This window comes from Anaeromyxobacter sp., from assembly GCA_016718565.1.
In the GTDB taxonomy this organism is placed as follows: domain Bacteria; phylum Myxococcota; class Myxococcia; order Myxococcales; family Anaeromyxobacteraceae; genus JADKCZ01.
The window spans coordinates 25001-794108 of the sequence record JADKCZ010000018.1 but is presented as its reverse complement, the minus strand read 5'-3'; the positions used below and the strand labels follow the sequence as shown (position 1 = coordinate 794108).

The 769108-nt window shown below is 74.9% G+C and carries 603 protein-coding genes, 8 tRNA genes and 30 pseudogenes; 365 read left to right on the top strand and 276 right to left on the bottom strand.

The window, feature by feature from the left end; genetic code table 11:
• Positions 1-3555: 3555 nt before the first annotated feature.
• The 10 genes from IPO09_22425 to thyX form a co-directional block, all read right to left on the bottom strand.
• The gene (locus IPO09_22425) at positions 3556-3759 is read right to left on the bottom strand and encodes a hypothetical protein (GenBank protein ID MBK9520025.1); all 204 of its coding nucleotides are present in this window, start codon (positions 3757-3759) and stop codon (positions 3556-3558) included.
• 58 nt (positions 3760-3817) lie between these two features.
• A complete protein-coding gene (locus tag IPO09_22420; protein ID MBK9520024.1) occupies positions 3818-4159 on the bottom strand; it encodes a hypothetical protein in 342 nt (113 codons plus the stop codon).
• A gap of 31 nt (positions 4160-4190) precedes the next feature.
• Positions 4191-4427 carry a hypothetical protein gene (locus IPO09_22415; protein MBK9520023.1) on the bottom strand — a complete coding sequence of 79 codons (237 nt, stop codon included), beginning with the start codon at positions 4425-4427 and terminating at the stop codon, positions 4191-4193.
• A gap of 837 nt (positions 4428-5264) precedes the next feature.
• Positions 5265-6410, bottom strand: a complete 1146-nt coding sequence (locus tag IPO09_22410) for a transposase (GenBank protein ID MBK9520022.1) — start codon at positions 6408-6410, stop codon at positions 5265-5267.
• Between the two features lie 106 nt (positions 6411-6516).
• Positions 6517-7377, bottom strand: coding sequence for a hypothetical protein (locus tag IPO09_22405; GenBank protein ID MBK9520021.1), 861 nt, complete (start codon positions 7375-7377; stop codon positions 6517-6519).
• On the bottom strand, positions 7374-7940 hold the full coding sequence (locus IPO09_22400) for a sigma-70 family RNA polymerase sigma factor (protein MBK9520020.1): 567 nt from the start codon (positions 7938-7940) through the stop codon (positions 7374-7376). Before IPO09_22400 ends, IPO09_22405 begins: the two co-directional genes overlap by 4 nt.
• 161 nt (positions 7941-8101) lie before the next feature.
• Complete coding sequence (locus tag IPO09_22395; GenBank protein MBK9520019.1) at positions 8102-9034, bottom strand: fasciclin domain-containing protein; 933 nt, start codon at positions 9032-9034, stop codon at positions 8102-8104.
• 253 nt (positions 9035-9287) lie between these two features.
• The gene (rho, locus tag IPO09_22390; GenBank protein MBK9520018.1) at positions 9288-10382 is read right to left on the bottom strand and encodes a transcription termination factor Rho; all 1095 of its coding nucleotides are present in this window, start codon (positions 10380-10382) and stop codon (positions 9288-9290) included.
• A gap of 626 nt (positions 10383-11008) precedes the next feature.
• Complete coding sequence (sppA, locus tag IPO09_22385; GenBank protein ID MBK9520017.1) at positions 11009-13507, bottom strand: signal peptide peptidase SppA; 2499 nt, start codon at positions 13505-13507, stop codon at positions 11009-11011.
• Positions 13508-13567: 60 nt separating this feature from the next.
• Entirely contained in the window at positions 13568-14389 is an 822-nt protein-coding gene (gene thyX / locus IPO09_22380; GenBank protein MBK9520016.1) for an FAD-dependent thymidylate synthase, read from the bottom strand.
• 37 nt (positions 14390-14426) lie between these two features.
• Between thyX and IPO09_22375 the strand changes: the two genes are divergently transcribed.
• Together IPO09_22375 and IPO09_22370 are read left to right on the top strand one after the other, a co-directional pair.
• Positions 14427-14915, top strand: a complete 489-nt coding sequence (locus IPO09_22375; protein MBK9520015.1) for an acyl-CoA thioesterase — start codon at positions 14427-14429, stop codon at positions 14913-14915.
• A gap of 88 nt (positions 14916-15003) precedes the next feature.
• Positions 15004-16251, top strand: coding sequence for an MFS transporter (locus IPO09_22370; GenBank protein ID MBK9520014.1), 1248 nt, complete (start codon positions 15004-15006; stop codon positions 16249-16251).
• Between the two features lie 4 nt (positions 16252-16255).
• On the opposite strand, the gene IPO09_22365 is transcribed toward IPO09_22370, so the two are convergent.
• From IPO09_22365 to IPO09_22355, 3 genes are all read right to left on the bottom strand, one after another.
• Positions 16256-16798, bottom strand: coding sequence for an SRPBCC family protein (locus tag IPO09_22365; GenBank protein ID MBK9520013.1), 543 nt, complete (start codon positions 16796-16798; stop codon positions 16256-16258).
• A 30-nt stretch (positions 16799-16828) separates the two neighbouring features.
• Positions 16829-17317 carry an FHA domain-containing protein gene (locus tag IPO09_22360; protein ID MBK9520012.1) on the bottom strand — a complete coding sequence of 163 codons (489 nt, stop codon included), beginning with the start codon at positions 17315-17317 and terminating at the stop codon, positions 16829-16831.
• Positions 17318-17445: 128 nt separating this feature from the next.
• Positions 17446-19191 (bottom strand): aldehyde dehydrogenase, encoded by a 1746-nt coding sequence (locus tag IPO09_22355; protein ID MBK9520011.1) that lies wholly within the window; start codon positions 19189-19191, stop codon positions 17446-17448.
• A 153-nt stretch (positions 19192-19344) separates the two neighbouring features.
• Here IPO09_22355 and IPO09_22350 point away from each other — a divergent pair, with 153 nt between their 5' ends.
• The gene (locus IPO09_22350; protein ID MBK9520010.1) at positions 19345-20217 is read left to right on the top strand and encodes an OmpA family protein; all 873 of its coding nucleotides are present in this window, start codon (positions 19345-19347) and stop codon (positions 20215-20217) included.
• 50 nt (positions 20218-20267) lie between these two features.
• Here the strand turns inward: IPO09_22350 and IPO09_22345 are convergent, their stop codons facing one another.
• Positions 20268-20828 (bottom strand): nitroreductase family protein, encoded by a 561-nt coding sequence (locus IPO09_22345; GenBank protein ID MBK9520009.1) that lies wholly within the window; start codon positions 20826-20828, stop codon positions 20268-20270.
• 96 nt (positions 20829-20924) lie between these two features.
• The gene (asd, locus tag IPO09_22340) at positions 20925-22013 is read right to left on the bottom strand and encodes an aspartate-semialdehyde dehydrogenase (protein ID MBK9520008.1); all 1089 of its coding nucleotides are present in this window, start codon (positions 22011-22013) and stop codon (positions 20925-20927) included.
• Between the two features lie 125 nt (positions 22014-22138).
• Between asd and IPO09_22335 the strand changes: the two genes are divergently transcribed.
• Positions 22139-22660 carry a peroxiredoxin gene (locus tag IPO09_22335; GenBank protein ID MBK9520007.1) on the top strand — a complete coding sequence of 174 codons (522 nt, stop codon included), beginning with the start codon at positions 22139-22141 and terminating at the stop codon, positions 22658-22660.
• 40 nt (positions 22661-22700) lie between these two features.
• On the opposite strand, the gene IPO09_22330 is transcribed toward IPO09_22335, so the two are convergent.
• Positions 22701-22910, bottom strand: coding sequence for a helix-turn-helix transcriptional regulator (locus IPO09_22330; GenBank protein ID MBK9520006.1), 210 nt, complete (start codon positions 22908-22910; stop codon positions 22701-22703).
• Positions 22911-23173: 263 nt separating this feature from the next.
• On the opposite strand from IPO09_22330, the gene IPO09_22325 reads away from it, so the two are divergent.
• Positions 23174-24496, top strand: coding sequence for a bifunctional ornithine acetyltransferase/N-acetylglutamate synthase (locus IPO09_22325; GenBank protein MBK9520005.1), 1323 nt, complete (start codon positions 23174-23176; stop codon positions 24494-24496).
• A gap of 195 nt (positions 24497-24691) precedes the next feature.
• Here IPO09_22325 and IPO09_22320 read toward each other — a convergent pair whose 3' ends face one another.
• Complete coding sequence (locus IPO09_22320) at positions 24692-26014, bottom strand: aminotransferase class I/II-fold pyridoxal phosphate-dependent enzyme (protein MBK9520004.1); 1323 nt, start codon at positions 26012-26014, stop codon at positions 24692-24694.
• A 243-nt stretch (positions 26015-26257) separates the two neighbouring features.
• Between IPO09_22320 and IPO09_22315 the strand changes: the two genes are divergently transcribed.
• The gene (locus IPO09_22315) at positions 26258-26854 is read left to right on the top strand and encodes a hypothetical protein (GenBank protein ID MBK9520003.1); all 597 of its coding nucleotides are present in this window, start codon (positions 26258-26260) and stop codon (positions 26852-26854) included.
• A gap of 1 nt (position 26855) precedes the next feature.
• Here IPO09_22315 and IPO09_22310 read toward each other — a convergent pair whose 3' ends face one another.
• Positions 26856-28322, bottom strand: coding sequence for a GAF domain-containing protein (locus tag IPO09_22310; GenBank protein MBK9520002.1), 1467 nt, complete (start codon positions 28320-28322; stop codon positions 26856-26858).
• A 16-nt stretch (positions 28323-28338) separates the two neighbouring features.
• Complete coding sequence (locus IPO09_22305; protein MBK9520001.1) at positions 28339-29511, bottom strand: FIST C-terminal domain-containing protein; 1173 nt, start codon at positions 29509-29511, stop codon at positions 28339-28341.
• A 371-nt stretch (positions 29512-29882) separates the two neighbouring features.
• Between IPO09_22305 and IPO09_22300 the strand changes: the two genes are divergently transcribed.
• Positions 29883-32339: a penicillin acylase family protein gene (locus IPO09_22300; GenBank protein ID MBK9520000.1), complete on the top strand. Its 2457-nt coding sequence runs from the start codon at positions 29883-29885 to the stop codon at positions 32337-32339.
• A 204-nt stretch (positions 32340-32543) separates the two neighbouring features.
• Here the strand turns inward: IPO09_22300 and IPO09_22295 are convergent.
• Positions 32544-33674, bottom strand: a pseudogene (locus tag IPO09_22295) (hypothetical protein).
• 225 nt (positions 33675-33899) lie between these two features.
• Here IPO09_22295 and IPO09_22290 point away from each other — a divergent pair.
• From IPO09_22290 to IPO09_22270, 5 genes are all read left to right on the top strand, one after another.
• Positions 33900-34508, top strand: coding sequence for a hypothetical protein (locus IPO09_22290; protein MBK9519999.1), 609 nt, complete (start codon positions 33900-33902; stop codon positions 34506-34508).
• Entirely contained in the window at positions 34505-34852 is a 348-nt protein-coding gene (locus IPO09_22285) for a hypothetical protein (GenBank protein MBK9519998.1), read from the top strand. Before IPO09_22290 ends, IPO09_22285 begins: the two co-directional genes overlap by 4 nt.
• A gap of 260 nt (positions 34853-35112) precedes the next feature.
• On the top strand, positions 35113-35433 hold the full coding sequence (locus IPO09_22280; protein MBK9519997.1) for a hypothetical protein: 321 nt from the start codon (positions 35113-35115) through the stop codon (positions 35431-35433).
• 37 nt (positions 35434-35470) lie between these two features.
• Positions 35471-35543 (top strand) — tRNA-Cys (locus IPO09_22275).
• 85 nt (positions 35544-35628) lie between these two features.
• Positions 35629-35937 (top strand): hypothetical protein, encoded by a 309-nt coding sequence (locus IPO09_22270; GenBank protein ID MBK9519996.1) that lies wholly within the window; start codon positions 35629-35631, stop codon positions 35935-35937.
• 2 nt (positions 35938-35939) lie between these two features.
• On the opposite strand, the gene IPO09_22265 is transcribed toward IPO09_22270, so the two are convergent.
• A complete protein-coding gene (locus IPO09_22265; GenBank protein MBK9519995.1) occupies positions 35940-36476 on the bottom strand; it encodes a hemerythrin family protein in 537 nt (178 codons plus the stop codon).
• Positions 36477-36515: 39 nt separating this feature from the next.
• Positions 36516-37481, bottom strand: a complete 966-nt coding sequence (locus tag IPO09_22260; GenBank protein MBK9519994.1) for an NAD-dependent epimerase/dehydratase family protein — start codon at positions 37479-37481, stop codon at positions 36516-36518.
• 333 nt (positions 37482-37814) lie between these two features.
• On the opposite strand from IPO09_22260, the gene IPO09_22255 reads away from it, so the two are divergent.
• From IPO09_22255 to IPO09_22190, 14 genes are all read left to right on the top strand, one after another.
• On the top strand, positions 37815-39818 hold the full coding sequence (locus tag IPO09_22255; protein ID MBK9519993.1) for a molybdopterin oxidoreductase family protein: 2004 nt from the start codon (positions 37815-37817) through the stop codon (positions 39816-39818).
• 311 nt (positions 39819-40129) lie between these two features.
• Positions 40130-41536 (top strand): cbb3-type cytochrome c oxidase subunit I, encoded by a 1407-nt coding sequence (locus tag IPO09_22250; protein ID MBK9519992.1) that lies wholly within the window; start codon positions 40130-40132, stop codon positions 41534-41536.
• A 15-nt stretch (positions 41537-41551) separates the two neighbouring features.
• Positions 41552-42520 carry a cbb3-type cytochrome c oxidase subunit II gene (locus IPO09_22245; GenBank protein MBK9519991.1) on the top strand — a complete coding sequence of 323 codons (969 nt, stop codon included), beginning with the start codon at positions 41552-41554 and terminating at the stop codon, positions 42518-42520.
• A gap of 35 nt (positions 42521-42555) precedes the next feature.
• On the top strand, positions 42556-42804 hold the full coding sequence (locus tag IPO09_22240) for a hypothetical protein (GenBank protein MBK9519990.1): 249 nt from the start codon (positions 42556-42558) through the stop codon (positions 42802-42804).
• A gap of 11 nt (positions 42805-42815) precedes the next feature.
• Positions 42816-42956 carry a cbb3-type cytochrome c oxidase subunit 3 gene (locus tag IPO09_22235; protein ID MBK9519989.1) on the top strand — a complete coding sequence of 47 codons (141 nt, stop codon included), beginning with the start codon at positions 42816-42818 and terminating at the stop codon, positions 42954-42956.
• Positions 42943-44172, top strand: coding sequence for a 4Fe-4S binding protein (locus IPO09_22230; GenBank protein ID MBK9519988.1), 1230 nt, complete (start codon positions 42943-42945; stop codon positions 44170-44172). Before IPO09_22235 ends, IPO09_22230 begins: the two co-directional genes overlap by 14 nt.
• Positions 44172-44993, top strand: a complete 822-nt coding sequence (locus tag IPO09_22225) for a FixH family protein (protein MBK9519987.1) — start codon at positions 44172-44174, stop codon at positions 44991-44993. The genes IPO09_22230 and IPO09_22225 overlap by 1 nt, the downstream gene beginning before the upstream one ends.
• A 49-nt stretch (positions 44994-45042) precedes the next feature.
• Positions 45043-45717, top strand: a complete 675-nt coding sequence (locus IPO09_22220; protein MBK9519986.1) for a sulfite exporter TauE/SafE family protein — start codon at positions 45043-45045, stop codon at positions 45715-45717.
• Positions 45707-48352, top strand: coding sequence for a heavy metal translocating P-type ATPase (locus tag IPO09_22215; protein MBK9519985.1), 2646 nt, complete (start codon positions 45707-45709; stop codon positions 48350-48352). The genes IPO09_22220 and IPO09_22215 overlap by 11 nt, the downstream gene beginning before the upstream one ends.
• Complete coding sequence (gene ccoS / locus IPO09_22210; GenBank protein MBK9519984.1) at positions 48349-48540, top strand: cbb3-type cytochrome oxidase assembly protein CcoS; 192 nt, start codon at positions 48349-48351, stop codon at positions 48538-48540. Before IPO09_22215 ends, ccoS begins: the two co-directional genes overlap by 4 nt.
• Before the next feature lie 292 nt (positions 48541-48832).
• The gene (locus IPO09_22205) at positions 48833-51067 is read left to right on the top strand and encodes an NADP-dependent isocitrate dehydrogenase (GenBank protein MBK9519983.1); all 2235 of its coding nucleotides are present in this window, start codon (positions 48833-48835) and stop codon (positions 51065-51067) included.
• 48 nt (positions 51068-51115) lie between these two features.
• On the top strand, positions 51116-52066 hold the full coding sequence (gene mdh, locus IPO09_22200; GenBank protein ID MBK9519982.1) for a malate dehydrogenase: 951 nt from the start codon (positions 51116-51118) through the stop codon (positions 52064-52066).
• Between the two features lie 180 nt (positions 52067-52246).
• Complete coding sequence (locus IPO09_22195) at positions 52247-54061, top strand: hypothetical protein (GenBank protein MBK9519981.1); 1815 nt, start codon at positions 52247-52249, stop codon at positions 54059-54061.
• 376 nt (positions 54062-54437) lie between these two features.
• Positions 54438-57005: a bifunctional aconitate hydratase 2/2-methylisocitrate dehydratase gene (locus IPO09_22190; protein MBK9519980.1), complete on the top strand. Its 2568-nt coding sequence runs from the start codon at positions 54438-54440 to the stop codon at positions 57003-57005.
• Between the two features lie 7 nt (positions 57006-57012).
• Here the strand turns inward: IPO09_22190 and IPO09_22185 are convergent, their stop codons facing one another.
• Complete coding sequence (locus IPO09_22185) at positions 57013-58215, bottom strand: sensor histidine kinase (protein MBK9519979.1); 1203 nt, start codon at positions 58213-58215, stop codon at positions 57013-57015.
• A gap of 222 nt (positions 58216-58437) precedes the next feature.
• Here IPO09_22185 and IPO09_22180 point away from each other — a divergent pair.
• From IPO09_22180 to IPO09_22135, 10 genes and pseudogenes are all read left to right on the top strand, one after another.
• Positions 58438-59131 (top strand): annotated as a pseudogene (locus IPO09_22180) (NUDIX hydrolase).
• On the top strand, positions 59128-59433 hold the full coding sequence (locus tag IPO09_22175; GenBank protein MBK9519978.1) for a hypothetical protein: 306 nt from the start codon (positions 59128-59130) through the stop codon (positions 59431-59433). The pseudogene IPO09_22180 and the gene IPO09_22175 overlap by 4 nt, the downstream one beginning before the upstream one ends.
• Before the next feature lie 60 nt (positions 59434-59493).
• Positions 59494-60903, top strand: a complete 1410-nt coding sequence (locus IPO09_22170; GenBank protein MBK9519977.1) for an aspartate ammonia-lyase — start codon at positions 59494-59496, stop codon at positions 60901-60903.
• 135 nt (positions 60904-61038) lie between these two features.
• Entirely contained in the window at positions 61039-62349 is a 1311-nt protein-coding gene (locus IPO09_22165; protein MBK9519976.1) for a general secretion pathway protein GspE, read from the top strand.
• A gap of 13 nt (positions 62350-62362) precedes the next feature.
• On the top strand, positions 62363-62908 hold the full coding sequence (locus IPO09_22160; protein MBK9519975.1) for a hypothetical protein: 546 nt from the start codon (positions 62363-62365) through the stop codon (positions 62906-62908).
• Positions 62909-63019: 111 nt separating this feature from the next.
• A complete protein-coding gene (locus IPO09_22155; GenBank protein MBK9519974.1) occupies positions 63020-63361 on the top strand; it encodes a hypothetical protein in 342 nt (113 codons plus the stop codon).
• An 8-nt stretch (positions 63362-63369) separates the two neighbouring features.
• A tRNA-Gln gene (locus IPO09_22150) sits at positions 63370-63440 on the top strand.
• A 68-nt stretch (positions 63441-63508) separates the two neighbouring features.
• A tRNA-Glu gene (locus tag IPO09_22145) sits at positions 63509-63580 on the top strand.
• Between the two features lie 280 nt (positions 63581-63860).
• On the top strand, positions 63861-65477 hold the full coding sequence (locus tag IPO09_22140) for an IPT/TIG domain-containing protein (GenBank protein ID MBK9519973.1): 1617 nt from the start codon (positions 63861-63863) through the stop codon (positions 65475-65477).
• A gap of 136 nt (positions 65478-65613) precedes the next feature.
• Positions 65614-66447, top strand: a complete 834-nt coding sequence (locus tag IPO09_22135) for an OmpA family protein (protein MBK9519972.1) — start codon at positions 65614-65616, stop codon at positions 66445-66447.
• Between the two features lie 5 nt (positions 66448-66452).
• Here the strand turns inward: IPO09_22135 and IPO09_22130 are convergent, their stop codons facing one another.
• A complete protein-coding gene (locus IPO09_22130; GenBank protein ID MBK9519971.1) occupies positions 66453-68732 on the bottom strand; it encodes a hypothetical protein in 2280 nt (759 codons plus the stop codon).
• Positions 68733-68989: 257 nt separating this feature from the next.
• On the opposite strand from IPO09_22130, the gene IPO09_22125 reads away from it, so the two are divergent.
• From IPO09_22125 to IPO09_22115, 3 genes are all read left to right on the top strand, one after another.
• Complete coding sequence (locus IPO09_22125) at positions 68990-70699, top strand: DUF3494 domain-containing protein (protein MBK9519970.1); 1710 nt, start codon at positions 68990-68992, stop codon at positions 70697-70699.
• Between the two features lie 400 nt (positions 70700-71099).
• Positions 71100-71405, top strand: coding sequence for a hypothetical protein (locus IPO09_22120; GenBank protein ID MBK9519969.1), 306 nt, complete (start codon positions 71100-71102; stop codon positions 71403-71405).
• Positions 71406-71512: 107 nt separating this feature from the next.
• Positions 71513-71842, top strand: a complete 330-nt coding sequence (locus tag IPO09_22115; protein ID MBK9519968.1) for a ferritin — start codon at positions 71513-71515, stop codon at positions 71840-71842.
• Positions 71843-71858: 16 nt separating this feature from the next.
• On the opposite strand, the gene IPO09_22110 is transcribed toward IPO09_22115, so the two are convergent.
• The 5 genes from IPO09_22110 to IPO09_22090 form a co-directional block, all read right to left on the bottom strand.
• Positions 71859-72620 carry a hypothetical protein gene (locus IPO09_22110; GenBank protein MBK9519967.1) on the bottom strand — a complete coding sequence of 254 codons (762 nt, stop codon included), beginning with the start codon at positions 72618-72620 and terminating at the stop codon, positions 71859-71861.
• A 128-nt stretch (positions 72621-72748) separates the two neighbouring features.
• Entirely contained in the window at positions 72749-74164 is a 1416-nt protein-coding gene (locus IPO09_22105) for an NAD-dependent epimerase/dehydratase family protein (GenBank protein MBK9519966.1), read from the bottom strand.
• Positions 74165-74187: 23 nt separating this feature from the next.
• A complete protein-coding gene (locus IPO09_22100; GenBank protein ID MBK9519965.1) occupies positions 74188-74916 on the bottom strand; it encodes a hypothetical protein in 729 nt (242 codons plus the stop codon).
• Between the two features lie 12 nt (positions 74917-74928).
• Entirely contained in the window at positions 74929-75336 is a 408-nt protein-coding gene (locus tag IPO09_22095) for a RidA family protein (protein ID MBK9519964.1), read from the bottom strand.
• A 24-nt stretch (positions 75337-75360) separates the two neighbouring features.
• Positions 75361-76677, bottom strand: coding sequence for a hypothetical protein (locus IPO09_22090; GenBank protein MBK9519963.1), 1317 nt, complete (start codon positions 76675-76677; stop codon positions 75361-75363).
• A 170-nt stretch (positions 76678-76847) separates the two neighbouring features.
• On the opposite strand from IPO09_22090, the gene IPO09_22085 reads away from it, so the two are divergent.
• A complete protein-coding gene (locus IPO09_22085) occupies positions 76848-77906 on the top strand; it encodes a hypothetical protein (GenBank protein ID MBK9519962.1) in 1059 nt (352 codons plus the stop codon).
• Positions 77907-77939: 33 nt separating this feature from the next.
• Here the strand turns inward: IPO09_22085 and IPO09_22080 are convergent, their stop codons facing one another.
• Together IPO09_22080 and IPO09_22075 are read right to left on the bottom strand one after the other, a co-directional pair.
• Entirely contained in the window at positions 77940-79481 is a 1542-nt protein-coding gene (locus tag IPO09_22080; protein MBK9519961.1) for a hypothetical protein, read from the bottom strand.
• On the bottom strand, positions 79478-82237 hold the full coding sequence (locus IPO09_22075; GenBank protein ID MBK9519960.1) for a PAS domain S-box protein: 2760 nt from the start codon (positions 82235-82237) through the stop codon (positions 79478-79480). Before IPO09_22075 ends, IPO09_22080 begins: the two co-directional genes overlap by 4 nt.
• Before the next feature lie 153 nt (positions 82238-82390).
• Between IPO09_22075 and IPO09_22070 the strand changes: the two genes are divergently transcribed.
• Complete coding sequence (locus IPO09_22070; protein MBK9519959.1) at positions 82391-82561, top strand: hypothetical protein; 171 nt, start codon at positions 82391-82393, stop codon at positions 82559-82561.
• A 12-nt stretch (positions 82562-82573) separates the two neighbouring features.
• On the opposite strand, the gene IPO09_22065 is transcribed toward IPO09_22070, so the two are convergent.
• From IPO09_22065 to IPO09_22040, 6 genes are all read right to left on the bottom strand, one after another.
• A complete protein-coding gene (locus tag IPO09_22065; GenBank protein MBK9519958.1) occupies positions 82574-84076 on the bottom strand; it encodes an OmpA family protein in 1503 nt (500 codons plus the stop codon).
• Positions 84073-94617 (bottom strand): Ig-like domain repeat protein, encoded by a 10545-nt coding sequence (locus IPO09_22060; protein MBK9519957.1) that lies wholly within the window; start codon positions 94615-94617, stop codon positions 84073-84075. The genes IPO09_22065 and IPO09_22060 overlap by 4 nt, the downstream gene beginning before the upstream one ends.
• 366 nt (positions 94618-94983) lie before the next feature.
• The gene (locus IPO09_22055; protein ID MBK9519956.1) at positions 94984-96573 is read right to left on the bottom strand and encodes an NAD(P)/FAD-dependent oxidoreductase; all 1590 of its coding nucleotides are present in this window, start codon (positions 96571-96573) and stop codon (positions 94984-94986) included.
• A gap of 154 nt (positions 96574-96727) precedes the next feature.
• Positions 96728-97054: a hypothetical protein gene (locus IPO09_22050; protein MBK9519955.1), complete on the bottom strand. Its 327-nt coding sequence runs from the start codon at positions 97052-97054 to the stop codon at positions 96728-96730.
• 219 nt (positions 97055-97273) lie between these two features.
• Positions 97274-97474, bottom strand: a complete 201-nt coding sequence (locus IPO09_22045; protein ID MBK9519954.1) for a hypothetical protein — start codon at positions 97472-97474, stop codon at positions 97274-97276.
• 54 nt (positions 97475-97528) lie between these two features.
• On the bottom strand, positions 97529-98953 hold the full coding sequence (locus IPO09_22040) for a bacteriohemerythrin (protein ID MBK9519953.1): 1425 nt from the start codon (positions 98951-98953) through the stop codon (positions 97529-97531).
• 327 nt (positions 98954-99280) lie between these two features.
• Here IPO09_22040 and IPO09_22035 point away from each other — a divergent pair, with 327 nt between their 5' ends.
• Positions 99281-107524, top strand: coding sequence for a carbohydrate-binding protein (locus tag IPO09_22035; protein MBK9519952.1), 8244 nt, complete (start codon positions 99281-99283; stop codon positions 107522-107524).
• Between the two features lie 54 nt (positions 107525-107578).
• Here IPO09_22035 and IPO09_22030 read toward each other — a convergent pair whose 3' ends face one another.
• The 4 genes from IPO09_22030 to IPO09_22015 all read right to left on the bottom strand — a co-directional run bounded on the left by IPO09_22030 (position 107579) and on the right by IPO09_22015 (position 114283).
• Positions 107579-108346, bottom strand: coding sequence for a DUF3014 domain-containing protein (locus IPO09_22030; protein ID MBK9519951.1), 768 nt, complete (start codon positions 108344-108346; stop codon positions 107579-107581).
• Between the two features lie 116 nt (positions 108347-108462).
• Positions 108463-109884, bottom strand: a complete 1422-nt coding sequence (locus IPO09_22025; protein MBK9519950.1) for an efflux transporter outer membrane subunit — start codon at positions 109882-109884, stop codon at positions 108463-108465.
• On the bottom strand, positions 109877-113086 hold the full coding sequence (locus IPO09_22020) for an efflux RND transporter permease subunit (protein MBK9519949.1): 3210 nt from the start codon (positions 113084-113086) through the stop codon (positions 109877-109879). The genes IPO09_22025 and IPO09_22020 overlap by 8 nt, the downstream gene beginning before the upstream one ends.
• Before the next feature lie 39 nt (positions 113087-113125).
• A complete protein-coding gene (locus IPO09_22015; GenBank protein MBK9519948.1) occupies positions 113126-114283 on the bottom strand; it encodes an efflux RND transporter periplasmic adaptor subunit in 1158 nt (385 codons plus the stop codon).
• A gap of 67 nt (positions 114284-114350) precedes the next feature.
• Here IPO09_22015 and IPO09_22010 point away from each other — a divergent pair, with 67 nt between their 5' ends.
• The 4 genes from IPO09_22010 (at position 114351) to IPO09_21995 (ending at position 117548) form a co-directional block, all read left to right on the top strand.
• Entirely contained in the window at positions 114351-114974 is a 624-nt protein-coding gene (locus tag IPO09_22010; GenBank protein MBK9519947.1) for a TetR/AcrR family transcriptional regulator, read from the top strand.
• A 180-nt stretch (positions 114975-115154) separates the two neighbouring features.
• A complete protein-coding gene (locus IPO09_22005) occupies positions 115155-116216 on the top strand; it encodes a hypothetical protein (GenBank protein MBK9519946.1) in 1062 nt (353 codons plus the stop codon).
• 97 nt (positions 116217-116313) lie between these two features.
• Positions 116314-116520 (top strand): hypothetical protein, encoded by a 207-nt coding sequence (locus IPO09_22000; GenBank protein ID MBK9519945.1) that lies wholly within the window; start codon positions 116314-116316, stop codon positions 116518-116520.
• Between the two features lie 122 nt (positions 116521-116642).
• Entirely contained in the window at positions 116643-117548 is a 906-nt protein-coding gene (locus IPO09_21995) for a lipid A biosynthesis acyltransferase (protein MBK9519944.1), read from the top strand.
• Between the two features lie 94 nt (positions 117549-117642).
• Here the strand turns inward: IPO09_21995 and IPO09_21990 are convergent, their stop codons facing one another.
• The gene (locus IPO09_21990) at positions 117643-118485 is read right to left on the bottom strand and encodes a 4Fe-4S binding protein (protein MBK9519943.1); all 843 of its coding nucleotides are present in this window, start codon (positions 118483-118485) and stop codon (positions 117643-117645) included.
• A gap of 97 nt (positions 118486-118582) precedes the next feature.
• The gene (locus IPO09_21985; protein MBK9519942.1) at positions 118583-119488 is read right to left on the bottom strand and encodes a flap endonuclease; all 906 of its coding nucleotides are present in this window, start codon (positions 119486-119488) and stop codon (positions 118583-118585) included.
• 201 nt (positions 119489-119689) lie between these two features.
• Here IPO09_21985 and IPO09_21980 point away from each other — a divergent pair, with 201 nt between their 5' ends.
• The 13 genes from IPO09_21980 (at position 119690) to IPO09_21920 (ending at position 135643) form a co-directional block, all read left to right on the top strand.
• Positions 119690-122500: a DEAD/DEAH box helicase gene (locus tag IPO09_21980; protein ID MBK9519941.1), complete on the top strand. Its 2811-nt coding sequence runs from the start codon at positions 119690-119692 to the stop codon at positions 122498-122500.
• A 144-nt stretch (positions 122501-122644) separates the two neighbouring features.
• A complete protein-coding gene (locus IPO09_21975; GenBank protein MBK9519940.1) occupies positions 122645-123301 on the top strand; it encodes a metalloregulator ArsR/SmtB family transcription factor in 657 nt (218 codons plus the stop codon).
• A 53-nt stretch (positions 123302-123354) separates the two neighbouring features.
• Positions 123355-124305, top strand: a complete 951-nt coding sequence (locus tag IPO09_21970; protein ID MBK9519939.1) for a sulfurtransferase — start codon at positions 123355-123357, stop codon at positions 124303-124305.
• A 64-nt stretch (positions 124306-124369) separates the two neighbouring features.
• Entirely contained in the window at positions 124370-127249 is a 2880-nt protein-coding gene (locus tag IPO09_21965) for a molybdopterin-dependent oxidoreductase (GenBank protein ID MBK9519938.1), read from the top strand.
• A gap of 9 nt (positions 127250-127258) precedes the next feature.
• Positions 127259-128308: a respiratory nitrate reductase subunit beta gene (locus tag IPO09_21960; protein ID MBK9519937.1), complete on the top strand. Its 1050-nt coding sequence runs from the start codon at positions 127259-127261 to the stop codon at positions 128306-128308.
• 2 nt (positions 128309-128310) lie between these two features.
• The gene (locus tag IPO09_21955; protein MBK9519936.1) at positions 128311-129564 is read left to right on the top strand and encodes a c-type cytochrome; all 1254 of its coding nucleotides are present in this window, start codon (positions 128311-128313) and stop codon (positions 129562-129564) included.
• Entirely contained in the window at positions 129561-129983 is a 423-nt protein-coding gene (locus tag IPO09_21950) for a hypothetical protein (GenBank protein ID MBK9519935.1), read from the top strand. Before IPO09_21955 ends, IPO09_21950 begins: the two co-directional genes overlap by 4 nt.
• Positions 129984-130032: 49 nt before the next feature.
• Complete coding sequence (locus IPO09_21945; protein ID MBK9519934.1) at positions 130033-130872, top strand: Mrp/NBP35 family ATP-binding protein; 840 nt, start codon at positions 130033-130035, stop codon at positions 130870-130872.
• A gap of 173 nt (positions 130873-131045) precedes the next feature.
• Complete coding sequence (locus IPO09_21940) at positions 131046-131858, top strand: SCO family protein (GenBank protein MBK9519933.1); 813 nt, start codon at positions 131046-131048, stop codon at positions 131856-131858.
• Positions 131855-132907, top strand: a complete 1053-nt coding sequence (locus tag IPO09_21935; GenBank protein MBK9519932.1) for a cytochrome c oxidase subunit II — start codon at positions 131855-131857, stop codon at positions 132905-132907. Before IPO09_21940 ends, IPO09_21935 begins: the two co-directional genes overlap by 4 nt.
• Complete coding sequence (gene ctaD, locus IPO09_21930) at positions 132904-134559, top strand: cytochrome c oxidase subunit I (protein MBK9519931.1); 1656 nt, start codon at positions 132904-132906, stop codon at positions 134557-134559. Before IPO09_21935 ends, ctaD begins: the two co-directional genes overlap by 4 nt.
• On the top strand, positions 134560-135258 hold the full coding sequence (locus IPO09_21925) for a cytochrome c oxidase subunit 3 family protein (GenBank protein ID MBK9519930.1): 699 nt from the start codon (positions 134560-134562) through the stop codon (positions 135256-135258).
• 10 nt (positions 135259-135268) lie between these two features.
• Positions 135269-135643 (top strand): cytochrome C oxidase subunit IV family protein, encoded by a 375-nt coding sequence (locus IPO09_21920; GenBank protein MBK9519929.1) that lies wholly within the window; start codon positions 135269-135271, stop codon positions 135641-135643.
• Positions 135644-135691: 48 nt separating this feature from the next.
• Here IPO09_21920 and IPO09_21915 read toward each other — a convergent pair whose 3' ends face one another.
• Positions 135692-136048 (bottom strand): DUF1304 domain-containing protein, encoded by a 357-nt coding sequence (locus tag IPO09_21915; GenBank protein MBK9519928.1) that lies wholly within the window; start codon positions 136046-136048, stop codon positions 135692-135694.
• A gap of 111 nt (positions 136049-136159) precedes the next feature.
• Here IPO09_21915 and IPO09_21910 point away from each other — a divergent pair, with 111 nt between their 5' ends.
• Positions 136160-138160 (top strand): PAS domain-containing protein, encoded by a 2001-nt coding sequence (locus IPO09_21910; GenBank protein ID MBK9519927.1) that lies wholly within the window; start codon positions 136160-136162, stop codon positions 138158-138160.
• A gap of 70 nt (positions 138161-138230) precedes the next feature.
• Here IPO09_21910 and IPO09_21905 read toward each other — a convergent pair whose 3' ends face one another.
• Both IPO09_21905 and IPO09_21900 read right to left on the bottom strand, forming a co-directional pair.
• Positions 138231-139352, bottom strand: coding sequence for a HAMP domain-containing histidine kinase (locus IPO09_21905; protein MBK9519926.1), 1122 nt, complete (start codon positions 139350-139352; stop codon positions 138231-138233).
• A gap of 4 nt (positions 139353-139356) precedes the next feature.
• Positions 139357-140001, bottom strand: a complete 645-nt coding sequence (locus IPO09_21900; GenBank protein ID MBK9519925.1) for a cobalamin-dependent protein — start codon at positions 139999-140001, stop codon at positions 139357-139359.
• 543 nt (positions 140002-140544) lie between these two features.
• On the opposite strand from IPO09_21900, the gene IPO09_21895 reads away from it, so the two are divergent.
• Both IPO09_21895 and IPO09_21890 read left to right on the top strand, forming a co-directional pair.
• Positions 140545-141771 carry an MCP four helix bundle domain-containing protein gene (locus tag IPO09_21895; GenBank protein MBK9519924.1) on the top strand — a complete coding sequence of 409 codons (1227 nt, stop codon included), beginning with the start codon at positions 140545-140547 and terminating at the stop codon, positions 141769-141771.
• 44 nt (positions 141772-141815) lie between these two features.
• Positions 141816-143279, top strand: a complete 1464-nt coding sequence (locus tag IPO09_21890; GenBank protein ID MBK9519923.1) for a hypothetical protein — start codon at positions 141816-141818, stop codon at positions 143277-143279.
• Here IPO09_21890 and IPO09_21885 read toward each other — a convergent pair.
• Positions 143266-143760 (bottom strand): hypothetical protein, encoded by a 495-nt coding sequence (locus tag IPO09_21885; protein MBK9519922.1) that lies wholly within the window; start codon positions 143758-143760, stop codon positions 143266-143268. The genes IPO09_21890 and IPO09_21885 overlap by 14 nt on opposite strands.
• 10 nt (positions 143761-143770) lie before the next feature.
• On the opposite strand from IPO09_21885, the gene IPO09_21880 reads away from it, so the two are divergent.
• Positions 143771-144991, top strand: coding sequence for a chloride channel protein (locus tag IPO09_21880; GenBank protein MBK9519921.1), 1221 nt, complete (start codon positions 143771-143773; stop codon positions 144989-144991).
• Between the two features lie 33 nt (positions 144992-145024).
• Here the strand turns inward: IPO09_21880 and IPO09_21875 are convergent, their stop codons facing one another.
• Positions 145025-145789, bottom strand: a complete 765-nt coding sequence (locus tag IPO09_21875) for a TSUP family transporter (protein MBK9519920.1) — start codon at positions 145787-145789, stop codon at positions 145025-145027.
• A gap of 199 nt (positions 145790-145988) precedes the next feature.
• On the opposite strand from IPO09_21875, the gene IPO09_21870 reads away from it, so the two are divergent.
• The 4 genes from IPO09_21870 (at position 145989) to IPO09_21855 (ending at position 150277) form a co-directional block, all read left to right on the top strand.
• Positions 145989-146999 carry a DUF3617 family protein gene (locus tag IPO09_21870; GenBank protein ID MBK9519919.1) on the top strand — a complete coding sequence of 337 codons (1011 nt, stop codon included), beginning with the start codon at positions 145989-145991 and terminating at the stop codon, positions 146997-146999.
• 77 nt (positions 147000-147076) lie between these two features.
• On the top strand, positions 147077-147877 hold the full coding sequence (locus tag IPO09_21865) for a D-alanyl-D-alanine carboxypeptidase (GenBank protein MBK9519918.1): 801 nt from the start codon (positions 147077-147079) through the stop codon (positions 147875-147877).
• The gene (locus IPO09_21860) at positions 147870-149429 is read left to right on the top strand and encodes a tetratricopeptide repeat protein (GenBank protein MBK9519917.1); all 1560 of its coding nucleotides are present in this window, start codon (positions 147870-147872) and stop codon (positions 149427-149429) included. Before IPO09_21865 ends, IPO09_21860 begins: the two co-directional genes overlap by 8 nt.
• A gap of 26 nt (positions 149430-149455) precedes the next feature.
• Positions 149456-150277 carry a hypothetical protein gene (locus IPO09_21855; protein MBK9519916.1) on the top strand — a complete coding sequence of 274 codons (822 nt, stop codon included), beginning with the start codon at positions 149456-149458 and terminating at the stop codon, positions 150275-150277.
• Here the strand turns inward: IPO09_21855 and IPO09_21850 are convergent.
• Positions 150274-150699, bottom strand: coding sequence for a hypothetical protein (locus IPO09_21850; GenBank protein ID MBK9519915.1), 426 nt, complete (start codon positions 150697-150699; stop codon positions 150274-150276). The two genes, IPO09_21855 and IPO09_21850, sit on opposite strands and share 4 nt — an antisense overlap.
• 121 nt (positions 150700-150820) lie before the next feature.
• Here IPO09_21850 and IPO09_21845 point away from each other — a divergent pair, with 121 nt between their 5' ends.
• Positions 150821-152515 carry a PAS domain S-box protein gene (locus tag IPO09_21845; protein MBK9519914.1) on the top strand — a complete coding sequence of 565 codons (1695 nt, stop codon included), beginning with the start codon at positions 150821-150823 and terminating at the stop codon, positions 152513-152515.
• Positions 152516-152541: 26 nt separating this feature from the next.
• On the opposite strand, the gene IPO09_21840 is transcribed toward IPO09_21845, so the two are convergent.
• Positions 152542-152688 carry a hypothetical protein gene (locus IPO09_21840; protein ID MBK9519913.1) on the bottom strand — a complete coding sequence of 49 codons (147 nt, stop codon included), beginning with the start codon at positions 152686-152688 and terminating at the stop codon, positions 152542-152544.
• Between the two features lie 60 nt (positions 152689-152748).
• Positions 152749-152907, bottom strand: a complete 159-nt coding sequence (locus IPO09_21835) for a hypothetical protein (protein MBK9519912.1) — start codon at positions 152905-152907, stop codon at positions 152749-152751.
• 366 nt (positions 152908-153273) lie between these two features.
• On the opposite strand from IPO09_21835, the gene IPO09_21830 reads away from it, so the two are divergent.
• The 5 genes from IPO09_21830 (at position 153274) to IPO09_21810 (ending at position 160800) form a co-directional block, all read left to right on the top strand.
• Positions 153274-155847, top strand: a complete 2574-nt coding sequence (locus IPO09_21830; GenBank protein MBK9519911.1) for an OmcA/MtrC family decaheme c-type cytochrome — start codon at positions 153274-153276, stop codon at positions 155845-155847.
• Between the two features lie 150 nt (positions 155848-155997).
• Positions 155998-156957: a DUF1722 domain-containing protein gene (locus IPO09_21825; protein MBK9519910.1), complete on the top strand. Its 960-nt coding sequence runs from the start codon at positions 155998-156000 to the stop codon at positions 156955-156957.
• Positions 156954-158447: a deoxyribodipyrimidine photolyase gene (locus IPO09_21820; protein MBK9519909.1), complete on the top strand. Its 1494-nt coding sequence runs from the start codon at positions 156954-156956 to the stop codon at positions 158445-158447. The genes IPO09_21825 and IPO09_21820 overlap by 4 nt, the downstream gene beginning before the upstream one ends.
• A gap of 76 nt (positions 158448-158523) precedes the next feature.
• The gene (gene rsgA / locus IPO09_21815; protein ID MBK9519908.1) at positions 158524-159567 is read left to right on the top strand and encodes a ribosome small subunit-dependent GTPase A; all 1044 of its coding nucleotides are present in this window, start codon (positions 158524-158526) and stop codon (positions 159565-159567) included.
• Between the two features lie 111 nt (positions 159568-159678).
• Positions 159679-160800, top strand: coding sequence for an HDOD domain-containing protein (locus IPO09_21810; protein MBK9519907.1), 1122 nt, complete (start codon positions 159679-159681; stop codon positions 160798-160800).
• A 72-nt stretch (positions 160801-160872) separates the two neighbouring features.
• Here IPO09_21810 and IPO09_21805 read toward each other — a convergent pair whose 3' ends face one another.
• A complete protein-coding gene (locus tag IPO09_21805) occupies positions 160873-161649 on the bottom strand; it encodes a nuclease (protein MBK9519906.1) in 777 nt (258 codons plus the stop codon).
• A 119-nt stretch (positions 161650-161768) separates the two neighbouring features.
• On the opposite strand from IPO09_21805, the gene IPO09_21800 reads away from it, so the two are divergent.
• Entirely contained in the window at positions 161769-163340 is a 1572-nt protein-coding gene (locus tag IPO09_21800; GenBank protein MBK9519905.1) for a GAF domain-containing protein, read from the top strand.
• Here the strand turns inward: IPO09_21800 and IPO09_21795 are convergent.
• From IPO09_21795 to IPO09_21775, 5 genes are read right to left on the bottom strand one after another with little or no spacing between them, the layout of a single operon-like run.
• Positions 163327-165084: a class II glutamine amidotransferase gene (locus tag IPO09_21795; GenBank protein ID MBK9519904.1), complete on the bottom strand. Its 1758-nt coding sequence runs from the start codon at positions 165082-165084 to the stop codon at positions 163327-163329. The genes IPO09_21800 and IPO09_21795 overlap by 14 nt on opposite strands.
• Before the next feature lie 12 nt (positions 165085-165096).
• Positions 165097-166071, bottom strand: coding sequence for an alpha-E domain-containing protein (locus IPO09_21790; protein ID MBK9519903.1), 975 nt, complete (start codon positions 166069-166071; stop codon positions 165097-165099).
• Positions 166068-167531, bottom strand: coding sequence for a circularly permuted type 2 ATP-grasp protein (locus tag IPO09_21785; GenBank protein ID MBK9519902.1), 1464 nt, complete (start codon positions 167529-167531; stop codon positions 166068-166070). Before IPO09_21785 ends, IPO09_21790 begins: the two co-directional genes overlap by 4 nt.
• A complete protein-coding gene (locus IPO09_21780; protein MBK9519901.1) occupies positions 167528-169288 on the bottom strand; it encodes a transglutaminase family protein in 1761 nt (586 codons plus the stop codon). The genes IPO09_21785 and IPO09_21780 overlap by 4 nt, the downstream gene beginning before the upstream one ends.
• Before the next feature lie 2 nt (positions 169289-169290).
• On the bottom strand, positions 169291-172572 hold the full coding sequence (locus tag IPO09_21775) for a transglutaminase family protein (GenBank protein MBK9519900.1): 3282 nt from the start codon (positions 172570-172572) through the stop codon (positions 169291-169293).
• Positions 172573-172833: 261 nt separating this feature from the next.
• Between IPO09_21775 and IPO09_21770 the strand changes: the two genes are divergently transcribed.
• Positions 172834-174240: an AgmX/PglI C-terminal domain-containing protein gene (locus IPO09_21770; GenBank protein ID MBK9519899.1), complete on the top strand. Its 1407-nt coding sequence runs from the start codon at positions 172834-172836 to the stop codon at positions 174238-174240.
• Positions 174241-174335: 95 nt separating this feature from the next.
• On the opposite strand, the gene IPO09_21765 is transcribed toward IPO09_21770, so the two are convergent.
• From IPO09_21765 to IPO09_21755, 3 genes are all read right to left on the bottom strand, one after another.
• Positions 174336-176342, bottom strand: coding sequence for a DUF3999 family protein (locus tag IPO09_21765; protein ID MBK9519898.1), 2007 nt, complete (start codon positions 176340-176342; stop codon positions 174336-174338).
• Complete coding sequence (locus IPO09_21760; protein MBK9519897.1) at positions 176339-179350, bottom strand: DUF2339 domain-containing protein; 3012 nt, start codon at positions 179348-179350, stop codon at positions 176339-176341. The genes IPO09_21765 and IPO09_21760 overlap by 4 nt, the downstream gene beginning before the upstream one ends.
• Positions 179351-179463: 113 nt before the next feature.
• Positions 179464-183099, bottom strand: a complete 3636-nt coding sequence (locus tag IPO09_21755) for a DUF3683 domain-containing protein (GenBank protein ID MBK9519896.1) — start codon at positions 183097-183099, stop codon at positions 179464-179466.
• Between the two features lie 173 nt (positions 183100-183272).
• On the opposite strand from IPO09_21755, the gene IPO09_21750 reads away from it, so the two are divergent.
• From IPO09_21750 to IPO09_21725, 6 genes are all read left to right on the top strand, one after another.
• Complete coding sequence (locus IPO09_21750) at positions 183273-183677, top strand: hemerythrin family protein (protein MBK9519895.1); 405 nt, start codon at positions 183273-183275, stop codon at positions 183675-183677.
• A gap of 147 nt (positions 183678-183824) precedes the next feature.
• Complete coding sequence (locus tag IPO09_21745) at positions 183825-184241, top strand: hemerythrin family protein (GenBank protein MBK9519894.1); 417 nt, start codon at positions 183825-183827, stop codon at positions 184239-184241.
• A gap of 152 nt (positions 184242-184393) precedes the next feature.
• Positions 184394-187840, top strand: coding sequence for a pyruvate carboxylase (locus IPO09_21740; protein MBK9519893.1), 3447 nt, complete (start codon positions 184394-184396; stop codon positions 187838-187840).
• A gap of 231 nt (positions 187841-188071) precedes the next feature.
• A complete protein-coding gene (locus tag IPO09_21735; protein ID MBK9519892.1) occupies positions 188072-189865 on the top strand; it encodes a 2-oxoacid:acceptor oxidoreductase subunit alpha in 1794 nt (597 codons plus the stop codon).
• Position 189866: 1 nt separating this feature from the next.
• A complete protein-coding gene (locus IPO09_21730; GenBank protein ID MBK9519891.1) occupies positions 189867-190922 on the top strand; it encodes a 2-oxoacid:ferredoxin oxidoreductase subunit beta in 1056 nt (351 codons plus the stop codon).
• A 9-nt stretch (positions 190923-190931) separates the two neighbouring features.
• A complete protein-coding gene (locus IPO09_21725) occupies positions 190932-191900 on the top strand; it encodes a quinone oxidoreductase (protein ID MBK9519890.1) in 969 nt (322 codons plus the stop codon).
• 94 nt (positions 191901-191994) lie between these two features.
• On the opposite strand, the gene IPO09_21720 is transcribed toward IPO09_21725, so the two are convergent.
• The 4 genes from IPO09_21720 to IPO09_21705 form a co-directional block, all read right to left on the bottom strand.
• Positions 191995-192183 carry a hypothetical protein gene (locus IPO09_21720; protein MBK9519889.1) on the bottom strand — a complete coding sequence of 63 codons (189 nt, stop codon included), beginning with the start codon at positions 192181-192183 and terminating at the stop codon, positions 191995-191997.
• 373 nt (positions 192184-192556) lie between these two features.
• A complete protein-coding gene (locus IPO09_21715; protein MBK9519888.1) occupies positions 192557-193945 on the bottom strand; it encodes an NAD(P)(+) transhydrogenase (Re/Si-specific) subunit beta in 1389 nt (462 codons plus the stop codon).
• Complete coding sequence (locus IPO09_21710; GenBank protein ID MBK9519887.1) at positions 193942-194244, bottom strand: NAD(P) transhydrogenase subunit alpha; 303 nt, start codon at positions 194242-194244, stop codon at positions 193942-193944. Before IPO09_21710 ends, IPO09_21715 begins: the two co-directional genes overlap by 4 nt.
• Positions 194241-195344, bottom strand: a complete 1104-nt coding sequence (locus IPO09_21705) for a Re/Si-specific NAD(P)(+) transhydrogenase subunit alpha (protein MBK9519886.1) — start codon at positions 195342-195344, stop codon at positions 194241-194243. The genes IPO09_21710 and IPO09_21705 overlap by 4 nt, the downstream gene beginning before the upstream one ends.
• A gap of 207 nt (positions 195345-195551) precedes the next feature.
• On the opposite strand from IPO09_21705, the gene IPO09_21700 reads away from it, so the two are divergent.
• On the top strand, positions 195552-195968 hold the full coding sequence (locus tag IPO09_21700; protein ID MBK9519885.1) for a CBS domain-containing protein: 417 nt from the start codon (positions 195552-195554) through the stop codon (positions 195966-195968).
• Between the two features lie 24 nt (positions 195969-195992).
• On the opposite strand, the gene IPO09_21695 is transcribed toward IPO09_21700, so the two are convergent.
• Positions 195993-196379, bottom strand: coding sequence for a hypothetical protein (locus IPO09_21695; protein ID MBK9519884.1), 387 nt, complete (start codon positions 196377-196379; stop codon positions 195993-195995).
• Positions 196380-196515: 136 nt separating this feature from the next.
• Between IPO09_21695 and IPO09_21690 the strand changes: the two genes are divergently transcribed.
• The 4 genes and pseudogenes from IPO09_21690 (at position 196516) to IPO09_21675 (ending at position 201387) form a co-directional block, all read left to right on the top strand.
• The gene (locus IPO09_21690) at positions 196516-197235 is read left to right on the top strand and encodes an ABC transporter ATP-binding protein (GenBank protein ID MBK9519883.1); all 720 of its coding nucleotides are present in this window, start codon (positions 196516-196518) and stop codon (positions 197233-197235) included.
• Positions 197236-197237: 2 nt separating this feature from the next.
• Entirely contained in the window at positions 197238-199595 is a 2358-nt protein-coding gene (locus IPO09_21685; protein MBK9519882.1) for an FtsX-like permease family protein, read from the top strand.
• A gap of 3 nt (positions 199596-199598) precedes the next feature.
• Positions 199599-200780 (top strand): HlyD family efflux transporter periplasmic adaptor subunit, encoded by a 1182-nt coding sequence (locus tag IPO09_21680; GenBank protein ID MBK9519881.1) that lies wholly within the window; start codon positions 199599-199601, stop codon positions 200778-200780.
• Between the two features lie 181 nt (positions 200781-200961).
• Positions 200962-201387: pseudogene (locus IPO09_21675) on the top strand (response regulator).
• On the opposite strand, the gene IPO09_21670 reads toward IPO09_21675, so the two are convergent.
• Together IPO09_21670 and IPO09_21665 are read right to left on the bottom strand one after the other, a co-directional pair.
• Positions 201365-202612, bottom strand: coding sequence for an MFS transporter (locus tag IPO09_21670; GenBank protein MBK9519880.1), 1248 nt, complete (start codon positions 202610-202612; stop codon positions 201365-201367). The pseudogene IPO09_21675 and the gene IPO09_21670 overlap by 23 nt on opposite strands.
• Before the next feature lie 40 nt (positions 202613-202652).
• Positions 202653-203843 carry an alanine--glyoxylate aminotransferase family protein gene (locus IPO09_21665; GenBank protein MBK9519879.1) on the bottom strand — a complete coding sequence of 397 codons (1191 nt, stop codon included), beginning with the start codon at positions 203841-203843 and terminating at the stop codon, positions 202653-202655.
• A 185-nt stretch (positions 203844-204028) separates the two neighbouring features.
• Here IPO09_21665 and IPO09_21660 point away from each other — a divergent pair, with 185 nt between their 5' ends.
• A complete protein-coding gene (locus tag IPO09_21660; GenBank protein MBK9519878.1) occupies positions 204029-208123 on the top strand; it encodes a DUF3857 domain-containing protein in 4095 nt (1364 codons plus the stop codon).
• Here IPO09_21660 and IPO09_21655 read toward each other — a convergent pair.
• Complete coding sequence (locus tag IPO09_21655; GenBank protein ID MBK9519877.1) at positions 208098-208838, bottom strand: 16S rRNA (uracil(1498)-N(3))-methyltransferase; 741 nt, start codon at positions 208836-208838, stop codon at positions 208098-208100. The genes IPO09_21660 and IPO09_21655 overlap by 26 nt on opposite strands.
• 76 nt (positions 208839-208914) lie before the next feature.
• On the opposite strand from IPO09_21655, the gene IPO09_21650 reads away from it, so the two are divergent.
• On the top strand, positions 208915-209253 hold the full coding sequence (locus IPO09_21650) for a hypothetical protein (GenBank protein ID MBK9519876.1): 339 nt from the start codon (positions 208915-208917) through the stop codon (positions 209251-209253).
• Between the two features lie 3 nt (positions 209254-209256).
• On the opposite strand, the gene IPO09_21645 is transcribed toward IPO09_21650, so the two are convergent.
• A complete protein-coding gene (locus tag IPO09_21645) occupies positions 209257-209700 on the bottom strand; it encodes a GNAT family N-acetyltransferase (GenBank protein MBK9519875.1) in 444 nt (147 codons plus the stop codon).
• Between the two features lie 148 nt (positions 209701-209848).
• Positions 209849-210469 carry a cytochrome C gene (locus tag IPO09_21640; protein MBK9519874.1) on the bottom strand — a complete coding sequence of 207 codons (621 nt, stop codon included), beginning with the start codon at positions 210467-210469 and terminating at the stop codon, positions 209849-209851.
• Between the two features lie 183 nt (positions 210470-210652).
• Between IPO09_21640 and IPO09_21635 the strand changes: the two genes are divergently transcribed.
• From IPO09_21635 to IPO09_21625, 3 genes are all read left to right on the top strand, one after another.
• On the top strand, positions 210653-211366 hold the full coding sequence (locus IPO09_21635) for an RNA methyltransferase (GenBank protein ID MBK9519873.1): 714 nt from the start codon (positions 210653-210655) through the stop codon (positions 211364-211366).
• Between the two features lie 100 nt (positions 211367-211466).
• Positions 211467-211985 carry a ferritin family protein gene (locus tag IPO09_21630; protein MBK9519872.1) on the top strand — a complete coding sequence of 173 codons (519 nt, stop codon included), beginning with the start codon at positions 211467-211469 and terminating at the stop codon, positions 211983-211985.
• Between the two features lie 15 nt (positions 211986-212000).
• Positions 212001-212399, top strand: coding sequence for a hypothetical protein (locus IPO09_21625; GenBank protein MBK9519871.1), 399 nt, complete (start codon positions 212001-212003; stop codon positions 212397-212399).
• 19 nt (positions 212400-212418) lie between these two features.
• On the opposite strand, the gene IPO09_21620 is transcribed toward IPO09_21625, so the two are convergent.
• The 3 genes from IPO09_21620 to IPO09_21610 all read right to left on the bottom strand — a co-directional run bounded on the left by IPO09_21620 (position 212419) and on the right by IPO09_21610 (position 215095).
• Complete coding sequence (locus IPO09_21620; GenBank protein MBK9519870.1) at positions 212419-213354, bottom strand: SAM-dependent methyltransferase; 936 nt, start codon at positions 213352-213354, stop codon at positions 212419-212421.
• Positions 213355-213362: 8 nt separating this feature from the next.
• Positions 213363-213884: a peptidylprolyl isomerase gene (locus tag IPO09_21615; GenBank protein ID MBK9519869.1), complete on the bottom strand. Its 522-nt coding sequence runs from the start codon at positions 213882-213884 to the stop codon at positions 213363-213365.
• A 65-nt stretch (positions 213885-213949) separates the two neighbouring features.
• Complete coding sequence (locus IPO09_21610) at positions 213950-215095, bottom strand: nitronate monooxygenase (GenBank protein MBK9519868.1); 1146 nt, start codon at positions 215093-215095, stop codon at positions 213950-213952.
• Positions 215096-215360: 265 nt separating this feature from the next.
• Here IPO09_21610 and IPO09_21605 point away from each other — a divergent pair, with 265 nt between their 5' ends.
• The 5 genes and pseudogenes from IPO09_21605 to IPO09_21585 all read left to right on the top strand — a co-directional run bounded on the left by IPO09_21605 (position 215361) and on the right by IPO09_21585 (position 229348).
• On the top strand, positions 215361-216050 hold the full coding sequence (locus IPO09_21605; GenBank protein ID MBK9519867.1) for a hypothetical protein: 690 nt from the start codon (positions 215361-215363) through the stop codon (positions 216048-216050).
• 163 nt (positions 216051-216213) lie between these two features.
• A pseudogene (locus IPO09_21600) lies at positions 216214-216564 on the top strand (carboxypeptidase regulatory-like domain-containing protein).
• Between the two features lie 39 nt (positions 216565-216603).
• Positions 216604-217092, top strand: a pseudogene (locus IPO09_21595) (carboxypeptidase regulatory-like domain-containing protein).
• Positions 217093-220547: 3455 nt separating this feature from the next.
• Complete coding sequence (locus tag IPO09_21590; protein MBK9519866.1) at positions 220548-227960, top strand: fibronectin type III domain-containing protein; 7413 nt, start codon at positions 220548-220550, stop codon at positions 227958-227960.
• Positions 227961-227974: 14 nt separating this feature from the next.
• On the top strand, positions 227975-229348 hold the full coding sequence (locus IPO09_21585; protein ID MBK9519865.1) for a hypothetical protein: 1374 nt from the start codon (positions 227975-227977) through the stop codon (positions 229346-229348).
• Between the two features lie 13 nt (positions 229349-229361).
• Here IPO09_21585 and IPO09_21580 read toward each other — a convergent pair whose 3' ends face one another.
• Positions 229362-230297, bottom strand: coding sequence for an EamA family transporter (locus IPO09_21580; GenBank protein ID MBK9519864.1), 936 nt, complete (start codon positions 230295-230297; stop codon positions 229362-229364).
• 75 nt (positions 230298-230372) lie between these two features.
• Here IPO09_21580 and IPO09_21575 point away from each other — a divergent pair, with 75 nt between their 5' ends.
• Positions 230373-230978 carry a CGNR zinc finger domain-containing protein gene (locus tag IPO09_21575; protein MBK9519863.1) on the top strand — a complete coding sequence of 202 codons (606 nt, stop codon included), beginning with the start codon at positions 230373-230375 and terminating at the stop codon, positions 230976-230978.
• Between the two features lie 151 nt (positions 230979-231129).
• Here the strand turns inward: IPO09_21575 and IPO09_21570 are convergent, their stop codons facing one another.
• From IPO09_21570 to IPO09_21530, 9 genes are all read right to left on the bottom strand, one after another.
• Entirely contained in the window at positions 231130-232794 is a 1665-nt protein-coding gene (locus tag IPO09_21570) for a lactate permease LctP family transporter (protein ID MBK9519862.1), read from the bottom strand.
• A 31-nt stretch (positions 232795-232825) separates the two neighbouring features.
• Positions 232826-235711: an FAD-binding oxidoreductase gene (locus IPO09_21565; protein ID MBK9519861.1), complete on the bottom strand. Its 2886-nt coding sequence runs from the start codon at positions 235709-235711 to the stop codon at positions 232826-232828.
• 190 nt (positions 235712-235901) lie between these two features.
• A complete protein-coding gene (yehT, locus tag IPO09_21560) occupies positions 235902-236609 on the bottom strand; it encodes a two-component system response regulator BtsR (protein MBK9519860.1) in 708 nt (235 codons plus the stop codon).
• Positions 236606-238252: a sensor histidine kinase gene (locus IPO09_21555; protein ID MBK9519859.1), complete on the bottom strand. Its 1647-nt coding sequence runs from the start codon at positions 238250-238252 to the stop codon at positions 236606-236608. Before IPO09_21555 ends, yehT begins: the two co-directional genes overlap by 4 nt.
• A 64-nt stretch (positions 238253-238316) precedes the next feature.
• Entirely contained in the window at positions 238317-239222 is a 906-nt protein-coding gene (locus IPO09_21550; protein MBK9519858.1) for a hypothetical protein, read from the bottom strand.
• A gap of 101 nt (positions 239223-239323) precedes the next feature.
• Complete coding sequence (locus IPO09_21545) at positions 239324-239917, bottom strand: LUD domain-containing protein (GenBank protein ID MBK9519857.1); 594 nt, start codon at positions 239915-239917, stop codon at positions 239324-239326.
• Complete coding sequence (locus IPO09_21540) at positions 239904-241340, bottom strand: lactate utilization protein (GenBank protein MBK9519856.1); 1437 nt, start codon at positions 241338-241340, stop codon at positions 239904-239906. Before IPO09_21540 ends, IPO09_21545 begins: the two co-directional genes overlap by 14 nt.
• Positions 241337-242083 carry a (Fe-S)-binding protein gene (locus tag IPO09_21535; GenBank protein ID MBK9519855.1) on the bottom strand — a complete coding sequence of 249 codons (747 nt, stop codon included), beginning with the start codon at positions 242081-242083 and terminating at the stop codon, positions 241337-241339. Before IPO09_21535 ends, IPO09_21540 begins: the two co-directional genes overlap by 4 nt.
• A gap of 156 nt (positions 242084-242239) precedes the next feature.
• Positions 242240-242785 carry a YqhA family protein gene (locus tag IPO09_21530; protein MBK9519854.1) on the bottom strand — a complete coding sequence of 182 codons (546 nt, stop codon included), beginning with the start codon at positions 242783-242785 and terminating at the stop codon, positions 242240-242242.
• Between the two features lie 175 nt (positions 242786-242960).
• Between IPO09_21530 and IPO09_21525 the strand changes: the two genes are divergently transcribed.
• Together IPO09_21525 and IPO09_21520 are read left to right on the top strand one after the other, a co-directional pair.
• Positions 242961-244268: an ABC transporter substrate-binding protein gene (locus IPO09_21525; GenBank protein ID MBK9519853.1), complete on the top strand. Its 1308-nt coding sequence runs from the start codon at positions 242961-242963 to the stop codon at positions 244266-244268.
• A 14-nt stretch (positions 244269-244282) separates the two neighbouring features.
• Positions 244283-245449 (top strand): ABC transporter substrate-binding protein, encoded by a 1167-nt coding sequence (locus IPO09_21520; protein MBK9519852.1) that lies wholly within the window; start codon positions 244283-244285, stop codon positions 245447-245449.
• A gap of 3 nt (positions 245450-245452) precedes the next feature.
• Here IPO09_21520 and IPO09_21515 read toward each other — a convergent pair whose 3' ends face one another.
• From IPO09_21515 to IPO09_21505, 3 genes are read right to left on the bottom strand one after another with little or no spacing between them, the layout of a single operon-like run.
• Complete coding sequence (locus tag IPO09_21515; protein ID MBK9519851.1) at positions 245453-248542, bottom strand: efflux RND transporter permease subunit; 3090 nt, start codon at positions 248540-248542, stop codon at positions 245453-245455.
• A gap of 33 nt (positions 248543-248575) precedes the next feature.
• On the bottom strand, positions 248576-249667 hold the full coding sequence (locus IPO09_21510) for an efflux RND transporter periplasmic adaptor subunit (protein ID MBK9519850.1): 1092 nt from the start codon (positions 249665-249667) through the stop codon (positions 248576-248578).
• Positions 249664-250359 (bottom strand): TetR/AcrR family transcriptional regulator, encoded by a 696-nt coding sequence (locus IPO09_21505; GenBank protein ID MBK9519849.1) that lies wholly within the window; start codon positions 250357-250359, stop codon positions 249664-249666. Before IPO09_21505 ends, IPO09_21510 begins: the two co-directional genes overlap by 4 nt.
• Positions 250360-250477: 118 nt before the next feature.
• On the opposite strand from IPO09_21505, the gene IPO09_21500 reads away from it, so the two are divergent.
• Positions 250478-251095, top strand: a complete 618-nt coding sequence (locus IPO09_21500; protein ID MBK9519848.1) for a hypothetical protein — start codon at positions 250478-250480, stop codon at positions 251093-251095.
• Positions 251096-251116: 21 nt separating this feature from the next.
• Here IPO09_21500 and IPO09_21495 read toward each other — a convergent pair whose 3' ends face one another.
• The 8 genes from IPO09_21495 to IPO09_21460 form a co-directional block, all read right to left on the bottom strand.
• Positions 251117-253750 carry a carboxypeptidase regulatory-like domain-containing protein gene (locus IPO09_21495; protein ID MBK9519847.1) on the bottom strand — a complete coding sequence of 878 codons (2634 nt, stop codon included), beginning with the start codon at positions 253748-253750 and terminating at the stop codon, positions 251117-251119.
• Between the two features lie 57 nt (positions 253751-253807).
• A complete protein-coding gene (gene yedA / locus IPO09_21490) occupies positions 253808-254707 on the bottom strand; it encodes a drug/metabolite exporter YedA (protein ID MBK9519846.1) in 900 nt (299 codons plus the stop codon).
• A gap of 150 nt (positions 254708-254857) precedes the next feature.
• Positions 254858-255469 carry a protein-L-isoaspartate(D-aspartate) O-methyltransferase gene (locus IPO09_21485; GenBank protein MBK9519845.1) on the bottom strand — a complete coding sequence of 204 codons (612 nt, stop codon included), beginning with the start codon at positions 255467-255469 and terminating at the stop codon, positions 254858-254860.
• Between the two features lie 76 nt (positions 255470-255545).
• Positions 255546-256526, bottom strand: coding sequence for a MoxR family ATPase (locus IPO09_21480; protein MBK9519844.1), 981 nt, complete (start codon positions 256524-256526; stop codon positions 255546-255548).
• Between the two features lie 8 nt (positions 256527-256534).
• Positions 256535-257227, bottom strand: coding sequence for a hypothetical protein (locus tag IPO09_21475; protein ID MBK9519843.1), 693 nt, complete (start codon positions 257225-257227; stop codon positions 256535-256537).
• Between the two features lie 80 nt (positions 257228-257307).
• A complete protein-coding gene (locus IPO09_21470) occupies positions 257308-258450 on the bottom strand; it encodes a hypothetical protein (protein ID MBK9519842.1) in 1143 nt (380 codons plus the stop codon).
• A complete protein-coding gene (locus IPO09_21465) occupies positions 258447-259067 on the bottom strand; it encodes a hypothetical protein (protein ID MBK9519841.1) in 621 nt (206 codons plus the stop codon). The genes IPO09_21470 and IPO09_21465 overlap by 4 nt, the downstream gene beginning before the upstream one ends.
• Positions 259064-260035, bottom strand: a complete 972-nt coding sequence (locus tag IPO09_21460) for a hypothetical protein (protein MBK9519840.1) — start codon at positions 260033-260035, stop codon at positions 259064-259066. The genes IPO09_21465 and IPO09_21460 overlap by 4 nt, the downstream gene beginning before the upstream one ends.
• Before the next feature lie 124 nt (positions 260036-260159).
• On the opposite strand from IPO09_21460, the gene IPO09_21455 reads away from it, so the two are divergent.
• From IPO09_21455 to IPO09_21440, 4 genes are all read left to right on the top strand, one after another.
• On the top strand, positions 260160-262901 hold the full coding sequence (locus IPO09_21455) for a response regulator (GenBank protein MBK9519839.1): 2742 nt from the start codon (positions 260160-260162) through the stop codon (positions 262899-262901).
• A 363-nt stretch (positions 262902-263264) separates the two neighbouring features.
• Positions 263265-263522: a hypothetical protein gene (locus IPO09_21450; protein ID MBK9519838.1), complete on the top strand. Its 258-nt coding sequence runs from the start codon at positions 263265-263267 to the stop codon at positions 263520-263522.
• 1020 nt (positions 263523-264542) lie between these two features.
• Positions 264543-264749: a sulfur carrier protein ThiS gene (gene thiS, locus IPO09_21445; protein ID MBK9519837.1), complete on the top strand. Its 207-nt coding sequence runs from the start codon at positions 264543-264545 to the stop codon at positions 264747-264749.
• A gap of 2 nt (positions 264750-264751) precedes the next feature.
• Positions 264752-265525 carry a thiazole synthase gene (locus IPO09_21440; protein MBK9519836.1) on the top strand — a complete coding sequence of 258 codons (774 nt, stop codon included), beginning with the start codon at positions 264752-264754 and terminating at the stop codon, positions 265523-265525.
• Positions 265526-265559: 34 nt separating this feature from the next.
• Here IPO09_21440 and IPO09_21435 read toward each other — a convergent pair whose 3' ends face one another.
• The gene (locus tag IPO09_21435) at positions 265560-266363 is read right to left on the bottom strand and encodes a hypothetical protein (GenBank protein ID MBK9519835.1); all 804 of its coding nucleotides are present in this window, start codon (positions 266361-266363) and stop codon (positions 265560-265562) included.
• Positions 266364-266401: 38 nt separating this feature from the next.
• Here IPO09_21435 and IPO09_21430 point away from each other — a divergent pair, with 38 nt between their 5' ends.
• The gene (locus IPO09_21430) at positions 266402-267025 is read left to right on the top strand and encodes a thiamine phosphate synthase (protein MBK9519834.1); all 624 of its coding nucleotides are present in this window, start codon (positions 266402-266404) and stop codon (positions 267023-267025) included.
• A gap of 49 nt (positions 267026-267074) precedes the next feature.
• Here IPO09_21430 and IPO09_21425 read toward each other — a convergent pair whose 3' ends face one another.
• A complete protein-coding gene (locus IPO09_21425) occupies positions 267075-267656 on the bottom strand; it encodes a PH domain-containing protein (GenBank protein ID MBK9519833.1) in 582 nt (193 codons plus the stop codon).
• A gap of 111 nt (positions 267657-267767) precedes the next feature.
• Positions 267768-268472 (bottom strand): methyltransferase domain-containing protein, encoded by a 705-nt coding sequence (locus IPO09_21420; protein ID MBK9519832.1) that lies wholly within the window; start codon positions 268470-268472, stop codon positions 267768-267770.
• A gap of 86 nt (positions 268473-268558) precedes the next feature.
• Between IPO09_21420 and queD the strand changes: the two genes are divergently transcribed.
• The 8 genes and pseudogenes from queD (at position 268559) to IPO09_21380 (ending at position 280995) form a co-directional block, all read left to right on the top strand.
• Complete coding sequence (queD, locus tag IPO09_21415; protein MBK9519831.1) at positions 268559-268951, top strand: 6-carboxytetrahydropterin synthase QueD; 393 nt, start codon at positions 268559-268561, stop codon at positions 268949-268951.
• Positions 268952-269217: 266 nt separating this feature from the next.
• Positions 269218-269640, top strand: a complete 423-nt coding sequence (locus tag IPO09_21410; GenBank protein MBK9519830.1) for a hemerythrin family protein — start codon at positions 269218-269220, stop codon at positions 269638-269640.
• 844 nt (positions 269641-270484) lie between these two features.
• Positions 270485-273580 (top strand): PD-(D/E)XK nuclease family protein, encoded by a 3096-nt coding sequence (locus IPO09_21405; protein ID MBK9519829.1) that lies wholly within the window; start codon positions 270485-270487, stop codon positions 273578-273580.
• Positions 273577-277456 (top strand): annotated as a pseudogene (locus IPO09_21400) (UvrD-helicase domain-containing protein). The gene IPO09_21405 and the pseudogene IPO09_21400 overlap by 4 nt, the downstream one beginning before the upstream one ends.
• Before the next feature lie 196 nt (positions 277457-277652).
• Entirely contained in the window at positions 277653-278576 is a 924-nt protein-coding gene (locus IPO09_21395) for a class I fructose-bisphosphate aldolase (GenBank protein MBK9519828.1), read from the top strand.
• Positions 278577-278854: 278 nt separating this feature from the next.
• Complete coding sequence (locus IPO09_21390) at positions 278855-279373, top strand: DUF507 family protein (protein ID MBK9519827.1); 519 nt, start codon at positions 278855-278857, stop codon at positions 279371-279373.
• A gap of 348 nt (positions 279374-279721) precedes the next feature.
• Positions 279722-280513 (top strand): annotated as a pseudogene (locus IPO09_21385) (hypothetical protein).
• A gap of 77 nt (positions 280514-280590) precedes the next feature.
• The gene (locus IPO09_21380) at positions 280591-280995 is read left to right on the top strand and encodes a hypothetical protein (protein MBK9519826.1); all 405 of its coding nucleotides are present in this window, start codon (positions 280591-280593) and stop codon (positions 280993-280995) included.
• A gap of 23 nt (positions 280996-281018) precedes the next feature.
• Here the strand turns inward: IPO09_21380 and IPO09_21375 are convergent, their stop codons facing one another.
• Positions 281019-281810 (bottom strand): DUF3108 domain-containing protein, encoded by a 792-nt coding sequence (locus IPO09_21375; protein MBK9519825.1) that lies wholly within the window; start codon positions 281808-281810, stop codon positions 281019-281021.
• A 170-nt stretch (positions 281811-281980) separates the two neighbouring features.
• Between IPO09_21375 and IPO09_21370 the strand changes: the two genes are divergently transcribed.
• On the top strand, positions 281981-282202 hold the full coding sequence (locus IPO09_21370) for a hypothetical protein (protein ID MBK9519824.1): 222 nt from the start codon (positions 281981-281983) through the stop codon (positions 282200-282202).
• Positions 282203-282240: 38 nt separating this feature from the next.
• Here IPO09_21370 and IPO09_21365 read toward each other — a convergent pair whose 3' ends face one another.
• Genes IPO09_21365 through IPO09_21355 form a run of 3 tightly spaced genes read right to left on the bottom strand, consistent with a single transcriptional unit; the run spans position 282241 to position 285075 of the window.
• A complete protein-coding gene (locus IPO09_21365; protein ID MBK9519823.1) occupies positions 282241-282879 on the bottom strand; it encodes a YggS family pyridoxal phosphate-dependent enzyme in 639 nt (212 codons plus the stop codon).
• Positions 282876-283457 carry a septum formation protein Maf gene (maf, locus tag IPO09_21360; GenBank protein MBK9519822.1) on the bottom strand — a complete coding sequence of 194 codons (582 nt, stop codon included), beginning with the start codon at positions 283455-283457 and terminating at the stop codon, positions 282876-282878. The genes IPO09_21365 and maf overlap by 4 nt, the downstream gene beginning before the upstream one ends.
• 25 nt (positions 283458-283482) lie before the next feature.
• On the bottom strand, positions 283483-285075 hold the full coding sequence (locus IPO09_21355; protein ID MBK9519821.1) for a SurA N-terminal domain-containing protein: 1593 nt from the start codon (positions 285073-285075) through the stop codon (positions 283483-283485).
• 121 nt (positions 285076-285196) lie between these two features.
• On the opposite strand from IPO09_21355, the gene mreC reads away from it, so the two are divergent.
• The 4 genes from mreC to rodA are packed head-to-tail and all read left to right on the top strand — an operon-like array spanning position 285197 to position 289726.
• Complete coding sequence (mreC, locus tag IPO09_21350) at positions 285197-286069, top strand: rod shape-determining protein MreC (protein ID MBK9519820.1); 873 nt, start codon at positions 285197-285199, stop codon at positions 286067-286069.
• Positions 286066-286575 carry a hypothetical protein gene (locus IPO09_21345; GenBank protein MBK9519819.1) on the top strand — a complete coding sequence of 170 codons (510 nt, stop codon included), beginning with the start codon at positions 286066-286068 and terminating at the stop codon, positions 286573-286575. The genes mreC and IPO09_21345 overlap by 4 nt, the downstream gene beginning before the upstream one ends.
• 6 nt (positions 286576-286581) lie before the next feature.
• A complete protein-coding gene (gene mrdA / locus IPO09_21340; GenBank protein MBK9519818.1) occupies positions 286582-288612 on the top strand; it encodes a penicillin-binding protein 2 in 2031 nt (676 codons plus the stop codon).
• Complete coding sequence (gene rodA, locus IPO09_21335; GenBank protein ID MBK9519817.1) at positions 288605-289726, top strand: rod shape-determining protein RodA; 1122 nt, start codon at positions 288605-288607, stop codon at positions 289724-289726. The genes mrdA and rodA overlap by 8 nt, the downstream gene beginning before the upstream one ends.
• A 74-nt stretch (positions 289727-289800) precedes the next feature.
• Here the strand turns inward: rodA and trxA are convergent, their stop codons facing one another.
• Complete coding sequence (gene trxA / locus IPO09_21330) at positions 289801-290130, bottom strand: thioredoxin (GenBank protein MBK9519816.1); 330 nt, start codon at positions 290128-290130, stop codon at positions 289801-289803.
• Positions 290131-290268: 138 nt separating this feature from the next.
• On the opposite strand from trxA, the pseudogene IPO09_21325 reads away from it, so the two are divergent.
• The 5 genes and pseudogenes from IPO09_21325 (at position 290269) to IPO09_21305 (ending at position 294828) form a co-directional block, all read left to right on the top strand.
• Positions 290269-290619: pseudogene (locus IPO09_21325) on the top strand (hypothetical protein).
• A gap of 304 nt (positions 290620-290923) precedes the next feature.
• Positions 290924-291778: a cytochrome c biogenesis protein CcsA gene (gene ccsA / locus IPO09_21320; protein ID MBK9519815.1), complete on the top strand. Its 855-nt coding sequence runs from the start codon at positions 290924-290926 to the stop codon at positions 291776-291778.
• Positions 291775-293103 (top strand): glutamyl-tRNA reductase, encoded by a 1329-nt coding sequence (locus tag IPO09_21315; protein ID MBK9519814.1) that lies wholly within the window; start codon positions 291775-291777, stop codon positions 293101-293103. Before ccsA ends, IPO09_21315 begins: the two co-directional genes overlap by 4 nt.
• Entirely contained in the window at positions 293100-294047 is a 948-nt protein-coding gene (hemC, locus tag IPO09_21310; protein ID MBK9519813.1) for a hydroxymethylbilane synthase, read from the top strand. Before IPO09_21315 ends, hemC begins: the two co-directional genes overlap by 4 nt.
• A 7-nt stretch (positions 294048-294054) precedes the next feature.
• Entirely contained in the window at positions 294055-294828 is a 774-nt protein-coding gene (locus IPO09_21305) for a uroporphyrinogen-III synthase (protein ID MBK9519812.1), read from the top strand.
• A gap of 25 nt (positions 294829-294853) precedes the next feature.
• Here IPO09_21305 and IPO09_21300 read toward each other — a convergent pair whose 3' ends face one another.
• The 3 genes from IPO09_21300 to IPO09_21290 all read right to left on the bottom strand — a co-directional run bounded on the left by IPO09_21300 (position 294854) and on the right by IPO09_21290 (position 297842).
• Positions 294854-296038, bottom strand: a complete 1185-nt coding sequence (locus IPO09_21300) for a flagellar hook-basal body complex protein (GenBank protein ID MBK9519811.1) — start codon at positions 296036-296038, stop codon at positions 294854-294856.
• Positions 296039-296193: 155 nt separating this feature from the next.
• Positions 296194-297618, bottom strand: coding sequence for a tRNA pseudouridine(13) synthase TruD (truD, locus tag IPO09_21295; GenBank protein MBK9519810.1), 1425 nt, complete (start codon positions 297616-297618; stop codon positions 296194-296196).
• Positions 297619-297653: 35 nt separating this feature from the next.
• Positions 297654-297842 (bottom strand): hypothetical protein, encoded by a 189-nt coding sequence (locus IPO09_21290; protein ID MBK9519809.1) that lies wholly within the window; start codon positions 297840-297842, stop codon positions 297654-297656.
• 47 nt (positions 297843-297889) lie between these two features.
• Between IPO09_21290 and IPO09_21285 the strand changes: the two genes are divergently transcribed.
• Positions 297890-298624 (top strand): phosphoesterase, encoded by a 735-nt coding sequence (locus tag IPO09_21285; protein MBK9519808.1) that lies wholly within the window; start codon positions 297890-297892, stop codon positions 298622-298624.
• 65 nt (positions 298625-298689) lie between these two features.
• Here IPO09_21285 and IPO09_21280 read toward each other — a convergent pair whose 3' ends face one another.
• Together IPO09_21280 and IPO09_21275 are read right to left on the bottom strand one after the other, a co-directional pair.
• Positions 298690-299331 carry a DUF4395 domain-containing protein gene (locus IPO09_21280; protein MBK9519807.1) on the bottom strand — a complete coding sequence of 214 codons (642 nt, stop codon included), beginning with the start codon at positions 299329-299331 and terminating at the stop codon, positions 298690-298692.
• Positions 299332-299455: 124 nt separating this feature from the next.
• Complete coding sequence (locus tag IPO09_21275; GenBank protein ID MBK9519806.1) at positions 299456-300157, bottom strand: hypothetical protein; 702 nt, start codon at positions 300155-300157, stop codon at positions 299456-299458.
• 175 nt (positions 300158-300332) lie between these two features.
• On the opposite strand from IPO09_21275, the gene IPO09_21270 reads away from it, so the two are divergent.
• Positions 300333-302114, top strand: coding sequence for an adenosylcobalamin-dependent ribonucleoside-diphosphate reductase (locus IPO09_21270; GenBank protein MBK9519805.1), 1782 nt, complete (start codon positions 300333-300335; stop codon positions 302112-302114).
• 21 nt (positions 302115-302135) lie between these two features.
• On the opposite strand, the gene proC is transcribed toward IPO09_21270, so the two are convergent.
• From proC to IPO09_21255, 3 genes are read right to left on the bottom strand one after another with little or no spacing between them, the layout of a single operon-like run.
• Positions 302136-302972 carry a pyrroline-5-carboxylate reductase gene (proC, locus tag IPO09_21265; GenBank protein ID MBK9519804.1) on the bottom strand — a complete coding sequence of 279 codons (837 nt, stop codon included), beginning with the start codon at positions 302970-302972 and terminating at the stop codon, positions 302136-302138.
• Positions 302973-302984: 12 nt separating this feature from the next.
• Positions 302985-304466 carry an FAD-dependent oxidoreductase gene (locus IPO09_21260; GenBank protein ID MBK9519803.1) on the bottom strand — a complete coding sequence of 494 codons (1482 nt, stop codon included), beginning with the start codon at positions 304464-304466 and terminating at the stop codon, positions 302985-302987.
• Positions 304459-305748: a (2Fe-2S)-binding protein gene (locus IPO09_21255; GenBank protein MBK9519802.1), complete on the bottom strand. Its 1290-nt coding sequence runs from the start codon at positions 305746-305748 to the stop codon at positions 304459-304461. Before IPO09_21255 ends, IPO09_21260 begins: the two co-directional genes overlap by 8 nt.
• Positions 305749-305888: 140 nt before the next feature.
• On the opposite strand from IPO09_21255, the gene IPO09_21250 reads away from it, so the two are divergent.
• Both IPO09_21250 and IPO09_21245 read left to right on the top strand, forming a co-directional pair.
• On the top strand, positions 305889-306854 hold the full coding sequence (locus IPO09_21250; protein MBK9519801.1) for an alkaline phosphatase family protein: 966 nt from the start codon (positions 305889-305891) through the stop codon (positions 306852-306854).
• A gap of 9 nt (positions 306855-306863) precedes the next feature.
• Complete coding sequence (locus tag IPO09_21245; GenBank protein ID MBK9519800.1) at positions 306864-307769, top strand: hypothetical protein; 906 nt, start codon at positions 306864-306866, stop codon at positions 307767-307769.
• On the opposite strand, the gene IPO09_21240 is transcribed toward IPO09_21245, so the two are convergent.
• Complete coding sequence (locus IPO09_21240) at positions 307751-308161, bottom strand: hemerythrin domain-containing protein (protein ID MBK9519799.1); 411 nt, start codon at positions 308159-308161, stop codon at positions 307751-307753. The genes IPO09_21245 and IPO09_21240 overlap by 19 nt on opposite strands.
• 148 nt (positions 308162-308309) lie before the next feature.
• The gene (locus tag IPO09_21235; GenBank protein ID MBK9519798.1) at positions 308310-312617 is read right to left on the bottom strand and encodes a CoA activase; all 4308 of its coding nucleotides are present in this window, start codon (positions 312615-312617) and stop codon (positions 308310-308312) included.
• 231 nt (positions 312618-312848) lie between these two features.
• Between IPO09_21235 and IPO09_21230 the strand changes: the two genes are divergently transcribed.
• Positions 312849-313235, top strand: a complete 387-nt coding sequence (locus IPO09_21230) for a hypothetical protein (GenBank protein ID MBK9519797.1) — start codon at positions 312849-312851, stop codon at positions 313233-313235.
• Positions 313236-313263: 28 nt separating this feature from the next.
• Here IPO09_21230 and IPO09_21225 read toward each other — a convergent pair whose 3' ends face one another.
• A complete protein-coding gene (locus IPO09_21225; GenBank protein MBK9519796.1) occupies positions 313264-313749 on the bottom strand; it encodes a hypothetical protein in 486 nt (161 codons plus the stop codon).
• On the bottom strand, positions 313746-315527 hold the full coding sequence (locus tag IPO09_21220) for a TldD/PmbA family protein (GenBank protein ID MBK9519795.1): 1782 nt from the start codon (positions 315525-315527) through the stop codon (positions 313746-313748). The genes IPO09_21225 and IPO09_21220 overlap by 4 nt, the downstream gene beginning before the upstream one ends.
• Before the next feature lie 358 nt (positions 315528-315885).
• Between IPO09_21220 and IPO09_21215 the strand changes: the two genes are divergently transcribed.
• The 19 genes and pseudogenes from IPO09_21215 (at position 315886) to IPO09_21125 (ending at position 334250) form a co-directional block, all read left to right on the top strand.
• Positions 315886-317397, top strand: a complete 1512-nt coding sequence (locus tag IPO09_21215) for a serine/threonine protein kinase (GenBank protein ID MBK9519794.1) — start codon at positions 315886-315888, stop codon at positions 317395-317397.
• A gap of 270 nt (positions 317398-317667) precedes the next feature.
• Complete coding sequence (locus IPO09_21210; protein ID MBK9519793.1) at positions 317668-318207, top strand: MerR family transcriptional regulator; 540 nt, start codon at positions 317668-317670, stop codon at positions 318205-318207.
• A gap of 49 nt (positions 318208-318256) precedes the next feature.
• Positions 318257-318766 carry a DNA-binding protein gene (locus IPO09_21205; GenBank protein MBK9519792.1) on the top strand — a complete coding sequence of 170 codons (510 nt, stop codon included), beginning with the start codon at positions 318257-318259 and terminating at the stop codon, positions 318764-318766.
• Between the two features lie 69 nt (positions 318767-318835).
• Positions 318836-320410, top strand: a complete 1575-nt coding sequence (gene purH, locus IPO09_21200) for a bifunctional phosphoribosylaminoimidazolecarboxamide formyltransferase/IMP cyclohydrolase (protein ID MBK9519791.1) — start codon at positions 318836-318838, stop codon at positions 320408-320410.
• Positions 320411-320444: 34 nt separating this feature from the next.
• Positions 320445-322445: a hypothetical protein gene (locus IPO09_21195; protein ID MBK9519790.1), complete on the top strand. Its 2001-nt coding sequence runs from the start codon at positions 320445-320447 to the stop codon at positions 322443-322445.
• A gap of 74 nt (positions 322446-322519) precedes the next feature.
• Positions 322520-323782 carry a phosphoribosylamine--glycine ligase gene (gene purD, locus IPO09_21190; protein ID MBK9519789.1) on the top strand — a complete coding sequence of 421 codons (1263 nt, stop codon included), beginning with the start codon at positions 322520-322522 and terminating at the stop codon, positions 323780-323782.
• 20 nt (positions 323783-323802) lie between these two features.
• Positions 323803-324285 carry a 5-(carboxyamino)imidazole ribonucleotide mutase gene (gene purE / locus IPO09_21185; GenBank protein MBK9519788.1) on the top strand — a complete coding sequence of 161 codons (483 nt, stop codon included), beginning with the start codon at positions 323803-323805 and terminating at the stop codon, positions 324283-324285.
• 24 nt (positions 324286-324309) lie between these two features.
• Complete coding sequence (locus tag IPO09_21180) at positions 324310-325422, top strand: LptF/LptG family permease (protein MBK9519787.1); 1113 nt, start codon at positions 324310-324312, stop codon at positions 325420-325422.
• Positions 325419-326504, top strand: a complete 1086-nt coding sequence (locus IPO09_21175) for an LptF/LptG family permease (GenBank protein MBK9519786.1) — start codon at positions 325419-325421, stop codon at positions 326502-326504. The genes IPO09_21180 and IPO09_21175 overlap by 4 nt, the downstream gene beginning before the upstream one ends.
• Positions 326505-326524: 20 nt before the next feature.
• Positions 326525-327142 carry a threonylcarbamoyl-AMP synthase gene (locus IPO09_21170; protein MBK9519785.1) on the top strand — a complete coding sequence of 206 codons (618 nt, stop codon included), beginning with the start codon at positions 326525-326527 and terminating at the stop codon, positions 327140-327142.
• Between the two features lie 196 nt (positions 327143-327338).
• A complete protein-coding gene (locus tag IPO09_21165) occupies positions 327339-328682 on the top strand; it encodes a DUF1015 domain-containing protein (GenBank protein ID MBK9519784.1) in 1344 nt (447 codons plus the stop codon).
• Positions 328683-328729: 47 nt separating this feature from the next.
• Entirely contained in the window at positions 328730-329755 is a 1026-nt protein-coding gene (gene hemB, locus IPO09_21160; protein ID MBK9519783.1) for a porphobilinogen synthase, read from the top strand.
• Positions 329752-329928: pseudogene (locus IPO09_21155) on the top strand (DUF4177 domain-containing protein). Before hemB ends, IPO09_21155 begins: the two are co-directional and overlap by 4 nt.
• A gap of 82 nt (positions 329929-330010) precedes the next feature.
• Positions 330011-330484, top strand: coding sequence for an RDD family protein (locus tag IPO09_21150; GenBank protein MBK9519782.1), 474 nt, complete (start codon positions 330011-330013; stop codon positions 330482-330484).
• Positions 330485-330602: 118 nt separating this feature from the next.
• Positions 330603-330710: an aminopeptidase gene (locus IPO09_21145; GenBank protein ID MBK9519781.1), complete on the top strand. Its 108-nt coding sequence runs from the start codon at positions 330603-330605 to the stop codon at positions 330708-330710.
• Between the two features lie 104 nt (positions 330711-330814).
• Positions 330815-330890: transfer RNA gene (locus IPO09_21140), tRNA-Ala, on the top strand.
• A 143-nt stretch (positions 330891-331033) separates the two neighbouring features.
• On the top strand, positions 331034-331987 hold the full coding sequence (gene pip / locus IPO09_21135) for a prolyl aminopeptidase (protein MBK9519780.1): 954 nt from the start codon (positions 331034-331036) through the stop codon (positions 331985-331987).
• A gap of 151 nt (positions 331988-332138) precedes the next feature.
• A complete protein-coding gene (locus IPO09_21130) occupies positions 332139-333548 on the top strand; it encodes an aspartate aminotransferase family protein (GenBank protein MBK9519779.1) in 1410 nt (469 codons plus the stop codon).
• 12 nt (positions 333549-333560) lie between these two features.
• Complete coding sequence (locus IPO09_21125; GenBank protein ID MBK9519778.1) at positions 333561-334250, top strand: hypothetical protein; 690 nt, start codon at positions 333561-333563, stop codon at positions 334248-334250.
• Positions 334251-334255: 5 nt separating this feature from the next.
• Here the strand turns inward: IPO09_21125 and IPO09_21120 are convergent, their stop codons facing one another.
• From IPO09_21120 to IPO09_21110, 3 genes are all read right to left on the bottom strand, one after another.
• Entirely contained in the window at positions 334256-334522 is a 267-nt protein-coding gene (locus IPO09_21120; protein ID MBK9519777.1) for an oxidative damage protection protein, read from the bottom strand.
• Positions 334523-334616: 94 nt separating this feature from the next.
• A complete protein-coding gene (locus IPO09_21115) occupies positions 334617-334823 on the bottom strand; it encodes a helix-turn-helix transcriptional regulator (protein MBK9519776.1) in 207 nt (68 codons plus the stop codon).
• A gap of 305 nt (positions 334824-335128) precedes the next feature.
• On the bottom strand, positions 335129-336355 hold the full coding sequence (locus IPO09_21110) for a molybdopterin molybdotransferase MoeA (protein ID MBK9519775.1): 1227 nt from the start codon (positions 336353-336355) through the stop codon (positions 335129-335131).
• Between the two features lie 98 nt (positions 336356-336453).
• Between IPO09_21110 and IPO09_21105 the strand changes: the two genes are divergently transcribed.
• Positions 336454-336747, top strand: a complete 294-nt coding sequence (locus IPO09_21105; protein ID MBK9519774.1) for a hypothetical protein — start codon at positions 336454-336456, stop codon at positions 336745-336747.
• A gap of 12 nt (positions 336748-336759) precedes the next feature.
• Entirely contained in the window at positions 336760-339246 is a 2487-nt protein-coding gene (gene rnr / locus IPO09_21100; protein MBK9519773.1) for a ribonuclease R, read from the top strand.
• Between the two features lie 268 nt (positions 339247-339514).
• On the opposite strand, the gene IPO09_21095 is transcribed toward rnr, so the two are convergent.
• Positions 339515-340033 (bottom strand): hypothetical protein, encoded by a 519-nt coding sequence (locus tag IPO09_21095; GenBank protein MBK9519772.1) that lies wholly within the window; start codon positions 340031-340033, stop codon positions 339515-339517.
• Positions 340030-340635, bottom strand: a complete 606-nt coding sequence (locus IPO09_21090) for a thioredoxin family protein (GenBank protein MBK9519771.1) — start codon at positions 340633-340635, stop codon at positions 340030-340032. Before IPO09_21090 ends, IPO09_21095 begins: the two co-directional genes overlap by 4 nt.
• A gap of 283 nt (positions 340636-340918) precedes the next feature.
• Here IPO09_21090 and IPO09_21085 point away from each other — a divergent pair, with 283 nt between their 5' ends.
• Complete coding sequence (locus IPO09_21085) at positions 340919-341680, top strand: sulfite exporter TauE/SafE family protein (GenBank protein MBK9519770.1); 762 nt, start codon at positions 340919-340921, stop codon at positions 341678-341680.
• 58 nt (positions 341681-341738) lie between these two features.
• Here the strand turns inward: IPO09_21085 and IPO09_21080 are convergent, their stop codons facing one another.
• The 7 genes from IPO09_21080 to IPO09_21050 all read right to left on the bottom strand — a co-directional run bounded on the left by IPO09_21080 (position 341739) and on the right by IPO09_21050 (position 348033).
• Positions 341739-342176 (bottom strand): CBS domain-containing protein, encoded by a 438-nt coding sequence (locus IPO09_21080; protein ID MBK9519769.1) that lies wholly within the window; start codon positions 342174-342176, stop codon positions 341739-341741.
• Between the two features lie 2 nt (positions 342177-342178).
• On the bottom strand, positions 342179-342883 hold the full coding sequence (locus IPO09_21075; protein MBK9519768.1) for an ABC transporter ATP-binding protein: 705 nt from the start codon (positions 342881-342883) through the stop codon (positions 342179-342181).
• Positions 342876-343601: an ABC transporter ATP-binding protein gene (locus tag IPO09_21070; protein ID MBK9519767.1), complete on the bottom strand. Its 726-nt coding sequence runs from the start codon at positions 343599-343601 to the stop codon at positions 342876-342878. Before IPO09_21070 ends, IPO09_21075 begins: the two co-directional genes overlap by 8 nt.
• Before the next feature lie 9 nt (positions 343602-343610).
• Positions 343611-344714 (bottom strand): branched-chain amino acid ABC transporter permease, encoded by a 1104-nt coding sequence (locus IPO09_21065; GenBank protein ID MBK9519766.1) that lies wholly within the window; start codon positions 344712-344714, stop codon positions 343611-343613.
• Between the two features lie 11 nt (positions 344715-344725).
• Positions 344726-345646 (bottom strand): branched-chain amino acid ABC transporter permease, encoded by a 921-nt coding sequence (locus IPO09_21060; protein ID MBK9519765.1) that lies wholly within the window; start codon positions 345644-345646, stop codon positions 344726-344728.
• Positions 345647-345744: 98 nt separating this feature from the next.
• Positions 345745-346911, bottom strand: a complete 1167-nt coding sequence (locus tag IPO09_21055) for an ABC transporter substrate-binding protein (protein ID MBK9519764.1) — start codon at positions 346909-346911, stop codon at positions 345745-345747.
• 111 nt (positions 346912-347022) lie between these two features.
• Positions 347023-348033 carry a TRAP transporter substrate-binding protein gene (locus tag IPO09_21050; GenBank protein MBK9519763.1) on the bottom strand — a complete coding sequence of 337 codons (1011 nt, stop codon included), beginning with the start codon at positions 348031-348033 and terminating at the stop codon, positions 347023-347025.
• A 200-nt stretch (positions 348034-348233) separates the two neighbouring features.
• Between IPO09_21050 and IPO09_21045 the strand changes: the two genes are divergently transcribed.
• The gene (locus tag IPO09_21045; GenBank protein ID MBK9519762.1) at positions 348234-350231 is read left to right on the top strand and encodes a PAS domain S-box protein; all 1998 of its coding nucleotides are present in this window, start codon (positions 348234-348236) and stop codon (positions 350229-350231) included.
• A 23-nt stretch (positions 350232-350254) separates the two neighbouring features.
• Entirely contained in the window at positions 350255-350848 is a 594-nt protein-coding gene (locus tag IPO09_21040) for a response regulator transcription factor (protein MBK9519761.1), read from the top strand.
• 123 nt (positions 350849-350971) lie between these two features.
• On the opposite strand, the pseudogene IPO09_21035 reads toward IPO09_21040, so the two are convergent.
• Positions 350972-352202: pseudogene (locus IPO09_21035) on the bottom strand (hypothetical protein).
• 214 nt (positions 352203-352416) lie between these two features.
• The gene (locus IPO09_21030) at positions 352417-354807 is read right to left on the bottom strand and encodes a Smr/MutS family protein (GenBank protein ID MBK9519760.1); all 2391 of its coding nucleotides are present in this window, start codon (positions 354805-354807) and stop codon (positions 352417-352419) included.
• 112 nt (positions 354808-354919) lie between these two features.
• Here IPO09_21030 and IPO09_21025 point away from each other — a divergent pair, with 112 nt between their 5' ends.
• The gene (locus IPO09_21025) at positions 354920-356086 is read left to right on the top strand and encodes an NAD(P)/FAD-dependent oxidoreductase (GenBank protein MBK9519759.1); all 1167 of its coding nucleotides are present in this window, start codon (positions 354920-354922) and stop codon (positions 356084-356086) included.
• Between the two features lie 68 nt (positions 356087-356154).
• Positions 356155-356637: a hypothetical protein gene (locus IPO09_21020; GenBank protein MBK9519758.1), complete on the top strand. Its 483-nt coding sequence runs from the start codon at positions 356155-356157 to the stop codon at positions 356635-356637.
• Here IPO09_21020 and IPO09_21015 read toward each other — a convergent pair.
• Entirely contained in the window at positions 356634-357095 is a 462-nt protein-coding gene (locus IPO09_21015) for a hypothetical protein (protein MBK9519757.1), read from the bottom strand. The two genes, IPO09_21020 and IPO09_21015, sit on opposite strands and share 4 nt — an antisense overlap.
• Positions 357096-357292: 197 nt before the next feature.
• Between IPO09_21015 and IPO09_21010 the strand changes: the two genes are divergently transcribed.
• The 8 genes from IPO09_21010 (at position 357293) to IPO09_20975 (ending at position 365652) form a co-directional block, all read left to right on the top strand.
• Positions 357293-357946, top strand: a complete 654-nt coding sequence (locus IPO09_21010) for a sigma-70 family RNA polymerase sigma factor (protein ID MBK9519756.1) — start codon at positions 357293-357295, stop codon at positions 357944-357946.
• Between the two features lie 5 nt (positions 357947-357951).
• On the top strand, positions 357952-358788 hold the full coding sequence (locus tag IPO09_21005; GenBank protein ID MBK9519755.1) for a hypothetical protein: 837 nt from the start codon (positions 357952-357954) through the stop codon (positions 358786-358788).
• Positions 358789-358838: 50 nt separating this feature from the next.
• Positions 358839-360533: a caspase family protein gene (locus tag IPO09_21000; protein MBK9519754.1), complete on the top strand. Its 1695-nt coding sequence runs from the start codon at positions 358839-358841 to the stop codon at positions 360531-360533.
• Between the two features lie 25 nt (positions 360534-360558).
• On the top strand, positions 360559-361770 hold the full coding sequence (locus IPO09_20995; protein MBK9519753.1) for a hypothetical protein: 1212 nt from the start codon (positions 360559-360561) through the stop codon (positions 361768-361770).
• 231 nt (positions 361771-362001) lie between these two features.
• A complete protein-coding gene (locus IPO09_20990) occupies positions 362002-363315 on the top strand; it encodes a tetratricopeptide repeat protein (GenBank protein ID MBK9519752.1) in 1314 nt (437 codons plus the stop codon).
• Positions 363248-364498 (top strand): DUF1343 domain-containing protein, encoded by a 1251-nt coding sequence (locus IPO09_20985; GenBank protein ID MBK9519751.1) that lies wholly within the window; start codon positions 363248-363250, stop codon positions 364496-364498. The genes IPO09_20990 and IPO09_20985 overlap by 68 nt, the downstream gene beginning before the upstream one ends.
• A gap of 5 nt (positions 364499-364503) precedes the next feature.
• Entirely contained in the window at positions 364504-365070 is a 567-nt protein-coding gene (locus IPO09_20980; protein ID MBK9519750.1) for a nicotinate-nicotinamide nucleotide adenylyltransferase, read from the top strand.
• A 168-nt stretch (positions 365071-365238) separates the two neighbouring features.
• Positions 365239-365652 (top strand): response regulator, encoded by a 414-nt coding sequence (locus IPO09_20975; GenBank protein ID MBK9519749.1) that lies wholly within the window; start codon positions 365239-365241, stop codon positions 365650-365652.
• 12 nt (positions 365653-365664) lie between these two features.
• Here IPO09_20975 and IPO09_20970 read toward each other — a convergent pair whose 3' ends face one another.
• Positions 365665-368112 (bottom strand): ATP-dependent Clp protease ATP-binding subunit, encoded by a 2448-nt coding sequence (locus IPO09_20970; protein MBK9519748.1) that lies wholly within the window; start codon positions 368110-368112, stop codon positions 365665-365667.
• Between the two features lie 177 nt (positions 368113-368289).
• Between IPO09_20970 and IPO09_20965 the strand changes: the two genes are divergently transcribed.
• Together IPO09_20965 and IPO09_20960 are read left to right on the top strand one after the other, a co-directional pair.
• Entirely contained in the window at positions 368290-369186 is an 897-nt protein-coding gene (locus IPO09_20965; protein ID MBK9519747.1) for a hypothetical protein, read from the top strand.
• A 2-nt stretch (positions 369187-369188) separates the two neighbouring features.
• The gene (locus IPO09_20960) at positions 369189-369557 is read left to right on the top strand and encodes a hypothetical protein (GenBank protein ID MBK9519746.1); all 369 of its coding nucleotides are present in this window, start codon (positions 369189-369191) and stop codon (positions 369555-369557) included.
• Between the two features lie 60 nt (positions 369558-369617).
• Here the strand turns inward: IPO09_20960 and IPO09_20955 are convergent, their stop codons facing one another.
• Both IPO09_20955 and IPO09_20950 read right to left on the bottom strand, forming a co-directional pair.
• Positions 369618-370457 carry a metallopeptidase family protein gene (locus IPO09_20955; GenBank protein ID MBK9519745.1) on the bottom strand — a complete coding sequence of 280 codons (840 nt, stop codon included), beginning with the start codon at positions 370455-370457 and terminating at the stop codon, positions 369618-369620.
• Positions 370458-370545: 88 nt separating this feature from the next.
• The gene (locus tag IPO09_20950) at positions 370546-371904 is read right to left on the bottom strand and encodes a diguanylate cyclase (GenBank protein MBK9519744.1); all 1359 of its coding nucleotides are present in this window, start codon (positions 371902-371904) and stop codon (positions 370546-370548) included.
• A gap of 26 nt (positions 371905-371930) precedes the next feature.
• On the opposite strand from IPO09_20950, the gene IPO09_20945 reads away from it, so the two are divergent.
• The 4 genes and pseudogenes from IPO09_20945 (at position 371931) to nadC (ending at position 378515) form a co-directional block, all read left to right on the top strand.
• Positions 371931-372713: a chemotaxis protein CheW gene (locus IPO09_20945; protein ID MBK9519743.1), complete on the top strand. Its 783-nt coding sequence runs from the start codon at positions 371931-371933 to the stop codon at positions 372711-372713.
• Between the two features lie 84 nt (positions 372714-372797).
• The gene (locus tag IPO09_20940) at positions 372798-374435 is read left to right on the top strand and encodes a response regulator (protein ID MBK9519742.1); all 1638 of its coding nucleotides are present in this window, start codon (positions 372798-372800) and stop codon (positions 374433-374435) included.
• 75 nt (positions 374436-374510) lie between these two features.
• A pseudogene (locus IPO09_20935) lies at positions 374511-377670 on the top strand (valine--tRNA ligase).
• An 8-nt stretch (positions 377671-377678) separates the two neighbouring features.
• Complete coding sequence (gene nadC, locus IPO09_20930; GenBank protein MBK9519741.1) at positions 377679-378515, top strand: carboxylating nicotinate-nucleotide diphosphorylase; 837 nt, start codon at positions 377679-377681, stop codon at positions 378513-378515.
• A gap of 10 nt (positions 378516-378525) precedes the next feature.
• Here nadC and IPO09_20925 read toward each other — a convergent pair whose 3' ends face one another.
• From IPO09_20925 to IPO09_20915, 3 genes are all read right to left on the bottom strand, one after another.
• Entirely contained in the window at positions 378526-379107 is a 582-nt protein-coding gene (locus IPO09_20925; GenBank protein MBK9519740.1) for a hypothetical protein, read from the bottom strand.
• Positions 379104-379391, bottom strand: a complete 288-nt coding sequence (locus tag IPO09_20920) for a hypothetical protein (GenBank protein MBK9519739.1) — start codon at positions 379389-379391, stop codon at positions 379104-379106. The genes IPO09_20925 and IPO09_20920 overlap by 4 nt, the downstream gene beginning before the upstream one ends.
• A 116-nt stretch (positions 379392-379507) precedes the next feature.
• Positions 379508-379900, bottom strand: coding sequence for a DUF1801 domain-containing protein (locus tag IPO09_20915; protein ID MBK9519738.1), 393 nt, complete (start codon positions 379898-379900; stop codon positions 379508-379510).
• 404 nt (positions 379901-380304) lie between these two features.
• Here IPO09_20915 and IPO09_20910 point away from each other — a divergent pair, with 404 nt between their 5' ends.
• The 5 genes from IPO09_20910 to murJ all read left to right on the top strand — a co-directional run bounded on the left by IPO09_20910 (position 380305) and on the right by murJ (position 385420).
• Positions 380305-381303 carry a biotin--[acetyl-CoA-carboxylase] ligase gene (locus tag IPO09_20910; GenBank protein ID MBK9519737.1) on the top strand — a complete coding sequence of 333 codons (999 nt, stop codon included), beginning with the start codon at positions 380305-380307 and terminating at the stop codon, positions 381301-381303.
• Between the two features lie 68 nt (positions 381304-381371).
• Positions 381372-382136, top strand: coding sequence for a type III pantothenate kinase (locus IPO09_20905; GenBank protein ID MBK9519736.1), 765 nt, complete (start codon positions 381372-381374; stop codon positions 382134-382136).
• 10 nt (positions 382137-382146) lie between these two features.
• On the top strand, positions 382147-382713 hold the full coding sequence (locus IPO09_20900; GenBank protein MBK9519735.1) for a tetratricopeptide repeat protein: 567 nt from the start codon (positions 382147-382149) through the stop codon (positions 382711-382713).
• 2 nt (positions 382714-382715) lie between these two features.
• The gene (locus tag IPO09_20895; GenBank protein MBK9519734.1) at positions 382716-383852 is read left to right on the top strand and encodes a hypothetical protein; all 1137 of its coding nucleotides are present in this window, start codon (positions 382716-382718) and stop codon (positions 383850-383852) included.
• Between the two features lie 38 nt (positions 383853-383890).
• Positions 383891-385420 (top strand): murein biosynthesis integral membrane protein MurJ, encoded by a 1530-nt coding sequence (murJ, locus tag IPO09_20890; protein ID MBK9519733.1) that lies wholly within the window; start codon positions 383891-383893, stop codon positions 385418-385420.
• 535 nt (positions 385421-385955) lie between these two features.
• Here murJ and IPO09_20885 read toward each other — a convergent pair.
• The 3 genes and pseudogenes from IPO09_20885 to IPO09_20875 all read right to left on the bottom strand — a co-directional run bounded on the left by IPO09_20885 (position 385956) and on the right by IPO09_20875 (position 389236).
• Positions 385956-387605: pseudogene (locus tag IPO09_20885) on the bottom strand (response regulator).
• A 174-nt stretch (positions 387606-387779) separates the two neighbouring features.
• On the bottom strand, positions 387780-388598 hold the full coding sequence (locus IPO09_20880) for a zf-HC2 domain-containing protein (protein MBK9519732.1): 819 nt from the start codon (positions 388596-388598) through the stop codon (positions 387780-387782).
• Positions 388595-389236, bottom strand: coding sequence for a sigma-70 family RNA polymerase sigma factor (locus IPO09_20875; protein ID MBK9519731.1), 642 nt, complete (start codon positions 389234-389236; stop codon positions 388595-388597). Before IPO09_20875 ends, IPO09_20880 begins: the two co-directional genes overlap by 4 nt.
• A 139-nt stretch (positions 389237-389375) precedes the next feature.
• Here IPO09_20875 and IPO09_20870 point away from each other — a divergent pair, with 139 nt between their 5' ends.
• The 4 genes from IPO09_20870 (at position 389376) to IPO09_20855 (ending at position 393934) form a co-directional block, all read left to right on the top strand.
• Positions 389376-390680, top strand: coding sequence for a radical SAM protein (locus tag IPO09_20870; protein MBK9519730.1), 1305 nt, complete (start codon positions 389376-389378; stop codon positions 390678-390680).
• A complete protein-coding gene (locus tag IPO09_20865; protein ID MBK9519729.1) occupies positions 390680-391879 on the top strand; it encodes a class I SAM-dependent rRNA methyltransferase in 1200 nt (399 codons plus the stop codon). The genes IPO09_20870 and IPO09_20865 overlap by 1 nt, the downstream gene beginning before the upstream one ends.
• Before the next feature lie 6 nt (positions 391880-391885).
• A complete protein-coding gene (locus IPO09_20860) occupies positions 391886-392515 on the top strand; it encodes an alpha/beta hydrolase (protein ID MBK9519728.1) in 630 nt (209 codons plus the stop codon).
• A gap of 291 nt (positions 392516-392806) precedes the next feature.
• Positions 392807-393934 carry an Ig-like domain-containing protein gene (locus tag IPO09_20855; protein MBK9519727.1) on the top strand — a complete coding sequence of 376 codons (1128 nt, stop codon included), beginning with the start codon at positions 392807-392809 and terminating at the stop codon, positions 393932-393934.
• A 91-nt stretch (positions 393935-394025) separates the two neighbouring features.
• On the opposite strand, the gene IPO09_20850 is transcribed toward IPO09_20855, so the two are convergent.
• A complete protein-coding gene (locus IPO09_20850) occupies positions 394026-395045 on the bottom strand; it encodes a CPBP family intramembrane metalloprotease (GenBank protein ID MBK9519726.1) in 1020 nt (339 codons plus the stop codon).
• Positions 395046-395104: 59 nt separating this feature from the next.
• Between IPO09_20850 and coaBC the strand changes: the two genes are divergently transcribed.
• Together coaBC and IPO09_20840 are read left to right on the top strand one after the other, a co-directional pair.
• Positions 395105-396334, top strand: coding sequence for a bifunctional phosphopantothenoylcysteine decarboxylase/phosphopantothenate--cysteine ligase CoaBC (gene coaBC / locus IPO09_20845; protein ID MBK9519725.1), 1230 nt, complete (start codon positions 395105-395107; stop codon positions 396332-396334).
• A gap of 4 nt (positions 396335-396338) precedes the next feature.
• A complete protein-coding gene (locus IPO09_20840; GenBank protein MBK9519724.1) occupies positions 396339-397217 on the top strand; it encodes a hypothetical protein in 879 nt (292 codons plus the stop codon).
• On the opposite strand, the gene IPO09_20835 is transcribed toward IPO09_20840, so the two are convergent.
• The gene (locus IPO09_20835) at positions 397193-398353 is read right to left on the bottom strand and encodes an HNH endonuclease (GenBank protein ID MBK9519723.1); all 1161 of its coding nucleotides are present in this window, start codon (positions 398351-398353) and stop codon (positions 397193-397195) included. The genes IPO09_20840 and IPO09_20835 overlap by 25 nt on opposite strands.
• A gap of 449 nt (positions 398354-398802) precedes the next feature.
• Positions 398803-399747, bottom strand: a complete 945-nt coding sequence (locus IPO09_20830; protein ID MBK9519722.1) for a zinc dependent phospholipase C family protein — start codon at positions 399745-399747, stop codon at positions 398803-398805.
• Positions 399748-399814: 67 nt separating this feature from the next.
• On the opposite strand from IPO09_20830, the gene IPO09_20825 reads away from it, so the two are divergent.
• The 9 genes from IPO09_20825 to IPO09_20785 all read left to right on the top strand — a co-directional run bounded on the left by IPO09_20825 (position 399815) and on the right by IPO09_20785 (position 408471).
• Entirely contained in the window at positions 399815-400747 is a 933-nt protein-coding gene (locus IPO09_20825; protein ID MBK9519721.1) for a uracil-DNA glycosylase, read from the top strand.
• 151 nt (positions 400748-400898) lie between these two features.
• Positions 400899-401624 carry a DUF2807 domain-containing protein gene (locus IPO09_20820; protein ID MBK9519720.1) on the top strand — a complete coding sequence of 242 codons (726 nt, stop codon included), beginning with the start codon at positions 400899-400901 and terminating at the stop codon, positions 401622-401624.
• A gap of 171 nt (positions 401625-401795) precedes the next feature.
• Positions 401796-402977, top strand: a complete 1182-nt coding sequence (locus IPO09_20815) for an acetyl-CoA C-acetyltransferase (protein ID MBK9519719.1) — start codon at positions 401796-401798, stop codon at positions 402975-402977.
• Between the two features lie 6 nt (positions 402978-402983).
• The gene (locus IPO09_20810; GenBank protein MBK9519718.1) at positions 402984-403727 is read left to right on the top strand and encodes a CoA transferase subunit A; all 744 of its coding nucleotides are present in this window, start codon (positions 402984-402986) and stop codon (positions 403725-403727) included.
• A gap of 2 nt (positions 403728-403729) precedes the next feature.
• Complete coding sequence (locus IPO09_20805; GenBank protein MBK9519717.1) at positions 403730-404386, top strand: 3-oxoacid CoA-transferase subunit B; 657 nt, start codon at positions 403730-403732, stop codon at positions 404384-404386.
• Between the two features lie 77 nt (positions 404387-404463).
• A complete protein-coding gene (locus IPO09_20800) occupies positions 404464-405276 on the top strand; it encodes an SAM-dependent chlorinase/fluorinase (protein MBK9519716.1) in 813 nt (270 codons plus the stop codon).
• Positions 405277-405292: 16 nt separating this feature from the next.
• On the top strand, positions 405293-405652 hold the full coding sequence (locus tag IPO09_20795) for a TIGR02266 family protein (GenBank protein MBK9519715.1): 360 nt from the start codon (positions 405293-405295) through the stop codon (positions 405650-405652).
• 20 nt (positions 405653-405672) lie between these two features.
• The gene (locus tag IPO09_20790; GenBank protein MBK9519714.1) at positions 405673-407046 is read left to right on the top strand and encodes a class I SAM-dependent RNA methyltransferase; all 1374 of its coding nucleotides are present in this window, start codon (positions 405673-405675) and stop codon (positions 407044-407046) included.
• Positions 407047-407148: 102 nt separating this feature from the next.
• On the top strand, positions 407149-408471 hold the full coding sequence (locus IPO09_20785) for a HAMP domain-containing histidine kinase (protein ID MBK9519713.1): 1323 nt from the start codon (positions 407149-407151) through the stop codon (positions 408469-408471).
• On the opposite strand, the gene IPO09_20780 is transcribed toward IPO09_20785, so the two are convergent.
• Both IPO09_20780 and IPO09_20775 read right to left on the bottom strand, forming a co-directional pair.
• Positions 408410-409657, bottom strand: coding sequence for a M48 family metallopeptidase (locus IPO09_20780; GenBank protein MBK9519712.1), 1248 nt, complete (start codon positions 409655-409657; stop codon positions 408410-408412). The genes IPO09_20785 and IPO09_20780 overlap by 62 nt on opposite strands.
• An 84-nt stretch (positions 409658-409741) precedes the next feature.
• A complete protein-coding gene (locus tag IPO09_20775) occupies positions 409742-410716 on the bottom strand; it encodes a glycoside hydrolase family 3 protein (protein ID MBK9519711.1) in 975 nt (324 codons plus the stop codon).
• Between the two features lie 343 nt (positions 410717-411059).
• Here IPO09_20775 and IPO09_20770 point away from each other — a divergent pair, with 343 nt between their 5' ends.
• The 6 genes from IPO09_20770 (at position 411060) to IPO09_20745 (ending at position 416353) form a co-directional block, all read left to right on the top strand.
• Positions 411060-412463, top strand: coding sequence for a VWA domain-containing protein (locus tag IPO09_20770; protein MBK9519710.1), 1404 nt, complete (start codon positions 411060-411062; stop codon positions 412461-412463).
• 47 nt (positions 412464-412510) lie between these two features.
• Complete coding sequence (miaB, locus tag IPO09_20765) at positions 412511-413980, top strand: tRNA (N6-isopentenyl adenosine(37)-C2)-methylthiotransferase MiaB (GenBank protein ID MBK9519709.1); 1470 nt, start codon at positions 412511-412513, stop codon at positions 413978-413980.
• A 232-nt stretch (positions 413981-414212) separates the two neighbouring features.
• Positions 414213-414614, top strand: a complete 402-nt coding sequence (gene vanZ / locus IPO09_20760; protein ID MBK9519708.1) for a VanZ family protein — start codon at positions 414213-414215, stop codon at positions 414612-414614.
• A 14-nt stretch (positions 414615-414628) separates the two neighbouring features.
• Positions 414629-415150 (top strand): gamma carbonic anhydrase family protein, encoded by a 522-nt coding sequence (locus IPO09_20755; GenBank protein ID MBK9519707.1) that lies wholly within the window; start codon positions 414629-414631, stop codon positions 415148-415150.
• A complete protein-coding gene (locus tag IPO09_20750) occupies positions 415147-415611 on the top strand; it encodes a cyclic nucleotide-binding domain-containing protein (protein MBK9519706.1) in 465 nt (154 codons plus the stop codon). Before IPO09_20755 ends, IPO09_20750 begins: the two co-directional genes overlap by 4 nt.
• Before the next feature lie 85 nt (positions 415612-415696).
• Positions 415697-416353 carry a DedA family protein gene (locus tag IPO09_20745; GenBank protein ID MBK9519705.1) on the top strand — a complete coding sequence of 219 codons (657 nt, stop codon included), beginning with the start codon at positions 415697-415699 and terminating at the stop codon, positions 416351-416353.
• Here the strand turns inward: IPO09_20745 and IPO09_20740 are convergent.
• Positions 416350-418887 carry a TIGR02266 family protein gene (locus IPO09_20740; GenBank protein ID MBK9519704.1) on the bottom strand — a complete coding sequence of 846 codons (2538 nt, stop codon included), beginning with the start codon at positions 418885-418887 and terminating at the stop codon, positions 416350-416352. The genes IPO09_20745 and IPO09_20740 overlap by 4 nt on opposite strands.
• Before the next feature lie 131 nt (positions 418888-419018).
• Here IPO09_20740 and guaB point away from each other — a divergent pair, with 131 nt between their 5' ends.
• The 16 genes and pseudogenes from guaB (at position 419019) to IPO09_20660 (ending at position 435776) form a co-directional block, all read left to right on the top strand.
• Positions 419019-420482 (top strand): IMP dehydrogenase, encoded by a 1464-nt coding sequence (guaB, locus tag IPO09_20735; protein MBK9519703.1) that lies wholly within the window; start codon positions 419019-419021, stop codon positions 420480-420482.
• 4 nt (positions 420483-420486) lie between these two features.
• Positions 420487-422043: a glutamine-hydrolyzing GMP synthase gene (gene guaA, locus IPO09_20730; protein ID MBK9519702.1), complete on the top strand. Its 1557-nt coding sequence runs from the start codon at positions 420487-420489 to the stop codon at positions 422041-422043.
• Between the two features lie 65 nt (positions 422044-422108).
• The gene (locus IPO09_20725) at positions 422109-424118 is read left to right on the top strand and encodes a VWA domain-containing protein (GenBank protein MBK9519701.1); all 2010 of its coding nucleotides are present in this window, start codon (positions 422109-422111) and stop codon (positions 424116-424118) included.
• Positions 424119-424247: 129 nt separating this feature from the next.
• Positions 424248-425048, top strand: a complete 801-nt coding sequence (locus tag IPO09_20720) for a tetratricopeptide repeat protein (GenBank protein MBK9519700.1) — start codon at positions 424248-424250, stop codon at positions 425046-425048.
• Positions 425049-425128: 80 nt separating this feature from the next.
• Complete coding sequence (locus IPO09_20715; protein MBK9519699.1) at positions 425129-426907, top strand: long-chain fatty acid--CoA ligase; 1779 nt, start codon at positions 425129-425131, stop codon at positions 426905-426907.
• Between the two features lie 134 nt (positions 426908-427041).
• Positions 427042-427383: an SCP2 sterol-binding domain-containing protein gene (locus IPO09_20710; protein ID MBK9519698.1), complete on the top strand. Its 342-nt coding sequence runs from the start codon at positions 427042-427044 to the stop codon at positions 427381-427383.
• Between the two features lie 136 nt (positions 427384-427519).
• Positions 427520-427770: pseudogene (locus IPO09_20705) on the top strand (hypothetical protein).
• A gap of 73 nt (positions 427771-427843) precedes the next feature.
• The gene (locus IPO09_20700; GenBank protein MBK9519697.1) at positions 427844-428932 is read left to right on the top strand and encodes a hypothetical protein; all 1089 of its coding nucleotides are present in this window, start codon (positions 427844-427846) and stop codon (positions 428930-428932) included.
• Positions 428933-428966: 34 nt separating this feature from the next.
• The gene (locus IPO09_20695; GenBank protein MBK9519696.1) at positions 428967-429884 is read left to right on the top strand and encodes a zinc ABC transporter substrate-binding protein; all 918 of its coding nucleotides are present in this window, start codon (positions 428967-428969) and stop codon (positions 429882-429884) included.
• Between the two features lie 43 nt (positions 429885-429927).
• Positions 429928-430695 carry a metal ABC transporter ATP-binding protein gene (locus IPO09_20690; GenBank protein MBK9519695.1) on the top strand — a complete coding sequence of 256 codons (768 nt, stop codon included), beginning with the start codon at positions 429928-429930 and terminating at the stop codon, positions 430693-430695.
• Positions 430692-431540, top strand: a complete 849-nt coding sequence (locus IPO09_20685; protein ID MBK9519694.1) for a metal ABC transporter permease — start codon at positions 430692-430694, stop codon at positions 431538-431540. The genes IPO09_20690 and IPO09_20685 overlap by 4 nt, the downstream gene beginning before the upstream one ends.
• Positions 431541-431592: 52 nt before the next feature.
• Positions 431593-431669 (top strand) — tRNA-Met (locus tag IPO09_20680).
• 152 nt (positions 431670-431821) lie between these two features.
• Positions 431822-433009, top strand: a complete 1188-nt coding sequence (locus IPO09_20675) for a site-specific integrase (GenBank protein MBK9519693.1) — start codon at positions 431822-431824, stop codon at positions 433007-433009.
• A gap of 20 nt (positions 433010-433029) precedes the next feature.
• Entirely contained in the window at positions 433030-433245 is a 216-nt protein-coding gene (locus tag IPO09_20670; protein ID MBK9519692.1) for a helix-turn-helix domain-containing protein, read from the top strand.
• 1203 nt (positions 433246-434448) lie between these two features.
• Positions 434449-435201: a hypothetical protein gene (locus IPO09_20665; protein ID MBK9519691.1), complete on the top strand. Its 753-nt coding sequence runs from the start codon at positions 434449-434451 to the stop codon at positions 435199-435201.
• A gap of 89 nt (positions 435202-435290) precedes the next feature.
• Complete coding sequence (locus IPO09_20660) at positions 435291-435776, top strand: hypothetical protein (protein MBK9519690.1); 486 nt, start codon at positions 435291-435293, stop codon at positions 435774-435776.
• A 364-nt stretch (positions 435777-436140) separates the two neighbouring features.
• Here the strand turns inward: IPO09_20660 and IPO09_20655 are convergent, their stop codons facing one another.
• From IPO09_20655 to IPO09_20625, 7 genes and pseudogenes are all read right to left on the bottom strand, one after another.
• Positions 436141-436581 (bottom strand): hypothetical protein, encoded by a 441-nt coding sequence (locus IPO09_20655; protein MBK9519689.1) that lies wholly within the window; start codon positions 436579-436581, stop codon positions 436141-436143.
• 229 nt (positions 436582-436810) lie between these two features.
• Positions 436811-438136: a hypothetical protein gene (locus IPO09_20650; protein ID MBK9519688.1), complete on the bottom strand. Its 1326-nt coding sequence runs from the start codon at positions 438134-438136 to the stop codon at positions 436811-436813.
• Positions 438137-438335: 199 nt separating this feature from the next.
• Positions 438336-440573: a carboxypeptidase regulatory-like domain-containing protein gene (locus IPO09_20645; protein MBK9519687.1), complete on the bottom strand. Its 2238-nt coding sequence runs from the start codon at positions 440571-440573 to the stop codon at positions 438336-438338.
• 547 nt (positions 440574-441120) lie between these two features.
• A complete protein-coding gene (locus tag IPO09_20640) occupies positions 441121-441933 on the bottom strand; it encodes a PD-(D/E)XK nuclease family protein (GenBank protein MBK9519686.1) in 813 nt (270 codons plus the stop codon).
• Position 441934: 1 nt separating this feature from the next.
• Positions 441935-442753 (bottom strand): hypothetical protein, encoded by an 819-nt coding sequence (locus tag IPO09_20635; GenBank protein ID MBK9519685.1) that lies wholly within the window; start codon positions 442751-442753, stop codon positions 441935-441937.
• Positions 442754-443080: 327 nt separating this feature from the next.
• Positions 443081-444354, bottom strand: a pseudogene (locus tag IPO09_20630) (VWA domain-containing protein).
• On the bottom strand, positions 444351-445487 hold the full coding sequence (locus tag IPO09_20625; protein MBK9519684.1) for an AAA family ATPase: 1137 nt from the start codon (positions 445485-445487) through the stop codon (positions 444351-444353). The pseudogene IPO09_20630 and the gene IPO09_20625 overlap by 4 nt, the downstream one beginning before the upstream one ends.
• A gap of 229 nt (positions 445488-445716) precedes the next feature.
• On the opposite strand from IPO09_20625, the gene IPO09_20620 reads away from it, so the two are divergent.
• A complete protein-coding gene (locus IPO09_20620; GenBank protein MBK9519683.1) occupies positions 445717-446049 on the top strand; it encodes a hypothetical protein in 333 nt (110 codons plus the stop codon).
• A gap of 39 nt (positions 446050-446088) precedes the next feature.
• Here the strand turns inward: IPO09_20620 and IPO09_20615 are convergent, their stop codons facing one another.
• A complete protein-coding gene (locus tag IPO09_20615; protein ID MBK9519682.1) occupies positions 446089-446961 on the bottom strand; it encodes a hypothetical protein in 873 nt (290 codons plus the stop codon).
• A gap of 288 nt (positions 446962-447249) precedes the next feature.
• Positions 447250-448026, bottom strand: a complete 777-nt coding sequence (locus IPO09_20610; GenBank protein MBK9519681.1) for a hypothetical protein — start codon at positions 448024-448026, stop codon at positions 447250-447252.
• Positions 448027-448477: 451 nt separating this feature from the next.
• Between IPO09_20610 and IPO09_20605 the strand changes: the two are divergent.
• The 12 genes and pseudogenes from IPO09_20605 (at position 448478) to IPO09_20550 (ending at position 468928) form a co-directional block, all read left to right on the top strand.
• A pseudogene (locus tag IPO09_20605) lies at positions 448478-453824 on the top strand (DEAD/DEAH box helicase).
• 3 nt (positions 453825-453827) lie between these two features.
• Positions 453828-456623, top strand: a complete 2796-nt coding sequence (locus IPO09_20600) for a DEAD/DEAH box helicase family protein (GenBank protein ID MBK9519680.1) — start codon at positions 453828-453830, stop codon at positions 456621-456623.
• A gap of 2 nt (positions 456624-456625) precedes the next feature.
• A complete protein-coding gene (locus IPO09_20595; protein ID MBK9519679.1) occupies positions 456626-460576 on the top strand; it encodes an N-6 DNA methylase in 3951 nt (1316 codons plus the stop codon).
• A complete protein-coding gene (locus IPO09_20590; protein MBK9519678.1) occupies positions 460573-461553 on the top strand; it encodes a hypothetical protein in 981 nt (326 codons plus the stop codon). The genes IPO09_20595 and IPO09_20590 overlap by 4 nt, the downstream gene beginning before the upstream one ends.
• Positions 461554-461666: 113 nt before the next feature.
• Entirely contained in the window at positions 461667-462431 is a 765-nt protein-coding gene (locus IPO09_20585) for an HNH endonuclease (protein ID MBK9519677.1), read from the top strand.
• 212 nt (positions 462432-462643) lie between these two features.
• Positions 462644-463852, top strand: a complete 1209-nt coding sequence (locus IPO09_20580) for a hypothetical protein (protein MBK9519676.1) — start codon at positions 462644-462646, stop codon at positions 463850-463852.
• A complete protein-coding gene (locus IPO09_20575; protein ID MBK9519675.1) occupies positions 463849-464847 on the top strand; it encodes a hypothetical protein in 999 nt (332 codons plus the stop codon). The genes IPO09_20580 and IPO09_20575 overlap by 4 nt, the downstream gene beginning before the upstream one ends.
• A 65-nt stretch (positions 464848-464912) precedes the next feature.
• Positions 464913-465104, top strand: a complete 192-nt coding sequence (locus IPO09_20570; protein MBK9519674.1) for a hypothetical protein — start codon at positions 464913-464915, stop codon at positions 465102-465104.
• Positions 465105-465122: 18 nt separating this feature from the next.
• Positions 465123-465812, top strand: coding sequence for a hypothetical protein (locus IPO09_20565; GenBank protein MBK9519673.1), 690 nt, complete (start codon positions 465123-465125; stop codon positions 465810-465812).
• A gap of 99 nt (positions 465813-465911) precedes the next feature.
• Positions 465912-467168 carry a tetratricopeptide repeat protein gene (locus tag IPO09_20560; protein MBK9519672.1) on the top strand — a complete coding sequence of 419 codons (1257 nt, stop codon included), beginning with the start codon at positions 465912-465914 and terminating at the stop codon, positions 467166-467168.
• Between the two features lie 10 nt (positions 467169-467178).
• A complete protein-coding gene (locus tag IPO09_20555; GenBank protein MBK9519671.1) occupies positions 467179-468003 on the top strand; it encodes a hypothetical protein in 825 nt (274 codons plus the stop codon).
• A 49-nt stretch (positions 468004-468052) separates the two neighbouring features.
• Positions 468053-468928 (top strand): class I SAM-dependent methyltransferase, encoded by an 876-nt coding sequence (locus IPO09_20550; protein ID MBK9519670.1) that lies wholly within the window; start codon positions 468053-468055, stop codon positions 468926-468928.
• Between the two features lie 81 nt (positions 468929-469009).
• On the opposite strand, the gene IPO09_20545 is transcribed toward IPO09_20550, so the two are convergent.
• Positions 469010-469822: a hypothetical protein gene (locus tag IPO09_20545; protein MBK9519669.1), complete on the bottom strand. Its 813-nt coding sequence runs from the start codon at positions 469820-469822 to the stop codon at positions 469010-469012.
• Positions 469823-470525: 703 nt separating this feature from the next.
• Here IPO09_20545 and IPO09_20540 point away from each other — a divergent pair.
• Positions 470526-471313: pseudogene (locus tag IPO09_20540) on the top strand (hypothetical protein).
• A gap of 159 nt (positions 471314-471472) precedes the next feature.
• On the opposite strand, the gene IPO09_20535 reads toward IPO09_20540, so the two are convergent.
• Positions 471473-471817 (bottom strand): hypothetical protein, encoded by a 345-nt coding sequence (locus IPO09_20535; protein MBK9519668.1) that lies wholly within the window; start codon positions 471815-471817, stop codon positions 471473-471475.
• 203 nt (positions 471818-472020) lie between these two features.
• Between IPO09_20535 and IPO09_20530 the strand changes: the two genes are divergently transcribed.
• Positions 472021-472788, top strand: a complete 768-nt coding sequence (locus tag IPO09_20530) for an ion transporter (GenBank protein ID MBK9519667.1) — start codon at positions 472021-472023, stop codon at positions 472786-472788.
• 854 nt (positions 472789-473642) lie between these two features.
• Here the strand turns inward: IPO09_20530 and zupT are convergent.
• The gene (gene zupT, locus IPO09_20525) at positions 473643-474425 is read right to left on the bottom strand and encodes a zinc transporter ZupT (protein MBK9519666.1); all 783 of its coding nucleotides are present in this window, start codon (positions 474423-474425) and stop codon (positions 473643-473645) included.
• Positions 474426-474730: 305 nt separating this feature from the next.
• Here zupT and IPO09_20520 point away from each other — a divergent pair, with 305 nt between their 5' ends.
• Positions 474731-474922, top strand: a complete 192-nt coding sequence (locus tag IPO09_20520) for a hypothetical protein (protein MBK9519665.1) — start codon at positions 474731-474733, stop codon at positions 474920-474922.
• Here IPO09_20520 and IPO09_20515 read toward each other — a convergent pair.
• A complete protein-coding gene (locus IPO09_20515) occupies positions 474907-476613 on the bottom strand; it encodes an AbgT family transporter (GenBank protein ID MBK9519664.1) in 1707 nt (568 codons plus the stop codon). The genes IPO09_20520 and IPO09_20515 overlap by 16 nt on opposite strands.
• 695 nt (positions 476614-477308) lie before the next feature.
• Between IPO09_20515 and IPO09_20510 the strand changes: the two genes are divergently transcribed.
• From IPO09_20510 to IPO09_20500, 3 genes are all read left to right on the top strand, one after another.
• Entirely contained in the window at positions 477309-478256 is a 948-nt protein-coding gene (locus tag IPO09_20510; GenBank protein ID MBK9519663.1) for a pirin family protein, read from the top strand.
• Between the two features lie 176 nt (positions 478257-478432).
• Positions 478433-478660 carry a hypothetical protein gene (locus IPO09_20505; protein MBK9519662.1) on the top strand — a complete coding sequence of 76 codons (228 nt, stop codon included), beginning with the start codon at positions 478433-478435 and terminating at the stop codon, positions 478658-478660.
• An 87-nt stretch (positions 478661-478747) separates the two neighbouring features.
• Complete coding sequence (locus tag IPO09_20500; protein ID MBK9519661.1) at positions 478748-479680, top strand: GTPase; 933 nt, start codon at positions 478748-478750, stop codon at positions 479678-479680.
• 295 nt (positions 479681-479975) lie between these two features.
• Here IPO09_20500 and IPO09_20495 read toward each other — a convergent pair whose 3' ends face one another.
• Positions 479976-480227: an AgmX/PglI C-terminal domain-containing protein gene (locus IPO09_20495; GenBank protein ID MBK9519660.1), complete on the bottom strand. Its 252-nt coding sequence runs from the start codon at positions 480225-480227 to the stop codon at positions 479976-479978.
• 754 nt (positions 480228-480981) lie between these two features.
• On the opposite strand from IPO09_20495, the gene IPO09_20490 reads away from it, so the two are divergent.
• The 8 genes from IPO09_20490 to IPO09_20455 all read left to right on the top strand — a co-directional run bounded on the left by IPO09_20490 (position 480982) and on the right by IPO09_20455 (position 486033).
• Positions 480982-481332, top strand: a complete 351-nt coding sequence (locus IPO09_20490; protein ID MBK9519659.1) for a hypothetical protein — start codon at positions 480982-480984, stop codon at positions 481330-481332.
• Positions 481333-481399: 67 nt separating this feature from the next.
• On the top strand, positions 481400-481636 hold the full coding sequence (locus IPO09_20485; GenBank protein MBK9519658.1) for a hypothetical protein: 237 nt from the start codon (positions 481400-481402) through the stop codon (positions 481634-481636).
• 80 nt (positions 481637-481716) lie between these two features.
• Positions 481717-482007: a type II toxin-antitoxin system RelE/ParE family toxin gene (locus tag IPO09_20480; protein ID MBK9519657.1), complete on the top strand. Its 291-nt coding sequence runs from the start codon at positions 481717-481719 to the stop codon at positions 482005-482007.
• A 9-nt stretch (positions 482008-482016) separates the two neighbouring features.
• Positions 482017-482319, top strand: a complete 303-nt coding sequence (locus IPO09_20475) for a putative addiction module antidote protein (GenBank protein MBK9519656.1) — start codon at positions 482017-482019, stop codon at positions 482317-482319.
• An 878-nt stretch (positions 482320-483197) separates the two neighbouring features.
• Positions 483198-483653, top strand: a complete 456-nt coding sequence (locus tag IPO09_20470; protein ID MBK9519655.1) for a hypothetical protein — start codon at positions 483198-483200, stop codon at positions 483651-483653.
• A 70-nt stretch (positions 483654-483723) separates the two neighbouring features.
• Positions 483724-484710: an aldo/keto reductase gene (locus IPO09_20465; protein MBK9519654.1), complete on the top strand. Its 987-nt coding sequence runs from the start codon at positions 483724-483726 to the stop codon at positions 484708-484710.
• A 191-nt stretch (positions 484711-484901) separates the two neighbouring features.
• On the top strand, positions 484902-485195 hold the full coding sequence (locus IPO09_20460; protein ID MBK9519653.1) for a hypothetical protein: 294 nt from the start codon (positions 484902-484904) through the stop codon (positions 485193-485195).
• Between the two features lie 58 nt (positions 485196-485253).
• Positions 485254-486033, top strand: coding sequence for a phytanoyl-CoA dioxygenase family protein (locus tag IPO09_20455; GenBank protein ID MBK9519652.1), 780 nt, complete (start codon positions 485254-485256; stop codon positions 486031-486033).
• A gap of 51 nt (positions 486034-486084) precedes the next feature.
• Here IPO09_20455 and IPO09_20450 read toward each other — a convergent pair whose 3' ends face one another.
• Together IPO09_20450 and IPO09_20445 are read right to left on the bottom strand one after the other, a co-directional pair.
• Positions 486085-486663, bottom strand: coding sequence for a hypothetical protein (locus IPO09_20450; GenBank protein MBK9519651.1), 579 nt, complete (start codon positions 486661-486663; stop codon positions 486085-486087).
• A gap of 94 nt (positions 486664-486757) precedes the next feature.
• Positions 486758-487684 (bottom strand): hypothetical protein, encoded by a 927-nt coding sequence (locus tag IPO09_20445; protein ID MBK9519650.1) that lies wholly within the window; start codon positions 487682-487684, stop codon positions 486758-486760.
• Positions 487685-488612: 928 nt separating this feature from the next.
• On the opposite strand from IPO09_20445, the gene IPO09_20440 reads away from it, so the two are divergent.
• Positions 488613-489545 (top strand): hypothetical protein, encoded by a 933-nt coding sequence (locus tag IPO09_20440; GenBank protein MBK9519649.1) that lies wholly within the window; start codon positions 488613-488615, stop codon positions 489543-489545.
• A 20-nt stretch (positions 489546-489565) separates the two neighbouring features.
• A complete protein-coding gene (locus tag IPO09_20435; protein ID MBK9519648.1) occupies positions 489566-490351 on the top strand; it encodes a carbon-nitrogen hydrolase family protein in 786 nt (261 codons plus the stop codon).
• A 23-nt stretch (positions 490352-490374) separates the two neighbouring features.
• Here the strand turns inward: IPO09_20435 and IPO09_20430 are convergent, their stop codons facing one another.
• Both IPO09_20430 and IPO09_20425 read right to left on the bottom strand, forming a co-directional pair.
• Positions 490375-491421 (bottom strand): saccharopine dehydrogenase NADP-binding domain-containing protein, encoded by a 1047-nt coding sequence (locus IPO09_20430; protein MBK9519647.1) that lies wholly within the window; start codon positions 491419-491421, stop codon positions 490375-490377.
• 9 nt (positions 491422-491430) lie between these two features.
• A complete protein-coding gene (locus IPO09_20425; GenBank protein MBK9519646.1) occupies positions 491431-491739 on the bottom strand; it encodes a hypothetical protein in 309 nt (102 codons plus the stop codon).
• A gap of 203 nt (positions 491740-491942) precedes the next feature.
• Here IPO09_20425 and IPO09_20420 point away from each other — a divergent pair, with 203 nt between their 5' ends.
• Positions 491943-492143: a hypothetical protein gene (locus IPO09_20420; protein MBK9519645.1), complete on the top strand. Its 201-nt coding sequence runs from the start codon at positions 491943-491945 to the stop codon at positions 492141-492143.
• A 181-nt stretch (positions 492144-492324) separates the two neighbouring features.
• Entirely contained in the window at positions 492325-493599 is a 1275-nt protein-coding gene (locus tag IPO09_20415) for an Hsp70 family protein (GenBank protein ID MBK9519644.1), read from the top strand.
• 37 nt (positions 493600-493636) lie between these two features.
• On the opposite strand, the gene IPO09_20410 is transcribed toward IPO09_20415, so the two are convergent.
• Complete coding sequence (locus IPO09_20410) at positions 493637-494092, bottom strand: hypothetical protein (protein ID MBK9519643.1); 456 nt, start codon at positions 494090-494092, stop codon at positions 493637-493639.
• Positions 494093-494636: 544 nt separating this feature from the next.
• Here IPO09_20410 and IPO09_20405 point away from each other — a divergent pair.
• On the top strand, positions 494637-495029 hold the full coding sequence (locus IPO09_20405; protein MBK9519642.1) for a thiol reductase thioredoxin: 393 nt from the start codon (positions 494637-494639) through the stop codon (positions 495027-495029).
• 107 nt (positions 495030-495136) lie between these two features.
• Here the strand turns inward: IPO09_20405 and IPO09_20400 are convergent, their stop codons facing one another.
• Positions 495137-495724, bottom strand: a complete 588-nt coding sequence (locus tag IPO09_20400) for a DJ-1/PfpI family protein (protein ID MBK9519641.1) — start codon at positions 495722-495724, stop codon at positions 495137-495139.
• Between the two features lie 186 nt (positions 495725-495910).
• On the opposite strand from IPO09_20400, the gene IPO09_20395 reads away from it, so the two are divergent.
• The 11 genes from IPO09_20395 to IPO09_20345 all read left to right on the top strand — a co-directional run bounded on the left by IPO09_20395 (position 495911) and on the right by IPO09_20345 (position 505997).
• Positions 495911-497920 (top strand): S9 family peptidase, encoded by a 2010-nt coding sequence (locus tag IPO09_20395; protein ID MBK9519640.1) that lies wholly within the window; start codon positions 495911-495913, stop codon positions 497918-497920.
• Positions 497921-498080: 160 nt separating this feature from the next.
• Positions 498081-498683 carry a hypothetical protein gene (locus tag IPO09_20390; GenBank protein MBK9519639.1) on the top strand — a complete coding sequence of 201 codons (603 nt, stop codon included), beginning with the start codon at positions 498081-498083 and terminating at the stop codon, positions 498681-498683.
• A gap of 478 nt (positions 498684-499161) precedes the next feature.
• The gene (locus IPO09_20385) at positions 499162-499932 is read left to right on the top strand and encodes a DUF1775 domain-containing protein (protein MBK9519638.1); all 771 of its coding nucleotides are present in this window, start codon (positions 499162-499164) and stop codon (positions 499930-499932) included.
• A gap of 8 nt (positions 499933-499940) precedes the next feature.
• Positions 499941-500177 carry a hypothetical protein gene (locus tag IPO09_20380; protein ID MBK9519637.1) on the top strand — a complete coding sequence of 79 codons (237 nt, stop codon included), beginning with the start codon at positions 499941-499943 and terminating at the stop codon, positions 500175-500177.
• Complete coding sequence (locus tag IPO09_20375; protein ID MBK9519636.1) at positions 500174-500566, top strand: hypothetical protein; 393 nt, start codon at positions 500174-500176, stop codon at positions 500564-500566. The genes IPO09_20380 and IPO09_20375 overlap by 4 nt, the downstream gene beginning before the upstream one ends.
• Complete coding sequence (locus IPO09_20370) at positions 500563-501285, top strand: hypothetical protein (GenBank protein MBK9519635.1); 723 nt, start codon at positions 500563-500565, stop codon at positions 501283-501285. The genes IPO09_20375 and IPO09_20370 overlap by 4 nt, the downstream gene beginning before the upstream one ends.
• 8 nt (positions 501286-501293) lie before the next feature.
• Entirely contained in the window at positions 501294-501881 is a 588-nt protein-coding gene (locus IPO09_20365) for a YceI family protein (protein MBK9519634.1), read from the top strand.
• Positions 501882-501966: 85 nt separating this feature from the next.
• Positions 501967-502692 carry a cytochrome c gene (locus IPO09_20360; protein ID MBK9519633.1) on the top strand — a complete coding sequence of 242 codons (726 nt, stop codon included), beginning with the start codon at positions 501967-501969 and terminating at the stop codon, positions 502690-502692.
• A gap of 19 nt (positions 502693-502711) precedes the next feature.
• Positions 502712-503581: a DUF692 domain-containing protein gene (locus IPO09_20355; protein MBK9519632.1), complete on the top strand. Its 870-nt coding sequence runs from the start codon at positions 502712-502714 to the stop codon at positions 503579-503581.
• The gene (locus IPO09_20350; GenBank protein MBK9519631.1) at positions 503578-504456 is read left to right on the top strand and encodes a putative DNA-binding domain-containing protein; all 879 of its coding nucleotides are present in this window, start codon (positions 503578-503580) and stop codon (positions 504454-504456) included. Before IPO09_20355 ends, IPO09_20350 begins: the two co-directional genes overlap by 4 nt.
• On the top strand, positions 504453-505997 hold the full coding sequence (locus tag IPO09_20345) for a tetratricopeptide repeat protein (GenBank protein MBK9519630.1): 1545 nt from the start codon (positions 504453-504455) through the stop codon (positions 505995-505997). The genes IPO09_20350 and IPO09_20345 overlap by 4 nt, the downstream gene beginning before the upstream one ends.
• A 70-nt stretch (positions 505998-506067) precedes the next feature.
• Here IPO09_20345 and IPO09_20340 read toward each other — a convergent pair whose 3' ends face one another.
• The 21 genes and pseudogenes from IPO09_20340 to IPO09_20240 form a co-directional block, all read right to left on the bottom strand.
• Complete coding sequence (locus IPO09_20340) at positions 506068-506508, bottom strand: hypothetical protein (protein MBK9519629.1); 441 nt, start codon at positions 506506-506508, stop codon at positions 506068-506070.
• Between the two features lie 66 nt (positions 506509-506574).
• Positions 506575-507840 carry a PepSY domain-containing protein gene (locus IPO09_20335; protein MBK9519628.1) on the bottom strand — a complete coding sequence of 422 codons (1266 nt, stop codon included), beginning with the start codon at positions 507838-507840 and terminating at the stop codon, positions 506575-506577.
• 32 nt (positions 507841-507872) lie between these two features.
• Positions 507873-510302, bottom strand: coding sequence for a TonB-dependent receptor (locus IPO09_20330; GenBank protein ID MBK9519627.1), 2430 nt, complete (start codon positions 510300-510302; stop codon positions 507873-507875).
• Between the two features lie 90 nt (positions 510303-510392).
• Positions 510393-511313, bottom strand: coding sequence for a FecR domain-containing protein (locus IPO09_20325; protein ID MBK9519626.1), 921 nt, complete (start codon positions 511311-511313; stop codon positions 510393-510395).
• Positions 511314-511376: 63 nt separating this feature from the next.
• Complete coding sequence (locus tag IPO09_20320; protein ID MBK9519625.1) at positions 511377-511754, bottom strand: hypothetical protein; 378 nt, start codon at positions 511752-511754, stop codon at positions 511377-511379.
• 219 nt (positions 511755-511973) lie between these two features.
• Positions 511974-514922, bottom strand: coding sequence for a PepSY domain-containing protein (locus tag IPO09_20315; GenBank protein MBK9519624.1), 2949 nt, complete (start codon positions 514920-514922; stop codon positions 511974-511976).
• Between the two features lie 78 nt (positions 514923-515000).
• Positions 515001-516056 (bottom strand): beta-lactamase family protein, encoded by a 1056-nt coding sequence (locus IPO09_20310; GenBank protein ID MBK9519623.1) that lies wholly within the window; start codon positions 516054-516056, stop codon positions 515001-515003.
• A 2-nt stretch (positions 516057-516058) separates the two neighbouring features.
• Positions 516059-518443 (bottom strand): TonB-dependent receptor, encoded by a 2385-nt coding sequence (locus tag IPO09_20305; protein MBK9519622.1) that lies wholly within the window; start codon positions 518441-518443, stop codon positions 516059-516061.
• Positions 518444-518574: 131 nt separating this feature from the next.
• Positions 518575-519555 (bottom strand): FecR domain-containing protein, encoded by a 981-nt coding sequence (locus IPO09_20300; GenBank protein ID MBK9519621.1) that lies wholly within the window; start codon positions 519553-519555, stop codon positions 518575-518577.
• Between the two features lie 64 nt (positions 519556-519619).
• Positions 519620-520174 (bottom strand): RNA polymerase sigma factor, encoded by a 555-nt coding sequence (locus IPO09_20295; GenBank protein ID MBK9519620.1) that lies wholly within the window; start codon positions 520172-520174, stop codon positions 519620-519622.
• A 119-nt stretch (positions 520175-520293) separates the two neighbouring features.
• A complete protein-coding gene (locus tag IPO09_20290; GenBank protein MBK9519619.1) occupies positions 520294-520803 on the bottom strand; it encodes a hypothetical protein in 510 nt (169 codons plus the stop codon).
• A 409-nt stretch (positions 520804-521212) separates the two neighbouring features.
• Positions 521213-521644, bottom strand: a complete 432-nt coding sequence (locus IPO09_20285) for a PIN domain-containing protein (protein ID MBK9519618.1) — start codon at positions 521642-521644, stop codon at positions 521213-521215.
• Positions 521641-521889, bottom strand: a complete 249-nt coding sequence (locus IPO09_20280) for a DUF2191 domain-containing protein (protein ID MBK9519617.1) — start codon at positions 521887-521889, stop codon at positions 521641-521643. The genes IPO09_20285 and IPO09_20280 overlap by 4 nt, the downstream gene beginning before the upstream one ends.
• Before the next feature lie 140 nt (positions 521890-522029).
• Positions 522030-522995 (bottom strand): DJ-1/PfpI family protein, encoded by a 966-nt coding sequence (locus IPO09_20275; GenBank protein MBK9519616.1) that lies wholly within the window; start codon positions 522993-522995, stop codon positions 522030-522032.
• Between the two features lie 2 nt (positions 522996-522997).
• On the bottom strand, positions 522998-525454 hold the full coding sequence (locus tag IPO09_20270) for a TonB-dependent receptor (GenBank protein MBK9519615.1): 2457 nt from the start codon (positions 525452-525454) through the stop codon (positions 522998-523000).
• Between the two features lie 99 nt (positions 525455-525553).
• Positions 525554-526474 carry a FecR domain-containing protein gene (locus IPO09_20265; GenBank protein ID MBK9519614.1) on the bottom strand — a complete coding sequence of 307 codons (921 nt, stop codon included), beginning with the start codon at positions 526472-526474 and terminating at the stop codon, positions 525554-525556.
• Between the two features lie 75 nt (positions 526475-526549).
• Positions 526550-527032 (bottom strand): sigma-70 family RNA polymerase sigma factor, encoded by a 483-nt coding sequence (locus IPO09_20260; GenBank protein ID MBK9519613.1) that lies wholly within the window; start codon positions 527030-527032, stop codon positions 526550-526552.
• A 154-nt stretch (positions 527033-527186) separates the two neighbouring features.
• Positions 527187-528272, bottom strand: a complete 1086-nt coding sequence (locus IPO09_20255) for a PepSY domain-containing protein (GenBank protein ID MBK9519612.1) — start codon at positions 528270-528272, stop codon at positions 527187-527189.
• A 59-nt stretch (positions 528273-528331) separates the two neighbouring features.
• Entirely contained in the window at positions 528332-530641 is a 2310-nt protein-coding gene (locus tag IPO09_20250; GenBank protein ID MBK9519611.1) for a TonB-dependent receptor, read from the bottom strand.
• Positions 530642-530682: 41 nt separating this feature from the next.
• Positions 530683-531684, bottom strand: a complete 1002-nt coding sequence (locus IPO09_20245) for a FecR domain-containing protein (GenBank protein ID MBK9519610.1) — start codon at positions 531682-531684, stop codon at positions 530683-530685.
• Between the two features lie 82 nt (positions 531685-531766).
• Positions 531767-532309: pseudogene (locus IPO09_20240) on the bottom strand (RNA polymerase sigma factor).
• Between the two features lie 970 nt (positions 532310-533279).
• Here IPO09_20240 and IPO09_20235 point away from each other — a divergent pair.
• From IPO09_20235 to IPO09_20225, 3 genes are all read left to right on the top strand, one after another.
• Complete coding sequence (locus IPO09_20235) at positions 533280-533801, top strand: sigma-70 family RNA polymerase sigma factor (protein ID MBK9519609.1); 522 nt, start codon at positions 533280-533282, stop codon at positions 533799-533801.
• A gap of 32 nt (positions 533802-533833) precedes the next feature.
• Positions 533834-534535, top strand: coding sequence for a TonB family protein (locus tag IPO09_20230; protein ID MBK9519608.1), 702 nt, complete (start codon positions 533834-533836; stop codon positions 534533-534535).
• Positions 534536-534607: 72 nt separating this feature from the next.
• Positions 534608-535657, top strand: coding sequence for a PAS domain-containing protein (locus tag IPO09_20225; protein ID MBK9519607.1), 1050 nt, complete (start codon positions 534608-534610; stop codon positions 535655-535657).
• A gap of 36 nt (positions 535658-535693) precedes the next feature.
• Here the strand turns inward: IPO09_20225 and IPO09_20220 are convergent, their stop codons facing one another.
• The 3 genes from IPO09_20220 to IPO09_20210 all read right to left on the bottom strand — a co-directional run bounded on the left by IPO09_20220 (position 535694) and on the right by IPO09_20210 (position 537619).
• Positions 535694-536212 carry a PilZ domain-containing protein gene (locus IPO09_20220; GenBank protein MBK9519606.1) on the bottom strand — a complete coding sequence of 173 codons (519 nt, stop codon included), beginning with the start codon at positions 536210-536212 and terminating at the stop codon, positions 535694-535696.
• A gap of 175 nt (positions 536213-536387) precedes the next feature.
• A complete protein-coding gene (locus IPO09_20215) occupies positions 536388-536819 on the bottom strand; it encodes a transposase (protein MBK9519605.1) in 432 nt (143 codons plus the stop codon).
• A gap of 251 nt (positions 536820-537070) precedes the next feature.
• Positions 537071-537619: a hypothetical protein gene (locus IPO09_20210; protein ID MBK9519604.1), complete on the bottom strand. Its 549-nt coding sequence runs from the start codon at positions 537617-537619 to the stop codon at positions 537071-537073.
• A 180-nt stretch (positions 537620-537799) separates the two neighbouring features.
• On the opposite strand from IPO09_20210, the gene IPO09_20205 reads away from it, so the two are divergent.
• The gene (locus IPO09_20205; GenBank protein MBK9519603.1) at positions 537800-538525 is read left to right on the top strand and encodes a translation initiation factor 2; all 726 of its coding nucleotides are present in this window, start codon (positions 537800-537802) and stop codon (positions 538523-538525) included.
• 94 nt (positions 538526-538619) lie between these two features.
• Here the strand turns inward: IPO09_20205 and IPO09_20200 are convergent, their stop codons facing one another.
• Positions 538620-539357, bottom strand: a complete 738-nt coding sequence (locus tag IPO09_20200; GenBank protein MBK9519602.1) for a patatin-like phospholipase family protein — start codon at positions 539355-539357, stop codon at positions 538620-538622.
• 192 nt (positions 539358-539549) lie between these two features.
• On the opposite strand from IPO09_20200, the gene gpt reads away from it, so the two are divergent.
• The 5 genes from gpt (at position 539550) to IPO09_20175 (ending at position 544909) form a co-directional block, all read left to right on the top strand.
• Positions 539550-540113 (top strand): xanthine phosphoribosyltransferase, encoded by a 564-nt coding sequence (gene gpt / locus IPO09_20195; protein ID MBK9519601.1) that lies wholly within the window; start codon positions 539550-539552, stop codon positions 540111-540113.
• A gap of 19 nt (positions 540114-540132) precedes the next feature.
• Positions 540133-541716, top strand: coding sequence for an ABC transporter ATP-binding protein (locus IPO09_20190; GenBank protein MBK9519600.1), 1584 nt, complete (start codon positions 540133-540135; stop codon positions 541714-541716).
• Positions 541713-542786, top strand: coding sequence for an ABC transporter permease (locus IPO09_20185; GenBank protein ID MBK9519599.1), 1074 nt, complete (start codon positions 541713-541715; stop codon positions 542784-542786). Before IPO09_20190 ends, IPO09_20185 begins: the two co-directional genes overlap by 4 nt.
• Complete coding sequence (locus IPO09_20180; protein MBK9519598.1) at positions 542783-543703, top strand: ABC transporter permease; 921 nt, start codon at positions 542783-542785, stop codon at positions 543701-543703. The genes IPO09_20185 and IPO09_20180 overlap by 4 nt, the downstream gene beginning before the upstream one ends.
• A 63-nt stretch (positions 543704-543766) precedes the next feature.
• Positions 543767-544909 (top strand): BMP family ABC transporter substrate-binding protein, encoded by a 1143-nt coding sequence (locus IPO09_20175; GenBank protein ID MBK9519597.1) that lies wholly within the window; start codon positions 543767-543769, stop codon positions 544907-544909.
• A gap of 119 nt (positions 544910-545028) precedes the next feature.
• On the opposite strand, the gene IPO09_20170 is transcribed toward IPO09_20175, so the two are convergent.
• Positions 545029-546216, bottom strand: coding sequence for a 6-phosphofructokinase (locus IPO09_20170; protein MBK9519596.1), 1188 nt, complete (start codon positions 546214-546216; stop codon positions 545029-545031).
• A 157-nt stretch (positions 546217-546373) separates the two neighbouring features.
• On the bottom strand, positions 546374-547408 hold the full coding sequence (locus IPO09_20165; GenBank protein MBK9519595.1) for a hypothetical protein: 1035 nt from the start codon (positions 547406-547408) through the stop codon (positions 546374-546376).
• A 198-nt stretch (positions 547409-547606) separates the two neighbouring features.
• On the opposite strand from IPO09_20165, the gene IPO09_20160 reads away from it, so the two are divergent.
• Both IPO09_20160 and corA read left to right on the top strand, forming a co-directional pair.
• A complete protein-coding gene (locus IPO09_20160; protein MBK9519594.1) occupies positions 547607-549376 on the top strand; it encodes a hypothetical protein in 1770 nt (589 codons plus the stop codon).
• A 25-nt stretch (positions 549377-549401) separates the two neighbouring features.
• Positions 549402-550367 (top strand): magnesium/cobalt transporter CorA, encoded by a 966-nt coding sequence (gene corA / locus IPO09_20155; GenBank protein ID MBK9519593.1) that lies wholly within the window; start codon positions 549402-549404, stop codon positions 550365-550367.
• Positions 550368-550383: 16 nt separating this feature from the next.
• Here corA and IPO09_20150 read toward each other — a convergent pair whose 3' ends face one another.
• Positions 550384-551067: a hemolysin III family protein gene (locus IPO09_20150; GenBank protein ID MBK9519592.1), complete on the bottom strand. Its 684-nt coding sequence runs from the start codon at positions 551065-551067 to the stop codon at positions 550384-550386.
• 330 nt (positions 551068-551397) lie between these two features.
• The gene (locus IPO09_20145; GenBank protein ID MBK9519591.1) at positions 551398-552897 is read right to left on the bottom strand and encodes an OFA family MFS transporter; all 1500 of its coding nucleotides are present in this window, start codon (positions 552895-552897) and stop codon (positions 551398-551400) included.
• Positions 552898-553054: 157 nt separating this feature from the next.
• On the opposite strand from IPO09_20145, the gene IPO09_20140 reads away from it, so the two are divergent.
• The 3 genes from IPO09_20140 to IPO09_20130 all read left to right on the top strand — a co-directional run bounded on the left by IPO09_20140 (position 553055) and on the right by IPO09_20130 (position 555638).
• On the top strand, positions 553055-553534 hold the full coding sequence (locus tag IPO09_20140) for a ferritin family protein (GenBank protein ID MBK9519590.1): 480 nt from the start codon (positions 553055-553057) through the stop codon (positions 553532-553534).
• Between the two features lie 86 nt (positions 553535-553620).
• Positions 553621-555291 (top strand): FAD-dependent oxidoreductase, encoded by a 1671-nt coding sequence (locus IPO09_20135; GenBank protein ID MBK9519589.1) that lies wholly within the window; start codon positions 553621-553623, stop codon positions 555289-555291.
• A gap of 80 nt (positions 555292-555371) precedes the next feature.
• Entirely contained in the window at positions 555372-555638 is a 267-nt protein-coding gene (locus IPO09_20130) for a rhodanese-like domain-containing protein (GenBank protein ID MBK9519588.1), read from the top strand.
• Positions 555639-555652: 14 nt separating this feature from the next.
• Here the strand turns inward: IPO09_20130 and IPO09_20125 are convergent, their stop codons facing one another.
• Together IPO09_20125 and IPO09_20120 are read right to left on the bottom strand one after the other, a co-directional pair.
• A complete protein-coding gene (locus tag IPO09_20125; protein MBK9519587.1) occupies positions 555653-556636 on the bottom strand; it encodes a peptidylprolyl isomerase in 984 nt (327 codons plus the stop codon).
• Positions 556637-556754: 118 nt separating this feature from the next.
• Positions 556755-557204, bottom strand: coding sequence for a hypothetical protein (locus IPO09_20120; GenBank protein MBK9519586.1), 450 nt, complete (start codon positions 557202-557204; stop codon positions 556755-556757).
• A 273-nt stretch (positions 557205-557477) separates the two neighbouring features.
• Here IPO09_20120 and IPO09_20115 point away from each other — a divergent pair, with 273 nt between their 5' ends.
• Complete coding sequence (locus IPO09_20115; GenBank protein ID MBK9519585.1) at positions 557478-557975, top strand: asparaginase; 498 nt, start codon at positions 557478-557480, stop codon at positions 557973-557975.
• On the top strand, positions 557972-559183 hold the full coding sequence (locus tag IPO09_20110; protein MBK9519584.1) for an HDOD domain-containing protein: 1212 nt from the start codon (positions 557972-557974) through the stop codon (positions 559181-559183). Before IPO09_20115 ends, IPO09_20110 begins: the two co-directional genes overlap by 4 nt.
• Before the next feature lie 68 nt (positions 559184-559251).
• On the opposite strand, the gene IPO09_20105 is transcribed toward IPO09_20110, so the two are convergent.
• Genes IPO09_20105 through IPO09_20095 form a run of 3 tightly spaced genes read right to left on the bottom strand, consistent with a single transcriptional unit; the run spans position 559252 to position 560705 of the window.
• Positions 559252-559884, bottom strand: a complete 633-nt coding sequence (locus IPO09_20105; GenBank protein MBK9519583.1) for a methyltransferase domain-containing protein — start codon at positions 559882-559884, stop codon at positions 559252-559254.
• A gap of 30 nt (positions 559885-559914) precedes the next feature.
• Positions 559915-560301, bottom strand: coding sequence for a lactoylglutathione lyase (gloA, locus tag IPO09_20100; GenBank protein MBK9519582.1), 387 nt, complete (start codon positions 560299-560301; stop codon positions 559915-559917).
• An 11-nt stretch (positions 560302-560312) separates the two neighbouring features.
• Positions 560313-560705 (bottom strand): TraR/DksA C4-type zinc finger protein, encoded by a 393-nt coding sequence (locus IPO09_20095; GenBank protein ID MBK9519581.1) that lies wholly within the window; start codon positions 560703-560705, stop codon positions 560313-560315.
• Positions 560706-560796: 91 nt separating this feature from the next.
• Here IPO09_20095 and IPO09_20090 point away from each other — a divergent pair, with 91 nt between their 5' ends.
• Together IPO09_20090 and IPO09_20085 are read left to right on the top strand one after the other, a co-directional pair.
• The gene (locus tag IPO09_20090; GenBank protein ID MBK9519580.1) at positions 560797-562425 is read left to right on the top strand and encodes a peptide chain release factor 3; all 1629 of its coding nucleotides are present in this window, start codon (positions 560797-560799) and stop codon (positions 562423-562425) included.
• 162 nt (positions 562426-562587) lie between these two features.
• On the top strand, positions 562588-563190 hold the full coding sequence (locus IPO09_20085) for a hypothetical protein (protein MBK9519579.1): 603 nt from the start codon (positions 562588-562590) through the stop codon (positions 563188-563190).
• A gap of 34 nt (positions 563191-563224) precedes the next feature.
• Here IPO09_20085 and IPO09_20080 read toward each other — a convergent pair whose 3' ends face one another.
• The 6 genes from IPO09_20080 to IPO09_20055 all read right to left on the bottom strand — a co-directional run bounded on the left by IPO09_20080 (position 563225) and on the right by IPO09_20055 (position 569205).
• The gene (locus IPO09_20080) at positions 563225-564295 is read right to left on the bottom strand and encodes a 3-deoxy-7-phosphoheptulonate synthase (GenBank protein MBK9519578.1); all 1071 of its coding nucleotides are present in this window, start codon (positions 564293-564295) and stop codon (positions 563225-563227) included.
• A gap of 105 nt (positions 564296-564400) precedes the next feature.
• Positions 564401-564700, bottom strand: coding sequence for a hypothetical protein (locus IPO09_20075; protein MBK9519577.1), 300 nt, complete (start codon positions 564698-564700; stop codon positions 564401-564403).
• 104 nt (positions 564701-564804) lie between these two features.
• Positions 564805-567105 carry a glutamine--tRNA ligase/YqeY domain fusion protein gene (locus tag IPO09_20070; protein MBK9519576.1) on the bottom strand — a complete coding sequence of 767 codons (2301 nt, stop codon included), beginning with the start codon at positions 567103-567105 and terminating at the stop codon, positions 564805-564807.
• Between the two features lie 51 nt (positions 567106-567156).
• Positions 567157-567798, bottom strand: coding sequence for a DUF2845 domain-containing protein (locus IPO09_20065; GenBank protein MBK9519575.1), 642 nt, complete (start codon positions 567796-567798; stop codon positions 567157-567159).
• A gap of 38 nt (positions 567799-567836) precedes the next feature.
• The gene (locus IPO09_20060; protein ID MBK9519574.1) at positions 567837-568799 is read right to left on the bottom strand and encodes a cation transporter; all 963 of its coding nucleotides are present in this window, start codon (positions 568797-568799) and stop codon (positions 567837-567839) included.
• Positions 568800-568854: 55 nt separating this feature from the next.
• Positions 568855-569205 (bottom strand): rhodanese-like domain-containing protein, encoded by a 351-nt coding sequence (locus IPO09_20055; GenBank protein ID MBK9519573.1) that lies wholly within the window; start codon positions 569203-569205, stop codon positions 568855-568857.
• Positions 569206-569340: 135 nt separating this feature from the next.
• Here IPO09_20055 and IPO09_20050 point away from each other — a divergent pair, with 135 nt between their 5' ends.
• The 3 genes from IPO09_20050 (at position 569341) to IPO09_20040 (ending at position 572688) form a co-directional block, all read left to right on the top strand.
• Positions 569341-570774 (top strand): serine hydrolase, encoded by a 1434-nt coding sequence (locus tag IPO09_20050; protein ID MBK9519572.1) that lies wholly within the window; start codon positions 569341-569343, stop codon positions 570772-570774.
• Between the two features lie 205 nt (positions 570775-570979).
• Positions 570980-572158, top strand: a complete 1179-nt coding sequence (locus IPO09_20045; GenBank protein ID MBK9519571.1) for a hypothetical protein — start codon at positions 570980-570982, stop codon at positions 572156-572158.
• Complete coding sequence (locus tag IPO09_20040; GenBank protein ID MBK9519570.1) at positions 572155-572688, top strand: ribonuclease HI; 534 nt, start codon at positions 572155-572157, stop codon at positions 572686-572688. Before IPO09_20045 ends, IPO09_20040 begins: the two co-directional genes overlap by 4 nt.
• Before the next feature lie 16 nt (positions 572689-572704).
• Here IPO09_20040 and ribA read toward each other — a convergent pair whose 3' ends face one another.
• Both ribA and IPO09_20030 read right to left on the bottom strand, forming a co-directional pair.
• The gene (gene ribA, locus IPO09_20035; protein MBK9519569.1) at positions 572705-573451 is read right to left on the bottom strand and encodes a GTP cyclohydrolase II; all 747 of its coding nucleotides are present in this window, start codon (positions 573449-573451) and stop codon (positions 572705-572707) included.
• Positions 573452-573494: 43 nt separating this feature from the next.
• Positions 573495-574538 (bottom strand): FAD-dependent oxidoreductase, encoded by a 1044-nt coding sequence (locus IPO09_20030; GenBank protein ID MBK9519568.1) that lies wholly within the window; start codon positions 574536-574538, stop codon positions 573495-573497.
• Positions 574539-574694: 156 nt separating this feature from the next.
• Between IPO09_20030 and IPO09_20025 the strand changes: the two genes are divergently transcribed.
• Complete coding sequence (locus IPO09_20025; GenBank protein MBK9519567.1) at positions 574695-576143, top strand: aminoacyl-histidine dipeptidase; 1449 nt, start codon at positions 574695-574697, stop codon at positions 576141-576143.
• On the opposite strand, the gene IPO09_20020 is transcribed toward IPO09_20025, so the two are convergent.
• Positions 576140-578983, bottom strand: coding sequence for a protein kinase (locus tag IPO09_20020; protein ID MBK9519566.1), 2844 nt, complete (start codon positions 578981-578983; stop codon positions 576140-576142). The two genes, IPO09_20025 and IPO09_20020, sit on opposite strands and share 4 nt — an antisense overlap.
• Positions 578984-579046: 63 nt before the next feature.
• Positions 579047-579370: an FKBP-type peptidyl-prolyl cis-trans isomerase gene (locus tag IPO09_20015; GenBank protein ID MBK9519565.1), complete on the bottom strand. Its 324-nt coding sequence runs from the start codon at positions 579368-579370 to the stop codon at positions 579047-579049.
• Positions 579371-579423: 53 nt separating this feature from the next.
• Between IPO09_20015 and IPO09_20010 the strand changes: the two genes are divergently transcribed.
• From IPO09_20010 to IPO09_19970, 9 genes and pseudogenes are all read left to right on the top strand, one after another.
• Complete coding sequence (locus IPO09_20010) at positions 579424-579660, top strand: hypothetical protein (protein MBK9519564.1); 237 nt, start codon at positions 579424-579426, stop codon at positions 579658-579660.
• A 191-nt stretch (positions 579661-579851) separates the two neighbouring features.
• Entirely contained in the window at positions 579852-581474 is a 1623-nt protein-coding gene (locus IPO09_20005) for a fumarate hydratase (GenBank protein MBK9519563.1), read from the top strand.
• 210 nt (positions 581475-581684) lie between these two features.
• On the top strand, positions 581685-582935 hold the full coding sequence (locus IPO09_20000) for an efflux RND transporter periplasmic adaptor subunit (protein MBK9519562.1): 1251 nt from the start codon (positions 581685-581687) through the stop codon (positions 582933-582935).
• A gap of 56 nt (positions 582936-582991) precedes the next feature.
• Positions 582992-583672, top strand: a complete 681-nt coding sequence (locus tag IPO09_19995; protein ID MBK9519561.1) for an ABC transporter ATP-binding protein — start codon at positions 582992-582994, stop codon at positions 583670-583672.
• Entirely contained in the window at positions 583669-584898 is a 1230-nt protein-coding gene (locus IPO09_19990) for an ABC transporter permease (GenBank protein ID MBK9519560.1), read from the top strand. Before IPO09_19995 ends, IPO09_19990 begins: the two co-directional genes overlap by 4 nt.
• A complete protein-coding gene (locus tag IPO09_19985; protein ID MBK9519559.1) occupies positions 584895-586214 on the top strand; it encodes a TolC family protein in 1320 nt (439 codons plus the stop codon). Before IPO09_19990 ends, IPO09_19985 begins: the two co-directional genes overlap by 4 nt.
• 144 nt (positions 586215-586358) lie before the next feature.
• Entirely contained in the window at positions 586359-586571 is a 213-nt protein-coding gene (locus IPO09_19980; GenBank protein MBK9519558.1) for a hypothetical protein, read from the top strand.
• 229 nt (positions 586572-586800) lie between these two features.
• Positions 586801-587977: pseudogene (locus IPO09_19975) on the top strand (acyltransferase).
• Positions 587974-589959, top strand: a complete 1986-nt coding sequence (locus IPO09_19970; GenBank protein MBK9519557.1) for an ABC-F family ATP-binding cassette domain-containing protein — start codon at positions 587974-587976, stop codon at positions 589957-589959. Before IPO09_19975 ends, IPO09_19970 begins: the two are co-directional and overlap by 4 nt.
• Before the next feature lie 1336 nt (positions 589960-591295).
• Here IPO09_19970 and IPO09_19965 read toward each other — a convergent pair.
• Positions 591296-591646 (bottom strand): annotated as a pseudogene (locus tag IPO09_19965) (DUF222 domain-containing protein).
• Positions 591647-592092: 446 nt separating this feature from the next.
• Positions 592093-594060 carry a hypothetical protein gene (locus IPO09_19960; GenBank protein ID MBK9519556.1) on the bottom strand — a complete coding sequence of 656 codons (1968 nt, stop codon included), beginning with the start codon at positions 594058-594060 and terminating at the stop codon, positions 592093-592095.
• Between the two features lie 107 nt (positions 594061-594167).
• Here IPO09_19960 and IPO09_19955 point away from each other — a divergent pair, with 107 nt between their 5' ends.
• Complete coding sequence (locus tag IPO09_19955) at positions 594168-594983, top strand: uracil phosphoribosyltransferase (protein ID MBK9519555.1); 816 nt, start codon at positions 594168-594170, stop codon at positions 594981-594983.
• Positions 594984-595539: 556 nt separating this feature from the next.
• Here the strand turns inward: IPO09_19955 and uraA are convergent.
• Positions 595540-596823, bottom strand: a complete 1284-nt coding sequence (gene uraA, locus IPO09_19950) for a uracil permease (protein MBK9519554.1) — start codon at positions 596821-596823, stop codon at positions 595540-595542.
• 94 nt (positions 596824-596917) lie between these two features.
• Positions 596918-597691: a DUF5020 family protein gene (locus IPO09_19945; protein ID MBK9519553.1), complete on the bottom strand. Its 774-nt coding sequence runs from the start codon at positions 597689-597691 to the stop codon at positions 596918-596920.
• A 381-nt stretch (positions 597692-598072) separates the two neighbouring features.
• Between IPO09_19945 and IPO09_19940 the strand changes: the two genes are divergently transcribed.
• A complete protein-coding gene (locus IPO09_19940) occupies positions 598073-598726 on the top strand; it encodes a DTW domain-containing protein (protein MBK9519552.1) in 654 nt (217 codons plus the stop codon).
• On the opposite strand, the gene IPO09_19935 is transcribed toward IPO09_19940, so the two are convergent.
• From IPO09_19935 to IPO09_19910, 6 genes are all read right to left on the bottom strand, one after another.
• Positions 598687-600477 carry an AMP-binding protein gene (locus tag IPO09_19935; protein ID MBK9519551.1) on the bottom strand — a complete coding sequence of 597 codons (1791 nt, stop codon included), beginning with the start codon at positions 600475-600477 and terminating at the stop codon, positions 598687-598689. The genes IPO09_19940 and IPO09_19935 overlap by 40 nt on opposite strands.
• Before the next feature lie 138 nt (positions 600478-600615).
• Positions 600616-601383, bottom strand: a complete 768-nt coding sequence (locus tag IPO09_19930) for an NYN domain-containing protein (GenBank protein MBK9519550.1) — start codon at positions 601381-601383, stop codon at positions 600616-600618.
• A 127-nt stretch (positions 601384-601510) separates the two neighbouring features.
• Positions 601511-602404, bottom strand: coding sequence for a hypothetical protein (locus tag IPO09_19925; GenBank protein ID MBK9519549.1), 894 nt, complete (start codon positions 602402-602404; stop codon positions 601511-601513).
• A gap of 102 nt (positions 602405-602506) precedes the next feature.
• Positions 602507-603064 (bottom strand): DUF1638 domain-containing protein, encoded by a 558-nt coding sequence (locus IPO09_19920; protein ID MBK9519548.1) that lies wholly within the window; start codon positions 603062-603064, stop codon positions 602507-602509.
• A gap of 7 nt (positions 603065-603071) precedes the next feature.
• The gene (locus tag IPO09_19915; GenBank protein ID MBK9519547.1) at positions 603072-604127 is read right to left on the bottom strand and encodes a methylcobamide--CoM methyltransferase MtbA; all 1056 of its coding nucleotides are present in this window, start codon (positions 604125-604127) and stop codon (positions 603072-603074) included.
• Positions 604124-604768 carry a cobalamin-dependent protein gene (locus IPO09_19910; protein ID MBK9519546.1) on the bottom strand — a complete coding sequence of 215 codons (645 nt, stop codon included), beginning with the start codon at positions 604766-604768 and terminating at the stop codon, positions 604124-604126. Before IPO09_19910 ends, IPO09_19915 begins: the two co-directional genes overlap by 4 nt.
• 254 nt (positions 604769-605022) lie before the next feature.
• On the opposite strand from IPO09_19910, the gene IPO09_19905 reads away from it, so the two are divergent.
• Positions 605023-607200 carry a hypothetical protein gene (locus IPO09_19905; GenBank protein MBK9519545.1) on the top strand — a complete coding sequence of 726 codons (2178 nt, stop codon included), beginning with the start codon at positions 605023-605025 and terminating at the stop codon, positions 607198-607200.
• 76 nt (positions 607201-607276) lie between these two features.
• Complete coding sequence (locus IPO09_19900) at positions 607277-607909, top strand: 1-acyl-sn-glycerol-3-phosphate acyltransferase (GenBank protein MBK9519544.1); 633 nt, start codon at positions 607277-607279, stop codon at positions 607907-607909.
• 290 nt (positions 607910-608199) lie between these two features.
• Here IPO09_19900 and dauA read toward each other — a convergent pair whose 3' ends face one another.
• The gene (gene dauA, locus IPO09_19895) at positions 608200-609972 is read right to left on the bottom strand and encodes a C4-dicarboxylic acid transporter DauA (protein MBK9519543.1); all 1773 of its coding nucleotides are present in this window, start codon (positions 609970-609972) and stop codon (positions 608200-608202) included.
• A gap of 133 nt (positions 609973-610105) precedes the next feature.
• On the opposite strand from dauA, the gene IPO09_19890 reads away from it, so the two are divergent.
• Positions 610106-610510 carry a hemerythrin family protein gene (locus IPO09_19890; protein ID MBK9519542.1) on the top strand — a complete coding sequence of 135 codons (405 nt, stop codon included), beginning with the start codon at positions 610106-610108 and terminating at the stop codon, positions 610508-610510.
• 46 nt (positions 610511-610556) lie between these two features.
• On the opposite strand, the gene thiD is transcribed toward IPO09_19890, so the two are convergent.
• Entirely contained in the window at positions 610557-611351 is a 795-nt protein-coding gene (gene thiD / locus IPO09_19885) for a bifunctional hydroxymethylpyrimidine kinase/phosphomethylpyrimidine kinase (GenBank protein ID MBK9519541.1), read from the bottom strand.
• A gap of 294 nt (positions 611352-611645) precedes the next feature.
• On the opposite strand from thiD, the gene dprA reads away from it, so the two are divergent.
• Genes dprA through IPO09_19855 form a run of 6 tightly spaced genes read left to right on the top strand, consistent with a single transcriptional unit; the run spans position 611646 to position 616959 of the window.
• Positions 611646-612569 carry a DNA-protecting protein DprA gene (gene dprA / locus IPO09_19880; GenBank protein MBK9519540.1) on the top strand — a complete coding sequence of 308 codons (924 nt, stop codon included), beginning with the start codon at positions 611646-611648 and terminating at the stop codon, positions 612567-612569.
• A 10-nt stretch (positions 612570-612579) separates the two neighbouring features.
• Complete coding sequence (gene topA, locus IPO09_19875) at positions 612580-614622, top strand: type I DNA topoisomerase (GenBank protein MBK9519539.1); 2043 nt, start codon at positions 612580-612582, stop codon at positions 614620-614622.
• Complete coding sequence (locus IPO09_19870; protein MBK9519538.1) at positions 614514-615029, top strand: topoisomerase DNA-binding C4 zinc finger domain-containing protein; 516 nt, start codon at positions 614514-614516, stop codon at positions 615027-615029. The genes topA and IPO09_19870 overlap by 109 nt, the downstream gene beginning before the upstream one ends.
• A gap of 58 nt (positions 615030-615087) precedes the next feature.
• Positions 615088-615798 (top strand): MotA/TolQ/ExbB proton channel family protein, encoded by a 711-nt coding sequence (locus tag IPO09_19865; GenBank protein ID MBK9519537.1) that lies wholly within the window; start codon positions 615088-615090, stop codon positions 615796-615798.
• 33 nt (positions 615799-615831) lie between these two features.
• Positions 615832-616371: a biopolymer transporter ExbD gene (locus tag IPO09_19860; protein ID MBK9519536.1), complete on the top strand. Its 540-nt coding sequence runs from the start codon at positions 615832-615834 to the stop codon at positions 616369-616371.
• Between the two features lie 3 nt (positions 616372-616374).
• Positions 616375-616959 (top strand): biopolymer transporter ExbD, encoded by a 585-nt coding sequence (locus IPO09_19855; GenBank protein ID MBK9519535.1) that lies wholly within the window; start codon positions 616375-616377, stop codon positions 616957-616959.
• Positions 616960-617044: 85 nt separating this feature from the next.
• On the opposite strand, the gene IPO09_19850 is transcribed toward IPO09_19855, so the two are convergent.
• On the bottom strand, positions 617045-617404 hold the full coding sequence (locus tag IPO09_19850; protein ID MBK9519534.1) for a TraR/DksA C4-type zinc finger protein: 360 nt from the start codon (positions 617402-617404) through the stop codon (positions 617045-617047).
• An 84-nt stretch (positions 617405-617488) separates the two neighbouring features.
• Between IPO09_19850 and trmFO the strand changes: the two genes are divergently transcribed.
• The 9 genes from trmFO (at position 617489) to IPO09_19805 (ending at position 627947) form a co-directional block, all read left to right on the top strand.
• Positions 617489-618808, top strand: a complete 1320-nt coding sequence (gene trmFO, locus IPO09_19845; GenBank protein MBK9519533.1) for a methylenetetrahydrofolate--tRNA-(uracil(54)-C(5))-methyltransferase (FADH(2)-oxidizing) TrmFO — start codon at positions 617489-617491, stop codon at positions 618806-618808.
• A 26-nt stretch (positions 618809-618834) separates the two neighbouring features.
• The gene (locus tag IPO09_19840) at positions 618835-620556 is read left to right on the top strand and encodes a hypothetical protein (GenBank protein ID MBK9519532.1); all 1722 of its coding nucleotides are present in this window, start codon (positions 618835-618837) and stop codon (positions 620554-620556) included.
• Between the two features lie 86 nt (positions 620557-620642).
• Positions 620643-621575 carry a tyrosine recombinase XerC gene (locus IPO09_19835; protein ID MBK9519531.1) on the top strand — a complete coding sequence of 311 codons (933 nt, stop codon included), beginning with the start codon at positions 620643-620645 and terminating at the stop codon, positions 621573-621575.
• A 23-nt stretch (positions 621576-621598) separates the two neighbouring features.
• Positions 621599-621991 (top strand): hypothetical protein, encoded by a 393-nt coding sequence (locus IPO09_19830; GenBank protein MBK9519530.1) that lies wholly within the window; start codon positions 621599-621601, stop codon positions 621989-621991.
• A 62-nt stretch (positions 621992-622053) separates the two neighbouring features.
• Positions 622054-623259, top strand: coding sequence for an acetylornithine transaminase (locus tag IPO09_19825; protein MBK9519529.1), 1206 nt, complete (start codon positions 622054-622056; stop codon positions 623257-623259).
• A 15-nt stretch (positions 623260-623274) separates the two neighbouring features.
• The gene (gene argF / locus IPO09_19820; GenBank protein ID MBK9519528.1) at positions 623275-624195 is read left to right on the top strand and encodes an ornithine carbamoyltransferase; all 921 of its coding nucleotides are present in this window, start codon (positions 623275-623277) and stop codon (positions 624193-624195) included.
• A gap of 106 nt (positions 624196-624301) precedes the next feature.
• On the top strand, positions 624302-625267 hold the full coding sequence (locus IPO09_19815; GenBank protein ID MBK9519527.1) for a tetratricopeptide repeat protein: 966 nt from the start codon (positions 624302-624304) through the stop codon (positions 625265-625267).
• Positions 625264-627135, top strand: a complete 1872-nt coding sequence (dnaK, locus tag IPO09_19810; GenBank protein ID MBK9519526.1) for a molecular chaperone DnaK — start codon at positions 625264-625266, stop codon at positions 627133-627135. Before IPO09_19815 ends, dnaK begins: the two co-directional genes overlap by 4 nt.
• A gap of 2 nt (positions 627136-627137) precedes the next feature.
• On the top strand, positions 627138-627947 hold the full coding sequence (locus IPO09_19805; GenBank protein MBK9519525.1) for a hypothetical protein: 810 nt from the start codon (positions 627138-627140) through the stop codon (positions 627945-627947).
• A gap of 137 nt (positions 627948-628084) precedes the next feature.
• On the opposite strand, the gene IPO09_19800 is transcribed toward IPO09_19805, so the two are convergent.
• Genes IPO09_19800 through IPO09_19790 form a run of 3 tightly spaced genes read right to left on the bottom strand, consistent with a single transcriptional unit; the run spans position 628085 to position 630327 of the window.
• Complete coding sequence (locus tag IPO09_19800; GenBank protein ID MBK9519524.1) at positions 628085-629218, bottom strand: SDR family oxidoreductase; 1134 nt, start codon at positions 629216-629218, stop codon at positions 628085-628087.
• A gap of 8 nt (positions 629219-629226) precedes the next feature.
• Positions 629227-629862: a dephospho-CoA kinase gene (locus IPO09_19795; GenBank protein ID MBK9519523.1), complete on the bottom strand. Its 636-nt coding sequence runs from the start codon at positions 629860-629862 to the stop codon at positions 629227-629229.
• A 6-nt stretch (positions 629863-629868) separates the two neighbouring features.
• Entirely contained in the window at positions 629869-630327 is a 459-nt protein-coding gene (locus IPO09_19790) for a hypothetical protein (protein ID MBK9519522.1), read from the bottom strand.
• A 203-nt stretch (positions 630328-630530) separates the two neighbouring features.
• Between IPO09_19790 and IPO09_19785 the strand changes: the two genes are divergently transcribed.
• Positions 630531-631019 carry a hypothetical protein gene (locus IPO09_19785; protein MBK9519521.1) on the top strand — a complete coding sequence of 163 codons (489 nt, stop codon included), beginning with the start codon at positions 630531-630533 and terminating at the stop codon, positions 631017-631019.
• A gap of 4 nt (positions 631020-631023) precedes the next feature.
• Positions 631024-631728, top strand: a complete 705-nt coding sequence (locus IPO09_19780) for a YihA family ribosome biogenesis GTP-binding protein (protein ID MBK9519520.1) — start codon at positions 631024-631026, stop codon at positions 631726-631728.
• Between the two features lie 308 nt (positions 631729-632036).
• Here IPO09_19780 and IPO09_19775 read toward each other — a convergent pair whose 3' ends face one another.
• From IPO09_19775 to IPO09_19765, 3 genes are all read right to left on the bottom strand, one after another.
• Positions 632037-633701 (bottom strand): HNH endonuclease, encoded by a 1665-nt coding sequence (locus IPO09_19775; protein MBK9519519.1) that lies wholly within the window; start codon positions 633699-633701, stop codon positions 632037-632039.
• Between the two features lie 69 nt (positions 633702-633770).
• Positions 633771-634301: a hypothetical protein gene (locus IPO09_19770; GenBank protein MBK9519518.1), complete on the bottom strand. Its 531-nt coding sequence runs from the start codon at positions 634299-634301 to the stop codon at positions 633771-633773.
• Entirely contained in the window at positions 634298-635179 is an 882-nt protein-coding gene (locus IPO09_19765; GenBank protein ID MBK9519517.1) for a GreA/GreB family elongation factor, read from the bottom strand. Before IPO09_19765 ends, IPO09_19770 begins: the two co-directional genes overlap by 4 nt.
• An 88-nt stretch (positions 635180-635267) precedes the next feature.
• On the opposite strand from IPO09_19765, the gene metF reads away from it, so the two are divergent.
• Complete coding sequence (metF, locus tag IPO09_19760) at positions 635268-636176, top strand: methylenetetrahydrofolate reductase [NAD(P)H] (GenBank protein ID MBK9519516.1); 909 nt, start codon at positions 635268-635270, stop codon at positions 636174-636176.
• Positions 636177-636281: 105 nt separating this feature from the next.
• Here metF and IPO09_19755 read toward each other — a convergent pair whose 3' ends face one another.
• The 15 genes and pseudogenes from IPO09_19755 to IPO09_19685 form a co-directional block, all read right to left on the bottom strand.
• Positions 636282-637829: an OmpA family protein gene (locus IPO09_19755; protein MBK9519515.1), complete on the bottom strand. Its 1548-nt coding sequence runs from the start codon at positions 637827-637829 to the stop codon at positions 636282-636284.
• Positions 637826-640999: an Ig-like domain repeat protein gene (locus IPO09_19750; GenBank protein ID MBK9519514.1), complete on the bottom strand. Its 3174-nt coding sequence runs from the start codon at positions 640997-640999 to the stop codon at positions 637826-637828. The genes IPO09_19755 and IPO09_19750 overlap by 4 nt, the downstream gene beginning before the upstream one ends.
• A gap of 40 nt (positions 641000-641039) precedes the next feature.
• Positions 641040-641369, bottom strand: a pseudogene (locus IPO09_19745) (Ig-like domain repeat protein).
• Positions 641370-641597: 228 nt separating this feature from the next.
• Positions 641598-641996 (bottom strand): annotated as a pseudogene (locus IPO09_19740) (Ig-like domain repeat protein).
• Positions 641997-642170: 174 nt separating this feature from the next.
• Positions 642171-642563: pseudogene (locus IPO09_19735) on the bottom strand (Ig-like domain repeat protein).
• Positions 642564-642749: 186 nt separating this feature from the next.
• Positions 642750-643187, bottom strand: a pseudogene (locus IPO09_19730) (Ig-like domain repeat protein).
• 135 nt (positions 643188-643322) lie between these two features.
• Positions 643323-643901: pseudogene (locus IPO09_19725) on the bottom strand (Ig-like domain repeat protein).
• 825 nt (positions 643902-644726) lie between these two features.
• Positions 644727-645080, bottom strand: a pseudogene (locus IPO09_19720) (GPI anchored serine-threonine rich family protein).
• 456 nt (positions 645081-645536) lie between these two features.
• Positions 645537-646322: pseudogene (locus tag IPO09_19715) on the bottom strand (immune inhibitor A).
• Between the two features lie 289 nt (positions 646323-646611).
• Positions 646612-646683 (bottom strand) — tRNA-Glu (locus tag IPO09_19710).
• 64 nt (positions 646684-646747) lie between these two features.
• A tRNA-Glu gene (locus IPO09_19705) sits at positions 646748-646820 on the bottom strand.
• 65 nt (positions 646821-646885) lie between these two features.
• Complete coding sequence (locus IPO09_19700) at positions 646886-650593, bottom strand: efflux RND transporter permease subunit (GenBank protein MBK9519513.1); 3708 nt, start codon at positions 650591-650593, stop codon at positions 646886-646888.
• A gap of 12 nt (positions 650594-650605) precedes the next feature.
• Positions 650606-652705, bottom strand: coding sequence for an efflux RND transporter periplasmic adaptor subunit (locus tag IPO09_19695; protein MBK9519512.1), 2100 nt, complete (start codon positions 652703-652705; stop codon positions 650606-650608).
• Complete coding sequence (locus IPO09_19690; GenBank protein MBK9519511.1) at positions 652702-654210, bottom strand: TolC family protein; 1509 nt, start codon at positions 654208-654210, stop codon at positions 652702-652704. The genes IPO09_19695 and IPO09_19690 overlap by 4 nt, the downstream gene beginning before the upstream one ends.
• A gap of 21 nt (positions 654211-654231) precedes the next feature.
• Positions 654232-654615, bottom strand: a complete 384-nt coding sequence (locus IPO09_19685) for a cupredoxin domain-containing protein (GenBank protein MBK9519510.1) — start codon at positions 654613-654615, stop codon at positions 654232-654234.
• A gap of 302 nt (positions 654616-654917) precedes the next feature.
• Here IPO09_19685 and IPO09_19680 point away from each other — a divergent pair, with 302 nt between their 5' ends.
• The 8 genes from IPO09_19680 (at position 654918) to IPO09_19645 (ending at position 667018) form a co-directional block, all read left to right on the top strand.
• A complete protein-coding gene (locus IPO09_19680; GenBank protein MBK9519509.1) occupies positions 654918-657131 on the top strand; it encodes an NAD(P)-binding domain-containing protein in 2214 nt (737 codons plus the stop codon).
• 62 nt (positions 657132-657193) lie between these two features.
• Entirely contained in the window at positions 657194-659080 is a 1887-nt protein-coding gene (locus tag IPO09_19675) for a hypothetical protein (GenBank protein MBK9519508.1), read from the top strand.
• Positions 659077-660027 (top strand): cytochrome C, encoded by a 951-nt coding sequence (locus IPO09_19670; protein ID MBK9519507.1) that lies wholly within the window; start codon positions 659077-659079, stop codon positions 660025-660027. Before IPO09_19675 ends, IPO09_19670 begins: the two co-directional genes overlap by 4 nt.
• Positions 660024-662753, top strand: coding sequence for a hypothetical protein (locus IPO09_19665; GenBank protein MBK9519506.1), 2730 nt, complete (start codon positions 660024-660026; stop codon positions 662751-662753). The genes IPO09_19670 and IPO09_19665 overlap by 4 nt, the downstream gene beginning before the upstream one ends.
• Before the next feature lie 6 nt (positions 662754-662759).
• On the top strand, positions 662760-664397 hold the full coding sequence (locus IPO09_19660; GenBank protein ID MBK9519505.1) for a hypothetical protein: 1638 nt from the start codon (positions 662760-662762) through the stop codon (positions 664395-664397).
• 91 nt (positions 664398-664488) lie between these two features.
• On the top strand, positions 664489-665376 hold the full coding sequence (locus IPO09_19655) for an endonuclease/exonuclease/phosphatase family protein (protein MBK9519504.1): 888 nt from the start codon (positions 664489-664491) through the stop codon (positions 665374-665376).
• A gap of 116 nt (positions 665377-665492) precedes the next feature.
• The gene (locus IPO09_19650) at positions 665493-665912 is read left to right on the top strand and encodes a hemerythrin family protein (GenBank protein ID MBK9519503.1); all 420 of its coding nucleotides are present in this window, start codon (positions 665493-665495) and stop codon (positions 665910-665912) included.
• Between the two features lie 122 nt (positions 665913-666034).
• On the top strand, positions 666035-667018 hold the full coding sequence (locus tag IPO09_19645; protein ID MBK9519502.1) for an oxidoreductase: 984 nt from the start codon (positions 666035-666037) through the stop codon (positions 667016-667018).
• 33 nt (positions 667019-667051) lie between these two features.
• Here the strand turns inward: IPO09_19645 and IPO09_19640 are convergent.
• Positions 667052-667124 (bottom strand) — tRNA-Lys (locus IPO09_19640).
• Positions 667125-667316: 192 nt separating this feature from the next.
• On the opposite strand from IPO09_19640, the gene IPO09_19635 reads away from it, so the two are divergent.
• Entirely contained in the window at positions 667317-667628 is a 312-nt protein-coding gene (locus IPO09_19635; protein MBK9519501.1) for a hypothetical protein, read from the top strand.
• A gap of 107 nt (positions 667629-667735) precedes the next feature.
• Here IPO09_19635 and IPO09_19630 read toward each other — a convergent pair whose 3' ends face one another.
• The 9 genes from IPO09_19630 to asnB (IPO09_19590) all read right to left on the bottom strand — a co-directional run bounded on the left by IPO09_19630 (position 667736) and on the right by asnB (IPO09_19590) (position 681010).
• Positions 667736-669451 carry an Ig-like domain-containing protein gene (locus IPO09_19630; protein MBK9519500.1) on the bottom strand — a complete coding sequence of 572 codons (1716 nt, stop codon included), beginning with the start codon at positions 669449-669451 and terminating at the stop codon, positions 667736-667738.
• A 246-nt stretch (positions 669452-669697) separates the two neighbouring features.
• Complete coding sequence (locus IPO09_19625) at positions 669698-671866, bottom strand: hypothetical protein (GenBank protein MBK9519499.1); 2169 nt, start codon at positions 671864-671866, stop codon at positions 669698-669700.
• A 171-nt stretch (positions 671867-672037) separates the two neighbouring features.
• Positions 672038-673018 (bottom strand): glycosyltransferase family 2 protein, encoded by a 981-nt coding sequence (locus IPO09_19620; protein MBK9519498.1) that lies wholly within the window; start codon positions 673016-673018, stop codon positions 672038-672040.
• Between the two features lie 92 nt (positions 673019-673110).
• A complete protein-coding gene (locus tag IPO09_19615) occupies positions 673111-674862 on the bottom strand; it encodes a hypothetical protein (protein ID MBK9519497.1) in 1752 nt (583 codons plus the stop codon).
• 4 nt (positions 674863-674866) lie between these two features.
• Entirely contained in the window at positions 674867-676027 is a 1161-nt protein-coding gene (wecB, locus tag IPO09_19610; protein ID MBK9519496.1) for a UDP-N-acetylglucosamine 2-epimerase (non-hydrolyzing), read from the bottom strand.
• 48 nt (positions 676028-676075) lie between these two features.
• Positions 676076-676858, bottom strand: a complete 783-nt coding sequence (locus IPO09_19605; protein ID MBK9519495.1) for a WecB/TagA/CpsF family glycosyltransferase — start codon at positions 676856-676858, stop codon at positions 676076-676078.
• Between the two features lie 128 nt (positions 676859-676986).
• Complete coding sequence (locus tag IPO09_19600) at positions 676987-677172, bottom strand: hypothetical protein (protein MBK9519494.1); 186 nt, start codon at positions 677170-677172, stop codon at positions 676987-676989.
• Positions 677169-679073 (bottom strand): glycoside hydrolase family 9 protein, encoded by a 1905-nt coding sequence (locus tag IPO09_19595; GenBank protein ID MBK9519493.1) that lies wholly within the window; start codon positions 679071-679073, stop codon positions 677169-677171. The genes IPO09_19600 and IPO09_19595 overlap by 4 nt, the downstream gene beginning before the upstream one ends.
• The gene (asnB, locus tag IPO09_19590; protein MBK9519492.1) at positions 679070-681010 is read right to left on the bottom strand and encodes an asparagine synthase (glutamine-hydrolyzing); all 1941 of its coding nucleotides are present in this window, start codon (positions 681008-681010) and stop codon (positions 679070-679072) included. Before asnB (IPO09_19590) ends, IPO09_19595 begins: the two co-directional genes overlap by 4 nt.
• A 152-nt stretch (positions 681011-681162) precedes the next feature.
• On the opposite strand from asnB (IPO09_19590), the gene IPO09_19585 reads away from it, so the two are divergent.
• Positions 681163-682668, top strand: a complete 1506-nt coding sequence (locus IPO09_19585) for an oligosaccharide flippase family protein (protein ID MBK9519491.1) — start codon at positions 681163-681165, stop codon at positions 682666-682668.
• 107 nt (positions 682669-682775) lie between these two features.
• Here the strand turns inward: IPO09_19585 and IPO09_19580 are convergent.
• The 4 genes and pseudogenes from IPO09_19580 to IPO09_19565 all read right to left on the bottom strand — a co-directional run bounded on the left by IPO09_19580 (position 682776) and on the right by IPO09_19565 (position 688535).
• A pseudogene (locus tag IPO09_19580) lies at positions 682776-683234 on the bottom strand (glycosyltransferase).
• Between the two features lie 57 nt (positions 683235-683291).
• A pseudogene (locus IPO09_19575) lies at positions 683292-683915 on the bottom strand (glycosyltransferase).
• 264 nt (positions 683916-684179) lie between these two features.
• Positions 684180-687119 (bottom strand): hypothetical protein, encoded by a 2940-nt coding sequence (locus IPO09_19570; GenBank protein MBK9519490.1) that lies wholly within the window; start codon positions 687117-687119, stop codon positions 684180-684182.
• Positions 687120-687155: 36 nt separating this feature from the next.
• Positions 687156-688535 (bottom strand): hypothetical protein, encoded by a 1380-nt coding sequence (locus IPO09_19565; protein ID MBK9519489.1) that lies wholly within the window; start codon positions 688533-688535, stop codon positions 687156-687158.
• A gap of 371 nt (positions 688536-688906) precedes the next feature.
• Between IPO09_19565 and nadE the strand changes: the two are divergent.
• The 10 genes and pseudogenes from nadE (at position 688907) to IPO09_19515 (ending at position 699240) form a co-directional block, all read left to right on the top strand.
• Positions 688907-689880, top strand: a pseudogene (gene nadE, locus IPO09_19560) (NAD(+) synthase).
• A gap of 1 nt (position 689881) precedes the next feature.
• Entirely contained in the window at positions 689882-691888 is a 2007-nt protein-coding gene (asnB, locus tag IPO09_19555; GenBank protein MBK9519488.1) for an asparagine synthase (glutamine-hydrolyzing), read from the top strand.
• A gap of 83 nt (positions 691889-691971) precedes the next feature.
• Positions 691972-692237 (top strand): annotated as a pseudogene (locus IPO09_19550) (acyl carrier protein).
• 45 nt (positions 692238-692282) lie between these two features.
• A complete protein-coding gene (locus IPO09_19545) occupies positions 692283-693119 on the top strand; it encodes an SGNH/GDSL hydrolase family protein (GenBank protein ID MBK9519487.1) in 837 nt (278 codons plus the stop codon).
• Positions 693120-693319: 200 nt separating this feature from the next.
• Positions 693320-693769, top strand: a complete 450-nt coding sequence (locus IPO09_19540) for a serine acetyltransferase (protein ID MBK9519486.1) — start codon at positions 693320-693322, stop codon at positions 693767-693769.
• Positions 693770-693822: 53 nt separating this feature from the next.
• Positions 693823-695403 carry an acyl--CoA ligase gene (locus IPO09_19535; protein MBK9519485.1) on the top strand — a complete coding sequence of 527 codons (1581 nt, stop codon included), beginning with the start codon at positions 693823-693825 and terminating at the stop codon, positions 695401-695403.
• Positions 695404-695608: 205 nt separating this feature from the next.
• On the top strand, positions 695609-696787 hold the full coding sequence (locus IPO09_19530; protein ID MBK9519484.1) for a hypothetical protein: 1179 nt from the start codon (positions 695609-695611) through the stop codon (positions 696785-696787).
• Between the two features lie 149 nt (positions 696788-696936).
• On the top strand, positions 696937-697470 hold the full coding sequence (locus IPO09_19525; GenBank protein ID MBK9519483.1) for a hypothetical protein: 534 nt from the start codon (positions 696937-696939) through the stop codon (positions 697468-697470).
• A gap of 204 nt (positions 697471-697674) precedes the next feature.
• On the top strand, positions 697675-698442 hold the full coding sequence (locus IPO09_19520; GenBank protein ID MBK9519482.1) for a hypothetical protein: 768 nt from the start codon (positions 697675-697677) through the stop codon (positions 698440-698442).
• Positions 698443-698607: 165 nt separating this feature from the next.
• On the top strand, positions 698608-699240 hold the full coding sequence (locus tag IPO09_19515) for a hypothetical protein (protein MBK9519481.1): 633 nt from the start codon (positions 698608-698610) through the stop codon (positions 699238-699240).
• A 12-nt stretch (positions 699241-699252) separates the two neighbouring features.
• Here the strand turns inward: IPO09_19515 and xrtE are convergent, their stop codons facing one another.
• The 4 genes from xrtE to IPO09_19495 all read right to left on the bottom strand — a co-directional run bounded on the left by xrtE (position 699253) and on the right by IPO09_19495 (position 703119).
• Positions 699253-700848 (bottom strand): exosortase E/protease, VPEID-CTERM system, encoded by a 1596-nt coding sequence (gene xrtE, locus IPO09_19510; GenBank protein MBK9519480.1) that lies wholly within the window; start codon positions 700846-700848, stop codon positions 699253-699255.
• Between the two features lie 26 nt (positions 700849-700874).
• Entirely contained in the window at positions 700875-701090 is a 216-nt protein-coding gene (locus IPO09_19505) for a hypothetical protein (protein MBK9519479.1), read from the bottom strand.
• Between the two features lie 176 nt (positions 701091-701266).
• A complete protein-coding gene (locus IPO09_19500) occupies positions 701267-702412 on the bottom strand; it encodes a hypothetical protein (protein ID MBK9519478.1) in 1146 nt (381 codons plus the stop codon).
• A 2-nt stretch (positions 702413-702414) separates the two neighbouring features.
• Complete coding sequence (locus IPO09_19495; protein ID MBK9519477.1) at positions 702415-703119, bottom strand: polysaccharide biosynthesis/export family protein; 705 nt, start codon at positions 703117-703119, stop codon at positions 702415-702417.
• A gap of 338 nt (positions 703120-703457) precedes the next feature.
• Here IPO09_19495 and IPO09_19490 point away from each other — a divergent pair, with 338 nt between their 5' ends.
• The 9 genes from IPO09_19490 (at position 703458) to IPO09_19450 (ending at position 716167) form a co-directional block, all read left to right on the top strand.
• On the top strand, positions 703458-704840 hold the full coding sequence (locus IPO09_19490; GenBank protein ID MBK9519476.1) for a sugar transferase: 1383 nt from the start codon (positions 703458-703460) through the stop codon (positions 704838-704840).
• A gap of 118 nt (positions 704841-704958) precedes the next feature.
• Positions 704959-706296: a TolC family protein gene (locus IPO09_19485; protein ID MBK9519475.1), complete on the top strand. Its 1338-nt coding sequence runs from the start codon at positions 704959-704961 to the stop codon at positions 706294-706296.
• On the top strand, positions 706293-707318 hold the full coding sequence (locus tag IPO09_19480) for an efflux RND transporter periplasmic adaptor subunit (protein MBK9519474.1): 1026 nt from the start codon (positions 706293-706295) through the stop codon (positions 707316-707318). Before IPO09_19485 ends, IPO09_19480 begins: the two co-directional genes overlap by 4 nt.
• A 32-nt stretch (positions 707319-707350) precedes the next feature.
• Positions 707351-710662, top strand: coding sequence for an efflux RND transporter permease subunit (locus tag IPO09_19475; GenBank protein MBK9519473.1), 3312 nt, complete (start codon positions 707351-707353; stop codon positions 710660-710662).
• Between the two features lie 130 nt (positions 710663-710792).
• On the top strand, positions 710793-711038 hold the full coding sequence (locus IPO09_19470; protein ID MBK9519472.1) for a hypothetical protein: 246 nt from the start codon (positions 710793-710795) through the stop codon (positions 711036-711038).
• A 22-nt stretch (positions 711039-711060) separates the two neighbouring features.
• Positions 711061-711831 (top strand): RDD family protein, encoded by a 771-nt coding sequence (locus IPO09_19465; GenBank protein MBK9519471.1) that lies wholly within the window; start codon positions 711061-711063, stop codon positions 711829-711831.
• Complete coding sequence (locus IPO09_19460; GenBank protein MBK9519470.1) at positions 711828-713195, top strand: stage II sporulation protein M; 1368 nt, start codon at positions 711828-711830, stop codon at positions 713193-713195. Before IPO09_19465 ends, IPO09_19460 begins: the two co-directional genes overlap by 4 nt.
• 87 nt (positions 713196-713282) lie before the next feature.
• Positions 713283-714170, top strand: a complete 888-nt coding sequence (locus IPO09_19455) for an aminotransferase class IV (GenBank protein MBK9519469.1) — start codon at positions 713283-713285, stop codon at positions 714168-714170.
• A gap of 5 nt (positions 714171-714175) precedes the next feature.
• Complete coding sequence (locus IPO09_19450; GenBank protein MBK9519468.1) at positions 714176-716167, top strand: SpoIID/LytB domain-containing protein; 1992 nt, start codon at positions 714176-714178, stop codon at positions 716165-716167.
• 72 nt (positions 716168-716239) lie between these two features.
• Here IPO09_19450 and IPO09_19445 read toward each other — a convergent pair whose 3' ends face one another.
• Both IPO09_19445 and IPO09_19440 read right to left on the bottom strand, forming a co-directional pair.
• On the bottom strand, positions 716240-716608 hold the full coding sequence (locus IPO09_19445; GenBank protein MBK9519467.1) for a rhodanese-like domain-containing protein: 369 nt from the start codon (positions 716606-716608) through the stop codon (positions 716240-716242).
• 163 nt (positions 716609-716771) lie between these two features.
• Positions 716772-717059, bottom strand: a complete 288-nt coding sequence (locus IPO09_19440) for a hypothetical protein (protein MBK9519466.1) — start codon at positions 717057-717059, stop codon at positions 716772-716774.
• A gap of 46 nt (positions 717060-717105) precedes the next feature.
• Here IPO09_19440 and IPO09_19435 point away from each other — a divergent pair, with 46 nt between their 5' ends.
• The 3 genes from IPO09_19435 (at position 717106) to IPO09_19425 (ending at position 720779) form a co-directional block, all read left to right on the top strand.
• A complete protein-coding gene (locus tag IPO09_19435; GenBank protein ID MBK9519465.1) occupies positions 717106-717690 on the top strand; it encodes a TIGR00730 family Rossman fold protein in 585 nt (194 codons plus the stop codon).
• A 47-nt stretch (positions 717691-717737) separates the two neighbouring features.
• Positions 717738-719537: a tetratricopeptide repeat protein gene (locus IPO09_19430; protein MBK9519464.1), complete on the top strand. Its 1800-nt coding sequence runs from the start codon at positions 717738-717740 to the stop codon at positions 719535-719537.
• A gap of 132 nt (positions 719538-719669) precedes the next feature.
• Complete coding sequence (locus IPO09_19425; protein ID MBK9519463.1) at positions 719670-720779, top strand: hypothetical protein; 1110 nt, start codon at positions 719670-719672, stop codon at positions 720777-720779.
• Between the two features lie 18 nt (positions 720780-720797).
• Here IPO09_19425 and IPO09_19420 read toward each other — a convergent pair whose 3' ends face one another.
• The 7 genes from IPO09_19420 to IPO09_19390 form a co-directional block, all read right to left on the bottom strand.
• Entirely contained in the window at positions 720798-723317 is a 2520-nt protein-coding gene (locus IPO09_19420) for a heavy metal translocating P-type ATPase (GenBank protein MBK9519462.1), read from the bottom strand.
• Positions 723318-723388: 71 nt separating this feature from the next.
• Positions 723389-723682, bottom strand: coding sequence for a winged helix-turn-helix transcriptional regulator (locus IPO09_19415; protein MBK9519461.1), 294 nt, complete (start codon positions 723680-723682; stop codon positions 723389-723391).
• 3 nt (positions 723683-723685) lie between these two features.
• A complete protein-coding gene (locus tag IPO09_19410; GenBank protein ID MBK9519460.1) occupies positions 723686-724570 on the bottom strand; it encodes a hypothetical protein in 885 nt (294 codons plus the stop codon).
• Between the two features lie 103 nt (positions 724571-724673).
• Positions 724674-725933 carry an outer membrane protein transport protein gene (locus tag IPO09_19405; protein MBK9519459.1) on the bottom strand — a complete coding sequence of 420 codons (1260 nt, stop codon included), beginning with the start codon at positions 725931-725933 and terminating at the stop codon, positions 724674-724676.
• Between the two features lie 215 nt (positions 725934-726148).
• Positions 726149-727648 (bottom strand): sigma 54-interacting transcriptional regulator, encoded by a 1500-nt coding sequence (locus tag IPO09_19400; protein ID MBK9519458.1) that lies wholly within the window; start codon positions 727646-727648, stop codon positions 726149-726151.
• Positions 727645-727920, bottom strand: coding sequence for a zf-HC2 domain-containing protein (locus IPO09_19395; protein ID MBK9519457.1), 276 nt, complete (start codon positions 727918-727920; stop codon positions 727645-727647). Before IPO09_19395 ends, IPO09_19400 begins: the two co-directional genes overlap by 4 nt.
• Positions 727917-728504: an RNA polymerase sigma factor gene (locus IPO09_19390; protein ID MBK9519456.1), complete on the bottom strand. Its 588-nt coding sequence runs from the start codon at positions 728502-728504 to the stop codon at positions 727917-727919. Before IPO09_19390 ends, IPO09_19395 begins: the two co-directional genes overlap by 4 nt.
• Before the next feature lie 125 nt (positions 728505-728629).
• Between IPO09_19390 and IPO09_19385 the strand changes: the two genes are divergently transcribed.
• Positions 728630-728821, top strand: a complete 192-nt coding sequence (locus tag IPO09_19385) for a DUF2892 domain-containing protein (GenBank protein ID MBK9519455.1) — start codon at positions 728630-728632, stop codon at positions 728819-728821.
• 103 nt (positions 728822-728924) lie between these two features.
• Here the strand turns inward: IPO09_19385 and IPO09_19380 are convergent, their stop codons facing one another.
• A complete protein-coding gene (locus IPO09_19380) occupies positions 728925-730883 on the bottom strand; it encodes a hypothetical protein (protein MBK9519454.1) in 1959 nt (652 codons plus the stop codon).
• Positions 730884-731133: 250 nt separating this feature from the next.
• Between IPO09_19380 and IPO09_19375 the strand changes: the two genes are divergently transcribed.
• Complete coding sequence (locus IPO09_19375) at positions 731134-732531, top strand: sigma 54-interacting transcriptional regulator (GenBank protein ID MBK9519453.1); 1398 nt, start codon at positions 731134-731136, stop codon at positions 732529-732531.
• A gap of 119 nt (positions 732532-732650) precedes the next feature.
• Positions 732651-735206, top strand: coding sequence for a chemotaxis protein (locus tag IPO09_19370; GenBank protein ID MBK9519452.1), 2556 nt, complete (start codon positions 732651-732653; stop codon positions 735204-735206).
• A gap of 25 nt (positions 735207-735231) precedes the next feature.
• Here the strand turns inward: IPO09_19370 and IPO09_19365 are convergent, their stop codons facing one another.
• The 5 genes from IPO09_19365 to IPO09_19345 form a co-directional block, all read right to left on the bottom strand.
• Positions 735232-736254 carry a radical SAM protein gene (locus tag IPO09_19365; protein ID MBK9519451.1) on the bottom strand — a complete coding sequence of 341 codons (1023 nt, stop codon included), beginning with the start codon at positions 736252-736254 and terminating at the stop codon, positions 735232-735234.
• Positions 736255-736329: 75 nt separating this feature from the next.
• Positions 736330-737670, bottom strand: coding sequence for a YeeE/YedE family protein (locus tag IPO09_19360; GenBank protein ID MBK9519450.1), 1341 nt, complete (start codon positions 737668-737670; stop codon positions 736330-736332).
• Between the two features lie 14 nt (positions 737671-737684).
• Positions 737685-738209, bottom strand: coding sequence for a YeeE/YedE family protein (locus tag IPO09_19355; GenBank protein MBK9519449.1), 525 nt, complete (start codon positions 738207-738209; stop codon positions 737685-737687).
• A gap of 2 nt (positions 738210-738211) precedes the next feature.
• Positions 738212-740479, bottom strand: a complete 2268-nt coding sequence (locus IPO09_19350; GenBank protein MBK9519448.1) for a cytochrome b/b6 domain-containing protein — start codon at positions 740477-740479, stop codon at positions 738212-738214.
• The gene (locus IPO09_19345; protein ID MBK9519447.1) at positions 740476-741897 is read right to left on the bottom strand and encodes a tetrathionate reductase family octaheme c-type cytochrome; all 1422 of its coding nucleotides are present in this window, start codon (positions 741895-741897) and stop codon (positions 740476-740478) included. The genes IPO09_19350 and IPO09_19345 overlap by 4 nt, the downstream gene beginning before the upstream one ends.
• 405 nt (positions 741898-742302) lie before the next feature.
• Here IPO09_19345 and IPO09_19340 point away from each other — a divergent pair, with 405 nt between their 5' ends.
• The 8 genes from IPO09_19340 (at position 742303) to nrfD (ending at position 749512) form a co-directional block, all read left to right on the top strand.
• Positions 742303-743616 (top strand): sigma-54-dependent Fis family transcriptional regulator, encoded by a 1314-nt coding sequence (locus tag IPO09_19340; protein MBK9519446.1) that lies wholly within the window; start codon positions 742303-742305, stop codon positions 743614-743616.
• A 261-nt stretch (positions 743617-743877) separates the two neighbouring features.
• Positions 743878-744393, top strand: a complete 516-nt coding sequence (locus tag IPO09_19335) for a YeeE/YedE family protein (protein ID MBK9519445.1) — start codon at positions 743878-743880, stop codon at positions 744391-744393.
• Positions 744390-745019, top strand: a complete 630-nt coding sequence (locus IPO09_19330; protein ID MBK9519444.1) for a YeeE/YedE family protein — start codon at positions 744390-744392, stop codon at positions 745017-745019. Before IPO09_19335 ends, IPO09_19330 begins: the two co-directional genes overlap by 4 nt.
• Positions 745020-745041: 22 nt before the next feature.
• Positions 745042-745347 (top strand): hypothetical protein, encoded by a 306-nt coding sequence (locus IPO09_19325; protein ID MBK9519443.1) that lies wholly within the window; start codon positions 745042-745044, stop codon positions 745345-745347.
• A gap of 40 nt (positions 745348-745387) precedes the next feature.
• Entirely contained in the window at positions 745388-745717 is a 330-nt protein-coding gene (locus tag IPO09_19320) for a winged helix-turn-helix transcriptional regulator (protein ID MBK9519442.1), read from the top strand.
• Positions 745718-745793: 76 nt separating this feature from the next.
• A complete protein-coding gene (locus tag IPO09_19315) occupies positions 745794-748031 on the top strand; it encodes a molybdopterin-dependent oxidoreductase (GenBank protein ID MBK9519441.1) in 2238 nt (745 codons plus the stop codon).
• A complete protein-coding gene (locus IPO09_19310) occupies positions 748028-748570 on the top strand; it encodes a 4Fe-4S dicluster domain-containing protein (protein ID MBK9519440.1) in 543 nt (180 codons plus the stop codon). The genes IPO09_19315 and IPO09_19310 overlap by 4 nt, the downstream gene beginning before the upstream one ends.
• A 12-nt stretch (positions 748571-748582) precedes the next feature.
• Positions 748583-749512, top strand: a complete 930-nt coding sequence (gene nrfD / locus IPO09_19305) for a polysulfide reductase NrfD (GenBank protein ID MBK9519439.1) — start codon at positions 748583-748585, stop codon at positions 749510-749512.
• A 93-nt stretch (positions 749513-749605) separates the two neighbouring features.
• On the opposite strand, the gene IPO09_19300 is transcribed toward nrfD, so the two are convergent.
• Positions 749606-752257, bottom strand: a complete 2652-nt coding sequence (locus tag IPO09_19300) for a chemotaxis protein (protein MBK9519438.1) — start codon at positions 752255-752257, stop codon at positions 749606-749608.
• Positions 752258-752698: 441 nt separating this feature from the next.
• Between IPO09_19300 and lpxB the strand changes: the two genes are divergently transcribed.
• From lpxB to gmk, 15 genes are all read left to right on the top strand, one after another.
• Complete coding sequence (lpxB, locus tag IPO09_19295; protein MBK9519437.1) at positions 752699-753835, top strand: lipid-A-disaccharide synthase; 1137 nt, start codon at positions 752699-752701, stop codon at positions 753833-753835.
• On the top strand, positions 753832-754545 hold the full coding sequence (locus tag IPO09_19290) for a polyprenol monophosphomannose synthase (GenBank protein MBK9519436.1): 714 nt from the start codon (positions 753832-753834) through the stop codon (positions 754543-754545). The genes lpxB and IPO09_19290 overlap by 4 nt, the downstream gene beginning before the upstream one ends.
• Before the next feature lie 63 nt (positions 754546-754608).
• Complete coding sequence (locus IPO09_19285; protein ID MBK9519435.1) at positions 754609-755274, top strand: NAAT family transporter; 666 nt, start codon at positions 754609-754611, stop codon at positions 755272-755274.
• A gap of 117 nt (positions 755275-755391) precedes the next feature.
• Positions 755392-757083 carry an AMP-binding protein gene (locus IPO09_19280; GenBank protein ID MBK9519434.1) on the top strand — a complete coding sequence of 564 codons (1692 nt, stop codon included), beginning with the start codon at positions 755392-755394 and terminating at the stop codon, positions 757081-757083.
• A gap of 72 nt (positions 757084-757155) precedes the next feature.
• On the top strand, positions 757156-759231 hold the full coding sequence (locus IPO09_19275) for an elongation factor G (GenBank protein ID MBK9519433.1): 2076 nt from the start codon (positions 757156-757158) through the stop codon (positions 759229-759231).
• Between the two features lie 60 nt (positions 759232-759291).
• Positions 759292-761133: an ABC transporter ATP-binding protein gene (locus tag IPO09_19270; GenBank protein ID MBK9519432.1), complete on the top strand. Its 1842-nt coding sequence runs from the start codon at positions 759292-759294 to the stop codon at positions 761131-761133.
• 52 nt (positions 761134-761185) lie between these two features.
• Positions 761186-762466 carry a 3-deoxy-D-manno-octulosonic acid transferase gene (locus tag IPO09_19265; GenBank protein ID MBK9519431.1) on the top strand — a complete coding sequence of 427 codons (1281 nt, stop codon included), beginning with the start codon at positions 761186-761188 and terminating at the stop codon, positions 762464-762466.
• Complete coding sequence (locus IPO09_19260) at positions 762463-763455, top strand: glycosyltransferase family 9 protein (GenBank protein ID MBK9519430.1); 993 nt, start codon at positions 762463-762465, stop codon at positions 763453-763455. Before IPO09_19265 ends, IPO09_19260 begins: the two co-directional genes overlap by 4 nt.
• Complete coding sequence (lpxK, locus tag IPO09_19255) at positions 763452-764573, top strand: tetraacyldisaccharide 4'-kinase (protein ID MBK9519429.1); 1122 nt, start codon at positions 763452-763454, stop codon at positions 764571-764573. The genes IPO09_19260 and lpxK overlap by 4 nt, the downstream gene beginning before the upstream one ends.
• Positions 764570-765523: a lysophospholipid acyltransferase family protein gene (locus IPO09_19250; GenBank protein MBK9519428.1), complete on the top strand. Its 954-nt coding sequence runs from the start codon at positions 764570-764572 to the stop codon at positions 765521-765523. The genes lpxK and IPO09_19250 overlap by 4 nt, the downstream gene beginning before the upstream one ends.
• 109 nt (positions 765524-765632) lie before the next feature.
• The gene (locus IPO09_19245; protein MBK9519427.1) at positions 765633-766643 is read left to right on the top strand and encodes a bifunctional hydroxymethylpyrimidine kinase/phosphomethylpyrimidine kinase; all 1011 of its coding nucleotides are present in this window, start codon (positions 765633-765635) and stop codon (positions 766641-766643) included.
• Between the two features lie 8 nt (positions 766644-766651).
• Positions 766652-767137: an adenylyltransferase/cytidyltransferase family protein gene (locus IPO09_19240; protein MBK9519426.1), complete on the top strand. Its 486-nt coding sequence runs from the start codon at positions 766652-766654 to the stop codon at positions 767135-767137.
• Positions 767138-767192: 55 nt separating this feature from the next.
• Complete coding sequence (locus IPO09_19235) at positions 767193-767402, top strand: Trm112 family protein (GenBank protein ID MBK9519425.1); 210 nt, start codon at positions 767193-767195, stop codon at positions 767400-767402.
• Between the two features lie 57 nt (positions 767403-767459).
• The gene (locus IPO09_19230) at positions 767460-768335 is read left to right on the top strand and encodes a YicC family protein (GenBank protein ID MBK9519424.1); all 876 of its coding nucleotides are present in this window, start codon (positions 767460-767462) and stop codon (positions 768333-768335) included.
• Positions 768325-769011 carry a guanylate kinase gene (gmk, locus tag IPO09_19225; GenBank protein MBK9519423.1) on the top strand — a complete coding sequence of 229 codons (687 nt, stop codon included), beginning with the start codon at positions 768325-768327 and terminating at the stop codon, positions 769009-769011. Before IPO09_19230 ends, gmk begins: the two co-directional genes overlap by 11 nt.
• Positions 769012-769108 lie beyond the last annotated feature (97 nt).

Below are 769108 nucleotides of genomic sequence, written 5' to 3'. Positions count from 1 at the left end.
CGGCAGCAACACCGGGCCGCCGTCGAGCAGCCGCCAGAGTACCGCAGCCGGCGCTGCAGGTCGCGCTCGCCGTTCACCATGGGGATGCGGACGCGGGTGGCTGGGAAGCCGGCCGCGGCCGGCAACGCCTCCTCGCAGGTCCGCATCCCGCGCCGTAGTCCCTGCCACGGTCGAAGGGGCCTGCGGGGCGCCGGCATCACCGAACCGGACATCGGCGTCCGCCTCGGTGTCCGACATCGACGCCCCTGGCGCACCAAGTGAACCTGCCCGGTGGAGATGGGGACGTAGTGGCCGCAGCGCCCGGCCAGCGCCGCCGTGGCGCTCTCGTCGTCGGCGCCGGTGAAGGCCACGAAGTCCACCACCGCGTCGAAGGGCGGCCGCCGAGGGAGGCCTGCCGGGTCGCCCGTCCGGTCGCCGACCAGCCCGCTCACCCGCCCGCCGAACGGGACCGGGTGGTGGCCGCGGTGGTGACCGGTGGCCGCCCGCCAGGCGCCGCCAGCCGAGCAGGGGGCCCACAGACAGTTCCCGCCGATGAGGAGGACGTGCATCGGGTTGTCCCTGGCCCGCCACGGCGTAAAGGTCAGGGGGCAGGAGCGACCGAGGGCGACGGTTCCGGACGTCCGAACCAGCACGTTCACCGGCCGAGGGCGCCCAGGGCCGCTCGGGGCGCTGGTGAAGCCGTCGTCACCGGCCTCGGCGGCGCAACCAAGGCGGAGCTCCAGGCTGGCAGTCGCCCAGCGATCGTTCCAGCGCCGCCGCTCCTCAGGGCGTCAGGGCCGAGCTCGTCGAGAAGCGTCGGGTCAGCCAAGGAGGACGCCGGCGACCGGGCCGGTGGGGAGGGGCATGGCGCATCGCCCTCGACGCTAGCGGTGCCAGCCCGACGCGGGGCAGGATGCGCCCCGTCGTCTCCCCTTCCTCGGCACCGGCCTCCTCGGGGGCAGCTTCGTGGCAGAAGGCCTTGCGCCGCCGCGGCAGCCGGTGCAGGTCTGGAACCGCACCGCGGCCAAGGCGCCGCGCTGGCCGGGTGGGGGCGATCCCGTGCGCCGACCCGGCCGCGGCGGTGCGCGGCGCGGCGCGGGTGCTCACGCTCTCCGGCGGCGCGGCACGGTGGACGAGTGCTGGAGGCGGCCCGGCCTGGCGGCTTCCGGCGGCGGCGGGTGGTGACCACAGCGCCACCTCGGCCGCCGGCACGGCGCGCGGGCGAGCCCCGGTGGGCGGCGCGCGGCAATCACCTTCGCAGCGCCGGTCTTCATGGGACCGGTCAACGCGCTGGAGGGACCGGCCTCATGCTGGCCTCCGGCGATCGCGCGCCCGCTTCGACGCTGTCGCCGGCGCTGCGGCCGATAACCGGCGCTCTCACCTGGGTGGGGCCGCAGGAGGAGCGGGCCGCGGGCCTCAAGCTCATCGGCAACCTCTTCCTGGTGGCCATGACCATACGGCCTCATCGACGCTGGCGCTGGGCAAGGCGCAGGGCATCCCACCCGCCGAGGCCGGCGCGCTCTTCGACCTCTTCAACCCGGGTGCGCTGGTCCCGGCGCGGATGAGCGGATCCAGCCCGGCGGCTTCGCCAACCCGTCCTGGGAAGCTCGGCATGGCTCGCAAGGACGCCCGGCTCATGCTGGAGGCCGCGGCGGCCGGGGGTGCCGCTCACCGCCATCGGCCGGCCATCGCCGCCCGGATGGACGAGTGCTGGCCTGAGGGGCACGCCCGCTCGGACTGGACCGTGCTCGCCAGGACCTCATCCGGTGAGCGGCAACGAGCGCCCCGACCTCTGCGCCGACTGCGGCGGGCAATGCTGCCTGACCCGGCCAGGCCTCAAAGGCGCCGGGCGCTTCCTCGAGGCCCGCTCCCGTCGGGGGAGGGCCGGGGTGAGGGGGCCTCCGTGGCCTCGAGCGACCCCGCAGCGGCCCTGGCCGCCCTGCTCCTCACCGGTGACTGGGTGCTGGCCGAGCACGTCGGCGTGCCCTGGGTGGACGGCGTGGAGCCGCCCGAGGGCGACCGGCGCCGGATCATCCGCTACCCGCGTCCGGCCGCTGCTCGAGCGCGGCCGAAGCGGAGCCCCGCGGGACGCGCTGGCGCCCTGCGTTCCTCAGCGAGGTCGGCTGCCGCATGGCCTTCGACGACCGCCCGCGCGTGAGCCGGGCGCTGGCGCCGTCGCCCGGCTTCGAGTGCGAGGCGACTGGGGCCAGCGCGAGCCGGCGCTGGCCTGGCTGCCGCACCAGGGGGGTGGGTGGAGGAGGCGAGGGCGAGGGCGGCCCGACGCTGAGGCCGCCCGCCGGGTCAGGGAGGCGTACACTGCAACTGGCCGAGCCCCCAGGGCAACTCCCCCACGTCGGTGATCGCATCGGTGGCCAGGTCCGGCGGGTGGAGCTGCGAGCTCGGCTTCACCCTGAGACGTGGAGACAGGAGGCCGCCCTCCTCGACGGTCAGGGCGCCGAGGTGGTGTTGCTGCCGAGCGCCGGCAGCGTGCGGCTCTGGCCGGTGGCGAGGTCCACCTCGATGAAGGATGGGGGTATCCGAGAGTATGACCTTGTCGCCGCCGACGCTGAAGGCGCTCGAGAAGCCTGGTAGTTGCCGAGGACCCGGGGGCGCCGCCGGCAGCCAGCAGGTACCAGCCGGGTTGCTCGGCGTGAACACCTCGCCAGCGGGTCCTACGGCGAGGCCCTGGAAGGAGTTCTTTGTCGGTGAAGGGAGTCAATCAACGCGTCGGTCTGGTTTGTCGTAGATGCGGACACCGGGGTGCGTGACGTCTCAGGAACCCTCCCCGCCGGCGCGGACGCGAAGTCTTGGTCGTGCCGTTGGCCCGGAAACGTCCGTTGCTGCTGGCGGCCACGGGATCCTCGCTGTCGCCGCCGGCAGGTGGACCGGGCCGATGGCCCCGGTAGCGTCAGGAGTGGCCCATCCGGCCGAGGTGCCGTCGAAGACTGACGACCGTACCGATCAGGACGTTCCGCTGGCGCAAGTAGAGGCGCAGGAAGTAGCGCTCCGGGCCCGGTGACGCTGAGATCTCCGTCGGGCCGGTCGGCCCCCGATCTTGAACCCTGTAGACATGCGGGAAGCTACGCGATTCGTCCAGGACCAGCCGGGGCACGCCAAACTTCACCGGCACGGTGAAGATGGTGTTGCTGGCCGGCTGGACTCCACAACCAGGCCCCTTGCGCTCGATGACGACGTCGAAGGACCCGGTGCCGTCGGTGGGGAGGCCGAGGCCAAGCGCGTGCTGTGGAGGTCGATCGGGTAAAGGCGCGGCCGCGGCCGTGAGGATGTCCTGCGCGGCGTTGGCGTAGCGGGACTCGAGGACGCGGGTGGCGCCGGCGACCGCCGTGAAGGTGAGCTCGTCCTGCTCAGGGTCGCAGCCCCGAAGGAGGACTCGTCCGGCAGCGCAGCGTGGCGATGGGACCGGAGCTGGGCCAGCCGTCCAGGTCCGCCTCGACGGGGGGCACGGCCGGGGCCTGGTCGGGCGCGGTCGGGGGAGGACGTCGACCGTGGCGATCGGCGAGTGCCCGGCTCGCTCGGCGACCACGTGGAGCGCGGCACCGCCAGCGTGGGCGTCCATCAGGATCGCGACGCCGAGCTCGGGCGCGGCGCGTCCAGGATGCCGACCCTGCAGCCGAGCGAGGTCAGGATGGAGCTGTCCTGGTTGTCGTTGCAGAGCGCATAGGCATGCTTGCGCGCAGAGCCGATGAGCGCGCCACGTGCGGCCGAATCGCAGCGCTGGCCATCCTCGACGGCGCCAACGGCGTAGAGGAGCGAAGGCATCTCCGGAGTCGGACACCGACTCGAGCAGCACCTCCACTCACCCGGCTCGGTGGTGCGGTCAGAGGCGACGGACGACACCCCCCGGGGCGATCCTGGACTGGGGCGGCTGCGCGCGGCACCAGGGGCGTGCCTTCAGCCGGCCCGCCGCCTCGGCCGCCAGCCGCTTGGGATCCCTGCAGTTGCAGGCCACGATGGAGAGCCGATTGGCGGAGTTGTTCAGGTAGTCAGCCGTCCGATCGATCAGCGCGCTGGCGGTGGCGGCCCAGGCGTTGTTGGCGTTGCACCCGCCGCTGGCGATAGCGTCGACCTGGTTCTCCAGCCTGCCGAGGGTCAGCAGGTCCTTCAGCGAGTCGCGCGCCTGCCAGAAGCACTGCGGCTGGGGCTCGGCGGAGCGCTTCATCGCCCCTCCAGGCCCGTGCAGACGCTCCTCATCATGTCGTCGAAGAAGGCCCGCGCCGCGCCGTCCACTGGCCCTCGTCTGCGCCGAGGCGCTGCAGCAGCATGTTGGTCCCGATGGACAGGACCATGGCCTCCTGGACGAGCCCCTCCTCGAGCAGCCCGGAGAAGAGGGTCCGCAGCGCCGGCAGAAGGTCGTCGAGCGGGATGGAGGCGGCGTTCAGGAAGAAGCGGTTCCAGTAGACCGGGTCGGCGCCCGGGCTGGTCGCCACGGGGCCGCCCAGGTGGAGGCCGTGCGCCTGCCGCGCGACGGCGGCCGTGGGGGCAGGCCCGGTGTCGCCAGGCTGCCGAAGCCCAGCGAGGTCACCGCCGCCGTCAGCGTGCGGCCGTCGGGGCTCCGGACGGAAGGGCGTAGAACCGCTGGTCGGCGCCCGACGCGCGGGAGAACAGGGTGGCGTCGGCGTCGAAGGCGCCGCCGGGGATGGTCAGGGGTCACGGCGACGGGCTGACGGAAGAGCAGCCCTGGCGTGTCGAAGGCGATACGGAACCACTCGCCACGCTGAGCCGCCAGCGGCTCCACGGTCAGCGGGACATCGGCGATCAGCGCCCCTGCGAGCACCTCCAGGTGGAGCGTCGCTCCTTCGGGCGTGACCACGTCCAGCGCCCCCGGCCGCGCCGAGGACCGCGCTGACCGGCCCCGTGGGCGTCGGCGCGCCAGCCGGCACCACGCAGGTGCGACCCGAGCAGGCTCCGAGCATGCAGTCGGCGTTCACGCTGCACGACGCGGCCACGGCACAGCCGGCGCGGCAGGAGCCGCCGCAGTCCACGTCGGTCTCGTCCTGGTTCCGGAGCCCGTCGGCGCAGGCCGTGGCGGTCGGAGGGGGTGGGGGTCCCGGAGGAGGATGAGCACCCGCACCCACCAGCGTGAGCAGCGAGGGCAGCCAGTGCGATTCCGCCCCTGGCCCCAAAGCCCAGGAGTTCCGGCCCGGGCGGCGCGGCCCAGGTGAGGATCGGGGCCACCAGCTCATCGCCACCCTACGATCTTGGTTCGGACGTTGTGCAACCGGAAACACAGGTAACGCCCAGACCGGAGACATCGGTAACGGTGCTCAGGCGGCGATGAAGCCCAGTTCAGGGTGTGCGGTGTGGATCCGGCCAAGGAGCCGACTGAAGAAGTAGAGCTCGAAGCAGCCGTCTTCGACCTCGACGATGCCGACCCGTTCGTCCTCAAGTGCAGTGCTGATGAAGTAGGTCGTCCCGAGGAGGTGCACGTTGCCTCCTATCTTGAGCGTGACGGTGGAGTACCAGCTCGGATACTCCGGCACGGCGAGGCGACTCGGGCAGGCTCGCTTTGAACGGGTGTAGATCTTGCTGGGCGGTCGCTGCCGCAACGCTTCGTGCGGGCGCTCGTCGTTGTATTCGCGCTGGAAGAGGTCGAAGCGGTCTTGCTGCGCCTGCATGTCCTCGGCCGGAGGCTGAACGGTCTCCTGCTTGAGCGTCAGGTGGAAGCGCTCGTGACGGCCGTTCTGCTGGGGCTTGCCGGGATCGATACGCTCCAGCGCCACGCCGGCCTTCAAGATCTTCACGGCGAGCTTTGTGATGCCCAGCGTGCCCTTCGGGGCAGCCCAGGGCTGGCCGTTGTCGACGCGAATGGCCGCTGGCATGCCGAACTCGCGGAACGTCCTCACCAGCGCGGCCCAGACGTCTCTGGCGACCTCGTCGCCCGTCGCCTTCCCGGCATTGCAGCAAAGGAGGTACCGACTGAATCCGTCGGTGATGGTCAGCGGGTCGCATCGAACGCCATCGCCCAGGCGGAACCAGCCCTTGAAGTCCATCGCCCAGACTGCGTTGGGCTTGTCAGCGTGGCGAAGTGGCTCCGTACGAGGCTGCTGGTGGCGTATTCGCTTGCGCTCCATCACGAGCCCGCGCTGCTTCAGCAGTTCGCCGACCGTGCTTGGGGCCGGCACATCGAGGCCGAGCGTGTTCGCCTCGAGCCACGCGACGAGCTTCTTCGGGCCCCAGGTCGGGTGGACGCGACGCAGCTCGACCAGGCGATCGCGCACGGCCTCGGGGATGGCCCGGCTATTCGACTTGGGCCGGCGGGATCGGTCCACGAGTCCGGCGGCCCCCGAGGCCTCGAACTGATGCAGCCACTTGTACCCGGTCTTTGGCGCCACGCCGAACGCCGCACAGAGGCTGCTGAAGGTCGACCTGTTCTTCCGCTGCGCCAACACGAATCGGAGTCGCTCGCTCATCTGGTCAGCCTGGGCCCAGGGCATGGCCGAGACTGTTACCCATGTCTCCGGTCAGCCCGTTACCGATGTAGCCGGTCTGGACCACGTCCGAACTCGCCCGCCCGGCTCAGTTCGCCACGGCCGCCGCCAGCACGATCCGCTCGCGCCTCGACACCACCACGCCGCCGGGCCGCTCCACCGTGACCGCGAACAGGGTCGGCCGGTCCACCGCGACCGCCGCGTCGATGGGGACGACCACCTCGTCCCCCGCCACGTCGAAGACACCGCCGTCCACCGGGTGGGCCGCCTCGCGCGCGGCGTCGAAGATCCAGAGCTGGTACTGGGCGCGGACGCGGTCGTTGCGCTGGAGCCCGCGGATGCGCATGAAGCCGGCCTGGCGCGCCCCGCTCCAGACCACGTCGCCGGAGGCGCCCTGCGCCGCAGGGTCCTTGGTGGCCGCCCAGGCCACGGTGCGCGCGTCCGGGGCCTCCCGGAGCAGCGCCTCGCGCCGCGCCGCAGGGGAGGCACGGGCGGTGGCGACTGCACCACCAGCCGCTCCGTCTCCAGCACCTCGGGCGGGCGGAGCCAGGCCGCGCCGGCCAGGGCCAGGCAGGCGGCCGCGACGGCCCAGCCGCCCCATCGGAACAGGTCCGGGCGCGCCTTCCGGGGTGCCTGGGCCACGGGCAGGCGGCTCGACGACCCGGACCACGCCGGCCGGTCCGGCGATCGGTGCCACGCCGACCGGTCCAACGGCCGGCCCGGCGGCCCGCGCGGCGCCGGCGCTCGGCGCGGCGGCCAGCACCTTGGCCGCCAGCTCCGCCGGCATCGGCTCGGGCGGGATGGTGCCGAGCGCCACGGCCGCGGCCGCCAGGTCGAACCCGTCGTCGCCGGCGGCGCGCAGGCGCAGGAGCTCCGACGCCTCCTCGGGGACGAGCCCCTCGAGGGCGCGGGCGGCCAGCAGCTCGTCCTGTCGGTCCGGCCCGCTCATCGCTCGTCCTCCGGCGATACTCCCTCGTTCACTTCGCCCAGCAGGGCCGCCCGGATGCGCTGGAGGCCGCGCCGGGTGTGGGCCTTCACGGTGCCGAGCGGCATGCCGGTCTGGGCGGCAATCTCCTCGTGCGTCAGCCCCTGCGTCACCGACAGGCGCAGGACCTCCCGCTGCTCCACCCGCAGCCCCGCCATGGCCCGGACGGCCAGGCCGGCCTCGGCGCAGCGCTCCGCGTCACCCTGGACCGACGCCCCGGCCGCCTCGGCGAGGGGCAGGGTGGCCGGGCGGCGCAGGACCGTGCGGCGCCGGTCGATGAGCCGGCGCCGGGCCAGCATGGCCACGAAGACCTCCTCCGAGCCCCGGGCCGGGTCGTAGCGGGCGCCGTGGCGCCACAGGTCGAGGAAGATCTCCTGGGTGGCGTCCTCGGCGTCGGCGGGCGAGGGCGAGAGGCGGCGGGCCAGGGCCCAGACCAGCCCACCGAAGCGGGCCAGGCAACCGCGCACCGCGGCGTCGTCGCCGAGGGCGGCGCGGACCAGCATGGGGGTCTCCGGTGCGGGCGGCATGGCCGCACCGATATTGGCGTACCCGGCGTCAACGGCAAGGCCCCCTGCGGGCCCGCCCGGGACGGGCGCGCCACGCCAGGGGCCCGCGGCCGACGGCCGCTCCCTCCGGTGAAGCGGGCCCGGGCCGGGGCGAGCGCCGCTCCGGCCCGGGGAGGACCCGATCACGGGGCCGGCAGGATGACCTTGTCGATGACGTGGATGACGCCGTTGCTGGCGAGCACGTCGGTGGCGGCGATGCCGGCCATGCGCGCCCGGCCGTCGGTGATCATCAGGCTGGCGCTGATGCTGAAGGCCTCACCCTGCACGGTGGCGGGCTGGAGGCCGGGGACGATGTCGGCCTTGAGGGCCCGGGCGGCCAGCACGTGGTAGGTGAGGACCTTGGTCAGGAGCGCCGTGTCGGCCAGCAGCTCGGCCTTGCTGACGCCGAGCTCGGTGAGCAGCGCGGCGAAGGCCGCGTTGGTCGGGGCGAAGACCGTGAACGGACCGGGGCCGGAGAGGGTGCCGGCCAGGTCGGCGGCGACCACCGCCTCGACGAGGATGCTGAAGTCGGGGAGAGCCTGCGCCGTCTGCACGATGTTCTTGTCGGCCGGCAGGATGACCCGGTCGATGACGTGGACCACGCCGTTCGAGACCTCGAGGTCGGTGGTGACGATCCCGGCGGTCCGGTTGCGCCCGTCGGTGATGGTGAGGGCCGGGCCGGCGGCGTCGATCTTGAAGATCCCGCCCTGCTTGGTGGTGATGGCCTTGCCGGCCGGCACCTGGGCCTTCAGCACCTTGCCGTCGAGCACGTGGTAGGTGAGCACCGCGGTGAGCAGGGGCTTGTTGGCGAGCAGCTCGGCCTTGCTCACGCCGAGCTCGGTGAGCAGGGCGCCGAAGGCGGCGTTGGTGGGGGCGAAGACGGTGAAGGGGCCAGGGCCGGAGAGCGTGGTGGAGAGCTCGGCCGCCACCACCGCCTCGACGAGGATGCTGAGGTCGGGAGTGGCCTGCGCCGTCTGGACGGCGTTGAGCGGGGCGGGGTCGCTGGAGTCCCCGCAGGCGGTGAGGACCAAGGCCGACATGGCGAGCACGGCGAGGGGCTTCGAGAGGCTGGTCATGCTGGACTCCGTGGAATGGCGGTGCGCGTGATGCGCACGCCTGCCTCCCACTTCGCTGCTGGTCAGGCGCTGGACGCAGGCTGGACAAGCCATGGCCCACCATGGTCCTCCTGTCCACCCGATCACCGGCTGGACGTCCCGCCCCGCCCGGGATCCCGGCGCGGTGGAACCAGGGGGACCGGACGCACCACGGCCGCGCGAGGTCCACCTCTGGACCCGGCGCGGCCGCTGGGGTGCTGCGGCTCGTGGAGCCTCAGAACGAGTTCAGGAACTCGTCGTTGGTCTCGAACTCCTGCAGCTTCTTGAGGAGCCGCTCCATGGCCTCCACCGGCTTGAGCGAGGCCAGCGCGCCGCGCAGGCGGCGCACCTTCTCGATCTCCTTGGCGGAGAAGAGCTTCTCCTCCTTGCGGGTGCCGGAGGCGCCGATGTCGATGGCCGGGAAGATGCGCCGCTCGGCCAGCTGCCGCGACAGCACCACCTCCATGTTGCCGGTGCCCTTGAACTCCTCGAAGATCACCTCGTCCATGCGCGAGCCGGTGTCGATGAGCGCGGTGGCGATGATGGTGAGCGAGCCGCCCTCCTCGGCCTTGCGGGCGGCGCCGAAGAGCCGCTTGGGGCGCTCCAGCGCCCGCGAGTCGACGCCGCCCGTGAGGGTGCGGCCGGAGGACTCGACCTCCTTGTTGTAGGCCCGGGCCAGCCGGGTGATGGAGTCGAGCAGGATGACCACGTCCTTGCCGCCCTCCACCAGCCGGCGGGCGCGCTCCATGGCCATCTCGGCGGCGTGGATGTGCTCCTCGGCCGGCCGGTCGTTGGAGGAGCCGATCACCTCGCCCTTGATGTTGCGGCGCATGTCGGTGAGCTCCTCGGGCCGCTCGTCCACCAGCAGCACCGTCAGGTGCACGTCGGGCCGGTTGGCCGTGATGGCCTGCGCGATCCGCTGCAGCATGATGGTCTTGCCGGCCTTGGGCGGCGAGGTGATGAGGGCGCGCGCCCCCAGGCCGATGGGCGAGATGAGGTCGAGCACGCGGCCGACCAGCTCGTCGGCGCGGGTCTCGATGACCAGCTTCTCGGTGGGGTCGGTGGCGGTCAGGTTCTGGAAGCCGGTGCGCCGCAGCACCGCCATCGGATCGGCGCCCTCCAGGGTGTCCACCCGGGTGAGGGTCCGCTTCATGTTGCGGGTGGTGGCCTGGCCCTTGATCAGCAGGCCGGGCAGCAGGTGCAGCCGGTCCACCAGGTGGCGCGGCACCTCCACGTCGAAGGGCTGCGGGTTGTAGTTCTTCTTCGGGTCGCGCAGGTAGCCGTTGCCGCGCCCCTCGAAGTGGAGGACGCCCTCCACCTCCTCGGTCACCTCGGGCTGGGCGTTGCCGCCCGGCTGGCCGCGGTACTCGGCCTGCGGCGGCGCCTGGGGCGCGCCCTGGGCGACGTTCCCGTTCACCCCGGGCGCGGCGCCGGGCTGGCCCTGCGGCCCGCCCTGGCCCTGCACCCCCGGCTGCCCGGGCTGTCCGGGCTGACCCGGCTGGCCACCCCGGCCGCGGCGCCCGCGGCGGCGGCGGCGGCGGCGGCCGCCCTGCCCACCCGGCTGGCCGGGCGCGCCGCCCTGGTCACCCGGGCCGCCGTCGGCGTCGAAGCCGGCCGCGGCGGCGGCTGGCGCCTGGCTGGGCGCCGGCGTGGAGGGAGGGGGCGCGTTCTGGCCCTGTGACGGGGACTCGGAGTTCTCGCTCATGCTGTGTTTGCTGCGCTCGTCCGGGCGAGTCGCCCGTCGTGCGTCCTACTGCCTTCCTGGAGAGGTGGCCGTCGCATCCGCGCAGCCTCGAGGGCTGCGTCCGGTGGTGCGCACTGAAGCAGGCCGCCCGGGGGTCACCCCGTGCCGTCCGCGACCCAAGGTCGCCGGAAGCGGAGTGACGCCAGGATCCATAGCAAAAAAGATCTGCGAGCGAAAGGCAATGTGTGCGGCGGCCTGCCGGCCGGTCCCGATCAGGGCGCTGCCGCCCCCAGCCACTCCTCCGGCAAGGCCAGCACCGGCCCCAGCTCCAGCAGCAGCGCGGCGGCCTGCAGCTCGGGCACCGCCGCCGCCGCCCGCAGCAGCGGGGAGGGCGGCGAGGCCTCGGCCAGCAGCGCGGCGGCCGAGGCCAGCGGGGACCCGAGGTCGAACCGCTCCCGCCCGCCGCGCCACAGCAGCTCCACCTCGCCGTCGGCCGGCAGCCCGGCCTGCTGGCGCGCCAGCGCCACGGCGTCGGCCAGCCCGCCCAGCCGATCCACCAGCCGGCGCTCCAGCGCCTGCGCGCCGGTCCAGACGCGCCCGCCCGCCAGCGGCTCCACCTCGGCGAGCGGCAGGCCGCGCCCCTCGGCCACCTTCTCCAGGAAGCCGCGGTAGGTGGCGTCCACCAGCCGCTCCACCGCCGCCCGCTCCGGCGGCGTCCAGGGCTTCACCAGCGAGGCCACGTCGGCCACCGCGCCGCGCTGCTGCACGTCGCGCGCGAGCGACAGCTTGGCCAGCGCGCCGGAGAGGTCGGGCTTCACCAGGAACACCCCGATGGACCCGGTCAGCGTGGAGGGCTCGGCCACGATGGCGGTGGCGCCCACCGCCGCCAGGTAGCCGCCGCTGGCCGCCAGGTCGCCCATCGAGACCACCACCGGCTTCCTGGCCCGGGCCTGCACCACCGCGCGCCAGATGAGGTCGGCGGCGCGGGCGTCCCCGCCGGGCGACTCCACCCGGAGGACGATGGCGCGCACCCGCCGGTCCTCCGCGGCGGCCCGGATGGCGTCGGCCACCGTGTCGGCGCCGGCCAGCCCGCCGGCGCCGAGCGGCGCGGCGCGGCTCCGGCCGGCGGTGATGGCCCCCTCCAGCCGCACCACCGCGATGGCAGGGCGGGCGCCCCACTGCTGCGCCGCCCGCGTCGGGGTGGGCTCCCAGCCGGGCGCCAGGTGGGCCTGGCGGCCCACCTGCCTGCGCGTCCAGGCCGCCAGCTCGTCGGGCCAGAGCAGCTCGTCCACCAGCCCGGCCGCCTTGGCCTCGGCGCCGGTGAAGAGCCCCTGGTCGAGCAGCGCCGCCACCCGCTCCGGCGCCATCCGGCGGCTGCTGGCCAGGTCGGCGCGCAGGCGGCCGGCCACGTCGTCCAGCAGGGCCGCGGTCATGGCGCTCGACTCGTCGGAGGGCCCGCTGCGGGTGAGCGGCTCGGGGGCCGACTTGTAGGAGCCCGCCCGGGCCACCTCCACCAGCACCCCGAGCCGGGCCAGCCCGTCCCTCAGGTAGAGCTGGGTGCGGGCCAGGCCGTTCACCACCAGCGCCGAGCCGGGCGGCACGGCCAGGGCGGTGGCGGCGCTGGCCAGCCAGTACTCGCGGGTGCCCCCGCCGGTCAGGTAGGCCAGCACCGGCTTGGTGGCCCGCAGCGCCGTCACCGCGGCGCGCAGCTCCTCGACGCGGGCCGCGCCGAGCGGCAGGGCGTCCACCTCGAGCACCACCGCCGCCACCTCCGGGTCGCGCCGGGCCTGCTCCAGGCGGCGCAGCAGGGCGCCGTAGGGGTCCCGGTCGCCCACCTCGAAGAAGAGGATGCGCCGGGGCTCGAGCTGCCGGGCCAGGTCGAGCCGCGGCACCTGGGTGGCCAGGGCGACGCCGCGGTAGCGCTCGGTGGAGCTGCGCAGGCCGACCAGCGAGGCCAGGCCCGCCTCGCCGGAGCTCGCGCCGGCCGTGACGCCCATCCGCGCCGCGTTCCAGGTGAGGGTCACGAGGCCGGCGGCGTCGCGCTGGCCCTGGGGGGCGTCCGGCAGCGCCAGGCGGAGCTGCCCGAGCAGCCCCAGGCCGCCCCCGAGCTCGAGGGCCAGGCCCGCCGCGGCGTGGGTGGCGCGGAAGGGGAGGCCGTCCGCGTCGTCCGCCAGCAGGTCGGCGGAGAGGGTGAGCCGGTCGCCCAGCAGGCGGGTCGCCGCCCCCAGGTCGAAGCGGACCGGCAGGCGCGCGCCGGCCAGGCGGGCGTCGAGCCCCTGCGCCGAGGCGCCCAGCGAGAGCCAGCGCGCCGGGCGCACGGTCAGGCCGAGGTCCCAGGCGTGCAGCGCCTCCAGCGCCGGGTCGGGCGAGGACCACCAGCGCCAGGCCACGCCCAGCGACACCGCGTGGCCGTCGCCCAGCGCCAGCCCCAGGGTGGTGAGCCGGTAGCGCGGGCCGGCGTCGTCGGCGGGGCGCACCCACTCCACCGAGAGCGCCGGCCCGAAGGGGCCGAGCAGCCCGGCGGCGTAGAGGCCGTCGCCGCGGCCGCCGCGCCGGTCGTCGGCCTGCTGGTGGAAGTAGTGGAGCGAGGGGGCGCCCACGAAGCCCACGCCGGCCGGGTTGGCGGAGAGGGCGGTGGCCTCCTCGGCGCCGGCGGCCCCCAGCACCGGCAGGGCCAGCCCGGCGGGCAGCGGCGCCTCGACGTTCTGGACCTGGGCGGCGGCGGGGAGGGCGACGAGGAGCGCGGCGAGCGCGGCGGCGTGGCGGGGCATCCCGGCATTCTAGGGGGCGGGCCGGGACCGACCGACCGCCCGCACGGGGCGTGACCTCGCCTAGCCGTCCTCGGCGCCGGCGTCCTCCACGGTGCGCAGGTGCGCCTCGGTGAGCGGCACCAGCTGGCCGGCCCGGTGCTGCTCGAAGACCTGCAGCAGCTGCTCCTTGTGCGGGCGGACCTTGCCGATGGGGCACAGGGCCCACTCCTTGACCGGCTCGTCGCAGTACCCCATGCGCTTGTCGCCGCACTTGGGCTGCAGGTAGCCGCCGATCTCCGGCACCGCCTTCATCACCTCGCGCCGCATCATCGCCACCATGTGGCGGATCTCCCACTGGGCGCGCCAGCACAGCCGCAGGTCGGCGATGTGCAGGAGCTCGGTGAAGTTCACCATCACCTGGAAGTTGGTGGGGGTGGCGTTGGGCAGCACGAAGCGGGCGTCCTCGGCCGGCACCCCCTTCCGGAGGGCCTCCTCGTAGACGCGGGTGATCTCGCGCATCAGCCGATCGTACTCGTCGGCCAGGCCCAGCTTGCCCCAGGTCTTGGGCATGACGTAGTCGAGCCGCTCCTCCTTGTACTTCACGTAGCGCTGCGACTGCTGCTCGAAGCTGATGCCGACGCGGTGGCGCACGAACTGGTGGGACAGGGCGCGCGACACGCCCGAGATGCCGAACCAGAAGACCACCTGCTCGAGCGGCGAGGCGTGGCCGGTCTTGAGCCGCTCGCCGATGAACTCGCGGATGGTCTCCGGGGGGATGCGCCCGTCGGCGATCTCGTCCCAGACCTCGCCGGGGGTCTTGGGCGTGTAGCAGGTGCGGTAGGCGCCGTAGAGCTTGGCCAGCGGATCGCGGGCGAAGTCGATGAGGCGGACGTCGAGCGGCATGCGTGCTCCCGGGAAGGGGGCGGAGGATACTACGTGGATGACCCCCGTCCCAGCCTCAGCCTCGCAGGTCGAGATGACCCAGCTGGTCATGCCCGGCCACGCCAACGTCATCGGCACCGCCTTCGGCGGCACCATCATGCAGTGGACCGACCTGTGCGCCTCCATGGCCGCCATGCGCCACGCCCGCCTGCCGGTGGTGACCGCCTCGGTGGACCAGCTCGACTTCCGCGCGCCGGTCCGCATCGGGCAGATCGCCATCCTGCGGGCCCAGGTGAACGCGGCCTTCACCACCTCCCTGGAGGTGGGGGTGGAGGTGCTGACCGAGGACCCGCGCACCGGCGAGCAGCGGCGCTGCTGCGGGGCCTTCCTCACCTTCGTGGCGCTGGGGCCCGACGGGCAGCCGGTGCCGGTGCCCCCGCTCCGGGCCGAGGCGCCGGAGGAGCGGCGGCGCGAGGAGGAGGCCGGGGTGCGGCGGGCGGCCCGGCTGGCGCTCAGGGCCGCGCTCCAGGCCCGCCGGGAGGGGTGAGCCGGGGCCGAGGGCCCGGGCGGGCGGGCCGCGCCGCGGCGCCGGCCCCTTGCCCACCCCGCGGAATTCGGCTTTCGTGTCGCCTGCCATGGCCACCGATCCCGCCCCGGCCGCCACCCACCGGAGCGGCCTCCTCAACGCCGCCGTGATCGTGGCGGCGCTCGGCTACTTCGTCGACATCTACGACCTGGTCCTCTTCTCCATGCTCTGGAAGCCCAGCCTGGCGGAGCTGGGCTTCGACGCCGAGCAGGCCTCCGTCTGGTACGACCGGATCCTCACCATCCAGAACGCCGGCATGCTGCTGGGGGGCATCGGCTTCGGGGTCCTGGGCGACAAGAAGGGGCGGCTGCACATCCTCTTCGGCTCCATCACCCTCTACTCGCTGGCCACCCTGGCCAACGGCTTCGTCACCGACGTGTGGAGCTACACGGCCTGCCGCTTCCTGGCCGGCGTGGGCCTGGCCGGGGAGCTGGGCGCCGGGGTCACCCTGGTGGCCGAGATCCTGCCGGCCCGGCTGCGCGGCTACGGCACCATGATCATCGCCTCGGTGGGCGTGTCGGGGGCGGTGGTGGCCAACCTGCTGGCCGGCCACTTCGGCTGGCGCATCGCCTACGTCTCGGGGGGCGGGCTGGGGCTGCTGCTCCTGCTGCTGCGCGTCGGCGTGGTGGAGTCGGGCCTCTTCGCCGGGCTGGGCAAGCGCGGGGTGGCCCGCGGCGACTTCTTCGCCATCTTCACCACCCGGGACCGCTTCGGCCGCTTCGCCCGCTCGGTGCTGATCGGCCTGCCCATCTGGTTCTCGCAGGCGGTGCTGGTGAGCAAGTCGCCGGACCTGGCGGTGGTCCTGGGCGTCACCGGCGAGGTGCTGGCGCGCAGCGCGGTGGCCGCCTTCTACACCGGGCTGGTCTTCGGAGACCTGGCCTCCGGCGCCATCTCGCAGGCGCTCAGGAGCCGGCGCGCGGTGGTGCTGCTCTTCCAGTCGGCGCTGGGCGCCGCCACCGTGGCCTACTTCGTGGTGGGGCGCGGCGCCACCCCGTCCACCTTCTACGTGCTGTGTGGCGTGCTGGGGCTGGCGGCCGGCTACTGGGCCATCCTGGTGACGGTGGGGGCCGAGCAGTTCGGCACCAACCTGCGCGCCACCGTGGCCACCAGCGTGCCCAACTTCGTGCGCGGCCTGGCCGGCCCCATGGCCTTCGCCTACGCGGCGGCCTCGCAGGCGCTGGGCAGCCGGGCCCTGGGCGCGCCGGTGGTGGGCGCGGCGGTGCTGGTGATCGCCCTGTGGGCCGCCTCGGGCCTGCGCGAGACCTTCGGCAAGGACCTCGACTACCTCGAGGAGTGAGCCGCTAGCGCGCCAGCGTCCCGTCCTCGGTGATCTGCTTGAGCGTGGCCAGCCCCCGCTCGAAGTCGGGCCCGATGGCCTTGTCCATGTCCATGAAGAGCGACATGGCCTTGCCCAGGAAGTCGTGGGTGCCGGTCATGATCCAGACCACCCGGGTCCCGCCCTTCTCGGCGTAGAGGTCGAAGACCGTCTCGGCGGTGGACTGCCAGGGCTTGAGGAACTCCAGCTTGATCTTCACCTGCAGGGGCGGGTGGACCTCGGTGACGGTCATGCGCCCCTCGCCCACCTTGTCGTTGCCCGACCAGGTGTAGACCGATCCCGGCGCGGCGGGCGTGCCGGTGAAGGTGGACTTCATGGCCGGGTCGAGCCGGGCCCAGGGGCTCCAGGCGCTCCAGCGCTGCAGGTCGGCCACCGTGTCGTAGAGGCGGCGCACCCCCTCGTCGACCACCAGGCTGCGCTCCACGCGGTAGGTGGCGGGGCGGGTGGCGATGACCACCAGCAGGACGGCGAACAGCGCGGCGACGACGACCAGGATCTTCTTGAGCATGGCTGGGCCCTCCGGAGGCCAGCCGGTCTTCTAACGCGCCCCCTTCAACCGGAGGTAGAGCCCTCCTGAGTCGTAGTAGGTGAGCCGCACCGACCCGGCCACCAGCCGCACCCCGGGCAGGAGCGCCACCGGGTCGGGGCCCAGGCGCGCCCCCTCCACGGTGGTGCCGTTGGTGGACCCGGCGTCGCGCACCGTCCAGCCGGAGGCGTCCTGGGTGAAGAGCAGGTGGAGGCGCGACAGGGTGGCGTCGTCCACCACCAGGTCGTTGTCCGGGCCGCGCCCCAGCGAGACGTAGGGCTTCTGGGGGGCCGGCTCCAGCGCGATGGCCAGGGACTCGCCCGCGCCGTGCGGCGGGCTGTGGCGCTCCTGGTCGTGGGCCAGGGTGTCCTTGCTCTGGTAGGTGGGGCGCCACGGCCCGGCCTCCCAGACCAGCCAGGACTCGGGCCGCTCGCGCACGAAGTCCTCGAGGCGCTGCCCCGTCGAGTGCTTGGCCAGCCAGGAGATCAGGTATCCGCGCACGCGCCCCCCCCCACAGACGAACCGGACGATGACACCACGCACGGTCCGCGCTGTCGACCCCGTGTGCTGGTGACCCGCAGGCCGGACCGTCGCACCCTCGCCGTGCCGTCGCGGCGCGGCGCTGCCGCCTACCCGAGCACCGCCGCGGCCACCACCGCGGGCACCGCGCCCCAGCCCTGGCCGCCCTCCAGGGCGGTGAGCCGGCGGCCCAGCCGGCTGGCGGTCCGGTGCGACGGGAAGTAGGGCGGCTTGGGGAATGTGAAGGCCGGGTGGCGCACCACGCACTTCTCCACCCCGTCCAGCATCAGGGCGTTGTGGACGAAGCCGCGGCCGCTCTGGATGTCGGCCAGGGAGGCGCCGGGGTAGGCGCCCCAGGGGGTGGTGCCGAAGGCGAAGGCGTAGCCGGCCCAGACGTCCAGGCTGACGCAGCCGTAGCGCAGCGCCCGCACCGCCCGCTCCAGCGCGGCGCCGGTGGTCGGATCGGCGGCAGTGGCGGGGTGGACCACCAGGCTGGCCGAGAGCGTCCCCCAGACCCGCTGGTTGGCGAAGCGGGTGGCCTCGGCCAGGAACTCCACCGGGTCCTCCGATCCCACGCTGGTCTCGGAGAGGACGGCGCAGAAGGGCTCGGTGGTGAAGGCCGGGTCGGCCGAGGCGGCGTCGAGCCCGGGGACCAGGGTCCAGGGCAAGGTGCCGGCGCCCGGCGCCCCGGCCTGCGGGGGCGCCCCGGGATCGAGCGCGGTGGCCTGGCCCACCAGCCGCAGCCCGGGACGGCCGGCGGTGAGGGCCTGGTAGCGGTCGACGGCGCCCGGGTACCAGGCGGCGCGCGCCGGGGCCCGCGCCATGGCCGCCACCACCAGGTCGAGGAAGCGCTGGCGGTGGCGCCAGCCGCGCGGCGTGATCAGCAGCTTGGCCGCGTTGCAGTTGAAGGAGGCGTTGTGCGTCACCATGCCGGCCACGCTCTCGGCCTGGAAGGCCAGCCGCCGCTCGTCCCAGGGGCCGGGCACCACCAGCACCGGCGAGACGCAGCCCAGCTCGGAGGTGATCTCCTTGCGGAGGAGCGGCTCGCCGCGGGCCCGCCGCGCGTCGCGCGCCGCGCCGGGCGGCCCCCACACGATGAGGTCGTGGGTCCTGTCGGAGCCGGTGATGTGGACCTCGTCCACGCCCGGGTGGGCGCACAGGACGGCGCCCACCTCGGCGCCGCCGTAGACCACCGCCAGCAGCCCGCGCTCCACCGCCGGCGCGAAGGCCTCCTCCAGCACCGGGCCGAGGTAGGCGTTGACCGGGTTCATCTTGAGCAGGCAGGTCTTCCCCTCGTTGAAGAGCTTGGTGATGACGTCGGTGGGGGGGATGGCGTTGATGTTGCCGGCGCCCAGCACCAGGCAGGTCCGGCCGTCGTGGTCCGGCTGCCGGTGGAAGCGGGCGCGCCGCTCGTGCAGGGCGGCCTCGTCCAGGCCTTCCTGCAGGTGGACGTCGGCGCGGACGCCCAGGAAGAGGGCCCGGTCCTGCAGGCTGGACGGGAAGACGCCCACGGTGAGGTGGCCGTCGGCGGTCTCGCCGAGCGGGCCCACCGGCGTGTTGCCGTTGCGGCCGAGCAGGGTGAGCGAGGCGATGGTGAGCCGGAGGAGCCGCAGGGTGACGTAGGGACCGGAGAGCCACTCCTCGCCGGCCTGCGGCCCGTCCCAGGGGAGGCCCTTGGCCTGGCAGGCCAGACGGACCCCGCGCTCGGCGGTCCGGGCCACGCCGGCGTGGAGGGCGCGGGCCAGGTCGATCCGCTCTCGCAGGGTGGCGCGGGCCCAGCCGGGGGCCGCCTCCTTGACGCGGGTCACGGCGGCGTCGAGGGCTGGTGGGGTGGTGTGGGACGGTTGGCCTGGCATGCCGACAGCCTATCCGGGTGAACCGGGCCAGGGCAGGGGGGAAGCGAACCAAGGGGCGGGGCGTGCCCCCGGACCGGGGGACACCCTTGCATGGGTCGTTCCGCTAGACTGGCCCAAATGTCTGCCTCCCGCCGTCACCGCAGCCGTCGCCCCGTGCGCCCGTCCGGGTGGTTCCGCGCCGCTGCCGCCGCCTGCTCCGTCTTCCTCGCTTCCCCGGCGCTGGCCGCCCCGGGCGCGCTGCTCGAGGTCTACTTCGGCCCGAGCGAGACCGACTGGCTCGACCTGCAGTCGCTCCAGGTCGAGCTCGACGGCAAGCCGCTGGCGGTGCAGCAGCCGGCCAGGGGCGCCGACCCGGCCCAGGCCGTCTACTCCGGCCCGGTGGCGCCGGGTCCCCACCGGCTGGAGGTGCGGGCCGCGCTGGAGGGCGAGTCGGACGTCTTCACCTACGTCGAGAAGTACCTGTTCCGGATGGCGGGCCGGCTCGACGTGGTGGCGCCACCCGGGCAGGTGACCGGCGTGCAGGCGCGGGTGGTCGCCGACACCGGGCTCACCACCAGGTGGGAGGACCGGTACCGCCTGGCGCTCTCGGCGGCGTCCTACCCCACCGATCGCGCCCCCGAGCTGCCGGAGGCGCCCCCGCCCGCCCCCCCGCCCGCCCCTGCCCCGCCCGCCCCTGCCCCGGCCGCACCGGCCGCCTGCAGCCTCGAGGCGGTGAACTTCGCCTTCGACAAGGCGGTCCTCAGCGGCGACGCCACGGCGGCGCTCGATCGCTTCGCCTCCTGCCTGGCGGGCTCGAAGGCCACCGTGCGGCTCGACGGGCACTGCGACCCGCGCGGCTCCGAGGCCTACAACCTGCGGCTCGGGGCCAGGCGGGCCGCCGCCGTGCTGCGCTACCTCACCTCGCACGGGGTGGCGGCCAAGCGGCTCTCGAGCAAGTCGTTCGGCGAGTCGCGGCTGGCCTGCACCGAGGCCACCGAGGACTGCCACGCCATGAACCGGCGGGTCGAGGCGCAGGTCTCCGAGTAGCCGGCGGCACGGCCGGGCCGCCCTGGGGTGGGGCTCCGTCCCGCCGGCGGTCAGGCCAGCGGCCGGACCAGCTCCTCGAGCGGGAGCCGGTCGCTGGGCGTCTCGCGCGCCCGCAGCGGCTCGGGCAGCGCCTCCACGGCCCCCGGAGCGCCCACCGCGATCATCACCTGCGGCTCCTCGCCGGGCCCGAGCCGGGCCAGCGCCCTCGCCGCCTCCCGGTCGAACCCGGCCATGGCGTGCACCGCCAGGCCGGAGAGGGTGCCCTGCAGCGCCAGCGCCATCCAGGCGGCGCCGGCGTCGAAGGCGGCGGTGGGGGCGGGCCGGCCGTCGTCGCGCACGGTCCGGGCGGAGAGCAGCACCAAGGCCCCGGCGGCGTGCGCCCAGGCGCGGTTGGCCGGCACCAGCGCCGCCAGGGCGGCCTCGAAGGCCGGCGTGCCCCGCAGGGCCCAGGCGAAGCGCCAGGGCTGGCCGTTGCCGGCCGAGGGCGCCCAGCGCGCCGCCTCCAGCAGCGTCAGGAGGGCCTCCCGGGGGAGCGGGGCGCCGGACATGGCGCGCGGAGACCAGCGGCGCGGGAAGAGCGGATCGACCGGGTGCGCGGGCGTGCGGGGCATGCCGTGGTGTAGCCCGGCCGTGGCGCGGACGCACGGCGGCCCCGGGCCACCCTGGCGGGCGGCGCCGGGGCCGTGGGGCCGGCCGGAGGTGGCGGGCTACCTGGCCGTGATCCAGCCGTCCTTGGTGAGCAGCTCGGCGGTCAGCACCGCGCCGCCGGCGGCGCCGCGCACCGTGTTGTGCGACAGCGCCACGAAGCGGTAGTCGAAGAGCGAGTCGGTGCGGAGGCGGCCGATGGTGATCGCCATGCCCTTGCCGGCGTCGCGGTCGAGCCGGGTCTGCGGCCGGTTCTCCTCCTCGAAGTAGTGCAGGAAGGGGGTGGGCGCGCTGGGCAGGCCCAGCTGCTGCGGCCGCCCGGCGAAGGACCTCCAGCGGGCCAGGATCTCCTCCTTCGAGGGCTTCCGGTCGAAGGCCACGAAGACCGCCGCCATGTGGCCGTCGGCGGCGGGCACGCGGATGCACTGGGCGCTGATGACCGGGTCGGTGGCGGCCACGATGCCGGCCCCCTGGATGCGGCCCCAGATCTTCATGGGCTCCTTCTCGGACTTCTCCTCCTCGCCCTTGATGAAGGGGATGAGGTTGTCCACCATCTCCGGCCAGGTCTCGAAGGTCTTCCCGGCGCCGCTGATGGCCTGGTAGGTGCACACCGCGATGCGCCTGGGCCCGAACTCCATCAGCGGGTGGATGGCCGGCACGTAGCTCTGCAGCGAGCAGTTGGGCTTCACCGCGATGAAGCCGCGGGTGGTGCCGAGCCGCTTGCGCTGCAGGGGGATGATCTCGGCGTGCTCGGGGTTGATCTCCGGCACCATCATGGGGACGTCGGGGGTGGCGCGGTGGGCCGAGTTGTTGGAGACCACCGGCGTCTCGGCCCGGGCGTAGTCCTCCTCGAGCCTGGCGGTCTCCTCCTTCGACATGTCCACGGCGCAGAAGACGAAGTCCACCTCGGCGGCGATGGCCTTCACGTCCGCGGCGTTCTTCACCACCAGGGCGCCGGCGGCCGCGGGGATGGCGGTCTGGAGCGCCCAGCGCCCCTTGACCGCGTCCTGGTAGCGCTGCCCGGCCGAGTTGGCGCTGGCGGCCACCAGGGTCACCTCGTACCAGGGGTGGTGCTCCAGGAGGGCGAGGAACCGCTGGCCGACCATGCCGGTCGCGCCGAGGATGCCGACGCGGAGCTTCTTCTGGCTCATGTGAGGCGCCTCCGTGAGGGGGGTGCTGCGAGGGTCGAGCAGGATAGCAGAGGCGCCCGGAGGGAGGCGAGCGACCCGGCGCACGGCGCTTGACGCGCGGCGCCCCGGCCCGTAGGGGATGGCCCATGGCCCTCCTGCTCGAGCCCGCGCCGGACTTCACCGCCCCCGCGGTCCAGGGGAGCGGCGAGCGGGTCACCTCCTCGCTCGCCGCCCACCGCGGGCGCTGGCTGCTGCTCTTCTTCTACCCCCGCGACTTCACCACCGTCTGCCCCACCGAGATCACCGAGCTCTCCAAGCGCATGCCGGAGCTGCGGGCCCTGGGGGCCGACGCCCTGGCCCTCTCGGTGGACGACGTCGACACGCACGCGCGCTGGATCGCCGAGGTGCTCGGTCCGGTGGCCCTGCCGCTGGTGGCGGACGCCGGGGGGGCCATCGCCCGGGCCTACGGGGCGCTGCTCGAGCGGGAGGGGGTGGCGGCCCGGGCGGCCGTCCTGGTGGACCCGGCCGGCGTGATCCAGTACGCCGCCTTCCACAACCTCATGGTGGGGCGCTCCATCTCGGAGCTCATCCGGGTGCTCGAGGCCCTGAAGACCGGGCAGCCGGCCCCGGTGGACTGGCGGCCCGGTCAGGCCACCCTGGGCAGCTGACCACCGCGCCGCCCCGGGCCGGGGAACGCGGCGCGCCGGGTCACTTGCCGCCGAGCAGGCCGGCCGGCGGCACGCCCAGGGCCTTGGCCACCTTCTCCACGGTCTCGAGGGGTGGTGAGCGCTGGCCCCGCTCCAGCATCGACACGTAGGAGACGGAGATCCCCACCTTGTCGGCCAGCGCCTTCTGGGACAGGTGCTTCTTGGAGCGCAGGCGGCGGACGTTACCGGCGAAGCGAGCGAGGAGATCCATGCAACGTGGATAGCCACGCCCGCACTCCCAGGCACGGGCCCTTTCGGGTCCAGGGGCGCGGCATTTCGACTCTCGGTGACATAGCCGATTGGTGAATCAACTGAAAGTTTACACGGGTCGGGGGCGCCTAGGCCCAGCCCGGGGCGGGTCGTCCGCCCCGGATCACCAGCATCTGGCCGGTCCGAGGCGGGGCTGGCCGGGCGGGGAGGCCTGGCGGCGCCCCTCGCGTTGACGCTCCCGGTCACGCGGGGTATTCCGCCGCCATGGCCAGCACCTCCCTCACCTTCGACTCCCGCGAGGCGCACCGCGCCTGGCTCTCGGCGCAGGCGAAGCTCCCCCGGGGCTTCCGGGCCGGGGCGGCGGCCTTCGAGTTCACCCCGTTCGAGGTGGCCCGGCCGGCCCGCATGAAGCTGGCGCTGCTGGCGCTCGACCGGCCCACCGAGGCCTTCGCCGCCGTCTTCACGCGGAACGCCTTCCCCGGCGCGCCGGTCATCGTGGGCCGCCGCCGCCTGGCCGGGGCGCGCCTGGGCGCGGTGCTGGTCAACAACAAGATCTCCAACGTCTGCGCGCCGGGCGGGGTGGAGGCCACGGAGCGGCTCTGCCGGGAGGCGGCCGGCGCGCTGGGCCTCTCGCCCGAGGAGGTGCTGCCCTCCTCCACCGGCGTCATCGGCTGGCGGCTGCCAGTGGAGGCCATGGCGGCGGCCTTGCCCGCCGCGGTGGCGGCGCTCCAGCCGGACTCCATCCTGCCCGCGGCCGACGGCATCATGACCACCGACCTCTACCCCAAGGTGCGGCGCGCCGACCTGCCCGGCGGCGCCTCCATCGTGGGCATCGCCAAGGGGGCCGGCATGATCGAGCCCAACCTGGCCACCATGCTGGTCTACCTGCTCACCGACGCGGCGGTGCCGCGGCAGGCCCTGCGGGCGGCGCTGGCGGACGCGGTGGACCAGAGCTTCAACGCCATCTCCATCGACTCCGACACCTCCACCTCCGACACCGTGGCGCTGCTGGCCTCCGGCGCGGCCGGCCCGGTGGACCTGGCCGCCTTCCGCGGGGCCCTCGGGCAGGTCTGCCGGGACCTGGCCGAGGACGTGGTCCGCAACGGCGAGGGGGTGCGCCACGTGCTGCGGGTGCGCATCAGCGGCGCGCCGGACCGCGCCGCCGCGCTGGCGCTGGGCAAGGCCATCGTCAACTCGCCGCTCCTCAAGACCGCGGTGGCCGGCAACGATCCCAACGTGGGGCGGCTGGTGGCGGCGCTCGGCAAGGAGGCCGGGGCGCGCGCCATCCCGCTCGATCCGGCCGAGGCCCGCCTCACCATGGGCGGCGAGGTGATCGTGGACGGCGGGCTGTTCCAGCTGGACCCGGAGAAGGAGCGGCGGCTCACCGCCCACCTGCTGGCGGCCGAGCTCTACCCGCAGGTCCCGGCGCCGGACGGCATCACCTTCAAGCCGCCGGTGGACTACCCGCGCCACGAGCGCTGCGTGGCCATCGAGGCGGTGGTGGGGCGGGGACCGGGCCAGGCCGAGGTGCTGGGGGCGGATCTGACGCACGAGTACGTCACCGAGAACGCCGACTACCGGAGCTGAGCCGTCGGCCCCCTCCCCCCGGCCCTCTCCCCGGCGGGGAGAGGGCCGGGGGGCTCAACGAGGGGGCTCGCCATGCTCTCCCTCCGCTCCCCCAGCTTGCTGGGGGAGCGGGGAGGGGTGGAGGGGGCGGAACGACCACGGCCCCTCCACCGGACGGTGAAGGGGCCGTGGGTGCGACCGGACGCCGGGCGGCGGCTACGACCCGCGCACCGCCCGCACCGCCTTGGCCGCGGCGCTGAAGACGCCGGGGATCTGCGCCTCGGTGAGGCAGGAGAAGGCCACCCGCAGATCGGTCTTCCCGAGGGCGATGGCGCCCACGCCGTGCTCGTCGAGCAGCTTGACCCGCACCGCGTCGGCGTCGGCGCCCTTGAGGCGCAGGCACATGAAGTAGCCCGAGTTGAACGGGTAGACGTCCCAGCAGTCGGCGTACTCGGCCCGGCGGCACTCCACCGCGGTGACCTTGGCCCGGCCGCGCAGGGTGGCCACCTTCTCGGCCTGCTGGGCGCGGAAGTCGGGGTCGTTGAGCGCCTTCAGGACCACCGACTGCCCGGGGTTGGAGACGTTGGAGATGTAGGCGCGGATCAGGCCGGCGGTCTTGTCCTCCAGCGCCTTGTAGGCGGCGGCGGTGCCGTTCTTCACCCCGAAGGTGACGAAGCCCACCCGCAGGCCCCAGACGAACTCCTCCTTGGTGGCGCCGTCGACCTTGATGGCCAGGAGGTTGTTCGAGGCCCTGGCCAGCTTGCCGAAGATCGACTCGGTGGCCGAGGCGTCGTCGTAGAACATCCCGTAGTAGGCGTCGTCGACGCAGACCACCAGCCTGGTGCCGGCCTCGGCCTCGGCGGTGAGGGCGGCCACGATGGCGTCGGCCTCGACCCGGGTGGGCGTGTAGCCCGACGGGTTGTTGGGGAAGTTGAGCGAGACCACCAGCTTCTGGCCGCGGTGCCGGGCCAGCCCGGCGGTGAAGGCCGCCAGGTTGAAGCCGGTGAGCCGGTCGTCGAAGAAGGGGAAGTAGTGGAAGACGGCGCCGAGCCGGGTCTCCCAGTTCAGGTTGTAGTTCTCCCAGAGCAGGTCGGCGGTCAGCACCGCGTCGCCCGGGTCGAGGAACAGGTCGCCCACCAGGCCCAGGCCGTGGGTCAGGGCGTTGGTGACCACCGGGCTGGAGAGCGGGTGCTCGCCCAGCGACGGCGTCTCGGCCCGCTGCTTCTTGGCCCAGGCGGCGCGCACGTCCGGCTTGCCGTAGGAGGGCGCGTAGTCGAAGATCTCGGCGGGGGTCAGGCCGGTGAAGTACTTGGCCACGCACGCCAGGTTCATGGGGGCGCCGTTCTCGGTGGCGATGCCCACGGTGGCGTTGGCGGTCTTGGCCTTCAGCTTGGCCTCGGCGCCCTGGGCCAGGATCCCCTTGGACGGGAAGAAGAAGCGCTTGCCGCGCTCCGAGAGCAGGTCCAGCAGGACCGGGCAGTCCTTCGCCAGCGCCTCGTTGGCGGCCGAGGCGAGCGGGTGGAACGGGGCGGGGCTCATGGGCGGGCTCCTGGTGGATCGGGGGGTGGCGTGGAAGCGGCCGGAGATGGTGGCACGGCACAGGAACGGGGTTCAAGGGGAACCGGCGGGTGCGTGCGGCGCCCTGCCACGCGACCGAGGGGCGCCACCCGCCGGGAGGACGGGTCGGCCCGGGCCGCCCGCGCTCGCCCGGCCCGGCCAGGCCCGCCATGACAAGCCGGACGCGGCGTGCTGTGCTGCGCCCTCTCCCCCCTCGGAGGACGCATGGTCTTCGTCGGCTTCTCCACGCCGCGCCGCTGGAACCCGCTCTCGGCGCTCATCCGCGCCATGATGCGGTCGCAGGCCAGCCACGCCTGGCTGCTGGTGGAGGACCCGCTCTTCGAGCTCCGCCTGGTGCTGGAGGCCCACTCCACCGGGTTCCGGCTCATCGCCCTCGCGGAGTTCGTGAAGGAGAACCGGGTGGTGGCGCTGGTGGAGCCGGCCCACGACCTGCACCGGGGCCTGCCCGAGGCCGGCGGCTGGCTGGGCGACCAGTTCGACGTGCTCGGCCTCTTCGGCATCTTCCTCACGCTGGTGGGCCGGTGGTTCAGCGCCAGGCGGTGGCGCAACCCCTTCACCTCGTCGCGGGCCCTGTTCTGCTCCGAGGCGGTGGTGCGGGTCATGAAGGCCTCCCGCTACCCGGGGGCCGAGCGGCTGGGCAACGAGACCACCACGCCGGCCGAGCTGCTGGCCTTCCTGGAGGCCGACCTCGGCAGCCGGGTCATCTCCGGCGAGCGGCTCAACCTGTGGCGGCACCTGAGGGCCACCGGGCCGCGGCGGGCCCGGCGCAAGCCGGCGGCGCCGGCCGGCCTGGCGGCCTGAGCTAGGCCGGGGCGGCGGGCACCGCCGGCAGCCGGATCCGGATCACCAGCCCCTGCAGCCCCGTGGCGGTGGCCGAGAGCTCCGCCTGGCAGCCGCGCAGCAGCTGGTAGCTCAGCAGGAGCGACAGGCTGAGGCGGATGGTGCGGCCACCCGGCGTCTCCACCTCCTCCATGCGCGGATCGAAGATGGCCCGCCGCTGCTCGTCCGACAGCAGGATGGACGGGTCGGTGATGACCACCGTCGGTCGGCCCTGCTGGCGCTCGGCGACGACGACGACCTGGCCCACCGGCTCGCCGCGGCGGTGCCCGGGCGACCGCAGGAACCGCAGCAGGCCGAGCAGCGCCGCCTTGAGGACCTCGGGGGCCACCCAGGCGGCGCAGGCGTCGCCGCCCAGGCCCAGCTGCACCAGGCCGGGGCCGCCCGCCTGGCCCGGCAGCTCGGAGAGGCACTCGGCGACCAGGGCCCGCAGGTCCACCCAGCCGGCCAGGGTGGGCTGGTCCGCCACCGCCAGGCGCGTGAAGCCCCGGACCAGGTGGCCGATGCGGACGACGCCGTCGAGCGACTCCTCGACCAGCTCGGCCAGCTCCGTGGTGAGCTCGGCGCCGGCCTCCTCGCCCATCGCGGCCAGGAGGGTGCGCCCCTGCTGGCGGGCCTCCGGCGCGGGGTGGCTGGCCAGGAACGCGGCGGCGGAGCGGGCGGCCTCGAGGGTGGCCGAGACGGCCGGCAGCTGGCGCTGCAGCGCCTGCAGGTTGGCCCTGAGGTAGGCCAGCGGGTTGTTGACCTCGTGGGCCACCGAGCCGGCCAGGCGGCCGGCCAGCGCCAGCTTCTCGGCCTGGAGCAGCCGCTCCTGCGCCTCGCGCAGCGAGGCCTCGGTCCGGTCCCGCTCCAGCACCAGCCCGATCCGGTAGGCCATGGCCCTGAGCAGGTCCACGTCGGCGCGGGAGAACGGCGCCGGGCGGCAGCGGGCCAGGCAGAGCACGGCCAGCGGCTCGGCCGCGCCGACCACCGGCAGCCACACCGCGCGCCGGATCCCCAGCTCCCGCAGGTGGAGGTCCACGGCGAGGTCGTCCTGCACCTCGCCGGACTCCTCCGGCGCACGGCCCGCCAGGGCCGCCGCCAGCCGGCTGCCGGGCGCGGCCGAGACGGGCCGGCGCAGCAGGTCCTCCGGCAGCCCGATGGCCGCCAGCGGCGCGAACTCCCCCGGCCCGGCCGGCTGCAGGAGCAGCACCACGTCCGACGAGAAGAGCTCCGAGAGGGTGGCGAGGACCCGCTCCAGCAGCACCTCCAGCGGAGCAGGCTCGCCCAGGATGGTGAACAGGCGGGTGAGGCGGGTGGTGTCGGCGACCGCGGCGCCCAGGGCCCGCAGCGCCTCCAGGTGCGCCAGGCGCAGCCGCTCCACCACCTCGCGCCCCGGCGGCGGCGCGGCCGCCCCCCGCTCCTGGCCCGCCGGCGGCGTGGTCCCGTCCACCCAGGCGCCCGTGCCGCTAGAGGGCCAGCGCGGTCAGCGTGGCGTTGTGGGTGCCGAGGACGCCGGCGGTGCGCGCGAACTCGGCGCAGCAGTAGAGGCCGAAGACCGGCACCGCGCCCGCCGCCGCCTGGAGGCGCCGCGGCTCCTCCGGCGCCCGCTCGCCGAAGATCTTGGCGCGCGCCGCGCAGCTGAAGGCCAGCAGGACCCCTGCCGCCGGGCGCCCCTCCAGGGCGGCGCCAGCCACCTCCTCGGCGATGTCGAGGAGCTGGTCGGTGGTGCCGGTCATGACCTGGACGGCGCCGCCCGCCGGCGGGCAGCAGCCCTGGATGTTGAGGTACCCCTCCGCCGACTTCGACCGGGCCACCCGGATGACGGTGGACCCGTCGGGCTGGAGCAGGCCGAGCGGGTGCATGATGGAGGTGCCCCAGAAGGCCTCGGGGGTCAGCTCGCCCGCGCCCAGCCCGAGCTGCGCCTCGTACACCTCCGCCGCCGCGCGCCCGCCCAGCTCCATGATCTGGGTGCCCTCCACGCGGGTCACCAGCATCGGGATCCCCATGGGCTCCCAGCCGTGCCGCGTCACCACCCGCAGCGGCTCCGGGCTGGAGATCCAGAGCGCCACCACCCCCTCGTCGATGACCCGGTCGTCGTGGAAGACCAGGGTCCGCACGAACTTCTGCTCGTCACCGGCCCCCCCGCCGACGATGGCGACCTTCGGCCCGGTGACGCGGTAGACGCCCTGCACCAGCTGCTGCAGGTCGCCGAGCAGCGAGTCGGCCAGCAGCACCACGGTGCCGTTCGGTCCGGGGCCCGCCGCCTCGCGGCTGGCCCGGGTGAGGGCCTGGCCGGCGCGGTCGAGGTCGCCGCGGACGTGGTCGGCGGAGGCCGCGCCGAAGCGGTAGGGCCCGGCCGTCAGGACCAGGACGGCCACGCCGGCCCCGAAGCCCATGAACTCGCCGCGCACCATCTCGCCCGAGGAGGTGCAGCCCACCAGCAGCGTGGTCCCGGTGACGGACCGGACCCCGGCGAGCAGCGCCGGCAGGTCGTGGCGCGGCGTGGTGAACACCACGACCAGCGCCGGCGCCTGGCCGGCCAGCTCCTGCACCGCGGCGGCGGCGGCGGCGCTGCCGGCCTGGAAGGAGTCCTGGCCGCGGCTCAGCCCCGTGCCCGCCCTCAGCTGCTCCCCTGCCATGTGGTTCTCCCGGCCGGCTGGCCCCGCGGGCCCCGCGTTCAGCCCAGCGTCGAATGTACCATCGCCCTTTGCGCGCCGCGCCAGGTGGAGGCGGGACGGCGGAGCGCGCGCCACGGGTCCGCGCGCCGACGGGTGTGGCAATCCGCCACCGGGCGCGCGGCGACCCGGCGCGAGGCGGGAGGTGAGCACCCACCGACAGGTGCGTGCGTCCCGTCGCCGGGTGACGCGGAGCGCGACCCCGATCCCGATCCCGACCCCGATCCTGATCGCGCCTCCCAGGAAGCGCCGGCGCCACCCCGGTGTAGGCTCCCCGCGTGGAGCCGCTCCCCTCGCCGCCCCCCGGCCCAGCCGGCTCCGCCGCGCGCACCGCGCTGCGCTGGCTGCTCCGCGGCCTCGCGGCGCTGGTGCTCCTCCTCGTCCTCCTGGCCACGGCGGCCTGGTGGACGCTGGGACGCAGCCTGCCGGTGCTGGACGGCGCCCGCCCGCTGGCGGGCCTGGGGGCAGAGGTCTCCGTCACCCGCGACGCGCTCGGCGTCCCCACGGTGCGCGGCGCCAGCCGGCTCGACGTGGCGCGGGCCACCGGGTTCCTCCACGCACAGGACCGGCTCTTCCAGATGGACCTCCTGCGCCGCCGCGCCGCCGGTGAGCTGGCCGAGCTGGTGGGGGCCGCGGCGCTGCCGGTGGACCGCAGGGCCAGGGTCCACCAGTTCCGCGCCCGGGCCCGGAGCGCGGTGGCGGCGCTGCCGGGCGACCAGCGGGCCCTGCTCGAGGCCTACGTGGCCGGGGTCGCCGCCGGACAGGCGGCCCTGGGCGCGCGCCCCTTCGAGTACCTGCTGCTGCGCGCCGAGCCGGCCCCGTGGCGCCCCGAGGATTCGCTCCTGGTGGGCTACGCCATGTTCATCGACCTGAACGGCGAGGCCGGCGCCCGCGACGCGCTGCTCGGCGCCCTGCGCGACACGCTGCCGGCGCCGTACCTGGAGCTGCTGGCGCCGCTGCGCGGCGAATGGGACGCGCCGCTCATGGGCGGACCGGCGGCGACCCCGCCGCTGCCGGGGCCGGAGGTGCTCGACTTGCGGAGGGGCACGCCGGGGAGAGCCCTCGACCCCGACCTCGACCTCGACCTCGACCCCGACCCCGACCCCGACCCCGACCCCGACCTCGACCTCGACCCCGACCCCGACCTGCTCTCCCTCCTCACCTCGCCCGCCCTCGGCCGTGGCAGCAACGCCTGGGTGGTGGACGGACGCCACTCGATGCACGGCGGCGCCCTGGTCGCCGACGACATGCACCTCGGCCTCTCGGTGCCCAGCACCTGGTACCGCGCCTCGCTCTCCTGGACCGAGGACGGCGCCCCGCACACGGTCACCGGCCTGACGCTGCCGGGCGTGCCGGTGGTGGTGGCCGGCTCGACCGGGCTGGTGGCCTGGGGGTTCACCAACAGCTACGGCGACTGGCAGGACCTGGTGGAGCTGCAGGAGGCGCCGGGGGGGGGCGACGCCTACCTCACGCCCGAGGGGCCGCGCCACCTCAAGCGGGCCGTCGAGCTGCTGCTGGTCAAGGGCGGGGCGCCGGAGCGGCTGGAGGTGGCCTCCACCGTCTGGGGGCCGGTGGTGGACACCGACCACGCCGGGCGCCGCCGGGCGCTGGCCTGGACCGCCCACCTGCCCGGCGCGGTGGACCTCGGGCTGCTGGCGCTGGAGCGGGCCGCCACGCTCGACCAGGCGCTGGACGCCGCCACCCGCGCCGGGGTGCCGCCGCAGAACTTCCACTGCGCCGACCGGACGGGCCGGGTCGGCTGGACGGTGGCCGGCCGGCTGCCGCGCCGGGTGGGGTTCGACGGCCGCCTCCCGGGGAGCTTCGCCGACGGGGTGCGTCGCTGGCAGGGCCTGGCTCCGCCGGAGGAGACGCCGCGCCTGGCCGACCCGCCCTCCGGCCGGCTCTGGACCGCCAACGCCCGGGTGGCCGACGGCCCGGCCCTGGCGCGGATCGGCGACGGCGGCTACGCGCTCGGGGCCCGGGCCGGCCAGATCCAGGAGCGGCTCTTCGCCCGCGAGGCCTTCTCGGAGCAGGACCTGCTGGCCATCCAGCTCGACGATCGGGCGCTGTTCCTGGCGCGCTGGCAGGCGCTGCTGGTGCGCCAGCTGGCCGGCGCCGCGCTGGACGCCGATCCGCGCCGCGTCGAGGTGCGCTTCCACGTCCTCGGCTGGGGCGGACGCGCCGCCGTGGCCTCGGTGGGCTACCGGCTGGTGCGGGCCTGGCGGCTGGCGGTCATGGCCCGGGCGCTGGCCCCGTACACCGCGCGGGCCCGCCGCGCCGCGCCCCGCCTCGGGCCCGGCGACCTGCCGCAGGCGGAGGGCTTCGTCTGGCGCCTGATGGTGGAGCGGCCGGCCCACCTGCTCCCGCCCGGCGAGGCCAGCTGGGAGGGGCTGCTGCTCGGCGCCCTCGACGACGCGCTGGCCGCCCTGCCGGGGGGCGGCCGGGACCTGGCCGACCGCACCTGGGGCGAGCGGAACACCGCCGCCATCCGGCACCCGCTGTCCGCCGCGGCGCCGGGCCTCGGGTGGCTGCTCGACCTGCCGGCCGATCGGCTGCCGGGCGACGGCGACCTGCCGCGGGTGCAAGGTCCGGCCTTCGGCGCCTCGGAGCGCTTCGTGGTGTCGCCGGGGCGGGAAGCCGAGGGGATCCTGCACATGCCGGGCGGGCAGAGCGGCCACCCGCGCTCGCCCTTCTTCCGGGCCGGCCACCAGGCCTGGGTGCGCGGCGAGCCGGCCCCGTTCCTGCCGGGGCCGGCGGCGCACACGCTCACGCTCCGGCCTGCCGGGCCCTGACGGGGCGGCGAGGCCGCCGGCGCGGCGAGGCCCGGCGACCCCTCGACGGGCGCCGGGCCTCCCTGATCCGCGCGCGGCGCGCTACCAGATGCCGGCCGGCGGCAGCGGCGCCGGGCAGCACAGCCCCCAGCGCTCGGCCAGGCCGGGGAACTCGCAGACGTCGGGGCGGGTGACGCGGCAGGTCGGCTCGGCGCGGCGCGCCTGCCAGCGGGTCGGCCGGGCCAGGTCGCGCGGCGCGGGCACCACCAGCGAGCCCACGTAGTCTCCCTTGGCGTAGACGGCCTCGATGCGCCCGGCCAGGCCGGCCAGCTCGGCGCGGCCGATCTGGCCGGTGGCGGTGGCCTGGTAGAACTGCACGGTGACGCGCACCGGGAAGCGCTGGTCGCGCGCCACCGTGAGGCCGGCCAGCTCGGTGAAGGGGCCGTCGAGCTCGCCGTGGCCCAGCACCGCGGTCTCCAGGTCGGAGGCGCGGTCGGCCGACTTCGACTCCATGGCCGCGGCGGGCGGGGCCGACATGGGGAAGGCGCCGCCCAGGGCCTTGCGCTGCGGGCGGCTCACCACCAGCGGCACCTGCACCAGCATGAGCAGGTTGGCGTCGGCGCCCAGGCTGCCCGCCGACTCGCCGTTCATGGTGGTGCCGCTGGCCGACACGTCGGAGAGCCGCTCGGCCGTGAGCGGGGCGCGCTCGCCGCCGGCGTTGAAGAAGAGCCGCTGCCCCCACGAGGCGTGGCCGCTCACCGTGTCGCGGGCGTTGTCGACGATGGTGAGCGAGGTGCCCTGGCGGGTCACCAGCAGCGTCAGCACGGCCGGGTGCCCCTGGGTGGACTGGTAGTTGAAGATGACCGGGTGGAAGGTGGCCTGCCCGCCCTGCGGCACCGGCAGGAAGGTGGCCTGGGCCGACACCAGCGCGTGGGTGTCGCGCGGCGCCAGCAGGGTGCCGCCCTGGATGCGACCGGCCGCGGGCGCGGAGAGGAACCGGCCCGGGCTGGCCAGGAAGTCCTTGAGCGAGACCACCCGCTCGGCCGAGCCGTCGCGCTCGTTGCCCACCTTGAGCCAGATCTTGTCGAGCCGCACGTCGGCGGTCCGGTCGGCGAAGTTGGGGAAGCGCAGCACCGGCATGAGCGCCAGCGTGCGGGCGCCCCGGTCGTCGGAGACCACCTCGATGGTCACGTCGCTGATGTTGGGGCCCACCGACGAGCCCTGGCTGCGGCCGGTGTCCTCCCAGGTGAGGTCGATCAGCTGGAGGCCGCGCTCGGCGGCCAGGGCCTGGAGCTGGCCGTCGGAGACCATGCCGGCCACCCGGTCGACGACGGCCGGGTAGGGGGCGGGGCGAGGGTGGGCCAGCAGGGCGAGGGCGAGCAGGGCGGGGAGCGCGTTCATGTGGGTGACCTCCGTGGCGTTCGTGGAGGTGAACGCGCCACCCCGGAAACCGATCTGCCGCCGCGGCGAAGGGACGGTCCGCGGCGCGGACCGGGGTCTCCGCGCCGGCCGCCAGGACACGCCCGGGCCACCTGGTGGCGGGGACTTGGGCGCGGCACCGCGCCTGCATCACCGCGGCACATGACCCCACCCGACACCTTCACCGAGCTGGCCCGGCGCCTGGCGCGCGAGGGGGCCGGCGCCGCCTGCCAGGGCGAGGCCGACGACCTGGCACGCCGCGCCGCCGGCGCGCCGGCCACCCGCCAGCGGGCCCTGCGCCGCGGTGCGATGGGCCTGGCCATGGCGGCCCGCCTGCTCGACCGGCTGGGCCACACCTCCCGCGCCGCTCCCTTCCGGCCGGTGGGGCTGCGGGGCGCCGTGGCCGCGGGCGCCGTGGCGCTGGCGGCGGGCCGCACCAGGCAGGCCGAGCTCATCGGCCTGGCCGCGGCGGAGGCGGCGCCGGACAGCCCGGCCGGCCTCCGCCTGGCCGGGCAGGCGCTCTTCGCCCAGGGGCGCTTCCCCGCCGCGGTGAAGGCGCTCACCGCCGCGGTGGCCCAGGACCCGCTCGACACCTTCAGCCGAGCCCTGCACGCCGAGGCCCTCCTCTTCGCTGGCGAGCAGGAGGCGGGCCGGCGGGCGCTGGCCAGCCTGCGGGCGCGCGGCGAGGAGGCGGCGCCGCTGGCCTGCGCGCTCGATCGGGCGCTGCGGGCCGGGGCCCTGGGGCGGCTCGGCAGGGGAGGGGTGGCGTGACGGCCCCCCAGCGGGGCAGGCCCGGTCCGGCCGGCCTGGCGCGGCGGCGGCGCGCGGCGGCCGAGGATCTCGAGGAGGCGGCGGCAGCGGTGGAGCGCCAGCGGCGCGAGGCGGTGGCCGCGGAGGCGGAGGCCGACGAGCGGCGGCGGCGGGCGGCGGCCCACGCCGGCGGGCCGGGAGATCCGCGGGCCCACGGGCTGTGGGACGCCGCGGCCTTCCACGCCGAGCGGGCCCGAGCCGCCCGGGCCAGGCTGGCCGAGGTGGAGGTGCTGGCGGGCCGGATCCGCGCCCGCGCCGAGGAGGCGCGCCTGGAGGCCGAGGCCGCGGTGCGCCGGTGCGGCTGAGCGGGCCCGGGGAGGCGGGGCCGAGGGCCGCCCCGACGGCCGGCCGCCAGGGCTTCGGCGCGGCGCTTCGCCGGGCCAGCCAGGGCGGGAAGGCGCGCGAGGTGGGGCGCGTCGAGGCGCGCCGATCCACCTCGGCCGAGCGCCGGGGCGCGCCGGCCCGGCGCCGCTCCGCCCCCCTGGACCCCGGGCCCGCGGGCCGGTCGCCCCTGGCTGGTGGGGAGGCGGCCGGCGCGCCCGTCGCAGCCGGCGCGGCGGCGATCGTGGCTGGCCGGGAGGCCGGGGGGCCGGTGGAGGCGGCCCGGGCCTGGCTGGCGCTGGCGGTCCGCGGGGTGGTCCCGGCGGTGGAGATCTTCAGGCAGAGCGGGCGAGCGGCGCTCACGCTGGACCTCGGGCCGGCGCTGGGCGTCGAGCTGCGCCGGGTCGACGGCGGCGTGGCGGTGGCGCTCTCGGTGACGCCGGCCCTGGCCCTGGCGGCGCGCGCCGAGCTGCCGCACCTGCTGCGGACGCTGGCGGCGCGCGGCGTCGCCGTGGTGGGGGCCGAGGTCCGCGAGCGCCGCGGCGCCGCCGGGAGCCGGCGTTGACGCCGCTCCGGGGCTCCGCTAGAAGGGCACCCCTGACGGCGCTGTAGCCAAGTTGGTAAGGCAGCAGACTGCAAATCTGCCATCCCCCGGTTCGAATCCGGGCAGCGCCTCACTCCCCCACGCCCTCCCGCTGGCCTGCGCGCCCCTCCCACCAGGCGCTTGTGGCGCCGAGGCGCCCGCGCTAGGTGCTCCACCGTGGCCACCGAGTGCTGCCAGTACTGCGGCGTCGACCTCGACGAGCACCCGCCGGGCGAGGAGCGCGGCGTGCTCTACGGCGTGGCCTGCTCGCGCTGCCCGCCGGCCCGGCGCCGCACGCTCATGATGGCCCGCCCGGCGCAGGTGGCGACGCTGTGTTGCCCGGACTGCGGCGCCAGCATCGCGCCCGCCGGGAGCCACGACGACGTGCTGGTGGTGCGGGAGCTGGTCTACGAGGTCTGCTCGGCCTGCGGGGAGCGCTGCGGGGTGTCCCGGGTGCGCACGCTCCGGGACCTGACGGCCCCCTGAGGTCAGTCCTGCGGCTCGGCCGGCTTCGGCGCCGGCACGCCGCTGGCGCGCAGGTGCCGCGCCAGGTCGGCGTCGACCTCGGTGACGTGGTTCTTGAGCCACTTCTCCAGCCAGCCCGCCACCCGGTCCGGCTCGATGCCCGGCCCGCGCGGCTTCTCGTGCTGGTCCGACAGGGCCAGGATGTCCTTGATGAAGCGGTCGTGCTGCTTCTCGTGCTCCAGCGTGCCCGGGTAGCTGGCCTCGCGCATCCAGGCCTCCTCGGCCCCGAAGTGCGTCACCGCGTAGAGCCGGAGGAAGGAGAGGAGGATGCCGACCTCCTGGCGCGACTGCCGCTGCAGGCTCTCGATGAAGAGGCCGGCCCGCCGGAAGAGCTCCTGGTGCTGCGCGTCGATCTCGTCGATGCCCACCGAGTACTCCGGCCGCCAGGCGAAGCGGCTGGTGGTCCCGGCGGCGGCGGTCGCCCCGGGCGGCGGGGCGCCGGGGCCGATCTCGGACGGGGAGGGGGGCTGGGACGGGGTCTTGCTGCCGGAGCGGGTCATGGCGACTGCGACGATACCCGATCCTGGCGGCGGGGGCGGTCACAGCCAGCCCGCCGCCTGGTACCAGGCGGCGGCGCGGCCCACCGAGTCGGCCAGCGGCGTGGGGGCGGTGAACCCGAGCAGGGTCCGCGCCTTGGCCGGATCGCAGACCCAGCCCGGCGCCAGGAGCTGGCGGGCCAGCTTGCGGTTGAGCGGCAGCTTGCGGCCGGTGGCGCGGGTGACCAGATCGGCGGCGGCCGCCGCCGCGGTGAGCAGGGGGCCGGGCACCCGCACCCGGCGCGGCGACACGCCGAGCGCGGCGGCCGCCGCCAGGAAGAGCCCCTCCACGGTGGTCAGCTCCTCGGAGGCCAGGAAGAAGGCCTGGCCCACCGCCGCCGGGTGCTCCGCCAGCGCCAGCAGGCCGCGCGCGCAGTCGTCCACGTCGATCCAGGAGAGCGGCGGATCGACGCCGAAGCGCAGGGCCAGCCCCTTCGAGGCCAGCCGGAAGAAGAGCAGGTTCTCGCGGTCGCCGGGCCCCATGATGCGCGGCGGCCGCGCCACCGCCACCGGCAGCTGGTCGCGGTACTGCCAGGCCACCCGCTCGGCCTCGGCCTTCGACTCGCCGTAGGCCTCCGACGGCTGGAGCGGCTGGTCCTCGCGGCAGCCCAGCGCCGACGGCGGTGAGGCGGCGCGCGACCCGGCCAGCACGAAGCGGCGCAGCCGGGGCGCCCGCCCGGCGCAGGCCTCGAGCAGCAGCCGCGTGGCGCCCACGTTGACGCGGAAGAACTCGTCCTGCCCGGCGGCGCGCCGCACCCCGGCCAGGTGGAAGACCACCTCCACGCCGTCCACGGCGCGCGCCAGCGCGGCCGGGTCGGTGGCGTCGCCCAGCAGCACCTCGACGCCCGGCAGGGCCAGGGCCGGCTCGGCGCGCCGCACCAGCGCCCGCACCCGGGCGCGCCGGCTCGAGAGGGCGCGCACCAGCGCCTGCCCGAGGAAGCCGCCGGCGCCGGTGACGAGAGCGTGCATGCGGCGCGAGCCAACCACGCGGGCGAGGAGGGGGTCAACGTGGGGGTCGAGGTCGGGGTCGGGGTCGGGGTCGGGGTCGGGGTCGGGGTCGGGGTCGGGGTCGGGGTCGGGGTCGGGGTCGGGGTCGCGGTCGCGGTCGCGGTCGCGGTCGCGGTCGCGGTCGCGGTCGCGGTCGCGGTCGCGGTCGAGTTGGTCTGCTCACCCTCTCCCCCACTCCGTGGGGGAGAGGGCCGGGGTGAGGGGGCCGCCCGGGTCGAGATCGGGTTCGAGCTCGGGAACATCGCCCCTCACCTGTGGAACGCGGGACGCCTGCGGCGCTACAGTCGCGCCCCCATGCGCACCACCCACGCCTCCACCTGCCCGTACGACTGCCCGGACTCCTGCGGCCTCCTCGCCGAGGTGGAGGACGGGCGGGTGGTCGCGGTGCGCGGCAACCCGGACCATGCCTACTCGCGCGGCTCGCTCTGCCCCAAGATGGTCCACTACGAGCGGACGGTGAACCACCCGGACCGGCTCCTCTTCCCGCAGGTGCGCACCGGCCCCAAGGGCGCCGGCCAGTTCCGCCGGGTGAGCTGGGACGAGGCGCTCTCCCTGGTGGCCGAGCGGCTGCGCCAGGTGACCGCCGAGCACGGGGCCCAGGCCATCCTGCCGTACAGCTACGCCGGCACCATGGGCGTGGTGCAGAAGAACGCCGGCCACGCCTTCTTCCACGCGCTGGGCGCCTCGCGCCTGGCGCGCACCATCTGCTCCCCGGCCAAGGACGCCGGCTTCCAGGCCATCCTGGGCTCGACGCCCGGGCCGGACCCGGAGGCGGCCGCCGAGGCCAGCCTGATCGTGCTGTGGGGCACCAACACGGTGGCCACCAACCTGCACTTCCTGGCGGTGGTGAAGGAGGCCCGGCGGCGCGGCGCCGAGATCTGGCTGGTGGACACCCACCACACCGCCACCTCGGCGGTGGCCGACCGGACCATCCTGGTGCGGCCGGGCTCGGACGGCGCGCTGGCCCTGGGGCTCATCCACCTGCTGGCGCGCGAGGGGCTGGCGGCCGAGGCCTTCCTGGCGTCCGAGGCGGTGGGCTGGCCGGAGCTGAAGCGGTCGGTGCTGCCGGCCCACGGTCCGGCCCGCACCGCGGCGCTGACCGGCCTGCCCGAGGCCACCCTGCTCGAGCTGGCGCGCGCCCTCGGCGCGGCGCGCGCCCCCTTCCTCCGCATGGGCGAGGGGCTGACCCGCTACGGCAACGGGGCCATGTCGATCCGCTCCATCGTCTGCCTGGCGGCGGTGGCCGGGTGCTGGTCCAAGCCGGGCGGCGGCTGCCTGGGGGACGCCGCCTCCGGCCAGGCGCTCGACGCCCGCCTCCTGCAGCGCCCGGACCTGCAGCCCGGGCCGACCCGCCTCGTCAACATGAACCAGCTGGGGCAGGCCCTCAACGAGCTCGCCGACCCGCCGGTGCAGGCGCTGGTGGTCTACGCCACCAACCCGGCGGCGGTGGCTCCCGACCAGAACGCCGTGCTGCGCGGCCTGGCCCGCCCGGACCTCTTCACCGTGGTGCACGAGCGCTTCCTGACGGACACGGCCCGCTTCGCCGACGTGCTGCTGCCGGCCACCACCTCGCTGGAGCACGCCGACCTCTACCGCGCCTACGGCCACTACGTGCTGCAGCGGGCCCGCCCGGCGGTGGAGCCGCCCGGCGAGGCGCTGCCGAACTGGGAGCTCTTCCGGCGCCTGGCCGCCGCCATGGGGCTGTCCGGCGCGCCCTGGTGCTGGAGCGCCGACGAGGTGGTGGACCAGCTCCTGGCGGTCCCCTCACCGTGGCGCGAGGGGCTCGACCGGGCCGCCCTCGACGCCGGCCAGCCGGTGAAGCTGACCCGCCCGGCCGGGCCTCGCTGGCGCACCCCCTCCGGCAAGGTGGAGATCCTCAACCCGCGCCACCCCGAGCCGCTGCCGCGCTGGCTGCCCACCCACACCGAGTCGGGTGGCCTGCCGCTCCGGCTGCAGACGGCGCCGGCCCTGTACTCGCTCAACTCCACCTTCATGGACCGGGACGACCTGGCCGACCGGCGCGGCCCGCTGCGGGTGCGCCTCTCGCCGGCCGACGCGGCGGCGCGCGGCCTGGCCGACGGCCAGCGGGCGGTGGCCTGGAACGAGCTCGGCGAGGTGCCGCTGCGGGTGGAGATCTCGGACGCCATCCCGGCGGGCCTGGCGGTGGTGGAGGGCGTGCACTGGTGCCGCGACACCGAGGGCGGGCGCAACGTCAACGCGCTCACCTCGCAGCGGCTCACCGACGAGGCGGGCGGCTCGACCTTCTACGACAACCGCATCGACGTGCGGCGCGCCTGACCCGCGGCGCGGGGGCCCCGCGCCGGAGTCCCGGGCCTGCCCCCGGCGGCGGCCAGGCTGGCGTGTCCCGCGATCTCGGGTCACCCCGGCCGGCCGGGACCTGCCTGACGGATCAAGTGAACCGCGCAAGCGGCCGACCTTGCTTGACCCCCGCCGACGCAATCTTTTCGCCCAGAATTGCGCCGCGCCAGGTGCGGCATTGTGTCATGCAGCAAATGGTTCCCTCAACGAAATCAATACCTTCTCAAAACCACCTTCATGTATGGTTGCGCGCGATCATTTTCCCGCGTTGCCAGGGAGGGCAGCGGTCCATGAATGACTATCGGTACGACAACCAGACGGTCCAGGGGTTCATCCTCTCGGCCATCTTCTGGGGCGTCGTGGGGATCCTCGTCGGGCTCCTCATCTCGGTCCAGCTCTGGATGCCCAGCGCCAACTTCGCCCCGTTCTTCACCTACGGCCGGCTCCGCGTCGTCCACACCAACGGCCTGGCCTTCGGCCTGGGCGTGGGCGTGGTCTTCGGGCTGCTCTACTACGTGGTGATGCGGCTCTCGGGCCGCCCGCTGGTGTTCCCCAAGCTGGCCAGGGCGCAGCTCTGGATCTTCAACGTGGCCATCGCGCTGGCGGCGCTGTCGCTCTTCGCCGGCATGACCCAGTCGAACGAGTACGCCGAGCTGGAGTGGCCGCTCGACATCGGCGTGGTCATCCTGTGGGTGATGTTCGCCGTCAACGTCTTCGCGACCATCCTCAAGCGCAAGGACGCGCAGATGTACGTGTCGCTCTGGTACACCATCGCGACCGTCATCGCCATCGCGGTGCTGTACATCGTCAACAACCTCTCCATCCCGGCTGGCCTCTTCAAGAGCTACCACCTCTTCTCCGGCGTGAACTCCGCCAACGTGCAGTGGTGGTACGGCCACAACGCGGTGGGCTTCCTCTTCACCACCCCGTTCCTGGCCATGTTCTTCTACTTCATGCCCAAGGCGCTGGGGCTGCCGCTCTTCAGCCACCGGCTCTCCATCCTGGCCTTCTGGTCGCTGGTCTTCGGCTACCTGTGGACCGGCGCGCACCACCTGGTCTACTCGCCGGTGCCGGACTGGATCCAGACGCTGGCCATCGTCTTCACCCTGTTCCTCATCGCGCCGTCGTGGGGCTCGGTCATCAACGGCTACTACACGGTGGGGGCGGACTGGTCGAAGATGCGGACCAACTACCTCACCAAGTTCTTCATCCTGGCCATCACCTTCTACGGGCTGCAGACGGTGCAGGGCCCGACCCAGGCCATCCGGGTGGTGTCGCAGCTCATCCACGCCACCGACTGGCTCCCCGGCCACGTGCACATGGGGACCATGGGCTGGGTGACGCTGACCGCCTGCGCCTCCATCTACTACGTCATCCCCAAGATCCACGGGACCACCATCTACTCGGAGAAGGTGGCCAACGTGCACTTCTGGCTGGTGCTGGTGGGGCAGCTGCTCTTCTCGGTGACCATGTGGATCACCGGCATCCAGCAGGGCGCCATGTGGAAGGCCACCAACGCCGACGGCACGCTCAAGTACACCTTCGTCGAGTCGCTGGTGAAGAACTACCCGTACTGGCACACCCGCACGCTGGCCGGGCTGATCTTCACCGTCGGCATGCTCTTCTTCATCTACAACGTGCTCATGACCATCCGGAAGGGGAGGGCGCTGCAGGCCTCCCCCTCGGTGGCGGCGTAGCGAGGGGCGACCACCATGGCCGGCGCGATCTACAAGAACCCCATCACCTTTGCGGTCATGGCCACCGTCGCGATCCTGATCGGATCGGTGGTGACCATGGCGTATCCGATGCTCCGGGCCGACATGCACCCGAAGCTCGACTCCCTCAAGCCCATCACGGCGCTGCAGCTGGCCGGGCGTGACGTCTACCAGCGAGAGGGCTGCGTGGGCTGCCACACCCAGATGATCCGCCCCCTGCCCAGCGAGGTGGCGCGCTACGGCGACTTCTCCAAGGCCGGCGAGTTCGCCTACGAGCACCCCTTCCTGTGGGGCTCGAAGCGCACCGGGCCGGACCTCGGCCGCGAGGGCGGGCTGCGGCCCGACAAGTGGCAGCACGACCACTTTGCCAACCCGCAGGCCTTCTTCGCCCGCTCCAACATGCCGTCCTACGGCTGGCTCAAGGGCCGGATGCTGGACGCCGAGGAGGTGACCAGCCACATGGCGGCGCTGGCCTTCATGCACCCCGAGCTCGCGCCGGACGCGGCCGCCATCAAGGCCGAGCTGGCCGGCAAGGACGAGCTGGACGCGCTGGTGGCCTACATGCAGCAGCTCGGCACCGCCGTGTCGCGGCGCAAGGCCGGCACGGTGGACCTGGCCGAGGTGAACCCGCTGGCCGCCGACAAGGCCGCCAAGAAGAAGGGCAAGCACCTGTACGAGGACAACTGCGCCGTATGCCACGGCGAGGAGGGCGAGGGGGTCGAGGGCGTGGCGCCCAGCCTGATGGACGAGCGCTTCCTGGAGGTGGACGGCGACATGCCGGACGCCGCCTACCTGGCCCTCATCCAGAACGGCTCCGACGCCAAGCCCAGCCTGGGCCGGCCCGGCGCCAAGGACGGCGGCATGACCGCCTTCGGCGGCCAGCTCTCCAAGGACGACGTCTGGTCGATCATCGCCTGGCTGCGGGCCCACAAGGCCCACGAGCAGCTCGAGGAGGACGCCAAGTGACCACCGAGACCGAGCTCCCCGACACCGCCGAGGCCATGGAGGCCAAGGAGACCGCCAACGTCCTGCCCACCGGCTGGCTGGTGCTCTTCTTCGGCTTGATCGCCTGGGGCGTCTACTACCTCTACATGTACTCGCCCTGGACCACCGGCTGGACGCAGGCCGGCGAGCTGGAGGCCGTCTCCGCTGAGGTGGGCGGCAACGTCTTCATGACCATCCTCTTCACGGCCCTGCCCACGGCGGCCGCGATCGGGTTGTTCCTGATGCAGCGCCGCAGTAAGTCCTGATCCGGGGAACGATGGCGCCGGACACCTTCTACCTGCTCTTCGGGTCCACCCTGGTGGTGGTCCTGGTCGGCATCTGGATCTTCCTCTACTCCCGCAAGCGGCGCGACCAGGGTGAGCAGGCGAAGTACAAGATGCTCGATGACGACGGGTAGCGGCACCATCCAGCGGTGGCGGCGTGCGGCGGGGGCAGCCCAGGCGATTCTCTTCCTGGCGCTGCCCTTCATCCGCGTGGGCGGCGAGAGCGCGGCCCGCTTCGACGTGCCCACCCTGACGCTGCACGTCTTCGGCGCGGCGCTGGCGATGAACGAGTTCTTCGTCCTGCTGCCCGCCACCATCTTCGTCTCCTTCCTCTTCCTGCTGGTGACCGCCGCCTTCGGGCGGGTCTGGTGCGGCTGGTCCTGCCCGCAGACCGTCCTGGGCGACCTGACCCGCCTGGTGCAGCCTTCCACCGGCAAGCGCCCGCACCCCTGGCGCCGCGCCGCCGGCTTCGCCCTGACCGCCCTGGTCTCGCTGGTCTTCGGGGCCGCCACGGTCTGGTACTTCGTGCCGCCCCTCGAGTTCCTGGGTGACCTGGCGGCCTGGCAGCTCGGGCCGGTGGCCACCGGCGCCTGGCTGGTGCTGGCGGGCGTCCTCTTCCTGGACCTGGCCTTCCTGCGGGCCGGCTTCTGCGCCACCGCCTGCCCCTACGCCAAGCTCCAGGGGGTGCTCTACGACAAGGCCACGCTGGTGGTGGCCTACGACGAGGGGCGCGACGCCGACTGCGTCGACTGCGGCGCCTGCGTGCGCTGCTGCCCCACCGGCATCGACATCCGCGACGGCCTGCAGATGGAGTGCATCGCCTGCGCCGAGTGCATCGACGCCTGCCGGCCCATCATGCTGAAGCTGAAGCGGAGGCCGGACCTGATCGGCTACTTCTTCGGGGAGCCCGGGACGCCGCGCCGCCTGCTGCGGCCCGCCACCCTGGCCCTGGCGGCCGGCACGCTCCTGTCGCTGGCCGCCACCACGGCGGCGGCCCACGGCGCCTCGCGCGACACGCTGGACCTGGTGGTGGTGCCGGCCAGCGGCTTCGCCGCCCGCCTGGCGCCCGACGGCCGGGCCCTCAACGCCTTCGACGTCTCGGTGGAGAACCGGGCCCACGGGGCGGTGACGGTGCGGCTCTCGGTGACGGCGCCCGGGCTCACGGTGTCGGCCCGCCCCGACCAGGTGGCGCTCGGGCCGGGCGAGCACAAGCGCCTCCGGGTGGTGGTGGACGCCCGCGGCGCGCCCGGCCGCGCCACCGGCGCCCTGACCGCGGCGGCGTCGGGGGAGGGGACCCGCCCCGTCACCCGCACCTCGCCGCTCCTGCTGGCCGTCCCGGAGCGCCCCTGATGAAGATCTCGCCGCTCACCGTCCTGCTGGTGGTGGTCACCGCGGTGGGCCTCGGCAGCGTGGCCGCCACCCTCTGGATCGGCGCCGGGCTGCGCGAGGAGGCGGTGGCCGACGCCTCCCTGGAGCACGGCCTGCGCTACGACCGCGACCGGGCCCTGGCCGCGCCGCTCGGGCTGCGCGCCACCTTCGACCGGGAGGGGCTGCGCCCGGGGGGGCAGGTGCTGCGCTTCACCCTGCGCGACAAGGACGGGGCCCCGCTGGAGGGCGCCACCATCCGGGTGGCCATCACCCGGCCGGCCGGCGGCGGGGGCCAGGCCAGCGCCGCCGCCGTGCCCATCGGCGACGGCCGCTACCGCGCCGACCTGGGCTTCGCCGCGCCCGGCTTCTGGGACGTGCGGCTCGACGTCACCGGCCGCGGCCTGGAGGTGGGGCTGGTGCAGCAGGTGCGGGTGGAGGGCGCGGAGGCGCCGGCCTGCCAGCTGGCCGCCGGAGCCTGCCGCGCCACGGCCGGGCCGCTCGAGCTCAGCCTCGACCTGGGCCGCTCGCTCAAGGTGCTGCAGGACCTGCCGGTGGTGGTGGAGGTGCGGCGGGGAGGCGCGCCGGTGGAGGGGGCGACCGTGGAGGTGGCCTTCGCCATGGAGGAGATGAACATGGGCGAGAACCGGGTGGTGCTGGAGCCGGCCGGGCCGGGGCGCTACCGCGGCGCCGCGGTGCTCGTGCGCTGCAGCACCGGCGCCACCGGGTGGACGGCCAGCGTGACCGTGCGGGCCCCGGGCGCGGCCCCGGAGAGCGCCCGCTTCCCCTTCGCGGTGCGGCAGTGACCGGACCGGGCCGGTGGGCGCGGGCGTGAGCGATCCGGCCGCCGCCACGCTGGCGGCCCAGGTGGCGGCCAGCGCGGCCGCCGGCCTGCTCTCCAGCTTCAGCCACTGCCTGGGCATGTGCGGGCCGCTGGTGGCCTCCTTCGGCCTGGCGGCCCGGCCAGGCCAGGGGCCGCTGCGCGCCGCGGCCGGGCAGCTGCCCTACCACCTCGGGCGGATCACCACCTACGGCGTGCTGGGCGCCGTCATGGGGACCACCGGGGCCTTCGTGAACGTGGCCGGGCGGCTGGCCGGGCTGGCCGACGTGGCGGCGGTGGCGGCCGGGCTGCTCATGCTGCTGCTCGGCCTGGGCGCGGCCGGCGTGTCGGCGGCGCTGCGGACCCTGGAGGCGCGCGCCTCGGGGCGCGTGCTGGCGCTGGTGCGACCGCTGCTGGCGGGCGGCCCCTCGCGGCTCTACCCGCTCGGCCTGGCGCTGGGCGTGCTGCCCTGCGGCGTCTCCTGGACGGTCTTCCTGGGCGCCGCCGCGTCCGGCGGCCCGGTGCCCGGCCTGCTCATGGCGCTGGCCTTCGGCCTGGCCACGCTGCCCGGGCTGCTGCTGCTGGGCGCCTTCGGGGCCCTGGTGGGGCAGCGGGCCCGCGGCCTCCTCTACCGGGCCGGCGGCCTGGTGATCGCGCTCATGGGCGCGCTCTTCCTGCTGCGCGGGCTCGGCCTCCATGTTGCGCTGTGACCACTGCCTGGCCTCCTTCCCGGCCAAGGAGGTGGTGCGCCTGGAGGGGGCCGCCGGCGCCGCCCGGCCGGCCGCCGCGCCCGGGGACGGCCCGCCCGGCCTGGCCCGCCCGGCCGACCTGGTCTTCTGCTGCACCGGCTGCCGCGGCGTCTGGCTGCTGGTGAACGAGGAGGGGCTGGGGCGGTTCTACGCCGAGCGGCGCTGGGCGCTGCCCGGCCGGCCGGTGGGGCAGGTGGCGCCGCCGGCCGACCTGTCGGCCTACGCCGTCACCCCCGCCGACGGCGGCGCGGCCGCCGAGGTGGACGTGGCCATCGACGGCATCCACTGCGCCTCCTGCGTCTGGCTCAACGAGCGGCTGCTGCAGCGCACCCCCGGCGTGCTGGCGGCGCGGGTCAACTACGCCACCCACCGGGCCCGCGTGCGCTTCGACCCGCGCCGCATCGACCTGCCGCGGGTCCTCTCGCGCATCCAGTCCGCCGGCTACGAGCCGAAGCCCTGGGTGGAGACGGCCCAGGCGGCGGCGCGCGACGCCGAGGTGAAGGACCTCCTGGTGCGGCTGGGCACCGCCTGGTTCCTGGCCTCCCAGCTCATGATCTACTCGGCGGCGCTCTACGCCGGGTACTTCCAGGGCATGGACCAGGGCACCCGGTCGCTGCTGGAGTGGATCTCCATCGGGCTGGCCGCGCCGGTGCTCTTCTCGGCCGGGGCCCCCTTCTGGCGCTCCACGCTGACGGGGCTGCGCCACGGCCGGTTCAACATGGACTCGCTGGTGGTGCTGGGGTCCGGGGCGGCGCTGGGCTTCTCGGTCTGGCAGGCGCTGCACGGCGGCGAGGTCTGGAGCGACACCGCCGCCATGATCCCCACCCTGGTGCTGACCGGCCGCTACGTGGAGGCCCGCGCCCGCCGCGCCGCCTCCGAGGCGGTGGCGCGGCTGGCGACGCTGCGGCCGCGGGAGGCCCGGCTGGTGCGGCGCGGGCAGGAGCCCTCGACCACGCCCCCGGGCGCCGGGGCCCCGCGCCCCTCCGCGGAGGAGCACGGGGGGAGGGGCGCGCCCCCCGCGGATCGGCTCGTCCCGGTGGACCAGGTCCGGCGCGGAGACCTGGTCCGGGTGGTCCCCGGCGAGCGCATCCCGCTCGACGGCCGGGTGGTCGAGGGGGAGTCGGAGGCCGACGAGGCCCTGGTGACCGGCGAGTCGCGGCCGGTGCCCAAGGGGCCGGGCGCGGCGGTCATCGGCGGCGCCATCAACCTGCACGGCAGCCTGGTGGTGGAGGTGACCCACGTCGGCGAGCAGACGGTGCTGGCCGGCATCATCCGCGCCGTGGAGGAGGCGCAGGCCCAGAAGCCGCGGCTCCAGGCGCTGGCCGACCGGGTGGTCGGGGTCTTCGTGCCGCTGGTGCTGGCGCTGGCGGCGGCCACCGCGGCCTTCTGGCTGTGGCGCGGGGCCGGGGCCGAGCGGGCCCTGCTGCACGCCATCGCGGTGGTGGTCATCGCCTGCCCCTGCGCCCTGGGGCTGGCCACCCCGGTGGCGGTGCTGCTGGCCACCGGGCTGGCGTCGGCGCGCGGCCTGCTGGTGAAGGGCGGGGACGCGCTCGAGGTGGCCGGCGGCGTGCGCGAGGTGCTGCTCGACAAGACCGGCACCGTGACCCGCGGGCGGCCGGCGCTGCGGGCGGTGCTGGTCCTGGCGGGTGGGTCCGACCCGACCACGGCCGTCGCGCCGTTCGCCGGCCGGGCCGCCGGCCTGGTGGCGCTGGCCGCGGCGGTGGAGCGCCGCTCCGAGCACCACGTCGGCCGGGCCATCGTGGAGGCGGCCCGCGCCCTGCCCGCCGCGCCGGAGCCGGAGGTGACGGGCTTCGCGGCCGTGCCCGGGCGCGGCGTGGAGGCCGCGGTGGACGGCCGGCGGGTGCTGATCGGCAACCGCGCCTTCCTCGAGGACCGCGGCGTGCCGGTGCCACCGGAGGCCGACGGGCGGGCCCTGCCCTTCGAGGGGGCCGGCGACACCACCGCCTGGCTGGTGTGGGACGGGGCGGTCGAGGCGGTCTTCGTGGTGGCCGATCCGGTGCGCCCCGAGGCGCCGGCGGCGCTGGCGCGGCTGCGGGGGATGGGGCTCACGGTCTCCATCGTGAGCGGCGACGCGCGCGCCACCACCGGCGCCATCGCGGCGCTGCTCGGCGTGGCGGCGGTGGCCGAGGCCAGCCCGCAGGAGAAGCGGTCGCTGGTGGCGGCGCGCCAGGCGGCGGGCCGGCGGGTGGCCTTCGTCGGGGACGGGCTCAACGACGCCCCGGCGCTGACCCAGGCCGACGTGGGCGTGGCCATGGGGCGCGGCACCGACGTGACCATGGAGAGCGCCGACGCCGTGCTGGTGCGCGACGACCTGTCGCTGCTGCCCGACCTGCTCCTGCTGGGGCGGCGGGCCACCGCCATCATCCGGCAGAACGTCTTCTGGGCCTTCTTCTACAACGTGGTGGCCATCCCGCTGGCGGTGGCCGGCGTGCTCCACCCCATCGTCGGCGCCGCGGCCATGGCGGCCTCGTCGGCGTTCGTGGTGGGCAACTCGCTGCGCCTCCGCTCCACCTTCACCCGGGCCGACGCCGCCCTGGCCCGGCCGGCGGCCGGCGGCTCCGAGGTGCTCCCGTGAACCTCCTCGGCCTGATCATCCTGTCGCTGGCCCTGGGCGCGCTGGCCTGGTGGGGCTTCGTCTGGAGCGTGAAGAGCGGCCAGTACGAGGACCCCGAGGGCCCCAAGTACCGGATGCTCGACGACGACGACGACGAGCGGCCGCCCGCCCCGCCGCCCCCGGACGGGCCGCCGGCCTCCTCCGGGTAGGAGGCCCGAGCGACCGCGACCACGTGCCGCACCGGTCCGTCGCGCCTCCGCGGCCCGGCCGTCTCCACCCCGTCCGGGCCGACCACCCCTCCGATTCCTCGGGCTTCTGGGGTCGTCAGCGAAGCCTTCTCACCCGGCGCGGCTCCAGGCTGCTGCGAGCGGGTCCGCCGACCGTTCACAGGCTGGATGAGTCCAGATTACCAGGGGTTTCAAGCTTGACAGTGGAGCCCCGGATTTGGTGTCTACACCACTCCCCACCATCTGACCGAAGCCCCCCCTCCAAGGAGACGGCATGACGACCAAGACGTCGACGATCATCTGGACGCAGATTGACGAGGCGCCGGCGCTGGCGACCTACTCGCTCCTCCCCATCGTCCAGGCCTTCACCAAGGGCACCGGCGTGGCGGTCGAGACCCGCGACATCTCCGTGGCCGGCCGCATCATCGCCAACTTCGGCGACTTCCTGAAGCCGGAGCAGCGCCTGCCGGACTTCCTGCAGCAGCTCGGCGACCTGGCCAAGACGCCCGAGGCCAACATCATCAAGCTGCCCAACGTCTCGGCCTCGGTCCCGCAGCTCAAGGAGGCCATCGCCGAGCTGCAGGCCCACGGCTACGCCGTGCCGAACTACCCCGAGGTCCCCAAGGACGACGCCGAGAAGGCCATCCAGGCCCGCTACGCCAGGTGCCTGGGCAGCTCGGTCAACCCGGTGCTGCGCGAGGGCAACTCGGACCGCCGCTCCCCCCCGGCGGTGAAGAACTTCTCCAAGAAGCACCCGCACCGGCTCGGCGCCTGGAAGCCGGACTCCAAGGCCCACGTGGCCCACATGACCGAGGGCGACTTCTACGGCAACGAGAACGCCCTGACGCTGGAGAAGGCCACCGACTACCGCATCGAGTTCGTCGACGCCGCCGGCGCCGTGACGGTGCTGAAGAAGAAGGCCGCGCTGCTGGCCGGCGAGATCATCGACACCACCAGGATGAGCGTGAAGGCCCTGCGGAAGTTCTACGCGGACCAGATCGAGGACGCCAAGAAGGACGGCCTGCTGCTGTCGCTGCACCTCAAGGCCACCATGATGAAGGTCTCCGACCCGGTCATGTTCGGCCACGCCGTCACCGTCTTCTACGCGCCGGTCTTCGAGAAGCACGCCGCGGCCCTGGCGCAGGCCGGCGTGAACCCGAACCTGGGCCTGGGGGACCTCCTCAAGAAGATCAAGACCCTGCCGGCCGACACGCAGGCGGAGATCGAGGCGGACATCAAGGCCGTCTACCCGACCCGCCCGACGCTGGCCATGGTGGACTCGGACAAGGGCATCACCAACCTGCACGTGCCCAACGACGTCATCGTCGACGCCTCGATGCCGGTGGTGGTGCGCGACTCCGGCTCGATGTGGGGCCCGGACGGCAAGCTGGCCCCCACCAAGGCGATGATCCCGGATCGCTGCTACGCCACCATGTACCGGGAGATCATGGACGACTGCCGCAGGAACGGCGCGTTCAACCCGGCCACCATGGGCGGCGTGCCCAACGTGGGCCTGATGGCCCAGCAGGCGGAGGAGTACGGGTCGCACGACAAGACCTTCTTCGCCCCCGCCGCCGGCACCGTCCGGGTGGTCGACGAGGGCAGCGGCGCCACCCTGCTGGAGCAGAAGGTGGAGACCGGCGACATCTTCCGCATGTGCCAGGTGAAGGACATCCCGATCAAGGACTGGGTCAAGCTGGCCGTCACCCGGGCCCGCGCCACCGGCGCCCCGGCGGTCTTCTGGCTGGACCGCAACCGCGCCCACGACCGCCAGGTCATCCTCAAGGTGGAGCGGTACCTCAAGGACCACGACACCAGCGGCCTCACCGTCCAGATCATGGCCCCGGTCGAGGCCATGAAGTACTCGCTGGAGCGCATCCGCAAGGGGCAGGACACCATCTCGGTGACCGGCAACGTGCTGCGCGACTACCTGACCGACCTCTTCCCCATCCTGGAGATCGGCACCTCGGCCAAGATGCTGTCGGTGGTCCCGCTGCTGGCCGGTGGCGGGCTCTTCGAGACCGGCGCCGGCGGCTCGGCCCCCAAGCACGTGCAGCAGTTCCAGAAGGAGGGGTACCTGCGCTGGGACTCGCTGGGTGAGTTCTCGGCGCTGGGCGCCTCGCTGGAGCACATCGCCGCCACCTCCAAGAACGCCAAGGCCGCGGTGCTGTGCGAGACCCTCGACGCCGCCATCGGCAAGTTCCTCGACAACAACAAGTCGCCGGCCCGCAAGGTGGGCGAGATCGACAACCGCGGCAGCCACTTCTACCTGGCCATGTACTGGGCCGAGGCGCTGGCGGCGCAGTCCAAGGACGCCGAACTGAAGGCCCGCTTCACCAAGGTGGCGGCGGACCTGCTCAAGAGCGAGGCCGCCATCAACGCCGAGCTGATCGGCGCCCAGGGGAAGCCCGTCGATCTGGGCGGCTACTACCAGCCGGATCCGGTGAAGACCGGGAAGGCCATGCGGCCCAGCCCCACCCTCAACGCCATCATCGACGGCATCGCGTAGACCCCCGCAGCGCGTAGACCCCGTACCAACACACCCAAGGAGACGACCATGGCAAGGAAGAAGATTGCGTTGATCGGCGGTGGGCAGATCGGTGGCGTGCTGGCCCAGCTGGCGGCGCTCCGCGAGCTCGGCGACGTGGTGCTGTTCGACATCGTCGAGGGGCTGCCCCAGGGCAAGATGCTCGACATCGCCGAGGCCGCCCCGGTCGACGGCTTCGACGTGAAGCTCACCGGCACCAACAGCTACGCGGACATCGCCGGCGCCGACGTGTGCATCGTCACCGCCGGCCTCCCCCGCAAGCCGGGCATGAGCCGCGACGACCTGATCTCGGTGAACTCCAAGATCATGACCAGCGTGGCCGAGGGCATCAAGCAGTACGCCCCGGGCGCCTTCGTCATCGTCATCTCCAACCCGCTCGACGCGATGGTGACGCTCTGCCAGCGCATCACCGGGTTCCCGCACCACATGGTGGTCGGGCAGGCGGGCGTGCTCGACTCGGCCCGCTTCGCCGCCTTCATCGCCTGGGAGCTCGGCGTGTCCGTCAAGGACGTGACCGCGGTGACCCTGGGCGGCCACGGCGACGACATGGTGCCGCTGGTCCGCTACACCTCGGTGTGCGGCGTGCCGGTGATGGAGCTGCTGGAGCAGAAGTACGGCGCCGAGAAGGCGGCGGAGTGCATGGCCGCCATGGTCAAGCGCACCCGCGGCGCCGGCGGCGAGGTGGTGGCCCTCCTCAAGACCGGCTCGGCCTTCTACTCGCCGGCCTCCTCCGCCATCTCGATGGCCGAGTCCTTCCTGCGGGACTCGAAGCGGGTGCTCCCCACCTGCGTCTACCTGAACGGCGAGTTCGGCGTGAAGGGGCTCTACGTCGGCGTGCCGGTGGTCATCGGCGCCGGCGGGGCCGAGCGCATCCTCCAGCTCAAGCTCAACGCCGAGGAGCAGACCATGATGGACAAGTCGGTGAAGGCCGTGGCCGACCTGGTGGCCACGCTCAAGTAGCAGGATCCCGCCTTCGGGTGGTCCATGAGGCCCCGGCCGCTCCTGCGACCGGGGCCTCGCTGCGTCCGGCGCCGGCCCATGGTAAGTGCGCACATACGCCCCGTTGAGTGGCCCACCCGGCGTCCGTCGGGGCGCTAAGGTCCGCCCCGGTGAGGGCCCGTCGGTCACCGCCTCCCGCCCATGGCCCACGCCAAGCACATCCGACAGAAGCTCGACGCGGAGCTCGCCGAGCACCTGCGCAAGGGGCGGGTGCGGCGGGCCGCCAAGGTCGTCGACGCCATCCTCGAGAAGGACCGCGACGACGATCGGCTCTACGTGCGGCAGGCCGAGCTGGCGCTCAAGCTGGGCGATCACGACGCGGTGCGCCGCGCCTTCCGTGGCGCCGCCGACGCGGCCGAGCGCAAGGGCTTCTACCTGCGCGCCACGGCCGCGCTCCGGCAGCTGGCCCGCTACCAGGCGCCGCCCGACCGGCCCTGGCTGGAGCTGGCGGAGCTGGCCCAGCGGCTCGGGCTGATCGCCGACGCCCTGGGCTACGCCGAGGAGGGGCTGCGGGCCTGGGAGCTGGTGCAGGACGGGCCCCGGGTGCTGGCGGCGGCCCGGCGCGCCAGCCACCTGGCGCCCGACGACGCCCGCCGGCTCATCCGGCTCACGCAGGCGCTGCGCGACGCGGGCCAGGTCGGCGAGGCGCAGGCGCTGCTCGGCGCCGAGGTGGAGCGTCACCGCGCGGCGGGGCGGGAGGAGACGGTGGCGACGCTGGTCCGGGAGCAGGCCCGCGTGGCCCCGGTGGTGCCGCGGCTGCAGCCCACCGCGCGGGCTGCGGGGTCGACCTCGACCTCGACATCCTCCAGCACCTCGAGCGGCCTGGCCGCTCACCCCGAGCGGAGGGCCGCAGGCCCGGAGTCGAGGGGGACCCCGACCTCGACCCCGACCTCGACCCCGACCTCGACCTCGACCCCGACCTCGACCCCGACCTCGACCTCGACCTCGACCCCAACCTCGACCCCGACCTCGACCTCGACCTCGACCTCGACCTCGACCTCGACCTCGACCAGGGCCGCCCCCAGGGCCCCGTCCCGGACTCCGCCCCCGCTCCCGCTCCCGCCGCCCCTGGTGGCGCGCCCGCCCCTGCCAGCGGTGACCCCGCCGCCGCTGCCCATCCTGCCGCTGCTTGAGGCAGCCGCGCCGCAGCTCCCCGCGCCGCCCGCGCCGGCGCCCGATGGGCCCCCCCCGCCGCTCGTCGGCGACGACCTGGACGACGACACCGAGCTCATCGATCTGGCCGGCGAGGGCGTGTCCGTGGAGGACGAGGTCGCGCCGCACGCCGACCTGGAGGACGACCTGGCGCACGCCGAGTTCCTGGTGGCGCACCGGTTCCAGGACGAGGCGCGCGACCTGCTCGGCGGCCTGGCCGCCACGCACCCGGGCCACCCGGGCGTGGCGGCGCTCCTGGCGCGGCTCGAGGCCGGCCGCGAGGTGATCCGGCCGGCGCCGCCCCTCCCGCCCGACCCGGCCAGCGACCCGCTGGCCCTCGACGTCGAGCTGCTCGAGCCGGCCGAGTTCGCCACCGTGGAGGAGGTGCTGCAGCGCTTCCGCGAGGGTGTGGCCGCCGAGGTGGCGCAGGACGACGTGGCCACCCACTACGACCTGGCCCTGGCCTATCGCGAGATGGGGCTGCTCACCGACGCCATGGCGGAGCTCGAGGTGGCCCTCGGGTCGGCCACCGGCGGGCGCGCCATCGACTGCCTGGTGGCCCTGGCGCTCTGCCAGGCGGCGGGCGGCGCGCTGCCGGAGGCGGCCAGGACCCTGAAGCGGGCGCTGACCCATCCGGCCCTGGCGCCCGCCAGCGCCGCCGCCGTCTTCTACGAGCTGGGTCACGTACGCGAGCTGCAGGGGGAGCCGGAGGCGGCGGCCCGCGCCTTCCAGGCGGCGGAGCGCGCGGTGAGCGGCTTCAGGGACGCGCGGGCGCGGGCCACCAGCCAGCAACCCGCGGCCTGAGAGGCCGTGAAGGAATCCCCTCCCGTCGCCGGATCGGCCGATGCGCGGCGCATCGCTGCGTTGCGCCTCCCTCACCCATCGGCGAGATGGGCTCGGTCGGCGCGCCTGGCGCTGCGGGCGCCTCGACCGCCCGGCTCGGTCCGGGGACTCCCTCACGGCCTCTGAGGGCGCCGCCCACGAGAGGATTCCCGAGGGGCCGCGCCAGCTTCCGTGGCGTCCGAATCGTGGACCGCACCGGTCCTCCCAAGCGGCGAATCTCAGGGCGGTTTTCGGGGTAGGCGCGGCTGACACCCACACCGCGGCGTGGTAAACGAGGCGCCTCCCCGAGCACCATCCTCGGAGCATCTTCGAGCCCAACCGGCCAAGGAGAACCCACGTGATCGAGGCGTACCTGAAGCACGAGGCGGAGCGGAAGACGCAGGGCATCCCGGCCAAGCCGCTCGATCCCGAGCAGACCCGGGAGCTGGTGAAGCTCCTCGTGAAGCCGCCCAAGGGCAAGGAGCAGTTCCTCCTCGGCCTGCTCACCGACCGGGTCTCCCCCGGCGTGGACCCCGCCGCCGCGGTCAAGGCCGCCTTCCTGGCCGACCTGGTCAAGGGCAAGCAGAAGAGCCCGCTCATCGACAAGAAGAAGGCCGTCGAGCTGCTCGGCACCATGGGCGGCGGCTTCAACGTGCCGCCGCTGGTGGCCGCGCTGCAGGTGAAGGGGCTGGCCGACCTGGCCGCCACCGCGCTCTCCCGCATCATCTACGTCTACGACGCCTTCGACGAGGTGGCCGCGCTGGCCAAGGCCAAGAACCCCGCCGCCAAGAAGGTGCTGGAGTCCTGGGCCGCCGCCGAGTGGTTCACCTCCCGCAAGGGCGTGCCCGAGACCATCACGGTGAAGGTCTTCCGCGTCGACGGCGAGATCAACACCGACGACTTCTCGCCGGCCGGCGACGCCGCCACCCGCCCGGACATCCCGCTGCACTCGCTGGCCATGGGCAAGACCAAGTTCCCGGCCGGCCTGGCCACCATCGCCGAGTACCGCGCCGCCGGCTTCGAGGTGGCCTTCGTGGGCGACGTGGTCGGCACCGGCTCGTCGCGCAAGTCGGCCTGCAACAGCGTCCAGTGGGCCATCGGCGAGGACATCCCGTTCGTGCCCAACAAGCGGAACGGCGGCGTCATCATCGGCGGCGTCATCGCCCCCATCTTCTTCAACACCGCCGAGGACTCCGGCGCGCTGCCCATCAACAAGGCCGACGTCTCCCGGCTCAAGATGGGCGACGTGGTGGTGGTGGACACCAGGCAGGGCCAGATCCGCAGCCAGGCCGGCGAGGTGCTCTCCACCTTCACGCTCTCGCCGGACTCCATCCGCGACGAGTTCCAGGCCGGCGGGCGCATCCCGCTGATCATCGGCCGCGCCCTCACCGAGCGGGCCCGCAAGGCCCTGAAGCAGGGGCCCGCCACCACCTTCGTGGTCAAGAGCAACCCGCCCGCCAAGAAGGGGCAGGGCTACACGCTGGCGCAGAAGATGGTCGGCCAGGCCTGCGGCCTGCCGGGCGCGCTGCCCGGCTGGTACGTCGAGCCGAAGATGACCACGGTGGGCTCGCAGGACACCACCGGCCCCATGACCGCCGACGAGCTCAAGGAGCTGGCCTGCCTGAAGTTCCAGGCGCCCATGGTGATGCAGTCCTTCTGCCACACGGCGGCCTACCCCAAGGCGGCCGACGTGAAGATGCACGCCTCGCTGCCGGCCTTCGTCCAGGCCCGCGGCGGCGTGGCGCTGCGGCCCGGTGACGGCGTCATCCACTCCTGGCTCAACCGGCTCCTCCTCCCCGACACGGTGGGCACCGGCGGCGACTCGCACACCCGCTTCCCCATCGGCATCAGCTTCCCGGCCGGCTCTGGCCTGGTGGCCTTCGGCGCGGCGCTCGGCTTCATGCCGCTGGAGATGCCCAAGAGCGTGCTGGTGCGCTTCACCGGGAAGCTCGCCCCCGGCATCACCCTGCGCGACGTGGTCAACGCCATCCCGCTGTGGGCCATCAAGTCGGGTGACCTGACGGTGCCGAAGAAGGGCAAGAAGAACATCTTCAACGGCGCCATCCTGGAGATGGAGGGGCTGCCCGACCTGACCGTCGAGCAGGCCTTCGAGCTGACCGACGCCGCCGCCGAGCGCTCCGCCGCGGCGGCCTGCGTGGCCCTCTCGCCCAAGACCATCGCCAACTACCTGCGCTCCAACGTGGCGCTCATGAAGAAGATGATCGCCGACGGGTACGGCGACGTGGCGGCGCTCGAGGGCCGCATCGCCGCGGTGCAGAAGTGGCTCAAGAAGCCCGAGGTGCTCAAGGCCGACAAGCACGCCGAGTACCAGAAGGTCTTCGAGATCGACCTGGGCGAGATCACCGAGCCCATCCTGGCCTGCCCCAACGACCCGGACGACGTGAAGGTGCTCTCCGAGGTGGCCGGCACCAAGATCGACGACGTCTTCCTGGGCTCCTGCATGACCAACATCGGCCACTTCCGCGCGGCCGGTGAGATCTGGAAGGGGGCCAAGTTCAACCCGGCCGTCCGCACCTGGCTCTGCCCGCCCACCCGGATGGACCAGCAGCAGCTGCGCGACGAGGCCTACTTCACCACCTATAGCGCCATCGGCGCCCGCATCGAGACGGCCGGCTGCTCGCTGTGCATGGGCAACCAGGCGCGCGTGCCCGACGCGGTGACGGTCTTCTCCACCTCGACCCGCAACTTCGACGACCGCATGGGCGCCGGGGCGAAGGTGTTCCTGGGCTCGGCGGAGCTCGGCGCCATGGCCGCCACCATGGGCAAGCTGCCCACCAAGGCGGAGTACTTCGAGGCCTTCAACGCCAAGATCGCGCCCAGGGCGGACAAGGTCTACCGGTACCTGCAGTTCGACGAGCTGCCCGAGTACCAGCCCGCGGGCGGCAAGCTCCGCGTCGTCGGCTAGGCGCGCCTCAGGCCATCGGCCCGCCCTGGCTCGTCGCCAGGGCGGGCACGCCGATGGAGCGGGGCAGGGTGAGCTCGAAGGTGGTGCCGGCCGCGGCGGAGCTGGTGAAGCCCAGCCGGCCGCCCAGGGCGGTCTCGCCGAAGAACTTCATCACGAAGGTGCCCTGGCCGCGCCCCACGCCCACCTTGGTGGTGAAGTAGCGCTGGAAGATGCGCGGGGTCACCGAGGGCGGGATGGCCCCCTGGTTCCAGGCGCGGAAGGCCACCCGCCCGTCCTCCTCGGCCACCGAGAGCCGCACCTCGCCGCCCGGCGGGGTGGCCTCGAAGGCGTTCACCAGCATGTTGGTCAGCACCCGCTGCAGCAGGTCGCCGTCGGTGTCCAGCGCCGGCAAGTCGGAGGGCGCCGCCACGGCCAGCCGCTTGCCGGCCGCCGACGGGTGGTGCTGGAAGAGGCTGCGCAGCTGCGCCAGCGCCGGCCCCAGCGCCAGCCGCTCCACCGCGAGGTGCAGCGCGCCCGGACGGGCCGAGGCCAGGGCCCGCTGCACCTGCACCTCGCGCGACAGCCGCGCCGTCAGGGCGCGCACGTCGTCCGACACCGCCGCGGCCGCCGCCGGATCGGGGTCGTCGAGCGCGTCGGCCGCGCCGGCCAGCCCGGCCACCAGGTTGGCCAGGTCGTGGAAGAAGGCGCGCTCCAGCGCGGCGCGGCGGCGCTCGGCGGTGACGTCGGTGATGGTCACCAGGGTGAAGGTCAGGCCGTCCAGGGTGAGCGGCGCGGCGCGCACCCGCAGGTCGAGCGCCAGCGGGGCGCCGTCGCGGGCGACGGTGAGGACGCAGTCGCGCTCCTCGGGCCGCTCGCGGGCCACCGAGGAGACGATGGCCACCGCCGCGCCGCAGGTGGCGCAGGCTCGGGCCGTGCCGCACCCACCCGGGTGGGCCGCTGCGTGGGTGCAGCCGATGGCCTCGCCCGGGCGGAGCCCCAGCACCGCGGCCGGGTCGGCCGCCCCCACCACCTCCAGGTAGGTGGCGTTCAGGGCCACCAGCTGGCGCTGCTCGTTGAGCACCGCCACTGCGCCGCCCCAGCTGCGCAGCATGGCGTCGACCACCGGGTTCGAGGTGGCGTGGGCGATCTGGCGGGCCAGCAGGGCCGGCGCGGCGCGCTCCGCCGGCAGGAACCAGGTGGACGGGCCCCGCACCGCGCTCGACTCCCCCATGCCGACTCCCCTGGTCCGCCCTCCGCTCCGGCAGGCTCGTCGTCCACCCTAGCGCACGGCGCCCCCGGCCAGGCAGGGGCCAGGCCCGGCCGCGCCGCGATGCCGCAGGTCCGCGCCGGCCCACCCCTCGAGGTGGTGCGACCAGGCCCTCCGCCCGGGCGGCGCGGGAGCGGCCAGGCGCGGCGGGCTTGCGCGGCGAGCCCTCCCGGGCAGGATGGGCGGATGATCGAGGTCACCGCCATCGAGATCGTCGAGGACCGGACCGCCAGCGCCCGCTGCGACGAGGGGTTCCTGCGGCTCAAGCGCTACCGGGCACGTCAACCGGCGCGCCGACGGCAGCACCTCGGCGGAGTACCCCATCGACGTCATCGACCGGCCCACCCTGGACGCCGTGGCCGTGGTCCTGTGGGCCCGCACGCCGCGCGGCGTCGAGGTGCTGACCCGGCGCGGGCTGCGGCCGGCCGCCTACTTCCGGCGCGGGCAGGTCACGGCGCTGCCGGAGCCGGAGTACCTGCTGGTGGAGGAGATCGTGGCCGGGGTGCTGGAGGCCGGAGAGACCGGGGAGGGGGCGCTCCGGCGGCGCGCCATGGAGGAGGCCGCCGAGGAGGCCGGGGTGACGCTGACGCCAGGGCAGCTGCGCCTGCTGGGCGCCCCCTTCTTCCTGGTGCCGGGCATCGCCTCGGAGAAGATCCACCTCCTGGAGGCGGAGGTCCTGCGCAGCGGCGGCGACGGGCCGTTCCCGGCGCCCCAGGGCGGCGACGGCTCGCCGCTCGAGGAGGGCGCCCTCCTGCAGTGGCGCGAGCTGCAGGCCGCCATCCGGGCCTGCGAGGCGGGGGAGGTGGAGGACGTGAAGAGCGAGCTGGGGTTCCGGCGGCTGGCCTCGCGCCTGGCGGCGCGCCATACTGGGTCGCCATGAACGCCCTGCTCGCCGCCCTGCTGCTCGCCGCGCTGCCCTTCCCCGCGCCGCGCCTCGCCGCGGCCACCGACCGGACCAAGTGCGACGCCGGGGTGGTGGTCTCCACCGAGGCGGTCAAGGGCGAGGTGGTGGTGAAGACGGCCGCTGGCCTGGTGACCTTCAAGGCCGGTCCCGACGTGCAGGTCTTCGACGCCGCGGGCAAGCCGGTGGGGGCCCCGTCGGCGCTGCAGGCAGGCCAGCAGGTGCGGCTCTGGTACCTGGTGGACGGCGCGGCCCGGGCCGTCGAGATCGCGCTGGAGTAGCGCCCCCCCCCTCATCAGGGCCGCCGCCGCGGGCCGCGCTTTGGCGCTAGGCTCCGGCCCATGGCCACCAGGAAGACCAGGCGGACCCGCGGCGAGCAGGACACCATGGGCGAGGTGCGCGTGCCGCTCGACGCGCTGTGGGGCGCCCAGACCGCCCGGGCGGTGGAGAACTTCCCCATCTCCGGCCTGACGGCCCACCCGGCCTTCGTGACCGCCACGGTCCGCATCAAGCTGGCCGCCGCCCGCACCAACGCCCGCCTCGGGCTCCTGCCGCCGAGGAAGGCCCGGGCCATCGAGCGGGCGGCCCGCGAGGTGCTGTCCGGCCGCTGGCCCGGCCAGTTCGTGGTGGACGTCTACCAGGCCGGCGCCGGCACCTCGCACCACATGAACGTCAACGAGGTGCTGGCCAACCGGGCCTGCGAGCTCCTGGGCGGGCGCCGCGGCGACCGGGCGCTGGTCGATCCCAACGACGACGTCAACCTGGGCCAGTCCACCAACGACGTGGTGCCCACCGCCATCCGGCTGGCGGCGCTGGAGCTGGCGCCGGCCGTCATCGAGGCGCTGTCGGGCCTGGCCGCCACCTTCGAGCGGAAGGCGCGCGCCTGGGACGGGGTGGTCAAGGCCGGGCGGACCCACCTGATGGACGCCACGCCCATCCGGCTGGGGCAGGAGGTCTCGGGCTGGGCCGCCACCCTGCGCTCCTCGGCCGGCCGGGTGCGCGACGCCCTGCCGGAGCTCTCGCTGGTGGGGCTGGGCGGCACCGCCGTGGGCACCGGACTGAACGCCCACCCGCGCTACCAGGCGCTGGTGGTGGCCGAGCTGTCGCGCCTCACCGGCGTGCCGCTGGCCCCGGCGCCCAGCCTCACCGCGGCCATGCAGTCGCTGGCCCCGTTCGTGGCGCTCTCCGGCGCCCTGCGCGGCGCGGCGGTGGAGCTGCTGCGCATCGGCGGCGACGTGCGGCTGCTGGGCAGCGGCCCGGCCACCGGCCTGGGCGAGCTGCGGCTGCCGCCGGTGCAGCCCGGCTCCTCCATCATGCCCGGCAAGGTGAACCCCTCCATGGCCGAGATGCTGGCCATGGTCTGCTACCAGGTCATCGGGCTGGACGCCGCCATCGCCGCGGCCGCCGCCGGCGGGCAGCTCGAGCTGAACGTGATGATGCCGCTGGTGGCCTTCGACCTGTGCCACGCCCTGCAGATCACCGCCGCGGCGGTGCGGGCCTTCGACCGGCGCTGCGCCCGCGGGCTGACCGCCGACGCGGCGCGGGCCCGCCACTACGCCGAGCGCACCGTCAGCCTGGCCACCGCGCTGGCGCCGCGCCTCGGCTACGCCCGCGCCGCCGCCATCGTCAAGGCCTCGGTGGCCAGCGGCCGGTCCATCGCGGACCTGGCGGTGGAGCTGGGGGGGCTGACCCCGTCGCAGGCGCGCCGGCTGCTGGACCCGGCGCGCCTGACCCGGCCCGGACGCGGGTGACCGGCCGGGGGGGCGGGCCCTGGCGCGGTTCACCCGGCGGCCTCGCCTCCGCCCCGCCGCTCCGGGCCGCGGCGACCCGCCAGGGAGCCGGCGGTTGGCGAGCGTACCGTCCGTTGGGCTAGCATCCTTCCAGCCATGACGCAGCGCCTCGGGGAGCTCCTGGTCGAAGACGGGGTCTGCACCGCCGACCTGGTGCGGGAGGCCCTGCAGAACCAGGCCATCTTCGGTGGGCGGCTCGGCACCAACCTGCTCGAGCTGGGGCTGGTCACCGAGGACGTGCTGGCCTTCACCCTGGGGCGCCAGAGCGGGGCGGCGGCGCTCTACGGGGACCTGCCCCCCGAGCCCCGGGCGCTCAGGCTCCTGGATCGCCGCGTGGCGGACCGCTGGGACGTGGTGCCGTTCCTGCTGGCCGACCGGCGGCTGGCGGTGCTGGCCCGCGACCCGCGCGACCTGCGCATGCTCGACGAGGTGGCCTTCGCCACCGGCAAGGACGTGCACGCCTTCGTGGTGCCGGAGGCCCGGCTGTGGCGCATCCTGAGCCGCGCCTACGGCGTCGACCGGGAGCACCGCGGCCTGGACATGGGGCGCCGCGCCGCCCTCCCGCCCCCGGAGCCTCCGGCCCCGCCCACCCCGGACCTGATGGACGAGGCCGGGTTCGAGGACCTGTACGGCCAGATCGGCCTGGCCGCCACCCCGCCGCCCGGCGCCCTGCGTGCCGTCCAGCTGGCCCCCGGGCCGCCCCCCGATCCGGCGGTGGCCTACGCCCCCCCGACCGGCGCGCCCCCGGTGCCGGTGGGGCCGCTCCTGGCCCAGCTCGAGGTGCCGCCGCTCACCCTCGACGTGCTCGACGAGCTGAGCCGCGCCACCGCCCACCGCCCGCCGGCGGCGCTCCCCACCACCACGCCCGTGCCGGGCGCCCCGCCGGCCGACCCCGCCGCCGCGTCCTCACCGCTCGCCTTCGAGGAGGCGGTGCGCTTCCTGGAGGGGGGGGCGGACCGGCAGACCATCGCCCGCACCGTGCTGCGCTACGCCCGCACCCGCTTCGAGCGGGTCCTGCTGCTGGCGGTGCACGGCGGCGAGGCCCGCGGCTGGGCCGGCCTGGGCGGCGACCTGACGCCCGAGCTGGTGCACCGGCTGCGGATGCCGGTGGACCTGCCGGGGGTGGTGGCCACGGTGGTGGCCACCCGCGCCCCCTACGTCGGGCCGCTCCACAAGACCTGGGCCAACGTGCGGCTGCTCAAGGGGCTGGGCGGCGGCGTGCCGCAGAGCGCCCTGCTGGTGCCGGTGCTGGCGCTGGGGCGGGTGGTCAACGTGCTGTACGCCGACGCCGGCCGGGGCCGCCCGGTGGAGGCCTCCGACCTGGGCGAGCTGGTGATCCTGGCCGCCCGCATCACCCGGAGCTACCACGCCCTGGCCGGTCGGGCGCTGGGCGGCCGGCCGGTGTAGAGTCCGCCGCCTCATGGCCTCCACCCTCGACTTCTTCATGCTCCCCGACGACGAGAAGGCGCTCTTCCGCCTGCTCGCCCGGCACGAGATCACCTGCTACCCCGAGCTGTTCCCGCCCGGCTGGGTCCCGCCCGTGGCCACCGAGCACATGCTGGACCAGCTGGTCGAGAACACCTACTACCTGGCCTTCGAGAAGCTCGCGCCGGTGGCGGTCCACCCCATCAAGCGGGGGCCGGACAAGGGGCTGCTCAAGATCGAGGAGATCCCGTCGCCGGTCTTCCACTACGAGCGCTGCCACCGCAACGAGGCCAACGAGCTGATGGGCGGGCGGCTGTGGGCCGAGCTGATCGTCACCGGCGCCACCGAGGACAAGCGCGGCAAGCCGCGGGCGCTCACCTTCGTCTTCGACGAGCTGCACGACTTCTTCCGCAAGAGCTGGCGGCGCAGCGACCCCAAGGGCTACTGGGTCGGGCCCAAGGCGGCCGAGGCCCTGAAGCGGACCGGCCTGGTGCTGCGCGAGCCCGGGCACAAGGGCCGGACCTACGGCGTGTGGCGCTAGGTGGACCGCCCGGCGCCGGCGCCCGACGCCGGGCCTCGGGCGCGGCCGGGGTGGGCCTTCGGCGGCGGCGTTGACCGGGGGGGCTCCGGGGGGTACACCGGACGCTTGACCATGACCGCCGCGCCTCGATATAAGGCCGCTCTCGCCGCACTCCTCGTGGCGCTCCCGGGCGTCTCGCTGGCCGACAAGGTGGCCGGCGCGACGCTCCCGGACGACGCGAGGCGGATCGGCGAGAACCGGTACCAGGTGGCGCGGTCGTACGAGGATCTCCTCAAGCATCTGCGCACGGCCTTTCCGCCGGCGAAGCACCCCAGGCGCCCCATCGCCGACCAACCAGGCGTGAAGGCCGTCCACATCGAGAACCCGGACGCGAAGCCCGGGACCTGGGAAGGGTTGAACGTCTACGAGCTGAAGGGCGAGGCCAGAATCTTCGTCCTGGTGAAACCAAAGTAGGGAGACTTTGGGGGATCGTCTAACGGCAGGACGCCAGTCTCTGGATCTGGCTATCAAGGTTCGAATCCTTGTCCCCCAGCTTCATCGAAATCCGCCTCCCAAGCGTTGACTGCCGCAACGCCGGAGGGTACAGAAGGTCCGCTTGTTGGCCCCTTAGTCTAGCGGTTAGGACGTCGGCCTCTCACGTCGAAGACATGGGTTCAATTCCCGTAGGGGTCACATCGTGCCCCGCCAGCTCTCGTCCAGCTGGCGGGGTTTTTCTTTTCGGGTAGGCGAGGCGAACCAGCTCCCGCTCCCGCCCCGGCCCGGTGCCGCGCACCTGCCTCGTGGCGGCCGGAGAACGTTCGCGAGCGCCAGCCCGGCGCGCGCCCCGCGCCACCTGGAACGAAGAAGCGCCCAGAGCGACCACCTGGCGAGGGGCACGAGGGATGCAACCTCTCCTGCGCGGGTGCGCCGGCCTCTCCTGAGGTCACGGCGGCGCCGGGCTGGGAGGCCAGACATGACGAACGTCCTTCGGTGGTCTGCCGCCGCGCTGCTGCTGGCCGGTCCCGTGGCCGGGCTGGCCGCTCCGTCCATCCGAGCGGTCGACCCGCGCGCCGCTGGCCTGGCGGTGGCGTCGGACGGGGTCGACTACCTGGTGGTGGGCTCGCCCTGTGCCGTCGCGGGCTCCGGGCTCTGCGCCACCCGGGTCGGCGGCGGCGGCGCGGTCCTCGAGCCGGCCGGCTTCGCCATCGCGGGCGCCACGGTCGAGGGGGCCGCGGTGGCCTTCGACGGCGCCAGCTACCTCGTGGTCTGGACCGGCCCGGGCGGCGTCGAATTCGCCAGGGTCTCGCCGGGCGGGGTGGTGCTCGATGCCCCGGCCGTGCCGCTCTGGCCGTCCGGCAACACGCCCTCCGTCGCGTCGAACGGGAGCGGGTCCCAGGTCGTGTGGGAGGTCTTCCGGGAGCCGCGCTGGCAGGAGTACCCGGGCCGGTGGGCCGACATCACCGGCGTGTACCAGGCCCAGGTGAGCCCGGACGGCGTCGTCCAGGGCTCGCAGCTGGTGAGCTGGGCCTTCGCCGACGAGCACCACGCCCCGCAGTACTTCTTCCCCCTGGTGGCCTCCGACGGCGTCGGGTACCAGGTGGCCATGCAGTCCCTGGGTTACGGGATCTGCGACCTCACCGGCGTCGCTCGCCGCGTCGCCTACGACCTCTGCCTGTCCCCCATCGCCGACCTGGCCTCGGACGGCGCGGGCTACTTCATGGTGTGGGACAACTTCGACTTCGGCGACCACGAGACGGCCGGCGTCCTGGGCGCCAGCCTGGGCTCCCCGGGGGTCCTCAGCGTCATCAACGCCACGGCCCGCGTGGTGCAGAAGCCGGCGCTGGCCTACGACGGCCAGGGCTACCTGGCCGTCTGGCAGGAGGGCGCGCTCTTCGCCACCCGGCTGCTCGCGGATGGCTCGGTCGTCGACGCCGAGGGCATGTTGCTCTCCTCGGCGGGCCCCTTCACCGACGTCCACGTGGCGTCCAACGGGACCACCTCGCTGGTGACCTGGGTGGGCGGCGCCGCGCTGTTCACGCCGGCGCAGCCGCGGCGCCTCCGCCTGAGGCCGGACTGGAGCCCGCTCGGCGGCGGCAGCCGGGCGCGCCTCACCGGCCAGGGCCTGGAGGCCGGGGCCACGGTGATGGTGGGCGGCGTCCCGGCGCCGGACGCGACGCTGCTGGGGCCCGGGGTCATGACCTTCACGACCCCGGCGCATGCGGCCGGCGTGGTGGAGGTGGTGGTCACCAACCCCGACGGCCGGTCGGGTCGCCTGGCCGCCGCCCTCACCTACGCCGGCGCGCCGTACCTGGCCACGGTCGTCCCACCCAGGGGCGCCGCGGCCGGCCACACCCGCGTCACCCTGGTCGGTTCGGGCTTCGAGCCCGGGATGAGGGTCCGGTTCGGCCACCGTCCGGCCAGGGCGGTGGTGGTCGTCGACGAGGGCCACGCGACCTGCACCACGCCGCCCGGCGAGGGGACGGTCCCGGTCACCGTCATCGGGGCGGCCGGCCAGTCGAGCACCCTCGAGGGCGCGTACCTCTACGAGCGCCGCTGCCCTGGTCGGCACGGCCACGGGCGGGGGGACTGAGCCGGCGTTTCGGCGCACCGCACGCAGCGCACCACACGGAGCGTTGCCCGGGCCCAGTCGGCGTGGGACCATCGGTCCGCTCGACGCCCGCCACCGGCGCACCGCCGGACCTGGCGGCCGTCCCGGAGGGGGATCCATGGTGCACGCGCCTCGCGGTCTGCTGCTGGCTGCCGTCCTGCTCCTCGCCGCACCCGCCCGCGCCGGTGATCCCGACGCCGAGGGCTGCAAGGACCTGCCCCTGTTCAGCCGCTTCCCCGGCTATTCGATCGTGAACTGCGAGGCGCTCGACTTCGGGTCGGGGACCTTCCGCGACGGCGCCGGGCGGGAGGTGACGGTGGAGGGGAAGGTGGGCACCGTCACCTACATCCGGGGCGAGGGGACCCGGCAGCCCAGCCGCGTGCAGCTCCACCGCAACCACGAGGCCGCGCTGCGGAAGCTCGGGCCGGTGACCAGCTTCGCCGACCAAGACGGCGGGCTCTTCCTCATGCTCCGGAGGGACGGCAAGGAGCTCTGGGCCAAGGTCGACGCCTACGTCCCCGACCGGTACAGCGTCACGGTGCTGGAGAAGGAGGCCATGGCGCAGGACGTCACGGCCAGCGCCGAGGCGCTGGCGGCCGGGCTCGAGGCCACCGGGCACGTCGCCGTCCACGGCATCTACTTCGACACCGGGCTGGCGGTGGTGAAGCCCGCCTCCGACGCCGCCATCGCCGAGATCGCCAGGCTCCTCAAGGCCACCCCGGCCCTCAAGCTCCACGTGGTGGGCCACACCGACTCGGTCGGCGCCTTCGAGCCCAACCTGCGGCTCTCGCAGGCCCGGGGCGAGGCGGTGGCGCAGGTGCTCACGGCCAGGCACGGCATCGCGGCCGGGCGGCTCCGCGGGGCCGGCGTGGGGCCGCTGGCGCCGGTGGCGTCCAACGCCGCCGAGGCCGGGCGCGCCCAGAACCGGCGGGTCGAGCTCGTCGAGCAGTAGCCCGGCTACGGCCCCGGCTGCGGCCGGTAGCGGTCGCTCACCACCAGCTGCCGCCTGCAGTCGCCGTGGGTGGCCGGTCCGGCCCGCGGCTGCGGCGCGTGGCCAGGCGCGTTCACGCCGGTGCCGGCGGGCGAGTCGCACAGCGAGGTGCGGGCGCGGCGGCCAGGCCCGTCCGGCAGGTAGCGGACCGAGCCAGGGTCGGCGCGGGAGAGGTAGACCCCCTTCTCCCCGTAGCGCATCAGGCAGGTGTCGTCGCCGCTGGTCTCGCCACCCGGGTGCGCCTCGTAGGTGAGGTAGCCGCCCAGCCGGGCGTCCCACTCGAAGCCAGGGGTGGCAGGGCCGGGCAGCACATCGGAGCCGTCCGACTCCCGCAGGATGCGGACGCGGGTGGGAGGGTAGGCGGGATCGGGGGCGACGGCGCCGTCCGAGTCGCCCACCACCGCCTGCCTGGTCAGGACCTCCCGGTCGCCGGCCCGGGCCCGCTTGAAGAGCACCGCCTTCAGCCCCTCGCCGTGGTGCTGGAGCCCCACCCCGTGGGCCACCTCGTGGGCGATGTCGGAGATCATCTCCTGCCGCTGGCGCGGGTCGCCGGAGGGTGCGGCTGGCAGGAGGATGCGGCTCGAGGTGCGCGGCGGGCCGAACTCGTCGCCCACGTTGATGGGGCTCGTGCCGCCGGCCTCGATGAGCAGGCCGTGCTGGTTCACCAGGTGGGCCCCCGCGGAGAAGTGGCGGTTGATGACCCGGTCCGCCCCCAGCTCCCGGCCGGTCACCTGGTGGACCGTGAGCCCGCTGGCCGACTCGAAGAGCGCCAGGCCCTCCCCGGCGAAGCCGGTCCGGTCGCAGACGAAGAGGTCCTTCCGGCGGGGGTCGGTCTCGACCCATTCGCCCCGCACCTGGAAGCCCCGGTATTCCTCGTAGAGCGTCAGGCCGTCACCTGGGAAGCCGTTGCCCACCGGCAGCTCGTCGGCGTCGTCCGTGCCGAGCCGCCCGAGGACGCCGCGCTGCTCCTGCCAGGCGTCGGCGATGCGGTTCTCGTCGTCGTCCCTGGGGATCTGGAGCGCCGCGCCGACCTTCCCCTCGCGGCCCTTCACCGTGACCGGGACCGCCCGCCCCTCGGCGTCCAGCGCCGTCACCAGGAGCCGGCCCCAGGCGCCGTAGTCGAAGCTGGAGACGACCAGCCGGGCCTCGCCGACGGGGCCCCGGGTGCTGGCGGTGGCCTCGTCGGGCACGTCGAGCCGCGGGTTGCGGGTCTTCAGGAGGCGGAGGTCCGGCCTGGAGTCGGCCCCCTCGGCCGGCCAGTTGTTGCAGACCCCCCGCTGCGTCGAGGCCCCCTTCAGCTCGAAGGTGAGCCGCACCTTCGTGTCGCTCGGCCTCGACGGGTCGCCGGTGGCGTGCACCCTGGCGGTCACGACCAGCTCGGCCCCGGGCGCGGCGGCGTCCGCCAGCGACCCCAGGGGCCGCCACCGCTCGTACCCCTCCGCCTCCACCAGCACCTCGCCGAGGTCCGGCTGCTCCACGGCGAGGCGCAGCGAGACGGTGAGGTGGCCCACCTGGGCCTGGCCCGCCACGGTGGCGCTGCGGGTGAGGCGGGACCAGCCGGAGAGCTCCCGCTCGGTGAGCTCGAACGAGGTCAACTTCCGCTCCTCGGACGGCGGCAGCGACAGGGTGCTGACCTCGATGATGCCGATGTCGGTGTCCTCCGCGGACTCGCCGCTCCCCGGCGAGAAGGTGAGCCGGGCGCCGGTGGGGGTCCGGATCAGCTCGGCCGTGGCGTTGCGGCCCGGATCGTCGCCGGCTGGGCTGCTGGTCTCGAAGGGGTGGGGCGGCGCGTCGCCGAGCAGGACCCCGCTGGTGCGGAAGGTGCCCTGCTCGTCGGTGTCGGAGGTGACCACCGAGCCATGGCCGTCGCGGCCGCTGCCGTGGGAGCGCTCGGTGCAGAAGGGGAGTGCCTCGCCCACCGCGAGCCCGAGCAGGCTGCGGCGCAGGGCGAAGAGCTGGCGCGGCGTCCCGGTTGCCTGCATGCCCGGCAGGCCCCGGCCGATGGAGCGCCCGAGGCCGAGGTCGCCGGTCGCCACCACGCCCCGCCGGCCACCGTCCCAGATGTCGCAGAGCCGGTAGCTGGTGGTGGTGGTCGACTCGAACGAGAAGCTGTCGCCGCGACCGACCAGGTGGACCTGGATCTGGAAGCGAGGCTCCTCGGATGGCCCGGCGGCGCGGACAGGCTCGGCGGGGACGACCGCAGCCAGCAGGGTGACGGTGACGAGCGTGGCGGCTGCCCAGCGCATGGATGACCCCCGCTACCGAACCTACCAGGCGTCGCCGGACCGTGCCGAACGTCCCGCGAACGCTCGGGCAGCCGCGGCCCGCGGCGCTTCCAGGGCCCCCGCGCCGGCAGGCGGCCACCCCGGGGCCGGCTGGAGGGCGGCGTGGATGATGCAGTCCCGCCACGGATTGGAATCCGACCGGCTGGATCTGCCGCGACGCCTGGGCGTGTCGCGGTCGGTCCGCGCCGGCGGTCCGCACACCAGAACGGAGCACGACGATGACCACCTCCCGCCACGGGCGAGCCGCCGCACCTCAGCACCAGCCAGTCGGGAGCGCGAGCCACGCCGCTCCCAGGGCGTCGGGCGTCGCCCGGCGCCTCGGCCACCTGGCGGTGGCCTGCCTGGCCGCCGTCGCCCTGGCGGCCTGCGGCGGGGCCTCGGGCCAGGGCGGTGCCGCGCCGCGGCAGGAGGCGACCGCCCTGCCGGCGCTCGGGTCGGTGCAGGCCTTCGCGGTGCTGGCCGGACAGACCGTGACCAACACCGGACCGAGCACCGTGGCCGGCGACCTCGGCGTCTCCCCGGGGACCTCGGTCACCGGCTTCCCGCCTGGCCTGGTCAGCGATGGGGTGATCCACGCCACCGACGCGGTGGCGCTCCAGGCGCAAGCCGATCTCGTGGTGAGCTATGACGACCTGGCGGGCCGGGCCTGCGACTTCGACTCCACCGGGGTGGACCTGGCGGGCCGGACGCTGACGGCGGGCGTCACCTGCTTCTCCTCGTCGGCCCTGCTGTCGGGGGACCTGGTGCTCGATGCCCAGGGCCTCCCGGACGCCGTCTTCATCTTCCAGGTCGGGAGCAGCCTCACCACCGCCTCGAACGCCTCGGTCCGGGTGGTCAACGGAGGCCAAGACTGCAACGTGTTCTGGCAGGTCGGCAGCTCGGCCACCCTCGGCACCGGGACCACCTTCGTCGGCAGCATCCTGGCCCTGACCAGCATCGACCTGGCCACCGGCGCCAGCCTGGCCGGCCGGGCCCTGGCGCGCAACGGCGCGGTGACGCTCGACTCGAACCGGATCGCGCCGGGCAGCTGCGGCGGCTGCGCGGGCACGACCTGCGGCGTGGCCTGCGTGGACACCGCCACCGACGCCGCCAACTGCGGGGCCTGCGGCAACGCCTGCGCCGCGGGCGCGGCCTGCACCGCGGGCGTCTGCTCGACGCCGGTGCCCCCGGTGTGCCGCGACCTGGGCCCGGCTGCTCCCTTCGACGTCTTCACGCTGGGGAACTTCACCACCAACGGCGGCTTCGTCGAGGGCGCCCTCGCCGCCGGCGACGACTTCTGGGCGACCAACTTCTCGGTCGGCCAGGGCCTTGGCCCCAGCTCGGTGGCGCTGGTGGTGGGCGGTGACCTGCGCTACACGAACGGCGCCGTCAACGGCGACCTGATCGTCGGCCAGACGATCTGCTGGATCTGCGACGTGGTGGTGGCGGGCACCGTGTCGTCCGGGCGGCCGATCGACTTCCGAGCCGCCGCCACCCCCCTGCGGGACCTCTCGGCGGACCTGGCCGCCCTCCCTGCCACCGGAACCGCCACGCTGCAGGGCACCACCCTGCTGCTCTCGGGCACCGGGCCCGTGCTGAACGTCTTCTCGGTGCCCCTCGAGCTGCTGGCGGGGGTCCGCGAGCTCGTGCTCCAGGTGCCCGCCGGCTCGGGCGTCCTCGTCAACGTGGTCGGCGGGGGCAACGCGCAGCTGCACGACGTCATCTGGACCTCGAACGGGCTCCCGGCCGGCCGCACCCTGTTCAACTTCGACCAGGCGGGTGGCGTGGAGATCCAGGGCTCCACCATCGAGGCGTCGATCCTGGCGCCGAACGCGATCGTGTGGTTCAGCAGCTCCGGCGCCATCATCGGGCAGGTCGTCGGCTGGAACTTCACCGGCACGGCCCAGGTGGGCTCGGCGCCGTTCACGGCCTGCATCGAGACCCCGTGAGCCGGCGCCCCTCCTCGAGGGGCCCCGATCCACACCGCGACGCCTCGCCCCGCCAGGGGTCGTCCACCTGGCGGGGCGTCTCGGGTCGGTGACCTGCGCCGGGGGTGCGCCCAGGTGGCCCCGCAGCCGGTCCTGCTCGGTCCACCTCGAACCACGACACCGCATGGCTGGACGGCGGGCCCCGTTCGTGAACGTTCGTGGACGGACAGGGGCGCCTGGCCGACCACCGGGGGGGGGCGCCCACCAGCCCGCTCCAGGCCTGAAAGCGCCGGTGGGCCGCTGGCACGGGGCTCGCTTTGTCCGTCGGCTCGGTCGACCCGGCGCGCAGCCGGGGGGACCGGCAGCCACCGGCGAGGCGCCGATGTGGCCATTCGAGCGCCGTCAGGCCCGGGAGAGCCACATGCACTTGCGCGCGCAGCGTTCCGTGGTGGTGGAGAGCTTCCTGGGCGGCGACGTCGCCCAGGTGGTGAGCGACGCGCTCGGCGAGGTCGAGCCAGGTGGCGAGTTCCGCCTGGATCTGACCCGGGCCCGCGACGTCAGGGCGGCCGACCTGGCCCAGGTGGTGCGCAAGCTCCTGCCGCACCGCGACAGGGTCAGCATCCGCATCCTCGGGCTCCGTCAGAACGAGTGGCGGCTGCTGGGCTACCTCGGCCTCGACCTCGACCGACCCGCCGTCGGGGACGACGATCAGGCCGCAGCCAGCTGACCCGGACGGGCCGGATGGTGGCCTGCCAGGGTGGCGGCCCCCTTGCAGCGAGGGATGGCCGCGCTCCCGGCACTCCGGCCGGCCGCGATCACGTCGGCGAGGACACCATGACGAGCGACACCACCCACGATCCGGCGGACCAGGCGTCGGGCCCCACGCGGGAGCTGCACCGCGCCATCCTCAGCCTGCGCGAGGAGCTGGAGGCCATCGACTCGTACCAGCAGCGGGCCGACGTCAGCGACGATCCCCAGCTGAAGGCCGTGTACCTGCACAACCGCGCCGAGGAGATCGAGCACGCCAGCATGCTGGTGGAGTGGCTCCGCCGACACGACGCGCAGTTCGACCGGATGCTGCGGACCTACCTGTTCACCGAGGCGCCCATCACCTCGGTCGAGAAGGCCGCCGCGGGCGCCGCGCCACCGCCGGTGAAGCGGTAGCGCGCCGCCTGCCACCCTAGTTCGCGTTCACCAGCAGCGCCGCGCCTCCGAACGTGCCGCCAAAGTAGCTGGCCACGACGTACTCGGTGGCCGACGAGCTGATGGCGCGCGACAGGTGGGTGCGGACCGGGAAGGTGGCGCTGGTGGCGCCGGCCGGCACGACCACCACCGCCGGGACGTCGGCGTCCAGCCCGAAGAAGTCGTTGCTGATGGAGACCATCACCGCGGCGCCCATGGACGGCGCCGGCGCGGACAGGGTGAGGGTGCAGGTGGAGGTGGTCCCGGAGGTCACGGTGGAGGGGCTCAGGACGGCCGAGGCGACCTGGGGGCGCGCCGTGGCCGGCGGGGTGGAGGCCGGGAGCACCGCGACGGCCAGGGACGTGAAGCTGGCCGGGTCCGGGGTGGAGGTCCTGGCGGAGATGGTGGTCGCCGTGGCGGCGGCGACGAAGGGGTTGCTGGCCAGCGTGAAGGTGGCGCTGCGCTTCCCGCTCGGGATGCGCACCCAGCCAGGGCCGGCGAAGAGCGTCTTCGAGTAGGTCAGGTAGACCACTGCCCCTTCGCTGGCGCGCACCGTGCCGGTGATGGCGGCGCCGGCGGTGACCGCGGCGGTGGAGAGCGTCAGGGCGCCGGCCCCGCTGGAGCCGCCGTCGGTGCGGGCCTGCAGGGCGGCGGCGAACTCGGCGTCCTGGGCGGCCAGCTCCTCGTCGGTCTCCAGAGGACCGCAGGCGACGACGAGGAAGGCGAGGACGGCGGCCGGGAGGAGCTGGGAGCGGGTCATGGGGGTGCGCCTTTCGCGGGCGGTGCTGCCGGGGGGTGATCGCGGCGGGCCCGGTGGCTCGTCGCGGTCGTCTGCCTCGGATGACACCGGGTCCCTGGAACGAGGGACATGGGCCCCGAAAGGGCCGCTCAGCCGGACTGGCCAGGCTGCCGCGCCAGGTGGCGGGCGAAGGAGCGCATCACCCACAGGTGCAGCCGGGCCTGGGTGAGCAGGTAGAGGAACCACGGCAGGCGGGGCCTGAAGTCGTGCAGGGCCACCAGGACGTGGCGCCGCCCCAGCACCTCCCGGAACTCCAGGCGCTGGCGGTGACCGCGGGCGGCCAGCAGGCCCCCGGTGATGGAGAAGAGCCAGCGGTCGGGCCAGCTCTTGTCGTCGACCCGCTCCAGCACCAGCAGCGGCCGGCCGGGCAGCAGGCGCAGCGAGATGGTGAAGATCCGGTCGTCCCGCACCTCCACCTGCACCAGGGCCGCCAGCGAGCGCGGCAGCCAGGCGAGGTACTCGCGGGCCACCCACTCGGCGGTCCGGCCGGCCGGCAGGGGCAGGCGCTGCACCGAGCGCACCGTGGATCCCCCCGCGACGGTGCGCGAGCGCTGGTAGGCGATGGGCAGCCGCGGCACGCCCTGGGGGGCGCGGCGCAGCTCGGCGACGGCCTGGCGCACCGCCTCGGGGAAGGGCGTGCCGGGCAGGTCGGCCATGGCGTTCAAGGTCCGCTCCCGCGCCACGATGGGGTAGCGCAGGCTCTCCACCAGCGGCTCGATGAGCTCCCGCGGCGCGCCGCTGACCAGCGAGACCAGGCGCTGCAGCACGCCGGGGTGGGAGATGGGCAGCGGGACCGCGGGGCGCCGCAGCCCCAGGGCCGCCGCGATCTCGCCCATCATGGTCCGGTAGGACATCACCTCGGGGCCGCCGATGTCGAAGGTCTCGCCGATGGTCCGCCGGTCGCCCAGGCAGTAGGCCAGCAGCGCGATGGCGTCGGCGAGCGCCACCGGGTGGCTCAGGGTGTCGGCCCAGGGCGGGCAGAAGATCACCGGCAGCCGCTCCAGCACCCGGACCATGGAGAGGAAGGAGGACCCCTCGGCGCCGATCACCAGCCCGGCCCGCAGCGTGGTCACCGGCACCCCGTAGCCCCGCAGCGCCTGCTCCACCTCGAAGCGGCTGGAGAGGTGGTGGGAGAGCACCTCGCGGCCCGGGACGATGCCGCCCAGGTAGACGATCCGCTGCACCCCGGCCCGCCGGGCGGCGCGGGCGAAGTTGTCGGCGACGATCAGGTCGAGGTTCCAGAAGTCGCCCTGGGTGAGCCGCGCCGACGGCATCATCGAGTGGACCAGGTAGTAGGCGACCTCGGCCCCCTCCAGCGCCCGCTCGGTGTTGGCCAGGCCCAGCAGGTCGCAGGTGCGCCACTCGTCCACCCAGTCGCTGCCCGGGCCGGGCAGCACCCGGGTGAGGCCGACGACGTGGGCCCGGTCGCGCAGGCTGCGCCCCAGGTGGCGGCCCACGAAGCCGGTGGCGCCGGCGATGACGACGGTGGGTCTCCCTGCGTCCACGTGGGCTCCTGGCGCGGCCGGGCTCAGCAGAGGAGCTTCAGGATGGCGTCGCGGTGTCCCGGCTCGAGGCCGGGGATGCCGGAGACGAAGCGGATGGTGGTGGCCAGCTGCTCGGCGTTGATCATCCTGAACCAGTGGACGTCGCCGGGGCGCTCCGTGTCCAGGGCGCGGTCGCGGGTGAGGACCCCGAAGCGCACCGGCTGGTCGGCGCCACCCTCCAGGAAGTTGCCCAGGAAGGAGAGGTGGAACCGCAGGAGCACGCCCTCCTGCTCCACGTAGTAGAGCTCGCAGTTCTCGCGCCCGTGGAACCAGTGCGCCGCGCCCTGGTCCTGGCGCGGCAGGCGGTCCGCCTCGACCGGCGCCATCTCCAGCGCCGAGAGCTCGGCGGCCAGGTGCGCGTTGATGGCGTCCACCAGGGCCCGCCCTGGGTCGACGAAGCAGCAGCCCACCACGTCGTGGCTGACGTGGACCAGGCCGAGCACCACCGGCAGGCGCCGCTGGCCGAGGCCGAGCAGCCCGGCGAAGGTCGGCGCGGCCCCCGACGGCTCCGGCAGGATGCCGCGCAGCAGGGCCATGCCGGTGGCGGAGAGGTTGGCCACCGGCACGTCCACCGGCGGCCCGTCGCCGGTCCAGCCGAAGCTGATGTCGTGCAGCGGCTCGACCCGCACCCGCAGCGCGGCGCGGCGCGGCTCGGGCGCCGCCGGGCGAGGGGGCGAGCCGAGGATGCCGCGCAGGAAGGCCGGGATGGGCATGGCGGCCTAAGGTCAGGCCGCCGGCGGCGCCGTGCCGCCCGGGGGCCGCAGGGCGATGAGCTCGATCTCCACCCGCGCCCCCAGCGGCAGCGAGGCCACGCCCACGGTGGTGCGCGCCGGGTAGGGGGCCGCGAAGCAGGTGGCGTAGACCGCGTTCATGGCGGCGAAGTCGCCCATGTCGGTGAGGAACACGTTGACCTTGACCACGTCGTCCGGCCCGAGGCCGGCGGCCTCCAGGACCTGGAAGAGGTTCTGGAGGCACCGCCTGGTCTGGTCGCCGACGGCGCCGCCCTGCAGCCCGCCTGTGGCGGGGTCGACGGGGGTCTGGCCGGAGAGGTAGACCAGCGCCCCCGCGTCCACCGCATGCGAGTAGGGGCCGATGGTGGCGGCGCTGGCGCTGCGGTAGGCGGTCCGGGGCATGGGCGGGTCGCTGCCGTGAGCGGCTCAGGGCCGGACGTGGCGCCTGGCGATGACGTCGTGGTTGAGCCAGCGCACCGGCGACGACGGCTCCCAGGCCTCGGCCAGCATGAGCCGGCCGACCGCGCCGAAGACCACCCGCGAGAGCTCGCCGGCCACGGCGTTCTTGGCGTCGGCGCTGAAGGCCAGCACCTCCTCGGCGGCCGGCAGCATGACCTCCATCTCCTCGCGGGTGGAGTGCTGGGGCCAGGCCTCCAGCGACCGGAAGGGGGCCAGCGCAGGGGAGGCGAGGAAGCGCTCGGCCCGCTCCAGCATGGCCTCCAGCGTCGCGCCCTCCTTCAGCAGGGCGCGGCAGGCGGCCCAGAGCGCCTCGGCGGTGGCCTGCGCGGCGCCGCCGGCCTCGGCGCCGGCCTGCCGCACCGAGAGGAGGAGCGGGTAGAGCGACAGCTCCACGCCGGAGAAGAGGGCGCTGGAGTTGGTCCAGATCTCCGGGGCGTTGAAGACCGTGGCCTTCACCCCGTCCTTCCAGGCCGCCTCGGCGTGCTGCTCGAGCCCCATCTTGGCCCAGCCCTGCAGGTACGGCGTGTAGGACTGCCAGGTGAGCCGGCCGCCGATCAGCACCTCGCAGCCGTGGTAGCCGTAGGCCACGTAGCGGACGCGCCGCCCGGGGGTGCGCAGGGGCGCGGTGGCCGCCACCAGCCGCTGGAAGGTGCGCGCCGTCACCTCCTCGAAGCTGGAAGCCCACAGCTGCCCCAGCGGCGAGGCCCAGACCTCGGCCGACGCCAGGTGCTTCTCTCCGGTGCCCCGGAAGAGGCGCGTCATGAGGGGCAGGAGCGAGCGGGCCCGCGGCACGCCGCCGGCCATGGTGTGCACCACCAGCAGGTTGGCGCCAGGCGGGACCAGCGTGGCCAGCTCGGCGGCGAAGGCCGCGGCGTTGCGCTCGAAGCGCGCCGCGCCGGCCGCCCGGGAGCGCTCCAGCGCGGCCTGGTCGAAGCCGAGCTCGCGCCAGTTGTCCCCCTTGAGCCGCTTGAGCTGCTCCGCCGGCGAGGGGCCCCCGTCCACCGCCTCCAGGTCGAAGCCGGCCTCCAGCGGCACGTTGACGATGCGGCCGCCCAGGTTGGCCTCGGCCGCCGCCAGCTCCTCGGCGCTGAGGGGGCGCAAGGGTCCCTCGCTGCCGTCCCGCCGGCCCACGGTGGCGCCGACCAGCGTCATCCCGACCCGGCGGGCCTCGTCCACGATGCCGTTGGCGTAGCCGCGGCCGAAGAGCTCCCCGAAGACGACCAGCACGTCGCCTGGGCCCCAGCCGGCGGGGGCGGGGAGTTCGCGGAGCGGGTCGTAGCGCATGGGGGGGGTCCTCTCGGGTGGAAAGGCCGACAAGATGCTCGCGGGCCCCCCCGCTTGTCGAGTGGGAGGTGGGGAAACGTCCGCCAGCCTCCGATTGGGGGCTCGCCAGGACGTACCCGGGGTGATGGGATGGGAAGAACCCAGCTCCAGGAGGTCTCATGGTCCGGCCGGTGCTCGTCCTCGCGCTCGCGCTGCACGCTGCCGCCGCCCAGGCGGCCATCCACCAGGTCCCAGGCCAGCACCCGACCATCCAGGCGGCCATCGACGCGGCCGCCCCGGGCGACTCGGTGGTGGTCTTCGCCGGGCGCCACTGCGGCGCGGTGGTGACCAAGGCGGTCGCCCTGCTGGGGCGCGGGTCGCCGGTCATCGAGGGGTGCGCCGGTGGCCCGGCGCTGGGGGGCGTGCTGCGGGTGGGGTTCCTGCTGGACGGCGCGGCCGGGGCCAGCCCGGCCAGCGGCACCCGCATCACGGGGTTCCGGTTCGACGGCGCCGGCGTCTCGAGCCTGAACACCGCGCCGCTGGCCTTCGGCGTGCTGGCCCGCTTCGCCAGCGACGTGTCGGTGGTGGGGAACCGCTTCCAGGGGACGGTGCAGGCGATCACCAACACCGGCGGCGACCGCTGGAGCGTCACCGCCAACCAGGTGCGCGGCCTCACCCTGCTCGACTGCGCCGACGGCGGCCTGTGCGGTGGGGGCGCCGGCATCGTCTTCCAGGTGGCGCGCGGGGCGCTGGCGGCCGAGGGGGGCGACGCCAGCCCGGCCAACCGGCCCGAGGGCAACCGGGCAGCCTTCAACGACCTGGCGGGGTCCATCCCGGCCGGGTTCGACGTCTTCTCCATGGCCGGGGTGCTGCTGATGTCGGCCGACGACGCCACGGTGCTCGGCAATCGCCTGGCCATCCAGGGCGACGCCGCGCTGGGCGTGCCGGGCGAGGGCGTGCTGGTCACCAACACCTGCTGCGGCCTCCCCGAGCCGACCCTGCCGGGCACCCGCGACGCCCTGGTGGTCCTCAACGACGGCCGGCGCAGCGACTACGTGCTGGTGGTCGAGGGCGGGCCCGGCGAGAACTCCGGCGGGCTGCTGGCGTACTTCAACCTCGGGGCGGTGCTGCGGCTCGACCTCGAGCCGCCGCCCCCGACCCCGCTGGCGCTCACCCAGGCGCGTGCCGCGGCGCAGACCGACGCGGCTGCGGCGGCGCCGGTGGCCCGCACCGCCCGGACCTTCCAGTAGCGTCGCCGGGCGGGCGCAGGCCGCCTGCGGACGTCAGGGGCGGGGCGTCGCGGTCGGCGGCGCCGTGGGGTGCGGCCCGGAGCCGGCTGCCGGAGGCTGGAGCGGCGGGGCCGCCGCGGCCAGCGGCAGCTCCAGCACCGCCTCGGCGCCACCGCCCGGTCGCGCCGCGAGCCGGAGCGAGCCGCCGTGCGTCTCCGCCAGCGCCTGGGCCACCGAGAGCCCCAGCCCGCTGCCACGCCCCGCCGGCTTGGTGGAGAAGAAGGGCTCGAAGGCCCGCGCCGCCACCAGCGGGGCCAGGCCTCGGCCGTCGTCGCGCACCGAGAGGCGCAGCAGCCCGCCCGGGGCCTTGTCGACCTCCACCTCGACGCTCCCGGCCCGCTCCGGCGGCACCGCCTCACCGGCGTTGAGCAGCAGCGCCAGCAGCACGTCGTGCAGGACCTCGGCGGCCACCCCGGCGCGCAGGTCGCCCGCCTCCGCCGCCCGCCAGCGGATGCGCCCACCGAAGTGCGCCTGGGCCTCGGCCAGGGCGCCCCGCAGCCCGTCCCGCACCTCGGTGGCGCCGGCCTGGCGCGGCGCCGTGGCCAGGCGGCCGGCGTCCACCATCCGGCGCACCAGGCCGGTGATCCGCCCCATGGCCTCGATGGCCTCGTCCAGGGCCGGGTGGATCTCGGGCTCGTCCGCCCCCGCCGGCGCGGTCGGCAGGGCAGAGCGGACGAAGCGCAGGTTGGCGGACACCACCGCGGCGGGGTTGTTCACCTCGTGGGCCACGCCGGCGGCGAAGTGGCCCAGCGCCGCCAGCCGCTCGGCGCGGGAGAGGGCGTCCTGCGCCCGGGACAGGTCGCGGGTCCTGTCCTGCACCAGCGCCTCCAGCCGCTGGCGCAGGTCGGAGAGCTCCAGCGCGTCCTGGCGGAGGCGCGACGCCAGGGAGCCGCCCACCAGGGCCACCGGCAGGACGAAGCCGACGTCGAGCAGGAACGGCCCGTCCAGCGCCCCCGTGAGCACCAGGGCGTCGTTGCTGCCGAGCAGCAGGAGCGAGCCGATGGCCAGGGCGTGCAGCCCGGCGCGCGGCACCCCGCGGCGCCAGGCCCGCGTGAAGCGGACCACGCCCAGCACCGCCAGCCCCAGGCAGGCCGCCACCAGCGCGGTGCCGCACCAGGTCGGCTCCACCGAGCGCTGGAAGAAGGCGGCGCCGAAGCGGGCCTTCTCCTCGATGTGATCCCCCAGCACCAGGCCGGGGACGAAGGCCGAGAGCGCCAGGGCCGGCATGGCGGCCCGCCAGCGCCGCTCCCACCGCCCCACCGCCTGCCCCAGGAAGGCCTCGCCGTAGTGGAGCAGGGCCCACACCTCGAGCACCATGAAGGCCAGCTGGGACCGGGCGGCGCCGACCACCAGCCAGGCGGGCACGTCGGCGTTGGACACGGTGGCGGCCACCGCGAACCCGGCCGACGCCACGGCGGCCACCGCGAACCAGGCCTGGTCGCCCCAGCCCGGCGCCACCGCCAGGCGGAGCGCCTGCAGCGCGGCGAAGAGCGCCACCGCGGCGGCGGCGACCGGGGCGATGACGGCGTCGTTCACTGGCCGGGCCGGGGGCGGGGCTTGTCCAGCGCCCGGCGCAGCACCTCGGCCAGGCGCCAGGGCTCGAAGGGCTTGTCCACGAGCAGGAAGCCCTCCACCGGGCCGCCGCCCCGCTCCAGCACGTCCTGGGTGTAGCCCGACATGAGCACCACCGGCAGGCCCGGCCAGCGCGTCCGCAGCCGCTCCGCCAGGGCGCGCCCGTCGAGGCCGGGCATGACCACGTCGCTGAGCAGGAGGTCGAAGGCCCCGCCGCACCCCACCGCCAGCACCTCGGCCTCCAGCCCGTCGGCCGCGGCCAGCACCCGGTAGCCCAGCCGCTCCAGCAGCGCCCGCGCCACGTGGCGCACGGCGGGCTCGTCCTCGGCCAGCAGGATGGTCTCCCGTCCGCCGGGCAGGGCGCCCTGGCTGGCCGTGGTGATGGCCAGCGGCTCTGCCGGCGCCGCCGCCAGCGGGAACGCCACCCGGAAGGTGGCGCCGCGGCCGGAGGCCGAGTCCACCTCCACGAACCCGCCGTGCTGCGTGGCGATGCCATAGACCGTGGCCAGGCCGAGGCCGGTGCCCTTGCCGTGCTTGGTCGTGAAGAACGGCTCGAAGATGTGGGGCAGCACCTCGGGGTCGATGCCGGGGCCGTCGTCCCGCACCAGCACGGCGCCGTAGCGGCCGGCCGGCCGCCCCTCGCCGCCGCCCGCCACCTCCACCTGCTCGGTGGAGACCACGATGCGTCCGCCGCGGGGCAGCGCGTCGCGGGCGTTGATCGCCAGGTTCACCAGCACCTGCTCCACCTGGCCCGGGTCGGCCAGCACCGCCGGCGCCGGGCCGGCCGGCGCCACCTCCAGGGTCACGTCCTCGCCCAGCAGGCGCCGCAGCATGCCGGCCAGCCCCTGCACCAGCCCGACCAGGTCGGTGGGGCGCGGCGCGATCACCTGGCGCCGGCTGAAGGCCAGGAGCTGGCGGGTCAGGGCGGTGGCCCGGCCCGAGGCCTCCAGGATCTCCTGGAAGGCGTCGCGGCAGCGGTCGTCCGGCGGCAGGTCCAGCAGCGACAGCGAGGCATTGGTGCTCACCGCCGTGAGCAGGTTGTTGAAGTCGTGGGCCACGCCGCCGGCCAGCCGCCCGATGGCCTCCAGCTTCTGCGCCTGGCGCAGCTCGTCCGCCAGCCGGTCGCGGTCGGCCTCGGCCTGCTTCCAGGCCGTCACGTCGCGGGTCACCGAGAGGATGTGCGGCACGCCGCCCACCGGGAGCACCTGGGCCGACAGGAGGCTGACCAGCTGGCGCCCGTCCTTGCAGCGGAAGCGGCACTCCTGGTTCTCGACGCGGCCAGCCGCCTGCAGCCCCGCCACCAGCACCGCCCGCTCGGCCGGGTCCACCCAGATGCCGAGGTCCACGGCCGAGCGGCCGATGACGTCCGCCTCGGTCCAGCCGGTCATGCGGGTGAAGCCCTGGTTGACGGCCACGTAGGTGCCGTCGGCCAGCAGGGTGAAGTTGATCGAGTCGGGGCTGGTGGTGAAGGCCAGGCGGAACCGCTCCTCGGCCTCGCGCAGGCTGGTGGTCCGCTCCGCCACCTGGGCCTCCAGGCGGGCCTGGGCCACGCCGCGCTCCACGTCCACCCGGTCGAAGTGGCTCAGGAGCAGCACCACCCCGCCGACCCACATGGCCACCTGGAAGCCGCCCAGCGTCAGGCCGGTGGCCGGGCCGAGGCCGAGCAGCGCCAGCAGGTAGAAGAGGCCGAACCCAGACATGATGGAGGCCGAGGCCAGGAAGAAGCGCGCCGGCCGGTTCCCGGTGCGCACCACCAGCACGCCCAGCAGCATCATGAACGAGAAGGTGACGGCCACCGCCAGGATGGCCACCACCGCCCCGGTGGCCGGGTGGATCAGCGGAACCAGCATGGCCGCCGCGCCCAGCCGCTGGACCCAGACCACCAGGCGGTCGAGCCGCGGCACCCGCGCGTCGGCCGCCACGAAGGCGCGGGAGTAAGCCAGGCCGAAGACGGCGCAGCCCAGCGCGGCGACGCTGGGCGCCGCGGCCCACAGGCGCGGCTGGTCCGGCCAGAGGGTGGCCAGCAGGCCGGTCTCCGAGCCCAGGTACCCGGCGAAGGTGGCCAGCACGGCGGTGAGCCGCAGGCTCCAGCGGTCGCGCAGCGACCACCAGCTCCAGGCCGCCAGGAAGACCACCAGCGCCACGATGCCGCCGATGAAGCCCAGGTAGCCGCCCAGCCACATGTCGCGCCGCTGCACGGTGCTGGCGGAGCGCAGGTGGGCCTCGGCCAGCAGGATGCGGCTGGACCTGGCCCGCACCAGCAGGTCGGCGCGCTCCCCGGGGGCCAGCCGGAAGGGGGCCAGGTGGTAGGGGCCCTGGTGCAGGATGGTCCGCTCCGACGACGGGACGGCCAGGCCCCCGCGCAGGTGCTCGGTGGCAAAGGCCCGGACCACCCAGACGTCCAGCTCGTCGACGAGCGGGCGATCCCAGGTGAGCGCCAGGTCTGCGCCGCCGGCGCCGCCGACCACCTCGACGTGCAGCCAGAGCGCTGCCGAGGTGGGGCCGAAGCTGCGGATGGGTTCGTCGAAGCGGGCCAGCGCGCCGGACCGGACCTGGGCCAGCACCTGGTCCACGCCGAGCGCGCCGCCGGGATCGAGCAGGAAGCCGGCCTGGGGACCGAGCGGCTGGTCCGCCGCGCCGGCCTCGAGCGGGTGCGCCAGCGCGGGGGCGGTGACGAGGAGGAGCCAGGCGGCGAGGCGGAGACCTGGCGTCACGTTCATTCGGGGGCGCACTCTGGCACGAACGGTCGGCACGTCTCGACCCCGTGATCGCGGGGCCTGGCGGTCGCCTCGGCCCGCCGCACCGGGTGCACGCACCGACCGTCACGCCGGCTCCCCCTGGCGGGGTGGGTCGAATCCGGCCAAGCTGGACCGATGACCGAGGCACCCGCTCCGGACCGTGGTCCCGCCACCACCTCCACTCGCCTGGCCTCCCTGGCGGAGGTCCAGGCGGTGACCACCGCCGACCTGGAGGCGGTGGACCTGGCCCCGGTCCGGCGCCGTGCCGGCTTCAGCGCCGACTCGGCCCGCGTGCCGCCGCCGTAGCCGCCTCCCCCGTCAGCGCTGCTCCAGGATGCGGAACTCGACGCGCCGGTTGCGCGACCGGCCGGCCGGCGTGGCGTTGGTGTCGATGGGCCTGTGCGGGCCGTACCCTTCGGCGGTGAGCCGCCCGGCCTCGACGCCGTGCTCCCCCAGCCAGCGCTCCACCGCCAGGGCCCGCTTGCGGGAGAGCACCACGTTGAGCTCCTGGGCGCCCTTCGAGTCGGTGTGCCCCTCGATGCGGAGCTTGAGGAGCTCCGGGTGGGTGATGAGCACCTCCGCCACCTGGCGCAGGACGTTCTCGCCCTCCGGGCGGATGACGTCCTTGCCGGTCTCGAACTGGATGGACTGGAGGATCTCGATCTTCTCGGCGGTGAGCTTCACCAGCGGCGCCGGCGCCGGGACCGGCGGGGGCGGCGGCGGAGGAGGCGGAGGAGGCGGAGGCGGGCAGCCGTGGCGTGCCGGGTCCTCGGAGGCCGGGCCGGGCTGGTCTGGGCAGGCGTCGAGCGGGTCGGCGATGCCGTCGCCGTCGCGATCGGGCGGCGGCGGGGGCACGGGCACCGGCTCCGGCGCGGGCGGCGGCGGGGTCGGCTCGGGCTCGGGCTCCGGGGCGGGCGGAGGCGGCGGCGGCGGGGCCGGCGGTGGGGCCGGGGGCGGCGGCGGTGGCTGGCGCCAGCTGACGCGCGCCAGCACCCGGACCGGCGCTGTGCCGGGGGCGCGGTCGAGCTGCGTGCCGAGCCCCAGCGAGGTGTCGAAGGCGCCGTGGGTCCAGTGCCCGCCCACCAGCAGCTCGGCCGGCGAGGTGACGGTGCCGTCCCACTGCCAGCGGCCGAAGGCCTCGGGGCCGATGCGCCAGGGCCCCTGCTTCCAGGCGGCGGCCACCGCCCAGGTGACGGCGCTGCCGGTGCGGGTCACGGCCAGGTCCTGGGCGTCGCGCCACAGCAGGCCGAGCTCGCCGCCGTACCCGATGGCGCCGAGGTTCCCGCTGGCCGACACGCCGACCTGGACCCGGGCGGCGCCGTCGGAGGCGAAGGCGTCCTTCGAGCCGGTGGGCAGCCACAGGCCCGCGAAGGCGGCGGCGTCGATGAAGGCGAGCGGGGGCAGCGGGGTGCGCAGGCCGAGGCGCAGGTCGCCGAGGGCGGTGCTGGCCACCTGTGGCAGCTCGCCGAGGGGCCTGGAGCCGCTCTGGTAGAGGGCCACCGGCAGCGAGGCGTCCAGCAGGAAGCGGTCGCCCAGCCCGACGGCGCCCTGCAGGAAGGCCCAGAACTGCCGGTGCACGATGCGGCCGCCGGGCGGGACGGCCCCGTCCACCCGCAGCACCAGCGGCTCGGTGGCCCAGGAGAAGACCAGCGCGGCCGAGGGGACCTTGTGCCCGGGTACGTCGGTGCCGGCCACCGTGAGGAAGGCGTCGCCCGGCGGGGGCGGCTGGTAGGTCTGCAGGGCGAAGGGGGCGGGCGCCTGGCCCCGGGCGGCGCCGGCCAGCAGGAGCAGCCCCAGCGCCGCCAGGTGGCGGCGGCTCACGGCGCCCTCCCGGCCGCGGCGCGGCGGGTTCGCCGTCCCACCAGGAGGAGCGCCAGGGCCGACCAGAGGGCCAGGGCCTCTCCACCCCCGCTGCCGCAGCCGCAGCCGCCGGAGCGGACGTCGATGAAGTGCTCCGGCAGGCAGGTGCCCTGCACGCAGACGTCGCCGCCGGTGCAGTCCGTGGAGGTCTGGCACACCGGCGGGGCCTGCACCGCCACCACCAGGACGTAGCTGGCGGCGGCGTCGCCGTCGTCGAGCGCGAAGGAGAAGGAGTCCTCCCCCGCGAAGCCCGGCGCGCTGGTGTAGCCCACCTGCAGGGCCGCCTCGTCGAGGCTGGCGGCGCCCGAGGAGGCGGGGGCGTCGATGGAGAGCGTCAGCGGGTCGCCGTCGGCGTCGTAGCCGGCGTCGGCCGGCGCCATGGGGTGGCCGGAGACGGCCTGGCGGAGGCGCCAGGCCTGCGAGGGGGCGAAGGGCGCCGGCGCCGTGGCGCCCGGCTCGACCAGCGCGATGGCGCCGTCCAGGGCGGAGGGCGAGGCGTCGAACAGCTCGAGGCCGCTCCCCTCGTCCAGGCGCCACAGGCCGGCCAGCCCGGGCTCGTCGCCCCCGAGCGGCCGCCGGGCGGCGGCGGCCAGCTCGGCCGCGCTGCGGGTGACGGACCAGATCCGCACCTCGTCCAGCTCGCCGGTGAAGCCCTGGCCGAGCGTCAGGGACTCGGCCGCCGCGCCGCCGAAGGGCAGCGGCAGCGAGCCCGCCTCGGCGCCGTCCAGGAAGAGCACGGTGCGCTCGGCGCCGCCCACCAGCGCCAGGTGGTGCCAGGCGCCGTCGTCGAGGGGCGCGGCGAGGCTGGCGCTCGAGCCGCCCAGCGTCACCTCGACGGTGCGCCGATCCGGCGACAGGCCGAGGCGCCAGCGCGGGGCGGCGGCATCGCCCAGCCTGGCCAGCTCGGGGGCCGGGCCCACCTCGCCCGGCGCCGACCAGCCGGCCCGCGCCCAGAGCTCCAGCGTGCCCTGCTCGAGGTCGAGCGCCCCGCCGCTGGTGTCGACGGTGGCCAGCGCCGCCGAGGCGGCCGGCCCGCCCAGCGCCAGCGCGGTGCCGGCGCCGGCCACCGGCGGGGTGTTCTCCACCAGCTGGTCGGGAGCCAGGGTGCCGGTGCCGGGCGCCGAGGTGCCGTCGCCGGCGTAGCCGGCGGTCACGGTCCAGCTCCCCTTCACCAGGGTGCGGGTGGTGAGGGTGGCGCGGCCCGCGGCGTCGAGGGTGGCGGTGCCGAGCACCACCGGCCCGGCGCCCAGGTCGCCGGTGAAGGTGACGGCGCCGGCGGGCAGGCCGTGGGCGGCGCTGACCTGCGCGGTGAAGGTGACGGGCCGGCCGCGGCGGGAGGGGTTGCGGCTGCTGGTGACCACCACGGTGGTGTCGTCCTCCACCACCTGGTGGCTGGCGGCGCCGCCGGCGCCGAGGAGCGCGGCGTCGCCGGGCCAGCTGGCGGCCAGGGCGTGCGAGCCGACCGCCAGGGCAGAGGTGGCCAGGCTGGCGTGGCCGGTGGCGTCGAGCGCGGCGGTGCCGAGCAGGGCGCCGCCGTCGGTGAAGGTCACCTCGCCGGCCGGGGTCCCGGCGCCGGGCGCCGGCACCGTGACGACGGCCGTGAGGACCACCTCCTGGCCGGCGGCGGAGGGGGCCGGGGCGGCGGAGAGGGCCAGCGCCGAGGCGGCGCGGGCCACCGTGACCACGGTGGCGGCCGCGGCCGGCTGCCAGGTGGCCGAGCCGGCCAGCGCGGCGTCCAGCGGGTGCGGGCCCACCGCCAGCGGGCCGATGGCCAGGGTGGCGACGCCGCCGCCGTCGAGCGGCGCGGCGCCGAGCACCACGCCGGCCGCGGTGAAGGTGACCAGCCCGGCGGGCACGCCCGCGGCGGAGGTGGCGGTGGCGGTGAGGGTGACCGGCTGCCCGGCCACCGGGGCGGCGGGGAGGGCGGCCAGGGCCAGCTCGACCGGCGCCGGCCCGACCAGCAGGGCCAGCGGGGCGGAGGTGGAGGCGGTCAGGGCGGCGTCGCCGCCGAACGCGGCGGTGGCCGCGTGGGCCCCGCCGGCCAGGGCGCCGCCGGGGAGCACCAGGGTGGCCACGCCGCCGGCCAGCGGCGCGCTGCCGACGACCTGGGCGTCCACCGTGAAGGTCACCGCGCCGGTGGGGGTGCCGCCGGCCGGCGGCAGGGGCGCGACCGTGGCGGTGAGCGTCACCGGCTGCCCGTAGGTGGAGGGGGCCGGGGAGGCCGAGAGCGTGGTGCTGGAGGCCCCGGCGCCGACCTCGCGGACCAGCTCGGGCGAGGTCGAGGGCAGGAAGCCGGCGTCGCCCTGGTAGCTGGCGGTGAGGTGCCGGGCGCCGGCCGGCAGCGCCGCGTCGACGCTGGCCAGGCCGGCCGCGTCCACCAGGCCGGAGCCGACGGCCACGCCGCCGTCGAGGAAGGTGACGGTGCCGGTGGGCGCGCCGGCGCCCGGGGCGGGCACCGAGAGAGCGGCCACCAGGTGCACCGGCTCGCCGGCCAGGGTGGGGCCGGTGGTGGCGGTGAGCGCCAGGGTGGTGGGGGCGCGGTCCACCTGGTGGGTGAGCGGCGCGGAGGTGGCCGAGCCGAAGCCGGCGTCGCCGGCGTACTCGGCGGTCAGCTGGTGGACGCCCGTCGCCAGCACCGCGCCGGCCACCTCGGCCTGCCCGGCGGCGTCGAGCGTGGCGGTGCCGAGCACCACGGCGCCCTCGAGCAGCGTCACGGCGCCGCCCGGAACGAGCGAGCTCGGGGCCACCGCGGCCACGGTGATGGTGATGGTCACCGGCTGACCGGTCACCGAGGGGCTGGGGGCCGAGGCCAGGATGACGGCCGCGGCGGCCAGGTCGACCACCTGGGTGAGGGCGGGCGAGAGGCTGAGGGCGAAGGAGGGGTCGCCGCCGAAGGTGGCGACGAGGTCGTGGGAGCCGACGGGGAGGTCGGCGAGGACGAGGGAGCAGGCGCCGGCGGCGAGGGAGCAGGAGCCGAGGGAGGTGGGGCCCTCGGAGAAGGTGACGGTGCCGGTGGGGGTGCCGGCGCCCGGGGCGACGGGGGCGACGGTGGCGGTGAAGGAGACGGGCTGGCCGAAGAGGGAGGGGGAGAGGCTGGCGACCAGGGAGGTGGTGGTGGCGGCGGGGTCGACCAGCTGGGCGAGCGGGGCGGAGGCGCCGGGCTCGTTGCTGGGGTCGCCCTCGAAGGTGGCGACGATCTGGTGGGGGCCGACGGGGAGGGTGGCGAGGGTGAGGGTGCAGGCGCCGGCGGAGAGGGTGCAGGTGCCGAGGACGGTGGCGCCGTCGGTGAAGGTGATGGTGCCGGAGGCGTCGGGGTTGCCGGGAGGCACGGCGACGGAGACGGTGAAGGTGACCGGCTGGCCGGTGAGGGCCGGGTTGGCGTCGGAGGTGAGGGTCAGGGCGGCGGCGGCGCGGACCACCTGCTGGGCGACGGGGCCGGAGGCGGAGGCCAGGAAGCTCGGGTCGCCGAGGTAGCTGGCGGTGAGCTCGTGGAGGCCGACGGCGAGGGCGGTGCCGGAGAGGGGCAGGGCGGCCAGGCCGGCCGGGTCGAGGGTGGCGTCGCCGAGCGGGGCGCCGTCGGCGAAGAAGCGGACGGTGCCGGAGGGAGCGCCGGCGCCCGGGGCGGTCACGGCGACGGTGGCGGTGAGGGTGAGCGGGTCGCCGAAGGTGGAGGAGGGCAGGGAGGAGACCAGCGTGGTGCTGGTGGCGGCGGGGCTGACCACCTGGGAGAGGGCCGGCGAGGTGCTGGCGGCGAAGCTCGCGCTGGCGGCGACGGTGGCGGTGATGGCGTGGGTGCCGACCGGCAGCGCCGCGGTGGAGAAGGTGCAGGCGCCGGCGGAGAGGGTGCAGGAGCCGAGGACGGCGGCGCCGTCGAGGAAGGTGACGGTGCCGGTGGGGGTGCCGGCGCCGGGGGCCAGCGCCGCCACGGTGGCGGTGAAGGTGACCGGCTCGCCGGTCACCGACGGGCTGACGCTGGTGGCGAGGGCCACCGCGGTGGCCGCCGGGTCCACCACCTGGGCGTGCGTGGGCGAGGTGGAGGCGGCGAACTCCGGCCCAGCGGCCAGGCTGGCGGTGAGGGCGTGGGTGCCGACCGGCAGCGCCGCGGTGGAGAGCGAGCAGGCGCCGGCCGAGAGGGTGCAGGTGCCGAGGACGGCGGCGCCCTCGAGGAAGGTGACGGTGCCGGTGGGCGTGCCGGCGCCGGGGGCCACCGCCGAGACGGTGGCGGTGAAGGTGGCCGGCTGGCCGAAGACCGTCGGGTTGGTGGCGGAGGCGAGCGCGACCTGGGTGGCGGCGCGGTTCACCACCTGGGAGAGGGTCGGCGAGGCGCTGGCGGCGAAGTCCGCGCTGGCGGGCAGGCTGGCGGTGATGGCGTGGGTCGCCACGGCGAGGGCCGAGGTGGAGAAGGTGCAGGCGCCGGCCGAGAGGGTGCAGGTGCCGAGCGTGGCGGCGCCGTCGAGGAAGGTGACCGTGCCGGTGGGGGTGCCGGCGCCTGGGGCCACCGCCGAGACGGTGGCGGTGAAGGTGACGGCCTGGCCGAAGACCGTCGGGTTCTGGCTGGAGGCGACGACCGTGCTGGTGGCGGCGCGGTCGACCACCTGGGAGAAGGCCGGCGAGGTGCTGGCCGCGAAGCTCGCGCTGGCGGGGACGCTGGCGGTGATGGCGTGCGTCGCCACCGCCAGGGCCGAGGTGGCGAAGGTGCAGGCGCCGGCGGAGAGGGTGCAGGTGCCGAGGACGGTGGCGCCATCCAGGAAGGTGACCGTGCCCGTGGGCGTGCCAGTGCCCGGTGCCACCGCCGAGACGGTGGCGGTGAAGGTGACCGGCTGGCCGAGGACCGACGGGCTGGGGCTGGCGGTGACCACGGTGCTGGCGGCGGCGCGGTTCACCACCTGGGAGAGGGCCGGCGAGGTGCTGGCGGCGAAGCTCGCGCTGGCCGGCACGCTGGCGGTGATGGCGTGGGTGGCCACGGCGAGGGCCGAGGTGGAGAGCGAGCAGGCGCCGGCGGAGAGCGTGCAGGTGCCGAGGACGGTGGCGCCGTCCAGGAAGGTGACGGTGCCGGTGGGCGTGCCGGCGCCGGGGGCCACCAGCGAGACGGTGGCGGTGAAGGTGACCGGCTCGCCGAAGACCGACGGGTTGGCGCTGGAGGCGACGACCGTGGAGGTGGCGGCGCGGTTCACCACCTGCGAGAGGGCCGGCGAGGTGCTGGCGGCGAAGCTGGCGCTGGCGGGCACGCTCACGGTGATGGCGTGCGTGGCCACGGCCAGGGCCGAGGTGGCGAAGGTGCAGGTGCCGGCGGAGAGGGTGCAGGTGCCGAGGACGGCGGCGCCGTCGAGGAAGGTGACGGTGCCGGTGGGCGTGCCGGCGCCGGGGGCCACCGCCGAGGCGGTGGCGGTGAAGGTGACCGGCTGGCCGAGGACCGAGGGGTTGGGGCTGGCGGTGACCACGGTGGCTGCGGAGGCGCGGTTCACCACCTGGGAGAGGGCCGGTGAGGTGCTGGCGGCGAAGTCGGCGCTGGCGGGCAGGCTGGCGGTGATGGCGTGGGTGGCCACGGCCAGGGCCGAGGTGGTGAGGCTGCAGGCGCCGGCGGAGAGGGTGCAGGTGCCGAGCACGCTGGCGCCGTCGAGGAAGGTGACGGTGCCGGTGGGCGTCCCGGCGCCGGGCGCGACCGAGGCGGCGGTGGCGGTGAAGGTGACCGGCTGGCCGAAGACCGACGGGTTCGGGCTGGCGGCGACGACGGTGGAGGTGGCGGCGCGGTTCACCACCTGGGAGAGGGCCGGCGAGGTGCTGGCGGCGAAGCCCGGGCTGGCGGGCACGCTCACGGTGATGGCGTGCGTGGCCACGGCCAGGGCCGAGGTGGAGAAGGTGCAGGTGCCGGCGGAGAGGGTGCAGGTGCCGAGCACGGTGGCGCCGTCCAGGAAGGTGACGGTGCCGGTGGGCGTGCCGGTGCCCGGGGCCACCGCCGAGACGGTGGCGGTGAAGGTGACCGGCTGGCCGAGGACCGACGGGTTGGGGGCGGCGGTGACGACGGCGCTGGTGGCGGTGGGGCCGACCACCTGGGAGAGGGCCGGCGAGGTGCTGGCGGCGAAGCTGGCGCTGGCCGGGACGCTGGCGGTGATGGCGTGCGTGGCCACCGCCAGGGCCGCCGTGGAGAGCGAGCAGGTGCCGGCGGAGAGCGTGCAGGTGCCGAGCGTGGTGGCGCCGTCGAGGAGGGTGACGGTGCCGGTGGGCGTGCCGGCGCCGGGTGCCACCGCCGAGACGGTGGCGGTGAAGGTGACCGGCTGCCCGAGGACCGACGGGCTGGCGCTGGAGGCGACGACCGTGGCGGTGGCGGCGCGGTTCACCACCTGGGAGAGGGCCGGCGAGGTGCTGGCGGCGAAGCTCGCGCTGGCGGGCAGGCTGGCGGTGACGGCGTGGGTGGCCACCGCCAGGGCCGAGGTGGCGAAGGTGCAGGTGCCGGCGGAGAGGGCGCAGGTGCCGAGCACGCTGGCGCCGTCGAGGAAGGTGACGGTGCCGGTGGGCGTGCCGGCGCCGGGGGCCACCGCCGAGACGGTGGCGGTGAAGGTGACGGACTGGCCGAAGACCGAGGGGTTCGGGCTGGCGGCGACGACGGTGCCGGTGGCGGCGCGATCCACCACCTGGGACAGGGACGCGGAGGTGCTGGCGGCGAAGCTCGGGCTGGCCGGGAGGCTGGCGGTGATGGCGTGCGTGGCCACCGCCAGGGCCGAGGTGGCCAGGGTGCAGGTGCCGCCGGAGAGGGTGCAGGTGCCGAGCACCGCGGCGCCGTCGAGGAAGGTGACGGTGCCGGTGGGCGTGCCGGCGCCCGGGGCCACCGCCGAGGCGGTGGCGGTGAAGGTGACCGGCTGGCCGAAGACCGACGGGTTCTGGCCGGAGGCGACGACGGTGCTGGTGGCGGCGCGGTCGACCTGCTGGGGGAGCGAGGTCGAGGAGGCCGGCTCGTTGCCGGCGTCGCCGCCGAAGGTGGCGACCACGCCGTGGCCACCGACCGGCAGGGTGGCGAGCGTGAAGGTGCAGGTGCCGGCGGCGAGGGTGCAGGTGCCGAGGACGGTGGCGCCGTCGGTGAAGGTGACGGTGCCGGTGGCGGCGGGGTTGCCGGGGGGCACGGCCACGGAGACCGTGAAGGTGACCGGCTGGCCGGTGACGGCCGGGTTGGCGCTGGAGACCACGGCGACGGTGGCGGCGGCGCGGACCACCAGGTGGGACAGCGGCCCTGAGCCGGAGCCGAGGAAGCTCGGGTCGCCGAGGTAGCTGGCGGTGAGCTCGTGGACCCCGGCGGCGAGGGTGGTGCCGGCCACGGGCAGGGCGGCCTGGCCGGTCGGGCCGAGCACCGCGTCGCCGAGCGGGACGCCGTCGGAGAAGAAGCGGACGGTGCCGGACGGCGTGCCGGCGCCCGGGGCGGCCACGGCGACGGTGGCGGTGAGGGTGAGCGGATCGCCGAACGTGGTGGTGGCCAGCGAGGAGGCCAGCGCGGTGCTGGTGGAGGCCGGGGAGACGTCGAGCAGGCCGGGCGCCGAGGTGGCGCCGAGGAAGCCCGGGTCACCGGCGTAGGAGGCCGTGATGGCGTGCGCGCCCACGCCGAGGGTGGCGAGGTCGAGGGTGCAGGTCCCGGCGACGAGGGTGCAGGTGCCGAGCACGGTGGCGCCGTCGAGGAAGGTGACGGTGCCGGTGGGCGTGCCGGCGCCGGGGGCCACGGCGGCCAGGGTGGCGGTGAGGGTGACGGCCTCGCCGACCAGGGCCGGCGACGGGTTCACCGCGACGGCGGCGGCGCTGGCGGCGCGGTTCACCACCTGGGAGAGGGTCGGCGAGGTGCTGGCGGCGAAGCTCGCGCTGGCGGGGAGGCTGATGGTGATGGCGTGGGTGGCCACCGAGAGGGCGGAGGTGGCGAGGGTGCAGGTGCCGGCGGCGAGGGTGCAGGTGCCGAGGGTGGTGGCGCCGTCGAGGAAGGTGACGGTGCCGGTCGGGGTGCCGGCGCCCGGGGCGGTGGCGGTCGCGGTGGCGGTGAAGGTGACCGGCTGGCCGAAGACCGACGGGTTCTGGCTGGAGGTGACCGCGGCGCCGACGGCGGCGCGGTTCACCACCTGGGAGAGGGCCGGCGAGGTGCTGGCGGCGAAGCTGGCGCTGGCGGGGAGGCTGATGGTGATGGCGTGGGTGGCCACCGAGAGGCCGGAGGTGGCGAGGGTGCAGGTGCCGGCGGCGAGGGTGCAGGTGCCGAGGGTGGTGGCGCCGTCGAGGAAGGTGACGGTGCCGGAAGGCGTGCCGGCGCCGGGGGCGGTGGCGGTCGCGGTGACGGTGAAGGTGACCGGCTGGCCGAAGACCGACGGGTTCTGGTTGGAGGTGACCGCGGTGGCGGCGGCGGCGCGGTTCACCACCTGGGAGAGGGCCGGCGAGGTGCTGGCGGCGAAGCTCGTGCTGGCGGGCAGGCTGATGGTGATGGCGTGCGTGGCCACGGCCAGCGCCGAGGTGGCGAAGGTGCAGGTGCCGGCGGTGAGGGTGCAGGTGCCGAGCACGGTGGCGCCGTCCAGGAAGGTGACGGTGCCGGAAGGCGTGCCGGCGCCCGGGGCGGTGGCGGTCGCGGTGGCGGTGAAGGTGACCGGCTGGCCGAAGACCGACGGGTTCTGGCTGGAGGTGACCACGGTGGCGACGGCGGCGCGGTTCACCACCTGGGAGAGGGCCGGCGAGGTGCTGGCGGCGAAGCTCGCGCTGGCAGGCAGGCTGATGGTGATGGCGTGGGTGGCCACCGAGAGGCCGGAGGTGGCGAGGGTGCAGGTGCCGGCGGCGAGGGTGCAGGTGCCGAGGGTGGTGGCGCCGTCGAGGAAGGTGACGGTGCCGGTCGGCGTGCCGGCGCCCGGGGCGGTGGCGGTCGCGGTGGCGGTGAAGGTGACCGGCTGGCCGAAGACCGACGGGTTCTGGCTGGAGCTGACCACGGTGCCGGCGGCGGCGCGGTTCACCACCTGGGAGAGGGCCGGCGAGGTGCTGGCGTTGAAGGCCGCGCTGCCGCCGTAGCCCGCGGTGATGGGGTGGGTGGCCACGACCAGGGCCGAGGAGGCCAGCGTGCAGGACCCGCCGGCCAGAGTACAGGTGCCGAGGGTGGTGGCGCCGTCCAGGAAGGTGACGGTGCCGGTGGGCGTGCCGCTGCCCGGCGCCACGGCGGTCACCGTGGCGGTGAGGGTCACCGGCTGGCCGAAGACCGACGGGTTGGCGCTGGAGGCGAGCGCCGTGGACGAGCCCATCTTGTTCACCGTGATGGTGGTGGCCGCGGTGTTGGTGAGCAGGTTGGCCACGCCGGGGGCGGGCGTCAGGGTGACGGTGTTGACCAGGGCCTGGCCCGCGCCCGCGGCGGCCACGGTGGCGGTGACGGTGTAGGTGACCGACCCGCCCTTGGGCAGGTTGACGGTCTCGGCCAGGTTGCCCGTGCCGCTGGCGTTGCCCACCGTGGCCCCGCCGGCGGTGGCCGCGGTCCAGGTGATGCCGGTGAGCCCGGCCGGGAAGGCGTCGGTGAGGGTGGAGCCGAGCGCCGCGTTGGTGTTGTCGTTCGAGATGGTGATGGTGAAGGTGATGGTGCCGCCCACGCTCACGGTGGTGGGCGTGACCGACTGGCCCAGCGTGATGTTGGCGGGCAGCTCGACCCGCACGTTCCGGATCTCGTGCACGTTGGTGGAGCCGCCGGTGGAGCCGGAGAAGCCCATCTTGAAGGTGGCGGGCAGGGCGGCCTGGTTGGCGGCGGCGGCCAGGTTGTAGGCGTTGATGATCGTCTGGAAGCCAGCGCCGAAGTCCATGGCCGTGGTGATGCGCTGGTTGACGATGGAGATGCGCACCTTGCGCGGCGCGGCGCGCTGGACGTTGTCGATGGTGGTGTTGTACGGGGCCACGTTGACGGCCTGGCCGGTCAGGTAGCGGAAGGCGCGCGAGGTGCTGAGCGAGCCGGAGCCGCGGATGACCACCGAGTGGGTGGTCAGGCCCGGGGCCGCGTAGCCCGACTCGCAGGCCGAGAAGTTGCCGAACTCGTCGAAGCCGATGCCGACGTAGCCGTTGGTGACGCCCGGGGTGGTGACCGGCTGGGTGCCGTTGGCGCACTGGGCGGCGGTGCCGCCGAAGCGGCCGGAGTAGCCGAGCGGTCCGCCGTTCGAGCCCACCGTGGGCGAGATGGTGGTGCCGTTGATGAGGTAGAAGCTGAAGCCGTCGGCGCCGGTGCCGCCGTAGTCGGCGTAGTCGAAGGTGATGGCGATGCCGTTGGTGGAGGCGAAGGCCGTGTTGTAGATGGCCGAGCCGGCCTGGTTGCCGGTGGCCGGCGTGAGCCGGAGCCAGCCCTGCCCGGCCGTGTCGATGGACGGCGCCGTCAGCGAGGCGCTCCCCTGCAGCACCCAGCCGGGCGCCGTGGCGTTCATGAACGACTCGGTGATGGGGAACTGGGCGCGCGCGGCGAGGGGCGCCAGCAGCGCGCAGGCGAGGAGGGCGGCGCGGGAGAGCGTTCGGGCGAGACGGGTCATCGGCGAGGCTCCTGGCTCCGTGACGGGAGGGCTGGGCGCGCAGCGCGGTGAAGCGCAGATTGGGATTGGGTCGCAGTCTACCCCAGGTGAATTCCGACCGCCCGTCCTGTGACGCTCCGTCACGCGGCGGCGGGATGGGGAGAGGTGGGCGGTGTGGGAGGCTTGGCGCCGGGTGACGGTGCGTGGGGTCCAGGCGCACACCGAGGCCAGGGAGCGGCGTGCGGATCCCGGCGCGATCCCTCCGCGCAGCGCCTACTCCGCGTCCGCGCCGCGCCCACGCAGCGTCCGCGCAGCGCCTGCTCCGCGTCCGCGCCGCGCCCACTCAGCATCCGCGCAGCGCCTACTCCGCGTCCGCGCCGCGCCCACTCAGCGTCCGCGCCGCAGGTCGCGGAGGAGCTCCCGCGCCGCGTTGTGGCCGCAGGCGCCCATGACGCCGCCGCCCGGGTGGGTGGCCGCGCCGCACAGGTAGAGGCCGGGCAGCGGCGTCCGGTAGTCGGCGTACCCGGCCAGCGGGCGCATGGAGAAGAGCTGTGAGAGCGGCATGGCGCCCTGGAAGATGTTGCCGCCGGTGAGGCCGAAGCGGCGCTCCAGGTCGAGGGGCGAGAGCACCTCGCGGTGCAGCACCGAGGCCGCGAAGCCGGGGGCGTACCGGTCCAGCAGGGCCACGCAGCGGTCGGCGAACGGCTCCTTCAGGTCGTCCCAGCTCCCCTCGGCCAGCCGGTAGGGGGCGTACTGGACGAACATCGACATGAGGTGCCGGCCCGGCGGCGCCACGCTGGGGTCCACCACCGACGGGATGGTGGCCTCCACGATGGGCTCCTGCGAGGGGCGGCCGGCCCGGGCGTCGTCGAAGGCGCGCTCCATGTACTCCAGGCCGGGGCAGAGGTGGATGGTGCCGCGGTGCTGCGGCCCGGGCGCGCCGGGCAGGGCGGTGAAGTCGGGCAGGCGGGAGAGCGCCAGGTTGATCTTGAGGGAGGCGCTCGAGTAGTCGATGGCCCCCACCGCCTCGGCCACGCCGGCGGGCAGGTGCTCGGCGCCCAGCAGGCCGAGCAGGGTCACCGTGGCGTCGGCGTTGGAGACCACCCGCCGGGCCGGCACCTCGGTGCCGTCGGCCAGGACCACGCCCGCCGCCCGCCCGCCCCGCACCAGTACCCGGGCCACCCGCGCCCCGCAGCGGATCTCGGCGCCGCGCTCCCGCGCCGCCGCGGCCAGCGCCTCGGAGAGCGACCCCATGCCGCCCCGCACGTAGCCCCAGACGCCCCGCGCCCCGTTGCACTCGCCCATGACGTGGTGGAACAGCACGTAGGCCGTGCCGGGCGTGGAGGGCGAGGCGAAGGCGCCGATGATGGCGTCGGTGGCCAGGGTGGCCTTGAGCTCGTCCGACTCGAACCAGCGGTCCAGGATGGCGCGGGCCGGGCCGGTCAGGACCTCCAGGGCGCGCGGCCCGTCGGCCCCCAGGCGCAGGAAGCGCAGCCCCATGCGCCCGAGCCGCCACAGGTCGGAGAGCCGGCGCGAGAACGGGTCGGGCGGCGTCTCGAGCAGCGTCGGCTCGATGGCGGCGGCGATGCGCAGCAGCATGGCCTCGTACTCGGGGAGGCGCTCGGCGTCGCGCGCCGAGAACTTGGCCACCTCGCGGCGGGTCTGCGCCGCGTCCGGCCCCATGAGCAGGGAGCGGCCGTCGGGGAAGGGCGTGAAGGAGGAGGGGCTGCGGGGCAGGAGCGCGTAGCCGTGGCGCCCGAGGTCGAGGTCGCGCACGATCTCGGGGCGGAACAGGCTGACCACGTAGGCGGCGGTGGAGACCCGGTACCCGGGCCAGGGCTCCTCGGTGGTGCAGGCGCCGCCCACCCGGTCGCGCGCCTCCAGCACCAGGACCCGCAGCCCGGCGCGGGCCAGGTAGGCGGCGGTGACGAGGCCGTTGTGGCCGGCGCCGACGACGACGACGTCGTGAGGGGTCATGCCGACAGGGTCGCCCCGCGGTCCGTGGTCGGCCACGGCCCGGATGGGCTGGAGGGGCAGGCCCGGAAGACGCGAACGCCCCGGTGACCAGGGCGGTCGCCGGGGCGTTCCAGGTGGCAGCCGCGGAAGGGCGGCCGCGGTGCGGCGGTGCGGCCTAGACCTTGGAGGCCGCCACGGCCTTCTCGGCCGGGGTGACCGCCTTGGTCAGCGCGCCGACGGCGGCGCCGGCGACGGCGCCATGACGGCGAAGAGGGGAGGCGATGCCGGTGACGCCGAGGACCATGCCGAAGACGATGAGGGCGCGGACCAGGAAGGTGGCCTGGACCGGGGTGCCGACGATGCCGCCGGCGAGGAGCAGGCCGGCGTAGCCGCCGTAGAGGATGGAGGGCAGGAGGGCCAGGGCCAGGAAGGCCGCCAGGCCGATGCCGGCGCCGACGAGGGCGAAGGTCTTGTTCTGGGGCTTCGAGTTCGTGGTCGTCATGGCGTTCTCCAGTTCAGGTTGAGGTGTGGGGCCGCGTCGCGCTGCCACCTGACTCCTCCCAAGTGCACCTGCCTTGCCAACCCGGCGCCCACCTGATTCCAGGGGGTTGCGCAACCGGCTGTCGGGATCCCCCGACGCCGCGCCGCGCCGGGGGGACGGGGACGCCGCTTCGCGCTCCACGGAGCCGGCCGGCGCAGCTTCGGGACGGCGGGCCCCGGTTCAGCGCTCCTGGTCGTCCTCCCGGGCGGGGCCGCCGGGCGAGCCGTCCGCCTTCGGCGGCCAGACCGGGTTCGGGATGACGCCGTCCTGGAAGGTCACCTTCCCAACCAGGACGCAGCCCTTCATGCCCGGCCGGCAGTAGGCGAGCGCCACCTTCTTGCAGATGCCGTTCAGCTCGTGGCGGCAGTTCCAGGAGCTCACGTGGTCCTCCGTCGGGAGGCGCCATGCTAGCGCACCTGGAGGCCACAGGCGCCGCTACCAGGCCGGGTCGGCCTCCTGCGCCCGCAGCCAGCGCGCCAGGTGGCGGTCCGTGCCGGTGGAGTGGTTGGCGAACCAGTCGAGCAGGAAGATCTGGATCTGGAAGACCAGGTGGAGCCGCGGCCGGCCGGCGGTGACCTGGCCGGCCAGCCGCCTCAGGAAGGCGATGAAGTTCTGGTGCTCCCGCACGTGCTCGGCCGTGAAGGGGTAGCCGTGCTGGCCCATGAGGGCCTCCTCGGTGCCGAAGTGGTCGCGCACGTAGCTCGCCAGGAAGGCCAGGGTGGCCTCCGCGCCGCTGCCGTCGCCGGCGTGCAGCAGCGGGGTGAGCCGGTTCATGGCGTCGAGCAGCTCGTGGTGCTGCCCGTCCACCGGGTCGAGCCCCAGGGTGAACTCGTCGCGCCAGGGCAGGGTGCCGTCCAGCTCCCCGGTCCCCTCGTGCTTCCCGCTGGCCAGGTACTCGCGGCAGCGCGCCAGGTAGAGCGCCGCGGCCGCGTCGTCGGGCGCCGCCTCCAGGCAGCGCCGCAGCAGCGGCTCGGCCACGCCCACCTCGCGCAGGTGGTAGCAGGCCACCGCCTCCTCGAACCAGGGCAGCGTGGCCAGCTTGGCGGCCCGCCGCGCCGGCGGGTCGGCCTCGAAGACCTCGTAGACCGACTGCGGCTGCCGCTTGCCCTTGACCCGGATGCGGTCGAGGAAGCGCACGGTGCGCTCGGCCGCCCCGTCCAGCGCGTAGAGGGCCGCCTCCGAGACCAGCAGCGGGGCGCCGTACCGCTTGGTCAGCCCCTCCAGCCGGGAGGCCAGGTTGACGGCGTCGCTCACCACCGTGCCCTCGATGCGCCCGGCCCCGCCCACCGTGCCCAGGGTCACCATGCCGTGGTTCAGGCCGACGCCCATGCCGATGCGCGGGCGCCCCTCCCGGCCGCGCGAGGCGTTGAAGTCCTCCAGCGCCTCCAGCATCCCCACGCCGGCGGCCACCGCGTCGTCGGCGCCGCCGGGGAAGAGGGCCATCACGGCGTCGCCGATGTACTTGTCCACGAAGCCGTGGTGGCGCGTCACCACCGGCTCCATCACGCCCAGGAAGGAGTTGAGGAAGCGGAAGGTGTCGCGCGGGCTCATGCCCTCGCACAGCGCGGTGAAGCCGCGGATGTCGGAGAAGAGGATGGTGAGCTTGCGCTCCACGGCGTCGCCCAGCGCCAGGTCGCCCAGCCGCTCGGCGCCCAGCAGGGCCAGCAGCTGGCGGGGCACGAAGCGGCCGGCGGCGGCCTCGCTGCGCGCCATCGCCTCGCGGGTGCGGGCGTGCGCGGCCCGCTCGGCCTGCAGGGCCGAGAGCAGCTGGTCCCGGGTGGCGGCGGCGTCGCCGGGCGTCTCGGCCAGCAGGTGGGCCCCCGCGGCGACCGGATCCCGTGGCAGGTGTGTCGTCGGCATGGAGGCCCCCCGCCGGAAAGATGCCCATGTGGGATCCGGCCTGTCGAGCGCCATGGCCACGGGGTGCGGCGGGATGACGCGGGCCGCTCCGCCACAGCCCATCCTTCCGGGCCCGGTCCCCGAGCGCCCGGACGTTCGCGGCGCCATACCACGGTGACCGGTGAGCACCGCCGGCCCTCCACGCCGCCGTGAGCGACACGGCGGAAGCACCGCGCCACCCCTTCGAGCCTCGACGAGCACCCGCGCCCAGCCGGCGCGCGGCGGGCAGCGTCGTGCCCCGTCGCCGGCGCGGGGCGCGAGGCCCTGGTCGCCACGGGAGGTCCACGGGTGCTCACCTTCCTCTCCTGGCCCTTCGGCGCCGGGCGGCGCGCCACCCCGCGCGCCGAGCCGTTCCGCGACGAGCTGCTCAGCATCGAGCGGCTGGAGGAGCGGGCCCGCTCGCTGGCGGCCCGCTTCACCGTGGACCCGTCCCGCCGCTTCGCCCGCAGCGTCTTCCCGCGCTTCGAGGACAACGCCCGCCTGCTGCGCCGCGCCTACCGCGCCCTGGCCGCCGACGTGCACCGCGGCACCTTCATCACGCCGGCGGCCGAGTGGCTCCTCGACAACTACCACCTGGTGGACTCGGAGATCCGGGTGGTGCGGCAGAACCTGCCGCGCGGCTACTACCGCGAGCTGCCCAAGCTGGCGGCGCGCGAGCTGGCCGGCAACGCCCGCATCTACGCGCTGGCGGTGGAGCTGATCCGCTACGGCGACAGCCGCCTCGACCGGCACCAGCTGGTGCGCTTCCTGGACGGCTTCCAGACCGTGGCCACCCTGACCATCGGCGAGCTGTGGGCCTGGCCCAGCATGCTCAAGCTGGCCCTGGTGGAGAACCTGCGGCGGCTGGCCGAGGAGACCCTGGAGGCCAGCGCGGCGCGGCGGGCCGCCGACGCCTACGTGGCGCGCATCGACGCGGCCGGCACCAGCGCCCCGCCGCCGCTGCCCCGCACGCTGCACGCCGCCCACCTGGTGCAGCTGCTGCAGCGGGTCCGCGAGTACGGCCCGCGCCTCTCGATGGTGCGCCGCGATCTCGACGACCACCTGGCCAGGGCTGGCCTGACGGCCGAGGAGGCCATCCGCGGCGAGCACCAGCGGCAGGCCGCCGCCCAGGTCTCGATGGCCAACGCCATCACCAGCCTGCGCCTCTGCTCCGACCTGGACTGGCCGCAGTTCGTCGAGGCGGTCAGCCTGGTGGAGCGGGTCCTGCAGCGCGACCCGGCCGGCGTGCACGCCCGCATGGAGTTCCTCAGCCGGGATCGCTATCGCCAGGCGGTCGAGGAGCTGGCCGAGCCCAGCGGCGAGGCCCAGGTGCGGGTGGCCCTGCGCGCCGTGGAGAGCGCCCGCCAGGCCGCCGAGGCCGAGGGGCCGGCGGCGCGGGCCGCCCACGTGGGCCACCACCTCATCGGCAAGGGGCGGCGCGGCCTCGAGACCGACGTGGCCTGGCGCCCGGGGCCACTGGGGGCGCTGCGCCGGCTGGCCTTCGCCAACGCCTCCCTCCTCTACCTGGGCGCCCTGGCGATCTCCACCGCCGGGCTGGTGGCCGGCGGGGTGGCCGCCGCCCGCCTCCTGGGCGGCTCGCTCCCGCTCCAGGTGGCCACCGCCCTGCTGCTCCTCCTGCCCGCCAGCGAGCTGGCCACCAGCGCGATCCAGCGGCTGGCCGCCTGGGCCGCCCCGCCGCGCCGGCTGCCGCGCCTGGAGCTGGCCGGCGGCGTCCCCGAGGACGCCCGCACCCTGGTGGTGGTGCCCACCCTCCTCACCTGCCCGGCCGGCGTGACGGCCCTGCTCGAGCACCTCGAGGTGCTGGCGCTCGGCAACCTCGATCCCAACATCCACTTCGCCATCCTGGGCGACTTCACCGACGCCGCCACCCAGGAGCGGTCCGACGACGCCGCCATCCTGACGGCGGCCCGCGACGGCGTGGAGGCGCTCAACCTGCGCCTCGGCGAGGGGCGCGGCGACCGGTTCTTCCTGCTCCACCGGGTGCGGCAGTGGAACCAGGGGGAGGGCGTCTGGATGGGCTGGGAGCGCAAGCGCGGCAAGCTGGAGGAGCTGAACCGGCTGCTGCGCGGCGCCACCGACACCAGCTTCACCCTGCAGGTCGGGGCCCTGCAGGTGCTGCCGACGGTCCGCTACGTCATCACGCTCGACACCGACACCCGCCTGCCGCGCGACGCCGCCCGCAAGCTGGTGGGCATCATCACCCACCCGCTCAACCGCCCCCGCTTCGATCCGGACTGCGGGCGCGTCACCGAGGGCTACGGCATCCTGCAGCCGCGGGTCAGCGTGGCCACCGCCAGCGCCGCCGGCTCGCGCTTCGCCCGCATCTCGGCTGGCCAGACCACGGTCGACCCGTACACCACCGCGGTCTCCGACACCTACCAGGACCTGTTCGGGGAGGGGACCTTCACCGGCAAGGGGCTGTACGACGTGGACGCCTTCGCCGCCGCGCTGGCCGGCCGGGTGCCCGAGAACGCCCTGCTGTCGCACGATCTCTTCGAGGGGCTGCACGCCCGCGCCGCCCTGGTCACCGACGTGGAGGTGGTGGACGACTACCCCTCCAGCGTGCTGGCCCACGCCCGCCGGCAGCACCGCTGGGCCCGCGGCGACTGGCAGATCCTGGCCTGGCTCTTCCCCTGGGTGCCGACGCCCCGCGGCCTGAAGCGCAACCGCCTGACGCTCATCTCGCGCTGGAAGATCCTCGACAACCTGCGCCGCAGCCAGCTGGCGCCCGCCACCCTGACGCTGCTGCTGGCCGCCTGGACGGTGCTGCCGGGGAGCCCGGCGCTCTGGACGGCGGTGGTGCTGGCCGCCACCGCCTTCCCGCTCTTCCCGCTGGCCTTCGCGGTGGCCTCCGGCCCGGCGGCGCACCAGCCGTGGCGCGCCTTCCTGCGCGGGGTCCGCGAGGACGCCCTGGGCGGCCTGGCGCGCATCTCGCTCCAGCTCACCTTCCTGGCCCAGCAGGCCTACGGGATGACGCACGCCCTGCTGGTGACCCTGGTCCGCCTGGGGTTCACCCAGCGGCGCCTCCTCGAGTGGGAGACCGCCGCGGCCAGCGCGGCCCGCGGCGAGGGGCAGGCGGCCGGCGCCGGGGTGCGCCCGTACCTGCGGGAGATGGCGGCCAGCCCGGCCACCGGGCTCCTCGGGCTGCTGCTGGTGGCGCTGGTCCGGCCCGGGGCGCTGCTGGTGGCGGCGCCGGTGCTGGCCCTCTGGATCGGCGCGCCCTTCCTGGCCCGCGCCCTGAGCCGGTCGGCCCCGCGGCGCGAGCTGGCCCCGGCCGACCGCGCCTTCCTCCTGGAGCTGGCCCGGAAGACCTGGGGCTGGTTCGAGATCTACATGGGGCCGGAGGACCACGGGCTGCCGGTCGACAACTTCCAGGAGGTGCCCGGGCCCAAGGTGGCGCACCGCACCTCGCCCACCAACGTGGGCATGGGGCTGCTCTCGGCGCTGGCGGCCCACGACCTGGGCTTCATCCGCGCCGTCGACCTGGCCGAGCGGGTCGACGCGACGCTCACCACCATCGAGGGGCTGGAGCGGATCGAGGGCCACCTCTTCAACTGGTACGACACCCAGAGCCTGGCGCCGCTGCTGCCCCGCTACGTCTCCACGGTGGACAGCGGCAACCTGGCCGGCGCGCTGGTCACCCTGGCGGAGGGGCTGCAGGAGCTGGCCCGGGCCGGGCCGGCGCCGGACGACGGGCCGCCGGTCCCCGCGGCGCGCCTGGAGGGGCTGGCGGCGCGCGCCGCGGCCTTCGCGGCCGAGATGAGCTTCAGGTTCCTCTACGACCCGCGCCGGCGCCTGCTGGCCATCGGGTATCGCGCCGCCGACGCCGAGGGGCCGGGCGGCCTCGACGACGCCGACTACGACCTGCTGGCCTCCGAGGCGCGGCTGGCCAGCTTCCTGGCCATCGCCAAGGGCGACCTGCCCGAGCTGCACTGGTTCCGCCTGGGCCGGATCGTCACCGGGGTGCACGGGGTGCCGACGCTGCTGTCCTGGAGCGGCACCATGTTCGAGTACCTCATGCCCATGCTGCTGATGCGCAGCTACCCGGGCACGCTGCTCGACGAGTCCTGCCGGGCGGCGGTGCGCCGCCAGCAGGACTACGCCGCGGATCGGGGCGTGCCCTGGGGCATCTCCGAGTCGGCCTACGACCTGGTCGACCGGCAGGAGAACCACCAGTACAAGGCCTTCGGGGTGCCGGGGCTGGGGCTCAAGCGCGGGCTGGGCGACGAGCTGGTGGTGGCGCCCTACGCCTCGGCGCTGGCGGTGATGGTGGATCCGGCCCGGGCGGTGGCCAACCTGCGCCGCCTGGCGGCCGAGGGGCTGGAGGGGGCCCACGGCTACTTCGACGCCATCGACTACACCCGGCGGCGCGCCGACGAGCCCGGCGGCGGCGCCGGCGACGTCCCGGCGCCGCGGGGCGTGGTGGTGCGCTCCTACCTGGCCCACCACCAGGGGATGACCCTGACGGCCATCGCCAACGCGCTGCAGGGGAACCGCATGGTGGCGCGCTTCCACGCCGACCCGCGGGTGCGGGCCACCGAGCTGCTGCTGCAGGAGCGCGCCCCGCGCCACGCCCCCTTCGCCCGACCCCGCCCGGACGACGACGCGCCGGTGGCCGCCCCGGTGGCGGCCGTGGCGGTGCGCCGCTTCCGCTCGCCGCACACCGCCTACCCACACGCCCAGTTCCTCTCCAACGGCCACTACACGGCCGTGGTGACCAACGCCGGCGGCGGCGCCAGCTTCTGCCGCGGGCGCGCCGTCACCCGCTCCCGCCTGGACCCCACCTGCGACCCCGGCAGCCAGTTCCTCTACCTGCGCGACGTGCGGAGCGGTCGGGTCTGGTCGGCCACCCACCACCCCACCGGCTGCGAGGGCGAGGACGACCTGGTCACCTTCGCCGTCGAGAAGGCCACCTTCCACCGGCGCGAGGACGAGCTGGGGACGCAGCTCGACGTGGCGGTGTCACCCGAGGACGACGTCGAGGTGCGCCGCCTGGTGGTGACCAACCACAGCGGCCGCGTCCGCGAGCTGGAGGTCACCAGCTACGCCGAGGTGGTGCTGGCCTCACCGGCCGACGACCTGGCCCACCCGGCCTTCGGCAAGCTGTTCGTCGAGTCGGAGTACCTGCCGGACTGCGCGGCGCTGCTCTGCCACCGCCGGCCACGCGCGCCGGACGACGCGCCGGCCTGGGCGGTGCACGTGCTCAGCCAGGAGGGGCGCACCCAGGGGCCGGTGGAGTGGGAGACCGACCGGGCCCGCTTCCTGGGCCGCGGTCGCAGCCCGCGCGATCCGCAGGCGCTCGACGGGCGGCCGCTCAGCGGCACCACCGGCGTGCTGCTCGACCCCATCGTGGCCCTGCGGCAGCGCCTCCGCCTGGCCCCCGGCGGCGTGGCCCGCATGGCCTTCGCCACCGGCATGACCTCCAGCCGGGAGACGGCCCTGGCGCTGGCGCAGCGCTACCGCGACCCGAGCGCCACCGCCCGGACCTTCGCCCTGGCCTCGGCCCACGCCCGCAGCACGCTGCGCCACCTGGGCATCTCCAGCGAGGAGGCGCTGCTCTTCGAGCGGCTGGCCTCGCGCGTGCTGCGCGGCGACGCCTCGCTGCGGGCCTCGCCGGAGCTCCTGGCCCGCAACACCCTGGGCCAGGACGGGCTCTGGCCGCACGGCATCTCGGGCGACCTGCCCATCCTGCTGGTGCGGGTGGCCGCCTCGGACGGGCTGGCCCTGGTGCGCCAGGCCCTGCAGGCGCAGGAGTACTGGCGCCTCAAGGGGCTGCGGGCCGACGTGGTGGTCCTGAACGAGCACCCGGTCAGCTACCTCGACGAGGTGCACGCCGGGCTGGCCGGGCTGCTCGACGACGGCCCGTGGCGGGCCTGGAAGCACCGGCCGGGCGGCGTCTACCTGCTGCGGCGCGACCGCATGCCGGAGGCCGAGCACCTGCTGCTGGCCACGGTGGCGCGGGCCATCCTGGGCGACGATCGGGGCGGGCTGGCCCAGCAGCTGGACCGGCCGGTCCCGGCCTGGGCCGAGGTGGCCGCGCCGGAGCTGCCCCTCACGCCCGCGTCGGGCCCCTGGCCGGCCCAGTCCGCCGCGGTGGTGACGCCGCCCCTGGCCCTGGCCAACGGGCTGGGCGGCTTCGCCGAGCGCGGGCGCGAGTACGCCATCGTGCTGGAGGGCGCCGAGGAGACCCCGGCCCCCTGGTCCAACGTGCTGGCCAACCCCGGCTTCGGCACGGTCGTGACGGCCTCCGGCTCGGCCTTCACCTGGTCGGAGAACAGCCGCGAGAACCGGCTCACGCCCTTCGCCAACGACCCGGTCACCGACCCGTCCGCCGAGGCCATCCTCGTCCGCGACGACGACAGCGGCGAGGCCTGGTCCCCCACGCCCGGGCCGCTGCCCCGCACCGCGGCCAGCGGCCGCTGGCTGGTGCGCCACGCCGCCGGGGTGACCCGCTTCGCCCACGCCGCCGGCGGCTTCCGGCTGGAGCTGTCGGTCTTCGTGGACGCGGCGGACCCGGTGAAGTTCTCGCTGCTGTCGCTGACCAACGAGGGGCCGGTGGCCCGGCGGCTCAGCGTCCTCGGCTACGTGGAGTGGGTGCTGGGGCCGCCGCAGGAGGGCCAGCACCTGCACGTGGTGACGCGGCAGGACGAGGCCAGCGGCGCCCTGCTGGCGACCAACAGCTGGAGCCGCGACTTCGCCGGGCGGGTGGCCTTCAGCGCCGCCAGCCAGCGCCCGGCCTCGGCCACCGGCGACCGGGCCTCCTTCCTGGGGCGCAACGGCTCCCTGGCCGCGCCGGCGGCGCTGCGCCAGCCGGCGCTCTCCGGCCGCTTCGGCCCGGGGCTCGACCCCTGCGCCGGGCTCCAGGTCACGCTGGTCCTGGCCCCGGGTGAGACCGCCACGCTGGTCCTGCTGCTCGGGGAGGGCATGGACGAGGCCCACGCCCTCGAGCTGGTGGCCCGCCACGGGACGGTGGCGGCGGCCCGGGCCGCGCTGGAGCGGGTGACCCGCGGCTGGGACGAGGCCCTGGAGGCGGTGCAGGTCCACACCCCCGACGACTCCTTCGACCTGCTGATGAACCGCTGGCTCCTCTACCAGGACCTGGGCTGCCGGCTCTGGGCCCGCACCGGCTACTACCAGCCGGGCGGCGCCTTCGGCTTCCGCGACCAGCTGCAGGACGTGATGGCGCTGCTCCTGGCCCGCCCCGACCTGGCCCGGGCGCACCTGCTCACGGCGGCGGCCCACCAGTTCCAGGAGGGCGACGTGCTGCACTGGTGGCACCCGCCGGGCGGCAAGGGCACCCGCACCCGCTGCAGCGACGACCTGCTCTGGCTGCCCTACGTGGTGGCGCACTACGTGAAGACCACCGGGGACGCCGCGGTGCTGGAGGAGCTGGTGCCGTACCTGGCGGCGCCGCCGCTGGCGCCGGGCGAGCAGGAGACCTACGGCGCGCCGCACCCCTCCGGCGAGCCGGGCACCCTCTTCGAGCACTGCACCCGCGCCCTCGAGCGCGGCACCACGGCCGGGGCCCACGGGCTCCCGCTCATGGGGAGCGGCGACTGGAACGACGGGATGAACCGGGTGGGGCGCGAGGGGCGCGGCGAGAGCACCTGGCTCGGCTTCTTCCTGCACGCCACGCTGCAGGACTTCGCCGTCACCTGCGCGGCGCGGGGCGACCGGGCGCGGGCCGAGCGCTACCGGGCCGAGGCCGGGCGCCTGGCCATGGCGCTGGGGCGGGCCTGGGACGGCGAGTGGTACCTGCGCGGCTTCTACGACGACGGCTCGCCGCTGGGCTCGTCCCAGAACGACGAGTGCCGCATCGACTCGGTCTCCCAGGCCTGGGCGGTGCTCTCCGGGGCGGCCCCGGCGCGCCACGCCGACCGGGCCATGGACGCGGTGCGCACCCACCTGCTGCGGCGCGGGGCCCGCATCGTGCTCCTGCTGGCGCCGCCCTTCGACCGCTCGGCCCAGGACCCGGGCTACATCCGCGGCTACCCGCCCGGCGTGCGGGAGAACGGCGGCCAGTACACCCACGCCGCCGCCTGGATCGTCATGGCGCTGGCCAGGCTGGGCAGCGGCGACGAGGCCGCCGAGCTCTTCCACATGCTCAACCCCATCAACCACACGCGCTCGGGGCCTGACGTGGCCCGCTACCGGGGCGAGCCCTACGTGCTGGCCGGCGACGTCCACGCCCACCCGGACCACGCCGGGCGCGCCGGCTGGACCTGGTACACCGGCTCGGCCGGCTGGATGTACCGCGCCGGGCTGGAGAGCCTGCTCGGCCTGCGACGCCACGGCGCCACCTTCGAGGTGGACCCGTGCATCCCGGCCGCCTGGCCCGGCTACGGCATCAGCTGGCGCGTCGGCCGGACCCGCTTCGAGATCCACGTGTCCAACCCGACCGGCCGCTGCCGCGGGGTGGCCTCGGCGGAGCTGGACGGGGCGCCGGTGGACCCGCACGCCATCCCGCTGGTCGAGGACGGCGGGCACCACCAGGTGCGGGTGGTGCTCGGGCCGGGCGCCCAGGGCGCCTGAGGCGCCGCCGCCAGCCGGCCCGGCCGAGGTCCGGCGAGGCGCCGCCGCCCGGCCTCAGCGCGCCGGCGGGGCCGGCAGCCCCAGGGCCCGCTGCAGCGCCGCCGCCTGCTGCTTCACCAGGCGGGCGTTGCGCGGCCCCATGCGCACGAGGTGCTTCTCCACGCCGCCCAGCGCCTCCAGCGCCGGGTCGGTGAAGAGGTAGAGGACCGGTCCGGCCGCCTCCAGCCCCACCTCGCCCTCCACCACCGGGGCGGCGGCCAGCCGGGCCAGCGCCCGCGCCGCCACCGCGTCGAGCGAGCCCTGCGGGTCGCCCAGCACGCGCCAGGCCGCCTCCAGCACCGGGTGCAGGGCCCGGTAGGCGGCGGCCAGGGCCTGCGGGTCCACCGAGGCCACCGCGTCGGCCACGCGGTCGTAGCGCCGGTAGGCCTCGGGGGCGATGACGGTGCGCTCGCCGCGCTGGGCCACGGTGAAGGGCTGCGCCGGCGCCAGGAACGGGAGCGCCCGCCGCGGCGACACCCCCTCGGCCAGGTTGTCGGCGACCAGCGCCCAGCGGTTGAGGACGTCGCCCCGGGCCAGCCAGGAGCGGTACTCCCCGCTGGCCGAGACGGCCTCGAGGAGCGACCGGGTGGTCTCGCCGGGCGTGGTCGGGGCGGCGGCCGGCGCGGGGCCGGCCGGCGCGGCCTGGGGCGGGGCCGGCTCCGGCGCGGCCACCACCGCGGCCGGGGGCGGCGCGGGGGCGCGCGTCAGCGACCACCAGGCCAGGCCGCAGCCGATCACGGCCACCACCAGGGCCGCCAGGGACCACGGGGTCTTGTTGGTCAGCCCGGTCGTGCGGCCGGTGGGCTCTTCCACGGTGACTCCTCGCCGCGGCGACGGCCGCGGCCTCTGCCCATCCTACGCGCGGAGGGGGGCGGACTGCCGCCGGGGGGGTGGGAGGCTCACCGGCCGCCCTCCCGCCACCCGCCACCCAGCGCCTTGTAGAGGTCCACCAGGTTGGTGAGGCGGGCCAGGCGGGTCTGGATGAGGAGCTGCCTGGCGGAGAAGAGGTCGCGCTGGGCGGTGAGCAGGGTGAGCGAGCTGTCCACGCCGGCCTGGTAGCGACGCTCGGAGAGCTGGTGGCGCCGGGCCTCCGCGGCCACCCGGGCCTCCAGCGCCCGCAGCTGCGCGTCCAGGCTGGCGCGGGCCTCCAGCGCGTCCGCCACCTCCCGGAAGGCGCCCTGCAGGGCCCGCTCGTACCGTGCCACCTCCACGGACGTGCGCAGCTCGGCGGCGTCGAGGCCGGCGCGCAGGGCGCCGCCGGTGAAGAGCGGCACGGTGATGCGGGGCGCGAAGCTCCAGGTCCCCGAGCCGGCGCCGAAGAGGCCGTCCAGGCTGGCGCTGGCGGTCCCACCGGAGCCGGTCAGCGAGATGCTCGGGAAGAAGGCGGCGCGCGCCGCGCCGACGAGGGCGTTGGCGGCCACCAGGGCGTGCTCGGCGGCCAGGACGTCGGGCCGGCGGGCCAGCACCTCCGAGGGCACCCCGGCCGGCAGCTCGGCCACCAGGTGCTCGGCGTCGAGCGGGAGCGGGGGCGGCAGCCCCTCCGGCTGCGGGCCGCCGAGGAGGAGGGCGAGGGCGCTGGCGGCGCGGGCGCGCTGCAGGGTGGCCGCGGCCAGGTTGAAGCGGGAGGTCTCCACCTGGGCCTCGGAGGAGCGGAGGTCCAGCTCGCTGAGGCGGCCGGCGGCGGCCAGGGCGCGGACCAGCGACAGCGAGGCCTCGGTCGCTCCCAGCGTCTGGTGGGCCAGGGCGAGCTGGTCGTCGGCCGCCAGCCCGGCCAGGTACTGGGTGGCCACCGCCGCCACCAGCGAGAGGTGGGCGCTTCGGCGGGCCTCCTCGGTGGCCAGGAACTGCTCCAGGGCGGCCCGGGAGAGGCTGCGCACCCGCCCGAAGAGGTCCAGCTCGAAGGAGGTGATCCCCACGCCGACCCCCCAGGCCTCGGAGGTGACGGCCCGCTCGGCGCCGAGCAGGTCGCCCGGGTTGCGCTGGATGGTGCCGCCGGCGCTGGCGCCCACCTGCGGCCAGCCCGCCCCGCGCTGGATGCGGTACTGGGCCCGCACCACCTCCACGTTGAGGGAGGCCACCCGCAGGTCGCGGTTCTGGCCGAGCGCCTGCGCGATCAGGGCCTGGAGGCGGGCGTCGCCGAAGACCTCCCGCCAGCCCAGCTCCTCCGCCGCGCGGGGGGCCGGGGTCGCCGCAGGGGGGGCCAGGCCGTCGGGGAAGGCCGCGGGCACCGGCGCGGTCGGGCGCTGGTAGGCCGGGGCCAGCGCGCAGCCGGTGGCCAGCAGCGCCGCCAGCGCGGCGCCGGCGCGGCGGGCCCTAGACATGGCCCCCTCCGTGCGCCGAGCCCATCGCCTGCCGCCGACCCAGCTCGGCCTCCTCGGCCCGGGCGTCGGCGTCCGGGTCGTTCGGCTCGTGCCGCTCCTCTCCCGGTGGCGCCGAGGGTCGGGCCACCAGCACGAAGAAGAGGGGCACGAAGAGGATGGCCAGCACGGTGGCCGAGATCATCCCGCCGATCACCGCGGTGCCGATGGCCACCTGGCCGCCGGCGCCGGCGCCGCGGGCGATGGCCAGCGGGAGCACGCCCAGCACGAAGGCCAGCGACGTCATGAGGATGGGGCGCAGGCGCAGCCGGGCGGCCTCCAGCGCGGCCTCGACCACGCCCCTTCCGCGCTCCTGCAGCTCCTTGGCGAACTCCACGATGAGGATGGCGTTCTTGGCCGAGAGCCCCACGGTGGTGAGCAGGCCCACCTGGAAGAAGACGTCGTTGGTGAGGCCGCGCAGCAGCATCGCCAGCACCGCGCCGAGCACGCCGAGCGGCACCACCAGCATGACCGAGACCGGGATCGACCAGCTCTCGTAGAGCGCCGCCAGGCAGAGGAAGACCACCAGCAGCGAGATGGCGTAGAGCAGCGGGGCGCCGGCGCCGGAGAGCCGCTCCTCGTAGGAGAGGCCGGACCACTCGAAGCCGACGCCGGGCGGGAGCTGCCCCACGATCCCCTCCAGCGCCGCCATGGCCTCGCCCGAGCTGCGGCCCGCCGCGGGCTCGCCCTGGATGGCCACCGCGGAGACGCCGTTGAAGCGCTCCAGCTTCGGGGGCCCGAAGGACCACCGGCCGCTCGCGAAGGCCGAGAGCGGCACCATCTCGCCGGCCCGGTTCCGGACGTACCAGCGGCCCAGGTCCTCCGGGTTCATGCGGTACGGCGCGTCGGCCTGCATGTAGACGCGCTTGGTGCGCCCCTTGTCCATGAAGTCGTTGAGGTAGGCGGCGCCCCAGGTGGAGGCCAGGATCTGGTTCACCTCGGCCAGCGGGACCCCCTGGGCGATGGCCTTCTCCTGGTCCACGTCGACGTTGAACTGGGGGGTGTCCTCCAGGCCGCCCGGGCGCACCTTGGCCAGGCGCGGGTCCTTGCGGGCCAGGTCGAGGAGGGCGTTGCGCGCCCCCATGAGCGCGTCGTGGCCGAGGTTGGCGCGGTCCTGCAGCTGCAGCTCGAAGCCGTTGGCGTTGCCGAGCTCGGTGACGGCCGGCGGGGCGAAGGCGAAGACGTTGGCCCCCTTGAGGCCCGCCATGGCCTTCTGGACGCGGGCGGTGACGCTGTCGGCCCGCAGCCGGGGGTCGGTCCGCTGGTCCCAGGGCTTGAGCCGCACCCAGGCCACCGCGGCGTTCTGCCCGCGCGAGCCGAAGTTGAAGCCGGCGATGGCCAGCACCGACTCGATGGCCTCCTTCTCCTCGGTGAGCAGGTGCTCGGAGATGCGGGCCAGCACCTTCCTGGACTGCTCCATGGTGCTGCCCGGCGGCAGGATGGCCTGCACGTAGATGAGCCCCTGGTCCTCCTGCGGCAGGAACCCGGTCGGCAGGCGGCTGAAGAGCCCGGCCAGCAGGGCCACCAGCACCAGGTAGGCGGCCAGGGAGCGCACCCGCCGCTTCAGCAGGAAGCCCACCACCCCCTGGTACTGGGTGGCGCCGCGATCGTAGGTCCGGTTGAACCAGCCGAAGACGCCCTGCCTGGCGAGGCCGTGCCCCTTCTCCACCGGCTTCAGGAGGGTGGCGCAGAGGGCCGGGGTGAGGGTCAGCGCCACCAGCACCGAGAGCGCCATCGAGGAGACGATGGTGATGGAGAACTGGCGGTAGATGACGCCCACCGAGCCGCCGAAGAAGGCCATGGGGACGAAGACCGCGGAGAGCACCAGCGCGATGCCCACCAGGGCTCCGGTGATCTGGGACATCGACTTGCGGGTGGCGGAGCGGGGCGGCAGCCCCTCCTCGCTCATGACCCGCTCGACGTTCTCCACCACCACGATGGCGTCGTCCACCAGCAGGCCGATGGCCAGCACCAGGCCGAACATGGTGAGGGTGTTGATGCCGAAGCCGAAGGCCGAGAGGACGCCGAAGGTGCCGAGCAGCACCACCGGCACGGCGATGGTGGGGATGAGGGTGGCCCTGAAGTTCTGGAGGAAGAGGTACATCACCAGGAACACCAGGACGATGGCCTCGAGCAGCGTCTTCAGCACCTCCTCGATGGAGAGCCGCACGAAGGGCGTGGTGTCGACCGGGTAGACCGCCTTCAGCCCCGGGGGGAAGTAGCGGGCCAGCTCGTCGACCCGCGCCTTCACCGCCGCGGCGGTCTGCAGCGCGTTGGCGCCGGCCGCCAGCCGCACCCCGATGCCGCCGGAGGGGCGCCCGTTGATGTAGGTCTCGATCTCGGAGGTCTCGCCGGCCAGCTCCACCCGGGCCACGTCGCCGAGCATCACCCGCGACCCGTCGGCGCCGACCCGGAGCAGGATGGCGCGGAACTGCTCCGGGGTCTGCAGGCGGGTCTGGACGGTGATGGTGGCGGTGAGCCGCTGCCCCTCCACCGCCGGCAGGCCGCCCAGGTTCCCCGCCGACACCTGGGCGTTCTGCGCCAGCACCGCGGCGGAGACGTCGAGCGGGGTGAGGCGGTACCTGGCCAGCCGGGACGGGTCGAGCCAGAGCCGCATGGCGTAGGGCGCGCCGAAGGTGGTCACCTCGCCGACCCCGGAGACCCGGCTGATCTGGTCGGTCAGCGAGGCGAAGGCGTAGTCGGAGATGTCGTTGCGGCTCATCGAGCCGTCCTCGGAGACCAGGCCGATGATCAGGAGGAAGTTGGAGACCGACTTGGCGACGCGCACCCCCTGGCGCTGCACCTCCTGCGGCAGCTGCGGCATGGCCAGCGACAGCTTGTTCTGCACCTGCACCTGCGCGACGTCCGGGTCGGTGCCGGCCTCGAAGGTGAGGGTCACCTGGGCGTTGCCGGCCGAGTCGGACGAGGACCCCATGTAGCGCAGGTGGTCCAGGCCGTTCATGCGCTGCTCGATCACCTGGGTGACGGTGTCCTCGAGCGTCCGGGCCGAGGCGCCCGGGTAGGTGGCGTAGACGCTGATGGTGGGCGGCGCGATGGCCGGGTACTGCGAGACCGGCAGGGTGGTGACGGCCAGGCCGCCGGCCAGCATCACCAGGATGCCGATGACCCAGGCGAAGATCGGTCGGTCGATGAAGAACTGGGCCACGGTGGCTCCTGGGCAGGCGGGCGGGTGGGGTGGCGCGGCCTACCTGCCGGCGGCGGCCGGCACCGGGGTCACCAGCGCGCCCGGCCTGACCTTCTGCAGCCCCTCGACGATGACCTGATCGCCCGCCTTGACCCCGGCGGTCACCAGCCAGGCGTCGCCCACGGCGCGGTCGGTGACCAGCTGGCGGCGCTCCACCTTCCCCTCGGTGGTGACCACCAGCGCCGTCGGCAGCCCCTTCTGGTCGCGGGTGACCGCCACCTGCGGCACCAGCAGCGCCTTGGGATCCACCGCCTCCTCCAGCCGCGCGCGCACGAACAGGCCCGGCAGGAGCTCGCCGGTGGGGTTGGGGAAGAGCGCCCGCAGCGTGACGGAGCCGGTGCCCGGGTCCACGGTGACGTCGGCGAACTGCAGCACCCCGGGGTGGGCGTACTCGCGGCCGTCGTCGGTGACCAGCCGGACCGTGGCGCCGCTCCGGCCGGCCCCCTCCAGCGTGCCGGCCGCCAGGTCCCGGCGGAGCTTGAGGACCTCGGTGGCGGACTGCGGCAGGTCGACGTAGACCGGGTCGAGCTGCTGCACGGTGGCCAGCAGCGTGGCCTGCGAGGCCTGCACGTAGGCCCCCTCGGTCACCGCCGAGCGGCCGATGCGGCCGGCCACCGGCGCCGTCACCGAGGTGTACCCCAGGTTGAGCCGGGCCAGCTGCTCGGCGGCGCGCGCCGCCGCCACGTCGGCGTCGGCGGACTTGAGGGCCGCCTGGGCGGTGTCGTTCTCCTGGCGGCTCACCGCGTCGTCCTTCACCAGGTCGCCGAAGCGCTGCGCCACCAGGGAGGCGTTGGCCTGGGTGGCCTCGGCGCGCGCCAGCGCGGCCCGGGCCCCCTCCAGGGCGGCCTGGTACGGGGCGGGGTCGATGAGGAAGAGCCGCTGCCCCTCCTGCACGTCGCTGCCCTCCGTGAAGCGGCGCTTCAGCACGATCCCGCTGACCCGGGCCCGGATCTCGGCCACCCGGAAGGCGGAGGTGCGCCCCGGCAGCTCCCGGGTGAGGGTCACCGAGGTGGGGGCGAGGGTGACCACGCCCACCTCCACCGGGCCGGCCGGCGCGGACCCGGCGACCGGCCCGCCGCAGGCGGCCAGGGTCGAGGCGGCGAGCAGCGCCAGCGTGGCGACGGGAGGGGGGGCGGCGCGGGGTGGGCGGGTGGTCATGTCGGGGTGAGAGCCCTATCGAGCGCTGGGTTGACCGTCAAGACTGAACCGTACAGTCTAGCTGGCCATGGCCCTGCCGGCCCGCCGGACCGAGCTCTCCACCGTGAAGCGCCGCCAGATCCTGGCCGGGGCCCGCCTGGCCTTCGGTGAGCTCGGGTACGAGCGGACCAGCGTGGACCTGGTGGCGACCCGGGCCGGGGTCGGCAAGGCCACGGTCTACAACCACTTCGAGGACAAGCAGGCGCTCTTCCTGGCCTGCTTCTCCGAGGAGGCGGACGCGCTCCGCGAGGCGCTGCGCCGCTCGCTCGGCCAGGCCGGGGGCGACCCCGCGGTGGCCCTCCGCCGGGTCGGGGAGCAGGTGGTGCGGACGCTCATCTCCCCGGCGTTCCTCTCGCTCTACCGCCACACCGTGGCGGAGACCGAGCGCTTCCCGGAGCTGGGCGAGGCCTTCTTCGAGCGCGGCCCGGCGGTGGTGTACCAGGCCATCGCGGCCTGGCTGCGCCGGTGGGAGGCGCTGGGCGCGCTGCGGCTCGCTGACCCCCACGCCGCCGCGGTGCAGTTCGTCGGGCTCTGCCAGGGCACGTTGGTGCTCCGGGCGCGGCTGGGCCTCCGGCCGAGCCCCTCGACGGAGGTGGTCCGGGCCACGGTGCGGGACGCCGTGCGCGCCTTCCTGCGCGCCTATGGCCCCTGAGCGCTGAGGGCCGACGCGCCGCCCACCAGCCCGAGGTGTGGCCGATGGTCGCGGCACTGCCTGCGCCGAGGCGCACGCCCCTTCGACGGGGCCCGCCGTGGCGCCCGGCGCACCGGCGGGTGGGCGTATCGTGACGGTGACGCGCGGCGCCACGCTGCGCGCCCACCGCAGGGGGACCCAATGACCTACCTTCGCAACGCAGCGCTGGCGCTCGCGTGCGCGCTGGCCTTCTCGGCCTGCTCGAGCAGCAGCAAGGGGAGTCTGGCGGACACCGCCGAGTTCTGCCAGGCGCTCTCCACCGCCTGGGCCGACAAGGCGGCCGCCTGCGGCCCGATCGACGGGCCGGCCTACGCCTCGGAGCTGGCCTTCATGCTGGACTGCGGCGCCCTGGAGGCGGCCGAGGCGGCCGGCGGCTTCACCTACGACCGGGCCGCGGCGCAGCCCTGCCTCGACGACTTCCAGGCGCTCGACTGCGCCGTGTTCGATCGCACCGAGGGGCCGCCGGACTCCTGCCAGGACGCCATCGTCCCCAGGGTGGCTCAGGGCGGCGCCTGCACCTCCTGGCTCGACGTGGAGTGCATCGGCGGCTTCTGCGACTTCACCGCCTGCAACCTGCCCGGCACCTGCCAGGACTACCTGGGCCAGGGCGAGGACTGCTCCGCGAGCGGCCGGTGCCAGGATCCCCTGTACTGCAACGGCAGCACCTGCGTGCCCCCCACCCCGCAGGAGGAGGTGGGGCTCGGCGAGTCCTGCGGTACCGGGCCGGTCCGGTGCGGCGGCGGGCTCTTCTGCGACGATGACGCCGCGGTGTGGGTCTGCGCGGCGCGCCGGACCTCCGGCGCCTGCGGGTCCGACGGCGCCTGCGCCGTCGGGCACGACTGCGTCGACGGCACCTGCCAGCCGGAGCGCGTGGTCGGGGCCGCCTGCCTGCAGGGCGCCTATGAGTGCGTCGCGGGGCTCTGGTGCGACACCTCCTCGCGCTGCGCCCGGTGGAGTGGCGTGGGCGGGGCCTGCGGCGCCATGACGAACGGTGAGTACGCCCAGTGCCTGGACGGCTGGTGCGAGTCCACCGGTGGCATGTCCATCCAGCCGGCCATCGCGCTGCCAGGCACCTGCCGCGCCTTCAAGGCGGTGGGCGCCGTCTGCGACGACACCCCTGGCGGGCAGTCCTGGATGCAGTGTGGCCCGGGCGCCACCTGCCTGGAGGGGACCTGCGCGCGCACCTACTGCGGTCGGAGCTGACGGCTTCGGGGGCGCTCCCGGCGCCGGGTCGCCGATTCCGGCGCGGGAGCGAGCCCCGGGAGGGGGTCCGCGTTAGATCATGATGATGCGCCCCTCGGTGACGACGGTCATGGTCGGCAAGCACCTGGTCTCCATCGAGCGGCTCGAGCGGCTTCGCTGGCGGGTCTCGGTGGACGGGAAGCTCTTCGCCACCTTCTGCTCCGAGGGGCGCGCGCGCGCCGGCGGGCGCCACGAGGCCAGGCGCCTCGACTTCGCCGCCAGCGCCGGCGACGAGGGCGGCGCGCGCGGGCCGCATCGCCTGTAGGTGGGTGTGGGCCGTCCCATTCGCCGTGCTAGCCTGACCACCTGTCCATCCCACTCCACAAGCGGCTGCGCCGCGGCCTGCGCTCGCTGCTCCTGCGGGGGCTGATCCGGGCGCTGGCGCTGGTGCCCCTCCGGGCCGGCCTGGCCTTCGCCACGCTGGTGGGGCGGGTCGCCTGGCCGGTGGCCGGGGGGACGCGCCGGCTCATCCTCGAGCACCTCGCCGAGGCCTTCCCGGAGCTGCCGCCCGCCGAGCGCGAGGCCATCGGCCGGGCCTGCCTGGTGCACCTGGCCTGGCTGGCCGCCGAGATCGTCACCGCCCCCAGCTACGTGGCGCGGCTGGAGGGCTACGTCTCCTTCGCCCCGGGCGCCGAGGCGCTGCTCCGCGAGCTGATGGCGGAGGGCAAGGGGCTGGTGATGGTCTCGGGGCACATCGGCCACTGGGAGCTCCTGGCCCAGCGGCTGGCGGCCACCGGGATCCCCTGCGCCTCCATCGCCAAGGCGGGCTCGGACCAGAAGGTGGACGCGCTGCTCGGCCGCTACCGCGCCGCCGCCAACATCGAGATCCTGCTGCGCGACGCGCCGGGCACCGCGCGCGCCATGATCCGCTGCCTCAAGCAGGGCAAGCTGCTCGGGCTGCTCATCGACCAGGACACCCGGGTGCAGGGCGTGTTCGTGCCCTTCTTCGGCCAGCCGGCCTTCACGCCGCGCGCCGCCGGCGACCTGGCCCTGCGCTTCAAGGCGCCGGTGGCCGTGGTCTGGAGCCGCCGCCGCGGTCCGCGCCCGGGGGACGGCCACGAGCTGCGCATCGAGCGGGTCCGGTACGACGAGGCCGCCGCCGACCGCGAGGCGGCCTCGGTGGGCATCACGGCGGACTGCACCGCCATCCTGGAGCGGGCCATCCGGGAGCGGCCGGCCGAGTGGGTCTGGATGCACCGGCGCTGGAAGACCCGGCCCCCGGCGGAGGCCCCGGCCGCGCCGCCGGTGGCGCAGGCGGCCCAGGCCCCTCAGGCCGCCAGCGCCGTGCGCTAGCGGCTCCGGTCGGGCGCCGACTCCGGCGGCCCGCCGAACGGGGTGGAGAGGTCGGGCAGGATGGCGCCCACCACCCGCTGCCGCCGGGCCGCCCTCACCAGCGCCCGGCCACGTCGGGCGCCGCGTCGCGCGGCTCGAGCGCCAGCGCCCCGCGGGCGCAGTGGGCCCGGCAGGTGCCGCAGCCCCAGCAGCCCTGCCGGTCGAGCCGGACCTCGCCCTTCCGCACCCGGGTGAGGGCGCCGAAGGGGCAGGCCGGCACGCACTGGGCGCAGCCGCTGCACCGCTCGGCGTCCAGCCGGACCACGTCCTCGCCCTTCCACATGACCCGCACGCCACCCCGGAGCTGGGTGTTCATGGCCAGGCAGCCGCTCGGCAGGTCGCAGTTGCAGAGCGCGGCCACGAAGGGGGTGTGGAAGGTCCAGGCGGTGTGGGCCAGCCCGGCCTCCTCGCAGCGGCGCAGCAGCGCCAGCGCCCGGGGCTTGTCGAGGGTCTCGAAGCCCTCGGCCTGCGGGCCACCCTGGTAGCCGCGAAAGACCTCGGCCACCACGCCGTCGTGGGGCGTGGCGGTCACCACCAGGCAGCAGGACTCGGCGTTGGAGCCGGGCACCATGGCGCCGCGGCAGACGCAGGGCAGCCGGGTCACGTTGGTGGCCAGGTCGAGGATCTTCTCGCAGTCCTCCAGCGAGACCGGCTGGCCGAAGTGCTCGGCCTGCTGGGTGCGCGAGGCCCGCTCGGCCAGGGCGCCGCGCACCGGCCGGGGCAGCAGCCGGAGCGCGCCCAGGCCCACCTGGATGGAGCGGCGGCTGCGCTCGAAGCCCTGGACGAAGCCCACCATGAAGCCGCGCCGCTTCAGGTCGGACTCCAGGTCGGCGGCGTAGTTCTGGGCGTTCAGGTACCAGCGCTTGCCGTCGCCGTGCTGGACGCAGAAGGTGCACATGGGACGGCGAGCAGACCACGGCGCGCCGGCGGCCCACAATCCCGCCAGGCCCGGGCCCCTTGCCGGGGACCGCGGCGGCGCCAGCTGGCCCGGCTGCTCAGGCCCACGGCAGGCCGGAGGCCTCCACGGCCTGCAGGAGCCGGGCGGCGCCCATGCGTCCGCACCAGGCCGTGAAGGCGGCCCTGGGGACGCCGCCCCAGCGCAGGCCCGCCAGCGGCTCCGCCAGCGGCACCGTGGTGACCAGGGTGGCCAGGCGGCGGAACAGCAGCGCCTCCTCGCGGCGCGTCGCCAGCGTGGCGGCCAGCCTCGCGGCGCCGCGGATCCCGGGCGGCCAGCGGGCCGGGTCGTCCGGGATGGCCTCCAGGTGGCGGAAGGCGCCCAGCAGCGCCGCCGCGGTCTTCTCGCCGAAGCCCGGCAGCCCGGGGAAGCCGTCGGCCTCGTCGCCGGTGAGCGCCAGCAGGTCGGGCACGCTGGCCGGCGCCACGCCGCGCCGCGCCAGCAGCGCCGCCTCGTCGATGACCGCGTCGCGCACCCGGTCCACCTGCACCACCCGCCCGGCCTCCAGGCACTGCCCCAGGTCCTTGTCCGGCGTGAGGATGCGGACCTCGGCCACCTCGCCGCGGAAGCGGGCCGTGGCGCTGGCCAGGGCGTCATCGGCCTCGAAGGCGTCCATGGGCCAGGCCACCAGGCCGAGCGCCCGGGCCGCCGCCTCCGCGTCGTCGAGCTGGGCCAGCAGCGCTGGCGGCATGCCGGCCTCGGTCTTGTAGCCCGGCCACAGGTCGTTGCGGAACGAGCGGATGGGGTGGTCGAAGGCCACCGCCAGGTGCGTCGGCGCCTCGCGCCGGTCGCGCAGCAGGGCCACCAGGCTGGAGGCCAGGCCCACCGTGGCCTTGACGTCCCGGCCATCGGGTGCGGCGTGGCCAGGGCGCCTGGAGAAGTGGGCGCGGAAGAGCTCGAAGGTCCCGTCCACGAGGTGGAGGCGGGGGGCGGGGAGGGGGTCCATGCCCGGGATCCCTAACGGCGGCCCGCCCGGTGTCAGGGCGCCCTGGCAGTATCTGAACACATGAGCAGCCAGCCCCTCCTCTTCGCCCTGGCCCCCGCCGCGTCGCCTCCGGCGCCCGACCGCGCGGTCCGCGCGGTCCGTGCCGTCCCGGCGCCGCCGGCCAGGCCCCCTCGCCCCGAGCCCCACCGCGGAGGTCGCACCGTGCCCAAGGCCACCCCATCGCCCACGCTGGTGCTCCAGCTCACCCCCGCCGCGCTGGCGGAGCTCTTCGCGGAGGGCCCCCTCGCCGAGGGGCGGGAGGCGGTGGCGGCCGGGCGCGTCTCGCGCCCCACCCTGCGCCCCACCCACGCCGACGCGGTGGTGGCCGGCGCCGACCGCCTGCTCCACCACACCCGGCTGGCCTGGTCGAGCCAGGGGCTGGGCACCGCCTGCTCCTGCGGTGAGAGCCGCTGCGCCCACGGCGCGGCGCTCGGCCTGGTGCTGCTCGGCGAGGTCTCGACGGCGCCCGAGGTGGAGGCGGCCGGGCTCGGCGCGCGCGACGCCGAGCTGCGGCGACGCGAGGCGCGCGGCGCCTCCGACCTCTTCGAGGTGCGCCGCCAGCCCGGGCAGCCGGCCGGGCTCACGGGCGGCTGGCTGGTCTCCTCGCCCTCGGCCCGGGCCTACCGGGTCGTGCTCCGGTCGCTCGTCGAGCGCCACAACGGCTGCACCTGCCCGGACTTCGCCACCAACCTGCTCGGCACCTGCAAGCACGTCGAGGCGGTGCTGCACCGGCTGCGCACCGACGCCCCGCGGCGCTGGGCGAGGGCGGTCGAGGAGGGCCCCGCGGCCGGCTACCTCCACCTGGCGTTCACCCCGGAGGCCACGGTCGGGCTCCGGCAGGCGCCGGGCGGCGGCGCGCCGGGGCGGCGGCTGGCCGAGGCCTTCTTCGGGAGAGACGGCACCCTGGCCGCCCCGCTCGAGGTGGCCTGGTCGGCGCTGGAGGCGGCGGCCAGGGAGGCCGGGCTGGAGGTGCCGGACGAGGTGGCGGCGCTGGGGGCGCGGGCCGTGGAGGCCGCCGAGCTGGAGCGGCGCCGGCGCGAGGTGGAGGCCGAGGTGCGCGCCGCCGGCCCGCTGCCGCCCGGGCTGCTGCGCCGGCTCTACCCGTACCAGGTGGAGGGCGTGGCCTTCCTGGCCTCGCGCGGTCGCGCCCTGCTGGCCGACGAGATGGGCCTCGGCAAGACCGCCCAGGCCATCGCCGCGCTGGTCCACCTGGCCCGGCGCGGCGAGGTGCGGCGCACCGTGGTGGTCTGCCCGGCCTCGCTCAAGCACCAGTGGCAGCGCGAGCTGCTGGAGTTCGCCGGGCTGGGGCCGGCCGACGTGGCCGTGGTGGGCGGCGCCCGCGCGGCGCGCCTGGCCACCTACGCGGCGGCCCCGCCGGTGCTGGTGACCAGCTACGAGCTGGTCCGGGCCGACGCCCGTGAGCTCTCGGCCCTGGCGCCGGACCTGCTGGTGCTCGACGAGGCCCAGCGCATCAAGAACTGGCGCACCCGCACCGCCGCGGTGGTGAAGGGCCTCACCAGCCGCTTCGCCTTCGTGCTCACCGGCACGCCGCTGGAGAACCGGCTCGACGACCTCTACAGCCTGATGCAGGTGGTGGATCCCCACCGCTTCGGGCCGCTCTGGCGCTTCAACGAGGAGTTCACCCGGCTGGACGAGGCCGGCCGGCCGGTCGGGTACCGCGGGCTGGACCGGCTGCGGGAGCGGCTGGCGCCGGTGGCCCTGCGCCGCCGCAAGGAGGAGGTGCTCACCGACCTGCCGGCGCGGCTGGTGTCCCGCCGGGTGGTGCCCATGGGCGCGGCGCAGGTGGCGTTGCACGCCGAGGCCGACGAGTCCGCGGCCCGGCTGCTGGCGGCCGCGCGCCAGCGCCCGCTCACGCCGTCGGAGGAGCAGCGGCTGCTGCGGGCCTTCCAGCGGATGCGCCTGGCGAGCGACGCGGCCGGGCTGGTGGACGGGGTGACCGAGGGGGCACCCAAGCTGGAGGAGCTGGAGCGGCTGCTGGAGGAGCTGTGCCTGGCCGGTGGCCGCAAGGTGGTGGTCTTCTCGGAGTGGGAGCGGATGCAGGCCATGGCGGCCGAGGTGTGCCAGCGGCTGGGCGTGGGCCACGTGCGGCTGCACGGCGGCGTGCCGGCGGCGGCGCGCGGGGCGCTGGTGGACCGCTTCCGCGAGGACCCGGCCTGCCAGGTCTTCCTCTCCACCGACGCGGGGGGCGTCGGGCTCAACCTGCAGGCGGCCAGCCACGTGGTGAACCTCGACCTGCCCTGGACGCCCGCGGTGCTGGCCCAGCGCATCGCCCGGGTGCACCGGCTCGGGCAGCGCGAGCCCGTCAACGTGGTGCTGCTGGTGTCGGAGGGGAGCTTCGAGGAGCGGCTGGAGGCCAGCCTGACCGGCAAGCGGGCGCTCTTCGAGGCCGCGGTGGGAGACGACACCGAGACCTCCGACCTGGAGCTCGCCACGCTGGCGCGCCGCCTGGCCACCACGCTGGGCGGGGAGTTCGCCGCCGCCACCGGCCGTCCGGACGGCGCCGCGCCGGCGCTCCGGGTGGTGCCGCCGGTCCGCCGCCCGCCGCCCGCCGCCCTCGGCCCGCTGGCCGCCCTGGCCGCGCGGAAGCGGGCGGCGGCGGTGGCGCTGGCCCGCGCCGGCCAGGCCGCCGAGGCCCTGCCGCTCTTCCACGCGGCCATGGCGCTGGCCTGCCGCGCGCGCGACCCGCGCGGCGACCCGGGGGCCGATCCCGCCGCCCTGCTCGCGGCCCTCCACGGACACCTGGTGCCGGCCGGCCTGGTGACCGAGGCCGAGGCGGCCGCCCTGGCGCGCGCCGGCGAGGCCGCCCGCGCCTTCGGCGCCTCCACGCTCGAGCCGCCGGCGGCGCTGGTGGCGGCCATCACCGCCGACGCCGCGGCGCTGGTGGAGCGGGCCGCGCAGGCGCCCGTCGTGGCTGGCGCCGGCGCGGCGGGCCAGCAGGCAGCGCACGGGTGAAGGGGGGCAAGGAGACGGACGGCCTCGGAGGCAGGGTCCGGCAGGTCGGGAGCCCGCGGGAGCCCGCACTACCACCCGAAAGCGGCAGCCCTTGCGGGAACTTGAAGGTCTGGCCGGGATTTACGACATTCAATAATTCAATTGATTGATGTCAGCTCACCGCCCGCCCGCCACGCCGCCCGGGCTCACTACGGCGAGATCGCCCGGCTCGGCCGGGCGCTCGGGAGCCCCGTCCGACTCCAGCTGCTCGACCTCCTGCGCCAGGCGCCGCGCAGCGTGGAGGACCTGGCGGAGACCGCGGGCGTGAGCCTGGCCAACGCCTCGCGCCACCTGCAGCAGCTGCGGGCGGCCCGCCTGGTGACCTCGGACCGCGACGGTCGGCGCAGCCGCTACCGGCTCACCGACGCGGGGGTCTCGCAGGCCTTTGGCCTGATGCGCGGGCTGGCCGAGGCGCTGCTGCCGGAGATGGATCGCCTGCGGCGTGAGCTCGGCGTGCTCGACCCCGCCGAGCGCGATGAGGTGCTCGACGAGATCCAGGCGGGGCGGTGCACGCTGCTCGACGTGCGCCCGACCGCAGAGTACGAAGCCGGCCACCTGCCGGGGGCGAGATCGGTGCCCCTGGCGGAGCTGCCGTCCCGGCTGGCGGAGCTCCCACGCGACCGCGCGGTGGTGACCTATTGCCGCGGACCCTACTGCCCGCTGGCGGTGGACGCCGTCCGGGTTCTGAGATCTGCTGGCTACCGGGCCCGGCACCTCGACCTGGGCGTGCCGGACCTCCGGCCCGCTCCCTCGCTCCCGTGACCCCACACCATCGCCGCTCCCGCCCCGCTGGAACCCGCCCCGAGAGGACTCCGATGAGAACCGCCGCCGCCCTCGCCCTCACCTTGCTCCCGCTGCTCCACGCCGCCCCGGCCCTGGCCGCCGGCGAGTTCATCTCCCACGAGGAGGCCAAGGCCCTGGTGGGCAACCCCGGGGTCCGCTTCGTCTGGGCCGACTCGGAGAAGGACTTCAGCAAGGCCCACCTGCCGGGCTCGGTGGACGCCTACGCCCACGGGCTCCACTACCTGGACGACGTGAAGGCCTGCCAGGGCCTGCCCATGTGCGAGGACCACGCCGCCGCCTACATCGGCGGGGAGCTGGGCATCGACGCCGCCACCGAGGTGGTGGTCTACGACCTGGGCGCCGGCGCCAACGCCTCGGGCACCTGGTTCTTCCTCAAGCTCTACGGGGTGAAGAAGGTCCGCATCCTGGAGGGCGGCCTGGCCACCTGGGTGGCCCACGGCGGCCCGGTGGAGGCCGGCCAGCCCGCCAAGGTGCCGGCCAAGGCCTTCACCCCGGTGGTGGATCGCTCCATGATCGCCACGGTGGACGAGGTGAAGAAGGCCACCGGCGACGCGGCCCACTACCTCATCCTGGACGCCCGCCACACCCTCGACGAGTTCAGCGGCAAGGCGCTCCAGACCGCCCACGCCAACGAGGACGAGGAGATCACCGTGAAGCGGGGCGGCGCCATCCCCGGCGCGGTCTTCTCGCCCTGGAGCAAGTACGCCGGGAACAAGGACGGACAGGCCGACAAGCCCACCCTGAAGGACGCGGCGGAGCTGCAGAAGCAGCTCGAGAAGCTCAAGAAGAACGGCTACGACCCGTCCAAGACGGTCATCAGCTACTGCCACGTCGGGCTGGGGCGCGGCTCGTTCCAGTACCTGGCCCTCAAGCAGGCCGGCCACGCCAACGTGAAGGTCTACGTCGGCTCCTGGGACGAGTGGGGCAACGACCCGACGCTCCCGCTGGCCGCCCAGCCCTGACCGCCGCGCCAGCCTGACCTCGCCGCACCACACCGCCGCACCGAGCGCAGAGGGGGAGTCGGCCATGACCGTGAGCCGCAGGAACCTGCTGAAGGGCTTCGCCGCGCTGGGGATCTCCGGCCTGGCCAGCGAGACCGCGGCCGCCCCGGCGGCCCAGCCGGCCGCGCCGCCGGTCCCGCCCCCGGCGCCGACCCCCGGGGCCTCCACCGAGGCCGCCTGGCGCGAGGAGTTCGCCCGCACCTACGGCGACGCCGAGCAGCACGGCTACGCCTACCACTGCGTCAACTGCCAGGGGAACTGCGCCTGGGAGGTCTGGACCGACGCCGGCGGGCGCATCACCCGCGAGAACCAGTCGGCCAGCTACCCGCCGGTGGCGGCCGACGTCCCGGACGCCAACCCGCGCGGCTGCAACAAGGGGGCGCAGCACTCGCAGCTGGTCTACCAGGCCGACCGGCTCATGTACCCGATGCGCCGGGCCGGCGCGCGGGGCGAGGGCAAGTGGAAGCGCATCTCCTGGGACGAGGCCATCACCGAGGTGGCCACCCGGCTCTACCAGACCATGCTGGAGAAGGGCCCGGCCGGGAACTACGTGCACATGGGCTCGGGCATGCTCTCCGAGGCGCGCGCCGCCTCGGTGAAGCGGCTCGGGACGCTGCTCGGGGCGGTCCGCCCGTACATCGCCAGCTACGTGGGAGACAACTTCCCGGGCGTCTCGGCCGTCTACGGCGAGGGCAACCTGGGCTGCACCTACGACTTCCTCTACGGCGCCGACGTGGCGGTCTTCTGGGGCTGCAACCCCAACACCTCCCGCATCCCCGACGCCCACTACCTGTGGGAGGCCAAGTACCGCGGGGCCAAGATCGTGGTGGTGACCCCGGAGTTCAACGCCTCGGCCATCCACGCCGACCTGTGGGTGCCGGTCAAGCCGGGCGGCGACGGCCACCTGGCCCTGGCGGTGATGCACCGGCTGCTGCAGCGCAAGCTCTACCCGGAGCGCTTCCTCAAGCAGTTCACCGACCTGACGCTGCTGGTGCGCACCGACACCCGCCAGCTGGTCCGGCTGCACGACGTGGACCTCTCCGACCCGCGCTTCGACCAGGCCTCGGTGGAGCGCTTCGCGGCCGACCACGAGAAGCACCACGAGGTCTTCCTGGCCTGGGACCTGAAGCAGCGCAAGGCCACCGCGCTGCCCGGCTGCGAGGGGTCCACCGTGGAGACCCTGCGGCTCGAGGACATCTCCTGGAACCTCGACCCGGCGCTCTCCGGCCGCTACCGGCTCAAGCTCAAGGGGCACGGCGAGGTGGAGGTGGCGCCGGCCTTCTCGCTCTTCGCCAAGGAGCTCGGCGCCTACGCCGCGGCCAAGGTCCAGCCCATCACCGGGGTGCACCCGGCGGTGGTGGACCAGCTGGCCACCCTGCTGGGCTCGAGCAAGGTGGCGGTGCTCACCCTGGGCTTCGCGGTGGGCAAGCACTTCAACGGCATGCTGTCGCAGCGGGCCATCTCCGCGCTGGCCGCCTTCCTGGGCAAGCTGGGCCCCGCCGGCGGGCTCAACACCGAGAACGAGTGGTCCATCACCGGCCTGGAGGCGCTCTCCGGCTTCGCCGGCCGGTACCAGCACCGCTTCGCCTCCGGCTTCGTCTCCGAGTGGATGCTGGGCGACGGCGCCGCGGACCCGTCCTTCGACGACGCCGACTACCGGCGCGCCACCGGCACCAGCCGCGCCGCCCACCAGGCCTCCGTGAAGGCGGCGCTCGACGCCTCCGAGGGCGACGGCCCGGCCAAGGCCCGGCAGGGCAAGCCCTGGTGGAAGGAGACCGAGACCTTCCTGCTCTTCGCCGACGCCCGCTTCCGCCGCAACAAGGGGCGCTACAAGCAGGCCTTCCTGGAGAAGGCCGCCTTCATCGCCTACGGCGACACGCGCATGAGCGACTTCGCCACCTTCGCGGACGTGCTGCTGCCCTGCACCTCCGCCTACGAGGCCTGGGACCTGCGCACCAACCCCGGCTACCACCGCTTCGCCAACGTGTGCGCCCCGCCGGCCAACCTGAAGCCGGTGGGCGAGGCCAGGTCGGAGTGGGAGATCTCGACCCTCATCGCCGAGAAGCTGCAGGCCCTGGCGGTGGCGCGGCACCAGGCCACCGGCGACCAGCGGTCCATCCGCATCCCCGACCCGACCCATGCGCAGGAGGGCGTCCGCCCGCTCGACAAGCTGGTGGAGGAGTTCACCCTGGGCGGCAAGCTGCGCACCGACCGCGACGCGGTGGAGTTCGCCCTGGAGCACGTCGACCAGTTCAAGCCCAGCACCCCCCAGTCGATGGTGGCCCGCGGCGGGTTCCTGGTGCTCAACGACCTGGCCGGCAAGACCTCGCCGCTCTACCCGGACCGGCCCTACAGCTCCTTCGAGAACAACCTCTACCTGAGCCAGCGGTTCGAGACCGTCTCCGGCCGGCTCACCTTCTACGTGGACGACCCGGCCTGGATCGCCGCCGGCGCCAGCCTGCCGGCCGCCACCCTGCCCATCCACCCCAGGCGCTTCCCGCTGCTGCTGATGACGCCCCACGCCCGCTGGTCGATCCACTCGACCTACAAGGTGTCGCCCACGCTGCTCAGGCTGCAGCGCGGTGAGCCCTGCGCCATGCTCAACCCCGCCACCGCCAAGGCCAAGGGCATCGCCGACGGGGACCGGATGCGCATGTGGAACGACCTGGGCCAGGCGGAGCTGCTGGCCAAGCTGTCGGCCGGGGTGCCGCCCGGCGCGGTGGTGCTGGAGCACGGCTGGGAGCCGTTCCAGTACCGCGGCAAGCAGGGGCACAACGCCCTGGTGGGCGACGCCATCAACCTGCTGGAGCTCTCCGACGGCTGGGGTCACCTCAAGTTCGGCGCCAGCTGGGACGGCAACCAGCACGCCTACGACGCCACGGTCGACGTGGCCAAGGTCGGGTAAGGGGACGCCATGACGACCCGCCAGCTCGCGATGGTGATGGACCTCAACAAGTGCATCGGCTGCCAGACCTGCACGGTGGCCTGCAAGACGCAGTGGACCAACCGGGACGGCCGCCAGTACATGTACTGGAACAACGTGGAGACCCGCCCGGGCGGCGGCTACCCGCGCGGCTGGGAGGGCATGGGCGGCGGCTTCGACGCGGCCGGCGCCCTGCAGGAGGGCACCGTGCCCTCGCTCTCCGGCGGCTACGGCACCCCCTGGGACTTCAACCTCGACGAGCTGGCCGAGGGGGCCGAGCTGAGGGTCCAGGGCGAGCCACACAACGGGCCGAACTGGGACGAGGACGTCGGCGCCGGGACCTTCCCCAACAGCTGGCACTTCTACCTGCCGCGCATTTGCAACCACTGCGCCAACCCGGGCTGCCTGGCGGCCTGCCCGCGCGGCGCCATCTTCAAGCGCGACCAGGACGGCGTGGTGCTGGTGGACCAGGACAAGTGCGAGGGGCTGCGCTACTGCATCGCCGGCTGCCCGTACAAGAAGGTCTACTTCAACACGGCGCGCTTCAAGTCGGAGAAGTGCATCCTCTGCTTCCCGCGCGTCGAGAAGGGGCTGCCGCCGGCCTGCGCCCAGCAGTGCGTCGGCCGCCTGCGCTTCGTGGGCTACCTCGACGACCAGGCCGGCCAGGTGCACCAGCTGGTGCACCGCTGGAAGGTGGCGCTGCCGCTCCACCCGGAGCTGGGCACCCAGCCCAACGTCTTCTACGTGCCACCGCTGCCCGGCCCGCCGAAGTTCGACGCCTTCGGCAAGCCCATCCCGGGCAGCCAGCGGATCCCGCTGGCCTCGCTGGTCGAGCTCTTCGGGCCAGAGGTCAAGAAGGCCCTGGCCACGCTGGAGCAGGAGAAGCAGCGGCGCGCGGCCGGGCAGCCCTCGGAGCTGATGGACCTGCTCATCGCCTTCCGCCAGGCCGAGATGTTCCGGCTGGGCGCGCCGGTGGACCCGGGGCTGGTGCCGCTGGGACGCCGCGGCGTGAAGTCGGCCGGTCCGGCGAGGGGGACGTGACCATGCGCCACCACGTCCGAGTCACCGCCCTGCGCCGCCTGGTCCGGGCCGCGCTGCTCGCCACCGCGCTGCTCGCCGGCGCGGCCGAGGCCGCCCCGGCGGCCACCCCCACGCCCGCCGCCGGAGGCGCCGCCAGCCCCGCCACGGCGGCCATCCCCGAGGCGCTGGAGGTGCAGCGCCTGCCGACCCTCCCGGCCGATCCCGCGGCGGCCGCCTGGGCCGCCCTGCCCGCCCTCACCGTGCCGGCTGCGCCCCAGCGCTCCATCCGGCTGCACGACCGGGCCGCCAACGCCGCGCTGGCCTCGGGCGGGCCGCGGAGCCTCTCGGTGCGCGCCGCCACCGACGGCGTCGCCCTGGCGGTGCTGGTGGAGTGGGCCGACGCCACCGAGGACCTGGCCCCGCCGGACGCCACCGACCGCTACGGCGACGGCGCCGCGCTGCAGCTGCCGCTCCGCTTCGGCCCCGGCCAGCGCCTGCCCTACGTCGGCATGGGCGACGAGGGCCAGCCGGTGGCCGTGCTGCTGGCCCGCGCCACCGCCGCCGGGGCGCAGGCCCGGGCCACCACCGGCGCCGGCTTCGGCACGCTGGCCCGCACCGACCTGGGGCCGCTCACCGTGGCGCTGCGCTACGACCGGCAGCGCCAGGCCTGGCGGGCCCTCTTCGTGCGACCGCTGGCCGCGGCCGGCCTCGACCTGCGCCAGGGGCTGGTGCCCTTCGCCCTGGCCACCTGGGACGGCTCCCGGCAGGAGCGCGGCGGCAACAAGGCGCTCACCGGCTGGCGCTTCCTCCGGCTGCCGGGCCAGCCGCTCGACGCTGGCTACGCCGCCGAGCAGGCCTTCGGCCGCGGCCCCGGCGACCTGGGCGACGCAGTCCGCGGCAGGGGCCTCTTCGAGGAGAGCTGCACCGCCTGCCACGCGGCGGCCGGCCACCAGGGGGCGGCGCCGGGCCTGGCGCCGGACCTGAGCGCCATCGGGGTGATCGCCACGCCCGGGTACCTGCGCGCCTCGCTGCTCCGGCCGAGCGAGGTCATCGTGCCCAACCCCAACCCGCGCCAGCACCAGGACCGGACCGCGGCCCGCGACGCCCGCGGCGCCTGGCCGGACGACGAGGCCTTCACCTGGTTCGCCCGCGAGGCCGACGGGCGCACGGTCTCCACCATGCCCGACTACGCCGCCTTGCCGCCCCAGGACCTGGCCGACCTGCTGGCCTACCTCGTCACCATGGGCGGTGCCCCGCCCGCCCGGAGGACGCCGTGACCACCCGCTCCCGTCTCACCGCCACCGCGCTGCTGCTGGCCGCCGCCCTGCTGGCCCCGGGCGCCGCCCGGCCAGCCGACGTCGGCGAGGAGATCGACGTGACCGCCGGCGTGGTCACCGGGCTCAGCTGCGCCCTGCAGGTGCGCCAGTCCGGCGAGCTCAAGCGGCTCAACGCCTGCCCGCCCGCCGAGGTGAAGAAGGCGCTGGTGGTCTTCGACGTGGCCGAGAAGGCCATCTACCGGATCGCCGAGAAGAAGGTGCACCGCTACCAGCTGGAGGGCGCCTTCGGCGGCGGCAGCATCGACTTCACCGGCAAGGCCGTGGCGGTGGACGCCCGGCAGGACATCGCCACGGTGGAGGTGGACGAGTTCTCGGTGGCCAAGAAGAAGAAGGCCGGCGCCTTCAAGGGCTGCCTGTGACGCGGCGCCCGGGCCGGCGCCGCCCGTGAGCCAGGACGGCCTGGTGCGCCTGGGGGCGCCCCCCGATCTCACCTTCGGGCACACGGCCCGCCCCAACCACCGGGCCCCCTTCGCCCGCCACGTCCTGCTCTTCACCAGCGGGAAGGGTGGGGTGGGCAAGTCCACGGTGGCGGTCAACGTGGCCAGCGCCCTGGCCCAGCGCGGCCTGAGGGTGGGCGTGCTGGACGCCGACGTGCACGGCCCCAGCGTGCCGCGGCTGCTGCAGCTGGCCGGCGAGCGGGTCCGCTGGAACGACCAGGGCCAGATGGTGCCGGCCGAGAACTTCGGCCTCCGGGTCATGAGCGTGGGGCTCACCACGCCCGAGGCCGACACGCCGCTGGCCTGGCGCTCGGCGGTGGCCATCTCGGCGCTGGTGCAGCTCCTCGACGACGTGGCCTGGGGCCCCCTCGACGTGCTGGTGGTGGACCTGCCGCCCGGCACCGGCGACGTCCAGCTGACGCTGGCGCAGGAGCTCCACGTGGGCGCCGCGGTGGTGGTGACCACCCCGCAGGTGGTGGCCACCGACGACGTGCGGCGAGCGCTCAGGCTGCTGCTCGAGGTGGGGGTGCCGGTGGCGGGGGTGCTGGAGAACATGAGCTGGTTCACCGCGCCGGACACCGGCGTGCGCCACCACCCCTTCGGCCAGGGGGGTGGGAAGGCCCTGGCGCTGCAGTACGGCGTCCCCTTCCTGGGCGAGCTGCCCCTGGACCCCGCCATCGGGGCCTCCGCCGACGCCGGCACGCCCATCGCCGCGGTGGGGGACGAGGCGCAGCGCGGCCTGTTCACCGCCCTGGCCGGACGGCTCTGGGAGTTCCTGGAAGCCGGCGCTGCCCCGGTCTCGGGCGGGTGAGTCCCGGTCGACCCGGACGCGTGGTCCAGGTCGGCGACACGGGCGCGCCGTCGTAGACACCCACCGTCACAGTCGAAAAACGCTTCCTTGCACATCTCCCTTGACGTTCGGGCCCGGGTTGGCGACATTCCGCCGCGCCCTTGACCACGGTCAATTCACTCACCGGCACTGCCCTGCTCGCGCTGGCCCTGCTGGCGGCGCCGGCCGGGCCGGCGCACGCCCAGACCACCGATCAGCTCCGCCGCGAGCTGGCCGAGGTGGGCGTGCAGGAGCAGCTCGGCGCGGTGGTCCCCCGCGGCGCCACCTTCCTCGACTCGGAGGGGCGCCCGCTCACGCTGGCCTCGCTGGGGGAGCGCCCGCTGCTGCTCTCCTTCAACTACACCAGCTGCCCGCGCCTCTGCGGCCTGCAGCTGGCGGGCCTGGCCCGCGCGCTGAAGGAGCAGGGCTGGACCGGCGAGGGCTTCTCCGTCGCCACCGTCAGCATCGACCCCCGGGAGCAGCTGCCCCAGCTGGCCCGCTACAAGCAGTCGGTGGTGCGCGAGGCCGGGGGCGCCCCCGGGGTGGCCGCCGGCTGGCGCTTCCTCACCGGGGCGCAGGCCGACGTGGACGCGCTGGCCGCGGCCGTCGGCTTCAGGTACCGCTACGATCCCGGGAGCGGCGAGTTCGCCCACCAGGCCACCCTGGTGGTGCTCACCGGCGACGGGCGCGTCAGCGGCTACCTGCACGGCATCCGCTACCCGCCGGCCGCGCTGCGCGAGGCGCTGGGCCGCGCCGAGGGCAACCGCGTGGCCACCGCCGCCGAGCAGCGGGGCGTGGGCGGCTTCCTGCTCACCTGCATGGGCTTCGACCCGGCCGACCCGACCCCGCTGGCGCTCAAGGTGATGCGCGCCGGCGGCGGCGTGGCGCTGGCCTTCCTCCTCTCCTTCCTGGGCCTCCACGCCTACCGTGGCACCCAGCGCCGTCGCCTCCAGGGCCGGACACCATGAGCCAGCTCCACCTCCCGCTGCAGCACCTCCTCCTCGGGCAGACCAGCTACCTGCCGGAGCGCGCCTCCAGCGTGGCCGAGGGGGCGGATCACATCTTCCTGTCGCTCTTCTGGATCAGCGCCGTCTCGCTGGCGCTGATCATCGGGGTCACCATCGTCTTCGTGGTGCGCTACCGGCGCCGGCCGGGGCGCATGGACCCGGAGGCCTCCCCGGACCACTCCACCCGGCTGGAGATCATCTGGTCGGTCATCCCGCTGCTGCTGGTGATGGCGGTGTTCGTGGCCTCCACCCAGGTCTACCAGGCCATGGTCAACGCGCCGCCGGGCGCCGACGTGCAGCAGGTGCGGGTCAGCGCCAAGAAGTGGTCCTGGCAGTTCGATCACCCGGGCGGCAAGAAGGACAAGGACGTCCACCTGGTGCTGGGGCAGCCCACCGAGCTGCTCATGATCTCCACCGACGTGATCCACTCGCTCTACGTGCCGCAGTGGCGGCTCAAGCAGGACGTGGTGCCGGGCCGCTACACCCGCCTGCTGGTCACCCCCACCAAGGCCGGCTCCTTCCCCATCGTCTGCACCGAGTACTGCGGCACCAACCACTCGCAGATGAACGCGGTGGCGGTGGTCCACGCCGACCAGGCCGAGTACCAGGCCTGGGCGGCGGAGGGGCGCGGCGCCGACCTCTCGCTGGTGGAGGTCGGCCGGAAGGCCTTCGACGACCAGGGCTGCAGCGCCTGCCACGCGGTGGAGAAGCCGGAGGGCCAGGACGACGGCATCGGCCCGTCCCTCTTCGGCCGGTGGGGCGGCACCGAGCAGCTGGTGGGCGGCGGCACGGCGAAGTTCGACGAGAACTACGTGCGCGAGTCGATCGTGAAGCCCGGGGCCAAGGTGGTGAAGGGCTACGACGACGTCATGCCGGCCTCGGCGCTCGAGGAGCGCGAGCTGCTCGGCCTGATCGCCTACCTCCAGACCCTGGTGCCGGGGCGCGGGCAGGACGACGGCGAGCAGGGCGAGCGGCACGAGCAGGGCGAGCGCAAGGAGAAGGCGCAATGAGCGGCGCGGCACACGCGGGCGACAGCTACCTGACCCACGGGCGCGGCCTGCGCTCCTGGCTGCTCACGGTGGACCACAAGCGCATCGGGGTCATGTACCTGGGCGTGATCGTGGGGACCCTCATCCTGGGCGGGGTCTTCGCCCTGGCGCTCCGGCTCCACCTCTGGAACGCCGGCGGCGGCCTGGTCTCCAACGACACCTACAACCGGCTCTTCACCCTGCACGGCGCGGTGATGGTCTTCCTCTTCGTCATCCCCGGCATCCCCTCGGCGCTGGGGAACTTCGTGCTGCCGCTGCAGGTGGGGGCCAAGGACGTGGCCTTCCCGCGCGTCAACCTGCTCAGCTTCTACCTATACCTGGCCGGGGCGGTGCTCTTCCTGGTCACGCTGGTGGTGGGCGGGCTCGACACCGGCTGGACCCTCTACCCGCCCTACAGCCTGGAGGGGGCCCGCGGCCTGGGCATCCTCATCGCCCTGGTGGGCGTCTTCCTGGCCGGCTTCAGCTCCATCCTCACCGGCGTCAACTTCATCGCCACCATCCACAAGCTGCGGGCGCCGGGCATGGGCTGGTTCGACCTGCCGCTCTTCCTGTGGGCGCTCTACGCCACCGCCATCATCCAGATCCTGGCCACCCCGGTGCTGGGCATCACGGCGGCGCTGGGCTTCATGGAGCGCCTCTTCCACCTCGGCCTGTTCATGCCCGAGTACGGCGGCGACCCGGTGCTCTTCCAGCACTTCTTCTGGTTCTACTCGCACCCGGCCGTCTACATCATGATCCTGCCGGCCATGGGGATCGTCAGCGAGGTGGTCTCGGTCTTCAGCCGCAAGCCCATCTTCGGCTACCGCTTCATCGCCATGAGCTCGCTGGCCATCGCGGTCATCGGCTTCCTGGTGTGGGGCCACCACATGTTCGTGTCCGGCCAGTCCCAGTGGGCCAACCTGGTCTTCAGCTTCCTGACCCTGCTGGTGGCCATCCCCTCGGCCATCAAGACCTTCAACTGGCTGGCCACCATGTACAAGGGCGCCATCATCCTCAAGACGCCCATGGTCTACGTCCTGACCTTCTTCGCCATCTTCGGGGTGGGCGGCCTGACCGGCCTGTTCCTCGGGATCCTGGCCACCGACATCCCGCTGCACGACACCTACTTCGTGGTGGCCCACTTCCACTTCGTCATGGTGGGCGCGGTCATGATCGCGTTCCTGGCCGGGGTCCACTACTGGTGGCCCAAGATGACCGGGCGCCTCTACGACGAGCGGCTCGGCGTCACCTCGGCGGTGCTGGTCTTCCTGGGCTTCAACCTGACCTTCATCCCGCAGTTCATCGTGGGGATCGCCGGCATGCCGCGCCGCTACGCCACCTACGCGGTCGAGTTCCAGGGGCAGAACCGCCTCTCCACGGTGGGCGCCTTCGTGCTCACCGCCGGCCTGGTGCTGGCGCTGTGGGGGCTGCTGGCCTCGCTCGGGAAGGCCGGGGCCAGGGCCCCGAGGAACCCGTGGGGCGCCGCCTCGCTGGAGTGGCAGGCGGAGTCGCCGCCGTCGCACCACAACTTCGAGGTCCCGCCCGACGGGGTCTCGCCCTACGACTACACCACCCTGAAGGAGCTGCCCGGCGACCAGGGCTGGGTGGTGGTCGGCAAGCGGGAGGTGGCCTAGATGAGCGCGCCGACCCAGCGGGCGGCCGCCGCGGCCTCCCCCTTCCTGCAGGTCCACTTCCGCTCCATGAGGGAGCAGCTCGACACGGCCAAGCTCGGCCTGTGGCTCTTCCTGGCCAGCGAGCTGCTCTTCTTCGGCGGCCTCTTCGTGGCCTACTCGGTCTTCCGGGCCAACCACCCGGACACCTTCCTCTACGCCCACCACTTCCTCGACTGGCGCATGGGCGCGCTCAACACCAGCGTGCTCATCGCCAGCAGCCTGACCGCCGCCTGGTCGGTGCGCAGCGCCCAGCTGGGCCGGCAGGCCGAGCTCCGGCTCCTGCTGCTGGCCACCCTGGTGCTCTCCAGCATGTTCCTGGTGGTGAAGTACTTCGAGTACAGCCACAAGCTGCACAACGGGGTCTTCTGGGGCGCCGCGTACCAGCCCAGCCAGGAGATGCTGGCGGCCCTGCCGGCGGCGCTGCGGGCGGCCCCGCCGCCCACCAACCTGGGCACCTTCTTCAGCATCTACTTCCTCATGACCGGCCTGCACGGCATCCACGTGCTCATCGGCATGGGGCTCTACCTCTGGCTCATCCGGCGCGCCGGGCGGGGCGACTTCGGCCCGGGCTACTACGTGCCGGTGGACGCGGTGGCCCTGTACTGGCACCTGGTCGACATGATCTGGATCTTCCTCTTCCCGCTCTTCTACCTGATGTGACGAGGCGCCCATGACCGACCACGCCACGCCCGGCGCCCCCGCCCACGACGACCACCAGGCGCCCCACGCGCTCCCGCCCGCCGTGCTGCTCGGCACCGGGGCCGCGCTCATCGCCCTGACGGTGGTCACCGTGGTCAGCTCGCGGCTCGACCTCGGCCCCTTCAACATCGTGCTGGCCCTGGGCATCGCCTCCCTCAAGGCCGCGCTGGTGGCCATGTTCTTCATGCACCTGAAGTACGAGCACCGCTTCCAGGCGGTGGTCTTCGTCGGGGCGCTGGTGTTCGTGGTGCTCTTCGTGGGCTTCGTGGTCTTCGACACCACGCAGTACCAGCCGGACCTGAGGGCCGCCCTGCAGGCCCTGCAGGCGCAGGCCGCCGCCCAGTAGGCCGGCGGCGGGCGCCCCGCCGGGCCGCGCCGGGGGCTGACGGGCCGGTCAGGAGGCGGCCCACAGCGCCGCCAGGGCGGCGAGCGCCGGCGCCGTCTGCACCAGCAGGATGGCCCGGCTGACGGTGGCGGCCCCGTAGAGCCCGGCCACCGCCACGCAGGCCAGGAAGAAGGTGGCCCGCGCCGCCAGCTCCGGCCCGGAGGCCAGCGACCAGAGCAGCCCGGCGGCCAGGAAGCCGTTGTAGAGCCCCTGGTTGCCGGCCAGGGTGGCGGTGGCCTCGGCCTGCTCGGCGCTCATGCGGAAGACCCGCCGGGCCCGGGTGCGCCACAGGAACATCTCCAGCACCAGCACGTACACGTGGATGATCGCCACCAGGGCGATGAGGGCGAGGGCGAGGGGGCGCATCTCCGCTGCCTCATGGCGGGGAGGCCGCCGCGCCCGTGCCGTTTGGGGTGAGGCGCAGGGTCCGACGTCCGCGGCTGGGCTACACTGCCGCCTGGCCGGAAAGGGGCACCGTTGATCGGCGAAGCCGCACTCCAGGAACTCGCGCTGTTCCTGCGCCAGCTCGGCGGCGGGCCGGGCGCCGATCCGGCCAACGCGGTGCCGCGCTACGTCATCCCGGCCGTCTTCTGGGTGGCGCTGGCCCTGGCCGCCAACCGGCAGTACCGGCGCCGGGGCGACGCCCGCGACCTGCTCATGGGCGTGGCCGCCGCGGCCGGCCTCTTCCGCGAGGCCTTCCTGCTCACGGTGGAGTACGGCAGCCACCGGGGCCTCTTCGAGTTCTCCCGGGTGGTCATCTTCTACCCGCCGGTGGAGCACGCCCTCGAGCTGGCCACCCTGGTGGTGGCCGGGTACGCCTTCCTGGCGGCCTTCCGCGGCCGCAGCCGGCTGCTGAGCGGCCTGCTGTGGGCCGGGCTGGCCTGCGCCGCCGCGCTCTACCTGGCCACCTCCATCTCCTGGGCGGTCTTCGTGGACATGGCGGAGCACCTGCCCGGCGCCAGCCGCCTGGAGTTCGCCCAGCACTGGGGCGACCTGGCCTTCCGGTCGGCCGGCGTGGGGATCCTCTCCGGCGTGGTGCTTGGCCTGCTCACCGTGCGGGGGGCGGGCCTGGCGCCGCGCATCGCCGCCCTGGCCTTCGGCGGCTTCCTGCTCGACTACGCCCTCATGCTGGTCAACATCGGCACCGGGCTGCGCCACGGCTGGCTGCTGGCGCCGGTGCGCCACACCCTGCACATGTGGGCGGTGCCCACCCTGCTGGGGGTCTACTGGCTCGAGCTGGGCGAGGCGGTGCGGCGTGGCGAGGAGCGGCTGGCGCTGGTGCTGGAGGGCTCGTCCGACGGCTTCTGGGACTGGGATCTGGTCACCCGCGGCCTGGTGGTGGGCGAGCGGGGCGCCGCCCTGCTGGGCCGCCAGGGCGGTGCCCTGACCTCCCACGTGCGCGCCTGGCGCGAGCTGGTCCACGCCGAGGACCTGCCGCCCCTGGAGGCGCTGGTGGGCCGGGTCTTCGCCGGGCAGGAGGCGCTCATCCACCGCGAGGTGCGGATGCGCCACGCCGACGGCACCTGGCGCTGGATCGAGGTGCGCGGCAAGGTGGTGGTGCGGCTGGCCGACGGTCGCCCGTCGCGGGCCGCCGGCACCATCCGCGACGTGACGGCGGCCCGCGGTGCCGCCGAGGAGCGGCGCGAGCTGGAGGTGCGCATCCAGCAGGCGCAGAAGCTCAAGAGCCTGGGGCTGCTGGCCGGCGGGGTGGCCCACGACTTCAACAACCTGCTCACCGTGGTGCGCGGCAACCTCGACGAGGCGCTGCGTGCCCTGCCGGACGGCGAGCCGCGCGAGCAGGTGGGCCAGGCGCGCGCCGGGTCCCAGCGGGCGGTGGAGCTGACCGCCCAGCTGCTGGCCTACGCCGGCCGGGGCGAGACCCCGGTGCAGCCGCTGCACCTCTCACGCCTGGCGGCCGAGATGGCCATGCTGGTCCGCAGCTCGCTGCCGCGCCGCTGCCGGCTGGTCTTCGACCTCCCGGAGGACCTCCCCTGGGTCGAGGCCAACGCCACCCAGCTGCGCCAGGTGGTCATGAACCTGCTCCTCAACGCGGCCCAGGCCATGGGCGAGCGCGAGGGCGCCATCACCCTCCGGACCAGCCTGGGCGAGTTCGACCACCAGGCCCTGGCACGCTCGCCGGTGGGGGAGGGGCTGCCGGAGGGGCGCTACCTGGCGCTGGAGGTCTGCGACGAGGGCGCCGGCATGACGGCCGAGACCCGGGCCCGCATCTTCGACCCCTTCTTCACCACCAAGGCCGACGGGCGGGGGCTGGGGCTCTCGGTGGTGCTGGGGGTGTTGCAGGCGCACCGCGGCGCGCTGACGGTGGACAGCGAGCCGGGGGTGGGCACCACCTTCCGCATGCTCCTGCCGGCCAGGCCGGACCTCGGGCTGGAGGTCCCGCCGCCGGGCGGCGCCGACGGGCCCGCGCCGCCCGGGGAGCCCGGCGAGCCGAGGCTTCGGCTGGTCGAGTCGAAGTGAGCCGGGTGGAGGCGTCGCGCCAGGTGCGCCGGCGCCAGCCGGACCGGCGCACCCCAGGGCGGCGCCCTGGTCAGCCGGCGACGGCCGGGGCGGGCAGGCGCACCGTGAAGGTGGCCCCTCGGGACAGAGCGCTGGCCACCTCGATGGTGCCCCGGTGCCCCTCCACGATCATGCGGGTGATGGCCAGCCCCAGCCCGGTGCTGCGCTCGCCGGCCGTCTTCCGCCCGGCGGCGCTGGTGAAGGGGGCGAAGAGGTCCTGCTGGACCTCCGGCGGGATGCCGGTCCCCTGGTCCCGCACCCGCAGCCACTGGCCGGCCGCATCCGCGCCGGTCTCCACCTCCACGGCGCCCCCGGCGTAGGAGTGCTGCACGGCGTTGGTGGCCAGGTTGACGACCACCTGGGTCAGCCGCTCGGCGTCGAGCGGCAGGAGCGGCAGCCCCGGGGCGTGGGTCACCCGCAGCGCCACCCGCTTGCGGCGCGCCGCCAGGTCCACCAGCCGCAGCGCGTGGTCGGTCACCTCGGCGAGCCGGGCCGGCGCCAGCGCCAGCCGGAGCTGTCCCGCCTCGATGAGGGCCACGTCGAGGAAGTCGTCCACCAGCCGGCGCATCAGCCGGGCCGAGTTCTGGATGATGGACAGGTGGTCCCGCTGCTCCGGGCCCAGGGCGGGGCCGAGATCCTCCGCCAGGAACCCGGCGAAGGTGGAGACGCCCAGGATGGGCGAGCGCAGGTCGTGGGCCGCCATGCCCAGGAACTGGTCCTTGAGGCGCCCCAGCCGCGCCAGCTGCGCGTTGGCCTGCTGCAGCTCGCGGGCCTGGCTGGTCAGGTCGGCGTTGAGCGCCAGGGTGGCGGCCTGCAGGCGGGCCGCGCCGCGCGCCTCGCCGCCGCCCAGGACCACCGCTCCCCAGGAGAGGGCCGTGAAGGTGCAGCGCTGGGAGAACGGCGGCCCCTCCCGCCCCAGGAAGGAGACCAGCCGGCCCGACGACGGGCCGCGCACCAGGTCGGCGACGCACAGCTCCCGCTCGAAGGTCACCAGCAGGTCGCCGAAGCGGATCCCGTGCAGCGCGTCGCCCAGCAGCCCGCGGGTGTGCCGGTTGGAGTCGACGATCCGATCCGAGGGGTCGAGCCGCAGGTAGAGGATCGGGGCGTCGCCGCGCACCTGCTCCGCCAGCACCTGCTCGAGCGAAGGCGCCACGGGGTCAGCGCCCCCATCCGGCAGCCAGCGCCTCGAGCGCCTCGAGCGAGGCGAGGTGGCGCACGCCCGGCAGCCGCTCGACCTCGGCCCGGGCCGTGGCGGAGGCGAAGGCCTGGCCGCCCACCACCACCGGCACCGCCGCGTCGATCGCGCGGATGGCGCCGACGGCCTGCACCACCTCCGGCAGGTTGGCCTCCAGGGCCACCGACAGGGCCACCAGGTCCGGGTGGTGCGCCGCCACCAGCCCGGCCAGCGCCTGCGGCGGCAGGTTGGCGCCCAGGAAGTGGACTCGCCAGCCCTGCAGCTCCAGCACGTCGGCCACGATGCGGCCGCCCACCTGGTGGTACTCGTTGGCGGCGCAGGAGACCACGGCGGTGCGCCCGCGGTCTGGCCGCGCCTGCGTGCGCGGGAAGACCTGCGAGAGCAGGTCCTCGGTGAGGGCCGTGGCCAGGTGCTCGTCGGCGACGGTGATCTCGCCCCGGGCCCAGCGGTCCCCCACCTGGTGCAGGGAGGTGGCGAAGAGCCCGGTGTAGAGCTCGCGCAGCGGCGTCCCGGCCTCGAGCAGCGCCCACACCCTGGCGCGGCAGGCCTCGCGGCGGCCGTTCAGGAGGTCCTCCACGTGGGACGTGACCTCGGCGGGGGCGATCACGCCGGCTCCCCGCCGCGACGGACGCCCGCGTCGATCGAGGGCAGGCGGCCCGGAGCTGGACCTGACCACCCGTGGGGAGCCGCGCGGCGAGGCAGGTGGCGTCCTGGCGGTCCGGCCAGGGAGGAGGACGGCGGAGTGGCTGGAGTGCCGAGGACCAAGTCGAAAGCAAAGCTCCCCCCGCAGCCCTGGTCAAGCTCCCCGTGGCGAGGAGGAGGCGTCCCCCCGCGGCGGCCGGCGTCTCCCCCGCGGCGGGCCGCGGGCTACCCGGGGGTGTCGGCCCGCCGGCGTGCTGCCGACCCCGGAGTGGGGCGGGACCCGTGGGCCGAGGCGCGCAGGCGGATCCAGGGGCCGCGCCTGCGCCGCCCCACCGCGGCCCGTGGGACCGACGCAACGTCCGAGGATCACACGGGCCGGATCGGCGCCTGCGCATCGTGCCGCACCCCACCGGCGTGGGCGTGCCGGCGGCGGTCGCGGGCCGCCCCGTGGCATGCCAGGTGCTCTGCTCAGCGACTCCGGCGCCGGTGCGCCAGGCGGAGAGACCACATGTTCGCGAACCTGAAGATGGGCACCAAGATCCTGGCCGGCTTCGCGCTGGCCGTCGCGATCCTGCTGGTGGTGGGGGGCATCTCCTACTCCGGCTCGCAGGGCATCGAGGACCGCCTGGAGGAGGCCAGCCACCAGAAGATCCCGAGCCTGGTGGCCCTGGCGCTGGTGGGCGAGGGCCAGGTGACCCTGGAGGCCAGCCTGCGCACCCTGCTCAACCGGCGGCTCACCGTCGAGGAGCACCGCTACGCCCAGGAGCGCGTCCGCAAGGCGCTGGAGGAGATCGACGGGGGCGCCAAGGCCTACGAGGCCATGCCGCACGGCGACTCGACCCAGGTGCTCTGGCGGACCTGGAGGTCCGAGTTCGCGTCCTGGCGGCCGGTCGTGGAGCAGGTGGCCTCGGCCATCGCCGACCGCGACCGCCTGGTGGGAGGTGGGGCCGACAAGGACGCAGCCGACGTCGCGGTCATCGACGGGCGGGCCTGGTCGGCCTTCGCCGCCAGCGAGGCCACCTACCGGAAGGCCGCCGTGGCCATCGACGCCGTGCAGGAGAAGACCAGGACGGACGCGGCCAGGAACGGCGAGGAGGGGCTGGCCGCCGGCTCGCGCGCGCTGACCACCATCGTGGTCTCGATCCTCCTGGCCGCGGTGCTGCTCCTGGCCATCGGCGTCTTCCTGGGCAAGAAGATCGGCAACACGGTGACGGCGCTGGTGGGGGAGGCGGGCAAGCTGCGCGAGGCGGTGCAGGCGGGGCAGCTCGGCGTGCGCGGGGACGAGGCGGCGGTGGAGGGGGAGTTCCGGCCCATCATCGCGGGCATCAACGAGACCATGGCGGCGGTGGAGAGGCCGACCCGCATGGTGGTGGAGTGCGTCTCGCGGATCGGCAAGGGGGACATCCCGCCGAAGATCACCGAGCGGTACCAGGGCGACTTCGACCTCATCAAGGGCTCGCTGAACGACTGCATCGACGCGGTGAACGCGCTGGTGGCGGACGCGTCCACGCTGGCCAAGGCCGGGGTGGAGGGGCGGCTGGCCACCCGGGCCGACGCCTCGAAGCACCAGGGCGACTTCCGCAAGGTGGTGGCCGGCGTCAACGACACGCTGGACGCGGTCATCGGCCCGCTCAACGTGGCGGCCCGGTACGTGGACCAGATCTCCAAGGGCAGATCCCGGAGAAGATCACGGCCAGCTACGCCGGCGACTTCAACACCATCAAGGAGAACCTGAACCGGTGCGTGGACGCGGTGAACCGGCTGGTGACCGACGCCGGGATGCTGGCCCAGGCCGGGGTGGAGGGGCGGCTGGCCACCCGCGCCGACGCCTCCCGGCACGAGGGCGACTTCAAGAAGGTGGTGGAGGGGGTCAACAAGACGCTGGACGCCGTCATCGGCCCGCTCAACGTGGCGGCGAAGTACGTCGACGAGATCTCGCGCGGGGCCATCCCGCAGAAGATCACCGACAGCTACGCCGGCGACTTCAACACCATCAAGAACAACCTGAACACCTGCATCGACGCGGTGAACCGGCTGGTCTCCGACGCCGGCACCCTGGTGGACGCGGCGGTGGCCGGACGGCTCGCCACCCGGGCGGACGCCTCGAAGCACCAGGGGGACTTCAAGAAGGTGGTGGACGGCGTCAACCAGACGCTGGACGCGGTGCTGGCGCCCATCACCGAGTCGGCCGGGGTGCTGGAGAAGCTCTCGCAGCGGGATCTCCGGGCCCGGGTGGGCGGCAGCTACCAGGGGGACCACGCCAAGATCAAGGACTCGGTCAACGCCACCGGCGAGGCGCTGCTGGAGGCGCTGTCGCAGGTGGCCTCGGCGGTGGAGCAGGTGTCGAGCGCGTCGCAGCAGATCGCCGCCTCGTCGCAGGCGGTGGCCTCGGGCGCGTCCGAGCAGGCCTCCTCGCTGGAGGAGACCAGCTCGTCCCTCGAGTCGGTGCTCACCGTGACCAAGCAGGCCACCGACAGCGCCATGCAGGCCAACACGCTGGCCCAGTCGGCCCGCGGCGCGGCCGACGAGGGGACCACCGCGGTGGCGCAGATGCAGGGGTCGATGGTGAAGATCAAGGCGGCGGCGGAGGGCACCTCGCAGATCATCAAGGACATCAACGACATCGCCTTCCAGACCAACCTGCTGGCCCTGAACGCCGCCGTCGAGGCGGCCCGGGCCGGCGAGGCGGGCCGCGGCTTCGCGGTGGTCGCCGAGGAGGTCCGCAGCCTGGCGCTGCGCGCCAAGGAGGCGGCCATGAAGACCGAGGAGCTGATCAAGGAGTCGGTCAAGCAGGCGGTGGAGGGCGAGGCCTCGGCCAAGCAGGTGGCCGGGAAGCTCGGCGAGATCGTGACCGGCATCGGCAAGGTCACCGACATCGTGGCGGAGATCTCGGCGGCGGCGAAGGAGCAGTCGTCCGGCATCGACCAGGTGAACCAGGCGGTGGCCGAGATGGACAAGGTGACCCAGCAGAACGCCGCCTCGGCCGAGGAGTCCTCCTCCGCGGCCAGCGAGCTGAACGGCCAGGCCGAGGAGCTGGCCGCCATGGTCGGCGCCTTCAACCTCGGCAAGGCCAGCGCCCCGGCGGCCCGCCGCCCGGCCGGCGCGGTCCGGCTGGCCCAGGCCGCGCCGCCCAGGCCGAACAAGGCGCTCAAGCCCGGCAGGAACGGCCACGGCGGAGACAAGGCCATGGCGCCCGTGAACCCGTTCCCGATGGACGAGGAGACCCAGCTCAAGGACTTCTAGCCAGTATCCCCGGGGGGGGATGAACAGGCCGCACGGCCGACCGCAGGGGGGAGACCTCCGGCGGTCGGCCGGTCTTCTTTCCGCGGTCGGGGACGAGGACGGGGTCGCGGTCGCGGTCGCGGTCGGGGTCGCGGTCGCGGTCGCGGTCGGGGTCGGGGTCGCGGTCGCGGTCGGGGTCGCGGTCGCGGTCGCGGTCGCGGTCGGGTTCGGGTGGTCTGCTCACCCTCTCCCCCAGCTCGCTGGGGGAGAGGGCCGGGGTGAGGGGGCTGCCCGCGATCGCGGTCGGGGCCGCCGCCCCTCCTTGACTGTCCTCCCACCGCCCACCCACAATCCCGCTCCCCCACGCGCGCGCCCCCCTGGCGAGCGAGTCGACGACCCTGACCAGACGCGCCGAGACCCCCCCCGCCTCGCCGCCGTACCCCGCGCCGGGCGGCCCACCTGCGGGCGGCCGCCCGCACCACGTCACCGAGAGCCTGGCCATCGCCCGGCACATGCTGCTGGTGGCGGCCCCGCTCGGCGCGCTGGTCGGCGTGGCCATCGCGGGCTACGACTTCGCGGTCAACGAGGTGCTCTGGCGCCGCGTCAGCGCCGCCCCCCTGGCGGTCCGGCTGGTGGCGCCGCTCCTCGGCCTGACGCTGACCGGGCTGCTGCTGCGCCTCTTCCGCACCCCTTCGCCCGCCATGGCCGACGAGGTGGTGCGCGCCTACCACGAGCCCGGGGAGGGCATGCCCACCGGCACCGCGCCCGGGAAGCTGGCGGCGTCCCTCTTCACCCTGGGGCTGGGCGGCAGCGCGGGCATGGAGGGGGCCAGCAAGTGGCTGGGCGCCACCCTCGGGTCGGCGCTGCAGACCACGCTCAACCGCACCGGCCTGGCCGCGCTGCGCTGGAGCGCGCGCACCACGCTGCTGGTGGGCGGCGCCGCCGGCATCGCCGCCATCTTCCGGGCCCCGCTCTCCGGGGCCATCATGGGCGTGGAGTCTCCCTACAAGCACGACCTGGCGCACGAGGCGCTGCTGCCCGCGCTGGTGGCCTCGGCCACCTCGTTCTGGACCTTCACCCTGCTGCGCCCCGCCACCCCCTACTTCCCCATCGACTTCGAGTACGTGCTCGACACCAGCCACCTGCTCTGGGCGGTGCCGCTCGGGCTGGTGGCGGGGCTGGGCTCGCACCTGTTCCTCTGGACCCTGGCGCGCCTGCGGGCCCGCTTCGAGGCCCTCACCGGCTCGGTGGTGGCGCGGGCCGCCCTGGGCGGCGCGCTGCTGGTGGCGCTGGCCGCCGCGGCCAACGCCCTGCTGGGCGAGCCGGTGACCCTGGGCGCCGGCCTGCCGGTGGCCAACGACCTGCTGGCGGGCCGCCACGCCCTGTGGGCGGCGCTGGCCATCTTCGGCCTGAAGCTGCTGGCCACCTCGGTGACCTTCGGCTGCGGCGGGGTGGGCGGCCTGTTCGTGCCCACCGCCACCATGGGCGCGGCGCTGGGGGCCGCCTTCGACGCCGCCCTGGCCCCCAGCCAGCCCGGCGTCTACACGCTGCTGGGCATCGCCGCCTTCGCCGGGGCCAGCTACAACAGCCTGCTCTTCGCCGCGGTCTTCGTGGCCGAGGCCACCGGCAACGTCTTCCTGGTGGTGCCCTCGCTCATCGCCTCCAGCGTGGCCTTCACGGTGGCGGCCGGCGTCTCCAACTCGCGCGCGCAGCGGCAGCGCCGCGAGGCCTGAGCCGGCGCCCCGCGGGGACCGCGGCTCGGTCGCTCAGCCGGCCAGCACCTTCCACGCCAGCGCCGCGGCCACGGCGCCCACGAAGAGGGCGAAGGCGCGCGAGAGCCGGTGGGCCTGGAGGCGACCCGCCACCCGCGCGCCCAGGAAGGCGCCCGCCGCGAAGCCGGCGGCCACCGCGGCCACCAGGGCCCAGGGCAGGCCGCCCTGGGTGCGGGTGTAGACCAGCACGCCGGGCAGCCCCACCGGCGGCAGCATGGTGGCCAGGCTGGTCCCCTGCGCCTGCAGGCGGGGCAGGTGCACCACCGCCACCAGCAGCGGCACCATGACGATGCCGCCGCCGATGCCGAGCAGGCCCGAGAAGAGCCCGCCCACCGCCCCGATCCAGAGGCCATGCCAGGCGGCCCCGGGCGGGCGCGCGGCGCCGCCGCCGCCCGCGCCCCCGCGCCAGGCCTGGGCGGCGGCCACCACCAGGAAGGCCACGAAGACCAGCCGCATGAGCCGCTCCGGCAGCCAGGCGGCGGCCTCGGCCCCGGCCCCCACTCCGGCCAGGAAGCCGGTCACCAGCGCCAGCACCAGGCCCGGCCGGATGGGCGCGCGCCGGTGATAGGCGACCACCGCCGGCAGCCCCACCGGCAGGAGCAGCACCGCCAGCGTCACCCCCTGCGCCTGGTGCTGCGGCAGGGCCAGGAGCAGCCCCAGCGCCGGCACCAGCACGATGCCCCCGCCGATGCCGAAGATGCCGGAGAGGAGGCCCGCCACGGCGCCTGCCAGGAGGCCACCGGGGAGGAGCGGGCTCATGGTCGCATCCTACCCGTCCCAGGGGCCGAGGGGTCGCGCCGCCTCGGCACCCGCCCGGGCGGGGGCGCTCCACCCCTCCGGCGCCTCGACAGCGTGGCGCCTTCGTGGTGTCGTCCCGTGCCAGCCCGACCCGCTCAGCGCCCGGCGCCGCCGCGCGCCGCGCGTACCCGCCGTGAACGGGTGCCCACCTGGAGAGACCATGACCCGATCCGCCGCCCGCCTCACCGCCGCCCTGCTCGGTCTCCTCGCCGCCGCGCCGGCCCCGGCCGCCGCCGAGCGCGGCGTCTACTGGGAGCAGACCATCGAGATGGAGATGGCCGGCATGCCGTTCGCCATGCCCGCCCAGACCATGAAGGTCTGCCTGCCGGTGGACCAGTGGAAGCGGCCGCCCGAGTCGAAGCCGGACGACACCTGCCGCATCCAGGACCTCAAGGTGACGGGCAGCACCATGACGTGGCGGCTGGTCTGCACCGGGGAGGAGCCCATGGAGGGCGAAGGGGAGATGACCTACACCTCCAGCAGCTTCACCGGCCGGACCGCCATGCGGTCGCGGCGCGGCGACATGAACCTGAAGATGCGCGGCAAGAAGGTGGGCGGCGACTGCGACGTGCGCGAGCTGGAGCAGAAGGTGGCGGCCATGCAGCAGCAGGGCGAGGAGCAGCGCCGGCGCGGCGAGGCGCAGCGGGACGAGGCGAAGCAGCGGATGTGCGCCAGCGCCCTCGAGGAGGTCTCGCCCCAGGCGGTGGCCGGGCGCGACCCCCACTGCAAGGACCCGGCGCAGGTGGCCGCCTTCTGCGCCAAGCTGAAGACCGCCGCGGGCTTCCAGCGGGTGATGCAGTACGAGCAGCTGGCGAAGCAGATGCCCGGCGGGATGTTCCCCACGCCGGAGGAGGCGGCCAAGGCCTGCGGCACCAGCCTGGCGGCGCTGCCGAAGGAGCTGTGCCCTGGCGCGGAGAAGCGCGGCGAGCTCGACTTCCTGGCCGCCCGCTGCCCGGTCGAGGCCAAGGCGCTGGCGCGGCGGGAGTGCGCCGGGCGCGACTACACCTCGCTGCGCACCTCCCGCTACCGCGACTTCTGCGGCCGGGTGGCGGGCGACGAGCTCGACGAGGGCGCCGGCGCGGCCAGGGCGGCGCCCGAGAAGAAGAAGGAGCCCAAGGACAAGGCGGTGGACGAGGGCAAGAAGCTCCTGAAGGGAGTCTTCGGGTTCTGAGCGGCGCGGCGGCGCCACTCCGGCCAGGGGCGGGCCACCGCGCCCCGGCCCGACACGCGCCTGGCCGGGCGCGGCGGATCGGCGTGCTGGCGACGGCGCTGGTCTGCCTGGCCGGCGCGGCAGGCGCGGCCGAGCCGACCGACCGCTTCCCGCGTGCGGCGGCCGCCTACCTGGTGGCGCTCGACGGCCGGGAGCTCTGGGGCCGCGACGCGGGCGGCGCCCGCCCGCCGGCCTCGCTCACCAAGATCATGACCGCCCTGGTGGCGCTGGAGGGGCCCTGGGACGCGGCGGCGCCGGTGGACGTGAGCGCCCGGGCGGCGCGGGCCGGCGGCACCCGCGCCGGGCTGCGCCGGGGCGAGCGCCTGGCGGCCGGCGACCTCCTGGCCGCCACCCTGGTGGCCTCCGCCAACGACGCCTGCCTGGCGCTGGCCGAGCACCTGGCCGGTGACGAGCCGGCCTTCGTGGCCCGCATGAACGCCCGGGCCCAGGCGCTGGGGCTGGCCGCCACCCGCTTCGAGAATGCCTGCGGCCACGACGGCCCGGGACACCGCTCCTCGGCGCGCGACCTCCTGGCGCTGACGCGGGCGGCGCTGGCCCAGCCCGAGGTGCGGCGCCTGGCGGCGCTGGAGGCGGTCACGCTGCGCACCCTGGCCGGCCGGGTGCTGTCCCTGCGGACCACCAACGCGCTGCTCGGGCGGCTGCGCGGGGCGCGCGGGGTCAAGACCGGCTACACGGCGGCGGCCGGGCGCTGCGTGGTGGCGCTGGTGGAGCGCGACGGCGTGGAGCTGCTGGTGGTGCTGCTCGACGCGGCCGATCGCTGGTGGGCGGCGGCCGGCCTGGTCGAGAAGGCCTTCGCCGAGGCCGGCCGCGGTGGGTGAGGACGGCCCCGCGCCGCCGCGCCCTCCGCCGACCGGCGCGGCGGACCTGGCACCGGCCGGGCGCCCGCCGCCTGGCGGACTGTCGCCGGCGCTCGCCGCAGGGCTCCTGGTCGCCGCGGTGGCGGCGGCCTACGCCACCTCGTTCGCCGGCGCCTTCCAGTTCGACGACTGGAACGTCATCGTGCTGGACCCGAGGGTCCAGTCGCTGCGGGCCTGGTGGGCGGCCCAGCCGGCGCTGCGGCCGCTGCTCGGGCTGAGCTTCGCCTGGAACCACCAGGCCGGGCTGGGGCTGGCGGGCTTCCACGCGGTGAACCTGGCCATCCACCTGGGCGCGACCCTGCTGGCGCTCCGGTTGCTGGTGGTGCTGGAGGGCTGGTTCGCAGGGGAGGGGTCGCGGTCGCGGTCGGTCCCTCCTGCCGCCCTCCTCGGCGCGCTGCTGCTGGCGCTGCACCCGGTGCAGACCGAGGCCGTCACCTACCTCTCCGGGCGCTCCAGCGCGCTGGCGGCCCTGCTGGCGCTGGGCAGCCTGCTGGCCTGGCTGGAGGGCCGGGCGCGCGGGCGGCCCTGGCTCTCGGCGTTGCTCTCGCCGCTGCTGCTCCTCGCCTCGCTCGGCGTGAAGGAGACCGCGGCGGTCCTGCCGCTGGCCCTGCTCCTGCTGGCGGCGGTCGAGGCGCGGGCCGCGCCGGGCCCGGGCGCCCGCCCCTGGCGCGGCGCGCTCCCCGGCCTGCTTCCGCACATGCTGGTGGTGGCCCTGGCCGCGGGCGCCGCGCTGGCCTCCCCCTCGTACCGCGCCATGCTGAGCCACGCCGCCGGCCTCCGGCCGCCGGTGGAGAACCTGGTGGCGCACCTCGGCGGCCTGGCCTGGCTGGCCGGCCAGGTCGTGGCCCCCGGCCGCCTGCTGGCGGATCCAGGGCCGCCGGCGCCGCCCACGGCCGCGGCCCTGGGCGTGGCGGCGCTGGCGGCGGTCGCGCTGGCGGCGGCCCTGGCTTTCGGGCTCCAGGCCGCGCTGGGCCGCGCCGCCCGGCCGGGCCGCCGGGCCGCCGGGCTGGCGGTCCTCTGGTGCCTGCTGTGGCTCCCGCCCACCGGGTGGCTCCTGCCGCGGCCGGAGGTGGCCAACCATCGGCAGCTCTACCTGGCCTTGCTCGGACCGGCCTGGCTGGCGGGGCGCGCGCTGTCGGCCTGGCTGGCGGCGCCGGGGTGGCGGCGCGGCGCGGCGGCGGTGGGTGCGGCCGGGCTGGTGCTCTGGCTGGGCGCCCTGACGGCCCGGCGCAGCCTGGTCTACGCCGACGAGCTCACCTTCTGGTCCGATGTGGTGGCACAGGCGCCGAGGAACGCCCGCGCCCACAACAACCTCGGCCTGGCGTACTCGGCCGCCTGCCGCCTCGAGGAGGCCCGCCGGGCCTTCCTGGAGGCGCTCCGGCTCGAGCCAGGCCACCCGCGCGCCAGGGTCAACCTCTGGCTGCTCGAGGAGGGCGAGCCGCCGGGCCAGAGGCCTGACGCCAGGCCAGCGTGTCCCGCGCCGACGGCGCTGCGGCCGCCCGCGGCGCGGTGATACCTTCGCTGGCAGGGAGCGTTCCCATGCCACGTCGCAGCAGGCTCGCCGTCACCGCCGTCGCCCTCACCACCCTGGCCGCCGCGTCGCTCGCGCCCCGGCCCGCCGCCGCCGACGGGGGCCTGGAGGGCGTCGTCGCCATCCACCTCGAAGGCGACTTCGCCGACGGCTACACCAGGCCGCGGCTGGCCAACGCCGCCTGCCTGGTGGAGCGGCTGGAGGAGCAGCCCGCCGCCGCCGGGTTCGACGGCAAGGTGGCCTTCACGGTGCAGCGCGACGGCAGCCTGACCGACCTGACCTTCTCGCCGCCGCCCCCGCCGCGGATGGAGCTGGCGGTGCGGACGGCCTTCACGGCCTGTCCGTGGAGCCAGGGGCTCGATCCCGCCGGCAAGCCGCTGGTGGTGCGCGTCACGCAGCCGGTCAAGGTGAAGGGCCGTGGCGCGGGGCTGGCCGCCCGGCCGTCCGCCGGGCCCGTCGGTCCCGGACTGGCGCCCCCGCCCGTGCCCTTCGGCGGCGCCAGCCTCGACCTGCGGAGCGAGCGGGCGGCGGCCTACCGGCGCCCCACGCTGGCCGACCCGGCCTGCCTGCAGGTCGCCCTGCGCCGCCACACCGAGGTGGCCGGCCTCGACAACAAGGTGAAGTTCGCCGTCATGCGCGACGGCTCGGTGCGCCAGTTCTCCTTCCTGGCCCCGGTGGCACCGGAGGTCGAGCGGGCGGTGGTGGCGGCCTTCGAGGCCTGCCGCTGGGACCCGGGGCTCGACCCCGAGGGCACGCCGCTGGCGGTCTGGGTGATCCAGCCGCTCAAGGTGGCCGGGCTGCCGGCGGCGCCGGAGCAGGCGCTCCGCTAGGCAGGGCCGGCCGCGCCGGCCCGCAGCCGGGCCGCCGCCGCCAGCAGCCCCTCGCGCTCGCACCAGGCGGCCACCTGGCCCGGCAGCCCCGGGTCGCCGTGCAGCTGCACCAGCTGCGAGAGGACGTGCTCGGCCTCCGCGACGCTGCCCGAGAGGCAGTGGAGCGCCGCCAGCCGAAGCGCCTCGCGTGGGGAGTACGGCTCGCCCAGGCCGGCCTCGGCCAGCGTCCCCACCGCCTCCCAGTCGCCGGCGCGGCCGCGCTCCAGGGCTCGCCACCAGCGGGCCTCGTCCTGCAGGGGGCGGGGCGCTCCCAGGGCGGCGGCGGCCTCGCGCCAGGTCCCGGCGTCCGGCGGTGGCTCGGTCAGCGGCGGCCGGCCACACAGGGCCGCCAGGGCGGCGGGGAGGTCGGAGGGCGCTGGCATGGCGGCAGTCTGCCGGCCCGGGGTCGCCGCGGCCAGCCCTGTCCGGTGGCGCGCACGCCCACACGGGGCTCGCCGGCCGTCCTGCGCGGACCGGTGCACCGGTCCTGCTAGCATCGCCGCGATGGTCTGGCACCTCCTCACCCTCGGCCTGGCCGCCCTCGGGCTGGCGCTCGCCGTCCGGGAGCGGCGGCTGCGCCGCGCCCTGGAGGCGGTCGCCGCCTCCGGCACCTCGGGGGAAGCGCAGGCGCTGGTCGAGTCCGCCCGGCGCGAGAGCGAGGCCCGCTTCACCGCCGCCTTCCACGGCGCCGGGGTGGGGATGGCCCTGGTGGACGCCGGCGGCCGCCTGGTGGAGGTGAACGACGCGCTCTGCCGGATGCTGGGCTACACGCGCCAGGAGCTGGCGGCGCTCCGCTTCCAGGACCTGCTCCACCCCGAGGACCGCGCCGGCAGCCTGGCCGCCTTCGCCGCGCTGGTGCGCGGCGACCGCGACCAGAACGCCATGGAGCGGCGCTACCTGCGCAAGGACGGCGGCGTCGTCCACCTGCGCTACACCACCTCGGCCATCCGCGGCCCGGGCCGGACCTTCCACCACGCCGTGGGGATCATCGAGGACGTCTCCGAGCGCACCGAGCTGCAGGCCCGCCTGGCGGTGGCCGACCGCATGGCCTCGCTCGGCGCGCTGGCGGCCGGGGTGGCCCACGAGATCAACAACCCGCTGGCCTACGTGATGGGCAACCTGGGCTTCGCCCGCGAGGCCCTGAGCGCCGGGGCGGGCACGCCGCCCGAGGCGCTGACCCAGGCCCGCCAGGCGCTCGACGAGGCCAACGAGGGGGCCGCCCGGGTCCGGCAGATCGTGGGCGACCTGCGCGCCCTCTCGCGCCAGGGCGACGACCGGCACGAGCCGGTGGACGTGGCGGCGGCGCTCCGCTCGGCGCTCAACCTGACGGCCGGCGTGCTGCGCCCGTGCGCCGAGGTGAAGGCGGAGCTGGCGGCGGTGCCGCCGGTGCTGGGCGATCCCGCCCGGCTGGGCCAGGTGTTCGTCAACCTGCTGGTGAACGCCAGCCACGCCATCGGGCCGGGGCGACCCGAGGCCAACGTGGTCCGGGTGGCCACCGGCATCGAGCTCGACGGGCGCGTCCGCATCGAGGTGAGCGACACCGGCGCCGGCATCCCGCCCGAGGTGCTGCCGCACATCTTCGTCCCGTTCTTCACCACCAGGCCGGCCGGGGAGGGGACCGGGCTGGGCCTGGCCATCTGCCAGCGGACGGTGGCGGCCATGGGGGGTGAGATCACGGTGGGCGCCCGGTCCGGCCGGGGCACCACCTTCACCGTCCTCCTGCCGCAGGCCCCGGTGGCGCACCGCCCCGCGGCGACCAGCGCGGCGGCCTCGGCGCCGCCCGGGCCGCGCGCCCGGGTGCTGGTGGTGGACGACGAGCCCTACGTCGGCAAGACCATGCGGCGCCTCCTGGGGACCCAGCACGACGTCGAGGTGGTGGAGTCCGGGGCGGCGGCGCTGGCGCGCCTCGGGCAGCAGCCCGTCGTGGACGTCATCCTCTGCGACCTGATGATGCCCGGCATGACCGGCATGGACCTGCACGCGGCGCTGCTGCGCGCCGACCCCGCCGCGGCCGGCAGGATGGTCTTCGTCACCGGCGGCGCGCTGCACGAGACCTCGCGCGCCTTCCTGGCGTCGGTGCCCAACCCGGTGCTGGAGAAGCCGTTCCCCACCGACCTGCTGCGGCGGGTGGTGGGCGAGACGCTGCGGGCCGGCGTGGCGACCCTGCCGGCCGACGCCGCGCCGCCGGCCACCCCGTAGCGGGGCCCGGCGCCGGCGCGCCAGCGTCACCCGGAGAACAGCAGCACGCCCATGAACACCACCACCAGCATGGCCACCAGGCCGCCGAAGGCCATGCCGAGGATGGTGGCCCAGCGGGTGAGGCCGCTGGGCGGGAGCGGGGCGTCGATGCGGAAGGCGTTCAGGAGTCGCACGGCGTCATGGTAGCGCCGGGGGAGGCGGAGCGCACCGGTTCCGCGCACCGTCCCCGCGGCTCACCGCCGGCCGCGGCGCCGGTAGCCGATGAGGAGCACGATCCCCATGAGCAGGAGCACGGGGAAGAAGGCGCGGGAGAAGAGGAGCCCGGGGCGGCGAGCCAGGAGTCCGATGAAGAGGACGCCGAGGATCACCGCCGGCCAGCCGAGGCGAAGCATCGGCGCATACTAGTCGAGCCCGACGCCGAACAGGTGGCCTGCGCGCTCCCGCGCAGCCCCTGCGCCGCGTCGCCGGACTGCGCCGCAGAGCACGCGGGTGGACACCCAAATTATACCCTGATTACGGGTCGATGAAACGATTCTGTGGGCGGCTGCGCACAGCCCCATGCGTGTGAGTTGGGGCACCTGGCGCAGGGGTGGGTGGGTGATTTGACCAGCCCCTCCCAGGGGTACATTGCACACACACTCAAACTGGGCGCATCCGGGTGTTTCGTCACGGTCCTGACGCGTCGCGGCTGGGCACGACCGTTGCTACGTCAACGTCCGACTCATCCACCAACATTTCGCTTCAGGGGAGAACCCAGGATGCAAACTTCTTCGCGTTACGGGAAGGCCGCGCTGTTCGCCGCAGCCCTCGCGATGGTCCTCACCGCCTGCTCCGGCGACACCGGCCCCGCCGGTCAGAACGGCACCAACGGCACCAACGGCACCGACGGCGTCGACGGCGCCACCGGCCCCACCGGCCCCACCGGCCCTGCTGGCGCCGACGGCGCCACCGGCCCCACCGGCCCTGCTGGCGCCGACGGCGCCACCGGCCCCACCGGCCCGACCGGCCCCATCGGCCCCACCGGCCCGCAGGGTGAGCCGGGCGCGCCCGCTCCCGTGCCCGCCGGCGCCGGCCTCAAGATCACCATCCTCTCCGCCACCGCCCCGGCCACCGGCCCGGCCACCGTCACCTTCGACGTGACGGACGCCGCCGGCAACCAGGTCGACTTCCTGGCCGAGCTCGCCGCCGGCGCCTTCGGCAGCACCCGCGGCCCGCGCTTCAGCATCGCGCAGGCGAACGCCACGGGCACCTACGAGGCGCTCTACGAGAGCGCCAGCGCCGGCGACCCGGCCGGCAAGCAGACCCGGCCGACCTCGGTCCCCGCCACCATCACGCTGGCCCAGGCCGCGGCGCTCTACACGGCCAACCTGGACGGCACCTACATGTTCACCTTCCCGACGGCTGCCCCGGCGCTGCCGGCGCTGGCCGCCGGCTTCCCGCTGGCGCCCGCCCCGGCCTCCCAGACGCTGGTCGGCATGCAGGCCGCCCGCCTCTTCCAGGGCATCAACTACCCGGTCGGCGTCTCCTTCGAGTTCGTGCCGAACGGCACCGCCGCCGTGGCCCGCCAGGTCGTCTCCGACGCCGCCTGCAACGCCTGCCACAAGAACATGCAGGCCCACGGCACGCGCCGCACGGTTGGCCTCTGCCTCACCTGCCACACCCCCGGCTGGATCATCGCCGCCGACGCCGCCTCCGGCCGCACCGCCAACGCCATCGACTTCCGCCAGATGATCCACGAGATCCACGCCGGCCAGCTGCTGGCCCCGGCCGGCACGCCCCGCGTCTACAAGTGGAGCGCCACCACGGACTTCTCGACGGTCATGTTCGCGCCGCCCAACACGGTGAAGAACTGCGGCCAGTGCCACCAGGGCGCCCAGGCTGACAACGCCTTCAGCAAGCCCTCCCGCGCGGCCTGCGGCTCCTGCCACTACGAGGTCGACTTCGCCACCCACATGGGCGGCCAGGCCAACGACAACGGCTGCGCCAACTGCCACCAGGCCGACGCGCAGTCGGCCGCCCCGGCGACCCGCAAGGTCCACTCGGCCCTGTACGCCGCCGCCACCAACACCACCTTCGTGGGCAACGGCTCCAACGCCGCCCGCCGCCTCGAGATCACCATCGACACCGTCAGCGTGGCCACCCCGGCCACCTCCACCGTGACCTTCACGGTGCGCATCGACGGCGCCGCGGCGGACATCAAGGCCACCCCGCTGTCCTCGCTCCGGTTCACCATCGCCGGCCCGACCGGCGACTACGGCACCACGCTGGCCTCCACGGGCGCGCCCTACGGCGCCCCGGCCACCGCCACCGGCTTCGCCCAGGGCGGCTACCTCCAGTCGGCCGCCTTCGGCGGCACGGCCGGCGCGGCCCTGCTCACCGCCACCGCCACGCCCGGCCAGTTCACCGGCTCGCTCGGTGACCTGACGGCGCTCAACGGCCTGTCCATCGGCGTCGGCGTCGAGGCCTACTCGTCCGAGTTCGCCCCGGTCTCCGGCAGCTGCAACGCGGCCACCGGTCCGGCCGTCGCCGGCGTCTGCGTCCAGAAGGACTGGACCCAGGTCGCCGTCCCGGTGAAGTACGCCAAGGTCGGCGCCACCACCGGCGCCGTCGCCCGCCGCGCCATCACCACCAACGCCAAGTGCAACGCCTGCCACGCCGACCTCGGCTTCCACGGCGGCTCGGCGCGCAAGGGTCCCGACTACTGCGCCATGTGCCACAACCCGCGCAACGTCAACGACGAGCGGACCTCGCAGTTCGAGGTGGACGGCGCGGGCAACGCGTTCGTCAAGACCCCGGAGTCCATGCAGCTCTCCATCATGGTCCACAAGATCCACAAGGCCGGCGGCCTGGCGAACGACTACGTCATCGGCGCCACCCGCGACTTCCGGGCGGATCCGGCGGCCTTCCCGCCGCGCGCCGAGGGCCAGGCCCCCGACGTCGCCTTCCTGGGCGCCTTCCCGGGAGACCTCGAGGACTGCATGATGTGCCACGTGTCGACCGGCAACGGGCTGCCCGAGGCCAACGTGATCGCCACCCGCTCGGTGCAGTTCACCTGCATCGAGGCCGCTGGCGCCGACGCCAACGCGGTCTGCGGCACCCTCTCCGGCACCGGCGGCGTGGTCGCCCCGGACTCCGTGCTGGGTGACACCTACTGGTCCAAGGTCGAGTCCTTCAAGGGCGCGGGCGCCGCCAACTGCGGCAGCTGCCACGACACCGCCATCGCCGCCTCGCACTTCGGCGCGAACACCATCGGCGGCGTCGAGGCCTGCGACGTGTGCCACGGCGACGGCCGCTTCATGGACCCCGTCGAGATGCACATCGCCAACCCGTAAGGCGAGCCTGACCTGAAGTTCCCGCGGCCCCCGGCGCTCTCGAGCGCCGCGGGGCCGCGGTCTTTTTTTGGGGGGCTGCCCTTGGCGCCCGGGCCTGGCGCCGCCGCGGCCGGCTGCGCCGCGCGCCGTCCCGGCGTAGGCTGGCGCCCCATGGCCACCCCCACCACCAAGCCCCGCCTCGGCATCTCCGCCTGCCTGCTCGGGCGGGGCGTGCGCTACGACGGCGGCCACAAGCAGAACGACTTCTGCACCGACGTCCTCGGCCCCTTCGTCGAGTGGGTGGCCCTGTGCCCCGAGGTGGAGGTGGGCATGTCCATCCCCCGCCCGTCCATCCGCCTCACCGGCCAGGCCGCCGCGCCGCGGCTGGTGGCCGAGCGGACCGGCGAGGACTGGACGGAGCGCATGGCGGCCTACGCCGAGGCCAAGGTGGCGCAGCTGGCCGCCCTCGACCTCTCCGGGTACGTCACCAAGAAGGACTCGCCCTCCTGCGGCCTGGCCCGGGTGCGGGTCTACGGCCCCCGCAGCGGCCAGCCGGTGCGCGACGGCACCGGCGCCTTCGTGCGGGTGCTGCAGGCGCGGCTGCCGCTCCTGCCGGTGGAGGAGGAGGGGCGGCTCAACGACCCGCTGCTGCGCGAGAGCTTCATCGAGCGGATCTTCGGCTACGCCCGCTGGAAGGCGCTGGTCGAGGGCGGCCTGACCCGCGGCGGGCTGGTGGCCTTCCACACCGCCCACAAGCTGGCGCTGCTGGCCCACCACCCGGACGGCTACCGGAAGCTGGGCTCGCTGGTGGCCCGGGCCAAGGGGCGGCCCATCGGGCAGGTGGCCGACGAGTACGGCGCCCTCTTCATGGCCTCGCTCGGCAAGCCCGCCACCCGCGGCCGCCACCTCAACGTGCTGCAGCACATGGCCGGCTACTTCAAGGAGCTGCCGAAGGAGGAGCGCCGCGAGCTGGAGGGGGTGGTGGCGGACTTCGGCCGGGGCCACGTGCCGCTGGTGGTGCCGCTGACGCTCTTCCGCTCGCAGGTGCGGCGCCACGCGGTGACCTGGCTGGCGGGGCAGACCTACCTCGACCCGGACCCCAAGGAGCTGATGCTGAGGAACCACGCGTGAGCGTGGCGGCCGAGCGGCTGCGCGCCCTCAACGCCGCGCCGGTGAGGCCGGAGCGCGACTTCGTCGTCTACTGGATGACGGCCAACCGGCGGGTGCGCTGGAACCACGCGCTGGAGCGGGCGGTCGAGCTGGCGCGGGAGCTGGCGCGGCCGCTGGTGATCCTGGAGGCGCTGCGCGTCGGCTACCCGTACGCCTCGGACCGGCTGCACGCCTTCGTGCTGGCCGGCATGGCCGACACCCTGGCCCGGCTGGAGGGGCGGGCGGTGCGCTACCACCCCTACGTGGAGCGGAGCGCCGGGGAGGGGAAGGGGCTGCTCCTGGCCCTGGGCGCCCACGCCTGCGCGGTGGTCACCGACGACTACCCCACCTTCTTCCTGCCGGCCATGGCGGCGGCCGCCGGCCAGGCGCTGGACGTGCGGCTGGAGGCCGTGGACGCCAGCTGCCTCTACCCGTTCCGGCTGGCCGGCAAGGCCTTCGTCACCGCCTACCTGCTGCGGCGCCAGCTGCAGCGCCACCTGCCGCCCTGGCTCGACCGGCTCCCCGCCCCCGACCCCCTGGCGCGCCTCCGCCTGCCCCGCCTGGAGGCGCTGCCGCGGGGGCTCACCCGGAGGTGGCCGGCCGCCACCGCGGCCGAGCTGGCCGACCCGGCCGCGCTGGCCGCCGCGCTGCCCATCGATCACGCCGTGCCCCCGGCCGGGCGGGGCGGATCGGTGGCCGCCGAGGCCAGGCTGGCGCGCTTCCTGGAGCATGGCCTGGCCGGGTACCACGAGGCGCGCGACGAGCCCGACCAGGACGGCGCCAGCGGGCTCAGCCCGTGGCTGCACTTCGGCCACCTCTCGGCGCACCAGGTGGTGGCCGGGGTCCTCAGGGCCCAGGGCTGGACGCCGCCGCTCCTCTCACCCACCGTGAATGGCTCGCGGGAGGGCTGGTGGGGGGTGTCGCCGGCCGCCGAGGCCTTCCTCGACCAGGTGATCACCTGGCGCGAGCTGGGCTTCAACTGGGCGGCCCACCGCCCCGACCACCGGGAGTGGAGCTCGCTGCCGGCCTGGGCCCAGGCCACCCTGGGGCGCCACGCCGCCGACCAGCGGGAGCCCTGCTACGACCTCGAGGTCTTCCGCCGGGCCGCCACCCACGACCCGCTCTGGAACGCGGCCCAGCGCCAGCTGCTCCACGAGGGGGTCATCCACAACACCCTGCGGATGCTCTGGGGCAAGAAGATCCTGGAGTGGAGCCGCAGCCCCCAGGAGGCGCTGGCCACCATGGTCGAGCTCAACGACCGGTACGCCCTGGACGGGCGGGACCCCAGCTCCTACACGGGCATCTGCTGGGTCCTGGGCCGCCACGATCGCCCCTGGGCGCCGGAGCGGCCGGTCTTCGGCACGGTCCGCTTCATGTCGAGCCAGAACATGGCCAGGAAGCACCGCGTCAAGGGGTACCTGGCCCGCCACGGCCCGGCGGGCGGCCAGCCCGGCCTCTGGGAGGACCGGTGAGCGGCCTGGCGAGGCGGAGGCGCCGCGGCGCGGCCGGGTGGCGCCGTCCGCGCCGAACGGGTAGTTCTTCACGCCGATGACGACGCTCGCCGCCCTGGGCTACGGCCCGTTCTTCTCCCAGCAGCTCGACCCGTCCCTCGATCCCGCGCTGGCGCCAGCCCGGGTGCTGGCCGATCTCGGCGTGCGCCTGCTCCTCGGGCTGGAGGGCGAGGAGCGGCTGGCCCACCTGCCGGTCTCCCTGCGCGGGCAGGCGGCGGTGGGCGACTGGGTGCTGTGCCAGGCGCTCGGCCCGGGCGAGGCGGTGCTGCGGCGGGTCCTCTCGCGGCGCTCGGCCCTGTCCCGCCAGGCGGCCGGCGACGCCACCGCCCAGCAGGTGCTGGCCGCCAACGTGGACCGGGTGCTGGTGGTGCAGGGGCTCGACGGACCGGTCAACCCCCGCCGCCTGGAGCGGACCCTGGCGGCGGTGCGGGCGTCGGGGGCGGCCCCGGCGGTGCTGCTCACCAAGGCGGACCGCTGCCCGGACCTGGCCGAGGCGCTGGCCGAGGCCGAGGCGGCCGCCCCGGGCGTGCCGGTGCTGGCGGTGGCGGCCAAGCGCGGCGAGGGGCTGGAGGCGGTGGTGGCGCTGCTGGAGCCCGGCGCCACCACCGCCCTGCTCGGCCCCTCGGGCGCCGGCAAGTCCACCCTGGTGAACGCCCTGCTGGGCGACGAGGTGGCGGCGGTGGGCGAGCTGCTGGCCGACGGCCGCGGCCGCCACACCACCACCCACCGGCGGCTCTGGCGGCTGCCCGGCGGCGGGCTGCTGGTGGATGGGCCGGGGCTGCGCGAGCTGCAGCTGTGGGGCGGCGAGGGGGTGGCGGCGGCCTTCGGCGACGTGGCGGCGCTGGCGGCCGGCTGCCGCTTCGCCGACTGCGCCCACGCCGAGGAGCCGGGCTGCGCCGTGGTGGCGGCGGTGGAGGCCGGCACCCTCGACGAGCTGCGCTTCGAGAGCTACCACAAGCTGGCGCGCGAGGCGGCGGCGCTGGCGGCGCGCCACGACACCGCGGCCCGGCAGGCGGCCACCCGCGAGACCAAGGTGCGCCACCGGGCGCTGCGCGACTTCCAGCGCCGGCGCGGGCGGTAGGCCCGGGCGGCGGGGCAGGCCGCAGCACCCGGCCGGAGGTGCCGGGCGGACGCCGCGTGGAATGGCCCGCCGCCGGCTGGCCGGGCCCGGCCCGCGTGGTATGGATCCCCGGTGTTCGACTGGCTGAAGAAGCTCGCCGGCAGGCGGCCCCCCGCGCCGGATCCCCTGGCCCTGACGCCGGCCGAGGAGGCCGCCGGGGCCGCCGCGCAGGAGGCCTACCAGGCCGAGCTGGACGGCGAGGCGCCGCCCCTGCCCGACACGCCCGACGCCCCCGCGGCGGCCTGGGCCCTGGCCATGGAGGTGGCGCCGGAGGCGCTGGCCGGCGGCCAGCCCCGCTACACGCCCGAGGAGGAGTTCATCTCCGAGGCGGTGCTCGACCACTTCGACACCCACCGGCCCGGCCCGGCCTCCTTCCCGTCCATCGCGCTGCAGGTGATGGACCTGGCGCGCGACCCGGAGGTGGACCTGCGCCGCCTGGCCGGGCTCATCGAGCTGGACGCCGCCCTCTCGGCCGGCGTCATGGTGCTGGCCAACTCGATCATCTTCCGCGGGGTGGACCCCATCCAGACGCCGGGCGACGCCATCCGGCGGCTCGGCACCGCCGAGGTGGCCCGCCTGGTCACGGCGCTCTCCACCCGCTCGCTCTTCCAGCCGCAGGTGAAGGCCGAGTTCGAGACCTTCGGGCCGGCCTGGAACCAGCTCTTCTACCACTCGGCGGTGGTGGCCCGGACCGCCTCCAACCTGGCCACGCTGCGCCAGCTGCCGGGGGCGGAGCGGGCCTTCGTGGGCGGCATGCTGCACGACGTGGGCAAGGCCATCGCGCTGCGCTCGCTGGCCGCCCTGGCGCTGGACGGGCAGGTGACCGTGGCCTCGCCGGCCTCGCTGGCCCGCATCCTCCACAAGGTGCACGTCGAGGTGGGGCGCGAGGTGCACCGGGAGTGGAAGCTGCCGGACCACCTGGCGGCCCTGGCCACCCACCACCACGACGCCACCCTGCCGCCCGCCCCGGAGCTGCCGGCGCTGCACCTGGTGCGGCTGGTGTCGGCGCTGCACCTGCTGGAGGACGGGCCGGCGCTGTTCCCCGGCGCGCCGGCCGAGGCCCTCGACAGCGCGCGGGCCCTGGGGCTCGGGCCGGCCCGGGTCCAGGCGCTGCGGGTGGAGCTCACCGAGAACGGCGAGTGGGTCAAGCTGCTCTTCGGCGAGGAGTCCGGCGGACCGGCCGCGGCCCGCTGAGCGCCGGCGGGGGCGCCCGGCCCGCCGCCGGGGCGACCGGACGGCGGGGCGTCCCAGGCGCGGCGCGGTCCCTCACTCCGGCCGCGGCGGCCCCAGGCAGGCGGGGCGTCCGCGGTAGCGCCGCTCGAACGGCACGTAGGTGAGGCAGCTCTGGCGAGTCCCCTCGCCCAGGCAGACCTCCTGGCAGGTGCGGTAGGCCTCCCGGTGGGCCCGCTTGCGGGTCTGGCCGGTGCGGGTGTCCACCACCCGGTCGTAGGCGCCCTGTCCGCCCGCCCCGCGCTCCGCGGTGGAGTGGAGGCTGGTGAGGATCTCCGGGGGCACGCCGCCGGCCCACAGCCCGGCCCGCGCGGCCTGGGCCTGGCGCTGGGCCTCGAGCAGCGCCGGGTCGGCCGGCCCGCCCACCGCGAAGACCATGGCCTGGCCGGCGCGCAGCAGCGCCGCCGCCGCGTCGGGGCAGGCCACCAGCGCCCGGCCGTAGCCGTCCCGCTCGCCGGTGGTCCGGCAGGTCCAGCGGCCGGCGGCCACCAGCGCGGTGGCGCCCCGGGCCAGGTCGTAGAGCGCCTCGGGCCCCAGGGCGCCGACGCGGTGCACCGGGCCGAAGGCCTCCAGCGTGTTGTAGCCGAGCAGCCGGGTGGAGAAGCCGCGCAGCGGGCCCGAGTCCACCTGGAAGGAGTCGCCGTCGGTCCAGCGCACCCGGGTCTCCTGGCCGTCGAGCAGCACGCTGGCCGGGTGCCCCTTCTTCCTCCGGGCGGCCTGGGCCGGCCCTGGCGCCAGGCAGCCGAGGGTCAGGGCGAGCGCGGCCGCGAGGGCGGCGGGGCGGGCGAGGCGGCTGCGGCTCCGTGAGGTCATGTCCCGCATTCTAGATACGGAACGGACGCGCCGCCCCCACCAAGCGGGCTGACGCGCCGGTACCACGTCGTGGTAGCCACGACCACGTGTCCCGACGCGCGCGCACATCCGGGCCCTCGGTGGCCCTCGTCCAGCTCGAGCGGCTGGGGCGGCTGCAGGAGCTGACCGCCGCCCTGTCGGCCGCGGTGACCCCCGAGGAGGTGGCGCGGGCCATCTTCCTCGAGGGGCTGGGCGCGGTGGGCGCGCAGGCCGGGACCATCTACTGGGAGAACGAGCCAGGCGTGCTCGAGCTGGTGCACGCCACCGGCCTGGACCAGGCCGAGCTGGCGGCCCTGCGCGAGCTGCAGCGCCGCCAGCCGCTGCCGGCCGCGGAGGCCTGGCGCGACGGCGTGCCCGTCTGGCTGGAGGACCAGGCGGCCATGATCGCCCGCTACCCGGGGCTGGAGGCCGGCATCCGGCAGATCGGCGACCAGGCCTGGGTGGGGCTGCCGCTGGCGGTGAGCCGGCCCCGCGGGGCGCTGGGCCTGCGCTTCTCCGCGCCGCGCGCCTTCGATCGCGACGAGCGCGCCTTCGTGGTGGCGGTCTCCCGGCTGTGCGCCCAGGCGCTGGAGCGGGCCAGCCTGTTCGCCACCCAGCAGGCCCAGGCCCGCCGCATCGGCGCCTTGCAGGAGACCACCGCGGCGCTCTCGGCGGCGCTGGTGCCGCGCGAGGTGGCGGCGGTGGTCTTCCGGTCGCTGCTGGGCCTGGGCGCCACCAGCGGCGCGCTGTTCCTCGCCTCGGCCGACGGCCAGCACCTCGAGCTCCTCTTCGGCCACGGCCTCGATCCCGCGCTGGAGGCCACGCTGGCCCGGCGCTCCCTGGAGGTCGCCTCGCCGTCCACCGACGCGGCCCGCCGCGCCCGCCCCATCTGGCTGGAGACCCCGGAGGCCTTCGCCGTGGCCTACCCGGAGCTGGAGTCCCACCGGGCCCGCCGGGGCGATGGGGCGGTGGTGGCGGTGCCGCTGGTGGCCCAGGGGCGGACCCTGGGCTGCCTCTCCTTCGCCTTCGCCCAGGGCACCCGCCTGGCGTCGGAGGACCGGCTGCTGGCCATGGCGCTGGCGCAGCAGACCGCCCAGGCGCTGGAGCGGGCCCGGCTCTTCGAGGCGCAGGACCGGCTCAACCGCCGCATGGCCTCGATGCACGCCGCGGCGGCGGCGCTCTCCGGCGCCGTGACCAGCGGCGACGTGGCCGCGGCGGCGGCCCGGGCGCTGGAGGTGATCGGGGCCAGCGTGGTGGAGCTGCACGCGCTCGACGGGGCCGAGCGGGTGCGGCGGGTGGCCTCCAGCGGCCACGCCTGCGGCGGCGGGCCCGAGGTGACGGCGCCCCTCTCGGTGGACGCCCACCACCCGGTGGCCGAGGTGGCCCGCACCGGCAAGGCCCTCTGGCTGGAGGACGGCCAGGCCTTCGACGCCCGCTGGCCGCTCCTCACCGAGCAGCGCCGCCTGGCCGGCATCGGCGCCTGCGCGCTGGTGCCGCTGCTGGTGGGTGGCCGCACCCTGGGCGTGCTGCTGGTGGCCTTCGCCCAGGCACGTCCCCTGCCGGCCGAGGACCGCGGCTACGTGCGGCTGGTGGCGCTGCCGTGCGCCGCGGCGCTGGAGCGGGCCGGGTGGCGCGACCCGCCGCCGCCCAGGCCTGCGCTCACGGTGTCGTGAGGCTGGGCTCCACCCGCACGTCCACCTCGAGGGTCTCGCCGGCCCCGCCCACGTAGATGGTGCCGGAGGTGGGGGTGGCGTCGCGCCAGGAGCGGCCCACCGCCACCCGCACGTGGTTGGTCTGGGTGACCACCCCGTTGGTCGGGTCGAAGCCGCGCCAGCCCACCTCGGGCAGGTAGACCTGCGCCCAGGCGTGGCTGGCCTCGCCCATGGCCGCGTTGGCGTGCTTGGGGCCGGTGTAGAGGTAGCCGCAGACGTAGCGCGCCGGGACCGAGAGCAGCCGCGCCAGGCAGATGAAGAGGTTGGTGAAGTCCTGGCAGACGCCCTGGCGGTTGACGTAGGTCTCGAAGGGCGTGGTCAGCAGGGTGGTGGCGCCGGGCACGTAGTGGTACTCGCGGTGGATGGAGGCGTTGAGGTCGAGCAGCGTCTCCAGCAGGTCGTAGTCGTTCCGCTTCACGAAGCTCATGGCGTACTCGATGAGCTCGTGCAGCTCGCTCTCCGGCAGCTCCTCCGGCAGCAGGTACGGCCCCAGCACCTGGCGCTGCCAGGGCATCCAGACCAGCGGGATGCTGGTGCGGGCCCGGAGCGGCCGGTACGACAGCGGGTCGCAGTCCAGCACCTCGACGGTGGAGCGGGCCTCCACCACCATCTCGTCGAAGGGGGTCTCCACCACCAGGCGCCGGGTCGGGTTGCCGAAGACGTCCTCGTAGCTGCGCCAGTTGCCGCCCACCGAGATGGCCAGGTGGCTGGAGATCAGCGTCTGCAGCTGGTCGTGCAGCGGCTGCAGCCGGAAGAGGTGCATCGACCGCTCCACCGGCTTCTCGTACCGGTAGGTGGTGCGGTGGGTGATGTCGTAGCGGCGCACCGGGGCCCGCCCCGGCCGGATCATCTGGGGCGCCTGGACGAAGTCGGGCGCCAGTGGCAGCTGCAGGCCGGGGCCGCCGGCGGCGCGCCGCACGTCCCGGATGGCCCCCTGGCGCACCGTCAGCAGCGTGCCGGGCGGCAGGCGGCGCCACTGGCCGCTCGACTCGCCCTCCACCAGGAGCGGCTCGGAGGAGACCAGCACCCCCTTGCGGCTCTTGGGGCCGCGCGAGGTGAGGTCCACCACCAGGTCCTGGTCGGTGAGCCGCAGCAGCGAGTAGGGCGGCAGCACCTCGCGCACGTAGACGCCGCGCGCCTCGGGGTCCCGGTCGGCGTAGACCAGCAGGTCGTGGCCGTCGGTCAGCACCGAGGTGAGCGTGCCGAGCTCGTTGAGGGAGGAGAACCAGCCCAGCAGGACCTCGGGGTCGGCCTCGCCGATGGAGGCCCAGCCGCGCTCGGCCAGGCGCCCCAGCAGCTCGCACAGCACCGCCTCGGTGTCGGTGGAGCCGATGGGCTCGAAGGGCTGGTGGGGGCGCGAGAGCGGGCGCTCGCGCAGGCTGCCGGAGTGGGCGAAGAGCCAGTCGCGGCGCCCCCAGGCCCGGGAGAAGGGCTGGGTGTTGGCGTCGGTGGGCGCGCCCCAGGTGGCGGTGCGGATGTGGATGACGAAGAGCGACGACTCCAGGTGCTCCCAGGCCCGGATCAGCTCGGAGCGGATGGAGCCCACCGGCGGGGCCGGCTCCTTGAGCACGGTGGCGGAGGGCTCGCCGCCCGGGTAGTAGCCGATGCCCCACCCGTCGGGCAGGGTCCGGCCGGGCTGCAGGCAGCGCAGGTCGAAGGAGGGCGCGAGCTCGCCCTCGAAGGACATGGCGAAGAGGTTGGGCATTGACCGGGGAATCTACCCCGGAGCGGCCGCGGCCGCATCCGGCGCGGCGTACCCGAACAGCTCCTTGCCGATGTCCACCGTGATGGCGTGGGTCTCGTCCACCACATGGGTCAGCAGCTCGTGCAGCTCGGCGGCGTCCACGTGGGCCCCGGCCTCGTCCACCACCCAGGACTCCAGGGCCCGCAGGCGCGACAGGCTCTGGCCGCGCAGGTCGGCGTCGGCGGCCCGCACCCGCGCCAGCCGCTTGGCGGCCAGGTGGAGGCAGTGGTTCACCGAGCGTGGGAAGCGGGCGTCCAGCACCAGGAAGCGGGCCACCGCCCCGGGCGAGGCCTTGCCCTGGAAGCGCTTCATGAACGGCTCGAAGCCCGAGCAGGCGCGCAGCAGCGCCAGCCAGAGGGCCACCTCCACCACCTGGTGGGCCGCCATGCGCGACAGGGCGTGGTGGTGGACGTCGAGGATGCGGGCGGTCTGGCCGGCCCGCTCCAGGTAGACGCCCAGCATGATGAAGTCGAAGGCGTCGTCGTGCAGCATGGTGCCGTGCACCACCCCCAGGCACATCTGGGCCGCCTGGCGGACGTGCCGGTAGAAGCCGTGCCGGTCGTCCCGGTAGACCTGGCGCCCCGGGCCGGACATGTAGAGGTGCAGCTCGTTGACCGCCTCCCAGGTCTCCAGGCTGACCTGGTCGCGGATGGAGCGGGCGTTCTCGCGGGCGGCCGCCACCGAGCGGACCAGCGAGCCGAGGTTCTCCTCCTGCCAGGTGAGGTGGTGCTGCACCAGCTCCCCGTCGGCGAAGGCGGCGTCGCCGTGCAGGGCGCGGAAGGCCTCCTCCTCGCCGGAGACGATGACGGCCGGCTGCCAGGCCTGGCGCGGCTCGAGCTCCCCGTCGAGCGCCAGGTTGCGGGTCACCAGGCAGACGCGGGCGGAGGACTCGGCCCGCTCCAGGTAGCGGCCCAGCCAGAACAGGTGGTCGGCGACGCGGCTGATCACGGGCTCACCCCCTTCAGCACCCAGGTGTCCTTGGAGCCGCCGCCCTGGGAGGAGTTGACGACGTAGGACCCCTCGCGCAGGGCCACCCGGGTCAGGCCGCCCGGCAGCACCCAGGGGCCGTCGGCCCCCGAGACCACGTAGGGGCGCAGGTCCACCCGGCGGGCCCCCACCGTGCCGGAGGCCGCGTCCCAGGTCGGGCAGGCCGACAGCTCGATGCGCTGCTGGGCGATGTAGCGGCGCGGCTCGGCCTGGATGCGCCGGCGGAACTCCTCGCGCTCGGCCTGGCTGGCCTGCGGTCCCATCAGCATGCCGTAGCCCCCCGCCTCGTCGACCGCCTTCACCACCAGCTGGTCGAGCCGCTCCAGCACCCAGGCCTGATCGTCCGGGCGCACGCACAGCTTGGTGGGGACCTGCTCCAGCAGCGGCTCCTCCCCCAGGTAGAAGCGCACCATGTCCGGCACCAGGGCGCAGACCGCCTTGTCGTCGGCCACCCCGTTGCCGGGCGCGTTGGCGATGGCCACCTTGCCCGCGGCCCAGGCCCGGATGAGCCCGCGCACGCCCAGCATGGAGTCGGGGCGGAAGAAGTCCGGGTCCAGGAAGGCGTCGTCGGTGCGCCGGTAGATGACGTGCACGCGCCGCGGGCCGCGGGTGGTCTTGAGGAAGACCTCGTCGCCGTCGACGTACAGGTCGGGCGCCTGCACCAGCTCCAGCCCCATGGTGCGGGCCAGGAAGCTGTGCTCGAAGTAGGCCGAGTTGAAGGGGCCGGGCGTCATCACCACCGCCAGGGCGTGGTCCGAGTCCACCGGGGCCACCGAGCGGAGCGCCGCCGCCAGCTTGGACGGGTACTGGTCGACGCGGTGCACCCGGGCCCGGTCCAGCGCCTCGGGGATGATGCGCTTGGAGAGCAGCCGGTTCTCCAGCACGTAGGAGACGCCGGAGGGGCAGCGGATGTTGTCCTCCAGGACGCGCCAGGTGCCGGCCGGGTCCCGGATCAGGTCGATGCCGCCCACGTGGATCCGCACCCCGCCGGGCGGGCGGACCCCGCGCAGCTTGGGCTCGTAGCCCTTGGCCCCCAGCACCAGCTCGGCCGGGACGGCCTTCTCGGTCAGGATGCGCTGGGCGCCGTAGACGTCGTCGATGAAGGCCTCCAGCGCCAGCACCCGCTGCACCAGGCCGCGCTCCAGCCGGGTCCACTCCGCGCCCGAGACCAGCCGCGGCACCAGGCAGAAGGGGAAGATCTTCTCGGTGCCGCGATCGTCCGAGTAGACGCTGAAGGTGACGCCCTGGTCGAGCAGCGCCTTCTCGGCCAGCCCCTGGGCGCGGGCGAACTCGGGGCGGCGGCGGGTGGCCAGCGCCGCGGCGGCGCGGCGGAACTCGGCGCGCACCTCGCCGGGGGCGGCGAAGAGCTCGTCCCAGGCGCCCGGGATGGGCTGGTACCCCTCGAACAGCTCGTCGGTCACGGTGAGGCTCCTTCCTTGGCCCGGGCCGCGGTGGTCCGCAGCACGTCGAGCCGGCGCAGGTCCAGGGTGACGCCGCTGATGGCCGGGGGCCAGAGCAGCGAGAGCGGGCCGGGCTGGCCCACCCGCACCCGCTCGCGGCGGCGCCGGCGCGCCTCGGCGGCGTCGGCCGGCAGGCCGGGGTAGCTGCCGCCGCCCGGCAGCCAGCCGTGCAGCTCCACCGAGTGGCGGTGCCCCTCCCGCTCCCAGGTGAGCACCAGCGGATCGAGCGCCGGCAGGCCGGGGTGCAGCCCGGGGCGCGGCGCGTAGGCGCGGAAGCGCAGGGCGGCCACGTGGCGCCGACCGCCGGCGGTGGCGTGGAGCGGCACCTCCCAGCCGGCCGCGCCCAGGCGGCCCGGGCCCTGGCCCTGCGGGTGGCTCACCGCCACCTCCACCCGCTCGCAGCTGGCGTCCACCAGCCGCGCCGAGGCCCGCTCCTGCGAGGCCACGTCGCCGAGGAGCGGCCAGAACTCGGCGGCGGGGGTGACGGTGAGGGTGGCGGCGCCCAGCCGGAGCTCGCCCAGCGGCTCGGGCCGCTCCAGCAGCAGGCCGGAGAGGGCCGGCCCCAGCCCCAGGCCGCAGGCGGCCAGGTCGGCCAGCACCAGCCGCAGGTCCTGCTCCATGAAGGTGGGCAGGGCCAGCTGGTCGTGCAGCGCGCCGCCCCAGTCGGCCAGCGGCTCGTCGTAGGGCGCGGCGCACAGGCGCGCCGCCAGCCCGCGGAAGAGCGCCGCCACCGCGGTGAGCCGGCGCGCCGAGGCCGGCATGCGCAGCGAGCGGAGCTCCACCAGCCCCAGCTTGCCGCGCCCCGGCAGCCAGGGGTTCCAGAGCTTCTCGATGTTGAGCTCGGAGCGGTGGCTGTTGCCGGAGGCGTCCACCAGCAGCGGGGCCAGCGACTCCCACAGCTCCTGGGGGGTGACGTGCCCGCCGCGCGCCTCCAGCCGGTCCACCGCCACCTGCAGCTCCTCCCAGCGCTCCCGCACCCCCTCGTCCGGCCTCGGCCCCTGGCTGGCCGAGCCGACGCAGTCGCCGGCGAAGGCGTAGGAGAGGCTGGGGTGGTTGGAGAGGTAGCGCACCAGCCGCGGCAGGAGGCGCGGGTGGCGCAGGAAGGGGCTCTCGTCGGGCGTCGGGCCGCCCAGGGTGAGCTGGCCACCGCCCCCGGAGTCGGAGGCCCGCCCGTTGTAGCGGAAGCGCACCGGCGAGAGCCCCGCCTCCTCGGCGGCCGCGTAGATGGCCTCGGCGTCCCGGTGGAAGGTGCGCAGGTCCTTGGCGGGCGCGGTGTTGACCTCCACCACCGCCGGGTCGGGCGTCACGGTGAGGAGCGCCTCGCCGGGGGCCAGCGCCGGCACGGGCAGCGGCTCGCCGTCCAGGGTGGGGACCGACCCGCCGAGCTGGCCCGCGCCGCCGCCGAAGTCGCGCCGCGCCACGGCCGGCTGGTCGCGCCGGAACAGGGCCCCCAGGGCGAAGCGTGGCGCGGCCTCGCCGGGGAACTGCCGCCCCTGCAGCCGGAGCAGCCGCGCCCCCGGGGAGAGGCGCGGCGCCAGGGCCAGCAGCAGCGCCTGGGCCCGCTCCAGCTTGTCGCCCCCCTCGGCGTCGGCCAGCCACCAGGCCTCCTGGGAGCGGCGGTCGGTGAAGGTGGGCTCGGCGCCGACCCAGATCTCGAGCCCGCGGGCGCGCACCACCGCGTCCTGGTCGGCCAGCTCGGCGAGGAGGGTCTCGTCCACGCTCAGGGCCCGTCGGTCTCGGCGGGGTCTTCCGGCTCCGGCATGGGCCGGTCGCCGGGGTGGAGGCGCAGGTCGAGGGAGTAGGGCGTCTCGGCGTGGCGCTCGGCCGGCGCCGCCGCCACCGGCCAGGGGCTGGCCCCCTCCAGCGTGAAGCGCTGGGCGCGGCGCGCCGAGGCCTCGAAGCGGGTCAAGGGCGGGGTCAGGTAGGCGCGCCCCTCCGGGTGCCAGACGTGGTAGCGGCAGGCGCCCAGCGAGCGGCGGCCCCAGGTGTCGAGCAGCTCGAAGGTGAGCGGGTGGTGGATGCCGAGGTGCGGGTGGAGCGCGTGGGCCGGGGCCCAGGCGCGGAAGCGGACCCCGCCCACCTGCTCGCCGGCCGTGCCGGTGGGGCGCATGGGCAGGTCGATGCCGTTCACCAGCACGCGGTGGCGGTCCGGCTGCAGGCCGTCGACGCGGACCTCGACCCGCTCCAGCGAGGAGTCCACGTAGCGCGAGGTGCCGCCGCCGGACGGCTCCTCCCCGAGCACGTTCCAGGGCTCGAGGGCGTTGCGCACCTCCAGCACCAGGCCGTCCACCTCGAGGTGGCCGGCCACCGGGCAGCGCAGCTCCACGAAGGCCCGGTAGGGCTCGGGCGGCAGCCCCACGCCGCGCTCCTCCAGGAAGGCCAGCACCTCCTGGAAGTCCTTCCAGAGGAAGTGCGGCAGCATGAAGCGGTCGTGCAGCGCGGCGCCCCAGCGGACCAGCGGCCGCCGGTAGGGCCCCCGGGCGAAGGCGGCCACCAGCGAGCGCACCAGCAGCGCCTGGGCCGCCGCCAGCCGGGGGTGCGGCGGCATCTCGAAGGCGCGGAACTCCACCACGCCCTGCCGGCCGTGCGGGGTGCGCCAGTCCCACAGCTTGTCGATGGAGAGCTCGGCGCGGTGGGTGTTGCCGGTCAGGTCGGTGAGCAGGTTGCGGAAGAGCAGGTCGCCCAGCCAGGGGTCGGGCGCCTCGGCCGCGAAGACCCCGGCCAGGGCGATCTCCAGCTCGGAGAGGGTCTCCAGCCGCGCCTCGTCGACCCGCGGCGCCTGCGAGGTGGGGCCCACGAAGAGGCCGCTGAAGAGGAACGAGAGCGAGGGGTGGTGCTGGGTGAAGGTGATCAGGCTGGCCAGCAGGTCGGGCCGGCGCACCAGCGGGCTCTGCAGCGGGGTCGGCCCGCCCACCGTGACGTGGTGGCCGCCGCCGGAGCCGGCCAGGCGGCCGTCCAGCAGCCACTTCTCGGAGTGCAGCCCGGCGTGCAGGCCGGCCTCGAAGACGGTGTCGAGGATGGCGGCGTGGGCCCGGCCGCTGGTCTGCGGCGGCAGGTTCACCTCCAGCACGCCGGGATCCGGCGTGACCGCCAGGCGCGACAGCAGCGGCGAGGAGGGCGGCGGGTAGCCCTCCAGCTGCGCCTCGATGCCGGTGGCGCGGCGCGCCTCGTCCACCGCCTTCACCAGCGCCAGGAACTCCTCGACGGTGGCGGTGGGCGGCAGGAAGACGAAGAGGGTGCCGTCGCGGCGCTCCACGCAGAGCGTGGTGCGGATGGGGGCCGGCGCGGCGCGGGCGGCGGCCAGCAGCTGCCTGGCCTGGGCCTCCTCCTCCTCGGCGCGGCGCGGGTCGGGGCGCGGCAGGGCCGGCTCCACCGGCAGGACCTCGACCGGTCCGCCCAGCGCGGCCAGCGGGAGGCGCAGCCCCATGGGGCTGTCACCCGGGACCAGGAAGAGGTGATCGCGCCTGAGCTTCCAGCGCTCGGTGCGCCAGCCCCCGCCGCTGGCGCTGTGGGCCAGCGGCAGGGCGTAGCCCACCGGCTGGGTGGGGTCGGCGCCCAGCTGGCGCGCCAGGCGGCGCCGCTCCTCGGGGTCGGAGAGCTTGGCCTTGAGCGGATCGACGTCCACCGGCAGCCCGGCCTCCTCCTGGATGAGCCGCCAGGGGTCCTCGAAGGCCGCGGTGGGGGACTGCGACGGCAGGCCGAGGGCGGTGGCCACCGCGCCGGCGAAGGTGCGGGCGGTGGAGAGCGAGACCGGCCCGGCGGGCAGGGCCAGGTCCTCCCAGACCGGCAGGCCGTCGGCGCGCCCGATGAGCTCCAGGGCCCAGCGGGGCAGGCTCTCGCCGGGGTACCACTTGCCGGGGCGGGCCAGCACCGCGGAGCCGGGCAGCAGGCGCGTCCGGAGCTCGGCCGCCAGCCGCAGGCCGGCGGCCCACTTGGTGGTGCCCAGCGCCTCGCCATTCCACTCGGGCAGGTCGGCGTGCTCCCGCGAGTTCAGGGTGGGCTCGCCGCCGCTGGTCAGCGAGAGGCCGGCGGCGGCCAGCGCCGCGTCGGCCCGGTCGGCGCCGGCCAGCAGGGCGCCCCAGGCCGCCTCCGGGAAGGGCGCGGTGGGGCGGACCTCGTGGCCGAGCCGGCCCACCTTGAGCGAGAAGGAGACCTCGACGGCCGGCTGGTCGCTGGTGCCCTCCAGCGGCGCCGCCAGGGCCGGGTGCGCCACCGAGGCCAGCGGGATGTGCCCCTCGCCGGCGAAGAGGCCGCTGGTGGGGTCGAGGCCGATCCAGCCGCCGCCCGGCAGGTAGACCTCGCACCAGGCGTGCAGGTCGGCCACGTCCCGGCTGACGCCCTTCGGCTCGTCGGGCAGCATGCCCTCGTCGGCCAGCTGGAGCAGGTAGCCGGAGGCGAAGCGGGCCGCCAGGCCGCGGGCGCGGAAGAGCGCGATGAGCAGCACCGCCTGGTCGCGGCAGCTGCCGCGACCCTGCGCCAGCGTCTCCTCGGGCGTCCAGAGCCCGGCCTCCTCGCGGATGACGTAGCGCACGGCCTGGTTGACCAGCTGGTTCAGCGCCACCACGTAATCCACCGTGGGCCCGCCCGCCGGCGCCCGCTGCAGCAGCTCCTCGAACCGGGGGCCGGTGGCGTAGGCCGGATCGGCGCGGTCCAGGAACGGGGCCAGGTCGTGGCGCAGCTCGGCCGGGTAGGTGAAGGGGACCTGCTCGCAGCGGTCGTCGAGGAAGAAGTCGAACGGGTTGACCGGGCGGATGTCCACGGCCAGCTCGACCAGCACCTCGAGCGCCGCCAGGCGCGTCCCCTTGCGGAAGGACAGGTGGGCCACGTGGTTCCCGAATGGGTCCTGCTGCCAGCGGACCGAGGCGGACTCCGGGACCTTGAGCGAGTAGTGCTCGACCCGGGCGCGAACATGGGAGGCCGGACGGAGGCGGATCTGGTGCGGCCCGAGCGCGGCGGGCACCGGGTACCGGTAGACGCTCTGGTGCTGGAGGAGGATCCGCAGGGGATGGTCCTTTCTGGAAAAGTCGCTGTACCCAGGTGACGCTGCAATCTCTTTGCCCGACCCCTGGCCGGGACGCCAGAGGGCCGAACGGCCCAAACGGGCGTCTTCACGGAGAAACTCCGCTCGGCCAGCTGCGGAGTGCTCGTTCTACAGGCAGCAGGCTGCCTCGATCCAGGCAGCGCCTCTTCACCGTGGGTTGAAACGCTGCGTGCCCGACGCCTTTCTTGCGCCTGGCTTCATCGTAACAGTAGGATTCAAGTGATGAAATTCGTGTGCGACCGGTGCGGGAAGAAGTACGCGACCGCCGAGGATCCATCCCCCGGTAAGGTCTACAAGCTCAAGTGCCGGGCCTGCGGCCACCTCATCGTGGTGAAGGCGCAGGCTGGCACGAGCACGACCATCCCCGCCCTCTCCAGCTCGGAGGCGGCCGGGGCGGTCAACGCCGCACAGCCCCCGGCGGAGCTCGAGATCGAGATCGAGCCCGAGTCCGCCTCCAGCCGGCCTGCCCAGGGGTCGGTCGACCCCGTGGAAGGCGATCGGTCGCCCGAGCCCCAGCTGGTCGACGACTCCGCCATCGTGCTGGACCAGCCACCCCTGCCGCCGGAGGTGGCCAGCGCCGCCGACGGCGCCGTCGCCATGCCGGACACGGCTGCCGCGCCGCTCGAGCCGCCGCTCCCGGCGGCGCCGCCGCCCGAGAAGGACGAGCTGGCCGACTTCGCCGCGGCGGCCGCCGAGGTCATGGCTGCGCCCACGGCGGACCAGCGCCCCGGCTTCGTGGACCTGTTCGCCGACGGGATCACCGGCGAGCGGCCGGCCAGGCCGGCCGACGACGCCTTCACCGCCGCGGCCCGCGCCTCCCTGCCGGACGGGTACGTGGGCAGCGGCGCCGAGTCCTTCGTGGCGCCGCCGGCCGAGCCGCCGCGCCCCGCCCCGGAGCCACCCAAGGTCTCGCCGCCCAGGCCGGCCGCCCGCCCCCCCGAGAAGAAGGGTGGCTCGCCGCTGGTCTTCGTGGGGCTCGGCGTGGTGCTCATCGGCGCCATCACCGCGGTGGCCATCGGCCGCGGCGGCAAGAAGGACGAGCCCCAGCCTCCGCCACCGGTGGCCATCCCGGCGACCGCACCGCAGCGCGCCGAGCCCGAGCCGGCCCCGCCAGCGCCCAGGGTGGTGGAGCCGGCGCCCGAGCCGGCCAGGCCGGCACCGGTCGAGAAGAAGGTGGAGCCCCGGCCCGAGCCGCCCCGGCCCAAGGTGGTGGAGCGGCGACCCGAGCCGAAGCCGGAGCCGAAGCCGGAGCCGGTCAAGGTGGCGGTGGCCCCCCCGCCCCCGCCGCCACCGGAGGAGCCCCGGGTCGAGACCCGGGAGGTGCAGCTGCCCGACGCGGAGTCGGCGCTCACGCCCGAGGTGGTGCAGAAGGTCATCACCGCCAACCGCAAGGCCTTCGCCAGCTGCATCGCCTCGGCGGGCGAGGACGTGAAGCTGGACGGTCGCAAGGTGGTGCTGAAGCTCACCGTGAACGCCAACGGCGCCGTCACCTACCCGACGCTGGACGACGTGACCCTCAACCCGACCGAGATGGGCCAGTGCCTGAAGAGCGCGGCGCGGCTCATGATCTTCCCGAAGTTCAAGGGCGATCCGTTCCACGTCGAGGTGCCGCTGACGCTCAGCAACTGAGCGCCGCGCAGGCGGGCTGGCTGGTGGCGAGGCGCGCCCGGGAACGAGCCCGGGGCGCCTCGTGGCACGTCCGGGGGCGGCGGTGCGGGCCGCGCTCAGCCGCGGTGGCGCACCAGCCTGGCCAGCAGCCAGAGCAGGGCGGCCACTCCGGCCACCAGCGCCGCCCAGGCCAGCGTGGCCGGCCTGAGCCGCGGCGGCGGCGCGGGCGGCGCGGGCGGGCCGAGCGCCACCTCCAGGGCCGGCGCGGCGCGCAGGCGCGGCGCCAGGAGCGCCAGGTCGTAGCGCGGGGCGTCCACGCCCTCGGCGCCGTGCAGGAGCCGCAGCGGCGGGCCCGGGTGGAGGAACCTGAGCCGCCAGCCGGGCAGGAGCAGGCTGGGCGGGCCGAGCGGCAGCGGCGCGTTGTCGCCGTCGTCCACCTCCAGGAGGAGGGTAGCCTCGGCCAGGGCCGGCAGCGCCAGGGTGAGCGGCGCGGCGGCGCGGCCCGGATCGGCGTGGCGCCAGGTGGCCTCGGCCAGCAGGCGCGGACCGCCCTCGGCCTGGGGCCGCTCCTCGTGCAGCCGGACCCGCCGCTCGAAGAGGCGGGAGGAGGTGGAGAGCACCAGCCGCGCCGGCGGCAGCGCCGGCTCGGGGAGGCGGAGCGCGTGCACGGTGACCCCCGGGCGATGGAGCGGGCCCGCCGGGGCCGGCGCGAGCGCCGGCAGCGCCACCACCAGCGGCTCCTCTCGCGCCTCCAGCAGGTACGGGACCTGCCGGCCGTCGGGGCCCATGAGCCGCAGGTCGGCCAGCCCGCGGGTGCGGGCCACCACGGCGGCGTCGAGCCGCACCGCGGCCAGGCCGGGCGGCGCGGCGGCCACGGCGCGCGACCAGCGGAAGGCCCGCTCGTCGAGCGGGGCGCCGGCCGCCTCGAAGGGGGACGCCGTGGCCGGCGTGGGGGCCGCCGCGGCGGCGCCGAGCCGGGCGGTGGCGATCCGCACGGAGGCCAGCCCCGGGCGCGCCGCCTCGAGGTCGTAGCGCGGCGCCGCCCGCTCCGGCTCGCCGGAGCGCAGCGTCAGCGGCGCGGGGCCGGTGGCCTCGAAGTAGAGCCAGGGCAGCGGCTCCAGCTCGGCGGCCGCGCCGGCCAGGGGCAGGGGGCCGCTGTCGCCGTCCTCGACGCGCAGCTCGAGCTCCAGCTCCTCCGGCCGGGCGATCTCCAGGCGCAGCGCCTCGGCGCCGGCCCCGTCCCGCACCACCCGGCGCAGCGTGGCCTCGCCGAGCCGGAGCGGCTCGAGCCGCCCCGCGCCGAGGCGGGCCTCCAGCAGCGCGGCGCGGCGGTGGAGCCGGTCGCCGGGCACGTCGAGGATCACCGCCCGCACCGGCAGGCGCGGGCCGGGCAGCCGGAGGCCGAAGCGCGAGACCCCCGGCTCGCTCGGGCGTCGCTCCACGGCCAGCGGCACGCGCAGCGGGGCCGGCGAGGGCGGCCCGGCCTCCGGCGCGAAGGCGGCCGCGCCAACCGGCAGGGGCAGGCGGCCGCTGGAGCGATCGTCCCAGGTGAGCCTGAGGTAGCGGTACGCGCCGGGGCTGAAGGTCAGGGTGAGGAGGCGGAGCTCGTCGGCCGGCAGGGCGAAGAGGGTGGCCTCGCCGAGGAGCTCGGTCCAGCGGACGCGGTCGCCGCTCCCCTCCAGGCGGCAGCGCTTGAGGAAGGGCTCGGGCAGCCCCTCGAGCCGGAGGCCGCTCACGAGCCGGGCCGCCCCGAGGTCGGCCTCGAACCCGCTCTCCCTGCGGGTGGCGTGGACGGGGAGGAGGCGCGCCGGCACCCAGCGCCCGGCCGGCGAGGCCGGCGCCACCAGCAGGTAGGGCACCTCGCGGCCGGCGGCGTCGGCGAGCCGCAGGTCGCCGAGGTCGGCCCGGGCGGAGGCCAGGAGCGCGGCCGCGTCCAGCTCCAGCCGCTGCGGGCCCGCGCCGGAGGGGAGCACCTCCCGGGCCGACTCGGTGGCCAGGGCGGGGAGGGCGGCCAGGAGGAGGAGGGCGAGCGGGCGGGGCATGTGGGGCCTGGTCGGGGGAGGGATCGAGGTCGAGGTCGGGGTCGAGGTCGAGGTCGAGGTCGGGGTCGAGGTCTCGCTCACGCCTTCCCCCCGCGGTCGCCCAGGACGAACTTCTGCAGCACCACCGCCACCAGCGCCAGGCTCACAGCCAGCCCCACGAAGCTGGCCACCCGGTAGAGCCCGCTCAGGCTGCCGAGGTCGAGCAGGAAGCCCTTCACCACCGTCACCGCCAGCAGCGCGATGGAGGCCACCCGGGTGGCCCGGCTGCCCAGCGCCACGCCGGCGGCCAGCAGCGCGATGGCGAAGCAGGCCCAGCCGATGGTGAGCGCCAGGTCGTAGGCCAGGCTGCCGCGCAGCCGCAGCACCACCTGGCTCCCCTCCGAGAAGGCGTCGGCGATCTCCAGGTTGAGGAGCAGGAAGAGGAGCAGGCCGCCCAGGCCGGTGAGGAGCGGCGCCAGGCGCGGCAGGTCGGGGCGGAGCCGGTCGTCCTGACCGCGCAGCAGGCGGGCCGCGGCCAGCATGGCCAGCGCCGGGACGCCGTAGGCGAGGAGCCAGAAGTTCCAGACCGGCGTGCCCGAGCGCGGGTGGTACTGCAGCACCTCGAGGTTGAGCCCCAGCCGCACCCCCACCGCCACGGCCAGGCCGAGGATCCAGAGGAGCAGGCCGCGGTGGGGCACCCGGCCGTGCAGCCAGGCCAGGGCGGTGGCCAGCAGCGCCAGGCCGAGGGTGATCCACTCCTTCTCGAGCTGGAGCGGGATGGCGGCGGTGACGAGCGCCAGGATGGCGCCGGCCACCACCACGATGCGGGAGCGCTCCGCCTCGAGGGCGCCGGGGGTGCGGAGCAGGACCAGCAGGTGCGGCACCAGCGCCAGGGCCTGGATCAGGGCCACCGGGCCGACCAGCCAGGCCAGGTCGAGGTCGTGCAGGTGCTGGCGGAAGAGGAGCAGGAAGAGGGCGCTGGCGGCGGCCGGCGCCCAGAGGAGGACCCGCGAGGTGGCGCCGCGCCTGAGCTCCCACCACGGGACGGCCACCTGCAGGAGCCAGAGCGCGGCGGCCAGTGCCAGCGCGGCGCCGGCGCCCCGGGCCTGGGCGTGGGCCAGCGCGGCCGCCAGGAAGCTGCTGACGGCCGCGGTCACCGCGACGGCGTGGCGCCCGGTGCGGGCGGCCACCGCCTGCAGGCCGCCGACCAGGAGGAGGTGGACGGCGATGAAGGGCGCGGCGCCGGCGCCGTCGAGGCGGTCCCACCCGAAGGTGACGTCGAGCTGGGCGCCCACCAGCAGCGCCGCGGCGCCGGCCGTGAGCCAGGGGCCGACCTCGCGGACGCGGCGCTGGGCGAGCAGCACGGCGGCCAGGCCGATGGCCCCCAGGCCGACCCCGGCCAGGAGCCCGGTCAGCGGCGGCGCCTGGGTCTCGAGGCCGTTCCAGCCCGCCGCGCCGAGGCCGGCCCACGGCGCCAGGAGGCCGGTCGCCAGCAGCAGCCGGCCGTCGAGGTCGGCCGCCGCCACCGCGGCGCAGCCGGCCACGATCGCCAGCACGGCGGCGACCAGCAGGAGGGGCGGGCCGCCGTCCGGCTGGCGGTGGGACCAGGCCAGGAAGGCCAGCGCCACCAGCAGCAGCGGCGCCGCGTAGGCGCCGAGGCGGCCCTCGGCGCGGAGGGCCCGACCCCGGGCCGCCAGCAGCCGCGGCCCGGCCAGCACCACCGCGGCCAGGGCCAGGACCGGGAGGAGGAGGCCCGGCCAGGCGGCCGGAGCCGAGGCGTTCCGGCCCCAGTGCCCCCAGTTCTCCAGCTCCCACAGCACGGCCAGGATGGCCGCCAGCGCGCCGCCGGCGCCGGCCAGGTGGAGCCACTCCGGCCCCTGCAGCGCCGCCACCACCAGCAGCCCGGCGCAGAGCAGCAGGGCGAAGGCGAGGACCAGCGGCCAGCGGGCCAGCAGCGCCGGCTCGGTGGCGGCCCGCAGCAGGAAGAGGAGGGCCGGCACGGCGCCCAGCGCGGCCGCCCAGCGGGAGACCGGCGCCGCCGGCTGGCCGCTCCGCGAGGCGAGCGCCAGCGAGAGGAAGCCGAAGGCCGGGAAGACCAGGAAGATCACCACCCCCACCAGGAGGTTGTGGGGCCCGAGCCGCTCCGCCACCCAGCCGAGCTGGTAGAGCGCGGTCAAGCCCAGCGAGAGCGCCCCCAGGAGCGGCCAGCGCCGCTGGTGGGCCACCCAGGCCAGCCCGAGGTTGAGCACCAGCAGGTAGGAGAAGAGCCCCACCGGCCGGTCCTGCCCGGTGGAGAGGAGGATGGGGGTGGCGAAGCCGCCCACCAGCCCGAGCAGCGCCACCACCAGCGCCTCGCGCCGCACCGCGTAGGCCACCGCCACGGCGGTGACCAGCGTGAGCAGCGCGAAGGCCGCGGCGGCGGGGAGGAGGTCCCACAGCGCGTGGGCGGCGAAGACGGTGGCGAAGAGGATGGCCACCCCGGCCCCGGCCAGCGCCTGCGCCGTGGGCAGGTAGCGTCGGGCCCGCCTGGTCTCGGCCCCGGCGACGAGCCCGGTGCCGACCATCGCCCCGATGGCGGCGCGCACCGCCGGGCCGAGCCAGCCGTTCTCGATGGACCAGCGCAGGAAGGAGACGGCCGCCACCAGCAGCGCCACGCCGGCCACCCAGGAGAAGAGCCGCACGCCGACCAGGGCCTCCCAGTCGAAGGGCCTGGTCGGGGCCGCAGGGGGCGGGAGCGGGGGAAGCGGTGGCGGGAGCTCGGGGGGGAGGGTGGTGGGGAGGACGACCTCCCCTTCGGCGGGAGGACCCCTCACCCCGGCCCTCTCCCCGGAGGGGAGAGGGGGCGCCAAGGCCGGGGTCGGGGTCGAGGTCGGGGTCGAGGTCGAGGTCGGGGTCGAGGTCGAGGTCGGGGTCGAGGTCGAGGTCGAGGTCGGGGTCGAGGTCGCAGTCGCGGACGCCCTCCGCTCCAGCCCTTCCACCTTCCAGGCCAGGCCCCTGACCTGCTCCTCCAGCGCGCGCCGCTTGCGGGCCTGCAGCGCCAGCGCCACCGTCAGCGCCACGGGCGCCACCAGGTAGGCCCCGGCCAGCGCCATGAGGAACCCCTCGTCCATCCCACACCCCCACCGCCGCCCGGAGCGGCCGGCCAGGCGGGGAGCATAGGCGAGGTCGCGCCGTCGGTGTGGGTTCCGTCGCCCCGGCCGGCGCGCCGAGGCCGGGGCCTCTCCTAGAAGTGGACGGCGTGCGCCCGCGCCGCCTCGGCGCGGAAGCGGTCCAGCCAGCCCGCGCCGGAGAGCTTCTCGGCCAGCGCCACCGCGATGTGGCGGGCCTCCACCCCCAGGCCGCGGCTGCGCCCCAGGCCCTGCACGCAGGAGGGGCAGTTGGTCAGCACCACCGACCGGCCGGGGTGCTCGTGCAACGCCTCGCCGAAGGCGTCCTGCTTGCGGTGCAGCATCTTCTCGGTGATGTCCGGCCGCGACAGCGACAGCGTGCCGGCCTCGGAGCAGCAGTGCGGCACCGCCACCACGCTGCCGAACCCGCCCAGCCGGCCCAGCACCGCGCCCGCCTTGCCGTCCAGCGAGTCGTGGCAGGGCGCGTGGTACAGGTAGTCGCCGCCGCCCGGGACGGTCAGGCCCTGCTCGGCGGCGTAGCCGGCCACGTCCACCACCCGGTCGCCGAAGAGCCGCTCCGCCCCCATGGTCTCCAGCCCCTCGCGGCAGGTGCCGCAGGTGACCACGCAGGCGTCGAACTCCAGGTAGGAGAACATCTCGCGGATCTGGCTGAAGAGGATGGTGTCGCGCAGCACCTGCCGCGAGTGCAGCTCCTCCTTGGCGTTGACGCGGGCCGGGAAGCCGCAGCACAGGTAGGGCGGCGGCAGCACCACCCGGGCGCCGGTGGCCAGCAGGACGTGCAGCGCCGCCATCGAGACGGTGGAGTGGAGCCGCTCCGAGCCGCAGCCGGGGAAGTAGAAGACGGTGGAGCGGGGCTCGCCCTCCGGCTCCAGCACCAGCACCTGGTCGGCCTCGCAGGCCGGCAGCACGTCGCGCAGGGTCTCGGAGGGCACCGGCGGCACCGGCGCCCGCAGCAGCTGCAGCGGGTAGAAGTCGGAGGGGCGGTCGGCCGGCTGGAAGGGCTTGAGCAGGGCGCAGCCGGCCCGCTGCACCGCGCCGCCCAGCTGCACCACGGTGGCGCGGAAGAGCTTGTTGTAGGCGGGCGAGCGGCTGTCCAGGTAGCCCAGGGTGGCCTCGGTGGCCCCGCGGGTCCGCTTGTAGCCCCAGCTCGAGAGGATCTGCCGCTCCAGGATGGAGACCTCGCCGGTGTCGATGTCCACCGGGCAGGGCTTGAGGCACTTGTGGCAGATGGTGCAGTGGTCGGCCACCTCCTCCAGCCAGCGCAGCAGCTCGAAGCGGGTGGAGCGGGCCCGCTGCGCGTCGTAGAGCAGCGCCTCGATGAGCGAGCCGATGGCCAGGTTCTTGTTGCGCGGGTGCATGAAGAGGCCGCGCGCCGGGTGGAAGACGCAGCAGTCCGGCTTGCACTTGCCGCAGCGGACGCAGTGGGCGATGGCCCTGGCCAGCTCCTCGAGCTGGCCGTGCTGCAGGATGCGCGCCTCCAGCTCCAGCAGGTTGAAGGACGGGGTGTAGACGCGATCCAGCACGTCCAGGTCGTCCAGCTTGCCCGGGTTCATCAGGCCGCGCGGGTCCACCTCGCGGCGGTGGGCCCGCAGCGCCTCGACGCGGTCGGCCGAGAGGTACTTGAGCTTGGTGACGCCGATGCCGTGCTCGCCCGAGACCACGCCGCCCAGCGCCATCACCTTGGCCATCACCACGTCGATGACGTGCTCGGTGCGGTCCAGCATGGGCCGGTCGTTGGAGAGCACCGGCACGTTGACGTGCACGTTGCCGTCGCCGGCGTGCATGTGGGTGGCCAGCACCACCAGCCGGTCGCGCACCTCCTTGTGGGCCCGGTCCAGCTCGGCCCCCAGCTTGGCGTAGCCGCGCACCAGCTCGGCCAGGTCGTGGCGCAGCTCGGAGAGGACCACCTGGCCGCGCAGGGCCCTGGCGTCGGCGCCCCGCAGGGCCTGGGCGGCCTGCTCCAGCCGCGCCAGCGCGGCCGGGATCTTGGCCAGCAGCCACTCCGGGTCGTCGCGCTGGCCGGTCACGGCCCGCAGCAGCTCGCCGGCCCGGGTGACGAAGCGCCCCTGGGCGTAGCGCTCCTCCTCCACGTTGAGCCCGTCCAGGAAGGCGGCGAACTCGGCCAGGGCGGTCAGCGGCAGCACCACGTCCTCGTTCATCTTGAAGGCGTTGGTGCGCCGGGCGATGGCGCCCAGCTTCTTGCGGTCGGTCCAGAACCGCTTCCCCTCGGCGGCGTCGCGGGCCTCGAAGAGCAGGGTGTTGGGGTGCGGCTCCAGGATGCGGCGGATGGTGGCCACGCCGCGGGCCACCTGCGCGGGCGCGTGGCCCACCACGTCGATGAGCAGCACCGCCTTGGGCGTCTCGGCGCGCGGCGCCTTGACCTTGTACCCGATGGCGCGGACGTACTCGTCGTCGAAGTGCTCCAGCGCCATGAGCGCCTCCTCCCCGGCGTTGGGGAAGGGGAAGGCGCGCGAGAGCTGGACGATGACCTGGGAGGCCTCCTCCATGTCGGGGCCGAAGAACTCCAGGCACAGGGTGCGCTGCGCCTCGTACTCCGGGTAGAGGATGAACTCGGCCGAGGTGATGACCCCGTCGGTGCCCTCCTTCTGCAGGCCCGGCACGCCGCCCAGGGCCTTGTTGGTGATGTCCTTCCACAGCCCCTTCTTGCGGATCTCGCCGCCGGAGAGGGCGATGCGCTGGCGCGGCGCGCCGTCCTCGTCCACCACCTCGAAGGTGACCGTGTCCTCGGGCAGGATCTTGCGGAGCTGGTGGTCGACCCGGCGCACCGTCCAGCGCCGGCCCGAGGGCATGGCCATGCGCCAGGAGAGCAGGTTGTCGATGCAGGTGCCCCACAGCACGCAGTCCTTGCCGCCGGCGTTCTCGGCGATGTTGCCGCCGATGGTGCAGGCCCAGGCGCTGGTGGGGTCGGTGGCGAAGACCAGCTTGCGCTCGGCGGCGAACTCCATGGCGCGCTCGGTGATGACGCCGGCCTCCAGCTCCACCACCTGGGCGGTGCCGCGGCGCCCGTCCCACAGCGTCACCTCGCGGCTGGTGAGCCCGCGGACCCGGTTGAGCTTCTCGGTGTTGACCACCACGCAGTCGGGCCGGAGCGGCACGGCGCCGCCGGTGAGGCCGGTGCCGGCGCCGCGGGGCACCGCCTTGAGCCCCAGCCTGGCGATGGCCGCCAGCAGCGGAGCCACCTGGCGCTCCTCGCCCGGCATGACCACCGCCACCGGCAGGTGGAGGCGCCAGTCGGTGGCGTCGGTGGCGTGCGACACCAGGCTGAAGGGGTCGAAGAGGACGTTCTCCGGGCCCACCACCGCGCCCAGCTCGCGCCCCAGCCGCCGGCGCAGCTCGCCCAGGCCCTCCACCTCGGCGGTGAACCGCTGCAGCAGCCCGCGGCAGGCCTCCAGGATCTCCAGCACCCGCGGCTCGCCGCCGGCGTTGCGCTCCACCACCGCCAGGTCCTTGCCGGTGTTCTCCAGCAGGCGGCGCCGCCGCTGCGGCGAGTCCACCAGCTCCTGCAGCAGGAACGGGTTGCGCCGGTGCACCAGCAGCTCGCCGAAGAAGCGCGAGAGCAGGCGGGCGGAGCGGCCGGTGACGCGCCGGCTGCGCAGCTCCTCCAGCTTGGCCCAGACCTCCGGGCCCAGCAGGAAGGTGACGGCCTGGCGGTCGTCGGCCGAGGTGTAGTTGAAGGGGATCTCGCGCAGCGGGGTGGTTCGGGCGGTCATCGTCTCTCGCCGGGGGCCGGTGGTGTGGCCGGTGGTGCGCCGGGGCCAGCAGGATACCAGCTTTCCCGCGGGGCGCCGCGGCGCGGCACGACGCCGCGCAAATGGGGCTTTACCGGCGTCGAGGTTCCGGGAGATCGTGCCTGCAGCCCCCCGGGCACCGGAGACGCCGGCCCATGATCAAGTGGACTCCCGCGCTGGCCGTCGGCCACGCCACCATCGACACCCAGCACCAGGAGCTCTTCCGCCGGCTGGAGCAGCTGCTCACCGCCATGATGAAGGGGGACAAGGCCGAGATCGGCCGGCTCTTCGAGTTCCTCGGCGCCTACGTGGTGGAGCACTTCGGCGCGGAGGAGCGGCTCATGGTGGAGCACGCCTACCCGGAGTACGCCGCCCACAAGGCGGCCCACGAGCGGTTCGTGGCGGACTACACCGCGCTCAAGGCCGCCCTGGGCGCGGCCGGCGGCGGCAGCGCGGCGGTCACCATCAAGGTGCAGAACTGGTGCGGCGACTGGCTCAAGGCGCACATCGCCGGCACCGACCAGAAGCTGGCGGCCTTCCTGGGCCAGCGGAAGGCCTGACCGGGACCGCCGGGGGCTTGCCCGGCGGGGCGGAGCGGTGGTCTCATCGACGAGAGGGGCGCGGGGCGCGCCGGGAGGGCCGATGCCGAGCACGTGCGCGCCGACCCCGACGGTGGGGGCCGGCCAGACCCAGGGACGGGGACGGGCGTGACGCTCGAGTGGACCACCGCGCTGCGGGTCGGCGTCGAGGCCATCGACGACCAGCACCAGGAGCTGTTCCGGCGCTCCCAGCGGCTCATCCTGGCGCTGCGCGGCGGCGACCGCGGCGAGGTGGAGCCGATGCTGCGCTACCTGGCGGACTACGTCGTCTCGCACTTCGAGTGCGAGGAGCGCTGGATGGTCACGGCCGAGTACCCCGGGCTGGAGACCCACCGCGACGCCCACCGGCGCTTCCGCGACGACTTCCGGGAGCTGGTCCGGGAGTACCAGCGCCAGGGGCCCACGCCGCTGATGGCCCTGACGGTCCACAACTGGCTGGCCGACTGGCTGGAGCGCCACATCGGCGGGGCCGACGTGGCGCTGGGGCGCTGGCTCACCGAGCGGGGCGTCGACCTGTCGCGCTGAGCGCGGCCGGGGGGAGGTGGCCCGCTCCCGGATCGGCGCCGGCCGCCGCGGCGGGGCGCCCCAGGGGGTCGACTTGACGCGTTCCGTCGTGCTCTCCTGTGGGTGCTCTCCCCACCCCCCGCCCCGCCCCCGGGTCTTCACCAGGAGTCGTCATGTCGATCCCCTTCCGCAGGGTCATGGCCGCCAACCGCGGCGAGATCGCCATCCGGATCTTCCGCGCCTGCAACGAGCTCGGCATCCAGACGGTGGCCATCTACTCGGCCGAGGACCGCCTCTCGCTGCACCGCTACAAGGCGGACGAGGCCTACCAGGTGGGAAAGGGCAAGGCGCCCATCGACGCCTACCTGGGCATCGACGAGATCGTGGCCCTGGCCAGGCGGCTGGAGGTGGACGCCATCCACCCCGGCTACGGCTTCCTCTCCGAGAACGCCGACTTCGCCGACGCCTGCGAGCGCAACGGCATCGTCTTCATCGGCCCCACCGCCGAGATGCAGCGCCAGCTGGGCGACAAGGTGGCCGGCCGCAAGGCGGCCACGGCCGCCGGGGTCCAGGTGGTGCCGGGCACCGCCGAGCCGGTGCTGCACGACGAGGAGGCGCTGCTCTTCGCCCGCCAGGCCGGCTACCCCATCATCGTCAAGGCGGCCGGCGGCGGCGGCGGCCGCGGCATGCGGGTGGCGCGCAACCAGAAGGAGCTGCTGGAGGGGCTCACCAGCGCCCGCAGCGAGGCCAAGGCCTCCTTCGGCAACCCGGCCGTCTTCCTGGAGCGCTACATCGAGCGGCCCAAGCACATCGAGGTGCAGGTGCTGGGGGACCAGCACGGCAACCTGGTGCACCTCTTCGAGCGCGACTGCTCGATCCAGCGGCGCCACCAGAAGGTGGTGGAGTTCGCCCCCTCGCTGGCCATCAGCGCGGCCCAGCGCGAGGCCATCTGCGGCGACGCCCTCAAGATCGCCCGCAGCGTCGGCTACCGCAACGCCGGCACCTGGGAGTTCCTCCTCGACCAGGAGGGGAAGCACTACTTCATCGAGGTCAACCCGCGCATCCAGGTGGAGCACACCGTCACCGAGATGATCACCGGGCGGAACCTGGTGCAGGCGCAGATCCTGGTGGCCCAGGGCAAGAAGCTCTCCGACCCGGAGATCGCCATCGCCAGCCAGGCCGACGTGCAGATGCGCGGCTACGCCATCCAGTGCCGCATCACCACCGAGGACCCGCAGAACGGCTTCGCCCCCGACTACGGGACGCTCAAGGTCTACCGCTCGCCGGGCGGCGCCGGGGTGCGGCTGGACGCCGGCTCGGCCTTCGGCGGCGCGGTGATCACGCCGCACTACGACTCGCTGCTGGTGAAGGTCTCGTGCTGGGGCCTGCGCTTCGACCAGGCCGCCAAGGTGATGGACCGCTGCCTGGCCGAGTTCCGCATCCGCGGGGTCAAGACCAACATCCCGTTCCTCGAGAACGTGATGCGCCACTCGATCTTCCTGGGCGGGCAGTGCGACACCTCCTTCATCGAGGCCCACCCCGACCTGCTGCGGGCCCCGCAGAAGAAGGACCGCGGCACCAAGCTGCTGGCCTACCTGGCCGAGGTGACGGTCAACGGCTCGCCCGGCGTGATCAAGGCGCAGAAGCCCGCCGAGTTCCACGAGCCGCGCATCCCGGTGGTGGACCTGACCCGGCCGCCGCCGCCCGGCACCAAGCAGCTGCTCGACGAGCGGGGCCCGGAGGGGCTGGCCAAGTGGGCGCTGGCCCACCAGGGGGTGCTCTTCACCGACACCACCATGCGCGACGCCCACCAGTCGCTGCTGGCCACCCGGGTGCGCACCCACGACCTGGTCCGCATCGCCCCCGCCACCGCCCGCCTGGGCGCCGGGCTCTTCAGCCTGGAGTGCTGGGGCGGGGCCACCTTCGACGTGGCCATGCGCTTCCTCAAGGAGGACCCCTGGGCGCGCCTGGCCGCGCTGCGCCGGGCCATCCCCAACGTGCTCTTCCAGATGCTGCTGCGCGGCTCCAACGCGGTCGGGTACACCAACTACCCGGACAACGTGGTGGAGAAGTTCGTGCACGAGGCGGCCCGCGGCGGGGTGGACGTCTTCCGGGTCTTCGACGCCCTCAACTGGACCAAGGGCATGACGGTGGCCTGCGAGGCGGTGCGCAAGGAGGGCAAGGTGCTGGAGGCCGCCATCTGCTACACCGGCGACATCTCCGACCCCACCCGGACCAAGTACCCGCTCGACTACTACGTCAAGCTGGCCAAGGAGCTGGAGCGCATGGGCGCCCACTTCCTGGGCGTCAAGGACATGGCCGGCCTGCTCAAGCCCTTCGCGGCCGAGCAGCTCATCAAGGCGCTCAAGCAGGAGGTGGGCATCCCCATCCACCTGCACACCCACGACACCTCCGGGGTGGCCTCGGCCACCCTGCTGGAGGCGGCCAAGGCCGGCGTGGACGTGATGGACGCGGCCCTCTCGTCGCTCTCCGGCCTGACCTCCCAGGTCAACCTGAACTCGATGGCGGCGGTCCTGGCCGGCAGCCGGTGGGATCCCAAGCTCGACCAGGCCGGGCTGCAGCAGCTGGCCAACTACTGGGAGACGGTGCGCGAGCACTACGCGCCCTTCGAGTCGGGCCTGAAGAGCGGCACCGCCGAGGTCTATCGCCACGAGATCCCGGGCGGGCAGTACTCCAACTACAAGCCGCAGGTGGCCGGCCTGGGCCTCCTCGACAAGTGGGAGGAGTGCAAGGACATGTACCGCAAGGTCAACCTGCTCTTCGGCGACCTCATCAAGGTGACGCCCTCCTCCAAGGTGGTGGGCGACATGGCCATCTTCCTGGTGAAGAGCGGCCTGGAGCCGGAGGACCTGTTCACCGAGCGCGGCGTCGACCTGGCCTTCCCGGAGTCGGTGGTGGGGCTGGCCAAGGGCATGCTGGGGCAGCCCTACGGCGGCTTCCCCAAGCGGCTGCAGGAGATCATCCTGCGCGGCGCCGAGCCCATCACCCACCGGCCCGGCGAGCTGCTGGAGCCGGCCGACCTGGAGGCGGAGCGGAGGAAGGCCTCCGAGAAGACCGGCAAGCCGGTGGACGACCAGGCGCTGGCCTCCTGGCTGCTCTACCCCAACGTCTACCCGGACCTGGTGCGCCACCGCGACGACTACTCCGACACCTCGATGGTGCCCACCCCCATCTTCTTCTACGGCCTGGAGCCGGGCCAGGAGACCACCGTCGAGATCGAGCCGGGCAAGACCCTCATCGTGCGGCTGGTGACGGTGGGCAAGCTGCAGCCGGACGGCACCCGCGAGCTCTTCTTCGAGCTGAACGGCGAGGGTCGCGCCGTGACGGTGCGCGACCAGTCGGCGCTCTCCGGCGGGGCGGTGCGGATCAAGGCCGACCGGGGCAACGCCGCCCACCTGGGCGCGCCCATGCCGGGCAAGGTGCTCAAGGTGACCACCAAGCCGGGCGACGTGGTGAAGGCCGGGGCGGTGCTGATGGTGACCGAGGCCATGAAGATGGAGACCAACATCAAGGCCAAGGCGGACTGCACCATCGCCGAGGTGAAGTTCAAGGAGGGCGACAAGGTCGAGAAGGACGACCTGATCTTCGTCCTGGCCTGAGCCTGGTCCCCACCTCGGCCGCCCGCCCGCGCGGGCCGCTCCCGGCCGGCCGGACCCGCGTGCCGCGGGCGGCCGGCCGGCGTGTCTCCGGGAGGGGCGGTCGCGCCCCTGCCCCCGACCGCCCCACCCGGGCCCCCTCCGGGCGCCACCAGGGGGAGGCCGTCCAGGGGCGGAAGCGTTATCTCCCCGCGGCCCGGGGGATGGCCCCTCGCGCCCAGGAGACCGACCCCGATGGCCACAGCGGCACCCGCCGTGAACGACTTCTCGCTGCAGGTGGCCACCGCCAACGGCTCGGGCTCGCAGAGCTCCAACACCGTGCTCCTGCGCACCCTCTTCCAGATGGGCATCCCGGTGTCCGGGAAGAACCTGTTCCCCTCCAACATCGCCGGGCTGCCCACCTGGTACACCATCCGCGCCTCCAAGGACGGCTGGGTGGCGCGCAAGAAGGAGCTCGACCTCCTGGTGGCGATGAACCCCGAGACGGCCCAGGAGGACGTGGCCGCGCTGCGCCCCGGCACGCCGGTGGTCTTCGACGCGCCCCTGGGGCTGCAGGCCGGGCGGGCCGACCTGGCCTGGTACCCGGTGCCCTTCGACGAGCTGGTGGCGCCGGTGACCGGCGAGGCGCGGCTGCGCAAGCTGCTGCGCAACATGGTCTACGTGGGCACCCTGGCCCGGCTCCTCGGGCTGGAGCCGGCCGAGGTGGAGGCGGCCATCGGCCGGGTCTTCCAGGGCAAGGAGAAGGCCGTGGCGCTCAACCTGGCGGCGGCGCGGGCCGGCTTCGACCACGCCGCCGGCCTGGCCCGGCCGCTGGGCTTCGGGGCGCGCCGGCTGGACGCCACCCGCGGCAAGATCATCACCGACGGCAACGCCGCGGCGGCCCACGGCGCGGTCTTCGGTGGCGTGACGGTGCTGGCCTGGTACCCCATCACCCCCTCCTCCTCGCTGGCGGAGACGCTCATCGAGAGCCTGGAGGCCCACCGGCGCGCCCCCGACGGCTCGCCCACCTGGGCGGTGGTGCAGGCCGAGGACGAGCTGGCCGCCATGGGCATGGTGCTGGGCGCCGGCTGGGCCGGGGCCCGCGCCATGACCGCCACCAGCGGCCCGGGCGTCTCGCTGATGAGCGAGTTCGCCGGCCTGGGCTACTACGCGGAGATCCCGGCGGTGGTCTGGGACGTGCAGCGGGTCGGGCCCTCCACCGGCCTGCCCACCCGCACCCAGCAGGGCGACGTGCTCTCCACCGCGCTGCTCTCCCACGGTGACACGCAGCACCCGCTGCTGCTGCCCGGCTCGGTGGAGGAGTGCTTCACCTTCGGCCACCAGGCCTTCGACGTGGCGGAGCGGCTGCAGACGCCGGTCTTCGTGCTCTCCGACCTCGACCTGGGCATGAACCAGTGGATGGCCGACCCCTTCACCTACCCGGACCGGCCCATGGACCGGGGCAAGGTGCTCTCGCAGGCCGACCTGCAGCGGCTGGGCGGCTTCGCCCGCTACCGCGACGTGGACGGCGACGGCATCGGCTGGCGCACCCTGCCGGGCACCGACCACCCGCGGGCCGCCTACTTCACCCGCGGCACCGGCCACGACGAGGCGGCCGCCTACAGCGAGAAGGCGGACGTGTACGAGCGCAACCTGCTGCGGCTGGCCCGCAAGCTGGACGGGGCCCGCGCCCTGCTGCCCGCGCCGGTCCAGAGCGGCCAGGGCGCGGCGGTGGGGGTCATCGCCTACGGGTCCTCCGACCCGGCGGTGCGGGAGAGCCGGGCCCAGCTGGCGGCCGAGCGCGGCCTGGCGGTGGACTACCTGCGGGTGAGGGCCTGGCCCTTCGCCGCGGCGGTGCGCGACTTCGTGGCGGCCCACCAGCGGACCTACCTGGTGGAGCAGAACCGCGACGGCCAGCTGGCCAGCCTGCTCAGGCTGGACCTCGACGCCGACCTGGCCGGGAGGCTGCGGCCGCTGCCGCGCAGCGACGGCCTGCCGCTCGACGCCCGCTCGGTCACCGACGCCATCCTGTCCCACGAGGAGGCCTGACATGGCCGATCACGCCCCCGCCTCGCCGTCCCCCGCCGCGCCCCGGCTGAACCGCCTCGGCCTCCCGGTGGCCGAGTACAAGGGCGGCAAGACCACCCTGTGCGCCGGCTGCGGCCACAACGCCATCTCGGAGCGGATCCTGGAGGCCTACTTCGACCTGGGCATCCCGCCCGAGCAGGTGGCCAAGTTCTCCGGCATCGGCTGCTCCTCCAAGACCCCGGCCTACTTCATGGGCCGGTCGCACGCCTTCAACGCCGTGCACGGCCGCATGCCCTCGGTGGCCACCGGGGCGCTGCTGGCCAACCGCACCCTGCACGGGGTGGGGGTCTCGGGCGACGGCGACACCGCCTCCATCGGCATCGGCCAGTTCGTCCACCTGATGCGGCGCAACCTGCCGATGGTCTACGTGATCGAGAACAACGGGGTGTACGGGCTCACCAAGGGGCAGCTCTCCGCCACCGCCGACCCGGGCTCGATCCTGAAGGGCGGCGCCGCGGCCGAGCTGCCGGCCATCGACACCTGCGCCCTGGCCATCCAGCTGGGCGCCAGCTACGTGGGGCGCAGCTTCTCCGGCGACAGGAAGCAGCTCGCGGCGCTGCTGCACGGGGCGGTGGCCCACCGCGGCACGGCGCTCCTCGACGTGCTCTCACCCTGCGTCACCTTCAACGACCACCAGGGCTCCACCAAGAGCTTCGCCTGGGTGAAGGAGCACGACGCGCCGCTGCAGGAGCTCTCCTTCGTGGCGGCCTTCGAGGAGATCGCCGTGGACTACGACCCGGGCACCACCGCCGAGGTGACGCTGCACGACGGCTCGCGGCTGCGGCTGCGCAAGCTGGAGGCGGGCTACGATCCGCGCGACCAGGTGGCCGCGGTGGCCCGCCTGATGAGGGCCCAGGCGGCCGGCGAGGTGCTGACCGGCCTGCTCTTCGTCGACCCGGCCGCGCCCACGCTGGTGGACCGGCTGGGCCTGCCCGCGGCGCCGCTGGCCACCCTGCCGCCGGAGCTGGTCCGCCCGCCGCGCCAGGTCCTCGACGCCATCAACGCCGCACTGCGATAGGCTAGGGCCATGACCACCACCGCCATCCGCTTCGCCACCACCGGCGGCCCCGAGGTGCTGCACCTCGAGGCCGTGGACCTGCCGGCCCCGGGCCCTGGCGAGGTCCAGGTCGTCCACCAGGCCATCGGCGTGAACTTCGTCGACACCTACCACCGGTCGGGGCTCTACCCGCTGCCGCTGCCGAGCGGCCTGGGCGTGGAGGCGGCCGGCCTGGTGGAGGCGGTGGGGCCGGGCGTGAAGGGGCTCGAGCGCGGCGACCGGGTGGCCTACACCAGCCCCCCGGGCGCCTACGCCCGCGCCCGCAACCTGCCGGCCGAGCGGCTGGTGGTGCTGCCCGACGGGGTGGACGCCGCGCTGGCCGCGGCCGCCTTCGTGAAGGGGCTGACGGCCCACATGCTGGTGACCCGCTACCGGCCGGCCCGGGCCGCCGAGCCGGTGGTGGTGACCGCCGCCGCCGGGGGCGTGGGCCAGGTGCTGGTGCAGTGGCTGCGGGCCATCGGGGCCGAGGTCATCGCCGTGGTCGGCTCGGAGGAGAAGGCCGAGGTGGTGAAGGCGCTGGGGGCGGCCCACGCCCTGGTGACGCCGCGCGACGACGTGCCGGCCCGGGTGCGGGCCCTCACCGGCGGCGTGCCGGTGGTCTACGACTCGGTGGGCCAGGCCAGCTTCGAGGCCTCGCTCGACTGCCTGGCCCCCTTCGGCCTGCTGGTCAGCTACGGCAACGCCTCCGGGCCGGTGCCGCCGGTCGACACGGCCCTGCTGGCCCGCAAGGGCTCGCTCTGCCTGGCGCGCCCCAGCGTCTTCCACCACGTGGCGCGGCGCGCCGACCTGGAGCAGGCCTCGGCCGCGCTCTTCGCGCGCCTGGCCGACGGGCGCGTCGCGGTGACGGTGGGCGGGCACTGGCCGCTGGCCGAGGCGGCCGCGGCGCACCGGGCGCTGGAGGCCCGGCGCACCACCGGCTCGCTGCTGCTGATCCCATGAGGAGCGCCCCGCCGCCCCGTGGGCCGCCCACGGCGGCCTGCGGTGCGCGCGGGGCGCGGTGCCGACCGGCGGCGCGCGGCCGCTGGCCCGGCGGCTACTTGGTCTTGAGCTTGTCGATCTCGGCGTTCTGCGAGGCCACCAGCTTCTCGAGCCGGCGGATGTCCTCGCGGCGGGTGGTGAGCTCGGCCTCCAGGGCCAGCTTCTCGTCGAGCACCTTGAGATAGCCGTTCATGAGCCCCTGCACCTGCGCGACGACGCCGGTCAGGTCCTTGGTGTCGGACATGGTCTTCACTCCTTGGCAAAGGGCGGCGCCCGCGGTGGGCGGCGCGCGCCGGGTTGTCGACCCCTGGGGCCGTGCTGTGGCTGGCCAGGGACGCGAGGGGGCGGACACTCGCACGGCCGGCGGTTTCCCGGCAAGGGCCTCGTGGCAGGAGCCGCCTGGCCGGGGCGGAGCCGGTCGTCCCGGCCGGAGTCCGCGGCTGCGCCGCCCGGTGCTCGCGCTGGGCCGGGCGTGCGCCCCTCTGCCTCCTGGTCCTGGCCGGGCGGGGGCGGCCAGGTCGCTGGACCGCCTGCACACGGCCCGGTGCTCGCGCCGGGCCGGGCGGTCGCCCCGCTTGCTCATGCTCCTGGCCGGGCGGGGGCGGAGCCCCCGCCGGTCAAGCCTGCTTGATCTCGTGCACCAGCTTGGCCAGCGAGGCCTTGGCGTCGCCGAAGAGCAGCGCGGTGTTCTCGGCGTAGAAGAGCTGGTTCTCGATGCCGGCGAAGCCCGGGCTCATGGAGCGCTTCAGCACGATGACCTGCTTGGCCTGGTCCACGTCGAGGATGGGCATCCCGTAGATGGGCGAGGACTTGTCGCTGCGCGCCGCCGGGTTGACCACGTCGTTGGCGCCGATGACCAGCGCCACGTCGGCGTTCTTGAACTCGTCGTTGATCTCCTCCATCTCCTTGAGGCGGTCGTAGGGGATGTCGGCCTCGGCCAGCAGCACGTTCATGTGGCCGGGCATGCGGCCGGCCACCGGGTGGATGGCGTAGAGCACCGTGCCGCCGTTCTTCTCGATGAGCGCCGCCATCTCGCGCACCTGGTGCTGCGCCTGGGCCACCGCCATGCCGTAGCCAGGCACCACGATGACCAGCCGGGCGAAGGCCAGCTGCATGGCGGCGTCCTCGGCGGTGATGGAGCGGACCGTCTGGTCGGAGGCCCCCTGGGCCGAGGGCGGCGGCGGCGCGCCGAAGGCGCCGAACAGCACGTTGCCGAAGGACCGGTTCATGGCCTTCGACATGACGATGGAGAGGATGAAGCCGGAGGCCCCGTCGAGCGCGCCGGCGATGATCAGCACGTTGTTGCCGATGGCGAAGCCGGTGGCCGAGGAGGCCAGGCCGGCGTAGCTGTTGAGCAGCGAGATGACCACCGGCATGTCGGCGCCGCCGATGGGCAGCACCAGCGAGACGCCGAAGACCAGGCCGAGGACCACCATGGCGTAGAAGGCCACCGGGTTGTACGGGGCGACGACGAGCCAGATCATCAGCCCCAGCCCGGCGCCGATGAGCGCCACCGAGAGGACGTTCTGGCCCTTGAAGGTGATGGGGCGGCCCGGCAGGAGCTCCTGCAGCTTGCCGAAGGCCATCAGGCTGCCGGTGATGGTGAGGGCGCCGAAGAGCACCTCGAAGCCCAGCGCCGCCATCTGCCAGCGGCCCAGCTGGCCGATCCCGTTCAGGTGGGAGTACTCGGCCACCCCCACCAGCGTGGCGGCCACGGCCCCGAACATGTGGCTGATGGCGATGCGCTGCGGCATGGCCGTCATGGGCACGTAGACGCCCATGGGGTAGCCGATGAGGGTGCCCAGGGCCAGCCCGGCCAGGATCCAGCCGTAGGAGACGATGTCCCGGTGGACCAGCGTGCCGACGATGGCCAGCAGCATGCCCAGCGCCGCCAGCTGCATGCCGCGGCGGGCCTTGTCCGGGACGGTGAGGCTCTTGAGGCCGAGGATGAAGAGGACCGAGGAGAGGAGGTAGGCCGCCTCCATGAAGACCAGACGGGCGGTCACGTGGTGGGCCCCTTCTTGTCGCCGCGCTTGAACATCTTGAGCATGCGGTCGGTGATGATGAACCCGCCCACCACGTTGATGGTGGCGCTGGTGACGGCGATGAAGCCCAGGATGGTGGAGAGGTGGCCCCGGTCGGTGGCGCCCGCCAGCACCAGCGAGCCCACCAGCGAGATGGCGCTGATGGCGTTGGTGGCCGACATGAGCGGTGTGTGCAGCAGCGCCGGCACCTTGGTGATGAGGAAGAAGCCGACGAAGCCGGCCAGCACGAAGACGTAGATCTGGATCAGGTCGGCGTTCATGTCCCGCTCACCTTCCCGTGGTGGACCACCAGCATGGCCCCGGCGATCTCGTCGGCCGGGTCGACCCGCAGCGCCGCCTCCTTGGTGGAGAGGTGCGTCAGCAGGGTGAGGACGTTGCGGCCGTACATCTGGCTGGCGTGGAAGGGGATGGTGGCGGCCAGGTTGGCCGGCCCCAGGATGGTCACCCCGTGGGCCAGCACCGTCTCGTCGACCCTGGTCAGCTCGCAGTTGCCGCCGGTCTCGGCGGCCAGGTCCACGATGACCGAGCCCGGGCGCATGCTGGCCACCATCTCGGCGGTGATCAGCCGGGGCGCCGCCCGGCCGGGGATGGCCGCGGTGGTGACGACCAGGTCCATGTCCTTCAGGTGGGCCGCGATGGCGGCCAGCACCCGGGCCTGCTCGTCCTGGCCCAGCTCCTTGGCGTAGCCGCCCTGCCCCTCGGCGGCCACCGCCGGCACCTCCACGAAGGTGGCGCCCAGCGACTGGACCTGCTCCTTGACCACCGGCCGCACGTCGAAGGCCGAGGTGATGGCGCCGAGCCGGCGCGCCGTGGCCAGCGCCTGCAGCCCGGCCACGCCGGCCCCGATCACGAAGGCCTTGGCGGGCGCCAGGGTGCCGGCCGCGGTGGTCATCATCGGCAGGATGCGGGGCAGGGTGGCGGCCCCCAGCAGCACGGCCTTGTAGCCGGCCAGGGACGCCTGCGAGGAAAGCACGTCCATGGCCTGGGCGCGCGTGGTGCGCGGCACCTTCTCCATGGCCATGGCGTCCACGCCGCGCGCCGCCAGCTGGTCGAAGAGGGGGCGCGAGCCGGCCGGCTGCAGCAGGGCCACCAGCAGGGCGCCGGCGGGGAGCTGGTCGGCCAGCTTGGGCGAGGGGCGCTGGACCGCCGCCACCACCTCGGCGCCCGCCAGGGCCTCGGCGGCCGTGAGCAGCACGGCCCCCGCGGCGGCGTAGGCCGAGTCGGGGAAGCCGGCCGCCGCGCCCGCCTCCCGCTCGATCCGCACCTCGTGCCCGGCCTTCTTGAGCTTCGCCACGTTGTCCGGAACCAGCGCCACCCGGCGCTCCCCCGGGGCCCGCTCCCTCAGCACCGCGATCCGCATCCCCACCTCGCCGGTCCGAAGTGGACCGCACAGGTCCACACGCATAGCCCCTTTCCGGGGGGCTTGGGCTGTGGGACTTCGGTGTCAAAATGGGCCTGTGGTGGGTTGCCGCAGTAGGGGACCCCCGAGCAGGTCGCAGGTTCGCGCTGCCGCCAACCGCGCGACCTGCTAGGGGTTTACGGTCGCCCACCCGAGCCCGAGGACGCCATGGCCACCATCCGGAAGCACATCACCCGAGACATCGCCACCATCGACGCCAGCGCGCCGTGCCGGGAGGCGGCCAAGCTCATGGCCGACCGGCGCATCGGCTCGGTGGGGGTGGCGGTGGACGGCCGGATCATCGGCCTGGCCACCGAGCGCGACCTGGTGGTGACGGTGCTGGCCCGCGGCGGCGACGGCAGCCTGGCGGTGCGCGAGGCGGTGCGCAAGCTGCCGCGGGTGGAGCCGAGCGCCTCCGAGACCGAGTGCGCCGAGCTGATGAAGGAGCACTTCACCCGCCACCTGCTGGTGGCCGAACTGGGCGAGGTGATCGGCGTGGTCTCGATGCGCGACATCATCCAGGTGATGCTGGACGAGAAGTCCTACGTCATCGAGCAGCTGCACGAGTACATCGGGAAGTCCTGAGCGGCGGCGGCTCGCCGCCGCCTCTCACTTCACCCGCACGATGGTCTCGATCCAGCTCTCGCCCGCCGCCGGCAAGGGCACCTCGCGCCGCCAGGCGCCCAGCTCGAAGGCGCGCGCCACCTCCTGCTGCTGCTCGGCGGTGAGCTGCGGCGAGACCACCGAGAGGACCACCACCCGGCCGTCGGGGGCGCGCCCCATGCGCACCACCACCTGCTCCACCTCGGTGAGGAACCGCGGCCCCTGGACCATGCCGCGCGAGGTCGGGTCGGCCTCCGGGAAGGCGTCGGCGGTGGGGGACTGGTAGCGGCGCGGCTCGGCCTCGCGCACCGGGCCGGGCGCGGCGCAGCCGGCGGCGAGGAGGGCGAGGGCGAGCAGGCGCGGCGGCAGCGGGGCACGGGACGGGCTGACCATGGGCCGATCCTACACCTGGCCCGCCCGCGGCAGGGCGCCGCGCCCCGGTGGCGCCCCGCCTTGACCCCCCGTCCGCGCGGCGGGACGATCGAGCGGGTCCGGCCGCCCGGCCGGGCCGAGGGGAGGGGGGCGGCGCATGGGCGGCGCACCTGGCACGCCGGTCTTCCAGGCCAGCGGCATCACCAAGGTCTACCGGATGGGCGACGTGGAGGTGCACGCGCTCCGCGGCGTGGACGTCACCTTCCACGAGGGCGAGTTCGTGGTGCTGCTCGGCCCCTCCGGCTCGGGCAAGTCCACCCTCCTCAACGTGCTGGGCGGCCTCGACGTGCCCTCCACCGGCGCGGTGCGCTGGCGCGACCACGACCTGGCCGATCCGGACGAGGGGCTGCTGACGCGCTACCGGCGCGACCACGTCGGCTTCGTCTTCCAGTTCTACAACCTGGTGCCGAGCCTGACGGCGCGCGAGAACGTGGCGCTGGCCGCCGAGATCGCCCGCCGGCCCATGAGCCCGGAGGAGGCGCTCGGGCTGGTCGGCCTCTCGGCCCGGCTCGACCACTTCCCGGCCCAGCTCTCCGGCGGCGAGCAGCAGCGGGTGGCCATCGCCCGCGCCGTGGTGAAGCGGCCCGACGTCCTGCTGTGCGACGAGCCCACCGGCGCGCTCGACGCGGCCACCGGCCGGCTGGTGCTGGAGGTGCTGGCCAGGGTCAACCGGGAGCTCGGCACCACCACCGTGGTCATCACCCACAACGCCTCCATCGCCGACCTGGCCGACCGGGTCCTGAGCCTGCGCGACGGCCTGGTGGTGCAGGAGACGGTCCACGCCGCGCGGAAGACGCCGCAGGAGATCGCCTGGTGAGGCTGCGCGCCCTCGACCGCAAGCTGCTGCGCGACCTGTGGCACCTGCGGGTGCAGGCGGCCGCGGTGGCACTGCTCACGGCGTGCGGCGTGGCCACCCTGGTGGGCTCGGTGACCACCTGGCGCGCCCTGGAGCGGACCCAGGCCGGCTACTACGCGGACCACCGCTTCCCCGACCTGTTCGCCGAGGTGCGCCGCGCCCCCGGCGGCCTGGCGGCCCGGCTGGCCGATCTGCCCGGGGTGGCCGAGGTGGAGCCGCGGGTGGGCGCCTACGGCACGCTGGCGCTCGAGCGGGCCGCCGGGGCGCCCATCACGGCGCGCCTGGTCTCGCAGCCGCCGGGTGGCTCGCGCCTGGACCGGCTCCACCTGCGCACCGGGCGTGGGCCGGCCGGGCCCGGCGAGGTGGCGGTGGGGGAGGGGTTCGCCCAGGCCTGGGGCCTCGGCCCGGGCGACGCCCTGGCCGCGGTGGTGAACGGCCGGCGGGAGCGGCTCACGGTGGTGGGCGTGGCGGTCTCGCCCTCCACCGTCTACGCCATCCGGCCGGGCGACGTCTTCCCCGACGACCGGCACTTCGCGGTGCTCTGGGTGGACCAGGCCACCCTGGCCGCGGCCCTCGACCTGACCGGCGCCTGGAACGAGGTCGGGCTGGTGCTGGCGCCCGGCGCCTCCCGGCCCGAGGTGGTGGCGCAGGTGGACCGGCTGCTGGCGGCGGCCGGCGGCACCGGCGCCTACGGCCGGGACCAGCACGTCTCGCACCGCTTCCTCACCGACGAGATCCGCCAGCTCAAGGCCATGGCGGCGGCGGTCCCGTCGATCTTCATGGGCGTGGCCGCCTACATCATCTCGCTGGTGCTGTCCCGGCTGGTGGCCACGCAGCGGGCCCAGATCGGCATGCTCAAGGCCATCGGCTGGTCGGGGGCGCAGGTGGCGGGCCACTACGCCTGGATGGTGACCGGCATGGCCCTGGCGGGCGGGCTGGCGGGCCTCGGCGGCGGGGTGGCCATGGGGCGGTGGATGGCCGGCGTCTACGCCGCCTACTACCGGCTGCCGGAGCTGCGCTTCGAGGGCGACCTCCCGGTGCTGGCGCTGGCGGTGGCGCTGGCGGTGGCCGCCGCCCTGCTGGGGGCCGCCGGCGCGGTGTGGCGCGCCCTCCGGCTCCCGCCGGCCGAGGCCATGCGGCCGGCCGCGCCGCCCACCTACCGGCCGGGGCTGGTGGAGCGGCTCGGGCTGACCCGCTGGCTCTCTCAGCCGGGGCGCATGGTGGTGCGCGGCCTCTCGCGGCGCCCGCTGCGCGCGGCGCTGGCGGCGCTGGGGCTGTCCACCGCGGTGGCGGTGCTGCTGCTCTCGAACTTCTCCGAGGGGGCGACGTCGCTGATCCTGCGGCGCGAGCTGGAGGAGGCGCAGCGGCAGGACCTCTCGGTCACCTTCGCCAACGCCAGGGGCCCGGAGGCCCTGGCCGAGCTGCGCGCCCTGCCGGGCGTGCTGGCGGTGGAGGGGACCCGCGACGTGCCGGCGGTGCTGCGCCACGGCCACCTGAGCTACCGCACCGGGCTGCGCGGCGTGGAGCCGGACGCGCGGCTGGGCCGGCTGGTGTCGGCCGACGGGCAGGTGGTGCCCGTGCCGCCCTCCGGGCTGGTCCTGTCGCGGCAGCTGGCGGCCATCCTGGCGGTCGAGCCCGGCGGCCTGGTGACGGCCGAGATCACCGAGGGGCGGCGCCCGGTGCTGACGCTCCCGGTGGTGGCCACGGTGGACGACTTCCTCGGCGCCGGCGCCACCATGGCGCGGCAGGCGCTCTCGGCGAGCCTGGGCGAGGGGCCGCTCGTCACCGGGGCCCGCCTGGCCACCGATCCGGCCCTGGCCGGCGAGGTGCGGGCCCGCCTGGCGGCCCGTCCCGGCGTCATGGGGGCCACCTCGCGCGCCGCCACGGTGGCGGCGGTGCGGGTCATCCTCGACGAGCTGGTGGTCACCTACATGGCCGTCATCAGCCTGCTGGCCGCGGGCATCGCCGCCGGCGTGGTCTACAACACCGCCCGCATCACCTGGGCCGAGCGGGAGCCGGAGCTGTCCACGCTGCGGGTCATCGGTTTCACCCGCGGCGAGACCTGGCGGATCCTGGCCGGCGAGCTGCTGGCGCTCCTGGTGGCGGCGCTGCCACTGGGGACGGCGCTGGGCGCGCTGGCCGTGCGCTCCGTGGCCGCCGCCATGTCCAACGACCTCTTCCGGATCCCCGCCGTCGTGAATCGCGGCGAGGTGGCCTGGGCGGTGGGCGTCACCACCGCGGTGACGCTGGCCGTGACCGCGCTGGCCTACCGGTGGGTGGCCCGGCTGGACCTGGCGGGATCGCTCGATCGAAGGGAGTGAGCCATGCGCGTCCGCACCGTCGTCGTCGCCGCCCTGGCCGCCGCCGCCCTGGCGGGGCTGGTGGTCTGGCTCCGCCCCGACCCGGCGCCGGTGGTGACCGCGCCGGTGGTGCGCGGCCCCATCCGCGAGGTGGTGGCGGGGACCGGGCGGGCCCGGGTGCGGGACCGCTACCTGGTGGCCGCGCCGGTGAGCGGCCACCTGCTGCGGGTCCCGGTGGTGGAGGGCCAGCGGGTGGCGCCCGGCCAGCCGCTGGCGTCCATCGCGCCGGCCACCCCGGGGCCGCTCGACGCGCGCAGCCGCGCCGAGCTGCAGGCCCGGCTGGAGGCCGCCCGTGCGGCCGAGGCCGAGGCCGGGGCCGGGCTGGCGCGGGCCGGGCTGGCGGACCAGGAGGGCGCCGCCGAGCTCAGGCGCGCCGAGGCGCTGGCGGCGGGCGGGTCGGTGGCCGGGCGGGAGCTGGAGCTGGCCGGGTACGTGCGGCGCCAGCGGGCGGAGGAGCTGCGCATGGCCGGCCACGCGCGGCGGCGCGCCGCCGGCGAGGTGGCGGCGGCCCGCGCCATGCTGGCCGGGGCGGAGGCGGGCGGGCGCGGCGAGCGGGTGGTCCTGCGGGCGCCGGCGGGCGGGCTGGTGCTCCGGCTGCTCCGAGAGAGCGAGGGGCCGGTGGGGGCGGGGGCGCCGCTCGTGGAGGTGGGCGACCCGGCGGCCCTCGAGGTGGAGCTCGACCTCCTCACCACCCAGGCGGTGCGGATCCGGCCCGGCGCGGCGGTGGCGCTGGTCGGCTGGGGTGGCCAGGGGGCGCTGCCGGGGCGGGTGCGCTCGGTCGATCCGTCGGCCTTCACCAAGGTCTCGGCGCTCGGCGTGGAGGAGCAGCGGGTCCACGTGGTGGTGGATCCGGTGCCGGGCCCGGAGGCCTGGGCGGCGCTCGGTGACGGGTACGCGGTGGAGGCCGAGGTGGTGGTGGCGGAGCGGGCCAGCGCCCTCAAGGCCCCGGCGGGCGCGCTCTTCAGGTCGGGGGACCGGTGGGCGGCCTTCGTGGTGGAGGGCGGGCGCGCCAGGCTGCGGCGCCTGGCGGTGGCCGAGCGAGGCCCGTCCGAGGTGGCGGTGCTCGAGGGGCTCGCCGAGGGGGAGCAGCTCGTCCTCCACCCCACGGACAAGGTGGTGGACGGCGGCCGGGTGAGGTCCAGGTGAGGGTGGGCCGTCCGTCGGATGACCTATCTGGGCGGTCGGCGGGCCAGACGGCCACGGCCCGCCGATCCCAGGAAGCCCTCGTCCTGGCGGGCGGTTGCGCTGGAACGGGTCCATCGTCGTCGCGCGCCCACGGGACTACGAGGGGGCCGACCCCGAGGGTTAAGCTGGCTCGAGGTCACCGATGCCCGGACTCAAGAGAATCCTCGTCGTCGACGACAACCTGACGCTCCGTGTCCTGCTGGGCCATGCCCTGGAGGAGGCCGGCTACCTGGCCCTCTCCGCCGAGTCGGGCGAGGCGGCGCTCGAGGTGATCCGCTTCGACCCGCCCGACCTGCTGGTGGTGGATCACCACATGCCGGGCATGAACGGCGACGAGCTGGTCCGCCGGCTGCGCCGGGCGCCCGAGGAGTGGCTGCGCGCCATCCCGGCCATCGGCCTGACCGGCTACCCGGAGGCGCGGCAGGCGCTGCTCGACGCCGGCGCCCGCTGCGTCCTCGACAAGCCCTTCGCCGAGGGCCCGCTGCTCGCCGCGGTGGCGGCCGCGCTCGGCCAGGCGCCCAACCAGGCCACCGGGCGCGCCCTCCTCACGCTCGCTCCTCTGGGGGCCTGACCTTCGAGAAGGCCCGCCACAGCGCCAGGTCGTAGGCGATCTTGAGCCCCCCGCAGATCAGGAAGGGCAGCCCGGCCAGCGCCGGCACGGCGTAGAGCGGCCCGGCCAGCAGCGGCGAGAGCGCGGCGCCCACGGTGCGCGCGATGCCGGTCACGCCGGCGGCGGCCGCCCGCTCGGTGGGGTCCACCACCGCCATCGTGTAGGACTGCCGCGTCGGCACGTCCATCTGGGAGATGGAGAAGCGGGCGAAGAGGATGGCCACCGCCCAGGGCAGGCTGGGCGCGAAGGGCACCAGCAGGAGGAGGAGGTTGGAGGGCAGGTGGGTGAACACCATGGTGTTCAGGAGCCCGAAGCGGCGGGCCAGCCAGGCGGCCGACAGCGCCGACAGCCCGGCCAGCACGTTGGCGCCCAGGAAGACCGCGCCCACCAGCCCCTCGCCGGCCCCGAAGCGGCGGTGGAGCCACCAGGCCACGAAGCTCTGCACGATGAAGCCGCCGGCGAACGCGTCGAGGGCGAAGAGGGCGGAGAGCCGGACCACCACCCGGCGGGATCGGTGCAGGCCCAGCCCGGGCGAGAGGAGCGGCGGCCGGGCCGCGCCCGGCGACGGGGGGGCCTCGATGCCGGGCCCGAGCCCGGCGAAGAGCAGCATCAGCCCCAGGCCGGCCAGGGCGTAGAGCGCCACCACCATCCGGTAGCTGGCCAGCGGTGCCCAGCCGAGCCGCTGCAGCCCCTCCGCCAGCGCCCCGCCGGTGAAAGCGCCGAGCGCGGTGGCGAAGGCGCCGGTCAGGGTGTACCAGGCGAAGGTCGAGGTGCGCCGCGCCGGGGGGACCGCCTGCGCCAGCGCCGCCTGCTCCACCGCCAGGAAGGGGCCCACCTCGTTTCCGGAGGGGCTGATGATGCCGAGCGTGGCGGCCAGCAGCAGCAGCCAGAAGTCCTGCGTCACCGCGAAGAGCAGCCCGGCCCCCACCATGAGGGCCGCGCCGAGGAGGAGCGTGCGGCGGCGGCCGGCCGCGTCGGCGCGGGTGGTGAGGACCAGCGAGAGGGCGGTGTCGCCCAGCAGGGTCAGGCTGAGGAGCAGGCCGATGCGGGCCTCCGAGAGGCCGGCGGCCGCCAGGTGGAAGACCAGCACCACCGACAGCGCGCCGTAGGCGAAGAGCCGCACCCCGCGCGCGCCGAAGAGGCGGGCGACGTCGGCGCGGTCCGCCCCGGGCGGCGGCGTCACGGGCGGCTCAGAGGCCGTGAGGGGATTCCTTCACGGCCTCTCAGCCGCGGGCCCAGGCCTGGAGCGCCGCCGAGACGGCGGTCCCCGGCACGGGGCCCTTCCCCTGGGCGGCCAGCGCCTGCTCCAGCGCCGCCAGCACCGCCAGCACGTGCTCCTGCCGCGAGCCCTCGCCCATCAGCCCGACGCGCCAGACCTTGCCGGCCAGCGGCCCGAGGCCGCCCCCGATCTCGATGGACCGCTCCGCCAGCAGCCAGCGGCGCACCGCCGCCTCGTCCACGCCGGGTGGCACCTTGACGCAGTTGAGCGAGGGGAGCCGGTGGCCAGCGGCCGCCTGTGGCTCGCAGCCCAGCGCCGCCAGGCCGGCCAGCAGGGCCGCGGCGTTGCGCTGGTGGCGGGCGAAGCGGGCCGGCAGCCCCTCCTCGAAGACCAGCCGCAGCGACTCGCGCAGCGCGTAGACCATCGAGATGGGCGCGGTGTGGTGGTAGGCGCGCTTCCCGTCGGCCCAGTAGTCGGCGATCATCGAGGCGTCCAGGTACCAGCTCTGGACCTTGGTCGTGCGCCCCTTCACCACCTCCAGGGCGCGCGGCGAGAGCGTGAACGGCGCCAGGCCGGGCGGGCAGGAGAGGCACTTCTGCGTGCCGGAGTAGACGGCGTCGGCCCCCCAGGCGTCCACCTCCACCGGCAGGCCGCCCAGCGAGGTGACGGTGTCCACCACCAGCAGCGCGCCGTGCTCGTGGCAGAGCTGGCCGAGGCCCTCCATGGGCTGCCAGGCCCCGGTGGAGGTCTCGGCGTGCACCAGGCCCACCGCCTTGACCTTGCCCTCGCGCGCCAGCACCTCGGCCAGCGCCTGGCGCGTCACCACCTCGCCCCAGGGGAGCTCCACCTTCACCAGGCGCGCGCCGCAGCGCCCCACGATGTCGGCCATGCGGGTGCCGAAGACGCCGCTCACCACCACCACCATGGTGTCGCCGGGCTCGAGCACGTTGACCAGCGCCGCCTCCATGCCCGCCGACCCGGTGCCGGAGAGGGCGATGGTGAAGGGGTTCTGGGTGCCGAAGGCGGCGCGCAGCTGGGCCTGCACCTCGTTCATGATCTCCAGGAACTTGGGGTCGAGGTGGCCGAGCAGCGGCGTCGACATGGCCTTCAGCACGCGCGGGTGCACCGGGCTGGGGCCGGGGCCGAGCAGGAGGCGCAGGGGCGGGGCGAGCTCGGAGACGATGGGGGCGGTCATGGCGGCCTCGGGGGAGGAGGAGGGCTGCGGCACGGGGACTGGCACAGGTGTACCGCGGCCGGCGCCACCCGAGGCGCGCCCCGATGGGGGCGGCCGGGCGGAAGAACCGGCCGCCCCGCCGGTTCCTCCCCTGGTGGCGCGGCTCCCCGGTTCCAGCGGATGATGGCCGGCCCACCACGGGACCCATGACCTCCACGCTCGCCGCACTCGGCCTCGCCCTCCTCGCCGCCGCCCCCCCACCCTGGCTGGCCGCGCCGCCGCTCTCGGCCGATCCGCGCGCCCTGCAGGACGCCGCCGCGGCGCTGGCGGCGCCGGACGGGGCGGACATCGACGTCCTGCTCGAGGAGGCGCACATCGCCTTCGACGCGCAGGGGCGGACCGTCACCACCACGCGGCTGGTCTACCGGGCGCTGACGCGCCAGGGGGCCGAGCGCTGGGCCGAGGTCGGCCGGGCCTGGGCGCCCTGGTACCAGGCGCGGCCCGAGGTGCGGGCCCGGGTGGTGCGGGCCGACGGCGCGGTGCACCTGCTCGACCCCGCCACGCTGGTGGAGGCCGGGCTGGGGGACGTGGCCCGCGGGGTCTTCAGCGACCGTCGGGTGCTGAAGGGGCCGCTGCCGGGGGTGGACGCCGGGGCGGTGGTGGAGGAGGTGTCGGTGGTGCGCGACCTGGCGCCGCTCTTCGAGGCCGGCACGGTGCGGCGCTTCGACGTGGGGCGCGAGGACGCCATCCGCACGGTGCGGCTGGTGGTCGAGGCGCCCGAGTCGCTGCCGCTGTCCACCGCCCTGCGGGGCGGGCTCGGCGGGGCGCCCACCACGGCCAGGGCCGGGGGCCGCCGGGTCCTCACCTGGCAGTGGGAGCGGGTGCCGCCGCGCGCCCGCCCCGAGCCGCTCCAGCCGCCCGACGTGGCCTCCACGCCGCACCTGGCGCTGGCCACCGGCGCCGGCTGGCGCGAGGTGGCGTCGGCCTACGCGGCGGTGGTGGAGCGGCAGCTCGAGGGGGCCGACCTGGCGGCGGTGGCGGCCGCGGTGGTGCCCCGCGGGACGGGCCGGGAGGCGGCGGCCCAGCTGGTGCTCGACTGGCTCAGGCAGCAGGTCCGCTACACCGGGCTCGAGCTCGGCGAGGCGGCGCTGGTGCCGGCCCGGCCGGCCGAGTCGCTGGCCCGGCGCTACGGGGACTGCAAGGACCTGGCGCTGCTGGCGGCGGGCGTGCTGCGCGCCGCCGGCTTCCCCTCCACCCTGGCCCTGGTGCGGGCCGGCGGCGACGACCCGGATCCGCTGCCCGGCCTGGGCGAGTTCGACCACGCGCTGGTGGCGGTGGCCGGCGCGCCGCCGCTCTTCCTCGACGCCACCGATCCCTTCACCCCGGCCGGCCAGCTGCCGGCCATCCTGCACGGGCGCGCCGCGCTGGTGGCGTCGAAGGAGACGCGCGGGCTGGTGCGGCTGCCGCAGCCGCCGGCCGGCGCCAGCCGGGTGGAGATCACCCGCGAGATCACCCTCTCCGAGAGCGGCTGGGCAGACGCCCGCGAGCTGCAGGTGCTGACCGGCTGGCCGGCCACCGACCAGCGCGCCGCGGTGCGCCGGCTCTCCCCGGGGCAGCGCGCCGAGCGCGACCACGCGCTGGTCGCCAGCCACTTCGTGCAGGCCACCTCGGGCGAGGTGGCCTTCGAGGGGCTGGAGCAGCCGGACGGGCCGGTGCGGCTCACCCTGACCGGCCGGGGCTCGCACTGGGCCGTCACCCGCGCCGATGACGCCGAGGCGGTGACCTCGCCGGCCTACCTGCTGGAGTGGCTGCCGCCGCAGGTGCGGCCGCCGCGGGCGCGCGGCGCCCCGGGCGATGGGGCCGGCGACGAGGCCGACGACGAGGCGGAGGCCGCCGAGGCCCGGCCCGAGCCGCGCCGGTCCGAGCTGCTCCTGCCGCTGGCGTACCAGGGCTCGCTGACCTACCGGGTCACCCCGCCGGCCGGGTTCGAGCTGGAGGGCCCGCTCCCCTCGCCGAGCCGCCTGGTGATCGGGCCGCTCACCGCGGAGCGGCGCGCCACGCTGGCCGCCGGCGGGCTGGTGGAGGTGACGCACACCGTGACGGTGGACCGCCGCCGGCTCTCGGCCGAGGAGGTGGAGGCGCTGCGGGCCGGCCTGCCGCCGCTGCTGGCCGACGAGCCGCGCCTGCGCTTCACCCGCACCTCGGCGCGGCTGCTCGAGGCGGGCCAGGGGCGGGAGGCGCTCGACGAGCTGAGGCGCCTGGTGGACCTCCACCCGGGCGAGGCGCGCCACCTGAACCACCTGGCGCAGGCGCTGCTCAGGCTCGGCCTGGGCGAGGCGGGGCGCCAGGCGGCCCGCCAGGCGGTGGCCGCCGAGCCGTCCTCGAGCTGGTCGCACCGGGTGCTGGCCACGACGCTGGAGCACGACGCGCTGGGGCGCTGGCTGGCGCCCGGCTGCGACCTCGAGGGCGCGGTGGCGGCGCAGCGCCGCGCCGTGGAGCTGGACCGCGAGCCGGCGGTGCGGGCCCACCTGGCCTTCCAGCTGGAGCACGGGGCGCGCTGCGAGCGGTTCGGCGAGGGAGCCAGGCTCGACGAGGCCGCGGCGGCCTACCGCTTCATCCGCACCGAGCTGAAGAGCAAGGACTACGATCGCGCGCTGCTGGCGGTGCTGCTGCGCGCCGGGCGCTTCGAGGAGGCCGGGCCGGTGGCGCAGGACCTGCCCGACGGACCGGAGCGCCGGGCCGCCCAGCTGGCCGTGCGGGCGGCCACCGAGGGGGTGGAGCCGGCGGTGCGCGAGGCGCTGCGCATCCCGTCGGGGGAGCGGGCCGCGGTGCTCGACCAGGCGGCCCAGCACCTGACGCTGGCGCGCCGCTACCCGGCCGCCGCCCGCCTGCTCGACGGCGGGGCCGGCGGCACGCCGCAGTCGGCGCAGCTCAAGGCGCGCGCCGCCATGCTGGCGCGCGTCAAGCGGGTCGAGGAGCTCGACCTGGCCCCGTCCAGGCCCGCCACGCTGGTGCCGCGGCTGCTCCGCGCCATGGCCGAGGGCGGCCGGGCCTGGGCGGCCGTGCCGGAGCTGGGCGACGAGGTGAAGGGCGGCGCCGCCCCGGCGCTGGCGGGCGCGGACCTGTCGGCCACCTTCCGGCGCGGCCTGCGCGGCAGCTCGGGCCTGCCCGACCGGGTGGCGCTGGACGCCGGCCTGTCGCTGCTCGAGGTCCGCACCGAGGGCGATCCGGCCTGGGCGCTCCGGCTGGTCGGGACCACCCCGTCGCTGCAGGTGCCGCTCACCTTCGCGGTCGTGAAGGAGCAGGCGGGCTGGCGGCTGGTCACCACCGAGCCGGTGGCGTCCGGCCTGGGCGCCGCCCTGCGGCGGCGCGCCGAGGCGGGCGAGCTGGCCGGGGCGCGCGCGGTGCTGGAGGTGGCCCGGCTGGAGGCCGGCGAGCCGGTGGAGGGCCGGCCGGCCAGCGTGCTGGCGGCCCTGGCGCCCCCGGGGCGCGAGCTGGGGCGGGAGGGGCTGGCGCTGGCCGGCGCCGCCCTGGAGTCGTTCGGGGCCCCCGACGCGGTGCGGGGCACGCTCGAGGCGGCGCTGGCCGGCGCCGCGGACCCGAAGGTCCGCCAGGCGCTCGGCTGGGCCCTGGCGGCCGGCCACGCCGCCAAGGCGCGATGGGCCGAGGTGCTGCCGGTGGCCGACGCGCTGCTCCTCGCGGAGCCGGGCTCGGATCGCGCCTTCGGCCTGAAGACGGCGGCGCTCATCGAGCTGGGCCGCAAGGCCGAGCTGGCGGCCGCGGTGGCGGCGCGGCGAGCCCTCAAGCCGGGCGACCCTGCGGCGGCGCGGGCCGAGGTGGGGGCGGCGCTGCGCGAGGGCGACGTGGTGGCGGCGCTGGCGCAGGAGCGGGCCATCGTGGCCTCGGGCCGGCCGGACGCCGGCGACCACAACAACCTGGCCTGGGCCATGCTGTTCCAGCCGCCGGTGGACGGGGAGGCGCTGGAGCAGGCTCGGCGCGCCGTGGAGCTGACCCGCGACCGCGAGCCGGCCTACCTGCACACCCTGGCCACCGTGCACGCGGTGCGCGGCGAGGCGGCCGAGGCGCTGCAGGTGCTCAGGCGCGCCGTGGAGCTGGCCAGCGTGGGCAACCTGCCGGCGCCGCACGACTGGCTGGTGGTCGGCCTCATCGCCGAGCGGTACGGGATGCCGGCCGAGGCCGCCGCCGCCTACCGGCGGGTCACGCCGCCGGAGCGGCCCGACGGCCTCTCCAGCCACGTGCTGGCCCAGCAGCGCCTCACGGCGCTGGGCGCGACGCCCTGAGCCAGCCCTCGACCTGCCCGGTGATGAACGGCACCGCCTGGTCCACCCGCAGCGGGCGGGGACCCAGGCTGAACGGGGCGAAGCCGCGCCGCTCGAGCTCGGCCGCCTCGTAGGGGGTCCAGCCGCCCTCCGGCCCGACCGCCACCGCCACCCCGCCGGCCGGCGCCGGCAGGGCCTCCACCGGCCCGGGCGCGCCCGGGTCGGCCAGGAGCCGCGCGCCCGGGAAGGCGGCGTCGAGGTCGTCCTCCACGAAGGGCTTGAAGAAGCGGTGCAGCGTCACCACCGGCAGCGCCGTGTCCTTGCCCTGCTCCAGGCCCAGCAGGAGCTCGCCGCGGATGGCGGCGGGCTCCAGGTGCGGCGACGACCAGTAGCTCTTCTCCACCCGGTAGGACCCGAGCAGCGCCAGCCGCTTGACGCCCATGGCGGCGACGGCCTGCAGCACCTTGCGCAGGATCTTGGGGCGCGGCAGGGCCAGCACCAGCGCCACCGGCGAGGGCGGCGGCGGCGGGCGGTTGAGCGCGGCCCGCAGCAGCAGCTCGTCGGCCGAGGCGGCCAGCACCTCGGCCTGGCCCATGGCCCCGCCGAGCAGCCCGACCGTCAGCCGGTCCCCGGGCCGGCAGCGCAGCACCTCGCAGGCGTGCCGGGCGCGGCGCCCGGCCAGGCGCGCCTGGCCGTCGGGGGCGAGCTCGCCCGGCTCGAGGAGGAGGAGGTTCACGGCGCGGCAGGCTCGCCCGCAGGGGGGCAGGAGTCAACGGGCGCGCCGCCCGCGGGCGCGCTAGAGTCCCGGGAGGATGTCCCAGACCCCGCCCGGCTACACGCTCATCTCGGTCCTCTTCTCGACCTTTCCGCTCGAGCAGTCGCTGGCCGCCACGCTGCACCAGGCGGCGGTGGACCTCTACCAGCGCGACGTCGGCTTCGGCCCGGTGGCCGGCGAGGTGGTCTCCGGCCGGGTGGTCAACCTGAAGAAGAGCCTGTCGCTGGGCAGCATCAGCGGGCCGGCCTTCGAGGCCGAGCTCGACACGGCGCGGGGCAGCGGCACGGTGCGCTACCTGCTGACGCGCCAGGGGCTCGACCTGATGGGCATCCAGGCCCCGGCCCGGCCGGCGGCGCCGCGGGCCTGGCTCAACTGAGCCTCAGCCGTGGACGAGGGTCTTGCGCATCACCACGTGCGGCACGCCCTCGGCCAGAAACTCCCCGCCTTCCTGCGCGTAGCCGCGGTGCCGGAAGAAGGGCACGGCCGGCAGCTGCGCGTGGCAGATGAGGTCGCCGATGCCGCGCATGCTGGCCAGCTCCTCGAGCATGTGGATGACCTGTTCGCCCACGCCGAGGCGCCGGTGGGTCGAGGCCACCGCCATGCGGCCGATCTGGCCGGTGCGGGAGTCGACCCGCACCAGGCGGCCGGTGCCGACGCAGCGCCCGGCCTCGTCGATGGCCACCACGTGGTTGGCGTTGTGGTCGTGCACGTCGCGGTCGAGCGGGCGCGGGACGTTCTGCTCGGTCTCGAAGACGTCGCGGCGCAGGCCGTAGGCGAGTTCCCGGTCCTCGGCGGTCGAGGCGAAGCGAACCGTGTAGGGCATGTTCCTTCCTTAGCCGAAGCCGGGCCCGCCGCGCTACCGGCCAGCGCACGAGGGGGCTGCCGGGGGCGCGCGCCCCGGCGCCGGGAACGACGAAGCCCCCCGGCCTGCCGGCCGGAGGGCTCGGGCAGGCGCCGGGTGGCGCCGCGGCCTACTTCTTGACGGCCGGCTTGGCAGCCGGGGCCGGCTTGGCGGCGGGCGCCGGGGCGGCGGCTGGCGCGGCGGCCTTCATCACCCGGTTGCCGGTCTCGTCCATGGAGGTGAAGAGGGCCGGCTTGGTGCTCACCGTGGCCGCGTCGGCCTTGATGGGGTGGCAGACGCCGCAGAAGGCGTCCATGTTCTGCCCCTTGGCGCCGGTGTCCACGCGCAGGTACTTGAAGTTCGTGTTGGACGGGTGCGGGTCGTGGCAGCCGAGGCACTCGAAGCGGCCGCCGTCGCGCAGCAGCTCGGCCGGGACCTTGGCGATGCGCTGGTCCACCGTGGCCATGCCGTACGGGTGGCTCATGTTGGCGTGCACCGGGGCGTAGCCCTGGCCGCCCTTGTTCGACTCCTGGTGACAGCCGAGGCAGAGGGCGGTGGTGCCGGTGTAGGGCTGCTTGGTCTTGGGGTTCAGGTCGGCCTTGTTGGCGGCCACCGCGAAGATGACCTCGCCCTTGGCGGTGTGGATGGCGTGGCAGCCGACGCAGCCGACGCCGTCGTGGCCGCCGGCGGCGAAGGCGGCCGCGGGAGCGGAGAGGGTGAGGGCGAGGGCGAGGCGGGTGACGAGCGACATTCGAACTCCTTCGGACCTGGGGAGGGGGTGGAGGAAAAACGCCCGGACTCTAGAGGGTTCGGATGACCCATCGCATTGACGCGGGACAATGACGCGTGGTGTCGGTCCATTTCCTCCACGACCCGGAGTAGCATCCCGCCCGTGACACCCAAGTCTCCGGAATCGCTGGGCGCCGGGTCGCCGCTGGCCGCGTCGCCCTCGCCCGTCCGGGTGGTGCTGGTCCGACCGCGCAACCCCGAGAACCTGGGCGCGGTGGCCCGGGCCATGCGGAACTTCGACCTCGACGACTGGGCCATCGTGGCGCTCGGCACCCACGACTTCGCCACCGCCCGGCGCGTGGCGGTGCACGCCGAGGAGCTGCTCGACCGGCCGCGGCTGGTGGCCACGCTCGACGAGGCGGTGGCCGACTGCGCCTGGGTGGTCGGGACCAGCGCCCGCAAGGTGCGCGGCAAGCGCCGCCTGCTCCCCGAGGAGGTGGCGCGCGAGGCGGCGGCGCGGGCGCCGGGGCGAACCGCCATCGTCTTCGGCGAGGAGCGGAGCGGGCTGACCGGGGAGGAGCTGGACCGCTGCCACGACCTGTCGGCCGCCCCCACCGGCCAGGCGCAGCCCTCGCTCAACCTGGCCCAGGCGGTGCTGCTCTATGCCTACGAGGCGCGGCGGGCCGCCGGGGTGGCGCCGCGGGGCAAGGAGGGGGCGCTGGCCACCGACGCCGACCTGGCGCGGCTGGAGGAGGTGCTGCGGGAGCTGCTGCGCGCCGGCCGCTTCCTGGCGGGGCCGGAGCGCCACGCCGTTCGCGACCTCAGCGACGTGCTGCGGCGCGGACGCCCCTCGCCGCGCGAGGCCCGGCTCTGGGAGACGGCGCTGCGGGCGCTGGCGCGCAGGCTCGGTGCGGGGTGACTCCCTCCGACGTCGCGCCCCAACGGGAAGCAGCACCGACCCGCCCCGGGAGGGCATGATAGGGCCTCGTCGCGCCACCCGGCGCGGGAGGAGGAAAGACATGGCCATCGACTTCGCCACCCTGGACCTGCGCGACGCGCTCGACCTCGCCATCCTGATGGAGGTGGAGGCGCGGGAGCGCTACGCCGACTTCGCCAAGGTGGTGGGCGGGCGCTACCCCGGCGACGCCGCCGACGTCTTCAAGCTGATGAGCTCCTACGAGGAGAAGCACGAGGCGCAGCTCAGGGCGCGCCGCCGCTCCCTCTTCCAGGACCAGCCCAGCCGGGTCCGGCTGGAGCAGCTCGACGACGCCGAGGCGCCCGACCGGAGCTCGCCGCGGGTCTTCATGTCGGCCCGCGACGCCATGGAGGTGGCGCTGGCCTCGGAGGAGAAGGCCTGGACCTTCTTCGACGACGCGCTCCGCGCCGTGAAGGACCAGTCGGTGCGGGACCTCTTCACGGAGCTGCGCGGGGAGGAGGCGGAGCACCGGACCATGCTGGCCGAGCGGCTCAAGGGGATGCCCAAGGGTCCCGACCTCACCGAGGCGGAGGCGGACCAGCCCGGCTCCGACGGCGGCTAGGGTCGCCTGCCCGGCATGTCCACCTTCACCTGGCGCGACCGCGGCGACGAGCGGCTCCTGTACCTCGACGATCCGGCGCTCCCGCAGGCGCGTCACCTCACGGTGCGCCGCCAGCCGGGCCAGCCCGGCGACGACCCGACCTGGTGCGCCGCCTGCGTGCTGGTGGCCGGCGAGCCGGAGCGCGAGGTCGGGGACGGGCTGCTGGACGCGGGCTTCGCCGAGGACGTCATCCTGAAGTACGCCATCCAGGGGCTGGCGCAGCTCCACGGGGTCTCGCCGGTGCCCGGCATCCCGGACGAGGAGGCCGGCGAGGCCGAGGTGCTGATCGCCCGGCTGTGGCGCGTCCTCACCGAGCGCTGGGCGCCGCCGGAGGGGGCCAGCCGGCCAGCCGAGGCGGGCGGCGACGAGGGGTGAGCCGGGCCGCGGCGCGGGCTCACGCCTTGCGCCGGAACACCAGCACGGCCGGGTCGAGCTCGGGCGGCAGCACCAGGCGGGAGAGCCCCTCGTCGGGGCCCCAGTCGAAGGCCCGCTGGGCCTGGTAGGCCTGCCAGTCGCCGGCGGCGAAGCGGTGGCGGGTGGTCACCACCACGTAGAGCTCCACGCTGGGCGTGGTGAAGACGCGCCGCTCGAAGCCGTTGCCCGGCGGCGGGAAGGAGCAGAGCACGGCGCGCGGGCGGTGGCGGGCCAGCGCCTCGGCGGCGTCGAGCCGCTCCACGTCGGCCGGGTAGGAGACGGCGTGGCGCCAGGACTGGTCGTCGGAGGCGGACACGTCGGCGCCGCTGGCCCTGAGGAAGCGGCTGAGGGTGCCGTCGCCGGCGGCGATCTCGACGGCCGGCCGGCCGGCCAGCAGGGCGGCGAGCGCCCGCACCAGCTCCCGCGAGTAGAAGCAGTAGATGCCGCGGGGCTGCACCAGCGGCATGAGGAGGCGCCGCTGGGTCACCAGCGGCCAGACCAGCCTGAAGGCGCGCAGCGGCACCGGCCGGCGCTCCAGCCCGCGGCCGAAGAGGAGCGCCTGGATGAGGGTGCCGCTCCACCGGCCCAGCCGCACGGTGCCGCCGGCCTGGCCGGTGGCGGCGGACAGCAGGGTGCGCTCCATGGCCAGGGTGGCCATGCGGGCGGCGGCCAGCCGGGGCAGCGCCGAGGCCAGCACCTCCGGGTGGCCGTGGCTCCGCTGGAGGCGGCTCCGCCAGGGCGCCGCGGCCTCGCGGGCGCCGCGGACGAAGGCCTCCAGCGCCTCCGGCCGGCCTGCCGCGGCGGCGGACACCAGCGCCTCGCCGACCGCCTGCCACTCGGCGGGGTAGCGCGCCTGCAGCTCCTCGAGCGAGGCGGCGTCGAGGTGCGCCACCTCGGCGCGGGCGGAGGGGGGCACGGACCTCGTCAGTGGCCGTGGCCGTGATCGTGGCCGTGATCGTGGCCCTCGGGGCCGTGCACGTGGCCGTGCTCCAGCTCCTCGGCCGTGGCCTCGCGGATCTCGCCGACGGTGACCTCGAAGTGCAGGGTCTTGCCGGCCAGCGGGTGGTTGAAGTCCACCACCACCACCTGGCCCTCCAGGCTGTTCTCCACGCCCTTCACCACGAAGGGCATGGGGTCGCCGTCCGGACCCTCGGCCACCAGCTCCATGCCGACCTCCGGCTTGAAGCCCTCGGGGAAGGCGCTCAGCGGCACCCGCTGGAACGCCTCCAGGTTCAGCTCGCCGTACCCGTCGGAGGGCGACACCACCACCTGGCGCTTGGCGCCGGTCTCCAGCCCCTCCAGGGCGGCCTCCAGCCCGGGCACGATCTGGGAGTGACCGTGCAGGTAGACCATGGGGTCACCCGGCTGGGAGGCGTCCACCACCTCGCCGTCGCCGAAGTGGAGGGAGTACTCCAGGGACACGACGCTGTTCGAGCCGATCTTCATAGGGGCGGACCCATATCAAGCCGGGCGCGCGTTGGCACGCGGGAAACGGCGAGGGCGCCCCCCGGTCAGCCGACCACGCGCAGCGGGCTCTTCTCGGCGGCCAGCACCGCCTCGAAGGAGGCCATCAGCTCCGCCACCGAGGGCAGCGCGCTGGCGTCCCGCTCCGGGATGCGGGTGATGGAGGACCCGGTGTAGAAGAGGCCGTTCCTGGTGTCGCCCTTGATGGCGGCGGCCAGCAGGGCGTCGGTGATGCAGAAGCTCTCCTTGAAGTCGGAGGCCCGGCACAGGCAGAGCTCGTCCCCCAGGCACTCCACGCAGGCCTTCCTGCGGCCGTGGTAGCCGTCCGGGCCGTAGAACCAGGCCTTGCTGCGCGGCGGGAAGGCCGTGCCCGCCGCCAGCGCCTCGGTGAAGTCGTTGCGCACGGCGCGGGCCTTCATCCCCTTGACGCAGGAGGTGATGAGGGTGATGTCCTCGGCGGTCTTGCCGAGGTGCATGGCCTTGAAGTTCTGGTGGGCGTCGCCGTCGGAGCAAGCCAGGAAGCGCGACGCCACCTGCACGCCCGCCGCCCCGGCGGCCAGGAAGCGGCTCACGTCGGCCGAGTCCACCCCGCCCGCGGCCACCACCGGCAGCGCGGTGTGCCGGAGGACCTCGTCCACCAGGCCCGGCAGCGGGTGGCCCACGTCGCCGATGTGGCCGCCGGCCTCGGCGCCCTCGGCCACCAGGAAGTCGGCGCCCCACTTCTCGTACATGGCGGCCAGGCGGCCCGAGGAGACGATGCCGGCGAACGGGACGTTCCCGGCGCGGCACCACTTGATGATCTCGCGCGAGATGCCGGCGCCCTGCACGATGAAGGAGACCCGCTCCTCGATGGCGATGCGGGTGCAGGCCTCGAACTCGGCCTTGTTGATGGCCGCCATCAGGTTCACGCCGACGAAGCCGCCCTCGGCCTCGGCGCGGCAGCGCCGGATCTCGGCGCGGAAGTGGTCGGGGCTCTTCACCACGGCCGAGACCGTGCCCACGCCCACCAGCCGCGCGCCGCGGTGGCGCGCCACCTTGCCGGAGAGGCCGTCGCTGGCGTGGATGCCCATGCCGCCCTGCACCAGCAGGCGGCGCCCCGAGGCCAGGAGCCCCTGGATGGTGGCGCGGTCCAGCCTGCCGAGCGGCAGCGGCTCGGCGGTGGTGGTGCTGGCCTCGGCGGTGCCGGCGGTCATGGGAAGCCTCGGGGCGCGCAGGGGAGGGGGCGCGCGAACCAGAGACACTAGGGGTGACGTGTCATCACGGTGTCACGGTGCCTGTGACGAGCGTGCGACGCGGCGCGGCGAACGTGACGCGGGGCGGCAGGGGGGGCGAGGTCCGCGAGGCGCCGCGCAGCGTGACGCAGCGTGAAGCGAGGCGACGGGCTCGCCGCGAGCGACGGCGCGACCCGCTCCTCGGATCCGCGGTATCTTCGAGGCCGTCACCCGGAGGAAGACCCCCATGCGCCGAGCCCTCGCCGCCGCCTCGCTCCTCGCCGCCCTCGCCTGCGCCGACGAGAAGCGCGCCCCGCCGCCGCCTGCGGCCGACGCCCCCACCCAGACCGCACCTCCGGCACCGGTCGCGCCTCCGGCCGCGATCCCGGAGCCTGCCGCAAACCCGCCGCCAGCCGTGGTTCCAGCGCCGGCCCCGACCCAGCCAACGACCCCGGTCCCGGCCCCGGCCCCGAAGCCCAAGCCGACCCCGACCCCGGCCCCGACCCCGGCCCCGATCCCGGTCCCGACCCCGACCCCGACCCCGACCCCGGCCCCGACCCCGACCCCGGCCCCGACCCCGACCCCGACCCCGGCCCCGGCCCCGACCCCGACCCCGACCCCGACCCCGACCCCGACCCCGACCCCGACCCCGACCCCGACCCCGACCGCCCACGCCTCCATCGGCGCCGAGAAGTGCAAGATGTGCCACCGCGTCCAGTACGACTCCTGGTCCGCCTCCGCCCACAAGGCCAAGGGGCTCGACTGCGAGGGCTGCCACGGCCCCGGCGCGGACTACAAGAGCGCGGGCGTGATGCGGAACCGCGCCGCGGCGGTGGCGGCCGGGCTCTTGCTCCCCGGTCCGACGTTCTGCGTCAAGTGCCACGCCAAGGCGGACGCCTCGCTCCTCCCGAAGGTCCACGCGCACAAGGCGAAGTGACGAGGCGCTCGCCTCGCGCGAGTCCAGCCCACTTGGAGGGAGGACCGGCCTGCTGAAAGGTGGGCCGAAGGAGCGTCCCGCGCCTACGGGACGCTGGGTATGAGCCCGGCCGGGTCGGGGGGTGCGACGATCCTGCTAGGGTCGGGCGGCCATCGGAGGTCTCATGCGCCGCCTTGCTCTCCTCGCTCTCGCCGCCTCGCTCGCCTGCTCGTCCGAGGTGACGCCCCAGAACCCGTACGACCCGGCCACGCCGCTCCCGCTGCAGGCCAAGGCGCGGGTCTCGGGCCGGGTGGCGGCGTCGGGGTTGCCGTCCGCCGAGGGGGTGGCGGTCTTCCTGCGCCAGGACGGCCAGCTGGTGGACTCCTTCTCCACCGACGCGGGCGGCGCCTTCGTCTTCGACTCGCTGACCCCCGGCAACTACGCGGTCGAGGCCAAGCCGGCCGGCTTCCAGCTGCGCAGCGTGACGCTCACGCTGTCGGCCGGCGAGGACGCCGACGTCGGCACGCTGGCGCTGAGCCCGGAGGGCGGCACCGACCGCGGGGCGCTCAAGGGGCTGGCCGTGCTCGGCGCCATCCCGGCCGACCCCGCCGATCCCATCGAGCCGGATCCCGCGGCCGACAACGGCGGCATCCTCATCGAGGCGGTCGGCACGCCCTTCGCGGCCGTGACCACCTCCACCGGCCAGTACCAGCTCGACCTGCCGCAGGGCACCTACGACCTGCGCATCTCGCACCCGGACTACGTGGCCCGCACCATCCAGGCCCAGCAGGTCACGCTGGGCGTGACCGGCGACGTGATCCTGGTGGTGCTGGCCACCAACCCGGCCACGGTGAGCGGCACGGTGGTGGCCGAGCTGGCGGACGGCAGCGTGGCGCCGCTCCCCGACGCCCTGGTGACCCTCGACGGCACCTCCGCCACCGGGGTCACCAACGCGGCCGGCCAGTTCACCCTGGATCAGCTGGCCCCGGGCAGCTACCTGCTGCGCGTGCTCAAGGCCGGCTACGACACCGGCTCGGTGCCGGTGCTCAATCTGGTGGGCGCCGAGGTGCGCACCCTGGCCGATCCCGTCTCGCTGACGCTGCAGCGCGGCTCGCTCCACGGCGTGGTGGTGCTGGCCGACACGCCGGCCGACTCGAGCGGCGTGGTGGTGGAGGTGACCGGCTCGGGGCGCGCGGTGGTGACCGGCGCCGACGGCGCCTACGCCTTCGACGGCCTGGTGGCGGGCGCCTACGAGGTGCGGGCGCGGCGCGACGGCTACGGCCAGCAGGTGGTGACCGGCCTCTCCGTCACCGCCGGCGCCTCGGTGGCGGTGCCCGGCGTGACCCTGACCCGCCAGGGCGGCACGGTGGCCATCTCGCAGGGCGCCGTGACCAGCGGCCGCCCCATCACGCTGCAGCTCGGCGCGCCGTCGGCGGCCTCCTTCCGCGCCAGCGAGGACCCCACCTTCCAGGACCCGGCGCTGGGCGACACCACCGGCACCCACCCCTACGCCGGCCCGGGCTCGACCGCCCCCTTCACCCTCTCCGACCGCGACGGCACCCACGAGATCCACGTGGTCTTCGTGGACGGCAACGGCAGCGCCTCGGCCCCGGCCTCGGCCACCATCGTGCTCGACCGGCTGGCGCCGGCGGCCCCGTCGGTGGTCATCGAGACCGGCCTGGCCTACACCCGCGCCGCCACGGTGGGGCTGGCGCTCTCGGCGCAGGACCTGCCCGCCACCCCGGGCGCGGCCGTCTCCGGCCTCGCCAGGATGGAGCTGGCCGACAACTCGCTCTTCACCGGCGCGGTGCTGCTCGACTACAACCTGGCCCACACCTGGACCCTCTCGCCCGGCGACGGGGTGAAGGCGGTCTACGCCCGCTTCCACGACCGGGCCGGCAACGTCTCGGCCGACGCGGTGGCCCTGGTCACGCTCGACACGGTGGCGCCCGACGCGCCGTCCATCGCGCTCTCCGGCGGGGCCGGCGCCCCGGCCGGCACCACCGGCTCCGCGCTGGTCACCGCCACGCTCTCGGCCAGCGACGCCAACCAGGGGATCGACCGGCAGGGGCTGCAGGTCCGCCTCTCCAACGCCTCCGGCTTCGCCGGCGCCGCCTGGCAGCCCTTCGCCCCCAGCGTCTCCTGGCTGCTGCCGCCGGGCGACGGGGCCAAGCTGGTCTACGCCCAGTTCATGGATCCCGCCGGCAACCAGAGCCTGCCGGTGCAGGGCGGCATCACCCTGGCCGGCACCGCCCCCACCGCCGGCAGCCTCACCCTGGCCGGTGGCGCGGCCGCCACCAACCAGCAGGTGGTGCCGGTGGCCATCTCTGCCGCCGGCGCCGCCGAGATGCGCCTCTCGGTGAACGGCGTGGCCCAGCCGTCCGGCTGGGTCGCGTACGCCACGGGGGCCAGCGTCGACCTGGGGGCCACGCCGGACGAGGCCACCCGCACCGTCTCGGTCGCCTTCCGCAACGCGGCCGGGGTGGAGGGGGGAGCGGCCACCGCCGCCATCGTCTTCGACCAGCGCGCCCCCACCGCTCCCTCCGTGGCCGTCAACGGGGGGGCCGCCTTCACCGGCAGCCCCATCGTCGCCCTCACGCTCGGCGCCAGCGACGGCCCGGCCACCGCCGGCGGCTACGCCGCGGGGCTCGACGCCGTGGAGCTCTCGGCCGACGCGGCCTTCACCGCCCCCACGGTGCTCCCCTACGCCACCAGCGCGCCCTGGACCTTCACCGCGGTCGACGGCGCCAAGACCGTCTGGGCCCGCTTCCGCGACCGGGCGGGCAACCGCTCGGCGCCCACGTCCGCCACGGTGGTGCTCGACACCGTCGGCCCGGGCTCGCCGGTCCTGTCGCTCTCGGGCGGTGCCGGGGCGCAGGCCGGCTTCACCGCCTCGCCGGTGGTGACCGCCACGCTCTCGGCCACCGATCTCAACGAGGGGGTCCTCAAGGCGAACCTGCAGGTCCGGCTCGGCAACGACGCCGGGTTCTCGGGCTCCACCTGGCAGCCCTACGCCGCCGCGCTCTCGTGGGTGCTGCCGGCCGGCGACGGGGCCAAGCAGGTCTGGGCCCAGTTCCGCGACCAGGCCGGCAACAGCAGCCTGGCCGTCAGCGCGCCCATCACGCTGGTGTCGGCGCCGCCCACCGGCGGCTCGCTGGTGCTGGCGGGCGGGGCCGCGGCCACCAGCCAGGCCTCCGTGAGCGCCGGCGTCCTGGCGGCCGGGGCCGCCGAGATGCGCTTCTACGTGAACGGCGTGGCCGGCGGCTGGGTCCCGTACGCCACCACGGCCTCGGTCAGCCTGTCCGGCGTGCCCGACGAGACCACCGCGTCGGTCTCGGTCCTCTTCCGCACCGCCGGCGGCATCGAGGGCGGCAGCGCCTCGGCCACCATCCTGGTGGACCGGACCGCCCCGACCGGCGGGAGCGTGGTGGTGGGCGGCGGGGCGACCTACGCCGGGTCGACCGCGGTGACGCTCACGGTGGCCGCCTCCGACGGGCCGGTCACCGGGTCGGCCGCCTCCGGCCTGGCCACGGTGGAGGTCTCGAACGACGCGGGCTTCGCGGCGCTGACGGCCTTCCCCTACGCCACCTCCATCCCCTGGACGCTGGCGGTGGGCGCCGACGGGGCGCGCACGGTCCACGTGCGGTTCAGGGACCGGGCGGGCAACACCTCGGCGGCGACCTCCGACGCCATCACGCTGGACGCGACCGGGCCGGCCACGCCGACCATCACGCTGGCCGGCAACGCCGGGGCGCAGGCGGGCTACACCGGCACGCCGGTGGTGACCGCCACGCTCTCGGCCACCGACCTCAACGAGGGGGCCCTCAAGGCGAACCTGCAGGTCCGGCTGGGCAACGACCTGGCCTTCTCGGGCTCCACCTGGCAGCCCTACGCCACCACGCTCTCCTGGGCGCTGCCGGGGGTGGACGGGCTGAAGACGGTCTACGCGCAGTTCAGGGACGCCGCCGGGAACGCCTCGGCCATCGTGAACACCACCATCACGCTGGCGGCCGCGCCGCCCTCGGGCGGCAGCATCGCCCTGGCCGGCGGGGCGACGGTCACCAACCTGGCCACGGTCACCGCGGCGGTGAGCGCCACGGGCGCCAGCCAGATGCGCTTCCTGGTCGACGGCGTGGCCACCGCCTGGGTGACCTACGCCGCCTCCGCCAGCGTGGCCCTCGGGGCCGCGCCGGACGAGGCCACCCGCACGGTGGCGGTGGCCTTCCGCAACGCCGGCGGCGTGGAGGGCGGCGGCGCCTCGACCACCATCCTGGTGGACCGGACCGCCCCGACCGGCGGGAGCGTGGTGGTGGGCGGTGGGGCGACCTACGCCGGGTCGACCGCGGTGACGCTCACGGTGGCCGCCTCCGACGGGCCGGTCACCGGGTCGGCCGCCTCCGGCCTGGCCACGGTGGAGGTCTCGAACGACGCGGGCTTCGCGGCGCTGACGGCCTCCCCTACGCCACCTCCATCCCCTGGACGCTGGCGGCGGGCGCCGACGGGGCGCGCACGGTCCACGTGCGGTTCAGGGACCGGGCGGGCAACACCTCGGCGGCGACCTCCGACGCCATCACGCTGGACGCGACCGGGCCGGCCACGCCGACCATCACGCTGGCCGGCAACGCCGGGGCGCAGGCGGGCTACACCGGCACGCCGGTGGTGACCGCCACGCTCTCGGCCACCGACCTCAACGAGGGGGCCCTCAAGGCGAACCTGCAGGTCCGGCTCGGCAACGACCTGGCCTTCTCGGGCTCGAGCTGGCAGCCCTACGCCACCACGCTCTCCTGGGCGCTGCCGGGGGTGGACGGGCTGAAGACGGTCTACGCGCAGTTCAGGGACGCCGCCGGGAACGCCTCGGCCATCGTGAACACCACCATCACGCTGGCGGCCGCGCCGCCCTCGGGCGGCAGCATCGCCCTGGCCGGCGGGGCGACGGTCACCAACCTGGCCACGGTCACCGCGGCGGTGAGCGCCACGGGCGCCAGCCAGATGCGCTTCCTGGTCGACGGCGTGGCCACCGCCTGGGTGACCTACGCGGCCTCCGCCAGCGTGGTCCTCGGGGCCACGCCGGACGAGGCGACCCGCACGGTGGCGGTGGCCTTCCGCAACGCCGGCGGCGTGGAGGGTGGCGGCGCCTCGGCCACCATCCTGCTCGACCAGGCCAGGCCGACCGCGGCCGCGGTGGTCATCGCCGGCGGCGCCGCCTTCACGGCCACCACCAGCGTGGCCCTGGCCCTGTCGGCCAGCGACGGGCCGGCGCCGGGCGGCACCGCCTCCGGGCTGGCCTCCGTCGAGGTGGCCAACAACGCGGCCTTCACCGCCGCCACCACCTTCGCCGCCACCGACGCGCTCACCTGGACCCTGGCGGCCGGCGCCGAGGGCGCCCGCACCGTCTGGGTCCGCTTCCGCGACCGGGCCGGCAACGTCTCCGACCCGGCCTCGACCAGCATCACCTACGACCAGACCGGCCCCGCCGGGCCCACCCTGGCCCTGGGGGGCAACCCGGAGGCCCAGGCCGGCTACACCGGGACCGCGGTGGTCACCGCCACCCTCTCGGCCACCGACGCCAACGAGGGCGCCGGGAGGGCCAACCTCCAGGTGCGGCTCTCCAACGACTCCGGGTTCGCCGGGGCGAGCTGGCAGCCGTACACGGCCGCGCTGCCCTGGCTGCTCCCCATCGGCGACGGCCTCAAGACGGTCTACGCCCAGTTCCGCGACGCCGCCGGCAACCTCTCCACCGTCGTCAACGCCGGCGTCACGCTCGACGCCACGCCGCCCACCGGCGGCGCCATCGCGGTGGCCGGCGGGGCCGCCGCCACCAACCAGCTCTCGGTGCCGGCCGTCATCTCCGCGGTCGGCGCGGCCCAGATGCAGGTCTACGTGAACGGGGCGGCCCAGCCCGGCGGCTGGCAGCCCTACGCCGCCGGCGCGACCGTGGCCCTGGGGAGCACGCCCGACGAGTCCTCGCGCATCGTCTCGGTGGTCTTCCGCAACTTCGGCGGCGTGGAGGGCGGCGCGGTGCTGACCTCCATCGTGGTCGACCGGGCGGCGCCGGTCTCGCCCGCGGTGCAGGTGGCCGGCGGCGCGGAGTTCACCGGCGGCACCGCGGTGACGCTCACGCTCTCGGCCTCCGACGGCCCCACCACCGGCACGCTGGCCTCGGGCCTGGCCAGCGTGGAGGTGGCCAACAACGCCGCCTTCACCGGCGCCACCACCTTCCCCTACGCCACCTCGGTGGCCTGGACCCTGGCCGCCGGCGCCGACGGGAGCCGCACCACCTGGGTGCGCTTCACCGACAAGGCGGGCAACGTCTCGGCCGTCGCCAGCGACGCCGCGGTGCTCGACACGGCCGGGCCCACCGTGCCCGCCATCGGGCTGGCCGGCAACGCCAGCGCCCAGGCCGGCTACACCGGCACGCCGGTGGTGACCGCCACGCTCTCGGCCAGCGACGTCAACGAGGGGGTCGCCAAGGCCAACCTGCAGGTGCGCGTCTCCAACGACCCGGGCTTCGCGGGCGCCAGCTGGCAGCCCTACACCACCTCGCTCCCCTGGGTGCTGCCCATCGGCGACGGGGCCAAGTCGGTCTTCGCGCAGTTCCGGGACGCGGTGGGCAACGTGAGCCTGGCGGTGAGCGCCCCCATCACGCTGGCCGAGACCCCGCCCTCGGCCGGCACCATCGCGCTGGCCGGCGGCGCCCCCGCCACCAACCAGCAGACCGTCACCGCCACGCTGGGCGCCACCGGCGCCACGCGCATGCGGCTCTACGTCAACGGCGTGGCCCAGGGGGCCGACTTCGTGGCCTACGCGGCCGCCGCCCTGGTGGACCTGGGGCTGGCGCCCGACGAGTCCACCCGCACCGTCTCGGTGGTCTACCGCAACGCCGGCGGCGTGGACGGCGGCGACGCCCTGGCCACCATCGTGATGGACCGCACCCCGCCCAGCGCTCCGCTCGTCCTGGTGGCCGGTGGCGCCGCCTGGTCCGCCACCACGGCGGTGGCCCTCTCGGTCTCGGCGCAGGACGGCCCGGCCACCGGCACGGTGGCCTCCGGGCTGGCCAGCGTGGAGGTGGCCAACGTCGCCGCCTTCACCGGCTCCGCCACCTTCGCCATCGCCGACACGGTGGCCTGGACACTGGCGGCCGGCGACGGCGCCAAGACCGTGCACACCCGCTTCCGCGACAAGGCGGGCAACGTCTCCGCCGTCGCCACCGACGGCGTGATCCTCGACGCCACCGGCCCCAGCCTGCCCACCATCGCCCTGCTGGGCAACACCGAGGCGGCGGGCGGCTACACCGGCACGCCGGTGGTGACCGCCACGCTCTCGGCCAGCGACGTCAACGAGGGGGCCGCCAAGGCCAACCTGCAGGTGCGGGTCGCCAACGACGTGGGCTTCTCGGGCGCCAGCTGGCAGCCCTACACCACCAGCCTGCAGTGGGTGCTCCCCACCGGTGACGGCACCAAGACCGTCTACGCCCAGTTCCGCGACGGCGCCGGCAACCCCAGCGCCACCGCCAGCGCCATCATCCAGCTGCTGGCCACCCCGCCCAGCGGCGGCTCCATCGTGCTGGCCTCGGGCGCCGCCGCCACGGCCCTGCAGGTGGTGCCGGCGGCCATCTCCTCCAGCGGCGCGGCCACCATGCGCCTCTCGGTGAACGGCGTGGCCGTCACCGGCTGGATCCCCTACGCCACCTCCACCACGGTGGACCTGGGGGCCACCCCCGACCAGGCCACCCGGGCGGTCACCGTCTCCTTCCGCAACCTGGGCGGCGTGGAGGGCGGCGCGGCCACCGACTCGATCCGCTTCGACCGGACCGCGCCCGACTTCGGGACGCTCGCCGTCACCGGCACGCTCGGCAACGGGACCACCAGCAACTCCCTCACGGCCACCCCGGCGGTGACCTTGTCCATCACGCCGCCCGGCGCCGACGAGGTCGAGATGGCGATCGCCCAGGCGGCCACGGCCCTCACCTCCTGCGCGGCCTCCTTCGCCTCTCCCCTGTGGCAGCCGGTCTCGCGCACGGCCACGCTGGTGCTGACCGGCTCCGACGGCGCCAAGCGGGCCTGCGTGCTCTTCCGCGACGCGGCCGGCAACTTCTCCGCCCTCACCGCGGCGGCGGCCGGCATCACGCTCGACACCACGCCGCCCACCAACCCCGCCTTCGTCAACCTCTTCTCGCAGCGCCAGAACACGCTCTCGGCGCCGACCAGCGGGGTGCCCATCATCACGGCCTCGACCGACGTCACCACGGTCCAGTACCAGTGCACCGGCGGCACCGGCGCCAGCTACGGGGCCCTCTGGACCGACTGCTCCGCCACCACCGCGCTGCCCCGCGCCTACGCGCTGGCCGCCAACGCCCAGTCGACGCTCGGCGTGCGGGCCCGCGACCTGGCCTACAACTACAGCCCGGGCTCCTTCGTCCAGATCATCCACGACGACGTGGCGCCGTTCCCGCCCTTCATCACCGACCTGCGCGCCTCGCGGGACAGCGTGACCGTCACCTGGGACGCCACCGCCGACACCGACGTGGCGAGCTTCCTCGTCTACTACGGCAACGCGGTGGCCGACTACGCCGGCACCGGGGCGGCCCAGGGGCCGTCGCCGGTGATGGTGACCGCGGTGGCCGGACAGGTGGCCCCCGCCTTCACCCTCACCAACCTGGTGCCCGGCCTGCCCTACTACGTGGCCATCGAGGCGGTCGACTCGGCGGGCAACAGCAGCGGGCCGGGCGGCCAGCGCCTGGCCGTCCCCAACAAGGCCAACCCGCGCGTGCTCTCCACCTTCGGCGGGCAGCCCCGCGCCTCCGGCTCGGCCGTCTCCGGCGCCCGGACCTTCCTCTACCTGGCCCAGAACCAGGGCATCGTGCAGCTCGACGTGACCGGCGACGGCGGGGTGCCGGTGGTGGTGGGGCGCGCCTACCTGCCCGACCTGGTGCCCGACGAGGACCACTCGCTGGCCATCATCACCTGCTCCCGGGGCGGCGTGACCGGCCACTGCGTGCTGCCCACCGGCACCACCGCCGAGGGCGACTTCCGCGGCGACGGCGAGAACTACCGCGCCTCAACGCCCATCGTCTTTTTCAAGACCACCGGCTCCTCCGCCTCGCCGACGGTGGGCACCATCGAGGGCCTCCTGCCGGTCCAGCCCACCCACGTGCTGGTCGGGACCTTCGCCGGCGAGCCGGTGGTGGTCACCGTCGACCGGAAGGGGCTGCGGGCCTTCACCTTCAAGGCCGGGCAGCTGGCCTTCCTCCGCCAGGTGGCGCGCCGCGACTTCTCCGCCTCGGTGCTGAAGGTCTACGCCGCCACGCTGGCCTTCGGCCAGGTCCACGCCTTCGCCCGCGTCGATCCGCGCGACGACACGGCGCCCAACCTGTGGACCTTCGATCTCACCACCGTGCTGGCCGGGGGCATCACCGAGACCCGCCACGGGCCGCTCCTCGACGACGCCGGCGTGCCCATCGGCGACATCGCCTTCGGCGCCTCGGTGCAGGACTTCGTGCCCGCCTTCCACAACGGCATCTTCCTCTCCTACGTGTCCTCGATCTCCGACCAGACCGTGCTCTCCTGGTACTCGCCGGGCTTCGCCGGTCCACAGGACACGCTCACGCTGCCGAGCGGCGCCGGGTCCGACGGCACCGGGCCGGTGGCGACGGCCGGCGGGATCAACCAGAACCTGTACGTCTTCGTGAGCGGCGGCATGGGCTCGCCCGAGGTCTTCCAGGTGCTCGACGACGGCGGCCTGGTCTTCCTGAGCCAGTTCAGCTGGCTCGGCATGTCCGACGCGGTGGCGGCCCACGCCGGGCTGAACCACCTGGGCCAGGAGCGGCTCTGGGCGGTGGAGGTGGCCGGCATGAACCGCGCCCTGGAGCGGTACACGGTCACCGGCACCGCCATCGCCCACCTGGCCGCCTCCTTCCTGGAGCTGCCGCCGGAGGCCTTCGCCGAGAGCGATCGGTTCCTCTTCGTGGCGGCGGGCCGCTCCATCCACACGGTGGACGCCTCCAACCCCTACACGCCCAACGTGATCTCCTCCGTCACCCCGGGCTGGATCGCCAACTACACCAAGGTGGTGGTCCACGGCCGCTTCCTCTACGCCCTGGGCGGCTCGACCGGCCTGGACGTCTTCCGCATCAACGGCAACGGCTCGCTCACCTACCGGACCTTCACGGGCGACAACAGCGTCAGCGACGCGGCGGTGGTGGGGCGCTGGCTCTTCACCGTCTCGGCCAGCGGCCTGCGGGCCTACGACGTGAGCAACGTCGGGGCGGCCACGCCCTCCATGACGCTGCTCAACACCCTGGCCCCCGGGGTCACCATCAACGCCATCGCGGCGCGCTACGACAACTCGGTGGCGGGCGCGGTGGGGGTCAGCCCGGTGGCGCACGCGGTCATCTACGCGGTCACCGGGGCGTCCGAGCTGCGCACCTACGACTTCAACGGCGCCACCCTGTCGCTGCTGGGCGCGGCGAGCTGGAGCGGCGGCGCCGGCAGCAACGTCACGGTGGAGGGCGACTACGCGGTGGCCGGGACGCAGGACGGGGCCTACCTCTTCATCGTCTCCACGCCCTCGTCGCCCTTCCTGACCGGTCCGGCCATCTACCCGCTGTCCGGGCCGACCCTGCTGCAGGACGGCTACCTGGTCGGGCTGGGGGCCTACGGCGACCCCAGCGGGCCCTCCTTCGTCGGGCGCGCGGCGGGCGGCGTGGACGGGACCATCCGCTACTCGGCCTGCTCGGCGCCGCAGGGCGGGGAGCGCGGCTCGCTGACGCACGTGGACGGGCGCTACGCCGCCTCCTGCGGGCGCAACGGCATCACCTTCTTCACGCCGGTCTCGGCGGAGGGCGGCCGCCTGCTCAAGAGCCACGACATCGCCGCCTCCTGGGGCTTCCAGGGCGCGGCGCTGGCCTCCGACGGCATGCTGGCGCGGATCGCCGGCCCCACCATCCCCGGGGCCGGCTTCACCGACAACTCCCGCCTGTACAGCGCCAACGAGCAGAGCCTGGCCGAGGGGACGCTGGCGGCGCCCTTCTACGCCTCCACCAACATCCAGCTCAACCTGCCCAACCAGGCCGCCGGCCTGGACGTCCTCCGCTCGGTCTCCTTCCTGGTCGAGTCGGACGGGCTGATCTTCGCGGTGACCCGCCGGGTGGCCGGAGCGCCCACCGTGGACGCCTTCGACCCGGGGACGGCGCCCTGGACCTACCTCGGCCGCTACACCTTCACCGGGACGGCCGAGCCGGCCGCGGTGGTCAGCGACGGCGAGTACCTCTACGTGGCGCGCAACGGCTCGGCCGGCCAGGTGGACGTGATCGACATCCGCAACCCGGTGGCCATGACCCTGCGGGCCACCACCGTCGCGCTCCCGCTCAACTACCAGATCGCCTCGCTGACCCTCTCGCGGGACCGGCTCTACGCCGGCATGGCCCAGGGGAGCCCGGAGCTCAACGAGGTGCGGGTCTGGGACGTCTCGACGGTGCAGGCCTCCGGCACGGTCTCCGCCAGGACCACCCTGCAGATCGGCGTGGAGGGGGGCATCACCGGCGTGGCGGTGGTCGGGCGGACGCTCTTCTACACGCTGTACGACCCCATCTACCAGGTGCCCCAGTACCAGGTGGGCGTCCACCGGCTCTCCTCGGTGGACCGCGACGGCACCCTGAGCGGCGGCGACACCGGCGCGCTCAACGTCGCGCGGCTCACGGTGACGGCGCCGGCGCAGGCGCCGGTGGTGGCGGGCGACGTGCTCTACGTGGCCTCCAACCTCGGCCTCGCCTCCTTCAACCTGGCGCCGTACTGGCGCGACGGCTTGCCGCCGACGCCGGTGGGCGGCGTCAACCTGGCCGACCCGTTCCGCGGCGGGCCGATCACGCTGCGCCTCGACGGCCCGTTCGCCTCGATGGTGGGCGGGGTCTACCGCGTCTTCGACCTGCGGTGAGAGGGGACACGGCCATGCGGACCATGACGAGGGTGGCGGTGGTGGCGGCGCTGCTGGGCTGGGCGCCGGGGGCCAGGGCCGAGGAGACGGCGGCGGCGGCCAGGCGGGTGGCGGGGGCGCTGGTGGAGGCGCTCGCCAGGCGGGGGACCAGCGCGCCCGGGACGCTGGCGGTGTCGCCGGCGCGGGAGACCCCCACGGCGCAGCAGGCCGGGGCGGGGCGGGCCTTCACCGAGGCGCTCTCGGCCGAGCTGGTGCGCGGCGGCCGCGTCAAGGTGCGAGACTGGGCGCTGCTCGATCAGGCCCAGCGCGAGAAGACCCTGGCGGCCCTGCTGGGGGGCGGCCTGGCGCTGCCGCCGCTGCCGGAGGTGCAGGCGGTGGTGGTCACCGAGGCCTCGGGCGGCGGCGACGGCCCGGTGCGGGTGCAGGTGCGGGTGGTGGCCCTGCCGGCGGGCAACGTGCTGGCCAGCGAGACGGCCAAGCTGGACTCCGGCCGCCCCGGGGCGGCCCTGGCCCGCTCCGAGTCGGTGGACGTGGTGGTCCGCCGCCTCTCCGACATGCTCTCGGCGGGCCTGGGCAAGCTGCCCGGCGCCGGGCGCTACCAGCGGCTGGCGGTGCTGCCGTTCGTGGACGTCGGGCCGGAGTCCACCAAGCGGGAGCTGGGGGCGGTGGTGACGGCCGAGCTGTCCACCGACCTGCGGCAGTTCCACGGGCTGCTGCTGGTGGAGCGGGCCCGGCTGGGCGCCGTCCTGGCGGAGGTGAAGCTCGGCGAGATGGGGCTGGTGGACGCCAAGGACGCGCCGCGGCTGGGCAAGATCGCCGACGCCCAGGCGCTGGTGGTGGGCAGCGTGGCCGACGCCGGCGATCGCTTCCTGGTGAACGCCCGCATCGTCACCACCGAGACCGCGGAGACCCTGGCCACCGCCTCGGAGACCGTCTCGGCCGGGTCACTCATCGCCTTCTCGGCCGACGCGGTGGTGCTGCGGAGCCGGTCCGACGCGGTCTTCCGGTCGCTGCTGGTGCCAGGGTGGGGGCAGCTCTACAACCGCCAGCCGGTGAAGGCGGCGGTCTTCGGGGCGGCCGCGCTCGGGACGGTGGGGGCGGCGCTGGCCTTCCACCTGAAGGGCGCCAAGGCGGAGCGCGACTACCTGGCCAAGGTGACGCCGGGCCAGCTCGGGGGCGACCCGGGCGCCGAGGCGGCGGCCCTCAGGCAGCAGGCCAACGACGCCTACGGGGTGCGCAACGGGTTCCTGTGGGGCGCCGCCGGCGTGTGGGCCCTCGCGGCGGCCGACGCCTACCTGTTCGGCGTGGACGGGGCCAAGGCGGCCGACGGCCTGGCGCTGGCCCCGGCCAGCCAGGGGCTGGGGGTCGCGCTGGCGGGGCGGTTCTAGGGCACCGCGCGGCCTACGAGGTCGAGCGCTCCCCCCGCCCCACCAGCACCACCGCCGCCACGATGGCCGCCGTCGCGAGCACCAGCTGGCCGCCGAGCGGCTCGCCGGCCCACATCCAGCCGACCAAGACGGCGACCACCGGGTTCACGAAGGTGTGGGTCGCCACCAGCGCCGGCGGCACGCGCTGCAGGAGCCAGGTGTAGGCCGAGAAGGTGATCACCGAGCCGAAGGTGATGAGGTAGGCGAGGCCGAGCGCGGAGCGGAGCGAGATCGCGCCGGGGTCGAGCGCCGAGAGCTCGCCGGTGAGGCCCGCGAGCAGCAGGAGCATGGCGCCGCCCGTGAGCGTCGCCACGGCCGCGCGGCCGATGGCGTGCTCGGGGAGGTTCAGCAGCGGCCCCGCCACGACGCCGAGCGACCAGGCGAAGGAGCTGAGCAGCGTGGCGAAGATGGCCCGGTCGACCAGGCGCGCCGCGCCGAGCTCGGGCAGCGTGAGCAGCGCGACGCCGGCCAGGCCGAGCAGGAGGCCGAGGGCGCTGGGCCGGCGGAGGCGCTGGCGGCCAAGCGCAGCGCCGAGCCCCAGGATCATGAGCGGCTCGGTGGCGATGAGGAGCGCCGCCAGCCCCGACGAGATGTGCACCTCGGCCCAGTGCAGCAGGCCGTGTCCGGCCAGGAAGAAGAGCGCGCCGAGCACGCTGCCCGCGAGCCAGTCGGTGCGGCGCGGGCGGTAGCCGCGCAGCCAGGCCAGCGAGAAGAGCAGGGTCCCCGCCACGCCGTGGCGCACGCCCGCCGTGAGGAGCGGCGGGATGGTCTCGACCGCGTAGCGGATGGCCAGGAACGTCGTGCCCCAGACCAGGAAGACGGCCGCGAAGGCCAGGAGCACCAGGGCACGGGGCGGCGCGGGCGGTGGCGGCGCGGCGGGGGCCAGGCACGTACCTCCAGGAGCACCCATGACGGCTCTGACGCTACGTCCGGAGGAATAACCTGTCAAACGCGGTATGATGGTTAGCAAGGAGGCGGCACCCCCATGGCGTACGCGTTCACCGCCGGAGATCTGGGCCTGGACTTCGTGAACACGCTGGAGCGTCACGCGGGCCGGGCGCCGGAGGAGGTGCTGACCTCCTGGCGGGAGCTCGTCGACTGGGCGGCCCGGGCCGGGGTGGCGGGGCCGCAGGTGGCGGGCAGGCTGCGCGCGCTGGGGGTCGGGGACCGGCGCACCGCGCAGGCCGTGTTCCGGCGCGCGCTGCAGCTGCGGGACTGCCTCTACGAGCTCGTCACCGCGCACCTCGCCCGGCGGCGGCCCAGGACCGTCCACCTCCGGCGCTTCAACGGCTTCCTCGCCGAGGCGCAGGCCGCGGTCGTCCTGCGCGCCGCCGCCGGGGGCCTGGCCTTCGACCTCCCGGTCACGGCCGAGCGGCCCGCCTCGCTACTGGGTCCCGTCGTCATGGCCGCGGCGCGGCTCCTCACCTCCCCCGAGACCGTGGCGCTGATCCGCCGCTGCGACGCGGAGAACTGCCGCCAGTTCTTCGTCGACCGCAGCAAGAACCACTCGCGGCGGTGGTGCGACATGAAGCTGTGCGGCAACCGCGCCAAGGCGCGCGAGTTCTACCGGCAGCACCGCGGGCGCGGCTGAAGCCCTGCGCCCGGGCCTGGCCCTCCGCCCTGAGGAGGGGACCCGACCCCGACCCCGAGACGAAAACGGCCCGGACCGCCCCGTGGCAGGGGGCGATCCGGGCCTGGGTCCGTCGCGGCCGTGGCACGGGCCGCGGCGGCTCACCCCCCGATCACGGGAGTGGGACGACCGGGACCATCCAGGTGAAGACGTAGGCCTGCAGGAAGACCACCACGCCCACCAGGCAGGCCAGCGCCAGCGAGTGCCAGAAGACGTAGCGCAGGATCTCGCCCTCCTTGCCGTGCTGGCCGGTGGCCACGCCGGCCACCACGATGGACTGGGCGTCGATCATCTTGCCCATCACGCCGCCGGAGCTGTTGGAGGCGGCCGCCAGGATGGGGTTCATGCCGATGGCGTTGGCGCTCACCACCTGCAGGTTGCCGAAGAGCACGTTGGAGGAGGTGTCCGAGCCGGTCAGCGCCACGCCCAGCCAGCCCAGCAGCGGCGAGAAGAACGGGAAGAGCCAGCCGGTGGAGGCGAACGCCAGGCCCATGGTGGAGTCGGAGCCGCAGGACTTGGTGGTGAAGCCCAGCGCCAGCATGGCGGCGATGGTGATGAGGGACATCTTCACCCGCTTGAGCGTGCCCCAGTAGGTGGCCAGCAGCGGGCCGGGCTTCAGGCCGAGCCAGAGGCCCGAGATGATGCCGGAGAGCAGGAGGCCGGTCCCGGTGGCCGAGAGGTAGTTGAGGGTGTACTTGGCCCCCTCGGGGGTCAGCTTGGCCGCCACCGGCGGGGCCTTGATCACCAGGTTGTGCAGGTACGGCACCTCCCAGGACGGCGCGAACACGCCGCCGTACATGGTGTTCATCCAGATCTTGACCGGGCCGTAGCCCCAGATGAAGACCAGCACCGAGAGGACGATCCAGGGCATCCAGGCCATGAAGGCGGCGCCGAAGGAGTGGTTCTTGTGCTGGACCTGGGGGAGGTCGCGCTCCTCGGGGAAGCGCCAGATGTTCTTGGGCTGCCAGACCTTGAGGAAGCCGTAGAGCGCCACGATGCAGGCGATGGCGGCCACGATGTCGACCAGGTTCGGGCCGTGGAAGTTGGACATCACGAACTGCGGGACGGCGAAGGCCAGGCCGGCCACCAGGCAGGCCGGCCAGACCTCGACCATGCCGCGGAAGCCGGACATCTGCCAGACCAGCCAGAAGGGCACGATGAGCGAGAAGAGCGGCAGCTGCCGGCCGGCCATGGCCGAGAGGGCCAGCTCGTTGAGGCCGGTGACCTTGGCCAGGGTGATGATGGGCGTGCCGAGGGCGCCGTAGGCCACCGGCGCGGTGTTGCCGATCAGGGCCAGGCCGGCGGCCTGCAGCGGCTTGAAGCCGAGGCCGATCAGCATGGCGGCCGAGATGGCCACCGGGGTGCCGAAGCCGGCCGCGCCCTCGATGAAGGCGCCGAAGGCGAAGGCGATGAGCAGCACCTGGATGCGCCGGTCGCCCGCCAGGCCGCCGATGGTCTCCTTGACCACCTCGAACTTCCCCGTCTTGACGGTGATGTCGTAGACGAAGATGGCGTTGAGGATGATCCAGCCGATGGGCAGCAGGCCGAAGGCCGCGCCGTTGGCGGCCGCGGCGAAGGCCGTGCTGGCCGGCATCTGGTAGACGAAGATGGCGATGAGGAGCGCCAGCGCCAGGCTGAGCAGGGCCGCCAGGTGGGCCTTCATGTGGAAGAAGGCCAGGGCCCCGAGCAGCACCACCACCGGGATGGCGGCGACCAGCGTCGAGACGAAGAGGTTGCCTACGGGGATGTAGTTCTGTGTCCAGGCTGCGGGATTCATCGGTGGTCTCCGGGGAGAGGGAGGCGCTGCGTCAGGGGGCGGCGGGGCGCTGCGGTGCGGCGGGCTGCGGTGGCGCGGCCGGCGTGGTGCACCGGTCGACCAGGTAGACGATGGAGCGGTAGGGCCGCGCCGCGTGGTGCGACAGGCCGATCTCGCAGGTGCGGCTGTTGGAGAAGCCCTCGGTGCAGCCGGGCGGCAGGCCGTCCTTCAGCGCGGCCAGGGCGCTGGCGTTGAGCTCCGGGTGGCTGAAGCCGCGGTCGCCGGCGAAGCCGCAGCAGCCGACGCCGGGCGGCACCACCACCTGCTCGGCGCAGCGGCGGGCCACCGCCTCCAGCTTGGCGCCCAGGCCGAGCTTGGTGGAGCTGCAGGTGACGTGCAGGGCCACCGGCCCCGCCTCGCGCCGGAAGGTGAGCTTGTCGAGCAGGTGGTCGTGGATGAACTCGGCCGGCTCCAGCATGGTGAGGCGCGGGTCGAGCTTCTTGCGCATGCGCTGCAGGCACGGGCTGGTGTCGCAGAGGATGGGGATGGCCCCGCCCCGGCTCACCTCCAGCAGCGCCGCCTCCAGCTCGCGCGACTTCTCGTCGGCCAGCTCCGGGAAGCCCTTCGACTCGAAGGCCAGGCCGCAGCACAGGCTGGTGACCTCGGGCGGGAAGAGCACGTCGTAGCCGCCCTTGTCGAGCAGCGAGCGGACCGCGTCGGCCAGGGCGCGAGCCTCGGGGTCGCCGGGGGTCGGGCCGAAGGTGCGGGCCACGCAGGCCGGCAGGTAGACCACCTGGCGCCCCAGGCCGCGCCTGGTGTCGAGGTAGGGCGCGGCGCGGGCCGGCCCAGGCAGCGCCGGCGTGAAGGCCGGGCTGGCCCCGCCGGAGAGGACCCGCAGGCCGCGGAAGCCGCCCGCCACCACGCCGTCGCCGAGCAGGGCGCGGGCCCCGGCCGCCGCGGCCAGGCCCACCCGGGCCCCGGCGCTGGTGCCGGCCAGGTGGTGCGCCGCCAGGCCGGCGATGGAGCGGGCCAGCCCGCCGCGGGCGCCGGCCCGCAGCTTCTTCATGTAGCTGCCGGTGTCGATGCCCACCGGGCAGGCGGTGGCGCACAGGCCGTCGGTGGCGCAGGTCTCCTCGCCCCAGTAGCGGTAGTCGGCCTCGAGCCGCGCCAGCCTGGCCGGCTCGGCGCCGTCCACCCGCAGGCGCGCCATCTCCCGCGCCACGGTGATGCGCTGGCGCGGCGTGGCGGTCAGCTCGCGGGAAGGGCACTTGGGCTCGCAGAAGCCGCACTCGATGCAGCGGTCGACCACCTCGTCGGCGGGCGGCAGCGGCTTGAGGTGCTTCAGGTGGGCCTGCGGGTCGTCGTTCATGACGACGCCCGGGTTGAGCAGGCCGTGCGGGTCGAGCAGCGCCTTGACCCGCCGCATCACCCGGTAGGCGGCGGCGCCCCACTCCAGCTCGACGAAGGGGGCCATGTTGCGGCCGGTGCCGTGCTCGGCCTTGAGCGAGCCGTCGAAGCGGGTGGCCACCAGGGCGCAGACGTCGTCGAGGAAGCCCTGGTAGCGGGCCACCTCGGCCGGGTCGCCGAAGTCCTGGGTGAAGACGAAGTGCAGGTTCCCGTCGAGCGCGTGGCCGAAGATGATCCCCTCGGCGTAGCCGTGGCGGGCGAAGGCCCGCTGCAGCTCGACCAGGCCGGCCGCCAGGTGCTCCATGGGGAAGGCCACGTCCTCGATGATGACGGTGGTGCCGATGCGCCGCGCCGCCCCCACCGCCGGGAAGAGCCCCTTGCGGATGTCCCACAGCTTGTCGGCCGCCGCCTTGTCGGCCGTGAAGACCACCGGGCCCAGGGTCGGGACGCCGGAGAGGCGGGTCACCGCGGCGTCCACCGCCGCCGGCAGCGCCGCCGCCGAGGAGGCGCGCACCTCCACCAGCAGGGCGCAGGCCTCCGGGCCCAGCTCGGACAGGCCGCCGGGCATGCCCGGCTTCCCCTCCACGGCCCGCAGCGAGGCCCGGTCCATCAGCTCGGCGGCGGCCACCACCTGGCGGTCGAGCCGCTGCACCGCCAGGGCGGCCTGCTCCACGTCCGGGTAGAGCACCAGCGCGCTGGCCTTGTGGGCCTGCTCCTCCACGGTGCGGAAGGTGAGCTCGGAGAGGAAGGCCAGCGTGCCCTCGGACCCCACCAGCAGGTGCAGCAGCAGGTCGGCCGGGTCGTCGAAGTCCACGAAGGCGTTCAGCCCGTAGCCGGTGGTGTTCTTGACCCGGTACTTGCGCCGGATGCGATCGGCCAGGGCGGTGTCGGCGCGCACCTCGTCGCGCAGGTCCGCCAGGCCCTGCCAGATCTCGGGGTGGGCGGCGCGGAAGGCGGCGCGCGAGGCCGGGTCGCCGGTGTCGAGGCGGGAGCCGTCCCACAGCACGACTTTGGCCGACTCGAGCGTCTGGTAGCTGTTCTGCGCCGTGCCGCAGCACATGCCGCTGGCGTTGTTGGCGGCGATGCCTCCCACCATGCAGGCGCCGATGGAGGCCGGGTCCGGCCCCAGCTTGCGGCCGAAGGGGGCCAGCAGGGCGTTGGCCTCGGCGCCGATGACGCCCGGCCCCAGCCGCACCCGGGCGCCGCCGTCGAGCACCTGGCGGTCGCGGAAGCCGCCCGCCAGGATGACCAGCACCGAGTCGGTGACCGCCTGGCCGGAGAGGCTGGTGCCGGCGGCGCGGAAGGTGACGGGCAGCCGCCGGGCCGCCGCGGCGCGCAGCACCTGCTCCACCTCGGCCGCGTCGCGCACCTTGACGGCCAGCTTGGGCGTCAGCCGGTAGAAGCTGGCGTCGGTGCCCAGGGCCAGCAGCCGCAGGGGATCGATCACCAGCCGCCCGTCCGGGAAGGCGCCGGCGAGATCGGCGTGCAGGGCGCGATACGGCGGCGGGAGGGCGTCGAGGTCGAGGCTCATGGCGGGGGCTCGCGGGAGTAGGCCATGATCGGACGGCGGGGAGGCGGCGGAGTGGGTGAGAGGCGCACTCATGCCGGCGACCGGCGTTCGGCGCAGCCCGACCGGCGAGGTCATTGGGGTGGGAAGCCGGGTGACGCGACGCGTCGAGGCGAGGCGGGTGCGCGGAGAGGGGCACCCCGGCCGCGACCGCTCAGACCCCCAGCAGCTCCTTCAGCGCTCCCAGGAACCTCCGGCTCACCGGCACCAGCCGCCCGGTCCGCGTCCGCACCTGCGCGCCCTCGTCGTCGCCGAGCAGGATCTCGTCGACCCGCTCCACGTTCACCAGGTGCTGCTTGTGGCAGCGGAACAGGCCGGTCCGATCCTCCAGCACCCGCAGGGTCAGGTCGGTGAAGTGCTCGCCCGCCCCGGTCACCACGTACACCCCGGCCTCCGAGGAGCGGACCGACTCGACGTCGGCCAGGTCCACCAGCTTGATGGAGCGGGCCCCCTGGCACGGGATGCGCCGGATGCTGGCCGCCGCCAGGGTGGCCGGGCGGGTCGAGGGGCCGCGGCGCAGCCGCTCCAGGGTGCGCGCCAGCCGCTCCCGCTCCACCGGCTTGAGCAGGTAGTCGACGGCGTTCTCCTCGAAGGCCCGCACCGCGAACTCGTCGTGGGCGGTGACGAAGACCACCTGCGGCAGCTCCTCGGGGTCGAGCATGGCCAGCAGCTCGAAGCCGGAGATGGCCGGCATCTGCACGTCCAGGAAGAGCACCGCCGGGCGCTCGCGCCGCACCGCCGGGATGGCCTCCACCGCGTTGGCGCACAGCCCCACCACCTCGAAGGCGCCGGTCTCGCGCAGCAGCGCCGCCAGCTCCTCGCGGGCGTTGACCTCGTCGTCGACCACCAGGGCGCGGATCACGGCGTCACCCCCTGGGCGGGCACGCGCACCGTCACCCGGGTCAGCACCCCGGGCACGCAGGAGACCGCCACGCCGTACTCGCGGCCCAGCAGCGTCTTGATGCGCCGGTCCACGCTGCGCAGCCCCAGCCCGTCGCCGGCCACCGGCTCCACGTAGGCGCCGGCGTCGTCCTCGATCTCGATGAGGGCGTGCTGGGCCTCGCGCCGGGCGCGGATGCGGGCCGTGCCCGGTCCCAGGGTGTTGGCGAAGCCGTGCTTGAAGGCGTTCTCCACCAGCGGCTGGAGCGTGAAGGCGGGCAGCTTGAGATCCAGCAGCGAGGGGTCGATCTCGGTCTCCACGGTGAGCCGGTCGGCGAAGCGGGCCTTCTCGATCTCCAGGTAGGCGCCCACGTGCTCGAGCTCGTCGCGCAGGGTGGCCAGGTCGGCCGGGCGCTTCAGGTTCTTGCGGAAGAAGGCGGCCAGGTGCAGCAGGAGGTCGCGGGCCCGCGCCGGGTCGGCCCGCAGCACCGCCGCCACCGTGTTGAGGGCGTTGAAGAGGAAGTGCGGGTTGACCTGGGCCTGGATGAGCTTGAGCTCCTGCTGGGTCAGCAGCCCCTTGGCCTGCTCGTAGCGCGCCGCCACCAGCTGGGACGACAGCAGCGCCGCCAGCCCCTCCCCCAGCGAGCGGTTGACCGAGCTGAAGCGGCGGTGGCGCGGCTCGAAGAGCTGCACCGTGCCCACCACCACCCCGTCCAGGGCCAGCGGCGAGACCAGCACCGAGTCGAGCGGGCAGTCGGCCGAGATGGGGCAGTTGTAGTGCTCCGTGACGCCGTCGGCGAAGACCACCTCGCCGGTGTCGATGGCGCGGCGGGTGAAGGTGGAGACGATGGGGCCCGGGGCGCGGTGGTGGTCGGCGCCCAGCCCGTCGAAGGCCAGCACCGCGGTGGCGTCGGTGATGACCACCGCCCCGGCGCCGGTCTCCTCGCGGATGATGCGGGCCACCTCAGGGGCGACCGCCGGGTCGAAGCCGCGGGCCAGCAGCCCCAGGGTGCGCTGCGCCACCCGCAGCGCCCGGGCCGAGGAGTCGGCGGCCACCTGGTCGCGCTCGCGCTGCCGGTCGCGCATCACCAGGGCGAAGAGCGCCGCGCCGATGGCGTTGGCCATGATCATGGGGGGGCCGATGGTCTTGACCACCGCCCACGGGTCCGGGTTGTGGGGGGACAGCGCCAGCACGAAGCCCATGTGCAGCACCTCGGCGCAGGCGGTGACGCCGGCCGCCAGCTGCCAGCCGGGCAGGCGGCCCGGCCCCTCGCGTCGCACCAGCCACAGGTGGATCAGGCCGCCGATCAGCCCCTCGGCGGTGGTGGCCACGGCGCCGGCCACCGCGGTGGTGCCGCCCAGCGAGAGGCGGTGGAAGCCGGCGGTGACGCCCACCGCCAGCCCCAGCAGCGGGCCGCCCACGAACCCCGAGACGATGGCCCCCAGGGCCCGGGTGTTGGCGATGACGCCGTCCGGCAGGTCGATGCCGAGGTAGGAGCCGGTGATGGTGATGAAGGTGAAGAAGAGCCAGCGCAGCACCCAGGTGCGCGCCGGCGGCGTGTCCGCCCGCGCCTGGAACGCCTTGGTCCTCGACAGCACGTAGAAGAGGGCCATGAAGAACGACATGGCCTCGACCAGCGAGAGGAGCAGGGAGAGCAGGAGGGGCAGGCGCACGGGGCCTCGGGGCCGGTCAGGCGCGCAGCGAGGACCCGATGCGCCGCTGCCCGGAGGAGGCCTGGCCCAGGGCGTCCTTCGAGCCGTCCCCCAGCTGGGCCACGGCGTCGCGCAGCCCCTCCAGCCGCGTCACCACCGCGCCCAGGGTGGTCACCAGCCGGGCCGCCTCCTCGGCCGAGGAGCGGCCGGCCTGGTCGAGCGCCCCCACCGCGCCCCCCACGTCCTTCAGCGTGCCCTGGATGGCGTTGGAGGCGGTGCGCGCGTCGTCGGCCAGCGTCAGCATCTCGCGGGCGATGACCCCGAAGGCCCGCCCGCTGTCGCCGGCGCGGGTGGCCTCCACCGAGGCGTTGATGGCCAGCATGCGGCTCTGCTGGGAGATGCCCTGCACGCCGCGCAGCGCCTCGTCGGCCGAGGCCAGCCGGTCGCCGGCGGTGCCGGAGGCGGCGCGGGCCTGCGCCGTGGTCTCGGCCGCCCTGGCCTGGGCCTGGCCCAGCTCGGCCGAGAGCGCCTGCAGCGCCTCCATGACCTGGCCGGTGGCGCTGGCCAGGGCGCGCTGGCGCCCCAGCTCCTGCAGCCAGGAGGAGAGCACCGCGGCCGCCACCCGCGCCATGGGCCGGGACAGCTCGAGCGGCCCGGCGATGCCGAAGGTGCCGAGGCGCCGCCCCTCGAGCACGATGGGGCAGTTGTAGCCCTCCTTGACCTTGGGATCGCGCTGCGCCTCCTCGGCGGTGACGAAGGCCTCGTCCACCTCGCAGCGCAGGATGCGCTGGGCCCCGGCGTGGGGCGTGCCGACGCGGGACCGGACCGTGGCCTCCCGGATGGTGCCCTGCTCGTCGCAGACGATGAGGGCCAGCCCGGTCTCCCGGTTGACGAACTCCACGAAGCGGGCGGCCAGCCGCCAGAAGTCGAGATCCTGTGCCATCGGGGCACCTTAGCAGGGCGCCAGCGGACCGGTCAGCGACACGCGGCGTCCGCGGGCCCGCCGGTCGGGGCGGGCGGCAGGAGGCCGGCCCCGCGGCGGATCTAGCCCACCAGCAGCACCGTGGCGCTGCGCGCCCCGTGGGCCCCGATCACCAGCGACTGCTCGATGTCGGCGGTCTTGGACGGGCCGGCCAGGAAGAGCCCCCAGCGCGGGCGACCGGGCAGGTCGAGCGCCGCGTAGGCGGCGTGCAGGTCGGGCACCAGGGTGGCCGCGTCCACCACCACCGCCACGTGCTCCGGGATGACCACCAGCGCGTGGTGCGGCAGGGCCGTCCCCTCGATCCAGCAGGCGCCGTTCTCGGCCACCCCCAGGGCCGCGGGCAGCACCACCAGGTCCAGGTCGGCCAGGGCGTGCGGGTCCTTCTCCGCGGCGGCGTCCAGGGTGGCGGCGCCCACCCCGGGCACCAGCGAGGCGATGCGCCGGGCCCCGGCGTGGATGGGCAGGGCCCGCAGCGCGGCGTCGGCGCCGGCCAGGTCGGCCACCCGCAGCAGCGTCCCGCCCACCGCGGTCACCGCCTCGGCGAAGCGGGCCGCCAGGTCGGGGAAGACGGCGGCCACGCCATCCAGGGCCGGGCGTGGCGCCGGGGGCGGGGCGTTCCGGCGCAGCGCCGACAGGATGTCGTCACGGGCGGCCATGGGTCCTCCGGTAGAGGTCGCGGAAGCTCTCGGGGGGCGGCGGCGGCAGGTCGCGCTGCTTGCCCCAGGCGCCCGACAGGGTGGCCATCAGCCCCCGCGGCAGGAGCCGCAGCGCCAGGCGGGCCAGCCGCCCGGCCAGGGCGAAGCGCCAGGGCGAGGCGAAGACCCAGGCGGTCAGCCGCAGGGCCAGCGTCTTGCCCACCGGGGCGAACCCGCCCAGCACCAGCTCCTTGCGCCAGGCCAGCAGCTGGTGGTGCAGGTCGATGCGCACCGGGCAGACGTCGGCGCAGGAGCCGCACAGGGTGGAGGCGAAGGGCAGGGTGGCGTGCGCCCCCGGCCCCTGGGTGGGCCCGAGCACCGAGCCGATGGGGCCCGGCACGGTGGTGCCGTAGCTGTAGCCGCCCGTCCGGCGGAACACCGGGCAGGTGTTCATGCAGGCGCCGCAGCGGATGCAGGAGAGGGCGCGCCGGAAGGGGTCGCGGCCCGAGAGGGCGCTGCGGCCGTTGTCCACCAGCACGATGTGCAGCTCGCCGCCCGGCTTGGGGCCGAGGAAGTGGGTCGCGTAGGTGGTGACCGGCTGCCCGGTGGCGCTGCGGGCCAGCAGGCGCAGGAAGACGCCCAGGTCCTCGCTGCGCGGCACCAGCTTCTCCAGCCCCATGCAGGCGATGTGCAGCGGCGGCAGCGCCGTGCCCATGTCGGCGTTCCCCTCGTTGGTGCAGACCACCACCGCGCCGGTGTCGGCCACCGCGAAGTTCACGCCGGTGAGGCCGGCCTGGGCCCCCAGGAACTTCTCGCGCAGGTGGCCGCGGGCCGCCTCGGTGAGGTACTTGGGATCGCTGGCGCCGGCCGCGGTGCCCAGCTTGTCGTGGAAGAGCTCGCCGATCTCCTCCTTCTTGATGTGGATGGCCGGCAGCACGATGTGGCTGGGCGGCTCGTGGCGGAACTGCACGATGCGCTCGCCCAGGTCGGTGTCCACCACCTCCAGCCCGCGCGCCTCCAGGTACGGGTTGAGGCCGCACTCCTCGGTGAGCATCGACTTCGACTTGACCACCCGGGTGACCCCGCGCTCGGCCAGGAGCTGGTGGACGATGCGGTTGTGCTCCTCGGCGTCGCGGGCCCAGTGGACCACCGCGCCGTGGGCGGTGGCGTTGCGCTCGAACTCCTCCAGGTACCGGGCCAGGTCGGAGAGGGCGTGGGCCTTGATGGCCTGGGCCAGGTCGCGGAGCCGCTCCCAGGCCGGCAGCTGGGCCGCCGCCCGGTCGCGCTTGACGCGCACGAACCAGAGCGCCTGGTCGTGCCAGTGGGCCCGGTCCACGTCGGCGATGAAGCGGGCCGCGGCGGCCGGGTGCCCCGGGAAGGGGCCGGACTGCTGGCCGCCCGGGTGGACGGTGGGCGCGGCGGGGGTGGTGGCGGGCGCGGTCATGTGGCCTCCCCGAGCAGCACCTCGGCCACGTGGCGGATGCGCACCGGGCGCCCCTCGCGGCGCGCCAGGCCGTCCAGGTGCATCAGGCAGCTCATGTCCACCCCGGTGATCACCTCGGCCCCGGCCTTGGCGTGCTCGTCGAGCCGGTCGCGCCCCATCAGGCAGGAGACCGCCTCCTCGGTGGCGGCGAAGGTGCCGCCGAAGCCGCAGCACTCGTCGGTGCGCGCCGGCTCCACCAGCTGGATGCCGGTGAGGGAGGAGAGCAGCGTCTTCACCTTGTCGAACGGGGGCACCTGCCGCTCCGAGCCGCTGGCCAGCCGGAGCTCGCGCTGCCCGTGGCAGCTGCGGTGCAGCCCCACCACGTGCGGGAAGCGCCCCTCGACGCGGCGCACCCCGAGCACGTCGTGCAGGTACTCGCACAGCTCGAAGGTGCGGCTGCGCACCTCCTCCAGCTTGGGGTGGTCGGGCGCCAGGCCCGGGTACTGGTGCTTCACCATGGCCACGCAGGAGCCGCTGGGCGCCACCACGTGGTCGTAGCCGGCGAAGGTGTCGAGGAAGCGGATGGCCAGCGGCGCCGCGTCGGCGGCCTGCCCGGCGTTGGCCATGGGCTGGCCGCAGCAGGTCTGGTCGGGGGGGAAGACCACCCGGCAGCCGTGGCGCTCCAGCAGCCGGAGCGTGGCCACGGCCACCTGCGGGTAGAGCTGATCCACGTAGCAGGGCACGAAGAGGGCGACGGTCGGCATGGAACGCGGATTCTGCGCCTGCCGCACCGGCGGCAGCAAGCGGCCGGCCGGGGGGAGGGGGCGATCGGTCGCGGCGCCGCGGTGACCGGCGCCCGGCCGCGGGGGACCGGTGCGGGCCGGGCGCCCCCGGCGGGCCCTGCCGTCGCCGCCGGCGTCCTAGTGCGGCTCGCCCGCCGCCTGCTTCTTGCCGCCGCTGGCCAGGAAGAGGGCCAGCCCGATGAGCGCCACCGCGCCGGCGGAGAGCACCAGCTCGTACGGGGTGGACGGCCGCACGACGGCCGCGTGCTCGAAGAACTTCACCACCAGCATGATGAGCACCACCTGCGCCAGCTTGCCCTTCAGGTCGTCGAGCGAGCGCACGTAGAGGATGGACTCCGCGAAGGCCGTGCCCTGGGCCACTTCGATCTTGGAGATGAAGAGCTCGTAGAGCCCCAGCCCGAAGATCACCAGGAAGGCGGCCAGCAGGAATCCGTCGACGATCTCCACCACGTGGGTGATGGCGGTGAGCCGCATGGCGGCCTGCACCTCCGGGGTGGCCCCCGGGCCGGCGTAGTGGAGCACGTGGCCCACCAGGGTCACGGTGTCCACCGCGGCCATGTAGAGCATGGCCGCCGAGCCGGCCAGGCTGGCGACCACCGCCACCAGCACCATCAGCCGGACGTTCCACAGCATCGCCTCGAAGCGATCCAGGACCTGCTTCATCCGCACCCTCCCTCGGGGGACCAGAAGGTACCACGCGTTCGACGCCCGGTCGGTTTCCACCCACGACTTGATCGAGATCAATGACCCGATGGGCCGAGATCGCTGAGGGTTGGTCCACCCGAATCGTTTTGCGCGCACGGATTGCGTCTCTCGGGGCGTGCCAGGAGGATCACCGATGGCCGACCAGCGACCCGATCCAGGCTCCAGGGCCCGTCCCCCGACCGATGGACGCCTGGCGGTCCAGGCTGGGCGGGCGGCGCTCCTCGGCCTGGTCGTCCTCCTGGCCACCACCACCGCGGCGCTCTCCTGCTCGAGCCGGACCGAGCCCGCCCCCGCACCGCCGGCCCCGCCCCCCGCGCCGGCCGTGGCCGGAGTGACGGCCACCGAGGTCGTCTTCGGGATGGCCTCCCCGTTCACCGGCGCCAACAAGGAGCTGGGCCGGGGCATGAAGGCCGGCATCGAGCTGGCCTTCGCCGCCGCCAACGAGGCCGGCGGCGTGCACGGCCGGAAGCTGCGCCTGGTGGCGCTCGACGACGGCTACGAGCCGGACCGCACCCTCGGCGTGATGAAGGAGCTGGTCGAGGAGCGCAAGGTCTTCGGCATCGTCGGCAACGTGGGCTCGGTGACCGCCGGCGTCTCCATCCCCTACGTCACCGAGAAGAAGGTGCTCTTCCTGGGAGCCCTCTCCGGCGCGCCGGTGCTGCGCAAGACGCCCCCCGATCGCTACGTCTTCAACTTCCGCCCCAGCTACGCCGAGGAGACCGCGGCCGCGGTGCGCTACCTGATGGACGTGCTGCGCCTGCCCGCCTCGGCCATCGCGGTCTTCCACCAGGATGACCCCTTCGGCCAGGCCGGCCTGGCCGGCGTGCAGCAGCAGCTCAAGCGGGCCGGCGGCGACCCGGCCAAGCTGCTGGCGCTCACCTACCGCCGCAACTCCAGCGAGGTGGCCGACGCCGTGGCCCGCCTGGCCAAGGCCGCCGACGTCCGGGCGGTGGTGATGGTGGCCACCTACAAGGCCGCGGCCCAGTTCATCGTGGCCGCCCGCGACGCGGTGGAGCGCCCGCTCACCTTCACCAACGTCTCGCCGGTGGACTCGAACGCCCTGGCCGACGACCTGCTGCAGGCCGGCACGCGCTACACCGAGGGGGTGGTGGTGACGCAGATCGTGCCGCTGCCGACCTCCCGGGCCACCGCAGTGACCCGCTACCGCGGGCTGCTGGAGCGCCACGCGCTGGGTGAGCGGCCCGGCTTCCTGACCCTGGAGTCGTTCGTGGTGGGCGAGATCCTGGTGGAGGCGCTGCGGCGCGCCGGCCCGGCCCTCGACACCGAGAAGCTGGTGGCGACGCTGGAGGGGATCCGCGACCTGGACCTGGGCATCGGCACCAAGATCAGCTTCGGGCCGGCGGAGCACCAGGGCTCGCACAAGGTCTGGGGCACGGCGCTCCAGCCCGACGGCGCCTACGCGGCGCTGGATCTCGAGTGAGGGAGGGCACCCCCATGCGCACGTCCTTCGGCCTGGCGGCGGCGCTCGCGCTGGCCGCCGCCCCGTTCCACGCCGCCGCCGCCGACGACCTGGTCTTCGGCATGTCGGCGCCCTTCTCCGGCGCCGCCAAGGAGCTGGGCCGCTCCATGAAGGTGGGCATCGACGTGGCCTTCGCCGCCGTCAACGAGGCCGGCGGGGTGCACGGGCGCCGCCTCCGGCTGGCCGCCATGGACGACGGCTACGACCCGGCCCGCGCCCTGGCGGCCGTCAAGGCGCTGCGCGAGAAGTACAAGGTGATGGGCTACCTCGGCAACGTCGGCTCGCAGGCGGCCGCCGAGATGATCCCCTGGGTGCTCGACCAGCGCCTGCTCCTCTTCGGCACGCTCTCCGGGTCGAGGGTGCTGCGCCAGGAGCCGCCCGACCGCTACGTCTTCAACTTCCGGCCCAGCTACATGGAGGAGACCATCGCGGCCGTGAAGTACCTGGTGGAGGTGCGGCGGGTGCGCCCGGCCGACATCGCGGTCTTCTACCAGGAGGACGGCTTCGGCGAGGCCGGGCTGGAGGGGGTGCAGAAGGCGCTGCGCCGCTACCGGGTCGACCCGGCCCAGGCGCTGCGCCTGACCTACAAGCGCAACTCGGCCGACGTGGACGAGGCGGTCAAGGCGCTGAAGCGCCACGGCGGGGTGAAGGCGGTGGTGATGGTGGCCACCTACAAGGCGGCCGCCCGCTTCATCGCCAAGGCGCGCGGCGCCGGGCTGGAGCCCATCTTCACCAACGTCTCGCCGGTGGGCAGCACCGAGCTGGCCGACGAGCTGCTGGCGGCCGGGCCCGGGCTGGCCGACGGCGTGGTGGTCACCCAGGTGGTGCCGCTGCCCACCTCCGGCGCCACCGCCATCCTGCGCTACCGCGAGGCGCTCAAGCGCTGGGCGCCCGACGAGCCGCCCGACTTCCTCTCGCTGGAGGGGTACGTCATGGCCACCCTGCTGGTCGAGGGGCTCAGGCGGGCCGGCCCGGGGGCGGACGTGGAGAAGCTGGTGGAGGCCCTGGAGCAGCTGCAGGGCCTCGACCTGGGCATCGGCGCCCCCTTGAGCTTCGGCCCCAGCGAGCACCAGGCCTCCCACCGGCTGTGGGGGACGGTGCTCGACGCCAAGGGCAAGTACCGCACCATCGACCTGGAGTAGCCCCTACTTGGCCGGCACCTGCGCCTGGTCCGCCGCCCCGGGCGCCAGGGCGGGCTTCCAGAAGCGCCGCCGCAGGTCGTCCATCAGCGAGTAGACCACCGGGACGATGCCCAGCGTCAGCACGGTGGAGGTGATGAGGCCGCCGATGATGGCCACGGCCATGGGCACCCGGGTCTCGGCGCCGTCGCCGCGCGCCAGCGCCACCGGCACCATGCCGGCGATCATGGCCACGGTGGTCATGAGGATGGGGCGCAGCCGCACCTGGCCGGCCTCCAGCAGCGCCTCGCGGGTGGCCTTGCCGGCGTGGCGCAGCTGGTTGGTGAACTCCACCAGCAGGATGCCATTCTTGGTGACCAGGCCCATCAGCATGATGAAGCCGATCATGGCCATCATCGAGAGGTACTGGTTGGCGATGAGCAGGCCCGCGATGCCGCCGATGATGGCGAAGGGCAGGGACATCATGATGGTGAAGGGGTGCACCAGGCTCTCGAACTGCGCCGCCAGGATGATGTAGACGAGCACGATGCCCAGCACCAGGGCCAGCAGGAAGGCCCGGCCGGCGGTGCCGAGCTCGCGGGCCTGGCCCTCGAAGTCGGTCACCACGCTCTTGGGCAGCTCGTCCTTGGCCACCTTGCTCAGGAAGGTCATGGCCTCGCCCAGCGAGTAGCTGCGCAGGTCGGCCAGGATGGTGATCTGGCGCAGCTGCGCCTGGTGCTCGATCTGCGACGGGCCGGAGGCGGCCCGGACCTCGGCGAAGGAGCGCAGCTCCACCAGCCGGCCCGAGGCGGCGCGCACCGCCACCGCGCCCAGCGCCGACGGGTCGGAGAGCACGTCCTCCGGCAGCTTCACCTTGATGTCGTAGGTGTCGCCGCCCTGGTGGAAGTCGGTCACCTTGTCGCCGCCCATGAGGGCGCGCAGCGCCTGGCCCAGCGAGCCGGCCGCCACCCCCACCGCGGCGGCCCGCTCCCGGTCCACGTCCACCTCGAGCTGCGGCTTGCCGGCCCGGTAGGTGGTGTCCACGTCGACGAAGCCGGGCTGCGTGGCCATGGCGGCCTTGACCGTCTCGACCGCCTTCGTCAGCTCCTCCCAGTTGGTGCCGCGCAGGTTGAACTGCACGGGCTGGGGCCGGTTCCCGCCGCCGGCCACCGGGCTGAAGTCCTGCACGCCCAGCGTGGCCGCCGGGCTGATCCGCAGCGCCTGGCGCACGTGCTGCTTGAACTGCTGCTGCCCGTAGGTCCGGCCGGAGAGCGGCACCAGGTTGACGGTGATCTCGCCCTTGTTGACCTCCTCCTGGGCGCCGGCGCCCACCACCGCGAAGGTGTTGGTCACCCCCGGGATGGCGCGCAGCTGCGCCGACAGGTCGTCGAGGGTGCGCTGGGTCTCGCCGAGCGGCGTGCCGGCGGGCAGCTCCACCGTGACCTTCACCATGCTCATGTCCTGCTGCGGGATGAAGGTGAACTTGAGGAGCCCGGCCAGGAAGACCGTGCCCACCAGCACCAGCGAGGCGCCGCCCAGGGTGGCCAGGCGGTGCGACAGCGCCCAGGCCAGGACGGCGCGGTAGCGGGTCTCGATGCCGACCAGCACCCGCTCGATGGCCCGGGAGACGCGCCCGTGGCCCTGGTGCTCCTTGAGGATGCGGGCCGAGAGCATGGGGGTGAGGGTCATCGAGACCAGGTAGGAGATGAGCACCGCCACCGCGACGGTGACCCCGAACTGGTAGAAGAACCGCCCCATGATGCCCTCCATGAAGGCCACCGGGACGAAGACCGCCACCACCGCCAGGGTCACGGCCAGCACCGCCAGGGCGATCTCGCCGGTGCCCTCCTCGGCGGCCTGCTGGGGCGCCTGCCCGTGCTCCAGGTGGCGCACGATGTTCTCGATGACCACGATGGCGTCGTCGATGAGCAGGCCGATGGAGAGCGTCAGCGCCAGCATGGTGACGATGTTGAAGGTGAAGCCCAGCGCCTGCATCACCGCGAAGGTGCCGATGATGGAGGTGGGCAGCGCCACCGCCGAGACGATGGTGGAGCGCCAGTTGCGCAGGAAGAGCAGCACCACCAGCACCGCCAGCAGGCCGCCCAGGATCATGTCCTCCTGCACCGAGGCGATGGAGGAGCGGATGAACTTGGCGCCGTCCACCACCAGGTCCACCCGGGAGCCCTCGGGCAGCAGGACCTGCAGCCGGGCCAGGCTCTGCTTGACCGCCTCCGCCACGGCCACGGTGTTGGCGCCCGACTGCTTCTGCACGATCAGGCCGATGGCGCCGCGCCCGTCCAGGGTGGCCTGGCTGCGGGCCTCGGCCGGGCCGTCGAGCACCTGGGCCACGTCGCCGAGCCGCACCGGGGTGCCGCCCGGGCTCATCAGCACCAGCGCCCGCAGCTCCTCCACGGTGCGGGCCTCGGCCGAGAGCTTGACCGACCGCTCCACGCCCGGCTCCAGGGTGCGGCCGCCCGGCACGTCGATCGACTGGCCGCGCACCGCCCCGACCACGTCCACCGGCGACAGCCCGTAGCCGGAGAGCGCCTGCGGCGAGACCACGATGGTCAGCTCGCGCTTGCGGCCGCCCACCAGGGTCACCGAGCCGACCCCGGGGATCTGCTGCAGCGCCGGCTTGACCACGTCCTCGGCCAGCTTGGTGAGCCGCTCCGGCGGCAGCGGCGCCGAGAAGGCCAGGGTGGCCACCGGGCTGGCCCCGATGTCGAACTTCTGCACCACCGGGGTCTGGATCTCGCGCGGCAGCTTGGAGAGGGTGGCCTGGACCTTGTCGCGCACGTCCTGGGCCGCCACGTCGGCCTGGCGCGCCAGGTCGAAGCGGATGACGATCTGCGAGACGTTGTCGACGTTGATGGAGCGGAGCGTGTCCAGGCCCGAGAGGGTGTTGAGGGCCTCCTCGAGCGGCTTGGTGACGTTGCGCTCGATCGACTCGGGGTCGGCGCCGGGCAGCACGGTGGTGACCGTGACCACCGGGAACTCGACCTCGGGCATCTGGTCCACGCCGATCTTCGGGTAGGCCACCAGGCCGAAGACCACGATGACCAGCGTGAGCATCCCGGTGAACACCGGGCGGGTGATGAAGGTGCGGATGGGGCTCATGGGCGGCTCCCTGGAGGGCGCGAGGCGGGGCGGTCAGTCGGCCAGCGGGGCGACCGCGTCGCCCGCCGCCAGCGTGCCCGGATCGAGGATCACGGCGGTGGCGGCGTCGAGGCCACCCTCCACCGCCACCACGCCCGGGTTGACCTGGGTGCCGCGGATGGCGCGCCGCTCGGCCTTGCCGCCGGCGATGACGAAGACGTACCGGTCGTCGCCGGCGCCCAGCACCGCGGTGGCCGGGACGTAGAGGCCGTCCTTGTCACCGAACCCGCCGAAGTCCACGTTGACCAGGGTGCCCGGCCGGAGCGGGGCGCCTGCCACCTTCACCACGTCCACCAGCACCTCCACGGTGCGGCTGGCCGGGTCCACCACGGCGTTCTTGACCCGCACCGTGGCCTCGAAGCGCTGGCCGCCGGGGGTGGTGACGCCGGAGACCTTCTGGCCGACGGCCACGAAGGGCTCGACGCCCTCCGGCACCGCCAGGTGGACCTCCAGGTGATCCACGCCGGAGAGGGCCACGATGGGCGAGACCGGCATGGAGGTCACCGAGTCGCCGGCGTTGCGGTACTTGGCGGTGACCACCCCGGCGAAGGGGGCCACGATGCTGGTGTCGGCCAGCTGCTGCTCGGCGGCCTTGAGGCCGGCCCGGGCCTGGTCGAGCTGGGCGGCGGCCAGGTCGCGGCCGGTCTCGAGCCGGTCGAAGGCCGACGCGGGCAGGGCCTGCTCGGCGGCGAGCGCGGTGCCGCGCGCCAGCTCGCGCTCGGCGGCCGCCAGGCCCGCCTCGGCCAGGCGGACCGTGGCCCGGGAGTTCTCCACCGCGATCCCGGTCATGGACGAGTCCATCTCGGCCAGCACCTGGCCGGCGTGGACCCGGTCTCCCACCTGGACGCGGACGCGCTTGATCTGGCCGGAGCCCTTGGCGGCCAGCACCGCCTCCTGGGTGGCGCGCACCTGGCCGGTGGCCCGGGCCAGGCCGGTCTCCAGCCGGAGGGAGGGCTTGCCGATCCGGACCGCCCGGGCGGCGCTGCCGGCGGCCGGCAGCGTGGCCTTGTCGGCCTGGTGGCCGCAGCCGGAGAGCACGCCGAGGCCGAGGGACGAGAGGAGGAGGGCGAGGCGGGTGAGGTTCATGGGGTGGCTCCTCGGCGGCCGGCGCGTGGGCCGGCCGCCGGCGTGGCGGCGATGCCGTGGAGGGCCAGGTCGACGACCCGATGCGCCTCCTCGGCGGGTTCGAGCCCCGGGGCGGGGTCGAGGATGAAGGCGTGGTGGAAGGCGTGGGCCACCGCGGCCAGCGTGCGGGCGGCCTGGAGGACGGGGCAGCGCAGCTCGGACGGGTCCACGTGGCGCGCCATCCAGGCGGCCATCTGGCCCTCGTAGAGGGAGGCGCCGACGCGGTACTCGGCCAGCGGGTGGTGGCCTGCCAGCTCCTGCGGTGGGTTGGTCATCAGGAAGGCGAAGACCTGGCGGCGGCTGCGGCCCAGCTCGATCTGGCGCGCCAGCAGGGCCTCCAGCCGGGCCTCGGCCGGGCGCGAGCGGTCCACCGGGGCGTCGAAGGTGGCCGCCAGCTCGGCCTTGAGGAGCCCGATCAGGCTGCGGAAGATCTCCTCCTTGGAGGCGAAGTACCGGTAGAGCGAGGGGGCGGCGTAGCCGGCGGCCTGGGCCAGGTCGGCCAGGGTGCTGGCGGCGTAGCCGCGCCGGGCGAAGACCTCGCCGGCGGCCAGGAGGATCTCGCGGCGCGCGTGCTCGCGGGCCCTCTCCTGGCGGGCCCGGGCCGGGCTGGCGGCGGGGGCTCGGCGGGCCGCGCTGGAGGTGCGAATGACCATTCGCGGCGCGTTATCGGTCGTTCGCAGCGCTCTGTCAACCCCGGAATGGCCCCGGCCCGGGCGCGCTCCCCGTGGTCGGGTGACGTGCGGGGCGCGCCGGAGGGGGTATGGTGGCTCGATGTCGGAGCACGCGGCGGTCGTCCGGGGCCGCCACCTCAAGTCCCTCGCCAGCTTCCTCCAGGAGCGTCCTGGCGGCATGACGGCGCTCGCCCTCCTGCCGCCGGACTGGCTCCCGCAGGTGACCGACGCCAGCGGACTCGACTGGCTGCCGGTGGAGCGCAACCTGGTCATCACCCGGGCGGTCTACGACGCCCTGGGGCCGGCCGAGGCGGATCGCTTCTTCCGCGACCACACCCTGGCCTCCTTCCACGGCCCCATCCTGAAGACCATGGTGACCAGCGCCGTCCGCATCCTCGGCCTGGCCCCGGCGTCCCTGGCGCGCTGGGTGCCCAAGGCCTGGCACCTGATCTTCCGCGCCTGCGGCGAGTGGAGCCTCGAGGAGGTGACGCCCGGCGCGCGGCAGGTGACCTTCACCCTCGGGGGCCTGCCGGCCGCCTGCGCCGAGGACCCGGTGTGGCTCCGCTCGGTGGCCCGCTCGCTCGAGGCCGTGCTGGAGCTGGCCCGGGTGCGTGGGGTGGTGGCGCTGGCGCCCCGCCCGCGCGGCGCGCGCCAGGCGGTGTTCCAGCTGCGCTGGTCCGGTGGTGGCGACGCGGCCAAGCCGCCGCTGGTTCCCTGAAGGGCCGGGGCCGCGCGCCCGCTAGGGGTGCGGCATGCCGCCGCCGCCGTGCCCTCCGCCGGTGCTGGCCACCAGCGGCACGTCGCCGAGCTCCACCTCCTGGCCCGCCACCACCTCGACGGCGCGGGTGACGCCGCCGAGGCGCGGCAGGAAGGCCTGGAGCGTCTGCGCGCCGGCCTCGACGCCCTGGATGCGGAACCGGCCGTCGGCGCCGGTGCCGTCGCCGCCCAGGTCCCGGCCGCCCACCGAGACGAAGGCGCCGGCCGCCGGCGCGCCGGCCGGATCCACGACGCGACCCGACACCGTCCCGCCGCGCCGGACCTCCACGGTGGCGGCCGCCTCGGCCCCGGCCGTGAGCAGCACCTCGGTGGCGCCGGTGCGACCGTCGGCGGTGAGCACGGTGAGCCGGTGGGTGCCGGGCGCGAGGTCGGTGAGGGCGAAGGTGGCGCCGGGCAGCTCGCGCACCAGCTCCCGCCCGGGGTCGGTGGTGTCGAGCCCGGCCTCCAGCGAGAGCGTGAAGCCGGCCACCGGGCGGCCGAGGTCGAGCACCTGGCCGCGCAGGCCCGCGGCGGGCTGCAGCGCCACCACCTGGGACTGGGCGCCGGCCGGCACCAGCTGGAGCGGCGCGGTGCGCCCGCCGTTGCGCGCGCCCACCGAGAGTGGGGCCAGCGCGGCCTCGCCGGAGACCAGCGGCAGCACCACCCGCCCGGCCTCGTCGGCCGGGAAGGCCAGCGGGCCGCGACCGCCGGCGCGCTGGGTCAGCACCACCGCGCCGGGGGAGGGGGCGCCGCCCGGCTCGCGCACCTCCACCGCCAGCGAGCCGCCGCTGACCGTGTCGTCGGCCTCGAGCTGGAGCTCCACCCGGGCGGTGCGGCCGGCCGCGACCTCCGCCACCGCCGGCGGCGAGCGGACCGCCCGCGGCTCGCCCGCGCCGAGCGCCACCAGCCGCCAGGTCCCCTCCGCCACGGCGGCGTGGAACGACCCGTCGGCCCCGGTGGTCACCGGCTCGGGCTGGCGGCCGGACATCGCCCCGGCGCCGGCCTGGAACAGGATGACCCGGGCCGGGGCCGGGAGCGGCTGGCCGTCCGGCCCGCGCACCGTGCCCTCGATGGCGCCGGTGCCGGCCAGGGTGAAGTCGGCGCGGGTGGCGCGCCCCTCCTCCACCCGCACCAGCCGCGCCGCGCCCGAGAGCGCCTCGGCCCGCCGCGCCTTGACGGTGGTGCGCCCCGGCTCGAGGCCGGCCAGGCGGTAGGTCCCGTCGGCGGCGGTGACCGCCTCGGCGTCCACCTGTCCCAGGGCGCCCCACAGCTTGCCGCCGCGGACGCGCGCGCCCGGCACCGGCTGGCCCTGGCCGTCGGAGACCACGCCCTCCACCGCGCCGGTGCCCGCCAGGGTGAGCGTGAGCTCGAAGCGCTCCCCCGCCGCCACCAGCAGGCCGCGGCGCACCAGCGGGGCGAACCCCTCGGCGCCGGCGTCCACGTCGTACTCGCCGGGCGCCACCCCCGGGAAGGTGAAGCGGCCGTCCGGTCCGGCCGGCACGCGCGCCAGCTCGCCGCCCTCGCCGGCCGGCGACAGCCCCAGGGTGGCCCCCGGCACCGGGTCACCGCCGCTGGTCACCACCAGGCCGGCCAGGACCGCCGGGGCGCCCAGGCGCAGCTCCACGTCGCGCACCACCTGCCCCGCCGCCACCACCAGCGGGAGGGCCCGGGCCGCGGCGGCCTCCCCGCGGCGCGCCGAGAGCCGGTAGGCCCGCGGCGGCACCTCGGCCGCGAAGCCGCCGGCCGGGCCGGTGGTCACCACCAGCACCTGGTCACCGCCGGTGAAGGCCACCTCGGCCCCCTCGGCCGGGCCGCCGTCCGGGCCGAGGACGCGCCCCTCCACCAGGCCGGCCGAGGAGAGCGCCACCTCCAGGTCGCCGCGCGGCACGGTCAGCCCGGTCAGGCGCACCCGGGCGTGGCCGGCCGCCTCGGCCTCCAGGGTGTAGCGGCCCGGCGCCAGGTCGTGCAGCAGGAAGCGGCCCCGCCCGTCGCTGGTGGCGTAGGCGCGCTCCTCGGCGGGGAGGTCGCCGCGCGGGGCGCCGCGGTCCGGCTCGCGCGAGAGGACCAGCGCCGTGGCGGGCAGCGGCGCCGAGGTGGCGCGCTCCACCGTGGCGCCGGAGAGGGAGGCCGGCGGCTCCAGCGAGAGCGCCACCTGGGTGATGGGCTCGCCGGTGGGGCGGACCACCTCGGCCAGGGCCGGGGCGAAGCCGGCGGAGCGGGCCGAGACCAGGTAGGCGCCCGGGGCGGCGCCCAGGTGGACCGAGCCGTCTGCGCCGGTGGTGGCCTGGGCCGCCAGGCGCCAGCCGGGGCGCCCGGTGCCGGGCTCGATGAGCCGGTGCAGGTAGACGCGGACGGAGGCGCCCGGCAGGGGCGCGCCGTCCGCGCTCACCAGGACCTCCAGGCCGTCGCCGCCGGCCAGCAGCGGCGCCTCGAGCGCCAGGGTGGCCGAGGGCGGCGCGTCGAGCGGGGCGGCGCCGGCGGGCCGGGCGGTCCGGTCCTGGCGGACCTCGCCGGCCGGTCCGGCCGCGGGCTCGTCGGTGGAGAGCAGCCGCCACCCGGCCAGGCCGGCGGCGAGGAGGACGACCAGGGCAGCGGAGGCGAGGAGGGCGCGGCGCATCGGCACGGGGGTGTAACACGCGAGGGCGGGCGGGGCTTCCGGGGCTGGGGCTGCGCCTCACCTCCCCGGCGCGCGCCTCACCGCCGCCACCGCCCCGACGCCCGCCAGGATGAGCGCCAGCGCCCCCAGGGCGCGCGGCCCCACCGGCTCCCCGGCCGCCGCGCCGATGGCCAGCGCCACGGCCGGGTTGACGTAGGCGTAGCTGGTGGCCAGCGCCGGGCGCACCCGCCGCAGCAGGAAGTTGTAGGCGCTGAAGGCCACCAGCGACCCGAAGACGGCCAGGTAGAGCCAGGCGGCCACCGCCCGCGCCGGCGGCACGGCCACCAGCCGCTCGCCGAGCAGCACCCCCACCAGCACCAGCGCTGCGCCGCCGGCCAGCATCTCGACGGCGCTGGCCATCAGCCCTTCCGGCATGGGCAGGCGCCGGCTCCACATCGAGCCCAGGGCCCAGCACCAGGTGGAGGCCACCAGCAGGGCGGCGCCCAGCGGGGCGGCGCGCAGCTCGCCGCCGGACTGCAGCAGCACCACCCCGGCCAGTCCGAGCCCGATGCCGGCCACCTCGGCGCGGGTCGGCCACTCGCGCCACAGGGCGGCCGCCAGCACGGTCCAGAGCGGCATCGAGGAGACCACCACCGCCGCCACGCTGGACGAGACCCACTGCTCCGCCACGGTGACCAGGCCGTTGGCGGCGCACAGGAGCAGCCCCACCGCCGCGCCTGAGCGCCAGCCCCGCGCCGGCGGATCGGGGGCGCCGCGCAGCCGCAGCACCGCGTAGAGCACGCCGCCGGCCAGCACGAAGCGGCTGCCGGCCATGAGGAGCGGCGGCAGGCCGTCGATGGCCATCCGGATGGCGAAGTAGGTGGAGCCCCAGATGACGTAGAGGGCCAGCAGGGACAGGAGGACGAGCCCCTGGCTGGAGGCCTGTGGTGCGGCGGTGGGGGAGGGGGAGGAGGGCACCAGTGCCTCGGCGGGAGGGCTATGCCTTCAATCGCCTGTTTGGAGGCGGGGAGGCAAGGCCGGGTTCGAGGAGGTGACGGCCGTGGTTGCTCCCTGAGCCTCGCGGGGACGCCGCTCGCCGCGCAAGCGCGGCTCGGGGGGGAGCGCGGGTCAGACCAGGGGCACGAACCGGACCTGGAGGAGGTCGCTCGAGTGGAGCGAGCCGTCCCAGTCGAAGCGGACCAGCCGGAGCCACTGGGGACCTCCCTGTGTGCCGACCGGGGCCAGCAGGCGGCCCCCAGGCGCCAGCTGGTCGAGGAGCGGCTGCGGCACCTCGGGCGCGGCGGCGGTCACCAGGATCCGGTCGAAGGGAGCCTCCTCGGGCCAGCCGAGCGCGCCGTCGCCGGTCCGGAGGTGGACGTTGGTGACCCCGAGCTCGTCCAGGAGCACCGCCCGCGCCTGCGCCGCCAGGCCAGGGAGCCGCTCCACCGAGTAGACCTCGGCGCAGAGGGGCGAGAGCACCGCCGCCTGGTAGCCGGAGCCGGTGCCGATCTCGAGCACCCGCTCGTCGCCGGAGAGCCGGAGGGCAGCGGTCATCAAGCCCACCAGCGTGGGCTGGGAGATGGTCTGCCCCTCGCCGATCGGCACCGGGGCGTCCCGCCCCGCCTCGGCGCGCCAGCGGTCCGGGATGAAGCGAGAGCGATCGAGCCGGGCCATCGAGGCGATGACGCGCTCGTCACGGATCCCCTCGGCCCTCAGCCGGGCCGCCAGCCCGTCGTCCATGGGGGGATCCTACGCCCGGCGGCCGGGAGGGGGAGCCCGACCGCGAACCCGGTCGCGGACCTGAACCCGGATCGGATCAGCGCGGCGCCGGCGTGCTCTCCAGCAGCTCCTCCACCAGCTCGTCGGGCGTGGCGCCCTCCAGCTCGGCCTCGGGGCGGAGCACCAGCCGGTGGCGCAGCACCGGCGCGGCCACCGCCTTCACGTCGTCGGGCGAGAGCCACTCGGCGCCACGCAGGGCGGCGCGGGCGCGCGCCGAGGCCAGCAGGGCCACCCCGGCCCGCGGCGAGGCGCCCAGCCTCACCCTGGCCAGCTGGCGGCTGCCGCGGGTGAGCCGCGCCAGGTAGTCGAGCAGCTCCGGCGCCACCGGCAGGGCCCGCGCCCGCGCCCGGAGCGCGGCCAGCGCCTGGCGCGACAGCACCGGCCGGACCCCGGCGGCGTCCAGATCGTGGCCGTCGAAGCCGCCGGCGGCGCGGCGCAGCAGCTCCAGCTCCTCGGCCGCCTCCGGGTAGCCCACCCGGATCTTCATGAGGAAGCGGTCGGTCTGGGCCTCCGGGAGCGGGTAGGTGCCCTCGTACTCGACCGGGTTCTGGGTGGCGATCACGAAGAACCCGGGTCCCAGCGGGAGGCGCTCGCCGTCGATGGTGACCTGCCGCTCCTCCATGGCCTCCAGCAGCGCGGCCTGCGTCTTGGGCGGGGTGCGGTTGATCTCGTCGGCCAGCAGCACGTCGGTGAAGATGGGGCCGCGCCTGAGCTCGAAGGTGCCGGCCTGCGGCCGGTAGACGCTGGTGCCCAGCACGTCGGCCGGCATCAGGTCCGGGGTGAACTGGATGCGCCCGAAGTGCAGGTCGAGGGTCCGCGCCAGCGCCTTGGCCAGCAGGGTCTTGGCCACGCCGGGCACCCCCTCGAGCAGCACGTGGCCGCCGGCCAGCAGCGCCGCCAGCAGCTGCTCCACGGCCACCGCGTGGCCCACCACCACCTTGCCGAGCTCGGCGGTGAGCAGGCCGGCGGCGGCCGGGCCGGGGGCGGCGGCCGGGTCGGCCGGGTCGAGGGGTGCCACGCGGCCGGTCACTCGCCGCCGAAGAGGAAGCCCAGGTTGGCCTGGACCAGCGCCCCCCTCGGCTCCAGCGTGAGGTCGGCGGTCGAGCCCACCGTGACGTGGACCGGCCAGGCCACGCTGACCTCCGGAAGGAGGCGGAAGCCGTCGCCCAGCCTCCAGGCGTAGCCCAGCGAGCCGCCGGCCCAGACCGCGTTGATGGTGTCGCCGGCGCCGGCGATGAGCATGTCGGAGATCCGCGGCCCGATGACCAGCTGGCCGCCGCCGGTGTTGACGCCGATCAGCAGCGGCAGGTGGACCCACAGGTAGGTGGCGCTCTGGTCACCCGAGGTGAAGGGGTAGACGCTCAGCGCCGGCGCCACGGCCAGGTCCAGGCCGCGCTCGGGGTCGGGCGAGCGGGCCAGGGCGAACTTGCCGTCGATCTCGGCGCCCAGGAACCAGAGCTTGCCGCCGATCTCCACCCGGTCGGTGACGCCGTAGCGGCCGCCGAACTCCACCGAGGGGAAGGCGTAGCTCTGGTAGGCGCCGGTGTCGTCCCGCTGGAAGTCCGTGAGGACCATGCCGCCCGGGGCGATGAAGAGCTGGCTCTCGCCCTTGGGCAGGGTGCGGGCGGTGCCCATGGTGCTGAACGACGGGCACCCGGAGAGGAGCGCCACGGCTGGGAGGAGCAGGAGGAGTCGCTGCAGCGGGGGGCGTCGCGACATGGTGGGTCCCAGGAGGACGGCGGGTTCCCGCGACGGTAGCGACCAGGCGGCGGGGAGTCAAAGCCCGCGCTCACGGCCCCTCATGGCCTGCGGCGCGGCGCCGTCAGGGCCAGCTCGACGTCGGCGGCCGCCTGCGTCACGGCCAGCAGCTGCCCCGGGCCGGGCCGTGCGCAGGCCGCCTCCCCGCGCCGCAGCGCCGCGGCGGCCTCCGGCGCGTGCGCCTCCAGCCGGGCGGCCGCCTCCGGCGCCGGGAGGTGGGCGGGCGGTCCGCGGCGCCCCTCCAGCCGGCGCCGCAGGCGGGCCCAGGAGGCCGCGGCCAGCGCCGGCTCGGCCCCGGCGCGGCGGGTCAGCGCGGCCAGCGAGCCGAGGTAGTCGGCGGCGGTGCGGCGCGCGGTGGCGGGCGGTGGGCGCACCGCGCCGTGCCGCAGGCCGAGCGCCAGGAGCAGGAGGGCGCAGGCCAGCGAGGCCTGGCCCGCCACCAGCAGCGGGAGACGCGGCGAGGGCGCGGCGACGCCGGTCGGCGGCAGCCACCGCTCGTCGAAGGTGATGGGTCCGCGCGCCGACAGCCTGACCCAGAGCGACAGGTGGTCGGCCTCGCCCAGGCCGTCGTTCTCGAGGAGCGCCGGCCCGCCGAGGACCAGCACCTCGCCGCGGCCGATCGCGATGGCCACCGCCTCCCCCGGCTCGCCCGGGCCGGCGGCGGGGCGCGCGCCGGGGTGGGTGGAGAGGACGCCCTCGCCGCCGCCGCGGAGCAGGAGCCCGCCGAGCAGCGGGTGGCCTGGCTGCCCGGCGCCGGCCGGGGTGACGCCACCCGGCGCGCGGCGCACCTGCAGGGCCGCCTCGAGCGCCGGCTGCGGGACGGGGCCGAGCACCCAGAGCGCCAGGCCTCCGCGGGCGGCGTGGTCGAGGAAGGCGGCCGCAAACTCGGCCGGCAGCGCCACCCGCGGCGCCACCAGGAGCCAGGCCGAGCCCGGCGCGGGCGGCGGCCCGGGCGCCTCGCCGGCGGCGGGCGGCGCCTGGCCCGGCTCGCCGCCGCGGACGGTGAAGGGTCGCCCGGTCGCCTCGAGCCAGGCCGCGGCCGCCCCGAGGCCACGACGGCCCGGGTTGCCGGCCGAGGGCAGGCGGGTCCGGGCGGCGTCGAGCTCGCGGCGCGGCGCCACCGCCGTGGAGGCCACCACCGTGACGAGCGCCACCGCGGCGCCGAGCAGGGCCAGCCGCCTCACCGGCGCGCCCCGGCGGCCGGCGTCGCGGCCTCGAGCCGGCGGGCCACCTCCACCGCGGAGCGGGCCTCCGCCTCGGCCGCCGGCTGGCGGCCGAAGACGGTCCGCTCGTGCAGCGCCGACAGGCCGGAGAAGCCCTGGTCCTTGGCGCGCGCCGCCAGCTCGGGGCCGGTGAGCGCCTCGCCGCCCTGGCCGGGCCAGCGCCGGCCGAGCGCGGCGGCCGCCGCGGCGAAGGCGGCGCGCACCGCGCCCGCCGGATCGCCGCGGGCCAGTGCGAGGGCAGCGGCCTCGGCGGTCGGCCCGGCCGGTCGCGTCCCGGTGGTGGCCGCCGTCGCCCGCGGGGCCACGGGGCCGGCCGCCCGGCGGGCCCGCCGCCGCACCGCCCGCCAGGCCAGCGCCAGCGCCACGGCCGCTGCGGCGAAGTAGACCAGGCGCCCCAGGCTGGCGTAGCGCTCCGCCTCCGCGGTGGTCAGCGCCTCGACCAGGCGGTCCCACAGCTCCAGGAGCCAGCGCCGCAGCGCCAGGCCGTCCAGCCGCTGGTCCCTGAACTCCGGGCGTGCCAGCACCTCGGCCAGCGCCAGCCGGTCGGCCTCGGTGGCCAGCGGCGCCGCGCCGCTCACCGCCCCACCTGCAGCGGCGCGCCGGCCGGCCCAGCCAGGCTGGCCGCCCAGAGCGCCACGTCCAGCCCCTCCACCCTGGCGCGCCGCTCGAAGTAGAAGACCGCCACCGCCGAGAGCGAGAAGGGCTGCAGCGCGGCGCCGGCGCAGGTCTCGAAGAGCGCCAGCCCGAGCTCGACGCCGGCCGGCAGGGACCCCGGCAGCAGCCCGAGCGGACCGCCGCCGGCCACCCGGCTGGCCGCCAGGCGCGGCAGGCTGGCCAGCGCGTTCACCGCCAGCGCGATGACGAAGGTGGTGAGGAGCAGGAGCGAGGCGCGCAGCCCCGGCCGGTCGAGCAGCGGCTGGCCGCGGCGGGGCGCCATGAGCCGGGCCGAGCGGCGCAGCGCCGCCAGGCCGCCCAGCCCCTCCACCGCGGCGACGGAGGGCGCCAGCACGGTGCGGAGCAGGACCACCAGGAAGAGCGCCAGGGCCCCGGCCAGCGCCCCCGCGACGCCCACCAGGGCGGAGGTGGTGGAGCTGGCGCGCAGCGCCAGCCAGAGGCCGGGCAGCGCACCGAGCGCCGGCGCCAGCAGCAGGGCCGCCAGCTGCCAGGCGGCGGCGCCGAGGGCGGCGCCGGCGCGGCGGGCCGTGGAGGGCGCGCCCGGGAGCGGCCCACCGGCCAGGCTGCCGGCCACGATGGCCGAGACCGCAGCGGTGGCCAGGAACTGGAGCACGGTGAGCGCCCCGCCCACCAGGCCGGCCAGCCCGGCCAGCCCGGCGGCGCGCGCCGCCAGGGCCTGCGGATCGGCCAGCAGGGCCAGGAGGTCGCCGGTGCGGGCCGAGGTGAGCCGCAGCAGGGCGAAGGCGGGCGCCTGCACCAGCAGCATGGCCAGGAAGAGCGGCTTGAAGTGGCGAGTGGTCAGCGCCACCGCCCGGTCGATGATGGCGCCCACGCCGAGGGGCCGGATGGTGAGGTCGCGGGGCGGGGCCACCGGCGCAGCATAGCCGCCCGCCTCCGCCGGCGCTCCCGGCCGGGCGCCCTGGGCGGACGGCGCTGCCCCTGCGGGCGCCACGGGAAGCTCGGGACCCGGTCCCGGACTGGGGTAGGCTGGGCCGATGGTCCGAGGCCGCCCCGCACCCCACCATGCCCGCGCCCGGCGCGCCGCGGGGGCGCTGGTGGCCGCGCTGCTGGCTGCGCTGCTGGCTGCCCAGACGCCCGCCGCGCCGGCCGCGGAGGCCACCCCACCCACCATCCTGATCCTCGAGTCCTACCACCGGGGCCTGCCCTGGACCGATCAGCAGACGGACGGGGCGCTCGAGGTGCTGCGGCGGCGCTGGCCGGACCTGCAGCCCATGGTGGAGTCGCTGGACCGGAAGCGCTTCGGCGACCCCGCCGAGCGCGCGGCGGCGCTGCGGCGGCTGGCGGAGAAGCTGGCCGGGCGCCACCTCGACGGCGTCATCGTCAGCGACAACGCCGCGCTGGAGGTGGCCCTGGCGGGCCGCGCCGACCTGCTGGGCGGGGTCCCCATCTCCTTCGCCGGCGTGAACGGCTTCGACCCGGCCTGGCTGCAGGGCCAGCCCCGCGTCACCGGCGTGGTAGAGGACGTGGACGTGGCCGGCACGCTGGCGCTGATCCGGGCCCTGCAACCCGGGCTGCGCAGCGTGGTGGTGGCGCTCGACCGCACCGAGACCAGCGCGGCCCTGGAGGCCCAGGTGCGGGCGGCCGCGTCCAGCCTGGGGCCGGGGGTGACGCTGCGGGTGGAGGCCGATCTCTCGCTGGCGGAGCTCACGGCGCTGGCCGCCGGCCTGGATCGGCGCAGCGCCCTGCTGCTCGGCTCCTTCACCCGGGACCGGCTGGGCGCCTACCACGCCTACGAGCGGGTGGCCGACCGGGTCACGGCCGGCAGCGGCGCGCCGGTGTACGGGCTGTGGGACTTCCAGCTGGGGCACGGCATCGTGGGCGGCAGCCTGCTGGGCGGCGCGGCCCAGGGGCGGCGGGCCGCCGAGCTGCTGCTGCGCCTGCTGGACGGCGCGGCCGAGGTCCCGGTGGACCACGGCGCGGCCGCCTGGCTGGCGGTGGACGACGCGGTGGCGCGGCGGCTCGGCCTGGACCTGGCGGGCCGCACCCTGCCGGATCAGGTCACGGTGCTCAACGCGCGGCCGGGCGCCTGGGAAACCCATCGCACCCTCCTGGCGGTGCTGCTGGCGCTGGTGGGCTCGCTCTCGACCTTCAGCCTGGCGCTGCTGGCGGTGCTGCGCCGCATCCGGCGGGGCGAGCAGGCGCTGCGCGAGAGCGAGGAGCGCTACCGCTCCATCGTGGACTCGGTGGACGACGCCATCTTCGTGCACGACCCGGTCAGCGGGGACATCCTCGACGTCAACCAGCGGGCGGTGGAGATGTACCGGCTGCCGCGCCAGGAGCTGCTGCGCCGGGGGCTGGAGCCGCTCTGCGAGGGCCGTGGCCCCTACACCACGGCCGAGGCGCGGCGCTGGCTGGAGCGCGCCCGGCTGGAGGGGACGCAGCGCTTCGAGTGGCACGCCCGGCGCGGCGACGACACGCTCCTGTGGGTCGAGGTGGCCATCCGGCCGGCCACCCTGGGTGGGGCGCCGAGGCTGGTGGTGGCGGTGCGCGACATCGGCGATCGGCGGCGGGCCGAGGAGGAGCGCGCCGCGCTGCAGCGGCGCGTCGACGAGGGGCAGCGCCTGGAGGCCATCGGGCGGCTGGCCGGCGGGGTGGCCCACGACTTCAACAACCTGCTCACGCCCATCCTGGGGGACGCCGAGGCGGCGCTCGACCTGCTCGGCCCGGAGCACGCCGCCGCGCCCGAGCTGCACGGCATCCTGGAGGCGGCCAGGCGGGCCGGCACCCTGACCCGCCAGCTGCTGGCCTTCAGCCGCCGCCAGGTGCTGCAGGAGCGGCTGGTGGACCTGAACGCCGAGGTGGCCTCGCTGCACGCCATGCTCCGCCGGGTCATCGGCGAGGACGTGGAGGTGCGGCTGGCCATGGCGGAGGGCCGGGTGGCCGTGCGGGCCGACCCCGCCCAAATCCAGCAGGTGCTGCTCAACCTGGCGGTCAACGCCCGCGACGCCATGCCGGCCGGCGGGGTGCTCACCATCGGCACCCGCGAGGTGCCGGCCGCCGAGGCGCCCGCCCTGGGCGACCAGCCCCCGCGCGACCTGGTCGAGCTGACGGTGGCCGACACCGGCGAGGGCATGACCGAGGCGGTGCGGGCCCGGATCTTCGAGCCCTTCTTCACCACCAAGGGGCCCGGGCGCGGCACCGGCCTGGGCCTGGCCACGGTGCTCGGCGTGGTGCAGCAGCACGGCGGCAGCGTCGAGGTGGTGAGCGCGCCGGGGCAGGGCAGCACCTTCCGCCTCCTCTTCCCGCGCTCCGCGGAGCGGCTGCCGCTGGCCAGCCCGACCCGGCGTCCGGCGCCGCCGCTGCGGCCGCTCACCATCCTGGTGGCCGAGGACGAGCCGGGGGTGCGCCGCCTGGTGGAGGGGTACCTGCGGGAGGCCGGCCACGCCGTCCTGGCCGCGCCCGACGGCGCGGCGGCCCTGGCGCTGGCCGACGCCCACGCCGGCGCCATCGACCTGCTCCTCTCCGACGTGGTCATGCCGGGCATGAACGGGCGCCAGCTGCACGAGGCGCTGCACCTGCGGCGCCCGGCCGTCCGGGTGCTCTTCATGTCGGGCTACCCGGCGCTGCCGGGCACCCAGGAGGAGATCGTGGGGAGCGCCACCGGCGAGGTGCTGGCCAAGCCCTTCACCCGCGCCGAGCTCCTGGCGCGGCTGGCCGAGGTGGCCGCCGCGCCGCCCACGCCGCCGGCGCCGCCGGTGGCGCCGGGAGCCTGCTGATCCCGCGTCTGGGTCGGCCTGGGCTCCGGGCCGAGCCATACCGGCGGTCACCGGGCGCTGGCGTACGCCGGGGGAGCTGCGACTTCCTTCGCCGCGCCGCTCCGACGCGCACCTGAAAGCGTTTCCAGGGCCCTGTTCTGTGTTGACCAGCGGTCCCGATGGGGCGCCTCTTGACTTGGTTTACGCGGAGTCGCGCCTCCGCGCGGAGGGCCGCGCCAGGAGCGCACTCCAGGGCCCGCGTGGCCGTCATGGTGGCCTCGGTCGATGGGCGTGAGGGGTGCGGAGGCCCAGCCTGCGTTCGTCGCGCCTTGGGCCGCTCCGTGCGTCAGGCGAGGCCCGAAGATCTCATGAGACGGTCCGTGCATGATCTCCGACGCTCGCCGCGACGCCGCCCGCCTGGCCGACCTGCTCCGCACCGAGCACCACGCCAGGGCAGACGTCCTCCTCGCCCTCGCCGACTTCGACTGCCGCCGCGGCTGGGCGGCGCTGGGGCACGCCAACCTCTGGGCCTTCCTGCACCACGATCTGGGGCTCTCGGCCGGCGCGGCCTTCCAGCGGAAGGAGGCGGCGGCCTTGCTCCGACGGGTCCCTGCGGTGGAGGCGCCGCTCCGAGACGGGTGACTGTGCCTGTCCAGCGTGGCCGAGCTGGCGAAGGTGCTCACGCCGGAGAACCAGGCGGAGGTGCTGCCGAGGTTCTTCGGGAAGTCGGCGCGGGAGGCGCGGGAGGTGGTGGCGGCCATCGCGCCGAGAGAGGTGGTGCCAGTCCGGTGCGTCGTCACGGCGGTTGGATCGGCTGCGCAGGTGCATGCGCCGTTTCTGACGTCAGAAACTGAAATGGCCCAGCCCGGCAGGGCCTCGCCGACTCAGACCGAGTTCGCGTCAGCGACCCCGACCCCGATCCCGACCCCGACCTCGACCGCGACCGCGACCGCGACCGCGACTCCGACCCCGATCCCGATCCCGACCCCGATCCCGACCCCGACCCCGACCCCGACCCCGACCCGCGCCACCGTCGAGCCCCTCGCCGCCGACCTCCGTCGCCTGCACCTCACGGTCTCGCGACAGTTCCTCGAGAAGCTCGAGACCGTCCGCCTGGCCCGGTCGCACGCCTCGCCCGACGCGACGGTCGAGTCGCTGCTGGAGGAGGCCGTGGAGCTCCTCCTGGCGCGCGAGGCGAAGCGGCGCACGGCCGCGGCCGACCGGCCGCTCAGCGTGGCTCGCCCGGTGGCGGAGGACGCCCTCCCGGCCCGGGTCCGGCGCGAGGTCTGGGCCCGCGACGGCGGGCGCTGCCAGTGGCCGCTCGAGTCGGGCGGCCTGTGTGGCTCCGCCTGGCAGGTGGAGCTCGATCACGTCCAGCCGAAGGGGAGGGGAGGGCCACCGACGGCGGCCAACCTTCGCCTGCTCTGCCACGCCCACAACGCGGAGGCGGCGCGTCTACGGAGCGGAGCTCGTGGAGCGGGCGCGACGCCGGAAGGGCCAGGGCCGCCGCGACGCTGGCGCGCGCCAGGGGCGCCGTCGCGGTCAGCATGGATCCCCGAAAGACGATGGGCCCTGCCAGTGAGTCAGGTGGCTCACCTGATCACCGCTCGCGCCCGATCCCGTTTGACGGGCGGCCGGGTCGGGGCGAGAATCCGCCCCCTCATGCCAACGCGGGTCACGTTGAACGGCGAGCAGCGCGAGCTGCCGGACGGGCTGACGGTCGCTGGGCTCCTGGCCCACCTGGGCGTCAAGGCCGCCCGGGTGGCGGTCGAGGTGAACGAGGCGGTGGTCACCAAGGACCGCTACGAGGTCCACCGGGTCGGGCCGGGCGACTCCATCGAGATCGTGGCGTTCGTGGGGGGAGGGTAGCCATGGCCGACGCCTGGTCGATCGGGAGCTACACCTTCACCAGCCGCCTGCTGGTGGGCACCGGCAAGTTCCCGGACTTCGCCACCATGCGCGACGCCCACCTGGCCTCGGGCGCCGAGGTGGTCACGGTGGCGGTGCGCCGCCTGGACCTGAAGGCCACCGGGGAGGCCTCGCTGCTGGAGTGGATCCCCAAGCACATGACGCTCCTGCCCAACACCGCCGCCTGCTTCACGGCCGACGAGGCCGTCCGCACGGCGCGGCTGGGGCGCGAGCTGGGCCTGGGCGACCTGGTCAAGCTGGAGGTGATCGGCGACCCGCGCACCCTCTTCCCCGACGTGGTCGGGCTGGTGGAGGCGGCCAAGGTGCTGGTGAAGGAGGGCTTCACGGTCCTGCCCTACACCAACGACGATCCGGTGACGGCCCAGCGGCTGGAGGACGCCGGCTGCGCCGCCATCATGCCGCTGGGTGCGCCCATCGGCTCCGGGCTCGGCCTGCGCAACCCGTACAACCTCCGCATCATCATGGAGGCGGCCAAGGTGCCGGTGCTGGTGGACGCCGGCGTGGGCACCGCCAGCGACGCGGCCATCGCCATGGAGCTGGGCGCGGTGGCGGTGCTCATGAACACCGCCATCGCCGGGGCCGCCAGGCCGGTGCTGATGGCCGAGGCCATGCGCGACGGCGTGGCGGCGGGGCGCAAGGCCTTCCTGGCCGGGCGCATCCCCATGAGGCTGCACGCCGCGGCCTCGTCGCCCCTGACCGGGCTGATCGGGACCTGAGCGCCGCGGCGCCCGCGCCGGGCGCCCGGCCGGCTCACCCCGCCGGGGCGATGGGCTCGAGCGAGTCCACCGCCAGCCGGAAGCAGCGGGCGGGGCGGCCCCAGCGGCCGGCCTGGAACCCGTCGGCCACCTTCTCCCAGGCCACCGGGTGGGCGCCCTGGGCCAGCTCCTCCACCTCGCCGCGCAGCGCCCAGCCGCGCCCCTCGTCGAGGTCGAGCAGCAGCCGCGTCTCCAGCCGGTTGCGCCGCAGGTTCATCCAGGTCTTGAGCGCCATCCCATCGCCGTGGAAGAGCGAGAGCCGGCCGTCCCGCACCTCGTGGTGGAAGACGAAGCGGGGCGACAGGTTGGCGGTGACGCCCACGGCGCACAGGGCGTGGCGCACCCCGCCGGCCAGGTCGCGCACCTCGTCGAACGGCACCTGCTCGAAGAACTTGAGGGTGGAGGGGCTGTGGTGGACGGTGAAGATCTGGCTGCCCTGCACGGTGAGCAGGTCGCGCTCGTCCAGGAAGGGTGGGGCGGGGTCGCCCGGGAGCAGCGGCCGGGTCTTCACCTGGTAGCCCTGGTACCGCTCCGGCCGGGCCAGCATGACCGCCAGGCACTCGCCGGCCACCGGGCCGACCGGGAGCGGCCCGGCCAGCCGGACCTTCAGCTCGCGGGCGGAGGGGCCGGGGTCCACGCCGCGCAGGCGGTGCACCGAGACCTGGGCGTGGCGGCCCGGCTCGCCGGAGGTGCCCATGTAGGCCAGCACCTGGCCCGCCTGCAGGGCCGGGAACCGAGGCGCCTGCCTGGCCTGCTGCCCCACGAAGAACTCGAGGAAGCGATCGAGGTCGCTCGACACGGGCACGGGACCTCCGGGAAGATGGCTCGACGTTAGCGATGGCCCTCCCCGAAGTCCACCTGGTCACCGACCGCCGGCTGGCGCCGGACCTGCCGGCGCGCCTGGCCGGGGCGCTGGCCCTGGCGCCGCCAGGGCGGGTGGCGGTCCACCTGCGCGAGAAGGACCTGGGCGGCGCCGCGCTGCTGGCCCTGGCCCGGGCGCTGCTGCCGGTCTGCCGCGCGCGCGGGGCTGCACTCCTGGTGAACGACCGGCTCGACGTGGCGCTGGCCGCCGGAGCCGACGGAGTCCACCTGCCGGCGGCCGGGGTGGGGCCGGCGGAGGCGCGCCGACTGCTCGGACCAGGGGCGCTGATCGGGGTCTCCTGCCACTCGGCCAAGGAGGTGGAGCGGGCCCGCCTCGGCGGCGCCACCTTCGCCACCTTCTCGCCCATCTGGGACACGCCGTCCAAGCGGGCCTACGGCGCGCCGGTGGGGCTCTCGGCCCTGCGCACCGCGGCCGGGCTGGGCCTGCCGCTGGTGGCGCTGGGCGGGGTGGAGCCGGGCAACGCCGCGCTGGCCTTCGCGGCCGGGGCCAGCGGGGTGGCGGTCATTCGCGCCTGGCTCGCAGGGGCCGAGCCGGCCGCCGCGGTGGCGGCCCTGCTGGCGGCGGCGCGCCCCACCTGAGCGCGCGCCGGCGCGGGGGCCACCGGGCGCGCGCCCGGCGCCCGCCCGCTCAGATGGTGGCGAGCTCGCGCAGCACCTCGGCCGCCTCCGGGCTGGCCTTCAGCACCTGGGACGGCAGGCGGCGCACCGCCACCTCGGCGAAGTCGGCGATGCCGTCGAGCCCCTCCACGAAGTAGACGGTCTTCCCGTCCGGTCCGGTGAGGAAGAACCAGTTGTTGACCGGGTTGAAGGTGAGCTTGGTCACCTGGGACCAGGCCAGCGAGCGGCGCCGCAGCGCCCCCACCTTCTCGATGCCGGTGTCGTCGAGGCGGAGGCAGCCGCGCCACTCGAGCAGGAACAGGTAGCCGCCGAAGGCCAGGCCCACCGCCGCCATGAGCGTGCCCAGGATGACCCCGCCCAGCTCGCTGCCGGGGGACCAGGTGGCCAGGAAGGCGGCCGTGGAGATGGCGGCGAAGGGGATGAGGGCCACCGTCGCCAGCAGGGCCCAGTGGCCGCGCGGCATGCGCAGCACCGCCACGCCCGCGTGCCGCTCGACGCGCAGGCGCCGGCGCGACTGGCTCCAGGCCAGCAGCACCGGGATGCTGATCATGATCACGAGCACGACGCCGATGGCGATGAAGATGCGGGACATGGGATGGGACTTACGCCGCCCGCGCCTGGGGAGGCAAGCGCCTTCGGGCCTCGCCAGGAGTCCCGAAGGCGCTGCGTCGGTGCGGCGCCGGCCGGCCGGCCGGGGTGGGGCTCAGCGCCGCTCGAGCAGCAGGAAGTGCTGGTAGGGCAGCAGGGTGAGCTCCTGCGCCAGCACCAGCCCGGCGGTCGCGACCGCCCGATCGATCTGGGCGCGCGTCACCCGGTGGGCGGGGGGCGGGCCCACCGGCAGGTCCCCCTCGTGGAAGTCCACCAGCGCCAGCCGGCCACCCGGCGCCAGCGCCCCGGCCAGCCGGGTCAGGGTGCCGGGGCCGTCGGGGAAGTGGTGGAAGGCGTTCACCAGGAGGATGAGGTCGCAGGGGCGGGGCGGCAGGCCGTCGCCGTCGGGCGAGAGCACCGGCACGACGTTGGCCAGGCCGGCCTCGGCGGCCCGGCGCGCCAGCAGCGCCGACAGGCGGGCGTCCACGTCGAGGCCGAAGACCAGGCCGCTCGGCCCGACCGCCCGGGCCAGGCGCAGGGTGAAGTAGCCGGGGCCGGCGCCCACGTCGGCCGCCACCGCGCCGGCCCGCAGCCCCAGCGCGGCGACCACCTCGTCCGGCCGCTGCCAGGCGGCCCGCTCCGGCGACTCCAGCTTGGCCAGGTAGGCGGCCAGGTCGAGCGGGTTGCCATGCTGGTCCCGGGGGGCGTCCGCCGCGCCGCCCGGCTCACCCGGGCCCGCCCCGGCGCCGCCGTGGTGGTGGCCGTGCCCTGCCCCGTGCTGGTGCCCGCCGCCGCCGCTGCCCTCGTGCCCGTGTGCCATGCCACTCTGAGCCAGGGGCCGGGCCGCCGGGTTCGCGCCCCGCGGGGGTGCGCCCGACGCGGCGGGCTGCTATAGAAGCGCCCGCCATGGGCGTCCCCGTCTTCGAGATCAGCAAGGACTTCCTCTTCAGCGCCGCGCACCAGATCCGCTTCCACGGTGGCAAGTGCGAGCGGCTGCACGGCCACAACTGGCGGGTCCGGGTCCACGTCCGCGCCTCCGAGCTCAACCGCATCGGGATGGTGATCGACTTCGCCGACCTGCAGCGGATGGTGGCGGAGATCGGCACGCGCTTCGACCACCAGAACGTCAACGAGATCCCGCCCTTCGACCAGCTCAACACCACCGCGGAGCTGCTCGCCAAGTTCTTCTACGGCGAGGCCGCCGCGCGGCTGGCGGCGGCGGAGCACGGCCGGGTCACCGTCTCCAAGGTCGAGGTCTGGGAGAACGAGGGCTCCCTGGCCGTGTACCGCGAGGAGTAGGAGGGGGTCGCAGGTCCCGGGCCACGGCGCGGCGGGTCGTCACCCGCTGCCAGGCCGACCCGGGTGTCGGTCCACCCGCCCGCCGTTGCCGGGCCGGGCGCCGGCCCCATTCCGGGCAGGGCGCGGAAACCCGGGGCAAAACGCCGCCAGTCAGGCCGTGGTCCGGCCGCCTCCGGGGCTGGATCCCTGGTTGCACCCTGCGTGCGACGACGCGGGCGCCGAGCGACCGACCCCCGGGAGCGGCCCCCGACCTCGATGGAGCTGACATGGCGCTGGTGTGGGACAAGAGCCTGGCAGTGGGCGTGAAGATCATCGACGAGCAGCACCAGGAGCTCTTCCGGAAGGTGAACGGGCTGCTCGAGGCGCTGCTCAAGAACCAGGGGAAGGAGGAGCTCGGCCGGATGCTCGGCTTCCTCGGCACCTACACCGTCGAGCACTTCGCCGCCGAGGAGAAGCTGATGGCGCAGTACAAGTACCCGGAGGCCGCCCAGCACAAGCTGCAGCACACCGGCTTCGTGGACGCCTTCCTCAAGCTGAAGGCCGAGTTCGACAAGAGCGGCCCCACCGCCAACGTCTCCATCACGCTGAACCGCTTCGTCTGCCAGTGGCTGCGCGACCACATCGGCGCCACCGACACGGCCCTCGCCAAGTTCCTGCGGGCCGCCGGGGCCAAGGAGGCCATGCTCTAGGCGCCTGCGCCTGCGCCTGCGCCTGCGCCGCCCGGCGCGGCGGCGGGCGCGGCCCCCCCCCGCCCCCGCAGGGAGCCGGGCCCCCCAGCCGGTGGCCCTCCACCGCCACCGTGGACAGGCGGCCAGGCTCCATGCCTCGCCAGAGGCCGCAGCCCCCACCCCGTCCCGCGCCCGCCAGGCGCGCGGCGCGGCAGGCGCCGCCCGGGCCGCGCGGGGAGCCGCTCCAGGCGGGCCCGCCCAGGAGCGCCCCCCCGCCCCCCCCCCCCCCGTCACCCCGGCTGGCCCCCCCCCCCCCCCCCCGCGCGCGCCACCCCCCCCGGCCCCCCCCCCACCCGCCACCGCGCCTGCGGTACTCGGCGATGGCCGGCTCGTAGGGATGGCCTCTGAGCTGGTCGCCCCGGGTGTGGCGTAGTCGCCCCGACGGCCGACCGACGCGCCCCCACCCTCTCGCCCTTTAGAGGGGACGGAGGGCCGACCGGGCCCAAGAGGCGGCGACTGCTCCAGCGAGGTGATGAGCATCCGGAGAGCCCGTCCAGCTCCCTCGCGTGGTGGCGACCCCCCACCCACCGGCCCACCCGCAGGATCAGCGCCAGGCCGGCGCCGGCGAAGGCAGCAGGCGGCGCGGCGGGCGCGCGGAGGGTGAGGCCGGGGGCCGCACCCCCCCCCCCCGAGCGCCGCGGCCCACCCACTCCCCCCCCCCCCCCCCCCCCCCCCCCCCCCCCCACCCCCCGCCCCCCCCCCCCCCCCCCCCCCCGCCCCCCCCTCCTTAAACCAGGGTGACGGACCCGAGCCCGGGGGCTGGACCTGCCCCAGCGTCAGCCCCACCGCCTATCCTCCCACCCCCGTGCCCACCCTCGTCCTCGTCCCCTCCCAGCTCCAGGCGAGCCGGGTGGCGCGCCGCCTCTGCGACGCGCAGGGGGGGCTGCTGTTCGGGCCGCAGGTGCTGACGCTGGACGGGCTGGCCGCCGCGGTGCTGGCGGCGGGGGGCGAACGCCGGCCGGTGCTGCCGCCGCTGGCGGAGCGGCTCCTGGTGCTGGCGGCCGGCCGGGCGGCGGGCGGCGCCTACGCCGGGCTGGCGCCGGGCAGCGGCCTGGCCGGCGCCCTGGCCCGGGCGGTGGCCGAGCTCCGGGCGGGCGAGGTCCAGGCCGAGCAGGCCCGGCTGGCGGCCGGCGCGCTCGCCGGGGCGCCGGCGGCGCGGCTCACGGCCCTGGCGGCGGTGCTGGAGGCCTACCAGGCCCGCCTCGACGGCGACGGGCTGCTCGACCGGCCGGCCGCGCTGGCCACCGCCGCCCAGGTGCTGCGGCGCCGGGTGCCCATCCTGGACGCCGCCTCGCTCGACCTGCTGGTGCTCGACGGCTTCTCCAGCTTCACCCGCGGTGAGTGGGCCCTGGTGGAGGCGCTGGTGGCGCGCTCGGCGCGCACCCGCTTCCACGTCCCGTCCATCCCGGAGCGGCCCGAGCTCTCGGGCGCGGTCGAGCCGACCCTCCGGCGGATCGAGGGGCACCACGCCCTGGCCGCGCGGCGCGAGCTGGAGGTGGTGCTCGACCACCTGGAGGATCCATCCCGGGCCGAGCGGCCGCGGGCGCTGCTGGCCGCGTTCGGCGGCGGGCCGGGGGTGCGCCGCCCGGCCGAGGCGGGGGCCGCCGCGCCGCCTGGCGGCGTGTCCGGCCAGGAGGCGCCGCCCGCGCTCGCCGCGGCCGGGCCGGGTGGGGAGGGGCTGGTGCTGGCCCTGCGCGGCGAGGGCGAGGAGGGCGAGGCCGTCGAGGCGGCGCGCGCCGTGGGGCGGCTGCTGTCGGCCGGGCTCGACCCCGCCGAGGTGGTGGTGTTCCACCCGGCGCCGGCCCTCGCCGCCGAGCGGCTGGCGCGCGCCTTCGCCGCCGAGGGGATCCCCCTCGCCACCGGCCGGGGCGCGCCGCTCACCGACCTGCCGCCGGTGCGGCTGGTGCTGGACGCGCTGGCCGCCGCGGCCGACGGCCTCGACCGCCGCCTGGCCGAGCGGCTGGCCGGCTCGAGCTACCTCGGCGTCGACGGCCTCCGGCCCGGCCTCGGCCGGCTCCTCGATCGCGCCGGGGCGCTGGCCGGCCGCGCCGCCCCGGAGGCCGCGCTGCGCGCCCGGGCCGCCCGGCTCACCGCCCAGGCCGCGGCCGGCGAGCGCGCCGCCCTGCTGCGCGCCGCCGACGGGCTGGCGGCGCTGGCGGCGGCGGTGCGCCCGCTGGGCGGGGCCCGCACGCCGGGCGCCCAGGCCTCCAGGCTCTCGGCCTTCCTCGAGGCCTCCGGCCTGCGCCGGCGGGCCGGGCGGGCCGAGCCAGGGCTGGCGGCGCGCGACCTCGCCGCCCTCGCCCGCCTGGAGCAGGCGGCCGAGGAGCTGGCCCGGGCGCTCACCCTGGTCGGACGCGGCGCCGAGCCGCTGGCGGCGGGCGAGTGGGGTGCGCTGCTGGCGCTGGCGGTGGAGCGGGCGGCGCTGCCCGCGCGCGGCGAGCCGGTGGCCGGCGCCGCGGAGCTGTGGGCGCTGGAGGAGGCGCCGGGCCGGAGCGCGCGGGTGGCGGTGGTGCTGGGGTGCGTTCGCGGCGCCTTCCCGGCCGCGCCGCCGCCCGAGCCGCTGCTGCGCGAGGCGGAGCGCCAGGCCGTCAACGACCTGCTGGGGCGCGCGGCGCTGGCCACCGCGGGCGTCCGGCGAGCCGACGCGCTGCACCGCGCCGCCTGCGCCGTGGCGGCCGGGCGCGAGGTGGTGGCGCTCGGCTGGGCAGGGGCCGGGCCGGCCGGCGGCGGCCCGCCCGCGCCGCTGGCGGCCGAGGCGCTGGCGGCGGTGGGGGTGGCGCTGCCCGGGGCGCCGCCGGCCCCCTCGCTGGCGGCGGCGCGCACGCCTGGCGAGGCGCTGGCGGCGGTGGCCAGGCTGGCCGGAGCCACCTTCACCCAGGCCCTGGCCCTCCTGCCGCCCGCGCTGGCGGCCCGCGCCGCCGCGGCGGTGGCGCGCGGCGGCGTCGAGTACGCCCGCCGCGAGGCCGTGCTGGCGCGCCGGGCCGCGCCCTTCGCCGGGCAGGTGGAGGGCGCCGGGCTCAGGGCCCTGGCGGCCCGCCTGCCGGCCGAGTGGTCCCCGACCCTGCTGGAGGCCTTCGCCCGCTGCCCCTTCCGGCTCCTGCTCACCCTCGGCGCCGGCCTGGAGGACCCCGAGGCCGCCGGCCTCGACATCGACGGCCGTGACGAGGGGCGCCTGCTGCACGCCGTGCTGGAGCGGTGGGTGGCGGACCGGGTGGCGCGCCGCGCCTGGCCCCCGGACGGCGGCGCGGCCGACCTGGCCGAGGCGCGCCGGGTGGCCGAGGCCACCTGCGACCGGTTCGAGCGGGAGGGGCGGACCGGCGACCCGGCCGTCTGGGCGGCCGGCCGCGCCGCGGTGCTGGCGCGCCTCGACCGGATCGTGGCGGCCGAGGCGGCGGCGGCCGATGGGCTGACGCCGACCTTGCTCGAGTTCGCCTTCGGCGGGGACGGCACGCCGCACCCGGCCCTGTCCCTCGGCGCGGGCGGCGAGACGGTGCGGGTGCGCGGTCGCATCGACCGGGTGGACGCCTCGCCGGACCGGCTGCTGGTGGTGGACTACAAGAACGCGCGGCGGGCCGAGCGGTACGCCCCGCTGCTGGAGCCCGAGGCCCACGGCGTCACCTCCTTCCAGGTGCCGCTCTACCTGCTGGCAGCGCAGCGCGAGCTGCCGGGCCGGGCGCCCTCGGCCACCTACCAGCTGCTCAAGAGCGCGGCGCGGCTCGACCCGGTGGCCGGCGCCCCGGACGCGGCGGCGCTGGCGGCCGCGGTGGTGGGCGCGGTGGGGCGGGTGCGGACGGGCGACCTGCCCATCGTCAGCCGCGACTGCGAGGGCTGCCCCTTCGGTGCGGTCTGCCGGTTCGAGGGCGCCGCCGAGCTGGGCGAGGGCGAGGAGGCCGGCGCATGACCACCCCGGACGCCCGCCCACGCATCACCTGGTCGGAGGCCGCGCTGGCCCTCTTCGACCTGCGGGTCGACACGGCGGTGTCGGCGGGCGCCGGCGCGGGCAAGACCACCGCGCTGGTGGAGCTGTGCGTGCGGCTGCTCTCCGGCCAGGCCACCGGGGTGCCCGTCGAGCCGGCCCGCCTCGCCGCCATCACCTTCACCGAGAAGGCGGCCGAGGAGCTGGCCGAGCGGCTGCGGGCGGCGGTGTCGCAGCGGGCAGCGCAGGCGGCGCAGGCGGTGGAGGGCGCGGGGCTGGAGGCGGCGGACCGGGTCGTCGCCGGAGGCGAGGCCGCGGCCCTGGCCCGCACCGCCAGGAGCGCCCGCCAGGCCGAGGCGGCGGCGTGGGCCGAGCGGCTGCGCGCGCTGGACCGGATGGCGGTGGGCACCATCCACGGCTTCTGTGGCCGCCTCCTGCGGGAGCAGGCGGTGGAGGCGGGGCTCGACCCCGAGTTCACGGTGCTGGAGGAGTCTCAGGCCCAGGCGCTGCTGGCCGAGGCGGCCCGCGGGGCGGTGGTGGCGGCGCTGGACGCCGGCCAGCCGGCGGTGCGCCAGCTGGCGGCGGGCCTCTCGGCCGACGGCCCGCGCGGCGGCCTCACCACCCTGGTGGCCGGGCTGGTGCGCGCCCGCTCGACCCGCGGCGATCGCGGTCCAATCGCCCCGGCCGAGGCCCCGCCCGGCGCCGACGAGGCGCTCCGCCAGCGGCTGCTCGAGGCCGCCCGCGGCCTGCTGGCCGCCCGCAGCGACGCGCGCACCGCCGGCGCCCGCGAGCTGGTGGAGGGGCTGGGGCGCGCCCTCGAGGTGCTCGACCCGGCGGCGCTGCGCGGCCCGGTGACGGCGGAGGCGCTGGCCGCCCTGGCCGGCCTGGCCGCGGCGGTGAAGGGGAAGCGGACCGGCAAGGGAGAGGAGCACCTGCGCGCAGGCCGGGACGAGGTGGTGGCGCTGGGCGCGGCGCTGGAGCAGGCCGCCGCCGAGGCGCTCGGCGGGGCGCAGCGGGCCGGCCTGGCGGCGCTGGTCGGCGAGGCCGAGGCGCGCTACCGGGCGGCCAAGCGGGCGGGAGGCGCGCTCGACTTCGACGACCTGCTGCTCGAGGCCCGGGATCTCCTGGCACGCGACGCGCCGCTGCGCGCCGAGCTCCGGGCCCGCTTCGGCGCGCTGCTGGTGGACGAGTACCAGGACGTGAACGGCGTGCAGCAGGCGCTCTTCGACCTCCTGGCCGGTCCGCGTGGCGGGGTCGACGCGCCCCGGCCGCTCCTGGTGGCGGTGGGGGACCTGAAGCAGTCGATCTACCGGTTCCGCGGCGCCGACGTGGGCGTGTTCGCGGGGGTGATCGGGCGGCTCGGCGGGGAGGCGACCCCGGCCCCGACCCCGACCGCGAACCCGACCCCGACCCCGACCGCGACCGCGACCCCGACCGCGACCGCGACCGCGACCGCGACCCCGACCCCGACCCCGACCGCGACCCCGACCGCGACCGCGACGTCACTTTCGGGCCGCGTCCTCCACCTCGCCGAGAATCACCGCTCCGGCGCGGCCATCCTGGAGCTGGTGAACCAGGTCTCGGCGGTGGCGCTGCAGCCGCCACCCGGCCAGGCGGCGCGCCCCTACGAGCTGCGCTTCGACCCGGCCGACCGGCTGGTGGCGCGTCGGCCAGGCGGCCCCGCCGTGGCCACCGAGCTCCTGCTCGACGGAGAGAAGGGGAGCGCCGAGCTCCGCCGCGGGCGGGAGGCGGCGGCGCTGGCGGCGCGCATCCAGGCGCTGGTCTCGGGCGAGGCGGGCGTGGAGGTGCTGGAGAAGGGGCCGGACGGCGTGGAGCGACCCCGCCGCCCCCGCTGCGGTGACGTGGCGCTGCTCTTCCGACGCCTCACCGCCCTGGGGCCCTACGAGCGGGCGCTGCGGGCCGCCGGGCTCCCGGTGCGGGTGGCCCGGGGCGGCGGCTTCTACCAGGCGCCGGAGGTGCGGGACCTGGCCGAGCTGCTGGCCAGCCTGTTCGACCCCGCCGACGAGGTGGCCTGGGCCGCGCTGCTCCGCTCGCCCCTGTGCGCCGTGGGCGACGGCGCCTTGCTCCAGCTGGCCGCCTACGGGGTGGCCCGGCTGCCCCGGCTCACCGGCGCCGAGCTCTTCCACCCCGGGCCGGGCGCCGGCACGCTCCTGCTCCCCGAGGACGAGGCCGAGCGGCTGCTCCGCTTCCTCGCGGCCTGGCGGCGGCTCCACGGCGTGCGCGACCGGGTCCGCCCCGACGAGCTGCTGCGTCGCGCGGCCGACGAGCTCGATCTCGAGGCGGCGCTGCTGGCCGCGCCGGACGGGGAGCGGCGCAAGCGCAACCTCGACAAGGCGCTCTCGCTGGCCCGCCGCTTCAGCGACGCCGGGGGCAGCGGCCCGGAGCTGGCCGCCCGCTGGCGGACGCTGGCGGGCCAGGCGCCGCGCGAGCCGGAGGCCGACCTCGACGGCGGGGACGCCATCTCCATCCTGACCATCCACCAGGCCAAGGGACTGGAGTGGCCGGTGGTGTTCGTGCCCGACCTGGCGGCCCGGGCCCGCCAGGACGGCGACCGGGCCACCCTCGACGCCGCCGGAAGGCTCTGCGCCGCCTGGTACGACCCGGCGGCCGAGGCCTTCCGTGCCACCAGCTCGCTCGACGCCGCCCGGACCGAGGACCGCCGCGCCGCCTCCGCCGAGTCGCGCCGCCTCCTCTACGTGGCGCTGACGCGGGCGCGGGATCTCCTGGTCCTCTCCGGCGAGGGCGCCGCCAGCGCCGACTCCTGGCGTGGGCTCGTCGAGGCCGCCGCCGCGGCCAGGCCCGAGCTGGTGCGGCGCATCCCGATCGCCGAGGCGGGGAGGGCGACCTCGACCTCGACCCCGACCCCGACCCCGACCTCGACCTCGACCCGGACCCCGACCTCCCTCGACCCCGACCCCGACCCCGACCTCGACCTCGACCTCGACCCCGACCCCGACCCCGACCCCGACCCCGACCCCGACCCCGACCCCGACCCCCATCTCCGCCCCTCGCCTCGCCTCGCCTGCGCCCCTGCCGGCGGTCCGCCTGGCCGTCACCGACCTCGCGGAGTACGCCCGCTGCCCGCGCCGCCACCACTTCACCCGCGGGCTGGGCCTCCCGGAGCCGCGGGGCGAGCACGGCGGGTCGCTGGACGACGACCCGGCGCGCGCCACCGCCCGCGGCACGCTGGCCCACGCCATGCTGGCCGAGGCCGACCTGGCCGCGCCGCCGCTGGAGCGGCGCGCCCAGCTGGCGGCGGTGGCGGTGCGGCGGGGCTATGACCCCGACGGCGCCGGCGTGGGAAAGATCCTGCGCGAGGTGGGCCGCTTCGCCGAGTCCCCTGCCGGCCGCGCCCTGGCCGGGGCCGCCGCTGCCGGCCGCCTCCGCCGCGAGGTGCCGTTCCTGCTGCGGCTCGACGGCCCACCCGGTCAGCCGGCCTGCTACCTGGACGGCGCGCTCGACGCCCTGGTGCTGCCGGCCCGGCGCGGTGGGCGGCTGCTGGTCATCGACTTCAAGTACGCCATGGCGCGCCCCGGGTCGGCCGAGCGCTATCGCCTGCAGCTCCTCGCCTACGCGGCCGCCGCCTCGCGCAGCCAAGGCGGCGCGCCGGTGGAGGCCCGCCTCCAGTTCCTGCGCGGCGACCTGCGCGCCGTGGACGTCACGCCGTCGGCCGAGGCCCTGGCCGCCTTCGTCGAGGAGGCTCCGCGCCTGGCCGCCGGGGCGGCCCGCGATGCGGGTGACCAGCCGCCCGCGGCGCTGGGACGCACGGAGGCGCGTTGCCGCGCCGAGGGGTGCGGCTTCGTGGTCCGCTGCTACCCGCCGCCGCGCGGGGGCGGATAGGAGGCTGCGGCCGGGCGCCGCGCCCCTCCCCGGTTCCCGTGGCGCGGCCCCGGACCGTCCGCGAGCGGACACGGCCCTCCTGGATGGGGCGATCGGTGCTTGCATTCCGCGCCCCCTCTCCCGGAAGATGCGGCCACCTCGGCGCCCCAGCACGGCGTGCGCCCCCCGCGACCAACCCAAGCCTGGAGAACCGACGATGGCTATCACACCGCGAGTGAAGGAAATCCTGTCCTGGTACGAGTCCGACAACGCCGGCACCCGCGCCAACCTCTACCGCCTGCTCATGACCGGCACGCTGGCCGGCACCGGCAAGCTCGTCATCCTCCCGGTCGACCAGGGCTTCGAGCACGGCCCGGCCCGCTCCTTCGCGCCCAACCCGGCCGGCTACGACCCCGAGTACCACGTCAACCTGGCCATCGACGCCGGCTGCAACGCCTACGCGGCCCCGCTCGGCTTCATCGAGGCGGTGGCCCACAAGTACGCCGGCCAGATCCCGCTCATCCTCAAGGTCAACAACTCCGACTCGCTCTCCAAGACCGGCGGCGCGCCCAACTCGGCCGTGACCAGCTCGGTGAAGGAGGCGGTGCGGCTGGGCTGCGCGGCCGTCGGCTACACGATCTACCCGGGCTCCGACGCCCGCAACGAGCAGCTGGAGAACCTGCGCGTCATCACCGAGGAGGCCAAGGCGGCCGGCCTGGTGGTGGTGACCTGGAGCTACCCGCGCGGCAGCGGCGTCTCCAAGGACGGCGAGACCGCGGTGGACATCGCCGCCTACGCCGCCCAGATCGCGGCGCAGATGGGCTCGCACGTCATCAAGGTCAAGCCGCCCAAGGAGTTCCTGGAGCACCCCGAGGCCAAGAAGGTCTACGAGAAGCTGCAGATCCCGGTGAAGACCCTGCCCGAGCGGGTGCGCCACGTGGTGCAGGCCGCCTTCGGCGGCAAGCGCATCGTCATCTTCTCCGGCGGCGAGGCCAAGGGCTCCGAGGAGGTGCTGGCGGAGGTGAAGGGCATCGCCGAGGGCGGCGCCTTCGGCTCCATCATGGGCCGCAACGCCTTCCAGCGCCCCAAGGCCGAGGCGCTCAAGCTGCTGGCCGACGTGATGAAGATCTACTCGGCCTAGAAGGGTCGACGGCCCCTCGGGCCCGCGTCCGGCGGCGCTCCCCGAAGGCGGGGGGCGCCGTCCTCGTCTCGGGCGCCTGCGGGCGCCGGGCGGAACCGTTCCCAAGGGGGTGCGGCCGCTCTTTTCCCTGCACGGAAAGTGCCCAAACGAGATAGTTTTCCCTTGCCCGTGCGGCGGGCTGGGGTTTACAAGGCTTCACCTTTCAACCGCGGTTCCCGCTCACGGCGCTGAAGATGGCCCACGGCGTGGGCCCCGGACGTCGTGGCGAGGAAAAATCAATGCGGCTCTACCCCAAGGTCATCCCCACCATCGCCCGAGAGGTCGTCTCGACCCTCATGCAGGACGGCGACGTCGAGGTGGAGACGCTCCGCATCGCCGATGCCGAGATGGACATGGCGGCGATCATGAAGGAGTACCTGGCGGCCGAGGAGCGCGTCAACGCGGCCACCCGCGAGGCGCTGGAGCGCCGCGGCTACGACCACTCCAGGTTCAACGCCGTGAAGCGCGAGATGGCCGACGTCCGCGGCTTCAAGATGGGCGACGAGGGCATCGAGTACGTCATCGGCCAGATGATCGAGTTCCTCCTGGTCTCCCGCAACGTGGAGGAGGTCTACTCCGAGGACAACATCATCCGGAAGAAGGTCTTCGGGATCTTCCGCCGGCACCTCGACGTGGACGACGAGATCGAGCGCGAGGCGCGCGCCCGCCTGAAGCACCTGCAGGAGGGCACGGCCGCCTTCGACATCGAGTACGGCAAGATGGTGGAGCTGCTCCGGCGGAGCCGCGGCCTCATCTAGGCCCAGCCACGTCGCACCCCGCAGCGGAGACGGCGCCCCCAGGGGCGCCGTTCTCGTTGGCGCCCCGACCGCGGCCCCGGGCGGCCCCCTCACCCCGGCCCTCTCCCCCACCGTGTGGGGGAGAGGGTGAGCAGACCACCCGACCGCGGCCCCGACCCCGACCCCGACCGCGGCCCCGACCCCGACCCCGACCCCGACCCCCGACCCCGACCCCCGACCCCGACCCCGACCCCGACCCCGACCCCCGACCCCGACCCCCGGTCCTGACCACCTCCCGTCGGTCGGAAAATTGACCCCCGATATCGTGCGATTACCCTGGACCCTCGAATCCGGCAGGGCGGAGGTCTGGTGGCGAAGGGGCTGGCCTACTACCGAGGTATCCGCGGCAGCGCGGCGCTGGCGACGGCGCCCCTCGAGCCCGGCGCGGTGCCCGCCGAGGCCCTGGCGCCCGGCGAGATGCGGCGGGTCCCCTACGCCGGCGAGCTGCTGGGCGCGGCCCGCGTCCGCGCCTCCTTCGTGGCCCTGCCGCTCGAGGCGCTCGATCGGGCCGGCGAGGTGCTGGAGGCCGAGGAGCAGGCGGCCTACTTCCAGCTGCTCCGGCTGGCCTATGGCGAGGGGCGCAACTGGGCCCGCGCCGGCAAGCGAGAGCTGATGGCGCGGCTGCGCCTCTCCGAGCGCCGGCTGCTGCGGGTGCTCGACGGCCTGGTCCAGAAGGGCTTCGCCCGGCCGCTGCACCGCGACAACCGCGGCACCCTGTGGCGCGTGGCGCTGCCGGCCGAGGCGTTCGGTGAGCCGGTGGGCGACGACGTGCTGCTCGGCCGGGCCGCCCCGGCGCCGGTGGACGCGGCGCCGCCGGACGGGCGGTCCGGTCCGGCGGCAGGGCCGGTGGCCCGGGTGGCCGACCGGTCGGCTCGGCCGGCCCCGGCCAGGGCGGCGCGGCTCGAGCAGCCGGCGCCGGTGGCTCCGCCGGCGACCCCGGCCGCCCGGCGAGAGCGGGAGCTGGCGCGGGCCCTCTGCCAGGCCCGCGGCCGGGACGGCGACGAGGCCTTCGCGGCCTCCCTCCGCGAGGTCCGCGAGCTGCGCGAGGAGGGGCAGTCGCCGGAGCGGATCGCGGCGGCCGTCGCGGCGGTGGCCAGGCGGCGGGCCAAGGGTGTGGTGGACGAGGCGAGCCGGCCGGTCCTTCCGGCCGGCGCGGGCGGCGTGGACGGGAGGCCGGCATGACGGTGCGGAACCAGGCGGCGGAGCGGCTCGGGCAGGCGGTCCCGGTGGCGCGGGTGGCGCTGGTGGGGTCCCCGGCCGGCGCGGTGGCGCGCCCCCAGGCGCCCACGCCGCCGGCCATCGACCCGGTGGAGGCGCTGCGGCGCCGCCTGGCGAGCAAGACGGCCCGCGAGCACGTGGTCCTCGACTTCCTGGCCGACGACCTGCGCGAGGCCCGCGAGGCCATGGGCTCCATCACCGGCTTCATGGGCCGCGTCGAGGCGGTGCTGGCCGACCCCGAGGTCTCGCAGCAGAAGCTGCTGGCCCTGGCGCTCGGCGGCGGCCCCATCGAGCAGCTCGAGTACCTCTCCGAGGTGCTGGCCAACCTGCGGCGGCGCGTCGCCCAGGTGGCCGCGCGCATGTGAGCCGGAGGGGCGCCCCCCGCCCCTCAGGGGCGCCGGGTGCCGCGGGCCTCCACCAGCTTGGCCGACACCGGCCCGAGATCCACCTCCGAGACCGCCGCCACCGGCAGGCGCCGCGCGTCGTCGGAGAGCCACAGGTAGAGCGGCCGGTCCTTGCCCTGGCCGTCGGCGCGACGCGCCCGCGCCTCCAGCCGCCAGGCGCGGAACTTCCCGGCCGGGACCTCCACCACCTCGGGCGCCCCCACCGTCCCCTCCACGCGCCAGTACTTCCCGTTGCCCACCATGTCGAAGCAGAACCGCTCGCCGGCCACCAGACGCGCCGCCCGCAGCAGGTAGAGCGCCGAGAGCGCGTCGAGCGCCTCGCCCTGGCGGGCGTAGCTGGCGCGCCCCGCCTGGCCGCCGTCGGAGAAGGTCATGGTGACCTCCGGGGCCGCCGGCCGCAGCCTGGTGTCGCTGACCCGCCGGCGGCCGTCCTCGTCGGACTCCTCGTGGTAGCGCTCGGGCCGGAGCGTGCGCGCGTCGATCCAGGAGAGCCCCACCGCCACCAGCCGCTGCAGCGGCCCGAAGCGGGCGGTGTTGCGCGCCCGGGCCGTCAGCGGGAGCACCTGGCCGCCGGAGAGCGCTCGCTCCACCGAGAACTTCACCTCGCCGACCCGCACCGCGCCGAGCAGCCCGAGGTCCATGGCGAGCACCTCGCCCGGCCCGAAGGGCGCCGGCCCGGCCAGCAGCGGGAGGGCGCAGGGGGGCGCCGGTGGCGCGCCGGGGGTGGCGGCGCCGGCCAGGGCGGCCAGGGAGAGGGCGAGCGGCGCGAGGTGCATGTCCGGCACGATGCCGCGACCCCGCCGGCGCGTCCACCGACCCGACCGCGGGCGGCCCCCTCACCCCGGCCCTCTCCCCCACGGTGTGGGGGAGAGGGTGAGCAGACCGGCTCGACCCCGACCCCGACCGCCCCCGGGATCGGCTACGCTCCCGCCCCGGGAGACGCCACATGCCGGTGGACCAGGGCTACGACGACGAGGACGAGAACAAGGACGCCGGCCTCGACGGGTCGACGCGCCGCTTCGGCGACTTCGACTGCCCGGAGTGCGCCGCCAACAACCCCTACGACGACAAGTTCGGCGACGAGGACGAGATCCGCTGCTACTACTGCGGCGCCGACTTCCGGGTCACGGTGACCGACGCCGGCCGGCTCAAGCTGCGGCTGCTCTGAGGCGGCCTGGCCTGCGGCCTCCGCCGCGCCACCCCGGGTCAGGCCCGCGGCGGCCGCGCGCCGAACAGGGCGGTCCCCACCCGCACCATGGTGGCGCCCTCCTCCACCGCCACCGGCCAGTCGGCGCTCATCCCCATGGAGAGCTCGGCCAGGCCGAGGTCGTCGCGCAGCCCCCGCAGGGCCCGGAAGTGCGGCCGCGGGTCGTCCTCCGGCGGCGGGATGCAGGTCAGCCCCACCAGCTCGAGGGCGGGCAGGGCCCGCACCGCCCCGGCCAGCGCCGCGGCGCCGCCGGGGGCGCAGCCGGCCTTCTGCCGCTCGCCGCCCACGTTGACCTCCAGCAGCACCTTCAGGGTGGCGCCGGCGGCGGCCCAGCGCTTCGACAGCTCGCGCGCCAGCTCCAGCCGGTCCACCGTGTGCACGTAGGCCACCTGGCCGGCCAGGAGCCTCACCTTGTTGGTCTGCAGCCCGCCGATGAAGTGCCAGGTGAGCCCGGGCAGGTCGGCCAGGGCCAGGGCCTTCTCGCGCCACTCCTGCGCGTAGTTCTCGCCGAAGTGGCGCTGCCCGGCGGCGTACGCCTCGCGGATGGCCGAGGCCGGCTGGGTCTTGGAGACGGCGATGAGCGTGACGCGCGGGGGGAGCGCGGCGGTGAGGGCCGCCAGCCGCGCCGCCAGGCTCACCGCGCCTCCCAGGGCAGCGGGTAGCCGGCCCGTCGCAGCAGCCCCAGGGTCTCGTCCAGCGGCAGGCCGATCACCCCGGTGACGCTGCCGCGCACCGCCCGCACGAAGGCCCCGAACAGCCCCTGCACCGCGTAGGCGCCGGCCTTGTCGCGCGGCTCGCCGGTGCCGACGTACCAGGCGATGACCGCCTCGGAGAGCGGCGCCACCTCCACCTCGGTGGTGGTGACCGCGTCGAACTCCAGGCGGATCGCCGGGCGGCGGACGCAGACGGCCGAGATGACCTGGTGCGACCGTCCCGACAGGCTGCGCAGCATGCGGGCGGCGTCGGCCTCGTCGCGCGGCTTGCCCAGCAGCGCGCCGTCCACGGCCACGGTGGTGTCGGCGGCCAGCACCAGCTCGCCGTCCACGGCGCGCGCCTTCTCCCGGGCCACCCGGCGGGCGTAGTCGGCCGGGGCCTCGCCGGGGCGGGGCGTCTCGTCGGTGTGGGCCGGACGCACCTCGAGGCTGAGCCCGAGGGCGCCGAGGAGCTCCCGGCGGCGCGGGCTCGCCGAGGCGAGCGTGAGGAGCGGAGGGGCCATCAGGAGGCGGGGCCCCGCAGCGCGGCTACCCGGCCTCGCCCGGGGCGGCGCCGGGGGCGGTCAGGGCGGCGTTGGTCTTCACCGTGGCGGCGTCGCGCAGCTGCTTCAGCCAGGCCTGCTGGACCTGCGACTCCTTGCGGCCGATGAGCCGCTGGGCCACCTGGTCGCGCTGGGCGGCGAACTGGGCCGGGTCGGGGCGCTCCCGCGTCTCCACCACCGCCACCACCGGTCCCTGCGCGGTCTCGAAGACCCGGTCGAGCGGCTTGCCGGCGGTGCCGGCCAGCCCGGCGGCCGCCAGCTCGGGCGCGGCGCCCAGCTTGGGCACGAAGGCGCCCTGGTCGCCGAAGGGACCGGTCGAGTCGGCCACCACCAGGGCGGCCCCCAGCTTGACCGGCGCCTGCTTGGCCTTCTTGGCGGCCTCCTCGGTGGGGAAGAGCGAGGCCAGCGACTTGCCGGCCTTGACCGCGGCCAGCGCGGCCGCGGCCCTGGCGCCGGCCACCGCGGCGGCGCGGTCCTTGACGATCAGCTCGGGGGCCAGCAGGGCGCGGGCCTCGTCGAGCGACACCTTCTTGGCGGCCACCACCTGGTCGGCGCGGATGAGGTGCCAGCCGGCCGCGGTGCGGACCGGCGCCGAGACCTTGCCCTGCTCCAGGGCGAAGGCCGCGTCGGAGAAGGCCTTCTCGACCAGCCCCTCGGCCACGAAGCCCAGGTCGCCGCCGCGGCCCTTGCTGGCCTCGTCCTCGGAGGCCTGCCCGGCCACCAGGCCGAAGTCCTCCCCCTTCTCGACGCGGGCGGCCAGGGCCTCCAGCTTCCTCCTGGCCGCGGCGTCGGCGTCGGCCGTCGCGCCGGCCGCCACCTTCACCAGGATGTGGCGGGCCCTCACCTTCCTGGGCTGGTCGAAGCGGGCGGCCGCCTCCTGGTAGGCCTTCTCCAGGCGCGGGCCCTGGGTGGCCACGAACGCCACCACCTCGGTGGTGGTGGGCTTCTTCACCTCGGTCTCGGCGGCGGCCAGCGGGAAGCGGACGAAGGCCAGGCTCACCTGGTCGTGGTCGGTGGTCCAGGCCTCGCGCACCTCGCCCTCGGCCACCTTCACGGTCTGCCGCAGCCCGGCCAGCATGCGCTGGTAGAGCAGGTCCTCGCGCATCACCTTCTCGAACTGCTTGACCGATCCGTAGGCGCCCTCGACGGCGGCCCGGTAGGCCTCCTTGTCGAAGCGCCCGTCGGCGCCCTGGAAGCCGGGCAGCTCCACGATGGTCCTGGCCAGCTCGTCGTCGCTGATGACCAGCCCCTGGCGCTTGGCCTCCTGGGTCACCAGGGTGCGCTCCACCAGCTGGTTCATGGCCATGCCCTGCAGGCCCAGCTGCTCGGCCAGCTCGCGGGAGAAGGCCTGCCCGGCCTGCTGCTGGAAGGCGCGCAGCAGGGTGCCATAGGCCTGCTCGTACTCGGCCGCCGTGACCACCTGGCCGTTCACCTCGGCCGCCCACACCGGCGCCTGCTGGCCGCTGCACCCCTTGTCGAAGGAGCCGGGACCGAAGCTCACCACGAACACGATGATGATGGCGAACAGGAAGAAGTAGGTGATGATGCCGCCCTTGTTCGCTCTGAGGTTGTCCAGCATGGGCCCTTCGACTCCTGTGGCAGGGTGAAAAGGAAATCTGGCGCCGGGGGGCGCCAAGAGGTTGAACAAGGTAGCGAAGAGTCGCTAAAATGCAAGGGATTTTGCCCCCGCTGGAGTACCCGTGCTGGCCCTCCTCAGGCGGTACCGCGAGCTCATCCTGGTCGCCGTGCTGCTGCTCTTCCCACTGGCCGTCTTCTTCGCCCACGCCGCGCGCCCGGGCGAGCGGTCGCGCGTCGACCAGCTGCTGCTGGCGGTCACCGCGCCGCTCGAGAAGGTGGTGGCCGCCGCCGTGACCGGCACGCTCGACGCCTGGAGCGGGTACCTGGCCCTGCGCGGGGCCCACGAGCGGGCCGCCGCGCTGACCCGCGAGAACCGGCAGCTCACCCTGGAGCGCCAGGCGCTGCTGCAGGAGAAGGCCGAGAACGACCGGCTGCGCCGGCTCCTGTCGCTGGCCGAGGCCGAGCCGCCGCGCAGCTACCTGGGCGCCCGGGTCATCGGGGTGCGGATGGCGCCGGCCGGCCTGCAGCTCATCACCCTCGACAAGGGGGCCGACGCGGGCCTGGCCCGCGGCATGCCGGTGGTGGTGGCCGACGGGGTGGTGGGGCGGGTGCACGCCACCGCCGGCGGGAGCGCCGACGTGCTGCTGGCGGTGGACCGCAACAGCTCCATCGCGGTCCGCGTCGAGCGCACCCGGGCGCGCGCCAACGTGCGTGGCCTGGGCCGGCCCGACCTGGGCCGCCTGGACTACGCCCTGCGCAGCGAGGACGTCATCGAGGGCGACCTGCTGGTCACCTCCGGCACCGACGCGGTCTTCCCGGCCGGCCTGCCGGTGGGGCGCGCCACCCGGCTGGTGCGGTCCACCCAGGGCGGGCTCTTCCTGGAGGGCTCGGTGCTGCCGGCGGTGGACCCCACCCGCCTGGAGGAGGTGCTGGTGATCACCTCCGGCGCGCGCGACCTGCTGCCGGCCGCCGCGCTGCCGGGGGCCCTGCCGTGAGGCCGCTGGCGCACCTGCTGCTGGCGCTCCTGCTGGCCACCGTCCAGGCGGCCCTGACGCGCCACCTGGGCGGCGGGGCGGTCACCGTCTGCCTGCTGGCGCCGGCGCTGGTGCACCTGGCGCTGGGCGCCGGCAACGTGGACGGCGCGGTGGGCGCCGCCGGCGTGGGCTACGTGCTGGACCTCACGGCCGGCACGCCCCGGGGCCTGCTCACCTCCCTGGCCGTGGCGGTGTTCCTGGTGGTGCGCCTGGTGGGGGCCGGCGTGGACGTGCGCGGCCGGCTCGGCTTCGCCCTGCTCTCGGGCGGCGCCGCGCTGGGGCTGTCGGTCGGCGCGCTGGCGCTGCTCCGGGCGGCGGCGCCGCCGGAGTCGCAGCCGGGCTGGGGGCTCCTGCCGCGCCTGCTGGTCGAGGCCGCGCTCACCGGCCTGCTGGCGCCCCTGCTGCAGCGCGCCTTCCGGCGGCTCGACGCCCTGCTCGGCGAGGAGGAGCCCGATCTCATCGGGTGACCCGGCATGTCGTTCCTCCCCTCAGCCGGCCCCGGCGCCACCCAGCGCGAGTTCAAGCCGCGCGCCCTCTGGGCCACCGCCGTGGTGGTGGTCGCCTTCCTGATCCTGCTGGGGCGGCTCTACCAGCTCCAGGTGCTGCGCGGCGACGAGTACAAGGAGAAGGCCGACGAGAACTTCGTCAAGGAGCTGCGGGTGCCGGCCGACCGCGGCCAGGTGCTGGACCGGCGCAGCAAGGTGCTGGTGGACTCCCGCCCCAGCTACGACGTCACCCTGACGCCCTACTTCTGCGGCAAGCAGTGCGACGAGATCGTCTCGCGGCTGGCGGCGCTGCTGGCCCTGCCGCCCGAGGGCGAGCAGCGGGCCCGGGCCCAGCTGGCCGCGGCCCGCAAGCTGGAGCGCTTCCGCCCCTTCACGCTGGCGGTGGACGTGCGGCGCGAGGAGCTCGACGTGCTGGAGGCCGGCGGCATGGACCTGCCGGGCGTCGACGTCCTGCCGACGCCCCACCGCAACTACCGCTTCGGCCCGCTGGGCGGCCACCTCATCGGCTACATGAACGAGGTCGGGCCGGAGGAGCAGAAGCGGCTCAACGAGGAGCTGGCGCGGTCGGCCAGCCCGCAGGGCGCCTACCTGCTGGGCGACTACACCGGGCGGCGCGGCCTGGAGCGCCGCTGGGAGCGCGAGCTGCGCGGCGTCGACGGCAAGCGCCGCATCGCGGTGGACGCCAAGGGGCGCGAGAAGGAGGGCGATCTCATCGCCGAGGACCACCGGCTGGTGCCGGCGCGGCCGGGCAACAACCTGGTGCTGTCGCTCGACTGGCGCCTGCAGGAGCTGGCCGAGAAGGCCTTCCCGGCCACCGCCGGCGTGGTGCTGGCCATGGAGGCCAAGACCGGGTTCCTGCTGGCGCTGGTGGACCGGCCGGCCCCCGACCCCAACAAGATGTCGGGCCGCATCTCCGGGGCCGAGCTGAGCCGCATCCACGACGACCCGCTGCAGCCGGAGCTGTTCCGCGCCATCCAGCAGCACTACCACCCGGGCTCGACCTTCAAGGCGGTGACCGCCATCGCGGCGCTGGAGGAGGGGCTCTTCCGGCCCGAGACCCAGGTGAGCTGCCCGGGGTACTTCCGCATGGGCGCGGCCCGCTGGCGCTGCGACAAGGAGTCGGGCCACGGCGCGGTGGACTTCACCCACGCGCTGGGGGCCAGCTGCGACGTCTTCTTCTACCAGGCCGGCGCGCAGCTGGGCGCCGACCTGATCGCCAGGTGGGGCAAGCGGCTCGGGCTGGGCGCGCCCACCGGCTTCGACGTGGCCGGCGAGGTGCCGGGGACCATCCCCGACGTCGCCTGGCACGACGCGCGCGTCCCCGGCGGCTACCAGCGGGGCATGGCGGTCAACCTCTCGATCGGGCAGGGCGACGTGAACGTCACCCCCATGCAGCAGGTGGTGTTCTACGGGGCGCTGGCCACCGGCGTCCTGTGGAGGCCGCAGGTGGTGCTGCGCATCGAGGACCCGGAGGGGCGGGTGGTCCGGGAGTTCGCGCCGGAGGAGCGCGGCCGGGTGGACCTGAAGCCCTCGACGCGGCAGGCGGTGATGAAGGGGCTGCTGGCGGCCGTCAACGAGCCGTACGGCACCGGCTACGCGCAGCGCAGCCAGGACTACCTCATGGCCGGCAAGACCGGCACGGCGCAGGTGGTCAAGCTGGGCGCCACCCGCCTCAAGGCCTCGCAGGTGGGCTACTTCCAGCGGGACCACGCCTGGTTCGCGGCCTTCGCCCCGGCCGACGACCCGGAGATCGTGGTGGTGGTGCTCAACGAGCACTCCGGCTTCGGCGCGTCCAACGCGGCGCCCACCGCCGGCGCCCTCATCAAGGCCTTCTTCGAGCTCAAGGCGCAGGACGCGGCCGAGCGGGCCGGGGCCTCGGGCCGCGCGCCGCCCCCGCCACCCTCGACCCCGCCGCGCGCCGCGCCGCCCGGCCGGGCCGACCGCCCCTCCCTGGGCGCCCGGCCCGCCGCCCTGGCCACGGGAGGCCGGCATGGCTGAGGTCTCGCTGGCCTCCTCGGCGCCGCGCCGCACCTTCGTCCACTTCCCCTGGCCGGTGGCCGGGCTGACGCTGGCCATCGGGGCCATCGGCATCTGGAACCTGGCCTCCGCCTCGCGCAGCGCCCACGCGCCGGTCTGGATCGCCCAGTCCGCCTGGATGGGCGCCGGGGTGGTGCTGGCGGCGGCCATCACGCTGTTCGACTACCGCTCCTACCGGCGCCTGGCCTGGGTCTTCTACGGCCTGGTGGTGGGGCTGCTGGGGGCGGTCTTCGTGGTGGGCCGCACCGTCATGGGAGCGCGCCGCTGGATCGGCGTGGGGAGCGTCAACCTCGGCCAGCCCTCCGAGCTGGCCAAGATCGCCGTCATCATGGCGCTGGCCAGCTGGTTCCACTGGGACTCGGCCCGCCGCAAGGGGCCGCTCGGCCTCATGGGCATCGCCATCCCCGGGCTCATCACGCTGCTGCCGGCGCTGCTCATCCTGAAGCAGCCCGACCTGGGGACGGCGCTGGTGGTGGTGGCCATCGGCGGCACCATGCTGCTCTTCGCCCGGGTGCGCTGGCGCACCCTGGCGGTGCTGGCCGGGGTGGCGGTGCTGGCGGCCAGCTTCGGCTACCCGCACCTCAAGCCCTACCAGAAGAAGCGGGTCGAGACCTTCCTCAACCCGGAGGGCGACGCGCTGGGGGCCGGCTACCACGCCATGCAGTCGAAGATCGCGGTGGGCTCCGGGCAGGCCATCGGCAAGGGCTGGGGCCAGGGGACGCAGAGCTACCTGTCGTTCCTGCCGGAGCAGCACACCGACTTCATCTTCTCGGTGTGGGCCGAGGAGCACGGCTTCTTCGGCTGCCTGCTCCTGCTGGCGCTCTACTTCGCCCTGGTGACGGTGGCGGTGGACATCGCCGGCAACGCCCGCGACCACTTCGGCCACTTCCTGGCGGTGGGGGTGAGCGCCATGCTGTTCTGGCAGACGGTGGTCAACATCGGGATGGTCACCGCCGTGCTGCCGGTGGTGGGGGTGACCCTGCCGCTCATGAGCTACGGCGGGTCCTCGGTGCTGGCCATCTTCGCCGGCATCGGCCTGCTGGCCAACGTCGGGATGCGCCGCTTCGTCAACTGACGCCCCGGGACGCGCCGCGCCGCGCGGGGACACACGCGCGGCGCGAGGTGGCGAGGGGGTGGCGGGCGGCCCGGCTAGGCGGTGACCTTCTTGACGGCCTCCTCGAGCTTGCCCTTGTCGGCGCCCACCACCGTGCCGACCACCTGGCCGCCCTTGAAGATGAGCAGGGTGGGGATGGAGCGGATGCCGAACGCCTGCGGCACCGCCTGGTGCTCGTCCACGTCCATCTTGCAGACCTTGAGCTTGCCCTTGTAGCGGCGGGCGATGTCCTCGACGGCCGGGGCGATGGCCTTGCAGGGGCCGCACCAGACCGCCCAGAAGTCCACCAGCACCGGCACGTCGCTCTGCTTGACCTCGGCGTCGAAGGTGGAGTCCTGCAGGGTGACGACGTCGCTGGAGGCCATGGGTGCTCCTTGCCTGGAAGGCGGTGGGAGGCTCTTCTTATGCGCCCCGGACCGCGCTGGCAAGCGGCGGTGGCGGCGTGCTAATTTTCCACGCTCCACGGGCACTTGGCGCCCCAGGCAAAGGACTCGACGGACGCGATGGCAGGCCTCCTCTTCGTCACCCAGGCGATGCTCGACTCCTGGGCCGAGCAGGGCAAGATCGACTTCGTCGGCAACGTCATGACGCTGCTGGCCGGCGAGGGTCGCGGGCGCAGCTACGCCCTCGATCCGGCGGTCCGGTTCCTCAAGCTGATCGGGGCCGAGGCCGACCCGCACCAGCTGCTCCGCAAGGTGAAGTCGGTGGCGCAGCTGCGCGAGCTGGGCGCCGAGGTGGTGGACGCCTCGGTGCTGCTCGGCGACGCGGGCTACGAGGTCGAGCCCGGGTTCCTGGCCGAGATGAGCGCGCTGCAGGCCGCCGCGGCGGCCAGGGCCGAGCCCGGGCGGCCGCGCCCGGCCGCGTCCCCGGAGGCCGCCGCGCCCCCGGCCACCTCCCCGGCCGCGGCCGCCCAGCCGTCCGGCCCCGGTGGGCCGCCCGCCCCGCCCGCCGCCGGCGCCGCGGGACCACCCCCGCCGGCCCGCGCCGGCCCGCCGCGCCCCTACGGCGCCGCGCCGCTCCCCAAGGAGCTGGAAGAGCGCCGGCAGGAGGCCGAGGCCCTGGCCCGGTTCCTGCTCGACAACCTCTCCTGACTCCCAATATAGAGACCGACCCCCCCGCGCCCGCCGCCCGGGCCGGGGCCGCACCCACGAAAGCACCATGAGCCTCGAACTGCTTCGCTTCGCCGCCGGCCTCTACGTGGTGGCCACCATCGGCTACATCTTGTTCTTCGCCCGCCCCACCCACCTGGCCTCGGCGGCGCGGGTGGGCGCCTGGTTCCTCTCCGGCGCCTTCGTGGTCCACATGGTGGCCATCGGCCTGGCCTGCAAGGAGTTCGGCGGGCTGGAGTGGTTCACCCTGCGCGGCGGCTTCGTGCTGATGGCCTGGCTCATCGCCGGCACCTACCTGCTGGTGCAGCGCTTCTACCACCTGCCCACGGTGGGGGCCTTCATCACCCCGCTGGTGCTGCTGGTGCTCACGCCCACGCTCTTCGGCGAGGGGGGCTCGCCCGGCGTGGCCCCGGCCACGCTGCGCCACCCCACCCTGACCCTGCACATCATGACCGCCAGCCTGGGGGTGGCGCTCTTCGCCATCGCCTTCGGGGTGGCGCTCATGTACCTGCTGCAGGAGCGCGAGGTGAAGGGCAAGAACTTCGGCGTGCTCTTCTCGCGCCTGCCGCCGCTCCGCTCGCTCGACCACCTGACCCAGCGGCTGGTGCGCCTGGGCTTCGTGGTCTTCACGGTGGCGCTGCTCACCGGCGCGGTGACCGCCAGCGCCGTCTGGAAGAGCGCCTGGTCCTGGGACCCCCAGCAGATCTCCAGCCTGGTGGTCTGGCTGCTCTACGGCGCCATGGTGCAGCTGCGCCACGCCGGCTGGCACGGGCGGCGCTACGCCATCCTCACCATGGTGGGCTTCACGCTGGTGCTGGGCTCGATGATCAGCCTGCGGGCCGTGCCGGGCGTGACCCTGCACACCGGCACCTACGCGCCGGCGCAGCCGGGGGCCGCACCGTGAGCCTGCCGGACCTCTTCCTGGTGGGGCTCTCGCACAAGAGCGCCCCCATCGAGGTGCGCGAGCGGGTGGCGCTCTCCGGCGAGGCCCTCAAGGCGGCGCTGGCCGAGCTGAAGCGGATGGACGGCGTGGCCGAGGCCTTCGTGGTCTCCACCTGCAACCGGGTGGAGGTCTTCGTGCAGGCCAGCGGCGAGGGGCCGGCGCGCCACTTCTTCACCAGCCGGGCCGAGCAGGCCACCGACCACCTCTACGTGAAGCGCGGCTCGGAGGCGGTGCGCCACCTCTTCCGGGTGGCCTCCTCGCTCGACTCCATGGTGGTGGGCGAGCAGCAGATCCTGGGCCAGGTGAAGGAGGCCTACGGCCTGGCCAGCGCGGCCAGCGCGGCCGGCGGCTTCATGTCGCGGCTGTGCAACCGCGCCTTCGTCACCGCCAAGCGGGTCCGCACCGAGACCGAGATCGGGCGCGGCGCCACCTCCATGTCGCAGGTGGCGGTCGACCTGGTGGCCAAGATCTTCGAGAACCTGGAGGGGCGGGCCATCCTGCTGGTGGGCGCCGGCAAGATGGGGGCGCTCTCCGCCAAGGCGCTCAAGGTGCTGGGCGCCGACGCGGTGCTGGTCACCAACCGCTCGCCGGAGCGCGGCCAGTCGCTGGCCGACCAGGTGGGCGGCACCTTCCGCCCCTGGGAGCAGCTGGAGGCGCTGCTGGTGGAGGCCGACGTGGTGATCGTCTCCACCGGCGCGCCCACCTACGTGCTGACCCGGGACCTGGTGAAGCGCGCCATGAAGCTGCGCCGCCACCGCAACCTGTGCCTCATCGACCTGGCGGTGCCCCGCAACGTCGACCCGACCTGCGCCGACCTCGACGAGGTCTACGCCTACGACGTGGACGACCTGGAGCGGGTGGTGGTGGCCAACCACGAGGCGCGGCGCGGCGAGGCGGTCCGCGCCGAGGCCATCGTGGAGGCCGAGGTGCTGGCCTTCGCGGCCGAGCGCGAGACCCGCGCCGCCCTGCCGGTGCTGGCCGAGCTGCGCCGCCGCGCCGAGCGCATCGCGCGCGCCGAGGCCGAGCGCACCCTCTCCTCGGTGGGCGCCAGGCTGGACGAGAAGGGGCGCCGCAGCGTCGAGATGATGGCCCAGGCCATCGTCAACAAGCTCCTGCACGGGCCGACCTCCCGCCTCAAGGAGGCGGCCGCCTCGGGGGACAGCGCGCTGCCCGGCGCCGCCGCCGCCCTGTTCGGACTCGAGGAGCAAGCCGCGCCCCCGCGCGCCCGGCGCGACGCCGGGCGCGGCCCGGCCCACCAGGCCGCCACCCCGGAGGAGACCAAGTGACCGTCCGCATCGCCACCCGCCGCAGCCCGCTCGCCCTGTGGCAGGCCAACCACGTCGCCGGGCTGCTGCGGCAGCGGGAGCCCGGCCTCGAGGTGGTCCTGCGCGAGCTCATGACCCGCGGCGACCGCATCCTCGAGGTCCCGCTGTCCCAGGTGGGCGGCAAGGGGCTCTTCGTGAAGGAGATCGAGGACGCCCTCATCTCCGGCGAGGCCGAGATCGCCGTCCACTCGATGAAGGACCTGCCGGCCGTCGTGGCGGACGGCCTGACCATCGCCGCGGTGCCGGTGCGCGAGGACCCCCGCGACGCCCTCTGCTCGCCGAGGTGGAAGACGCTCGACCAGCTGCCGAAGGGGGCCAGGGTGGGCACCTCGTCGCTGCGCCGCTCGGCCCAGCTCAAGGCGCTGCGCCCGGACCTCCAGACCGAGGTGGTGCGCGGCAACGTGCAGACCCGGCTCGACAAGGCCTCCCAGGGGCTCGACGCGGTGGTGCTGGCCTACGCCGGCCTGCGCCGCCTCGGCCTCGACGGCCACGCCACCCAGGTGTTCTCGCCGGAGGAGATGCTCCCGGCGGTGGCGCAGGGGGCGCTGGCGCTGGAGGCCCGGGCCTCCGACGCGATCACCCTGCAGCGGCTGGCCGCGCTCGACGACGCCTCGACCCGCCACCAGATCGAGGCGGAGCGTGGCTTCCTGGCCCGCATCGAGGGCGGCTGCCAGGTGCCCATCGCCGGCCACGCCATCGTGAGCGGCGGCCAGGTCTGGCTGCGCGCCCTGGTGGCCTCGCTGGACGGCGCCCGCATCATCCGCGGCGAGCGGCGGGGGCCGGTGGCCGAGGCCCAGGCGCTCGGCGTGGCGCTCGCCGAGGAGCTCCTCGGGAAGGGCGCCGACGGCATCCTCAAGGAGGCCGAGGGCCACACCGTCGGCCTCGGCGCGCCGGTCAAGAAGTAGGAGGCGCATGGCCGCCTCGCTCCACGGGAGGAGGGTGGCGGTCACCCGCGGCGCGGGCGGCGACGACGCCCTCTCGGCCCGGCTGCGCGCGCTGGGGGCCGAGGTGCTGGAGTGTCCCGCCATCGCCATCGGGCCGCCGGAGGATGCGGCGCCGCTCGACGCCGCGCTCGGCGACCTGGCCGGCTTCGACTGGGCGGTCTTCGCCTCGGTCAACGCGGTGGAGCGGACGGTGGCCCGGCTGGACGCGCTGGGGCTGGGGCGGCTCGGGCTCGAGGAGCTCCGGCTGGCCTGCGTCGGCCCGGCCACGGCGGCCCGGCTCGCCGAGCTGGTCCGCGAGCCGGACCTGATGCCCACCGACCACACCGGCGCCGCGCTGGCCGCCTCGCTGGCCCGCCACGTGGCGGGCCAGGCCGTGCTGCTGCCGCGCGCCGCCGAGGGGCGTCCGGAGCTCCTCGAGGGCCTCTCCGCCGCCGGGGCCCGGGTGACGGCGCCGGTGGCCTACCGGACGGTGGCGGTGGCGCCGGCGACCCTGGCGCCGCTCGGGGACGCCCTCGCGGCCGGCCGGGTGGACGCGGTGGCCTTCGCGTCGCCCTCCGCGGTGAAGAGCGTGGTGGCGGCGCTCGGCGCGCGCGCCCCGCTGCTGGGGGGCGCGCTGCTCGGCGCCATCGGGCCGACCACCGCGGCGGCGCTCGCGGAGGCCGGGTTCGAGGCCGGGGCGGTGGCGGGGGAGCACACCGCCGAGGGGCTGGCGGCGGCGCTCCTGGCGGCGCTGGCAGGGTAGGGCCCTGGCGGCGCCCGGCGGGCGCTCAGCGGCCCGGCGTCACGCAGGTGGATGACTCCTCGCCGAGCCGCTCGAGCGCGCCGCTGACGACGCAGGCCTGGAGCCCGGCGCAGGGCGCCCCGAGCGCCGGCGCGCCGGAGGCGACGGTGGGCGCGAAGCGGTGGCCCGGCAGGGGCGCCAGGAACGCCGGCGCCGGGAAGACCGCCACGCCCACCTGGGCGAGCACGCGCGACCGACCGTTGGTGAAGTCGCCGTCGACGCGGCCGTCCGGGTCGATGCGGACCGAGGCGAGCTGGCCGGCGCCGAACCCGTCCTGCCCGCTGAAGGTGGTGGCCGACGGGGAGGCGAACTGGGTGAGCCCCAGGAGCCCGCTGCCCAGCTCGCCGGTGGGGTCGCCGAAGTTGAAGGTGAGCGGCTGGGGGGCGCCGGCGCCGAGCGGGTGGAAGGAGGTGGCGTTGCCGGCCAGCGGCGCGTCGCTGGCGAGCCGGCCCGCGGCGTCGAAGGTGAGGTCGCCTCCGGCGACGACCTGCAGCGTTCCGGCGCTGCCGCCCTGGAGGCCGCCGCCGTCGGCCAGGGCGCTCCAGGTCCAGGCGGTGCCGGTGGCGGCGCTGCCGGTCCTGGTGAAGAAGACCTGCACCGGCTGGTGGCCGCCCAGGGTGTCGTAGACCGTCATCGAGGTGGAGAAGCTGGACGTCGTGCCCGGGTTGGCCGGGTCAAAGGCGCCGAGGACGGCGGCGTCGGCCTGGAGGTTGCCCGTCAGGAAGAGGAAGGTGGTGGCGCGCGGCGCGATGGTGGCGCTGCCGATCTGGAGGGGGCCGGGGGCGGCGGCGAGCGTGCCGGAGGGATCCGCCTGCCAGCCAAGCACCCGCCGCTCCTGGAGGTCGACGAGGAAGCCGTCCCGATCGACGGTGAACCGCCCGGCGCGGGTGTAGGAGGCCGCCGTGAAGGGCGCGCGGTCGTCGCTCAGGGCGAAGAAGCCGGCGCCCCGGAGCGAGAGGTCGTGGGCGAGGCCCGTCGGGACGAGCTCGCCCTGGCGCAGGACCTCCGGTCCGGCGATCGGCAGGCAGGACGCCTCGCCCTCGCCCAGCCCACCGCAGCCGGCCGCGAGGGCCGTCGCCAGCAGGAACCCCGGAGACACCGCACCAGCCCGTCGCTTCGCCGCCAGCGTCATGTCGACCCCCTGCCCGGCGTGGAGCACGGGGCGTGCCACGGGCGCCTGGTCGTGGGGACGCGGGGTTGCGCCGGCGGCGGCGCGCTCGCGCCAGGCGGCGCCGCGGCTGGGCGTCAGCGCCCCGTCGGATGGAAGAGGCCGGCCGGCAGGTCGAGCCGGGTGGCGACCGCCCCGGCTGGTGCCGCCGGGCGCTCCTAGGAGGGCGAGGGCTCGCCAGCCTTGGCGCGCTTGGCGGACCTGGCTGGCTTGCCTGGCGCGGCCGGCTTCCTGGCCTGCGGCGCCGGGCCACCCGCCGCCTGGCTGGCCTGGCGCGCCGCCTGCTTCTTCTCCTTCAGGGCGCGCTTGACGGCCAGGAAGCCGGTCGACTTGCGCTGCTGGTGCATCTCCACCGGGGTGGGACGGGGCCGCGGCACGGCGGCGCGGGCGGCGGCCTTCTTGGCCGCCCCCGGCTCGAGGGTCCACCAGAAGAGCCGCTTCACCACCAGCGTGGCGTAGGCGCCGGGGGGCAGGGTGAAGGCCACGTTGAGCTTCTGCCGCCCGCGGTTCAGCTCGTCGGGGCGCGCCTCGCCGATGGTGAGCCGGCCCGGGTGCGAGAAGAGCGGCCGCTCCTCGTGGTCGAAGTGGATCTCCGGGGTCCCGGGGATGGCCAGCGAGGCCAGCGACATGTCCTCGCGCTTCAGCACCGCCATGGCCGCCTTCTGGATCTGCGGGTCGGTGAAGGTGGAGTCCGGCGCCAGCAGCGGGAAGGTGACGCCCTTGAGGCGCCGGGCCTGGTCGCCGTCCAGCTCGCGCGGGAAGAGGAGCGCGCCGGCCTGGTAGCGGATCGAGACCAGGTGCTGGATGCCCACCACGTCCCGCAGGAACTGGCGCACCCCCTCGTTCCAGAGCCAGCTCTGGTAGGTGAAGACCTGCAGCGCGCGCCAGCGCGGCTCGGTGCGCAGCAGCGCGCCCCGGAAGTCGGTGGGGTGCTTCTTCAGCCACTTCAGCACCGCCTCGTACTTCTCGGCGCCGGGGTAGGGGTTGCGGGCCGTCCAGTCGCCCCAGTGCTCCTTCCAGAACTGCTTCACCCGGGAGTCGTGGCTCACGTCCAGCTCGCTGGGGTGGGCGATGACGTTCTTGAGGGCGCTCTCGAAGTCGCCGCGCATCAGCTCCTTCACGATGAAGCCCTGGCCGTGCTTGAGCGGGCCGAAGCGCTGGGAGTCGAAGTAGTTGACCACCCCCAGCCGCTGCACCTCCGCCACCGCCGAGGGGAGGCGCGCCACGTCCTCCTCGGAGAGGTCGCGCACCGTCACCGCGAAGCGGTTGGAGGTGGTGTTCTGGGCGGAGAGCGGGGCGCGCGAGCGGCCCATGGGCTTGAGGCGCAGGTCCTCGTCCTGCAGGTCGAGGTCACGCCCCCGCACCGCCACCAGCTGGGTGGTGCGGCCCTGCTTGTCCTTGAGGCCGCAGTAGGTCACGTCGGCGCGCGGCACCTTGAAGCGCGAGCAGATGCGCTCCACCGCCTCGAAGGTGGTGAGCTTCTGCTTGTCCATCAGGTAGACGCGCCAGGGCCCGGCCGGGTCGTCGTCGAAGCGCCAGGACTCGGTGACGGAGAAGTCTTCCGGCCGCTGCTTGAGCCGCATGGGTCACTCCGGGCGGCGGCCCGGGCGCGCCGCGCTCAGGCCTTCTGCCGGTAGAAGAAGATGATGGTGAGGCAGTGGAACTCGTCGTCGGACGACTGGGTCACGACCCGGTCGACCACCTCGAGATCCGGGTTGGCGCGGAGCCAGCGGGTGACGGTCTCACCCAGCTCCTCGCGTTCCTTGGCCTTGGTGGCGGAGAAGACCTTGACCCCGGTGAACGTCACGCGGCGAGTATCATCGCGGTCCGGGGGTGTGTCAAACTCGCGCCTGCATGCTCATCGACCTGCACCTGCACGGCCCCGAGACCCCCGGCTGCACGCTCCGTCCGGCCGAGGCGCTGGCCGCCGCCAGGGCCGCCGGCCTGGACGCCGTGGCCTTCACCGACGTGGACACCCTGGCCGGGCTGGCGGCGCTCAAGGCCGCCGGACGCGAGGCCGGGCTGCCGGTGCTGGTGGGCGCCGAGGTGATCACCGATCGCGGCCACTACCTCTGCTTCTTCCCCGATCCGGCCGCGGTGCCGCCGCTGCCCGAGCTGTTCGGGGGCGTGGCCCCCTGGCCGGCGCAGCGGGTGCTGGCCGCGGTGCGGGCGCTGGGCGGGGCGGTGGTGGCGGCGCACCCCTACGACAGGTCGGTGGCCCACCCCAGCGGCGACGCCATCTTCACCCTGGACGGGCTGGCGGCCATCCAGGGCCTGCACGGGCGGCGGCGCGGGCACCACGACGACCTGGCCGTCGAGGCCGCCGACCACCTCAACCTGCCCTGCGTGGGCGGCTCCGGGGCGCTGGCCGCGGCGTCCGAGGTGGGCAGCGCGGCCACCCTCTTCCGCGACCTGGTGACCTGCGAGGCCGACCTGGTGGCGCAGCTCCTGGCCGGCACGGTCTTCTGCGTGGCGCTCGGCGTCACGCCGCCGCCGGCGCGGGACGAGCGCGGCGGGCGGGGCGGCGACCGGCGGGGCGGCGGGCGCGGTGAGCCGCGCGGCCGCGGCGGGCCCCGCCGGGACCGCTAGGCGAGCGGGCGGGCGGCGCCCTCCGGGAGCGCGGCGCCCGCAGGCGGCCGGGCGGAGGCCGGCGGCTAGGCGCCGAAGAGGGCGTGCGGCGCGACGCCGAAGCCGGCGTGGAAGAGCACCGCCACCAGGACCACGTAGGCCACCAGCCCGACCAGGATCAGGAGCTGGGCCGGCGTGGTGCGCTGGATCTCCTGCCGCGCCCCCGCCTCGCAGACCTCCCCGGGGCAGTACTCCGGCTTCTGCCGGGCGACCAGCGCGTAGAGCTTGCAGCCCAGGCAGATGCCGAAGGCCGACTCGAAGAAGAGGAACACCAGGCAGAGGAGGCAGATGATCCCGGTGATCGGGCTGAAGGTGTTGAGCACGTTCACCAGGACGAACATCACCGTGGCCAGCGCCACGCCGAGGATCCAGGCGAACCGCTTCTGGCGGGCCCCGACGTACTCGGGCACCTGGTTGCGGACGATGAGCCGACCGAGGATCAGCGTGGGGGCGTAGCGCGGGCTCACCAGGACCCGGAGGAGCATGTCGGGCAGGAAGACGGCGATGGCGTACTTGAGGAGGACGAAGCTCCCCTTGAGGACCGCCCCCGCGATGGCCGCGAACATGAGGGCGAAGAGGATCCCGGCGGCGGCCCGGATCTCCCGCTCGTTCAGCACCGGGATGCGATAGCCCTCGACGTCCTCACCGAACTTCACGATGCCGCTCATGGTCCGACCCCTCCGGCTGCCGCCGCGCGTGGAGCCGGCAGGCTACCTCGGGTCCCGCCCGCTGGACACCCCGACCGGCGCGGCCAGGGGAGGGGCGGAGCCGCCAGGGTTGCGGGGGCGGGCGCTAGGGCTGCCGCTCCCAGCGGACCAGGCGGCCGTCCTGCAGCCAGGCCGAGCGCCGACCCTCCGGCCAGGCCCAGGCCTCGGTCCCGGCCGGGCGGTCGATGCGCTTGCGCTCCGGCAGGCCCCAGGCCATCTCCACCGCGGCGGCCGGCAGCCCCTCCACCAGCTCCTTGCGGAGCACCGCGGCGCGCTGCTCGGCCGTCAGGGCCGCCAGCGCCGGGCTCGGGTCGTCGGCGGTGAGGACCCGCTCCACCTCGGCCACCGCGTCGGCGGCCGTGGCGGTGGTCTGCGGGAGGACCAGCACGTGGGGGCGCGGGTCGCCCGGCACCGCCAGCAGCACCCACGGGTGGTAGCGGGGCGACATGACCACCCGTCGCGCGATGACCATGCCGGTCGGGAACTCCACCTGCTCGACCCGCACCGGGGTGCCCGGCGGCAGCACCAGCTCGGCCGGGGGCGGCGCCAGCCGCTCGTCGTTGGCCCCGCGCAGCAGGTCCACCTCGCCGGCCGGGGCGTCGAGCAGGAGGCGCCTGGAGCCGTCGCCGAAGAGCCGGTGGACCGTGACCGCCACCCGCAGGTAGCGCTGCTGGCCGTCGAGCGCCGCCCGGGTCCGCTCCCGCTCGGCGTCGGGGACCACCACCCGGGGCGTGCAGGCGGCCAGGGCGGCCAGGGCGGCGGCGAGCAGCGGGGCGGCCCGGCGCAGCGTGCGGCGGGGCGCGGGTGCGGTGCGGGGGAGGGCAGGGGGCGAGGGGCGCATGGGCTTCCATTCGCACGGGCCGCTGGCCCGCACAAGGCTCGGCCCGGGCTCGGCCCGGGCGGGTGGCCGGGATGGGGCGCGCCCTCGGCGGACAGGGCCCGGAGCCGCTAGGATCCCGCGCATGGTGGCCCTCTCCGAGAACGCCCGCCAGGTGCTGGCCCGGCGCTACCTGCTGCGCGACGAGGCCGGCCAGCCGCTGGAGACCCCGGCCGGGCTGTTCCACCGGGTGGCGGAGGCGGTGGCCCGGGCCGAGGCGCCGCGCCAGCGCGGCCGGTGGACCGAGGCCTTCGAGGCCCGGCTGGCGGCCCTGGAGTTCCTGCCCAACTCGCCCACCCTGATGAACGCCGGCCGGCCCCACGGCCAGCTGGCGGCCTGCTTCGTCCTGCCGGTGGAGGACGACCTGGCCGCCATCTTCGACGCCCTCAAGTGGGCGGCGCTCATCCACCAGTCCGGTGGCGGCACCGGCTTCTCCTTCTCGCGCCTGCGCCCGCGCGGCGATCTGGTGCGGACCACCCACGGGGTGGCCTCGGGGCCGCTCTCCTTCATCCGCGTCTTCGACGGCGCCACCGAGATCATCAAGCAGGGCGGGGTGCGCCGCGGCGCCAACATGGCGGTGCTGCACGCCGCCCACCCGGACATCCTGGAGTTCGTGGACGCCAAGCGCGGGCCCGGCCTGGGCAACTTCAACGTCTCGGTGGCCGCGCCGGACGCGCTCTTCGAGGCGGCGGCGGGCGGTCGCGAGTGGCCCCTCCTGCACCCCGCCACCGGCGGCGTGGTGCGGCGGATGCCGGCCCGGGCGCTGCTCGAGCGGATCGCCTCGGCGGCCTGGTCGGGCGGCGAGCCCGGCCTGGTGTTCCTCGACCGGGTGGAGGCCGGCAACCCCACGCCGGACCTGGGCCGGTTCGAGGCCGTCAACCCGTGCGGCGAGCAGCCGCTCCTGCCCTTCGAGGCCTGCACGCTCGGGTCGGTCAACCTGGCCCGCTTCGAGGCGGGCGGCCAGGTCGACTGGGACGGGCTGGCCGGCTGCGTCCGCGACGGCGTCCGCTTCCTGGACGACGTGCTCGAGGTGAACACCTGGCCGCTGCCGCAGGTCGCCGCCATCTCCGCCCGGAACCGGAAGATCGGCCTGGGGGTGATGGGCTGGGCCGACCTGCTGATCCGCCTGGGGATCCCCTACGACGCGCCGGAGGCGCTCGACCTGGCGGCCGGGGTGATGGGCTTCGTGCGGCGCGAGGCCCACCAGGAGAGCCAGCGGCTGGCCGGCGAGCGCGGCCCCTTCCCGGGCTTCCCCACCAGCGCCCTGGCGGCGGCGGGAGGCCGGCCACGCCGCCACGCCACGGTGACCACGCTGGCGCCCACCGGCACCCTGGCCCTCATCGCCGGCTGCTCCTCGGGCATCGAGCCGCTCTTCGCCCTGGCCTACGTGCGCCACGCCCTGGACGGCGCCGAGCTCCCCGAGGAGCACCCGGCGCTGGCGGCGGCCCTCGAGGCGGCCGGCGCGGCGGCGGCGCTGCCGGCGGTGCGGGCGGCCGGCCGGGCCCGCGGGGTGGCCGGCGTGCCGGAGCCGGTGGCGCGCCGCTTCGCCACCGCCCACGACGTGGCGCCCGAGGCGCACGTGCGCATGCAGGCCGCCTTCCAGCGCTTCGTCGACAACGGGGTCTCCAAGACCGTCAACCTGCCGAGCCAGGCCACGGTGGACGAGGTGGCGCGCTGCTTCCAGCTGGCCTTCGAGCTGGGCTGCAAGGGGCTGACCGTCTACCGCGACGGCTCGCGCGACCAGCAGGTGCTGGTGAGCGGGGCCGCCGCGGAGCGCTGCCCGGCCTGCCAGGGGCCGCTCTCTCGCAGCGGCGGGTGCGCCACCTGCGCGCGCTGCGGCTACGGCTCCTGCGAGACCGCCGAGTAGCGGCGCGGGGCCGGCGGCGGCCTAGTCCTCGTCCTGCTCCAGGAACCTCTTCCCCAGCTCGCGCGAGCGGTTGGTGGCCGCCTCCACCGCGTTCATGAGGGTGGTGCGCAGGCCGCCGGCCTCCAGCGTGTGCAGGCCGGCGATGGCGGTGCCGCCCGGGCTGGTGACCTGGTCCTTGAGCCGGCCCGGGTGCTCGCCGGTCTCGATGAGCAGCTTGGCCGAGCCGTACACGGTCTGCGCCGCCAGCTCCTGGGCCTGGGCGCGCGCCAGGCCGGCCTTGACGCCGCCGTCTGAGAGCGCCTCGATGATGAGGAAGATGTAGGCCGGGCCGCTGCCGGACAGGCCGGTGACCGCGTCGAGCAGCGGCTCGTCCACCACCACGGTCATGCCGATGGCGTCGAAGAGCGCCCGGGCCTGGACCAGGTCGGCCTCGGTGGCGTGCTCGCCCGGGGAGAGGGCGGTGGCCCCGGCGCCCACCAGGGCCGGGGTGTTGGGCATGGTGCGGATGACGCGCACGCCGTGCCCGACCTTGCGCTCGATGGCCACGATGGGGATGCCGGCGGCGATGGAGATCACCAGCTTGGAGGCGTCCAGCGCCGGACCGATCTCGGCCAGCACCTTCTCCATGACCTGCGGCTTCACCGAGAGGACGATGACGCCGGCCTCCCGCACCGCCGCCAGGTTGTCCTGGGTGACGCGCACGCCGTACCGCGCCGCCAGCTCCGGCCCGCGCTCCGGGCGACGGTCGGTGCAGACGATCTCCTGCGGGGCGGCCACGCCGGCGCGGAGCAGCCCCTTGACGAGGGCCTCCGCCATGTTGCCGGCGCCGATGAACGCGATGGTCTGTCCGAGTGCCATAGGGGCGACATCCTACCCGATGATGAAGTCCTCGCGCACCGCGCCGCCCTGCTGGAAGCGGGAGAGCGGGAAGCGGTCGAAGAGCTCGTGGCGGCCGCGGCCGGTGATCAGGTCGGCGCAGTCCTCGGCCAGGGCCGGCGCCATCATGAAGCCGTGCCCCACCAGGCCGTGGACCTGGAAGAAGTTGGCGTGGCCGGCCGGCCCGAGGATGGGGTTGTTGTCCGGGGTCACGTCGTAGCAGCCGGCCCACTGGCGCACCACCTTCACCCCGGCCAGGCGCGGCGCCAGGCGGGTGGCGGCGCGGGCGAAGCGGGCCAGGAACCGCAGGGTGGACCCCTGGTTGACCCCCTCCGGCTCGGCGGGATCGCCCATGCCGCCCACCAGCTCGCCGCGCTGCGACTGCGAGAAGTAGAGGCCGGTGCCGAGCAGCGAGACCAGCGGGTCGAGCCAGGGCTCGAGCGCCTCGGAGACCAGGATCTCGTGGCGGGTGGGCCGGTTCGGGGTGGCCAGCCCGGCCAGGCCCGCCACCTGCTTCGACCAGGCGCCGGCGGCGTTCACCACCAGGCCGCAGGCCACCGCGCCCCGGTCGGTCTCGACGTGGGTGAGGGCGGGGCCGCTGGCCCTGAAGCCGGTGACGCGGGTGAAGGTGCGGACCTTCGCGCCCAGGGCCTCGGCCCGGGTGGCGTAGCCCCACAGGAAGGGCCAGGGGAAGACCACCCCGTCGTCTGGGTTGTGGGAGGCCGCCAGGAAGCACGACGGCTCGAGCGCCGGCGCCACCCGCACCGCCTCGGCCGGCGTGAGGATGCGGGTGCGCAGGCCGTGGGCCGCGTGCAGCCGCGCGTTCCGCTCCAGCCGCGCCACGTGCTCCCGGGTGGGCGCCAGGAACAGGTAGCCGCCGCGACGGAACCAGACGTTGATGCCCAGCTCCACCGCCAGGCCGTCGCAGCGCGCCAGCGAGCGGCGCGCCAGGTCGATGAGGGTCGGCGTGGACCACTGGGCCCGCACCCCGCCGCCGTTGCGGCCGGAGGCGCCGAAGTTGAGGTAGGCCTGCTCCAGCACCAGCACGTCGGTGGTGCCGCGCCGCGCCAGCTCGTAGGCCAGCGCCAGCCCGACCACGCCGCCGCCGATGATCACCACGTCGGCGCGGGCGGGCAGGGGGGGCAGCGCTCCCTCGCCGGGCCGGGCCGGCGGCGCCTCGGGCGGGATCCCGTCCGCCCCCGCCGGCAGGCTGGCCGGATCGAGCGCGGCCAGCGTGCCCAGGGCCACCGGCTGCCGCGGCGGCCGCGAGGTGAACGGGGCCACCTCGCCCGGCGTGGCGCCCAGCCGCAGGAGCTCGCGGGCCACCAGCGCCAGGCAGCTCTTCCCCTGGCACGGCCCGGTGCCGAAGCCGGTGTAGCGCTTCACCGACTCGAGGTCGCGGTGGCCGGCGGCGAAGGCGCGCTGCACCTCCTCGGGCGTGACGTCCTCGCAGCCGCACAGCAGCGTCTTACCCACGGGCCGCCTCCCCGGCGCGCCGGCCCTGCTCGGCGGCGCGCAGCGCTCCCATGGCGCCGGTCACCTCACCGGCGGCGAACAGGCCGGGCACCCCGGTGCGGCCGGCCTCGTCCACCACCAGGGCGAAGGCGCCGCACCCCTCGTCGAAGCGGGCCTCGGCGCCGAGCAGCCGGGCCAGGTCGGTGGCCGGCGCCGGCGGCGCCACCACCGCCACCGTGTCGCAGGCGAGGGTGCGGTGCTCGTCGAGCCGCAGGCCCGAGACCCGGCCACGCCCCAGCACCCGGGCGGCCGCCCCGACGCTGGCCACCGCCATGCCCGCGGCCGCCAGGCAGGCGGCCAGCGCCTCGGCCTCGGCGCCCTGGCCCAGCACCGCGGCCTGCCGGCCCGGCACGGTGCCGTGCTCCGCGAGCGCCACCGCCAGGCCGCGCCCCCACAGCACCCCGGGCCGGTCGCCGTCCTCCAGGCGCGGCGGCACGGCGGTGCCGCCGGCGCACAGCACCACCGCGCCGGGGCGCACCAGGCGCAGGCGGGGGACGGGCCCGTCCTCGGACAGCAGCGCCACCACCGCGCCGCCGTCGCGCCACAGGCCGAGCACGCTGGCGCCCAGCGCCACCTCGCACCCCGCGTCGCCCAGGCCGATCACCAGGCCGGCGGCCCAGGCCAGCTCGAGGTCGTCCTCGAGGTCGTAGCGGCAGCGCAGCCGGCCCCCGGCCACGGCCTCGCCGTCGGCCAGGAGGACGCGGCGCCCGCCCCGGGCGAGCGCCTCGGCGGCGGCCAGCCCGGCTGGACCGGCCCCGACCACCAGCGCGTCGACCGCCTCCGCCGCGGGGGTGCGCGGCGTCGCCGGGACGCCCTCCGGGAGCTTCCCCAGGCCGGCCAGCCGGCGGGAGAAGGCCACCACCAGCCGGTCGGCGGTGCGGCTCCAGGTGCCCAGGTGGTGGTGGTCGAGGCCGAAGGGGGTGGCCAGGTCGATGGCGCCGAGCAGGTCGTGGGCGGCCGTGGGGAAGGCGTGCTGCGTGGCGATCTCCAGGCCGTCGCGGCAGGGCGTGCGGCAGGCCCGGACGCTGGGCTGGCCGTCCACCCGGACCAGGCAGGCCTGGCAGGAGCCGGCCAGGCAGAAGGGGCCGCGCGGCCGGTGGTACTTGTGGCTGCGGGCCAGCAGCGGCCGGCCGGCCGCCAGCAGCGCCGCGGCGATGGGCTCACCCGCCCGGGCCGGCACCGCCACGCCGTCCACGTGGATGGTGCAGTCCGGGGCGAAGCGTGGGTCGTCGAGGCGGGGCATCTGGGGAGGCTCGGACCGGGAGTCTACCGCCGCCGCGGCGCGCCGGGGGGTGGCGTCTCGACGCGGCCAGGCCGGCCGCTGGGGGGCCAGCGGGGGCGCGGCGGCGGGCTCGGGCACGCCGGGCTCGGGCACGCCGGGGGGTGCGGGCCAGGCGGGTCCGCTATCATCCCCCGGTGACGGTCCTCTTCGTCTTCGTGGACGGCGTCGGCGCCGGCGCGCCCGACCCGGCGCTGAACCCGCTGGCGCGCGGCGACTTCCTCCTGTCCCGCTTCCTGGACGGGAGCGGCGCCCCGCTGCCGGGTGGCGGTCGGGCCGGCCTGCTCGACGCGCGGCTCGGGGTGGAGGGCCGGCCGCAGTCGGCCACCGGCCAGGCCACCATCCTCACCGGCGAGAACGCCCCGGCGCTGCTGGGGCGGCACCTGCTCGGCTTCCCCAACCCCGCGCTCAGGGAGCTCCTGGGCCGCCGCTCGCTCTACCGGCGGCTGGCCGCGGGCGGGCGCCGCTTCACCTTCGCCAACGCCTACCCGGTGGCCTACCTGCAGGCCCTGGGCTTCGAGGCGCCCGGCGAGCCGGAGTTCACGCTGCGCCGGCGCGCCCGTCCCTCCGCCACCACGGTGGCCTACGCCGCCGGCGGCGGCGCCTTCCGCACCTTCGCCGACGCGCGGGCCGGCCGTGGGCTGACCCACGACCTGACCGGCCGCCGCGCCGGGGAGCTGGGCCTCGACCTGCCGCGCCGCACGCCGGAGGAGGCGGCCGCGCTCCTGCTGGCCATGGCGGCCGGCCACGACCTGGCCGCCTTCGAGTTCTTCGAGACCGACGAGGCCGGCCACGCCCGCTCCATGGCGGCGGCGCTGGACGCGCTGGGGCGGCTCGACGCCTTCCTGCGGGCGCTGGTGGCCGGCCTGGGGCCGGCCGACTCGCTGGTGGTGACCAGCGACCACGGCAACCTGGAGGACCTCTCCACCCGCAACCACACCCTGGCGCCCGTGCCGCTGCTCTGCTTCGGCCCGGCGGCGGCGCGGGTCGGGCAGGTGCGCGACCTCACCGGCGTGGCGCCGCTCCTGCTGGGGCTGGCGGGGCTTGCGTCCCCCGGTGGGGAGGGGTAGGTACCGCCCGTGCCCCGCCTCGCCGCCGCCCTGGTCCTTGGGCTCCTGGCCGCCTGCGCCCCCCGGCTGTCGAGCGGGGAGCCGCGCGCCACCACCGTGCGGGTGGGCGACGCCCAGGTGCGGGTCCTCTACCAGCCGGAGGACGCCCGGGCGGCGGCGCTGGTGGTCGAGGCGCTGGCGGTGGCCATCCCGCAGACGGCCCGCTGGGGCGGGCTGCCGGAGCCCATCACCCTGACGCTCCAGCCCACCCACGCCGCGCTGGAGGAGGCGGTGGACCGGCCGGGCTACCCGTGGCTGCGCGCCTGGGCCAAGTACGCCACGGTGCAGCTCCAGTCGCCGGCCAGCTGGCCGGTGCGGCTGGCCGACCCCTCCAGCTGGACCCTGGGGGGGCAGCGCAAGCGGCTGGTCGAGCTCCTGGCGCACGAGCTGACCCACTGCGCCGTCTACCAGCGCGCCGGCACCGAGTGGAGCTGGTCGTTCAAGGGGATCCCGCTCTGGTTCGGCGAAGGGATGGCCAGCCACACCGCCGGCCAGGGGTACAAGCGCGGCACGCTGCGCGACCTGTGGCGCTTCTACCACCGCGCCGTGGTGGGGGCCGGCGACGGTGAGCGCGGGGATGGGCCGGCGCCCGGCGCGCTGGCCCGGGCCGCCACGGGCAAGCTCCCGGAGGGTGATCCGCTGGCCAACTACGAGCAGCTCTACCAGGAGCGCGACGACGTGGTGTACGGCGCGGCCCACCACGCCTTCAGCTTCCTGCTGGAGCGCTACGGCGAGGAGAAGGCCCGCGAGATCCTGGAGCGGATGCACGGCGGCGCCACCTTCACCACCGCCTTCCGCGAGGCCGTCGGCATCGGGGCCGAGGAGTTCACGGCCGACTTCCGCCGCTACGTGGTCCTTCAGGGCTGGAGGCGCTGACCCTCGCGCCACGCCGAGAGGGCCCGGTCTGGCCCCTCCACGTGGTCCAGCAGCCAGCCCCGCAGCCCGGGCACCGCCCCCAGCGCCAGCTGCTGGTCGGCCCCGCGCGCCTCGATCTCCAGCTCCCGCAGCTGCGTCAGCAGGGCGGCGTGGGCGGCCCGGTGTCCGTCGAGCCCCGGGTAGCCCTGCGCCAGCATGAAGCGCTCCTCCTCCAGGCAGTGCACGGCGGTGAAGTCCACCAGGTGGCCCAGGGTGTCGGCCGCCAGGCCCTGGCTGGCGCCGTCCAGCAGGGCGGCCTCGTAGGCGTCGATCATGGCGCCCTGCAGCTGGTGATGGACGTCGAACGGCTCCTCGTCGGCGTGCCGGTCGGCGGGCCGGGGCAACACGGTCATGCTGGATTCCTCCCGCGCCCGGCGGGGGCCGGGGCGGGGGAGTCATAGGGCCGGGCGCGGCCGCGGGCCACACCTTGGGGCGTCCGCGGGGCGTCCGCGGGGCGGCGACCGGGCGCCGGCGCCGCCCCGGGGCCCCGGGGGCGGCCCCTCAGCCCTCGGCGGGGGCCGGCGCCAGCGCGGCGTCCGGCACCGCGGCCTCGGGCTGGGGCCCGGCCTGCCGGGCCCGGCGGAAGCGCTGGTGCACCTCGAAGGCGAAGTTGTCCAGGGTCTCCGGGTCCACCGGGTCGCCGTTGAGCGAGAGGGTCAGGGAGAGCAGCCCCTCCTGCTCCTGCACGTGGCAGAACTGCGCCTCGGCGATCTTGTTGGGCATGCACTCCAGCGGCCCCACGCTGACCACCGCGTCGATCTCCTTGCGGCGCCAGGCCCGCACCGGCACGCCGATGGTGAGCAGGGTCTCCACCTCGACCTGGTCGCGCACGTACGGGGAGCCGGCGTCCACCGCCTCCTCGATGGAGGGGGCGTCGGGCAGGCCGAGCGGCTCGGCCACGGCGTGGTGGACCACCCCGGCGATGCGGTCGCGCACGAACTTGTCGATGCGGTCGCCCAGCCCCTTCTTCCAGCCCCGCTTCCAGGCGATGTAGTCGGAGTACTGGATGAACTCGGAGACCGGCTCGGTGCGGGCCCGCAGGCCGCGCCGCTCCAGCTGGCGGGTGATGAAGTCGTTGGAGAACGGGTCGCAGCGCACGTAGATCTCGCCCACCACCAGCACGTTGGGCACCTCGCGCCGCGACTTCACGCTGGCCAGCTCGCGGGCCGCCTCCTTGACGGCCGCCGGGATGCCCCAGAGCCGCCCGGTGGTGGCCTCCAGCAGCACCCGGGCGCCCGAGAGGTCGCCGGCGGCGGCCTGCTCGATGAGCTGCGAGACGCGCCGGGTGGCGGCGGCGTGGATCTCCTCGGCCGCGCCGGTGCGGGTCTCCACCGGGCGCACGTCGTGCAGGGCCTCGGAGAGGGCCCCGAAGGCGCAGAAGCCCACGTAGGCGATGGAGGCGAAGCCCGGCTGCAGCCCCTGGAAGTAGTCGCCGAAGGGCGGCGACCAGATGGAGACCCGGTCGCCCCAGCCGAGCCGGTCCAGGATGATCTTGTGCAGCTGGCGGTAGGCGCCGAAGCGGCAGGGGCCGTCCGAGCCGGGCATGAAGAAGACGAACTTCTCGGGCGAGTCCTTCTGCTGCTCGATGCGCTCCAGCACGCTGCCCAGGGTCACCGTCAGGGGCAGGCACTCCTTGCCCGAGGTGTGGCGGCGCCCGATGCGCAGGGTGTCGCGGGTGGGCTGGGCCATGACCTCGGCGGGCACCTTCAGGCCCCGCAGCGCCGCGGCCAGGGCCTCGGCCTCCGGCCCCATGGGTGGGATGAGGACCCGGTGCTTGGCGGCGGCGATGTCGCGGATGGTCTGCGGGGCCACCTGCAGCCCGGCCGGATCCGGCGCGACGCCGGCCCGGGTGGCGCGCTGATCCTCGCGCACGCAGTGCAGGAAGGCCTCCACCCGGGTCTTGGTGCCGGCGTCCCCGGCGTGGCCGTCGGTCTCGATGATGGCCAGCGGCCGCCCCTCCATCAGCCAGGTGAAGCTGTGGACGGTGAAGCTGTCCGGGCCGCAGGAGTAGTTGGAGCAGAAGATGCTGTACAGGCCGGGGGTGCGCCGGATGTGCCAGGCGGCCCGCAGGATGCGCTGGCTGTAGCCCCAGAACATGTCGTCGAAGATGGGCGCGTCGTCGGGCACCGGCAGGGCGTCCACCGGGATGGCGATGGCCCCCTGCTCGCGCAGGATGGAGGGCACGTTGGAGTTGAGGACGTCGTTGTGGATGGTGTAGCTGCGCCCCAGCACCACCACCGGCGTGACGCCCTGCTCGCGGCAGAAGTCGAGGGCGCGCTGGCCCTGGGCCAGCACCTGCTCGTCGAAGCGGGCCTGCGCGGCGCGGGCCGCGGTCCAGGCCTCGCGCCAGCTGCTCACCCCGAGCTTCTCCGCCAGCCAGGCGCAGCCCTGCAGGAAGGCCGGCGAGTCGAGGAAGCCCGGGCCCATGTCCACCACCGGCGAGAGCACCGTGGCCCCGGCCGCCTCGCCCAGGTCCCAGCGCAGCATGTCCGGCGCCGCCTGCACGATGGGGCAGACCTGCGAGGTGCGCTCCTGGGCGACCCGGGGGATCTCGCGCAGCATGGGCAGGAAGAGCCAGTCCGGCTTCTGGTCGGCCATGGCGGCCACCAGCCCGTGGTACTGCTGCATGGGCGCGCAGAAGGGCACGTTGCCCTCCTCGATGCCGCGCTTCAAGGCCTTGCGGTCCGCGCCGGTGGAGACCGCCAGGTCCAGCCCCATGCGGTGCAGGAAGGTGGCGTAGAAGGGGAAGAGCCCCTTGAGCTGGAACTCGTCGGTGATGGCCACCAGCTTCCCGCCGCGCCGCCCGCTCACCTCGGCGATGAGCTGGTGCACCAGGGCGGTCCGCTCGCGGAACGGGTCGGGCGCCAGGTCGGGCAGCTTCTTCTTGCGGGTGCCGCGGTCGTAGAGCGAGCAGTTGCCGCCCCAGGTGAAGCGCTGCGTCTCGCCCGCCACCACCGTGGTGAGCCGGTCGATACGGCACTTGTTGCCGGCGCCGCCGCAGCCCTTGGTGGAGGTGCAGACGAAGCTGTCCTTCCGGTCGATGCGGGCGGTCAGGAAGGTGCGGCCGTCGGCAGGGGCCGCGGTGGCCACCGGCAGGTCCTCGGCCGCCAGCAGGGCGATGCCGATGGCGCCCATCAGGCCGGGCTTGGGCGGCACGATGACCTCGGCCCCGGTCTGGCGCGCCACCGCCGCCGCCAGCGCGTCGGAGGCGAAGGGCATGCCCTGGCACAGGATGACCTGGCCCACCGAGCGGCTCCCCTTCACCCGGTTCAGGTAGTTGGCGATGACCGAGTCGTAGATTCCGGCCACGATGCGCTCGCGGGGCACGCCCCCGGCCACCGCCTCGTCGATGATCTCCGCCATGAAGATGGAGCAGTGCTGCCCCAGGGCCACGCCCTCGCTGGCGCCCAGCGCCTCGGCGCCGAGCTGCACGATGTTCTCGATGCCGCTGAAGCGCTTGCCCTGCTCCTCGATGAAGGAGCCGGTGCCGGCCGAGCAGGCCTCGTTCATGGCGGCGTCCACCACCCGGCCCTCGGCCAGGCGGATGTACTTGGCGTCCTGCCCGCCGATCTCGAAGATGGTGTCGACGCGCGGCTCGAGGCGGAGCGCGCCGGTGGCGTGGGCCGCGATCTCGTTGAGCACGTAGACCGAGTCGCAGCCGTAGCAGGTGGAGAGGAGCGAGCCCACGATCTCGCGCCCCGAGCCGGTGGCGCCGAAGCCGCGCACCCGGTGCAGGCCGGCCGGCCCCTCCAGGAACTGGCGCATCAGCGCCTGGGCGGCGCTGACGGGGTCGCCGTTGGTGCGCAGGTAGCCCTCCCAGAGCGGCTCCTTCCACTCGAGGTCCAGCGCCACCGCCTTGGAGCCGGTGGAGCCGATGTCGAAGCCCAGGATGACGTCGCGCGGCCCCTCCCACTCGCGGGCCGGGGCGACCGGCATGCGCCGCACCTTGGGCAGCGCCGCGCCCAGCGCCGGCAGCCGCTCCAGGTCGCTCTCGAGCGGGGGCTCGATCAGGTCCTCCAGGGCCGGCCGCTTGAAGCCGTGCTCCGAGGCGGCCACGGCGCAGCCCAGCGCGTCGAGGTAGAGCGCGTCGTCGCCCGGCTGGTCCACGAAGGTCATGCCCTGGCGCTCGGCGAAGGTGCTGAAGTGCTGGCGCACCCGCACCGAGCGGGAGACCCCGCCCGCCAGCAGCAGCCGGTCCGGGCAGACCCGCGGCTTCACCAGCACCTGCACGTTCTCGGCGATGGCGTCGAGCAGGCCGGCCAGGATGCGGTCCTTGCCCTCGCCCTTGTTGGCGAGGTGGGTCATGTCGGTCTTGAGGATGACCGGGCAGCGGCCGGAGAGGGGCGCCGGCTCGGCCACGCCGGCGGCCAGGTCGGCGGCCTGCTCCACGGTCAGGTCGAAGCGCTCCACCAGCTGGCGCAGGAAGTTGCCGGTGCCCTGGGCGCAGCGGGAGTTCTCGCGGAAGACCTCGACGGCCCCCTCGCGCAGCTCGAGCACCGAGAACCCGTGGCTGCCGATGGAGACGATGGTGGCCGGGGCGGCGCCGTGCTGGAACCGGTAGCCGGCGGCCTGGGCCTGCTTGGCCGGCACGCGCATCAGCGCCACCTGGCGCCCGAGGCGGCCGGTCACGGCCGCGCCGTCCACCTGGTCCCAGCCCCAGCCGGCCAGCACGCCCTTCAGGGTCTGCCCGGGCTCCTTGTGGTGCTCCAGGACGGTGCGACGGACCCACTCGAGGGCGCCGCCCTCCCGCCGGAGCTCGACCACCTTGATAGCCTCTGCCCCGACGTCGATGCCGATGTAGCGCGCCATGTGATTCCCCCGCTCGAGCTGGGCCTGCCTGCCTGCCTGGAGGAGGCGGCGATCCCGCCTCCATGTGACGAAATGGCCGCTGCACGCCTGCGCCGGTGTGGCGAGGTGAGCCCTGCGGCCGGTCCTGCTGTTCGGATTGGGCCTAGATATCCTCAACCGGGCCAGGAAAGTCCAGCCGGGTGGGTCGCGCCGGACCCGGTCGGCCCGTCCGACCCCTGCTAGGATTCGGGCATGAGCTCGTTCGAGAACCGGGGCGGCGTCTTCACCGTGCGCTACGCCTCAGCAGAGGATCTGTCCCCCGAGAGCCAGAAGGCGCTGGAGGCGGCGCTGCGCGAGGCCTCGCTGCAGAGGCCGGTCGGCGTGGTCTTCGTGGTGGGGAGCACCGTCAGGATGGTGGACCCGGCGGTGCCCAGCTACTGGCTCGGCATCACCGGCGATCCGCTCATCAAGATCGCCGCCATGGCCATCGTCACCAGCAACGCCGGGGTCTCCATCGCCACCCGCGGCTTCTCGGTCGCCAACACCCTGCGCGACCGGCCGGTGAAGGTGAAGCCCTTCCCGGAGGAGGCGCAGGCGCAGGCCTGGGTGGCCTCGGTGCTGGACGGCAGCGCCGCCTGAGCCAGCGGCCCGCGCCGGGCCGGCCGGGTCAGTCCTCGTCGCCGGCGCGGCGCACCACGGTGGCCACCAGCCAGAGCCGGTCGCCGTAGGCCTGCTCGGCGCAGATCCAGAGCCGCACCGGCTCACCCTCGACCCGCGCCTCCACCCCGGCCTCCGGTCCCCAGATCCACTCGCGCGCCGCGGCGCCGCCGCCGGTGCGCGGCTCGCCCGGCTCCGCGCCCAGCAGCACCGCCGCCACGCGGGCCGGCTCGGCCGGGTCGGTGGACACCACCTCAACCATCGTCACCAGCCCGGACAGGTCGGTCTCCAGGTGGGCCACCGCGCGGGTGGTGCCGCCGGCGTCGAGCGAGACCTCGGGCTCGGAGAGATCCACGTTCAGGGTGCGACGGCGCTCGGCGTCGAGGCCGGGCGGGCGGGACCAGGGGCGCCAGCCGAGCGCCAGGAAGGCGGCCAGCGCGTCGCGGCGGGGGCGCAGGAGGACGGCGGCGAGCGGCGGCAGCGGGAGCAGGGTCACGGGGCGGTCGGGCTCGGGGGTGGGAGTGGGGCCGGGGTCGGGGCCGGGGTCGGGGTCGGGGTCGGGGTCGAGGTCGAGGTCGAGGTCGGGGTCGAGGTCGGGGTCGGGGTCGGGGTCGAGGTCGGGGTCGAGGTCGGGACCGAGTTCGGGACCGAGGTCGGGACCGAGTTCGGTGGCGCGACCTGCCACGGCGACGGCAGGATGGGCCCGCGCTCGCTGGCGCGGGCCACGCGCTGCAGCTCGATCTCGCCCACCAGCGCGGCCGGCGCCACCGTCGAGACCGGCACGTAGCCGCTCTCGGCGCCACAGAAGCCGTTGAAGACGCGCACCTCGTCGCCGGTGGCCAGCACCTTGTTGACGCTGCTGAGGGGCGTGCCCACCAGCTCCACGCCGCGCACCAGGGTCTCCTCGCCGGTGGTGGCGTCCACCCGCGAGACCAGCCGCGGCGTGCCCTTGAAGGCCTGGTAGCCGAACGACATGGTGTTGGTGTTGCCGCCGGTGATGTCGCGGATGAGCAGGCCGTAGGGCTTCCCCTGGCGGCGCGCCTCCTCCATGAGGAGGCGCTTCAGCTCGGCGCGCGGCAGCCGCCTGGACGACTCCACCACCAGGTTGGCCATGCGCGCCACCGCCTGGCGGGACCCCTGGGCGCGCCCGTGGCCGTTGGAGCGCTCGAAGGGGCGCACCGGCTTGCGCGAGAGCAGGAACCCCACCAGCCGGCCGTCCTTCACCAGCTGGGTCCGCTGCGCCGGCACGCCCTGGTCGTCGAAGGCGTAGGTGCCGTTGAGGGCCACGCCGCCGGCCGCGGCCAGGGTGGGGTCGTCCACGATGGAGAGGAAGCCGGGCAGGACCGGCTGGCCGATCTGGCCCTGGTAGGTCTGCCCCTCCTTGTCGTCGTCGAGCCGCTCGCCCTCCAGGCGGTGGCCCACGGCCTCGTGGAACAGCACGCCGGTGGCCTCCGGCTCCAGGATGGCCGGGCCGGTGTACGGGTCGATGGCGGGCGCGCGGCGCAGCGCCAGCAGCTCGGCCGCCACGGCGCGCGCCGCCTCGGCGAGCGCGGCGGGGCCGGGCAGGCCGGCCTCGCTGGGGGCGTAGAAGTCGCGCCCGCCGTCGAGCAGCTGGCCGTCGTCGGCCCGCGCCACCGCCGCCAGGTGCACGGCGTAGAGCGCCTGCTCGGTGACCAGCCGGGTCCCCTCGCTGGTGACCAGCCAGCGGACCTGCTTCTCGGCGGTGACCCGGACCTGCGCGTCGAAGACGTGGGGCTGGTCGCGGAAGGCCCGCGAGGTGTCGCGCACGGCGCGGCGCCAGCGCTCCCGGTCGAAGGGGAAGGGGAGGGGGGCGTCCAGGTGGCGCGACGGCTCCTCGCGCGAGAAGCTGGGCGCGCGGTCGGGCTCGTCTCGCCGGTAGACCTGGCGGGAGCGCTTCTTGAACCAGCTGGCCAGCGCCTCCTTGTAGCGCTCGTCGGTGAGCAGCCAGAGGGCGCTGCGGAGCGCCTGCGGGTCGTCGTCGAGCGGCGCGTCCTTGGGCGCGTACCAGGTCGGCTGCTCCCCGCCGAGCACCAGCACCTCCTCGGCGCTGCCCGAGGAGTCGAGCTGGTGGCTGCCGACCCGCACCTCCACGAAGAGGGTGCGGTCGCGGCGCGACAGGTCGTCCATCACGGCGCCGTACCGGCCGCTCACCTCGTGGGACGACACCTCGCGGAGCTGGTAGCCCAGGTAGTAGGGGCGCTCGAACCCCTCGAGCGCCAGCCTGGCGCTGGACCGCTCCAGCTCCTCGCCCATGGCGGCGAGCGCCCCGAGGCGCGGGTCGGGAGCGGCGGCGAGCAGCAGCGCGGCGAGGAGCGGGAGCACGCCCCCCGTGTAACACGGGCGCGGTCCGGGCTCACGACCGGGGCGGGGCGGCCTCGACCTCGACCCCCCCCCCCCCCCCCCACCCCCCCCACCCACCCCCGACCTCGACCCCGACCTCCGACCCCGACCCCGACCCCGACCTCGACCCCGACCCCGACCCCGACCTCGACCTCGGTTCCGCTCTCCCGCTCCCCCCCGGGGAGAGGGCCGGGGTGAGGGGGCGCTTCGACAGCGACCCCACACCCCCATTCTCGCCCGCCGCCCGGACCGCGGGTACAATCCACCCTCCGTGCGCGCGTTCGGCAGGTACCAGCTCCTCGAGCCCATCGCCTCAGGCGGCATGGCGGAGGTCTGGCGGGCGCGCGTGGCCGGGCCGGCCGGGGTGGAGAAGGAGGTGGCCCTCAAGCTGGTGCGCGGCGAGCACGGCGCGCGCAGCGACTTCGCCCGCATGTTCCTGGAGGAGGCACGCCTGGCGGCCCGCCTCACCCACGCCAACGTGGTGCAGGTCTTCGAGCTGGTGGAGCAGGACGGGCGCCACGCCATCGCCATGGAGCTGGTGCGTGGCCGGGACCTGGGCCGGGTGGTGGAGCGCTGCCGCGAGGTGGGCGCCCGGCTCGGGCTGCCGCGGGCGCTCCACCTGGGGGTCGAGGTGGCCAGGGCGCTCGACTACGCCCACCGGCTCACCGAGGGTGGCCGGCCGCTCGGCCTGGTGCACCGCGACGTCTCGCCGCCCAACGTGCTGGTCTCCTTCGAGGGCGAGGTGAAGCTGGCCGACTTCGGCATCGCCCGGGCCATGAGCCAGGCCGGGCTGACCGACCCGGGCACGGTGAAGGGCAAGCTGGCCTACATGGCGCCCGAGCAGGCGCGCGGCGAGCCGGTGGACGCCCGCGCCGACGTCTTCTCGCTGGGGGTGGTGGTGTGGGAGCTCTGCGCCGGCCGCCGGCTCTTCGCCCGGGAGAGCGACGCGGCCACGCTGGCGGCGGTCCAGGGAGACGCGCCGGTCTCCCCGCCCTCGGCCTGGAACGAGCAGGTCTCCGGCGCGCTGGACGCGGCGGTGCTGGCCGCGCTGCGCCGCGACCCGGCCGAGCGGACCGCCACGGCGGGCGAGCTCGGGGCGGCCCTGGCCGCGGTGCTGCTGGGGCTGGTGCGCACGCCGGAGGACGTCGACCTGCGGGCCTTCATGCGCCGGCTCTGGCCGGACGGCGAGGCGGGGTCCGGCGCGCCGACGGCGGCCACGGCGGTGCGGCCCGTGGCGCGATCCGCCGGCGCGGGCCAGCGCGAACCGGCCGGCCCCGACGCCGCCACCCGGACCGTGGAGCTCCCGCCGCCCGGGGCGCCTCCTCCGGCCGCGGCCGGGTCGGCCGCCGGACGGCCTGGCGCCGGGCGTCTGGCCGCCCGCGGCGCCGCCGTGGCGCTGGCGGCCGTGCTGGCGGGGCTGGCGCTGCGCGCCGGCCTGGCGGGTGACGGGCCGCCGGCCACCGCCGCGCCGGCTGGAGCCCCCGCGCCGGGCGCCGGCGGCCTGGCGGCGCCCGGCCGCGGCGCGGCGGGGCCGCTGGAGATCGATCCGGACCTCGACGCCGAGGGCCAGCGGCGGGGCGTCGGCCGCCTGGTCATCGCCCCCATCCCGCTGGCCACCGTCTGGGTGGACGGCGCGCTGCGCGGGGACACGCCCATCGACCTCGAGCTCCCGGCCGGCCACCACCTGCTGCAGGCCGCCAACGACGATCTCGGCCGAGACCAGCTCGAGGTGACGGTCGAGGCCGGCCGCGTGCACCGGTGGCGCCCCAGGCTGCAGCGCTGACGCGCGCGCCTGGCCCCCGCGCCGGCCGGCCCGTGGCCGGCGGCATCCCGCCTCCTCGCGCCTGAGCCGGCACCCGCCGCGGTGAGTCCGCGCGCGCGGCCGCCGGCGCGGCGTGCCCGCGATCGCGCCAGCTCCATCCGCCGATCGGCGTCCCACGAACACGCGACGGCCCCGCCGCGTCACCCGAACCGATGGTCGTTGACGATCTCCACTCAATGCCATAAATTCGAAATCAAGTTTTCCCACGCCGATTTTCAAGCCATGGATCGAATGGATTTCCTCTCCGACGCCGAGCTGGACCACCTGGAGCGCGAGCGCGCCGCCGGCATCACCAGCGGCGAGGTGGTGCGGCTCTTCGAGGCGCGGGGGGCGCGGCTGTCGGCGTCGACGTTCCGCAAGTACGTGCAGCTCGGGCTGCTGCCGCGGAGCCGGCGGGTGGGGCGCAAGGGCAAGCACACCGGCTCGACCGGGCTCTACCCGGTGGCGGTGGTGCGCCGCATCGCGCTGGTCAAGCGGATGATGGCGGAGGGCTACACCGTGGAGGACATCCGCGGTAGCTTCGTCACGGTCCGCAACCAGCTCGAGGACGTGGAGCAGGGGCTGGCGGACCTGGTGGCCGCCATCGCCGCCAGGGCCAAGGTCCACCCGCGGCGGCGCCAGTTCGCGGTGGAGCTGGGCCGGGCGGAGCGCGAGGCCAGGGCGGCGCTGCGCCGGCTGGAGCGGGTGGGTGGTGCGGTGACCTCGATCGGGGCGGCGGAGGCCGCCGGGTCGCGGAGTCCGGGCGCGGGGGCCGCGTCCGTCGGGCGGTGACAGGTGGCGCCGGAGACGGCGCCTTGGGTCGGTGGGGAAGGGGTCGGGGATGAGCGAAGCGAAGCGGAGCGAGGGCCCGTCGGAGCCGGTGGACGGCGAGGCGCCCGAGCGGCGTCGGTCGAAGACCATGTCGCGCAAGGAGATCGCGCGCGACCTGCGGCGGCAGCGCCAGTCGGGCGTGCCGGATCCCGACCTGGACGCCGTCATGCGGGAGATCGAGGCGGGGCGGCCCCGGGAGCGCGCCGAGTGCGCCACCGGCCCGCGCCCCTGCATGTTCATCTCCTGCAAGCACCACCTCTACCTGGACGTGAACCCGTCCACCGGGTCGATCAAGCTCAACTTCCCGGACAAGGAGGTCTGGGAGCTCGAGCACACCTGCGCGCTCGACGTCGCCGACAAGGGCGGCATCACGCTGGAGGAGGTGGGGGCCATCATGAACCTCACCCGCGAGCGCATCCGGCAGGTCGAGACCCGCGGGCTGCTCAAGCTCCGGGCCATCGCCGAGGACGAGCCCCGCAGCGGCAAGCCCGGGCTCGACCGACCCGACGGCGCGCGCTGACCTGGCTCGCCGGCCTTGAAACGGCCGGTGGCGGCTGCTAAACGGGGCACCCTTCCGGAGGTTGCCCCCATGGTCCGCCGCGCCCTGCTCTCGGTCTCCGACAAGACCGGTCTCGTCCCCTTCGCGAAACGGCTCGCCGCCCTGGGCGTCGAGCTCCTCTCCACCGGCGGCACGCAGAAGGCGCTGGTCGAGGCCGGCGTGCCGGTCACCTCGGTGGGCGACTTCACCCAGGCCCCCGAGATCCTGGGCGGGAGGGTCAAGACCCTCCATCCGCGGGTGCACGGCGGGATCCTCTACCGGCGCGGGCTGGCCTCCGACGAGGCCGACGTGGCGGCCCGTGACATCCCGCCCATCGACCTGGTGGTGGTGAACCTCTACCCGTTCCGCGAGGCGGTGGCGGCCGGCAAGGCCTTCGCCGAGTGCGTCGAGGAGATCGACATCGGCGGACCGACCATGGTCCGCAGCGCCGCCAAGAACATGGCCCACGTGGGCGTGGTGGTGGACCCGGCCGACTACCCGCGGGTCGCCGAGGAGCTGGAGGCCGGGCGGGCCCTCTCCGAGGCCACCCGCTTCGACCTCATGAAGAAGGCCTTCGCCCACACGGCGGCCTACGACGCGGCCATCTCCGAGTACCTCACCGCCCGCGCCACCCCGGCCGCGGCGCCGGCCCACTTCCCCGCCACCCTGGGCGCGGTCTTCACCAAGGTGCAGGACCTGCGCTACGGCGAGAACCCCCACCAGGCCGGCGCCTTCTACCGGGCCGGGCGCGAGCCGGAGGAGCCCACCGTGGCCTTCGCCAGCATCCTGCAGGGCAAGGAGCTGAGCTACAACAACCTCCTCGACCTGGAGGCCGCCATCGCCGGCGTGAAGGAGTTCGAGGGCCCGGCCGCGGTGGTCATCAAGCACAACACCCCCTGCGGCGTGTCGCTGGGCGCCACCCCTGGCGAGGCCTTCGCCCGCGCCCGCGCCTGCGATCCGGTCTCGGCCTTCGGCGGCATCGTGGCGCTCAACCGGCCGGTGGACGAGGCGGCCGCCCGCGAGCTCACCGACCTCTTCCTCGAGTGCGTCATCGCGCCGGCCTACGACCCCGGCGCCCGCGCCCTGCTGGCCGCCAAGAAGAACCTGCGCCTGCTGGAGTCGCCGCGGCTGGGCCAGCCGCGCGCCAGCTGGCGGCGCCGCCCGGAGGAGGGGCGCGAGCTGCGCTCCATCACCGGCGGCGTGCTGGTGATGGACCGCGACCTCGGGGCGGTGCGCCGCGAGGACTGCAAGGTCATGACCAGGCGCGCCCCCACCGAGGCGGAGTGGCGGGACCTCCTCTTCGCCTGGAAGGTGGTCAAGCACGTCAAGTCGAACGCCATCGTCTTCGCCGCGGGCGACCGGACCGTGGCCATCGGCGGCGGGCAGACCAGCCGCGTCGAGTCGGTCAAGACCGCGGTCATGAAGGCGCAGCTGCCGGTGCGCGGCGCCAGCGTCGGCTCCGACGCCTTCTTCCCCTTCGCCGACGGCGTGGAGGAGATCATCAAGGCCGGCGCCACGGCCATCATCCAGCCCGGCGGGTCGATGCGCGACGCCGAGGTGGTGGCCGCCGCCGACGCCGCCGGGATCGCCATGGTGGCGACCGGCATGCGCCACTTCCGCCACTAGCCGCGAGGCCGGGGGGCTGCGGTAGGCTCGGCGCATGCCCCCGCCGCGCCCCCGCTCCCCGCGCCCGGCCCCGCCCCGGCTGCTGGCAGGCCTCGCCGCCGTGGCCCTGGCCGGCTGTCCGGCCGCGCCGCCGCCGCGCCCGCCCACGCCGGTGGAGGAGCGCGCGGCCGCCTGGCGCGCCGACCCGGCCCTGCCGCGCGGCGCCGCCGACGAGCTGCTGGCCCGCGCCGCCGAGGCGCTGGCCGCCGATCAGCCCGGGGGCGTGGCTCTCGCGACCGCCGCCTGCCGCGCCGTGCTGGTGCAGGACGCGGCCCGCCCCGAGGCGGTGGCCTGCCTGGCGACCGCCTTCGCCGACGGGGCCGGCGAGGTGGCGGACGGGCAGGGGCTCCAGGAGGCGCACGCCCTGCTGGCCTGGGCCCTGGCGGCCTCCCCGGGCCGGTCCGACCTCATGGGCGCCCAGGCCCGGCTGCTCCTGCTGGTGCCCTCGGCGCGCAACCGGGAGGAGGCGCTGGACGCCTCGCGCCGCGCCCAGGCCGGCGCCGCGACCGCCGCCGGTGGAGCCGGCGCCACGGCCGCCTCGTCGGCGGCGCTGGCGGGCGGGCTGGCCCTCCTGCCCGGCGACCCGGCCGCCGCGGCCCAGGCGCTGGAGCGCGCAGCCGCCCTCCACCCCCAGGACCGCCGGCTCCTCGCCGCCGCGGCGCGCGCCCGCTGGGCCGGAGGCGACGCCGAGGGGGCCCTGGCCCACGCCGAGGCCCGGCTGGCGCTGACCCCGACCCACCCCGGGCTGCAGGAGCTGGCCGCCGAGGTGGAGGCCGCCTCCGGGCGGCACGCCGAGGCGTCGCTCCGGCTGCGCGCCTGGCGGGCCCAGGACCCGAGGGCGGCCCTCCCGGCCTTCCTGCTGGCGCGCCTGGCGGCGCAGCTCGAGGGGCGGCCGGAGGAGGCGGGCCGGCTGCTCGACGAGGCGTCGGCGCTGGCCGTCGACCCGTACCTGCTGGCCCGCATCGACGCCCTGCGGGCCGCGCTCGCCCTGTCCGCCGGCGACGACCCCGGCGCCGCCCGCCTGGTGGCGGCCGCGCTGGCGCGCGTGCCGGCCAGCGCGCCGGCGCAGCACCAGGCGGCGGTGCTGGCCTTCCGGCGCCAGGACCGGGCCGCCCTGCGCGAGGCGGCCGGGGTGGTGGGCGACCGCTGCGGGCCCGCCGTGGCGGCGCTGCTGGCGGCCCGGCAGGCCGAGCTCGGGTCGGCCACCCTCGACGAGGCCGCGGACGCCTGGCGGGGCTGGGCCGAGTCCTCGCCCCGCGAGCCCGCCGTGGCGCTGGTGGCCGGGGCCGCCGCCGCCCGCCTCGGCTACACCGGCCCGGCCCTGGCGCTGGCGCGGCGGGCGCTGGCCCTCGACCCGGTGGAGGGGCGGCTGCGGCGGCAGCCGGTGGCGTGCTGGGAGGGGCCGGCGGCGATCTTCGAGGCCATCGGCCGCTTCGAGGGGATCGCGCGGGCCGAGCCGGAGGCGGCCCGGACGGCGCTGCTGGCCGCCGCGGCCTGCGCGCTGGAGCTGGGCCTGGCCCCGGCGGCCGAGCGGTACGCCGGCAGGGTCCTGGCGGGGGACCGCCGCGCCGGGGGCGCGCGGGTCCTGCTGGCGCAGGCGGCGCTCGACCGCGGACGCCCGGCCGAGGCGCTGCGGCATGCCGCGGCGGCGCAGGGGCTGCCGGGCGCCGAGGCGGTGGGCGGGGTGCTGGCGCGGGCGCTGCTGGCGGCCGGTCGGCTGCCCGAGGCCGCCCGGGCCGCCGCGGCGGCCGCCGCCCAGGAGGAGGGGGGGGTGGCGGACCCCGACGGCTCCGGCGCTGCGGCTCCAGCCGCCCCTGGCAGGGGCGGGGCCGCGGCCAGGCTGGGCCGGGCGCGCCTCCTGGCCCGCACGGCCCGCACCAAGGAGGCCTCCGCCGAGGCGGCGGCCCTGGCCCGCGGACTCCTGGCCGAGGACCCCGGGCTCTCGGCGGCGCGGGGCCTGCTGCTGGACCTCGCCGGGGGCCGGCCCGTCCGGTAGCGGCTCGGCGGGGGCGGGGGCGGGGGTGCTGCGCGGGCACTCCGGCTGCCCGGGAGTGGTATAAATCCCGCCCCATGCGCGTCCTCGTCGTCGGCTCGGGCGGTCGTGAGCACGCCCTCGCCTGGAAGATCGCCCAGTCCCCGCTCGTCACCGCCTTGTTCGCGGCGCCGGGCAACCCCGGCATCGGCACGCTGGCCACGCTGGTCCCCGTCAGGTCCGACGACGTGGAGGGGCTGACCGCCTTCGCCCGTCGGGAGCGGATGGATCTGGTGGTGGTGGGGCCGGAGGCGCCGCTGGTGGCCGGCCTGGTGGACAGGCTGGCGGCCGCCGGGATCCTGGCCTTCGGGCCCACCGCCGCCGCCGCCGAGATCGAGGGCTCCAAGGCCTTCGCCAAGGACGTGATGCGGGCCGCCGGCATCCCCACCGCCGACTTCGCCACCTTCACGGCGCCGGAGCCGGCGCTGGCCTGGGCCAAGGCGCGCGACGGCCAGGTGGTGGTCAAGGCCGACGGCCTGGCCGCCGGCAAGGGCGTGGTGGTCTGCGCCTCGCTGGAGGAGGTGGCCAGGGCGCTGCAGGAGATCCTGGTGGACCGGGTGCACGGCGCGGCCGGCGCCACCGTGCTGCTGGAGGAGAAGCTGAGCGGACCGGAGGCCAGCTGCATCTGCCTCACCGACGGGCGCCGGGTGCGCATGCTGCCGGCGGCGCAGGACCACAAGCGGATCTTCGACGGCGACCGCGGCCCCAACACCGGCGGCATGGGCGCCTTCTGCCCCACGCCCAAGGTGACGGCCGACCAGCTGGCCGACGTGCAGCGCACGGTGATGGTGCCGGCCCTGCGCGAGCTGGCGGGGCGGGGCCGCACCTTCCGCGGGGCGCTCTACGCCGGGTTGATGCTCACGCCCAAGGGGCCCAAGGTGCTGGAGTTCAACGCCCGGCTGGGCGACCCCGAGACGCAGCCCATCCTGATGCGGGTGAAGAGCGACCTGGTGCCCCTGCTGGTGGCGGCCGCCCGGGGCGACCTGGCGGACGTGCCGCTGGAGCTCGACCCGCGGGCCGCGGTGGGCGTGGTGCTGGCCGCCGAGGGCTACCCGGGCCGGGTCACCACCGGCGACGACATCAGCGGGGCCGAGGCCACCTTCGCCCCCGACATCCAGGTCTTCCAGGGCGCCACCACCCGGGACGCCGAGGGGCGCCTGTGCACCGCCGGGGGGCGGGTGCTCACGGTCTGCGGGCTGGGCGCCGGGCTCGACGACGCCGCCCGCCGCGCCTACGGGGCGGTGGCCCAGCTGCGCTTCCGCGGCATGCAGTTCCGCAAGGACATCGGGGTGACCACGTGAACACCAGGGTTCTCATCCTCATGGGGTCGGACTCGGACTGGGAGGTCATGGCCGAGGCCCGCAAGGCGCTGCTCGAGATGGGCGTCGACAGCGAGGTGCACGTCTCCTCGGCCCACCGCACGCCGGCCCGCACCGGCGAGCTGGCCCGCCAGGCGGCCGGGCGCGGCATCCAGGTGATCATCTGCGGCGCCGGGGCGGCCGCCCACCTGGCGGGCGTGGTGGCGGCCGAGACCGGGCTGCCGGTGCTGGGCGTGCCGCTGGCGGCCAGCGACCTGAAGGGGCTCGACGCCCTGCTGGCCATCGCCCAGATGCCGGCCGGCGTGCCGGTGGGGACCCTGGCCATCGGCAAGGCCGGCGCTCGCAACGCCGGGCTGCTGGCGGCGCGCATCCTGGCGCTGGGCGACCCGGCGGTGGCCGAGAAGGTCCGCGAGCAGCGCGCCCGCATGGCCCTGGAGGTCGAGGCCAAGGACGCCGCGCTCCAGGCCAAGCTGGCCGGGACCTGAGCGGGCCCGGGAGGGGGAGGGCGCGTGGGCCGGCTGGACCGCTACCTGGCGAAGGAGATCCTGCTGCCCTTCGGGGCGGCGCTCCTGTTCCTGGTGCAGATCCTGCTGGTCACCCAGATCCTGGCCCGCGCCGACATCCTCTTCGGCGCCGGCGTCTCGGCGGCCGACCTGGGCGGCGTGGTGCTGGCGCTGCTGCCGCACTTCCTCGGCTACGTCATGCCGGTCTCCTTCCTGCTGGGCGGCATCCTCGGCACCGGCCGGCTGGCCGACGACCGGGAGATCATGGCCATCGGCGCGGCCGGCCTCTCGCCGGTGCGCCTGGTGCGGGTGCCGGTGGTCATCGGGCTGGCGCTGGCGGGGCTGGGCACCTGGCTCTCGCTGGAGGTGGAGCCGGCCGGGCTGCGCGAGGCGCAGCTGCGCTTCAACGAGCTCATCAAGCAGAACGTCACGGCCAACGTGCGGGCCGGCACCTTCTTCGAGGAGATCCCCCAGTTCACCGTCTACGCCGAGCAGGTGGGGCCGGAGGGCTGGACCAACGTGCTCATCTCCGACCGCACCGACCCGGCGGCGCCGATGCTGGCGCTGGCGCGGCGTGGGCGGCTCGAGCCGGTGGGGGCGGGCGAGGAGATGCGGCTGGTGCTGGAGGCGGGCGAGCTGCACCGCGAGGAGGCCCAGGCCGAGGAGTACGTGCTGGCCGCCTTCCGGCGCGCCGCGGTCTCGCTGGGGCTGGGCACGGCCATCACCGACAAGAACGTCCTCTCGGGCTCCACCAAGGCCATGAGCTCGGCCGAGCTGGCCGAGCGGGCCCGCCCGGCGCCGGGGCGCCCCGAGCCGGCGCGGCTGGCCGCCGAGGTGGCCCTGCACCGCCGCCTGGCCTCGCCCCTGGCGGTGCTGGGCTTCGCCCTGATGGCCGTGCCCATCGCCGCCATGCGGCGGGGCGGCCGGGCGGCCGGCATCGGCGCGGCGGTGGCGGGGGTGCTGGCCCACTACCTGCTGCTGCGCGGCGGCGAGGTGCTGGCGGAGCGCGGGGTGCTGCCGCCCGCCCTGGCGCTGCAGCTCTCCACGGTGGTGCTGGTGGCGGTCGGGCTGGGGCTCTGCTGGCTGCTGGCGCGGCGCGGCCCGGGGGCGGTGCGGTGATCCTGGCGCGCTACGTGGCGACCCGCGCGGCCCTGGCCTTCCTGGCGGCCCTGACGGGCGTGGTGGCCGTGTTCCTGGTGGTGGACTTCGTCGACAACGCCCACGTCATCCGCGGCAGCGGCTGGGTCCTGGCGGCGCTGGAGCTCTACGCCAACAAGGCGGCGGTGGTGGCGGCGCAGATGGCGCCGGCGGCCATGCTGCTGGGGGCGGCGGTGGCCACCAGCGGCCTGCGCCAGACCCGCGAGTGGACCGCGCTCCGCTCGGTGGGGCTGGGGCCGTGGCGGCTGGCGCTGCCCATGGTGGCCACGGCGCTGCTGGTGGCCGTCGTGATGGGTGGGCTGCACGACCTGGTGGGGGTGCACGCGGCGCAGCGCGCCGAGGAGATCTCGGCCACCCGCTTCGGCCGCGGCGGCAGCTACCGGCGCTGGATGGCCTGGCAGGAGCCCAAGCGCTGGTTCCGCGGGGCCGACGGCCGGCGCATCTACCACCTGCGCGGCGCCCTGCCGGGCGGCGGCTTCGAGCGGGTCACGGTGCTGGAGGTGACCCCCGGGTTCCACCTGGCCCGCCGGGTGGACGCCGTCCGCATGGAGCCGGCCGAGGATGGGGCCTGGCGCCTGGCCGACGTGGAGGAGCGGACCTTCGGGCCCGACGGCGAGAGCCGGGTGGAGCGGTGGGCCGAGCGGCTCTTCCGCTTCGACGAGCCGCCCGGCTCCTTCGAGCTGACGCCGGGCCGCCCCTCCCAGCTCAGCCACGCGGTGCTCTCGACCCAGATCGACCTGCGCCGCAGGCTCGGGCAGCCCTCGGCCGAGTTCGAGCTGGAGCGCGCCAACCGGATGGCCTACCCGCTCTCAGCGGTGCCGGGCGTGCTCCTGGCCGTGGCGCTGGCGCTGCGCCGCAGCCGGCGGGGCCACGTCTCGGTCTCGCTGCTGGAGGCGGTGGGCGTGTCGCTGCTGCTGTGGGGCGCCCAGGGTGTCTGCATGGCGCTGGGCCTGTCCGGGCGGCTCTCGCCGATGGTGGCGGCCTGGACGCCCGACCTGCTCTTCCTGGCGGTCGGGACCCTGGCCGTGCGCCGGGCCGCCTGACGAGGGGAGGGGAGCCGACCGTGGACGCCACGCGCTCGCGCCGGATCGCCGAGGCCGCCGCCGCCCTCCGCGCCGGCGCGGTCATCGCCTACCCCACCGAGACCTTCTACGGGCTGGGGGCCCTGGCGGTCGACGGCGCGGCGGTGGAGCGCCTGGCGCGCGCCAAGGGGCGGCCGGACGGCAAGCCGCTGCCGCTGCTGGCGGCGGATCTGGCGCAGGTGGAGGCGGTGGCGGTCCTCTCCCCGCTGGCGCGCCGCCTGGCCGGCGCCTGCTGGCCCGGGCCGCTCACCCTGGTGCTGCCGGCCCGACCTGGGCTGCACCCGCTGCTCACCGGCGGCGGCGCCACGGTGGGGGTGCGGGTGACCGGGGGCGAGGTGGCGGCCGCGCTGGCGCTGGCGGCCGGCGGGGCCCTGGTCTCCACCAGCGCCAACCTGGCCGGCGCGCCCCCCGCGGCCAGCCCGGCCGACCTGGACCCCGCCCTGGTGGCGCGCCTCGACCTGGTGCTGGACTGCGGCCCGTCCCCCGGCGGCCTGCCGTCCACGGTGGTGGTGGTGGAGGGGGTGCGGCTGCGCCTGCTGCGCCCCGGCGCCGTGGCGGCGGCGCACCTCGAGGCGGTGGCCGGCGTTTCCCTGGAGTAGCGACCCGGGCAGCGGGGCGCCGCGGCCCCGACCGTACCCCCGACCCGGGTTCCGCGCTGCCCCTCCCGTCGGGCGAGAGCGCCGGGGTGAGGTCCCGCCGGCCAACGCCCACCTCGACGGAGCGGCGAGCGCGCCTGCCGGGCCGCGGCGAGAGCCTTGCGCGGCGCAGGGGCGTGATCTAGCGTCCGCACGCCCGATGGCCGAGCTCGTCCCCTTCCGAGGAATCCGCTACGCCGCCGCCAGGGGGCGCGCCCTCGGGCAGTTGCTGGCGCCGCCCTACGATCTCATCTCGCTGGAGCAGCGCGACGACCTGCTGCGGCGCAGCCCCCACAACGTGGTGCACCTGACCCTCGGCGAGGACCGCGCGGGCGACACGGCGCAGGTCAACAAGTACACCCGCGCCGCCGAGCACTTCCGGGCCTGGCAGGCCGAGGGCGTGCTGCGCCGGGACGAGGCCGCCTGCCTCTACCCGCTGGAGCAGACCTTCTGGTCGCCGGACGGCAGGCAGCTGACCCGCCGCGGCTTCATGGCGGCGGTGCGGCTGCACGAGTTCTCCGAGGGCGTCATCGTCCCGCACGAGAAGACCCTGGTGGCGCCCAAGGCCGACCGCCTGGCCATCCTGAAGACGGTGGGCGCCAACCTCTCGCCCCTCTTCGGCCTCTACCGCGACGAGTCGGGGGCCACCGCCCGGGCGCTCGACCTGGCCTGCGCCGCCGAGCCGGTGGCGGAGACCGACTCCGACGACGGGGTGCACCAGCGGGTCTGGCGGGCCAGCGACCCGGCGGTGGTGGGCGCCCTGCAGGCGCTGGTGCGCGACCAGCGCATCTTCATCGCCGACGGCCACCACCGCTACGAGACGGCGCTGGTCTACCGGCGCTGGCTGGAGGCGCAGAACCCCGGCCTGCCCGACTTCGGCGGCCACCACTACATCCTCATGTTCCTCTGCCCCATGAGCGATCCCGGGCTGGTCATCTACCCGACCCACCGGCTCCTCTCCGGCCTGAAGGGCTTCACCCAGGCCGGCCTGCTGGAGCGCCTGGAGCGCTTCTTCACGGTGCTGCCGGTGGAGGAGAGCCTGCTCAAGCCGGTGGGGCGCGCCTGGGCCATCTCGCGCCTCTCGGAGCACGCCGGCAAGTCCACCTCCTTCCTGATGGTCACCGCCGAGGACCGCCGCGGCCGCATCCTGACGCTGCGCGACGACGCCGACCTGTCCGGCGTGCACCTGCCGGAGGACCGCACGCTGCGCGACCTCGACGTGACGGTGCTGCACGCCATCGTCCTGGAGCACCTGCTGGGCGTCTCGGCCGAGGCCCAGGAGCAGGGGGAGAACGTCACCTACGTCCGCGACGCCGGCCAGGCCGTCAACCGGGTCCTCTCCGGGGAGCACCAGGTGGGGTTCCTGCTCAACCCCACCCCCATGTGGCAGGTGGAGGCGGTGGGCGACGCCGGCCAGACCATGCCGCAGAAGAGCACGCTCTTCGCCCCCAGGCTGCAGAGCGGGCTGGTGCTGCGCGCCATCGAGCCGCTCGAGCGGCCCTGACCGGGCCCAGACTTCACCGCCGCCCCTGGTTGGGCTAGAAATCGCCCATGCCCTTCCCGCAGGAACGCCCCCGCCGCCTCCGCCGCACCGAGGCGCTCCGCCGCCTGGTGCGCGAGACCACCCTCGCGCCGGACGATCTGGTCTGGCCGCTCTTCGTGCTGCCCGGCCAGAAGGTCCGCAACCCCGTGAAGTCCATGCCCGGCGTCTTCCAGCTCTCGGTGGACGAGCTGGTGGCGGAGGCCCAGGCCGGCTACGAGGCCGGCGTCCGCTCGGTCATCCTCTTCGGCATCCCGGAGGCCAAGGACGCGGTCGGCTCCGGCGCCTACGCCGACGACGGCATCATCCCGCGGGCGGTGCGGGCGCTGAAGCAGGCGCTCCCCGACCTGGTGGTGATGACCGACGTCTGCCTGTGCGAGTACACCGACCACGGCCACTGCGGCATCCTCACGGCGCCCAGGGCCGGCGGCCCCGGGCAGGATCTGGGCGTGGACAACGACCTGACCCTGCCCCTGCTGGCCAGGGAGGCGGTGGCCCACGCCCGCGCCGGCGCCGACGTGGTGGCCCCCTCGGACATGATGGACGGCCGGGTGGCCGCCATCCGCGAGGGGCTGGACATCGCCGGCTTCGGCGACGTGCCCATCCTCTCCTACGCGGCCAAGTTCGCCGGGGCCTTCTACGGCCCGTTCCGCGACGCCGCCGAGAGCGCCCCGGTGGAGGGGCCCGGCATCCCCAAGGACCGCAAGGCCTACCAGATGGACCCGGCCAACTGGCGGGAGGCCCTGCGCGAGGTGGCGCTCGACCTGGAGGAGGGCGCCGACATGGTGATGGTGAAGCCGGCCGTGCCCTACCTCGACATCGTGCGGCTCATCCGCGATCGCTTCGACGTGCCGCTCAGCGCGTACCACGTGTCCGGGGAGTACGCGATGATCAAGGCGGCCGCCGAGCGCGGCTGGATCGACGGCGAGCGGGTCATGCTGGAGACGCTCCTCTGCTGCCGCCGCGCCGGCGCCGACTTCGTCCTCACCTACGGCGCCCGCGACGTGGCCGCCACGTTGACGGGGCGCCGCCGGTGAGCACCGAGGGGCCCGGCCCGTACCAGGTGGTGGAGGTGTCCCCGGTGGCCGAGGACACCCTGGCGCAGGCCCTCAACGAGCGCGCCGCCGCGGGCTGGTCCTTCGAGTCGCTCCACTTCGTGACCCGCGAGGGCTCGCACCGCCCGGCCCTGGCGTACCTGTTCTTCACCCGCCTGGCCCAGCCCGCCGCCGCGCCCCGGCCGGCCGCGGCGCGCCCCGGCCGGTCCGCCACCTCGCGCCGGCGCTCACGCTGACATGGACGAACCCCGCCGCGAGGAGGCGCCCTACCCCAAGGCCGACCTCACCTTGCGGGGGCTGGCCCGGCTGGCCGACTTCACCATCGCCTTCGGCGTGGCGACCAGCGCCCCGGGCGTGGGGCCGGTGGTGGCGGCCCTCTACCTGCTGGTGGCCGACGGGCTGATGCAGGGCCAGTCGCCCGGCAAGAAGATCTTCGGGGTGAAGGTGGTGGTGCCGGCCACCCGCGCCCCGGCCGGCTTCCAGGAGTCGATGCTGCGCAACGCCCCGTTCGCCCTGGCGACCACCCTGTGGGCCCTGCCGCTGCTCTGGCCGGCCTTCTTCCTGGTGGGCCTGCCGGTGGTCGGCTACGAGGCCTGGCGCGCCCTCGACGAGCCGCTGGGCCGGCGCCTGGGCGACCAGCTGGCCGAGACCCAGGTGGTGGACGGCAAGGTCATCGTCGGGCTGCCGTCGGCGGCGCCCGGGGGGCGGTAGCCGGGCGGCCCGGTCCGGGTCGCCGGCCGGCCGCCGGCGCGAGGGGGTGGAGCCTGGACGGGCCGCGTGCTAAGGAGGGCGCCCGGGCGAGACGCGCGGAGACCCTTTCGGAGGAACGATGGCCAACTCGAAGAGCAAGCACAACCGCATGAAGTCCGTCCGCCGCCGCCAGTGGAAGGCGCGCAAGAAGCGCCAGGCCGCCGCCAAGAAGCCCACCAAGAAGTAGCGGCGACCGCGCTGCGCCGGGGCCCGCGAACGGGCTTGACGACCGGCGCGGGACCGCGCTAATAACCGCGCTCCCTGCAGTGAGGGAGCAGCACAACGATCTCTGGGCTCGTGGCGCAGCTGGGAGCGCGCCTGAATGGCATTCAGGAGGTCACCGGTTCGATCCCGGTCGGGTCCACCATCATCGACGTGAGCGCGGGCGGCCAGCCAACACTGGCCGCCCGTCGCCTTTCCTGGACCGGCGCGCCGAGCCCGCTTTGCCTGGACCGGCCCGCCGGGCCGGAGTAGGTCGGGAGCGTCCCCGACGCCAGGAGGCGGACCCCGATGACCCAGCGGCGGACCCTCTACCCCGAGCTCGAGCCGTACCGCACCGGCCGGCTGCGCGTCTCCCCGCTCCACGACCTGTACTTCGAGGAGAGCGGGAACCCGGAGGGGAAGCCGGTGGTCTTCCTGCACGGCGGCCCCGGCCTCGGGTCCGGCCCCACGCAGCGCCGCTTCTTCGATCCCCGCGCCTACCGCGTCGTCCTCTTCGACCAGCGCGGGTGTGGGAAGAGCACGCCCCACGCCTCGCTCGAGGAGAACACCACCTGGGACCTGGTGGCCGACCTGGAGCGGCTGCGGGTCGAGCTGGACATCGAGCGCTGGCAGGTCTTCGGCGGCTCCTGGGGCGCCAGCCTGGCGCTCGCCTACGCCCAGACCCACCCGGAGCGGGTGACCGAGCTCGTCCTGCGCGGCATCTTCCTGCTGCGCCAGTGGGAGATCGACTGGTTCTACCAGGCGGGCGCGAGCGCCATCTTTCCCGACGCGTGGGAGGACTACCTGGCGCCCATCCCGGAGGCCGAGCGCGGCGACCTGCTCCGCGCCTACCACCGCCGGCTCACCGGGGCCGACGCGGCGGAGCGACGGCGCTGCGCCCTGGCCTGGAGCCTGTGGGAGGCGAGGACCAGCTTCCTCGTGCCCGACGAGGGCTACGCGGCCCAGCTCGGCGACCCGGAGGTGGCCGCCGCCTTCGCCCGCATCGAGTGCCACTACTTCCTGCACGGCGGGTTCTTCGCCGGGCGCGAGCCGCTCACCCAGGTCGACCGGTTCCGGCGCATTCCGGCGGTCATCGTCCAGGGGCGCTACGACCTCGTCTGCCCGATGGAGACCGCCTGGGCGCTCCACCGGGCCTGGCCCGAGGCCGACTTCCGGATCGTCCCGGACGCGGGGCACGCCTCGTACGAGCCGGGGATCACGCACGAGCTCGTCGAGGCGACGGACCGGTTCCGGGGGGTGTAGCGGAGGCCCGCGGTCGTCGTGGCGGTCCGGTCCTGGTCCGCGCTCCGGCCTGGCGAGCCTACGCTGTCGAGCGAGGAGTGAAGCCTGGCGCCACCGGGCGTGAGCCAGGCAGCAGTTGCGCCGCGGCCCGCCCGAGACGACACTGCCCGCCATGGACGCCGACGAATTCCGTCGCCTGGGTCACGAGCTGATCGACTGGATCGCCGCCTACCGGGAGCGCCAGGAGGGGCTGCCGGTGATGAGCCGGGTGGAGCCGGGCCAGGTCCGCGCCCGCTTCCCCGGCGAGGCGCCGCGCCAGGGCGGGCGGGCCGCCGAGGCGCTGGCCGCGCTGGACCGCGACCTGCTGCCGGGCATCACCCACTGGACCCACCCGTCCTTCTTCGCCTACTTCCCGTCCAACTCCAGCTACGCCTCCATCCTCGGCGACCTGGCCTGCGCCGGCCTGGGCGCGCAGGGCATGAGCTGGCAGACCAGCCCCGCCTGCACCGAGCTGGAGCAGGTGGTGATGGAGTGGCTGCGCCAGCTGGTCGGGCTGCCGGAGACCTTCACCGGCGTGGTGCAGGACACCGCCTCGTCGGCCACCCTGGTGGCCCTGCTGTGCGCCCGCGAGCGGGCCACCGGCTTCTCTCGCGACCGCGGCGGGCTGCAGGCCGAGGCCGCGCCGCTCACCGTCTACGCCTCCGACCAGGCCCACGCCTCGGTGGACAAGGCGGCCATGCTGGCCGGGTTCGGGCGCGACAACCTGCGCTCCCTCGGCACCGACCAGGACCACGCCCTCCGGCTCGATCTGCTGGAGGCCGCCGTCCTGGCCGATCGGGCGGCCGGGCGGCGCCCCTGCGCGGTGGTGGTCACGGTGGGGACCACCGGCACCACCGCGGTGGACCCGGTGGCCGGGGTGGCCGAGCTGGCGCGTCGCCACGGGCTCTGGCTGCACGTGGACGCGGCGCTGGCCGGCACCGCCATGGCGCTGCCGGAGTGCCGCCCGCTCTGGGCCGGGGTGGAGGCGGCCGACTCGCTGGTCTGGAACCCGCACAAGTGGCTGGGCATCGGCTTCGACTTCTCCGCCTCCTACGTGCGCGATCCGGAGCTGCTGATCCGGGTCATGAGCACCGCCCCGTCCTATCTGCGCACCGCGCAGGACGGCCGGGTGGCCAACTTCCGCGACTGGGGCATCCCGCTGGGGAGGCGCTTCCGCGCCCTCAAGGCCTACTTCCACCTGATGGACGAGGGGGTGGAGGCGCTGCAGGCCCGGCTGCGGCGCGACCTCGGGCTGGCGCGCTGGCTGGCCGCCGCGGTGGACGCCACGCCCGGGTGGGAGCGGCTGGCGCCGGTCCCGTTCCAGACGGTGACGCTGCGCCACGCGCCGCCCGGCCTCGACGAGGCGGCGCTCACGGCCCACAACCTGGCCATCGCCGCGGCCATCAACGCCGGCGGCGCGGCCTACCTCACGCCCAGCCTGCTCAAGGGCCGGCAGACGCTGCGGGTCAGCTGCGGCTCGGCCGCCACCACCCAGCGCCACGTCGAGGCCCTGTGGGCGGCGCTGCAGGCCGCGGCCGGGTAAGGATCCCGCCCCGTGCGCCCCCTCGCCCTGGCCCTGGCCGTCTGGCTCGCCGCGCCCGCGGCCCTGGCGGCGCCGCTGCCTTCGGACCGCCTCCGGCTCCTGCCGCCGGCCCACATGGGCGGGTTCACCCTCCGCTCGCTCTGGGAGCAGCGCTACGCCACCTCGGTGGGCGGGCGGCCGGCCGGGGAGGTGTGGCGCGTCGAGGCCCGCTACGACTTCGCCGCCGAGGCGCCGCCGCTGGACCGCCGGGGACGCCCGCTGCCCGACCCGGCGATGCCCGGCTGTCCGGTCCGCCACGACCACGGGCTGCTGGTGGCGCTGACGGCCAGCTGGGGCGGCGACGAGCCCAGGGCCTGCGGCGGAGGCCGGCGCGGCGGCGAGGCGGTGCCGATGGGCGCCGGGTGCGCCACGCTGCGCCACAACCTGGGGGACAAGGCCGAGACCGAGGGGCCCTGGGCCCTGGAGTGGCGCGAGGCCGGGGTGGACTTCACGCTGCGGCTCGGGCCCGGCGCCGAGGCGCTGCCCGACGCGCCGGCGCGCCTGCTGGCGGCCGGGGCGGCGGCGCGCGCCTGGGCCAGCGCCTTCGCCGGCGGCGCGCTCCCGGACCTGCCGCGCCTGGCGGTGCAGCGGGCGGTGGCGGAGGCGGCGCTGGCGGCCGGGCGCGCCGAGGTGGGCGCGCCGCCGGCCTGCCAGTCGCGCTGACGGGGCTACTGCGGCTTGAACTCGGGGGGCGCCGCGGCGCCCGGCCCGAAGAAGAACTGCTCGGCCTGCTGGAAGAGGATCTGCTGCGTGCGCGGGTCCGCCGGGGAGAGGCGGTACTCGTTCATGATCATCTTGAAGTGCTCGAGCCAGAGCTTCCAGGCGTCCTGCGAGATCGACTCGTAGATGCGGGCGCCCAGCTCGTTGGGGAAGGGCTTGAAGCCCAGGCCCGGCAGCTCCTTGCCGAGCTTCTTGCACATCACCATGCGCGCCATCGCACCTGCCTCGCGTCGAAGGGAAGAGGCGGCAGGATAGTCCAACCGGGCCCGCGATGCACGCGGACCCGGCCGGAGCGCCGGCCCCGGGGCGCTACCCCAGCAGCGAGACCGCCGAGACGCCCAGCGCCTTGGCCAGGATCTCCAGCGTGTCCAGGGGCGGGGTGCGCTGTCCGCGCTCCAGCATCGAGATGTACGAGACCGAGAGCCCGGCCTTGTGGGCCAGCGCCTCCTGCGACAGCTTCTTGCGCAAGCGCTCGGTCCTGAGGTTGTCGGTGAACTTCTCGGCGAGGCCAGCCATGGTGACTCCTGGTGAACGGGGGGCGGGAGTGGGCGCGCCGGCATGCCAGCCGACGACGTACGCACGCCTTGGAAATATCACTCCCGGGCCTGGAACGCATGGGCCGAGAGGGAGGCACCACAAGAAGGTCAGCCTGTCGACCACGGTGAGTCACGTTTGACTCTGGGTGACGCCTGGCCCACTCGGGGCGGACGGGCCGGAAGGGTGCGGCGCGGCGGCGCGGGGCGAGGGCCCGCGCCGCGCCCCGGCGCGCGCCCGCGGCCTCCTGCCACGGGCCGGGGCGCGCGGCCCGCCCTGGAGGGGGGCTAGGGCTCGGCGTCCGGAGCGCGCAGCAGGATCACGTCCACCGGCGCGCCGCGCGCCAGGCGCCTGCGGCCGGCGGGCAGCACCGCCAGCCCGCCCACCCCGGCGGCCGAGGTCAGGTTGCCGGAGGCCTGGGTGCGCAGCGGCTGCAGCACCAGCTCTCGGCCGACGCGGACGGCGCGGACCCGCAGGTAGACGGTCAGCTCGAGCGGCTTCTCCTGGGGCTCGGCCAGGCGGCCGCGCACCACCACCCGGTCGGCGAGCGGCAGCCCCGCCAGCCGGCGCAGCGCCGGCCGGGCGAAGAGCTCGAAGGTCACCAGCGCCGCGGCCGGGTTCCCGGGCAGGCCGAAGACCAGGGTGCGGCCCAGGCGCCCGAAGGCCAGCGGCTTGCCCGGCCGCATGGCCACGCGCCAGAAGTCGAGGCGGGCGCCGGCCTCCGCCAGCGCCTGCCGGGTCAGGTCGCGGTCGCCGACCGAGACGCCACCGGTGGTGACCAGCAGGTCGGCGCCGCGGGCCCGTCGCACGGCGGCGCGCAGGGCGCGGGGGTCGTCGCCCACCGCAGGCAGCGCCTCCGGCAGCCCCCCGGCCAGCGCCACCGCCGCCGCCAGGGCGTGGCCGTTCGACTCGAAGAGTTGCCCCGGCCCGGGCCGGCCGCCCAGCGCCACCACCTCGTCGCCGGTCGGCAGGATCACCACCCGGGGGCGCCGGCGCACCAGCAGGCTGGCGTGGCCCAGGGCGGCGGCCAGGCCGATGGCGCCTGGGTCCAGCACCGCACCCCCGGGCAGGGCCAGCCCACCACGGGCCACGTCGTCGCCGGCCGGCCGGACGAAGCGCCCGGCCAGAGCGGCCCGGCCGAAGGTGGCGCCGCCGCCGTCTCGGGCCGCCGCCACCTGCTCCTGCATCTCCACGGCGTCGGCGCCGCGCGGCAGGGGGGCGCCGGTGAAGATGCGGCAGCAGGCGCCGGGCGGCAGGGCCAGCCGGGAGGGGTGGCCCGCAGCCACCTCGAAGGCCACCGGGAGCCTGGCGCCCGGGCCGGGCGCGTCGCAGGCGCGCAGGGCGTAGCCGTCCATGGTGGCGGCAGGGAAGGGAGGCAGGGCGCGGGTGGCGAGCAGCGGCCGGGCCAGGGCCCGGCCGGCCGCCTCGGCCAGGGGCACCCGCTCGGCGGGCAGCGGTGCCACCTCGGCGGCGCTCGCCAGGATGCGGGCCAGGGCCTCGGCGGGGGTCAGCACCCGCCGGTCATACCACCGGGCCAGGGCCCGGGGCAGCCGGGCGGCGGTGGCGCCGCGGCGTGGCTGGGCGGTCCGCCGAGCGTGTAAGCTGCCGATCCATGAGCCGCTCCTCCGCCGGCCCGCGCCGCCTCGCTCAGCGCGGCGATCCCTGCCCCCGCCCGGGGGAGCGGTCCGGGCGGGTGGTTGCGTTCGAGGCCCGGATGCCGTACACGCTCCGCACGGCTGCCCGCTCCGGGCGGCTCCGCACCTTCCCCTCCGGCGAGACCCTGGTGGCCGAGTACGACGGCCCGGGCGAGCTCAGGCTCCAGTCCCGCACCCTGCAGGCGCTCGCCGGCGCCCACGTCCCGCCCCACCCTCGGCAGCACCAGGGCGGCGGCGGCCACCACCTCTAGGAACCCATCCGCTTGCACAACGAACCCACCCGGCGTGAGCGCCGCCGCGACGCGCTCCTGGCTGCACTCACCGCCTTCGCCGGCAAGCCCGCCGGCCTCGAGCAGCTCCTCGCCAAGGCCGGCCTGCACGCCGGCGAGCAGACCGAGGCCAAGCGCGTCCTGCGCGAGCTGGTCGAGGACGGCCAGGCCGCGCGCGACGGCAAGCGCTGGAGCCTGGTCGGCGCCGTCCCCCCGCCCCGCCCCGGCGCCGGCCTGCCCGCCGCCGCCGCTCCCGGGCGCGCCGGCCGGACCGGCGGCAAGGGCATCGTGGGCACCCTGACCCGCCACCGCGACGGCTTCGGCTTCGTGGCCCGCCTCGACCGCGACGGCGAGGACGTCTTCCTCCCGCCCGGCGAGGCCACCCGGGCCCTCGACGGCGACCTGGTCCGCGTGGAGGAGGTTCCCGGGCGCGGGGGCCGCATGGCCGGCCGCCTGCTCGAGGTGGTGGAGCGGCGGCGGCGCCTGCTCATCGGCACCTACCACGCCCGCGGCCGCACCAGCTTCGTGGTGCCCGCCGACCTGGCCCTGGGCGGGCAGGTGCCGGTGCCCGAGAGCGGCGCGGCGCGCGACGGCGACGTGGTCAAGGTGGCCCTGGCCCCCGGCACCGGCGACCTGGCCGGAGAGGTGGTGGAGTCCATCGGCCGCCCGGGCGAGCCGCGGGTCGAGGTCCTCTCGGTGGCCTACGCCAAGGGCTTCGCCGACGTCTTCCCCGACGCGACGCTGGCCGAGGCGGCGCGGGTGCCGGACCACGTCACCCCGGCCGACCGGGCCGGGCGGCGCGACCTGACCACCCTGCCGCTGGTCACCATCGACGGCGAGGACGCCCGCGACTTCGACGACGCGGTCTTCGTGGAGCGCCTGCCGCGCGGCAAGGGCGGCGCGGCCTGGCGGCTGGTGGTGGCCATCGCCGACGTGACCCACTACGTCCGGCCCGGCTCGGCGCTGGACACCGAGGCGCTGCGGCGCGGCACCAGCGCCTACTTCCCCATGCAGGTGCTGCCCATGCTGCCGGAGCGGCTCTCCAACGGGATCTGCTCGCTCAACCCGGACGTGGAGCGGCTCTGCCTGGTGGCCGACATGACCATCGACGCCCGGGGCGAGCCCAAGGGCGCCGAGGTCTACCGCGCGGTGATGCGCAGCGCGGCCCGCTGCACCTACACCGAGGTGGCCCGGGTGCTGGACGGCGAGGTGGTGCCGGGCCGCGAGCCCTTCCGCGCCCAGTTCGAGCTGATGGGCGAGCTGCAGGCCGAGCTGACCGCCATGCGGCGCCGCCGCGGCGCCATCGACTTCGACCTGCCCGAGGCCAAGATCATCCTGGACGGCGACGGGCTGGTGGCCGGCATCGAGAAGCGGCCGCGCAACCGCGCCCACCGCGTCGTCGAGGAGTTCATGCTGGCCGCCAACGAGGCGGTGGCCCGCTGGTTCGGCGACCGCGATCTGCCCACCATCTACCGGGTGCACGGCGTCCCCGACGAGCAGAAGCTGCAGCTCTTCCTGGACCTGGCGGCCTCCCACGGCTTCCCGGTGCCGGAGCTGCCGGTGGATCCCCGCGCGCTCGACGCCTTGCTGACGCGCCTCAAGGGCCACCCGCAGCAGCGGGCCCTCAACCAGCTCCTGCTGCGCTCCATGATGCAGGCCCTCTACTCGGCCGAGAACCAGGGCCACTTCGGGCTGGCCGCGTCGCACTACCTGCACTTCACCTCGCCCATCCGCCGCTACCCGGACCTGATGGTCCACCGGCTGCTGGAGGAGGAGTGGGCCCGCCGCGAGGGCCGGCCCCCGGCGCGCCCGTCCTCCCGCGGCCTGGAGGAGGTGGCGGCCCGCTGCTCGGAGCGCGAGCGGGCGTCCATGGAGGCCGAGCGCGAGATCGCCAGCTACTACGCGGCCCTCTTCATGAAGGACAAGATCGGCCAGCGCTACCCGGGCACGGTGGCGGCGGTGGCCGAGCCGGGGCTCTTCGTGGAGCTGGGGCCCTTCTTCGTGGAGGGCATGGTGCGGGCCGAGGACCTGCCCGGCGAGTTCGAGCTCGACCCGGTGCACCACGCCATGGTGGACCGGCGCACCGGGCGCGCCTTCCGGGTGGGCGACGTGGTGGAGGTGGAGGTGGCCAACGCCTCGCCGGCCCGCCGGCGCGTCGAGCTGCTGCTCACCTCGGCGGCCCCGGAGGCGCCGGAGGGGTTCGTGGAGGACCTGGATCGCCCGCCCCGCCCCGCCGGTCGCGGCGGCGCGCGGCCCGGCACCGGCGGGCGCGGCGGCGAGCGCGGCGCAGGCGGCCCGGGGCCGGGCCGCAGCCTCAAGGACGCGGTCCGCGCAGCGCGCGGAGGGTCCGCAGGGTCAGGTGGAGGAAAGTCGTCGGCCCAGGGAGGCCGGAAGGCGAAGGGGGCTCGCCCCGGGGCGCCGTCCGGCTCGAGCCGTCCGAAGCCAGGGCGAGGGTCTCGCCCCGGCCGGCGAGGGCGCTGAAGAAGGGCCCCCAGCCGCAGCGGGTCCCCGGCTCCCCGTGCTCCAGCAGCGCCGGGGTGCCGTCCAGCAGCGCCGGGGAGCGGTGGTGTCGTCCGGCGTGGTGGATGACCTCGCCGCGATCGAGCGTGGCTGGCATGGCGTGCCTCCTCCCCCGGAGCGTGCGCCAGGCGGCGGCGCAGGGCAACCGGCCGGGTGGGGCGAGCGGGCCGGGCCCGTCCGCAGCCAGGCCCCGGTCGGTCGCCGGCCGCGCGCGACGGCCGGCGGACCCTCAGCGCCCGCCCGGTGAGGGCGCCAGCCTGGGCGCCTCGGCGCCGAGCGGCACCCGCTCGATGAGGCACCGCTCGGCCGTGCAGACGCTGAAGGCCACCGTGCCCGAGAGCCGCGCCGGCGGAGCGCCCGGGGTGAACGGCAGCGCCAGCGCCACCTGGCAGGTCTCGGCGGGCCGGCCGGGGCAGGGGCGCCGGGTCTCTGCGGCCAGCGCCACCCGCTCGGCCGCGAAGGCCACGGTGGCGCCGCCGTCCGGGCGGAAGGAGGCCGGGTACTCCAGGTTGACGTGGTGGCCGGCCCGGGCCACCAGGTGGACGCGGGCGACCGTGGGAACCCCGGCCAGCAGGGAGGCCGGCAGCTCGAGCGCCACCGTCCAGGCCTCGGCCTCGGCGCGAGCCGGGTGGGAAGCGGCTGCGGGACCGGGCTCCGCGGCGCCGGCGGGGCTGGCGAACCAGCCCGCCGCGAGGGCGGCGGCCAGGCAGGCAGGGGGCCAGCGCCCGGTGGAGGGGTGACGCTTCACCGGGCGTACTTGACGCCGCAGCCGTAGGCCTTGGTCGTCGGAACCCGGACCGGGCGGCCGGACCGGAGGTCGTCCACCGCCGCCGCCGCGTACTCCACCAGCGCGCCGCCCTCCGGCGCGCCGCGCTCGCCGTCGGGCGAGTTGTCCACCGCGCCGCGGTAGGCCAGCCGGCCGGCCGCGTCGATCACGAACAGGTGCGGCGTGTTGGTGGCGCCGTAGGCGCGGCCCACCTCGCCGGACTCGTCGAGGAGCACCGGGTGGGGGAGCTTCCAGGCCGCCTTGGCGGCCCGGTTGACCTCCGCCCCGGCGCCCTGCTTGCCGGGCGCGCCGGAGTTGACGGCCAGCCAGACCACGCCCTGCGTGGCCGCGCGGGCGGCCGCGTCCACCAGCGAGCCCTTGGTGTGGGCGGCCACCACGTAGGGGCAGCCGGGGTTGAACCACTCCAGGACCACCACCTTGCCCTTCAGGTCGGCGAGCCGCACCGGCCGACCGTCGAGGTCGGGGAGGGTGAAGTCCGGGGCGGGCTGGCCCAGCTCGGCGGCGAGGGAGGTGAGGGGGGCGAGGGCCAGGGCGAGGGTGAGGGCGGCGGCGCTGGGGGTCATGCGAGCCTCCTAACGGCGACCGCACCGGCCCGCCACCGTGGAACTGGAACGAGCTCCTGTCGGGGTCGGGGTCGCGGTCGCGGTCGGGTTGGTCTGCTCCCCCTCTCCCCCACAGCGTGGGGGAGAGGGCCGGGGTGAGGGGGCCGGGGTGAGGGGGCCGCCCGGGGTCGGGTTCGCGTGCGCCTCGCCGCTCGCCTCGCCGCTCCCGCCGCTCGGCTCGGCTCCCGCACCATTCGTCACCTGGGCTGCTGCGTCCGGGGCGCGAACGCGGTAGGAACGCCGCATGACCCTCTCCCAGGCCGCGTTCCTGACCGCCGCGTCGGTCGGCGCCGGCGTCATCAACGCCATCGCGGGTGGGGGCACGCTCCTCACCTTCCCGGCCCTGCTGTCGGTGCTGCCGGCGGGGCCGGCGGCCGCGGTGACCGCCAACGCCACCAACACCCTGGCCCTGTGGGCCGGCCAGCTCTCCGGGGCCTTCGCCTACCGCAAGCACCTCCGGGAGGAGCGGGCCCGGGCCATCTCGCTGGCCGTGCCGTCGGCCATCGGCGGTCTCCTGGGCTCGGCCCTGGTGCTGGCCCTGCCGGAGAAGGTCTTCGCGGCCGTGGTGCCGTGGCTGATCGTCTTCGCCTGCGTGCTGCTGGCGGTGCAGGGGCCGCTGAAGCGCTGGCTGGCCAAGGTGCCAGGGGCCGACCACCCGGCCGCGCTCTGGGTGGTGCAGCTGCTCATCTCCATCTACGGCGGCTACTTCGGCGCGGGCATGGGTATCCTCATGCTGGCGGCCATGAGCGTGCTGCTGCCGTCCAGCGGCCAGCACGCCAACGCCCTCAAGGTGCTGCTCTCGTTCCTGGCCAACGGCGCCGCCGCGCTGCTGTTCCTGGCCATGGGGGCCGCCGACCTGCGCCTGGCGCTGCTGCTGGCGGTCGGGTCCACCCTGGGCGGCTGGGGCGGGGCGCACCTGGCCCAGCGCATGCCGCCGGCCGCCATGCGCGGCGTGGCCATCGCGGTCGGCCTCTACGCGGCCGGCCGGATGCTGCTGATGGCCTGAGCCGGGGCTGGTCCGGCCGCGCCGCTGGCCCGGCCCGGCCGCGCGCGGCCCAGGTCAGCTACCGCCCGGCCACCTCGGCGAAGTAGATGAGCGCCTCGAGGGCGTTGGTGGTGGTGATGAGCCCCACCAGCGCGCCGCCGCCGTCCACCACGATCACGCCGTTCAGCTTGCGGTCGTGCAGCAGCTTGGCCGCCTCGGCGATGGGGGTGGAGGGGCTCACCGTGTACGGCTTGGGGTTCATGGCCGCCTTGACCGGGGTCTTGGCGAGCAGGAAGTGCACCTCCCACTGGTCCATCGAGGTGACCTTGGTCGGCACGTAGCCGAACAGCATCTTCTCGGTGACCAGGCCGGCGATGGCCGAGCCCTTCATGACCGGCAGGCGCCGGATGTTCCGCTCCTTCAGCAGGTGGATGGCCTCGATGATGGAGGCGTCCTCCTGGATGGTGATGGGGTTCTTCGTCATCCAGTCGCCGACGGTCAGCTTCTTCTCGCTCATGGCTAGATCCCCAGGAAGGCCTTCTTGACGTGGGCGTTGTCGAGCAGCTCGGCGCCGGTGCCGGTCAGCACCACCCGGCCGGTCTCGAGCACGTACGCCCGGTGGCTGATGCGCAGGGACTGGAAGACGTTCTGCTCCACCAGCAGGATGGTGGTCCCCTGCGCGTTGATCTGCTTGATGATCTCGAAGATGTTCTTCACGAAGAGGGGTGAGAGCCCCAGGCTGGGCTCGTCCAGCAGCAGCAGCTTGGGGTTGGTCATCAGGCCGCGCCCGATGGCCAGCATCTGCTGCTCGCCGCCGGACATGGTGCCGCCCAGCTGCTTCTTGCGCTCCGCCAGGCGCGGGAACAGGCCGAAGACCCGCTCCATGTTCTTGGCGCGGTCCTTGCGCGTGGCGGGCAGGTAGCTGCCCATGCGCAGGTTCTCCACCACCGTCATCTCCGGGAAGATGCGGCGGGCCTCCGGCACCTGCACCAGGCCGCGCTCCACCACCTCGTGCGACTGCAGCTTCGACAGGTCCTCGCCCTGGAAGGTGAGGGAGCCGGAGCCGGGCTTCACCAGGCGGGAGCAGTTGCGCAGGATGGTCGACTTGCCGGCGCCGTTGGCGCCCACCACGGTGACGATCTCGCCCTGCTTCACCGCGAGGTCGACGCCCCACAGCACCTTGAGGTCGCCGTAGGCGAACCCCAGCTCCTTGATCTCAAGCATCGACGGCCTCCCCCAGGTAGGCGGTGACGACGTCCTTGTTCTCCGCCACCTCGCGCGGTCCGCCCTCGGCCAGCTTCTCGCCCGAGTTGAGCACCACGATCCGGTCCGACAGCCGCATGATGGCCTTCATGTCGTGCTCGATGACCACCTGGGTCAGCCCGAGCTTCTTGAGCTCCAGGATGAGCAGGATGATCTCCTCCGACTCGGCCGGGTTGAGGCCGCCCATGACCTCGTCGAGCAGCAGCAGCTCCGGCTTGGTGGCCAGCACCCGCGCCACCTCCAGCTTCTTGCGCTCGCCGATGGGCAGGCCGCCGGCCAGGAAGCCCGACTTGTGGTCGAGCCGGACCACCTTGAGCTGCTCGTGGGCCACCTCGCGCGCCACCTTGAGGGAGTGGGTGCGGCACAGGGCGCCCACCATGACGTTGTCGAGCACCGACAGCTTGGCCAGCGGGCGCACCTTCTGCCAGGTGCGGGCCATGCCCAGGCGGCACACCTCGTCGGGCTGCAGGCCGTTCATGACCACGCCCTTGAACCGCACCTCGCCCTTGGAGGGTGGGTAGTAGCCGGTGATGCAGTTGAAGAGGGTGGTCTTCCCGGCGCCGTTGGGGCCGATGAGCCCCATGATGGTGCCGAGCTGGACGTCGAAGGAGACGTCCGAGTTGGCGGCCAGGCCGCCGAAGAACTTGGAGACGTGGCTGATCTCGAGGATGGCTGACATGGCGGCTCCCTAGGACGCGGCCTTCGGCGCGGGCGCGGCGTCGGGCGGCGCGCCGCGCCGCTTGAGGCGGGCCATGGCGTTGCGCAGCAGGCCGAGCAGGCCGTCCGGCGCGAAGAGGATCACCACCACCACCAGCACGCCGTAGAAGAGCACGTGGGCGTTGGAGAGCCGCGCCTCGATGAAGGCGATGGTGGTGGAGTCGGAGGCCGCCAGGCCGGCCTGCACCAGCCACTTGGGGTTGCGCAGGGTCTCGGAGAGCAGCACCAGCACGATCGAGCCCACCACCGGCCCGAGGATGGTGCCGATGCCGCCGATGATGCAGATCAGCACCATCTGCACCGAGACGTCGATGCCCAGCACGATGGTGGGGTCGATGAAGCGCACGTAGAGGGCGAAGAGGCCGCCGGCCCAGGCGGTGAAGGCCGCCGAGATGCCCAGGGCCAGGTTCTTGTGCAGGGTCAGGTTGATGCCCAGGCTGTGGGCGGCGTCCTGATCCTCGCGGATGGCCTGGAAGTAGTAGCCCAGCTTGGTGTGCTGCACGAACCAGTTGACGCTGATGACGATCACCGCCAGCGCCAGCGAGGCGTAGAAGAAGGGCTGCTTCCCCACGAAGTTGATGGTGAAGAAGGGCGTCTCCAGCGGCGGGATGCCGTTGAGCAGGATGCCCTCGGCGCCGCGGGTGAAGTCCTTGAAGTGCAGGGCGGCCAGCCGCATGATCTCGGCCACCGCGATGGAGGCCAGCACGAAGTACGGGCCGCGCAGGCGGAAGGTGATGCTGCCGATGACCGCCGCCAGCAGCACGGCGTTGATGATGGCCAGGCCGATGCCGTACCAGGGGGCGATCTGGTGCAGCTCCAGCAGCATCATGGTGGTGTAGGCGCCGATGCCGAAGTAGGCGGCGTGGCCCACCGAGTACTGGCCGGTGTAGCCGCCGATGACGTTCCAGGCGGCCCCCTGCGAGATGGCCAGGAAGACCATGATCCACATGTGCAGGATGAGCGGCTTGCGGGTCACCTGCGGCACCAGCGCCACCAGGATGATGACCGCCAGGTAGGTCAGGAAGGCCGGCATGGAGAACCCGCGAGGCGGGCGCAGCGAGCGGAGCAGGGACATGGCGGCTCCCATCAGGTCTTCGACTTGCCGAGCAGGCCGGCCGGTCGGAAGAGGAGGATGAGCAGGAAGAGGACGTAGACCACCAGCTCCTTGAGGCCGCTGGCCACGTAGACCGCCGACACCGACTCGGTCACGCCGATCAGGACGCCGCCCAGGGTGGCGCCCACGATGCTGCCCATGCCGCCCAGCACCACCACCACGAAGGCCTTGAGGGTGAAGGGGCCGCCCACCTGCGGGAAGATGTAGTAGGTGGGCGCCAGCAGCGCGCCGGCGATGCCGGCCAGGGCGGTGCCGAGGCCGAAGGCCAGCACCGACATGCGCTTCACGTTGATGCCCATGAGCTGGGCGGCGTCACGGTCCTGGGCGGTGGCGCGGATGGCCTGCCCGGTGTCGGTCTTGGCCAGGAACCAGAAGAGGGCGGCGGTGATGCCGGCCGTCACCAGGAACGAGTAGAGCAGCGGCAGCGAGATGGAGAGGCTGGAGGTGTCCGCGGCCGCCGTGACCACGCCCATGGCGTCCACCGTGGGGGCGGTCTCGAAGAGCTTCACCGAGGAGGAGGAGTAGCTGGTGGTGAGGATGCGGTAGTCGGAGGTGAAGATCAGCATCATGGCGTTGCTCATGATGAGCCCCAGCCCGATGGTGAGGAGGATCTGGTTCTGCGGCAGGGCCCCCAGCACCCGGTTGATGAAGACCTTCTGCAGGAAGGCGCCCCACAGGAAGAGGATGGGCGCGCTGATGACCAGCGAGAGGTAGGGGTCGATGCCGAAGGCCGTGAAGATCAGCCAGGTCAGGTACATGCCCATCATGAGCAGGTCGCCGTGCGCGAAGTTGATGACGCGCATGACGCCGAAGATCATGGTGAGGCCGACGCCGATGAGCGCGTAGACGCCGCCCACCAGGACACCCGACAGGATCGATTGCAGGAGCAGCATCGAAGGTCACCTCTCGCCGATGGAGCGGACGGCCTGCGGGGCCGGGCCGGGCGGGGAGGGGCCGTGGCCGGCCGCCCCTCCGCCGCGCGGGGTGCCGGCTACTTCCAGCCCGGGAACGGGTAGACGGCCTTGTTCCCCTTGGACAGGTTGGCCGGGTAGACCGTCAGCGACTTGCCGCCCTGGTACTGGGTGACCGGCATGACGACCTTGTTCTGGTTGTTGAAGCCGTCGAAGTCCTGGAAGTCGACGGTGCCCATGATGTTGCTCCAGGTGCCGCCCTGCAGCGCGTCGCGGGTCTTGACCCGGTCGCCGCCGGCCTTCACGGCCGCCTCGCCCGCCACCATCATGGCGGTGTAGGCGCAGGCCGCGTGGTAGGTGGGCCGCTTGCCGAACTTGGCCTCGTAGCGCTTGGCGAACTCCTCGGAGGCCTTGCTGGAGTCGGGGGTCCACTGCGTCACCGAGAAGACGTTGGTGGAGATCTCCGCCTCCTTCTCGAACTGGGCCGTGTCGAAGCCGGCGCCGCCGCCCAGGAAGGCCTGCGGCTTGAGGCCGACCTCGCGCGACTGCCGCATGAGCAGGATGGCGTCGGCCACGTAGGAGACCATGAAGACCAGGTCCGGGTTGGCGGCCTTCACCTTGGTGAGGGTGGAGCGGTAGTCGGGCGAGCCGGCCTGGTACCCCTCGTCGGCCACCACGGTGAGCCCCTTCTTGGCGGCGTACTCCTTGCCGACCTTGGAGAGCGAGGAGCCGAAGTCGGTGGACTCGTAGATGAAGGCCACCGTCTTGGGCTTGCCGAAGGAGAGGGCGGCGTCGATGAGCGACTGGGCGTAGACGTGGCCCGGCGCGTTGAGGCGGAAGACCCACTTGTAGCCCTGGCGGGTGATGTCCTCCTTGGAGGCGGCCGGGATCACCTGGGGGATGGCGTACTGCTCGGACTGCTTGGCGACGGCGGCGGCGCAGGCCGAGGTGTACGGGCCGACCACCACCGAGACCTCGTCGCCGGTGGCCAGCTGCTCGATGGCGCTGATGGCCTTGTCGGGCTTGCCGGTGTCGTCCTGCTTGATGACCTGGACGTCGGCGCCCTTCTTCTTCAGGTCCTCGACCGCCAGCTCCATGCCGTTGGTCAGGTTCTCGCCGATGGGCGCCTGCGGGCCGGTGATGGTGTTGATGAAGCCGATCTTGACGGGAGCGGCGGCGACGGCGGCGGGCAGGGCCAGCGCGACGGCGCCGGCCAGGGCCAGGATGCGGGACGCGAGCTTCGACATGTGGGGACCTCCGGGCACGGGGGGTTCGAGGCGGTGCAGTCTGCACCCGCCCGCGCAATCACTTCCATTGTGGAGATCCGCAATGGGTGCCCCGGACGGGGCGAGGGCCCATCAGGGTGCGGGCGGGCTGGTGCCGGTGGCCTGGTAGATGGCCCGGATCAGGTCCGGCCCCAGCCGCTGCTCCATGGCCTGGTGGACCGGCAGGAGGGCCCGCACGAAGGCCTGCCGCTCGGCGCCGCTGGGCACGAAGACGACCGTGGTGCCGGTCCGCCGGACCCGCTCCAGGTCCTCCTCGTCCCGCTGGTGGGCCAGCCGGTTGGCGTGCTCGGTGGCCTCGTCCAGCGCCTGCTCCAGCGCCCGCCTGAGGTCGGCCGGCAGGGCGTCCCAGAAGCGCCGGTTGGTGATGACCGCGTAGCCCAGGTAGCCGTGGCGCGTCAGGGAGAGGTGCTTCTGCACCCGGTACATGCCCTGCGTCCAGAAGTTGGCGATGGGGTTCTCGGCCCCGTCCACCACGCCGGCCTCCAGCGCCCGGTAGACCTCGGGGAAGGGGAGCACCTGGGGCAGCGCCCCCAGGGCCCGCATCTGGGCGTCGAGGACGCCGGAGGCCTGGATGCGGATGCGCAGCCCGCGGAAGTCCTCGGGCCGGTGCAGCGGACGGTTGGCGGAGAAGGACTTGAAGCCCGAGTCCCAGAAGCCCAGCCCCAGCAGCCCCTTCGGCTGGAGCCGCCTGAGCAGCATCTGCCCCACCGCCCCGCCGGTCACCTTGCGCAGCGCCGCCTCGTCCTCGAACAGGAACGGCAGGTCGAAGACCTCGAACTCGCGCACGCCGATGGGGCCGAACTTGGAGAGGGAGGGGGCCAGCAGCTCGACGGCGCCCAGCTGCAGGGCCTGGATCTCCTCCTGGTCCTTGTAGAGCGTGCCGTTGGGGAAGACCCGCACCTGGACCCGACCCCGGGTGAGCTCGGCGGCGCGCCGGGCGAAGAGCTCGGCCGCCTGGCCCTTGGGCGTGTCCACCGCCACCACGTGGCTGAAGCGGATGACGATGGGCGGCGCGGCCGCGCCGGGGGCGGGGAGCGCGGCGAGGGCGAGGGCGGCGAGCAGGGGGCGTGCCGGGTGGGCCATGCGGGGCCGGAGTGTACGGCAAGGGCGGTGTCGCGGTCGCGGTCGCGGTCGGGGTCGCGGTCGCGGTCGGTCGGGGTCGGGGTCGGGGTCGGGGTCGGTCGCGGTCGGGGTCGGGGTCGGGGTCGGGGTCGGGGTCGCGGTCGGGTTGCGCCCTCCCTCCCCGGGCGGCAGGATGGCGCCTCGCCGTCCGGCCTCCTCCGATGCGCCCCCTCTCCACCTCCCCCCAGGGCGACCTGCCCGAGCGCGCCCGGCCCCACTGGCTCTGGTACGCGCCGCGCGTCTCCATCGCCCTCTTCGTCGTGGCCTTCCTCGGCCTGCTCTGGGTGAAGCACCGGCAGGAGGCCGAGGAGGCCCGCGACGCGCTCATCCGGGACATCCTCTGGGTCGAGCAGTCCATCCGCTTCAGCCTGGACCGGGAGGTGGAGCAGCTGCAGGCGCTCGACCGGGGGCTGGGCGGCCGCGCGCTCGACCAGGCGGCCCTGGACCTGCTGGTCTCGCACCTCCTGCCGTCCACGCCGGGGCTCACCCAGGTGGTGGTGCTGGACGAGCAGGGGCGGGTGGTGGCGGGGGCGCCCCAGTCCGTCGAGGTCGGGCGCCCCTGGGTCTTCGAGGGGGCCGAGCGCGACGCCCGCGAGACCGCCTACCGGCTCGCCCTGGGCACCGGCAAGGCGGCCTGGGGCCCGCCCTTCGACGCCGGCGACCTGCACCGCTTCGAGGTCTACGTGCCCCGCTCGCGCGGCGGCGTCCGCGCCGGCGCGGTGGTGGGGGTGCACGCCATCGACGGCATCCTGGCCGGGCTGGTCCCCTGGTGGCTGGCCGAGAAGCACCGGGTCACGGTCCGCGACGCCAGCGGCGCCATCGTGGCGGCCAAGTCGAACGTGGAGGCCGGCGGCCCGGAGGAGCGGACCCACCAGGTGCCGCTGGAGCCGCCCGGCCAGGGGCTGGTGCTGCACCTGGCCTCCTACCCCACCGAGACCCAGGTGCTGCCCAGCCTCATCACCGCGGCGCTGGTCGGGCTGGCCGGGGCCATGCTGTGGAACCTGTGGGCGCTGCGCCGCCACATCCAGCGCCGCCTGGCCACCGAGCAGGCGCTGCGCGCCGAGCACGGCTTCCGCAAGGCCATGGAGGACTCGCTGCACACCGGCATGCGGGCGGTGGACCTGACCGGCCGGGTGGTCTACGTGAACCCGGCCTTCTGCCGCATGGTGGGCTACCAGGCCGGCGAGCTCATCGGCGAGGGCGGCGCCACGCGCCCCTACTGGCCCCCCGAGGAGCAGGCCCGCATCGTGGAGGCCCTGGAGGCCGCCCGCGCCGGCGGGGCCTCGCCCACCGGCATCGAGCTCAGGCTGATGCGGCGCGACGGCGAGCGCTTCGACGCCCTGCTCTACGAGGCCCCGCTCATCGACGCCGACGGCCGCCAGACCGGCTGGATGGGCTCGGTGCTGGACATCACCGAGCGCAAGCAGGCCCGTGAGCGGACCCGCCAGCAGGAGGAGAAGCTGGCGGCCACCGCCCGCCTCATCACCATGGGCGAGATGGCCTCGGCGCTGGCCCACGAGCTCAACCAGCCGCTGGCGGCCATCGCCGGCTACACCGCCGGCAGCCTCAACCTGCTGCGGGCCGGCGGCCCGGCCAGCGCCGGCGTCGAGGAGGCGCTCCGGAAGACCGCCCAGCAGGCGCAGCGGGCCGGCCAGATCATCCGGCGGGTCCACGAGTTCGTGCGCCAGCGCGAGCCGACCCGCACCGCGGTGCGCATCAACTCCACCGTGGAGGAGGCCCTGGGCTTCGCCGAGGCCGAGGCCCGCACCCGCCAGGTGCGCATCGCCGTGCGCCTGGCCGACGACGACCCGGTGCTGCAGGCCGACCCGGTGCTGCTGCAGCAGGTGCTGCTCAACCTGCTGCGCAACGGCATGGACGCCATGGCCGCCACGCCGCCGGCCGAGCGGCGCCTGGAGGTGACGGTGGCGCGCGCCGAGGCGTCGGTCACGGTGGTGGTGGCCGACCGCGGCTGCGGCCTGACCCCGCAGGTGCGCGACCAGATGTTCCAGCCCTTCTTCACCACCAAGGCCGGCGGCATGGGCATGGGGCTGCACATCTGCCGCTCCATCATGGAGACCCACGGCGGCCGGGTGTGGGCCGAGGCCAACCCGGCCGGCGGCGCGGTGGTGGCCTTCTCGCTCCCGGTGGAGCCGGCGTGAGCGCCGAGGGGCCTGGCCCGGCGGTGGTCCACGTGGTGGACGACGACGGCGCCATCCGCGACGCCCTGGCCTGGCTGCTGGGGACGCGCGGCCTGGCCAGCCGGACCTGGGCCTCGGCCGAGGCCTTCCTGGCGGGGCACGACCCGGCGGCGCCGGGCTGCCTGGTGCTCGACATCCGCATGGAGGGCATGAGCGGCATCGAGCTCTTCGACGCCCTGCGCGCCGTCGGGTCGACGCTGCCGGTCATCTTCCTGACCGGCCACGGCGACGTGCCGCTGGCGGTGGCGGCGCTCAAGAAGGGGGCCTTCGACTTCGTGGAGAAGCCCTCCAACGACAACCAGCTGGTGGACCTGGTCATCGAGGCCCTGCGGCGCGACCTGGCGGGGCGCAGCGAGAAGGCGGCCGAGGCCGGCATCGCCGCCCGCCTGGAGTCGCTCACCTCGCGCGAGCGCGAGGTCATGGCCGAGGTGCTGGCCGGCCTGCCCAACAAGGCCATCGCCGACTCGCTGGGGCTGGCGGTGCGCACCGTGGAGGTCCACCGGGCCCGCCTCTTCGAGAAGATGGGCGTCCGCTCGGCGGTGGAGCTGTCGCGGGTGCTCTCGCAGGTGGGGCGGTAGCCGCGTCGACTGGGCCGGGTCGCGCCGTCGCGGGCGGGGCCAGGGCGGCGCCCCACCACGAGGAAGGGCGCCCGCGGTCTCCCGCGAGCGCCCCTCGATGCTGCGGCCTGCCGTGCCGGCGGGCTAGAAGGTCAGCTGCGACGACAGGGCGATCTGCATCGCGTCCTGCTTCACGTCGTCGAAGTACTTGGTGGTGGTCTGGCAGACCTCGAGGCCCACCTTCCAGTACTTGCCGGCGTTCAGGATCACGCCGCCCTCGACCTGGCTGTTCTCCTTGCGGACCGTGGCGGCCGTGGTGGCGGCCAGGTTGTCGAGCTTGGTGGAGCCGACGCCCACGGTCACCCAGATCTTGTCGAGGGGCTTGAGGACGGCCTGCGCCCAGTAGCCGCTCGACTCGACCTTCTCGTAGGTGCCGGCGGTGGCGCCGGCGCGCACGCCGGAGGCGGCGATGCCGTTGTAGGTCTCGTCGGCGCCCGAGGAGTCGAACCACTCGCCGCGGAGGTTGAGGTAGGGCACGTTGACGTCGAGGTCGACGCCCATGATCGTGGCGGTCACGTCGACCACGTCCGGGGCGGTGGCGCCGTTGTAGCGCCGCTTGTTGGTGTGGTAGCCGACGCCCAGGGTGCCGCTGATGCCGCCGTCGAGCTTGGCGCCGAGGGCCGCGCGGGCCTCGATGTCAGGCTGGCGGGAGCGGATGCCGGCGCCGTTGGTGACGGTGGTGGTGCCGCCCACGCCCGCGTCGGCGTCCGCCGGGGAGAGCATGGCGGCCGCGACGCTCACGTTGGCCGCGCCGAAGCTGTTGGAGTAGGTGGCGCGGATCTGCGGGCTGCGGCGCCAGGCGTTGCCGGCCTGCCAGAAGATGGGGTCCGCCACCCAGGCCACGGAGGTGGCGAAGAGCGGGTTCACCAGGCCGTAGTCCTGGCCGGCCAGCAGGGCCCAGGTGCCGTAGCCGGTCTTGAAGGTGGCCACCGCCGAGGCCAGGCGGAGCCGCATGATGCCGGCGTTGAAGCCGTTCGAGTTGGTGGCGAAGTGGCCGCCCTTGAAGTCGAACTCGATGGTGCCGGTGAGGGCCGCGCCGGTCCAGTTGTCGTCGTTCATCGCCAGCTTGACGCCGAAGCGCGACTGGCGGGCGCTCATGAGGAAGCTGCCGCCGTTCTGCGCCAGCGCCGCCGAGGCCGGGTAGTCGTTGGCGGCTGAAGGTGTTGGCGTTCCAGAACGAGTTCAGCAGGATGAAGCCGTACGGGGTCACCGTGGGCTTGGGAGGCTCAGCCGGCTTCGCAGCCTCCTGAGCGAGCGTCGCGTGGGAGAGCGACAGGGCGAAGACAGCCACGAGGAGCGTTCTCAAAGCCTTCATTCGTTTCCTCCGGAGACGGAGCGCGGGGAGAGTCCGGCTTGGGGCGGCTTTTCAAGGGTACGCCGGACGGGGTGAAGCACCTCTACCACACGCGACCTGGGGAGGAACGCAAATTTAACTGACGCACGACGGCATATTCTGCGCCGAGGCCCGGGAGTTCGCGTAATCGTGACGGAATTTTCAGCTGAGGTGACACCGAAGTGTCACCAGAAGGTCAGCGACGAAACGCCACGACCGTCGCGGCGTCCCCTCCTTCGTGGCGGTCCCCTGGACGGAACGCCCCAACATAGGGCGACGCCGAGAGCGCCTCCCGGAGGGCCAGCTTGAGGGCGCCGGTGCCGTGTCCATGGAGGATGGTGCAGTCCGGCTCACCCTCGGCGTAGAGCCGGTCGAGGAAGCGCTCCACCTCCCGCAGCAGCTCCTCCACCCGCAGGCCGCGCACGTCGAGCCGCCGCGCCGCGCTGCGCGGGACGTCCGGGCGCGCCTCCTCGGCGGCCGCCAGCCGGTCGGCCGAGGACTTCCCCAGCCTCGCCTCGCGCGCCTTGCCGGCCAGCGGCACCAGGTCGGCCAGCGGCCGGCGCACCTTGAGCGGCCCGGCCTGCACCAGCGCCTGCTTGCCGTCCACCTCCAGCACCTCGCCCTCCTGCCCGAGCGAGACGATGCGCACCCGCACCCCCGCGGCCAGCTGGCCGCCCGGCAGCGCCTCGGCCGCGGTGGTGGCGCGCACCTCCGCCACCTTGGCCGCGCCCGCCACCTGCGACCGCCAGGTCTCGAGCTGGGCCGCCGCCTCGGTGGCCTTGCGCACGGTGGGCTGCGCCTGCAGCGTGGCCAGCAGGGCCGCCACCTCCTCGCGGGCCGACGTGAGCTCCCCGGCGATGGCCTCGCCGAGGCGCGCCGCCGCCTCGCGCTCGGCGGTGCGCGCCGCCGCCTCGCGGGCGCTGGCCCGCGCCTCGGCCGCCCGGGCCGCCTCGAGCTGCCGGCCCAGCGCGGCCAGCTCGGCGCCCAGCCGCGCCCGCTCGGCCTCCAGCGCCGCCAGCGCCTCGCCCAGCGCCCCGCCGTGGCCGTGGCGGGCCGCCCGGGCCCGCTCCACCACCCGGGCCGGCAGGCCGATGCGCGCCGCCACCTCGATGGCCGAGGAGGCGCCCGGCGAGCCCAGCAGCAGCTGGTAGGTGGGGACCAGCCGCTCGGCGTCGAAGCCCACCCGGGCGTTGGCGTAGGCCGGGTCGGTGAGGGCCAGGGCCTTCAGCTCGTCGAGGTGGGTGGTGACCAGCACGGTGGCGCCGCGCTCCACCAGCGCCTCCAGGATGGCGGCCGCCAGCGCCGCGCCCTCGCGCGGGTCGGTGTCGGCGGCGATCTCGTCCACCAGCACCAGCGACCCCGGCACCGCCCCGGCCAGCATGGCCTGCACCGCGGTGAGGTGGGCCGTGAAGGTGGAGAGATCCTTGTGCAGGTCGCCCCGCTCGTCCACCGCGGCCTTCACCTCCAGGAAGAAGGGGAGGCGCGACCCCTCGGCCGCGGCCACCGGCAGGCCGGCCCGCAGCATCAGCGCCGCCAGGCCCACCGCGCTGATGGCCACCGTCTTGCCGCCGCCGTTGGGGCCGGAGACGATGAGCGCCCGCGCCGGCGGGGCCAGCCGCACGTGGCTGGCCACCACCTTCTTGCCCTGCAGGGTGAGCAGCGGGTGGCGCAGGCTGAGCAGCTCGAAGCCGTCGCGCTCGGCGCCCACCTCGGGCGGGTGGGCGTCGAGGTCGGAGGCCAGCCGGGCCGAGCCCTCCAGCAGGTCGAGGGCCGCCAGCACGTCGAGCGCGGCCGCCAGCGCCCCGGCCCGCGCCGCCACCGCCCCCGACAGCTCGCGCAGGATGCGGGCCTCCTCCTCGGCGGCCATGGCGGCGGCGATGGCCAGCTCGTTGCCGAGCTCCACCATCCCCTCCGGCTCGACGAAGAGGGTCTGCCCCGACTGGGAGGCGTTGTGCACGATGCCCGGCACCGCCGAGCGCGACGCCACCACGATGGGCAGCACGTAGCGCTCGTTGCGGATGGTGAAGTAGCGGTCGCGCAGGTGGCGCTCGAACTCCGGGTCGCCGAGGTAGGTCTCGACCTGCGCCTTGAGGGCCCGGTGCAGCCCGCGGCTCCGCTCGCGCGCCTGCGCCAGCTCGGGGCTGGCCCGGTCGGAGATGGCGCCGGAGGGCTCGATGGCCCGCTCGATGCGGTCGGCCAGCCGGTCGTCCACCTCGATGGGCCCGGCCAGCGCGGCCAGCCGCGGCGCCTCGGCGGCGCGGGCCGCCAGGGCGGCGCGGGTGCGGGTGGCGGCGCGGGCCAGGGTGGCCACCTCGCGCAGCGCCAGCGGCTCGAGCACGCCGCCCTTGGCGGCCCGCTCGAGCGGCCCCTCCACGTCGGTGAGCCCGCCGAAGGGCAGGGCGGCGCCGGCCTCGCCGAGGCGCCGGGCCTCCTCGACGCGGGCCAGCGCCTCCCGCGCCGCGGCGGCGTCGGGCTGGAAGGGCAGGGCCAGGGCGCGCCGCTGGCCGGCCGGCAGGCGGCAGCGGGAGGAGAGGGCCGCCAGGATCTCGGGCCACCCGAGCGGGGCCGGGGCGCGGTCGGAGCTCATGCGGGCGCGTCCTTACTCCGGTTTGGGGCCGGCGCGCCACCCGCTGGACCGTTCCGGGGCCGGCCCGGCTCACACCCCCCGACCCCCGCCGTGGCGGGGCGCGGGAGGTCCCATGGGCAAGACGGCGCTGGTGCTGGGTGGTGGGTTCGGCGGGCTGGAGGCGGCCATCCAGCTCCGCAAGCGCGGCTTCGAGGTGACCCTGGTCTCCGACCGGCCCGCCCTCTTCATCTACCCGACCTCCATCTGGATCGCGACCGGCGAGCGCACCGTGGAGGACACCAGCCTCGACCTGGGCCGGGTGGCGGCCCACCACGGCTTCCGGCTGGTGGTCGGGCCGGTGGAGCAGATCGACGGGCGCGGCCGCGCCGCGGTGGTGGGGGGCCAGCGGCTGGAGGCCGACCACCTGGTGGTGGCCACCGGGGCCGGCAAGCTGAAGCCCAAGGGGGTGGAGCACACCCAGACCATCTGCGGCTCCCCCGACGCGTCGCCCCGGCTCAAGGTGGCCCTCGACGCGCTGGTGGCCAAGGGGGCAGGGCGCATCGCCATGGGCTTCGGCGGCAACCCCAAGGACACCTCGGCGGTCCGCGGCGGTCCGGCCTTCGAGCTGATGTTCAACGTGGAGACCTGGCTGCGGCGGCTCGGGCTGCGCGACCGGTTCGAGCTCACCTTCTTCGCCCCCATGGCCAGCCCGGGCGCCCGCATGGGCCCCAAGGCGGTGGCGGCCATCCAGGGGATGTTCGGGAAGCTGGGCGTGGGCATGCGCTTCGGGAAGAAGATCGCCGGCTTCGAGCCCGGGGCGGTGGTCTTCGAGGACGCCTCCCGGCTGGAGGCCGACCTGGTGGTGTTCATCGCGGCCGGCGACGGCCACGAGGTGGTGAAGGCCAGCGACCTGCCGCGCAGCGAGGCCGGCTTCGTCACCATCGACGGCGGCTGCGCCGTGCCCGGGTTCCCGGGCGTCTGGGCGGTGGGCGACGTGGCGGCGCTGGAGGGGCCGGAGTGGCGCGCCAAGCAAGGGCACGTGGCCGAGGCCATGGCCCGCACCGCCGCCGAGAACGCGGCCGCCGTGGAGGCCGGGCGCCCGCCCTCCGCCACCTACGCGGCCCACGTCGGCATCCTCTGCCTCATGGACATGGGCAACGGCGCGGCCTGGGTGCAGCGCGACGACCAGCGGGCCCGCATGATCCCGCTGCCCTGGATCGGCCACTGGCTCAAGAAGGGGTGGGGGGCCTACTACCGCCGCTCCAAGCTCGGCCAGGTGCCGCGGCTGCCGGGGATGTGAGGGGCCGGCCGGGCCCAGGCCGGCTGCGCCCAGGAATCCACGGCCTTCGCCAGGTGTACTGTCCTTCGATGCGGCGCCTCGCTCCACTCGCACTCGCGCTCCTCGGGGCGTGCGCCTCCTCGCCCCGCGCGCCCCCACCAGCCGCCGCAGCGGTCCTGGCCGCCCCGGCGGCCCAGGCGCTGCCGGTGGGCGACGCGGCCAGGCTCGGCGAGGCGGCCCGCCTGCTCGCCGACGGGGTGGCCCTGGACCGCGCGGCGGCGCTGCTCGACGGGGTCTCCGCCCAGGTGCCCGGTCGAGAGCTCCTGCTCGGCCAGCTCGCCGAGCTGCGCGGCGACGACGCGGTGGCGGCCGAGGCCTACGGCCGCGCGCTGGACCAGGGCGAGGATCCGGAGGTCAGGCTGCGCCGGGCCCTGGCGCTGGAGCGCCTGGGCCGCGGGGCCGAGGTGGCCGAGGATCTGGCCCGCCTCCGGCCCGACCCGGAGGCGCGGCTGCGAGAGCCGGAGGGGGCGCCGCGGCGCACCCTGCGGCCGCTCCGGCCCTCGGCGCGCTAGGCCGGGGCCTGGTCGGTCGCCGGCTGCCCGGTGGGAGGCCTGGCCATGAGCCGGTCGAGCGCCCAGGCGAGCAGCGCGGCCCGGGGCAGCCCGGCCGCCAGGCTGGTCGCGACCAGCTCGGCCGGCGCGTCCAGGTACGACGTGAAGGTGAGTCCGCTGGTCAGCAGCCAGATGAAGGAGAGCAGCGCGCCCAGCTTGGCGGCGCGGTGGACGGCGACGCCGGCCAGCGCCGTGGCGAAGATGGCGGCGATGAGCCCGTTCACCCCCGAGGTGACGGCCGAGATGGCCGTCAGGCCGAGCATCTCCAGCATGTCCCGGAAGACCTCCTTCATGAACGGGGTGAGGAGGTAGGCCGGCGTGGTGGCCTGGGACAGCCGGCAGGCCGAGTCGAAGCCGAAGTGGATGGCGGCGGCGAGGGCAGCCAGGCGGCTCACGCTGGGTGGCTCGGTCGCGGTCATGGCCCGGGTCCTAGCATCCGGCCCGGGAGGGGCGCCAGCGGTGCCAGTCGAGAAGACCGAACCGGAGAGGACCCGCTGGAACCGGTGGGGCCAGCCGATGGCGACACCACGCCGCAGTCAAACGTCCCGTACGGGTGGTGCCACCGCCGCTACGCGCCATTCCTTGTCCCTGGAACCGGGTACTTGGGGTATCCGTCATGCGCCGGAAGCGAAGGGCTGGCCGCGGCGTGTACCTTGCCTTCGTGCCACCCACGCAGTCAGCTCAGCCGGAGGAAGCCGAGGACGCGGTGCTGGTCGCCCGATCCCTCGCCGGCGACGGCGCGGCCCACCGCTCGCTCTACGACCGCTACCGCCCAGCGGCGTGGCGCGTGGCCCGATCCTTCGCCGACTTCGACGCCGACGACGTGGAGGATGTGATCCAGGAGGCCTTCGTCCGGGCCTTCCGCAGCCTAAAAACACTAAATGATTTCAGCCGGTTCGGGCCATGGCTGCTCACCATCGCCCGCAACCGGGCCCTCTCGCGCCTGGCCAGGCACCGCGCCGGCGCCGACCTGGCCGAGGAGCTCTCCTGGGAGGCGGCGGTGGCCTCCTCCGAGGAGGTGGGCCTCCCCGACCCGGAGGCCGGAGCCGAGGTCGAGGTGGTGCGGCGGCTCATCGCCGACCTGCCGGAGGGGCCGGAGAAGCAGACGGTTCACCTCTTCTACGTGGAGGGGCGGCTCTCGGCGCGCGAGATCGCAGAACAGCTCGGGGTCGGAAAGAGCGCCATCACCATGAGGTTGGAGCGGTTCCGGGCCAAGGTGAAGCGGCGACTGCTCGCGGAGGTGGCCGGTCTGCGCGGCGATAGGTCATAGGGTGGATGCACCTCACCAGCGACCTCCTCCGCGGCCTGCTCGACCAGTCCCTCCTTCCGCCAGAGGCGCTGCGCCTGGCCTCCCACCTGGGGGCCGACTGCGACACCTGCGAGTCGTTCCTCGCCAGGAGGCCCGGCGCCGATCCGCTGGATGGCTCGGTGGACCTGATCCTGGTTCGCCTCGCCCGGCCGGGCGTGCAGGGCCGGGGCAACGACCTCGAGTTCGCCCGCATCCAGCGTCGGCTCCGCGAAGCGCCGGCCGCGGTCCGTCGCTCCGCGCCTCCACCGAGGCGGAGGCCGTGGACCGGCCTGGCCGTGGCCGCCGCGGTCCTGGTGGCCGGGCTGGCCGGGTACGGGCTCGGGCGGGCGCCCGGTCGCTCGGAGACGCCAGCGGTCGCCGGCGCCTGGGACGGCGAGAAGGGCGTGGGCCTCCGCGCCGTGCCGCTGCGCCTGCGCTTCCTGGTCCTGACCCCGGCGGCGGGCGGCCCGCCGGCCGTGGAGAAGGGGCTGTCGGGCCAGGCCGTGTCGGCGGCCTCCAGCCTGCAGTTCCAGGTGGAGCTGGGCCGGCCCGCCACCGTGCTGCTGGCCCGCGGCGGCGGCGCGCCGGAGGTCTTCTTCCAGGCCCGGCTGGGCGCCGGGACCCACCTGGTCTCGGTGGGCGGCCAGCCCGCGGCCTTCCCGCTCGGCGGCCTGGCGGGGCGGCAGCGCTTCCTGGCGGCTGCCGCGGAGGGGCCGCTGGTGGCCGCGGACCTGCCGAGGGCCCTCGCCGCGGGGTCGGCCGCCGCGCCCGACGGGGCCGCACCGGTCTCGCTGGACGTGGTGGAGGTGGAGGTGCGGCCGTGACCAGGCGCCCCGGCGGCGCTCACCCGGGCGTGCGTTAGGATCGTCGCCTCGTGCGGATCCCGGCCCGGCGGCGCAGGGTGGTGGCGGGCGGCCTGGCGGCCGCGGTGGTCCTCGCTTGCGCCGGGTGCGCCGCCGCCCCGCCGCGGCCCGGGGCGGGGACCGAGAAGGGGGGGCTGGTGCCCGCCGCCGTGTCACCCGAGCGGCTGGCCGAGGCGCTGCGTCCCAGGCGCCTGGCGCTGCTGGTCGGCGTGATGGCCTTCCGGGACGCCGCCTGGCGGCCGCTGCGCTACCCGGAGGCCGACGCCGCCGCCCTGGCCGAGGTGCTGCGCGACCCGGCGCGCGGCGGGTTCGACGACGTGGAGGTGCTGCCCGGCGGCGCCGATCTGGCCGAGGTGCGCGCCGCCCTCGGGCGGCTCGGCCAGCGGAGCCGCGACGAGCGGGACACGGTGCTGGTCTACCTCTCCTCCCATGGCACGCTGGCGCGAGACGCCCGCGGGCAGCTGCGCCGCTACCTGGTGCTGGCCGACACCCGGATGGCGGACGTGCCCGGCACGGGGCTGGCGCTCGACGACCTGAGGGCCGACTTCGACCGGCTCCGCTCGCGCAAGAAGGTGCTGGTGCTGGCCGCCTGCCACTCCGGCGGTGGCAAGTCGCTGCTGCCGGCCGAGGTCCAGCGGGAGCTGGGCGGCATCAAGGCCGGCTTCTTCGTGCGCCCCATCGAGGAGGTCAGCCGCGCCAGCGTGGTGCTGGCGGCCAGCGACTGGGGCGAGACCGCCCGCGAGGACGAGCGGCTGGGCCACGACATCTACACCCACTTCCTGGTGGAGGCCCTGCGGCTGGGCGCCGACCGGAACGGGGACGGGGCGGTCACGGCCTCGGAGGCCCACGACTACGCCCGCCGCATGACCTACGAGTTCACCGGGGGGCGGCAGCGTCCCACCGCCGAGACCAGCGAGGTGGGCGTCGACCCCATCGTGCTGGTGGGGCAGCCGAGCCGCCCCGGGCGCCCCGAGCTCTACAGCTACGCGCCGGCGCTGGACGGCTTCGAGGTCCGGGTGGACGGCCGGTCGCTGGCCGAGCTGCCCGGCGGCGTGGCGCTCGAGACCGGCCGCCACCGGGTGCAGGTGCAGAAGGGGGGCGGTCCGGCGGTCTTCGACGACCAGCTCTCGCTGGGGCCGGGGGACCGGCTCGACGTGGCCGACCTGCTCTGGCGCGCCGAGGGGCGCTGGGAGGCAGGGCCGCGGCTGGCGGCGCTCTCCTTCCTGGGCTCGAGCAGCCGGAACCTGCTGGTGGGGCCGGCCGCGGGGGTCGGGGTGGGCGCCGCCCTGCGCGGCTGGCCGTCGCCAGACCTCTCCCTGCGCCTCGACGCGGTGACCGCCTTCGGGCGCGGCACGCTCCGGCAGGGCGCGGCGGCGGCGCGCTACGACTTCAGCCTCCTGAGCGCCGGGGCCTCGCTGGCCTACCGCGCCGCGCCGGCCTGGCTGGGTGGCGCCGCGCTGCACGTCGGGCCCCGCCTCTCCGGGCTCTCCATCGAGCGCCGCTTCGACCTGGCGCTGGCCGGGGCGCCGCAGCGCTCCCTCACCTTCACGCCGGGCGTGCTGCTGGCCGCCGAGGCGCCGCTCTGGCGGGGCGCCAGCGCCAGCGCCGAGCTGCACCTCGACTGGGCGGTGGTGAAGGTGGACGGCCAGGACCGCTCCACCGCCTTCGGCGAGCTCCTGCTCGGCCTCGCCTGGCGGTTCCGCTAGTGGCCGCGCGTCACCTGGAGAGGTCATGAGACGGGGATCCACCGTGCCGCACCACACCACCCGTCCACCGCCCGCCCGCCCGCCGACCCTGGCGCTCGCGCTCGCGCTGCTGCTGGCGTCGGCGGGCTGCGGGGGGCTGGGTACGCCGGACCTCTCCCGCGGCGACGTGGTGGGGCGCCTGGCGGGCGCCTCGCCGGGCGCCTTCGCCTATCCGCTCGGCGCCCCGGAGCGCAAGGTGACGCTGGCGGCGGACGGCGCCTTCGAGCTGGCCGGGCTGCCGGCCGGGGCCGCCCGCATCGTCCTGTTCGACGGCGCCGACCGGGCCGACCTGATCGAGGTGGCGGTGCGCGGGGCGGGCCGGGTCCACCTCGAGCGCAGCGCCGCCGCGCTGCCGCTGGCCGGGCGCGCGGTCATGACGGTGGTGCCGGCCGGCGGCGTGGCGCCGGCCACCCCGCGCTACGCGGTCAAGGAGACCGACCAGGCCGGGGTGGCGCAGCAGGCCGGGGCCGCGGTGCTCTACCCGCTGCCCGGCGGCGCCTACCAGGTGGAGACCGGCATGGACGGGTACCGGACCACCACCGCCGCCTTCGTCGTGGCCGCCGGGGCGACCGCCGGCGTGGAGATCCGCCTCCCGGTCGCCGACGCCGGGCCGGCCGGCTGCGCCGCGGCCGGCAACGTCTGCCGCAACGACCTGAAGTGCGACCCGGCCTCCGGGCTGTGCGTGCAGTGTCGGGTGGGCGGCACCGACTGCGCCGGCGGCGCCACCTGCGACCCGACCCTGCACGCCTGCATCGCCGCCTCGGCGGGCGGCGCCGAGGCGCTCTGCACCGCCTGCGATGACGCCTCGCAGTGCGGCGCGGGCGGCGCGGGCTACTGCCAGAAGGCGGCCGGCGCGCGGGTGGGGTACTGCACCCGCGCCGGGGGGAGCCCCACCTGCCCGGCCGGCTTCGTGCGGGTGGTCGACGGCGACGGCGACCGCTGCGCGCTGCTGGGCGAGGACGGGGTCGGGCTGGCCCGCTCCTGCGAGAGCTACCTGGAGGAGCTGGGGGAGAACTGCTTCGGCGACGCCACCTGCGACGAGCGGGACGGGATCGCCGGCGGGACCTGCCGCGGAGCCGATCGGGACCGCGGCGTGGCCGGCTACTGCACCGCCCCCTGCGGCGGCGACGCCGACTGCTTCGTCCCGGGGTTCACCTGCCACCCGGTGGACCTGGTCTGCACCCGGACCGCGGGCTGAGGGTGCCGCCGGCGGTTTCGTTTCGCGCCGCCCCACCGGCGAGGTAGAACAGGGCGCCACCCGTCGCCCCAGGGGAACCCATGAAGCTCGCTCCCATCCTGGCCGCCGCCCTGCTGGCCGGCTGCGCCACCTCGCGGCAGGCCGGGCCGGCGCCGGCCGGTGCGGCCGGTCCCGCCGCCCCGGCGCGGATCCTGGCCCCCGGATCCCGAGGCGGCGGCCATCAGCCGCGCCATGTCGGAGATCGAGGACGCCGAGCGCCGCGGGGCCCTGGCGGGCGAGCGGGCCCGCTGGACCGCCGCCGCGGCCGCGGCCGGCCAGGGCAGCGCCAAGGCCCGGTTCCTGGCGCTCTACGCCATGCCGCACAACGACGAGACCTGGAGCGAGTACCGCGCCCTGGCGGCGGCGCTGCCGACCTCGGCGCTCGGCGAGATCGGCATGGCGCGCATCTACGTCGAGTGGAACGTGCTCGACCAGGTGGAGCCGGCGCTGGGCCGCGCCCTGGCCGCGGAGCCGGGCAACTGGCTCGCCGACCTGGTGCGGGCCCAGGCGGACGAGCGCCGCGAGCGCTGGGACGAGGCGGCCGCCGGGTACCGGCGCGTGGTCGCGGTGGACCCCGGCAACGTGGCGGCCCACGTCGGGCTGGCGCGGCTGGCCCGCCGCGCCGCCGACCCCGCCGCCGCCCGCGCCGAGGCCGAGCTGGCGCTGGCGGCGCTGCCCCAGCACGCCCCGGCGCTCGACGTGCTGTCCGGCCTGGCCGCCGACGGGGGCGACCCGGGCGCCGCGGTGGCCATCGCCTACCAGGTGGTGGCGGCCAGCCCGCGCGACCGGGCGGCGCGGGTGACGCTGGCCCGGCTGCTCAAGGCCAAGGGCGACGCGGCCGCGTCGCGCGACCAGTGGAAGGCGGCGCTGGCCATCCGCGAGGACGCCGAGGGGCTGGTGGCGCTGGCCGAGGTGTCCCGCCTGGCCGGGGACCGGGCCAGCGAGGAGAAGGCGCTGGATCGCCTGGCGCAGCTCGATCCGGGCAGCGCCGAGTGGAAGCGCATCGCCGAGATCCGGACCGCGGCCGGCGACCTGGACGGCGCGGAGAAGGCGCTGCGCCGGTCGCTGGCGCGCGACCCGAAGGACGCCCCCACCAACCTGGCCCTGGGCCGGGTGGTGCTGCAGGCCGGCAAGCCGCAGGAGGCGCTGGAGCTGCTGCGCGCGGCGGGCGCCGACGGCGCCGCGGACCGCGCCGCGCTGGAGCGGCGCCTCAACGTGGAGCGGACCACCCGGCCCGACGTCGCCGCCATCCAGAAGGCCGTGGGGGCGCTCATCGACCGCACCTACCGGGCGCGGCTCAAGGAGCTGCCGCGGCTCTCGGGGCACCTCACCGTGCGGGCCACGGTGGACGGCGCCGGCGGGGCCACGCTGGTGGAGGTGCTGGAGGACTCGGTCCACGACGACGACGTGCGCGCCTGCGCCTACTGGAACCTCAAGGATGCCGCCTACCCCACCGACCGGCCGGGCCGGTACTCGTTCAGCTTCTCGCTCCGCCCGGGGCGCTGAGCGGCGCCCGGCCAGCGGCCTCGAGGTCCTGCTCGAGGCGCGCGGCGGGCCGCTGCGGCGCCGCCGCGTCGGGCTGATCTGCAACCCCACCGCCGTGGACGGGCGGCTGCGCCACGCCGCCGACCTGCTCCACGCCCTGCCCGGGGTGAGGCTGGCCGCCCTGTTCGGCCCGGAGCACGGGGTCCGCGGCGACGCCCAGTACATGGCCGCGGTGGACGGCGAGCGCGACCCGGCCACCGGCCTCCCGGTGCACTCGCTCTACGGCGCCACGGCGGCCTCGCTGGCCCCGTCGCCCGCCCAGCTGGCCGGGCTGGACGTCCTGTGCTTCGACATCCAGGACGTCGGCAGCCGCTACTACACCTACCAGGCCACCATGCTGCTCTGCATGGAGGCGGCGGCCCGGGCCGGCCTCGGCTTCGTGGTGCTCGACCGCCCGAACCCCATCGGCGGCCTGCTGGTGGAGGGGCCGGCCCTGCGGCCCGGCTTCGAGAGCTTCTGCGGGCTGCACGACCTGGCGCCGCGCCACGGGCTCACGGTGGGGGAGCTGGCGCTGCTCTTCCGGGCCGAGCGCCGGCTCGACCTCGACCTCACGGTGGTGGAGTGCCGCGGCTGGCGGCGCGGGCTCCTGGCGCGGCAGGCCGGGCTGCCCTGGGTCTTCCCGTCGCCCAACATGCCCACCCCGGAGACGGCGCTGGTCTACCCGGGCCTGTGCCTGCTGGAGGGGACCAACCTCTCGGAGGGGCGGGGGACGACGCGCCCCTTCGAGCTCCTGGGCGCCCCCTGGCTCGACGGGCGCCGGCTGGCCGCCGACCTCGCGGCCGAGCGGCTGCCCGGGGTGGCCTTCCGGCCGGTCAGCTTCGTGCCGACCTGGGACAAGCACGCCGGCGTGCGCTGCCACGGCGTGGAGCTGTCGGTGACCGACCCCGCGGCCTTCCGCCCCTTCCGCGCCGGCGTGGCCTGCGTGCTGCACGCCCGGGCCCAGGATCCGCGGGCCTTCCGGTGGCGCACCGAGCCCTACGAGTTCGTGGCCGACGTGCCGGCCTTCGACCTGCTGTGCGGGTCGGCGCGGGAGCGGCTCGGCCTGGAGGCGGGGGCGACGCTCGGCGACCTGGCCCGCGCCTGGGCCCCCGAGGAGCGGGGCTTCGCCCGGCGCCGGGCCCCGCACCTGCGCTACGCTCCCTGACACCGATGCCCGACCGCCCCGAGATCGCGCTGCTCGGCGGGTCCTTCAACCCGCCGCACGTGGGCCACGTCATGGCCGCCTGGTGGGCGCTGGCCACCCAGGGCGTGCGCGAGGTCTGGCTGCTGCCCGCCTGGCGCCACCCGTTCGGCAAGCCGCTGGCGCCCTTCGAGGACCGGCTGGAGATGTGCCGCCTGGCGGTGGTCGCCATCCGCGGCGCCCACGTCTGCGCCGCCGAGGCCGACCTGGCCGACGACCCGCTCTGCGGCAAGACCGCCCGCACGCTGGAGCACCTGACGCAGCGCCACCCCGACCGGCGCTTCGTCCTGGTGGTGGGGGCCGACATCCTGCCCGACACGCCCAGGTGGTACCGCTGGGACCTGGTGCAGTCGCTGGCGCGGGTGGTGGTGGTGGGGAGGCAGGGGTACCCCGGGGGCGCCGAGCCGGCGCTGCCGGCGGTCTCGTCGTCGGAGGTGCGTCGGCGGCTGGCGGCCGGCCAGGACGTCTCGAGGCTGGTGCCGCGCCAGGTCGCCGGGTACGCCCAGGCTCGAGGGCTCTACCTGCCGAGCGCGTGAGCCGGGCGGGGCCCCGGCGCGGCGACCCCGGGGCGGCGGGTCAGGGCGGACCCGGACGGGAGGGGGATGGGTTCCCCCGGTACCGGCCCGACGACCGGTTGACCCGCAGTCCGGTCTGCGGCACCGTGCCCCTGCCCCACGCGCCGGACACCCCGGCGCCGGCCCGCCATGCCGCCCCCCAACGACTCCGACACCGCCTCGTCGCCTGCGCCGCGCCCTCGCGTGCTGCTGGTGGACGACGAGCCGGCGCTGCTGGCGGCCTATCGGCGGATGCTGGGCGAGCGCTTCGAGGTGGCGGTGGCCAGCGGCGGCCGCCAGGCCCTGGCGCTCCTGGAGCACGACAGCGCCTTCGACGCCGTCTTCTGCGACATCATGATGCCCGACCTGGACGGCCCGGCCGTCTGGCAGCACCTGGAGACCCGCCACCCCGAGCTGGCGCGGCGCACCGCCTTCTGCACGGCGGGCGCCTTCACGCCCCGGGCGGTGACCTTCGTCGAGGCCATGGGCGACCGCCTCTTCCTCAAGCCGGTGGCCGTCGAGGAGATGATCCGGTTCGTGGAGCAGGTGGGGCGCCGGGGCTGAGCCGCCGCGGCCTCAGGCGGCCCGGCAGAAGCGCAGCGCCCCGCCCTCCACGTCCACCCGCACCTGGTCGCCGGCCTGGAACTCGCCGGCCAGGATCCGCTCGGCCAGCGGCGCCTCGACCAGCCGCTGCACCGCGCTCCGCATGGGACGGGCCCCCAGCGTCGGGTCCCAGCCGCCGTGGTCCAGCAGGAAGGCCGCCACCTCCGGCGCCGCCACGTAGCGGATGCGCCGCTCGCCGTGCAGGCGCGCCGCCGACTCGGCCAGCAGCAGCGCCGCGATGCGCGCGACGTCGTCGCGGGAGAGGGAGGGGAACACCAGGCGCTCGTCGAGCCGGTTCCACAGCTCCGGCGGCACGGCGCCGCGGGCCGCCTCCAGCACCCGGTCCTGGCGCGGCTGGGCCCGCTCGGCGGCCCCGAAGCCCATGGCCGCCTGCGAGGTGCGGGTGGCCTCAGCGGCCCCCAGGTTGCTGGTGAGCACCACCACCGCGTTGGAGAAGTCGATCTGCCGGCCGCGGCCGTCGGTGAGCCGGCCCTCCTCCAGCACCTGCAGCAGCAGCTGCTGGACGTCGCGGTGGGCCTTCTCGATCTCGTCGAGCACCACCACGCAGGCCGGACGCCGGCGCACCGCGTCGGTGAGCTGCCCGCCCTCGCCGTAGCCCACGTAGCCGGGGGCCGCGCCCACCAGGCGCGCCACGCCGGTGGGCTCGGCGCACTCGCTCATGTCGAGCTGGACCAGCGCGTCGCGGGCGCCGTAGAGGGCGTCGGCCAGCGCCCTGGCCAGCTCGGTCTTGCCCACGCCGGTGGGGCCGAGGAAGAGGAAGGAGCCCATGGGCCGGCGCGAGGCAAAGCCGGCGAAGTTGCGCTTGAGCACCCGGGCCACGCGGCCGATGGCCTCCTCGTGGCCCACCACCCGCTCGGCCAGCGCCCGCTCCAGCCCCAGGATCCGCTCGCGGTCGGAGGCCAGCAGGCGCGACTCCGGGATGCCCGCCATCTTGGCCACCACCCGCGCCACGTCGGGGGCGCCGACCTCGCGGCGGCCCTCGCGGCGGGCCCGGCTGCCGGCCAGGTCCAGGGCCGCCACCGCCTTGTCGGGCAGGAAGCGGTCGGTGACGTGACGGGCCGACAGCGCCGCGGCCGCCTCCAGGGCCTCGGGGGCGTAGCGGACGCCGTGGTGGCGCTCGTAGCGCGCCGCCAGGCCGCCCAGGATGGTGACGGTGTCGGCCACGCTGGGCTCGCGCACCAGCACCGGCGAGAAGCGCCGCTCCAGCGCCGGGTCCTTCTCGATGTGCTGGCGGTACTCGTCGTGGGTGGTGGCCCCGATGCAGGGGAACTCGCCGCGGGCCAGCGCCGCCTTGAGCTCGTTGGCGGCGTCCTGGGGCCCCTCGCCGGTGGCGCCGGCGCCCATGAGCGTGTGCACCTCGTCGATGAAGACCACGATGCGGCCCTCGGCCCGGCGCACCTCCTCCTTGAGGCCCAGCAGCTTCTCGGAGAAGGAGCCGCGCAGCTGGGTGCCGGCCACCACGCTGGCCATGTCGAGCTCGATGACGGTGCGGGTGGCGTGGGCGCCGCCGTCGGCCAGCAGCCGCTGCGCGATGCCCTCGGCGATGGCGGTCTTGCCCACGCCCGGCTCGCCCACCAGCAGCGGGTTGTTGGAGCGCCGCTTGCCGAGGACGTCGACGGCCTCCTCCACCTCGCGCTCGCGCCCCACCAGCGGGTCGAGCTTGCCCAGGGCGGCCAGCTCGGTGAGGTTGCGGCCCAGCTGCGACAGCCAGGGGAACTCGCGCGGGTCGAGGGCGTGGCGGCTGGCCGGGGCGCGGCCGCGGGCCTGGGCGGGCTGCGGCGCGCCCGGCGTCGCGGCGCGGGTCGACGGGGAGGCGGGGGCGGCGGCGCCGGCCGCCGGGGCGGTCGCGGCGCCCTCCAGCTCGTCGAGCGCGGCCGCCAGGTCGTCCTCCAGCACCCCGTCCTCGGCCGGCGCGGCGGGCCGCTCGGCCGGGGCCCGGTGGGCCGCCGGGGCGCTGGCCACGCGCACCGGCTGGACCTGGCGGTACTTGCGGGGCAGGCCGTTGGCGAAGAGGCTGATGGTCTCGGTGCGCAGCCGGCGCGGGTCGAGCCCGCAGGCCGCCAGCAGCTGGTGGGCGCAGCAGGCCTGCACGCGGCTCATGGCGGCCAGCAGGTGCAGGCAGTCGATCTCGGCGGCGCCGGTGCCGCTGGCCAGCTCGCGGGCCTGCTCGCGCAGGTCGCGCGTGAGCGCCTCGGCCTCGCGCGGCTTGCCGGCCATGACCGCCAGGATGCGGTCCTCGTCGATGCGCTTCTCCTTGAGGAGGATCTCGGCCCGGTTCGGCACCGTGAAGAAGGCCAGGAGCTGGTGCGCGCTGGTCAGCGGCTGGTTCACGCTGCGGGCGATGTCCTCCGCCTCGCTGAGGACCTGCAGGAGCTCCATCGACTCGATGACGGCGGGCATGTGGCGGCGAGGTTCCGATATCGCCCGCGGGCCGTCAATTTTTCGGCTGATCCCGGGGGCTTGCGCGCCGTGGCGCGTCGGGGCCGCTGCCCGACGCGGCCGGGGCCGGGCCGGCGCGGGGCCGCTGGCCGGCGTGGTAGCGTGCCGCCCGTCTCGTGAGCGTCGGAGAGGTCGAAGATGGTCAAGGCCCCGCGCGGCGGCCGCTGGCTGGTCCTCGCAGTCCTGGTGGCGGGCGCGCCCCTGGCGCCGGGCGCGGCCCGCGCCGCCCTGCCGGTGGCCGTCTACCCGGTGGCGGCCGACGGCCTCCTGGCGGACGAGCGGACCGACCTCACCGCCATCCTGGAGGCCGGGCTGCGGGACGCGGCGCGGCGCGGCGTGCTGCGGCAGGGCCGGCGGCTCGGGCCGGACTGCGGGACGGCGCCGGCCGATGCCTGCCTGGCCGGCCTGGCCGAGGGCGGCGCGGTGCTCCTCGCCAGCGCGGTGCGCCGGCGCGCCGAGGTGCTGGTGACCGCCGCCCTGGTGGACGCGCGGGGGCGGCGCACCCGCAGCGTCACCTTCGGCTCGAACCTCTCGGTGCAGAACACCCGGCCGGTGGACCTGGCCCTGGAGGCGCTGGAGTTCGAGCTGCTGGAGCCGCCGGCCGCCGGCACGGCGGCGTCCGGGACCATCACCCTGCCCGGGGCCAGCCCGCCCCGTCCCCCCGGGCCGGCCGCCGCGCCGCCCCGGCCGGCCCTGGCGGCCTCCGCCCGGGCGCTCGAGCCGGCCCCGCCCTGGCAGCGCGACGCCGGGCGCTGGACCACGGCCGGCGGGCTGGCGCTGCTGTGCGGTGGGGGGGCGGTCGCCTGGCTCGGAGCCCGCCTCACCCGCGACCTGGAGGACCGCTACCAGGCCGGCACGCTGCGCCCCGGCGACGAGGCCGACTACCGGCGGGCCCGGCGCGCCGGCCAGGCGGCCACCGTGCTGCTGGTGGCCGGCGGCCTGGCCACCTCGGCGGGCCTGACGCTCTGGGCGCTGGCGCCGGACGTCTCGCCGGTGCGCGGCGGCGCCACCGTGGGCGTGGCGGGGGCGTTCTAGCCATGCGGCCCCTCGGCCTGGCCGCGTGGCTTCTCTGCGCCGCGGCGCTCGGTGGGGCGGGCGGCTGCGCCTTCGAGCCGGACGGCCGCTGCGACACGGTGGCCGACTGCCGCGCCGGCGAGCGCTGCGAGGCGGGGCTGTGCCTCGGCTGCCTCGAGGCGGCCGAGTGCGCCGGCTGGGAGGTCTGCACGGCCGACCGCCGCTGCCAGACCGCGCCGGGCCGCTGCACCGTGGAGGCCCAGTGTGGCGGCTGGCAGGGGTGCGCCCCGGACCACACCTGCCAGGCGCTGCCGGGGCGCTGCGACGACGCCTCCACCTGCGCGCCGGGAGAGGCCTGCAGCGCCGATCACCGCTGCGCGCCGGGGCCCTGAGCCGCTCGCGGCCGCGGGGGTGTCCCCGAGGCGGCGAGTCGATGAGCCCTCCGCAGGCCCCTAGTCCAGCCCGCGCGCCGCCAGCTCGTCCTCGTCCAGCCCGAGGAAGTGCCCGACCTCGTGGATCAGGGTGACGCCGATCTGCTCCTCGAGCTCGGCCCGCGAGCCGACCGCCCGCTCCAGGTTGCGCTGGTACAGGACGATGGCCGAGGGCAGGTGGCTCCAGGGATCCGAGGAGACCTTCTGGCCGTAGGGCGCGCCGCGGAAGAGCCCCAGGATGGTGGGGGAGAGGGGGGGCTCGGAGCCGGCGAGGTCGTCGTCGGAGGGCAGGTCCTCCACCGTGATGGGCACGTTGGCGAGGTAGCGGCGCACCTGCTCCGGGATGTCGAGGAGCGCCGCCTCCACCAGCCCGTCGAACTCGGCGCGGGACACGCTGACGGGGCGCGGGAAGGCCTGCGGATCGAGGCGGCGGGCCCGCTCGAAGCGCCGCGTCGCCTCGGCCTGGTCCCCGCGCCGCTCGGCCAGCAGCCCGAGCTGGTGGTGGGCCCAGGCCTCCTCGGGCGCCCGGGCCAGCACGTCCTCGAGCTGGGCCCGCGCCTCGTCGAAGCGGGAGAGCTCGCTGAGGGCGAAGGCACGCTCCAGCCTGGCGTCGAGGTGGTCGGGAGCCAGCGCCAGCGCCTCGTCGAGGCGCGCCAGGGCGGTGGCCGGATCGGCCAGCTCGGTGAGGGCCGAGCCCTCCAGCCAGCGCAGGTCGGCCTCCAGGTCGCGCAGCCCGTGCTGGCGGGCCGCCCTGGCGCCGGCGCGGGCCAGCGCGACGGCCCGCTCCAGGTCGCCCTCGTCGAGCGCCGCGGCGGCGGCCGAGAAGCGGGGGTCGACCTCGGGCTCGTCGCGCTGGGGCATGGGGCGGAGAGTCTAGCGCGGCGCCGGCGCGGTCGCCGGGCGGCCGAGGCGCCGCCGGAGGTCCGGGAGGGGCGCGCCCTCGGGCCGCTCAGCGCTCGCGCGAGGGCGGCAGGTCCCTCGAGGCCATGTAGACCACGTTGCGGGTGGTCCGCTTGCCCCGGTACATGGCGCGGTCGGCCAGGTCGATGATCTCCGACTTGCCGGCGGCGTGCTCCGGGTAGCTGGCCAGCCCGATCGAGGCGGTGATGCGCACCGGGGTGGCCTCGCGCGACAGGAAGCGGTGGTCCTCGATGGCCCGCCGGATGCGCTCCGCCACCTTGAGGCCGCCGCCCGAGTCGATGCCCACCAGCAGCACCACGTACTCGTCGCCGCCGTAGCGGACCAGCACGTCCTCGTCGCGCACGCAGGACCGCAGCATCCGCGCCACCTCCACCAGGAGGCGCGAGCCGGACAGGTGGCCGTGCTGGTCGTTGACCGCCTTGAAGTGGTCCACGTCCATGAAGAGCAGCGTGAAGGGGCGGCCGCTGGCCAGCTCGCGGTCCAGCACCACGTCGAGGTAGCGGGTGTTGTACAGGCGGGTCAGGTCGTCGAGGTAGGCGAGGTGCTCCACCTGCTTGAGCCGGCCCAGGTTGCGCAGCGCCAGCCCCAGGTGCCGGCACAGGAAGGTGGCGCTGGCCAGCCGATCGGACGACGGCGGCGCGGTGACCAGCGAGATGGCCGCGCCGATCAGGCCGGCCTCGTCGAGCACCGGCAGGCACAGGGCGTGGGTGGCGTCGCCGGGCCAGGAGACGTCCGGCAGGGTGACGGTGGCCACGCCGCGGTCGGCCAGCGCCGGCAGGGCGTCGCGCACCGCGGTGAGCGCGGTGGCGGCGGCCTGGTACTCCAGCCAGTGGGCGCCGGAGAGCACCCAGCTGCCGTCGCTGGAGATCTCGGCCAGCAGGCTGGCGGTGCCGGCGGTCTCGCTGACCACCGCCGCCAGCGCCATGGGCACCAGCCGGTCGCGGTCCAGCGTGGCGGCCAGCCGCTGGCAGGTCTCGAAGAGCTTGAGGTGGGCCCGCAGCGACATGTTCTCGGCCAGCAGCGCCCGGGTCGACAGGCTGCGCTGCACGGCGTGCTGCAGCGCCTCCGGGGTGACGGGCTTCACCAGGTAGTCGGAGGCGCCCGACTTCATGGCGCGCACGGCCGGGTCCACCTTGTCGAGGGCGGTGATGACCACCACCTCGAGGTTCGGGTCGAGCTGCTTGGCCGAGGAGAGCAGGTCGAGCCCCGAGGAGCCCGGCAGGATCACGTCGGTGAGCAGCACGTCGAAGCGGCGACGGCCCAGGATGCCGAGGGCGGCCTCGGCGTCGGCCGCCACCTCCACCTCGTAGCCGGCCGCCCGGAGGTAGTCGGAGTACACCGTCCGGGCGAAGCGCTCGTCGTCGACGAGCAGGACCGCGTGGGCCATTTCGACCCAAGGTATATCATGGTCCGGTGAGCTCCCTCCCGTCCGAGCGCAAGGCGCTGCTGTTCTCGGTGGGCGGCGTCCGGCTGGCCCTGCGCCTCTCCCAGGTCCGGGAGATCCTGGAGGTGGCGGCGGGGGAGGTGGAGGTGGTGGCGCGCGGCGAGCCGCTGCCGTCGGCCTACGTCTCCACGGTGCTCGGCCTGCCCGGCGGGCCGGCCCGCTACGCCCTGGTCACCGAGGCCTCGCCCCGCTCGGCGCTGCGGGTGGAGGCGCTGCACGGCATCGTGGACCTCTCCGCCGCCGAGGTCTTCCAGCTGCCGGTCCACACCATCGTGCCGCAGCCCTCCCCCTATGCCGGGGCGCTGGTGGCGGGCGGGCAGGTGGCGCTGGAGCTGGCGGTCTCCTCGCTGGGGTTCGCCCCCATCGAGCCGGCCCAGGACCTGGGTGAGCCGCCCCCGTCGCTGGGCCCCTGGCTGGAGCGGGAGATCCGCTTCGCCCGGGGTGGGCTCACCTTCGGGGTCCCGCTGTCGATCCTGGTCCAGGTGCTGGAGTCGCCGCGGCTGGCGCCGGTGCCGCTCACCCCGCCATCCCACCGGGGGCTGCTCCACCACGGGCGCGCGCTCCACACGGTGGTGGACGTCGGCGTGCTCTACGGGGAGCCGCCCGCGGCCACGCCACGGCAGGTGCTGCTGCTCGACGCCGGCGGCGCCGGCGTGGGCGTGGCCGCCGACCGGGTGCTCGCCGTGGGGGAGGGGAGCGGGGCCGAGGACGTCCTGCGCCCGCCCTGGGATGCGCTCTTCGGGGGCACGTAGGCGCGCGTAAGCACTCGAAAATCTTGACACTCGGGAGAGTGGGGCGGTACTCCACAGGGGCCACTTCCACGCCTGGAACCCGCCATGCCCAAGACCCTGCTCCTCGCGGACGACTCCATCACCATCCAGAAGGTGGTGGCCATCACGTTCGCCAACGAGGACTACGCCGTCACGGCGGTCGACAACGGCGAGGACGCGCTGACGCGGGCCCGCGCGCTGCGGCCCGACGTGATCCTCCTCGACGTGGTGATGCCGAAGAAGAACGGCTACGAGGTCTGCCAGGCGCTCAAGGCCGACCCGGCGCTGGCCCCGGTGCCGGTGATCCTGCTGGCCGGCACCTTCGAGGCGTTCGACGAGGCGCGCGCCCACGCCGTGGGCTGCGACGCCTTCCTGCAGAAGCCCTTCGAGAGCCAGGCGCTCATCAACAAGGTGCGCGAGCTGGTGGAGGGCGCGGCGCCGGTGGCCACGCCCGGGGTCATCTCCTTCGCGCGGCCCGCCGAGGTGGCCCCCGCCCCGCCCGCCCCGGCGCCGGCCGTTCCTTCACCGAGCGTGACGGCTCCGCCCGCCGCGGCCCGTCCGCCGGCGCCTGCCGCGCCGCGCCCGGCCGCCACGCCCGCCGCCGCCCCCATGGGCCTGCGCCCGCTGACCGGCGCGGCGCCGCCGCCCGGCGCCCGCCCGCCGCCCGGCGCCGTCCCCCCGCCCGGCGCGCGTCCGCCCGGCGGTGCCGTCCCCCCACCCGGCGCGCGCCCGCCGGCCGGTGCCGTGCCGCCGCCCGGCGCGCGCCCGCCGCCCGGCGCCGTTCCGCCGCTGGGCGCCCGCCCTCCTGCCGGCGCCGTGCCGCCACCCGGCGCCCGGCCTCCTCCCGGCGCCGCGCCGCCGCCCGGCGCTCGTCCGCCGACCGGCGCCGTGCCGCCGCCCGGCGCGCGCCCGCCCGCCGGCGCCGCCCCGCCGTTCGCGGCTCGGCCGCCCGGCGCGCCCCTCCCTGCGCCCGCCGCCCGGCCGTCCGCCTCGCCGCCCGCCGGCGTCTTCCCGCCGCCCGCGGCCCGCCCGCTGGCCCCGCCGGCGGTCGCGCCGCGCCCTGCCGCGCCGCCCGCGCCGCGCCCCGATCCCTTCGGCCTCGGCGTCCCGGCCGCGCCCGCCACGCCGCCGCGCCCGGCCGCGCCGGCCCGGCCGCCCGAGGACGACTGGAGCGACGTGGACGTGTCGGCCGAGGCCGCGCCCCGCGCCGCCAGGACCGTCCTCCCGCCCGCCCCCCCGCTGACGCCGCCCGCGCTCGACCTGCTCGACTTCGAGCCGGAGCCCGGCGCGCCAGAGCCCGCTGCGGCCGCGCCGGAGCCCATCGAGATCGCCGAGGAGGACGGGCTGGCCGAGCTCGAGCTCGCCCCCATGCACGAGTTCGTGCCGCCGGTCACCGCCACCGGTCACCAGCCGGAGCCCGAGGCGCCCGCGCCGGCCCCGGTCGTCGCGGCGGCGCCGCCGGCCGCCTCGGCGGCCCCCTCCGCCCCCACGCCCACCGCCGCGCCGGTGGTGGTCCAGGGGGCCGCAGGCGTCACGCCGGGCGGCGCCAGCGGCGTCGACGGCGGCGAGGCGGCGCTGCGGGAGGCGCTCTCCCGGGCCTCGCGCGAGGTCATCGAGCGGGTGGTCTGGGAGGTGGTCCCCCAGCTCGCCGAGACCATCATCCGAGAGAACCTCGACCGGCTCGTCAAGGCCCGCCAGGGCTGACGAGGGCGCCGGACCGCACGACCCAACCCGCGCCCCGCCGGCCGGCCGCCGGCGCCCGTGGCGCCCGGAGCAGACGTGGAACAGAACGCCGACGAGACCAAGAGCGCGCTCGCCAAGGGCTACGAGCACCAGGAGGTGGAGGCGCGCTGGTACGCCTTCTGGAAGGGGCGCGGCTACTTCCACGGCGACGAACACGACACCACCCGGCCGGCCTTCTCCATCGTGCTGCCGCCGCCCAACGTGACCGGCTCCTTGCACCTCGGCCACGCCCTCACCGCCACCCTGCAGGACGTCCTGATCCGCTGGAAGCGGCTCTCCGGCTTCAACACCATGTGGCTCCCCGGCACCGACCACGCCGGCATCGCCACCCAGATGGTGGTGGAGAAGGAGCTGAAGCGCACCGAGAAGAAGAGCCGCCACGACCTGGGGCGCGAGGAGTTCCTGAAGCGCGTCTGGGCCTGGAAGGAGCAGTACGGCTCGCGCATCGGGCAGCAGCACCAGGCGCTGGGCGCCGCCCTCGACTGGGAGCGCGAGCGCTTCACCATGGACGAGGGGCTCTCCCGGGCGGTGCGCGAGGTCTTCGTGCGCCTGCACGAGGAGGGGCTCATCTACCGGGAGAAGAAGCTCATCAACTGGTGCCCGGACTGCCGCACGGCGCTCTCCGACCTCGAGGTGGAGCACGAGGAGGGGCACCCCGGCGAGCTGTGGAGCTTCGCCTACCCGCTGGCGGCCGGCGGCGGCGAGATCGTGGTGGCCACCACCCGCCCGGAGACCATGCTGGGCGACACCGCGGTGGCGGTCCACCCGGACGACGAGCGCTACCGCGCGCTGGTGGGCCAGCGGGTGCGCCACCCGCTGACCGGCCGCGAGTTCCCCATCGTGGCCGACGGGATCCTGGTCGACATGGCCTTCGGCACCGGCGCCGTCAAGGTGACGCCGGCCCACGACTTCAACGACTTCGAGGTGGGCAAGCGCCACGGGCTGGAGTTCCTCACCGTCATCGGCCTGGACGGCAAGATGACGGCGGCGGCCGGGCCGGTGGCCGGGCTCGATCGCTTCGAGGCCCGCAGGGAGGTCAAGCGCCTGCTCGAGGAGCAGGGGCTGGCCCGCGGCGCGAAGCCCAACCCCATGGCGCTGGGGCGCTGCCAGCGCTCCCAGACGGTGCTGGAGCCCCTCCTCTCCGACCAGTGGTACGTGAAGATCGCGCCGCTCGCCAGGCCGGCCATCGAGGCGGTGGAGCAGGGGCGGACCCGGTTCGTCCCGGAGCAGTGGACCAACACCTACATGGCGTGGATGCGCGACATCCACGACTGGTGCATCAGCCGCCAGCTCTGGTGGGGCCACCAGATCCCGGCCTGGTACTGCCCGGAGGGCCACGTCACCGTGGCGCGCCAGGCGCCGGCCGCCTGCTCGACCTGCGGCGCCACCGCGCTGCGCCAGGACGAGGACGTGCTCGACACCTGGTTCTCCTCCGGCCTGTGGCCCTTCTCCACCATGGGCTGGCCGGACCAGACCGCCACCCTCAGGACCTTCTACCCGACCTCCGTCATGGAGACCGGGCACGACATCATCTTCTTCTGGGTGGCCCGGATGATGATGATGGGCCTGCACTTCATGGGCGAGGTGCCCTTCAAGACCGTCTACCTCCACCCCATGGTGCGCGACGCCAAGGGCCAGAAGATGTCGAAGACCAAGGGGAACGTCATCGACCCCCTGGAGATCACCGGCAAGTACGGCGCCGACGCGCTGCGCTTCACGCTGGCCGCGCTCACCGCCCAGGGGCGCGACATCAAGCTGGCCAACGAGCGCATCGAGGGGTACCGCGCCTTCGCCAACAAGCTCTGGAACGCCTCGCGCTTCGCCCTCATGAACCTGGAGGGCCATGAGGATCGCGGCCTCGATCCGCTGGCCGCCGCCAGCGGGGCGGCCGACCGCTGGATCCTGGCGCGGCTGCAGGCCGCCGTGAACGGCACGGTGGAGGCGCTGACGGCCTTCCGCTTCAACGACGCCGCCAACACCGTCTACCACTTCGTCTGGCACGAGCTCTGCGACTGGTACATCGAGCTGGCCAAGGAGGCCTTCTACGGCGACGACCCGGCCCGCAAGGCCGGGACGCAGGTGGTGCTGGTGCACTGCCTGAAGACCTCCTACCTGCTGCTCCACCCCTTCATGCCCTTCATCACCGAGGAGCTGTGGAGCGTGCTGCGCGCCGAGGTGAAGGCGGAGGCCTGGCCCGACTCGATCATGGCGGGCCGCTACCCCGAGGTCGGCCCGGTGGACGAGGCGGCCGTCTCGGCCTTCGGCCCGGTGCTGGGCATCATCGACGCCCTGCGCAACCTGCGCGGCGAGATGGGCATCCCCTTCAAGGTGCCGCTCGGCGAGGGCCTGCCGGTGCACGTGGCGGTGACCGACGCGGCGGTGCACGCGCTGCTCACCTCCGGCGAGGAGAAGCGGGTGGCGCGCCTGGCCGGCCTGGCCGGCCTGCGGGTGCACCGGGCGGCCGCCACGCCCCACGCGCCGCAGTCGGCGGTGATGGTGGGGGCCGGCTTCGAGGTGCGGGTGCCGCTCCTCGGGGTCATCGACCTGGCCGCCGAGACGGCCCGCATCGACAAGGAGCTGGCCAAGGTGGACGCCGACCTGGCGCTCCTGGAGAAGAAGCTCGCCAACCCGACCTTCGTGGAGCGGGCGCCGGCCGAGGTGGTCGCCAAGGACCGGGCCCGGGTGGCCGAGCTGCACCAGACCAAGCTGAAGCTGACGAACCACCGCGCCATGATGCGTGGCGCGGACACCGAGGAGAGGGAGGAAACACCCATGGAGACGACGCCCCCCAGCAGCCCGCCCACCACCCCCACGCCCGCCGCTCCGGCGCCGGCCCCCACCACGCTCGAGAAGGCCGAGCAGGTGGGTGAGAAGGTCGTCGAGAAGGTCCAGGAGGCCGTCGCGGCCGTCAAGGCCGAGGCCAAGGTCATCCGGAAGGCCGTCAAGGCCGAGGTGAAGGTCATCCAGAAGACGGCCACCAGGGCCCGCAAGGCCGTGAAGAAGGCGGTGGCCTCGGGCCCGGAAGGCCGCCGCCAAGGCCGGCGCCAAGGTGAAGAAGGCCGTGGCCAAGGCCGGCAAGAAGGCGGCGCCGAAGAAGGCCGCCAGGAAGCCGGCCCGGAAGATGGCGCCCATGAAGGCCGCCAAGAAGGCGGTCAAGAAGGTCGCCAAGAAGGTCGCCAAGAAGGCCAAGAAGTAGGAGCGGCGATGCCCCGCCTCTCTCCGCACGCCGAGCGGCTCCTCGACCTGGCCCTCGAGGAGGATCTCCTCCTCGGCGACGCCACCAGCGAGGCCACCCTCGACGCCCACGCCACCGGCGCTGCCCGGTTCCTCGCCAAGGAGGGGCTGGTCCTGGCCGGCACGGCGGTGGCGGTGCGGGTCTTCGAGCGGCTCGGGGCGGCCTGCCGCTTCGAGTGCGAGGACGGCGACAGGCTGGAGGCCGGGGCCTGGTTCGGTCGGGCCGAGGGGTCGGTGCGCGCGCTGCTGGCGGCGGAGCGCACCGCCCTCAACTTCCTGCAGCGCCTCTCCGGCGTGGCCACCGCCACCCGCCGCTGCGTCGACGCGCTCGAGGCCGGCGGCGGGCGCACCCGCCTGCTCGACACCCGCAAGACCACGCCGGGCTGGCGCCTGCTGGAGAAGGCGGCGGTGCGGGCCGGCGGGGGCACCAACCACCGCGTCTCGCTGGGGGACGGCATCCTCATCAAGGACAACCACGTGGCCGCCTGCGGCGGCGTGGCCGAGGCGGTGCGGCGGGCCACGGCGCGGGCCGGCGCCATGCTGCGCATCGAGGTGGAGGTGGTGGACCTGCCCGGCCTCACGGCCGCGGTGGCCGCCGGCGCCGACATCGTCCTGCTCGACAACATGGACGACGCCACCATGGCCGAGGCGGTCCGCCTGGCCGCCGGCCGGGTCAAGCTGGAGGCCTCCGGCAACATGACGCTGGAGCGGCTGCCCCGGGTGGCCGCCACCGGCGTGGACTACGTCTCGATGGGCGCCATCACGCACTCGGCCCGGGCGGTGGACATCTCGCTCGAGCTGGCCTGAGCCGGTCCCGTCAACCGACCGGGGTGGCCACGCCCACCACCACCAGGGCCGGCCGACCGGCCGGGAGCCACTCGGCGTCGAGCTCGGTCCAGTCGCGGATGCGCCAGCCGATGGCCGGGTCGAGGGTCACGAACCGGCCCCGGTCCGGGTGCGCCGCCACCACCACCTCGTAGTGGCGCCTGGCCTTGCCCAGCGAGACCGGGACGTGCAGCCCCACGATGATCGGCCGGCTGGCCCTGAGCTCGTGCAGCAGGGTGTCGCGGTCGGCGGCCACCGCGAAGGCGGTCAGCCCGAGCGCCCGCGCCTGGTCCCGCAGGTCGCCGAGCCGGGCGGCCTGCGGTGGCGCCTCCGGCGCCGGGGCCGACGCCAGGGCCGCGGGGGCCACCGCCCAGCGTCCGGCCACCATGGCCAGCGCGGCGGCCCCGCAGTCCTGCTCGCCCGCCTGGCGGACCAGGGGGGTCGGCGCGGCGGTGAGCCAGCCCGGTTCGGCGGCGAGGCGGGCCGGGTCGAACGCCCGCGAACGTCCGCCGAACGAGGCGCAGCCGGTGGCGCACAGGAGCGCCAGCGCCGCTGCGGTGGAGCGATTGGTCACAGGATGACGACGATGAGGAGGACGATGAGCAGCACGACGACGACGCCGCTGCCGATGACCAGGGTGCCGTCGCCGCCCTTGAACTCGGCGGCCGACTTGTCGGCGGCCTCCTGCGAGGCGTAGCGATCCGCGTCGCTGGTGGGCGGGGCCTCGGGCGCGGTGGCCGGCTCCTGGGTGGTGGTGGTCTGGGTGGGGTCCTGCGGCGCGGCGGAGGCCGTCAGCGGTGCGGCGAGGGCCAGGGCGGCCGAGGCGAGGAGGGCGGAGAGGCGAGGAGCGTTGCGCATGGCGTGGCCTTTCGTGGGATGGCCGGACGAGCTGTTGTCGTCCGTGATCCCAGGGAGAGCAACGTTCGGGCCAGCCGCCGGGCCGGTGCGGCGCGGCCGGGCGGCGCGGCCACGGCTCAGGCCGGGCGCCGCCGCACCGGACGGGCCAGGTTCTCCTGGACCCGGAACCGCGCCATCCGCCCGATCAGGCCGAGCGGCAGCGGGCGATCCAGCGGGAACTGGACCGACCCCGTGGCGAAGGCGTACGGCGCCAGCTCCTCCCGGAACGCGGCGATGCCGGAGGGGCCGGGGTAGAAGCCGACGTGCCTGGCGTAGCCCGCGTAGTGCACCAGGTTGCCGTTCAGCGTGAAGGTGGGGACCCCGTAGGCCACCTTCTCCTCCGCGTCCGGGGCGGCCCGCCGCACCGCCGCCCGCACCTGCTCCAGGCGCGCGCGGGTGTCGCCGGTGAACCTGGCGAGGTACCTCTCGATCTCCGGCGGGGTCGCCTGGACTGCCCTCCTCGCCGCCATGCCTGCCTCCCGACGCGCCTCGTCCGTCGATGACCGGAGGGGCCCATTCTGCGGGTGCGCGGGGAAGTCGAGTCACGGACGGGGGGCGTCCCGGTCCCGAACCAGACCCGGGCCGAGGCGCCCCCTCACCCCGGCCCTCTCCCCCACGGTGTGGGGGAGAGGGTGAGCAGAGCGCCCCGGCCCCGGCCCCGGCCCCGACCGCGACCGCGACCTCGACCCCGGCCCCGGCCCCGACCCCGGCCCCGACCCCGGCCCCGACCCCGGCCCCGACCCCGGCCCCGGCCGAGGCGCCCCCTCACCCCGGCCCTCTCCCCCAGCCACCTGGGGGAGAGGGTGAACTGAGCGCCCCGGCCCCGGCCCGCGTTGACACCCTCGGGCCGGCCCGCCGACAATCGCCAGCGCCCATGCCCGAGCCGACGCAGTCCGGCAGCGAGGAGCTGGTCCTGGCCTTCCTGGCCGAGGCCGGCGACGAGGTGGTGTCGGGCGAGGCCATCTCCGACAAGCTCGGCCTGACCCGCGCCGCGGTCTGGAAGCACGTCGAGGCGCTGCGCGGCCAGGGCTACCGCATCGACGCGGTGGCCACCCGCGGCTACCGGCTGGTGGCGGTGCCGGACCGGCTGCGGGCCCTGGAGCTGCGGCCGCTCCTCAACACCCACGACGTGGGGCAGGTGCTCCACTGCCACGAGGAGCTCGGCTCCACCAACGACGAGGCCAAGGCCCTGGCGGACGACGGGGCCGAGCACGGCGAGGTGGTGGTGGCCGAGCGGCAGACCGACGGGCGCGGGCGGCGCGGGCGCGGCTGGGTCTCGCCGGCCCGGCGCAACGTGGCCTTCTCGGTGGTGCTGCGGCCCGAGGGGCTGGCGCCGGTGCGGGCGCCCGAGGCCACCCTGGTGGCGGCGGTGGCCATCTGCGAGGCGCTGCGCCACTCCGGCGTCGACGCCGGCATCAAGTGGCCCAACGACCTGCTGGTGGGCGGCCGCAAGATCGCCGGCATCCTGGCCGAGCTGTCGGCCGAGAGCGACCTGGTGCACTGGCTGGTGGTCGGCGTGGGGGTCAACGTCAACACCCGCGCCGAGGACTTCCCGCCCGAGCTGCGCGGCGAGGCCACCAGCCTGCTGCTGGAGCGGCAGCACCCGGCCCCGCGGGCCCTCTTCCTGGTGGCCTGCCTCACCGCGCTGGAGGATTGGTACGACCGCTGGCTGGAGGAGGGCTTCGAGCCCATCCGGCAGGCCTGGCGGGAGCGCTCGGTGACGCTGGGGCGCCAGGTCACGGTGCGGACCGACGGGGCCACCCTGACCGGCCTGGCCGAGGACATCGACGAGGCGGGGGCGCTGCTGGTGCGCACCGCCGACGGCCTGCAGCGGGTCCACTCGGGCGACGTGGCGCTGCTGCGCCCGGCCTGAGGCCGGCCCCGCCGGCGGCCACGCCGCACCGCGTTGACCGCCCTTCGGGGCGCGGCTAGTCTCGCGCCGTGCTCCTGGCCATCGACGTCGGCAACACCAACACCGTGCTGGGCGTGTTCGCTGGCGCCTCGCTGCGCCAGCACTGGCGCATCGAGACCAGCCACACCCGCACCGGGGACGAGTACGGCATCCTGGTGCGCCAGCTCTTCGCCTCGGTGGGGCTGGACCACGCCGCCGTCACGGCGGTGGCGGTCTCCAGCGTGGTGCCGCCGCTGGCCCTCACCCTGCACCAGATGTGCGCCCGCTACTTCGGCCTGCAGCCGCTCTTCGTCGGGCCCGGCGTCAAGACCGGCATGCCCATCCTCTACGAGAACCCGCGCGAGGTGGGGGCCGACCGGGTGGTCAACGCCGTGGCCGCCTTCGAGAGGTGGAAGGGCCCGCTCATCGTGGTGGACTTCGGCACCGCCACCACCTTCGACGCCATCACGCCCAAGGGCGAGTACCTGGGCGGCGCCATCTGCCCGGGCGTGACCATCTCCATGGAGGCGCTCTTCCGCGCCGCCTCCAAGCTGCCGCGGGTGGAGTTCGCCCGCCCGCCGCTGGTGGTCGGGCGCAACACGGTGCACTCGATGCAGAGCGGCCTGGTCTTCGGCTACGTCGGGCTGGTCGACGGCCTGTGCGCCCGCATGGCCGAGGAGCTGGGCACCAGCCCGAAGGTGGTGGCCACCGGCGGGCTGGCCGGGCTGGTGGCCGGCCTCTCCAGGGCCATCTCCGAGGTGGACGAGCACCTCACGCTGGACGGGCTGCGCCTCATCCACGAGCGGAACCGGTGAGGCCTGGCCCGTGACGACCGCCCCCCCCACGCCGGCCGAGCAGGTCGCGGCCGCCCTCGACGAGGGGCTGGCGGCCTTCGCAGTGCGCCACCTGGAGGTGGCCCACCACGCCTTCGAGCGCGCCCACCGGCTCGATCCGCGGCACCTGCGCGCCATGTCCTGGTACGGCGTCACGCTGGCCCTGGTGGAGCGCAACCTGAGCCTGGGCGCCTCGCTGTGCGAGAAGGCGCTGCGCGCCGGGGGGCTCGACGCCGAGCTGCTCCTCAACCAGGCGCGGGTCCACCTGGTGCTCCACCAGCGGGAGCGGGCGGTCAAGCTGGTGACGCGCGGCCTGGAGGCCTGGCCGGGCCACCCGGCCCTGCTGGCCGCGCTCTCGGCCCTGGGCACGCGCCGGGCCCCGGTGCTGCCGTTCCTGGACCGCGGCAACCCGCTCAACCGCCTGCTGGGGCGGCTGCGCCACCGGTGGGCGCGCCGCCACACCCACCCCTACGAGCTCTCCCCGGAGGCGCTGGGCGGTCCCGCCACCCCGGCCGCGCTGCCCGCCGCGGCGCCGCCCGCCGAGCCTCCCCGGAGCTGACCGTGTCCACCTGTCCGCTGCCCCTCGAGACCCTCCCGAAGCCGCTGCACAAGCACGCCGACGAGAAGGCGCCGCTGCCGCTCCGCATGATGGGCGCCAAGGCGCTGGTGCCCGCCACCGCCCCCTCCGACTCGGTGACGCTGCTCTACTTCCTCTCGTTCGACCCCGAGCCGGCGGTGCAGGAGGCGGCCGCCCGCACCGCCGAGGGGCTGCCCGACAAGATCTTCGGGGTGGCCCTGCGCTCGGAGGGGCTGCGCGGGCCGGTGCTGGACTGGCTGGCCGACCGGCTGGCCGCCAGCCAGCAGGCCACCGAGCTCCTGCTGCTCAACCCGTCCACCCCCGACGACACCATCGCGCGCCTGGCGCTCAACGCCTCGCAGAAGATGGGCGAGATCATCCGCCAGAACGAGCTGCGGCTGCTCCGCCACGACGCCATCATCCGGGCGCTCTGCCAGAACCCCCACGCCCTGGCCTCGACCATCGACGGCGCCTGCGACTTCTGCGTGCGCAACGGGCTGACCCTGCTCGACGTGCCGCAGCTGGTGGCGGCCCACCTGCGCGTCCACGGCGTCCACCCGGAGGGCCAGTCGGCCGACCAGGAGACCGCCGAGCGGCTCATGGCGGAGTACCGCGAGGAGCTGGCCGTGGAGGCCGAGGCGGCCGCCGGCCGGGGCCCGGAGGGCGAGGAGGAGGCCCGCAAGAAGCTCAACATGACCCAGCGGATCATGAAGATGAGCGTCTCCGAGAAGATCAAGCTGGCCACCCTCGGCAACAAGGAGGCCCGCACCATCCTGCTGCGCGACTCCAACAAGCTGGTCTGCATGGCCTCGGCCACCAGCCCGCGCATCACCGACGGCGAGATCATGGGGCTGGCCAACTCGCGGACCGTCAACGCCGACGTGCTGCGCCACATCTACTCCAACCGCGAGTTCACCAAGACCTACGCCATCAAGGTCTCGCTGGTGAAGAACCCCAAGGTGCCGTTGCCCACCGCGCTCAAGCTGCTCTTCACGCTGCAGGAGAAGGACATCAAGGACCTGGCGCGGGACCGCAACGTGCCGCAGACCATCCAGTCCCAGGCCAAGGGCTACCTGATGAAGAAGGAACAGGCCGCCAAGGCCAGCATGGACAAGAAGTAGTGAGGGTGGGGCGCGCCATCGGGCTGTCGGCGGCCACCATGGGGTCGCGGGTGCTGGGGCTGCTGCGCGACCAGCTCTTCGCGGTGCTGATCGGCGCCAACCGCTTCAGCGACGCCTTCGTGGTCGCCTTCCGCATCCCCAACCTGCTGCGGGACCTGTTCGCCGAGGGGGCGCTCTCCAGCGCCTTCGTGCCCACCTTCGCCGACGTGGCCCGCAACCGCGGGCCGGACGCGGCCCGCCGGCTGGCCGGCACGGTGGTGGCGCTGGTGCTGGTGGTGGTGGGCGCGCTGGTGCTGGCCGGAGGCCTGCTGGCCGAGCCGCTGGTGGCGGCGGTGGCCCCCGGGCTGGCGGAGCACGCCCCGCTGGCGGCGCGGCTCACCCGCATCATGATGCCCTTCCTCCTCCTGGTCTCGCTCTCGGCGGTGGCCATGGGGATCCTGAACGCCCAGGGGCGCTTCACCGCCCCGGCGGTGGCGCCGGCCCTCTTCAACGTGGGCTCGCTGGCGGTGGGCCTGGGGCTGTGGGCGGCCGGCTGGCCGCCGGAGCGGGCGGTGGTGGGCTGGTCGGTGGGCACCCTGCTGGGCGGGCTGCTGCAGCTCCTGTCGCAGGTCCCCTCGCTGCGCGCGGTGGGCGGCGTGCCGGTGCCCGGCCTGTCCCGGGCGCGGCTGGCCGACCCCGGCCTGCGCCGCATCGGGCGGCTCATGGCCGCCTCGGTGATCGGGCTGTCGGCCACCCAGGTAAACATCCTGGTCAACACCATCTTCGCCTCGCACGAGGCCGGGGCCGTCACCTGGCTGCAGATGGCCTTCCGGCTCATGCAGCTGCCGCTGGGCGTCTTCGGCGTGGCCATCGCCACCGTGGCCGGGGCCGGCGTGGCCCAGGCCGCCGCGGCGCGCGACCAGGCCGAGGTGAAGCGCACGCTGGGCGCGGCGCTCCGGCTGGTGGCCTTCCTCAACGTCCCCTCGGCGGTGGGGCTGGTGGTGGTGGGCGGGCCCATCGTCAGCCTGATCTACCAGCACGGCCGCTTCGGCCCGGCCGACGCCGCCGCCACCGCCGAGGCCCTGGCCTGCTACGCGGTGGGGCTCTACGCCTACTCGGCGGTCAAGGTGCTGGCGCCGGCCTTCTACGCCCTCGACAAGGCGCGGGTGCCGGTCATCGGCTCGGTGCTGGGCATGGTGGCCAACGTGGGCCTCAACCTGGCGCTCTACCCGGTGCTGGGCTTCCGCGGGGTGGCGCTCGGCACGTCGCTGGCCGCCGGGGTGAACCTGGCCGTGCTGCTGCTGGCCTGGCACCGGGTCTACGGCGGCCTGGGCGGCGCCGGCATCCTGGCGCAGCTGGGGCGGGTGCTGCTGGCGTCGGCCGGGCTGGCCGCGGCGGCCTGGGGCGCCGCGGCGGGCCTGGGCGCGCTGGCCGTGGCGCCCGGCCTGGGGCGCCAGCTGCTGGTCGGGCTGGCGCCGGTGGCGGTGGGCGCGCTGGTCTACTTCGGGCTGGCGCGGCTGCTGGGCATCGCCGAGCTCGGCGAGCTCGGCGCGGCGCTGCGGCGGCGCCGCCAGACCAGGGCCGGGTAGGCGGGCGCCGCCCGGCCGGGCGGGCCCGGTCCCCGGCGGCGCGACGCTACTCCAGCTTGGCGCCGGCGGCGGGCGGACGCGGCTGGGCCGGCTCGGGCGGCAGCCCCTCCTCGAGGAGCTGCAGCGCGATGGCCAGCGCCTTGCGCGCCTTGTCCCGCACCTTCTCGTCGCCCTTGATCTTCAGGTAGGCCTTGACGACGCGCTCCTCGTTCTTGGCGTTGCCGGCCTCCAGGTCGGAGATGCGGCGCCTCAGCTCGGCGCCCCGCTTCTCCACCTCCGAGCGCGCCCCCTCCACCTCGCCGCGCGCCACGATCAGCTCGGTCTTGAGCTCCTCGACCTCGCGCTCCACGGCCTCCAGGCGAGCCGCGGCGGCGAGGGCCAGCGCCAGCTCGGCCACCTTGGCGTCCAGGGCGCGGGAGGCCTCGACCTGGGCCAGGCGGTGGCGCTCGGCCTCGGCGCGGGTGGCGGTGGCCAGGCTGTCGGCGGCGCGCACCTGCTCGGCCGCGCCCGCCCTGGCCTGCTCCGCCTCGGCCTGGGCCGCACCGGCCCGCTGCTCGGCGGCGGCCACCAGCGCCTCGGCGGCCCGGCCCTGCTCGACGGCGGTGGCGGCGCGGGCCTCGGCGGCCCGCACCTGCTCGGCCGCCTCGGCGCGGCCGGTGGCCACCAGCGCCTCGGCGGCGCGGGACCGCTCGGCGGCGGCGGCGGCCTGGGCCTCGGCGGCCCGCACCTTGTCCTCCGCGGCGCGGACCTGGTCGGCGGCCCGGCGGGCGTCGTCGCGACCGGCCTTGAGGTCGGCCTCGCCGCGCTTCACCTGCCCGGCCAGGGCCTCGGCCCTGGCGCGGGCCGAGGCGATCTCGGCGTCGCGCTCGGAGAGCGCGGACTCGGCGTCCACGGCGCGGTGGGTGACGGCGTCGAGCCGGTCGTGCAGCTCGTTCAGCTCGGCGTCGCGCGCCGCCACCGCGGCGCGGGTCTCGGCCAGCTCGGCCTCCAGGCGGGCCAGGCTGGCGCTGGAGGCGGCCAGGAAGGACGGGGCGTCGGGGGCCAGCTCGGCGGTCAGGTCGGGGCCGGCGGGCTCGGCCGGGGCCGGGACCATCCGCAGCCCGCCCGTGGGCGGCGCCGGGTCGCCCAGGAGCGCGATGCCGGCGGCCCGCAGCGCGTCGGCGCTGGCGCCCCGGACGGCGGGGGAGGGGGCCTCCGGGGCCAGGTCGAGCGCCGCGGCCAGCTCCGGGCCGAGGTCGAGGGGAGGGGGCTGGGCCAGGCCGCCCAGGCCCGCCAGCCCTTCCACCTCCAGCGGCTCCTCGTCGATGCGGACCGCCGCGGCGTCGGCCGCCGGCGCGCCCAGGGCGTCGAGCGCGTCGAGCGCCTCGGCGGCCGAGGTGTCCTGGCCCAGCGCGTCCAGGGCCAGGTCGGCCTCGTCGCCCAGGCCACCCAGCTGGGCGCGGCCCGGCCCGTCGTCCGCCACGGGCAGCGAGTCGGCCGCGGCGTCGAGCTCGGCGACCGTCACCGGCTGCTCGCCTTCCAGGGCCAGATCGAGCGCGGCGCCGGCGTCCGGCGCCTCGTGCACCATCAGCGGCTCGGGCTGCGGCTCGTCCGCGGCGGCGGGCTCGGTGGAGAGGCCGGCGAAGGCGGCGTCGAGGAGCCGGAGGTCGGCGTCCTCCACCGACTGGGCCGAGACCCCGCCGGCCGGCTCGTCGCCCAGGTCGCCCAGCTCCAGCGAGGGCAGCTCCTCCCCGGGGTCGCCGCCCAGGGGCCCCGCGCCCAGCTCCTCCTCGAGGCTGACCACCTCCTCGTCCAGCGGCTCGGCCAGCTCGGGGGCGCCGGCCAGCGGCGCCAGCTTGTCGAGCAAGGCCTGCGCCCCGTAGGGCTTGAGCAGGTAGTCCTCGGCCCGCGCCTTCAGCTTCTTGTGCTGCTCGAAGGTCTCCTGGGTGGCCTCGGCGCTGGTGAGGACCAGCGGGATGGCCCGCAGGGCCTCGTCCTTCTTGAGCTTCTGGCAGATGGAGTAGCCGGACATCTTGGGCAGCTCCACGCACAGCACGATGGCCGCGGGCGCCACCTCGCGCGCCAGGTCGAGGCCCTCCTTGCCGTCGCCGGTGAGCCGGACCTGGTAGCCGGCCCCCTCGAGCGCCTCCGTGATCTCGCGGGCGAACCCCGCGTCGTTCTCGATGAGGAGGATGGTGGTCGGCATGGGGGTCCCGGGGGGCGCGACGCCGCCCGGCCAGGGAGGCCGGACGGCGATGCAGCGCCCGAAAAAGATTGGGGAAAGTCTACTGGCAGGCCGCGGGGGGTGTCAAAAAGCCGGGGGCCGAATCGACCGGCCCTCGCCAGGCGGCCATGGAGGGGCCCCGGCGCCGTCGCGGCGCTACCTGGCCTGCGCGCTCCGCACCAGCTCGAAGAGGTCGTCCTCGCCCAGATCGGACACCAGCGAGTAGACGATCTCGTCCTGCCGCCAGACCGCCACGTTGTAGCCGCGCGAGTTCATGACCCGCAGCGTGCGCGGGCCCACCTGCACCTCGCGCCCGTTGGCCTCGAAGTGCCGGCCCGGGTCGTCCACGATGAAGAGGCCGGCCTGTCCGCGCGGCAGCTCGTACTTGATGTAGGCCGCCGGGAACTCGCGCAGGTGGGAGAGGCGCGCCCCCACCACCTTGGCGCCGTCGCGCTGGAAGCTGGGCGGGGTGGGCTTGAAGTCGAGCTTGCCGGCGAACCAGCCGGGGATGGCCTCGGCGCCCATGGAGGCGGTGGTCACCTCGAGGGGCAGGCCGCGGTGGTGCTTCTTGACCGCCTCCTCCACCAGGGCGTCGCTGCCGACGTGGGTGGCCAGCACCACCAGCACGCCGGCGGCGCAGGCCGCGGCGGTGGCCAGCGGCACCGGCGAGAGGATGCGGCGCCAGAGCGGCCGGCGCTGGCGGGACAGCGCCACGGTGACGCGGCGCCGCAGGAGCTCGGGGGCGCGCCCGGCGGCGGCGGCGGGGCCCATGGCCTCCTGCAGGCGGGCCCGCATGGCGGCGCGCAGCGAGGCCGCCCCGTCGCTGAGGGCCCGGCAGCGCTCGCAGCCGGCCAGGTGGGCCTCGGCCTCGGCCTGCTCGCGGGCCTCGAACTCGCCGTCCACGTAGGCCTCCACCGAGCGCTGCAGCTCGGCGCAGTCCATCGGGGCACGCAGGGCATCGAGCGAGCGGGTCATTCGGCCCCCTTGGCGCGGCGGCGGCGGAACACGGACAGGTCCTCCACCGTGGCGCTCTCGGCGGCGAAGCCGGAGTCGACGGCGTACTGGGCCAGCGCCTTCTGCAGCAGGCGGCGTCCGCGGTAGAGCCGGCTCATCACCGTGCCCACCGGCACGTCGAGGATGTCGGCGATCTCGCGGTAGGAGAACTCCTGCAGGTCGGCCAGGATCACCACCATGCGGAAGTCGATGGGCAGCGCGTCCACCGCCTTGAGCACGTCGTCGGAGAGCAGGCGGTCGAAGTACCAGCGCTCGGGATCGCTGGCCTGGTCGGAGGTCTCGCGCGAGCTGACCTGGGCCAGCACGGTGTCCTGCTCCGGCCCGTCGACGATGGACCGCTCCTTCACCGTGCGCCGGTACTTGTTGATGAAGGTGTTGGTGAGGATCTTGAACAGCCAGGCCTTCATGTTGGTGCCGCGCTCGAACCGGCCGAAGAAGCGGTAGGCGCGCAGCAGCGCGTCCTGCACCAGATCCTCGGCGTCCCGCTCGTTGCGGGTGAGGCGGAGGCCCGCGGCGTAGAGCGCGTCGAGGTGGCGCAGCGCCAGGGCCTCGAACTCGTCGCGGGTGACGTCGGTCTGGCTGTCGTCGAAGAGGCCCATCTGGATCCTGGAACGGCCAGCGCTCCCCAGTGATTCCCGTAGCCTGGCGGAAGCCCCGCCCGGGGCATGCCGGAGGAAAGTCCTGGGATTCTAGCCGGTTCCCGCCAGGCGCGCACGCCTGTGGTAAACAACGCGCCGGATGCCCCGCCTGCTCTTCGCCGACGACCGCGGCGTGGTCTACGACCACCCCTCGCTCCGGGCCGCCGTGCGGAGCGGGGAGGACCTGTCGGCCCCGCGCGAGCGGCCCATCGCCCTGCCGGAGGGCGCCACGCTGGCCATGCTGCCGGACCGGCGTCCGGTGGGCCTGGACCCGGCCACCGGGGCGCTGACGGTGCTGCACGAGGTGCTGGTGGGGCGCCGCCGGGTGGTGCCCCATGCGGTGGGCGCCACCCTGCCGCCCGGCTACACCCGCACCTTCCTGCCGGCCGTGGCCCGCCCGGCGCTGCCGGTGGCCGGGGCCGCGCCCATCCTGCCGCAGTGGGCCTATACCGCGGCGGCCCTGGGCCCGCGCGGCGTGGTGGTCTACGCGCTGCGCACCGACCGGCGGCGCCACTGGAGCCCGGCCGACCACTCCACCCCCGACCTCCCCGGGGTGGTGGCGGCGCGGCTGGCGGCCACGGAGAACCCCATCTACCGCCAGCTCTCCCGCTGCGCGCTGGAGTGGCGCTGCTTCACCGCGCAGAACACCTTCTACCGGCGCGACGAGGCGGCCATCCCGTCCTCGGCCGCCTGCAACGCCGCCTGCATCGGCTGCATCTCGGAGCAGGACGAGGGGCTGCCGCCCTCCTCCCACGAGCGGATCCGCCGTCCCCCCACGGCCGAGGAGATGGCCGAGGTGGCGCTGGCCCACCTGGAGACGGCCCGCGGCCGGGTCATGGTGAGCTTCGGCCAGGGCTGCGAGGGCGAGCCGCTGCTGCGCTGGAAGGAGATCGCCCGGGCCATCCGGCTGGTGCGGGCCCGCACCTGGCGCGGCTCCATCCACGTGAACACCAACGGCTCGCTGCCCGAGGCGCTGGTGGCGCTCTGCCGGGCCGGCCTCGACTCGGTGCGCATCTCGCTCAACAGCGCCGCGCCCGATCTCTACCGGGCCTACTACCGCCCGGTCCGCTACGGCCTCGAGGACGTGGTGCGCTCCGCGAAGGCCGCCCGCCGGGCCGGCGCCTACGTGGCGCTCAACCTGCTCACCTTCCCGGGCGTGACCGACCGGGCCGGTGAGGTGGCGGCGCTGTGCCGGCTGGTGCGCGCGGCCAAGGTGGACCAGGTGCAGACCCGCCCGCTGGCCATCGATCCGGATCTCTACCTGGCGGTGGCGCGCGGCCGCGGGGCCGGCGGCGCGCCCATCGGCATCCGCGGGCTGGTGGCCGCGCTCCGCCTGGCCCGCCCGGGCCTGGTGGTGGGCAACTTCTCCCGGGCGCGGCCGGAACGGGCCGACAGGAGCGAGTGATGCGTTCGGAGCACCGGCTGGAGCTGCAGAAGGACCTGGCGCGCCACCTGCGCGCCGGCCACCCGTGGGTGTTCAAGAAGGCGCTGGCCCGCCCGCCCCGGGCGCTGCCGGCCGGCACCATCGTGGACGTGGTGGAGGGCGAGCGCTTCGTGGCCCGCGGCTACCTCGACCCGCACTCGGCCATCATCGTGCGCATCCTGACCCGCGAGGAGGGCGAGGCGGTGGACGCCGCCTTCTGGCGCCGGCGGGTGGCCCGGGCGCTGGCGCTCCGGCGCGAGCTGGTCTCGGGGACCACCGCCTACCGGCTGCTGCACGGCGAGTCGGACGGCCTGCCCGGCGTGGTGGCCGACCGCTACCAGGGCTTCGCGGTCCTCAAGCTCTACTCGGCCGGGCTCACCCCGTGGCGCGCCGACATCGTGGAGGCCCTGCGGGCCGAGTGCGGCGACCTCGAGGGCGTCTACGGCCGCGACGAGATCCCGCGCGACGACGACGACGAGGGCGGCTCCCCGGCCGGCAAGGTGCTGTGGGGCGCCGAGCCGCCGGAGCTCATCGCCATCGACGAGTACGGCCTGAAGATCCTGGTGGACGTCCGCCACGGCCAGAAGACCGGCCTGTTCCTCGACCAGCGCGACAACCGCAACCTGGTGCGGCGGCTCGCCAGGGGCCGCCCGGAGGCCCTGAACCTCTTCAGCTACACCGGCGGGTTCTCGGCGGCGGCGGCGCTGGGCGGCTCGACGCACGTGGTCTCCTCCGACCTCGACAAGGACGCCCTGCAGCTGGCGCGAGAGACCTTCAAGCTGAACGGCCTCGACCCGGCCGACCACGCCTTCGCCCACGGCGACGCCTTCGACCTGCTGGCCAACTACAAGCGGCAGGGGCGCCGCTTCGACCTGGTGATCTGCGACCCGCCGGCCTTCGCCAAGTCGCAGAAGGCGGTGGAGGGGGCGCTGGCCGGCTACGCCTCGCTCAACCGCGCGGCGCTGCAGGTGCTGGCGCCGGGCGGCCTGCTGGTGACCTGCTCCTGCAGCGCCCGCGTCTCGGCCGAGCAGTTCGCCGACGCGGTCAAGGAGGCGGCCTTCAAGTCGCGCATCGAGCTGGCGCTGGTGGCCGAGACCCGCCAGCCGCCCGACCACCCCATCTCGCTGCAGTTCAAGGAGGGGCGGTACCTGAAGGCCCTGGTGCTGCGCCGCCTCTCCTGAGCCGCCGTGGTCCTCCCGGGCCAGTACCTCGAGCGCCCGGCGCTCATCCCCTGCGGCGACCTGCTGCTGGAGGGGCTCTCGCACCGCGGCGCCCGGCGGCCGTCCCTGCTGGTCTGTCCGCCGGTGGGCGCCGGCGGGATGGACGCCCCGGCGGTGGCCGAGCTGGCCTGGGCCTCGGCCCGCGCGGGGCACGCCTCGCTGCGGTTCCAGCACCGCGGCCGGGGGGCCTCGCAGGGCGCGCCCGATCCGGAGCGCGCCCTCGACGACGCCGCGGCGGCCTGGGATCACCTGGCCGCCACGGCGCCAGGTGGGCCGGCGGTGGCCGGTGTCGGCGAGGGCTGCCGGACGGCGCTGGCGCTGGTGCGGGCCCGCGGCGCGGCCGGGGTGGTGCTGCTGGGCCCCTCGGCGTGTCCCGCGCTCGATGGGGTCGACGCGCCCGTGCTCCTGGTGGTCCCCGGGGACGCGCCCGCCGCCCTGCGCCGCGCCCTGGCGGGGCTCAAAGGCAGGCGGGGGCGGGTGGAGCTGGTGCTGGTGCCGGGCGCCGACGCCGCCTTCCTGGGCGGGCTGGCGCTCGCCGGCCGGATCGCGGCCGGCTGGCTCGGCGCGCTGGTCCCGGCAGGCGCACACGGTAGGTGAACGGGGGCGGCCGGCGCCGCCCCCCGCACGTCTCCCTGCACGCGTTTCCTTGAGCTGAGCGGGTTCTCGTGACCCCGGGTGACCCGGCCGATCTGGCCGGGCACCGCCCGACGGTCCGGGCCCGATCGCCGGAAACCGCTGGTGCCAGGGGCTGGTGGCCCCGTCGCGGCCCGGGAGGCACCCGGCCGTTTCGGCACGGCACGCCGCGCGCAATGGAGCCCAGACATGTCCGGCCTCGGGGGCCGGGCTGCAGACCACCAGCACGCGGCACCGCAGCACGGGGGAGACACCATGACGACGACGACCACGACGATGAGGCGGTTCGGGCTGCTCCTGGCGACGCTGGCGCTGGCCGCGTGCGGGCAGCAGCCGGAGGCCACCCTGCAGCAGCTCCAGATCGCGCCGGTGGTCACCGAGGTGACCGAGAACCTGCAGGCGGAGGTGGTCGCCACCGCCATCTACAGCGACGGGTCGAGGCGCGACGTCACCGCCGAGGTGGCCTGGTCCAGCCAGGACGAGCAGGTGGCCACCACCCCCGGCGCCGGGCGGGTCCAGGCCGGCGCGCCGGGCAGCACCTACCTCATCGCCCAGCTCGACGGGCTGCAGACCACGGCGCGCGTCGACGTCGCCGCGGCCACCCTGCTGTCGCTCCAGGTGAGCACCGCCCAGGCTGCCGTGCCGGCCGGCCTGTCGGCCCAGGCCCAGGCCCTCGGCACCTTCTCCGACGGCTCCGTGCGGGACGTCACCGCCTCGGTGGTGTGGGCCGCCTCCAGCCGCGCCGTCTCCATCCAGGCCGGCGGCGAGCTGCGGGCCCTGGCGCCCGGCCTGGTCGAGCTCCGCGCCTACGTCGGCGACGTCACCGGCTCGGCGCAGGTGGAGGTGACCGCGGCCGCGGTGGTGAGCCTCAGCCTCGAGGGCGTGGCCCGCCTCGCGGCCGGCCTGGCCACCCCGGTGCGGCTCATCGCCACGTTCACCGACGGCTCGGTGGCCGACGTCTCCGCCCAGGCCACCTTCGAGATCGCCAACGCGGACGTGGCCCGCATGGAGGACCTCCATACCCTGCACACCCTGCGGGCCGGGTACACCGAGCTGCGGGCCTCCTTCGGCGGCCAGACCACCTCGGTGGCGGTCGGCGTGTCCGCGGCCGTCCTGTCGTCCCTGGAGATCTCCGCCTCGACCCCGGCCATCCGCCGCGGCGACCTGGTGCTCTACACCGCCACCGGCACCTTCTCCGACGGCGCGCAGGCCGACCTGACCGCCCAGGTGACCTGGACCACCGCCGACCCGCTGGTGGCCGTGGTCTCCAACTCCATCAGGGCCGGCGCCGTCCTGGCCCTGGCCGCCGGCAGCACCAGCATCACGGCGCTCCACCCGGGCACGCAGGTCACCGCCACGGCGGCGGTGGTCGTCGCCCCCTGAACCTTCCCCCGCCGCCGACCCCCCGATCGGCGGTCAGGCGCCCCCTGGGATCCACCCAGGGGGCGCCGCCTTCTCCAGCAGCGACGCGCCGTCAGCGGCGCGGGAGCCACCCGATGACCCCGAGCGACACGGCCGCCAGGAGGACCCCAGCCTTGACCCAGCCCGGCCAGCGGCCCGGCCGCGAGCCGCCCGGCGCCAGCACCTGCGCCGGCGCCGGGGGGGACCCGGTGCTCCTGTGGTACGCCCGCGCCAGCGGCCAGAGCAGTGCGGCCCCCAGCGCCAGGGCCAGGCCGGCCGCGGCCGGCTCCGGCGCCGCCGGGTCGGCGGAGGTGGCCGACTGCAGCGCCAGCGCCGTGGCCGCCGCGTTGTTCACCGCGTGGGCCAGCACCGCCGGCCAGACCGAGCCGGCGCGCCAGCTCAGCCAGCCGTAGAGCAGCCCCAGGAACAGGAGCCCTGGCAGCCGCACCGGGTCGAGGTGCATGGCGGCGAAGGCCAGGGCCGAGAGCACCACCGCGCCCCGGGGCCCGAGGCGGAGCCGCAGGGCCGAGAGCAGGTACCCGCGGAAGGTCACCTCCTCGCAGAGCGGCGCCAGCACCGTGGCCGCCAGGACGATCACCACCAGCGCCGCCGGCGGCTGGTCGAAGACCCGGGCCACGTCGAAGGCCTGGCGCAGCGCCGCCGGCAGCAGCGTCATCCAGAGCGCCTGCAGCGCCCCGCCCGTGAGCAGCGCGGCGGCGCCCACCGGCACGGCCAGGGCCAGGGCCAGCGGGGGCGGGGGCCCGAGCCGCAGGAAGGCCCGCGGGTCGAGCCCCGCCCGGGCGGCCAGCGCCGCGGCCGGCAGCCCGAACACGAAGAGCTGGGTCCAGACCAGCCCGGCGGCCGGCCAGAGCGCCTGCGCCGCCAGGCCGAGCGGGAACAGCGCCACCAGCGTGAGGAGGAGGCCGGCGGCGCGCGGCCGCGCCAGGGGCGGGGCGGGCGGCGTCGCGGCCACCTCCGCCGGGGGCGCCGCGGGGGCGCCCGGCTCAGGCGGCGGGGCGTCCGGCGGCCAGGGGGCGCCGGCCGGCGCGTCCGGCGGCGGGGCGGCGTCGCGGCTGGGGTCCTGGGGGTCCACGGGGGCGGCCATGATAGCCCGTGGGCGGCGAAAGGCCGTGTCGGCTACCATGCTGCGCCATGGACTTCGCGAACCGGACGGTGGTGCTGGGGGTCGGCGGCGGCATCGCAGCCTACAAGGCCTGCGAGGTGGCGCGGCTGGTGGTGAAGGGGCGGGGCCGGGTCCGCGTGGCCATGACCCAGGCCGCCACCCGCTTCGTCGGGCCGCTCACCTTCCAGGCCCTGACGGGCGCCCCGGTGGTGGTGGACCTGCTCGACGAGTCCACCGAGCGCTCCTACGGCCACCTGCAGCTGGCCCGGGAGGCCGACCTCTTCCTGGTGGCGCCGGCCACCGCCGACCTCATCGCCCGGCTGCGCGCCGGCATGGGCGACGACGCCGTCACCACCACCGCGCTGGCGGTGACCTGCCCGGTGCTGCTGGCGCCGGCCATGAACACCCGCATGTGGCAGAACCCGGCGGTGCGCGAGAACCTGGCGGCGCTCAAGGCCCGGGGCTGGCACGTGGTGGGCCCCGGCGCCGGCGTGCTGGCCGACGGCGACGTCGGGGAGGGGCGGCTGGCCGAGCCCGGCGAGATCGCGGTGGCCGCCTCCCGGCTGCTCGGCGCCCTCGATCTCTCGGGCCGCCGGGTGGTGGTGACCGCCGGGCCGACCCGCGAGCCCATCGACCCGGTGCGCTTCATCTCCAACCCGTCGTCCGGGAAGATGGGCTACGCCCTGGCCGCGGTGGCGGCGCGGCGCGGCGCCGAGGTGGTGCTGGTCTCGGGCCCCACCGCGCTGCCGGATCCGGGCGGCGTGCGGACCGTGCGGGTGGAGACGGCCGAGCAGATGGCCCGCGCCGTGGAGGCCGAGGCCGGGCCGATGGACCTGTTCATCGGCGCCGCCGCCGTCAGCGACTACCGGCCGGCCGTGGCCGCGCCGAGCAAGAAGAAGAAGTCTCCGGGCGACGAGACCATGCAGCTCGTCCGGACCCCCGACATCCTGGCCGGCCTCGGCGAGCGGCTGGGCGGAAGGCCCGGTGGCCCCGTGCTGGTCGGCTTCGCCGCCGAGACCGACGGGGTCATCGCCAACGCCCGCGAGAAGCTCAAGACCAAGCGCTGCGACCTGGTGGTGGCCAACAAGGTGGGCACGCCGGGCTCGGGCTTCGGCGCCGACACCAACCGGGTGGCGCTGGTCTCGGCCACCGAGCTGGCCGAGATCGAGGGCACCAAGGAGAAGGTGGCCGAGGCCATCCTCGACTGGATCCTGCCGGTGCTCGAGGGGCGGCGGCCAAAGGCGACGGGGATGGGGTAGGGGCGTGGCGCTCTTGCCCTGGCTGCGCGGCGTCATTCGCGGTGCGGGGCCCGAGCTGCCGCCGGGGTGGCGCGGCGCCTCGTGGCCGGAGGCGAGTGTATTCGGGACGCCCTTGGTCCGGCCCCACCCCGACGGGCGATCGGTCATCCGGCTGGCCCAGCGAGGGAGCGAAGAGGCCTTCGGGATCTGGGACGTCGGCTCGGGACGACTCGTCCAGTTCCTCCCCGAGGTGGCGGACGCGCGCTGGACCCCGGATGGCCTGTGGCTCGTGACGGCGACCGCCGAGGACGAGGTGGGGGTGTCCATTCGCGCCTGGCCGTCGCTCGAGCTCCATCGGGCGGCGCCGCTCCCGTTCTCCACCCGCAGGGGCGTCGCGGGGCTCGAGCTGGTGCTCTCGGGGACCGGACGGTTTGGCGCCGCCTGGATCTACTCGGGACAGAGCGAGGAGGGGTGGGTGCTGTTCTCCCTGCCCGATGCCGCGCCGCTCGCCACGATCCCTTACCTGCTCGGCGAGAGCGCCTCGCCCTGCCTGTTCTCTCCGGACGAGCGGCACCTCTTGATGGTCGTTGAGCCCGGTGGTGCCTGGTGGGCGGGTGCCGAGGCCGGAGCCGCCGCGGACACGCCGGCGAGGGGAGGGCCGGTCCGCTGGGCGACGCTCCACGTGCAGGAGGTCCGGGAGAACGGCTCGAGGAGCGAGATCCCCATCATCGTCGACCTCCCTCTCGGCTGGGTGCCCGGGGACGCGCTGGACGGCGCGACGTGGCCCCGGGGCGTGCGCTTCGACGGACCTGGCCGCCTCGTCTTCGACGTGCCCTGGGGCGGCCAAGGCAGCATCGCCTTCCCGCCGGCTGGGCCGTGCTACGCCCCTCCGCCCTCGACCTGAGGGTCCACCGCCTCGCGGTGCCCGCGGACCCTGCGCCTCCGGTGGCCGGCGACCAAGGGCCCCAGCGCCAGCTCCGCCGCGTACCGGTTGTGGAAGGAGCAGGCGCAGCGGAGGTTGGCAGCGGTGGTCGTGCCGCCCGTCGCGAGCGGCCGGACGTGGTCCAGCTGGACCTGCCAGGTCGCGCCGCACACCCCGCCGGCGTCGAGCGGGAACTGGCAGCGGTCCCCGTCGCGGAGGCGGACCTCCCGTTCAATCTCGGCGGGGATGTGAGACCTGCCGGTCAGGGCCGGGGCCAGGGCCACGACGGGGGTCGAGGTCGGGATCGAGGTCGAGGCGAGGGTCGAGGCAGGCGGCGCGGACCTGGTCTTCCGCGGCCGCTTCACCAGCGCCTTGCGCCTGGCCTGCCTCTCCAGCAACAGGTCGAGCGCGGTCTCCAGGATCTGCTCGGTGGTGGCGCCCGGGAGGGCGTGGGAGAGGCCGGTGCGGGCGGCGGCGAGCTTCTCGAGGAACCGCGCCGAGACCGTGACGGAAAGCCGCCGCAGGTCATCGGTGAGCGGGCGGACTGCCGCGCCAGGTCCCTGCGCGGGGTGGGTCGGCACCACTTCGCGCGCGCGAAGTGGCGCGGCCGATGGTTCCTCGAGTCGTCCGGTCGCCAGAGCAGGCGCCGGCGCCGCGGCGGCGTCGAGGCATGGCGCGGCCCCCTCGACCCGGGCGAGGGGCGCGGAGGGGCACGACGGCGCCGCCGGCACGGGCGCGGGCAGGGCCCGAACCACGTCACGCCGAGGCGGGGCGGGGTCGGGGAGGAGCGCGGCCACGATCTCCTTGGCCTCCCGCGAGGAGCGGCCAAAGAAGCGGGGAAGCACCTCCTCCGCGTTGGCGGAGGTGAGCACCCTGGAGAGCTCCCCGACCACGGTGAGGCAGAGGCGACCTTTCCGGAGCGCCGCCTCGACGGCGGGAAACCTCGGGAGCAGGCGGGCCCCGGTGAGCCGGTACCAGGCCGCGGCGTTCGATAGCCCGAGCTCCCGCGTCAGGAACGCGAAGAGGCTCGCGTGGCCGAGCTGCTCCCACCCACGCCGCCGATCGAAGTCGGCCAGGGCCAGCAGGAAGTCGGCCGCGGCGGCCCGCTCGCGGCCCAGGAGCCGAGAGAGCTCATCTCGACGCTCCCGGGCTTCGGCGAGCGTGGCGGGCGGGACGAGGTCACCGAAGCCGCGAGCGTCCCAGGGGGACTCGGGCTCGCGAGCGACGAGGATGAGGCTGGAGGGGGAGGCGGCGGCGGCGGCCAGGGACTCGGGGCGGAGGGCGTTCATGCAGAGATCCTCTCACGCGTTCCCGGGCCCTCCTGGAACGCACCAGGATGCGTCAGGGGAGGCGATCTCGCCCGGGCTCTTCGGGCCCCCCGGGCGAGGTTTCGTGGCCGCAGGGAGGGCCGCAGCGGAGGGTGGAGGGCCAGCCTGGCGGGAGGTGCCGGCCGCAAGCCGCGCTGCTCCAGGAATGCGTCCAGCGAAATCGGCAGGCACGCCCCATCAAGACCGAGCGTGAACACGGACGTTGGGTGACATCCGCCCGATCCCGAGGTGGCGCCTCCTCAGGCCGCGGCCAGCCGCGCCAGGCGCGGCGGCAGCACCAGCGTGCCGTGGATGGCGCGCCGGAAGGCCTCGCGCCCCTCGGCCACCAGCGCCTGGGCGTCGTCGGGGGTGAGGCGCCGCGCCTTGACCTGGGACACCAGGGCGGCGCGGATCCGCTCGGCCATGGCCAGGTTGCGCTCGCCGGTGGCGTCGGCGCCGGCCGCCTCGCAGCGCGGGCCCTCCAGGAGCAGGCCGAGGATGGCCTCCACCGCCAGCTCGTTGGTCTCCTCGATCAGGTCGTCCTCGAGCGGCAGCTGCCGCTCGCGGGCCAGCGCCAGGCGGGAGACCTGCTGGAAGCGGCGCAGCCGGGCCGAGAGGACCATCGAGCCGAAGAGCTGCTGCGAGACCGGGAAGGGGAGGACCGAGGCGCCGGCCAGGTTGCGGCGCAGGAAGCGGTCGTGCAGGCGCGTGCCTGCGCCGGTGACCCGCCGCGCCATGTCGGAGAGCGCCGGGTCGAGCCGCTGGTCGTAGCGCAGCTCCCAGTAGGCGTGGCCGCTGCGGGGCTTGTGGAAGGAGCCCATGATCTTCCAGGGCACGAAGTAGTTGTGGGCCACCGTGTCGGCGGCCAGGTGGGCCAGGAAGCCCCAGCCGAAGGCCTGCTCCGGCCCGCTCCCGGCCTCCTCGAGGACGTTGAAGCCGACCTTCCAGTTGTGACAATGGTGGACGAACCGGGCCATGCTCTTGCCGACCACGATGTCGGCGGCCAGCGAGCCGTAGAGGAACTCGTTGCTGAACTCGCCGAGCAGGCCGCGCAGCGCCGGCGGCACCGGGCCCAGGCTGGCCAGGGCCTGCGCCGAGAAGCCGAGGTGGGCCAGCGGGGCCCAGGCCAGGGCGTCGGAGGGCCAGGCGAGGATGAGCAGCGCCAGGGTGGCGAGGGCGGCGGGCAGGGCACGGCGGAGGAGCATCGCCGCGGCAGCATAGAGACGGACGTCGGGTGGCCGCAACGCGCGCCGCACCGGAAGGGAGCCTCGAGTGGGCGACGAGCGGAGCCGGGCGCTGCGGGAGATCGCGGGAGAGGTGGCGCGCCACCTCGAGTGGCTGAAGGACGCCGGCGTGCGCGAAGTGCCGGCGCCGCCGCGCCCGGGCGCGGCGGGGAAGGTGGCGGCGACCCCGGTGACGCGGGCCGCGGCGTCGGCCCCGGCCTCGACCAGGGCCTCGATCCCGACCTCGACCCCGGCCTCGACCCGGACCCCGACCTCGACCCCGACCTCGACCCCGACCTCGACCCCGACCTCGACCTCGACCTCGACCCCGACCTCGACCCCGACCCCGACCCCGACCCCGGCCTCACCCCCTCACGCCCGCCCCGCCGCCTACTCCCTGAACGACAAGGGCTGCGGCAGCCGCCCGCTCCTCGCCATCCGCGAGGCGCTGGGCGAGTGCGCCCGCTGCAAGCTGGCGGGTGGCCGGACCACCCTGGTCTTCGGCACCGGCAACCCCAAGGCCGAGCTGATGTTCGTCGGCGAGGGGCCGGGCGCCGACGAGGACCAGCAGGGCGAGCCCTTCGTCGGCAAGGCCGGGCAGCTGCTCACCAAGATGATCGAGGCCATGGGCTTCCGGCGGGAGCAGGTCTACATCGCCAACGTGGTGAAGTGCCGGCCGCCCGACAACCGCAACCCGGAGCCGGACGAGATCGAGGCCTGCGAGCCGTTCCTGCGCCGGCAGATCGAGGCGGTGGGCCCCCGCGTCATCGTCGGGCTCGGCAACCACGCCGTCCAGACGCTGCTCCAGACCACCACCGGCATCACCCGGCTGCGCGGCACCTGGGCCAGCTACCAGGGCGTGAGGTTCATGCCGACCTTCCACCCGGCCTACCTGCTGCGCAACCCGGCCGAGAAGAAGGCCGCCTGGGCCGACCTGCAGGCGGTGATGGCCGAGCTGGGCAAGCCAGCGCCCCCGAGGTAGCGGGCGGCGGCTCGGATGGGGCGGGCGAAATAGACCGCGCGGGCCACGCGTATGGAAACGGAGTCACTCTGGGGAGAGAGACCCGTGGCGGGTGCGGGCTGGGTCGTTCACCTGGCCCGCCCCGTCGCGAACTTTTCGCCGGGAGCTCCGCATGCGCCTTCGCGCCGCCGCCTCGTTCGCCCTCGCCGCATCCCTCGCCGTCCTCACCACGCCGGGAACCGCCGCTGCCTGGGGCTGGGACGGCCTGCGGGGTGACGGGAAGAAGGTCACCCAGCCCCGCCAGGTCGGCGAGTTCACCGCCGTCCGGCTGGAGGGCTCGCTCGACGTGCGGGTCAAGGTGGGGGCGCCCACCGCCGTGGCGGTCACCATCGACGAGAACCTGCAGGGCCGGGTCGAGACGCGGCTCGACGGCGACACCCTGGTCATCTCCACCAGCGACATGAGCTACCGCGGCGAGGGGCGGGTGGAGCTCTCCACCCCGTCGCTGCGCAGCTTCGCCATCGAGGGCTCCGGCGACGTGACCATCGACGGCGGGCAGGGCGACCTGGCGCTGTCGGTGGCCGGCTCCGGTGACCTCACCTGGCGCGGCGCGGCGGGGCGGCTCCAGGCGTCCATCGACGGCTCGGGCGACGTGAGGCTCACCGGCACCGCCGAGTCGGCCCGCCTGGAGGTCGAGGGCTCCGGCGACATCAGCGCCGCCGACCTGACCGCCCGCAGCGCCCAGGTGGAGGTGTCGGGCTCGGGGGACGTGAGCGTGACGCTGGCGGGCGGCACCTTCACGGCAGAGGTGAACGGCTCCGGCGACGTCCTCTGGCGCGGCAGCGCCCAGGTGGAGCGCGTCTCGGTGAGCGGGTCGGGCGAGATCGTCCACCGCTGAGGCCAGCACGGATCGCGAGGAGCGCGCCGGGGCGGAGCGCGCCAGGTCCGGGCGCGCCTGGGCGGGCCGGGGGTGCGCCCCGCCGCACCCCGCCCGGGGTCCCGCGTGGTGGTTGGCGGCGCCTGGGTTCGGGCCTATGGTCGGCTCGTCCTCGCACCCGGGAGCTCGCTCATGGCTGGACGCGGCGTGGTGATCGTCGGCGCGGCACGCACCCCCATCGGCGCCTTCCTGGGCTCGCTCGCCGCGGTGCCCGCCCCGCACCTCGGCGCGGTGGCCATCCGGGCCGCGCTGCAGCGCGCCGGGGTCCTGCCCGCCGAGGTCGGCGAGGTCATCATGGGCAACGTGCTGCAGGCCGGCGTCGGCCAGGCGCCGGCCCGCCAGGCCGCCCTGTACGCCGGGCTGCCCGAGGCCACGCCCGCCTGGACGCTCAACAAGGTCTGCGGCTCCGGCCTGAAGGCGGTCATCTCGGCGGCCCAGGCCATCGCCCTGGGCGACGCCGAGGTGGTGGTGGCGGGCGGCATGGAGTCGATGTCCAACGCCCCCTACTACGACCGCGCGGCCCGCAGCGGCGCCCGCCTGGGCAACGTCGAGCTGATCGACGGCCTGGTGCACGACGGCCTGTGGGACGTCTACGGCCAGCAGCACATGGGGCTGTGCGCCGAGCACTGCGCCGCCACCCAGGGCATCGGCCGCGAGGCCCAGGACGAGTACGCCGCCGAGTCGACCCGGCGCGCCATCCAGGCCTGGAAGGACGGCGCCTTCCGGGGCGAGATCGTCCCGGTGGAGCTGGAGGGGCGCAAGGGCGAGAAGGTGGTGGTGGCGGAGGACGACGGCCCGAAGGCGGCCCGCCCGGAGAAGATCCCCACCCTGCGGCCGGTCTTCAAGAAGGACGGCACCGTCACCGCCGCCAACGCCTCCTCCATCAACGACGGGGCCGCGGCGCTGGTGCTCATGAGCGAGGAGCGCGCCCGCGCCGAGGGGCGCCCGGTGCTGGCCCGCCTCACCGCCTGGGGCGGCGCGGCCCGCGCGCCGGTGGAGTTCACCATCGCGCCGGCCGACGCCATCCGCACCACGCTCGGCCGGGCCGGCCTGTCGGTGAAGGACGTGGACCTCTGGGAGATCAACGAGGCCTTCGCGGTGGTCTCGGTGGCCAACAACCGGCTGCTCGGCCTCGACCCGGCCACCGTCAACGTGCGCGGCGGCGCGGTGGTGCTGGGGCACCCCATCGGCGCGTCCGGCGCCCGCATCCTGGTGACGCTGCTGGCGGCCATGGCGGACCTGGGCAAGCGGCGCGGCCTGGCCTCGCTGTGCATCGGCGGCGGCGAGGCGGTGGCGCTGCTGGTGGAGCGGTAGGCGCCCATGGACAAGCTGGTCGAGTCGGCCGACGCGGCGGTGGCGGACATCCCGGACGGCGCCACGGTGCTGGTGGGCGGCTTCGGGCTGTGCGGCAACCCGGAGAACCTCATCGCCGCGCTGCACCGCCGCGGGGTGAGGGACCTGACGGTGGTCTCCAACAACTGCGGCACCACCGACCTGGGCCTGGGGCCGCTGCTGCAGGCCCGCCAGATCCGAAGGATCGTGGCCAGCTACGTGGGCGAGAACAAGGAGTTCGAGCGCCAGTACCTCTCGGGCGAGCTGGAGGTCGAGCTGGTGCCGCAGGGCACCCTGGCCGAGCGCCTGCGGGCCGGCGGCGCCGGCATCGGCGGCTTCTACACCCGCACCGGCGTGGGCACCCAGGTGGCCGAGGGCAAGGAGGTGCGCGCCTTCGGGGGCCAGGACTACCTGCTGGAGCTGCCCATCCGCGGCGACTTCGCCCTGGTCCACGCCTGGCGCGCCGACACCCACGGCAACCTGGCCTTCCGCAAGACCGCCCGGAACTTCAACCCGCAGGTGGCCACCGCCGCGGCCATCACCATCGCCGAGGCCGAGGAGGTGGTGGCGCCGGGCGCCATCGACCCCGACCAGGTGCACCTGCCCGGCATCTACGTGAAGCGGCTGGTGCGGGGGGCGGGCTACCTGAAGTGGATCGAGCGGCGCACGGTGCGGCCGCGGGACCCGGCCGGACCCGGCGGCCCGCCGCGGCCGCGCGGGGAGGGGCGCTAGCCATGCCCCTCACCCGCGAGCAGATCGCCCAGCGCGTGGCCCGGGAGCTGCGCGACGGCTTCTACGTCAACCTGGGCATCGGCATGCCCACGCTGGTGGCCAACTACGTGCCGCCCGGCGTGGAGGTGGTGCTGCAGTCGGAGAACGGCATCCTGGGCGTGGGCCCCTGGCCGCTGGAGGGCGAGGAGGACCCGGACCTCATCAACGCCGGCAAGGAGACCGTCACGGTCCTGCCCGGGGCGGCCTTCTTCTCGTCGGCCGACTCCTTCGCCATGATCCGCGGCGGCCACATCGACCTGGCCATCCTGGGAGCGCTGGAGGTGTCGGCGCGGGGCGACCTGGCCAACTGGCTGGTGCCCGGCAAGATGGTGAAGGGCATGGGCGGCGGCATGGACCTGGTGGCCGGCGCCAGGCGGGTGGTGGTGATGATGGAGCACGCCACCCGGGACGGGCGGCCCAAGATCCTGGAGACCTGCTCGCTGCCGCTCACCGGGGTGGGCTGCGTCTCGGCGGTGTGCACCGACCGGGCCTGGCTGGAGGTGACGCCGCGCGGGCTGGTGCTGGCCGAGCTGGCCCCCGGCGAGACGGTGGCCTCGGTGCAGGCGCTCACCGGCCCGGCCCTGCTGGTGGCGCCGGACCTGGCCGCCATGGTCCCCTAGCCCCGCCGCCGGCCCGGCCCCGCGCCACGCCCGGGGGGGCTGTCCGCCGCGCCCGCGCGGGTGGAGAATGGCCGTCCATGTCCGCCCCCCTCGTCACGCTGACCACCGACTACGGCGCCGGTTCCGGCTTCCCGGCCCAGCTCAAGGGCGTGCTGCTGGCGGCGCTGCCCGACCTGCGCATCGTGGACCTGTCGCACGGCGTGCCGGCCTACGACCTGCTGGCCGGGGCGCTGCTGCTGGAGGCCTGCGTGCCGGTCTTCCCCACCGACGCCATCCACCTGGCGGTGGTGGACCCGGGCGTGGGCACCGCCCGGCGCGGGCTGTGCCTGGTGGACGGGGCGGGGCGGCGGCTGGTGGGACCGGACAACGGCCTCTTCACCCCGTTCTTCGGGCCGGACACCCGCTGCTACGCCCTCTCCGACCCGGCCCTGGTGCCCCAGCCGCGGCGCCCCACCTTCCACGGCCGCGACGTCTTCGCCCCGGTGGTGGCGGCGCTGGCCGCCGGGCTCGAGCCGGCCCGCCTGGGCCCCGAGGTGGCCGACCCCATCTGCCTCGACTGGCCCACCGCCGAGCGGAGCGCCGGGCAGGTGCGCGGGGTCACGCTGGCCGTCGACCCCTTCGGCAACCTGGTGACCAGCATCCGCGAGGCCGACCTGGCCGGCGCCGAGGTGCGGGTGGTGCTGTGCGACGGCCGGCCGGCCCGCTGGGTGCGCACCTTCGGGGACGGCCAGCCGGGGGAGCTGCTGGCGCTGGTCGGTAGCGGCGGGCGGGTGGAGGTGGCGGTGCGGGAGGGGAGCGCGGCCGGTCACCTGCACCGCTGGCGCGGCGTCGAGGTCCGGCTGCTGCTCGGCGCCACCGCGCCGCTTGGCGGGTCGGGAGGCCCCTGCTAGAGTTTGACCCTCCGCAATGCCCGCCCCCGCCGACAACAAGCGCAAGGCCGCCCGGCTCCACCACGAGATCCCGGTGGCCTACCGCTCCGTCGGCAGCTTCCTCTCCGACTGGGCCACCAACATCAGCCAGGGCGGCCTCTTCATCAACACGCGCAAGCCGCTGCCGCTCGGCGCCGCCGTGAAGATCCTGCTGCAGCTGCCCGGGGAGCAGGCCCCCTCGGCGCTGGAGGGGCGGGTGGCCCGGGTCACCGGCTACGACAACGCCCAGAACATGGTCCCCGGCATGGGGATCGAGTTCACCGACGTGACGCCGGCGCGGCGCGAGGAGCTGGAGCGGTTCGTCCAGCGGCTGCGGCGGGAGCTGGAGGAGGCCTGAGGCCTCCCCGGGGCTCCCCCATCCGCCTCACCATCCCCATCGAGGACCTGGCCCCCGGCGGCGAGGGGGTGGGCCACGCCGACGGCCGGCCCGTCTTCGTGCCCTACACCGCGCCTGGTGACCTGGTGGTGGCCGAGGTGGTGGCCGAGGGCGAGGGGGCCGCCCACGCCGAGCTGGTGGAGGTGCTGTCGCCCGGCCCGGTGCGGGTGACGCCGCCCTGCCCGCACTTCGGACCGGCCGGCGACCGCTGCGGTGGCTGCGAGTGGCAGCACGCCGCCGCCCTGGCCCAGCTCACCGCCAAGGGGCGCACGGTGCGCGAGGCCCTGCGGCGCATCGCCCGGCTGGAGCCCGGCAGCTACGGCTGGCGACCGGTGCTCCCCTCGCCCCTGGCGCTGCGCTACCGCTCGCGCGCCAAGCTGCACCTCGACCGCGGCGAGGGCCGGCTGGTCTTCTTCCGCCGCCGCTCCCACCACCCGGTGCCGCTGCGCGAGTGCCACCTGCTCACGCCCGGCCTCGACGCGCTGCGCGGCGCGCTCGGGCCGGCGCTGGTGGCGGCCGGCCTGGCCCCGCGCGAGGTGGCGCTGGAGTGGTCGGAGCACGAGGGGCGCGGGGCCGCGCTGCTGTCACTGGCTGTCGCCGGCGACCGCGAGCGGCGCCGGGCCGAGGCCCTGCTGGCCGCGGTGCCGGGGCTGGCCGGGCTGGTGCTGCGGGCCGGGGAGGGGCCGCCGCTGCTGGTGGGCCAGCCGGTGCTGCGCCACCTGCGCGCGCCCGGCGACCCCGCCGCCGGGCTGTGCCGCTCCCGCCCGGACGTCTTCCAGCAGGCCAACCGCGGCGCCAACGCGCTGCTGGTCGCGGTCGCGCTCGAGCTCCTGGCGCCGGACGACCAGGACGTGCTGGAGCTCTTCTGCGGCGCCGGCAACTTCACCGGGCCGCTCTCTGCCAGGGCCCGCTCGGTGGCGGCGGTGGAGCAGCAGGGGCCCGCGCTGGAGCTGGCGCGGGCCGACCTGGGGGGCGGCTCGGTGCGCTTCTTCGCCGGCGACGCCGTCAAGCTGGCGCAGGCCTTCGCCCGCGAGTCCGACGCGGCCGACCGGCGGGGCGCCGGGGACGGGGCCCGCCGCTTCGGGGCCGTGCTGCTCGACCCGCCGCGCGAGGGGGCCCGGGGCATCGGGCCTGCCCTGCGGGCCCTCGGGGCGGCCCGGGTGGTCTACGTCTCCTGCGATCCCGCCACCCTGGCCCGCGACGTGCGGGGCTGCGTGGAGGCCGGCTACGTGCTGGAGCTGGTGCAGGCCATCGACCTCTTCCCGCAGACGCACCACGTCGAGGCGGTGGCCCTGCTGGTGGACCCGACGGCTGCGGCGCTAGGACGCAGGCCCGCCCCAGGAGGGGCGGCGTAGCATCGACCCATCACCAGCGAGACCACCAGCGACCGCGCCGCCGGGGCACCGGGCCGGTCCGCCCGCCTCCCCCCGCGCATCGCGCTCGGCTTCGCCGCCGCGGTGGCGTGCCTGCTGGCCACCGTGGCGGCCACCACCTGGCTGGAGGCCAGCCGGGACGAGCAGGCCCACCTGGTCCTCCACACCACCGAGGCGCTGCTGGCGCTGGAGGAGGTCGAGGCGGCGCTGCACGTGGCCACCGCCTCGGTGGACGCCCGCCCTGGCAGCGACGCGGGCTGGGAGCGCCGCCAGGCGGCGCAGGCCCTCGACCGGCTGGAGCCGGCCCTGGCGCGGCTCGAGGTGCTCCTGGCCGGCGAGCCGGACCAGGCGGCGCGCGCCCGCGCCCTGGCGGCGGCGCTGCGTGACGTGGCGGCCCCCGTCCGCGTGGCGCTGGCGGCGCTGGAGCGGGGCGCGCCGGGCGTGGGGCCGCCGCTGCGCGGCGCCGGGCTCGAGGAGGTGGCGCCGGCCACCCGGCTGGTGGCGGAGCTGGAGGAGGTGGAGCGGGCCCGGCTGGTGGAGCGGCGCGCCGGCTGGCGGCGCGCCTCGGTCACCGGGGCGGTGGTCTTCGGGGCCTCCACCCTGGTGCTGCTGGTGCTCATCCTGGCGGCGGCCCGGCTGGTGCGCACCGAGATGGCGGCGCGCGAGCGGCTCTCGGCGGAGCGGGCCGAGCTGCTGACCCTGCAGCAGCAGCTCATGGCGGTGGTGGGGCACGACCTGCGCAACCCGCTGGCGGCCATGAAGAGCGCCGCCTCGCTCATCGCCCGCTGCGAGGCCATCGACGACGATCACCGCGAGGACGCCCGGCGCATCGTCTCCAACTCCCGGCGCATGGAGCGGCTGCTGCGCGACCTGCTCGACTTCTCGCGCCTCCGCGCCGGCCACGGCCTGCCGGTGCGGCCCCGCGAGGCCGACCTGGTGGACGTGTGTCGGCGGGCCGTCTCCGACCTGGGGCGCGACGCCGAGGGGCGGGTGACGGTGGAGGGGCGCGGCGACGTGGGCGGCCTGTGGGACGGCGACCGCCTGGAGCAGGTGGTGGCCAACCTGGTGGTGAACGCCCTCAAGTACGGTCCGGGCCTGGCGCCGGTCCGCATCCTGGTGGACGGGGAGCGGGAGGGCGGCGAGGTGGTGCTGGCGGTCCACGACGACGGCGGCGGGCTGCCCGCCGACCAGCACGCCGAGATCTTCCGGCCCTTCCGGCGGGGCGTCTCGGGGGACGCGCAGGAGCAGCGCTCGGCCGGCCTGGGGCTGTTCATCGTGGCGCGCATCGCCGAGGCCCACGGCGGCGCCGTGGCGGTCGAGTCGGCGCCCGACCGCGGCACCACCTTCACCGTTCGACTGCCACGTGGGCGACCGCCAGCAGCCGCTCCAGCAGCGGCGGGTGGGTGAGGCGCCAGGCGACGTACCAGGGGTGCGGCCAGGGGTTCTGCAGGGTGTCCTCGGCCAGGTCGAGCAGGGCCGCGGCCAGCGGCTCGGGGGCGCCGGTGAGGCGCACCGCCTCGGCGTCGGCGGCGGCCTCCTGGCGCCGCGCCAGCCAGGCCTGCAGCGGCTGGAGCCAGAAGCCGAAGGCGCCGGCGCAGATGGAGACCAGCGCCAGGGCGGCGTGGGCCGAGGGCCCGGAGAAGCCGAAGGCGGAGTAGAGCGGCGCCCAGCCGGACGCCAGCCAGAGGACCACCAGCAGGAGGAAGGTGCCGGCCAGCGAGACCGCCAGCCGGATCGGCAGGTGGCGCAGCCGGTGGTGCCCCAGCTCGTGGGCCACCACCGCCTCCAGCGCGTCCGGGCCGAGGCGGGTCAGCAGGGCGTCGTCGAGCAGCAGGCGGGGCCGGAAGAGGCCGGCCAGCGCCGCGTTGGGGAGGCCGCCGCGGCCGCCGGTCATCACCACGAAGATCCCCTCCGGGCGGAAGCCGGCGCGGGTGGCCAGGGCCTCGAGCCGGCTGCGCAGCAGGCTCGGCGGCAGCGGCTGCTGCGGGGCGAAGCGCGGGGCCACCAGCACCGGCCAGACCCAGGCCAGGCCGATCTGCGCGCCGGCCAGCAGCCCGAAGAGCCAGAGCCACCAGGAGGGACCGCCCAGCGCCATGACCGCCTGCACCGCGTAGAGGAACGGCACCCCCAGGGCGGTGAGCACCAGGCCGGCGCGCAGCCGGCCGGCCAGGAAGCGGCGCGGGGTCACCCGGGTGAAGCCGAAGGCGCGCTCCACGCCGAAGGTGCGCCAGGCGGCGAAGGGCAGGTCGAGCAGGGCCAGCCCGGCGGTGAGGAGCGAGAGGAACAGCACGAACTCGTGCTGCTGGCCTGCCACGGCGTCGAGCCGCCGGTCGAACCAGGGCAGGAGGCCCGAGAAGAGCAGGCCCAGGGTGGCCGCCGCCGAGGCCAGGCCGCGCGCCAGCGCCACCCGCCCGCTGGCCAGCGCGTAGGCGCGGGCCCGCTCCGCCACCTCGGGCTCCACCAGCCCCTGCAGGTCGTCGGGAACGCCGCGGCAGCGGTGCGCGTGCCAGAGGTTGACCAGCAGGACGCCGAGATCGGCGGTCTGCTCGGCGGCGAAGAAGCCGAGGAACACGGGGAGGAAGGTGGCCTGCATACCCTCTGAGGCGGCCCATTCCGGGCCCGTGTGACGGGGCAGGCTTGTGACAAATGCAGGTGCGTTTTTCGGCGCCCAGGCCCGTCAGGGGGTGAGGCCGGCTCGCACCTTGGCGGTGAGGACCCGCCGGACGCTCTCGTCGAGCCGTGGCGCCAGCTCCGGGCGGCCCCGCACCAGGTCGGCGATCACCCGCCGCGGGTCCGGCAGGTCCAGCCAGGCCACCGGGGCGGTGGTCAGGAGGAGGTCGTTTCCGGCCAGGAAGGCGCGGCGCCAGAGCTCCGCGGTGTCGCCGCCGGTGGCGGCGAGCAGGCTGGGCACCGCCAGGTCGTCGGTGACGGTGAGGAAGCCGGACAGGTGGGCCCGGGCCACCAGCTCCGGCGAGAGGATGGCCGGCACGCCGCCGTAGGCGCTGAACCCCACGTTGGCGAGCATCACCCCGGCCAGGTCGTCGGCCGCGGCCACGAAGGCCGCCTGGTGACGGGCGATCTCCTGGGGGCTCCGATCGACCGTGAGCAGCGCCTTGTCCGACGACCCGGCCACCGGGCCGTAGCCGGGGAAGTGCTTCCCCACCGGGAGGACTCCCGCCGAGGCCAGCCCGCGGGCGAAGGCACGGCCGAGGCGGGCCACCTGCACGGCGTCGGCGCCCAGCGAGCGGCCGGTGTCGGCCATGAAGCCGGTGTCGGCCAGGTCGAGCACCGGCCCCAGGCTGACGTTGATGCCGCGGGCCCGCAGGTCGAGGCCGGCGCGCCGCCCCCAGGCCTCGGCCTCCCACCGCCCCTCGGCGCCCATGGAGCGGGCCGAAGGGAAGGCCGACAGGGTCTGCAGCCCCTTGAAGCGGTTGAGGTCGCCGCCCTCGAGGTCCACCGCCACCAGCAGGGGCACCCGCGAGCGCCGCTGCAGCCCGGCCACCCTGGCCTCGATGGCCCCCGGGTCGCGCAGCCACCTGCCCACCAGGATGACCCCGCCGAGCTCGATCGGACCCTCCCCGGGGGGCGGGTAGGCCATGACCAGCTGGGCCACCTTCTCCTCCAGGGTCAGCGAGGCCAGCCTGCGCTCCACCGCCGCCAGCCCCTCTGGGGAGGCGAGCGCGAGGGCCCCGCGCTGGGCGGTGGGCGGGCGATGCGTTGCCGACGCGGCGGGGGCCTGGCGGGAGGCCGCTGGCGCCTGCGAGACCGGCGCCGTCGCGCAGGCCGCCAGGGCGAGGAGGGACAGCAGGAGGGGGAGTGGGGAGGGGGTCAGGGTCGGGGTCGGGGTCGAGGTCGGGGTCGAGGTTGAGGTTGGGGTCAGGGTCGGGGTCGAGGTCAGGGTCGAGGTCAGGGTCGAGGTCGAGGTTGGGGTCGAGGCCGAGTGAATCGTGGATGGGCGTCGGCGGCAAGCGACCACCCCGGCTAGACTCCGGGGGGTGTTGGCCCGCCTCGTCGAGTTCGCCCGGCTGCTGCGCCAGAACGGCGTCCGCGTCTCCACCGCCGAGGTGGGCGACGCGGCGGCGGCGGCGGCGCTGATCGGCCTCTCGGAGCGGGCCGGCCTGAAGGCGGCCCTGGCGGCCACGCTGGTGAAGCGCTCGGCCGACCAGCCGGCCTTCGAGGTGCTCTTCGACCTCCACTTCTCCGGGCTGGGGCGGGTGCTGGCCGCCGCCGAGGGCAGCCTGGTGGAGGCGCTGCGGGAGGCGGGGCTGCTCTCGGGCGACGAGCTGGAGATGGTCATCCGCCGGCTGGCCGCGGCCGCGGCCGGGATGGGGCCGCTGGGGCGCGCGGCGGTGGCGGGGGATCGCGGCCAGCTCCTCCGGCTCCTGCGGGCGGCGGCGCTGCAGCTCGACTTCGCCCTGCTGGCGGGGGCGCGCGGCGACTTCGCGGTGCGGCGGCTCACCTCGGCCGCGGGCGGCGACCAGCTGGCGGAGGACGAGGCGCGGGCCCGGGCGGCGCTGGCCGGGTCCGGGCTCGATCCGGGCACGCTGGACGCGCTCTCCGGCGCGCTGCGGGAGGCCTTCGCGGGCGTGGAGGCGGCAGCCCGCGCCTGGGCGGAGTGGGAGCTCCTGGCCCGCTCCCCGCCGCGGGCGGCCGACGCGCTGCCAGGCCCGGGGGCGCCCCGCCCCACCCAGGCAGAGCTGGACCGGGTGGCGGCGGCCGTGCGGCGGCTGGCCAGGCGGCTGCAGGCGCGGCTGGTGCGCCGCGACCGGAGCCGGCGGCGCGGGGCGCTGGCGCTGCGCCGCACCCTGCGCCGCAACCTGGGGCTGGGCGGCTGGCCGGCGCGGCTCCTCTTCCGGCGGCGGCGCCCGGAGCGGCCCGACCTGGTGGTGCTGTGCGACGTCTCGGAGTCGATGCGCCCGACCACCCGGCTCATGCTGCTGTTCCTCTCGGTGCTGCAGGCGCAGGCCCGGCGGGTGCGCACCTTCGTCTTCGTGGACGAGCTGGGCGAGGTGACCGACCTCCTGCGCGCCGCGCCGGATCCGGCCCGGGCGGCCGACCTGGCGGTGGCGGCGCGGGTCATCCCGCTGTCCGGCAACTCGGCCTACGGGCGGGTCCTCCGGCGCTTCCAGCGCGACCACCTGGACGCCGTCTCGCGGCGCACCACGGTCATCGTCATCGGCGACGGGCGGACCAACTACGCGCCGCCGGAGGTCTGGGCGCTGGAGGCCATCGCCCGCAAGGCCCGGCGGGTGCTCTGGATCTGCCCGGAGCCGCGCTCGCGGTGGGGCCAGGGCGACAGCGAGATGGCGCTCTACGCGGCCCGCTGCGAGCGGGTGGCCACGGTGGAGCGGCTGGCCGACCTGGAGGGGCTGGCCGACGCGCTGGTGCCGAGGCGCTGAGGCCTCGCCTTGACGCCGGGGGGCACCTTTCCCTAGGGTCCGCCGCCGTGTCGGACCTCGTCTCCCTGGGGCGCAGCGCGCCCACCCCCGCCGCTGGCGCCCCGGCCGCCTCGCCGGCGGCCGCCGCGCCGCTGGTGGCCCCGGCGCCGCCCGCCACCCGGGGCGCCGCCGCCACCCGCACGGTCTTCGTCCACACCTTCGGCTGCCAGATGAACGAGTCGGACTCGGACCGGATGGTGGAGCTGCTGGGCCGCCACGCCTACGCCCGCGCGGCCACCCCGGAGGAGGCCGACCTGATCCTGCTCAACACCTGCGCGGTGCGCGACAAGGCCGAGCAGAAGCTCCTCTCGGTGCTGGGGCGCTACCGGGCGGTCAAGGAGCGGCGCGGCGCGCTCATCGCGGTGGCCGGCTGCCTGGCGCAGCAGGAGAAGGAGCAGCTGCTGCGGCGGGTGCCGCAGGTGGACTTCGTCTTCGGCCCGGACAACCTGGCCCGCCTGCCCGAGCTGGTGGAGCGCGCCGCCGGGCGCGAGCGCTTCGCCGAGACCGACTGGATGGACTCGGAGGCCTACCTCTTCCCGCGGGCCGACCCCGACGCGGCGCGCGGGCGGGTCACCGCCTTCGTCACCGCCATGAAGGGCTGCGACAACGTCTGCGCCTTCTGCATCGTGCCCCACACCCGCGGGCGCGAGGTGTCGCGGCCGGTCGACGAGGTGGTGGCCGAGTGCGCCGACCTGGCGGCGGTGGGCGTCCGCGAGGTCACCCTGCTCGGCCAGAACGTCAACTCCTACCGGGGCGGCTGCGGCTTCGCCGCGCTGCTGCGCCGGGTGGCCGCGGTGCCTGGGCTGGCCCGGGTGCGCTTCACCACCAGCCACCCGCACGACCTCTCCGACGAGCTGGTGGCGGTCTTCCGCGACGAGCCGAAGGTGGTGAGCCACTTCCACCTGCCGGTGCAGTCCGGCTCCGACGCGGTGCTGCGCCGCATGCGGCGCGACTACTCGGTGGCCGGGTACCTGGCCCGCCACGACGCCCTGGTGGCGGCCCGGCCGGGCATCGCGGTCACCACCGACTTCATCGTGGGCTTCCCGGGCGAGACCGAGGACGACTTCGAGGCCTCCCTGGCCGTGCTGGAGCGGGCCCGCTTCGAGGCCTCCTTCACCTTCATCTTCAGCCCGCGCCCCCACACCACCGCGGCGCGCCACCTGGGCACGGCGCCGGAGTGGGCCGAGGTGCCTCGCCAGGTGGCGGTGGCGCGGCTGGAGCGGCTCCTGGCGGCGCAGCGCCGCCTCACCCAGGAGCGGCTGGACCAGGCGGAGGGGACGGTGGTGGAGGTGCTGTGCGAGGGCACCAGCGACGATCCGGCGCGCCGCTTCGGGCGCACCGGAGAGAACCGGCTGGTCCACTTCGCCGCCGACGAGGCGGCGGCGCCGGCGGGGGCGCTGCTGCGGGTGCGGGTGGTGCGGGCCGTCGGCCAGGCGCTGGCCGGCGAGCTGCTCGGGCCGGCGCCGGAGCGGGCGTGACGGCCGGTCCGGTGGGGGCGCCGAGCCCGGGTCCGACCGCGACCCCGACCGCGACCCCGACCCCGACCGCGACCCCGACCGCGACCCCGACCCCGGCCCCGACCCGACCCGACCCGACCCGACCGCGACCCCGACCCCGACCTCGACCTCGACCTCGACCGCGACCGCGACCGCGACCGCGACCCCGACCCCGGGTTCCGCGCTCCCTCTCCCCTCCGGGGAGAGGGCCGGGGTGAGGGGCGCCCCGATCGGGCGCGGCCGCCGCCTGCTCTGGCTCGTCCCGGCCACTGGCTACGCCGCCGTCCTCTTCTGGCTCTCCGACCAGGCCAACCCGTTCCCGTGGGTGCCGGGCTCCCTGTGGGATGCGGACAAGCTGCTGCACGCCGGCGCTTACCTGGTCCTGGCGGCGCTGCTGGCGCTCGGGCTGCGCCACGCCACCGGCCTCGGCCCTCGCCGGGCGGCCCTGGTGGCGGTGCTGCTGGCCAGCCTCTACGGGGTGTCCGACGAGGTCCACCAGTCCTTCGTGCCCAACCGCACCGCCGACGTGGCCGACTGGGTGGCCGACGTGGCGGGCGCCGTCGTCGGTGGGCTCCTGGCCGCCGCCGCCTTGCGGCGCCGGGCGGCCGCGGGCTAACGTCCGCGGCCGACATGGCGTTGATCCGGCCCTACGCGGGCAAGGCCCCCCGCATCGACGCCAGCGCCTTCGTTGCCCCCGGCTGCACCGTGGTGGGCGACGTGGAGCTCGGCCCGGGCGCCTCGCTCTGGTTCGGCGTGGTGGTCCGGGGCGACGTGAACGCCATCCGCATCGGCGCCCGCAGCAACGTCCAGGACCTCAGCGTGGTGCACGTCACCGGCGGCACCCACCCGACCACCATCGGGGAGGACGTCACGGTGGGTCACCGGGTGGTGCTGCACGGCTGCACGGTGCACGACCGCTGCCTCATCGGCATCGGCGCGGTGGTGCTGGACGGCGCCGAGATCGGGCCGGACGCCATGGTGGGGGCCGGCGCGCTGGTGCCGCCGGGCATGGTGGTGCCGCCGCGCTCCCTGGTCATGGGCACGCCGGCGCGGGTGAAGCGGCCCCTCACCGACGCCGAGGTGGCGCACCTGCGGGAGTCGGCCAGCCGCTACGTGGACTACGCCGCGCGCTACCGCGACGAGGGTCCATGACCGCGGCCACCGCCCTCCCGGTGCTGCAGCGCTGCGCCCTCTTCAAGGACTTCACCGAGACCGGCCTCAGGATCTTCGCCGCCATCGCGGTGGAGCGCAGCGTGCCGGCCGGGGCGTCGCTCTTCGTGGAGGCCACCGCCGGCGAGTCGCTCTTCATCGTGCGGCAGGGGTCGGTCCGCCTGACCCGGAAGGGCGAGCACGGGGAGCAGCAGCTGGCGGTGGTGGGGCCCGGCGAGCACCTCGGGGCGATGGCGCTGCTGGCGCGCAGCACCCGCCTGCTCTCGGCGGTGGCGGCCACCGACTGCGAGGTGGTGGAGCTGACCCAGCGGGACTTCACCCTCCTGCAGCCGCAGAAGCCCCAGGCGTGCCTCAAGCTGGCGCTGGCCATCGCCGCCGACGTGGCGGCCCGGGTGGCCGAGAACCACGAGCTGGTGCGCCAGCTGTCGCCGCGGCGGCCCTGAGCGGAGATCGCGCGGGCGGCGCGAGGAACGGCTGGACTTCCAGCCGGCATGGCGGCGAATATCCCCGGCCATGCTGGACCCTGCCCTGGTGGAGCGCATCCTCGACCGCCTCGCCGGCGAGACGCTCCACGTCGGGTACGCGGTGGTCTTCTCGGTGCTGGTGCTGTGCGGCTTCGGCCTGCCGCTGCCCGAGGACATCATCCTGGTGACGGGCGGCCTGCTGGCGTGGCGGGCCAGCCCGCTCGGCGAGGCCACCCTGGCCGGCATGCTGCGCGACCCCGGCCTGCTCACCATGATCGGCTTCGGCATGGCCGGCATCCTGGTGGGCGACTCGATCATCTTCTTCGCCGGCCGGAAGCTGGGGCACCGGGTGGCCGAGTTCGGGCCGCTGCGGCGCATCATCACCCCGCAGAAGCTCACCGCCGCCGAGACCCTGCTGCGCCGCCGCGGCAACCTGGTGGTGGTGGTGGCCCGCTTCCTGCCGGGCCTGCGGGCCCCCACCTACTTCACCGTGGGTCACGCCAAGCTGCCCTACTGGGAGTTCCTGCTCTTCGACGGGGTGGCCGCGCTGGTCTCGGCGCCGCTGTGGGTCTGCCTGGGGTTCTACTTCGGGTCGAACATCGCCGAGGCCCTGCGCACCGCCACCCGCTTCGGCCACTACATCCTGGCGGCGGCGCTGGTGGTGGTGGGCGCCATCGCCATCCGCTGGTGGCAGCGGCGCCACGCCGCGCCCCCGCCCTAGGCCGGGGGCGGCCCCGGCGGCCGCGCCAGCAGGCGCCGCAGCATGGCCCAGAAGCCGCGCCCGCCCGCGGCCGGCCGGTCCGGTGGCGCGCCGGCCAGGGCGCCCCCGTCGCCCGCCTCGGCGCCTGCGGGGGCCCCGCGCGGCGGCGGCGTCAGCACCAGCGGGAAGCTGCCGGTGGTCAGGGGCTGCGCCGCGCCGCTCCCGCCCTCGAGCTTGCGGATCAGGGTCTCCTGGCCGTCGCGGGTGGACATCTGGGCCTGCACGCTGCGTCCGGTGTTCATCTCCCGCGCCGTCACCGTGAGCAGGCACTCGGCGCCCAGCTCGAAGGTGACGGCGATCTTGACCATGCCGCGCGGCCCCGGCGGCAGGCCGGCCAGCCGCAGCGTGCCCAGGTAGGCGCAGGCCTCGGCCCGGTCGCTCTCCCCCTGCACCACCACCAGCTCGAACTCGGTCTGCCCGTCGCGGGTGGAGGAGAGGCCGTACTGCTTGCGGGCCGGCAGCGAGGTGTTGCGCTCGATGATGTGCTTGACCCGGCCGCCCGGCAGGCCGATGCCGATCGACATGGGCAAGACGTCGATGAGCACCACGCCCTCGGCGGAGCCCAGGGAGTGGGCCAGCAGCGCCGCCCCCACCGCCACCGCCTCGTCCGGGTGGACGGCGCGCGAGGGGGCCCGTCCGAAGTAGGCCGCCACCTTCCGGTGCACCAGCGGCATGCGCGACTGGCCGCCCACCAGGATCACCTCGTCGAGGTCGCCCGGCCCGAGCCCCCTGGCCGCCAGCACCTCGCGGCACACCTCGATGGTCCGGTCCACCAGCGGCTCCACCAGCGCGTCGATCTCGTCGCGGTCGAGCAGGGTGTCCAGCGCCAGCGGGGCCCCGTCGCGCATGGCCAGGAAGGGGAGCTGCACCGCGAAGTCGGTCCGCTCCGAGAGGGCGCACTTGGCCCGCTCGGCGGCGTCCGCCAGGCGCGACAGCGCCACCCGGTCGCCGTCGAAGGGGGCGCCGGTCTGCTGCTCGAAGCGGGCCAGCAAGAGGTCGGTGATGCGGGCGTCGAAGTCCACGCCGCCCAGGAAGGTGTCGCCCCCGGTGGAGATCACCTCGTAGACGTTGTCCTGCAGCTCCAGCACCGAGGCGTCGAAGGTGCCGCCGCCCAGGTCGTAGACCAGCACCCGCTGCTCCAGGTGGCGCCCGTAGGCGTACGCCACCGCCGCCGCGGTCGGCTCGTTGAGGATGCGCTCCACCTGCAGGCCGGCCAGCGCGCCGGCCTGGCGCACCGCCTGGCGCTGCCGCTCGTCGTAGTAGGCCGGCACGGTGATGACGGCGCGGTTGACCTCCTCGCCCAGGTGGTTCTGGGCCACCTCCTTCACCTCGCGCAGCACCAGCGCCGAGACCTGCTCCAGGCTGAGGGTGCGGGCGCCCAGCCGCACCGCCGCGTGGCCGTCCTCGCCGGGCACCACCTGGTAGGCGACCTTGCCCCGCAGCTCCTGCACCGGCGCCGAGTCGAAGGGCCTCCCGACCAGCCGCTTGGCCCCGTGCACCGTGGCCTGCGGGTTGACCAGCAGCTGCGCCCGCGCCAGGTGGCCCACCACCAGCGTGTTGCGCGAGTTGACCGCCACGATGGAGGGGACGGTGTTGTAGCCCTCCCGCGAGGGGATGACGTAGGGCCGGCCGTCCCGCACCACCGCGGCGCAGGAGTTGGTGGTGCCCAGGTCGATGCCGATGATGGCCCGGGACGGGCTGGTGATGGGCGCCGGGGAGGCGGGGAGCGGCACCTCCGCCGCCGGGAGGCCGGCCTGCAGCTGCTCCAGCCGGTGCGGCGCCGCCAGGTCGGCCAGCGCCGGGAGCGCCGGGCTGGCGGGGGAGGGGCGGGCCGGGGCGCCGTCGCCCTGCAGCGAGGGCCAGGCCCCGGTGACGGGGGTCGGGGGCGCGGTCGCCGCGGCGGCGCGCGGCGTGGTGGCGGGCGTGGTCGGCAGCGGCGGCGGGCGCGGGTCCGCCGCCGGTCGCGCCGCCGCCTCGAGGCGCGGCGCGGCGGGCTGCGGCGGGGGGCTGGGGCTGGGCCGGGTGGAGGGCGCCAGCCGCGGCGGGGCCGCGGGGGGCGGGGGGCCGCGGGTGGAGGGCGGGGTGGTGACGGGCCGCTCGGCCAGCGGCGGCGGGCCGGCCACGCCGGGGGCGGCGCCGCGCGGCTCCCGCCCGGCCACCATCCGATCCACCATGGCGCGCGAGGCCTCGTCGAGCGCGGTGAACTGCAGCCCCATGCCCGGCACGCGGTGGGGCCGGGCCGCCGGGTCCTCGGCGTGGACCCAGCGCACCACGCCCTGCCCCCGGATGACCACCTCGCCGGTGGAGAGGCGCAGCTCGAAGGTGAGCGGCGTGCCCACCGGCTTCGGCTGGCGGGTGCGGATGAAGACCCCGCCGCGGGAGAGGTTCACCGCGAAGCGCGCGGCGAACTCGTCGACCGAGCCGTAGGCCAGCCGGACCGTCAGGCCCACCGGGGTGCGCTGACCCGTGCGCTCGTTCTGGTTGGGCCCCGGCACGGCCCCCCGAGTATCCCCGTCGCGGAGCCGGCGCCGCAACCGGAAAGGGGAGCTTTCTCGCGGATCTCGGGCTCCCGGAGCGGGTCCAGGGTGCGCCTTGACCACACAGCGGGGGTGCGATATCCGTCCGCATGCTCAACCGCGACGACCTGAAGCTGGCGCTGACCTTCGACGATGTCCTGCTGCTGCCGGCCGAGTCGGACGTGCTGCCCAAGTCGGTGGAGACCTCCACCCGGCTGACCCGCAACATCACCGTCAACGTCCCCATCGTCTCGGCGGCCATGGACACCGTCACCGAGGCGCGCATGGCCATCGCCATGGCGGCCAGCGGCGGGCTGGGCTTCATCCACAAGAACCTGTCGGTCGAGGAGCAGGCCGCCGAGGTCCACAAGGTGAAGAAGTACGAGTCGGCGGTGGTGGGCGACCCCATCACCATCGAGCCCGAGGCCAGGCTCTCCGCCGCGGTGGCGCTGATGCGGGAGAACGGCATCAGCGGCATCCCGGTGACGCAGAAGGGGAAGCTGGTGGGCATCCTCACCAACCGCGACCTGCGCTTCGAGCGGAACCTGGAGCAGCGGGTCTCGGAGGTCATGACCACCAAGCTGGTCACGGCGCGGGAGGGCGTGGACATCGAGGACGCCAAGGTCCTGCTCCACAAGCACCGCATCGAGAAGCTGCTGGTGGTGAACGAGGCCTTCGAGCTGCGCGGCCTCATCACCATCAAGGACATCGAGAAGGTGCAGCAGCATCCCAACGCCGCCAAGGACCGGCTGGGCCGCCTGCTGTGCGGGGCCGCGGTGGGCATCGGGCCGGACCGCGAGGCGCGCATCCAGGCGCTCCTCAAGGCGGGCGTGGACGTCATCACCATCGACACCGCCCACGGCCACAGCCGCGGGGTGGTGGACGCGGTGCGCTCCACCAAGGCCAACTTCAAGGGCATCGAGCTGGTGGCCGGCAACGTGGCCACCTACGAGGCCGCCGACGACCTGTGCAAGGCCGGGGTGGACGCGGTCAAGTGCGGCATCGGCCCGGGCTCGATCTGCACCACCCGGGTGGTGGCCGGCGTGGGGGTGCCGCAGATCACCGCGGTGGACGAGTGCGTCAAGGCGGCCGAGCGGCACGGCGTGCCGGTCATCTCGGACGGCGGCGTGAAGTACTCCGGCGACCTGGTCAAGGCGCTGGCCGCCGGCGCCTCCAGCGTCATGATCGGGTCGCTGCTGGCCGGCACCGAGGAGGCGCCCGGCGACGTGATCCTCTACCAGGGGCGCAGCTACAAGGCCTACCGGGGCATGGGCTCGCTGGGCGCCATGAAGAAGGGGTCGAAGGACCGCTACTTCCAGGCCGACACCACCGACGCCGACAAGCTGGTGCCGGAGGGCATCGAGGGGCGGGTGCCCTACAAGGGCACCATCGAGATGACCCTCTTCCAGCTGGTGGGCGGCCTGCGCAGCGGCATGGGCTACCTGGGCTGCCGCACCATCGCCGAGCTGCGCCAGAAGCCCCGCTTCGTCCAGATCTCCAGCTCCGGCCTGCGCGAGAGCCACGTCCACGACGTGATCATCACGCAGGAGGCGCCCAACTACCGGGTCGACTGACACCATGGACATCCACAGCGACAAGATCCTGATCCTCGACTTCGGCTCGCAGTACACGCAGCTCATCGCCCGCCGCCTGCGCGAGCTGGGCGTCTACTGCGAGATCCACCCCTGCACGGTGAAGGCCGAGGCCATCCGGGCCTACGGGGCGCGGGGCGTGGTCCTCTCCGGCGGGCCGGCCTCGGTGCTGGCCGAGGGCAGCCCGCGCCCCGACCCGGTGGTCTTCGAGCTGGGCGTGCCGGTGCTGGGGATCTGCTACGGCCTCCAGCTCATGGCCCACACCCTGGGCGGGCGGGTCGGCCAGAGCCACCACCGCGAGTTCGGTCCGGCCACGGTGGACGTGAAGCACACCTCGGCCCTCTTCGCCGGCCTGCCCGACCGCATCGACGTCTGGATGTCCCACGGCGACGGCGTCGAGGCCATCCCGCCCGGCTTCGAGCCGGTGGCCTCCACCCCGAGCGCCCCCTTCGCCGCGGTGGAGGACCGGGCGCGCCGCTTCTTCGCGGTGCAGTTCCACCCCGAGGTGGTCCACACCCCGCAGGGCAAGGACCTGCTCTGGAACTTCGCCCACCACGTCTGCGGCTGCGCCGGCACCTGGTCGATGCGCGGCTACGTGGACGTGGCCATCGAGCAGATCCGCGCCCAGGTGAAGGACGGCACGGTCATCTGCGCCCTCTCCGGCGGGGTCGACTCGGCGGTGGCGGCGCTGCTGGTGCACCGGGCCGTGGGGGACCGGCTGCGCTGCATCTTCGTCGACAACGGGGTGCTGCGGCAGGGCGAGCGGGCCCAGGTGGAGGAGGTCTTCGGGGAGATGTTCCACCTGCCGCTGGTGACGGTGGACGCCACCAGGCGGTTCCTCGACGGGCTGGCCGGGGTCACCGACCCGGAGCAGAAGCGCAAGATCATCGGGCGCGAGTTCATCGCGGTGTTCGAGGAGGAGGTGGAGCGGCTGGCCGCCCACGGCACCCGCGCCCAGTTCCTGGTGCAGGGCACCCTCTACCCGGACGTCATCGAGTCGGTCAGCTTCAAGGGCCCCTCGGCCACCATCAAGAGCCACCACAACGTGGGCGGCCTGCCGGAGAAGATGAAGCTGGCGCTGGTGGAGCCGCTGCGGGAGCTCTTCAAGGACGAGGTGCGCCGGCTCGGGCTGGAGCTGGGCCTGCCGCCGCACATCGTGCAGCGCCAGCCCTTCCCCGGGCCGGGCCTGGCCATCCGGGTGCTCGGCGAGGTCACCGAGGAGAAGCTGGCCGTGCTGCGCAAGGCCGACGTGGTGGTGCAGGAGGAGGTCCTCAAGGCCGGCCTCTACGACAAGCTCTGGCAGGCCTTCGCGGTGCTCCTGCCGGTCCGCTCGGTGGGCGTCATGGGCGACGAGCGGACCTACGAGGCCACCTGCGCCATCCGCGCCATCGAGTCCACCGACGGGATGACCGGCGACTGGGCCCGGCTCCCCTACGACCTGCTGGGGCGCATGTCCTCGCGCATCATCAACGAGGTCCGTGGCATCAACCGCTGCGTGTACGACATCTCCTCCAAGCCGCCGGCCACCATCGAGTGGGAGTGAGACCCACCCCCACGTTTCACCGACGGACGCTTCGTGGCTAAGATGTCGGCCTCCGGAGGTCTTCGATGACGCGCCGCACCCGCCGCACCGCCTCGCTGGCGCTGGTCCTGGCCCTCGCCTCCGGGCTGGCGGCCTGCCAGGACTACAACTTCAGCCCGGTGAGGTACTGCCTCATCCAGCCGGGCACCGAGCGGGTGACGCTCTCGGACATCTCCACCGCCGACATCCTCTTCGTGGTGGACGACTCCGGCTCGATGGGCGGCGAGCAGCAGAAGCTGCGGGACAGCTTCGCCGCCTTCGTCACCAAGCTGAAGGAGGGCAACCAGCTGCGGGTGGCCTCGCAGCTGGAGCCCATCGACTTCCACGTGGCGGTCACCACCACCTCGGTCTTCCTGAACGCCCCCACCACCGCCACCTGCAAGGCCAACTGCGCCGGGGCGGAGGGGCAGCAGGTCTGCTGCGACGCCACCACCAGCCAGCCGCTCACCATCCCCAAGGCCTGCGCCGCGCCGACCGACTGCCGGGCCGGCAACGGCTGCCGCACCGACTGCCAGGGCCGCTCCGGGGAGAAGACCTGCTGCGCCGACGTCCCCAACGGGGTGCCGGAGCGGGTGGCGCAGGCCTGCCCCGCCCTCGACCAGCCCTGCGGCCTGCTGCAGAGCCGCTACGTGGTGCCGCGCAGCGCGCGGCTCTGCGCCGGCGCCACCAGCTGCGCCGTCGGCCCGGACCCGGCCGCCCCCAACCCGGCGCCCGCCGGCTACGCCTGCCGCACCACCTGCCTGGGCCTGGGCGGCACCAGCGCCTGCTGCACCGCCGACGGCATCCCCTGGCGCGACGCCACCTGCACCCTGGGCGTGGGCAGCGAGGGCGGCCTCTACCCGCGCGGCGACTTCGTGCGCAAGGGCGCCAACCCGCGCGTGCTGCACTTCGAGAAGGCGCTCTTCTGCCCGCCCCTGGCGCCGCCGGCCACCGGCTGCGGGCCGGTGCTGCCCGGCGGCCCGCAGGACCTGGCGCTGCAGGCGCTGGTCAGCCAGTTCGGCCAGAACGTGGCGGTGGGCACCTGCGGCTCGGGCCAGGAGCAGGGGCTGGAGGCGGCCCGCCGCGCCATCCAGAAGGCGCTCGGCCAGGGCGGCCAGTCGCAGCCCGCCGACGTGCTGCCGGCCGAGTGGCCGCACGACAAGTCGAAGCTGGTGGTGGTCTTCGTGGGCGACGAGGACGACTGCTCGGGCCCCGAGGACGCCAGCCGCGGCGTCATCTTCTCCGTCACCGGCAACGACGCCTGCGAGTCGGACGGCGCGCTGCCGCCCGAGCAGCAGCGCCGCTTCAAGCTGCAGGAGTACGCCGACTTCCTCACCGGCCTGGGCCGCCCGGTGGCCGGCGCCTTCATCGTCTCGGCCCGCGCCGAGACCTGCGAGGACCAGTCGTGCCAGGCCGACATCTGCTGCGACACCGCCTGCACCGGCAACGCCAACGTCTGCACGGTGGCCGGGCTGTGCGGCGGGCAGGGGGCCGGCTACCGCTTCCTGGACCTCTCCGCGCTGCTGCGCGGGCGCGGCGCCGACACGGTGGGCGGCTCGGTCTGCAACCCCGGGACGCCGGCCAAGCCCGGCTTCTCCTCCATCCTGGAGCGGGTGGCCGAGGTGGTGAAGCAGCCGGCCGGCCTGCAGCTCCCCACCCAGCCGGCCACCGCCCAGCTCACCATCCTGCGCATCGCCGGCCCGGACGGGAAGACCCGCAAGACCTGCTTCGGCCCGGCGCCCGCCACCATGACGGTGGCCCAGGCCGAGGCCGCCAGCTACGACTGGTGGTTCACCGGCGGTGACGACACCAACCGGACGCCGACCGGGCCGACCCGCTTCGTGTACCTGAACCGGGCGACGCGCTCCTGCGAGGCCAACCCGGGCGAGACCTACTCGGCCGACTACCTCGGGCTGGTGCCGGCCGCGGGCTGCGCCTCCACCCTCGACTGCCAGGCCTCCCTGGGTGGCGAGCTGGCCGACTGGACCTGCGACGGCTACGTGGCCGGGGCTGGTGGCAGCCGCGGCACCTGCCTCTGCGGCAGCGGCACCCCCTAGCCGCCTCCGAAGGGGGAGGCGCGTCGGCCCTCGCCGCGGTGCGTCAGCCGATTTCGGCGGCCTGCCCTGCCTAGGGCGCTGCCAGCGGCGCGGTTCCGCGCCATGTTACGGACCGTGACCCTCCAGCTGCTGCTCGTCTCCCTCGCGCTGGCCGCCGAACCCGCCGCCGAGGCGCCGCCGGCGCCCCCGCAGGCGGGCCTCGCGCCGCCGCAGCCAGCCGCCGCCGCGCCGGCCGACACGCTGCCGGCCCTGCTGGCCCGCGCCGACCAGGGCTACGCCGAGCGCGACCAGCCGGCCGCGCTGGAGGCCTCGCGCCAGGCGCTCGAGGCGGCCCTGAAGCTGGCCCCCGCCGACGCCGGCGCCCTGTGGCGCCTGGCGCGCCTCGAGGCCTGGCGGTCGGAGGACCCGGCCATCCCCGACAAGAAGAAGAGCGAGCTCGGCAAGCGGGCCTGGGAGCTGGCCGAGCGGGCCATCGCCATCGACCCGGCGCCGGTGGAGCCGTGGTTCTACGCGGTGAGCGGCATGGGCAACTACTCGCTCGGCATCGGCATCCTCTCGGCGCTGGCGCAGGGCATCGAGGGCAAGTTCCGCGACCGCCTGCAGCAGGCCGAGCGGCGGGACGCCGGCTTCCAGCGCGGCGCCATCCCGGTGGCCTGGGCCCGCTTCTACTTCAAGCTCCCCTGGCCCAAGCACGACGCCGGCAAGTCGGAGCGGATGCTCCGCTCGGCCCTGCTGGAGAACCCGGACAACGTGCGGGCCCGCGTCTACCTGGCGGAGCTCTACCTGGACGAGAACAGGGTCGCGGCGGCCCGCGAGGAGTACCTGGCGGCGCTGGCCAAGCCGCCGGGGCAGTACGACGCCCCGGAGGAGCGGCGCTGGCAGGACGTGGCGCGCGCCGGCCTGGCTGGCCTGGGCACCAAGAAGAAGTGAACCGAGGGCCCGGCGCGGGCCAGCCGCGGCGCGCCGGGTGAGCACCTGACCGCAGCAGGCAACGACGACCGGGAGTGACCATGGCGAAGAACCTCGTCTCGCTGTTCGAGGCCCAGGCGAAGACGCGCGGCGCCCAGCCCGCGGTGAAGCACAAGCGCGACGGCCGCTGGCAGGACGTCTCCTGGACCGACATGGCCAGGCGCACCCGCGACGTGGCCGACGGGCTGGCGGCGCTCGGGCTGCAGCGCGGCGACCGGGTGGCCATCCTGGGCGACACCAACATCGAGTGGATCCTGGCCGACCTGGGCATCCTGGGCGCCGGCGGCATCACCGTCACCATCTACCAGTCGAACAAGGCGCACGAGTGCGCCTTCATCCTGCAGGACTCGGGGGCGCGCTACGTCTTCTGCGACAGCGCCGCCCAGGTGGCCAAGGTCCGCGAGGTGCGCGGGCAGCTGCCGGGGCTGGAGGGCATCATCCGCGCCTGGGGCGCCGCCGCCGATCCCTTCGAGCGCACCCTGGCCGACCTGGAGGCGGCCGGTGCGGCCTGGCGCGCCGGCCACCCCGGGGCGCACGCCGAGCGGCTGGCCGGCATCGGCCTCGAGGACGCCGCCAGCTTCATCTACACGTCCGGCACCACCGGCAACCCCAAGGGCGTGGTGCTGACCCACGGCAACTGGACCTACGAGGCCACCGCGGTGGCCGAGCTGCAGGTGGTGCGCGGCGACGACACCATCCTGATGTTCCTGCCCATGGCGCACTCGTTCGCCAAGGTGATCGAGGCCGTCTGGTTCTCCACCGGCGCCACCGGCGCCTTCGTCGAGTCGATGGAGAAGATCATCGAGAACGCCGGCGAGGTGAAGCCCACCGTGCTGCCGGCCGTGCCGCGCATCTTCGAGAAGGCCTTCGACGCGGTGGTGGCCAAGGGCCTGGCCACCCCCGGGCTGAAGGGCAAGCTCTTCAAGGCGGCGCTGGAGGGGTTCAACGCCTGGGTGGCGGCCAAGGACCTGGGCAAGGAGCAGGTCAGCCTGGGCTTCCTCCTGGGCCGCAAGCTGGTCTTCCCCAAGCTGGCGGCGGCGCTCTCCGAGAAGTTCGGCGGGCGCATGCGGGTCTTCGTCTCCGGCGGCGCGCCGCTCTCGCCCAAGATCGGCTGGTTCTTCAACGAGGTCGGCATGCCCATCCTGGAGGGCTATGGCCTGACCGAGACCAGCGCCGGCACCTTCGTCAACCGGCCCGGCAACAACCGCATCGGCACGGTGGGGCCGCCGGTGCCCGGCACCGAGGTGCGCATCGCCGAGGACGGCGAGATCCTCATCAAGGGGCCGGGCGTGATGAAGGCCTACTACAACAACCCGGCCGCCACCGCCGAGGCGCTGCGCGACGGCTGGTTCTACACCGGCGACATCGGCCAGGTGGACGCCGACGGCTGCCTGCGCATCACCGACCGCAAGAAGGACATCATCGTCACCGCCGGCGGCAAGAACGTGGCCCCCCAGAACCTGGAGAACGAGCTCAAGACCGATCCGCTCATCTCGCAGGTGATGGTGCACGGCGACAAGCGCAAGTTCCTCTCGGCGCTGGTCACCCTGAACGAGGAGGCCACGCGGGCCTGGGGCAAGGAGCACGGGGTGGCGCCTGGCGCCGCCCTGCACCAGGACCCCAAGGTGGTGGCCCGCATCCAGCAGGCCATCAGCGAGCTGAACGGGCGCCAGGCCAGCTACGCCTCCATCAAGCGCTTCGTCATCGTCCCGCGCGACTTCACCCAGGAGTCGGGCGAGCTCACCCCGACGCTCAAGGTGAAGCGCAAGGTGGTGACGCAGAACTACAAGAAGCAGCTCGACGCCTTCTACGCGGAGTAGGCGGCGCCGGCGCCGGCATCGACCGGGGCGCCCCCGCAGGGGGGGGGGGATCGCCCCGCGCCTTGACAGCGCCGCGGACGCTTCGTACGGTCTTGGTTGATTCTGGAATCAGCCTGGACTGACGGGAGGTTGCGATGGGCGATCCGGTTCAGACGGTCAGGGAGGTGTTCGAGCGCCACATGCCCGAGCGGCTCAAGGCCAAGCCCGACGTGGTGGCCAAGATCAACGCCGTCTACCAGTTCAACATCTCGGGCCCGAGCGGCGGCGCCTGGTCGGTGGACTGCACCGCCTCCGCCGGCGGCACCGTGGCCCCTGGCACCTCGCCGGCGGCCCGCTGCACCGTGGCCATGACCGACGGCGACTTCCTCAACGTGGTCAACGGCAAGCTCAACCCGCAGATGGCCTTCATGTCCGGCAAGCTGAAGATCCAGGGCGACATGGCGCTGGCCATGAAGCTGCAGCAGATCCTGGCCTGAGCGGCGGGCGCGCCCGCAGGCGCCACCCGCCCGGCCCGACCGGGCGCCGCCGCCTCCTCCGGCGCGGCCACCCGCCGCAACGCCTGCAGTTGGCCTTGACGCAGGGCCCGTCCGTCCGCACATTCCTGGCGCTCGCATGCGTCTCCTCCTCGCCGCCACCCTGGCGCTGCACCTCGTGCTCACGGCCTTCGGGCCGCACGTGCACTCGGCGTCGCACGGGACCGAGGAGTGCGCCGTGTGCGCGGCGCCGAGGCGGCCGGGAGCTCCACCCCGGACCTCGCGCCCAGCGCCCTGCCGGCCGTGGCGGTGGTCCTCGCGCCCGGCCTGCCCCCGGTGACCGGCGCCCCGCTCGGCGCCATCCCCGGGCAGTCGCCTCCCCGCGCCTGACGCGGGACGTCCCAGGCCAGCTCCACCAGTCTCGACCCGACGTGGCGCGCCCAGCGCGCCGAGGTGTCACATCATGCGTTCACTCTCCGTGGCGGGCCTCCTTTCCCTCGCCCTCGCAGCTCCCTCCGCCCGGGCCCAGGAGGCCTGGACCGCGCCGCCGGCCGGCGGCGCCAACCCCTACGCCCGGCTGCTCCTCATGCCGGACATCTCGGCCATCGCCAGCTTCGCGGCGGCCTGGAACGACCACGACGTGGAGGCGCTGTCCCCGCGCGTCGGGCCCTACGCCCCGGCGGACAAGCCCGCCTTCCTCTTCGAGGAGCTGGAGCTCGGCCTGCAGGCCGTCATCGACCCCTACGCCAGGGCCAGCGTCTTCATCGCCTTCGCGCCAGGGGAGGTGGCGGTGGAGGAGGCCTTCCTCACCACCACCTCGCTGCCGGCCGGCCTCCAGGTGAAGGCCGGCCGCATGTACTCGCCGTGGGGGAGGGTGAACGGGCAGCACCCCCACGCCTGGGACTTCGTGGACGCCCCGCTGGCCCGCGGGCGCGTCCTGGCCGAGGAGGTGCTGGCAGGCCCTGGCGTGGACCTGGCCTGGCTGGCCCCGCTGCCCTGGTTCGCCGAGCTGCACCTGGCGGCGCAGGACACCGCGCCCACCGAGGCCGATGCCGAGCGGCTCACCGGCCTGGTCCGGCTGGCCCAGTTCTTCGCCCTCTCCGAGGAGACCACCCTGGGCGTCGGCCTCTCGGCGGCGCGGCGCGACGAGGGGGCGGGCCAGTTCCGCGACCTGGGCGGCGCCGACCTGTACCTGCGCTGGCGCCCGCCCACCGGGCGCAGCGCCGTGACGCTGCAGGGCGAGCTCTTCACCCGCAGGTTCCGGGGCGTGCCCGACGCCGGGGCGGCCGACTGGGGCGCCTACGGGCAGGCCGTCTGGCGGGTGGGCCCCGCGGGCGCGCTCGGGCTGCGGTACGACCAGGCGCCGACGGCCGGTGAGACCGCGCCCGGCACCGAGCGGCGCCTCTCCGGCCTGGCCACCTGGTACCTCTCCGAGTTCCAGCGCCTGCGCCTGCAGGTGAGCCACGAGCGCCGCCCCGCCGACCAGGCCGGCTTCGCGGCGCTGGTCCACCTCGAGTTCGGCATCGGCGCGCACGGGGCGCATCCGTTCTAGGCCCCGCCACCCCTTCCTCCCAGGACCCACGCCCATGACCTTCACGTCGCTGCTGCGCTCCGTCTCGCTGGCCGCCGCCCTGCTCGCGCTCCCCACCCCCGCCACCGCCAGGCTGCGGGTGGTCACCACCACCGAGGGGCTGGCCGCCCTGGCCCGCGAGGTCGGCGGCGACCGCCTCGAGGTGCAGAGCCTCTCCCGCGGGGTGCAGGACCCGCACTTCGTCGACGCCAACCCCATCCTGGCCGTCAAGCTGCGGGCGGCCGACCTGCTGGTGGACGTGGGGCTGGACCTCGAGGTCGGCTGGCTCCCGCCGCTGGTGCTCCAGTCGCGCAACGCCGCCATCCTGCCGGGCGGGGCGCGGCGCCTCACCGCCGCCTCGGCCGTGGCGGTGCTGGACGTGCCAACCGGCGTGGTGGACCGGAGCCGCGGCGACCTGCACCCCGGCGGCAACCCGCACTTCCTCACCGACCCGCGCCGGGCCGTGCAGGTGGCCCAGGCCATCTCGCTCAAGCTCACCGAGCTCGATCCGGCCGGGGCCGCGGTCTACGCCGACGCCACCGCCACCTTCTCGCGCAAGGTGACCGAGGCCCTGGCCGGCTGGCGCGCCCAGCTGGCGCCGCTGGCCGGGCGCCAGGTGCTGACCCACCACCGGACCCTGAGCTACCTCTTCGACTGGACCGGACTCGCCAGCGCCGGCGAGCTCGAGCCGCGCCCCGGCACGCCCCCGCCGCCGGCCCACCTGGCCCGCCTGGTGGAGGTGGCCCGGCGGGAGGGGGTGAAGGCCATCCTGGTGGAGGGCTACTACGACACCCGCTCCGCCGAGCAGGTGGCCAGGCTGACCGGGGCGAGGGTGGTGGTGCTGCCCGGCGACGTGGGCGGGGTCCCGGAGGCCACCACCTACCAGGCCTGGGTGGAGCTGCTGGTTCGTCGTATCGTGGCGGGGCTCCAGTGAGCGTCCGGCGCCGGGCCGGCCGGGCCGGCGCCGGAGCCCCAGCATGACCAGCCCACCCCTCCTCGCCCTGCGCGCCGCCTCGGTCGGCCACGGCCGCCGCGCCATCCTCTCCGGGGTGGAGCTGGCCGTGGCGCCCGGCGACTTCCTGGCGCTGGTGGGGCCCAACGGCGGGGGCAAGACCACCATCTTGAAGACCTTGCTCGGCATGCTGGCGCCCGTGGCCGGGCGGCGCGAGGCGCCGCGCCCGGTGCGGGTGGGCTACGTGCCGCAGCGCGATCTGGTGGACGCCATCTGGCCGCTCACGGCCGGCGAGGTGGTGCTGATGGGGCGGACCCCCGGCCTGGGGCCGCTGCGGCGCGCCGGGCCACCCGACCACCGGGCGGTGGCCGCGGCGCTGCTGCGGGCCGGCATCGCCGACCTGGCCGGGCGCCCGTACGGCGAGCTCTCCGGGGGGCAGCGGCAGCGCACCCTCATCGCCCGGGCGCTGGCGGCCGAGCCCGAGCTGCTGGCGGTGGACGAGCCGACCAACGGCATGGACCCCGCCGCCGAGCTGGCCACCATGGAGGTGCTGCACGGCCTGCACGCCGCCGGCGGGCTGGCGGTGGTGATGGTCTCGCACCGGCTCGACGCCGTGGCCGCCCACGCGCGCAGGCTGGCGTTCGTGGACAAGGACCAGGGGCTCTTCCGGGTGGGGCCGCTGGAGGAGATGCTGCGCCCCGAGCCGCTCACGGCGCTCTACGGCCAGGCCGTCACGGTGCGCCGGGTGGACGGGCGGCCCTGGGTCCAGCTGGGCGGGGGAGGGCGGCCGTGAGCTGGCTCGGGCCCTTCCTGGCGGCGCGGGAGATCTGGCAGGCGCCGCTGCTGGCGTCGCTGATGGCCGGCGCGCTGCTCGGCTTCCTGGGCGTGTACGTGGTGCTGCGGCGCACCGTCTTCGTGTCGGCGGCGCTGACCCAGATCTCCACGCTGGGGCTGGTGTTCGGCCTGTTCCTGGAGGAGCGGCTGCACATCGAGGCCGAGCACGCCCACCACCAGCTCGGCATGGCCATGGGGTTCGCCGTGGTGGGGGCGGTGCTGCTGGCCGCCCTCCGCCCGCGCCGGCTGCCGGCCGAGGCGCTGGTGGGGGCCGCCTGGGTCACCGCCTCGGCGCTGGTGGTGCTGGGGGTGTCCCGCCTGGTGCACGCGGCGCACGACCTCGGCGGCATGGTGTTCGGCAACGCGGTGGCGGTGCCCGACGAGGAGCTCTGGATCATCGCGGCGGTGGCGCTGCTGTGCGGGCTGGTGCACCTGGCCTTCCGCAAGGAGATCACCTTCGCCTCCTTCGACCCCGAGACGGCCCGCGCCATGGGGCTGCACACCTGGGTGTGGGACGCGGCGCTGGCGGTGACCGTGGGGCTGGCCATCCCGGCCTCGGCGCGGGCGCTGGGCGCGCTGCCGGTCTTCGCCTTCCTGACGCTGCCGGCCTCGGCGGCGCTGCTGCTGCGCCTCCGGCTCGGCGCCGCCTTCGCCCTGGCGGCGGCCTTCGGGGTGTCGGCCGCCGCCGGCGGCTACCTGATCTCCTGGTTCGCCGAGACGCCCACCGGCGCCACCATGGTGGCCGTGGCCGCGCTCTTCCTGGTGCCCGGCGGGCTGCGCGCCCTGTGGCAAGACAGGGCTTGACCGGACCGGTCATAGCCGGTACAACCCGCGTCCGTTTCAACCTTTCCACTGCCGCGGGGTGGAGCAGCCAGGTAGCTCGTCGGGCTCATAACCCGAAGGTCCCAGGTTCAAATCCTGGCCCCGCAACCAACAAGGACGCCCACTTAGCTCGCTGCTAGGTGGGCGTTTTCCTTTGAGGGGGCCAGGTAGGGGCCAGTCGTGCCTCCCCCAGCCCCGCTGCAAACCCGAAGGTCCTACCTTGCAGAAGAGTGCCGCCTTGCCCGGCCTACAAGGGCGAGGTCATGTCGAAGCCGTTCCGCATCGAGGGGAAGTCCGGATGGTGGATCCGCTACACCGACGAGTTCGGGAAGCGGCGGAAGAAGAGCTTCGAACTCTTCGCTGACGCCGACAAGGCCCTGAGCCTCGAGAAGGCCCGCGTCACCGAGGTGAAGCGGGGCCTCCGGGACCCGACGCCCCCCACCAAGCTCTACGCCGACCTGGCTAACTACTGGGAGGAGTTCAAGGTCCCCCAGAAGCGGAGCGGCGAGGACGACATCAGCATGATGAAGGCCCACCTGCGGCCGTTCTTTGCCGAGAGCGGGCTCAAGCTCGCCGACATCGGGGTGGCTGCCGTCGACAGGTACATCGCAGAGAAGACGGCGGGGACGGCCGACCGCAAGCCGATCGGCATCAAGACCATCAACAACCACCTGACGCTCCTCATCACGCAGCTCAACCTCGCCTACGAGCTCCGCTGGATCGCCAGGATGCCGCGGATCAAGAAGCCAAAGTTCAGGCTCTTCGACTCCGACTACTCCTACCTGCGCACCAAGGACGAGATCCGCCGCCTCCTGGTCGCGGCGGAAGGGGAGGGGGAGAACGCCCTGGTCCTCTACTCGACCGCCGTCTACACCGGGATGCGGGCCGGCGAGCTGGCCGGGCTCCGCTGGGACGACGTGAACTTCGAGACCCGGCTCATCGCGGTCCAGCGGTCCTTCGAGGGCCCCACCAAGGCCGGCGACGTCCGCTACGTCCCCATCCTCGACGTGCTCCTGCCGGTGCTGCGCCGCTGGCGGCTCAAGTGCCCCGGCCAGCTCGTGTTCCCGAACGAGCGAGGCGCCATGCACCAGGAGTCGGCCCGGGTCTTCCAGGAGATCTTCCATCGGGTCCTGGACGATGCCCAGTTCCCCAGGGTGCAGAAGAACGCCCGGACGGGCCGGTACATCGTCTTCCACGACCTGCGCCACACCTTCGCCAGCCACTGGGTGATGAACTCGGGCGACGTCTTCAAGCTCCAGAAGATCCTGGGCCACAAGGACATCAAGATGACCATGCGCTACGCCCACCTGGCGCCCGCGGCCTACGCCGCCGACTTCGGGCGTCTGGGGTCGGAGGCGCCAAGGGTCGGAGAGGTCATCGCGCTCCCCATCGACCTCGCAGGACGTCCGCTGCAAGAACCAGCCCCTAACCTTGCAGAGTCGCCTTCGTAGACGGGCTGTAGAACCACGGCATGGACGACAACGCCGTGGACGCCAGCAATGAGCAGCACGAGGAGAAGCTCCGCTACGGCGGGGCGTCGGCACTGACCGGGCTCGGAATCCCGACGCTCCAGTCGATGGTGTGCAGACGGCAGATTCCGCACTACCGGCTCGGCAAGAGGCTCGTGGTCTTCTCGAAGGTCGAGTTGGCCGCCTGGATGGCCGCGCGGCGGGTCGCGAGCAAGTAGATGCCAGCGCGGTCGCCACGACGCCGGCTCTTCGGCTCCAGACGAATCCGCTCGGCTGATGCCCGGGGGGCCTTCCGACCACCGTGCGATGAGGCCCCTACCTTCGTCGCAGCGGTTGAGGCGATGGTGCGGGCCGAACGACAGCCAGGGTACAGGACCTACCTCTACACCTTCACGACGGCATGCTCGGGAACTCGAGAGCGCCTCCTGCGAGACGTGCGGCGGCAGTTTGACCTGCTCCAGCAGTCAAGACCGTGGCGTCGGCTCGCGGACGCGGTTTGGGTGGTGGCGGACGACCGTCGCGAGGACCCGCACGTCCATGTTGTCGCGCTGCTGCCGCCAAACCTCACCCGAGCAGCACTCAGAAATGCATGGAAGGGTGGCATCAGCAACGCCGAGCGGGTCACGAAGACACCGGCCCGACTTGGAGCTTATCTTGGCATCCAGTGGGAACCGTCCAGGGGAATTCCTGAGGTAAGACGCAGGAAGTGGGGCCGTAAGCGGCACCAGGGAGGAGGCCTTGCTTGTACACCTCCTGACTCCTCCCTACCTGATCCAACTCATCCTGAAGGGTCGAGAATGGGTGCTCCTGTACGGCCCCATGTTGCGCCACCTGTTGCCCCAACAGGTTGTGAGCGGTCAAAGGAGGAACTCGGCCAACGTCATGAACCACCGCTGGGCGCTCAGCGAGCGACACCCGATCTCGACGGCATTGTGCCGTCGAGAGGCCGTAGGCCAGGGGGGAGCACGATGACGCGCACGGTGGAGGGTCGTGGCGGTGGTCGTGTACCGCCCTGTGGGAGCGAACAGGTCCATCCTCCAGATGCTCATCCTGATCATGATGCTCGCCATCACGTATCCGACAACAAGATGACCGTTGGTGAACATCATGTTGCCGTCGCAGGTGGTGACACCATCTCGGCCCGGTCGAGCGGGTCGGTGACCAGCCGGCCCAACTCCATGCCGCCCTTCAGGCGCCGCCTGGGCACCGGCGACTGGGACACCGCGTGGCTCCATGACTGCCTCTAGGAATCGCTACCCACAGGCCCAGGAAACCATGACAGTCGAGACATGCTCCCTGGCCCACCCCCTCGGCCCGATATCCTCGCTGGCGCCACCCCACCTGCCCGCGCCACAGGCCCGCGAACCGAGCTGGGAAAGATTCGGGCCTCGCTCAACCGGGTGTCCCACGGCATCAGGTCGGTGGCGCTCGTGCTGCCAGGCGAGGCCGTCGCCGACTACCGCCGCCACGCCGACGGGTGGTTCGCCACGCTGCCCTGCTCCTCGCCCGCCGAGGCCCACGTCGTCTACCAGCTCGCCGACCTCGCCTGGCGCCAGCAGCGACTGCTCCGGCTCGAACACGCCCACCACCTCTCGCTCGTCGAGGACGCCATGAGGAAGACCCCGCAGCACCACGACTACTCCCGCGCCCTTGGCGCGCTGACGGCCGTGAACGTCCTTGTCCAGCACGCCGTTGCCGCCGATGAGCTCAAGCCCTTCCCGACCCACATCGGCCCGCTCAAGCCGTTCATCCTGGGCGCCAAGGGCACCGTCAGCATCGTGCGCGACGTGGAGGCTCTCGATGGCCGGCTGGTGAAGAACCTCGAGGAGGCCATCACCGGCCTGGAGGAGGCCGCCGAGGACGGCAAGGCGAAGTCGGACAACATGGTCGCCCTCGCTACCGCTGCCCATGATGTCCAAGCCGCCCTCGTCACCATGGTGAAGCGCGGGGAGCAGGTCCTCGACCACCTCCGCAAGAAGATCTCCGCCGAGACGGTGGTGCCGGAGGGGCCGGAGACCAAGAAGCTCTCCAGGTACAGGGCCGAGATCGAGAAGAGCCAGGCCCGGCTGCTCGGCATCCTCGACCAGCTCCGGACTCAGCGGAAGGCCGCCGAGGCCGCCCTGGCCGAGAACGACGGCAAGGCCATCGACGTCAGGTTGCGCGTCGTCAGGTAGGCCGGGAGGCCGTTCGGGAGCCTCCTCCGGCCTCCTCGCCGCCTCCGATCCCCAGCGTGGTGTCAGCCGGCTGGGAGATGGTCATCGTCATGACCAGCGAGGAGTCCAAGGCCAAGGCCGAGCGGGATGTATTCCTGGAGTTCATCCAGCTGGCCGGCATGCCAGTTGTCCCCGGGTCTGTGGAGTCCCGCCGTCCACCCGAGCCCGACATCCTGTGCCGGTACGTCCACGGCGAGCAGGTGGCGTTCGAGCTGGTCGACCTGGTCGATGAGGACCTCGCCCGAGTGACCGCTCAGGCGATCCAGGGGCAGGGACCCGGCGGAACCTGGTTCGCGGACCCCACCTTGGAGAGGGTCCGGGTGAAGCTGGTCGAGAAGAGGTACCAGTCCCCCTTCCCGATCGAGCTGCTGGCGTACGGGGACGAGACCATGGACCCGAAGAGCATCTGGATGCCGAAGTTCGAGCAGCGTCTGCGGGACCTGATGGACGCATCCAGCTTCCGGCGCCTGTGGGTGGTGAACATGACCGGGCGAGAGCGTGGCGTGTGGCTTGTCCACCCACCGGCTGCTCCCTGACCTCCGGGTTCGCCCACGCTGAGGTCTAAGGCAAGAACGATCGGGCCGGCTAGGAGGGGGAGAGAGGTACCCGCAGCCTTGGGAACCTGGTGAGGGGTCTGCCTCCCCGGCCACCTTACAGACTCGATCAGGAAGGCCCCTGGCTGCCCCTAGGATCGACGATCTCGCCCTCGCCCCACCCGGACCACCCCCTTCACGAAATCTGGCCCCCGCCCCCCACCCTCAGCCAGAAATCTTGGGCCCCGTCTGAATCCGGCCCCCATCTCCACTGCCCGCCCGGTCCCCCCACCAGACGGCGACTAGGCTGGCCAGGACATGTAACGACGAGGCGGACGCCGAGCTGGCCGTCATCCTCGCCATCCACCTACAGGAGGTCTTCCCGGGCGATGCCGCTGAAGACCTGCGTGATGTGGCGCGAGCTGCTCCCAGTCCCGGTGTTCCAGCTCAACCAGGCCGCGCTCTCGCCGTAGAGGATGAAAATGGTGACGATGCGACCAGGCACCGTCCCGGAGCGCCACCACACCTCCGCGGTGCACTTCTCCTCCACCACCCGGCCGCTGAAGTCCGGGGGCTCGATGTCCGGCTGGAAGTTGGCGGAGCTGACCAGGTGCAGCGCCTGAAGCATCTTGTCGAAGGCGCGCAGGTCGACGGGCCCGCTGGTGGCCAAGGTCACCGGCCCCTTGCCGCAGGCGAGCGCCACCACCTGGGACACCGCGAACCAGACTCCAGCACGCAGCTCGACGAGGACCTGACCTTCGGCGCCCTGGAACACCTCAAGTGACCTACTGGGCAACGTGCTGACCATGGGGGTGCTCCTCCCTGGCCGAGTTAGTGATGGTGGGCGACCTGCCGACCCGGCCTACCGGTTGGGGCCTCTGCGTGCAGGCTACCTGTAGAAGGTGACGCCTGGCTTCTCGGCGAAGCGAACCTCAGGCCGGCCATCCTGCCCGTGGACGCTTTGTGGAAGTGGAAGGGGCCCAAGCGAGTGCTCAGGCCCCGGGAGGTGACTTAGCTTACCAACGCGGTATGCGACATCACGGGGTGTAGTGGACAATTGTCCCGTTGGCGCCGACCGCCCAGACATCGTTCCCCGAGATGCCCCCGCCGCCGTAGAGAGGAAGGGTCGTTCCGCTCTGCACGGTTGACCATGCGCTGCCGTTCCAATGGAGAATGACGCTGGTGGCTGGAGCAGGAGGGACTCCGCCGCTGCCGCCGAACGCCCAGACGTCACTTCCCGAACTGCCCCAGATGCCGTCGAGGGGGTCGGTTCTCCCGCTGGGCACAGTCGACCAGGCCGTTCCGTTCCAATGCTGGATCGTTCCGCCGTCCCCAACGGCCCAAACGTCGTTCGCCGAGCTGCCCCAGATGTTCCTCAGACCGTTGGAGGTACCGCTCGCGACGCTCGACCACGCGATACCGTTCCAGTGGAGAAGAACGCTGCTTGGGGGACTGTCGGAGCCCCCCACCGCCCAGACGTCGTTCGCCGAGCTTCCCCAGACGTCAGCGATATGTTCCGTCGTGCCGCTGGCCACGGTGGACCACGACGTCCCGTTCCAGTGCAGGATCGTTCCGCCACCCCCTACGGCCCAGACGTCGTTCGCCGCGGTCCCCCAGATGCCTTCCAGGAAAGAGGCTGACACTGGACTGGTCACGCTCGACCACGTGGTGCCGTTCCAGTGCAGAATGGTTCCGCTCTCCCCTACCGCCCAAACGTCGGCTTCGGATAGGCCCCAGACTCCAGTTAGGTACTGCCCTCCGTAGGTGGCGCTCGACCAAGCGCTGCCGTTCCAGTGGAGAATCGCTCCGGGTCCACCGCCAACCGCCCAGACGTCGTTCGCCGAGCTTCCCCAGACGTCAAGCAACTCCTTCGATGTCGTTCCGCTCGGCACACTCGTCCAGGTGCCGAGACCCGCCACGGCCGTCGCTGTGAAGTCCTTTCCGGAGGCGTTCGACCCGCCTACAACCACGGCCAAGCTCGCTGGGGAGAACGTGTACCCAGCGAGCGATGGCGTGACGGTGTAGTTTCCGTTGGTCAGGCCTGTGAAGCTGAAAGCCCCCGTGGCACCGCTCGTTGTCGTTGCGCTGCTGGTGCCAGTGAGCGCCATGGTGACCCCCGACACGGCCGCGCCGGAGATGGTTCCGGAGATGCTGTAGGTGTTCGGGACCGCCGTCGCGGTGAAGTCCTGCCCCGTCACGTTTGACCCGCTCACCGAGACGACCAGGCTCGCTGGGGAGAACGTGTACCCTGCCAGCGACGGCGCCACGCTGTAGGTGCCGTTGGCCAAGCCGGCGAAGTTGTAGGTTCCCGCGCCCCCAGTTGTGGTCGTCGCGCTGCTCGCGCCCGAGAGCGTCACCGCCACGCCAGAGGTGATAGCGCCGCTGACCGTGCCAGAGATGGAGTAGGTCGTTGCGGGCGGAGTCCCGCCACCGCCTCCACCCCCGCAGGCGAGCAGGGCCGACGTGACCAGCAACGCCCCAAACACGCCTGCAATCCGAAGGCTCCGTGTCATAGGCCCTCCCTCGTGAAGTTCCCGACTTGCCGTTGATCCGGCTTGGTGGTCAGGGTCGGAAGTGCAGGATGGTACCGCTATAGCCCACCGCCCAGACGTCGCTTGCGGAAGTGCCCCACAATGCCTGGAGCGGCCTCTCCGTCACGGGAGCAAGGTTCGACCACGCGGTGCCATCCCAGTGCATCAAGACACCGGCGTAGAAGGGTCCTAGGCCATCGTAACCAACAATCCAGACGTCGCTCGCCGAGCTCCCCCAGACGTCCCCAAGGTACATGGTCGACCTACTCGTCACAGTCGACCACGCGGCGCCATTCCAGTGAGAGATCGTGCCACGCCCCACAGCCCAAACGTCGCTCGCGGAGCTTCCCCAGATGCGCGCGTGCGCGCGTGTCGTCCCACTCGCCACGCTCGACCACGCTGTGCCGTTCCATCGCAAGATCGTGCCGTTGTCGCCAACTGCCCATACGTCGCTCGCCGAGCTCCCCCAGACGCCTGACAGGTTTGACTCCGTCCCACTCACCTCGCTCGACCACGCGGTGCCGTTCCAGTGCAGGATCGTGCCGCCACTGCCCACCGCCCAGACGTCGCTCGCCGAGCTCCCCCAAACGCTCTCGAGGTACGGTGCCCCCGCACTCGTCCCGCCCGACCAAACGCTACCGTTCCAGTGCAGGATCACGTAAGGGCCCACCGCCCAGACGTCGCTCGCCGAGCTACCCCAGACACCCGAGAGCCAGGCCCCCGTCCCACTCGCCACGCTGGACCACGCGGTGCCGTTCGAGTGTAGGATCGTGCCGTTGTTGCCAACGGCCCAGATGTCGCTCGTTGAACTGCCCCAGACGCCCGAGAGGTCAAAGGTGAACCCGCTCGTCACGGACCACGCGGTGCCATTCCAGTGCAGGATCGTGCCGTTGTCACCAACGGCCCAGATGTCGCTCGCCGAGCTGCCCCAGATGCCCGAGAGGTGCTCGGCCGTTCCACTCGCCACGCCCGACCAAACGGTCCCGTTCCAGTGCAGGACAGTGCTGTTGTTCCCAACTGCCCAGACGTCGCTCGTTGAACTGCCCCAGACGCCCGAGAGGTCAATCGTGTACCCGCCCGTCGCCGACCATGCGGTGCCGTTCCAGTGCAGGATCGTGCCGCTCTTGCCAACGGCCCAGATGTCGCTCGCCGAACTGCCCCAGATGCTCGAGAGGTGCTGGGCCGTCCCACTCGCCACGCTCGACCACACGGTGCCGTTCGAGTGAAGGATCGTACCGTTGTAGCCAACGGACCACACGTCGCTGGTCGAACTCCCCCAGACGCCTGACAGGTTCGACCCCGTCCCACTTGCCACGCTCGACCACGCGGTGCCGTTCCAGTGCAGGATCGTGCCGCCACTGCCCACCGCCCAGACGTCGTTCGCCGAGCTACCCCAGACACCCGAGAGCCAAGCCCCCGTCCCACTCGCCACGCTGGACCACGCGGTGCCGTTCGAGTGTAGGATCGTGCCGTTGTTGCCAACGGCCCAGACGTCGATGTTCGAACTGCCCCAGATGTCCGAGAGGTACTCAGTCAATCCACTGGTCACCCTCGTCCACTCGCTGCCATTCAAGTGCAGGATGGACCCCAAATCGCCTACCGCCCAGGCGTCGCCTGCCGAACTGCCCCAGACCCTGCGAAGGCCGTTTCCCTGAGGCCGAGGATTCTCCCAGGACCAAGTGCCTGCCGTGAAGTTCTTCTCGAAGACGTCCGCGCCATTGATCGTCGCGGGGCTGCTCGTCGGCGAAAAGGTGTGACCTGCAAGCGATGGCGTAACGGTGTAGTTGCCATTTGCGAGATCGGCAAAGGCGTAGAAGCCCGCCCCGTCGGTCGTGGTGACGGCACTGCTGGTGCCGGTGAGCGCAATGGTGACCCCCGACACGACCGCACCGGAGATGGTCCCGGAGATGCTGTAGGTGTTCGGCACCGACGTCGCGGCGAAGTCCCGCCCCGTCACGTTCGCCCCGTTCACCGGTACGACCAGGCTCGTTGGGGAGAAAGTGAATCCAGAGAGCGACGGCGTGACCGTGTAACTGCCGTTGGCCAGGCCGGCGAAGCTGTAGGTTCCCGCGCCACCAGTCGTGGTCGTCGCGCTGCTAGCCCCAGACAGGGTCACCGTCACGCCCGAGGCGACCGCGCCGCTCACCGTGCCGCGGATGGAGTAGGTAGTCGCGGGCGGCGTCCCGCCGCTGCCTCCACCCCCGCAGGCTGAAAGGGCAAGGCCGCCAAGAAGAACTGCAAGTGCAAGCCCGCGTGTCGCAGTCAGCATGCGCCGCCCCCTGTGGTGTAGACACGTACCCTACCCAAAGTTGAAGTGGCCCCGTCTTGACCGGCATCATGTGAGCGAGTCCCGTGAGTACCTGAGGTTCCAATCTTCTTCCTTGGGAGGTCGGTCCTCCCCAGGTACATCGTTCGAAACCCGTTGCGATTCGGCAGATTGGCGTCGACCCGCCGCAGAGCACCGGGCATTCCGAGAAGAGGTAAAGGGCGGCGCGAGCCCCGAATGAGCACGCCGCGCCGGCCCTACTTTCTGCTCCTCCCGCCGGACGGTGACGCTTCGTAGCGGATCAGGTCTTCCTGCTCGTCGCTGGGGTCGGCGTTGTTGTGCGGCGCCCAGAAGCGCTCCACTGGGAGCCGCCCACGGGCCGCCCGGCCCAGGTCACGCAGCCGAACGGCTACCAGGGTGAGCACGGCAACCACCTGACGCTGCGCGTCGGGCTGGAGGGGGTCCTAAAGTTTCTCGACGTCGAGACGATCTGCGACGAGCTGGACGGCCCGCTCCAGGGCGAGGAGCTCTGCGCTGACGCTCACCGCCTTCACGGCGCGGCCCCGCGGCAGGCGTGGGCATACTGGCAGGAACGGCAAGCCCAGCCGCGCACCGGGTAGGACACGCCGCTGTCGATGGCCTTGAGGACCCCGACCGCGGTGCGGGCGAAGTCCTCCTCGTCGCCGTCGTCACGCACGACATCGGCGACCTGAACCTGGGGCGCCCGGGTCTTCGTCAGAACCTGGAACCTCAAGTGGACCTCGCCCATGCCAGCTGCGCGGGCTGCCATCTTGTAGCCGGTGACCTGGAGATCGAAGCGCAGCTGGTCCTCGGCGTACTTCCGGGCGGCCGTTTTGTGCTCCACGACGATCCTCTTGCCGTCCTCGACGACGACCAGGTCCATGAAGCCGGTGAGCGCCTCCTCGAGCTGGTCGCCCGAGTCCGGGTCGTGAAGCGGGACCGTGAAGGCGAGCTCGACCGCCTCGACTTTCTGGGTGGGGTTGCGCTCCGCGTGCTCAGCGAAGGCGTGAAGCATGCTGATGCCCCTATCGATCATCTGGCGGAGGTCCTCTCCGTCTTCCTCGGCCTGGAGCGGCACCTCGCCCTGGGTAGCTCTCTCCCAGGCGGCGCGGAAGACGTCGAGCATGAGGTCCCGTCGGAGCGGGCTCCCCGTGCTCTTGATCTCCTGGTAGTGGGCGGCGAGCGCCTCATGGATGGCGCTGCCGAAGGCCAGGTTCACTGGCACGAAGGCCGGCGCCACCCCGCGGACGTACTTCAACTCGAACTGGCGCGGGCACCTGAGCCAGCACTTCACCTGCGAGACGCTGGTGTAGAGCCCGTCCGGCATCTTGGGCCGGGCCATGTCAGCCCTCCGCCCCGGGCTCGTGCTGCTCCTGGGCCTGCCCGTTGCCGGCCTGGGCCGACATCGCGCTGATGAGCTTGCTGGCCTGGTCCCGGCTGAGGAACTCCGGCTGCGCCCCGAACTGCCCCTTCACGAAGGCGCGGAGGCCCTGGGGGTCGTAGCCGAGCTTCCTGGCGATGGCCTGGATGGCGCCGAGCTGCTTCGAGGTGAGCCGGTTCCGGCTGGGCGCCGGGGGCGCCTGGGGCGGCCGGGGCTGCTGCTGGACCTGCTGGGCCGGCTGCTGGGAAACCTGGCCCTGGACCACCGGCGCGGGGGCCGGAGCGGGGCGCGGGGTGGGCAGCGTCGAGATGGTGCCGCCGTCGGAGGAGTGCTCCGGCGGCAGGTTGTCGTCATCGAGCGTGCCCTCATAGGCCTGCCTGCCGCAGCCGAACATCGCCGCGCCCTTCTTCAGCGCGTTCGTGTAGGCGCCCTTCCTCGCGTCGGCCTCGGAGGCGGCAACGTTGCCGCCGTCGGCAAGGGACTCCGCCCAGGTGACGAAGGCGCCGTCGACCCACTCGCCGAGTTCGAGGGTCAGGTCGCAGATCGCCTCGAAGGCCGTGCGACCGTTGGCCCGGGTGATCTCCTTCACGGTTACGGTGCGGTGGGCGCGCCAGTTTCCGAGCCCGACGACCTCGTTCAGGCGCGCGGTGATGAAGGCGTAGCCGATCCCGCTGGTGTCGTATCCGCGGCCCGTGACTCGGCCGTCGGTCCTCTGGATGCAGTGCTCCGGGAACGGCGCGGCGAGCGCCGCGTAGATCTTCCTCTTCTCCTCGTTCGTCATGGTGGTGCTCCTCGGGCGACTTGGCGCCCATGAACGGCGAAGGCCCCGCGCTCACGTCGAGCCGGGGCCTCCACCTGGCTGAACCGCGTGCTGCTGCTACTTGAAGAACAACAGGGCGCGCCCCGGCACTGGCGACGCGCCCCCGGCTACCGCTTGCCCTTCGTCTTCGTTGTGAGCTCCGCCACGATCTCGAGCAAGACGGCCGCGGCGATCTTCTTCGCAACCCTCGACGCCAGGAACGCCAGGATGATGGGCACGAAGCACCTCCTCTCCAGGCAGGCCTGCCTTGGTAGGTTGAGGAGGCGCAGCGGCGCCGAACAGGTGCCGCTACTCGCCGAAGAGCTGCTCGGCGCTCGCGTCGTCGATGCTGGTGAGGTCGGTGACGACCTGGATCTGGTCGCACCACGGCTCGAGCCACTGCTGCTCGACGCCGATGCCGAGGCCCAAGGTCTCGACGTTGAGCCTCGTGGCCCGCTCCCGGAGCTTCGGGGCCATCTGGGCGTCGCTCCCGCCGTCGGTTACCAGGACCAAGTCTGCCTTCTTGAGCTGACCCTCGTGCTCCTGGATCAGCTCGAGGCCCCGGGCGACGGCGTCGGCGATCTCGGTGCCCCCGGCGCAGCCCGTGAAGAGCGCCGCCTCGGGGAGCGCCTCACCGGGCTTCACCACCGTCTCGAACTTCACGCGGTAGTCGAACGCAACCAGCGCGAACGGGCGGCGTTCCCGCTGGGCCTGGTCGAGCAGCGCCAGGGCGAGCGCCGTGGCCCAGACGTCCCTCGGCCCGTCCATCGAGCCGGACTTGTCGAGGAGCACCACCAGCGGCCCCTTGCCCAGCGGCTGGTTGCCGATGAGCTGGTACTGCATCGCCTGGCGCTCCAGCAGGTTCTTGAGGAGCAGCAGGCGGCGGGTGCGGTGGGTGAGCTGCATGAGCTCGGACGGCAGGAGCCGGCCCAGGTCGGCCCCCTGCTCGATGTCGCTGATCTCGTCGGCGCCGTGCTTCAGCTTCTGGCGGCGCTTGGAGGCGGCGATGCGCTTGAACCTGCCCGCGAGGAGGGCGATCTGCTTGAGGCGGGCGTCGGTCTTGAGCCTGGCAGCCAGGGCCCTGATGGACTTGGCCGAGAGCTGGCCGCCGTTGGCGGTGCTCGTCCCCGGCATCCCAGCCATCCCGACCTCGGCGAGCCCCTCCAAGGTGTCCCTGAGCTCATCTACGGCCTGGGACGCCTTCTCGCAGGCCGAGCCAATGGAGCGCCTGATGTTCTCCGGCGCCTGCTGCTGCGGATCGGTGGGCACCTGGGGCTTGAGCACGGCCATCAACGTCTCGACCGCCGTGCCGGCGGCCATGGCCTCGCCTGGCACTCGGCGACGAGGCGCCCGAAGGCGGGCAGCTCCTCGCACGCCTTGTGGACGCCCTCGGCCCAGGTCTTGAGCTTCGGGTCCTGCTGGCGGGCGGGGAGCCGGGTCAGCTCGCCCGAGTAGAGCCGGTCGAAGACCTCGTCCTCGAACTTGGTAACGGGGCTGTCCCGGTCCCCGGCGACCTCCAGGCCCCGGGCATCCCGGTGGAGGTAGGCGTGCCACCGTGGCACGTCATAGATGACCCGTTTCACCGGGCGCTCCGGAGCCCCAGGCCGGCGCTCACGGTCCTCGCGAGGTCCGTGTGGAGGGCCAGGATCTCGTCGTTGGCGTCCTGGATCACCGAGGCGGCGCGACGGCCAGCTCCCTTGGTGAGCTGCGCCAGCTTCTTCTGCTGGGCCTGGAACTGCTCCAGCGCCTGGGCGGCCTGGGCGATGTACTGCTTGCGGTCCCCGGCCTGGAGGGCGGCGACCTTGGCGGCGGTCTCCCTGGAGGCGTCGAGGATCTCGGCCGCCTGGGCGCCCACCGGGTCGGCGAGCTTGCCGACGAGCCGGGCGACCTTGGAACGGTCCTTGGGCTCCCGCCAGAGCGAGTCGACCAGGACGGCCAGGTCCTCGGGCGAGGTCTTCTTCTCGCCGGCCATGAAGGCGACTGCCTGGACGATCTTGAGCGCCTTCTTCCAGCGGCGGTCGCTGGCGATGATCCCCTCGGCCTTGCAGGCGTCGCGGATCTGGATCAGCGCCTCGATGGTCTCGTCGGTGACGGTGACCTTGGCCACCTCGGCCTGCGCCTTCCGCAGGTCCGCCATGGTCATCACCGGCGCGGCCTTGGGATCCGGGGCGGACAGCACCAGCTTGAGGTTGGCCGGCCGCAGCAGGTAGCCCACCTCGAAGCGCACCAGGAAGCGGTCGAAGAGCGCCTCCAGGTCCTTGCCCTCGGGCAGCTCGTTGCTGGCGCCGAACATGGTGACCAGCGGGCAGGCCAGCGGCTGGCCGTCGTTGTGGAAGACGCGCTCGTTCACGAGCGTGAGCATCGAGTTCAGGATCGCGGAGTTGGCCTTGAAGATCTCGTCGATGAACGCGAACTCGGCCTCGGGCAGCTTGCCGGTGACGACGCGGGCGAAGCGGTCCTGCTCCAGGGCCTTCAGCGAGATCGCGCCGAAGAGCTCCTCGGGCGTGGAGAACTTGGTGAGCAGGCGCTCGAAGTAGCTGCCGCCGAACGCCTGGGCGATGGCGCGGGCCAGCGCCGACTTGGCGGTGCCCGGCGGGCCGAGGAGCAGGACGTGCTCGCCGGCCAGGACGGCGGCCAGGGCGCCGTCGATGACGTCCTTGCGCTCGGGGAAGCGGACACTGAGGTCAGTGCGGAGGCTGAAGATTGGCTGGTTCACTTGGAACTCCGGAAAGAATGTGGAGGTTCAACAGGTTGGGTGCTCATCGCGTTTCGGTTGTGGAATCGAGAGTTGACGGGGGCGGAAGCATGGCTAGGATTCACTCGGCGCTCACCCACGCCGAAGCCCCGACAGCCCGCACCCACCGGGCTCGCAAGATGGGGACAAAGGGGGTTCAGTCCCTCGGGTCGGATGTCCGGATCGACCGCTCGCGTGAATGCGGGTGTGGGTGACCTGGTTCACGTTTGAGGCGTCGATGACCAACCACAGGAAGTTCAAGGACGTGATCCGCCAGAGGGCGGCGAAGACGGGCGAGAGCTTCACCACGGCGAAGATGCACCTAGAGGCGCAGCGGCCTAGGAGTGCGGAGGAAGCGCGGCCGGAAGATCAGGCGCCGCTGGCAGTGCCGGACTTGCCGCCAGCGGATGAGGTGGGTGTCCCTCCGACGCTCTGCCCTGGTTGCAGGAAGAACACCGCCAACCCCAGTGACCCGTACCTCTACTGCGACAGGTGTTCGTTCGAGAGAGCCGGGATCGACCATTCGCCGGACTACTGGGACTAGAAATGGCATCCTCGGCGTAGGGCCGTGCCACCAGTGGCCCTACGCCGCCCTCTGGTTCAGCAGGCTCTCGACGCTGGAGGTGAGTTCGGCCAGGGTTGTCTCCAGGTCGGCCACGTGGACTTGAAGCACGTCGCGGTACAGGTTGGCGCGGGCCTGGAGCCCCTCGAACGCATCGAGGCGACGGACCAATGTGGACGGACGATCTGGCGGCGAGACCAAGAATCCCTCGACCTCAGCCTTGAGCGCGGCGAGCTCGTCCTCGATGGCCAGCTTGGCGGCGTCGCCCAGGGTCCGATTGGCGTCGGCCGAGGAGTGGACCGGCAGAAGGTAGACCCGGGAGTTGCCGATCTTCTCGATGGCGCCCTGGAGCCGCCGGACGGTCTCGGCGTAGGGCGCGGGCACCCAGTAGACCCCGCCGTGGTCGCGCAGGGTGACGGCCGCGCAGCCGTCGAGGGCCTTCATCATGGCGCGGCGGACGTCGTCGGCGGTGTGGGTGGACCGCAGCTCGCCGAAGCGGGTGGCGATGACGCCGGCCAGGTCGTGGCCGACGATGTCGCTGGAGACGGACTCGACCTTGCGGTCGAGGATGACGCGGGTCTCCTGCTGGTAGCTGATGCTGCCGTCGGTGTGCTTGGTCTCGCGCACCACGGCGAAGACGATCTCTGCCTCGTCCTCCTTGCCGAGCCTGATGAGCCGGTCGGGCTGCCCGACGGCGGCCTCCCGGACGGCGGCCTTGAGCGCCTTCTCTGCCGTGGGCGGGTCGGGCAGGTACTCCGGCGCGAGTTGCGCGCCGGACCAGATGTTCTCCAGCGTGGACCTGTCGATGCGGGCTTCGGCGAGGGTCCACCAGATGAGGTCGCCGAGGTGCTGGCCGCCCTTGTTCAGGACGGTGGTGAGCTTGTCGAAGGTCATGGTGACCTCCTGGTCGCGCCCGAGGAGCGCGAGGTAGTAGGGGAGCCCGCGGCAGGACGCAGCGGGTGGACGCACGACCTCGGCCACGCGTCGGCAAGAGCCACTGCCACAGGCTTATCCCGAAGCCCCCTCGCGAATTGCTAGGCCTACCGGCCGTTCGATCGACCCCCCGGGGGGAGGGGCACAGAGGGGTCCCCAGCGCCGGGGCCACCTGGAAAAGTCGAGGGCGCCACCCAGTGATGGCGCCCTCTTGGTGCGACGTCTGACGTGTCTCGACGTTGAGACTCTCTACCTAGCGAGCCGTGCGGTGCGGGAGTCGCTGGGCAGCTCGGCTGCGTTAGCGGCCAGCAGGCGGCGGACGGCCACCACGATGGACTCGCATGAGCCAGCCAGTGCCTTGAGCGCGTCGGCCCCCTCCGGGGAGAGGGTGCTCGGGCTGGCCTTGGTGATCTCATCGAGCAGCGAGGTGTTCTCCACGGCCATATCCTTGGCCCTGGCCCAGGCGCCGGCGGAGCTCGGCGCCGTGCGCACTGGCTTGGATGTGCGGCCCGCCGTGGTGGGAGCCTTCGAGCCGATGATGCTTCGGAGCGCCCGGACCGAGAGCGACGACCTGATCGCCTCTTCGATCAGGCTGTCGCGGTCCGCTGGCTGGTTCACGCGAGCCAGCAGTTCCAGGTGCGACCAGGAGAGCGCGTATCCCTTGGCGCTATGCGGCTTGATGAGCCTTTCGAGCGTGGACCAGTCCGGCCACACAGCGGCGACGTCGGCCCACCTGTAGAGGGACGCGCGATCGAAACCGACCTCGTCGGCCAGGCAGTTGACCGCGCCCTTCCGCGCCTTGTCCTTGTTGCCGACGATCCTGTGCACGAGCAGCGCGATCTCGTGCTTTGCGACGACGTCCTGCTCGCGGAAGCCGGTGAGCCAGGCCCTGAGGCGCTCGATGTCCGCTCGTAGTGCGTCGGGGGTGGCATGGCTGACGGAGTCCCGTCGCAGGTGGGCGGAGCTTGCGCTGGAGGGAGTGGTGGAGGGCTTGATGGGAATTGCAGCGGCCTGATTCTTCTTCATGGCGTGCCTCGGGCGAACTGCTGGAACGCAGCTCGTTGGAAGTGGGGTGGCACGCGGTAGGGCGACTGAGAGCATGTCGAGATCGCTCAAAGCGATCGACGCGCATGATCTCGATGAAGCTTGCTGCCCTGCCGGTACGCGGTCAGCTGCGCCTGCAACCACAGGCGCGCGACCGAGGGTCACTCCGAGGCCGAACTTCCACTTCAGGCGAACACTCGGACGATGCCGAGGTTCTGGCGCGCAGGCAGCGCGTGGGTCTCACTTCAGGTGGCATTCTCTGATCGGCAGGGCGACTTTGCAAGGGCCCCGTCTGTACCGCGCGCAACGTACCCCCAGGACCCTCGCTAGAGGACGATCAAGCCCCTGATGTCCTTGCGTAGAGTACGATTCGACCCTCGGCCGGGGTGGGTCACATCGAGCCCTCCGGAGCGTCAGATCTTGGCGGGGGCCCATGGACGTCTTCTCACTGCGGGACACGGTCGTCGGCGAGTACAAGCAGTTCGCGACGTCGTTCACGACCATCTTCGCGGAAGATCTCCGGACGCAGATCGAGCGCATCTACTCGGGCGACCGCTACTGGCCTGAGCCACTCATCCAGATCAACCCGAACTTCCAGCCCGGGAAGACGGTCGCCGAGCTGGTGACGGACGGGTCACTCCAGTCGCGCTGCGCCGAGATCTTCCGGCTGCCGGCCACCAAGGCGATCCCCACCGGCGAGGCCCTGTCGCTCCACAAGCACCAGGAGCAGGCCATCGCCATCGCCGGGCAGGGCCAGAGCTACGTGGTCACCACGGGCACCGGCTCCGGCAAGTCGCTCTGCTTCTTCATCCCCATCATCAACGCGGTGCTGGCTGACAAGGGGAAGGGCGGCCGCGCCCGGACCCGCGCCATCGTCATCTACCCGATGAACGCGCTGGCCAACAGCCAGCAGGAGGAGCTGAACAAGTTCGTGGGCAACGTGAAGGGCACCGCGCCGGTCACCTTCGCCCGCTACACCGGCCAGGACGACACCGAGGAGCGGCAGCGGATCGCCGAGAACCCGCCGGACATCCTGCTCACCAACTTCATGATGCTCGAGCTGCTGATGACCCGGCAGGACGAGCTCGACCGGAAGGTCATCGGGAACTGCGAGGGGCTGCGCTTCCTGGTCCTCGACGAGCTGCACACTTACCGTGGTCGCCAGGGGGCCGACGTGGCGCTCCTGGTGCGCCGCGTCCGGGAGCAGCTCGCCCCGAAGCACCTCCAGTGCATCGGCACGTCGGCGACGATGGCGAGCGGCGGGACGCTGAAGGAGAAGAACCGCGCCGTGGCCGAGGTGGCCTCCAAGCTCTTCGCGACGACCATCGACGAGAGCAACATCATCGTCGAGACCCTGCGGCGGAAGACCGACAAGGCCCAGACGAAGGAGTCGGTACAGCCCCGGCTGGGCCCCGCGCTCGACGCTCCCCTCCCCGAGAAGATCACCGACGCCGAGCTCTACGGCCACCCGCTGGCCATCTGGGTGGAGACCGCGCTCGGCATCGCCTGGTCCGACCCCGACCAGCGCTGGGAACGGGCCAAGCCCCTCACGGTGAAGGAGGCTGCCGAGGCGCTCGCCAAGGTGGCTGGCCGCAACGAGGGCGTCTGCCGGGAGGCGCTGCGGCGCCTGCTCTTGGTCTCCAGCCGCTCGGAGGCGGAGCGGACCGGGAAGGCCGACGCCAGCTCCCGGAGCTTCTTCGCTTTCAAGCTGCACCAGTTCATCTCGGGGGCGGGACACGCCTACGCCACGCTCGAGAAGGCCGGCGCCCGGCTCGTCACCGTGGACGGCCAGCAGTTCCTGCCGGAGGACCCCCAGAAGCGGCTCTACCCGGTCCACTTCTGCCGCAAGTGCGGCCAGGAGTACCACCCGGTCCGGCGTGTCACCGAGGCCGGAACCAAGCAGTTCCTGGCTCGCGACATCGACGACGCACCGCTGGCCAAGGCGGACGATCCGGGAACGCCGGACGATGCGGCAGCGGATGGCGAAGGCGTGTCCGATGGCGAGGAGTACGGCTTCCTGACGCTCAAGCCGGCCGACACCGGCTTCGAGTTCCGCGGCGAGGTCGAGGACTACCCTGAAAGCTGGGTGGAGGCCGCAGCCGATGGCACGCTCCGCCTCAAGGTCCACTACCGCCCGGCCCGCGCCGAGGACGTCCTGGTTGAGCCGACCGGCAAGGAGGGCACCGGCAGCCCGGCCTGGTTCATCCCCGGCAAGTTCCGCTTCTGCCTTCGCTGTGGTGACCTCCAGAGTTCGGCAGCGCGGGACCGCACCCGGCTGGCCTCGCTCTCCGCCGAAGGGCGCAGCTCGGCCACGACCGTCCTGGTCTCCTCCGCGCTCCGCTGGATGCACGCCGGCAAGTCCGGGCTCGAGCCCTCCACCCGCAAGCTGCTCGGCTTCACCGACAACCGCCAGGACGCGGCGCTCCAGGCGGGCCACTTCAACGACTTCCTCTTCGTCAGCCTGATCCGCGCCGGGTTCCTTGGCGCCCTGGAGACTGCCGGGGCGGCCGGCATCCGCAGCGACCAGCTCGGGGACGCGCAGCAGAAGGCGCTCGGCTTCGACCAGCCATTGGCCGCCATCCGCGCCGAGTGGCTGCTCGAGCCGGGGCTCAAGGGCTTCGCGGTGGGAGAGGCCGAGAAGACGCTCCGCGAGGTGCTGGCCTACCGCGTCTGGTTCGATCAGCGTCGAGGGTGGCGCTACACCAACCCGAACCTGGAGCAGCTCGATCTGGTCCGGGTGGACTACCTCGGCCTCGACGAACTGGCCTCCGACGAGGAGCTCTTCGCCGGCGCGCATCAGGTCCTGCGGGATGCCAAGCCGGTGGTCAGGGCCGCGGTCTACCGCAAGCTCTTCGACCACCTCCGCCAATGGATGGCCATCCGCGCCCAGCTTCTCACGCAGACCAACGTGGACCAGCTCCGGTCACAGTCGCACTCCCGGCTTCGGGCGCCGTGGGGGTTGGGGTCCGACGAGCAGCCGCGACCGGCTCGCTGGCTCCTGGTGAACGCACCCAAGAAGAAGACGACCAGGCTCAAGGACGAGGAGCTGATCGTCCGTGGCGGCTCGCGCAGCGCCCTCGGCCGCGTCCTGCGCGCTTCCACGCTATGGGGCGACAACCCAGCCATCCGGGCGCTCAAGGCGGCCGAGTTCGACGAGTTGGTCACCAAGCTGCTCCAGGCGGCCGCCACGCACGGCCTCGTCTCGGAAGAGCCCACGCCGTTCGACGACCAGATGGGCTGGCGCCTGGTCGACGCCTGCATCCTCTTCAAGAAGTCGGTGGCCGGCGGGAGCGGCAGCCCAGTATCCAAGGCCAACACCTTCTTCACCGCGCTCTACCAAGGGCTCGCCGACCTGCTCCGCAAGCCCGGCCACCCGCTCTTCGGCTTCGAGGCCCGAGAGCACACGGCCCAGGTGGAGAAGGAGACCCGGCAGATCCGCGAGAAGCGGTTCCGCTACGGCGAAAAGGAGAAGGCCGACCTCGCCGAGGACGAGAAGCTGCTGCGCGAGATGGGGGAGGCCAACCGCTTCCTGCCGGTCCTGTTCTGCTCCCCGACCATGGAGCTCGGCGTCGACATCTCGGCGCTGAACGCCGTCTACCTCCGCAACATCCCGCCCACGCCGGCCAACTACGCCCAGCGGAGCGGTCGAGCCGGCCGCAGCGGCCAGGCGGCGCTCGTGCTCGCCTACTGCGCGGCCCAGAGCCCCCACGACCAGTTCTTCTTCCGGCAGCCGAAGGAGATGGTCCACGGCGAGGTGCGGCCGCCCCTCCTCGAGCTGGCCAACCGCGACCTGGTTGAGAGCCACCTCCAGGCAGTCTGGCTGGCATGCACGCGCCAGCCGCTCGACCGCTCCATCGCCGAGCTCCTGGTCCTGACCGAGCCCGGCTGGCCGCTCCGGCCAGAGGTCCGCGACCCCATGGTGGCGCCGGGCGTGGCCGTCGAGGCGACGCGGCGCATCGCGAACGTCCTCGACCTCCTCGAGGATGCGCTGCGCGACCGCGAGGCGCGCTGGTACCCTGGGCGAGACGCCTTCGCGGCCGAGGTCGTGAAGCGTGCGGCGGAGCGGTTCGACAACGCCTTCAAGCGCTGGCGGGATCTTCTCTCCGCGGCGGAGGGCCAGCGGGACGGTGCCCGCCGCATCATGGACAGCCACTCGGCATCCTTCGTGGAGAAGCGCGCCGCCAAGGAGCGCGAGCTCCAGGCCTATCGCCCAGATCGGCCTGCTGAAGCAGGGCGACAGCAAGCACTCAAGCGACTTCTACACGTACCGCTACCTCGCCACCGAGGGCTTCCTGCCGGGCTACAACTTCCCGAGGCTGCCGCTCATGGCCTACATCCCGGGCGGCGACGGCGGCGGCCGCCAGGCCTTCCTCCAGCGCCCCCGCTTCCTGGCGCTCTCGGAGTTCGGCCCGCGCAGCCTCGTCTACCATGAGGGGCGCGCCTACCGGGTCGTTCGGGCCATGCTCTCGCTTGGCGGCAAGGAGGGCTCGACGCCCGACGCGCAGCTCCCCACCAAGACGGTCCGCATCTGCCGCAGCTGCGGCGCCGGTCACTTCACGCCGGACCGGTCGACCTGCCACGGCTGCGGGGAGTCGCTTGGCACCGCCGAGATCGTCAACAACGTCTTCCGTATCGAGAACGTGGCGACGCAGCCGGCCGAGCGGATCACCGCCAACGAGGAGGAGCGGCAGCGCCAGGGCTTCGAGCTCCAGACCACCTTCGAGTGGGCGGTCCGCGACCAGGCCCCGGACTTCCTGCCCGGCGCCGCGACCGACGCTGCCGGAGCGGTCCTGAATCTGGCCTATGGCAGCGGCGCCACCATCACCCGGCTCAACAAGGGGCTGCGCCGGCGGGCCGACAAGAAGACCTTCGGCTTCCGCATCGACCCGGTGACCGGCTACTGGGCCAAGAACGTGGACGAATCGGCGGAGGACAAGATCGCCGACCCCACGGCGGCGGCGCGCCAGTGGATCGTCCCCTGCGTGGACGACCGCAAGAACGCCCTCCTGGTCCAGCCCACCGAGGTGGACCTGCCGGAGAACACGCTGGCCACGGTGCAGCACGCGCTCCTGCGCGGCATCGAGGTCCGCTTCCAGCCTCGAGGAGGGGGAGATCCTGGCCGAGCCGATGCCCACCCGATCCGAACGCAACGGCTTCCTCCTCTACGAGGCGACGGAGGGGGGCGCTGGCGTCCTCTCGCGCATCGTGGCGGAGCCGGGATCATCGCCGAGGTGGCGCTGTTTGCTCTGCGGGTGATGCACTTCGATGTCGCGGGAGCGGGTGGCCTGCCCACCGCTCAGTCTGCGCTTACCGACGTGGCCGATACCCGGTGCGTGGCCGCCTGCTACCGCTGCCTCATGTCCTACTTCAACCAGCCCGACCACGAGCTGCTCGACCGGCGGGACGCCAAGGCCCGGGAGCTGCTCCTGCGACTGGCGCGGTCGGTGACCACCTTGAGGGCCCGGGAGACCGCCCCGGCGCTGACCAGCCAGGTCCCCCGGGGGCCGTCCCAGTCCCTGGCTCCGGATCTGGTGACCTGGATGGCCGCGGCCACCGCCCACGGCATGCCGCTCCCGGACGCGGCGCCGCTCGCCGCCGCCGGCGTCGAGGTCCCGCTCGTGTGGCGAGACCATTACGTGGCTGCCTGGTTGGGCGTCCTCGACCCTGCCGCCGCCGGCCGCCTGGCCGACCTCGGGTTCGAGCTCGTCTCCTTCGACGGCCGCGAGGACGCCTGGGCCGCGTCGTTCACGAAGCTCTCCAAGGCCCTCGGACGCACCTAGCCCATGCCCACAGCCCAGTTCAGCCCCGGCAGCCTCATCCGGGCCCGCGGTCGCGAGTGGATCGTCCTCGTTGGCAGCGACGCCGACACGCTGAAGGTCCGTCCCATCTCCGGCTCGGAGGAGGACCAGGCCTTCATCTACGTGCCGTTGGAGGTCGAGCCGGTCACCGACGCGACCTTCCCGCGCCCGACGGCGGCACAGCAGGGCGGCCAGGATTCGGCACTGCTCCTCCGCGACGCGCTCCTCCTCTCGCTTCGGCGTGGGGCGGGCCCGTTCCGCAGCTTCGGCCAGATCTCCGTGCAGCCACGCGCCTACCAGCTCGTGCCGCTCATGATGGCGCTGAAGCAGGACCCGGTCCGCCTGCTCATCGCTGACGATGTCGGCGTCGGCAAGACCATCGAGGGGGCCCTCATCGCCCGGGAGCTCATCGACCGGGGCGAGATCGAACGGCTGGCGGTTCTTTGCCCGCCGCACCTCGTCGAGCAGTGGATCGCCGAACTGGAGAACCGCTTCAACATCCGGGCAGCGGCCGTCACTGCATCGAGCGCGACCAGGCTGGAGAAGGGGCTCCCGCTTGGCGACTCCATCTTCCGCGCCCACCCCTACACGGTGGTGAGCCTCGACTACATCAAGAGCGAGCGTCGCCGGGACGAGTTCCTAAGGGCCTGCCCCGAGTTCGTCATCGTGGACGAGGCCCACACCTGCGCCTCGACCGGCGCCGGACGCCACCAGCGCTATGAGCTGCTGAAGGGGCTCACCGCCGACCGCAGCCGGCACCTGGTGATGCTCACCGCCACGCCCCACAGCGGCGACGAGGACGCCTTCTACGCGCTGCTGGGCCTGCTCGATCCCAAGTACGAGAGGCTGAAGGACGCATCCGCCCCGGACCGCGACAAGCTGCGCGAGCAGCTCTCCCGCAACTTTGTCCAGCGCCGACGGCCGGACATCGCCGAATGGAAGGACGGGAGCCTCTTCCCGAGGCGGGACGTGAAGCAGATCACCTACCAGCTCACCGGCGCCTGGGACGGCTTCTTCGAGGACGTGCTCGACTACTGCGCCGCAATCGTGGAGGCGGCCGGCGGGGACGAGCGGCGCCAGCGGCTCAACTTCTGGGGCACCCTGGCCCTCATGCGCTGCGTTGCCTCCAGCCCCGCCGCCGCCGCTCAGGCGCTCAGGACCCGCGCCGGTCTCAACGTTGAGACTATCGAGGAGACGCTCCAGGACCGGCTCTTCGACGGCTCCTCCGACGCCCTCAACGACGACGACGTGGAGCCGCCAGCGGCGACCGAGGACAAGGCACTGGCGGGCCTCATCGCCCAGGCCGAGAAGCTGGCGGGCCAGGCCGGCGACCCCAAGCTGAAGCTCCTGACCGACCATCTGAAGCAGCTCGTCGCGGACGGGTTCAGCCCCGTGGTCTTCTGCCGCTACCTCGCCACCGCCCACTACCTCGGCCGCCACCTCCGCGAGCACTTCGACGGCGTGACCGTGGACGTCGTCACCGGGGAGCTGACCTCCGACGAGCGCAAGGAGCGGGTGGAGCTGCTGGGCGACGCCGAGAAGCGGCTCCTGATCGCCACCGACTGCCTCTCCGAGGGCGTCAACCTCCAGGAGCACTTCGACGCGGTCGTCCACTACGACCTCTCCTGGAACCCGACCCGCCACGAGCAGCGGGAAGGGCGCGTGGACCGCTTCGGTCAGGAGTCGAAGGTGGTGCGCGCCACTCTCATCTACGGGGCCAACAACCCGGTGGACGGCGCGGTGCTGGACGTCATCCTCCGCAAGGCCGAGAAGATCCGCGAGGAGCTCGGCGTCCCGGTGCCGCTCCCCGACGAAGGGCACACGCTGACGCAGGCGCTCATGAAGGCGGTCCTCCTGCGGCATGGCAGTGAGGCCAAGCAGCGGGTCCTCGACTTCTCGAGCACGCCAGAGGCCAAGGCCATCGACGACAAGTGGACCGACGCCGCGGTGAAGGCCAGGGCCAACCGGACCGTCTTCGCCCAGCGGCGCCTCAAGCCAGACGACGTCCTGCCCGAGTGGAAGAAGACCCTGGCGGCCATGGGCGGCGAGGAAGACGTGAAGCGGTTCACCGACCGGGCGCTCGCCCGCCTCGGGTCCGGCCTGGAGGAGCTGAAGCGCGGGGCCTACAAGGCCGCGCTGGCCGCGCTCCCAGAGGACGTACGTGAGCGGCTTGAGGCCGAGGGGCTCAGCGGCTCCCCGCTGATCTCCTTCGGCTACCCACCCAAGCCACGCTGCCGCCCGGTCCAGCGCAGCCACCCCCTGGTGTCGGTCTGGCCGAGTCGCTGCTCGAGCGCACGCTCGCCGACGCCGCGGCGCCCCAGGGAACGGGACCCAGGCGTGCTGGGGCGCGTGGGGTGCTGGATCTCTGGCGCCGTGACGGAGCGGACGACGGTGGCCATCCTTCGCCTGCGCCACCAGCTCACGGCGCAGAAGGGGAAGACGACCTCGACGTTGCTGGTCGAAGAGGCCGCAGCCATTGGCTGGGCTGGCACAACCGTTCCCAAGCTCATGGAAGGGCTCGATGCCCTGGCGCTCCTGTCGCCGGCGGCGGCCGCTGATCCTCTACCTGCCGTCGCGGCCCGGACCGTCGCCCAGGCACTGGAGCTCCTCGCCAGTAAGACGGCCGAGCTCAACGCCTTCGCGCACCGGCGCGCCGAGGCGCTGCTCGCCGATCACCGCCGCGTCCGAGAGGCTGGCGAAGCGACCGGCAAGTACACGGTGAAGGCGCTCCTCCCGGCCGACGTCATCGGCCTCTACGTGCTGCTCCCCAAGGTGAGCTGACCATGGCCCCCCGCCGCAAGGTCCGCGCCCGCGAGGCGCAGCTCGCCTTCGAGGCCCTCGCCATCGAGGGCGGCTTGCTCTCGCCCGAGTGGCTCTCCAAGGTCGCGCAGCTCCAGGCCGCGCACCAAGCCGAGGCCGACTACCGCATCCACAAGGGCCTGGCTCTCCGCGACGAGATCGGTCGCTTCTGGCGCATCGCGCAGGCCCACTGGTCCGACTTCAAGGCCGGAAGGGAGAAGCAGGCCGAGCCAGGGGCCCTGGCAGACCGCTTCATCCTGGGCCTGCTCAGAGACTCCTTTGGCTTCGGTTCGATCACCAAGGCCGAGCCGGAGGAGCTCGCTGGCCGGACCTACCCCATCGGCCACCACGCCCTCGACGGGCGGGTCCCGGTGGTCATCGCGCCAGGGGGAAGTGGCCTCGACACCCTGTCGCCAGCGTTCGGCGAGGATGGACGGCGCCGCAGCGCCTTCGGCCTGGCCCAGGAGTTCCTGAACGCCGACGACCGCGCCCTCTGGGGCCTGGCCACCGACGGCCTGATACTGCGCCTATGCCGCGACAATGCCAGCCTAACCCGGCCCGCCTGGATCGAGGCCGACCTCGGCCGGATCTTCGTCGAGGAACGGTACGCCGACTTCGCAGCCCTCTGGCTACTTGTCCACGAGAGCCGCTTCGGGGCGCCTGGTCAGCCCGTTGCTGACTGCCCGCTCGAGGTCTGGCGCTCCGCAGGTCGCGAGGAGGGCACCCGCGCCCGTGAGAAGCTCCGGGAAGGGGTCGAAGACGCCCTGGTGTCCCTCGGCCGCGGCTTCCTCACCCACGCCGACAACCAGGGGCTCCGGGCCGCGCTCCACGGCGGCCAGCTCACGCGGGACGCTTACTTCCAGCAGCTCCTGCGCCTTGTCTACCGGGTCATCTTCCTGCTCACCGCCGAAGAACGGGCCGTGCTCCACCCCCCGGACGTCGCCGAGGAGGCCAAGGAGCTCTACGGGAAGGGTTACGGCCTGCGCCGCCTGCGCGACAGGTCGGCGAAGCGGAGCGCCCACGACCGCTTCGGCGACCTGTGGGAGGGGCTGAAGATCACCTTCCGAGGGGTAGCCACCGGCGAGCCACGCTTGGCGCTGCCGGCCCTGGGCGGCCTCTTCGCCAAGGACCAATGCCCGGACCTCGACGGCGCCAGGCTCGAGAACCGCTGGCTCATGGTGGCCATCTTCAAGTTGGCCTGGGTCCGCGAGGAGTCCGGCCTGGCCCGGGTCAACTGGCGCGACATGGGGCCCGAGGAGCTCGGCAGCGTCTACGAGAGCCTCTTGGAGCTGGTGCCCCTGATTCCCCAGGACGGGCGCGGCTTCTCGTTCGCCACCGGCGACGAGACCAAGGGCAACGCCCGCAAGACATCCGGCAGCTACTACACGCCAGACGGCCTGGTGCAGGTCCTGCTCGATTCCGCCCTGGAGCCGGTGATCCAGGCCACCGTGGCGGCGCACCCAGACGATCCGGCCGAAGCACTTCTCAGGCTCGCAGTGGTAGATCCGGCCTGTGGCAGCGGCCACTTCCTCTTGGCCGCGGCGCGCCGCCTCGCCATCCACGTGGCCCGCCACCAGGCCAACGGCACGCCCTCGGCCGAGCAGTACCGCCACGCCGTTCGGCAGGTGGTCAGCCGCTGCCTCTTCGGCGTCGACCTCAACCCGATGGCCGTGGAGCTCTGCCGCGTCAGCCTCTGGATGGAGGCCGTGGAGCCGGGGCGGCCGCTCTCGTTCCTCAACTCCCACGTGCAGCGCGGAAACGCGCTCCTCGGCGCCACGCCGGAGCTGATGAAGAAGGGCGTGCCCGACGCAGCCTTCGAGCCTATCGAGGGGGACGACAAGAAGACGGCCAGCCTGCTCAAGAAGCGCAACAAGGAGGTGTCCGAGAAGCAGGGGCTCTTCGACACCCTCTGGTCGAAGGAGTCGGGAGTCGAGACGGACCAGGTGGCCCGTGCGGTGGCCGAACTCGATGCGGCTTCCGACGCCGACCTGGCCGCCGTGATCGGCAAGGAGGCGCGCTGGGAGGAGCTTCAGGCGTCAGAGGCTTTCCGCCACCAGCGGTTCGTGGCCGACACGTGGTGCGCTGCTTTCGTGTGGCCGAAGCCGGAGATCGAATCGTCGTCGGGCGGGAAGCAGAAGAAGGCCAGCCCCATCGTGGAGGCCGCCCCGACGAACGCCCTCTGGCTCCAGATCCAGAGCGGCAAGGGTCAGGCCCCAGCCCTCACGGTGAAGACCGTGGAGGAACTAGCGGCCAAGTACCACTTCTTCCACTGGCATCTGGGCTTCCCGCAGGTCTTCGCCCGCGGCGGGTTCGACGTGGTGCTCGGGAACCCGCCATGGGACTCCTTACTCTTCCGGGAAGAGGAGTTCTTCGCTGGCACAAGGCCAGACATCGCGCAGGCGCCGACGGCCGCAGCCCGCAAGCGGATGGTAGCCAAGCTCGCGGAAGAGGACCCACCACTCCATCGGGCCTACCGGGGCGCGCTGAGGCTGGTCGACGGCGTCAACACCTTCGTGAGGAGCGGCGTCCGGTTCCCACTCTGCGGCGTGGGTCGCGTCAACCTCTTCGGACTCTTCGCGGAGGCCGCTCGAGGCCTCGTGTCCCGGGAGGGTCGAATCGGACAGCTTTTACCAACGGGAATCGTCACCGATGACTCGACAAAGCTCTTCTTCCAGGCGGTCATCGACAGCGGCGAGCTGGTGTCCTTCTTCGACTTTGAGAACAGGGAGGCGATCTTCCAGGCGGTTCACCGATCCTTCAAGTTCGGCATCCTGACACTGGCCGGTTCGCGCCAGTCAGGTGCGGCATCTAAGTTCGTGTTCTTTGCCACGCGCATCGAGCACCTGAATGACAAGGAGAGGCAGTTCACGCTTTCAGCCGCCGACATCGCGCTCCTGAACCCGGTCACGAAGACCTGTCCGATCTTCCGGTCTAGTCGGGACGCGGAGATCACAAAGGCCATCTATCGCCGCTTCCCTGTGCTTTCGACATCGGGGTGGAAGCTCGAGTTGCGCCGCCTCCTCAACAGTGCGGATGACTCGGCCAACTTCCTCAAGGAGCATGGTCGAGGTCGACTGCCGCTCTACGAAGCGAAGTACTTCCACCAGTTCGAGCATAGATGGGCCACCCGCGAGGACGATGCGGACCGGGATCTCTCGGAAGCCGAGCGTGCCGATCCCGCTTTCACGGTGCACACCAGATACGCCTACCCGGAACAGGATGCTCGGGAGCGGTTCGGTCGGACATGGCAGCACCCGTGGGTCTTGGCCTGGCGGGACATCGCCCGATCCACCGACGAGCGCACATTCATCGCCACGGTGATCCCGTCACTCGCCGTTCCGGATACTGCCAAGGTGATGTTCATGGCAGACGACCAAGTGATGGCCGCGCCGACTTTGGTCGCGAACCTTGGGGCCATCGCGTTCGACTTCGTGGCGCGCCAGAAGATCGGCGGGACGCACATGAGCGCCTTCATCGCTGAGCAGCTTCCGATTCTGCCCCCTGAGAGGGTCGGCGAGGCTTCAAGGTGGTCAAGACGGGAAGCGCTTCAGGACTGGATGCTGCCGCGGGTCCTGGAGCTTGTGTACACCGCCTGGGATCTCCATGTGTTTGCCAAGGACGTCGGCTGCGACGGCCCACCGTTCCGCTGGGATCCCGAGCGCCGATTCCTGCTCCGCGCCGAGCTCGACGCCGCCTTCTTCCACCTCTACGGCATCTCGCACGACGACGCCGACAACATCCTCGAGACCTTCCCGATTGTGAAGAAGAACGACGAGAAGGCCCACGGCGAGTACCGCACCAAGCGCGTCATCCTCGAGATCTATGCCGCGATGGCCGAGGCCATCCGGACCGGCAAGCCCTACCAGACCCGCCTCGACCCACCGCCGGCCGATCCGCGGGTAGCGCACCGTCCATCGTCCAGGAGCCGAACATGACCAGCATTGACCTGGAGGCCACGCGCCAGCAACTGGCGAGCTGGAGCGTTGAGACCAAGACCAGCGAGAGTGGCTTCGTCGTGCCGGGACCCGCTGGCGACCTGGAGGTGGGGGTCGAGTCCGTGGACGTCCCAACCATCGACGGGCACCGCTACGTCCAGGTCGTGAGGATTGAGCAGACGCTTCCGCAACTTCAGTCATGGGCCACGCCCGAAACCGTGGGATCAATCAACAAGCTGGCGTCTTCGACGGCTCTTGTCTCAGGCCGCGCTGGGCTACCGCCTGCTCTTGTCGCCAAGATCCCCATCCTGCTCGGCGACGACGACGCCGCGGCCAACCTTTACCCATTCTTGGTTGCGGTGGCCGCTTACGCGGCGAAGGGGTGGGCCTACTACCTGCTCCCCGGCTCGCCTTCCATTCACGAGTTCCTGCTGACTGGTGTCGTTCCAGACCTGAAGTTCTTCGGCATCCACGAGGCGGCGCCGGTCGGCGTCGCGCCGGAGCTGGAGGTGGGGAGGCAGTGGGCCGTTGGGCGGGGCTTCGCCACCACCGCGGGCGAGAACTGGCTAAACACCGAGTTCCCTTGGGACGAGGGCGCGATCTCCTCGTCAGTGACCAGCGACCGCGCCACGTCGCTTGTCGAGATCAGCACATCGGAGAGGCATCCCGTCCTGGGCCAGGGGCTTACGGTTCGGCTGCGCCTTCCCGTCGCGCTGCCCCCGGAAGGTCAGGCCATTGTGGCGGACGAACTCAACCACTGGGAGCGCGACCACGTCGACATGGTCCCGTCCCTGGGCGCCTGGGCGCCGGATCCACAGGTGTCGTCTGTGGCCTTCCGGGCCTTCTTCGCGACGGCGTTCTCGCCACAGGTATACGTGCGGAACATGGTCTGGTGGATGGCCGGGCGGGCTTGGAGAGCTAAGCGCTGGCTGGTCGCGGCGGGCGTGGCCACCGAGAGACGACTCGCCGATGGCTAGCCGGGGGCACGATGACTGGCAAGAGGCGGCCAATAGAGTGCCAGCTGGGAGCACTAGCCTATGCTGCTGAAGCCCGACCTGAGCAGCGCCGATCTGGCAAAGGATAGGGGCCTATGCCCTCGCCATTGATTCCGACGCTGCTAGAGAAGGCCGCGCTCGACAACGGCTTCGACCAGGAGCTCGGGCAGGCGGCTGGCTGGCTCGCCTACGCCAGCACCCACGCTCCACTGACGGTCTGGCTCACGGTCCGGGATGGCCAACTCATGGCCGCCTTGTCCCGCAGGGACGTTGCTGGAGGCCTCGCCGATCTGGGCAGGGCGGCCACGGCCCAGCTACCCGCCGGCGCTGCCGTCGTTCTCAACGTTGAGAACATCGGCGAGTTGGGTCGCTTCCTCCGCCGGGCCTTCCAGCTCGCCAGGACCCTCCCCAACGAGCTGCTGCGCGTGTTCGAGCAGAAGACGGCCTCGATGCCCAGGACGACGGAGGCCGAGCGACTCGTCGTCCAGCGGGTGGGCCAGGACGTGTTCCGGGCCGGCCTGCTGGACTACTGGGAGGGGAAGTGCGCCATCACCGGCCTGGCCGTTCCAGAGCTCCTCCGGGCCAGTCACATCAAGCCCTGGGCCGACTGTGAGACCGATGCGGAGAGGCTGGACGTGTTCAACGGGCTCCTGCTGGCCCCGCACCTTGACGCTGCATTCGACAAAGGATTCTTCACCGTGAGCGACAACGGTGATGTCCTGGTGTCGCCTGGTTTGGCGCCCGAGGCGCGCCTGGTCCTGGGCCTGAACCAGGCACTCAGGGTGGATCGACTGGCAGACAGGCACCGGACTTATTTGCCGTGGCACCGGCGTCACATCTGTCGGGATGGTGAGCGGTGACCACCCCGCATCTGCGGCATTGGAAACCAGCTACGCCGGCCATGACTTCGTTGGCCGGGCAAGGGTGCAACCATGTTGAGTAGCCAATGGCATTCGGCAGGCACTCTAGCTCCGCCTTCGAGCGCACGATGAGTTCGATGCGAGACCGCGGCAGCGGGTCAAAACAGAGTGCCCGAGATGACTCTCGGTGGGCAACTCAATGGGCAACGCGTTTGGCAGCCGCCCTGGTTGGGCCGCCAGAGGAGTTCCTCTATCAAGAGGATGGCAGGCAAGTTCCTAACCCGGACTTCCGCATGGATTTGGCCACAGAGCCGGTCGCAGAGGTTGCGCGCGAGCTGTTCGACTTTCTTGAGTCGAGTGCGAAGAACCCTGGATTCGATAGTGTGTACGACCTTGAGGAATGGGCTGACAATCTGTGCCAGTTCGCCGCAGGCAGCCCTACCGGCTACCAAATCGAGGAGATGACGAAGGACGTGGCGGCTGCGCTAGTTGGCCCCCTTGGCACTTACCAGTTCGAGTTCGAGCTCACGTCACCTCGGAGAGCAGGGCATCAATATGAGCCCCCTTCGGATTGGTACCTTCCCGGGGCATACGGCCTGCGTTTGCGGCCGGAGCGCACCGAGGGGAAGTTCACGGCACTAGCCGTTCACGGCGTAGTGCTAGCTGCAACTTGGGACGGAGCCGCGCGGAAGGTTGAGCGGGTTGTTGATGAGTTATGCGGTGCGCTTCGGTGCATCGGGCTGTGCGAGTTCGTAGCGATACAGAGCGATTCAGTGTCCGCTGTGGCGCCGAAAGCCTTTGGTCCTGTCGCCAAGATCGCTGGCGGGCAGCGAGACCGGCGAGACGGTCGCCTCTACCATGACCTCGCAGGCGAGGTGTTCGGCCTCGACCCAGGCACAGCCCTCCGTCTGTTTGGCACGAGACTGATGCATCCCTTGGATCTTTCGGAAACAGAGAGGTGGTTGCTCAAGGACAAGGAGTGGGACCGAGCCATTGGTCGACACCTCCGGGCATTGGGTAAGCTCTTCTGGTGCGACACAGGCCGCGGCCGCGAGTTACGCGCCGCTTGTCGCCGCGTTGTGATGGCCGAGCTCTCAAAGGACTTCGGTCTCACACTCACGCTGGGGTTTAGCTGCCTCGAGGGGCTTTTGCTCGATCCGAAGTCCACCTCAGACAGTACCGCCCGCTTGAGTGAGGCAGTCGCCCATTCGCTGGGCGCCACGATTGAAGAGCGTTCTGACCTTCGGTCATTGGTGAAGCGCCTCTATGGACTTCGCTCGGGTTTTGTTCACACTGGCATGACTACCCAAACGGCCAGGGCGGTGGAAGAGGTGCTCCACCTCGCACACCGGGTCATTCGACACGAGATCGATCTACTTCCTGATCCGCCGATGAACTGGGTGGAAGTAGCTCAGGGATGAACCTCTTCTGGTCAACCCGGAGCCTGACCGAAGCCCGCGAGGACCATCTCACCGAGTTCTTCGCGTCCGCGTTGCATCACGTTCCGGTGTTTCGGCTGGCTTACGCAGACCTCGTCCTTGGAGCATTCGCAAGGCAGAGGGGCTGGGCGGCGCCGGTGATTGAGGCCGTGGAGACCCAGCCAGAGTTCCCGGGGACCGGATGTCGGCCTGATCTGGTCCTCCGCCTCGCAGGCCATAGGGTCATTGCCGTCGAGCACAAGCTCGAGGCCTTGGAGACTCTCGGCGTCGAGGACGACCGCGGCCAGCTCGAGCGGTACCTGGAACTTCCGGTGGACGGTCTGGCCTACGTGCGCCGCGCCTGGCTGCCACCGAGCGACCTCGTCCAGTCGAGTCCCAAGTACATCCGGCCGCTTGAGCGGGAGCACTTCCTCTGGTCGGACTTCTTTCCGCTTCTTGTGCCGGACCAGCACCTGCTGGTTGATTGGCTTCGGGACGGGTTCGAACGGCTCGGCTTCACCCCGCCCAGCCCCAACGTCGGCGAGTTGACGCTGCGACCGGAGGCGGAAGGCCGTCAGGCCATGGAGGACTTCGCCAAGCTCTGGGGAAGGGTAAAGACTGCCGCGGCTCGGCTCGGATGGACAGTGCAGAGCGGAAGCACCATCCAACTCTACTTGGTTCGGCATCCGAGGTCCCCCGCGGCCCAGGTCTTTGTATCCCCCGAGAGCCGCGGGGAGTTCATCGTGCGGTTCACGCCCGCGAGCGAGGAACGCCTGGAGAACATCCGGGCGGCGGTAGCGGCGGCGGCGTCAGCCCTGCCGCTGGCCACGACCGTCAAGGTTACGACTGGGAACTGGCAGGCGAAGAAGGTCAAGGTTGTAGACGTGCGCGCGACCCGACACGCCGTTCTTGGGCTAGACGAAACGACCGTGGAGGAGCTGGAGCAACGCCTGTTGCGGCTGGTCGAGCCGCTCCTGCGGGCGGTGTCCGATGGATGATGGGGTGCCCATGTCCGTCGGGTGCATACCGTACCCGTGGCCGCAGCGAGCCATGGAGCTTCCCGGTGTTCCACTTCGACCTAAAGCGAGGGATCTATGGCTTTGCCCTGGGCCTGGTTCTCGCGGGCTCCATCGGCGTCCCGGCCGTCGCGCTTCAGGCTGAGACCCTGGCACCGCTGGTGTTCTGGTCCCAGGCGATCAAGTGGCTGCTCTACCTGGGACTCGGTGGAACGATCTTGATCTGGCGGGAGAGGTAGATGGAAGGGGGGCGCGGGATGAGTGATCTCGAAGGCAAGTTCGACTGGGCGGTCAAAGAGATCGAGCAGGCGTACGTCCAGCTTCACCACAGGATGGGCTGGCGCTTCCTCTTGTCGCCTCGCCGGACCTTCGTGCGTGGGGCGCGGACGGTGCTGCTGTCGCTCCACCCAGGGGGGAATGCCGAGTACCCAGAGCAGCCGAAGGCGAGCTGCGAGCGCGGGTCCGCGTATCTGCTCGAGAGCTGGCACGATCGACCGCCCGGCCAGGCTCCCCTTCAGGTCCAGGTCCAGAAGCTCCTGGATTGCCTTGGCGAGACTCCAGATACGACCCTCGCAGCCTACTTCCTTCCCTTTCGGGCTCCCGACGGGGATTCAATGGCGCAGCCCGAGAAGTCCAGGGAGTTCGCGGTGATGCTATGGAACGAGCTGCTTCCGGCGCTCGACCCACAGGTGCTGGTTGTGCTGGGTGCTGACACCTACGCCGGTGTGGCCGAGGTTCTTGGCAACGCGAAGTATGAGATTCGGATGCCTGTCGGCTGGGGAAGCCAGACGGCAACTCTCGCTCAGTTCGGCAATCGGCTGGTTGTGCGCTTCCCGCACTTGTCGCAGTTCAAGATCTTCAGCCGTGCCGAAGGCCTCACTGCGGCAGAGGACATCGCGCGGCGCGTCGAGGCCTTTCGCAAAGGGTCGGATACATGGCGGCGGTGACCGACGGGGGAATCCATGGGCTTCTTTGATCGCCTTACAGGACGGGGTGGAGGGCCAGTGGGGCGCCACCTTGAGGAGCGTTGCGCGTGTGAGCCGCTCATGGAGCGTGCCGTGGAGTTCATGGTCGCGGGGAGGTACGGCGAGGCCCTCGGGCCGCTGGATGAGGCCACCAAGGTATGCCCCACGAACCACAAGGCCTGGGGCAACCGGGGAAGTTGCCTCGTGCATCTCGGGAGACACCAGGAGGCTCTCGCAAGCCTTGAACGTGCTCTCTCCGCCAATCCCGGATACGCCCTGGCGTGGGAGAACATGGGCCACTTGCTTTGCGACACGGGCAAGGAGGACCGGGCGCTGGAGTGCTTCCTGAGGGCGATCAGCATGGATCCAAGCCTCGTCCTGTCGAAGCTGCGCGCCGGTCGCATATTCATCGACCGGAAGAAGCTCGACTCGGCCATCGCGCTCTTTGATCAGGTGCTGGCCAGCGAACCGAAGAACACGGTGGCGCTGTCGAAGCGCGCCCTTGCACTCCATGAGAAGGGCGACAAGAAGACTGCCTTCGAGGCGTACATGGCCGCCATGGAGGCGAACCCGCTCGACGCCGAAACGATCAACAACTTCGGCACCCTCTTCGAGGAGATCGGCAACCCTGATGGTGCGGCCAACCTCTACGGAATGGCGCTAAAGGCCAATCCGAACTATCGGCCAGCGCGGCAGAACTTGGCGAGAGTCCAGTCTCAGGGCGGCCCGATGCCGGCTGGCCCAACACCCACCGCCAAGCCCCCTGCAAAGCCACCACAACAGCCCAAGACTCGGGACTCCGGCGATGCCATCATCGACGAGGCCGAGCGGTTGGGGCTGCTCGTCGACCGGGACATTGGCTTCATCCCCGAGGCGATGCCGATGTTCGAGCGCGCGAGCGTGGCCTTCCACCGGCTCGTGGTCGACGCCATGAGGATGGCCGCGGCATCCCGGGACCCTCAGCAAGGGCTTGCCGTCATGCAGCGCTCCTGCATGTACCTCTTCGGCAAGGGCGTCCAAGCGGTCATGGTGTGGGGGCTCACCTCCGACGGGAAGTTCGGGCTCGACTTCCAGCCGGGCGAGATGATCCAGATGAAGCTGGGCCCGTCTCCCGAGCTGTCGCCCGAAGCCAACCAGGCTGCGGCCGGCACAATGAAGTTCGGCATCCCGCTCTTCGCGGCTCACCAGGCGTTCATGCAGGAGGTGATCCCGACCATGCCGCACGCCGACGAGGCGTTCGTGCAGTCGGAGATGCTGAAGACGCTCCAATGGGTCCCCAAGATCGCGATCAGCTATGGCCTTAAGAAGGGCTACCACAAGGGTTCGCCGGCGGCGTAGGGGAAGCGCAATGGCACAGGACGCCGTGACGCTCTTCAGCTGGGGCTACGAGGGCTGGGGCAACTGGACCCCCAGGCTGATCGAGGCCGTGGACGCGGTCGAGAAGGCGCGAGGACGTTCCCCGCCGATCTTCGTCGACATCCGCGCCAGCAGGAAGGTGCGGGCCGAGGGGTTCAAGGAGCACGCCTTCGAGCGGCTCCTTGGCCCAGACCGCTACCGCTGGATGAAGGGGCTAGGCAACAAGGCCATCCTAACCGGAGCAGACCGAGGCGAGTTCGTAGATCCGGGCCAGGTTACCGACTTGCTTGGCCTGGCGATCGATGCCAACAAGGCGAACAGGCGCGTGATCTTCTTCTGTAGCTGTCCCATCCCAGTGGACGGGTGCCACCGGCAGGAGGTCGCGCCTGAGCTCTTCAAGGAGGCGAAACGGCGAAAGCAGCCGGTGACCATCGTCGAGTGGCCTCGGTTCGAAGGCGAGCCGGCCGGGGTTCCCGAGTTGGAGGTCTCCAGGCAGGTGGCCATGGCGGTCGAGAAGGGGGCGCGGCAGAGCATTCCCCTTCCGGACGGGACGCCGGCCACCCAGCTGCTCGCCTTGCCTTGGTACACGCCCTTCAACCTCGGGGTGAAGGGCGACTGGCTGCCCATCTTCACGGGACCAGCCGAGTACAGGGCTGGCGGCTGGCAGCTTCCAGCGCTCGGCGTCGCTTCCCCCTGGCCCGGTGCGCTCAAGTTCCAACGGACCTGGCGGAAGAACTTCAAGCTCCTGCCCAGGTGCTGGCCCACCGCCTCGTCTAGTCAGGCACCGAAGGACTGGTCTGTGGATGGTCCAGCGTAGGTCGATTCCTCAGGAGGGACGCATGCCACGAGAGCCATACGAACCGGCGGTGCTCGAGTTCTTGTCAAAGGTCGGCGTGAGGTGGCCCACCAACATGGACACCTACCGCCGACAAATGAAGCAGCGCTACGGAGCCCACGCGCTCGACGGGATCTTCAGCGAGTTCGACAAGCACGGTCGCCCCGAACCCGCCTTCTACGAGTCGAAGAACAGGAACCTCCGGTTCAGTCTCGATCTGTCGTTTCAGCTCGACGGCCACTTCCTTGCTGAATTCATGTCGGGGATCGTCATAGAGCACCGGAAGTACCGCGACCCGCCGAAGAAGGCTCTCGATCTGGGGTGCGACTGCGGGATTCTGGCGTGCTTCTACGCGTGGCACTTCCCCGAGGCAGAGGTACTGGGCCTCGACATCACGGAGAATGCGATCGCGAATGCCTCGGTGTTGGCCGAGAAGCTCGAGCTGAAGAACGTTTCGTTTCGCGTGGCGAACCTCTCAATGCTTCTCGAAATGCAGCTTCCTCAAGGGGCATTCGACCTGGTCACCTGCGTCTCAGTCCTGCATTCGATACAAGAGATGCCGAACCCCGGTGTGGGGCCTCTTGAGTTCCTGACGCTTCCACCGGCGGACGCCTGGTCACGTCCGTTGTCACAGATCGCTCCATTGCTCTCATCCGACGGAATCTTCGTGTCGTCCGAGAGGCTCGCGACGAAGAGGGCGTTGGGGTGGTGCGTGCGTGCCATGGCAGAGAGCGGCATGGCGGTAGTCTGGCGCGCCAGCGGGCTACTCACCTACAAGGCGCCGGACGAGCAGCGGCACGGCAACCTCAGCTCGCGCAACAAGCCTGTCCTTACTGGCACACGAGGTGAGATGAAATTGGACTCGCTGCCTCCGGAATCGGAGAGACTCATGGGCAAGTGGAAGTGAAGAGCCACCTTGGCGAGTGATCCCACGATGGCTCCGGCAGGATTGCTGGGCGGTCCACTTAACCGGAAGCTAGAACCACTGTCAGTCAATGTCAGAATCCGGATCGAAGTCGTCCTGGTCGCTGCCGCCAAGTAGTGCTCGAGTCGGGTCGCTGAGCCTCCGCTGCGCATAGCGGATGTAGTAGGGGCGCTTCCAGGGAGGAATCATGCCCGAGGAGAGTGGTGAACGACGATGCCAGTGGCTGGGAGTTCGGGCCAGAGTCCCGCCACGAACAACAGCGTTGATGGAGTCGGCGTTGCCGTGGAGGTCCTCCTCTGGGACCTGGAGGCAGGCGAGGAAGTACTCGATGATCTCGAGCCGGGATACCTCGCGGCGGGCGGCGATGGCCCGCGCACGCTCAAGGGTACGCTCGACCGCCTTGACGCTGCTGTACCCCCTGAAGCCGGCCATCTGAAGCACGCGACCAGCCAATTCCGTGGGCGGGCGCTCCATCATGAGGTTGTCGAAGTACTGCTTGGCGCTCTTTGAGGAGAGGGAGAACCCCGCCTGCCGGAATGCCAAGCGGAGGCGGGCTGCGCCTCGGCGCCACTCCTTGGGATCTGCTGTAGCAACCTCGAGAGCCTGGTGCACGGAGTTGAAGAGCTCGTACTCGCGGTGGGAGCTCTGCCTTACCAGGACCTTGGTGGAACCGCTCGCATTGACCAGCGGAACGTCTTGGTGGTCATGGAGGAGCGCCCTGACCGCCCGAAGGAGGCGTTCGTCGGCAGGGCGATCCCGAGGCTCGTCATCCTCAAACGACCTTCGCGCCCAGACGGTGGCGATGCGCAGCAGCGCCAGCATAGTCTCCTGCACTTCTTGCTGCCCCAGAGGCGGGTGGATCTTCCGGCTGGCCATGTTGAGCTCCGTGCAAGGCGGGCAAGGACCCCACCAAGGTAGTCCAGGGGGCCACTTCCTCGAAGCGGGTAGGGGGCCAGCGAGGGGGCCACAGACCCCGCAAGCCAGGTCAGTTCGGACAGGTTGACAAGGTGGTCCCGGAGCGTAACATCTTGTTCTGAAAGACCGGGAAGTACGGCAAGTTAGGTCGGGCGTCCTCATAACCCGAAGGTCCCAGGTTCAAATCCTGGCCCCGCAACCACTTGAGGCCCCCGATCGCTCGCTGCGGTCGGGGGCTTCGTGTTTCGGGGGGGGGGGGCGCTCAGGTTCCGCCGCGCTGCCTCACCCGGAGTCGTCCCGCCTCCGCCGTGACGATGGCGCCGTCCGCGAGGGCTGCCCCGTGGGAAAGGAGCACCTGGAGGGCGATCTCCGCCTGCTGCCTCGCGGCGAGGCCGACGAGCCGGACGATGCCGGCGTGCGGCAACTCGCGGAGCGGGTAAGTCGTTCAATCGTGGTTCTGTCAAACCCAAGTAGAGATGTCCGCCTTTCGCCCAAGTAGAGATGTCCGGTTGGGCGTGGTGGGGCGGGCCTCTGCGTCAGGGGTGCCTGCCCCGACGCCGGCAGCACGGAGGCGTTCCTTCTGGCGGAGGGAGAGCTTCCTGGAGGCCAGTCGCGCCTGGTACCGCAGGGTCTGGCTGGCCTGGATGGCGGCCAGGACGGCGCCTGCGCCGTGCCGCCCGAGGGGGCGACGGCCGCCGTCTCCAGCCCCCGCACCGTGGTCGGCAGCGGGACGCCCCAGGGCTGCACCGGCGCCGCCTTCATGGCCGCGGTGGCGAAGGGCGGCGTCATCACCTTCGACTGCGGGCCCGATCCGGTCACCATCCTGCTCGACCGCCCGGCCAAGGTGGTGAACGACACCGGCCCGGAGACCGTCATCGACGGCGGCGGCGCCATCTGGGCGCGGGGCGGCCGGCTCAAGCTGGTCAACGTCCGGATCTTCGGCAACGCCTGCGCCGACGTGGGGCCGGACGTGGGGGGCGCCGCGGTGCGCGCCTTCTCCCAGTCCGCGGGGCTCCCGGTCCTGGTCGTCCACTCGACCTTCGGCGGCGCGCCCGGCTACGGGAACGCCTGCTCCAACCGCGGCGGGGTCTCGTCGATCGGGGTTTCCTGGTCCATCTACAACAGCCTCTTCTCGCACAACCGCGCGGTGGGGCGCGGCGGGAACCCGTCGCTGCCCGGCACGCCCGGCGGCGGGAGCGGGGGGGGGGGGCAATCTACAACGACGGGAACGGCATGACCCTCTTCCTCTGCGGCGTCGCCATCACCGCCAACGAGGTGGTGCAGCACGGGAGCGCCATCTTCTTCGTCTCGAACGACCACACCGGTGACGTGCGCATCGACCGATCGGTGATCACCGGCAACGTCGGCGGCAGCTGGTACCCGACCTACCCGCAGATCTCCGGGCACGCCGACACGCCCATCGTGGTGACGACCTCGACCATCGGGCCGTGAGCGCGGCGGGGCGGCCCGGCTTCACCTCGCCTGGGACCGGTCTTGCGATCCCTTGCCGGGCTCCAGGGAGCGTGACAGCGTGCTCCGGTTGCACGGGCTGGAGCATCGGTGGCTCCCGGATGCTCCCCGGCTTCGGGCTTGGGTTCGGGGTTGTTTCGCCTACCCGCTGTCCATTCGATGGTGAGCGGCACCACCTCGCTCTGGAGCTCCCCGGCAGTCCCATCCTCGAGACCCGCTCCGGCACGCCTCCGCCCGCGCTCGCGCGTCCCGGAGGTCCGTCTTCACCCGCCGGGTCCTCATCCCATACCTCGGCGCGAACCCCGGGTCGGCGACGATGAGCTCGTGGCCCAGCTCCTCCAGGCACCGCGCCACCCACTCGCTCTCGGTGGATGTCTCGATGAGCATGTTGGCCCGCGGACGGTCACCCAGCACCCCCCGGAGCCGCTCCCGCGTCGTCGCGATCCGCACCTCCTTGACCTCCCCGTCCGGGGTCAGGATGCACACCTGGGATTCCCTCTTGTGAACGTCGATGCCAACATGGTCCATGGCTGGCCTCCACGCTCTGCGGCTCTGCCCGCGTTCGAATTGTGGGGCTTCCGAGCCGCCACGGTCGAGTTGGTGGCCAGCCGCTTCGTCACATCTACTCCCCTGGAAGAGGCACCGTGATCGCCGACCAGCCTGATCCCGCACCGAGCCTGCGTGAGCGCCTGCGCATCCTGATCGAGGGCGCGCCTTTCGAGAGAGCCATCACGGCGCTGATCATCGCGAACGCCGTGACGCTCGGCATCGAAACCTCGCCACCGGTCGCGGCCCGCTTCGGCGACTCGCTCCACCACTTCGACCGGCTGGTGCTGGCCGTGTTCGTGGTCGAGCTGCTGCTGCGCTTCTTCGTCCATCGTGGCCGCTTCTTCCGGGACCCCTGGCGCGTGTTCGACCTGGTGGTCGTGGGGATCGCGGTGGTTCCCGCGGGCGGTGCCTTCGCCGTCCTGCGCGCCCTGCGCGTGCTGCGCGTGCTCCGGCTGGTCTCGCTGGTGCCGTCGATGCGCGGCGTGGTGGGCGCGCTGCTCAAGGCGCTGCCAGGCATGGCGTCGATCATCGGGCTGCTGGGGCTCGTGCTCTACGTCTCGGCGGTGATGGCCACGAAGCTGTTCGGGGAAATCGCGCCGGACCTCTTCGGCAACCTCGGCGCGTCGCTGTTCACGCTCTTCCAGGTGATGACCGTCGAAGGCTGGCCCGACATCGCTCGCGGCGTCATGGCGCAGTCGCCGTACGCCTGGATCTTCTTCGTCGTCTACCTGCTCGTCGCGACGTTCATGGTGTTGAATTTGTTCATCGCGGTGGTCGTCAACGCGATGCAGTCACGGGTCACGGAAGATCTGAAGGACGAGGGGGAGGCGCACACCCGGTTGATCCTCGAGGAGGTGCGCGCGCTGCGGCGAGACGTCGAGGCGCTGCGCGGGTCGTCGAAGTCGTGACCCGGTCGCGCCTGGTCCCGCGGAGCCGCTCTGGGCGCGCTTCGTTCGCTCCACGCCGGCGTCCAGGAACGACGGAACGACGTGAACGACGGAACGACGCGGAAGCGGGCAAGTCGTTCAACGTGGTTCCGGATCCGATAGCGACCGTTACGGCAACTCGGGCCTCCGCTGGTTCAGCGGTGACCCCTTCGAGCACCGAGCGCGCCGCGCCGCCGGGCGTCCGGAAGGCGCGGCGCACGTCCCGGAAGGCCAGCGCCGGCTCGAGTCCCGTGGGCGGGAGTGATGACCCGGATCCGCCCCCCGGGCAAGCCGGTCGTCCCGGCCCCTTTGGGACCTTGGCGCGGCCGGGACGGCGCGCCTCCTCGGGACGGTCACCAGTGCCCCCCGGGTGCGGCGAGGCGATCCCGCCCCGGGGGGCCCGCGGTCACCCCGAGCCCGGCCCGGGCGACGCGCGGCGCGACTCCGCGTCAGAGCGCGGCGGGCTTCTTCCAGATCTGGCAGCCGTAGAAGGGATTCGCGGTGCCCATGAAGAGGTCGCCCGACTCCGGATCGGCGACGAACGAGCGCGCCCCGGTAGCTCACCATGTCCAGGACCTCGGCGCCCCCGTGCAGCAACCACGCCGGGGAAACCGCGATCTTCCCGAAGGGGACGCCCGCGCGGAAGTCAGCGACCGGGTCGGACGAGTAGAAGACCGCCGGGCCCAGCGAGGTCTTCGGGTCCTGCATGTCCTCGGTGGCCCAGAAGAGCTTGCCGTCGTGCCCGGTGATCGCGCGGATCGAGATCAGCTTCTCGGCGACGGCGCTGAAGGGCCGCACCCACGGCCGCGCCCGCGCCGCTGCCGGGCCGGGCCAGGTCAGTGCAGCAGCAACAGGCTCACCGCCATCACCGCCGTGCCAGCGGCCAGGCCAGCCAACACTTCGTGCCTGCGGCCGTACTGGCGCGCCGTCGGGAGCAGCTCGTCGAGCGACACGTACACCATCACCCCGGCGACGCTGGCGAACACCAGCCCCACGGCGTGCTGCGGCAGCAACCAGCCCAGCGTCAGGGCGGCGAACAGGCCGCCGAGCGGTTCGGTCAACCCGGACAGGAGCGAGTACACGCACGCCCGGCCGCGGCTGCCGGTGGCGTAGAAGATCGGCGCCGACACGCTGACGCCCTCCGGGATGTTGTGCAGCGCGACCGCAACGGCGATGGCGACGCCGGTGCGCGGGTCCTCGATCGCCGCCAGGAAGGTCGCCACGCCTTCCGGGAAGTTGTGAAGCGCGACGGCCAGGGCGGTGAACAGCCCCATCCGTCTCAAGCGCCGTTGCTCGTCGGTGGGGGGCACCGTGGTCCGGCCAGGGGCCTGGAGCCGCTGCAGGGCGGCGCCCGCAGGCGGCTCGTGGTGAGGCACCAGCTTGTCCACGATGGCCATGGCGACGACGCCAGCGAAGAAGCCGAGCGCGGCCAGCCAGCCCGCCCAGGAGGATCCGAAGCTCCGGACCAAGCTGGCGTTGGCCTTCGGCAGGATCTCCATGAACGAGACGCACAGCATGGCGCCGGCCGAGAACGCGAGCGACCAGGACAGCAGCCGCAGGTTGGTGCGCTTGGCGAGGAGCGCGAGTGCGCTGCCCAGCCCGGTGGCCAGCCCGGCCATCAGCGTCAGGCCGAGCGCGAAGCCCAGCCCACCTGGGGTGAAGTGAGGAGGCGCCTGTTCCTTCGTCGTCCTCGGATCGTTCGTTCGCCGCCGTCGGTCCGGACGGGAGGTCGCCGCGGGAAGGCATCCTACCCCGTCCTGCGCGAGGTCTGGCGGCGGGAGGCACGGGGTGGCGCGCTGGACGACCTGGTAGCATCACCGCGGATAGGCTCCCCGAAGCGTCGCACGCCTGCTGACCCCGCGGCAGATCCGGGGAATCTCCCGTGGCTCCTGGAGCCTGGGATCCCCCAGACCAAGGTTGGAAGATGAAGAAGATCGTCTTGATGGAGATGGTGCTCCTCGGAGCCTCGATCCTGGTCTTCCGGAGCGTCTGGACCTTCCTGGATTCGATCGCCTGGGCCTCGGGCGATGTCGGACTCGTGGTGCTCCTGGTCTTGGGGCTCGCTGCTGCAGTCGTTGCCTTGCGAAGCATCGAGGGCGCTCACGGCGGGAGGTAGAGGATCGGCGCCGCCGGGCCCAGGTCGGCGCCCGCCACCACCCAGGCCATCAGGAGGGCGGTCCAGGCCAGCCCGAAGGCGGCCGAGTAGGGGAGCATGAGGGCCGCCAGGCTGCCGATGCCGGCCGCGGGCCGGTACTTCTGCAGCACCGCCAGCACCACCAGCAGGTAGGAGTTGAGCGGGGTGACCACGTTCACCACCGAGTCGCCGACGCGGTAGGCGGCGGTGGTGGCCTCGGGCGAGATCCCGGCCAGCATGAACATGGGGATGAAGATGGGCGAGAGCGCGCCGAACTTGGAGAGCATGCCGGAGAGCGCGAAGTCGCCGGCCACCACCACCGGCACGAAGAGGGCGAGCAGCAGCCACGGGGGCAGGTGGGCCTGGGCCAGCAGCGCGCCGCCGGCCGAGGCCAGCATGCGGTCGAGGTTCGACCAGGCGAACCAGGCCACGAACTGGGCCATGAAGAAGGAGATGACCAGCACCGGCACCACCGAGCGCACGCCGTGGAAGAGCGCGTCGGCCAGGTCCTTCTGCGTCCTCAGGGCGCCGGTGCGCCGGCCGTAGATCGCGCCCGGCACCAGGAAGGCGAGGAACACCAGCGGCACGATGACCTGCGACCAGCGGGGACCCGGGGGCTCGACGAGCCGGGCCCCCCCGGGCGCGGCGGTGACGAGGAGCGGCTCGCGCGCCAGCACCGCACCGCCGGCGGGAGGGGCCCCGTCCGGTGGCGCCACCACCACCGGCACCTGGGCCAGGGCCCGGCCGCTCGGCAGCGTCGGCTGCCCCGGGCCGTGCAGCGGCAGGCCGGGCACGAAGATCAGGGCGGCGAAGAGCCCCAGCACCGCCGCCATGGCGAGGAGGGCGCGCCGCAGCGCCGACGCCTCCTGGGCCGTCACGCCGAGCGGCACGGCCTCCACCGAAGCGGGCAGCGGGCCGGCAGCGCGCAGCCGCGGCTCGACGACGCGGTCGGTGACCCACCAGCCGGCCAGCGTCACCACCACCGCCGAGGCGGCCTTGAACCAGGCGTTGTGGAGGATGGTGACGGTGTAGCCGGGGTCGACCACCCGTGCCGCCTCCTGGGCGAAGCCGGCCAGCGCGGCGTCCCCGCCGGTCGGGAAGAAGCCAGCGCCGAAGCCGCCCGCCACCCCGGCGAAGGCGGCCGCCAGCCCGGCCACCGGGTGGCGCCCCACCGCCGCGTAGAGGGCGGCGGCGAGCGGGGGGAGGATCACGTAGCCGGCGTCGCTGGCCACCGAGGCGCTGGAGCCGATGAGGACGACGGCCGGCGTGAGGAGCGGCCGGGGGGTGCGCAGCGCCAGCGATCGCATGAGCGCCGAGAAGAACCCGAACCGCTCGGCCACGCCGATGCCGATGATGGCGACGAAGATCAGCCCCAGGGCCGGCAGGCTGGTGAAGTTGCGCAGCATCGAGGAGAGGGCCCAGTAGACGCCGTCCGCGCTGAGCAGGCTGCGCGGCGCAACCGGCGGGCCGGCCGGCACCAGGGTCACCTCGGGGCGGCCGTCGGGGCGCAGCACCGGCTCGATCCGCGGCGCGCCGTCGGGCCCCGCCACCTGCTGGGTGACGCGCTCGGGGCGGACCGGCTGCACGCTCCAGCCGAGCGCGGCGCCGGCGCCGGAGACGAGCGCCACCACCAGTGCCAGGGTCGCGAAGAGGATGGGGGGCTCCGGCAGCATGTTGCCGAGCCACTCGATCCAGTCGAGGAGCGAGCGACGGCGACTCGGGGGGAGGGGGAGGCGTGGCGCCGGACCGGGTGAGGCCAGTTCGCTGGGCATCCCAGAGAACTAACGCGGCCGACCCGCCCGGCTCGGCGTGCGCCAGCTCCGACGACCAGCAGGAGGCCACCCGGACCCAGGGCCAGGCCGCGCCCTCGAAGCGCCGCGCAGCCCCCGTCCGGGGCGTTCGGCCCGCCATCAGACGCCTCAGGCGTATCGGGCGGTAAGTCCAGTCAGCCTGAAGTCACCGGAGTTCGCATCATCGGCCCCAGGACCCCGTTCGAATGACCTGCCAGCCAGCGCTGTCACGCTCGATACACCAGGGCCAGGAGTCCCCGGCCGCGCCGAGCGCCAGGTCCCCTCGGCCCGGGCACAGCAGGCGCCGGGTCCGGGCGTCGCCCAGGACCCGCCTGGCCGCCGCCAGCACGGCCAGCGCCGCCAGCGGGAGCCAGCCGCCGGTGCGCCCCACCCAGGCGAACCCGAGCAACCGGGCGGCCACGGCGATGGGCAGGTCGAGGCGAGTGCCCTCGGCCCCAAGACGACAGGGTGATCGGCCTGCCTCCTTGCCTGAACGTCGTCGCGCTCTTGCCGATGGGCGCCCCGCGGGCCACGCCCGTGGGGTCGCGCCGGGGCCCGGCGGCGGTTACCCATCCGGAATGGAACGCCCCCCGTCGTCCCAGCCCGCCGCCAGCCCCACACCGGGCTCGGTGGAGGATCTGGAGCTCGTCATCGAGCCCCGCGCTCGCGACCTCGACGGGCTCGTCGTGGCCCGGTTGCTGCCGGCCGTGGCGCGCCAGGTCGTCGGCCCGTTCATCTTCCTGGACCACTTCGGCCCGGCGTCGCTCCGGCCGCCGCAGGCGCTCGACATCCGGCCCCATCCGCACATCGGCCTGGCCACCATCACCTACCTGCTCGAGGGCGAGATCCTGCACCGCGACTCGCTCGGCTCCGCGCAGGCCATCCGGCCCGGCGCGGTCAACTGGATGACCGCCGGCCGGGGCATCGTGCACTCCGAGCGGACGCCGGCCGCGCTGCGCGCCGCTCCGTCGCGGCTCCACGGTCTGCAGCTCTGGGTGGCGTTGCCACGCGCGGACGAGGAGACCACGCCGGGCTTCCACCACCACCCGGCCGAGGCGCTGCCGGTGGTGCGCGATGGCGGTGTCGAGCTCCGGGTCCTGGCCGGGGAAGCCTTCGGCGCGCGGGCGCCGGCCCGGACCTCCTCGCCGCTCTTCCTGCTCGACGTGTCGCTGCCCGACGGGGCCCTCCTGCCGGTCCCGGCCGGGCACGCAGACCGGGCCGCCTACGTCGTCGCCGGTGGGCTCCGGGCCGGTGGCTCGCTGATCCAGGCCGGCCGGCTGGCCCTGCTCCGATCCGGTGCCGCCCCCCGCCTGGTCGCCGTCGGGGCGACCCGCGCCCTCCTGCTCGGCGGCGAGCCGCTCGGCGAGCGGCGCCACGTCTGGTGGAACTTCGTCTCCAGTTCACGAGAGCGGATCGAGGAGGCCAAGGCCGCCTGGGCCGGGGGGCGCTTCCCGAAGGTCCCCGGCGACGAGGTCGAGTTCACGCCGCTCCCGTCCCGCCACGCCCATCCAGGAGCGACCGAATGACCACCGCGCTCCTGATCACGGGCATCATTGCTGCAATCGTTGCCCTGCGAAGCATCGAGCCACGCCCGGGATAGGGGGGAGGGGAGCCGGAAGATGGGCGAGCCTGCAGGCTTGCAGGACGGGCGACAGCGTCGAATCGGTCCCCGCCGTCCACCGGTGGCGGCTCCGGCTCCACCTTGCCTGCGCCGCGCTGCTGGAGCTGGAGCGGGACGTGCTGCGCCAGTCTCCAGGCGCAGGGCGACAGGGCCCCGCTCCTGGCGCGGCTCGACGTCATCGACCAGGGCGCCGAGGCGGTCGAGCTGCCCCTCTCCTCCGGCGACGAGCTCCAGGTGCTCCGCGAGCACCTGGCCCTGGTCCGGCGGCGGCCGTCGGAGCTGGGCGGGCATGCTGGAGGCCGCTCATAATATCGCAGTGTCGGCTCGAAACTTTCTTCTTTCGTGGCCGGGCCGCCGGCGGCAAACTCTTCCCGTACGCCTCCCGGGAGCCGATCGATGAACCAGACCGAGCAGCAGGCCGTCCTCACCATCGCCGCCCTGGCGGCCTTCGCCGACGGCAACCAGGGCGACGGCGAGCGGGAGGAGCTCCGGCGGGTGGCCGGGTCGCTGGCCGGTGAGGCCAACCTGGCGGCGGTGCTCCAGGAGGTGCTGCTGGGGCGCGCCACGGTGGAGGCCGCGGCGGGGCAGCTGACCCAGCCGGAGCACCGGCAGCTCGCCTACGAGCTGGCGGCCGGCGTCTGCGAGGCCGACGGCCTGCGGGTGGCGGCCGAGACCCGCTTCCTGGAGGGGCTGGCCGCGGCGCTCGGGCTCGGCCAGGCCCAGGTGGCCGGCGCGCTGGCGACGGCCGATGCGCTCGCCACGACCCCCCTCGAGCCGGCCACCGGGCCGCAGCCCACCGGCCAGGCCGCCGCCTCGGACGCCGTGCTCGATCCGATGATCCTAAACTACGCCATCCTGAACGGCGCGCTCGAGCTCCTGCCCCAGTCGTTGGCCTCCATGGCCATCATCCCGCTGCAGATGAAGATGGTCTACCGGGTCGGCCGGGTGCACGGGTACGAGCTCGACCGGGGCCACGTGAAGGACTTCCTGGCCACTGCCGGCGTCGGGCTGACCGGCCAGTACCTCGAGGGCATCGGGCGCAAGCTGGTCGGCGGCCTGCTCGGCGCGCTCGGCGGCCGGATGCTCGGCGGCCTGGGCGCTGGCGCCACGGGCGTGGCCTTCTCCTTCGCCACCACGCACGCGCTCGGACAGGTGGCCAAGCGGTACTACGCCTCCGGCCGGACCATGAGCGGGCCCGTGCTGAAGGACGCCTTCGCCTCCCTGCTGGCCCAGGCCAAGGGGCTGCAGGGCGGCTACCGCGCCCAGATCGAGGCGCAGGCGCGCACCCTGGACCTCGGCAAGATCTCGGAGCTGGTCAGGGCGCGCTGAGCGTCCCCTCCGGCCGTCCCGGCGTTGGGATCGGGCCTCGCCTGGCGGGGCTTCCTCGTTCGGGCCATTCGCGGGCCACGGGCTGCCGATCCTGGGCAAGCCGAGCAAGGTAGACAGGGATCCCGAGGGGCGCAACGTGGCGTCCAGCAAGGAGCAACGTGCCGGGCAAGATTCACTATGGGAGCTCATAGCCCGAAGGTCCCAGGTTCAAATCCTGGCCCCGCAACCATCTGAATCAAGACGGCCTCCAGCGATGGAGGCCGTCTTGTTTTGCAGGGTTAGGAAGCGTCCAACGCTAATCGATGATGATGGGCATCTTGAGGAACCTCGGAGCAGACGGGCGGAAGGGCGTCTTCAGCTTCGACAGGCGCTCCACCATGCACGCCTTCGTCGCGTCGTCGTCGAAGGTGGACTCCAGGATCTGCGCCCCTGCCACGCTCCCGTCGGGGAGGACGGCGAACTGCAGCATGGTCTTCCCCTTCTTGTTGGTCGTCCGGAGGGCCGTGGAGTAGCAGTCCATCAGGCCGCCCTCCATCGTGACGAACATCGCGATCGACCCGGCATCGGGCTCCACGGGAGCGGTTCCGGCAGAGGTCGATCCCGGCGTCACGAGCGCAACCGCCTGCCCTTGCCCGACAGGGGCGGAGCCCTGCCTCGCACGAGCACCTCCGGCCCCTGCGCAGCCGGAAAGGGCCAACTCGAGCAGGAGGAGAAGCCGGGCCCGGGTGGAGGTCTGTCGCATCTCGCGCTCGCTGGCCTTGGGGGGCCGGAAGATGTTCAGGCCTCATTCATACCACGGGTAAAGTTCGGTCCGTCCCGGGAACTCACCGCCCGGCCGTGATCCCCGCCCGACCGGACGCCGAGGCAAGCCACGTCCAACGCCCACTGTAAGTGTCGATCCCGAAGGTGCCCTCAGGGGCCGGCTGGCGGCGGGGTAGCGCCGCCTGGACTCCTGCCATGGCCGCCATGAGGCCGGCGAAGAGCAGGACCACCGCACCGGCGCGGCGCTGGGGCCCCTGGGTCGGCTCGGAGTTCCCGCCGGTGGTTCGTACGGTGACGGCCGCTACGTGGCGAACGCAGTCGCATTCGGCGGCGCCACAGGAGAACAGCAGGATACCGAACCGCACCTGGAGGGGCACAGCGTAGACGAACAGGCTTCCGGCCGACGCACCCACAGACGGAGGCTGCCCGCGCGTGGTAGGCCTCGGACGATGGCGAGTTCGCCGAAGTCATAGTCGAGCGTGGCCAGGATGCGGCCATCGGTGAGGGCACGAAGGGTAAGGGCGGAAGGTCAGGCGGCGATGGGCGTCAGAGAATTCGTTGAAGCCGTTGTGCAGGTGTTGCCGGGGGCACGGCGCCTGCTGGAGGACCACGTCGCTGACAACGGCTCACTTCTTCCCCATGTGTTCATGGGCGACGTCACGCGCTTGGCCGTGACCAAGGTGAAAGAGACTGAGCATCGCCATGAGGTCGGTGTGTTGTTGTCCGTCCTGGAGCGCTCACTGGAAGAGGGAGACCTCGAGGTCAAGGAGCTCGTCCAGCAGTCCTTCGTGGAGAACCTCCAGGGAGAACCAGCCGCGGCGCGCGCGATGTCCTCGATGATGGGGCCCCGGCTCATGACTGTGGCCCTTGAGACCCTGGGCAAGCTCTGACCGGCTCTGCGAGTCCGATCGAGTGGAGTCACGCCTCTGAGGCCGGCGAGGCTCAAGGGGGTGCACCATGGGAAGGCTGTCCGTCGGGATGGGGCTCTTGGCAGTGGCGCTGGGCGTCGGATTTGCCCCCGGCCCGGACTATGGATTCATCCTGACCGTGGCGATCGTCGCGTCGGCGGGGGCGGCGTACTTCCTCTGGACCTCACGTCAGGCCGGCCGGTGGATGCTCAACGCCAGCGCGCTCGGCGGCGTGGTCCTTGCCTCGCTCAATACCGTTCAGGCCCTCCTGCGCTTGCTCTCATAGGTCGGTCCCATTTGTCGTCCTCGGCCCGCGAGGTGTGAACCATGGTTGACACCCGGCCCTCGAGTCAGCATGATCTGACCGTGGCCGTCATCCTCACGACAGCCGTCTTCGATCGATGGTTCGGACGGCTCCGGGACCGGATGGCCGCGACACGGATCCAAGTCCGGATCGACCGGGCGGAGGCGGGCAACCTCGGGGACTGCAAGGCCGTGGGCGGCGGCGTCTCGGAGATGCGGATCGACCATGGCCCCGGGTACCGCGTCTACTTCGTCCAGCGAGGGCACGAACTGATTCTCCTCCTGGCCGGTGGCGACAAGGGATCCCAGGCGAAGGACATCGAGCTGGCGAGGGAACTGGCGAAGCAGGTCTAGGAGTCGGTCATGGCTGGCAAGCTCAAGCTCAAGAAGTGGGACTCGGCGGCGCACCTCAAGACCGGGGCGGACATCGCCCGGTACTGGGAGGCCTGCCTGGAGGAGGGGCGCGACGATCCCGCCTTCATCACGGCGGCGCTCGGCAACATCGCGCGCGCTCGCGGGATGACGGGGCTCGCCCGCAAGACGGGGCTCACGCGGGAGGGGCTCTACAAGGCGCTCTCGCCCGACGGGAACCCGGAGTTCGGCACGGTGATGCGGGTCATCCGAGCGCTCGGACTGGAGCTGCACGGGGCGTCGGCGAAGGGGTAGGGGCCTACCTCTTCCACGTGGCAAGCAGCCAAGCCTCACGCCGGAGAGCCATGACACCAGCAGAGCCCCTCTACTTCCAGCTTGGTCGAACTGCCAGCGACCATGTTCGCGTCAGCATTCTGCGACGAGCCCACGCCATGGCGGCTGATTCGTGGGACGCGAGATGGCTGGTAGCCAGGGTCCAACTCCGGGTCGGTAGTTTCGAGGGCCGGGTGGACGCAGACCTACGCGCCGAGGAGTTGGTCAGGTGGCGCGACGAATTGGCTCGACTCTACGAGACGCTGAAGGGTGAAGCTGCCTTCGAAACGATGGAGACATGGCTCTCCCTCCGCATGAAGACGGATGGTCTCGGGCACATGACTGTTCGCGGGGTAGTTCAGGACGTTCCCGGCACCGGGAACAGCCTGGACTTCCGTCTCGACCTCGACCAGACCGACCTGCCCGCGGTACTCGAAGGACTGAACGCCGTTTGCCGCGAGTATCCTGCGGGCGGGTAACAAAGGGGCGTGAGCGCGCTACCCGCCGAGCAGAGCGGCCCCAGGCCAGTCGCCCATCGGGTCGCTGGCTCACCGAACCTGGGTCAAAACCGGGACCAGATTCAGGGCCGATCACGTCACTTCCTGTCGACTCACGTCATCTAGGCTAGATCGCAACTCCGCTCTCTCCCAGCAAAACCCGAACGACTTCGCCCGTCTGCCCGCACCATGAGTAAGGTCTCATAGCCCGAAGGTCCCAGGTTCAAGTCCTGGCCCCGCAACCACTTGAGGCCCCCGATCGCGCACTGCGGTCGGGGGTTTCGTGTTTCAGGGGCCTGCCCGCCGGAACCGGAAGGCGCTGGCGCCCGTGGGTACGCACCAGCAGGATGGGTAGGCGCGACCATGGATGACCTTCCCTTCGTCGACGAGCACCACCAGCGATGCGACGCCACGGCCGAGGCCACCTGGGCGGCGCTGCTCGCCATCCTCGCTCGCGGCCTGGGCGGGCGAGTGCCGCTCGCGCGGCTCCTCGGCTGCGAGCCCTCGGAGGGCACGCCCGGGTTCTCCGGCCGGGTGGGCGAGGCGCTGGCTGGCTTCCGCGTGGTCGGGTCCGAGCCCGGGCGGCGGCTCGTGCTGCGCGGTCGCCACCGCTTCGCGAGCTACGCGCTGACCTTCGAGCTGGGCGGCGAGTCGCTGCGCGCGCGGACCGACGCCGCGTTCCCCGGCCTCCTCGGCCGGCTCTACCGGGCCGCCGTCATCGGGAGTGGCGGCCACCGGCTCGTGACGAGGCGGCTGCTCCGCCGGGTGGCGGTATTGGCGGACCATGCCGAGGACGTGCTCCACGGCGAGCCGAGGTAGGCTCTGGCGCCGGGGTGGGTTGGTCCCCGAAGGGCACGGCCCCCCGACCACGGGGAGAAGGAGCGGCGACATGGAGCAGCGGAAGCTCGGGACGCAGGGGCTGGTGGTGTCGGCGATGGGGCTCGGCTGCATGGGGATGAGCGACTTCTACGGGCCGACCGACGACCAGGAGTCGGTGGCCACCCTCCACCGCGCCCTCGAGCTGGGGATCACGCTCCTCGACACCGCCGACATGTACGGGCCGTTCAAGAACGAGGAGCTCCTGGGGCGGGCCCTGCGCGGCCGGCGGGAGCAGGTGGTCCTGGCCACCAAGTTCGGGAACCGGCGCGCGCCCGACGGCGCCTTCCTCGGGGTCTCGGGGCGCCCCGAGTACGTGCACGAGGCCTGCGAGGCCTCGCTCAGGCGCCTCGGCGTGGAGTGCATCGATCTCTACTACCAGCACCGCGTGGACCCGACCGTGCCGATCGAGGAGACGGTCGGGGCCATGGCCGCGCTGGTGCAGGCGGGCAAGGTCCGGTACCTCGGCCTCTCGGAGGCCGGCCCGGCCACCATCCGCCGCGCCCACGCCGTCCACCCCATCAGCGCCCTGCAGACCGAGTACTCGCTCTGGAGCCGCGACCTCGAGGAGGAGATCCTGCCGACCCTGCGCGAGCTGGGCATCGGCCTGGTGCCCTACAGCCCGCTCGGCCGGGGCTTCCTGACCGGCCGGTTCCGGTCCCCCGACGAGCTGCCCAGGGGCGACTGGCGTCGCCTGAACCCGCGCTTCCAGGGCGTGCACTTCGAGCAGAACCTGGCCCTGGTGGACCAGGTGCAGGCGGTCGCCCGGTCCAAGGGGGTCACGCCGGCCCAGCTGGCGCTCGCCTGGGTCCTCGGCCAGGGCACCGACGTGGTGCCCATCCCCGGCACCAGGCGCCGCGTCACCCTCGAGGAGAACGCGGCGGCCGTGGAGGTGGTGCTGTCGCCGGAGGAGGTGGCGCGCCTGGAGGCGGCGCTGCCCAAGGGGGCCGCGGCCGGCACGCGGTACCCGGCGGCCAACATGAAGATGCTGGGGCTGTAGCGGGCCTCGCTGCGCTCGGGGTTCGTGTCTCGGCGCCCCCGGCCTCGCGGTCGGCCGGGTCGGTGGCGCGGTCGCGTCGTCTCGGACGCGGAGACGAGGCCGTCCGCGCGAGCGGACCGTCGCTCGTGCCGTGGGGCCCGACGGGGCGTCACGGGAGGTCGGGCGCTGACCCTCATGCTACCCTCGGCGTCGTGGGGACAATCCTTGCCGTCGTCGTCGTGGCCGCGCTCCTCTGGTGGTTCCGCGACAAGCGAACGCCCGGCGAGCGGATGCGCGACGCGCTGCGGACCGACGACCTCGTCTTCCTGCGCGAGAACCTCCCGCAGCTCACGCCCGAGGAGGCCCAGGAGGTCGCCGACGAGCTGCCGCCAGAGCTGGAGGAGGAGGCGCGAGCAGGCGAGTGGGACGAGGCGCGAGGCGAGGCCGCGCTCTTCCGGGCGCGCCGGCTCAAGGCCGAGCGAATGCTGAGCGGCAGGCAGGAGTGAGCAGCAGCCGCGCCTCGTGGCTGGCGCGAAGGTCCCCGTTCCAGGAAGATGGCGCCCGATGCTGCTCCCTGGTGCCGACAACCTCCCGCTGGAGGAGCCGCTGGCGCACTACCGCGCCTTCGGCTGGGCCCGGCTGGGCCCCATCGCCGCGCCAGCGGCGCTGGAGGCGCTGCGCCGGCGGGCCGAGCAGCTGATGCTCGGCGAGGTGGTCCAGCCGGGGCTCTTCTTCCAGCACGACGCCGCGACCGGCCTCTACGAGGACATCCCGCGCGGCCAGGGCTGGCAGGGGCCGTCGCTGAGCTACCGCAAGCTGGAGAAGCTGGAGCTCGATCCGGTGTTCGCGGCCTGGATCGGCAACCCGCTCTTCGCGCGCATCGCCCGGGCCGTGATCGGCTCCGAGGTGGCGCTGTGCCGCGCCGTGCTCTTCACCAAGGCGGCGCAGGGCGGCACCGAGCTGCCCTGGCACCAGGACGCCGGCTCCTTCTGGGGGCTGAGCCGGGACCCGGAGCTGCAGGTCTGGACGGCGCTCGACGACGCGCCGGCCGAGGCGGGCTGCCTGGAGCTGGTGCCGGCGACGCACCTGGCGGGGCGGGCGACGCCCCAGGGCGGCGTCATCTCCGACGATCAGGTCGCGCGGAGCGGCCACCTGGCCCGCTCGATCCTGGTGCCGGCGCGCGCCGGCGAGGCGCTGCTCATCCACAACCACGTCTGGCACCGCTCCGGTCGCAACGCCACCGGGGCGCAGCGCCGCGCGCTCACCATCTGCCTGATGGACGCGGCCACGCGCTGCACCCGGCGGCGCTCGCCGCGGCAGTTCCGGCGGCTGTACGGCCCCTGACGGGCGCGCCCGCGGGCTCGGGCCGGTCGGCGCCTCGAGCGCCTCGCCCCCTCAGTGCCAGACCAGCGCCTGGATCCCGAAGTTGTAGGGGTTCGGGTACTCCTGCCAGGCCCCGTCCAGATACACGAAGTTGACCCCGGCGACCTTGGGCCCGGCGTCCATCCCGATCGACGCGGCGCCCCGGCTGGCGGAGGTGATCTCGAGCGCGATCCAGCGATCGCCGCCGACCAGGTCCACCGGCGAGGCCAGCGTCACCACGTTCCAGTCGTCGTACAGCAGGGTCGTGACCGCCTGCTGGTACAGGAGCGCGCCAGGCTCGGTGGCGGTGCCGGCGCCGAATACCTTCACCACCAGGGCGAGCGGGACCTGGCTCCACCAGTGGAAGCGGACCGCCCCCAGCTCGCCGCAGCTGACCGGCAGGAGCGTTGCGGCGTCGAAGCGCACCGCCAGCAGGAAGGTGTCGGCGTTCACCGAGGGCGAGGTCTGGCCGGAGGTGGCGTCGGCGTCGTGGTGCAGCCGGTACTGCAGGGCCGGCGTGTTCTGCCGGCAGGTCGCGTCGTCGCCGCCGCCGCCGCCGCAGGAGAGCAGGACCAGGGCCAGGGGAAGCAGCAGGAGTCGGAGTGCCTTCATGGGGAGCCCTCCTCGGTGCGGGGTGGAGCGTCGCGGCCGCGACGCCGGGGCGGCGCGGGGAGGTGCGAGAGGCGTGGTCGCCACGGGCAGGCCCTCACGGGAGGCAGCAGAGCGTCTGCTCGCCCGAGGGGAGCGCCGTGCCGGTCATGGCGCCCGGGCCGTGCGGGGCGCAGCTCCCGCCGGGGCCGCCGAGCGCCCTCGCCGCCATGTGGCTCCCGAACTCCCGCACCTCGCAGGTGTCCTGGGTCACGGTGGCGTACGGGTCCGCGCACATGCTGCCGAGGAGCTCCATGGTGAACCCGGCGCAGGACAACCCGGTGGCGGCGTCGCAGGAGCACGGGCAGAGCCGCTGGTCGTCCACGCCCGCGTACCACGACGCCTGGTTGGCCTTGGCGTAGCCGGCCGGGCACGCCCGCGAACCCCCGGCCAGCGCGCAGCGGCTGGTGGCCTTTGGTGCGCACACCTGGCCGGTGGCGCAGCCGCCGCCGAGGTGGATGGTGCCGCAGAACCGGGTGCGCTCCGTCCAGGTGGTGGCGGCGATGGGGTTGGTCGGCTGGCAGGGGCCGGGGTAGAGCCGCACGCTGCCGAAGTGGATGCTCCGCATCCCGGTCGTGGAGGCCTCGGCGCCGACGCAGATGGCGGCGGTGGTGACCGACGCGGCGTGGATGGAGGGGCCCGTGCAGTCGTTGCTCCCGTAGGTGGTCATCGGGGCGTAGCACTGGGCATCCGGCGCGGAGCACCCGCAGGCGCCGCAGGTGGCGCTGGCCTGGAGCCCCTGGCCGAGCGCCAGGTCGGCGTCCGGGAAGGCGGCGGGGCAGGCCTCCACCACCTCGACCCGCGTCCCGAGCTCGAACCCTTCGGCTGCCGCCACGCACTCGGCGCCAGGCAGGCAGGACGGGTCGCCGCAGTCGACCAGCCCGTCGCCGTTGTCGTCGATGCCGTTGAAGCAGCTGGCCTCCGGAAGGAGGTCGGCGCTGGTGGTGCCGCTGCCGCACCCGGCCCAGCTCGCGATGGCCACCACCGCCGCAGACCCTCGAAGGAATGCCCGGACAGGAGCTCGCATGGCGTCCTCACGGGTCCCGCGGCTGGCGTCCGTGCCCCCTGTGCGCCAGGTGAGACCTGGCGCGGCGGGTCGAGGCGGCCGCCTCGACCCGGACTCCATCCAGCCACCCGGAACCTGGCCCCATGATGGACGTGCCCCGTGCAGGTGGGCCTGGAAGTCCGGGCCCACCCCAAAGCACCTGCGCGGCGGCGCGCACGCTGGGTGACAGCATCGACGCCGAGCGCCCGGCTCCGGATGGAGCCAGTCTGGATGAACGGCTCGTTCATTCTGGTTGGGGTCCGAGGGCAGGGCGGCGCCGTGGGCCGGCCCGGGTGACGGGGCGCGCGCGGCGAAGCCGGCGGGATCCGGTCGACCTGTGAGGAGGCGCACGGGCGTCCGGCCGCTCGTGCCAGGAGCTCCACCGCTGGCATGACCGATGCGTTGGCACCGGCCCGGGACGTGGCGCGCCTGCCTCGCCCTCTCAGGCTCCCACTCCGGCCTCGCCCCGGGCTGCCATGACCCCTCGACCGATCCACCTGCTGTCCGCTGCCTCCCCGGGCGCGCTCGCCGTCGGTGACCCGTGCGAACCTGCCTCGCCCGCGGTGCAGGTGGTTCCGACGACCGCAGCCATCACGCCGGGCGCTGCCATCACGCCGGTCCCCGGCGCCGACCCGGGCCCCACCACCACCCCGACCGGGAGCTTCGCGATCAACGGCCTCGCCCGGTGGCCTGCGTCGCTGCGCTGGCGCGCGCTCCTGGGGCTCGAGAAGTGAGAGCCCGGGTCCCGGAAAAGGCCAGTCGGCAGGGGGCTGTCGGCGGCGGGCCTGCCTGGAAGTCCGGAACGCGGTAACCTGCTCCACTTTTCGGTTCGGCAGGTGCAGGGTCACTGGCAACCAAGGGAGGCGACGTGGACGAGGGCAACACCGGCGCAGGCAGCACCATCCGGCCGACGGTCGGGATGCACGTGAAGAGCCGCTTCAACGAGAGCTGGGGCGTGGGGATGGTCTGCGCCGCCCAGGGCGAGTCCGTTCGCGTGCTCTTCCCCGGCCACCCGGAGCGGAAGCCGGTGCTGGTGCCGGTCCGGTCGCTGCACGTGGTGCGCGCCGGCGAGTGGGCCGAGGCAGCCACCAAGGTGCAGGAGCGCGAGGAGCAGGCCGCGACCCGGGCCAAGGCGGCCTCGCGGCCGGCCCGCCGCTACGCCACCACCAACCAGGAGCAGGCGCTGGCCGGCTTCCTGGAGGCCTACCCGGGCGGCTTCACGGGGGCCAGGTACCTGGCGGAGGAGCGCACCCCCAAGTGGGAGGCCCACCAGGCCTTCGAGGCGCTGCTGGGCGGCGGCAAGCTCAGGGCGTTCCTCCAGCAGGGCCAGGTGGAGGAGGCCACCCGGTGCGTCCTGGAGGTGGAGCGCAAGACCAACCTCCTCTTCCCGACCGAGAAGTCCAGGCTCACCGCCGCGCTGCGCGACGCGCCGGCCGCGCAGGGCTTCCTCGCGGCGCTGGCCAGCGTGCTGGAGGCGCCGGAGGTCGACGAGCAGACCTTCGGCGACTACCTGAAGGCCGTGGAGGCGCTGCCGGGCGTCCCCGGGCAGCGCGTCGCCAGCTGGACGGTGGCCACCCTCCTGCCGTTCCTGGCCCAGCCCGCCAGGCACCTCTTCCTCAAGCCGGTCGCCACCAGGGCCGCCGCCGAGCGGCTGCAGCTCGACCTGCACTACGACAGCGCGCTCAACTGGACGACCTACCGGAAGGTGCTGGACCTCGGCGCCGCGCTGACGCCGCTGCTGGCGCCGCACGGGTGCCGGGACCTGATGGACGTGCAGGGCTACATCTGGCTGACGGGGTAGCACCCCCACCGGGGAGAGCCATGCCCACCGTCCGCGTCGCGCTCGCCAACCTGCCCTTCCCGGCGACGCCGGACGACGCGGTGGCGCGCGTCGAGCGGGCCATCGAGCAGGCGGCGGGCGCCGGCGCCGCGCTGGTCTGCTTCCCGGAGTGCTACGTCCCGGGCTACCGGGCGCTGGGAGCGCCGGTGCCGCCGGCCGACCCGGCCTTCTTCGCCCGGGCCCACGCCGCGGTGGCGGCCGCCGCCGCCCGGTGGCGGGTGGCGGTGGTGCTCGGCACCGAGCGGTTCGTGGACGGCGCGCTGCGCATCACCACGCTGGTGGTCGGTCCGGACGGCCAGCCGATCGGGTGGCAGGACAAGGTCCAGCTCGACCCGAGCGAGGAGGCCATCTACACGCCGGGCACGGAGCGGCGCACCTTCCAGGTGGGGCCGCTCACCTTCGGGGTGGCCATCTGCCACGAGGGCTGGCGCTACCCCGAGACGGTGCGCTGGGCCGCCCTCCGCGGCGCCCAGGTGGTCTTCCACCCGCACTTCGGAGAGGCCGAGCCGGGCGGCTTCCGCCCCACCTCCTATGGCGACCCGCGCAACACCTTCCACGAGGTGGCGGTCCTCTGTCGGGCCGCCGAGAACACCTGCTTCTTCGCCACGGTGAACTGCGCCAGCCCGGGCTCGCCGACCACCACGGCGGTGGCGCGCCCGGACGGCACGCTGCTCTGCTTCCAGCCGCACGGCCAGGCTGGGCTGCTGGTGGCGGATCTCGACCTCGACCTGGCCACGGGGTTCCTGGCGCGGCGCTGGAGGGCCTGAGCCGGCGCCCGGCCTCGGCACCTTCAGCCCAGGTCCGCGCGCCTGCTCCCCTCGATCGACAGCACGAAGTCGGCGCCGAAGGCGCGCGACGGCGTCTGGAAGCCGGTCGGCACCCCGCCGGCCAGCACCCGCTGGGCGCAGGCCACCGCCGCCCGTGCCGTGAAGGTGTAGCCGTCGACGACGGTGAGGCGGGCGGCGGCGCGCCTCCCCGAGGGATCCTCCACCTCGCCGTGGAGCACGGCCTGGGTCCTGGAGCGGGCCACCGCGGTCGGGCCGGTCACCAGGCGCCGCACCGCCGCCGCGATGATCCGCTGCACCGGCGGGGCACCCAGCAGCGGCCCCACCAGGCGCGACGCCCGGACCACGGCGCGCACGCCGGCCGGCGCCGCCATGTAGACCTCGATGTCCGGGATGCCGGTGGAGTGCCAGGCGGTCCAGACGTCGCCCCAGGCGATGGTCAGGCAGCGCACCGGTCCGTTCCCGAAGTCGAAGGCCCGGACCTTCCAGGCGGCCGGCACGGCCACCAGCGCGCCGCCGCGGCGGATCATGCCGCCCCGGTGGAGCCCCTCGGCCATGGTGAGGGCGGTGCCGCGCGACGGCGCGCCCCCGCCCTGGAAGGCCAGGGTGAGCCGCACCGCGCCGGGCAGGCGCGCCGCCAGGTGGGCGGCCAGGCAGTCCGAGGGGACCACGTCGAAGCCGGCGCCGGGCAGCAGCGTCACGCCGCGCGCTCGCGCCTCGCCGTCCCGGCCGGCCAGCGCCTCGAAGACCTCCCCCTCGCCGGTGATGTCGAGGTAGTGGGCCCCGCGCCGCAGGCAGGCCTCCACCATGGGGCGCGCGGTGCGTGAGAAGGGGCCGGCGCAGTGGAGCACGGCGCGGGCGCCGGCCAGCCCGGCGTCGAGCGCGCCGGGGTCGTCGAGCCCGAAGGCGCGGTGCGGCAGGCCGAGCGCCACGGCCAGCCGCCCGACGGCGGCGCCGTCGCGGCCGGCCAGCACCGGGGCCAGCCCCTGCTGCAGCGCGCGGCGCGCGATCAGGGCGCCGGTGTAGCCGTTGGCGCCGTAGACGAGCAGCACGGCGGCGCCCTAGTGCCGGCGCGGCGTCCACCCGCGCGCCGGCCACGCCGGCAGCCCGAGGTAGCCGAGCAGGACGGCCTGGTGGTGCGTCAGGCCGTGGAAGACGAAGTGGGCCGTGCCGGTGATGACGTCCCGCGCCAGCAGGAGGAGCGCCGCGTCCTGGCACTCGCGCACCTCGCCGAAGTAGAGGTCGATGCTGGTCCCGGGCGGAACCCGCAGCGCGAGCTGGTGGAGCGAGCTGGCCTTCTCCTGGGTGAACTGCGCCGCGACGGCGACCCGGACCGGCGTCGTATCCGCTGTGGTGTTCGACTCGAGCATGGGTCTCCTGGGGCCAACCAGCGCGTGCAGCTGGGCAGCTTCGGCGGGGCAGGCTCGAGGGTGCCCCCCGGGCCGGCCCGGTACAAGCCCCCGGCCCGCGCAGCCCCATGGGGCCGGCGCCAACGGGCACGTGCGGTGCACTCCTCCTGGGGAACGCCCCGCTGGGTGGTCCATGCGGGTCGCGTCACGGGAAGGTCGGTCTCATGAGAACCCTCATCGCGCTCGCCGCCGCCGCCGCCGTCCTCGCCACCTCCGGGTGCATGGTGCCGCTCCACGGCAGGGGCTGGGGGCGCGGGGGGCGCACCTCGCAGGGCAACGACGGCCATCCCGGGAACCACGGCGACCGAGGCGACCACGATCGGGGGCGCGACCGGGACCACGACCGGGACCGGGACCGCGACTAGGACCGCGACGAGGACCGCGACCGGGCCAGGAGCCCGACCAGGATCGCGCAGGTGGCGAACGTTCGGGCCATGCGTCCGACGTTCGCGCGCGGCGCCCTGCGCCCGCCCGGTGGCCCCGGCCGGCGCCGGCGTGGCATAGAAGGGCCGCGCCGCGAGCCGCCAGCGGACCCGGCGCGCCCACATGTCCGCCGCCCCCACCATCTACGCCGTCGACTTCGGCACCAGCAACTCGCTCCTCGCCGCGGCCAGCCGAGACCGGCTCTTCGAGCCGGTGCCGCTCGATCCGCTGGCCAAGGATCCGACGGTGCTCCGGTCGATCCTCTGCTTCCCCAGCGCCGGGGGCGTCTACTCGGGCGGCGAGGCGCTCCGCCAGTTCGTCGAGCACGGCGGCGAGGCGCGCCTGCTGCGGTCCATCAAGCGCCACCTCGGCACCCGCTCCTTCCGCGGCACGGTCATCGGCAACCGCCTGGTCTCGGCCGAGGAGCTGGTGGGCACGCTGCTGCGCCAGCTGCGGCTGCGCGCCGACGCCTTCTTCGGCGTGGAGGTGCGGCGGGTGGTGCTGGGGCGGCCGGTCCACTTCGACGGCGACGACGACGCCTTCGCCGAGGCGCGCCTGCGCCGGGCGGCGGCCCACGCCGGCTTCGAGGAGATCCACTTCCTGCCCGAGCCGGTGGCCGCGGCGCGCGCCTTCGGCGCGGCCGCCCAGCGGGAGGAGCTGGCGCTGATCGGCGACTTCGGCGGCGGCACCTCCGACTTCACGGTGCTGCGCGTCGGGCCCCGCCCGCCGGTGCGGGAGGACGTGCTGGCGGTGGGGGGCGTGGCGGTGGCGGGCGACGCCCTCGACGCCTCGCTGATGCGCTCCCAGGTGGGCCGGCACTTCGGCGCCGAGGTGGCCTACCGGCAGCCGTTCGGCTCCAACGTGCTGCGGATGCCGCAGGGCATCGTGCAGCACCTCTGCTCGCCGGCGCACCTCTCCATCCTGCTGCGGCGCGACGTGGCCAGCTTCCTCGCCGACGTGCGGCGCTGGGCCCTCTCCGAAGAGGACCGCCGCCGCATGGACCAGCTGACGGTGCTGGTGGAGGACACCCAGGGGTTCCAGCTCTTCGAGGCCATCGAGCAGGCCAAGCGGACGCTCTCCACCGGGCTGGAGGCGGAGGTCACCTTCAGCTACCCGGGCATCGAGGTGACCGAGCCGGTGACGCGGGCGGGCTTCGAGGAGGCCAGCGGCCGCGAGGTGGACCAGATCCTGCGCTGCCTCGACGCCACCGTGCGCGCCGCCGGGGTCGCGCCGGACGAGATCGGGGTGGTCTGCAGCACCGGCGGCACGGCGCGGGTGCCCCGCCTGGCCGCCGAGCTGCGCGCCCGCCTGCCGGCGGCGCGGCTCGAGCAGTTCAAGGGCTTCCACTCGGTGGTCGAGGGGCTGGCGCTGGAGGCCCAGGCCATCGCGCGGCGGTAGGGGCGCCGGCCGGACCCCTCCGGCGCGAGCGGCGGTCTCAGGCCCCCGGCGCGGGCGCGCCCCGCCGCAGCCGGCCCACCCGGCGCGCCGGCACGCCGGCCCACACCTCGCCCGGCCCGACCTGGGCGTACTTGGAGAGCACCGCGCCGGCCGAGATGACCGCGCCGTCGCCGATGGTGCAGCCGGGCATGATCACGGCCATCAGCCCCACCGTCACGTTGCGGCCGATGATCACCGGGGCGGTCACCAGGCGCCCCCGCTCGGCCGAGTGGGCCACCAGGGTGACGTCGCCGCCGATGACCGTGTCGTCGCCGATGGTGAGGAGGTTCTGGTCGGCCACCACGGCGGTGTTGATCTGCACCCGGCTGCCGATGCGGGCGCCCATGAGCCGGTGGTAGGCCGGCAGGAACGGCGTCACCCGGACCCAGTTGACGAAGGTGAAGCGCACCAGCAGCGTCAGCGCGTTGTAGGAGGCCCAGCGCCAGGCGCCCATGGACAGGAAGGGGAAGCGGCCCACCGGCGTGCCGAGGGCGAAGGTGGCCCAGCGCACCACCGGCACCAGCAGCAGCAGGGCCAGGCCGGCCACGAAGTAGCCGGCCGCCCCCGCCACGCAGAGCGCCGGCAGCCGCCAGGACGCCCCGGTCGGCAGCCGCGCCTCCACCGCCAGGAAGAGGGCCGCGCCGGGCCAGGCCGCCAGCCCCAGCACCAGCGCCACCTCGGCGAAGAGGAGGAGGGTCAGCAGCACCTGCAGCGGGGTGAAGAGCGCCGCCTTCCAGCCGGACGATGCCATCGCGACCTCCCGCGGGCTGGCCGCCCGCGCAGGCGCACAGTCTGCACCGGCGCCGGCGAGAAGGGCAGGGTGCCCTGGGGGCCCGGCCGGCCAGGTGCGGCGCGATCGGCGTGTGACGAGGCGCCAGGCGCGCTATACGCCATGCAGGGGAGGCACCCGCCTCCCTCTTCCCGAACACCGCACCACGCACGACGAGCGTGGGCGCTCCCGCGCCCGGCTGGACCCGTCCGTGCCACTGGAGGACCACATGGCCAACCCCTTCCACATCCGGCTCCCGCCGTCCGAGAACCCCAGCGAGACCGAGGCGGCGCTGCACGTGACCGAGCTCGGGGAGGCGGACTACGAGGCCCAGGTGGTGGGGGCCAAGCTGCCGGTGGTGCTCGACTTCTACACGGCCGGCTCGAAGCCGTGCGAGGCGCTGGCCCCCCGCTACGCGGCGGTGGCCGAGAAGTTCGCGGGCAAGGTGCGCTTCCTCAAGGTGCAGCACCCGGGCAGCGCCGGGCTGGCCGCCCGGCTGGGCGTCACCGCGGCGCCCACGGTGGTCTTCTTCAAGAACGGCCAGGAGCTGGGCGAGCGGCTCAGCGGCGACGAGATCCAGCGGACCGCGCTCAAGGCCCGGGTCGAGGCGCTGCTGGCGTAGGCGCGTTCGCCGGCGCGCGGGGGCCGGCGCCAGGCGCCGCCCCCGGGCGTCGCCGGCCAGCGGCTGCACGGACGCCCGGTCTCCCGGGCGGCGCCGCGCCGGGTGGCTCAGGCCACGATGGTGGACCCGAGCAGCTGCAGGAACTGCCGCATCCAGGCCGGGTGGGCCGGCCAGGCCGGGGCCGTCACCAGGTTGCCGTCGGTGAGGGCGTTGGAGGCGGTGGCGTTCACCTCGCCGAACCTCGCGCCGGCGGCGCTGCACTCGGGGCCGCAGGCCGGGTAGGCGATCACCTTCCGGTCCTTGAGCACGCCGGCCGCGGCCAGGATCTGCGGCCCGTGGCAGATGGCGGCGATGGGCTTCCTGGCCTGGTCGAAGGCCTGCACCAGCGCGATGACCTGCGGGTTCAGGCGCAGGTACTCGGGCGCCCGCCCGCCCGGGAGGCACAGCGCGTCGTAGGCGCCGGCGGTGGCCTCCTCGAAGCTGGCGGTGATGGCGAAGCGGTGACCCGGCAGCTCCACGTAGGTCTGGTCGCCCACGAAGTCGTGCACCGCGGTCTTGACGGTGTCGCCCTTCTTCTTGCCGGGGCAGACGGTGTCCACCGTGTGCCCCACCATGGTGAGGATCTGGTACGGCACCATGGCCTCGTAGTCCTCGACGAAGTCGCCGACCAGCATCAGGATCTTCTTGGCGCCCATGTGTGGCCTCCTCCTCCGCCGGCTGGCGGGGTGGCGCGATTGTGGGCCGAGGGCCGGCCGCGGAGCGGGCGCCGATGGGGTGCCGCCCGGGCGGGTGGCGGTCACGTCCGGGGCGCCCGCACCTCCTGCTGACGGTGGGCAGCTTCCCGACTAGATGGGTGGACCGCCCCTGACCAGGAGCCGCACATGCCCCTCCTTCCGCTCGCCGTCGCCGCCCTGCTCGCCCTCGCCCCCGCCTCGGCACCTGCCGAGGCCGCGCCCCCGGCGGCGCCCCCCGCGGCCGCCCCGGCGCCCGCCGCCGCTGGCTACCAGGGCCACGGCGCCGCCTCCGTCTCGCCCGAGCTGCTGGCCCGCTTCGCCCCGCGCCCCATCGCCCCCGACCTCTCGAGGGCCGTGCAGGCGATGCTGGACGTGCGGGCCCCCGGCCTGGGCATCCCCACCCGCGACGGCCGGCGGCTCTTCTTCGGGTGGCGCGTCACCGGCGTGCCGCAGATCTGGCGGCTCGACGGGCCGGACCGCTTCCCGGTGCAGCTCACCGGCGGCGAGGACGCCACCACCCTGGCCGCGCTCACGCCGGACGGGAAGACCCTGGTGGTGCAGCGCGACCGCAAGGGGGAGGAGAACCCCGGCCTCTACCTCCTGTCGGCCGAGGGCGGGCCGCTGCGCCTGGTGCAGCACCGGCCCGGCGTGCAGACGGTGGCCACCCACGTCTCCGACGACGGCCGCTGGCTCTACTACCGCGCCAACGACCGCCGACCCGACGCCTACGCCGTCTACCGCCACGACCTGGCCGGCGGGACGACCGAGCTCCTGGTGGAGGAGCCGGGGCTCTGGTCGGTGGCCGACTCCCGCCTCGACGGCCGGCTGCTGCTCACCAAGGCCACCGGGGCGCTCTCCTCGGAGTGGTTCGAGTGGTCGCCCGCCACCCGGGCGCTGACCCCGCTCTTCGGCCAGGGCGAGCAGGTGGAGTACCAGGCCTCCTACGGCGCCGCCGAGGGCGAGCTGCTGGTGGTGACCAACAAGCTCGGCGAGCACCGCCGGCTCTACCGCTGGCGCGCCGGCCAGCTCGCCCCGGTGACGCCCGAGCTCGGGTGGAGCGTGGAGGAGGCCGCCATCGACCGGGCCCGGCGGCGCATCCTCTACACCGTGAACCAGGCCGGCTCCACCCGGGTGGCGGCGCTCGACGCCCGCACCTTCAAGCCGCTGGCGCTGCCGCGGCTGCCGCCGGCCGATCACGTGCTGGCCGGCGCCGCCTCTGACGACGGCCGCTTCCAGGTGCTGGGCGTGGACACCGGCACGGCGCCGCAGGCCAGCTGGGTGCTCGACTGGAAGACCGGGAAGCTGGCGCGCTGGGTGGTGCCGAGCGCCCCGGAGGTGGACACCCGCCGCTTCGCCCGGGCCGAGCTGACCAGCTACCCGGCGCGCGACGGCACCCCCATCCCGGCCTTCGTGCGCCGCCCGGCCGCCTGCCCGGGCGGGCCCTGCCCGGTGGTGGTGGAGTTCCACGGCGGGCCGGAGGCCCAGACCCTGGCGGGCTTCAGCGCCCGCGCCCAGCTCTACGTGGACGCCGGCTTCGTCTTCGTGCAGCCCAACGTGCGCGGCTCGGACGGCTACGGCAAGTCGTGGCTGCAGGCGGACGACGGGGCGCGCCGGCTGGCCATCATCACGGACATCGAGGACGCCGCCACCTGGGCGCGGCGGGCCTTCGCGGTGGAGGGCGCGGCGCCGCGGGTGGGCATCACCGGCGGCAGCTACGGCGGCTACTCGGCGCTGGTGGGCATGACCATGTTCGCCGGGGCCTACGACGCCGGCGCCTCGGTGGTGGGCATCGCCAACCTGGTCACCTTCCTGGAGAACACCGCGCCCTACCGGCGCATCCTGCGCACCACCGAATACGGCGACCCGGTCAAGGACCGGGAGGCGCTGGTGAAGCTCTCGCCCACCAGCTACGTGGACCGGGTGCGGGCGCCGCTGCTGGTGCAGCAGGGGGCCAGCGACCCGCGCGTGCCGGTGGGCGAGGCGGTGCAGATCCACGACGCCCTGGCCGCCCGCGGCGTCCCGGTGGAGCTGGTGATCTTCGCCGACGAGGGGCACGGCGCGCAGAAGCGCGAGAACCAGGTCCTCATGATCGGCCGGACCATCGAGTTCTTCCGCAGGCACCTGGCGCCTGGCGGGGCGGTGGGCGCGCCGCGCTGAAGCTGGCCGGGCGGCATTGCGACCTCTGGACGCACGAGACGACGCTACCCAGCGTCAAGTGGCTGACGCATGCTGAGCGTCATCCATGTCGGCACGGAGCACACGCAGCGCTGGGGCAGTTCCGGCGGTCCGGGCGCCGTCTCGCGACCGGTCGCGGTGGGTGGTGGTGGCCGTCGCGGTGGCCGGCATCTGCGCGCTCTTCGCGGGCAGCGTGGCCCTGCTGGCCCGGCTGGACCGGCCGGACGAGCCCTCCGACCCAGGGTCGGGCCTCACGCCCACAGCTCCGCCGCCGGCTGCGGCGTGGCCGCCGCCGCCCGAGCTTCCTGGCCCCCTCGAGCGAGTTTCCCCGCAGGTGCTGGCCGCCCAGCTCAGGTCGCCGCCTTCCCTGCCCGCGCCAGCTCCGCCGGAGGAGCCCCTGCCGCCGGCTGGCGTGCCACCCCCGCCCCGCTACGTCTACGAGATCGCCTCCGAGCTCGAGGCCCAGGTCTCCCGCCGCTGCGGGACCATGGAGCTCCGCCTGGGCGAGGCGCTGCGCCGCTCCGGTCTCGACCCGGAGGGGCACGCGGTCCTGCTGGTGGAGGCGGAGCCGCAGGAGGGCCAGCTGAAGCTCTGGCGGGCCACCCTGCAGGCCCACGGGCGCACCTCGCCGGGCCAGGTGGCGTGCTGCCAGTTCGCCATGAACGGCCTCACCGTGCCGGTGCGGCGCCTGCAGGCCGGCGAGCGGTTCCAGGTGCAGGTGGTGGTGGGGAACCGGCGGGGCTGAGGCACCAGCACGATCGCGGGAGTGGTCTGCTCCGATGCTGGCCTGGACGCATCGGCCGGCGCTGACGGCGCGGCAACACGGCCATGGCGGACGGCGCCTGCGGTGGGTCCCGCCTGCCGCGGCAGCCGCTGCCGAGGGTCGCTTCCTGTCGTGCCGTCCGCCAGAGTGCGACGAGTTGCCGCAAACAACAGCAAAATCAGCAACTTGAACCCATCAGGGAGCCCCTGTCCCACTTCCCAAATCGACCGACCGAGCCCAACTCAGGGACGTGCCCGACGGGCCGCGCCACCGGTTGACTCCGGCGGCCGGCCGCCATCGCGGAGGGCTCCCGCGGTGGCCCAGGGGGCGCAGAGCCCGCATCGAAAGAAACCCGTTCCACCGGTCCGCAGAGGTCCGGCGAGGAGTCGCCATGTCTCGAGTCGAAGCCGCAGTGCCCTCCCCCTCTCACCGTGCCCGCTGGGCGCGAGCTGCCCGGACGGTGGCGGTGGCCGTTGCGGTCCTCGCCGCCGCGCCGGCGCCCGCCCACGTGGGCGTGGTCAACACCCAGCTGCCCTTCGCGGTGGCGGGCAAGAGCTACGAGCTGGTCCTGGCGGTGCCTCACGGCTGCGCCTACACCGCGCCCGGCGCGGCCACCCCCGTGGAGCTCGACACCTACAAGGTCGAGGTGCTGATCCCGGCCGGCTTCACCGGCGTCCGGCCGATCATCGACGGCGTCTTCGGGCGCCCGGTCATCACCAGGGACGCCGCCGGCGCGGTGACCTCGCTCACCTGGACCAAGAACCCGGCGCTCGACTCGGAGGCCGACGACCAGAGCTACCGGGTGGCCGTCCGCTCCACCGCCCCCAACGCCCCGTTCACCGCCGTCCAGTTCGGCACCAAGCAGTCCTGCAAGCGACCCGGCGGCGGAGAGGACGTGGTGGTGGACTGGACCGCTTACCCGGCCGCCGACGGCAGCCTCTCCAACCAGTCGCCCACCGTGCGGATCCACCCGGCCCGCCAGCCGGGCTGGAACAAGTTCAACCTGGCGGCCACCAACGAGAAGCACACCCAGGCCGACGTGGCGGCGCTGCTCTCCGGCTACCTCGCCGACGCGCAGATCGTCTGGGTCGGCAAGGGGGCCTACAGCGCCAACCCGAACACCCTCGCCAAGATCAGGGCCCTGGCCGTCAAGGACCCCACCTACTTCGAGCTGGCGGCCAAGGCGGACGTGATGATCCACGCGGTGGACGACATCTGGGTGAAGTTCTGAGGCGCGCCATGAACCCACGCCCCCTGCTGCTCGCCGGGCTCGTGCTGCTGGCCGCCGGCTGCGGCAGCAGCAAGAGCACCACCCCGGCGCCGCCGCCGCCCCCGCCCGCCGAGGATCCGGCCGTCGCCACCCTGGGCGCGCCCCTCCTCCCCCCGTCGTTCGCCGTGGCCGCCGAACTGGAGGCGGCCCTCACCTTCGACCCGGCCGCCGGCGACCTCCCGGCCGACCTGCTGCCGCCAGGGTGAACCCCTCGGAGTCCAGCGCCGCCGGCGCGCGCCGCCCCTCGCGGCGTCGCGCCGGCCTGGGGGCCCTCGCCCTCGCCGCGCTCCTCGGCGGCTGCATCCCCGACGAGGGGCCGCTCATGGCCCCGGGCGAGGACTGCCTCGGCTGCCACGACGGGCGCGGGGCCAAGCGCTGGACCGCCGCCGGCACCTGGCTCCCGCCAGGGTCGGAGGTCCGGCTGACCGACCGGAGCGGGCGGGTCATCGCGCTCACCAGCAACGGGGCCGGGAACTTCTACACCGCCGAGCCCCTGGACTTCCCGCTGGTGGCCACGGTCGGCATGCGCCGCATGCCCGATCCGGTCACCGACGGGAGCTGCAACACCTGCCACTGGGCGAAGGAGCAGCCTTGACCGACCCGGCGCCTCGAGCCGCACCCGACCACCCACGCCGCCACCGCTCGTGGCTGCTCCTGGCCGCCGCGCTGGCGGCCCTGGCGCCTCGTCCGGCGGCCGCCTGGCAGGAGCGGCTCTCGCTCCACCTGGAGCCGCCCCTGGGCGGCCTCCTCGCCGGGGGGCCAGGCGTGGGCGCCCGCTCGGACCTGCACGTCACCCTGGCGGCGCCCGAGCCCCAGGGGCTGGACTTCGACCTGCTCGGGGCCGCCGCGCCCCCCGCCGACGCCCCCGACCAGGCGGCGCTGGAGCGGCGCCGGACCATGCTCAACCTCCACCAGGGGCTCGGCTTCGCCCTGCTCGGCCTGACGGTGGCCACCACCGCGGTGGGCCAGCTCAGCTTCGATGACAAGTTCAACGGCGGCCCCAACACGGAGCGGTACGCCCTCAGCCACAAGGTGCTCGCCTACGGCACCGCCGGGGTCTTCGCCGCCACCGGGCTCCTGGCCCTGCTGGCGCCGGCGCCGGTGAAGGCGCCCGCCAGGCTCGACCGGATGATGGTGCACCGGATCGCCATGATCACCGCCGCGGTGGCCATGGCCGCGCAGGTCGGCCTGGGGATCTACACCGCGTCGCGCGAGGGCTACGTGAACCAGCGCGACGTGGCCGAGGCCCACCTGGCCCTCGGGTACCTCACCACGGCGGCCGTGGCCGGCGGCGTGGCCGTGCTGGTCTTCTAGGGGGCGCCATGACCACCTTCGCCCTGGCCCTGGCGCTGCTGACCGGCACCTCCTTCACGGTGGACCCCGGCGCCAGCACCGCCCGGTACCGGATCGTCCACAAGCTGCACGAGGTGACCGCCACCTCGGCGCGCCTGGAGGGGAAGGCCGTCCTGCAGCCGGAGGGGAGGGTCATCACCCAGCTGCGCGTGCCGGTGGCCTCGTTCGACTCCGGCGACCGGAACCGCGACGTCCACATGCAGGAGGTGCTGGAGTCGGCCGCCTTCCCCTTCGTGGTCTTCAAGGGCGCCGGCGCGCTCCCCGCGGGGCCGCCGGGCGCGCCGGTCCAGCTGCGCCTGGCCGGGGAGCTCGAGTTCCACGGGGTGAAGCGCCCGCTCGACGTCGCGCTCGAGGTGGAGCTCCGGCCCGACGGGACCGCCCGGGCCCGCGGCGCCTTCGAGGTCTCCCTCGAGGCGCACCGGGTCGAGCGGCCGTCCCTGCTCTTCGTGAAGGTCGAGGACGCCTGCCGCGTCGAGTTCGACCTCCTCCTCCGCGGGGACGGCTCGGCCCCGACCGCTCCGCCGCGGCCCCTCCAGGCGGGGTCGCCGGCCCATTGAGACATCTTGACCCAGGTCAAATCGCCTCGTCGTGCCTACCTCAAGCTCGCAGCGGTCCGTCCCACCACCCACCAGAGGTGAATCCATGAAGCGCACCACCACCACCACCACCACGTCGCAGCCTTCCCACCTGGCGGAGGCAAGTCCGGCGCTCCCCTCCACCCGCCTGCTCTCCTCGGCCCTCGCCGGCCTGGTCGGCGCCGGCGGCCTCGCCGGGTGCTCCAAGTCGGCCGATCCGGTCGAGTGCGGCGCCCCGACGTTCAACAACGTGGTCACCAACACCATCCCGTCGTACGACGATCCACCCGCCGCGCTGGCGGGGTTCAAGACGCTGTGCGCGACGCGCGGCGGCTACCTGCAGACCCACGCCTGGTGCGCCGGCGCCAACAGCTGCAAGGGGCTCTCCTGGAGCTTCGGCGTGCTGACCGACCACTCCTGCAAGGGGATGAACACCTGCGAGGGGTTCAGCTGCGTGGACTCGATCGCCGACAAGGGGCTGCAGGGGGCGGCCATCTACACCACCTCCTGCTCCGGCTGCCACGGGACGCCGGCCGGCGCCTTCAAGCTGGTGGTGCCGCCGGGCACCGCCGCCGAGCGGATGGCCGCCTTCCAGGCGACCACCCCCGAGAACGGGGTCCGGCTCCTCTCCATCGTGGCGTTCGGGACGCAGGGTCACAACACGGACGGCAGCTCCTACTCCAACATGCCCTCCTTCCGCGCCCAGTACTCCAGGCAGGAGCTCCAGCGGGTGGTCGATCACATCCGGGCGCTGCCGCTGGCCGATCCGCCAGCGGAGTACGTGAGCTGGTAGGCGCGGCGGACGCCGGCCCATGGCGGAAAGGTCCGTGGCCCACCCCGATCCCGGCGGGCCGCTGCGGGCAACGGCGCGGGCCATCCCGAGCGAGGCGCTCGGGATCGGCCTCCGCCCCACCCACTACGCCGAGCTCCGCGAGCCCTGGCCCGACCTCGGCTACCTCGAGATCATCGCCGACAACTTCATGAGCGGGGCGGCCTTGCCGCTCCTGCACCTGGACCGGCTGGCGGAGCGGTATCCCATCGTCCTCCACGGGGTGGGGCTCAACCTCCTCGGCGAGGCGCCGCTGGACCAGGCCTACCTGGACCGGCTGGCCAGGCTGGCGGATCGGGTGGACGCCCCGTTCATCACCGATCACCTCTGCTGGACCGGTGCCCACGGGGCCTGCCACCACGATCTCCTCCCGGTGCCCTACCGGCCCGAGCTGGTCGAGCTGGCGGCCGAGCGCGCCGCGGCGGTGCAGCGGCGGCTCGGCAGGCCCTTCGGCCTCGAGAACCTCTCCACCTACCTCGAGTTCGCCGGCTCGACCCTCACCGAGTGGGAGTTCTACGCCTCGGTGGTGAGGTCGGCGGGCTGCTGGTTCATGCTCGACGTCAACAACGTCTACGTCTCGAGCGTGAACCACGGGTTCGATCCGCGGCAGTACCTGGCGGCCATCGACTTCACGAGGGTGCTGCAGGTCCACCTGGCCGGCCACTCCGTCGAGCCCGACGGGACCATCGTGGACACCCATGACCACCCGGTCTGCCCCGAGGTCTGGCAGCTCTACGCCGAGGCCTGGCGCGCCGGCGGACCCTTCCCGACCTTGCTCGAGTGGGACGGCCACATCCCGCCGCTGGCCCAGGTGGTGGCCGAGGTGGGCCGGGCGCGCGAGGTGCGGCGGTGACCGGCCGGCGCGGTCCGCCCTGGCTCGCCGCGCTGCAGGCCGGCTTCGGCGAGGTGCTCCGCCACCCGCTCGACCGCTCCAGCGGCCGGCTGCGCGCACGCACCGATCGCTACCCCCAGCCCAGCTGCGACCTGGTCCGGGAGACCCCCGACCGTCCCGCCCGGGAGCGGCTGGCGGTGTATCACCGGCAGTACTGGTTCCGGCTCCTCACGGCCATGCAGGAGGACTTCCCGCTCCTGACCGCCCTGATGGGCCACTGGGAGTTCAACGGCTGGGCCGCCGGCTACCTGCGGGTCCACCCGCCCCGCGGCGGCGGGCTCCAGCGCCTGGCCGACGGCTTCCTGGGCCACCTCGACGGCGTGTTGCCCTCCCAGGGGCTGCGGGGCGGCACCCCGGAGCTGGTGCCGCGCGCCGCCTTGCTGGAGGCCGCCGCCATCGACGCGGCCTGGCGGGAGGTGCTGCTGGCGGAGGAGGCGGCGCCGTTCGACCCGGCGGGGCTCCAGGCCGAGGGCTGGGCCTCGCTCCGGCTCGGGCGACGGCCGGGCTTCGGCCTGGTGTCGGAGCACTGGCCCTTGTGCGACCTCCGGCGGCGCGTCGGCGCGGCCGGGGTGGACCGGCGGGCGCCGCTCCCGCCCCGCCACGGGCGGCGCAGGTGGGTGCTCTTCGGCCGCGCCGGCGCCAGGCTGTTCGAGCTGGAGGTACCGCCCCGGCAGGCGCAGCTGCTCGAGCTGCTCGAGGAGCTTCCGGTCGGGGAGGCGCTGGCGGTCCTGGAGGCGCGCTGCCGTGGCGCCGAGCGAGACCGCCTGCCCGCGCAGGTCGAGCGCTGGCTCGCGCAGGGGGTCGAGCTGGGGCTCTTCGCCGCGGTGTCGCCGTGAGCCCCCAGGCCCGGATCATCCTCTCACTCGATGGCTTCGAGCCCGACGGGCCCGGGCTGGCCGCCTTCGTGGCGTTCCGGGTGACCAGGCGGTGGGCGCAGGCCTCCCTCCCCGGCGCCTCGATCGTCGCCGCGTCCGAGGAGGTGGTCCGAGCCGGCGGAGCCGCCACCAGCACGCCGTGGGCCATCGCGTTCGCGCTGCTCACCGCCTGCGCGGAACCTGCCGCGGCGCTGCGGCGCTGGCGGGGGGAGGGAGGCGTGGCGGCCCGCAGGAGCACGCCGCTGGCCCTCCTCGCCGCCGTGGCGGCGCCGCACCAGCGGGGGGGCCAGCTGCTGGTGCAGGTCGATCCCGAGACCACGCTCCCCGATCACGCGGGCGCCTGGCTCCTCGCGTCGGCGCAGCGGCTCGGCGGGGTGAGCGTGGCGTTCTCCTGCGAGCCCGCGGCGGCCGACGACCTGGCCGGCGGGCCCGCGATCGACGGAGCGGCGCACCCGGCGCTGCAGCGCTTCCTCGAGCTGGCCGCGCTCTGCGGCTCCTCGGCCCCGGCCCGCCCGCTCCTCTCGGCGCTCGGCCTGGGCGAAGAGGCCACCGAGCGGCTCGTCGATCTCCTCGATGAGCACCTCTGCGGTGGGGACGCCCCCGTCCTGGAGGACCTCGGGTACCGGCACCCGGGCTTCCCCGGGCAGCTGGTCTACGCCTTCAGGGATCCGGCCCAGCGCCGGCGCCTGCTCGCCGGCCTGCCGGAAGCGCACCGGGTGGCGCTGGCCCAGCGGCTGCGGGCGCACCTGGCGCCGCTGCTGCCCGTGAAGACCCGGGCGGTGGCGCGCCTCTTCGTCAACCTCGGCGAGGTGGTTGGTCCGCCGGCCGGGGAGGGGCCCCGCCAGCGGCTGCGCCTCTGGGGCGGGGCCGACGACGCGGGGGCCCTGGAGCGGTCGCTGCGGGAGGACCTCCAGGCGGGTCGCCAGGAGGCTTCCACGCTGCGAGCCACCGCGCTCTCCGATGGGCCGCTCTCCGATCACGTGCGGATGGCGATGCTCTGCGCCATCACGGGCGAGGCCCCGTGCGCCGACCCCGCCACGGCGCTCGCGGAGGTGCTGCGCCGGACCAGCCTCCTCCGGGAGGCGGGCCGGCTGGCCGAGGCGGCGGCCAGCGCCGAGGACGGGCTGCGGTGGCTCGCGACGGTGGCCGAGCCACCGGCGGGGGCCCGGGGGGCCCTGCTGTTCCTGGCGGCACAGTGCCATCGGGCGCGCCACCGGCCCGCCGCAGCGCTCGAGCGCTATGCCCAGGCCGCGGAAGAGGCCGCCAAGCCCGGCCCGGACGGCCAGGTGGACCACGTCCGGCTCGGCGCCTGCCTGGGGGAGGCCGGGCGGTGCCACTCCGAACGAGGAGAATGGGCCGAGGCGATCCGGCTCCTCGGCGACGCGCTGCACCAGCTCGGCCTGGGCCGGGCCCAGGGCCGGGTCGAGGAGGGGCTGGTGGCCCTGGTGGAGCGCAACCTGGCGGCCTGCCGGGCCCAGGCGGCCAGGGCCGGTCGGACCTGACCGGCCGGCGAGGTCCAGCGCCTCGCGCCGACCACCCGGCGGTGGCGCGGTGCGGCGCCCGCCGCGCGGTTCACTTCCCCTGCGGTGTGGCGGCGGTCGGCGTCCCCACGGGCCAGCGCGGGGTCCCGGAGGGATCGCGGAGGATGAGCCGCTCCGAGCCGCGCGTGATGACCTGGGCAATCATCATCTGGTAGCCCTCCACCCGGGTCAGCGAGCCGAAGACGACCACCTGGTCGCCGCCGGCCAGCTGCAGCGGCTGGGCGTCCACGAAGTCGAAGGGGCCGAGGTGCACGTCCAGGGTCCCTCGCTCGGTCAGCAGCACCAGGCAGAGGTCCCGGGGGCCGCGAGTCCGGCGGTGCTGCGCCACGATGAGGCCGCTCACGGTGGCCATCGAGGCCGGGTCGTACATCTCGTCGAGGCTCGACGCCTGGGCGGGCGCAGCGGCCTGGCTCGCCGAGGCCGGCGGGTCGGCGCCGAGCACCAGGGCGAGCGCCAGCATGACGAGGCTCATCGCCGCTCCTCCGGCGCCGCGGAATCGCGACGCAGGAGAGGAATCTAGGGCTGCCAGGCCCGGACGTCACCGGGGTGCGACGAATGGCCGTTCGGAGGCGCTCGGAACCGGGCGCACCCGGCGCCGCCGCCACCAGAGCCAGACCCCGGTGCTGGAGAGCAGGGCGACCGCCAGCCCCACGGCGAAGAGGAGCCACCGATACGCGAGCCCTCCGACGCTCCCGCGGTGCAGCGCCGAGAGCCAGGTGGTGGTGGTCACGCCGGGGCGCTGGCCGGTCGGCAGGGCGAGCGCGGCGAGCCGGCCGCTGGCCTCCTCGAAGGCCAGCACCGTCTCGGCGCGCCCCGCGGCGACGTCCCGGTCGCTGCGGACGGCGTAGAACCAGAGGCCGCGGGGCCGATCAGAGATGAGCCAGCCCTCACGCTCCACCCGGAAGCCGAGCGCCGCGGCCTGCCCGGCCATCAGCCGGCGCCCGGTCTCCAGGGCCTCGGGCCAGCCCGGCTCGCCCGCGAGGGGCGCCGAGGCGACGGGGGCGAGCCCGTCGAGGGGGTTGCGGGTGGTGCCGATCAGGACCCGGGTCACCGGCTCGTAGACCTGCTCACGCAGGTTGAAAGCGACGCCCGACCAGGCCAGCACCAGGAGGAGCAGCCACGGCCAGAGCCCGCCGGCCCGGTGCAGGTCGTAGGTGCGGCGCCGGGCCGAGGCGCCGGCCTTCACCTGCCAGGCCGGCCACCACCGCGCCAGCCAGGATCGCCCCGCCGCGACCGGCGACGCCCCGGCTCCAGCTCCCCGCCGCGGCGCCGGGAAGGTGAGGTAGGCCCCCACGAAGCAGTCGAAGGTCCAGAGGAGCGCCACCAGCCCGAGCAGCCAGGTGCCGACCTCTCCCGGCACCGCCAGCCGGTAGTGGACGGCCACCATCAGGTCCAGCAGGTTGCGCCGGGTGATGGGCCAGAGGCCGGCCGGGACGGTCTCCCGGAGCAGGACCGCCCCGGTGGCCGGGTCGAGGAGGAGCCGGTCGAAGGGGAGGGGATCGACCGGGCCCGAGCCCTCGTCGCCGGGTGAGATGGTGGCCTCGAACGGCTCGCCGGGCTCCCGGTGGAGCAGCACCCCGTCGACGCGCCCCCACGGCGCCACCAGCGCCAGGGCCCGCTCCCGCAAGGTGAGCGGGTCCAGGGGAGGGCGCCCGGCGTCGGCCACCCGGAGCGGCGGGTCGAGCCAGGCCCGGAGCTGGGGCCGGAAGGCCAGGGCGCTGCCGGTGAGCCCCACCACCAGGAGGAAGCCGGCCAGCAGCAGGCCGGCCCAGCGGTGGACCAGCACCCAGGTCTTCCGGCCCATGGCCTCCGCTCCGCCGCCGCCCGTCGATCGCGCTACAGGTCCAGCCGCACCGAGGCGGTCACGGCCCGGGGCGCGCCGTAGGTGAGGTAGCCGACCGACCCGACGGCCTGGGCGTTCTGGTGGTAGGTCACGTCGAGCAGGTTGGAGACGTTGACCTGGGCCGAGAGGTGCCCACGGCCCAGGCCGAGCCGGTAGGCCGCCATGGCGTCCACCAGGGTGTAGCCCGGGGTGGCGAGCGTGTTGGTGGGATCGGTGCTGGCGTCGCGCCAGCTCAGCCCGCCGCCGAGCTTCAGGCCCGGCAGGAGCGATTGGAGCGCGTAGGTGGTCCAGAGGCTGGCCATGTTGCGCGGGACGTTGGCCATCCGATTCCCTTCGGCGAAGGCGCTCCCGGGCGTGCTCTTGGTCACCTCGACGTCGGTGTACGTGTAGCTCGCCAGGACGCTCCAGCCGGGGAGCAGCTCGCCCTGCAGGTCGAGCTCCGGCCCGCGGCTGCGAATCTCGCCCACGTTGATCCGGAAGCCGGGGTGCTGGACGTCGTCCACCGCCACGTTCTGCTTGGTGAGCTGGTAGAGGGCCAGCGAGCCGGACAGCTTGCCGCCGAGGAGCTGCACCTTGGCCCCGACCTCGCCCTGCTGGGCGCGCTCCGGGTCGAGCGGTGCGCCCTGCCAGTCGAAGCCGGTGTTGGCGCCGAAGTTCTCCGCGTAGTTGGCGTAGAGGCTGACCGCCCCGCCTGCCTGCCAGAGGAGCCCGGCGCGCGGCGTGACCGCCTGATCGTCCTGCGGCTCGTCCGGGATGGCCGACCCATCGCCGCCGAGCCCGGGGCCGAAGGACTGGCTGCCGGTGCGCTTGACCCGCTGGTAGCGCAGGCCGGCCAGGGCGTGGAGGCCGAGCGGCAACGCCACCTGGTCCTGGGCGTAGACGCCGAGGTGGTCGGTGGTGGCGTCGGCGCCGAACCAGAGGGTCGGGTCGATGGAGAGCGGCGGCGGCGCCGGGTGGAAGGCGTCGGTGGTGGAGACGTCGGCCGACAGCCAGGCCGTCAGCGGCGTCTCGAACCGGTACCAGTCGGCGCCCACCAGGAGCGTGTGGCGGAGCCCGAAGGTCTCGAAGTGGCCGGTCACGTCCACGATGGCGGCCAGGGTGTTCTGCTCGACCTTCTGGGACGTGAGGCTGCTGGTGACGGTCCAGCCCCCGGCGCCGTCCGGCGAGAAGTCGGCGGCCTGGTAGTAGGCCCCCTCGTTCTTGACGGCGTGGCGCACCAGCCGGGCGTCGACCTGCCAGCCCTCGGCCAGGGCCTGCAGCAACCGGAGCTCCAGGTGGGTGGTGTCGTACTTCAGGTGCGACGGTGGCGAGAGGTTCTGCCGGCGCGGCAGGGGGATGAGCTGCCCGGTGGTGGCGTCGAAGGGTACGTTCTGCATCGAGTCGTAGACCGAGGGGTTGTGGATGTACTCGGCCTGGGCGGTGATGGAGGTCCGGGCGGTGGGGCGCCAGGTGAGCACCGGCGCCAGGAAGAGCTTCTCGGCGTGGATCCCCTGGCGCCAGGAGCCGGTCTTCTCGTAGGAGGCGTCCAGTCGGTAGAGCAGGGTGTCGCCGAGGAGCGGCCCGGTGGCGCCGGCGGTGGTGACGAACTGGTCCCAGGAGCCGACGACCTGCTCCAGCGAGTAGGCCGCCGTGGCGCCCGGCTGACGGGTCACCAGGTTGACGATGCCGCCCGGCTCGACCCGGCCGTAGAGGATGGCGGCCGGGCCCTTCAGCACCTCGACCCGCTCCACGTTGGCGAGGGTGCGCTGGCCGGAGCCGACGTACTCCTCGATCCGGACGCCGTCCCGGAAGGTGGTGAGGGTGTAGAAGCCGCGGAGGTAGATGAGCTCGTTGTTGCCCGGGGTGGCGACGGCGTGGACGCCGCTGACGTTCTCGAGCGCCCGGTCGAGGGTGGTGGCCCGCTGGTCCTGCAGCACCTCCTGGGGCAGCACCTGGACCGCCAGCGGGGTCTCGAGGAGCGGCGTGTCGGTCTTGGTGCCGGTGGCGGCGGCCGAGACGGCGTAGCCGAGGTCGCGCTCGCCCACGATGCCGACCTCCTCGAGCTCGGCCGACTGGGGCTTCGGCGCGGCGCCGGTCCTGGGCGGGGGGGGTGCGACGGAGAGGACCGCGCGCCCCTCCCCGCTGAAGGTAGCCGAGAGGCCGCTCCCATGGAGCAGCCGGGAGAGCGCCTGCTGCGCCGTGAGCGTCCCCGACAGCGCCGGAGCGCGCTTCCCGGCCGTGATCGCCGGGTCCCAGACCAGGTCGAGCCCGCAGGCCTTGGCCACGGCCGCCAGCGAGGTGTCGAGCGGCTGCTCGGGGAGCTCGAGGGCCACCGCCGCTGCGGCCCGGGCTGGGCTGGGCGAGGCCGCGAGGGCCGCAGGGAGGAGCGCCGGGGCGGCGGAGAGGAGGGCGGCGAGGACGGGCCAGGCGGCTCGGCAGGGCATGCGGGGTGCTCCAGGTTGAAAGGCGTCTCCCCGGAAGGCGAAGGACCCGGCCGAATGTGGCCACCCGGCGCGCGTCCCTCCCGGGGGCCCTCAGGGAGCGGGCGTGAGGCGGACCGTCGCGCCCTCGACGACCGCGCGGAGCCGGTAGGTCTCCTCGAGCGAGCCGAGGAAGCCCGCCAGGTCGGCGGTGTGAAACCGGCCGCTGACGCGGAGGGAGGCGGCGCGCCCCTCCACCACCACCGCCCGGAGCCCGTGGTACGGGGCGAAGGCGCGCACCGCCTCGGCGAGCGGAGTCCGGTCGAAGGTGGCCAGGCCCTGCCGCCAGGAGGCCGGGTCGCGCGCCGAGACCTGCACCTCGGAGAGGAGGCCGGCGACCAGCGCCACCTCCTGGCCTTCGACGAGCTCCCGCGCTTGCCCTGCCGCCAGCACCCGCACCCGCCCCTCGGTGACCGAGACCTGCACGCCGGGGCCGTCGAGCGCCACAGCGAAGCCGGTGCCCAGGTCCTCGATGGTCGCGCCGCCTGCCGTGGCGACGAAGGGGCGCCGCTCATGGGCGACCTGGAAGTGGGCCCTCCCCGCCACCACCCGCGCGCTCCGGCGCCAGGGCCTGAGCTCCACCGAGACCTCGCTGGCCGCGTCGAGCTCCAGCGTGGAGCCGTCTGCGAGCGGCACCGAGCGCCGCTCGCGCTCGGTGCGCAGCCGCATGTCGTGGCTCCCCGCCACCACCCAGGCGAGGGCCGCCGTCAGCGCCACCGCCGCCGCGCCGGCGGCCCAGCGGAGCGCCGGTGCGCGCCGCCTGGGCGCTGGACGGGGCAGCTGGCCGGCCAGCGGGCCGAGCCGCTCCCAGAGGCCGGACACCTCGGCCCAGGCCGCTCCATGGCGCGGGTCCTCCGCCAGCCAGGCCTCGAGCGCCCCCTCGTCCTCCGGGCCCGCCTCGCCGGAGGACCGTCGCACCGCGAAGGCGCGCGCCTCCGCCGCGATGCGCCTGGTGGTGGGGTCTCGGGAAGGCATGGGCGTTTGGTCCTGGTGAGGCGCTCCTGGAAGAGGCGCTCGAGCGCCCTCCAGGTGGCCAGGCTACCCCTCCCGGTCCCCGAGCACCTCGAGCAGCAGCGCCAGGGCCTGGTCGATCCGCCGACGCACCGTCCTCACCGAGGTCCCTTGGTGCGCGGCGACCTCCCGGTGCGTCATCCCCTCGAGCCGGTTGAGGATCAGCGCGGTCCGGCAGGCCTGGGGCAATGCCTCGAGTGCCGCCAGCAAGTCGCCGTCGAGCTCGCTGGAGGCGCCCCGCCCGACGACCTCTTCGACCGATCGGGCATGCAGGCGCAGCTCCTCCTGGGCCCGCGCCGCGGTCGCGACCCGGCGCCGCCGGTCGAGCGTGAGGGAGCGGGCCGCTGCGAGGAGGTAGCCGACCGGGCTCCGGACCGAGGCGACCGGCCGCTCCAGGAGGTCCACGACCGCGTCGTGGAGGAGATCGAGCGCCGAAGCGCCCTCCACCGGCCGCCAGCGGCGCACCGCGACCTGGGCGTTGGCCCGGTACCAGGCATCGAGCCGGCGTGAAGTCACACCGACTGGACGCGCGGGGTGGGTGGATACCGTCCGAAAGCCCCGTTTGGGGTGCTCCCGGACGGAGGTCCTCCCTGGGGCGTCCAGGCCCCTGCCTTCGCGCCCTCCCTACCTCCCGCCCTTCCCCAGGGCCACGCGGGCCACCTGGTTCTCGGGCTCCAGGACCAGGAGCCGCTCCCAGCAGGCGCCCTGCTCGGGCCCGGGCGGCAGCTCAGGGCAGAGCTGGGCCTGGGCGAAGACCGAGGCCGGGTTCATGAAGACGTTGAGCCGCCGCACCGCCAGCGCCTCGGCGAGGTGGCCGTCTTCCTGGAGCTGGCTGGCCCAGGTGGCGGCCGTCAGGTCGGTGAGCCCGAAGCCGGGCTCCTCCTTGCGGGCGGCCTCCACGAGCGCGGGCAGCGCCTCGAACCCGCGTTCGCGGCCGGCGCGTGCCAGCGCTGCCGCGGTGGGGGGTGGATACGGCCTGGCCGCCTTGAAGTCGACCCGCATGACGCCGTCCGGGACGCCGTTCTCGGCCGGGGCTCGGCGCAGCCACGCCCGCGCGGCGGCGTCGCCCTTCACGTAGCCATCGAGGAAGGCGCGGACGTACTGCGCCATGGCGCCGTAGCCGGCCTGGTCCTCCTCGGCGGTCGGCTCGCCGGGGCGGCGGTCCTCGTCGAGGATCGTGAAGTGGGAGGCGAAGTTGCCGTGGTGGAACCGCTCCATGACGACTCGGAAGGCGTCGGCGTGGCGCAGCCCGTCGTAGAACTTGAAGGCCGCCTCGCCGGCCAGCCCCTCCTCCCGCTCCTTCGGCGTCACCTGCTGGCCTCGGGCCTCGGCCGCCAGGAAGCCCCTCGCCGCGCTGGAGCGGAGGGAGAGGAAGGCCGCCTGCAGGGTGGCCGGGTCGGGGTGCGGCGCCTTGGCCAGCAGCTCGTCGGCCCAGGTGATGGAGCCGTCGAGGGCCACCACCGCCGCCACCGCGGAGTTGCGCAGCGCCACCACCGGCGCCGCCAGGCCCCCCCAGCTGTAGCCCATGAGCGCCAGGCGGGCCGGGTCGGCGTAGGGGAGCGTCCGCGCGAAGCCGACGTGGAACTCCAGATCGCGCGCCGAGGCCTCGACGGCCTCGTAGGTGTCTTCGGTGGGCCGGGAGCGGTCCCAGTTCCAGGTGCTGGGCGAGGCGATCACCACGTAGCCGTGGCTCGCCAGGTGCTCGAAGAGGACCGAGTTGTCCCAGGAGGGCTGGCCTCCGCCGGCGTTGTAGACCACCACCGGGAAGCGGCCGGCCGCCGGCGCGGCGTCCCGGACGGCCCGGACCGGCGCCCGCCGGATGGCCTCGTACCAGGCCTTGGCGGCGGCGCCGCCCTCGCCGGTCCAGTGGGCCTCCTGCTCCGCCAGGAAACGCTTCACCTGGGCCGCCGTCGGCGGCCCGTCCTGGTGTGCGCCGAGGGCGAAGTAGTCGCCATAGCGCATCCGGGCCGCCCTGGTGGCGGCGGCCGGGTACCAGACGCTGGTCTGCATGGGCCTGGCCCGCTCGGCCCGCTCCGGCTCGCCGAGCGGCGTGAAGGCCGGCCGGTAGGTGCGGGTGAAGTCGTACAGGTCGCGGGCGGTGAAACCGACCGCGTGGGGCCCGGGCGGCAGCGAGAAGACCGGGCTGGCGGGGAGCGGCTGCTTCACGGGCGGCGGGCTCCCCGGGGCGGCGTGGGCGTGACCGAGGGCAGGGCCAGGGAGCGTGACCAGCACCAGGAGCGTCACCGCACCGGACCGCAGCGCCGCCGCCCGGCGGCGGCCAGAGCGCTTCTTCCACCAGATGATGACGCCCGAGACCGTGACCAGCAGGACGAGGAGCCCGACCACGGAGGTGCCGATGCGCCACGGCAGCCCGCCGATGCTCCCCACGTGGATCTCGAACAGGAGCTCCGAGATCCGCTCGCCGAGGGGCGCGGTGTCGGCAGGCGCCTCGGCGGCCTCCATGGCCAGCGGCTCGACCCTCCGCAGCCTGCCGTCGCCTGCGTCGAAGGTGACCACGCCGTCCTGGCGTACGGCACCCTTCACCCACTCGGCCGCGAAGCTGTAGACGCCGTGCTCCCGGTCGAGCATCAGGTAGAACTCCGGCCCCGGCGCGGCCCCTAGGCGGGCGGCCGCCTCGCCGGAGAGCCGGCGCCCAGCCTCCAGCGCCCCGGCCCAGTCGAGCCCTGGGGTCGCGAGGGGCGGGTCGAGCACCGGCAGGTCGTCCGCGGCCGGCGCCGACGGAACCCGGAAGACGGTTCGCATGACCGGGTCGTAGACCTCGGCGCGCAGCAGGAAGCCGACGCCGGACCAGGCGAAGATGAAGAGCACGGCCCAGGTCCAGAGGCTGACGGCCCGGTGGAGGTCGAAGTTGACGCGGTGGAAGCCGGCGTCGAGCTTGACCAACCAGGCGGGGCGCCAGCGGCGCAGGAAGGTCCGCAGCCGGCCACGTAGCGCCGGCTCCTCGGGCTGGCCGTGCCTGCGCGAGGGCAGGGTGAGCACGAAGGCGGCGAGGCAGTCGATGGTCCAGGCCAGCGCCACCAGGCCGAGGAGCCACCTGGAGACCGTGCCGTCCGTCACGCCGAGCGTGAAGTGGAGCCGCCAGCAGAGCGAGATGAAGTCTCGCCGGTCGAGGGAGAAGTGGCCTCCGGTGCGCTCGGCGATGAGGGCGCCGTCGCGCGGGTCGAGGATCACCTCGACGAAGGGGAGGTCCCACGCCTTCCCGGTGGAGGGGTCGGTTCGGGGCGCCAGGCCGGCCCTGAAGGTGCTGGTGGGCGAGAGGTCCAGCGGGAGGAAGTCCACCGTGGCCCGCGGCTCACGGGACTCCGCCAGCGCGCGCAGCGCCAGCGGGTCGAGGCGCGGGCGCCCGTCGGCGGGCACCGCGTAGAGGTCGGGGTTGAGCCACTCGTCGACCTCCCCGGCGAAGGAGAGCAGGGCGCCGGTCAGGGAAAGCAGGATCAGGAACGCCGCCATGGCCAGGCCGGCGTAGCGGTGGAAGACCAGCAGGACGCGCCGCGCCAGGCCGTGGCGCTGGGCCGGGCCGGCGGCCGGGGCGAGCGTGGTCTTGGGGGTCATCGGGGCTCCCTGGGGGGGGCGGTGGCGGGGGTACTCCGGGTGTGACCGGCGGGCCCGCCGGGAACCGCCACCCTCGCCTCACGGTCCAGCGCCCCGCAGGTAGTGGTGCAGCGCGACCCGGGCGAAGGCATCGGGATCGGCCGCGTTGCTGTTGGCCAGGACGACCACCGAGAGGCGCTGGTCCTGCAGGCGCACGTAGGTGGTCAGGAAGCCCTGCCAGGCGCCGCCGTGGGACACGGCCGGGTGGCCCTCGTAGGGCTCGAGCGACCAGGCCAGGCCGTAGGGGATGGCCTTGCCGTCGCGGAGCCGCCCGGGCGTCCACATGAGCTCCCGCAGCGGCCGCGTCAGCGGCACCTCGCCGTCCAGCGCGAGGTCCCAGGCGGCGAAGTCGAGCACCGACAGGTAGTAGCTGCCGTCGCCCGTCGAGTTCAGCGTAGGCGACACCCACGCCTGGTTCCGGAGCGTGCCCTCGACCAGCTCGTAGCCGGCCGCCCGGTTCGGCACGAGGTCGGCCTCGCTGATCATGCGCGCGGTCCTCATGCCCGCCGGCCGGAACACGCGGTCGATCACCTGGTCGCCATAGAAGCGCTTCCCGACCCGGCTGCACATGAAGCCCAGCACGTGGTAGCCCATGTTGCTGTAGGAGAAGGCGCTGCCGGGCTCGAACAGCAGCGGCAGCCGGCCGTAGATCCGGAGCAGCTCCGCCTCGGTGTAGTTGCGCTGCAGGTCGAGCGCCTCGTAGGGGTCGGCGAGGCCCGAGGTGTGGTGCAGGAGCTGCCGGATGGTGACCTTGCGCCAGCTCCTCGGCGTCCCCGGCAGGTGCTTCGACACCGGGTCGTCCAGGCGCAAGAGGCCGTCGTCCGCGAGCAGCAGCACCAGCGCGGCCGTGAACTGCTTGCCGATCGAGCCGGACTGGAAGATGGTCTCCGGCCGCACCGGCACCTGCAGCTCCACGTTGGCGAGGCCGTAGCCGGCCTGCTTGACGACGCGGCCGTCGCGCACCACCGCCAGGGCGACGCCCGGCGTGCCCTGGCGCTGCAGCTCCGCCTGCATGAGGGCGTCGAGGCCCTCGTCCGCGGACGCCGCGCCCGCGACGAGCGCCGACAGGAGCAGGGGGCGGAAGCGCAGGGACACGGTCAGCGCTCCACGCGGAGCACGCCCGCCAACGAGAAGGGCCTCCCGGGGATGTTGTCGAGGCTGGCGTAGTAGGTGGCGTCGAGGAGGTTGTCGAGGTTGAGCTGGGCGGTGACGGTCGTCTTCCCCATTTGCCACGCGTAGGACGCCATCAGGTTCGCCACCACATAGCCCGGGATGGACCGGTCGGCGTCGTAGAGCTGTGACGAGCGGGCGACCAGGCCTCCGCCCCCCTTCAGCCCCTGGAGGGCGCCCGACTGGACCGCGTAGGTGGTCCAGAGCGTGGCCGAGTGGAACGGGACCCCCGTGAAGCGCTTGCCGATCTGGGCCGGGTCACCCTCGAGGTACCGCGCGTCGGTGTAAGCGTAGGTGGCGATGGCGCTCCAGCCCGGCGCGAGCTGCCCGGCCACGTCCAGCTCCACGCCGCGGCTCCGGACCCCGCCGATGGTGGTGTAGAAGGGGTCCCCGCCGTGGGCGAGGTCCTCCACCAGGACGTTGAACTTGTCGATGTTGAACAGGGCCGCCGAGGCGGTGAGCCGCCGGTCGAGGAGCTCGGCCTTGACGCCGACCTCGCCCTGACGGGCGTTCTCCGCCGGCAGGAACCGGCCGTCGAAGGTCCGCAGGCCGGAGGCCGAGTTGCCGAAGTTTTCGGTGTAGCTCGCGTAGAGGCTCACCTCGGGCGCCGCCTGCCAGAGGGCGCCCAGCCGCGGCGTGATGGGCGGCGTGTCGCGGACGATCGGATCGCCGGTCTTGCTGAGGTCCCAGCGGCGGTCGAGGCGGGCCCCGGCCAGCAGGTGGAAGCCGTGGGGCAGGGCCAGCTGATCCTGGACGTAGACGCCCACGGCATGGGGGACGTGATCGGCGAGCACCTCGTTGGCCGGATCCCAGGTCGGGGTCACCTGCCCGTACACCGGGTCGAAGATATTGATGGGGGCGACCTCGCCGCCGGTGTTGCCGGCGAAGCGCTCCCGGTAGACCACGTAGTCGACGCCAGCCAGGAGCGTGTGCCGCCCGCCCCATCCCTCCACCGTGCCGCTGGCGCTCGCCGAGGCGTTGAACGTGTTGGCGCGGTTGAAGTGGTAGATCATCAGGGAGCGCCCGACGTCGCCGGTGCGCACGCCTGCGGCTGGGTCGTCCGCCGTCGCCGGCTCACCGGAGAGTGACAGAAGCGGCGTCTCATGGAGCGAGTGGACGTCCTCGTACTTGACGTCGACGCGGAGCCTCCAGCGCTCCGTGAGGGGGTGGAGCCAGGTGAGCCGCACCGAGTATTCGTCCACCGGGTTCTTGCCCATGCCGGGCTCGAGCAGGTTGCGGCCGCGGGGGAGGTGGGCGCGGACGCCGTCGAAGAAGGGGATGCCTGAGTCGAACAGGACCTCGTAGCCCGTCCCCAGGTGGGCCTCCAGCGTCAGCTCCTCGCCGCCGGGGCGCCACTGGAGCGTGGGGAAGAGGTTGAAGCGCTTGGAGTGGACGAAATCCCGGAAGGACCGGGCCGACTCGAAGGCGGCGTTGACCCGGTAGCCGAGCACGCCGCCCTCGACGATGGGGCCGGTCAGGTCGATGGCGGTCCGGTAGGCGTCCCAATACCCCACCGACTGCTCCACCGCGTAGTACGGGGTGGCGAGCGGCTTCTTGGTGACGGTGTTGACGAGCCCGCCCGGTTCGCCCTGTCCGTAGAGGATGGAGGCCGGCCCCTTCAGCACCTCGATCCGCTCCACGTTGGCGAGGTCGCGCGTCAGCGCGCCGGCCGCGCCGTAGTCGAAGCGGGCCCCCTCCTCGTAGATCAGGTTTCCGGAGCCGAAGCCGCGGACCACGTAGGCGTCGCCCCAGCCGGTGTCGCCGCCCGGGGTGATCCCGCTCACGTTGCGCAGGGCGTCGCTGATGCGGCGCGGCCGCTGCTCCTTGAGCGTCTCCGGGGTCACCACCTGGACCGCCATGGGCGTCTCGAGGAGCGGCGTGTCGGTCCTGGTGCCGGTGGAGGCCTCGGTGGCGGCGTAGCCCAGGTCGCTCTCGCCCATGATCCCAACCTCCTCCAGCTCGGCGGTCTGCGGCTTGGCCCGGGCAGGGGCCGGAGGCGGTGGAGGCGGCGGCGCCCTGGTGATGGCCACCGTCCGCTCCCCGGTGAACTCGAACGCCAGCCCCGTGCCGGCGAGCACCCGGGCCACCGCCTCCCGCAGGGTGTACCGCCCCTTCACCCCCGGGCTCTGGACGCGCCGCGTCAGCTCCTCCGCCACCAGCGGCTGCAGGCCGGCCTGCCGGGTCAGCTCAGCCAGGGCCTGGCCCACCGGCTGCGGCGCCACGTCGAGGTCGTAGGCCGGCTCGGCCGCATGGGCCGGCGCGGCGGTGAGCGCCAGGCAGGCGGCCAGGGCGAGCGTGGTCTTGGGGGTCATTCGGGCTCCCGGGGGCGGCGGGGTGGGGGTGCTCCCGGTGTGACCGCCGGGCCCCCCGGGAACCGCCACCCTCGCGTCACGGCGCCGACCTGGGACCACGGTGGTCGGCTCGCCGTACTACGGTCCTGCGCTCACCGCGGGTCGAGCCGGAAGGCCTGCGGCCCGGTCTGGCGGACCTGGACCGGCAGCGTGGCGGCGATGGTGCGGAGCGTCAGTGGGAGGTCGTCGGTGGGGAAGGCGCCGCTCACCCGGAGTTCCAGGATCCCGGCGGAGCTGACGGTCAGGGCGGCGTCGTGATAGCGGCCAAGCTCCGCCAGCACCTCCCCGAGCGAGCGGCCGGTGAAGTCGAGCCGGCCTTGCCGCCAGGCCGCGGTCGAGGCGGCCTCGACCCGCTCGGCCGGGCCGGCGGGTCCGGAGGGCCCGTAGGAGAGCCGGGAGCCCTCCACGAGTCGAGTGGCCTGGTCGTCGCCGGGCCCGGCGCGGACGTCCACGGCGCCCTCGAGCACGGTCACGGCCACCCGGTCGCCCTGCAGCCTCACGTTGAACTGGGTGCCCACATCGCGGATCCGGCCGTCGCCCGCCAGCACGTCGAAGGGGCGGGGGTCGCCGTGCGCCACGGTGAAGAGGGCCTGGCCGCGCAGCAGCGTCGCCTCGCGGAGGCGCCGGGAGGCGTGGACGCGCACCGCGGTGTCGGTGTCGAGTTCCAGGCGCGACCCGTCGGCCAGGGCGACCACCAGCCGCTGGCCGCGCGCCGTGCGGTAGGTCCGGTCGTCCAGGGTGGCGAGCGGGTCGAGGAACCAGCCCACGGCCAGCAGCGCCGCCACAGCGCCGGCCAACAGGCCGCCGCCCGCGAGGCGCCGCCGGCGCAGGCGGACCTCGGCGACTTCCCGCCGGGCCTCGGCCAGGTGAGGGCCGGCCACCTCCCGCAGCCGCCCGAGCTCGCCCCAGACGGCCTCGGCCTCCCGGAAGGCCTCGAGGTGGGTCGGGTCCTGCGTCAGCCACCCCGCGAGGGCCAGGTCCGCCGGCCCTCCACGGGCCTCGCCGGCCCGGAGCGCCACCCGCCGGGCGGCCTCGGCCCGGACCTCGGGGGGGATGTGGCGGTGGGGGGTCATGGCGTCGCCTGGCCGCGGGGGCCCTGAGGGTGAGACTGGCCGGCGCCTCGAACACCGCCACCGCTCATGGCTCCACCTGCTCCACGCAGCGGGCAAGCGCCCGCGCGATGTGGCGCTCCACCGTCCGGAGCGGGAGGCCGAGCGCCTTCGCCACGTCCCGCTGCGAGAGCCCGTCCACCCGGTGCAGCAGGAAGGCGTGGCGCTGCGCCGCGGGCAGCTCCTCCAGCGCCGTGAGGCAGCGCCGCAGGCGGGCGCGGGCGTCGAGCACCTCACCGGGCTCGGCCGCAAGCGCCGGGACGGCCTCGAGGGCCGTATCCGGCTCGTGCCGGTGGCCGTGGAGGCCGAGCGCGGCGCCCCGATCAGCGGTGGCGTGCGCCGCCACCCGGTGCAGGTAAGCGCGGGGGTTGGCGAGGCTCCCCTGGTCCGCGTAGACCGCGAACCGGAGGAAGGCCTCCTGCACCACGTCGTCGGCGTCCACGAGGCCGAGCCGCCGGCGCGCCGCCGAGAGGAGCTCCCGGGCGTACCGCCGGTAGAGCGTCGCGAGGTCGGGCCGGGCCGCAAGGGACCTGCCTCCGGCAGGCCAGCTCTGTCCGGAGTCGGGAGGGCGACCGGGAGGCACGGAGATGGGACGCGCGAGGAGCGCCGCCACCGTCATGCCCCCCCCGGAGGGGGCTTCGAGGCGCCGCCCGCTTCATCCTCCGCCCGCCTGAGGGCGGGACCTCGTCAGCAAGCCTGCCGTCAGGGCGCTTGGCGCCGCGCCCGCGTCAGGACGACGCTGGTGCCGGCGGGCGTCCGCTCGGTCCAGGCCACGAACATCCGGCCGACGGTGCCGACCGCGACCACCGGCCGGACGCTGGGCGGCGACGCCGCCGGCACCGGGATCGGGAGCGGGGCGGAAGGGCGCCCCGATCCATCGACCTCGACGAGCCACGGGCGCAGGCGACCCCAGCCGCCGTCTGGCGCAGCCGGGCGTCCCTCGAAGACGAGCAAGAGCCGTCCCTCGGGCGTGACGGCCATCGAGGGGTGGTTGGCGTCACGCACCCCCGCGTCCGGGCAGCCGGCGATGCGCCACCCGTCCACCGCCATGCGGAAGGGGCCCTGGCAGCTCCGCCCCCCGTCGGCCGAGACGCTGGACGCCATGTCCCGCGCCCCGTCGGGGAAGACCTTGCGCCAGATCACGATGACCTCGCCCTTCGGCCCGAGCACCACCGACGGCCGGCAGCACGGGCAGACTTCCCCTTCGGCCACCTTCACGTAGGTCCCGAAGCTGGCGCCACCGTCGGCGGACCTGGTCGCGTAGACGGCGGGGTTCTCGCCGCCTCCGCGCCAGTCGAGCCAGGCGGCGTGCAGCTCGCCGGCCGGCGCTCAGCCCCGCTGCTCCCAGATGGCGTAGAGCGCGTCCTGCTCCCAGGGCGCCAGGCCCGGGCCGTTCTCGCCGTGGGAGATCGGCCCCGCGTCGTCCGGCGCCACCCGGGTGGGCTCGCCGAAGGTGTCGCCGCCGTCCTCGGAGGAGAGCAGCAGCAGCCCGGCGGCGGCGCCCTGCTGCTCCGTCGGCGTCGTCGTGGACGCCAGGCCGGGCGCGGTCGAGATCTACGCCAGGCGCGGGTTCACGGCCTTCGACGCCCTCGAGGGCGGGTCGGAGGCGAGCCTGAGAAGCTCAACCGACGAGGGGCATCACGGTACGCAGGCCGTTGAACCGGGCGAAGTCGCGGTCGTGGGTGGCGAGAACGGCACCCTGCTCCAGGGCAAGCGCGGCGAGGTGCGCGTCCATGACGAGCGGACCCCGCACCTGATCGCGAGCGAGCATGGCTCCGAGGACGGACCAGTGGCGCTCCCCGGGCGACACCACCACCACGCAGGGCTGCGCCAGCCAGGACTCCACGATGGAGACCGCCTCGTCGGGGGCCAGCGGGCTCGCCAAGGCCCGTGGGTTCGTCGCGATCCGCAGGAACGCCAGGATGGTCACCCAGGCGAAGCCCACCTGCTCGGTGTGGGAGAGGACGTCCTCCAACCACGCCTTGGCCCGCGCGTGCTCGCGCGCGCTCGCGTCGTAGGCGTACAGGAGGAGGTTCGCGTCGACGAGGATCACCGATGTCCCGGACCTTCGACGGACTCGAGGAGATCGCCGACGGAGTCGTAGCTGAGCCCGGAGCGTAGCCCGAGCGCTCTCGCCTTCACGACGAACGGCCGGCTCTCTGGCCGACGGCTGGCAGCGAGCGCATGCCGCAGGAGGTCGTTCACGACGACCTTCAGAGACGTCCCCGTCCTGCGCGCCTCCACTTCGAGGCGCTGCGCGACGTCGTCTTCCAGGGTCAGTGTCGTCCGGATGCTCACATCAGGATGCTAGTGGACGAGCATCATGATGTCAAAGGGGCGCGGGCGTGTTCACACCAGGCCCGGTCGAGCGCCGCGCCCGTGCGCCACCCGCCGTCGCGCCACCAGGCGTCTGGGCGCAGGTCGCTCGCCCTTGGCGCCTACCGGCCGCCGGCCCGCTGGTCCTCCTCGAGGAAGCGTTCGAAGACCTCGGTGTGCTGGTCGAAGAAGGCCTTCTCCGACGGGGCACAGAAGGAGTAGCGCTTGCCCCTGAAGGTCGACGTGATGGCGCGGTCCCCGTCCATGAGGCAGACCGGGCAGAGCGGGTGCTCCTCCGTGAAGGCCGGCAGCCTGGCGTAGGCGCCGTTCGAGTCCGGGTCGAGCCAGCCCTGGCCCTGGTACTCCATCCCGTCGGCCACGCTGGCGGCCAGCTCGCGCCCGACGTAGCGCTCCACCACGCGGAGCGCGAGATCGATGCCAGAGCTGATGCCTCCCGCCGACGCGAGGTTCCCGTCCTCGACGAACCTGGCGCCGCGCCTGAGGTGCACGTCCGGGAACTCGCCCGCGAAGCGGAAGAAGCCAGCGTGGTGCGCGGTGGCGGACCGGCCCGAGAGCAGGCCGGTCCTGGCGAGCACGAAGGCCCCGTTGCACACCGACATGGTGACGTCGGTGGCGGCCGAGGCGGTGCGGATCCAGCCGATCATCGCGGGGGTGGCGGCCTCCAGGTCCATCGCCGGGATGACGATCACCTTGGGCTGGGGCGCGGACTCGAAGGTGTGGTCGGGGAGGACCCGCATGCCGCCCCCCACGGCGACCGGCCCCAGGGAGGCGGCCACCAGGTAGGGGGCGAAGAGCGGCGTGCCCTCGGCCGTCACCGCACCCGCGAACACCTCCAGCGGGCCGCAGAAGTCGAGCACGTCGGCGTCCTTGCCGACGACGAGGGCCACCGGCAGCGGGCCGGTCTTCGGAAGCGGGAGTGGTCTCGGGGCGCTCGCGGCGCCGGGTCCGGAGGGCGCGGCCCGCGTCGCCGGGCCCTCGGAGCGCGCCGCACCCACCGTGGAGCACCCCCAGGCGCCGGCGAGCGCCGCACCTCCGGCCGCCAGCTTGAGCAGGTCACGTCGGTTCATGGTCAGTACTCCGCCCGCAGGCTCAGCCGGAACTGCCGCGGCGTGCCCCAGTTCCCGCCCAGCGTGTTCCCGCCGAAGGCGACGTCGTCGCCCTGGAACTGCAGGTACCGCTCGTCGAACAGGTTGCTCGCGTTCAGCTGCAGGACGAACTTGTGGCCGGCCACGCGGCGCTCATGGGCCACGAAGGCCGAGGCGACCTGAGAGGCCTTGGGCTTCACCGTCGCCCCGTCCTGTGGGTTCGCCGCGGAGGCCCAGTTGAACCCGCCGCCCACCGTCCAGCCCGCCAGGACCTTTCCGGGCAGCCGGTAGCTCGTCCAGGCGGAGAAGGTGTGGTTGGAGACGTACGGCAGGTCCTGCCCTGCCACGATGGTCGGGCCGCTGTAGATGGTCGCCGCCGTCGTGCCCTTCACGACATGGGGGCGCGCGTGGCTGTAGTTCGCCAGGAGGTTCCAGCGGTCGGTGAGGGCGCCCTGGACGTTCAGCTCGAGGCCGGTGCTCCTCACCTCGCCGACCCCGATGTTGAAGCCCGGGTGCGCAGGGTCGTCGGAGGCGAGGTCGGTCTTGGTCAGCTGGAACAACGCCACCAGGGCGTTCAAGCGGCCATCCCACCACTCGCCCTTGACCCCGAGCTCGTGCTGCCTGGCCCACTCGGGCTTGAGCGGCTTGCCCGTGAAGTCGAGCCCGGTGTTGGCCCCCATGTTCTCGGCGTAGCCGTAGTAGGTGCTGAGCCATGGCCTGGGCTGCCAGAGCAGCCCGAGGCGGGGCAGGAGGACGTCCTTCCGGTAGCGGACGTCCTGGGCGGGAATCCCGAGCGAAGGGGCGTCCGAGACGCTGTGCTCGTCCAGCCCCTGGTAGCGCAACCCCAGGAGCAGGTGCCACCGGCCCGGAAGCTCCACCTGATCCTGCAGGTACAGGGCGTACTCGCGGCCGGCGATGTCCCAGGTGTCCGTCCCGGCCACCGGCGCTGGCGGCGTCGGGTTGAAGTAGTCGGTCGTCTGGGAGAAGTCCCAACCGGACACCTGCTCCGTGCTCCGGTCGTAGTAGTCGGCGCCCAGGAGGAGCGTGTGCCTGGCCCCGAACGCCGTGACGTGCCCGGTCACGTCGAGGATCGTGGCGTCGGTCCGCTGGCGCGCCTGGTTGAACCCGACCATCAGGCCGGTCTCCAGCGATCCATCCACGACCGGGAAGCTGGAGCCCAGGACGAAGACGAACCCGCTGCGTGGGTTGCGCGCGTCGTTGTGCAGGTACCGCCAGGAGGCCGACCAGCTGGCGTCGAACCGGTGGTCCAGGCTGACGAGGGTCCGCCGCTGGTCGAACCGCGAGTCGCCCCCCGGCAGCAGCGTGTCCCGCGGGGCGACCGGCAGCGGCCGGCCGGTGGCGGGGTCGATGGGGATGTAGGCCTGCCCCGAGCGCCCCTCCAGGCTTCGGTACTGCCCCTCGACGGAGAGCGTGGTCTGCGGCGTGATCCGCCAGGCCAGCGCGGGCGCCACGCCCCGCGATCGGTAGTCCGGCCCCCAGCGGTACCACGAGCCGGAGTCCTCCATGGCCAGGTTGACCCGGTACAGCAGGGTCTTGCCTTCATCGATCGGGCCGGTGACGTCGGCGCCTACCCAGCGGTCGGACCAGGAGCCGACGCCGGCGTTCAGCGCGGCCTGGAACTCCGCCTGCGGCTTCCTGGTCAGCACGTTGACCGCGCCACCGGGCTCGGCCCGGCCGTAGAGGATGCTGGCTGGCCCCTTGAGCACCTCCAGGCGATCGACGGTCTCCATCCAGACGCCGCCGTTGATGGGGCCGACGTTCGTCGAGATGTCCTCGATCCGGAAGCCGTTCCACAAGGTCGTCCAGGAGCTGAAGCCGCGGAAGATCAGGACCTCCCCCTGCTCGCCCATCCCCAGGGTCTGGACGCCCAGCGTGGCCAGGGCGCTGGTCAGGCCGGAGCTCGTGAGCCCCTGCTCCCGCAGGAGCTGCTGCGGCAGCACCTCCACCGCCACGGGAGTCGACATCAGCGGCGTGGCCGTCTTGGTTCCCGCGGAGGCGGCCGTGGCGGCGTAGCCGTGCTCACCCTCGGCGGTCACGCCCACCTCCTCGAGCTCGGCGCGCTGCGGCGCGAGGGCGGCGCCGGCCTTCGGCGGGGGCGGCGGCGCGACCACCAGCGTGGCCTTCCCCGGGGCCGTGAACTTGGCCTCGAGCCCGGTCCCTGCCAGCAGGCGGCCGAGCGCCTCGGCGGTCGTGAGCTCGCCCGAGACCGCCGGGGCCGCCTTGCCGGCGGTGAGCGCCGGGTCGTAGAGGAGCTCCAGCCGGGACTGCGCCGCGAGCGCCGACAGCGAGGCGTCGAGCGGCTGGGCGGGTAGATCGACGCGGTCGCGCCCCTCCTCGGCGCCGGCCCGATGGACCGGCAAGGCGAGAGCGAAGGCGGCGAGCAGGGTGACCAGTCGAGCGGTGCTGGCGGTCGAGGGCATCGGGGGATCTCCGGGTGGTGCGAGGAGGGCGCTCGCCGGCCGCGTGACCGGACAGGTCCCGCTTGGGGCCCGGAGCGGCGCGCCGCCCCGGACGCTCCCCTACCTGCGGCGGGGCTCGACCTTCAGCGCGGACCCTTCGACCCTGGCCGTCACCGGGAGGCCGGCCTCCAGGGTAGCCAGGAAGCCCGGCAGGTCGGCGGAGGCGAACCGGCCACTGAGCTTCAGCCCGGCGACCCTGGCGTCGAGGCTCACGGCCCGGAGGTCGTGGTACCTCGCTAGCTCCAGCAGCGCCTCGCCGAGCGGCGCCCGGTCGAAGAGCAGCGCGCCCTCCCTCCAGGCCGCCATGGACGCCACTCCGGCGGCGTCCAGCGGTTCCAGGTCGGCGTGGCCGAAGCGGACCGCCTCGCCGGCGCCAAGCTCCCGCGCGCCCGCCCCGGCTGCGATCCGGACCCGCCCCTCGGTGACCGCGAGCCTCCCCCGTCCTTCCCGGAGCTCCACGGTGAAGGCGGTGCCGAGATCCTCGATGCGAGAAGGGCCGGCTTCCAGCACGAAGGGGCGGCGCTCGTGCGCTACCTTGAAGTGAGCGCGCCCGCGCTGCAGGGAGACGCTGCGCCCCCACAGCGAATAGACGACGCGCAGCGCGGTGTCGGTGTCGAGCTCGAGGAGGCTCCCGTCCGGCAGCGCCAGGGTGGACCGCTCGCCGCGCCGGGTGATGGCCTGTGCCTCGAACCTGAAGGTCAGCAGCACTGCCACCGCCGCCAGGCAAGCCACCCCGGCCGCGGCGCCGAGGGCCCTCGTCCGCCGCCGCCGGCGGTCCGCCCGCGCCCGGGGCAGGGGCTCGAGCGCCCGCCAGAGCAACTCCGCTCGTTCCAGCGCCTCCTGGCGACGCGGGTCCGGCGACAGCCACGCCGCCAGCGCAGCCTCCTGTGCAGGGCCGAAGGCGCCCGACCGGCGGCGCACGGTCCAGGCGCGTGCCTCGGCGTCGAGCCGGTCATCGGGGTGGTTGGCTTGTTCGTCCATGCGATCGATGCTCCGGGTGCTACGAGAGCATGGCGGCTGGCGCCCCGGGAAGCGGACACCTCGACCCGTGCGGGCTCACGGCGCCTCCCGGCCGGCGGCCGCCGCCAGGTGGGCCAGCGCCCTTTCGATACGCCGCTGCACGGTCCGGACGCAGACTTCCTGGCGGGCGGCGATCTCCTCGTGGCCCAGGCCGTCGAAGCGGTTGAGCCAGAGCGCCTCGCGCTCCCCGCGAGGGAGCCCGTCGAGCGCCCTCAGCGCGGCGCGCGCCTCGAGGGCGCCGTCAGCCTGGCGGGCGGTCGCCGACGCACTGGCGAGGCCGGCCCGGAGCGCCTCCGCCCGGCGACCGCGCCGCCCCGCGTCGGCCGCCAGCGTGCGGGCCGCGGCGAGGAGGTAGCCCACCGGGCTGCGGATGGCGGCGGCCGGCCGCTCCAGGAGGTCCACGATGGCGTCGTGGAGGAGGTCGAGCGCACCATCTCCCCCGGCGGAGCGCCAACGACGGGCCGTCGCGACGGCGTGGCCCCGATACCACCCGTCGAGGAGGCCCGAAGGGCCCTCCACCGCACCGGCGCGGACCTCTGCGGGCGCTACCGCCCGAGGGCTGCCGAGACTCGGTGGAGGACGTTGAGCCACGGCTCCTTGGACGCAGGTCGCGCGCCGTCACCGTCATCTCCTGGCGGCCTGGCCCCGGATGGGGCGACCTGCCAGAGGGCGCTCAAGGCCGGTCGGTCCCCCCCGCCACCTTCCGCCTGGCGGCTCGCTTCTTCCACCAGAGCCAGCCCCCGGTGAAGGACAGCAGCAGCGGCGCCAGCCCGAGGGCGAAGGCCAGGTAGCGACCCGGCCGTCCGAAGGCGCTCCCGCCGTGCAGGGGGAGCAGCCAGGCCAGGAAGACCTCACCAGCGGTCGCTTCCGACCAGGGTCGGTGCCCCAGCACCTCCCCGCCTTCGGGGTGAAGCCAGAGGTCGGTGGTGCCACCGGCCCAGGCCACCCCGGTCGGCTCGCGGAGCGTGACCCGCCAGGCCGGGCCCGAGGCCCCTGGCAGCCAGAGGCAGCGCAGGCGGGCCCCCGGCGCGAGCGCCAGCGCCCGCGCCAGGGCCGCGTCCGCGTCGATGGCTGGGCCTGCGCCGGCTGGAAGCGGCTCGAACGCCGGTGGCGGCCGCCCGGTCGAGAGCGTCTCGACCACCGGCCGCGTCACGCTCCCGAAGGTCACCGCCGCTCCGGTGAACGCCACGGCGAGCAGGCCGGCCACCGCGCCGAAGCCGGTGACCCGGTGCAGGTCGTCGTGGAACCTGAGGGCCCCGCCGTTCACCCTCACGGTCAGATTGCGCCTGAGGGACCGCTGGCGCGGCCACCAGAGGACGACCCCGGACACCCCGGAGCAGAGGAGCAGGAGCCCGGCCAGGCCGACCACGGTGCCCCCGGCCTCGCCCAGCAGCAGCTGGAAGTGGAGCGTGTAGACCGCGTTCGGGAAGTTCCGCCGGTCGAAGCGGGAGGTCGGGACCGCCTCGCGCCGGCCCACCACGCGTCCATCCCACGGGTCGACCAGCACCTCCAGCATCGCCGACTGATCCCGGGCGCTCGGCGTGAACCAGACGTGGTGCACGTCCTGTTCGTCCGTCGGCGGGAACACGGAGTGGAGGAAGTGCCCGGGCAGGGCGCCAGCGGCGGCGTCCAGGACTTGCTGCAGCGGGCGAGGGGCCCGGCCCCTGGGCGGCGAGGCGGCCCAGTCCGGGTTGAGGGCCCGGTCCACCTGGGGATACAGGGCCAGGAGGCTGCCGGAGAGCCCCACCACCACCAGCACGGCGCCAGCCAGGGCCGCGGCCAGGCGGTGGACCTGGACCCAGGCGCGCCGGCCCTGGCTCAGAACCGCGCCTCGCCGGTGAGCGTGTAGCGGCGAGGGGCGTCGAAGAGCACCGCGAAGCCCTCGAGGGAGTTGATGATCCTGGCGTCGTTCAGGTTGTCGACGTTGAGCGCGATCCGATAGGGCCCCCCGCTCCAGGCGAGCGAGGCGTCGGCCCGCGTGTAGGCGGGGAGCCGGAAGTAATCGAGGGCCGGCTGGGCGGCCTCCCTGGCCCCGACGTGGACCAGGCCGAGGCCGGCCTCCAGGCCGAGCGGCAGGGTCACCACGCCCCAGGCGTTGGCGGAGAAGTCGGGCACGCCGAAGATGCGCGCGCCGTACTCGTCCTCGGTCTTCAGCCAGGCCGCGTTGGCGATCAGCCGCAGGTGCCGACCCAGCTGGCCGGCCAGGCTGACCTCGAGCCCGCGGCTGCGCTGCTCGCCGCTGGGAACGGAGAAGAGCGGGTCGGCCGGGTCCGGGATGGCGACGTTGCGCTTGCGGATGTCGAAGGCCGAGGCGGTGGCCTCGAGCCCATCCCACGGGGCGTACTTGACCCCGACCTCGTGCTGGGCGCCGCGCTCGGCCTCGAAGACGCCGCCGCCGGCCGCCTGGGCGAAGGTGTTTGGGGAGAAGGACTGGCTGAAGCTGTAGTAGACGGAAGCGCCGGCGCCGACGAGGTAGAGGGCCCCCAGCCTGGCGGTGGTCGCCTGCTCGTCCTGGGTGGTCCGGTCCCCGCCAGGGAGGGCCACCGAGCTGGAGGTGACCCAGTCGTGGCGCAGCCCAGCCACCAGGCGGAGGTCGCGCCAGCTGACCAGGTCCTGCGCGTAGAGGGCGAGGGCGGTGGCGGTGCGGCGGCTCCCGCCCAGCGGCCCGTCCACGTACGGCGGGGTGGCGCCCGGCTGGAAGGTGGTCAGGTCCACGACGTCGAGGGACTCGTAGGCCCCGTTGAACTCGAAGACCGACCGACCGGCCTCGAAGCCGGCCAGCAGCCCGTGGGTAAGCGGGCCGGTCTGGAGGGCGCCTCGCACCTCGGTCTGGCTCACGGTGTTGGTCGGGTCGTCCTTGGCCTGGGTGTAGGCGACGCGCCCGTGGGCGGTCAGCGAGTTGCCGTCGGCGACGGGGTCGGCGGAGAAGGCCGGGCTCACCGACTTGTGGGAGCGCCAGGAGCGCGCGTCGTAGAGCCCCTGCCGGAGCGACCAGCCCGGCGAGAGCGCCACGACCAGCTCCAGGTGGTTCGAGACGTTGGTGTTCTCCAGGGTCGTCCACGGCTCGCTCACGGTGGTGCCCACCGGCAGGTCCTGCAGGCCGGGGACCGGGAGCAGGCCGTTGGACCAGCCCTTGCGGGTGGTCCGCTGGTACTCTCCGTCGTAGGTGAGCGTGACCCCTGGCGTGACTTGCCAGCGCGCGGCCGGCGCGACCAGCAGGTTCCGGGAGGACTCGAGGTCGATGAAGCTGTCGCCCAGGTCGCCGGCGGCGTTGAGGCGCACCGAGAAGGCCCCGAGGTGCTTGTTCAGGTCGAGCGTGAGGCGGGCGGTGGAGTAGCTCCCCACGCTGGCCACCGCCTGCGCCAGGTCCTGGTCCAGGGCCTGCTTGGTCACGGTGTTGACCGCGCCGCCGGGCTGGGCGGCGCCGTAGAGCACCGAGGCCGGCCCCTTCACGAACTCCACCCGCTCGACGTTGGCCAGGTCACGGGGCGTGTAGACCTCCGCCACCTTGAAGCCATTCCGGTAGCTCACGCCCAGGTTTGAGAAGCCGCGGATGAGGAAGTACTGCGACCGGGTGGTGCCGTAGCCGACCACCGGCTGGACCCCCGACACGAGGTCGGCCAGCGCGTTCGGGCTCACCACGGCGCGGTCCCGGAGGAGGGTGGCGTCGATGACCTGGACGGTCGCTGGGGTCTCGACCACCGGCGCGTCGAGCCGGGTGGCCGCCGAGGCCGAGCGGGGGGCGTAGGGCGGCTCCCGCGCCGCCGTGACCCCCACCTCTTCCAGCTCGGCGCGCTGGGGTGCGGGTGCGGCGCCGGTCTTCTGCGGGGCCGCCGCCCGGGTGACCGCCACGGTCCGCTCGGCGGTGAAGGCGAAGGTGAGCCCGGTGCCGGCCAGCAGCCTGGTGAGCGCCTCCTGGGGCGTGAGGGCGCCGGAGACCCCCGGGCTCTGGAGGCCGGCCAGGTCGCCCGGCGCGAAGAGCAGCTGGAGCCCGGCCTGGCTGGCCAGCGCCTCGAGGGCCTGCGCCGCCGGCTGGGGCGGCACGTCGAACTTCACCAGGTTGTCGGGGCGGGCGGGCAGTGCGGTGAGGCAGAGGGCGAGGGCGACGAGGAGGGTGGTCGGGCGCATGCGAGGTGAGACGCGGCACCCCAGGCCCCAGCGACAGGTCCCTAGCGGGGCTCCAGCCGCACTCGGTGCGGGTCGAGCCAGCGGGCCCGCGCCCGGGTCACCGCCTGGACCGCCGAGAGCACCGCCCCCACGTCCCGGAGCTCGAAGCGGCCGCTCAGCCGCGTGGCGGCGAGCCCTGGGTCCGGCACCTCGAAGGTGATCGGGTGGTACCGCTCCAGCTCGGCGAACAGCCATGAGACCGGCCGGTCCTCGAAGATCAGCCGCCCGTGGCGCCAGGCGCCCGCGGCCTCCGCGTCGGCCGGCTCCACGCCGCCTTCCTGGCCGGACGGGCCGTAGCGCAGGCGCTGGCCGGGCCGGAGCGCTGCACGCTGGCCGTCGGGCGCCGTCACCTCGACCAGCCCCTCGGCCACCGTGACGGCGACCTGCGCGCCGTCGGCGCGGACCAGGAAGCGGGTCCCCAGGTCCACGATCCGCCCTCCGCCGGCCACCACCTCGAAGGGGCGCTCGGCGTCATGGGTCACCGTGAAGGAAGCCTGGCCGTGCTCCAGCACCACCTGCCGCAGGTTCGGCGAGGTCCGCACCAGCAGCGCGGTCCCGGTGTCGAGCTCCACCAGCGAGCCGTCCGCCAGCCTGACCTGGTGGCCCTGGCCTCGCTCGGTCCGGTAGGCGTGGACCTCCGGGGGCCGAGGCCTCGACCAGAGCCAGGCCGCGCCGGCCAGGACGCAGGCCACCAGGCCGCAGGCGGCGAGGCCCCGCCACCCTCCGGGGGAGCGGCGGAGGGCTGCGAGCGACCCGCCGAGCGGCGAGGCGGGCCGGGTGGCGCGGGCCGCCTCGAGCGCGCCCCGGGGGACCACCCGACCCGAGAGCTCCCAGACCTGCTCGGCCCGGCGGAGGAGCTGCCGGTGCTCCGGCGAGGTGGCGCTCCAGGCGGCCAGGGCGAGCTCCTCGACCTCCGAGAGGGGCTCCTCGGCGTGGCGCCGCGCCTCCCACCGGGCGGCCTCGGCCAGGATCTCCTCGCGGGGTGCGCTGCTGCGGCAAGTCACGGGTCACGCTCCTCTCCCGTGAGACGCACCAAGGGGCGGCCGGGCGACACCCCCCCCCGCCGGGGTCTCGCTCCACGCGGCTCAGGCAGTGGCCCAGTGCCCTGGCGATGTTCCGCTCCACCGTCTTGACCGAAACGCCCAGCCGCGCCGCGATCTCTGCGCGAGTGAGGCCATCCACCCGGCTGAGGAGGAAGGCGTCGCGCCACGGGCCCGGCAGGTCGGCCAGCGCCTGCCGCAGCCGGTCGAGGTCGATGGCCGCGGCGGCGGATTGGTCCGGCGCCGACGCCTCCGAGGCCGCCTCCGCCGCCCGCGCCACCGGGGCCGCTCGCGCCTGGCGCACCTGCCGCCGCCGGCCCAGGTCGAGCGCTGCGGTGACCAGAGACCGGAAGAGGAAGGCGCGGAGCTGCCGCACCTCCTCCACCGGCGCCGCCAGCACGCGGACCCACGCGTCCTGGGTCACGTCGTCGGCGTCGCCTTCGCCGACCAGGCGACGGGCCAGCCTTCGCAAGGACGCCTGGTCCCTCTGGAGGAGCGCGCGGCCGGCACCGGGCCCTTCGAGCCTGAATCGCACCCCCACACGACGCGCCAGCGGGCCCAGCGCCGTCACGCGACACGCGCAGGTCAGCTAGGCCTGGTGCCCCGAGGGGTCGGCGGTGACGGCGCCGCCCCACGCTCCGCGTCCAAAGGTGAGGCGTCCCGGCGGCGCGTTGGATTGGGCGGGACATCACGGTGCGAGACGGGGTGCCCACGGGGTCAGCTCGTCGTCGGGACGCCGCCCCCGGGGAGCGCCTTGGTCTGACCTGCTCGGCGACCGTTCCTCCCCCTCGGGGAACCGCCCCGGGTGCGACAACTTGCATCAAACATCAGTAAATTCAGCATCTTGAACCCATAAGGTCCGCCGCTCGCCACTTCCCCTGCGCGATGGCGCGCACTATCTCTCCAGGGTGCTCCGCAGGGTCGTAAACCTCCCGTCGTCTCGGGCGCTGGCCATCGTCGCGATGGCCGGACTCTGCGGCGCGGTCCCGCCTGTGTCGGCCGAAGGCGGAGCCGGCGGACACCGCTGCCGCTGCCCATCCACCCAGCACGAGTGCCACTGCACCCACTGCCGGGAGGCCGAACGCGCCGCCCTGCCTCGGGTGGCGGAGGAAGTGGGGGCGGCCGAAGATCTCGCCCTCCCGCCCTGTCACCGGACCGCCGCGCTGGCGAAGCGGTCGCCGCGCCACCGCCAGCCCTCGTCGCCAAGGGACGCTCCCTGCCTCACGGGCGGCTGCGCCAGGCAGGACGCGGAGGGGTCGCAGCTCACCACCAGTGAAAGGTTCCTCCTCCCTCAGGGCGCCTCGCCGCTGGAGGCGGGGGCCGCAGCGCGACCGGAGGATCTCTTCGGACGTCACCTCAGAGTCTCCGCGCCACCTCCGCTCCCGCCGCCGCGAGCGCCCTCCGCGTTGCTGGCCTGACCAGCGCGGACTCCCTGGGGCCGCACGCCCCGGGAGGCCGCCACCCCACGACACCGCGGAGGGCTCCGGCCCGGCGGCCCCTTCGAAGGGTGCCCGTCGAGGTGCCGCGCGCCTCCCGCCTCGCCTCCAGGAGCGGAGAAGATGGAAGACGAGCAGAAGTTGCTGGAGCGCAGGGCGCTGGACGGGCTGGCGCGCGCCGCCTCCCCGGCGCTGCGCCGCCTGGCCTGCCGGTACGTCGGCAGGCCGGACGCGGAGGACGCGGTGCAGGACGCCTACGTGAGGCTGCTGTCCACCGGTGAGGAGGTGCGCCACCCGCGGCGCTTCCTGGTGGTGGCCACCACCACGCTGGCCCTCGACCGGATCCGGCGCCTCAAGGTCCGGGCCGGGGTGGGGCCGCCCGAGCCGGAGGCGGCGGCGGACCGCGGGCCCGGGCCCGAGGAGCTGGCGGGGCGCGCCCAGGCCCTGCGGCGGCTCTCGGCCTCCCTCTCCGAGCTGCCGCAGCGGAGCCGCGAGGCGCTCCTCCTCAGCCGGGTGGAGGGGCTGACCCACCTCGCCATCTCCCGGAGCCTGGGGGTGTCGCCCAAGACGGTGGAGCGGGACATCGTCAGCGCGCTGCGCCACTGCGCCACCCGGCTGGCCGAGCCGTCGGCCCGGTGTGCCTGATGGAGGCGCCGGCCCGCCCTGGACCACCGCCCATGTTCCTGGGCGTGACGGCGCCGGGTCCACGGCGGACCGGGCGGCTGGCGGCCGTCCAGGTCGGGTCGGTGGCCATCCACGGCGCGGTGGTGGCGGCGCTGGTGGCAGTCGGCTCGGCGCAGCTCGTCGAGGCGCCGGCCGGCCTGCCGGTCCGGATCGTCCAGCCGACGGCGCGCCCCGCCCCACCCCCGCCGCCGGCCCCTTCTCGGCCTCGCCCCAGGTCGGACCGCCCGGTGGTCCGCCGCCCGGATCGGCTCATCGCGCCGACCGTCATCCCGGACCTGATGCCGACAGCCGGCCCGCCCGAGGAGCCGCTCGAGGAGGCGGCCTCCGACGACGCGGCGCCGGGCGGCGTGGCCGGCGGGCGGGAGGGTGGGGTGGTAGGCGGAGTGGTGGGCCCATCCTTGCCGGCGGCGCCGCCCATCGAGGCCCGCCCGGCCGACCTGGCAGCGGTGCGGGCCGGCATCGCCCGCACCCTGGTCTACCCGCCCGAGGCGCGGCGCCGGCAGTGGCAGGGGCGGACGGTCCTGGCGTTCACGCTCTACGCCGACGGCACGGTCTCGGACCTGGTGGTGCGGGAGAGCAGCGGCTTCCCGAGCCTCGACGCCGCCGCGGTGGAGGCCATTCGCCGCGCCGCGCCGTTCGACCCGCCGGGTGTGGACGTCTTCGTGGTGGTGCCGGTGTCGTTCAGGCTGCGGTGAGGCGGCCGGGGAGGCCCCGGCCCGTCGTCCCCTCGGTTGCCCTGGGCCCCGCGCCGTGCAAGACCATCCAGCATGGTGAGCCCCGACCTCTTCGAGCGCCTGGTCGAGAACTCCCGGGATCTCTACTACCGCTACCGCCTGGTCCCCACGCCCGGCTTCGAGTTCGTCAGCCAGGCGGCCCTGGAGATGACCGGCTACACGCCGGAGGAGCACTACGCCGACCCCGGGCTCGGGTACCGCCTCATCCACCCCGACGACCGCGCCCTGCTCGAGGGCGGGCTGACCGGCCCCCCGGCCGGCCCAGTGCGCATGCGCTGGGTCCGCAAGGACGGGCGCATCCTCTGGACCGAGTCGGTGGTCCGGCACCTCCACGACGAGGCGGGGGTGGCGGTGGCGCTGGAGGGGGTGGCCCGCGACATCACCGCCCAGATGGAGGCCGAGGACGGCCTGCGCCGCTCGCGGGAGCAGATGCGGGCCCTGGCCGCCCGCCTCGACTCGATCCGCGAGGACGAGAAGGCCAAGGTGTCGAGGGACCTCCACGACGAGATGGGTCAGCTGCTCACCGCCCTCAAGATGAACCTGCGCTGGGTGGAGCACCGGCTCGAGGGGATCCCGGCCTCGCATGCGGACGCGGCGCTGGTGGAGCGGGTGGTGGACGCCGGCGGCCTGGTGGACCAGGCCATCGCCTCGGTGCGCCGCATCGCGGCCGAGCTGCGCCCGGCCGTGCTCGACCGGCTCGGCCTGGAGGACGCGCTCCGCCTGGAGCTGCGCATGCTGGAGGCCCGCACCGGGCTGCGCTGCCAGCTGGCCGAGCGCGCGCCGCTGCCGCCGGAGGTGGGCGGCGAGGTGGCCACGGCGCTCTACCGGATCGCGGTGGAGGCGCTCACCAACGTGGCCCGCCACGCCCGCGCCGCCGAGGTGAGCGCGGCGCTGGCGGTGGTGGCGGGGGAGGTGGTGCTGACCGTGGCCGACGACGGCTGCGGCCCGCCGGCCGCCGGGGTGCCGGCGGGGGCGCTCGGGATCGCCGGCATGCGCGAGCGGGCCGATCGCCTGGGCGGCACCCTCGACGTGGCACGCCGGCCCGGCGCCGGGACGGTGGTCACCGCCCGCATCCCGCTCTGAGCAGACGGCCGTCGACGGCCGCCGCGGGCGCTCCACTCAGTACCGCAGGTGCTCGAGGACGTCGTCCCAGAACACCAGCTGCTCGAGCAGGCTGTCGACCATGTAGTTCTCGACGCGCCGCTGCACGTCGGCGCTCGGCTCGGAGAAGCGGAAGGCCACGCGGACCAGCCCGGTCACGGTCTTCACGTCGGCCACCGCCACGGTGGCCACCACCGCCCCCTCGCCCGGCAGCACCAGGGTGGCCTTGATCCACTCCGTCACCGGGGGCGGCGCCTCCAGGAAGGCGGCGAAGCCGCCGGTGCCGAGGTCGGCGGTGAGCGTCTGGTGGCCCCAGCCGCGGGCCTCCAGCAGCACCTGGGCGCTGCGGGTGATCCGGATCGAGCTGCGCTGGACGGCGCTGCCGATCAGCGCCTGCGCCTGCACCGTCACCGCGGTCTCCAGCAGGGCCTTGCGGGCGCCCCGGTACCACTCCATCGCCTCGGCGCTGACCGGCTCTCCCCTCCTGACCTGATCGTGCAGCGCCTCCAGCCTGTTCAGCCACTCGCTCCGGTCCATGGTCGTCCCCCGTGGTCAGTCTGGCCCGCGGCCACATCCTAGCCGACCGGGACCGCCGCCGGAGCCACCCACCCCCAGAGACGACGACGCCCCACCTGCGCGCGGGGGCGCGGGTGGGGCGTCCGGGTGTGACGGCCTGGCGGCGGGGGAGCCGCCGCCAGGCGCGTGGAGGAGGCTAGAGCTGCTGCATCAGGGGCGCCACCTGGGCCGGCGGCGCGGCGGCGGCGCGGTTGCCGTACTTCGCGTTGACGGGGGCCAGCCCGAGCAGGCGGCGCGCCCGCTGGGCGCTGACCTGGCAGCGGGACTCGACGAGCCTGGCGCCGCGCTCCAGCTCCTCGGGCTCCAGCATGGTGTGGAGCACCAGCCGGAGGGCGTCGAGCTGGCGCTCCAGGGCGTCGCCGCGCATGGCGGCCTGCTCCTGGGTGAGCGGGACCAGGCCGAGGGCCGGGGCCGGGGCCTGGTCGGGGCCGCGGGCCTCGCGGCGCCAGCGGTTGACGGTGCGCTCGGAGACCCCGAGCCGGTGGCAGACCTCGGGCAGGCGGACGCCGGCCTCGAGATCGCGGAGCGCCGAGGAGATCTCGGCGTCGCCGAAGACGCGCCGGTTCATGGCGAGCCCCCGGCACGGAAGGACATACGGTGCGTGAAGACGAACGTGGTGGACATGTAGACCTCGGACGAGAGGTGACCTGACTCGGGTGCGCTGCCGTCTGGCGCCGCGCTCCCACCACCCGCCGGCCGCGCCGGCCCGAGGGCCGACGCTGGTGGAGGAGCGGTGGGGGCGGGCGCCGTCCGCGGCGCCGCTCTGGGTCCGAGGTCACGTCGCCGGGTCCGGGGAGCGGACGGGGGGCGCGGCTCGGCCTAGGCGGCGGCGGGCGAGGCGCGCCTCGGAGGCGGGGTCTCCGGCTCGAGGGTCGAGGCCAGCCGGTCGGCGCGCTCGGCGCCGAGGCGGGCCACCGTGACGACCAGCTCCAGGACCGGAGCCGAGGGCATGGTGAAGAACTCCACGGCCGGCGGCGGCCGCAGGCGACGGTCGTCGGTGCCGCAGGTGGAGGAGATGACCGGGCCGGCCGCGGCGCGGCGGGCGGCCGCCTCCCGCTCCTTCACCGCGGTCTTCTTGGCCAGGGCGAGGTGGCAGGGCGGGACCTTGGCGGCGGGGGCCGCGCCCACCACGGCGGCGTCGTGGTCGGCGTGGCCGCCCGGCCTGGCGGCGGCCTCGGCTGCGTGGCGCGCCGCCTCGGCGTGGCAGAGCGGGCAGTCGCACTCGTGCCGGCCCTCGCGGATGGGGCACTGGCAGCGGTGGCCCGCGGGCGCGTCGGGCGGCGCGAAGAGCTCCGGCACGCCCGCGATCGAGATCGCCAGGAACGCGGCGACCAGTCGCACCGTCAGCATGTCGAGCACGCCACGCATCGCTTCCGCACTGCTCCTGCGCGGCCGAGGGCCGCGCCGCACACCTGGAAAGACACACCATTAATGACGATCGCTGCGTGTGAGTGCAAGTCCCCCCGTCGCGCGCCAGGGCGCCGTTTGCGACGCATTGACGCAGCCCCGACTTCCACGTCCCCCCGCTTCCGTGTATGCCTACGCGCCATGAAGACCCTCACCGAACTGAGCGGCACCCTGATCCGGCAGGCGGCCAAGGCCATTGCCGAGGCGAAGCGCACCCTTCCCAAGGAGACGCCGCCCGCGGCGCCCGTGGAGGCGGCCCCGGAGGTCGCGGCCGCGGCTGCGCCCGCCGGGGAGGCGGTGGCCGAGGTGACCCCCGACGGGGCCGCGCCGGAGGCCGAGGCCGCCGAGGCCGCCCCGGCCGCACCGGCTGCCCCTCCGGCGGCCAAGGCGAGCCAGGAGCCGGCCGAGGAGGCCGAGAGCGAGGCCGTGAAGGCCGCCCTCGACGCCGCCGTGGCGGAGGTCACCGGCCTGTCCGGCGACCGGCTCTCCCGCCTGCGCGACGCCTTGAGGGTGGTCGGCCGCAAGGCCGACGACGTCCGCCTGGTGCGCGTCTTCGGGCCAGAGGAGCCGGTGCAGGGCGCCAAGACGGTCAACGGGTTCCAGTTCCTGGTGGACCACGCCCCGGCCTCGATGCGCCAGGTGGCGGCGCCGCCCAAGAAGGAGCGGGGCGGCCGCGGCGGCGGTGGTGGTGGTGGTGGCGGCGGTGGTCGCGGCGGTGGCAAGGGCACCGGCGGCGGCGACAAGAACTCCACCTCCGGTGGCTTCTCGATGGACTCGCTGCGCGACGACCGCAAGAAGGAAGGCCGCGGCGGCCGTCCGGGTGGCGGCGGGCGTCCCGGCGGCGGTGGCCGGCCGGGCGGGCGCTAGCCAGCGCCCCTCCGCTCCAGCACCCTCGTGCGCCAACCGCGCCGGGCAGGGCCACGCGCCCTGGCCCGGCGCGCTCGTTCCGCCTTCGCCCAGGTCACACCGGCCGCGACAGCGCGGCCCGCATCCCCTCGGCCGCCAGGCACAGCGCCTCCTCCCCGCGCTCGAGGCGGAAGGGGCCGAGCCGCGGCAGGCCGTGCAGCGCCACCGCCTCCAGCCCAGGCCTGGCCGGCACCCGCAGCGCCGGGCTGCCTGGCCGGCGCCACGGCGAGCGGGAGGTGAGGTGGTGGTAGAGCACCCGCCCACCCCAGCCCGGCTCGGCCAGCGCGGCCAGGCCGTGCCGGTCCGACACCCCGCCGTCCAGGCAGGCGCGTCCGGCCACCCGCACCGGCTGGAAGAGCAGCGGGGCGGCGCAGGAGGCGTGGATGGCCGGCGCCAGCGGGCCCCGCTGCACCACCGCCGTGCGGCGCCCGGCCAGGTCGAAGACCGACAGGGCCAGCGGCCTCGGGCAGGCCTCGAAGGTGGCCACCGGCAGCAGGGCCTCCAGGCGCGCCCGGAAGAGGTCGCCGCGCAGCAGCCCGAGGCCCGGGGCGGGGTCCCAGAAGTCGCGCCGCCGCAGCGCCAGCAGGGCCTCCCGCAGCCTGGCGGCCGGCACCCCGGCCGCGGAGAGGCCGCCCACCAGCGCTCCGGCGCTGGAGCCGCACAGGCGAGCCGGCGCCAGCCCCTCCTCCTCGAGGACGCCCACCACCCCGGCGTGGGCGAAGAAGCCGAAGAACCCCGAGGAGAGCCCCAGGGTGTAGGGGCCCTCGGCCAGCCACTCGCGCAGGGTGGGCACGGCCGGAGTATGGCCCGCCCCACCGGGGCGCTCAACGCCCCGTCCGCCGGCGCCTTGGCCGGGGCCCCCTGTCGAGCCGGCTGGCCGCCCATCCCTGGCCCCCAGCCCCTGGCGCCCCCCGTGGGTGGGGACTCTGTGCTAGACCGGGGCGCGGCCCCGGGCGGGAGCGCCCGAGCACCACGAGGACCCTCCATGTCGACCATCCCACCCGGCGCGCCCGCGGACGGCGCTGCAGGGGACGCCGAGCCCGCCGCCAACCCGTACAAGGACGAGATCGTCATCTCCTGGCCGGAGCTGCACCGCGACGCGCGCTACCTGTCGCGCGTGCTGCACGACCTGCGGCGCGACTGGAAGGGGATCATCGCCATCACCCGCGGCGGCCTGGTGCCGGCGGCCCTGGTGGCCCGCGAGCTGGAGCTCCGGCTCATCGACACGGTCTGCGTGGTGAGCTACGGCGCGGGGGAGGGCGGCGCCGAGCAGAAGCAGGGCGAGCTGCAGTGGCTCAAGGGCGTGGAGGGCGACGGCGCGGGCTGGCTGCTCATCGACGACCTGGTGGACACCGGCCGGACGGCGCGCGCCGTGCGGGAGCGGCTGCCCCGGGCCCACTTCGCCACCCTCTACGCCAAGCCGCAGGGGCGCCCGCTGGTGGACACCTTCGTGAAGGAGTTCAAGCAGGAGAAGTGGATCTACTTCCCCTGGGACATCGACTACCAGTTCGTCTCGCCCATCAACAAGCGCCGCCCCGCCGGTCCCTGAGCCCTCCCGGTCCAGCCAGATGAGCGCCCCGCCACCCGCCACGCCCGCGCCCGTCCCCCGGCTCAGGCTGGCCCACGTCACCAAGCGCTACGGCGCGGTGACCGCCAACGAGGACGTGGCGCTCTCGGTGCTGCCCGGGGAGATCCACTCCATCCTGGGAGAGAACGGCGCGGGCAAGTCCACGCTGATGAAGATCATCTACGGGGCGGTCCGCCCCGACGCCGGCGAGCTCTGGTGGGACGGCGCCCCGGTGCAGGTGCGCAGCCCGCACGAGGCGCGGCGCCTCGGCATCGCCATGGTCTTCCAGCACTTCTCGCTCTTCGACACCCTGACGGTGGCCGAGAACGTCTGGCTGGGGCTGGAGCGCACCGTCTCGCTCCGGGAGGTGAGCCAGGGCATCCGCGCCAAGGCCGCCGAGTACGGCCTGGAGCTCGAGCCGGAGCGGGCCGTCCACACCCTCTCGGTGGGCGAGCGGCAGCGGGTGGAGATCGTGCGGGCCCTGCTGGCCGATCCCAAGCTGCTGATCCTGGACGAGCCCACCTCGGTGCTGACGCCGCAGGCGGTCGAGCGGCTCTTCGTCACGCTGCGGCAGCTGGCCTCGACCGGCTGCTCCATCCTCTACATCAGCCACAAGCTCGACGAGATCCGGGCCCTCTGCCACCAGTGCACCGTGCTGCGCGGGGGGCGGGTCTCGGGCAGCTGCGATCCCACGCAGGAGAGCACCGCCAGCCTGTCCCGCCTCATGATCGGCGCCGAGCCGCCCAAGCTGGTGCGCCGCGACGCCACCCTGGGCGACCTGGCCCTGGAGGTGGCGGACCTCTCCTTGCCGCGCCAGGACCGCTTCGACGTGCCGCTCGACCGGGTCTCGCTGCAGGTGCGGGCCGGCGAGATCGTGGGCATCGCCGGGGTCTCGGGCAACGGCCAGCAGGAGCTGCTGGCGGCCCTCTCCGGCGAGGACCCGCGCGGCGACGACGGGGCGGTGCGCCTCTTCGGCCAGCCCATCGGCCGGCTCCGCTCGGCCCAGCGCCGCGCCCTGGGGCTGCACTTCATCCCCGAGGAGCGGCTGGGGCGCGGGGCGGTGCCCTCCCTCTCGCTGGCCACCAACCTGCTCCTGACCAGGCGGGAGGCGCTGCGGCGCTTCGGCTGGATCGATCGGACCGCGCTGGCGCTCCAGGCCAGCGGCATCCTGGCGCGCTTCAACGTCAAGTCCGGCGGCCCCGGCGCGGTGGCCCGCAGCCTCTCCGGCGGCAACCTGCAGAAGTACATCGTGGGGCGCGAGATCGACGCCGTGCCCAGGGTGCTGATCGTGGCCCAGCCGACCTGGGGCGTGGACGTGGGGGCGGCGGCGCAGATCCGGGCCGAGGTGCTGGCGCTCCGCGACGCCGGCTGCGCCGTGCTGGTGGTGTCGGAGGAGCTCGACGAGCTGTTCGCCATGACCGACCGGCTCTACGTCATCGCCAAGGGGCGGCTCTCGCCCCCGCTGCCCACCGAGGCGGCCACCGTGGAGCTCATCGGCGAGTGGATGAGCGGGCTGTGGGCCGAGCCGCGCGATCCGGCGGGCCGTCCACCCGCGCCGGGCGCCGCCGCCGGGGAGGCCCGGTGATCCGGCTCGAACCCCGCACCAGCCCGTCGCCGCTCATGAGCGTGCTCTCGCCCGTCATCGCCTTCGGCATCACCCTGGCGGTGGGCGGCCTGATCTTCTGGGCCATGGGCAAGGACCCGGCCCAGGGCCTCTCCACCTTCGTGCTGGAGCCCTTCAACGGCACCCGCGCCCTCACCGAGCTGGCGCTCAAGTCCACCCCGCTGATCCTGATCTCCCTCGGCCTGGCCCTGTGCTACCGCTCCAACGTCTGGAACATCGGCGCCGAGGGGCAGTTCCTCATGGGCGGCATCACCGGCGGCGGCCTGGCGCTGTGGTTCACCACCGCCGGGGTGGGGGTGGGCCAGGTGGCCTTCTTCCCGCTGCTGCTGGTGGCCGGGGCGCTGGGCGGCGCGGCCTGGGCGGCGGTGGTGGCGCTGCTGCGGGACCGCTTCAACGCCAACGAGATCCTGGTCAGCCTGATGCTGGTGTACGTGGCCAACCTGTTCCTCTCCTGGCTGGTGTTCGGCCCCTGGAAGGACCCGGACGGCTTCAACTTCCCGCAGACCGTCAGCTTCGCCGCCGCCACCGAGGTGCCCCGGCTGATCAAGGGCATGCGGGTCGGCTGGGGCTTCCCGGTGGCCTTGCTCACCGCGCTGGCCATGTGGCTCTTCATGTTCCACACCTACCGCGGGCTGCAGCTGCAGGTCGGCGGCCCGGCGCCGGCGGCGGCGCGCTACGCCGGCTTCTCCTCGCGGTCCGCCATCTGGACCACCCTGCTGGCCTCCGGCGGCCTGGCCGGGGTGGCCGGGGCGCTGGAGGTGGCCGGGCCCATGGGCCAGCTCACCCCCTCCGTCTCCACCGGCTACGGCTTCACCGCCATCATCGTGGCCTTCGTGGGGCGCCTGCACCCGCTCGGCTGCATCCTCGGCAGCGTGGTGCTCTCCACCTTCCTCATCGGGGGTGAGCTGGCGCAGTCGCGGGTGGGGCTGCCCTCGGCGCTGACCGGCATCTTCCAGGGCGTGCTGCTGCTGGCCCTGCTGGCCTGCGACACCCTGGTGCAGTACCGCCCACGCTGGAGCGCCACGCGATGAACGAGCTCGCCCTGCTGGTGGCCGCCACCCTGAGCGCCGGCACGCCGCTGGCCGTGGCCGCCATGGGCCTGCTCATCAACGAGCGGGCCGGGGTCCTCAACCTGGGGGCCGAGGGCACCATGCTGGTGGCGGCGGTGGCCGGCTTCGGCGTGGCCTGGCTGACCGGCAACGAGTGGGCCGCCATGGCGGCCGGGGCGCTGGCCGGGGCGCTGGTCTCGCTGGTCTTCGGGTGGCTGGTCATCTGGCTGAACACCAACCAGTACGCCACCGGCCTGGCCATCAGCCTGTTCGGCTCGGGCTTCTCGGCCTTCGTCGGCATCGACCTGGTGGGCAAGCCGCTGGCCCTGACCGCCCCGCTGGCGCTGCCGCTGCTCAGGGACCTGCCCTTCCTGGGGGTGGCCGTCTTCCGCCAGCACCTCATGGTCTACCTGGCCATGGCGCTCACCGGCGGGGTGGCCTGGTTCCTCTACCGGACCCGGGCCGGGCTGGTGCTGCGGGCCATCGGCGAGTCGCCCACCTCGGCCCACGCGCTCGGCTACCCGGTGCGGCTCATCCGGCTGGCGGCGGTGCTGGTGGGCGGCGCGCTGTGCGGGGTGGCCGGCGCCTACCTCTCGGTGGTCTACACCCCCCTCTGGGTCGAGGGCATGGTGGCGGGGCGGGGCTGGATCGCGCTGGCGCTCACCGTCTTCGCCACCTGGAGGCCGGCGCGGCTGCTGCTGGGCGCCTATCTCTTCGGCGGCGTCACCATGCTGCAGATGTTCCTCCAGGCCCAGGGCGTGCAGGTCGCTGCCCAGCTCATGTCCATGCTTCCCTACCTCGCCACCGTCCTGGTGCTGGTCCTCATCTCCCGCAACCCCGCCTGGATCCGCCTCAACATGCCTGCATCGCTGGGGAAGCCGTTCTTCCCCGGTCTCTGACCGCAGCCCGAGAGCCGCCTCACCGCAGTTCCCTCACGAAGCGAGAAAAGGAGACACGCGTCCATGAACCACCGCACGTTCCTCAAGCACCTGGCGCTCGGCGCCCTGGCGCTGGCCACCGGCCTCACGGCCTGCGGCAAGAAGGAGGCGCCCCCGGCGCCTGCGCCCGCCGCCGCCCCGGCGCCCCCGCCCAAGCCGGCGCCGCTCAAGATCGGCTTCATCTACGTGGGCCCCACCGGCGACGCCGGCTGGACCTTCGCCCATGACGAGGGGCGCAAGGCGGCCGTCGCCAAGTACGGCGACAAGGTCACCACCACCTTCGTCGAGAAGGTGCCCGAGGGCCCGGACGCCGAGCGCGTGGTCCGCGACCTGGTGGCCCAGGGCAACAAGCTGATCTTCGCCACCTCGTTCGGCTTCATGGACGCCATGGTCAAGGTGGCCAAGGACCACCCGGAGGTGAGGTTCGAGCACGCCACCGGCTACAAGACCACCGAGAACCTCCGCGTCTACGAGGCCCGCTTCTACGAGGGGGCCTACCTGGCCGGCATCGTGGCGGGCAAGACCACCAAGTCCAACACGCTGGGCTTCGTGGCCTCGTTCCCCATCCCCGAGGTGGTCCGCAACATCAACGCCTTCACCCTGGGCGCCCAGAGCGTCAACCCGAAGGTCAAGACCAAGGTGGTCTGGGTGAGCTCCTGGTTCGATCCTCCGAAGGAGACCGAGGCGGCCCAGCAGCTGATGGACGGCGGCGCCGACGTGCTGCTGCAGAACACCGACTCCACCGCCGTGCTGCAGGCGGCCGAGCGGCGCGGCAAGTACGCCTTCGGCTGGGACAGCGACATGAGCGCCTTCGCGCCCAAGGCGCACCTCGGCTCCTGCGCGCTCAACTGGGCCGTCTACTACGAGAAGGCCTTCGGGGAGGCGCTGGATGGGACCTGGAAGACCGAGGTCACCAAGTGGGGCGTCAAGGAGAACATGGTGAACCTGGTCAAGGTCGCCGACTTCGTGCCGGCCGACGTGAAGGCGCTGGTCGAGAAGGCCACCGCGGGGCTGAAGGACGGCTCGGTGGCGGTCTTCAAGGGCCCGCTCAAGGACAGCGCCGGCAAGGAGGTCCTGGCCAAGGACGTGGTGGCGGACGACGCCTGGAAGGGCGCCATCAACTTCTACGTGAAGGGCGTCGAGGGCAAGGTCCCGTCGAGCAAGTAGCCGTTCACCCAGCGTGGTGAGGGGAGGGGCCGCGGCGACGCGGCCCCTCTTCCGTGGTGGGGCCGGGAGCCGCGGCGCCGTCCGCCGCACGGCGGGGCCCCACCCCCCGGCCGCCCCGCTCAGGCCTTGGGGGACGAGGCGCGGGACAGGAAGATGGGCAGGCCGCGCTTGTCGGCGTAGAGGGGCCGGTAGCGCTCGGTGTTGTACATGGTGGCCACGTCCACCCGGCGCGGGCCGCCCTTCGGGTCCGGGATGGGGACCAGGGCGTAGCTGCCGTCCACCAGCGCCGACATGACCCCGCTCTGCCCCTCCAGCACGGCGTCGAGCGCCATGGTGCCGAAGGTGGCGGCCACCAGCTTGTCGATGAAGTCCGGGTCGCCGGAGCGCAGGTCGTAGGTGAGGTCGGAGACCACCGTCTCCTCCCCGGTGCGGCGCCGGATCTCCTCGCTCAGCACCTCGGCCACGCTGGCCTTCTTGCGCCGCCCGTGCACGTCGGCCGGGCCGTACTCCTGCACCTCGTACCCGTTCCAGGTGGCCCCCTCGGAGAGGATCACCAGGGCGTAGTTGGAGGGGTTCTGGCGCTTCTCGGTGACCAGCAGGTCGATGAGCTTGGTGAGGTCGACCTTGAACTCCGGGATGACGCAGCGGTTGGAGGTGACGTGCCCGGTGTAGAGGGCGGTGAAGCCGGCGTCGCGCCCGAAGACGCGGAAGATGCCGATGCGCTCGTGGGAGCCCACCGTGGTGCGCTGCCGCTCGATGGCGGCGCTGGCGCGCGAGATGGCCGTGGAGAAGCCGATGCAGTACTCGGTGCCCTGCACGTCGTTGTCCATGGTCTTCGGGATGGCGATGACCTTGACCCCGTGGCTGGCCAGGTGGGCCGCCGAGCGGAGCGTGCCGTCGCCGCCGATGCAGAGCAGGGAGTCGATGCCCAGGCGCTCCAGGTTGCCCAGCACCTGCGTGGTCAGGTCGTAGGTGACGCCGCCGGGGCGCTCGGTGGCGGGCAGGTCCTTGCCCACCAGGTGCGGCGGCAGGAGCTGCACCCGGGTCGGGCCGGTGCGGCTGGTGTGCAGGATGGTGCCGCCGGTCCGGTCGATGGTGCGGGTGTTGTCCCGGTCCAGGTCCATGATGAAGCGGGCCCGGCTGGCGGAGCTGTCGAGGTCCACGTGGGTGAGCCCCTCGAAGCCGCGCCGGATGCCCACCACGTCGAGCCCGTGCTCGTGGCCGCGGTAGACCACGCTCTTGATCACCGAGTTGAGGCCCGGGACGTCGCCGCCGCCCGTCAGGATGCCGATCCGCTTGCGTCGCATGGCGCGGTTCTACCTCAGGTCGGGCGCGCCGGAGCGTCCCCTGCAGGACGTTTCGCGCGGCCCGGCGGTCCGGCTGCCCGGGCGGCGGGCAGCTGCCCGACCGGCAGGCGGCCGCGGCGCCAGGCGCACGGGGTCGGGAGGGGATCCCCCGCGGCCCTCAGGCCCGGCTGGCGGCCTGCTCGACCAGCTCGACCTGGGTGAGCGCCGCCACCAGCCGCTCGCGCTCGGCCCCGGCCCGGCCGGTGAACTCGAGCTGGGCGTGGAAGCTGCCGTCCGGCCCGGGCGTCGCGGGGCAGGCCAGGACCACGGTGCGGACGTCGGTGAAGCGGGCCGCCCCCACCTCGAAGGTGGCCAGCGCCAGCAGCCCCACCGGGAGCGCCCGGTGGCAGGTCACCTTGGCGCCGCCGCCGCTCAGGTCCTCCAGCTCCACCGGCACCACCAGCGCCAGGTGGGACGGCCCGTGCCACGCCGACACGGGCCGGAGCGACATGGTGCCGTCCATCCGGACCCGGGCGTACTCGCGCTGCTGGATGCGGACCGGCGCCTCGTCGTGGGAGAAGCCGAGCAGCCAGCCGCCCCCGCCGGCGGGCTGCACCCGGCGCAGCAGGCAGCCGAGCGCGTAGCGGGCCTCGCGGGCGTGGACCAGGCCCAGCGAGACCTGCTGGCCGGCGCCCACCGCCGGCGGCTGGCGCAGCTCCACGGTGAGGGTGGTCTCGGTCACCTCGGCGACGGTGCCGTGCTGGGACGCCACCTCGAGCGCGGTGCCCGGGGCCAGCTCGCGGGTGGAGAGCAGCGGGGTGTGGGTCGGCAGCCGATCGAACCCGAGCGCGTGGCGCAGCCGGCGGATCCGCGCCACCACCTCGGCGGCGGCGGGTGGGGGGGTGGCGGCGGCCCGGTCCAGCGCCTGGGCGGTGGCCCGCTCGAAGAGGTCGAGGTGGGTGACGAGCTGCAGCGGCTCGGCGGCGGCGCTGGTCGCCAGCGACTCGGCGAAGCGGACGTCGGCCTCGGAGAGGGCGCGGGCGGCGCACAGCCGGTGGAACTCGGAGCGGCGGGCCAGCGCCCGCCGGGCCACCCCGACGACCTGCACCGCCAGCACCAGCGCCAGCAGGGCCAGGATGGCCCACTGCACCTGGGGCAGCGCGGCGCGGTTGCCGGTGAAGGACCGGGCGACCGACTGGAAGAAGGTCTCCATCCGAGGGCCAGTATAGGCCGGGTGGCGGCGCTGGACGGGGCGCGGCAGGGGGACGCAGGGGCGGGAGCGGTCCTGGCCGGGGCCTGCCGTGCGCCGGGGCGATCGGCGGTCCCGCCATCCTGGAACTGTCCGAAGCCCGGTGACGCGCTAGAATGGCGACCCCGCGTCGCGCCACCCCACGCCGGCCCCCGGACCACCATGACCGACATCGAGAAGCGCAACCTGATCGCGCAGTGGGCCTTCGACACCCGGCCGGTGCTGCTCCGCTTCCACCTGTGGCTCGACGACGTGGTGGTGGAGCGGGGCCAGGCCGGCCCGGTCTCCGACGTCAGCTTCGCCCCGCGCGGCATCACCCGCTGCCTGGCCATGACGGCGGCCACCACCGCGCTGGGCACCAAGCTGTTCGGCGGCGAGGGGGAGGCCGCCGGCCTGGACAAGCACGGCTACAACCAGGTGAAGAAGGCGGCCGACGCCATCAGCGCCTACGTCATGAGCGAGGGGCTCTGGCACCTGACCCGCACCCTGCCCGAGAACCACGCCATCATGGTGTCGCTCGGCGAGGGGCTCATGCCCAAGGCCGGCGAGACGCCGGAGATGGGCGCCAACCCGCTGCTCGGCTTCGGCCGCGTCTACGCCCGGCCGGAGGTGGCCCGCACCGTGGACCGCCGGGTCCGCCGCCTGCTCAACGAGCCCGGGCACACCTTCGAGCAGTTCCACGGCTGGCTGCAGGACCGGGGCGTCACCATCTGGGGCGCCGCGGTGGACACCCTGGAGAACACCTCGCGCTTCGCCGAGGGCAAGGACACCGGCCCCATGGCGGTGTTCCACCTCTTCGACTCGCCGCTGTGCGTCTCCAAGCCCTACGAGTCCTACATGGGCAGCCTGACCGTGCCCCGCCCGGTGGCCGACTGCGCCGATCGCGAGTCCATCCTCCTCGACTACCGGACCCCGCGCGAGCACGTGGCGCGCGCCATCGAGGCCACCTACCCGGGCGTCAAGCGCTCCAACGTCCACGTCTGGACCCTGCGCGGCAAGAGCCGGGTGGGCCGCCTGGGCAACCTGTGGGCCGAGTGGGAGAAGGCCGGGGTGCACCTGGTGGAGGACGGCTGGAAGACGCCGTCGGGCCTGGCGGTCTTCACCGACTCCGGCACCTACGCCCCCACCTTCCTGGTGGGCAGCTGGAAGGACGAGGCCGGCCAGACCCACGTCTTCCTGTGCGACGGCTACGCCGCCACCGCCGAGGCCATGCAGGCCGCCAGCCTCTCCGAGGTGCTGGACGTGGACTGCTCCATGGCCATGTTCTCGCCGACCTTCGAGCTGCCGTGCGCGGAGGAGGGCAAGCTCATGCAGCTCGACCCGGCGGCGCCGGACTTCGAGGCCAAGGTGCGGGCCCTGCACGGCGGCAAGGCGCTGGAGGCCGGGCGCATCCAGAGCTACCGCGAGGCCATCCAGGACGCCGCCGCCTCCAACATGCCCACCGGCAAGCGGGTGCTGCGCGCCGACGACTTCCTGCCGGAGAAGGACTGGCGGGTGCTCTCCTGCCTCGGCTACATGAGCGACGATCCGTACACCGGGGCCAAGGGCGTCACCCGGGTGTCGGAGGGGGTCTACAAGGTCACCACGCTGCTGGCCACCCGCAAGGCCTCGGCCCGCATCACCTTCACCTTCCGCCTCATGGAGCCGCTGGAGGAGGCCCGCCACGTCTTCAGCCCGCTGCTGGTCCGGTTCCTCTCCGGCGTGGACCACACCGCCCGGCCGGTGAAGATCTCGGACTCCGGGCGCATCCGCAACGAGCTGCAGACCATGCTCTCGCAGGCGCTGGAGCACGACGGCGACACCATCCGCGTCCACTGGGAGCGGGTGGACGAGAAGGTCATGCCCAAGGAGAAGCAGGCCGCCATCCGCGAGGTGCTGACCTGGTACAAGGCGCAGCACCCGGTCTGGTTCGAGTGGCTCGACCTCGGCTAGGCGGCGCCGCCCGCGGGGTGGCCCGGTGCTGATCAACTGCGTCGCCTACCAGGAGGGTCGCAAGCTCGGCGACATCCACCCGGCGGACATCGGCGCCCACGTGGCGCGCCCGGAGTGCTTCGTCTGGGTGGCGCTGGAGGCGCCCACCGCCGCCGAGATCGACCAGATGGAGCGCGAGTTCCACCTCCACCAGCTGGCGGTGGAGGACGCCCGGCACGGCCACCAGCGCCCCAAGCTGGAGGAGTACGGCGACTCGCTCTTCGTGGTGCTGCACACCGTGGAGCTCGACGGGGGGGAGCTGCACACCGGCGAGGTGGACGTCTTCGCCGCCGGCAACTACGTGCTCTCGCTGCGCAGCCGCACCCGCCAGGGCTTCGCCGACGTGCGGGCCCGCTGCGAGCGCGAGCCCGCCCTGCTGGGCAAGGGCTCCGGCTTCGTCCTCTACGCCCTCATCGACGCGGTGGTGGACCGCTACTTCCCGGTGGTGGACGCGCTGGAGGAGGAGCTGGAGCGGGTCGAGCAGCGCATCTTCGGCGGGGCGCCGGCGCGGGAGACGGTGGAGGCGCTCTACGGCCTGAAGCAGAAGCTCAACCTGCTGCAGCACGCGGTGCGGCCGCTGCTGGAGGCGGTGGGCAAGCTGCTGGGCGGGCGGGTGCCGCAGGTCTGCGCCGGGCTGCAGGACTACTACCGCGACGTCTACGACCACCTGCTGCGCATCACCCAGTCCATCGAGGGGCTGCGCGACATGGCCACCACCGCCATCTCGGTGAACCTGTCGCTCATCTCCATGCAGGAGAACGAGACCACCAAGCGGCTGGCCGCCTACGGGGCGCTGGTGGCGGTGCCGACGCTCATCGCCGGCCTGTACGGCATGAACTTCCAGAACATGCCGGAGCTCTCCTGGGCCTTCGGCTACCCGGCCGTGCTGGGCGGCATGGCCATCATCGACCTGCTGATCTTCGTCCGCCTGCGCCGCGCCGGCTGGCTGTGACCCCCGGGCGCGCCGCCTAGCCGAGGGCGCGGACGGCGGCCTCCACCACCAGGTAGTGGCAGGCGGCCGCGGCGATCACCAGCAGGTGGAAGATCTCGTGGAAGCCGAAGGTGCGCGGGAAGGGATCCGGCCGCCGCACCCCGTAGATGACGGCCCCCACCGTGTAGAAGAAGCCGCCGGCGAGGAGCAGCGCCAGGGCGCCCGGGCCCAGCAGGTCGCCCAGGCGCGGCAGGAGGGGCACCACCACCCAGCCCAGCAGCACGTAGATGCCGGCCCGCATCCGCTTGGTGAGCCCCGGCCAGAAGACCACCAGGCCGATGCCGACCAGCGCCCCACCCCAGACCACCCACAGGGCCAGGTGGCCCGCCCCCGGCCCCAGCAGCAGCCCGAACGGCGTGTAGGTGCCGGCGATGAGCAGGAAGATGGCGGAGTGGTCGATGCGGCCCACGATCTGGCGGGCGCGCAGCGGCCAGAAGCGGCGGTGGTAGACCGCGCTGACGGTGAAGAGGGTGAGGAGCGAGGCGCCGTAGACGCCGGCGCCCCACAGCGCCGCGCCGCCCCGGGCCCGCAGGAGCAGGGCCGCCACCGCCGGCAGCGAGGCCACCGCGGCCACCTCGTGGGAGACCCCGCGGAGGCGCGGCTTGGGGCGCGGGGTGGCCTCGGCGGCCTGGGGGCGCGCGTCGGCGCCGGTGGTGGCGATGGGCTCGGTGGACAAGCACGCAGCGTCCCAGGCGCGTGTCACGGGACGGTCATCGGGGAGGGGACCAGCGGGCGATTCCCGCCCGATCCGCCAGGTGCCCGGCCCGGCCCGGACGCCGGCCCGACCCCGACCTCGACCTCGACCCCGACCCCGACCCCGACCCCGACCTCGACCTCGACCTCGACCCCGACCTCGACCCCGACCTCGACCTCGACCTCGACCTCGACCTCGACCCCGACCTCGACCCCGACCTTGACCCCGACCCCGACCCCGACCCCGACCCCGACCCCGACCCCGACCCCGACCCCGACCCCGACCCCGACCCCGACCTCAGCCCGCCCGGGCGGCGGTCTCCTCCGCGGCGGGCGCGGCCTGGGTTCGCGGTGCGCCGGCCAGGCGGATCGTCACCTCGCGCGAGGCCACGTTGACCGACACGGCCACGTAGGAGAGCAGGGCCAGGACGGTGGCGGCGGCCAGCAGCAGCGAGGCCACCTGATAGGCCGGGGCGTAGGAGCCCTGCGTGTCGGCGATCCAGCCGGCCAGCAGCGGGCCGAAGACCCCGCCCACTCCCCAGGCCGTGAAGAGGATGCCGTAGTTGAGGCCCAGGTTGCGGGTGCCCCACAGGTCGGCAGCGGTGGAGGGGAAGAGCGAGAGGCAGGCCCCGTAGTTGAAGCCCACCAGCGCCGCCCCCACCAGGAAGCCGGCCTGGGTGGCGTAGGAGGCGAAGAAGGCCATGTTGAAGGCCTGCAGGATGCAGACGAAGGCCACCGTGATCATCCGGCCGATGCGGTCGGAGACGACGCCCGCCGCCACCCGGCCGCCGGCGTTGAAGACCGCCAGCAGGGCCACGAAGAGGAACCCGCCGGTGACGGCCCCGCCCGACTGCGCCACCACGATCCTGGCGAGGTGGCCGATGATCATGAGGCCGGCGGTGGCGGCGAAGGCGTACTGCAGGTAGAGCGACCAGAAGGTCGGGGTGCGGATCACCTGCCGCCAGCCGGCGTCGGCGGCGCCGGCCGTGGCCACCTTCCGGGGCGCGGCCCGGGGAGGGTCCTCTATGAGCTGGGCGAAGCCCAGCATGGCCACCGAGAAGGCGGCCGCCAGGATGCGGAAGGAGGCGCTCACCCCGTGGGTGGCCAGCAGGTGCTTGGCCAGCGGCGCGATGTAGACCGGGGCCAGGCCGAAGCCGGCCACCACCACGCCGGTGATCAGCCCCTTCCGCTCGGGCGGGAACCACTTCACCGCGGCCGGGGTGGCGGCGGCGTAGCCGAGCCCGAAGCCGGTGCCGGCCAGCAGCCCGAAGCCGACCAGCGCCGGCCAGGCGGAGTCCGGCGTGGCGAAGGAGGCCACCAGCAGCCCCAGCCCCGTGAGCGCCCCTCCCACGGTGGCCACCAGGCGCGGCCCGAGCCGGTCCTGCAGCCGCCCGGCCGGGACCATCATGAAGGCGAAGCAGGCGATGGCCAGCGTGTAGGGGAGGGTGGCCTGGGTGCGCGACCAGCCGAAGCCGCCGCGCTCCACGGGCTCGGTGAGCTGCTTGGAGAAGACCGACCAGGCGTAGAGGATGCCCAGCGCCAGGTTGAGGCCGACCCCGGCCAGCGTGACCAGCACGCCCTTGCGGCTCGCGTTCACCACCACCTCCTGTGGGCGCGGTCCGCGCGCGTGGGACGCGTCGCCGCCGGCCGCTGGCTGCGTGTGAGGGCGCGCACCATAGCCCGGCGCGCCGCCATTGAGCGACAATTGCGCAGCGGCGCGGCGATGCGCGAAATGCGCGGCGCGCTGGGTTTGCGTGGCAGGTCTGCGCGTCGAGAAACACCAGCAAGAGTGGGTCATTGTCTTTGTATCGATGCTGACACGATCCATCCACAATGATTGCGCACGAAGCGGACGCGTCCAATCCACGAAGCAATCGGCCGCGCCGACCGGCCCGGGCGTGGCATCCCGCCGCGGGCCGCCCGTTCCCTGGTAGGCTCCGCCGGCGAGGTGCCGCATGGGCGGGACGATCGACTTCGGGACGCTGACGCTGCGCGGGGCGCTGGACTTCGCCATCACCATCGAGGAGGACGCCCAGTACGCCTACGCGGAGTTCGCCCAGCGGGTGGCCGACCCCGCCGCGGCCGCCTTCTTCCGGGAGATGGTCGAGAACGAGGGCAAGCACCGGCGCCAGCTGGAGTCGAGGCGCGACGTGCTCTTCCGCAGCGAGCCGCGCCGCTTCGACACCTCCCTGGATCTGGACGTGGAGGCGCCGGGCAGCGCCGCGGTGCCGCCGGACCTGGGGGCCCACGAGGCCATGCGGGTGGCGCTCCGGGCGGAGGAGCGGGCCTGGGCCTTCTACGACGCGGCCATCCCGCACCTGGTCGACCCGGACGTGCGGGCCTTCTTCGAGGCGCTGCGCCAGGAGGAGGTCGAGCACCAGGACCTCCTCAGGGCCAGGCTCCTCGAGCTGGGGCCGGAGCTGGTGCGGCGCTGATGGTGGCCCAGGCCCAGCCCGCCCTCGACCGGCGGGGGTCCCGTCCGGGGCGCGAACCCTTTGGGAGGGAGTGGCTCTAAGCTGCCATGGCGACGAGACTCCTCATCATCGGCGGCGTGGCGGGCGGGGCGACGGCGGCGGCGCGGGCCCGGCGCCTCGACGAGGGCGCCGAGATCACCGTGCTGGAGCGCGGCCCGTACGTCAGCTACGCCAACTGCGGCCTCCCCTACTTCATCTCCGGGGACATCCAGAAGCGCTCCGCCTTGCTGCTGCAGACCCCCGAGGGCTTCGACGCCCGGTACGGGGTGCAGGTCAGGGTGAACACCGAGGCGCTGGAGCTCGACCGGGCCGGCCGCCGGGTGCGGGTCCGCGGGCCGGAGGGCGAGGCCTGGCTCGGGTACGACCGGCTGGTGCTGGCCCAGGGCGGCAACCCCATCATGCCGCCGCTGCCCGGCCACGACGCTCCGCACGTCTTCAAGCTCTGGACGGTGCCGGACATGGACCGGCTCGACGGCTTCATCACCGGGCAGCGGCCCCGCACCGCGGTGGTGGTGGGTGGCGGCTTCATCGGCCTGGAGATGGCCGAGGCCTTCCAGAAGCGCGGCCTGGCGACCACCGTGGTGGAGCTGCTGCCCACCGTCATGGCGCTGATGGACCGCGAGTTCGGCGTGATGGTGGGCCGCGAGCTGGAGCGCTCCGGCGTGCAGGCGCTGACCGGGGTGGGCGTGAAGGCGGTCCACCCGGGCGACCACACGGTGGAGCTGTCCGACGGCCGGCGGCTCCCCGCCGACCTGGTGCTCTTCTCGGTGGGCGTCCGTCCGGAGCTGGCCCTGGCCAAGGCGGCCGGCCTGGAGCTCGGCCCCTCCGGCGGCCTGCTGGTGGACGAGACCCTGCGCACCTCCGACCCGCACGTCTGGGCGGCCGGCGACATGGTGGAGGTGGTGCAGAAGGTCTCCGGCAAGAAGGTGCGGGTGCCGCTGGCCGGGCCCGCCAACCGGCAGGGGCGGCTGGCCGCCACCAACGCGCTGGGCGGCGCGGTCCGCTACGGCGGGGCGCTCGGCACCAGCGTGGTGAAGATCTTCGAGGCCACCGCGGCCATGACCGGCCTCTCCGAGAAGGCGGCGCGCGAGGCCGGCCTGGAGGTGGGCGTGGCGGTCATCCACAAGGACCACCACGCCGGCTACTACCCGGGCGCCAGGGAGCTCTCGCTCAAGCTGGTGTACCAGCGCGGCACCGCCCGCCTGCTGGGGGCCCAGGCCTTCGGGCACGAGGGGGTGGAGAAGCGCATCGACGTGCTGGCCACCGCGCTGCACGGCCGCATGACCCTGCACGACCTGGCCGAGCTCGACCTGGCCTACGCGCCGCCGTACTCCTCGGCCAACGACCCGGTCAACCTGGCGGCCTTCATCGGGGAGAACGACCTCTCCGGCTTCAGCCCGCTGGTGACCGCGGCCCAGCTCAAGGCCGAGCTGGCCTCCGCCACGCCGCCGCTGGTGGTGGACGTGCGCACCCTGGGCGAGTGGGAGCGGGGGCACCTGCGCGGGGCCGTGCACCTGCCGGTGGACGACGTGCGCTTCGACCACGCCGCGCTGCCGAAGGGCCGGCGCCTGGTGGTCCACTGCCGCTCCGGCTTCCGCGCCCACCTGGCGCTCCGGACCCTCCGGCAGCTCGGCTTCGAGGACGTCGCCAACCTGACCGGCGGCTGGCTCAGCCTGTCGGCGGAAGGCGGCTTCGACGTGGAAGGGACGGCGGCGTGAGCATCGATCCTCTGACCGCGGCGGTGGTCGCCGTGGGCGTGTGGCTGGTCGTCAGGCGATTCCTGGGAGGCAAGGCGAAGATGAGCGTCGTGAAGCAGAAGATCGAGGCCGGGGCGAAGATCGTGGACGTGCGGTCCCCCGACGAGTTCCGCGACGGCGGCTTCCCGGGCGCCGTCAACATCCCGCTGCAGGACCTGCAGCGCCGCCTCGGCGAGATCCCGAAGGAGAAGCCGGTGGTGCTCTACTGCGCCTCCGGGGCCCGCAGCGGCATGGGCGCGCGCATGCTCAAGCAGGCCGGCTACGCCGACGTGACCAACGCCGGCGGCCTCGGGGACATGCCCCGCTAGGCGGGTCGCCCCTCTCAGGGCGCGGCGGGCCGCACCGGCAGCGGGACGCTGCACAGGTCGATGCGGCCCGCCGGGGTCAGGTACCAGGGGTCGCGCCGGTTGCGGCGCGCCTCCACCAGCGCCGCGAAGGTGGCGCTGCCGGAGTCCAGCACCTCCAGCGCCGAGCGCTCGGCCGGCGGCAGATCGGCGGCCAGCCGGACCGAGCGGAGCGGCGTGCGCCGGGCCGGATCCAGGTAGAAGCCCATGGGCGCGGGGCCGCGGGGCAGCGCCGAGAGCAGCTCCATGCCCTGCACCACCCGCCCCACCACCGTGGCGTTGCGGTCGAGCTGGCGCGGGGCGTGGCCGATGACCACGTACAGCTCGGCGCCGCCGCCCGAGGCCGGCGCGTCGTCCCGCCCCGCGCCCACCATGCCGTAGCAGTGGGCCAGCCAGGCCCGGCCCGCGGCCGGGTCCCGCGCCACCGGCAGGCCGTCCGAGAAGCCCACCTCCGGGGCGAAGACGTCGCCGTCGGGCAGGGGCGTGAAGGGCAGGCCGGCCGCGGCGCGGGTGAACTCGGGCGGCAGGGTGCGCCGCCCGGTGGTGATGGGGCGCTCGGCCCCGGCCTCGCCGGCGGCCGGGTCGCCCCACTGCACCACGAAGTTGTCCTGGGCGCGGACGACGGCCAGGCCGTCGAAGTACCGCTCGCGCGCCAGGGCGCGCAGGTTGGCCGCGTGGGCCGGCGCGAAGGCCGGGGCCAGCGCGATGACCACCCGGCCCGAGGGCAGCTCGAGCTGCAGCGTGTCCTCCGGGGCCAGGCGCCGCCAGTCGGAGGGCGGCGAGGAGGCCAGCAGCTCGGCCATGGAGCGCGGTGGGGCCGGGGTCGTCGCGGGGGCCCGGGTCGCGGCCGGGCTGGCGGTCGAGGCCTCGCCGGCCCCCCGGCCGGCCGCACAGCCCGGGCCCACCACCAGGGCCAGCGCCGCCGGCCCCACCACCCACCACCTCGAGTCGCGCCAGGCCATGCCGCCACCCCTACCGCGACCGGGCCGGGGCGTCGAGGCGGCCAGGCCCGCCAACGGAAGAGGGCCACCCCGCCGCCGGGGTGGCCCAGGTGCACCCGTCCAGCGGGGGCGGTGGAGCCTAGAGGCGCGACAGGCCCTGCGGCGTCAGGCGGACGTCGTCGCCCGGGCGGAAGGGCAGGTAGCCGCGGAAGGCGTAGGTCTGGACGCCGCCGTCGTCGAAGCGGACCGTGACCTCGTAGACGGTCTGGGAGCCGGAGCCCTGGCTGGCGTTGGCGCCCACGGCCGCGCCGCCGAGGGCGCCGACCACCGCGCCGCCGCCGCGCCCGCCCGTGATGGCGTGGCCGAGGAGGCCGCCGATGATGGCGCCGGCCACGGCGCCGCCGCCCGGGTCGCCCTGCTGCGCGTAGACCGTCTCGCGCACCGTGGAGACCCGGCCGACCCGCTCCCACTGCTGGGGCTGCGCGTAGCCGTCCTCGCCCCAGGTGCGGGAGCGGCTGTAGGAGTGGACGCAGCCCGTGGCGAGGAGCGCCGGGGCGAGCAGGAGGGCAGTGAGCTTGGACGTCATCATGGGGTGTCTCCGTTTCGCTGGCCGTCCGGGCGGGTGGCCTGGGGTGGTCGCTCGCGAAGTGGTCACCCGGGAAGACTGCATGGCGCGGACCAATCGCGCAAGTGGCGGAGAACCTCGGAACTCCAGCCGATTCCCTGGTATGACCCCCACAGCCGCCTGTGGCGCCACGGCACACCGTGGTGCCGCCCGGTCCCGGGGCCACTTCGAAGGGCCACGCCCCGGGTGAGCCGGTAGAATCGGCCGCCGCGACCGCCACGCACCAGGAGCCGCACCGTGAGCCAGCCCATCCGCATCGTCGTCACCGGCGGCACCTTCGACAAGGAGTACGACGAGCTCACCGGCAAGCTCTACTTCAAGGACACCCACCTGGCCGAGATGCTCCGGCTGGCCCGCTGCCGCGCCGAGGTGGCGGTCGAGACGCTGATGATGATCGACAGCCTGGACATGACCGAGGCCGATCGGGCGGCGGTGGTGGGGCGCTGCCGGACGGCGCCGGAGGGGCGGCTGGTGGTCACCCACGGCACCGACACCATGCCGGAGACGGCGCGGGCGCTGGTGGCGGCCGGGCTCGGCAAGACGGTGGTCCTCACCGGGGCCATGGTGCCGTACGCCTTCGGCAGCTCCGACGGGCTCTTCAACCTGGGCAGCGCGCTGGCCTTCGCCCAGGTGCTGCCGCCCGGGGTCTTCGTGGCCATGAACGGGCAGTGCTTCGCCGGCGACCGGGTCCGCAAGGACCGCGAGCGCGGCGTCTTCTTCGAGGTGGGGCCGTGAGCGGGCTCCCGGAGACGATGCCGGAGCCGCTCTGGCGGCTCGAGCAGGCGCTCGAGGCGCGGGCCGCGGCGGGCGACGTCCAGGTGCCGCCCTACCCGGCGGTGGCGCTCAAGGTGCAGGAGGCCATGGGCCGGAAGAACTTCGGCCTGGGCGAGGTGGCCGGGCTCATCGGCGCCGACGCGGTGCTGGCCGCCGACATCCTGCGCTGCGCCAACTCGGTGATGTACCGCCGCGGCACCCCGGTCATCGACCTGACCCAGGCGCTCACCCGCATCGGCGTGCAGCAGGTGATGCGGCTCCTGCTGGCCTCCGGCCTGGCGGTGCACGCCCAGGCGGTGGGCCCGCTGGTGCCGCTGCGCCGCATGGTCTGGATCGAGGGGCTGGCCGGCGCCGCCATCTGCCAGGAGCTGGCCCGGCTGCGCGGCCTGCGCTGCGAGGACGCCTTCACCCTCGGGCTGCTGCACGACTTCGGGAAGATCGTGGCCATCTCCGTGCTGGAGACGATGCTGGAGGCGGAGCGGGTGCAGGAGAGCTTCTCCCGCGCCGAGTGGGAGGCCCTGATCGAGCGCCAGCACGTGACGCTCGGGCTGGTCATGGGCACCCGCTGGCGCCTGCCGGCCCTGGTGAGCGAGGTCATCGCGGGCCACCACGGCCTGGCGGCCCCCTGCAGCGACCCGCGGCTGCTGCAGGTGGTCAAGGCCTCCGACCAGGTGGTGGCGCTGCTGCTCTCGCGGCCGCGGGTCACCGGGGCCGAGCTCGCCTCGGTGGCGCTGCTGGCGCCGGCCGAGCGGGAGGCGGTGGCCAGGGTGCTGGAGCAGGTGCCCGACTTCGTGGCCGCCTTCGAGACGCCGGCCGCCTCGGCGGCGGTGGCCTCGGCCCGCATCGCGCAGCCCGTCACCACCCTGGGCCCGGGGCGCCGCCCGGTGAAGTTCGGGGTCTCCATCAGCGTGGCGCGCCGCCCCCGCCTCTTCACCGCCACCGGCATCGGCGAGGACGGCCTGGTGATGTCCGGCGAGGAGCCCCTGCCGGAGAACCGCCTCCTGGAGGCCAAGGTCTTCGGGCCCGACCCCTTCACGGTGTGGGTGCTCTCCCGCCTGAGCCGGCGCGAGGGCGAGGCGTTCGCGGTGGAGGTGCAGCCCTTCGCGCTCTCCGGGCCGCTCAGGGAGCTGTGGGCCCAGCTGGTGAGCGGGGAGCCGCCGCCGGCCTGAGAGGCCGCCAAGCAATCCCCCCCGTCGCCGGATCGGCCGATGCGCGGCGCATCGCTGCGTCGCGCCGCTCACCTCACCCAGCACTCCAGGGTGTCGCCGCGGTCGTTGACGGCCTCGGCCGCCGCCAGCCCGTAGCCGGGCGGGGTGGGGCCGCCCAGCCCGCAGAACATCACCAGGCGGGTGCCGGCCGGCGCGGCGGCCAGGCGCGCCAGCAGGGTGGCCACGTCGGCGGCCCGGTCCTGGGTGGGCACGAAGGGGTCGAGCCGCTCGTCCGGCTCGGCCTCCACCTCCGAGAACGGATCGTAGACGTAGAAGGCCTGGTAGCGCCCCAGCGGCACCGTCCTGAGGTCGCCCTGGAGGAACTGCGCCCGGTCGAGCCCCATCAGGCGCGCGGCGCGGCGCGCCACCTGCACCAGGCCGGGGCGCTGCTCGATGCCGGTGAAGCGGGCCTGGGTGGTGGCCGCCCCCACCAGGCAGAGCTTGCCGGCCCCGGCGCCGAGGTCCGCCACCTCGCGGGCGCCGCCCTCGGTGAGCCAGGCGGCGGCGCGGCGGGCCACCGCCAGCGGCGTGAAGTGGAGCGAGGCCAGCCGCTGCAGCTCCGGGCCGAAGAGCCGGTCGAAGCGGGCGTCGGAGACCGGCGCGCCGCTGGCCAGCTGCCCGGCCAGGGCGCAGGCCCAGTCGTCCTGTCCGGCGTGGCCCACGGTGGCGCTCCCGGCTCCCGGTCCCGTCCGTCAGCCCTTCTTCTGGATCAGCTCCACCTTGTAGCCGTCCGGGTCCTGCACGAAGGCGATGACGGTGGTGCCGTGCTTCATCGGGCCGGCCTCGCGGGTCACCACCCCGCCGCGGCGCTTGATCTCCGCGCAGGCGGCGGCGGCGTCGTCCACCTCCAGCGCCACGTGGCCGTACCCGGAGCCCAGCTCGTAGCGGTCGGTGTCCCAGTTGTGGGTCAGCTCGAGGGCCGCCTGCTCGCTCTCGGGGCCGAAGCCGACGAAGGCCAGGGTGAACCGGCCCTCCGGGTAGTCGTGGCGGCGCAGCAAGGTCATGCCGAGGACGTCGGTGTAGAAGGCCAGGCTGCGCGCCAGGTCGCCGACGCGGAGCATGGTGTGGAGGAGGCGCATGGGGGGTCCCTCTAGCGGTAGTCGGTGAGGTTCTTGCGGCGGCCGCCGATGGCCGGCTCGCGGCGGGCCTGGCAGGCGGGGCAGAGCACGGCGTAGGGCATGAGCTGGAGCCGCCTCAGGGCGATGGGCTCCTCGCAGTCCTCGCACTGCCCGTAGTCCTCGGGGGCGGTGGCCAGCTTGCGCAGCGCCAGGTCGATGCGGCCGAGCAGGTCGGCCTGCCCCTTGTTCCGCTGCGAGGCCAGCACCTGCATCATCTCGGAGAGCGCCTGGGCGTCCTCGTCGGCCACGCCGCTGGTGGCGGGGTCCTGCCGGTTGGGCTCGATGCGGGCCGGCCCGGCGGCCACCAGCTCGGCGCGGAGTCGGGTCAGGGCCTCGAGGTGGGAGGCCCGCTGCTTCGGGGTCATGGGACGATGACCTACCCGAAGACGGGGGAGGGCGCCAGCGCGGCCGGGCCGGGGCTCCGGCCGCCCATTTCGTGATAGACACGGCCCGCCCATGAGCCTCCCGCACGAGATCGGCCGGCGCCGGACCTTCGCCATCATCTCGCACCCCGACGCCGGCAAGACCACCCTCACCGAGAAGCTGCTGCTCTACGGCGGCGCCATCCAGGTGGCCGGGGCGGTCAAGGCCAAGCGCGGCCGGGCCAGCGCGGTCTCCGACTGGATGGAGATGGAGCGCGAGCGCGGCATCTCCATCACCACCTCGGTGCTGGCCTTCCCGTACCGCGGCATGCAGCTCAACCTGCTCGACACCCCCGGCCACGCCGACTTCTCCGAGGACACCTACCGCACGCTGCACGCGGTGGACGGGGCGGTCATGCTGCTCGACTGCGCCAAGGGCGTGGAGTCGCAGACCCGCAAGCTGTTCCGCGTCTGCAGGCAGCGCTCCATCCCCATCTTCACGTTCGTCAACAAGCTCGACCGCCCGGGGCGCGACGCCTTCGAGCTCATCGGCGAGGTGGAGAGCGTGCTGGGCATCGGGGTCTACCCGGTCACCTGGCCCATCTTCCGGTCCGGCACCTTCCGCGGCGTGTGGCACCGGGTGCGGCAGCGCGTCTACCTCTTCGACAAGGACTTCGCCAACTCCTCCTCCACCACCGGCTCGGAGCGTCCGCCGGTGGAGGTGACCGGCATCGACGACCCGGCCGTCAAGGAGGCCCTGGACGACCGGGGCTACGACCAGCTGCGCCACGACGCCGAGCTGCTGGAGGCGGCCGGCGACGCCTTCGACGTGGCCAAGTTCGAGGCCGGCGAGCTGTCGCCCATGTTCTTCGGGTCGGCGGTCAACAACTTCGGGCTGGAGGCCTTCCTGGAGACCTTCTGCGAGCTGATGCCGCCGCCGCGGGCCAGGCCCTCCGACCAGGGGCCCATCGAGCCCTCCCGCCCGGAGTTCAGCGGCTTCGTCTTCAAGATCCAGGCGAACATGGACAAGGCCCACCGCGACCGGGTGGCGTTCCTGCGCATCTGCTCGGGCAAGCTGGTGAAGGGCATGAAGGCCCGCCACGTCCGCACCGGCAAGGACCTGCGGCTGGCCAACCCCACCATCTTCATGGCGCGCGACCGCTCCACCGTGGAGGAGTCCTACGCCGGCGACGTGGTGGGCCTGCACGACACCGGCGTGCTGGAGATCGGGGACACCCTCACCGAGGGCTCCACCTTCGCCTACGAGGGCATCCCCAGCTTCGCCCCCGAGCACTTCCGGCGCCTGGCCCTCAAGGACCCGCTCAAGCGCAAGCAGTTCGCCCGCGGAATCGAGCAGCTGGCCCAGGAGGGCACGGTGCAGCTCTACCGCCCGCCGGCCGGCCGCACCGGCGACCTGGTGCTGGGGGCCCTCGGCCAGCTGCAGTTCGAGGTGGTGAAGTACCGGCTGGAGGCGGAGTACGGCGTGGACGTGCGGGTGGAGGCGGTGCCCTGGCAGCTGGCCCGCTGGGTGAGCCGCACCGACGGCAAGCCGCTCGACCTCTCGGCCCTGCACGACGCGGTGGAGGGCATGGTGGTGCTGGACGTCCGCGAGCGGGCGGTGGTGCTCTTCGACCGCGAGTGGGCGCTGCGGAGCGCCGAGAAGTTCCACCCGGAGTACACCTACGCCGAGACGGCCCACGGCGTGGTGGTGCGCGGGGCCTGAGCCCATCCCGCTGCCCGCGCACCGGGCAGGCCCAGCCTCGACCGCGGGCAGCCCGGCGCCCGCCCGGCCCCTGGCGGGGGGGGCGGCTGGCCCCGGAGGTCCCCGCGCAGGGCCGCGCCGCGGGCGCCGCCGCTGGCGGCCTGCTTGCATCCTCCCGTGAACATGGACACCCTGAGCCTCGCCGTGGACGCCCCCGACCAGCCCTCCGCCAAGCCCGCCGCGCCCGCCGGCTACCAGGTGGCCGAGGCCGGCGAGGGTCGCTACGAGGTGCAGGTGAGCGGGCCGCTCCCCACCGGGTGGGCCGGGCGGCTGGCCTCCGGCCTGGCCGCCCAGCGGGTCAACGTGGTGCGGGGCGGGGCGGCGCGGCGCGGCGGCCACCAGTGGGAGGTGGCGCTGCTCATCGAGCCGTTCGACCGGACGGTGGACCCCCGCGCCATCGACTGGCTGGCCCTGGCCCAGGAGGGGCAGGCGCCGCCGCCGCGGGAGGCGGGGAGCCTGGCGCTGGAGGCCTTCTCGCTCACCCGCACCGTCACCGACCTGGTGGTGGACGTGGACGCGGTGGACTCGCTGGGCTTCCTCGACCGCATCCTCAGGGTCTTCGCCCTCTACGGGCTCTTCCCGCACGAGCTGCACCTCGAGACCCGCGGCCAGAAGGTGCGCGATCAGTTCCGGCTGCTCGGGCTGGGCGGCGCCGTGCCGTCGCTGCAGGTCTGCGAGGCGGTGGGGCTGAAGCTGCGCGAGCTGGCCGGGACCGTGGGCCACTGAGCGCCGGCCGGCGTGGTGGCGGGGCGGGCCGCGCCTACGCCCGGACCCGGCCGGGCAGGACGTCCTGCAGGGTGGCGTGGGCGCTCCGCAGCATCTCCACGGTGGCCTCCCAGCCGACGCAGGCGTCGGTGACCGAGCAGCCGTAGCGCAGCGTCGAGAGGTCCGCCGGGATGGCCTGGCTGCCGGCCTCCAGGAAGCTCTCCACCATCAGCCCCACCACCGAGCGGTTGCCCTCGCGGATCTGGTGGACCACGTCGCGCATGACCAGCGGCTGCAGCTCCGGCTTCTTCCAGGAGTTGGCGTGGCTGCAGTCCACCACGATGCTCTGGCGCAGCCGGGCCTTGGCCAGGGCCGCCTCGGTCAGCGAGATGGAGACGGTGTCGAAGTTGGGCCGCCCGCCGCCGCCGCGCAGCACCACGTGGCCGTAGCGGTTGCCCCGGGTGCGCACGATGGCGGTGCGCCCCTGGCCGTTGATGCCCAGGAAGGCGTGGGCCCCGCCGGCCGAGAGGATGGCGTTGACCGCCGCGTCCACGTCGCCGTCGGTGCCGTTCTTGAAGCCCACCGGGGTGGAGAGGCCGGAGGACATCTCGCGGTGGGTCTGCGACTCGGAGGTGCGGGCCCCGATGGCGGTCCAGCTGACCAGGTCGCCGTAGTACTGCGGGGCGATGGGGTCGAGCGCCTCGGTGCCGGCCGGCAGGCCCAGCTCGTTGACGTCCAGCAGGAAGCGGCGGGCCCGCGCCATGCCCTCGTCGACGCGGAAGGAGTCGTCCATGTGCGGGTCGTTGATGAAGCCCTTCCAGCCCAGCGAGGTGCGCGGCTTCTCGAAGTAGACCCGCATCACCAGCAGCATGGTCGAGGCCACCTCGTCGGCCAGCCCGCGCAGGCGCCGGGCGTAGTCCAGGCCCGCCACCGGGTCGTGGATGGAGCAGGGGCCCACCACCACGAAGAGCCGGTGGTCGCGGCCGTCCAGGATGGCCTCCAGGGCCCGCCTGCCCTGCACCACCGTGTGCGCGGCGCGCTCGGTGAGCGGCACCCGGGACTTCACCTCGTCCGGCGACGGCATGAGGTCCAGGGCGATGACGTTGAGGTTCTCGGTCTGGTGCATGGCGGCGCGGGCTCCCGGGGGAAGGGAGCCCTGAGATAGCGCACTTCCGGGGAGGCGCGCACGCGCCGCCGCGCCGGCCCGGGGCGGGGACGCCTCCGCCGGCGCTCAGCGCGCCGCGAGCGGGCTGGTGGCCGGCGCGGCCGGCCTGGCGCGGCAGTCGGCCATGGCGTGCAGCGCCCGGTGCGTGCAGGAGAGCCGGCAGGCCCAGCCAGCGTCGGCGTGGGCGGGCCCGGCGGGGTCCGCGACGGCCCCGGCCTGGTCGCAGCGGCTGGAGCAGGCGCGGCCGGCCGGCAGGTGGGTGGCGCGGCACAGGAAGGCGCGCGGCGGCTCGCCCGGCAGGGGCGCCAGCCCCGCCGGCGGCGCGGCGGTGGCGAGGGCGATCAGCAGGGCGCAGGTCTGCCACATGGCGGGCCTCCTCTCGCCGGAGGCGGCGGAGTCGATGCCTGGCGATATCACCCGCCCCCGGGGTGGGCCAGAAAACGGCCACCAGGCCGCCCGCGCGGGCCCGCCTACTGGAGCCGCTCGGTGAGCCGTCGCCGGACCTCGGTGGCGTCGGCGCCCTTGGCCTCCCGCATGGCCGCGCCCAGGATGACGCCCAGCAGCTTGCGCTCGCCGGCCCGGTAGCGGGCCACCTCGGCGGCGGTGGCGGCCAGCGCCCGGTCCAGGGCGGCCTCCAGGGCGCCCTGGTCCTCCACCTTCTCGAGGCCCAGCGCGGCCAGCCGCGCCGCCGGGTCTCCGCCGCCGGCCGCCAGGTCGGCCAGCAGCACCTTGGCCGCCGCCGGGGTCACCCGGCCGGCGTCCACCAGCGCCACGAAGGCGCCGAAGCCGGGGGCCTGGAGCGGCAGCCCGTCGAGCGGCGCCTCCCTGGCCAGGCCGAGCAGGTCGTTGAGGAGCCAGCGAGCCAGCGAGCCGGCGCCCGGGTGGGCTGCCAGGGCGGCCTCGAAGTAGGTCGCCACCGCCAGGTCGCCGGTCAGCAGGTCGGCCTGCTCCTCGGGCAGCCCCAGCGAAGCCTGGTAGCGGGCGTAGCGCTCGGCCAGCTCGGGCGTGGCGGCCCGCGTCTCGGCCCGCCCCTCGTTGCGGGCCCGCCGCGGCGCGCCCGCCCGGGGGGGCGGGGCCGCGCGGGGGCGCGCCGTCGCCTCGGGCCTGGCGACCCGGCTCCAGGAGTCCTTGAGCGAGATGATCCGGTTGAAGAGCGGCGCCCCGGGGCGCGAGTCCACCGGGTCGGCGTGGAAGTAGCCCTGCCGCAGGAACTGGAACCGCTCGCCGGGCCGGGCCGCCGCCAGGGCTGGCTCCAGGCGAGCCCCGCGGGCGTGCACCAGCGAGTCCGGGTTGAGCACGGTGCGGAAGTCCTCCACCGCGTCGGGCTGCTCCACCGTGAAGAGCCGGTCGTAGAGCCGCACGTCGGTGGGCTCGGAGCGGACCGCGTGCACCCAGTGCAGCACCCCCGGCACCCGCCGCCGTCCGGCCGGGTCGGCCGCCAGCGAGTCCGGGTCGTGGGTGCAGAGCAGCCCGGTGACGTGGCCCTGCGGGTCGCGCTGCACGCCCTCGCAGCGCACCACGTAGCCGCCCGCCAGCCGCACCTCGCGGCCCACCCCCAGCCGCTTCCAGTCGGCCGGCGGGTCCTCGGAGAAGTCGTCGCGCTCGATGAGCAGCTCGCGGCCGAAGGGGACCTGGCGGACGCCGCGGTCCGGCTCGCCGGGCCACCAGGGCACGTCCAGCCACTCCAGCTGGCGCACCGGCCAGCTGGTGATGGTGATGGGCAGCGGGTCGAGCACCGCCATGGCGCGCGGGCAGCGCGCCTCCAGGTCGGCGCGCAGGGCGTACTCGAACTTGCCGATGTCCACCGTGGAGTTGTTCTTGGACACGCCGATCAGCTCGGCGAAGTCGCGCAGGGCCTCGGGGGTGACGCCGCGGCGGCGCAGGCCGGCCAGGGTGGGCATGCGCGGGTCGTCCCAGCCGGCCACCCGGCCCTCGCCGACCAGGGTGAGGAGCTTGCGCTTCGACAGCACGGTGTAGCCGAGGGCCAGGCGGGCGAACTCGTACTGGCGGGGGCGCGGGTCCCACGGGCCGAGGTGGTCGAGCACCCAGTCGTAGAGCTCCCGGTTGGACTCGAACTCCAGCGTGCAGATGGAGTGGGTGACGCCCTCGAAGGCGTCCTCCAGCGGGTGGGCGTAGTCGTACATCGGGTAGATGCACCAGGCCGCGCCGGTGCGGTGGTGGCTGGCGTGCCGGATCCGGTACAGGAGGGGGTCGCGCAGCAGCACGTTGCGGTGCCCCATGTCGATGCGGGCCCGCAGCACGCAGGCCCCGTCGGGGAACTCGCCGGCCCGCATGCGGCGCAGCAGGGCGAGGCTCTCGGCGGCCGGGCGGTCGCGGTGCGGGCCGTTCACGCCCGGGGTGTTGAAGTCGCCGCGCTGCGCCCGGATGGCCTCCTGCGGCTGGCTGTCGACGTAGGCGTGCCCCTCCAGGACCAGCCGCTCGGCGCACTGGTACATCTGCTCGAAGAAGCTGGAGGCGTAGTGGAGGGCCGACCACTCGCCGGCCAGCCAGCGGACGTCGGCCTGGATCCCCTCGACGTACTCGGTCTCCTCGGTGGTCGGGTTGGTGTCGTCGAAGCGCAGGTGGGCGCGGCCGCCGTAGCGGGCCGCCAGGCCGAAGTTGAGCAGGATCGACTTGGCGTGGCCCAGGTGCAGGTAGCCGTTGGGCTCGGGCGGGAAGCGGGTGACCACCTGGCCGCCGTTCCTGCCGGCGGCCAGGTCGGCGTCGATGATCTCGGTGAGGAAGTTTCCGGGGCGGGCGGCGTCGGCCATGTGGGCGGTGGTAGCCCACCCCCGGCGTCGCCGCAATATCCGGCGCGGGCCTCAGCGCGAGTAGCCGTACCCGCCGGTCCCGACCTGCGTCACCGCGCCGCGCTCGACGGAGAGGTGCCGCACCAGCACCTGGGGCCCGAAGTCGTAGCTCCAGACCTCGATGAGCTCGGTGGTGGAGGCGGCCTCGTAGGCGCCGCCGCCCGCGGCGCCGCCGGTCACCCGGGTGACCTCCCGCACGTCGCGGGTGGCCGGCTCGCCGCAGCGGGCCAGCAGGTCGAAGGTGGAGTCCCCCACGCGCAGGGCCAGGTGGCCGCAGCGGGCGCGGGGGATGGCGGGCGCGGGCGGGCCGGCCCCCAGGTCGTAGCCGTAGCCACCGCCCACCACGCCGGTGATCCGCCCGCCCTCCAGCTCGACGTGCTGGACGAACTGGCGCGGGCCGAAGTTGTAGGTCCAGCGCTGCACCGTGACGGCCACCGACCGGCCCTCCACCGGCCGCCCGGCGGCGTCCAGCCGGACCCGCGAGCGCTCCTCGCCCCGGGCCTCGCGCAGCGCCGGGGCGCCGCACTTGCCGAGCAGGTCCAGCGAGGAGTCCCCCACCGAGACGATCCCGCCCGGACAGCGCAGCGAGTCGGCCAGGGTGGCGGCGGGGAGCAGCAGGGACGCGGCGAGCAGCAGGCGTGGCAGGTGGCGCATGACGGGCTCCTCTCCTGGAGGACGGACGTCGCGGTGGTTCATTCCCGCGGCGGCCCGGCCGGGGCCGGGGCCGGCACCGGGTCGTCCGGCGCGTCCCGATCCAGCCCCTCGTCCAGCCAGGAGGCCGGGTCTTCCAGCGCCTCCAGGTGGGTCAGGACGGTGGCGCTCGGCAGGGCCTGGCGCACCTCGTGCTCCAGCTCCTCCAGCAGGTCGTGGCCCCGCCGCACCGTCCAGGCGCCCGGCACCAGCACGTGCATGGAGACGAAGCGGCGCGCGCCCGCCTGGCGGGTGCGCACCGCGTGGAACTTCACCTCGGGCCCCTCGCGGCGCGCCAGCACCTGGCGCAGGGTGGCCAGGTCCTCCTCGCCGAGGGCGGAGTCGAGCAGCCCCATGGCCGAGCGGCGCATCAGCCGGACCCCGGTCCAGACGATCTGGGCCGCCACCACCAGCGCGATGATGGGGTCCAGGATGATCCAGCCGGTCAGGGCCACCAGGCCGACGGCCAGGAGCACGCCGGCCGACGTCCAGACGTCGGTCATGAGGTGGTGGGCGTCGGCCTCCAGCGCGATGGAGCGGTGGCGGCGGCTGGCCCGCAGCAGCACCCGCGAGACCCCGAAGTTGACCGCCGAGGCCACCGCGGAGACCACCACGCCCCACCCGACCTGCTCGATGCCCGCCGGGTGCAGGAGCCGCTGCACCGCCGTGTAGCCGATGCCCACGGCGGCCAGCAGGATGAGCGCCCCCTCGGCGCCGCTGGCGAAGTACTCGGCCTTGGAGTGGCCGTAGGCGTGGTCGTCGTCCGGCGGCCGCGCCGCCACGCCCAGCATGAGGAGCGTCAGCACGGCCGCCACCAGGTTGACCAGCGACTCCAGCGCGTCGGAGAGGAGGCCCACCGAGCCGGTCAGCTGCCAGGCGATGGTCTTGAGCGCGATGGTGGTCACCGCCGCGCCGATCGAGAGCCAGGCGAAGCGCCCGAGGGAGGGGGTGGGGGCGGTGGACATCCCCTGAGTGTAGGCGAGCGGCCGGCCCGGGTGTGCGGCGAGGTGCCGCGCCAGCTCAGCCCCGGCGCTCGGGGAGGCCGGCGCGCCGCCAGGCCAGCATGCCGCCCCGCAGCTGCGAGGCGGTGAAGCCGGCGGCGCGCAGCAGCCGCACGGCCGGGATGGAGCGGTGGGCCGAGAGGCAGATGGTCACCACCGGGCGGGCCGGGTCGAGCCCGAGCGAGGCGAGGCGGCGCTTCAGCCCGCCGATGGGGACGCTGACGGCGCCGGCCACGTGGCCGGCGGCCCACTCGGTGGCCGTGCGGACGTCCAGGACCTGCGGCGGTGGGGCGCGGTCGAGCGCTGCCGCCAGCGCCTCGGGGGCCAGCTCGGGGACCGCGCCGAAGGGGAGCCACCAGGGGAGGGCCATGGCGTGTCTGAGCCGCGTGGCGGTGCCGGCGGTTCGGCGGCGGGGCTCCGCGAGGGCGGGTCGGACTGGCCAGGCGGGGCTGGCCGGCCGGACCGAGGGCCACCGCGGGCGGCCGCCGGTATGATGGGCACCCTCATGCTCACCTCCGTGCTCCTGGCGCTGCTCGCGGCGGCGCCGCCGCCATCGGCGCCGCGCCCCGGGCCGCCGGCGCCGCCGCTGGCCGAGGCGCTCCTGGCTGCGCTGGCTGGCTCGGGGCTCGCCGACCTGCACGACGCCGGGCCGGAGGACGGGCGGTGCCCGGGTGGCGGCGACTGCCCCTGGCCCCTCCCGCCCGCCCTGGCCGGCCCGGTGGTGGACCTGGCCGTCATCCGGCTGGACGCCGACGGGCGCGCCGTGGAGGCCGCCAACGTGCAGGTGGACGGGGCGGCGCCGCAGGGGCGGGTGGTGGCGCTCGACCGGGACCTGGCCGCGTCCGGGGTCCGCTTCCGGCGCTGGAGCCAGGCCAGGCGCGAGGCGGCGCTGGCCGGGCAGGTCGTGGCTCCCTTCGAGGAGGCCGACGACCTCGCCCCGGCGCGCCGGATCGGCGTGGACTTCATGGCGCCGTACCCGGCCTCCCTCTTCAAGCTGCTGGTGGCCTTCCACGTTGAGCGGCGGGTGGCCGTGGGAGCGCTGGCGGCCGGGACGCTGCTGGAGGCGCCGCTCGAGCCTCCCGGCCCGGGCTCGACCGCCGAGCGGCTGCCCCTCTCGGCCTGGGTCGAGCGGATGATCACGGTCTCGGACAACCAGGCCACGCGCGTGGTGCTGCGGCACCTGCACGCGCGGGGCGAGGTGGACCCGCTCAACGGCGACCTCGCCGCCCTGGGGCTCGACACCCTCCGGATCGACGGGACCAGCGCGGCCGACGGGGGGCGCTGGGCGCCCGGGGAGATCCACGCCGGCGCCATGGACGTGGCCCGCCTCCTCTGGCTGGTGGCGGGCGGGCCGGGCGTGCTCTGGCGGACCCCCCAGGGCGAGCCGGTGACGCGCCAGGCGCTGCCCGAGCCGGCGCGCCGCCGGCTCCAGGCCCTGCTGGCCGACCAGGCCATCCACGAGGCCCTGTCGGCCGGCAGCCGGTGCGGCGCCGGGCCGCCCGGGATCCCGGCCCTGGTGCCGGAGCGCCACCTGGACCCCGAGCGAGGCGTCGAGGTGGCGGGCGGCCTGGCCTACGGCCGCGACGTGCGCCCGTGCAACGCCGTGGCCGAGGTCCGCTTCCTCCACAAGACCGGCCTCACCTGGAACTACGCCAGCGACGCCGGCATCGTCGAGCCGCTGCCGGGCCAGCCCTTCAGACGGTACGTGGTGGCGCTGGTCACCTCGGCCGGCACCCGCTTCGTGGACCCCGACCACGCCGCCGCGCCGCGCCACCCCTGTGTGTCGGAGCAGGTCTGCGTGGCCAGGGCGCTGGCCACCCTGGGCGCGGCCATCGACGCCCACGCGGTCCTGGCGGCCGCCCGGTCCGGGCGGCCCAAGGGGCCCGGGAGCCGGGGGAAGGCCTCCCGCCCTGCACCAGCCGCCGCCTCCCACCGGTGAGGCCCGGGCGTCGGCCCCGGGCGGCGGGGACCGCCATGCCACGGCGGGTGTCGGGCGCAGGTCGGTGTATGGTGCGCCCCCCGTTCCCGCCCACGCGCCTGACGCCCACGCCAGCCGCCCCGGAGCCGCCTCCGATGATCTCCCGCCTGCCCGTCGCCCCGGTCCGCAGCGTCCTCGCCGCCCTGGCGCTGGTCGGGGCGCTGGCGTGCCAGGCCGGGGCGGAGACGACCGCGACCCCGACCCCGACCCCGACCCCGACCGCGACCGCGACCGCGACCCCGCGACCCCGACCCCGACCCCGACCCCGACCCCGACCGCGACCGCGACCGCGACCGGCCTCTCCACCGTCCCCGACCAGGCCCGCTTCCTGGCCGGCCTCCCCGTGGCGGAGGGCTCGCCGCTCCACCCGCTCACGCAGACCCAGGCCTGGCGCGACCACGCGGCCGCCATGGACCTGGCCTGGCCCAGGCTGGGCGAGCGCCTGGCCCGGGCCGCCGCCTGGCAGGCGGCCACGCTGGCGCCGCGCCTGCCAGGGGACCGCAAGGTCATCTACCTCTTCGGCGGCCCGGACGCGGCCCACGTGGTGCGGCTCTTCCCCGGCGCGCCGGCCTACCTGCTGGCCGGCCTCGAGGCGGTGGGGGCGGTGCAGGCCCCGGAGACCATGAAGCCGGAGTCGGTGCACGCCGCCATCGACGGGCTGGCAGCGGCGCTCCACACCTTCATCGAGAAGAGCTTCTTCGTGACCTCGCAGATGGGGCACGACCTGCGCGGCAAGGGGATCAAGGGCGTCATGCCGATCCTCTACCTGTTCCTGGCGCGCTCCGGCGCCGAGGTCCTGGACGCCACCGGCTTCGAGGTGGGCCAAGGCGGCGTCGCCACCGACCTGGCGCCGGGGGCGCGGGCCGGGCGCGGCACCCAGGGCGTGCGGCTCCACTTCCAGTTCCCCGGGGGCCCGGTGCAGGAGCTCTCCTACGTGCGGGTGGACCTGCTCGACGAGGCGCTGGCGCGGCGGCCGGGCTTCCTGGCCTGGGCCCGCGGCTTCGGGCCGGCCAACGGCTTCCTCAAGTCGGCCTCCTTCATCCTGCACGACAAGGCCTTCTCCAGGTCCCGCGCCCTGCTCCTGGAGTCCTGCCAGGCCATCCTGCAGGACGACTCGGGCGTCCCGTACAAGGTGCTCCGCAGGGCCGGCTTCGCGGTCACCTGCTTCGGCCCCTACCTGCCGCCGCGCGTCCCGTTCCAGGACCAGGTGCAGGCCGACCTGGCCGAGGCCTGCCCGGCCACGGCGGCCCCGCTCGACTTCGTCATCGGCTACCGCCGCGCCAGCGACACGGCGCTGCAGCTCTACCTGCGGGCGCCGGCCGCCACCCCGACCGCCGCCCCGTGAGCGCGCCTCCCGCCCGCTTCCTGGTCTTCGCCGACGGCTCCTCGCTGGTGAACCCCGGCGGGCCCGGCGCCACCGGGTTCGTGGTGCTCGACCGCCAGCGGCCGGCGCTCCGCTTCGGCGCCACCCGCTTCGTCACCGACGGCTCCTCCCCGGTGACCAACAACCGGATGGAGCTGCGGGCCGTGCTGGAGGCGCTGGCCGGGCTGCCCGCGGGGGCCACCGTGGAGGTGCTCACCGACTCGCGCTACGTGGTGGACTCGCTCTCCAGGTGGGTCCACGGCTGGCGGCGCAAGGGCTGGAAGACCGCCAGCGGCGCGCCGGTGCAGAACCGCGACCTCATCGAGGCGCTGGACGCCCGGGCCCGCGAGCTGGCCGTCACCTGGTCGTGGGTGCGCGGCCACGCCGGCCACGCCGTCAACGAGGTGGTGGACTGCCTGGCGCAGTCGTCGGCGCGCGGCGTGGCCGGACCCGACGAGGCGACGGTGATCGCCGCGCTGCGGGCCGAGCGGTTCCTGCGGCCGGCCGGGTAGGGCGCCGGAGGGCGCCTCAGCTGCCCGGCGCCTCCTGGTCCTCGGGCATCCCCTCCACCCGCACCGGGTCGCTCTGCTCGGGCAGGCGGGCCTTGCCCGGGTAGTCCAGGTGGTGGCCGCTGCGGCGCCCCTTGGTCTCCAGGTAGAAGCGGTTGAACTCGTTGGGCGGGATGACGTGCGGGATGCGCCCGGCCACCTCCACCCGGTGCTGGGTGAGCTGCCGCACCTTCTCGGGGTTGTTGGTGATGAGCCGCACCGAGCGGATGCCCAGGCTGTGCAGCATGTGGGCGGCCACGGCGTAGTCGCGCTCGTCGTCGCGGAAGCCCAGCGCCAGGTTGGCCTCCACCGTGTCGAGCCCCTGCTCCTGCAGCGCGTAGGCGCGGATCTTGTTGAGCAGGCCGATGCCGCGCCCCTCCTGGCGCAGGTAGAGGAGCACGCCGCGCCCGCTCCGCTCGATGGCGTCCAGCCCGCCGGTGAGCTGGTCGCGGCAGTCGCAGCGCAGCGAGCCCATGACGTCGCCGGTGAGGCACTCGGAGTGCAGGCGCACCGGCACGTCGGCGCCGCCCACCACCTCGCCGCGCACCATGGCCACGTGCTCCTTGCCGTCGCGGTTGTTCCAGAAGCCCACCAGGCGGAAGCGGCCGAAGCGGGTGGGCAGGTCGGCCACCGCCACCACCTTCACGCAGACCTTGCCCGGGCCGAAGCCCTCGCACTCGTGATCCTGGTCCCTCGCGACCAGCGCGCTCAGCGCATCGTCGGCCATGTCGTCCCCCGTGTCCCTGGTGTGGCGCCCGCCGGGCCGCCGCTCACGTCGCGCCCGCCGCCGGCCAGGCGCCCTGCAGCAGGCGCGCCGCCATGAGGCGGCCCGAGCGCCAGGCCGCCTCCACCCCGCCGCCGGGCGCGAACCGGTCGCCGCACACCCCGAGCCGCCCGCCGCCGGGCAGGGTGAGCAGGAGCGGCCCGGCCAGCTCGGCAGCGCGGTCGGTGCGGGCGTGGCGCCAGCGGTGGGCGTGGCTGGCCGCCGGCCGCGCCGCCCAGGGCCCCAGCACCCGCCCGGCCTCCTCGAGCAACGCCACCGGCCAGGCCGGGTCCTCCAGGTGGGCGCGCGACCAGGCCGGACGCGCCTGCAGCACCAGCGCCACCCGGGCGCCGGCCGGTCGCTTGGAGGAGTCGTGCGACACCAGCTGCAGCGCCCGGGAGGCCTCCGGGTAGCAGACCTGCCAGCCGGGGCGCGGCGCCTCCTCCCCGTAGACGGCCAGCAGCGCCAGGCAGGCGTGGCTGCGCGACAGGTCGAGCAGGGCGCGGGCCCCGCGCACCTCGGGCAGCGCCGCCGGCAGGGTGCCGAGGAGGCGCCCGGCCTGCTCGGCGGCCAGCGCCAGCACCACCGCCGGCGCCTCCAGCGGCTGGCCCGCCGCGGTCTGCAGGCGCAGGCGGCTCCCCGCCTCCTCCAGCGTCGTCACCTCGGCCTCGAGGCGGACCTCCAGCCCCGTGGCCAGGTGGCGCGGGAAGGCGTTGACGCCCTCGGCGAAGGCCAGCCGGACCTCGCCGGGCCGGAAGGCCTCGGCCTGGCAGGGCTGGCCGGTGCCGGACACCCCGGACGGCCAGCCCGGCAGCGCGGTGGCCGGCACCGCGGCCAGGGCCGCCAGGAAGCCCGGGTCGCTGCCGTGCAGGAAGGCGGGGCCGTGGTCCAGCGGCTGCCCCTCCAGGCGCCGGGTGGCACAGCGGCCGCCCACGCCGCGGGCCCGCTCGAGCAGCAGGGCGGGCCGGCCAGCCTCGGCCAGCGCGCGGGCGCAAGCCAGGCCGGCCACCCCGGCGCCCACGATCAGCACCTCCCGGGAGGGTTCGGACATGGCGGGGAGTCTAGCGTCCGATCCGGGCGGCGGCGCAGCGAAGTTCGAGGCCACCCCGGGGGGCGTCCCCTGCTAACGTGCGCGCCCGCGCGCGCCGGCGCCACCCCTGGCCCGCCGCGCCCGCCCGAGCCGGCGCTCGGCACCCGGAGGACACCCATGGCCGACCTGCTCGACGCCCTCGACCCCAAGCCGCTCTGGTCCTACTTCCTCGAGCTCTCCAGGATCCCGCGCGGCTCCAAGCACGAGGCCGCCGCGGCCCAGTGGGTGGCGGCGCAGGGGCGGGCGCTCGGCTGCCAGGTGGAGCAGGACGCCGTGGGCAACGTGCTCCTGCGCAAGGCGGCCTCGCCGGGCCGGGAGGACCGCCCGACCGTGGCGCTGCAGTGCCACGTGGACATGGTCTGCGAGAAGAACGAGGGGACGCCGCACGACTTCGGCAAGGACCCCATCCGCGTGCGGCGCGACGGCAACGTGCTGCGGGCCACCGGCACCACGCTGGGCGCCGACAACGGCATCGGGGTGGCGGCCGGGCTGGCGGTGCTGGCGGCCCGCGACCTGGACCACCCGGCGCTCGAGCTGCTGGTCACGGTGGACGAGGAGACCGGCCTGACCGGCGCCAACGGGCTCCAGCCGGGCTGGCTGCGGGCCGCCACCCTGCTCAACCTGGACAGCGAGGAGGAGGGGGAGCTGACCATCGGCTGCGCCGGGGGCATGGACACGCTGGCGCGCCGCCAGGTCACCCGGGTGGCCCCGCCGCCCGGCGCCGTCGCCTTCCGGCTCAAGGTGGCCGGCCTCAAGGGCGGCCACTCCGGCATCGACATCGGCGCCGGTCGCGGCAACTCGCTGCGCCTGCTGGCGCAGGTGCTCGACGCGGTGATGGCGGCCCACGGGCTGGCGCTGGTGAGCCTGGGGGGCGGCAACAAGCGCAACGCCATCCCGCGCGAGGCGTCGGCGGTGGTGCTGTGCGCCCCGGACCGCGCCGCGGCGCTGGCCGCGGACGTGGCGCGGGTCTCGGCCGAGTGGCGCACCGCCCTGGGCGCCTTCGACCCGAACCTGGCCATCACCCTGGAGCCGGGCGCGGCCGCGCCCCCCATGGCGTCCACCGACGCCAAGGCGGTGCTGGGGCTCCTGCTGGCCGGCCCGCACGGCGTGGAGGCCATGAGCCCGGACATCGCCGGGCTGGTCCAGACCTCCACCAACATGGGGCTGTGCGAGACCCGCGAGGACGTGGTGGAGGTGAACTTCCTGACCCGCTCCTCCATCGACGCCTCCAAGCAGGCGCTGGCGCGGCGCATCGCCGCGGTGGTGGAGGTGGCCGGCTTCCAGGCCACCCACTCCGGCGGCTACCCGGGCTGGAAGCCGGAGCCGGGCTCGGGCGTGGTGAAGCTGGTGGACGGGGTGCACCGCGAGCTGTTCGGCAAGCCCATGGCCATCAAGGCCATCCACGCCGGGCTGGAGTGCGGGCTGATCGGCGAGAAGTACCCGCAGATGGAGATGGCCTCCATCGGCCCGAGCATGTGGGACGTCCACACCCCCGACGAGCACGTCTCCATCCCGTCGGTGAAGAACTTCTGGACGCTGCTGACCGCCGTGCTGGCGAAGCTCTAGCGCGGCGCCTCGAGGGCGGCCAGCGCGACGCGCGCCTCGGCGGCCACCGGATCGGCCGGGTCGCCCCCGGCGCGCTGCGCCAGCAGCCGCTCCAGCTCGGTCCGCGCCCGCTCGCGGCGGCCCAGGCGGGCCAGGGCGTGGGCCCGCAGCAGCAGCGCGCGCGGCACCATGCCGCCGCCGCGCGAGGACATGGGGTGCCAGGTGGAGAGGAGCCGGTCCACCGCCGCCACCACCGTGGCGTGGTCCCCGGCCACCTCGGCCACCTGGGCCAGCGCCCAGGACGGCGGCATGCCCCACCAGGACGGCACCGGCTCGGTGGCCGACAGCGCCTGGAGCGCCCTCACCGCCTCGCCGGACTGCCCCTCGCGCCAGGCCAGCACCGCGGCGTGGACCCGGGCGTCGAGGGTGCCGGGGGCCAGGCCGGCGGCCAGCGTGGCGGCGCCGGGCCGGTCGCCGAGGAAGAGCAGGTCGGTGGCCAGCGGCCCGGCGATGGCGGGATCGGCCTCGGCGCAGCGCTGGGCCTCCTGCCAGGCCTCGGCGCCGCGCCCCTGGGCGGCCAGCATGACGGCGCGGCTGTGGTGCACCAGGGCCCGCCGGGAGGGGGCGTCGTCGGGCGGGACCCGCCCCAGCGCCTCGCGGAAGCGCCCCCGCGCCTCCAGGGCGCGCGTCACCCCGGCCCGCACGTAGGCGTCCTCCTGCCCGGCCGCCACGTCCCGGTCCAGCGCGCTGGCCGCCGCGCCGAAGTCGCCGCCGGCGAAGTGGATGACGGCCTCCTCGTAGTGGGCCCCCAGGCCGCCCGCCGCCGAGATCTGGTGCGCCACCGCCAGGGCCCGGGGCCGGTCGCCCAGCCAGAACCAGGCCCGCACCAGCAGCGAGCGCCGCGCCGGCGAGGAGGGCAGCCGCTCCCAGGCGGCGGCGTACTGGCGCAGCTCGTCGAGGCGGCCGAGCTGGACCAGGTCGGCCACCAGCAGCCGGGCCACGTCCTCCCGCTCGGGGTCGAGCGCCACGGCGCGGCGCATGAAGGGGAGGGCGCGCGCCCAGTCGCGCTGCCGGTGCAGGTAGTAGCCGGCCCGGGCGTGCACCTCGTGGTCGTCTGGGAAGCGCCCGGCGGCCTCGCCGTAGGCCACCACGGCGTCCTCGACCCGGCCCTCCAGCTCGGCCTGGAAGGCCAGGATGAGGGCCCGCTCGCGCGGCGGCGCCCGGTCGGCCTGGGCCATCGCCAGAGCGTTCTCGCGGCGCGCCCCCGCCTCGTCGCTCCCCTCGGCGCCCAGCAGGTAGGCCAGCTGGTGGTGGGCCAGGGCGAAGGCCGGGTCGATCTCCAGGGCCCGCAGGAAGTGGTCCGGGCAGACCCGCTCCGAGTCGGAGCGCCGGATCATGCACTCCAGGCCGGCGAAGTAGTGCCGGTAGGCGGCCAGGTTGTGGGTCACCGCGTCACCCACCGGCCGGCGGTCCGCCTCCACCAGGTCCTGCGGCTCGGCGAGGGCGCGGCGGGCCCGGAGCGCCACCGCGTCCACCAGCTCCGGCACCAGCTGGCGCCCCACCACCCGCTCGGAGAGGCTGAAGAGGTGGCGGCCAGCCGCCGGCTCGAGCCCGCGCAGCTCCAGCACGTAGGTGCCGTCGAAGCGGTGCACCGTGCCGAGCAGCAGCGCCTGGACGCCGGTCCGGCGCGCCACCTCCCGGGCCAGCCGCTCGTCGATGCGGACGGCGTCGCCGTGGCCGAGCTGCGCCAGGGCCTCCCACTGGCGGGCGCGGCTCACCACCGCCAGGTGGCGCGACTGCTCGAGCGCCGTGCCCAGCAGGCCCGCCAGCCCGTCCAGCTCGGGCTCGCCGGTGCGGTTCTCCAGGTCGGCCACCAGCACCGCGAGGGGCCCGGGGGGCTCGTCCGGTCCCCACCAGGCGAAGGCCCCGACCAGCAGCGCCAGCGCCACCGCCGCCGCGCCGAGCCCGGCCAGGCCGCGGCGCACCCGGCGGGCCCGCGGGTCGAGGGCGCGGGCCTCGGCCTCGAGCAGGCGCACCACCTCCGCGGCGCTGGCCGGCCGATCGGCCGGGATCCGCTCCACCAGCCGGCGGGCCAGCGCCGCCAGGCCGGCCGGCACGCCGGCCAGGTCCGGCAGAGGCGGGGGCGTCACGTCGTGCACGGTGAGCCGGCCCGAGGCGGTCTGGTAGGGCGTGCGCCCGGCCAGCATCCGGTAGAGCAGGCAGCCCAGGCCGAAGAGGTCGGCCCGGCCGTCGTCCGCCTCGCCACGCCACTGCTCGGGCGCGGTGTAGCTGGGCGTGCCGCCGCGCAGGCCGCCGGAGCCGAGCACCCGCGCCAGGCCGAAGTCCAGCACCTTCACCGCGCCCCCCTGGCAGAGGAAGACGTTGCCCGGGTTGAGGTCGCGGTGCAGCACCCCGGCGGCGTGCGCGTGGGCCAGGGCGCGGGCCACCTCCAGCGCCACGTGCACCGCCTCGGCCACGGGCAGCGGGCCGCGCTCCACCCGCTCCGCCAGGGCCTCGCCCCGCAGCAGCTCCATGATGACGTAGGGGCCCGAGGCGCAGGTCCCGAAGTCGTGTACCGTGACGATGCCCGGGTGGTTGAGCCGGGCCGCCGCCTCGGCCTCGTCGCGCAGCGCGGCCGCCTGCCCGGCCTCGATGACGCGCGAGGGGCGCAGCGCCTTGAAGGCCACCGGCCGCCCCAGCTCGCCGTCGAGCGCCTCGAAGACCACGCCGAACCCGCCGCGGCCGATCTCCCGCACCAGCTCGAAGCGACCGATCCGATCGCCCGCCGCCGGCGGCTTGATCCAGGCCTCGGGCACCGGCACGTCGCGGGTCCGCCCCAGCTCCGCCAGGAGCTGGGTCATGGCGCCAGGCGCGGCGGGATCGTCTCGGTCCACTCGGCTCCCGGGCGCGGCGAGGCCGCCGGCTCAGTAGACCGCCAGGAGCTGCACCTCGAACACCAGGGTGGCGCCGGGCGGGATGTCCGGCGGCGAGCCGGCCGCGCCGTAGGCCAGCTCGGGGGGCAGCGTGAGCTTGCGGGTGCCGCCCACCTTCATGCCGGCCACGCCGCGATCCCAGCCCTCGATGACCTCGCCGGCGCCCAGCTTGAACGAGAACGGGGCGCCGCCCACCGAGGAGTCGAACCGGGTGCCGTCGGTGAGCCAGCCGGTGTAGTGGACCTCCACCGTCTTGCCTCGCACGGCCTCCGGGCCCTTGCCCTTCACCAGGTCGTCCAGCGTCGGCTTGGCCATGTCAGCTCCGTCGAGAGGGGGGGAGGCGGCATGGTAGCCTCCGCGCCGCCCGCATGGAACTGCTCCTCGACAGGGGAAACCCGCTCCACTGGCTGGTCGTGCTGGTGCTGGCCGTGTCCGGCGCCGCCACGGTGTGGCTCGGCGTGGCCGACGGCCTGCTGCGCCGGCGGGTGCGCGCCTCCTCCGGCGACCTGACCGGCGCCGCGGCGGTGGCGGCCGGGGTGGCCTACCTGGCCTTCGGCGTGGTCGGGCTCCTGGGCGCCGCCTGGTTCGTGGCGGGCGGCCGGTAGGCGGCGGGCCGCACCCACCCCGGCGGGCCGGCCCCTGCCTCCCAGGGGCGGCGCGGCGCCGTCCAGACTGGACCGCTCCGCTCCGCTTTCGCCCGCGCGCCCCGCATGACACGGGCCGCGCCGGCGTGCTTTCATCCCGGTCCCGCAGGCGCACCACGAGCCCCCCTTCCCCCCGCCGGAGGAGCCAGACCATGGCCGACGCCCCGTTCCAGTTCCACGAGCCGTTCCCGCTCAGCAAGGACGAGACCGAGTACCGCCTCATCTCCAACGAGGGGGTCTCGGTGGGCGCCTTCGACGGGAAGGAGGTGCTCAAGGTGGAGCCCGCGGCGCTCACCCGCCTGGCCCGCGAGGCCATCCGCGAGTGCTCCTTCTTCCTGCGCAAGGCCCACAACGAGCAGGTGGCCAAGATCCTCTCCGACCCGGAGGCGTCGCAGAACGACAAGGGGGTGGCGCTGGCCTTCCTGCGCAACGCCGAGATCGCGGCGCGGGGCGAGCTGCCCATCTGCCAGGACACCGGCACCGCCACCGTGATGGGCAAGAAGGGGCAGCAGGTCTGGACCGGGGCGGACGACGAGGCCGCCCTCTCGCAGGGCATCTGGGAGACCTACCGCAAGGAGAACCTGCGGTACTCCCAGACCACGGCCCTCACCATGTACGAGGAGAAGAACACCGGCGACAACCTGCCGGCGCAGATCGACCTCTACGCGACCAAGGGCGCCGAGTACAAGTTCCTCTTCGTCACCAAGGGCGGCGGCTCGGCCAACAAGACCATGCTGTGGCAGGAGACCAAGGCGCTCCTCAACCCGGCCACCCTGGAGAAGTTCCTGGTGGAGAAGATGAAGTACCTGGGCACGGCGGCCTGCCCGCCCTACCACGTGGCGGTGGCCATCGGCGGCACCTCGGCCGAGGCCTGCCTGAAGACCGTCAAGCTGGCCTCCACCAAGTACTACGACGGGCTGCCCACCCAGGGCGGCGCCGCCGGCCAGGCCTTCCGGGACGTCGAGCTCGAGCAGAAGCTGCTCGAGGCGGCCAACAAGCTGGGCATCGGCGCCCAGTTCGGCGGCAAGTACTTCGCCCACGACGTGCGGGTGGTGCGGCTGCCGCGCCACGGCGCCTCCTGCCCGGTGGGCATGGGCGTCTCCTGCTCGGCCGACCGGAACATCAAGGCCAAGATCACCCGCGACGGGCTCTGGCTCGAGGACCTGGACCACGACCCGGGCCGGCTCATCCCGGCGGCCTACAAGACCGGCAAGCACGAGCACGGCGTGAAGGTGGACCTCAACCGGCCCATGAAGGAGATCCTGGCCGAGCTGGGCAAGCACCCGGTCTCCACCCCGCTCCTGCTCTCGGGCACGCTGGTGGTGGCCCGCGACATCGCCCACGCCAAGTTCAAGGAGCTGCTGGACGCCGGCAAGGGCCTGCCGCAGTACCTGAAGGACCACCCGGTCTACTACGCGGGCCCGGCCAAGACCCCGCCCGGCAAGCCCTCCGGCTCCTTCGGCCCCACCACGGCCGGCCGCATGGACTCGTACGTGGACCTGCTGCAGCAGCACGGCGCCTCCATGGTGATGATCGCCAAGGGCAACCGCTCGAAGCAGGTGACCGACGCCTGCCAGAAGTACGGCGGCTTCTACCTCGGCTCCATCGGCGGCCCGGCCGCCGTGCTGGCCGAGGAGAACATCAAGAAGGTGGAGGTCATCGACTTCCCCGAGCTGGGCATGGAGGCGGTCTGGCGCATCGAGGTGGTCAACTTCCCGGCCTTCATCCTGGTGGACGACAAGGGGAACGACTTCTTCAAGAAGCTGGGCGTCTAGGCGCCGGGGCGCCGGCCCGGCGGCGAACCGCCCCGGGCCGCGCCGGCTCCCACCCGCCAGGCCCCGCCGCCCACCCGGGCGGGCGGGGCCTTTCGCTTCACGTTCCTTCACGCTGCGGCAATCTGGCCGCCGCCCTGGCCCTCCATGTTCGGGCCTCGATCCCGGGGGCGCGGTAAGGATTGTCCCCGCCCACGCACCGCAGGAGCCGCCATGTCGAAGCGCACCACGATCCTCGCCGCCCTCGCCACCCTGGCGCTCGTCGCGGGCGCCGGCTGGGCCTGGCGGGGGAGCGGCCCGCCCAAGAGCGAGTACAAGCTCGAGACCGCCAGGGCGGAGCGCGGCCGCATCGTCGCCAAGGTGACCGCCACCGGCACGCTCTCGGCCATCGTCACCGTCCAGGTGGGCAGCCAGGTCTCCGGCCGCGTCTCGGCCCTGCACGCCGACTTCAACTCCCGGGTGGAGAAGGGCGCGCTCATCGCCGAGATCGACCCGCAGCTCTTCCAGGCCAGCGTCGAGCAGGCCAGGGCCAACCTGGCCGCGGCGCAGGGCAACCTGGCCAGGGCCAGGGCCCAGGCGGCCGACGCCCTCCGACAGGCCGCGCGGGCCCGCACCCTGGCGGACCGGCAGCTGGTGGCCACCGCCGACGCCGACACCGCCCAGTCCAACGCCGACGCGCTGGCGGCCGGCGTGCAGGCGGCCGAGGGGCAGGTGGCGCAGGCGCGGGCCTCGCTGAGCCAGGCCCAGGTCAACCTGGCCTACACCGCCATTCGCTCCCCGACCTCCGGCGTGGTCATCTCCCGCAACGTCGACGTGGGCCAGACGGTGGCGGCCTCGCTGCAGGCCCCCACCATCTTCGTCATCGCCGAGGACCTGGCCAAGATGCAGGTGGACACCAGCGTGGCCGAGGCCGACGTGGGGCGGCTCAAGGACGGCACGGCCGCGACCTTCACGGTGGACGCCTACCCCTCGGAGATCTTCCGCGGCACGGTGCGCCAGATCCGCAACTCGCCGCAGACCGTCCAGAACGTGGTCACCTACGACGCGGTCATCGACGTGGCCAACCCCGACCTCAAGCTCAAGCCGGGCATGACGGCCAACGTGACCTTCGTCTACGCCGAGAAGGAGGACGTGCTGAAGGTCCCCAACGCGGCGCTGCGGTTCAAGCCGCCGCCGGCGCTGCTCGGCGAGGGGGGCAGCGCCGGCGGCGCGGCCGGGGCCGGTCCCGACGCGGCCCGGGCCGGCGGCCGGCCGGCGGGCGGGCGCGGGCAGGAGACGCCCGACCGGCGCACCGTCTGGGTCCTCAAGGAGGGGAAGCCCTCGCCCATCCGCATCCGCACCGGCATCTCCGACGGCAGCGCCACCGAGGTGCTGGAGGGCGACCTGCAGGCCGGCGGCGAGGTGATCACCGACTCGGTCGGGCCCCCGTCCGGCATGGCCGCCGCCATGCGCCGCCCCCTCTAGGCGCCCCCATGTCCGCGCCGCTCATCCACCTGGAGGAGATCACCCGCGTCTACCGGATGGGCGACGTGGAGGTGCGCGCCCTGGCGGGCGTCAGCCTGGACCTCGCCGCCGGGGAGTTCACCGCCATCATGGGCGCCTCGGGCTCCGGCAAGTCGACCCTGATGAACCTGCTGGGCTGCCTGGACCGGCCCACCAGCGGGCGGTACGTGCTGGACGGGCAGGAGATCTCGCGCCTCGGGAACGACGAGCTGGCCGGCATCCGCAACCGGACCATCGGCTTCGTCTTCCAGAGCTTCAACCTGCTCTCCCGCACCAGCGCGCTCGAGAACGTCGAGCTGCCGCTCCTCTACGCCAACGTGGCGGGGGCCGAGCGCCACGCCCGGGCCAGGGAGGCGCTCGAGCGGGTCGGCCTGGGCGACCGCGTCGGCCACCACCCCAACCAGATGTCCGGCGGGCAGCAGCAGCGGGTGGCCATCGCCCGCGCCCTGGTGAACCGCCCCCCGGTGCTGCTGGCCGACGAGCCCACCGGCAACCTGGACTCGCGCACCAGCCAGGACGTCATGGCGCTCTTCCAGGCGCTGGGGCAGGGCGGCATCACCGTCATCCTGGTGACCCACGAGCCGGACATCGCCGCCTTCGCCAGCCGGGTCATCACCATGCGGGACGGGCTGGTGCGCTCCGACGTCCGGCAGCAGCCCAGGGCCGCCGCTGCGGGCGCGCCGGAGGCACACGCGTGAACTGGACCATGACGCTGCGGGTGGCGCTGCGCGCCCTGGCCCGCAACAAGATGCGCTCCTTCCTGACCACGCTCGGGGTGGTCATCGGCGTGGCGGCGGTGATCACCTCCGTGGCCATCGGGGACGGCGCCAAGGCGCGGGTGGAGGCCACCTTCGCCTCCATCGGCTCCAACATGCTCATCATCATGAACGGCTCCTCCAGCGGGGGCGGCGCCATGGGCGGCGCGGGCTCGATGCCCTCGCTCACCTGGGACGACCTGAAGGCCATCCAGTCGGAGCTCTCCGCCGTCAAGGACGCCGCCCCGGTGCTCCGCTCCTCCGCCCAGGTGATGTCGGAGGAGTCCAACTGGGCCACCTCGGTCCAGGGCACCTCCCCGGAGTTCCTCTCGGTCCGGGCCTGGCCGCTCGACCAGGGGAGCAACTTCAGCCAGTCGGACGTGGACGGGGGCCAGAAGGTGGCCATCCTCGGCCTGACGGTGGTGGAGAAGCTCTTCGGTCGGAACGCCAACCCGGTCGGGCAGGTGCTGCGCGTCAAGAACATCCCGTTCACGGTGGTCGGGGTGCTCGCCAGGAAGGGCCAGTCCCCCTTCGGCCAGGACCTGGACGACGTGGTGCTGGTGCCCTACACGACCTTCCAGCAGAAGATCCAGGGCGGCCTGAAGAACTACATCCCGGGGTCGCTCATGGCCAGCGCCCTGGGCGACGACGGCAACGTCCGGGCCCAGCAGCAGATCCGCGGGCTGCTGCGGGATCGCCACCGCCTGGCCCCCGGGGCCGACGACGACTTCACCATCCGCAACCCCTCCGAGATCGCCAGCGCCCAGCAGGCGGGCACCAGGATCATGACCAACCTCCTCTTCGGCATCGCCATCGTGTCGATGGTGGTGGGCGGCATCGGCATCATGAACATCATGCTGGTCTCGGTGACCGAGCGGACCCGCGAGATCGGCACCCGGATGGCGGTGGGGGCCCGGGCCCGCGACATCCAGCTCCAGTTCCTGACTGAGGCGGTGACCCTCTCGCTGGGCGGCGGGCTGGTCGGCGCCGGGCTCGGCGTGGGCATCGCCAAGCTGCTGGCCACCAGCATGGGCTTCTCCCTGCTGGTCCGCCCGGAGGCCATGCTCCTGGCGGTGGGCTGCTCGGCCCTGGTCGGCGTGGTCTTCGGGATCTGGCCCGCCTACAAGGCCTCCCGCCTCGACCCCATCACCGCCCTGAGGTTCGAATGAACGGTGCCTTGCTGCTGCTCCTCCTCGCCGCCACGCCGCCCGCGGCCGAGCTCGCGCCGGCGCTCCCGCCCGGGGCCGGCGCCGGGGCCGCCGCGGCCTCCCCATCCGGCGACCAGCCGCTCACCCTGGCGGTGGCGGAGGCCACCGCGCTGGCCAACCAGCCGGCCCTGCGGGCCGCCGCCGCCCAGGTGCGCGCCGCCCGGGCGCGGGTCGGTCAGGCCACCGCCGCCCTCCTGCCGCAGGCCTCGGCCACCGCCAGCGCCTTCCGCAGCGGCCCCGCGTCGGTCGCGCCGAGCGGCCTGGCCGGGACCTCCACCGACTACGCCCTGGGGCTGTCCGGCAGCCAGCTGCTCTTCGACGCCGGCAGCTGGTACCGCGCCTCGGCCGCCCGCGCCTCGGCCGGCGCCCAGGAGGAGACGGCCCGCGCCACCCGGCTGGCGGTGGTGCTGGAGGTGCGCTCGGCCTGGTTCCAGGCGGCCGCGGCCCGCGACCTGGTGGCGGTGGCCAGGGAGACCCTGGCCAACCGCGAGGCCCACCTCCGGCAGGTGTCCGGCTTCATCGAGGTGGGCACCCGGCCGGCCATCGACCTGGCCCAGGCCCGCGCCGATCGCGCCAACGCCGAGGTGCAGCGCATCACCGCCGAGACCGACCTGGCGGTGGCCCACGCGCGCCTCAACCTGGCCATGGGCGTCGACGGCGCCACCGACTACCCGCTGGCCGAGGCCGAGTTCCCGGCGCTGGACGGGGAGGAGGCGGCCCTGGCGGCCCTGCTGGCCGAGGCGCTGGCGGCCCGGCCGGACGTGGCGGCGCGGCAGCGGCAGCACCAGGCGCAGGAGGCCACCGTGAGGGCCACCACCGGCGACTTCCTGCCGTCGCTGGCCGCCTCGGGCCGGGTGGCGGAGGCCGGGCCGCAGGTGGACGCCACCAGCCGGAGCTGGAGCCTGGGGCTGACGCTGTCCTGGCCCTTCCTGGAGGGCGGCCGCACGCGCGCCCAGGCCGCCGAGGCGCGGGCCGGCCTGGAGGCGCTGGACGCCGGGGACGAGGCGCTCCGGCAGCAGGTCCGGCTGGAGCTGACCCAGGCCCAGCTGGCCGTGCGCTCCGCCCGGGCCTCGCTGGCGGCCAGCGGCGAGGTGGTGGCCAGCGCGCGCGAGCGGCTCAGGCTGGCCGAGGGGCGCTACCAGGCCGGGCTGGGCAGCGGGCTGGAGCTGTCCGACGCCCAGGTCGGCTTCACCGCGGCCGCCGCCCAGGAGGTCAAGGCCCGCTTCACGCTGGCCCTGGCCCGGGCCCAGCTGGCCACCGCGCTCGGCCGCGGCTGAGCGGCCTTCCGGCCCACCCCGGGGGCACCCTCCGCGGGGCGTGAACGGGGCGGAGCCCACCTGGAAGGGGCGCACAGGTCAACGGGGTGATACACCCTCCCCAGCGATCTCGCCGTCCCACTCGCCGGGCCATGGAGCTGCACCGTGAACGACACGTTTCGGGAGGTGAAGGACCGGATTCGGAAGCTCGACGCCGTGCTGGTGCAGGGCGGCAACTCCAACGTGGAGTTCGCCCAGGCGGTCTCGAAGGTGAGGCGGCTGGTCAAGAAGGGCGACCGGTCGCGCGAGCCCAGCCCCGAGATCCGCACCTCGCTCGACAAGGCCGAGGCCATCGGGCGGGGCATCCTGGCGACGTAGCGCGGCGCGCCCGGTGGGCGCGGTATCCTCCGCGGCCGTGGCGCGGCCAGGGCATCCCACCAGCGACAGCGATGGCGCACTCCCCGCGCCGGCCCCGGAGACGGTGGCCGGCGCGGCCGCCTTTCCGGCGCCCGACGACGCGGCCCGGGTGGAGGGCTGGGTCGCCGCCGGGGTCCCCGCCACAGCCGACCCGGCGGCCAGGGGGGCGCCGGAGTCCGCCTCCGCCCGGGTGGCCGCGGCGCTCGGCGGCACGCTGCACGGCCTCGACGGGCTGCGCGGCCTGGCCATCCTGGGCGTGCTGTGCGCCCACTTCCTCAACGCCTGGCCGGGCACCGGCACGCTCGACCGGGCCGCCATCACGGGGCTGGGGCTGGGCTGGGCCGGCGTGGACCTGTTCTTCGTGCTCTCCGGGCTGCTGATCACCGGCATCCTGGTGGACACGCTGGGCGCCCGGGGCTGGTGGTCGACCTTCCTGGTGCGGCGGGCCCTGCGCATCTTCCCCCTCTACTACCTGGCGCTGGCGCTCTTCGGCCTGCTGGGGCCGTCGCTCGGCCTCATCGACCCGTGGACCTTCGGCCGCTGGGGCTGGTGGTACTGGGCCTACCTCGGCAACTGGGCCTTCGCCTTCCAGCAGGTCATCCCGCCGCTCAGCCACTTCTGGTCGCTGGCGGTGGAGGAGCAGTTCTACCTGGCCTGGCCGCTGGTGGTGCTGGCGGCGCGCGGCCGGCGGCTGGCCTGGGTGGCGGGCGGGATCTTCCTGTGCGGGCCGCTGCTGCGCGCCTGGGTGGTGTACGGCACGGGCTGGCCGGTGGGCAGCGCCTACCGGGTGACGCCCGGCCGGCTGGACCAGCTGGCGCTGGGCGCGCTGCTGGCGGTGCTGCTGCGCGACCCGGCCCTGCGCCCGCGCCTGCTGCGCGCCTGGCCGTGGCTGGCGGCGGCGGGGGCGGCGGGCTTCCTGGCGCTCGGCCTGGCCAACGGCCCCTTCGACATGCACCGGGCGCCGCTGGAGCTCTGGAGCCACACCCTCCTCGGCCTGGCCTTCGCCGGGCCTGGTGGTGGCGGCGGTGGCGGGGGAGGGCACCGGCGCGGGGCTGCAGCGCCTGCTGCTCAGGCGCCCGCTCCAGGCCCTGGGGCGGTGGAGCTACGGCGTCTACGTCTTCCACTACTTCGTGCACCTGTGGGCGCTGGGCGCGCTGCGGGCCACGCCCTGGGGCGCCGGGCTGCTGGCCTCGCGGGCCGGCTACGCGCTGTACGCCGCCGCCGGCGCCGGGGCCAGCGTGGCGCTGGCGGCGCTGAGCTGGCGCCTGGTGGAGCGGCGCGCCCTGGCCCTGAAGCGCTTCTTCGTGGCGCGGCCGCCGGGGGCGCCACCCCGGGCCGGCCCCGCCGTGATAGGAAGCCGCCCGTGACGCTCCTCCACGCGGCCGGCCTCGGCCTCTCCTTCGGCAGCCGCACCGTCTTCGACGGCCTGACCTTCACCATCGAGGAGGGGGAGCGGGTCGGCCTGGTGGGCGTCAACGGCTCCGGCAAGTCGTCGCTCATGAAGATCCTGGCGCGGGCCGCCGAGCCCGATCACGGCGAGCTGCAGCTCAAGCGCGGCGCGGCGGTCACCTACCTGCCCCAGGAGCCGGTCTTCGACCCCGACGCCACGGTGGCCTCCGAGCTCGAGGTGGCGCGCGCCCCGCTCAAGGCGGCGCTCGACGCCCACGCCGCGCTCGGCGCCCGCCTGGCCACCGAGCGGGACGAGGGGCTCCACGACAAGCTCCTCTCCGACCTGGCGGCCCTCTCCGAGCGGGTGGAGCACCTGGGCGGCTGGGACACCGCCCACGAGGCGCGCACCCTGCTCGACCGGCTGGGCGTCAAGGACTGGGACCGCAAGGTCTCCGAGCTCTCCGGCGGGACCCGCAAGCGGGTGGCCATCGCGCGGGCCATCCTGGCGCGCCCGGACCTGCTCCTGCTCGACGAGCCCACCAACCACCTGGACGCCGACACGGTGGACTGGCTGGAGGAGGAGCTCGACGAGCACGCCGGGGCGCTCCTGCTGGTGACCCACGACCGGTACTTCCTCGACGACCTGGTCGACCGCATCCTGGAGATCACGCCGGGCAGCGGCGTCACCAGCTACCCCGGCAACTACGAGGCCTACCTGGAGCAGAAGCTGGTGGCCGAGGAGCAGGCCGGTCTCTCCCAGCACAAGCGCAACCGCTGGATCTCCCAGGAGGTGGCCTGGCTGCGGCGCGGGCCGGAGGCGCGCCGCACCAAGTCGAAGTCGCGCATCGAGCGGGCCCGCAAGCTGATGGCCGAGCAGGGCTTCGTGCGCCCCAAGGTGGCCGAGTTCCAGCTGGCCGCGCCGCCGCGCCTCTCGGCGGTGGTGCTGGAGGGCGAGGGGCTCACCAAGCGCTTCGGCGAGCGGACCGTGCTCGACGGCATCGACTTCCGGCTCAAGGCCGGCGAGCGGGTCGGGCTGGTCGGGCCGAACGGGGTGGGCAAGACCACCTTCCTCAAGGTGCTGCTCGGCGAGCTCCCGCCCGACGGTGGGGTGCTCACCACCGGCAAGAAGACCAAGGTGGCCTACTACGACCAGCAGCGGACCAGCCTGGACGGCGAGCAGACGGTCTACGAGTCGGCCGGCGGCGGCGCGCCGGGGTGGCACGGCGAGGACTTCATCGACGTGGGCGGGCGCCGGGTGGCGCTGCGGGACTACCTCGACGACCTGCTCTTCCCGCCCGCCATGCAGCGGCTGCAGGTGAAGGCCCTCTCCGGCGGCGAGCGGAACCGGCTGCTGCTGGCGCGCCTCTTCCTGGAGGGGGCCAACGTGCTGGTCCTCGACGAGCCGACCAACGACCTCGATCTCGTCACCCTGAACGTGCTGGAGCGGCTGCTCCTCGACTTCCAGGGGAGCGTGCTGCTGGTGACCCACGACCGGTACTTCCTCGACAAGGTGGCCACCGCCATCCTGGCCTTCGAGGGGGAAGGGAAGGCGACCCGGTGGGAGGGCAACTACGACCTCTACCGGCGGCTCAAGGGGCAGGCCGACCGGGCGGCGCTGGCGGAGGCGCGGGCGCCGGCGGCGCCGGCCAAGGTGGCGACCAAGGGCGGCGCGGCGACGGCGCCGCAGCCCGCGCCGGCGCCGGCCCGCAAGCCGGGCAAGCTCTCCTTCAAGGACCAGCGCGAGTACGAGGGGATCGAGGCGGCCATCCAGGCGGCCGAGGCGCGCAAGGCCACGCTGGAGGCCTCCATGGCCGACCCGGCCACTTACCAGAAGGGCGGCGCCGACTGGGCCAAGCTGCGCCGGGACTTCGACGAGGCGACCCACGAGGTGGAGCGGCTCTACGCCCGGTGGGAGGCGCTGGAGGCGCTCAAGGCGGGGACGGCTCCGGCGGATCGGTGAAGAGGTACGGGCGCGAGGCCGGGCCTCCTGGCTGGGGCACGTCGGCCTGCCGATTCTCGAACAACGGTTCCGGCCCGCTACCCTCCGGCCCGCGTCCGTCCGGCTAGGACCTGTCCGTCCCGCCCCCCACTGTCGCTGCCCCGGCCGTCCCGTCCCCCTCCGGTCCGGCCCCGTCTGGCCTGAACGCTTCAGGCCCAGGCGCTTCGGGCGCCCGAACGACCCACGCGGGGTGCGGGATGTGACGGCCATCGGGCGGAGGCGACCGGGGGCGCTTCGGCCGGTCCGCCATCCGCGCTTCACCAAGTTCGGCGCGGGCGGCCACCAGGTTGTGGGCTCGGCAGACCACCCGGAGGTTGTCGGCCGTATCAGGCCCGCCAAGCGCGACCGGCACGAGGTGATCGAGTTCGAGCCGTCGCCCCGAACCACAGACCCCTCCGCCGTCGGCGGGGAACTGGCACCGGTGGCCGTCTCGCGACCAGACCTCGCGGCGAATGGCGGCCGGGATGGCGCGGCGCCGGGAGGAGAACCTCGAGCCGACGGGGCGAGCATCAGGCTGAAAGGCAAGTGGGCGGGGCCCAGGCTCCTGGCCGAGAGGCATGGCCCGCGCCTCCGGGGCGGCCACCGCTTCGTTAGGCACCCCGGAGACAGGCGCCCCGCAGTCAGGCGCCCCGGAGTCAGGCGCCCCGGAGTCAGGCGCCCCGCAGTCAGGCACCCCGCGATCAGGCGTGGGCGCTGGGGCACCCGAGAGCGGAGCCTCGCCCGGCATCGCTCGGGGACGCTTCACCTCGCCGCGGCGCCGGGCCTGATTCTCCAGCAGGAGATCGAGGGCGGTCTCCAGCACCTCCTCCAGGGAAGCGCCTGGTCTCGAGTGGTCGAGCCCTCGCCTCGCCGCCCGGAGCTTCTCGAGGAACGTGGTCCTGACCGTCAGGTGGAGGCGGCGATGGTCGGCCGACAGTGGCTCCACGCTGCCGGGCGGGAGGGACGACGGGACAGCGGAGAAGCCGACGCTCGCGCTCTGCGCCAGCGGGTCCAGGGGCACACCTGCCGCACCGGCCGACCGAGCGTCGTGACCGGGGAAGGCGCCGCCCCCCGAAGCGCGGTGCTCGAAGCCGCTTCCCGACGCCAGCCTGAATGCCGAAGGGTGCCGCGGAGCGTCCTCCGGGAATTGGTCGCCACTCCTGCACGCCGCGGCCGGAGCGCTCGAGCCCGGAGCGCTCAGGTCCAGAGCGCTCAGGTCAGGCGAGGCGGGCAGGGGAGCCGCCACCGGGGCTTCGGGCGGCCTCGCCGACACCACGGCGAGTCGGGTGATGAGCTCCGGGCGCCTGGGCAGTTCCTTGGGCCGGAGGGACGCCACCACCTCCTTGGCCTCCCTGGATGAGAGGCCGAAGAAGCGAGGCAGCAGCTCGGCCTGGTTCTCGCGGGTGAGGACCTTGGCGACCTCGCCGGTCGAGGTGACGCAGAGCCGGCCGTCACGGAGGGCGGCCTCGACCTCCGGGAAGCCTGGGATGAGCCGGGCGGCCGAGAGCCGGGTGTAGGCGGTGGCCGGGGAGAGCCGGAGGTCCCGGGTGAGAAAAGCGAACAGGCTCCCGTGCCCGAGCGCCTCCCACCCACGCCGGCGATCGAACTCGGCCAGGGCGATGAGGAACTCCGCGGCGGCGGCCCGCTCTCGCGCGACGAGGGTGGTCAGGCCGTCGCGGAGATCCCGCGCCTCTTGGAGCGTGGCCGGCGGCGCGTCCAGCAGGGCACTCGGTTGTCCCCAAGGCGGGGAGGCCTCGGCGGCGCAGCAGAGCGCCAGCGAAGGCGCGGCGACCGGTGTGTCGGTCGGGAGCAGCGTGGAAGCGGTGAACCCAGGGCTCGAGGGTGCTGAGAACGCCCCCGGTGCTCTTGCACCGGAGGGGAGGGCGGGGACCGGGGCCCGAGCGCTCATGGACTCAGCGTCTCATGGGCATCTGACGGGGCGTGCGCGCCGTCCCCGCCGCGCGCCGCACATCCCTGCCTTCGGCCAGGGACTTCGGGCGCCCGAACAACACAAAGAGGTGCACTCGACTCAACCCCGACTGGCGGCGAGTCCTCCGCCGTCGTGGATCCCCTCCCTGTGCCCGCGTTCCTGGTCTGGGTGCTCGGGGTCGGCGCTCACCGCTCCTCCCAGATCGAGCTCGGTTGCACGGTCAGGTCCACCACCGGGTTCCCAACGATCCAGGTGCGACCGGCCAGGTCGTAGCCGTGGGTGATGACCCCCGAGTCGGGCGCGAGGCGGATCCGGCGCCACTGGCCCCCCGCGAGCTCCAGGAGGTCGATCTGCCGGCCGGAGGCCAGGTCTGCGGCCGGGCGCTCAAGCACCAGGCTCAGGCGCGAGCCGTCGGGGCCGGCGGCCAGGCTCCTCACAGGGGACAGGCCCATGCTCGTCCCTTCAGTCTCCGTGACCAGCACCGGTCCCCAGCCGCCGGGCCCGCGCCAGGCGGCCCTGATGGCGACGGTCGGCCAGGCCGCGACGCCGGCCGTCACGAGCGCCACCTGCCCGCCGCCCTGGACGAGCTCCGGGGCCGGGCCCGACACGGTCGAACCGTGGAACTCGGGCGGGGTCGGCTCGGTGACCCAGGCGCCACCCGGTGACCGCAGCGCCAGCAGGTCCTTCGGCCCGCCCACCACGGTCGCCGTCCCATCGGGGCCCACCGCCATGGAGGCGACGCCGAACAGGTCGAGTGGCGGGAGCGGTACCTCGGTGACCACCAGGACACCACCCACCTCCTCCGCATGGAGCAGCGGCCGGCGGTCTGGCGTCACGGCGCCGAGGGCCAGGAGCTGCGGCGCACCTGCGGCGTCGATCCCGAATGACACATTGGAGACGCCGTCGAGGTTGCCCAGGGAGGAGGAGCGCCAGCCGGAGCCATCGTGCCAGTCGTGCCAGACCGCGAACCCCTGCCCCTCGGGCGCCAGGGAGACGACGTGTGGCCGTCCGCCGGCGTCCAGCAGGAGCCCCGGCCAGGCGAGCGCCCGCCCGACCAGGAGGTGAGGGTCGAGGGCGCCCGTCGGGTGCACTAGGGCGTAAGGCGGCTGGCCCCTGGTGGGTACGATGCGCCAGGCGCCGCCGTCGCCCGAGCGCGCCAGCGCGACCGGGCCGCCCAGCGGCTCGGTCCGGGCGAACAGGGTGCTGGTAGGGCCGGCGAGCTCGAACGGCGGAAGCCCCACGGTGGGCAGGGCGCCATGCTGGACCGACAGCACCCCTGCGGCGGCGGCCTCCACGAAGTACCGGGCGCTGGGCCAGGGCGGCCACTCGGCATCGCTCCCGGCCTCGGCCGCGGCCGGCAGCAAGGCCACCGTCGTGCCGGTGGTCCTGCGGAGGAGGACCGCGGAGGCGGCGGCGCTCCGGTTGCGCCAGCTGAAGGTCGGTCCCCCGGCCTGCATCACCACCGAAAGCCCCTCCGGCTGCCGCAGCGGCACCAGGGATGGAGTCACCAGGCGGTCGGCGCTCCAGAACTCTCCCTTGCCGAACCGGAGCCGGTAGGTGAGCTGGGCGAGCTCGGGGTAGTCCTCGTCCAGGTGGCCAGAGAGCGGGAAGGCAACCGGCAGGGGCTCCCAGGCGCCGCCATCGGCCGACCGCTCCAGCAGGAGCGCGGTGGCGGCCGTCGAGGCGTTGGTCCAGGAGAGCGCGATCTGGCCGAACGGGCTGGCGGTGGCGGTGAAGCTGGAGGGGGGCCGAAGGCGGCGCAGGTAGGGCAGCACGGGGGTCCAGGCCGAGACCGCAGCGGTGGTGACGGCCCGGACCCGGAACTCGTACAGGGTGGCCTCCGGCGCGGCCGGCCCGAACTGGAGGACCACGCCGAAGGTGCCCGGCGGGGCATCCCTCGTGAGGACGTCGCCGAAGGGGCCCCCCGCGACGCGGGCCTGGAGCTCGAAGGTGCAGCTGGTGCAGCGCGGCTCCCAGGTGAGCTGGAGGGCGTCGAAGTCGCCCGACTCGAGGAGCGTGAAGGCCCCTGGGGCCTCGAGGTGGGGGGCCGCCCGGCAACCCGCCAGCGCGAGCGCGGCGAGGAGGCCCAGGCGGGTGAGGCGCCCGGAGCGCGCGGGGGAAGGGCGGACGCTGCCGGGGCGGGGCGTGATCATACGGTGGGTAAGGGTAGCAGGTCGCCCCTGGCGGGTGCAGTCACTTCGGACGTCCGAAGTGAAAACGGCCGTGCCACCCCGGCGCCCGGTTGTATGCTCCCGCGCCCATGCGTGACCGCGCCTACGAGACCATCCCCTACAAGACGAGCGAGCTCGAGCACCGCTACGGGCCCAACGTCCACATCCTGGCCAACCCGTTCCTGCTCGGCCACCTCACCACCCTCTGCTCCAAGGAGACCCACCAGCCGGCCATCAACCGGCTGGTCCGCATCCTCTACGAGGACCTGGTGCGCACCGTCATCGCCGCCGAGTTCCCGCGGCGCCGGGTCTCGGTGCCGACCCGCATGATCGACACCTCCCCGCGCGGCATCTTCGAGGGCGAGGTGGTGGACCGCTCGGTCCGGGTGGTCACGGTGAACATCGCCCGCGCCGGCGCCGTGCCGTCGCAGGTGGCCTACGACCTGCTCAACGAGACGGTCGACCCGTCGCTGGTGCGCCAGGACCACATCATCATGAGCCGCATGCTCGGCGACCACGACCAGGTGGTGGGGGCCGGCATCGGCGGCATGAAGATCGGCGGCGACGTGGACGGGGCCTTCCTGCTCTTCCCCGACCCCATGGGCGCCACCGGCGGCTCGCTGGCCACCGCCATCGACACCTACAAGAAGAAGGTGCCGGGCACGCCCAGGCGCATCATCAACATGCACCTGATCGTCACGCCCGAGTACCTGAAGACCATGACCACCGCCCACCCGGACGTGCTGGTCTACGCCCTGCGGGTGGACCGCGGCCTCTCGAACGCCGACGTGCTCGACACCGTGCCCGGCACCCGCTGGGACGAGGAGCGCGGGCTCGACGACCACCAGTACATCGTGCCGGGCGGCGGCGGCTTCGGCGAGATCATGAACAACGCGTTTGTCTAGCAGGCCGGGCCGCGCAGCGGCCCGGGCCCGATCACGCCCCGGGCAGGCAGCGCCAATTCCAGGCCAGCAAGGAACCCCCCACCGGCCGGGCCGCTGCGCGGCCCGGGCCCAATCACGCCCCGGGCAGGCAGCGCCAACTCCAGGCCAGCAAGGAACCCCAGCCGCACCCCCTCACCCCGGCCCTCTCCCCGGAGGGGAGAGGGAGACTCAACGGGGGGCTCACCATGCTCTGCTCCCTCTCCCCGGAGGGGAGAGGGTGCTCGTCCGCGGAGCCACGTGAGGCCCGCGGCGTTCTGCTCACCCTCTCCCCCAGCTTGCTGGGGGAGAGGGCCGGGGTGAGGGGGCACCTGCGTGCCCTCTCCCCGGAGGGGAGAGGGGTGGAGCGAGCTCCTCCAGAAGGACGACGGCCCGCCTGATCCGTGGGATCAAGCGGGCCGCGTGGACTTCTCTCGCCGCGCAAGCGCGGCTCGGGATAGCTCGCCGCGCCAGCGCGGCTCGGGATAGCTCGCCGCGCCAGCGCGGCTCGGGATAGCTCGCCGCGCCAGCGCGGCTCGGGTTAGGCCTTCGCCTTCGGCAGGATCAGGTTCAGCAGCACGCCCACGTAGGTCGCCAGCGACATCTCGCCGATCTCCGTCGCGCCGAAGTGGAGCTTGGCGCCGCCGATGCCGATCACCAGGATCACCGAGACGATGATCAGGTTCCGCTTCTGCGAGAAGTCGGTCTTGTCCTCCACCATCATGCGCACGCCGGCCGAGGCGATGATGCCGAAGAGCAGGATGCAGATGCCGCCCATGACGTGCACCGGGATGGAGCCGATGAGGGCGCCCACCTTCGGCAGGAAGGACATGGCGATGGCCATGACGGCCGCGCCGCCGATGACCCACACCGAGAAGACCCGGGTCACCGCCATCACGCCGATGTTCTCGCCGTAGGTGGTGTTGGGCGGGCCGCCCAGCAGGCCGGAGAAGACCACCGCGGCCCCGTCGCCGGCCAGCGAGCGGTGCAGGCCCGGGTCCTTCACCAGGTCGCGCCCGACCACGTTGTTGGTGACGATCAGGTGGCCGATGTGCTCGGTGATGACCACCAGCGAGATGGGGGCCATGAGGATCACGGCGCCCAGGTCGAAGCGGGGCAGGACGAAGTGCGGCACGGCGAAGAGGCCCGCCGAGGCCACGCCGCCCAGGTTCACCTGGCCGGCCAGCAGCGCCACCACGTAGCCGCCGATCACGCCGATCAGGATGGGGATGACGCCCAGGAAGCCGGTCAGGTACTGGGCCGCCAGGATGGCGATCACCAGGGCCACCATGGCCACCGCGAAGAAGTCCCCGCGGAAGAGCTTGGGGTCGAAGACGTTGGAGGCCACGCCGCTGCCGGTGGTGGCCATGGCCACCGCCACCTGCGCCAGGCCCAGGCCGATCACCATGACCACCGGGCCGATGACCACCGGCGGCAGCAGCTTGTTGATCCAGGCGGTGCCGAACTTGGCCACCGCGGCGGCCACCACCAGGTAGATCAGGCCCACCGCGATGCAGCCGCCCATGACGGTGGCGATCAGCTCGTCGCTGGCCGGCGTGCCGAAGGAGGCGTGGGTGATGGAAAGGATGGCCGCGATGAAGGCGAAGGAGGAGCCCAGGTAGGCCGGGATCTTGCCCTTGGTGATGAGGATGTAGAGCAGCGTGCCGACGCCGCTGGTGAAGAGGGTCACCGAGGGGTGCAGGCCCACCAGCAGGGGCACCAGCACGGTGGCGCCGAACATGGCGAAGAGGTGCTGCAGCGAGAGCGGGATGGACTGGAGCAGGGGGACCCGCTCCTCGATCTGGATGGTGCGCGGCGTGGACATGGAGGGAGGCTCCGGGGAGAGGTGGGGTGCCGACGCGAGAAGGCGGCCACCGGTTCTCACCGATGGCCGCCCGAGGTCGCTCAGCAGGTCGGCCCTACGGCACGAACTGCGTGAACGGCGTCCACTGGACCATGATCTGCGGGGCGGAGACGGTCTGGCTCTTGCCCGTGAAGTCCGTGAAGGAGTGCAGGTACCACTCGCAGCCCACGTGGAACTTGCCCGGGTTGCCGGCGAAGGCGCCGACGTCGAGCAGCAGCTCGGGCTGCGTCATCAGGTCCATGTCCCCGTCCTTGTTGGTGGTCAGGTCGAGGAAGCCGGTGAAGACCCACTTGGTCGGCCCGAGGGAGAACGGCACGTTCCACCAGGGGGAGATCTGGTAGGTGGCCTCGGCGAACTGGTCGTAGCGGTAGAAGACCGACAGGCCGGCCACCTGGAAGCCCGGGATGGCCATGTCCACGGTGCCGCCGGCCAGGTAGGCGTAGAACCCGCCGCCCTGGTTGATCTCGCCGGCCAGGCCCCAGTTCTTGATGAAGCCGCCGGACTCCATGCCGAGCACCTTGTTCAGGAACAGGCGGGGGTGCCACTCGCCGTAGGCGTTCGACTCGACCTCGGTGGCGCCGCCGTACTTGCCGCGCCCGAAGTCGACGAACAGGAAGTTATCGCCGTAGGCGAAGGTGCTGTAGTGGTTGACCGTGACCACCGTCAGCTTGTCGTCCGAGGTGGCGTTCGGGTCGTTGGAGTCGGACGTGAAGCCGTAGCCCTGGAGGAGCTGGAAGTTCGTGGTGCCGAACTCGGCCTGGGCGGCGGCGGGCGCGAGCAGGGCGGCGAGCGACAGGGCGGCGAAGAGATGAGCGAGACGCTTGGTCATGGAACCCCTCGGTTGGTGTGGAGCGGCGGCGCAACCTACCCAACGGGTCCGACGCTGTCACGGGACTTTCGCGGCCCCGCCATGACCTCGGCACAGGCGCCGGATGGGCAGGTGGGGCGATGTGGGGTAAACCTCGCGGCGTGAGTCCTCGTGCACGCGCAGCGGGCAGCTTCGGTCGGGCGCCCCGCGTGCTCGCCGGCCTGCGTCATCCCCGCCTCGCGCCTGCGACTCTGGGCTCAGGAGGGGGTCGCCCGTGGGTCCGCTGACCGCGCCGCGGGCTCGGCGCTGCCCGCGCCCCACGCAGCGGGGCGGCGGCGCGGAGGGCGGACCAGCCGACCGTGTACCCTGTTGGGTCTGCCCCGGCCGGGCGAGGGTGAGCCGGTGAGGGAGACCTGCCGGCGCTGCCTGCGCCCCACCGCGTTCTGCGTCTGCGAGCACCTGCCCCTCCTCGAGGCGCGCACCCAGGTGGTCATCCTGCAGCACCCGCGGGAGGCCCGCCTGGCCATCTGCTCGGCCTGGCTCTGCCACGCCGCCCTGGCCGGCTCGGAGCTGTACGCCACGGTCAAGCTCGACGAGCACCCCCGGGTGCGGGCGCTCTGCCAGGCGCCCGGCACCTGGCTCCTCTTCCCGGGGGAGGGCGCGGTGCCGGCGGCCTCGCTGGCTGGTGCGCCGCCGGCCGCGCTGATCGTCATCGACGCCACCTGGCCGCAGGCGGTCAAGCTCCTGCGGAAGAACCCGCGGGTGGCGGCGCTGCCGAGGCTGGCGCTGGCGCCGGGCACGGTGGCGCCCAGCGGCTACCAGGGGCTGCGCGAGGAGCCGGCCGAGGGGCATCTGGCCACCATCGACGCGGTGGCCGAGGCGCTGGGGGCGCTGGAGTCGGACCCGGCCCGCTTCGCCCCCATGCGCGCCGCCTTCCGGCTGGCGGTGGAGCGGCAGATCGCCTGCTCGCAGGACCAGCGGCGCACCCCGCGCCACCGCCCCGGCACCCCGCGCGCTCAGCGGGTGAAGAGCGCCGCCACCCGCGCGCCCAGGTAGGCCGCCACCGCGTCGCGCTTCAGCTTCAGCGTGGGGGTGATGAGGGTGGGGTGGTCCTGCGGCGTGCCCGGGATGACCAGCAACTTCTTGGGCAGCTCGTGGTCGGAGAAGGCGCCCAGGGCGGCGCGGGCCTGCGGCAGCAGCGCCTCGGCCGGCTCCAGGCCGGCGGCGGCCAGGCGGTCGAGCTCGGGCTGGGCCACGAAGACCGCCAGCGCCACGAAGGGGCGCCCCTCGCCGAGCAGCACCGCCCCCTCGAAGGGCGCGGTCGACGCCACCGCCGTCTCGATGGGCTCCGGCGCGATCTTCTTGCCGGTGGAGAGCACCATCAGGTTCTTCTTGCGGCCGGTGATCCAGAGCGCGCCGTCCGGGTCGAGGCGGGCCAGGTCGCCGGTCCGGTAGTAGCCGTCGGGGGTGAAGGCGCCCTCGCCGTCGGACGGCTCGAGGTAGCCGGTCAGGAGCAGCGGGCCGCGCACCTGCAGCTCGCCCTCGTCGGAGACCCGCACCTCGTGGTCCGGGGTGGTCAGCCCCACCGATCCGGCGCGGCGCGGGCCGTCGAACGGGTTCATGGAGACCAGCCCGGCCGTCTCGGTCATGCCGTACAGCTCCACGAAGGGCAGCCCCAGCCCCTCGAAGAAGCGGAAGAGCGCGCCGGAGGCGGGGGCGCCGCCGGAGAAGACCCCGCGCACCCGGCCGCCCAGGGCGGCGCGCAGCTTCTTGCCCACGGTGGCGTCGGCCACCCCGGTCAGCAGCCGATCGAGGGCGCCGCCCCCGCCGTCCACCCGCACCCGCGCCGCCGCCCGCAGCGAGGCCTCCACCAGCGAGCGCACCGGGCCGGGCAGCGCCGCCACCTTGGCCAGGGCCTGGGCGCGCATCCGCTCGTAGACCAGGGGCACCGAGAAGACGTAGGTGCAGCCCAGCGCCAGGGCCCGCGGCACGTCCTCCTTGCGGGCGATCGCGGCCAGCCCGTGGCCCTGGGCCATGGCCAGGAAGAACTGGTCGTGGCCGGCCACGTGGCCGAAGGGGAGCAGCGCCAGGCCGAGGTCGTTCTCGGTGGTCTTCACCCCGGCGGCGCCGCAGTCCACCGCGTGCACGATGGAGCGCTGGCAGAGCCGCACCCCCTTCTGGCGCCCGGTGGTGCCGCTGGTGAAGAGCAGCAGGAAGGGGTCCTCCTGGCCCACCGCGGCGGCCAGGCGCGTCAGCTCCTCGACCGGCAGCGCCTCGGCCGCCGCGCCGAGGGCGCGATCGCCGAAGGCCAGCAGCAGGCCGGGCGGCACCTCGTCCGGGGCCAGCGGCTCCAGCGAGAGCACGGCGCGCAGGCCGGCCTCGGTGAGCTCGGCGGTGGCCGGCGCCAGCTTGCGCCACTGCGCCAGGCCGGAGACGAAGATGGCCTTGGGGCGCACCCGCCGGGCGATCTCCTCGGCGGGACCGGCCGCCAGGCTGGAGAAGAGGGCGGCCGGCTCGGCGCGCAGCGCCATGGCCGCCAGGGCGAAGGCCGGCCACTCCGGCGAGTTCTCGGCCAGCAGCAGCACCCGGTCGCCCGGGCCCACCTCGGCGGCGCGCAGGAAGGCGGCGGCGCGGCGCACCAGGGTGAGGAAGGCGCCGTAGCTCACCTCGCGCGGGGGCGCGTCGGCCGGCGCGGCGGGGTCGAAGAACGCCAGGAAGCGGCGCTCTGGCACCCGCGCGGCGGTGCGGCAGAGCTGGGCGGGGAGGGTGCGGTCCGGGAACCGGAAGACGGGGAGACGAGGGATCATGTCGGGGGTGCGCTCCGCGTCCGAGTGTCGGCCCCGCCCGTCACCGGCGTGTCACGGCGGGCGGCCGCCTTCACCAGTGGTGTCGGTCCCCGACGGCGTGGGTGCGCGGCGCGCCACCCATCCGCGACCCGGGGACCCTCAGGCCTGCTCGGCGGGGGGCAGCACGTACCACTGCCCCTTGGCGCCCTGCTCGCGCCGCAGGAGCCCCTCGGTCTCCATGGCCTCGAGCAGCCGGGAGAAGGAGGAGAAGCCGTGGTCGCGCTCGTCGAAGTCCGGCTCGCGCCGCACGATGGCGGCCTTGATGGCCGAGGGGTTCACCGGCCCGGCGGCCTTGCCGAGGATGGCGGCGGCCGACTCGCGGGCGATCTCCGGGATGACCTTGGCCTTCACCGGCTCGTGCTTGTCCTTGGCGGCCGGGGCGGCGTCGCGCCGCTTCTGGCCGGGGGCCCGCAGGTAGATGAACTCGTCGCAGGCCTTCACGAAGAGGGGGCTGGTGGCCTCCTTGACGGCCATGCCGATGACGGTGCGGTCGTTCTCGCGCAGCTTGTAGGCCAGCGGGCAGAAGTCGGAGTCGCCCGAGGCCAGCACGAAGGTGTCGATGTGCTCGCGCAGGTAGCAGAGCTCCAGCGCGTCGATGACCAGGCGGACGTCGGCGCCGTTCTTGCCGGCCCGGGTGGAGGGCGGCACGTCGATCAGCTCGACGCCCTTGTCGTGCAGCCGCTGGGTGGCCGCGGCGAAGCGGGTCCAGTCGGCGTAGGCGCGGCGGAAGACCACCTTGCCCTTCTCCAGCAACGTGTCCAGCGCCGGCTGCAGGTCGAAGGTGTCGGCCGAGTGCCCGGTGCGGGTCACCAGGTTCTCGAAGTCGATGAAGAGGGCGATGCGCTGGTCGTTCTGGTCGCGCTTCACGGCGCCTCCGGAGCAGGGGTTCGAAGGGCCGCAGGTGGCCGTTCTGCGGCGCACCGTGACAGGGGAGGCGAAACGGCGCAAGCAATCGGCCGGCTCGGAGGCCGTGAGGGGACTCCTCTCCGGCCGCTCAGGCCTGCCCGCCGGGCGGCGGCTCGTCGATGAGCTCGGTGTAGCAGGCCTCGCACATGCCGTGCGAGAAGCGCGCCTCGCTGTGGCGCGCCACGTAGGCCTCGAGCGGCTCCCAGCCGCGCTGCTCGTCCTTGATCTTCTTGCAGTAGGCGCAGACGCGCAGCAGCCCCCGCAGCTGGGCCAGCTCGGCGCCCTGCCGGGCGATGACCAGGCGGGCCCGCTCGGCGCGGTCGTGGGCGCGGGCCAGCACCACCGAGAGGGCGAACCCCAGGCCGGCCACGGTGAGGGCGTTGACCTGCGCCGAGGCCCGGGCGTCGGCCTGCGGCTGGTAGGCGGCCACCGTGGCCACCACCGCGGCGAGCCCGGCGCCCTGCACCAGCGCGGCCTGCCCCACCGTCAGCCGGAACAGCGTGGCCATGCCGAAGGCGCAGGCCAGGTAGGGGGTGATGGCGGAGGTGACGAGCTGGTCCACCCCGGCGAACCAGGCGCCCGCCAGCACGCCGTAGAGCGACATGACCACCGGCAGCGCGGTGTGCCAGGGGCGCCGCGTCACGGGCGTCCGCGCCACCAGCCAGGCGCCGAGGGCGAGCGGCAGGAGCGAGAGCAGGAGCCCCGCGTGGCTCAGGTGCAGCACCTGGCGCCACAGCGCCCGGTCCGGCGAGAGCCCCTCGCCGCCGGCGGGGAAGGCGACGTAGATGGCGGCGACCACCGGCAGCATGATGGCCGCGGTGGGCTGCACCCGCCGCAGGTTGAGCGCCAGCCTGGCCTCGGCGACCGCGGCCTCGTCGTCCCGGGCCGGCTCCGCCCCTGGCGCGGGACCCTGGCCCGAGGTGCGGTCCGCGGCGGGGCTCGCTGCCATGGCCTGGGCGGCGGCGCTGGGAGGGGGGCTCACGGCAGGCACCATCCCCTGTCCGGGGGCCGACGGGTAGCGAAAAGGGGGCCGCCCGGCCTGGCGGTGCGCGCCGGCGACGGGAGGGGAGTGCTGCCAGGCCCGTCAGGCCACGCCGGGATCGCGCCGCGCCTCGTCCACCTGCGCCTCGAGCCGCAGCCGCAGCTCGTCGAGCCCCACCGGCAGGGTCCGGTGCGGCAGCCCGACGTGCGCCGCGAAGGCGCCGAGCTCGGCGGCGCCGTCCGCCGCCACGCCGGTGTCGAGCAGCACCACCTCGTGGGAGGCCTCGCCGTAGAGGGCCCGGGCGGTCTCCTGGTCGAGCCCCATGTCGGCCAGGTGGCGCCGCCAGTGGCGCAGCCAGCCGGGCGTGACCAGGTGTGACCCGCCCGAGAGCAGGTCGTCCACCAGCGGGGCGCTGGCGAGCAGGTGGAAGCAGGTGGGCGGCCCGCCGCGTGCCAGCCCTGCGCAGAGCGAGGCCAGCACCACCAGGGGACGGCGCGGCGTCCCGGCCTCCGCCAGCGCGGCGGGGGCCGGCGTCGGGGCCGGTGTGGGCCGCGGGCCCGGCGGCAGGCAGGCGCAGGTGAGGCCGCCCAGGCGGACCCGCAGGCCGAGCGCGCGACCCACCGCTTCCACCTCCTCCTGCAGGAGGGGGCAGGTGAGCACCAGCACCTCAGGCGGCATGGGGCGGCGCGGGGGCGATGGGGTAGCGCCCGTGGCGGTGGACCGCCTCGGACACCGCGTCGAGCACCAGCTCGGAGACCTGCCAGGGGATCTCGCCGTGGTGCTCGGTGAGCAGGAAGCGGCTGCCGGGGCCGGCCTCGGCGATGGCGGCGCGGGCCGTGGCGGCCGCCTGGTCCGGCGTGGCGGCAGCCAGGGACAGGGAGTCGAGCCCGCCCAGCAGCGCCAGCTGCCCGCGGCAGGCCGCCTTGAGCGCGCCCAGCGCCTCGAAGGGCGAGCCGCCCACGCCCAGCGCCCCGGCGTCGATGGCGTCCGGCACCCGCCGGAGCCCGCGCGCCGAGGCGGAGCTCAGGACCACCGGCCCCTTCAGCGCCTTGAGGCACCGGTTGACCGAGGGCCTGGCCAGGCCGAGGTAGATGGAGTCCGGCACCAGGTCCGGCGAGGCCACCGGGTCGAAGAACACCAGCAGGTCGGCGCCGGCCGCCAGCTGGGCGTTGCCCCAGGCGGTGGTGAAGGCCTCGTTGACGGCGATGAGCCGCTCGGCCACCGCCGGCTCCTCGTGCAGCAGCTCGAACCAGCGCGGCAGGCCGAGCTGCATGGCGGGCAGGGAGAAGGGCGAGACCACCGCGCCCAGCACCGGGCAGTCGCCGGCGACCCGCGCGGCCAGCAGCCGGGTGGCCTGCAGGGTGCGGACCAGGCCCGGCACCTCCTCGAACCGGGGCGGCTGGAGCCGCAGGATCCCGGCCGTGTCGTCGAGGGGCGGCGCGCCGGCGTTGGCCGGGCCGTCGTCGTACAGCTGGCTCTCGCCCCCGAAGGCCTCCACCTCCAGGCTGGCGTAGTGGAAGGCGGTCACCACGTCGTGGCCCAGGCGGGCGCGCAGGCGCACCTGCCCCTCCGCCACGTTCTCGGGCCGGGTGAAGTAGTCGCGCAGCGGCACGCCCACGGCCCGGGCCCCGTGCATGGTGACCGGCAGGAAGAACGGCACCCGGTCCGGATCGCGGCCCGCCAGCATCTCGCCGATCCGCCGCGAGGAGGTGAGCGCGGTCACGGGCGCACCCCCAGCGCCAGGGCCAGCCGCGGGGCGTCGGAGGCCGAGGGTCCCCAGGCGTCGGCGCCCACCCGCTGCCAGAGCCCGGGGTCGAGCCGGAAGGGGGCGCCGCCCACCACCACCGGGGCCCGGCAGCCGCGGGTCCGCAGCCCATCCACCACGTCCTGCACCCGCAGCGCCGCCCGCAGCATGAGGGTGGAGATCATCACCACCGTGGCCCCCTCGCCGGCCGCCCGCTCCGCCAGGTCGCGGGCCGACAGCCCGGCGCCCAGGTCGAGCACCGGCAGGCCGGCGGTGTGCAGGTAGGCCAGCACCAGCCGCTTGCCGAGCACGTGCTGGTCCTCCAGCACCGCCAGGGCCACCCGCGGGGCGCCGGCCGGCCTGGCCGGTCGCGGCAGGAGCCGCGTCACCAGGTCCTCCGCCAGCCGCCCGGCCATGTAGACCTGGGAGAGCGAGACGCTGCCCTCCTCCCAGGCGCTCCCCACCCGGTCGAGCGCAGGCACCAGCAGCTGGTCGATGACCTGCTCGGGGGTGGCGGCGTCGAGGGCGTCGCGGACCAGGCTGGTCACCCGGGCCCGATCGACGGCGATGAAGGCGCGCTCGAGCGCTTCGAGCGCCAGGAGCGGGGCGGTGGAGGTCATGGGCTCCCCTGATGGCAGCCGTCCGCGGCGCGCCGGCTGCGGCCATAGTCGCTCCCCGCGGCGGTGGGCGCAATGCGACACGGGGCGCCGCGAGGTGCGCCGCCACGCGCCCGCGGGCGCGGCCGGGGGCCGTGCCCGGGCCGGGTCCGGCGCGACGGGGCTTTACTGACCCGCCGATCTTCACTAGACGTATCGCCAGCAAACGCCTGGGGCAGACGGAGCGTCGCCCCTCCACACCTGCCGAGGGCCCCACCATGACGTCGTCCGACACCGCCGCGCGCCACCGCTGGAAGTTCTACCGGGTCGGCGGGCTCGACCAGGTGGCGCTGGAGACCAGCGACGACCTGGCCAACCTGCGCCACCTCGACCAGAAGCTCTGGGTGGCGCTCTCCTGCCCGGTCCACGGGCTGGAGCTCGACGAGAAGACGCTGGACCTGCTGGACCTCGACCACGACGGCCGGGTGCGCTCGCCCGAGCTCCTGGCGGCGCTCGAGTGGTGCCGGGTGCGCCTGCGTGACCTGGGCGCCATCATCCCGGGCAAGGCGGCGCTGCCGCTGGCCGCCATCCATCCGGAGACCAGGGAGGGCAAGGCGCTCCTGGGCGCCGTCCGGCGCATCCTGGCCAGCCGGGGCAAGCCCGCCGCCGCCGAGGTGACCGCCGAGGACGTGAAGGACCTCAGCAACGTCTTCGCCGCCACGCGCTTCAACGGCGACGGCGTGGTGCCGCCGGAGTCGGCCGAGGACCCGGCCACGCGCCAGGTGCTGCTGGACGCGCTGGCCTGCGTGGGCGGCGTGCAGGATCGGAGCGGCCAGCCGGGGCTTGACCGGAAGCACCTGGAGGCCTTCTTCGCCGAGCTGGCCGCCTTCGCCGAGTGGCGCCGGGCCGGCGAGGCCCCCGGCGTGATGGCCTTCGGGCCCGCCACCCCGGCGGCCTTCGAGGCGGTGCGGGCGGTGCGCGCCAAGGTGGAGGACTTCTTCACCCGCTGCCGCCTGGCGGCCATGGACCCGCGCGGCGCGGCGCTCCTCAACCGGGCCGACGCCGAGGTCACCGCGCTGGCGGCCGGCCAGCTCTCGGCGGCCAGCGCCGAGGTGGGCGCCTTCCCCATCGCCCGGATCGAGCCGGGGCGGGCGCTGCCGCTGGAGGCGGGGGTCAACCCGGCCTGGGCCAGCGCGCTGGCGGCGCTGCAGCAGACCGCGGTGGCGGCCGCCTGGGGCCCTGGCAGGGCGACCCTGGAGGCCGGCGAATGGGCGGCGCTGCAGGCCACCCTGGCGCCCTACGAGGCCTGGCTGGCCACCAGGAAGGGCGGGAAGGTGGAGCCGCTCGGCCCGGCGCGGGCCGCGGCCCTGCTGGCCGGCTCCGGGCGGGCGGCGGTGGAGGCGCTGCTGGCCCAGGACGAGGCGGTGGCCGACGAGTCCAACGCGGTGGCCGACGTGGCGCGGCTGGTCCACTACCACCGCGACCTCTTCGTGCTGCTCAAGAACTTCGTCTCCTTCGCCGACTTCTACGACGCCGGGGTGCCGGCCATCTTCCAGGCCGGCACGCTCTACCTCGACGCCCGCAGCTGCGAGCTGTGCGTCAGGGTGGACGACCCGGGGGCCCACGCCGGGCTGGCCGGCATGTCGCGCATGTACATCGCCTACTGCGAGTGCCGGCGGCCCAGCGGCGAGAAGATGAAGATCGCCGCCTGCTTCACCCAGGGTGACGCCGACTTCCTGACGGTGGGGCGCAACGGGCTCTTCTACGACCGCAAGGGCCAGGACTGGGACGCCACCATCGTCAAGATCGTGGAGAACCCCATCTCCATCCGGCAGGCCTTCTTCTCGCCGTACAAGAAGTTCCTGCGCTTCGTGGAGGCGCAGGTGGCCCGCTTCGCTGCCGAGAAGGAGAAGGAGTCCGACGCCAAGGTGGCGGCCGCCGCCAGCGCCACCGCGGGCGCGGCCACCCTGGGCGGCGCGGCGCCGCTCCCGGCGGCCCCGGCGGTGGACGTCGGCAAGATGGTCGGCATCATCGCCGCCCTCGGCGTCGGCGTGGGGGCCCTCGGCACCCTCTTCGGGGGCTTCGTGGCCGGCTTCATGTCGCTCGAGCCCTGGTGGGCCAAGGTGGCCGGCCTGGCCGGCATGGTGATGGCCATCTCCGGACCGTCCATGCTCATCGCCTGGCTCAAGCTCCGCCAGCGCACCCTGGGGCCGGTGCTCGACGCCAACGGCTGGGCCATCAACGGCCGGGTGGCCATCAACCTCCCGCTGGGCACCGCGCTGACCGCCCGGGCCGCGCTGCCGGCGGGCTCCAGCCGCTCGCTGGAGGACCCCTTCGAGGACGTGGTGGCCAAGGAGCGCCGTCGGCTCCTCTGGCTGGTGGCGGTGGTGGTGGCGGCGGCGCTGGCCTGGACCCGTCACCACGGGCAGTGGCCCTTCGGGCCCTGGCCGTGGTAGCGGCGGCGGCGTGACCGCCGGGGCCTTCCCCAGCCCGCGCCAGCGCGCGGTGCTGCTGCCGCTGTTCAAGGCCGTCATGGCCTGGCACCGGCCGCGGGGCCACGGGGTCGAGCAGGTGCCCACCGACCGGCCGGTGGTCTACGTGGGCAAGCACCCCCAGGGCTTCCTCTACACCGAGGTCATCGCCTTCGGGATGCTGGCCTACTTCGCCCGGCTGCAGCGGCCGGCCTTCAAGGTGCTGGAGAAGCAGGACACCTCCCTCCACCGGGCGCCGGTGCTCGGCTGGCTGCGGCGCAACTTCAACGCCATCCCGGCCAGCGAGGAGGCCGGGGTGGCGGCGCTGCGCGGCGGCGAGTCGTTGCTGGTGTTCCCGGGCGGGGCGCGCGAGCTGCACGGCGAGCCCGACCGCCTGCGCTGGGAGGGGCGGCGCGGCTACGCCCGCATGGCGGCCCGGGCCGGCGCGCCGGTGGTGCCGTTCGCCATCGCGGGCGCCGACCAGCAGCACCCGTGGAGGCTGAGGCTGGGGCGGAAGCACACCCTCTGGCTGCCGCCGCTGCCGCTGCCGGTCAGGCTGGACGTCTGGTTCGGCGCGCCGCTCTCGCCGCCCCCGCCGGACGACGAGGCGGCGGTGGTGGCCTTCGCCGAGGCGGTGCGCCTGGCCACCCAGGCGCTGCTCGACGGGGCGATGCGGGCGCGGCGCGGCGGCTGAGCGGCGGCTGGGGTGGCGCGACCCCGGCTCCGGCGCCGGGGGGAGAGCGCCGGCCGGGCGTGGGGGGGCCACGCCCGGCCGGCCTGCCCGCTGCGGGACGCGCCAGCAGGGCCATCAGGTGGAGCGGGCGGGACGAGAGGGGGTCGTCTCGCCGCCGCGCGGGGGGGACGCTGCGGCTGCTCCTGCTGGCCTGACTCCCGGGGGCGGCCGGAGCGGTCACCGGAAACCGGGTCCGCCCCCTCAGGGTGCCGCCCACCCCGAGCGCAGCCCGGGCCTGGCCCGGAGCGCCGTCAGGCCCGGGCCGGCGCGGCGCCCGGTGCGGCCGCCGCCGCCAGCTCCAGCGCCTCGCCGAGGTCGTCGCACAGGCGCACGTCGGTGCGCTTCTCGAAGCCGGCCCGCGCCAGCAGGGTGCGCGGCTGGATGCGCAGGCCGGACAGGATGGCCAGGCAGCGCCGCTCCGCCAGCGTGGACACCGCGCTCTCCAGCGCCACCAGGCCGGTGACGTCCATGGCGTGGACCTCGTCCATGCGCAGCACCACCGCGTGGGTGGGCCGCTCGGCCACCTGCCCCACCACGCTCATGGCCTTCTGGGCGGCGCCGAAGAAGAGCGCCCCCGAGATGTCGTAGACCAGCACGCCGGCCGGCACGTGGCTCACCTGGCCCGGGGTGGCGGGCTCCATCAGGCGCGACTGGGTCACGTCGGCCATGCGGCGCATGAAGAGCAGCGCGGCCAGCACCATGCCCACCGAGACCCCGATGACCATGTCGAAGAGCACGGTGAGCGTGAAGCAGGCCAGCAGGGTGGCCACGTCGCTCTTGGGCGCCACCTTGACGATGTGGCCGAAGTGGCGCGCCTCCGACATGTTCCAGGCCACCTGCACCAGCAGCGCCGCCAGCGCCGCCATGGGCAGGAAGCCGAGGGCCGGCGCCAGCGCCAGCACCGCCAGCAGGACGGTGGCGGCGTGGAACACCGACGCCAGCGGGGAGCGCGCGCCGGAGCGGACGTTGGTGGCGGTGCGGGCGATGGCGCCGGTGGCCGGGATGCCGCCGAAGAACGGCCCCACCATGTTGCCCACCCCCTGGGCCAGCAGCTCGGCGTCGGGGTCGTGGCGGGTGCGGGCCATGCCGTCGGCCACCACCGCCGAGAGCAGGGACTCGATGGCACCCAGCATGGCCACCGCGAAGGCGCCGGGCAGGATGGCCCGCAGGGTGGCGAAGGAGAGCTCCAGCGGGACGCCGTCCGGGCCGGGCTGCAGCCAGGGCAGGAGCGGCAGCGGCGGCAGCTGGGGGATGCCGGCCACCACCACCCCGCCCACCGCGGTCTGGAAGCGGGTGGCGATGGTGGCGAGCTCGAGGCCGGGGACCAGGGCGCCCAGCGCCAGCACCAGCAGGGCCGCCGCCGGCAGCGCCACGATGGGGGCCGGGATGCGCCGGTCGAAGCGGGGCCAGAGGCGCAGCACGGCGAAGGTGGAGGCGCCCACCACCAGCTCCCACGGCGAGAAGGTGCCGCGGGCGTCCCACATGGCCAGCAGCCGCTCCACGTAGTGCTCCGGCGCGGAGGCCAGCCGGAGGCCCAGCAGGTCCTTCACCTGCAGGGTGGCGATGACCACCGCGATGCCGGCGGTGAAGCCGGTGGTGACCGGGTTGGGGATGAACTCGATGAGCTTGCCGGCCCGCAGCAGGGCCATGGCCACCAGCATGAGGCCGGCCAGGAAGCCGGAGAGGAGCAGGCCGCCCATGCCGAAGCGGGTGTAGATGGGGGCCAGGATGACGATGAAGGCGGCGGTGGGGCCGGACACCTGCATCCGCGAGCCGCCCAGCACCGCGATGACGGCCCCGGTGACGATGGAGGTGTAGAGGCCGTACTGCGGCGCCACGCCCACCGCGATGGCCAGCGCCATGGCGAGCGGCAGCGCCACCACCCCCACCACCAGGCCGGCCAGCAGGTCGGCGCGCAGGTCGGGCCAGCCGTAGCCCTCCCGCCAGGCGGCGCGCAGGGCGGCCGCCGGCAGCTTGCGGAGCGGGATCTCGCCCTGGGAGGCCAGGTACCGGGTGAGCGCCATGGGCGGGGTGATACTCCACTGGACCCGGTCCCGGTGCAACAGGCGGCTGGCCCGCCACGCCGCCCGGACCCCCACGCACGGCCCGTCGCGTCCACGCCCTCACCTGCGGTATGGGACGGCCAGGGGGGGCGACGTGCCCATCGAGTGGACCGACGACCTGGCGACCGGCATCGCCACCATCGACGCGCAGCACCAGGAGCTCTACCGCCGGGTGGCGGCGCTGCACGGGATGATGCGCCAGGCCGACCTGGCCAGGCTGCCCGAGGTGCTGGACTACCTGGCGCGCTACACCCTGGAGCACTTCGCCGAGGAGGAGCGCCAGATGGCCGCGGCCGGCTACCCGGGGCTGGAGGCGCACGCGCGGCACCACGCCAGGTTCGTGGAGGACCTGGGGCGCCAGCGGGCCGGGCTGTCGGGCCGGATCACCGGCTCGGCGGTGCTGGCGCTGTCCACCTGGCTGGGCGAGTGGCTGCGCGACCACGTCCGCAAGGTGGACGGGGAGATGGCCCGCTTCCTGCGGCGGCCCCGGGCCTGTTGAGGGGGGCGGCCGATCCGGCGACGGGAGGGGAGCCCTGCTCGGCCGCTCAGGCCGGGCGGCGCACCGGCGTGCCCAGGTGGTCCACCGGGCCGCGTCCGTGACCCACGGTGTAGGCGCCCCGCAGGGCCTCGGTGAGCCAGGCCTTGGCGCCGGCCACGGCGTCGAGCAGCGGCTCGCCCAGGGCCAGCCGCGCGGCGATGGCGGCCGAGAGGGTGCAGCCGGTGCCCTGGGTGTGGCGGGTGTCGACGCGCTCGCCCGGCAGCTCCACCACCCGCTGGCCGTCGCAGAAGACGTCCAGGGCAGGGCCGGCCAGCCGGCCGCCCTTGAGGAGCACGGCCTGGGCGCCCAGGGCGACCAGGTCGCGGGCCGCCCCCCGCATGGCCGCCGCGTCGGGCACGGGGCGCCCGAGCAGCGCCTCGGCCTCGAAGAGGTTGGGCGTGATGAGCGTGGCCCGCGGGAAGAGCGCCTCCACGTAGGCGCGCTGCGCCCCGGCGTCGAGGAGCCGGTCGCCGCTCTTGGCCACCATGACCGGGTCCACCACCAGCGGCCCGAGCCGCAGGCGGCCGGCCGCCTCGGCCACCGCCCGGATGATGGGCTCGGTGGCCAGCATGCCGGTCTTGGTCGCGGCCACCGCCATGTCGGTGGCCACGGCCTCCAGCTGCGCCACCACCATGGCGGGCTCGAGCGCCACCCAGGCGGTCACCGCCACCGAGTTCTGCGCGGTCACGGCGGTGATGGCGCTGGTGCCGTGCAGCCGGTGGGCGGCGAAGGTGCGGAGGTCGGCCTGGATCCCGGCGCCGCCGCCCGAATCGGAGCCCGCGATGGTGAGTGCGACCAGCATGAGGCTGTGAGTAGGCCGGGGACGGGCGGGGTGCAAGGGGAGGGGTCGGGGTCAGGGTCGGGGTCAGGGTCGGGGTCGGGGTCGGGGTCGGGGTCAGGGTCAGGGTCAGGGTCAGGGTCGGGGTCGGGGTCAGGGTCAGGGTCAGGGTCAGGGTCAGGGTCAGGGTAGGGGTAGGGGTAGCGGTAGGGGTAGCGGTAGGGGTCGCGTTCACGGGGATCTGCTCTCCCTCTCCCCCACACCGTGGGGGAGAGGGCCGGGGTGAGGGGGCCCCCGGAGGTCGCGCGCGCATGCCCGATGCATCGGTGTGCCGGCATGGACGCCTGCCCGTCGGACCCGGGAGGTAGAACCCCAGCCGTGGACGCCCCGCTCACGCTCCGGCCCGGCGACGGGCGCTACCCGGCCTCGCTGGCGCGCGCCGCGCCGCCGCCTGCCGAGCTGCGGCTGCGCGGGTCGCTCGGCGCGCCGCGCCGGCGGGTCGCCGTGGTGGGGGCGCGCGCCACCGACGCCACCGGCCGCGACACGGCCCGCCGGCTGGGGCGCGGCCTGGCCCGCGGTGGCGTGTCGGTGGTCTCCGGGGGCGCCCTGGGGGTGGACGCGGCCGCCCACGAGGGGGCGCTGGAGGTGGGTGGCCACACCGTGGCGGTGCTGGGCTGCGGGGTGGACGTGAGCTACCCGCCCAGCCACCGCGACCTCTTCGCCCGCATCCTGGAGGGCGGCGGCGCGCTCCTCTCCGAGCTGGCCGATGGCGCCGCGGCCGCCCCCTGGACCTTCCCGCGGCGCAACCGGCTGGTGTCGGCCCTGGCCGACGCGGTGGTGGTGGTGCGGGCCGGGGCGCGCAGCGGCGCGCTCATCACGGCGGCCCTGGCCCGCGCCCAGGGCGTGCCGCTCCTGGCCGTGCCGGGCGACGTGGACAACCCGCTGGCGGCCGGGCCCAACCGGCTGCTGCGGGAGGGCGCCGGCGCCGTCACCGGAGCGGAGGACGTGCTGGCCTTCCTGGGGCTTTCGCCGGGCGCGCAGGCCGAGCTGCCGCTGGCCGGCCTGCCGCCGCCGGAGCGGGCCCTGCTGGGCGCGCTCGGCGCCACGCCAGCCCACGCCGACCAGCTGGCCCGCGCGGCCGGCCTGGCGCCCGGGGCGGCGCTGGCCGCGCTCCTCTCGCTGGAGCTGGCCGGCCTGGCCGAGCAGCGCCCCGGCCTCCGCTTCCGGCGCGGGGACGGGTGAGGCGCCGCCCGTGAGCCGCGCGGCCGGCCGCACGCTGCTGGTGGTGGAGTCGCCCGCCAAGGGGAAGACCCTGCAGGCGGCGCTGGGGCCGGAGGTCTCGGTGATGGCCACCCTCGGCCACCTGGTGGACCTGCCCGAGGCCACCCTCGGCGTGGACGTGGAGCGCGGCTTCGAGCCGCGCTACGACGTGCTGAAGGGCAAGAACCGGCTCCTCTCCGACCTGAAGCGGGCGGCCCGCGAGGCCTCGCAGGTGCTGCTGGCCACCGACCCCGACCGCGAGGGCGAGGCCATCGCCTGGCTGCTGGCCGAGGCCCTGGGCGCGCCCGGCGGCGGGCCCTCGGTGCGCCGGGTGCTGCTGCGCGAGCTCACGCCCGACGCCATCCGCGCCGCGGTGGCCGCGCCGCTCCCGCTGGACCGGTCCCGCTTCGAGGCGCAGCAGGCGCGCCGCATCCTCGACCGGCTGGTCGGCTTCCAGGCCAGCCCGGTGCTCTGGACCCGGGTGCGGCGCGGCCTCTCGGCGGGCCGGGTGCAGTCGGTGGCGGTGCGGCTGGTGGTGGAGCGGGAGCGGGCGCGGCGGGCCTTCCGGCCCGAGGTGCGCTGGCCGGTGGAGGTGGTGGTGGAGGCGCCGGGCGCCCCGGCCTTCCGCGCCCGCCTGGCCGCGCTCCCGGGGGAGGAGGTCCCGGCGGCCGACGAGGCGGCGGCCGAGGCGCAGCTCGCTGCCCTGCGCGGCGCCCGCTTCACGGTGGCCGAGGTGCGCGCCACGCCCCGGGCGCTGCCGGCCCCCCCGCCCTTCACCACCGCCACGCTCCAGCAGGAGGCCTCGGCGCGGCTCGGCCTGTCGCCGCGCCGGACCATGGCGCTGGCGCAGCGGCTCTACGAGGGCGTGGACCTCGGCGAGGAGGGGGTGGTGGGGCTGGTCAGCTACGTGCGCACCGACTCCACCCACCTCGGGCCGGCCGCGGTGGAGGCCGCCCGGCGCCACGCCGAGGCGACCTTCGGGCCAGCTGCGCTGCCTCCGGCGCCCAACGTCTTCCCGGGCCGGGCGGTCGCCCAGGCGGCGCACGAGGCCATCCGGCCCACCGACGTGGCCCGCACCCCGGCTCGTCTGGCGCCCCGCTTCCGGGCGCTCCGGGAGCGCGACCTGGGCCGGCTCTACCGGCTGGTGTGGGAGCGGTTCCTGGCCTGCCAGCTGAGCCCAGCCAGGCTGGAGGAGACCCAGGTGATGGTGCTGGCCGAGGGGCCGGGCCTGGTCACCGCCCGGCTCGAGGCGCGCGGCCTGGCGCTCGGCGCGCCGGGCTGGCTGGCGGTCCACGAGGGAGGCTTGCAGGCCGTGGTGGAGCCGCCGGAGGGCGCCGGGGCCGGCCCGACGCCGTCCACGCAGGCGCCGGTCTCGCCGACGCCGCTCCCGGCGCTCTCGGCCGGCCAGCCGCTGGTGCTGGTGGGGCTCGACGTGGCGCGCCACGCCACGGCGCCCCCGGCGCGCTTCACCGAGGCCACCCTGGTGCAGGCGCTGGAGGGGGGAGGGCTGGGGCGTCCCTCCACCTTCGCGGCCATCGTCGACACCGTGCAGGCGCGCGGCTACGTGGAGCGCTCGGGGAGGGAGCTCTTCCCCACGCCGCTGGGCGAGCGGGTCACCGACGCCCTGCTGGCCTGCTTCCCGCAGGAGCTCGGGGTGGCCTTCACGGCGCGGCTCGAGGCGCGGCTCGACGAGGTGGAGGCCGGTCGGGCCGACTGGCGGCAGGTGCTGGCGGAGTTCTACGGGCCGTTCCAGGCGGCGCTGGCGCGGGCGGGCGGAGGGGCCGGGTCGGGTTCGGGTTCGGGGTCGGGGTCGGGCTCGGGCTCGGGCTCGGGCTCGGGGTCGGGGTCGGGCTCGGGGTCGGGGTCGGGCTCTCTGCGGTGGGTGGTTCGACCAGCGCCTTCTACTGTCCGGACTGCGGCAAGCCCATGGCGGTCCGGTGGGGCCGACGGGGGGAGTTCCTGGCCTGCAGCGGCTACCCGGGCTGCCGGCGCACCCGAGACATCCGGCGCGTCGACGGCGCCATCGAGGTGGTGACCCACCAGGCCGTCGAGGCCGCGGCCGAGCCCTGCCCGAAGTGCGGGGCGGCCATGGCGGCCCGGCGCGGCCGCTTCGGGGTCTTCCTGGCCTGCACCAGGCGGCCGGCCTGCGACGGGGCGCGGGCGCCGTCCACCGGGGTGTCTTGCCCGCGGGCATGCGGCGGAGAGGTGGTCGAGCGCCGCTCCCAGCGCGGCAAGACCTTCTTCGGCTGCTCCACCTGGCCGGGCTGCGACTTCGTGTCGTGGGACCGGCCGGTCGGGGCGCCCTGCCCGGACTGCGGCGGGACGTGGCTGGTGGAGGTGGTCTCGCGGCGCCTGGGACCCGCGCTGGCGTGCCCCGACAAGAACTGTGGGTACCGGCGCGCCGTGGTCGGCGGCACGGCGGGAAGGGATCCGTCCGCTTGACACCCTCGGCGGGCTGCTGATAGGAAATTCGCCTGTCTATTCGCTAACAAGGCCGTACATGGTGCGCGCCTTCCCCACCCGCCTTCAGCCCCGTCGAGAGGCAACGATGATCCAGACCCTGGCCGAGTTCTTCAAGGAGGGCGGCCCGTTCATGTTCGTGAACGTGGTGACCAGCGCCGTGGCGATCGCCATCATCGTGGAGCGGGTGGTCGTGCTGGCCTTCAAGCTCAACCTGAACGCGGGACCCTTCATGGAGCAGGTCCAGAAGCTGGTGCTCTCCGGCAACGTCGACCGCGCCGTCAAGCTGTGCGGCGCCGCTCCCAACGCCGCCCTCTCCCGCGTGGTCCGCGCCGGCTTGACCCGCGCCAACCGCGGGGAGCAGGAGGTGGCCCGGGCGCTGGAGGAGGCCGTGCTGGAGGTGACGCCGCTGGTCGGCAAGCGCATCGCCCCGCTCTGGTCGCTGGCCAACGTGGCCACCCTGGTGGGCCTCATCGGCACCATCACCGGCCTCATCGGCACCTTCAAGTCGCTGGGCGCGGCCAGCCCCGAGATGAAGCAGATCATGCTCTCCAAGGGCATCTCGGAGGCCATGAACAACACCGCCTTCGGCCTCACCATCGCCGTGGTCTGCATCGTGGCCCACCTGCTGCTGAGCTCGAAGGCCAAGGCCATGATCGAGGAGGTGGAGTTCAACGCCCTCCGCCTCGAGAACCTGCTGAGCCGGCGCGGCGCGGGCGAGACCAACCCGCTCGAGTCGGCCGGCGCCTAGCCCCGGTCCCAGCCACATGCAAGGACGGGCCTGATGCGGCGGCGCATCCGCGAAGAGGAGGAGACGGGCGAGCTCAACATCGTCCCGTACCTCGACGTGGTGGTGAACCTGGTGATGTTCATGCTCCTCAGCATGACCGGGCTCATCACGCTCGGCGTCCTCAACGTCTCGGCGCCCAAGATCGGCGGGGAGGGCGGGGCCGCGGCGGCCGCGGCCGAGGCCGGCCCGAAGCTGCTGCTCACGGTGGCCATCGGCAAGCAGGGCTTCTACATCGCCGGGGCCGGCGGGGTGCTGGGCTCGGACGCCAACGCCTCCGACCTGACCCGCCCGCCCACCGTGCCGCTCAAGGGCGACGGCCGCTACGACTACGCGGCCCTGTCGCAGCAGCTGGCCGGCATCAAGGAGAAGTTCCCCAGCGAGACCCAGATCATCCTCAGCGCCGACGGCGAGGTCGTCTACGACACCCTCATCCAGACCATGGACGCCTGCCGCGAGCTGCTGGTGAAGAACCCCGACGGCACCGCCGAGCGCAAGGCGCTCTTCTTCGACGTCTCGCTCTCGGTGATCGGGTGAGCCATGGCCACTGAACCGCGCCCGGCCGCGCCGACCGCCATCGAGCTCGAGCGGGAACGCCAGACCCGCAAGGACCGGCGCGCCCGCCGCAAGGTGCGGGAGCGGGCCGGGGAGATCAAGGAGCTCAACATCGTCGCCATGATGGACATGATGACGATCCTCCTGGTCTTCCTGCTCAAGTCCTACCAGGCCTCCACGCTCAACGTGAACATGAGCGCCGACCTGACCATCCCGGCCTCCAGCACCCAGCTCCAGCCCCAGGAGAACATCACCGTCACGGTGTCCATGAGCGAGCTGGCGGTGAACGACCGGGCGGTGCTGCCGCTGGCGGGGGGCGTCATCCCGCCCCGCTACAAGGACGGGCAGAAGGCCGAGGCCTTCTACGTCGGCCCCATCTACGACGCGCTCAAGAAGGAGGTCGACAAGCAGAAGTACATCGCCCAGTACAACAAGAACGCGCCGTTCTCGGGCCGCATCAACGTGGTGGCCGACAAGAAGATCACCTACCGGACGCTGATGGAGGTGCTCTACACGGCCGGCCAGGCCGAGCTGGGCGAGTACAAGTTCATGGTGATGAAGAACGAGTGAGCCGCCCGCGCCCGGGCGCCACCCGCCGCAGCGCCCGCGCCGGCCGCCCCCTCGGGACGGCCGGCGTCGTCGCGCCGAGGGCCCGTCAGTGGCGCGCCACCGCCTCGCGGACCTCCTCGCAGCCGGTGCAGCGCAGCGCCCAGGGCAGCGCCTCCAGCCGGCGGGGCTCGATGGCCGCGCCGCAGGTGGCGCAGGTGCCGTAGCCGCCCTGGTCCAGCCGCTCCAGGGCCGCGTCGATGCGCCGGACCTCCAGCCGCTCGGCCTCGCCCAGCAGCTCCAGGTCGAGGAGCCCCTGCTCGGCCTGGGCCTCCTCCTCCAGCTCGTGGCCGCGCTCCGCGTCGCGGAGGGCGTCGTGCACGGCCCCGGCGTGGCGGGTGGCCAGCGCGATGGCGCGGCGTCGCCTGAGGAGCTCGTCCTTCGCCTCGGACAGCTTGAGTGGGGTCACGTTGCGCTCCTTTCGATCCAGAGCCTATACCCCGGGCCGATCCAGGGTGAGCCCCGGCCGGGGCTCTTGCGGGTGCGAGGCGTGATGACGCAGCGGGTGACCATCGTGGGTGGCGGGCTGGCCGGCAGCGAGGCGGCCTGGCGGCTGGCGCGGGCCGGCGTGGCGGTGGACCTCTTCGAGATGAAGCCGGCGCGCCGGTCGCCGGCGCACGTGCTCGACGGCCTCTGCGAGCTGGTCTGCTCCAACTCGCTCCGCTCCGACAACCCGCTCAACGCGGTGGGGCTGCTGCACGAGGAGCTGCGCCGGCTCGGCAGCCTGGTGCTGGAGTCGGCCGACGCCACCCGGGTGCCGGCCGGCGACGCGCTGGCGGTGGACCGCGAGCGGTTCAGCCGGCTGGTGACCGAGCGGCTGGCGGCGCACCCGCTGGTGCGGCTTCGCCACGAGGAGGTGACGGCGCTGCCGGCCGGGCCCGGACCGGCGCTGCTGTGCACCGGCCCGCTCACCGCCGACGCGCTGGCCGCCGAGCTCTCGGCGCTGGCCGGGGGCAGGCTGGCCTTCTACGACGCCATCGCGCCCATCGTGGCCGACGAGTCGATCGACCGCACCGTGGCCTACGCCCGCTCCCGCTACGACAAGGGGTCGGGGCCCGACTACCTCAACCTGCCCTTCGACGAGCCCCAGTACCGGGCCTTCGTGGCGGCGCTGCTGGCCGGCGAGAAGGTGGCGGCGCACGACTTCGAGCAGCCCCGCTACTTCGAGGGCTGCCTGCCCATCGAGGTGATGGCCGAGCGGGGGCTGGAGGTGCTGTCGCACGGCCCCATGAAGCCGGTGGGGCTGGAGGACCCGCGCACCGGCCTCAGGCCGCACGCGGTGGTGCAGCTGCGCCGCGAGGACCAGGCCGGCACCGCCTGGAACCTGGTGGGCTTCCAGACGCGGCTCACCTGGCCGGAGCAGCGCCGCATCTTCCGGGAGCTGGTGCCCGGCCTGAAGGACGCCGAGTTCGTGCGCATGGGGCAGGTCCACCGCAACACCTTCGTGGAGGCGCCGCGGGTGCTGGCGCCGGACCTGTCGATGCGGGCCGCGCCGCACCTCTTCCTGGCCGGGCAGATCACCGGCGTGGAGGGGTACGTGGAGTCGGCCGCCTGCGGCCACCTGGCGGCGCGCGCCGTGCTCGACCGGCTGGCCGGGCGGGCCTTCCGGCCGCCCCCGGCGGCCACGGCCATGGGCGCGCTGCACCGCCACCTGACCGGCGAGGCCCACCCGCCGGGCGCCGAGTACCAGCCCAGCAACGTCATCTTCGCCCTCTTCCCGCCGCTGCCCGGGCGCGTGCGCGGCGGCAAGGAGGGGCGCAAGCTGGCCCACCAGACGCGGGCGCGCCAGGAGCTCGTGCGGTGGCTCGAGTGAGGCGGGGAGGCGCAGCCGCCGCGCCGGTGGCGCTGCTCGCCGCGCTGCTGGCCTGCTCCCGCGGGGCCGGCGAGCCGGGCGCGACCCCGGCTGGCTCCGCCGGGGCGGCCGGGCGGGAGGGCGCGTCGGGCCAGGCCGTGCAGGTGACGCAGGTGGCGGCCGGGCTCAAGAAGGCGCTGCGCAGCTCGGCCGACGGGGCCTGGCTGGCCTGGCTGGACGGGTGCGTCGAGGTCGGGGGGCCGTTCCTCCCGCCCGGCACCGGGGTGTGCACCCTCTCGGTGGCGCCCGCGGCGGGCGGCGCCGCGGCGGTGGTGGCGCGCGGCGTGACCTCGCTGCCGCACGGCTTCGGCTTCGCCCCGGAGGGCTCCGCCCTGGCGGCCCTGGCCCTCTACGATCACGCGGCCGGCGCCGGCACGCTGACGCTGGTGCAGGGCGGCCAGGCGCGCGAGGTGGCGGCCGGCGCCACCTTCCACGGGTTCCTGCCCGGCGGGGTCCTGCTGGCGGTGGCGGGGGGCCAGCTCGTGGTGGTGGCCGGCGACGGGGCGGCGCGTCCGGTGGCGGGCGGCGCCGGGGTGGCCTCCTTCGACGCCGCGCCGCCCCCGTGGGGCGAGCGGGCGGTGGCCGTGCTGGCGCGCCGGCCGGCCTCGGCCGGCGGCGCCCTGCTGGCGCTCGGCCCGGATCTGGGTGCGGCCCGTCCGGTGGCGGAGCGGTCCCGCGAGTTCGGGCTGGGTCGTGGCGGGGCCTGGGCCTTCACCACGGTGGAGCCGGAGGGCGCGCTGCTGCACCTCGGGCGCGGCGGCCGGGCGGCGCCGGTGGCGCGCGGCGCCCGGGGCTTCGAGTTCTCCGCCGACGGCGCGGCGGTGGCCTGGATCTCGGAGGCGGCGCCCGGGGTGCAGGGGGACCTGCACGTGGTGGGGCCGGCGGGTGGGGCCCCGCCGCCGCTGGCTCGCCAGGTCGGTGAGCACCGGTGGGCCGCCACGGCGCCACGGCTCGCCTGGCTGGAGCGGTACGACCCGCGCACCCGCTCCGGGGTGCTCGGCACCGGCGGACCAGGCCTGCCCAGCCGCACCTTCGGCTTCGGGGTCACCGACTTCGAGCTCTCGGCGGACGGCGCCCACCTGGCCTTCCTGCGCCACACCACCGAGCGGGGCTACTCGGTCGACCTGGAGCTGGTGGAGACCGCGACCCCGACCCCGACCCCGGGTTCCGCTCTCCCTCTCCCCTCCGGGGAGAGGGCCGGGGTGAGGGGCGCCGCGACCCCGACCCCGGGTTCCACTCTCCCTCTCCCCTCCGGGGAGAGGGCCGGAGTGAGGGGCGCCGCGACCCCGACCGCCTCCACCGGGGTCCGGGGGAGGGTGGTGGCGCGCGGGGTCTTCGGCTTCACCTTCTCGCCCGACGGCCGCTGGCTCTACTACCGGACCCGCTGCACCAGGCAGGCGGAGGCCTGCGACCTGGAGCGGGTGCCCACCGGCGGGCCGCCCGACGCCAGGGGCGAGGAGCTGGCCCAGGGCGTGAAGAGCTTCGAGTTCGACCCGCACGACCCCGGGCGCCTGCTGGTGACCTGGCAGCGCCCCGACCTGGTGGCGCTCGACGTGGCGGTCTGGCAGGGCGGGAAGCTGGTGGCGGTGGACCGCGGCGCCTTGCCCGGCTCGGTGCGCTTCCTCGGCCCCGACTCGCGGCGGGTGGCCTACGCGGTGGTGGAGCCGAAGCGGGCCGGCGTGTACGTGGCGACGCTGCCGGCGCCCTGAGGCCCTGCCCGGGCCTGGGCGCGCGGCGTCCGTGCGGGACTCGCCCGGAACTCGCCCCGGCCCTCCGGCGGTGCTACCGATCGGGGATGGCCGTGGACGTCGCCACCCTTCCAGCCGAGGTGCAGCGCTTCGAGGTCTTCCTGCGGACCGAGAAGCGGGCCTCGCCGCACACCCTGAAGGCCTACCTGGGCGACCTCGCGCAGTACGCCGCCTACCTGGCCGAGGCCGGGCAGCCGCTGGTGCCCTCGTCGCCGCTGCTGGTGCGCGGCTGGCTGGCGCGGCAGGCCGGCGGCGCGGGCGCGGTCTCCCTGGGGCGCAAGCTCTCGGCCATCCGCTCGCTCTACCGGTTCCTGGTGCGCGAGGGGCTGGCCGACGCCAACCCGGCGCGCGGCGTGGCCAGCCCCAAGCGGCCCAGGCGCCTGCCCGAGGTGCTCCCCGAGGCGGAGGTGGCGGCGCTGGTCGAGACCCCCACCGCGCACCTGGCCACGCCGCTGGCCCTGCGCGACCGGGCCTTCCTGGAGCTGCTCTACGCCAGCGGCCTGCGCGTCTCCGAGCTCACCGGCCTGGACGTCGGCGGGGTGGACCTGGCCGCCGGCCAGGTGCTGGTGCTGGGCAAGCGGCGCAAGGAGCGGATCGTGCCGGTGGGGCGCACCGCCTGCCAGGCCATCGCCCGCTACCTCGACGAGGCCAGGCCGGCCCTGGCGGCCGGCCCCGACTTCGGCGGCGCCGGCCACGCCCTCTTCCTCAACTTCCGCGGCGGGCGGCTCACCGGCCGCTCGGTGGCGCGGCTCCTCACCAAGTGGGTCGACCAGTCCGGCCTGCCGCGCCAGGTCCACCCGCACATGCTGCGCCACTGCTTCGCCACCCACCTGCTCGGCAACGGCGCCGACCTGCGCGGCATCCAGGAGCTGCTGGGCCACGCCTCGCTCTCCACCACCCAGCGCTACACCCACCTCGACTGGAAGCGGCTGGCGGCCGTCTACGACGACGCCCACCCGCGCGCCAAGCGGGGCGCCTGAGCGGCCGCCGCCGCCCCGCCGCCATGCCCGCCCGCCCGCGCCAGCCACCGCTCTCCACCGGCGACGCGCTCTTCCTCTCGGCCACGCTGCTCTCCACGCTCTGGGCGGTGGTGCTGCTCTTCGTGGTCTATCCGCAGGCCCCGGTGGACGCCGGCTACGCCGCCGACGACGTCCCGGTCATGTCGCTGGAGGGGAACGTCGTCACCGTGAAGCGGGCCCAGCTGGAGGAGGCCCTGGCGTCGCGGCGGTACGTGCCCGCCTCCGCGGAGCAGGTCGCCTACTTCGAGGAGCGGCGCGCCGCCACCCTGGCCGGGGTGAAGCGGGACAAGCTCTTCTGGTACCTGGCGGCGGCCGCCTCCCCGGCCCTGGCGCTCCTGCTGTTCCGGCTCGGGTACCGGGCGAGGCGCGCGGGCTGAGGCGCCGGGCCACCGCCGCCGATTGCTTGAACGCGCTGGGAGCGGCGTGCGATAAGCCCGTGATGAGCCTGACCGAGTCCTGGGCTGCGCGCGCGCAGGCGGCCCTCACGCCCAACTACAAGCCCCAGCCGGTGGCGCTGGTGCGCGGCGAGGGGCGGCGGGTCTGGGACGTGGACGGCAAGGCCTACCTGGAGTTCCTGGGCGGCGTGGCCGTCAACGTGCTGGGCCACTGCCACCCGGCCGCGGTCCAGGCCCTCACCGAGCAGGCCCGCACCCTCTGGCACGTCTCCAACCACTACTACGTGCCGCGCCAGATCGAGGCCGCCGAGGCCCTGCTGGCCGCCACCCCGTTCGCCCGCCGCGCCTTCTTCTGCAACAGCGGCGCCGAGGCCAACGAGGTGATGCTCAAGCTGGCGCGCAAGTACCACGCCGACCGCGGCCACCCGGAGCGCTGCGAGATCGTCTCCACCGTCAACTCCTTCCACGGGCGCACCCTCTTCACCGTCACCGCCGGCGGGCAGGAGAAGTACCAGCACGGCTTCGAGCCGCTGGTGCCGGGGATCCGGCACGTCCCCTACGGCGACGTGGCCGCCCTGGAGCGGGCCCTCGACGCGCGCACCGCGGCCTTCATCGTGGAGCCCATCCAGGGTGAGGCCGGGGTGGTCGAGCCGCCGCCCGGCTACCTGGCGGCGGCGCGCGCCCTCACCACCCGCGCCGGGGCGCTGCTGTGCCTCGACGAGGTCCAGACCGGCATGGGGCGCACCGGGAAGATGTGGGCCCACCAGTGGGAGGGGATCACCCCCGACCTCATGTCCAGCGCCAAGGCGCTCGGCGCCGGCTTCCCCATCGGCGCGCTGCTGGCCAGCGCCGAGGTGGGCGACCACCTGACCGCCGGCAGCCACGGCAGCACCTACGGCGGCAACCCGCTGGCCTGCGCGGTGGCGCTGGCGGTGCTGGACGAGCTGGGGCGGGGCGGGCTGCTGGAGCGCTCGCGCCTGGTCGGGGCGCACCTCCGGGCCCGGCTCGAGGCCCTGGCCGCGGGCGGTCGGGTGGCCGGGGTGCGCGGCCGCGGCCTGCTGCTCGGCGTGGTGGTGAAGGGCGTCCAGGCCGGCGCGGTCATGGCCGGGGCGCGCCAGCGCGGCCTGCTGGTGAACGCCATCGGCGACGACGTGCTCCGCCTGGCCCCGCCGCTGACCCTCACCACCGCGGAGGCCGACGAGGCCGCCGACCTGCTGGGCGCGGCGCTGGACGCCGCCCCGGCCACCTAGGCGCACCGGAGTTCCATGCCAGGCACCAAGCGCGACTTCCTCCGCCTCACCGATCTCGACCGCAGCGGGCTCCTGGAGCTCATCGAGCGGGCCGCCGAGTGGAAGCTGCTCGGCAAGAAGGGCCCCAGGCCGCTCGACGGCCACACCATCGGCCTGATCTTCGAGAAGGCCTCCACCCGCACGCGGGTGAGCTTCGAGGTGGCGGCCTACCAGCTGGGCGGCCACGTCCTCTTCCTCTCGCCGCGCGACACGCAGCTGGGGCGCGGCGAGCCCATCAGCGACACGGCCCGGGTGCTGTCGCGCTACCTGGACGCCCTGGTGGTGCGCACCTTCGGCCACGACAAGCTGGAGGAGATCGCCGGCTTCGCCACCGTGCCCGTCATCAACGCCCTGACCGACGCCTCCCACCCGTGCCAGCTGCTGGCCGACCTGCTCACGGTGGCGGAGCGCTTCGGGGTCGACGCCCTGCACCGGGGCGGGCTCAAGATCGCCTGGATCGGCGACGGCAACAACATGGCCAACAGCTGGCTGGAGGCCTGCGCGCTGCTGGGCTTCGAGCTGGCCCTGGCCTGCCCCCCGGGCTACGACCCGGACGCTGGCCTGCTGGCCCGCTGCGGCGGCCGGGCCCGGCTGGTCCGGACCCCGGCCGAGGCGGCCGCAGGGGCCCACGTGCTCAACACCGACGTCTGGGCCAGCATGGGCCAGGAGGGCGAGCAGGCGCGGCGCGAGAAGGACTTCGCCGGCTTCATCGTGGACGAGGCGCTGCTGGCGCGGGCCCGCCCCGACGCGGTGGTGCTGCACTGCCTGCCGGCCCACCGCGGCGAGGAGATCAGCGAGGCCGTGCTGGAGGGGCCGCGGTCGGCGGTCTGGGACGAGGCCGAGAACCGGCTGCACGCCCAGAAGGCCCTGCTCGAGCTGCTGCTGGCGGGGCGCTGAGCCGGCGGGCCGCGGGCGCCGTGAAGCCGTTGACCCACCGGCGTTTCCGTCAGTAATATCGGCGATCTGGCCTGCGGCAGCACCGCGGGACCCCGAGGCGGAGCGGTTGAGCGACGACAGGTACCAGGGCTTTCGATTCGACCCGGCGGCCCTCGCCGAGGACGTGGACCTCGACGCCGAGCGGCGCCGCGAGATCCTGTTCGCCGAGGCCAGCCTGGCGACCTGGACCCACTTCGACCTGCTGGGGTTGCCCTGGAACGCCTCCACCGACGCGGCCCGGGCCGCCTACGTGGACAAGGTCAAGCTGTTCCACCCGGACCGCTACCCCGGCAAGCGGCTGGGCAGCTACCGGGCCAGGCTGGAGAAGGTCTTCCGCCGGCTCACCGAGGCCCGCGACGCCCTGGCCGACGAGGCGCGGCGCGCCGCCTACGCCCGCGCCACCGCGCCGGCGCTGGAGCTGACCCGCCTGGAGGCCCGGCGCCTCGAGGACGAGCGGCGCGGGGAGGAGCGGCGCGCCCGCCTGTCCCGGCAGAACCCGCTGCTGGCGCGCGCCAGCCGGGTGGCCGACCTGCTGAAGCGCGGGCGGGAGGGCATGGCGGCCGGCGCCTTCCAGCAGGCGGCCAACGACTTCCAGATGGTGGCCAGCCTGGACCCGAGCAACCGGGAGGCGGCCGAGCTGGCCGCCGACTGCCGGCGCCGCTCGCTGGCCGGCAAGGTCCAGGAGCTGGTCGACCGGGCGCACGCCTCCGAGGTCATGAGCCAGTGGGGCGCGGCGCTGTCGGCCTACCGCGCCGCCATCGAGGTGGACCCCACCGCCTTCGGCGCCTGCATCCTGGCCTCGCGGGCCGCCCGCGAGCTGGGCGACCTCTCGGCGGCCCGCGAGCACGCCGAGCAGGCCACCCGGGCCGCCCCGCGCAACGGGGCCGCCCACGAGGCGCTGGGCCTGGCGCTGGAGGGCCTGGGCCAGAAGGGCGAGGCCAAGAAGGCGCTGGAGCGGGCCCTGGAGCTCGATCCCCGCCTGGAGTCCGCCAAGGAGCGGCTGAAGAAGCTGCGCTGGAGCTTCCTGGGATGAGCGACCTCGACCCCGTCATCGGCATCGATCTCGGCACCACCAACTCGGTGGTGGCCACCGTGCGCGACGGCGTGCCCCGCGTCATCCCCAGCCGCTCCGGCCAGCTGCTCACGCCGTCCATCGTGGCGGTGGCCAGGAACGGCAAGGAGTTGACCGGCCACCTGGCCAAGCGCCAGGCCATCACCAACGCCGAGAACACCGTCTACGCCGCCAAGCGGCTCATCGGGCGGCGCTGGGGCTCGCGCGAGGTGGAGGACGCCCGCCGGGTGCTGCCCTACGAGCTGGTGGCCGGGCCGGAGGGGAACGACGTCCGGATCAAGCTGGGCGGCCGGGTGGTCTCCATCCCGGAGGTCTCGGCGCTGGTGCTGGCCGAGCTGAAGGCCGACGCGGAGGCCTGGTTCGGCCGCCCGGTGACGCAGGCGGTGGTGACCGTGCCGGCCTACTTCAACGACGGCCAGCGCCAGTCCACCAAGGACGCCGGCCGCATCGCCGGGCTGGAGGTGCTGCGCATCATCAACGAGCCCACCAGCGCGGCGCTGGCCTACGGCTTCGGCAAGCAGGTCGAGAAGAAGGTGGTGGTCTTCGACCTGGGCGGCGGCACCTTCGACGTCTCCATCCTGGACATCGGCAAGAGCGTCTTCGACGTGGTGGGGGTGGGCGGCGACACCTACCTGGGCGGCGAGGACTTCGACCGCCGGGTGATGGACTGGCTCACCTTCACCTTCGCCAAGGAGAACGGCGGGCTCGACATGCGCCAGGACAAGATGGCGCTGCAGCGGCTCAAGGACGCCTCCGAGAAGGCCAAGATCGAGCTCTCCTCCCTGCCGGCGGCCGACATCCACCTGCCGTTCCTGGTGTCGGCGGGCGACGGCAAGCAGGCGCTGCACCTCACCAAGCAGCTGACCCGCGAGAAGCTGGAGGAGCTCACCAAGGACCTGGTGGACCGCTGCATCGCGGTGGCCGAGCGGACCCTGCGCGACGCCGGGGTGCGCCCGGCCCAGGTGGACGAGGTGATCCTGGTGGGCGGCATGACCCGCATGCCGCGGGTGCAGCGGGCCGTGAAGGAGTTCTTCGGCCGCGAGCCGTGCAAGGGGGTCCACCCGGACGAGGTGGTGGCGCTGGGCGCCGCCATCCAGGCCCAGGCGCTCACCTCGCCGCAGCAGGCCGGCGCCGAGGTGCTGCTGCTGGACGTCACGCCGCAGAACCTGGGGCTGATGGTGGTGGGCGGCTACTTCCAGACCGTCATCCCCAGGAACACCACCGTGCCGACCAGCCAGACCCACCTCTTCACCACCGTGCAGGACAACCAGGCCTCGGTGCGCATCGCGGTGCTGCAGGGCGAGAAGGAGCGGGCGGTGGAGAACGAGCTGCTGGGCGAGTTCATCCTGGCCGGCATCCGGCCGGCCCGCCGCGGCGAGGTCTCCATCGAGGTGACCTTCGACATCAGCGCCGACGGCATCGTGGGCGTGGCGGCCCGCGACGTGGACACCGGGCAGCAGCAGTCCATCACCGTGACCGCCACCTCGGGGCTCACCGAGGAGGAGCTCAAGCGCATCCTCGACGAGCGCGTCGACGACCTGCTGGCGCGCAAGCAGTCCACCGCCGAGTTCGACCGGGCCCGCGAGCGGGCCACCTCCGCCATGCGCGAGATCGAGGGGCTGGTGCCGGCGGTGCAGGCGGCGCTGGAGCGCAGCAAGTTCGGCAAGGACGCGGTGCAGAAGGCCGAGGGGGTCATGGCGCGGGTGCGCCAGGCCATCGAGGCGCGTGACGCCGCCGACCTGCGGGCCTCCGAGGAGTCGCTCGATCGGACCCTGCAGCTCTTCAAGGGGCTGGCCGGGCAGGCCGTGCGCCCGCCGGGCGGGGCCTGACCGTGGCGTCGGTGCCGCAGCTGGTGGACCAGGGGGTGCGCGCCTACGTGGAGGGGCGGCTGGAGGACGCGCGCCGCCTGCTCGACGAGGCGCTGCGGCTCGAGCCGGGCAACGCCCGGGCCCGCTCCTACATGCTCCTCCTGCAGGGCACGCTGCCGGCGCCCAGCCCGGCGGCCTCGCCGGCCGCGCGGCTGGCCGCCTCGCTCTCCACCCTGGCCCGGCCCCCGGCCGCGCCGCCGCCCCCGGCCGACGCCCCGCCGGCCAGGCCGGACGACTACGCCCCCTCGCCCTGGGACGACGGCCCCGCCGCCGGCGCCACCATCCTGCTGGCGCCGGAGGGGGGGATGGACCTGGGGGCGGTGGCGGAGAAGAGCGACCTCCGGACGCTGGTGCCGGAGGCGGCCGGCGAGCCGCCGCGGCCGTCCCCGCCGGGCAAGCGCGACGTGGACGTCTGGATGCACGCCGCCAAGGACCTGCACGCCCTGGGCGACTTCTCCGGCTCGCTCGAGATGATCGAGAAGATCCTCAAGGTGGATCCCGAGCACGGCGAGGCGCGCGACTACCTGCGCCACAACGAGGCCACCCTGGTGGCCATGTACGAGTCGAAGCTCGGGCCGCTCGGCCGCATCCCCCGCCTGGCCATCAAGCCGGAGGAGGTCATGTGGCTCAACCTGGACCACCGGGCCGGCTTCCTGCTGGCCCAGATCGACGGCGCGGTGGACTACGAGAGCCTGTTCGCCCTCTCCGGCCTGCCCCGGCTCGACACCGCCCGCATCCTGGCCACCCTGATCGCCGACGGCGTCATCGGCTAGCTGCGAGCGCCGATCCTCTCGCTGCGGCGGGCGGCCTCGTCGGTGCGCTGCTCGGCGTACGAGAAGGTACGCCTGCGCTCCCCCCTCCGGCGCCCGCGACCCCTGCTGGCGCCGGTCCTCTCGCTGCGGCGGGCGGTTCAGCGCGGGGCAGGCTCGCGGTCGAGCGGGTCGTCCGGCTCGCCGGCCTGCTCGGCGTCGCGGCGCCGGGCGAAGCTGGCCTCCACGAACTCGATGAGCCGGTCGAGGTAGCTGGCGATGGGCGGGCAGCGCAGGCCGCTGCCCTCCAGCACCTCCAGCAGGGTGCGGCAGTTGTAGATGGCCAGGTGGTTGACGTACTCGATGGCCGGCCGGTGGGTGCGCGAGAGCCGCTCCAGCCAGGGGAGCTGCAGCAGGGCCTGGAAGGCCCGGTGCGGCACCGAGACGGTGGGCAGCTTCTTGCCGGCCCGGGCGGCGATGAGCTCGTAGACGCCCCGCGCCGACATGGGCGAGGGGTCCACCAGGTGGATGGTGCGGCCCGCGGCGGCCGGGTGGCGCGAGGCGGCCACCGCCGCCTCCACCACGAAGTCCACCGGCACCACGTTGAGCGGCGCCACCGCGTCGCCCGGCAGCGGCAGGGGCACCGCCAGCGGCGAGGCCACCAGCAGGATGGCCAGCGCGTAGGGGCCGTCGAAGCGGTCGATCTCGCCGGTGCGCGAGTCGCCCACCACGATGCTGGGGCGCAGCACGGTGGCCGGCAGCTCGGACTGGGCCCGGCGCACCAGCAGCTCGGCCTGGTACTTGGTCTCCTCGTAGCCGTTGTGGAAGCGCTGCCCCACCGCCAGCTCGTCCTCCAGGATGACGCCCTCCCGCGTGCCGGAGACGAAGGCGGTGCTGAAGTGGCTGAGCCGCTCCAGGCGCCGGGCGGCCCGGCACAGCTCCAGCACGTTGCGGGTGCCCTCCACGTTGACCCGGCGCATCTCGCCGTGCCCGGTGCCGAGGCGGGTCTTGGCCGCCAGGTGCCACACGTCGGTGACCTGGCCGGCCAGGTCACGCCACTCGGCGCCGGAGAGCCCCAGGTGCATGTGGGTGACGTCGCCCTCCACCACCTCGGCCCCGGAGGCGCCCATGGCGTCGAGGGCGGCGCGGGCGGCCGCGGCGCGGTGCGGCTGGACCAGGCAGGCGAGGCGCGGCGGCGGGCCGACCTGGCCGTCCGGGCCGGCGACCAGGCGGCGCACCAGCCGCTTCCCCAGGAAGCCCGGGAACCCGGTGACGAGGTGGAAGGGCTGGGCCATCTGCCTGCTCAATAGCGCCTGGGAGGCGCCGAGGGAAGCCTCCGCCCCAGCCCGGCCCGCAGGTCCGCCAGCAAGGCGGCCGCCTTGGGGCCGAGCGGTGCGCGCTCGTCGGCGTTGTCCACCACCACGTCGGCCCGGGCGGCCTTCTCCGCCACCGGCAGCTGGGCGGCCAGCCGGGCCTCGGCCTGGGCGCGCGACAGGCCGTCGCGGGCGGCCAGCCGGGCCAGCTGGGCCTCGGGCGGGGCGAAGACCACCACCACCAGCGCCATGGCCTGGTCGAGCCCCACCTCGAAGAGCAGCGGGGCGTCGTAGAAGGCCAGATCGTGGCCGGCCGCGGCCAGTCGGGCGGTCTCGGCCAGCATGGCCTGGCGGATGGCGGGGTGGGTGATGGCCTCCAGCCGGCGGCGCGCCGCGGGGTCGGCGAACACCAGCGCCCCCAGCGCCTGGCGGTCGAGTGTCCCGTCGGCCTGGAGCACGCCGGGCCCGAAGGCCCGGGCCACCTCGGCCAGCGCCGGGGCGCCGGGCGCCACCACCTGCCGGGCCAGGGCGTCGGCGTCCACCACCGGCGCGCCCAGGGCGCGCAGCGCCGCCGCGAAGGTGGACTTGCCGGTGGCGATCCCGCCGGTGAGGCCGACGAGCCGCACGCGCGCCTACGGCCTCGCGCCGGCCTTGGCCTCGCCGCCGGCCCCGGCCGGCTCGGCGGAGGCGGGCGCCTTGGCCGCCGTGGGCGCGGCGTAGGTGATGACCTCCACGTTCGACTCCTTGTCGAAGTAGACCGTCACGCCCTTCGACGGGTAGAGCCAGACCTTCTGGAAGGTGGCCTCCACGAAGGTCTTCCCCTGCGGCTTGCCGAAGGTGCCCTCCACCGACTCCGGGTCGAGCGCCACCGCCAGGAAGACGGTGATCTCCTCCACCACCCCGTCGGGGCGGCAGTGGAACTGCGCCTCGCGGGTCCCCGCCAGGGATTGGTCGGCCTTGTAGGCGATGACGCTGCGCGGGCCGCGCTGCTTCCGGGTGGTGGGCTCGCCGAACTTGGCCACCACCTCGTCGCCGGTGGACTTGCCGGGCTCGATGCCCTGCCAGGGCTTGGCGTCGGCCGGGCCGGGCAGGAGGAGCGCGAGGGCCAGCAGGGCGGGGAGGACGGCGCGCGGCGTGGGCATGGTCGCATCCTAGCGCGGCGGCGGGCGCGCTGGCAGGGCCGCCGCCGCGCTGCCACGCCGCCGGGCCGCCGGGGCTGCCGTTGCTGGCGGGGCTGGCGGGGCTGGCGGCGCTGCGCGGTGCCACCCCGGGAAGCGGTGTATGCTGCGCGGCCGTGCGCTTCCCACACACCCTCGCCCTGCTGGCCCTGGCGCTGGCCCTGCCTGGTCGGGCCGCCGCAGGCGACCTGGTGGGCCCGGAGACCTGCAAGGCCTGCCACCCCGGCGCCTACGCGGCCTGGCGGGAGGGGCCACACGCCCGCGCCCTGGAGAGCCTGCCGGAGCGGAGCCGGGGCGACCAGCGGTGCCTCTCCTGCCACGCGCCGGCCGCCGAGGCGGGCCAGGCCGGGGTGGGCTGCGAGGCCTGCCACGGCCCGGGGCGCGCCTACGCGGCCCGCTACGTGATGCGCGACGCCGAGCTGGCGCGGGCGCTCGGGCTGGTGGTCGGCGGCGAGCGGGCCTGCCTGGGCTGCCACACCGAGACCACCCCTGGCCTGCGCCGCTTCGACTACCAGCAGAAGGTGAAGCTCATCGCCCATCCGGATCGCCCGGGTGGGAGCGCCGCGGCCGCCGCCCAGCCGCCCCCCCAGCCCAGGACGAGGTGAGCCAGTGGCCCTGCAGGTGGTCTCGACGGAGTTCCTGAAGACGGCCACCAAGCCGGACGAGTGGCCGCGCGGCGACTTCCCGGAGATCGCCTTCGTGGGGCGCAGCAACGTGGGCAAGTCGTCGATGCTCAACGCCCTCTCCCACAAGCGGAAGCTGGCCCGCGTCTCGGCCACCCCCGGGCGGACCCGGGCGCTGCAGTTCTTCGAGGTGCGCTACCGCTCCACGCCCAACGCCCGGCCCCGGGTGGTGCGCTTCGGCGACCTGCCGGGGTACGGCTACGCCAAGGTGTCGAAGGACGAGCGGGTCCGCTGGATCGCCATGATCGACGCCTACCTGCGCGAGCGGCAGCAGCTGCGCGCGGTGGTGCTCATCGTGGACGCGCGCCACGAGCCCATGGAGTCGGACCTCGACGCGCTCAAGTTCCTGACGCAGGCCGGCCGGGTGGTGGTGGTGGCGGCCACCAAGATGGACAAGCTGGCCCGCACCAAGCGCGGCCACGCCCTGGCCGCGGTGGAGAAGGCGCTCTCGCTGCCGCGGGGCGGCGCGGTGCCCTTCTCGGCGGAGGAGGGGACCGGCGCCGACGCGCTGTGGGCCCGCATCCACCTGCTCTGCAGCGCGGCCAAGGCCGAGGCCGGCGGCGTGATGGTGGAGGGCGAGGACGGCGACGGCGCCGCCGAGCCGGAGCTGCCGGGGGACGAGGAGGGCTGAGGACCGGGGCGGATCGCCAGGGGGCTCGGCGCGTCCGGGGGTGGCGGGCCATCGTGATCGGCGGCCTGGAGCGCCAGCTCGAGCCGGACGGCGTGGGAGGCGAGCGCGGGCCGCCGGGGCCCTGGCTGCTCTGCTCGGGCGGTGTTGCGGCGGGGAGGGCGCTGTGGGTGAGCAGGCGCCGACGGGGTAGTCCAATCGACTGGACTGGGCAGAGACCCCCTGGCGCCGGACCAGGGTACCGGGGATGCCCCGACGTTCGCGGCCGGTGACGGCCGCCCGCCAACGACCACCAGTGGGCGCTGTCCCCGTCAGCGCCTCCGGCCATCCCCGCGCGAGCCGCGCCCCGCCCGCCCGCGGCCGCTGGCCGCCAGCGCCTCGCCGAGGGTGGCCCTCGCCGCCGCCCGGTTGTGCGCGGCGCAGGTGACCTGGAGGTTGTCCGCGGTGGATGGGCCGCCGAGGGCCAGCGGCACCAGGTGGTCGAGCTCGAGCCGCAGCGTGGAGCCGCAGGTGCCGCCGGCGTCGAGCGGGTGCTGGCAGCGCTGGCCGTCGCGCAGCCAGACCTCGCGGCGGACGGCGGCGGGGATGTGACGGGAAGCAGGGGGCGCGGCCGGGGTCGAGGCCGGGGTCGAGGCCTGGGTCGCGGCCGGTGTCGCCGTCCTCTCGTTCCCTGGTGCGCGGGAGGCTGCCCCCGGCACCTCGGAGGCCGATCCGGCGCCAGGGCCGGGCGCTCCGGTGCTGACCGCAGCGCTGACCGGCTGCGCGGCTTCACGAGCGCCGGTGGGCGAGGGGCGCGAGGGCCGCTTCACCAGGCCCCGCCGGGAGGCCTGCCGCTCGAGGAGCAGGTCGAGCGCCGCCTCCAGCACCTGCTCGGTGGTGGCGCTGGGCAGGGCGTGGGAGAGACCGTCGTGAGCGGCGTCGAGCTTGGAGAGGAAGCGGCGGGACACGGTGACGTGCAGCCTGCGCAGCTCGGCGGTGAGTGGCTCGACCTCGTCGGGCTGGCTGGCGCGGGCGGCCTGGTCGGGGCGCTCGAGGGCTGCGGCGGGAGGCGGCGCGACGAGGGCGGCGGCAGGCGCCGGTGGCGGGGGCGAGGCGGGGAGGAGTCCAGTCGACTGGACTGGCGCGGGGCACGCCACCTCCTCACGCCGGCTCGCCGCGAGGGTGGCGCTGGTCCGGAGGTCCTGGACGGGAGCGACGGGTTCGCCGGGCTGGTCGGGGTCGCCAGGCCTGGCAGGTGCGCTGGCCCGGGCAGGAGCGAGCGACAGCAGCAGTCCAGTCGACTGGACTACCCCAGCGGGGCAGGCCTGCTCGGGCGGCTCCACCGCCGTGACCACGGTGCGCCTGGCCGGGTCGGGCCTGGGCGCGAGCGCCGCGGCGACCTCGTTGGCCTCGCGCGAAGAGCAGCCGAAGAAGCGGGGCAGCACCTCGGCCTGGTTCTCCTCGGTGAGCACCCGGGCCAGGGCGGCCACCGAGGTGAGGCAGAGGTGGCCGTCCTCGAGCGCCGCCAGCACGGCCGGGAAGCGGGCCACCAGGCGGGCGGCCGAGAGGCGGAAGAAGGCGCCGCTCCTGGAGAGCTTGAGCTCGCGGGTGAGGAAGGCGAACAGGTTGGCGTGGCCGAGCGCCTCCCAGCCGCGGCGGCGGTCGAAGTCGGAGAGGGCCACGAGGAAGGCGGCTGCGGCGGCGTGCTCGCGGGAGAGGAGGCGGGCGAGCTGGTCGCGTCCGGTGCGGGCCTCCGGGAGGGTGGCCGGCGGAAGCGGCTGGAGGCGGCGCTCGGCGCGCCAGGCCTGCGAGGCCTCGCAGGCGAACGGGAGCGGGGTGGCGCGGGCCGGGGCCGGCGCGGCGAGCCAGGCGAGCGAGGTGGGCGAGATGGGCGAGGTGGAGCCAGGGTTCGAGGGGGAGGCGAAGGCCACCGGCGCGCTGGCGGCGGAGGGGGGGTGAGGTGGAGGGCGCGTGCGGACATGCACCCAGAGTCTCATGGGGATCTGACATCGAGAGGTGCGTGAAACACACCGGGGATGGGCGCTTCGTGCTCTCCCGGGCCGTCGCTACCCCTGCCGCCGGGCCTCCAGCTCGTTCAGCACCCGCTCCAGCCGCCGCTCCTCCGGGCCGACGTCGAAGCCGACCGCGCGGGCGCCGTCCACCACGGCCAGGCAGAAGAGGAAGGCGGCCACGTGGCCTGGCTCGGGTGGCTCGCCGGGGTGGTCCAGCAGGAAGTGGGTCAGGCGCCCCTCGGCGGCGGCCAGGTCGCGCAGGCAGACCGCGGCCGGCAGGCCCGGCAGCGGGCCGCTGGCGGCGGTGACCGGGGCGAAGGCGATCCCCTGGTCGGCCAGGGCGAAGGCCACCCCGTCACCCAGGGTCACCTGCAGGTAGGGGCGGCCGGTGTCGGCGTCGCGCGCCTCGGAGAGCGCGGCCACGCGCGTCCAGTCGAGCGCCAGCACCTTCTGGGCAGCCACGTCGAGCAGCAGGCCGGCGTCGGCGTCGTAGGCCAGGGCCCCGCCCAGCTCGCGGACGTGGCGCTCGAGCAGGGCCCGCTGCGCGGGGCGGTCGGTGACCGGCGGGCCGGCGGGGGCGCTCACCGTGGCTTCCGGGGGGAGCGGGTGGTCCGGGGCGCGGCGCGGGGCCGGGTCGAGGTCCGGGTCGGGGTCGAGGTTCGGGTCCGGGTCCGGGTCGAGGTCGAGGTCGGGGTCGGGGTCGGGGTCGGGGTCGGGGTCGGGGTCGAGGTCGAGGTCGGGGTCGAGGTTCGGGGCCGGGTCCGGGTCCGGGTCGAGGTCAGGGTCGAGGTCGGGGTCGAGGTCGAGGTCGAGGTCGGGGTCGGGGTCGGGGTCGGGGTCGGGGTCCGGGTCCGGGTCCGGGTCCCCCTCGACTTCGCGTCGGCTTCGCCGCCGCTCCGCTCGGGGTGAGCTGCCAGGCTGCTCGCGGTGCTGGAGGACGTCGACGCCCGAACCGCCTTCCCGGCCGCATTCGCCGTCCCCCCCGCCCCCTCCTCGTACCTCACCGCCACCACCGTCACCTCGATCGGTCCGCCGGGGCGCGGCACCACCGCGGTGTCCCCCGGGCCCTTGGCCAGCAGGGCGCGCCCCATGGGCGAGTCCACCGAGAGGAGCCCGCGCGCCAGGTCGAACTCGTCCGGGCCGACCAGCCGGTAGGTCCGCTCGCCGCCCTCCTCGAGCTCCAGGGTCACCCAGGCGCCGAAGTAGGCCCGGCCGGAGGCGTGCGGCTCCGGCGCCAGCACCGTCAGGGCGTCCATCCGCTCCGAGAGGAAGCGCAGCCGCCGGTCCAGCTCGTACAGCTTGCGCTTGCCGAAGCGGTAGTCGGCGTTGTCGCTCCGGTCGCCCAGGGCGGCGGCCGCCTCCACCGCGGCCACGACGCGGGGGCGCTGCACCGTCCAGATGTCCCAGTGCTCGGCGGCCAGCACCTGGAAGCCCTGGGGCGTGATGTAGCGCGGCGTGGCCATCGGCCTGGAGAGTGATGCGCGGAGGCGGGGGTGGCGTCAAGGGGCGCCGAACTGGCGCCCGCCGGCGGGGGCGCGCTACAACCGCGCCGTGAAGATCAGCGACCTGTTGCGCTTCGCCCGCGAGCGGGGCGAGCCCCTCTTCAGCTTCGAGTTCTTCCCGCCCAAGACCGACGACGGGTTCAAGGCGCTGGTCGAGACGGTGGAGGCGCTGCGCCCGCTGGCGCCGGCCTACGTCTCGGTCACCTACGGGGCCGGCGGCTCGACCAGGGCCACCACCGTGGAGCTGGTCAAGCGGCTCAAGCGCGAGTCCGGCATCGAGCCGATGGCCCACCTGACCTGCGTCGGCGCCTCGCGCGACGAGCTGGCCGGCGTGCTCGACGAGCTGGCCGCCGCCGGGGTCCACAACGTGCTGGCGCTGCGGGGGGACCCGCCGCGCGGCCAGGCCACCTTCCAGCCGCACCCGGACGGCTTCCGCCACGCCGGCGAGCTGGTGGCCTGGATCCGGTCGCAGCCGGCCCGCTGGGACTTCTGCCTGGGCGCCGCCGCCTACCCGGAGGGCCATCCGGAGAACCGCGACCTGGCGGTGGACCTGCGCCACCTGCAGCGCAAGGTGGCCGCCGGCGTCGACTTCCTGGTGACCCAGCTCTTCTTCTCCAACGCCGCCTACCAGGGCTTCGTGGAGCGGGCCCGGGCGGCCGGGATCCAGGTGCCCATCATCCCGGGCATCATGCCGTTCACCAACGTGGAGCAGGTGGAGCGGTTCACCGCCATGTGCGGCGCCTCCATCCCGCAGCGGCTGCAGGCCGCCATGGAGGTGCGCCGGGCCGACCCCGAGTCGGCCCGCGAGCTGGGGGTGGCCTACGCCTCCCTGCAGTGCCAGGACCTGCTCAGGCGCGGCGCGCCCGGCATCCACTTCTACACGCTCAACCGCTCCCCCTCGACGCGCGCCATCGTGGCGGCGCTGCGCGCCTCGGAGCCCTGGCGGGACCTGGGCTGAGCGACGCGCCGCCGGGCTTTTGCCGCCCCGACCTGGGCGGCCCCCCGGTTCGCACGGACACAGGGCGGGCCGGCTCGCCCGGCCCCAGCCCGCCTGGACGAGGACCTACCTGGCCTCGACGATGCGGAACTCGACGCGCCGGTTCTGGGCGCGGCCGGCCCTGGTGTCGTTGGGGGCGACGGGCCTGGTCGAGCCGAAGCCCATGGCCTGGAGCCGGCCGGCGTCGATGCCGCCCTGCTCCACCAGCCAGCGCTTGACGGCCACGGCGCGCCTGGCGGAGAGGGCCGTGTTGGCGGCCGCCTGGCCCGCGGCGTCGGTGTGGCCCTCCACCCGCACGGTGGTGAGCTCGGGGTGGGCGGCCAGGACGCCGGCCACCTCGCGGAGCAGGCCCTGGCTCTCGGGGCGGATGAGGTCCTGGCCGGTCTCGAAGACCACCGCCTGCAGGATCTCGATGCGCTCGCTGGTCAGCCGCACCAGGGCGGGCGCCGGCGCCGGGCAGCCGTGGCTGGTCGCCTCGGTGCTCGGGACCCCGGCCTGGTCCGGGCAGGCGTCCGCCGCGTCGAAGATGCCGTCGCGGTCCCGGTCGGAGGCGGCCGGCGCAGGGGCCGCCTGCGCCGCCGCCAGCCTGGCGGCCTCGGCCCGCTCGGCCGCCTGGCTCGCGGCCAGCCGCTCGGCCTCCTCCGCGGCCTGGCGCGCCGCGGCGGCGCGCTCGGCGGCGGCCTGCTCGGCGGCCCGCGCCGCGGCCGCGGCGGCCGCGGCGGCGTCCCGGGCGGCGGCGCCGTCGGGGCGCCAGGCCAGCCGGGCCAGGGCGCGGAACGGCGCCGCCCCCGGCGAGAGGTTGAGGCCGGCGCCGACGCCGACCCCCAGGTCGAGCGAGCCGTGGCGCCAGTGGCCGCCCAGCAGCGCCTCGAGCGGCGAGGTGGCCGTGCCGTCGAACTGGTAGCGCCCGAAGAGCTCGGGGCCGACCCGGAAGGCGCCCAGGCGCCAGGCGGCGGCGCCGCCGAAGGTCACCGCCGGTCCGGTCGAGGTGATGCCCACGTCCTGGGCCTCACGGTACAGGAACCCGAGCTCGGCCCCGCAGTCCACCGGGCCCCAGGCGCCGCTGGCCAGGAGCTTGGGCTGCGCCCGCAGCCCCCCGTCGGACAGGTAGTCGGCCTGCGAGCCGGTGGGCAGCCACAGGTCCAGGGCGGCGGCCAGCGCCACCGGGCCGGCCTGCCCCAGGCCCACCCGGGCGCCCAGCTTCAGGTCGCCGAAGGCCACCCCGGAGACCTCGCCCACCCCGGCGAAGGGCGCCGAGCCAGACTGGTAGAGGGCCACCGGGGCCGCGACGTCCACGAGCACGCGCTCGCCCAGCCCCAGCGAGGCCTGGGCGAAGCCCCAGACCTGCCGGTGCACCACCAGGCCGCCGGGGATGACCTGGCCGTCCTGGCGGAGGACCAGCGGGTCCCGGGCCCAGGAGAGGACCAGGGCCGCCGCCGGCGCCAGGTGGCCGGGACCGGCGGTGCCGGGGATGGCGAAGAAGGCGTCCCCGGCCGGGGCCGGCTCGTAGGTCTGGAGCGCGAACCCCTGCGCCGGGACGGTGGGGGTCTGGGCCGGGACGCTCCCCGCCGCCAGCGCGAGCAGGGTGGCGACGATGGCCTGGCGGACGATCATGACTTCCTCCCGGCCTGCGGCGCGGTGCGCCGGGCCCTGCGCAGCGTGCCGAGGCAAAGCGCCAGCAGCGACCAGAGGCCGAGCGCCTCACCGCCGCCGCTGGTGCAGCCACACCCGGCCGCCCTGGCCTCGACGGCGTCCGGGGCGACGCAGGCCGAGAGGATGCACAGGTCGCCGCCGCCGCAGTCCGCGTCGGCCTGGCAGCTCAGGATGCGAGCCACCGACACCTCGATGAGGTACTCGCTGGAGGCGGCGCCGTCCGACAGCCCGTAGCTGAACTGGTCGAGGCCCAGGTGGCCGGTGCCGGCGCGGTAGGCGACCTGCAGCGAGGGGTGGTCCAGCGTGGCGGCGCCGTGGCTGGGCGGGGCGGTGAGCGCCAGGGTGAGGGCGTCGCCGTCGGCGTCGTAGCCGGCGTCGACGGCCGGGGCCAGGTCGCGCTCCTGCCAGGCGTCGCGGTGGCGCCAGGCGGCGGAGGGAGCGAAGGCGGTGGCGTCCTCGACGCCGCCGAGGTCGACGGTGGCGTCCAGGTGGAGCGGGCCGGCGTCGAAGAGCTCGCCGCCGGTGCCCTCGTCCATGCGCCACAGGCCCAGGAGCCAGGGCTCGGTGCCGCCGAGCGGACGGCGGGCGTCGGCGGCCAGCTGCGCCGTGGTCCGGGGCGTCGCCCAGAGGCGGACCTCGTCGAGCTCGCCGTCGAGCCCCTGGCCCATCTCCAGCCGCTCGCCCATGACGGTCGCGTCGAAGTGGCCGTCCAGGACCGCCGCCTCCACGCCGTCCACCAGCACGGTCGCGGAGGCCTCGGAGGCCACCAGCGCCAGGTGGTGCCACCCGCCGTCGGCGAAGGCGGCAGGGACCGTGGTGGTGGCGCCGGCCAGGGTCACCACCAGGCCGGTGCGGGCGGCGTCCAGGCCGAGGGCCCAGCGCACGCCGTCGCCGCCGAGCGACAGGAGGGTGCCGCCGGGGGCCGCGGCGCTGGCGGCCAGGCGGGAGGCCTGGCGGGCGTCGAGGGTCGCCCGGGTGCGCGCCCAGAGCTCCACCGTGCCGATGGGCTGGTCGAGCGCCCCGGCGGCGGCGGCGGTGGCCGCGGCGGCGTGTCCGGCGCCCAGCGACAGCGCCGTGCCGGCGCCGGCCACCGGCGGCGTGTTCTCCACCACCTGGCCGCCGTCGAGGTCGACCCCGGCGGCCGCGAAGGCCTGGCCGCCGTCGAACTCGGCCGAGACCGGGTGGGTGCCCTTGACGAGATCGCGGGTGGTGAAGCTGGCCATGCCGTTCCCGTCCAGCGTTGCCGTGCCGAGCAGGGTGGTCCCGTCCATGAAGGCGACGGTCCCGGTGGGGGTGAGGTGGGGCGAGGTGACCATGGCCGTGAAGGTCACCGGGCGGCCGCGCCGCGAGGGGTTGCGGTCGGACTCGATGGTCACCCCGGTGCTGCCGGCCTCGACGGAGATCCGGGCCTCGGCGCTGGTCGGGCCGAAGCCCAGGTCGCCGCCGTACTCGACGGTGACCTGGTGGTCGCCGGCCCCCAGGCTGGTGGTGGTGAAGGTGGCCACGCCGGAGGGGCCCACCGCGGCCGTGCCGAGCACGGTGGGGCCGTCGCGGACCGTGACGGTGCCGCCGGGGACGCCGGCGCTGGGGGCCACCGCGGACAGCGCCACCGTGAAGGTGACGGCCTGGCCGACCATGGCGGGCGACGGGGAGGCCGCCACCTGGGCGGTCGCGCCGGCGCGCAGCACGTCCTGGTCGAAGGCGCCGCTGCTCGGGCCGAAGCTGGGGTCACCGGGGAAGCTGGCGGTGATGGTGTGCAGGCCGACCGCCAGGCTGGAGAGGGTCAGGGTGGCCACGCCCACCGAGTCGAGCCCGGCGGTGCCCAGGGTGTCGCCGCCGTCGCGGAAGGTGACCCTCCCGGCCGGATGCCCGGCCCCCGGCGCCACCGCCGCGACGGTGGCGGTGAAGGTGACGGGCTGGCCGAAGCGGGCCGGGCCGGCCGAGGACCGGAGCGCCGTGGCGGTGGACGCCCGGGCCACGGTGTGGGCCGCGCTGGCGCTGCCCGGCAGGTAGTCGGCGTCCCCCGCGTAGGCGGCGGTGAGCATCTTGGCGCCGGCCGCCAGCGTGGTGGTGGTGGCGGTGCCGCGCCCGGCGGCCAGGGTCATCGAGGTCACCAGGACGTTGCCGTCGCGCAGGTCCACCGTGCCGGTGGGCGTGCCGGCGCCGGGCGCCGCGGCGGTGACCACCACCGAGACCGTGACGGCCTGGCCGATGACGGTCGGCGACGGCGAGAACTCCACCGCCACCTCGACCGCGGCCCGGCCGGTGGTGAGGTCGACGGTGGAGGCGACGGACGGCCCGAAGCGGTCGTCGCCCGGGTAGCTGGCGCCCAGCAGGTGCGCCCCCCTCCCCAGGGCGGTGGTGGCGAGGGTGGCCACGCCCGCGCCGTCCACCGGGGCGGTGCCGAGCACGGTGGTCCCGTCGAGGAAGGTCACCGCGCCGCCGGGCGAGCCTGCGCCCGGCGCCACCACCTGGAGGGTGGCGGTCAGGGTGACGGGCTGGCCCACCACCGGAGCGGCCGGGGCGACCACCAGGGTGGTGGTGGTGGCCGCCGGCTCCACCACCGCGGTCACCTGGGTGGCGACCGGCTGGTAGTCGGCGGCGCCGGCGTAGCGGACGCTGATGGGGTGGACGCCGACCGCCAGCGTGGCGATGGAGAGGCTGGCCTGGCCGGCGGCGTCGAGCGCGGCGGAGCCGAGCAGCGTGACGCCGTTCTCCAGGAAGTCCACCTGGCCGCCGGGGGTCCCGGCCGGCGAGCTGACCGTGGCCCGGATGGTGACGGCCTGGCCGGAGGAGGCCAGAGCCGGGGAGACGCTGGCCACCAGCTCGGCGGCGGCCGCCGTCACCACATGGGTGAAGGGCGTGGCGGTGCGCGGCTCGAAGCTGGCGTCGCCCTCGTAGGCGGCGGTGATCTGATGGTCGCCGGCCAGCAAGGCGCCCGGCGCCGCGCCAGCGGAGGTGAAGGTGGCCAGGCCGGAGGCGTCGAGGGTGGAGGCGCCGAGCACGGTGGCCCCGTCGCGGAAGGTGACCAGGCCGCCGGGCAGGCCGACGCCGGGCGGGAGGGCCGAGACGGCCGCCGTGAAGGTGACCGGCTGGCCGTAGAAGGAGGGCGACGGGGCGGCCGACAGCACCACCGTGCCCTGGGCCCGGTGGACCACGTGTACGGTCGGCGCGGGCGGCGGCGGCGGCGAAGCGGGCCGAGCCGGCCAGGGTGGCGGTCAGCGGGTGCTCGCCCACCACCAGGGTGTCGGACGGGAACTCGGCGCGGCCGGCGGCGTCGAGGGTCAGCGTGAGCAGCTCCCGGGGGCCGTCGAAGAAGGTGACGTCGCCGGCCGGTACGGCGGCGCTGGGAGCGTCCGCGCTGGCGGCCACCGAGATGGTGACCAGCTCGCCGAAGACGCTGGGCCGCGGGGTGCTGCCGACCAGCAGCGTGACCGGCGCCGGGGCCACGACCTGCGGCAGCGGGGTCGAGGTGGCCTCCAGGAAGCTCGGGTCGCCCAGGTAGCGGGCGGTGACGTCGTGGGGGCCGGCCTCGAGGGCGGCGGTGGTGAAGGTGGCCACGGCCGTGGCGCCGAGCAGGCCGGTGCCGAGCACCGTGGCGCCGTCGCTGAAGACCACCGCGCCCTGCGGGACGCCGGCGCCGGGCGCCAGGGCGCTGACGGTGGCGGTGAAGGTCACCGGTGCGCCGAAGACCGCGGGGCTGGACGACGAGGCCAGCGCCACCTCGGTGGCGGCCGGGTCGACCACCATGGCGTAGGGGGCGGTGGCGGCCAGGAAGTTGGCGTCGCCGGAGTAGGCGCCGGCCAGCGCGTGCGCGCCCACCGGGAGGCCGGCGGAGGTGAAGGTGGCCACGCCGGCCGCGTCGAGGGGCACGGTGGCGGCGTCCACGCCGTCGGCGGAGAAGGTGACCGCGCCGCCGGGCAGCCCGACCGGCGAGCTCACGGTGACCGTCCAGGTGACCGGCTGGCCGAGGACGCTGGGGTTGACCGAGGCGGCCAGGGCGAGGGCCGGAGCGGCCCGGTCGACCACCTGGTCCAGCGGCGGGGAGGCCGAGCCGGCCAGGTGCCCGTCGCCGGCGTACTCGGCGACCAGGAGGTGGTGGCCGGCGGGCAGGGTGGGCAGGGCCAGGGCGGCCTGTCCGGCCTCGAGCGCGACGGCGCCGAGGACGGTGGCGCCTTCGCGGAAGGTGACGGTGCCGGTCGGCGCGGCCGCGCCGGGCGCGACCGCCGCCACCGTGGCGGTCAGGAGGACCGCGTCGCCGTAGGTGGCGGGGTTGGCGCTGGAGTCCAGGGTGGTGGCGCTGCTGGCCCGGCTCACGGAGAGGGTCGCGCCGAGCGCGGTGGCCGGCTCGAAGCCGGGGGCGCCCGGGTAGGCGGCCACCAGCTCGTGATCGCCCACCGCCAGGGCCGCGGTGGTGAAGGTGGCCAGGCCGGCGGCGTCCAGGGTGGCGCTGCCCAGCACGGTGGCGCCGTCCAGGATGGTGACGTCGCCGGTGGGCACGAGATCGCTCGGGGCCAGCTGGACCACCTGCACCGAGAGGGTGACGGGCTGCCCGAAGGCCGAGGCCAGCGGGGCCACGGACGCCGCCGCGTTGGTGGTGGCCCGCCCCACGGCCAGGGGGGCCTGGTCCTGCGCGCCGAGGAAGCTCGGCGTCCCGTCGAAGCGGGCCGTGACCAGGTGGTCACCCGCCGCCAGGGCGCCGCTGGTGAAGCTGGCCAGGCCGCCGACGACCGGCACGCTGGCCAGCTCGACGGCGCCGTCGAGGAAGGTGACGGCGCCGTCCACGGCGCCCTGGCCCGGGGCCACCGGGACCACCGTGGCGGTCCAGGTGACCGGCTGGCCGTAGACCGAGGCGGCCGGCGGCGCCAGCAGGGCCACGGCGGTGGCGGCCGGGTTCACCCGCTGGTCGAGCGCGGCCGACGCCGAGGGCGCGAAGGAGGCGTCGCCCTCGTAGGTGGCGGTGAGCGGGTGCAAACCGACCGGGAGCGTCGAGACGGACAGCGAGGCGAGGCCGCCGGCCATCGGCGCCACGCCCAGGACGGTGGCGCCGGCGCGGAAGGTGACCAGGCCGGCGGGCAGGCCGGCGGCGGGGGCCACCGCGGTGACCGCGGCGGTCAGCACCGCCGCCTGGCCCAGGACGGAGGGGTTGGGCGAGGCCACCAGGTCCACGGCGGTGGCGCCCGGGGTCACCACCAGGCCGAGGAGGTCGGCGGAGGGGGCGTACTGCGCGTCGCCGGAGTAGGCGGCGCCGACGTCATGGGGCCCGGCGGAGAGGCCGGAGATGGGCGGCGCGGTGGCGGCGCCGGCCACCACCGGGATGGGCGCGCCGACGTCCACGCCGTCCACCGAGAACTGGACGGTGCCGCCGGCCAGCGTGCTGGAGAGCGTGGCCTCGACGGTGACGGGCTGGCCGAAGGTGGCCGGGCTGGGCGAGGCGGCCACCGCGAGGGTGGTGGGGGCGCGGACCACCGTCGCGCCGAAGGTGGTGGAAGAGCCGGCGTACAGCGAGTCGCCCGAGTAGGTGGCGGTGACCTCGTGCAGCCCGACGGTGGCGATGGGGCCGGGGTCGGTGCTGGCGACGCCCGCCACCACCGGGATGGGAGCGCCGAGGTCCACGCCGTCCAGGGAGAACTGGACGGTGCCGGTGGCCAGCGGCTCGGAGAGCACGGCGCTGAAGGTGACGTCCTGCCCGAGGGTGGAGGGATCGGGCGAGGCGCTGCCGGCCACGGTCGTGGCGGTCAGGAGGGCGAAGTGGGCGGTGATGACCTGGCTCTGGGCCACGTCGGCCACCGTGAGGGGGTTGGCCGAGGTGGTGACGAACCCGCCGGTGCCGGTCCACTCGACGAACCGGTGGGTGGCGGGCGCGCTGGCGCCGACCGGGGTGGCGCTGCCGCCGGCCGGGACCGACTGGGCGAGGTCGCCCGCCAGGCTGGCGCCGGGCGTGCCGTCGGTCTGGAAGGCCAGGTCGAAGGCGCCCAGCGTGACCGAGAGGTCGCGGGTGCCGGAGAGGATGAGGGTGGGGTCGCCGGGCATGCCGCCGTACTCCACCGCGTACCCGGCGATGTCGCCGTTGTCGCCGGCGAAGTCGTTCCACTGGCCGGTGCCGGCGTAGAGGTGGGCGTAGTTCTCGATGCCCGACCAGTTGTTCGGCTCGCCGCCCGCCCAGTTGGCGTAGCTGGCGCCCACCGGCACGCCGCCGCCGGACTCGGGCTCCTGGGTGGTCTGGACGAAGAAGGCGGTGCCCGCCTCGGGGCCCGTGACCCATGACCAGGTGCGCGGCACGGAGAAGATGGGGGTGGAGGCGCCCACCCACCCGTCGCCGCCCAGCTTGCCGGCGATGAAGTCGTTCTCGCCGGCGCTGGTCACGGTGGCCAGGTAGCCGGTCAGGCCGAAGTAGCTGCGCCCCGAGGCCGCGGCGGCGGCGTCGGCCCAGGTGACGGCCGGGGAGGCCACGAACTCGTAGAAGTGGCCGTTGCCCGCGTAGGTGAGGCCCGAGCCGAGGGCGAAGGTGACCTGGCGGGCGGCGGTGCTGGCGCCGCCAGCGGCGGTGTTCGCGTAGGTCACCGTGCGCAGCGCCGCCTGGTAGGCCGCCGCGGAGGCGGTGCCGGACAGGGTGAGGAAGCCGGTGGCGGGGTCGTAGCTGCCGGTGATGCCGCCCAGGTCGGCGAAGGCGAGCACGTCCTGGCCGGGCTCGAAGCCCGAGGAGATGGAGACGGTGGCGCCGTCGAGATCGCTCGGGCTGGAGACCGTCAAGGTCGGGTCGAGCGTCACCGGGGCGCCCGGGACGGTGGCCGCGGCGGCGCCGGGGCTGACGGCGATGCCGAGGGACGGGGCCGAGGTGAGGCTGAAGGGGGCGTCGCTGTAGTCGCTGGCGGCGCCCAGCTGGTTGGTGATGCGGATCGAGTAGTCGGCGCCGGCCTCCAGCCCGGCCGGGATGGCCCAGCTGGTGGTGCCCGGACCGGCGGCCACGTCGGTGGCGATGGTGCGGTCGAAGGAGCCTCCCTTGTAGAGGTCCAGGGCGACGGTGGTGACGCCGACCTGGGTCCAGGTGATGGCGTGCGACGAGCCGGTGGCCCAGACCTCGCCGCCGTTGGGGGCGGTGAGGGTGACGGTGGAGGTGTCCACCACCGGATCGATGGAGTAGGCGGTGAAGGCGGTGCCCGACTGGCCGGCGGGGGTGGTGACCGTCACGTTGTAGTTGCCGGCCGGCATGGGCGGGAAGGTGGCCGTCAGGCTGCCGTCCGAGACCACCACCACGTCGGTGGCCGCGTAGGGGCCCACCGCGACGGTGGCGCCGACCACGAAGTTGGCGCCGGCGATGGTGACGGGCTGGGCCACGCCCACCGTGCCGGTGGCGGGTGAGACCGAGAAGACCGCGGGAGAGGCCGCGTCGGAGTAGGTGAAGGCCCCCGCCAGCGAGCCGGCCTGCAGGTCTGGGTTGATCACCTGGACGTCGTAGGTGGTGCCGCCGACCAGGCCGAAGGGCACCACGAAGACCACCTCGTCGGTGCCGAACTGGACGATGCGGAACTCGTCGATCTGGGTGCCGCCCAGCCAGAGGGTGGCGCCCTGCACGAAGCCGGACCCCTCCACCGTGACCAGGTCGTCGGCGGTGCCGATGGCCGGGGCCACGGCGGTGACCACCGGGGCCGGGAAGGCGGCGCCGGCGCCGACCTCGAGGTTGTCGATGGTCCAGCCGCGGAAGCCGTTGTAGGCGGTGTCGCCGGTGTCGAAGGAGAAGCGGACCCAGATGGTCTGGCCGGTGTAGCCGGACACGTCGAAGGCGTAGTGGCGCCACTCCGGCGGGGCCGAGGAGCCGCCGGCGGTGTAGCCGGTCTGCGACGGCGCGTTGGTCGAGAAGGTCGGGTTGAGCAGGCCGACCTGGTCGAAGGCCACCCCGTCGGTGGAGACCTGCACCGACATCAGGTCGTAGTCCTGCCCGGCCACCCCCTCGATCTCCCACCAGGCGTCGAACTCGATGGCCGCGGCCGCGCCGGCGGCCAGCGCGAAGGGCGGCGAGGTGAGCGTGCCGGTCTGGGGGGCGTCCGAGCCGCCGCCGTTGTTGGAGCTGGCGGAGAAGGGCGTCCCGACGTAGGTGCCGGTCGAGTCCTCGCCGAACCAGGCCACGTTGGTGCCGCCGCGCGCCGGCAGGTGGGCCCCGCCGTCGGGCAGGGTCACCGCCACGGGGTTGAGGACCGAGGTGACGGAGAGGAGGTGCGGGTTGGTCACCACGTGCCAGGCGCAGGTGCCGGAGGTGGTCTCGGCGGTCCAGGCCCCCAGGCCGGACTCCCAGTCGGCCGAGAAGCCGGGGGTGAAGAGGGCGCTGCTCACGGCCGCGGCCGGGAGCTTGCCGCTCCGGCCGGAGGGGAGCTGGTCCGCCTGCGGGGGCTGGCCGCAGGCGGCGAGCGCGACGGCGGCGGCGACAGCGAAGAGGCGGGTGGTGGTGGGTCGCATGATCCCCTCGGGTGGTGGCTCCCCGGGGTCTAGAGCAACGGGTACGCCACCTCGCCCGGCCGCCGGGCGGCGGCGAGGAGCGGGGGAAGTGTGCGACGGTGAACGTCTTTTCTCGGCTGCGGCAGGCCGCGCGGACCGGGTGCCGTGTCACCCAGGGTGGAGGGTGGGCGCGACGAGGACCCCTGTGGCCGCCCGGGGTCGCGGGCGGAATCCGGGCGCCTGGATCAAGCGGGCGGGACCCAGGGCCCCCGCGCCGGGTCGGCGGCGTCCAGGCGGGCGGCGGGAGGAGTGACCCCAGCGGGAATCGAACCCGCCTCGCGAGCTTGAAAGGCTCGTGTCCTGACCGATAGACGATGGGGCCGCGCTGCGGAAGCTAGTCGGCGCCGCGCGGGGTGTCAAAGGCCGCGCGGCGCCGTGCAATACCTTGACCCCACAGGGATTCGAACCCCGGTTTCCGCCTTGAGAAGGCGGCGTCCTGGGCCTCTAGACGATGGGGTCGGGGGGTGGTGTACCCGTTGGCCGGCGGCCTGTAAAGAGGACTGGCGCGGGCGCCACCCGCACCGTCAGGCCGCCTGCCCCGGCTGGTCCGCCTCCGGCCAGACCAGGTGCTTGGCGGCGGGCCTGAGCCCCAGGTAGCGCAGCGAGCCGAGGACCGCCGCCAGCAGCGCCGCCGCGGCGGCCAGCCAGAAGACCCAGGCCGGCGCCGGCACGTAGAAGGCGGCCACCCCCGCGGCGGTGAGGCCGATCCAGCCGGACTTCTGCACCAGGGCCCAGCGCTCCAGCCGGGCCAGCAAGGCCGCGTCCAGCCCGGCCAGGCGGTCCCACAGCACCTGCTCCTGGCGCCAGTAGGTGTAGATGACCGGGATGATCTCCAGGGTGAGGAAGGCGCTGGTCAGGAGCCCGCCCACCATGGGCGCGGCGATCCGCTTCATGACGTCGGCGCCGGAGCCGGTGGCCCAGAGCAGCGGGATGAGGCCCGCCAGCATGGTGGCCACGGTCATGAGCTTGGGCCGGACCCGCATCACCGTCCCCTCCATGTGGGCCCAGATGATGTCCGACAGGTCGCGGATCTTGCCGGCGGCGCGCCGCCGCTCGTAGGCGTTGTCGATGTAGACGATCATGACGATGCCGGTCTGCGCCGCCAGGCCGGTCAAGGCGATGAGGCCCACCCAGACCGCGGTGGAGAGGTGGTAGTCGAGCGCCCAGAGCAGCCAGACCGAGCCCACCAGGGCGAAGGGGATGGAGAGCAGGACGATCAGCACCTCGGTGAAGTTCCGGAAGTGCAGCCAGAGCAGCAGCATGATCAGGAGCAGCGTGAGCGGGATGACCAGCCGCATGCGCTCGGCCATCTTCTCCATCAGCTCGTACTGGCCGGTCCACTTGAGGAAGTAGCCGGTGGGCATGGTGATGCGGCCGTCGGCCTGGGCCCGCCGCACCACCTCCTTGGCCTCCTCCACGTAGCCGCCCACGTCGCGGCTGCCGGTGTCGATGTCGACGTAGACGTAGCCCACCAGCAGGCCCCCGTCGTCGCGGATCATGGGCGGGCCGCCGACGATGCGGAGCTCGGCCAGCTGGCCCAGCGGCACGAAGCTGCCGCCGGCCGCCTTGGCCTCCTGGCCGGGCCCGGAGAGCGAGGGCAGGCCGGGACCGCCGCGGGTGCTCTCGAACCAGCCCAGGGCCGGGGCGTCGGTGGCGGTGCCGGACTGGCCCGGCTGGAGCGACTGGGTGGCCGTGCCGCCGCCGCCCATCTGCGCCAGCCGCAGCTCGGGCAGGCGCGCCCCCTCCAGCGAGCCGGTGGTGCCGCCCATGCCGCCGCCGCCCCCGCCGCCGGCCTTGGCGCCCACCGGCACCAGCACCCGGCGCAGCCGGTCGAGGTCGCTGCGGAGGTCCTGGGGGTAGCGCACGTTGACGGTGAAGCGGTTGCGCCCGTCCACCGCCACGCTGATGGGGGTGCCGCCGATGGCCGCCTCGATGATGCGGTTGAGGTCGCCCACCGTCAGCCCGTAGCGGGCGATGGCGTCGCGGTCGGGGATGATGTCGAGGTACAGGCCGCCGGTGTTCCGCTCGTAGTAGGCGCTGCGGGTGCCGCGCAGCGGGCGCAGCAGCCCCTCCAGGGCCACGCCGATCGTCTCGATCTCGCCCAGGCTGGTGCCCAGCACCTTGACGCCCACCGGGGTGCGCACCCCGGTGGAGAGCATGTCGACGCGCCCCTTGATGGGCATGGTGTAGGCGTTGGTCCAGCCGGGGAACTGCATCTTCGAGTTGAGCTCGGCGACCAGCTGCTCCCAGGTCATCCGCTTCTCCTCGGGCCAGAGGAGGCGGAAGGGTGGGGCCAGGAACCCGGGCACCCAGGACGACCACCAGCGCGGGTGGCTGATGGTGCGCCACTCCTCCTTGGGACGGAGCCGCACCGTGGTCTCGACCATGGTGAGCGGCGCGGGGTCGGTGGCGGTCTCGGCGCGGCCCACCTTGCCGAAGACCGTCAGCACCTCGGGCACGCCGCGCAGCACCCGGTCCTGCAGCTGCAGCTGCCGCTTGGCCTCCTCGATGGAGATGCCCGGGAAGGTGGTCGGCATGTAGAGCAGGTCGCCCTCGTTGAGGGGCGGCATGAACTCGGAGCCCAGCTTCAGGGCCAGCGGGACGGCCGACAGCAGGGCCAGCAGGCCGATCAGGATGGTGGACTTGGGGCGGCGCAGCGCCACGAAGACGAAGGGCTTGTAGACCCGGATGATGGCCCGCGAGACCGGGTGCTGCGCCTCGGGGCGGATCCTGCCGCGGATGAGCAGGTCGCGCAGCGCCGGGGCGAAGGTGATGGAGAGCACCGCCGCCGAGAGCATGACGAAGGTCTTGGTCCAGGCCAGCGGCGTGAAGAGCCGGCCGGCCTGCCCGGTCAGGGTGAAGACCGGCAGGAAGGCCACCGCGATGATGAGCAGCGAGAAGAAGATGGCCGGCGTCACCTCGCGGGCCGCCTCGGCCAGCAGCTTGTGCCGGTCGGCGCCGGGCGGGGCGTGCTCCAGCTTCTTGTGGCTGGCCTCGATCATGACGATCTCGGCGTCCACCGTGGCCCCGATGGCGATGGCGATGCCGCCCAGGCTCATGATGGTGGCCGGGATGTCGAGCAGCCACATGGGGATGAAGCTGACCGCCACCGCCACCGGCAGGGAGAGGATGGGCAGCAGCGCCGAGCGGAAGTGGAGCAGGAAGAGGATGATGATCAGCGCGACGACGATGGCCTCCTCCAGCAGCGCCGCCTGCAGCGTGCCGATGGAGCGGTGGATGAGGTCGGAGCGGTCGTAGGCCACCTCCACGGTGACGCCCTCCGGCAGGCCGGCCTGCAGCTCGGCCAGCTTCTCCTTGACCCGCTCGATGACGGTGAGGGCGTTCTCGCCGTAGCGCATCACCACGATGCCGCCCACCGCCTCGCCCTCGCCGTTCCACTCCAGCAGGCCGCGCCGGATGTCCGGGCCGAAGCGCACCTGGGCCACGTCGCCCACCAGCACCGGCACGCCGTTGGGGCCGCTGGAGCGCAGCGCCACCTTCTCCAGGTCGCCGATGTCCTGCACGTAGCCGCGGCCGCGCACGTAGTACTCGCGCCCGGACATCTCCACCACCCGCCCGCCCACCTCGGAGTTGGAGGCGCGGATCTTGGAGACCACCTCGTCCAGGGTCAGGCCGTAGGCGCGCAGCGTGTTGGGGTCCACCGTGACCTGGTACTGCTTCTGGTAGCCGCCCACGCTGGCCACCTCGGCCACGCCCGGCACGCTGCCCAGGGCGTAGCGCAGGGTGAAGTCCTGGAAGGTGCGCAGCTCGTCGAGGCCGCGTCGGCCGCTCTTGTCCACCAGGGTGTACTGGAAGACCCAGCCGATGCCGGTGGCGTCGGGCCCCAGCGCCGGGGTGACCCCGCCCGGCAGGCGCGCCTGCAGGGTGGAGAGGTACTCCAGCACCCGGCTGCGGGCCCAGTAGACGTCGGTGCCCTCCTCGAAGATGACGTAGACGAAGCTCATCCCGAACATCGAGTAGCCGCGCACGTCCGCCACGTGCGGCGCCGACACCAGCGCCGAGACGATGGGATAGGTGACCTGGTCCTCGATGAGGGTCGGGCTGCGGCCCATCCACTCGGTGTAGACGATGACCTGCGGGTCGGAGAGGTCCGGGATGGCGTCCAGCTTGACGCGCTGGATGGCGAAGACGGAGAGGGCGGTGGCGGCGGCCACCGCCAGCAGGACCAGGACGCGGTTCCTGGCGCAGAACTCGATGATCTTCTCGACCATGCCGGGCCCCTCTCAGGTCCCGGGGCGGCCGGGCGGGGGTGGGGCCGGCGGCGCGGCGCCGCCGCCGTCCGGCATCTTCATCCCGCCCTCGGCGGGCATGGGCATGGCGTCTCCGGCCGGCATCTTCATCCCGCCCTCGGCGGGCATGGGCATGGCGTCTCCGGCCGGCATCTTCATCCCGCCCTCGGCGGGCATGGGCATGGCGTCCCCGGCCGGCATCTTCATCCCGCCCTCGGCGGGCATGGGCATGGCGTCCCCGGCCGGCATCTTCATCCCGCCCTCGGCGGGCATGGGCATGGCCCCGTCCATCGGCATCTTCATGGCGGGGTCCATCGGCATCTTCATGGCGGGGTCCATCGGCATCTTCATGGCCGGGGCGCCACCGCCGGGAGGCCGGGGCACCACCCTCATGCCGCAGATCGGACAGCGGGCCTTGGCGTCGGCCACGTCGAGGGCGGGGTGCATGGGGCAGGTGTAGCGGCCCGCCGCGGCGGGCGGTCGGGGCCTGGCCCGGGGCTCCGCGCCAGCCGGCGCGGGCACGGCCGCTCCGCCGGACATCGGCATGCCGCCCTGGCCGGCCGCGCCGTGGTCGTGCTCGTGGGCGGCCGCCGGGGCCTGTCCGGGCGCCGCGTTGAAGCCCTCCACCGCGGCCCTGAGCCGGCTCTCCGAGTCGACCAGGAAGTTGGCGGTGGTGACCACCCGCTCCCCCTCCGCCAGCCCGGCCAGGATGGCCACCTTGCCCCCGCCGGACCAGCCGGCCTGCACCGGCCTCGGCTCGTAGCGCCCGCCGCCGCGCTCCACGAAGACGTACTGGTGATCGCCGGTGTCGATGAGCGCCTCGCGTGGGATGACCACCGCCTCGGCGACGCCCACGTCGAGGGTCACGTCGCCGAACATGCCGGGGCGCAGCTCCAGCGACGGGTTGCGCAGCTCGACGCGAGCCTGCAGCGTGCGGCTGCCGGTGTTGAGGGCCGGGTAGATGAACTGGACCCGCCCGGTGAACTGCTTCCCCGGGTAGGCCTTGAGCTCGAAGGTGGCCTGCTGGCCCACCTTGACCCGCGGGATCTCGCTCTCGTACACGTCCACCAGCACCCAGACGGTGGAGAGGTCCGCCAGCTGGAACAGCTCGGTGCCGGACTGCACGTAGAGCCCGCGCAGCACGTTCTTGCGCGCCACGTAGCCGCGCACCGGCGAGCGGACGTTGAGGGCCCGCAGCGGCTGCCCGGCCTTGGCGATGGCGTCGATGTCCTCCGCCGCCACCCCCAGCAGCTCGAGGCGCAGCCGCGCGTCGCGCTCCAGGTCGCTGGCGATGGCCGGCGCCGGGGCGGAGCCGCCCGGCTTGCGCTCCGACCACTTGATGGCGTTCAGGAAGACCTGCTGGGCGTTGAGCATCTCCGGGCTGTAGACCGCCGCCAGGATGTCGCCCTGCCGCACCAGCTGGCCGGTCTGGGCCACCGCCAGCTGCTCGACCCAGCCGGAGTAGCGGGTGTTGACGCTCACCAGCCCGCCCTCGTTGGCGGCCACGAAGCCCACCGAGCGGACGGCCGAGGCCAGGGTCTCGCGGGTGGCGGCCACCGACCGGATGCCCACCAGCTGCACCCGGTCGGCGGAGAGCTCCACCGGCACCACGCCGGGCACCGGCGGTCCGCCCGGCGCGGCGGGCGCGGGCTGGCCGGCGGCGGCGCCCTGGGGGGCCTGGCGGGGCACCAGCCGCATGCCGCACTCGGGGCAGCGGGTCTTGGGGTCGGCGCTCACGAAGGCCGGGTGCATGGCGCAGGTGTAGCCGGCGGTCGCGCCGGCGACGCCCGCACCCGCGTCCTCGCCGGCCGGCACCAGGTCCATGCCGCAGATGGGGCACTCGCCCTTCTGCCCCGTGACGATCTGCGGGTGCATCGGGCAGAGGTACTGGACGCCGGCGGCCTGGCTGACCGAGCGGGCCTCCAGGAGGTGGTTCACCCAGGCGCCGGCCGCGGCCAGGGCCATCAGCCCCACCAGCGCCCAGCGCACCAGCGCCATGGTGCGGGTCCCCGGGGGCGCCTGCTCCTCGCCCTCCGGCATGGCCTCGTGGCCTGGCCCGTGGGTGGGGTCGGGCGTGTGGTGGCCGTCGGTCATGGTCGTGCTCCAGGCGAAGGAAGGGGAGGGAGTCCGGCGGCGCGGTCGAGGTCCGCCGCGGCCTCCTCGGCGAGCAGGAGCGCCCGGCTCCGCTCGACCCGGACGGTGAGGAGCATGTGGAGCGCCTCCAGCGCCGCCACCGCCTCGCCCTGCCCGGTGAGGAACTCCAGCCGGGCCGCCTCGGCGTCGCGCCGCGCCTGCGGCTCGAGCTCGCGGTCCAGGATCTCGTGCTGCTCGCGGGCCGCGGCCAGCCGCGCCGCCGCCTCCCGCACCTCGTAGCGGGCGGCGCGGGTCATGAGCTCCAGGGCGCGCCGCTCCGCCTCGAGGTCGCGGGCGGCGGCCTCCACCAGCGGCGCGCGGCCGCCCCAGAGCCAGGGCAGGGTGGCGCCGAGGGTCAGGGTGTAGGTGTGGATGCCGTCCACCGGCATGTAGCCGTAGGTGGCGCCCACCATGAGCTCCGGCCAGGCCGCCTCCCGGCGCTCGCCCGCCAGCATGGCCTCCCGCTCGTCGACCCGCCGGGCCGCGGCCACCAGGTCCGGGCGGGCGGCGAGCCGTTCGTCCAGCGCCGCCAGGGGCGGGGCGTGGGTGGCGGCGTGGGCGTAGGTGCCGGGTTCGGGGGGTGGGGTCGAGGTCGCGGCGCTGTGCGCTCCCTCTCGCCCGGCCAGATGGGGGAGAGGGCCGGGGTGAGGGGGCTCTGCGGTCGCGGACGGGGACGAGCTCGTGCTCGCCACCGGTGGTCCAAGGGGCGCGTCCGGGTCGCGGGCCATCAGGGTGTTGAGCAGCGCGCGGGTGGCGCGCGACTGCGCCTCCACCCCGGCCACGTCGGCGTGGAGCCGGGCCAGCTCGTAGGTGGTGCGGAGCAGGTCGCGCTTCGACATCCTCCCGGCCTCGAACCGCCCGCGCGCCAGCGACACGATCTGCTGGTTGAGGTCCACGTGCTGCAGGTGGACCTCCTCCTCCCGGGCGGCGTGGGCGTAGGCGGCGAAGGCCTTGCGGGCCTGCGCCGCGAGCTCCAGCCGGCGGGCCCCGACCCCCTCGCGGCCGGCGTCGGCCACCGCCCGGGCCGCGCGGGCGCGGGCCTCGCGCAGGCCCGGCGGCGGGAGGCCCTGTCGGACGCCGAGCATGAGCATGTTGGCGCGGCCCCACTCGGCGGGCCGGTCGAGCGGCGCCTGGTAGAGCTGGGCCTCCAGCGCGGGCGCCGGCAGCCGCCCGGCGGCGCCCGCGCGGGCCTGCTCGGCGGCGGTCCGGGCCGAGGCCTCGTGCAGCGCCGGGTGGCGGGAAAGGACCCGCTCGAGCACGGCCTCGAGGCTGACGCCGGCGGCCAGCCCGGCGTCCGGTCCGTCCACCGGCGCGGCAGGGGGCGGGTGATGGTGGGCGTGCTCGTCGGCGCGCGCCGACGCTGGCGCGGCCAGCCACGCGGCGGCGACCAGGGCCGCCAGGGTGGCGCGCCCGGCCACGGCGCGGCCGGCGGTGGGGCAGGGGGGCGGGGGGGGGGACGGGAGCACGCGCTGGTCCGGCGGCGGCCGCTACTGCACCAGCAGCATGCCGGTGCTCATGTCCATGGCGCAGGCGTACTTCACGATCCCGGCCTTGACCGGCGTGAAGGTCACCGTGACCGGCTTGTTGAGCGGCAGCGGCAGGTTGATGCCGTAGTCCTTCACCACCAGCTCGGTGGCGCAGGTCTGCTCGGTGGTGCGGGTGATGACCAGCGTGAGCGGCTGGCCCTTCTTGACGTGGATGCGGTTGGGGATGAAGCCGTCCTCGTTGGCGGTCATCTCGATGGTCAGGCCGGCGGCGGGCTTCGCGCCCGGCTTGGCGGCGGCGGGCTTGGCCGGGGTGGTCGGCTCCGCCGCGAGCCCGGGCTGGGCGGCGAGGAGCACGGTGAGCGGCAGGAGCAGTGCGGTGCGCATGGGCGTGGACCTCGACAGGAGGGGCATGGGCATGGAACCCACCCGAATCCCAATGGATTCCGGCTGGGGCGGAAGGCGCCGGACGGCGCCGAGAAGGTACACCCGAAGGGTGGTGGAAGTGTAGGTGGCCGACCGCCGAGTTGCGGGGTCCTGCGGCCGGTTGTCGCGGCGCCTGAGCAATAAACCTTTGTCGATCCAAAACCTTTTACGATCTTGAACCTTCCCCCGTTGCGGGGGTAGTTGGAGGTTCGAGGCGGCGCGCCACCGACGGCCGAGGGGCCCTTCGCCGCTTCACCTGGCACATGGACAGAGGACTGATCATCGTCATCGGCGCGCTCAGCGCCGCATTCGTCGCAGGGGTCTACCACCTCGTGCGCAGGGCCCTGCGCGACCGCCGGGACTCGGCCGCGCTGCGGCTGAAGATCGAGAAGAACCAGCACATCCCCAAGTCGCTCCACCCGGTGGTCGACACCGACGTGTGCATCGGCAGCCTCTCCTGCCTGAAGGCCTGCCCGGAGGGCGACATCCTGGGCATCGTGGACCACGCCGCCCGGCTGGTGCACGCCGACCACTGCATCGGCCACGGCAAGTGCGCCGCCGAGTGCCCGGTGGGGGCCATCAAGCTGGTCTTCGGCACCTCCGAGCGCGGGGTGGACCTGCCGGAGGTGGACCAGTACTTCGAGTCCTCGCGGCCGGGCGTGCACGTGGTGGGCGAGCTGGGCGGCATGGGGCTCATCAAGAACGCCATCACCCAGGGGCTGCAGGTGGCGGAGCGGCTGGCCGAGGTGGTGACGGGCGGCGGCCAGGTGGTGGTGGTGGGCGCCGGGCCGGCCGGGCTGGGCACCGCGCTCGGGCTCAAGGCCCGCGGCGTGGCCTTCCGGCTCCTCGAGCAGGACACCCTGGGCGGCTCGGTGGCGCACTACCCGCGCCGCAAGGTGGCCATGACCGAGCGGGTGGAGCTGCCCTTCATCGGCAAGTTCGGCAAGAAGCTCATCAGCAAGGAGGAGCTGCTGGAGGGCTGGGCGCAGGTGGTGGCCAAGGCCGACCTGCGGCTGGAGCAGGGCGTCAAGGTCGGGGCCATCGAGGGGCAGGACGGCCGCTTCCAGGTGCACACCAGCGCCGGCGTGGTGGAGGCCGCCAAGGTGGTGCTGGCCATCGGCCGGCGCGGCACCCCGCGCAAGCTCGGCGCGCCCGGCGAGGACCAGGAGAAGGTGCTCTACGGCCTGAAGGACCCGGACCAGTTCGACGGCCAGCGGGTGCTGGTGGTGGGCGGCGGGGACTCGGCCCTGGAGGCGGCCATCCAGCTGGCCACCGAGTCGTCGGCCGAGGTGGCCATCAGCTACCGCAGCCCGGAGTTCGGCCGCTGCCGCGAGGCCAACCGGGCCAGGCTGGGGCAGCTGGTGGCGGCCGGCAAGGTGAAGGCGCTGATGGCCTCCACGGTCACCGCCATCGACCCGGACGAGGTCCGCCTCGACGTGGGCGGCCACGCGGTGCACCTGCCCAACGACTTCGTCATCGTCAACGTGGGCGGCGAGCTGCCCACCGAGTTCCTGCAGCAGGCCGGCGTGACCATGCGCCGGTTCCACGGTGAGGCGCTGGGGTCGCCCAAGGCGGGCCAGGGGGCGCAGAGGCGGCGCCACGCGGGCACCGCCGACGACCTCAAGCTGATGCGCCGGCTCTGGATCCTGCGCGGCCTCTACACGGTGGCCGGGGCGGCGCTGCTGGCCTTCCTCACCTGGAAGGGCTTCGACTACTACGAGCTCTCCAAGGTGGCGCGGCTGGGCCACCCGCGGCACCTGGAGCTCAAGTCCGCCGGTCCCTGGGGGCACGGGGTGGGCATCGTGGCCACCGCCTTCATGCTCTCCAACTTCCTCTACGCCGTGCGCAAGCGCGGCGAGCCGTTCATGGAGTGGGGCGACATCCGCGGCTGGCTCGACTTCCACGTCTTCGTGGGCACCATGAGCCCGCTGGTCATCGCCTTCCACGCCGCCTTCCAGGCCAACAACGTGCTGGCCACCGCCACCACCGTGGCGCTCGGGGTGGTGATGGCCACCGGCATCATCGGCCGCTACATCTTCGGGCTGGTGCCGGCCCAGGGTGGGCGGGCCGAGGCCTTCGAGGACCTGACCGCCAACTTCGAGCGGCTGCGGGCCTTCGCGGCGCCCGGGCTGGCCCACGTGGGCCCCGGCGCCGCCGCCATCCTCGACCGGGCCACCGCCCCCGTGCAGGCGGGCTCGATGCTGACGCTCTTCCTGCGCTTCCCCTTCGAGACGGCGGCGCTGCGGCTGCGGCTGCGCTGGCTGCGGCGCCGCTTCCCCGACCCCGAGACCTACCTCGACCTCAAGCGGGCGCTGGTCAAGCTGATGCGGCTGCGCTGGCAGCTGCGGTTCTACGGATCGCTCAAGGCGCTGCTGCGCGGCTGGCGGGTCTTCCACGCCACCATGGCCATCTTCCTCGTGCTGTCGCTCTCGGCGCACATCGCGGTCTCCCTCTACCTCGGATACGGGCTCAAGTGACCGCACCCACCCCGCGCCTCTCCCCGCCGGCGGCCCGAGCCTCCGCCCCGCCCCGGCCCCTCCTGGCCGCGGCGCTGCTGGCCGTCGGGCTCCTGGCCGGCCCCGCCCGCGCCGACATCTTCTCGCCCGGGCCGCTGGCCCGCCCCCACGCCTCGCTGGAGGGGCTGGCCAACTGCACCAAGTGCCACGAGGCCGGCGAGCAGCTGTCGCAGCACCACTGCCTGGCCTGCCACAAGGAGCTGACCCCGTCGCTGCTGCAGAACCGCGGGCTGCACGGCCGGCTCAAGCCGGAGGAGCGCACCTGCCAGACCTGCCACCACGAGCACCAGGGCCGCGACTTCAAGCTGGTGGACTGGGGGGCGGCCGGCAAGAAGGCCTTCGACCACAAGCGCACCGGCTACCTGCTGGAGGGGAAGCACGCCAAGGCCGACTGCGCCAGGTGCCACGACCCGCGCCTCATCACCGACACCAGCGTGCGCGCGGTGCTGGAGAAGGGGCGGGCCAGCCAGCTGGGCGCGCCCACCGCCTGCGCCGCCTGCCACGTCGACGAGCACCGCGGCCAGCTCGGCCAGCCGGGCCAGGACTGCGCCCGCTGCCACGGCCTGGTCACCTGGAAGCCCGCCAAGTTCGACCACGCCAAGGCCGCCTACAAGCTGGAGGGGAAGCACGCCAAGGTGGCCTGCGTGAAGTGCCACGCCGACCAGCCCTCGGCGCCCCTGGGGGACCCGGGCGCCAAGGTGCCGGCGGTGCGCCCGGCCCTGCAGGCCCTCTACAAGCCGGTGCCCTTCGGGCAGTGCACCGACTGCCACAAGAAGGACCCGCACCAGGGCCGCTTCGGCCAGGCCTGCCAGAGCTGCCACACCCCGGCCGACTGGAAGGTGCTGCACGGCGCGGCCAAGGAGAAGGTCTTCCACGAGAAGACCCGCTACCCGCTGCGCGGCGCCCACCTGCAGGCGCGCTGCGAGGCCTGCCACGGCCCCTACCCGGGGCAGAAGGCCGTCTACCGCGGCCTCACCTTCGAGCGCTGCACCGACTGCCACTTCGACGCCCACCTGGGGCAGCTGGCCGAGGCGCTGCTGCCGGGCGCCGCCGCGGCCGGCCCGAAGGTGGCCAGGCCCGCCCCCGGCAAGGTGGGCGCCCCGTGGCCGGGCGGGGTCGCGCCGGCGCCGACCGCCCCGGCCGTGAAGACCTGCGACCGCTGCCACACCGTGGAGGCCTGGCTGCCAGTCCGCTACGAGCTCGAGGACCACCAGAAGCTGGCCTACCGGCTGGAGGGGGCGCACGCCGTGGTGGCCTGCGCCGGCTGCCACCCCAAGGACCAGCGGCTCGAGGCCAAGGTGCCGGCGGCGGTGCGGGCCAAGCTGGAGCTGCGCAAGCGGCCGGTCAAGCCGAGCCTGGCGCTGCTCGACCTGCCCCGGGCCGCCAAGGACTGCCGCGCCTGCCACCGCGACCCGCACGCCGGGCAGTTCCAGCCGCGCCTCGACAAGGACGGCTGCACCGGCTGCCACGTGGTGGAGTCCTTCAGGAAGGCCCGCTTCGACCACCAGAAGGACAGCCGCTTCCCGCTCACCGGCAAGCACGAGAAGGCCGCCTGCGCCTCCTGCCACAAGCCAGGCGAGACCGGGGCGGTGCGCTACAAGCCGCTGCCGCTCACCTGCGCCGCCTGCCACCTCGACGTCCACGCCGGCCAGCTGGCCGTCAAGGGCGCCACCGACTGCGCCCGCTGCCACGAGACGACCGGCTGGAAGGAGAAGCTGCGCTTCGACCACCAGAAGGACAGCCGCTACAAGCTGGAGGGGAAGCACAAGCCGCTCAAGTGCGAGCAGTGCCACCCACTGGTCCAGGTGGCCAAGGGGGTCGAGGCGCGCCGCTACAAGCCGCTGCCGGTGGACTGCCAGGGCTGCCACGCCGACCACCACCAGGGCGCCTTCAAGGGGTTCAAGCCGTGACCTCCGCCTGCCTGCTCGCCCTGGCGCTCGCCGCGCCGTCCGCGGCGCCCGCCCGCGCCGCCGCCCTCACGCCCGCCGCCCCGCCCGCGCTCCAGGCGGCCGTCCCCGGGCCGGCCAGGCCGGTCTTCCCGGCCGACCTGGTGGCCCGGCCGCCCGGCGCCCACGCCGGCGAGACCCGCTGCGGCTTCTGCCACACCGCCGAGGGGTGGAAGAAGGTCAGCTTCTCGCACGACAGGACCGGCTTCCCGCTCACCGGCCGCCACCGCGACGTGACCTGCTCGGCCTGCCACCCGGGCAGCGACTTCGTCAAGCCGGTCCCGCGCGCCTGCGCCGCCTGCCACCGCGACGTGCACGCCCAGCGGCTCGGCCAGCGCTGCGACCGCTGCCACGACACCAGCTCCTTCCAGCAGGCCTCCTTCGGGCCCGACGCCCACCGCCGCACCAGCTTCCCGCTCACCGGCCGCCACGCCGCGCTGCCCTGCGAGGAGTGCCACGGCGATCGGCGTGACCGATCCTTCTCCCGGCCGGTCTCCCGGTGTGTCGGCTGCCACCAGCAGGACTACGATCGCACCGCGGCCGACCCGGCGCTGCTGGATCACGTCCAGGCCGGTTTCTCCACCGACTGCCGCGGCTGCCACGGGGCCTGGCGCTTCCGGCCGGGCGGCTTCCCGGCGCACGACACCTGCTTCGCCATCCGCGCCGGGCCACACGCCGGCATCGGGTGCCGCGACTGCCACGTCGGGGGCATCCCGCCCTACGTGGCGGGCCAGCCCATGACCTGCAGCCCGACCCCGGCCGCCGTGCCGCCGGCCGACTGCATGCGCTGCCACGCCAGCCCCGCGGCGGACCACCAGGGCGTGCCCGGGTACCTGCCCTCCAACCCGCGCTGCTACGAGTGCCACCGCTTCTCGACCAGCTTCCCACGCACCACCGGAGGTGCCCGATGACCAGGCGCCCGCTCCACCTCGCGGCGGCCCTCGGCTGCGCCGCCCTCCTGGCCGCCTGCGGCGACGGGCTGGGGTCGTCCGCCCCGTCGGTCACCATGCCGACCTCGGCGACGCACGCCCGCTTCTTCCCCATCGCCCCCGGCGACGCCCACGGCCCGGCCGTGGGCCAGGCCGTGGCCGACTGCAACGCCTGCCACTACGACAAGATCACCCGGGCGCCCAGCGTCGCCTTCACCACCTTCACCTGCACCGGCTGCCACGTGCCGGCGCCCACCCTGATGCACGACGACCTGGCGGCGCTCACCACGCTGCACCGGGCCTCGCCGGCGGTGACCGAGATCACCGCCCGCACCGGGCAGGCCTACGACACGCTCGACGCCGCCTGCCGGGCCTGCCACCCGCAAGGCATCCGCGACGCCATCGATCACGCGCTCCACTTCCCGCTGCCGCACGGCGACGCGGCCGGCGCCACCGTGGCCCGCTGCGGCGAGTGCCACGTCAAGCGGACCGCCGGGCAGTACCTGGTGATGGGCTGCGCCACCTGCCACCCGCACGACCTGGCGGCCACCGCCACGGCCCACGTCGGCGTGACCGGCTTCGTGCCGCTGGTGGCCGGCGCCACGCCGGCCCAGCAGGAGGCCGCCTCCGCCCTGTGCGTCCGCTGCCACGGCTCCTCCACCGTGCCGGTCACGGTGGCCGGCCACGCCGCGCTCGCCAAGGGGTTCGCCGTCGGCGGCTCCGCGGTGCACACCGGGGCCGGCGCCGCCTGCCTGACCTGCCACCCGGCCCTGAGCACCGCCCCGGGCAAGAAGCTGGCGGCGGACTTCAAGGTGACCAGCTGCGTCGGCTGCCACGACCTGGTGGGCCCGTCCGACGTGGACCACGGCTCGCGCGCCGCCCTGCAGGCCTACCACCTGGCCCTGGTGGACAAGGTGACCGGACAGCCGGTCCCCAAGGCGGTGCTCTTCCCGTCGGTGGTGGACGCCGCCGTCGCCGCCGCCGGGGGGGACGCCGACCGGGGGCTCTCGGCCGCCTGCCTGGCCTGCCACCCGCAGGGGCTGGGGGCCCACCCCTACTACCTGCTGCCCCACCAGAACCTCGCCAAGACGGTGGTGGCCAGCTGCGAGCAGTGCCACGTCACCGCCCTCCGGAAGTCCGATCTGGGCTGCGCCGCCTGCCACGCGGCGACCTCGCCGGTGGGGCCCAAGCACGCGCGGGTGCCCGACGTGGCGCCCGCCGACACCTCGCTGGCCGCCAGCGCCCTGTGCGCCCGCTGCCACGAGTACGACGCCATCCCCACCCGGGTGGCCACCGGCCACACGCCGTTCCCCATCGACGCGGGGGCCCACTCGGGCGCCGCCGGCGGTGCCTGCCTGAAGTGCCACCCCTCGCTCAAGGGCGAGCCCACCCCCTGGGCCGGCGACTTCAAGAAGACCAGCTGCACCGGCTGCCACGTGGCGGTGAGCGGGGGCAAGGCGCAGCACGACGACCAGGGCCTGACGGCGGGCCAGGTCAGCCTGGCCACGCTGCACGCCGGCGTGACCGACTACGCCGTCAAGGTGGCGGCCCAGGGGCTGTCGGCCGCCTGCCGCACCTGCCACCCCAAGGGCGTGGCCGGCCCCCCGGCGGACCACGACCAGTACTTCGGCCTCTCGGCCACCTCCAAGCACGTCTACCCGAGCGCCCGCATCGCGGCCTGCCTCGACTGCCACACCTCGTCGAACCGGAAGAACCCGGCCGACTTCCGCTGCGCCCAGTGCCACGCCGCCGACGCCGTGCCGCTGGCCACCGGCCACGCCGCGGTGCCCGACCTCGCGGCCGACCCCCTGAACCCGGTCAAGTGCCTGGCCTGCCACGCCGACGGCAAGCTGCCGGCCACCACGGCCGGCGTCACGGTGACGGTGAAGAGCCACGCCACCGCGGCCAAGGGCTTCGTCGTCGGCGCCGGCTCCCACTCCGGGACGAAGGGCGGCACCTGCCTCACCTGCCACCCGACGAACCGGCTGGCCACCGTGGCCGCGCCGCACTGGGAGTACGCCCGCGACTTCAAGCAGGTCACCTGCGTCGGCTGCCACGTGGCGGTGGGCGGCGGCAAGGCGCAGCACGACGACCAGGGCCTGACCGCCGGCCAGGTCAGCCTGGCCACGCTGCACGCCGGCGTCACCACCTACGCCACCACGGTGGCGGCGCGCGGGCTCTCGGCCGCCTGCCTGTATTGCCACGCCGACGGCGCGGGCGGGGCCCCGGCCAACCACCCGCAGCTCTTCCCCATCGGCGCCGGCACCAAGCACGCCGGCCTGGGCTGCTCCGAGTGCCACACCAGCGCCAACCGCAAGGACGTGACGGCCCTGGCCTGCAAGACCTGCCACGACACCAAGACCGGCTTCTCCACCAAGCACAACCCCGTCCTGGTGGGCGGCCGGTCGACCAGCATCCTGGCGCTCTGCACGCCGAACGGCACGGACAACCCGCCGTGCCCGAGCCAGCCGCTCACCCTGGCCGGCTGCCTCAAGTGCCACGCCGACTCGCAGCTCTACCGGGTCTCCAGCCATCCGGGCGGCGACTCGGGCTTCGGCACCGGGGAGCACCGCTCGGCCGGCTGCCTCACCTGCCACTCCCGGCTGCGCACCGACAAGCCCTGGGGCACCAACTTCAAGGAGGCCAAGGGGTCGCTCACCCCGACGCCGACCGGCTGCTACACCTGCCACCGCAGCGGGAGCGGGTAGGTGGCCATGCTCGCACCGGTCCTCGCCCTGGCGCTCGGCGCCGGGCTCCTCCCCCCGGCGTCGCCGCTCGAGACGGCCCAGCCCGCCCGCCCCCGCGTGCCCGGCGTGGGGCGGGTGCTCCAGGTGACCGGCGCGCGCGCCTACCTCGACGCCGGCGCCGACGAGGGCCTGGCGCCCGGCCAGGTGGTGGCGCTGTGGCGCGGCGAGGAGGAGATCGGCCGCTGCACCGTGGAGGCCGTGGGTCCGGGTGGCGCCACCTGCAGCGGCGGCCAGGCCAGGGCCGGCGACGCCTTCAAGCTGGCCCCGGTGGCGGCCCCGACCGTGAAGGTGGTGACGCTGCCGGCCCTCCCCACCGAGACCGAGCTGGCGCGGCGCGGCGCCGTGGTGGCCGCCGCGCCGGTGGCCGCCGTGGAGTTCAAGGCCGCCCCCAAGGGCGCGCCCAAGATGGCGGCCCCGCGCGGCACCGTGGCCGAGGTGGCGCTGGGCGACGCGCTCTGGACCTCCTCCGGCTCGGACAGCTGGGACGTGGCGCGGCTCGACGCCAGCGTGCACGGCGCCGCGGTGGGGCCGCTCACCCTGGACCTCGACCTCCGCGCCGAGCAGTGGCTGGCGCGCGGTCCGGCCACCTTCCGGCCGCAGGACGACACCCGGCTCTACGTCTGGCAGGCGCAGCTGGCCTGGGCGCGGCCCGGCGGCGGCCTCTCGCTGGCGGCCGGGCGCATCCTGCCCTGGACCGTGCCCGGCGCCACCGTGATGGACGGCGCCCTGATGGGCGTGCGGCGCGAGGGCTGGGAGGCCGGGCTCTTCGGCGGCCTGGTGCCGGAGCCGGACACCCTGAACCCCAGCGCCGATCGGGCCACCGCCGGCGGCTTCTGGTCGCTGGAGCGGCGGCTGGGCCGGGTGGTGGTGCTGCGCCACGAGGGGCGGCTGGCCTGGGTGCGCTCGCCCGAGCTGGGGGACCGCGCCGAGCTGGAGGCCGGCGCCGCGCTGCACGCCGGGCCGCTGCTCGACCTCTACGCCTCGGCGCGCCTGGCCACCGGCGGCCTGGTGGAGGCCACCGGGGCGCTCGACGCGGCCCGGGTGGAGCTGCTGCTCCGGCCCTTCACGGGGCTCTCGCTCAGCGGCGGCTTCGACTACGGCGGGCTGGCCGTGCCCTGGCTGGTGGCGCCGCCGGCCTTCGGCTCGCGCAACCGGCGGGCCGACCTGACCGCCTTCTACGACCTCGGGGTGGTGCGGGTGGGCCTGGCGGCCGGCACCTCGCGCGACGAGGCGGCCAGCCTGGAGCGCACCTGGGTCGGCCCGGAGGTCCAGCTGCCCCAGCTCTTCACGCCCCGCCTCTCGCTGGCCGCCGGCTACCTCGAGGAGCTGGGCTGGCTGCACGGGCGCAGCGCCTGGGTGCAGGGCGTGCTCCGCCCCCGGGACGCGCTCCGGCTCATCTCGCGGCTCTCCTGGAGCCACGAGCAGGCGCTCGGCCTGCAGCGCGAGGAGGTGGGGCTGTCGCTCTCGGCGGCGGCCGAGCTGACCCGCCACGTGGGCGTTCGGCTCTCGCTGCTGGGGCGCACCGGGTTCGACGCCACCGGCGGCGAGGGCCAGGCGCTGCCGCTCGGGCTGAACGCCAGCGCCGCGGTCTACGCCGCCTTCTAGGGCGACGCGCCGACGGCCACCCGGCGGCTGCCGGGGCGGGCGCCGAAGGGGGCGGCCCGTCGCGGGCGCCGTCCTTGCAGCGTCGCCAGCCATGCGCGCCCACTGGCTCATCCCCCTGCTCCTGCCGGCCTGCGGGCCGGCCGTCCCGCGGACCCCGGCCTCCGGCGCGGACGATCCCTCCAGCGCCGCCGGCGCGGTGGTGCGGCTGGCCAGCTGGAACGTGCACGACCTGTTCGACGAGGTGGACCGGCTGGCGCCGCCGGGCGAGCTCGACGAGGCGCAGGCGCCCGCGGAGGTGGAGGGGCGCCTCGGGCAGGTGGCCGCGGTGCTGGCCCGGCTGGACGCCGACGCGGTGCTGCTCCAGGAGGTGGAGGACCTGGCGCTGCTCGGCCGGCTGGCCGAGCGCGCCGGCTACCCCGAGGCGCGGCTGCTGGAGGGGAACGACCCCCGGGGCATCGACGTGGCGCTCCTCTCGCGCCTGCCGGTGACCTGGTACGTCGGCCACGCCGCCGAGCGGTTGCCGGACGGGCGGCCCGCCTGGCCGCGCGACGCGGTGGAGGCCGGGCTGCTGGCCGGGGGGCGGGTGGTGGCCCTGGTGGGCAGCCACCTCTCGTCCCACCTGTCGGACCCCGGCGGCGTCCGCCGGGCCGGACAGGCGGCCCGCCTCAGGGCGCTGGCCGACGCCCGGGCGGCGGCGCCGGGGGCCCTGGTGCTGGTGGGCGGTGACCTCAACGACGAGGCCGGCGCGCCGGCGCTGGCGCCGCTCTTCGCGGACGGCGCCTGGGTGGACGCGGCGGCCGGCCTGCCGGCGCCGCTGGCCTGGACCTGGTCCGGCGCGGCCGGGCGCGGCGCGCTCGATCACCTGGCCATCGGCGCGGGGGAGGCCTGGCGCCTGCTGGCGGTGCGGGTGGAGGGCGGGGCGGACGTGGCGGCCGCCAGCGACCACCGGCCGGTGGTGGTGGACCTGCTGGTGCGGTGAGCGGCTGCGGCAGTCCGCCGCAGCCGTGGCCCGGGCCGCCGGCCCGGTTGGCGGGCGGTCCCGCAAACGTGCCAAAATGTGGCACCTCACGGCGCCGCGAGGGGAGGAGCCCCGGCATGGCCACGCAGCCCATCTTCTTCGTCTGGAAGGACAGCTTCGCCCTCGGCCTCCCCGAGGTCGACGGCGAGCACCGCCAGTTCTTCGAGATCATGAACCGGTGCGCCCGGGTCGCCTCGCAGGGCGCCACGCCCACCGAGGTGCAGCTGGTCCTGCAGGAGCTGGCCACCTACGCCAGGCTCCACTTCGCCCACGAGGAGGCGGCGCTCGACCGCGTCGGCTACCCCGAGCTCGACCTGCAGCAGGCCGAGCACCGGCGCTTCTCGCGGGAGCTGGAGCGGATCCGCGCCCTGGAGGCCCCGTCCATGCTGGCGGCGCTGGCGCTCACCCGTGACTGGCTGCTGCAGCACATCATGGGCAGCGACCGCCGGTACGTGGCCTGGATCACCAAGGACCGCGTCGGCGCCTTCGCCGGCTGAGGCGGCCCCTCCCGACACCTGGCCGCTCCGCCGGCTCCAACGGGGCACCCCGACGTCCGGTGTCGCGGCGGCGCCGCGCCCCTGCTATCCGAGTGGGACCTCATCCCGCCTGCGGAGGCACCATGGCGCGCGCCATCCTCGTCGAGAAGACCGAAGCCGGGCAGCTGGTGCGCCTGGCCGACCTGCCGGACTCGGCCCTGCCGCCGGGCGCGGTCACCGTGGCGGTGGAGTGGTCCACCGTGAACTACAAGGACGGCCTGGCGCTCACCGGCAAGGCGCCGGTGCTGCGCGCCTTCCCCATGGTGCCGGGCATCGACCTGGCGGGCACGGTGGAGGCCAGCCAGGCGCCGGCCTGGCGCCCCGGCGATCGGGTGGTGCTGAACGGCTGGGGCATCGGAGAGGTGCGCTTCGGCGGCCTGGCCGAGCGGGCCCGGGTGGAGCCGGGCTGGCTGGTGCGGGTGCCGGAGGTCTTCACCACCCGGCAGGCGGCGGCCATCGGCACCGCCGGCTACACCGCCGCGCTGGCCGTGCTGGCGCTGGAGGACCACGGCCTCGCGCCGGGCGACGGGGAGGTGCTGGTGACCGGCGCGGCCGGCGGCCTGGGGAGCGTGGCGGTGGCGCTGCTGGCGCGCGGCGGCTACCGGGTGGTGGCCTCCACCGGGCGACCCGCCGAGGGCGACTACCTGAAGCGGCTGGGGGCCGCGGCGGTGGTCGATCGGGCCGAGCTCACCGGGCCGGTCAAGGCGCTCGGGCGGGAGCGCTGGGCCGGCGTGGTGGACGCGGTGGGCGGGGTGACCCTGGCCAACGCCTGCTCGCAGGTGCGGGTCGCCGGCGCGGTGGCGGCCTGCGGCAACGCCGGCGGGATGGACTTCCCGTCCTCGGTGGCGCCCTTCATCCTGCGCGGCGTCACCCTGTGCGGCATCGACAGCGTGCGCGCCCCGCTGGCCCGCCGGCAGCAGGCCTGGGCCCGGCTGGCCCGGGACCTCGACCCGGCGCTGCTCGAGGCCATGACCAGCGAGATCGGGCTCGGCGAGGCGCCGGCGGCCGCGGCCGAGATCCTGGCCGGGCGGGTGCGCGGGCGGCTGGTGGTGGACGTGCGGCGCTGACGGCTGCGGCGCCGCGCGGCCGGGCGAAGCGAGTGAGGCGCCTGGGTCTCGAACCCAGAACCAGCGGCTTAAAAGGCCGATGCTCTACCAGTTGAGCTAGCGCCTCGGGACACCCACCTCGCGGCTCGATCCGCCGGGAGGGGGGGGTGTCGCAGAAGGTGTGATAGCACGCCGCGTCCCCGGGTCCAGGGACCGGCGCCGGGCGCTGGCGTGCGCGGAAGGCTCCCCGGGGGGCCGGCGAGCCGGGTACACTGCCAGGCTCACGCCGCACCTTCCCCCTCCACGAGGAGACGACCCCATGAAGTGGATCCTGGCCCTCGCCTGCACCGCCGCCCTGGCCGCCTGTGGCGGCGACTCCAAGTCCGACTGCGAGAAGGGGTGCGAAAAGGCCGGCGCAGCCGCCTGCGTCAACGACGACCCCCAGGCCGTGTGCGTCAGCGGCTGCGAGGAGCTCCTGGCGGGCCCGACGTGCCAGGCCCAGGCCAAGGCGTTCGTCGCCTGCGCCGCCGGCGCCGGCACCTTCACCTGCGACCCGGTGGATCAGTCCTCCACCCTGGAAGGCTGCGACCAGCAGGCATCCGACTACCTCACCTGCCTCCAGCCCATGTAGCGCCGCCCGGGACCTCCGGCCAGCGGCCGGGGGTCCCGCGGTGGTCGGGCCGAGGCGGGGCCCGCAGCGGCCGATCCGGCGAAGGGAGGAGATCCCTTTCTGGCCTCTCAGCGCTGGGCCACGGCGGCCAGGTAGTCGAGCAACTTCGAGCCGACCCAGTTGGTCCCGGCCTCGGAGAGGTGCCCGTTGGGCGCGTCGGCCGACCACTCGGGGGCCAGGGCCCGCTGCCCTCCCACGGTGTAGGTCGTGCCGTCCTGGCGGGTGGACTCCACCAGGTCCACGTCGAAGACCAGGCCCGGGTAGGTGGTGCGCAGCCGCTCGCTCCACGCCATGCGGTAGCCGTTGCGGGTGGCGTCGGCCGGCTGGAGCGGGGCGGCGAAGTGGATGACGTGCAGGCCCGGGTAGTCGGCCTCCAGGGCGGCCACGGTGGACTGGTAGGTGGCGAAGAGGCGCGTCACGATGTCGGCCGTCCAGTCGTCCACCCAGCAGAACTTCACGCCGGCGTTGATGGGGCTGGCCAGGCTGACCCGCGCCAGGGCCTGGGCCGAGCCCGGCGCGCCCAGGTAGGCGCGCAGGTGCCGATCGAACTCGGCGAGCTTGTTCCCCACCGACTCGTTGGCGCCGATGACGTGGGCGTGCCAGAAGGTGCCGGCCGTGAAGCGCCCGGCGCCCGCGCCGGTGGCGGAGGAGTCCGGCGCGTCGTCGGGGACGGCGTTCAGGTTGCTCTGGTAGGGCGGGTGGACCACCCGCAGCCCCCCGCCGGCGTCGCGCACCGTCCGGTAGAGGCCGCAGGGGCTGGAGCCGGAGAAGACCATGTCGTGCACCAGCTCGTTGGTGGGCACGCCGCTCCACGCACCGCCGGTGAAGTTACAGCCGGTGCTCATGTGGTAGAAGATCCACCGCCTGGTGGCCACCAGCGCCACCTTCTGCGCCTGGGTGAGCCCGCCGGCGGGGGTCACCACCACCGTGGCCAGGCGGCTGCGCGAGGGGTCGGCCACGCTGGTGGCCCGCACGTGGTAGGTGCCCGCCGTGGCCGGCGCGGCGTAGAGCCCGGCCGCATCGACGGCGCCGCCGCCCGGGTCCGGGGCGGTCCAGGTCACCGCGGTCGACTGGCCGGCGCTGGTGTTGCTCACCGTGGCGGCGAACTGCAGGGAGCCCCCGGCAGGCACCGTGCCTGGGTCGGGGGAGACGCTCACCGAGATGACCGGCGCCGCGGTGACCGTCACCGTGGCGGCCCCGGAGGCGCTGGCGTCCGCCAGGCTGGTGGCGGTCACGGCGAAGGTCCCGGTGCCGCCGCTGGCGTGGAAGAGCCCCGAGGCCTCGATGCTGCCGCCGCCCACGCCGCCCAGGCTCCAGCGGACGTCGGTGGACTGCCCCGCGCCGGTGCCGCTGACCGTGGCGGTGAACTGGACCGCGCCGCCCTGGATGACCGAGCGGGCGTGCGGCGCGACCACCACCGACACCACCGGGGCCGGCGTCACGACCACCGTGCCGGTCCCCGAGACGGAGGGATCGCCGATGCTGGTGGCGCGGACCGTGAAGGTGCCCTGGCCGCCGCTGGCCAGGTAGAGGCCGAGCGGGTCGATGGAGCCGCCGTCGGGCTCCACCACCGACCAGTTGACGGTGGTGGTGATGCCCAGCGGGGCGTTCACCGCGGCGCTGTACCAGACCGAGCCGCCGGGGTTGGTCTCGGCCTCGGCCGGCGCCACCTTCACCGTGACGCCGCCCTCCACCGGGGTGACCTGTCCGCTGGCGCCACAGGCCGCCAGCAGCACCAGGAACCCGAGCGCCATGGCGCCGGCCACGCTGCGTTGTCTGGTCATGGTCCCCCGACCTCCACGTGGGCCTACGTGAGCCCTCACGTATCATGGCCCCGGGCGGCGCCCCAAGGCCAGTCCCGCACCCCGGGCGCGGCGCCTGCCTCCCGATGGGGTGCGCCGGGTCGTCGCCCGACGAGCGCACCGCCGGTGAGGGACGGCCGCGCCGGGGCGGCGCCGACGCGGCGCGGCCCACCCGGAGGCGCCGTGGGTGGGCCGATCCGGCGCCGCGAGCGGCGCTCCGGGCAACGCTCAGGGCGTCAGGTCGTTGGGCGTCCCGGCGGCGTAGCGGACCTGGGCCGGCAGCAGCTTGACCCGATCGGCGGCCGTCGCGCCCGTCGGGTCGAGCCAGGGCCAGGCTGCCGCGCCGAAGAAGGCCGGCTTGGCCACCAGGTAGAGCGACCGGGGGAGGTCGCGGCGGCTGGTGCCAGCGTCCCAGACCACGGCGCCGGAGACGTTGTCCCAGTTCCCGTTGCGGTAGGTGAAGCTGGCGGCCTGGCCGGAGTCCCAGACGCCGCCCGCGCCGCCGTTCCCGTTGTCGCCCAGCTTGAAGACGGGGGTGCCGCCGGCGTGCGCCGAGGGCGTGTGCTCGTAGACGGTCCCGCCCATGAGCACGTTGCCCAGGAAGGTGTGCTCCCGGCTCAGGGCGTCCACTCCGGCCGCGCGCAGGTTCTGGGTCGGCAGCCCGGTGCCGCTGCCGATGTTGTAGGGCATCGAGTTCCGGCCGGTGGCGTAGTTGCGGAAGAACAGGTGGAAGCCGGCGCTCCCGTGGGTCGAGTCCGAGCCGATGTTGGGCGTGTGGTTCCCCTCGAACAGGTCGCTGTGCGAGAAGGCCTGGTGGCAGCCGTTGATGGCGTTCTCCTGCCAGGCGGTGCCGTTGATCATGGCGTTGTCCACGTAGTTGTAGCCGACGACGTTGCCGCCGCCCGAGACGTTCATCACGATGGGCTTGTTGAGCCAGACGCAGATGTTGTTCTCGATGAGGTTCTCGGAGGAGCCGGCCTGGACGCCGATGCCGTAGGCGCCGCCGCCGTTGACGATGTTCGAGGCGTGGTGGACGTAGGAGTCGCGCACCACCGAGCGGTAGGCGTGGGACACCGACACGCTGATGCCGGTCATGCCCGGGTGGGTGGCGTCCCCGCTGATTCGCTCGCCGTCCGACTCGACGTGGCGCAGCCAGCAGTAGGCGACGTTGAACATGGAGATGTTGTTGTTGCTGCCGCCGGCCACCGCCAGCTCCTCGAACCCCGAGTGGTGCGTGCCGAGGTTGTCGGTGGTGGAGAGCGGCTTGCCCGAGACGATCTTGAACACCTGCGCCGCGCGCGCCACGGTGAAGTCGAGGTGGAGGGGGTCGCGGGTGGTGAGCAGGGTGCCGCTCTTGGCCACCACCTCCAGGGACTGGCTCACCGAGCGCCACGGCCCGGTGTTCTGGGCGTTGTGGTTCACGATCTGCAGCCAGGTGCCAGAGCCGCCCCAGGGCGTGCCGCTGGACACCGGCCCCCAGATGTCGGACTGGCCGGGCTGGCGCTTGGTGTAGTGGCCGTCACCCAGCCAGAGCGAGCCGTTCCAGAAGTGGCCATCGCCGGTGGCCACCGCCGGGCCGTCGATCTGGTCGATGAGGAGCACGTCGCCCACCGAGAAGGAGGCGGCGCTGGCCACCGTGAGGCTGCGGGAACCCTTGGGGGCGTCGGCGACCAGGTCGACGGCTGCCGCGTAGCTGTACCGCCCACCCAGGCTGACGGCCGGGGCGCCGCCTGCGCTGGACACGATGCGGGTGGCCTCGGGCCCGGCGCCGCGCACCACCACGTAGTTCTGGTTGTTCCGGACCGTGGCGCTGGTGCGGTAGACGCCAGGCGGCAGGTAGACCACCTGCGGGTTGGCGGCGCTGGCCGCCGCGCCGGCCCTGGTGATGGCGTCGTTGATGGCGTTGGTGGCGTCGGTGACGCCGTTGCCGTAGTTGGCCGCGTCGATGGTGGTGTGCACCGTGGTGTAGGTGGGGACGCCGCCCGGGATGCCGGGGTTCCAGGTGGTGTAGCGGTCGGCCGGGACCAGGCCGGCCGGATCGGTCTCGGTCGGCTGCTCCACGAACACCTGGGCCGTGGCGCTCAGCGCGGGCACCTCGACGCTGGTCGCCACCACGTGGAAGGTGCCGGTCGAGGCCGGGGCGGTGTACAGGCCGGTCCCGCTGACGCTGCCGCCGGCGGGGCTGCCCTCCAGGATCGACCAGGTGATGGCCGTCGAGACGGCGCCGACCGCCTGGGCGGCGAAGGCCACCTGCCCGTTGGTCGGGACGCTGGCGGCCGCGGGCATCACCTGCAGGTCGGCGTCGTCCCCGGAGAGGTTGGCGGCGCAGGCGCCCAGGGTCAGGAGCGCCGCGAAGGTGCAGGCCACGGTGGCGGTCAGGGAGCTTTTCACGATCATCTTGTCCTCGCTGGATCGACTCCGGACGACGCGGTATCCCGCCATCCCTCGACCCCTCAACACGGGACAATCCAGCATGCTCGGCGCAGCGAGTCAAAGGAGCGCATGTACGCCTGTCTCGCACCCTGACGGAGGGTGATGAGGCCGATCCGGCTGGTCGCGGCGCGTCGCTCAGCCGGCGCGGCGCTGGCCCGCCGCGGCTGGATCCGCGTCGACCGCGCCGTGCCTCCGGTGCCACACGGCGGCTTGGGCGGCCTCCACCCGCTTGCTGGCGGCCGCCTTGCCCATCAGCAGCGCCAGGTGCTGGTAGCGGCGCAGGAAGCGGCGGAACTCGGCGTCGCCGTAGCGGGGCAGGCGTCGCACGGCGCTCGAGAAGTAGCCCCAGAGCATGGCGACGCTGCCGATGACGATGGGGTGGAGCGGGAGGCGGTAGATGGCGCTGGCCAGGAAGAAGAGCGGCGACGAGCCCATGAAGTACTGGCCGAACCCGGTGCGCACCCGGCCGGCCCAGATGCCCCGCCCCTGGCTCGAGCCCATGGGGCGCAGGTGCAGGAACCGCAGCGCCTCGTCGCCGCAGCTCTCCACCGTCCAGCCCAGCAGGCGGGCCCGGTGGCAGTCGATGCCGTCCCACATGATCTGCCGGACGAAGCCGCCGATCTCCTGGAAGCAGGCCACCCGGTAGAACTTGGAGGCGCCCACCGACATCTCGTCGCCGATGGCCTCGGGGGTCAGCGCCCCGGTGAGCGGGTGGTGGAACCAGGGCTTCCCCGAGGTGGAGCCGAGCCGGGGGGAGCGCTCCATCCGCTCCATGAGCAGCTCGAAGTAGCGGACCGGGAGATCCAGGTCCATGTCGAGCTTGCACAGGTAGTCGTAGTCGTCGAGTCGGGCCTGCTCCAGGCCGTGGTAGAAGGCCTCGATCACGCCCGGGCCCACCGAGCGGGCGCCGCGATCGGTCCGGCGCACCACGCGCAGGTAGGGGAGCCGGCGGGCGTACTCCTCCAGGATGGCGGGCGTCTCGTCCCTGGAGCCGTCGTCCACCACGATCCAGAGCGCCGGCGGCACCGACTGGGCGGCCACGCTGTCCAGGGTGCGGCGGATGTCCCTGGCCTCGTCGCGGCAGGGGGAGACGAGCAGGTAGCGGCGGTGATCCACGGGTCAGGCCTCCGGACGGTCTGGGCGCCACTGTGCCCGGCCCCCCGGGCCGGTGTCGACTCCCAGGACCCGGTGACCGGGCGGCGGGGACGCTACCGCATGGCCTCGAAGCGCTTGCGGGCGGGGAGGACCCCGACCATGGGCCGGCGCAGCGGGTCGACGAAGGGCCAGGGCTCGTCCCCGAAGAAGGCCGGCTTGGCCGAGCGGTACAGCGAGGGCGGCAGGTCGCGCGTCAGCCGCGGGTCCCACTCGATGGCCCCGGTGACGTGGTCGAAGTTGCCGTGGCGCAGGAGCAGCCGCAGCGCCGTGCCGTCGTCGAAGGCCTCGTAGGGGCCGCCCATGGCGCTGGAGCCGACGCGGTAGACGGCGGCGGCGCCGCCGCTGGCCCTGGAGGTGCTGAGGAAGACGGCCGGGGTGCGGTTCACCACCAGGCCGGGCTGCAAGAGGACGTTGCCCACCACGGTGTGCTCCCGGTTGAAGCCGTCGATGCCGACGGCGCGCACGTTCAGGGTGCGGCGGACCGTCCCGTTCATGCCGGTGGCGTGGTTGCGGAAGAAGGTCTGCCAGCCGGCGTTGCCGTGGGTGCTGTCGGAGCCGATGTTGGGCGCCAGGTTGCCCTCGAACAGGTCGTGGTGGGAGAAGGACCCGTGGTTGGCGTCGATGGCGCTCTCCTGCCACTCCTGGTGCGAGGCGATGAAGGCGTCGTCCACGTCGTTGTAGCCCACCACGTTGCCGCCGCCCGAGCCCGCGAACACCACCGGCTTGTTGAGCATCCGGACGATGTTGTCCTCGATCAGGTTGTCCGAGCTCTGGGTGGTGACGAAGATCCCGTAGGCCCCGCCGCCCGGGTTGATGCTGCGGGCGTGGTGCAGGTAGCTGCCCCGGATCTCGCAGCGGTAGGCGTGGACCAGGGCCAGGTGGGCCCCGGAGACGCCCGGGCCGGCGCTGGGATCGCCGTCGGACTCGACGTTGCGCACCCACCCGTAGGCCACGTTCATCAGCGAGACGTTGTGGTTGTTCCCGCCGCTGAGGTGCAGGTCCTCCAGCCCCACGGAGCGGGTCCCGGGCTCGCCCGGGCGGGCCGTGGCGGTCTTGAACACCTGCGGCGAGAAGGCCGCGTCGAAGGCGATGTGGGTGGGCCCCGAGAGCAGGAGCGTGTGGCCTTGCCGGGCGGCCACCTCCACCTGCTGGCCGACCGAGCGGTACCCGCCCGGCGACGGCGGGCCGTTGGCGTCGCCGGGGCGGGGGCCGCGCTTGGCGAACACCTGGTCGCCGCGCCGGACGTAGCTCGGGTCGTCGAGCTGGTCGAGCTGCAGCACGTCGCCGGCCTGGATCCCGCTGGCGTCGGCCAGCGTGATCGACCGGGCGCCCTTGGGCACGCTGCCCACCACGTCGACCGCCGGGTGGTAGTCGGGCCAGAACACCCCCATGCGCACCGCCGACACCTCGTCGCGGGTGTCGAGCCGGACGCGGGTGGCCACCGGCCCGGCGCCCCGCAGCACCACGTGGCTCCAGCGCAGGTTGAGGCTCCCGGTGATCCGGTACTGGCCGGGCGGCAGGACCACCGCCAGCCGGCGCGCGGCGCTGGCGGCGGCGCCGGCCGACTCCAGGGCCTGGTTGATGGCCGCGGTCGCGTCGGCCTTCCCGTCGCCCCAGACGGCAGCGTCGATGGTCCGGTGCACCGCCGCGACGACCGGGATGCCCCCGGGGATCCCCGGGTTCCAGGTGGTGAGCCGGTCGGGGGGGAGGGGGGAGGAGCCGGGAGGCTGCGCCACCCCGCGCCCGGTGCAGGCCAGCGCCACCAGCGCGGCCAGGAGGGCCAGGGTGGCGGCGCGGCGCCCCATGGCCTCAGGTGGCGACGGCGGTGACGGCGGACGCCTGGGGCGCCAGCAGGCCGAAGTGCTGCTGGATCCGGCGCACGATGCGACCAGCGGCCCGGCCGTCGCCGTAGGGGTTCCGGGCGGCGGCCATGGCCTCGTAGGCGGCGGCGTCGGTGAGCAGGCGGGTGGCGGCCTCCACCACCGCGCCGGCCCTGGCGCCGGTCAGGAGCGCCGTACCGGCGGCCACCCCCTCCGGCCGCTCGGTGGTGTCGCGCATCACCAGCACCGGCTTGCCGAGCGAGGGCGCCTCCTCCTGCACGCCCCCGGAGTCGGTCAGCACGATGCGGCAGCGCGACAGCAGCGCCACGAAGGGGCGGTAGCCCTGGGGTGGGATCAGCCGCACGTTGGCCAGCCCCCCGAGCAGCCGGTTCACGTGGACGCTCACGTTGGGGTTCAGGTGCACCGGGTAGACGAAGCGGTGGCCCGGGAAGCGGCCGGCCAGCGTGGCGATGGCCTGGCAGATCTGCTCGATGCCACCGCCGAAGTTCTCGCGGCGGTGCCCGGTGACCAGCACGTAGGGGACGCGCGACCAGTCCTCGCCGAGCAGCGCGCCCAGGTCGGCGTCGATGCCGGCCCGCACCGCAGCCTCCCGCCGCTGCAGCTCGACCTCCAGGAGGAGGGCGTCGATGACCGTGTTGCCGGTCACCGTGATGGCCTCGTCGCACACTCCCTCGCGCAGCAGGGCGGTCCGCGCCGACTCGGTGGGCGCGAAGTGGAGGGACACCAGCGGCGTGGCCAGGCGTCGGTTGACCTCCTCGGGGAAGGGCGACCAGATGTCGCCGGTCCGCAGGCCGGCCTCGACGTGGCCGATGGGGATGCGCCGGTAGAAGCAGGCCAGCGCCGCCACCAGCACCGTGGTGGTGTCGCCCTGGACCAGCGCCAGGTCCGGGTGGCGCTGCTCCAGGCAGCCGTCGATCCCGTCCATGAGGCGGGCCGTCAGCTGGGCCAGCGACTGGTTGGGCCGCATCACCTCGAGGTCGGCGTCCACCGCGAAGCCGAACTGGTCGGCCACCTGGCGGAACATCTCGCGGTGCTGGCCGGTCGCCACCACCGTGCAGCGGAGGTCTGGCGCGGCATGCAGCGCCGCCACCACCGGCGCCATCTTGATGGCCTCCGGGCGGGTGCCCATGAAGACCAGGACGTTCTTGCGGCTGCTCACCGTGATCCTCCTGCTTCGTCAGGCGCCGCTGGCGGGCGCGGCGGGCCGCCCCAGGCGCCGGGCCAGGACCTGCCGCAGCGCCAGCCAGATGAACTCGCTGTTGGTCAGCAGGTAGCGCTTCCACATCTTGCGCGGCTCCATGAGGAGCCGCCAGGACCACTCCATGCCCGCCACCTGGAAGAGCCGCGGCGCGCGCCGCACGAACCCGGCCAGGACGTCGAAGCTCCCGCCCACCCCCATGACCACCGGGACGTCGAGGGCGGCGCGGTTGGCCTCGCACCAGGTCTCCTTGAACGGGCTGGGCATGCCCACGAAGAGCAGGTGCGGCGCCTGCCGCCTGATCTCCTCGACGATGGCCGGGTGATCCGCGGGGGTGAAGTAGCCATCGCGGGCGCCGGTCACCACCAGGCCAGGGTGGCGCCGGGCGCTCTGCTCGGCGAGCGCGGCCACCACCTCGGGCTTGGCCCCGAGGAAGGAGACCCGCAGGCCGTGCCGGCCGGCCTCCTCCAGGAGGCGGGCCATCAGGTCCACGCCCGCCACCCGCTCCGGGAGCGGCAGTCCGGCCAGCGCGAGGGACCAGACCACCGACATCCCGTCCGCCAGGATCAGGTCGCCCGCCAGGCAGGCCCGCCGCAGCGCCTCGTCGCGGCGCATCTGGCAGACGTGGGAGGCGTTGATGGTGATGATGGTGCGCGGGGTGCGCGGACCGGCGCACCAGGCCAGGCACTGCGCCACCGCCGACGCCATGGTGGCCCGGTCGAAGGGCAGTCCCAGCAGCTCGACTCGATCGACGGGTGCCATGTGCGGTTCACTCCCCAGGATGCGTTGCTCCTAGCCCGGATGCCGGCGCCAGTCGATTCCCCAGGACCGGTGACCCGGACCCTCGGTTCAGCGGTGCGCTGACGGTCTACCACCCGACCCGCGGCCCGTCAGGGCCACTTCGGCACGAAGACGAATGGATGCACCAGCGTGAGGTAGGCGAGGTAGGCGGCGTTGACGACGAAGAGCGCCACCATGAGCCGCCTGAAGCCCCGGCGTGGGTCGGCGTCGCGGGCGGCCAGCGCCGGGAGCCCGATGGCCGCCAGCACGATCGAATAGAGGAGGAGGGTCTTCACGGGCGGCCCCGAGGAGCCACTTCTAGCACGGGCGCCGGGTCCGGCGCGGCCCCTGCGCCGCCCCGGGGCGTCCCCGGTGTCCCCCGCCGGGCCCACCAGCGGGCGAAGTGGAGCTGGTACAGCGTGACGGCCTGCCAGTCGACGTCCACCTCGTTGGTCGACCAGCTGTCGTTGTCGGTGTAGCGGCCGTCCACCGGCGTGGCCTCGTCGCGCGGCATGGCCGGATCCCCCCAGTACCCCCAGATCGGGAGGGGCCGGGCGTGCGGGTAGGAGCGGTCGGCGGCCTCCGGCGCCGCCGCGGGGCCGCCGGCCACCAGCCCCGGGAAGAGGTGCGGCGTGGCGCCCAGGGTCGCCAGCCAGTGGTGGAAGGCGTGGCGCCGGCCCCGGCTGACGCCCTCGAGGCCGCTCAGGTAGGCGAGCTGCAGCGCGTTGCGCCCCAGCGCGTAATGGAGGTCGTCCAGGGCCTGCGCGCAGTCGGCCGCCGCCCCCTCGGGATCCGCCAGGCAGGCCCGCACGCTGAAGGCCGCGCTGCGGTGGAACGCGGCGCCGATGGAGCCCCAGTGGTAGCGCCCGCTCCACCGGAAGGGGTGCGCCGCCGCCTCGCGGCGGAGCGCGGCGGCGCGCGCGGCGAGCCGCTGCGCCAGGGCCGAGCGCAGCCCCGGGTCGCCGGCCGGGGCGCGCAGGTACAGGAGCGCGGCGAACACGTCGAAGCGGTAGGCGCTCGGGTCGCTGGAGAGGTCCGGCGGGTCCGCCTCGAAGTCCTGCCGGAACCGCGCCTCGCCGGTGGCCAGGAGCAGCCCGGCTGCGGCAAACAGCCGCGCGCCGCGGCCGGCCGCCTGGTCGCCGTCCTGCCGGTAGTTGGGGCAGGTGGGGCCGTCGCTGGCCTCGCCGGGGCGCGCCTCGAGGAAGCGATACCCGCGCCGGGCCGCGGCCAGGCAGCGCGTCGCCAGGGCGGGGTCATGGGGCCGGAGCACCTCGGCGGCGAAGGCCAGGATCCCGACCGCCCGCGCCGTGGCCAGCGAGCCGACCTCGCCGTCCCGGTAGGGCGGCATGCCCTCGGGTCGGTTGGTCCCGTAGGGCCCGTAGGCCTCCTGGCAGGTGGTGTTCCTGAAGCCCCCCGAGCCGTCCTGCACCGAGAGCAGCCAGCCCAGGCCCCAGCCCGCCTCGTCGAGCAGGTCGGGCCGGCCGTTCCCCGACTCGGGGAGGTTGGTGTCGTCGGCCACCGGGGCGAAGTCGGCGGCGGTCGAGAGCAGCCAGAAGAGCGTGCTCGCCGCGGAGGCGCTGTAGATGGTGAAGTCGCCCGCGTCGTGCCAGCCCTGCCGCACGCCAGGCGGCGCCAGGTGCGCGTCGCTGGCGTGGCTCCAGGGACCCTCGGCGTGGCGGGGCTCGATGGCGGTGAAGGCGCGCTGGAAGTAGAGCGCCCGCTGCGTCGCCCGCAGCGCGCCCTCGAAGACGTCCGGCCCCACCTGGAACGGGAAGCTGGCCAGGCCGTCGTCGAGCTCGACGCGGTAGCGCCCCGGCGCCGCCAGCGGCGTGAAGTCGCCGATCCAGGCGGTGGGCCGGTCGCCCAGGAGCGCGGTCGGGACCTCGCGGGCCGGCCCGCCGCCGCGGAGCGCCGTGCGGCCGTCCGCCAGGTCCACCACCCGGAACCCGGTGAAGGGGCGCGGCGAGGTGAAGGCCTTCGGCATGGCCGGGGCGTAGCCCACCTGCGAGGTGGCCAGGTGGTCGAAGGCGGCCTGGGGGTCGCGGCCGGCGGCTCGCTGCCGCCAGGCCGGGTAGCCTACCAAGCGCTTCGCCAGGCCCCTGGCCACGTCGAGGGGAGGGGGACCGGCCAGCGCCAGCAGGAGGCCGGCCAGGAGCGCCGCCGCACCCGCCGCGGCCCATGCCCGCCGCGCGCTCACGCCCGGACGTCGTTGCGCTGGCACCAGCGGATGAGGACGTAGACGGCCCAGACCCGCGACCAGTAGAGGCCCGACCGGCCCTCCAGGAAGCCCTGCCAGAGCCGCCGCACCGCGTCCGGGGCCAGGCCGGCCAGGCTGACCGCGCCCGGATCCCGCAGCGTCGAGTCCATGACCTGGCGGAGCCCGGCCCGGATCCAGCGGTCGAAGGGCATCACGAAGCCGCTCTTGGGCCGGTCGAAGAGGGCGGGATCCAGGCCGCGCAGGCCGATGCGGCGCAGCAGGGCCTTCTTGCCGGTCGGGGCGTACCGCGTCGCGTCCGGCATCCGGTCGACCGCCTGGAACAGCGCCTGATCCACCAGGGGAACCCGCTGCTCCAGCGAGGCGGCCATGCTGGCGACGTCGTTGTCGCGCAGCAGCCGCTCGCCCAGGAAGAGCCGCTGCTCCAGCACGCTCACGGCCGAGACCGGGCTGCGCCGGGCGGTCTCCGCCTCCAGGCGCTGGCGCATGGCGGCCGGCAGCCCGACCTCCAGCGTCTCGGTGACGCCCCGGCCGACCAGCTCGCGCTGGTAGCTGGGCAGGAACAGCGCGTAGGCGAGCTGGTAGAGGGCCACCAGGTCGTCGCCGTGCCGGACCATGTCGGGCAGCTTGGCCCAGCGGTTCTGCGGCGGGAGGGCGGCGTCGCCGCCGCGCAGCCGGGACGTGCCGAGGCGGGCGGCCGCCACCAGCAGGTCGCGCGGCAGCCAGCCGACCGCGCGCGAGGCGCGGTGCAGCCGCGGCAGGTCGCGGAAGGAGCCGTAGCCGCCGAAGAGCTCGTCGCCGCCGGTCCCGGCCAGCGCCACCGTGAACCCGGCCTGCCGGATGGCGTGGGACATGTAGAACGAGTTGAGCCCGTCGAAGGTGGGCTGGTCCAGGCTGTCCAGGGCGGCCTCGAGCTGGCCCACGAACCGCTGCTCGGTGAGCAGCACCTCCTGGTGGCGGGTGCCGATGGCCTCGGCGATGCGGCGGGCCACCGGCCCCTCGTTGAGCGCCTGCTCCTCGAAGGCCAGGGTGAAGGTGTGGACCGCGCCGCCGGTGGCGCGCTGCGCCAGGTTGGCCACCGCCGAGGAGTCGATGCCGCCCGACAGGAAGACCGCCAGCGGCACGTCGCTGGCGAGGTGCAGCCGCACGGTCTCCTCGAGCACGCCGGCCAGGCCCTCCTCGTCGAGGGGCTCCGCCGGGGCCGAGCCCGGGATGGACCAGAAGCGCTCGCGCCGCGCCTCGGCGCCCCGCCCGTCGAAGGTGAGGGCCTCGCCCGGCCAGGCCAGCTCGATCCCCTCCACCGCGGTCCCCGGCCCCACCACGAAGCCGTTCCAGGCCACCGAGGCCACCGCCCTGGGGTCGAGCCGCGGGGTGCCCAGGAGCCCGGAGGCCAGGAGCGCCCGCACCTCCGAGGCGAACGCCAGCGACCAGTCGCCGGCAGGGTCCGGGTTGCGGGCCAGGTAGAGCGGCTTGATGCCCAGGGGATCGCGGGCCACCAGCAGCTCGCGGCGCGCCGGGTCCCAGAGCGCGAAGGCGAACATCCCGCGCAGCCACCCGAGGGCCTCGTGCCCGTGGGTGGCCAGGGCGCGCAGCATGGCCGCGGTGTCACCGGTCGACCCGAAGCGCTGCCCCTCGGCCTCCAGCCGCCGGCGGATCTCGACGTAGTTGTAGATCTCCCCGTTGAGGACGATCACCTGGCCGGTGGCCGGGTCCACCATGGGCTGGGCGCCGGCCGGCGAGAGGTCCAGGATGGAGAGGCGCCGGTGCGCCAGCAGCACGCCCCAGCCGTCGGCGTCGGGCGTCGACCGCCACGCGCCCTCGGCGTCCGGGCCGCGGTGGGCCATCCTGTCGCTCATCCGCTTCAGCGCGGCGGCGTGGCGCTCGTTGACCTTCCCGACGATTCCCGCGATCCCGCACATGGGTCACCTGGCCTTGGGCGGCCAGCCTACCCAGTGCGGCCGGGGCAGTCACGCACGGTCGATCCGGCCCCACCGTCAAGTGACACGCGAGCGCGGTGGCGTGGCGGCGCCGCATATCCCGTGGGCGCGGGGCATGCTAGGCATGGACGCGGATGAGCGCTTCGACCACTCGGCACGGGCCGGCGCCGGGTGGCTCCGTGGCCCGCAACGCCTTCCACCTGGTGCTGGGCCAGGTGGTGACCACCGCGCTGGCCATCGTGTTCAGCGCCACCCTGGGGCGCCGGCTGGGCGCGGCCGACTTCGGCCTCTACTTCCTGGTCACCACCACCGTCACCTTCGCCTACGTGGTGGTCGAGTGGGGCCAGGTGCAGTTCGTGGTCCGGGAGCTGGCGCGGCAGCCGGAGCGGTCCGGCGACCTGCTGGGCACCACGCTGGCCTGGCGGGCCGCCGGCGCGGCGCCGCTGGCCGGGCTGACGGTGCTGGTGGCCTGGGGGCTCGGCTACGACGTCCGGACCCTCGGGCTGCTGGCCCTGCTCATGCTGGCCACGCTGCCGTTCTTCCTCTCCCAGGCCTACGGCCTGGTCTTCCGGGCCCGCGAGCGGATGGATCTCGACGCGCAGGTCCAGGTGGCCTTCAAGGCGGCGGCGCTGCCGCTGGCCATCGGCGCGCTGGCCCTGGGCGGCGGCGTGGCCGGGGTCATCCTCGCCCAGGGCGCCGCCGGGCTGCTGGCGCTCGGCCTGGCCTGGCTCAGGAGCCGCGCGCTGCACCTGCCGCCCCTGCGCGTCGCCCGGCCGGCCTGGCGCGAGCTGCTGCTGGGCGGCCTGCCCATCCTCGCCATCGGCCTGGCCGTCACGGTGCAGCCCTACATCGACGTGCTGGTGCTCACCGCGCTGGTGCCCCCCGCGCCGGTGGGCTGGTACGGGGCGGCCCGCAACATCCTGGGGACGCTGGTGGCCCCGGCCACCATCCTGGGGACCGCCTCCTTCCCGCGGCTCTCCCGCGCCGCCGCCGACCCGGCCCAGTTCGGGCTGGAGCTGCGGTCGGCCCTGCGGACCCTGCTGGGGATCGGCGCCCTGGCCGGGGTCGGCACCTACCTCTTCGCCGGGCTGGCGGTGGAGACCATCTACGGCGAGCGGGGCTTCGGCCCGACCGCCGACATCCTGCGGGTCTCCTCCCCGTCGCTCTACCTGGTCTGCATCGACGTGCTCCTGGCCAGCGCCCTGGTGGCCCTGGGCCGGCCCAAGGCGCTGGCGGCCTTCAAGGCGCTCAACGTGGCGGTCTGCACCGGGGCCTCCTTCCTGCTCATCCCGTGGGCCCAGGCGCGGTACGGCAACGGCGGGATCGGGCTGGTCCTGGCCTTCGGCCTCAGCGAGGTGATGATGTTCGCCGCCGCGCTCCGGCTGCTGCCGCGGGGGACGGTGCAGGGCTGGTTCGCCGCCGACGTGGCCCGCTCGCTGGCCGCCAGCGCGCTGACGCTGGGGCTCTTCCTGGTGCTGCCGCCGCTGCCGCCCCTGCTGGGCGTGCCGCTCTGCATCCTGGCCTTCGGGGCCGCCGCCGCCGCCTTCGGCCTGGTGACCTGGGCCGAGCTGCGCGCCCTCGCCGACGCGCTCCTGCGGCGCCGCGCCGCCGCCCCGGTCCCGCCGCCGCCGGCCCGGTAGCGCCCGGCGCCTGGTCGGCCGGCCCTGGCTAGCGGCCCCCGGGGCGCCGCGCCGCCGGTCCGCCGCCGGGCCACCACCTCGCCGGCGATGGCGTCGAGCCGGTCGCCGATCGACCTCCAGCCGTACTGCTGGTGGGCCAGCGCCGAGGCCCGGTCGGCCAGGTGGGCGCGCAGCGCCGGCTCGCGGAAGAGCCGGACGATGGCGGCTGCCAGCCCCTCGGGCGCGTCGGCGAACAGCGCCGACTCCCCCTGGACCAGGTCGATTCCCTCGCAGCCCACCGAGGTGGTCACGATGGGCTTCCGCATCGCCATGGCCTCCAGCGCCTTGAGCCGGGTGCCGCCGCCCACCAGCAGCGGGATGACGTAGACCTGGCCGGCGGCCACGTAGGGGCGCACGTCGGTGACGTACCCGGTCACCACGATCCGGTCGGTGGCGCGGCGCTGCAGCGCCCGCGAGGCGTTGGCCCCGACGATGGTGAGGGTGGCGTCCGGGACCTCCTGCTGCACCAGCGGGAAGACCCGGTCGAGGAAGAAGGTCATCCCCTCGTCGTTGGGGGCCCAGTTCATCAGGCCGCAGAAGACCAGGCTGTTCGGCCTGGGCTCGACCGGCGGCGGGGTGAAGAAGTCCAGGTCCACGCCGTTGGGGACGACGTGGATGGACTGGGCGGGCAGGTCGGCCTGGAAGACGTCCCGGTCGCGCTCCGAGGTGGTGAGCAGCGCGTCCCCGCCGCGGCAGGCCGCCAGCTCGTCCCGCTTCATCAGCCAGGCCTGGTAGCGGTGGTAGGCGCGCGCCACCAGGCCCCGCGACTGCGAGGCGTAGCGGCGCCAGATGTCGTACTCGACGTTGTGGGTGTCGGTGATGGTCGGGATCCCTGGCGGGAGCCGGTAGTAGGTGAGGCCCGGGAAGCTCAGGATGACGAGGTCGAAGCGCTCCCGCCGGACCAGCTCGTCGAGGGCGCGCTGGAACCTGGCGGAGACCTGCTGCCGCAGCAGGCTCCGCCCGGTCAGCCCCAGCCTGATCCGGGTCACCAGGCTGACCCAGCGCGGCACCCGGCCGTCCACGTAGACGATCTCCCGGCACTGGTGGCCGATCTGCTGCCGGACCCGCGCCTCGTCCTCGGGCGAGCCCAGGGCCAGGGCCGTCACCTCGTGGCGCCGCGTCATCTCCTCCAGGAGGTGGAAGGTCCGCTTGGTGACCCCGGACTCGGTCGGGAACTTGAGCGTGTGGATCGCCATCAGGATCTTCATCGACGGTCCTCTCTGTCCGACCGGCCTGGCGCGGCCATGGGCGCCGCCGCCCGGGCGCGGGGGACGGAGACCGCGGCGCGGGGAGGTGGCGGGGGCGGCGTCATCGGCGGCTCGGAGCGGCGGCGTCGCGGGCTTCACGACGGGTCACGCCGACGGTGCGGAACACTAGGGCCGCGCCGAAGGGGCTGTCAACGGAGCGGCCGACCCCACGACCACCGGACAAGCGGGCGGGTCGACGGGGCCTGGGGGCGCGCCGCACCGCGCTCAGGCGCGCCGCGGCCAGGCGCCGCAGGCCACCGCCAGCTTGCCCGCCAGCGCCAGCGCCAGCGCCGCGAGGAGCTTGTACTGCGTGTAGTGGGCGCCGGTGTCGCCGTACCCGAGCATGTGACAGGCCACCAGGGCGCCGATGCACCCCAGCGCGGCCACCCGGTGGTCCGGCTCGGTCGCCACCCGCAGGGATCGGAAGGCCAGGAACAGGCCGCCGGCGAAGAGCGCCCAGACCGCGGTGAACCCGAAGAGGCCCAGCAGCATGAACTGGCCCAGCACGGTGTTGTGGGGCCACTCCCGGTACTCCTTGTAGATGGAGCTGATGTCGTCGTTCGCCATGTGCTCGGTGTAGCGGCCGCCCAGGCCCAGGCCCATGAGCGGCCGCTCCCGGATCGACATGGCGATGTTCCAGTTCTCCACCTCCCGCCAGTAGGCCGAGTGGTCGTAGGAGGTGTCGGCCACGCTGCGCAGCGTGAGGACGGGGGCGAAGAGCGGCGAGGCGCTGTTCCAGCCCACCGCCACGTAGAGCACCAGCGCCGGCAGCGCCACCAGGAGCAGCCGGGTCAGGCGCCGCTTCCAGGCCAGCATCGGGCTGGTGAGGTAGCCCACCAGCAGGACCATGAGCACCATCACCCACACCAGCCGGCGCCCGTTCTCGAGCATGCCCACCACCAGCAGCGGGAGGAGCAAGGCGGTGCGCAGCAGCCGGCCACGGTCGGCGCGCTCGGTGAGGTCGGCCAGCAGCAGGAAGGCGGCGGTGGCGAAGAGCACGGAGTCGCCGTGGCTGGTGGCCACCGCGAACTTGCCGCCGTATTCGGCGATCGAGAGCCGCTGCACGATCAGGGCCAGCAGCGCCCGGGTCGCCGCCGCGGCCACCACCACCCGCCCGACCAGCCGGTGGTCGATCGGCCCGCGGAAGGCGGCGTCGAAGAGCAGGAACAGCAGCACGGGGTGGAGGTAGTTGCGGAGCTTCCAGGGCACCAGCCCCTGGCCGCTGGCGAGCCCGACGGCCTCGGCGAACAGCACCGCGGCCACGGTGAGCACCAGCAGCCGGGGCAGGAGGGCGCTGCCCCGCACCCGCCCGCCATCGTCGAGGGTCGAGCCGCCGACCCGGCGCCGGGCCCAGAGGGCGAGCAGGAGGACGCCCACCACCTCCAGCCCGGTCACCGACAGCCCCGGGAGGCCGGTCACCGCGTCGAGCCGCTCCTGGAGGAGGTCGCCGATGATGGCGAAGGGGGTGCGCCACTGGCCGGTGGACTCGCCGTGGGCGTCGATCCCCAGCGAGAGGTAGATGAGGCCCGCCACCGACCACCGCAGGGGCAGCCGGCTCACCACCCAGGCGCCGGCCGCCAGCGCCGCCGGCACCGCCGCCAGCACCGGCCCGGCGCCCGCCACCACCGCCGCCGCGGTCGCCGCGGACACGCCGGCCAAGAGCGCCCAGAAGGCGAGCCGCCCCGGCGCGGCCGGCGCCGGCAGGTCGGGCGAAGGCAGGTCGGGCGCCCAGGCCACCTCCCTCCAGGCCTGGAGTCCCTGGCCCGGCGCGGCCGGGAGGGGCTCCTCCAGCCGTCCGGCGCGCACGTCGACGGCCGCGGAGAGGAAGAGGGCCAGGGCCAGCCCACCCACCAGGCCTCCGCCGAGGAAGAGCAGCCCGTAGGGCTTGACCGGGTCGCGTGGCACCCGCGGCGGCGCCACCACGCTGTAGCGGTACTTGAAGGCCGAGGCGGCCATCGCCAGCGTCATGCGCGCCGCCGCGATCCGCTCCAGGCGCGTCGAGTGGGCCCGCATCAGGTGGTCGAGCCGGCGGCTCTCGGTCTCCAGCCGCACGTCCCGCAGCGCCACGCCCAGCCGGCCCGCTGGATCGACCGCGTCCAGGAAGGAGGAGGGGGCCCCCGGCCCGCCCTCGGCGCGGCCGCTGCGGAGGAGGACCTGGCGCTCCAGGGTCTCGACCTCGAGGCGCAGGTCGTGGAGCTGGGTCGACGGCCCGGCCATGCCGTCCAGGGCCTGGCGGGTGCTGCGCACCGCCGGGTGGTCCGGGGCGAAGGTGGCGAGCGCGCGGTCGAGGTGGACCTGCAGCTCGGTGGCGCGCCGGGCCCGGCCCTGCTCGAGCGCGGCCATGGCCTGGCGGCGCTCGCCGAGGGTGCCCTCGAGGCGTGACAGCTCGTCCTCCCGGGCGGCGCGGGCCCGCAGGCCCGGCGCCAGCCCTGGGGCGCCGAGCTGGCGGCCCCGCTCGGCCAGCCGCTGGATGGACGCCTGGATCTCCTGCTGGATCCGCTCGTCGTGATCCTCCAGGATCGCCGCCATCTCGGTCGCCATCTGGACCTCGGTGAGGTGGCGATCCTCCATGAAGCTCTGCACCGCCGCCTCGACGATGTCGAGCGCCAGGACCTGGTCGGTCCAGGCGAAGGCGATGGTGACGGTCTCGCCCTTGTCGGGCTCGACGACCAGCCGGTCCTGCAAGGTGTCCACCAGCAGGTCGAGGACCTCGTCGGGCGTCCGCTCGCGCCCCCGCAAGGTGTCCAGCAGCCAGTCGCGCGCACGGACGGCCGGGGCGCGCCCCGCCAGGTACCGCTCCACGAAGCGGGTCTGGCGGCAGATGGCGAGGATGTTGCTCTCCCGGGTCACCACCTCGCGGACGGCGTGGGCCGGGGCGTCGTCCACCCCAGGGAGATCCGGCATGGTCAGCGCCTCTGCGGCCGACCCCTGCTGCGCCAGCACCCTGGCGCGCACCTCCCAGCGGACCGGCACCACCAGCCGCGCCGCCAGCCCGACCGCGCACAGCAGCAGCGCCGCGCCGAGGGCCAGGGCGCGGTGACGGAGCGGCGCCTGGAGCAGGAAGGGCAGCACCTCGCGGAGCCGCTCGCCCTGGGCCCGCGCCGGCCAGGGGGCCGGGTCCTGCCCGGCGGGGGCGCCGTGGCGCGGCGTGGGGCTGGGGCTCACGTGGTCACGACCAGCCGTGGACCGGCGCCCGGCGGCTCACGGCCCCCGGAGGGAGCGGGGCCTGGGCGCTTCCGGGAGCCGGTGCAGCTCCCCCAGCACCTCGATCCCGACGGACTCCTCCAGCTGCCACTTCTCCACCACCCGGCCGCCGATCAGGTCGGCCAGCAGGGCCACCCCGAAGGCCGCCGCCAGGCCGCCCAGGAGCCCTCCCACCAGGTAGATCAGCGTGTACGGCCTGGCGGGCCGCCGGGGGAGCTGCGGCGGGGAGACCACCGTGTAGCGGTACTTGAAGGCCGCCAGGGCGGTGTCCATCTCCAGCCGGGCGGCGTCGATCCGCTCCAGCAGGTTGGAGTGCTCGCGCAGCAGGTCCTCCAGCTGCCGACGCTCCAGCTCCAGCCGCGGGTCGGCCATCTGGAGGAGGCGCAGGCGGGCCGCCGCCATGTCGGCCTCCAGCGTCGAGGCGACCGCCGGGGCCAGGCTGGCCTGGCCGCCTCGCCGGGCCACCTCGGACTCGAGCTGGGTGATCTCGGCCTGCAGCGCCTGCCGCTGCGGCGAGGGCTGGGACAGCCCGTCGATGACCAGCTTGGTGCTGGCCAGGGTGGGGTGGCTGGGGGCGTAGATGGTCTGCTGCTGGGCCAGCTGGGCCTGCATCTCGGCCAGGCGCTGTTGCCGGAACAGCTCGAGGTCCGCCAGGGCGCGCCGGCGGGCCGCCAGGGTGGCCTCCAGCCGGGCCAGCTCCCCGCTCTCGGCGCGCGGCGGGGCCACCGGCGGCGGGCGCGGGCTGGTGCGGACCTGCAGGGCGCGCTCCTTCACCTCCACCTTGGCCACGGTGGTGGCGATCTCCTTCTGGACCTTGGCGTCGTGCTCCTCGAAGATGGCGATGGACTCCCCGACCGCCTCCACCTCGGCCACGTGGCGCTCCTCCAGGAAGATCTGGAGCGCCGCCTGCACCACGTCGAGGGCCAGCTCGCGGTTGGCCCACTCGAAGGAGATGGTCACGGTCCCCTCGGCCCCGGTGGAGATCTGGAGCCGGTCCTGCAGGGTGTCCACCATCACCTCCAGGAGCAGCTCTGGCGTCCGAGCGGTGCTGGAGAAGCGCTCGACCACCCAGTCCCGGGCGCGCACGACGGGAGCCCGGGAGGCCATGTGCCGCCCGACGAAGTCGACCTGCTTGGCCAGCGCCACGATGTTCTCGCGCCGGATCACCACCTCGCGCGCCGAGCGGGTCGGGACGTCCCACTCGCGGTTCATGCCCGGGTTGGTGAGGCTGCTCATGAGCAGGCTGCGCTGGGTGAGCACCACGGTCTGGACCTGGTACTTCACCGGCATGATCAGGATCAGGACCACGCCCAGCGCCAGGCAGGCCGCCAGCGCGGCGGCCGCCAGCGCCCGGTGGCGCAGCGGCGCGCGCAGCAAGAACCCGGCCTGGTTGGCGAGGAGCGCCCACCCGAGGCCGTCGCCGCCGTCGTCGACCGGCCGCCCACGGCCCTCGCCTGGGGGGTACCGCTGATCGCCTGGATTCCACGGCTGCGACAGGTTGTCCTCCCCGGTCTGGCGCGACGCGCCGTACGTCTAGCACGCCTGGCCGCCCGCGACTGTACCACCAGCCTGGGGCGCGGCGGGCCGCCCGGACCCGGCGCGCCCATGTTACTCTCCGTTCAAACGCCGACACCACCGCGCCTGCACCGGACGCCGGCCGAGCCCCCAGGCTCACCGTCGTCCCCGGGACGGGGGATGGCCACCAGACACGCGCGGACCGATGGTACGCGGACGGGGAGACCACCACCATGTTCAGCAGCGACGTCCTGAAGATCGACGCGCCCGCCGTGGCGGCCCGCATCGAGAAGGCCATCCGGGAGCAGGTGCTCGGCGACCTCAAGAAGCGGGGCGCCGTGGTGGGCATGTCGGGCGGCATCGACAGCTCGGTGGTGGCGGCGCTCTGCACCCGCGCCCTCGGGAAGGAGCGCGTCTTCGGCCTCTTCATGCCGGAGCGGGCCTCGTCCGGGGAGTCGCTGGAGCTCGGCCGGCTGCTGGCCAGCGGGCTCGGCATCCCCACCGCGCTCGAGGAGCTGGCGCCCGGCCTGGCCGGCCTGGGCTGCTACGCCCGCCAGGAGGAGGCCATCCGCCAGGTCTTCCCGGAGTACGGGGAGGGCTGGCGCTGCAAGGTCTCCCTGCCGTCCATCCTGGAGAGCGACCGACTCAACCTGACCTCGCTCACGGTGGCCGACCCGTCGGGCGCGCTCAGGACCGCCCGCATGCCGCTGGCCGCCTACCTGCAGCTCATCGCGGCCACCAACTTCAAGCAGCGCGCCCGGACGATGATGGAGTACTACCACGCCGATCGGCTCAACTACGCCGTGGCGGGCACGCCCAACCTGCTGGAGTACGATCAGGGCTTCTTCGTGAAGTCGGGCGACGGGGCCGCCGACTTCAAGCCCATCGCCCACCTCTACAAGACCCAGGTCTACGCGCTGGCGGAGTACGTCGGGGTCCCCGAGGAGATCCGGCGCCGGCCGCCCACCACCGACACCTTCTCGCTGGCCCAGTCCCAGGAGGAGTTCTACTTCGCCCTGCCCCACGGCGAGATGGACCTGTGCCTCTACGCGTACGTCAACGGGTCACGGCGGAGGAGGCGGCGCCGGTGGTGGGCATCACGCCGGCGCAGGTCGAGCGGGTCTACCGGGACATCGAGGCCAAGCGCCGCGCCGCCCGCTACCTGCACGCCGCCCCGCTGCTGGTGACCGGACCGCGGAGCCCCTGAGATGTGCGGCATCGCCGGGCTGGTCACGCTCCATGACGGGGCGCCGCCGCCGTCCCGCCAGGCGCTGACGGCCATGGTGGCGGCGGTGCGCCACCGCGGCCCCGACGAGTTCGGGCTGTACCGCGACGCCCGCGCCGGGCTGGGCCACGCCCGGCTCTCCATCATCGACCTCTCGACCGGCCAGCAGCCGCTCTGCAACGAGGACGGCACCCTCTGGATCGCCTTCAACGGGGAGATCTTCAACTACCTCGAGCTGCGCGCCGAGCTGCTGGCGCTGGGGCACCGCTTCCGCACGGCCAGCGACACCGAGGTCATCGTGCACGCCTTCGAGGCCTGGGGCGAGGCGGCCTTCGAGCGCTTCAACGGCCAGTTCGCCATCGCGCTGTGGGACGCCGCCCGGGAGCGGCTGGTCCTGGCCCGGGATCCGCTGGGCGTGCGCCCCCTCTACCTGTGCGAGCACGGCGGCCGGCTCTACTTCGCCAGCGAGGTGAAGTCGATCTTCGCGGCCGACCACGCCATCCCCCGCGCCCTCGACCCGGTCGGGCTGGCGGAGACCTTCACCTTCTGGACCGTGGTCCCGCCCCAGTCGGTCTTCCAGGGCGTCAGCGAGCTGCCGCCCGGGCACCTGCGGGTGGTGACGCGCCAGGGGAGCGAGGAGCGCTGCTTCTGGCGCCCACGCTACCCGGCCGGCCCGGCGGAGGGCTTCCGCGGCTCGCTGGACGAGGCGGTCGGGCAGGTGCGCCAGGCCCTGGAGGACGCGGTGCGGCTGCGCATGCTGCGCTCGGACGTCCCGGTCGGCTGCTACCTGTCGGGCGGGCTCGACAGCTCCCTGGTGGCGGCCCTGGGCCGCCGGGTGAAGGGGGAGCGGTTCCTCACCTTCTCGCTGCGCTTCGAGGACGCCGAGTACGACGAGACCGGCTACCAGCGCGAGGTGGCGGCCCTCATCGGGAGCGACCACCGCGACGTGGTGGTCTCCCGAAAGGACATCGGCGCCGCCTTCCCGGCCGTGGTCTACCACGCCGAGCGTCCGCTGCTGCGCACCGCGCCGGCCCCCCTCTTCCTGCTCTCCGGGCTGGTGCGCCAGTCGGGGATCAAGGTGGTCCTCACCGGCGAGGGGGCCGACGAGATGTTCGCCGGCTACGACCTGTTCCGCGAGGCGAAGGTGCGGCGCTTCTGGGGCCGCCTCCCCGGCTCGACGCTGCGGCCCCGCCTGCTGGAGCGGCTCTACCCGTACCTGGCCCGCTCGCCCGTGGCCCAGCAGGCGCTGGCCCGCGAGTTCTTCGGCAGGGGCCGGGAGGGCTGGCGCTCCCCTGGCTTCGGGCACCAGACCCGCTGGCAGCCCGCCGCCGCCCTGCAGCGGCTCTTCACCGGTGCGCTGCGGCAGGCCGCCGCAGGAACCGACGTGGTGGCCCGGCTCCTCGGCTCGCTGCCGCCCGAGCACGGCCGCTGGTCCACCCTGGCGCAGGACCAGTACCTGGAGGTGCGCACCCTCCTCTCGGGGTACCTGCTCTCGTCGCAGGGCGACCGGATGCTCATGGGCCACTCGGTGGAGGGCCGCTTCCCCTTCCTCGACGCCGGCGTGGTGGCGCTGGCCAACTCGCTGCCCTCCGGCTTCAAGCTGCAGGGGCTCGACGAGAAGCACGTCCTCAAGCGGGCGGCCGAGGGGCTGGTGCCGGAGTCCGTCATCCGCCGCACCAAGCAGCCCTACCGCGCCCCCGACGCCCTCTCCTTCGTGGGGGCGGCCGCTCCGCCGTGGGCGGCCGACCTGATGGGCGAGCGGGCCCTGGCCGACGCCGGCGTGTTCGAGCCCAGGCTGGCGGCTCAGCTGTGGCGCAAGTGCCAGGCCCACGGCGCGCAGGGGCAGTTCTCCAACTCGGACAACATGGCGCTGGTCGGCGTCCTCTCCACCCAGCTCCTGCACGACCAGCTGGTCCGGAACCTGCCCGCCACCCCGCCCATCACCTTCCGCACCGACGTCGACCGCCTGGAGCCCCAGGCCTGTCACTGAACCCGTCACCCGCTGTCAACATGGCATGGGACTACCGCCGGGGACGGCGACCATGGTGTGATCTCCCCTCCGAGGCCATCGAAATGAACCAAGACATCGCCACCCGCGTCCGCCAGTTCGTCCAGCAGAACTTCACGTCGAGGATCCAGCGCGGCTCGGCGACGAGGTGTCGCTGGTGAACGAGGGGATCGTGGACTCCACCGGCATGCTCGAGGTCATCGCCTTCCTCGAGGAGCAGTTCGCCATCAAGGTGGACGACGCCGAGACGGTGCCCGCCAACCTGGAGACCATCGGCCGCATCACCGCCTTCGTGGTCCGCAAGCAGCAGGTCGGCGTCGCCACGGCCTGAGGCGCCCACCACCCGTCCCGGCCGCTCCGCCGAGGAGGCACGACCATGTCCACCAGCCACGCAGTCCTCCACCTGGCCGGCAGCCTGGCGCTGCTCGCCGCCGCGCTGGCGCCGGCGGCCGCGGCCGGCGCCGGCGACGCCGCGCTGCGCGCCGACCTCGAGGCGGCGCTGAGGCGCTCGGTCTTCTTCGGCCACCAGTCGGTCGGGGGCAACGTGCTGGAGGGCCTGGCCGAGCTGGCCCGCCAGGAGGGCGTCGGCCTCCGGCTCGTCGAGGCGACCAGCGCGCTCGGCGCCGCGCCGGCGACCTGGGCGCACGGGGCCGTCGCCGACAACGGCGACCCGCTGCGCAAGGTGCAGAGCTTCGAGGGGTACTTCGCCCCGGCCGCGGGCGCCGCCCCGGACGTCGCCTTCATGAAGTTCTGCTACGTCGACTTCCACCAGGGGACCGACGTGGCGGCGCTCTTCACGCGCTACCAGGCGGCGCTGCGGGAGTTGCAGGCCCGCCACCCGCGGACCACCTTCGTGCACCTGACCGCGCCGCTCACCACCACCCAGGGCGGGCTGAAGGCCCTGGCCAAGCGCCTGCTGGGGCGGGAGACCTCCGAGGTGCAGAACGCCCGCCGGGAGGCCTTCAACGCGCTGGTGCGCCAGGCCTACCAGGGCCGCGAGCCGCTCTTCGACCTGGCCAGCCTCGAGGCCACCGGCCCCGACGGCCGGCCGCGGACCGTCACCGTGGGCGGCCGGCCGGTCCCGGTCATGGACGCGGCCTACAGCGACGACGGTGGGCACCTGAACGCCGAGGGCCGGCGCCACGTGGCGCGAGCCCTGGTGGCCTTCCTGGCGGCCCTGCCGCCCGCCGCGCCGGCCGCCGGAGTCCGGTGATGGAGCCAGCCGGGGCGGAGGGCGTCGCGCCCGGCCCCCAGCCCCGCCACTGGGGCCTGCACCACGACTGCGAGAAGTACTACGTCATCATCTGCGGGACGACGACCCCCCGGCTCGCCAGGAAGGTGCTGGCGTGGGCCTGGAACTTCGAGCTCCACTGCATCGCGGTCTACCGCCTCGGGCAGCTCGGCCTGGTGCTGATGGAGCGGAGCAAGCTCCTGGGGGCGCCCCCTTTCGCCGTCTACCTGGTCCTGAACTACCTGATGCGCCTCCTTCACAAGGTGGAGATCCCCTTCCGGACGCGAATCGGGCCGGCCTTCCACCTCGGCCACCCGTACACCGTGCTCATCGGGCCCACCACCATCGGCGCCAACTGCAACGTCACCCACAACGTCACGGTCGGCATGGGGTTGGGCGCCATCGGCCGGGGCATCCCCACCATCGGGAACAACGTCTGGATCGGCCCGGGGTCGACCCTGACGGGCCCCATCACCATCGGCGACGGGGCGACCATCGCGGCCGGTTCGGTGGTGTCGAAGGACGTCCCTCCCGGCGCCCTGGTGGCGGGCAACCCGGCCCGTGTGGTCGCCGCCGCCTACGACAACGCGGCGCTCCTCGGGTACCAGCTGCCCGGCCCCGCGGCGCGTTGACGCGGCCCGGGGTGGCGGGCGTCCGGAGGGTATAGGCTGCAGGGGTGTCGAACATGGAATCCCCCTTCATCCACGACTGGCTCTTCGAGCACGCGGCGCGGCGCCCCGGGGCCCCGGCCGTCGCCACCCCGACCACCCGGCTCAGCTACGGCGAGCTGGCGGAGCGTGTGCGCGCCCTGGCCTCCCAGCTGGCCGCCGCCGGGATCCGGCCGGGCGACCGCGTCCTGGCCGCGCTCCCCAACACGCCGGCCACCGTGGTGGCCAGCCTGGCCGTGCACGCGCTGGGCGGCACCACCGTGGAGGTGAACCGGGAGTGGAAGGCCGACACGCAGCGCGCCATCGTGGCGCAGAGCGGGGTGCGCCACGCCTTCGTCTGGTCCCGTGACGCCAGGACCTGGGGCGCGCTGGCCGACGACCGCCTGCTCGACCGGCTCTGGGTGGTGCACGCCGGCCCGCTCCCGGAGCGGGTGCTGGCCGACCTGGGCGGCCTGCCGGCCACGCTGCTGCTGGAGGACGGGCGCGTCGACCCGTCGCTGCCGGCCGTGCCGGAGCCGCCGCGGCCAGCGCTCGTCGCCGATCAGCCGGCGCTCATCCTCTACACCTCGGGCAGCACCGGCCGGCCGCGTGGGGTGGTGCAGACCTTCCGCAACGTTGACGCCAACACGCGCTCCATCGTGCGGTACCTGGGGCTCACGGCGCAGGACCGGGCCCTCGTCATCCTGCCGCTCTACTACTGCTACGGCCGCAGCGTGCTGCAGACGCACCTGCTGGCCGGCGGCTCGGTGTTCCTCGATGGCCGCTTCGCCTTTCCGCGGGTGGTGCTGGAGACCCTGGGGGTGGAGGGCTGCACCGGCTTCGCGGGCGTGCCGCTCACCTACGAGATCCTGCGGCGGCAGGTGGACGTCTCCAGCGTCGCCATGCCGAGCCTGCGGTACCTGACCCAGGCCGGCGGGGCCATGGCGCCGGAGACCATCGACTGGGTGCGCGCCGCCTTCGCGCCGGCCCGCCTCTTCGTGATGTACGGCCAGACCGAGGCCACGGCGCGGCTCAGCTACCTGCCGCCGGAGCACGCCACCGACAAGCGCGGCTCGATCGGCCTGGCCATCCCCGGGGTGGAGCTCCAGGTGGTGGATGGGCAGGGCAGGGAGCTGCCGCGCGGCGAGGTGGGCCACCTGGTGGCGCGAGGCCAGAACGTCACGCCGGGCTACCTGGACGAGCCGGAGGAGACCGCCGCCATCCTGCACGACGGCTGGCTCTGGACCGGTGACCTGGCGGAGCGGGACGCCGACGGCTTCTTCTTCCACCGCGGGAGGTCGAAGGAGATCCTCAAGATCGGCGGGCACCGGGTGAGCCCCATCGAGATCGAGCAGGTGGTGGCGGAGCACCCGGACGTCGCCGAGGCGGCGGTCATCGGCTCGCCCGACTCCCTCCTGGGCGAGGTCCCGGTGGCCTTCATAGTGGCCCGCCAGGGCTGCCAGCCGGAGCAGGAGGCGCTGCGCGCCTTCTGCCGGGCCCGGATGCCGGCCTACCGGGTCCCGGCCCGCTTCACCCTGGTGGAGGCCCTGCCGCGCAACGAGTCCGGCAAGCTGCTGCGGGCCCAGCTGGCTGCGCAGGCTGCGCCGGCCCGGGGCTGAGCGCCCCGGACCCCGCGGCCTGGTGTCACGGATTGGCCATTGCCTTCGGCGCCGGGCAGGCGCCTCAATCTACTGGGGCCTGCTCGAGGCCCCTGGAACCCCGGGGGGGGCTATGAGCGCGTGGCGTCGTCGCATCGGTGCGTTCCTGCTGCTGGCAGGGGTCTCCCTGGCTGCTCAGGCCGCACCCAGCCTCAGCATCGGTCCGGTGGGGACTTCCCATGACGGGGCCCTGGTGCACCAGCTGGAGCGAGCCCTCTGCTCCGCCAAGGACTGCCAGCCCTGGGCCAAGGTCTCCACCCGCGGGGTGCTCGACCTGAAAAAGGCCGGCCCGCTGCAGGTAAAGGGAGTGCTGACCGGATCGGTGGCCAGGAAGGGGGCCGGGCGCCAGCTCTCGCTCTCGTTCTTCACGGGCAAGGCTCTGGCGACCCGCACCTGGACCTTCCCGCTCGACGCCTCGGGCCTGCTCGCGCCGGCCGCAGTGCGCCAGCTGCAGACCGAGCTTCGGGCGCTGGTGGGCGGCCAGCCGCCTCCCGTGAAGGCGCCCGAGCTGGTGACGCCCGCCAGGCCCGCGCCGGTCGTGGTCCCCGCGCCTGCGGTCCGCCCTCCGCTCGCCCCTGCCCCTGCGGCCGAACCGGTCGTCGCCCCGGCGCCGGTCGGCGGGCGCCCGCTGGTCGCCGCGGAGCTTGGGCTCCGCCTGGCCAGCCGGACCCTGGCCTACCAGGGAGCCCGGCCCGCCGGGGCCAGGCTGCTGGCCTTCGACGTCCCGCTGGTCTCCGGCCCCGTGCTGCGCGCCGAGCTCTACCCGCTGGCCCACGGTGACGGCGTGCTGCTCCAGGGGCTCGGGCTCTTCGTCGGCTATGCGCGCACCTTCGCCGTCGACACCAAGGCCCAGGACGGCGCAGTCGTGGGCGACACCACCTTCACCCGCCTCGAGGCCGGCGTCCTGTGGCGCACCCCGCCGCTCGGTTCGTGGCGCCTGACGCTGGTGCCGGCGCTCTCCTACCAGCGCCACTCGGCGACCTCGAGCCCGCTGGTGCCCGGCCTGCCGGACGCCGAGCTGGCCGGTCTGGGCCTGGCGGTCGGCGCCGAGGCCCCGCTGCCCGGCCGGCTCATGCTGCTGGCGGGGCTCGGGTACGTGGCCTGGTCGACCGCCCGCGACCTGGTGTCGGGGTCCCCGGCCTTCTTCCCTGGCGGCAGCGCCTCGGCCGTGGACCTGGAGGCGGGGCTCGCGGTGGCGCTGGGGAGGAGGCTCTCGCTCAGAGGACTCCTCGAGGCCAGGTTGATCCGCTATTCGCTCGAGCCAGACCCGAGCGGGGCCTACGTCGCCGACGGGGCCAGCGACACCAACCTGGGTGCCCGCGTGCTGCTGCACGGCGAGTACTGACCTCAGCCCGCTCGTGGCCCCCCGTCTGCGTGCGTCGCGGCACCTCGGCCGTCCCGCTGGCCGGTGACGTGCCTCCCCGGTCTACCGGGCCTCCCGGCACCAGCCCACCATGACGTCATCCGGGTTGTTGCTGGGCGGAAAGGAGTCGGGTGTCGATCGGTGCGCGCATCGCGCTGCTGGCGGCGCTTCTCGCGGGCTGCGGGGGCGCGGCTGCGCCCGTGCCCACGTTCACGGTGCGTGGAACCTCGATCGTGGTCGACTCGGACGCGCCCTTCACGCAGCAGGCCGACTTCCCGGCGCGGCTGGAGAGCACGCTGGACGTGGCGCTGGGCTACTGGGGCGGCGGCTGGGGCGACCTCGACGAGGTGACCATCACCTTCACCGACGCGCCGCACGTCGCCTGCGGGTCCCAGGGGGCGGCGCTTGGCTGCCACGAGGGGCGGGACATCCGGCTCACGGTGCGCGATCCGGGCGCCGGCGAGCTCGCCTGCGTCGAGCAGACGGTGCTGGTCCACGAGGTGGGGCACGCCGCCATCGGTGACCCGAGCCACCGGGACCCGCGCTGGATGGAACTGGAACCCTTAGTTGAAGCCCTGGGGTCCCGGGCCGGCTATACCCGTGAGGGCAGGGTGGCGTGCGACCTGTATTTGAGCGTTTGGCGCCATCCGCTCGGCCTTCCGTAACCGGCGGAATCCACTTCTGTTCTGCCGCCAAGGCGGACCCCCTGTTGGGTCGGCAAATGTCCCGAAGTGTAGTTAAATCGGCTACTTCAGATCAGCCTCCATGGGGGCTGGTTGACCTTCATCAAGACGCGGTACGTGGGGAGGGCATCGTCCCCCGAACGAGCGTCACTCAGCGACGGGGGCTCAAAAACCGGAGAAGGCACAATGCGTCAGGTCCGTGCAACCCGCGTCACCAGCCTCGCTGCAGCAGCTCTCGCGCTCACCATCTCGGCCTGCGCCGGCGAGGTGATGGACGCCGCTCCCTCCGGGCCCGCGGGCACCACCGTGACCGTCGGCGTCCTGCCGGCCACCGTGGCGCTCCAGCCGGCCGAGGCCGTTGAGCTGACGGCCGTCGTGACCGGCGCCATCAACACCGCGGTCTCCTGGACGGTGCGGGAGGTCGGCGGCGGCACCGTCTCCTCCACCGGGCGCTACGTGGCGCCCGGCGCGGCCGGCACCTTCCACGTGGTGGCGGCCAGCGTCGCCGACCCGACGGTCAGCTCCGCCGCCACCATCACCGTGACCAGCCCCCCGGCGCCCGTGGTGGTCACCGTCACGCCGGCCACCGGCTCCATCAACGCCTGCGCCACGCTGGCGCTCACCGCGGCGGTGACCGGCTCGTCCAACGGCGCGGTGACCTGGTCGGTGCAGGAGGGGGCCGCCGGCGGCGCCATCTCGGCCAGCGGCGTCTACACGGCGCCCAGCACCGGTGGGATCTACCACCTGGTCGCCACCAGCGTGGCCGATCCGACCAAGAAGGCCAGCGCCACCGTGACGGTCACCGAGCGGGTGCTCTCGGTGCAGGTGACGCCGGCGGGCGCCACCATCCCGCCGGGTGGCACCGCGCAGTTCACCGCCACCGTGACCACCACCTGCGGCGCCTTCGCCACCGTCACCACGCTGGACTCGGCCGGCCAGGTGGTCCCGAACTGACGGGGCTGCAGGCGCGCCGCGGCGACCTCGCCGGCCCGCGCCGCCCTGTGCGCCGAGGCGCACGGTCGCGGCGGCGGCCTGCGCCGGCCTGTGCCGAACCCGCGGTCCTTGTGCCGCGCCCGGTCCTCCGGCATCGTGCCCCTGCCACGGCGGCGCGAGGACCGGATGACTTCGAACACCAACGACGAGCTGGCCCAGATCCCGCCGGGGCAGTGGAGCGCCGAGAAGGAGCGGGCCTACCTGCAGCTCTGGTTCGCCCTGGCGCGCCGGCCGTGGATGTCCGTGGTGCTGGTGCCTGGGCGCGCCGGCGGGTCCGCCGAGGAAGCGGCCATGGCGCTGGCCGAGGTGGGCCAGAAGGTCAGCGGCCTGGCGGTGCGGGCCGTCACCATGAGCGCCCTCGACTACGGCACCGCGCTGGTGCTCTCCGACCTGCAGGATCAGCTGCGCCGCTTCTCGGGCGAGGCGGCCCAGGCGCCCCGGGCCATCGAGGTCAGCGCCGAGGAGGTTCAGGGGGTCCAGGAGGACCAGGAGGCCGAGCCTGGGTCCGAGCCTTCCGAGCCGATCCAGTCCGAGGCGCCGGATCACCCCTCGGCCGGCCTGATGCCGGTCTTCCCGGCGGCGCGGTTCGTCATCGCCGTGCCCTGCATCCTCTCCGAGCCCCTCGGGCTGGCGGCCACCCAGGGCGCCGACGCGGTGGTGGTCCTGGTGGAGCAGGGGCTGACCCGGACGCGCGACGTGCGCCGCATCGTGGCGCAGGTGGGGCGGGACCGCGTCGCCGGCTGCTTCCTGGTGCACTGAGCCTGGAGCATCTCAGGCCCACAGGTCGAGCCGCCCGCCCCACAGCGCGGCGGCGGCCACCCCGGCGTTGCAGAGCGCGTGCGCCAGGATGGCGTCGCCGAGCCGGCCGCGCCACAGCTTGGCCGCGGCGAAGGCCAGCCCGGCCGCCGTGCCGGCCAGCCAGCTGGCGTGCAGCACGCCGAAGGCCAGCGACGACAGCGCCACGGCCGCCACCGTCCAGGCCCGCGGGTCGGTGGCCTCGAAGTCCTGGCCCACCAGCCACGGGAGCAGGAAGCCGCGGAAGGCCAGCTCCTCCACCACCGGGATCACCAGGATGGAGCCGAGCAGCCGGGACGCCACCCAGATGGTCTGGGCCTGGGGCGAGAGCCGCCCGAGCGCCTCGGCCAGCCCGTCGCCCTCGCCGCGCACGGCCAGGACCCAGGCCAGGCAGGTCACCGCGCCGATCAGGGCCGGCACCAGCGCCCCGGCCAGGTGGAGGCGAGGCGCCGGCAGGCTGGCGCGCACGCCCACCAGGACCGCCACCGCGGCCACCACCCGCACCCCGTACCAGGCGTCGAGCGGACCGTCGGCCCACAGGCTGGTGCCGAGCGCCGCCACCATGGTGGCCATGAGCGGGCCCAGGTAGGCGCCGGCGGCCTGCGGGACGAGGGCCCGGTCGTCGCGCGGGGCGGCGGCGCGGTGCAGCCAGGGGAGTCGCTCCGCCAGCGCCACGCCGCCCAGGGCCAGGCCGAGGAAGAGGATCCACCCCAGCTTGGAGTGGAAGCCGCCCAGGGCCAGGGCCTCGTGGCCCGCGGCGCCCACCAGGAGCAGGAGGGCGATGCGCAGCACGTTGGCGGCCAGGGCGGCCAGCGCGCCGAGGGGCAGGAGGAGCAGGGCGCGGCCGACGTGCAGCCGCCGGCGCGCCAGCGCGATCCAGGTGGCCAGGAACATGAGGACCAGCCCGACCCCGTTGACGCCCGAGCAGATGGGCGCGATCTCGACCTCGAAGCCGTCCAGCCCCAGGACCAGCGCGCCGGGGTCGGCCACCACCTGGCCGGCGCCGGCGCGCAGCAGCGCCACCACCGCCACGAAGGTGAAGCTCGAGAGGGCGCCCCAGAGCTGCTCGGCGGCGGCCGCCGCGCGCCAGGCCAGGGCTCCCAGGCCCAGCGCCAGCAGCGGGACCAGCCAGGCGCCCGCCAGGTGGCGCGCCGCCCACCGGAGCGGCACGGCGACCGCCAGCGCCAGCAGCGCAGTGGCGCCGGACCCGACCAGCAGGACGGCCAGGCGCGGGGCGGTGGCAGGGGGTGCCCCCGGGCCGAGCACCAGCCAGGCCGCGGCCGCAGTGGCCGCGAAGGCCAGCGCCTGGAAGGCGAGCGCCGGCCAGGGGCGCCAGGCGGGCAGGGGATCCTCGGCGAGCGCACCGCTGGAGGTGACGCCCTGGCGCGCCAGCAACCACCCGGCCGCCGCCGCCGCCAGCACCACCGGCGCCGCCAGCCGCATGGCGCCGATCAGGCCGGCGGCCGGACCGGTGGTGGGCAGGTCGACCAGGACCGAGAGGACCAGGTACTGACCAAGCAAGAGGCCACCGGGCAGCGCCCAGCGGGCTGGGCGCCGCGTCTCGGTGGCCATCGAGGAAGCCCTTGGGGTCGACGTGCTCAGCGGCCCTTGCGCTTGGCGACCAGGACCCCGCCGCCGGCCAGCAGCGCGGCGATGACGCCGCCGGTGGCCGGGTCGAACTCGGGCACCGAGCGGGGAGGCGGGCGGCGGCGGCTGCTGGTCGCGTCGGCGTCGGCGGCGAGGGCCGGGGCGGCCGCGCAGAAGGCGACCAGGAGGATGAGCTTCAGGACGGTGTTGCGGATGGAGCGGTTCATGGTGGCCTCGGTGAAGCTGACCGTGTGAGTTGCCTCGCGCGGCGGGAACGGCAACGACTCAGGGTGATGTGAGGCTAGGTAAGTTCAACGGACCGTGCAATCCCACGGTGCGGTGACCTCCCAGCGCGTGCAGCAGTTTGGCGCACCGCCCGAACAGGTCGTGCGCCCCGGCCCAGTCACTGCCGCGGTGTGGACCAGCTGGCCGCGAGGAAGACCCCGACCTCGGCGAAGGACGGCAGGCTCGGGTCCTTGGTGCGCTGCCAGGTGGCGTAGGCCCCAGCACCCAGCGAGGTGCCACGCGGCGCTGCTCGATCGATCCGCAGGTCCAGGGAGAGCAGGCGGGCATCGCCGGCGTCTCGCTGCAGGAGCGTGGCCACGGAGTGCCCGCCCAGCCGCCAGGCGGGCGCCAGGGCCCACTCGCCGTCCAGCGCGGCCTCGATGCGGCGGTCCACCGCCCCGGTCAGCCGGTCCACCACCGGGGTGGTGCGCAGCGCCAGCCGCTGCGTCAGCCCGCGCGCGGCCGAGTGCCGCAGGCCAACCTCGCCAGCCCAGGTGGCCCGCCTGGTGGCGGCGCGGTCGGCGCCATCGACGAGGCTGGCGCCCGCCCCGGCGCTGGCCCAGGCCTCCAGGGCCAGCCCCAGCCGGCGGCGCCACTCGGCCGTCAGCAGCGCGTAGCTGGCCACGTCGCCGACCGGGAAGCGGACGTCCTCGATCCGGGCCGCCAGCCCGAGCTCGTCGACGCGGGTGAGGCGCCAGCGGACCGCGGCGTCGAGGCGCAGGCGGCGCTCCTCTGGCACCAGCAGGCGGGCCTCGGCGTCGGCGCCTCCGCCGAGGTACCAGGCCACCCTGGCCGTCGCCTCGGTCAGGGGGTCGAGGTGGGCGGTGGCGGCGGCGGCCGCCTCGGCTTGCCGGACCGGCACCGCGGACGGCGTGGCCACCGCGCCGGTCGGCTCGTCCGGGCGCCGGGCGTCGGCCCGGAGGCGGGTGGTGCCGAACGCGCCGCGGGCCTCGCCCGAGACCGCCAACCACGGCGCGGGCTGCGCCAGCGCCGCCAGTTCGAGCAGGTGCAGGGCGTCGACCTGGGTGTCCGCCAGGGCGTCGGCCATGACCAGGCGGGGAGCGTAGGCCAGCGTGAGCACGAGATCGGCCCGCTCCAGGCGCACCCCGGCCCGCGGGACGGCTGCCAGCTCCAGGGTGTGGAGCGTCGGCGAGCCCTCCAGGGAGAGGCTGCGGCTGCGCGCCTCGGCGGCCACCCCGGCCTCGAACCCGAGGCCGTCGGCGGCCAGGGCCAGGCCGAGCAGCAGGCCGAGCGCGGCGGGCATGGCTACTCCACCACGACCACGTCGCCTTCCCGGAGGTGGAAGGCCGAGGCCGGACGCTCCCCCCGCACGAGGGCCTGGTACCCGAAGCGGATGCGGGTGGGCGCGACGTCGCCCAGCGGCACCTGGTACCGCAGGACGTAGACGGCGTCGCGGTGGGCGAACTCCCCGAGGCCGCCCGCCGCCGCCAGCGCCGCCAGCACGCCGGTCTTCCGGTCCACCTCGTAGATGCCTGGCCTGGCCACCTCGCCGGTCACCGGGATGCGCAGCGGCCGCAGGTCCTCCAGGGTGATGGTCACCACCGGGCCGACCACGAACGCCTGCAGCCGCGCCTTGAGCACCGTGGCCAGCTCCGCCGGGGTGCGGTTGGCCGCCTCCACGTCCTGCAGGAAAGGCACCGAGATGCGCCCGTCGTCGCGGACCCGGGTGCGCGCCACCGACATGGCCTCCTGGTTCCAGACGCGGACGCTCAGGACGTCGCCGGGCGCGATTCGGTACTCCTCCTCGGGATCCGCGGAGGGCTTCAGGTCCTCGACCCGCACCGCCTGCCCGGAGGCGGCGCAGCCGGCGAGCGCCACCAGCAGGACGAGGGCGGCCGGGACGGGCGCCCGGCGGAACCCAGGCGCGGGGCGGCCGCCGGCTGCGCGGCGCGGCGGGCCGGGCTGGCCGGCCCGGCTGGACAGCTCGGTCGAGACGGGGGGCTGGGTCATGGTGGTCGTGGACACGCCGAGGCGCGGCCATCTCCCTTGGGCTCGTGTGTAGACCGGTCGGCGGGGCTGTTGTGACGGGTGCGACGGATCCTAGGCTGCTCTCCAGGGGCCCCCCGCGTCCCTCTCGGGGGGCGCGTCATCGCACGGGCGCGCCGAATCCGCCACCCCGACGACACCGACCCGTCTTCGATGGACGCGGTGTGCGACCCCCCGCCACACGCGAACACGGGACAGCGCCGATGTGACCTGAGGTGACACGACCCCGAGTACGCGTCGTGTCCTCGGTGGACTTTCAGGAGTCCGTGGACGTGTTACCTGAGAGTCACGAGGGACATCGTATGCTCAGGGTCGACAACCGCACCGGCGAGGCACCGCTGCTGCTCCCGGATCTGTTCGTGCTGGGGGCGCTGCTGCCCCTGGCCTACCGCATCCACGCGCAGTTCTTCCCGGCCGGCCTGCCGCTCAGCCGCTACTGGCTGCCGCTGCTGGTGACGCTGCTGGCGTGGCTCGTCAGCTCGCGCTTCCTCGGCGTCTACCAGGGCGGCACCCGGCCGCTCAGCGCCGAGATCACCCGGGCCCTGAAGGCGCTGGCCTCCACCGCGCTGTCACTGCTGGTGCTGGTCTTCCTGGTCAAGTACCAGGAGATCTCGCGGGTGGTCACGGTGGTCTACTTCGGCCTGGCGGCCCTGGCGCTCACCGTGCTGCGGCTGGGCACCCGCGCCCTGCGCTGGGCGCCGCGGGAGCCGCGCTACTACGCGCTGGTCGGCACCGGCCAGCAGGTGGCCGACATCCTGACCGAGACCTCCTCGCACCCGGAGTGGGGGCTGAAGCTGGCCGGCTGCATCGTGGAGGACGGCGCGGAGCCCGACCCGGACTTCGTGGTGCTGGGCCGCCTCTCCGAGATCGGCAGGGTGCTGGAGACCCACGTCCTCGACGAGGTGGTCTTCGCGGTGCCGCGCGAGCGGCTGGCCTCGATGGAGGCCGCCATCCTGACCTGCGAGGAGGAGGGGGTGTCGGTCCGCATCGCCCTCGACGTGCTGCGCATGGGGCCGGCCCGCATGACGCTGGCCGACCTGGGCGGGCTGCCCATGCTGACCCTCTCGCGCACCCCCACCGACGGCCTGGCGCTGGCCGTCAAGCGGGTCTTCGACGTCCTGGTGAGCGCCTCGGCGCTGCTCCTGCTCTCGCCGCTGCTGGTGGGCGTGGCGGTGGCCATCAAGGCCGAGTCGTCCGGCCCGGTCTTCTTCCGGCAGCGCCGCGTCGGCCTGCGCGGCCGCCTCTTCGACATCCTCAAGTTCCGCAGCATGCACGTGGACGCCGAGGCCCGGCAGGCCGAGCTGCTGGCCCGCAACGAGATGTCCGGGCCGGTCTTCAAGATCACCAACGACCCGCGCGTCACGCGGGTGGGGCGCTTCATCCGGCGCACCTCCATCGACGAGCTGCCCCAGTTCCTCAACGTCCTGCTGGGCGAGATGAGCGTGGTGGGGCCGCGGCCGCCCATCCCGGCTGAGGTGGCGCAGTACCAGCGCTGGCACCGGCGCCGGCTCAGCGTGCGCCCGGGCATCACCTGCATCTGGCAGATCAGCGGGCGCAACCAGATCGACTTCGACCGCTGGATGGAGCTGGACCTCGAGTACATCGACCACTGGTCCCTCGCCAACGACATGCGCATCTTCTTCAAGACCATCCCGGCCGTGCTGGGGGCGCGCGGGGCCAACTAGGTCCCGGCGGCGGGGGCCCCGCCCGTGCACCCGGGCGGGGGCCGGGCGCCGGCCGGCCCGTCCCGCCTTCCCGAAGAAACCTGCGAAGCGGTTCCGGGCGGGCCGGCTCTGACGGCCCGTGACCGAACCGATCCTGATCCGCCGCGGGCTCGCCCTGGCGGCGCTGCTCCTGGCCTCCCTGCCCGCGGCGGCCGCCGCCGCACCGCTGACCATCGACGAGGCCATCCGTGCGGCCTGGTCGACCCACCCCCTGCTGCGGGCCTCCCAGGCGCAGGTGGAGGCCTCCCGCGCCGACGCCGACCGCGCCGGCCAGGCCCGCCTCCCCACGCTCTCCCTGGTGGCCCGCGCCGTCCGCACCGACGAGCCGATGATGGCCTTCGGGGTGCGCCTCGACCAGGGGCGCATCACCCAGGCCGACTTCGACCCGGCCAGGCTGAACGATCCGGCGGCCATCGGCGCCCTGGGCGGCGGGGTCTCGCTCCAGCTGCCGCTCTACATGGGGGGCCGGCTGGTGGCCGGCCAGCGCGCCGCCGGCGCGGCCGCCGACGCCGAGCAGGCCGACCACGCGCGCCGCCGCCTGGAGGTGGCGGCCCTGGTGGTGGAGGCCTACTTCGGCGCCCAGGCGGCCGAGCAGGGCATCCAGTGGGCCGACGACCTCGCGGCCCACGCCGCCGAGACCGAGCGCTTCGTCCGGGAGCGGGCGGCCCAGGGGCTGGCGCTCGACGCCGACCTGGCCCGCGCCGTGGCCTTCCGCGCCCAGGCCGAGGCCGAGCGCGCCGCGGCGGTGCAGCGGCGGGCCACGGCCCGCTCCGCCCTGGCCCTGCTGTCCGGGGCACCGGCCGGCGCCGCCGAGCTCACCAGCCCGGTGGGCGCGCTGCCGCCCGCGCCGGTCGCCGCCCCCGAGGCCCTGGGCGCCCGCCCCGACGTCCAGGCCGCCAGGCTGCGCGAGCGGGCCGCCACGGCCGGGGTCTCGGCGGCGCGCGGCGCGCTCCTGCCGTCCCTCTTCGCCCAGGCGAGCGCCGAGCTCTCCCGCACCCCAGACCTCTCGGAGGGCACCGCCTGGACCAGCCTGGGGCTGGTGGCGCGCTGGGACCTGTCGCTGGGCGACGCCGCGGCCCACCGCGCCGCCGCCGCGCGGGCCCGTGCCGCCGCCGAGGCCCGCGCCTACCGGGAGCTGGCCGCGGCCCGCGACCTGTCGGAGGCCGAGGTGGCCGAGGCCACCGCCGGCGCGCGGGTGCGCGCCGCCGAGGAGGCGGTGGCCGCCTCGGAGTCGGCCCGCACCCTCCGCGGCGCCCGCCACCGGCAGGGCCTCCTGCCGCTCACCGACGTCCTGGACGCCGAGGCCGGCCTGGCCGGCGCCCGCGCCCTCCTCCTCGCCAGCCGGGTGGAAGCCCGCCTCGCCCGGGCGCGCCACGCGCTCGCCCTCCACCAGCCCATCGAAGGACTGACGCCATGATCCGCCACCTGCTGCCCGCCGCGCTGCTCCTCGCCTCGCTCCAGCCCACCGCCCCGCGCGCCGCCACGGCGTCGCCCGCCGCCGCGCCGCCGGCCCGGGTCCACCTGGTGACCCTCGGCGTCGGCGCCTCGGCCGGCCAGGTGGCCGCCACCGCGGTGGCCGTCCAGCGGGCCACGGTGGCCACCCGGGTGGCGGCCACCGTCAAGGCCGTGCACGTCGCCGAGGGGGACCGGGTGAGCCAGGGGCAGCTGCTGGTCTCGCTGGGCGACGACGACGTCCGTGGGGCGCTGGCCGCCGCCGAGGCCGGCCAGGCCGCCGCGGCCGCCCACGAGCGCCGCCTGCGGGAGCTGCTGGCGGTGCGCGCCGCCACCCCGTCCGAGCTGGAGCTGGCGGTGGCCCAGCGGTCGCAGGCCGAGGCCGCCGTGGCCGCGGCCCGGGCCACCCTGGGGTACACCCAGGTGCGGGCCCCCTTCGCCGCCAGCGTCCAGGCCCGGCGCGTCGAGCCGGGCGACCTGGTCGGCCCGGGCCAGCCCATCCTGGAGCTGCAGGGCGAGGCCCTGGAGCTGACCGCCAGCCTCACCGAGGCCGAGGCGCGCGGCGTGGCCGTCGGCACGGCGCTGCGGTTCGCGAGCGACCAGGCCAGCGGCGAGGCGGTGGTGACCTCCCTGGCCTCGGGCGGCGACCCGCTGTCGCACCGGCGCGCCGTCCGGGCCCGGGTCCGCACGGTGGAGGGCGCCCTGCGCTCCGGCGCCTTCGCCCGGCTGACGCTGCCGGGCCGGCCCGCGGCCGCGGCCGCCTCGGCCGGCCAGGACGTGCTGGTGCCGCGCAGCGCCCTGGTGGAGCGCGGCGACCTCACCGGCGTCTTCGTGGCCAGGGACGGCCGGGCCGAGCTGCGCCTGGTGGCGCTGGGCGAGCCGGTCGGGGCGCTGGTGGCGGTGCGGGCCGGCCTGAAGGTCGACGAGGCCGTGGTGGACGCGCCGGGCGCGCTGCGGGACGGCCAGGCCATCGAGGTGCTGCCGTGAGCGGCGAGCCGCGGCTGGGGCTGGCCGGGCGGATGGCGCGCCCCTTCCTGCACTCCAAGCTCACCCCGGTCATCGTCCTCGCCTCCATCCTGCTGGGGGTGGTGGCGGTCACGCTGACGCCGCGCGAGGAGGAGCCGCAGATCATCGTCCCCATGGTGGACGTGATCGTGCCCTTCCCGGGCGCCGGCCCGGCCCAGGTGGAGAGCCAGGTGGTCACGCCGCTGGAGCGCCGCCTCTGGGGGCTGCCCGGCGTGGAGTACCTCTACAGCTCCAGCCGCGCCGACGTGGGCTTCGTCACCGTGCGCTTCAAGGTGAACGAGTCGATGGAGGCCAGCCTGGTGAAGGTGCACCAGGAGCTGAACGCCCACCCCGAGCTGGTGCCGGCCGGCACGCTCAAGCCCACGGTGCGGGCCCTCACCATCGACGACGTGCCCTTCCTGGCGGTGACCCTGCACGCCCGGGAGCCCCTGCCGCCCGGCGTGCTGCGCGGCCTGGCCGAGGAGGTGGCCCGCCAGCTCGCCGACGTGCCCAGCACCGCCCAGGTGCGGGTCATCGGCGGGGCCCGCCGCACCCTGCGGGTGGAGCCGGATCCGGACCAGCTGCGCGCCCGCGGCGTCTCGCTGGGCGAGGTCCACGCGGCGCTGCAGGGGGCGCAGGCCCAGCTGCCGGCCGGGGCCCTGGTGCAGGGCGGCCGGCGCACCGAGGTGGAGGCGCGCGGCTTCGCCCTCTCCGCCGGAGAGCTGGCGCGGGTGGTGGTGGCGGTGCGCGACGGCCGGCCGGTCTTCGTGGAGGACGTGGCCCAGGTGACCGACGGGCCGGAGCCCGACCCGGCCGTGGTGCTGACGGCCTCCAAGGAGCAGCCCGGCTTCGAGCAGGCCGCCACCGTGGTGGTGGCCAAGCGGCCCGGCACCAACGCCAGCGCCCTCTCCCACGCCGTGCTGGCCAAGCTGGACACGCTGCGCGGCCGCCTCATCCCGGCCTCGGTGGAGGCCACCGTCACCCGCGACTACGGCGAGACGGCGGCCGAGAAGTCGAACGAGCTCATCGAGCACCTGCTCATCGCCACCCTCTCGGTCATCGCCCTCATCATGCTGGCCATGGGCTGGCGCTCGGCCCTGGTGGTGGCGGTGGCGGTGCCGGTCACCCTGGCGCTCACGCTGGTGCTCACCTACCTGAACGGCTACACGCTCAACCGGGTCACGCTCTTCGCCCTGATCTTCTCCATCGGCATCCTGGTGGACGACGCCATCGTGGTGGTGGAGAACATCCACCGCCACCTCTACCTGCCCGGGCCGCGCCGCCCCTTCGCCCGCATCGTGCTGGACGCGGTGGACGAGGTGGGCAACCCCACCATCCTGGCCACCGTGGCGGTCATCGCCGCCATCCTGCCCATGGCGATGGTGCGCGGCCTGATGGGCCCCTACATGCGCCCCATCCCGGTGGGCGCCAGCGTGGCCATGGTCTTCTCGCTGGTCATCGCCTTCGTGGTGAGCCCGTGGGCCGCCATCCGCATCTTCCGCAAGGAGGCCCACCTGCCGGAGACCGACGCCTCCGGCCTGCACCCGTCCGACCCGGCCCGCGACGCCCCGGAGCCGGTGGCCGACCTGCCCTCGGCCCACCCGGAGAGCGAGCCGGAGGGGCGGCTGGCCCGCGCCGACCGGCGGGTCATCCGGCGGCTGCTGGGGAGCCCGGGCCTGCGCTGGGCCTTCCTGGGCGGCGTGGGCCTGCTGCTGGCCGCCGCGGTGGGGCTGCTCTTCGCCGGCGCGGTCAAGGTGAAGATGCTGCCCTTCGACAACAAGCGGGAGTTCCAGGTGCAGCTCGACCTGCCCGCCGGCGCGGCCCGCGAGGAGGCCCTGGCGCTGGGCCAGCAGGTGGCGCGGCGGCTGCTCGAGGAGGCCGAGGTCGAGAGCGTCCAGGTCCACTCCGGCGCGGCCGCCCCCTTCACCTTCGTCGGCATGGTGCGCCACTCCTTCATGCGCGAGGCGCCGGAGCAGGTGGACCTGCAGGTCAACCTGGTCGCCAAGGGCGACCGGAAGGCCTCCAGCCACGCCATCGCGGTGCGGGTCCGCCCCGAGGTGGAGCGGCTGGCCGGGCCCAGCGGCGCCAGGGTGAAGGTGGTGGAGATCCCGCCCGGTCCGCCGGTCATGGCCACCATGGTGGCCGAGATCTACGGCCCCACCGCGGTCGAGCGGGAGCGCCTGGCCGGCGAGGTGCGCCAGGCCTTCGACGCGGTGGACGGGGTGGTGGACGTGGACTCCACGCTCAACCCCACCGCCCCGCGCCTGCGCCTCACGGTGGACCGGGAGAAGGCGGCGCTGCACGGCGTCCAGCCGGCCCACGTGGTCCAGACCCTGGCCGCCGCCGGGTACGGCGCGCCGCTCGGCGCCTTCCACGGCGCCCGCGGCGCCTCGCTGGTGCCGGTGGTGCTGCAGCTGGCGCCGGCGCGGCTGAGCCGCCCGGAGGCGCTGCTGGGCCTCACCGTGCCCGGGGCGCGCGGCCTGGTGCCCATCTCGGAGCTGGTGCGGGTCGAGGCCGGCCACGCCGACGCCGAGCGCCAGCACAAGAACCTCATGCCGGTGGCCTACGTGACGGCCGACCTGGCCGGCGCCATCGAGAGCCCGCTCTACGCGCTGCTGGCGCTGGAGGAGAAGCTGGCCGGCCTGCGCGGCGACGACGGCCAGCCGGTGGCCCGCTTCGGGCTCGAGCACCCCAGCGACACCGAGCGCCCGGCGCTCAAGTGGGACGGCGAGTGGCACATCACGCTGGAGGTCTTCCGCGACCTCGGCATGGCCTTCGCCGCCGTCATCGTCCTCATCTACGTGCTCATGATCGGCTGGTTCCAGAGCTTCAAGATGCCGCTGGTGATCCTGGCGCCCATCCCGCTCTCGCTCATCGGCATCCTGCCGGCGCACGCGCTGGTGGGCTCCTTCTTCACCGCCACCAGCATGATCGGCTTCATCGCCGGCGCCGGCATCGTGGTGCGCAACAGCATCATCCTGGTGGACTTCGCCGAGCTGAAGCTGCGCGAGGGGATGCCGCTGGCCGCCGCGGTGGAGGAGGCGGTGCTGGTCCGCTTCCGGCCCATGGCGCTGACCGCGCTGGCGGTCATCGTCGGCTCGGCGGTCATGCTGGCCGACCCCATCTTCCAGGGGCTGGCGGTGGCGCTCATGTCGGGCGCGGTGGCGGCCACGCTGCTGTCGCGCTACGCCGTGCCGGTCATCTACTACATGCTGGCCCGCGGCGGCCGGGCCGCCGAGCTGCAGCGGGAAGGGGCCCTGGCCGCAGCCGCGGCCGAGGCGAACGGCGAGGCTCCGGCCGGGCCGGCGCCGGCCCAGGCGGCCTAGCAGCCCAGACGGGGCGCGTGGGGAGGAGAGGCGACCCACCGGTGGCCGCCGCCCGTCAGCCCGGCGGGCCATACTGCCGCCGCCGCGTCCCGCGGCGCCGGCCTTCCGGCCGGGGAGAGTGGGGGACCACATGTCCAGCGAGGACGACCTGAAGGCGGAGCTGGAGGCGCTCAAGGCCGAGAACGCGGCGCTCAAGGCGCGCGGCGGCAAGGCGATCTCCATGAAGGTGAGCGAGAAGGGGGCGGTCTCGGTCTACGGGCTCGGGCGCTTCCCGGTGACGCTCTACCAGGAGCAGTGGCTCAAGCTGCTCGAGCTGACCGACGAGCTCCGGGCCTTCATCAGGGAGAACGAGGGCCGGCTGAAGAAGAAGGAGTGACGGGGCGCGCTAGACTCCGCCCGTGCACGCCGAACCAGCCGCCGGCCCCGAGGCCGTGGAGCACGAGGCCCTGGAGCACGAGGGCCCCGCGCTCCCCGCGGCCGGGGTGGGCCCCCGGGCGCTGGCCGCCCTGCTCGACGCCCTGCTGGTCTTCCTGGCCTGGATCACCGGGCTGCTCCTCTACTCGGTGTCGGGCGACCTGATCACCGAGGTGAAGGCGCTCTCCTACGCGGGGCAGCTCGTGGCGGTGGCCGGGGTGCTGGCGGCCGGCTGGGGCTGGGACGTGGCCTGGGAGGTGCTGGCGCGCGGGCAGACGCCCGGGAAGCGGGCCATGGGGCTGCGGGTGGTGCGCGCCGACGGGTCGCCGGTGGGGCCGCTCGAGTCGCTGGTGCGCAACGCCCTCCGGGTGGTGGAGCTGCCGCTGGGGTACGCGCCGGCGGTGCTGCTGGTGGCCCTGGGCGGGCGGCGCCAGCGGCTCGGTGACCTGGTGGCGGGCACCCTGGTGGTGCAGGAGCGGCGCTACGACCTGTCGCGCTACGGCCCGCCGGCGGGCGCGGCGGCCAGGCTGCACGGTCGGCGCGGCGGTGCGGCGGTGCGGCTCTCCCCCACCGAGTTCGAGCGGCTGGTGGACTTCCTGGCGCGGCGGCCGGAGCTCGACCCCGGCCCCCGCGCCCGGCTGGCGGAGGCGCTGGCCACGGCGCTGGCGCGGCGCGCCGGCCTGGACGCCCCGCCGGCCGGCGAGGCCGAGGGGTTCCTCGAGGCCCTGGCGGCGCTGGCCGCGGAGGGCGGGTGAGCGCCGGCCGTCCGGCCTCCCCTGGCTCCGGCCAGGGGCGCGGCCGCGGCGTGGCGGCCTTCGTGCGCGCGCGGCGCGAGGGCTGGGAGCGGCTGGCCGCGCTGGCGGCCCGGGTGGAGGACGGCCGCCTGTCGCTGGCCGAGGTGGAGGAGCTCGACCGGCTCTACCGCCGGGCCGTCGGTGACCTGGCCCACGCCCGCACCGCCTTCCCCGCCACCGACGCCGAGGGCTACCTGGCGCAGCTGACGGCCGGCGCCGCCGCCGCGCTCTACCGCCGCCGCCGCCGCCCGGGCGCGGCGCTCCTGGCGCTCTATGCCCAAGAGGCGCCGGCCACCGCCCGGCGCCACGGGTGGGCGCTGGCGCTCTCCGCCGGCCTGCTGGCGGCCGGCGCGGCGGGGGGGGCGCTGGCCGTGGCGCTCGAGCCTGCCGCGGCCGCCTGGCTGGTGCCGGGTGCGGTGCGCACCTCGCTGGCGGCGGGCCGGCTCTGGACCGGCGACCTGCTCTCGGCCGCCCCGGGCCTGGCAGGTGGCGCCCTGCTCCGCAACAACCTGACCGTGGCGGCGCTGGCCTTCGCGCTCGGCCTGACCGGGGGCGTGGGCACCGCGGCCCTGCTGCTGGCCAACGGCCTCCTGCTGGGCGCGGTCTCGGCCGCGGTGCTCCAGGCCGGGCTGGGGCCGGGCTTCCTGGCCTTCCTCTCGGCGCACGGGCCGGCCGAGCTGTCGGCGCTGGTGCTGGCCGGGCAGGGGGGGTTCGTGCTGGCGCGCGGGCTGCTCAGGCCCGGCGAGTGGCCGCGGCGCGAGGCGGTGGCGGCAGGGGGCAGGGATGGGGCGCGGCTGCTGGCGGTGGCGGCGCCGGTGCTGCTGGTGGTGGCGCTGGTGGAGGCCACCGTCTCGCCGGCGCCCTGGTTCCCGGCGCCGGCCAAGGCCGCGCTCGGCCTGGGGCTGGCCGCCGCGCTGGCCGGCTACCTGTGGCGGGCCGGGCGGCCGGCGGCCACCGTCGCCACGGCGGCGGCGGCGCGGCGCCGCCTGACGAGGCGGCGGCGGACGCGCCTCGCGGGCGGCCGCCTGGTGCTCCTCCGCCTCCAGGCGGGCGAACCAGCGGGCCGCGCGGGCCTTCACCCCGGCCCACTGGATGGCATCCTCGGAGGCCTGCGGCAGGGTGGTGGGGGAGGCGGTGCGGACCGGCCCGCCGACCACCCGGGCGCCGGCCCCGCGCTGGAACACCTCGCCGTAGCAGGAGGCGTGGGTGCGCTGGCAGAAGGGGCACTGGTAGTAGCGGACGGTGCTGCCGGGCGCGGCCCAGCTCGTCATCGTGACCTGGCAGTGGGTGCACTCGACGGCGACGTCCATGGTGATGCCAGGTGATATCACCAGCTGGATCGGGGTCAAGAAAGCGACCGGAACCAAAGGAGGATCCGGCAGATCCCGGCGGGGGTGCGCTATGACGACGGCATGCCCACGGTCATCGACCTCGACGGTGTCCTGCTCGCGCCCGCGGCGGCGCGGATCCCGGTGCTGGACCGCGGCTTCCTGCAGGGCGACAGCGTCTACGAGGTGCTGCGCACCTACCGCGGCGTGCCCTTCGAGCTCGAGGCACACCTGGCGCGGCTGGCGCGCTCTGCCGCGCTGGCCGGGCTCGACCTGCCCTGGGCGGCGGAGCGGACCGGCCGCGAGATCGCCCGCACCGTGGCGGCCTCGCTGGGCGGGGACGCGCCCGATCCGGCGGCCGCCCCGTGGAACGAAGGCGAGCGGTCGGTGCGCGTTGTCATGACCCGGGGCGGCGGTGAGCAGGCGCCCGAGGTCCCGGCTGCGGCGGTGGTGATCGCCGAGGCGCTGCACGCCCCGCCGCTCGGCGCCTACCGGGACGGGGTGGCGCTGCTGGTGGTGGAGGCCGGGCGGGGGCCGGACGACCCGGCCGCCAAGACCGGGGCCCGCGGGGCCCACGTCCGGGCGCAGCGCGCCGCCCGTGCGGCCGGGGCCCACGAGGCGCTCTTCGTGGACGCGGCGGGCCGGGTCACCGAGGGCACCAGCTCCAACCTGTTCCTGGTGCGAGGCGGCCTGCTCCTGACGCCGCCGCTCGACGCGGGGATCCTGGAGGGCGTGACCCGGGGCGTGGTCCTCCGGCTGGCGGCGGCGGAGGGGGTGCGCGCCGAGGAGCGCCCGCTCACCACCGCCGACCTGGCCCAGGCCGACGAGCTCTTCATCACCTCGACGGCGCGCGAGATCCTGCCCGCCACGCGGCTGGGCGCCGCGGCGGTGGGCCAGGGCCGGCCCGGGCCGGTGACGGCGAGGTTGCACGCGGCCTTCCGCAGGCTGGCCGGCGGCGGCAAGGTAGACTGAGCCGGATGATCCGCCCCGGCCGCGCGCTCGCGCTCCCGCTCCTGGTGCTCGCGCTGGCCTGCGCGACGGTCACGGAGGCGTCCAGGGAGGTCCCGGCGCCGGTCGCGGCCTCGTCACCGGCCGCGGTGCCCCCTCACCCCGGCCCTCTCCCCCAGCAAGCTGGGGGAGAGGGTGTACAGGGCGCGGCGACCCCGACCCCGACCTCGACCGCGACCCCGACCCCGACCCCGACCCCGACCCCGACCGCGACCGCGACCTCGACCGCAGTGCCCCCTCACCCCGGCCCTCTCCCCCAGCAGGCTGGGGGAGAGGGTGTGCAGGGCGCGGCGACCCCGCCAGTGCCCTCCTTCCTCCCCCCCGGGATCCTCTCCAACCTCCCTCCGCCGCTCCCGCCACCCGATCCACCGCCCGACCTCACCCCGCTCCCCACCTCGCTCGAGCAGGCGGATCCGCTCGAGCTCCTCTGGAGCCACCGGCTCGAGCTCGGGCCAGGCGGCCAGCCGCTGGTCACCATCCGGATCACCGAGGGCCAGCAGGCGCTCTCGCTCAGGCCACTGGGCCCGGCCCGCCTGTCGCTCCGCGGCGGGGGCGTGCTGGAGCTCCCGGCCGGCGCGGCGCTCACCTTCCGGCTGCGACACGCCGCCCCGGCGCGGCTCGACCACGCCCCCCTGCTCGGCGAGGCGGTCCGGGCCGACCGCGCCGGGCTCGAGCCGGCCCGGCGCGAGTGGACCGGCCGCGGCGTGGCGCTGCGCACCCGGCTGGTGGGCGGCGTCTACGGCCTGGGCGGGCGGGTGGTGGACAACCGGCGCGAGCTCCTGCTGGCGGCGGGCGACGGCTCGAGGGCGGGCGCGGCGGCCCAGGCCGCCGACCTGGAGGCCCGCGCTGGCCAGCGGGTGCCGCTCCACGCCGAGCTGGTGGAGCGGCCGCGCGGCACGCTGCAGGTCTTCGGCGAGGCCGGCCTGCTGGGCGAGGCCGACCTGGTGGCGGCGCTGGACGTGGCGGGCGACGCCGGGGCGGCGGTGGAGGCGGTGGCCCACGGCCTCGACGGCCGGGCGGCCCGCGAGGACCGACGCTACCGCGGCCGCCTGCTGGTCACCGTCGACGCCGGCGGGGCGCTGGCGCTGGTGAACCTGCTGCCGCTCGAGGCGCTGCTGAGAGGCCTGGTCCCCTCCGAGATGCCGGCCGGGTCGCCGCTGGAGGCGCTCAAGGCGCAGGCCGTCACGGCCCGCTCCAACGTGCTGGCGCAGATCGGCACCCGCCACCTGGGCGATCCGTACCTGCTCTGCGCCGAGGTCCACTGCCAGGCCTACCGCGGCACCGGCGCCGAGACCCTCAGGACCGACGAGGCGGTGCGCGCCACCGCCGGCGAGGCGCTCTTCGGCCGCGCCGACCGCACCCTGGTGGACGGGGTCTACTCCGCCATGTGCGGTGGCCACGGCGAGGACGCCCACCTGGTGTGGGGCGGCGGGCCGCGCCCGGGGCTGGGCGGCCATCCGGACCTGCCGGCGGCGCTCCAGCCGATCTGGGGCGGGGGGCTGCGCGACGAGTCCCGGCTGCGCGACTTCCTGGCCGCACCGCCCGACGCCTGGTGCGCCCGCCCGGCGGCGGCCCGCCGCGACCGCTTCCGCTGGGAGCGGCGCTTCGCCCCGGCCGATCTCGACGGCCTGGCGGCGCCGCTGGGGGTGGGCCGGGTGCGAGGGCTGGCGCCGCTGGCGCGCGGGGTCTCCGGGCGGGTGCTCACCCTGCGGGTGGAGGGGGAGCTCGCGGACGCCGAGGTGCGGGGGGAGCTCACCATCCGCCGGCTGCTGAAGAACCTGCCCTCGTCGATGTTCGTGGTGGACCGCGAGGGGGCGGAGACCGTGCTGCGCGGCGGGGGGTGGGGCCACGGCGCCGGCATGTGCCAGTGGGGCGCCATCGGTCGGGCCGAGGCCGGGCAGGACTACCGGCGCATCCTGGAGGCGTCCTTCGAGGGCGCCGAGGTCGGCCGGATCCACTGAAGCGAATCCACTGGAGCGAACGGCGTCACGCGCCCGGGGCGCGGGCCGGCGGCGCGGCCGGGTCCGCCGCGGCTACCGGGCTGGCCCGGCCGCCACCTCGCCGGGCCAGTTCACGAGGCCCTGCAGGTCGTAGACGGCGGTGAAGCCGAGGGAGCGCAGCGCCGCCGCCGCGAGGGCGGTGCGCCGGCCGGTGCGGCAGTACAGGAGCACGGGCTTCTCGCGGGGGCCGACCTCGGCGGCGCGGGCCGCCACCTGATCGAACGGGAGGAGGCGGGCGCCGGGGATGTGCCCTCCCTCGAACTCGGCCGGGGTGCGGACGTCGAGCACGGTGGCGCCCTCGGCCACCAGCCGCGCCGCGGTGGGGCCGTCCACCAGCCCCGGGGGCGGCAGGCCGGGGGCAGACAGGGCGAGGGCGAGCGCGAGGGCGACGGCGGTGGGCATGGTGGCTCCTTGGCCAGTGGGAGCCAGGCGGCGCCAGGCGGATTCGGGTCGGCACTCGGGCGGGGGCTCCCGGCCGGGTCACCCGGCCGGCCCGGGCGCCAGCCGGTGCGTCAGGCCCGCCAGGCCCTGGAGGAATCCCGCCTGGCCCGGTGCGGGGCTTCCCTCACGGCCCCTGCGGGGGCGCCGCGCCGCCGGGGGGCCGGGGCCCGTCCAGGCGGAGCGCGCCGCCTGGCCGCCTCCTGCGCAGGGCCAGCAGCGCCGCGCCGCCGGTCAGCAGGGCCAGCGCCGCCAGGATCCACTCCAGGATGCCGATGCGCCAGAGCAGCAGGGCGCCGGCGGCGTCCAGCCCGGGCGCGGCCGACGCCAGGCCGGTCTGGTGGGCGCGCCAGGCCATGAAGCCGGACACCAGCAGGAGGAGGGCGGCGCGCAGCACCAGGCGAGGGCGGGACATTCGCACGGGCGCGTGATGCCACGCCCGGGCTATGCTGCGCAACCCTATGAAGCGGATCTGCGTCTTCTGCGGCGCCTCGCCGGGCCGCGACCCCCGGTACGTCGAGGCCGCCCGCGCGCTCGGGCGCGAGCTGGTGGAGCGAGGCCTGGAGCTGGTGTACGGCGGCGGCTCGGTGGGGCTGATGGGCCAGGTGGCAGACGCCGTCCTGGCCGCCGGCGGACGGGTCACCGGCGTCATCCCCGAGGTGCTCCAGATCCGCGAGCTGGCCCACCGCGGCCTCACCGACCTCAGGGTGGTGGCCTCCATGCACGAGCGCAAGGCGCTGATGGCCGAGCTCTCCGACGGCTTCGTGGCGCTGCCGGGCGGCATGGGCACCCTGGAGGAGCTGGCCGAGGTGCTCACCTGGGCCCAGCTGGGGCTGCACCAGCGGCCGGTGGGGCTGCTCGACGTGGCGGGCTACTACGCCCCGCTCATCGCCTTCTTCGACCAGGCCGAGGCCGCCGGCTTCCTGCGCGCCGAGCACCGGCGCCTGCTGCTGGTGGGGCGCCAGCCCGGGGCGCTGCTGGAGACGCTGCGGGCCTTCAGGCCGGACGGCCCGGTGGAGCGGCTCATCGACCGGGCCACCAGCTGAGCCAGGCCCCCGCCGCGGCGCCCGGCGCCGACACCCCAGCCACCGCCGTGACCACCCCGACCACCCCACCACCCTGGCCCCTGCGGGCGCTCGACGCCCTGGCCTCGCGGCCCCGCCTGGTGGTGCTGCTGGCGGCGGTGCTGCCCTTCCTGGGCACCCTGCAGAACCCTCCCATCCTGGACGACGGCTGGGCGGCGCTCGACAACCCGCTCACCTGGAGCCTCCGGAACGTGGGGCGCATCTTCCGCGAGCTCTACGGCTTCGCCGGGGAGCCCTCGGTGCGAGGCCCCTACCGCCCGCTCACCACGCTCAGCTACGCGCTCGACTACGCGGTGCACGGGCGGTGGACCCCGGGCTACCACCTGGTGAACGTGGCGCTGCACGGCCTGGCCAGCCTGCTGGTCCTGGCGGTGGCGCGGCGCCTGGCCGCGGCGGCCTGGCCGCAGGAGGCCGGTGGCCCGGGGCGCGCGGCCCGGGTGGCGCTGCTGGCCGGGCTCCTCTTCGCCGTCCACCCGGCCCACGTGGAGGCGGTGGCCTCCATCTTCGGCCGGACCGAGCCGCTCTCCACCTCCTTCGCGCTGGGTGCGCTCCTGCTGGCGCTGGGCCGACGCGGCGCCGCCTGGCGGCTCCCCGCCGCGCTGCTGGTGCTGGTGGCGGGGGTGCTCTCCAAGGAGGTGGCCATCGTCACGCCGGGGATCTTCCTGGTGATCGCCGTGGCCCTCCCGGCGGCGGCGGGCTTCGAGGTCCGGCCCGGGCTGCGCGGCGCGGCGCCGAGGCGGGCCCTGGCCGAGGCGGCCGCCGTGGCCGGGCTGCTGGCCACCGCGCTGGTACCCTACCTGCTGGCGCGCGGTCCCGTGCTGGGGGTGGCGCCCGAGGCGCGCTGGTTCCCGGTGGGCACGCCCGCGGCGCACGTGGCCCTCACCATGAGCCGGGTGCTGGGCGAGTACCTGCGCATCCTGGCCTTCCCCGCCTTCCTGGGCGGCGACTTCGCCTACGCCGCCCGCCTGCCCACGCTGACCGGCCCCACCGCTGGCTTCGCGCTGGCCACCGCGGCCTGGCTGGCCACGCTGGCGGCCGGGCTGCTGCTGCTCCGGCGCGCCCCGCTGGCCGCGGCCGGCCTGCTCTGGATCTTCCTGCCGCTCCTGCCCGTCCTGCAGGTCATCCCGGTGGGCGTGCTGCTGGCCGAGCGGCTGCTCTACCTGCCCTCGGTCGGCTTCTGCCTGGCGGTGGCGGCGGCGCTCGGCGGGTGGCTCGGCCGGGGCCCGGCCGCCGCCCGCGCGGCCGCGGCCGGGCTGGCCCTGGTGGCGGCCCTGGCCGGGCGCACCGTGGCGCGCACCCTGGACTGGCGCACCGCCGTGGCCTACTGGGAGGCCGAGCTGGCCACCGCGCCGCGCGAGGTGGTGGTCAACAACAACCTGGCGGTGGCCTACCTGGCGCGCGGCCGCTTCGCCGAGGCGGTGGAGCGGCTGCGGGTGGTGCTCGAGGTCCACCCGCGCTACTGGCGGGCCCACATCAACATGGGGCTGGCGCTGCAGTCCCTGGGCGACAAGGCGGCGGCCCGGCGGGCCCTCGAGGCGGCGCTGCCCCTGGCGCCCGAGTCGACCGATCCGCCCTTCTACCTGGCCCGCTTCCTGGGGCAGGAGGGGGACCGCCCGGAGGCGCTGCGGCTGCTGGCCGGGGCGCGACGCCTGCGGCCCGAGCAGGCCAGGCTGCCGCTCCTGGAGGGAGAGCTCCTCCTCGAGCTCGGCCGCGTGGAGGAGGGGCGGACGGCGCTGCGCGAGGCGGCCAGGCTCGATCCGGGCGACCAGCGCGCTCGCCAGCTCCTGGAGCGGACCGGCGGGCCCTGACGGGCCCAGCACCGCGGTGGCGCCCGGCCGGGGCGGGTGCGCCGGGGAGATCGGGGGGGAGGAGCGAAGCGCCCCCCCGGGAGCGTGGACGCCGCCGCCCGGCCTGTCAGGATCAGCCACTGGAGGCTCCCCATGCTGACCCTGGCCCAGGTGGCGCTGGTCGCGCTGCTCGTCACCGCCGACTCCGGCTACGACACCGTCTTCCTGCAGAACGGCGGCCGCCTGCGCGGCACGGTGGTGGAGGAGACCCCGGCCAGCGGGGTCACCATCCAGATCCCCGGCGGCCAGCTCCGCACGGTGCCGCCGGCCGAGATCTTCCGCATCGAGTACCGCGACGGGTCGCTGGGCCTGCTCGGGGCCACGCTCACGCCGCCGCCGACCCCGACCCCGACCCCGACCTCGACCTCGACCCCGACCTCGACCTCGACCTCGACCTCGACCTCGACCCCGACCCCGACCCCGACCTCGACCTCGACCTCGACCCCGACCTCGACCCCGACCTCGACCTCGACCTCGACCTCGACCTCGACCCCGACCCCGACGGCCGAGAGCCCCGCCGCCCCGCCGCAGGCGGAGCTGAGCCCGGCCCAGCCCTCGCCGCCAGCGTTCCACCCGGCCGCGCCGGACGGTTGGCCGGGGCCCGCCGCGCCGCCGGGACCGTTCGGCTTCGCCCCCGGCCGCTGGATGTTCGCCTTCGGCTTCGGGGTCGCCTCGCCCACCGGCGAGGCCGAGCCGGGCCTTCCCATGGAGGATCTCCACCTCGCCCAGGTCCTGATCCAGACCGAGGCCGGCCTGCGCTTCACGCCCCGGGTCATGGGCAGCCTGGTGCTCGACCTCGGGTTCGGCGAGACCGCCACGGCGCTGCGCGCCCGGTGCCGCTTCGACGGCGGCACCGACTGCAGCAGCTTGACGGCCCGCTTCGGCGTGCAGCTCCGCTACGCCTTCACCCCCTTCGAGCCGAGCACGCCCTGGATCTCGGTGGGCACCGGCTTCGAGAGCAGCGCGGTGGGCTACGACTCGGCCGACAGCTCCGACTACCTGGCCTACAGCGGCTGGGAGTACCTGCGGCTGGGCGCCGGCTTCGACTTCCGCAGCACCCCGTCGTTCGGCTGGGGGCTCTTCCTCGGCGCCGGGTTCGGCCGCTACGACGAGGTGGACGAGGGCGCCGGGGACCTCGCGCTGCCGCGCACCGCCGTGCACGGCTGGCTCCAGGCCGGGGTGCGGGTCATCCTGTTCCCCTGAGCGGCCCGCGGCCCCGGCCTAGAGCCGGGCCCGGCGCAGCCGCAGGGCGTTGGTGATCACCGTCACCGAGCTGAAGCTCATGGCGGCGCTGGCGATCATGGGCGAGAGCACCAGCCCGGTGAAGGGGTAGAGCAGGCCGGCCGCCAGCGGCACGCCGGCGGCGTTGTAGGCGAAGGCCCAGAAGAGGTTCTGCCGGATGTTGCGCATGGTGGCGCGCGACAGGCGGCGGGCCCGCACCAGCCCGGCCAGGTCGCCCTTCACCAGGGTGACGCCGGCCGACTCCATGGCCACGTCGGTGCCGGTGCCCATGGCGATGCCCACGTCGGCCGCCGCCAGCGCCGGGGCGTCGTTGATGCCGTCGCCGGCCATGGCCACCACCCGGCCGGCCTGCTTGTAGCGGGCCACCACCGCCGCCTTCTCGGCCGGCAGCACCTCGGCCTCCACCTCGGTGATGCCGAGGCGCCGGGCCACGGCCAGCGCCGAGGTGCGGGCGTCGCCGGTGACCATCACCACCGTGAGCCCCTCGGCCTGCAGGGCCCGCACCATCTCGGCCGCGCCCGGCTTGACGGGGTCGGCCGCCAGCAGCAGCCCGGCGGGCCGGCCGTCCACCGCCACCAGCACCGCGGTGCCGCCCTCGGCCCGCAGCGCCTCCGCCTCGGCGAGCAGCGGCGCCACGTCCACGCCCAGGCTGACGAGGAACGGGGCCGTCCCCAGCGCCACCTGGCGGCCGTCCACCCGGCCCGCCACCCCGCGCCCCGGCTCGGCCTGGAAGTCGCCGGCCTCGCCCAGCGCCACCCCGCGGGCGGCCGCGCCGGCCACCACCGCGGCCGCCAGCGGGTGCTCCGAGCCGCGCTCCAGCGCCCCGGCCAGGCGCAGCAGCCCCGCCTCGTCGTGGGGCGGCAGCGCCACCACCCGGACCAGCTCGGGCCGTCCGGCCGTCAGGGTGCCGGTCTTGTCCACCAGCAGCACCTGCACCTGCTCCAGCCGCTCCAGCGCCTCGGCGCTCTTGATGAGCACGCCGGCGCTGGCGCCGCGCCCGGTCCCCACCATGATGGCCATGGGGGTGGCCAGGCCCAGGGCGCAGGGGCAGGCGATGATCAGCACCGCCACCGCCGCCACCACCCCGTGGGCCAGCCGCGGCTCGGGCCCGAGCCAGGCCCACAGCGAGAAGGCCAGCGCCGCCGAGGCCACCACCGCGGGCACGAACCAGCCGGAGACCACGTCGGCCAGCCGCTGGATGGGGGCGCGGCTGCGCTGCGCGTCCATCACCATGCGGACGATCTGCGCCAGCAGGGTGTCCTGGCCCACCCGCTCGGCCCGCACCAGCAGCCCGCCGGTGCCGTTCTGGGTGGCCCCGGTGACCCGGGCCCCCGCGCCCTTCTCCACCGGCATGGGCTCGCCGGTCACCATGGACTCGTCCACCGTGGAGGCGCCGGAGACCACCAGGCCGTCCACCGGCACCTTCTCGCCCGGGCGGACCCGCAGGAGGTCGCCCACCTGCACCTGGGTCACCTCCACGTCGGCCTCGCTGCCGTCGGGCGCCACCCGCCGGGCCGTCCTGGGCGAGAGGCGCAGGAGCGCCCGGATGGCGCCGGAGACCCGGCTGCGGGCCTTGAGCTCCAGCATCTGGCCCAGGCAGACCAGCTCGACGATGACCGCCGCCGACTCGAAGTAGAGCGGCGGGGCGCCGTGCTCCAGGTACGCGGCCGGGAAGGCGCCTGGGGGCAGCAGCACGGCCGCGGCGCTGAAGAGGAAGGCGGCGGCGGTGCCGATCCCGATCAGCGTGAACATGTTGAGCTTCCAGGTCCGCACCGAGAGCCAGGCGCGCTCGAAGAAGGGCCAGCCGCCCACCAGCACCACCGGCGCCGCCAGCGCGGCCTGCAGCAGGCCGAAGGTGCGGGCGCCCAGGGCGTGGCGCACCGCCATGCCGCTCGACATGTCGCCCATGGCCACCGCCAGCAGCGCCAGGGTGGGGGCCAGCCCCCACCAGAAGCGGCGGGTCATGCTGGTCAGCTCCGGGTTGGGGGGCTCCTCGGCGGAGGGCATGCCGCCCAGCACCATCGGCTCGAGCCCCATGCCGCAGGTCGGGCAGGGCACCGGGGTCTGCTCCTTCACCTCCGGGCACATGGGGCAGACCCAGACCACCTCGGCGCCGGGGGGCGCGGCCGGCGCGGGCGGGGGCGGCGCCGGCTCACCCGGCCGGCGGGCCAGGAAGGGCGCCGGATCGGCGCTGAACCTGGCCAGGCACTTCGGGTTGCAGAAGGAGTAGGTGACGCCCTGGTGCTCCCACTGGCCGCCCTTCGGCGCCCGGGGGTTCACCTCCATGTGGCAGACCGGATCGAGGGCGAACCAGCGCTCCGGCTCGGCCTGGAAGCGGCCCCGGCAGGCGGCCGAGCAGAAGTGGTAGCGGTACCGGCCGCGCTCCACCGTGCCGCCGGCCGGCGCGGCCGGGTCGACCGCCGCGCCGCAGACGGGGTCGCAGGTGGGCGCCGACGCCGCAGCGGCCGCCGCGGGCGCGGCGCTGGGGGTGGGCTCCATGGCGGGCGGCTCCGTCGGTGAGGGGCGGATCTACCCCGCGGCGCCCGGTGGCGCCAGCCGCGCCGGGGCCGTCAGCGGCCGCAGTCCTCCATGCAGGCCACCAGCCCGTGCAGCACCGGCTCGGCCACCCGGTAGCGCGGCGTCCCCTCGCCGGGCTCGGGCCGGACCAGGCGGTGCTCCAGCAGCGGCCTGAGGTGGCGCGCCACCTGGGCCGGCGTCAGCTTGAGCCGGGCGGCCAGCTCGGCGCCGCTGGCCTCGCGCTCGCAGAGGGCCGCCACCAGGCGCAGCCGGTCCGGGTGGGCCAGCGCCTTCACCACCTCGGCGGCCCGCGTGGCGCGGGCGCTGTCGTCGCGCAGGCGGGCCATGGGCTACTTGGCGGCGCCCGCCACCCGCTTCAGCGCGCCCTCGATGGAGTCCGGCGCGCAGCGGATGCCCATGAAGCTGTGCGCCCCCATCATGGAGAGGTCGGGGAAGTTCACCGCGATGCGGAACTTGGCGTGCAGGGCCAGGACCTGGCCGCCCGAGACCAGCAGGTCGTAGGGCAGGTGGCCGGTGGAGCGGAGCGGCTTGAAGTCGATCTCCTTCATGACGCTGGCGTCGCCGCCGCAGCCGTCGGTCAGCGCCACGCCGAAGAGCACGTCCTCGGTGCCCGGCAGGTCGATGCGCGAGACCTTGCTGGCGCCGCCGCGCCTGGCGGCCAGGCCGGCCTCCACCGCCGCCACCGCCTCGGCGTGCGACGGGAAGCTGGCGATGGTCACCGGCTCGTCGAAGTAGGGCATGCCGAACATGTAGTGGTAGCCCTTGAGCTGCTTGGGGCTCTTGGGATCCGACGGGCCGTACTCCTCCACCCGGCCCAGCGCGGCCTCGAGCTTCCTGGCCTGGCTGGAGAGGTCGGTCTTCATCCGGTAGGCGAACTGCATGTAGACCGGGTTGGTGTAGGCCACCTGCACCTCGTCGCCGACCGTGGTGACGGTGACGCGCTGGGCGGCGCCGTAGGACGCGCCGGGCACCGCCGCGGCGGCGGCCTTGAGCAGGTCGCTGGTGACCACCAGCACGGTGGCCTCCGGGTAGGGCTGGTAGCTGCCGGCGATCTGGAAGCCGGCCGCGCCGAGCTTGGCGCGCACCTCGGCCACCAGGGGGGCCGGGTCGCCGGCGCCGCGCGAGGCCAGCACGAAGGGCTTGAGGGCGTCGGCCGCCAGGGCGGGCAGGGCGGCGAGCGCGAGCAGGACGGCGACGGCGCGGCGAAGGGTCATGGCGCGGCTCCGCAGGGGAGGGCGGTGGGGAAGGCGAGAGGAGCGGGAGGTGAGCCCCGCCGCCGCGACCCCGCTCGGGGCCGCGGCGACGGGTGAGGGCGGACTAGAACTTCCAGGCCAGGCCGGCGTCGAAGGACAGCTGCGACATGGCCGTCTCGTAGGAGAGCAGGCCCTGCTGCGGGTTGGAGCCCTTCAGGGTGGTCTTGGGCGAGTAGGTCCCGGCCAGGTTCACCGCCAGGGCGTCGCTGAAGGCCCAGCCCAGGCCGAGGCTGACGTGGTGCTCGGCCACGGCCGGGAAGGCGATGTTCTCGAAGGCGCGCGACGGGTCGAGCGGGTTCTCGGCGTAGTTGTAGCCGGCGCGGATGGTGAGCGCGTCGGTGGCGTCGACCGCCACGCCGACCTTGTAGACCACCTGGTCGGACCAGGTCAGGTTGAAGGGCATCGAGCCGGTCAGCGAGGTGTCGTTGGTGAACTTCGGCTGGTTGGGGCCGTTGGTCTTGGACCACTCGATGAGCTGCACGTCGACGGCCAGCAGGAAGGCCGGCACGACGCGCCAGGCGGCGCCGATGGACGCCACCGCCGGCTGGTTGAACTTGAGGGTGTCGACGCCGCCGGGGAAGTTGACCGGGTTGCCCAGGGGATCCGCGCCCGGGTGCGCCGGGATGGTGAACTCGAACTCCTGGAAGTAGCTCTCGGTCTCGTAGGCCAGGCCGATGGTGAAGTCCTTCACAGGCGTGAACTTGGCGCCGACGGTGGCGCCGACCCCGAAGGAGTTGGCCGCGTCGTGCGGCAGCTGGCCGAAGCCGCTGGCCACGTCGTACTCCATCTGGGCCCACATGGCGTTCAGGGTCACGCCGAACGACAGCGCGTCGGAGACCTTGTAGGCCAGCGCCGGCGCCAGCCGGAGCTGCTGGTAGGAGGTGAGGGTGGAGCCGTTGTAGAGGTTGGTCTTGTAGTCCACGCCCATGCCGCCCACGCCGTAGGCGCCGACGCCGGCGGTGAAGCCCGCGCCGAGCGGCAGGACCACGCCGATGTTGGGGATGAAGGAGGGGCCGCGGTCGGTCTCGAAGGTGGCGCCGTCCTGGTTGACGAAGGGCGGGTTCGGCGGCGGCACGCTGGTGGCCTTGTACTCGGGCGACGGCGCGAAGTAGGTGACGTTCACGTCGAGGCGGCGGCCCAGCTCGGTCAGGCCGGCCGGGTTGGTGACGGCGGCCGAGGAGTCCAGCGTGGCGCCGACGCCGACGCCGCCCATGCCGTTCTGCACGGCGCCGAAGCCGGTCATGCGCATGCCGTTGGTGGCCAGCGCGGGAAGGGCCAGCGCAGCCAGGAGGGCGGCGGCCAGGAAGCGAAGCGATCTCGTCATGGAGGGAACCCCGGGTGAAGGTGAACGGACGCCGTCCTCCTAGCGTGCGCCGTGCCGAAGTCTGGTGGTCGTGATTCCAGGGACTTGGCCGGTTGCATCGCACGGAAGCAACTCAACGTTGCAACGTGACGTAACGTTACGGAAACGTTTTGTCTCTCACTTCGGGTGAAGGCCACCCGGGGGGGGCGGCCTTCCGTCCAGGCCACGGCGCAGGCTCAGCGGCTCAGTCCGAGCTCCCGCATCCAGCGCCACAGGGTGGTGCGGGAGACGCCCAGCGAGGCGGCGGCCTGGGCCATGCGCCAGCGGCTGTCGGCCAGCGCCGAGGCCAGCGCCTCGCGCGTCGGCGGCTCGCCGCGCGGCCGGTCTGGTCCCGAGGATGGCCGGGTGACCGCGCCGGCGCCGAGGCCGGGCAGGGGAGTGTCGTCCGCCCAGGCGGGCGACGCGGGGTAGCCGGCCGGCACCGCCGCCCGGGTCGTTCCGGCCGGGGGCTCCGCGCGACCCCGTGCGTGCTCCGGCCGCGCTTCCGGGGCCCGGATGGTCACCTCCGGCGGCAGGTCCTCCGGCTGCAGGGTCTGGCCGGTGGCCACCGTCACGGCGTACTCCAGCGCGTTCTCCAGCTCGCGCACGTTGCCGGGCCAGTGGTGGTCGAGCAGGGCCTTGAGCGCCTCGGGGGAGAAGCGCAGGGCCCGCCCGCTGCGGGCGCCCACCCGCGCCAGGAGGTAGCGGGCCAGCGGCTCCACGTCCTCGCGCCGCACCCTGAGCGGCGGGATGTCGATGGGGAAGACCCGCAGCCGGTAGTAGAGGTCCTCGCGGAAGCGCTTCTCCTCCACCGCCCGCCGCAGGTCCCGGTGGGTGGCGGCGATGATGCGCACGTCGGCGGTCACCGGGTGGCTCTCGCCCACCCGCTCGAAGGTGCGCTCCTGCAGGGCGCGCAGCAGCTTGGCCTGCAGGTGGAGCGGCAGGTCGCCGACCTCGTCGAGGAACAGCGTGCCGCCGGCCGCCAGCTCGAAGCGCCCCACCCGGTCGCGCACCGCCCCGGTGAAGGCGCCGCGCACGTGGCCGAAGAGCTCGGTCTCCAGCAGGGCGTCGGGCAGGGCGGCGCAGTTGACGGCCACGAAGGGGCCGCGGCGCCGCGGCGAGTGGTCGTGGATGGCCTGGGCCAGGAGCCCCTTGCCGGTGCCGCTCTCGCCCGAGAGGAGCACGGTGGCCTCCGAGTGCTCCAGCCCCTGGACCAGGCGCAGCACCCGGGTCATGGCGTGCGAGCGGGCGATCAGGCCACCGAAGGCGGTGGGCGCGCTGCCCCGGGTGGCCTCGTCGTCGTCGGAGGGCCGGAGCACCACCAGGTAGGCGGCCTCGGGGCCGCAGGCGTCGCCCGGCTCGTGGCGCAGCGGCGCGGCCGACACCGAGCAGAGGCGGGTGCCGGAGGGGGCCACCGGCAGCCAGGCCCGCCACCCCTCGCGCCGCTCGCCGGCCAGCAGGGCCTGCCGGAGCGGGCCGGCCGGTCCGAGCAGCTCCTGGCCCAGCAGCGCCTCCACCGGGCGGCCGGCCCAGGCCGCCGCCGCCCCAGGCCCGAGCAGGGCGTCGAGGGCGCCCGACACCTGCAGGATCTGGAGCCGCTCGTCGAGCGCCAGGCAGACCCGCCCGAGCGACCCGAACGCCACGCTCACCGCCGAGAAGGCGGCCCGCTGCGCGTCGGCGGTGGTGGTGGCGGTCACGGGCGCTCGGCTTCGCCGTCCAGCGCCAGGCGCAGCCGCTCGCGCACGCCACCCGGCAGCGCCGTGGCCCGCGCCAGGTGGGCGCGCAGCGCGCGCACCGTGGTGGTGAACTCGCCGCCGAAGCGGGTGCAGCCCTCGCAGCCGCGCAGGTGCGCCTCCACCTGCCCGCGCGCCGCCGCCGGCAGGTCGCCGTCCAGGTAGTCGGAGAGCAGCGCCAGCACCTCGCTGCAGGAGAGTCCGGCGACCACCTGCTCGTCTCGTGGGCTCGTCATGGCGAGATCTCCTCGAGCGGGTGGCCGAGGATGGCCTCGACCCGCTCCTTCAGCTCCAGCCGGGCCCGGTGCAGCCGGCTCTTCAAAGCGGGCAGCCCGAGGCCGAGCACCTCGGCCGCCTCGGCCCCGGTCAGCCCCTCGACGTCGCGCAGCAGCAGGAGCTCCCGGGCCTCGGCCGGCAGCCCGGCCAGCGCCTGCTCCAGGGCCCGCCCCTGCTGTCGCGCCACCGCCTGGGCCTCGGCGTCGGCCGCCTCGGCGGGCAGCCGCTCGGCCTCCTCCAGCGGGGCGTGGCGCTCGGGCTCCCCGGCGCGCCGCCGGCCGCGACGCCGGCAGGCGTGCAGCACCACCTGGAACAGCCAGGTGCGCGGCGCGGCGTCCCCGCGGAAGCCGGCCGCGCCGCGCCAGGCGGCCAGCAGGCCGTCCTGCAGGGCGTCCTCGGCGTCACGGGCCGAGGCGCACTGGCGCCCGGCGAAGCGCAGCAGGGCGGCGCCGTGGCGCTCGACCAGCAGGTCGAAGGCCGCGCGATCGCCGCCGGCGCAGCGCCCCACCAGCCCTCGGTCGTCCGCCACCTGTGGCATGTCCATGAGCCGGTCCAATCACCCCTGAGAGTCGCAGGGGTCACCCGAGGATTCCACCACGTCCCGGCGGGGGCGTCAGGAATCCTGCCCCGGTCCGCCGGACTCTCCACCGTCAACGGAGGAAACACACAATGACCAACGAAGGCACCATCGACCGCGCCGTCCGCATCGTCCTCGGCCTCGGGCTCCTGTCCCTGGTCTTCATCGGCCCCCAGTCGCCGCTGGGCTGGATCGGCCTGGTGCCGCTGGCCACCGGCCTGATCGGCTTCTGCCCGCTCTACAAGCTGGTGGGGCTGAACACCTGCCCGCTGCCGAAGAAGTAGGTGCCGCGCCGGCGCCCGCCTGCGGACGCCCCGAAGCGACCGGAGCCGCGACCCGGGGGAGGTCCCCCGAGCCGCGGCTCCGTGCTTCACTCCAGCGGCCGGACTACGGGCAGGTCACGCCCCAGGGGAGGGTGCGGCCGGCGTACAGCTCGCAGAGCGGCAGCTTGTTGCCGGTGCCGCTGTGGCAGTCGGCGCAGGCGTTGTTGGCGCCCAGCGCGGTGGCCTTGGGCGCCACCTCGTGGTTCAGGTCCATGTACAGCTTGGTGGTGCGCCAGTCGTAGCCGGCGTTGACCCCGTCGTACTTGGGGAAGCTGGTCACGCCGGCGGCCTGGCCGGCCGCCACCGCGCCGGTGGCCAGCACCTTGCCCCACAGGGCGGCCATCGAGGCGGCGCCGGGGGCCAGGGGGCCGGCCGCGCCGTCGAAGTCGTAGGCCGGGTAGCTGAAGCCCACCGCCTGGATGACGCCCCACAGGCTGCCCGGTCCGAAGACGTTGGGCACGATGGCGTAGCTGTTGGCGCCGTCGATGTAGAACGCCTGCCGGCCGCGCATGACCTTGAAGGCCATGATCTTGCCGTCGGTGGCGCTGCCCACCGGCTCGCCCAGCGAGATGCGGTTGGCGTCGGCGCCGGTGGTGCCGAAGGCGCCGAAGTCGGCCTTGTCCGAGGTGAGGGCGTGGGTCGACTTGCCGTTCGACCAGCGGTAGCCGGGCTGGATGTTCTTCTGCCAGACGAAGTTGCCCTTGATGTAGTCGTAGGTGACCACCGAGTTGAGCGAGGCGGCGTTGGGCGTGCCGTCGTCGTTCACCTTGGTGGTGGTCACGCCGGCGCTGCAGGGGGTGCCGCCGGCGCAGGTGCCGTTGTCACCGGCGGTGGACCAGTCCCAGTCGACCTTGCCGAACTGGCCGCGGCTGAAGCGGGGGATGTGGCAGGTCTGGCAGGCGATCTTCACGGCGTGGGTGTCCAGGTTCTCGCCGCCGGCCTGCACGTGGCCCTCGTGCGGGGCGGCGCCGTGGCAGTCGGAGCAGGAGACGCGCGCCGAGTGGGTGGGGACGTGCACGCCGGAGCCCTTGAAGGTGTGCTCCGGGCCGGCGTGGCAGTCGAGGCACTCCATGCCGCGGCCCATGTGGACGTCGATGGCCTCGGTGGGGTTCTTGAGCGAGGAGCCCATCAGCTTCACGTTGTCGCCGCCGCCCGCGTAGAAGTGGCAGGCGCCGCAGTTGGTGCGGGTGGGCATGCGGATGTCCTGCGCCGCCACCGCCAGGTTGATGGTGGCCACCGGGTTGCCGAAGTTCTTGGGGTCCTTGGCGTAGGCGGCCGTCGGGTTGGAGTGGCACACCAGGCAGTCGATGCGGTGCTCGAGCGGGATCGACGAGTCGCCGGTGGTGGCGTCGGCCGAGGCGTAGTTGCGGGCCGACTTCTGCGGCTTGGTGGCGAGCGGGTCACCGCCGTAGCCGGCGTGGCACTGGTCGCAGCGCTTGTCGTTGGAGGGCGTGGCCACGCAGAAGTTGTTGATGAGCTTCGACTTGCCGATGGTGCCAGGGTTGATGACGGTGGTCAGGTCGGTCATGGAGACCAGGTCGGCGGTCTCGCCGGCCCAGGTCCAGTGGGTGGAGGCCATCACCTGGGCCGCCGCGTCGGCGTGGCAGCCGACGCACTGGGCGGTGACCGCGTAGCCGCTGGCGAAGGGGCCGTGCAGCGGGCCGCCGGCCGCGCCGAAGGTGGCGTGCAGGGTGGCGGTGCCGAGGCAGGAGTCGGTGGTGGCGCTGCAGGTGGTGCCGGCGCCGCACTGGCCGACCCAGGCCGCGGTGGCGCCGGAGGTGTCGCAGGCGGCGCAGCCCGGGTAGGCCTCGGTGCAGGTCACGGCCGCCACGGCGACGCAGGCGCCCATCTGGCAGGCGGTGCCGGCGCCGCAGGCGGGCGTGCAGGCCAGGGGCACGCACTGCCCGTCGCTGCAGACGTTGCCGGCGCCGCAGAAGTCGGCGCAGGTCTTCTCCGCGGTGGAGGAGCAGGCGGCCAGGGCGCTGAGCGCCAGGGCAGCCAGGGCGAGACGAGTCGAGCTCAAGGTGGGTCCTTTCCCGACCGGGAGGTGGCTGGCCGGGGTGGGCCACGCCAGGCGGATCGGTGAGCCCATCCAAAGCACGCGGCATACCAGCGCCGGCCGCGTCTGGAACCCCCCGTTTCCTTCGAGTTCCGACGCTGTGCGCCGGCGCCCACAGTTCACCTGAACGGGGGGCCGTTGCGCTGAGCGTTCACCGTGAACCGTTCGCCTTGAACGGCGCTCCAAAGGGTGATTCTCTTCCGGGGTTCCCGACATGAGTCCGCTCAGCGTTCCCCACCTGCCCTTCGAGGGCCTCGGCAGCGAGGACGCGCTCCACCGGCTGGCCGACGTGCTGCCGGACGCGCTCTTCACCATCGACGTGGCCGGGCGGGTAACCTACTGGAACCGGGCGGCCGAGCGCATCACCGGCTGGTCGCCGGCGGAGGCGGTGGGGCGCGACTGCTCCATCCTGGCCGGCGACGCCGTCAACGGCTGCGCCTGCGGGGTCGGCCCGCTCAAGTGCGGCCTGGCGCAGCAGGGGCGGACCTCCAAGACCTGCACCCTGCGCACCAAGGACGGCCGGCTGCTGCAGATCGTCAAGAGCGCCGTGCCGCTCTACGCGCCCGACGGCGCGGTGGTGGGGGCGCTCGAGACCTTCACCGCCGCCGGCGAGCCGGGGCAGGAGGCCCGCTGCGACTGGCGTCCGGCCCGCGCCGAGGGCGACTTCTGCGGCCTGGTGGGGCGCCACCCGGTCATGGAGGAGCTCTACAAGACCATCGGGCAGGTGGCCCGGTCGAGCGCCACCGTCATGATCCTGGGCGAGAGCGGCTCCGGAAAGGAGTGCGTCGCCGAGGCCATCCACCGCGGCAGCGGGCGCTCCGCGGCCCCCTTCGTGCGGGTCTCCTGCTCGGCCCTCAACGAGAACCTGCTCGAGTCGGAGCTCTTCGGCCACGTCAAGGGCGCCTTCACCGGCGCCCTCAAGGACCGGCGCGGCCGCTTCCAGGAGGCCCACGGCGGCACCCTGCTGCTCGACGAGATCGGCGACGTCTCCCCGGCCGTCCAGGTGAAGCTGCTCAGGGTCATCGAGCAGCGGGAGATCGAGCGGGTGGGCGACTCGGCCCCCATCAAGGTGGACGTGCGGCTGCTCTGCGCCACCCACCGCAACTTGAAGACCATGGTGGAGCAGGGGCGCTTCCGCGCCGACCTCTACTTCCGCCTGGCGGTCTTCCCGCTGCGGGTCCCCTCGCTGCGCGAGCACCTGGACGACCTGCCGCTGCTGGCCGCCTCCTGGCTGGAGCGGCTGGCGGCCGCGGGCGGTCAGCGCCCGACCGGGGTCTCGGCCTCGGCGCAGGCCCGCCTGGCCACCCACGCCTGGCCCGGCAACGTCCGCGAGCTGCAGAACGTGCTCGAGTCGGCCGCGCTGCGGGCCGGCGATGGCCTCATCGAGGTGGCGCACCTGCCGGAGGAGCTGCGGTCCGTGGCCCCGGCGGCCGCGCCCCCACCGCCCGGCGCCGCGGGGCTCGACAAGGACCGGGTCTCGGCGATGCTGCAGGCCTGCGGCTGGAACCGGGCCGAGGCCGCCCGCCGCCTCGGGGTGTCGCGCGTCACGCTCTGGAAGCGGCTCAAGCTGTACGGCCTCACCGAGCCCGACGAGGCGCCGCCGGGCGACTGAGGGGCGCGCCGTGCCCTGGTCACGGGACCGGGCGGGGCGGCGGGAGGCGGACCGCGAGGTGATACGCTCGGGGTGCGTGCGCCCCCGCTGCCGGGAGGGCCACGCCCACCGGGAGCCCGATGCGCCCTCGCCTCAAGCTGGCCGGCAAGGTCCTCCTCACCCTCGGGCTGGCGCTCGCCGTGGTGGTGGTCGGCGCGGCGGCGGGCTGGTTCGCCACCGGGGACCTGGCCGGCGAGGTGTTCGCCTACCGCGACCGGACCCTGCCCGCGGTGGAGGCGCTCGGCGAGCTCGGCATGGCGGTGAGCCGGGTGGACGGGGCGCTGGCCATCCTGGCCCAGCCCTCGGCCGACCCCAAGCTGCGCGCCCGCTACCGCGGGCTCTCCGACAGGTCCCGGGGCGCCGTCGAGCAGGCGGCGGCGCGCCACGCCGCCCTGGTGGACGACCCGGCGGAGCAGGAGGCGCGCCGGGCGCTCGACGCCGCGCTGGAGGCCTGGCGGGCCGAGGCCGCCCAGGCGCTGCGGCGGGTGGAGGCCCGCGACCAGCTGCTGGCGCGGCGCGCGCCGGCGGGCGAGCTGGCCGACGCCGAGGACGAGCTGGCCGATCAGGTCGAGGCCCAGCTGGCCGAGTCGGCGGGCGTGCAGCGCCGGCTCGACGCGCTCCTCGAGGCGGCGCGCGGCGAGGCCATCACCCGGGGCGCAGAGGCCGAGGCCACCCTGCGGCTCACCCGGGCCACCATGCTGGGCGGCCTGCTGGCCGGGGTGCTGGTGCTGGTGCTGGCCGCCCTGTGGCTGGGCCGCTCCATCCGCCGCAGCCTGGGCGGGCTGGACGCCGAGGCCCGCCGCCTGGCCGAGGCGGTGCGCCACGGCCGGCTGGCGGCGCGCGCCGACGAGGCGGCGGTCGACTGGGAGTTCCGACCCATCGCGGCGGGGATGAACGCCACGGTGGAGGCCTTCCTGGCGCCGCTGCAGCGGGTCACCGGGGCGGTCGAGCGGCTGGCGCGCGGCGACCTGCCGCCCCCCATGGTGGAGCCCTGGCCCGGCGACTTCGACGCCCTGCGCACCGATCTCAACGGCTGTGTGGCCGCCATCCGGGCCCTGGTGGAGGACGCCAGCCTGCTGGCCCGGGCCGGGGTGGAGGGCCGCCTCGACACCCGGGCCGACCCGTCGCGCCACCGGGGCGACTACCGCGCCGTGGTGCAGGGGGTCAACGACACGCTCGACGCCGTGACCGGCCCGGTCCGGGTGGCCGCCGCCTGCGTGGACGACCTGGCCCACGGGCGCATCCCGCCGCACATCGCCGCCGCCTACCAGGGCGAGTTCGCCCGGCTGCGCGACGACCTGAACCGCTGCCTCGACGCGGTGAGCCTGCTGGTGGCCGACACCCGCGACCTGGCCCAGGCGGGCGCGGAGGGGCGCCTCTCCACCCGGGCGGACGCCTCGCGCCACCAGGGCGACTTCCGCGAGGTGGTCGAGGGGATCAACCGCACCCTCGACGCCGTGACCGGCCCGGTGGCCGAGGCGGCCCGCTGCGTCGACGCCATCGCGCGCGGCGACATCCCGCCGCACGTCGAGGGGGCCTATCGCGGCGAGTTCCAGGCCATGCAGGCGAGCCTGAACGGCTGCATCGACGCGGTGAACCGGGTGGTCTCCGACACCCGGCGCCTCGCCGACGCGGCGGTGGCCGGGCAGCTGGCCACCCGGGCCGACCCCGACCTGCACCTGGGCGACTTCCGCCGCATCGTGGCCGGGCTCAACGAGACGCTGGACGCCACGGTGGCCCCCATCGCCGAGGCCACGCAGGCGCTCGAGCGCCTGGCGGCGCGCGACCTGACCGCCCGGGCCGAGGGGCGCTACCTGGGCCAGCACGCCCGCATCCAGCAGGCCGTCAACGCCACCGCCGAGGCGCTGGGGGCGTCGATGCAGCAGGTGTCCGACGCGGTGGCGCAGGTCTCCGGGGCGGCCAGCCAGATCGCCTCCTCCTCCCAGGCCGTGGCCTCGGGGGCCTCGGAGCAGGCCGCCTCGCTCCAGGAGACGGTGGCCCGCCTCGACGAGGTGACGGCGGCCACCCGCCGGTCGGCGAGCGGGGCTGGCCAGGCCACCGCGCTCGTCGAGGAGGCCCGGACGGCCGCGAAGGGCGGTGCCGCGGCGGTGCGACAGCTCGACGGGGCGATGCGGCAGATCAAGAACGCCTCCGAGAGCACCTCGCAGATCATCAAGGACATCAACGACATCGCCTTCCAGACCAACCTCCTGGCGCTCAACGCGGCGGTGGAGGCGGCCCGGGCCGGCGAGGCCGGGCGCGGCTTCGCGGTGGTGGCGGAGGAGGTCCGCTCGCTGGCGCTCCGGGCCAAGGAGGCGTCGCAGAAGACCGAGGCGCTCATCCAGGAGTCGGTCCGGCAGGCCGGGGCCGGGGAGCAGGCGTCCGCCCAGGTGAGCGGCTCGCTCGGCGAGATCGTGGCGGCCATCGGCAAGGTCGCCGCGCTGGTCGGCGAGATCGCCACGGCGGCGCGGGCCCAGGAAGCGGGCGTGCTCCAGGTCGGGCAGGCCGTGGGCGAGATGGACAAGGTCACCCAGCAGAACGCCGCCTCGGCGGAGCAGTCCTCCTCGGCGGCCAGCCAGCTGTCGGCGCAGGCCGAGGCGCTCGAGGCGCTGGTGGGGCGCTTTCGGCTCGGGTGAGGCCGGGGCGCTCGCCCCGCTCGCCTCAGAACAGCGACCCCTGCGCCCCCGGCGGCCGGCGGAAGGTGGCCGGCGGGTCGCCCCGCTCGCCCGGCCGGGACACCATCAGGCCGAGCCGGGCGCAGCTGACCCGGAAGACCGCGGCGATGGTCTCGGCGTAGGGCCCCTCGCCGCGGAAGCGGCGGCCGAAGCTCGGGTCGTCCACCTCGCCGCGCCTGGTCTCGCGGACGAGGTGCAGGATCCGCTCGGCCCGCTCCGGCAGCACCTGGCGCAGCCGCTCCGCGAAGACCCGCCCCACCGGGCCGGGCAGGCGCAGGAGCTGCCACCCGGCGCTGGCCGCCCCGGCGCCCCGGGCCGCCGCCAGCACCCGGGGCAGCTCGTCGTCCAGCCCCGGGATGACCGGGGCCACCAGCACCGTGGGGGCCAGGCCGGCGTCGGCCAGCCGCGCCAGCGTCTCGAGGCGCCGGCGCGGGGTGGGGGCGCCGGGCTCCAGCCGGCGGGCCACCACCTCGTCGAGGTAGGGGAGGCTCACCGCCACGCTGCAGCCGGCCTCGGCGCGCAGCCGGATCAGCAGGTCGAGGTCGCGCTCCACCAGCGCCGCCTTGGTCACCAGGCAGACCGGGTTGCGGTAGTCGAGGCAGGCCTCCAGGCAGCCGCGGGTCAGCCGGTAGGAGGCCTCCAGCGGCTGCCAGGCGTCGGTGGCGCCGGCGAAGGCCACCACCTCGCCCTTCCAGGCGCGCCGCTCGAAGGCCTGGCGCAGCAGCGCGGGGGCGCGCAGCTTGACCGCCACCTTGGTGTCGAAGTCGGTGCCGGCGCCGAAGCCCAGGAACTCGTGGTAGGGGCGGGCGTAGCAGTAGGCGCAGGCGTGCTGGCAGCCGCGGTACGGGTTGACGCTCCAGGTGAAGGCGACGTCCGGGCTCTCGTTGCGGGAGAGGATCTCGCGGCTGGCGTCCTCGTAGACCTCGAGCCGCGCGGCGGTGGGCTCGAGCCACTCCACCTCGGCGCTGAGCCAGGGGTTCGGAGGGTTGGAGATGGGGACCGGCTTCACCGGTCCAGCCTGGACTGAACGGGCGAGCAGGTCAAGGCCGGACGGCCCGGGGGCGGGCCGGCCGCCCCGGGCCGGCTACCCGCAGCCGCCCTTCACCGCCGCCTTCGACTGCAGCTTCACCTTCTTGGCGAAGGTGTAGGTGGGCCAGGTGACGCCGTGGCCGCCCTGGGCCGCGGCGTGGCCCTCGCCGCCCGAGACCGGCGCGCTGCACGGGGCGCGGAAGCCGCGCGAGGTGGCCAGCTCCGGCCAGGCGGCCGGCAGGCTGCTGCCGGTGGCGAAGGCGAAGCGGTAGTCGAGCCGGTCGGACCCCTCGTCGCCGGCCGCGGCCTGCGGCGCCGGGGCGGCCACGCAGCGCTCCACCGCGTAGAGCTCGAGCCAGCGGTTCATGCCGCCCTCGATGACGTAGAGGTTCTGGACCCCGGAGGCCTTGAGCGCCTTCCAGGCCTGCAGCGCGGCGGCCTCGCCGTTGGCGGTCACGAAGGTGACCGTGCTGGCCGGCTGGTCGAGCAGCCCCTTGAGCGTCCTGGGCGTGGTGAGGGCCGCCGGATCGACGCGGCGGGCCCCCCCCAGGTGGAAGAGGTTGAAGTCGTGCTCGTCGCGCAGGTCGAGCACCTGCACCTTGACCGACAGGTCCTTCCGCAGCGCCACCACCTCGGCCGGGTGGACGAAGATGCCGCGCTCCGCCACCGGGCGGGCCGCGTCGGCGCCCAGCAAGGCGAACTTCTCGAGCGGGGTGGGCTGGCCGCGGGCCGCCACCACCAGGGCCAGCAGCACCAGCGCGCCGGCCGCGGCCGCCCTGGGCAGGCGGGGGCGCAGCGGGATCTCCGACCAGGCCAGCCCCTTGCCGAAGCGCTGCTCCAGCAGCTCGCCACCCCAGAACATGAAGAGCGCCATGGCCACCACCAGCAGCAGGGCCACGCCCTTCGAGATCCCCAGCCACTCGTCGAGGGTGAAGCGCCCCATGTCGGAGGAGAGGAAGAAGGCCTGGTAGCTGCCCACCGTCTCGCCGAAGAGCCAGACGCCGCCCAGGGCCCCCAGCAGGAACAGGGCGCCGTCGATCTTGAGCGTGGAGGCGGCCACCACCGAGGTGCCAGGGCAGAAGCCGCCCAGGATGAAGCCCACCCCCATGATCAGGCCGCCCACGATGCCGGGCCACAGGTAGGTGGGGTTGACCCACACCTTGCTCATGTCGAGCAGGCCGAAGGCGGTGGCGCCGGCCACCAGCACCGCGGCCACGATGATGCCGGTGAACATGACCTTCAGCACGGTCAGGTCGCGGAAGTAGAACTGGCCGGCCAGCTTGCGGGTGTCGCCGAAGCCGCCCAGCTCGAGCACGGCGCCGAAGCCGAAGCCGATGAGGCCGAAGGTGAGGGCGCTGGCGACGGGGCCGAAGGCGGCGATGTCGAAGGGTGCCATGGTGATCTCCTGCCTCAGTTCCAGAGCCGACGGACGAACCAGGCCAGGGCGTAGGCGCTGGCGAAGATCGCCAGGGCGAAGGCCCAGCTGCCCACCGACAGCACCGCGCCGCCGGAGAGGGCCTGGCCGGAGGTGCAGCCGCGGGCCAGGCGGGCGCCGTAGCCCATGATGGCGCCGCCCAGCAGGGCGAAGACCACGCGGGTGGGGGTGGAGATGTTCGGCCCCTTGCGCAGCTCCGGCTTGAGCCGCCGGTTCACCAGGCCGGAGGTGAAGCCGCCCAGGATGGTGCCCACCAGCATCCAGACGCTGGAGTGGGCCCAGGCGCTGCGGCTGCCGCCGGCCAGCTCGGCGAAGTAGGCGACCCGGTCCACGTGGCCCGGGGCCAGCACGTCCACCACCCCGGTCTGCACGCGGCTCAGGGCCGCCGAGGCGCCCAGGCCGCCGCCGGTCACGTAGAAGGCCAGGAAGAGCACCAGCCCCAGCAGCGTGCCGGCCAGGTACGGGTTCAGGTAGGGGCGGGGAACCGTCGTGGTCGCCATGGTCAGCTCCGCTCCGGCGCGGCCCGGTCGTCCTCGACGGGCTGGTAGCCGGTGATCATCGACTCGAGGTGCTCGGTGGGCGTCCGCCCGGTGGTGACCAGGTAGACGTGCAGGACGAAGAAGGTGAGGAAGAGCCAGGACCCCAGGTTGTGCAGCGGGGCCAGGGTGCCGAGGCCGCCCACCGCCGCCGCCACGTTGGGCCAGTGGCCCACCGCCCAGATGAGCAGGCCGGTGACGATCTGCAGCGGGAAGAGGACGTTGAGCAGCGCCAGGTAGGTGAGCTGCTGCAGCGGGTTGAGCTTCTGGCCGGGGGCGTTGTTCGGGTGCGGCCCGCCGAAGAAGATGCCCCGCGACTGGTAGGTCATGTGCTCGAGGATGCGGCCCACCAGCCCCTGCGGCGCCGGGATGAAGTTGCGGATGGCCTTGGTGGCCAGGTGGTAGAAGAGCGCCAGGAAGGCGTTCAGCATCAGCACCACCGCGAAGACGTTGTGCAGCGAGATGGCGCCCGGCAGCGAGAGCAGCCAGGCGGCGCCGGCCCAGTGGATCTCCAGGCCGCTCCAGATGAGGAAGACGCCGGAGAGCGCCATGGTCCAGTGCCAGAGCCGCTCGTAGCGGCCGAAGACGTAGGCCTTCCCGGTGGGCGCCCGGGCGTGGGCCTCCTGGCCGGCCCGCCGGCCCTGGGTGAGCAGGCGCAGCAGGCCGTGGGTCGCGACGCCGATGAAGACGGCGGCGAAGAGGCCGAACCCGATGGTGTTGGTGGCGCCCTGGCGGGAGTGGCCCAGCACGTGGAGGCCGGAGGGCGCGGCGCCCTCGCCGCGCAGCAGGGCCAGGCTGCCGTCGGCCCCTGGGGTGAGGGTGCCGGCCAGCTCGACGCGGGGGCGGTCGCCGGGGCGCGGCGGGGCGCCGCCGGGCAGGTAGCCGGCCACCAGGAACGACCCACCCAGCCGGGAGTCCTCGGCGTGGCAGGCCTGGCAGTCGCGCTGGGCCCGGTCGCGGGTGGAGACGCCGTGGGCCAGCGGGTAGACGGTGAGGGTGCCGTCGATGGCCGGCGAGTCCACGCCGGCGGCGGCCAGCCGCGCGGCCACCAGCTCGGCCTTGAGCTTGCCGTCCAGCCGCAGCTCCTGGGGGTCGAGGCGCCCGTCCCGGTCGGCGTCGAAGTGCTCCAGGATGGCCGGGGCGTAGGCGCCGCCCTCCAGGAAGGCCTTCGCCACGGTGGCGGCGGGCACCTCGGCGCGGTCGGCGCCGGCCACCCAGCGGAAGCGGCTGACGGTGTTGACCGGGGCCAGCCGGCGGGCGCCGTCGGCCTCGGTGCGCTCCACCAGCAGCGGCTGGAAGGGGCGCAGCGTGGCGGTGTTGAGGGTGTCCCCCGGCCGCCGCTCCAGGCCGCGGTAGCGCACCGCCGGCGTGCCCGCCAGGGTGACCACCGTGGCGTCGATCATCTCCACCGCCGGGCCGGCCGGGGAGGCCAGGTGGCAGGCCTGGCAGGAGAGCACCGTCATGTGGCGGGTGCGGTAGGGCAGGAACTCGTGGGCCTTGAGCGGGTCGTGGCAGCTGCGGCAGCCCTGCTCGGCCAGGTGGTGGTCCGGACGGAGCAGGAACTCGGCGGTGGAGAGCCGGCGCGGGTCGGAGGTGAGGTAGCGCAGGGCGCCCTGGCGGCTCTCGGTGCGGGCCGGGTTGTTGGCGGCGTAGTGGCAGGCGATGCAGTCCACCAGCTTGGCGGCGTGCACGTCCCAGGGCGCGCTCAGCCCGGCCTTGCCCTCCAGGTTGAGGAAGGAGTCGGACATGCGCTGGGGCGAGACCACCGCCCCCTCGCCCTGGGTGAGCGACCAGGTGCGGCCGCCGGGCGCGGCGGTGGCCTCGAAGTCGGCCGGCAGGGCCACCGGGTCGTGGGCCCCGCCCAGCAGGCCGTGGCAGGCGGCGCAGCTGGCGGCCCGGGGCGCGCCGATGCGGACGGCCTGGCGCACCAGGCGCCCCTCGCCGTCCAGCGTCTCGGGGCGCACGTCGAGCGTGCCGCCGTCGACGTGGCACTGGGCGCAGGTGGCGGTGCTCTTCGGCGCGGCGTGCCCGCTGTGGGACGCGATGTAGGCCACGTCGTGGCAGGCGCCGCAGGTCCGGTCGAGCGAGACGTCGGCGCCGGCCTTGACCTTCTTGCCGGCCGCGTCGAGCGGGGCGAAGACCGGGTGGATGGGGTTGACGGCCTGCTGGGCGCGAGCCGCCGGGGCGGCCAGCAGGGCCAGCGCCAGCAGGGTGAGGCGGGTGAGGCGGTTCACTTGCGGCCTCCGGTCTTGATGGGGTCGCCGGCGTAGCCCAGCGCCTTCCAGTCGAGGCGGCCGCCCTCGCCGTGGCACTCGACGCAGCCGAGGGCGCGCTCCTTGGGGGTCACCATGTGGGAGAGCGGCCAGCTCATCTCGGTGGGGGCGAAGCCGAACTTGCCGCTGTAGGGGATCTTCGAGGCCTTGGACCCCAGCTTGAAGGCGCTGTCCCAGTCGAAGGTGGTCCAGTAGCCGCCCGGGCCGCCGGTCACCGGCGGGAAGAGGTAGTTGAAGCCGGCGTCGTAGGGCTGCTTGCCCCGGTGGATCTTGACGGGCCAGATGCGGGCCGTGGGATCGGCGATGGAGCCCTGCAGCGGGTTGAGCTGGGTGACCGTGGCGGGGTCGATGGTGTCGCCCAGCAGGTAGCGCCCCACCGTGCCGTTGAACCAGCGGTACTCGGGCAGCGCGGCCTGCTGGTAGGAGAACTCGCCCTTGATCTTCAGGTAGCTGTGCAGGTCGTCGGGGCGGCTGGCGTCGCCGGCCTTGCTCCAGTCCCAGGTGGCCTTGGTGGGCAGCTGCCCGGCGTAGTCCGGGATGTGGCAGGTCTGGCAGGCCACCGCCTTCAGGTGGGCGTTGATGCGGTCGTCGCGGTGCTCGGCCTTGACGTGGCAGTCGGTGCAGGCCACGCCGTGCGAGGGCTCGACGCTGACCGAGAAGGCCCGCCCCTGGATCTGGTGGTGCGGCGCGGCGTGGCAGTCCACGCAGAGGAACTTGTGGCGCCCGATGTGCACGTCCTCCTCGTCGTAGGGGTGCGCCAGCGAGGAGTCGAGGTCGCCGTGCTTGACCCCCTGGCCGCCGCCGCCGAAGGCGTGGCACCCCAGGCAGTTCTCGCGGCCCGGGGTGGCGACGCTGCGGGCCGCCGCCGCCAGGTCGCTCTCCTTGGTGGGCAGGCCGAACGCCCCCTTCACGTAGGCGCCGGTCCGCTCGTGGCAGACCAGGCAGTCGACGTTCTCGGGGTTCTTGAAGTCGAAGGTGTCGTCGGCCCAGCCGTAGCCGGCGTGGCACTTCATGCAGGACTTCTCGTTCCCCTGCGAGGCGATGCAGAAGTTGTTGAGCAGGTTCTTCTTGCCGATGCGGGTGGTGCCGGTCCGCCCGGGGATCTGGACCTCCTCGGAGAGCCAGGTGAAGTGGGCGGAGGTCATGACCTCGGCCGCCTGCGGGTGGCACTTCAGGCAGGCCCGGGTCACGGCCTGCGGGCTCTCGAAGGAGGCCGGGGTGACCGGGGCGTGGTCGAAGTGGGCCCGGACCTTCTTCTGGTAGCCGGTGGCGTGCCGGACGGCCTCGGGCTCGGCCGGGGCGCGGGTGGCCAGGGCCAGCCCGACGCCGCCGACCACCACCGCCAGGAGCGCCGCGCCCAGGAACCAGGGACTCTTCATCGGTGAGGTCTGCCCGTCAGCCATGTCGCCCTCTCGTCTCAGTGGACTGGCTAGAGACGTTTCAGCCCGGGTGGGTTCGCGCCTGCTGGTGGGTCATTCAACCCACCGGACTTCTTGTCTTCGGCCGGCGGCCGTCGGTTCGGCCAGGCGGCTCGTTTCTCGCTAGCAGAACAATGCGTGGACCGTGCCCAGGAGCGAAGTCTTGAAAGTCCAGATGCTTGTGGGCATGATGTCCCATGAATGCGACGTGGCGTCGCGCAACGCGAGACGATTCGACTCAAGTCGAGGTGACACGTGACCACCGTACTCCAGGGACAGCCGCTGACCTGCCTCGTGCCGGGCATCGACCACGAGATCGCCTTCTCGGCGGTGAACACCGCCTTTGGCTCCCTCGGGCGCGTCTGCATGGCGCTCGACGGGGACTTCCGGGTCCGCTACGCCTCGGAGCTCCTCGACACCCTGCTCGGCCCGGCGGCGGCGGCCCGGGCCCGCGGCGCCCCGGTGGAGGAGCTGCTCGGCACCGAGCTCTTCGGTCCCGGCGCCCCCCTGCGCGCCGCCCTGCAGGCCGGGGAGAAGCGCGAGGGCTGGCGGGCCGTGCTCAAGGGCGACGGGGGGGCCAGCCGGCTCATGTCGGTCTCGGCCGCGCCGCTCCTGCCCGACCGCCACGGGGTGTGCGACCCGGCCGCCCGCTACCTGGTGGTGCTGCGGCCGGCCGACGAGTCCACCGTGGAGGCCAGCGGCCCCATCGCCGGCTTCGGGCTCATCGCCCGCTCCAAGGCCATGTCCCACGTCTTCCGGCTCATCGACACCCTGCAGCAGAGCGAGGCCACGGTCCTCATCACCGGCGACAGCGGCACCGGCAAGGAGGTCATGGCCCGCATCATCCACGCCCACTCCCCGCGCAAGAGCGGGCCCTTCGTGGCCTTCAACGCCGCGGCGCTGCCGGGGGACCTGCTGGAGAGCGAGCTCTTCGGCCACGTGCGCGGCGCCTTCACCGGCGCGGTGCGGGACCGGGTGGGCCGCTTCGAGGCGGCCGACGACGGGACGCTCTTCCTCGACGAGGTGGGCGACGTGCCGCTCCACCTCCAGGTGAAGCTGCTGCGGGTGCTGCAGGAGCACGCCTACGAGCGGGTGGGCGACAGCGTGACCCGCCGCACCAACGCCCGCATCATCGCCGCCACCAACCGCAACCTGCGGCGCGCCGTGCAGGAGGGGACCTTCCGCGAGGACCTCTACTACCGGCTGCGCGTCTTCCCCATCGAGGTGCCGCCGCTCCGGGCCCGGCGCGAGGACATCGAGCCCATCGCGCGGCTGCTGCTGTCCAGGGCCGGGGCGCGGGCCGGCCGGGCCCTGCAGCTCTCCCCCGACGCGGTGCGGGTGCTCCTCTCGCACGACTGGCCGGGCAACGTGCGCGAGCTGGAGAACGCCCTGGAGTTCGCCGCCACGGTCTGCCGCGGCCAGACGCTGCAGCCCGAGGACCTCCCGCCCGAGATCCAGGAGGGGGCCGGGGGCCGCGCCGCCGAGGTGGAGCCGGCGGCCAGGCCCGCCCGCCGCGCCGAGCCGGCCCGGGGGGGCGAGGGGTCGCCGGACCAGGCCGGGCGCGAGTCGCTGACCCGCGCCCTCGAGGCCCACCGCTGGAACCGGCTCGACACGGCCCGCTCGCTGGGGATGAGCCGCAGCACCCTGTGGCGGCGCATGCGGGCCCTGGGGCTGGAGTAGGGGGGCCGGCCTGGGCGCGGTCGGGGTCGGTTCGTTTGAGGTCCTACCTGTCGCCTGGTCTGCCACCTGGGGGAACTCGCGCAGGGCTGGGGCTTCTCGCCACGTGTGCGCCGGGCCCACACCAGTCGGATCGCGCACCTGGACGGGGCCTCCCCGGCAAGGGCCTTGCACTCAGACATCGCGACGTAGCGATACTGCTATGTAGACGCATCAGCTGGCGGGCGGGCGCCGAGGTGGTGGGCGCCCCGGGAGGAACACCGGATGGAGAAGAACCCCGACACGTTCTGGAACCCCTACCTGGCCGGCGTGGCCCTGGGGCTGGTGCTGCTGGCCACCTTCCTCCTCACCGGCAAGGGGCTGGGCGCCTCGGGCGCCAGCTTCCGGGTGGGCGTGGCGGCCGTGCAAGCGGCGGCCCCGGCCCACGTGGAGGAGGTGCCGCTGATGGCCAGCGCCATCGAGGACGGCCCGCCGCTCAAGTACTGGCTGGTCTTCCAGACGCTGGGCGTGATCCTGGGCGGCTTCCTGGGGGCCTACACCAGCGGCCGCTTCGGCCGCGAGACCCTGCGGGGGCCGACCTTCGGCGAGGCGCCGCGGCTGGCCCTGGCGGTGGGAGGCGGCGCGCTGATGGGCGTCGGCGCCCAGATGGCGCGCGGCTGCGCCTCGGGCCAGGCGCTCTCGGGCGGCGCGCTCTTCTCGGCGGGCGCCTGGATCTTCTTCATGTGCTTCTTCGGCGGCGGCTACGGCGTGGCCTACTTCGTGCGGAGGCAGTGGCGATGATCTTCCCGACTGATGCGCTGGCCCAGGAGGCCCTCACCCCCCTGTCGCTGGCCGGGGCGCTGGTCATCGGCGTGGCCTTCGGCTTCGTGCTGGAGCGGGCCGGCTTCGGCCGCGCCCAGATCCTGGTGGCCCAGTTCTACGGCACCAAGATGACGGTCTACCGCACCATGTTCACCGCGGTGGTGACGGCGGCCATCGGCACCTCGCTGCTGGCCGCGGTGGGCCTGCTCGATCTCCGGGCCGTGACCATCAACTACCCCACCTACCTCTGGCCCATGATCGTGGGGGGCCTGCTGGTGGGCGCCGGCTTCGTCACCTCCGGCTACTGCCCCGGCACCTCGGTGGTGGCGGCCGCCTCCGGCAAGCTCGACGGCGCCTTCACCGTGCTCGGCGTGGTCCTCGGCACGGTGCTGTACGCCGAGGTCCAGCCGGCGCTGGGCGCCTTCCACGACAGCGGCAAGCTGGGCGGGGTCTTCCTCTACACCCTGCTGCGCGTGCCGCCGCTGGTGCTGGCGCTGCTGGCGGCCGTGGTCGCGTACTTCACCTTCAAGGGCGCCGCCAGGATCGAGGCGCTCGTCAACCGGTCGGCGGCCGCCAGGGCCGCCGCCTCCCCCCCGCAGGCCTGAGCCTCGCCCACCGGAGCCACCCATGTTCAAGCGTCTCGCCGCCGCACTCGTCGCCGCCGCCGCCCTGCTCGCCCTCACCGCCGCCCCGGCCCTGGCCGACGAGAAGTTCCTCGGCAAGGTGGCCAAGATCGAGCAGGCCGGCGCCACCGCCGCCGTCACCCTGCAGGACGACGCCGGCAAGAGCGTGGTCCTCACCGTCGAGGACAAGATCACCCTCGACAAGTTCGCCGACAAGCGCATCGGCGTGGGGGACGAGATCAAGGCCAAGTACGTGGTCAAGGGCGGCAAGAACGTCTCGACCTACTTCAAGAAGCCGGGCGGCTGCTAGCCGCGACGGGTTCCCAGCCCCTGCCGTGGATCCCACCGCCATGAAGCCGGCCCGCGCCCGCGTCGCCTCCCTGGCGCGGCCGCCCATCGCCACCGACCCGTCGCGCGCCGTGCACCTCGCCGAGGTGCTGAAGGCGGTGGCCCACCCGCTCCGGCTGCGCATCATCGCGCTGCTGGTGGAGGGGGACGAGCGGGTGGGGGCGATGGCCGAGCGGCTGGGCGCCAGCCAGGCCATCGTGTCGCAGCAGCTGCGCATCCTGCGGGGCCACGGGCTGGTGGCGGCCGACCGGGAGGGTGGCGGCGCCACCTACCGGCTGGTGGAGCGGAACCTGGAGGGGCTGGTCACCTGCATGGAGAAGTGCAGCCGCTGAGCGGCTGACCGTCCGGCGTCCTCCCTGGACCCTGGTCCCGGGAGAGCCACGTCCGCAGTCCGTCGAGGAGCACACCATGGCGCTGTCACGGCGGCAGTTCATCCAGATCGGGGCGGGCGGCGCGGGCGGCGCGGCGCTGGCCACCGGCCTGCCCACCCGCTGGTGGGGGCTGGACGGGGACCCCACCCCCGACCCGCGCACCGACGGCGACCAGGTGGTCGCCTCCTACTGCGAGCTCTGCTTCTGGGGCTGCGGCGTGCTGGCCCACGTCAAGGACGGGCGGGTCACCAAGATCACCGGCAACCCGGCCCACCCCCTCTCGCGCGGCATGTTGTGCCCGCGCGGCGCCGGCGGCACCGGGCTGCTCTACGACCCCGACCGGCTGCAGCGGCCGCTGCTGCGCCGCGCCAAGCGGGGCGAGGACGTCTTCGAGGAGGTCTCCTGGGACGCCGCCCTGGGCAAGGTGGCCGAGGGGCTGGAGGGGGTGAAGCAGCGCCACGGGCCGGAGGCCCTGGCCCTCTTCACGCACGGCTCGGGCGGCGCCTGGTTCAAGCAGTTCATGAAGGCCTGGGGCTCGCCCAACATCGGCGCGCCGTCCTACGCCCAGTGCCGCGGGCCGCGCGAGGCGGCCTTCCAGCTCACCTTCGGCACGCCGCTCGGCTCGCCGGAGCCGCTGGACCTGGCCAACGCCCGGTGCATCACCCTCATCGGCAGCCACCTGGGCGAGAACATGCACAACACCCAGGTGCAGGAGCTGGCCGACGCCCTGGGCGCCGGCGCCCAGCTGGTGGTGGTGGACCCGCGCTTCTCGGTGGCCGCCTCCAAGGCGCGCTACTGGCTGCCCATCAAGCCGGGCACCGACATCGCGCTGCTGCTCTCCTGGATCCACGTGCTGCTGGCGGAGGGGCTCTACGACGCCGCCTACCTGGCGGAGCACGCCACCGGCCTCGAGGAGCTCAAGGCCCACGTGGCCACCTCGACGCCCGAGTGGGCCGGGGCCATCACCGGGCTCGACCCCGGGCTGATCCGCGCCTCGGCCCGCCTCATCGGCGCGGCGCGTCCCGCCTCGCTCATCCACCCGGGGCGCCACACGGTCTGGTACGGGGACGACACCCAGCGCGAGCGGGCCATGGCCATCCTGGTGGCCCTGCTGGGCAGCTGGGGCCGCCGCGGCGGCTACGTCAAGCAGGACAAGTTCCCGCTGGCCGGCTACCCGCACGGCGGCCTGCCGCCGCCGGCCACCCGCCCCAAGGTGGACAAGCCAAAGGGCGGCCGGTATCCGCTGGCCTCCGAGGTGCTGGCCAGCGGTCTGTGCGACGCCACCCGGCCCGGCCAGTCGCTCTACGACCTGAAGGCCTGGATGGTCTACGGCTGCAACCTCATCCAGGCCATGCCCGACCGGCCCCGGCTCATCGAGGCCATCCAGCAGCTGGAGCTGCTGGTGGCGGTCGACGTGCTCCCGGCCGAGATCTGCGGCTTCGCCGACGTGGTCCTGCCCGAGGCCACCTACCTGGAGCGCGACGACGACGCCTGGAACGGCCCCTGGCGCCAGCCCTTCCTGGCGGTGCGGCAGATGGTGGTGCCGCCGCTCTACGACTCCAAGCCCGGCTGGTGGATCGTGAAGGAGCTGGCCGCCAAGGTGGGCCTCTCCAGCCACTTCCCCTGGAAGGACGCCCGCGAGTACGTGCAGGCGCGCCTGGCGGTGAAGGGGCAGAGCTGGGAGGTCCTCTCCACCACCGGCGTCCTCATGGGCGAGCCCTTCCCCACCTGCCAGGAGGACGGGGCCGAGCTCACGCTCGAGACCGAGAGCGGCAAGATCGAGCTCTACTCCCAGGAGCTGGCCGACCTCGACTTCGACCCCCTGCCGGTCTTCCGGCCGCAGGAGGAGGCCCCGCCCGACCACTTCCGGCTCCTCTCGGGCCGGGCGCCGCTCCACACCTTCGGCCGCACCGTCAACAACCGCCTGCTGGCCGAGCCCTACCCGGAGAACGAGGTCTGGCTCAACGCCGACGCGGCGGCCCGCCTGCCGGGCTTCGAGCGCAGGCCCCTGGAGCAGGGCGAGAAGGTGGTGCTGGTCAACCAGGACGGCGTCCGCTCCACCCCGGTGAAGGTGAAGCTGACCCAGCGCATCCGCACCGACTGCGTCTTCATGGTCCACGGCTGGGGCCAGACCGCCGCGAAGCAGCGCTACGCCTTCGGGCGCGGCGCCTCCGACGCCCTCCTCACCACCCGCTACAAGCTGGACCCCATCATGGGCGGCACAGGCATGAACGTGAACTTCGTGCGCTTCGAGCGCGCGCCGGAGGTGGCATGACCGCCCGCCGCTACGCCATGGCGGTGGACACCCGCCGCTGCGTGGGCTGCAACGCCTGCGTCATCTCCTGCAAGACCGAGAACGCCCTGCCCAGCGGCGGCTTCCGCGACTGGATCGTGCAGGAGGTCCACGGGACCTTCCCCGACCTGACCATGCAGATCCGCTCCGAGCGCTGCAACCACTGCGGCGACACGCCCTGCGTGGCCGCCTGCCCCACCGGCGCCAGCCACGTGGCCGACGGGGGGGTGGTGCTGGTGAGCAAGCACAAGTGCACCGGCTGCAAGGCCTGCATGGCCTCCTGCCCCTACGGCGCCCGCTGGGTCCACCCCGACGGCTACGTGGACAAGTGCACCTTCTGCCTGCACCGCGTCGAGCGCGGCCAGGTGCCGGCCTGCCAGGAGACCTGCCCGACCCGGGCGCTCACCTTCGGCGACCTGGCCGACCCGGCCAGCGAGGTGTCCCGCCTGGTGAACCGGCGGCCCAACCTGGTCCTCCAGCCCGGGGCCGGCACCCGGCCCTACGTCTTCTTCCTCACCTAGGCGGGAGTCGCCATGACCGAGCTCGACGTCGCCCGTCACAGCCACCTGGTCGATCCGCAGCTGCACGTCTGGGGCTGGGAGATCCCCGTCTACCTGTTCCTGGGCGGCATGGCCGCCGGGGTGATGATCCTGACCACCCTCTTGCTGGCCCGGCCGGGGGAGCGCTCGCGGGCCTTGCGCTGGCTCCCCTTCGCGGCCCCGGCGCTGGTGACGGTGGGCATGGTGGCCCTCTTCCTGGACCTGGAGCACAAGCTCTTCGTCTGGCGCTTCTACCTGGCCTTCCGCTGGACCTCCCCCATGAGCTGGGGCGCCTGGATCCTGCTGGTGGTCTACCCGGTGTCGCTGCTGGTGGCGCTGGCGGCGCTGGCCGACGACCAGGCCGGGTGGCTGGCGGGCCGGCTGGGGCCGCTCGGCGGGCTGGTGCGCCGGGCGCGCGCCCTGGCCCTGCCTCGGGCGGAGGGGCTGCGGGCCGCCAACCTGGTGGTGGGCATCGGCCTGGGGCTCTACACCGGCGTCCTGCTCTCCACGCTGGGGGCCCGGGCGCTGTGGGCCTCCTCGGTGCTGGGGCCGCTCTTCCTGGTCTCGGGCCTCTCCACCGGCGCGGCCCTGCTCATGCTCTTCCCGGTGAGCCACGACGAGCGCCACGCGCTGGCCCGGTGGGACCTGTGGGCCATCGGCGCCGAGGTGGTGCTGCTGCTCCTCTTCCTGGTGGGCCTGGCCTCCGGGCCGGCGGCCAGCCAGGCGGCGGCGGGCCTGCTCCTGGGCGGGCCCTACACCGCGGCCTTCTGGGCGCTGGTGGTGGTGACGGGCCTGGGCGTGCCGGCGCTGCTGGAGGTCCTGGAGGGCCGAAAGGTGCTGCGCGCCACGCTGGTGGCCCCGGCCCTGGTGCTGGTGGGCGGGCTGGCGCTGCGCTGGATCATGGTGGCGGCCGGGCAGGTGTAGGGGAGGGCAGGCCCCCCCCCGTTCGCACCGAGCGGAGCGCCGCAGGCGCGGAGTCGAGGTGCGCCCCGCGGCGGTGCGCCGGCCCGCTCCCGCCTAGAAGTCCCTGACGTCGTCGGCCTGGTCCATGGGGAAGGCGTCCGGCCCGGGCTTGCCCCTGAGCGCCGCGGCGGGCCTCCGGGTCGGGGCGGCGGCGCGCGCCTGCTGCGAGGTGGCGGTCGGGCGCCGCACCTGGCCGCTCGTGGCGCCCCGGCTCAGCTGGAAGGCGCCGACCATGGCGGCCAGCTCCTCGGCCTGGCCGTTCAGCTCGCTGGCCGCGGAGGAGGACTCCTCGGCGGAGGCGGCGTTCTGCTGGGTCACCTTGTCCATCTCCCCAACGGCCTGGTTGACCTGGTCGATGCCGGACGACTGCTCCTTCGCGGCGGCGGCGATCTCCGAGACGATGTCCGAGACCTTGCCGATGCCGCTGACGATCTCGCCGAGCTTCCCGGCCATGTGCCTGGCCGTCACCTCGCCCTCACCGGCCTGCTTGACCGACTGGCGGATGAGCTCCTCGGTCTTCATGGCCGCCTCCTTGGCGCGCAGCGCCAGGCTGCGGACCTCCTCGGCGACCACCGCGAAGCCGCGGCCGGCCTCGCCGGCCCGGGCCGCCTCGACGGCCGCGTTCAGGGCCAAGAGGTTGGTCTGGAAGGCGATGTCGTTGATGTCCCGGATGATCTGCGAGGTGCTCTCGGCCGAGGCCTTGATCTTCCCCATGGCCCCCTGCATCTGCTCCACCGCCGCCGCGCCGTCGGTGGCGGCGGTGCGGGCCTCGGCGGCCAGCGTGTTGGCCTGCTGGGCGTGGTCGGTGGCCTGCCTGGTGATGGAGAGCACCGACTCGAGGGACGAGCTGGTCTGCTCGAGCGAGGAGGCCTGCTCGGACGCGCCGGAGGCCACCGCCTGCGACGAGGCGGCGATCTGCTGCGACGCGCTCGACACCTGCTCCACCGCCGCGGCCACCTGGGAGATGGCCTCCTCCAGGGCCTGCCCCGTGGCGTTGAGGGAGTCCTTGATCCTGGCGTGCTCGCCCTGGTAGCTGCCGGTCACCCGGGCGCGCAGGTCGCGGGTGGAGAGCTTCTCCAGGACCCCGGCCGCCTCGGTGATGGGCGCCAGCACCGCGTCCAGCGTCTGGTTGACGCCGTCCACGATCTTCTTGAAGTCCCCCTGGTGCTTCGAGGCGTCCGCCCGGGTGGCGAGCCGCCCGGCCACCGCCGCGTCCACCAGGGTGCCGGCGTCGGCCACCAGCCGGTTCACCGCGTCGATGCAGGTGTTCAGGTTGTCCTTGATGGTGTTGAAGTCGCCGGCGTAGCGCTCGGTGATCTTCTGCGGGATGGCCCCGCGGGAGATCTCGTCCACGTACCTGGCCGCCACGTTGAGCGGCCCGATGACCGCGTCCAGCGTCTGGTTGACCCCCTCCACCACCTTCTTGAAGTCGCCCTCGTGCTTGCTGGCGTCGGCGCGGGTGGCCAGGCGGCCCTCCACGCCGGCCTGGGCCAGCATCCCGGCGTCGGCCACCAGCCGGTTCACCGCGTCCACGCACCGGTTCAGGTTCTCCTTGATGGTGTTGAAGTCGCCGGCGTAGGCCGCCGTGATCTTCTCCGGGATCTGCCCCTTGGAGATCTGGTCCACGTACCGGGCCGCCACGTTGAGCGGGCCGATGACCGCGTCCAGCGTGTCGTTGACGCCGGCCACCACCTTGCGGAAGTCGCCCTGGTGCTTCGAGGCGTCGGCCCGGGTGGCCAGCCGCCCCTCCACCCCGGCCCTGGCCAGCATGGACGCGTCCGCCACCAGCGCGTTCACCGCGTCGATGCAGCCGTTCAGCGAGCCCTTGATGAGGTCGAAGTCGCCCTGGTACCGCTCGGTGATCTTGGGCGGGATGTCCCCCTGGCCGATCCGCGACACGCACTCCACCACCATGCGGGTCGGCCTCTCCACCGCCGCCATGGTCTCGTTGATGCCCGCGATGATGGGCCGGAACTCCCCCTCCACCGCCGCCTCGTCCCCGCGCACCCCGAGCTGCCCCGCCTGCACCGCCTGGCGCAGCTTGCCCGCCTCCCCCACCAGCGCCGCCACCGTGCCGCCGATCCTCCTGCCCAGGAGGGCGCCCAGGGCGATGAGCAGCGCCGCCCCGACCAGGATGGCGATCAGCAGGGCCGTCACGGTGCGGCCGGCGTCGCGCTGCGACGCGGCCTGGGTGAGCTCGAGCTCGCGCTCCACGGCGGCGGCCACCGCCAGCACCGGCGCCTCGGCCGGCTTGAAGGCCCGCCGCAGCTCCCCGTACTGGGAGAAGATGTCCTCGTCGAGGGCCAGCACCGCCGGGTCGTCCTTGGACGTGCCGGACCGGAGCCGCCGGGTGCGGTCCTCGATGGTGGCCTGCAGCCGGGCGGCGCGCCCGCGCCAGTCGCCGAACGGGCCCTTCACCCCCGCCCACGCCTGGCCGACCTCCGTCGAGCGCTCCAGGGCCTCGAAGGCCTTCCAGGCGCCGTCGATCCGCCCGAAGGCGTCCCGCACGTCGGCGTGCCCGGACTCCAGCATGTCCGCGGTGGCGCGCCGCTGCACCACCGTGTTCAGCCCGCGGGCCACCGCGGTCTGCCCCTCCTTGATGGTCGCGATGGCGCGGTAGGCCGGGAACTCGACGTCGCTCAGCTCCTCGATGTGGGCGGCCAGGGTGGTCGAGCCGAGGTAGGCGACGACCCCCACCAGCAACATCACCAGCACCGCGGCGCCGAAACCGGCAAGGATCTTCGAGCCCATCCTCATCGTCGAGAGCATGTGTGACCTCCGGCCCGTGGAGGGAGCATCCGGTGTGCCGTCAGCGCTGCGGTGAACGGCCGCAAGGCGCGCCGGCCAGGAGCCACCGCCCCGGGCGACGAGGCGCGGTGAGGCGCAGGGGTGACGCCGCGAGGTGCGTGGTGGGGCGCCGGACCCGAGCCGAGGCGCAAGGGCTGCGCCGTGGAGGGAGCCCGCGGCCCCTGGCGAGCCCGGCGCAGCTGGTGCGGGCGGGTGCGCTTCACGGGAGGTGACGACCCCGGGGGCGCCGCCGACCTGCGCCGCGGCGCGCGCCCGGGCCCTGGCGGCGGTCCGCCTGAGGCGCCCAGGGGCCGGTGGGCGGCCGAGGGGGGGGGAGCGGCGTGTTATAAGCCCTCCGGCGTGGCCGAGGAGATCCTCATCGTGGCGGGCGAGGCGAGCGCCGACCTGCACGCGGCGCGCGTCCTCCAGGAGCTGAAGCGGCTCCGCCCCGGCCTGACGGCCTTCGGCGTGGGCGGCCCCAGGCTGCGCGCCGCCGGCCTCGAGGTGCTCTTCCCGGCCGAGGACATCTCGGTGATGGGCCTGGTGGAGGTGCTGCCGCGCATCCCCCGCATCCTGGCCATCCTGCGCGGCCTCAAGGCCGCGGCCGCGACGCGCCGCCCCAAGGTGGCGCTGCTGGTGGACCTGCCGGACTTCAACCTGCGGCTGGCGTCCAGCCTCAAGGCGCAGGGGGTGCGGGTCGTCTACTACATCTCGCCCACCATCTGGGCCTGGCGTCGGGGTCGGGCCCGCCACATCGCCCAGGTGGTCGAGCGCATGCTCTGCATCCTGCCGTTCGAGCCGGCCGCCTACCAGGGCTCGGGGGTGCGGGCCTCCTTCGTCGGCCACCCGTTCGCCGAGCGGCCGCAGCCGGCCGGGCCGGCGCACTACCGCCGGGCGCTCGGCCTGGCCGAGGGGCGCACCACGGTGGCGCTCATCCCGGGCAGCCGGCGCAGCGAGCTCCGGCGCCTCTTCCCGCCCATGCTGGAGGCGGCCGAGCGGATCCGAGCCGTCCACCCGGACGTCCAGTTCGCCGTGCCGGTGGCCCCCACGCTGGCCCGCGAGGAGCTGGCGCCCTTCCTGGCGGCCCACGCCACCCTGGACGTCACCCTGGTGGAGGGGCGCGCCGACGAGGTGGTGGGGGCCAGCGACGCCGCCCTGGTGAAGAGCGGCACCGCCACGCTGGAGGCCGGGCTGATGCTGCGCCCGCTGGTGGTGGTCTACAAGTTCTCCTGGCTGAGCTACCTGGTGGCGCGCCTGCTGGTCCGGCTCACCTTCTTCTCGCTGGTCAACCTGCTGGTGGGGCGGCGCGTGGTGCCGGAGCTGCTGCAGGGCGGGGCCAGCCCGGAGGCGATGGCGGCGGAGATCCTGGCGGTGCTGCCCGAGGGGCCGGCCCGGCGGGCGCAGCTCGAGGGGCTGGCCGAGGTGCGGGCCTCGCTCGGCGAGCCGGGCGCGCCGGAGCGGGTGGCCCAGGTGGTGGCGGAGGAGCTGGCGAGATGAGCGGAGCGAGGAAGGCGCTGGTCTGCCTGCCCACCTACGACGAGCGGGAGAACCTCGGGCCCATGGTCGAGGCCGTGCTGGCCGTGGCCCCGCAGGTCGACATCCTGGTGATCGACGACAACTCGCCCGACGGCACCGGCCGGCTGGCCGACGAGCTGGCGGCCCGGCAGCCCCGGGTCAAGGTGCTGCACCGGGCCGGCAAGGAGGGGCTCGGCAAGGCCTACCTGGCCGGCTTCGCCTGGGCCCTGGCGCGGGACTACGGCCTGGTGCTGGAGATGGACTGCGACTTCTCGCACGACCCGCGCCACCTGCCGGAGCTGCTGGCGGCGGCCGAGACCGCCGACCTGGTGCTGGGGTCGCGCTACGTGCGGGGCGGCGGCACGGTCAACTGGGGGCTGGGGCGCAAGCTCATCAGCCTGGGCGGCAGCCTCTACGCCCGCACCATCCTCGGCCTGTCGATCCGCGACCTGACCGGCGGGTTCAAGTGCTTCCGGCGCGAGGTGCTGGAGGGCATCGACCTCGGCAGCGTCCAGTGCACCGGCTACGCCTTCCAGATCGAGCTCACCTACCGGGCGGTCCGGCGCGGCTTCCAGGTGCGCGAGGTGCCCATCACCTTCGTGGACCGGCGGGTGGGCCACTCCAAGATGTCCCGCCGCATCGTGCTCGAGGCCATCCGCAAGGTCTGGTCGATCCGGCTGTCCGGCTGGTAGGTCCCCGGCCGCGCGGCGCGGCAGGGGGTGCGCGCCCCCGGCCGGCCGGTGTACAAGCCTGCCGTGTTCTCCGACGCCCTGGCCCTCTCGCTCGTCTCCCTGTCGGCGGTCTTCTTCGTGGTGGACCCGCTCTCGGCCGTGCCGTTCTTCCTGGCCATGACCCGGGACCACACGGCCGAGCGCCGGCGCCAGACGGCGCTGCGCGCCTCGGTGACCGCCGCCCTGGTGCTCTCGGCCTTCGCCCTGGCCGGCGCCTGGATCTTCAAGCTGCTGGGCATCGGCCTGCCGGCCTTCAAGGTGGCGGGCGGCATGGTGCTGCTGCTGCTGGCGCTCGACATGATCCGGACCCAGCCCTCCAAGACCCGCATCACCGAGGGGGAGGTGGCGGCCGGCGCCGGCAAGGAGGACATCGCCATCGTGCCGCTGGCCATGCCGCTGCTGGCCGGCCCGGGCTCCATCGCCACCTGCATCGTCCTCATGGCCCGGGCCCGCGCTGGCCCGTGGTGGCACGCGCTGCCGGTGCTCGGCGCCATCGGGATCACCTGCGCCGCCGCCTTCGTCATCCTGGCCAGCGCCACCCGCACCGAGCGGGTGCTCGGCCCCACCGGCCTGGCCATCCTGGAGCGGGCCGCCGGCCTGCTGCTGGTGGCCATCGCCGTGCAGTTCATGATGGACGGGCTGGCCGAGGGGCTGCCGGGGCTGGCCGGCCTGGCGGGCCAGCCGAGGTAGCCGGAGCCTCCGTCGACGCAGCGCGTCACGACCGGCGCCCGGCAGTCCTGGCACACTCCTCCCGCACCCACCGACCCCCACCAGGCCCGCGCCCTCGGGCGCGAGGAGAGGCCGACCGTGTCCACGACCGAGCTCTTCCGCCGCTCACGCGACTTCCTGCTGGCCCACCGCACCGACTACGACACCGCGGTGCGGGACTTCCGCTGGCCGGTCATCGACCGCTTCAACTGGGCGCTCGACTGGTTCGACATCATCGCCGACGGCAACGGCCGCACCGCCCTGCACATCGTCGAGGAGTACGGGGCGGAGGTGAAGGTCTCCTACGCCGAGCTGGCCGAGCGCTCCAACCGCGTGGCCACCTACTTCCGGCGCCACGGCGTGGCGCGCGGCGACCGCATCCTCATGATGCTGGGCAACTGCGTGCAGATCTGGGAGGTCATGCTGGCCGCCATGAAGCTGGGGGCGGCGGTGGTGCCGGCCACCACGCTGCTGACCCCCGAGGACCTGGCCGACCGCCTGGAGCGGGGCGCCATCGGCCACGTGGTGACCGACAGCGCCGGCACCGAGAAGTTCCGCGGCCTGGCCGGTGACCAGCGCCGCCACGTGGTGGGCGAGCAGGTGCCGGGCTGGCTCTCCTTCGACCAGGCCTACGAGGAGGCCTCGGTCTTCCTCCCGCACGGCGACACCATGGCCTCCGAGCCGGTGCTGCTCTACTTCACCAGCGGCACCACCGCCAAGCCCAAGCTGGTGATCCACACGCACAAGAGCTACCCGGTGGGCCACCTCTCCACCATGTACTGGCTCGGGCTGCAGGAGGGGGACGTCCACCTCAACATCTCCTCTCCCGGGTGGGCCAAGCACGCCTGGTCCAACTTCTTCGCCCCGTTCAACGCCGGCGCCACCGTCTTCGTCTACAACTACGCCCGCTTCAACGCCAGGCGGCTGCTGGAGATGCTGGCCACCCACCGCATCACCACCCTGTGCGCCCCGCCCACGGTCTGGCGCATGCTCATCCTGGAGGACCTGGCCACCCACCCGGTGCACGTGCGCGAGGCGCTCAGCGCCGGCGAGCCGCTCAACCCGGAGGTCATCGAGAAGGTGCGCAAGGCCTGGGGCGTGGTCATCCGCGACGGCTACGGGCAGACCGAGACCACCGCCCAGATCGGCAACTCGCCCGGGCAGGTGCTCAAGCCCGGCTCGATGGGCCGCGCCTTGCCCGGGTACACCATCGCGCTCCTCGACGAGGAGGGGAACGCCGCGCCGGAGGAGGGGGAGATCTGCATCGACCTGTCCAACCGGCCCACCGGGCTGATGGCCGGGTACGAGGGCGACGACAACCTCAACGAGTTCACCACCCGCCACGGCCACTACCACACCGGCGACGTCGCCACCCGCGACGAGGAGGGGTACGTCACCTACGTGGGGCGGGCCGACGACGTCTTCAAGAGCTCGGACTACCGCATCTCGCCCTTCGAGCTGGAGAGCGCCCTCATCGAGCACGAGGCGGTGGCCGAGGCGGCCGTCGTGCCCAGCCCGGACGAGGTCCGCGGGCTGGTGCCCAAGGCCTACATCATCCTCAAGCCCGGCAAGGTGCCGGGCCGGGAGCTGGCCCTGGAGGTCTTCCGCTTCCTGCGGCGCCGCCTGGCCCCCTACAAGCGGGTCCGGCGCCTGGAGTTCTCCGACCTGCCCAAGACCGTCTCCGGCAAGATCCGCCGGGTGGAGCTGCGCAAGCGGGAGCAGGCGCGCGGCCCGGGTGGGGCGCGCGGGGAGCGCGAGTTCTGGCAGGACGACTTCCCGGAGCTCAAGTAGACTGCCCGTCACGTGACCCGTGCGCCCGCGCGCGGTGTCCTCCGCCACGCGGGCAGGAGCTCCAAGACCCCCATGCCCACTCCCCGCGTGACCCGTACCTTCTCCATGCTGGGCGCCGACGGCGCCGGCAAGACCGCCCTCGTCGAGGCGCTGCTGCGCGTCGGCGATCCCAAGCGCGCCAGCCCGGACGGCTCCTCGGCGCGCCTGGACGCCGAGCCCGAGGAGAAGAAGCGCAACTTCACGTTGAGCCTCCACCCGGAGAGCTTCGAGGAGGGTGGGCGCGGCTTCCACGTCCTCGACTGCCCCGGCTTCGCCGCCTTCCTCACCGAGGTGGAGTGGGCCCTGCAGGTCAGCGACGGCGCCATGCTGGCCATCTCGGCGGCCGACGGCTGCCACAACCGCGCCGAGCGCACCTTCGACGTGCTGGCCGAGTCCGCCACGCCGGCGCTGGGCGTCATCACCCGCCTGGACCACGAGCAGGCCGACTTCGACCGGGCGCTGGCCGACATCGAGACCTCGCTCAAGGTCAAGGCGGTGGCGCTGCAGCTGCCCATCGGCGTCGGCCCGGCGGCCCGCGGCCTGGTGGACCTGCTCACCATGAAGGCCCACCTGGTGGATCCCAAGGCCTGGGGGCGGTACGTCGAGGCCGAGGTCCCGGCCGAGCTGAAGGCGCTGGCCGAGGCCATGCGCACCACCCTCATCGAGGCGGCCGCCGAGTCCGACGACGAGCTGCTGGGCAAGTACCTGGAGGGCGCCCCGCTCACCGAGGAGGAGATCACCCGCGGCCTGGCCGCCGGCGCGCGCGCCCAGCGGTTCCTGCCGGTGGCGGTGGCCGCCGCCAAGGCGGGCCTGGGCGTGCGCCAGCTGCTCGACCTGGCGGTGCGGATCTTCCCCGGCCCGGAGACCCACCCGGTGCTGGGCAAGGACCTGGGCGGGCACCCGGTGGAGCGGCGCGGTGACCCGGCCGCCCCCTTCAGCGGGCAGGTCTTCAAGACCACCATCGACCACTTCACCGGGCGGGTGGACTACGTGCGCATCTTCTCCGGCACGCTGCGCCCCGAGACCACCCTGATGAACCCGCGCACCCGCTCGGAGGAGCGCATCGGCCACTTCTTCCGCACCGACGGGGCCCAGACCGCCGAGGTGGCGGAGGCCGGCCCCGGCGAGTTCGTGGTGCTCATGAAGCTCAAGGACGCCCACACCGGCGACACCCTGTGCGACCGCGACGCGCCCATCGCGCTGCCCGCCTTCAAGCAGCACACCCGGCCGGTCTCCTACGCGGTGCACGCCAAGGTCGGCGACGACAAGGCCGCGGCGGCGCTGCACAAGCTCATCGAGGAGGACCCCTCGCTGGAGCTGGCCCGCTCGGCCGACACCGGCGAGATGTTGCTGCAGGGCATGGGGCAGGCCCACATCGAGGTCACCGTGGAGCGCATCAAGCGCAAGCACGGCATCGAGGTGACCCTGGCGCTGCCCACCCCGGCCTACCTGGAGACCATCACCGTGGTGGCCAAGGCGCAGGGCAAGTTCAAGCGGCAGACCGGCGGCCATGGGCAGTTCGGCGACGCCCACGTGGAGCTGCAGCCGCTGGCGCGCGGCACCGGGTTCGAGTTCGAGGACGGCATCGTGGGCGGCACCGTGCCGCGCCAGTTCATCCCGTCCGTGGAGAAGGGCATCCGCAACGCCCTGGGCTCCGGCCCGCTGGCCGGCTACCCGGTGGTGGACTTCCGGGCCAAGCTCTTCTTCGGCAGCTACCACGACGTGGACAGCTCGGACATGGCCTTCCAGGTGGCCGGCTCGATGGCCTTCAAGAAGGCCATGGCCGAGGCCCGCCCCATCCTGCTCGAGCCCATCATGCAGCTCGAGGTGCGGGTGCCCGAGGAGTACGTCGGCGCGGTCATGGGCGACCTCAACAGCCGCCGGGCCAAGGTGCAGGGCATGGAGCCGGCCGCCCGCGGCATCATCGTCAAGGCCACCTGCCCCCACGCCGAGGCCATGACCTACGACGCCGACCTGCGCTCGCTCACCCAGGGGCTCGGGTACTTCACCATGAGCCCATCGCACTACGATCCGGTGCCGCCGCACATCGCCCCCAAGATCATCGAGCGGCGGCGCGCCGACGGCAAGGTGAAGGGGGTCGAGGAGTAGCGGGCCGGGCCCGCCGGACGGCCACCCCGCCGGGCGCTCCCGGTGTAGGATGCGCCTCCCGTGCGGGCCTACCTGCGTCTCCTCCGGTTCGTCGTCCCCTACCGCGGCCGCTTCCTGGCGGCCATCGGCTGCATGGTCGTGCTGGCCCTGGCCAGCGCCGCCTACGTCAACCTGCTCGGGCCGGTGCTGGAGTTCCTCTTCACCGGCAAGCCGGGCTCGATGGCGGTGCTGGACAAGTTCCTCCCCGAGTCGGTCGGCTTCCAGGGCTGGCTCGACACGGTGGAGCGCGGCCGCATCCTGGCGGTGCTGCCCTACGTGATGGTGGCGGTGGCCCTGGTGAAGGGCTTCGCCTACTTCGGGCAGTTCTACCTGATGGGCATGCTGGGCCAGCGGGTCATCGCCGACCTGCGGCGGGCGCTCTTCGACCACCTGCTGCGCCTCTCGCCGGGGTTCTACGCCAGGCGCCACTCGGGCGACCTGATGTCGCGCTTCTCCTCCGACGTGGCGGCCGTCGAGGTGGCCGTCACCAACTCCATCGCCAGCTACTTCCGCGACGGCCTGGCGGTGGTGGTCATGCTGGCCAACTGCTTCTACCTGGACTGGCGCCTCTCCCTGATGGCCTTCGGCGCGGTGCCCATCACGCTCTTCCCGGTCATCCGGCTGGGCAAGAAGCTCAAGAAGGCCACGGTGCAGGGCCAGTCCAGCGTCGGCCAGATCGCCGAGATGGTGCAGGAGACGGTCAGCGGCATCCGGGTGGTGCAGGCCTTCGGCATGGAGGCCTGGGAGTCGGCGCGCTTCGGCGAGGCCAACCAGCGCTGGCTGCGCATCCAGCGCAAGAGCTTCCTGGTGCGGGCCTTCTCCTCGCCGCTCATGGAGGTGATGGCGGCCGCCGGCCTGGCCTTCGCCATCTGGTGGGTGGGCGGGCTGATCCTCTCGGGGGAGCTGGCGGCCGGGAAGTTCTTCTCCTTCGTCACCGCCATCCTGCTCCTCTACCAGCCGGTCAAGCAGCTGGGCCGCGTCGGGCAGATGGCCATGCAGGGCGCGGCCGCCGGCGAGCGCATCTTCGAGATCCTGGACTCGCCCTCCGAGGTGCCCGACCAGGGCACCCGGGTGCTGGCCCCCTTCCGCGAGGCCATCCGCTGGCAGGACGTCAGCTTCGCCTACGGGGAGGCGCCGGTGCTGCGCGGCCTCTCGCTGGAGGTCCGGCGCGGCGAGGTGGTGGCCCTGGTGGGCGGCTCCGGCGGCGGCAAGACCACCGTGGCCAACCTGCTGCCGCGCTTCTGGGACGTCGGCGCCGGCGCCCTCACGGTGGACGGCGTGGACGTGCGCCAGGTCACCCTGGCCAGCCTGCGCGCCCAGCTGGCGCTGGTGACCCAGGACACGGTGCTCTTCAACGACAGCATCCGCGCCAACATCGCCTACGGGAGGCCCGAGGTGCCGGCCGCCGAGGTGGAGCGCGCCGCCCGCATGGCCCAGGCCCACGAGTTCATCCTGGCGCTGCCGCAGGGCTACGACACCCCGGTGGGCGAGAAGGGCGTGCTGCTCTCCGGCGGCCAGCGGCAGCGCATCGCCATCGCCCGCGCCTTCCTCAAGGACGCCCCCATCCTCATCCTCGACGAGGCCACCAGCGCCCTCGACGCCGAGAGCGAGCGCGAGGTGCAGCGGGCCCTGGAGGAGCTGATGGGGCTGGGCGGCCAGGGCCACCGCACCACCCTGGTCATCGCCCACCGGCTCTCCACCATCCGCAACGCCGACCGGATCGTGGTGCTGGCGCAGGGGCGGGTGGTCGAGGAGGGCCGGCACGAGGCGCTGCTGGCGCAGGGCGGCGAGTACGCCCGCCTGCACGCCATCTACGAGGGCGGGCGCACCACCGGCCCGGCGGCCGCGGCGGGGCCGGCGTGATCACCCGGCGCTTCACCCCACCGCCCCGGTTCGGCTAGGACTCGGCCCGCCCGTGCACCTCCTGTACGCCCTCGCGAGCTACCTGCTCTTCCTCGTCGGCCTGCCGGTGCTGCTGACGCACCGCAAGCTGCGCCACGGCTTCGGCGAGCGGCTCGGCCTGTACGGCGCGGGCCGCGACCTGGGGCGGGGCAGCCCGCGCATCTGGCTGCACGGCGCCAGCGCCGGCGACCTGCTCTCGCTGCAGCCCATGATGAAGGAGCTCAAGGCGCGCCACCCCGGCTGCTGCGTCATCGTCTCCACCATCACCAACAGCGGCCTGGAGATGGCCCGCCAGAAGCTGGGCGAGGCCGACGTGGTGGTCTACGCGCCCTACGACCTGCCGGGCGCCACCGCCCGGGCCATGCGGGCGCTCCGGCCCGACCTGCTGGTGCTGGAGTACACCGAGATCTGGCCCGGGCTGATCCGCGCGGCCCGCCGGGCCGGGGCCCGCATCGCGCTCACCAACGGCCGGTTCAACCCCGCCAAGCTCTCGCGCTACCGCGCCCTGTTCGCCGCCATCGGCAACCCGCTGCGGTCCATCGACTGCTTCCTGATGCGCTCCGACGAGGAGGCGGGGCGGGCCCTGGCGCTGGGCGCCCCGCCGGACCGCGTCTGGGCCACCGGCAACACCAAGTTCGACGCGCTGGTGCTGGACGGGGTGGCCGGTCGGGAGGACGCCCTGCGGGTCGAGATGGGCCTCTCGCCGGTCTCGCCGGTCTTCATGGCGGGCTCCACCCACGAGGGCGAGGAGGAGCTGGTGCTGGCGGTCTATTCCACCCTGGCCAGGCGGCACCCCGGGCTGCAGCTGGTGGTGGCCCCGCGCTACGTGGAGCGGGCCGGGCGCATCATGGCGCTGGCGGTGGAGGCCGGCCTGGACGTGCGGCTGCGCAGCGGGGGCGCGGCGGCCGGGCACGCCGCGGTGACCATCCTGGACACCATCGGCGAGCTGGCGGTGGCCTACCGGCTGGCCACCCTGGTGTTCGTGGGCGGCAGCTTCGTGACCCGCGGCGGGCAGAACCTGCTGGAGCCGGCCGCCCAGGGCAAGCCGGTCCTGTTCGGCCCGCACATGGAGAACTTCAAGGACTCGGTGCAGGTGCTGCAGGGGCGCGGTGGCATCCAGGTGGGCACGCCGGAGCAGCTGCTGCGGGTGGCCGACGACCTGCTGTCCCGCCCGGACCAGCTCGAGGAGCTCGGCACCCTGGCGCGGCGGGCCGTCTCGGCCATCCGCGGGGCCAGCGCCCGCAACGTCGACCACATGCTGGCGGTGCTGCCGCGCGGGAAGGCGCCGACGTGAAGGCCGAGCGCATCCTGGTCATCCGGTACTCCGCGCTGGGCGACGTGGTGCTGGCCACCAGCGTGCTCGGGCCGCTGCGGGCGCGCTTCCCGGGGGCCACCATCGAGTGGGTCACCGCGCCGGCCTACGCGCCGCTCCTGGAGGGGCTGCCGGAGCTGGCCGCCGTGCACCGGCTCGGCAAGGCCGGGGAGGACGGCCCGGCGGCGCTGCGGGCTCGCCTGCGCGGTCGCTTCGACCTGGCCATCGACCTGCAGGAGAAGGTGAAGAGCGCCTGGCTGGCCCTGGCGGCGGCGCCGCGGCGGCTCTTCTACCACCGCCGCAGCGCGGGCCAGGCGCTGCTGGCGCTCCTGGGGCGCGACCGCCCGGTCACCCGGGCCCACGCCACCCGCCTCTACGCCGAGGTGCTGGCGCCGCTCGGCGCCGGCCCCCCCGGCCCGCTGCGCATCAACCTCCCGGCGCGGGCCCGGGCGCAGGCGGCCGAGCTCCTGGCCGGGGCGCCGCGCCCGCTGGTGGCGCTGGCGCCTGGCGCCACCTGGGCCACCAAGCGCTGGGCGCCCGAGCGGTTCGCCCGGGTGGCCGAGGGCCTGCACGCCGACGGCTTCGGGCTGGTGCTGTGCGCCGGCCCGGGCGACGCCGCGGCGGTGGCCGCCTTCCGCGCCGCCTGCCGCGTCCCCCTGGCCGCCGACCTCACGCCGCTGCGGGTGGAGGGGATGGCCGCCGCGCTGGCCGAGGTGCGGCTGCTGGTGGCCTGCGACTCGGGCCCGGTCCACCTGGCCGGCGCGCTGGGGGTCCCGGCGCTGGCGCTCTTCGGCCCGACCTCGGCGGTGCGCTGGGGCCCGCCGCCGCCCGGCCGCGCCCTCTCGCTCGGCCTGGCCTGCCAGCCCTGCTCCAACCACGGCGGCGAGCGCTGCCCGCTCGGCCACCACCGCTGCCTGGCCGACCTGGGCGAGGACGCCGTGCTGGCGGCCGCCCGGGAGCTGCTGCGGTGAGCCTGCTGGAGCAGGCCTGGTGGTCGCCGCGGCGGGGCCCGCTGGCCTGGCTGCTGGCCGCGCCCCTCGGGCTGGCCGCGCTGCTCTTCGGCCTGGTGGTGGCGCTGCGCGGCCTGGCCTACCGGCGCGGCTGGCTCCCGGCGGCGCGGGCGGCGGCGCCGGTGATCTCGGTGGGCAACCTGGCGGTGGGCGGAGCCGGCAAGACCCCGGTGACGCTGGCCATCGCGGCCCGGCTGGTGGCGCGCGGCCGCGCCGTGGCGGTCCTGTCGCGCGGCTACGGCGCCACCCGCACGGACCTGCGGGTGGTGGCCGACGGGCGGGCGGTGCTCCTGGGCGCCGCCGAGGGCGGCGACGAGCCGGTGCTGCTGGCGCGGCGCCTGCCCGGACTGCGGGTGCTGTGCGGCCCGGCGCGCGCCGCCCTGGCCGGCCGGGCCGTGGCGGCGCTGGGGGCCGACGCCCTGCTGCTCGACGACGGGTTCCAGCACCGCGCCCTGGCCCGGGACCTCGACGTGGTGGTGCTGGACGCCGCCAACCCGGTGGGCAACGGCCTGCTCCTGCCGGCCGGGCCCAACCGCGAGCCACGCTCGGCCCTGGGGCGGGCCGGCCTGGTCTGGCTCTCGCGGGTGGACCAGGCCGAGCCGGCGCTGCTGGACCGCTGGCGCGACCTGGCCCGCGCCGCCACCGGCCGGGCGCCGGTGGAGTCGCGCCACCAGCCCATCGACGTGGTGGACGGCGCCCTGGCGCGCTCCCTGGGCCTGGCGGCGCTGCGGGGCCGGCGGGTGCTGCTGCTCTCCGGCCTGGCCCGCCCGGGCGCCTTCCGGCGCACCGTGGAGGGGCTGGGCGCCACCGTGGCGGCCGAGCGGCGCCACCCCGACCACCACCGCTTCACGCCGGCCGAGCTGGCGCTGGCCTTCGCCGCGGCGAAGGCCGCCGGCTGCGACCTGGTGGTGACCACCGAGAAGGACGCGGTGCGGCTCGACCCGGCCCAGGCCGCCGACCCGCGCCTGGTGGTGGTCCGCATCGAGGCGGCCATCACCGCCGGCGCCGAGGCCCTCGACGCGGCCCTCGACGCCGCCCTGCGGGCGGGGGATGCTCGCCGCCGGATCCCGGCACCATGACCTTCGTCCTCAACCTGCTCGGCGCCCTGCCGCGTCCCGTCCTCTCGGCCTTCGGCGCCTTCGTCGGCTGGCTGGCCTGGACCCTCGGCATCCGCCGCCGGGTGGCCCTCGACAACCTGCGGCTGGCCTTCCCGGAGAAGCCCGAGGCGGAGCGGCGGGCCATCGCCCGCGCCAACTACCGCCACCTCGGGCAGATGATCCCCGACTTCCTGCGGGTGCCGACGCTCTCGCCCGAGGCGCTCGACCGGATCTTCGTCTACGACGGCTGGGAGTGCTACCTGGCGGCCGCGGCGCGCGGGAAGGGCGTGATCGCCTGCACCGCCCACTTCGGGAACTTCGACCTGCTGGCCTCGGCCAACACCCGGCGCGGCGTCCCCATCACCCAGATCGCCCGCAAGATGGGGAAGAACGTGGTCAACGACCTCATCCGCGAGGTGCGGCGGCGGTCGGGCGTGGACGAGCTGGTGGTCGAGCCGGGCCAGACGATGCGGGCCATCCTGCGGGCCCTCAAGCAGAACCGGGTCATCGGCTGGACCATCGACCAGAACCAGCCGGTCCACCCGGTCTTCCCCACCTTCTTCGGCGTGCCGGCCGCCACCGCCTCGACCCCGGCCTTCCTGGCCCGCAAGACCGGCTGCGCCATCATCTTCACGCTCTCGGTGCCGCTCGGCGACGGGCGACACCGGGTGTTCATCGAGGGGCCGCTGGTCCCATCCGACACGGGGAACCCGGAGGCCGACGACCTGGCCTTCACGCAGCTCCTCAACGACAAGCTGGAGCACTGGGTGCGGCGCCATCCGGACCGCTGGTACTGGGTGCACCGGCGCTGGAAGACCAGGCCACCGACCCCGACCTCGACCCCGACCTCGACCTCGACCTCGACCCCGACCTCGACCCCGACCTCGACCCCGACCCCGACCCCGACCTCGACCTCGAGCGAGGCTCCTTGAGAGGCCCCTCTCCCTTCCATTGGGGAGGCCGGGGTGAGGGGCGGGTGCGTGCGTCGCGTCGCGGCGCCCTCACGTTGACGCCCCAGGCCCCCCGCGGTACTTGAGATCCGTGCCCGCCGCACCCACGCCGGAGCTCGCCGCCGTCGCCGCCCTGCTGCCCGCCTTCCCGGCCGCCGAGGTGGTGGTGGTCGGCGACTTCGTGGCCGACGAGTACCTCTTCGGCGAGACCGAGCGGATCAGCCGCGAGGCGCCGGTGCTCATCGTCCGCTACGAGGGCTCCGAGCTGAAGGCCGGCGGCGCCGGCAACGCCGCCCAGAACCTCGCCGCCATGGGGGTCACGGTGCGCGCCGTCGGGGTGGTGGGCGACGACCCGCTCGGCACCGCCCTGCTCGACGAGCTCGAGCGCGGCGGCATCGAGGTGACCGGCCTGCTGCAGGTCAAGGGGCGTCCCACCGAGGCCAAGACCCGCATCCTGGCCGGCGGCCGCTCCACCCGCCGCCAGCAGATGCTGCGGCTCGACCGCGCCCCCACCGGCCCGCTGCCGGCCGCGGTGGAGCGCAAGCTGCTGGCCCAGCTGCGCCGGGCCGCGCGGGGCGCCGGCGCGGTGCTGGCCAGCGACTACGGCTCGGGCACCCTCGGGCCAGCCGCCGTGGAGGCGCTGCGGGCGCTCAAGCGGGGCGGGGTGCCGGTCTGCGTGGACTCGCGCTACGCCCTGCGCCAGTTCACCGGGCTCACCATGGTGAAGCCCAACGAGGTGGAGCTGGAGGCCGCCAGCGGCGTGGCGCTGTCGCAGCCGCGCGGCCTGGAGAAGGCCGCCCGGGTGCTGCTGCGGCGCGTGGCCTGCGACGTCCTGCTGGTCACCCGCGGCCGCAACGGGCTGTCGCTCTTCCGCCCCGGCCAGCCGGCGGTGCACCTGCCGGCCCACGGGCGCCAGGACGCGGTGGACGTCACCGGGGCGGGCGACACGGTGGCCGCCGCCTTCGCCGCCGGGCTGGCCGCCGGCGGCGATCCGGTGACCGCGGCCCGGCTCGCCAACGTGGCGGGGGCGCTCCAGGTGCTGAAGCCGGGCACCGCCACCGTCTCCCGCGCCGAGCTGGCGGCCGCGCTGCGCCAGCCCTGAGGAGCCCCGTGTCCGCCCGCGTCACCCTCGACGACCTGCCCCGGCTCCGCGCCGAGGCCACCGCCGCCGGCCGGACCCTGGCGCTGGCCAACGGCATCTTCGACCTGTTCCACGTGGGCCACCTGCGCTACCTGCAGGGAGCCAAGGCCGAGGCCGACCTGCTGCTGGTGGCGGTGAACAGCGACGCCTCCACCAGGGCCTACAAGGGCCCCGGCAGGCCCATCGTGCCGGAGGACGAGCGGGCCGAGATCGTGGCCGGCCTGGCCTGCGTGGACTTCGTGGTGGTCTTCCCCTCCCGCGACGTGGTGCCCATCATCCGGGCCCTGCACCCGGACGTGCACGTCAAGGGCACCGACTACACGCCCGAGACCATCCCGGAGGCGGCCGAGGTGAGGGCCTACGGGGGGCGGGTGGCGGTGGCCGGCGACCCCAAGGACCACTCCACCACCGCGCTGCTCGGCCAGCTCGAGGCGGCGCGCAAGCCAGGGCCCTGAGCCCTTGCCGGCGGGTGCGCCCGCGCCTAGAGTGCCGCCTCCGAGGAGCGTCCCCATGGCCCTGTCGCCCGAGCTGAAGGAGATCCTGGCCTGCCCCAAGTGCAAGGGCGACCTCGAGTTTCGCGAGGCCGAGGCCGAGATCCGCTGCCTGGCCTGCCGCCTGGTCTACCGGATCGACGACGGGATCCCGGTCATGCTGATCGACGAGGCCCGTCCCATTCCCCAGTCCGGGCGCGAGCTTGACGGTCCCCACCCCCGACGGTAGCGTCGGCCCGCTTCCCCGGCGAGGAGCCGCCCCGATGCGTTCGCCCCTGGTGACTCGATGATCCGCAGCATGACCGGCTTCGGCTCTGGCCGAGGCGCCGCCGGCGGCGAGGAGGTGGTGGTCGAGGTCCGCTCGGTCAACCACAAGTTCTGCGAGGTGAAGGTCCGCCTGCCGCGCGAGCTCTCGCCGCTGGAGCTGGACCTGACCCGCGCCGTCAAGGACCGGCTGGCCCGGGGCGGCATCGAGGTGGCGGTGCGGCGGGCCGGGGCCGGCGGCTCGATGGCCCCGCGGGTCGACGCCGCGCTGGCCGAGGCCTACGCCCGCGCCTACGCCGAGGTGGCGGCCCGCCTGGGCCTGCACGGGCAGGTGACCCTCTCCGACATCATCGCGGCCGAGGGCGTCATCCGCCTCGACGACCGCGACGCCGACCTGGACGCGGCCCGCGCCGCCAGCGAACGGGCCATGGCCCAGGCGCTCGACGCCCTGGTGAACATGCGGGTGCGCGAGGGGGAGGCGCTGCGCCGCGACCTGGAGGCCCGCCTGACCACGGTGGAGGCCCTGGTGGTCAAGGTGGAGGCGCTGGCGCCGCAGGCGGTGGAGCACCACCGGGCCCGGCTGGCCGAGCGGGTGGTGGAGCTGACCCGCGGCGTGCCGCTGGACCCGTCGCGCCTGGCCCAGGAGATCGCGCTGCTGGCCGAGCGCACCGACGTGGCCGAGGAGGTGACGCGGCTGCGCAGCCACGTGGCCCAGGCCCGCCAGCTGCTGGGCAGCGGGGAACCGGCCGGCCGCAAGCTCGACTTCCTCGTCCAGGAGATGCACCGCGAGGGCAACACCATCGGCTCCAAGTCCCAGCACGCCGAGATCAGCGGGGTGGTGGTCTCGCTCAAGGCCGAGATCGAGCGGATGCGGGAGCAGGTCCAGAATGTCGAGTGAGCCGGCGGCGCGCCTGCCTGGCCAGCTCCTCGTCCTCTCCGCGCCCTCCGGCGCCGGCAAGACCACCCTGGCCCGCCGCTTCCTGGCGGGCCACGCCGACGCGGTCTTCAGCGTCTCCGCCACCACCCGCGCGCCGCGCGGCGCCGAGCGGGACGGCGTGGACTACCACTTCGTGGCCCCGCCGCGGTTCGAGGCGCTGGTGGCGGCGGGCCAGCTGGCCGAGTGGGCCGAGGTCCACGGCCAGCGCTACGGCACGCTGCGCCGCACCGTGCTGGCCTCGCTGGAGGCCGGCCAGGTGGCCATCTTCGACATCGACGTGCAGGGCGGTGAGCAGCTCAAGGCGGCCTTCCCGCGCCAGGCCACCACGGTCTTCATCCTCCCGCCGGACGTCGCCGAGCTGGAGCGCCGCCTGCGCGGTCGCAGCACCGACGCCGAGGAGGTCATCACGCGGCGCCTGGCGGCGGCCAGGCTGGAGGTGGCCCGCGGCCTCGCCACCTACGAGTACGTGGTGATCAACGACCAGCTGGAGACGGCGCTGGCCAGCCTCGACGCCATCTCCGCCGCCGCCCGGGCGCGCCTGGCCGGGGGGCGCGACGAGGCGGCGGAGCGGGTGGCCGCGACCTGTCGGCGCGACGCGGTCAGCCTGGCCTGCTGGGAACTTTCGCAGGGCGCTTGACTCCAATCCGTCACCCGGCTACAAGGCGCCCGGTCACCGAGGGGCCTCGCAGCAGCAGGAACGGCCCGCTAGATTCTCGTTGACGCAACTCCTCGGG

Bases quoted from the DNA above. Each gene is read 5' to 3' on its own strand.
- IPO09_22425 (MBK9520025.1), bottom strand. From the start codon at position 3,759: ATGCCTTCGCTCCTCTACGCCGTTGGCGCCGTCGAGGATGGCCAGCGC.
- IPO09_22420 (MBK9520024.1), bottom strand. From the start codon at position 4,159: ATGAAGCGCTCCGCCGAGCCCCAGCCGCAGTGCTTCTGGCAGGCGCGC.
- IPO09_22410 (MBK9520022.1), bottom strand. From the start codon at position 6,410: ATGAGCGAGCGACTCCGATTCGTGTTGGCGCAGCGGAAGAACAGGTCG.
- IPO09_22405 (MBK9520021.1), bottom strand. From the start codon at position 7,377: ATGAGCGGGCCGGACCGACAGGACGAGCTGCTGGCCGCCCGCGCCCTC.
- IPO09_22400 (MBK9520020.1), bottom strand. From the start codon at position 7,940: ATGCCGCCCGCACCGGAGACCCCCATGCTGGTCCGCGCCGCCCTCGGC.
- IPO09_22395 (MBK9520019.1), bottom strand. From the start codon at position 9,034: ATGACCAGCCTCTCGAAGCCCCTCGCCGTGCTCGCCATGTCGGCCTTG.
- sppA (MBK9520017.1), bottom strand. From the start codon at position 13,507: ATGCCCCGCCACGCCGCCGCGCTCGCCGCGCTCCTCGTCGCCCTCCCC.
- thyX (MBK9520016.1), bottom strand. From the start codon at position 14,389: ATGCCGCTCGACGTCCGCCTCATCGACTTCGCCCGCGATCCGCTGGCC.
- IPO09_22375 (MBK9520015.1), top strand. From the start codon at position 14,427: ATGACCCCCGTCCCAGCCTCAGCCTCGCAGGTCGAGATGACCCAGCTG.
- IPO09_22370 (MBK9520014.1), top strand. From the start codon at position 15,004: ATGGCCACCGATCCCGCCCCGGCCGCCACCCACCGGAGCGGCCTCCTC.
- IPO09_22365 (MBK9520013.1), bottom strand. From the start codon at position 16,798: ATGCTCAAGAAGATCCTGGTCGTCGTCGCCGCGCTGTTCGCCGTCCTG.
- IPO09_22355 (MBK9520011.1), bottom strand. From the start codon at position 19,191: ATGCCAGGCCAACCGTCCCACACCACCCCACCAGCCCTCGACGCCGCC.
- IPO09_22345 (MBK9520009.1), bottom strand. From the start codon at position 20,828: ATGCCCCGCACGCCCGCGCACCCGGTCGATCCGCTCTTCCCGCGCCGC.
- asd (MBK9520008.1), bottom strand. From the start codon at position 22,013: ATGAGCCAGAAGAAGCTCCGCGTCGGCATCCTCGGCGCGACCGGCATG.
- IPO09_22335 (MBK9520007.1), top strand. From the start codon at position 22,139: ATGGCCCTCCTGCTCGAGCCCGCGCCGGACTTCACCGCCCCCGCGGTC.
- IPO09_22330 (MBK9520006.1), bottom strand. From the start codon at position 22,910: ATGGATCTCCTCGCTCGCTTCGCCGGTAACGTCCGCCGCCTGCGCTCC.
- IPO09_22325 (MBK9520005.1), top strand. From the start codon at position 23,174: ATGGCCAGCACCTCCCTCACCTTCGACTCCCGCGAGGCGCACCGCGCC.
- IPO09_22320 (MBK9520004.1), bottom strand. From the start codon at position 26,014: ATGAGCCCCGCCCCGTTCCACCCGCTCGCCTCGGCCGCCAACGAGGCG.
- IPO09_22315 (MBK9520003.1), top strand. From the start codon at position 26,258: ATGGTCTTCGTCGGCTTCTCCACGCCGCGCCGCTGGAACCCGCTCTCG.
- IPO09_22305 (MBK9520001.1), bottom strand. From the start codon at position 29,511: ATGGCAGGGGAGCAGCTGAGGGCGGGCACGGGGCTGAGCCGCGGCCAG.
- IPO09_22290 (MBK9519999.1), top strand. From the start codon at position 33,900: ATGACCCCACCCGACACCTTCACCGAGCTGGCCCGGCGCCTGGCGCGC.
- IPO09_22265 (MBK9519995.1), bottom strand. From the start codon at position 36,476: ATGACCCGCTCCGGCAGCAAGACCCCGTCCCAGCCCCCCTCCCCGTCC.
- IPO09_22260 (MBK9519994.1), bottom strand. From the start codon at position 37,481: ATGCACGCTCTCGTCACCGGCGCCGGCGGCTTCCTCGGGCAGGCGCTG.
- IPO09_22255 (MBK9519993.1), top strand. From the start codon at position 37,815: ATGCGCACCACCCACGCCTCCACCTGCCCGTACGACTGCCCGGACTCC.
- IPO09_22250 (MBK9519992.1), top strand. From the start codon at position 40,130: ATGAATGACTATCGGTACGACAACCAGACGGTCCAGGGGTTCATCCTC.
- IPO09_22245 (MBK9519991.1), top strand. From the start codon at position 41,552: ATGGCCGGCGCGATCTACAAGAACCCCATCACCTTTGCGGTCATGGCC.
- IPO09_22240 (MBK9519990.1), top strand. From the start codon at position 42,556: ATGGAGGCCAAGGAGACCGCCAACGTCCTGCCCACCGGCTGGCTGGTG.
- IPO09_22235 (MBK9519989.1), top strand. From the start codon at position 42,816: ATGGCGCCGGACACCTTCTACCTGCTCTTCGGGTCCACCCTGGTGGTG.
- IPO09_22230 (MBK9519988.1), top strand. From the start codon at position 42,943: ATGACGACGGGTAGCGGCACCATCCAGCGGTGGCGGCGTGCGGCGGGG.
- IPO09_22225 (MBK9519987.1), top strand. From the start codon at position 44,172: ATGAAGATCTCGCCGCTCACCGTCCTGCTGGTGGTGGTCACCGCGGTG.
- IPO09_22205 (MBK9519983.1), top strand. From the start codon at position 48,833: ATGACGACCAAGACGTCGACGATCATCTGGACGCAGATTGACGAGGCG.
- mdh (MBK9519982.1), top strand. From the start codon at position 51,116: ATGGCAAGGAAGAAGATTGCGTTGATCGGCGGTGGGCAGATCGGTGGC.
- IPO09_22195 (MBK9519981.1), top strand. From the start codon at position 52,247: ATGGCCCACGCCAAGCACATCCGACAGAAGCTCGACGCGGAGCTCGCC.
- IPO09_22185 (MBK9519979.1), bottom strand. From the start codon at position 58,215: ATGGGGGAGTCGAGCGCGGTGCGGGGCCCGTCCACCTGGTTCCTGCCG.
- IPO09_22175 (MBK9519978.1), top strand. From the start codon at position 59,128: ATGAACGCCCTGCTCGCCGCCCTGCTGCTCGCCGCGCTGCCCTTCCCC.
- IPO09_22170 (MBK9519977.1), top strand. From the start codon at position 59,494: ATGGCCACCAGGAAGACCAGGCGGACCCGCGGCGAGCAGGACACCATG.
- IPO09_22165 (MBK9519976.1), top strand. From the start codon at position 61,039: ATGACGCAGCGCCTCGGGGAGCTCCTGGTCGAAGACGGGGTCTGCACC.
- IPO09_22160 (MBK9519975.1), top strand. From the start codon at position 62,363: ATGGCCTCCACCCTCGACTTCTTCATGCTCCCCGACGACGAGAAGGCG.
- IPO09_22155 (MBK9519974.1), top strand. From the start codon at position 63,020: ATGACCGCCGCGCCTCGATATAAGGCCGCTCTCGCCGCACTCCTCGTG.
- IPO09_22140 (MBK9519973.1), top strand. From the start codon at position 63,861: ATGACGAACGTCCTTCGGTGGTCTGCCGCCGCGCTGCTGCTGGCCGGT.
- IPO09_22135 (MBK9519972.1), top strand. From the start codon at position 65,614: ATGGTGCACGCGCCTCGCGGTCTGCTGCTGGCTGCCGTCCTGCTCCTC.
- IPO09_22130 (MBK9519971.1), bottom strand. From the start codon at position 68,732: ATGCGCTGGGCAGCCGCCACGCTCGTCACCGTCACCCTGCTGGCTGCG.
- IPO09_22125 (MBK9519970.1), top strand. From the start codon at position 68,990: ATGACCACCTCCCGCCACGGGCGAGCCGCCGCACCTCAGCACCAGCCA.
- IPO09_22120 (MBK9519969.1), top strand. From the start codon at position 71,100: ATGCACTTGCGCGCGCAGCGTTCCGTGGTGGTGGAGAGCTTCCTGGGC.
- IPO09_22115 (MBK9519968.1), top strand. From the start codon at position 71,513: ATGACGAGCGACACCACCCACGATCCGGCGGACCAGGCGTCGGGCCCC.
- IPO09_22110 (MBK9519967.1), bottom strand. From the start codon at position 72,620: ATGACCCGCTCCCAGCTCCTCCCGGCCGCCGTCCTCGCCTTCCTCGTC.
- IPO09_22100 (MBK9519965.1), bottom strand. From the start codon at position 74,916: ATGCCCATCCCGGCCTTCCTGCGCGGCATCCTCGGCTCGCCCCCTCGC.
- IPO09_22095 (MBK9519964.1), bottom strand. From the start codon at position 75,336: ATGCCCCGGACCGCCTACCGCAGCGCCAGCGCCGCCACCATCGGCCCC.
- IPO09_22090 (MBK9519963.1), bottom strand. From the start codon at position 76,677: ATGCGCTACGACCCGCTCCGCGAACTCCCCGCCCCCGCCGGCTGGGGC.
- IPO09_22075 (MBK9519960.1), bottom strand. From the start codon at position 82,237: ATGAACGTGACGCCAGGTCTCCGCCTCGCCGCCTGGCTCCTCCTCGTC.
- IPO09_22070 (MBK9519959.1), top strand. From the start codon at position 82,391: ATGACCGAGGCACCCGCTCCGGACCGTGGTCCCGCCACCACCTCCACT.
- IPO09_22060 (MBK9519957.1), bottom strand. From the start codon at position 94,617: ATGACCCGTCTCGCCCGAACGCTCTCCCGCGCCGCCCTCCTCGCCTGC.
- IPO09_22055 (MBK9519956.1), bottom strand. From the start codon at position 96,573: ATGACCCCTCACGACGTCGTCGTCGTCGGCGCCGGCCACAACGGCCTC.
- IPO09_22050 (MBK9519955.1), bottom strand. From the start codon at position 97,054: ATGACGACCACGAACTCGAAGCCCCAGAACAAGACCTTCGCCCTCGTC.
- IPO09_22040 (MBK9519953.1), bottom strand. From the start codon at position 98,953: ATGCCGACGACACACCTGCCACGGGATCCGGTCGCCGCGGGGGCCCAC.
- IPO09_22025 (MBK9519950.1), bottom strand. From the start codon at position 109,884: ATGTCTAGGGCCCGCCGCGCCGGCGCCGCGCTGGCGGCGCTGCTGGCC.
- IPO09_22015 (MBK9519948.1), bottom strand. From the start codon at position 114,283: ATGACCACCCGCCCACCCCGCGCCGCCCCCCCTCCCGTCGCCACGCTG.
- IPO09_22010 (MBK9519947.1), top strand. From the start codon at position 114,351: ATGGCCCTGCCGGCCCGCCGGACCGAGCTCTCCACCGTGAAGCGCCGC.
- IPO09_22005 (MBK9519946.1), top strand. From the start codon at position 115,155: ATGACCTACCTTCGCAACGCAGCGCTGGCGCTCGCGTGCGCGCTGGCC.
- IPO09_21990 (MBK9519943.1), bottom strand. From the start codon at position 118,485: ATGTGCACCTTCTGCGTCCAGCACGGCGACGGCAAGCGCTGGTACCTG.
- IPO09_21985 (MBK9519942.1), bottom strand. From the start codon at position 119,488: ATGGACCCCCTCCCCGCCCCCCGCCTCCACCTCGTGGACGGGACCTTC.
- IPO09_21970 (MBK9519939.1), top strand. From the start codon at position 123,355: ATGAGAACCGCCGCCGCCCTCGCCCTCACCTTGCTCCCGCTGCTCCAC.
- IPO09_21965 (MBK9519938.1), top strand. From the start codon at position 124,370: ATGACCGTGAGCCGCAGGAACCTGCTGAAGGGCTTCGCCGCGCTGGGG.
- IPO09_21960 (MBK9519937.1), top strand. From the start codon at position 127,259: ATGACGACCCGCCAGCTCGCGATGGTGATGGACCTCAACAAGTGCATC.
- IPO09_21955 (MBK9519936.1), top strand. From the start codon at position 128,311: ATGCGCCACCACGTCCGAGTCACCGCCCTGCGCCGCCTGGTCCGGGCC.
- IPO09_21935 (MBK9519932.1), top strand. From the start codon at position 131,855: ATGAGCCAGCTCCACCTCCCGCTGCAGCACCTCCTCCTCGGGCAGACC.
- ctaD (MBK9519931.1), top strand. From the start codon at position 132,904: ATGAGCGGCGCGGCACACGCGGGCGACAGCTACCTGACCCACGGGCGC.
- IPO09_21925 (MBK9519930.1), top strand. From the start codon at position 134,560: ATGAGCGCGCCGACCCAGCGGGCGGCCGCCGCGGCCTCCCCCTTCCTG.
- IPO09_21920 (MBK9519929.1), top strand. From the start codon at position 135,269: ATGACCGACCACGCCACGCCCGGCGCCCCCGCCCACGACGACCACCAG.
- IPO09_21915 (MBK9519928.1), bottom strand. From the start codon at position 136,048: ATGCGCCCCCTCGCCCTCGCCCTCATCGCCCTGGTGGCGATCATCCAC.
- IPO09_21895 (MBK9519924.1), top strand. From the start codon at position 140,545: ATGTTCGCGAACCTGAAGATGGGCACCAAGATCCTGGCCGGCTTCGCG.
- IPO09_21890 (MBK9519923.1), top strand. From the start codon at position 141,816: ATGCTGGCCCAGGCCGGGGTGGAGGGGCGGCTGGCCACCCGCGCCGAC.
- IPO09_21885 (MBK9519922.1), bottom strand. From the start codon at position 143,760: ATGGCCAGGCTCTCGGTGACGTGGTGCGGGCGGCCGCCCGCAGGTGGG.
- IPO09_21880 (MBK9519921.1), top strand. From the start codon at position 143,771: ATGCTGCTGGTGGCGGCCCCGCTCGGCGCGCTGGTCGGCGTGGCCATC.
- IPO09_21875 (MBK9519920.1), bottom strand. From the start codon at position 145,789: ATGAGCCCGCTCCTCCCCGGTGGCCTCCTGGCAGGCGCCGTGGCGGGC.
- IPO09_21870 (MBK9519919.1), top strand. From the start codon at position 145,989: ATGACCCGATCCGCCGCCCGCCTCACCGCCGCCCTGCTCGGTCTCCTC.
- IPO09_21855 (MBK9519916.1), top strand. From the start codon at position 149,456: ATGCCACGTCGCAGCAGGCTCGCCGTCACCGCCGTCGCCCTCACCACC.
- IPO09_21850 (MBK9519915.1), bottom strand. From the start codon at position 150,699: ATGCCAGCGCCCTCCGACCTCCCCGCCGCCCTGGCGGCCCTGTGTGGC.
- IPO09_21845 (MBK9519914.1), top strand. From the start codon at position 150,821: ATGGTCTGGCACCTCCTCACCCTCGGCCTGGCCGCCCTCGGGCTGGCG.
- IPO09_21835 (MBK9519912.1), bottom strand. From the start codon at position 152,907: ATGCTTCGCCTCGGCTGGCCGGCGGTGATCCTCGGCGTCCTCTTCATC.
- IPO09_21830 (MBK9519911.1), top strand. From the start codon at position 153,274: ATGCAAACTTCTTCGCGTTACGGGAAGGCCGCGCTGTTCGCCGCAGCC.
- IPO09_21825 (MBK9519910.1), top strand. From the start codon at position 155,998: ATGGCCACCCCCACCACCAAGCCCCGCCTCGGCATCTCCGCCTGCCTG.
- rsgA (MBK9519908.1), top strand. From the start codon at position 158,524: ATGACGACGCTCGCCGCCCTGGGCTACGGCCCGTTCTTCTCCCAGCAG.
- IPO09_21805 (MBK9519906.1), bottom strand. From the start codon at position 161,649: ATGACCTCACGGAGCCGCAGCCGCCTCGCCCGCCCCGCCGCCCTCGCG.
- IPO09_21795 (MBK9519904.1), bottom strand. From the start codon at position 165,084: ATGCCCAACCTCTTCGCCATGTCCTTCGAGGGCGAGCTCGCGCCCTCC.
- IPO09_21770 (MBK9519899.1), top strand. From the start codon at position 172,834: ATGAAATTCGTGTGCGACCGGTGCGGGAAGAAGTACGCGACCGCCGAG.
- IPO09_21760 (MBK9519897.1), bottom strand. From the start codon at position 179,350: ATGGACGAGGGGTTCCTCATGGCGCTGGCCGGGGCCTACCTGGTGGCG.
- IPO09_21755 (MBK9519896.1), bottom strand. From the start codon at position 183,099: ATGACCGCCCGAACCACCCCGCTGCGCGAGATCCCCTTCAACTACACC.
- IPO09_21750 (MBK9519895.1), top strand. From the start codon at position 183,273: ATGATCAAGTGGACTCCCGCGCTGGCCGTCGGCCACGCCACCATCGAC.
- IPO09_21740 (MBK9519893.1), top strand. From the start codon at position 184,394: ATGTCGATCCCCTTCCGCAGGGTCATGGCCGCCAACCGCGGCGAGATC.
- IPO09_21735 (MBK9519892.1), top strand. From the start codon at position 188,072: ATGGCCACAGCGGCACCCGCCGTGAACGACTTCTCGCTGCAGGTGGCC.
- IPO09_21730 (MBK9519891.1), top strand. From the start codon at position 189,867: ATGGCCGATCACGCCCCCGCCTCGCCGTCCCCCGCCGCGCCCCGGCTG.
- IPO09_21725 (MBK9519890.1), top strand. From the start codon at position 190,932: ATGACCACCACCGCCATCCGCTTCGCCACCACCGGCGGCCCCGAGGTG.
- IPO09_21720 (MBK9519889.1), bottom strand. From the start codon at position 192,183: ATGTCCGACACCAAGGACCTGACCGGCGTCGTCGCGCAGGTGCAGGGG.
- IPO09_21710 (MBK9519887.1), bottom strand. From the start codon at position 194,244: ATGAACGCCGACCTGATCCAGATCTACGTCTTCGTGCTGGCCGGCTTC.
- IPO09_21705 (MBK9519886.1), bottom strand. From the start codon at position 195,344: ATGCGGATCGCGGTGCTGAGGGAGCGGGCCCCGGGGGAGCGCCGGGTG.
- IPO09_21700 (MBK9519885.1), top strand. From the start codon at position 195,552: ATGGCCACCATCCGGAAGCACATCACCCGAGACATCGCCACCATCGAC.
- IPO09_21695 (MBK9519884.1), bottom strand. From the start codon at position 196,379: ATGGTCAGCCCGTCCCGTGCCCCGCTGCCGCCGCGCCTGCTCGCCCTC.
- IPO09_21690 (MBK9519883.1), top strand. From the start codon at position 196,516: ATGGGCGGCGCACCTGGCACGCCGGTCTTCCAGGCCAGCGGCATCACC.
- IPO09_21680 (MBK9519881.1), top strand. From the start codon at position 199,599: ATGCGCGTCCGCACCGTCGTCGTCGCCGCCCTGGCCGCCGCCGCCCTG.
- IPO09_21665 (MBK9519879.1), bottom strand. From the start codon at position 203,843: ATGACCGCCCCCATCGTCTCCGAGCTCGCCCCGCCCCTGCGCCTCCTG.
- IPO09_21660 (MBK9519878.1), top strand. From the start codon at position 204,029: ATGACCTCCACGCTCGCCGCACTCGGCCTCGCCCTCCTCGCCGCCGCC.
- IPO09_21650 (MBK9519876.1), top strand. From the start codon at position 208,915: ATGTCCCAGACCCCGCCCGGCTACACGCTCATCTCGGTCCTCTTCTCG.
- IPO09_21645 (MBK9519875.1), bottom strand. From the start codon at position 209,700: ATGCCCTACACGGTTCGCTTCGCCTCGACCGCCGAGGACCGGGAACTC.
- IPO09_21640 (MBK9519874.1), bottom strand. From the start codon at position 210,469: ATGTCGCTCGTCACCCGCCTCGCCCTCGCCCTCACCCTCTCCGCTCCC.
- IPO09_21630 (MBK9519872.1), top strand. From the start codon at position 211,467: ATGGCCATCGACTTCGCCACCCTGGACCTGCGCGACGCGCTCGACCTC.
- IPO09_21625 (MBK9519871.1), top strand. From the start codon at position 212,001: ATGTCCACCTTCACCTGGCGCGACCGCGGCGACGAGCGGCTCCTGTAC.
- IPO09_21615 (MBK9519869.1), bottom strand. From the start codon at position 213,884: ATGAAGATCGGCTCGAACAGCGTCGTGTCCCTGGAGTACTCCCTCCAC.
- IPO09_21610 (MBK9519868.1), bottom strand. From the start codon at position 215,095: ATGACCGCCGGCACCGCCGAGGCCAGCACCACCACCGCCGAGCCGCTG.
- IPO09_21605 (MBK9519867.1), top strand. From the start codon at position 215,361: ATGCGCCGAGCCCTCGCCGCCGCCTCGCTCCTCGCCGCCCTCGCCTGC.
- IPO09_21585 (MBK9519865.1), top strand. From the start codon at position 227,975: ATGCGGACCATGACGAGGGTGGCGGTGGTGGCGGCGCTGCTGGGCTGG.
- IPO09_21580 (MBK9519864.1), bottom strand. From the start codon at position 230,297: ATGGGTGCTCCTGGAGGTACGTGCCTGGCCCCCGCCGCGCCGCCACCG.
- IPO09_21575 (MBK9519863.1), top strand. From the start codon at position 230,373: ATGGCGTACGCGTTCACCGCCGGAGATCTGGGCCTGGACTTCGTGAAC.
- IPO09_21570 (MBK9519862.1), bottom strand. From the start codon at position 232,794: ATGAATCCCGCAGCCTGGACACAGAACTACATCCCCGTAGGCAACCTC.
- IPO09_21565 (MBK9519861.1), bottom strand. From the start codon at position 235,711: ATGAGCCTCGACCTCGACGCCCTCCCGCCGCCGTATCGCGCCCTGCAC.
- IPO09_21555 (MBK9519859.1), bottom strand. From the start codon at position 238,252: ATGTCGTTCTTCATGGCCCTCTTCTACGTGCTGTCGAGGACCAAGGCG.
- IPO09_21550 (MBK9519858.1), bottom strand. From the start codon at position 239,222: ATGGCACAGGATCTCGACTTCTGGCGGCTGGCCGCCCGCTTCGTGGAG.
- IPO09_21545 (MBK9519857.1), bottom strand. From the start codon at position 239,917: ATGGCCGCCCGTGACGACATCCTGTCGGCGCTGCGCCGGAACGCCCCG.
- IPO09_21540 (MBK9519856.1), bottom strand. From the start codon at position 241,340: ATGACCGCGCCCGCCACCACCCCCGCCGCGCCCACCGTCCACCCGGGC.
- IPO09_21535 (MBK9519855.1), bottom strand. From the start codon at position 242,083: ATGCCGACCGTCGCCCTCTTCGTGCCCTGCTACGTGGATCAGCTCTAC.
- IPO09_21530 (MBK9519854.1), bottom strand. From the start codon at position 242,785: ATGAAGCAGGTCCTGGATCGCTTCGAGGCGATGCTGTGGAACGTCCGG.
- IPO09_21525 (MBK9519853.1), top strand. From the start codon at position 242,961: ATGGCCGACCAGCGACCCGATCCAGGCTCCAGGGCCCGTCCCCCGACC.
- IPO09_21520 (MBK9519852.1), top strand. From the start codon at position 244,283: ATGCGCACGTCCTTCGGCCTGGCGGCGGCGCTCGCGCTGGCCGCCGCC.
- IPO09_21515 (MBK9519851.1), bottom strand. From the start codon at position 248,542: ATGAGCCCCATCCGCACCTTCATCACCCGCCCGGTGTTCACCGGGATG.
- IPO09_21510 (MBK9519850.1), bottom strand. From the start codon at position 249,667: ATGAACCTCACCCGCCTCGCCCTCCTCCTCTCGTCCCTCGGCCTCGGC.
- IPO09_21505 (MBK9519849.1), bottom strand. From the start codon at position 250,359: ATGGTCATTCGCACCTCCAGCGCGGCCCGCCGAGCCCCCGCCGCCAGC.
- IPO09_21500 (MBK9519848.1), top strand. From the start codon at position 250,478: ATGTCGGAGCACGCGGCGGTCGTCCGGGGCCGCCACCTCAAGTCCCTC.
- IPO09_21495 (MBK9519847.1), bottom strand. From the start codon at position 253,750: ATGCGCCGCGCCCTCCTCGCCTCCGCTGCCCTGGTCGTCCTCCTCGCC.
- IPO09_21485 (MBK9519845.1), bottom strand. From the start codon at position 255,469: ATGGACGACGGGCTGGCGGCCCGGCTGAGGGCCGAGGGGATCCGTGAC.
- IPO09_21475 (MBK9519843.1), bottom strand. From the start codon at position 257,227: ATGTCGCGACGCCCCCCGCTGCAGCGACTCCTCCTGCTCCTCCCAGCC.
- IPO09_21455 (MBK9519839.1), top strand. From the start codon at position 260,160: ATGGTCCGAGGCCGCCCCGCACCCCACCATGCCCGCGCCCGGCGCGCC.
- IPO09_21450 (MBK9519838.1), top strand. From the start codon at position 263,265: ATGATCTCCGACGCTCGCCGCGACGCCGCCCGCCTGGCCGACCTGCTC.
- thiS (MBK9519837.1), top strand. From the start codon at position 264,543: ATGCCAACGCGGGTCACGTTGAACGGCGAGCAGCGCGAGCTGCCGGAC.
- IPO09_21440 (MBK9519836.1), top strand. From the start codon at position 264,752: ATGGCCGACGCCTGGTCGATCGGGAGCTACACCTTCACCAGCCGCCTG.
- IPO09_21430 (MBK9519834.1), top strand. From the start codon at position 266,402: ATGGCCCTCCCCGAAGTCCACCTGGTCACCGACCGCCGGCTGGCGCCG.
- IPO09_21425 (MBK9519833.1), bottom strand. From the start codon at position 267,656: ATGTCCCGCATCTTCATCGCCATCGGCGTCGTGCTCGTGATCATGATC.
- IPO09_21420 (MBK9519832.1), bottom strand. From the start codon at position 268,472: ATGGCACACGGGCACGAGGGCAGCGGCGGCGGCGGGCACCAGCACGGG.
- queD (MBK9519831.1), top strand. From the start codon at position 268,559: ATGGGCGTCCCCGTCTTCGAGATCAGCAAGGACTTCCTCTTCAGCGCC.
- IPO09_21410 (MBK9519830.1), top strand. From the start codon at position 269,218: ATGGCGCTGGTGTGGGACAAGAGCCTGGCAGTGGGCGTGAAGATCATC.
- IPO09_21395 (MBK9519828.1), top strand. From the start codon at position 277,653: ATGGCTATCACACCGCGAGTGAAGGAAATCCTGTCCTGGTACGAGTCC.
- IPO09_21390 (MBK9519827.1), top strand. From the start codon at position 278,855: ATGCGGCTCTACCCCAAGGTCATCCCCACCATCGCCCGAGAGGTCGTC.
- IPO09_21380 (MBK9519826.1), top strand. From the start codon at position 280,591: ATGACGGTGCGGAACCAGGCGGCGGAGCGGCTCGGGCAGGCGGTCCCG.
- IPO09_21375 (MBK9519825.1), bottom strand. From the start codon at position 281,810: ATGCACCTCGCGCCGCTCGCCCTCTCCCTGGCCGCCCTGGCCGGCGCC.
- IPO09_21370 (MBK9519824.1), top strand. From the start codon at position 281,981: ATGCCGGTGGACCAGGGCTACGACGACGAGGACGAGAACAAGGACGCC.
- maf (MBK9519822.1), bottom strand. From the start codon at position 283,457: ATGGCCCCTCCGCTCCTCACGCTCGCCTCGGCGAGCCCGCGCCGCCGG.
- IPO09_21355 (MBK9519821.1), bottom strand. From the start codon at position 285,075: ATGCTGGACAACCTCAGAGCGAACAAGGGCGGCATCATCACCTACTTC.
- mrdA (MBK9519818.1), top strand. From the start codon at position 286,582: ATGTCGTTCCTCCCCTCAGCCGGCCCCGGCGCCACCCAGCGCGAGTTC.
- rodA (MBK9519817.1), top strand. From the start codon at position 288,605: ATGGCTGAGGTCTCGCTGGCCTCCTCGGCGCCGCGCCGCACCTTCGTC.
- trxA (MBK9519816.1), bottom strand. From the start codon at position 290,130: ATGGCCTCCAGCGACGTCGTCACCCTGCAGGACTCCACCTTCGACGCC.
- ccsA (MBK9519815.1), top strand. From the start codon at position 290,924: ATGAGCCTCGAACTGCTTCGCTTCGCCGCCGGCCTCTACGTGGTGGCC.
- IPO09_21305 (MBK9519812.1), top strand. From the start codon at position 294,055: ATGGCCGCCTCGCTCCACGGGAGGAGGGTGGCGGTCACCCGCGGCGCG.
- truD (MBK9519810.1), bottom strand. From the start codon at position 297,618: ATGCGGCTCAAGCAGCGGCCGGAAGACTTCTCCGTCACCGAGTCCTGG.
- IPO09_21285 (MBK9519808.1), top strand. From the start codon at position 297,890: ATGCTCATCGACCTGCACCTGCACGGCCCCGAGACCCCCGGCTGCACG.
- IPO09_21280 (MBK9519807.1), bottom strand. From the start codon at position 299,331: ATGAGCGGCATCGTGAAGTTCGGTGAGGACGTCGAGGGCTATCGCATC.
- IPO09_21270 (MBK9519805.1), top strand. From the start codon at position 300,333: ATGGTGGCCCTCTCCGAGAACGCCCGCCAGGTGCTGGCCCGGCGCTAC.
- proC (MBK9519804.1), bottom strand. From the start codon at position 302,972: ATGGCACTCGGACAGACCATCGCGTTCATCGGCGCCGGCAACATGGCG.
- IPO09_21255 (MBK9519802.1), bottom strand. From the start codon at position 305,748: ATGCCCCGCCTCGACGACCCACGCTTCGCCCCGGACTGCACCATCCAC.
- IPO09_21240 (MBK9519799.1), bottom strand. From the start codon at position 308,161: ATGACCGTGTTGCCCCGGCCCGCCGACCGGCACGCCGACGAGGAGCCG.
- IPO09_21235 (MBK9519798.1), bottom strand. From the start codon at position 312,617: ATGGCGCGCTACATCGGCATCGACGTCGGGGCAGAGGCTATCAAGGTG.
- IPO09_21230 (MBK9519797.1), top strand. From the start codon at position 312,849: ATGAGCTCGTTCGAGAACCGGGGCGGCGTCTTCACCGTGCGCTACGCC.
- IPO09_21220 (MBK9519795.1), bottom strand. From the start codon at position 315,527: ATGGGCGAGGAGCTGGAGCGGTCCAGCGCCAGGCTGGCGCTCGAGGGG.
- IPO09_21210 (MBK9519793.1), top strand. From the start codon at position 317,668: ATGGATTTCCTCTCCGACGCCGAGCTGGACCACCTGGAGCGCGAGCGC.
- IPO09_21205 (MBK9519792.1), top strand. From the start codon at position 318,257: ATGAGCGAAGCGAAGCGGAGCGAGGGCCCGTCGGAGCCGGTGGACGGC.
- purH (MBK9519791.1), top strand. From the start codon at position 318,836: ATGGTCCGCCGCGCCCTGCTCTCGGTCTCCGACAAGACCGGTCTCGTC.
- IPO09_21195 (MBK9519790.1), top strand. From the start codon at position 320,445: ATGCCCCCGCCGCGCCCCCGCTCCCCGCGCCCGGCCCCGCCCCGGCTG.
- purD (MBK9519789.1), top strand. From the start codon at position 322,520: ATGCGCGTCCTCGTCGTCGGCTCGGGCGGTCGTGAGCACGCCCTCGCC.
- purE (MBK9519788.1), top strand. From the start codon at position 323,803: ATGGGGTCGGACTCGGACTGGGAGGTCATGGCCGAGGCCCGCAAGGCG.
- IPO09_21165 (MBK9519784.1), top strand. From the start codon at position 327,339: ATGGCCGAGCTCGTCCCCTTCCGAGGAATCCGCTACGCCGCCGCCAGG.
- hemB (MBK9519783.1), top strand. From the start codon at position 328,730: ATGCCCTTCCCGCAGGAACGCCCCCGCCGCCTCCGCCGCACCGAGGCG.
- IPO09_21150 (MBK9519782.1), top strand. From the start codon at position 330,011: ATGGACGAACCCCGCCGCGAGGAGGCGCCCTACCCCAAGGCCGACCTC.
- IPO09_21145 (MBK9519781.1), top strand. From the start codon at position 330,603: ATGGCCAACTCGAAGAGCAAGCACAACCGCATGAAGTCCGTCCGCCGC.
- pip (MBK9519780.1), top strand. From the start codon at position 331,034: ATGACCCAGCGGCGGACCCTCTACCCCGAGCTCGAGCCGTACCGCACC.
- IPO09_21130 (MBK9519779.1), top strand. From the start codon at position 332,139: ATGGACGCCGACGAATTCCGTCGCCTGGGTCACGAGCTGATCGACTGG.
- IPO09_21120 (MBK9519777.1), bottom strand. From the start codon at position 334,522: ATGGCGCGCATGGTGATGTGCAAGAAGCTCGGCAAGGAGCTGCCGGGC.
- IPO09_21115 (MBK9519776.1), bottom strand. From the start codon at position 334,823: ATGGCTGGCCTCGCCGAGAAGTTCACCGACAACCTCAGGACCGAGCGC.
- IPO09_21105 (MBK9519774.1), top strand. From the start codon at position 336,454: ATGAGCCGCTCCTCCGCCGGCCCGCGCCGCCTCGCTCAGCGCGGCGAT.
- IPO09_21090 (MBK9519771.1), bottom strand. From the start codon at position 340,635: ATGACCCCCAGCGCCGCCGCCCTCACCCTCGCCCTGGCCCTCGCCCCC.
- IPO09_21085 (MBK9519770.1), top strand. From the start codon at position 340,919: ATGACCCTCTCCCAGGCCGCGTTCCTGACCGCCGCGTCGGTCGGCGCC.
- IPO09_21080 (MBK9519769.1), bottom strand. From the start codon at position 342,176: ATGAGCGAGAAGAAGCTGACCGTCGGCGACTGGATGACGAAGAACCCC.
- IPO09_21075 (MBK9519768.1), bottom strand. From the start codon at position 342,883: ATGCTTGAGATCAAGGAGCTGGGGTTCGCCTACGGCGACCTCAAGGTG.
- IPO09_21070 (MBK9519767.1), bottom strand. From the start codon at position 343,601: ATGTCAGCCATCCTCGAGATCAGCCACGTCTCCAAGTTCTTCGGCGGC.
- IPO09_21065 (MBK9519766.1), bottom strand. From the start codon at position 344,714: ATGTCCCTGCTCCGCTCGCTGCGCCCGCCTCGCGGGTTCTCCATGCCG.
- IPO09_21060 (MBK9519765.1), bottom strand. From the start codon at position 345,646: ATGCTGCTCCTGCAATCGATCCTGTCGGGTGTCCTGGTGGGCGGCGTC.
- IPO09_21055 (MBK9519764.1), bottom strand. From the start codon at position 346,911: ATGTCGAAGCTCGCGTCCCGCATCCTGGCCCTGGCCGGCGCCGTCGCG.
- IPO09_21050 (MBK9519763.1), bottom strand. From the start codon at position 348,033: ATGGCCCACCCGGCACGCCCCCTGCTCGCCGCCCTCGCCCTCGCCGCG.
- IPO09_21045 (MBK9519762.1), top strand. From the start codon at position 348,234: ATGCGCCCCCTCTCCACCTCCCCCCAGGGCGACCTGCCCGAGCGCGCC.
- IPO09_21030 (MBK9519760.1), bottom strand. From the start codon at position 354,807: ATGAGCTCCGACCGCGCCCCGGCCCCGCTCGGGTGGCCCGAGATCCTG.
- IPO09_21025 (MBK9519759.1), top strand. From the start codon at position 354,920: ATGGGCAAGACGGCGCTGGTGCTGGGTGGTGGGTTCGGCGGGCTGGAG.
- IPO09_21020 (MBK9519758.1), top strand. From the start codon at position 356,155: ATGCGGCGCCTCGCTCCACTCGCACTCGCGCTCCTCGGGGCGTGCGCC.
- IPO09_21015 (MBK9519757.1), bottom strand. From the start codon at position 357,095: ATGACCGCGACCGAGCCACCCAGCGTGAGCCGCCTGGCTGCCCTCGCC.
- IPO09_21010 (MBK9519756.1), top strand. From the start codon at position 357,293: ATGCGCCGGAAGCGAAGGGCTGGCCGCGGCGTGTACCTTGCCTTCGTG.
- IPO09_21005 (MBK9519755.1), top strand. From the start codon at position 357,952: ATGCACCTCACCAGCGACCTCCTCCGCGGCCTGCTCGACCAGTCCCTC.
- IPO09_20995 (MBK9519753.1), top strand. From the start codon at position 360,559: ATGAGACGGGGATCCACCGTGCCGCACCACACCACCCGTCCACCGCCC.
- IPO09_20990 (MBK9519752.1), top strand. From the start codon at position 362,002: ATGTCGGAGATCGAGGACGCCGAGCGCCGCGGGGCCCTGGCGGGCGAG.
- IPO09_20985 (MBK9519751.1), top strand. From the start codon at position 363,248: ATGCCGCCTACCCCACCGACCGGCCGGGCCGGTACTCGTTCAGCTTCT.
- IPO09_20980 (MBK9519750.1), top strand. From the start codon at position 364,504: ATGCCCGACCGCCCCGAGATCGCGCTGCTCGGCGGGTCCTTCAACCCG.
- IPO09_20975 (MBK9519749.1), top strand. From the start codon at position 365,239: ATGCCGCCCCCCAACGACTCCGACACCGCCTCGTCGCCTGCGCCGCGC.
- IPO09_20970 (MBK9519748.1), bottom strand. From the start codon at position 368,112: ATGCCCGCCGTCATCGAGTCGATGGAGCTCCTGCAGGTCCTCAGCGAG.
- IPO09_20965 (MBK9519747.1), top strand. From the start codon at position 368,290: ATGGTCAAGGCCCCGCGCGGCGGCCGCTGGCTGGTCCTCGCAGTCCTG.
- IPO09_20960 (MBK9519746.1), top strand. From the start codon at position 369,189: ATGCGGCCCCTCGGCCTGGCCGCGTGGCTTCTCTGCGCCGCGGCGCTC.
- IPO09_20955 (MBK9519745.1), bottom strand. From the start codon at position 370,457: ATGCCCCAGCGCGACGAGCCCGAGGTCGACCCCCGCTTCTCGGCCGCC.
- IPO09_20950 (MBK9519744.1), bottom strand. From the start codon at position 371,904: ATGGCCCACGCGGTCCTGCTCGTCGACGACGAGCGCTTCGCCCGGACG.
- IPO09_20940 (MBK9519742.1), top strand. From the start codon at position 372,798: ATGCCCAAGACCCTGCTCCTCGCGGACGACTCCATCACCATCCAGAAG.
- nadC (MBK9519741.1), top strand. From the start codon at position 377,679: ATGCCCCGCCTCTCTCCGCACGCCGAGCGGCTCCTCGACCTGGCCCTC.
- IPO09_20920 (MBK9519739.1), bottom strand. From the start codon at position 379,391: ATGCGCAACGCTCCTCGCCTCTCCGCCCTCCTCGCCTCGGCCGCCCTG.
- IPO09_20915 (MBK9519738.1), bottom strand. From the start codon at position 379,900: ATGGCGGCGAGGAGGGCAGTCCAGGCGACCCCGCCGGAGATCGAGAGG.
- IPO09_20910 (MBK9519737.1), top strand. From the start codon at position 380,305: ATGCCCGAGCCGACGCAGTCCGGCAGCGAGGAGCTGGTCCTGGCCTTC.
- murJ (MBK9519733.1), top strand. From the start codon at position 383,891: ATGGGGTCGCGGGTGCTGGGGCTGCTGCGCGACCAGCTCTTCGCGGTG.
- IPO09_20880 (MBK9519732.1), bottom strand. From the start codon at position 388,598: ATGACCCGCTCGCTCGATGCCCTGCGTGCCCCGATGGACTGCGCCGAG.
- IPO09_20875 (MBK9519731.1), bottom strand. From the start codon at position 389,236: ATGGGCCTCTTCGACGACAGCCAGACCGACGTCACCCGCGACGAGTTC.
- IPO09_20870 (MBK9519730.1), top strand. From the start codon at position 389,376: ATGCCCCGCCTGCTCTTCGCCGACGACCGCGGCGTGGTCTACGACCAC.
- IPO09_20865 (MBK9519729.1), top strand. From the start codon at position 390,680: ATGCGTTCGGAGCACCGGCTGGAGCTGCAGAAGGACCTGGCGCGCCAC.
- IPO09_20855 (MBK9519727.1), top strand. From the start codon at position 392,807: ATGACGACGACGACCACGACGATGAGGCGGTTCGGGCTGCTCCTGGCG.
- coaBC (MBK9519725.1), top strand. From the start codon at position 395,105: ATGGACTTCGCGAACCGGACGGTGGTGCTGGGGGTCGGCGGCGGCATC.
- IPO09_20830 (MBK9519722.1), bottom strand. From the start codon at position 399,747: ATGCTCCTCCGCCGTGCCCTGCCCGCCGCCCTCGCCACCCTGGCGCTG.
- IPO09_20820 (MBK9519720.1), top strand. From the start codon at position 400,899: ATGCGCCTTCGCGCCGCCGCCTCGTTCGCCCTCGCCGCATCCCTCGCC.
- IPO09_20815 (MBK9519719.1), top strand. From the start codon at position 401,796: ATGGCTGGACGCGGCGTGGTGATCGTCGGCGCGGCACGCACCCCCATC.
- IPO09_20810 (MBK9519718.1), top strand. From the start codon at position 402,984: ATGGACAAGCTGGTCGAGTCGGCCGACGCGGCGGTGGCGGACATCCCG.
- IPO09_20805 (MBK9519717.1), top strand. From the start codon at position 403,730: ATGCCCCTCACCCGCGAGCAGATCGCCCAGCGCGTGGCCCGGGAGCTG.
- IPO09_20800 (MBK9519716.1), top strand. From the start codon at position 404,464: ATGTCCGCCCCCCTCGTCACGCTGACCACCGACTACGGCGCCGGTTCC.
- IPO09_20795 (MBK9519715.1), top strand. From the start codon at position 405,293: ATGCCCGCCCCCGCCGACAACAAGCGCAAGGCCGCCCGGCTCCACCAC.
- IPO09_20780 (MBK9519712.1), bottom strand. From the start codon at position 409,657: ATGCAGGCCACCTTCCTCCCCGTGTTCCTCGGCTTCTTCGCCGCCGAG.
- IPO09_20755 (MBK9519707.1), top strand. From the start codon at position 414,629: ATGGCGTTGATCCGGCCCTACGCGGGCAAGGCCCCCCGCATCGACGCC.
- IPO09_20750 (MBK9519706.1), top strand. From the start codon at position 415,147: ATGACCGCGGCCACCGCCCTCCCGGTGCTGCAGCGCTGCGCCCTCTTC.
- guaB (MBK9519703.1), top strand. From the start codon at position 419,019: ATGCTCAACCGCGACGACCTGAAGCTGGCGCTGACCTTCGACGATGTC.
- guaA (MBK9519702.1), top strand. From the start codon at position 420,487: ATGGACATCCACAGCGACAAGATCCTGATCCTCGACTTCGGCTCGCAG.
- IPO09_20725 (MBK9519701.1), top strand. From the start codon at position 422,109: ATGACGCGCCGCACCCGCCGCACCGCCTCGCTGGCGCTGGTCCTGGCC.
- IPO09_20715 (MBK9519699.1), top strand. From the start codon at position 425,129: ATGGCGAAGAACCTCGTCTCGCTGTTCGAGGCCCAGGCGAAGACGCGC.
- IPO09_20710 (MBK9519698.1), top strand. From the start codon at position 427,042: ATGGGCGATCCGGTTCAGACGGTCAGGGAGGTGTTCGAGCGCCACATG.
- IPO09_20700 (MBK9519697.1), top strand. From the start codon at position 427,844: ATGCGTTCACTCTCCGTGGCGGGCCTCCTTTCCCTCGCCCTCGCAGCT.
- IPO09_20695 (MBK9519696.1), top strand. From the start codon at position 428,967: ATGACCTTCACGTCGCTGCTGCGCTCCGTCTCGCTGGCCGCCGCCCTG.
- IPO09_20690 (MBK9519695.1), top strand. From the start codon at position 429,928: ATGACCAGCCCACCCCTCCTCGCCCTGCGCGCCGCCTCGGTCGGCCAC.
- IPO09_20675 (MBK9519693.1), top strand. From the start codon at position 431,822: ATGTCGAAGCCGTTCCGCATCGAGGGGAAGTCCGGATGGTGGATCCGC.
- IPO09_20670 (MBK9519692.1), top strand. From the start codon at position 433,030: ATGGACGACAACGCCGTGGACGCCAGCAATGAGCAGCACGAGGAGAAG.
- IPO09_20660 (MBK9519690.1), top strand. From the start codon at position 435,291: ATGACCAGCGAGGAGTCCAAGGCCAAGGCCGAGCGGGATGTATTCCTG.
- IPO09_20655 (MBK9519689.1), bottom strand. From the start codon at position 436,581: ATGGTCAGCACGTTGCCCAGTAGGTCACTTGAGGTGTTCCAGGGCGCC.
- IPO09_20645 (MBK9519687.1), bottom strand. From the start codon at position 440,573: ATGCTGACTGCGACACGCGGGCTTGCACTTGCAGTTCTTCTTGGCGGC.
- IPO09_20640 (MBK9519686.1), bottom strand. From the start codon at position 441,933: ATGGCCCGGCCCAAGATGCCGGACGGGCTCTACACCAGCGTCTCGCAG.
- IPO09_20635 (MBK9519685.1), bottom strand. From the start codon at position 442,753: ATGACGAACGAGGAGAAGAGGAAGATCTACGCGGCGCTCGCCGCGCCG.
- IPO09_20615 (MBK9519682.1), bottom strand. From the start codon at position 446,961: ATGACCTTCGACAAGCTCACCACCGTCCTGAACAAGGGCGGCCAGCAC.
- IPO09_20610 (MBK9519681.1), bottom strand. From the start codon at position 448,026: ATGAAGAAGAATCAGGCCGCTGCAATTCCCATCAAGCCCTCCACCACT.
- IPO09_20600 (MBK9519680.1), top strand. From the start codon at position 453,828: ATGCCCACAGCCCAGTTCAGCCCCGGCAGCCTCATCCGGGCCCGCGGT.
- IPO09_20595 (MBK9519679.1), top strand. From the start codon at position 456,626: ATGGCCCCCCGCCGCAAGGTCCGCGCCCGCGAGGCGCAGCTCGCCTTC.
- IPO09_20590 (MBK9519678.1), top strand. From the start codon at position 460,573: ATGACCAGCATTGACCTGGAGGCCACGCGCCAGCAACTGGCGAGCTGG.
- IPO09_20585 (MBK9519677.1), top strand. From the start codon at position 461,667: ATGCCCTCGCCATTGATTCCGACGCTGCTAGAGAAGGCCGCGCTCGAC.
- IPO09_20575 (MBK9519675.1), top strand. From the start codon at position 463,849: ATGAACCTCTTCTGGTCAACCCGGAGCCTGACCGAAGCCCGCGAGGAC.
- IPO09_20565 (MBK9519673.1), top strand. From the start codon at position 465,123: ATGAGTGATCTCGAAGGCAAGTTCGACTGGGCGGTCAAAGAGATCGAG.
- IPO09_20560 (MBK9519672.1), top strand. From the start codon at position 465,912: ATGGAGCGTGCCGTGGAGTTCATGGTCGCGGGGAGGTACGGCGAGGCC.
- IPO09_20555 (MBK9519671.1), top strand. From the start codon at position 467,179: ATGGCACAGGACGCCGTGACGCTCTTCAGCTGGGGCTACGAGGGCTGG.
- IPO09_20545 (MBK9519669.1), bottom strand. From the start codon at position 469,822: ATGGCCAGCCGGAAGATCCACCCGCCTCTGGGGCAGCAAGAAGTGCAG.
- zupT (MBK9519666.1), bottom strand. From the start codon at position 474,425: ATGGCCGGGCTGGCCACCGGGCTGGGCAGCGCACTCGCGCTCCTCGCC.
- IPO09_20520 (MBK9519665.1), top strand. From the start codon at position 474,731: ATGAAGAAGATCGTCTTGATGGAGATGGTGCTCCTCGGAGCCTCGATC.
- IPO09_20515 (MBK9519664.1), bottom strand. From the start codon at position 476,613: ATGCTGCCGGAGCCCCCCATCCTCTTCGCGACCCTGGCACTGGTGGTG.
- IPO09_20510 (MBK9519663.1), top strand. From the start codon at position 477,309: ATGGAACGCCCCCCGTCGTCCCAGCCCGCCGCCAGCCCCACACCGGGC.
- IPO09_20500 (MBK9519661.1), top strand. From the start codon at position 478,748: ATGAACCAGACCGAGCAGCAGGCCGTCCTCACCATCGCCGCCCTGGCG.
- IPO09_20495 (MBK9519660.1), bottom strand. From the start codon at position 480,227: ATGTTCGTCACGATGGAGGGCGGCCTGATGGACTGCTACTCCACGGCC.
- IPO09_20490 (MBK9519659.1), top strand. From the start codon at position 480,982: ATGGGCGTCAGAGAATTCGTTGAAGCCGTTGTGCAGGTGTTGCCGGGG.
- IPO09_20485 (MBK9519658.1), top strand. From the start codon at position 481,400: ATGGGAAGGCTGTCCGTCGGGATGGGGCTCTTGGCAGTGGCGCTGGGC.
- IPO09_20475 (MBK9519656.1), top strand. From the start codon at position 482,017: ATGGCTGGCAAGCTCAAGCTCAAGAAGTGGGACTCGGCGGCGCACCTC.
- IPO09_20470 (MBK9519655.1), top strand. From the start codon at position 483,198: ATGGATGACCTTCCCTTCGTCGACGAGCACCACCAGCGATGCGACGCC.
- IPO09_20465 (MBK9519654.1), top strand. From the start codon at position 483,724: ATGGAGCAGCGGAAGCTCGGGACGCAGGGGCTGGTGGTGTCGGCGATG.
- IPO09_20455 (MBK9519652.1), top strand. From the start codon at position 485,254: ATGCTGCTCCCTGGTGCCGACAACCTCCCGCTGGAGGAGCCGCTGGCG.
- IPO09_20450 (MBK9519651.1), bottom strand. From the start codon at position 486,663: ATGAAGGCACTCCGACTCCTGCTGCTTCCCCTGGCCCTGGTCCTGCTC.
- IPO09_20435 (MBK9519648.1), top strand. From the start codon at position 489,566: ATGCCCACCGTCCGCGTCGCGCTCGCCAACCTGCCCTTCCCGGCGACG.
- IPO09_20425 (MBK9519646.1), bottom strand. From the start codon at position 491,739: ATGCTCGAGTCGAACACCACAGCGGATACGACGCCGGTCCGGGTCGCC.
- IPO09_20420 (MBK9519645.1), top strand. From the start codon at position 491,943: ATGAGAACCCTCATCGCGCTCGCCGCCGCCGCCGCCGTCCTCGCCACC.
- IPO09_20415 (MBK9519644.1), top strand. From the start codon at position 492,325: ATGTCCGCCGCCCCCACCATCTACGCCGTCGACTTCGGCACCAGCAAC.
- IPO09_20410 (MBK9519643.1), bottom strand. From the start codon at position 494,092: ATGGGCGCCTGGCGCTGGGCCTCCTACAACGCGCTGACGCTGCTGGTG.
- IPO09_20405 (MBK9519642.1), top strand. From the start codon at position 494,637: ATGGCCAACCCCTTCCACATCCGGCTCCCGCCGTCCGAGAACCCCAGC.
- IPO09_20400 (MBK9519641.1), bottom strand. From the start codon at position 495,724: ATGGGCGCCAAGAAGATCCTGATGCTGGTCGGCGACTTCGTCGAGGAC.
- IPO09_20395 (MBK9519640.1), top strand. From the start codon at position 495,911: ATGCCCCTCCTTCCGCTCGCCGTCGCCGCCCTGCTCGCCCTCGCCCCC.
- IPO09_20380 (MBK9519637.1), top strand. From the start codon at position 499,941: ATGAACCCACGCCCCCTGCTGCTCGCCGGGCTCGTGCTGCTGGCCGCC.
- IPO09_20365 (MBK9519634.1), top strand. From the start codon at position 501,294: ATGACCACCTTCGCCCTGGCCCTGGCGCTGCTGACCGGCACCTCCTTC.
- IPO09_20360 (MBK9519633.1), top strand. From the start codon at position 501,967: ATGAAGCGCACCACCACCACCACCACCACGTCGCAGCCTTCCCACCTG.
- IPO09_20355 (MBK9519632.1), top strand. From the start codon at position 502,712: ATGGCGGAAAGGTCCGTGGCCCACCCCGATCCCGGCGGGCCGCTGCGG.
- IPO09_20340 (MBK9519629.1), bottom strand. From the start codon at position 506,508: ATGAGCCTCGTCATGCTGGCGCTCGCCCTGGTGCTCGGCGCCGACCCG.
- IPO09_20335 (MBK9519628.1), bottom strand. From the start codon at position 507,840: ATGGGCCGGAAGACCTGGGTGCTGGTCCACCGCTGGGCCGGCCTGCTG.
- IPO09_20330 (MBK9519627.1), bottom strand. From the start codon at position 510,302: ATGCCCTGCCGAGCCGCCTGGCCCGTCCTCGCCGCCCTCCTCTCCGCC.
- IPO09_20325 (MBK9519626.1), bottom strand. From the start codon at position 511,313: ATGCCTTCCCGAGACCCCACCACCAGGCGCATCGCGGCGGAGGCGCGC.
- IPO09_20315 (MBK9519624.1), bottom strand. From the start codon at position 514,922: ATGACCCCCAAGACCACGCTCGCCCCGGCCGCCGGCCCGGCCCAGCGC.
- IPO09_20305 (MBK9519622.1), bottom strand. From the start codon at position 518,443: ATGACCCCCAAGACCACGCTCGCCCTGGCCGCCTGCCTGGCGCTCACC.
- IPO09_20300 (MBK9519621.1), bottom strand. From the start codon at position 519,555: ATGACCCCCCACCGCCACATCCCCCCCGAGGTCCGGGCCGAGGCCGCC.
- IPO09_20275 (MBK9519616.1), bottom strand. From the start codon at position 522,995: ATGAACCGACGTGACCTGCTCAAGCTGGCGGCCGGAGGTGCGGCGCTC.
- IPO09_20270 (MBK9519615.1), bottom strand. From the start codon at position 525,454: ATGCCCTCGACCGCCAGCACCGCTCGACTGGTCACCCTGCTCGCCGCC.
- IPO09_20265 (MBK9519614.1), bottom strand. From the start codon at position 526,474: ATGGACGAACAAGCCAACCACCCCGATGACCGGCTCGACGCCGAGGCA.
- IPO09_20250 (MBK9519611.1), bottom strand. From the start codon at position 530,641: ATGCGCCCGACCACCCTCCTCGTCGCCCTCGCCCTCTGCCTCACCGCA.
- IPO09_20235 (MBK9519609.1), top strand. From the start codon at position 533,280: ATGGAAGACGAGCAGAAGTTGCTGGAGCGCAGGGCGCTGGACGGGCTG.
- IPO09_20230 (MBK9519608.1), top strand. From the start codon at position 533,834: ATGTTCCTGGGCGTGACGGCGCCGGGTCCACGGCGGACCGGGCGGCTG.
- IPO09_20225 (MBK9519607.1), top strand. From the start codon at position 534,608: ATGGTGAGCCCCGACCTCTTCGAGCGCCTGGTCGAGAACTCCCGGGAT.
- IPO09_20220 (MBK9519606.1), bottom strand. From the start codon at position 536,212: ATGGACCGGAGCGAGTGGCTGAACAGGCTGGAGGCGCTGCACGATCAG.
- IPO09_20215 (MBK9519605.1), bottom strand. From the start codon at position 536,819: ATGAACCGGCGCGTCTTCGGCGACGCCGAGATCTCCTCGGCGCTCCGC.
- IPO09_20210 (MBK9519604.1), bottom strand. From the start codon at position 537,619: ATGCGTGGCGTGCTCGACATGCTGACGGTGCGACTGGTCGCCGCGTTC.
- IPO09_20205 (MBK9519603.1), top strand. From the start codon at position 537,800: ATGAAGACCCTCACCGAACTGAGCGGCACCCTGATCCGGCAGGCGGCC.
- gpt (MBK9519601.1), top strand. From the start codon at position 539,550: ATGTCGACCATCCCACCCGGCGCGCCCGCGGACGGCGCTGCAGGGGAC.
- IPO09_20190 (MBK9519600.1), top strand. From the start codon at position 540,133: ATGAGCGCCCCGCCACCCGCCACGCCCGCGCCCGTCCCCCGGCTCAGG.
- IPO09_20180 (MBK9519598.1), top strand. From the start codon at position 542,783: ATGAACGAGCTCGCCCTGCTGGTGGCCGCCACCCTGAGCGCCGGCACG.
- IPO09_20175 (MBK9519597.1), top strand. From the start codon at position 543,767: ATGAACCACCGCACGTTCCTCAAGCACCTGGCGCTCGGCGCCCTGGCG.
- IPO09_20170 (MBK9519596.1), bottom strand. From the start codon at position 546,216: ATGCGACGCAAGCGGATCGGCATCCTGACGGGCGGCGGCGACGTCCCG.
- IPO09_20165 (MBK9519595.1), bottom strand. From the start codon at position 547,408: ATGGAGACCTTCTTCCAGTCGGTCGCCCGGTCCTTCACCGGCAACCGC.
- IPO09_20160 (MBK9519594.1), top strand. From the start codon at position 547,607: ATGACCGACATCGAGAAGCGCAACCTGATCGCGCAGTGGGCCTTCGAC.
- IPO09_20145 (MBK9519591.1), bottom strand. From the start codon at position 552,897: ATGACCCACTCTTGCTGGTGTTTCTCGACGCGCAGACCTGCCACGCAA.
- IPO09_20140 (MBK9519590.1), top strand. From the start codon at position 553,055: ATGGGCGGGACGATCGACTTCGGGACGCTGACGCTGCGCGGGGCGCTG.
- IPO09_20135 (MBK9519589.1), top strand. From the start codon at position 553,621: ATGGCGACGAGACTCCTCATCATCGGCGGCGTGGCGGGCGGGGCGACG.
- IPO09_20130 (MBK9519588.1), top strand. From the start codon at position 555,372: ATGAGCGTCGTGAAGCAGAAGATCGAGGCCGGGGCGAAGATCGTGGAC.
- IPO09_20125 (MBK9519587.1), bottom strand. From the start codon at position 556,636: ATGGCCTGGCGCGACTCGAGGTGGTGGGTGGTGGGGCCGGCGGCGCTG.
- IPO09_20120 (MBK9519586.1), bottom strand. From the start codon at position 557,204: ATGATGACGTCCAAGCTCACTGCCCTCCTGCTCGCCCCGGCGCTCCTC.
- gloA (MBK9519582.1), bottom strand. From the start codon at position 560,301: ATGCGCCTCCTCCACACCATGCTCCGCGTCGGCGACCTGGCGCGCAGC.
- IPO09_20095 (MBK9519581.1), bottom strand. From the start codon at position 560,705: ATGACCCCGAAGCAGCGGGCCTCCCACCTCGAGGCCCTGACCCGACTC.
- IPO09_20090 (MBK9519580.1), top strand. From the start codon at position 560,797: ATGAGCCTCCCGCACGAGATCGGCCGGCGCCGGACCTTCGCCATCATC.
- IPO09_20085 (MBK9519579.1), top strand. From the start codon at position 562,588: ATGGACACCCTGAGCCTCGCCGTGGACGCCCCCGACCAGCCCTCCGCC.
- IPO09_20080 (MBK9519578.1), bottom strand. From the start codon at position 564,295: ATGCACCAGACCGAGAACCTCAACGTCATCGCCCTGGACCTCATGCCG.
- IPO09_20075 (MBK9519577.1), bottom strand. From the start codon at position 564,700: ATGTGGCAGACCTGCGCCCTGCTGATCGCCCTCGCCACCGCCGCGCCG.
- IPO09_20070 (MBK9519576.1), bottom strand. From the start codon at position 567,105: ATGGCCGACGCCGCCCGCCCCGGAAACTTCCTCACCGAGATCATCGAC.
- IPO09_20065 (MBK9519575.1), bottom strand. From the start codon at position 567,798: ATGCGCCACCTGCCACGCCTGCTGCTCGCCGCGTCCCTGCTGCTCCCC.
- IPO09_20060 (MBK9519574.1), bottom strand. From the start codon at position 568,799: ATGTCCACCGCCCCCACCCCCTCCCTCGGGCGCTTCGCCTGGCTCTCG.
- IPO09_20055 (MBK9519573.1), bottom strand. From the start codon at position 569,205: ATGGCCCTCCCCTGGTGGCTCCCCTTCGGCGCGGTCCCCGAGCTGGCC.
- IPO09_20050 (MBK9519572.1), top strand. From the start codon at position 569,341: ATGCTCACCTCCGTGCTCCTGGCGCTGCTCGCGGCGGCGCCGCCGCCA.
- ribA (MBK9519569.1), bottom strand. From the start codon at position 573,451: ATGGCCGACGATGCGCTGAGCGCGCTGGTCGCGAGGGACCAGGATCAC.
- IPO09_20030 (MBK9519568.1), bottom strand. From the start codon at position 574,538: ATGTCCGAACCCTCCCGGGAGGTGCTGATCGTGGGCGCCGGGGTGGCC.
- IPO09_20025 (MBK9519567.1), top strand. From the start codon at position 574,695: ATGGCCGACCTGCTCGACGCCCTCGACCCCAAGCCGCTCTGGTCCTAC.
- IPO09_20020 (MBK9519566.1), bottom strand. From the start codon at position 578,983: ATGACCCAGCTCCTGGCGGAGCTGGGGCGGACCCGCGACGTGCCGGTG.
- IPO09_20015 (MBK9519565.1), bottom strand. From the start codon at position 579,370: ATGGCCAAGCCGACGCTGGACGACCTGGTGAAGGGCAAGGGCCCGGAG.
- IPO09_20010 (MBK9519564.1), top strand. From the start codon at position 579,424: ATGGAACTGCTCCTCGACAGGGGAAACCCGCTCCACTGGCTGGTCGTG.
- IPO09_20005 (MBK9519563.1), top strand. From the start codon at position 579,852: ATGGCCGACGCCCCGTTCCAGTTCCACGAGCCGTTCCCGCTCAGCAAG.
- IPO09_20000 (MBK9519562.1), top strand. From the start codon at position 581,685: ATGTCGAAGCGCACCACGATCCTCGCCGCCCTCGCCACCCTGGCGCTC.
- IPO09_19995 (MBK9519561.1), top strand. From the start codon at position 582,992: ATGGGCGACGTGGAGGTGCGCGCCCTGGCGGGCGTCAGCCTGGACCTC.
- IPO09_19985 (MBK9519559.1), top strand. From the start codon at position 584,895: ATGAACGGTGCCTTGCTGCTGCTCCTCCTCGCCGCCACGCCGCCCGCG.
- IPO09_19960 (MBK9519556.1), bottom strand. From the start codon at position 594,060: ATGATCACGCCCCGCCCCGGCAGCGTCCGCCCTTCCCCCGCGCGCTCC.
- IPO09_19955 (MBK9519555.1), top strand. From the start codon at position 594,168: ATGCGTGACCGCGCCTACGAGACCATCCCCTACAAGACGAGCGAGCTC.
- uraA (MBK9519554.1), bottom strand. From the start codon at position 596,823: ATGTCCACGCCGCGCACCATCCAGATCGAGGAGCGGGTCCCCCTGCTC.
- IPO09_19945 (MBK9519553.1), bottom strand. From the start codon at position 597,691: ATGACCAAGCGTCTCGCTCATCTCTTCGCCGCCCTGTCGCTCGCCGCC.
- IPO09_19935 (MBK9519551.1), bottom strand. From the start codon at position 600,477: ATGATCCCTCGTCTCCCCGTCTTCCGGTTCCCGGACCGCACCCTCCCC.
- IPO09_19910 (MBK9519546.1), bottom strand. From the start codon at position 604,768: ATGACCTCCACCGCCCCGCTCCTGGCGCTCGAAGCGCTCGAGCGCGCC.
- IPO09_19905 (MBK9519545.1), top strand. From the start codon at position 605,023: ATGACGTCGTCCGACACCGCCGCGCGCCACCGCTGGAAGTTCTACCGG.
- IPO09_19900 (MBK9519544.1), top strand. From the start codon at position 607,277: ATGGCCTGGCACCGGCCGCGGGGCCACGGGGTCGAGCAGGTGCCCACC.
- dauA (MBK9519543.1), bottom strand. From the start codon at position 609,972: ATGGCGCTCACCCGGTACCTGGCCTCCCAGGGCGAGATCCCGCTCCGC.
- thiD (MBK9519541.1), bottom strand. From the start codon at position 611,351: ATGCTGGTCGCACTCACCATCGCGGGCTCCGATTCGGGCGGCGGCGCC.
- dprA (MBK9519540.1), top strand. From the start codon at position 611,646: ATGCATCGGTGTGCCGGCATGGACGCCTGCCCGTCGGACCCGGGAGGT.
- IPO09_19870 (MBK9519538.1), top strand. From the start codon at position 614,514: ATGGCGGTCCGGTGGGGCCGACGGGGGGAGTTCCTGGCCTGCAGCGGC.
- IPO09_19865 (MBK9519537.1), top strand. From the start codon at position 615,088: ATGGTGCGCGCCTTCCCCACCCGCCTTCAGCCCCGTCGAGAGGCAACG.
- IPO09_19860 (MBK9519536.1), top strand. From the start codon at position 615,832: ATGCGGCGGCGCATCCGCGAAGAGGAGGAGACGGGCGAGCTCAACATC.
- IPO09_19855 (MBK9519535.1), top strand. From the start codon at position 616,375: ATGGCCACTGAACCGCGCCCGGCCGCGCCGACCGCCATCGAGCTCGAG.
- trmFO (MBK9519533.1), top strand. From the start codon at position 617,489: ATGACGCAGCGGGTGACCATCGTGGGTGGCGGGCTGGCCGGCAGCGAG.
- IPO09_19835 (MBK9519531.1), top strand. From the start codon at position 620,643: ATGGCCGTGGACGTCGCCACCCTTCCAGCCGAGGTGCAGCGCTTCGAG.
- IPO09_19830 (MBK9519530.1), top strand. From the start codon at position 621,599: ATGCCCGCCCGCCCGCGCCAGCCACCGCTCTCCACCGGCGACGCGCTC.
- IPO09_19825 (MBK9519529.1), top strand. From the start codon at position 622,054: ATGAGCCTGACCGAGTCCTGGGCTGCGCGCGCGCAGGCGGCCCTCACG.
- argF (MBK9519528.1), top strand. From the start codon at position 623,275: ATGCCAGGCACCAAGCGCGACTTCCTCCGCCTCACCGATCTCGACCGC.
- dnaK (MBK9519526.1), top strand. From the start codon at position 625,264: ATGAGCGACCTCGACCCCGTCATCGGCATCGATCTCGGCACCACCAAC.
- IPO09_19800 (MBK9519524.1), bottom strand. From the start codon at position 629,218: ATGGCCCAGCCCTTCCACCTCGTCACCGGGTTCCCGGGCTTCCTGGGG.
- IPO09_19775 (MBK9519519.1), bottom strand. From the start codon at position 633,701: ATGAGACTCTGGGTGCATGTCCGCACGCGCCCTCCACCTCACCCCCCC.
- IPO09_19765 (MBK9519517.1), bottom strand. From the start codon at position 635,179: ATGGCCACGCCGCGCTACATCACGCCCCAGGGCTTCCAGGTGCTGGCC.
- IPO09_19755 (MBK9519515.1), bottom strand. From the start codon at position 637,829: ATGATCGTCCGCCAGGCCATCGTCGCCACCCTGCTCGCGCTGGCGGCG.
- IPO09_19700 (MBK9519513.1), bottom strand. From the start codon at position 650,593: ATGGTCGAGAAGATCATCGAGTTCTGCGCCAGGAACCGCGTCCTGGTC.
- IPO09_19695 (MBK9519512.1), bottom strand. From the start codon at position 652,705: ATGACCGACGGCCACCACACGCCCGACCCCACCCACGGGCCAGGCCAC.
- IPO09_19685 (MBK9519510.1), bottom strand. From the start codon at position 654,615: ATGCGCACCGCACTGCTCCTGCCGCTCACCGTGCTCCTCGCCGCCCAG.
- IPO09_19680 (MBK9519509.1), top strand. From the start codon at position 654,918: ATGGACAGAGGACTGATCATCGTCATCGGCGCGCTCAGCGCCGCATTC.
- IPO09_19665 (MBK9519506.1), top strand. From the start codon at position 660,024: ATGACCAGGCGCCCGCTCCACCTCGCGGCGGCCCTCGGCTGCGCCGCC.
- IPO09_19660 (MBK9519505.1), top strand. From the start codon at position 662,760: ATGCTCGCACCGGTCCTCGCCCTGGCGCTCGGCGCCGGGCTCCTCCCC.
- IPO09_19655 (MBK9519504.1), top strand. From the start codon at position 664,489: ATGCGCGCCCACTGGCTCATCCCCCTGCTCCTGCCGGCCTGCGGGCCG.
- IPO09_19650 (MBK9519503.1), top strand. From the start codon at position 665,493: ATGGCCACGCAGCCCATCTTCTTCGTCTGGAAGGACAGCTTCGCCCTC.
- IPO09_19645 (MBK9519502.1), top strand. From the start codon at position 666,035: ATGGCGCGCGCCATCCTCGTCGAGAAGACCGAAGCCGGGCAGCTGGTG.
- IPO09_19635 (MBK9519501.1), top strand. From the start codon at position 667,317: ATGAAGTGGATCCTGGCCCTCGCCTGCACCGCCGCCCTGGCCGCCTGT.
- IPO09_19630 (MBK9519500.1), bottom strand. From the start codon at position 669,451: ATGACCAGACAACGCAGCGTGGCCGGCGCCATGGCGCTCGGGTTCCTG.
- IPO09_19625 (MBK9519499.1), bottom strand. From the start codon at position 671,866: ATGATCGTGAAAAGCTCCCTGACCGCCACCGTGGCCTGCACCTTCGCG.
- IPO09_19615 (MBK9519497.1), bottom strand. From the start codon at position 674,862: ATGGGGCGCCGCGCCGCCACCCTGGCCCTCCTGGCCGCGCTGGTGGCG.
- wecB (MBK9519496.1), bottom strand. From the start codon at position 676,027: ATGGGCACCCGCCCGGAGGCCATCAAGATGGCGCCGGTGGTGGCGGCG.
- IPO09_19605 (MBK9519495.1), bottom strand. From the start codon at position 676,858: ATGGCACCCGTCGATCGAGTCGAGCTGCTGGGACTGCCCTTCGACCGG.
- asnB (MBK9519492.1), bottom strand. From the start codon at position 681,010: ATGTGCGGGATCGCGGGAATCGTCGGGAAGGTCAACGAGCGCCACGCC.
- IPO09_19585 (MBK9519491.1), top strand. From the start codon at position 681,163: ATGAGCGCTTCGACCACTCGGCACGGGCCGGCGCCGGGTGGCTCCGTG.
- asnB (MBK9519488.1), top strand. From the start codon at position 689,882: ATGTGCGGCATCGCCGGGCTGGTCACGCTCCATGACGGGGCGCCGCCG.
- IPO09_19545 (MBK9519487.1), top strand. From the start codon at position 692,283: ATGTCCACCAGCCACGCAGTCCTCCACCTGGCCGGCAGCCTGGCGCTG.
- IPO09_19540 (MBK9519486.1), top strand. From the start codon at position 693,320: ATGGAGCGGAGCAAGCTCCTGGGGGCGCCCCCTTTCGCCGTCTACCTG.
- IPO09_19535 (MBK9519485.1), top strand. From the start codon at position 693,823: ATGGAATCCCCCTTCATCCACGACTGGCTCTTCGAGCACGCGGCGCGG.
- IPO09_19520 (MBK9519482.1), top strand. From the start codon at position 697,675: ATGCGTCAGGTCCGTGCAACCCGCGTCACCAGCCTCGCTGCAGCAGCT.
- IPO09_19515 (MBK9519481.1), top strand. From the start codon at position 698,608: ATGACTTCGAACACCAACGACGAGCTGGCCCAGATCCCGCCGGGGCAG.
- xrtE (MBK9519480.1), bottom strand. From the start codon at position 700,848: ATGGCCACCGAGACGCGGCGCCCAGCCCGCTGGGCGCTGCCCGGTGGC.
- IPO09_19505 (MBK9519479.1), bottom strand. From the start codon at position 701,090: ATGAACCGCTCCATCCGCAACACCGTCCTGAAGCTCATCCTCCTGGTC.
- IPO09_19500 (MBK9519478.1), bottom strand. From the start codon at position 702,412: ATGCCCGCCGCGCTCGGCCTGCTGCTCGGCCTGGCCCTGGCCGCCGAC.
- IPO09_19495 (MBK9519477.1), bottom strand. From the start codon at position 703,119: ATGACCCAGCCCCCCGTCTCGACCGAGCTGTCCAGCCGGGCCGGCCAG.
- IPO09_19490 (MBK9519476.1), top strand. From the start codon at position 703,458: ATGCTCAGGGTCGACAACCGCACCGGCGAGGCACCGCTGCTGCTCCCG.
- IPO09_19480 (MBK9519474.1), top strand. From the start codon at position 706,293: ATGATCCGCCACCTGCTGCCCGCCGCGCTGCTCCTCGCCTCGCTCCAG.
- IPO09_19475 (MBK9519473.1), top strand. From the start codon at position 707,351: ATGGCGCGCCCCTTCCTGCACTCCAAGCTCACCCCGGTCATCGTCCTC.
- IPO09_19470 (MBK9519472.1), top strand. From the start codon at position 710,793: ATGTCCAGCGAGGACGACCTGAAGGCGGAGCTGGAGGCGCTCAAGGCC.
- IPO09_19455 (MBK9519469.1), top strand. From the start codon at position 713,283: ATGCCCACGGTCATCGACCTCGACGGTGTCCTGCTCGCGCCCGCGGCG.
- IPO09_19450 (MBK9519468.1), top strand. From the start codon at position 714,176: ATGATCCGCCCCGGCCGCGCGCTCGCGCTCCCGCTCCTGGTGCTCGCG.
- IPO09_19445 (MBK9519467.1), bottom strand. From the start codon at position 716,608: ATGCCCACCGCCGTCGCCCTCGCGCTCGCCCTCGCCCTGTCTGCCCCC.
- IPO09_19440 (MBK9519466.1), bottom strand. From the start codon at position 717,059: ATGTCCCGCCCTCGCCTGGTGCTGCGCGCCGCCCTCCTCCTGCTGGTG.
- IPO09_19435 (MBK9519465.1), top strand. From the start codon at position 717,106: ATGAAGCGGATCTGCGTCTTCTGCGGCGCCTCGCCGGGCCGCGACCCC.
- IPO09_19425 (MBK9519463.1), top strand. From the start codon at position 719,670: ATGCTGACCCTGGCCCAGGTGGCGCTGGTCGCGCTGCTCGTCACCGCC.
- IPO09_19420 (MBK9519462.1), bottom strand. From the start codon at position 723,317: ATGGAGCCCACCCCCAGCGCCGCGCCCGCGGCGGCCGCTGCGGCGTCG.
- IPO09_19415 (MBK9519461.1), bottom strand. From the start codon at position 723,682: ATGGCCCGCCTGCGCGACGACAGCGCCCGCGCCACGCGGGCCGCCGAG.
- IPO09_19410 (MBK9519460.1), bottom strand. From the start codon at position 724,570: ATGACCCTTCGCCGCGCCGTCGCCGTCCTGCTCGCGCTCGCCGCCCTG.
- IPO09_19405 (MBK9519459.1), bottom strand. From the start codon at position 725,933: ATGACGAGATCGCTTCGCTTCCTGGCCGCCGCCCTCCTGGCTGCGCTG.
- IPO09_19395 (MBK9519457.1), bottom strand. From the start codon at position 727,920: ATGACGAGCCCACGAGACGAGCAGGTGGTCGCCGGACTCTCCTGCAGC.
- IPO09_19390 (MBK9519456.1), bottom strand. From the start codon at position 728,504: ATGGACATGCCACAGGTGGCGGACGACCGAGGGCTGGTGGGGCGCTGC.
- IPO09_19385 (MBK9519455.1), top strand. From the start codon at position 728,630: ATGACCAACGAAGGCACCATCGACCGCGCCGTCCGCATCGTCCTCGGC.
- IPO09_19375 (MBK9519453.1), top strand. From the start codon at position 731,134: ATGAGTCCGCTCAGCGTTCCCCACCTGCCCTTCGAGGGCCTCGGCAGC.
- IPO09_19370 (MBK9519452.1), top strand. From the start codon at position 732,651: ATGCGCCCTCGCCTCAAGCTGGCCGGCAAGGTCCTCCTCACCCTCGGG.
- IPO09_19360 (MBK9519450.1), bottom strand. From the start codon at position 737,670: ATGGCACCCTTCGACATCGCCGCCTTCGGCCCCGTCGCCAGCGCCCTC.
- IPO09_19355 (MBK9519449.1), bottom strand. From the start codon at position 738,209: ATGGCGACCACGACGGTTCCCCGCCCCTACCTGAACCCGTACCTGGCC.
- IPO09_19345 (MBK9519447.1), bottom strand. From the start codon at position 741,897: ATGAAGAGTCCCTGGTTCCTGGGCGCGGCGCTCCTGGCGGTGGTGGTC.
- IPO09_19340 (MBK9519446.1), top strand. From the start codon at position 742,303: ATGGCGCTCGACGGGGACTTCCGGGTCCGCTACGCCTCGGAGCTCCTC.
- IPO09_19335 (MBK9519445.1), top strand. From the start codon at position 743,878: ATGGAGAAGAACCCCGACACGTTCTGGAACCCCTACCTGGCCGGCGTG.
- IPO09_19330 (MBK9519444.1), top strand. From the start codon at position 744,390: ATGATCTTCCCGACTGATGCGCTGGCCCAGGAGGCCCTCACCCCCCTG.
- IPO09_19325 (MBK9519443.1), top strand. From the start codon at position 745,042: ATGTTCAAGCGTCTCGCCGCCGCACTCGTCGCCGCCGCCGCCCTGCTC.
- IPO09_19320 (MBK9519442.1), top strand. From the start codon at position 745,388: ATGAAGCCGGCCCGCGCCCGCGTCGCCTCCCTGGCGCGGCCGCCCATC.
- IPO09_19315 (MBK9519441.1), top strand. From the start codon at position 745,794: ATGGCGCTGTCACGGCGGCAGTTCATCCAGATCGGGGCGGGCGGCGCG.
- IPO09_19310 (MBK9519440.1), top strand. From the start codon at position 748,028: ATGACCGCCCGCCGCTACGCCATGGCGGTGGACACCCGCCGCTGCGTG.
- nrfD (MBK9519439.1), top strand. From the start codon at position 748,583: ATGACCGAGCTCGACGTCGCCCGTCACAGCCACCTGGTCGATCCGCAG.
- IPO09_19300 (MBK9519438.1), bottom strand. From the start codon at position 752,257: ATGTTGCTGGTGGGGGTCGTCGCCTACCTCGGCTCGACCACCCTGGCC.
- IPO09_19290 (MBK9519436.1), top strand. From the start codon at position 753,832: ATGAGCGGAGCGAGGAAGGCGCTGGTCTGCCTGCCCACCTACGACGAG.
- IPO09_19275 (MBK9519433.1), top strand. From the start codon at position 757,156: ATGCCCACTCCCCGCGTGACCCGTACCTTCTCCATGCTGGGCGCCGAC.
- IPO09_19250 (MBK9519428.1), top strand. From the start codon at position 764,570: ATGACCTTCGTCCTCAACCTGCTCGGCGCCCTGCCGCGTCCCGTCCTC.
- IPO09_19235 (MBK9519425.1), top strand. From the start codon at position 767,193: ATGGCCCTGTCGCCCGAGCTGAAGGAGATCCTGGCCTGCCCCAAGTGC.
- IPO09_19230 (MBK9519424.1), top strand. From the start codon at position 767,460: ATGATCCGCAGCATGACCGGCTTCGGCTCTGGCCGAGGCGCCGCCGGC.
- gmk (MBK9519423.1), top strand. From the start codon at position 768,325: ATGTCGAGTGAGCCGGCGGCGCGCCTGCCTGGCCAGCTCCTCGTCCTC.